Genomic DNA, 922,746 nt, shown 5'->3' with positions numbered 1-922,746 from the left:
CCGGGTTTCTTGCTTCAGTAGTAAAGTGGGAAAGATCCGTCATTATAAAACTCCTTTATCACTCATGGCCTGATACAGCGCCAGAAATTCTTCCGCCAGAATGCCGAAAGCCTCCGCGCTCATCAATTGGTCTTCGGCGTGCGTCAAAAGCATGATCCGCTCATCTTTCTGAAAAACGGGGACATGATCTTCCCCGGACACTTCCCGGATCAGGTCCGCGTGAATATGGTGCCCCTTGTTAAAGGCGCCCTGTCCCTCGCGGATCAGCTCCTTTGCCTTATCGATCTCCTTCTCGCGCGCCGCCTGTATCGCCTCAATATATAAGCTCCGGGCGCTTCCCACTTCCGTTATGATTTCAAAAAGGGTAGGTTCTATATCCATTTCCTGCATATTTTCAACACTCCATAATTTTTCTGGCTTGCATAAGGGCCTGTTTGCCGTCCACCATTCCATAGATCCGCATATCAACGGCTTCGATCTTTTTGTCAGGATATTCTTTTTTTAATTTTGACAGCATATAACGCACCTGAGGCCCCAGTAAAACGACATCCGCACCGGGGATCACATTCGGGGCCTCTGCTACGCCGTAAGCCTGAATCTCACAGGGAAAATCAGTTTCCTTCGCGGCATTCTGCATTCTGGAAACCAGCAGGCTGGTAGACATCCCCGCCACACACAGTAAAACAATCTTTTTCATCGTCATCCCTCGTTTCTGAAAATATATTTATTCGCTGTCGATCAGCGCGCCGTGCATATACGCCTTGGCAAAGCCGTGCTCCCCGGCCTCCACGGACCGGATCAGGGCCATGGAATGATAGTATTCGAAATACGGCATGTCGTTGACCCCGCCGTTGAAGATACGATATTGTCTGAGTCCCGCAAACCATTGATCCAGTTCCTCCCGGGTCATGGAAAGATATACCGTCGGGGTAAAGCCCGCCAGGTCTTCGCAGTTTTCGCCGTAGAACAGCTGGATCTTCCGTCCCTCCCGCCGCAGCAGGCGCACGGCCTCCGTCACGGCCTCATATGTGTAATAATGCCTGGGGTGCAGGGTACCGCGGGCATGAGTGATGACACAGTCCGCTTTCTGCTCCCTCAGATAGTCCGCAAGAAGGGAAATAAACTTTCCCGTCTCCGGCAGCTCGCCGGAAAGATAGTCCAGCGCATAGCAGTCGCAGTTCAGCGCGGCCGCGGCGGCGGCGATCTCGCGGTGCAGCGCGAGATCGTATTCCTCCTTCTGTTCTTCCGTCGCCGTCGGGTCGGTCAGCCTTCCCTTTGTCACATGGACCAGCGTGCAGCGCGCGTGACGCGCCGCGTAGCGCAGCAGCATCGGCCCCCCCATGATCTCCGCATCCAGGGGATGCGCCCCGATACAGATTACCCGCTTATAGTCTCCCATATTCCGTCATCTCCCAATTAAATCTTTTTGCGGTACAGCTGATAGGTACGGTACACCTTCAGGCCGTGGCGCTCATAAAAGCGCATGGCGGCCCCGTGGGTCCAGAGGAAATAAAGATAATAGATGCCGCGTTTCCTCATTTCCATCATCTGAAGGTCGATCAGAACGCCGCCGAGCCCCTCCGACCGCAGGGCTTCCGCCACACCGATCGGGCCGAACCGCGCGTCATTCCCGTCGATCTTGCGCATACAGTAGCCGATGACGTGATCTTCCCGGTCCGTCGCAAGCAGGATCGTATCCTCCGCCTCCCGCGTGCGCAGGGCCAGCAGAATGTTGCGGACCCAGCCGGCGTCGAATTCCCGGCCCACAAAATTCAGAAGCTTTTCCATATACGGCATGGAAAAGGGGTGAAAGGCAATCCCCTTTTCCGCCAGCTCTTCAATATGCTTTGCCGTTTTTTCGGGGAGAGTATACGTAAAGAGGTCCCGCTGCATGCTGACGGCGTCCGTCCCGCGCGCGTACCCGTTCTTGTCGAAGAAGGGCACGCCGCCGGGATATTGCAGGTCAACGCCGGGAGCAAAGTAATTGGGGCTGTATGCGCACAGGGTGATTTCCCGTGTTCCCGCGGCTTTCAGTCTTGCTTCTTCCTCCTCCAGAAGCCTTTGCCCGATTCCCCGGCGCCGGGATTCCGGAAGGACAAAGAAGCTGCTGATCCAGCCGCGCTGCTCCTCCAGCCCCCGCGTCAGATAGGGATATTTTCTTCTGATTCCCAGGCTGAAGCCGGCCACATGTCCGTCAACGACGGCAACCAAAGCCAGTTCGGGGTCGAAATTCTCGTCAAGAAGAACCTCCTGGATAAAACGCTCCCGGGTAATCGTATCATAGAACAGGGAAGCATTCCAGCCGGAAACAATCCCATCGATGTATTCCTGCCGGTAAGGGCGTATTTCTATTTCAGACATTCTTACTATCTTCCTTTTGTTTTTTGTATTCTTTTTCCGCTGCGAGTTCCTGCTTTTCCATGACTTTGAAGAACGGCAGGAACATAAAGAAAATGATCACCATATTGACCAGCGTAATCACCATGGACTGCAGCTTAAAGCCGCTGCCGATGAAAGACGCAAGCGGAGCGGGCATTGTCCATACAACCATGGACACCATCGGCGGTGTGATTCCCAGAACGCCCAGAACGGCGTTAAGGATAAACAGCACGCTGAAGCCCAATACCCACGGCACGAACATCAGCGGATTGAGCACAACCGGCAGGCCGTACATCACCGGCTCGGCAATGTTGAAAATCGTGCCCGGCAGGGAAAGCTTGCCCAGGACCTTGAACCGCTCGGCCTTGCTCATGGCGCAGAGCAGCGCAAGCGGGAAAACGGAGCAGCGTACGTAGAAGTTGATCCACTGTTCCGTAAACATATAGGGAATCGCCTGATGCGCCGCAAAAGCATTGATATTGTCCGTAATCATGGTCGTCCAGATCGGCTGCATGACGGAAGAGACGATGTTGGAGCCGTGCAGGCCGACAAACCACAGGATACGGTCGAGGAAGAAGCCTGCAAACTGCGCAACCGGTCCGCTGCCGCCAACCACAAGATAAGCGCAGAGCTTGTTGAGCAGAGCCAGAAAATCAAAGCCTGCAAAGCCCTGACCGATGATGGCGCAGATCACGACTACCACGGACACCGGAATCATGCTGGTGAAGGCCGCCGCAATCATCGGCGGAACGGCTTCCGGCATCTTGATGGTGATCTTTTTGCCGATCAGAAAACGATAGACCTCTATGGCAAGAATGCTGATCAGGATGCCGCCGAAAAGGCTGGGAGAGCCGAGAATATAGGCGGGCCAGTCAAAATTTTCACTGAGCTTGGTAAAGTTGATAAAGCACAGGAATGACACAAAGGATACGACCGCCACCGCAATCGGGCTGACATTTTCGTCCTTCTTGTGATAATAATCCCCAAGAAAATATCCGTTCAGGACTGTCGTAATCAGGGCAAGCAGATTAATGGTCACAAAAACCACCTGCAGCAGCCACGGCCGACAGGGTTCCACAACCGCGCTGATCGCGTTTGCGACACCGGGAAGGTTCAGACCGCCGTCTTTCCCGAATAAGCCGCTCAGATTCAGGATCAGGGTGGCCGTCGCCCCCAGAATCATGTACGGCATCAGCGTGACGAATGTGCGCTGAAGAGCCTCCAGATACCGGACCTGTGAAAGTCTCAGCAGCGGCGGCGCCACCTTTTCTTCAATAAGATTTGTCACACGGTCGAGAAGCCCGCTTTTTTTTGTCTGTTCCCCCATAACTGATCTCCTCCTTAAGCGTTTGTTTTTTTCATGTATGTACCTCACGAGAAAACCGGCCGGTTTTCTAACCATAGTATAGCGGAACCGAAAGGCGAAATCAATACATTTACCAAAAGTTTTGGGAAATTTCTTAAAATTCTGCGAGGTTTCCCAAATCTGGCATATTAACGACCGAATTCTCTCAAAACTTTTTCCTTTTGTGCATGTTTTATGATATAATACGAAAAAGAGGAGAATGAAAATGAATCCAATTGAACAAATCAAGCTCTGCGAACCGCAGTTTACGCGTTCCGATCAGAAAATTGCGCAATACGTCCTGGAGCATCTGGATGTGATTGCTTCCTACCCCATTATTGAAATTGCGAATAAAGCCGACGTTTCAAAATCCGCCCTGCTCCGCTTTTGCCAGAAGCTGGGCTATACCGGTTTTTCGGAATTTAAATACGAGGTGTCGAAGCATCTGCTCTCCGGTTCCTTCAAGGACCCGAACGCCGTCAACGGCAGCGACGATATCGTCAATATTTATCTTTCCTGTATCAGCCATATCCCATCCCATATTTCGGACGGAAAAATTAAGGAACTCTGCAGCCTGATCGTTCATGCCGATAAAATCAAAATATACGGCGTTCATGAAAGCGGGCTCTCCGCCAGCTATTTTGCTTTCCGGCTTGCCTCCCTTGGGATTGACGCGGAAACGATCACGCTGCCGGGAGTTTTTAATGAAAAAGCCAGTTTTTCCGGCGCGCGGGATCTGAATATCTTTATCTCTGTTTCCGGTATGACGGCATGCGTCATCGAGGCGGCGGGCACGTCGTTCCTCCAAAAGGCGAAAACCGCCATGATTACGCAGAACAGCAAAGCAAAATATGCGAACCGGTATGACAGCCTTTTGATCATTCCCTCTCTGGAAACGGATAAAAACAAACTGTTTCTGGACTCTCAGGCCATCCTGTACATTTGCATCGACCTGATTATCAACAAGCTTGCCGAGCATCTATAAAGGGAAACGCGCCTTTTACAGTGCCCGTCAGGAGAGGGGCGGTTTGGATAAAAGCTTGGTTCAGTATAACAAAAACGGAGTCTGTGCCGCGGCGCAGACCCCGTTTTTCGTTTTATACGGCAATGTGTAAACCACTCAAATTTGACAGCTTGGCCCTAAGTCCAGTAAGGCTCCGAATCTTTGGCAAGCCGTGATAAAGCAAATAAGCGCCAAAAGCTCCGAAATCTCGTCGTCTGTAAACGTCTCTTTCAGCACGCCGGATTCTTCGTCACTGATATGTGTTGTTCTGCCGGACAGATCTGCGATATGGACAGCCAGCCGCGTCCGCGCATCCATTTCCGTTTTTGACGGAGCCCCCTTGGCCTTACAGTATTCACAGCCGTTATGAAAAGCCAGGGTGCGCCGGACTTCCTCTTTTAATTCTGCGGGAAACGTATCGCTGGAAAAAATACATTCTTCCAGAGAAGCCCATTTCTCCAATATGGCTTTATTATGCCCCAACAGCAGCTGAAACGGTGTAAGCCCGTTTTGTGAAAAAGAAATGATTGCCATAATTTTTCCTCCTTCATGATGTGTTCCATTGACAAATCAATTATAGCAGGAATATAATAAAAACTGTATTTTATACGATATAATATTACCATATTTATATTTCTATTGATATATATATTTGAAAAGAGTGTTTTAAATGAAAATAGACGAAATCGATGTGCAGATTTTGCATGAGTTGCAGGCGGACAGCCGGATTTCTATAAGGGAGTTATCTAAACGAATCAATCTTTCACCGCCTTCTGTTACCGAGAGGGTGAGAAAACTTGAGGATCATAACATTATTGAGGGATATACCATCCGTTTAAACAAAAAGAACCTTGGCTTTGCAATCGATTGTATCATTGAAGTCACAATGAGAGATGGACAATACGAGAAATTTAAAAGTTTTATTAAGGATTATAAGCACAGTGAATGGTGCTACAGAATTGCCGGGGCTGCGTGCTTTATCGTTAAATTGTCAGTCGCTTCTTTAGAGGATATCGAACAGTTTATAAATGCCATATCCCCGTATGCTCTGACGAAGACGTCCATTGTTTTTTCAAAAGTGGAAGTGAATAGCAGTATCAATAAGTTTTTTTAAATTTCATTTTGCAATAATCTCTCCCACTTTCCCGGTACGCGGGCTATCCTTTTTTTTCTCCATACCTGCGTTGGGGGTACTCTTCCATCATCCGCAAAAAACAGTCCGGCCAAAAGGCCGGACTGTTTTTTCTCCGTATTTACGCCGGGGTTCAGGCCCTAAGAAAGCGGATCTTCAATGAACCCAATTCCTGCCGCACCGGGGCCGGAATGCGCCCCCACAACAGCCCCAAGTTCACTGTGATAGATGGACCCCGAAAAATTTGTTATTTTTCTAAAATAATGAACGGCATAATCAATATCTTCCTGAAATTCTGCATTTTGAAAAGTAATAATCATTTTATTGATATTGGTAATTCGTGAAACCGCAATGTCCACCATGGTTTTCAAAGAATGTTTTCTTCCTATTACGACCTTCACCGGGTGCACAACGCCGCTGATGAATTCACACACTGGCTTGATCTGGACGAGTTTACCGACAAAAACGGCGGCTCCTCCGATTCTTCCGCCTGACTGCATATATTTTAAACTGTTCACTACAAAAAGCGTATTTGTTTTCTCGACGATCTTATGAATGAGATCGATAATTTCCTGGAAACTTCGACCGCTTTTAATAATTTTAGCAATTGCAATTTCTAATGCGGCTTGTCCACAGGCACAAGTATTGGAATCAATGACTTCAATTTGTACGTCTCTGTTTTTTTCCATAAAAAAGTTTTTTGCCATAATGGCGTCCTGAAAGCTGGAGGACAACTTAGAAGAGATTGTTGTGACAACATAGTTGGTAAACCCCTTGGCATGTCCTTCTTCAAATACTGCCAGCCAATCGTTCATATTGGGGGCCGAAGTTTTGGGAACATCATCCGGGTATTCGTCCATATGCCTATAGAAATCAGCTAAGCGATAATCAAGGTTTTCCCTGCAGTAATCGGTGTCTTCAAACTTCAAATAAAAGGGTACTTCTTTAATCTGATTCTGCTTAATAAAATCCCGCGCTAATCCCCCTGAAGAGTCTGTAACCTGACATATCAATTCATTCATTTATCTGCACCCTTATAAATTTAGTTTGTAAAACCCATAAACTCGTCATGCTCACTTATTTTTTGTATTCTGTAACAGGAAGGGTCTCATTATCGATAATTTCAATTATATTCTTTGCTCTCACGCTTTTCAAGTTTATACCGGATTTTTCTGTATAAAAATAAAAAGCACACCGGAAGGCAGTCACTGCTTCGCTTCTGACGCATTTTCTATCATGTTGATTTCCATAAGAGGACGCAGACGATTTATTTTACAAAAATACTGGTAAAACGCAAGTGCCGATTCTTTCTGTTCCGTGTTTTCAAGCAGCCGTGTCATTTCGGACAGTATGTGATTCATTACCGTGCCGGAACAATACTTAAATGCCGTGTTTCCCCAACGCGGCGCTGCATTCTGATCGAAATACTCCCAAAACAGCAGAATATTCTCAGACGGGACGCGCATTTGATACTTCGGGTGTCCTTCGATCAGCCCGTCATGCACATCCTTGCCAAAAAAATCCTCTCTGACCATGAACGCGCCTATCATCCGCCGGTCCTGCTCCGGCCTCTCTCTCTGGCGTTCAGTCAGCAGGCACACCGAATTTGGCTTCAGTCTCTCTGCAATTCGCGGCTGTCCCTTTGAATACCCGCTTAAATACCGTCCCGTCGAAACGATACAGGTCTTGAATATCTGTTCCGCATGTTCCGGCATAATGTCAAAAGCGGCGTGCGAGTTGGCTGTTATGGGGAAATTGAGCAATTTTTGCCTGCGCTCCTGTTCTGCCTGCTCCGCCTGACGCTGCCGGTTTAATTCAGCTTCTTTTTTAGCAATTTGCGCTGTGATATGCCGCTGCATATTCTTATCTTTCAAGACCAAATACTCTCTGAATGCATCCGGATAGATAAACTTTTTTTCGCCTCCAGGGAAGCACACCGTTATTGTATCGGCAGTTAAAGCCGTAACGACACCGGGGCCGAATGTCTTATGCTTAATTGCCTGACCGTTAATATCCATTTTTCTCCTTTCTAATGTGAAAAAGAACTTCTCATCCCGACCTGGCGACCAGAGATGGAAGCTCTTTTCAAAATGCGGCGGAGATAAAGATTATTGCTCCGTACTCACATCGGCATCGGCTCGTTTTTTTTCGCTGATGCGCAGAACAATATTACCCGCATCGGCCTGCAGTTCGATTTTATCGCTTTGAAATTCCGGGATATCACCGATCGTAAGCGTCGTCCCGACCGGCATATTTTCAAGATTGACCGTAACGGTATCGATCAGATATTCCGGTTCGGCGGCGTGAGGAACCTGCATCTGCATCTGCTCCAGAACGCCCGGCACTTTTTCCTTGTTGATAAGCACAATATCGGCAACGCTGTTGAATTTTTTTCCCGCCGCCAATACCTGGAAGCTGACATGGACTATTTCGTTGTTCATGCTGTTATATTCCAAATCCTTAATGAGCGTCGGATAGGTTTTCCCATCTACCTGAATATTCACCTTGCTTCCGTTGCGCTTGGTTCGCAGGAGTTGCCTTGCCGTCCTCTGATCGATCTGGACGGAGAGCGATTCCTTCAATCCTGCGCCATAGATAACGCACGGCACAATGCCTGAACGCCTCAGTTGTTTGGCCTTTGCGGCCGGGTCGCGCTTTTGCGCCAAAATGGTATTCATCTTAGCTCCTCCTACTAAAAAATTTTTGGTGTCTTGTAAAAAAGAAGGGCTTTTTATAGTACGCCAATCAGCGCAATACCAAAAGCCCTTCTTAAAGACGGTTCTTTTATATTTGATTCTGTTAGTCAGTATAACACAGATTTGAGAAAAAAGCAAATCTTCGTACCTGCGCCGGGGTTCAGTTCCCCATCATTCTATAGAGACAAGGTGCCGACCCTTTAAGATCGGCACCTTGTCTTGTGTCATTAGTACAAAATAGATGCATTTACAACTTGCCCGTTTATTATCGGCAGGACATGTTTCATAAGCTTTACGTTATGCTCATAATGGGAATATAGACTATTTCTTTGTTTGAAGATTCCGCAAAATTTCATGATAGCGTATTGTTGCCATTTCGCTTGTTTTACCCTTTTTACAGAAAGAAAGCCCGGCCAGCTTCGGAACAACACGCTCGACCACAATCTGTCCATCTACCATTTTGGATTCCAAAGTTTCTAAGGCTTCAAGAAACCGTCTATCCTCCTTAGCTCGGTTGTAAAAGGACAAGACGTAGGCGTATATAAAAAGGTTGTAGTTTCGGAAAGGGTATTCAACTTGCATGAATAATGTGCCAATTCCATAGTGACACGGGCCAATAGGCTTTCTGATTGTCCAATGCTCCAGCAAAAAATCCACGGCCTTGTCAAGTGCGGGTTCTTTGTTAAGATATTCGGTGAAGCGGAACGTGTTGAGGGCGTTAAGCGTGGGGAAAGGGTTTGAATACTCCGTTTCCGGCCCTCGGCCAAAGCTGAATTTATCGCAGCGCCAGCCGCCGTCTGTATACTGTATATCTAACAGATGCTGCAAGGTTTTTTGCAGTCTGACATCAGAAACATACCCCATGTGGCAAAGCACATTGGCGGCGTGGATGGTTTGGCATGGGTAGACAGCGCCTTGAGGATACAGCTTAAAACGTCCGTCCTCCTGCCAAGTGCTAAATATCAATTCGGAGGCTTCTTTCAGCAAAGGTTCTGTAGGCTCCATACCCAATTCCAATAGGTACATTACGCTCTCTAAAGTTGAGAACGGCGCACCTTTTATCAGACGCTTATCTGGCGTAGTCCAGAGGTCAGCTCCATTATCATGCCTATGGGACAATATCGCTTCCACATCTGATGCATATCGCTTCTCTACAGCCATCCCTTTCCCCTCCCTCAATTAGATCCAAACCTAATCAATTTCCTTAGCCATCTTAATATTCGTAGCTCACCAATAAATTGGAATACTTCAGAAAATATCAAGCAACCTTAAAATCACTATAACTGTACCAATCCCAAAAAGCGTTCCCAAAATGGCTTTATTATTCTTGGCAAGCCATTTTGGAAGGAAGATATCAAAGCCTATCTCATGATCATCTGTATATTTTTCCCCCACAACCGTTAACGGACATCTCCAACCAAACAGAATGAGAATCAATCCTTCTATCAAGACCAGCCCAATTGCGATAAAGGTATGGATATTGATCCTGTCAAATATACCTGTGAACAGAATATAGAAAATCACTAAGACAAAAAACGCCCAAATGATTGTATGAATCAGTTTTATGCATAGCAACTTCTTACTCATTTTCTCTCTTCTCAATAGGATCAAATTCCTGTTAATCTGGTGTATGTCTTAGTTTATAATTTCTCCTTTGTTATTGGCCATCTTATCACGCCAACGGCGAAGTTCCTCAGGCATCTGTTTCAGCCACGCTGTTTCCTCGCCAATAATTTTTAAAGGCTCCTGAGAGCGATATGATCGTGTCAAATTGCCTGGAAATTTCTTGTCAGTTACATTTGGGTCGTTTTCAAATTCCCCTGTGGGTTCCACAATATAAATTCGTTCTCTTCCATCTCCTCTTGCTAATGCCGCCGCAAGTCCTGCTCCATTAATACTGGCCGTGAAATAAATGTGGTTCATTTTGAGCTCAGGTTTGTAATTCGAAATCCCTCCTGCTGTCAGCAAATCACCCACCTGCAAATCTGCTTTTGTCCCATGATAAAAGGGACCTTTATCAGAAGGCATAACCTTATACGAATTTGATAATTCGTAATTCATTTTTGCCTTGTCTGGATCGCGTAACTCCTCATGGCATTTGGCAATGTTAAAATATAACGATGGGAAAGCACTCTTAACACTATCATCATTTAGTTTTAATGCAAACTGCAAAGATGTTTCCAACCATCTTAATTCGGCTGAAATACTATCTTGATGTCGGGCTACATAATAAGATGAAATAAATCTCTCAAAGTCATTTGTTGCTTCACTCCAGGCTTTAAGAAACAGCATACTTGCATCGTTGGGTTTGCCATTGTCTTCCATGCCCATACCGCTCAGACATAGTTTTATAATATTGTTATTTGGGTCAAATTGAATATTCATTTATTTTACCTCATCCTCTCTTTTCATAAAATTTCTCCACAAGTCATCAAGTTCGTGTTTATCTTCGTGTTTTATAAACGATTTGAAGTTGAAATATGCCTTTATAAGTATAACAGAAAATCAGACTAAGTATAGATACAAAATTGTATCTATAACTTAGTCTGATAACCATGGAGCGGGAGAGGGGAATCGGGTGGCCGTACATTCGCCCGCGTTCCGCGAGTCCCTGCTTTTTTCCCGGTGCGCAGGCCGCCTCTCTTTTTCTCCGCACTTGCGCCGGGGTTCGATTCCACCATCTTCCGAAAAAAACAGCCCGGCCTATCCGGCCGGGCTGCTTTTTTGGAGCGGGAGAGGGGAATCGAACCCCCGTCATCAGCTTGGGAAGCTGATGTTCTACCATTGAACCACTTCCGCATGTGCATTATTTTATCATAAAAATTTTAAAGAATCAAGTGAAAAATTCATTTCACAATTTCGGTGAACAATTTTTCATTCGTGGAAGCTTTATTGCCGACAGTGACAAGAACATATCTTCCCTGCTGCACAATTACAAAATTCTTCAGCAAATTGTACTGTTCAGGATTCAGGCTTTTAAAACCCGCGGCCTTGGAATTGATATGGTTGGCGGCGGCGGCTTTCAATTCGGGAAACTTTGATTTATCCGTCAGCAAAAAACAGGCGATTTCCGAAGCGCTGTCGGACGATTTACTCATGTACAGCGAACTGTCGGCAATAATCCCGTCGGGAATACTGTAATGCTTGGACAGTTGATTCCGGCTGACCTCAATCATATCGGAATAATGCATTTCACTGATAATTTCCGCGGTAATACTGGCGGGAGAAGGCCCCACCGAATTTTCTTTCACATTTTTAGCCCAAAAAAAGGAGCCTCCAAAAATAGCGAAAGCAACCAGCAGCGCGGCTACTGAGAATATTTTCCATCCCTTCCGGCTCAAAACTATTCTGCTCAATTTCTCGCCCCCACCCCACTGCTATTATTGTGTATTTTAACGCATGATCGAAACGACTTAATTTCATATGGGAATTTTTTCAAAATATAACAGCATTTTATGGAAACTCCAAAATTTTTTGTATGAGCGGAAGAAAACGTCCTATAATCGTCTGGCTTTACATAAATCGCAGCATAATATTTCTAAAATATAATAATAAGTGATTTCTTCCACACTTTCAACCGAGTTTTCAACATATTAATCTTACAGGGACCGGATTTTTCCCTATTTTTCAACTTATCAAATGAACGGTGGAAAAAATACGGTGGAATAATAGGAAGTTTCACAGGTTGACATAAAAACCGGTTATGTTGGCCGACCCGCAAAAGGAAAAGGCCGGATGATGATCCATCCGGCCCCGAACAAAAAGGAAATCAGTCTTTTGACTTTTCAGCAACCTGAGCGACCGCTTTTGCAACAAATGCATCAACAGCCATAGAACCAATATCGCCATCCTTGCGGCTGCGCACGGAAACGGTACCCTCCTGCGCCTCTTTATCCCCGATAATGAGCATATAGGGAATTTTCTGAAGCTGCGCTTCGCGGATCTTATATCCGATTTTTTCGCTTCTGGTATCGCAGGCCGCTCTCAGGCCGGATGCCTTCAGCTTTGCGACTACCTTGTCGGCTTCCGGCTGCAGGCGGTCGCTGATCGGCAGCACCCTGACCTGCTCGGGCATCAGCCACATGGGCAGCGCGCCGGCGTATTTTTCAATCAGCAGGGCCAGCGTGCGCTCGTAGCAGCCGATGGAGGTGCGGTGGATAATATAGGGATTCTTCTGCTTCCCGTCCGCGTCCGTGTATTCCATGCCGAACTTTTCGGCCAGCATCTGGTCGATCTGGATGGTGATGAGCGTATCTTCTTTGCCAAACACGTTTTTGATCTGGATATCGAGTTTCGGGCCATAGAAAGCGGCTTCGCCGACGCCCTCCACATAGGGAATCTCAAGATGGTTCAGAATCTTGCGCATGACGCTCTGCGCTTCGTCCCACTGCTCCGGCGTCCCGATATATTTTTCGCGGTCGTTGGGGTCCCACATGGAGAACCGGTAGGAAACGTCCTCGTAAAGACCGAGTGTCTTCAGCATGAATATGGCAAGCTCCAGGCAAGCCTTGAATTCGTCTTCCAGCTGGGCGGGCGTACACATCAGATGCCCTTCGGAAATCGTAAACTGCCGCACCCGGATCAGTCCGTGCATTTCTCCGGAAGCCTCGTTGCGGAACAGCGTCGATGTCTCATTGTAACGCAGCGGCAGGTCACGGTAGGAACGCTTCTTGTTCAGGTAAGCCTGATACTGGAACGGACAGGTCATCGGGCGCAGGGCAAAAACCTCGTCGTCCTTTTCCTCGTCGCCGAGGACAAACATGCCGTCCTTATAATGATCCCAGTGCCCGGAAAGCTTATAAAGGTCGCTTTTCGCCATAAAAGGCGTCTTTGTCAGCAGCCAGCCGCGGCTTTGTTCCTCGTCTTCCACAAAGCGCTGCAGAAGCTGAATCACGCGCGCGCCGTTCGGAAGCAAGATCGGCAGGCCCTGCCCGATCAGGTCGCTGGTGGTGAAGTAGCCGAGCTGACGGCCCAGAATATTATGGTCGCGCTTTTTCGCCTCTTCCACCTTCGCCAGATATTCCTCAAGCTCGCTGCTCTTCGGGAAGGAAATGCCGTAAATGCGCTGCAGCATCTTATTTTTGGAATCGCCGCGCCAATAGGCCGCCGTATTTGCGGTCAGCTTAACGGCTTTTACGCAGCCGGTGCTCATCAGATGGGGTCCGGCGCAGAGGTCGGTGTAGTCTCCCTGACGGTAAAAGCTGATCTTTTCCCCCTTGCCGGAATGCTCCTCGATCAGTTCCACCTTGTATTTCTGGTTTTCCTTCTTCATCAGCTCAACCGCCTCGGGGGGGTCAAGCTCAAAACGCTCGATCGGGATATTTTCCTTGATGATCTTTTTCATTTCCGCTTCAATTTTCGGAAGATCTTCCGGGGTCAGGGGGCGTTCCAGATCAATATCATAATAAAAGCCGTTGTCCACTGCAGGGCCGATGGCGAAGCCGGCGCCGGGGAACAGCCTTTTCACCGCCTGCGCCATAATGTGCGAGGTGGTATGCCAGTAAGCCTTCTTGCCCTCTTCACTGTCAAAAGTGAGGATTTCCAGCTCACAGTCGCCGGTTACGGGCGTTCGCAGGTCCACTGCCTTTCCATCTATTTTACCGACACAGGCGGCCTTGTACAGGCCCATGCCGATCGACTTTGCAATTTCAGCCACCGTGATGCCGTTTTCAAACTCCCTGACATCCTCTTTCAGTTTTACTTTTACCATAATCTTTCACTCCTTCAAATAAAAAAAGCCTTACCCCAAAAAGGGGCAAGGCTATCGCTCGCGGTTCCACCCAATTTCAGCGGACAAATCATCCGCTCTCATTGCAGCAGGTAACGGTGCTGCCCGGCATGCCTTTGGCAACCTGCGTTCGGCACGCACTCGGAGGCGGTGTCCTTTCTGCCAAACTGCGCGCACGCTTTCAGCTGCTGCATGCGCTCTCTGTTGCAATTGCACGGTGGAAAGGCTTCCTCGTCAACATTTTTTACATATTCTTATATATCGTTCATATTAGCACCGTCTGCGGAACTTGTCAACGGACGGCCGGGCAATTTGTTAATATTATACAGATTTTTTTCGGATCATGTGACTGAAACAACAATCGTCCTTAAATAATATGAACAGTTTGTATCGATTGCAAGCGATATTTCTTGACATTAGGGTACCAGAAGTAATACAATTATGAATAAGATGCACATATATGCATTCATGGGCTTAACGCACCCATCTTAATTAATTTTAAACTAAGAATATTGAAAAAGTAAGAAAGACAAGGAGGTGCCAACAATTGACCACAGCCACTGTTAGTTTGCTAACATGTATTATCATCGCGCTGGTCTGCGCGGTGATTGCAGGCGTGATTGCTTTCTTAGGCGGAATCGCCCACCGGAAAAAGCAGGCCGAGTTTACCATCGGTTCCGCTGAGCTGGAAGCCAAAAGAATCATCAGCGACGCGATTAAATCATCCGAAGCCAAAAAGAAAGAAGCTGTTTTAGAGGGCAAGGACGAAATCCACCGTTTGAGAAACGAGTCGGAACGCGAGCTGAATGAACGCAGAAAAGAAGTACAGCGTCAGGAACGCCGCATCCAGCAGAAGGAAGAAACCCTGGATAAAAAAATGGAAAGTCTGGAAGCGAAAGACGAAATCCTGACCAATAAAAACAAACAGGCGGATGAAAGGCTTGCCGAAGCGGAAGCCGTAAAGAAAAGCCAGTTTGATATGCTGGAGCGGATTTCCGGATTCACCGTGGACCAGGCGAAGGATTATCTGCTGAAGAATCTGGAAGACGAGCTCACCCATGAAAAGGCCGTCAAGCTGATGGAATTTGAACAGCAGACCAAGGAAGACGCCGACAAATCCGCGCGGGAAATCATTTCGATGGCAATTCAGCGCTGTGCGGCGGATCATGTGGCGGAGGCCACCATTTCCGTTGTTCCGCTGCCAAATGATGAAATGAAGGGCCGTATTATTGGACGTGAGGGAAGAAATATCCGGGCGATTGAAACTCTGACCGGTGTCGATCTGATTATTGACGATACTCCGGAGGCGATTACCCTTTCCAGTTTTGAGCCTGTTCGCCGCGAGGTAGCCCGCATTGCGCTGGAGCGTCTGATTGCGGACGGCAGAATCCATCCCGCAAGAATAGAGGAAATGATAGAGAAGGCGCGCCGCGAGGTGGATGCCACCATCAAACAGGAAGGCGAGCGTGCCGTGATCGAGGCCGGAGTGAACGGAATCCACCCCGAACTGATCAAACTGCTGGGACGGTTGCGTTACCGCACCAGCTACGGACAAAATGTTTTGAATCATTCGCTGGAAGTTGCTTTTTTATCCGGTGTGATGGCTTCCGAACTTGGTTTGGATCCTACAATCGCACGCAGAGCCGGTTTGCTGCATGATATCGGCAAATCGCTCGACCATGAAATTGAAGGTTCCCATGTCGACATCGGCGTCGACGTGGCTCGCAAATACAAGGAAAGCGAAACCGTTATCCACGCAATTCACGCGCATCACAACGATGTGGAGCCTAAAACAGTCATCGCCTGCATAGTACAGGCGGCAGACGCAATTTCAGCCGCCAGGCCGGGCGCAAGGCGTGAAAACCTTGAAAATTATATCAAACGGCTTGAAAAGCTGGAGGAAGTCGCCTCTTCCTTTGACGGTGTGGAACGCTGCTTTGCGATTCAGGCCGGCAGAGAGATCCGGGTCATCGTAAAGCCCGAAATGATCAGCGACGACAAAATGGTGCTTCTGGCCCGCGACATCTGCAACAAGATTGAGAACGAGCTGGAATATCCGGGACAGATCAAGGTAAACATAATCCGTGAAAGCCGCGCGATTGAGTACGCGAAGTAACTGGGCGGAACGTACTGAATGGCGCATAAGCGGCGGAGCGTAATATAGGGCGCTTCGGCGCATTGGGGAGAAGTTTTTGGGGAACAGCGAAAGCTGTTCCCCATATTCATTTCTTCCGCGCCCTTCTGTTATTGGGAATTCTCACCGCTTTGGCCTGTTTTTGACGTCAACCGGACCGGCGTCAATGCGTATTTAGGGATTTACTTGATAAAAATAAACTGTTACAATTACAATGAATTATTACAGAAGAGCCCGCAGGAACACTGGGGGCATCCATACAGAAGGTAGGCTTTCGAATGAATATTCTTGCAATCGGCGACGTTGTCGGCAGCATCGGCTGCCGCTTTCTTCGCCAGCATCTCCCGGTATTCAAAAAAATGAAAGGGATCGATCTGGTCATTGCAAACGGTGAAAATTCCGCCGACGGCAACGGCCTGACGCCCGTTTCCGTCCAGTTCCTGTATGACAGCGGCGTGGATGTGATCACCGCCGGCAACCACAGCTTCCGCCGCAAAGAAAGCTACGAGCTGTTTGATTCCAGCGAATATCTGATTCGTCCCGCGAATTTTCCGTCCTCGGTCCCCGGCAGGGGTGCCTGCATTGTGGACATGGGACGGGTCCAGGTAGGCGTCATCAATCTGATGGGGACGATTTACATGGAGAGCCTGGACTCCCCGTTCGACACGGCCGACCGCCTGCTTGCGGACATGCCCAAAATTACGCTGGTGGACTTTCACGCGGAGGCGACCGGGGAAAAACGTTCCTTCGGCTATTATCTGGACGGGCGCGTTTCGGCGGTTTTCGGCACGCACACCCACGTTCAGACCGCGGATGAATGCGTGCTTCCGCAGGGAACCGGGTATATCACGGATCTGGGCATGACGGGACCGATCCAGTCCGTGCTCGGCGTAAAACCCGAGCTGGTCATAGAGAAAATGAGGACCAAAATGCCAGTCCGTTTTGCGCTGGCCGAGGGCGACTGTAAAATGGAATGCGCCCTGTTTCAGATCGATGAAAAAAGCGGAAAAACCGTCTCTGTGGAGCGGATCCAGATCCAATAACAGCAATTCGTTGGTTTTTACAGTTTTTTTTTCATAATTTACGTGTTTTTGGTAAATAATACTTGCAAAACTTTGTGTTTCGTTTTATGATGATACTATGATTTTGCATAGTCTGGAGGATGGCCTATGGAAATATTGAAAGTATCGTCAAAGTCAGCGCCAAATTCCGTTGCGGGCGCAGTCGCAGGAGTGATTCGCGAAACAGGGTCTGTCGAGCTGCAGGCTGTCGGCGCCGGCGCCGCCAATCAGGCAATTAAGGCCATTGCGATCGCACGCGGATACCTTGCCCCGTCCGGAATCGACGTTGTCTGCATCCCAGCCTTTGCCAGCGTAGTGATTGACAATGAAGAACGCACGGCGATCAAATTGATTGTTGAACCCAGATAGTACCGACCCGTATTGATATCCTCACATGATGTGAGGATATTTTTTATGGCTCCTTATGCCCTTTTTTCACCCCGCCGGAAGGCTGTGAGAAATTAAGATTGAATCTGCCTGTGCACTATGATATAATATTAAAATGAAAAATAAGGTAATGCAATAAGTGAAATTTAGGGAGTGCTGAATGGTGATAAATGGAATTGACCTGAGAAACGCTATAATATCAGGCGCTAACAATATCGTAAAGCATAAAACATCGGTCGATGAGTTGAACATCTTCCCTGTTCCCGACGGAGATACGGGAACCAACATGTCCATGACAATGAGCTCCGCTTCCCGCGAGCTCTCAAAAAATACCAGCAGTAACGCGGGCGAAGTCGCGCACACCGCAGCTTCCGCCATGCTCCACGGCGCAAGGGGCAACTCCGGAGTCATCCTTTCCATACTGTTCCGCGGGTTCTCCAAGGGCATTGAGGGAATGGAGGAGGTCAGCGGCACCGATCTCGCCAACGCTTTGGGCATTGGCGTGGAGGCCGCCTATAAGGCCGTGATGAAGCCGACGGAAGGAACCATCCTGACCGTTTCCCGCGTTGCCAGCGAAAAGGGCAAGGCGGCCGCGGCCATTGACGACGACGCCGTTTATGTGTGGAGCGCGATCTGCAAGGGCGCTGCCGAAGCGCTGGAAAAAACACCGGAGCTGCTGCCCGTACTGAAAAAGGCGGGAGTAATCGATGCCGGAGGAAGAGGACTCTGTTATATTTTGGACGGAATGCTGAGCGTCTTTAAGGACGGTACCATCATTATGAATGAAGCGGACTCCCCCGAGGAGCAGGCGGCTGAAACCGACTTTTTCAGAAACGCCGCCGCGGAATTCGATCAGGTCATCAACTTTACCTATTGCACCGAATTTATCGTGGGACGCGACCTTGAATGCAAAAAAGACCCGCAGGAGCTTCGCGGCTACCTGGAAAGCATCGGCGACAGCGTGGTTCTGGTGGACGACGACGACATTATCAAAGTGCATGTGCATACGGAAGAACCGGGCAACGCGCTGCAGTCGGCTCTGGTATTCGGCCAGCTGTTGACCGTGAAAATAGAAAACATGAAGGAACAGCACCGGAAGGCCGCGGAGGCAAACGAAGAGGCAAAGGCAAAGGCCGTGGCTTCCCTGGAACCTGCGGAGCCTGCCGATGAGGTCGGGTTTGTCTCGGTTGCCGCCGGAGAAGGCTTGAAAACCCTTTTTACCGACTTGGGCTGTACGCACGTCGTCAGCGGCGGGCAAACCATGAATCCCAGCACAAACGACCTTCTGGCCACGATTCTGGCGACTCCCGCAAAAACCGTTCTGGTTCTGCCAAACAACAAGAATATCATTATGGCGGCCGAACAGACCATCCCGCTTGTGAACGACCGCACGGTAATCGTCCTGCCCACCCGCACGATCCCGCAGGGCCTTTCCGCCATGCTCGCCTACGATCCGGACGCAAGCACGGAAGTAAATACCGTCGCGATGATGGAGGCCGCTTCCAACGTCTCGACCGCTTCCGTCACCTTCGCCGCGCGCGACTCCGAGTTCGGCGGCCACAAAATCAAGGCGGGCGACATTCTGGGCCTGAACAACGGCAAGCTGGAACTGATTGAAAAAGATATTGTCCATACCTGCAGCAAACTGACGCGCTCCATGATTACCCGCGGCACTTCGTTCATTACTATTATTTACGGGGCGGACGTTACGGAGGAACAGGCAAACGAGGCTTACAACCGGATTAAGGCCAGGGTCGGCAACGAAACCGAGGTTACGCTCGTCAACGGCGGCCAGCCGGTGTATTATTTTATTGTTTCTATTGAATGATGCGTTCTTTATTTGAAAGAAATATCCGCGACCTGAAGGGCGTCGGCGAAAAGCGTGCCAAGCTGTTTGAAAAGCTCGGCGCGCCGACCGTCGGCGCTCTGCTGCGTCTGTACCCCCGTACCTACGAGGACCTGAGCCGCCCCTATCCGATCCGCCTGGCTCCGCTGAACGAGCCCTGCGCCGTACGGGCGACCGTTCTGGAGCGGCCGAAGGAAACGAGAATCCGCGCCGGAATGATGATCTGCAAGGTAACGGTCACCGACGGCGAAAGCGATATGGAGCTGACCTATTTCAACAATCCCTATATTCCTTCCATGCTGAAGGCGGACGAGGAATACGTATTTTACGGAAAGGTAACCGCCAATTTCCTGAAACGGGAAATGACCACGCCGGAATTTGTGCGCGCGGCGGTCTGTCCCCCTATTCGGCCCGTTTATCATCAGACGCTCGGGCTGACCAGCCGGATGATCGAAAACGCGGTCAAAAGCGCCCTCGATCTGCTTCCGGACAGGATACGCGACCCGATTCCGGAAGCAATCCGGGAAAAGTACGGGCTTTGCCCGCTGCGGTTCGCGCTGGAAAACATCCACCTGCCGCAGGATATGGAGGCGGTGGAAACCGCCCGGAAACGCCTGATTTTTGAAGAGCTGCTCATTCTGCAGCTGGGTCTTCTCCGGCTGAAGGGTCGCAGCCGCTCTATAAGCCTCCTGAGGCTCGATCACGACTGTTCCGAACGTTTTTACGGTTTACTCCCCTTTGAGCCCACACAGGCCCAGCGAAGGGCCGTAAAAGAAGCCATAGCGGATATGATGAGCGGATTCCCGATGAATCGGCTGATCCAGGGAGACGTCGGCTCCGGAAAAACCGCGGTCGCGGCGGCGCTTTGCTGCTGCGCCGTTGAAAACGGGATGCAGGCGGCGCTGATGGCGCCCACGGAAATACTGGCGCAGCAGCACTACGCTTCCCTGTCCGCCCTGCTGCGGGATACGCGCGTCGCGCTGCTGACCGGCTCGATGCCGGCCGCAAAGAAGCGGGAGATTCTGCAGGGACTGCTGGACGGAGAGATCCAGCTTGTCATCGGCACGCACGCCCTCCTTTCCGAAAACGTCGCGTTCCGACGCCTCGGCCTGGTGATCACGGACGAGCAGCACCGTTTCGGCGTGGCGCAGCGCGCGGCTCTCGCCTCCAAGGGCGACCATCCGCATATGCTTGTCATGAGCGCCACCCCCATCCCGCGCACGCTCGCGCTGATGATCTACGGCGACCTCGATATTTCGATTCTGGACGAGCTTCCGCCCGGCCGGCAGAAAATAGACACCTACGCCATTACGGGCGATAAACGCCTGAGGGCGTTCCGTTTTATCCGGAAGCATATCGACGAAGGCAGACAGTGCTACATCATCTGCCCGATGATCGACGAAGGGCAGAACGATATGGCGAGCGTGAACGAATACGCTGAAAAAGTAAGGACCCGGTGGCTTCCCGATTATCCGGTCGGCGTGCTTCACGGAAAAATGAAGCCCAAGGAAAAAGAAGCCATTATGACGGATTTTGCGCGGGGAAACATCGCGGTGCTGATTTCCACGACCGTTGTGGAGGTCGGGGTGGACGTGCCCAACGCGGTTGTGATGCTGATCGAAAACGCGGAGCGGTACGGCCTTTCCCAGCTGCACCAGCTGCGCGGGCGCGTAGGGCGCGGAAAATACAAGTCCACCTGCATTTTAATATCGGACGCTCAGAACGAAGAAACCGTCGCGCGGCTGAAAACCATGTGCGCGACCAACGACGGCTTTCAGATTGCGGAGCAGGACCTGAAGCTGCGCGGCCCCGGCGATTTCTTCGGCCACAGGCAGCACGGACTGCCGGAGCTGAAGATCGCCGACATGGTCCACGATATGGACCTGCTGAAAGAAGCCCAGTCCGTTGCGCGGGAAATTCTGAGCATGGACGCCGAGCTGGAGTCCCCGCAGCACCGGGGCCTGCGTGCGGAAGTAAAACAGCTGTTTGAAAACAGGGCGGATTAAGCATCCGCCGGCTGCGGCTGTTGAAAAATGGCTCCAGCAAAAATATTGCATAAAAATGCGCCTTGATCGGTGAATCCGTTTCAAGGCGCACTTTGCTGAGATCGTCTCTTTGTATATCATTTTCCGCCGCAAATCTGTCCTGCCAGCCGCTATGATCGGAATCTCTTGTATTGCGGAGGCTCCACCGGGATAATGTCATTGAACACCGCATAATTTTTGGTGGTGATTTTCCGGTCGATATGGATGGAGCCGAAAAACCATTTCTCGAATTTGACCTGCTTGACCAGCTGCTCGAAATATGCCTCCAGCTGATTGGTGCTTTCCTTGGGATTCACCGTATGGGACATCACCTTCGGGGCCGGTTCGTGGGTCAGAATATAGTCCACCGCCATATCAACCGCGGAAAGGTTCCTGACGCCCTCGCGCATTTCCTCCATGCTCGGCATTTCGCGCTCCCACCATTTTCCCGCGGCGATGCGCATCTGCTTTTCCGTGCTTTCCCCGCCGCCGAACACGAACAGCTTCTTCCCTTCTATGGTATAGACCTGTCCGCGCATGAGGTGATACAGGTTGCCGCTGATGTTCTGCACCCGGCCGCCGTTCCACTCCGTCACGGGATACTGCTCCAGCAAATCAAAATTTTCATGGGTCCCGTCAAGAAAAAGAAGGTTGTATTTTTTCTTGCCCAGCCTTTTCAGATTCTTTTCCTCTTTCGGGCCGCCGTCCCAGAGGAAGCCGAAATCACCGCATACAATCAGCGTGTCCCCCTTCTTCAGCTTCTTGGCCTGACCCGAGTCAAAACGACATATTTCGCCGTGAGTATCCCCTGTTATGTAAATCACTGTGATTCCCCCATCAAATCTTACAATTTAATTACATTTCCAAACTGCCCTTTATCTTTCGCAGAAATGCTGTTATACTAATCTACAGGTCTGTACGCCCCTGATAATATCAAACTTTACACATATAATATCACATCGGAGGAAAAAGTTCCATGAAAAAAACGCGCCAATTCCTGTCTGTTTCCATCCTTCTGATTCTGGTTCTGTTTTCGCCCGTCAGGGCGGCCGCGGCCACCTTCAATATTGATTTTGAACCGAACTGCGCCGCCATTGAACTGGTCAATCTGGACACGGACACCGTCGTTTATCAGAAAAACGCAAACGAGCGCCGGGAACCCGCTTCCACTACCAAAATTATGACCTTTATCGTTGCCAGCGAACATATTAAGGACCTCGAAGGGACGAAAATAACGATTACCAAAGAAGTCATGGACACGCTTCTCGGGACGGGCAGCTCCATGTCCAATATCAAGGTCGGCGACGAGCTGACCGCCCTTCAGCTGATGAACTGCATGCTGGTGCCGAGCGGAAACGACGCGGCGCTGTTTCTGGCGGACTATGTGGGAAAAGGAGATATCGACGCCTTTGTCGATATGATGAACGCGAAGGCAAAGGAGCTGGGCTGTACCGGCACACACTTTACCAACCCGCACGGCCTTCACGACGAGAACCACTACACGACGGCGCACGACCTTTACCTGATGACGAAATACGCGATGACCCTGCCGCATTTTACCGAGATCACCTCACAGGCGCGCGCTTCCTACAAACCGGTGGGCGGTCCGGGGGCGGGGACCCTGCGTACCCTTTCCACCACCAACCTGCTGATCGATAAAAACACGGGAAGCCAGTATTATTACCAGTACGCGCGCGGCATTAAAACGGGCCACACCGACGAGTCCGGCTACTGTCTTGTTTCTTCCGCCACCGCGGAGGGCTACAGCTATCTGTGCGTCGCGCTCGGCGCGCCGTCCGTAGACGCGAACGGCAAACAGATCAAGACACGGGGTGAACTGGTCGATACAAAGAAGCTTTACCAGTGGGCGTTTAAAAATCTGGAGCTGAAAAATATACTGAACAGCGAGGAGTCCATCGGCGAGGTCAAGCTGAAGGACGCCTGGAACAAGGATAAGCTGCTGCTCGTGGCTGAGAAGGATTATTCCGCGATGCTGCCGATGAATGTGTCGGCAAGCAGCGTCATCGTCACCAAGAACGTCCCCGACGCCGTCACTGCGCCCGTCAAAAGGGGGCAGGTCATCGGGACGGCGACCCTCAGCTATGCTAATCAGAAGCTGACGACCGTCAATCTGGTGGCCGCGGAAAGCGTTGAGCGCAGCGAACTGCTGCATTCCGCCAATACCGTCAAGGCCATTTTCACTTCCGTCTGGTTCGTCGTCATCGCGGCGGTGATCGTTCTGCTGGTCATCATCTACATTGTCCTTGCGCTGATCTACAACCGCAAAAAGAAGAACCTGCGCAGAGTAAAGAAATACAGGAAAATGTGATCAGACAGCAAAGCTGAGCCCCCGGCGTTGCCGGGGGCTTTTTATGGAATTACAGAAAAAAGCCCTGCTGTTAAAACAGCAGGGCTTTTTGTATTGGAAATGGAATTATTTAACTTCGACTTCTGCGCCAGCCTCAGCAAGCTTTGCTTTGATGGCTTCTGCATCGTCCTTGGAAGCGCCCTCTTTAACAGCCTTCGGTGCGCCGTCAACGAGCTCTTTCGCCTCTTTCAGGCCAAGGCCTGTAATCTCGCGGACAGCCTTGATGACCTGGATCTTGTTGGGGCCGACAGCCTTCAGGACAACGTCGAACTCCGTCTTCTCTTCAGCGGCGGCGGCAGCCGGAGCAGCGGCGGCGGCAACAGCAACCGGAGCGGCAGCGGATACGCCGAACTCCTCTTCCAGAGCCTTTACGAGCTCGGAAAGCTCAAGAACAGTAAGGGATTTTACATCTTCAATTAATTTTACAACTTTATCAGACATTGTGAATTACCTCCAAAATTTTTATTTTCAGGAAACCTTATGCGTTGGCAGCCTGCTTTTCCGCGATTGCGTTCAAAGCGACGACCAAGCCTTTCATTGTGCCGCTCAGCACAGTAACGAAGCCCGCAATAGGAGCATTCAAGCCGCCCAGAGCTTTTGCAACCAAAACCTCTTTGGAAGGCAGGGCAGCCAGTTCTTTGACTCCGTCGGCGTCAATGGCGCCGCCGTCGACAAATCCGGCCTTGAGTTCAAATGTTTTGCTGGTTTCAGCAAATTTAGCGAGGATCTTTGCGCTGGAAACATAATCGTCCTTGCTGATTGCCAGAGCGGTCGTGCCTTCAAGAACATGGTCGAGGCCATCGATCCCGGCGTCCTTCAACGCAAGACGTAGCAGGGTGTTCTTGACGACCATGTAGTCGCTGCCCGCTTCACGCAGCTCTTTGCGGAGCTTTGTGTCCTGAGCGACCGTGATGCCCTTATAGTCGACAATGACACCGGTGCATGCGCCCTTCAGGTTCTCGGTCAAAGCGGCAACCGCCTGCTTTTTTTGCTCTAAAATCTTCTCACTTGGCAAATGTATTCACCTCCGTCAGTTGGAATGCGGCGCGCAGGAAAATGAAAAAGCCCTTCCCGCATGACCGCGGAAAGGGCATAAATACATCATCATAACAATGCGTATCGGCCTCTATCCTCGGCAGGCTGGGCAAAACCCATTAAGCAAATGCGCCTGCTGTCTTTGGAATAAAGAACAGCGAATATTATACTATCACAGACCGTGCGGCCTGTCAAGCCTTTCGGAATCAGACGCCAACCTTGTTCGGGTTGATTCTGACGCCGGGGCCCATTGTGGAAGCCACGACGCAGCTCTTGATATACTGGCCCTTGGAAGCGGCCGGCTTTGCCTTTACGATTGCGCCGAGCAAGGCGTCAAAGTTTTCGAGCAGCTTCTGACCGCCGAAGGAAACTTTGCCGATTGTGCAGTGGATAATGTTGGTTTTGTCAAGCCGGTACTCGATCTTACCGGCTTTGGCGTCGGCAATTGCCTTGCCAATCTCGCGGGTAACCGTACCGGCTTTCGGGTTCGGCATCAGGCCGCGGGGGCCCAGAACCTTACCTAAACGGCCGACAAGGCCCATCATGTCCGGAGTCGTGATCAAAATATCGAAATCCATCCAGTTTTCGGACTGGATTTTCTGTACCATTTCTTCGGCGCCGACGAACTCGGCACCGGCAGCCTCGGCTTCTTTGGCGGCGTCGCCTTTGCAGATCGCCAGTACGCGGACCTTTTTACCGGTTCCGTTCGGCAGTACGATCGCGCCGCGGACCTGCTGGTCAGCGTGGCGGCTGTCTACGCCCAGCTTGACATGGACCTCAACGGTCTCGTCAAACTTGGACGTCCCGGTCTTGACGCAGAGATCAAGAGCCTCGTTTGCATCATAAAGCTTTGTACGGTCGATCAGCTTCATGCCTTCAACGTATTTTTTACCGTGTTTCATTGGTTTTCCTCCCTATTGAGTGGTAAAATCGGAGTAGAAAAGTTCCTCCCACCCGGGTGTCAATCTACGACTTCAATGCCCATGCTGCGCGCTGTGCCGGCAACCATGCTCATGGCTGTCTCAACGGAAGCCGCATTTAAATCGGGCATCTTTGTCTCAGCTATCTTTCTGACCTGCTCGCGTGTGATCTTTGCTACCTTTTTCTTGTTCGGTTCACCGGAACCGCTCTCAATACCGCAGGCCTTTTTAATCAGGACGGCAGCAGGCGGGGTCTTGGTGATAAAGGTAAACGAACGATCCGCATAAACGGTAATGACAACAGGAATAATCAGTCCTACGTCGTTTTTCGTGCGCTCGTTGAATTCCTTTGTAAACGCCATGATGTTGACGCCGTGCTGACCGAGAGCCGGTCCTACAGGCGGCGCCGGGGTAGCCTTGCCAGCAGGTATCTGGAGCTTAATCAAGCCCGTAACCTTTTGAGCCATTTGTTTGCACCTCCAAAATTCGTGGTAGATGGCGGAGCGGATGCTTTGAGTTTATCCGTTCCTCCCACAGGGGCAATGCCCCTCATAATCAGCGGTCTCCCGCAAATTATCGTGAAATGTTATTCCATCGCTTCAGCCTGATTCAGTTCAAGCTCAACCGGTGTTTCGCGCCCAAACATGGATACTGTTACGCGGACGCGGTTTTTGTCGACGTCGACTTCTTCGACAGTACCGACAAAACCCTCCAACGGGCCGTCGATAATGTGTACGGAATCGCCGACGCTGTAAGAAACCTCGATTTCCTTCTGTTCAACGCCCAGCTTCGCCACTTCTTCATCCGTGAGCGGAATGGGCTTGGACGACGGGCCGACAAAGCCCGTACAGCCCCTGATATTGCGGACAACATACCATGACTCATCGGTTAGGAGCATCTTCACCAAAACATAACCGGGGAAAATCTTGCGCTCGACATCGCGCCTTTTGTTATCTTTGATTTCCGTAACAGTTTCCGTCGGCACACGGATTTCCTGAATCAAATCATGGAGCTGACGGTTTTCCACAGTCTTTTCAAGATTAGAGGCTACCTTGTTCTCATACCCGGAATAGGTATGAACAACATACCATTTTGCGTCTTCAGGCATCGTAATTTCCTCCGCTTATCCTACTTTGCAACATTCATAATCAACCCAAGCAGGTTCATGAGCAACGTGTCGAGTCCAAAGATAAACAGGCCGATCAGAAATATTGTTGCCAAAACGACGCCGGTATTCCTAAATACCGCCTGCGGTGTGGGCCATACAATCTTTTTTACCTCATTTTTGCAGTCGCGGAAAAACTTGGAAGCATTCTTGCCCGTTCTCGCAAAAAAGTTTTCTTTTTTGGATGTATCTGCCATTCTTCGTCCCTCCGTCCGGCTTACTTCGTCTCTCTGTGAAGAGTGTGCTTCTTACAGAATCTGCAGTACTTGTTCATCTCAAGCCTGTCCGGATCATTCTTCTTGTTTTTCATCGTGTTGTAGTTGCGCTGTTTGCACTCAGTGCAGGCTAATGTGATTTTAACTCTCATGACGGCACCTCCCGTTATACGGAAAAATATTTAGGCCTTTTTTAAGGCCTCAGCCTCCCTCTTAAAAGGGCGCAAAAAAATAACCCCTTTATGAGGTATAAACATCATAGCATCTCGTGTGGAATCTGTCAAGCTTTTTTTACGAAACGGAGCGGATTTTGCCCGCCCCGATTTCCCGTCTTTATTTCATGTCGTTCAGATTGGCCGCGACAAATCTCTTTTCCTTCTTTTTCTTTTCGGGCTTTACCACTTTCCCCTTGAATTTCAGCCCCGCGGTGTAGCCTTTTTTCAGATCGTCGCTGAACATCGGCTTCATATTTTCCGCCGCCCGGTCGCTCACGCCGTTCAATACCACGATCGTAATAATGGAGCGCACGTCCATGTCGCCGTTGGCGTACATGTCGTTCAGAAGGTCGCAGCAGCGCTTGATGCTGTCCGTTTTTGTTCCCTGGGCGCAGAGCGCGTCAATTTTCGGCACCAGACGCTCCTTTGCGAAATGAATCGCGCGCACTTCCTCGTACTGATTTCTTTCGCCGTTGAGCTCCTCTTTCAGCTCCGGGAAAATACCGACGAAGCGGTTGAAGAAAAACACCGGGTCGGCATTGTTTTCGTCGTCTTTCTTGCGCTTCTTTTTCATTTTGGCCGCCGCCACGCGCTTCGGCCCCTCAATGGTCTCTATAAAGTCGTTCACAATGCTGTCGGCCTCGGTCAGGCTGTCCGTCTCGGGGTCAAAAAGCCAGATGGAAATGGACTTCCACTTTAAGTCCGGCTCTCCGTCCTCGGCATCGCAGGTTCGAAGCTCAAAGCGCTTTTTGTCCTGATGATAAAGAATACTGTAGGCGGTATTCTCCCCTTTAAACAGCACCAAACGGCCGCTGCCTTCCTGTTCCTCACCGGCCTTTACGAATCCCTGTCCGTTTAAAACCGCACCGACTTTTTCAGCAATCAGGTCAAATGCCTTCTGCTCCAAACAAATCACTCCTGAATCTGTATTTCCGCACACCGCTTGTCCGCACTGGCGGGACCCCGGTATGCACCTGTATTTTTCTTCTATATTCAACCAAAGATAGTATGGCTCACGATATTTATAAATTATACTACATAAACATTTTTTTGTCACCATACAATTTAATAAAATTCCGATTGCACCGCTAAAAGCCTTGTGGTATGATATGTATTTGTAGGATTATATATTATGATATAAATTAGGAAAAGAGCAGAGCTTTGGAGGATAATTATGAATAAAAAGAGGATCGCCGTCATTTTCGGCGGCAGCTCATCCGAACACGAAGTATCTTGCATTTCTGCGGCATCGGTCATCAACAACCTGCCGAAAGAGAAATATGAAATCGTCTGTCTGGGCATTACGAAGGACGGACGCTGGTATCTGTTCAGCGGCTCCCCGGAGGAAATCGCCGACGGGCGCTGGGAGCGCGACCCGCTCAACCAACCCGCGTTTATCGCCCCCGACAGAAGCATCCGCGGAATCGTGGTAGACGGGAAAATGGGGTTTGACGTGATCAAGGTGGACTGCGTGTTCCCCGTCCTGCACGGCAAAAACGGAGAGGACGGCACCATACAGGGGCTTCTGCAGCTGAGCGGGATTCCGTTCGTCGGCTGCCGCGCGCTTGCTTCCGCCGTGTGCATGGATAAGGCGGTCACCCACACGCTGCTGACCGCGGCGGGCATCCATCAGGCAAAATATCTTTGGTTCTATACGGACAAATACAAAACCGGCGCCGAGAAAATCAAGCGGAAGATCGACGCAAGGCTTGGATATCCCATCTTCGTGAAACCGGCAAACGCGGGTTCCTCCGTGGGAGTCAGCAAGGTAAGCAGCGAGGCCGGGCTTGACGAAGCGGTGAAAAAAGCGGCGCGCGAGGACGACAAGATTGTTGTGGAAGAGGCCATTGTGGGCCAGGAGGTCGAGTGCGCGGTACTGGGCAACGCGGAGCCGGAGGCTTCCGTTGTCGGTGAAATCGCGGCTTCCGCTGAATTTTACGACTACGACGACAAATATAAATCCGGAACATCCCAGCTCTATATCCCCGCGCATCTCGACGAGGCGGTGATGGAAGAAATCCGTTCCACCGCCCGCAGGGCTTACTATATGCTGGGCTGCACCGGCCTTTCCCGCGTGGACTTTTTCGTACGAGACGGCAAAGAGGTCATTCTGAACGAACTGAACACCCTGCCGGGCTTCACTTCCATCAGCATGTACCCGAAGCTGTGGGAGGCTTCCGGCGTCCCTTACGGCGAGCTGCTCGACAGGCTGGTGTCTCTTTCCTTTGAAATCCGGACACAATATTAATAAATCATTTTGGAGCGATGGAATAGAATGGACAACAGACCGATCGGCGTCTTTGACTCCGGGCTGGGCGGGCTGACCGCCGTAAAAGAGCTCTTGCACATCATGCCGCACGAAAACATTATTTATTTCGGCGACACCGGCCGTGTTCCCTACGGATCGCGAAGCCGCGAAACGATTATGAAATACGCCGGACAGGATATGGCGTTTCTGGAATCCAAAAATGTGAAAATGATTGTCGCCGCATGCGGCACCGTCAGTTCGGTTGCACCCGGAATCGGCGAAAAGCTGACCCTTCCCTACACCGGCGTGCTGAAACCGGCCGCGGCCGCGGCCGGGAAAGCCACCAGAAATGGGAAGGTCGGCGTCATCGCCACCACGGCGACCATCCGCAGCGGTTCGTACCGCCGCGGGCTTGCGGCCATCAACCCCGAAATCGAAGTTTTCGACCGCGACTGCCCGTTGTTCGTCCCGCTGGTGGAAAGCGGGTGGATCGCCGAAGACGAGCAGGTTACGCGCCTGGTCGCGCAGCGCTACCTGACCCCGCTGAGGGAAGCCGGAATCGACACCCTGATTATGGGCTGTACGCATTATCCGATTATCCGGCATATCATTTCCGAAGTCATGGGCAGCGGCGTGACCCTGATAGACAGCGGACGGGAAACCGCCGCTTACTGCTCCGCCCTGCTGAGGAAACAGGGGCTTCTCTGCGACAGAAGCGCGGACGGCGACTGCTCGTTCTACGTCAGCGACCGGATGGAAGGCTTTTCCCAGATCGCGGGTATCTTTCTCGGGAAAGATATCAAACGCGAGGTCAGCCATGTGGATATTGATCTCTATTAATTTGAAATGAACCGAATAAATTGCAAGGAGTAAACAAATGCTGGAAAATTACCTGATTTCCATTAAAGGCCGGCAGAAAATAGACAACGAAACCGGCGAAGTCGAACTGACCACCCTTGGTTCGTATGTAAAAAAGGGCAACAGCCAATATATCGTGTATAAGGAATACGACGCGGACAACAACAACGCGGTGCAAACCTCCGTTCTGAAGGTGGACGGCAGCTCAAAAGTAACCCTGATGCGCGGCGGAACCGACAGCACCCGCCTGATTCTGGAAAGCGGGAAGCGGCACCTCTGCCAGTACGACACGGGCTTTGGAAATATGATGGTGGGTGTTTTCACCAGCAGGGTAAAATCCAGTCTCGGAGAATTGGGCGGAAATCTGGAAGTCAACTATACGCTGGATATCAATTCCAATTTATCGAGCTTAAACGAACTCTTCATTACGGTCAAGGAGGCAAATAAAAAAGATGTCAAAAATAGTGTTGCAGGCGACCAGTGAACTGAAAAGCGCCATTCTCCGCGCGGTGGAAAAGGCACAGGCCGCCGGCGGTCTGCCCCAGGGGGAAACGCCCCCTTTTTCCATTGAGGTGCCCGCCGACCGCAGCCACGGCGACTGGGCGACCAACGCGGCCATGGTGTCCGCCAAGGCGTTTCGTTTGGCCCCGAGGAAAATCGCGCAGCTGATCACGGAGCATATCGCGCTGGACGGCACATTTTTTGACCGTTTTGAAATCGCGGGTCCCGGATTTATCAATTTCTTTCTGAATCAGCGCTTTTATTCGGAGGTTCTGAAGGATATTACGCAGAGCGGCGCTTCTTACGGCCGCAGCGATTTTGGCAAAAAGGAAAAAATCATGGTCGAGTTCGTTTCCGCGAATCCGACCGGCCCCATGCATATGGGCAATGCGCGCGGCGGCGCGCTGGGCGACTGCCTTGCGGCGGTTCTCGACGCCGCCGGCTACGACGTATGGCGCGAATTCTACGTAAACGACGCGGGAAACCAGATCGAAAAATTCGGCGCTTCCCTTGCCGCGCGCTACCTGCAGCTTTTTCAGGGCGAGGACGCCGTCGAATTTCCGGAGGACGGATACCACGGAGACGACATCCGCGAAAGGGCCGCCGAATTCGCGAAAGAGCACGGCGACAGCTATGTTGGCGCCGGCCCCGAGGAGCTGAAAAAGGCTCTGGTGGATTTTGCGCTTCCGAAAAATATCGCCAGGATGCAGGCCGACCTGAAAAAATATGGGATCGTTTACGACGAGTGGTTCCTGGAAAGCCGCCTGCACAACGACGGCGAGCTGGAGGAAACGATCCGGATTCTAAAGGAAAAGGGCCTGACCTACGATAAGGACGGCGCCCTCTGGTACCGCGCGACGAATTTCGGCGCGGAAAAGGACGAGGTTCTGGTCCGGCAGAACGGAAATCCAACCTATTTCGCGGCGGATATCGCCTATCATAGAAACAAATTCGCAAAACGCGGCTTTGACCGCTGCATCGACGTCTGGGGCGCCGACCACCACGGCCATGTGGCGAGAATGAAGGGCGCCATGGACGCGGTCGGGCTGGACGGAAGCAAGCTGAACGTCGTGCTGATTCAGCTGGTAAGACTCGTAAAGGGCGGGGAAGTCGTGCGCATGAGCAAGCGTACCGGCAAAGCGATTCAGCTGGCCGATCTGCTCGACGAGGTGCCGGTGGACGCCGCAAGGTTCTATTTCAACATGAGGGAAGCCAATTCCCAGATGGATTTCGACCTTGATCTGGCCGTTCAGCAGGACGCGCAGAACCCGGTTTATTACGTGCAGTACGCCAGGGCGAGAATCTGCAGTATCTTCAAGGCGCTCGCCGCCGAGGGAATCCTCCCGCGCGGCTGCACCGACGAGGAGCTCGCGCTTTTGACCGAACCCGAGGAAATTGAGCTGATCCGGCATCTTTCCTCCTTCACCGGGGAAATTGTGGCGGCGGCGCAGGACTACGATCCCGCCAGAATCACCCGGTACGTCATTACGCTGGCTACGCTCTTCCATAAATTCTATAACGCATGCCGTGTAAAAGGCGAAAACGAAGGTCTGACCGCCGCCAGGATGTACCTGTGCGGCGCGGTTTCCACTGTGATCTGCAACGTGCTTTCCATGTTTAAGATTTCGGCGCCGGAGAGCATGTAAGCAGGCTGAACATGTTAGGAGCAATGAAGAACAAATGAGTTTCCCTTTTCATCTTCCCCTGCTGCTGGATGGCGCTACGGCCACGAATCTGGCCGCCGCCGGAATGCCGGGCGGCGTTTGTGTGGAAAAATGGATTCTGGAAAATCCCGAAAGGCTCACAAAGCTGCAAAGCGGCTTTATCGAAGCGGGCGCACAGGCGGTCTATGCGCCGACCTTTGGCGCAAACCGGGCCTGCCTGAGCAGCTACGGTCTGGAAGCGGAAGTCGCGGACATCAATCAGAAGCTGGTAACGCTTTCCCAAAGCGTTGCGAAGCCCGCCGGGTTGCTGGTGGGCGGGAACGTCTGCCCCACCGGCCTGTTCGTACCGCCGTTCGGCGAATCGGATTTTGACGACATCTATGACATTTACCGCGAACAGATCCGTGCGCTGGACGACGCGGGGGTCGATTTTATCGCGATCGAAACGCAGACCTCGCTCGCCGACATGCGCGCGGCGGTGCTTGCCGCCAGAACGACCAATCTGCCGGTTTTCGTGACCATCACCGTGGATGAAAGCGGACACACCCTCACGGGAGGAAGTCTTCTGCCCGCGGTGATCACCCTTCAGGCCATGGGGGCGGACGCCATCGGCCTGAACTGCTCCTTTGGGCCGGAGCACATGCTGGAGCATGTGGAACAGGTTGCCCCGCATATCAGCGTTCCGATCATCGCCAAGCCGAGCACCGGGGTACCTATGTGGAATTCTCCGGAAAACAGCGGAAACCTCTCCCCTGATGAATTCGCCGCCCGGATGCGCAGGCTGATGGATGCGGGAGCGAGGATTGTCGGGGGCTGCTGCGGCTGTACCATGGAGCATCTGAAAGCATTGGCGCAGGTGGCAAAGGAGTTCGGCCCGCCGGAAATTCCGGAAGAACCGGACTGCTACGCCGCCGCAAATGAACGGGAAGCGTTTTTTCTGGGGGACGACATCGTATTCAGCGAACCGATCGCCTGTACCAGCTCGCTCGGCGAAGACCTGATCGATCTGGACGACGAGCAGGTTACCGCGGCGTTAGTGATGGTCAGCAGTCTGGACGACGCGATGCTGCTGAGCGAAAACAGCACGATGACGCGCCTGCCCATTGCCGTGTACTGTGACAGCCTGCCGGTGCTCGACGCGGCGCTCCGGTATTTTCAGGGCCGGCTGATCGTCGATTCTGCCTGCCCGATTGAAACCGACCTGATCGAGCCGCTCGCGGCGAAATACGGCGCGATTGTTTATTAAAAATATCAGAAAACCGGAAGCGCAACGCTTCCGGTTTTTTATCTTGAAATTTTATTTTTCATGCGCCTCTGTGTCATGAGGCTCTTCCGGCGGCGGTTCGTCTTCCTCATCGGGCTCGTTCCAGCTGCAGAAAGCAAGATACATTCCGGCCAGCGCGACAAAACAGGCCACGGAAGCACAGGCGAGCGCCCATCCGGTAATTTCAAACGGACCGAGCACCATGGAAATCAGCGTCAATACGATGCCGGCTTCAAAAAACAGAACCGCAAGTTTTCCGTCGCTCATAAAAAGCCCTCCCTTATTTTACAAAAATACTTCGTTGGACAGCGCCGCGAGCTGCTCCATGGAAAGCTGTTCCGCGCGCGCGTTCGGGACAATTCCCGCCCTTTCCAGCGCCGCGACTACCACTGCCCTGTCCAGCGAAAGCCCGGCGGCGACGGAATTGAGCACCGTTTTGCGCCGCTGGCCGAAAGCCGCCTTGACAAGGGCAAAAAAGTCCTTTTCCCTGTTGATTTTTACCGGCGGCTCTTTGCGGATTTTCAGATGGATGACCGCCGAATCGACGTTTGGCGGCGGAAAAAAGTTGTCCCGGTTCACTTCAAAAAGGACCTCCGGCTCGGCAAAGTAACGCACCGCCGCGCTCACCGCGCCGCAGGAACGGGTTCCCGGCAGGGCGCAGAGGCGTTCCGCCGCTTCCTTCTGCACCATGACCGTCACGGAGCGGATCGGCAGCCGTTCTTCCAGAAGCCGCATAATGACCGGCGAAGTGATATAGTAAGGCAAATTGGCGCAAACGGCCGTTTCCCCGACGGGGAACTCGGTTTCGATCAGCTTCCTGAGATCGGCCTTTAAAATATCTTCATTCACGATTTTGATATTGCGGTACCCGGAAAGCGTGTCGTCCAGAACCGGCAGCAGTCTTTTGTCCAGCTCTACGGAAACCACCTTGTCCGCCCGCTTGGCGAGCTCCGCGGTCAGCACCCCCACGCCCGGCCCGATTTCCAGCACGCCGACTCCCTTTTGCGCGCCGCACTCGGCCGCCATGCGCGGGCAAATTTCCGGGTTGATCAGAAAATTCTGCCCCAGCGATTTGGAAAAGTGGAAGCCGTGACGCGCCAGTATATTTTTAATGACTCTGATATCCGATAAATCCATTTCCTGTCCCCATATCTTTTTTGCTTACTCTTTTATTTCTTGATTATATCATACAAATTCCCACATTTCCATTGATTATCTGTCGAAAATACAATATGATAGGATTACTATAACATTTCCAGTTGATTCTGCAACAAGGTTGCGTTCCTCCCCCGCCTTCGGCGGGGGAGGAACGTGTTTTGGTTCGCAAACTGAAATGGAATTGCTATCATAAAGGACTGGGAGGCATGAAAATGAACCGTACGGACAAAGAAAATTATTACCTTGATATTGCTGAAACCGTGTCGGAGCGCGGTACCTGTCTGCGCCGGAATTTCGGCGCGATTATCGTCCAGCATGACGAGATCGTATCGTCCGGATACACGGGGGCGCCCCGCGGCCGCCGCAACTGTATCGATACCGGCGTCTGTGTGCGCGAAACGCTGGGGGTTCCGCGCGGGGAACGCTACGAGCTTTGCCGCTCCGTCCATGCGGAGGCCAACGCCATTATCAGCGCCTCCCGCCGCGATATGATCGGCAGCACGCTGTATCTGGTGGGAAAGGACGCCAAGACGGGCGGATACGTGGAAAACGCTTCCCCCTGTTCCATGTGCAAAAGGCTGATTATCAATGCCGGAATCACGCGCGTGGTTGCGCGGAACACGAAAAACACCTTCTCCTCCGTTTATGTGCAGGAATGGGTGGACAACGACGAATCCCTGAGCGGAAAATTCGGATACTGATACTATAATAAAATGCCGCTGCAATGTCGCAGCGGCATTTTTTATGTAAAGAAGTTCATGATCTGTTCCACAACAAAAACAACGGCGGTGGAGCCAAGCGCAACGGTAAGAAGGCCTTTTCCCTTATACGCAAGGACGAGGGCCGCAGCAAGGCCGAACACCGCGGAATACGGATTCCCCGTGGAGTACAGAATTTCGGGGAAGGTCATGGCCGCAAGCACGGCGTAAGGCACATAAGCCAGAAACGACCGGATAAAACGGTTGTGAATCTTCTTCCTGAAGATCGCCAGCGGAAGCATGCGGATGATATAGGTGACCAGCGCCATCAGAAAGGTACAGATCAAAATTCTCGGGTAATTCATTCCTGCACCTCCGGGTCGTCCACAGGGTAGCGCAGCGCGGCATAGGCCGACGCGATCACCGCGCAGAGGATGATGACCCATCCGCCGGAAATCCGGTTCAGGAAGGGCGTCCACCGGAAAAGGCAGCTTAAAACCACCGCGATGGCGATGGCCAAGGCAATGGGGCGCGTATGCTTTGCGGGCGGAATGATAATGGCGATGAACATCCCGTAGATCGCGATGCCCAGCGCGGTGCGGACGCTGACCGGCAGCAGGCCGGTGGCGGTGCCGCCGAGCAGGGTCCCCAGCGTCCAGCCGGTGTAAGGAGTCAGAATCAGCCCCAGAAGATACCGCGCGCCGACACTTCCGTCCTGCTTCATGGCGACGGCGAAAATTTCATCGGTTACGCCGAAGGAAAGGACCAGCCGCTGCAAAGAGGTCATGGCACCGTCCACTTTTTGGGAAAGGGAAAGGGACATCAGCATATAGCGGATGTTGATGACAAAAGTGGTTACGACAAGCTCTATGTAATGCCCGCCCGACAAAATCAGCTCGGTCCCGGCAAACTGCCCCGCGCTGGTCATGTTGCTCATGGTAATCAGCATCACCGCCCAAAGCGGCAGCCCGCCCTGCGTCGCCATCATCCCAAACGTGAAGGAAACGCTGATATACCCCAGGCAGATCGGCAGTCCGTCTTTCAGGCCCTTTTTAAATGTCAAAGCCTCTGTTCCGTGCATTTCCATGCTCCCATACGATAACAATTTTTAGAAAAACCAAAGGAATTCTTTCCGCCGTTGACATAGGAGAGAATCTCTTATTTACAGCAGCCCGCAGACCAGATCGCCCATTTCCTCACAGGTGACCTGCCGCATCCCTTCCGTATAGATGTCCGGCGTACGGGCCGTTTTCAGCACTTCGGATACGGCGTCCTCGATTGCCTGCGCCGCCTGCGGTTCGTCCAGCGAATAGCGAAGCATCATTGCGGCGGAAAGAATGGTCGCCAGCGGGTTGGCCTTTCCCGTCCCGGCAATGTCCGGCGCGGAGCCGTGGATGGGCTCATACAGGCCGGATTTTCCTTCGCTCAGGCTGGCGGAGGCCAGCATCCCGATGGAGCCGCTGATCATGGACGCTTCGTCGGAAAGGATATCGCCGAAGATGTTGGAGGTGACGATCACATCGAACTGTTTCGGGTCTCGGACAAGCTGCATGGCGCAGTTGTCCACATACAGATTGGACAGTTCTATATCAGGATACTCTTCTTTCCCGATTCTTTCAACCGTTGCGCGCCACAATCTGGAGGATTCCAGCACGTTGGCCTTGTCTACGCTGCAAAGCCTGCCGCCGCGCTTCTGCGCCATGCGGAAGGCCACGCGCGCAATACGCTCAATTTCCGGAACGGAGTACATTTCGGTGTCGTACGCGGCCTCGAAGCCATTGACCGTCCTGCGGCCCCGCTCGCCGAAATAAATGCCCCCGGTCAGCTCCCGCACCACCATGATATCCAGATCGTCGCCGATGATCTCCGCTTTCAGGGGGGATGCCCCGCGCAGCTGTTCAAAAATCCTGGCGGGGCGCAGATTGGCGAAAAGCCCAAGCGCGCCGCGAATGCCCAGCAAGCCCGCCTCCGGCCTCAGATTGCCTGGCACCGTGTCCCATTTGGGGCCGCCGACCGCGCCGAGCAGCGTGGAATCGGCGGCTTTGCATTTTTCAATCGTTTCCGGCGGAAGCGGCACCCCGGCCGCGTCGATCGCACAGCCGCCCAGAAGCGCTTCGTTATAGGAAACGGTAAATCCGAACCGGCCGGCGGCGCGGTTCAACACCTTCACGGCCTGGGTTACGATCTCCGGGCCGATCCCGTCGCCTTTCAGCAGGACGATTTGATAGCTTTTCATTGTGGTTCCCCCTTTAAGATTCTTTTACGGCGGCATTCTTTGTGCGGTTGATCGCGCAGATGATGCCTTTGATGGAAGCAAGGCTGATATTGTTGTCGACGCCTACGCCGAAGGCCGGGCTGCCGTCCGGCGCGGTCAGCTGAATATAGGAAACCGCCTTGCTGTCCGCGCCGCTGGAAATGGCGTGCTCACGGTAGGAAACGAACTGGTAGTCGGTGATGCCGACGGATTTGAGCGCGTTAAAGAATGCGCTGACGGGCCCGTTTCCGCTGGCGCTGATGGCATGGTCCTCGTGCCGGAATCGGATCACTCCGTCGAAATGGACCTGTGTGTCCCCGCTGATATCGTTTTCCTCGTAAAGCTTATACTGCTTGAGATTGTACGGGGCATTGACTTCGAGAAATTCCCTGCGGAAAATGCCGAAAATCTCATCGGGCTGAAGCTCGCGGCCCGCTTCGTCGCAGGCGGCCTTGACCATCGTACCGAATTCGGGATGCATCGCTTTGGGCAGCTCGTAGCCGAAGCTCTGCTGCATCACAAACGCGGCGCCGCCCTTGCCGGACTGGCTGTTGATGCGGATGATCGGCTCGTACTCGCGGCCGACGTCGGCGGGGTCGATCGGCAGATACGGCACTTCCCAGTAGCCGCCGCCGTTTTTCGCCATATACTCGACGCCCTTTTTGATCGCGTCCTGATGGGAGCCGGAAAACGCCGTGAACACCAGATCGCCCACATAGGGATGGCGTTCGTGGATCTTCATCTTGGTGCATTTTTCAAAGACCTCCTGAACGGCGCGCATGTTGGAGAAATCGAGTCCGGGGTCCACTCCCTGGGAGTACATGTTCATGGCGACCACCATCACATCCGCGTTCCCGGTGCGTTCTCCGTTGCCGAAAAGGGTGCCCTCCACCCTTTCCGCGCCCGCCATCAGGCCCAGCTCGGTCGCCGCCGTGGCGGTGCCGCGGTCGTTGTGAGGGTGCAGACTGATAACGACACTTTCGCGGTTTTTCAGATGCCGGCAGAAATATTCGATCTGGTCGGCGTAGCAGTTCGGGGTGCTCATCTCGACCGTATTGGGCAGGTTCAGAATCAGCCTGTTCTCCGGCGTGGAGCCGAGCACCTCCATCACCTTTTCGCAGATCAGCACGGAATTGTCGATCTCGGTCCCCGAGAAGCTTTCCGGGGAATATTCATAGCGGATATTCGCGCCGCTTTTCGCGATTTCCTCGTCGGTGAGTTTCTTGATCAGCTTTGCGCCCTCCACGGCAATCTCGATAACACCCTGCATGTCGGTGCGGAAAACCACCTTGCGCTGCAAAGTGGAGGTGGAATTATAAAAATGGACGATAACGTTCTTCGCGCCCTTGATCGCTTCAAAGGTCTTATAAATCAAATGCGGCCTTGCCTGGACCAGCACCTGGATGGTCACGTCGTCCGGAATCCGGTTTTGCTCAATCAGCGCGCGGAGGATTTCGTACTCCGTCTTCGACGCGGCCGGAAACCCGATTTCAATCTCCTTGAACCCGACATCCACAAGGGTCTGGAAATACAGCAGCTTTTCCTCAAGATTCATCGGGTCAATCAGGGCCTGATTGCCGTCCCGCATATCCACGCTGCACCAGACCGGCGCTTTCGTAATGACTTTGTCGGGCCATTGGCGGTCCGGCAGGCTGATCGGCTGAAACGGAATATACTTTTTGCAGCCTTCAAACATCATCCAACACTCCTTTGTCAATTGATCAGTTGATCGGTGAAATAAATAAAAAAAGCCCCGAACACAGAATTCTGTGTTCGGGGCGAATAAACAAATCCGCGGTACCACCCAAATTCGGCTCCGCAAAGCGGAAACCCTCGGCAAACCTCTAACAAGGCTCCGGCCTTTAACGCTGCCACTGCGTCCGCTTCTCCGTTTTCACATCGAAGACGGCGGCTCCGGGATGAGCTATACACATAGGCCTCCGCGCCGGCTCGCACCAACCGCCGGTTCTCTGCAATGCTTCTGCCGATGTCTTTTTCCCTTCATCGCTTTTGCATATTAAATTATTTACTATTATATTTTATGCGGGTCCCTTTGTCAAGGATTAAATTTTATTCCTGCTCCTTTTTTCCAAACGCGCGGTCGGCAGCCTCGCGCGCAAGGTCGATGACCAGCCGCTCGCTGTTCTGCTCGGATTTTTTCCGCGGGGGAATCGTTTCGTATACCTCGGCTACCATGGAACGCATCCACAGGCCCGGCGTAATCCGCAGGGAATACCCGCAGCCGTTGCTGGTCATCCAGTCGTAAAAATTGGCGCGCGGCAAGCCGTAGGCGGAAAGGATACACATTATACTGCCCCCGTGGGCGACCAACGCGGCGCTGCTCGTTCCGGAACGCATCATTTCCTGTACGATCGACTCAAACGCGGAGCAGACCCGCTGCATGAAAACGCCGCCGGATTCCCCGTTCGGAGGGGTCACGATCTCTCCGCTCCCCACCCAATGAGTAAAGCTTTCATCCTCCGCCGCAATTTCCTTCGCGGTTTTTCCCTCCCAGTCGCCGAAATCGCATTCGCGCAGGCCGTCGACCACCGTCGGCTGCGCGCCGGGGTAGAGGATCTGCAGGGTCTGCAGGCAGCGCTGAAGCGGGCTGCAGTAGAACACCTGAGCGGGCGGATAGGAGCTGTGCCGTTTCAGGTCCTCAAGCTGCGCGATCCCCTCCGGGGCAAGGGGCAAATCGGTACGCCCCACATACTGGCCCAGAAGATTTCCCGCCGTAATTCCGTGACGGATTAAATGGATAGTGTAAGATTTCATTTTTCGGCTCCTTAAGATTTTTCTGACTTTGGTCTTGACAAACGCAAAATTCCCAGATACATGTAGGCGCAGAGCGAAAAGACACGATATATAGCGGCTTTACAAAGCGTTATATTTGTTATATACTTTACAAGGCGTTAATTTTTCCATATTTCGACACAGGGGATAGTTCAATGAATAGCAGTTTCCCAAGAATTATTACTTTGCTGCGTAAAGAACGCGGATTAAGCCAGAAAAAGGCGGCCGAGGAACTGGATGTTTCTCAGGCCCTGCTTTCGCACTACGAAAAGGGAATCCGTGAATGCGGGCTGGACTTTGTGGTAAAGGCCGCTGATTTTTATGACGTTTCCTGCGATTATCTCCTCGGAAGGACTCCGCACCGCAGCGGGGCCACCATTAAGGTGGACGATATTCCGGAGCCGGACGCCATCGGCAAGGAGAATATTCTGAAAGGCAGCCTGCTGCCCGTTTTGAACAAAAAACTGCTTGCGAATTCAATGAATATTATTTTCAGCACGCTGCAAAAGTGCCAAAACAAGTCGCTGACCTCGGAAGTGTCGGCATACCTCAATATTTCCGTTTACAGGAGCTTCCGGCTTCTGTATTCCGCCAACCCGAAAAATCCGCAGGGCCTTTTTTCAGTTCCGCAGAAGCTGAGTGACGGGCGTTCCGGCGCGGCGATGGAAATCGCGTATTCCAACGCGGCCTGTCTGGCGAGCGGGGAAAACGCTGACGGGATGGAAGGGCTGGGAAAAACCAATCTGCCCGTGCTTTCACCGGAAAAAATCTCCGAAGAGTACCCGCTGTTTTCCAGCTCGCTGTTTAATCTGATTCAAAATGCCGAAGCGCTGATGGGCGCGAAAAAGCCCGTTAAATAAATTATATCATATCCGACTGAAATTGCAACCGGCCCGCCAGGCATTGGCGGGCCGGTTTTTTGTATTTCTACTTCTTCCGGGCTTCCTTTATTCCTTTGAAGGTAAGGGTAGCGTAGCCCTTTCTCATATACGGCAGATTAAAGACCGCACCGGGCTGCTTTGCGCCCTCCAGCACGGTCCGGCACAAAAGCTCGTAGATTTTGCTCTTGTAATAAACGTCATAATCGCCCGAAACCCATACGCGCACCGTATAGTCGATAAAAACGAGGCCCTTTTCCATCAGGCTTTTCAGCGCGGCGGAACGCGCCTTGACCGTCTCCATGGAATCCTCTTCGTCGGTAATCCTCACATAATTGAGCGCAATGGAAACCAGTTCCTCATTTTCGGAATTGTGCAGCTCCAAACGCACAATCGGATATCTTTGTGAATCCCTGATCTCCGTCAGGATATTTTTTTCTTCTTCCGTTAAGTTCAATTGATCAGATCCTTCCGTAATACTCTCTTTTATATTATACCCATTTTATACTTCCATGCAAGGATACGGAGCACACTTTCGTCAAGCCGCTGTTCGCTGACGGTCCCGTCCTGCACCGCGGCGTACAGCGCGTTGAAATCCCGCGCCATGTCGGAGGACAGCACAATATCGTTTCCCGCTGTAAAGGCGGCGATGGAAGGGCTTTTCCCCGCTGTAAAATCGGTGATGGCGCCCATGGAAAGGTCGTCGGTCATAATGACGCCCGTAAAACCCAATTCCCTGCGCAGGATCTCGTGCACCTTCGGCGAAAGCGAGGACGGACGGGACGGATCCATGCAGTTCACGATATTGTGCGAAACCATTACGCACTGCGCGCCCGCGTCGATTCCCGCCTGAAATGGAACAAAGTCCTGTTTCTGGAACACGCTGTAACCACGCTTGTCGTAGGCAATCCCGGTGTGGGTGTCCCGATTGTTGCCGTAGCCGGGGAAATGCTTGAGCGTACAGGACAGGTTCTGGCTGTTGTACGCACTGACCGATACCCTGACAAAGTCCGCCGTTTTGGAGGCGTTTTTGCCGAACGTCCTGCTGTAAATAAAATCGGAAGGATCGGTGGAAACATCACATACGGGCGCGAGGTTCAGATTCAGTCCGAGCTTTTTCAGAAGCTGGGCCTTCTGCACGGTATCGTCATAAATCCCGTTCAGGCCGGAAAGCCGGAACACCTGCTGCGGGGACCGGAACACAGTTTTCCTGAGCGCCGGATACTTGCTGATGCGGACGACCGTGCCTCCCTCCTCGTCCGTGCAGAGAATCATCCCGACTTTGCTTGCGTCCTGATAGGATTTGAGCGTAGCCTGCACCTGCGCCGTGGTTTTACCGCTGAAATCCGAAGCCATCAGGCAGTACCCGCCCGGCTGATAGTCGGCGGCGGCTTTGGCCGCTCCCGTCTGGGGGCAGCGGAAAACAAACACCTGCCCAACCTTTTCCTTCAGGCTCATGAACATAAGCTTCTTTTGGGCGGGCACGCCGTAATCGGCGAAAATCCCGTCAAGCGGCGACACGGCCGGGCTGCTTGACGCCGGAACGGCCGAGCTGCCCGTGGCCGGGTTTGACGGGCCGGAGGGTTCCCCCGCGGAACCGGCCGCAGAGGAGACCTTTTCCCCGGACGAAGCACCCGGCAGAAAAGGATTTCCCTGTGTGTAAACCCAAAACACTGCAGCGAGAGCCAGAACGACTCCCGCTGCTGTAAAAAGGATTTTCCTGTTCTTTTGATATCCTGTCTGTTTCATCTTTGTTCCCCATCAGTCCGACCCGCCGATGCCGGCAGCCAGCGGAGCGGTCAGGATTGATTTTCTTTCATCAGTTCCCGGTACAGGCGAATGTATTCGTTTGCGGAACGTCCCCAGCTGAAATCGCATTTCATGGCGCGTTCCACCAGAATGCTCCATCCCTCCGGATTGGCGTAGCCTTCCAGCGCGCGGTTGATTGCGCACCGCATATCGCCGGAGTCATAGGTCTGGAAGGTAAAGCCGTTGCCTTCCCCGTCGCCGCTGTCCCTGATGGAATCCTTCAGCCCACCCGTTTCGCGGACGACCGGGACGGAACCGTAGCGCAGGGCAATCATCTGAGCAAGCCCGCAGGGCTCGCTCCTGCTCGGCATCAGGAAGATATCGGAGCCGGCGTAAATCTTGCGCGAAAGCTCGGGTATGAAACCGAAGCAGGCGCAGAGCCTGCCGGGGTACTGGTTCTGCATTTCCCGGAAGAAATTCTCGTATTCCCAGTCGCCGGAGCCCAGAATCACAAACTGCGTGTTCGTTTCCCGCATCAGCTGGTCGAGCGCTTCCTTGACAAGGTCCAGCCCTTTGTGGGAAACCATCCGTGTCACCATGCCGATGAGCGGCGTATTCGGCTCCTGATTCAGGTCGAGCCTTTCCTGCAGCTTTCTCTTGTTCTCCGCCTTGCCGGAAGGGTCCTCCGCCGAATAGGGGGCGTAGAGCTCCGGATCGTTGGCCGGGTCGTAGCTGACCGTGTCGATCCCGTTCAGGATGCCGGAAATCTTCCATTCGCGCGCCTTTAAAATACTGTCGAGGCCGTGGGAAAACCACGGATCGAGGATTTCCCGCGCATAGGTCGGGCTGACCGTGGTGACGCGGTTGGCGCTCTCGATCGCGCCTTTGAGCATATTGATGCAGTCGTCGTACTCCAGAACCGGCATATCCGATTTGGGAATTCCCAGCACGTCCTCCACCAGCTCCTTGCCGTATTTGCCCTGATACTGAATATTGTGGATCGTCAGAATCGTTTTTATGCCCTTGTACCAGTCATTATTTGCATAAAAGATGCTGAAATAGATCGGTATCAGCGCCGACTGCCAGTCGTTGCAGTGAATGATGTCGGGTCTGAAATCAATATACGGAAGCATTTCAAGAGCCGCGCGCGACAGGAACGCAAAGCGCTCCGCGTCGTCGTAATGGCCGTACAGGCCGTGGCGCTTAAAATAGTACTGGTTGTCAATCAGATAGTAGATCACCCCGCCGGCCTTTGCCTCAAACACGCCGCAGTACTGGCGTCGCCAGGCGACCGGCACGGAAAGGCTCGTGATAAATTTCATGTTTTCCCGCAGCTCCTGCGGAATATCCTCGTAAAGCGGCATCACCACGCGGCAGCCGATCAGCCGGAGCCGGAGCGCCTGCGGCAGGGAACCCGCCACCTCCCCCAGCCCGCCGGTGGCTGCAAAGGGTCTTGCTTCACTGGTGCAGTATAATACTTTCATTTTTAAGCCTCCCTAACTGAAATGTCGGTTCCGATCAGACCACGCTGCCCTTGCTGATAAAAACGGGATAGGACTGGAAGCCGAGGAGCGAACGGTCGTTTTTAATGACGACGTCCTTATCCATGACGACATAGTTGAGCCTGCAGTTCGGGCCGATGACGCTGTCCTGCATGACCACGCAGTTTTCGAGCTTTGTCCCCTTGCCGACGCGGACGCCGCGGAACAGCACGCAGTTTTCCACCGTGCCGTCGATCACGCAGCCGTCGGCAATCAGGGAATTGGTGACAATGGAGCCCAGCCCGTAACGCGCGGGCATATCGTCGCGCACCTTCGTGAAAATCGGCCGGTCGGCGTTGAACAGCTCCGACCGTACCTTCGGCAGCATCAGGGACATGTTGGCGTCGAAGTAGGAATTCATGGAACAGATCGTCTGGGTAAAGCCCTTGAATTCATAGGCGAAAACCCTGTAATTGGAAATATTGCGCTGGAGAAAGTCGCGCTTGAAATTATACAGGTTGCGGCTGACGCAGTCCGCGACGATCTTCATCAGGGTTTCGCGCTTCATCAGCAGCATGCTCAGGCCATAGTTGCACTCGCCGTCGGCGCGCGGGTTGATAAGCATGTCGCGTACGCGGTTGTCCGGGTCGATGGTGTAGACCGTGGGGTCGCAGATTTTTTCCGGCAGCTTCCCCGAACGGTAAACGACCGTAATATCCGCGTTATGCTTGAGGTGGGAGGACATCACGTCGGTAAAATCGATATTGCAGACTACGTCGCTGTCGGAGACGATCACAAATTCTTCCCTTGAATTGGAAAGGAAAGTACTGATGGAGGAAAGGGATTCTATCCGGCTGTTGGACACGCTGCACTCCCCGCTGAACGGTGGCAGAATAAACAGCCCCTCCCTTTTGCGGGATAAGTCCCACGCCTTTCCGGAACCGAGATGATCCATCAGGGACTGGTAGTTGCTCTTGGTAATCACGCCGACTTTGTTGATTCCCGAATTCACCATGTTGGAAAGCGGGAAATCAATCAGGCGGTATCTGCCGCCGAACGGCACCGAACCCATGGTCCGTTTTTCGGTCAGCTCCCGGACCCGCTCCTCATGCACATTTGAAAAAATCAGTCCAAGCACATTGTTCCCGCGCATTATTTTTCCGCCTCCCCTGCCAGCGTGTCGGCGTCGATCATCGCTTTCGGCGGCACGGTAGTGCCGGGGGCAATGACACAGCCGTCACCCACGACGGCGACACCCCACTCATCCTTGTTTTCAATGTCCTCCGGCCGCGCGCCCACAACGGCGCCCTTGCCGATCACGGCGTTTTCGGATACGATCGCGTACTGGACAATGGCGTTTTCCTCCACCCGGGAACCCGGCATGATGATGGAGTCCTTCACCACCGCGCCCGGAGCGATGTAGACGCCCGCAAACAGCACGGCAAAGTCGATTTCACCGTACACGTTGCAGCCCTCCGCGACAAGCGAATTCTGCACCGTCGCACCGCTGGCGACATAGTGCGGGGGCATGACAGGGTTGCGGGAATAGATTTTCCAGTTTTCCTCGCTCAGGTCGAGGGGAATTTTCGGGTTCAGCAGATCCATGTTGGATTCCCACAGGCTGTCGATCGTCCCGACGTCCTTCCAGTAGCCCTCAAAGCGGTACGCGAACATCCGCTCGCCGGCGTTCAGCATGGCGGGCAGAACGTCTTTTCCGAAGTCGTTGGAGGATTTCGGGTTTGCCTCGTCCGCCTCCAGGTATTTGCGCAGCTTGCTCCAGGTAAACACATAAATGCCCATGGAGGCCTGATTGCTCTTCGGCACCTTCGGCTTTTCGTCGAACTGGTAGATCGAAGCGTCCTCACGCGTGTTGAGGATGCCGAACCGGGACGCCTCCTCCAGAGGGACCTCAATGACGGCAATGGTGCAGTCGGCTTCCTTTTCCTTGTGGTAGGCGACCATTTTCGAATAATCCATCTTATAAATATGATCGCCGGAAAGCACCACGACGTATTCGGGATGATATCGCTCTATGTAAGGGATATTCTGATAGATCGCGTTCGCCGTACCCTTGTACCAGTCCGATTTTCTGCCGCGCTGGTAAGGGGGAAGAACGCGCACCCCGGCGTTGATGCTGTCCAGATCCCACGGCTGGCCGCTTCCGATATATTCGTTCAGCACAAGCGGCTGGTACTGCGTCAGCACGCCCACCGTTTCGATTCCGGAGTTTACGCAGTTGGAAAGCGGAAAATCAATAATGCGGTATTTGCCCCCGTAGGGCACCGCCGGTTTTGCAAGGTATTTTGTCAGTACGCCCAGCCTGCTGCCCTGACCGCCGGCAAGCAGCATGGCGACTACCTCTTGTTTTGGCAACATTTTATGCTCCTCCCTGGTTATGATTTTATTTTTTTTCTGCTTTGCGTGTCGTTTTTATTTTTTGTGTAAGCGCCTCGGGTTTTGCGGTTTTTCTTGCCTTGCGGCGGCATTTCAGAAAGAGAACCGAAAGCGGGGGAAGCGTCAGCTCAACGGACTGCTCGAACCCGTGCATCGGTTTTGCGCTGGAATGGATGCTGCTGCCGTTCGTGATTCCGCTCCCGCCGAATTCAGCCCGGTCGGAAGAGAAGATTTCCGTATAGATTCCTTCAAACGGCACCCCGACGGAATAGGGGGTGCGCTCTACGGGCAGGAAATTACAGACGGCAATCACCTCATTTCCCGACTTGTCAATGCGGCGGAACGCGATGACGCTCTGGGTGTAATCGTCGTTGGAAATCCATGAGAAGCCTTCCCAGGAAAAATCGACCTCCCACAAGGCCGCGGTTTCCAGATAGAAATGGTTCAGGCTTTTGAAGAAATCGTTCAGCACCTGATGCTCGGGCTTGTTCAGCAGAAGCCAGTCGAGGCCCTGCTCGTAATTCCATTCGTTGCGCTGGCCGAACTCGGTCCCCATAAAGATCAGCTTTTTCCCGGGATGCGCCATCATATAGCACATAAACGCCCGCACGCCCGCGAATTTCTGCGCTTCGTCACCCGGCATTTTTTCAATCAGGGACCGCTTCCCATAAACGACCTCATCATGGGAAATCGGCAGAATAAAGTTTTCCGAAAACGCATAAAAGAACGAAAAGGTTATATTGTCGTGATTGAATTTGCGGTAGACCGGGTCAAGCGACATATAATGAAGCATGTCGTTCATCCATCCCATATTCCATTTGTAATTGAAACCCAGCCCTCCGCAGTACGTCGGCTTGGATACCATCGGCCAGGAGGTGGATTCCTCCGCGATCATCATCACGTCCGGGAAAAGGCCGAACACGGACTCGTTCAGCTTCTGAAGAAAAGCGACCGCCTCCAGATTTTCCTTGCCGCCGTTCTTGTTCGGAATCCATTCCCCGTCCTTACGGCTGTAATCAAGATACAGCATGGATGCGACCGCGTCAACGCGGATTCCGTCGATGTGATACTTTTCGAGCCAGAACACCGCACTGGAAATCAGGAAGCTGATTACCTCGCTGCGCCCGTAATCGAAAACCAGCGTCCCCCACTCCTTGTGCTCGCCCTTGCGAGGGTCGCCGTACTCGTAGCAGGGCGTACCGTCGAACCGGGCCAGGCCGGACTCGTCCTTGGGGAAATGGGCCGGCACCCAGTCCATGATCACACCGATTCCCGCCCTGTGGCACTTTTCCACAAAGCTCATAAATTCCTTTGGCTCCCCGTACCGCGACGTCGGGGCGAAATATCCCGTGACCTGGTACCCCCAGGAGCCGTCGAACGGATGCTCCGTAATCGGCATCAGCTCGATATGCGTATAACCCATGCTTTTTACATAGGGAACCAGTTCGTCGGCAAGCTTATCGTAGGAAAACGCGTTGCCGTCCGGATATTTTCTCCAGGAGCCGACGTGGAGCTCGTAAATATTCACCGGCTGGCCGTAATGCTTTTTCACCGCCTTATGCTTCATCCACGCGGTATCGTTCCAGTTGTAGCCCTCAATATCATAGTATTTGGAGGCGTTGCCCGGACGCGTTTCAAAATGATAGGCATAGGGGTCGCTTTTGAAGGTCTGTTTTCCGTCGGCGCCGGTCACACAGAATTTGTAGGCCTGATACTGCCGCATGACAAACGGCAGGAAGCACTCCCAGACGCCGTCGCTGATTTTTTCCATGGGATAATCCCCCGGCTGCCAGTCGTTGAAGTCCCCGGCTACGGAAATCCCCGCGGCATTCGGCGCCCAAACACGGCAGACCATGCCCTCTTTTCCGTCTTTTTCTGCTTTATGTACTCCCAGAAATTCATAAGCTTTTATGTTGGTCCCCTGATGGAACAAATAAAGCGGCAGATTTCCGTTATTTGATGCAGTTTCCTTTTGCATTTTAAACAGCTCCCTTCTGGGTTTCATCGTTCCTTTTATGCTTGAATTTATCATATCACAATTTCCCAAAATATCAATACTTTAGTAAATTATTTGTAATAAACATGTTATAAATTTAATAATTTTAGTTATTTTGTTATAAAACTACCTTGTTTTCAGCTGTAACAACGAAAGAAGCTGACGGACTGCCGGCCTGCATTTTCCGAACGGTTTTTCCGGTAAATGATTGTGCATAAGAATTAAAAATTGCTTAAGAAAATAGTCATATTCAACAATGAATATGGAATTGAGAATAAAATTTATGTATTTAATTTAAATTTTATATTGACAAATCCTTCGTGATCGGTATAATAGAAGTTGTTAAAAGAATATTAAGAGTGTGTAACTGATTCGATCAGGCATAAACTTTCATGGAATTTTAAATTTCATGGCAGTTTATGCCTTTTATTTTTCTGTGAGAATTCTGACGAAATCGGCCCGCGGCTCCTCCTCCCACTCGGCGTATACAGACCTGCCGCCGTCCGCCCGGAGCGGGCCGCCGTTTCAATCAAAATTCAAGTTGAGGGGATGTAAATGAATTACAGGGTAGCTAAGGTTTTAAACAGCAACGCGGTCCTTGCCCGGGACGAAGAAGAAAATCAGGTTGTCCTCATGAGCAAAGGAATCGGCTTCGGCAAAAGGGCAGGAGAAAAAATTCAGGACGATGCGGAGGACCGGAAAATATTTTATATCCATGACGACAGCGTCAATTCCGCAAAATTGAAACAGATCGACTCCCAGGTCCGGCAGGTGGAGGAGGTCACCAGAGAAATTGTAGAGGTGGCGCGCGAAAGGCTTCACATTGACAACAGCAAGCTTTACGGCGCCTTACTGGATCATATCACCTTCGCGGTAGAGTGCTTACATATGGGTTTGCCGATCGACAATCCGTTCTGCGGCGAGATCGCGATCCTTTACAGCAGGGAATACGAAATCGCACAGATCGCGGCCGAAATCATCAAGGAGCGGATCGGCGTGGAAATCGGGGACGGCGAGACAGGCTTTATTGCGCTCCACCTCTACTCCGCCAGGAAGAACCGGCACATCCGTTCCGCCATGAAAAGCACCCGCGTCTACAGCGAAATACTCATCATGGTGGAAAACGCCATCGACAAAAGGCTTGACAACACCCACGCGCCCGCGAAAAGCTTTCTGCTTTCCCTGCACTGTCTGGTTACGCTGACCGTCAACCGCAATCCGATCGTCATGAAGCTCAACCAGCAGGTCAAGCTGAGCATGCTCGATTCCTACCGAACGGCGCTGCAGGTCGCGAAAATGATTTACGAGGAGATGGACGTCCAGCTCAGCGAGGACGCGATCGCTTTTATCGCGGTCGATATTGAAAAGGTGAAACAGTTGTGACCGATTCGAGGGAACTCGATTCAAAATACTTTTTAGGAGGAAAAACAATGCAAAAGGTTTTAGCGGCACTCCAAAAACTTGGCAAGGCATTGATGCTGCCGATCGCATCGCTGCCGATCGCGGGTCTTCTTCTCAGGCTGGGGCAGGGCGACATGCTCAATATTCCCCTTCTGGCGAATTCCGGGGACGCCCTGTTCAGCAACCTTCCCCTCTTATTCGCAATCGGTATTGCGGTAGGTCTCGCGAAAGACAATAACGGCGCCGCGGGTCTGGCCGGAGCGGTCGCCTATTTCATACTCAACGCGGCCGGCCAGGCCGTCAACCACGCCCTGCAGATCGGCAGCATTTTCATGCCGGCGGCGGGCCTACCCGAAGGAATCACCGAAATCAACATGGCGCATTTCGGCGGAATCATCGCCGGCGTCATCGCCGGGCTGTGCTACAACCGGTTCCACAGCGCCAAGCTGCCCGACTGGCTCGCGTTCTTCGGCGGCAGACGTTTCGTTCCGATCGTCACGGGCGGGTTCTCCCTTGTGATCGGCGGGCTGCTCGGTACCGTATGGCCGACCTTCCAAAAGGGTCTGGACACGGCCGCGAACTGGATGACCGGCAGCGGAGGACTCGGCGAATTCATCTACGGCATACTGAACAGACTGCTTCTGCCCTTCGGCCTGCATCACGTTGTGAACACGGCTGTATGGTTTAACTTCGGCACCTACACGGGCGCGGACGGCAAAACCGTTTCCGGCGATCTGTGGAGATTCTTCGCCGGCGACCCCCATGGCGGCGTATTTACCGCCGGTTTCTTCCCGATCATGATGTTCGCGCTTCCCGCGGCTGCCCTGGCCATGTATGTATGCGCCAGGAAAGAAAATAAAGCAATTGTCGGCGGCGCCCTTTTCTCCGTCGCGCTGACCGCGTTCCTGACCGGCGTAACAGAACCGATCGAATTCATGTTCATGTTCCTCGCGCCCCTCCTCTTTGTTCTGCATGCCGCTCTGACAGGCCTTTCGCTGGTGATTTGCAACATGCTCGGCATCCGCGACAGCTTCACCTTCTCGGCGGGACTTTTCGATTACCTCATCAACTGGACCAAGGCGGCAAACGGCTGGATGATTATCCCGGTCGGCCTTGTATTCGCCGTTGTTTACTTCTTCCTGTTCGTCTTCTGCATCAAGAAATTCGACCTGAAAACACCGGGCCGCGAAGACGACGAGGAAACCAGCAGCTTCTCCGCGCTGGTTGAGGATCAGGGCTTCGATCGTATTGCGAAGCAATACATAGCGGCGCTCGGCGGCGCAGAGAATATTAAGGAGATCGATTCCTGCATCACCCGCATCCGCCTGACCCTTGTCAGCAACAAGGAGCTGAATGAAAAAGATTTCAAAGCTCTCGGCGCTTCCGGCGTCATGAAAGCAGGAACCCAGGTTACCCAGGTCATCGTCGGCACAAAGGCGGAGCTTTTGGTCGACGCAATGAAGAAATACCTCCCCGGCCACGACCACGCGACGGCCTGATTCCTCTCTTTTCGTTTCCCTCCCCCTTTCGGGGGAGGGAAACGATCTTTATTATTTTCATTCGTTGAAATCAACATCGGAGGTCTATCATGCAATTATTCGGCAGAAATAAGAAACAAACCATTTTAGCTCAACAAACCGGAAAAGCAATTTTAATAACCGAAGCACCGGACCCTGTATTTGCCGATAAAATATTAGGCGACGGAATTGCAATCCTTCCTTCGGAAAACGGGGTTTATTCGCCCGTGTCCGGAACAATTGTACAAATTGCGCATACGCTCCACGCAATCGGAATAGAAAGCGACGATGGGGTCGAAGTGTTGGTTCATCTTGGAATCGACACCGTAAAACTGAACGGCGAAGGCTTCACCTGCCATGTAGAGGTCGGTCAGCATGTCGCCGCAGGGGAAAAAGTAATGGATATGGATATTCAGGCAATCGCGGAAAAGGGCTACAGCACGATTTCCCCCTGTATCATCACCAATCTTGACGCGGTCAGAAATCTCGAATGCGGGCAAGGCAATGTTTCCGGCGGCAAATCGGTCGTCATGAGCTTCAGCAAGCAGTGAAGCCGGCCTCCTGTCAATCTGGAAAATAAAAGGGATGTTGCGCGCGGTCAGCGGACATTCCTTTTTTATTTGCAGAAAGCCCCGGGCAAAGCTGAAAATCTCCCTGTGCGGGTAACAGCCGGATGGCCGCCGATAAAGAAAGCACCCCAAAGCGGGCAACTGCCCGCTTTGGGGTGCTTGGCATTCAAAAGATTTCAGCCATGAGGTAAATTATTTATGGTCGACGACATTCATGTGCTTGATCAGGTCCAGAACCTTGTTGCTATAGCCCCACTCATTGTCGTACCAGGATACGAGCTTGACGAAGTGGTCGTTCAGCATGATGCCGGCGTTCTTGTCAAAGATGGAAGTGCGGGGATCGCCGAGGAAGTCGGAAGAAACGACCGCGTCCTCAGTGTAGCCGAGGATGCCCTTCATTTCGTTCTCGGAAGCCTCTTTAACGGCTGCGCAGATCTCTTCATAGGTGGTCGGTTTTGCAAGGCTGACGGTCAGGTCGACAACGGAAACATCCAGTGTGGGAACACGCATGGACATACCGGTCAGTTTGCCCTTGACTGCAGGAATAACAAGCGCGCATGCTTTTGCGGCGCCGGTGGAGGAAGGAATGATGTTGCCGGCTGCGGCGCGGCCGCCTCTCCAGTCTTTGCTGGAAGGACCGTCAACGGTCTTCTGGGTGGCGGTGGTGGAATGGACGGTCGTCATAAGGCCTTCCACAATGCCGAACTTGTCGTTGATTACTTTCGTCAAAGGAGCAAGACAGTTGGTGGTACAGGATGCGTTGGAAACAACCTTCATGTCCTTTGTATAAGTGTCGAGGTTAACGCCGCAGACAAAAGTCGGGGTCTCCTTATCCTTTGCGGGAGCGGAAATAACAACCTTCTTTGCGCCGGCTGTAATATGGGCGGAAGCCTTCTCGGTTGTGCAGAACACACCGGTGGACTCTACAACATACTCGGCTTCTGCTTTGCCCCACGGAATCTGGGTAGGATCCTTTTCGGCAAAGACACTGATCTTTCTGCCGTTTACAACAAGCTTGCCGTCTTCGGCAGCAATGTCACCCTTGAAGTGGCCGTGCATGGTGTCGTATTTCACCATGTAAACCATGTAGTCAACGTCAATAAACGGATCATTGATACCGACAATTTCAAATGTTTCCGGCTGAGCGACAGCTGCACGGAAGACCAGGCGGCCGATACGGCCAAACCCGTTGATGCCAATCTTAACAGACATAAAAATATACCTCCTGAAATTTAATCTTTCTTATTCCTATTTTATAGCATTTTAAGATATTTTACAAGTCATCTGACATAATTTTAACTAACTTTTTTCATCTTAATTCCCACGAAAAGGACTTTTTATCCTTTCACAGAACTGCTCCTGACTGTGGTACGCTTTTGCCAGAAATTCCAGACAGCTTTCTTCTTTCAGAACGCCGTCGGGCTGTTCGTCCTCCGCATTGTCCGCCGCTTCGCTTACAGCCGCGCCGGTCCGGGGTTCCTCCGCCGGAAGCTCATCGTCAGGCTGGGGCTTGTCCTCCCCGATCTTAGCGTACTGGATCAGGAACAGCACCACGTACAGCGCTAACAAAACATTCACCGGATACAGCCCGGCCGGGAAAGTACCGGCGCTGTGGAGATTGAAAAGGAGCATTACCGTGCCCGGAATTCCGGTGGCCAGCAAAAGCAGCGCCGCCGGAAGGCCGAATACATAGACCATTTTCCCACTTTTTTCATCTTCTATGCGCGCGAACATTTTTGCCTGGGCGAACAGGAACAAAAGCAGAAAGATCACCGCGAACGTGTCGTAGATATTTTCCGAGACATTAACGACCGCCACATAGGTGATAAACAGCGAAACAAGGCTGGCACAGCCCCATACGGACGGAAGCAGCGCCAGAAGCGGGTGGTGTTCAAAGGTGTTGCCGCCCGTCGCGAACTGATAGGAGGTCAGGATGATCACCCCGCCCGCGCAAATACCGATCAGCGCGAGAAGAACGGAAGGAACGGGATTTTCAGATTCGGCCGAGGTGAAAATGCCGACAGCGTACTGCAGGATGATCCCCAGTCCGGCCAGGGTGCCGAATACCGCCGCCGGAAGGCTTCTGATCGGGCTGTACTTTGGCTTTTTCCTTTTATCCAGGAAGCACATCAGGACCAGCAGAAGGACCCCCGCCGCAAGGCCGGCGGAAACAAACGCGGTCGTCTTCATGCCGTCGATATAAAAGCCGGTATCCTGATCCATCAGAAACAGGATCTGATAAATTCTGGTTGGCAGCGTAATCAGCAGGGCAACTGCGAACACAATCCAGGCATTCTTAATATTCATGATGTTCTGTCCTTCCAATCTTACTTTGCGTTTCGTTTGTCAAGGGATATGTACGGTTTGCTCTTCGACAGGGAACGATACGCCGGGCGCATGATCCTGCCGCAGGTCTCCATCTCCTCTATGCGGTGGGCGCACCAGCCCGCAATACGGGAAATCGCAAAAAGCGGCGTAAACAGGTCGCTCGGAATCCCAAGCATCTCGTAAACCAGCCCGGAATAAAAGTCGACATTGGCGGAGATGACCTTCATCTCCCCCTTGACCTTCGCAAAAGCCGCCGGCGCGAGCTTTTCCACCCGCTCGAACAGCTCGAATTTCTGAAGCATATCTCTTTCCTCGGCCATCCTGCGGGCTTTTGTTTTGAGGATGACCGCACGCGGGTCGGAAAGCGTATAAACCGCGTGCCCCATGCCGTAAATCAGACCGGAACGGTCGCAGGCTTCCCCGCGGACGATTTTTTCAAGGTAATTTCCGAGCTCCGTTTCGTCCTCCCAGTTATGCACATTCTCCATGATCTCGTTCATCATCATCATGACCCTGTGGTTGGCGCCGCCGTGCTTGGGGCCTTTCAGGGAACCGATCGCGGCCGCGATGGCGGAATAAATATCCGTGCCGGTGGAGGAAAGCACGCGCGCGGTAAAGGTGGAGTTGTTGCCGCCGCCATGCTCCGCGTGGAGAATCAGGCACAGGTCGAGCAGCTTTGCCTCCTCATCGGTGAACATGCGGTCGGGACGGATCGCGTTTAAGATGGCCTGCGCCGTGGAATGGGAAGGATCAATGGGATGGAAGTACATGCTCTGCTTGTCAAAATGACGGCGCTTCACCTGATAGGCATACGTCATGATGGTGGGCATCCGCGCAATCAGCTGGATGGCCTGGCGCATGTTATTCTGGAGGGAGGTGTCGTCCGGATTGTCGTCGTAGGAATACAGGGCCAGCACGGAACGCGCCAGCTTATTCATAATATTCTTGGACGGCGCCTTAATAATCATATCTTCCGCAAAATATTCCGGAAGCTCGCGGTAGCTGTTCAGGGTTTTACAGAAGGTCTGCAGCTGCTGCGCGTTCGGCAGCTCGCCGAAAAGCAGAAGCCAAGCGACTTCCTCATACCCGAAACGCTTTTCCGCAAGGCACCCTTCCACGATCTCCCGAAGGTCGATCCCGCGGTAGGTAAGCTTGCCCTCGTCCGGGATGCGCTCACCGTCCGCAATCAAATAGCCGTGTACGTTACAGATCGTGGTAAGGCCCGCCATGACGCCCGTGCCGTCCGGGTTGCGCAGGCCGCGCTTGACCTGATATAATTCAAATTTGTCCTGCGGAATTTTATTGTTCGCCCTGAACTCGTCACACAGGCTCTTCAGGCCCGGATTGTCCTGCTCAAGTACAATTTCTGCCATATCAGTACACCATTTCCCCACGCAAATTCAATAAAAAAAGCCGTCCCGCTCCGCATGGAAGAACCGACGGCGACGCCAATATCTCCTATCAACACTTTAGTATATAATATATATCACCGCGAAATCAAAGTCAAGTAACCTCGCATTGCAGAATCACTGATTTTGCAGCAAAAATATTTAAAAATTTCATTTTTATGTCAAATTCCGCCTTCAATGAAATATATTTATAATTTTATGAATAATCTTTAATATGCTCATGTAAAATGTAATACGGTAGCTTTCCTGTTCAGAAAACGGACCAGCCAAACCGCAGATAGGCCGCTGAGATTTTCCGTGCAAAACTCAGCCGCTTATCAGCCAATTTGATACTGCACGGAAGAATGGTGGTTGAAAATGAAAGGCAAAACCTTACTGGGACTTCTGCTTTTTCTGATAATGTTCCTGATCCCGTTTTTATCCATGGGTGCGAAAATTCCGGACAAGACAGACAAGCCGAGCTCCAGGAGTTCCTCGTCCGCCGTACAGTCCGGCCAGCAGCCACAGGCAAAACCGCAGTCCCAGCCCGTATCCCAGACACCGCAAAGCAGCGCGCCTGCAGCCCAGAATACGGCCCAATTTAAGATACTCGATACCAAGAGCAATCAGGTCCTGACGGTAAACGACCGGGATTTTCTCTACGGCGCGATCGTCACCGAAATGTCTCCCGAATCCCAGCCGGAAGCGCTGAAAGCGCAGGGCGTCGCCGCATACACCTATTACAGCCGTCTGCGTACACAGGAAAGGGCCAGCCCCACGGCCTCGCTGAAGGGCGCGGATTTTTCCGCGGACACACAGGGATGGCAGATTTACGTCACCAAAACGCAGATGCAGGAGCGCTGGGGAACCAAGTTCGACGAATACTACAACAAGCTTACGCAGGTGGTAAACGCCGTATACGGGCAGGTACTCAAAAGCGGGAATGATCTTGCCGATGCGACCTACTATGCCATTTCCTCCGGCAGGACGGAAACCTCCGAAGACATCTGGGGCGGGAAGCGCAGCTATCTGATCTCCGTCGCAAGCCCCGGGGATGTATTCGCCGGCGGGTACCAGACCACGGTCACGCTCAGCGCCGACCAGTTCAAAGCGGCGGCCCTGAAAGCAGCGCCGAAGGCAAGCTTTGGAACGGACGCTGCCAAATGGGTCGGCGCCGTCAGCCGCACCACCGCGGGTTCCGTAAAAACCATAGAAATCGGCGGGGTCTCCGTAACGGGCAACGACGCGCGCAACGCGTTCGGGCTGCGTTCGGCAAACTTCACCCTTACCTGTAAGGACAATGTTTTTACCTTTGTGGTAAAAGGATACGGACACGGCGTCGGCATGAGCCAGGTGGGCGCGGATTACATGGCTTCGCAGGGGTCGACCTACAAACAGATTCTGGCGTGGTATTATCCCACCACTTCGCTTACAGCGATTGCTACATAAAAAAGGCGGAAGCTCTGCTTCCGCCTTTTCACATCAGCCGCCCAGATAAGCCTTGCGGACCTTCTCATCATTCGCAAGCTCATCCGCGTCGCCCTCCATGGCGATCGCGCCCGTTTCCAAAACGTAGGCGCGGTTGGCGATTTCCAGCGCCTTCTTCGCGTTTTGCTCGACCAGCAGGACGGTGACGCCCGACTGGTTTACATCCCGGATAATGCTGAATATCTCGTTCACCAGAAGCGGGGAAAGGCCCATGGACGGTTCGTCCAACAGAAGCATTTTCGGATTGCACATCAGCGCGCGTCCGATTGCGAGCATCTGCTGTTCCCCGCCGCTGAGCGTACCGGCAATCTGTCTGCGGCGCTCTTTCAGCCGGGGCAGGCGCTCAAACAGCTTTTCAAAGTCGTCCTCGATTTTATCACCGTCATTGCGGATATACGCGCCCATCTCCAGATTTTCGAGCACGGTCATTTTGGAGAAAATACGTCTTCCCTCCGGGACCTGAGCCAGCCCGAGCTTAATAATCTTATGAGGCTCCGTCGTACGCAGATCGTTGCCCATAAAGGTGATCTCGCCGTTCTTCGGCTTGATGAGTCCGGAAATGGAATGAAGCGTTGTGGTCTTTCCGGCGCCGTTCGCGCCGATCAGGGTAACGATTTCCCCTTCCTGCACTTCAAATGAAATATTTTTAATGGCATGGATGGATCCATAGAAAACATCCAGATTTTTTACCGACAGCATAACTCCCATATCACTCACCTCCAAGATACGCGGCGATCACTTTCGGATCGTTGCGCACCATTTCCGCGGTACCTTCCGCGATAATCCTGCCGTAGTCCAGAACCACAATATGTTCGCAGATTCCCATGACGAAGTTCATGTCGTGCTCAATCAGCAGGATCGCAACGTTGAATTTATCACGGATCAGCATGATGGTTTCCATCAGCTCCATGGTCTCGGTCGGGTTCATGCCGGCCGCAGGCTCGTCAAGGAGCAGGACCTTCGGATTGGTCGCGAGCGCACGGGCAATTTCCAGCTTGCGCTGCTTGCCGTAGGGAAGATTTTTCGCCAGATCGTGCGCATGCTCGTCGAGGCTGAAAACCTGTAAAAGCTCGTGCGCGCGTTTGGAAACCGCCTTTTCCTCCTTACGGTAGGAGGGGAGGCGGAACATCCCCGCCAGAACGGAGTACTTCATCTGGCTGTTCATCGCGATCTTTACGTTGTCAATCACAGTCGCGTCCTTAAACAGACGGATATTCTGAAAGGTCCTCGCAATCCCGTTCTGAGTGATCTGATAGGTCTTTTTACCGACGATGTTGTTTCCGTCAAGCTCAATCACGCCCTTCGTCGGCATATAAACGTCGGTCAGCAGGTTGAAAACGGTGGTTTTGCCTGCTCCGTTCGGCCCGATCAGGCCGATAATCTCCCCTTCGTTGATGGAGAAATGCACATCCTCAAGGGCCTGAAGGCCGCCGAAAGCAATTCCAAGATTTTTGGTTTCCAGTACAGACATCGGTTAGCCCTCCTTATTCGAAGCCGGGTCCTGCTTTTTCCCTTTTACAGCACCTTTGATTTTATCCACTGTTTTCATCAGCGAAAATTCGCTGCGGCCCAGCAGCCCGGTAGGACGGAACAGCATCACGCAGATCAGCACTATGGAGTAAAGCAGCATACGGTAGCTGGCAAACCCGCGCAGCGCTTCCGGCAGAACGGTAAGCACGCCCGCGGAAATAATGGAGCCCGTAATCGAGCCCATGCCGCCCAGCACAACCATCACAAGGATTTCCACCGAACGGTTGAAATCGAACTTTGAGGGGTCGATCAGGCCGATCTGGTGCGCGTAAAGGCCGCCCGCCACACCGGCAAAGAACGCCGCCAGAATAAACGCAAGCAGCTTGTAATAGGTGGTGTTGATGCCCGAGGCCTCCGCGGCAATTTCATCCTCGCGGATGGAAATGACGGCGCGGCCGTGGCGGGAAGTCCCGAAAGTAAAGCTGATAAAGATGGTCAGGACGGCGATAAAGAACATATAGGTAAACATCGCCGTCAGGTTATGGCGAGAGTTCAGGGAGTCGATGCCGTAAAGGCCCTTCGCTCCGTTGGTAATGGTAAGATTGTTGGCGATCACGCGTATGATTTCCCCAAAGCCCAGGGTGATAATCGCCAGATAGTCGCCTTTCAGGCGCAGGGCAGGCACGCCGATGATGACACCGAAAAGCGCAGCGACCAGGCCGCCCAGCACCAGCGCGATAGGGAACGCGACCGGAAGCGGAAGCCCGGAGTGAAGGGTGAACAGGCCCGCGGCGTACGCGCCCACCAGCATGAATCCCGCATGGCCCAGAACCAGCTGGCCCAGCAGGCCGGTCACAAGGTTCAGACTGACGGCCATAATGATGTTGATGCACATCATGTTGATAATATCGGAATAATAGCTGTTCACAACGCCCTGGCGGATCAGCATGGTAAAGACCACATACAGAAGAATAACGATTGCCAGATTCACAACGTAAGAAATCTTTTTTCTTCTTGAAATACCCAACATTCGTTACACCTTCTCCCTTGTATTTTTGCCGAGCAGACCCGCGGGCTTTACCAGCAGGACGATAATCAGGATTCCAAATACCACGGCATCCGTCAGGTTGCTGCTGATATAGGCGTTCGTCAGGCTTTCGGCGACGCCCAGCAGGTAGCCGCCCAGCATGGCGCCGGGGATGCTGCCGATTCCGCCGAGCACGGCGGCGACAAACGCCTTCAGGCCCAGCAGACCGCCCATGATCGGCTTAATCTGCGGATATGTGTTGCAGTAGAGCACCGCGCCCGCGGAAGCCAAAGCCGAGCCGATGCCGAATGTAAAGGCGATGGTGGTGTTTGTGTTGATGCCCATCAGCTTGGCGGCGCCCGCGTCTTCAGAGGTCGCGCGCATCGCTTTGCCGATCTTCATCTTGCTGACCATAAGCTGCAGCCCCGCCATCATGACGACGGATACCAGAATATTCAGGACCGTGGACGAGGTAATCTGCAGTTCGCCGATCTGCAGCGGGCTGAAGGAAAACATTTTCGGCATTGATTTCGCGTCCGAACCAAACAGCAGCTGGAAAAGGTTCTGTAAAAAGATGCTGACGCCGATCGCCGTAATCAGCAGAGAAATTCTGGGTGCGTCCCGGACCAGAAGCCTGTGGTATGCTACGCGCTCAATCACGACGCCGATCAGCCCGCAGAAAAGAATCGAACCCAGCACCGCAAGCCACAGGGGAAGATTCATCATAATCAAGATAACAAATACGACGTAAGCGCCTACCATAATGATATCGCCGTGCGCAAAGTTGATCAGCTGTACGATCCCATAAACCATACTGTAGCCCAGGGCGACCAGCGCGTAAATACTGCCGATGCCCAGACCGTTGATGATTTGCGAAAAGAAATCCATAAACCGCACCCTCCTGCATTTAATTGAAACACTGATATTGTCCGCAGAAAACCCGAAAAGAGGGCGAATTTCTTCACCCTCTTTTCCCCTTTTGATTCCTAAATAGAATGGGGCAAACTTACTTTTTAAAGTTCTCTACAAATTTGTATTTTCCGTCCGCAATGGTCGTAATGACAGCTTCTCTGACCGGGTTGCGGTTTTCGTCAAATGTGGTGTTGCCGGTAAGGCCCTTGTACTCAATGCCCTTGAGCGCTTCGACAATCTTGTCGGAATCCGTGGAACCGGCCTTTTCGATTGCGGCGGCCATCATGCCCATGGCGTCATAGCCCAGAACGGCAAACATGTTTGCATCCGCGCCGTAGGACTCCTTGTAGGTTTTCAGGAAAGCCTGCAGATCGGGATCGGAGCTTTCGGCGGAGTACTGGCTGCAGAAATAGCAGTCCTTCACAGCGTCGAGGTTGCTCTTGTCAATCTTCTCGAGAACGCCGTCCCAGCCGTCCGCGCCAAGGAGTTTTGCGCTCAGGCCGATATCCTTCGCCTGTACGGCAATCAGCGCTACGTCGGAATAATAAACCGGAACCATAACGACGTCGGGATTTCCGGCCTTAATCTTTGTAAGCTGTGATTTGAAATCAACGCTGCCGCTCTGATAGGCTTCTTTGTTGGTAATGGTCATGCCGGCTTCCTTCGCAGCAGCTTCAAAAGCATTTGCAACGCCGGTGGAATAGTCGTCGCCGTTGTCATAGATGATGGCGGCGGTTTTTGCGCCGAGCTTCTGAGCCGCATAGGCAGCCATCAGTTCACCCTGGAACGGATCGATAAAGCAGGCGCGGAAGATATTGTCGCCGGCCTTTGTAATGTCCGCCGCGGTGCCGGTAGCCGTAATCATCGGCAGGCCGTCTTTTACCGCTTTCTGCGCAACGGCAATGGTCGGTTTAGAGGTAACGTCGCCAACCAGAGCAACTACCTGATCATCCTGTACAAGCTTGTTGTAAGCATTGACGGCCTCGATTGCATCGCCCTTTTCATCGTAGGAGATGTATTCAATCTGCTTTCCAAGAACGCCGCCGGCTTTATTGATCTTATCTACAGCCAGCTTAACGCCGTTATTTGTGGCAATACCGTAAACGGATACGTTTCCGGTCAGCGGTGCAAGTCCGCCGATTTTAATTGTCTCACCAGCCGCAGCGGCACTGCCCGCAGCCGCAGAATCCGTGTTCCCGCCTCCCTGAGCGCAGCCTGTTGCAGAAGCAGAAAGCATTACAGCCGCCAAAACAGCTGCCAATAAACGCTTTTTCATCATGTTTTACCTCCCAAGTAAAATAGTCTCTTCGCATTTTTATACTACAAGCCGAGTTGCCGAAACAACCCCGCTTTATGCCCTGACCTTAATATTCTAATGTTTTTGATTATACTACTGATGAAACATATTTGCAACTACATATTTACAATTATTCGTTTTATTTTATAAAATCGTAAAAATTAACAGTTTTTATTTGCTTTTTAAACTTCCGTCGTATATAAATGAAATATCGAATTACTAATATTGCAAATCCATTGGCTAACTATCGCTTTAAACCAGTAAAATTTTGTTCTGGTGCAGTATAACCTATCCAAATCATTCAAATAGAGATAAAATTGTGCAAAAAAGCGTCCCCGTAAAACGGGAACGCTTAAAAGCACTTGAATGAATCAGCCTTCTACAGAAGCATACATGAAATAGTCGAAGCCCATCGGGGATTGATAGTATCCCTTCACCTTCGGGTTCAACAGAACAATACGGGTACGATAGGTCGTCGGCGCAACCACCATATCACGCATCAGAATATCCTCAGCCTGATGCAGAAGCGGCATTCTGACTTTGTTGTCGTCCGTTGCTTTGATCTGCTCAATCAGCTTATCATATTCCGGGTTGGAATATTTACCGCTGTTGTTGCCGCCGTCGGTTACAAACAGATCAAGCATGGAAACTGCGTCATTGAAATCAACGCCGAATCCGCCGCGGGCGATCTGGAAGTTAGCCTTGTTGCGGGTATCCAGGAACACGGACCACTCCTGCTGGGAAATCGTGACGTTCACACCCAGCTCGGTCTTCCACATATTCTGCAAAGCTTCGGCGAGCGCATTGTTCATGGAAGCGGGATTGGTGACGTACTCAACGGACGGGAAGCCCTTGCCGTCCGGATAACCGGCTTCCGCAAGAAGCTTTTTCGCCTCGGCTACATTCTTCTCATAATCTTCCGCCTTGATGGAAATGTAATCTCCTCCGACATCGCGGAATTCTTTTGAGGAGTCCTCGTCCTGAAGACCGGTCGGAACAAAAGCGCCGGCGGGAGCCTGGGCTTTCTTCGTGATCTTATCGGCAATATAATTGCGGTCGATCGCAAGGGAGAAGGCTTTTCTGACTTTTATGTCGTCAAAAGGTTTCTTCTCGCAGTTAAAGATGCAGTAGTTTGTGCTCAGATCCGGCAGAATTTTGAAATCGGGCTTATCCTGCCAGGTGGCGATCTCTTCCACCGGAATGGTGTAGCAGAAGCTGATTTCGTCGTTCTGGTAAGCGGCAAGCCTCGGCGAATCGTCTTCCAGCAGCACAAATTTCAAGGTATCCAGTTTGATTTTATCCTTGTCGTAGTAGTTCGGGTTCTTCTCCATCGTAATGCTCTCTTTGTGGCTCCAGTCCTTGAGCTTGAAAGCACCGTTGGAAATATAGGTTTTCGGGTCCTGCGTCCAAGTATCGTTCCCCTCGACAATGTCCTTACGGACCGGGAAATAAGCCGTAAAGGAAAGCAGCTCTTCAAAATACGCGCACGGGGCCCTCAGGGTCACGACCAGTGTCTTGTCATCCGTAGCCTTGACACCCAGCTTATCTTTATCCATTTTTCCCGCGGCAATTTCGTTCGCGTTGAGAACCGGATCAAAAATATAAACATACTGGGAAGCTGTTTTCGGATCGACCACTCTCTTCCAGGCGTATTCAAAATCGCCCGCGGTCACCGGCTTGCCGTCAGACCATTTAATGTCGTCACGGAGCGTGATCGTATACGTTTTATGGTCGTCGCTCTTTTTGATCTCTTTTGCCTGCGCATTGATAATCGTGTGATCGGGTGAATAGCGGGTAAGTCCTTCAAACAGATGGTTCATGACGGTGGTAACGTCCGCCGCCTGGTTCAGGGCAGGATCCATCGTGGCCGGTTCCGCGCCGAGGCTGACGCTCAGCGATTGACTGGCCGGCACCGTGCTGCCTGTTCCTCCTGCGGCAGAGGAGACGGCTGCGCCGTTTCCGCAGCCTGCAAAGGCGGAACCCATCATCGCCATCGCAAGAACGAGGGCAACAATTTTCTTTTTCATAAAAATCCCTCCAATTTCTTTCTTATTTTCTCTTCTTTATTATTTCAATTTGCAGCGCAAATTAAAACCTGTTAAAACTCCCCGATACGATGACAGGCCGCAAAATGACCCGTTTCATATTCCTTGAATTCCGGCACCTCGGCCGCGCACTGTTCCGTCGCGTACGGGCAGCGGGTCCTGAAACGGCAGCCGGAAGGCGGATTCAGCGGGCTGGGTACGTCGCCCTCAAGCACGATTCTTTTTTTCGCGCGGCTCATCTTCGGGTCCGGAATCGGGATCGCGGAAAGAAGGCTCTGCGTGTAAGGATGAATCGGGTGGTCATAGAGCGAATCGCTGTCCGCAAGCTCGACGAGCTTTCCCAGATACATGACCCCGATCCGGTTGCTGATATGCTTTACAATCGCAAGATCGTGGGCGATAAACAGATAAGTCAGGTCCAGCTCCTGCTGCAGATCCTCAAACATATTGACGACCTGCGCCTGTATGGAAACGTCCAGCGCGGAAATCGGTTCGTCACACACAATAAATTCCGGATTCACCGCCAGCGCGCGTGCAATGCCGATCCTCTGGCGCTGTCCGCCGGAAAACTCATGGGGATAGCGGTTTGCGTGCTCGGAATTCAGGCCCACACGCTCCAGCAGGGAAAGGATCCTGTCGCTGCGCTCCTTACGGCTGGAAGCCAGATTGTGGATATCGATCGGCTCACCGACAATGTCGCCGACCGTCATGCGGGCGTCCAGGGACGCGTAAGGATCCTGGAAAACGATCTGCATCTTTTTACGGTAAGGGGCAAAGTCCACATGCGTGACGTCCACCCCGTCGTAGATAATTTTTCCTCCGGTCGGCTCATACAGCCGCAGGATGGTTCTGCCGGTCGTCGTTTTTCCGCAGCCGCTTTCTCCGACCAGTCCCAAGGTTTCTCCCTTATTGATATAAAAGCTGACGTCATCAACAGCCTGCACATAATTTGTCTTGAATATACCTCCGTTTACCGGAAAATATTGCTGAAGATGCTGAACTTCCAACAGCTTTTCGCTCATTTTGTGTTTCCCTCCCCGGCTTTTTCAAACTGCTCTTTTTGCAAGAGCCAGCAGGCGCTTTTGTGGCCCGGAGAAATCTCGGTAAACTCCGGCATCTGCCTGAGGCAGATTTTCATGCACCTGTCGCAGCGGGAAGCAAACGGGCAGCCCGCCGGAGGATACAGCAAGTCAACGGTGGTTCCTTCAATCGGAATCAGCCTCTCGTGCCCCTGCTCGTGGATTTTCGGGACGGAGTTCAAAAGACCGACCGTATAACAGTGCTTGGGATTATAAAAAATATCGTCCGTACTGCCGATTTCAACGATCTTGCCGGCGTACATGACCGCAATGCGGTCGCAAACGTCGGAAACGACGCCCAAATCGTGCGTAATCAGAATAATCGACATGTTGATTTTCTTTTTCAGCTCCACCATCAGTTCCAGAATCTGCGCCTGAATGGTAACGTCAAGCGCCGTGGTGGGTTCGTCGGCAATCAGCAGCTTCGGCTCGCACGCCAGCGCCATGGCGATCATCACCCTCTGGCGCATTCCGCCCGAAAATTCGTGCGGATACTGCTTCATGCGTTTTTCCGGCTCGTTCATACCGACCAGAGCCAAAAGCTCGACGGCCCTCGCCCTGCACTCCGCCCTGCTCTTATCCGTGTGCAGACGGAGCATTTCGGTAAGCTGGCTCCCGATGGTATAGACCGGGTTCAGGGAGGTCATCGGGTCCTGGAAAATGATGCTGACTTCGCTGCCGCGCATTTTCCGGAACTCTTTTTCTTTCATTTTTTCGATATGGTGTCCGTTGAACTCAACGGTGCCGCCCACCACTTTTCCGGGGTCGGCAATAATTCCCATCAGGGTGTAAGCGGAAACGCTTTTTCCGCTTCCGGATTCTCCAACGATTCCAAGCACCTCGCCGTGGTCAAGCGTATAGGATACGCCGCTGACGGCCTTTACCTCTCCGGCGGGGGTAAAAAAGGAAACTTGAAGGTTTTCTATGTCAAGCAAGCAATTTGAACTCATTTTCAAATCTCCTATTTCTTAAGCTTCGGATCAAACGCATCTCTCAGGCCGTCGCCGAAGAGATTGAATGACAGAATAATCAGGCTGATGGCAAGGGACGGAATAATCAAACGGTAAGGAAACGCGTTGATTCCGCCCAGCGCGTCGGAAGCAAGCGAACCAAGACTGGCCATGGGAATCGCGACGCCCAGCCCAAGGTAGCTCAGAAAGGCCTCCGTAAAAATCGCGGAAGGAATCTGCAGGGTCGTTGTGACGATCAGCGTCCCGATGCAGTTCGGAAGCAGATGCTTCGAAATAATCTGACGGTTGGAAGCGCCCAGCGCCCTTGCCGCCGTAACAAATTCCTGTTCCTTCAGCGTCATGATCTGGCCGCGTACGATACGGGCCATGCCGACCCAGTACAGCAGGCTGAAGGTAATAAAAATACTGATCAGCCCGACGCCGATTTTCTGCAGCCCCGCAAAGGCGGGATTGCTGTCGAACAGCTGAGTCAGCGGCGTTTTCAATGTTACCTGCAAAAGAATAATAATCAGCATATCCGGCACAGAGTAAATAATATCCACGATACGCATCATGATCATATCGACCTTGCCGCCGAAGTAGCCGGCAATCGCGCCGTAGATGCTGCCGATCAAAAGGACCAGCGCACTGGCAATCAAGCCGACCAGAAGGGAAATCCTGGCGCCGATCATCACGCGGATACCAAGGTCGCGCCCGAAGCTGTCCGTACCGAAAATATGCGGAAAAACGCTCTCCCCCTGGGAAATGCTTTTCAACTCCATCTCCGAGTACTGCATCGGCGTCAGATCTTCGCTGCCGCGGATCTGCTGGTCATATTGATACGGGTAAAAATTAGGAACAATAAACGCAAAGATCAGAATGAGCAAAATAACAATCATTGCGACCATGGCCACTTTATTTTTAGCAAAACGCTGCATTGCGTCTTTCCAATAGGTTGTGCTTTCGCGCATCACAACCAAGGATTCTTTTTCATCCGAGCTGGCAGGCAAAAAGTCGTCTGCGTTCAGCTGGAGGCTAAAGGGATTCTTTTTGAGCTTTATATCTTCCAACATCTTTTTCTGCCCTTCTCACTTCAGTTTAATTCTTGGATCCACCAGTTTGTAACAAATGTCCACAAGCACATTCATGAAAACCAGTAAGATGGCGAGGAAAAGAGTGGTACTCATCACCATCGGATAATCGCGGCCGGTAATACAGTTGATAAATTCACGGCCCAGACCCGGAATCGTAAATATTTTCTCAACCACAAAGCTTCCGGTCATCGTGTAGGCAAGCAGCGGGCCGACATACGTGATTACCGGAATGATCGCGTTTCTCAGCGCATGCTTGAACAGCATGGAAAATTTACTTACGCCTTTCGCCTTCGCCGTGCGTATGTAGTCCTGATTGAGCGCGTCCAGCATACTGGAACGCATCAGGCGCGTAATATACGCCGTGGGATAAAACGACAGCGCCGCAACCGGCATGATATAATGCAGCGGCGTTTTTAAACCGAGCGTCGGCAATATGTGCAGATTTACGCCGAACGTAATCAGCAGAAAAGACGCGACAACAAAACCCGGCACGGCAATTCCCATCGTAGAAATGACCATCAGCAGGCTGTCGACCCATTTCCCTCTGTTCAGCGCTGCCACGGAACCCATCGTCACACCCAGAATCAGCGCCAGTAAAATCGAGATCCCGGCAAGCCTGGCCGAAACGGGAAACGTCGAAAAAATAATATCGTTGGCGGTTCTGCCCGTCTGTTTGATGGACAGACCGAAATCACCGTGCAGCAGATTGTTCATATAATTCAAGTACTGCACATACTTCGGTTTATCCAGTCCGTATTTTACTGTCAAAGCCTGAGTCGTCGCCGGCGAAACCGCTTTCTCGCTTAAAAACGGGCCTCCGGGTATCATGTTCATCAGCGCAAAGGTGATCACGGAAATCAGAAAAATCGTCAAAAGCGCATAGCCGATACGCTTAATCACATAGTTTGTCACTACAGCCACTCCTTAAAATTCCTGTTTGCAGAAGGCAATGTCATATTTCACGCATCAAATAAATATGACCGGGTATCCTAAAAGGAATACAATACGAAATTATATCACAAATATGTCCTTAATTCAACACAGTCTATCATTTACCTTCATACGCCTATGTAGGACACACCCTTGTCCGGATGTGCCCTACATGCCATATCTTATTTTGTTATTATATCAATTTTTGATTCAGAATACAAGTTAATTATGTGGAATAGTCTTAAATATTCTGATTTTTTGCATATTTTTTTTCCGGATATTCAAAAAACAGGCCGGTGGAAATGGATCGGTCGCTGCGGCACAGCTTCTCTTCTCCCATAATTTGGAATCTTATTCTTGATCGGCCCTTATCTGTAAAATCAGGAGCTTACCGCATCAAAACGACCGGTATACGGCAGATTGCGCCTGCATGCGCGTTTTGTACATAGATTCCCCGGAGCGTAGAAAAGATCATGGAAAGCGGAGTTTGTAAAAAATATACGGAACAGGCCACCGACAAGGAACACGTATGGCCGGAAATTTCAGGAAACCCGGCGGGTATTTTCAAATATTTTTTATTTTTAAAAATCTATTGCATAAACCGTTGAATCGGAATATAATAGAGCAAACAAATGAATATATGTTCATATGAACAGGAGTGATTATAATGGAAGAAATAACCGACTTATGCGAAGAAAAATGCATTCACCCCAATCTTGTTGAAAATACACTCCACAGCATGCCTGATCTGGATACACTGTTCGCCCTTGCGGAATTGTTTAAGGTCTTTGGCGATACCACCAGAGTCCGCATCATCTGCGCGCTGTTTGAAAACGAGCTGTGTGTCTGCGATATCGCGGAAGTATTGGGCATGGGCCAGTCCGCCATTTCCCATCAGCTCCGCCTTCTGCGCAATGCCCACCTTGTGCGGGTAAGACGCGAAGGAAAGTCCTCTTTCTACTCCCTTGACGACGACCATGTCCGTCTGCTGTTTGAACAGGGCTTAAGCCACGTAAAGGAGGAAAACCCGCATGCATGAATACGAGAATGAACAACGGGAGCCCCTGTGCTCCTGCTGTGCGCACGAACACCTTGAACACGGGGAGTGTCATGAGCAGGAGCACGACCATGACGGCCACGGCGATCAAAAAGCCCAGCCTCCTTTGGCCTCCTGCGGATGCGGATGCAGCCACTGTGAAAGAGAAGAAAACGAAGAAGAAGAAAACCCGGACCGATTTAAAATAGAAATCATATCCTCCCTGCTGTTCTTTGCGTCGGGCTTTCTTTCGGAACACATTTTCCAGGCTCCGCCGCTGATCCCGGGAATCCTGTTCGGCCTGTCGGTTGTTTTATCCGGCTGGCGCATATTCAGAAGCGGCTGGCGTTCCCTTTTGAAGCTCAGGATGGATGAAACCACACTGATGGCGGTCGCGGTGGTCGCGGCCTTCTGCCTGGGGCAGTACCTGGAAGCGGCAATGGTCGCCATTCTGTACCAGCTGGGAGAAATGATTGAAGACAAGGCGATCGATCGTTCCCGCGAAAGTATCGGCAAGCTCGCGGAAATCCGCGCGGATACGGCACGCAGGGTGCGGGACGGAAAAGAAGCGATCGTTCCCGCGCAGGAGGTGCGGGTCGGGGACACCATCGCGGTCTATCCCTTCGAGCGGGTCCCTCTGGACGGCAAAGTCCTTTCGGGGACCTCCACACTGAACGCTTCCGCGCTGACGGGAGAAAGCGTTCCCGTAGACGCCTTCGCCGGTTCCGAGGTCCTGTCGGGTATGATGAACGAACAGGGCCCCCTGACAGTCGAAGTAACGCACGACCTTCAGAATTCCGCCGCCTCCCGGATCATTGCCATGGTGGAATCCGCCGTCGCACGAAAGGGCAGGGCGGAAAAGCTGATCACCCGCTTTGCGGAAATCTACACCCCGCTGGTGATGGTGCTGGCCGTCCTGCTGATGGTTCTTCCCCCTCTGTTTGGACTGGGAGAGTTCCGTGTCTGGCTTTACCGCGCGCTGGTCTTTCTGGTAGCCTCCTGCCCATGCGCGCTGGTCATCTCGGTTCCGCTCGGGTTCTACGCCGGGATCGGCGCCGAAAGCAAAAACGGCGTCTTAATCAAAGGCGGCAGGTTCTTAGAGGCTCTTGCGCTGGCCGACGCGGTTGTATTCGATAAAACAGGAACCCTGACCAGCGGCGAACTGAAGCTGAGCAAGGTGAACGCTCTGGGCAGTCTGGACGAAGCCGAACTTCTGCGGATCGCGGCCTCCGCCGAGCAGTACAGCTCCCACCCCGCCGCGAAAGCGGTGATAAAGGCCGCTGCCGGCGCGGAGCTTCTGCCCGCCGAGCAGGCTGAAGAAATTCCCGGCAACGGCGTTATCGCGGTGATGGACGGTAAAAAAGTCATCTGCGGCCGCAAAAATCTTCTGGAAGAGAACGGACTGAATATGGAAAACTTCTCCCCCGCCTCCATTTTTATTGCGGTTGACGGCGTCGTAGAAGGCAGCATAGAGCTGAGCGACACCGTGAAACCCGATTCCGCAGAGGGAATCGGGCTGCTGAAAAAAATCGGCCTGAAGCGGATCGTCATGCTGACCGGGGACAACGAAAGCTCCGCGGCCGCGGCCGCGGGGGATTGCGGAATTACGGAGTACCACGCCGGACTGCTTCCGGAAAATAAAGTATCCATTATGGAAAGCATCCGCACAGAGACCGGAAAGACCATCTTCGTCGGCGACGGCATCAACGACGCCCCGGTACTGGCCGCGTCCGACTGCGGGGTCGCCATGGGGCTTGGCACCGACGCGGCGATCGAAGCCTCCGACGTTGTACTTACGCTGGATAAACCCTCCAAACTGGCGCCCGCCATCCGGATCGCGCGCCGCGCGATGGGGATCATCCGCTTCAATATTGCCTTTGCGCTTGCCTGCAAAGCACTGGTGCTTGTCCTCGCCGCTCTCGGCTACTCCTCCATGTGGATGGCCGTATTCGCGGACATGGGCGTCTGCATCATTTCCGTTATCAACGCGACAAGGATTTTGAAATTCCGTTAATTGTACAACTTCCTATTGTCAAAATGACAAAACAGCCTTCCGTTCAAGCTGAACGGAAGGCTGTTCTTTTATTTGATCTTATAACTCGACTTGCTGGACCGCCTTGCGCAGCTCAAGCACTGCGGACGGAGTAACTGAAAGCTCGCTGATTCCGATTTTGACGTAGAATTCCGTCAGCGTAGTATCCGCGGCGGATTCCCCGCAGATGCCCACCCAGATACCGGCATTCTTTGCGCTCTCCGCCGTCTTCTCAATCATGCGCAGCACTGCGGGATGGCGCGAATCAAACATCTTGGAAATGGTATGGTTCATACGGTCGACGGCCAGCGTGTACTGCGTCAGGTCGTTGGTGCCGATGCTGAAGAAATCGACTTCCTTCGCAAGCAGATCGCTCAGCATGACCGAAGCAGGCGTTTCGATCATAATTCCCATCTCAATATCCGGAGCGAACGCGATCTTCTCCGCGGTCAGATCCTTTTTGACCTTCTCCACAATTTTCTTGATCTGTTTTACCTCGTCAACCGAAATAATCATCGGGAACATAATGGCCAGCTTTCCAAAAGCGGAAGCCCGGATCAGCGCTCTGAGCTGGGTAACGAAAAGCTCCTGACGATCCAGGCAGATACGGATCGCGCGGTAGCCCATCGCGGGGTTTTCCTCGTGAGGGATGTCAAGATAAGGCACCTGTTTATCCGCGCCCAAATCCAGCGTACGGATAATCACGCGCTTTCCGCCCATTTTTTCCAGCACCCTTTTATAGGCCTTGAACTGATCTTCCTCGCTGGGGAAGTTCTTGCTTTCCATATACAGGAATTCACTCCGGAAAAGGCCGATGCCGTCCGCATCGTTTTCCAATACCATGGAGACATCTTCCGGATGGCCGATGTTCGCGTTGATTTCAATGACCGTTCCGTTCTTTGTAACGGCTTTGGTTCCTTTCAGCAGATTTAACTCATGCTGATAATTTTCAAACTCCTGCTGCTTCTTCCGGTACTCCTCAAGCGTCTGCTCATCCGGCTCAAGGATAACGTCTCCCGCGGCGCCGTCTACAATAATGGAGGCTCCGTCCGTCAGCTCGCCGTATCCGCCCGCAAGCCCAACCACGGCGGGAATTCCCATCGTCCTGGCCAGAATGGCCGAATGGGAGCTTTTGGAGCCTTCGCGCGTGACAAAGGCAAGGACCAGGTCCTTATCCATCTGTACGGTCTCGCTGGGCATCAGGTCAACCGCGCCGACAATCGACCGGTCGGTCAGGCAGTCCAGTCCATTGGCAAGGGTCTCGTCAAGATTGCGGATCAGCCTCTTGGAGATATCGACAACGTCCGCCGCGCGGCCGCGCATATATTCGTCGTCCATCTGCGCGAACATCTCGGAAAATTGCCTGCCCGCCTGCCATACGGCGTATTCGGCGTTCACTTTGTCATTCTTGATCGCGTCCTGAATCGTGTTGAAATAATCCTCGTCCTGAAGCATCATGATATGTATCTGAAAAATCATGGAATTTGCTTCTCCAACACGCTTGAGCGCTTTCTTGTAGATTGCGTTGAGTGCCTCTACCGCCGCGTCTTTGGCAGAGTCAAGCCGGGACAATTCCGCAGAAACGTCCGTAATACTCTTTTTTTGAATATGATCGTCAATATTGACACAAAGGGTCAGTTTTCCAATTGCGTAACCCTTTGATGCAGCGACTCCGTGTATTTTTTTCATCTTACCACCAGCCTTACAGATTTTGTTCACAAAATTCTTTGATTTTCAGGCAGTCCGCCTCCTCATTTTCACCCTCAACCGTAACGGTGATTTCATCGTCCTTCTTTACGCAAAGGCCCATAACGGCAAATAATTTCTTTGCGCTTACTTTCTTGGAATGAAACGTAATGCTGATGTCCGATGAACAGGAAGACGCCAATTTCACAAGGAGCCCCGCCGGTCTTGCATGAAGCCCCACCTCATCCTTTACAATATGCTGGAACGCCTGCACACTAACCAAACCTTTCTTAAAATTTATTTTTAATATTCCTAATAATCAGATTTTCTATTTTGTAAATATGACTAAAAATATTGTATCAATTTTTCGTGATTTGTCAATCACTGTTTTTACCGCGGGCTCAACTTATTCGCCACTAATACATCACAAAGCTGCTTAATACTGTAAACCGCAGCCGTATCAGTGATTGCATTTTGTTGAATATAGTCATAAATATCCTGATTGTAATATCTTGGATCGATAATATGGATTTCCTGAAAATTTGTCGCCAAAAAGGGCACCATGCTGTTCGCGTAAGAATCCTTGATGATCAGCAGCTTTCTGCCATTGCTTACCGCAGAGCTCTTTACGACGTCGACACTGTGGTTTCCGCCGAGAAATACGGAGTATTTATCTTTCTTCTCCAGGTATTCTTTCCAGTAAAGGCTGTCCCTTTGCTGCTTTCCGGTCTGCTGTGTCAACGGAGCCGTCTTTTTATATACCGGCAGATACAGCACGTCGGGCTCCTGTGTGGTCAAAATCGCTTTGGAATACAGTGTTCCCAGAAAGGAGTCCGAAACCGCTTCAAAATCAAAATCTTCCTGCGGAGTCGGCCGGATACCCATAGCCTTTGCAAGCGCCTCGTAGCCCTGATAGGCGCCGAAAGTGTTCCAATGGTGATCTGTCTTATAATAGTAATCGTTCCCTGTCCGGTCGCTCAGCGTATCAAAAAGATCGATCACCTTTGTATTCTCCCCCGCGCCGGCCTGAATGGCGTTGAATTCCTCACGCTGGTCGTGGCTTGGCGCGGAAAAAGGAAGCCTGTCCCGCTGCTCCTGCGCGCCGGAAGGCACGGGCATAAAATAGAACGGGAGGCCCGTTTTTTTCGCGAAGAGGCGGATTGCCGCTATATTGCGTGTAAAGGTATCGGTGCGGTCAGGCAAAAGCACTTCATAAAGATGGCCGTCTTTTCCGAAATACACGCCGCCTTCCGCAGGGGTCCGGCCGTAATTGGAACCGAGATCCCGCTTCCCCATCGTCAGCTGTATACGGGTATTGAGCGCAATCGACGCCTTGCGAAACATAAAATGGTCGCCGACGTAGCTCTCTATGGAATCCATAAAGGAACCGTTCGCAAGGGTGGCCAGCGTCGCTTTCGGGGCTGACTCCAGAACACGGTTTTCGTCCTCTGAAAAGTCCTGTTTCGGAGCAAAGATCAGGTACACGGCTCCGATCAGGATCGTCGTTAGCAGAACCACCGTGACGGCGGCGGCTTCCGGCTCGCATTTTTTCATATTTTCTTTTATATTCCGAAATAATTTCATGTTATCCCCTTAAAACACCGATGTGATTCTTATCACGATATCGCGGAAATCAGCTTTCTGTCCGGCTGACGGAACAGAAAATGGAATCCTCACTAAAAGCGGAAATACAGGAACGGATTGTAAGAATTATCGATCAAAAAGGTCATTGACATCACGAAAAGGCAGAGAAAGCCAAGGCTCCAGACAATTTTTCCCGGCGTTCCGCTTTTGCGAAGCCTTTCCGTCCAATCAGCGACCAATGTTGAGCTGCAGAGCGCCGCAATGATCAGCAAGGGCGCACAGGTAACCAAAGAATAGACGCCCAATTTGTCCGCGCCGGGTGCGAATCCAAACATCGCCCCAAGCACCCCAAAGGCTTTCCGAATGTCGAGATACGAAAAGAATACCCATCCGATCACCGCGGCTAAAAAGCTGTATAACCACTGAAAGAACGCCGGAATCCTGTCCAGCCATTTTTGAAGGAACAGCTTCTCACAGATGATCAGAACCGCGTAATAAGCGCCCCACATCGCAAAATTCCAGCTGGCGCCGTGCCAGATTCCGGTGAGCACCCAGACGATCGCAAGGTTACGGACATTTTTCATTGTGGAGCAGCGGTTGCCGCCGAGAGGAATGTAAACATATTCGCGGAACCAGGTCCCCAGTGTAATATGCCAGCGACGCCAAAATTCCGAAACGCTGCGGGAAATATACGGATACCGAAAATTTTCGGGAATCTGAAAGCCGAACATCCCGGCAAGGCCGATCGCCATATCCGAATAACCGGAAAAATCAAGATAAATCTGGAAAGTGAAAGCCAGCGCGCCGAGCCACGCGGTCAGCGTACTGGGATTTCCCAGATACTGCACTTTGTCGGCAAGCATCGCGAGGTTGTTTGCCAGCAGCACCTTTTTAAAGAGGCCGACCAGAAACCGCCTGCCGCCGGAGGTGAATTTTTCCAGCGTTTCCTGCCGGTTCTGCAGCTGCTCCGCCAAATCTTCATAACGCACGATCGGCCCGGCGACCAGATGCGGGAAAAAGGAAATATACGCGCCGAAATCAATGATATTGCGCTGCGCCGGCGCTTCCCCGCGATAAATATCAATGGAATAGGAAAGCGATTCAAACGTATAAAAGGAAATGCCGATCGGCAGCGCAACCGCGGGCAGCGGCACAGAAAAACCGGAAACCGAGTTAAAGGTTTCCACCAGCAGCCCGGAATATTTGAAAAAGCCAAGCAATCCTAAATTGACACAAATACTGATGATTAAAAAAACGCGGGCTTTTGCCTTTTCATCACGGTATTTGCTGATAAAATACCCGGCAATGTAATCGAAAACCGTAGTGAAGAGCATCAGGAAAACGTAGACAGGTTCCCCCCACGCGTAAAAAATCAGGCTGAAAAGAAACAAACACAAGTTTTTAAACTTGCGCGGTACAAGAAAATAAGTAATTAGAACCACCGGTAAGAAAACAAAAATAAAAAACAAGCTGCTGAATATCATTTTACCGTTCCCCTGCGTTTTTATAATATCTCTATTTTACGTTATCCCGCCTGTTTTTTCAAGTGACAGTAAGAAAACAATCCTTGTAAAGTATCGTATCATTGCGCCGCCAACATGCAGCCGGTACGCTTACTTTTTAAAAGAGCAGCACAAAGCGGCGGCCTGGGCTTTCGCCCAAACCGCCGCTACGCAAATACAACTATACTTATTTTGTTGAGATAGTAATAATTTGATTAAAAGAGTCTGTGCAATCGATTACTTAGCCAACAGTAGCAACAAAGGTCTTAACACCGTTTACATAGATGCCAGCTTTTGCGCCAACCGCGCCGACGGAAGTGATCTTGTACAGATAATCGTTACCATTCTTGGAAACGAACTCCGCCTTGAAAACGCCCGCGGTGCCGACAGCAAAGCTCGGTGTCGCAGCAGCAGTAACCTTAACAGTGTACGCGCCCTTAACGGTCAGGTCCTTGGTTGTGTCTGTTGTGAAAGCAGGAGCTTTTACAGTAGCAACAAGGAGTTTCGTGCCGTTGAGGTAGATACCCGTTGCAGCGCCAACGTTGCCGATCGCGGTAATCTTGTAGAAGTAGTCATTGCCGTTCTTGGAAGCAAGTTCTACCTTGAAGACACCGGCGGTACCGGTTGTGAAGGTCGGAACAGTTGCGGAAGTAATCTTGAACTGATAAGCGGAACCCTTCGCGACGGAGAAGTCATCATTTGTGTCGGAAACAGCAACCGGAACTGTAGTTGCAGTCAGGTCAACAGTAGCTTCATAGCCGTAATCGTCCAGCTCATAACCATCTTCGTCATACAGGGTAGCCGTTAAGGTCGCCTTGTTTTCAGAAGCGAAGTCCGCATCAGTCTTCAGGACTTTCACTGTCGCCGTATTACCATTGGTTGTTACATCAAAGATTTCATCGTTTCCGTCAAGATCCCACTCAACATAGGAGCCAGTCGGAAGAGCAGTGCCACCCGGATAAGCGGAGGCAGTAAAGGTCTCGGAATATCCTACAGCAATGCTGGAGGAAGTTTTGTTAACCTGAATGCCCGCGAAGCTGAGAGAAGCAATCTTAAAGGTATCAACATCCCCGCTTGTGGACTTTTCAAGGGTATAACCATAGGTTTCAAAATCGTCTTCCTCAACAGTATCTTCGTCAGCCTTAAAGACTGTCGTGCCATTTGCAAGAGCCGTATCGGAAAGTTTCAGGGTTGCGCCGGAAACACCGCCGGTTACATAAAGACTACCGGCTTTGATAGTAATAATGCCGTCACCTTCAATGGAATCAACCGTTACAGCACCATCAAAAGTAATTGAAGTATCATCAGAAACAGAAATCGTATCAACATCGACAGCACCTGTCACAGAAACTTTCGTATCCTCTTCCTGTGTAGCAATCGTACCATCTTCTGCATTTGCAGGAGCTTTAATCGTTCCAACAAATTCCTCGTCATCTTCGCCAAGGTTTAAAGTAACTGCATAATGATCGAAGTCAATGGAACCAACAGTTACATTTTCACCTTTGAGGGTAATAACTCCCTCATCGCTCGCGACGATACCATTAATTGAAACTTTTGCATCATCATCAAAAGCAGTTACAGTATCAGCAGTGATTTTTCCAGTGGAAACAGGAGTCTCTTCATCACTACCATTAACATTGACTTCGCCATCCGCATCGATTGCGCCTACAGTACCGCCCTCGATTGTAACATTATAAGCTTCGATATCCCCTACACTACCGCTCGTTACTTCAACTGCATTAACAGCAGCAGCAGCATCATCATCGATAGTAATATCGCCGACCTTAGCATCGTCAATTGCTATATTAGCCGAATCAACATCAATCTCAGATACGGAACCGCCTGTGATATCCAAATCACCAAGCTTACCACTAATCTTCTTAACGGAACCATCGCTGACGGTTACATCAGAGTTATCCGGGAATACGAGTTCACAGTTTGTAACGACAACATCGTCATCGTCGTAAAGAGGATCCTCAACATCAGTATCTGACGTCAAGACAGTTTTGCTGCCGTCTTTGTCAACCGTGAATGAAGTAGAACCCGGGAAAACCTTTGCAACATCAATCTTTTTCTCGATTTTCGTCTTTAAGGTGTACTTATCATCGGAATCGCCAGAAATGTCTCCATTATCCTTAATTGCTTTTGCTGTAATGACAACATTCGTAGTCCCCGCGTCTTTTGTAATGTCTCCATTACTGTCTCTTTTTCCTACTTCCGCAGTAAGAATTTGATCTGCCACTGTAATTTCAACATCGCTTGAACCACTCGTAACCTCAACAGCAAAATCAGCGTCGGTAGTTGCAGGCTCGTCATCGTCATTGATTAATGATGGTGTCCAGAGTTGATATGTGGCCTTTGCATCGGTTCCTGGTGCCGCTTTGTAAAGCGCAATCTGCTGAGTGGAAGTCTTAGTCTGTGCAAAAGTTTTCACTTCGTCAACGCCAGTACCGGCTTCCTTGGTGGCATAACCGGAATCGTAAACACCAAATACCGGCTCATCTTTGTCCAGTACATAGACTGTCAGGTCTTTTCTGGCCTTTACGGTGACTTCGTTATCGTCATCGTCATAGTAAGTGCCTTCATACAGAACGGAAAGAACTTCTTTACCGCTCTCGTCAACATCTTTCAACTCCAGTGTAGCTCTATCATCGTCGTCAAAACTCCATTTGACCAGCTTGTCACCGGAAGCATGAGAAATCGCAGTGATCTTTTCACCGTCAATATCCTGATGATCCTTCGTTTCAAGCTCTGCGTCCAACCAGGAATACAGATCTACTACCTCATCCTTATTCTTGTCGCCATTTACGAGGTAGATCTCATCATCATGGTTAGTACTACTAACCGTACCGCTTGCGCTCTTTTTTGCAGCGAAAGCGAAGTTTGCCGAAAAGCTGGTGACTACAAGTGCTAAAGCAAGCACAAGAGAGACAACTTTTCCTGTGATTTTTTTCATCCTTTTTGTCCTCCTTAAAATAGTTCGTTTTGCGTATTTGCGTGTGCTATGAGAATTTAACATACATGTTCGCCATGGGTGTTAAGATTTTCTCCCCTGACTCGCAGCAATTTTGCGGTACACTCTGCCAATGATGCGTTTGGCATAGCCGCAGCCGCAACTACCGCTCATATGTTTAATTGGATTATAAGATATTTGGTAATCAATGTCAAGTAGATAATGGACATATTTTTCAATAAAATTTGCACAATCCCTTAAGATTTTCCAGGATTCAAGCCATCTTTCCCCAAAACGATGGAAAACATTGGAACAACAGGAAAATGATGCACCGGAATTTTCCATTTTACTCCTTCCGCCGCGCCGGGCGGACCATGCGGATCGTGCTTGCCGACTCCTTCCGTCGCGCCGAGCGCGACACCTCCCTCACGGAGGGAGGCAGGAGTTAGGCCCCCTCCCGGAGGGGGCTGGCGGGCGATAGCCCGACTGGGGGAGTTCCGCGCCGGCTGGGTCGAACTCCTTCCGACGCGCCGGGCCGGGGGAGTATCAGTTAATATTCGCCGGTTTTCCGTCGCACAGGCACGAAGGCGCCCGATTGGGAGAAATCACCCGAATTCCGCAGGGAACGACAGCTTCCGGGCCCCGGCAGCAGGGGCATTTGATCGTCAGTCCGGGGGGAGACAGCTCGTAGCAGCAGCTCAGCCGGTTGCAGGAGCACCCGCTGCCCCGCATCCACGGGCAGCCGGTACAGTCCGTACAGTGACGGATGGCGGGCAGATCGAGGTATTCGCCTGCAATGGATTCCTTTTCCATAGGATTCCCGTGGGTCATTAAAATATGAGAGGCGCTGATTTCCCCGAAAATATGGCTCCACGCGCGGGAAACGCCGTGCTGGGGCGCTTTTAAGATGTAATAGCCGTCGTAAAGCCGGGGGGACACCGCGTCCATGCTTTCCGGTTCCGCCGCGCCGGTCATCAGGATGTCGTCGGTGCTGGCCTCGCTTTTGCGCCGGTTATGGAAGATCACGCCCGACGCGCGGCATTCAAACGCGTAAGCGGCCCGTGTGGTCGGGCGGCCGAGAATTTCCGCGATATCCTGCGCCGGGGGCAGCTCCCGCAGCTGAGGGGCGAGCTGTTCCATTTCGTCATACAGCTCCGCCATTTGGCCGATGCTTGCCTGTTCCATCGGCGAAACGCGGCAGCAGGCCGCGTACGCGGCGCAAAACCGCTCCTTCAGGCGCAGAAATTCCCGCGCCGCCGCGGGCAGGAACGGCGAGGACAGGCAGACGTTCATACTTTCCACCGCCGAAGAAAACAGGTCTGTAAACGGGAATGCCTGTGCGGCGGGCCACAGCACGTCATAGTCCACTTTGTCGAAGCAAAAACTCCGGTCCGCCTGTAAAGGGAAAATACGGTCCGCCCCCGTTTTCGCCGCGAGAACCGGCAAAAGCCTCAGCACGGCGGTGTTCAGGTCAAAAGTTCCTTCCTTCTGTTTTTGGAACACATGCGCAAACAGGGCAAATTCCAGCATCAGCGGCCTTCCCTTTTTATCGCAGGGAGAAACCGGCAGATAAATCCTGTGAAAATAGTTCGGATTGACCCGGAGAATCCGGTCCAGCGCCCGCAGCCCGTCGTCATGCCAGTGGGTCAGCAGAAAGCCGCGGGACGTCATGCCCGCGTACCGCTTCATCAGGCCGGAAACACCGCCGAAAGCCGTTTCCCCGCAGTCCGCCATCAAAATGTTTTTATCCGCCCCGCACAGCACGACGCATTCGCCGCGGTTCATTTGATGCAATTCCACACTCCGCATTTCCACACCCTCATTCAACGCCTAAATCCGTTTATATCCCGAATAATACCGGTCCTCACGGAATTCACCCGTAAAGACGATTTCCCCATCCTGATTGTATTCCGTGCCGTGCCCGTGGCGCAGGCCGTCTTTCCACTCCCCGGTGTAGATCAGCCGTCCCTGTGCGTCGAAAGCCGCCCCGCTGCCGGTGGGGATGTTGTCTTTCCACCGCCCTACGAAAATAGAACCGTCCCTGGAGCTGTAGGATACCCCTACCCCGTCGCGTTTGTTGGCTTTCCAGCCGCCCACATAACAGATTTTGCCGGACTTATAATAATACGCGCCGAAGCCGTCGCGCTTGTCGTTCAGGTAATTCCCCTCATAGGCGGTGTAGCCGTTGTGCATCTGGGTACGCCCCCGCCCCTGCCGTAGCCCGTCGATCACCTTGCCGAAATAGGTATAGCTTTCCTCCGCGCTGATGACGATGCGTTTCGTGCCGCGCTCCACGCGCAGGGAAAGATCATCGCTGACCTGCGGCCCCCCGTTCAGCCCTTTCCCGGCGACCGTATAGCGGGCCGGCGGCGCTGGCGGCGTCGGCTTTTCCGTGCTGTAGAGTTCATGGTCGGCGGCATAATCCGGTTCAGCCGGGACCGACGCAGCCGGAAGCGGCACAGCCGCAGCCCCCGCCGCCGGTTTTTCCGGCGCGGGGCGGTCGTTTTCAATATAGACAAAAGGAACCGGTTCTTCTTTCTTATCCTGATCGGGGCCGGGCCATTCGGGAATCACGCTTTCTTTTCCCGCGCTCAGGTCCTTCATCACCGCCATGCGGCGTTCCGTTTCCTTTAACGGGCAGTAGAAAAAGCCTCCCCCGTCCGTTTCCGCGTAAATTTCCGGCTCGCCCGCGATGGCGTTCACCAGGCTCTGCCGGGCGGTCGCGCCGCAGCTTTCGCTTGGGAAAAGCTCCGCGCGCGCGTACCTTCCCGTTTCCGGAACGAGGCGAAGCAAAACGAGTCCGTTTCCCCCGTTCGGCTTTAAAACCGCCTCCGGGCGAGCCGTATTTCCCAAGTAATAGGCGGTCTGCAGCCAGGCGTGGTCCCTGCCGAACCGGGCTTTGCCGACGGTTTCCCCCGCGCCGTTGCGCGTCAATATGTAATAACCGTATTTCTGGCGGTACGCCCTCTGGAGAACCGTCTTTCCGCTTGTCATCCTCCACGAAAACTTTCCGGGGCCGATTTTATAGCGGACGGCGAACTCCCTTCCGGCCAAACAGCCGCCGGTTTTGCCCGATTTGCTCTTGTGGGTCGTCAGATAGCCGCGCCGCACTTCCGTAAGAACCGCACTGTTTTGGGCACTGCCGTCATACCGTCTGTAACAGACCGTATAAAACATCCGAAAGCCTCCCCCTCATGCAGTTGTTTCTATTATATATGATAATGCACGGCGCATGCAATAGGTACCGGGCAATTGGCCACGGTTGTTTTTCACTCTCCGCCGCCGGCATATTTCAGCTCGTAAAGATTGCGGAAATAGCCGGTACCGGGCATGGCCCAGTCATAAAAAGTGATTCTTTTCAGGTCGCTGGTTCCCCCGCTCTGAACGATGAGTTCGTCCGAGCATTCGGAGGTGCAGGCGCTGGTCGTCATAGGGGTAAAGAGCTTGACCTGAACACCCCATTTTTTCTTTGTCTTCGCGTCAAGGGCAAATTCATGCTCCAAAAATTTGCAGGGATAAAACAGGGAAAAGCAGTAGTTGCAGGAAATATTTTCAATAAACGGCGTAATAAAGCGGTATTCATAAGAAATATTCACGGCTTCCCCCGCCACACCCGGATAAAGACGGAACCGAAAATCCACTTCGGTACCGGTGGTCCCGCCGATATAGTCGTGCGCCTGCCTGACGGTCAAAAGCTGCTCCGCGCCCGTATAACGCGCGTTTTCATGCAGATTGAGATATTTCACGATCGGAATATGGTTCACGGTACAGGTAAACTTTTGAAAGGTACTTCGGATCATTGCTTCCTCGGGCATATCCACATAATGATTGAGCGACTGGCGCAGGACGACCTCCTGCGGCCTGAGCGTCTGAAGCACGATCTGCTGGCGCCCTTTGATCGTGCGCACCATTTGCGCGGCGTCCTCAGAGATGGAAATCACTTCCGTACGGTGAACATAATTGTAAAACGGTTCGCCCGCCTGATTCTGCACAAACCGGTCAACAAGGTCCACCACGGACCTTCCGTCTACGACGGTATTGATCTGGCGGCGGATATTCGCCGCGTACACCACATTTAAAAGCTGCCTGAGCTTCGCGTCATCGAAGGTGTCTCGGTTAATGACATCGCATATTTTCTGATAAAGGATGTCGGACTGCACCGGGCACCGGGAGACCATGCAGCCGGAAAAATCCATTTCCGAGTTGGCGTAGGCCTCTTCATAACAGCAGCGGATAAACCGGGGGATTTCAGCCGTGCACAGCTTTTTCGCGGCATCGTCGTCCACCGGCTCGGCTCCGGCCAGGGCTGACGCCGCGTTTTCCAGCTTTTCTGAAATCAGATAGCTGTCGCAGATCATCCGCGCATACGCCGAAAAGCGCCTGACGGTGCTGCCGGAGGTCGCGAACGACTGTACCACCCCCTGAGCAAAACCGGCGCCGATGACATCGGGGTGCATTGCGGACGGCATCTTGTTCAGCTTTGCGTGCCTCAGCTTGGAAACGGTGGATTCCGAAACGTGGAAAATACGCGCCAGACGCTTATACTTTATTCCAAGCGGTTCCCCTGAAAGAGATGTAAGAAAATCATTAAACAGCAATGCCTTTTTCATGCTTTTCGCATTCATATTTCTGCTCCCAACCTACGATGATGCTATGAATTTCCTTTAAAATCATCATTTTTTGGTATTATTTACCATATTATAGCATATTCACCCCGGCAGGGAAATAGAAATTCTTTACTCATTTACCGAAATTGCGAAATTTCCGGAATCAATCCGAAGACGTAGGAGCGGTGAGATCCATAAAAAGGCATTCCTCCCTGTTTCCGGTCAGGTCGGTCGCATCGCCGCCGGTACAATTATTCAGTACCGTTCCGCCCGCCAGCCGATAGGTCCCGTCCTTCGATATAATCGTATAGGAAAGAAGAGTCCCCTCCACCTGAAATTCCACCCGCCCGATGCCGTCAATGGAGGCGAGCTCCTCCGGAGACGCGCCGTCAGCCGGTTGCTTCGTGACGCGCAGCACATTGCCGGAAAGCGTAAACACAACGCCCGCATCCGAGCCCTTTGACGAAGAAATCTGAAAAGCGGTGGACGCGTACCGCTGGATGTAGGTTTCCGCAAGAGCCGCCTTCTGCTGGTTGGCGGCGCTTACCGTACCGCTTTTAAAAAAATCGCCGCCGAGGAACAGCACGGCGCACGCGGCCGCGATCACGATCGCCGTAAAGGCCACCGCGATAATCAACTCCACCAGCGTCATGCCCTTTTTACCGCGCAATTTCCTCATGACGCGCCGCCGTCCTTTGCTGAAAACGCGGTCATCTGCACGCATTTTCGGCCGCTGCCGTCCGTAAAATAGACGGCGGCCTTGATCCGATAGCCCTCAATGCCGTCCGCGTCCTTTTCCACGGAAACAAAGGTGAACTGCTGATCGTTTGGGGAAGACGGGTCCGGGAAATCCGCGTTTTCCACATATTTCGCCCCGAGGACCCCGGCGGTTTTCAGCGAATCCGCGTCCGCGCCGTGCAGCTCCGTAATAAGCGCGTCCGCGATTTCCTGCGCCTGGGCCGCCGCGCCGCTTTCCGTGCTTTTGGAAAGGACCGTCCGCTGGGAAAAGCCGATCGTCGAAAGCACCGCCGTAACGACCAGCGCCAGGATCACGACCGCGGCGAGGACCTCCACCATGGTCGTGCCTTTCCTGCTCCTGAAATTTAAAAACATCCTATTCCCCATCGGTATAAACACCTCCGGTAATCTCCGTTCCTCCGCCGCCGCCCGAACCGCCGGACGGGTCGTCTATAGGTTCGGTATCGTTGAAAAAGTCCTTCGCGTCGTCGCTGAACAGATTCAGCTGCCGTACTTCATACCACCCGGCTTTGATCTGATATTTGCGGACAATTCCATTTTGATCCTTGTATTCAACCTGTAGGGTGTTCGGAATACGCAGCCGCACAGCGTCGCCGGGGTCCTGCGCTTCCAAAATGAACCGGGCGGCGCTTCCGGAATGCGTGATTTTCGGCTGGCTGTCCCCGCCGCCTGCTTCCGTATCGCTGTGTCTGACATTGAGCGTAATGCTGTCAGATTGAAAGGCCACTGTTTTATATTCCGGAATTTCAAAATTCGTACCGGCGTTGACATAGAGAAGATTGATTTCTTTTGCATAATAAATATTGGAAATATTCAGATAGTATTCATCACTGTTTTGGTTATTATTTCCCAAGAGAGCGTTTCCCCATTTGCCGACATCATTCAGATACCAATAAACAATTTGTTCGTCATCATTATAATGGTTGGAATTTGGGTTCGCACGATATAATTCTCCCGGATTAATATTGGTATCTTCTATCTGCTTTTTATAAGAAACAAACGGCGGTACAAATCCGACCCCACTGTTATAACGATTTTTTAACAGGCCGGTGATAATTCCCTGACCGCACCAGTTGGAGCCCCGGTTGTTGTCCCAGCTGTCCCCTGTAATCATGTTCTCTTCGTTGCCGACAATAAAATCCACGTCATCCTGATTGATGCCGTCCGGAAGTGTACCGTCTTCTATTTCTTCCAAATCACCGGGTTTTAGATCATAAAGGTTGATATTATTCTTAAAGGAATAATATCTTCCTCCTTCAGCAATAAAATCTCCATCTTTCTTTACATCTTCTCCAAAATAAATAATCCCCTGATTTTTATCTGAGTAAGTTTTCAGGTTTAACGGCCGATAAGGGCCCTGCGATTCTTTATAACAATCGATACCTCCCGCAATATAAATAAAATCGGATTTTAGCGTCACTTGATTTCCATCATAAATAGTAATGGAAATCCCGTTATTTTGTCCCAAAAGATATATCTGTGGCGCGGTAAGCACATTATTTCCGGAGGTCTGCCGGGGCAGATGAGAAACCACCGGGTAGACAGACGTGGAATTTGGCGAAAACGTCGGATTATAGGGATAAAAGACTTCATTGCCTGCATATCCGTTGCTGGCCACAAGAAAATCATGGGCAACAGAACCGCTTCCCCCGCTCCCCTCATCCTCCTCCGTCGTAAACTGGTAGCCCAGCTTCCTGACGCGGTCGGAAGAACGGTACTTTGCGCTGGCCGTAATCAATTTATCTGTGTTGTCGTAAGAAGCGATCGCGTTGGATTCCCCGGCGGGACCGATTTCAAAGCCCGGACCTTCGGCGGTCTTTAAAACGGTGAAGTCGCCGGTATCGGGATTCCGCAGCACATACGCGCGGCCGTATTCTATAGCGGATTTTGCGTCGAGGTAGGCCTGACGGCCTTCCAGGCTGTCCGTGGCGGAATCCAGGTTGAATTTGGCGCTGAAAACCAGAGCGGACGCCAAAATCATCAGAGCCGCCGAAACCACGATGACATATGCCAGGGCAGCGCCCCGTTTGGAACCTGTTTTCATCCGCCCGCACCTCACTTTCAGAATCATTTTGATTATAGCCTGATTGCGGGAAGAGCGCAAGAATTTTCAGCGAATGGCGAATTTTGATAATTTAGGGAGAAAATCCCTTTATAAAAAACATTTTTTTGTAAATTCACGGAGTTTATTGACAGAAAAAACAATCGGTTTTATAATCGAACTTAAGAAAACAGGAATCGAAAATTAAACAAAAAAGAGGTAGGACGAATATGGTAAAAACCCTGAGAAAAACAAATAAAAAAGGCTTTACCCTTGTAGAGCTCGTCATTGTCATCGCCATCCTCGCCATTTTAGCGGCCGTCGCCATTCCGACTGTCAGCAACGTCATTTCAACTGCGAACAAAAACGTTGATGCGGCTAACGCACAGACCGTGGAGTTGGCGCTCAAATCCGCTCAGGCGGAAGCAACTGCCGGTACATGGGAAGGTGCGCCAACCGGAGATGACTTAACCGTCGGAAAGGCTTTAAAGTTCGAAGGGATTTCCGCACTCCCCGAAATAAAAGCCGGTGGCGCCTATCGTTCCAAAGACGGTAAAATAACTATTTCATCAAATACTTCGAGCGGCGTGAAATTCACCGAATCCTCCACACTGTCATCTGTTTTAAATAACAGTACTGATGGAACAGATTAAAATGGGGAATATTAATTTCCTTTTTAACTTAACTTATGGATTGTACGTTGCAAGCCCCGGGAAACCGGGGCTTGTTCCATACAGATGAAAAATGGATTGTCGCAAATAACAGGATATTGTATAATAGTATCGAAATTGAAACAGTAAAGTGTGGTGTCAGCCGCTTTGAACGTGATTCTGCTGCAAACGACCCGCAGGGCGCTTTACCTGACGTGGGTAAAATATACGCGAAAACCGGTTTTCGGGCTGCCGCAGTGCTTTGAGCTGCCCGAAAGCATGCGCGACGGAAAGACCTGCGACGATCTCCCCGCTTTTGCGAAATATGTGCGGGAGTGCGTGAATTCCGCGAACATGGGAACCAATAAGATCGTTTTCTGCCTGGAAGACGATCCCGTCGTCAGCAAAGAGTACCAGCACCTTCCGTGCAAAAAGAAAGACCTGCTTTCCCTGGCCGGGCTGGAAGCCGAAACCGTGCTTCAGGACGGCGTGGACGGCTATATGATCCAGAACTACGAATATAACCGTGTGAACCCGCTCACCGGGAAGCTGACAAGCTCCCTTTTCGCGGTAAAAACCAGGCTGCTCGGGGACATCCGGAAAGCCTTTTCCAGATACGGCCTTCGCGTCGTCAAGATCGTCCCGCCCATCAGCGGATTATTGCACGCGGGCAAATCGATTCCGGCTGAACGGGATCAGACGATCGCCCTGCTCGATTTTGACTATACAAAAACACGCCTTGTCCTTTTTCAGAACGGGATGCCCGTCTTTCAGAGAACCTTTGAAACGGTCTTCGACGAAATTGCCGAAATCATCATGCGAAACCGCTCGGTGTCCTTTGCCGACGCGGTCAGAAGCGTGACCGCCTACGGATTCGCCGTGGAAAACGACGAAACGGCGGCGCGGCAGATTTCCGATTTGCTGGACGCCTGCGTCAGCGAGGCCGTCCGCAATATCCGCATGGTCCTTTCCAGCGAGCGTCTGGAACTGAACCGGCTGATTCTGTGCGGGGGCTTTTCCATCGTACCTAAATTCGATGAATTCTGCGCCAGGCTGGAACTGGATATTCCAATTGAAAATATCGCTTCCTTTTCCGTTCCCCTGCCCGCCGTCAACGCAGCCGCCAAAAGGGCCGGGTTCCAGCCCGCCGCCTTCTTCACCGCCGCGGGGATTCTGGCCGCCAAAAAGGCCGAGGATATCGATTTTCTGCTTCTGGTAAAATCCATATCGGGCACGCGCGCGGCAAACGTGGCCGTGCTTTCCGTCATCACCCTGCTCGCAATCGGGGTTATGGCGCTGGAGCCGATCGTTTACCTGTCCGCGCTGAAACAGCAGGCACAGGACAAGCGCGCCCTGAACGATTTGAAATACACGGAGGTAAAAGCCCTTTTACAGGAACAGAGCGAGCTGGAACAGCAGCTTTCCAAACGGAAAAGCGACCAAAAGCTGCTTCCCTCCGGCAAAAGCGACGCGAAAGAAATCACAGGCCAACTGGTCAGCCAGATCACCTCAAAAGCAAAATCGGTGGACGGCTGTGAGCTGGACAATATGACCGGCGCCGTCTCCCTTACCTTTACGACCGCAAATTACAGCGACTATCTGGCCGTCAAGCGTCAGGTGGAGTCCAACGGCTATTTTGCAATTGCCGTGCCGTTCCGGGCCGAAGTCGGTTCCGACGGCCTGTGCGCCTGCAGCGTTTCCCTCAGCGTAAAGGACTTCATCCCTTTGGCATCGGGCGGTAAGGACGGTGGACAGCCATGAAAAGTGTAAAAGTATCCGGCGTCCTGCTCTATCTGTTCGGTTTTTCCCTGGTGCTTTTGCTTTATGTAAACTATATCTTTCTCCCCCTGAACCAGAAGGTTTCCGATCTGAACGGAGAGCACCTCGGCAATCTGGAACAGCTGCAGACCTATGAACTGCAGTCGGCCCGGCTCAGCGGCCTGCAGCAGAAGATAGACGGCCTGAAAACACAGCTGAACGAAGAGAAAGCCGATACGGCCGTAACGGGAAAAAACGTGGCCGAGGATATCGGAAAAATCGTCGGCTCCTCCGGAGTCACGCTGAAAAGCGTCAATGTCGGCCCGGAACAGGCCGAAAAGGGCAAAACCGCCGCAAGCGGAAAACAGCTTTACACGGCGTCCGTCGAACTGAACGTCCTGTGCACCCAAACGCAGCTGCCCGCACTGGTCGGTTATTTTGAAAGCGAGTCCGAAGGGGTCTATTTCGTCAACCGCGTAAAATACGAGGGGCCGGACGATGCCGGAAAAGTGGACGCGGTGCTCACCATGACCCTGTATTATTTTTCCAGGGGCGCCAAACAATGATCTCATTGAACGGGGCGGAAGCCGGGCGCGTTTACGACGCCGTTGTGTGTCTGTTCTGCATCCCTGCCGCGGCGGTGCTGGCAAACCTCTGCGTAGGGCTGTTCAACGCGCTGCCCGCGAGATGGTTCTGCGACTACGACGAGCAGCCGGGGGAGGACCTTTCCCGCAAAAGGCTCTTTTTCAAGCCGCACGGCATCTGGATGACGGTCTCCCTTTTCCTGTCGTTCATCCTGATTTATTTACAATATAAAGGCGATCTTTTTTTCTTTTTCGCCTTCTGCGCCGCGGCTGTCGTCCTCCCGATGGTTGCGGCGGCGGACAGTAAATATTTTATTATTCCCGATCAGTTTACGCTGGCGCTGTCTGTGATCTTTGCCGCCGTGTCCGGCTACGATCTTCTGAGCGGGACCCGCCTGTTCCACACGGGCTGGCTTTCCCCGCTTTACGGCGCGGCCGCCGGGCTGATCCTGATGCTTCTGTTTGCCGTCGCGGGCAAAATCGCCTATAGAAAAGAGGCGATGGGCTTCGGCGACGTCAAGCTTTTCGCCGCCGCGGGAATACTGACAGGGTTCCCTTCTTTCTTCCTCGTATTTTTTATGGCCGTTTTCCTTGCGTTTTTCTACATTCTTTCTTTGCTGCTGCGCCGGCGGCCGATACGGAACCTTTATCTTCCGCTCGGGCCGTATCTGTGCCTCAGCCTGCTTTTGTTTCTGGCGTTTCACCGCCAGATTGAGTCCTTCGCAGTCTGGTACATGTCTTTGCTGAATATGTAAAGGAGCCTATCATGAAAATTACGAATTTGAAGCTCGGACAGATTTTGATCAATTCCGGGGTGCTCACCGAAGAACAGCTCCAGCAGGCTTTGGAGCGGCAAAAGGGCACCAATGTGCGCTTAGGAAGGATTCTGATCGACAACCGCTTCCTGACGGAAATGCAGATCATCCGTTCGCTGGAAAAGCAGCTCTCCATTCCCTACCTCGACCTTTCCTCCGTCAGCGTGGACCCTTCCCTTTCGTCGCTGGTGCCGGAGGAGCTGGCGCGCTCCAATCTGATTGTCCCCATCAGCCGCTCGGGCAGCATTCTGACCGTGGCGGTCGCGGACCCGCTGGATTACAACGGGATCAACGATATCGGAATCTACACCAAATTAAAGATGAATCCCGTCATTGCGGAACGCGAGAAGCTGGAAACGAAAATCCGCGAGCTGTACACCACTCAGAAAGCGTTTGCCGCCGCGCGGGAGCTTTCCACCGCCCAGCCGGACATCCCGCTGGACCAGCTCGAGGGACAGACCGGGACGGACCAGCCGATCATCCGCTTTGTCAACAATATGATCGAGCAGGCGGTCCTGCTCAAGGCGAGCGACATCCACATCGAGCCGGAGGAAAAGTCCATGCGCATCCGCTTCCGGGTGGACGGGCGGCTCAGCCTTTATATGGAAACCAGCGCCGAGCTGATTCCCTCGGTGGTTTCCCGCATCAAGTTCATCGGCGGCATGAACATCGCCGAAAAGCGCATTCCGCAGGACGGCCGTATCAATTACCGGATCGGCGGCAAGGATATTGACATGAGAATTTCCGTCCTGCCCTGTGTATTCGGCGAAAAAGTGGTCATCCGTATCACGACCGCGCTCAGCTTCTCCCTTGTGAAGGAGGAGATCGGCTTTCTGCCGGAGAATCTTGAAAAATTCAACTCCCTGCTGAAAAACAATCACGGCATCCTCCTGCTGACCGGACCGACCGGAAGCGGGAAATCCACCACCCTTTACACCGCGCTGAAAGAAATCATGCGCGAGGATATCAACATTGTCACCGTCGAAAATCCCGTGGAAATGATTATCCCGAACATCACGCAGGTGGACATCAACGCAAAGGCGGGCCTGACCTTTTCCGCGGTGCTGCGCTCGATTCTGCGCCAGGACCCCGACGTCGTCATGATCGGCGAAATCCGCGACACGGAGACCGCGGAAATCGCCAGCAGCGTCGCCATCACCGGGCATCTGGTTCTCTCCACGCTGCACACCTACGACGCCCCGAGCTCCATTATCCGCCTGATCGACATGGGCGTGGAGCCCTACATGGTGTCCTCCTCCGTACTGGGCGTCATCGCGCAGCGGCTGGTGCGCACCCTCTGCCCCCACTGCAAAGAGGAATATCTTGCGGAGGAAAACGAGCTGGAGCTTTTAGGGCTGCCCAAGGATACCCGGCTGAAGCTGTACCGGGCAAAGGGCTGCAGCTACTGCAGCGGAAAGGGCTACCGGGGCAGGACCGCCATTCATGAAATCATGCCGGTTTCCACCGGAATCAAAGCCTGCATCAACAATGGAAAAAGCACGGACCAGATCCGGGAGACCGCCGTTCAGGAGGGCATGATCACGCTCGACGAAAATATCAGGAGAATCGTAATAGAGGGAAAAACCTCCGTACAGGAAATGCTGGAAGTTTACTCCCTGCAAATGTGAGGCTTGCAAGTATGGATTTTTTACAAATCGTTTCGGGCGGCGTTGCAAGACACGCCTCTGACATCCACCTGTCCGCCAATAACCGTCCCGCTTACCGCATCAACGGCAGAATGCATTTTCTCGACGTTCCCGCGCTGACGCCGGAAGAGGCGGACGGGATGATCCGCCAGTGCCTTTCCCATGAAAAATACGAAGAATTCCGGAAAACCGGCGACATGGACGCCTCCGCGGAAATCGGCGGGTGCGGGCGGTTCCGTATCAACGCGTTCCGTCAGACCCGCGGCGAAACGCTGGTCATGCGCATTATCAGCGCCGCGACTCCGGAAATTTCCGAGCTGCGCCTTCCGGCCTCCATCAGCCGGGTTCTGGAGCTGCAGGACGGCCTTGTGCTGGTGACCGGCCCGACCGGAAGCGGGAAATCGACCACGCTGGCGGCCATCATCAACGAATTCAACAAAAACCGGCACTGCCACATTATTACGATCGAGGACCCGATCGAATATCTGCACACCCCGAAAAACAGCATCATCAACCAGAGGGAGATCGGCGCGGACAGCGTTTCGTACGCGCGGGCGCTGAAAGCCGCCCTGCGCGAGGACCCGGACATCATTCTGGTCGGCGAGATGCGCGACCTTGAATCGATTTCGATTGCCGTGACCGCGGCGGAAACCGGGCATCTGGTGCTCTCCACGCTGCACACGATCGGGGCCGCCAAAACCATCGACCGTCTGATCGACGTGTTTCCTCCCCAGCAGCAGCAGCAAATCCGCACACAGCTTTCCCTGGTGCTGAAAAGCGTCATTTCCCAGCGCCTGCTGCCCACCGCCGACGGCAGGGGCCGCGTCGGAGCCTTTGAAATGATGTTCATCAACTCCGCGATCAGCAACCTGATCCGCGAGGGCAGAACGGCCAATATCTCCCAGTCCATCCAGACCGGGATCAGCCAGGGAATGATTCCGCTGGAACGCAGCGTCGACGACCTGCTGCGGCGGGGAATCATCACGGGCGGCACCGCCGGGGAATTCGGCTTTGACGCCGTCACGAGAAATTCATGACGTAAGAGGGGATTTTATTGCGGTATCAATATACGGCGGTTGACCATAGAAATAAAAAATCCCGCGGCTTTATCAACGCCGACAGCAAAGCCGACGCGATCGACCGGCTGCAGAGCGAAGGCCTGACCGCGCTTTCCCTGGCGGGCGGCGAGGGCAAAACGGAAGCGGAACCCACCTCTATCTGGGAGATGGAAATCACCGGTTCCGACATTCATAAGGCGAAAATCAAAAAGAAAAAGCTTCTCACTATCATGAACCAGATGGGAATTATGATGAAGGCCGGCGTGTCCCTTTCCATGGCCATGGAGGTGCTGATCAGCGGGGAAAAGGATAAAAAGGTCAAACGGATTCTGGAGGAAATGAACCGGGACCTGTACACCGGTATTCCGATTTCCGAAGCCATGTCGAAATTCAGGGCTTTCCCGAAAATCATCACCAACATCATCCAGTCCGGCGAAACGGACGGGCGGCTGGACACCGCATTTGAACGCTGCGCAAAAATTCTGGACAAGGAAATCGAGCTGACCGCCAAGCTGAAGGGCGCAACCGGATACCCGATTTTCCTTCTGTGCCTCACCCTGCTGCTGATGATTGTGATGAACGTGTTCGTGCTTCCGAATTTCGCGAATATCTTTCAGGAATTCAATACCGACCTGCCGGCCATTACGAGATTCGTCATGTCCTTTTCCTCGTTTATAATGGCGAGATGGTATCTGATCCTGCTGGTGGTTTTTGTCCTCGTATTTTGCTTTATAATATTGAAAAAGAAATCCGCTCCGTTTTCCACCGCGGTGGACCGGCTGATCCTGCGGATTCCGGCCGTCGGGCCACTGCTGCGCCAGTCGTATATCGCCCGGCTGTGCCGCATCATGTCTTCCTTGGTGGAATCCGGGGTGGATATCGTAAAGTCGCTTGAAATTTCGCGCGACGTGATTCCGAACCGCTTTATGAAGGAGCAGCTGACACAGATCATTTCCGAGGTGAAATTCGGCTCCGCCATCAACGCCTCCATGGCGAAATTCCCGATTTTCGACGCGCTTCTCGTCTCCATGATCAAAGTTGGAGAGGAATCCGGCATGCTGTTTGAAACGCTGGACAAGATGGCTTCCATGTACGAAGAGGAGACGGACGAAGCCACCAAACGGCTGACCAGCGCGCTGGAACCGGCGATGACGGTCATCATCGCCGTCATTGTCGGCACCGTGGTGATTTCCATCGTTATTCCCATGTTCAGTATGTACAGCGTCATCTCCGGCGGATAAAGCCGGTCAAACAACTGTCGGCGGGGTATTCCCCGCCGATGTCTTTGGAAATCTGCTGTTTTGTAAAAATACCGCCGTTTACTGTTTAAACATGCCCTGTACGTCGCCAAACATGCCGTTTACCGCGTGCATGGCTTTATTGGCGTTGCGTCTCAGCTTGCGGTTGTTTTTCATCATTTTGCTGCCCATAGAGGCAACTGCGATGCCGGCGACCATACCGGTGCCGACGCCCCTGACGAATCCCATCGTCTCTTTATACATAACGTAAAACCTCCCGACTGAAAATATAGAACCTGGGCCTTTCAATATCATCCCCTCTTTCTTTCCGTTTATATTTGAAAATTAATGCCAAATTTTTTGAATAAAGGAGTCTCCCATGCCAACACTGAACATTGTTATGGTCGAACCGGAAATCCCGCAAAACACCGGTAACGTTGCCCGCACCTGCGCCGCAACCGGAGCAAGACTGCATCTTGTCGGGCCGATGGGCTTTCAGATTGACGACAGAAAGCTCAAACGCGCCGGGCTGGATTACTGGCACCTGCTGGATATCACCTGTTACAATAGCCTTTCCGATTTTTTCAGTAAAAATTCGGGTAATTTCTACTTCTTTTCAACGAAGGCCCAGCACATCCATTCGGACATCCGGTACCCCGACAACAGTTACCTCTTTTTCGGCAAAGAAACGGCCGGACTGCCCGAAAAACTGCTGTATGAAAACCCCGGCCGCTGCGTCCGCATCCCGATGATCGACAACGCCGACGCGCGCAGCCTGAACCTGTCCAATTCCGTGGCGGTGGGCGTTTACGAGGTGCTCCGGCAATGGGGCTATCCGGAACTTTTGTGCAAAGGGCAATTAAGGGAATATCAATGGTGATACTTTTTTAACAAAGTTTCCGGAAAAGGCCGATTCGGCCCGCAATATGCTTGAATTTATCGACGGATTATTGTATAATAACGGAGGTAAATCGTATTTTCTGTTATCATAATATAAAGGAGTGCTATGCATGAATTATCTCAACAAGAAAACCGTGGAGGACATTGATGTTTCCGGAAAACGGGTACTGGTCCGCTGTGATTTCAATGTACCGTTCGATGCGGAAGGCAATATCACCGATCCGAAGCGTATTGATGAGGCACTGAAGACCATTCGGTATTTAATCGGTCACAAGGCAAAGGTAATCCTCTGCTCCCATCTGGGCCGCCCGAAGGGCGAATTCAACATGAAATACTCCCTCGCGCCTGTTGCCAGATACCTTTCCAAGGTCCTTGGCCAGGAAGTAAAGATGGCTTCCGACGTCATCGGCGAGAGCGCAAAAAGCATAGCCGCCTCCTTGAAGGACGGAGAAGTGGAACTGATCGAAAACGTCCGCTTCCATAAAGAAGAAGAAAAGAACGATCCTGAATTTTCAAAGCAGCTCGCCTCTCTGGCGGAAATCTACGTCAACGACGCGTTCGGCACCGCGCACAGGGCACACGCTTCCACAGCGGGCGTGGCGGCGTATCTCCCCGCGGTCTGCGGATATCTGATTCAGAAGGAAATCACCATCATGGGCGGCGCGCTCAGCAACCCGAAGCGTCCGTTCGTCGCCATTTTAGGCGGTGCGAAGGTTTCTGACAAAATCGGCGTGATCACAAACCTGCTGGAAAAGGTCGACACCCTCATCATCGGCGGCGGCATGGCCTACACCTTCATGAACGCGCTCGGCTACGCCATCGGCACTTCCATCTGCGAGAACGACAAGGTCGAGCTCGCGAAGGACATGATGGCGAAGGCAAAAGAGAAGGGCGTTAAATTCCTGATCCCGATCGACAACGTCGTCGCCACGGAATACAAACCCGACGCCGAGCATAAGATCGTCGATTCCGACCAGATTCCGGAAGGCTGGATGGGCCTTGACATCGGTCCGAAAACCTCCGCGCTGTTCTCCGAGGCCATTCAGGGCTCCGGCACCGTCGTGTGGAACGGACCGATGGGCGTTTCCGAATGGGACAATTTCGCCGCCGGCACGATCGCGGTTGCGAAGGCGGTCGCAAACAGCGGCGCGATTTCCATCATCGGTGGCGGCGATTCCGCGGCTGCGGTTGAAAAGCTCGGCTTCGCCGATAAGATGACCCATATTTCCACCGGCGGCGGCGCTTCCCTTGAGTTTCTGGAAGGCCTCGAGCTGCCCGGCATCGCCTGCCTGAACGACAAATAAAAAAACAAGCATTTGCTTGTACGTGAAAATGCGGCAGCCTGTCTGCCGCATTTATAACAAAATCGGAAAATTAAATTTTTAAAGGAGATATGCTTTATGAACAAAAAGCTGAGAAAAGCAGTCATCGCCGGCAACTGGAAAATGAACAAAACCCCCGCCGAGGCAACCCAACTGATTGAGGCGATCAAGCCCCTGGTAAAAGACGCGGACTGCGGCGTTGTCGCGTGCGTGCCCTATGTCGACCTTGCCGCCGCGCTGGAAGCCGCGAAGGGCTCCAACATCGGCATCGGTGCCCAGAACTGCCACTGGGAAAAGAGCGGCGCCTTCACCGGGGAAATTTCCGCCGACATGCTGGTTTCCACAGGCGTACAGTACGTGATCATCGGCCACAGCGAGCGCAGGACCTATTTCGGTGAAACGGACGTCACCGTAAACAAGCGCATCCGCGCGGCGCTGGACGGCGGACTTTCCGTCATCCTCTGCGTGGGCGAATATCTGGAGCAGCGCGAACAGGGCATCACCGACGAACTGGTCGCCATGCAGACCAAAATCGCTCTCGACGGCGTCAGCAAGGACGAGCTGAAAAAGATCATCATCGCCTATGAGCCGATCTGGGCCATCGGCACCGGCAAAACGGCGACCGCGCAGCAGGCCAACGAAGTCTGCGCCGTCATCCGCGCAGCCGTCGCGAAGCTGTACGACAAGGCGAGCGCCGACGCGATCACCATTCAGTACGGCGGTTCCATGAACGCCAAAAACGCGGCGGAGCTGCTCGACCAGCCCGATGTGGACGGCGGCCTGATCGGCGGCGCTTCCTTAAAGCCGGCCGACTTCGCGGAGATCGTAAAGGCCGCAAGCAGGTAAAAATACTCCGAAAGGCAGGTTGGTCAAAAACATGAAAAAACCTTTGATACTGATGATACTCGACGGTTTTGGGATCGCCGGAGAGAGCGGCAACGCGATCAAGGCGGCGCACAAACCAAACATAGACCGTCTCTTTGCAAATAACCCAATCACGCAGATCGGTGCCTCCGGCCTTGACGTCGGCCTTCCGGACGGCCAGATGGGAAACTCCGAGGTCGGCCATACCAACATCGGAGCGGGCCGCATCGTTTATCAGGAACTGACAAGGATTACAAAATCCATTCAGGACGGCGATTTTTTTGAAAATCCCGCCTTTCTTGCCGCCACAGACAACGCGGCGAAAAACGGCGGCGCCCTGCACCTGATCGGCCTGCTTTCCGCGGGCGGCGTGCACAGCCACAACCGGCACCTTTACGCGCTGGTCGAGCTGGCCAAAAGACGCGGCTGCAAAAAAGTCTACGTTCATGCCCTGCTGGACGGCCGCGACGTTCCACCGGATTCCGGAAAGGGCTATGTCGCCGAATGCGCTGAAAAGCTGAAGGAAATCGGCGTGGGTGAAATCGCCACCGTGATGGGCCGCTACTACGCGATGGACCGTGACAACCGCTGGGAACGCGTGGAAAAGGCATACGCCGCCATGGCGTACGGAGAAGGAATCCAGTGCGGCGACCCGGTTCAGGCTGTCGAGGATTCCTATCAGAAAAAAGTGACCGACGAATTTGTCGTTCCCACCGTCTGCGCAAAGGATGCCTCCGTCAAAGCGAACGATTCCGTTATTTTCTTCAATTTCCGGCCCGACCGTGCCCGCGAAATCACGCGCACCTTTGTTGATCCGGACTTTCAGGGCTTTGAGCGCAGAAACGGGTTCTTCCCCCTCACCTATGTCTGCATGACGCAGTATGACGCTACCATGCCCAACGTTCTGGTCGCCTTTAAGCCCCAGTCGCTGAAAAACACCTTCGGCGAATATATTTCCGACAAGGGCCTGACCCAGCTGCGGATCGCCGAAACGGAGAAATACGCCCACGTCACTTTCTTTTTCAACGGCGGTGTTGAAAAACAGTACCCGGGCGAAGACCGTGTACTGATCCACTCCCCCAAGGTTGCGACCTATGACCTGCAGCCCGAAATGAGCGCGTATGAGGTCACGGACGCTTTGGTGGAACGCATCAAGAGCGGAAAATACGACGTCATCATCCTGAACTTTGCCAACTGCGACATGGTGGGCCACACCGGCATTTTCAGCGCCGCCAAGGCCGCCGTGGAAGCGGTCGACGCCTGCGTAGGCAGAGTGGTTCATGCCATTTCCGAGGCGGGCGGCGTCGCTCTGATTACGGCCGACCACGGCAACGCCGATAAAATGTACGAAGAAGACGGTTCTCCTTTCACCGCACACACGACAAATCCCGTCCCGTTCTGTGTGGTGGGCTATCCGTGCAGGCTCCGCTCCGGCGGAAGGCTGGCGGACATTGCCCCGACCATGCTCAAAATTCTGGATCTTCCCCAGCCGCCGGAAATGGACGGCGTCAGCATCATCGAATGATTTTTCACTGGCGAAACTTTAAACTGATCCAAGAAACAGGCTGCCGAAAATCGTATGTGACCGAAATTTGCAGGTGCAGCCAACGCAGTAAGCAAAATTTGCTCTGCAATTTTGCGGTTGCGCGACTTTATCGGCAGCCCGAGCTCTTTCCCTTATGGGAAGGAGCTTTTTTATGCATATCCGACCGTATGAATTCCCTCCGCGCAGAAAAAGATAACAATTATGTTAACCTCGTTGCAATAGCACAGAAAAAATGATAAAATAATGAAATCCCGTAAACCAAGGGGTGACTGAACGATTGCTGAAAAGAATAACGGCAGCCCTGCTCTGTCTTACAATATTATTTTCTTTTTCCGGATGCGGAAAAAACGAACCGAAAAACGCGAATAAAAAATTCAACTACTATCTTGCCTCCGAACCGAAAACGCTGGATCCTCAGATCGCATCGGACAGTGCCGCCGCAGTGGCGGTCGAAGCACTGTTTGAGGGATTGGTGCGCCTTGGCGCGGACAATCGCCCCTACCCGGGCGTTGCGGAAAAATGGGTCGGCAGCGAAAACGATACAGTATTTACCTTCACCCTGCGCAGCAGCGCCAAATGGTCGGACAAGGAAAAAACGCCCGTCACCGCGAACGATTTTGTCTATGCGTTCCGGCGTGCGCTTTCTCCGCAGACCGGATCGCCGACCTGTTCCCGCATGTTCTGCATTCAAAACGCCAGAGAAGTAAACGCCGGAACGGTGCCCGCCGACCAGCTCGGGGTAACCGCCCCGGATACCCATACGCTGGTGGTGCGGCTCAACTATTCCTATCCGGACTTCCCCGCCATCACCGCGGCGCCCGTCTTTATGCCCTGCAACCAGAAGTTTTTTGAAAGCACTTCGGGGCGTTATGGTCTGGAAATAAAATACCTGATTGGAAACGGCCCCTTTGAAATAGACGGAAAGTACGGATGGTCCCACGGCCAGTACCTCAACCTTGTCCGCTCCGACACCTATTCCGGAAAACAAAAGCCGCTGCCGTCCAAGCTGAAATTCACCGTGCAAAACGAGGATAACGCGATTACCGACCCGGTCGACGCGCTGAAGAGCGGCACAGTGGACGCGATTGCCGTTTCCGGCAGTCAGGCCGCCGCCGCACAGGCGCAGGGCGGTACCATCACCTCCTTTGAGGACACAACCTGGGGACTCTGCTTCAACACGCAGTCCGAGCTGATGAAAAGCAAAAATATCCGGCGGGCTTTCCTCCAGGCCTTTGACCGGGCAAAGGTACTGCAGCACCTGCCGAAGAACATGTCCGCCGCAAACGATATCATTCCCCCGTCCACCACCCTGCTGGGCAAGCCTTACCGCAGCCTTGCCAACGGCGGCTCCTACTTTTTAAAGCAGGACAAAAACGCGGCGGCTCTTCTGGCCGCGGGGCTGAACGAGCTTTCCCTTTCAGAGCTGAAAAGCGTGACCGTCATCTGTCCCGACGACGTCAATGTCAAGCTGATGCTCAATGAAATGATTGCTTCCTGGAACGTTCAGTTCCACAATTACTTCAATATGGAGCCGCTTCCCGAAGACCAGCTCGCTTCCCGTATTCAATCGGGAGACTATCAGGTTGCGCTGTGCCCTGTCCAGCCGGCCAGCGACGGCCCGCTTTCCGTTCTGTCCCTGTTTAAAAGCAGCGAGAAGAACAATCCCGCCAAATGGAAGGATCCCGCTTTCGACGCCATGCTGGACAGCGTGGAGAAAAACGGCGGAGCGGATTCCGCCGCGATTTTCGCAAATGCCGAAAAGTATTTGAATGAACAGGGCGTGTTCTATCCCCTGTACTACGAAAAGCACTACTACGCCTGTGCAAAGGGCGTGACCGGGGTCGTTTTCCACCCTTACGGCGCGGGCGTGGATTTCATCCGGGCCGGAAAAGAATAAGGTCCCACATAGAAAAAGGCTTCCGCCCGTGGACGGAAGCCTTTTTTATGAAGCTGTTATCCGAAAGCAGCAAGAAACGCGGAGCCAATAATCACCGCCGCACAAAGGACTGCCACCGCGCGAATCAGCAGTTTACGCATGTCGATGCGGTGTCCCGGCGTTTTACGGATCTGCATTTTGATCTCCTCCTTTTCCTGCTGGCTTATCAGCTCATTATAGCAAAATCACAAAAAGAGCCATGAACATTCTGTAAATTTTCATAGCGAGCTTCTTATCATTCATTCTTATTTCAGAGGGATCATATGACCGGCCCGGAAAAGTCTCTCCTTTTGATTCCTCTCTGATACTCCACTTTGGCCATTCCGATGACATTTTCCCGTCCCCGCTGGTCCATGGCGCGGTAATACTCAAGCAGCAGTTTTTCCTCACTCCCGAGCGGCCCGGTCAAATCCGGCCGATCGGACCGCCCAAACAGATAATCCAGTGTCACATGATAATAATCGGCAAGAATACAAAGGGATTCGTAGTTTAATTGTCTTTTCTGATTTTCGTACATACAATATGCTTCTCGTGATATATTTAAAAGGGCTGCTATGTCATTCTGAGTGAGTTTATGTTCCGTGCGAAGCTCCTTTAATCTTCGAGCAACCACTTTATCATCCCCTTACGGAAATTATACAGTTTAGGAAATTTACAAGCAATTTATGTAACAAACAGTTACTAAATTTGCCGAAACTTGTGTAAATATGTTGACTAAGTAACAAAACGTTACTATAATGATATATGGTAATTCTATTACAGGATTTTTGTTACCGGCTTGTAAGTAGGAAAGGCGGTGTGTGAATGAGTGAGAAGATGGTAGAGTATATTGCTGAATCATGCAATCTGTATATTTCCAATATTCGGCTGTCGGAAAACAGCGCCGTCATTTTGCCCGTGGTAGAAAGCATGGATCCCGGCCTTTTTTCCGCCGAGGATTGGAGCACCAGTCTTTCTTACATTTTCATGAAACCACTAAGTTTTCAAACACCGGCCGCTGCCAAGGACTATTATTTAAAAGAGCTTCGAAAAAAATTTTCCGACGACAGTCTGACATAATCTTTGACAGCACTTCTTTTCCACCTGAAAAACAGCGTACTGAAAGCAGGGACTCCGCTTTCTTTTTTTAGTTTACATAACTATTGACATGCGAGCGGAATTGCAATAGAATAAGACTGCTTTGTGTATTACGTTTTTTGAGGTGAAATATGAACAGACAAAACCGCGACGGCCGGTCGCAGCGCAACGGTGTTGGTTCGGGGCCGCGAAACGCGGGCAGAAGAACAAATTTTGACACCGGTGAAATCGACCGGTACCATTATGTCGACCGCGATATTTACAGCAGCAGTCAGCCCGCACGGCGGGGAGGCAAAAAATACGGCAGGAAAAAAAGCGGCCTGAAGAAATTTCTCACGGGCCTCCTGTGCCTGATTCTGATTGTATGCGCGGGCGTCTTCGTATATGGAAAATATCTGATGTCGCGTCTGGACCGGTCGGAAGAAATCAACACTTCGAAATATATTGAGCAGCCCAGCGCCGCACCCACGTGGGGAGTTATTTCGGACAACCAGATCACCAATATTCTGCTGATCGGCACCGACAAGGGAGATGACGGGAACAGCAGCCGAAGTGATACCACCATGCTGATTTCCATAGACACAAAAAACAAGACGCTCCGTCTGGTTTCCTTTCTGCGGGATTTGTACGTTGAAATTCCCACAATGAAAAAGCAGAAGCTGAACGCGGCCTACACAAAAGGCGGCGCGGCGCTTACCATGCAGACTCTGGAAAACAATTTCAGAATCAATATTGATAAATATATTTCCGTTGACTTCGAGAATTTTGCCACCATTATCGATAAAATGGGCGGATTGGACATCGAAATGGATCAAAAGCTCTGCGACGCGGAAAACCGGAATATGGGCAGCAACCTGAAGCCGGGGGTCAATCATCTGGACGGCCGGCTGGCTGTGTATTACGCCCGGATCCGCGAGACGGACAGCGACTTTGGCCGTACCGGCAGGCAGCGCGAAGTCATGGAACTGATGATTAAAAAGCTGGAGGGCATGAGCCCGATCAAGATCAACAGCATGATGAACGAATTTCTGCCGCTGGTCAAGACGAACCTCACCGATTCGGAGCTGATGTATCTTGCTTCCATCGCGGGCTCCGTTTCCAACTATCCCATGAAAACCATGCATATTCCAAACCTGAACACCTATACCGAACCCACCATCAGGGGAATCGGCGAAGTGCTCGACCCGGATCTGCCGGAGAACTGTCAGCTCCTGAGAGCTTTTCTCTACGGTGAAGATGCCGGAACCGGCGAATCCGGCACGGCTCCAAATTAATCATATCATAATTCTGCCGTCTCATTGTACCGCTTCGGGATTGATTTCAATTCCGGAGCGGTATTTTTCGACAAAATTTATGATTCCGGCGGGTAAGTCTTTCATGTTTCTTGATTTTCTATTCACTATCGGTGAAAATAATGGTATAATATTAAAATTAATCACTTTATTTGAGAATACTATTCTCTTGGAGGCTGAAAAATGGACAAAAAAACTTTTTACATCACAACGCCTATTTATTATCCCTCGGGCAAGGCGCACATCGGGCACAGCTACTGCACCGTTGCCAGCGACGCAATCGCGCGCTACAAGCGAATGCAGGGCTACGACGTGATGTTTCTGACCGGTACGGACGAACACGGCCAGAAAATTGAGATCAACGCCGAAAAAGAGGGTGTGACCCCCAAGGAATATGTCGATAAAATTGTCGCGGGCTTTCAGGATTTGTGGAAGCTTCTGAATATTTCCAACGACCGGTTTATCCGCACCACCGACGATTATCATGTCAAGGCGGTACAGAAAATCTTCAAAATTCTCCATGATAAAGGAGAAATTTACAAAGGAAAATATGAGGGCTGGTACTGCACCCCCTGCGAATCCTTCTGGACGGAGACCCAGCTGAAGGACGGCAAATGCCCCGACTGCGGCAGAGAAGTAAAAAGGGCCAATGAGGAAGCCTATTTCTTCCGTCTTTCCAAATACGCGGACAGGCTGTTAAAGCTCTATGAAGACCAGCCGAATTTCATCCAGCCGGAGAGCCGCAAAAACGAAATGATCAATTTCATCAAGCAGGGACTGGAGGACCTGTGTGTTTCCCGCACCAGCTTTACGTGGGGAATCCCCGTCGATTTCGATCCGAAACACGTCGTATATGTGTGGCTGGACGCTCTGACCAACTATATCACCGCGATGGGCTACGGTTCGGACGATGATTCCGATTACCAAAAATACTGGCCCGCCGACGTGCATTTTGTCGGCAAGGAGATCGTGCGTTTCCACACCATCATCTGGCCCGCCATGCTGATGGCGCTCGGCCTTCCCCTGCCCAAGCAGGTCTACGGCCACGGCTGGCTTCTGTTCGGCGACGGCAGCAAGATGAGCAAATCGAAGGGCAACGTGGTCGACCCGGTCATCCTGTGCGACCGCTACGGCGTGGACGCCATCCGTTACTTCCTCCTGCGGGAAATCCCGTTCGGCGCGGACGGCGTATTCACCAACGAGGCGCTGATCGGCCGCATCAATTCCGACCTTGCGAACGATTTAGGAAACCTTCTCTCCCGCTCCACCGCGATGGCGGAGAAATACTTCGGCGGCAAAATTCCCGCCGAACGGGAGAGCGCGCCCCTTGACGACGAGCTGATTCAGACGGCGCTCGGCCTGCGTCAAAAATGCGACGACGCGATTGCCGGCTATCAGTTCAGCAACGCGCTGACCGAAATCTGGAAGCTGATTGCCCGTACCAACAAATATATCGATGAAACCATGCCCTGGGCTTTGGGAAAGGACGAGACAAAGCGCGCGCGTCTGGCCGCGGTTATTTACAATCTCTGCGAGAGCCTGCGTATCGTATCGATTCTGATTACGCCTTTCATTCCGGAGACGGCGCCGAAAATCCAGGCGCAGCTCGGCGCGAAGGCGGACGTGCTGACCTACGACGCGGCGGCGAAATGGGGACTTCTGCCCTCCGACACCGTGATTTCCAAAGGAGAAACCCTGTTCCCGCGCATCGACGTGGACAAGGAAATCGAAGAGCTGAACAAGCTGATCCCGAATCCCGCCGAGGAAAAGAAGGAAGCCCCCGCGGAAAAGGAAATCGAGGGCATTGCGCAGATCGGCATTGACGATTTCGGAAAGGTCGAGCTGCGCGTCGGTAAAATCATCGCGTGCGAACCGATCAAGCGCGCAAAGAAGCTGCTGAAGCTGACGATCGACGACGGAGAAGGACAGAGGACGGTCGCTTCGGGCATTGCAAAATGGTATCGGCCGGAGGACCTGACGGGACACAGCATTATTCTGGTCGCAAACCTGAAGCCCGCCGTGCTGTGCGGCGTGGAAAGCCAGGGCATGATTCTGGCGGCGGATGCCGGAGAAGACGTAAAAGTGATTTTCGTGGACGGAATTCCCGCCGGGAGCAAAGTCCGCTGATGGATATGCTGAAGCCTATTTTCGATTCCCACGCGCATTACGACGACGCGGCTTTTGACGACGACCGCGACGTGGTTCTGTCCGGGCTTCCCGGCCGCGGAATCTGCAACGTGATCAACTGCGGGGCGGATCTGGACTCTTCCCTCGCTTCCATCCAACTGGCGGCGGACTATCCGTATCTTTACGCCGCGGCGGGCATCCACCCGGAGTGTGTCAAGGACGCGCCCGAAAACTATCCGGAACAGCTGGAAGAGCTGCTCCATCGGGACAAGGTCGTCGCGGTCGGAGAAATCGGGCTGGACTATCATTTTGAGGACAACGCTCCGAGGGACGTACAGAAAGCGGCCTTTGAAACCCAGATTCTGCTGGCGGAAAAGCACCGCCTGCCAATCATCGTGCATGACCGCGACGCGCACGGCGACACCATGGAGATTCTTCGCAAACACAAGCCGTCCGGCGTGGTGCACTGCTTTTCCGGCAGTGTGGAAATGGCGATGGAGTGCGTCCGGCTCGGCATGTATATCGGTCTGGGCGGCGCGGTCACATTCAAAAACGCGCGCGTACCGGTGGAGGTGGCGGCCGCCGTTCCGCTCGAACGGATGCTGATGGAAACGGACTGCCCGTATATGGCGCCGGTCCCGTTCCGCGGAAAGCGCAACGATTCCACCCTGATCGCCTATACCGCCGCGCGGATCGCTGAAATCCGGGGAATCACCGCGGAAGAGCTTTTAACGGTTACGCGCAGAAACGCGGAAACACTTTTTCATATCGGATAACAATAACAAAAAAGGAAGCGCGTTTTTGAAACGGCTTCCTTTTTTATGATCTTTTTTTCCGTTACCACTGGCGGCCCGGGTCGTCGGCCATCATGTTGACCGTGCCGGCAGGGTAAAACACAGAGTAATGGTCGAGCACGGCGTTCGCGCCGTTCGCCTTGGAATCCGGGAACACCATCAGCATTTTATAGTCCTTGCTGACAACGTAACCGATGATCCTGTCGCTGCCCGAAGTCACATCGTAATCCGGCTTGCCGAAAACCTCTTCCGTTTTGGAAAGGGTGATTTCTTTCAGCCGGCTGTCAAACGACCTGACCTCAAAAAGCTGAGAGCCCTTGTTGAAGCCGAACACGAAGCCCTTCGTGGAATAGGTCGCGTAGGTTCCCTTGGCGGCGGCAATGTATTCGGATTTGTCTTCCTTTCCCCACTTTTCCTCTACATCCTCAATTACATTGGATTGAACCGCGAAGTCGCAGTCAATCGCTTTTCCTTTTACCGCTGTCTCTTTCATCAGCTTGAGAAGGTCCGCCTGAGCGTCGACCGGCTGGGAAGATTCCGGCGCCGAGCTTTCCTCGGAGGCGACGGAGGAGGAAACAGCTTCCGAAGAGGCCGGTGCGGAAGAGGCGACCTGTGAGCTTCCGGAAGAGTTGAAATTAGAGCAGCCTGTCATTGCCGCGAGCGTACACGCCGCACAGACGCAGGCCGCCAGTGTTCTTTTCACATTCAATGTCATAATCGTACTCCTTAATTTTCATAGTATGGTTACGCTTGGCCGGCGGACTTTTGTAAGTTCCGCCATGAACAACATACTACATCTCCACAGAAAAAATATCAAGTACTATGTGGAAGTATGTAGAAAGCTATTTTGTAAATTTTTTCTAAAATTACTTGTCACCTTTATTTTTTACCCCGATTTTCCTGCCGGAAGAGAAGAAAACTTAGGGCGGGAGGCAATGCCTCCCGCCCTTTTCCGGTCACCGTCCTTATTCGTTTTCTCTTACTTTTATGACCAAAGCAGTGATATCGTCGTCGTGGCCGTCGGTGCGGCGGGCAATCGCCTGCGTTACGATTTCTTCCGCAAGCTCCTGCGGGATCTGGCCGTTCCATTTCTCCACCGTTTCACAGATCCAGTCGTCCCCCGCGGCGAGCGCCCCGTCGGAAAGCATAATCAGCAGATCGTCTTTTTCCAGGCTGTCCGAGGACTTGGAAAAATTGATTTCGTTCAGGATGCCGATCGGCAGGCTGGGGGCGTCGATCACCACGGCCCGCCCCGATTTGCGCAGCACGCTGACGGACGCGCCGGCCTTCATAAATTCAAGATTCCCGTTGAAAAGGTCGAGCGCGGCCAAATCAACGGTTGCGAGCGATTCGTCGCCCGATTTCACCATCAGTGCCGAATTCACGATCTTGAGCGCGGCGTCGAACCCGATACCGGCCTTGACCAGACGGGACAGAATCCCGCAGGCCATCGCGCCGTCCACCGCCGCGCGGCCGCCCGTCCCCATTCCGTCGCTGATGATCGCGACCTGGCGGCCGTTGCCGTCGGGGAAGGCGTCCCAGCTGTCGCCGCAGAGCTGCCTGTTTCCGCAGGAGTGCTGGGCGCATCCGGTCTGCACGCGGTAGAGGGGACGCTCCGAAATCTGCAGCCTGCACTTCCCTTTTACCATGCTGATGCAGGGCTGCTGGAAGCTCCGGCCGCACGCGCGTGAAATTTCGTCCGTAAGCTCGGCTTTGTTCAGGCGGACGCCGTCCAGCTGGGCGGTGATGATTTCGATCGACATGCGGTCGAACCGGTCCGTGCGACAGCTGATGTCAATGGGCAGGATGCCCGCCCCGCGCAGGACTTCCCCGACCTTCTGCGCCGCGGCAAAATCGAACTGCTCGTAAAGCTCAAGCTCCGCCGCCATATCCTCCAGCATGTTGCTGGTGGTGGTAAACTGGTCGGAAACCATGCTGCGCACCTGCTGTGCGCGGCTGTCCGCCGCGTCCCTGATCATGAATTCATTGTAATTGGCGTTGACACTGTCCATAACCACCGGCAGCCTGCTGCAGTGCGTGGCAAACTGCGCGTTAAAATCAGAGCGCTCGATCTTCCCTTTCGCCCTGAGCTTGTCCGTCAGGTCGTTGAACGCGTTCATGCTTTCGCTGTAGTTGCGCTCCCAGCAGTAGACCTTTAACCCGCAGCCGCAGCAGACGTCGTCGATCGTTTTCTTATACACGCCGTTGATGTCCGGCGCGCACGCGGTATAAAGCTTTTTGGAGACTTCCTCCACCGATTCGGAGACGCTGCCGAGAGCCTTCGCGGCGTAATCGAGTTTCATGATGACCGAGCGGCGAAGGCCGTCGGAACGGGATGTATCGTCGGCGTGGGAAAACATGCCGATCAGCGGCGCTCCGACCCTCTGCGGCAGCAGCATATAAAACACAGTCGCCGCCATCACTTCGTAAAGTCCCCCGATGACGGCTTCCTGATTGCCCACCTGAAGAGAGGCGACCGCGTTGGAAAAAATAAAGGCGACCACGGACGCGAGCTGCCCGACCGGGGAAAATACGCCCGCCATCATGCCGCCGAGCGCGTAGGCGCCGGAAAGATAGTTCAGTCCCGAGGTGGAAAGGCTGAACACGATGCCCGCCGAAATGCCCGCCACGCTGCCGCCGGCAACACCGCCGTAGCGAGCGGCAAACAGGATCGCCACCACCGCCAGCACGCGTCCGAGCGAGACCGGGCCGATGCTCAGGTTGGAAAGCGACAGCAGGACCACGCCCGCCGACAGCGCCGCACAGGCGATTTCCTGCGGGTTCATGGTGCCGATGCTCCTGCCGGAAGCGATCACCTTGGACGTGCGCGCAAAGAAGTATGCCATCCCGCCGGCAAGGAGCGCTTCCGCCACATACATCGCCACGGTCGTCGAAGCGGAGCCGTTGACAAAGACGATGGCCATGCCCGTACAGAGCACCGGGAGAAACGCCGTCGCGGGAGCAAAGCCCGGATGCATTTTGAGCTTGATAAGGTCATTCAACGTCCAGCGGATCGCCGCGGCAGCCAGAACCGCCGCTATATAATGTACCGGCACAGCCGCCGGAGAAGGCAGCAGATACCCCGCTGTGCTCCCCAGCACAACGCTCCAGATCCCCGAGTACGGGAATGCCGCGACCGCCGCAACGCCGAACGGCGCGTATTTTCCGAATACCAGTCCCCGTGAACAGAGCAGCGCCACCGTGAAATAAACCACCTGTTTTGCAACAGCCTTTGTAGGGTCCAAAGCAGCCGTCGTAAAGCTGACGCGCCCCGCCTTCGCTTTTAACATTCCTATCACCGCCATACATTATTTGGAAACTTGTCCATTTTTTACTAAAAATAATTATACTATATGTATATGGTTGCCATTGTCATAACGCGCCGTAAAAATTTGACGTTTCCAATCGCTTTATAAGTATTTTTATGAATTGTACGGTTTTTTATAGTCTTTCCCCGGTTTCTGTGGTAAAATAATCGCAAGCGATTATTTTACCCGCTTCACCAATTTATAAAGATACCACAACGGCGCGGTGCGCCTGTGGTATCATAAAAATCGATAGTAATGAGAGGGTGACAACATGGAATACCAATTTTCCGACCGCGTTTTATCGCTGAAACCGTCGGCAATCAGGGAAATCTTCAAGTATGCCTCCGATCCAAGCGTGATATCACTCTCTGCGGGCAATCCCGCGCCCGAGGCCTTCCCGGTGAAGGAAGTCAGTGAGATCTCCGCGCGGATTCTGTCGGAGCGGCCCATCGACGCGCTGCAGTACAGCATCACCGAAGGCTACGCGCCTTTGCGCGAGCACCTCTCCTGCTACATGAAAAGCATACACGGCGTAGGCCGTGATTTTGACAATATTCTGATTACGAGCGGAGCCCAGCAGGTCATGGACCTGGCGACGAAATCGCTCTGCAACGAGGGCGACGTGGTGATCTGCGAAGCGCCGAGCTTTATCGGCTCGCTGAACACCTTCCGCTCCTACAACTGCCGCCTGCGCGGGATCCCGATGGAAAACGACGGCATGAACATGGACGAGCTGGAGCGTGCGCTGCAGGAGGAAACAAACGTCAGGTTCATTTACACCATCCCCAATTTCCAGAATCCGTCCGGCATCACCATGAGCTGGGAAAAGCGGCGGCGCCTCTATGCCCTGGCCAAAAAATACGGCGTCTTGATTCTGGAGGACAACCCCTACGGCGACCTGCGTTTCTACGGGGAGCACATCGAAGCGGTCAAGTCGCTGGATGAAGAGGGCCTTGTGATCTACGCCGGTACCTTTTCAAAGGTGATTTCTCCCGGTATGCGCGTGGGCTATGCGATCGCGCCGCGGGAGATTTTACAGAAAATGATCGTCTGCAAGCAGGGCGAGGACGTACACACCAATATCTGGTCCCAGATCGTCTGCCATGAGCTGATGACGAAATATGACTTCGATGCGCATCTGAAACGGCTGCGCGAGGTCTACTTGAAAAAATCCGCCATTGCGACGGCCGCGCTCGACAAATATCTGGCGCCGGAAGTTACCTACAATCCGATTGAGGGCGGTCTGTTCCTGTGGTGCACTCTGCCGGACGGGATCGATATGATCGACTTCTGCAGTCAGGCGGTCGGGCGCAAGGTCTGCGTCGTGCCGGGCAATGCGTTTCTGACCAATGAAAACGATCCCTGCCAGTCTTTCCGCATCAATTTTTCCACTCCCACCGACATCCAGCTGTTGAAGGGAATTCAAATTCTGGGCGAGCTTGCCCGCGATATCATCAGGAATTAATTTTGGAGGCATTCAAAAATGGAAACAGCCAACACCGAGCGCAAAAAGGTCATCTTCAGCGCCATTCAGCCGAGCGGCACGATTACTCTCGGCAACTACCTGGGAGCGCTCAAAAACTGGATCAGCCTGCAGGATGAATACAGCTGTATTTTTGCTCTGGCCGATCTGCACACCATCACCGTCCGTCAGGAGCCCGCGAAATTCCGCCGCAACGTGCTGGAAGCGTACGCATTGCTGCTGGCCTGCGGCATCGATCCGGAAAAGAGCCCGTTTTTCATCCAGAGCCATGTCTGCACCCACTCTGAGCTTGCGTGGGTCCTGAACTGCTACACGCAGTTCGGCGAGCTGCAGCGGATGACGCAGTTCAAGGACAAATCGGCCAAACACGCCGACAATGTCAACGCGGGCCTGTTCACATATCCCAGCCTGATGGCGGCGGACATCCTGCTGTATCAGGCGGACCTCGTACCCGTGGGAGCCGACCAGAAACAGCATCTGGAGCTCACCCGCAATATTGCGGAGCGTTTTAACGGCATTTACGGCCGGACCTTCACCGTACCGGATGCCTATATTCCCAAGCAGGGCGCGCGCATCATGTCCCTGCAGGAGCCGACCAGAAAAATGAGCAAGTCCGATGAAAACGCCAACGCCTATGTCGCCGTTCTGGATAAGCCGGAGGACATCATGCGCAAATGCAGGCGCGCGATTACGGACAGCGAAGCCTGTGTCCGCTGCGGGGAAGGCAAGGACGGCATCAATAACCTGATGGGGATTTACTCCTGCGTGACCAGGCTTTCCAACGAGCAGATCGAAAAGGAGTTCGAGAATAAGGGCTACGGCGATTTCAAGACCGCCGTGGGCGAAGCCGTGGTGGCGCATCTGCGCCCCATTCAGGAGCGGTACGCCGACCTGATTAAAAACAAGGATTATCTGGAGCAGTGCTATACCGAAAGCGCGCAGAAAGCGCTTTCCATTTCCGTACGCACCCTGAACAAGGTCATGAAAAAGGTCGGTTTTATTCCAAGAGCCTTCTGAGACTGACACGGTAATCAATCAAAACAGGGACAGTCCCTATGAGTGAAGTGACCCCGAAAAGTTAGACAGTATGGTATACTGATAACGACTGGAGTCACTTCATGAGCGGGGGCGTCCCTGTTTTATTGCTTTGTTTTCTTTTTTGGCAGGAATATAAAAATTTCTTCCCTGCTGCGGAATTTGTCTGACATATACTGTTAATGACCCGTCAAAGATAAATTCATAAATAAATGATAGGATAGAATATCCGGCGGAATTCATTTTGGACAGAAAGGCTGTGAACCATGCGCAGTAAGAACTCGATCAGGAATATTATTGTCAATGTCGGCAGCCAGCTGCTCAGTATTCTGCTGAGTTTTCTGTGCAGGACCATTTTTATCAGGACCCTCGGGGAAGCCTATCTGGGGATCAGCGGGCTGTTCAGCAATATCCTGACTCTGCTTTCTTTGGCCGAGTTGGGCGTGGGCACCGCGATCATTTTCAGCATGTACAAACCGCTGGCGCAGAACGACCGAAAGAAAATCGGGGCGCTGATGGCCCTGTACAAAAGGGCCTATCACACCATCGGGCTGATCGTCGGCATCGCGGGCCTCGCCTTTACCCCGTTTTACCCGCACTTTATTAAAAATGACCCCGGAATTCCGAATCTGACCGCCATTTATCTGCTGTATATTTTCAATACGGTCATCACCTATTTCTTCGCCTACAAGCAGTCCATTATTGTTGCGGACCAGAAAAATTATGTCTGCACTTTATATCAATACGGCTTCTGCATTTTGCAGAATATCCTCCAGATTGCCATCCTGTTTCAGACCCACAACTTTATTCTGTACCTCTGCGTGCAGATTCTGTTCAGCTTTTTCACGAACTTCTTCCTTGCGCGCAAAGCGGATCAGATGTACCCGTACCTCAGGCAGTACAAAAAGGAAAAGCTCGGCAGGGACGACAGGGCCTCCATCATCAAAAATATCCGCGCAATGTTTATGCACCGGATTGGCTTTACAGTGGTCAACGGAACCGACATCCTGCTGATTTCCCGCTTTGTGGGCATCGTCAGCGTAGGCATCTACTCCAACTACTTCCTGATTACCAGCACTCTGCGCCAGCTGACCTCACAGATTTTCAGCGGAATCACGGCCAGTGTAGGGAATCTGGGCGCGCTGGAGGACAGAAAGAAATCTTACGATATTTACCTTTCCATCAATTTTGCGTGCTTCTGGATTTTCAGCTTCTGCTCGATCAGCCTTTTCTGCCTTTTCAACCCGTTCATCGTCCTGTGGACAGGGCGGAAGAGCCTTCTGTTCGCCCTTCCCATTGTTTTTGTCATTGCCCTCAATTTCTTCGTCACCGGCATGCGGCAGGCGACGCTGACCTTCCGCGACGCGTTCGGCCTGTTCTGGTACGACCGGTACAAGGCGGTTCTGGAAGCCGCGGTAAACCTGATCTTTTCCATTATCCTGGTACAGCGGTACGGAATCATCGGCGTTTTTGCGGGGACCTTCATCAGCACCATGACGATCGATTTCTGGGTGGAGCCGCTGGTCCTGTTCCGGCACGGCTTCCACCGCCCGGTCGGAACCTATTTTGCGCGGTATGTTTATTACGCCGCGCTGACAGGGCTGACAGGATATTTCACCTATCTGTGCTGCTCCTTCCTGCCCGGCGCCGGGTTCTGGGCTTTCGCCGTGAAATGCGTGATCTGCCTTCTTGTGCCCAACACGGTTTATCTGGTTCTGTTCTGGAACACCCACGAATTTCAGTATTTGAAAGGCTTTGTAAAATGGCCCGGATCCCGCAAAAGTGAACGGAAAACGTAAAAATACCGTAAGCCTGTTTGGGCTTACGGTATTTCTTCTATATCATCAAATTGTAAAAGCTTATAGGGCAGAAGATGCCTTATTTACAGATATAATTCAGCTCGCCGACTTCTTTGCCGTCCTTGTAGTAGATGCGCGGCACGCGCTTTGAGATCATGCAGACAAGCTCATAGTTGATGGTGTTGTTGTAACCGGCAAGCTCCTCCAGCGTGACGGAGGCATCCCCGTCGCGGCCGAACACGGTCACAATATCGCCCTCTTTTACGTCGGGAATCGCCGTGACGTTCAGCATCAGCTGATCCATGCACACCCGGCCGATGATCTTTGCCTTATGCCCGCGCACGAGCATGCTCGCCTTGATATAGAGGTGCCGCGGGTAGCCGTCCGCATAGCCGATCGGCACGGTCGCGATTTTTACCTGTTTCTTTGCAATATATTTCCTGCCGTAGCTGACGCTGGTCTGCGGTTCAACGGTTTTCACCAGCGACACAACGCTTTTCAGCTCCATCGCGGGCATCAGCTCCACGGCATTTTTCATCCTGTCCGACGGCATCAAGCCGTACAGGATCACGCCGGGGCGCACCATGTCAAGCTGCATATCCGGGTAATCGAAGATCGCGGCGGAATTCGCGCAGTGGCGGATTTTGAAGGCGATGCCGCGCTGTCCCAGCAGGGCAATCGCTTTCATCAGGTTGTCAAACTGCATGATGGTATAAGCGCGGCCGCCGTTGCCCTCGTCGGCGACGGCGAAATGAGTAAAAATACCTTCCGGATCAAGCGACGGCAGCTTGCAGACTGTTTCGATCTCATCGATCACGCCGCCGTCCCTGGCGGGGTTCTGGTACAGAAAGCCGATGCGGCTCATGCCCGTATCCAGCTTGATATGAACGCGCACGGTAACGCCCGCTTTGACCGCTTCGGCGGAAAGCGCCTCGCCGTACCCGGCGGAGAACACGGTCTGCGCAATGTTCAGCTCGCACAGCTGCGCGGCCATGCAGGGCGGCGTGTAGCCCAGAATCAGGATCGGCAGGCGGATTCCGGCGCTGCGGATCTGCATGGCCTCCTCCAGATTGGAAACGGCGAACCAGTCCGCGCCCAGCTTTTCATATTCCTTCGCAAGGGCCTCCGCCCCGTGGCCGTAAGCGTCCGCCTTGATGACACAGCAGACCAGCGTTTCCGGCCTGAGCTGTTCACGGATCGTTTCAAAATTGTGGTCAATTGCGTCAAGGCTGACCTCGGCCCAGGTTCTTCTGAAAAATTCACTCATTCTATTCTTTCACCCGTATTACTTGAAGTATTTGACACCTGATTCAAAAATCATCTGGTCCTTCGCTCCGGGAACATTTGCGTACAGGTCTTTTCCTCTGCGCTCGGAATGGGCCATCTTGCCGAGAATGCGCCCGTCCGGGCTGGTGATGCCCTCCACCGCGCAGACCGAGCCGTTCGGGTTCCATTCGATACGGCCGCTGGGGACTCCGTCCGGGGTTCCATACTGGGTCGCGATCTGGCCCCCGGCAATCAGGCGGTCCATGACCGCGCCGCTTGCGACAAAGCGCCCTTCCCCGTGCGAAACCGGCACCGCGAACACATCGCCCGCGTTTACACCCGCGAACCACGGGGATTTGACGGAGGTCACGCGGGTATACACCATGCGGGAAACGTGGCGGCCAAGAGTGTTGAACGTCAGGGTAGGAGCATCCTCGCCCGGCTTTGTAATCTCGCCGTACGGCACAAGGCCCAGCTTGATCAGCGCCTGGAACCCGTTGCAGATACCGAGCATCAGACCATCGCGGTTTTTCAGCAGGTCGCTCACCGCTTCGGCAATCTTCGGATTGCGGAAGGTGGTGGCGATAAACTTTCCGGAGCCGTCCGGCTCGTCGCCGCCGGAAAATCCGCCCGGCAGCATGATGATCTGAGACTGACGGATCGCCTTTTCCATCCGTTCAATTGTAGCTTCAATATCGGAAGAAGTCAAATTCCGCACAACCAGAATTTCCGGCTGCGCTCCCGCGCGCTCAAAAGCGCGGGCGGTATCGTACTCGCAGTTGGTTCCCGGGAACACCGGGATAAAGACACGGGGCTTCGCGGCCCTGATCGCGGGCGCTTTTGCAAAACGCTCCGTAAAGAGCGGAACCTCCTTCGTAAGCGGCTGCTCCGGCGCTTCGTTCGGGAAAATCTTTTCCAGCGTGCCGCACCATGCGGCAACGAGCGCTTCGATCTCAAGCGTTTCGCCGCCCAGAACAATCCGCGGCTCTTCGCTGACGGTTCCCAGAAGAACCGGATGGAATTTTTCGTCGACACGGCAATCTTTTGCAAGCTCCACCACCAGAGCGCCGGAAGCGGGAGCAAACAGCGTTTTTTCTTCGATCGCCTCTTTGCGGAACACAAAGCCCAGCCGATTGCCGAAGCACATCTTCGCGACTGCCGCGGCTGTGCCGCCTTCCTTGACAACGGAAGCGGATACCACCGCGCCGTGATGAATCATACTGTAAATTTCCGCGTAGTATTCCTTCAGCTTTTCCCAGTCGGGAAGCAAAGTATTCTGATTTTCAGGAACCGGAAGCAGTACAACGGACGCGCCCGGATTTTGAAACGCGGCGGAAACGGTCCCGCTCGCCTTGGTCATGGCGACGGCAAAGCTGACCAGCGTTGGCGGAACGTCCAGCTGCTCAAAGCTGCCGCTCATGCTGTCCTTGCCGCCGATGGCGGGCAGCCCTATGCCGAGCTGCGCGCTCAGCGCGCCGAGCAGCGCGGCGGCCGGTTTGCCCCAGCGCTTCGGGTCGGTGTTCAGCCTTTCAAAATATTCCTGAAAGGTCAGCCGGGCTTTCAGCGGGTCCGCGCCGACAGCGGCGAGCTTGGACAAGCTCTCCGTGACCGCCCAGGCCGCTCCGTGGAACGGGCTGAACCGCGCGATGCCCGGAAGATACCCGTAGGACATCGCGGTGGCGTCGTCCGTTTCTCCGTGCATGACAGGGACTTTCGCCAGCATTGCCTCTTCCGGGGTCAGCTGATATTTCCCGGCAAAAGGCATCAGGACAGTCGCCGCGCCGATGCTCGCGTCGAACCGCTCGGCAAGGCCCTTCTGGCTGCAGACCTCGAGGCGGGAAAGGTTCTCTTCAAACGCTCCTGCAAACGGTTTGTTTTTCAGGCATTCCGGCACCAGGCTTCTGTAATACCGCGCCGGGTCCACCGCTTCAATGGTCACGCTGTTTTTCTGGGTCACGCCGTTGGTGTCCAGAAACGCGCGGCTGATGTCCACAATTGTGTCGCCGCGCCACGTCATGCGCAGGCGCGGCTCCTTCGTCACAACGGCGACCACCCGCGCGTTGAGGTTTTCTTCGTTTGCCGCTGCAATAAACGCTTCCGCGTCCTGTGGGGCGAGCACGACCGCCATTCTCTCCTGCGATTCGGAAATGGCCAGTTCGGTTCCGTCAAGGCCCTCATATTTTTTAGGAACTTTATTTAAATCGATTTTAAGGCCGTCCGCAAGCTCGCCGATGGCGACGCAGACGCCGCCCGCGCCAAAGTCGTTGCAGCGTTTGATTTTCTGAGCGACCTCCGGATTGCGGAAAAGGCGCTGGATTTTGCGCTCGGTCGGCGGGTTTCCCTTCTGCACCTCCGCGCCGCAGACCTCGATGGACTGTTCGGTGTGCGCCTTGCTGGAGCCGGTGGCGCCGCCGCAGCCGTCGCGCCCCGTGCTGCCGCCCAGCAGCACGATGATATCGCCCTCGTCCGGCACGAAACGCACCACGTTCTCTTTCGGCGACGCACCGATGACCGCGCCGATTTCCATGCGCTTCGCGACATAACCGGCGTCGTACAGCTCGGTGACCTGACCGGTCGCAAGGCCGATCTGGTTGCCGTAGGAGCTATAGCCCTGCGCCGCGCCCGTCGTAATTTTCCGGGTCGGCAGCTTGCCCGCCAGCGTGTCCTCAAAAGGGACGCGCGGGTCGCCGGAGCCGGTCACACGCATCGCCTGATAGACATACGCCCTGCCGGAAAGCGGGTCGCGGATCGCGCCGCCGAGGCAGGTGGCCGCTCCGCCGAACGGCTCGATTTCGGTAGGATGGTTATGGGTCTCGTTTTTAAACTGCACCAGCCACTTTTCTTCTTTTCCGTCCACGGTGACCGGCACCTCAATGGAGCAGGCGTTGATTTCCTCGCTCAGGTCAAGGTCGGGAATCTGCCCGCGCTTGCGCAGAAGCTTCATGCCGATGACCGCCATATCCATCAGGGACACGGGGCGGTCCGTTTCTCCGTACACCTCGGAGCGCGCCTCGTAATACGCTTTCAGCGCGTCCTCAATCGCGCCGCTGACCGCCGACCGCTCAATCGTGATATTTTCCAGCCTTGTGGAAAAAGTGGTGTGGCGGCAGTGGTCGCTCCAGTAGGTATCGATGACGCGCAGCTCGGTCACGCTGGGGTCGCGGGTTTCCTTCCGGAAGTAATCGCGGCAGAACGCCAGGTCTTCAAAGCTCATGGCAAAACCCATGGATTCGTAATAGGCCTTCAGTTCGTTTTCATTCCAACTGATAAAGCCCGTCACGCGAGCGACGTCCGGCGGAACGTCCGCTTTCACGTCGAGGGTTTCGGGCTTTGCTAACGAGGCAAGGCGGCTTTCCACCGGGTTTACCAGATAGCTCTTGATTTGGTTCAGTTCCTCTTCGCTTAAATTGCCCTTTACGGCAATCACGCGGGCGGTAGCCACTTGCGGGCGCTCCCCCTGCGTCAGAAGCTGAATACACTGCGCGGCGGAATCGGCGCGCTGGTCGTACTGCCCGGGAAGATATTCCATGGCGAACACGGTAAAATCCTCCGGAACCGGAACCGTTTCGTCATAAACGTCGTCCACATTGGGTTCGGAAAAAATAGTCCCCCTTGCGGCGGCAAATTCTTCTTTGGTAAGTCCGGACACGTCGTACCGGTTTATCAGCCTGAGTTCCTCAATGGAAGTCAGACCCAGATTGTCCACAAGGTCGGTTTTGATGTGCTGTGCTTCAACATCGAAGCCGGGTTTCTTTTCCACAAATACTCTGATTACGCCAGACATATTTCCCCCGTTCCGCCGCCTGAAGGCAGCCGATTCAACATACTTTATTCTCAATAGTATCACATTTGTTTTCCATTATAAAGAGGAGATGAAAACATTGACATTTTCCATAAAAAATCATATTCTGAAAGCAAAAAAACCGGCGGGGGACCGCCCCGCCGGCACTTTCGGATTCACTTGATTCTGCGGCACTCCATATAGAAGCGTTTGTCGCAGGCATGCCCCATGGAAAAGGTTTTCCGCGGAAGGGCCCCGTCGACGGCGACCGTTTCAAACAGGCTGCTTTTCTCCATTTTGGGAAGGAAGAAAGCCATTGCATTGCTGTCCCCGGCACAGAGCTTTTCCGCTACCTCGACGCCGTGTATGTAGTCCATTTTTCCGCCCACGTGCGCGAGGCGTGCGTCCAGAAATTTCTGCAGCGTACCGACCTCTAAATTGGACGGCGGATTCTTTACCCAGATATCCTTTTTCCGTCCGCCCGCCAGGCAGGTGATCCGGTGCCCTTCGCAGGGCACGTCGGAAACGTCGTAGAAACGGTACAGCTCCCGCATCAGCTCCTCCGGATTTGTCTGGAACACCACCCGCTGGATCGGTTCAAACTGCAGGGAATCGTCGTACAGGTTCACGACCTCCACAAGTGCCCAGCGCGCGGGATGGGTTTCCGCTTCCTTTGGGGACAGCGTCTTTTTCAGTTCCTCATAGCAGGCCTTTGCCGTCGCGAGGGAATGGTTGCCGTCGCCCACGGCAAAAAGCAGGTTGTCGCGGACCGGCAGACGGTCCAGCGCGTCTTCCAGCTTTTTGGCGGCCGCGGAATTCAGGCGGAAGCCGCGGATGCTCCCGCTTCTTTGCATCAGCTTTCCCTCGTACTCCGGGGTCAGATCGGAAGGATCGATTTTCTCAATCACGCTGCGCTCAGGGTCGTCGATCAGAATCATGATATGCGGCAGCTCCAGCGGCGCGCCGCGGCGGATTTTCACGCGGGGCGGAATCCGTTCCAGCACCGTTCCCTCCGTCGCGCGGATAGGCGTCTTGCTGCCCGCCTCGTACCGGTACTGCTCCAGGTCGAGCGCCATCATGACCCCGCGGCGGAGCTTTCCGTCCGCCAGAGTGCGCTCCACATAGAGGTAGCTGTTCTTTATTTCACGAAAAACGCCGTCCGAGAGGTAGCGTTCCATGGCGGCGTTGATTCCGGCGGCGTACTGCTCCGCGTCGGTCGTTTCCAGATAACATTCGGGGTAGACCATGTGGTAGGTGGAGGGAGTATCCCCCGCCGCCTTTTTCGCTTCCTGCCAGTACTCCGGCTGGGAAGTATATTGGTCACAGGCAACCACACACCAGTTTTCTGTCGGTACGTCCTTCGGCAGCAGGATATCCGCGGGTTTAAAATAAGGGTGCAACATTCAGAAATCTCCTGTTCTCTTACGAAATTCGGGACATCGCCCATTCAGTAATCAAATAGTAACACATTTCCGACAGTGTTCGCAACCTGTTTCAGCCTTTCTCCCGTGTCCGATTGAGAAAATAGCTGAAAAAGAAGATCGCCGCAGCAATCAGCACGATGGTGCCGCCCGCCGCCGTACCCGTATAGTAGGAGACGACCAGCCCGCTCACGCCGGAAAACAGCGAGATCAGGACGGCGGTCAGGTGATAGGAACGCATCCCCTTCGCAAGATTGCGGGCCGAGGCCGCCGGAAGCACCAGCAGGGAATTGATAATCAGCACGCCCACCCATTTGATCGACACGGTTACGATGGCGGCCACAATGATTACAAACAGCTTTTCGACAAAGCGCGTATTGATGCCCTTGCTCGCGGCCAGATCGGCATTGATGCTGGTCAGCAGCAGTTGATTGAAGAACAGGGACCAGATCACGAGCACCGCCAGCAGAATGAAAGCCAGCATGACGATTTCCCCGGGCTGCACCGTTAAAATATCGCCGATGAGATACCCGGAATATTTCGCGAAGCCGCCGGAAGCCGACAGCAGCACGATGCCGAGCGCCAGCCCGGTAGAGGAAAACACCCCGATAATGGTATCCGCGGAGGAAGTGCCGGAATCCATCACAGCCGAGATGCACAGTGCGAACAAAAGCGCGAAGCCCATCATGGAAATCAGATAATTGTCAATGCCCATCAATACGCCGATGGCGATTCCGGTCAGCGCGGAGTGCCCCAGCGCATCCGAGAAAAAGGACATCTTGTTGTTTACGATCATCGTCCCGACCAGCCCGAACAGCGGGGTGATCAGCAAAACGGCGAGCAGCGCGTTTTTCATGTAGTGGAATTCCGTCCACTCAAACGGCAGAAGCAGATCGATCAAGGAATATATTGCGTTCATGATTTCACACCTCCGGTCAGCTTCAGGCCAAAGGCTTCCTGCACCTCGGGCGTTCTCATCACTTCCCGGACGCTGCCGCTGACCAGAACGGTGCGGTCCAGCAGCACGGCGCGCGTCGCGTATTTTTCCACATGGGAAAGGTCGTGGGACACCAGAATGATCGGCATCTGATGTTCCGCGCGCATCGAGGTGACCAGGTCGTAAAAGACCTCTATCCCCCTGCGGTCCACCGCGGACACCGGTTCATCTAAAAGCAGAAGGTCCGGCTTCGGGTCCAGGGCAAACGCGAGCAGCACACGCTGCATTTCCCCACCGGAAAGGCTGCCGATCCGTTTGTTTAAGAGCGCGGGGCTGCCCCCGACCGCGGCAAGCGTCTGCCGGACCCGGTTCAGCCTTTCTTTGTTGTGGCCCAGCCAGACCGGGAACCCGCTCATGTTGGCACAGAGCATGTCGCCGACCGTAACGGGCATGGAACGGTCAAATACCAGATTTTGCGGAACATAGCCGATGCGGGGATTGGAAATCTTTTCCCCCTTAAAATTGTGGAACACAACGGTCCCCGTATAGGGAATACGCCCCAGCAGCGCTTTGAGCAGCGTGGTTTTGCCCGCGCCGTTGCGTCCGATCAGCGCCAGAATTTCTCCGTGATGCACATCGAAGGAGACGTCGTGAAGAATCACCCCGTCGTGCTTTCTCACCGTAAGGCTGCGTATCTGTGTGCTGCATTTGCAAGTATCCATGTCATTCCCCTTTTATTTCAGCGCCTCTTCGAGTGTTTTCAGGTTGCTTTCCATCGCGTCAAGATAGGCGTTTTTGCTGTTTTCCCCGGTCACCGCCGGGTCAAGCGAATATACCTTCACGCCGCTTTCATTCGCTACAATATTGGCGGCGGACTTCGGATACTGCGGCTCCGCAAAAACGGCTTTTACGCCGCTGCCCCGTATCAGCCGGATGGTTTCCGCCAGCTCGCGCGCGCTCGGCTGGCTGTCGGGCTCGCGGTTGACCACGCTCACAATGTTCAGGTCGAATTCTTCGGCAAAATACGGAAAAGCTTCATGGAAGGTAATGATATCCCTGTTCGTAATATGACTCAATTCGCTGTGCATTTTATCACGCAGTACGCTCAGCTCCGCCATGTAGGACTGTGCATTCTTCCGGTAAGCTTCGGCATTCTGCGGGTCGGCCTGTGCCAGACCTTTTTCGATGTTGGAAACCTGCCGGATGCAGTTCGAAATGGAAACCCAGATGTGCGGGTTCTTCTCCCCGCTCTCATCCGTCAAAAGGGAAATTCCCTCGCTCGAATCGATCACCCGCAGATTGGGAAGCTGAGAAGTCACTTTATTCATAAAGCTTTCCATGCCCGCGCCGTTCATCACAAACACATCCGCCTGCTCTATATTTTTCATGTCCTTCGACTGCAGCTGATAGTCGTGCAGGCAGCCCGCCTGCTGCCCCGCCATATTGTCCACCTGTACGCCGGGCACCCCGTCGGTGATGTTCAGGGCCATAATATATAAAGGATAAAAGGATGTCACCACCCGAAACCGGACATTCTGCGTTGTTCTTCCGGCACACCCGGCGGAAAAAAGCAGAATCGCGGCCGCCAAAATGACGGCGGCAGCTCGTTTCAGCATTTTGTACGGCCTCCTTAAATGCAAATCATTAGCAATATATAATATAAACCGATCACCGGTTCGTGTCAAGTGAAAAGGGACGGATAACCCTCCGTCCCTTCATCTTTATTTATGCGCGCGCCATCATAGCACGGATTTCCGGAAGTTTTCTTTCGCAGTCGTTCATCCCCATCTCGTAGATCCCTTTCAGCACCTCCGGGTTCTTCTCATACCGGCCCGTTACGATCGGCCTGCTGGGACGGACGATGACTGCTTTTTCCTCCGCCTCCTGTCTGCGGCAGACCTCAAGCTCATTGTTGTAAACCTCCGCGCGAACCTGCATGGTATTTACAAAATTCGGATACTCCCCATATTTTACACGAAGCACCGAACGCGGGAATTCCGGGCGCGGGCTTTTCCGGTAGGTGCTGTCACGGGTAAGCACGACCACATTCCGATTGTTTCCGTCAAAAATAGAGCGCTCGATCGGAATCGGAGTCGCGCAGCCGCCGTCCAGCAGTTCATGTCCCCGGTAGGAAACGGTGTTGGAAATGAAAGGCAGCGAACTGGAGGCTTTGACCGCGGTAAAATCCTCATCCAGATTCGCCTTGTCGAAAAAGACCGTCTGACCGGTTTTCAGGTCGGTAGCGCCGACCTTCAGGTCAACCGGAGAATTGAAAAAGGATTCATAATCGAACGGAAGAAGCGTATGGAAAAGTTCTCCGAAAATAAAGTCAAAACCAAACAAAGAACCGGTCCGGTTTAAATTTTCCACGCTGATATATCGCTTATCCCCGATATACTGATAAAAAATATCGTAATTCCTGTTCTTCTGCCTGGAAATATAGCTGAGCGCGTTGCAGGCGCCGGCCGAAATGCCGTAGACATTCGGGAACTCGATCCCATGGTTCAAGAAAACTTCCAGCACGCCGCTCGTATACGCCCCACGCATACCGCCGCCCTCCAGTACAAGGCCTATCGGCATAGCAAACACCTCACATCAAAAATATTATGTTCTATTATAGGCTAATCCCCGGTCGAAAACAAGCGAAGGAAATAAAAATGAGATTTTTTTGAAATTTTATATTGATTTTTAGAGCTATTTAAGGTATAATAATCGAGCACTCAAAAAATGGACGTTTAGCTCAGCTGGTAGAGCATTCGCTTGACGTGCGAAAGGTCATAGATTCGAGTTCTATAACGTCCACCATAAAAGGCAAGCAGTTTTTCTGCTTGCCTTTTTTCATGCTCTTTTTTATAATATATCTTCCTTTGCGTTAACTTTCATGCCGTCTTCGATGCCCGCAGATATAAGTTGTCTACCCCCAGGCTTCAAGCCATTTCTTTTGAGAAATTCTGTGGGAATGGAAATGAAACCTTTCCGAATAGTAACGCGGGTCTCATTGTCAAGCGTCTATAGTTGGAAGGGATATGTTCTTTCCAAGATCGGACAGCGCTGCGCGAAGAAAGCTTTCGTCCACCCATTTTTCAATAGGAAAGTCTTTCGCTATGTAACCGCGATCATAAAGAAATTTCTTCTGACCTTCCAGCGCCAGCAAACCTTCCTTGGAGAATCCGGGCGTCAGATGCTTGTAAAAATCGCGCGGCAGCGCCGTTACAATTTCACCGGGTGTCGCGTGAAGCTGCTTGGAAAAGAGTGCCAGAGTCCCGGAAAGGTTTGTTTTCGCCCATTCCGCGGCCAGAATTGTTTGTTTAAGGTACTCCACAACTACTTCTGGATTTTCGTCCGCCAACTGTTTGCTGACCGTCAGGATATGCGGATATTCTCCGCAGACGGTAGAAATCAAACCGGGATGCGCGCCAAGCTCAAAAATTGTCTTGAATTTTCCTGTCAGCATCAGCCGTAGGGCACGTACACCGCTGCTGACGATCGCGTCTACCTTTCCGGCCTCCAGGGCATCCGCCTCGGCTTTTCCGAAATGATTCGCTTTGTCCGATGTAATGTTGATCTCCGACTCGCTGGCCGGGATTTCCACAAATTCAACCTCGGCGGTACCGACTCCTCTCGCCGCGAGCACGCTGCGGAAAAGATGCTCGGCGTCAGATTTAAAAAAATCGACGGCCGGATATTCCGGACGCGTCGGCAGCGCCAATTTCTTATGGCGCAGTTCCTCCACATAATCGACAGGAGAATCCACGCGTGTCAGAATATAGGTTTTCTGCGCATGCATCGTAAGGCCAAGTAGGACGACCTCCGTCCCGTTCGACTTCGCCCAGATCGGCGGTACATTTCCGCCTTCCCGGAAGAGCGCGGGGTCCTGATAGGTAAAATGTGCCAACCACCTGTCACGAGGCAGGCTCTGCAGCAAAACGGGCCGGATTCCCAGCGGTCGAAATGCGTCATACAAGAAGCCTTCCCGATTTGCAGAAAGAAAACTGGCGTTTCCGACCGGGCAGATGGTGTAGCGGAATTCTTTGATTGCCATTCTTAAACTCCTTTTGTTTTCTTATCGGGTCGTCGGCATGTTCCGTGCCCGTTTGCCGTATTGCGGCGGGAGTTACAGGTAATATTCCAGCTCGTAGGTTTTTTCGCCGAACAATTGGGTGTAAATTTCTTTTTTGATATTGAAAAAATCTTCTGTGTTCCGGCTTCGCGGCCTTGGAAGGTCAACGTGGAACACTCGCTTAATTTCTCCAGGCCGGCTGGAGATCACCACTACCGTGTCCCCAAGGTAAATCGCTTCGTCAATGTCGTGCGTCACCAGCACCATTGTCTTTTTTTCCGCCTTCCAGATGCGCAGGATTTCGTTCTGCATTCCCATCCTGGTAATGGCGTCCAGCGCACCGAAGGGTTCGTCCAGAAGCAGCACCTTCGGATCAGTCACCAGGCTTCTCGCGATGCTGGCCCGCTGCTGCATGCCGCCCGACAACTGAGAGGGGAACGCTTTTTCAAACCCCTTCAGGCCGACCAGCTCAATATGGCGCTGAACAAGTTCCTTCCTTCCTTTCTTACTCACCGTTTTACGCGAAATCCCAAACCCGACATTCTTTTCAACGGTAAGCCAGGGAAACAGCCTGGACTCCTGAAAGATCAGACCGCAGTCCCCGGAGGAATCGGTGATTTCCTTTCCGTCCAGACGGACGCCGCCCTGCGTCGCGCTTTCCAGACCCGCTATAATGCGCAGCAGCGTACTTTTTCCGCATCCGCTGGTTCCGACAATGCTGATGAACTGACCATCCTCAAAGCCGATGTTGATATCCCGCAGCACTTCTATCTGCTGCCCGTCAATCGTAAACTCCTTATGCAGATGATCCACCTGTATAAGAGGATCTTTGTTATTCTGTGGCATGACGGTTTATCCTTTCGTTTAATGAAGCCGGAATTTTCCGCGCCCCGTTAAGGCGGCGGGCTTCGGTCCGGTTGCCCTGTTCACGCTTACGGTTTTCGCTCCGCAAGGCGCCAGACCAGAAGGCGCCGCTCAAGCAGCGAGAGGGCCTGGTTTAACAGGAGACCTACGGTTCCGATTGCAATGATTCCCATGATCACGATGTTCATACGAAACGCTTCTCGCGCGTCGTTCATCATATTGCCTATCCCTCCGGAAGTGACGCCGAATATTTCGGCGACCACAACGAACATCCACGAATTGGAAAGGCTGATGCGGATGCCCGTAGCAATGGACGGAAGCGCGGAGGGAAGGACAATCCGTCTGAAAATCTGTGAATCTTTTAAATTGAAAATCCGGCCTACCTCAACATAATTTCGGCCGGCGCTGTGGATTCCCTGATAGGTATTCAACACGGAAGGGAAAAATGCGCCGACCGCGATCAGCATGATTTCCGACAAATCGCCGAACCCAAACCAAATGATAAAAAGCGGAATCCATCCCACAATAGGGACATTCCGCACGGCATGGAAAAACGGTGAAATGATCCGGTCCGCCCGCGCGGAGACGCCGGTCAGAATGCCCAAAAAGAGCCCTGCCAGAGATCCGTAGAGAAAACCTTGCATCACGCGGCTGAAGCTCACCAGAAGATTTTCCAATAGAAAGCCGTTTTGAAGGGATTCCACGATCGTATCATAAACCTCTTCTGGAGAAGACACCAGGCTGTTGCCTGGCGATGCGTGGAACCAAGCCAGTACGATCAGGAGCGGCAGCACCAGTCCCATCGCTGTTTTGCGGATAAATTGGCCATGCTTCAAAGGATTGTACCCCCTTTCATAATTCCGATGCATTATTCGGAGGAGCGATATGTGGTACGCCAGCGAAGGACATGCCGCTCAATCCGGTTCACGACCAGGTTCATCAGGAAGCCTATGACACCGATGACAAAAACCATCGCGTACACAACGTCGTACTCAAACATGGTGCGCGAATAATTCATCAGATATCCCACTCCCAGACTGGCGGCCACCATCTCCGCACCCACCACAGTCATCCATGAAAGGCTTAGCCCGGTTTTCAGGCCGGTGAAAATCGAAGGCATCGCTTCCGGAATAATGACCTCGGTAAACCGGCGGAAATAACCGATGCCAAAGATTCTGGACACCTCCAGATGCTCCGATGAAACGCTCTTTACGCCGTCATAGGCATTGACCACCATCACATAGAACGTACTGAGACCGATAAACACAATCTTGAATTCGCGGCCGATGCCAAAAAGCAGAATCAAGAAGGGAAGCCACCCGAAAAGGGGAATCTGGCGTATCGCCTGTATGAGCGGATGAACAAGGCGGTCGACGGTCTGGAAAGTCGCCATCAGGGCTCCGACCGCGATTCCCCCGAGAACCCCCCAAGTGAATCCCAGAAGGACGAGAGAAAGGCTGACCCTCAGATTCTCCCACAGCACTCCGCTTACGGCCAGTCTGACAAGGCACTGAAACACGCTTTCGGGCGGCACAAGCAGTTGGGGAGGAACCAGGGAAAAAATCGTCGCGACCTCCCATACCGCCAAAACCACCGCCGGCAGAAGGAAGCCCGGCAGGATCCGTCTGATCCGCGATTCGGGCATGCCCGGCGTTCCCCTTTTCCGCACCGTCTTATGAATTTTTTCTGCGATATGCGCAAACGCCCGCACAGTCGGGGAAGCCTGCCCGTTTCTCTGGTTGGTACTCATGTTCGATCCCTTCCTTTATCTTTTCTTTCCGCCTGATATCTCCCGACGGTCCCCGGCCCGGACTTACCGCAGCGCCTGCCTGAGAAACCGGTCGTCAATCCATTCCTCAAGGGAGAAGTCCTTTTCGATATATCCGTGCTTCCATAAGAACTCTTTCTGAATTTCAAGGGCGGCCAGTCTTTTGGGTGACAGATTCGGCACGAAGTCATATTCCTTTAATTTCTGCACGATATTTTCAAGGCTGGACTCACCGGTCACTTCAAAAAACGTTTCGGCGGCTTCGCGGGTGTTATCCCTGATCCACTTTCCCGCTTTCACAGATGCCCGAAGCCATGCTATGGGGATCTCGGGATATTTTTCGGCAACCTCGGTGCTGACAGTCACCACCGTCGGCGTATTGGCAACCTGCAGCGTCCAGTCGGGATGATCGGCGATGCGATGGATCACTGTCACAAGACCTTTCTCCTCAAGCGGCTTCGATTGTCCCGGCCTTGCGTAGACCGCGTCCACGCGTCCGTCCAGCAGGGACTGCCCGTCCCGCCAGACCTGCGCCCTCAGCTTGCCCCCGCCCCAAAGGGCAACGGGATTTTTGGCGGGCTCCAGCTTCTCCCACGAGGGGTCCCCAGCTTTCCCTTCCGATTCCGGCAGGTCGACGAGCGTCACCTCGTCCTCTCTCAGCCCGCCGAGCCGCAGGGCCAGGAGGATAGCGCGGTGCGCCGTTGCGCGCGCGAAGTCCACCCGGTCCGGCTTTTCACGCAGAGAAAGGCCGATCCGTTTTCCCCGCAGATCCGCGATCGTATGTATTCCGTCCCTTGCCCTCACGACAAGCTGTCCGCCGGACCGGCTGAACGAGGTGGTGGCGATCAGCTTGTTTACCGGGGAAAGGGACCTTGCCCAAAGCGGCGGAATGCACCCGCCGTCGCGGAAAAGGTTCGGATGGATCGATGTAAAATGTGCCAGCCACTCGCTTTTGGGTTGCTCGCGCAGGAAGCGGGGCGCGGCACCGGCCTTCTCCAGTTCTTCCGCGAGCCAGCCCTTCTCAACGGCGATATGGGACGCGACGATCAGCGGGCAGATGGTGTAAAATACTTCTCTTTTTATGGTCATGTTTTCCCTCCATTCTCAGTACGGCAGGTCTTTTTCAGGCTTTGATGCTCGATCGGTCGAGGTGACGGTCGAAATAGGGATGTTCTTTTTCCTGCTGCCGCCGCAGGACCGCCGGGGACGTTTCGCTTATCTCCAGAGGGAGAAGCTCCCAGACCGTTGAAATATCGGCGTCATCCCCATACGCGTTCCGTTTGCGCGCGAGCATCTGTTCAAATATTTTCCCGACGATCAGGCAGCGGTGCACCCGCGCCTTTATTGCGAAAGAGTCTTCTCCGTATGAAACCGTCACGGATGCGGCCCTGTCGAACCAGACGCTGTTCACGAGATTGACGTTGCTGACGGATTTTTCCAGATTCTCGCTCAGGATCAGCGATTTTCCGTCCAGGCTTGTAAGCGTAGTATTTACGCTGACATACGGGGAACCGTCGGCGCTTACTGTTCCGACCGCTTTTACGGCGGCCGGTTCCTGAAGCAGTTTCAAAAGTTTTTCCGGAATCCCGACCGGCTGAGAAAATTCGCGCACGGTCAGTCCCCCCTTTCCAAATCGCTGTCCGCGTGATTCCCGCAGTGCTTATAATCGTCATTGTCTGACGTCAGCCCATACGACTTGCGGATTTCATGAAGGCCGCGCACCAGCCTCACATAATAGTCGAGCGGCGGGACCGGACGCTCGCCCAGGGACGCGTGTTTATGCGGATGCCAGACGGTGCTCAAAAAGACGACACCGTGCTTCGCGAAAAATTCACACGCCTGAAAATTGGATTCCAGCGCTTCCTCAACGGTCGGAAAGCCATACGGCTGCACCATCTCCACGCCGGCGACCACCTGGGTATACACATTGCCTTTCCCGAAAATTTCAACCGCGTCGATCGTCCGCCGAATCCATTCCGCGTTTCCGGGCCAGCGGTTTTTTCCGGGACATATGTGTTTTGAAATTTCCTCGTCCCACACCTCGACGTTCGGGCAGTAGGAGGTGAGGCCGGTTTCCTGATAGATGCGCCTGAGCTGCTCCCTGCTATAGGCGGGCGCCATGATCTGGCTGGAAAAGCGCCCTTTGAAATTGCGCCCGATAGCCTGCAGGATACGGATGTAGCGGTTCACTTCGTTCTCAAACAGGACCTCCCCGCTGTAGTCCATCCCACCGGTGAGGTAAATCTCCGATATGCGTCCGGGCTCTTTCAAAACCTCGCGGACTGTTTCGTAAATATCCTCGGCGTCCACCTCTTTGGCGGCACGATCCTCCCGGGCGGCCTGCTTCGCCCGGATCAGATCCGTGAAGAAGGCGCAGTACCGGCATTGGTCTCCCGTATCCCACAGATGGCAGTGCTTGTAGGTGTTGATGATCAGCCGCTGCGCGCGGGCACTGGCGATGCTTTCCATCGGCACCCCCCGGCTTGTTTTCTTTCCGTAATATTTCGGCCGAGGCGTGAAGTCGATCGTGTCGACAAACTCATCCCCGTCATAAAGGGCAAAGGCGCCGTTCTCCCTTTCGATCCGATAGGGCTCCCGGTAGTCCTCGTCAAAAGACACGGATGCGGTGGTTGCGTCGCGCAAAAGGATGGAACCGGGAATCTCCCTGTCTGTTCCTTTCGTGCTCCCATGAGAATAGAAAATCCTCATGGGTCCAAAACGATATTCATCGTTTTGGACCGCGTCGAGCGCCTCTTCCGTTAAATATGCGCCGCGCCGCAGCAGGTCGAGTTTCAAGATAATATGGAACGGCACGTCCGGGTAATCGGCAACCGCTTTTTCAAACGCCGATCTCGCTGATTCCGTCGTTTGGATGATCATTTCTCCGCTTCCTTCATTCAATGTGATATGGGATGCCGCCTTGTCGGTTCGGCCGGTCAGCCGCCCGCTTTTTCTTCGGAAGCGGCCTGTGCGGGAACCTTCAGGCCGGACGGCTCCTGTCTTTGCGGCGGGATCCACACCAGCTTTTTGTACTCTTCGATGATGCTTTCGATCCGCTCTTTCGGCCAGGAGTCATCCCACCCCAAACCGAGGTCCTGATTGACGAACACGACGTTGATATTGGTGCCTTTGGGCTTATGCTCGATCACCGTGAATACGTTGCAGGTGCGGTCCTCGCCCCTGCAGTCCACGCAGCGCCCGGTCTTGACGCACCCGGTCTTAAAAGGCCGGCCGCCAAGGTCCGTGCTGCGTATTTTCACGTGCTGCGGGGAAATCTGATACCGGATCCGGTTGAAGGCCTCATCCAAATCCTTTGTGATCTTGTTGCGGCCGACGATCAGAACCGAATTCTCGTGCCCGTAAAACATGCCGGCCACGCGGTTTCCGAGAGCGTCCACATTGACAAGCCTCCCGTCGCGCGTTACGGCGTTGGTTCCCGTCAGAAAATACCTGCACTCCGAACTGTAGGACAAGGCGCTGAGGCGTCTGGTTTCCGCAAAGGTCTTTCCCCTTGCGTGTCCCGTGTAAACCGTCGTTCCCTGCGCTTCCAGCGCCGCATAGATGCCAAGCTGCGCTACCGAGGTCGAATCACCGGTCCCCACTTTCTCGCCGGAGGGAATCAATTCGGTTACGATTGCCCGGGCCGCTTCCGCGTCCGGTGCGTAATAGACATTGAAATGGCGGTTCTTAAACGCTTTCAGAACGGCGACGATGTCCTCGTCTTCAATGGAAGAGTAGTCAATATCCAGTAATTTTGTGCTCATATTTTAGCTCCTTAATCTTCGTTTTGAGGAAAGAATCATCCATGTCAATATTTTTTCCAGTTGTCCTGCAGCTTCGTCTCCTCCAAAACTTTTTTCAAAGGCTCTTCGACGATGAGATCCTTCGCGTCGAAGGCATTTTTAATCAGACCCAGATCCTTCATAAGGCTGATGGTGCCCGAGTAATAATTCACAACCGAATCGTCAATTAAGGGTGAATAAATGTAGCTCGGATCCGTTCCCTTCGCGCCTTCGCGAAGGCCATCCACGGACTGGCCAGTGTGGGAGGCGATTACGTAGTAGTCCTCCTGATTTTCTTCTTTTGAAATCCACTGCGCCGCCTTCAGATACGCTTTCAGGAAACGCTCCGTGATGTCTGGATACTTTTCAAGGAAGCTGTCGGCAACGAACACGCTGGTCTGCGGCTTTTCATCCGCCTTGAATTCCGGATCGTCGGCGGTGGTGTACAGAATCTTGACTTGCCCTTTGTCCCTGGGTGGGAACAACTGCCCCGGTCCCCCGTAGACGGCGGCGTCGATATTCCCGCTCACCAGGGCTGCGACGCCGTCCGCAGGCGCAAGATTGAAGAATTCGAAATCCTTGATCGTCAGATTGCGTTTTGCCAGAATTCTGGCCAGAGTCACCTGAAAAGTGGTTCCGTTTGTGGTGGCGAGCTTCTTTTCGGCAAGATCTTCAATCTTTGTGGCCGTCGATTTGGCGGGCACACCGAGATAGGACTCTCCGCCCCTCGACTGGGAAGCGATCAGCTTGATATCCAGCCCGTTCGACTTGCCGACAATGGCCCCCAGGTCGCTTGTGGCGGCAAAGTCGATGGTGTTGCTGGCAAACGCCTCATTCACCGCGGGGCTGACGCCTTTAAAGAAGTTCCATTCAATTTTGATACCGTCTTTTTCAAATTCCTCTTCCAGCAGATGGTGCTCGTAAAGCACGCCGAAAGTCATCAGCGAAGCCTTGTTGCTGTTGCCCGCGGTAAAAGCCGTTCCCACCCGGATCACATCCGGTTTCTCCGAGGAGGCCGAAGTGGATTCCACAGCCGGACCCGCTTTGCTTGCGGGCGCGCCTCCGGAGGAAACCGACGGATTATTGCCGCAGCCGCTAAAGGCGATTGACAGCATCAGCGAAGCGGTCAGCAGCCCGGATGCGAATTTTATTGTCTTTTTTTCTCTGTTCATACTCCCTGTCTCCTTTTAACACACACATTTAAAATTGATTTATATAGAGACCATGTTTCCCCGGCAACGTCCGAACCGATACAAAAGCATCTTTGTCCGCCCCGCGCCCAGAAAAACATCGTCGTTTCTCCGCCTTTTCTCCCGTAAAGCCTGTCGGCAGATCGCTAATTTTTATTAAACATATATGTTTATTAATTATATTATACAAATTCGGCTGACAATCACAAGTTAAAATCTTTAGCTCTTAAAGGGAAAATTTTTTGTATTCTGAGACTTCACCTGTTTCTTCATCCGTACTGATGCAGCTTTGCATACCATTGAGTGATAAGAATCACATTTTCTATATCTCTACTGGATACTAAAAGGCCACCGGATTTTTAGTATCCGATGGCCAAAATCTTAGAATAACCTTTGCTGTTCACCTTGCGGTTCTTGCTTAACTTTTTGTTTATGCACTTTTCTGAAAGGGAACTGGACAACGCCGTAATTTATCTAACTTTTTGGGTCATTTCATTGCCAGTTCCGCAGGCGTTTTATAAAAGTGCCGCCATTTAAACATTTAACGATCAACGCGGGTTTCCATGACTTTTTTCCGCAGCGGTAACACACAGGGCGCCGATACGGAAAGATCGTCAATTTCCATCCTTAAAAAAGTCTCCGTCAGGGAAAGGTCCGCCCCGAGTTCACCGCAGATCCCTACAAAAATGCCGTTTTTGTGTGCATTTTCAGCCGTGATCCGGATAAGGGTCAACACCGCTTTATGATGTGCGTCGTAGAAATGCTCCAGACCTGGATTCTGCCTGTCGATCGCCAGTGTGTATTGAGTCAGATCATTGGTACCGATACTGAAGAAATCCACTTCCTTCGCAAGCTCATCACTAATAAGAGCGGCCGCCGGAGTTTCGACCATGATGCCCAGTTTTGTTTCCGGATTGTAGGCTGCCCCTTCCCCGGAAAGCTCCAGCTGAACAGCCTGCGCAATTTGCTTTATAGCCCTGACCTCTCCCACGGAAATGATCATGGGAAACATGATCGCGATGTTTCCAAACGCAGTAGCCCGGTACAATGCTCTTAACTGTGTTTTAAAAACATCCTGCCTGGTTAAGCAAATGCGTATGGCACGGCAGCCCATAGCGGGGTTTTCTTCCTTTGGCATTTCAAAATAGTCTGCCTGCTTGTCCGCGCCGATATCCAGTGTACGGATAATGACCTGCTTTCCCTTCATTTTTTCCGCCACCGACCGATAAGCCTGAAACTGTTCTTCCTCGGTCGGATACGTTTCTCTGCCAAGATAGAGAAACTCGCTGCGGAACAGTCCAATGCCTTCCGCGTCATTGTTCAGGACCGCCTCCACGTCTTGCGGCCCACCGATATTTGCAAAAATCTTGATTTTTCTTCCATCTATCGTAACGCTGTTTTTCCCTTTCAGGCAATGCAGCTGTTCCTGTTCCGCCTCTTTCGCTTCTTTCCTTTCAGAAAATAATTTCAGCGTCGCAGTGTTCGGCTCAATATAAATCCTTCCGGAAGCGCCATCCACAATTGCGTTCTTCCCGTTATATCTCAGGCCCAATTGCTCTCCGACGGCGACCATGGCGGGAATATTCATGCTCCTCGCAAGAATCGCAGTGTGAGAATTAACAGAACCGTTTATGGTAATGAAAGCAAGTATTTTTGATTTATCCAGCTGCACTGTCTCGCTTGGCGTGAGGTCGTCTGCGACGATAATAACGGGTTCATCCGATGTAAAAGCATCCGATTCGGCATTGGCAAGGATTTCAATCAGCTTTTGAGATATATCCTTGATATCGGCAGCACGTTCTTTCAGATATGGATCGTCAATAGCAGAAATTGTCTGAACGTATGTATCGCATGCCTTTTTCACGGCATATTCCGCATTGACCCGCTCCGATTGGATCGTATCCGTTATGGCATCGCAAAAATCGATATCCTCCAGAATCATCTGATGGATTTCAAATATCTTGGCGCTTTTCTCTCCCGCCTCATGAAGCGCCTTCTCATACAGCTTCTTCAGTCCCGCTGCTTCCTGCTGTTTTGCGTCCCGGTAACGACGAAGTTCCTCCTCCGTATTTTCCGCATGACGTTTAACTGCTTCCCTTCCCTTGCGCTGATAGAACACAATTTTTCCGATTGCGATCCCATCCAATACACCTTTTCCATTTAGGACTGTCATCCTGTTTCCTCCTTAGAATTGATATATGAAAACAAACGGGCAGGGCTGTATAAACCCTGCCCGTTGTATGAAAGCTCTGTTATTCTCCCAGACCCGATTGAATCGCATCGACCAGTTCACGCAATGCTTTCTGCTCATCTGTTCCATTGCAGATCAGTTCGACTTCCGTGCCGCACTTTACTCCTGCGGCAATCACGCCCATGATTGATTTTATGTTGAATGTTTTTTCATTTGACTGCATTTTTATATCGCTTTGATACTGCTGCGCCAGTTTCGCCAGCGTACCGGCCGGCCGGGCATGCAGTCCGTATTTTAATTGAATTCTTACTTTTTGACTTACCATATTGATTCCTCTCATTATTTAAATAAACAGCCCATACAGGTCTCTCTTTACGTCAACCGTATGAGACAGACATTATGAACTCTGTACTTTCCTCATCCCATTACTTTAAATCATTTAAAAACTCTTTCAATGAATCTAAATAGCGATCCGCAAGTAACTGAAGCATTTGCTTTTCGTCCTTAGCCGTTTCATCATAGACTGCATATACTGTGAACCCGTCTGCCTTTGCAGTACGGCTTGCCTGAATATTATCCTCTACAACAATGGTATTATCGCGTGTCGTATGAAGAATTTTAAGTCCCTCCCGCCAAATATTGGGATGCATCTTATTATATCCGACTTCTTGGCAGGTTAATATGCCGGCGAACATCTCATAGATTCCCAATCGTATAAGCGGCTTTTCTATTAATACACGGTCCGTAGCAGTGGCTGCGCAAAATCTGATGCCCATATCAGTGAGCCGCTGCAGCACTTCCAGCACTCCGGGCTTTAGGCGGATACTGTTTTCATAGCGATAGGTCATTTCCTGATCAAATTCATTCTTAATGTCCTCCGCCGAATCCGCAAGATTGAATCTCATGCGAAGATATTCCGCGGATTCCATAGAACCCATTTTAACCAAGGTACGTTCCAGTCCCGGCGGAAAATCGATTTTCTTCCTTTTCAGATATTCCACGCGTAAATTATTCCAATAACCCATCGAATCAAGAAGTGTTCCGTCCAGATCAAATATTACGCCTTTTATTTTCATACCATACTACCTCTTGAAACATATTCTGTTTTGCAGAGTTGTGTGCTTTTATGTACGCAAGTTTACACGTCCGTGTATTTTTCGAAACAGCTTTCCATTGACTTCTTAGGCGTGCCACCAGGAAACGCCTTCCAGCATTTTTTCCTGGTGGCATTGACGGGCATACCTGTCTTCTCAAAGTCTTTATTTTATACTTTACTTACAGATCCTTTGTCTAATAAAGTCCGAAGCTCAGAAGGAACGCCACCAGTACCGCTATGGGACCCGTGATGAGCCGGGAGAAAAGCATCGCCGGGACACCGGTTTCCACTGTCTCCGGCTCAGCCTCTGCCAATGTCAACGCGACCGGCAGGAAATCGCAGCCGACCTGAGAATTGATTGCGAACAGCGCGGGCAGAGCGTAGGACGGCGGAATCGTGCCCTTTCCGATCTGAACACCCAGCAATACTCCGATGACCTGCGCGATGACCGCACCCGGTCCCAATACGGGGGACAAAAACGGGATCGCACAAAAAACGGACAGCCCCAACAGTCCCGGCAAACTTCCGGCCAGCGGCTTAATAGCGTTAGCAAGCACATTGCCAACACCTGTGTAGTTGATGATGCCGACCATGATGCTGACAAATACCATAAATGGCAGGATGCTCTTCAATACGATTTCAACGGAATCACGGCCGGCCTGATAGAAGATGTTCACAACGCTTCCGATTGCTCGTCCGGAATTTGTAATAAATCCGACCATCCCTTTTGAAGAGGCTGCGGGCGCCTCCGCCGCCGCTGCTTTTGTCTCTGGAGCAGCTTTGGGAGCTGCCTTTGCAACGGTATCGGTTTCCCCGCTTTCCACGAGGCTGATGTTATCCTCGACGACCCCCGATACAAAATTGCCTTCGTTGATGTAGCGGCTCAACGGGCCCGACGGTGAGATCGGATGGGTGTCGATCGTTTTGACCCCGAGCTTTGGGTATACGCCGCACCGCAGTGTTCCGCCGCAGTCTACGATAGCAATAATCATGGTATCAGGCTCGACCTTTTCTTTAAAACCGTCTACGGCCGGAACATGCAGCATATCCGCGATTTTCTGCGCCAGCGGATGAATACCGCCGCCTGTAATCGACGCCACGACTTTGCGGGTCTCGGTCTCCTGCACGGTAAACGGGCCGCCCCAGCCCCCGGGTCCTCTCGTTACTTTTACTGTCGTCTTCATTTCGCCGCCCCTTTTCTCTTCATCATCAGAGTCGTAATAAGCTCAGTCACGTTGCCGCGGATAAATATGACGATAATACCCACAATAAAATACCGTACCGCCAGCGGCATAGCCGATTGCCCCAGCGTTGTAATCCCTGCGGAGATGCCCGCCCATACAAACAGTTCCCCTGGGTTAGCGTGCGGAAAAATTCCGAGTATTGGATGCGCAAACGAGAAACACGCGTCAATAAAGGCCGGCTTCTCTTTCTCCTCGACAAACCGCCCCATTGTATAGCACATCGGATTTGTCAGGAAAAACAGCGACATGATTGGTAAAAGCGTATAGCGCAGCAAGCGGAACCGCGTCAGTTTTTTCGCAAAATTATTGACGCGTTTCTCTCCAATCAGCTTAATTAACGCGTTGATCGTCGTCAGAAGCACCAGCAACGTGGGCAGGATCCCCGTGATTAGCCCCGTCAGGTTTTCGCCTCCGGCCTGGAACACACCGGTAAATACTTCTGCAAATTTTACTAAGAAATCCATAAAATGCCCTCCTAAATCCTATCAATTCGATTCCCTTTTACAATGTGACAGCCTGCCTGTTGCGCTGCTCGTCAATCAGCTCAATCGCCTTTTTCAAGGCCTGCACTCTCATTTTCTCAGCCACCCGGCTGACTGCCGTCTCCATCGTCAAACCGGTCAGTTCTGCCCGCCGCCTGAATTTGGCAAATACGGTTCTGCCCTGCATCTCACGGTATTCCACGACAACTCCTGTTTCATCCACCACGATAATGACAGCTACTCCCTTGCAGAAAGGGATCTTTGATTTTGCTCTCCCCATTGCCAGATATCCCGATCCGGCGTGCTCACGCTTCATCTGCCCCAGCGTACCGTACACGGCCTTTAATTGCATGTATGAAAAAAATGCCTGCAACGCCATGGCCAAGAACAGCCCGCCTAATACTATCGTCATAGAATCACCCCCCTTTATCACTTGCCTTCTCCTTTCTCACATTTGTCAGGTCGTGTGACGACTTACTCATCTTGCTCATTGATGTTATATTATTGCACATTAAATGTCAACATAATATTAAAAATTTGAACATATTCTACAGTTTAATTCCGCAACATGTTGGATCCGCAAAATAGTCATCACATATGTTCCAATGTATCGCAAATAATTGACAATACCGATAAACTGTCGCTATTATAGTAGTGTCATCAGGCACTCACAACCATTCCATCAAAGGAATGAAAATATAATCTTAACGGAGGTACCTACATGAAAACAAAAGCAATCAGGCTGCATGGAACAAAAGATCTACTATTAGAAGAATTGGAATTACCTGAAATCAGGGAGGATGAGATTCTTGCAAAAATGATGACGGACAGTGTCTGTATGTCTACATACAAGCTGGTTCAGCAGGGTAGCGCGCATAAGCGCGCGCCGGACGATCTGTCTGAAAAGCCGGTAATCATCGGCCATGAAATGGCGGGTGTCATCATATCGGTGGGCGCTAAATGGAAGGACAAATATCGGGCGGGCCAGCGGTTCACAATCCAGCCTTCCCTGAATTATAACGGAACATTCGACACCCCGGGTTATTCGTATTCTTATTTCGGCGGCGACTGCACCTATTGTGTGATTCCGAACGAGGTGATGGAGCTCAATTGCCTGATTCCAATCAAGGGGGAGTCCTTTTTTCAATCTTCGCTGGCGGAGCCGATTGCGTGTGTAATCGCGGGATATAACCGGATGTACCACACCTCGGATGTCAATCACGAGCACACGATGGGAGTAAAACCCCAAGGAAACCTCATTATTTTCGGAGCCTGCGGCCCAATGGGGCTCGCCGCTATCGATTATGCTCTGCAGTTGGAAAACGGTCCGGCACTCATCGTTGCCGTCGATGTCTCTAAGGAACGAATCGCGCGCGCCCAAGCCGTTTTGACTGTGCCAAACAACAGGCGGCTTGTATTTTTTAATGCGGAGTCAAGCAGCGACGTCGTGCAGGATCTTAGAAGTCTCAGCAATGGAGCCGGATACGACGATGTCTTTGTATATGCGCCCGTGCAGCGATTAATTGAACAGGCTGACAAGGTACTGGCAACCGACGGTTGCCTGAATTTCTTTGCCGGTCCCGTGGACAAGGGCCTGTCCGCAATGATCAATATGTATAACATACACTATGCAAAAACCCATTATGTCGGCTTCACCGGAAGCACCAACGACGACCTGCTTGACGCAATTCGTCTGTCGGATGAGGGGCGCATAAATCCCACCGTCATGCTGACACATATCGGCGGATTAAACAGTGTAATCGAAACGACCTTAAATCTGCCGCAGATTCCAGGCGGCAAGAAGCTGATTTACACGCAGATTGATCTGCCACTGACCGCAATTAAGGATTTTCGCAAATTGAGCGCGGAGAATCCGCTGTTCGGCGAACTGGCGGATGCCTGTGACCGTGCAAACGGCTGCTGGAGCGCAGAGGCGGAACGTATTCTGCTTGCACATTATAACGTTGATACAACAAAATAGGAGGATAAAATCATGCTGGCCAATCTCAAGGATATTTTAGCCGACGCCAAAGCGCGTCGATACGCAGTAGGTGCATTCAACGGTACAACATTGGAGAGCGTGCGCGCGATTATCGCGGCAGCCGAAGAACTTGGATGTTCTGTTATCCTGCAACATGCACAGAGCCATGACAGCATTGTCGACATGCATGAGATCGCACCATTGATGCTGCACTATGCCGGACGCGCGTCTGTCCCGGTTGCTGTGCATCTGGATCACGGAAGTTCATTTGAACGCTGCGTGCAGGCTGTCCGGCTCGGTTTCACGTCCGTGATGTATGATGCATCCGGGAAGGATCTTGACACAAACATCGCTCAGACAGCTGAGATCGTTAAGATCGCACACGCCGCGGGAGTCTCCGTGGAAGCAGAACTCGGCCACGTTTTCACATCGAAAGTTGTCGTCGGTGAGGGTACAAACGCAGACAGCGCCGACGACTACACTAATCTGGATGATATATACACCGATCCGGATATGGCCCGCCGTTTCGTGGATGCAACCGGAGTCGACTGTCTGGCCGTTGCTTTTGGAACTGTGCACGGCGTGTATCTCACCGAGCCCCGTCTGGATCTTGACCGTGTCAGTAAAATCCGCGACGCGGCAGATATTCCGCTCGTTATGCACGGGGGGTCCGGTGTTTCCAATGAAGATTACAGGACCGCCATCCAGAATGGTATCTGCAAGATCAATTATTATACCTATATGAACAAGGCCGGCGGGGAGGCAGTCAGGCAGTATCTGAACACAGATCATGATGCACTATTTTTCGATGCTATCTCACTTTGCGCTACGAGCGCCATGAAATCAGATATTCTGCGTGCAATGCGTGTCTTCTCCGGCAAGTAAATCCGCGCTGAGTTATGGAACGCTTTCTTTTTTCTAAGCATTGCGCTATAATGTATAAAAAGGAGCATGATGCAAATGTTCAAGACAACCGTGACTGCAATTGGCAGGGATGCCATATTTGACGAAAGTCCGATGCTGGTTCTTTTCGGCAAAGATTGTCCTGAAGAATTACAGGATGCCTGTATTATTCACGAATTCAAGGGCGAACAGAGTGACGGAATATTGCGTCCGGGCGGACATATGTTGTTTGATGATAAGGAGTACACTGTAGAACAGGTCGGCGAGGTGGCGAATGAGAATTTCAGCCGTTTGGGACACATGACGCTGATATTTGATCCGTCTGAAGACGTATTGCCGGGGGCGGTCGTGCTATCGCCCGCCGGTGTTCCGGAGGTCAGAATTGGGAGCTCAATCGTATTTATGTAAGCTGTGAGGGATTAGAGAATGGGTACTTCCGATGATACGCAATTGCTGGTAGAAATCGCACATCTGTATTATGACGACTACCTTACGCAGGATCAGATTGCGAAGAAATATAATATGAGCCGCTCGCTGGTCTCGAAACTGCTCACAAAGGCGCGCACCGTCGGAATCGTGCAGATCATCATCCACGACGCCGGAATGCGGCCTTACCATGTGCTGGAAAATCAGCTAAAATCGACCTTCAAGCTTCATGATGTCATCTGTGTCAATGTGGACGAAAGCAACCAGCCGAAGAAACGGCTGGGACATTTAGCGGCGAAATACCTGTTCCGGCGCATGTACTCGGCCAAACTGGTGGCCGTATCATCCGGTGAAACCAACTTCGCGCTGGCCAACAGCTTTTCCTCCCCGGTCCCATTTCCGGATGTGACCTTTGTGCCGCTATCCGGCGGGTTACTGCGTAATGACAGAGACACCCAGGCGAATGTTATCGCCGAGATTTTTGCGCGTCAGTGCGGCGGCGACAGTTTGCAGCTCCATGCCCCTGTAGTCGTCGATTCCCCGGAGGCAAAGCGGATTCTTATGAAACAGCACTTCATTAAGGATGTGCTGGACAACGCCAGAAATTCGGACCTCGCTATCGTCGGCCTCGGTAGCTCTCCCATCTATTTTGAAATGACAGAAGCCTACATGCACGGCATTGATAAATATACCGACAACGTCAGTGATCTGATTAAAGGCGATATCTCATTCAATTTTTTCAATGAGCACGGCCAGTTGGTGGATTGCAAATGGAACCAGCAATTGATGTCGCTGAGCTTAGATGAAATTAAGAAAATACCGGAAGTGATCGGGGTCGCCGGCGGGGACGAAAAAGTTGAGAGTATTTATATTGCCATCCGTTACCGATTGATCGACACGCTGATCACCGACATCACCACTGCAAAGAAGCTTCTTCATGTCAGTGCCCAGCAATATACAAAAGATTTGCGTTAACAAGATTTGAAAACGGAGCTTTTTCCTTTCTCCCGGCTTGCACCACGAAGTTTCGACCCAATGGCAAAATAAAAGAAGAAATAATTTGATGAAGTTATTTCACCAAAAAACTTCGCCTATAGAGTTGATTATAGCTACACCCCAAAAGTTAAACAGTTATGATATACTCGTTTTTGCACAATATAATCTCGTAAAAGGTCTCCCTTTTTAATGCAAAAAGAGATGCCGTTAAAGAAAGCCGCGGCCATTCCAATCGGTCTGGCCGCGGCTTTCCTGATATGATATAGTGCTGAATTTTCAGATGCTCCGGATAGTATGCAAGACGGGAAAATGAAACTACAGATAGTATTCGATCGACAGGGAGGAGTCCTCGAAAAAATGAGTGTAAATTTCTTTGCGGATCTCGATGAAGCGGGCGCTGCTGCGGTCCCTGGGGCGGTTCAGACCGACGGAGATCACTTTCTTGACCTCTCCCGGACGATTTGATAAGAGCACAATCCGGTCGCTCAGAAAGATCGCCTCGTCCACATCATGGGTGACTAAAACCATCGTCGATTTTTCTTTGTCCCATATCCGCAGAATCTCATTCTGCATGTGGATTCGGGTGAGAGCGTCCAGCGCGCCGAACGGCTCATCCAGCAGAAGCACGTTGGGCTGATTGATCAGCGCACGGGCGATGCTCACCCGCTGCTGCATTCCACCGGAAAGCTGCTTTGGCAACGCCTTCTCAAAACCTTTCAGCCCCACCAGTTCGATATGTTCCGCTATGGACCGCGCCCTTTGCTCCTTATCGATTTTTTGATGGATGCCGAACGCGATATTTTGCTCTACGTTCAGCCATGGGAACAGCCTGGATTCCTGGAAGATCACGCCCGTAAGCACGCTGGGGTGCTCCACTTTGCGCCCGCCGATCCGCACCTCGCCCGTGGTGGCTGTTTCCAGCCCGGAAAGAATCCGTAAAAGGGTGCTTTTGCCGCACCCGCTGGCGCCCACCACACTGATAAACTCGCCGCTTTCGATCTGCAAATCGATGCTGTTGAGCACCGGCAGGTCCCCGGACGAAAGCCTGAAGGTTTTTGAGACACCTGCTATCTCTATGTTTTTATTTTCAGCCATTTTGATATCTACTTTCCATCAGTCTCGTTCCAGCGCAAAACGTGCTTTTCGATTTGCTGCAGAACCGTATCGAGAAGCAATCCCACCAAGCCGATGGTGATTACGCCGGAGAACATTACGGGCGGCTGTGAAAGCTCGCGCGCATACATGATCAGGTAGCCGATGCCCGAGGCGGCCGCGATGGCTTCCGCCGTTACGACACAGGTCCACGCGCTGCTCACTCCCAGACGCAGGCCGGTAAAAATAAAGGGAAACGCACCGGGCAAAACCACCTTGGTAAGCATCTGAAATCGGGTTTTCTCCAGAATAGTGCCCACCTCCAGCAGCTTTTTATCGCTGTTGAGTATCCCGCGGCTGGTGTTGATCACCACCGGCCAAAAGGTACCGATTGAAATGAGCGTCACCTTGGAAGCTTCGTCGATCCCCATCCACAAAATGAGCAGAGGGACCCACGCGATCATAGGGATCGGGCGCAGAAGCCCGATGATGGAGGCCGCAAGGCTGTTTGCCGTTTTGGAAAGACCAATAATAACGCCAATACTCAGCCCCAGGACGGAACCAATGCAAAAGCCCTTGATAACCCGCCCCGCACTTACGGAAAGATCCTTTTGTATGCTGCCCTTCCGCACCATATCCAGATAGGTTTCAAAAATACGTGTGGGATAAGGGAAGATGGAGCGGTTGATGATTCCCTGCCGCCCCAGAATTTCCCAGGTCAGGATCAGCACCGCCGGCAGAACGCACCCCAGGCCGATCCTGATAACCCGGTTTTTCAGGTTTGAAGTCATACAAAAGCGTCCCTTCCGGTTAATTTTTGCTGATTCCTGCTTTCTCCAGATAGGAGGTGTCGATAATCTGGTTCAGGTCCACGTCTTTTATGGTACCCTGTTCCTGCAGGAATTCCTTTGTGTCCTGTAGGGTGCCGAGCCGTTCTTTGTCCAGATATAATGAAAATTCAGTGGAAGCAAAGGACGCTTTATAAGAGTTTTCCGCCACGCCGTTTCTCTTGGAAAGAATCTTGATCGCCTCGTCCTCGTGTTCCTTGCAATAAGTAACCGTTTTGTCCAGTGTTTTCAGGATGCGGGGAATCAGCTCGGGATATTTTTTGGTAAATTCCTCCGAAACGATAATGACGCTCGACGTTCTTGGAAATTGAGAGCCGTCTACCTGCAGCAGAGTGGCGGTCCCGTTGTCGATTACGGTCTGCAGCTGCGGAAGCTGGCTGACGCCGGCGTCGATATTGCCGGCCTCCAGCGCGGTGTTGATGTCCGTGAAAGAAAGGTTTACCAGCTGGATGTCTTTTTCGGTCAGGTTGACCGACTCCAGAATCCGCAGCAGGAGCATATGGGAATTGGAACCGATCTGCACGCCGACTTTCTTCCCGCGGATATCTGCGAGCGCATTGATACCGGAACCCTTTCGGGCAAGCAGGCCGTCGCCCTTGCCGTTTCCGGTCATATAGGCGGCGATGATTTTAAGCGGAATATCGTTGGCGGCCGCCTGGACGGCCGGCTGCGCGCCCACCTGACCGATATCGATATCGCCGGCGGCAAAGGCCTCGATGATCGGAGGGCCGGAAGCGAAGGTACGCACATCGAAATTGATGTTGTTTTTGCCGAATTCCTCCTTAAAATAGCCAAGCTCCTCCGCCAGGGCGGGTTGGGTCTGGCTGGGCTGGGTGGCGATATGGATGGTCAGCCCGCCGTAATCTTTTTCGGACTCCTGCGCCGAAGCGGAAGCGGAGGACGCGGGAGCGGAGGCGACCGCCTGCGAGGTACCGGAAGACGGAGCCGCGGACGCGCACCCGGATACCGACAGAAGGGTCGCCAGAATCAGCACCGGAATGAAAGGCTTACTCCTTTTTAAATGGTTTTTCATCATGAAATTTCTCCTCAAATTTTAAAAATAGTTATTGACCGGTTACGGTCAGGCGGTCTAAATGCTGCAGCAGGGGGTGTGCCGCCTCTTCCTCCTGCCTGCGTTTGTCAAAGCTCTGTTCATACGACGCGACCGGTTCGATCACCCAAACGGCGGACAGATCGATATCCCCCCGTTCTTCCCGGGCCGCTGTGTAATGCGTACGGAATTCCCTTCCCGCGATCAGCACCCGAAGGGGACGCCCCACGATGTTGTAGCCGCGCCGGTCCGGGGTCAGCAGGCTGATGGAAACGGTTTTCCCGAACCAGATGGAATACACGAGGTTTTTATTGGTTTGGGACGTTTCAATCCCCTCGTCGTACTCAAGGTTCCCATCCCCGCGCAGCCTGAGAGATTGTTTGAATGCGATATGCGGAGCGCCGTCCTTCCCCACGGTGGCCACGGCCCGGACCGTTCCGGGATCGGCAAGCGCCCGCTTGATTTCTTCGCCGAGTATTGCACTCATCATCGTTCTCCTCCTAAATTCTGGAAAGATCCGTATCGGGATGGTTGCCGCACCGCCGGTAATTGTCCATATCGATACTAAGGTTGTATTTCCGGCGTATCTGGTCAAGCCCGCGGGCAAGACGCACGTAATATTCCAGGCTGGGAGACGTCTGCTTACGAAAAATAGAACCGGGATGCACCTTCCACACGCAGCCGACCACGCCCACGCCGTGGGAGGATATTTCATCCGCTTCGGAGAGGGTGGATTCCAGAGCCTCCTCCTCTGTTTGAAAGCCGTTTGGCTGCGCGAGCTCCACGCCCGCCACGATTCCGGTGTCCACATTGCCGCGTCCGAATATCTCTACAGCCTCATACAAACGGTTTTTCCATTCCTCATAACCGATCGTCGCCGCCTTGCCCGGACAGATCCATTCAAACAGGCTTTTATTGAGCACCTCGAGGTCCGCCGTATAGGAAGCAAGGCCCGTGCTGTCGTGCAGGCGCCGGAGCTGCTCCCGTGAGAAGGCCGTGCTGATCAGCTGGCTCGGAAAACGCTTTCCCCCAAACAGCCTGGTGATTCCTGCCAGAATGTCAATATAACAGTCGAGCTCCTCGTCCAGGAAATTTTCCCCGCCCCTCAGCGTTCCGCCCGTCAGGAAGATATTGACATTGCGCCCCGGCTCCTTGAGTGCCTCGGCCACAGTCTCCACAATATCCTGCGTGTTCAGCAGCTCCGGCTTGTTGCCCGCGTGGTAAACGGCGGACATGGTACAGAACTTGCAGCCGTAGCCGGGCGTTTTCCAAAAATCGCATTGCTGGTGGGGATGGATGCACAGCCGCTGCGGGCGGGGAGAAACCACATGCCACATGGGAGTACCCCGTGAGGTTACTTTTTCATAATAATCCGGCTTTTCCCAGTAAGAAACCTCTTCAATGACGTTTCCTTCATCCACCAATACGATTTTTCCATCCACCACATCCACTTGGTAGGGGTCTCTGTCGCTATGCGCGTCCCCGCTACCCTCGTCCCCGACGTTAATGGAGGTGCCGTCCCGCATCGTAAGAGAAACAGGCGTCAAATCCTCCTTATTGCTGTAATCGCTGCGCAATTTGGTAAGATGGATGTCCGGATCGACGGCGGCGAGAGCCTTTTCGGTATAGAGAACCCCTCTGCGCTGCACATCGGTTTTTATAATGACAAACGGGGAAACGTCGGGATATTTCCGGATCACTTCCGAAAGGCTGCGCTCTTTTTCCCGCCAATTGCGATCATTACTCAAGCTGTATCCGCCTACTTTCTTTTTCATTGAATGATAAATAATCTACAGGGGCCGAGACAGTACTCCCGGATCCCTCTTGGGATTATGAAATGATAAAGCACGCGCATCTCCCCCTTGTTCCACCTTGTCAATCAGTTCCTGATCCGGGCGCATCATAACAGCAACAGGAGCATAGCAAACTCCTGTTGCCGAGCGTTTTACAGATAGCCAGGATTATCGATAAAACCACCGGAGCAGACCTTGCCGGTCTGCAATTCTGAGAGCAAAGTTTATAATCTACTAAACATATATTAATTATATATCATGAAAATCTCTTCTACAACATGACTAACTTTTGCATAATGGCAGAAATTGTTTGGATAGGACCTGGCGCAAAACAAATTTTGCTGCCGCAGTATCGTTTGTCGCCTTCTTCACGGATCGACCGTACTGTGATCCGGCTATTGTTTTTATATTCCCTATGGCTGGCGGAGCGCAGCTTTCCTGCTATCAAAAACGCTTCTCAAAAGCTGTTCCCGATCTTTTATGAAGATGAAAAGACCGTTCGGATCCCGTATTTTGCAGATTGGTTCCCGGTAAAGGAAAGCTTTCACACACCCCGGAATTTTCACATATATTGTGAAAAAAGAAGGTGACGTTTTATGTTCATTCATGTAGTCATGCCGGGCGAAACGCTTTGGCAGATTGCAAATCGATATGGTGTTTCCGCGGCGGAAACAGCGGCGGTGAATGGGCTGCAAAATCCCAACCGGCTTGTTATCGGTCAAGCCCTGGTGATTCCCAGCGAGGATTTTTATACCGTACGGCCCGGAGACACCCTGTGGAGGATCGCTCAGACATACGGGACCACCGTACGGGAAATCGTGCAGGCCAACCAGATTACGGACCCGGACAGTATCCGTCCGGGAATGATCTTGTATGTCCCCGCCCCCCGGCACCGTGTACAGCCCGGGGAAACCCTGGGGGGGATCGCGCAGAGGTACGGCGTGCCGCTGCAGTCCCTCATTACAGTCAACCGGATCGCTGATCCGGACGTGATCATTCCCGGAACCGTACTGGTTATTCCGCGCAGGGCAAGGCCCCCTCTCAATGTGAACGGGTATCTTTATATGCTGGGGGAGGACGCCGTTCCGATCGTCAGGGAGGACGGCAGATTTCTGACCTATCTGAGCCCGTTTGCTTATCTGATCAGGGAGGACGGGACGCTGCAGCCGATCGATGATGAACCCGCCGTACAGGCCGCTCTGGCGGAAAGAGTGGTCCCCATGATGTCCATCACCAATTTTACTTCGACGTCCCAGGGAGCGAATCTTGCGTCCGTCGTGCTGAACAGCCCGCAGATCGTGGAACGTCTGCTGACTGAAATCATTACCCTGATGAAAGAAAAAGGATACCGGGGATTAAACATCGATCTGGAGAACGTGCTTCCGGCCGACCGCGAAGCCTACAACCGCTTTCTCCAGCGCGCGGTGGACCGCCTGCATGCGCAGGGCTTCTTTGTATCCACGGCGCTCGCACCGAAAACATCCGAAGAGCAGGCCGGTCTGCTCTATGAAGCGCACGATTACGCGGCGCACGGCAGAATTGTCGATTTCGTGATCCTGATGACTTACGAATGGGGCTATCGGAAAGGGCCGCCTCAGCCGATTTCCCCTTTGAATCAGATCGAGCAGGTTCTTGACTATGCCGTCACGGTCATTCCCCGGGAGAAAATCTACTTCGGCTTCCAGATCTATGCCAGAGACTGGTTATTGCCCCATACCGAGGGGCAGGAGGCGGAAACGTTCAGCTCCCAGGAGGCGATCGCGAGGGCCGTCAGGTACGGCGCGGAAATTCAGTACGACCCGGTCGCCCAGGCTCCTTCCTTCCGGTATTGGGACGAACAGGGCAGGGAGCACGAAGTGTGGTTTGAGGACGCGCGCAGCGCCCAGGCAAAATTCGATATGGTGAAGAGCTATAACCTGCCGGGGATAAGCTACTGGGCCCTGGGCTATCCGTTCCCGCAGAACTGGACCTTGCTTGAAGATAATTTTACGATCAGAAAATGGAATTTCTCCTCATAATCCCTCCCGCAATGCTTGCTGCAAAAGCGTATTCCGTTCCGCTCCGAAGCATCGTCCGGCTGTACTCCCATGGAATTCCACATGCCCCGCACTCAAATAAAAATCCACCGGCGTAGCCGGTGGTATTTCATATGCGGGTATAACCCGCTATTACTGGCGGCCATTGCAATGGCTGGTACGGTCTGACATTTGCAAAGGATTGTTACTTGCTACCCTTAAAAGGGTCTTGATATTCTCTGAACGTTAATTGATCTTCTAATTTATCCTCTTCCAATTGATGTTGAATGTATTCGGTTATCCTCTTTGCATTCTTTCCAACTGTATCCACATAATATCCTCGGCACCAAAAGCTTCTGTTTCCATGCTTGTATTTTAAATTTGCATGTCTTTCGTGAATGATGAGGCTGCTTTTCCCTTTTAAAAATCCCATAAAACTCGCTACACTCATCTTCGGTGGTATCTCTACTAATATGTGTACATGGTCAGGACATACCTCTCCTTCTAAAAGAGCGACTCCCTTCCAACCGCATAATTCTCTCAGTATTTTTCCTATTTCTGCTCGCTTGCCTCCGTAAAATATTTTTCTATGGTACTTTGGTGCAAATACAATATGATATTTGCAGTTCCATTTGGTATGTGCTAAACTTTTATTGTCATTCATCTCTGAATGTCCTCCTTTTGATGTCTCTTGCAGTTGCCAGACCGCAAGCTTATTTTACATCAAAAGGAGTTTTTTTGTCTGTTTCAACGCTAAAGCTTTTTCCGCTCCACCGACATAGTCGGTGGTTGTTCTACAATGCAAAAGCCCGAAGAAACGCTGAAAAGCGTTTTCGGGCTTTTTTGTGTGATGCTGTTTTACGGAGCTATCTTGCAGCAGCTCTCCATGACCACCGGGCAATTTTTGAGCTGCAGGCTCCGGTACTCCGCCGGGCTTTTGCCGATGTAGCTCTTAAATAGTCTGGAAAAGTAATTGATATCGTGATACCCCAGCTGATAGCAGATTTCATAGGTTTTCAAATCCGTATTTTTAAAAAGGTATTCCGCGCGCGCCATCTTTACCATCGTGACGAAGCTGTTGTAGTGCATTCCGGTTTTAACGGCAAAGGTATTGCTCAGATAAGTATTGTTGATATAAAATTTTTCCGCGAGCACCTTCAGCTTGATATCGTCTTCCGAATGGCCCAGTATGTAAGCGCAGATTTCGCTGATGGTACCGTCCTCCACCTCCGGCTGATACCTGCGGATGAAGTTCAGCAAAAAAGTTATTTTCCCGCAGTAATATTCTTTATAGGTATCCGGTCCGCTTTCCTGCAGATATTCCGTGGCGTCAAAAAAGCGGATATCGATAAAATCGCTCAGCCAGGGGATTTTTGAATAAACCTCTTCGATGATATGGTGGTACAGCTTTCTGACAAGGATGTCGGCCTTGATCATATTGTCGCCCATCATGGTGTACACGCTTTTCACGGCGCTTTCAAAAATCTGCACCGTATCGGGGCTCCGGTTCAGGAACCCGTCGACAACCCTTTTTTCCTCCGCAGAGGGGTATGCCCAGCCAAAGTCGGTCTCCAGCGGGTTCCCGTAGGCGTCTTCCCCTTTTTTGCGGGTTTCCAGAAAGCGGTGCGCCCGCCGGAACAGCTCCAAAAGCTTTTCCCGGCTGGGAGGCTTGACAAGATAATCGAAAGCGCCCAGCACAATTCCCTGCCGGGCGTAATTGAATTCACTGTACTCGCTCAGGAGCACCACGCAGGAGCACAGGTTCTCCTGATTGATGACCCGCAGAAGCTGCAGGCCGTCGACCACCGGCATGCGGATATCCGTTAGGACCAGATCATAGGAAGAGGATTTCAGCATTTCCATTGCCTGTCTTCCGTTGTTGGCCTTTCCCGCCACCTCGAACCCGGAAACATTCCCCCATACCTTCAGCCTTTTCAGCTCCATGAGAAAAATATCCCGGTCATCCACCAATAAAACCCGATACATCTGCCGACACCTCCTAACAGAAACAAGCGAACCACACGGCTCTATTTTAAAATATTGCCCGGGGGAAGGGTAAAATACACACAGGCCCCCTTTCCGACCTCGCCGGTTATCCAGACTCTACCGCCCATTGCCTGAATGAGCTTTTTCACAATGGAAAGGCCTACGCCGCTCCCCTCGAATTCATCATCGGAATGCATGCGCTGGAACATGCCGAACAGATTCTGGGAATATTCCATATCGAACCCCACGCCGTTATCGCGGATATAAAATACATCCTCCCCGTTTTCGGGATGGAAGCCCGCGGTAATGACGGCGGTCTGTTCTTCGCGGGTAAATTTCAGCGCGTTTGAGACCAGGTTCACCACCACCTGATGCATCAGGGTCCCGTCGCACAGGACAAACGGAATCTCCTCCTGAAATTTCAACACGGTAGCTTTTTTGCTTTTATAGCCCGCCGCAAGCTCGTCGCACACGTCCTGAATCATCTGCTGCAGATTGACCGTTTCCTTGACGGGTTCCACTCCGGAAAGCCGGGTGTATTCCAGAAGCCTGTCGATCATGGCAAGCGTTTCCCCACATATCGTGCGGATATTGGAGATCAGCAGCAGGCCGTCCTCATCGATTTTATCGCGGTAATCCTCAAGGAAGATCCGCGCGTAGCCGTCAATGGCGCGTACCGGCGCTTTGATTTCATGGGAGATCGTAGAACTGAGCACCTGCAGGTCATGGCCGTCGTCGCGCGGGGATTTCTGCTCCTGTTCCTGAATTCCTGCAAAGGCCTCGTGTTCACGGGGGTCCATGACAAACTCACTCCAAACTTTTTATTTCTTCTTTCTCCACGGATTGATTCCGTATCAGAAAGCTGTTCAGCACCGGCTCCCGCCTGTTCGCAAGGGAAAGGATCAAATAGCTCAGCGACGGGTCAAAGGCCAGCCGGATGTCCTCCTGTGAAGGGCGGGACGGCGTCTGCGGATGGCTGTGAAAATTGCCGATCAGCTTCCAGCCGTTCTTTCGCATATCCGCGACCGCCGCAAACTGCTCCCGCACATCCATGGAAAAATGCTCCGGGCTTTCGTCGATGTTCCTCAGCAGATATACCCTTTCAATCGTTTTGCAATCGTTTTCGACGGTTCCCGCGATCAGCCCGCAGCTTTCGTTGGGAAGCCCGGCAATGCTGTGGCGTATCATTTCCCCTATCTGCTGTTTTTTTAATATTATCACAATAAACCTCCCGTATCTTCTAAAAAAGATATTAACTTAATTTAACATATATGTTTTATATGCTATAGAAATGTCAAATAAAAGGGCGTGCATTTCAAAGCTCCTCCCGGAAATGCAGCGCTTTAAAAGTATATAATACACATATGTTTACTGTATCAGTTATGAAATAGTTTAACATGCCGGCGGGCAAAGTCAATCGTCCGGTTTTGACAGCCAAAGATATTCCCCCCTTATGCTAAATTTATTCGCCTTGTCAGAGCGGGGACCGTATTCTATAATTAAATGTACAATTCAGAAGTACGGTAAGGAGGAATACTCAGATGGATGAGTCGATATATAAAGAGCTGAAAAAAGGCGGATTTATGAGGCAGATTCAAAACAGTAAATTTTCGCTGAGAATCCGTGTGGTCGGCGGTCAGCTGCAGGGAAAGCAGATTAAAAAAGTCAGCGAGATAGCCGAGCGGTACGGAAAGGGCTATGTCCATATGACGTCACGGCAGGGAATTGAAATCCCGTTCATCGACTTTGCAGACGTGGAGGCGGTAAAGGGCGAGCTGGCCGAAGTAGGGCTTCAGCCGGGGGCATGCGGCCCGCGCGTGCGTACGGTCACCGCGTGCCAGGGCAACGCGATCTGCGGAAGCGGTCTGATCGAGACCAGCGGGCTCGCTAAGGAACTGGACGCCAAATATTTCGGCAGGGACCTGCCCCACAAATTTAAAATCGGCATTACCGGGTGCAAAAACAACTGCCTGAAAGCGGAAGAAAACGACCTCGGTATTAAAGGAGGGCTTCGCCCCGAGTGGCACAGCGGAGACTGCACCTACTGCGGCGTATGCGCGGCCGCATGCCCCGTAAAGGCAATCAGCGTCAGCCGCGGGCCAAATTCGCTTGCGTTTGACGAAAGCCGCTGCATTTACTGCGGGAAATGCGTAAAATCCTGCCCCACAGACGCCTGGTCGGGGAAAAGCGGCTACATTACCTCCTTCGGCGGCACCTTCGGGAACGATATGGCCTTTGGAAAGCCGCTGCTTCCGCTGATTACAGAGAAGGAACAGCTGTTCCGCGTGGTAGACGCCGCCATCGCCTTCTTTCAGGAACACGGAAAGCCGGGCGAACGTTTCCGCCGGACGATCGACCGCATCGGCGAGGATCAATTAAAGGAAAAACTGGAGGAGGCAATCCGATGAGCAAGCAAAGCTATGACGCTTTTGTCGATATTACGGATGTGGTGTGTCCGATCACCTTCGTAAAGACAAAAGTCGCGCTGGAGGAGCTGGAAAACGGACAGACCCTGCAAATCCGGCTGAATGACGGAGAACCGATTCAGAATGTTCCCCGCAGCCTGAAAAATGAAAAGCACAAGGTGATCGAGGTGGTTCAGAACAGCGACGGAACCTACCTGCTCGGCGTGATAAAGGGCGGATTGGAATGAGGTTCAATACTGCTCTGCTTCATAAAGACAACGGCCCGGACAGGGCGACGGGAGCCACCCATACGCCCATTTACCAGTCCAGCGCCTTTGAACACAAAACCGCGGAGGAGCTGGAGGCGATCTTCAACAACCGTGCGCCGGGCTTCTCCTACACCAGAATCAACAACCCCACCGTCGAAGCTTTTGAGCGCCGCGTCGCCACGCTGGAAGGCGGTATCGGGGCGGTGGCCTGCGCTTCCGGCATGGCCGCCATCTCCCTGTCCGTTTTGAATCTTTTGAGCGCTGGGGATGAAATCCTTTCCGCCGCGGGAATCTTCGGCGGAACGATCGGCCTGTTCCGCGATCTGGAAAGCTACGGGATCACCACCCGCTATGTCGCGGACAGCGCGCCCGAAAGCTTTGAAAATCAGATCACCGGGCATACGAAGCTGCTGTTTGTCGAGACCATCGGGAACCCAAAGCTGGACGTCCCCGACATTTCTGCCCTGTCGCAAATGGCGCACAGACACAAAATTCCGGTAATCGTCGACAATACCGCCGCCACCCCCTTCCTTGTGCGCCCCATTGAGCTTGGCGCGGACATCGTCGTACACTCCGTGTCCAAGTATATCAACGGCAGCGGAAATTCCATCGGCGGGATCATTGTCGACAGCGGAAACTTTGCATGGGACCGGGAACGATATCCCGCGACCGCAAAATTTGTCAGGTTCGGGGAATTCGCCTACCTTTCCAAACTGAGAGGCGGGCTGTTCCGCAACACCGGCTCCTGCTTTTCCCCGTTCAACGCCTTCCTGTGCAGCCTGGGCCTGGAAACGCTGGGCATCCGGATGGAACGCCTCTGCGGCAATGCCCAGAAGCTTGCGCAACAGCTTTCGGGCAATCCCAAGTTAGCGTACGTCAACTATCCGGGACTAAAATCCAGCTCGTGGCACCAAACGGCCCGGCGGCAGTTTTCCGGCGGTTACGGGGCGATATTGACCCTGCGAGCCGGTACGAAGGAAAACGCTTTTTCCATCATCAATCATTTAAAATACGCGTGCAATATTGCAAATATAGGCGACCTTAGGACGCTGGTCATCCATCCCGCTTCCACGATCTATGCAAACAGCAGTACGATGGAAAAGGAAAACGCAGGCGTTTACGAAGATCTGATCCGTGTCAGCGTCGGTCTGGAAGATATTGAGGACCTGGCCGAAGATTTTGAAAACGCTGTCGGCGGACTATAAAACGATACGGAGGATTGCCGAATGCAAACCATCAACGTCCTCATTGTGGAGGAATTCCGGTATATTGCCGATCTGAATGTCCTGGAGCTGAAGCGGGGAGGCTACAGCGTCTGCAGCCGGTACGTTTCCAGCGAACTGGCCATGTGCCAGGCATTGCTGCAGGAAAAATGGGATATTATTCTTTCCGACGATTCCACGCCGCACTTCAACGCCATTCAGGCGCTGTCCGTGCGCAACCGCCTGACACCGAAAACGCCGTTTATCATCGTTTCCGAAGACGTTGCGCCGGAAAGCATCCGCTATGCGATGAAGAACCGCTGCTGCGCCTATCTTCTGAAAGAAAATTTACATCAGCTTGCCATTCTCGTGCGTAAAATACTGGAAAGCCAGTCCACCGGCCAAATTCAAAAGGAGACTTCCCTATGAAATTCACGAACGAACAACTTGAGCGGTATTCACGGCACATTATTTTGAGCAACGTCGGCGTGAGCGGACAGAAAAAGCTGCTGAACGGAAAAGTGCTGATCATCGGCACCGGCGGGCTCGGCGCGCCCGCCGCCATGTATCTGGGCGCAGCAGGCGTAGGCACCATCGGCCTGGTCGACGCGGATTCCGTGGACCTTTCCAACCTGCAGCGACAGATTATCCACGGCACGCGGGACGTCGGCAAGCCGAAGGTACTCTCCGGCAAAGAGACGATCAACCAGATGAACCCCGACGTAGACGTCGTTACGTATCACGAGTATGCGACTTCGGCAAATATTCTGGATATTATCAGGGACCGGGATTACGACTTCATCATCGACGGCACGGACAATTTCCCCGTGAAATTTCTGATCAACGACGCCTGTGTCATGCTGAAAAAGCCCTTTTCACACGCGGGAATCATCCGTTTTCAGGGGCAGACCATGACATTCCTTCCCGGGGAAGGCCCCTGCTACCGTTGCGTATTTAAAAATCCCCCGCCGCCGGACGCTGTTCCGACCTGCCAGCAGGCCGGGGTGCTGGGGGTCATGGGCGGCGTCATCGGAACGATTCAGGCGGCCGAGGCCATGAAGTATCTTTTAGGAGTCGGCGATCTGCTGAACGGGAGCCTGCTTACCTACGACGCGGCAAAAATGGAGTTCCGTAAAATCAAAATCACCCGTGACCCTGAATGCGCGGTTTGCGGAGACCACCCGACCATCACTCATCTGATCGACTATGAACAGAAGGCGTGCAGTTTTTCACCTGCCGGCCGGCACGAAGAAAGTAAGGAGATTTAGCTATGATAATTACGATCAACGGCAAGCAAAACAGTTTTGAAGCGGAAATGTCTGTTCAGGAGCTTCTGGAAAAGACCGAGGTCGATATGCAGGAATATGTAACGGTACAGCTGAATGATGAGATCATCAGCCGGAAGGATTTCAGCTCTATTACCGTCCGCGACGGGGACCGTGTGGAGTTCCTTTATTACATGGGCGGCGGTCAGTACAAAAAAATCGCATGATAAAAGCGTTGAAAAGACAGCCGTTCCGGCATTTGCCGGAACGGCTGTCTTTGGTTTCGCAGGGTTCTCAGATATAGTAATCCGGTGTGATTTCGGATTCCTCCAGAAATTCGCGGTACACCTTCTGGCGCATGACGGCAAAGTTTTCACTCGTCCGGCTGCGGGGACGGGCAAGCTCCACCGGGATGATCTTTTTGATGACGCCGGGCCGTTTGGACATGACCACCACCCGGTCCCCCAAGTAAATCGCTTCGTCAATATCGTGGGTGACAAGCACCATCGTTGTTTTCTCCGCCTCCCAGATACGCAGGATTTCCTGCTGCATATTGATGCGGGTCAGGGCGTCGAGGGCTCCGAAGGGCTCGTCGAGCAGCAGCAGCTCCGGCTGTCCGACAAGCGCTCTGGCGATGCTGACCCTCTGCTGCATTCCGCCCGAGAGCTGGTTCGGCCTGGCCTTTGTAAACTCGGTGAGCCCCACCAGCGCGATATGCTCGTCAATCCGTTTTTTCCGCTCCGCCGCGCCGACGCTTTTCGGAATGCCGAAGTCGATATTCTGCTCCACGTTGAACCAGGGAAACAGCCTCGATTCCTGAAAGACCATGCCGCACAGCTCCGAAGGCTCCACAAGGGGTTTGCCGTCCAGAGTAATCTGTCCGTCCGTCGCGCTTTCCAGCCCGATGATCAGCTTCAGCAGCGTGCTTTTTCCGCATCCGCTCGAACCGATGATGCTGATGAATTCCCCTTTGTTTACATCCAGGCTGATATCTGAAAGGACTTCCACCTGTTTTTTATCGATGATAAAATTTTTCTTGATGTGATTGATAGACAGTAATCCGCTCATAGCTACCCCCTCAGTCCTTCGTTTCCGCTTCATTCCAGCGCAGCAGGCGCTTTTCGAGGTGAACGAGCAGAAAATCGATCAGCAGGCCGAACAGTCCGATCATCAGGATGCCGACCAGCATGACGTCCGGCTGAGACACCTCTCTGGCAAACATCACAAGATAGCCGATTCCCGACGAGGCGGCGATCATTTCCGCCGCCACCACGCAGGCCCACGCATTGCTGGCCCCCAGCCGGATCCCCGCAAAAATGGACGGGAGGGCGGCGGGCAGCACGATCTTCAGAAGCGTCTCCATGCGGCTTTTCTTCAAAATGAAGGCGACCTCCACCAGCTTTTTGTCGACGCTTTTGATTCCATAAATCGTATTGATCAGAACGGACCAGAAAGAGCCGACCGTAATCACCGCGATTTTTGAGGTTTCATCGATTCCCATCCAGAGGATAAACAGAGGAATCAGCGCGATCATCGGAATCGGCCGGAGAACGCCGATGATCAGCGTCAGGGCACGGTCGATTTTATGGAACAGCCCGATCAGAATCCCCAGCACCAGCCCGCCGGCACTGCCCAGCAGGAACCCCGAGCATACGCGAAAAGCGCTCATCCGCATATGCCTTGCGATTTCGCCGCTGGCAAGCATGGACCAGCAGGTAGAAAAGATGCTTGACGGCGCGGGCAAAATGGCAGGATTGATGATGCGCCGCGCGCTCAATGTCTCCCACACAAAAAGCAGCAGCAGGGGAAAAAGCACGGGCAGCACCAATTCCGTAAAAACGCCGCTGTTTCCCACCTTCTTTTTTTGATTGATCATGAGAATGTTTCCTTCTTTACAGGTTTGTCAGAATCGGTCAAGGTGCCCGATCAGCGGGTAAGCTTCCCGCTCCCGCGAGGCCTGCACGCTGAACGTTTCCTCTCTGATTTCTTCGGGATCAATGATCCATACGGTCGAAAGGTCCGCGTCCTTACCGAAACGTTCCCTTACGGCAATATAATTTTTTTCAAATAATTCTCCGCAGATCACGGCCCGTACCGGAGTGCCCTTGATCTGATAGCTTCTGGAATCCTGTGTAAGGATACCGACGGCAACCTGGCGGCGGAACCAGATGCTGTGCACCAGATTCCTGTTTGTCTGAGAGGTTTCGATGATTTCAAGATATTGCAGCTTCCCGTCCGCATTGACGGAGACGGAGCCTTTAAAGACCACATGGGGAATTCCGTCTTGATCGGCGCTGGCCAGTACCTTCAGTGTTTTGGGATCGTTGATCAGCGCAATCACCTGATCGTTCAATTGTATGCTCATTTTTTCCGCTCCTTATATCCGCGCCAGATCGGTGTTGGGATGGTTCCCGCAGGTACGGTAGTCGTCGAAGTACGCTTCCAGACGGTACCTGCGCTGAAGCGTGTCAAGCCCCTTGGCAAAAGCGGTCAGGTAATCCAGGGACGCCGCTTTCTGCTTCTGGAAGTACGAGCCTTCCGCCACACGGTAAACCGTCTGGGCGACGCCGACGCCGTGCCGCGCGAGCTCCTCGGCTTCCGCAAGGCCCTTTTCCAGCGCTTCCTCTTCGGAGCGGAAACCGTTTGGCTTCACCAGCTCCACACCGGAGACGATCCCGGTATTGACGGCTCCCGGGCCGAAAATTTCAGCCGCCTGATACAGGCGCCTTTTCCATTCCTGATAGCCGATGTACTTCGCTTTGCCGGGGCATATCCAGTTGAAAATTTCTTCATTCAGGACTTCGATATCGGCGGTATACCCCGTCAGGATCGTTTCCTCGTGCAGGCGGCGCAGCTGCCGTTCGTTATGCGCGGTGGAAATAAGCTGGGTCATCACCTTTTTATGGCTGAAATTCTTTTCCAGCAGCTTCAGCATGGTGATATACTGGTCAATTTCACCATCCAGCAGCTCCTTCCCGCCCAGCAGGCTGCCCGAACAAAGCTGGATCATCCGGAACCGCCCCGGCTGTTTGAGCGCCTCGGCGACCGCCTCCGCGACGTCCTGATAATCCAGATGCTCGCGCTTTATATTTTTGGTTTTGCTGTAGGTTGCCGCGATCGGACAGAATTTACAGCCCATGCCGATATCTTTCCAAAAATCGCAGTTCTGGTAAAGATTAATGTCCATCCGCTGCGGCCTTGCGACCAGCACCTGCCACATAGGCTTTCCGCTGCTGGTCACTTTGTCAAAATAATCGGGCTTCGGCCAGTATCCGACCTCTTCAATCACTTTGCCTTCGTCGGTCAGCACGGCTTTTCCGTCCGCGATATCAATGAGATAGGGGTCGCGTCCGCCGTTGAATCCGGAGGGGGGAACGACACGGTCGGCCAGAATCGTTGTTCCGTCCCGAAGAATCAGCCCGTTGGGGATACGGTCGTTTTTTTCGCTGTAAATCCCACGATAAACAACCGCGTCCCTGTCGGGGTCCACCGCGTCGATCGCACGCTGTGTGAAGTCGACGCCCCGTCGCTGAACATCTGTTTTCAGAATCACGAAAGGAGATACGTCCGGGTATTTCTTTATGACCTCCTGCAGGCTGAGCTCATCCTCACGCCAGCTGTGTTTGCTCTCTGCCATGCTGTCAGCCCCCTTATTGAATTCCCGCTTTTACGGCGTACTCGTCGTTAAAAATCTGGTCGATCGTCAGGTCCTTACGGATAATATTGTTGTTCTTCAGATACTGGGCGGTTTCCAGGATCGCCTGTTTATGGCTGTCCTTCAGCGCCAGAAGCGGCGGCATGGAGGAAGCACTGGCACGCAGGGCTTCCTTGTCAACGCCGGTGCGTTTTGCAAGGATACCCAGAGATTCTTCAAAATTGGAATCACGCCACTCCGCCGTCTTCTTGATGACCTTCAGAAAACGCACAGCCAAATCGGGATGCTCCTTCGTAAATTCCGTCCTGCCGACAATGACGTTGATAATTTCCTTGTATCCCTCGGCATCGCTTATTTTCTTGATTCCGCCGCCCGCCACGGCCTTGGTCAGGCTTGGCTCGAAGGTAACGGCGGCCTGGATGTTTCCGGTCTGTAGCGAGGTGACGATATCGCCCGCCGCCAAATTGACAAGCTGGATGTCCGAGGTTTTCAGGTTGTTCTTTTCGAGCATTTTGATTAACAGCTGATGAGCCGTCGTCCCGACAGGCACGCCCACCTTTTTCCCTTTCAGATCGGCCACCTGACTGATACCGGCGTCTTCACGGGCAATCAGACCGTTTCCGTGCGTGCCGTCCAACAGACCGGAAATCACCTGAATACCGATTTCATTCGCGACACCCTGCACCGCCGGCTGGTCGCCCATCAGAGCAAAATCAAGGTCTTTCGCCGTCAGCGCTTCCAGCTCCGGCGGGCCGGACTGAAAGCTTTTGATTTCAACGGTAACACCGTCCTTGGAAAATTCTTCTTTAAAAAATCCTTTTTCATCGGCGTCCTTGATCAGCTCATAGCTGGCAAGATCGCCGACACGGATCGTAACGCCCTTGTCGCTGGAAGAATCCGCATTGCTTTGGCTGCCGGAGGCCGCCGGCACCGCGGATGCCGACGTATCGGAACCGGTATTTGCGCAGCCGGCGCCGGTAAGGGCAAGGGCCGCAATCAATAACGAGATCAGTAATTTTTTCATAAGGTTACCTCTTTCATATGTTTTCTGCATCAACCGCTGTATGGTTCATTTTCATCCGTTTGTCATGGGAACATCGGCGGCGGCAGCCGAAAAAATTGTCTGGAAAAACTTGATTGTCCTGGCATGGCGGCGGCCATATCCCAATTACAAATATTTTTTGATTTCATCGACCTTGTCGAGTGCTTCCCAGGGAAGGTCGATATCGATTCTTCCGAAATGCCCGTACGCGGCCGTTTGCCTGAAAATGGGCCTTCTCAAATCAAGCGCGTCTATAATGGCGGCCGGCCTGAGGTCAAACACGTTTTGGATGATCTCAATGATTTTGCTGTGCTCGATCTTCCCCGTCCCGAAGGTATCCACCGATACGGATACGGGAGTCGCTACGCCGATTGCATAGGCAATTTCAATTTCCAGCTTGTCGGCCACGCCGGCCGCCACCAGATTTTTCGCCACCCATCTGGACGCATACGCCGCGGAGCGGTCCACTTTGGTCGGGTCTTTCCCCGAGAAGGCTCCGCCGCCGTGCCGTCCGGTCCCTCCGTACGTGTCTACGATGATCTTTCTTCCGGTCAGCCCGGCGTCCCCCTGCGGGCCGCCGATCACGAAGCGCCCTGTGGGATTGATAAAATACTTCGTATTTTCATCCAGCAGATCGGAGGGGATCACCGTCTGAACGACATGCTTGATGACGTCCTCTCTGATCTGCTCCAAGGGTACCTCTTCACTGTGCTGGGTGGAAACAACGATGGTATCCACTCTGGCCAGCTTCCCGTCGTCGTCGAATTCCACCGTGACCTGTGATTTCCCGTCCGGCCTTAAATAGCCCAGGGTTCCGTTCTTGCGCACTTCCGCCAATTTTCTGGCCAGTCTGTGGGCAAAGGAAATGGCGGGCGGCAAATATTCCGGTGTCTCATTCGTCGCGTACCCGAAAATGATTCCCTGATCTCCGGCTCCGGTCCCGTAATCCTTCTCCGTATTTCCCTCTTTGTTTTCATATGCCTGATCAACGCCGAGCGCAATATCCGGCGACTGCTCGTCAAGGGAAACGAGGACAGAGCAGGTATTTCCGTCAAATCCGCCGCCAAGGCCGTCGTACCCGATTTCACGGATGGTTTGGCGGGCTATTTTGGAAATATCGACATACGCTTTCGTCGTCACTTCTCCAATAATCAGCACCAATCCGGTGGAAACGGCCGTTTCCACTGCTACGCGCGAAGACGGGTCCTGAGAGATCAGCGCGTCCAATACGGCGTCGGATATCTGATCGCAAATTTTATCCGGATGTCCTTCGGTTACTGATTCAGATGTAAATAATTTTCCCACAACATTTTCCTCATTTCTTTTCTTGGTTTACAGACAGTGCAAGAACCACAAATCTTTCTGGATGGAATGGCTGTTCTGCTCATGAAGGCCGGAACTACAGCGGCCCGAAATATTCATAGTATTCATATCTGTTTTAAATATTATATGTTTTATCCGGCGAATGTCAATTACAGGATGGCAATGCATAAACTTTTTCTTGGTAACACATAAAGAATATCTACAGCGAGCCGCAGCCTGTTTTTAAACCGTTCCAAATCGGAATAAAAAAGCCGGAAGCCTTCCGGCCTCCGGTTTTGCTCATTGTTATGAAAAATAAAGGCAGCCATAGAATTTCTACGGCTGCACCACGGTCTTTGACTTACGCGCCCGGTTCCTCTTTTGGGAATCATCCTTTGCTTTTTTTAGCGCCATTCTTCGGTCGTTTTCCTCCTGTTCCCGTTTCTGTTTTTTCATCAGTCTCTCGGCTTCGATCTGCTTCTTTTTATCATCCAGCTCTTTCAATACGGATGACTCTAAATCGTCATTTAACAACTTTAAATATCTTTGAAATGCATCTGGATATATAAACTGCTTGATTCCATACCGGTCTGAAAATTGAATCGTCAGCTTTTCATCATTCTGATCGACGACTACCCCCTGACCGAATACACGATGACTGACTTTTTCATTCCATAAAACCATGGGAACACTCCTTTCATCAAATATTTTCCACTGCAAAGCGTTATGCAGTTAGAAAAATCCAATAAGTCTGTCCTGAAAAATCGATTTGCCGTAAAATCAAATAATTTCGACCAAAAGGCAAGATTGCTTTTGTTAACAGCAATCTTGCCTTTGTTAAGTAAGGGATGGTGCGTCATATAAAAAATAAGTCTGGTTTTCAACTGATGTTATGCCAAATATTCTCCGCAGTTCTTTCCATTGTACTGTTTTTTGATCTTTACGGTAACGGAACCGTCTGGCTGTGTTTTCTCCTCTTCAATTTTATACTGAATGCGCTTATGTTTCAATTGCGCTTTATACTTTTCGACCTCCGTCTTTATATCGTTGACTGCCTCTTCATGCCCAAGATTTTCATTAAGCTGAAAATGAATGGTTTGCTCCAAACAAGCAGATTGAATCCGTTTCATTGTAAAATTCCTCCTTTTTTATAATAATATTGTAATCCTTTTCAAAATTCACGCGCAAGCAAAATTTTTGCGCTCCGGAAAAGTTCGTTAAATCTGCGCATGATAGTCCGTTGCATTTTTGTTTAAAAAGCACCAATTTGCCAATATTCAGCCCGTCTTCCCGGCCGAAGAAGTAGGAATTAATGTTCCCTTATGCTCCCTGCCCTAAATTTCCATTCGTTGCTTCCTGATTGGTTTCCGCATGGCAATCAGAAATCAACTGTTTTTTAAAGATCGTTCTGAAAAGCAACCGGACTAAGGGTCCCGCAAAGAACAGCTGCCAAAGCAGGGCCATGGGAAAATTTTTTACAACCGTTGCGAACCAGTCCGCAATAAACTGCGTACTGACGCCAGAAAAAACAACCGTTGCTACCAGACTCATTGCGGGACACATAAATCCAACCGTACAACCGGATATCATGACCGTAATAAAAAATGGATTGTCCTTTCCGGGCGAGACATGTCTAAAAGCCAGCTTCTTCCCGATTTTATTTCCGCACAAATTCGATATTGCAAACACGAACAGACTCATGTAGGACGTCTCAATCAGCGCGGGCAAAAATACAGAATTGCTCATTCCCCCCATTTTTTGTGCAACGTTGTACAATTCCATACCATAGGCCATGATAATCGACATCATTACACTGAAGATAAATCCTTGGAATTTTGTTTTTGGCATTGAATTTTCCTCCTAAGGTCAATATGCGCGCTCGCCATTCGGAACGGGGCCGCATACTTTATGGCAGCAAAAAACGCGTAAGTCCGGAATCTGGACTTACGCGTTAAAGCTACTCGATCAAATAGATATTAGCACAATTTTTGTTTTAAAGTCAAGCGAATCCCAATGAAAACATTTATCGCTGTATTCTGATACAATGTGACAAGATCAATGGCCACCGCACTGGCTGTACGATAATACCGGCCGAAGCTGTTTTCCTTGTTTGGCTGTTTTTGGGTATAAAAAGCGGTTAGAAACCCACAATATGCAGGATGGCTTCAGTAAACTTTGGGCCGGATTTTTGGGGTCTGAAATCAAATTCCCCTTATCACACTTAGAGTAAATTACCCTGCTCTTGAGAATAATAGCAATGATTGTTGCCGATCACCAAATTTTTTTGTTCACGCGAGGAAGCAGACAGAATGACAAATTACAAAATAACAGGAAAACAGATGACAAGCCTCTTTTCTCTGTTCTGGTTTGGGACTCTCGTCCTTTTCGGCGCCGATAAGGATGTAAAGCAGGACTTTTGGGTATCGATTTTACTTGCGGCTGTTTTCATGATACCGATGGCCGCACTGTATATCCGATTAACAAGGCTTTACCCGGAAAAAGATCTGTACGAAATGCTGTTTTCCATATTCGGGCGTTTCTTCGGAACCGTCATGTCGCTTATCAGCGTGTTTTTTTCCCTCTTTATCGGGTACAGGGTACTGGGCTCTTTCAGTCTTTACATCAAAACTACCGCTTTGGACAGCACTCCAAGAAACGTTACCTCCATATTTTTCATTATAATGACCATAGCGGCTGTTACATGCGGAGCCGAAACAATCGCCCGTACTTCGAATTTTCTGATAAAATTTGTGATCGGCTTTGTGTGCGTTTCCACTCTGATTTGCCTTGGTAATATGAATTTGGAAAATTTAAAGCCGGTGATGAATTCCGATCTGAAAGTGATTTTGAATTCATCCTATAAAATATTTATCATCCCATGGTCGGAAGCTTTCATCTGTCTGTCTTTCTTTTCCAAAATAGACCGAAAAGAAAGCACTAAAAAAATCCTCGTAAACTCTATGCTGCTGATCATATTAACCCATTTGGTGATAGGGTTGCGGAATGTGCTGGTTTTAGGACCGTCGGCATCAATCTATTATTTTTCGTCCGATATGGCAATCAGTACGGCTTCTCTGGGCGATTTTTTCGAGAGATTTGAAATACTGGTTGGCGTAAATCTGGTGCTTGCAGGGACTATAAAGCTCTGTGTCTGTATTTACTCCGCTTCTTTAGGGCTCTATCATATTCTCGGCAATACGGAGCGAAAGTTTCTGGTCGTTCCCTGTACTCTTATCATATTGACAACCAGCCTGTCGGATCTTCAAAAACTGAGCGATGTTTTTGACCGGATTCCCTCTCTGGTAATTTCCATGACTCCTTTTGAAGTGATTTTTCCCGTAATCATATGGATTTCCGCTGAAATCCGAAACCGCAAAAAGACAAAGCCGGCCGCCGATCTCCCCGGCGATCTTCCCGGCATCGTTCAGTAATACTGCGGCCCGATATTGTTACAGCCAGTGCAGTTGTTAAAAACAACTACACTGGCTGTACGGTTATGCCCCGTTTTGTGCGGAGATTTTCCAAGTCGGAAGGAATTTTGCCGGCAATCCGCACGGCAGGGACCTCCGGAAGCCCGAACGGGTCTCCGCTCCTACAAATTGCTGGTAACCAGTGTCTTCATCGCGGAGATAGCGGCTTCCTCGTCCTTACCGTCAGCCTGTACCGTGATGACGTCGCCGTGCTTGACGCCCATCGCCATCAGGTTCAGAATTTTGGAAACGTCCGAGCTTTTCCCGTCTTTGCCGCGGATGGTAATCGAACTGCTGAACTTTTTCGCTTCCTTTACCAGCATCCCGGCGGGCCTCGCATGAATTCCCAATTGATCTTTGATTGTATAAGTAAATTCTTTCATATCTTCTTTTCCTAATTCTAAATTTATACCAATTTTTTTACGATCGACAGCAGATTCCTTACCTCGTCAATCTTTGTGTTTCCGCTCTCTTTGTCAATAATGGAGCTGTAGACATGCGGAATGATTTTTTCCACGCCCGCCTGTAAGATAATCTCCATAATTTCACGGAAATTATCCGGGCTGATCCCGCCGGTCGGCTCCAGAATGAAATGGTTTCCGGCGCAGGCCTGCGCCACCGCTTTCAGCTCTTCCCTGCTTTTCAAGCCGCCCATCGGGAAAAACTTGATGGAGTTCCCGCCCATTTCCCGAATCATGGCAATGGCCGTGTCCACCGGGATGACCGCGGGCTGTTCGCAGTCCTTGGACAGCGGCCCGGTGGAGATCTTCACCATTCCGGCCGTTCCGGAGGGGGACACGAGCGCGTTGATATGGCTGGATTCATTCCCCACGTTTGCCCTTGTGCAGCCGACCGCGGAAAACACCTGGTTAAAGTGATTGGCCTTGACTTCCCTTGCAATCTCCGCGACCGCTTTCCACTGAGCGGGATTCCCGCCGCCCAGCCCGACAGAGAGATTCCCTTCCAGCACGTCCATGTATTTTTTCATATCCTCTACCGCGCTCGGAACATCCGGATAGCTGGCGGAGAGCACGCCGGCCTCCACATGCTTTTCCGCCGCCCGATAGATTTCTTCCGCGTTTTTCAGGCTTCCGGCCAGCACGTTCAGGCATACACGATGATGATAGTAATTGATTCCCATGATTTCATCCCTTCATAATTTCTTTCAGTCTGCTTACAATCAGTTCCTTGTCACCCTCGCACAGCGGTCTCGGGTCAAGGTCCAGCTTGCCCAGATTCAGAAATTCGGCCCGGCAGTAAATAATGGGGTCCCCGGCGCGCAGCTCCCTGTTGATGTCCTCGATCTTTTTGTCGCTGACCGCCGTGTCCACCGTCACTCTGGCCCGGTAAATCGCCCGGCCCGCTTCATCCTGGATCTGAACCGCCTTCAGGCCGGGAATCCTGTTGATCTCGTCGCACAGGTAGCGCACTTTTCCCAGATTCTCTTTGACTTCCTTTTCGCGGTCCTTGTTTTCATAGCGGTCCAAAGCCTTCAAAAGGCCCATAATGCCTTCTTTGCCGATCTTCATGGGGCGTCCGATTCCGTGGTACTGCTTTTTTGCATACTCGATATATTCCTTTTTCCCGGTCACAAATCCGGAGGTCGTCGCTTCAAGGGCCTTTGCCCCGCTGTATACCACCAGATCGGCCCCCATGGCGAGGTATTTCCGGAAATCCTCTTCCGCCGCCGCGTCGATGATCAGGGGGAGCTGGTGACGGTGCGCGATATTCCGCATTGTTTCGATATCCAGCATCCCCTTCTGCACGCAGTGATGGCTCTTGACATACAGCAAAGCAACCGTTCTTTCGTTGATGGCCTCTTCCACGTCCTCCGGGACGACTTCATTCACAGTGCCCGCTTCCACCGGCACCCCGCCTCCAAGCCGGAGCATCGTCGTCATCGGCGCCCCGAATTCGATACTGTGCCCCTTCTGAAGAACGATTTCATTCGGAAGCCCTGCGGAGTCCGGAAGGCGGTCCATAATCGATTTTTTCCCTTTTGAGATCAGCCCGGCCACTGTAAGGCAAATCGCGGCGGAAGCGCAGGACGCCACGCAGCTGTCCTCGCCCCCTGTGTACCGGGAAATAATCTCGCCTGCGCGGTTGATCAAATCCTCGATCACCACATAGGACTGCCCCCCGGCGGCCGCGGCCCGGGCCACTTCATCGCTCAGGGTGGAAACACCCAGCAGGGTTACGCGCCCGCAGCAGTTAACCACCCTTTTTAATCCGATATCCTGATATACACTCATTTTGAATTCTCTTTAATCCCTTTCACTGTTCATTACAGAAAAATCGCACCCAGAATCATGGCGCCCAGAATGGCGCCGCCGGTCATTTCTTTGCCCCACTTGTAGAAAATTGCCGCCCCGACAATCGCGCCGATTCCCGCAAAAACGTTATACTGTGTTGCCGCGACGACAATCAGCGGAGCAAGGTAACGTCCCACCGCATTGCCGGCGCCCATCATGATGCTGGTACCGCCGACGGTCATGCCTTCCGGCACTACCTTGCGGATAATAATCAGCACAACACCAATGACAATTCCAATCACCGCGCCTACGATTAACGCGGCAAAGAAATTGGAAAACGGGAACTTCCAGCCCATGGACAAAAACACTGCCGGGATGCCGATGCCTACGCCGGTCATCAGGCTTCCGCCGATATCCATCAGACCGACCAGCGGCCCTTCCAGAATTCTGGCGATCAGGAACCCAGCGGCAAAGCCCGCGGCCGCCGCGTAATCGCCGCTGCTCATCCCGTCGGTCAGCATGGCGACGATGGAGATTTCATTAAACGCGCCGGTACCGAATTTGATAAACAGATAGGTTCCGGCAAAGATCGAGGCGGCCGCTCCCATCACGAGCAGAATAAAGGTACTGTCTTTCATCATGAAGGCATCAAATTTTTCCGAAAATGTTCTCTTTTCCATTTAAGATTTCCTCCTGTATGTATCAGAATCATGAACCGATAACGAACTTGCCGAAAAATCCCCTGAAATAAGCGATCGCGACAAACATGATCACCACGATGCCGATCAATATCTGGACCATTCTGCTCTTATAGCCGTTTTCTTCAGCGGATTTTCCAATCAGAATTCCCAGTACGATACCGGGCACCGCATTTCCGGAAATCAGCGCGGAGACTCCGCCCAGCACGGTCCCCCATATTCCGACTACCTTTCCGGCATCAACAGCGGCCAGCCAGAAAATAGCGGGCATGACCGGATTGATCAGCCATCCGGTGGCGGGGGTCAGCACGTTTTTCGCAATCAGGGACAGCTTTTCCGGAATGAGCTGAGACATGGTGTTCAGAAAAACAACGACGACCGCGCCTACCGCGGAACCGGCCAGCATCATCTTTCTCGGATTCCAGACCGTCTCCTCCATATTTCTGTTTTTCAGCAGCAGAACCGCCGCGCCCCAGTTTGTAACGATTCTGTGAAACACATCCTGCGTCAAGGCACCGGCCGCGACAGCTGAAGCCGCTGAGGAAAAGAAAAATCCCAGTCCAAACGAAAAATGGGCGATCGGGTCCCCGTTGCAGGCGTTCATTTCGCCCAGTGTTCGGAAAGACCCCATTGCCTGTACTTCCGGCGCGTGAAACATGCGCGCCGCGCCGGCGGCGATGCAGCCCCCGCCGACAGCCCCGATAATCAAGGAATAAAGAATGATCTCCAACATTTAAAGCTCCTCCTTCGCAATATCAAGATACTTTACTTTCACCACGATTTTGGCGGTAATGGTATAAGCGACTTTCTCCCTCGGCCAGAAGAGCAGCATAAAATGCTCCGTCCGGCTCTTTGTATCCACCTTTTGAAAAAAGACTTCCTCGGCTTCCATCTGGATAATCGGTTTCCGGAACTCCGCGAAGATCTGTTTCCGCATATTCTGGAAAAGCTTGCCTGTAACGCTTTCCAAAGAATCTCCGCTTGCGGTAACCACAAGTTCGTGGCTGATTTCTTTCAGCAGCTGCTTGTTTTGCAGATTATTCAGCATACTTATTCACCGTGGACCTTGCGATAAGTTTCTACCAGCCTCTGGCCCAGCTCTTCCACATCCAGAAATCCCAGGCCGACCACCTTGCACCCTTCTTCCACGGCAGTACAGGCTGCCTCTACGGAACGAAGCTCGGATTTTGCCGGATAACCGTATTTGGTCTTTGCCGTCAGCGCGCCGGCGCCGCCGCTTCCGCAGAAGCTGACCCCGAGGTCCGCATTGTTTTCATGCATCACGTCCCCCAGCTTCATATCCGCGGCCATTCCCGGAATCACGATGGCCGTTCCCCCGGCCTTTTCCACTCCGCGGGCGACGGCCTGACCTTTCCCCATACGGTGTCCGATCACGACCAGCACCTTTTTTTCGCTCATTGTTCTGTTCCTCCTTTTGTCTTTTGGATTGTCATTTCTATATGGGTTGCCACAAGAAATACTTCTGTTTGATTGATGGGCAGATGTTCTTTTTCAAACAAGCCCCCGACAATGTCTTCCGCCATGTCATACACTTTTTGGGGCACCTGTTCGAAATCTTCCTCTTCCATATCCTCTACAAACGAACGGGTCTTTACCCTTTTGAGCAAAGCCAGGATATGGTTTGCGAACATGAAGTCCGCCTCTTCATCCATCACGATCCCATACGATTTCAATTTTTCCTTTGCTTCCCGATAGCACCGGATAAACTCGTTTTTTACAGAGATATCCAGCTTACTTTCATTTAACAGCGTGTTCCATGATTGCACTTTCATTACCTCTACTGTATATCGTTTTCTTTAATACAAGCTTTTGTTTCAGTTTCAGGGAATCGCCGATGGAATCCAGCACGGTTTCCTCGCAGGGCGTCAGTTCCATAACGTTAAAGTCGGCGGTCATGCCGACGGCGATCTCCCCCAGCCCTTTCAGGCCGAAATGTCTGGCCGGTACGCTGGTGCACTTCGCCACCGCGTTTTCCAGCTCTTCCCCGCAGTTGATGGTCTTGCTGACAACAGCCGCCAGGCTGTAAACAGGCCCGTTATAATTTTCAATATGTAAATCAGTAGAGATCATATCGCAGTCGAAACCGTCCCTCAGCGCCCGCTCAAACACGCGGAAGCTGAAGCTCGCGACTCCGTGGCCCACATCAAACTGGACTCCCCTTTCCCTGGCCCTGCGCGCCTGTGGGATCACATGTCCCTCTTCGTCGAGGATGCCGCCCGCCTTTCCGTGGAAGGAGTGGGTCACGACATCGTTTTTCTGCAGCAGGTCCAGCACCTCCGTAAATTCCGGAGGGCGGTTCCCGACGTGCACCATCAGCGGCTTGCCCACCTCGCGGGCCGTCCTGACCGCAAGCGCGATGGGCTCCAGCCCCATGGCGCCGACGACGCTGGCGCTGGCTCTGGCCTTCATCCCCACGATGTTGTCCGGATATTTTTGGAGCATCTCCTTCAGCCGGGGAATGTCGATATTCTTCCTGTCGCTCAGCTCATGGCCGTGGGTGAGCCCTTCTTTGGCGAGGTTTAAAAGGGTAAATACTTTTGTTCCGCTTTTTTCAATATAGTTCTCCCGGAAATCCTCGTAATTGTCCGCGCCGCTGCTCCCGGCGTCCAGAATCGCCGTAGACCCCCGCCGGATACCCAGCTCATCCGGTTCCATTCCCAGCGATACCCTCGGGTAACAGTGCGTATGGATATCGATGAAGCCGGGGGTAACGATACATCCCCGTGCATCGACGACGGTCCCCTGGGGATCGATGGAATCCCCGACTGCCGCGACAACTCCGTCCCTGACCAGAATATCCCTGACATCCCCGTGATATCCGTTAACCGGGGAAATCAGCCTCCCCTTTTTGATCGTTAGTACTTTCATCCTCATTTCCTCCTATAATGTATAAGAAAAACGCTATTTTTTCTTCTATGCTGATACTCACCTGCAGGGAGTTTTCCACCAGCTTAAAGAACTGCTCCATGATCTCGTAAATCACCCTGTGGTCATTCGCGATCCTGATGTACTCTTCCGCGATTTCGGGCGGGGTATCGTGATCCGAGCCCTGAAACCACCGTGGAACAGCCATGCTCATATGGATCACCATGCCGAGAAGCACATCCTGACTCATCCTGTAATTCTCCGGGAATTTGGAGGTATATTCCAAAAGCGTCAAAATCAGCTTGCTGATGATATTGGCGGCATAGGTCAGATTATGAAAGGCTGTTTTCTGCTGAACGGTTCCGGCTATTTCAAACGGGTCGTCCTTTGAGTTAAAGGAGGCCCGGTTTTTCTCCTGCAGGGGAATCTCATCGACCAGTTTGCCGTAGTCAAGAAACTCCTGAATGCGTTTGATGTCCTCCATCGGAAGTATCTGTGAGATTTTCAGAACCGGTATGCTTGTGATGTTCAGCGGGATGGTCGATATGACAAAGTCGACCGCTTTCCCGAAATTCATATTGGAAAGCTGATAAGGAGAAACCTGTCCCGCGATATTCAGCATGGGAAACACGTTGCCCAGCCGGATGGCCAGCAGGTTCGACAGGCCCTTGCCCGTTCCGCAGACCAGCAGAACATTTTTCTTCCTGTTTAATTGATTTTTGCAGTTTTTATATAAGTAAACGGCAATATAGCAAACTTCCGTTTCCGTAAAATCAATTGAAAAATCCTGTTTCAGGATGTTGGAACACTCTTGTGCCATGCGGTAGAAGTCGAGGTAATTTTCTTTTACCTCACGGATAACAATATAGTTCTCCTCTTTTTTCTCCTTCGCGTTGAGGAACAGGAACAGCGAGCTTTTCAGATGCCCGTATAAATCGTCAAAAAGAGAGGTCATATCAAACTTGTAGCTGCCTTTTTCTTCCTGCGTTTTCAAGAACTTTAGAATCTTCTGCAGGCTGGAATTGACCTTCTGCTCCTCGATTTCCTGAATATTGACGATGATTTCGTTTTCCATCAGAACGGACTTCAGATAACCCAGTTCCGTTTTGTCGATCTTTTTGTTCAGCCTTTTTAAAAGAGTTTCGGCATACCCCTGCGAATCGTCCGCAGAATCCCCGGGGCTGCAGAAGTATTTCCGTATATCGCCCGCAATGCAATAAGACAGCAGATTTAAAAAACCGCTGTTGGAAATCCAGACATTATACTGCTCATTTACTCTTTTGATCTCATTGCTGATCGTAATGATCCTTTGAAGATTGATGTATTTTTTCAACGGGTCGGGCAAAAGCAGATACCAGTCTTCCGCCGTATAGCTTCCCTTAAAATACTGAGCCAGCCGTTCCGCCAGAATATGGCGAATGGTAAATTCGTCCCCCTGAAGCTCATAGCCCCCTGTTTTGAGGGAGGACAGATGAATCCGGTTATCGAAATATTCGTCAAACCGCGGTACGATTCTCATCAGAGTGGACCGGGAGATATAAAATTCTCTGGCGAGCAGCTCCGCCGTGACGTCTCTTTTCTTCACATAGAAATAAAAGAAAAGGTTTAAAATGCGCTCATCTTCAATACTCTTCAGAAATCCCGCGTCCTTTTCGGGCCGTCCGGCAATCAGGATTTCCGAGCACCTGGGCTTTTGTTCGACCGGTATGTAGAACCCCCACTTTGAGCGGTGGCGTATTTCCACGTTTTTTTCCGCGCAGATTTTCTTCAGTTCATTGATGTCATACCAGACGGTCCGTTCACTTTTTTTCAGTTCGTCGCGGAAAAAGGTGATATCCAGCGGGGCGGAGGAAGTAACTAAAATTTTCAGTATTTCATATTGCCTTGGTTTCAATTTTCTATTCATTCTGCCGCCATCCTTCCCAAAAGCTTTCCCCGATCAATCTGTTTCCGTCATTCCGTTCCGCTATACCGCCGCATGTTTTTTGGCTGTCTGGACAGATTGACAGTGTTATCCGCCGTTCGTGTAAAATTTATGTTAAAATTATGTTATCATAATTTCCCTCCCGCGTTACCTTATTCTTTTGCAAAATAAAAATTTTTTCTGCAATTTTGAGACTCAGCAATTGTTTTATTCCCAAGAGGTTGTGCCGTTTCTCTCTGTCAAAATATAAAAACCAGCCAATTTTTCATTGGCTGGTTCAAACAGACGAAATATTTTGTCAGACGCGGGTGCTCCGGGCATCGGTCACTTGTCGTATCCTTTTTTACGCGCGGCGGCTTCGTCACGGATTTCTTCGCGCATGCCGCCGAGCGCTTCTTCTCTTCTTTCATTTTTCGCGATCAGATTCTTCCTCATTTTATGATCGGAAGTCGCTTTGATCGTCTCATCCGCCCGGCGCATGTTTTCGACCGTCATGTTGATGTTTTCCTGAATGCGTTCCACATTGTCCCGGCGGTCGTCCGGTTTGCTTTTCATAAATACAGCTCCTTTACAAAAGACTTCGCTATTATTATTGATAAAGCATCTCGTTTTATGAGCAGGAATACAGTTGTTTTGAAAACAACCGTTAAAACAAAGCCTGCTCAAGCACAAAAACGCCGCTTAACAGCGGCGCTTTTGCTGAATTCTAAGTATCGGAAGTCGTTCGTCATGAGCAAGTACGTATAAACAATCGGGAAAATTAAGCCTGATGCCCTTTTTCTCCGTAGTAAACCTTTAGGATCAACGCTTTCAGCTCTTCCATGGTGGGCTTTACGGGAGTAAACGGCGTACAGACGTCGGACATGGCCTTTTCCACAAGCGCGTCGATTTTGCCGAGCACATCCTGCTCATCGGGCACAACGTCTTTCATACGGGGAGGCACGTCGATTCGTTTGCGCAGCGCCAGGACCCCGTCCAGCAGGGAGGCTTCCCCCACAAAGGAAGCCAGCTCGTCATAACGGGCCTGCGTTCGGCTGTCGCGCGAATTAAATCGCAGTCCGTACGGAAGCACAATAGCGTTCGCCAGGCCGTGCGGCACACCGTACTCAGCCCCGAAGGTGTGGGCAATGCTGTGTACGATGCCCAGCGCGCAGTTGGAAAACGCAATACCGGCCATACAGGAAGCCTCCAGCATCTTTGCTCTGGCCTCCGCATTTTTTCCGTCCTCATAGCAGACAGGCAGATTCTGATATCCGTAAATAAACGCGGCCATTGCCATCCCGTCCGAAAACGGATTGGCAATCGGGGTGACATAGGATTCGATGGCATGGGTCAGCGCGTCCATCCCTGAAGCGGCCGTCAGGCTTTTCGGCATCGTCATGGAAAATGCCGGATCGAGGATGGCGACATCCGGCACCATGCGGCCTTTCAGGCAGCGAATCGAGTATTTCTTCTTCTTTACGGTATCTTTGATCAGAGCCGCACGGGTCGCCTCGCTGCCGGTTCCCGCCGAGGTGGGGATACAGGCCACGCGCGCCTTTACCTTTAGGTTTCTGATCTCGTTGGGGGGCATCACGTCGTCCAGCTCCCTATACTCCGGATTTTCATAGAAAACCCACATGGCTTTCGCGGCGTCCATGGCGGAGCCGCCGCCGAATCCGATCACCCAGTCCGGTTCGAATTCCATCATGTCCGCGGTTCCGCGTCTGACGGTTTCAAAGCTGGGCTCCGGCTCCACATCGGTATAGGCCTTCCATGCGAAGCCGGACTCTTCCAGAACGTCCGTGACAATTTTGAGCTGCCCCAGTTCCTGAAGAATGGTGCCGCTCATGACAATGTAGGCGCGCTTACGGACGGCGGGCAGCTCCTTCAGGTACTGCACCGCGTTTTCCCCGCAGTAGATATGTTCACAGCCGAGCTTGATTGAATACATTGTTGCTTTCCCACTCCTTTTAATCGTATACGATACAGTTTTTGATAACGCTGCCGGAAGCGTGTTCGCGGATCGCCTTTTCCAGATCCGGCAGCCTGTATTCATTCTGAATATAATCCTCGCTTAAAATCACACCCATTTTCAAAAGCTCCAGCGCCGTCATGACATGAAGCGGGGTGGTGTGGAACACGCCTTTGATGGTAATCTGCGAGTAGTGCAGCAGGGTGGCGTCCACCGTCAGCTCGCTGCCGGATTTTGTGCCGCCGAACAGAAGCACGAATCCCCCTTTGCGCACCATCTGCACGCTGGTTTTCCACACGTCGATCAGGCCCGTGGCCTCGATGACGATGTCCGCGCCGCGCTTCTCATCCGTCAGCTCACGGACAGCCTCCACCGGATTTTCCACACCGGTCAGGTTGCAGGTTTTCCAGACCCCCATTTTTTCCGCCAGCTTCAGACGGTTCTCCATCATATCCGTTACAATGACCTTGGCGCCCTTCAGCACCGCCAGACGCGCAAACATCAGGCCGATGGGTCCCGCGCCGTTCACGACGACGGTGTCGCCCAGATGGACGGGGCAGTTCTCAATGCCGTAAACCGCGCAGGAAAACGGCTCCATCAGGGAAGCGGTCTTGTGGGAAACGGAACTGTCCAGAACAAACATGTTCTGACGCACAATGGACTCGGGTACCTTTACGTATTCCGCGTAGCTGCCGCGGTTAAAGGTCATATTGGAGCACATGGAGTAAAGGCCTTTCTTGCAGTAATAGCACTCGTTGCAGGGGGCCGTGTTGTGGACCGCTACGCGGTCGCCCTCGTGAAAGCCCTTAACGTCTTTTCCCACTGCGGCGATCACGCCGGAAAATTCATGTCCGTAAGGATGCGGCGGCTTTAAAAGAGGATATCCTCTTTTAAAGTTTTTCACATCGGTGCCGCAGGTTGTTGAAATCTTATTTTGAATCAGTACCTCGCCCGGTCCGATTTCCGGGATAGGTACTTCCATGATGCGGATATCCTCCACACCGTACAGCATGGCAGCCAGCATTTTTCCATTCTCCCGTCATTCAGATTAATAGCCCATTCCGTCCTTTTTCTCATCCGCTTTTTTCGGCTGGCCGTAGCTCTTGAAGCTTTCCATCACCGTATCCATCTCCGCGTCGCTCAGCACAACGGGGGTTCCCACGCAGGAAGCTCTCCACTGCATTTCGGCTACGAATTCCAGATTGACGGCCAGGCCGAAGGCTTTGGCAAGGCTTGGGCCGCTGGTGACAAGGCCGTGGTTCGCCAGCAGAACGGCTTTGCTTTTGCCGATCGCCTTGGCGACGTTTTCCGCCAGCTCCGGTGTTCCGAAGGTTGCGTATTCCGCACAGGGGACCGTTGCCGCACCCGCGCCGCCGATAACGTAGTGCACCGCTTTCAGAGGGGTGTTGAGGCAGGCCAGCGTAGTGCAGAAGGTGGAATGGGTATGTACCACCGCGCGGGCGTCCGGTTTGTTCAGATACATCACGGTGTGAAGGCCGTGCTCACTGGAGGGTTTGCGGCTGCCGTCGATAATATTGCCCTTCAGGTCCATGACGACCACGTCTTCCGGCTCGGTGTCGAAGTATCCGAGGCCGGAAGGGCTGATTGCCATATAGCCGGTTTCCGGGTCATAAATGCTGATATTGCCGCTGGTGCCCTTGCTCAGGCCGGAAGAGCTCATTTTACGGCCGTACTCTGCAATTTCTTTTCTTTCCTTTTCCATCAACATAAGTCATTTCTCCTTTTCATACGCGGGGAATATCCCCGCCAATCGGTTCAAAGTTTGATATTTCTGAGATTCACCACCATGTCGCTCTTTCCGGTTTGCCAGAAGGCTTTGATGGTGCGCGCGAGCAGCAGAGGCGATTTGGGAAGGGCGTCCACCACGTTGCCCGCGTTGTGCGGCGTCATGGTCAGATTGTCCAGCGCCAGAAGCGGGTCGTCCTTCGGGATGGGCTCTTCCCAGTACACGTCCAGCGCGGCGCCGCCGATGGTCCTGTTCTGCAGCGCTTTCACGAAGGCGTCCTTATCCAGCACGCCGGCGCGGGAGGTGTTGATGAGATAGGAGGTGGGCTTCATCAGGCCGATCAGCTTCCCGTCCACGCTGTTTTTTGTTTCAGGGGTCAGGCGCAGGTGCAACGTGACGATATCCGCCGTTCTGAACAGTTCCTCCTGTTCCACCAGCCGGACCGGCAGTCCCATTTCATCCAGGGACTCCTGCGTTACGTACGGGTCGTAGGCGATGACCTTCATGCTCACTCCCGCGGCCTTTTTGGCGACCAGCTTGCCGATATGTCCAAGGCCGACCACACCCAGCGTCATTTCGCACATGGAGGTGGTATAGCCGTTATTTACGTATTCCTTGCGCCATTCGCCCTGTTTGAGCGCGGCGTGTGCCCGGGCGATATTGCGTGCTTCCGCGAACATCAGGCCGATTGCAAAGTCCGAGGTTGCTTCCGCGTTGCGGATGCAGTGGATAACGGGAAGGTTGTATTTGGTCGCGGCCGCGACATCCACATGCTCCATGCCGCCGCGGCAGGTCCCGATGAGTCTGAGCTTTTTTCCCTGTGCGATGAGATCCCCGGGAACCGGGCAGAAATGCGTGAGCAGGATGTCCGCGTCCGCGATTTCACGGTAGACCTCTTCGGGGACCTTCTCCGCCGTCGGGCCGTTCTTTTCTATGTTCTGCGCTTTCTTCTGAAATTCCTGGCGCGTTTCGGCCGGCCACACAATCGGAACGACCGTGCTCTGACCGGGTTCACCCAGGGACTCCGCCGCCTCCGTCAGCAGCTCACAGGGGACGACGATATCGCCGATTACTACAATTTTCATAGAAATTCCTTTCTTCTTAAACAAGCATCCATTCTGCCGTTTCAAAGCGGCAAAATGAATGCTTATCCGTCAGTCTCTCATACTAAGGTTTCGGGGTCAGGCGTTTACAGCCGGCTGGGGAGCGACATACGCTTCGCCCAGAGCATGCTTTTCCAGATATTCCTGTACAGCGCCCTTATTCTTCTTATACAGGACAAACAGCACCAGATACACGGCGACGACCGCGGCGATGATGATCGGGTTCATGGTCAGGAAAGCCATGGTGATGATACCGGCCGTGCAGTTGGACATAATGAAGCCGATGATGAGGGTGCCTCCGGCCAAAGCGGTGGTGGCCGCCTCAAATCCGGCGCCGGCCGCGACCTGGGTAAAAACGGTCGCCCAGTAGGAGGCCATCATGATCTTGGCCGCGAAAACGATGCAGCCCATCAGCCAGGACTTCACAATATTGCCGTTGCTCAGGCATACGGGGATTTCCACCATATATGGCAAAGAGGGAAGAACCATAACCGGAATTACCACGTTGCCCGGGAGCAGAAACGCAAGCAGAACGGCGAAGGGAATGACCAGCAGTCCGGTGGTCAGGGTAGCCGGCTCGCCGTAGCCGAGCGCGTCGTTGACGGCGATAATGAACTCACGGTCTTTCCCGTACTTGCTGTTCTTCAGCGTCTTGCGGGAATAATCGGTCAGAGTGGTAAATCCGGAGGCAAACAGCCCGGCAACCTTCGGGAAGATCGCCATAACGGCGGAGCAAGTCACGGATACGTTGACAACCTGTCCCCAGGACGCCATGTTGTTCAGCGCGGTAATATTGCCAATCACACCCAGAATAATACCGACAATCAGTCCTATGTACATCGGTTCTCCCATGAAGCCGATCTTTTTGCGGATCGTAACAGGGTCCGCCTTGATTTTATCCATCCCCAGCTTGCTGAACAGAATGTTCAGGACAAGATACATCGGGGCGTCGCCGTTGTGGTGCGGCGCGGTCATTGCGCAGGAGGGATAGTGATAATAAGTGGACCATCTCTTCTGCAGGACCTCCGCAATCAGCAGGGTGACCAGGTTGACAAAGAGCATCAGCGCAAACGCCATCGCCAGGTTTTGCGTCAGTTGGTACAGCATGGAGCCCCAGACGATGATCGAATAGTTGTTCCACAGGTCGGACGGCATAAAGATGTCGGTCCATTTGATCAGCCAGAGGATGATCTGGAAAACCAGACCGACGCCGATGAACATCATGCCGATGTTCGTGGAATAAGCCACGGAGGCGACCGCCTGCCAGCCGATGTCCAACGCGGGCAGATTCAGCCCGCTCGCTTTTACAATCTGCTGTACCAGCGGGGACAGGACGGCTCCGAATTCTGTGGTGATGAAAGCCATGCCCTTGAGTCCCACGCCGATCAGTACGGCGGAAGAAAACGCTTTTTTGGTGGGGGCCTTAAACAGCTTGCAGATAACAAAAATAATGAGGGGTACTGTGATATAGTTTCCAAAGGTGTCAAATACACTTTTCAATACTGCAAAAAACATAATTCCTTACCTTCCTCTTTTCGGTAATTTCTGTCTGAAAAAGGGGATCTTCCACGTATGCCGCTTTAACCCAGATCCAGCTTGCTCAGTACAGCAAGGAGCTCCTCTACAAACTCGTCTTCATTGATTCCAACCAGAAACCCCGTCGCATTCAGTACCGGGATTCCGTAGATGTCGTCCACCGGGCTTGTGTAGGCGATTAAATCATAGCCTCCGTTCGCGACTGCAAGTTCCACGCCGCCCGGCGCGACCTCCGTGGATTCCATTTTGTAGCCGTGCTCCGCCAGCACGTCCTCCAGTTTGGACGACAGCATGGCAGAACTGACCGTACCGGAACCGCATACCGATAAAACCTTCACTGCGCGCATCAAGATTCTCCTCCCTTAGTTTTTATTATGATTCGTCTTCCAAAGAACTCAGGCAGTCCATAATCTCCGCCTTGCTCCCGGAATTTTTCAGCTTCTCCAACAGCTCACTGTTTTGAATGATCTTCATGATTTTTTTCAGCATCCCTATCTGCTGCTTGGAATCCTTGACCACCAGCGGCAGAATCACTTCGCAGTCCAGCGAGGTTTCCCGGTCCCCCATCATATGAAAAACAACCGGCCTTTTCGGGATAATGACCCCGACCGCCGGCTTGATCACCAGCTTGTTGTTAGTGTGAGGGATTGCTAAGTTGATCTTTTTTCCCGGAAGCCCGGTGGGAAGGGTCTTTTCCCTTTCAATCACCGCGTCTCCGTATCCGGGCTTGACATATCCGGCTTCTTCAAACCGGGTAGCCATCAGCCGGATACATTCTTCGTCGCTGTTTACATCCGCATCCAAAACGATCAGCTGTTCATCCAGTAATGCTCCTATTCCAGACGCCTCCTTTTTCATTTCTCTTTCAACTAGTTGATGTGAATATCTCGCTGTTTACAACATACCATATTCCACCGGTTCAAAAAAGACCAAGTTTTTTCACATATTGTACAGTTAATTTTGCAATCCGCTGAACTGTTTTGTGCAAACCGGCACACTTAGTAACAAATAATCAACAGCAGCGCAAATGCAGAAACCGCCGCCGCCGCAACCCGGATGATCTTCCGCGTCTTCCCGATCCCGAATTTCTGGTAACGTTCATACCGGGTAAAAACCAGCGGACATACAAAAACGGCAATCCCCATGCCGAATAAAGGCAGGTAAGTCCACCGGGCAGCGGGTTGAAACGTGAACAGCAGAAGATTTGCGATGACGAAAACCAAAAGCACCATATAAAACGGTGTGCGGAAGCGGGTATCGTAATCCACAAACTGCCTGGTCTTATGAAAGCATTCCTCGCTGCAGCAGGGCAGCTCATGCTCCGCCTCCGGATTGATGATATATTTCCTGCAAAGCGTCGGCTTCCCGCAGTACAGGCAGGGCTCCTCCCCTATCTTTCTGGTAGCGCGCGCTTTTTCCCTCTGCTTTCTCGCCTCCTGCGCTTTTGCTGCTTCCCGGCTTTCCGCGCGCTTTTTGGCTTCCGATTTCATCCGGCACCCCTTCCTATTCCGCGGAATACTCCGCCAGCAGTTGTTTCACTTCCTCAATGGTATTGCTGTCGAGCACCCGCTCTTTCAGTCCGGCGAGCTTACCCAGATCGTACCGGCGGATCAGATATTTGATTCTGCCCACCTGTTTGGGCACGACGCTGAACTCGTCCAGACCCATTGCCAGCAGCAGCGGCGTCAGCCGTGCATCCGAGGCGACCTCGCCGCACATACCGACGGAAATCCCCGCGCTGTGCGCGCTGCGGATCACCGTATCAATGGAGCGCAGCACCGAAAGATTACAAGGGTCGTACAGGTGCTGGACGCGCTCGTTCATCCGGTCGGTCGCCGTGGTGTACTGGATCAGGTCGTTTGTCCCAATCGAGAAAAATGCAGCTTCCCTTGCCAGCTTGTCGCTGATGAGAACCGAGGCCGGTGTTTCAATCATGATGCCGATGGGAATGGTTTCCGTAAAAACAGTCCCTTCGGCACGGAGCTGATCCTTTGCCTTTTTCACCATTCCTTTTGCCTGACGCAGTTCTTCCAGTGTCACGATCATCGGGAACATGATCTTGACATTTCCATATGCCGAGGCGCGCAAAATGGCTCGCAGCTGCGTCAGAAAAACCTCTTCGCGGTCCAGACAGATCCGGATCGCGCGGTAACCCAGAAACGGATTGCTTTCCTTCGGAATGTCCATATAATCCAGCTGCTTGTCACCGCCGATATCCAGCGTGCGGATAATCACTTCTTTTCCCTTCGCGTTCTCCGCAATGCTTCTGTAGGTCTGGAACTGCAGCTCTTCATCCGGATAATCGTGCTGGTTCATAAAAAGAAATTCGGTGCGGAAAAGGCCCACGCCATCACACTGCTCCGCGCGGAAATTTTTCAGGCTTTCGGCGTCTCCGGAATTCATGCACACCGCCACCGGATGGCCGTCCGCCGTGACGGCGGGCTCCCCCGCCATGGCGGCGTAAAGCTTTTTTTGTTCGTCAAGGCAGGCTTTGTCCTTCCTGAAAGAGCAGGCAAAAGCCTCGTCGGGTTCCAGAATCCCGTAGCCGCAGTCGCCGTCCACAAAGATATTTTGGCCGGAACGGGCCTCCCGCATAATGCCGGCCGCGCCTACGACAGCCGGGATCCCCAGCGTTTTGGCCAGAATCACCACATGGGAGGTGATCCCGCCCTTTTCGGTAATGAAGCCCCTCAGGAAGCGCTTGTCAACCCGGATGGTGTCCTCCGGGGAAAGGTCCTCCGCCACCAGGATGAAGGGCTCCCGCATATTCCGCATTTCCTGCCCGCCGTCGGCAACGCCGTTCAGGCGGCGGACGATCTCATCGCAGACGTTGCGGATATCGTTCGCACGCTCCTGCATATACGCGTCGGGCATGGCGGCAAATTTTTTGCTGATTTTCTCCTTTTCCTGCTCAATCGCGTAATCGATTCCTATCTGTTCCTCCCATACGGTCTGAATCGGATTTTTAAACAGAAAATCGTCCTCAACGATCGTGCGGTACGCCTTAAAAATACCGGCTGTTTTTTCCCCGTCCTCAGCCAGGGTGGTACGGTACAGCCTTTCCAGCTCTTCGGCGTACTCACGACGCACCTTTCTGAAGCGCTCTATTTCCTGTTCACAGTCCTCCACCGCCTTTTTCTCCAGTGTCAGCTTCTTCCTGTGCAGAACCAAGGTCTGCGACAGGTCGCGTCCTCCCGCTCCCGCAAGGCCGGTAAATTTTTTCATTTCCGCAATGCTCCTTGTCATTTTGATAGATTTGTTTAATGCCGTTGATATGATTGGGGTCGCTGAAATAGCGGTAAATGCTTTCCAGCACCGCCCAATGGGAATAAGAGTCCTTCGTCGCAAGCCCGACCAGAATCCCGGCGGTTCTTCCGTCGGGGCATTCCAGCCCTTTTGGGGCAAGCGTGATACAGACGTCTATTTTCGGATTTGCATCTCCCTGTAAAGGAAAATGGACCAGTACCACGTCCCCCTGAATACGGTAGGTCTGCAGCTTTTTGTTCTGCATCAGATTGTACATTCTCTGTGCAAGACGCTGACCGGCCGCCCCCTGCCGCAGCACCTTGCTGCAGCTGTGGAGAGTCTGTTCCAGATCCGCCGTTTCCGGGAGCAGCAAAAACCGGTTCTGTTCAATTTTTTCATAAAAGATATCGCTCTTGGCGCGCGGCCGTTTACCGCGTTCTTTTTCCTCAAAATAACGGAAAAGGTCAAGGTACAGCTTGTCATCCTGCACCTTTCCGTCCACGCTGCCCTTGACCCGGTTGATAATTTCGCAGATCATGTCGTCGTAACGGGCGACGGAGCGGTCCCCGCGCAGGATTTCCATGATCCGGCGCTGCGTGTTTTCCGTAATGATGGGGCCGGTTTCCACGATTTTACTGTAGGAAAAGTTTTTGCCCAGCGGCACCAGAGAAACCACCAGCGCGTAGTCCCCCAGCATCCATTCGCGCAGCTTGCTCTGGCTGATGACGCGGTAATCCAGCGAAAGGCCGAACACATCCTGCAGCTGTTCCCGCAGCAGGACCGCCACGGCCATGTTTTCGGCACCGACAATCAGCACGCCCTTGCTGTCCGCGTTTTCCTTGACCAGATATTTTTCGCTGAGGTTGCTGACAAAATAGACGCACAGATACGCCAGCTCATCCTCCGAAATCCCCCCCTCCGGAAGATCCATCTTGGCCTCCTGCACGGCTTTGCGGGTAAAGTCAAACACAAACGGGTACATGGTCTTGATATCCTTGACCAGCGGGTTTTTATCGGGGATTCCGTATTTGATGCGGTAATACATGGGGCGGATGTGATGGCTGAGCTGCCTCTGCAGCCGTTCGCGGTTCGGAAAGGAGAGGCAGGCGATGCGCTCAAAGCTCAGCACCAGCTCCTCCGCAAATTCCGCAATAAAGGTATCCTCCTGCTCCTGGGACAGAAAGTCCGTTGTCTGGATACCGAGAAACAAAGTGGTTATGTAATAGGTTTCCTGCATGGCGACTTCCACTCCGTGAACGCGCAGCTTCTGGAGGCTGAACTCCACGGAACGGAAGGAAAGGCTTTTCATCAGGGCAAGCTGTTCGTCGCTGCTCAGCTGGATGATATTCCCCTTGCGGCTGCGTATCCAGGAAACCTGAATCATCATTCTGATTAATTCGATATTTGCCAGAATATAATCGCCGTGAATATCCGTCTCGTACTGTTTGATCAGGCAGCGGCACAGCTCGCCGAAGTCGATTTCATTGTGGTAGAGGCACACAAGGTTTTTCTGCAGAAACTGATGGATATACGTCTGGCAGCCGGGACTGGACAGCATTTGAAACTGTTCCCCCAGCATTTTCCGGATGGTCATTTCTTCACCAGAAATCAGATAACCGGATTTAATGGTACTGTTCAGGGTCAGGCCCCATCCTTCCAGCACGGCGCGCACTTCCCTGATATCGCTGAGAACGGTGTTTTTGCTGACCCCAAACAGCTCCATCAGGCAATTGATGGTAATGTTGGTGCTGGAAAGCGAAATATGGACCACTTCCATTGCGCGCCGCTCTTCCACCGAAAAGAAATAGGTCGTACTTTCCCGCAGCCGCTGGTCCAGAGCCGACGCGTCCGGCACTTCCGCAAGGATGGTCCGCCCGGAAATGACTACCTTTCCCAGTCCGTAGTACTTTAACCAATCATTGATTTTTTCCAGATCGTAATACATGGTGCGTTTGCCTACGCCCAGCTTTTCCAGAAATTTTTCGGGTGCAACACCTTGTTTCGTCGTCAGCAGGACGCGTAAAATATAAATCTGCCTGCTCTTAAGTTCCATTTGTGCCTCCCGTCTTCCGGCCTCAGTCGGAAAGATTTTGTAAAAAATGAATGACCTGCGGGCCCGCCGTCTGCTCATCCGTACCATTTACTTGTACCACAAGTTTTGTTCCCTGATACACTCCTCCGCTCAAAATACTTAAAATACTTTTTGCATTGATTTCTTCGGTGCCCTTTTTCAGAATGATGTCGCTTTTGATATTTTTGCAAAATTCCACCAATTCCGACGCCGGACGCGCATGAAGCCCCGTTTTATTATTGATGACGATCTCTTTCTGATACATTGTTTTCTCCTTCCAAGGCTCTGCCTTTTTGTAAGTTTATTAGTTTAAACATTTTATTGCATGTATCTTAACATATATTGTTCATATTGACTATTACCAAAAGCATTCATGGCGAAAAGCGCGATTTGTGCAAAGAATTGTTTCGGTTACTGTTTCCCATACAGTTTTTTGCGCAGTCACGTGCTTCCGTGTCCCGCAGAACGAAGAAAAACTTTTTCCAATCAAAAAAGCCATCGCCCGAAAGCGACAGCTTTTTATAACAACGGAGAAATTTCTGAAGGGATTTCAGTGAAAAAGAAACGTCAGACCACAATCAGTTCATTTTCCTTAGCCATATAGCGGGTCAGGACAAACAGCGCGCACAGCAGACCGCCATCCGCTATGGAGCTGCTCTCAAGCGCATATCCCTGAAAGGGACGGTACCCCGACAAAGTCCCCACCGTCTGATTCTGCCGGTTGTAAATCCGGCAGGAGCCGTCCCGTTCCATACGGATTGTCACGCCGGACTGTCCGGGGTCTTTTATCTGAATATTCAGGCGCTCCGCCCGCGGCAGCTTATAGGGAAAATGCCGCATATCTTTCGCGCCCGAGGAGACTTCATAGCCTATGGCGGCTGTTATCACCGGTTCCGTTTCTCTGGAGCCGCGGCAGACGATATACCGGCGGGAAGCAGGTTCGTCAGCGGATGCGGAAGAAGCTTCCGACCCGATAATGTCGGTGTAGTACAAAATTCCGTGATGATTGGCCGCGATTACTTTTTGAGGGCTGAAAGGGCGGCTCCTGATCTGATAGAGCGGTTGGCCGGAAGGATCACAGGCCACCATTTTAAACAAGCGGTTTTTCAGGATTAATTTCACCACAATACCCTCTTTCCCCATGTATCCACAAAGAAATGTGCGCACGGGCAGACAATTGTAAAATAATATTATGCTATAAACTTTATATCATAAATCCAATGATTGCAAGGGCAGGGGAAGATATGATCCCGAAAAGATGGGAAGATCGTTCCGGCCGTCAGCCGAAAAAAGCGCTGCCAAGGCCGCAGGGAGGCTGTGCCGCCTGAATTCCGCCGCCCCGGGACACGGAAAAACTGCCGGAGTTCTGACCCCGGCAGTTTTTATAAGGACGCGGACGGATTCTGTTTGGGTTATCGCTTCATAGACGCGATCAGGCTGTCGGCAAGGGCGTCCATTTCCGGCAGGTTATCCTCGTTCATGGCGGAATTCAGCGTCAGCTTCTCATCCAGCACGTTGATATCCTTCATCTCATTTTCGAGGAATTCACGCATCAGGGTCCCGGACTTGCACGCCCAGGAGCCGTTTTCCACAATCGCGACGGTACGTTTCTGAAGATTGAGCGCCTTCATATCCATCAGGAAATTGTGCATCGGCGGGTAAATCCCCAGATTGTAGGTAACGGAGGCCAGCACAATATGACTGAGGCGGAAGGCTTCCGAAATCAGGTAGGACACATGGGTTTTGGACACGTCGTACATCACGACATTGGTCATGCCTTTTTCCGCCAGCCTGGTCGCGAGTGCCCCCGCGGCGCTTTCGGTATTTCCGTACATGGTGGCGTAAACAATCATGATGCCCTGTTCTTCCGGCTCGTAACTGCTCCAGTGAGCGTATTTATCGAGAAAATATCCCAGATCGGTGCGCCAGACCGGCCCGTGCAGCGGACAGATGATCTTGATGTCGATCCCGCCCGCCTTTTTCAGAAGCGCCTGCACGTGCGGCCCGTACTTTCCGACAATGTTGGTGTAGTATCTGCGGGCGTCGTCGATCCAGTCGCGGTCGAAATTCACCTCGTCGTTAAAGAGCTTTCCGTCCAGAGCGCCGAAGGAACCAAAGGCGTCCGCGGAGAAAAGCACTCCGTTGGTCGTGTCGAAGGTCACCATTGCCTCCGGCCAGTGCACCATCGGCGCGGACACGAAGGTCACCACATGTTTCCCGAAGGATTTTGTGTCGCCCTCCTTCACTTCCTCCATGCGGCCGTCGATATGGAAACCGAACTGACGCATAAGCATGAAAGCTTTTTCCGTGCTGATAATTTTTGCCTTGGGGTAGCGCAGCAGGATTTCCTCTATGGACGCACCGTGGTCGGGCTCCATGTGGTTGATAACCAGATAATCGAGCGGCCTTCCCTCCAGAAGGTACTCCACATTCTCCAAAAACTGGCGGCAGGCCGACCAGTCCACCGTATCGAACAGAACCGCCTGCTTATCCAGAAGCAGGTACGAGTTGTAGGAAACGCCGCGCGGAATCGGATGAATATTCTCAAAAAGGGCAAGCCGGCGGTCGTTGCCTCCGACCCAATAAAGATTTTCCGTTACTTTTCTGACACAATGCATGATTCAATCCTCCTTGATACGAAATCATTGTTTTCCGGCTTCCATACCGGGTCAGACCTCAATAAACTGGTCTTTTTCCTCACCGCACTCCGGGCAGATCCATTCTTCCGGGAGCGCGTCGAACAGGGTGCCGGGACGGATATCGTTTTCCGGGTCGCCCACCGCGGGGTCATATTCGTAACCGCAGCCGTTGCAGACATAGGTGTGCCAGGAGGGCTTTACTTTCTTCACAACGGCCCGTTTCATTTTCTTCATGGGAGGCGCGGGCTTTTTGGCCTCCCCGTTGTCCAGCGCGGCGGTGAGCAGCGGGAGGATTTCCAGCACGTCGCCCACAATGCCGTAGTCGCAGTTTTTGAAAATTGGCGCGTTGGGGTTGTTGTTGATGGCAACAATGGTGGTGGCGTCCTTGATGCCTTTCAGATGCTGGCCCGCTCCGGAAATACCGCAGGCTATGTACAGATTGCCGTTGAATTTCTGGCCCGACATTCCCACATAGCGGTTCAGCGGCACATATTTCAGCGTTTCCGCCACCGGACGGGAGGAACCGAGCGCCGCGCCGGACTGAACGGCAAGGGCCCTGACCAATGCCATATTTTCCTTTTCCCCGATGCCCTTTCCGGCGCTGACCACCCGCTCCGCCTGGGTGATGGGAGTGTCGATGTCGATGCCGACGGTAAAGTCGTAGCCGTCCGCTTTCAGAGCCTCCACCAGTGCGTTCACCCGCTCTCCGGCGGCGCCCTCCTTGAGGATCATCTTCTTGCGCACGCCGGTAACGGGTCCATGCTGGGCACCGGACGGAACCGCGTCCTTTGGCATTTTTCCGATAATGTGCGAAGCGATGACCACCCTCTGAATCTCGTTGGTGCCTTCATAAATGGTGCAGATTTTGGCGTCGCGGTAGGCGCGCTCCACTTCCATGCCCTTGAGGTATCCGTTGCCGCCGAAAATCTGAAGGGCATCGTTGACGATTTCCAGACAGACATCGGAAGCATACTGTTTTGCCATGGCGGACTCCATGCCGTAAGGCTCGTGATTTTCCTTCAGCTCGGCGGCGCTGTAGACCAGAAAACGGGCCGCGCGAAGCTTGGTCGCCATATCCGCCAGCTTAAAGGAGATGATCTGCTGCTGACAGATGGGCCTGCCGAACTGGACGCGCTCCTTGGAATACTCCAGCGCGCTTTCGTAGGCGCCCTGCGCAATGCCCAGCGCCTGCGCGGCGATCCCGATTCGGCCGCCGTCCAGCGTGGACATGGCGATTTTGAAGCCCTCGCCCTCTTTTCCGAGAAGATTTTCACAGGGGACCTTCACGTCGTTGAAAATCAGCTCCGCGGTGGAGGAGGAACGGATGCCCATTTTGTCGTAGTGGTCGCCGAAGGTGAAGCCTTCCCAGCCCTTTTCCACAATGAACGCGCTGATTCCGTGCGTGCCGATGTCCGGAGTGGTGACGGCAAACACCACATAGGTATCCGCCTTGTCGGCGTTGGTGATAAAAATCTTGCCGCCGTTCAAAACGTAATGGTCGCCGTCCAACACGGCGGTGGTTTCCGTTCCGCTCGCGTCGCTGCCCGCGTTCTGCTCGGTCAGGCCGAAAGCGCCCAGCTTTTCGCCTTTGGCCAGCGGAATCAGGTATTTCTGTTTCTGTTCTTCCGTGCCGTAGGCAAAGATCGGCCAGGACCCGAGCGAGGTGTGCGCGGAGAGGATGACGCCGGTTCCGCCGTCCACCCGGGCCAGCTCCTCCACGGCAACGGCATAGCTGACCATGTCCAGCCCCGCGCCGCCGTACTCCTTCGGGTAGGGGATTCCCATCAGCCCCATTTGCCCCATTTTTGTCACAATGTCCGCGGGAAATTCATTCTCCTTGTCCAGCAGGAACGCCAGCGGCTTCACCTCCGCCTCGGCAAACTCCCGGACCTTCGCACGGAGAGCCTCGTGGTCTTCCGTTGTTTTAAAAGACATATTGATTCCTCCCTTTAATAACCAGTTATATTTCATTTTATGAATTCCATAAGAAATTTATAAAACAGAATCGTAAGGAAACGCGGCAGACCGGGAAAACCGGCCTCCGCTCAGCAATATACTTGATAAATCTTATCCAGTTTGGCCGCAAAAAAACACCGGCTATGCCGAAATATTTTCAATCCGCCTGAAACAGCATCTGGTGAAGACTGACCGCACGCAGCTCCGCGTCCAGAATGCCCTGAATCCGGGAAAGCTGCCGATGAACCGTACAGGGAGCGCTGCATTTCTGCTGCCACGCGCACTGAAACCCGGGCTGCATACAAGCGCTGATGAGCTTTTCCGCATCCATCACTTCCGTCAGGTCGTAGAGGCTCACCTTTTTCAGATCCGCCGCCAGCCGGCAACCGCCGCCCGCACCGCGGGTGATTTGAACCAAGCCGGCCCGTTCCAGCTTTTTGAGAATTTTATATACAAACTGCTGCGGCAGCAGTTCCCGCCGGCAGATATCCCCGGCCGTAAGCTGTTCCCCGTGGGACACCGCGCGCAGAATGCGCAGCGCATAATCCGTTTCCCTTGTAATCAGCAGATAAAACCCCTCCGCTCCATAAAATGGAAGTTTTTATTTATTAAAACCAGTGTATCATTCTGGATAAAGTTTGTCAAGTTTATAACCAATATTTTCTGCAATTCTCCAATAAAATTGTGCCTTCCTTCCAAAAGCCGTCCGTATCGGTTTTGTACCGCCCGAAAATAAAATATCGATTTTCATCGTCGGAATATTGCATCTCTCCCTTCATCATACTATCATAGAGACAGCACAGTCCGATTTTATTTTAGGAGGAATCTTTTTTGAAAAAATGCCTGATTGTTTACGACTCCTACCATCACGGCAACACGGCAAAGATCGCCTCCGCTATGGCGGAGACTGCCGGTGCAGAACTCTGCAAAGCGGACGGAATCAAAAATAAAAATCTTTCGGATTATGACATGATCGGATTCGGCGCGGGTATCGCCTACGGAAAACATTACAGCGGGCTGATGGAGGCCGTGGAGGAGCTCAGCCTGAACGGCAAACCGGTCTTCGTGTTTTCTACGAGCGGAATGGGAAATACCGCAAGCCACAGCGCTCTGAGTGATCTGCTGAAAAAGAAGGGCGCTGTCATCGCCGGGGACTTTGCCTGCAAGGGATTTGACACCTACGGGCCGTTCAAGCTCGTCGGGGGCATTTCCAAAGGGCATCCCAACGACGCCGACCTGGAGGCCGCCAATCAATTTATCCTGGAAATGGTAAAATAAAACCGCCTGCCGCTTCGGATTGCCGAAGAACGGCAGACGGGCCGGGGCAATCTTACCGATTGCCCCGGCCCGCTGTTTTGTGTGGGGATATTATTCAGAAAAAAGCGGGGTGGATAAATACCTTTCCCCGGTATCCGGCAAAAGCGCCACGATCGTTTTTCCGGCGTTCTCCGGCCGCTTTGCCAGCTCGGCGGCCGCCCACAGCGCCGCCCCGGAAGAGATACCCGCGAGCAGGCCCTCCGTTTTGGAAAGCTCCCTGCCGGTCCGGAAGGCGTCTTCATTTTTCACCTTGATGATTTCGTCATACACCGCCGTATTGAGTACCTTCGGCACAAAGCCCGCGCCGATTCCCTGAATTTTATGCGGTCCGGCCTTGCCCTCGGAAAGGACCGGAGAATCGAACGGCTCCACCGCAATGACCTTGACGCCGGGATTTTGGGATTTCAGATATTCCCCGACGCCTGTGATCGTTCCGCCGGTGCCGATCCCCGCGACAAAGAAATCTACCTTGCCCTCGGTGTCCTCCCAGATTTCCGGACCGGTGGTCTCCCTGTGTATCTTCGGATTGGCGGGATTGACAAACTGGCCGGCAATAAAGGAGTTCGGAATCTCTTTGGTAAGCTCATCCGCTTTATCGATTGCTCCCCTCATGCCCTTGCTGCCATCCGTCAGCACAAGCTCCGCCCCGTAAGCCTTTAAAAGGTTCCGGCGCTCCATGCTCATGGTTTCCGGCATGGTGAGAATCACCCGGTATCCCCTGGCGGCCGCGACGGAAGCAAGGCCAATACCGGTATTGCCGCTGGTCGGTTCAATAATAACGGAATCCGGCTTTAAAAGTCCCTTTTCCTCCGCGTCGTCGATCATGGCTTTGGCAATTCTGTCCTTTACGCTCCCCGCAGGATTGAAATACTCCAGCTTTGCAACAACCGCGGCTTTCAGGTCATGCTTCTTTTCAAAGTTCGACAGCTCCAGCAAAGGTGTTTTTCCGATCAAATCGGTCAGACTATGATAAATCTTCGACATTTACAGGAAACCTCCGTTCAAATTTAATGATTTACAGCATTTCCAGTTGATTCTGCAACAAGATTACGTTTTTCCCCCGCCTTCGGCGGGGGAAAAACGTGCTTTGTCTCTCAAACCGAAATGAAATTGCTGTAGATATGCAAATTTTCATATATGTTTAATATATAAAAATATTTTAACCTGAACAAATCCGCTTGTCAAGGCCGGCAGAGAGATTGCAAGTGGGATTTCCCGGCGCGGGCTATTGACACAACCCTTGTTTTCGATTATTATTTAATACATATAATATTACTATGATTTGGAGAATGTGATGAAAATTTTTACAAGGGCCTGTTCGCCCGTTCTCATCACCGGCCCCGGACAAAACGGGCGCTGCCGCCGGAACCTGAAATTTTTCATACACGGAGGGATTGCGCGAATGCGCGGGCAGATAGCCGCACCCGGTTATCTGCTTAGGATACGCATTTCTCTCTAATATGATTCAGACAGGAGACGGAAATATGGATTTTACCACACTTTGTATACACGGAAGCTCCGACCGGTACGACTATACCGGCGCCGTGAGCGTGCCTATTTTTCAGTCGGCCACCTTTGCGCACCCCATGGTCGGCCAAAGCACGGGCTACGACTACTCACGGCTGCAGAATCCCACAAGGGAGCATCTTGAAAAAACGGTAGCGGCGCTGGAAGGCGGCGCTGGCGCCAAGGCTTTTTCCAGCGGAATGGCCGCCATCGCGACCCTCATGGAGCTTTTTTCGCCCGGCGACCACATCATCGCGTCCGACGACCTCTACGGCGGCTCCCACCGCTACTTTCACAAAATATCCATCAAGAACGGCCTTACCTTCGACTTTGTGAACACCTCCGATCCCGCTTTGATCGAGTCCCGCATCAGGCCGGAAACCAAAGCCGTGTTTATCGAAACGCCCACCAATCCGATGATGCAGGTGACCGATATTGAAGCCGTTTCAAAAATCACCAAAGAGCGGAACCTGCTGCTCATTGTGGACAACACGTTTCTGACCCCGTATTTCCAGCAGCCGCTGAAGCTGGGGGCAGATATCGTCGTCCACAGCGGGACAAAATATCTTTGCGGGCACAACGACACCCTTGCCGGCTTTGTCATCACCGCCGATCAGCAGCTCTTTGACCGGCTGCAGGTTCTGAGCACGACCACCGGAGCGTGCCTTCCCCCGTTTGACAGCTGGCTTCTGATCCGCGGCATCAAGACGCTTGCCGTGCGCATGGAAAAGCAGCAGGAAAACGCGATGCGGCTCGCCGGGTGGCTGTGCGCACAGGAAAAAATCAAAGCGGTGCACTATGTCGGCCTGCCCGAAGACCCGGGGTATGCGATTTCAAAAAGGCAGTCCTCCGGATTCGGTGCAATGATCTCTTTTGAAGTGGACCGTGAGCAGACGGCAAAACAGCTTTTGGAGCGCGTCGGGCTGATCCAGTACGCGGAAAGTCTGGGCGGGGTGGAAACGCTGATTACCTATCCGATGCTGCAGACGCACGCCGACGTTCCCAAAGAAGAACGGGAAGCAAAGGGAATCAACGAGTGCCTGCTGCGTCTTTCCGTCGGGCTGGAAAGCGCGGAAGACCTGATCCGTGACCTGGAACAGGCATTGCGATAATCCGAAAAATCCGCGCCCCTCTTGACGAAATCCTTCTTTCAAGATATGATAAATAGGTATTATAAAAAATATGATCTTTATAAAGGAGAAACCCATGAGAATTTCTTCAAAAGGAAGGTACGGACTGGCCGCCATGATCACCATGGCGCAGAATTATACCACCAACGAATGTATTACGATTGTGAGCATATCGGAAAAGCTGGGAATTTCCAAAATTTATTTGGAGCAGGTGTTTTCCCTTTTAAAAAGGGCCGAGCTGGTGATAGCCGTCAAAGGAGCGCAGGGCGGGTACAAGCTTGCGATGCCTCCTCAGAAAATAAATGCATACGAAATCCTGCGGTCACTGGAGCAGTCCCTGTTCGAGAAAACGGAAGAGTCGGTGGAAAAGAAAGCCCCCGCAATGGAACAGGCCATGCAGCACTCCGTTTTTTCCGTCATCGACAACGCAATTGAAGCGGAGCTGAAAAGGATTTCCCTTTACGATATTGCGGATGACGTGGAAAAGAGGACGCAGGAAGGCGGATTCATGTTCTATATCTAAGGGGAGCCGGACCCGGAGGGATGTTTTTTGATACATCCCTCCGGGTTTTTTCTGATCTTGAGCCTCCGGCGGAACCTTTCCCGGCGGATTTTCTGAAACAGGGAGCCCCTCACCTTTGAAAGATTGAAAAGATTTCTCGAAATTTTCAAATCAACTTCACCATAAATACACATAATATGCCTATACTATAAACATCGCAAATACATTTGAATCCCCGGTCTTTGTTTGTGACGCGACGTCGGCGCAAGGGCCGGAAAATCAATTACAAGCCCCTCGGGTGAGGGTTTCAATATCTTTTTCATATTTCTCTTCTTTCTTAGAATACCGCCCGTAAAACGGCGGTATTTTTCTGTCTGCTCCCTATTGCCCTGTTCACATAGCCGGGGGTTCGTACAAAAAGGGACCGCCGCAAAACTTTCGTCTTGCAGCAGTCCCTTTGCCTTGGTCCTGCGGTCTGAGCCCGCTTCTAAAGAAGAAGGCTCCTTTTATGAAAAATACCGGTCAGGACTGTGCCTGTACCGCCGTCATGGCGACGACGCCGACAATATCCTGTGCCGAGCAGCCTCTGGACAGGTCGTTGACCGGCTTTGCGATTCCCTGCAGTACCGGGCCGAACGCTTTCGCTTTCCCCAGTCTCTGTACCAGCTTATACGCGATGTTGCCGCAGTTCAGGTCCGGGAAAACCAGAACGTTTGCCTGACCGGCTACGTTGCTTCCCTTCGCCTTGGACTGGCCGATGCTCGGCACCAGCGCCGCGTCCGCCTGCAGCTCCCCGTCGAGCGTAAGCTCCGGTGCTTTTTCCTTTGCCAGCTTCGTTGCTTCCGCCACTTTGTCTACCAGCTCGTCTTTGCCGCTTCCGTAAGAGGAGAAGGACAGCATGGCGACCTTCGGCTCCGCTCCGACCATATTTTTAAATGACTTTGCCGACGCAATCGCAATTTCGGAAAGCTCGTCCGCGTTGGGGTTAATATTCAGCGCACAGTCCGCGAAAACAAAGTTGCCCTCGCAGCCGTATTCGCAGTCGGGAACGGAAAGAACGAAAAAGCTGGAAACGAGCTTTACGCCCGGAGCGGTCTTAATGATCTGCAGAGCCGGACGGATCGTATCCGCCGTGGAGTGCGCCGCGCCGGAAACCATTCCGTCCGCATCGCCTTTTTTCACCATCATCACGGCCCAGAAAACGTTGTCCGCCATGATTTGCTCCGCCTTTTCCGGCGTGATGCCCTTTGCTTTTCTCAGCTCATAAAATGTATGAATATAGTCCTCGCGGCTGGTGGAAGTCAGAGGATTTACAAACTTTGCTTTTGAAAGGTCCAGCCCGCCGGCCTGTTCTTTTATCTTCGCTTCGTCGCCCACAAGAATCAAATTGGCGATTCCCTTTTCCAAAACCTCCGCGGCGGCCTGCAGGGTTCTCATATCGTTGCTCTCCGGCAGGACAATGGTCTTTTTCGTCTGTTTCGCTCTCTCAATAATACTCTCAATAAATTCCATGCTTATCACCTTTCTGCTGTTTTAATGATATCGACATTTTCACTATAACACTCACGTTTTAAGATTACAATCCCTTAATCCGTTGTTTTCATAAAACGCGTCGGCATTCTGTTACCAAGTCACAGACAAAATAAAAGAATCCGGTTATATTAATAAAAAAGAAAGGTGATCAAAGAATGTTCAAGACATTACTCAGAACAAAAACATATGATACCGTTTCCCCGAAAGAGGCTAAAAAAAGGCTGGAGGAAAATCCCGATCTTCTTCTGCTTGACGTCAGAACCCCCGAGGAATACAGGGAAATCCGTATTCCGGGAAGCAGGCTAATCCCTCTTAACGAGCTTGAGCAGGGAATCAAGAAGGCTGTGCCGGATAAAAGCCGGGAGATTCTGGTTTACTGCCTGAGCGGCGCGCGGGCTGCAGCCGCCTGCAGGCGGCTGTCCGCAATGGGATATACCCGCGTCGGCAATATGGGAGGAATCCGTTCCTGGCCGTATCAGACGGTAAGCGGCCGGTAAAATTTACGAAGGATGCTTTTGCAGGATTTACTGATTATCCGGATTTCGGCAGACTGACTGTAAAGGTAGTTCCCCTGTCAACCTCGCTCACGACTTCCATGGTTCCCCGGTGGGCTTCCACAATGGCCTTCGTGATCGTAAGTCCAAGGCCCAGGCCGCCGGTCAGCCTGTTGCGCGACCGGTCCGCCCTGTAAAACCGTTCAAAGATGTACGGCAGGTCCTCCGGCGGAATCCCCTTCCCGCTGTCGCTGACGATCAGTTCGGTACTGTGCTCCGCCGTGCGCACGCGCACCCGTACCTGTCCGCCCTCCGGGGTATATTTGAGCGCGTTGGAAACAAGATTGGTGACGACCTGGCTGATTTTATCCCGGTCGGCGCGAAGGATTTCCTCCTCCCCCTCAAAGGAGAGCGCGACGCCCTTTTTGCGGAACTCCGATTCAAAATTATGCAGAATGTGCCGGATCAGATCGGATACGTCAAATTCGGAAAGCGAAAGGGATGCGTTTTCCGCCTCATACCGTTCCAGCTTTTCCAGGTCGCCGACCAAGCGATTCAGCCGGATGATTTCTTCATGGCAGCTTTCCAGCCGGGCCTCATCCGGCTCCCAGATCCCGTCGAGCATTGCCTCCATGGAGCTTTGCAGGTTCGCAAGGGGCGTCCTCAGCTCATGCGCGACGTCGGCGGTCATCCGCTTCCTTAAATCCTGCTGCTTCTCCAGTGAGTCCGCCAGATAGTTGATGGTATCCGTCAGGCGCGCCATTTCCCTCGTTCCGGAGCTTTCCGTGATTCTCTGCCGAAAATTCCCCTTTGCGATCTGCCCCGCGGCACGGATGGATTTGGAGATCGGCCCACTCACCCGCTTTGCCATAAAGGTCCCCAGAATCAGCGCCATGACAAGCGACAAAATACCCACCGCAACCAGGATGGTGTTGACGCTGTTCAGGAAAGCGATGTCGTTATCCGTAAAATAATAAGGGCCGTAATACCCCAGCTCGACGTGCCCGACTTCCTTTGCGCCGGCCTTGACGGAATACGTCTTCTGCTCATACCCGCCCTTGAAGCCGGGATAGCGGCTGTTCATATTTTCGGACATATGGGTCAGCATCTGTACGCAGAGGCCGTTATTGTGGACCGTGGCGTCCCACACCGTTTTCCCTTCCGCGTTTTTCAGTCTGACAATGACTCCCTGTTCCAGGGCGTTCACGCCGATATTTTCAATGACGTTCGTATTCCAGCCGCCGTTCAGCCCGTTATACTGCTTTTCGATCATACTGACGATTTCGCTGTTCCTCTGCTCCCGCTGGTTGATGACATAGTCCTGAAAACGGTTCTGCAGCAGAACATTGATGCAGAAGCTGATAATCGCGACCATCAGAAGCGACATCACCGCATAGGAAAACGACAATTTGGATTTTAAACTGTATTTCAGCTCAATCGCCTCCGAACTTGTATCCGACTCCGTGAACCGTCAGAATATACTCCGGATTTCTGGTGTCCGTTTCGATCTTCTGGCGGATATTTTTAATATGGGTATCGATGACCCTGTCAAATCCGTTAAAATCGTCTCCGCTGACAATGGCGATCAGCTCTTCGCGGGTAAACACCTTGTTCGGGTGCCTTGCCAGCGCGCCGACGATTTTGAATTCATTGGGGGTCAGACCGGCCGGGCGGCCGCTCAGCATGACGTCGTAACCGTCCATATCCACGATCAGCTCTCCCCGGCGAAAAGAAAGGAGCGGGGACGAGTCGCCTTCCGTCCTGCGCAGAACCGCCTCCACCCGCGCCACAAGCTGGCGGGGACTGAACGGCTTGGTCACGTAATCGTCCGCGCCGATCTGCAGCCCGTGCAGGATGTCCTCCTCCTCCACTTTGGCAGTCAGCATGATGATGGGGACGTCGGACTTCTGCCGCAGCGTCCGGCAAATTTCCTCCCCCGTAGTGTCCGGGAGCATCCAGTCGAGAATCACAAGGGACGGCTTCTCCCTTTCAAAGCTTTCATGGGCTTCTTTTCCGCTGAAAACACCGCGCACGGCGTATCCGCTTTTTTCAAGATAGGACGTCACGACCTCCACAATTTTCGGCTCGTCGTCCACAACCAAAATCCGCTTTCTGTTCCGGTTCAATCCGTTTCCGCCTCCAATGACAAAAGCCCCTTTCTCAAAAGGAGCCTGCCGTTTTGATTATTATACCATATTTTCCTGCCGATTCTGAAAGCGGCGTATTATTTTCGTGGCCGGTCGTTGGTCTGACGGTTCATTTTACAGCAGTCGGGCACCCCGCCGCCGAACTGCTTCTGGTTTTCCTTTGCCATGCGGTCCAAAGATCGTTTGACGGAAGCTTTCATTCGTCTAAAAATTTTCAGCATTCAAATTTCCTCTTTCACAAAATTATCCGCAGCAGCCGGAGCCGCCGCCCGCGGGAACATAGTTCTGCACCTCGGCTTTGATCGCATTCAGGTCCGCCTTGCCGAGGTCGTCGACCACCTTTACGTAGCCATGGAGCATTCCCATTCCGCACTGGAAAGTAAAATCCTCCTCGGGCGTGATCGGCGGCGTTTCCTTATCCGTGCTCAGATTCAGCTGACCGCCGTATTCCGGAAAAACCATGATGCTGTTACAGGAATTCAGGCTGCCGGTATCAAATTTGATCTTCGCCGGAATCCCCTTTTGAAGAACGACCACCGCGGGCGTGTAGCCCTGATCGTCCACCTTAACCGTTACTTCCTGCTCCTTGCCGCTGATTTTTGCAACGCCGATGCTGTCCGTGGGGACCCCGCCGTCCGCGAATCTCGCCGGGGTGTTGCCGCAGCACCCGCCCGCCGCAGCCGCGCCGCCCGCGGAAAGGTCGGACTCCTGTGCAACCTCCTGCCCGGTGATATTGCCGAGATCGTCGACGACCGTAATATTGCTCCGGATCATCCCCATCCAGCAGGTATAGGTGATTTTCCCGGTCTCCTGCGGGGTAAAATCGATCTCGTTATCGCCCGGTTCCAGCGTTCTGGTAATATTGTACTGCGGAATCGTGATGGTCCGGTTGCAGCCGTTCAGCGAGTCCGCTTCGGCCTTGATCGTCCATTTTACCGGGACGCCCTTCTGTACGACAAGCGGGCTGTAGCTGCCGGGCTGCAGCGTTGTCGATACAGTCTGCACATTGTTTTCGATTCGGGCAATATTGTCGCCCCCGGCCGCCGCCGCGGAAACGCCGGGAAAACCGATCCCCGACAGGGCAAAGCCCCGGTTGAGCATCACGACGCCCAGAAGCATCACCAGAACGGCGCTGGCCTTCATCATTTTATGGGTGAATTTACTGCTCAGGAAAGAGCTGAGCGCACCGAAGCTGAACATCAGCGGCACGGTGCCGAGGCTGAAAACGAACATGGAGGCCGCTCCGGCCAGAACGCTCCCCGTACCCAGCGCGTAAATCTGCATCGCCTGCAGAGGGCCGCAGGGCATCAGCCCATTCAGAAGCCCCACATAGAACGGCCCGTGCTTCCCCTGATTGCGGTAAATTTTGCTGCCGAAAAATTTTGGCATCCGAGGGACAAATTTACGCAGCCACGGAAACAGGTCGAGCATATTCAGGCCCATAATCACCATAAAAATGCCGGAAAGAATCGCGACGATCCCCTTCGCCGTCCCCGAAAAGCTGACGACGGAGCCCAAACCGCCGACGATGCCGCCCACAATCGTGTAGGAAAGGACCCGGCCCGCGTTGTACATCAGGCTTGGCTTCAGCTTTGACCATTTGCCCGTATCGTTTTCCCCGTACCGGTAGGACACGCACTGCGAAAGATTGATTCCGCCGCACATCGCCACACAGTGCAGGGAGGTAATCAGTCCGACCACAAACAGAATTCCGTATCCCATATTCTGGGAGACCTCGGGAATAAAATTCAGGCCGACCGTATTTTGAACGATCAGATAGCCCGCGAAAAGAAGCAGGCCGACACCGATGAGCTGACTGACGAATTTTTTGTCCGCCGTCCCGCCCGCCTGTTCCTTCGCGGCGCTTTCTTTTTTTGCGCTCCGAAGGTTTTTATCGTCTGTTACATGATAATCCAGCTCTTCAATCGCGGCAATAATTTTCTCAAGGCGAATGATTTCCGGGTCGTAAACGACGGTCGCCGTCCCGCTGCCGTAGCTTGCGGACACCTTTTCCACCCCGGAAAGCCCGCTGAGTGTACTTTCAATTTTCAGGGCACAGTTCGCGCAGGTCATGCCCTCTATTTTCAGTGTTTTCTGTGCAAGCTTCCGTTCCATACCATTTCTCCCGTCCGAAGATGATTGTAGCTGCATCCTACCAGCCCGCTGTGAAGATTTTATGAAGATCAAGAAGAAATTCTCCGCAGGGTTCCAGCCCTGACCGAAAAAGCAGTACCGCCAGCCGGCGGTACTGCTTTTTATCATCTTTTCCAGTTTTCAAACAAGGTTTTGCTCTGCTGCAGGAAATCTTTTGAAATGGTGATCGTTGTTCCGTCGTCCGTTTTACTGTCCTCCAGAATCGGTACGGGGTTGCAGCCGTTTTTCTGCTTTTCCACCTGGCTGATCTGGAACCGGTTCCCGCAGTTCTGGCAGACCAGCTCGTCGCCCTCCTGCACATAGTACCCCCTGCCGGAGTCATAGCAGACCTGACAGGTGTTCAGCGCCGTCCTGATCGTGCCGTCCGGCGCTTTTACGGCGATCAGTTCCATATTGGTACCCCCGGCGTTATAGGGAATAAACTTCGCCGTCTCGGTAATCTCGCTTTTGGCTATGGAAACGTCCGCGCCCGTCTCTGCAACGCTGGTCAGCGACGCGCCGGACGGAGCAGCCATTTTGGGGGCGGTCAGCCCTTTCACAAGAAAGAAAGCCGCGGCCAGAAGGACCAGAAAACCCGCGCTCAAATAAATCGTTTGATTGCTCTTTTTCTTCGCGTCCGCCTTTCGGCCGGGGTTTGGTTTTTGGGATTTTGCCATTTCATGCACTCCTCTGATCTGTTTTGGCATCATCTTATCAACAGATTGTGGAGAATTTATGAAGATGGAAGCGAACGCAGAAGCAATTACCGCCCTACGGCGGCGTTCACCGCACTGCAGATATCGTCCAGCTCGGCGAGCGCGCCTTTTCCCAGGGTTCCGCACGCGAGCAAACTTTCCTTCGGTTCTATAAATTGGTAGCCGTATTTTTTCAATTTAGAAATATTTTCCTGCACAATCGGATTTTCCCACATATTCGTATTCATCGCCGGAGCGATCAGCACCGGTTTGTTCCTGATAGCCAGAATCGTGGTGGAAAGCATGTCGTCCCCGATGCCGGAGGCGATTTTCCCGATGATATTGGCGGTGGCGGGAGCAATCAGCACGACGTCCGCTTTCGTGGCGAGGGAAATATGCTTGATCTCATGCGGAAAATCGTCCTGAAACACATCCGTGTACACGCGGTTCTGCGTCAGGCTGCGGAACGTGAGCGGCGTTACAAATTTGGTCGCGCCGTTTGTCAGGATCACCTCTACCTGATATCCCTGTTTATAAAAGCGGTGGGCCAGATCGGCGGCCTTATACGCCGCGATGCTTCCGGTCACTCCCAGTATCATATTTTTCATCCTTGATCCTCCATCAGTTTTTTCAGCACGCTGTCCGCGACGCCCTTCGCAATCTGTTCCTTTCCGGAAAACGCCGTATAGCTTCCGCTCCCGTCCACCAGAAATCCCTCGTGGTTTCCCTGTACGACGGAATCCATATCGTTGGCAAGGACGTAAGTACAGCGGTTCTTTTTCAGCTGGCCATACGCCGTATCGATCAGCACTTCCCGGCTGACCCCGCTGAGCAGCTTAAAACCGACCAGAAGGGTCTTCGGGCTGGCGTCTTTGATCAGGCCGATAATCTTCGGTGTTTTTTCCAGCACCAGCAACGGATGCTCCAAATCGGAGCTGATCTTGTGCTCCGCGCTGAGCGGCCGGGCAAAAACCGCCTGTGCGACCGCCTGCTCCCACTCCGCTTCGGAAAGCGGAAGCGGAGCGCCGCGGAATTTTTCCGCCAGCGCCTGCGCAATGTGCTCCGGCGTCGTCACGCTGCTCACCTTATAATCGCTCACCGCCATGGAATGGATGACCGCGTCGATCTCCTGTTCTTTCAGCAGACCGATCAGCGTATCCTGCAGCTGGTCGGTCCCTTCGATATGCAGGACGCATATATTTCCATGCTCTGTCTTCGGAAGGCACGAGCCCGTTCCGCAGAGAAAATAGACGGTGTGTTCTTTCCCCGGAAGCCTTTCGGCCAGTTCTTCCGCAATCAGGCTGCCGAGTTTCCCGGTGGCCTCGTTCGCAATGGTTCGGACCGCGTCGATTCTTTCCCGTGTGCCGCCCGCGGTAACAATGAAATTCAAGCGCTCACATCCTTGCTTATCCATATAAATTTACTATGGTTTTAATGTATATGATTTCGCGAAATTTGTCAACTCGCCGCGTTCCGGTTCAGCGTATGTCCTGTATTAGAATTCTTCCTTTTTTCCCGTTTACTCCGTCAATTACAGAAACCAAAAACGCTCTTTCAAAATATTATGGAAGGAAGGCCCTTCTGGGACTATTTCATAATGGAAAGAAGCGCGATTAGGATGAATTCGGGCTACAACGGTCCCATCGGTTATCTGGACCGTATCAGACGCACGCGGGGAGCGAACTTCTGTAGAAACGCCTTCCTGAGAACGGAAAGGGGAAACAGGCAAAACGCCGTCAGGCTCATCAACGACGACAGGCTCCTCTTTGCCACCCTGTTTGTCCTGCAGCCGGAGATCTGGGAGCGGAACCTGTATCAGGAGCTCAGTGAACGCAACCGCACTGCGCTGAACATATGTCAAAAAATCAGGAGTGCAAAAAATCCGCAGGACGGTACGGGCGGGGAAATTTCTTTAAAAAGCGAGGACGTTCACTCCGTAATGCTCTGGATGTTCAACACCGGCGCGGGCGAAGACGGGCTGAGCGCCGAATTCGACCAGATTCTGGATATCACCGCGTCCGTGTTGGTGAAAACGCACCATGAAAAAACGGTTCTGCCGGTCATTGCAGACCTGATTTTCCGGCGCAACCGCAGGGGCGTATACAACCACGACCTGATCTGGGCTTTCTTCCAGGCCCGCGACCCGCAGTCGCTCACGCACATTGCGGGGAAGCTGCGTTCTTCCTACAAAAAGGACGTCGAGCTGGCCTGTCAGCTTCTGCACATTCCGGAGGATACGCCGCTGAACACAGGCAGGGACAAACAGAAGCAGTACGACGCCTACCTGTCGTGGCTGAAGGAAAACAGCCCCTATGTCTATTTCACGGGGGAAAGCCTCCAGCTGACCAACGCCCCCTCCGTCTGCGGGGTCAATCTGGAAGCAAAGTACCTTTGCAAGGATGTTTCTCCGCGCAACAACAAGCCTCTCACCCCCCTGACCGACGAGGAAATCGCCAATCTGGAGCATTTCCACGAAGTTGAGGAAGAAGAAAGGGCGGCCCTCGCGACATTTTCCCACAATCTTCATACCAAAAACGAGTCCTCGTGGAACGAATGGATGCAGTATCCTGTCAGCAAACAGGTCGACATCGCCAAATATGGCCGGAGGGAACTGGCATGATTGTGATAGCAGGAAATACGGTTCAGCCCGACAGCATAGGGGAATACGCCTCCGGCAGCATAGAGAGGACCATCCTCGATATGCTCGCTTCCAGCAGCGCGAAAAGCGTCTACGACTCCGTCGATCAGCTGAAATTCGAGCTGACGCTGCGCAAAGAAATCATAGCAGCCTCCCTGCAGCTTTACCGGAGCGGGCTGGGGTTCGAAATTTTCCGTGAAACCCGGTGCAACCCGGATTACTGGAAAAGGACGCAGGAGGGGGGCTTCCTGCTGAAAGACGGCGTAAAGCCGTCCAAAGCGATCATGGATATCTATGAAAACGGCTCCAAATACGGCACGGAATGCGCCACCGCCATGATGATCGTCTATTATAAGGCGCTTCTGTCCGTCTACGGGGAAGCCCTGTTCGACAAGACCTTCCCGAAAATCGAACTGATGAACTGGCACCATATCGACCCGCTTCTCCGCGAAGTCGGCTATATCAGCAAAAGAGACGTCTACCTGCCGGGGGACCGGCGGTATTTCGCGAATCCCGACGTCGACCCGCTGGTCCCGCAGTGGCAGGGCGAAAATGTCATCGACCTGGGCGACGGCAAATATTACGGGCACGGCATCGGCATCCGCAACGCGGACCAGATCATCCGCGCGCTCAACCAGAACCGGAGCGAAGACGCGGACGAAGACGCCCATCTGCTCGATTCGGCCGGACGGCCGAACTTTAACCGGCTTTACGGTATCTCCCGCCGCAGCGCCGCCTGACGTGTCCTTTTCCTCCGCGCCGCCCCTGTAAAAGCAGGAGCGGCGCTTTATTTTGCTTGTATTTGACAGATAAGTATTTTATAATAGAAGGCAATCCGTAAGCACCGGATGAATAACGAAGATTTGAGTGATGACAGTGGTCTTGATCGATATCCTGAAAGCGCTTGTGCTGGGAATCATAGAAGGGCTGACCGAATGGCTGCCCATCAGCAGCACCGGACATATGATCCTTGCCGATGAATTTATCAGGCTGAACGTAAGCCCCGCGTTTAAGGAAATGTTTCTGGTGGTCATTCAGCTCGGCGCCATCATGGCGGTCGTCGTGCTGTATTTCCATAAGCTGAATCCCTTCTCTCCCAAAAAGACGGCCGGTCAGAAGCGGGAAACCGTCAATCTTTGGCTAAAAGTTCTCGCCGCCTGCATTCCGGCGGGCATCATCGGAATCCTGTTCAACGACCAGATCGATAAAATCTTTTACAATTACCAGACTGTGGCGGTCACCCTGATTCTCTACGGCGTGCTGTTTATTGTGATTGAAAACCGCAACCGGAACAAGCGGCCCGCTATTCGCAATTTTTCTCAGCTGACCTACAAAACAGCCCTTTTCATCGGCATTTTCCAAGTGCTGGCGCTGATTCCCGGAACCTCCCGTTCCGGGGCCACCATCGTCGGCGCCATGCTGATCGGGACCTCCAGAAGCATCGCGGCGGAATTTACCTTTTTCCTTGCGATCCCCGTGATGTTCGGCGCCAGCCTGATCAAGATGCTGAAATTCGGATTCGCCTTTACCCCTGCGGAAGGGATGATTTTAGCGACCGGAATGATCACGGCGTTCATCATCTCGGTCTTTGCCATCAAGTTCCTGATGGGGTATATCAAAAAGCACGATTTCAAGGCGTTCGGTTATTATCGGATTGTTCTGGGAGTGGTGGTTGTCCTGTATTTCCTTCTGGCTGGAAAATAATCTTCATAAAAAAACTGCCCGCTCCGAAAGGGAACGGACAGTTTTTTTATGTCGGTTTTGCCCCGGCAGGCTTTTACCGGATAAAATTCGTGACCTGCGGCTCTTCCGCCTCCGGAATGGAAATGCCCGCCTGTTTTCCGGCCTCAATGGACTTTAAAAGCCAGGCCATGTTTCTGCCCAGAGTCCTCATGGTCTGCATCCCCTCCAGCTCCTGACGCACTTCCTCGGGCGTATTCCCGTGCACCATGTTCCAGTACTGAGAGGAAACAACCGGCATGCTCGAAATGGTAAAGTATTTGTTCAACTGGTCAAACGCGGCGGCTGCCCCGCCGCGTCGGCAGCTTACAACGGACGCACCCGGCTTGTACTTCAGGGCGGTTCCCGCATAGAAAAACCGATCCAGAAAAGACGTCAGCATTCCGGACGCCGCCGCGTAGTGGACGGGAGAGCCGAAAATAAAGCCGTCCGTTTCTTTGGCCTTTTCCAGCGCGTGGTTCACGGGGTCGTTGCCGAACACGCATTTGTTGCCCTTGTTCTTCTTGCAGAAGCCGCAGCCGATACAGCCGCGGATCGGCTGCTGGCCGACCTGAAAAATCTCGGTTTCCACTCCGACTTTTTCAAGCTCTCCGGCAACCTCGCACAAGGCCGTATACGTGCAGCCTTTTTCATGAGGACTTCCGTTGATCAGCATGACTTTCATTTTGAACCCTCCATACTTTATCATATTTTCAACCTCTCCGCAGGCGGCGGAGAGGTTCTCTTCAAAATTTCCGGGAACAGCGATCCGGCCCGTAAGGTGATCAGACCGGGCCGGTTACAGCAACCGGCCCGGTCTGATCTGCACACAGGAATACAGACTGAATTTTCAAAACGCAATACGTCAACGATCTATTCCGATTAAATTATGACTCCTGATCGTCGTAATGTCAATAATAATATGAGGAATTTTGAAATATTTTCCATCCGTTTTCAGGAATACCGCGCCGTTCCTTAATTGACAAAAGTTCTGTGCTGTGGTAAAATGATGTCAATATAAGCCATGAAGGCCGCAATCAAACATTTCTTTTGAATTTGATGAACCCAAAAAGCAGCTACTGAAGTAGTTCTTTTTGGGTTATTTTTTGTGATTGGAGAGGTTGCAACATGCATATTCCCGACAATTATCTGAGCCCCGCCACCTGCGCCGCTTTGGGCGCGGCCGTCGTTCCGGTCTGGGCGGTTTCCGTAAAAAAGGTGAAAAAGGAAATCACCAGGGCCAAAATGCCCCTGCTGGGGATCGGCGCTTCCTTTTCCTTTTTAATGATGATGTTCAATGTCCCGCTTCCGGGCGGCACAACCGGCCACGCGGTGGGCGGGACCCTTCTGGCGATCCTTCTGGGGCCGTTTTCGGCCTGTATTTCCGTTTCGGTGGCGCTGCTGATACAGGCCCTGTTTTTCGGCGACGGCGGAATCCTTTCCTTCGGCGCAAACTGCTTCAACATGGCGTTCGTGTTACCGTTTGTAGGGTATTTCATTTATAAGTTCATCAGGGACAGAGTGCGTTCCGAAAAAGGCGAATATCTCGGAATTGTCATCGGTTCGTACATAGGCATCAACACCGCCGCGCTGTGCGCCGCGATTGAGTTCGGCATTCAGGCGCTTCTGTTCCGTGACGCCGCCGGTCAGGCGCTTTACAGCCCTTATCCTCTGTCCGTCGCCATCCCGGCCATGCTGATTCCCCACCTTCTGGTTGCCGGCGTTGTGGAAGCGGCCTTCACCGCCGCCATTTTCGCATTCATTAAAAGGGTTTCCCCGGGCACGATATACGAAGGGGCAAAAGAAAAAAGCAAAGCCGTATACGGGCTGCTTGCCGCTTTGATTCTGCTGACGCCGCTCGGCCTGCTCGCCACCGGAACCGCCTGGGGCGAATGGGGTGCCGACGAAATCGGGGAGGTCGTTTCCAACGGCAGGGCGCTCGGCTTTATCCCTCAGGGAATGCAAAACGGCTTCAGCTTTGAAGCGATGATGCCCGACTATTCGGTCGGCGGTATCCCCGAAGTCGCGGGATATATCCTTTCGGCAGTCGCCGGCGTCGCCGTTTTGCTGATCGTATTTAAAATCGTATCTTCCCTCAAAAAGAACAATCACGGCGTTCACGAATAAATTTGGAAGGAAACCGTAAGATATGCCCGAATGGCTGCTGAAGGATGAAAATTACCAACCGCTTCCCGACAGGGACACCTTTATCGATAAAAGTATCTTTTCCCTGCTGCGCATCCTGTCGCGCATCCGGGCGCAAAGCGGCTATGTCGGCGGAAAACACGGCGTACACGCGCTCTGGAAGGTTGCCGGTACGTTTCTGCTGATCGTGCTGCTTTCCCTTTCCAGAAATATCTGGTTTCTCGCCGCCGTCGGGGCGTATCTGCTGGCGGCTTTAAGTCTGATGCCCGCCGAAAGGATTCTCCGCATTTTAAAAACGGGACTGGTCATTTCCTTCTTTTCGTTTCTGATCCTCCTTCCGTCGTTTTTTATGGGGAACCGGTACAGCCTGGTGATGATCCCCCTGAAAACGCTCGCGACCGTCACGGCGGTCGGCATTCTTTCCCACACCACGGGCTGGCACTGTGTCACCGGCGCGCTGAAAAGCTTCTTTATTCCGGATATTTTCATTTTTGTTCTGGATATTACCATTAAGTACATCGTCCTGCTGGGCGAGTTGTCGCTGGACCTGTTTTATTCGCTGAAGCTGAGATCGGTGGGAAAAAACACGGGAAAATACTCCTCCCTTTCGGGGATCGCCGGGACCCTGTTCCTCCGCTCGAAGGAAATGGCGGAGGACATGTACTCCGCGATGGAATGCAGGGGCTTTACCGGCAGCTACCGCGTCCGGCGGCGTTTCCGTTTTACGGCGGCGGATTTTCTGTATGTCATGGTCCATGCCGCGTTCATCGTCATTTTTGTTTGTTTAGGATGAAGAAATCAATGATTGAATTAAACGACGTATCATATTCCTACGAGGGAATTCCCGCGCTGAAGCATATCGGCCTGCGCATCGAAAAGGGCGAGTCCGTCGCGCTGATGGGCGTGAACGGAAGCGGGAAATCCACCCTTTTAAAGCTTCTGAACGGCATTCTCTTCCCCGACGGCGGAGAATACCGTTTCGCGGGGGAGAGCATTACACGGAAAAAAATGCAGGACCCCGCGTTTTCCAAGCGCTTTCATCAGCGGATCGGCTTCGTGTTTCAGAATTCGGACACACAGCTGTTCTGCTCCGACGTGTACGACGAAATTGCCTTCGGCCCGCGCCAGATGGGTATGGACGAAAGTGAAGTCGAAAAAAGGGCGGACGATTGCCTCGCACTCCTGAACATCCGGGATTTCCGCCACCGTCAGCCGTATCATCTGAGCGGCGGCGAAAAGAAAAAAGTGGCCATTGCCTGCGTGCTGGCGCTGAACCCCGAGGTCCTTGTTTTCGACGAGCCGCTGAACGGGCTTGACCCGCGGACACAGCGGTGGTTCGCCTCTTTCCTGATTCAGCTGCACGAGTCCGGAAAAACGCTGATCTCCTCCACACATGACCTGGAGATGGTGCAGGAGATTGCGGACAGAGCGGTCCTGTTTGACGAAAACCACACCATTGCCGCCGACAAACCGGCTCAGGAGCTGCTGGAGGACACAGAGCTTCTGAAAAAAGCAAATCTGATCGACGAATACTACCACAGGCACCCGGGAAGCGGTCATCAGCATTTCCATATTCATCCTTTTTAATTTTTTGTTTTGCAAAGTTCAAACTCTTTCCAATGATATTTTGCATTTTCATGGACAAAATAGCTGTTGGAAAGGAGGTCTTTTAAAATGATGAACAATGGAAAAAAAGCCAATGAAAGTATAAAATGTTCTGTTGACCAGTGTGAATATCACTGCCAGAGCCAGGACTACTGCAGTTTGGACTGCATCCAGGTCGGTACCCACGAGGCTAACCCGACAATGGAAGAGTGCACGGACTGTGAGTCCTTTCAGCGCAAACAGTAATTAAAACGAAATCATTACGAACCGAACGGGCAAAAAATTTGCTTCTTCGGTTCTTTTTTTGCTGTTAAAGCTAAAAAAGCACGATAGCCGGCCGCATCCGCGCCCGGCTATCGCATTTCTTAGAAGATTTCTATTTTCTGCTTGTGCGGAGCAGAATATTCAGTCCTGCGTCGTCCAGATAATTCAGCTCTCTGACAGAACGCACAATCTGGTCAGCCGCCAGCGTATCGTATCCGTTGCTGAAATACACGCCGGCCAAAGCAGTCAACGCCGCGGGACTGTTTATGTCGTTTAAAACATACAGCAGCTTCTGAAACAGATCAAACTCCCTCGCGCGGATCAATCTGTCAAAAAGGACCGTCACTGCATTTAAAACTCTCTTCCAGTTTTCATCCTTTCGGAAAGCAAGCTCGCCGTTCCCCCGGTATACGTTCCAGATCTGCCGGAAGGTACGGACGGTTGTTTCGCCGCAGCCGCCTTTTGCCAGACGGATACACTCCCCCGTCTTTCCGTTGTCCAGAATCAGGGATAAAAGATACAGGTACTCCGCGCTCTCCCTGCCGGCCTGCCGCAAAACGGCGCCCGCGGGGCGCGCGGCCGCCAGCGGTTCAAACAGTTTCCATGCCTTTTCATACTCCCGCGTATAAAAATACAGCTTCGCCCGCAGAAAAGTTTTGTCCGGTTCGTATTCGGGCTGCTTCGCCAGAATATCCCAGTAAACCACGCCGTAAGCGTAAAGCTTTTCCTCGATCAGAATATCCGTGAGCACGATGAGGTTGGGCGGGTCCTCCAGATTGGAAAAGAACGCCGTCAGCTTCGCGACGGCTGTCCGTTTATCCTCATACATCTGGTTGAGGACATGCCCGACGGAATAAAGGGTCTGGTAGTGGAAGGGTTCCTGCACGACCGCCTGCTTGTAGCATTGGAAAGCTCTTTCGTAATCGCAGAGCCGGACGTACAGATCCGCAAGAAGCAAAAGCGGCCCGGCCGGACCGTCCCCGGCCAGCCTCAGTTCGGGCGGAGGATCGCCCATCCGCATACATCGCTGAAAGCTGTCAATTGCCAGCGTATATCTTCCCCACTCCGAATAAACCGCACCCCGGAGCAGTTCCAGATCCGTACACTGAGGATAAACGGCGAGCGCCTCTTCAATCGCTTTCAGGGAGCGCTCATACTGCTTCAAGTGATCATACGCGATTGCGCGCCGGTAAACCAGATGGGGCGCGTAAGGCTGCGTCTCATCCATATTGGCGTATGCCCTGTCATAAAAGCAGGCCGCGTTCTTATAATCGGAATCCGACAGATACTCATTGCCCAGATGGAACTGAAGGAATGGATTTTCCGGCTCTTCTTCGAGCTCTTTCAGAAGGGCTGCGCAATTCTCTTTTCTCTTTTGGCGTTCCTTCGCGGCTTCCTCAAAGCGGCTGAAGCGGTAAATTCTGAAATCCCTTCGCTCAAACAATCCCTTCGCGACCTTTTTGCCGTCCTTTCTGCAAAGCTGCTCCCGCACCTTCCCCCGAAAACAGTAAAGTCCGTCGTTGCGCAGCAGGCGCAGGGTATTGGGCATTGTATAGCACGGTCCGCCTTCGGGATTTTCCGCAGGACTGAGGACGGTAAAATGGCATCCATGGTTTCTGGAGTGCTGAACGTAGTCCACAAGGGCTTCGCGGCCGCTCTTTTCAAACACCTCGCAGTCGTCCATCAGCAGGACCCATTTTCCTCCCGCCTTGCCGATGGAATAATTTCTGACGTCGCTGATACTGCCGTTCCACGGAAAGGAATAAACCTTTGCTCCGAATTTTTCTGCGGTTTCCGCAATTTTCCCGGCTGAACCGATATCGACAAGAATAATCTCGTCAGCGGCATCCCCCACGCTCTCAAGACATTCTTCTACAGCGCTTTCTTCCTCTTGCACAATTACACACAGGCTGAGAGTTCTTTTACGACCCATATCTGCATCACTCCCTGTGGATTACTGAAAATGACTAAAAACGGGATTTGCGTACAGCTTTCGTCCTGAGACGGGCTCTGATCCGCAAAAATACGGGCCTGTTTTCTTTCAGGCTTTCAATATATTCACTATCATTCTATGAATTTGGAATATATCTGGTTCGATATATTTTTCCTCTCCGTAGATATTTTTTCGCGGGCACTTTCGTAAAAAGCAGGCTGCCGGTTCGCTCTTACGAGCGAACCGGCAGCCTGCTAAAAATAAAGGACAGTGCGTAAATTCTGTAAAAAGATGAAAAATCAGGATGAAGGGTGCAAAATTTACGACTGCCTGAGAAAGCCCAAAATTACATACAGTGCGTCAGCGCCCAGGCGACGCCGCAGTCGCGCTCTTCCGTCGGAACCACAAGCGCGCCGCCGGGCAGCTTCGGAATTGCGGAGCCCCGGCGAACAAACACCGCCGTCCCTGCAAAATCAAGCATGGGCAAATCCGTTTCACCGTCCCCGACCGCCATGACCTCCCCCGGAGAAAGCCCCAGCCGCCCGCACACAATGGAAAGCGCTTTGCCCTTGTTGGCCGTCGGCGTATTGACCTCTCCCAGATAGGGGTAGGAGCGCCCCGTTGCAAGATGCCCGATCTTCTCCGGCCATGTGGCCAGCGCCTGTGCGACCGACTGAGCATCGCCCAGAAACATGACCTTGTTCACCCGCTCAAGCGGCAGGTCGGCCGGCGCAGGGACGTCGAACCGCTTATAAAGCCGGAACGAATCCAGAATATCCGACAGCCAGTTTTTGTCCATGTCCTGCGGGAACCAGTAGGGGATGACCTCGGGCTGGAAGGCCAGCATGGAGATGCCGCCGACCGTTATCCCTTGTTCGTAAACGGCGCGCAAATCCTCCGGGTCCAGAAAATCCTGATACCACACTTCGTCCCCCGACAGGACCAGAGCCCCGTTTCCCAGAATCAGCGGCCCGTTCATTCCCAGCTCCCGGCAGATGGACTCCACTCCCTGGAGCGGCCTGCCCGTAGCCAGGATCACCTGAATTCCGGATTCCATGGCCGCTTTGACCGCGGAAGCATTTTCCGCGCTGATTCTGCCCTCTTCATCGGTCAGGGTACCGTCCACGTCCAGTGCAATCAGTCTGATGGACATTCCTCCGTCCCCCTTTTTCAGTAATGTATGACAAGGACCGATTTTACAGATAGGGAATGATTTGCTTAACGGAATCAAAAATCAGATGAGGCTTGACATCCGAATCCGGAAGGTCCTTCAGCTGTGCCTCGCCGCTGAGGACAAAGATTCCCGTGAGCCCGTTGTTGACCCCGGCCGCGATGTCCGTATACAGGCGGTCACCCACCATGGCGGTCTCTTCTTCCGTACAGTGGGTCATTTTCAGCGTATACGCCACAATCTCACGGTTCGGTTTTCCGATCACCTTGTCGGGTCGGCGTTTGGTGGACGCTTCTATAAAAGCGTGGATGGAGCCGGCGTCCGGAATAAACCCGGTTTCCGTCGGGCAATTAAAGTCCGGATGCGTCGCTATGTACGGAAGTCCCTCCCTGATGAAATCGCAGACCTTGCACATTTTCTTATAATCCAGAGAGGTGTCGAATGCGGTGATGACAAGGTCCGGATGCTCGTCGTCCAGCGGGATTCCCATTTTTTCAAATTCCGCGGTCAGCATGGGGTTCCCCAGCAGGAAAACTTTTTTGCCAGGAAAATTCTTTTTCAGGTAATCGACGGTCGCGTGACCGGAGGTAATCAGCTGCTCGGGACGGATCTTCAGCCCCATCCGCTCCAGCTTGTCATAGTATACATCCGCGCTTTTGGAAGAGTTGTTGGTCATGAAAACATATTTTCTCCCGGTCTCCTCCACCCGTTTTAAAAAGTCCCTTGCCCCGTCTATCCACTGCTCCCCCAGATAGATCGTCCCATCCATATCCAGCGCAAAACATTTGATTCTGTCCAAAAGACGGTCGGGGTCCGCGTTTACCTTAATACAATTGTCGCTCATGGTTAACCTCCAAAGACTCCCTCTTTCCCCCGCGTCAAGAAGTCTGATTTTATTAGCGGGCCGCTGATGAATTCTCAGCGCGCACGGTTCTCACTATTTCATAATATCGGCTGATAATGTCATTTTCCCAATCCATATCATACCACCCCAGGAAATAGGTCAAATCGGCGGAAGTAAACCGCTTGCGCATCAGATTGGCGAAGCGCATGGCCCAGCGGAAGCGCTCTTCCGTGACAGGGGCGTCCAGCTCGCCGAACAGCAGAGGATGCTTCGCTTTGTTCAGCGCCCGCGCGCAGGCAAGCGCCGTGTGCGGAAGAAGTTCTTTGAGGACGGCGCGGTGTTCGGGCCACTCCTTCAGGAACGCTTCGAACTTCGGACGGTTATCGTTCCATTTTTTCAGCTTCTGGCTGTAATCGTTCCAGCATTCGCGGCCCATTTTCCCCGTGAGGTCGATCGGCCGGAACGTATCCAGAACCTTTTTCTGCATTTCTTCCTCCGAAGGATAGCAATTGCCGATATCGATTCCGCCGTCCGCCAGCTCCTTGTCAAGGCGGGCGACGAGCTTTTCCATATTGATCAGAGCAAGGAGCACCGATTCACCCACCTGCTGACCGTGCACCCCCGTCTTTCTTTTGTCGTAATCCGCAGTCATGTCCAGCAGATGGCTGATGACATGCTCATAGCCGGAAACCGGCACGGAGTCCTGCGCAAACGTCATGGTGAGCCCGGTCACCAGCAGGCATTTCCCCAGCACTTCCATTCCGGCGGAAGTCCGGTTGGCTACTTCTTCCATATACGGGATCAAAAGGTCCTTGATGTCGTCCACAATGCGCCAGCAGGCGTCTAATACCGTTGCGGTGCCCATGCAGTCGGCCAGATACCAGTCCGCGAAAGCGTCGAACACCGGGAAAAGGTCGCCTACTCCCCCCACCGTATAGTGCAGCGGGCAGTCCATCAGGGTCTGCACGTCCATCAGGACAATATTCGGCGTACGGGAAGGCCATGTCCGCTTGACGCCGTCCTTGGAAATAATGGAGGAACGGGACGTGTAGGCAGGTACCGTATTGGCCGTCATAAAGGAAATCAGCGGGATGCGTTCGCAATCGTTTTCATTCTGATAGAGGAAGCATGCGTGCTTTGCAATATCCGTAACGGTTCCTGATCCGACGGAAATGACCGCGCAGGTTTTGTCCAGACGGGACTGAACCGTTTCCACCTGCTTTGCGTCCGCGTGAACGACCCCGTACTCGTCTCCCTTGAGGACGAGCTTTTCCACGGCGTAACCCGCCCGGGTCAGCAGCGCCTGCACCTGCTCCTTCAGCTTTTCGCCTTTGCGGAGAATGACCGTCTCGTCCATGACCGCGAGCACCCTGCGCCCGGCCCGGACATTCAGGGACTGCAGCGCCTCGGGAAGCCGCTCGATGGCGTCCCTGCCGACGATCACGTCCTCCAGTTCTATTTTGGGAATCTGATCGTAATCCGACCAGCGTTTAATCCGTTCATTCAAATCCTTCATATTGCCAACGTCGTACTTGAATACGGGAGGCATTAACCGGTTTAACATGATGAACTCCTTCCTTTTTGCGGGGCTGCGAAAGCCCTTCTCAGGCTTTCGCAACCGGGAATGCTGTTAATGATTTTCAGTAAAATTGTTCAGTTTTTTATAGAAATCTCCCTGCGCAAGCGAGCTGTAGGCGGTCTTGAATAAATCGTACAGTTCGTTATACTGCGGTACCGTCTTCGGATTCGGCTCGTAGGTGCTTACCTTCTTGACCATCGTGTCCACGCCTTCCTGCACGCTCTTGAACACGCCGGCGCCTACGCCGCCCAAAATGGCCGCACCCATGACCGTGCATTCGCCTTCCCTGAGCATCGTTGCGGGACGGTTGTAAACGTCCGCCTGAATCTGGCACCACAGCTTGGAATTGGTCGCGCCGCCGCTCAGGATGATTTCGTCGATATCAATAAAGGAATAGAACGCTTCCAGAACACTTCTGGCTTCCAGAGTTACGCCTTCCAGCACCGAGCGCGCCAGAGATGCAAAATCGCTCTTGAAGCTGAGCCCGAGGAAAGCGCCGCGGGCCGTGCCGTCGTAGTTCGGGCAGTTGGACCCGGCCAGATACGGCTGGAAGATGACGCCGTTGCTGCCGACAGGCGCCTTTTCCGCATGCCTGTCGAGAATCTGGTAAGGGCTGGTCTGCGTAATCGGTTCGATCATCTTGCATACCTGCCCGACGGTGTCGCGGAACCAACGGTAGCTGCTGGCGGCCGCCATCTGCAGTCCTTCGGACTCCCACGCCTTTTCCGGGAAAGCGGCGGCCGAAAGGGAAACCTTCTTATTGGGATCGTGTTTAGGTGTGTCGAGAGCGGCCAGACTGACTCCGGAGGTTCCGAAGGTCACCTCGCACAGGCCCTCGCGTATAACGCCCGCGCCGATTCCGGCACACTGCTGGTCGCCGCCGCCGGTACAGACCGGCATGCCGACCGGCAGCCCGGTGCGCTCGCTCGCGTATTTGTCGATCGTTCCCACCTGCCAGCCGGAACCGACCAGGCTGGGCAGCTTATCCTTGCTGATGCCAAACCGTTTCAGGAGCGGATCGCTGAATTCCATGGTCTGCACATCGAGCAGTCCGAAATAAGAGGCGTTCGACCAATCCTGGAACCAGCCGTCCTTCGCGCCGAGCTTATACAGGAAATATTCCTGCGTGGTCAGAATTTTGGAGGCCCTCTCATAGGTCTCCCGCTCATTATTCAAAACCCATTTTACTTTGCCGCTTCCCCAGGCGGTACCCACGGGAAGGCCCGTGATCTGAGTGTATTCGTCGCCGAATTCACTCATCCATTTCGCTTCGGCCTCGCAGCGGGAATCCTGCCAGGAAATCCCCATGCCGTTGCGCATGACATTGCCGTCCTGATCGACGTACATATGCAGGATACGCTGGGTGGATAAGCCGATGGACGCGATTTCACTGGGATCCACACCGGCCTTTTTCCCCTTTGCCACAACCTCCGCCAACGAGTCGTACATCGCCTCGACCATCATGTTGATGTCCTGGTCGATCCATCCGGGCTTGTAGTAAACGCAGTCATACTCGCGATATCCCTGCGCAATTACGTTCCCGCTCAAATCATAAATTTTGCTCCTGAGTCCCGTTGTCCCGCTGTCCAGACCAATCAAATACTTTGCCATTGTTTTTCCTCCCTTTATAAGCCTTTTCAATACTTTTCCCGCAGTCACAATGACCGCGGCATTTGATGCTTCGCCTTAAAAATTTACACAGCTTTTAGTCCTGACCCAACCGAAAAGCTCCGCTGTAACCGATTCCAACCCATATAAAACCTGCCGTCAGGTTTATTCCCCGAGTGGAACGTTGCATATTTCTTTGTACAACGATCGCTGTGTCCAATAAAAGATCTGTAATAAGGCTGAGGAAAAATCACACGGTGCGCGCCCCTGCGCGCAGTGAAAAAACGGGAGATAACCAAATTTTCTCAGAGGGAGCTTCGGGATTTCACATTTTTGGTGGCCACAAAAGGAATCCCCGTTCCCGCTGCGTCCTTTAAGATGATGTCTCCGATTCTGACCGGAGCGGCCACCTTGACGGTTTTCAGAGCATTTGCACAGTCAAATATTTTTTCTTTGGGAACCGCTTCCCTTGTTTTCACGGACAACACATGAATATCCCCGCCGGAGACCCTTACCGAAGAGGTTACGATCCTTGTGGGACATGTAACTTCTTTTACAGCGTACTTTTCTCCGCGCGGGCAGGTATTCCCGGTCACCTTCACCACTTTACCGTCCTGCATATCTACGGTAATCATGCAGCCGAGCGGGCAGCCGATACAGATCAGTTCTCTCTTCTCCATGATGCTCCTTACTCCTTTTCGATCTTAACGGTAATTTTCTTCAAATCGGGATATCCCAGCAGCTTTTTCCTGTCGAGGGTGATATCCTCCATTTCCCCGGGGGCCATAATGATTTTTTTGCGGTGCAGCACCCGCTCATCGTCATAGTAAACGCTGACATAGCTGTCCTTAAAGACGTTCCCGACACGGAAACGCACCTTGACCGTGTCCTCCATCCGGCCGATATTCACGGTTTTCGGCACGGTGTAGCGGACCCCGTCAACCGCTTCCAGCGTAATGGTATGTGCGGAATTTTCCTGACCGCCGAATTTTCCGAGCACGTATTTTGCGGCGTTCTTTCCCGCCAGAGCGGCTTCTTCGGAAACATAATCCACCAGATCGTGCACATGAAGGACGTTCCCGCAGGCGAATACCCCCTCGACATTGGTTTCAAGGCTTTCGTTGACGACCGGCCCGCTGGTGACGGCGTTCATCTGAACGTTTATCTTGTTCGACAGCTCGTTTTCCGGAATCAGGCCCACGGAAAGCAGGATGGTATCACAGTCGTAATCCTCCTCGGTTCCCGGAACAGGCTTCATGTGCTCATCCACCTGCGCGATGGTGACCCCTTCCACACGTTCAACCCCCCGGATATCCACAATGGTATGGCTTAACCGGAGAGGGATCCCGAAATCGTCGAGGCACTGCACGATGTTCCGCTTGAGTCCGCCCGAATACGGCATAATTTCGGCGACCACCTTGACATGGGCACCCTCCAGCGTCATTCTGCGCGCCATAATCAGGCCGATGTCCCCCGAACCCAAAATAACGACCTCCCGGCCGGGCATATAGCCCTCCATATTGACAAGCCGCTGGGCGGTGCCCGCGGAGAAAATGCCGGCCGGCCGGAAGCCGGGGATGTTCAGCGCCCCTCTGGGCCTTTCCCGGCAGCCCATCGCCAATATGATCGCTTTTGCCTGAATATGTACCATGCCCTCCGTCCTGTTCATATAGGTGACGATTTTGGACTGCGTAATATCCATGACCATGGTATTCAGCTTATACTCTATCTTCTGTTCAAGAACCTTCTCAATAAACCGATAGGCATATTCCGGCCCGGTCAGCTCCTCCTTGAAGGTATGCAGTCCGAAGCCGTTGTGGATGCACTGGTTCAGAATCCCGCCGAGTTCCCTGTCCCTTTCGAGAATCAGGATGCTGCCGACGCCCGATTCCTTCGCCGCCAAAGCCGCTGCAAGCCCGGCGGGTCCCCCGCCGATAATAACAATTTCATATGACTTCATCATTCATCATGCCTTTCTTCCATGTAAACCTTTTACAGTTCTTTGGTTTTGCCGACAACGAGCCGGGAACCGCCGCCCTTTTTGGTGATTTCGGTCATATCGATCCGCAGTTCCCTGGAAAGGATCTCCATCGTTCTGGGCGTGCAGAAGCCGGCCTGACACCTGCCCATGCCCGCGCGGGTTCTTCTTTTGATACTGTCCATGGATTTTGCCCCCAAAGGCCGGTGAATCGCGTCCACAATTTCCCCTTCGGTAATCATTTCACAACGGCAGATGATATTGCCGTACGCCGGATTTTTCTTAATCAGTTCGTTTCTTTCCTCATCCGTGAGTTTTTCGGGCTTTAAAACCCCTTTTCTGGCAGAAACAAAACCAGTTTTTTCTTTCAGCTTCAGTTTTTCCGAAACCATCTTCGCCATCATCACCCCGATCGCGGGCGAACTGGTCAGTCCGGGGGATTCGATTCCCGCGGCGTCGAAGAAGTACTCGGCGTCCGGAACCTCCTGCACAATAAAATCATGTTTGTCCTGATGCGCACGCAGGCCCGCGAAAGAGGTAATCACCTTATTCATGGGAATCACCCGTTTTGACAGATGATTGGCCTTTGCCTTTTCCGTCAGAACCTGCAGGATATCCTGCGTGGTATTGGTTGATTCCTTATCCTCCACGTCGTTGGCGGTGGGGCCGACATATAAATTTCCATGGACAGTGGGCGCAATGAGAATCCCCTTCCCCATTTTTCCCGGAACCGGGAAAACGGAAGCGGTGAAAAGGTCCCCCACCGTTTTGTCAAACAGCAGATATTCTCCTTTGCGCGCGGTAATATGTATTTTTTCTTCGCTCACCATGTTGTGGAATTTATCCGCATAAACACCGGCTGCATTGACGACGCATTTCGTCTCAATGGTTCCGTGATTGGTTTCCAGCTCGTATTTTCCGTTCTTTTTACGGATCTGCAGGACTTCCGTCTCAAACCGGAACTCCACCCCGTTCACGTTGGCGTTTTCCCCCATGGCAATGGCAAGGTTGAACGGGTCGATCACTCCGCCCGTGGGTGCGTAAAGAGCCGCCACCGTTTTATCCGTAAGGTTGGGTTCCATGTTCATGACTTCCTCACGGGAAAGGATCCGTACGCCCGGAACCCCGTTTTGACGGGCCTGATCGAGCAGAAGTTCCAGATGCTTTACTTCCTCCTCGTCGGTGGCAACCACCAGAGCGCCGTTCTTTTTCACCGGAAAATCCAGTTCTTCCGCCAGTTTCCAGAGAAGAGCGTTGCCTTCCACATTTAATTTCGCCATCAGCGACCTAGGCTTCGCGTCAAACCCCGAATGAATGACTCCGCTGTTCGCTTTTGAAGTGCCGGAAGCGACATCATCGCCCTTTTCCACCACACACGCGTTCAGCTGATACCGTGATAATTCCCTTGCAATACAGCACCCGGTAACCCCGGCGCCGATGATTACAACATCATACATTATGATTACTCCTCCGTCCTTTTCGTCTCATAAGCAGACCAGGAAAGCTTATGAATCAAAGCCAACACCGAAAATTTGGGTAAACGGGACCTCTATTGCCCCAAGATAGAAGGCAATAAATAATTCTTCATTGGTAAAATATCTCTTTAAATCTGACAGTTGAATGTGCGCATCGGCACATTCAACCGTCCTGTTCCATCCCTATTTTAAGGCTGGCGAAAAAACAATCAGCCCTTCAGATCAAAGATGCCGGTCTTGCCTTCCTGATAGTAGCCCCACGCGTCAAACGCTGCCTGCAGCTCCTTATGCTGCTTTGCCGCTTCCAGCATGTTCTGCCCGGAAACAGCGGCGTCGATGGCCTGACGGAAGGCGATTGCCCCGGCCCTCGGCCCCATCGGATGGCCGTGAATGCCCGCGCCGCTCGCGATCATCACGTCGTTGCCGAACTTCTTGACGACGTCTTCCACGTGCCCCTGCGTCGTGCCGCCGCCCGGCATCGGGAACACCGGCTTGATGTTGCCCAGAGGGGACAGCATCCGGTATCCGCTGTCCACAAACGTATCCATCATCATCGGGAACTTGCCGTAAGGCGTCAGGGCGATGATCATATCCACACCGGCCAGCCTCGGCAGCTTCGCGCCGATCAGGCCCGCGCTCACGCCCGACCATGGGGACTCGTACAGCGCTCCCGTATAATCCGAGTGTCCCAGAATCGGAACGTTGATATCCTTGTCCTCCGCGAGCATTCTCGTCGCGTCCAGACCGATCGTGTTGTAGTTCACCATCAGGCAGTTGGCTCCCGCTTCCAGCGCTTTGTAAGCGTTGTCCTTCAGGTTCTCCGTCCTGTCTGTTATGTTAAAGGCATAGAGCGTCTTTTCGCCCTTCTCCTCGTCCGCGCGTTTCAGAGCAGCCATGACCGCCTTGACTCTTTTCACCAGCGGGCAGTGGACCGGGTTGGAGATCAGCTCGTCGTCCTTGATGACGTCCACGCCGCCGACGGCGGATTCAAAAGCCAGTGCGGCCGTCGCTTCCGGCGAAAGGCCCGTGCAGGGCTTGATCATGTTGTTCAGCAGCGGGCGGTCGTAAACGCCGAGGAGGTCGCGGATGCCCTTGACGCCGAACTTCGGGCCCTGGAACTGGTTCAGGAAGGAATCCGGGAATTCCAGATCAATCAGCTTGACCTTGCCGGAACTGGAGATATTGCCGATCACGGCGCTCAGCATCATCGCGAAATGCGCTTCGCCGAAGTTGGCCCACGGATAGGCGATACGGACGATGAAGTTTCTTTCCTCAACTTCCTTCGGAAGCTCGATCTGGTAGGAAGGCGCTTCATAAACGCCGACGACTCTGCCGATGCATTTCTCACGCACCTCGGCGGTTTCCTGGGGTACCTGGATCCAGGTTCCGCAGGTCTGCTCGCACGCCAGAGCAGCGGCGAACTTCATCATATTTGTGTTCCGTTTGGTTCCGCAGTAATAGGTTGCGATGACGAAACGGTCTTTTTCCAGCCCTTCCGGGTATTGAATGATAATAGGATCGATATACACGATGTCCACTCCTTCTTTGTTTTCTTTGGCTAAGTTATTTCCTATGTCCCTATTATAACTGCCTAAAAATCATAAGAAAATATTGAAAAATATTTCAATATTAACTAAAATTATAAGCTGCATTTTATGGACAGCTCCTGTAAAGCAACAGGGAAAAAACCGAAACAACAAAGGACCCGTTCTCTTCCTAACAGGGAAAGAGAACGGGCCCTTTATCAAAATATTATGTTTTATGGAGGACTGAGGCCCTTTGATTTTTTCACTTTCACGGCGTACCGAGGGAATTCTTGCGCCTATGTGTTTATTATTTCAGGATTTTATTGACTTTTGTATTTTTCCAATATACGATTAAACATAGAATTCGTACCCGGGAAAGGAATTGATGGATTTGGAAATTTCCGTATCTGTAAAAGGTGTATTCAATAGAAACGGCAAATATCTTCTAAGAAAAAACAGAAGAGAGGAATATGAGCTATTAGGCGGAAAGCTGGAACGAACCGATCAGTCGACCGTTGAAAGGCTGATACAGGAATATAAGGAAGAGTCCGGTATCGGGATAGCGGTACAGGAATTAAGGCATCCATGGCTCTACAAAATCGGCATGGAGCAGACGCTCATCGTGCCCTATGTCTGCACGGCTGAATATATCCCTGAGGTTCTGTTTGATGAAGACGGAGGCCAATTGGATTGGATAGAGGAAGCGGACATAGAGAACTTGAACATGCCGGTTGGATACAAAGACACGATAGCGGACCGCCTGCCGCAAATCAGCATATCGAATGTCCCAAAGAAGCAGAAGCTTTACCATGACGACCGTTTTCAGGTGGTTTTTATTTTTATGAAAAACGGCCGTATCTTTTTAAAAGAGACTCTTAATAAGGACCAGGCTCCTTATAATCTATTCTGTCAAAACTTTACCCCGCAGGAAGTCGGGCGATTGAGCCCCCAAAAAGCAGTCTCTTTCCCGGATAAGATTGAAATCTATTATGAATATAAAGAAGAACCATAAAAGGATAGGATTACAGAACAAAGCGGAAAACCCGCGGATGAAAAATATCCCTTCAGAAAGCTGAGCGCTCTCTGAAGGGATATTTTTAAAGGATGTGATTTTCTTCAAGATATCGGGAAAGCTCCTCCGCCCCACGGAAAAGGTGTCCGTGAAATCCCGCTTTTTCGGCTCCGGCAATGTTCTGTTGCAGGTCGTCGATAAAAAGGCATTCGCCGCTGAAAAGGCCGTACCTCCCGCAGAGGCATTCGAAGATGGCGACATCCGGTTTTACCAGCTTTTCTTTTGCGGAGACAATAAAGCCGTCAAAGCTGCGGAACATTTCAACCTTATCCCGATATTGAAAGAAGCGCAGGCTTGTATTGGAGAGGAGATAAATTTGATAGCCCTTTTTCTTGAGCCGGGTCACTATTTCAGGCATGCCCGGCATGGGCGTCAAGTCGGAGTGCCAGTTGTCCATTGCTTTTTTCACTTCCGCGGTATATTGGGGAATTCTTGCGCAGACCCGGGCGACCGCGGCCTCTTCCGTAATGGTGCCGGCGTCCAGCTGCCGCCATTCCCCGGATTGAAACAGTTCTTTCAGCACGGCGGCCGCCGCGGCCTCATCCTGTGTGATCGTCTTGATGTATTCCTCTGGAGTATATGCCAGCAGAACGTTTCCCATATCAAATACAATGTTCTTTATCATCGGTTATCATGCCTTTCTAACGATTTCGAGCAATTTCATTTCAGTTTGCGAGACAAAATATGTTTCTCTCCCGCCCTTGGCGGGGGAGAAACGCAGCCTTGCTGCAGAATCAATTGGAACTGTCGTAGAACTTATTCCAGTCTTTCACGAAATTCTTTTGGAGTGACTCCCACCAGTTTTTTAAAGATCATGCTGAAATAGCGCTGATCCTTGTAGCCGATCAGATTGGCGACTTCATAGATTTTCCCATTCGGTTTCTTCAGCAGCTCACAGGCTTTTTTGATGCGGTAATAGGTCAGATAATCCCCGAAGGTCTGCCCTACCGTATTTTTAAAAAGGCGGCTCAGGTAGCTTTCGCTGATAAAAAGGCTGTCCGCGACGCTCTTCACGCTGATGTCCTTCTGGTAGTTGGCACTGATATGCCTGACAGCAAGAGCAACATAGTCGTTATCCTTTTTTTCATCCAGCAGGTATTCCTTAAACAGCATGACGCGGCTGTCCGAAATATCGTTCATTTTATCCTGTATTTTGTGGATGCGCTGCTTATCGTGCACCGCTTCACAGGTGCTTTTCAGCGCGGCGTCCAGATCGTCGTCGTCAATCGGCTTAATCAGGAAATCGCGGACGCCAAGCTTTACCGCCTGCCGGGCATACTCGAATTCGCTGTAGCCGGAGATGATAACAAACTCCGGCTTGATGCCGCTCGCCTTAATCTGTTCGATCATGCTGATTCCGTCGAGGCCGGGCATGCGGACATCCGTGATCACGATATCGGGCCGGATACGGGTGATCTCACGGACTCCCTCCATCCCGTTGGAGGCCTCCCCCACGACTTCACAGCCGTACTTCTGCCAGTCCGTGGTCAGGATCAGGCCCTTCTTGACCAGAACTTCATCCTCAACAACGACTACTTTAATCATTACCGAGCCCCCCCAGATTCTCGTTTCCAAGCGGTAAAGTTGAAAAAGGCATCGTGATCCGTGTGATCGTACCGATATTCTCTTCGCTTTGAATCTCCAGCCCATACTCTTCGCCGTAGTACAGTTTGATCCGTTTATCTACATTTGCAATTCCAATGCTGTCGCTGTCGAGCGCTTTTGCGCGGGCGGACCGCCGGATGCTGCTCAGCTTTTCTTCACTGATTCCCACGCCGTCGTCTTCCACCTCAAAGATGATTTTGTCATCCTGTCTCCAGCCGCGGATAACTAAATGCGCTTTCCCGATTTTATCCTCGATTCCATGAATAATCGCATTTTCGACGATCGGCTGGATGATGAATTTCGGCACATAACAGTCCATAATGTCGTCGTCCACCCGTACGGCGGCGTCGAACTTGTCGTCATACCGTATTTTCTGGATGGACAGATAGCTCCCGACCAGCCCGATTTCCTCTGAAATCTGAACGGATTCCTTTTCGTTGCGGATACTGTTTTTCAGAAGCTTCCCAAGCTGGGAGACAATCAGCACGATATCGTCCACCCCGTTCAGCTTGGCGAGCCATTTGATGGAATCCAGAGTGTTGTACAGAAAATGGGGATTGATCTGCGAATACAGCGATTTCAGCTCCGCCAGGCGCAGCCGGTTCTGCTTTTCCAGATTGGTGGCAAACAGTTCGTTCAAGCGGTCCAGCATGGAGTTCAAGCTCCGGCCGATATAGCCGAATTCATCGTCGTTGTGTACGTCGACGCGCGCGCTGGTGTCGCCGTTCTGGACCTTGTTCATCGTGTGGACAATGGCGTTCAGCGGTTTGGTCAGGCTGCGCACCAGCATGGGTGAAATCAGCACGCATAGGAAAATGGAACCCAGCGCGACCGCGATGGCGGTATCCATAATATAGTTGCTGTTGATGACAACCAGCTCGACCGGAACCGAGGAAATCACCCGGAGGGGATATCCGCCCGGGGTTGTATCCCACGTAATGATGCGTTTCGGTTTTTCTAAATAAAACTTTTTGCTTTCCCCGGCCTGAAGCATTTGATTGCGGAAGTCCGTATCCATAAAAATCCGGTTCTGTCCGCTGAAGATTTCATCATACAGAATATAGTTGTTCTGATCCACAACGGCGTACCGGACCGGAAGCGATACGTTGACCGAGTCGAGCGCCGTCTGAAAGACGTCGGACGGAATATCGATCACCGCATAGGCAATGATCCGGCCGTCCTTCCGGATACTGTCTCCCACCGCGATACAGTAGTTTTTCCCTTCCTGTGAAACATAATGATTGGAGTACAGGACGGTGCCGTAGGATGCATTCATTTCGCGGAAAATCCCCCAGTCGCCGTGGTTCCGGACATGATAGGCTTCCGGTATCACGGAGGTGGAAATCCCGAACGACCCGTCCGCCTTGATCAAGTGCATGGCCACGTTGGTCGATTTTCCCGCCAGTAAAATATACATTTTCTGGTAGAGGCTTGTGCTGTCCGACGGGGTGATCGCGGGAGCGCCGATTTTCTGAATCGTGTCGTCGTCCTCGCAGAAATAGGACAGGGCGGACCGGTATTCGCCGATGGTCTGCTCCAGGCTCACCGCCGCGTTGTTCACCGTTTTGGAGGACTGGTACTCCACATTTCCCATGGAGATATTGGAAGAGATGGTGTAGGTAAGCGTCCCCAGGATCGCAACGGGAACGATGCTGATAACGGCAAAGCAAATAAACAGCCGTGCAAAAAAACTGATCTTACCCTTTTTTTCAGAACTCATATGATCACCATCCCTATTCCATTATACAATGGTTGCCGGGATCCGAAAAGCCCATTACGAAAACAGGGGAGCCGACAGTTTCTGTCCGCTCCCTTTTTTCGTTCCGTCAGACCACGGAAACCCTGCCCTTGCTGACCCAGTTGAACAGCAGCAGGGACAAAATGGTGGCAACCGTCAGAATGGACGCCAGCGCCGCGGCGGTTCCAAAGCTGGAACGGACCACTTCGGTATAGATCGCTACCGAGATCGTCGCGGTTTTCCCGCTGTACAGCATAATGCTGGAGCTCAGTTCGTTGATTGTGGTAATCCAGCTCAGGATCGCGCCGGACAAAACGCCGGGCGCCATCATTCTCGCCGTTATTTTAAAGAAGGTGCGCATTGGGGATACGCCGAGGTTGATGGAGGCCTCCTCAATGCTGGGGTCGATCTGGTACAGCAGCGCGCTGCTGGAACGGATCGTATAGGGCATTTTCCGGATGACATAGGCAATAATCATAATGACGGCGGTGCCGGACAGCATGAGCGGGGGCTTATTGAACGCAACGAGCATGCTGATTCCGAGCACGGCGCCAGGGATCACATAGGGGAACATCAACAGCAAATCCAGCGTGCTGCTGATTTTGCTCTTCTTTTTCACGACAAGGTAGGAAAGAAGCATTCCGAAGATAATAATGATGATAATTGCTATGAAGGAGAACATAAACGTATTCGTGATATTTTTGGACAGCTTATAGAAGATTTTTTCATAGCTTTCCAGACTGAATCCCTTCACAAAGATCGGCCCGTTTGTCTTGATAAAAGACGTAAAGATCACAACGATCTGCGGTAAAAAAGCGACGGACGCGACGAACATGCAAAGCGCGGTCAGAAGGATTCTTTTCCCCCGGGATAGCTCTTCCACGATCGGAGGACGGAGCGCGGTCATGACGTAATTCTTGCGCGCCACCACATATTTCTGAATCAGGAGCACCGCAGTGGAGCAGCAGATGATCACGACGCTGAGCGCTCCGGCCATGTTGGCGTTGCCGCCCATCTCGCTCATGTACTCCTCATATACGAGGACGGGAAGGACCTTGTAGCCTTCGCCGATCAGCATGGGGGTGCCGAAGTCCGCCAGCGACGACATGAACGCCATAATCGCGCCTGCCGCGAGCGTCGGCATGATCACCGGCATGGTAATCGTCATCACTCTTCTCAGCTTGCTGGAACCGAGGTTTTCGGCCGCTTCCTCCAGAGAGCGGTCAATGCTCGACATGGCTCCCGAAACGTATAAATAAACATAGGGGAAAAATTTCAGGGTAAACACCAGAACGATTCCGCCAAAGCCGTAAATCGGCGGAGTGATAATGCCGATTTTCGCAAGCGCGTTCGTAAACAGGCCGTTTCTGCCGAGCAGCATGATCCAGGAATACGCGCCGATAAACGGAGGCGACATCAGGGACATGATGATCAGCATATTGATGCATTTTTTCCAGTACACGTTGAAGCGGCTGGTTATGTAAGCGAGCGGAACGCCGATGATGACCGCAAAAACGGTGGAGATTCCGGAAGTTGCGAGGCTGTTCCACAGGGTGCGGTAATAGTACTGCTTGGTAAAGAAAATCTTATAAAATTCCAAAGTAAATTTTCCGTCGCCGCTGAGAAAGCTGTGGAAGATAACGGAGAAAAACGGATAGACCAGAAACACCAGCAGCAGCAGCATGGAGCCGTATTTTACCAGATTCCAGAAACTGAAGTATTTCGCAAAATTTCTGTGGGAAGTCCTCTCAGCGTTCATGAGAACACCTCGGTTCCGTCTTCGCTGAACACGCTGATTTTCTCCGGACGGAAGCTCAGGCGCACCTTATGGCCGATATCGCGGACAAAATCAATATCCTTCGTGTATTCGTTCGCCTGTACGACCTGACCGTTTTTTAGCTTGACCTCATAGCTGGCGAAGTCGCCGAGGAAGGTGTACATCTGGATTTCGCCTGAAATTCCGGTTCCGCTCTCGTCGTCCATGAGGAACTGCTCCGGGCGGACCGAAGCCCTGATCCTTCCCTCAAGACCTTTCTTCAGCTTTACGGAAAATTCAAAACCGGCGTCCAGCCTCACGCGCGCGATTTTGTCGGGGTCAAGCTGCTCGATCTGTCCCTCCATAAAGTTGGAGGTCCCGATAAATCCCGCGACAAAAGAATTCTGCGGCTTTTTATAAATGGTGGACGGCGTGTCGATCTGCATGATCCGGCCCGCGTTGATAATGGCGATCCGGTCCGAAATGGCAAGCGCCTCTTCCTGATCGTGCGTGACATAAATGGTGGTGATGTTCAGATCCTTCTGCAGCTTGCGGATAATAGTGCGCATCTGAACCCTCAGCTTTGCGTCCAGGTTGGAAAGCGGTTCGTCCATCAGAAGGACGCCCGGCTTGATCACGATCGCCCGGGCAAGGGCGACGCGCTGCTGCTGGCCGCCGGACAGTTCGGAGGGCTTTCTGTCTTTCAGATCTTTGATCTGTACAAGCTCGAGCGCCTCCAGCACCCTCGGCTCAATCTCGTTTTTCGGCAGCTTGCGCGCCTTCAGCCCGTAAGCGACGTTGTCAAAAACCGTCATATGGGGAAAAATGGCATAATTCTGAAACACCATGCCGATATCGCGCTGATAAGCTTCTATATCGTTAATTACTTTGTCGTCAAAATAAATTTTTCCACCGTCAATCGTATTAAACCCCGCGATCATCCGGAGCAATGTGGTCTTTCCGCAGCCGGAAGGCCCCAGCAGCGTAAAAAACTCCCCTTGCCGGATATCGCATGAAATATCGTTTACCGCGGTAAAATCATCATACCGCTTCACCACATTACAAATTTTTACTCCATGGCTCAATCTGTTCAACCCCTTTAAACTCACACTTTGCTTCCGCGTCCCGAAAGCAGGAACGGACGCCGGCCAACCGTCTTAATAGAAAGCGTGCAGGCGCTCATCTGCTTTTCACGCCTGCACGCAAAGACTCCTGATTTGCGTGGAATCTGTCAGAACCGCTTTGAAGCCCCGCAGTTAACCGACAATGACCTCTTTCCACTTTTCCATGATCTGCGTTTTCTGAGAGGACGCCCAGTCAAAGTCGTAGTTTACCAGCTTCACGTCCTTCATTTCCGGAAGGTCCTTCGGGACCTGGGTGTCCAGTCTGACGCCTCTTCTGGCAAAATCGGTCGCCATCATGGTCTGGCATTCCTTGCTCAGAACAAAGTTCATGAAGGTTTCGGCATTTTCCTTGTTTTTGCAGCCCTTGACCAGCGCAATGCCGTCCGGAACCGCGGAGGTGCCTTCCGACGGATAAATGATGCCGACGTCCGCACCGGCCTGAACATATTTAATGGCTTCTTTTTCGAGCGTCAAGCCGACGCTGTATTCGCCGTCGGATACCTTCTTGTAGACGTCGCCGGAGGAACCGAGAATTTTTCCGTCCAGATTGGCGACAAATTTCTGAATGAACTCCCAGCCCTTGCCGTCGTCCTTACCGAACGCGGTCAGCATCGTGCACAGGATGGTGTAGGAGGAACCGGATTTCGCCGGGTCCGCGTACGCAATTTTTCCCTTGAACTTCGCGTCGATCAGATCGCCCCAGCCCTTCGGGACGTCGCTTTCCCCGACCAGCTTTTTGTTGTACATAATGACCATCGGCAGCGGGGATTCCCCGGTCCAGAGGCCGTCCTTGCTGACATACTCCTTATCGATGCTGTCAAGATCGGCGGGCGTAAACTTGTCGAAATATTTGCTGTAGGCTGCAAGGGAATCCGCTCCGCCGCCCCAGAACACATCGCATTGCGGGCTGTCGCTTTCCGCCTCGATACGCTTGAGCAGTTCGCCGGTTCCCGCGGCGACAAGGTCCACCGTAATTCCGGTCTTCTCCTGGAACTCCTTGATTCCTGCGTTCAGCGGGTCCGCCGGATGCGGCGAATAAACCGTGACATGCTTGGAATTCGGCGTCTGCTCCGCAGCCTGGCTGGCGTCCGTATTGGCCTGTGACGATGCGCTCTGCGTGCTTCCGCATCCGGCTAACACACCGGCGAGCATGGTGATCGCCAAAAGTGCACTGACAAACTTTTTCATAACTCTTCCCCTCAGTTCGTTAAAATTTGAATTCCGGGGGCCTTGCCCCGCGTTGTTGTGATTTCATTATTGCATCTTGGCCGGGCAAATACAATGTGACGATCCTGTACTTTTGTAGAGGATTCTAACATATTCACGAAATCCGGCATATTTTTACGTCAAAACTGTGCAATTCGCAGTCATCCAAGCTTGAAAATGAAAATTCAGAATGCTAAAATAGCCCCAGATTCTACGGGAGGGATGGAATATGATTAAATTTGGTACCGGCGGATTCCGCGCAATTATCGGAGAGGATTTTACACGGGGCAATCTGGAGCTGCTCTCCGCCGCATTGGCAAAAATGATAAAAAAGGACCATGCCGAAAACCTTCCGGTCGTCATTGGATACGACCGCAGGTTTCTGTCCGATTTCGGTGCAAAGTGGATTGCGTGCACCCTTGCGGCCGAGGGCGTCAGGGTACATCTCATCAACCACGACGCGCCGACGCCCCTGATTATGTTTCAGGTGCTGAAGGAAGCCGCCGCTTACGGGATGGCGGTCACGGCGAGCCATAACCCGGCGGAATACAACGGGGTCAAGCTTTTTACGTCCGGCGGAAGGGACGCGGCCGAAGAAGTAACCGACCGTCTGGAAAAAGAAATCGCATTGATGAATCCGGCCGAAATCCGCACGATGGAATATGAAGAAGCCGCCGCGGGCGGGCTGATTCTGGAGATTGACCCACAGAACCATTATATCGACAGTATTCTGAATGTAATTGATACCGAAGCCATTAAGAGAAAAAATCTGAAAATCCTTCTTGACCCCATGTTCGGAGTCAGCAAAACGACCCTGCAGACGATTCTGCTCACCTGCCGCTGCAGCGTCGAGGTCATCCACGACCGGCACGACACCCTGTTCGGCGGAAGGCTTCCCGCCCCGAACAGCTCGACGCTGTCCCATCTGGCCCAGATGGTCGTCCAGAACGGCTACGATCTGGGCATCGCCACGGACGGCGACGCCGACCGCATCGGCCTGATCGATTCCAGCGGAAGCTTTATCCACCCCAACGATATCCTCGTGCTGCTTTACTATTACCTGCATGAATATAAAGGCTGGAAGGGCGCCGCGGTGCGTAATATCGCCACGACCCACTGCCTCGACCGGATGGCGGAAAGCTTTGGGGAAGCCTGCTATGAGGTCCCGGTCGGCTTCAAGTATATTTCCGCCAAAATGGAGGAAACCGACGCCCTGATCGGCGGCGAGTCCTCCGGCGGGCTGACCGTGCGCGGCCATATTCACGGAAAGGACGGCGTTTATGCCGGTTCCCTGCTGGTGGAGATGATCAGCGTGATCGGCAAATCTTTGCGGGACATTCTCGACGAAATCCACCGAAAGTTCGGCAATTTCGTCATGGACGAGTTCGACTGCCGCATGACCGGCGAACGCAAGGAAGAATTGCAGCATCTCCTTTTTGAGGAGAAAAAAACGCCGCGGTTTGACCTGAAAATCGAAAAGATCTCCTACATGGACGGATGCAAGGTTTATTTCAAAAACGGAGGATGGATTATCTGCCGTTTTTCAGGAACGGAACCGGTGCTCCGTATTTTCAGCGAAATGGAAAATGCGGCTGAGGCCGCGCGCATCAGCCGGGTATTCCGTGATTTTCTGGGGCTTTGATTTCGATTCGGATACCGCGTTCCGGCCGGTAGATGTGAAACACAATTGAGGAGGGTATGGGAAGATGTTGAAAAATAAGAAGATCGGCACAAAATTGGCGCTTTCTTTTATTTTTGTCATTGTCATCTGCAGCATCGGCGGCATTGCCGGGTTTATCGTAATGTCCGATATGGAGACAAAGTACAGTGCGGCTCTGGTGGATTTCGGCTTTGCGCAGGGAGAGATCGGCCTGTTCAACTCGGAGTTCAAAGACAACAGCGCTGTGCTCCGCGATATGCTTTACACAACGGATGTCAGGGACCGAAATTCGTACGCGACTCAACTGGAAAAATCAAACGGGCAGGTGAACACCTTCTTTTCCGGCATGGAAAAGAGTATGGCCGGCAGCAGGGAGCTGGGCCTGTACAGCGACATTCAGGATAATCTGGCCAATTATGAAAAGCTGCGGTCGCAGATCGTCGAGCTTGTAAAAAGCGGCGAAACGGACGATGCTCAGAATATTCTGAGCAAGCAGGCGACACCGCTTTCCAACAAAATTTTCTCCGATACCAGCGCTCTGATCAGCGAAAAAACGGAGAGCGGCCGCAAGGTATCCGCCAGCCTTGCCGCACAGTCCTCCGCGGCGAAGGGAAGCATTCTGGCGGTCATTTTTCTGGCAGTCCTGCTGTCCCTTATCATTACGCTGAAAATGGGCCGGAGCATCCGAAGACCGCTGAAAGAAATGGCGGACGCCGCAGAAAAAATGTCGGAAGGCAATCTGAGCTTTCCCATTCAGCAGAGATCGAACGACGAGATCGGACAGCTCGGCGCAGCCTTTGAAAAATCGGCCGGAACAATCCGGGAATATATTGCCGACATCAAACGGATGCTCTGCGAAATGGGACGCGGGAATCTTGCCGTCGGCACTGAGCTGGAGTACATCGGAGACTACATTGAAATAAAGCAATCGTTTCACAGCATTCTGATTTCCCTGAACGATACTCTCGGGCAAATCGACCAGGCGGCGGAACAGGTTTCCACAGGAGCGGGACAGGTTTCGCAGGGAGCCCAGGCCCTGGCGCAGGGAGCGGCCGAACAGGCGAGCTCAGTGGAGGAGCTCACCGCGACGATTGCGGAAATATCGGAAAATATCCGGTCGAACGCGGAACAGGCCGACGGCGCCAGTAAAAATGTGAATACGGTTCTTTTTGAGATCGAAACAAGCAATCGGCATATGGAGGAAATGGTCGCGGCCATGGGGCGGATCAGCGAGTCCTCCGGTCAGATCGGGAAAATCATTCAGACCATTGAGGATATCGCCTTTCAGACCAATATTCTCGCCCTGAACGCCGCCGTGGAAGCGGCGAGAGCGGGCGCGGCGGGGAAAGGCTTTTCCGTGGTGGCCGACGAGGTGAGGAATCTGGCAAGCAAAAGCGCCCGGGCCGCAAAAGACACGACTGCCTTAATCGCGGGCTCCATGGAGCAGGTGGAACACGGTACCAAAATTGCCGACGAAACGGCAAAGTCCCTGCTCCGGGTCGTGAAAAGCGCGAAAGAAGTCACCGGTACCATTGAAAAAATTTCCGACGCCACCAACCGGCAATCGGCTGCGATCGCACAGGTAACGCTGGGCGTGGGGCAAATTTCGGACGTGGTACAGACGAACTCCGCAACGGCGCAGGAAAGCGCCGCGGAAAGTGAGGAACTGTCCGCACAGGCGCAATCGCTGAAAAAACTGGCCGGCCAGTTTACACTGAAATCCATCACGGCAGATAAAGCAGAGTCTGCGTAATATCGCAGGCATCGATCCGGATCATTTCAGGCCGGCCCGCCGACAAGACGAATCCCCCAATCGTAGACAATCAAACTACGATTGGGGGATTTTTCAATATTTTTCTGATTCCGTTCATAGAAGAATGATTCTGTTCGGCGGCGTTTCCCGCACGCCGTTCGGGCCGCCGGATACTTTTTCGCCGAAACAGCTTATTTCCTTCTCAAATGGATGGCAAAGCCGCCGATCGTCTGTTTGAAGTAAATTGCGATCAGACCGCCGTTTTCGTCGCGCACCGCCGAACTTTTATCCAGCTCCGCTCCCATGCACTCGAAATGATGGACCGCGCGCTCGATATCGCTGGTCTGAATGGCGATATGCCCGTTTTCGCCCAGGAACGGACCCTTCACGATTTCAAACATGGTCCCGGCAAAATAAGCGCCCGGGAACTCCATGACCGGAATGGAAAGAAGTCCGGCAAAGCTGTTCGCCACGTTGGACGCGTCCTGAGCATCCTTTGTGTTGACACCGACATGCAGCAGCTCAAATCCGAACGCCCTGCGCACGGCCTCCTTGCACAGGCTGACAATCCGGCTGAAATCTCCCGCTTCGACCAAATCTTTCGGCACCATCCAGGAACCGCCGCATGCGGCGACGTTGGAAAGGGAAAGATACTCTTCCACATTGTTTTCACTGATTCCACCTGTGGGGATAAACCGGAGCCCTTTGTAAGGACCCGCGAACGATTTCAGCGCCTTGATTCCGCCGCTGGCCTCGGCCGGGAAAAACTTAACGGTATCCAGGCCAAAACGGAGAGCCGCTTCCAGATCGGTCGCATTGGAACAGCCGGGGATCACCGGAATATCGTTTTTCAGGCACCACTCCACAACGGCGGGGATAAAACCCGGCGTCACGATAAATTTCGCCCCGGCGTCCACGGCACTTTTCGCCTGCTCCACTGTATGGATGGTACCGGCTCCGACAGTGATTTCCGGCACCTTTTCAGCCATCTCCCGCACTGCCTGCCGTGCGGAATCCGTGCGGAAGGTAATCTCGGCCATGGGAATCCCCCCGGCGCACAGTGCCTTTCCCAGATCCGCGGATTTGGTATGGTCGTCAATAACAACCACCGGCACCAGGGCGGCGCCCGTGATAATATCCATCAGGTTCTTCATGATCGGTCCCTCTCTTTATTGTAATATTTTATTTTGCCTGCATAAAATGCTGCAGCTGTTCCCTGGTCGGCAGTCCTTCATTGTCGCCGCGGGACATGACCTGAATGGCGCCGATCGCGTTTCCGCGGCGCACCGCCTCCCTCAGCGGCAGGTTTTCCGTTAACGCGCTGATGATGCCCACGGCAAACCCGTCGCCCGCGCCGACTGTGTCGACCACCTTTTCCACAGGGAATCCCGGAACGAAGAAGCGTTCTTCCGCACGCGCGGCATAGGCGCCCTTCGGCCCCTGCTTGACTACCACGGTTTTGGCTCCCCGCTTCAGGTAGAATTCGGCGATGGCTTCCGGCTCCCTGCTTCCGGTAAGGATAAGGCCCTCCGAATCGCCGGGAAGAACAATGTCGCTTTTTGCCGCTATTTCATTCAAAACCCTTACCATTTCCTGCTGACTGGCCCAAAGCTGAGGCCGCAGATTCGGGTCGAAAGAAACGGTCAGCCCGTTTTCGCGGGCCTTTTCCAGCAAAAACATCGTCGCTTCTCTGGTGGACTGGGAAAGCGCCGGCAGGATTCCGGTAACATGCACCCACTGATAGGCTGAAAAGTCCACCCGGGCAATATCTTCGGCGCTCAAAGTAGACGCCGCGGAATTTTTACGGAAGTAAAAGATGTCGGGATCGCCGGAGGAAACCATGGATTTCATCATGAAGCCGGTGCTGTGGTCCTCGCTCCAGGAAACCAGATTGGTGCCGATCCCGTTGCGTTCCATCGCCTTTACGATCTGTTTCCCGAAAGGGTCCCGTCCCAGTTTTGTAAGATAGCTTGAAGAAAGCTCCAGCCTGGTCATTCCCACCGCAACATTGAACTCGGCCCCCGCAACGGCGCAGGAGAAGCCGGGGATATCCTCCAGACGGCCCTCGGACTGCGCGATAAACAGCCCCATTGGTTCCCCAATCAGCATCATACCTTTTGACATTTTAAAATAAATTCCTTTCTGAAATTCAATGAAAATATTGAACGTGATTTGCCCAAACCGCAGCCGGCAGGACATGGAAAATTAAAATGCGGATATATTGGTATCTTTTTTTGTATAAGCCGGTAAAAACGTCTCATAAAGCTTCATCGTGTTTTCCAGATGCGTGCGGATCAGGATCTCCAGCTTTTTGCCCTCTCCCTCTTCCAGACATTCATACATCAGCTTGTGTTCCTGATGGGCGGCTTCGTGCCGTTCCATAGGATGCCTGGAGGAAGCATAGACAAGGAAGGAGAAGCTTACGCCCATCAGCATATCGTAAAGCTCCGTCAGCTTCTGGTTTTCCGTCAGGCGGATAATGCTTCCGTGATAAATCTGTTCATACTGGTTGGCCGTAACATAGTCATTTGCCTGAACATCAGCCATTTTTCTTAATACCTCGCGCATTTTCACCTGAATTTCAGGGTGCACGTGAAAATTTTTCGCTGCCGGTATTGCCGCAAAGGTTTCCATCATAATACGGCAGTCCATGATATTTCGGATTTCGTCCATGCTTAACTGTTTTACAACAAAGCCCCGGCGGGGCAGCATGTCCATTAACCCCTCCGCCACCAAACGATTCATCGCTTCTTTGACGGGGGTGGGACTGATCGAAAGACTTTCGGCAATTTGATTGACAACGACTTTTTTGCCCGGCTCCATTTCGCCGGACATAATTTGGTCCCTGATCTGGGCATAAGCCCATTCCAATAAAGAAAGGGGTTGCTTTTCCATACTTGACCTCCTATGGACGACAGCGCAGAAGCTCATCCAATTTTTTCGCATTCCTTTTAGACTGAAATGGCTGTCAACAGCCTGTCTGAAAATAATAACGATGATTAACAACTTGTTTATTTTATCACAAACAAAACAGAATGTCATCAAAAAATATAGATATTTTATAAATAGTTGTTAAGTAATCCATCAAATATAAAATATTATATTCAATATCCAAATCTATTATATAAATGATTTCTATAAAAATCAAGTATTTATTTGCTATATTTCCAGCAAAATGTTTAATATAAATAAAAACGCAGTTTTTCATTATATTATATAAATTAGCGAATTATAAAGCTATTTTAAGTGTATATTCATAATTTTTTTAGATAAAATGACTATAATATACAAAATTTATTCATTGATTTTCACTATTGCGTAATAATCGGCGCACCTATATAATATAGATCGAAATCAAATTTTAGATTTAAAATTCAAAAAGGAAGTGTAGCGAATGGTCAACCGGAATCTTGTGGCGATTACAGACTGTGACCATGACAGCATCACGGTGGAAGCCGGAGTGCTGAAAGCGGCCGGATTGGAAGCGCCCTGGCTCCAATGTAAGACGGAAGACGACCTGATTCGTGAATGCGTAGGATTCAAGTCAGTGATTAACCAGTATGCCCCCTTCACAGAAAAGGTGTTTGACAATCTGCCGGACCTCAAGGTGATTGTGCGTTACGGCGTGGGTGTGGATAATATTGATCTGACGGCCGCCACAAAGCACGGCGTTAAAGTCTGCAATGTGCCGGACTACGGGATGTACGAAGTGGCGGATCATGCAATGGCGCTTGCTTTGGCCCTTGCCAGAAAAATTGTTCTAAACAACGACAATGTAAAAAGCGGCGTCTGGGAATACCAGAAGGCGATCCCCATTTACAGGTTGTCCACTCAGACGATCGGCGTAATCGGCGTAGGACGGATCGGCACCGCTTTCGCGGAAAGAGCCAAAGCCTTTGGAATGAAGGTCCTCGCCTATGATGAATACGCACAAAAGGCCGGCCGCACGAAGGACTATATGGAAATGGTCAGCCTGGACGAGCTGCTAAAGCGTTCCGACATTATTTCCGTACATTGCCCGCTGGACGGGAACCGTGATCTGATTGCGGCCCCGCAGTTAAAGAAAATGAAAGAAAGCGCCTATCTCATCAACGTGTCCCGCGGCGGCATCATCAATGAGCGGGACCTGTTCAACGCCCTTTCCGACAAGGAAATCGCCGGCGCTGCATGCGATGTCTTCAGCCCGGAACCGATTGCGAAGGACAACCCCCTTCTGAGCCTTCCGAACTTTCTTGCCACTCCGCATATCGCCTGGTACTCGGAAGAGTCCGCAATCGAACTGGAGCGCAAGGTGGCGGAAGAGGCCGTTCGGGGCGCTCTGGATCAGCCCCTGCTCAATGTTGTCAACGCAGCTGCCGGAAAGTAATTAGCGTTTTGATTCTGCGTGGTTTCTCCGTCGGCCGACGAAGGATCCTTTCCTCTGAAAAACTGGAAATACTTAGGCCTAACAGAAAAGGAAGGAAAAAATATGAACTTATTCGATTTAACGGGAAAAAAAGCGATCGTAACGGGCGCCGCTTCGGGTCTGGCCCACGGAATAGCCGAAGGCTTGATGGAATCGGGCGCTGAAGTGGCGATCATCGACATTTCAGCCGGCACGGAAGCGGCCGCGAAAGAATTCTGCGAGCGGGGATTCAAAGCCCATGCCGTCCGCGCCAACCTCGGCAACCGTGACGAGCTGAACCGTGCGTTTCATGAAGCGCTGGAAAAGCTTGGCGGGAAAATCGATATCCTTGTTCCGGCCGCGGGCATTCAGCGCCGCAGCAAGTCAGAGGATTTTTCGATAGAAGACTGGGATTTGGTTCTGAACATCAACCTGTCCGCCGTTTTCATGCTCTGCCAGCTTGCGGGACGCGAAATGCTCAAACAGAAGAGCGGAAAAATCATCAATATCGCTTCCATGCTCAGCTTCTTCGGCGGCTACACCGTCCCGGCCTACGCTGCCAGCAAAGGCGGCGTCGCCCAGATCACCAAAGCGCTCTCCAACGAGTGGGCCCGCGAGGGAATTAATGTAAACGCGATTGCGCCGGGTTACATGGCTACACAGATGAATACAAAAATCATTGAGGACGAAACCCGCAACACTGAAATCACAAACCGCATCCCGGCACGGCGCTGGGGCACGCCGGACGATGTCAAGGGCGTGACGATCTTTCTGGCTTCTCATGCATCCGATTATCTTAGTGGCGCAATTATTCCGGTAGACGGCGGTTACCTTGGCTGCTGATTTATAATTGATCGTCCTGCCGGATAATTATAATTTGCAAGGAGGAGAAACTAAAAATGAAAAGGAGCTTCAAAATGAAAAAATTAGGTGCAATCATTCTGGTTCTGGCTATGGTTTTGTCTCTGGCGGCCTGCGGAAACAGCAGTACGGCCTCTTCACAGGCGGCTAGTGCGGCGGGCAGTGCGGCTGGGAGCACTGCATCGGGCACAGCTACCGACAAACCTCTCAAACTCGGTATTTCCGTACCGAACCTCACAAACGTCTTTTTTGTACAGATCAAAGACGGCATGCAGAAGGCGCTCAAAAGCCCGGAAGACAGCCTTGTGGTGATGGACTCCCAGGGAGATCAGAACAAGCAGATGAACGACGTAATCGATCTGATCAACCAGGGCTGTAACGTAATCGGCCTGTCCCCCATCAACTCGGACGGCGTCCGCGCAACCCTTGAAACCTGCCAGAAGGCCGGCGTTCCGGTCATCGCTTTTAACGTAGGCGTTAAAAACCCCGAGCTTGTCGCCAGCACGATCGTTTCCGACAACGAGGCATCCGGACATATGTGCGCACAGGCCCTGGCAAAGGCACTGAACAACAAGGGCAACGTTGTTGAAGTCACTTTCAGCACCACCACCACCTGCTATGCCCGCCAGAAGGGTTTTGAAGATGAAATCAAGGCCAACTATCCGGATATCAAGATCCTTCAGAGCAAGGACGTGGAAAAAGCAACCGCAGACTACTCACAGCCGATCATGGTCGACTTTATCAATGCCTATCCGGATCTTGACGGCGTTTTCACCATTAACGATCCTACCGCCCGCGGCGCTATTTCGGCACTGAAGGAAGCGGGAAAAATCAAGGATGTCAAGGTTGTGTCCGTCGACGGCTCCGATGAAGGAAAAGGCTTTATCCGCGCGGGTGAAATGGTCGCTTCCGCCGCTCAGGACCCGACCGGCATCGGCAGCACCACAGTGGGAACCGCATACAAACTGATCGCCGGCCAAAAAGTGGAAGCAAATATCATTATGCCGATGTCCATTATTGACGCCAGCAACGTAGACAAATAAAAAACAGATTTTCAGATGTGAATTGGAGTGTGATCGGTCGTCTCTTTGCGGATTGGCGGCCGGTTACACAACTAATTCGCGAAATTCATTTGCCTGTTTCCAAAGTAAATGCCGTCTTTCAGGCGGCAAGCAGTAAAAGGAAGTGATTCAATGCCAAGTGAGTATACCCTTGAGATGAATAACATTTTTAAGTCATTTGGCTCCAACAAAGTCCTGGATGACGTATCGATCTCCATTAAACCGGGAGAAGTACGTGCTTTGATGGGGGAAAACGGTGCCGGAAAATCCACTTTGATGAAGATTCTCGGCGGTATTTACCATGCCGATCAAGGCAATATCAAGATAGACGGGGAAACGGTACAGATTAACACTGTGGATGACGCCCGCCGTTACGGCATCAGCTTTATCCATCAGGAAATCAGCAATGTTCCCAGTATGACAATTGCTGAAAACTTTTTCCTTGGCAAGGAACCCAAGACAAAAGCGGGGCTGATCGACCAGCGCAGAATGCACCGCGAAACCCGCGCCGCGCTGGACCTGATGGGAATCGATCTGCCGACAAACCGTCTGATCACGGGCCTGTCGATCGCAAAGCAGCAGATGCTGGAAATCGCGCGCGCCATCAATGAAAACGCAAAAGTGATTATTATGGACGAGCCTACCGCTTCGCTGGCCAACGCCGAGGTTGAAGACCTTTTCCGGCAGGTAAAAATGCTGAAGGAAAAAAACGTAGCCATCATATACATTTCACACCGTATGGAGGAAACCTTCCTTGTCTGCGACACGGTTACCGTGCTGCGCGACGGTAAATTTATCGGTACGAAAAACACGGCGGAAGCAACCGAAAAAGAGCTGATCAGCATGATGGTCGGCCGCAAGTTCGACGAGATCTACGGACAGGAGCGCGCTGTGGGCGGCGAGACGCTGATGCAGGTAAAAGGGCTGTGCAGCAGGGCTGTGAAGGATGTCAGCTTCGACCTGAAAAAGGGCGAGATCCTGGGCTTTGCCGGACTCGTGGGTGCGGGTCGTACGGAAACGGCTCTCGCGCTGTTCGGAATCGATAAAATCCACTCCGGCGAAGTATGGATCGAAGGAAAAAAAGTATCTATCTCCAATCCGACGGAAGCAATCCGCGCAGGCATCGCGCTGGTTCCCGAAGACCGTAAAGGGCAGGGGCTCTTTTTGGGCCACAGCATCGCGGTGAACCTTACTTTTCAGGTTTTGAAAGAATTTATCTACAATCTCAGAATCAATCGTAAAAAAGAAGCGAATTTGATCTCCACATACCAGAATAAACTTTCGATACGCATGGCATCCGTCAACCAGCTGGTGGGCGAGCTGTCCGGCGGTAACCAGCAGAAAGTTGTAATTTCAAAATGGCTGGCGTCTAAGCCAAAGGTTCTGATCCTGGATGAACCGACCCGCGGCATCGACGTGGGCGCAAAGGCGGAAATCTACAAGCTGATGAGCGACCTGAGCAAAGAAGGGGTATCTATTATCATGATCTCGTCCGAATTGCCTGAGATCATTAATAACTCCAGTCGTATTGCGGTTATGAGCGAAGGCAGACTTGTTAAAATATTAGACCCTGATGTAGACGAAATCTCTCAGGAGATTATCATGTCCTACGCAGTGGAAGGAGGAAACAAATAAAATGGGTAATACTAACCATCCGGAATCCGCGGCATTGAAAGGCGGCGCGGCGGGAAGCGTAGCAGTAAACTGGCTGAGACGCAACCTGGCTGCGATTGCTGCGGTGCTGGGACTCTGTATCGCGCTTTCCATCACTACAAATACTTTCCTTGTTTCTACAAATCTGCTGAGCTTGCTGCGGCAGTCCTGTGTAAACGTTTTAATCGCATTCGGAATTACTTGTGTCCTGATCTGCGGCGGAATCGATTTGTCCGTCGGTTCGTGCGCCGCCGCTTCCGGCGTTATCACGGTACGTCTGGCAAACGCCGGGCTTCCGCTGGTAGTGTGCATTCTGACCGCGCTTGTTTTCGGCGCGCTGCTCGGGCTCTTCAACGGATATGTCATTTCACATACCACGATTCCGGCCTTTATCGTAACTCTTTCCACACAGATCATTGTGCGCGGCGTCGGCTATGTCGTAACCGGCGGCCAGCCCACCCAATGCACCAACGAGACATTTAACCTGATCGGCACCGGCGATCTGTTCGGAATTCCGACCCCGGTATTTGTGGTCGCTTTTGTTTTCATCGTCCTGTTCTTTATTATGAACCGCACTGGATTCGGACGCCACGTTTACGCCACGGGCGGAAACGCGGAAGCTGCGAAATATGCCGGCGTCAACACCAAATCGGTTCAGATGCGCGTTTTCATGATGAGCGGTATTTTAGCCGCTCTTGCCGGTGTGGTTCTTGCGGCACGCCTCTATTCCGGCCAGCCGTCCGTCGGCGAGGGTTTTGAGCGCGACGCGATCGCCGCGTCGGTTCTGGGCGGTACAAGCTTTAACGGCGGTGTCGGTACTCTTGGCGGCACGGTTATCGGCGCCCTGATTATCGGCGTCTTAAACAACGGCATGAATCTTCTCCGCATCAACAGCTACTGGCAGTTCGTTGTAAGAGGATGTGTCATTTTGGGAGCGGTCTATATCGATTTTCTGAAAAAAGCCCGTACCCTGAAAAAATAAGAAACGGAACAAGGTATCTTAGATGAAAAGACTGGACAATGAACAACTTGTTTCCCTATGCACACAGCTGCGCCGCGACATCATTGAAATGATCGCCGGCGCGGCCAGCGGGCATCCGGGCGGCTCGCTTTCCATGGTGGAGCTGCTCGCCGCGACATACTGCACACAGATGAGAGTGGATCCCAAAAATCCAAACGACCCGGCGCGGGACCGGTTTGTGCTCAGCAAAGGGCACGCGGCTCCCTGTTACTATGCCGTTCTGGGCGAAATGGGATTTTTCGACAAGGCGGAATTCAAAAATTTCCGCCAGCTTCACAGCATTCTTCAGGGCCATCCGGACGCGAAAAAAGTCCCCGGCGTGGACGCTTCGACCGGCTCGCTCGGCCAGGGCGTTTCCATCGCCGTAGGGATGGCGCTGGGAGCCAAAGCTTCGAAAGGCCCCCAGAAGGTCTATACGATCCTTGGCGACGGCGAACTGCAGGAAGGGCAGGTCTGGGAAGCATGCACCGCGGCCGCCCACTACAAGCTGGACAATCTTACGGTGATGGTCGATAACAACGGGCTGCAGATCGACGGCACCAACGATCAGGTCATGGCTTTGGGTAATCTGCGGAACCGCTTCGAGGCGTTTGGATTCGACGTGATCGAGCTGGCGGACGGCAACGAGATCGGCCAGGTGATCAACGCGCTGGAAATCCCCGCAAGGCCCGGAAAGCCGAAATGCATTCTGGCGCATACGGTCAAAGGAAAAGGTGTTTCCTTTATGGAAAATCAAGTGGGCTGGCACGGGAAAGCACCGTCTCCCGCCGAGCGGGATGCCGCGCTCGAAGAAATGAAGGGCTGATAGAATGAGTGAATTAAAAGCAATACGTGCCGCCTACGGGGAAGCGCTGGTCGACCTTGGCGCAAAAAACGACAAGGTCGTCGTTCTGGACGCCGATCTGGCGCACGCAACCATGACCAACGGCTTCGCCGAAAAATATCCGGAGCGTTTTTTTAACGGCGGAATAGCGGAAGCAAACATGATCTCCATGGCCGCGGGACTTTCCACGATGGGCTTCATCCCATTCTGCAGCACGTTCGCCATCTTCGGCGCGGGACGCGCGTACGAGCAGGTGCGCAACAGCGTTGCGTACCCGAATTTCAACGTGAAACTGGGCATGACGCACGCGGGAATCACGCTTGGCGAGGACGGCGGCAGCCATCAGGCAATCGAGGACCTCGCTCTGATGCGCGTGATCCCGGGTATGACGGTGATCGTACCGTGCGACGCAAACGAAGCGAAGCGCGCCGTCAACGCGGTGGCCGCTATGAAAGGCCCCGCCTATCTGCGTCTCGCAAGGCCCGCGTCTCCGGTATTTGAGCAGGAAATGCCGTTTGAAATCGGAAAGGCCAATGTTTTGCGGGAAGGCGGCGACGTTGTCCTGTTCGCCTGCGGCATCATGGTGGCTACCGCGCTGAAATGTGCGGCGAGGCTGTCGGAAAACGGAGTATCCGCCTCTGTAGTCAACATCCATACCGTCAAACCAATCGACGAGGACTGCGTGCTGCGTTACGCCTCCCGGTGCAAAAAGGCGGTCACCATCGAAGAGCACAGCGTGATCGGCGGCTTAGGCGACGCGGTATCCGCCGTGCTGATCGGCAAAGGCGATTTCCGGTTCAAAAAGATCGGGGTGCAGGACCGTTTCGGCCAATCCGGAAAACCGGACGAGCTTCTGCGTGAATACGGTCTGGATACTGACTCCGTATTGAAGCAGATAAAAACCATTTTATAAAAAAATCCCCCGGACGGCATCATGTGGCCCGAGGAAATAAAGGAGAGATACCATGAAAATAGCACTGATAAACGAAAACAGCCAGGCTTCCAAAAATGAATTGATCTGCAGCGTATTGAAAAAGGTAGTCGAACCAATGGGTCATACGGTATACAATTACGGCATGTATACGGCAACGGATAAGGAATGGCTGACCTATGTGCAGAACGGCATTCTGGCCGCCGTATTACTGAACAGCGGCGCGGCCGATTATGTCATTACCGGCTGCGGCACCGGCGAAGGGGCCATGCTCGCCCTCAACAGCTTCCCCGGTGTGATCTGCGGTCATGTGGTCGACCCGAGCGACGCCTTCATGTTTGCACAGATCAACGACGGCAACTCGATTTCCCTTCCCTTTGCGAAGGGCTTCGGCTGGGGCGCGGAGTGCAACCTGGAATATATCTTTGAAAAACTGTTCGGCTGCGAGAGCGGCGGCGGCTATCCGAAGGAAAAACAGCAGGTCGAGCGCAGCAACAAGAAGATTCTTGACGCCGTAAGGGCAAACAACTTCCATGATCTCATTACCTGCCTGAAGGGGATCGATCAGGAACTGCTGAAGGGCGCTCTGGGCGGCGCACACTTTAAAGAGCTTTTCTACGCGAACAGCAAGGACGAGGCTCTTACCGCATTTGTAAAATCGGTCGTAGGCGAATAAGCAAGCTACGTTCCAACTGCATAGTGACATTTCGATATTTCAGCTGAATGCGGCCATCACTTTTTGTGATGGCCGCATTTTTATCCGCAATTGAATGGAATGTAACTTTTCCAGCGCCTCCATAGGATGGAGGAATTCAGAAACGCCGTGAAGCCGCTCTCCCCTGCTGTGCGGCAAATGTCAGCGAATATACGAAAGCCGGAGATTCGCGCGTATTCCTGTGCGGAGAGCGAAAATCCCGGCTTTTCTTTATGGTTCCTGAAGGAACAGTTTCTGATGCAGAACCGCGCCGACGTGAGCACAGTCGATTTTCAGCGTTTCTTCACAAGCCTTTTTTGCACGCTCACGGTCACCCAGACCATAACTGCCCAGTGCGATGAGGTACTGGCAGTGCGCCTGATTCCGGATATTCAGATCTTCATCGAAAAGCTGCAGATCCGGCAGGGAAACGGCAAAATAGTCGATAGAAACAGTATCAAAGATATGTTTCTCTCCATAATCCACCAGTTTGTGGAACCGGCTGAGGGCTTTTTCCTCAAGGCCGAGCTTTCGCAGGGCCAGGCCCTGATAAAAGATCATATCGGCGGGCTGATCGTTGTAGTACATCATCCCCGCGGGCTCCTGATCGCCGGCGGAGGCGCGCCGCCAGTTTTCCTCCGCGCCCGCTGAATCGTCCAGAGTTTCACAGGCACATCCCAGATAATAGTAAAGATTATTGTCCTTTTCCCCTTCCAGCTTGCCTTCCCCCAGATTTTCCGGAAACACAAGCGCTTTCTGAAGCAGTTCTTGCGCTTTTTCCGCTTCCCCGCTGCGCAAAGCCCCGCGCGCCAGCTCCGCCAGCGCCAGCGTATACTGCGTGGTGATCTTTCCTTCCCCGCCTTCCCATGGGTGGAATTTCCTGATCTGCGTGCGCCGGTATGCTTCCTCATGCCGGCCCAGAAGATTCAGCAGGGTAATATATTCCACGCACAGATCGTCGCGCTGCTCAACCAAAGACTTGTATTTGTCAAAATTCCGGATCCGCTCGGCGGGAGCCAAGCCGCGTTTTTTGTAGAGCTGGTCGAGCTCCAAAAACACCCGCGCGTCGGCCGTATCCAGCAGAAAGGCTGTTTCCAGCGCTTTCTGCGCTTCCTCAGGATTTTTTTCTTTATTATAGTAAGCGAGGGACAGGTTTCGCCATGCGGTCGGGAACTGACGGTCGATGGAAACGGACTTTTCCCAAAGCTCGCGCGCTTTTGCGTACTGCTTTTTATCGTACCAGAGATTTCCCAAATAGTAGGGGGCTTTTGCGTCCTCCGGGGAAACCCGGACGGCATATTCCAGCACCGCGATATCGGTAAGCTTATTCGGGAAACAATAGAGCGGACTGCGCTTTGCCGCATCTGCAAGGGCAAGCCTGCTTTCCTCCCTGTTCCCGCTCAGGGCGCTGTAATAGGCGGCATAATAGGCGGGCATAGGGTGCTTCCCTGCGTATAAACGAAGCAACTTCAGCGCTTCGTCATAGCAGCCGTACGCGGCGTAATTCGCTGCAACATCAAGAAAGGTGTTCGGCTCGCCGCGCATCAGGGAAAGCATTTCCTCCCGGCCGGAACCGTCCGGATAGCCCTGCTCCATTCTCGAAAAATAATCGAAAGGATCCAGCCTGATATTTTCCTGTAAAAATGCTTTTGCTTCCTCCGTTTTTCCGATTTTTCGCAGGATCAGCGCCTTTAACCCGCGTGCCCTGATATGATGCAGGTTCCTGACGAGCGAGCGCTCCACATAGCCGAGCGCTTCCGTCCAGCGTCCGGACTTCGCCGCAAGGGCGGCAAGCCAGTAAAATGCCATCTCCTGCTGTTCATTCGTCCACGTTGCTTTATAAAAAGCGTCGAAAGCTTCCCCGTAACGCTCCTGATACGTCAGGCTCAGTCCGAGGTTGAAATACGGCTCGCTGTCGTATGGATTCGGGTTTTTCCAGGTGATGCGCTCGACCGCCCTGCGGAAATACGGCTCGCTCTGCGCAAACAGACCCCTGCGGAACAACAGCAGGCCGTAGGCGTTGTTGATGCGGCTGTCGTAAGGATCACGCCTCAATCCTTCCAGATAATACGGGTCGGGGTCATAGGTCGCATGGCGGTACTGTTCAATATGCAGACCGGTTAAATACAGTTCCTCATTGGTCGGAATCTCTTCGGGCTCCTTCGCGGGCTGCGCGGGGTCCGGAAGCTTTTCGATTTTTTGGGGCACGGGAGTATAGCTCAGCATCAGTCTGCCCGTTCCGTCATACACCGACAGGGTCAGTTCCTCCGGTTTTTTCCCTCCCGAGGAGAGCTTTGCAGTGTAAACATCGTTCGGCGACAGTGTCTGAACCGTGTCGAGCAGAATGCCGTCCGCGCTTTTGAGCTCAATTTTCGCATGGGGATAGACCCCGGCTGCGTACACGCAAATGCCTACGTCATCGCCTTGTGTTTCCAGGTTCAGCACAACCTCGGTGCTGGCATTTTTCACGTTCCCCGCTTTTTTATAGGGCATAAAATACTGGGTAAAGCATTTTTCTTCGTACGGTTTGAGCCAGGTGAAATCGGGCTGGTTGTCGGTGAACATTCCGGTCATCAGTTCAATGTACGGGCCGTTTTCATCCGTCAGGTTCCTGTCCCAGGCCTTTCCGAATTCTCCGCTGCCCCAGGTCCACTGTTTTTTCCCGGGGGAAATATGGTGATCGGCAATATGCAGGATTCCGGCCTGTGCGCCGTAGTCATAGCCGCCGACAAAATTATAGTCGGAATGGTACGCCATATAGGAAGTCGGGACCGGGATGTTTTTATACCGTGAAATGTCCACCCCCGCGCCGTAATCGTGTTTATAATAAACACCGGTGGCAATGGGGAACTTGGAAACGTCCCGTTTTCCGTGGTCCATCACCGCGTGTACATCCGGCGGGAAAATGGACTGGGTATCCTCATTGACGCTGACCGCGGGATTAGCCCACCACAAAAAGGTCTGCGGCATATCGGTGGGGTTGTAAAGCTGACCTTTGATTTCAATGTAGGCTTTGTCAGGATAAAGCGTAAAGCCCGCCATTCCCTTTGTCCCGTTGATTCTGTCCGTTTCGTTAACCCGGACGGTTTTGCTTCCGTCCTGATTCTCACAGATGGTATAATCCACGGGAGAGAAGGTCGACGGACGGTGGTGCTGCGGCCAGTTGAATTCAATTCCGCCGCTGACCCATGGACCCGTGAGTCCCACCAGCGCGGGCTTAATGACTTCGTTATAATAAACAAAATCATATCCGTTCGTTTTATCATACGCACGCTGGATCCGGCCGCCCAGCTCCGGCAAAATCATTACGCGCAGATAATCGTTTTCCAAAAAAACAGCGTGATAGGTCTTGTCTTTTTTCTCGTCGTAAATTTTATCGATGACCGGGCACGGATAAACTTTTCCGGAGCTGCCCTGGTAAACACGTTTCTCAAAAAACATCGGATTTTTATCGGCGGCGCCCACCTCATAGGTGGGGATTACTACGTTTTCCTGCCATACTTCCACCTGTTTTTCAGTATGCTTCATGATGATGCCTCCTAATGGTAAAATAAGGTTTCGCGCAAATCCCGCACGGAAACAATGCCGTTTGACGGATGTAATAAAAATATTTATAATATAAAAAAAGCCCTTACTATTTCAGTAAAAAGGTTGTGTTATCGTGAAAATATATGACCAGGCCGGTATTCTGGAAGCCTCTGATCTTTATTTCCATACCCACAGCGCACAGGCGGAAGAAATGTACTTTTACCCTGTTTGCACCGGGCATTACTTCTGCGATAACACTTATGTCGTAGACCGGCAAAGCTACAACAGTTTTCTGATTATCTACGTAAAACAGGGGACCGGATTTGTGGAGCAAAACGGACGTCACATTCCGCTTCACGAGGGTTCCCTTGCGTTTATTGACTGTTATAAACCGCATTTATATTACACAAAGAGCAATTGGGAAATCTATTGGGTTCACTTTGACGGAATCCTTGCAAGGCAATATTTTAACACCGCGACCCGCAACGGCATCATTTTTACTCCCCAGAACCCCTATAATGCCGAGCACTGCATCTGTAAAATATTCGAGCGTTATCACGGCCATATGAAGGTAAACGAAGTTGTCATTTCCAAGATCATCACGGATCTTCTGACCGAACTGATATTATGCGCCAATAAAATTGTTTCAAAGGACAATAACGGCGTTGTGATCGAAGAGCTCATGACCTACATTTCTGAAAACGCCGACCAGCCGCTGACGCTGGAGCTGCTGGCAAAACGCGCTTCTCTGAGTCCGTACTATTTTACAAGGGTATTTAAAAAAGAAACCGGTTTTACCCCTCACGAATATCTCATCCGTGTCCGCGTAGAGCTTGCGAAGTTCCTGCTGACCACCACGGACGTACGGATTAAGGAGATCGCCTACCGGAGCGGATTCGACAACGAATGCAGCTTTTGCACCTCATTTAAGAAAGCAACCGGCACTACACCCCTGAAATACAGGGGAAGGACCGCAAAAATTTCAAAAAATGGCCGCCCTGCAGAAAACTAAGCACAGGGCGGCTTACTTTTTAAAGATCACAAGGGCTTAGTCTGCAGCAGCACCCATCACTTCTTTGTAGTTTTCCGGAGTAACGATTTCTGCGCTTACTGCCGTTTCCTGCTTCACTTCTTTCCCGGCGATCGTATCGAGCAGCACCTGCACGGAGCCGGCCCCGATCGAATCGGAGGAGAAATAAGTTGCGGCTTTCATTGGGGAACCGCCGGACTTCTTGAATTCGTCCTTTGCGAGGTAAGCGCCCAGGCCCACCACACAGGCATTTTTATCGAGCCCCGCGCTCTCGAGAGCACGGCACGCGCCTATGGTGCCTTCTTCATTCGCGCCGGTCACAAGCCAGGTCTTGATTTCCGGATGAGCGGTAAACACGGTCGCGGCGGCGGTGTTGCCCTTATCGGTCGTTCCGTCGTAATCCGCCTTGAAAATCCTGCTTGCCGCAAAGTCGGGGCAGTCCTTCGTAAAGGCGTCATATTCCCCTTCCGCGCGCGGCACGCAGCTGGAAACAGTATCCATGGTCATAATCAGCAGGCCGACATCGGATTTGGAAACCAGATCGTTTTTCTTTGCGTAATCGGCAAGCCATTTCCCGTTCGTTTCTCCGATGGCATAAGCGTCGATTCCGACCCAGGGAGCCAGCTTTTTGCCGCTCCCGTCCTGCAGGGCGTCGTCCGCCGCAATGACGGGGATCTTTGCCTGTGTGAGCTTATCCACGACGGACTGGGACATCGTCTGGTCGGGAATACAGGTGACGACCCCGGACGCGTTGTTGGCGATCGCGTTGTCGATTGCTTTCAGGTACTCCTCCGGGCTCATCTTGGCGTCGACATAGATAAACTCTCCGCCCGCGGCCTCAACCGCCTTTTTCGCGGCGGCGCCTTCATCGATGAACCACGTTTGGTCCCCGGCCTTATAGATTCCGTAAACCGTCAATTTTCCGGAACCTTTCGATCCCGCGTCCGCCGCGGCCTGTGAGCCCGCGGCCGAACCGGCGGAGCCTGTGTCTCCGCTGCTGCAGCCCGCCAGGCTTGCAAAGGCCATCGTGACCGACAAAATAAATGCTAACGCTTTTTTCATACAACATCCTCCTGTTTTACATTTTTCTAAACATGCTGATCGCATGTAAAGCAACAAATCATCATTACGCATTCTTCATGCTGGCCGCCAGCAGGACCTTGTTGCGTTTCTCTTTGCGCAGGTAATCGGTGGTAAGGGCAAACAGCAGCAATGCGCCGCGCGCCACATACTGCCAGAAGGAGGGAACGTTTACCATAATCAGCCCGGTGTTGAAGGCCTGGATCAAAATGATCCCAAGTACGGTTCCTCCCATATTTCCGACGCCGCCGGTAAAGGAGACGCCGCCCAAAATTACGGCCGTAATGGCGTCGAACTCAAGGTTTACGTTAGCGGCGGGCTGCCCGCTGTTCATTCTGGCGGCAAAAACGATTCCGCCGATCCCGCAGAACAGGCCCATCATCACAAAGCAGATTAAAATAATCCTCTGGGGGTTCAGTCCCGCCAGACGCGCGGCGTCCTTGTTTCCGCCGATTGCATAGATGCTCCGCCCGAATTTGGTTTTCGCAAGAATAAAACCGAAAATCCCGATGGAAAGAAGCATGATCCAGACCGATAAGGGAATTCCCGCAAACCTTGTTTTCCCGATTTCAATAAACGCCGGATTGCTGATCGCGACCGGTTTGCCGTCGCAAATGATATAGGCAAAGCCGCGGAGAATCGCCTGTGATACCAGGGTGGCTATAAAAGGGTCGAGCTTGATCTTATTCACCATCGTCGCATTGCAGACACCCACACCCGCCGCAACCGCAAGGGTGATCAGAATGGACAGCACCAGCGGGATTTTCCAGCTTACCAGTAACGCGCAGAGCGTTCCGGAAAGAGCGGCGAGAGATCCGGGCGACAAATCGTTCTGCCCGGCAATAATCAGGTATGTATGGCCTATGGCGACCAGACCGACAAGGGATGCCGCCACCAGCAGGTTGACAATATTGGTCAGTGAGAAAAAGTTTGAGTTCAAGGATGAAAAAAGGATAAATACCACGATGATTGCGCCAATCAATACCAGTCTTTCCCCGCCGATGATATTGAATATGTCCTGCAATACGGATATTCCCTTTTTCTGTTTGGGTGTCTCGTTCATTCTGTATCCTCCCCTATCATTCCCATACTGAGGAGTCTGTCCTCAGTTGCTTCATCGTGCGATATCTCCCCGACAATCTTTAACGATTTCATGACAATAATCCGGTCGGAGAGCCCCATGACCTCCGGCATTTCCGAAGATATTAAAATCACCCCAAGCCCCTGTTTTGCGAAGGCGCAGATCATATGGTAGAATTCGGATTTCGCGCCCACGTCGATCCCCTTGGTGGGTTCATCCAGAATCAGGACCTTCGGATTGGTCGCAATCCATCGCGCAACAATGCATTTTTGCTGGTTCCCGCCCGACAGCTCGATAATCTTTTTGTCTGCGGAAGGGGTTTTGATCCTGAATTCGGAAATCCCCTTCTCGGCAACGGCGTCTTCTTTGTTCTTATCTACAATCCCGAATTTTTTTGCATTTTGATCCAGCATGGAGATATTAATGTTGCCCTTCACGCTCAAATTCGCCAGAATCCCCTGCATTTTCCGATCCTCCGGGACCAGCACAATGCCGTTGTCCATAGCGTCTTTCGGCGAGCGGTTGACGATTTTTTTGCCTTCCAGATAGATTTCTCCGCTGCGCATGGAGTCGGCGCCGATAACGGCACGGATCAATTCGGTCCGCCCCGCGCCCACCAGTCCGCTGAACCCCAGCACCTCGCCGCGCCGCAGCTGAAAGGAATTTCCCTTCACATAATCGGAGGAAACATTTCTGACGTCCAGAAGCACGTCCCCTATGGTCTTATCCCGGTCAAGGCTCTTATAAACGTCCCCCAGATCACGGCCGACCATCAGCCGGATCAGCTCTTTGTCCGAAACCTCTCCGGTGGAAACCGTACAGACATAACGGCCGTCCTTGAAAACCACGGTTTTATCCGTGATCTTTCTCAGTTCCTCCATCCGGTGCGAGACATAGATAATGATTTTATTTTCACTTTTCAGTTTGCGGATAATCGTAAACAGGCACTCGATCTCGGCATCGCTCAAACTTGCCGTGGGTTCGTCAAAGCAGATCACTTTGAGGTTCTCCCTGCTGTAAGCCTTCATGATTTCCACCATTTGCTGGTAGGCGATACTCAAATCCTTGACTTTTGTCTGGGGGGTGATGGGCAGCCCGAAATCATTGATGATTTTCTGCGCCATTTTGTTGGCAAGGCGCTTATTGATGACTCCCAGCTTGTTAGCCGGCATCCGGCCCAGATAGATGTTCTCCGCAACGGTCAGCTCCATTAAAATCTGACGTTCCTGATAGATGACGCTGATTCCCTCTTCGATTGCTTCGTGAGGCGAGCGAAAGTGTTTAGGGACCCCGTCGATTAAGTAATCTCCCCGATCCGGCTGGTAATCGCCGTTCAATATCTTCAGCAGGGTCGATTTTCCTGCGCCGTTTTCCCCAAGGAAGGCCAATACTTCTCCGCTGTGTGCCTGGAAACTGATATCATCCAGCGCAACGACACCGGGAAAATATTTGGATATATTTTTAAATTCCAGTACACTTTCCATCCCTTTCTCCTCCTTCTCCGTATAATTTGCTATATTTTATTCGTGAGTCGACTACTCTTTTGTTAATATGTTGATATTTATGATATCACAAAGAAATGGGTTTTTGTTTTTCAAAATTGCGTAACTATTTAAAAAAATTGCTCTTTTCACAGTTCCGTATTGCTTTCCGTACAGGAATCTGTAAACTAAAATGGAGAAGAAAAAGAGAAGGGGGTGCTTGTCCCATTTTTACGCATATTACACAATATTCGAAGGACTCCCGTGCGGATCATCCGGTTTATTGCTTAAAGAACGACCTCGGCACGGAGGTTGGCTTTGTAGCTTTGGGTGCTGCCATTGCCTTTGTAAAAACGCCGGACAGGAACGGACACCTTATAAATATTGCGCTTTCTTTATGCAGCTACGAGGAATACTCCCGTAGCGACACCTACAGCGGCGCTACAATCGGCCCGGCGGCCGGCCGTATCCGGAACGGCCTTTTGCCGATTCTGGGAACGGAATATTCCCTGCAAAAAAACGATTCCGGGAACACCCTGCATGGCGGAACGAATAATCTGGGACATTCTCTGTGGGAGATCGGCGAGTTCTTCTGCGGCCCGGACGAGGCCGGCATTGTTTTTAAAGCCCGCCTGAACGATGGCCAGAACGGATTCCCCGGCGAACGTCACTTTGGGGTACGGTATACTCTTTCCAGCGATAATACGCTGAAAATACGGTATACCGCCGTCACGGACAAAACGACGTTTCTCAATCTGACAAACCACACTTACTGGAATCTGACAGGCGATTTTACAAAACCGTGTGACGGCATAGTGCTGCAGATCAACGCGGAGAAAGTTTATTTCAACGACGCCGATCATCTGCCGGTTTCGTGCGAAAGCACAGTGGGCACTCCTTTCGATTTCACCTCTCCCCGTCCGGTCGCAGAAGCAATGAAAAGTGCTCCCGCCCACAGCCAGCTTCAAAATGCGCGGGGGTATAACAATGCGTACGTATTAAGGGACGCATGCCTTCCCGCCGCTTCCCTTTACGACCCGAAAAGCGGGCGGCGTGTCACCGTTGCTACGGACTATCCATGCCTTGTTTTTTATTCCGGCGGTTATCTTTCAGAGGCCGGGTTCACCGCCGACGGTCAGAAAATCGCGGCCGGCAGCGCGTATGCCCTGGAAGCGCAATATCCGCCGGACGCCCCAAATCTGCTTGGAAAAGACGCCCCTCTTCTTTTCCCCGGCGACGTCTACCATAAGGAAATATCCTTTCATTTTGATACCCTGTGATAGACATCCAGTGAAATCAGCGCATAATTTATTTACCAATAGGGCGGAGCAGTGAGAGATATTGTTGAGGAGCGCGCCGTTGAGCCCGGCGAGTACATAATTACACAGAACCACCGTGCGCGGCGCAGCGAAAATTTGGCGTCATCCAGAGCACTGTTATACGGCTGTAAGTTAAATGAAGTTTTCCGTTGTGGTCAAATAAGAAGAAAACCAAGGATTCCGGTGCTCTTGATTGAAGAGAGCCGGGATCCTTGGTTTTTGATCATTATCAGACTTCCTGCCGCATGGGGCAACCGTAAATGAAACAGCAGCACAGGACGCGATGCGTCGTCTGTCTGCGGGCAATGTTCTACAGAAGCGATTCAGAGTTCCGGGCAAAAGCTTTACAAATCAACCTGCTCAAAACGCTTTGCAGAAATCAGATATGCAATCAGCATTCCAATCACATATACTGCCGCGCCAACAACCAATATGGGCAACTGCCGCAACATCATATTGGGTATAACGCTGTCGAGCCACTCGAACCCCGGAAAATGTACGAGCACCTCCATTATAATCACTGCAATGGCAGCCGGTATGATAGCAAGAAGGAACGCCATGTCCACTTTATAGGCTGTTTTGAAAAACTGTGTCAGCAAAACCACATTGAAGACAGCATATATCATCAGCCCAAAGCCATAGTAGGCCACATTTGCTTCAATCCCAGCCGGATTGCCATTTGGCAGAACATGAACACGCAGTACGGCAAACGGCAGGGAAATAAGAAGTTGCGTCATTTGGGCCAAAACCATAAGCAGGCATTTGGATTTCACCGTATCCCTTTTTTTTACCGGCAACAGAGCGGTATAGTAAATATCGTTTGTTTCTCGGCCATACAGGAAAGTAAGATACGGCGCAAGGCAGCCGAACAGGAACACCATGCCATAAGGATACGCCGGAACGATAACCAGAGCACCAAGCAGGGTGAAGATATACAGATTGGGATGGGCAGCCAGCCGCAGTTCCTTGTAAAGAAGATTAGATATCATAGCTTCTCCTTTCGGTACGTATCATAATTTCCTCCAAAGACAGCTCCCTGTTTTCCCCCGGCTCCCTCAGGTTTTGAAACGACCGGATAAAAACGGATTTTTCGGCGCTTTTCAGCAGTTCCCCGTCTTTGATATAGGTAATATCGTCGGCGCATTTTTCCAGATCAGACGTAATGTGGGTAGAAAAAAGGATGCTCCTTTCCTCGTCTTTCACAAGCTGCCGAAACAATCCCAGCAAATCATCACGGGATACCGGGTCGAGCCCGCTTGTGGGTTCATCCAAAATCAAAAGCCTGGCATTATGGGATAGCGCAAGGGCTAACATATATTTTACTTTCATGCCGGACGAAAGTTCCTTCACCCGTTTTTGCGGGTCGAGAGCAAAAGCCTTGAGATATTTTTGATAGGCTTCCTCGTCCCAATTCCGGTAAAAGCGCTTTGTGACCGTCGTAATAACCGCTAACTTTTTATGCTTGTAGAAATCAATCCCGCCTAAAACTGCACCGATGTTTTGCTTGCAGCTTTCTTCATTTTCCACAAAGCTGCGGCCAAACATTTCAATTACCCCACTGTCCGGGCGCACCAGATTCAGCGTGGATTTTAAGGTTGTGGTCTTTCCTGCGCCGTTTTTTCCAATCAGCCCCATGATCCTGCCCTGTGGCAGTGAAAACGTAATGTCACGCAATGTAAAACCTGGATAATGCTTCGTTATCCCCTGCACAGACAATAGATTCAAGTTTTATCCTCCTTACCCTTGAAAAAAGCATCAATAGTCTTGCCGGTCATCTGCAGAAAAGTATTACTGCTTACCAACGCAATTCCGGCGGTTGTCGGGTCGCTGTCCCCCAGAACCACCAGCGTATCGCCGGGTTGAAGTTTTAACGTGTCCCGCGCCTTTTTAGGTAATACGATTTGTCCTCTTTCGCCTATGGTTACCGTACCAAAGATGTGCTTGTTTTTAGGGCCAATAGGAATTCCCTCCTGTTCAGGATCATAACGCACAAGGTCATTTAGGGATACATCAAATAAGTCGGCCAGTGCTCCACAATTGAAGATGTCGGGCAGGGAATCTCCATTTTCCCACTTTGCCACGGCCTGCCGTGTGACGCCGACTTGCTCGGCGACTTCCTCTTGCGATAAGCGGCGGCGGGTTCGCAGATAACGCAGATTGGCAGCAATGTTATTTTTAAGATTATTCATACTTTTCATACCTCGCTCTTAAATATTACAATTGAAATTCAAGGAATACAACCAACCGCTGCATACGTATTATGTTCGTTTTGGTTGCGTATATAAATGCTACGCTTTTCAATTGTCACGGAAGGATGAAAAAAGCGGCTTAAAGTTATAAGTCCATGGCCCTTCACTGCCGCGATTTCTCGTCTGAACAGGCATCTTAAGTTTTGCTTCTATTATAAATTATAAAGCGAGGATTGTCTGATCCTTTCTACTGCAGCCTTAGTCAGCCGGTTTACGTCATTCTTATTGATCCGGTAAGCGGAGGTTTCCTTGCGTGAGGTTGGATTGTCTGGAGAAATCAATTCAGCAATATGCTGATCTATCAGTATAGAGGGCTGCTTTCCCGTTCTTCGCAGCAGCTCGTTTGATAGCTTTGGGTTTCCGCCGTCGGCCCCGCCGCTGATGGATAAAAAGCCGTACGGTTTCGGATTTTGTTTCAGCTCGTTTAAGTATGCCCGAAGCGGGGATGCAGCCTGACCCATCCAGACGGGCCCGAAAAAGAGTATGAAATCATATTGCCGAAGAATATCCGGGGCAGGCAGTACTTTAGGCATCCGGGAAAAAAGCATATCCATAACGATGCTCCCCATTGTTATGGGTTTTTTTACGGAGACTTTGATATGCTTTGCCATCAACTCTTTTGCCACACTTTCCGCAAGAGCTTCATTATTACCCGTGTAAGAATACGATACAACCGCGATGTTCATCGAGATCCTCCCCGTTCTGTTTTAAATTTAACTTTGTTTTATACTCACTGCCTTTTTGATAAAACCATTTTACATATTTTCCGTGATCCGTTTTTCCGATTCGTTCCCTCTGTTCAACCTTAGAAGCAGGATAGAGAATACGACAATCCATAACATGTATCCATAAATATTAATGCGCTCCCAAACGCCCATCATGGGAGTAGGCATATTTAAAGCGTATTTCGGCTGATCCAGACCGGCCAATATGCCGAAAATCACAAACAATATCATGGTAATGATCGAATAGGCCCTGAACTTTCCTTTAAAGGATACCGCTCCCGCTATCATCGCCGGAAACATACAGAGAAAAACCCCTGCCGCTGTTAGAATTCCATGCATCGTATCCGAAAAATCCGCTTCCACTCCCCGCAGATGGATCGGAAAGAAGAGTGTAGCCGCAAGTCCGAGGGCCTCTTTCGCGATAATCAGCAACGCTGCTATTTTAAGCGTCCGTTTGCCATTTGAAGAGAGCATGATGCCAATGCCGTACGCATAGATCAGCAGGTCATAAACAACAAAAAGCATCGCTACATACAATCTGGTCGGCGCGTCGATCGTAATTAGTTCGCTGACGGTTTGTGATACGGGGCTATAATCGCTCCACACAGCGGATGCGGTTGTGACGGTGATAAGATAGAGAATGGAGGATACGATCCCCATGGTAATCAAATCCGTTTGAAGCTTGGTTAATACCTGCCGCGTTTCTCCTTGAGCATGATCATTAGTCGTATGATTCATATTTTTCTCTCCTTCAAAACATGAATTTACCGGCCTTCGGCTTGTTTTCACTGTTTATTCTCAGCGTCTGGCGGCGTGTCCGCGGAGCAGTCCATAAGCCCCTTCATCGTGAATTCGGCCAGGTATTCAATCAGACGCGGGAAATAATCAAGCCCGATTTCATCTTTATGTGTTTCCGTAACAACCAATGCGGTGAAAATCGACATGATCATTTCGGCGTCGATATCCCGCCGCATCCGTCCTTCAGCCTGCCATTTTTTCACGATCTCAATAAAGCCGCTGTAGAGAAAGTCCACATGCTCCAGCCCATTTTCTTCCCGAAAACTTTTTTCTATTTTACCGAACACCTCGCTGTTGTACCATTCCCGCAAGATTGGATTGGCCTTCATACCCTCGAAATTCAGCCCCAGTATTTTCCGCATAGTCAGCATAGGATCGGCATTAATATCTATGACCTCCATAATGCTCTTTTTCAAAGCGACATTTTCATCATTGTAAATCTCCAGAAACAAGGCATCTTTCGAGGGATAATAATTATAAAACGTGCCCGCCGCCATTCCAGCCATTTTCGTGATTTCCGCAACATTCGTGTCTTTAAATCCCTTTAGGCTGAACAGATGCTTCCCGCAGCGATAGATTTCCGCTTTTCTGTCCATTTTTATCCTCCTGTAGTGGGTGACTTTAGACGGTCGTCTTTCTTCCTATAAAATCAAAGAAGCTTCCCATGACCTTTTTAAGCAGCCCCAATGAAGTTTCATAATAATAATCAGACTCAAACCAGCCGTGTTCCTGATAATACCGAAAATCCCGGTATTCCTCATTGAGCATCATGCGTATTTTGGTACGTGAAATGCGGAACATCATCAGCCGGAAAATGGAAGGAGGCAGGGTGCTGCACATCAGCGCTTTGTAAAAAGCCGTTGCCGCCCTTTGTATTTCCCTGTCATTTTTCCTGCGCATGGCTTCCGTGGTGGGCTCCAGCGTTTGCAGAACACAGCCGCGGGACGTGTGAAATCCTAAATTTTCACCCATACTGTTCAGATACTTCACGATTTTGTTCCCGCCAAAAATCCCTTGCGCAACAATCGACATACAGGCTTTGCCCCAGAAGCGCGGTCTGTGAAAGATAAAAGCCAGCCTGTCAAACAAATTCTTCATCCGTGCGGAAACATGGAATGCGTAATTGGGAGAGGCAAAGATCACGCCATCCGACCGGCTTATTTTTTCAATCAGAAGATCCCGGTCGTCCTTCAGGGGGCAATATTCCTCCCCCTTGTCAAAGCACAGCTTGCAGCCAGTGCAAAATCCAAGGTTGTAATCATGCAAAAAGATGGTTTCAAATTCAATCCCGCCATGCGATGTTAAGTACTCACCAAAATTGAGGACGGCGTCGTAGGTTTCTTTCTTTCGTTGGCTTCCGATCAATGCAATTACCCTTTTCATAGCTGACCTCCATAGGATATGAACAAGTTTTATGAATGAATATATTTTAATTCATTCACATTGTAATATACTAAGACGGATTTGTCAATCCCTCTAACTTGGCCCGAAGCGCCGGGCCTGATTGTGACAGGGTTTCTGATCCTCTTTCGCCTCCGCGCAGAAAGGTTTATAGACAGACTATCCGATTTGAATGATTCCCTGAAAGGCTTTGTGATGGGTTGAACATAATAGCCGATAAGCAAAAGCGGGCCATAACGGCCCGCTTCAATTTTTTGTTGTGATAAATGGAAAATTAAAGCCACACGTGAGTGAACCGAATCCCGTACAATAGACAAGGAGAGGAACCCTGGTGGAAACGGTTATAATAAACAAGTCCGGTGTTCAGTCCCTTCGGAGGATATTCCGAAGGGAGGGAAACTGGCTGTGTGGGCCGTTTCCGATCGGAAGCCTAAACGCTTTTCTCAAGAAAAGCCTTCAGGGACGCCGCGTTCGCTTCCTCGCTGCCGCCGGATACCGATACGGTGATAACATTGTCCTGCTTGACGCACAGGCCCATGATCGCGAAGATTTTCCTCGCATCGGCCTTTCTGCCGTCCAGCGAAACGGTTACGTCAGAATCGAGGCCCTGTGCAAATTTGACAAGCTGACCTGCCGGGCGGGCATGAAATCCTTCGGGATCTGTGACTTTATAGGTGAATTCCTTCATGGTATGTTACATGACCGGGACAATCGGACGCATGCCGATCATGCGCTCCTTTCAAAATATTGACGCGAGAAGTACGGTTACCACTCCGCAAAAGTGCCGTCGTAGTTCTTCCATTTCGGGTTTGTCCAGACCAGTTCGTCCATGGAAACCTTCTTGACCTTTTCCTCGTCCAGCTCGATGCCAAGCCCCGGCTTCGTCGGCAGGCCGACATATCCATCTCTGTACTGAAAGATTTCCTTGTTCTTCACAAAGTCAAGCAGGTCATAATCCCGATTGTAGTGGATACCGAGGGATTGCTCCTGAATGAACACGTTCGGGGTGCAGGCGTCCACCTGCAGCGTCGCGGCCAGTGCGATCGGGCCGTAAGGCGCATGCGGCGCAACGGCCATGTCAAAACCCTCGGCCATCGCCGCGATCTTCTTCGTTTCCAGAATTCCTCCGACCAGCGCGACATCCGGCTGCACAATGTCGATGACACCCTCACGGAACAGATTCTTGAACGCCCAGCGGGAATTCAGGCGTTCGCCGGTTGCCAGCGGTGTGGAGGTGTGCAGAGCCACTTCCCGGAACGCTTCTTCGTTTTCCGGCAGAACGACCTCCTCCAGGAACATCAGCCGGTAAGGCTCCAGCTCTTTTGCAAGTACCTTGGCCATCGGCTTGTGGACCCTGCCGTGAAAATCGATGCCTATACCGAGATCATATCCGAATTTGTCGCGCAGCGAGCCGACGCGGTCAAGGACTTCCTGAATCTTTTTGAAGGAATCGATATAATGCAGCTCCGAAGTCGCATTCATCTTGACGGAGTCGAATCCGGCGTCGACGCGCTCCTGCGCGTTCGCCACCACGTCGTGCGGATGGTCTCCTCCGATCCAGGAATAGACCTTGATTTTATCTCTTGCCGCGCCTCCCAGGAGCTCATAGGCGGGCACATTCAGCGCCTTGCCTTTAATGTCCCACAAAGCCATTTCGATACCGGACACAATGGTGGAATTGATCGGACCGCCCCGGAAGAACGACTTGTACAGTTCTTCCCAGATACCTTCGATAGCGAACGGGTCGCGGCCGATCAGCGTATTGCCGATTTCATAGGCTCCGGCAACGACGGTCTTCGTCTTGGTGCCGGAGATCATTTCGCCCCAGCCTTCAATGCCCTCGTCCGTTGAAATTTTGATAAATATCCATCTTGGTTTAACAGTATAAACTTTGACCGCACTGATTTTCATGAAGCTTCCTCCATAATTCCTTTTAACTTCCTGACATGCCCGAAGTAGTACCAGCAGGCTGCGCAGTCCACGTCAAGACGAATAAAATCCTGCGTCAGGAAGTCAGACAGCATACATTCCCGGTGAAAACCCGACGGGATTTTTCTGAAATACTCCTGTACGGTATCCGCGACTGCCCGCTCCAGTTCTTTGTTGCTGCTCAGATACGGGGAAATCTTCTCCATAATTTCTTTTGGACTGCTGAACGATATGCTGCGGCCGCTACGGTCCACCGGCGTGCCCCGGTTCTTGATCTGCTCTATTTTCCGGCCGATCTTCATATAATCCTCGTCGTTCAGGAGCGGTGTGACAGTCACGCTGTCCACGGGGCTGTTCCGGACGGGCACGGTGGAGATGATCAGGTCCACCTCGCCGCGCCGGACCTTGCCCAGCTCGTAGGAGGTGATGACTCCCACGATGTTAAAGGGAAACAGCTTTTTGATGCGCACCTTCAGCAGTTGGGAGGTTCCGATCCCGCTATTACAGATCAGCACAACGTTGATGCACGTAATATTGTGCATCTTTTCGATGGCCGCGCACAAATAAACCGCGATATATTCCTTCTCGGTATTCGACAGGTCCCGGTTGATATATTTTTGAATGATATGCGCATGCTCGTCGATCACATCCCGCACCTGCGGATATTCCTCCAGAATATTGTGTCCCTCGGGAAAATCCGGTAAATTCTGGTCCCGTTCAAAGGCCGAGCCCAAATGGTTGGAAAGGCCTTCGAACAGACTGTAATCCGTGTTGAGATTAACTGCCAGTGAACCCGAAACAGCTTCGATGAATTTTCTGGTGATGGTCTGCACTTCCACGATATTGGAATTGTCCGCCTGTCGTTCAATGTAATGCAGGTGCGCCATCTGTTCATTAAGCAGCCGCAACTCGCCAGGGCTGTAGCTCAACTGAAAATACTGGATGATGTTTTTATATAAATGAATCGCGATCTGCCTCCGGTCTTTCTGTTCCGGCAGAGAGTCCGGTCCGCTCAGGAAATTTCCGTTTTTCGTCCTGAGCACGGAAAAAAGAAGGATATACTGGATCTGTGTGAAGGAATCCTCTGAAAGGAAAACGGTATGCAGATTTTCGGATTCCGTAATCAGCTTGCGGATGACCAGCATCGTATCGTCCAGACTTTTTCCGAGAGCAGGCAGGAACTGCTCCACACTGCCTTGATTGAAAAATATTCTGACAAGCAGCGGATCCTCCCGCATGAACCGGAAAAACAAAAGCCGGACTTTCTTCTCATCCCCAATGACCCGGATGCCCCTGTTCGGGTGCGAAGACAGCACCAGCCCACTGACAGCGAGGCTCTCATGCAGCGCCTCCAGATCATTCGCGACCGTCGAACGCGAAACATTCATAAAAGCAGCCACCTGCTGCAGCGTAATAAAACCGGCATGACAGATCAGCAAAAGAGAAGAGATCCGGAGCCGTTCTTCACGGGAAATCGCATAATCGTAAAAATCGATGTGGGAGATCAGCTCCTGCACGGAGAACAGGTCTGCCTCCAGGTCGAACAGGCCGTCCTTCTGAACCGTGATTTCCGGGAAACCACTGCGCACGAGGTAATCGTTGATGACCCCGAGGTCCGTACGGACGGTACGCTCCGTCCTGTTTTCCTTCTTCGACAGAGTGGACAAGCTGTAATGCTTCTTTTTCGACGCAATATCCGTCAGGATGTCAATCGCTCTTCGATTAATGAAAATCACCCGTCTTTCTTTCCGTAGGCGTTTTTGGTATTGATAGATCGTCCCCATTGGCTTTCGCATGCCGCCCTCTTTACTACATTTTTAGTATAAACCCTAAAAAAATGAAAGAAAAGTTGAGAATTCTTCTGTTTATTTGAAAGAAATTGTTCGATTAGCACAGCAAAACCGGAGCGCGTCTCACAACCCATGCCTTTGAAACTGAACTCTTTTCGGTTGTGGTCAACAAAGAAAAAGCCAGGGATTCCTGCGCTCTCCGATAAATGAGAGCGAGAGTCCTTGGCTTTTCATCATGAATGATCCTTACCCGGCAGGAATATGCTTGTTGCCTTTCCCATGAATGGAACAATGCTTTTTTACAAGCCGTCTCAGGATTCAGCGGGTGGAATCCTCTTATTTTTCATAAACGATCCTGCCGTCGAAAATCGTTTTTAGCATCGACATTTTGCTGATTTCACGCGGTGTCTTCTCTGTAATCCTGCCGTCCAGGACAACTACATCGGCCAGTTTTCCCGCTTCAAGGCTTCCTTTGATACCTTCGTCAAACCCTGCGTACGCCGCGTAATAGGTATAGCAGCGGATCGCTTCCATCAGGGAAATCGCCTGGTTTTCCGCAACCTTTTCCCCGTTTGCATAGACCGTCCTGTCCATCGCGGAGGCAATTCCCTGAATGGGCCGGATATCCGGGATGCACTCCCAGTCGGACGCCGCCGTGCAGACAATCCCCCTGTCGATCGCACTGCGCATGGGAATCAGATATTTCTGACGGCTTCCCTGATAATACTTATTGAAGGAGACGCCCCAAAGATTGATGAACGCGGGATTGAACGTTGGGATGATCTCCAATTTCCGGATGCGTTCCAACAGATCCGGTTCCGCAATCATGCAATGTTCGATTCTGTGCCTGCAGTTTTCACGCGGAAATTCTTTCTGCGCTTTCTCATAAGCGTCCAGAACCATCTCAACGCCTTTATCGCCGATACAGTGCGCCGTAATCTGGAAGCCTGCCCGATGCGCCCTTACGACGATGTCGTCCACTTCTTCCTGCGTCATGGAAGGCGGCATCATCTTCCCGTTATGGCTCATGGGCTGCCGTGTAGCACAGGTTCCGGACGCCCCCGACCCGTCGACCATGATCTTGACCGGTCCGATTTTCATATATTCGTCGCCAAAGCCGGTAACGAACCCGGACTGAATCTGGGCGTTTACAAAATCGATGTTTAAATCCTTGCCCATCAGGGTAAACAGCATGGGGTACATCCTGACGGTAAGCTTTCCCGATTTCACTGCTTTTTGCATTGCCCGGATTGTCGTAGTCCCCGTTGCGCCCGCATCGTGAGCCGTCGTGATGCCGACGCTGTTCATGAGTTTTGACGATTCCATCAGAGTCTGAACGAGCTTTTCTTCCGTGACGGGATTGAATTGATCAATAACATCCAGAATCTTAAAATGACCTACTTCTTTCATGACTCCATTGGGAACGTTGTTTTCATCCTTTACCACATGTTCGTCCGGATAGTCGATTTGGCCGTCCAGGACATGGCAAAGCTCAAAAGCCTTCGTATTATACAGGCCGGTGTGCCCGCTGGAATGAGTGATCGCCACCGGATTGTCCGGGGAAACGCGGTCAAGTTCCCATCTGGTCGGCCAGCGCCGTTCCTCCAGATTTTCAAAAGTCAGGCCATGGCACTGCAGCCATTCCCCCTTTTTCAGGGAGGCCACGTTTTCTTTGATACGGTTCAGAAGGTCTTCGATATTCAGGATACCGGATTTTTGGGATAAATCAATTCCCTTGGTAAGAACGACTCTGGAAGCCGTATGGATATGTGTTTCGATAAATCCCGGCAGGACGGTATTTCCCTTCACATCGATTTTTTGTGTCGATTCACCGCATCGTCTGAACGCTTCTTCATCGGAACCGACGAATTGAATTTTGTTTCCTTCGATCAGGACCGCCCGTGCGATTTCATCCTTCTCATTTACGGTAATGACTTCCCCGTTATATAACAAAATTTTACTCATGATACTGCCTCCTTCATCTTCGTTACAGGAGAGGGAACCTCCGAAAGCCCTAAAACAGTTCCTTATAAATTTTATAAACCCTTTCCTGATTGAGTTCCACAAAGTTATTTGCCATCAGGCGGCCTTGGTTCAGCATGACCGAGTCGGTAAACTCTTCAAGGTTTCGCTCCGTTACCCCATATTCATGAAGGGCCCTCTTCGGAATCAGGACATCCAGCAGCTTCTCCAGCTCCTCAAAAACGCGATCGGTACCGCAGACTAAAATATCCGCAAGGAACTGATTGAGCACCGCGATTTCACCGTCGCTTTTCAGTTCCATGTAATTTTTCAGCACACCGGTGAACATGGCGTAATTGGCCTCGCCGTGGGGAACATGATAGATCGCGCCCAACGGATAGCTTAACGCGTGCACCGCCGCACAGCCCGCGTTACCAAACGCGATACCGGCGTAATTGCTTGCCGTCAGAAAATCACCGAGCAGCGGAGTCCTTGCGTCGGGTCCCTTTTCCCGGATTTCCTTATAACCTCTTAAAATCATATCAATGGCTTTATAGCTGAACATTTTTGTCGCGTCTGTCGCTTTCGGTGAAAGGGCGGATTCAACCGCATGAACCAGCGCGTCGATCGAGCTGGTTGAAAAATACCGGAAGGGAAGGCTGTTCAGCAATTCCGGAATCAGTACGGCGCTGTCCGCATACAGTTCGTCCGCGGCCAGCCCCTTTTTGGTCCCCCGGCTGTTGAGTGCAAGAATAGAGATATTGGTAACTTCGCTTCCGGTCCCGCAGGTCGCCGGTACGATCACCAGTTCCTTATCTTTTACAAGGGGCAGCTTCCCGTCGAAAAGGTCCAGAACGGGCGATCCGTTTTTGAGCGCGAACAGTTTGGAAAGATCAATGACGGAACCGCCGCCGACCGCAATAATACGCTTATAGCCGCCTTTGACGTCCCTGTACATGGCTTCGGCCATCTCATCGGATGGCTCCCCCGCGCCATATTTTTCCTTCAGGAGCACGTCGCACTGCAGATTCAGCGCCGCCAAGAAAGGCTTGTAAATATATCCGTTCGTAATGAGCAGATCTCCCCGCCCGATTTTGAATTCCTCCGCGAATTCCGCACAGGTGGAATATTGGTAGATGGTTGGCCTGATAAAAAGCTGCTTCATGACTGTACACCCTGCTCTTCCTTGGTATCGAGCTTAATTTTAATATAGTCCTTGATCAGCTCCACACATTTTTTCCGTCCTATTCTGGCGCTGTTCAAGGTCATGTCGTAATTGATCGGATTGGTCCAGTTACCGCCGCCGGTGTAATATTTATAGTACTCCGCGCGATATTTATCGGTCCTGTGTATCATCTGGTTTGCCTCGTCCTCATCGACCCGGAGCTTGCTCATGATGGACTTCACGCAGTCCGCCCTCGGAGCTTCCACATACACGCTGATGACATTTTCGTAATTCCTCAAAAGGTAATCGGCGCATTTTCCGATGATCACGCAGGATTCCGTATTGGCAAGGTTGCGGATAATTTCCGCCTGAATGTTGAACAAATTGACGTCCGAAATAAAATCCTTCTCGCTTGGCTCAGCCACAGTGGAAAAGGGGACCTTTTTCAGCATATTGGTGAGATAACTGCCCTTTAATTTTTCGTCGACATCGTAGAACAGCCCTTCCGCAATCCCGCTCACCTCAGAGGCCATCTGAAGGATCTGCTTCTCATAAACCGGAATGCCCAGATCCTGAGAAAGCATGGTTGCAATATCTTTTCCGCCGCTGCCAAAGCCTCTCGCGATTGTAATCACATAATTTCTCATGGTGTACCCCTTTCCATACGGTTTCGTCACATACACTTTTGTATCGCGTCTTCCAAAATCGAAAGGCCCGCATCCAGCTGCGCGTCCGTGATTACGAGCGGGGCCAAAAAACGGACGACATTTCCATAGGTACCCGCGTTTTCAATCAGCAGGCCGTGAGCGGCGCATTCTTTGATCAAGGCTGAAACAAGCGGAGCGTTGGGCTCCTTTGTTTTCTTATCTTTGACAAACTCAATTCCGACCATTCCGCCAAGGCCTCTGACGTCTCCGACAACCGCGTATTTTTCCTTCCATTTATTGAACGTCGTCCGGATTTTCTCGCCGATTTCCAGAGAACGTTCGCACAAACGATCCCTTTCCATGACTTCGATCACCTTCAGGGCCGCGGCGCAGGCAAGCGCGTTTCCGCCAAAGGTTCCGCCGATCACGCCGGCCGGAACCGCGTCCAGAATTTCAGCGCGGGCTGTAATCGCGCTCAGCGGCACGCCGCCGGCGATTGATTTGGCGGAGGTAATGATGTCCGGCTCGCAGCCCGCTTCTTTCCAGTAGCAGCTCGCAAACATTTTGCCCGTGCGCCCAAAGCCCGACTGGACCTCGTCCGCGACCAGAAGGATGCCCTTTTCATCGCAGATTTTGCGAAGCGCTTTCACCCATTCGACCGGCGCGGGGATAAATCCGCCTTCTCCCTGCAGGGGTTCGACCACAACGGCGGCGACCTGATCGGCGGGGGAAGCCTCTTCAAACACTTTGTAGATTTTTCCGATATAGTAATCAATCGCTTCGGTTCCCGTCATATTACCCGGGCATCTGTAAAGATAGGGAAATTCTGCGCGATAAACGCCATCCGGAAAAGGTCCCATCCCCAACGCGTATGATTTCTTTGACGTCATGGCCATCGTCAGCATGGTCCTGCCGTGGAAGGCGCCTGAAAAAACGATGATATTGGGCCGCTTCGTATAGGCCTTCGCAATTTTCACCGCATTTTCATCCGCTTCGGCGCCGCTGTTGGCAAAGAAGGTTTTTTTGACCGCGCCCCTTACGGGAACGATTTCATTCATCTTCTCCGCCAACGCGACATAGCCTTCATGCGTTACAATATTAAACATTCCATGAAAATATTTTCCGGCCTGCTCCCTGACGGCCTCGACCACTTCCGGATGGCAGTGGCCGATATTCAGCACGCCCACGCCGCCGATCCAGTCAAGGAAAAGGTTTCCGTCCAGGTCCTCTATCATGGCGCCCTGTGCCCGTTTCATTGCGCAGGGGTAAACACATCGGATCGCTCCGGGCGTCGCTTTTTCCCTCCTTGCGATCAAGGCTTCGGATTTTTCACCCGGCACGGTTTTTGTAATAATCTTTGGCAGCTCGTCTTTCAGCATTTTGATTCCTCCATAAAATATATCATTTATTCCAGACGTTTTCCAAAACGTCGAAACCTGCGGTAATTCAGTCCGTTCTTCCCATTTTCCCGGAAAAGCCCTGCGGTGTCAGCCGTTACTTCGTCTGGGCTGCTTTGCCGGATTTTTTATTAAAATGTTTTTTCAGCTTATTGGTACCGCTGGTAAATTCCGATTTGCTGTTTAAAACTCCGCCGGGAAGAAAGATCATTACCAGAATTAAGATCCCTGCGTAGATAAACAGCTTATAATTGGCAAGCGATTTTAAGGATTCCATTAAAATCGTAATAAAGAAAGCGCCGAAAATGGGGCCGCTGATAATCCCTGTGCCGCCGAATAAGCTCATCGCGATAAATTCCGTCATCAGATTCTGACCGAACATGGCGTCCGGAGTCAGGATTTTCATATAGTGCGCATAAAAAGCGCCAACTACGCCGGCCATGAACGCGCTGACAACAAAAACCTTGATTTTGGTTCTGGCGATATTTACCCCGATTGCCTCCGCCGCTTCCTGCGATTCGCGAATGGCTTCCATGGCCAGGCCCGTCGGAGATTTTACGATGTAAACGCAGGCGCCTACAATCACCGCGAAAATGATAAGGATTAAATAATAATAAGGGATTTTATCGACGCCGCTGAAGTCGATTCCGGAGATGTTTTCATACGAACGGATCTGCCAGAAGCCGCTGGAGCCTCTGGTCCAGGTCTTGAGGTTTGTAAAGACAAGCCTGACGATTTCCGCCAAAACCATGGTCGCTATGATGATATAAGGCGCCTTTTTCAGCCGCAGGCAGGGGACGGCAATCACGACACTGACCAATGCCGCGCAAACGCCGCCGACCAGAAAGCCGAGCCAGGGGGATGTTCCGGCATACAGGCCGAACATCGCCGTAGCATACGCGCCGATCCCGAAGAAAACCTGATGGGCCATGCTGAAAATCCCAAGATAGCCCGCCACCAGGTTCCAGGAGGAAGTAAGCGCCGCCCAATAAAAGCACATGATGAAAATGTTCAGGAAATAGTTCTGCTGGCTGTTGTCACAAACCAGACGGATCAGGACCGGCAAAATGAGCAGCACCAGGAAAAACGCGGCGGAAGCATTCCTTTTGGACTTTTTATGATCAAATAGTTTCATGATTGTTTCTCTCATATCTAATGTCCCTTCTTTTCAAAAAGTCCATTCGGCTTAAACCAGAACATGAGAATCAGCAGGCTGTAGGCCAGGACATTCTGCCAGTCCGTTCCGATATACTGTACCGCAAAGCTTTCGATCAATCCCAGCAGAAGTCCGGCGACGATGGAACCGCCGATATTGCCGAATCCCCCGATGACGCAGACCACAAAGGATTTCAGCTGAATGCTGGCGCCCATCCAGGGGTTGATCCCGTAAATCGGCGCGAGCAGGCCGCCGGACAGCGCCGTCATCCCGGCGGCTAATCCGAAGGTAAACATATAAATCTTTTTCGTGTCGATTCCCATCAGGGTCGCGGCGAACGTGTTTTGCGAGGTTGCCGAAATCGCCCAGCCAAATCTTGTTTTCCGGATGAAAAGCATGGCGGCGAACATAGCGAGAAACGCCACGATCACAACGATGATCCGCTGAGCCGCCAGGGTAACGCCCAGAAATTTGATAATGGCGTCGTTAAAATAGGGGACGCTTTTATATCTCTCACCGTAAATCAACTGTACGAAATTCTGCAGCAAAATGGATATTCCAAGCGTAATAACAAACGGGGAATTCCCCATGCTGTCCCGTGTCAAAGCCGGCGTAAGGACTGCGCGCTCCAGGATCATCGCCAGAACGGCGGCGACGAGAACCGCAAGAATGACGGCCGGGATTACGGGGACTCCAACCATGGTTAAAAAGGTATATAACAGATAGGCGCCCAGCATATAAAAATCGCCGTGGGCCACATTGATAATCTTTAAAACGCCCCAAATGATGGTCAGCCCCATCCCCAGAACCGCGTAATAGGAACCGGCGACCAAACCGTTGATTAAATTCTGTAAAAAATTTGTCATAATGTCACTCCTTACAGCCCGAGATACAGTTTCTGTATCTTGGGGGACTCCAGCATCTCATGGGCGTTCCCCGACATTTTGATTTCGCCGGTTTCCATAACATATGCCCGATCGGCCGACTGCAGCGCCATATTGGCATTTTGTTCCACGATCAGAACCGTAATGTTTTTTTCCTTATTGATTTTACCGATGATGTCGAAAACAAGGTCGACAATATTGGGGGCCAGCCCTAAGGACGGCTCGTCCAGCATAAGAAACTTCGGATCGGAAATCAAAGCTCTCGCAATGGCGCACATTTGCTGTTCCCCGCCCGACATGGTACCCGCGAGCTGATTCAAACGCTCCTTCAGCCTCGGAAACATATCCATAATCTGCGTGAAGGATTCGCTTTCGGCAACTTTCCCTTTCTTTGTGTAGGCTCCGAGCAATATGTTTTCCCTTACGGTCAGCTCCGGGAAAAGATGCCTGCCTTCCGGTATCAGCGCAATTCCCTTGGAAACAAGCCGATAGGCCGGGACATTCATGATATTTTCGCCGTTCAGCTCGATGCTGCCGGAGCGATTTTTGATGACGCCGCAGATTGTTTTCATCAATGTGGTCTTGCCCGCTCCATTGGAACCCAAAATGGTTACGATTTCGCCATCCCGCACTTCGAGACTGATATCGTACAATACCTGCACATCGTCGTAAAAAGCATTTAAATGGTCGATCTTAAGCATGCTTGACCTCCCTTTTATTTCCCAGATAAGCGCTGATCACATCGGGGTTTTTTATGATCTCCGCCGGTTCGCCTTCCGCGAGCTTTTCTCCGTGGTTCAGGACCAGAATCCTGTGGGAAACGCCCATGACCGCTTTCATAACATGCTCGATCATCAAAATGCTGACTCCGGATTGATTGATGCTTTTGATGATCTCCATCATATCGACAACCTCCGTCGGGTTCAGTCCGCCGACGACTTCATCCAGAAGCAGCAATTCCGGCTTCGTGCTTAACGCCCTGGCAAGTTCGAGCTTTTTTCTCTGGGATACGTTGAGGCTGCCGGCCGGATCATTGATTTTATCTGAAAGCCCGACCTTTTCTATCAAATCATAAGCTTCTTTTTCACAGTCTTTGATAGAGCTTTTCTTTTTCAGGCTCTTGCCATAATAAGCCCCCACCATGACGTTTCCAAGAATGGAAATGTTTTCGAACGGCTTTGTTATCTGAAAGGTTCTCGCGATTCCCATGCAGCAGCGTTTGTCCGGCCGCATGCCGCGCACCGACGTTCCGTTGAAAAGAATCTTTCCGGAATAAGTCTGGTAATAGCCCGTGATGGTGTTGAACAGCGTCGTCTTTCCCGCGCCGTTCGGCCCGATAATTCCTAAGATGCTGCCTCTCTCCAAATCAAATGAAATGTCATTGAGGGCCATAAAACTGTCAAATTTCATTGTGATATTGCGAACGCTTAAAATCATATTTTCTGCCATTTTGTCCTCTTTTCCCAAATCATGTGTCAGCATTGGGCACCGTCCCACAACACTTTGAAGCCGCATCGCAAAAGTTCCCGTAAAGGCTGAACCGATTTTACCGCCCGATTTTTTCACCGCTGCCGAAAGAGCATATCTTCCTCAGAAAATATGCCCTTATCAAGCAGAAGCGGACCAAAATTCTATGGAAAACTCATCCTTGTGAAGGCCACACGACTTTATTGCTTCCGCTGTCGATCTTGCAGATTTTGATCGGAATGAAATCCGCGCCGTCTTTGCCCGTATGGGTCTCAGGATCGAACGAATAGGTTCCTGAGTATCCCTTATGATCAAGGCTCAGCAATGCCTGCGACAATTGCTCCCCTTTTGTGGTTCCGGCCTGTTCCATTGCCTTCAGCACTTTCATCATCATATCGTAGCCCTGAATATTGTCGAGATTGACTTTATCTCCGTTGTGCGCCTTGAGTTTTTCCGCAAATTCCTGAATGCCTTTATCTTCTTCATTGATCAAAAACGGAGTCCAATACAAACCGTTCGCCAGGTCGCCGACCTGACTGACAAATTCTTTCTGAGACGGATAATAAATCGCGAAGTGGGTAGACTCGATTCCGTTTTCCTGATACTGCTTCACAAGCGCGGACCCCGCGGCGGTGGAAGTAAAGCAGGAAACCAGAAGATCGCTTTTCTTATTTTTAATATTGCTCAATACCGAGTAGAAATCCGTTGTATCCATGGGCACGTAATCTTCAGAATCGATCGTATAGCCCGCCTGTGTCAGCAATTCTTTGCAGGCGCCCAAATTGGACCGGCCGTAGTCGGAATCTTCTCCAAGCAGGGCGACCTTTTTATCGCCGGCATCCAGTTTTCCGGATTTGGCCATGTCTATGATCGAATTTGCGATCGCGTTGCCATACGCTTCGCTGTTAAACTCAAATTTGAAGAAATTTTTGTAGCTGTTCGGGTCGGAAACATATTTCTTTGAGATTTCGGTACTTACGCATTCGAGGGTCGCAACACAGATATCGGTGGTTTTGGCGACTTCCATCGCCGCAATGCCGACGGAGCTGTTGATCGTATCGGCCCACAGAAAATCGACATTATCCACGGAAACCAGTTTCTGGCAGTTGGAAAGTCCCGTCGCCGTATTCGTCTGGCTGTCGTAGAAAATCGCTTTCACCTGCTTCTTCGCGCCGTCGACCTGAATACCGCCCGCTTTATTCACGTCGTCAATCGCCATCTGAATGCCGGTATTAATTGCAACGCCTGACTCGGCGCTTGTTCCCGACGTAGGGCCGGATACGCCAATCTTGATCGTATCGCCGCCGGACGCCGCATTGCTTGCCGGCGAGGAAGTCGCACCATTTGTTTGACCGCATGCACCCAAGCTTACGGACAGTGACACTGCCAACAAAATAGATATGATTTTTTTCACTGTTCTTTCCCCCTTAGAGATGGTTGAATTTTTGAAGTCCTGTGTATGATAAAAGCAAAGAGCCTTTATCCGGATGAAGAAAGCCCCTTTGCTTTTAACCGCCAATTCCTGATATTATGATTTTTGTTTTTTTTTGCTGCTGAGATTCTTTTTGATTGAATAAATATACAAATTTAATGAATAAAAAAAGGGCAAAGAAACTCCCGTTTAAGGAATAGCTTCTTTGCCCTCAATTTATAGAATTTAGTGTATGCGTCTTATTTAAGGACGATTATAACAGATCATATGCGGATTGTCAACCGACATGATTGCGAATTATTTTGTGCATATGCACAATTTACAAAAGATCATCCATAAAAATACTCAGATGAATTTTTAGTCTGTCTTCCCAATTTTCCAAATTTATATTACATATTTTTTCAATTTTTCTCAATTGGTAATTGATTGTGTTTCTATGGACAAAATGGGAGCTGGCCAGTTTCTGAATACTTCCGTTCATTTCAAAATACTGCTTTAACAGTTCACAGCAGTTTGTATGGTTCGCTTTATCATATTCGGCAAGCCGGCCATAGGTATTCCTGTAAAAGTCTTTGATTTCATCCTGCGATCCGACTGCCAGAATCAATTTGTAAATAACTTCCTCGTCATATTCCATCATTTCCCGGTTCTTACCGACAGCCAGCTTCAGCATCGCGTTCAGACGTTTATAATAGTCGCTCAGGGATTCAACCGGTAAATTTCTCGGGGAAAAAACCGCGTTCAGCTGAAATTGTTTTGAATACGTCTTTTGAAGTTTCAGAAGGCTCTGTTTGATCGAATCAATTTCCCCTTCGTTATAATTCGCAGATACCATATAAATACGTCTATCCCTTGTAAAAAGGACAAAGGAGGCGTTGATCCTGTTTAAATCCTCGATGAGCTTATCGGTTGCAAGGTTGATACAGTATTCCATTTTCTCTTTCTGGCCGGTCTGCAGAGCCAAAGCGATCAGGCAATATCTGGTCTCCTCTCCAAATCCGTTTCTGGCCAGTATTTTTTTGTATACATCCTGTTCCTTAGGTGAAAAAATAGCATTCTGAACTGCTTCGGAAAGGTTGTCTTCAATCTGCTCTCTCTTCAAAATAGAACGTCCCATGTCATGCATGATATCAACAAGACGAACCTCCCATGGCAGTACAAAAAGCGGGAACCCTACTTTATTGCAGTATTGAATGATCCTGGGAGATATATTCTTTATATAAGGTCCGATATTAATGATCAACCCGCTTATATTCCTGTCATAAAGCTGTTCGCAAAAGGATATCAAGCCTTCTTCATCATGGTTTGCAACGCCGGTAGAAATAACCAACTCATTCTGTCTCTGGAAAGGAATCAGGTTGCTGTTTTCAACAATCTGGACCCAATCCACTAAATTAAAGATTCCTTCTTTTCCCGCAATCAGTTTGAGCTGGTACTTCGGGCCAATTTCAGAATATAATTTCCCCAGTAAAACCGCCATAATGCGCCTCCTTTAAACCATGAAGAGCGGAGGAGCTTCTAACCTTAACCACAACCGGCAATCGGCAGATTTTCATTCCGCTAAGGCTTGGACATAATAAACATAATAAATTAGTATATCACAATTTTACCGAAGAAAGATAAAAGATAATGAAAAAGGACAACAACTTGGTACCGCGGACTCTTGAAAATGCTATGTATGTTAGCGGACTGATGAACGTCTGGAACACAACCCATCAGTCTCGGTTTCCAACATGATCCGCCTTCCAGCTTGGATTTACATAAAAAGGGATATTTTTTGGAAATTATTGTGCATTGAAAGAAAATTTTGCTAACCATATAATTAAAATGAATAAATTATAAACAAGGAAGAGAATAAAGGTGGAACTATGAAAAGGTCAGCAAAATTTACCTCGGTTCTTTTAGCATTTGCCATTCTCATCAGCAGCCTTTCCAATGTGGCCGTGTATGCGGCGGCCAGTGATTTTCAAATCGACAGCAACGGGGTCCTCGTCAAATACAACGGCCCCGGCGGCGCCGTCACGATTCCCGACAACGTTACCTCCATTGGGGCCAGCGCGTTTTCTTATGATCACGCCCTCACCTCTGTAACAATTCCTGACAGCGTTACCTCCATCGGGGCCAATGCGTTCCGGCAATGCGACAGCCTGACTTCCGTCACGCTGGGGGACGGGCTTCAGAGCATTGGCTCTTCCGCTTTTGTGAACTGCATCGTACTCAAAGACATTGTACTTCCGAAGAGTCTTACCGAAATCGGGGAAGGTGCATTTTCCATGAACCACACTCTCTCTTCCATCGTGATTCCGGACGGTGTCACTGTGATTGCGAATCAAATGTTTGAGAACTGCGGCAACCTTGCCTCCGTTACCCTTGGAAGCCGTGTGACCCGTATTGGCGGCTCTGCCTTTGCAAACTGCAGTTCGCTTACCAGCATCGCGATTCCGGACAGTGTCACGGAAATCTGGAGCAACGCCTTCGACTACTCCGGCCTGACATCCATCACTTTGCCGAAGGGCCTGACGGAAATTCAAAGCGGCACGTTCCGGAATTCAAAACTGACGAGCATCGATATTCCGGAAGGAGTGACGAGCATTGACGATTACGCTTTCTCCTATTGCGCCGACCTTGCGAGCGTCACCCTCCCCCCGACGCTCACGAAATTCGGGACAGAGGCGTTTTACCAAACCAAATGGCTGCGGGATTACCCCTCCGACTTTGTTGCCCCCAATGGGATTTTAATTTATTATAAGGGAAAAAGCGGAGAGGTTACCGTCCCGGGCGAAATACATACGATCGGTTCCGACGCTTTTTCAGGCAATCTGTATCTGACCCACGTCACGCTCTCCGAAGGCGTAACGGAAATCAGCGACAACGCGTTTGAGCGCGACGCCAACCTCACCGGGGTTACTTTTCCGGAGAGCCTGACTAAAATCGGCACAAAAGCCTTTTCGGATTCCGGCCTGACCTCAGTCGTTTTGCCGAGCCGGCTGACCAGCCTCGGCAGCGGCGTTTTTTCTGACTGCGCGTCCCTGAAAAGCGCGTCCGTCCCCGCGAGTCTACAGCAGCTCGGATACGGCACCTTTTCCCACTGCACCTCCCTTGAAAATGTACAGCTTGCGAAGGGTCTGAAAGAGATTGGCGGTTATGCCTTTGCAAGCTGCGGCGCCCTCAAGTCCGTCACGCTGCCGGACGGCCTGCTGTCCATTGGCGAGAGCGTATTTTCGTACTGTAACGGCCTTACGAAAATCACCCTTCCCGATACGGTGACCAGCCTGGGCGGCAGAGCTTTTGAGAACAGTTCCCATCTGAACAGCGTGACCCTGTCCCCCAGACTGACTTCCATCAATGCCTGGACCTTTTTATCCTGTTACTCCCTGAATACGCTTGTGATCCCGGACGGCGTAAAGCGGATTGAAAGCGGCGCTTTCATAGGCAGCGCGATACACAGTGTTACGATTCCTGCAAGCGTTACCTACATCGACTCCAATGTGTTCAGCAGCGATATGACACCTGCCGTTTCAGGCTATGACGGAACCATGGCGCAGTCTTTTGCCAATACGCGCCAATATCGCTTCGTTTCCCTCGGTCCGGTGCTGAGCCCGGCAAAGACCTTCCGTCTGGATACTACCGGTACCTATGACTTCGGCCAAAGGGACACCTACACCTATCTGGTGAAAACCAGTTCCTCCACAGTGCCGACCGCGTATTCCAGCGATTCGGCCGCGGTTTCCGTCAGTTATGTGCAGAAGGCTGCCGGCGGGTATCTGTTCCGAATCACACGGCTGAAACAGGGTCTGTCCGTCATTACAACGCGCATTGGCGACGAAGGAGCTTCCTTTACGGCGGTGGCCGGCCCGTCTGTCCGCTCGGATACGACGGCTCCCTTCACGGTGAAGGAAGGCGCTTCCTACACCTTTAAACTCACCGTACTCAGTACCAGTACGGCCACGCCGCAGTTCTCGGTAGAAAACGGCAATGTTCTAAAAGCTCAATATGTCAGTAAAAGCGGCCGCGACTTCTACTACAAAATCACGGCGATCGGCCAGACCGGCGACTCCTCGCAGATTTTCGCAAAACTGCCCGGGGAAGACAGTGTGTCCTGCACCGTTACGATCGCTCCGACAAACGATTTTATAATCGACAGCAAAGGCGTCCTGACAAAATACAAAGGCCTCGGCGGCAACGTCATCATCCCGAAAGGGGTTACGGCTATCGGAAAACAGGCATTTGACGGCACCAATGTTACAAGCGTCGTGATTCCCGATACCGTGACCAGTATTGGGGATTACGCGTTCGATTTCAGTAAGCTTAAAAGCGTTACGATTCCAGACAGCGTCACCAGCATCGGAGTTTCCTCCTTCGGATACTGCAACGACCTGACTCAAGTGACGCTTCCGAAAAACCTGACGGAAATTCCAGACTACGGGTTCGAATATTCCCCGATCAAAAACCTTGTGATTCCGGATTCCGTCACGAAGATCGGCGCGCACGCGTTCGAGGACTGTACCGCCCTGACCTCCGTTACTTTGCCGAACCAGCTGAAAACCATTGGAAACAACGCCTTTGCGGGCAGCGCGATCGCCGCCATTACTCTTCCGGACAGCGTGACCTCCCTTGGAGCCGGCGCGTTCGACGGCTGCGAGGACCTTTCTCAGGTCGTACTCTCAAAGCAGCTTAAAGAAATCGGGGACAAAACGTTTAACGGCACGCCGATCACGGAAATCGGCATTCCGGACGGCATATGGAAAATCGGCAAAAATGCGTTCTATGGAAGCAAATTAAAGAGCGTCACCCTGCCGGACAGCGTGACTGAACTGGGAACGGAAGCGTTTTCCCATTGCCAGAATCTCACCGATATTACACTTTCCAGGAAATTGAAAGCGATTCCGGAAAATGCCTTCTATTACTCCCGCCTCACCGGAATCACGATTCCGGAGGGCGTTGTCAGCATTGGGAAATCCGCTTTTCAGGAATGTTTTTCTCTGAAAAGCGCCTCGATCCCGGACAGCGTCATCAGCATCGGCGACAGCGCTTTTTACGACTGCGGCCAACTGGCTGAGGCGAACCTCCCCAAATATCTGACCCAAATAGCCCCGGGAGCGTTTAAAGACACGAAACTGTCCGCCGTCACGATTCCCGATAAAGTAACGTCCATCGGAGCGGAAGCGTTTCACGGCGCCCCGCTGACCAGCCTGACCATTCCGGGCAGCGTGACCGAAATCGGGGATCGGGCCTTTTACGGTTGTTCCGTTCTGGCCTCCGTCACGCTGGAAAGCGGGCTATCCGGCATAGGGGACGCTGCTTTTTACGGTTGCCCGTCGCTGGCGGAGGTGGTGCTCCCGGACAGCGTTACCCATCTTGGAAGCGGTGTTTTCGGCGGATGCAAGTCCCTCACATCCGTTACGCTGTCCAGCCAGCTTTCAGAAATCCCGGATTCTGCTTTTTCCGGAACAGCGATCACCGACTACACCGTGCCGGAGGGCATCACCCACATCGGGGCCCACGCGTTCAACAACCAGAAACTCAAGAGGGTCGCTTTACCCTCCAGCCTGCGGGAAATCGGCGACTGGGCGTTTGCGAACGATCCCCTCACCGAAATCACTTTGCCGGACGGCCTGAACAGAATCGGGTCCTATGCCTTCGTAGGCACCGGACTGTCGGAGATCGTTTTCCCGGACCAGCTCAGGGAAATTGACGACCACGCATTTTACAACTGCCTGAATCTTACCGGCGTGACCATGTCGCCGGGCGTGACCGACTTTGGGGATTCCATCTTTAAAGGCACCCCCTGGGATCAGAACTTCACAGGCGATATGATGATCTTCAACGGCGTCCTCTTTTCCTACCGCGGAAGCGCGGCTTCGGTCGTAGTTCCGGATGGGATTACGAAGATCGGCGACAGCGCTTTCCGAAACGACACGACGCTCACACAGGTGACTTTGCCGGAGGGCCTGACGGAGATTGATGACAACGCTTTTTTCCAGTGTACGGATCTGACCACCGCCGCCTTTCCCGAAAGCCTGAAGCACATTGGCGCATCCGCATTCAGCTCTACAAAAATCACGGAAGCGATTCTTCCCGAGGGGCTTGTGCACCTTGGAGACAACGCATTTTCAGGCTGCAAATCGCTTCAGAAAACCTTCCTCCCCGCGGGCCTCACGGAATTCGGAAAGGATACGTTCTCCGGCTGCGATAACCTGACGACTGCCGCCATCGAAGACGGCATTCAAACCATCGCTCCCGGTACGTTCCAATTCTGCTTCAATCTCAACGGCGTCGTTCTTCCGGACAGTATCACCAGCATCGGCTCGTCCGCCTTTGAATGGTGCGAAAATCTGACCGAGATCCACATTCCGAACCGCCTGACCGAAATTCAAGCCTTCACCTTCTCCGGCTGTCTGCGCCTGACCGATATCACGCTGCCGGAAACCGTCACCAGCCTCGGCGAACTGGCTTTTTACAACTGCTACGCCTTTGACACCATTACCATCCCGAAGAGTGTCACTTTCATCGATCCCAACGCATTCCAGAATGCCTTTGTGCAGCCCCCGTTCAACGGGATCACGGAGACGACGGGGCTGGTCATCCGGGGTTATGAAAACACGGCGGCACAGACTTTCGCGAACTCCTATGGGATCAAGTTCATCTTTATCGGCACGGCTCCTACCCCATCCAAGCACTTCGGCCTGGACACTGAAGGGACTTACGATTTCGGCGACCGGAATACTTACTGCTACATGGTCTGGACCTCTTCCTCCACCGTCCCGAAGGTTTCTTCCAGCAACCCGGCAGCGGTCACTGTGCGTTTTGAAAAGCAGACCCCCGCCGGTTATCTGTTCCGCATCAATCGCCTTGCGCAGGGCACTTCTGAGATTACTACGACGATCGGTTCCGAAAGCATTTCCTTCACGGCGAAAGCGGGCCCCTCGGTACGGTCGGACACGACGATGGCGTTTACTCTGAAAAAGGGGATGACCTATACATTCAAAATGACCGTACTCAGCGCCAGCACCGCCGTTCCGCAGTTCTCAGTGGGCAACGGCGCGGTGTTCCAGACACAATACGTCAGAAAATCCGGCAGCGACTATTACTTCAAAATCACCGCCACCGGAAATTCCGGAGCCGAGACCGGAATCTACACCACAATGCCCAGCGAAAACGCCGTGAGACATTGTGTTGTGAAAATTGCTTAATCATTCGGCCGGAGTAATTGTACCCTGCCCCGCGAACAATTTATAATCCCCCAAACAAAATAAAGAAAGAAAAGCCAAGGATTCCAGCGCTCTCTGACGAAGAGAAGTTGAAATTTTTGGCTTTATCTTTTGGTCGTTTTGATGAGAAAGATCAAAAAGAACTATTATATTGAAACTCAACCCAATGATGAATTCTTACAGTTGCCGTCGTTCAAAAAGGGATTCCCGCAAGCCGGCAAAAAAGCACATGACAGAATTGTTGTTTCAAATCATATAGCCTCTTATCAGCTTAACAAGGTCGTCATATCCCGAAAGGAAAGTAGAAATCGTATTGCGGAAGCCGCCGTATTTTTCAAACTCTTCGGGCTTCATTCCGTTTTTATCAAACGATTTGTGGAATTCTGACAGCTTATTCAGCTCATTTAGATATTTCGGATTCACCGGCTCATCTATACGGTTCTTTACTTCAATATTGCATGCGTTGATCTTTTTATGCCACGCGTAATTGACCGTCATGGCGAGGTCGCCGCCGATCAGCTGTGACCAGTGGTAATGGTTGCGGTTCGCTGCGGACAGAAGCCTTGTCGTATAGCCTCGTTCTTTATAAATCCGGTAGGCCTCCTTGATGACGGCAACTCCGGCCCATTCCAGACATTCCGGATCAAGAACGAGATTTTCATTTTTTACATACTCTTTCAGCCAGTCATCCGTCCTGCCGATCATAATGGTACAAACAGGCGACATGTCCTCGACCGGAAGGTTTTCTTTTCTTCTTCTTTCCAATCCGCGCTCCACTGCTTCGGCCACAGCCACAGCCTGAGCTACGGTAAAGGAGACCGTTGCGTTGATGCTCACGCCGTGGCAGGTAGCTTCTTCCATCGCTTTGATGCCAGCTTTTGACGCGGGCATTTTCACCTGCATGTTTTTGCCGAGGGAATTAAGAAATATAGCCTGCTCCAGCATTTTATCCGCATTCCTGTAATACTTCGCGTTTACCTGAATGGAAAGCCTTCCTTTTTTCCCTTTGTATTTTTCAAATACCGGAAGAAGCTTTTTCGACCGCTCACGGCCCGCCTCATAGATCAGGCCCCATGCAATGTCGTCTTCCGTCGCGTCAGGCATCTCAGCCAGAAGCTCTTTGATCTTTTTTTCCCAAAAAGGAAGCTCTTCTTTAATGACCGCGCCAACAATAATCGGATTGCTTGTAGCGCCTACAATCCCGCGTTCCAGACCGTAGTTCAGTTCTTCTTCGCCGCAGGAGTCCATCCAGACATCCGTATTGGGAAATCGAACGGCGGTTTCGTGCAGTTTTCCTTTATACTCACTCATCTCTTTACCTCCGGCTATTCTATAATTTCATAGTCCATCATCTTTGCAAACGCTCTCATGATATCTCTGTATTCGCCATACACCATCGTGACATGGTGCGCAAGTCCCGTGTACACTACCGTGTCTATCACCTCCGTGATATGCTGTTCGAATTTTACCTTGGCGTAAGTGCCGCAAAGCTGTTTTTCCATATCGACCGCTTCCCCGGCGGCAACGAACATCCTTGTTTTTCCGCGGGCGGTGTCGATACGCATCATGTTTACATGGCCGCTTTTCATAACAAAGCCTGCAGTCACGCCCTTTCCGCCTGCAAAATAGGTATCGAGCGTTCTTTCGCATTTGCCGTCCCAAAGATTGAGCGGTGCGACGCCACAGTGCCACATCAGGGCAAAATCCTCTTTCAGGTCAACCTGGGAAAGGTCGGCGAGGAACGGCGTCTCAGCGCCCATAGCCCTGGCAGCCAGCATGGAGAGGGTCCCCTCTATGTCCCCCTCGCAGCCGAGGATCATTCCGCGGGACTGCAGGATGGACATGGTTGCGCACGGCGACACACCATAGTTTGCCGCGTATTCCGGCCAACAGCGGATGGCGGCGGCGGTGAGCTGATATTTTTGCATAAATTTCGCCGCGCTCACGCACAGACGCGCAACATTCTCAATCTGTCTATCGGTAAGCTCTTTACAGTTAAAGAGTCTGAGAATTTCTTCCCTCTCCTTTTTTACTTCGCTGTCGTCAACCGGCTGGGAAAACATATCGGAAATTTCAAAATGATCGATCAGGATACCCGTTTTCCGGTAAACGTCCAGATCGTCGGTTCCCACGTTGAAGAAACCATGCGCCCGATAGCCCACAAGCCCGACCCTCGCGTTTTCGACCGCAGCTTTTACCCGCAGCGCCGCAAGCCACGTCTTGTCGATGCTTCCGCCGATGATGCAGGTATAATGGTCGTTCCCCGCCTTATAGAGATTGGAGGCGTTCAGGTTCAGACCGCATACGGAATTGAGGCGGATTTTTCCTCCGTCATAGGGAAGCTCGTCGAACGCCCACAGCAGGATAGGTTTTTTTATGTATTTATTAAAGATCAGGGCCAGATGACCTAAATGGAAAGTGCCGCTGATGATTACAAGACCGTCCACATTATTCTTCAGCATCTTTTGGGCAGCGCTCTCAGCGTCCTCTATTTCGATTACCGCCTGCTCTTCAAATATCCATTCGACATCCGGTATTTTCTTCAGGTCCTCCATCGTTTTGTTATAAATTTCCTGGGCTGTTTTATAATCGTAGGTTGTCCTGGTCAGACATACTACTCCCACTTTAACCTTTTGCATATTTCGTTCCCCCTTTTCAGTGTGTCAGGACTGAACCGTACTGTCCCACGCTTTACGGAATACGTCGATGCCGTAAGCGGTGAACGGATGCTCAAAGCTCGCCTTGTAAACGTCAAGCCCGCAGGTCACGATATCCGCGCCTATTTCGGCATAATCGCCGATCTGCTTTCCGTTGCGGACCGCCGCCACAATGATCTCCGTCTTAAAATCAAAGGTCCTGTAAATTTTAACAATCTTCGCGATATATTCCAATGCGTCGTCTCCGCTGTTTTCTTTCCAGCCCACAAAGGGAGAAACAAATTTTGCCCCGAGCTTTCCGACGGGGATTGCCTGAGACGGAGAGAACACAAGCGTGACGTTGGTGCGCACATTCATTCCCTCCAGCTTCCTTGCGGCAATAAGGCCCTGCTCCGTACAGGGGACTTTAATAACATAATTCGGGGAATAGGAGGAAATCTCCTTTGCCGCGGCGATGATGTCCGCCGCTTTCTCCAGATGCGGATTAATTTCGAAGGACACAGGGAACCGATCGGCGCCCTCCAGCCCATTTTTCCTGATCCAGGCCGCCACATCCTTTACAATCTGCAGAAAAGGCTTCCCGCTCAGCTTAATATGCTTCGGGTTGGTGGTAACGCCGTCGATCCCGTAGTTTTCATAAGCGTATTGAATTTCGTCCAGCTTTGCACTGTCTAAAAAATATTTCATTCTTTTCCCTCCGTCTGTTGATAAATTTCCTCTTCAATATTTTTCACCTGCTCGCGCGCACCCCTGAGGAACTTCTGCCGCCATTCCTCCAGATTCTGGGTAAATTCCATATGCAGAAAGACATCGGCCATTTCACAGCCGAGAACCTCTCCGATGATCCAGCCGCCCATGGTCAGGATGTTCGCGTCGTTGATCGCGCGGCATTTTTCCGCCGCATAGGTACTTTCGCAGGCTGCCGCATAAACGCCCTTGAATTTGTTTGCAACAACGGACATGCCCATGCCCGTTCCGCAAATCAGAATCCCGCGCTCAAATTCGCCGTCCTGTATCTTTTTTGCGGCAACAGGAGCGACCTCGTAAAACGTCATTCCTTTTTCCAGGCTTTGCGTTCCGCAGTCCTCTACCTCATACCCCTGTTCGCAAAGATGGGTTTTGATTGCTTCTTTCAGCGTAAAACCCGATTTATCTGAGCCGATAATAATCTTTTTCAATGTCTTTTCCTCCTTAGCCTAAAATGAGGATGTCTTCCGTCATGACTGTTTTCCCGTTTATTTCAAAAGTAAGGTAAGGATAATCGCCTGTATGGGTCAGGCTTTCAAATCCGTCTTTCGTAATAAAAATGGTATTTTCCGACTTGGTACCCTGCACGGAAGGATTCCACGCATATACTTCATTTTCCCGGATGATGTGGGTACTGCCGCTTACGGCTTTCAGCTCTCTGGCGGCATAACCGGTCAGTCCCCCCTGATGATGGAACTTCCATTCATCCGCATACCCTTTTTCCGCATACGCTGCAAGCGCCGAACCAAACACGCTGCCCACTGTTCGCCCCGGCAGCGTATTTGCCGCAAAAACCGCATCCACATACGCGGAAACCTTCTGCCGCTCTCTCATTTTGTTTCCGGGGTCTTTCAGAGCTGCGAGCCTTGTCGCGGAAGCGATCAGCCCGCCCCTGCGGGCACAGACGGCGATCAGCGCATAATTTTTCAGGACCGCCCCCGCTGGCACGGGATGCCTGTACCGAAGCGCTCTTTCGTCAAAACCGATCAGCAAAGTGATCGGTTCCAGATTGTCCGCCCAGAATTTCCGGGCAAGCTGTCCGGCCAGTTCATACTCGGTAATGCCGGACCTGAGCGTACGGCAGACCGCTTCCAGGTCCTTCGCCGCAGTCTGGCAAATATCGCGGTAACGTTCAATATCATAGGCGCTCATCCGCGTGCGCGCATCGAACAGTTCCTTTTCAACCTCACCGGCATCCAATCTTTTTCCGGAGCCGCAGATTTTGTCAAGAATTTTACTTCTCTCTCCCGGCTCCTGCCAGGGATACTCTTTTACGGTCACAAGAGGATTTCCCCCAAGCTGCTCATTATAAAGGCGGGCTGCCTCAATATTTTCCGCCACCAGATAAGTCCTGTCCTTTGTGACCACAACAGTACCGCAGGCCGCGGTGGAAGCGGTGCCAATAAAGCCGCGGCCCCCTGTCAGCCAGCTGAAATCGTTCTGATTGCTCAGCAAAAGCGCTTCAGCGCCCTTGTCCCGGAGAATTTCCCGCAGGACCTGCTCCTTTTCTTGAAAATCAGCAATCTGATTTTTGTCCAGCATTCAATTTCCTCCTGTCCTTCATGGCTATTGCTCTTTCGGCGGCTTCCACGATGTTTCGGGCCTTGAGTCCATATTTTTCTTTCAGGAATTCGGTCAGTCCGACTTCGCCGAAATGATCTTTTACGCCGACCTTTTGAAGCGGTACGGGAAAATGCTCACTCAGGCAGTCCGCAACTGCGCTGCCGAGCCCGTTGATTACGGTATGATTTTCCGCCGTGACCACCGCACCGGTTTTACGGGCGCTTTCCAGCAGCAGCCCGGTGTCCAGGGGTTTTACCGTATGGATATTGATGATTTCCGCATCGATTCCTTTTTCGCCAAGCAGCCTTCCGGCTTCCATTGTCTCCGCGACCATAATGCCGGAGGCAACGAGGGTCACGTCCCGGCCGGCCTTCAGGACAATGCCTTTACCCAGCTGGAATTCGCAGTCGTCCTCGAAAATTCTGACCGCGTTTCTCCGGAGCAGGCGGATATACACCGGACCGTCATGGTACATAATCTGCGGAAACGCTTTTTTCAACTGGGCGCTGTCCGTGGGCTCAAACACCGTCATTCCGGGGATATTGCGCATAATGGCAACGTCCTCCATGCTCATATGAGTTCCGCCGTTCAGTTCCGCGGTCACGCCCGGATCGCTTCCCATCATCTTTACATTCAGCTTCGCGTATGCAACCGATAACGTGACCTGATCGCAGACGCGGCGGGTCGAGAACGGTGTAAAGGTATGCGTAAAAGGGATTTTGCCCATAGCCGCCATTCCCGCAGCTACTCCGATCATATTCGCCTCCGCAATACCGACGTCAAAGGTCCTTTCCGGATACTTTTCGGCAAAACGTTTTGTACCGGCCGCAAGCATCAGGTCCGCCTCAACAAGAACCAGCCTCTCATCCTTTTGCGCATATTCCATCAGCAGATCCACATAGGTTTCACGCAGCCATCTGTTTTCCAGTTCCATGTTATGCTTCCTCCCGATCCAGTAAATCTACCGCTTCTCTCCACATCTCCGGCGTAATCTGCATATTGTGGGACTTTACCATGTTCTCGCAGAAATATGCGCCCTTGCCCTTAATGGTGTTGAGCAGAATCATAGAGGGCCTGCCCGGTATTTTTTTCGCGTTGTCGACGGCATTCAGAATTTCCTGAATATTGTGCCCGTCCACCGATTGGACGTGCCAGCCAAAAGCCTCCCATTTTTTATCCAGGGGATACAGCCCGTTGACGCTTTCAATCATCCCGTCAATCTGCATTTTATTGTAGTCGGTAAACGCAATCAGATGGTCCAGCTGCCTGCTGGCGGCAAACATGGCGGCCTCCCAGATCTGGCCTTCCTGGCTTTCGCCGTCACCGATAATCGTATAGACAAACAGGTCTTTATGTTCCATGTTTGCCGCCGCGGCCATACCGACCGCCGCCGAGAATCCCTGTCCCAGCGAACCGGTGGTCATATCGATCCCGTTCGTCAGGTTCCGGTCGCAGTGGCTGGGCAGATGGGTATTCGGTCTGTTCAGCGTAGCCAGCTCGCTTTTTTTCAGAAAGCCCTTCAGAGCCAAAGCGGCATAGACTGCCGGTCCGCCATGCCCTTTGGACAGTACGAAACGGTCGCGATCCTCCATTTTCGGGTTTTCCGCGTCGATCCGCATAATGTCGAAGTAAAGGGCGGAAAGTACCTCGCAGATGGAAAGGCAGCCTCCGATATGCCCTACCCCGAGCTCTCCGATTTCCTGTATCGTCAGCTTCCGGATTTCATCCGCTTTCTCCTGAAGCATTTGTACCTTATTACTCATGATTGTGGCTCCTTTAATTGATCTGTGCGAACCTTACAGAATGGATCTCAGAAGTCCGCACACGGTTTCCTCATTCATTTCGGCAGGCGTCAGCTGGATAATTGCCGCATTTAAACCCACTTTTGCAATATGCGGTATATCGGATTCCCTGACCCCGAGCTGATGAAGACGCACGGGCATTTTCATGCTTTCCATCAAATGCTCAACCGCATCTGCAAATTCATTGATCTCCGAATAGCCGAGGTAACGCATGAGCTTCTCCATTTTTTCCTTTGCCTGTTTGTAGCAGAGACGTATAAACGCGGGTAGCGTTATGGAGCAGGCGGTCCCGTGGTTGGCCCCGAATTCCGTCGTGAGCGGGAAGCTCAGCGCATGAATGCCGGTGGTCCTTGTCTGGCTGAACGCGACCCCCGCTGTCAGGCTCGCCAAAATCATCGACGCGCGCGCTTCCTTGTCGGACGGCGTGTCATAAGCTTTTTTGATGTTTTTCAGAACCAGTTCCAGCGCGCCCAGCGAGAGCATATCGCATAAAGGCTGCGACTCTTTGTTCCAGTAGGCTTCTATTGCATGGCAGAACGCGTCCATTCCGGTAGAGGCGGTGACGGCGGGCGGAAGGGTATAAGTGAGCTCGGGATCGATCATTGCGCAGTCCGCCCAGAAGCAGTCGTTTACCATCGGCATTTTGATCCCGGCCCTCTGATTGGTAAACACGCCGACGTTTGTAACTTCACTTCCGGTACCTGCCGTTGTAGGTATCAGAATCAGCTGTGCTTTCCTTGATTCAAGCACACGGTTTCCGCCGGCGTAGTAATCGTAGATACTTCCCGGATTGGTCACAAGGCAGGAAACAATTTTGGAAACATCCATTGCACTTCCGCCGCCCAGCCCGATCACGCAGTCCGCCTGAATTTCCCGGGCGGCCCGCGCCGCTTTATCCACACTTTCACAGGATGGGTTTGGCTCGATTTCACTGAAATACACAGTGTTCTTTTCAGTCATAGCATCGCCCAGCGTTTTTGCCACGCCGGACTTATAAAGGAAGGGATCACAAATCAGGAGGACGCTGTTCCCTTTCACATATTGGTTCAATTCTTTTGTTATGCCGTTTCCAAACCGGATATTAACCGGCATATAAAAACTGAATTGTTCTTTCATTTTTCTTTTACTCCTTCCGTCACGGTATTTTGCTGAAATTGGCTTTTTTTCTTTTGCTCCAGAAGAATTCCCAGAGCTCCGAGAAGGACTACCGCCATACCACCATATTGCATCGGTACCAGCCTTTCACCGAAAGCCATGTAGGAGACCAGCGCCGCCACAACCGGCATCAGCAGCAGAAAGACCTTTACGATCCATACGGGAAAACGTCTGAGGTTATCATAGTAAACGATATAAATCAGGGATTGGCCAACAGAGCATATCAGCAGTATCACAATAATAAATGCGTTGCCGCCGATTTTTGCAAGCTGCCGGAAATCCCCGGTAAACAGCGCAGACAGCGCGAAGAGCGCCATGGTGATAAAATTGTTATAGAACGCAACCACATGATCGCTTACCGCGCTTACTTTGCTGGTCTGTACGCTTTTGATCAGGAAAGCGTTGATAGATACGAACAGGGCGCTGAGGATGAAGAAAATATTGCCCGCATCGCCCAAATGGAAACTGGAAAAATTGATCCCCATCACCAGAAAGACCCCGAAAAGCATTATCATGGAACAGGCCCAGTCCGCACGGGTAAACCTGTATTTATAAATCAGCACCGAAATGATATTTACAAACAGAACATCACATTTCAAAAGCGCGGTACCGCTGCCCGCCGGAGAAACCGAGAGGCCGATAAAAGCGGTCAGGTCCAAAAGATAGCCGAACCCTCCTATCAGAAACAGCCTTTTGGTTACCCCTTTTGTGTGGAACAGATCCGTAAACTTTCCCTCGGCCAGCATGATAGCCGCCAGAATCATCATGGTGATAAAGCGAACTACAATTCCTACTGAAAAAACCGACAAAACTCTGACAGCTCTTTGGGTGGCGACATAGTAAACGCCCCAGATTACTGAAAGCAAAAGCAACGATGTTACAGATTTTAGTTTCATGATTTTTCTCCTCAAAATTTTATCGATTTCGATACAATTCGGCAGACATGAGGAAAATTTTGCACTTCCCTCAAACTTCTTCCTGTGCCACCTGATATTCGTTCTCCATGATCATCATAGCGGCTCCGACCGCACCGATATTATCCTGCGCCTTGATGCATTTGACGCTGAAATTTTCAATGAGCGCGGAGGGCACACTGTCCTGAATCACACCATAGACCATATTGGAGAAGACCTCTCCGCCCATCCCGCTTTTGCTCGCAATAATCACCTGCTTGGGATTAATGGCTGCCAGCGCCATCGCAAGGCTTTCGCCTAAATAAGCAGCCGTTTCTTTCATCAGGTCCACGGAATCGGGATTTCCCTGCAAAGCGGACTCCACAAACATGCTCATAGAAAAGCGGTCCATATCGCCCTGAACCATCTCTTTGATATCGGCAAAATATCCGCATTCCATCCGTTCTATGATTTTGGTCTTAATCGCTTTGAAGGAAGCCTCCGTATCCAAGCATCCTCTTTTGCCGCAGGAGCAGTAACGGTAACCGTTTACCAGCCGGACATGGCCAATTTCACCCGCTGTCCCATTATTGCCGGAATACAGCTTATTGCCAATGATCATACCCATCCTGAGACCGTATTTCATGGAGAGCAGGACAAAATCGTCCGCTCTTTCCCCATACTCCATCCAGCGGTAGGCTATCGTCATGGTGTTGATGTTGTTTTCAATAATGACCTTATAGCCGAATTTTTCTTCGATCATCCGTTGAATGGGGATGTTCCTCCATCCGTTGATATATGCGTACTCCACCCCGAGTCCTTTTTCCTTGTTCACATAGCCCGGCAAACCGAGGCCGATTCCCAGGACCTTGGACTTATCTTCCCCCACGAAGTCCAGCGCACGTCGAATGGCGGCTTCAATCTTTTCAAGGATGCTCTCAGGCGTATCTGTTGAATACAGCCTGTCATTTACAGAAAAAATGACCTGAAAGGCAAAGTCCACCACCACACAGTTCAGGCTGTCCGCGTTGAACTCCACGCCAATGAAATATTGCCCATCCGGACAGATATGCAGCCATGTGGGCCTGCGGCCCACCCGGACAGAATCGCAGTCTTCCTCAACGAGCAGTCTTTTTTCAATTAAGTCATTGATTGTATTCAGCACAGTTGTCATACTGTAGCCGGTCCTCTTTTTGACTTCATGCCTTGAGATCATTTCGTTGTACCGGACTGTACTGATTATTTTATTTCTTTTCAGGTCTTTTCTGCTCTCTACGATTCCCTGTTCCATGGTACTGCCTCTCTTTGCTTTTTTCATAATTATAAATTAATTATGATGAATTTTGAATAGTCCACAAAGAATTTCTTTCATTGGGCATTATTCTGACGCTCAACCCAAACCTTTTCAATCGTCTTCTTACCACCACTTGATCTGATCGGTAATATACTGCCGCTTTGCGATAAAATCAGGACTGGCGACATTTCTCGGCCTGGGAAGATCAATCACGGTTTCTTCTTTAATGTGTGTGGGCTTATTGGAGAGGATCAGACAGCGTTCCGCCATATAGACCGCTTCTTCAATATTGTGCGTAATAAAAATAATGGTTGTTTTTTCTTTCTGCCAAAGCTTGATCAGTTCATCCTCCAGCTTAAAGCGAAGCTCGATGTCGAGCTGGCCGTAGGGTTCATCCATCAGCAGCAGCTCCGGATGCACTGCAAAAGCTCTTGCGATAACCACTCTTTGCAGCATACTGGCGGAAAGCTGTTTTGGATAGTAATCGCGGAATTTAGTCAGGCCGACGATTTCCATCACTTCTTCCGCCCGCTTTTTTTGATCCGCTTCAGGTACCTTTTTAATATTCAGGCCAAACCGGACGTTTTGTTCCACGGTCAACCACGGCATTGTGGAATATTCCTGGAAAATGTAAGCGATGTTGTGCTTTTTCAGATTCACCGGTTCGCCGTCAATATAAATTTCGCCCGCGGTAAGCTCGTTAAGTTTGGTCAGGCTGTTGAGAAAGGTCGTTTTGCCGCAGCCAGTCGGTCCGACAATACATAAAAACTCTCCTTTTTTCACTTCAAAGGATATATCATCCAAAACAAGCAAATCACCGAATTTTTTTGTAATGTGGTCTGCCTTTACTTTGATTCTGTCTTCAGCCACTTGAACTCCCCCTTCCGTTTAAAGTGTCTTGTCCACTATATTGGTGATTTCTTCCCTAAGACGTAAAAATTCAGGGTCCACATAGTCTCTCGGACGTTTCATGGTGATATTGTATTCACACTTTACACTCGCGGGGCAGTTTGTGAGTACGACGATCCGATCAGCCAGATACAGCGCCTCCTCAATATTGTTTGTAACAAAGATCGCGGTCCTTTTTTCGGATTCCCAGATACGGACAAGCTCTTCCTGCATCAGGTACCTTGTCTGAGCATCCAGGTGGCCGAACGGCTCGTCCATCAGCATCACGACCGGTTCGTTGCAGTACGCCCGGGCAATGCCGACGCGCTGCTGCATCCCTCCGGAAAGTTTGACCGGATAGGAGTTCTCAAATCCTTCCAGACCGACTAATTTAATATAATGGGCCGTCCTTCTTTCTCTCTCCGCTTTTGATATTCCTCTTACCTTCGGCCCGAACTCCACATTTCCCTTGACGGTGAGCCAGGGAAACAGCGCCGTCGTCTGGTAAACCACTCCGCGTTCGGGATCCGGTTTGTTCACTTCCTTATTATTAACGGTTATTTTTCCGGAGGTAACGGGCTCAAGTCCCGCAATCAGGTTCAGCAGAGTGGTTTTACCGCACTGACCGGGGCCAAACAGAACGAGAAATTCATTTTCCTTCACCTTCAGTGAAAAGTTATCGGCAACCTTAAGGGTTCCCCGTTCCGTTGTAAACTCCTTTGTGACGTTTTCACAGTCGATAATAAAATTATCCTTTATACTCCCCTGTTGTTCCATGCGCATAGCCTGGCCTCCGCTTCTCTCATAATAATGGCAAGGATAAACCCTACAATACCGATCGCAAGGATTCCCACCAGAATCTGTGTTGTGTCGTTCGTCTGCATTCCGCCGAAAATCAGCCATCCGACTCCTTCGGAGGAACGAACCATTTCAGCCGCCACAACCGTTGCCCAGCTACTGGAAAGCGCAATCTGCAGGCCGGCGAAAATGTACGGAACGGAAAAAGGGATTACAATCTTGGTAAAGAGCTGGCGGTTGTTGGCCCCCAACATTTTAGCGGCCCCGACCAGAACCGGATCAACCGCTTTCGCACCCGCATATGCGTTTTGGGTGACATTTGTGAACGCCGCTAAAAAGATCAGGAAGAATTTCGTCATCTCACCGATTCCGAACCACAGGATGGAAAGCGGAATCCACGCGATCGGAGGAATCGGGCGGATGACCTCAAAAATCGGACGGAAAATCGCTTCGATCGTCCGGTTCCAGCCCATTCCCATTCCTAAGGCGACTCCCGCAACACAGGCCACTACATAAGCAAGCATTACACGTTCCAGGCTCCAGAAAATATGCCCGATCAGCGTATACTGGCCAATATTGGAGTAGCAATCCTTAACAAAATCCTGAAACACCACGACCGGTGTCGGAAGAAGCTTTCCAACTGCCGTACAGGCCGCGCCGTATTGCCAAAGCAGGATAAACAGCAGGATAGAGACAGCCCCGGCGATGACTTTTGTCATATTTTTCGATTTAAGCCTTTTTCCCATTACTGTTCTCCTCCTTTCAGCACGATCTTTTCAATCACGGAAAGCAGCTGCCCAAGCAGGGCACCGATCGCGCCGATGGAGATCATACCGACGATAATAACGTCCGGGCGGGATAAGCCTCTGCACTGCTGAATCATAAATCCGAGCCCTTTTGTAGACGCAAGCAGTTCTGCGGCGACCAGCGCGGTCCATGCGGAACCAAGCGCAACTCTGCACGCCGTCATGACCATGGGCATCGCCGTAGGGACCGCGATCTTAAAAAGCAGCTGCATGTTGGAGGCGCCGAATGTCTGCCCGACCCACAGATGAACTGCTCTTGTCCGTTTGATTCCCGAATAAGCGTTCACAATACACGGAACCAAAGCGGAAAGGAAAATGACCGCGGCCTTGGAGGCAATCCCGATCCCGAGAAAGATGATCATGAGAGGGATCCAGGCGATACCGGGAACAGGTCTCAGCAGGTCAAACAGGGGACGGAAAAACATGTCGATCTTTTCGCTCCATCCCATCAGTATGCCTAACGGAATGCCGATCAGAAGCCCGAGGAAGTAGCCCAGCAGGGCAACCTGAAGACTTGCTCCGATATGCTGCGGCAGGGTGGCGCCGTCAGGGTTAACATCATACATTTTAATAAAGAAGGTTCTGACAACCTTAAGCGGACTTGGAAAAATAGAAGAGGGAAACATTTTTAATATATCTGTGACAAGATACCACACGAATATAACGATAACTACGGATAACACAGATAGCAGCAGGTATTTGGCTCCGTTCTTCTTGTTTTTCATTTTGCACCTCGTTTCTTTATCCGTTAGAATACGCTTATTGCGCAGTGCTGATCTTTACGCCAAACGCTTCCTCAATAACCGACGCATCAAAGTTTTTGGGAACATTGGGAAGAAGGTCTTTTTCAATTTTTCCTGCTTCGGCAAAGAAATTTGCCAGCAGCATGTAGCTGTCGCCCAAGGTGTAGCCGGACTGCTCGTAATCTTCCTTTGTGATATAATCGCGTACGGAGATTTCATCATCCATCATTTCGTCCGTATATACCAGACCGTTATCTTTGAAGAACTTCATGGAGAAGGTATGTCTTTCGTCTTTATCCTTCGCAAGTGCTTCGCAGGCTTTTTCGTAAACCTGAATAAATTTCACAACATCCGCTTTTCTGTCTTTGAGAACGCTTTTCCGTACGAGAATGCCGTCCTTCATTTTCATACCGGAGGCTTGTTCAAACGAAATGGCCCTCACTGCTCCGGCGGCTTCCGCCTGGAAGGAAAACGGAGGAGGAACGGAGATCGCGTCGCCCTCACCGGTCTTGAAGGCCTGAAGGGCCTGCGCAAATTCCATGGAAACCTGCTGGATATCCGTCTCTTTAAGGCCGAATTTCTGCGCGTAGTTTATCGTAACATACTGAGATACGGTTCCCAGAGACCCGAGCACTTTGATTCCCTTAATCGTATCCTTGGAACCTAAAACGTCCGGATTACCCTGCAGCTGTCCTTTTATCTTCGCGATCGGGCTGTCCTTTCTTACATAAAGTCCCATGCCACCTGCCGTATTTGACTCATAAACCAGCGTACTGATATCGTTCGCCATGGAAAACACCGCCGCGGTCCCCGCAACGCCGATATCAAGCTGCCCCGCAGAGAGAGACTCGTTCATCGGTGTGCCATTCTGGAACATAACAAATTTTACATTCAGCCCCGCATCCTTGAACCAGCCTTTTTCGTAAGCATACTGCGCCGGTACGTTTACGGTAAACGGCATCATTCCAACATTCAGCACCGCTCCGTCTGTTGCCGTTCCACTTGCGTTTGCAGCGGTGCCTGCGTCTGAAGCGGGGGTATTCGCCTGACATCCTGCAAAAACGCTGATTAACAATGCAGTTGATAAAATCGCCGAAACAATCCTTTTCATTAACAATTCCTCCTTGATTTTTAGTTGAGAAACTTAAAACGCCCCGATGTTCCAAACAAAATCCCGATAACCCGATTCACACTTCCTTCCCGATTTTATTATGTTTCAACAGGCTCCGGTCAAACAACAGAATTCCCCAAATTATCTGCCATTCTATTGAAATCCAGTGCTTGTTGTCACATTAATTTATCGTTTTCGATTATATTATATCGTAATTATATGTAATGTCAATATATTATTTCAATATATTTTAATTTATTGTCGAATATTATAAATTATTTGATATTTTTTTAATTTAATATTATTTTTTCGATATTTTATGGAATTTCTAATATTTTGAACAGTGGATCAGTCAACATGATCATCAGACTCTTGTAAAGGACTTGGAAACAAACGGGAGCAGGATAAAGGATCGGCAGGGAGGATTTCTCTCCCTGCCGATCCTTTATCAGTTAGTCTGTTCCCTGACGATGCAAGAACCCTTTGCTTTCCGTTCTCCCTGACAGTTTCGCAGGCGCATGCCGAGATTACCATAGCAAACGCAGAGCCGGCCTGTACCCAATATGTTCAATCGTCTAAATTCAAATTTCTTCTTATGGATCTGATTTAGCGCTGGCAAGAGGATAAGCTTTCCACTGCGGTTTTTTTGCCCCTGCTCTTTACTGCTTTCGTAAGTTCTCCAAACACTACGGGAAGAAACGCCACCAGGATGACAAAATCCCAATCCTGCCAGTTAAAAGGAACCACATTGAACACCGTACGCAGACCGGGCAGCAAGATTACAACCGCCATCAGTACAAATGAAACGATAGTGGCCAGATTCATGTAGCGGTTGCTGAAAATCCCGATTTTGAGCAGGGTGAATTTTTCCGAACGGCAGGTATAGGCACGCAGCAGCTCGCAGGTGGTAATAGTGACAAACGCATAGGTCCGCCCGGTTTCCAGATTGTAGAAATGCCATCCGAAATAAAAGGAGCCGAGAACCGCGGCAGTCATAACCAGACTTTGCACCACAATATTGATAATCATATTCCGGTTGATAATCGGCTCCTCCGGATTCCGGGGCGGGTCCTGCATGATTCCCGGTTCTTTCTTTTCCGTTCCGAGCGCCAGCGCGGGAAAAGCGTCCGTTACAAGGTTGACCCATAAAAGATGAATCGGAAGAAGAGGAATCGGCCACTGGAACAGCATCGAAAGGAACACGATCAGGATTTCACCGATATTGCAGGACATCAGGAAAAACACGAATTTACGGATGTTGCTGTAAATGACACGCCCCTCTTCCACGGCGCTGACGATGCTGGCGAAGTTGTCGTCCGTCAGGATCATATCCGCGGTCTCCTTGGCGACGTCCGTTCCGGTGATTCCCATCGCGATGCCGATATCGGCGCGCTTGAGTGCCGGCGCATCGTTCACGCCGTCCCCGGTCATCGCTGCGATTCCGCCATTGTCCCGTACCGCCTGTACAATACGGACCTTATGCTCCGGGGAAACGCGGGCAAATACTCCGACCGTCTTCACCGCTTCCTTTAACTCGGCGTCGTCCATCCCGCTCAGCTCCGCCCCGGTGAGAACCTGGTCGTCGGATGCAACGATCCCCAGCTTTTTTGCCACCGCCGCGGCCGTGTCCCGGTAGTCCCCGGTAATCATCACAGCGCGGATGCCGGCCGACTTGCAGACCTTGATCGCCTGAATCGCTTCCACCCTCGGCGGATCGATCATACCGACCAGCCCGGTAAAGACCATGTCCTTTTCATCTGCCTGAGGCGTTGGATGATCAGGGATTTTCTCCATCGGCTTAAAGGACATGCCCAGCACCCGCAGCGCACTCCGCGCCAGCCTGCGGTTCTCGTCCAAGATCTCCTTCCGGTCCCCCTCGGTCATCTCTTCGATCCGGCCATCACGGCGCATGATACGGCTGCAAAGGCCGACCAGAATATCCGGCGCGCCCTTCGTATACGCGACAACGCGCCCTTCCCCGTCCCGGTGAAATGTCGTCATCAGCTTTCGACCGGAGTCAAACGGGATTTCCTGCAGGCGCGGGTGCGCGGTGTTCATAGACCCGCGATTTTTCCCGGCCTTCGCGGCCGCTACGACCAACGCTCCCTCCGTCGGATCTCCGAGAATCTTCCACTGGTCCTTCTCCTCCGGGCAGCATTCTTTTTCCAGCGAGGCGTCGTTGCACAGCACCCCGATCTCCAGTAAGCGTGAGACCGCCGGCTCCGTGGACAGCTCCATCTCCTGCTCTCCGATCAGGAATCCGCCCTGGGGCGTATAACCCTCGCCGGTAACGTCAATCTCCGCGCCCGGGACGAACATCTTGACGATGGTCATCTGATTCTGCGTCAGCGTACCCGTCTTGTCCGAACAGATCACCGTCGTGCTGCCCAACGTCTCCACCGCGTGAAGCTTTTTCATGATCGCGTGATGCTTCACCATCCGCTGCATCCCCAGCGCCAGCACGATTGTCACCACCGCCGGCAGCCCCTCCGGGATCGCCGCGACCGCAAGGCTCACCGCTGTCATGAACATGCTCAGAAGCTGTTCTCCGCGCAGCAATCCCATTACAAAAACCAGCGCACAGATAGCCAGGCATCCCGTTCCGAGAAACTTTCCCATCTGCGCAAGCTTTTTCTGCAGCGGAGTGGCTTCCTCCTCCGCGTCCTGGATCATTCCGGCGATCCCGCCGATCACGGTGTTCATGCCCGTGGCCGTCACAACGCCCTTCCCGCGGCCGTATGTCACGATTGTGCTCATAAACCCGCGGTTCACCTGGTCTCCCAGAGCGACCTCGCCCTCCAGAAGAGCTGAAGCGTCCTTATCCACCGGTACGGATTCCCCCGTGAGCGCGGACTCGTCCGCCTTCAGGTTCACGGATTCCGTGATCCTCACGTCCGCCGGTATGTAATCTCCCGTCTCCAGGACCACCAGATCGCCCGGAACCAGTTCCTGTGCGGGGACCGTTTTCAAGCATCCTTCCCGGATCACCTTTGCGTTCGGCGCCGACATTTTCTTGAGTGCCTCCAGCGCCTTTCCTGCCCTGTACTCCTGAAATACGCCGAGACACGCGTTTACAATCACGATCCCGATGATTACAATCGAATCCGTGATCTCCCCGACCGCGATCGAAACGATGCTCGCGATGATCAGGATGATCACAAGGTAATCCTTGAACTGTTCCAGAAGCATTTCAAAGATTGTCGTTCCCGATTTCTGAGCCAGCTCATTGGGACCGTATTTTTCCCGCAGCGACCCGACCTGTTCGGTCCGGAGCCCATTCTCCTTGTCCGTATAAAGTACCTTGCAGGTTTCCTGGATACTTTCGCTGTACCACAATTTTTCTGCCATAACCGTTTTGCTCCTCCCGTTCGCAGGCGTAAATTTCTCCATCTGTTTTTACAAAGCAAAGCCCGCCCTCCGTTTCCTCCTCCGCTGCTGCAGCTGAGTGGAAGTCTGCCGATCTTCCGGCGGCAGATCCAAGAGGACAGGCCTTTCATAACATTTGTAACCGTGTGCAGTCAGTGCTGTTTATTTTTTCTTCTCCAGTCCGAGTTCCTTCAGCAGGGGAGAGAAGTCATCGCGCATTTTGTCCAGATCAGTTTTCAGCTCATCGCCGGTTTCATACTTCAGATAATTGTAATCGCCCGTCTTCTGTACGATCTTAATAAATTCGGGGTCCTCCATGGTCTGTTTAAAAGCGTCGTGAATTTTCTGAACAACGTCGTCCGGCAGGCCGGCAGGTCCGCTGATTCCTTTGTTAACCTGTACAACCACTTCGTAGCCGCATTCCTTGGCAGTCGGAACATCCGGATAATCAACAAGCTTTTCATCGCTGAAAACCGCCAGCATGCGCAGTTTTCCGCCTTTGAGCTGCTCGCTGATTTCCGTGGGATGAAGCACGCTGACGTCGATGTGATTGCCAAGCAGTGAAGTCGTCGCTTCGGAGGTACCGCCGCCGAACGGGATTTCATTGGTTTTGATTCCCGCCGTTTTGGTAAATCTCTGCCATGCCATATGATTGGTTCCGCCGGGCACGCCTGCTCCGGCTTTCAGCTTTCCGGGATTTTCCTTGCAGTAATTCACCAGGTCCTCAAGGGTCTTCCACTGGGAATCCGCATTCACGACTATCGCCATAGGAAGAGATTCGATGCCGATAATATGTTTTACATCCTTGACCGGATCATAAGGGGCTCCCTGCACGATGGGAGTCGTGGTAAAGTTGCCGGAAGAGGTGATCAGCAGAGTATATCCGTCCGGCTTGGATTTCAGAACATAATCCGTCCCGATCGTGCCGCTTCCGCCCGGCCTGTTTTCCACCATTACGGTCGCTCCGATATACTTATTCACCACAGAGGCAAGCGCACGGCCGAGAACATCCGACGAGCCGCCCGCCGCGAACTGGTTGATAAGGGTAATCGTCTTTTTCGGGTAATCGCTGTTTGCTGTCGTTTTGGAATCCGCCGCGGTGCTGTTCGCCCCGCCGCCGGACTGGGATTTGGGCTGGCTCTGGCAGCCGCCTAAAAGCGGAGCCGTCATCAGAGCGACCGCAAGCAAGCCACAGACTGTCTTTTTAATAGATAACATTTTCAATTCCTCCCTAATCTTTTACTATGAAATCCGGCCGTAAGACGGCCTTTCCGCCTCATACGCCCGAATACATCGCCTTATGAACGACGGGCCGGATCAGTCCTCAGAAATAGAAACCTTATATTTCTTTTTCACCTGTCCGACAACGACCCAGATCAGCACAGCCAGGCAAACCAGATACATGGCGCCGGCGATCGGCCGCATAAAGAGAGAAGCAAAGTCGCCGCTCGCAACCAGCAGCGACTGGCGCAGGCCCTTTTCAAATACATTGCCAAGAACAAACCCAACAATAATGGGAGCCGGTGAGATATTTACAATCTTCAGAATGTAGCCGATCACACCGAAAATCATCAGAATCAGGAGATCAAAGGTACTGTTGTTTACGCTGTATGTACCAATCATCATGACGGCGACAACAATCGGCATCAGGACCTCCGGTCTGACCTTGGTGAGAGACGCGAACACTCCGACCAGGGGGAGGTTCAGGATCAGGAGCATAACATTGCCGATATACATGCTGGCTACAATCAGCCAGAACAGGTCGGCGTGCCCGCTGATGAACGTGGGTCCGGGCGCCACACCCTGCAGCATAAAGCCGCTGAGCAGAACAGCCGTAGCGGGCGCGAACGGAATTCCGAGCGCCAGCAGGGGGATCATCGTGCCGGAAGCGGCAGCGTTGTTGGCGGATTCGGGACCTGCTACGCCTTCAATCGCTCCGTGTCCGAATTCCTCCTTATGCTTGGAGAAGTTTTTCTCCATCTTATAGGAAACCAGCGACGAAATAACCGCGGCGGGGCCGGGTATCAGACCGATCGGGAAACCGATCGCGGTGCCGCGCAGAATGGGAACGACCGACCGTTTCAGTTCTTTTTTCGTGGGATACAGATCCCTGAATTTTACCTTGATGAGTTCCCCGACCTTGTAGGGTTCTACCGCGACAGAGAACACTTCCGCCATACCGAAAAGGCCCATAATGACCGGAAGCATCTCAATTCCTTTGGATAGATCCAGGATATCGAAGGACAGACGGTTGATTCCGGATATCGGGTCGATTCCGATCGTCGTGATTATCATGCCCAGAATAAACATTCCAAGGGAAACCAGAAACGACCCTCCGGTCAGATTGCTGAGCAGGAGCATTCCGAGTACGGAAATCGAGAGATATTCCTGAGGGCCGAAGGATAGGGCAAAATTTCCAAGCGGCGGCGCAAAGATCATCAGCAGGACAACCCCCACCGTGCCCGCAATGAACGAACCGATGGCAGAAACGGCAAGGGCGGCTCCCGCGCGTCCTTTCTTTGCCATTTCATGTCCGTCAATCGCCGTAACCATTGAGGCGGATTCCCCCGGTACGTTCAGCAGAATAGAAGTGGTGGAACCGCCGTACATAGAGCCGTAAAAGATTCCCGAAAGCAGGATCAGGCTCGTACTGGTATCCAGCCCGAAGCTAAACGGCAGCAGAAGCGCCGTCGCCCCGACAGGGCCGATTCCCGGCAATACCCCGACGACGGTTCCCACAAACACGCCGGCAAAACAGGCGATCAGGTTCTGAAGCGTAAGCGCCGACATAAATCCGGTACCTAATTGGTTCAATATATCCATATTTATCAACTCTTCTCCATAAAAGCTCTTGAGCCATATTTAAATGAAACTAATCAATCCCTGCGGCAGCGGTACCTGCAGCACCATTGCAAACAGACAGTAAAAGAAAACGGATGTGATCAGGCCCAAAACAGTGGATTTCCACCACTGTTTAAGCCCTGATATTTTGGACAACAGCAGGACCAAAACAAAAACGGAAATCAGTGAACCGAGAAAATCGAACATGGGCAGGAACGCAAAGCAGACAAGCACATAAAGTCCCAGCCGGATCAGGCTGGTCTTATCCTCGCCGTTCCCTTCCTTCTTTTCCAGCTTCTGCCGGAAAGCCTGTACGGTCAGACAGGACGACAGAACCGTACCGACCACCCCCAGAAAAACGGGGACGAAGCCCGGGCCCGGAGTGGAAAAATCGCCCACCTCAAGCTGCATGCACAGGATCGTATAAACAATGCAGAAAACATTAAAGGCAACGAAGAATATGCGTTTTGACAGGGTCATCATATTCACCTCTTTTACAGAAGACTTCGGGTTTCTTTCTCAGGCATTTTGCCATTTCGGGTGCCGGTAGACTTCAGGGTTGCATACGTTTGGCCACTTTTTCCCTCTCAGAACAGCCAGCGTCCCTTCCACAGCCATCAAAACTGTTTTTTCCGTCGTTTCCTGCGTCTGTGCCGCCATATGCGGTGTAAGAATCACGTTGGGCAGCTGCATGAGCGGGTGGTCAGGCTTCATTGGTTCGTCCGCCAACACATCCAGTCCGGCTCCGGCTATCTCATGATTCGTCAGAGCCTCGATCATATCCGGCTCGTTGACGATGTCTCCCCGCGCGCAGTTCAGGAAAAACGCGGTCTTTTTCATCGCCGCAAACTGTTTCCGGGCGAACATTCCGCGTGTGGCGGGCAGGGACGGCATATGGGTGGATACGAAATCACCCTGTCCGACCGCCTCAAGCATATCGTCAGAGTAAGAATAATTCAGCGCGGCCACATCTTCCTTTTTGATGTACGGGTCATAGACGCAGACCTTCATCCCGACCGCGCTGCACAGCCAGGCAGCTTCCCGGCCGATGTTTCCGAAGCCTAAAACCGTTATGGTCTTTCCGGCCAGCTCTACCGCGGCGTATTTACTGCGTATCGAGAAATTTCCTTTCCGTGTTTCTTCCACGCTTTCGAGCAGATTTTTGCTGAGGGCAAAAACGAGAGCCAGCGTATGCTCCGCCACCGCATGGGAATTCGCGGCCGGACAAATGACAACGGGAATCCCATGCTCGGTAGCCGCGGCAACATCCACGGAATCCACCCCCACTCCCGGGCGGGTAATCACCTTCAGCTTCGGGCAGGCCCCGATCGCTTTCCGGTCGATCTTCCCGATCCTTAAAATATAAGCGTCCGCCTGTTTCAGCTGTTCGATGATTTCGTCACTGTTTCCGTTATCGGGGATAATCAGGTTCGCTTTTCCGGCAAGGGCATCCATGCCGGGTTGATAAAGTGCGTGCGACAATACAATGGTATCCAAAGCCTTAACACTCCTTCCGGAACGGTTACAGATTCTTCTTGAATTCTTCGTATTTCCGATTGATTTCTTTTGTCTTTTCGATTATCTTCTGTTCCTCCTGCGGAAGGATGGAATCCTGCGGCCAGATCACCCGCTCATCAGTAAACCCAAGCTGCGACAGCGCAAATTTATTGGCAGAGGTGGCGTTCTTCGTCATGCCGAGAATTTCAGAGGTTTCGCGCAGCAATCCATCGTATTGCATCGCCAGACCGATATTTTTGGAGCGGCCCGCTTCGTACGCCTTCACAAACAGCTCGGTGAACAGCGGAGCGATGGAGGGGACGAATCCGTCCGCACCCAGCAGCATGCTCGGCATCGCGTAAGCGGTCGTGCCCTGAAGCACGGCAAAATCCTTATCCCTGAAATAATCCAGACACTTCATGAATTCCTTAAAATCACCCGAACTGTCCTTCAGCCCGACCACATGGTCGATCTGGGAGATACGGATGATGGTGTCTGCCGACAGCTTTAAGCCCGTAAACATCGGAATGTTATAAATCATCAGATCAATCGACGTTTCCTTCGCTATCTTCTCAAAATGGCGCACTGTTTCATCCTGAGAAGTATGGCGGGCATAAAAAATCGAAGTGACCACCGCGCATGTTCCGCCCATCTGCTCAAGGCTCTTGATATTATCGATCACGCGACGGGTGCTGGTATCCATCACGCCCGCCATGACCGGGACTCTGCCGTTCGTCCGTTTCAGCACAACATCGATGGCATGGTCTCTTTCCTTCTGTGTAAGGGCCATCGTCTCCCCGTTGCTTCCGGCCACAAACAGCCCGTGCAGGCCGCCGTCAATACAGTGGTCAATCAGTCTGCCGAAGCCTTCCTCATCAACGTTTTCCTTTTCATCCACCGGCGTAATGATCGGCGGAATGACTCCGTAATACTTTTTATTCATCGATTTACTCCTCCATCGTTTTGAATCTCTATTTTATGAGAGCCGTTTACAGGGCCGGCCCTTTCCCGGTCAGCCGTACGGCGTATTCGATTGCGTTGATCAGGCTCAGTTCGCTCGCGGTCCCCTTGCCCGCCTGGTCGAAAGCCGTCCCGTGATCCACAGAGGTCCGGATAATCGGCAGGCCAAGGGTGATATTCACCCCGCTGACGGAGTTCCATTTCCCGGCGTCCCGGTCGTAAACAAAGCCCAGGACCTTCAGCGGGATATGGCCCTGGTCGTGGTACATCACCACCACAATGTCGTACCATCCGCCCCGTGCCTTGGAAAACACCGTGTCCGGCGGGAGGGGCCCGTCGGCGTTAATCCCTTCTGAAACGGCCTGACGGATCGCCGGAAGAATTTCTTCTGTTTCCTCGCTGCCAAACATCCCGTTTTCCCCGGCGTGGGGGTTCAGACCGGCTACGGCAATCCGCGGTTTTTCGATTCCGAATTTCCGGCAGGCGTTGTCCGCCAGCCTGATCACACGGTAGACCCGGTCCTTTTTCACCCGGTCGCAGGCGGTGCGCAGCGACACATGAGTGGACACGTGCGCGACGCGCAAATCGCCGTCCGCCAGCATCATGGCGTAGTCCCGGGTGCCCGTGAGCTCCGCGTAGATTTCCGTATGCCCGGAATAGTGGAAGCCCGCAAGGTTCATGGCTTCCTTGTTCAGAGGGTTGGTAACGGTCGCGTCCACCTCATGGGACAGGGCGAGCTCAATGACCTTTTTGACGCACTCGAACGCCGCTTTGCCTGACATGGCGGAAACCTTGCCGTATTTTAGTTTTTCTGTTTGCACATTATTTAAATCGTAAACATCCATCGTACCGAACCGGAAACAGGAATCCTCCACCCTTGAAACGGGATGGACGGCGATTTGTCCGGCGCCGACAAGACCGGCCGCCTTTTTCATCACTTCGGCGTCCCCGATGATGACGGGGCGGCAGATGCTATACAGCTTTTCATGCATAAGGGCTTTTACCGTAATTTCCGGCCCGATTCCGGACGGGTCGCCCATGGTAATTCCCAAAATCGGAAGGCTGCTCATTTTTCTCCGTCCTTTCGTACTACAGCACCTGCCGATAGATGTTTCTGATATCGTCAAGGCTGAGTTTTTTCCGGTTATTGTTCAGTAATCGGGTGACCTGGCTGCCCGCGGCTACCAAAAACTCAAGGTCCTCTGCCGGAACCCCAAAGCTGCCGAGCGTTTTCGGAATTTCCGTAAACCTGCAGATCTCTTCGATCAGATCAATGAGATGCCTTGCCTTCCGGGTCGTTTCTCCCGAAAAGTCCGGCTCCACGGCCTCACAGATATCCGCAAGCCGGTCTGCACAGTCCAGAAGGTTGCAGTTCATGACCGGGGCAAGCAGGATGGCGTTGGATACGCCGTGTGCGATATGATACGTCCCCCCCAGCGGATAGGACAGCGCGTGAACCGCAGTCGTACCGGAAGAGGTAATCGCCACTCCCCCATAGAATGCCCCAACCAGCATATCGGCTTTCGCTTCGCTGTCGTCCGGGTCCGAATAGGCTCTGCGGATACTGCCGAAAATCAGCCTTGCTCCTTCCAGAGCAAACGCATCGCTGAAGCGGTTCGCCTTGTTGGAGGTGTAGCATTCCACACAATGTGACAGCGCATCGATGCCGCTGGACGCAATAATTTTGCGGGGCAGCTTCGCAATCAGGTCGGGGTCGAGTATTACATAGTCGGGAATCATCCCGTCGTTTACAATGCCGACCTTCAGCTTTTCCTCAGGAACCGCCACGATGGCATTGCAGGTCGCTTCCGAACCGGTTCCGCAGGTCGTCGGCACCATGACCGTCCGGATTTTTTTTACTGCGAGCGACGGGTCCTTTACCAGATCGCCGACCCGGTATTCAGAGCCTTTCAGCATGGACACCAGCTTTGCCGCGTCCATTGTACTTCCGCCGCCCACCGCGATAATCAGGTCGCAGTGCATGTCCTGTGTCTCATCGATCACCTTCTGCACGTCATCCACGCTCGGTTCCGGAACCAGATCATCGATGACCCGGTATTTTACTCCGCACTGATCCAGAACCTTCAGGGCGAAATCCGTCACTCCGGAATCGCGGACTCCTTTGTCAGTAAAAACCAGAACCTCCTTCGCGTTCTCCGCAGCGATTATCTCCGAAAGCTTATGTACACTGCCCACCCCTCCATATATGCAGGACGGCATTTTGATTTTGTAATTAACCACCGTAAAGTCTCCTTCCATTTTCGTGCCGGTTATCGTCAAGGTAATTAATGACCTGGATCAGGGCATCTCCGTTGCCAAACCCGCCGGATTTCGTGATAATCATCATTCCGTCGGCTTCTCCTCCTGCCATCCGTCCAACCGGAATTCCCGCCGCAATCTCATCGCACAGTTCAATTCCTTTTGAACGAAACGCCTTGCATATCTGCAAGGAGGTATCTCCCCCGGTTGACACCACGGCGCGAAGTCGGATTTTTCGGTATATTTTTTCCACTGTTTCCCCCAGCGCCGCGGCGATATTCACCGCCTCAGGGTCTTTGTTCTCCGGTTTTGGCTTTTCCTGTGTCGCGGAAAACAAGCTGCTTACCGCCAGAAGAATCAGTCTATGACCTTCTTCTGCCATCTGAAGAATTTTATCCGTGCATCTTGTAATTTCCTCGCTGTATGACCGGCCGCCGTTTTCGACCTTGGAGACATCAATTCTGACGATCGGTGCCAAAAAAGCTTCCGAAATCTGCTGAAGCTGAACGGCTGTTTCTTTCCTTCTGGAACCGGCGACTACAAGGACCGCGTCTTCGGATTTTTCACTTGTAACAAGTTCTCTCTGGAATCTTTTTTCGTTGCTGAGCTGTTTTGCAAAGCCGGCGCTTCCACAAAAAATCATTTTTCCGTCGATCGGTTTGGCAGCGTTTTTAATCGTTTCCAATTCCGCATCGGAAGTAGCGTCCGCAATGAAAATTTGAAAGCCTTCCTTCCGTTTCCGTTCCATCAGCTGTTTTAAGTTTTCCGGGCCTTTCCTGATTTCCTCCAAAGACAGCTTAAAAGTGGAGCGTTTCGAGCCTTCTCTGAAAATCTGTTCCACATTGATCCGATCATCCGGCGTTACCATAATTCCGTTGACAAGCTGCCTGCCGTTTTCAGGAAAGCTCGGCACAACGAGCGCCGTTCCGGCCCCCAGCGCGTCCATTACCGCGTCCAGTTCCACCGCGGGGTTTCCCCGAAGCAGGGAATCGATTTTTTTATAGACGTATTCCGTGGGGATACCGCTGATCTGTCTGGCAAGATTGTAAACACGGCTGTATGCTTCCTGTGGAGGCAGCTGCCGGCTGTTTACATTAATGGAAAGGGCATCATAGCGATTGCACCATTGCAGGGATTCGGCCTGCACATCGCTGTATTCCGTTTGAACCATTGTGGAAAATCCGTTTTTCTGAAACTGTACGCCGGTATCATTGGCGCCGGTTAAATCATCCGCAATAATGATAATCATATTTCATCAATCCTTTTTGCTTTCAGTACCCTATTGACTTTTAAATTTTGTAAAAAGTCGAATTCCTATTTGCTGCCCGTATATTCCTCCCACAATTAATTGATGCATTTTGAAACAGATCATTCGATATCATTTATTTTCTGTTTCAAATTATAGTATAATATATTTTAAATTGCAATAGTTTTTCATAAATAATGATAAAAAATCCAGATACAAGTTTCAAATTGCATCTGGATTTTTTATGAGGACCGGAAAGCTAACTTAAATTCGTTTCATTTTTTACTATTCTCTTCGCTCCATTCATTTTTCATACGTCTCCAGATCGTAGTGCGGCTGACCCCAAGCCGGTTGGATACACGTGTTAGATTTCCGTTTTCTTCATTCAACACATTTCGGATGATATCCTGTATCTGTTCATCTAAAGTTTTATCCGGTACCTTCTTGTGTCCTGGCTGCAGACCGTCTTCCGATTTCAACACTTTGGAGACGCTTTCCGCACTGATATAAGGCTCTTCGGCTTCCATAACCAGCTTGAAAACAATCCGCTGCAGCTGGTCAAGGTTGGTTACCCAATGGAAATCCGTCAGAAGCTTCAATCCCCCATCGTCAACGGCAACAATTTGTTTTCCGTACTGGGAATTGGCAAGATTAATATAATTGCCCGTCAGGTCCCTCATATCCCCGCTTCTTTCCCGCAGGCTGGGAAGATGGATCCGGTATTCGCCGACCCGCTTGCCAAGCTCTTCCAAAAGAGTACCGGCTACCATCATCGTCTCCGGGGATTCGCATACGGACGCTAAAAGCAAATGCGTACGGGTAAAATCCGGAGCAGCCAGCATTTCCAGTAAAAGCCGCTGGTCCTGAAGGCTCATCGCCTGAAGCTGTTTCAGATAGAGCGTGGAGAAAGGATCCGAATCAATCAGGGCGCGGCTGTTTTTCAGACTGTCGCTGTCCGCGATTTCGCCGTCGATGGCAATAAAGGGATGCTGACGGTTAACGCCCATGGAATGAATCATTTTTGCAAGAGCATCTTTCCCCGTTCCGATTTCTCCGGCAATGAGGATCGGAACGCAGAGCTTGCTGAATTTTTGTACCTCTTCATAGGTTTCCCTGAGATAGGTACTGTTTCTGCCAAATACCGTGATGGAAAAATCTGCGGTATTTTGAACGTTTTCGGCAGTGACCCCTTTCATCTCCGATTTCTGATTGATACATTTCGAGAGATAAAACACGGCATACGGATGATTCCCGCCGGCGTAAATCCTCGTCCCGGTTTCATTCCAGTAATGGCCGCCCAAATCCAACAGCGCATGCTGTTCTCCGGAGCTCAGCACGATTTTTGAGTATTCGGCTAATTCAGCCGCCATTTTTCCGGCAGCTTCTTCCGGCAACTTCTGAAACACGATATTGCCCGTACAATCGAAGACGGCGCAGTACTGGGGAATCTGGCGGAGCGTTTCCGTAAGAAGCTCTGTTTTCAGGTTGTATTTCTGGATATACTCATAGATCTTTAAAGCATCGTTGAAAGCTTTTTTAACGCTTTCCTCACCTGATGTCAATAAGATTGCGTTAAAGCTCATTTCTTTGGCTTTTTCCGCCGTAATGGTGTCGCCCACAATAACAAGGTAATCTCTCCGCCGCAGTTCGGACAGCAATCCCGGCAGTTCCCTGGAATTGTCAATTGTAAAAATATCGATTCCGCTTCTCAGAAGGGTTTTGATCGCCTGAGCGCCTTCCGTAATGCTGTGGTATCCCACTATGGCCGCTTTGCCGGAAAAGTTATGTGTAAGCGCTATTACACGCATATAATCGTAACCTGAAATATCAATACTGATAACCGGAATGGAGACCGCTTCCTGTATCATTTCGGCCGTACCGCCTCTGGAGATAATCATTTGATATCCGTCCCGCTGCGCACGCACAGCAGCCTCTACGCCCTGATCAAGGTTGCCGACCTCCGTTCTGATATCAAACATCGGATATTGTTTGGCTATATTGAAAATCAATTCACTGAGCCCTTCATAAGGGACTACAATGAATACTTTTATTTTCGGCATTCGCCTTCATCCTTCCCTATTGCTATATTCCAATTGCGTAAGCCGTCGTTTTGTAGTTACATTATAACACAGGCTTATGCGTAATCAAGTAATATTGATTAAATTTGCAACAGTTCTTTAAGGCCCTTTCGATCTGAAAGCCGGGTGCTTTCTATATATGTACAGTTTTCGTGCTGTTGTCTACTTGATAATTCTAATAATCATAGATTTCTACAAAAATTCATACAGCTCTGTCGGTAAGTTAACAAGTTGATATCCCCTTCCTGTTTCGGTTAAAACGTAACCTGACTGATTAGTTTTCAGGCAGCTCCTTTCTTTGTACTAATTCCCCTTTCCCCCGCATAATTATTTACCAATCGGAATCGTTTGGAGGGTGGAACAGTGAAAGGTATTGTTGAGGAGCGCGCCGTCGAGCTCGGCGAGTACATAATTAAGAACAGAACCACCGTGCGCGGCGCAGCAAAAAAATTTGGTGTCAGCAAGAGTACTGTACATAAGGATGTGGCGCAGCGTTTGAAATATGTCGATCCCCAGCTATACAGACAGGTTAAGCAAATCCTTGAGATCAACAAAGCGCAGCGTCACATCCGCGGCGGAATGGCCACAAGGCTGAAATACAAGAAAACATAATAAAGACCCGCATGCATGGAATTCAATTCCGTGCATGCGGGTCTTTATTTAAAAATCGGAGGAATCGCATAAATTTCCCATTATTACAAATAGTAACAGATGTATTGTTTTAGCCGGGAAGGTGAAAAAATGGAAAAGAAAAATGCAGACCAAAAGGAAGAGAAAGTTGCCTTTACCGGCAGGATCAGCGTCAACAAGAAACTGCTGCAGGGCATTTTTAAAAACGATGAAACACTGACTTTCAGGCCGGTCGAAAATCCGGCGTTCCCGTCCATAGGATTCTGCCTTGTTTATATCGATGGAATGGTCAATAACAAGCTGGTAAACGAGGACGTTATCAAGCCGCTGGTGGAGTACAGGCCGGGGCAGAAGGATGTTCTGTCACTGGATATCATCGCGAAGCAGGTAATGCTGTCCAACAGTGTGGAACGCACGTCGGACACGGACGAAATTCTTCAGGGAATCGTCTACGGGGACTGTATCCTGATGATGGACGGCTTTTCCGATTTTCTGATTCTGAATACGAAAGGCTGGGGCAGCCGATCTGTTTCAGAGCCTGAAAATGAAAAGGTGATCAGAGGGCCGCGCGAAGGATTCAACGAAGCGCTGATGATGAATCTTTCCATGCTTCGCAGGAAGCTGAGAACACCGGATCTGAAAATGGAATTCCTGCGCTTTGGAACAAGATCAAACACCAAAGCCTGCATCTGCTATCTGGACAAAATCGTCAATAAAGAAGTCCTTACGGAACTAAAGAAAAGGCTTCAGACTTTTACGATCGACGGTACTTTAGACGCAAACTATATCAACGAATTTATCAAAGACTCCCCGTACTCTCCCTTCAAAACGATCGGAAGCACGGAAAAGCCGGATATTGTCGCGGCAAAGCTCCTGGAAGGAAGGGTCGCTCTATTTTTGGACGGTACCCCAGTTGTTTTAACCGTTCCGTTCCTTTTCATCGAGAATTTTCAAAGCGACGAAGACTACTACCTCAACTATTTTTTTGCGTCCATCGGGCGCATGCTGCGATTAATCGCCTTCTTTGTCGCCACCAGTATTCCCGCGATTTACGTTGCCCTGACTACCTTTCACGACGAAATGCTTCCGCTCGCCATGACCATGAGTATTTCGGAGGCAAGGCAGGGCGTTCCGTTCCCCACCGTGCTGGAAGCGGTCTTAATGCTGATCGTATTTGAAATGCTCCGGGAATCCGGGGCCAGAATGCCCGGAATGATGGGACAGGCCCTCAGCATTGTCGGCGCGCTGGTCATCGGGCAGGCCGCCGTGGAAGCAAAGATCGTAAGCGCGCCGATGATTATCATCGTAGGAGTCACGGGAATCTCCGGCCTGATGATTCCCCGTGTAAAAGGAGCCACCATTATTCTGCGCTTTATCCTGCTTGCCATGGCGTCCATTCTCGGGCTGCACGGTTATATGTTCGGAGCACTGGGACTGTTGATCCATCTTTTCAATCTCAATTCTTTCGGCATTCCCATTATGAGCAGCGCTTATGAAAACACTTTACAGGATAAAAAAGATATCGCAGTCAGAGCCCCGTGGTGGTTTATGAAAAAAAGGCCCAAATACCTTTCCCCAAACGAAACGAGGGAAACTTCGAGGAGCGAGAAATGAAAACCGGTAAACGACTTTGCATCCTTCTGTTAATCGTGAGCATGCTCCTTTTAAACGGCTGCTGGAATTATCAGGAAATAGAGCGCCTTTCCATGGTCTCCGGCATCGCAATCGACAGAGGAACAGCGGGACATAAATATCATTTTACCTTTGAATTTTTGGACCTGTCCGAAGACCGTCCGGGTTCCAAGCTGCTGGAAACCGAAGGGAATACCGTGTTTGACGGAATCAGGAATGTGATCGGCAAGAGCCAGAAAAAACTGACGTTCAGCGAGTGTAAAGTGGTAGTAATCAGCAAAGACCTTGCTTCGGAGGGAATCGCTCCGCTTCTGGACTTTGTTTCCCGTGACGCCGAGCCGAGGCTGACATTGGTCCCCATGATTTCAGAAGAAAAAACAGCCGGAGAAATCCTTCAGCAAGAACCGGTAACCAACCACCTGATCTGTCTGGAAATCGATCAGATGCTGGTGCAGAATGTAGCCAGCCTCTCGAAAGCGCCCAGAGTCAAACTGTATCAGGCCAATAATATGCTTGCCGGAGAAGGCACCTCCCTGATTCTGCCATCCATCAAAATCGCAAAACAGCAGACGGCGACCACCGTCGAACTGTCCGGTTCAGCCATTTTCAAAAAGGACAAGCTGCTGGGTTTTCTGGATACCGATCAGTCCCAGCTGATGCTGTTCATCAAAAACCAGATAAAAGGGGGGCTGCTGCTGACAAGCCCCGATTCCGACGGCAGGAACGTCACCCTTGAGATAGAGGAGAGCGGAACAAAAATCACCCCCGTCATTGCCCAAAATCCTCCGGCATTCAGAATAGAAATCAAAACCGTATGTGCGCTCGGCGAAGACCAGACCAATAAGAGCCATATTACCGCAGAAAGAATTCAGCAGGTTGAAAAAAGCGCCAAAAGCGGATTGGAGACCAGCGTGTCCAAGCTGATAAAAACAGCCCAGGATCAATATAAATGCGATATTTTCGGATTCGGAAATCTGATTTATCAAAACGATCCCCAGCGATGGGAACAGGACAAACAAAAATGGGACGAAATATTTCGTACGATGAATGTCACTGTAACGGCAGATATTCAAATCAATAACACGGCAAAAGTTGGTGACTGATATGAGTTCTATGATTGTTTTTTTGATTCTTTACGCGATCCTGATCGTCTTCGACCTGATCCCGGTTTTAAAAAAAAGAGACAAAAAGGCTCTTTGGTTTTCCATTCCCGTCTACCTGATTACCCTGACGGCCAATATCATGCTGAGCTTCAGCGCTGATATTACGGGTTCGAATAAAATCATCAGCCAGATCATTTCATCTATTTTTCATTAGAGGTAAAAGATGAATCATAAGATAACGGAAAAACAGATTCAGGCCACGATCTTTATGTTTTGGATGGGCAGCATGGTGGTCGTCGGCATCAACCCGCAGGCCAAGCAGGACTCCTGGATCGCCGGCCTGTTTGCGGGAATTATGATGCTCCCCCTCCTTTTTCTGTATATCCGGCTGACGTCCCTGTACCCCGGAAAAAATTTATTCGAAATCCTGACGCAGATTTTCGGCAAGGTTTTCGGCCGGATCCTGATCCTGATCTATGTGGTTTTTTCCATTCAGCTTGGCGGAATCACATTAAAGATTTTTTCCACCTTCGTTCATATCCTGAACATGCCGGAAACGCCCGAACCCGCGATTCTGTTTTTTATTATCCTTTTATCTGTCTGGGCCGTAAAAAGCGGGCCGGAAAATATCGGCAGAATGTCAAAGTACACCTTTCCGATTCTCCTAATATCCGTCGCCGCCACGTTCATAATCGGCGCCAGGGATATGGATACCAGCAATCTAAAACCGATCATGAATACCGATCTGAAGACGCTGCTCGGCAGTGCTTTTTCCCTCTGCATTCTGCCCTTGGGCGAGGTCTTTCTCTGCCTCTCTTTTTTCTCTGCGCTCGAGCCGCAGGCGAAACCGTCCCGGTTTTTTTTCAAAGCCCTGATCATGACACTGGCGATCCTGATCACTGTCAATCTCAGAAATATTCTGATCCTGGGTTTTCCCTCTGCGAGCATGTTTTATTTTCCTTCCTATGAAACCGTCAGCATCATTTCCATAGGCGACTTTTTTTCCCGTACAGAGGTTCTGATCGGCATCAATCTGATGCTGGCGGGATTTATTAAGGTTGCCGTCTGCCTGTATTCCTCTTCTCTGGGTCTCGCCAAGCTGCTGAACGCAGCCGACCAAAAGCTCTATGTCGTTCCCTGCGCTCTGCTTATGGTTACCCTGGCCGGCATGCTTTACGAAAACACGGTGGAATGGAAGGACTGGGCGCCAATGTACGAGATTTACGCGATCCCCTTCCAGATCATGTTCCCCATTCTCATTCTGATCGGCGCGGAGATAAAAGCAAGAGCGGGACACCCAAAGACAAAAAATCCCCCCGCTGCAAACAACAAAGCGGGGGAATCCTGAAAATATTTATTTTACGGCGGCTTCCCGTTTCAGCACCGTCTTCGCGCTGACCGGAATGCTGATCACGTGGCTCAATGGCTTCCACACAAACAGGGCGATCCCAAAATCGATCATGCTGTGAACAATGGTGCCGACCCCAACCAGCAGAATCACGGACATAAAGTATCCGTTGGCATAATAATTTTTCGGCATATTGTTTCCAAAATAAAACAGCGTAACGACGGTCACTTCACTGACTGCGTGAATCAGCGCCAGAAGGAGCCCAAACATTGTGGATTTTCCAACGGAAGCGAGCATGTCCTCTTTTCTTTTCAGAATGAACGCGCCTGTCAGCGCAAAAAACAGATGGCTGAACGCGCGCAGTACAATCACGATTGGAAATCCGGCAAACAAAAAGCCAAACGATGTTCCGATGGAAACCGCAACGGCCACCGGCGGGGAAATAAACAGAGCGATAAAAATCGGCACATGGCTGGCAAGGGTAAAGGACGCAGGTTCCAAAATGATTTTCGGGGCGAACATCGGAATGACGATCCCAATGGCGCAAAGCAGCGCCGCAATGACCATACTGATTAATTTTGTTTCACGATTCCTCATAATATCCCTCTCTGACAATCCTCATATTTTATCTTTACACATGTCTTGACACCTGTAATTAGTATTGTAAAGAAGATTTTCGGATTTGTCAAGAGGATTTACCGGGAAAACAAAATTCCCTTTTCCTCCAAAGCGGCAAGAACCCTTTGATACGCGTCCTCCGACCGGCAGGAAATCGTATGCAGATGCACTCCGCCCGTCAGGTCGCACAAGGGCGACGCGTGGTCCTTCGACAGCTTTTCCAGAAAACAGTCGGCGTCGTAGCGGGAAAAAATATGCAGCTGGCCGGAAATCTGGCCGTAAACCGCATGCTCCACGATCACGTCGATCAGGCCGCAGCCGTTGTCCACAATCGTATACAGCTCTTCCGCAAGGTTTTCCCTGCTGTGCCTGCAGGCGATTGTCCGGATGATCTGCTCCCTGTCGCCGGCGCCGTCCGTCAGGATATAGCCCCGCGGCGTGGCAGAAATAGCGATGTTCGCCGCCCGCAGGAGCGCGACATCCCCCACGATAACCTGCCGGCTCACCTGGAATTGCCCGGCAATGGTACTGGCGCTGACAGGCTGTGCGCTTTTTTTCAGAATTTCAAGAATCTCCCGGCGCCTCTGCGCTGCATCCATCGGTATCCCCCCTTCCTGCTGTTTTTCAGTATTGTATCATTTTATCCGGCGGTTTTCCACCGTCCCCTTATTTTGTCCGGGGCGTTTCCCTCTTACGCTTCTTGCCAGAATCCTGTTTTTCAGTTTTACATAGACAAACAGCCCGCCCGCCAAAAACAGATACGCCAGTATTTTCTGCTGGGTGAAGATCCCGCCGCCGGAGAATATTCCCGGCATCAGCAAAGCCAGGACCTGAAGCAGAGTAAAAAACAGCAAAATATAGTTCAGGTTGGAGGAATCCAGCCTGTCCAGAAGGTCGCGCTGGGTGTCGAACACGCGCTGAAGCTGATTCTGGTTTCGTTCCAGACGCTGCAGCTGTTCGTTGATGCGGAACGCGTCCCGCAGCATGGCCAGCGATTTTTTGGAGGATGGGTAATTGACCTGAATATCCCAGAATTCTATCGTCCGGGAGTATTCATCGAAAATCTGATGTGTTCTGGAAAGGACCTCGTTCGGCGTAGGATCGCCGCCGGGCGAAAGAAATTCCACAATCTTCTCATTGGTCGAAACGATGGCGGATTCCTCAAACATCAGAAGCTCGATATAAAACTGGGTAATAGATTCAAATTCGATGCGGTCTGTAATTTCAAACGGAAACGTGTCCGATATCTGAATGAAAATATTGGAATAAGCGTACCCGTGGGCGTATTCATACTGCGCCATCCCATGCTCGTTCTCCACGATTTCCACAACGTCCCGGTCTATGACCCTGCCCATGTTTTCACCCTGCTGATAAATGGTCTCCATAAACAGCAGGGAAGCGAGCTCGTTGTTTTTAATCCGACCGCGCTGCCCGGGGATGGTGACAAACGCCTTCGGCGTACCCCTTTTCAGCACCTGATACCCGCGCTCAAGATATTCGTAAAAATTTTCGGTATCCCCGTTGTCCGTCTTAACCGTAAACTGGTTCCTGACAACGCTGTCCAGAAAATGGCTGAGCAGAAAGGGGCAGGAGAGGGACACCACCGACACAACGCCGCAGCTGCTCTGGCAGTCGACGGAAAGGATCAGGTCCACATAAGCGGGTTGGCCGATTTCGCCGCCCCCGGTCAGGTAAGTATCCGGCGTCGTCTCACCGGTAACGACGATTTTGATTTTTCCGAGGTAGTACCGCCGGATACGCTCCTTGAAGCCGCTGCCGTTTTTCGGGAAATCGTTTTGCTTTGGAACCCCCGATTCGAAATGCGTGCGGAAATCGAGCAGGTCCAAAAGCTGCGCCATGGTTTTATCGTATTTTCCCTGGCCCGCGTTTTCCAAAACGGAGAGGTCGCGGTACTCAATCGGAAAGCTCACATACACATCCGGAACGATGCTCCATTCCGACTGCCTGGTACGGAGCATTTCCCTGAGCAGGCCGTTATACAGAACCGGTCCGTCATAGGGGTGGGTCCGGTAATAAATAAAATAGTCCGTATTGCCTTCGGCGCGGGGCTCCTCCGTGTTGTTGGCAAGACAGATATATTTCTGATAGGCAACCAGCTGCTCCCGGGTCACCTGTGCGATGACCGCCCGGCAGCGCTCCGACGGTTTTTTGATAAAGCTGTAAACGGCGCTGTTTTTTTCCACCCGAAAGCCCTGTATTTCCGCCGGACGGTGCGGAATCTGCTTTTCGCCGAACACAGCGGAAAGCGTTTCCTCATTGGGAACCGCCAGAGAAAGCTGTTCCGCATTTTCCGCGCCGGAGCTTTCCAGCAGCGGATTTCCCTTGACCAGATAATAATCCCCGCTGATCCTGTCAATGCGAAACCCCAGCTTTTTGTAAATGCCAAGGGATTCCGGGTTGGAAATATCGCTCAGCAGGGAATGGTTCGGGCAGCTTTCGCGCACAAACTGAACCAGACGGGTAGCCAGCCCCGCACGCCTGTGCGCTTCGTCGACACCCAGCGAAAGAAGATAGGTAGTGCGGACCCCGCACTCCTCCGCTTTCAGCTGAAGAAATCTGCGGTCCGACATGGTGGACGGATGGGTCAGCTGAAAGCGGGACCTTCCGCTCGCCTCATACCCGAAAAACCGGGACATCTGCCGCGGATTGGACTTGTTCAGCCGGTCGTAATCGAAAAAAAGGACGAAAGCGATCAGGCGTCCGTCTTCCCGGATGCCATACGCCCCGTCTTCCGCGCCGCAGTAAGAGACGGCGTCCAGAAAATTTTTCTTCAGCTCCGATTTTCTTTCCTGTTCCTCCGGGATCATCTTTTGAAAATATAAATCATTGATAAAGCAGGAAACCGCCAGATCGGCGGCCTGTTCCCGGTCGGATTCGGAAATTTCAGTTATTTCCATGCGGATTCCTCCACTGTCACGAAATACTTTTCAAGTACGTGAACGGGGTGATAGGACAGCTTGGAGGTCCTGAGCCCCAGGTCGCCGATATCCTCCTCACGGTTAATATAAGTCACTCTCTCATCCGCCTCATGTACGGCAAACTCCTTTACCATTACCTGATAAGAGCCTTCATATTCCTTCAGCGCTTTTTCAATATGGACAAACAGGGTGTCCCCCACGATTTCCCCCACGGAGAAGGCAACGATTTTTCCCTCCACCTCGATAAAGCCGCCGCACAGTCCGAACCGCTCAAAATACGGGAGGATTTCCTTCGCCCGGAAGGATTCTTCTTTGGCGATGGGGTTGTCCTTGACGTGCTCCTGTGCATAGCTGCCGAAAAATTCGATCACTCTGTCAATATTTCCGTTTTCAATGGGAACATAGCGGTAATCGGGATACAGCTTTTTAAACTTATTGATATGGTTGCGCTGGCCGCTGAACCTTCTTCCGGCAAACGTCTGCATGTCGGAACACAGGTACAGATAGTCGAACCAGTCGCGGTTTTCCGTGTGGGTAATTCTGCCGCCGTATCTTTTTTCCAGTACGCCGAGCGCGTTCAGCGGCACCGTACAAAAATAAAGGGGGATGTCCTTTTCCCTTGCGTAATTTTCCAGCTGCGTCAGCGCACCGTCAACGGAGCCGGGGCCGACCGGGAAAGTAAACGCGACCGCCCCGTTCAGATATGTAACTTTGAAAAGCAACATATTTTCATAAATATCATACTCGCTGTAGAAAAATTTCCTCCACATAAAGATTCCTGCGATAGAATAGTCGCAGGTCCTGAACTGCTGGTACTCGAAATACTTGGATAAAGCCAAAATATTATCGGCTTCGATTGGTTTGAATGAAAGCATACATTCTCCTTAAATTATCTCTTTCTTTTGAGGATCGTTCCTATTATACCACAAAACTTAAAATTTCAGCCCAGGGGCAGCAAATTTTTTACATGGCAAAAATTTCGCTTCGGCAAACAAACAAAAAGAAAACGGAAAGAGCATATGCGGAAACCGCCCGTTTCACGGGCTTTTCCGGATATGCTCCCTGATTTTGAAGTCGGCCTTTTCACACAGCCGCGATTTTGATACGGTTACGCCGCCGCAATCAGCCTGGCGCTCACGCCGTGCGGCTTGGCGCCGTTTTCCACAGTGATCTGTGTCTGTACCGACTGGCCGCCGATAATTTCAAAAATAACGGCCCCGACACCGGTCTGCCTGCCGGTCACCACATACAGGTCCAGCCCATTTTTATTCTTTCCGGCATAATCGACTGTGGTGCAGGCGTTCTGGGAATGGACATTGAGTTTCTTGCGGTCGATTCCGCCGATTTTAACGCCGATATAGTATTTTCCGCCCGGGCTCAGGGTGTAAGAAGAGGTGTCCACCACGATGCTGCCCGCGGCGATGGCCGTTATCATTTTCTCTCCGCCGACATCGATGGTCACTCCGCCCTTCGCCACGCCGGTTACGGGATACACCCAACCGGTTTTTCCGTTTTTATTATACGCGGCACCGGCTCCCACCGTTGCCACGGAGGAATTGTAGGACATGGCGACCGGCGGCGTTTTGGAATCCGTAACGGCCAGAACCCAGTAGGTGTCGCCCGCTCCGATGGTAACGGCATAGGTATCCAGCGTCAGCCCGGAATCGGAGGGCTGCGACGACTGCGTACCGTAGGTCAGGATACAGGAGTCGGACCGGTAATCCGCCAGTCTGTCTCCTCTTTGGTCCACAAGGTAAGCGATCAGAGTCGCCTTATAGGACTCGGACGACGTGCCCCTTGCGGATACCTGGCAGGAAAGCCCGCTTCCGCTGATCGTGAAGCCGCTGGTTTCCCCGTGCAGCTCCCAGACGACCTTCGTTCCTTCCGCGAACTGCGAAAAGGAAGGCTTTACGCTCGCCACGACCGTAACCGGATTTTTGCCGTCCAGCGCAACGGAGGATTTGCTCAGGGTAATTCCTTCTTTCAGGTTGCTGTCCAGTACAAATTCATCCATATCACCGTCGTCCGACGTTTCTCTTTCCAGTTCAAAATCATATAGGACGACTTCGTCTTCGCCCACCATGCCTCTGTCGGCCTGAAAGGCCGTCTGGCCGTCTCTGGCGGAATTGTTGAAATTCAATAACGGCTTATCCGATATCCCGTTGTGGATAGTCAGCTTTCCGGTATTGAAGGAGAGCGTTCCGGGTCCCGTCAGCGTATCCAGTTCCAGCCACGAGGTGGTGACAAATTCGCCTTTCTGGGCAATCGTCAGATTGCCCGCGTACACACTGCCGTTTGCCGTCACCGTGCTGCCGGCATCCACCACAATGGAGCTCATGTCCGTAATGTAGGGCAGCTTTCCGCTGTAGCTCTTCAGATTGAGCGTCGCCGTATCTTCTCCGTCCAGTTCTTTGACCTTCAGTCCGTTTCCGGTCAAATTAATCGTGCCGTCGGCCTGAATGGACCCCGAAATCGTACTGCCCGTGCTGCCGGAGGCATCCACTTCATTGCCGATGACTGAGCCGCCGACGGTTACTTTCCCGCTGATCGTCACCTTCTGGTAAGACCGGGCGTCGCGCTTAACGGTGCCGCCCCTCAGCGTCATATCCCCGTTTGCTTCCAGAGAGCCGACGGTTCCGTCCGAAAGCTCCACCGACCCGTCGCAGTCGACGTCACTCATGGTGCCGCCGGAAATGGTCACCTTACTGCTGCCGGACACCGTAACGTCCTTGATCTCCCCCGCCTTAATGGTCAGGTTGCCGCTGGCGATCACGTTGGAATCGGTCACTTCCGTAAAATTGTCCTCGTTCCATGTAGTGCTCCACGCAGAAACAGCTCCCTGGTAGGTTTTTGCACCATGCTTATCGATAATTTCATCACTGGACGCCGCCTGTACAGCCACCGGCGCCGACAAAACGATCACCGCCAGCGATAATAAAATGGAAAGGATCTTTTTCAATCAAATTCCTCCTTCTGTGAGCAAAGAAAACCCGTTTCGGCTTCTGTTTTACCTTATTATAAAATATATCGGCCCGTTTCCCGATTTATAAAGGGTGTTTTCCCTCGGGCCCCGGACAATGTGGAGATGTTTTCCATATTCCCTATTATAATGAATCGATGCAAAAACCGCAAGCTTAAAACAAACTGATGGGGAGCTTTCATTTTACGGGAAATATCCCGAAGCAGGGCAAAGCACGGATTCCGGGATGCCGGGTTAAGCCAGCAAATGCCTGACGGCGGCCCAGATCAGCGGCACCGCTTTCTCAAAAGAGTAGGAAAGGCACAGCCTCTCCGTAAATTGATGTGCGTCCCTGCCGTGGGGACCGATATTCAGAAACGGGATGTTGAGCTGTGCGATCGTTTCCAAAGGGATCCGGTACCCGGAACCCCATACGGGAAAATCCTTCGTCAGGCCGGCAACGTCAATCCGGGCGGACAATCCCAGATAGCTCATGTCGGACAGCCCGGGAAAAAACGGCTCCGTCAGCAGGGTTTCCCCGTACTGCGTCCGGGCCGTCTCCACAAGATACCCCGCCGTTTCCGCCGCCCTGCTGTCCGGAGACGGAAGGTCGGAGTGCGGGTAAAACGGAGGCGCATAGAAAACAATCACCATCGGCCCCTGGTACGGGTAAAAGGTATGGGCCTCCCTGACAGCCGCGACCGACAGGTCCCTCAGGTCCGCGCCGGGATTTTCTGCCTGCAGCTTATGAATATATTCCTTCATATGCCGGTCAAATTCCCGCCCGCGCGCTTTCAGGCAGCAGTCGTACAGTTCCTGAAAGGAAACCACCTTTGGTTCCACGGAAGGCAATGGGACGGGGTTCCCGGTGATCCGCGCGTATTTTCCGGCGTTATTCCGAATATCTTCCAGAGCTGCGGAAAAAGCGTCCTCCGCCGCTTGGATCATGCGCTCCATCACCTGTGCGGGCGTCTGCGTCAGGGTCATGTAGTTGAAATACGCATACGCCGCGGGCGGCGTCTGTACGGAATAGGCCGTTTTGACATCCGCCTGCTTTAAGCAAACCGGCGGCGGAACATGTGTCCCCCCGGCAAAATCGCACAGCTCCGGGTTCGAGTCCACCCTTTCGATGATTTTGGAGGTCAGAAGGTTGGGGTTTAAGCCCGCGAACGGCTCACAGGCGTGCGTTTCCCTGCCGACGCAGTAGAATGCCGGAAGCAGCTTTCCCACCGTTCCGGTATAAAGATACTTTCCCCCATCCCCCGGATATTTTGGAAAATGGGGCTCGGATACGAGGCAGCAGCGGTAATCCAGCCGTTTTTCCCTTTTCATGGACAAAAGCAGTTCCACCGCGGCCAGCATACCGGCTGAATTTGCTTCTTCATCCGGGACGGAAAGGAACAGCAGATTTCCCTCAAAATCAGTCAGATGCTCCCCGGCCCTTCTCAGCATTTCCAGATCGGCCGCAATGCCGAACTTCATGTCCATGGTTCCCCTGCCGAATAAATAATCGCCGGATTTCAGATCCCTTTTCGCTTCTTCGGGCAGCCGCACCTCGGGATGGGTCCTTAAATAATGCGTATAAGCCGCCGGGTCAAAGGCAAATCCTTTCAGTACCCCGAATTCTTCAACGCCCACAACATCAAAATGGCTGAGCAGAACCACCGTTTTTTCGCTCTTTATCCCACCCTCAAGAAGCGCGTACACAAAGCTTCTGCGGCAAGGGTCACCCGGCACCGGGCAGAGCCGAACCTGGTGCGGACGGGAATGAAAATACGGAATTTCTTTCAGCATCGCAGCGATTTTTTCAGCCATCTTCCATTCGCCGTCGGTTTCCGAAACGCTCGGCACCCCGCATAATTCCAAAAAATTTTGATAAATTGTCTCATTCAGCATGAACTATCCCCATGGTCTTTCTTCCATTCTATTTTAATTTTTCGACTGCATTTTTCATTATATTCTCAGCCGCCGCTGTTTTCAACAGCGGCGAAAGCGTCGAAAAACTTGTCAGGTGTTTTCAACGGCGGAATGGATGAATTGCAGAAGATGCCCGGAACAAAACCGCCCCGCCGGAAACTCGGCGGGGCTATGTGCGCTTTTATTTCTTTTCCAGTGAGAGGCAGATGCCGAGCAAAAATTCCCCCACCAGCATTTCAAGGCAAGCGGCCTGTTTCAGGCTTGTATCCGCCGTAAAATCGCCGTGTATCAGCGTCGGCGTGGAAATGTCGGCCCGGATTCCCTTCCCGGACAGATCCGTACAGGCCGTCGCGGCGAGCATATTGCTGAGCTCGGACACCGCGCTCTGCACCATTTCATCGAACCGGGAAACCTCCATCCCGCCCATCATGGCGGAAGCGATCGAATTCGCGCAGTCCTCCTGCATGGTAAAATACACGTTTCCGTGAAGGTCGCCCGTAATACCGACTATCACTACGATGCCGGGGGAACGGATCAAACGGCCGCATTCCGTTTCCCCTTTATACTGAACGTCCGGTATTCCGAGCTGTGGCATTACATTTAGAAAAGCAGTGGAAAACGATTCTGTATAATCTTTATTCATCAGTTCACGCCCCTGTTAAACCCTACATTGAAATAGACTTCCCCGAAATCGGTCTCCGCCCTCGCGGAAGAAACCGTATCCAGCACCGATTTGGATATTTTAATACATTCACCGTAAACAATCGTCGGGGGCGCTACGCGCAGTCCGAAAAGCGAATTGTTTTTATTCATCAGCGAACAGGCGTTGCCGGCGATAATATTGGAAAGCTCCCCCATCACATTGATCATCTGCTCCTTTGTCGGCTCCTCTTTTTTCAGCAGAAATTTTGCTATGTTCCCGGCGGTGACCTCGGACATGTCCAGGATCATCCTGCCGCCATACTTGCCGATAATCCCCATGACAACCGACATGCCCCTCGAAACCTGTTCTTCTTTGGTGGTTTGCTTTTCCTGAAAGTCGGGAACGGATTTGAAAAACCGATTGAACGTATCGGACAGCGCTTCCCGAAACACATTGTAATACAGGCCGTCAAGCTGTACGAACAGCTCGTCGTCGGACATTGCCCTCTGAATCGCCAGACAAAGCTCCTCTTCATCCACGGGCTTTTGCACATAACCGGATATTCCCGCCTTCTGCGCCCTACGTACAATTTCGTCATCCATCATGGAGCTTACAATGATTACTTTTACATCGGGGTCAACCGCGCGGATCGCCTGCGTACATTCAATCCCATCCGCGCCCGGCATCGTCATGTCCATTGTAACAAGGTCCGGTTTCAGCCTGGAAACCGCCTCTACGGCTTCCTCCAGGGAATTGGCGCTTCCTTCGACAAGAAATCCTCTGGAAGTAAGGGTGTTGGTCAGCATGGCAACCGAGAAAGGGGAGTCGTCAACCACTACAATTCTGATTTTTTTCACATTCATCCCAGCTTTTTATATGATCTTAGTTGATGGGGCTTTTTCAAAAATCGGAAATCATTTGTCACAAATTTTGTCACATAAATGAGTATAAGGTATTTTTTTGCAATTATCAATCCGGAATTTAACCATTCTTTTTCCTGTTTCCACTACAAATTCTAAAACAAAAGCACAGAGACCGGTGCCCCGTTCCCTGTGTCTCTCTGTGAACCTGCTTGCCGCCAAGCACTCCACCCTTGGAAAGGTATTCGCCATTGCGCATTTATCCGTAAAGTCTTATAGCAATTTCATTTCCGTTCGCGAAGAAAACGCGTTCCTCCCCCGCCTACGGCGGGGGAGGAACGCAACCTTGTTGCAGAATCAGCTGGAAATGCTGTAAAAAAATGATTATTTTTTTACTTCAGGTACTTGCAATCGGAAGAAAAAGGGTGTATATTAATAACATAAAACAATAACAGTTATTATTATTAAATTATAATTAGGAGGTCAAACAAATGCCAGCTTTTGCAAATCCCTTTCAGGGAAATGTCGAACGGAAATTGACAAAGGAGGAGCTGATCCAGGCAATCCGGCTGGATATCGCCGGTGAACTGGAGGCGATCTACCTTTACGACGCACATGTGCAGGCCACGGACAATGTAATGGCCAAGGAAGTGATCGGCGATATACGCGACGAGGAAAAAGCGCACGTCGGGGAATTGATGACGCTGCTGCGGAACCTCGACCCGAAAGAGGCCGAATGGTTCGCTTCCGGGGAATCGGAGGTAAAAGAAATGCTGGAGGGACTCGGCCTTTCCGGTCCGCCCGCACAACAGAACGCCGAAACACACGCAGAGCTTACCGTAGGCGACCTGCTTAACCAATAGAATATAGGAGGTATCATCATGAGTTACTTATCCAGAGAAAATGCTCCGATTGGATCGGACCTATGGAAAAAAATCGACTCCGAGGTAATCAGCGCGGCACGCTCCGCGCTGACGGGAAGAAAATTTCTGCATATCTACGGCCCGCTGGGAATCGGAGCGGAAAGCATCCGGGTGGACGATTCCCAATCGGCTGACGAAGCCGAGGCGGACGGCCTGATTACCGCGAAGGGCAGAAACTACGTTCAAATTCCCGCGCTGTACGAGGACTTTACCCTTTTAGCGAAAGATTTGGAAAGCGACGGCAAAACCGGTTACCCGACCGACCTTTCCGGCGCGGCTTATGCCGCGGAAACCTGCGCGAGAAAGGAAGACCGCCTGATCTTTTTCGGCAGCGAAGCAAACGGATACGAGGGGCTGCTGACGGCGTCCGGAATCCACAGGATCAAACGGTCGGACTGGGCCGCCGATGAAAACGCGTTTTCCGACCTTGCCGCCGGCCTGGAATGGTTCACGGCAAACGGCATTTACGGCGCCTACGCGCTGATCGTCAGCCCCGATCTCTACCTGAAGCTGCAGCGGATTCAGCCGGGAACCGGTCTGCTGGAAATCGAGCGGATCAGTCGGCTGTTAAAGGGCAATGTGTTCACCTCGCCGGTGCTCGGCGCTGAAAAAGCGGTTCTCGTCTGCTCCGAACCCAGATACATGGACCTGGTCATCGGACAGGATCTGGCGGCCGCTTATCTGGAGCAAAAGGACCTGAACCATCGTTTCCGCGTTCTTGAGACGGTGCTGCCGCGCATCAGGCGCAAAGAAGCCGTTGTGGCTTTTGAATAAACCCACTGTGAAGTCTTTGCAGGTCGGACCTGTATGATCAATAGAGTCATAAATGGATGAATGAAGGAGAAATGTAAAATGTCTGAAGTTGCTTTCTATCGTTGTGAATTATGCGGAAATATGGTGGCCCTGATCAGGAAGAGCGGCGGAACGCTTAGCTGCTGCGGTCAGGAAATGACCAAGCTGGAAGCCAATACTACGGACGCCGCACAGGAAAAGCATGTGCCGGTCGTTACCCGCGAAGGCGGAAAAATCAAGGTATCCGTCGGTTCGGTGCTGCATCCGATGCTCCCCGAGCACCACATAGAATGGATTGCCCTTGTCACGGACGACAGGGTGGAAATCGCCTATCTGAAGCCCGGCATGGAGCCAAAAGCGGAATTCAACGAGGTTGTTTCCGGTACCGTCTACGAATACTGCAACCTGCACGGCCTGTGGAAAGCGGATTTTTAACGCTTTCCGGGCTTTCACATACAACCTCAATCGGAAAAGAGCCTTGCGGTTTCGCAAGGTTCTTTTCCTTTACAGACCAGCCGGCACTGACCCGGAGCACCGTTCAGGGAACCGGGCCGTTTTTGCCCGGGTGCGGGAATTTCAAAGATAGCGCACACGGCGAAGCAAAGGGAATTCTCTGTATTTAGCGAAAGTGCACAAATTTTCTTGCGCTGATTACTGAAATTTTTCCCGGAAAACACTTGCATTCTCAGGGAATAAGGAGTATATTATAAACAACAAAAACAATAACAATTACTATTATTGAATTTTAGGAGGTTTTCTTATGACAAGCAATTTCAGTATCAACAATATGAACGGTATCTCGAACAAGGACGAAGTTCGCTTCGGCATCAACAACATGAACGCACTTACGGACAGGAATGACATTTCCCTCCGCTACGACAATGAGAACGGCGTATCCGAGCTGGATTCCGTCATCTACCACATCAACAACATGAACGGCATCTCGTTCATATCCGCGCATTCTTCCCCGGCACTGACCCTGTTCAGAATTTTAAGCTCCGTGGCAAAGGGGGATTCCTGCCGCCGTCGCCTGCAGCCCGCAGAGGCCAAGTAACGAACCGGATATTTTAAGAATACCATCAGTATCTTATCAAAATTAAGGAGGAACAAAGCAATGTCCGTAAAAAATGCAATGACTTTCGATTTTCTTCATTCCGCGTACAGCGGGGAAAGCATGGCGCACATGAGATATCTGATCTGGGCGGAGGCGGCCCGCAAAGAGGGCTTCCCAAACATCGGAAAGCTGTTCGAGGCAATCGCCTATGCCGAAAGAGTACACGCGGGCAACCATTTCCGTGAAATCGGCGGTAGCACTGCGGACGCCACAGTGACCGCCGGAGCAGTTTTCGGAATCGGTAAAACAGTGGAGAACCTTCAGGGCGCGATTAACGGCGAGCTTCACGAAGTGCAGCAGATGTATCCCGTTTACCTGAACGCCGCAGAATTTCAGAAGGAACCCGGCGCGCAGCGTTCCTTCCACTTTGCGCTTGAAGCGGAGAAGATTCACGCCGCACTGTTCCAGAAAGCGCAGAACGCCGCAAAGGAAGGGAAAGATATCGAACTGAAATCCGTCTACATCTGCCCGGTCTGCGGCCACACGATTCTGGACGGCGCACCCGACAGTTGCCCGATCTGCGGAGCAAAAAAAGAACTGTACGTAAAGTTCTGACCGATAAATGCCACACCGGAAATTTGATCCCTATCGAAAACAGAACAGCCGCTCCGATGAAAGGAGGATGCCTTACGATAAGGTATCCTCCTTTTTTCGTCAATGCGCGGGTTCCGCTCCCGCTGCGGGGAATACTGACGGCGGAACGGAAGTGTGGTATAATAGCCTCACCCGCCGATGGAAACAGCCGGCGGGAAGAAAGGTATCCTATATAAATGAAAAACAAATTGACCGCAGCCATCTGCGTTTTAAACTCCAAATATATACATTCCTCCCTTGCTCCGTGGTGCCTTTCGGCGGGCGTGGACGCCTACTGCGGGCCGGAAATTTCCGCTGAGGTGGTGGAGGGCACGATCAATGAGCGGCTGGAGGACGTCGCACAGCGCATCCTGGTGCTGAACCCGCGGGTGATCGGCTTCAGCTGCTACATCTGGAATATTTCCGCCACAAAGGAGCTGGTACGGCTGGTGAAAAGCCGCCTGCCCGGCGCCGTCGTCGTGCTGGGCGGCCCGGAGGTAAGCTACTGCGCGGAAAAGCTGCTGTGCGGGGAGCCGGAGGTGCAGTACGTTCTCTCCGGGGAAGGCGAAAAGCCTTTCGCTCTTCTGCTGAACGCAATCAGCCGCGGGGAAACACCCGAGAACATCCCCGGGGTCTGCCGCCGCCGCGGCGGAAAGGTAATAGCCGTTCCTCCTTATACTCCGGAGGAAGACCCGCCTTCGCCGTACACCCCAAAATACCTGAACGCTCTGAAGGGGCGCATCGCGTACCTGGAAACCAGCCGCGGATGTCCCTATTCCTGCGCTTTCTGCCTTTCCGGGCGGTGCGGAAGCGCGCGCTTCTTTCCCTTGGACAGGGCCAAGAAGGAATTGCTGCTGCTGGCCCGCAGCGGCGCAAAGACGGTAAAGCTGGTCGACCGCACTTTTAACGCAAACCGCGGACGGGCCATCGAGCTGTTCCGCTTCATCATCGCGAACTACGGAACCGAAATTCCCGCCGGAGTGTGCTTTCATTTTGAAATCGCGGGCGATCTTCTGGACGAGGAAACGCTGAATCTTCTGGCGCAGGCACCCGTCGGCGCCATGCAGATGGAAATCGGGCTGCAGAGCTTCAACCCAAAAACGCTTGCCGCCATCAACCGGAAAACGGACGTGGAGCGGTTGAAGAAAAACATCCGCCGCCTGATCGCCAACGCGAATATGCATATTCACATCGACCTGATTGCGGGCCTGCCCTATGAGGATTTCTTCAGCTTCGCCGAAAGCTTCAATACCGCCTACTTTTTGGGGCCCAACATGCTGCAGCTGGGATTTTTAAAACTGCTGTACGGCGCGCCCATGCGGGAAAACCCGGAGGAATTTCCCTGCCGGTATGATGAACAGCCGCCGTATGAGGTAATACGGACGCCCTGGCTTTCCGAAGAAGAGCTGCTACGGCTGCATCACGCGGAAGACGCTTTAGAACGTCTGTACAACAGCGGCCGCTTCCGCAGGACGCTCGCCTATCTTCTGGAAAAGAGCACAATGACGCCGTTCGGGCTGTTTGACCGGTTCGGCGAATTCGCCGCCCGAAAGGGAACGGATAAAATCCCGCTGGACGACTACACAACCCTGCTCTTCGCCTTTTTCAGCGGGCAGAGCGGCATTGACAGGGAGGTTCTGCGCGACAGGATGGTCTGCGACCGGCTGTCCACCAACGCTTCGGGCAGGCTCCCGCCCGTCCTGCGCGTCCGTGATCCCGCGCTGGGAAGAGCAATCCGCGAGCTTGAGGATACAGACCGTCCCTCAAAAGGGATAAAAAGGGGATACGCACTGCTGTACGCCGGGCACTGTCTGGTTTATGCGGATTATAAAAACCGGAACCCTGTCAGCGGGGAATATCCTCTCTTTGAATTCCGGCCCGAATTCTGGAAAGAATCCATGCAGTCCACCGGACGTTAAGGCTGTCCGGCGGACTGTTTTTTTAATTCATTCTGTACAATCGGATTCCCTTTTATAAAATAATTCCCGCAGCAGTCTTATAGTCACGAAATTGTTCTTTCAATTTTTCCAGAATCTGCACTTTTTTAAATTTACATAAAATCCATTTCAAAATCCGGAGAAAAAGGGTAAATATTGACCTTGCACATCTGAGAATTTTTGATTATCATAGATGTGCTTCTGTTATAAAAATAACATTCATTTGCCTTTCAAGGGAAAAGTGTTGTGTATTTGGTGTGTTTGCAGAAGAGAAACATGGAGAAATGGTGGTTTTATTGCAATGATCGTTACTCTCATAATCTTTCCTTTTATTGCAGCTCTGATTCTATCCATGGTCAAGCCGGGAAAACCGCGGGATATGGTTGTATTTTCAAGCTGCGCCGTACTCGTCGTGATGGTGGTCACCTTTTCCGTAAGTTCCCTGCTTGGCGGGGCGGACCAGGCTTACCTTGCGGAAACCCAACTGCTCGACAAAGCGATGCTTCTGGCGGAATTCGGACTGATGGGTCTTGTGTTTTATTATTCCTTCCGGTATAAGCAGTATTACTGTGCCCTGCTTTCGGCGGCGCAGACTCTGCCCGTTGCATGGATGGAGCTTACCGGTCGTTCTGCGGAAGGCGGAAACCATATTATTGTAGACGACCTCACGATTATCATGTGTATGGTGATCGGTATTGTGGGGTGCCTGATCTGCGTATACGCGGTGGGATACATCAGGGAATACCACAAGCATCACACCGAGTACAAGGACCGGTCTCCCTTTTTCTTTGCCATGCTTTTTGTGTTTTTGGGCGCTATGTTCGGATTGGTTTTTTCCGGCAACCTGACCTGGATCTATTTCTTCTGGGAAATCACCAGTATCTGTTCGTTCCTGCTGATCGGATATAATCAGACTCCGGAGGCGATCCGGAATTCTTTCCGCGCGCTCTGGATGAACCTTTTGGGCGGCCTCGGCTTTGCGGCGGCCATCCTGTACTGTTCCCTCCGGCTGAGGATCGCCAGCCTTCAGGAGCTGGTCATTCTGGGCACAGGGAACCAGGCAGCGCTCATCCCGGTGATCCTGCTGGCTTTCGCGGCGCTGACCAAAAGCGCGCAGATGCCGTTTTCCCGCTGGCTGCTGGGGGCTATGGTCGCGCCGACGCCTACCTCGGCCCTGCTGCACTCCGCAACGATGGTCAAGGCCGGCGTTTACCTTCTGATCCGCCTTTCCCCCGCTCTTTACGGCAACCTGGCGGGGATCATGGTCACCACCATCGGTGGGTTTACCTTCTTCGCCGCTTCCCTGCTCGCTATTTCGCAGAGCGACGGCAAAAAAGTGCTCGCGTATTCCACCATTTCCAATCTGGGCCTGATTACCGCGTGCGCGGGCGTCGGCCTGCATGAAGCCGTATGGGCGGGCATCCTGCTTCTGGTGTTCCACGCGGTTTCCAAATCGCTGCTGTTCCTTTCGGTCGGCGCGGTGGAAAACAGCACCGGCAGCCGCAATATTGAGGATATGCACGGTCTGATCGTCAAGCTGCCCAAGCTTGCCTTCGTGATGATCGTGGGAATCTGCGGAATGTTCCTCGCGCCCTTCGGCATGCTGATTTCCAAATGGGCGGCGCTCAAGGCGTTTGTGGATTCCAAAAGCGTCTGGCTGGTGATTTTCCTGGTATTCGGAAGCGCCAGCACGCTGTTCTACTGGGGAAAATGGTTGGGCAAGCTGGTCGCGGTGATCCACCGTTCCGAACGGCTGCCCGACAAGCTGGAAAAAAGCGACTGGTTTTCGATTTACACGCTGGCGATCCTGGTCATTGTCCTGTGCGTATCCTTCCCGCTGCTGTCCACCTATCTGGTGCAGCCTTACCTGATCCGGACGTTCCATGAGCCTTTGATGACGCTCATCAGCAGCAGCGACCTCAAGATCATGTTCCTGATGTTCTGCACCATTCTGGTTCTGCCCGTCATGGTGCGCCTGCTGACCTTCGGCAAAAGAAATAAAATCGTCATCTCCTATATGAGCGGTGCCAACACCGGCGACGACCGTCATTTTACGGATTCCTTCGGGCGGGAATCATCCATGTATCTTGCGAACTGGTATATGGAGGATCTTTTCGGGGAAAAGAAAATATTGAAGCCCTCGCTGGTTCTCGCCGCCGCGGACTTGATCATTCTGATGATCGTTGCGATCGGGGGTGTGATCTAAGATGCAGATTTTACTGAAAATCATATTTTTCCTGATTTTTGCCCCCGTTCTGGGCGGCCTGCTCTCCGGGATCGACCGGAAAATCAGCGCGCGGTTTCAGGGCCGCCAGGGCCCGCCGCTGCTGCAGCCCTTTTACGACCTGTATAAGCTTTTTTCCAAGCAGTCCGTCGTGGTAAACGGCGTACAGGATTTTCTGGTCGGCGGATTCTTTGTATTCGTCGTATTTACGGGAGGTATTTTCTTCGCGGGCGGCGACCTGCTGCTCGTCTTTTTCGCGCTGACGCTGGCGGAGGTGTTTTTGATCCTGTCCGCGACCTCGGCGAATTCTCCCTACAGCGCCATGGGCGCGCAGAGGGAGCTGGTGCAGATGATGGCCTATGAGCCGATGATGCTTCTGGCGGCGATCGGGTTTTATATTGCCGACGGCAGCTTCAACGTGGTTGATATCGTACACGCCGGCACTTCCGCCATTGCCGTTCTTCCGGGCATGTTTTTCGGATTCCTCTATATCCTGACGATCAAGCTTCGCAAATCGCCCTTCGATATCAGTACCTCGCACCACGCCCATCAGGAGATGGTAAAGGGCCTTACGACGGAGCTGTCCGGCAACGTCCTGGGGCTGGTGGAGCTGGCGGGCTGGTATGAAGACGTGCTTCTGCTCGGCTTCATAGGACTGTTCATCATCAACCTTCAGTGGTGGAGCATTCTCGCCGCGGTGCTGGTATGCGCTTTGTCGTTTGTCCTTGAAACGTTTATCGACAATCTTTTCCCCCGTGTCAAATGGGATAAAATGCTCGGTTCCACCTGGCTGGTCACACTGGTCGCAGGCGGCATTAACCTGCTGATCCTGACGCTCATTCATTAAGGAAGGTGCTTTCGCGAATGATGAAGATATCAAAGTCCCCCTGGCTTCTGCATTACGACGGCTCCAGCTGCAACGGCTGCGACATCGAGGTGCTGGCCTGCCTGACGCCCGTTTATGATATTGAACGCTTCGGCGTCGTCAACACCGGCAACCCCAAACACGCCGATATCCTTCTGATTACCGGCGGCATCAACCATCAGAACGAGCTGGTGGTAAAACAGATTTACTCCCAGATGCCGGAAATCAAGGTGGTCGTCGCGGTCGGCATCTGCGCCTGCGACGGCGGGATTTTCAAGGAGTGCTACAATATCCTGGGCGGCGTGGACAAGGTGATCCCCGTGGACATTTACGTTCCCGGCTGCGCCGCAAGACCGGAAGCGATTATTGACGGCGTGGTCAAGGCTGTCGCGCTTCTGGACAGAAAACGCGAGCTGAAAAAATTCGGCGCGGCGGCGCTGCACAAGGAGGCTTAATCATGCCGGAAAATATCATTATCCCCATTTCTTCCGAAGTCCTGCTGGAAGAGGTCCTGAAAATGAAGGGCGGCGGCTGCCGTCTGGTACAGATCTGCGCCACAAGAATCCCCGACGGCTACGAGCTTTCCTATTCGTTCGGAAAGGATTTCGATTTGTACACCCTGCGCTTCAATATCGGCGAAGAGGTTGAAATCCCCAGCGTCAGCGGCATTTATCCCGCGTCCTTCTTATATGAAAATGAAATTCACGATCTTTTCGGCGTACCGATCACGATGATTTCCCTCGACTATAAAGGCGGCCTGTACCGCACCGAGAAGAAAACGCCTTTTAAATAAATCGTAGGAGTGATACCAGATGTCCAAACGCAGCATTGTACCGTTCGGCCCTCAGCATCCGGTCCTTCCCGAACCGATCCATCTCGACCTGGTGCTGGAAGACGAAAAGGTGGTGGAGGCGATCCCCTCCATCGGCTTTGTGCACAGGGGTCTTGAAAAGCTGGTGGAGAAAAAAGACTTTAACGAATATGTTTATGTTGCAGAGCGAATCTGCGGAATCTGCAGCTTTATGCACGGAATGGGTTACTGTGAATCGGTGGAAAATATCATGGAAGTGGAAATTCCGCCCCGCGCCAAATACCTGCGCACCATCTGGTGTGAGATGTCGCGGATTCACAGCCATCTTTTATGGCTCGGCCTGCTGGCCGACGCGTTCGGCTTTGAAAGCCTGTTCATGGAAACCTGGAGAATGCGCGAAAAGGTGCTGGATATGTTTGAATATTCCACCGGCGGCCGCGTGATTTTCTCCGTCAATAAGATCGGCGGCCAGCGCAAGGATATGGACAACGACATGATCCGGGAGTTTCTCTCTGTCTTCGCCGACATGGAACGCGATCTGAAGGAGCTTGTCAAAACTTTTCTGAATAATTCCGCGGTCAACAGCCGTCTGCGGGACGTCGGTTTCCTGACCAAACAGCAGGCGTTCAATCTCGGCGCCGTGGGGCCGTTTATGCGTTCCAGCGGCATCAGCCGCGACACCCGCAAGCTCGGCTACGCCGCGTACCCCTTCCTCGATTTCGAGCCGATCACGAGCGACGTAGGCGACTGCTACGCGCGGACCGACGTGCGTATCCGGGAAATCTTCCAGTCCATCGACCTCATCCGCCAGGCGGCGGCAAAGATTCCGAACGGAGAGGTTTCCGTCCCGGTCAAGGGCTTCCCGCAGGGGGAATATTTCATGCGGGTGGAGCAGCCGCGCGGCGAAGCGATTTACTATGTGAAGGCAAACGGAACCAAGTTTTTAGACAGGGTGCGGGTGCGCACCCCAACGTTTGCCAATCTGCCGGGAATGCTGGAAACCATGAAGGGCTGTCAGCTTGCCGACGTTCCCATTTTGATATTGACGATCGATCCCTGCATCAGCTGTACCGAAAGGTGATGAAACAATGAGTTTACTGACTTTCGCAAAAATCGAACTGCACAATTTATTTTCAAAACCGGCCACCCGGCCTTACCCGGAGCAGCCGAGAGAATATCCCCCGCGCACAAGGGGCCATATTGAAAACGACGTGGACGCCTGCGTTTTCTGCGGGCTTTGTTCCAAAAAATGCCCGACCAGCGCCATTCAGGTAAACCGGGGAGAAAAAAGCTGGTCGATTCAGCGCTTCAGCTGCATCCAGTGCGGCTGCTGTGTGGAAAGCTGCCCCAAGAAATGCCTTTCCATGCATCAGAGCTACACCGAGCCCGCTCAGCGCAAAACCATCGATACCGTTTGCCAGACCCCCGTGGAAAACCAGAACGCGTCTTAGGAACCATTAAGAACGAAAAGGAGCCGTTATCATGCACGATTATCATAAAGCCGCCGATTTTTTGAAGGAAGCCTCCGAAAAAGCGGAAGCGGCGGGAAAAAAGAAGGTCACAGCCATCAACATTGCGGTAGGGGAGGATTCCGGGTACTCGGGAGAAAGCATCCAGATGTACTTCGAGGATTTATCCAAGGGCACCGTCTGCGAAGGCGCGCAGATGAATGTCCGTTCCGTCAAATCGAAGCTGCGCTGCCCCAAATGCAACGAGCTGTTTGAACGCAGGCGCTTTGATTTTTCCTGCCCCACGTGCGGCACTCAGGGAGAACCGAGCGAAGTGGGCAGAGAAGTAAAGATAGAGAGCATTGAAATGGAATGAATGTTTTCATTACCGTTTCCGGCATCGTACAGGGTGTGGGATACCGTCCCTTTGTAGCCGGGCTGGCGCACAGGCTGGATATTTCCGGCAGCGTGCGCAACAGCAGCGGGATTGTTGAGATCGCCGCCTGCGGGGAAAAACAGCGGGTGAAGGAATTTCTGCATTCCCTTCACACCAGCGCTCCGGACGGCGCACTGGTGACGGAAATCCGGACGGAGCCGATGCCGGAACAGCGCTTTGACGGTTTTTCCATTCTGAAAAGCGGCAAGGCCGCGCAAAACGAGGCGGGCACGCCGATGATTCCGCCGGACCTGCCGATGTGCGACGAATGCAAAAAAGAGCTGTATTCGCCTGAAAACCGGCGCCGGGGATATCCGTTTATCAGCTGCGCTTCCTGCGGGCCGAGGTTCAGCATTATGAACGCCCTGCCTTACGACCGCGAAACCACCACCATGAAGGACTTTGCCATGTGCCCCGACTGCGAGCGCGAGTATGCATCCGGGCGCAGGCGCCACGCACAGACGATCTCCTGTCACCGCTGCGGGCCTCAGCTGCAGCTGCTTACCGGCGGAATTACGCTGGAAAAGCAGGAAGCCCTGGAACGGGCGGTTGCCCTTCTGAAGGACGGGGCTGTTCTCGCCGTAAAAGGCGTAGGCGGATATCAGTTTGTCTGTTCCCCCTGCCTTGAAGACACGGTGAAGCGCCTGCGTCTTTTAAAGGGACGGGAAAAGAAGCCTTTTGCCGTTATGTTTCCCGATTTGGAAAGCATCCGCAAAATGTGCGTTGTGAATCAGGAAGAAGAAGACATGCTGCTGTCCGCGGCACGCCCCATTGTCCTGCTGAACAACCCGTCGGACGGGTTTTGTTCCGGTGTCTGCGGGGAAAGCCGTTTCCTCGGCGCGTTTCTGCCCTGCACCGGTTTGCATCAGCTTCTGACGGACGCATGCGGCCCCCTCATTGTCACGAGCGGGAATTTCACCTCCGAGCCGATGATTTATAAGGACGACGAACTGCTTCGGTCCGATATTCCTTATCTGGCGGGAATCCTGTACAATACCCGCCGGATCGTGACCCCGCTGGACGATTCCGTCGGGCGGGTCGCGTGCTCAGTGCCCCAGATTCTCCGCCGCAGCCGGGGGTATGTTCCCCTGCCCGTCCTGCTGGAACAGCGGGCGGAACATCCGGTTCTGGCTATGGGCGGGGACCTGAAAAGCTGCTTCTGCCTGCTCAGCGGCGACCGCGCCTATCTGAGCCAGTATTTCGGGGACATCGAAAATTACAAGGTCTATGAGAATTACAAAATCGGCCTGAAGCGTATGGAGCAGCTTCTGCGGATTTCCCCGCAGAGGATTGCGTGCGACCTGCATCCCGGCTATCAGTCCCACGCGCTGGCGCAGAGGATCGCGCGGGACTTCAGTCTGGAAAGCCCCATCCTCATTCAGCACCATCACGCTCACGCCGCCTCCGTCATGGCGGAGCATCGTCTGGACGGCTGTATCGGCGTGATTTTCGACGGCACCGGCTACGGCACGGACAAAACGGTCTGGGGCGGGGAATTTTTGCTGTGCCGCGGCGCGGATTTTGCTCGGCGGGCGCACCTGAGCCCTGTCCGGCTCTGCGGCGGCGACGCGGCGGCGAAAAATGCCGTGCTGACCTCGGACTGTTACCGGTTCGCCGCTGGCGAGGAATCCGGCAGCGAGCGCTTTCCGTTCGTCAGGGCCGCCCTCAAGCATCAGGTCAATACACAGGAAAGCTCCAGCGCGGGGCGGCTGTTCGACGCAGTCTGCGCCATACTGGGCATTAAAGAAGAGAATTCCTACGAAGGGGAATGCGCCGTCGCGCTGGAAAACGCGGCTTCTGCGGCAAAAGAAGCCGGAGAAGAGCCGGTGCCGTTCCACTTCGCCCTCAGCCGGAATCCCGCCGGGGAACTGGAAGCAGATCAGGCCGATTTTATCCGCCTGCTTCTGCAAGCGGCTGCAAAAGGGGAAAACAGCAACCGCATTGCGCTTGGGTTTCACCGGGCGCTTGCCGAAATGATTCTGACGGTCTGCCGGAGCATCCGGGAAGAGAGCGGCGAAAGCCGCGTAGCCCTGAGCGGGGGCGTTTTCGCAAACCTTCTGCTTCTTGGGGACTGCCATGACCGGCTGACCGCGGACGGTTTCCTGGTCTATTTCAATTCCGCCGTACCATCCAACGACGGCGGAATCTGTCTGGGGCAAGCGTGGCTCTGCGCGCAGGCAGAGGGCGTTCGCAAATAAGCCACCGACGATTCGGAAGATTCCAACCAAAAGGAGATTGCCATGTGTGTTGCACTGCCCGGCAGGGTTGTTAAAGTAAACGGTAGAAAAGCGACGGTGGATTTCAGCGGAAATACGCTGGAAGCAGAGGCCGGCCTGGTGAAAATCAAACCGGGCGACAGCGTTCTGGTTCACGCCGGATGCATCCTGCAGGTGCTGACGGAGCAGGACCGCGACGCGCTGGAGGAGCTTCTGAAGGAAATGGAAGAGCTATGACGGATATCCAATCGTATCTGAAAACCTACGACGGACCGCCCCTGCGGCTGATGGAGGTCTGCGGAACCCACACGGCGCAGATTTCCCGCTGCGGCATTACCGGAATTCTCTCCCCCGCCGTCCTGATGATCTCCGGGCCCGGATGCCCCGTCTGCGTCACGGTCACCGCCTATATCGACAGACTTGTCGCACTTAGCATGGAACCGGAAAACGTGGTCGTCACATTCGGGGACATGCTGCGCGTACCGGGCGGCAGCCGGAGCCTGAACGACGCGAAAGCCGCGGGCGGGCATGTACAGATGGTCTATTCCCCGCTGGATGCGCTGAAGCTGGCGGCGGACGACCCCGCCCGCACCTACATTTTCGCGGCGGTCGGATTTGAAACCACCGCCCCGGTCTACGCCATGCTGCTTGAGGAAGCGATTGCAAACGGCGTCTCCAACGTAAAGATTTTGACCTCCCTGAAAACCATGCCCCCGGTGATCGACTGGATCTGCAAAAACCAGGGCGGCGTGGACGGCTTTCTCGCGCCCGGACACGTCAGTGTCATTACCGGCAGCCGTATTTTTGAGCCTTTGTCCGAAAAATACGGCATTCCGTTCGCGGTCGCGGGCTTTGAAGGGCCGCAGATTCTGGCGGCGATCTACGCGCTCGTCCGAAAAAGCGGCAAAGCCGGGGTCATGAACCTGTACCCCGGCGCGGTAACGGAGGAAGGCAACCGGACCGCGCAGAAAATGGTGGACAAGTATTTTGCACCCTGTGACGCCGCATGGCGCGGGATGGGCAGCATCCCGGATTCCGGCCTGCTTCTGCGGGAGGAATACGCCCGCTTCGACGCGGGCAGCGCGGGCCTGAACGACGACCGCGGCGCCAACGCCCGCTGCCGCTGCGCACAGGTGCTGACCGGGGCGGTCTCCCCGAACGAATGTCCCCTGTTCGGTTCCGCCTGTACCCCGCAGACGCCGCAGGGCGCGTGTATGGTGTCGATGGAGGGCAGCTGCTACAATTATTTTACAAATATGAGGAAACGGTAATGAAAATAACCATGGCGCACGGCAGCGGCGGAAAAGCCACCGCCGAGCTGATCGAAGATATTTTTGAAAAAAGCTTTCACAATCCCGTTTTAGCCAAAATGGAGGATTCCGCCGTTGTTCCCGGCGCGGAAAAAATCGCCGTGACGACGGACAGCTTCGTGGTAACGCCCCTGTTTTTCCCGGGCGGCAATATCGGCAGGCTGTCCGTCTGCGGGACGGTGAACGACCTCCTGATGAGCGGTGCAAAGCCCCGCTACCTTACCTGCGGATTCATTCTGGAGGAAGGTGCCGACACGGAGGAGCTCAAAAAAATAGCGGCCTCCATGGCGGAGACCGCCGCGGAAGCCGGAATCAGTATTGTGGCGGGCGACACCAAGGTCGTGGAAGGCAAGGGCGGCGTCTACATCAACACCGCCGGCGTGGGCTTTGTGCCGCCGGACGTCTCGCTCAGCGCGGCCTCCTGCGAAGAGGGCGACGCGATCCTGCTTTCGGGCAATCTGGGCGACCATCACGCGGCCATTCTGAGCGAGCGGATGAATATCCGGAACACCGTTCAAAGCGACTGCGCCCCCCTGAACGAAATGGTGAGCGCGCTTCTGGAAAACGGTGTAAAGGTGAAAGCCATGCGTGATGTTACCCGCGGCGGCCTGGGAACGGTGCTGAATGAATTTGCCGGCGCCTCCGCCTGCTGCATGGAGCTTGAGGAAAAAGCGATTCCCGTTTCCGCACAGGTGCGCGGTTTCTGTGAAATATTGGGACTTGACCCCCTTTATATGGGCAACGAGGGAAAAATGACCGCCGTCGTAGCCGCCGGGGACGCACAGAAGGCGCTTGCCTGCATGAAGGAAAGCCGGTACGGGGAAAACGCGGCCATTATCGGAAAGGTCGTTTCCGGCGAGCCCGGCACCGTCCTGCTGCGTACCCCCATCGGGGGCACCCGTATTGTCACTGTTCTTTACGGCGAGGGGCTGCCGAGAATCTGTTAAGGGCTCATAAAAATATTTTTAAGGGCTGTTGCAAAATGAAAATTTTGCAACAGCCCCTTTTGTTACGGTCATTCTTCCGCGTTTTGTTCCGCGATCCGGTCGGCAAGCTCGTTCAGGTAGACCCAGCGCTCGGTTTTGGCGTCAAGCTCGGCTTCCAGCGCTTCCTTTTCCGCAATCAGTTCGGAAAGCAGGACGTAGTTGCTGGACTGCTGTGCAATTTCCCGTTCCGCGGCGGTGATTTTTTCCTCCAAATCGGCGATGACTGAATCGATTTCCTCGTATTCCCGCTGCTCCTTAAAGGAAAATTTCAGCTTGGCCGGCTTTTGCCGGTAAGCGGCTTTCGGCCTGCTTTCCTTTGCCTTCGGCGCTTCCTCCGCCTCGGGCCTTTTCTGTTCCAGATAGTCGGAATAGCCGCCGGTATAATCGTGGATTTCCCCGTTTTCAAACGCGAAAAGATGCTCCGCGACCTTGTCCAGAAAATAGCGGTCGTGGGACACGGCGACAACGGCGCCCGAAAAATTCCGGAGATAGTCCTCCAGAATGGTAAGCGTCTGGATGTCAAGGTCGTTTGTGGGCTCGTCGAAAAGCAGAACGTTCGGCGCCTGCATCAGAATACCGAGCAGGTAGAGCCTGCGGCGTTCCCCTCCCGACAGCCTGCCGATCACCGAATACTGCAGATCGGACGTGAACAGGAACTTTTCCATCAGCTGGGAAGCGGTCAGCATCCCCTCCGGGGTCATGACCTCAGCGGAAATATTCTTAATATAGTCGATTGCGCGCAGACCGGGGTCCATATCTTCACATTCCTGCAAAAAACAGCCGATCCGTACGGTTTCCCCCACGGTAACCGTGCCGCTGTCCGGCGCGACCTGTCCGGTAATGATTTTCAGCAGCGTTGATTTTCCGCAGCCGTTTGCGCCGATAATGCCGATACGGTCCCCGCGCAGCAGGTTGTAGGAAAAATTCCGGATGAGCCGCCTGTCGCCGTAGCGCTTTTCAATCCCGTCGATTTCAATGATTTTCCTCCCGAGCCGCGTGCTCACGGAGCTCATCGCCAGCTTTTCCTGCTCCGTCCCGACCTCCTGCGCGCTCAGCTGCGCAAACCGCTCTACCCGGAAGCGCTGCTTTGTGCTGCGCGCCCGTGCCCCGCGCTGGATCCATTCCAGCTCCTTTCGGAGCAGGCTCTGGCGCTTGCGCTCACTCGCGGCCTCCATGCTTTCCCGCTCCGCTTTCAGTTCCAGATATTTGGTGTAATTTGCCTGATAGCTGTACAGATTCCCGTCCTGCAGCTCAACGATCCGGTTGGTGACGCGGTCAAGAAAATAACGGTCGTGCGTCACCATGAGCAGCGCGCCCGGGTAACGGGCAAGGTAATTTTCCAGCCAGTCGACCATGGAGTTGTCCATATGGTTGGTGGGCTCGTCCAGCACCAGCACCTCCACGGGGGTTACCAGCACGCTGGCCAGCGATACGCGCTTTTTCTGTCCGCCGGAAAGCCGGCTGACCGGTTCGTCAAAATCCGCAATTCCAAGCCGGGTCAAAATTGCTTTGCATTCATAGTCCTTCGATTCCCGCTGCTGCTGTGCAATCCCCTGTTTGACCTGTTCCAGCACCGTAATCCCTTCCGGAAAAACCGGGTTCTGCGGCAGATACCCCACGCGCACGCTTCCGAATTTAGTGACCGCGCCGCTGTCTGGGCTTTCCTGTCCCGCGACGATTTTCAAAAGCGTGCTTTTCCCGGTTCCGTTCACGCCGATCATCCCGATTTTATCCCCTTCCTGAATCCCCAGGGAGACATCCTTCAGCAGTATTTTTTCACTGTAGCTTTTCCTGATTTTTTCCGCAGATAACAACAGCACAATTTTACCCTCTGTTTCCATATCGTCAATATTGGAACGGTATCCGCCCATAGAGCAGGCCGTTTATTTAGATATTTTTCTATGGATTCCATCATAACACAGAAGCAGCCGGATGAAAACCGCGAAACCGTATTCCATCAAATTATTTGAGGGATCCCATATATTGTCAGATAAATTGTGCTAAAATAAAAGAAAGGCTTTTGAAAGCAATCATTTTCTATCGGTGCGCATTATGGTATAATAGCCACAAAGCGGCTATTATATTAGTTTCGCCAATTTATCATTTATATCCCACAACGGCGCTGTGCGCCTGTGGGATAATGATCGCAAGCCAATGACGATACCCGCTTCGCCACGAAATAGGACAACCTGCCGATGTACCAAAGGCCGGCGACGGATTGGAAAGGGACGGAAAATGGAACTCAATAAAAGCAATATGAAAAAGATCGCCCTGCTCATTGCTTTCAGCATTGTGCTTTACCTGGGGCTGAAAAATTTATACCGGTTTTCGGAGCTGACCGGGATCATTGCGGGTATTTTTGAGCCGATCCTGCTCGGCCTTGCAATCACCTTCATCCTCAATGTCCTGATGCGGCATGTAGAAAGCCGCCTGCTTGCGCCGATTAACCGCCGCTACACGAAAAACTGGCCGAAAGTGAGGCGCGCGGTCAGCATTCTGATCACCTTTTTGATTGTCATCGGCATTATCGCCCTGATTATGCTGATCCTGATTCCGGAGCTCGTCCGCACAATTACCAGCCTGACCAACAATATTCCGGGTTTTTTCACCGGGCTTCAGAACAGCCTGATCGCAGTCGGAAACAAGTATCCCACGGTCAGGGAATACGTCGGCAATATAAAAATCGACTGGACAAACCTCAGCCAGATGCTGGCCCAGTACGGGCAGAAGCTGGCCAACACGCTGGTGGGCTCCACCGTTACGGTGGCTGCGAACCTGTTCCACGCGGTCATTACCATGGTGCTCGGCCTTGTCTTCGCCATTAATATTCTCGCGCAAAAAGAAAAGCTGGAAGCGCAGACAAAGCGTTTCCTGTACGCTTATTTCCCCAAAAAGCCGGCCGACACCATCGTGCGGGTGTGCAGCCTGACCGATCACGCCTTTTCCAATTTTATCGCCGGCCAGTGTACCGAGGCCTGTATTCTCGGCTCGCTCTGCTTTATCGGAATGCAGATTTTCAGCTTCCCCTATGCGCTGCTTGTCTCCGTGATTGTGGCGTTTATGGCTCTGATTCCGATTTTCGGCGCGTTTTTAAGCACCTGTATCGGCGCGCTGCTGATTTTGGTCGTCAACCCTATTCAGGCGGTCTGGTTCGTCATATTCTTCGTCGTCCTCCAGCAGCTGGAGGGCAACCTGATCTTCCCGCGCGTGGTCGGCTCAAAGGTCGGCCTGCCGGCGCTGTGGGTGCTTGCCGCCGTCACCATCGGCGGCAACACGTTCGGTCTGGTCGGGATGCTGGTCAACATTCCTCTCTGCGCCGTGATGTACACGCTCCTGCGGGAAAACATCAATAAGCGTCTGGAAGAGAAAAAGCGGAAATGTCAGCTTCCAAAGGAGGAAGAAACTATCCTGAAATAAAACAGGCTTCTCACACCTTTAGCGTGTGAGCGTGCTGATAGAAAACAAGAGGAAGCATTCGGATGAAACCAAACCCGATGCTTCCTTTTCTTATCGTAAGATCCCGTGCTGCCGAATGTAAACGGAAGGTTAATTCCGCCTTAAAATCAATGGTAAATTCTGTGGGACGGCATAAAAAATGATATACTGAAACCGCTGAAAAAAGATCATATTAAACGATGGGAAGGGTATTTTCATTGTGCGTAACAATCAGAAAACGATCAAGAATAAGCTTGTTCAATTTACAGCAATTATTATTCTCTGCACAGTCAGTGTTCTTTGCATTTTTTCCGCTTTTTTCATTGTCCGCTCCACGGAGCAGTCCCTGCAGAAAACGCTGAGCAAAACGGCCGGCATCGTCTCTTCCGAAATCAGCGCTCAGCTCAGGCAGTATGAAATTATGGCCCAGTCGGTCTCGATGATCAAAAACACCGTCGGGGCTGACTACGGAGCCACCAGGCAGTACATCAACAGCCTCGTCAAGGAAAACGGGCTGGTGAAGGTGGACATCATCAAGGAGGATGGAATTTCCGCCCTGAACGGAAACGACTATCAGGAAAATCAGGCCTTTGTACAGGCGAAGCAGGGGACCCCCTACCTGAGCGACCCTGTCACGGAAAACGGGGAAGTGCATTTTGACTACGCCTATCCCTCCGCGCCGCATGTCATTCTGATCAGCATTCCGTACAATTCGCTGGGCGACATTGCCGCCAAAGTGAAAGTAGGCAATCAAGGCAATACCTATATCCTCAACCATTCCGGCACCAAGGTGGTGCAAAGCAGTTCCGCCGCTTCCGCAAAGGAAAAGAACAGCAAATCCGATCCTGTCGTCGCCAAAATGGAAGCCAACATGGTTCAGGGAAAAACGGGATTTGCCCTTTACAAAAGGAACGGCCAGCAGTATTTCGGCGCATACGCTCCCATTTCGGGAACGGACGGATGGTCCGTCAATGTTTCGGAAGCCCACTCAGAATTCATGTCCAGCGTACCGGCCGCCATTTCCCTGATGATCGGCGTCGGAATCGTGTCCTTCCTCATTGCCCTTTTCTTTGCTTTCCGGATCGCCGGGAACATTACCAGGCCGGTTTTGCAGGTAACGGAGGGCATTGAACGGATTTCCGGCGGAGATCTGGATATCCGTCTCGAAGTGAAATCTCAGGATGAGACGGGCAGAATCGCGAATGCCCTGAATACTACGTCGGAAAATCTGCGCCGGATGATCACAGACCTCTGCATGATTTTGAAAGCGATTTCCTCCGGCGACCTGTCCCTGCAGAGCGGCGCCGCCTATCCGGGAGATTTTCACGAAATCCTGACCGCGATCGACGGAATTCTTTCCGGCCTGAATCAGACGATTTCCCAGGTGCGTCTGGTCGCCGTTCAGGTAGACGGCTCGGCGAGCCAGATGTCCGACGTGGCTCAGGCGCTGGCTATGAACGCCTCCGAGGAAGTGAGCTCCATTGAAAAGCTTTCCTCCTCCATTCAGGAAATCTCCGGCCACGCACAGACGAGCGCGGAAAACGCCCAGCAGGCAAACGTCATGCTGTCCGGAATCGTGCGGGATATCCAGGACGGGAACCGGAAAATGGATCAGCTGATCACCGCCATGAAGGATATTTCCCAAACCTCGCAGGAAATAGAGCGGATTGTCAAGACGATCGACGACATCGCGTTCCAGACAAACATTCTGGCTCTGAATGCCGCGGTAGAGGCCGCGCGGGCCGGAGCCTACGGCAAAGGCTTCGCGGTCGTGGCGAACGAGGTGCGCAGTCTGGCCGGCAAAAGCACCCGTGCCGTGGGGGATACCTCCGCTCTGATTGCCAATACCGTTCATGCGATTACAACCGGCGCAAAGGCAGTGGACGAGGTGGAAAGGTCCCTGCAGGTGATCGTGCAAAAGTCGGAAGCGCTCTTCCAGCTTGTCGGTGAAATCACGCAGGCCTCCGACGCACAGGCCGTTTTCGTAACGCAGACAACGGGAAACATCACGCAGATTTCCGACGCGATTCAGAATATTTCCCTCATGGCCGAGAAAAGCGCCGCGGCGGGCGAAGAGCTCTCGTCCCAATCCAAGGTGCTGACCGACCTTTTATCCCGGTTCCAGCTGAAAGAAGAAAAAGAAGAAACAGAATAAAAAAACAGACATCCCCATGGGACTGTACGGCAGAGAAAAGCACAGGCTTTTCCATCGCCGTACGCCATGGGGATTTTATGAAAACAGCTGATATTCAGAATGCCGCGGGCTTCCGTTCCCGATTCAGAGATTCGCCTGACAAAACGCTTTCAGCTTTGCACAGTCCGCCTGCTCCTGTTCCCCTTCCGCCCGGAAGGTAATCGTGTCGTTCTGTTTCACGTTCAGGTTCATTACCGAAAACAGACGCTTGGCGTCCGCCGTTTTTCCGTTGAATACAATGCTTACCGCACAGCTGCAGCCCTGCGCACACTTGACGAGCAGCCCGGCCGGGCGCGCATGAAGGCCGGCCGAATCCTGAATGGTATAAGTAAACTGTTCCATAAATACATACCTCCTGCAAACAATAAATGAATAGGTCCTTGAGCCGGATTCAATGATCCTCAGAACTCATGATAACGCTTCCGATCGACTTTTCAACCTGATCGCCGCTCCGCCCGGGGGCTATCACGCTGACCAGATCTCCGTAAATGAAATTGAAGCCCATGATTTCCATGACTTTTTTTGCATTGCACCGGACTCCGTCTTTCTCAAGGTAAACCGCTCCGGGATGCGCGAGCGCGATACCGGCAATCCTGCTGGCCGGCCTTGCATGAAGCCCATTCCTGTCCATAACTCTGACCTGTACCATCACGCTTCCCCCTTTGTCTATGCACGCCGGGCCGCGGGACTCCTTTCAAAAGCCCGCGGCGCTTGTATAAAATATTCATTTCAGGACAAGGTCCATCAATCTGTCCCCTGCACGGACACTTCCCCGGCAGATTTGCAGATTGCCGACCTTGTCCATGTTCGTAATTAATACAGGCGTGACAATCTCCTTGTTCTGTGACTGAAGGTACTGCAAATTCACCTCCATAACGCTGTCCCCCGCTTTCACGCGCATACCTTCGTCCTTCAGCCTTTTAAAGCCCATTCCCTTTAATCTTACCGTATCCAAACCTATATGAACCAAAACCTCCAGCCCGTCGTCACTGAGAATACAGAAGGCATGGTTGGTGTCTATGACCTGAACAATCCTTCCGTTGCATGGCGAACAAATCAGATTGTCCTCCGGAATGACCGCGCAGCCGTCCCCTACCACTCTTCCTGAAAAAACCGGATCATTTACCTCGTCCAGGCTGATAATCCGACCGTTTGCAGGCGACTGAATCGTCATTCGTTTTTTAAAAAATTGTAACATAATCATTATCCTCCGTATATAGGTTTCCCGGCCCTTTTGATCCGTCCTAAAACAACAGCGCAGACCTCAGGCTCAAAACGGGCTTTAAAAATATCCGTTTCTTTTCAGAAACGAAAATCAGCATAATAAGGATTTCAGCGCAAATAGTAATTCACGCTGAAATCCGTAAGCGGTATCATACGACGGCAGTTCAAAACAGTCTGAAAAAATTACTCAAGCCCCAGGATCTCAACAATATGGTTCTTGTAGATAACGGCCTTCGTGCCGAAAACCGCCTGGATGCCGTCCCCTATCGTCAGTACGTCCGTTGCTCCAAGCTCTTTCAGCTTTGCGTTGTCCACCTGCTCAATGTTTTTAACCGATACCCTCAGCCGGGTAATGCAGGCATCCACGTCTTCAATATTCTCTCTTCCTCCGAACGCCGCAATAATCTGAAGCGCTTTTTCTTTTACGGAAGACTTGGATACCGCAGCCGCCGTCGCTACCGTAGCCCCCGACGCATCGTCGTCTTCCGCCCGGCCCGGCGTCATGATATTGAATTTTTTGATAAAGAACCGGAAGGAAAAATAGTACAGGCAGGCCCATACGATGCCGACCGGGATCACAAGCATCCAGTTCGTCCTGTCGTTCCCCTGCAGAATTCCGAACAGGCTGAAATCAATGAATCCGCCGGAAAAGGTATTGCCGATGCGGATATTCAGCAAATCAGCGACCAGAAAGGAAACACCGTCGAGGAAAGAATGAAACACATAAAGGAGCGGGCTGACAAACAGGAACATATATTCAATCGGTTCCGTAATTCCGGTGATGAACGATGTCAGTGCGACCCCAAGGAACAGTCCCGCGAACTTTTTCTGCCGCGCCTTCGGTACGCTGTGATACATCGCGAGGCAGGCGGCGGGAAGCCCAAACATCATGGTCGCGAAACGGCCGGCAAAGAACCGGGTCCCGTGAGTGAACAGTCCGACATGGTTCGGGTCGGCAAGCTGCGCGAAGAAAATTTTCTGAGCGCCCGCAATGCTGACCCCCGCGACCGTTTCCGTACCGCCCAGCTGCGTGTACCAGAACATCGGATAAATCATATGGTGCAAACCGACCGCGCCGCATAACCTCATCAGGAAGCCGTAAAGGAAGGTACCCACAACACCCATAGAGGCGATTCCCTGACCGGCATTGACCAGAAGGTTCTGGAACGGAGGCCAGACAAGATAGAACAGCGCGCCGACAAAAATAGCGGAAAAAGAAGTTACAATCGGCACGAACCGGGAACCGCCAAAGAAGCCCAATGCCTGTGGCAGTTCGATGTTATGATAGCGATTATGTAGGGTCACGGCAATGCTGCCCATGACCAAAGCGCCGATCACGCCGGTGTCAATCGCATTTCCTTTTGGGTTGAAGATGGTCAGCATAACGGAGGTCGTCGCCGTCATCACCAGATATCCCACAATACCGGCTAAGGCCGCCGTTCCCCTGTCAGCCTTGGCAAGGCCGATACACAGGCCGATGCAGAGCAGAAGAGCAAGGTTGTTGAAGATGGCGCTTCCGGCAGAGCTCATGATCTGGAAAATAGCCTGCGCGACGGTATTTTGCAGGAACGGGTAGGCCGCGATGGTACTGGGGTTGCTGAATGCGCCGCCGATGCCCAGCAGCAGACCCGCGGCCGGCAGAATCGCAATCGGCAGCATAAAGGATTTCCCTATTTTTTGCAGTTGTTTGAACATGATGATAGTCCCCCCTCATTTTATAATAATGCCCTGGTAAATTTCTCCGTGATATTTTGCGGACGGGTGATCGCCCCGCCGACAACGGCCGAATAGGCCCCGGATTGAAAAACAGCTTTCAAATCCTCCGGCGTGTTGATTTTTCCTTCCGCTATCACAGGAATGCGGAGATTCTCCCTTAGTTTTTCGATAAAAGACAAATTGGGTCCCGGCAAATTTTCGGAATACGGCGTATAGCCGCAAAGGGTGGTGGAGACGCAGTCAAAGCCGATCTTTTCGGCGTTGACTGCCTCGTCATAGGTGGAACAGTCGGCCATCACCAGCCTGCCCCGGCCCTTAACATACCGGACCAGCTCTTCCAGCTTTTCGTCATTCGGCCTTCTCCGAAGGGTGGCATCAAGAGCGATCATTTCGCATTGCGTTTCCAAAAGCTCCTCGATTTCCTTCTTAGTAGGAGTAATGTAGATTTCGGAATCGGCATAATTCCTTTTGACGATCCCGATTACGGGCAAACCCGCCACCTTGATGATCTCGTCGATATCCCCTTTGCTCTGCGCCCGGATTCCTGCGGCTCCTCCCTGTTTTGCCGCCAGTGCCATTCTTCCCATAATGAAAGAACTGTGCAGCGGTTCATCCGGCAGAGCCTGACACGATACAACCAGTTTTCCTTTGATTTTCTCAAGCATGAAAATTTCCTCCTCGTAAAAATAATTGATTCGGCCTTTCGAATAACCGCTCTTCACCCTTTTCCCGGCCATATAGTGAATTAAAAAAAGCATAAACTTCACAATATCACATTGCTCAGTTTATGCCTGAATGAACAGTAACACACCTTACATGATTCACTTTTTGTTTTTCAGGGTTCTTGCAATCCGGTCAATATGAATGGCAAGATATCCGAGCTCTCCGTCCGGCAGCTCCAACCCCAGCTCCTGCTTGACGATCTCTCCCACCTGCTGCGCCAGCGCGTAAGCCTTTTTAAAATTTTTCCGCACCGCCGGCAGAAGAGGATTTTCAGCAATGATATTTTTTTCGACCCGGTCCATGCTGGCCCGGAAATGATTAATCAGCCGTATATAGGTCAGGTCCCTTTCAAATTTCACACCCAGATTTTCCTCTAAAACCGAAATCATCATTTTCACAACTCTTGTTTTGTTGAGGGATTCTGAAACTTCTTCATTCTGCTTTGCGGCGTTCAGATGCAGCGCAATAAACGCCACCTCGTCATCATTGATTTCTACGTGAATTTGCTTTCTGAGCATCGTTTTCGCCGCAAGTCCGATTTCATACTCGTCCGGGTAAAGAGTCTTGATTTCATAAACAAACGGGTTTTGGATCGCCATTCCTCTCTTAATCCTCTCAATCGCGAAATTGATATGATCCGTCAGGACAATCAGCAGGTTTTCATTCAGCTTCCCCATCTTTTTTTCCGCAAGCAAAGTGATCTCGGAACAAACCCCAATCAGCTTGTCGTCAAATTGTTCAATCAGATTGAGATATTTCATCTTCCCCTGCGTATCGTAGACCAGAAAGGATTTCTCAATCTGCGACTGGTCCAGCGCGATTTTCATACCGACCTTTTTGGAAAATCCCAAGCCCTTCCCAATTAAAATGAACTGAGTTCCCTTCGGCTCTTTCTGGACTAAAACAACGTTGTGATTCAATACGCCTATAATTTCAAAATTCTCCATTTTCAAAATCACCTTACTCAAAAAAAAGGCATTAACACAGATTAAATAATCTGGTTAGTGCCTGATCAACAGTAACACACCGTTATTCAAATTTTATATAGAACATATTAACATAGATTTATTGTATTGTCAATCATTTTGAGCCTGACTTTTCCAACAAAATTTGTGATACTTGAACATATTTCTGGCACTAAATCACCTTAATCGCGTCTGAATCCATCCTCTTTTCCCGGATTTTACCGTTCGTAGCGGCGGCTTTTCGGCCCGAAACAGCAGCCGCTATTCGGTGTTGCTTTCCCGGTACCCGCCGATCGTCTGTCCGGTAAACTTCTTGAACACGCGGCAAAAATAGGTGGGGTTGGAATATCCGGTGCGCTCCGCTATTTCTTTGATGGAAAGGCGGGTTACGCCCGCCAGTTTGATGGCCTCCTGCATTCTTACCTGCGTAAGATAGCCGATGAAGGTCTGCCCCAGCTCCTGTTTCAGCAGAGGGTCCATTTTCCCCCTTGCACAGTCATAGCAGCTGCGAATTTCAACCGCCGCCCCATTCTCCAATATTTCTGTTTTGGCGTCTTTCTCCAAACTGACCAATAACTGCCGATACCTTTCCTTTTCCATCAGGACTGCCTCCTTTAATGATCCGGTCCTGTGCCCCGGATTGATTCTATAGAATGATCATAGCATCCAAAACAAGAACCGTCGATTATATATTTCTGCACTGATTCTCTTATCTTGCAATCCCGGCCGGGGAAGCGTAACCATGAATCCGGCTCAAAGAAGCGAATGTTCTTTTTATATTGAGTGACAGCTCTTGACAAATGCAAAGCAAGGATGCATAATAGTTGAAACCGCAACGGAGCGTATCAAGGAAATTTCCTGATACGCTCTTTTTTTGAAAAAATTTTTAGGTATAAAAAGGGATGCCGCCGCCCCTGCTTAAATAAAACAAAGTGATGCTGAAGCGATGAAAAGCAAGGGGGTTTCATTGCTTTTGGACTGTGGAAAATGCCTTTTTATGTCAACTATCAGCAAAATGACGGCGGTTTTCGACTGTGCGTTTTAAAAGCACGGAACGGACCATTGACAAAACCATATTTTCAGGAAAGGAACTCTCTGAATGCTGAATTTTAAATACTCGATCCCGACAGAAATATTTTTTGGAAAGGGCCAGATTTCCGCTCTTTCAGATGAGCTGCTCCGCTATGGGAACAGCGTACTGCTTGTTTACGGCGGCGGCAGCATCAAGCGGACGGGACTTTACGACACCGTTGTACGGCTGCTTGCCGATGCGAAAATCGCTTACTGGGAGCTTGGCGGCGTTGAGCCGAACCCCAGGATCGACACGGTACGCGCCGGCGCACAGCTGTGCAAAGAGAATGGAATCGACACGGTCCTCGCGATCGGCGGCGGCAGCAGCATCGATTGCGCGAAGGTTGTGGCGGCCGCGGCAAATTATGACGGCGACGCATGGGACTTAGTGCTGCATCCTGATAAGATCGGCAAGGTTCTCCTCATTGCCGCCGTGCTCACCATTGCGGCGACCGGCTCGGAAATGGACCGGATCGCCGTGATATCCAACATGGCTACGAACGAGAAGCTTGCGACGAGTCATGACGGCCTGCGCCCGCGCTTCGCCGTCATGGACCCGGAATACACCTACACGGTTCCGAAATACCAGACCGCTTCCGGAACGGCGGATATTTTCAGCCATGTGCTTGAAAGCTACTTTGTAAAAACCCCCGGCGTTTATCTCCAAAGACGGTTTTGCGAGGCTCTGCTGAAAACGTGTCTGCATTACGGACCGAAAGCGATGACCGATCCGGAGAATTATGAAGCACGCGCCAACCTCATGTGGGCTTCCTCCCTCGCGATCAACGACCTGATCACCTACGGGACGGAACGCCGGTGGACGGTACACCCCATCGAGCATGTGCTCAGCGCGCATTACGATATCACACACGGCGTCGGCCTTGCCGTATTGACGCCGAGCTGGATGCGCTTTGTGTGCGGATTTTCGGAAAACCTTCCGTATTTCGCGGAATACGGTGTCAATGTGTGGAACCTTACTGCCGGCCTTCCGCAGGAAGTGCTGGCACAGCAGGCCATTGAAAAAACGGAGGGCTTCTTCGAAGCGCTGGGCCTGCCGAAACATCTGAGCGAGCTGGGGATTCCTTTTGACCTTCTGGAGCCAATGGCGGAACAGGCGGCCGGCAGCGGACGGGTCGGAGGGTTTCAGCCCCTTTCAAAAGAGGATGTATTCTCCATTTTAAAAATGTCGTACTAATTTACATCACAATGAATACTATAAAGTTAAATGAATTTTTTTCGAATTTACAATTCATTTATAAAAAGCGTTTTGTTATCTTGCATCATTTTTGAAAACAGACGTCCTACTTATTTGTAAGCATTCCCACCTAAACGCTATTGACACAATCCCATGTAACCGCTATAATAATCACATGTAAAACACAGTGATGAATAAAAACAGAGAACAAAGGCGTTCTGACTTTAACCGTCAGAGCGCCTTTGCTTATATGCAGGAAATTATCAATTATTATTCAAATCGACCCTAAGCGACTGCATATCGATCCGTGAATTTTTCAGCGACCTAATAAAATCGGAGGGAAATGAGAAGCAATGAAACTGAGTGAGTATGGTAAAACGGCGGAAGATGTGAAGGCTCTGGTCAAAAAGTATATGATCGACACCTACGAGCGCTATAACTTCGTCTGTGAGCGCGCGAAAGACATGTACCTTTACAATGAGAAGGGCGAAGCGTACCTTGATTTTTACGGCGGAATCGCGGTGAACAGTGCGGGCAACTGCAACGAAAAGGTCGTAGCGGCCGTTCGGGACCAGGTCGGCGACGTGATCCATACCTTCAACTATCCGTACACCCTGCCGCAGGCGCTGCTTGCCGAAAAAATCTGCACCACACTGGGTTTTGACAAGATTTTTTATCAGAGCACCGGAACCGAAGCAAACGAAGCGATGATTAAAATGGCAAGAAAATACGGGGTCGAAAAATACGGAAAGAACAAATACCACATCATCACTGCGAAAAAAGGCTTCCACGGCAGGACCTACGGCTCCATGTCGGCAACCGGTCAGCCGGACAACGCCTGCCAGATCGGGTTCAAGCCGATACTTCCGGGCTTCACCTACGCGGATTACAACGATCTGGAATCGTTCCGGTCCCAGGTAACCGAGGACACCATCGCCATTATGGTCGAGCCGATTCAGGGAGAGGGCGGCGTCATTCCCGCAACCCCGGAGTTTTTGAAGGGGCTGCGTTCCCTCTGCGATGAAAAGGGGCTGCTGCTGCTGTTTGACGAGGTGCAGACCGGCTGGTGCAGAACGGGGGACGTCATGGCCTTTATGGGATACGGGGTAAAGCCGGATATTCTCTCCATGGCCAAGGCGATGGGCGGCGGGATGCCGATTTCCGCCATCGTTACCAGCGCGGAAATCGCAAAGGCCTTTACCATGGGCTCCCACGGGACCACCTACGGCGGCAACGCCGTCTGCTGCGCGGCCTCGCTCGCACAGGTAACCGAGCTGATCGACCGGGATCTGGCCGGCAACGCAAAGAAAATGGGCCGTTACCTTACGGAAAAGCTCCGCACGCTTCCCCATGTAAAAGAGGTCCGGGGCAAGGGCCTCCTGATCGGCATCGAGTACGACGGGCCGGTCGGGCTGGAAATCAAGCACGGCTGTTTTGACCGTAAGATGCTGGTCACGCTGATCGGCGACCGCGTTATCCGCCTGATTCCGCCGCTGATTCTGACGGAAAAGAACTGCGACGCAGCCTTCGAAATTCTGAAAGAGGTCTCGGAAACAATCTGAATTCATTTGAATCATTTGTGAAGTTAGCAAGGGCGCTTATGAACAAACCGTTCATCTGCGCCCTTTTCCTATCTCCGCGGCGGCCCGGCGGGCCGGATTCAGGATTACAATTTTTGATAAGTCAGGAGGTATCGGACAGATGGGTGCCAATATCAAAATGGAAAACATCGATAAACGCTATAAGCTGGCAAATGTCATCAGGGACGTCAATATTGAAATTCAGGACGGGGAATTCCTGACGATTCTGGGGCCGAGCGGCGCCGGAAAAACCACGCTGCTGAAGATGATCGCCGGATTTGAGGACCCCTCCAAAGGAAAAATCCTCATCAACGGGAACGACATTTCCAGAACGCCGATTCATAAGCGCAATATCGGGATGCTGTTCCAGAACTACGCGCTGTTTCCACATATGACGGTGTATAAAAATGTGGAATACCCGCTGAGCGTGCGAAAAATGGCAAAGAAGGAACGCAGGGAAAAAATCGACGCCGTTCTCAAGCGGGTACGCCTGTCGGAATACGCGTCGCGTTATCCCCGGGAACTCAGCGGCGGCCAGCAGCAGCGTGTCGCGCTGGCCAGAGCACTGGTGTTCGATCCGCTGATCCTTCTGCTGGACGAACCGATGGCCGCGCTTGACAAACAGCTGAGAAAACAGATGCAGCTGGAAATCAAGGAAATTCACCGGGAGCTGGGCATCACCACGGTTTCCGTCACGCACGATCAGGAGGAAGCCCTGACCATGGCGTCCAAGGTCTGCATTATGAAGGACGGCATGATCGAGCAGGTCGCAACGCCCGTGGAAATATACGAAAAACCGGCGTCCGTATTCTGTGCCAAATTTATCGGAGAAGCAAACGTGATTCCCTGCCCGGTGGTTTCCGTCGATGCCGCCGGAAAAGGAAAGATCGGCGTTCACGGGCTGGTGATCCCAGCCCCGGACCAGACGCGGAGCTATGCGGAGGACGATACGGTCAACATTGTGATCCGGCCGGAAAAAATCAATCTGGTCGACGATTCCTACGGCGGACTGAAGTTCAGGGGGATTGTCGAGCAGTGCGTTTATATCGGAGACTGTCTGAAGCTGAAGGTCCGCCTGACGAACGGGCACCATCTGAAAGTCAAGGTATTTACCAGCTATGCGCTGTCCTTAGACGTGGGTGACGAAGTGCTGCTCGGCATTTCGGAAGAGGATATTGTTCAGGTAAAGCCCTGAAACAGGTCTTTTGCGCTTAACTGTCTATGTTCTATATAGAGGAGAATCACATTCTGTCGAAACAAGAGGAGGCTACAACGATGAAAAAGAGTGCAAATGCGAAAAAAGGGATCCGGGTCCTTTCCGCTGTAATGATCGGAACCATTTTCCTTTCCCTGACCGCCTGCGGCGGCAGCCAGACCGCCACATCCTCCGCAGCGGGTTCCGCATCCGCCGCCGGAGCGTCCAGCGGGAAAAAATGGGCCGGAAAAACCCTGACGGTCTGCAGCTGGGGCGGCGCGATTCAGGCGGCACAGAAAAAAACGATCTTCGATAAGTTTGCCGAAGAGACCGGCTGCACCATCGTGGAAGATACCGATCCGAGCCCCGCAAAGGTAAAAGCAGCGGTTCAGGCGGGAAAAATGGAGGTCGACGTATGGGACGTTGACACGGACTTTGCTTTCCGCGGTGAAAAAGAGGGCTTATTCGAAAAGCTCGACTTCAATGTCATCAAAAAAGACGGTCTGGTTGAGAACTTCATAACGGAATATTCCGTGCCGTCGGAAATGTCCGCGATCTGTATTTCGTGGAATACGAATCAATTCTCCGAATCGAACCGGCCGAAAAACTGGACGGAATTCTTTGACACCGCGAAATTTCCCGGCAGCCGCACGCTGTACTCCAACCCGATGTCCATGCTGGAAGCGGTGCTGATGGCGGACGGCGTTTCGATCGACGAAATGTATCCGCTCGATGTGGACCGGGCCTTCAAATATCTGGACGCGCATAAAAAAGACATCCAGACCTTCTGGGATTCCGGTTCCCAGTCCGTCCAGCTGGTTTCCAGCGGCGACAACCCGCTCGGCGAGGTCTGGGCGGGACGTATCATCAAGGCACAGGAAGAGGGCCAGCCGGTGGAATATGACTGGAATCAGGCGATCATCACCAGCGATTCCTGGGTGATCGGGAAAGGCTCGAAAAACGTTGAGATGGCAAACGACTTCATCGCATTCGCGACCTCCGCGCAGGTTGTGGCAGACTACGCGATCGAGTACCCCGGCAACGCTCCCTGCAACACGGACGCCTACAAGCTTATGACGCAGGAACAGGTCGACAAGCTGGCGTCCTCACCGGAAAAGGTAAAAAATCAGGTCTACTACGATGTAAAATGGTGGGTCGACAATTACGACGCCGTCTACCAGCGCTTCCAGGAATGGAAATTAAGCTGACGTATTGACCCGATTGTCTTTACGGCAAACCGCCGCGGCGCAGCACCGCGGCGGACTGCCGTTTCCGTAATAAGAAGAAACACGAACCAATTTTTACAGCTTAGCTGAAAACACAGCGGGAGGGCTTTATGATGCTAAAAGATTTTGAAGTCGCGATGGACGGAGTCCGATATAAAAACACGGCGAAGACGGTGAAAGACGAAAAAACGGAGCGGAGGGGTCTGCCCGGAAGAAATTTGCTCAGGCCGTGGATGCTGATTATCCCTCCCGCGCTGTTTTTTGCGGTTTTCCTGATTTTCCCGCTGCTGCAGATTCTTGCGCTCAGCTTTACGGGCGCCCAGAGCGCCCTGACCGTGGATTCCTATGTCAAATTCTTCAGCAGCGACGTCTACCTGAAGGTGATTGCGACCACCTTCCGCATCAGCATCGTCGTAACCCTGGCCTGTCTGGTTCTGGGCTATCCCGTGGCATACGCCATGACGGTCTGTTCCAAAAGGATCAGCTGCCTGATTATGATCGGCGTGATGATTCCCTTCTGGACCAGCCTGCTGGTGCGCACCTACGCGTGGATGATCCTGCTGCAGACCAACGGCGTGATCAACGACATCCTGAAGACTCTCGGCCTGATTCAGCAGCCGCTGGAACTGATGCACAACGAGCTCGGCATTTATGTCGGCATGACGCATATTCTTCTCCCTTATATGATTCTTTCGCTCTACCCCGTGATGCAGGGAATCGACCGCAATCTGATTCTGGCGTCACGCACGCTGGGGGCGAAAAAAGGCTATACCTTTTTCCGGGTTTTCGTGCCGCTCAGCATGCCCGGCGTTTCCTGCGGCTCCATCATCGTTTTCGTCAGCAGTATTGGCTACTACATCACCCCGTCCCTGCTGGGCGGGACCAAAAACGTGATGATATCGCAGACCATACAGGCACAGATCAACAAGCTGATGAACTGGCCGTTCGCTTCCTCTATTTCCGTCGTGCTTCTGATTCTGACGTATCTCATTCTGTTCCTGTCCAAAAAAGTCATGCATGTGGAAAAACTGTGGTAGAAAGGAGGAGCATCGATGATGTTATGGATTGTCGCCGCTCTGATTATGCTTTTTCTGGTCCTGCCGGTACTGATTATCGTACCGATGTCATTCAGCTCGTCCCGGTATCTTGAATTTCCGACTCCGGGCTTTTCCCCGCAGTGGTATCAGGCGTTCTTCGGCAACGCCCAGTGGGTGAATGCCCTGAAAATCAGCTTTGAGCTGGCGATCCTTACAACGATTCTTTCACTGATTCTGGGGATTCTCGCCGCGGAGGGGCTTTCCAAATCGGAATTCAGGGGCAAAAACGCCATTATCGAAACCTTTATGATGCCCATGCTGGTGCCCGGCATTATCGTCGGCATCGCGGTCTACCGGTTTGAAGCGGGAATCAACCTTTCCGGCACCTTCGGCGGGCTGCTGATCGCCCACGTCCTGATGGCGGTTCCGTTCGTAATCCGCACGGCGCTCGCCAGCCTGTCCGGCCTGAACCCGAACTACGAGCTGGCGTCCCGCAGCCTCGGAGCGAACAGCCTCCTCACCTTTCTGCGCGTGACCGTGCCGATGATCAAATCCGCGCTGTTTTCCGGCGCGATGTTCGCTTTCGCCACGTCGTTCGACGAGATCATCGTGACGCAATTTCTCTGCGGCGTGCAGATCACGACCCTTCCGAAGAGAATCTGGGACGGCCTGAATCAGCAGCTCGATCCTACCATTACCGCCATAGCGGCGATCGTGATTGTTTTCATCACGGCAGTCATGCTCCTTTCCAACGCGAAAACCCTGTTCGGCCGCGAACCGAAATACAATATTCAGGAAGAAACCGTATTAGACGACGACTGACCGATAAAAATTTGCAGCAAGGGCGGAAAAGCAATGACAGATTATAAAGCGGAAATTTTACAGAAGAGCAGAGAGTACTGGAACCCCAGCAAGGTGGAGGATTTCCACAAAAAGGGGATCGACCTTGTGATGGGGAAGCGGGAGGGCTACCGCTTCTGGGATATGGACGGCGCGGAATTTCTCGACATCCATCTGAACGGCGGCACCTACAATCTGGGGCACCGCAACCCCGAGGTGATCGGGGCGATGATTCAGGCGGCGGAGGAATTCGATGTCGGGAATCATCACTTCCCATCCATTGCAAGAGCGGAGCTGGCGGAACAGCTGGCAAAGCTCTGTCCCGGAGACCTGAACTATTCCGTTTTCTCCACCTGCGGCGGCGAAGCGGTGGACGTCGCCATTAAGAGCGCCCGTTACGCGACCGGCAGGAAAAAGGTGATTTCCATCAAGGGCTGCTACCACGGACACACGGGGCTTTCCGTCTCTGCGGGGGACGACATGTTCAAGCTGCCGTTTCACTGCGAGGGCGAACCGAACGCCTTTGTGCAGGTTCCGCTCAACGATATCGGCGCCATGGAAGCGGAGCTGAAAAAGGAGGACACCGCCTGCGTTCTGGTGGAAACCATTCTGGCCACCTACGGCTTTCCCCTGCCGGAGACGGGTTATCTCAAAGCGGTAAAAAAGCTTTGCGAACGGTACGGCGCGCTGTATGTCGCGGACGAGGTGCAGACCGGCCTGATGCGCACCGGCAAGCTGTGGGGCTTTGAGCACGAGGGGTTCGTGCCCGATATGCTGGTGACCGCAAAGGGTTTCGGCGGCGGAATTTATCCGATTTCCGCGACGGTTATGAACCGGACGGCGGGAAAATGGCTGTTTGAGATCGGGCGCCTGCACGGCTCCACCTGCGGCGGCTCCGAAATCGGATGCAGGGTGGCCGCCAAGGTGCTCGAGATGACGACGCGCCCCTCTACGGTCGAAAATGTGCTTCGGAATCAGGGAGCCCTGAAACACGGCGTCGACGAGCTGATGGTAAAATACCCCGGCTTCCTGACCGGGTACTCCCAGCGCGGAGTTATTCTGGGGCTGGATTTTGACTGTGAGGATGCCAGCGTATCCGTCTCAAAGCCGCTTTACGACCACGGCGTATGGGCGCACAACGCCCGCCTGCACCCCGGAACCCTGCAGATGAAGGTGGGGCTGCTGTGCGACCGTGCATTTATCGACGAGCTTTTTGCCAGAATGGACGAGGGACTAAAAGAAGCTTACCAAAATTACAGAGGAAGGTGATCGCAATCTTGAAACGGATAGACACACCGGAGGTGCTTTTGGAAACTGTGCGCCGGGAATTCGAGCGGATGTTTCTTTTCCCGGACCATGCGGAAATCAAGCTTCTCAAGAATTCGGAGAACCTGACCTTAACGGTCGCTTCTCCCGCACGCAAAGCCGTTCTGCGCGTGAACCGGCCCGGATATCATACCCGGGAGGAACTGCTCGCCGAGCTGCAGTGGATGGAACAGATCCGCCGCGGCGGAAAGCTCGCCGTACCACAGGTGTTTTCCGGCAGGAACGGCAGCCCTTTGCAGTCCTTCCGTTCCCCGGAAAGCGGAGTGGAGTACAACTGCTCCCTGTTCTCCTTTCTTCCCGGCGAAGCAGTCTGCGAACTGCACGGACAGCAATTGCTCTCCAGAGTACGCCAGGTCGGCGCGGCCGCGGCCATCCTTCACACACAGGTGCAAAAGGAGACGGAAACCGCCCGCCTTCGGCGGTTCGCCTGGGATTTTGAAAACCTGCTGGGCGAAAACGCCCGCTGGGGGTCCTGGAGCGATTATCCTGGTTTGACACGGAAGGACAGGATCCTTTTCAGACAGGCCTCGGCGATCATCGAAGAACGGCTTTCCGCCTACGGCAAGGAGCCCGACCGCTACGGCCTGATTCATTCGGACCTGCATCTGTCCAACATCATTATGGACGGCGAGAAGCTCCAGATCATCGATTTCGACGACTGCGGCTTCGGATGGTTCCTGTATGATTTAGGATGCAGCCTGGTGCAGTACAGCGACGGCCTGGAAGAGCTTTGCAAGGCGTGGCTGCAGGGCTACCAGACGGTGCGCTGCCTTTCTTTACAGGATTTCGCGGAAATGCCCACCTTTGTTCTCATGCGGCGCATTGTCAGGCTGGCGTGGCTCGGCAGCCACAGGGAAAGCGACACGGCGAAAACGGTCGGGGCGGACTATCTGGAAAAAACGCGCCGCATGGCCTATGAATTTGTCCGCAGGAACGTACAAAAGGCGGCGGCGGTGTGCTGAGCGGAAAAGTAGCGCTTGTGACCGGCGCGGGGTCCGGAATCGGCTTTGGAATCGCGCGCGAGCTGGCCGCGAAGGGAGCTTTCGTTATCCTGGCCGGCCGTTCCGGGCAGGCAAAAGCCGCGTCGGAGGAATTGAACCGGCAAAATTTCCATACAGCGACGGTCAAAATGGACATTGCAGACCGGGAAAGCGTAAGTGCCGGAGTGGCAAGCGCGCTGATGCAATACGGGCGCATCGACATTCTGGTCAACAACGCGGGGATCGCGAAGCTGTCCCGGTTTGAGGCCTTTCCGGATGAACTGCGCGACCGGCATATCGACATCAACCTGAAGGGCACGTGGAATGTGACAAAGGCGGTCCTTCCCTGTATGCTGAAGAACCGGTGGGGACGCATCATCAATATCGCTTCCGTGACGGGCCCTTATGTCAGCGACCCGGGATACACCGCTTACGCCATGACAAAGGCGGGGCTGGTCGGGTTTACCAAATCGCTGGCGGTAGAACTGGCGAAGGACGGGATTACGGTCAACGCCATCTGCCCCGGCTTTATTTTAACGCCGAATGTCCGCAGGAGCGCGGCGGCAACCAATCCCCGGAATCCCGATCTTGTGCTGGAAGGTATCGCGGCCGGAGTCCCGATGGGCCGTCTGGGCGCGCCGGAAGAGGTGGGAAAGCTGGCGGCCTTTCTCGCCGGCGAGGAATCCTCGTATATTACCGGCACGGAAAATGTGATCGACGGGGGCAATCTGCTGCCGGAGACAAACGTGATGGGGATAAAGACCCCCTAATGAGAAAAGCGTTTCCTGTGTCAGGCTCTCTGTGAACGGTCTGTGTTAAAAGCGCCCATAAAACCGGATTTCGGTTCTATGGGCGCTTCGTCGTATGATCAGGACGCTTTGAAGCTCAGATGCAAAACATTCTGATAAAACGCCTGGATCGCTTTGATCGGGCTTGGTATCTTGACATCGAAAGCCATAAGCGTCCCAAGTACGAACACCAGCAGAAAAATAACCGAATAGATGGCAAGATCGCGCCAACGCTTGTTTTTGATCATATCAGGCAGATCGAGCAGGGCGATGCCGATAAAAACGATGATTACCAGCAGCAGATTCATGCCCTCACCTCCTGCGCTTTGCCAATCTTCCGCAGGCAGACTACCAGCAGGGATACGGCCGGAAGCAAAAACTCAAAGGTCAGCGAGAAAAAGGGAGCCGTCGTTGCGCCCCAATTCATATTTTCCATCATGGACTCGAAAACAAAGAGCGAATAGAAAAACACGAATGCCACGGAGATAAGCATAAGCGGAGGAGCGCTGTGCTGCCCCCGCAGCTGTTCCGTTTCGCAGGATTGTCCCCCGTGATCAGGATTTGCCTGCGGGGGGCTTTTCCCGCCCAGCATCTGGGTTAATCCCAGTACAAATGCATACAGCAGGATGCTTACCTTAAATAAAAACAGAATCACAAGGACCACCGCATAAATGCTCTCCATCCGGGTGAGGATACCCGCAAGGCTTACATAACGCATCGATTCAAAGGACGGCAGAGACACGATCGCGACAAGCGGACCCAACGTGATAATATCGCGCATGATGACAAACGCCATGGACGCGGCCGACAAAGCTAATCCCAGCAGAAGGGGCTTTCCGGCTTTTTTGCCCTTTTCCAGCATGGGAGTGATCATTGTGAAGGCCAAAATCTCTCCCATTGGAACCGCCGCCACAGAAACCGTTCCCTGAACGAATTCGGGGAATTTCAGTTAAAAAAACGGCTTCAGAAATTCCGGCTGCACGTCCTTGAGCAGCAGAATGGAGTTGACGGCCAGCGCTCCCATGGCAATGATAGTAAAAAGAACTGACAGGTGCATAAGGTTCTCAATTCCCTTGCGGAGCGCATAAGCGCACCCGACCAGAAAGACGAGGGTAACCGCCGCGATCGGGGTCTCCGGCATCATATAGCCCGCCACAAAGTTTCCAAGATCGCGGGTATTGAGCGCGGCCAGCGACACAAAAAAGAACAGGTACAAAGCAGACAGAATTTTCCCAAAAACCGGACCGAATACAATATCGTCGATCTCGATCAGGTTCTTTCCGGGAAATTTTCGCAGCAGACCGGTATAGACAGCCAGAATCGGGAGAGTGAGCAAAAAACCGGTAATGGCCATCGCCCAGGAGTCCTGCCGGGTCACACTGATGATGAAGCCGGAACGCAGCACGGTACCCCGGATGCTGCGATTGTACCCGTGAGCGCGTAGACTGTGCCGGTTTTTGTACAGGAAAGCTGAGTAACGTGCGCCACCGTGTCGGAATAATGCGCAACGGCGTTGTCGTACCCTGCCACTCCACCAGCGATATTCATCTTTGCCGCGATTCGCGCATCTATCGCTGGGTCAAGCTGCCCCGAAATCGCATCTTCGGCGTTTTGTGCCGCTTCATTTGCCCGATCTGCCGCTGTGTTCGCTGCTGTAGTCGCCGAATTTGCGCTGGTGATTGCCGCGTTGGTGTTTCCGGTCGCGGTGTTGGCGTTCTCCGTAGCGGTAACGCAAGCTTCTGTTGCCGTTTCCGCCGCTTCTGCCGCTTCGTTTGCAAGCCCCGCCGCCGTGTTGGCGCTATCCCTCGCCGTGTTCGCCCCGGATATTGCGGTATTGGCGTTCTCTACAGCTTCTTGCGACTCCAAAACGGCTTGATTTACCTGTTCTATTGATGCTTGAATACTGTTTAGGGCAACAACGAGCGCGGAAAACTCGTCTGTGCTTTCGATTGCTCCCTCTAAATTTGAAGGGAGTACGTCAAGCGTCATCCCGACAATTTTCAATTCAGAATTGTCCGACTTTGTAAGCAGAATTTGGCAGTCTGCGCTACCCGCCGCCGTTGTGGCCTGATAAGGCAGAAGAAATGAAACAATTCCGTTTTCCGCATCCTCAATTGTTCCGTCTGAAAATGTTTTTGTTCCGTCTGGCTTAATGACATAGAGTCTTGCCGCCGTGCCGGTAAGGTCAATCGGCCTGTCAACGCTTTCTGCATTACTGACGTAAGTTTCTACACCCACTTTGTCTATGAGCGTAACGGTCAGTGTTCTGGAATTTACTTCTCCCTGCACCGCAATTTGAGACTCATAATTCAGATTCCATGCGTTGAGCTTAATGTCTGTATTTGTCATGTTCTCCCTCCCTGTGTTGGAGCAATTAAAAAAGAACGCCACTCAAATTAATGAATGACGTTCTGGACGTTCTGGATATTCTGTTTTATTCTATTGGAGGTATTCCTATAACTGAAATCTTGTTTTCCGTAATGAATTTTTCCACTGCCGCTTGTGCTTTTTCGTACTTTTCCTGATCTGTTGATTTTGGTTTTTTAATATCGTCCTCTCCCCACTGACCATATATGTCAGGGTTTGATTCTAATACGTCAACAACATTTGATTCATTTTTGTTTTTTCCACGCTGTCGCATTATGTCACTGATGATTTTTTGTCTTTGCTCATCAGTATTTTTATCAGACAGTTTGTATACTGCATTTGTTAAGCATGATACTTCATAATGTTGCATCGGATAGTAATGCTTATTATATTCAATATCTTTAAGCGCCGCCGTCGCCACAAGCAATGCAATAATAAACGATAGACATATAATAACTACATTTTTATTGACCTTTTCCATAATTATCCACCTTCTGATATTATTATACCTTATCCGAAGAAATAGTCAATGTTTTATGCATCGTTATCATCAAGAATTCCATGAGTAAAATGCAGTGTTCTTGTGGAGCCATCAGAGCGTTGTATTCCAACATTTCCGGTATATCCATTAGATGGTATGTGATTCCCGTCTATGGATAACGATCTACATTCAAGGTCGTCACATTCTGTCACACCCCCGGTTGTTCCTCCGGTTTTAAGCCTAATCCCTCCGTTTCCTCCATCTATCTCAATTCCAGAACCGTATGTTCCACCCGTAAAAATTATTTTTCCCGTTGTACTATCTTGTTTTAAATATCCATCTGTCCCAAAAACGATTGTTCCTTTAAAGGTTCCGTCACTTAGATATACCTTCCCGGTTTCTAAATCAAGCCACCACTCCCCGCCCTGCGATTCTATCCGATCTGTTTTGATGTTTCCCCCACTAATCGTAGTAGCTCCATCTGAAGCAAGGTCAGTGAATGTGACGTAAGCATGTATATCAAGCTTTGTCGCATCTATTTTTATGCCCTCTGATGACAGATTGATCGCTTGAATAACGCTGTCTTTTGATACCTTAAGGACAATCTCGCCGTTGAGTACATCAATAGATGCCTTTGCCTCCGCTACTCCCTGATTTGCCTTGTCTGCTGATTCCTGTGCCTTTTCCGCTCCGCTGAATCTGACCGATTGGTTTTTGCTTTGGGATTCCGCATCTGCTGAAAATATTTCATATCCGTCAATGGCAAAGTCCGCATTTGAAATAAACGATTGGTGGATGATGCCCTTTTTGTCTGTGACGAGCACAACGTCCCCACAGTCAAGTGAAGGGTCTGAAAGCGTAGTGACAGTGTAAGGCGTGAACGTCATTCCGACAAGCTTTTCTCCGACACTTGAAACCAACTCTTGCAAATTTTCCTGTGCCAGCGGATTGTACTCAATCTTTACAACGTATCCCTCGGTTCCGTAAATGTATTGATTCCCGTCGCTTTCCCTCGGAATAATCTGTACACCCGTAACGGTGATATCGCTTGTTTCAATGTTGTATTCGCTTGACTTCCTGATTTCTGCGGGCGGCTCTTTTCCGTCAGGCAGCGGAGTTAAAAACCTATCGAAGTCATACCACGCGAATGCGATTTCTCCGGCTCTTGTCTCTCTGCAAAAGCATCCTGAAAGCTCCGCTATGTACGACATGATTTCTCGGTCTGTAATAGAGTTATCTTCTGGCTTCGTAGAGACGACATAATCCGAATTAAGGAAAGTAGTCGTTGCAAGCGTTAAACCGTGCCTGTTGCACACGTCAAGAGCTATCTGAGCCAGTGTAGCAGGATATTCCAATTGGCTTGCGGAATACGGGGAGTCCAGCTTGCTGAGATTTCCTAAAGCGGTGATCTGAATCGTCGAGCCGATTGTCGGGGCTTCGTCAACAGTATAAACCCCAAGAGGTATCCACTCAATGATCTTTCCGTCCCGCCAATGCACTTGCGTTGTAAGCCCGACTTCCGGATAAATGACGCTCCCTGTAAAGTCGTATTGAGAAAATTTATCCTCGAAATTGTTTAGTGTAAGAACCACTTCGCCGATAACTGCCGCACCAACCGTAAACGTTCCCTGTTCGGACGTTGCGGCATTCCACTCAATCCCTCCGACCATGAAATCTTTATCATTTAATTGCAGCTCGGTTCCGTCTTTCAAAACCACTCTTGCTTTTGCGTTCCAATCCCGCCCGTCTTTATGAGCAAGATTTTTATATAATACTGATGTATGGTACAATTTATACCCACCTGTCTTCTGAAATTAAATTTCGATGAAATCACAATTTATGTACTGCACACGCTGTGCCTGATTTGTCCACATCCGATAAGGGGCTTCAATGTCGCCGGTATAGAAAGATTTGGATATAATCGTTCCCTCCATAATGTCCGGAAACGTAAGAGTCACTTGAACGCCAGCCCTTTTACAGAACCGCGCAATGCCAGCGGCTTCCGTCCAACTCATATCCCCCCATCTGACTTTTAGCGTCCGCTTCTGCGCGACAACATCTTTATGCATGGTTCCGTCCCGTGTACGCCCGGAATCTTCTGAGGAAATATCGGACAGTCCCCACGTTACCGTCATAGGAGTTTTAACCGAAATACCGTTGATTTTAAAGAACGCCATTTTAAGCACCGCCTTAAAGCAAAATAAAAAGAGTGCCAATCACTCGGTTAATCCGAACAACTGGCACTCTGCGGCGCTCTGTGTTATTCTTTTTACTTATTCGATCTCAATCACATTGCATATTATCCCTCTCCCTACCAAAGATAATTTTCGTAAACCCCGTTTGCTTTGCAATACTTTGATAAGGCATCCTTTGCATCCAACAAGCTGTGAAACAAACCGCTGTCTATCTCGCCCTCACTCGACAAGCATGCAATCGTGTCTTTTATCGCGTTCTCGCATGCTTTTGTCTGTGCCTTGATTTTTTCCTGATTTTTACCGTTTACCATAATCAATTTCTCCTTTTCAATATCTGTCTTCGACTTCATAAAACGTATGGAATTGTGGTTGCCAATGAAATTGAAATTTACCCGGCCTTCCGTGTCTGTTTTTCAGCAAGTGGATTGTTGTATCAGCCCACGCCTCACCAGACAGCTGATTGTTTTCAAGATCATCCGACTGTACGAACATGACATAATCAGAATCCTGTTCAATGTCGCCCGACTCCCGAATGTCGGCAAGGTTTGGAATTTTCTCTTTTCGGTTCTCGATTTGCCGGTTCATCTGCGAAAGCTCAACAATAGCTATATTCTTTTCAAGTGCAAGCTTTTTGATTTCGTTGCTAACCATCCCGAGAGAGCGATAGGAGTCTTTTATGTTCGGCCTCTCCAATAACCCAATGTGGTCGATAAAGATAATGTCTGGCTTGAACAGGTCAACATAATGCCTGATCTGCTTCACTGATAATTTCGCTTCATCTACAAAATTGAAAATTCCTTCTTTTTCAAAGGAGTCCAGGACTATTTCAATTGTTTCCGATTCTTCCTGAGTAAGATTCTTGTCTCGGATTTTTGTTCCGTCAATATGTGCAAGCTGCGAGGAAATCCTTTGCATCAATTGGAGAGTAGGCATTTCCATTGAGAAGTATTGAACCTTTTTCCCTCTTTTCGCTATATTCACCGCAAGGTTTAAGGCGAAATCTGTTTTCCCATGTCCTGCTCTGGCACACAAGGCGCATACGGACTTTTTCAGAAATCCTCCCATTGCGTTATCAAGGCGTGAGTATCCGGTTCTAATTGTAATGTCCTCTTGATTTGTGTGCAACCAATCCATGAATTGCTGTGCCGCTTCTCGGAAGTTGATTCCGTTGTCCTCTTCACATTTAAAAATCGCGTCTTGCTGCTTGACAATCTCTTTGAGTCTGTCCACCGTTTCACCAGCGGATTTATATTTGTTTTCCGTCATCGTCTCGGCGAGGGCGGTTTCAAGCGTCGATCTTCGCCAATCGTCAATAACGATTTTCATGTATTCATTCAAGTGGCTCCACGTCGGGACAGACTGCGCAAGCCTGACAAGCGTTGTTTTGTACTCCGGGAGTTTCGCTATCAGCGTTACGTTATCCACCTTATCCCCGTTCCAAAATAGATCTGTGGCAGTTTCAAATATCTTTCGGAGGATTGGCTTTAAGAACATTTCAGGCGCGAGTTTGTCAATCGCTTCTTTTGCGCATCCTTCATCAAGCATCATGCACCCGATTACTGACATTTCAGCTTCAACACTCATAAATCCCTCCAAGAACCTTCACCAGCTTTGATCTTTTTAATACCTTCTTCTCGCCGCTTTTGAGCGTCAAGGATTTCTTGTGGTATTGGTTTCTCAACAGGCTCTGGCGGTTTCTCCATACCCTTTAGCTTTTCCCAACAGATTCCCTTCCAGTTATTTGCCATGCATTCCCCGATCAGGGAAATAACATCTTCCTCTGTGTATTTCTCGAGCTTATTGGAAGCCTCTGTCATGAAGCTTTTAAGTCCAGTAGGCTTATAGCACTCTCTCCGTTCGGATTTGTATGTAAGCCATTCGGTTAATTTTTCTTGAATCGGTTCCGAAAACTCATGACCACAAAATTTGTCCGTGGCGGCTTCTTTTTTATTTACTTCATTCTTACTTATATCATTCTTGCTTACTTTATTATTTAATAGTGTGTGGTTTTCCGAAATTGGGTTTTCCATTATTGGATTCTCCGTTATTGGATTTTCCGAAAACGGTTTTTCTTCTGCCATCTTGCATAACGGTGATGTTTCTCTGACAACATATTCATATCCAGCGAACTTTCCGTGTTCAGCCTTCAACTGTTTACGCTCAATATACCCAAATTTAATGAGCGATTGAATCCCTGTTCTAACGGCGGTTAATCCATCATGAGAGTGCGCAGTTATTTCTTCCTCATAAAATTTCCATCCGTCCGGTTTGCTCAGGAAATAAAGGAGAATTCCTTTTTCTTTGTAGCCTAAATTTGTGTCATTGATAAACCCTTTGTCAACTTGTACGAATGGGTTTTCTTTTCTTTCTACTCTGTAAATCACTTTTGACACCCGTATATCTTTCTGCAAAGTCTGTCAGTCAGCTTTGCAAAAGCCCGTAACTCGAACAAAAATAAAGAGGGCGCAGGCCGCTTTACGGGAAGCAGCTTTTCTCAGATCACGATAGCGCCCTTATGATCAGATATAATTTTACTCCCCAAAACAAGAAATGCAATACGTGTTTTCACTATATATTGTGAAATACGCACAGATTATTTTCCAAAATATAAGGCTACTGGGACAAAAAAGACGAGTTTTTACTCTCGTTTTTTTCTTTACAATTTAGCAATTTGTGGTAATATATGGGTGGAGGGGATTGAAATGAAATGCTCAAAATGCGGAAAAGAATTTGAAGGAAACTTCTGCCCAAATTGTGGTGAACCGGCAAACTCTGTAGAAAATCCATCAACCGAACATGAAAACTGGAATAATTGGAAACCGATACCATCACAGCCGCAACGGTTTCCAGCATATAAAAATCCTTCCATATGGAACAATAGTCGCAGAAAAAAGTTTTCCCCGAGTCAAGTCATAGGCGTTGTTTTCGGTTCCATATTCTTACTTTTTGCACTAATTGTAGTTATTGCAATCATGACACCGAGCGGAAATGATAATGCGGTTGCGGCAGGAACAAATTCTGTAGAACAAAAGGAAAATTCTGAATCGCTTAAGGAAGAGGCAATTACCGTAGACTATAAGGCGCTATACAAAGATTATGAGGATAACGCGATTAACGCAGATAAAAAATACAGAGACAAAAAATTAATATTGACTGGCACAATCGCAAACATAGACCGAGATATAGCGCAAAACCCTTATGTTACATTTAACATAGACGAATATGGAGCAAAAAGCATTAAAATGTCTTTTGGCAACGACGATACGGTTGCTGCTCTGAAAAAGGGGCAAAAAGTCACGGTCGTAGGAACATGCGGCGGAACATTTGCAAGCACAATTATTACGTTAAATGGATGCTCTCTTATGAAATAAATGAAAAAATTTTTATGACGTGTTATTATGAGATTTGGGGTATTTATGGAAAAGAAGAAAATCACAAGAAAGCAAAGCGTGATATTCTTGTTAATTGTTTTCGTGGCGGCGATAGTGATATCAGCAATAATATTTAGTGGTAACCCTACAAGTCCAGCAAATACAACACCATCTTCAACAGCCGCGACTATTACTAAAGCTGAATTCGATAAAATAGAAAACGGCATGACTTACGATCAAGTCAATGAAATAATCGGCGGGGATGGAGAATTACAAGCGGAATCGGGAGAAAAAGGGTCTGACATATACACGGTTTCTTATAAATGGGATGGAGAATCTCTAACTGGTTCAGCCGCAAATTTGACATTTCAAGGGGCAACCCCTAAATTACAATCGAAAGTTCAAGTTGGGTTGAAATAATTTTGGAGGAAATATCATGGGAGCTTATGGAACTCCGGAGCATCTACCAAATCAAGATGATTTTCAAAATAACCTATACGGTGGTTATGGGCAATACCCATGCCAGCCGGTAAAAAAGCATCACAAAAAAGCATGGATAATCATTATCTCCGTTATTGTCGTGACATTAGTTGCGACGGAGCGATACGGCGCTTATCTCAACAGTCGCGGATACAATCCTGATATCAATGCTTTTGCCGTGATATCAAGCCAACCACCGAAAGAAAATTCGTCTATACTATCAGGTGAAACCATTCCAGCTTCATTTATTTCAAAAGCAACTTACGATAAACTGAAAACCGGAATGACATACGAGGATGTTGTAAATCTATTCGGGTTGTCTGGAAAACAAATTTATGAATCAGGAGAGCGAGGCTCGGAAAATTTTGTAACTTCTTATCTGTGGAAAAACGAAAACGGCCCGCAACAAATTCAGATAAACTTTGTTGATAACAAATTATACGATAAGACAGAATACTATCTTGAATAGCAGAGCAGGCGGTTAACTTTCCGCCTGCTCTTTTTATGCCTTGACGGGGCTGTAGCGCCTTCCGATTCCTGCGCTCCCCCTATTTGCCGATTCTGCAATTGTACGGTCGTTGGTCTTTAAAACAACCTTCATCCCACTTATGGCTTGTTCGAGGCTGTCAAGCCGGTCTATAATTCGTTCGGTATCAATTCCGTTTCCGCTAACAATACCGCCATTTTCTCGGATGCCTCTGCCTATGCCGGAAAAAACTTGCGAGTTCAGCGGAAGAATGGCTTCATCGTCAGCGCCCTCGCCAACTTCTACGATATGTGAACTGGTAAACAGTCCGCCGCTTGCCATCTTCGGAACGGAGATATTGCTTTTTGCGTCCTCGTTCGCCTGATGGATTGACCATGCGATAGCGGCTGTACCGGCGACGATTGCGGCGGCAGCGATACCTAATGACCATGCTGATTGCAATGCGCCAACGGCGGCGGCAGCAGCGGCAGCGGCTATAGCAATTGCCCCCAACACTCCAACCACTTTTTCGATGCCATTCATCTTAGGCCAGTTTGTCGCAAGTAGCAAAACCGCGCCAGCTAAAAGGCCAAATCCAACGTTGGCCAGCGTGGCAGCAGCCCCGGCTATGGTGATCTTAGCTCCAAGTGTAGCAAGCTCCGTACCCAGAGTTTGTATAAATCCGATTAAAGCTTTCGTTGTGTTATAAACCCACAGACCAGCAAGGAAACCCAAAATCAGAGTTACCATGTTTTGAACTGTTGACTGGTTTGCACTCGCCCAGGCAGAGAACGCTTTAAGACCACTAGTCAAATCGTTTATTACCGCAACCACAACTCCGCCCGTCCATTCTGCAAGCGGCTTTAAGAATGTATCGAAAAGCCAAGTCCCTAACGGCTGCAAGTCAACAATTACGACATGAAGTGCATCCAGAGCGGCAGATACTAAGTCCAATGCCGCAGGAATCAAGTCGTTTGCGGCCCACTCTACCATCGGAGAAATAGCGTTCTCATAAAACCACAACAGCCCTCCCCCGACGTCCTCTGTCAGCGGAACCAAAGATTTCCACAAAGTGTCAATTGCTCCGTTCAACGTGGGCCAATCGATCTTATTAACGAGAGCAGAAGTTATGTCAAAGAACCTCGGCAATCCGGTTCCCAAAGTCCAAATCCCGACAGGCTTCAAGAAATCGTTATAGAAATCCGTAAGTCCCTGTGCGGCAAAAGTCTTTAGCGGCTCCAAGGATTGTGTAAGCCTATTGAATGCCTCAACTGTAGGTTGCGCATAAGACGACCATTCTCCAAACAGGCTTTTTATCTTATCCCCGAAACTGATTATCCCATCAGGAACCTTGACGGTTTCAAACATGTCTGTTGGGTCTGGCATCCCGTTATTAGAGGATGAAGTTGGCTTAGACAATGCAGTTATTTCGTCGAAACCCAAGATACTTCTTTGTGCTTCTTTTGCGGCCTGTCCTGCCTTGTCGATCGAAGCAGCATAATCAACCGTTGCTTTTTTTGCTACGGTAACAGATGTTGCTCCGCCGAAAATTCGAGCGTTTAGCATACCGAGCATGTTGAATAGATTTGCAAGTGTATCTATGAATTGCGTAATGGCGGGAGTTATCGCTTGAATCAATGGCGCAAACGCGGAAGCAACGCTGTTTTTGAAATACAGTCCGCTTGTGCTGAGAGCAGACATAGTAGCATTCGCCTTTGTACTTGCTTGTGCAATGTTGTTAAGGCCGTCTACAATGCCCTGAGTTACCATGCTGAAAATACGGAACGCAATAATTCGGATAAACATCTTTTCCATCATTTGTAGAGTCTTTTGAACTCCGGACGTTGATTTTTTAGTAGCTTTTTCTGCCCTATTCCCGAAATTCAAAAACCCGAATGATGCTTTAGAAGCACTATCGCTAATTCCCAGCATTTGCGCTTTTAGCTTATCCGACTTTGCTACCAGCCTATCGATTGCTCCGTCTGCCGACAGCATTCGCTTTTCAAGGCTCAAGAACTTGCTGCTGCCCTCGTCAACGCTCTTTGTTGCGGCTCCTAACTGAGTATAGAGCGCTCTTTGATTGTCGAGCTGCGCACCGACACGAGTCAATTCAGCGGACAGCGCTTCAAACCTTGCTTGTGCTTCTGCCGACATTTTGGAGATGGACGGGGTAAGGCTGTCTATGTATGCGTTTACCTTATCTAACGCGCTTGTCGCCTGAGAAGTATCGAAATGAATCGAGGCGGTTTTAGCAGCCTTGTCAACAAAATCAGAAGCCATTGCCGAAGAACCGCGCGGAGGGGTTGAAGTGAAAACGTCTGTTGCAGTAGGTTCCGAGAACCGATTAACCGCGCTCGGCTCATTAGTAAAACCTTTATCTCTGTATTTGCTCAGAAAAGCGTTTGTTTCTGCGTCCTGAGTTGTGGCTTCTTTTAGCTTTCTCTGCGCTTCTGCTAATTTTGCAGACGCAACCGCAGATTTATTCATGGATACGGTTGCCCGGTCAAGACGTGCCTGATACATAGCCATGCGGGATTCTGCGTCTTTTACAGACAATGTGCTTTTGCTTGTGGCGTCAGTTATCGACTTAAGCCCCGTAATGGCTTTAGAGCTGGACGCAATGGAATTCATCTTTTCTGTGAATGCCGTCAAGGAAGGAGCGAGTTTTTCAAACGTTTCCTGTAGTGAGGTCAACTTTGTAATAACCCGGTCAAGCGCGGATTCAGCACTTTGGGCTGAGCCTTTTACCTCTATCATTAAATCGTCTGCCATGTGTTTTATATCACCTACCTAAAAAAAGAGGGCTGCAACCAATACGGTCACGGCCCTCTATGGGACTCTCTTGTGACTATCTTTTTTCTCCGATTATCACTTTTGGAAGTCCGCTTTTGCCGGAAAGCATATCGTCAATCTGTTTCGATCTTGCACGAATAGCATCTTCCGTACTCTGAACAATAGATTTTGGAGATTCAGCTTCTTGCTCCTGAAATATCGGCAACGGCTTTTCGGGATATCTTTTGCCTTTTGGAAACATCGAGTCTATAGCAAGCATTAGATATTGTCCTTGAATCCATGCGGACGCGTTTGTCTGTATACGCCATAACTTTAGTTCTTCTTCTTTTCGTTGCCTGTAAGACCGCACACGAAGCCAAAACAGATTTGGGCTTTCATACCAGAACTCATGCGGAGAACAGCCGACCGTTATAGCATCGGGGAGCAACTCTTTTTCAAAGAATTCGGTGTATGTGTGCCAACTCCGCTTTAGACCGTTTCCGTTTCCTTCGGGGTTACTCTCAGGGTTTTCCCCGCGGGCTTCTTCCCCGCCTGCATAAAAACCTCGGTAAACGGGTCAATAAGCGTCGAATAGACTTCTCCCAAACCGTATTCGTCAATTGCCTTATCACAAATCTTCTGAGCAAGGTTCGGATTGATGGTCGGGTTGTGGGTAATCAAGCCAAGATAAAATAAGACATCGGTGGAAGTCTGAATTTTCTCGCGGGCGTTATTGATGGAACCGCCCATTGCCTCAAACTTTCTTACGCTGTCGCGGGTAAACTCAATTTCGTACTGGTTTTCTCCGACCTGAATATTAAAAGATGACATAAATATCCTCCATATTATTTAATTTATAGCCGCCCACGGAAACGCAGGCGGCTTAAGATTTTCTTGATTACGGGGTTGTGACCATAATGGATGCAGTATCGGCTACGTGGGACTTAGTGGATACGTTAATAGCGAGTCCGCACTTACCGCCAGAACCAGCCGAATAACCTTTAATCCACGCATCGCCGGTTCCTGTAAAGCATTCGCCGGAACCGTCCTGATAAACGATCAGGTATTCTTTCGGCTCCGTAAGACTCACATAGGCTTTTACCGCCGCGAAATTGGCTTCGGTGTGGTTGAATTCAAATTCAAACGAAGGTGTATCGGGCCGGTCGGAAACGTACTGCTTGTACTGACTGTCCAACTCGGTTACTTCAATCTGCGACGGAGCGCCGCCGGTGTCGGGTGTACTGGTAACGGACACCAGCTTTTCAAACTTATCCTCTGCATTCTTTTTGCAAAGCAGAATACCTATATCGGTCATTGCAACAACAGTCTCAGGCATATGTAATACCTCCTGAAAAGTCCAGGCGCTTAATTCAGCGCACTCGTTTATTAGCTATAAATCAGCCGCTGCTCCTCGTCGAAACTGCAACTGTAAATCATCGTGTAACGGTAAATGGTAGTGTCTGCGGCGTTCGTAACGGGTTTTGCAGAAATACGCTTTAGGTGAAGCTGGTTTTCCATAACATCAGCAATAACCGCCGCGATCTGCTTTGAAACGGTTTCCCGTGTCCCTCCGGTCATGTAGATATCGATCTGCCACGACATACGGGATTTGCGTTCGGTATATGCTCAGTGCATATCTTGTAGCGATTGTGACCGTCAATCAAAACTCCGTCCCAAATCACAAGAGCGTCCCGGCAACCGTCTGACACGATATTTGCTTCTAATTGCGTGTATTCCTCCTGTGACAGCGGAGGGATAAGGGATTGAAATTCCTTATCAACTTTGATTTCCGGCAAAAAGATCATTCCTTTCTTGAAAAAGCTTCTTTTCAGATGTAGAATTATAGGGAAAGGTGGTGGTACATATGGGAAATGCAAAATTAATTACGTATGACTTAGTAAAGCCCGAAACAGATTATGCAGATTTAATTGATGCCATCAAAAAGTATCCAGGCTGGTGCAACATGCAAAAATCCGTGTGGATTGTTTCGTCCTCTGATAGTTGTGCAACAATAAGGGATCATTTAAAGCGATACACGGACTCTGACGATCGTTTATTAGTTGTAGCACTTACAGGAGAATCGGCTTGGACAAGCTCAATATGTGATAGCGATTCAGCAAAACGGGTAATTACTTCTTAATCACAAGAATTGTTGCGGGGCCGGCTCCATTTGCTCCAGACGTCTCACAGTCGACGGAATATTTTTGGCCCGGCTTCACATCAATTCTCAAAACGCCATCCTTTTGAACTGAGTCCTCGGTAGTGCAATTCATTTACTTTTGCCTCCTTCTTTTAGCAACCGCTTATGTATCCTTTGTTTTTGAAAGCCTCACAATCCAAAGCGCTATACTGTCAATCGGGATTGTGAATGTGTGTCCGTCGCAATATCCCGGGAACTCCCTTCTGCGAATTTTCTCAGCAACATACATTGGGTTTTTCCCTAAATATTTTCCGAATTCCTTTGCGTTCAGAGAATCTTTCCCAAACCGTTCGCGGAGTTGGTTTCCCAAGTCTTTTACTAAGTCCTTGTCTTCAAGGGTCAATTTTTTCCCTCCTCGCTTTCTAAATTTGGTGTTTTCTTAAAAAAGTATAAATTTCCACCTTCTTTTTAAAGAAATCTCTTGACAACGGTTGGAAAATATTCTATTATACATACATAGCGTAATGCTCAAGGACAATTAAGAGGTAGGATTCTTAATCGTCTCATGTAGAACAATGGAATATTTTCATATTTTGTTTGCCTTAACTATATGATATACGACTACAGTCGATTTGTCAATAGCAAAATTGATTATATTCCGAAATATTTTTAAGTATTGGAGTGTAATCTATGACTTTAGTCCAGAAGATTAAAATGCTCTGCGATTTAGAGGGTACGACCTTTGCTGCTTTGGAGCGGGAATTAGATTTTGGGAGCGGTTCAATACGGAAATGGGACAACGCTGTTCCTTCCGGGGACAGGCTGGCGAAAGTGGCCAAACGCTTCAGAGTTAGCACGGATTATCTTTTAGGACTTGAAGATGACAATAGCAATGTGTCTGATGGAGCCTTTTTTCGCTTAAAAAAAGGTTTGGAACCCCTTGGACTGAGTGAAGAAGATGCCGACTATCTTATCAATGCATATAAACTACACAAGGAATTTAATAAAAAAGGGGATAAGTGATCTTGGAAAATTGCAAGCAGGAGTTGTATAGGTTTGTCGATTGGATGCATGACCCTCTTAATCTCGAAATCAATTGTTTTCCGGTGGATACCCTTTCTGTCTGTAAATCCCTTCCTAAAACAAAAATGCTGTATCATGAATTCGATACTGCTGGATTATGTGCTTCCTCGATTTTGGGTGACGAATTGGATTTGATTATCCTAAATTCAACCCGTTCCCAATTAGAGCAAAATTTTGACTGTGGACATGAAATCGTCCACAAATATAAGCACAGAGGAATTGGACAAGACGTGTTTTCTTGTGTTGCTGTGAAGAATAATTACAACGAGAGTTCGGGATTCTTCGAGTGGGAAGCCAACGAAGGTTCTGCCGAGTTATTGGTTCCTTATTATTCCATTCTTCCAGAAATCAAAAAAGCTTATCCTTTTCTGAATAAATCGAAAGACTTCATTCAATTCAAAAGGGATATGTCGGACAAGTATGGTGTCACCCCGTCTGTTATCGAAATTCGATTCGAAAGCTTGAAATATGAAATTCAGCAACATATCGAAGGAATCCCCATTAAGAACATAAAATTGCTAACTAAAAAACAGCAGCACAACCAACATATCTATTTAGAATCTCTGAATGATAAACAGTATAAAAAGATGATGGCTGAGCGTCATCAGTTCCCGCTTTATATGTCTAATATTGATGTCATAAAATAAACCGCTCTCCGATCTTCAACATGGAAAGCGGTAAAAAAATAATTTACAAACAAACATTTGTTTGGATAAGGAGGGTAAACTTTGGCAAAGAGAAAGAAAAAAACGACACATTCCAGTGGAATGTATCGCAAAAGAATCACTATTGGTCATGATGAAAACGGCAAGCCGATTATTAAAGCTGTATACGCAAACAGTATTGAGGAAATGGAAAACAAGATTGCACAACTCCGCATAGACAGAAATATGGGCGTAGTCGTAACGAATGACAAAAGCACTTGGGAGTATTGGGCGAATGCATGGTCTAAACTGTCCTATCCGAAAATGGGAAAGACTACAAAGGATATGTATCGCGCTGCCATATCCCATTTATCTTCGCTGAACGGAAGAAAGATTAGCCAGCTATCCCCTATTGATTTGCAAGAAGTTACCTCAAAAATGTATATCGACGGTTATTCAAAGCGCACAATCAAGTCTGTTATATCTGCGGCTCGTCAAGTAAGCAAGCTTGCAAAGAAAAATCATGCTTGCGCTCAACTAATTTCAGAAGACGTGAGTCCCGAAAAAAGCGCTCCGGTTAAAGATATTACATCCATTACGCCAGCCGAAGAAGAATTGATTTGGAACGTCAAGCCGCTTTCAGAAGACAATAAAATGGATAAGGCAAGAGCCAAACGGCTTCCATTAATAAGAATGTTTGCTCTCATGCAATTATCGTGCGGATTGCGGAGAGAAGAAGCGGCTGCTTTAGAATGGAGGGGCAATATCGATTTTGAGAGCCAAAATGTAATTATCGATCACGCCTATTCGTTTGCGGAGAACGATACCAAAGAGCCTAAATCAAAATCCGGGTTTCGCAAGATACCGATTCCCAAAAGATATCTTGATGAATTAAAAAAATGGAAGGAAATAAACGGCAATACTTTTCTTGGTTCCAAATATGTGTTCCCCGGTAATAACGGCATAATGACCTCTGGACAGTTCCGCCGTTTGTGGGATATTTTAATTGATGCGATTAATGGAGTCACCGTTAGTCAACGAATTTCAGCAAAACGGAAGAAAAAGGGAATCAAGAGAGAAATCATTTTAGCGCATGATTTCAATTCTCACCAGTTACGCCATACTTATTCCACCAACTGTATTGCAGCAGGAATAGATATTAGAACTGTTCAATATCTCATGGGACACGCAACAGCCAAAATGACATTAGACTATGCCGACCTCTCCCCGTCTGCTCTGGAAGAAACAAGAAAGATTTTAAATCGGAGCAGTTTGGAATCCAGCAATGAAACAACGGCCTGAATTCATGTCCATTTTTTGTCCACTGTCCTTTCAGTGTCCACGGCTGAATTTGATTGAAATCTATTATCCTATATTTAATTAGATTGTATTCTAATGTTGAAACATGCATAAAAGCGAAGAAAACCCGCATGGTGTCTGATTTTCTCAGTAACCATGCGGGTTTATTTTTGGTGAACCATCGGGGATTCGAACCCCGGACACCTTGATTAAAAGTCAAGTGCTCTACCGACTGAGCTAATGATTCATAAACAGCTTATATATTATATCAGCTTTGGAAGCTAATGTCAATAACAAATGCCTGTCCGCGTACAACGCCCGCAGACAGGCCCTATTGGCTGGGCTGGCAGGATTTGAACCTACGGAATGACGGAGTCAAAGTCCGTTGCCTTACCCCTTGGCTACAGCCCAATATGAAGCGCGGAACAACTCAGCTATGCCCCGCGCCAATTTTTAAATGGGGTGGAAGATGGGATTCGAACCCACGGTCTCCAGTGCCACAAACTGGCGCTTTAACCAGCTAAGCTACATCCACCATATATGGCGCGCCAAAAGGGACTCGAACCCCTGACCTACTGCTTAGAAGGCAGTTGCTCTATCCAGCTGAGCTATTGGCGCTTATACCCATGGAGCGAGTGATGGGAATCGAACCCACACGACCAGCTTGGAAGGCTGGAGTTCTACCACTGAACTACACTCGCATTTTAGCGACGGCTATTATTGTAGCATAGTTCAGTGGCAAATGTCAACACGTTATTGACCGTTCCTCCAAATTTTTAATATTTATTTCAAAACATTCAGGATAATCCCATCTTTTTCGTCCGCCGTTACGGCAATGCCGGTGATCGTATCGCCATAATTCTCCACGATCAGCGAAGCAATCTTATCCTCCACCTGACGGCGGATCAGATTTCTCAGGTCTCTTGCGCCGCTCTTGCCGCCAAAGGCGTGCTGCGCAAGATAATGGGTGGCCTTATCGTCATAAACCAGCCGGATACCGCGCTCCTTCAGGGAATCGACATACTCGTTCAGCATCAGGTGAGAAATGGCCTCAAAATCGTCCACACTGAGCGAACGGAACACGATGATCTCATCCACCCTGCTCAAAAATTCCGGGCGCAGAAAGTCCGAGAGGGCCTTCATCGCCTTTTCCCGGGTGACGTCGGAGGCACTCTTTGCAAATCCCAGCGCACCTTCCTTCTTTTCGCTGCCCGCGTTGGAAGTCATGACGAGGACGGTATTTTCGAAGTTGACGGTGCGGCCGTGCGCGTCGGTAATGCGGCCTTCGTCCAGAATCTGCAGAAGGATGTTCATCACGTCGGGATGCGCCTTTTCAATTTCATCAAACAGCAGAACCGAGTACGGACGGCGGCGGACCTTCTCCGTGACCTGACCGGCCTCGTCGTAGCCGACGTAACCCGGCGGAGAGCCGATAATGCGGGACACCGAATGCTTCTCCATAAATTCGGACATATCGAGCCGTATCAGCGTCTCCGGCGTGTCAAACAGCTCCTTTGACAGCACCTTGACCAGCTCGGTCTTTCCCACGCCGGTGGGACCCACAAAGATAAAAGACGCAGGCCTGCGGCGGGGGCTGATCTGCACCCTGCTGCGGCGGATCGCCGCCGAAACAGCTTTTACCGCTTCCTGCTGCCCGATAACCTTCGAATTTAAAATGCCCTCGATATCCGCCAGCTTTTTCAGCTCGTTTTCCTGAATCCTGCTCGCTGGGATACCGGTCCAGAGCTCGATCACGCGCGCGATGTCTTTTTCCTCTACCTCGGCTCCCAGCGCCAGGGGGGCCAGCTGCCTCGTTTTGTCTTCCAGCCTGGAAATCTCGGTGCGCACCTCAGCCAGCTTTTCATAATCCGGCTGAACGTCGTCCGCCGTAAGCTCTTCCTCACGCTCCTTTAGCTTTTCCAGCTCAAAGTTGGCTGAATCATAATCCGCCATGGGAATATTTCTCAGCGCGGCACAGGCGCATGCCTCGTCCATAAGATCGATCGCCTTATCCGGCAGAAAACGGTCGTTGATATACCGTTCGGAAAGGACCGCGGCCTTGCGTACAATCTGCTCCGGCACCCGGACCCGATGATACGTCTCATAATAGGATTTGATGCCCATCAGCACGTCTACGGTCTCCTCTACGGAAGGTTCCGCTATGGTAACGGGCTGGAAACGCCTTTCCAGGGCGGCGTCCTTTTCAATGTACTTGCGGTATTCCACAAACGTCGTCGCGCCGATTACCTGTATTTCGCCTCTTGAGAGCGCCGGCTTCAGGATATTGGCGGCGTTCATGGAACCCTCCGCGTCGCCTGTGCCGACAAGGTTGTGCACCTCGTCGATAAACAGTATGATATTCCCTTCCGCCTTCACCTCGTCCACAAGGCCCTTGATGCGGCTTTCAAACTGGCCGCGGAACTGGGTCCCGGCAACTAAAGCCGTTAAATCCAGCAGATGAATTTCTTTTCTCATCAGCCTTGCGGGGACGGTCCCCTTCGCGATACGCAGGGCAAGCCCCTCCGCCACGGCGGTTTTTCCGACGCCCGGTTCCCCGATCAGGCAGGGATTGTTCTTCGTGCGGCGGCTCAGGATCTGGATCACACGGGAAATTTCCTTGTCGCGGCCGACGATGTTGTCGATCTCACCCGCCTGTGCCTTTGCGGTCAGATTGGTGCAATAGGCGTCCAGATGCTTGCGTTTGGTCTTTCTTTTTTCCCGTCTGTCCTTTTTAACCGGTTCGTTATTCTGAATCTTTTCCGGGGTGCTTTCACTGCCGGAGAAAATATTCTGAAGAAAAGGAAAAGTCGCGGCCCCGCCCGGCACAAAACCGTCGTCACCGCTGTCCTCCTCTTCCGTGCCATCCGCATTGGCGGCCATCAATTCATTCAGTTCCGACTCCATTGCCTCCATCTGTTCCTCGGTGATCCCCATTTTCTCCATCAGATCATTGACCGGCTTTATGCCGAGCTCCTTTGCACAGACAAGGCAGAGGCCCTGGCTTTCTTTGGAATTTACCGTCGGCGAGATAAACACAACCGCCGGTCTTTTATGGCATCTCGAACACATCATAGGCATCCATCACTTCTTCTCTTTCAAAAATAAATATATACCATCATCAGGTTGTTTTCGAAATCATTTTCTGGTTGATTTCTTATCCATCAGCTCATCCAGGTTCATGGTATCCTTCGGATCGTTGGAGTGCAGGATGGAAAGATATATTTTAAAATATTGGACAAAAGCATAGATCATAAACGCGGCGGTAATGGAAAGCAGAATAATCGTCACGGTCAGATCCTGAATTTTCCAGATTCCCCTCATCACCACAATCACGGCAAAGGAGACATAAAACAGGGTGGTCGCAACCTTACCGTACCATTTGGAACCGCCGGGCCTTTTGTTCTTCTTAATTAAGAAACAGGCGGCAATCACCATGACGGCTTCCTTCAGAACGAAGATTCCCAGAAGCGGAATCAGAACCGGCTCTTCAATGGCGAGGCAAATCGCGACCGCGCCCTGCGTCATCTTGTCGGACAGAGGGTCAAGCATCTGCCCCAGCTCCGTGGACTGGTTGAATTTGCGCGCGATGATTCCGTCGAACATGTCGGTAAGACCGGAAACAATCAGCACCACCGCCGCCTGCAGCAGTTCATTGTGCATAAAATAATAAACGAACGGAGCGATCAAAATGATGCGCAAAACCGACAGCCCGTTTGGTATATTAATATTCTTATTCCTATTTTTCATTCATAGTTACCTCGTTCTAAATTTCCGCCTGGTACAGTAAATATACCGGATTATGAATATATACATACTTGTAAATATTGGACTGTGTGATTTCCTTCTCGTTAATCTGCGGGAATTTTGCCGTAAGGAACGGAAGGGAAAGCTGCAGAACGGCACAGAGAACCACCACGGCCACCGCGCCCTTGACCAGCCCGAATACGCCGCCAAGCAGGGAGTTGACCCCGTGCAGGAGCGGCAGGCTGAAAACGGCGTCCAGCGCGCGGGAAACCATTTGAACCAAAAGCTGAAGAATCACAAAAAGTACCAGGATCGACAGGACCTTAACGGCCGCGCGGCCAAACACCGTCACCGGGCTCAGCTTGGCAAGAGAAAGGCAGATTGCGCCCGTCAGGTAATTGGACAGCACAATCGCGGCGGCAATGGCAAAAACGGAACCAACCAATCCCACCAGCGACCGGACAAACCCTATTTTAAAGCCTGAAATCACAAAACACAAGGCTATTACGCAAAAAGTCACATCCAATATTGTGCCCAATTTCTGCCTCCCTGACCCATATGGTTTTTCATATGAAATTTAATATAACACAAAATGCCGTCAACTACAAGGGGACTCATTTGCTGTTAGCCAGACGAATCTCCGAAACACCCAGAATATAGGCGGAGGTCTCGTCATGAAGGGCAATCGCCCTGGCGTCGCTCCCCGCGTCGCAGGTTCCGGTCAGAGTACCCGCCGCCGCGGAATAAAAGCGTACCTGCCCCTGTGAAAGGACGGCCATTGCATCCGCGTAAAGCGAAAGGGATTCGACCGGCTGCGCAAGCGGAACGGAGGCCGCGGCGCTGCCGGTGTCGTCCAGCACAACCAGCTTGCCGTTTCCGGCGCTTCCGTAAGGCGTCAGCCCCAAAGCGGTCTTTCCGCTATCCATACTATATGCTGACAGATGCAGTCCCTGATAATCATAATTTGTTTTTGTTTTTCCGCCGGCGCCGATCACCGCGGTCAGACGGTCCCCGACCGCCGTCACCGTGCCGTTGCCGCTGTAGGAAATATCCAGCATCATATTTTCGGCATAAACCGCGGCCGGCTCCACCGGCTTGCTGTTGCTGAAATCGAGCAGGTATACGGCGGAGGTCATCGCCCCGTCCTTCGCGCTCACCGCGGCGACGGCCGCTTTTGTGCCGTCCGCGCTCAGCGCGACGGCGGTGGGATAGTAATCGGAAAACCAGTAGTGGAACAGGACCTTGCCGTCGGCGGCGTAGGCCGTAAGGCACCCTAAGTAGCCGTCCGCCTGCGTAATCAGCGCGTAACGGCCGTTTACCGCCAGCGCCCCGGCGAGGATGTTCTGCTGCCCGTCCTCTTTCACGAGCGTTTTGCTCTGGCTCTCCACCCGATAGCCCTTTCCCCCGAGGTTATAGATCAGAATCCGGCTGCCGCCGACCTTCATAACAGGCCGGGGAAAGCTGTGCTGACGGCTGACGACGGCCTTTGCCGTGGAGTTCAGCACCGTCAGCGCGGTATCGCTGACGACGACCGCCTCTTTATTCATCGACTGGAAGTTGCCCTTTGAAACGGAATTTCCCACAATTCTGGAGGGGAAGCCGTCGCCGATTCCCATGCCGACCACGCTGTTCTGCACCCATTCCAGCACGTTTGACGGGGTCAGATTATAGCGGTTGAACCAGATCAGCATGGAAAACACGCAAAGAATCAGGATCAGAATAATTTTATACACCCAGCGCGGGACGCGGCTTTCCCGCCGTTCACGGCGCTTTTTCCTGCGCTTTTCCATCCTTTGCTGGTATTTGGCTGTGTCTATTTCGGTTGTGTCGAACCGCTGCCCCCTGTCGCTCATGTTATTTCACATCCTCATAAAAAACACGGTTTAAAAACAGTCCGTAAGGCGGCGCGGTGGGCCCGGCCGCGTTGCGGTTTTTCTCTTCAAGGATCCGTTCCACATCCCGCGGCTCCAGCTTGCCCTGCGCCACACGCAGAAGCGTACCGACCATAATCCGTACCATATTATATAAAAAACCGTCCGCCGCCACGGTAAAGGTGACGAGGTCGCCCTCTCTTTTCACCTCCGCTTTGGTGACGGTACGCGTCATATTGCCCCGTTCGCGCGCATCCATTGTGCAGAACGACGTGAAGTCATGCGTTCCCACAAAAAAAGCGGCGGCTTCGTTCAGGCGCTTTTCATCCAAGCTGTACCAGTAGTGCAGCGCGCGGCGGTTCAGAAAGGGGTTCCGGACCGGATGGTTCCAGATCTGATAGATATATTCCTTGCCCTTGCAGGAATAGCGCGCATGAAAATCCGGGGATGCCTCCCGGCAGCCCAGCACCGCCATGTCCTCCGGCAGAAAATGGTTCAGCGCGCCGACCAGACGCTCGCAGGGAATGGCATGCTCCGTCTTCAGGCTGACGCAGTATTGACGGGCGTGTACAAACGAATCGGTGCGGCTGCAGCCCTTGATGTCCGGCCTTTCCCCAATCACCCGGAAAAGCGCTTCCTGAAAAACCTGCTGTACGGAAACGGCGTTCTTCTGGATCTGCCAGCCGTGGTAATGAGAACCGTCGTAACAAATGGTCAGCAGAAGATTTCTCATCGTGCCGCTCCTTTCTCCATGCCGTCGTTTTCTTTCTCAGTGCAGGGACGCCGGAAAATAGATTCCGCAGAAAATCACCGCCGCGCAGACGACGAGCGTCAGCGCGGCCGCGACCGCGTCCAGTCCGGACACATGCAGCACCTTCATTTTCGTGCGGCCTTCCCCGCCGTGGTAGCAGCGGCACTCCATCGCCATGGCCAGGTCGTAGGCCCGCCGGAAGGAGGAGACAAACAGCGGAATCAGCACGGGAATCAGCGACCGGATTCTCTGCATCAGGCCGCCGCTTTCCATATCGGCACCGCGCGCCTTCTGCGCGCTCATGATTTTATCGGTCTCTTCCAGAAGCGTCGGCACAAACCGGAGCGCGATCGTCATCATCATGGCGATCTCATGCACCTTGACGTGGAACAGCTTCAAAGGCTTCATAATCCGCTCCAGCGCGTCGGTCAGCTCCGTGGGGGACGTGGTGAAGGTCAGAACGGAGCTGAAAAGAATCAGGCTGACAATGCGGATGGTAATAAAGACGGCATTGGATACGCCGCCGGAAGTAATCTGAACAAAGCCCCAGCTCCACAGGACCCGGCCGCCGCCGTAAAACAGGTTCAGCACGGAAGTGAAGATCACCACAAACAAAATGGCCTTCAGGCTTTTAAAATACTGTTTCAGCGGAACGCCCGACAGGAGCAGCACCCCCAGAATCAGCGCCGACATGGTGAGCAGGCCCTCAAAATTGGAGGCTACGAAAATAAAAACGATATAGACGAAGGTAATGACGATCTTCACGCGCGGGTCAAGGCGGTGAATAAAGGACTTTCCGGGAAAATACTGCCCGAGCGTAATATCTCTAACCATGCTTCCTGCTCCCCCTTTCCAAGAGCGGCATCAGCTGCCGCAGCGCCTGTTCAATCGTCAGGACGGTGGTAACAGGATAGCCCTTTGCTTTTAAAACAGCCATGATTTTCGTGATCTGCGGCACGCGCAGACCCATTGTTTCCAGCTCCGCGTCGTGCGCGAACACGTTCTCCGTTTTATCGAACATGGCGACCTTGCCGGAATTCATCACCAGAACACGGTCCGCAGTGCGGGCGATGTCCTCCATGCTGTGGGAAACCAGCAGGATCGTGTTGTGCCTGACCTCGTGGTAGCTGACGATCTGGCTTAAAAGCACGTCGCGCCCGCGGGGATCAAGCCCCGCCGTGGGCTCGTCCAGAATCAGCACCTCCGGGTCCATGGCAATGACGCCCGCGATGGCGGCGCGCCGTTTTTCCCCGCCCGAAAGCTCAAACGGGCTTTTTTCAAGCAGTTCCCCGCTCAGGCCCACAAAATCCGCGGCCCAGCGCGCGCGCTTGAGGATTTCATCCTTATCGAGCCCCATGTTGCCCGGGCCGAACGCAATATCCTTTAAGACGGTTTCCTCAAAAAGCTGATGCTCCGGATACTGAAAGACCATGCCGACCTGAAAGCGCACGGAACGGATTTTTTTCGGCTCCGCCCAGATGTCCTTCCCGTTGAGCAGCACGGTGCCGGAGGTGGGGCGCAGCAGGCCGTTGAGCTGCTGGATAAAGGTGGACTTCCCGGAGCCGGTGTGCCCGATGACCCCGATAAATTCGCCGGGCTCGATGGAGATGTTCGCGTCGTCCACCGCCGTCTTGCGAAACGGGGTTCCCTCCCCGTAGGTATAGGTCAGATTCTTTGTCTCAATGATCGGCATACGTTTCTCCTAAAGATGCTTTATTTAAAAGCGGCTCAAGCGCCGCGACACATTCCTCAATGGTCAGCGCGCAGTCCGGCAGGTCAAACCCGCCCGCTTTCAGACGATAAATCAGTTCGGTGGCCTGCGGCACGTCCAGCTGATGCTTCTTGAGCAGCTCCACCTGGGAAAAAACCTGCTGCGGAGTCCCTTCGGTCAGAATGTTGCCGCTGTCCATGACGATCACACGGTCGGCCTGTACGGCCTCGTCCATATAATGCGTAATCAGGACGATGGTGATCCCTTTTTCCTCATTCAGCTTATGGATGGTATTGAGAACCTCGGTACGCCCGCGGGGGTCGAGCATCGCGGTGGGCTCGTCCAGCACGATGCAGTCCGGCTGCATGGCGATGATGCCCGCAATGGCGATGCGCTGCTTCTGCCCGCCGGAAAGCTTGTACGGCGCGTTCAGCCGGTAATCGTACATTTCCACCGCCTTCAGCGCGTCGTCCACCCGTTTGCGGATTTCAGCGGGCGGCACGCCCAGGTTTTCCGGGCCGAACGCCACGTCCTCCTCAACAATACTCGCGACAAGCTGGTTGTCCGGGTTTTGCAGCACCAGGCCGACGCGGCGGCGGATTTCATAGAGCACGCTCTCGTCCATCGTATCCATACTGTCCACATACACCTTGCCGCCGCTGGGCAGCAGCATGGCGTTGAAGGTTTTGGCGATCGTGGATTTTCCGGAACCGTTATGGCCCAGAAGGGCTACAAATTCGCCTTTGCGGATACCGAGCGACACGCCCTTCAGAACCTCGTGCTGTTCTTCGATTTCCGGCTCGTCATAGCTGAAGGAGATGTCGTCCGCTTTGATATAATCCATTTTTGTACCTACCTGTTTATCGTTCATTTACTTTCCCATATCGCGGTGCTGCCGCAGGGCAGCACCAGCCCGCTCCCGGTCACCGGCAGTCCGATTTCGTCGGAAGAAACGCGGCCGCCGAATTTTTTCTGAATCAGCACGCCCAGAAGATATTCCATTACCGCCGGGGACAGCCCCGTCGTATAGGAGTTCAGGATAAAGAACAGCGGATGCTCCGAAAGAATCGGCACGCACATTTCCACCAGCGGATAAAGCTGTTCCTCCAGCTTCCACACCTCGCCGCCCGGACCGCGCCCGTAGGATGGGGGGTCCATAATAATGCCGTCGTAGGCGTTGCCCCGGCGCTGTTCCCGCTGCACAAATTTCACGCAGTCGTCCACCAGCCAGCGGACCGGTCTGGATTCCAGGCCGGACGCGGCGGCGTTTTCCTTCGCCCAGGCGACCATGCCCTTCGACGCGTCCACATGGCAGACCTGCGCGCCCGCTTTCAGGCAGGCCAGCGTCGCCGCGCCGGTATAGCCGAACAGGTTCAGCACCTTCAGCGGCCGGCCCGCCTCCGTGATTTTTTCCATTGCGAAGTCCCAGTTCACGGCCTGTTCCGGAAAAATGCCCGTGTGCTTGAAGCCCATGGTTTTCAGCTGAAAGGTCAGTTCCCCATAGTTGATTTTCCACATGGGCGGCACTTTTTTCAGCTCCTGCCAGTTTCCGCCTCCGGCGGAGGAACGCAGATAGCGCGCGTGGGCCGATTTCCACAAAGGATGCTTCTTCGGCGTATTCCAGATGATCTGCGGGTCTGGCCGGATGAGGACGATATCGCCCCAGCGCTCCAGCCTTTCCCCCGCGGACGTATCCAGCAGTTCGTAATCCTTCCAGTTTGCAGTTCTCAATTTATTCCCTACTCTATATCTTCTTACAGCATTCCCCGTCCGGTCACTCCGTTTAGCGCCCGGAGGAAACTGCTGAAATGAATTCCTTTATTTGATGTGAAGCCGGTTGATCCGGCTCTTACGCCAGCCTGTCGCGCACGGTATCGGCCACGGAGTTGGCCAGCACGCTGATATATTCGGGGTCCTCTCCCTCGATCATAACGCGGAGCAGCGGCTCCGTGCCGGAAGGCCGGACAATGATGCGCCCGCTGCCGCCCAGCTTCTGCTTCGCCTTTTCGACGGCGTCCTTTACCTTGTCGTCGGTGTAGAAACGCAGCTTGCCTTCCACGCTGACCTCCACATTGACGATGATCTGCGGATAGCGCGTCATCAGGGTGGCAAGGCTGGAAAGCTTCGCCCCTCTGCGGTGGACAATGCTCAGCAGCTGCGCGGCCGTCATTTCTCCGTCGCCGGTGGTGGCAAAGTCGAGGAAAATAATGTGCCCGCTCTGCTCGCCGCCGAAGTTATAGCCCTCCAGCAGCATTTCTTCCAGCACATAGCGGTCGCCGACTTTGGTGGCGGCGAACTTGATGCCGTTGTCGTCACAGAAACGGTTAAAGCCCATGTTGGTCATAATGGTTCCGACCACGGTGTTTTTGCCGAGCTTTCCGCGGCTCTTCAGATCCGCGGCGCAGATCGCCATCAGGAAATCGCCGTCCACCAGCTGTCCCTTGTCGTCAACCGCAAGGCAGCGGTCCGCGTCGCCGTCAAAGGCAACGCCGGCGTCAAGACGGTTTTCCTTGACGAAGGACATCAGGCTCTCCATATGGGTGGAGCCGCAGTTCTCATTGACATTGACCCCGTTCGGACGGTCCGCCAGCATGTGGCATTCCGCGCCCAGCTCGGTAAACAGTCTTTCCGCCGTGCGGCTTGCCGCTCCGTTCGCGCAGTCGATGCCGATGCGCATACCGTCGAGCGAAAAGGGAACCGTACTCTTGATATGGTCAATGTAGTCGCGCGCCGCGTTTTCCGCGCGGGAAACGCTCCCCACATTTCCGCCGACCGGGCAGTCCGGCTTCTGCGCGTGGTCGAGCACGATCGCCTCGATCTGCTCCTCCAGCGCGTCCGGCAGCTTGTAGCCGTCGCCGCTGAAAATTTTGATTCCGTTGAATTCACAGGGGTTGTGGCTGGCGGTCAGCATCACGCCCGCGTCCGCCTTGTATTTTCCGACCAGAAACGCGACCGCCGGGGTCGGAATGACGCCGAGCTGCACCACGTTGGCCCCGACGGAGCAAAGGCCCGCCGTCAGAGCGCTTTCCAGCATATCGGAGGAAAGGCGGGTGTCCTTTCCGATCAGGATTTTCGGATGCCTGTGGTTGCCGTCCGTCAGCACCATAGCCGCGGCGCGGCCGATATTCATAGCCATTTCACAGGTCAGCTCGCTGTTCGCGATTCCTCTGACACCGTCCGTACCAAAAAGTCTTCCCATGATAAGCAACTCCTAATATGTTTTATTGTTGATTTCAGAACAGTTTCTGCTGACTGTCTTCCTGCCCCGGCGGGGTCAGGCCAAGGTGCAGGTATGCCGCGTGAGTGGCGCAGCGCCCGCGGGGGGTGCGGCTTAAAAAGCCGATCTGCATCAGATAGGGTTCGTAGATATCCTCAATGGTCACGGCTTCCTCGCCGATAGCGGCGGCAAGCGTTTCCAGCCCGACCGGCCCGCCGTTGTAAAAGCGGATCAGCGTGCTCAGCATCCGCCGGTCGTTCGCGTCCAGCCCGATTTCGTCGATTTCCAGCCGGTCAAGGCCGACCTTCGCCGAATGGTAGGTGATGACGCCGTCGCTGATGATCTGCGCGAAATCGCGCACACGCTTTAAAAGGCGGTTGGCGATTCGCGGCGTGCCGCGCGAGCGCGAGGCGATTTCCAGCGCGCCGTCCGCCTCGATCGGGATTTCCAGTATTTTCGCGCTGCGGGTCACAATCCGGGCGAGCTCCTGCGGGGAATACATCTCCAGCCGGAGTACGACGCCGAACCGGTCGCGCAGAGGCGCGGAAAGCTGACCGGCGCGGGTGGTCGCCCCGACCAGCGTGAATTTCGGCAGCGGCAGATGATAGGAGGCCGCCATCTGGCCCTTGCCCGTGATAATATCCAGCGCGTAGTCCTCCATGGCGGGGTACAGGATTTCCTCGACACTGCGGGAAAGGCGGTGCACCTCGTCGATGAACAAAACGTCGCCCGGGTTCAGGTTGGTCAGAAGCGCCGCCAGATCGCCCGGCTTTTCGATCGCGGGGCCGGACGTGATGCGCAGATTGACATTCAGCTCGTTCGCGATGATTCCGGCGAGCGTCGTCTTGCCGAGCCCCGGCGGGCCGTAGAGCAAAACATGGTCCAGCGACTCCTTGCGCTGCTTTGCCGCTTCAATAAAGACGGAAAGATTCTCTTTTACCTTATCCTGTCCAATATATTCCGAAAGCACCTTCGGCCGGAGCGGATTTTCCACTTCGGCATCCTCCGGGGCATACTCCGGCGCCACCATACGGTTTTCAAAATCATAGTCGTTTGTATTGTCTTCGTAATTCAACTTCCGGTTCTCCCTCCTTCTGCATTTCGGGGATTCCCTTATTTATTCACTTATTTTTATTTCATTCCGCCGCCCATCGCCTTCAGCGACTGGCGGATGAGCTCCTCCGCCGGCAGGGCGCTGTCAAAGCGCCCGACCACCGCCGCGGCGTCCGTGGGCGAATAGCCGAGCACTGTGAGCGCGTTGACCGCCGCGGCCGCGTTGGACGAAGCGGAAACGATTCCCGCGGGGATAAACGCCGCACTGCCGGTCTGCATTCCCTTTACCTTGTCTTTCAGCTCCAGCGTAATGCGCTGCGCGAGCTTCGCGCCCACCCCGCTCGCGCGGGTAAGGGCCTTGCTGTCCCCGGTGGCGACCGCCATGGCGACCTGTTCCGGGGCAAGCTCGGAAAGAATCGCGAGGCCGGCCTTCGGGCCGACTCCGCTGACGCCCGTGAGCATTTTAAAGCAGTTCAGCTCGCCCAAAGTCGCAAAGCCGAAAAGGTCCAGCGCGTCCTCGCGCACGTTCAGGTGCGTGTACAGCGTGGCCTGCTCCCCAAGGGCGGGCAGCGTGCGCTGGGTGCTGAGCGTCGTCAGGCACTTGAAGCCGACCCCGCCGCACTCCACCACCGCAAGCCCCGGCTCCATATGGATTAACTTTCCCTTTAAACTGTAGAACATTTTCCTGCTCCTGTTTTTCCTTTATTTGAAACAGTCCGAACGGGTCAGCATCCGCCGGCGGAAAACGGAACCCGCCGCCTGCCCGTGGCAGATCGCCATGGCAAGCGCGTCCGCGGTATCGTCCGGCTTCGGCACCTCTTTCAGGCAGAGCAGCCGTCTGGTCATCTCCATCACCTGCGGCTTCATCGCCTGCCCGTAGCCGGTGACCGCCATTTTTACCTGCAGCGGCGTATACTCAAAAACCTCGATCTTCGCCTTCTGTGCCGCAAGAAGGATGACGCCCCTGGCCTCCGCCACGCCGATGGCCGTTTTCTGATTGTTCTGAAAATACAGCTTTTCTATGGCTACGGCTTCGGGCCTCCAATGATCGATTACCTTTTCCAGCGAATCGTAAATGATTTCCAGACGGCGGTTGAAATCCTCTCCCGCCTTCGTGACGACCGCGCCGTGCTCCAGCGGCTGGAACCTGCCGCAGTCCGCGCGGATGACTCCGTAGCCCACAATGGCGTATCCGGGGTCTATTCCGAGTATGATCATGCTTTCCGCCCCCTGTTCCGCCGGTTTTCGTGCCGCCGGCGTATACCGCGCCATTGCCGGGGCAACCCATAATATCCGTTTATATCACAGGCGCAACGCGCCGTTGTGGGTATATGATAAATTGGCAAAGCCGGTTATCATAGCCGCTTTGCGGTTATTATACCACATACGCACTCAATAGTGAAGGGCAACCGGGCACTTTCCCGGCGGGCGTTTATCGGTAATTTCGTCAAAGTTATATTTGTTTTTGATGAATTTTAGTATATAATCAGTATAAAGGCAGGAGGTGTCCCTATGCTGGAAAAAGCAGACAAGAAAACGGAAATATCCGAAAAAGACGGCAAGCAGCGCGCAAAGGAGCTGAAAGCGGCGCTGGCCGCCCTGCAGCAGCCGATCAAGCAGAACAAGCTGCCGGTCATCATTCTTTTCGAGGGCTGGGGCGCGGCCGGAAAAGGCAGCCTGATTTCCAGCCTGATTCTGAATTTCGACCCTCGCGGGTTCAAGGTGCATTCCGTTACGGAGCCGTCGGAACGGGAAAAGCGGGAACCGCTTTTGTGGCGGCACTGGCTGACGATCCCCGAACAGGGCAAAATTTCCGTGCTCGACCGAAGCTGGTACCGGGACGTTTCGGTCGCGAAGCTGGAGGACGGCGTCAGCGACGCGGAAAACCTGCGCCGTATGGACGATATCAAGACCTTTGAGCGCCAGCTGACGGACAGCGGATATCTGATCATTAAATTTTTTCTGCACATCGGTAAAAAGGAGCAGAAGAAACGGTTTGAACAGCTGGAAAGCTCCAAAAACACGGCATGGCGTGTGACGGAGACCGACTGGAAACGCAACCGCCGGTACGAGGATTATTATCAGGTGTTCGACGAGATGCTGGAATACACCTCCACGGAAAACGCGCCGTGGCACGTCGTCCCCTGTACGGATAAAACCGCCGCGGAGCTGGAGATTTTCCGCACCGTCGTCGTCGACTGCATCAACGCCGCCCTGAAGCCCCAGTCAAAAGCCGCGCCGGCCGTTTCCAACGAAAATCCGGCCGTCGATCCGGGAAATTTTCCGCTGCTGCCGATGCCGAAGCTCGCGGAAATCCCCCTCGACAAAACGCTGGATGAAAAAAGGTACAAGCCCCGCCTGCGCGGGCTTCAGGACGAGCTGAGCGCGCTGCACGGAAAGCTGTACCGGAAGAAAGTACCCGTCGTCATCGTCTACGAGGGATGGGACGCCGCCGGAAAGGGCGGGAATATCCGCCGCCTTGCGCAGGCGCTCGACCCGAGAGGCTACGAGGTGGTCCCCATCGCGGCGCCGAGCCGGGAGGAGGCCGCCCGCCACTACCTGTGGCGTTTCTGGAAAAACCTGCCCAAGGACGGACACATCGCGGTGTTCGACCGTTCCTGGTACGGGCGCGTCATGGTGGAACGGATCGAAGGCTTCTGTACGGCGGAGGACTGGCAAAGGGCGTACCGTGAAATCAACGAGTTTGAGGACCAGCTTCACGACTGGGGCGCGGTGATCGTCAAATTCTGGCTGCAAATCGACAAAGACGAACAGCTGAAACGCTTTCAGGATCGGCAGGACACGCCGTCCAAGCAGTGGAAAATCACGGACGAGGACTGGCGCAACCGCTCCAAATGGGAAGAGTATGAAACCGCCGTCAACGACATGCTGCGGTACACCTCGACCCCGTTCGCCCCCTGGCACATCATTGAATCCCAGGATAAAAAATACGGACGCATCCAGACGCTGGAAATCATCACCGGCGCGATACGGGAGCGGTTTGAATAAAAAACAACAAAAGGTGTGATAGAGATCGAGAACATACTGCAAACCAACCTGCTGACCGAAGAACAAGTGCGGCAAGTACGGGAGCTGGAAACAATCTGTCAGGAGCACGAGGGGCTGAAACGCGCCGTATTCCTGTCCGGTGAGCTCAATCTTGACCCCCGCGCCGACTGCTTTTATCTGTCGTACGAGGGAGACCGGCTCATTGCTTTCCTGTCCCTCTTTATGATATTGGAGGGGGAAGCGGAGGTTTCGGCGTACACGCTGCCCAAATTCCGGCAAAGGGGCGCTTTCACTCTGCTGTTCCAAAAAGCCGCGCAAACACTTGCCAAACAGGGAATCCACCGGGTGCTTTTCGTACACGAGCCCCGCGGCGCGGACGCAAAACGCGTATTGGAAACGCTTGCGGCCGTTCCTTCCCATTCGGAATATTTACTGGCGTTTGACCGCGCCAAGTTCCGCAAACCGGCCGGTACCCTCCGGCTGGAAACTCCCTGCGAGGCGGATATCCCCCGGTTGGCCGCGCTGGATTCCGAGCTGTTTGGCGACAGTCTGGAAGAATCCGTGTCCATTATGAAAAAAGCGCTGCAGTCCCCCGCAATGAACGTTTATTCCGCTTTTTTGGGAAACGAACCGATCGGAATGTGCAACGTCAGCACGGAAAACGGAAACCGTTCCATTTTCGGACTCGGCATCGTACCGAAATACCAGGGCAAAGGCTACGGGCGCGAAACGCTGAGCCTGCTGCTGGAACGGCTGATACCGCGGGACGGAAAGATTACGCTGGAGGTCGCCAGCACCAACCGCGCTGCCTATCAGCTGTACATAACAAGCGGATTTGATACGGAAACGCAGTATGATTATGATCTGCTGACGCTCCATTAAAATAAGAAAACCGGGCGCGGCGGGATGAATGGATCAGCATCCCGCCGCGCCGCATTTTAAACCCTTTTATTTTTGTGTTACCACCGTCGTCCACAGCCTGACAATGGAGGAAACCAGCAGGATTCCCATTGCCAGCGCACCGGCAATGCCCAGCGTGTGCAGCCCGGTTTCAATAAACATGGAGTTGTTTCCGATGACGCAGTATTCCATGGTATAATAAATGCCGCCCCCCGGCACCATGGGAAGAAGCGCGACGAGCAGAAAACCCGTCACCGGCATTTTGAGAATCCTCGCCATCATTTCGGCGTAGACGGAAATCGCGATCGTCGCGATAAAATACTGCATGATATCGTTTTGGACAGGACTGCTCAGCAGATAGAAAACCCAGCCGATCCCGCCGCCGACCGACGCAAAAATCAAGGTTTTTCCACGAAGGTTCATCACGGCCCCGAAGGGAACGCAGGCGCAGAACGCCCAAAGGCACGGTAAAAAATTCATGATGCTATACCCCCCATATCATGCGCGTTATCGTGAGCGCAATGCCCGCCCCGATGGCGATCGCGGTGGCGACCAGCATGCTTTCCGTAAAGCGGATCAGCCCCGCCATCAGGTCCCCGGCAATCAGGTCGCGCATAAAGCTGGTAATGGCGATTCCGGGGACAAGGTTCATCAGCGCGCCGATGATGACCTTATCCGTATCCAGCGCGAAATTGAACTGCGCCGCTATCATCGCGAGCGCCGCGGCCGCAAAGCTGGCGACGATATTCACGAAAAAGGGGTTGGCGTGAAAACGGTTCATATGATGACACACGATTTTAATGGCCGCGCCGCAGAGCATAGCCCAATACGCGTCGGTAAAATCCCCGCCGTAAAACAGCGTAAAGAAAAACGCAACCATCGCAAACGCGAGAACCTGAAACAGCAGCCCGTAAACCGGGCGGCGCTCGATCTGATCCAGTTCGCGGCGCACCGCTTGAAAATCCGGGCGGTCGCGGCAGATCCGGCGGCAAAGGTCGTTTCCCCTTTCCACCTTGTCAAGATTGGTTCCCCGCACGGGGATACGCCGGATCAGGGTAACCGGCTTGCCCGCCGGCGTGGTGATGGTCACATTGATACAGGTGGGGATGGCAAAAATTTCACCCGTATTGACCCCGTAAGCGCGGAAAATACGCTGCATGGATTCCTCCACACGGTAAATTTCGGCGCCGTTTGCCAGCAGAAGGCAGCCCACGTCGGCGGTAAGCGTAATCAGATCGTCATAATTCATTCACAACACCCTTTGAAAATATCTTCCCATTTGAAACCGATTGTATTCTATCATATTTTCGGGGACCAAACAATATGAACAGAGGCGGCCGGAAATTCCGGCCGCCTCAACTGAAGTTACAGCAATTCCATTTCAGTTTGCGAAATAAAACAGGTTCCTCCCCCGCCTTCGGCGGGGGAGGAACCCAACCTTGTTACAGAATCAACCGGAAATGCCGATAAGGTGCTTTGCGTAATCATAATCCTGTTTTTTGACCAAAATCCTGTAATAATCCTGAATTGCCGGCGCCCCCCTTGACAGGCTTGCATTTCTTCCATCCAAATTATTCAGAGACACCATGAGCGAATTATTTTGGATTTTTGTCTTAAACAGGATATTTGCATTTTTGAGAAGAGACTGCTTTTCTAAATAGTCCTGGTAATCCATGCTTACATAAAGTTCCTGCCAACCCAAGTCGAATAATGACATCAGAGTCACCCTTTCCTATTAATCATCACATTCGCCAATTTCCTTTATTATAATATTGCAAAATATAATTGTATACTCCTTCTTATTTTTAATGACGCACAAAAGGGCGGCCGGAAATTCCGGCCGCCCTCGCACATTGATAATCTGACTTCGTGTTATTTCTGAAGCGCTTTCTTTGTCACCTCGACAATATGGCCGGCGTTCAGGCCGAACTCGTCCAGCAGGTCGACCGCCGGGCCGGAATGGCCGTAGACGTCGTTCACACCGATCTTGATCACCGGAACGGGGAACGCTTCGCAGACAGCGCCGCACACCGCGTCGCCCAGTCCGCCGATGACGTTGTGCTCCTCGACGGTGATGATTTTCCCGGTCTCCTTCGCGGCCTTGACAATCAGCTCGCGGTCAAGCGGCTTGATCGTATGGATGTTGATGAGCCGTGCGTCGATGCCCTGCTCCTCCAGTGTTTTGACCGCTTTCAGCGCACGGGAAACCATCAGGCCGGTGGCCACGATGGTGATATCCCTGCCGTCGCGCAGGGTGACGCCCTTTCCCAGCTCAAACCGGTAGTCGTCGGCGTTGTTGAAGCTCTCCACCGCCAGCCTGCCGAGGCGGAGATAGACCGGGCCGTGATGCTCGATCGCCGCTTTGACGGCGGCCTTCATTTCATAATGATCGGCCGGATTGAGCACGACCATACCGGGGATCGTCCGCATCAGCGCGATATCCTCGTTGCACTGATGGGTCGCACCGTCCTCGCCGACGGAAATGCCCGCGTGCGAACCGACGATTTTGACGTTCAGTTTCGGGTATCCGACGGAATTGCGCACCTGCTCAAAGGCGCGGCCCGCCGAAAACATCGCAAAGGAAGTGGCGAACGGGATCTTCCCGCAGGTTGCGAGGCCCGCGGCCACGCCCACCATGTTGCACTCCGAAATGCCGCAGTCGATAAAGCGGTCCGGACAGGCTTTTTTGAATACACCCGTCTTCGTTGCCGCGGCAAGGTCGGCGTCCAGCACAACCACCTGCGGATATTTTTCAGACAGCTCCGCCAACGCTTCGCCGTAGCTTTCTCTTGTTGCCTTTTTTACCATTTCTGCCATATTATTCCGCCTCCAATCCGGACAGTACCCTGTTCAAGTCCTGCATTGCCGTTTCATACTGTTCCGCGTTCGGGGCGGTGCCGTGCCAGCCCACCTGATTTTCCATAAAGGACACGTCTTTTCCTTTGACGGTCTTTGCAATAATCGCGCTCGGCCTGCCTTTGACGGTCCTTGCGTGATGGAACGCAGCTTCTATTTCGTCAAAATCGTGTCCGTTGATGACCTGAACGTCAAAGCCAAAGGAACGGAATTTTTCATCGATCGGCTCCGGTCCGCCAACCTCGGCGACGGAACCGTCGATCTGCAGTCCGTTGTTGTCCACAATCAGGCAGAGGTTGTCCAGCTTGTGGTGGGCCGCAAACATGGCCGCTTCCCAGACCTGGCCCTCTTCGATTTCGCCGTCTCCCAGAATGGAGTACACGCGGTAGTCCTTATGATCCATTTTCCCGGCGGCGGCCATGCCGCAGGCGGCGGAAACGCCCTGCCCGAGCGATCCGGTGCTCATATCGACACCGGGGGTCCCCTTCATATCCGGATGTCCCTGAAGCATGGCGCCGATATGGCGCAGCTTCTTCATTTCCTCCATCGGGAAATAGCCCCTCAGAGCCAGGGTCGCGTACAGTCCCGGGGCGCAGTGCCCCTTGGAAAGCACAAAGCGGTCCCTGTTTTCCTCTTTCGGATTTTTGGGGTCGATTTTCATTTCCTTAAAATACAGGTAGGTGAAAAGGTCGGCCGCCGAAAGGCTTCCGCCCGGATGCCCCGATTTCGCGTTGTATACGCCCTCGATCGCTCCCATCCTCACTTTGCACGCCAGTTTCTGCAATTGATTTTTTTCCGTTTTGTTCATATATATTCCTCCCTTAGGTAGTCTTACCGAGTGTCCCGATTCAGCGGTTTGCCATTTTGTAAATCCGGAAAACGTCGTCGCGGCCCAGCACCCTGAACCCTCCGACCTTGCGCTTGCCAAAGAACACGCAGCTGTCCGCCATCTGCCCCAGAACCTCGTCGCTCTGCACGCCGATTCCAAGCTCCGTAAAGCAGGTGGGCATCTGCAGCGAAGCAAAGAAGGCGACCGTTCTGTCAATCGCAGCGTTGGCCGTTTCTTCGGCGCTGTTCCCATGGATTCCCCATACCTTTTCCGCAAAACGCACAAAGCGCTCGGGCTTTGTCCGATAGCAGTATCTTGCCCAGGAACCCCAGACCGCGGAAAGGCTGGCGCCATGCGCCACGTCGAATCTTCCGCTCAGCTCATGCCCAAGCTGATGCGGGGCAAAATCAATCACCGCGCCAAGGCCGGTCAATCCGTTGTGGGAAAGGCTGCCACACCACATCAGTTCGCTCATCGCGCCGTAGTCGCGGGGATTCTCCTTCGCGGCGGTTCCGTTTCTGATCACTACGCGCAGAAGGGCTTCCGCGATCTCATCCGTGAGCTCGTTTCCCTCCGTCAGCGTAAAATAGCGGTCCATCGTATGCATCATGATATCCACGATTCCGCAGGAAAGCTGGAACGGCGGAAGCGTGTAGGTCAGCTCCGGATTCATAATGGCGAATTTGGGCCGGTTAAACGGCGTATTCAATCCGCGTTTTTCCCCCGCTTCCCAATTGGTAAGCACCGCCGAATCGCTGGTTTCGCTCCCCGCGGCGGAAATGGTCAGAATCGCGCCGACGGGGCTGCTTTTGGTAAGCACGGCCTGTTTTGTCCAGAAAAGCCAGAGATCGGTATCCGGATTTGCAACGCCGTGGGCGATCGCCTTCGCCGTATCGATCACGCTGCCGCCGCCGACGCCCAAAATAAAGTCCGCGCCGAACTCCTTCGCCTTCCTGACGCCGTCCCTGGCAAAAGAAAGCCGGGGATTGGGAACGACCCCTCCGACGGAAAGGAACGGCAGGCCCCCTTCTTTTAGCGTTTTCTCCACGCGCTCCAAAAGGCCGCTTTTTACCACGCTGTTTCCGCCGTAAACAACAAGGACGCGCGTGCCGCCGTGCTTTTTAATTTCATCGGCGGCCTGCAGCTCGGTATCTTTGCCGAAAATTACTTCTGTAGGAGAATAAAATGTGAAATTTTTCATTGCTACATCCTTTCTCAGCAATTTAAAAAGGAAGTAATGCCAAACGCATTTTCAGCGTTACTTACCCATTTTGATCTATCCTATATTTTACACGATTTCCCCGTTCTGTCAAATGCTTTTCCCGCCGGAGCGGCGCGGTTTTCCGGAAGCGGACGGACCCGGAGCCGCGTAAAAATAAAAAACAGTCACCCAGTAAACTTTCGTTTAAAGGGCGGCTGTTTTACTGTTTAGTATTTCCACTTGACCTTACTTTCCGCCGCGATACGTTTCCGGCAGCACCGTGGGCGGCCGGTCACTCCGGCCGCCACTGCACGGCTGAGCGGTCAACCGCAAAACCGGCTGAAAGTTAATCCGCTACCGCAAGGACGCTGAGCACCGCGTTGCCAACCGTCGCGCCCGGCGTTACATCAATAATGGAATTGGTCGACAGTTCAACGGAATAGGTGTAGAAGCCAGGCTCCACCGCTTCATCCAGGAACTGGAAGCTGAAGGCCTCCGCCTCAAGAACATCGACAATCGTCGAGAAGGTGTACGTGGAGCCTACGCCGACAGAACCATCCCTGCCGGAACGGCGGATCTGGAAGTTCAGCGTTACGGAAATTCCGAGAGGCAAATTGATGATGCTGCTGAAATGGAGCAGATTGTTTGTAGGACCCATGCCGCTTGTGTCTATGGTGGTGGACACCACGTTAAGCGGCTCGGCAAATAATGTGGTGATAATCGGCAGTGGACCGACCCCGCCGCTTGATGCGTTTATGGCAACTTGTCTTCTTTCTGCGGAACAGGAATTCAAGGAACCACAAGCGCCACTCTGAAAGTTATACATATAATCCACCTAACATATAGTTTTGGGGAACGTTCTCCGCTTTATACTATGCTACTTTCAGGCAGTATGTACATCCCCGGACATACATTTTTGCGGGAAACCACGCTTTCCCGCCCCGCTCAGGCGGCGCGTCCGCTTTGGCCGGAGGCATAGCCCCGCAGGAATTTCAGCCCCGCGACCCAGTCGCACAGCTTCTGAAAGGCCGCGCTCCCTGTAAACGGCTGCAGCAAAAGCGCCCGGACCCGCTCCAGCAGCATGCCGGCGGCAAAAATCGCCAGAACAGAGGCCGGAATGATAGAAAGGATCTTTGCCGAATCAAAATAGAGAGAGGTGTGCAGGATTCTGGTGTAAAGGACCCCGCGCACCCAGATGTTGTCGCTGATCAGATAGACCCCGAACGTAAGCGGCGACACAAAAGAAATCATCCGGCTCACAGTCCGGTTTTCGATCGTAACCCCCCGGAAGAAAAGGAACAGAAGAATGGAGGCAAGCGTGATCGGTACGGAAACATAGGACAGAAAAGCGTCGCTGCCCGTACATTTTTTCCACGCGACAAACACGCAGCACAGAACAGCCCCCGCAAGATACCAATACGAGCTGATCTGACGGTCCCAGTAAAGCCGCAGATACGCCGCGAAGAAGTACAGGCACACCATCCATACCACATTGTAGCCGCCGTTGGTGCTCATAATGGTGAGCGGCGGAAAAAAGGCGTTCCACGAGCAGAACATGGCGCTCAGCAGAACCACCAGTATCTGCATCTGCTGTTTTGTCGCCGTCTTTACAACCATATTCAGAAAAGGAACCAGGCAGTAAAGCGCGATGTAGCTGGTCGCAAACCAGTATTTTCCCGTGATGACGGGGAAGAAGGCGCCGAACAGATGCCCCTTCGTAAGAGGCGCCAGGCCCATGGCCACAAAAATCAGATAGATGGCGGCCGATGTGGAAACGATCTGTACCAGCAAAGCGATCAGCTTCTTGATTTTAAAATCCGAACCGGCAAGATAATAGCCGCTGATCAGGACAAATCCGTTTACCCCTATGTAAGAAAATGTTTCCAGCGTCCAGACGAAAACATATCTTCCGCCGCCGGCGGGAACCGCGTCCAGCATGCCCCCGTGCCCCAGATAATGCAGGGTCACGATCATCAGCATCAACAGAATCCGCAGCAGCTCAATGCTCATATTCCGATTTTTTCTTGTATTCCCTGAGACTTGACTCAATACGGCACCCTCTCGTTTTTTACAGTCCTATGGAACTCAGCGCAGCCAGATGATCGAAACCACGGCGACGCAGACGCCCAGAACAACGCCCGCAAAAACCTCCAGCGGAGTATGACCGAGCGATTCGTTCAGCTGGCAGGCGGTGTCCTTAAGGTATTTTCCCCCGTCCGGCAGGTTGCATTTGTTTTCTTTCAGATATTCCGCAATGTCATTGATGGCCTTCGCCTGCTGTCCCGCAGCGCGCCGGACCCCCATGGCGTCATACATGACGATCACGGCAAGGGTAAAGGCAAGGGAAAAGTACGGGGAGCCAAATCCGTATTCGTGCGCCGTACCGACGGCAACGGAACATACCAGCGCGGAATGGGCGCTCGGCATTCCGCCGGATCCGGAAAGCGTTTTAAAGTCGAGCCGTTTGTTTCTGCAAAGAAAAATAATGGATTTGATCAACTGCGCCAGCATCCACGATACAATGCCGATCATAATTAAATAATTATAGGTCAAGAACCTTAATACCATCTGAAATCCCCGTCTTTCAAAATATTCGTATATCCAAAACGCCGCTCCCGGCGCCGGATATTTTCTCTCTTTACAGTGATTATTTAATTATACCATCTACCGCATTATAAAGCAAAAGCTTTTCACAAAAAAGAGCATCCGGCGGACGCTGCCGCGGGATGCTCCTCTGCTGCCGTATGGATCGGTCCGGTTTACTCCACAGGGTCCGCCGGGGCAATCCCCCTGTGAGGAACCGGAGTGGAAAAAACGATCTGGGTCTGCGTATGCCCGAACTGCTGAATCTGGCCGATAAAGGTATCCAGTTCAATTGTACTGGGAAACGCGACTTTGATCAACATGGAATAATTTCCTGTAATGCAGTTGCATTCGATCACGTTGGGACATTGCCGGATAAACGGATAAAAGACGGGTTTTTCGCTCGGAGCCACCTCCAGATTGATAAACGCAAGGATGTGATAGCCGAGCTTCACGTAGTCGACCGTAGCCGTATAGCCCTCGACCACACCGAGCTTTTCCAGCCGTTCCAGCCGGGCCGACACCGCGGGGGCGGACAGAAAAACCTCCTGCGCCAGCCGCTTCACCGATATCCTTGCATTGGACTGCAAAAGCATAATGAGTTTTCTGTCAATTTTGTCCAACATTCCACGTCCCCCCACAGCAGAAGCACAGGCGCGCCGGCCCGGAATCCGGCCGCCGCCCTACAGGCTCCTTAAAATATCCCTCACCTTTGCGATTTCGCCTGCATCCGTGCGGTAGATGATGAATTCGCTCATCAGCGGCAGGCCCATGCTGACGTCCTCCTTGCGATAGGTCATTGCACTCTCTACGTTTACCTTACCGGAAAGATGGAACGATTTCGCCCTGGTTACGGCGGCCAGCTCCGCAAGCTGCGCGCTGTTCACCCCGCTGCCGACCAGAATATCGATTTCTCCGTCCGCCTTTTCCACCAGCTGCGCGAGCAGGCGCCGTCCCTCATAGCAGCTATTCTTCTGGCCGGAAGTCAGAATCGTATTGATGTGAAGGTCCTTCGCGTCCTGCAGCGTCTGGAACGGGTCCCTGCTGACGTCGAACGCGCGGTGCAGCGTGACGCTCATGTCCCCCGCGGTTTCCATCAGTTCTTTCATCCTTGGAAGGTCGAGGCTGCCGTCCGCTTTCAGCACCCCGATGACGACGCCGTCCGCGCCGTGCTTCCGGAACATTTCAACATCTTTCCTGATGATGCTGAATTCGTCGTCCGTATAGCAAAAATCGCCGAAGCGGGGCCGGATCAGCACATTGATTTTAATGGAAACCTTTTCCCGCACCGCAAGGAACAGATTGATGTCCGGCGTGGTGCCGCCGATAATCAGGTTGGCGCACAGCTCCAGACGGTTCGCGCCGCCCGCCTGCGCGGCCATGGCGGATTCCACTGAATCGACGCAGCCCTCTAAAATGTAATCCTTCATTCCGGGTCCTCCATCCATTTTATGATGCGAAATTTCTTTTTTCATTCTAACCCCGGGGCAGGTGCCGCGTCAACCTTTTCCTTTACATTCTGGGCTGCGTCATCGTGTTCGGATTGAGGATGCTGTCCAGGCTCTGCTTTGTGAGAAGCCCGCCCTCGAGCGCGATCTCCTCCACCTGCCTGCCGGTGCGCAGCGCCTGCTTGGCGATTTCCGCGGACTTTTTGTAGCCGATATAGGGACAAAGCGCCGTCGCGATCCCTACGCTCTGCCCCAGCAGCTCCCTGCAGCGGTTTTCATTGGCGGTGATCCCCGAAACGCAGTTGTCCACAAAGGTGCCGACCGCGTTTTCCAGGGTCGTGAGCGACTCGAACAGGTTGTAAAACAAAACGGGCTCGAACGCGTTCAGCTCCATCTGCCCGGCTTCGGCGGCCATGGTGATGGCCATGTCGTTCCCGATGATATTGAACGCCACCTGGGTAACCACCTCGGGGATGACCGGGTTGACCTTTCCCGGCATAATGGAGGAACCGTTCTGCTTGGCGGGCAGGTTGATCTCCGCGATCCCCGCCTTTGGCCCGCTGGAAAGCAGACGCAGGTCGTTCGCCATTTTGGAAAGGTTGACCGCGCAGGTTTTCAGGGCGTTGGAAACCGCGACAAACCCGTCCAGATTCTGGGTGGCGTCGATGAGGTCGTGCGCCTGTTCCACCTTGATTCCGCTCAGTCTGCGGATGTTTTCCGTAATGCTTTTCAGGTATATGGGGCTGACATTGATGGCGGTCCCGACCGCCGTTCCGCCCATGTTGACGGTCTGCATTTCCTTTTCCGCTTTTTCCAGCCGCTTGATGTCGCGGTCCACCACCGACGCGTACGCGTGGAAAGACTGGCCGAGACGGATGGGAACCGCGTCCTGCAGCTGTGTGCGTCCCATTTTGACAATGCCGTCGAACTCGACCCCTTTCCTGTTCAGCGCTTTTCTCAGTCTGTCCAGCCGGGCCGTGATTTTCGGCATCAGCTTCAGCACCGTCAGCTTTGCCGCCGTGGGAAACACATCGTTTGTCGACTGGGACATATTGACATGGTCGTTGGGATGAACCAGCGAATAGTCTCCCTTGACCCCGTGCAGCAGCTCGATGGCCCGGTTCGCGATGACCTCGTTGGCGTTCATATTGGCCGACGTGCCCGCTCCGCCCTGAATCGGGTCGACGATAAACTGATCGTGCCATTTTCCCGCGATGATTTCATCGCACGCGCAGACGATCGCTTCCGCGATTTTCCGGTCCAGATTTCCCGCGTCGCGGTTGGTGACCGCCGCCGCTTTCTTTATTTCCGCTAAGCTGTTGATGAATTCGCCGTTCATGCGAAGTCCGGTAATATGAAAATTCTGTTTTGCGCGCAGGGTCTGTACGCCGTAATAGGCGTCCGAAGGGATTTCCATGCTGCCTATGGAATCGCTTTCCACTCTTGTGTCCATCCTGATTTCCTCCTGTTTCCCTCTTGCATGATGATCTGTATTCTTTACAGTATTTCCAGTTGATTCTGCACCAAGGTTGCGTTCCTCCCCCGCCTTCGGCGGGGGAGGAACGTGCTTTGTCCCGCAAACGGAAATGGAATTGCTGTAGGCCTTGTATGAGAATAGCACCGAGTAAGCATTGAGTAAACCGGGAAAAGCAAAAGAAAAATTAAATGTCAAATGAGCGGCCCGTTAGTTTATTTAACAAGTTTGTCAGCCGGATTCCCTTAGGAATGAAAAGCAGGTCCAAAACAAACCGTTCCGAACCCGCGGTGCAAAAGCACAGCCGGATTATCCCGCCGTACCCTCCGATTTATCCTGATATTCCTGCTCGCAGTAAACGCACCGGTACCGCTGGGTGTTGTCGTCGGTAAGCCGGAAAATATGGTCGATTTCTTCCTCCACGCTTGTGATGCACCTTGGATTTTTGCATTTGATCACATTTTTAAGGATTTTGGGAAGTACCAGCTGCTTCTTTTCTATAATTTTCCCATCATCAATGATGTTGACGGTAATGTTATGGTCGATGTAGCCCAAAACATCCAGGTCGATATCGACCGTACCCTCGATTTTGATAATATCCTTTTTTCCGAACTTGCTGCTCTTTGCGTTTTTAATCACGGCGACACAGCAGTCCAGATTGGACAGGTGCAGCAAATCGTAGATTTTCATGCTGCTGCCCGCGCGGATATGGTCCAGAACGATCCCTTTCTCCAAGCTGTCAATGTTAAGCATGTTCCACCTCCAGAAGCGTCATCATCAGCGCCATCCTCACATATACCCCGTTTTGAACCTGATCGAAATACGCGGCCCGCGGGTCACCGTCCACTTCCAGCGCAATTTCATTCACGCGCGGCAGCGGATGCAGAACGGCCATGTCCGGCTTCGCATTTTTCATTTTCGCCGCAGTCAGAATATAGCTGTCCTTTAACCGGATGTAATCCTCTTCGTTGAAAAAGCGTTCCTTCTGCACTCTTGTCATATAGAGAATGTCGAGCCCGGAAATCACGTCTTCTATATTCTCCACTTCCCGGTAAGGGATATTCTGCGCCTTCAGGACATTGTCGATGATGTAATCCGGCACCCGGAGCTCTTCGGGGGAAATCAGGATAAAGCGGATATCCTCGTATCTGGAAAGCGCCTTAATTAAAGAATGAACCGTACGGCCAAATTTTAAATCGCCGCACAGTCCAATTGTTAAATGATTCAATCTGTGTTTTTTCGCCCGGATCGTCATTAAATCGGTCAGCGTCTGCGTCGGATGCTGATGCCCGCCGTCGCCCGCGTTGATGACCGGGATTCTGGAATAGCCGGAAGCCCTTAACGGGGCGCCTTCCTTTGGGTGGCGGATCGCACAGATATCGGCATAACAGGATACCGCGCGGATGGTGTCGGCCACGCTTTCGCCTTTCGAGGCGGAACTGCTGTCCGCAGAAGAAAAGCCTAATACACTGCCCCCCATATTAAGCATTGCAGCTTCAAAGCTTAACCGGGTGCGTGTACTAGGCTCATAAAATAAAGTCGCTAATTTTTTTCCCGAACAGACCTGAGAATATTTCTTGGGATTCTCAGCGATCCTGTCCGCCAAATCCAAAAGCCGGTCGATTTCCGCGACCGACAGATCCAGAGGGTCGATCAAATGTCTCATAAATACCTCCATGCTTCCAATTTACCCGGATTTCCCAAAAGAAGCACACCTTGAAGCGGATTCAAAGTGTGCCTGACAAAGCATACGGATAAATTTTATTTGTTAGTATACACTACCGTTTTGCCCCTGTCTATAGAGACAATCCATAAACATATCTCTTTCAAAAATCAATTTGTTATAAAATGTATCCAATCGGCGGAGGGCCAAAATTGTTCCGCTTCATTCCGGCGAAATATTTTGCAGAAACAGGGCGTTTTTCGGCTGATTCTCTGGACAAACGAGCAGTAATCGAATAAAATAAAGTCACGCGCAGCGTCAAAAAACACCCCGCGTGACTTTTGAAAAGCTAAGAATGGCTGGAAATTACTTTTTGTTCTGCCTTGATTTCTGATTCAGCTGTTTTGCCTCTTCCGTGCCGCTTGTTCCGGAGTTGCCGGAGCTGGAACCGGAGCCGGAATTTGCAGACTGCGAATTCAGCTGTCTGGCTTCCTGAAGGGGATCAATCGAATTGGAATAACCTGACGTACTGCCCCGCTTCGCTTTCTGATTTGCCTTTTTGGCGTCCTGTAATTCTTTATTATCGTTATACATTTTTTACATCTCCTGTTTTATTGAACTTCTTAATGGAAAGTCCGAATAATATTGACTTCCGAAAGTATTTTGTCCATTGAACGGTTTTTTACAACAGGAAATGGGAAGATTTTTAAAGATTGAAATCTGAATAAAACCGGGGCATTACGATTTCATGAGCCTTTTCAGCCTGTGGGAAACCGAAAATTTCAAAAAAGTCTATAAATTGGAAAAGAAAAAACGGAGGTCGTCATTATGAGAAGAAAAGACAGGGAAATCACGGATTTGCGGAAGATCGACGGGATCATCATGGCCTGCGACTGCTGCCGGCTGGGTTTTGCCGATGAAAACGAAGTTTACATTGTTCCCCTCAATTTTGGATACGAGGTCAAAGGGGAAAAAAGGAGCTTCTATTTTCACGGGGCAAAGGAAGGCAGAAAAATCGATTTGATTAACCGGACCGGCCGCGCCGGCTTTGAGCTGGACACCAGCCACGAGGTGACCGGCGCAGAAACGGCCTGTAATTATTCCTTCCGCTACCAAAGCGTAATCGGCGACGGAACAGTCAGCATCGTCACGGACGACATGGAAAAAAGAGCCGCCCTGCAGCTGATTATGTCGCATTATTCCGAAAAAAACGACTGGGATTTCCCGGACGCCGCCATCAGGGCCGTCGCCGTCTTTAAGCTGGAGGTCAGGGAGCTGACCTGTAAGGAGCATTTATAAAGTTATGCGCCGCCGAGCTTTTCCACGGCATCCTCTTCGGTCGGTACAAAGAAAATATCTGTCCCCTGATTGCTTTCATAAATAAAGTCCCTGAGCGGTTTGCTGGTGTATTTTGAAAAATCGCCGTAGACTGCGAATTTGATATGATAATTGATGAATTTCTGCAGAATTTCTCCCGCCACACCGGAACTCAAAATAAAGAAATCGTCGGCAATCGCTTCTTTGTTGAGCGCAATGCGGCTGCATCCCGTTTCATACTGGACAGACATCATCCAGTCCAAAGCGGACTGGCCGTCGGAAATCAGCGTTTCCCCGCTGTTCACCACCGCTATTTTAACACCGTCTTTTTCTTCGATTTGGGTATTCATATACTTTCTCCTTTAAAATGTCTGTTTTGGCGATCTCTTTCCCAAGTCAGTATACATTCGTCCTTCCCGCTGTCGGGGGCAGTGTTCGCTTTGGCCTTTCCTTTACGATGACAATCGTCAGATAGCCGCTTTCCGGGTCGAGATTTTCCGCCCCGGCGCGGACGGTCTCGTTTTCCATTCCGCAGTTGGACACGGCGTAAACCTCCAGCTGATCGGCTTTTGGGAATTCCACCAGCATTTTCTTCAGCTCCGCCAGTTTTTTCCCGGATTTCATGTAAATTTTCGTTCCCTGAAGACTCAGGGTATGTCCGATATCGTAGGAAGCGGGGATAATATGGATTTCATCCCGGCTGTCACCCAGAGTGATGCCGAGCGCGGCCGCGGCCGCGCAGAAGGAGGGTACGCCGTTGATGAGGACGGCCTTACCTCCGCTTTCCAGAACCCGGCTGTGCACATAGCTGTAGGTGGAGTACACGCAGGGGTCGCCGATGGTGAGAAAAGCCACCGTTTTGTCCGCCCGCAGAAAGCCCTCTATTTTTTCATAAACCTCATCATGCGCCTTTTTTAACAGCGTTTTTTCCTTGATCATCGGAAAAGGCAGGCAGGCAATTTCCTTTTCTTCTATCTTCGGGCAGGCCTGTCTGACGATCTGATAGGCGTAGCATTCTTCCCGTTTTTCCGCCGGAAGAACGACGACATCGCTTTCCCCAATACAGCGCAGCGCCTTGATTGTCAGCAGTTCCGGGTCGCCCGGACCTACTCCGATTCCGTATAAAATTTTACTCATTGCTCCCTTTGCCCTTCCTATGGATTCTGTTCAAAATAAAAATGCTTTTTCCCCGCTTCATCCACAAAGCTTTGCGCCGTGATCTGAAAAACCTTTTCGATCATCCCGCTCGACTGGATTTCCTCCGGGGTCCCCGTTTGGACGATTTTCCCGTCCTGCATGACAATTATGGAATCCGAAACCCGCATGGCGATATCCAGATCGTGCAAAACCGTCACCACCGCTTTCCCCTGCTCTTTCAGCTGTTCCATCAGCTGCAGCAGTTCCAACTGATAGCGGATATCCAGATAAGTGGTCGGTTCGTCAAATAAAAACACGTCCGTTTCCCCCGAAAGCGCCATCGCCAGATAGACCTTCTGCCTCTGGCCGCCGGAAAGCTCGTCCACCTTCTTGTCCCGCAGCGACAGGATGCCGATTTTCTCCATCGCTTTGCGGCAGAACTCATAATCCTCTTTGCCGTAATGCCTGGGATAGGAAAGGTAGGGAAATCTGCCGTGCAGCACCATTCTGCCGACGGTGATCGCCCCGGCGGTGTGGCTTTGCGGGAGATACGAAACCTGCTGCGCAAACTCCCTGTTTCCAATTTCCTCCCTTTTTTTCCCTTTCAGGTACACGGTCCCCTCCTGCACCTCGCAGAGATGGACCGCCGCCTTCAGCAGGGTGCTTTTCCCGCTTCCGTTCGGCCCCACGATCGTGGTGATCCGGCCTTTTTCAAACTCCGTGTTAATCCCCCGGATCACCGGCACCTTTCCGTAGCCCGCGGAGACGTTCTCCAGCCTAAGCATTGCGGTTCCCCCTTTTCCGGCGGAACAGCAGCCAGACAAAAAACGGCGCGCCCACAAAGGATAGGATGATCCCCACCGGCAGCTCGAACGGGACGAAGCAGGTCCTGGCGATATAATCGCAGATCAGCAGGAACAGCGCGCCCAGAACGGCGGAGGACAGAACAAAGTATTTCGATTCCTCCCCTACAAGGAGCCTTGCGATGTGGGGAACAATCAGCCCCACAAACCCCAGAAGCCCGGCGAAGCTGACCGCCGCTCCGGACAGAACGGCCGCCAGCATTAGGAACAGAAAGCGGTAAAAGGACACCGGCAGCCCCAGCGTCTTTGCCGTTTCTTCCCCCAGCGACAGCACCTCCAGCTCGTTGTGGAACAGCAGCACCGCCAGAACGGCGACAACGACAAGGACGGACGCGTATTTCAGAACCTGGGCGTTGACTCCGTTCAATCCCCCGATTTTAAACATGTTGGCCGAAATCAGCGATTCCTCGCTGAGCGTATTGACCGCATCCGTCGCCCCGTTCAGAAAGCTGTTGATCGCGACGCCCGCAAGGACCAGCGTTATTTTGGAGGAACCGGTCTTTTTCCCGAGGTAAAAGACAAACAGAACCGTGACGAAAGCCCCTGCGAACGCGGCCGCCGGAAGGGCGGCATACGATTTCGGCAGCAGGATGCCGCACAGGACCACCGCGAATCCGGCCCCGGAGTTCACGCCGATAATATTCGGCCCGGCGAGCGGATTGTTCAACACCGTCTGGATCACGGCGCCCGCCACAGCCAGAGCCATTCCCGCAATGACGGCGCCCGCTACCCGGGGCAGACGGACATAAAGGATAATCCGTCCGGCGGCCGTCGCCTCCCGCCCGGAAAACAGCTCCCGGAAATCCGCAAGGGATATTTTTGCCGACCCGCCCAGAATGCCGATTCCCGTCATCAGCAGGAGCAGAAGCAGCATGATTGCTATTCTTTTTTGCGCCCTGACCGATTGTCTACTTTTTTCCATATAAATCGTCCGCCAATATCTGATAGCTTTCTCCCCAGCGCTTATTCGGCTTCAAATGAAACAATTCCTTCGGAAGAACATAATAATGCTTTTCCTTTACCGCCGTCAGCCCGCTCCACGCGGGATTGGAAATCAGAAGCTGATCGACCATGCCGAGCGCGGCTTCCTGGGATTCCCCCATGGTCGTCACAAAAATAAAATCCGGATCCGCGGCGACAATCGCTTCCATGCTCAGATTATCCAGAAGGCTGCCCTTTTGATCGGCGATATTCATACAGCCGAGGTCCTTCAGCATTTTCCCCGTCATGCTGTCGCTGCCTTTCGCCTTTACCCCGGTGGAATACGCCCGCAGGAACAGCACCGTGGGATGGCTTCCATCCGCTCTGGCGATCTGTTTCTGAATCTCCGCCTGCAGATCCGACACGTTTTTTTTGTACAGATCCGCCCTACCGGTGATGTCGGTCAGCGTTTTCATCATTTTCGCATAATCCTCAAAGGTTTCCACCTTGAAATAAGCGGTTTTGATCCCCGCACTTTCCAGCGTGCTTCTCAGCTTTACATGCTCCGAAATCGCGCCGGACAAAATCACGAAATCGATTTTATCCGCAATCATGCTCTCCACATTCGGGGTGTTGAGCTTCCCAAGGTTGAGCATGTCCTCTTTGATCGGAATCGTACCCTTCGCGTCGTCCGTATAGGCCGCGACGGTTCCGCCGGCCAGCTGCCAGGCGTCCGCATAGCTTGCGGACAGCACCGCCGTCTTTTTCGGGCGGTCCACCGTCACCTGAACCCCCAGATCATCGGTGAACGTAACGGCGCTCGCCGCCGAAGACGCGGACTGGGAGGAACTTACCGTATTGGGTTCTGTTTTTCCGCATCCGTAAAGAAGGCATAAGCCCAACACGAACACCATGATTTTCCCTGCTGTTTTCATACTTTTTACCCGATTACCTCTCTTAAATGGTTGATATAAAGATCGCGGATACCTTCGTATTCGCCGATTCCCTTCCGGATACATTCCGGCTCGCAGCCTGCCGCTTTCAGCTTTGACGCAAAGGAATCCTTTTCCCCCGCCATATCGTTGACCGCATGGTCGCCCGCCACCAGCATCAGCGGCAGCACCAGCACGCGCTTTCTTTTTCGCGCGGAGGCGTTCAGCTTTTGGATCACATCCGCAATGGCAACGGAGCCATCCACCGTGGCAATGTGGATTTCTTTGCCGGAACAGGCCCGCAGCTGCTTTTCCAGCTTTGCATAGCTGCCGTCCGCCTTATGCGGGGAGCCGTGCCCCATCAGGACAACGGGGTCGTCTCCCGCCGCTTCCCCGATTTCCTGCCACAGCGCTTTGGCGGCGGCGGCGTAATCGGCTTCGCTGCCCAGGAGCACGCGGGCTGTTTTTATTTCGGAAAACAGTTCCCTGCATTCTTCTATTGTACACTTCATTTTACCGTTTTCAATACCGTCTATCAAATGAGTCGGCAAAACAGCGGCGCGGGTGATTCCGTCCCGCTTCATCTGCCGCAATGTCTCCCTGACGTCGCGGATGATAATACGGTCCCTTTTTTCCAGGATACTTCTCACAATATTGCTGGAATACGCCTGATAAACGCTCCAGTCCGGGAAAGCCTCCCGGACTGTCCGAGCGATTTTTTCAATGTTTTTCTCTCTGGTTTCCCGATAAGTGGTCCCAAAGCTGACGATCAGAATTCCCTGCTTCATTCGTTCTCCTTACCGTTCGTCCATTTTTTACGTTCGACCAGGCGCCCCATCAGGAAAGCGATGATTCCGACGCCGATGCCCGTCTGCAGGCAGAACAGAAGGCTTTCCACTTCGCCCGGCAGCTCCCCGTGAATCGCGGTCTCCAATACCGGCGTGAACCAGGGCTCATAGTTCCCCGCGATTTGCTCCACCATGCCGCTGCCCGCGTCGTCGGAGCCGCCGAATTCCGCGCCCTTTAAAGCGAACAGCGGGACAAAAGCGATGAAAACCGCTGCAAGGATCAACGCGACAACCGTTTTTTTCGTCTTACTCATCTTATTTCTCCTCCATGTTCAGCTTCAGCATTGTCAGCTCCGGGATAGCGTATGTTTTCAGCGCGATCATGATCAGGACGGTCAGAATGCCCTCCAGAACGGCAAGAGGCAGCTGCGTCGGGGCAAAAACGCCGAGGAACTTCCCGGCCGACGCCATAACGCCTCCCTCCGCGGAAGGATAGGCGACCGCGAGCTGAAAGCTTGTGACGCAGTAAGTAAAGAGGTCGCCCAGAAACGCCGCCAGAAAAATGCCGAAGGAACGGTTCACTTTCAGCTTTCTGCACAGCAGGAAAATTCCGTAGCTGAGCAGCGGGCCGGCAATGGCCATGGAAAAGGTGTTGGCTCCCAGCGTGGTCAGCCCGCCGTGCGCAAGCAGAATCGCCTGAAAAATCAGGACGATGATGCCCAAGATGCCGACGGCCGTGGGCCCAAACAGAATCGCGCCCAGCCCCGTGCCAGTCATATGGGAGCAGCTGCCCGTTACGGACGGAATTTTCAGCGAGGAAATCACGAAGATAAACGCCCCCGCCATGGCGAGCAGGGTGATGTTCTTCCTGTTTTCTTTCAGCTTTTTGTTAATGGACAGGTATCCGGTCACCAAGAAGGGAATGCACAGCACTCCCCAGGCAATACAGTACCGGGGCGCAAGGTAGCCCTCCATAATGTGCATCGCGTAGGCGTTCGGAGTAATCCCCACGATACCCGACAGGATCGCCAGCGAAGCAATCCATTTTTTCTGTTTCGTTGTCATTGTTATTACCCTCTCTTTTCATTTTATCTGGAACAAAGATCAATTTGTTTACCATTCTTTACAGCAGCGCGGCGAAATCGGAGATTTTTTTGGGACACGCTCCCGCTTTCCCGATTTTTCCCTTCTCTTTCAGCAAATCGTAAAGCTGCATCAAAACCGGCTTTTTCAGATTTGCCTTCCCGAGCAGGGATTCGTTCCGGAAGATTTCTTCCGCGGTTCCGTCGCCGATCAGCTCTCCGCCGCAGAAAACCAGGACCCTCTGCGCGAAACGATAGGCAAAATCCACGTCGTGCGTGGAAAGCAGGACGGTTTTTCCCTTTTGCCAAACCTGATCCAGAACCTCTTCCAGCACCTGCGCGTTGACCGGGTCCAGGGAAGCGGTGGGCTCGTCAAAAATCATGACTTCGGAATCCATGGCCAGAATGTCCGCGATTCCGACCCTTTTCTTTTCCCCGCCGCTCAGGGAATGGGGCGGCCGCATAACGTGGTCCTCCAGTTTCATTTCCCGGACGGCGCGAAGGGTTCTTTCCTCCACCTCCTCCCGGGGAAGCCTCATATTCAGCGGCCCGAAGGCTACCTCCGCCTTTACCGTGGAAGCGATGATCTGGCTGTCCGCGTCCTGAAAGACGATTCCCACATTCCGTCGCAGCCGGTTGATGTTTTTCCTGCCGATTGTTTCCCCGCGGTAGCGGATTCCCCCGCTCGTAGGCTCCCTCACCCCGTTCAGATTCAGAAAAAAAGTGGTTTTCCCCGCCCCGTTTGCCCCAAGGACGGCGATTTTCTCCCGCTGATAGATCGCAAGGCAGATGTCCTTCAGCGCATCGCGGTCCCTGTCATAGGCAAACGAAAGATGGTCCGCCTCCAGAATTTTCTCCCTCATTCAGCCCCTCCTCCCTATCAAACAAAAGGTTCCCAAAAGCAGCGCGAGATACAGGCCGGCGTATCGTAGCTGCCCCGCCGTCAGCGGCCTTTTTTCCTCCCAGAACAGGGCGTTTCCCTCGTAGCCCCGCGCCTCCATCGCGTCGTAATACGTTTCCGCCTTCTTCATGGACAGGATCAAAAGATTCGCCAGCTCCCCGCTGAAGGTACGCAGGGAGGTTTTCAGGTCGCAGTACCCCAGCCTTGACCCCGCGGCGTCCTTCTGGCGCTGGTTGGTTTCCGACAGAATAAAAATATACCGGTAAATCAGGTGCATCAGTTCCAGAATCAGAACCGGCACACGGATTTTTCTGAAAACGGAAATGATTTCCCCCATCGGGGTGGAGAGCGTCATTAGGTACAGCGCGCTGACCGCCGAGAACGCTTTGAGGGTCACATGTATCCCCAGCGTCAGGCTGCTTTGGGTCACGTACAGATTCGTCAGAAAAAACCGGGCGCGAAAGAGACTGTCCGCGCCGCCGCCGAACTGGGCCGTAATCGCCGCGCCCCCCAGCAGAATAAAGGCCAAAGGAATTTTCATCAGTCGAAAATAATCTCTCGCGGGGATTTTTCCCACCCCCACGCTGAGGAACAGCATAAAAAGGAGGGTCACGGCGGAAACTCCGACGGAATCGGCGGCGACGACCGTCACCAGCGCCCCCGCCGAGAAAGCGACCTTATAGGTCGTATTCCACTCCCTTAAAGCGGAAAGATAGGAATAGGTATCGGCGGATATTTCATGACCCCTGTGCATAGCTTTGAGCCCTCCCTAAAAAGCGGTCCGCATAGGCCGGGTTTGCGTAATAATACAGATGCGGAAAGCCCCACCAGTGATTTTTTCCGGCGTGGACACAGCGCCACTGCCTTCCTGACACCGGTTTTCGCGCCAGACAGGCGCTTCCGTTGTCCGTGCTGTCGAAATAGTGGAACTCGTGTCCCCGGATTTCCGTCCCCTTCGGCAGGAAGGTTTCCGTTTCCGTTTGAATTCCGATATACCCGAAGCGAACCAGCTTTCCCGTATAGCGGCAGCTTCCCTTGACCGCGCCAACCATCGGGAAAGCCTTCCCCTCCTGATTCTCCATTGTCTCATGCAGGTACAGAAAGCCGCCGCATTCCGCGATGGAGGGCATCCCGCTTTCGATTGCCTCTTTCACGCTTTGCAGCATTCCTATGTTTTGGGACAGCGCATCCGCGTACAGCTCCGGGTATCCGCCGCCCAGAATCAGCCCGTGCAGGCGCGCCGGGAGCTTTTCTTCGCGCAGCGGTGAAAAGGGGATTAGCTCCGCCCCGGCTTTTTGCAGCAGCCGCAGATTGTCCTCATAGTAAAAGCAGAACGCTTCGTCCATGGCGACGCCGATCCGTACGCCGTCCGCTTTCGCGGGGACAGCTACCGGGGCGGCTTCGAGCTCTTCCGCCCGCGACGCGATCATCATGAGCTTTTCCAGATCAACGGCAGTCCTGAAGACCTCCGCGGATTTTTTCAGCTGCTCCCGGAGCCCCCCGATTTCCTCCGGCAGCCGCAGGCCGAGGTGGCGGCTTTCCAGCCTGATTTCCGTCTGAACGGGAAAATACCCCAGCACCGGAACTCCCGTTTCCGCTTCTATTGCCGGTTTGATCACGTCATAAAACATTTTTGCCGTCCTGTTCAGGATCACGCCCTGAATCAGGCGCGCGGCGTCGTACTGCAAAAAACCGGCAATCAGCGGGATGACCGACCGGCCCATCCCGCGGGAGTCCACCACCAGAATCACCGGCGTTTTCGTGACCTTTGCCAGACGGTAGGAGGACGCTTCCTCTTTGATGCCGCCCAAACCGTCGTAAAGCCCCATGACGCCCTCGATCACGGAAACGTCCTTCCCTTCGGCGTTCTCCAGAAACAGAAATTTCGTCGTGTTTTCGTCCGTAAAAAAGGAATCCAGATTTTTGGAGGGCACGCCGAGCACCTTGCGGTGGAACATGGGGTCGATAAAGTCCGGCCCGCATTTAAACGCTGCCGCTCTTTTCCCGCTGTCCAGCAGAGCCTGTAAAAGCGAGCAGGTCAGCAAGGTCTTTCCGCTGCCGCTGCCAACCGCCGCGATCATGATTCTGGGTGCTTTCATTCGTCTTTCTCCCCATTTCCCCGAAAAGTAAAGGAAACGATAAAAACCGGGTTCTCCGCACGCATCAGGCGGTACCTGCCCGCCGGCTCCGCCCTGCTGACCTGTACCTGAACAACCTCTTCCCGCTTTACCGGCAAGGTTTTCAGCAAGCCGGTGATCTCGCCGAGGGTTTCCAGCGTAACGGCGTTCACGACCACACGGAGCCGCGGGTTTTTCCGGTAAAGCGCCGCAAGGATTTCCTTCAGATTGCCGCCGCTCCCGCCAAGAAACGCGTGGGTCGGGGCGGGAAGCCCCTCAAACGCCCGCGGCGCTTCGCCCTCGACCACGCTCAGGTTGGCAAGGCCGAATTTCGCCCGGTTTTTTTCCGTCAAAGCCGCGGCCTCCCGCTTCTTTTCAACGGCATACACCCGTATACGGTCGGACAGCGCCGCGCACTCGACCGCGACGGAGCCTGTGCCGCTCCCGATATCGTAGAGGACGGCGTCCCGGCAAAGCCGGAGCTTGCAGACGGACACCGCGCGGACCTCTTCCCTGGTCATCGGCACCCGGCCCCGAAGAAAAGAGCTGTCCGGCAGCCCGTGCGTCAGCCGCTTCTTTTCGGCTTCCGGGTTTTCGATCAGGCAGACATAAAGCCCTTCCTGTTTGAGCGCGGCGCAGCCCGCCGGATCCAGGCGCAGAATCTGTTCCTCCGGATAGGAGAGCCGATAGCCCGCCGTGATTCGGATATTCTCCGTTCCGTGCTCTAAAAACAGCGCGCCGAGCGCTTTCATATCCGCGAGGCCGGACACGAGCAGAAACGTTTTTTCATTCGTCCGCACCGTATCGAGAATATTGGCTCTTTTCCCGTGGATGCTGACGATCGCCGCGTCGTGCCAGCTTTTCCCGAGCCTTGCCGCAAGGCAGGAAACGCTGGAAATCCCCGGCAGGATTTCCACCCGCGCGTGCAGGGTGCCCGCTTCTGTTTCTTTTTGCAGGGCGGCGTACAGCTTTTGCGCCCCGCTGTAAAAACCGGTGTCCCCCGAAAAAAGGACAGCCGCGTTTTGAACCGCTTTCTCTTTCAGATACGGGAGGATGTCCTCCGCCAGATAACAGGGGACTTTTTCGGCCGGGCCCGGGATCCCTGCCAGGAGTCTCCGGGCCCCAAAGAGGAGTTCCGCTTCTCCTATCCGGCGCTCCGCCTCCCTTGTCAGCAACGTGCTGCCGCCCATTCCCGTCCCGATCAGGGAAATCCGCATCCGGCTGTCCCGCCGCAGCTTTTTCCCGGTCAGGTTTTCCAGCTTTTCACACACTTCCTCAAAGGAATCGCCTTCCGCCCGTTCCGGGTTGCCGATCACCAGCACTTTCGTTCCGGTGTTGCGGGCGGCCTGTATTTTTTCCGGAAAGCCGCCGTTTTTACCGCTTTCCTTCGTCACCAGAGTGCGGATATCGTACTGCCGGATCATCGCCTCGTTCATTTCCACCGAAAAGGGGCCCTGCATGGCGAGAATATGTTTTCCTTCGATCCCGTTTTCATAGCAGAGGGAAAGGCTTTCCAGTCCGGGCAGAACCCTTGCGTACAGGCGGGGAAGAAGCTCCTTCCGCCCGCTGTAAAGGGACAGGTCCTTACTTCCCGTCGTCAGAAGGATGTTGCCCGGCATTTCTTTCAGCGCTTCGGCACAGGCTTCGTGAGTGGGATAGCGGAACCCGTCTTTCCGCCCCGGCGGCAGAATATCCGTATCCCGCTGCAGGCGCAGGCAAGGGATGCCGCTTTCCGCCGTGCTGTTTCCGATATTCTCCGAAACGGCGGTCGCAAAGGGATGGGTGGCGTCCACCACCGCGAGGAAATCCCCCGAACGGAGAAAGCGCTTCATTTCCTCCGGGGTCATCCTGCCCTGACGGACGGTCAGCCCCGGCCTTTTTTCCATGACCAGCTCCCCGTATTCCGTCGCCACGCAGACCGTGCATTCCAGTCCGTTTGCGCACAACAGCTCCGCCAGCCGGCGGCCCTCCGTTGTCCCTGAAAAAATCAGTATCTGTTTCATAAACGGTATCCTCTTTCAGTGATCAGCTTCCCGTCCCGAAGCTGCGTTTGGGAATTCCCGATAAAGACGGTGGTAAACATATTGACCCGCCGCTCCCTCAGTTCCTTTAAGGTGCAGGTAAAGGTCCGGGTGCCCTCTCTGCCGATATTTTCCACATAGCCGCAGGCCCTGCTTTCCTCCAGCTGTTCCAGCAGGATATCGCACGCCTTTTGCAGGTAATCCGCGCGCCTGTGGCTGGAAGGGTTGTAGAGCGCAATACAGAAGTCGCCCTGCGCCGCAAACCGCAGCCTTTTTTCAATCAGCTCCCACGGCGTCAGAAGGTCGCTCAGGCTGATGACGCAGTAATCGTGGTTCAGCGGGGCCCCAAGGCAGGCGGCGCCGCTGTTGGCGGCGGTGACGCCCGGAACCACAAAAAGCTCGCAGTCCGGGTAATCCTTCCCGATCTCGTACATCAGAGACGCCAGCCCGTACACTCCGGCGTCCCCGCTGCAGACCAGCGCCACCGTTTTCCCCTTCAGGGCTTCCTGAAAGCACATTTCGCACCGTTTTGCTTCCTGCGTCATCGGCGTGGACAGCAGCTCTTTTTTCAGAAAGCGCTTTTCCAGCAGATTCAGATAGACCGGGTACCCGACGATCACGTCGCTTTCCTCCAGCGCCTGCACCGCCTGAAAGGTCATCATTTCTTCCGCTCCCGGTCCCATTCCCACAATATAAATCTTATGTTTCATCAAAGCTTACACTCCATTTTTTCCGCGCGATCGCCACGGTGATTCCGTTTTCGGCGTATTTTTCGGCAACGAGCCTTCCGTCTTCCCCGCAGGCCGCCATTGCCGCGCGTTCACAGACGTTGTCCACGCCTACCTGCTCCTCCACAAAGGCGGAGGAGGCAAAATCGCCGCCGACCGTTTTCAGCGCGTCCGCGGAAAAAGTCAGGAAAGGAAGGCCATGCTTCTCCGCAAATTTCAGCAGCCCCGGCTCGTCCTTTTTCCGGTCGACCGACGCGGCGGCGGCCAGCGACTCCCATCGCAGCCCGGCTTTCTTCATCTGCTTCTCCGCCGCTTCCTCTATTTCCGGAAAGGATTTCCCGCGCCTGCACCCGATTCCGAGCACATAAGCCTTTGGACAAAGCTGTAAATCCGCCTTTTCCGCATCCGCCGCAAAGGGGGAAACGATCACCGACGCCCTGCCGTCCACAGGGTAGGGTACCGGGGTCAGCTCCTTCGGCCAGTTTCCCGTACAGGAACCCGCGACCGCCATTGTGACGGGCTTTCCGGCAAGAACCGCGGATGAAACGGTTTCTATCCCGCTCCGGTTACAGACGGCCAGCCGGTTCCTGCGGGCAAAGACGTCCGCCGCAAACAATCCGTTTACGTCGGTGGCGGTCGTGACGACCGGAACCGCGCCGGTCTTTTCCGCAATCCGTTCGGCCAGCTCGTTTGCCCCCCCGAAATGCCCGGACAGCAGCGGGATCACAAACCGGCCCGCTTCATCCATGACCAGCACCGGGGAATCCTTCAGCTTGTCCCTTACGGAAGGCGCGATCGCGCGCACGGCAATGCCGCAGGCCCCGATAAAGAGCACCGCGCTGTGCTCCCGGAACTGCTCCCCCGCCCACCGGGAAAGGCTTTCTTCCACATATACGGCTTTTAGATCGTCCGGCAGGTTCCTGTGTTTGGTAAAAAGAACCGTTTCCATCTCCCGCGCAAGGCCGTTTCGGACCGTTCGCGCAAGAACCGCCCCTTTTTCGGTAAAGCTGATGATACTGATTTTCATTCCCGTTTCCCTCGAAATTCCGTCTCAAAATCCGGCGCGTACAATCGGGAGCGCCGGTAATTCCGATGCGCGACGGCGTCCCCGACCAGAATCAGCGCCGTTTTGGTGATTTGGTTCGCTTTCGCCGTTTCCTCCAGAGTTCCTACGGTACAGACGCAGGCTTTTTCCTCCGGCCAGGTGGCTTTGTAAACGATGGCCGCGGGCGTTTCAGGCCGGTAACCGCCTTTTTGCAGTTTTTCGCTTAATTCGTGCAGCATCCCGGCGCTCAGATAAATCGCCATAGAAGCCCCGTGCGCCGCTAAACTTTCAATGTTTTCCCTTTCCGGCACCGGGGTTCTCCCCTCCATGCGGGTAATGATCAGGCTTTGGGAAACACCCGGCAGGGTGTATTCCAGATTTAACGACGCGGCGGCGCCGAAGCACGCGCTGACCCCCGGACAGCTTTCATAGGGGATGCCGAGCGAATCCAGAACATCCATCTGTTCCCGCACGGCCCCGTACACGCTGGGGTCCCCCGTGTGGAGACGCACCGTGGTTTTCCCGCTTTGTTCCGCCCGGCGCATGACCGCAGCGACCTCCTCCAGCGTCATTTCCGCGCTGTTATAGACGGCGCAGCCGTCCTTCGTATCCTGTAAAAGCGCCGGATTGACCAGCGAACCCGCGTAGATGACGACGTCCGCCGTCTGAAGCAGCCGTTTGCCCCTCACGGTGATCAAATCGACCGCCCCGGTTCCGGCCCCCACAAAGTAAATCATAGTTTCCCTCCCGTTTGCATGATTGTTTGAAGCAGTTCCTGTGCCCCTTCGCTTTTCGCCAGCTCTCCGAATTCGTTTGCGTAAAGAATGCATTCTGTCCGGATTCTTCCCGCCGCGCGTTTATTCAGGTAAAAACAGATTTTTTCCAGAAGGATTTCCATCGTTTTTTTTCGTTTCCCAGCGGTTTCCAGTATCCGCAGCGCTTCCTCCGTGGTGACGCAGTCAAGGATTTCCCCGGCGGTCTTTGCGGAAATGCCCGCCCGGATTCCCGCCGTCGCCGTCAGCTCCATCCGGCAGTCCCCTTCCTTGGAGTGGGTGTTCATCATTCCGCCGGAAAGCTTGACCAGCTTCCCGATATGCCCGGTCAGGAGCATCGCGGTAAATCCCGCTTCCACCGCCATATCGATGGTATTCCCGATAAAATTACTGCACTTGACGCTTTGGTCAAGATCATACCCGTAAGCGGTTTTCATAAAAGCCTGGCCGTAATTCCCCGGCGTCACCGCCACCGCCCGGCAGCCCTCTTCCTTTTTTACATTCAGCTCCACCCGGATGGTGTCGAGCAGCGCCTGGCTGCTCATCGGCTCCACAATCCCGGTGGTGCCGAGGATGGAAATGCCCCCGGTGATCCCCAGCCTGGGGTTGAACGTCTTTTCCGCCAGCTTTTCCCCGCCGGGAACGGAGATTTCCACCCGGAGCCCGCCCCGGTAATCGGTCAGGCGGCAGATTTCCGTCACTTCCTTCGCGATCATTTCCCTCGGCACATGGTTGATGGCCGCGCTGCCGACCGGCTGGTCCAGTCCGCGTTTGGTGACCCTGCCGACCCCTTCGCCTCCGTCGATCACGATTTGGCTTTCTTCTTCCGGCGACCGTTCCCGCCCGTTTAAGGCGACACGGGCGAAAACCAGCGCTCCGGTGGTAACGTCCGGGTCGTCCCCGCCGTCCTTTCTGACCGCGCAGGTGACCGCGGATTCCCCGCGGGTAATCTCCTCCACCGCCACCCTGTAGGGAATCCCCTTGGGCGTGTCGATGGTGATGGTCCTTTTTTCTTTCCCGGTCAACAGCATGTAAGCCGCCGCCTTTGCCGCGGCAGCCGCGCAGCTTCCGGTCGTAAATCCGTACCGCATCCCTATCTCCCCAGCTCGTAAAGGATCGCGTTGCAGACAGCCGCCGCCACATTGCTGCCGCCCTTCCTGCCGCGGTTTACGATAAAAGGCACATCCGTCCCTAAAATCAGCTCCTTTGCCGCCTCTACGTTGACAAAGCCGACGGGAACCCCGATGATAAACGCCGGGCAGAAGGAACCGTCCGTAATCATCTCATAGAGCCGGATCAGCGCCGTCGGCGCGTTGCCGATGGCAAAGATCACCGGCTTTTCGATTTTGGCCGCCATTTCCATGCTGACCGCGGCCCGGGTCATCCCGCGCCGCTTCGCCAGCTCGGCGACCTCTTTTTCCGCCATAAAGCAATGGACGCTGCCGCCGTAACGGGCCAGTACGGTTTTGTTGATTCCGGCCAGCCCCATATTGGTGTCCGTCACAATATCGGCACCGTTTTGAATCAGCTCCTTCGCTTTTTCCACCGCCCCCGGCGAAAAAGCGAGCGTGTTCGCGTACTCGAAGTCCGCACTGGTGTGGATGACGCGTTTGATCACCATCTCCTGCTCCGACCTTAATTCGATCTTTCGCTCATGCAGTTCCCTTGAAATGATTGCGAAGCTGCGCTTTTCAATTTCCTCCGGCAGTACAAATTCGATCTCATCCATCCTGTTTCACCAGCCTTTCGATCTCCCGGATCAGCGTTTCATTTTCCCCGTGCCGTTTTACCGCAATACGATAGTAGCCCTTTTTCAGGCCCCTGTAACTGCCGCAGTCGCGGATCAAAATTTTCTTTTCCAAAAGCAGATCATAGAGCGGCACAGGGGTATAAAACAATAGATAATCCGCCGCCGACGGATACACCCGGAACCCCAGCCGCTTTAACTCTCCGCTGAGAGATTCCCTCTCCATTTTTACAAACCGGACGGTCTTTTCCAGATATTCCTTTTCCCGGCACGCCGCCCCGCCCGCGGCCTGCGCGAAAACGGACAGGTTCCATTCCGGCAGCTGATTTCTGATTCTTTCCGTTAATTCCCGGTCTCCGCAAAAGAGGTAGCCCAGCCGGACGCCCGGAATGGCGAAGATTTTGGTGAACGCGCGGACCACCAGTACATTCGGGTACTCTTGCAGCCGGTTCTTGAACGAAAGCCGCTCTTCCCCGCCGGTAAATTCCAGAAAGCATTCGTCCAGCACGACGGTAATCCGCTTCTCCCGGCAGACAGCCGCGATTTTTTCCAGAAGCGCGCCGTCAAGCAGATTGCCCACCGGATTGTTGGGATTGGCGAGAAACAGCAAATCCGTATCCCCGGTCAGCTGCTCCAGAAACCCTTCGTCCAGCGTAAACCCCGCGCTTTCCTTCATTTCGTAATAACCGATTTCCGCGTCCGACGCCAGAGCCGCTTTTTCGTACCCGAAAAAGGAAGGAACCGGGATAACGATCCGTTTTGGCCTGACGGCGTGGATGATGGCAAGGAACAATTCCGACGCGCCGTTTCCGAAAAGGATGCGCTCCGTGCCGACCCCCGTCATTTGGGAAACGCTTTCCGCCAGCTTTTCCGCCCGGATGTCCGGATACTGTTCGCAGTGCCCGACCGCTTCGTGCAGCGCGTTTTTTACAGAATCGGGAATTCCAAGGGGATTGCTGTTGACCGAAAAATCGATACGGACCTGATTCCGATAAATATCACCGCCGTGAATCATAAAATCCTCCTAATTAAAAAACAAAATCGGCAAGGAACAGAAGCGCCAGACAGACGCTTTCGCAAAGGCCCGCCGTAAGATAGAGCAGGCGGTTGGCCCGGACGATGTCCTCGTACTCCACCGCCCTGAGCGCGTCCCCGAGAAACGGCTTTTTGACCAGCTTGCCGAAATAGCTGGCGTCCCCCGCAAGGCGGATGCCCAGCGCCCCGGCGCAGACGGCCTCCGTATGGGCGGCGTTGGGGCTTTTATGTTTCCTTCTGTCCCGTTTGTAAATTCTCCACGCGTCTTTTACGCGATACTCCTTTCCGGCAAGGGTACAGGCGGCTGTCATCAGCAGCGCGCTGATTCTTGCGGGCAGGAAGTTCACCGCGTCGTCCAGCTTGGCGGCGGCCCTGCCGAAAAACAAATACCGGTCGTTTTGATATCCCACCATGGAATCCATGGTATTGACCGCCTTATAAAAAAAGCCGAGGACCGGCCCGCCGAGGGCAAGAAAAAGCATCGGCGCGATCACGCCGTCGGAGGTGTTTTCCGCCACCGTTTCAATGGCGGCTTTGGCGACCCCGGTTTCGTCCAGCGCCGCCGTGTCGCGTCCCACGATCATGGACACCGCGCGCCGCGCGCCCGGCAGATCGTTTTCCTTCAGCCTTTCATAAACCTTCATGCTCTCCTGCTTCAGGCATTTGGTCGCAAGCACCTGACAGGTCATGACGCTTTCCACCGCGATTCCAAAAACGGTGGAAAACCGGTAGGCAAGATACAGAATCAGAGCCGACGCCGTGACGGCCGCGGTCAGGACCAGAAACACCAGCAGGATTCCCCGGCGAAATTCCCTTTTCCCGTCTCTTTCCCGCCCGTCAGGCTTTCCCAGCAGCAAGCCGTCCAGTTTGGCGATCAGCTTTCCGATCAGCCGGACGGGGTGGGGAAGCCAGTGCGGGTCGCCCAGCAGCAGGTCCAATAAAAACCCGGCAAAGAAAGCAGTGATATGATTGATCATGGTTCCATCCTCTACAATTTCCTTATCCATTCCAATGAAAAACAACCGGTACCGGAGAAGGACAGACGGCAAAGATAGCCTTCTCCGTTTTTGCACTGATAATCAAAATAATTCCCCCCGCAAAAAGTGCTCAGCAGCGCCATGATGGTTCCGCCATGCACCATGGCGGCAGCGGAGGCTGAAATGCTTTCTGCCTTTCCAAGTTCCCTTACCGCTTGTTCCAGTCCCCGGCGGCACCTTGCAAGGAAGTCCCGCCTGCTCTCCCCGCCGGGAAAAGGCAGTTCCCCGCCGCTGTCTATCCACGCCTGATATTCCGCGTTTCCGCTCAGCTCCCGGTAATTTTTGCCTTCAAAGCGCCCGAAATCCATTTCCCGCCATTCTTCCATCACAACCGGGTTCGTACAGCCGTAAAGAAGCTCCGCGGTCTGGATACACCGTTTCATCGGGCTGGAAAAAATGACGTCGGCCTGCGGGTATTTCCCGGATTGCCTGTTTTGCAGCAGATTTTCCTTTCCCGTATCGGATAAGTCCTCTTCGGTTCGGCCAAGGTACCGGCCCAGCGCGTTGGACGGGGTCTCCCCGTGGCGGATCAGCGCCAGGGTTATTTGATTTTCTGTCCGATTCCGCATACAATCCGTTCCACCTTATCCGCTTTTTCCGCCAGCCCGCAGAGGATTCTCCCCAGACGCTCCCGGTATTCCCTTTCCCCGGCGTCCGCGGGGACGATTCCGTTCCCGACTTCGTCGCTGATCACAATCACTCCGGGGTTCCGCGCCAGGATTTCCCGAATCCGGTCCTCCGGGTCTTTGCCTTCCTCTAAAAGGGTTTTGACCAGAATATGAAAATGGTTGATGACCGCGGCCTTTGTTTCGGCGCAGTCCGTCGCAGCCGCCGCGGCGTCATATACCCTTTCGGGCGGGATGCCCGTCTTTTTCAGCACGTAAGTCAGTTTTCCCTGTGCGTATCCTCCAATATAAAGCTCCATGCCCTTCCCTCTCTTCGGTATTGATTCATAAATTCTAAACCAGCCCCGCGATACAACAGATCGCCGCGGCCGCCGCGTTGACCCCCTCGCAGACCGTCACAAAATAGCCGCAGGTGTCCCCGGTGATGCCCCCGAGTTCCCGAAAGCAGCGGCGGCGCCAGCAGAAAAAGGTCAGCAACGCTCCCGCCGCAACGGCGATCCCCGTCCACAGGGACAGCCACAGCATTGCCGCCAAACAGAGCAGAAGCTGGAGGTACAGGGAAACTTTCACCGCTTTTTCATGAGCCTTGCTGGAAAACAGGTATAAAAGCCCTTCGTTTTTTGCGTTCGGAAAGGTCACCACTCCGATTCCGCTCAGGGTTCGGGAAAGAAAAAATCCAGCGCCCGCCACCGCCAGAGCCCTTGGCTGATCGATTTCGGAATACGCCCCGAAATAAAGCAGGGTATAAACAACCAGCTGTATCACGGAAAACGCGCCGATGTGCGAGTCCTTGAGGATTTCCAACTTTTTTTCGCGGCTTTGATAGGAATGGAACGCGTCCATCGTATCCATGAAACCGTCCACATGAAACCCGCCGGATATCAGAATCGGGATCGCCGTCCCGACAGCCGCGTACAGCACCGTACCCAGCCCCAGAGAGTGGCAGATCGTCCCCCACAAAACCGTGAGGACGCCGATCACGGCCCCGACCCACGGAAAAAAGCAGAGGACATATTTCATATCCCGGTCCTCCCACTTTAGCTGCGGGACCGGGATCTTGGAATAAATGGAAAAGGAAATCATCAGTGATCTTAAAACAGGCATCTTTTTTCTCCCATCCTACACCAGTTTCCCTTTTATCGAAACCGGAATCCCGACCACCACTTCCGTCACCGCGTCCGCCCGGGCGGCAAGAAACGCGTTGACCTTGCCGAGCGCTTCCATATAAGCCCGCGTTGTTTCGTCATAGGGAACGCCGTCCTCAAAGACGTTGTTGGTGACGATCACCAGATGCTCCGTATGCTCCGCAAGGGAACAAAGCTCCGCACAGAGCTGATCCGCGGCCTCTTTGTCACACCGGATTTCTTTTGAAGCAAACATTTCATTGGCCGCAAGATTGGACAGGCACTCGAGCAGCACCGTTCCTTTTCCCCGGTTCATCCGGGGTACGGCCCGAAGGATATCGGCCGGCTGTTCAATGGTCAGGAATCCTTTCCCCGCCCGCAGGCCGCGGTGCCTGTCCACCTTTTTTCTGCTCTCGCCGTCGGAAACCTTCATGGTCGCCAGATAATACAGCGTCCCTTTTCCGGCGAGCGAAACCGCCGCTTTTTCCGCGTACGCGGATTTGCCGCTGCCGCTGCCGCCCGTAATCAGTACAACCATTTTCTCCCCCTTCCGTCATGCCGTATATTTCTCAGTTTGCAGACAAATTGCACCGCAATTTTACGGTTGCGCGACTTTGCCGTCAGTCTCAAGGCTATTCATACCGGACATACTGCTCCGTGCTGATATCGTCAAAAGTGGTCTGGTTCTCATATACGGCAAGCGCGACGTCCAAAAGGGCAAACATCATCACCGCGCCCGTTCCTTCCCCCAAAGCCAGCCCGGCGTCTATGACCGGACGGACCCCGAGCTCCTCAAAAATCCTCTTTGCCGCGGGTTCCCTGCTGATGTGGGACGGGATGATATACTCCCTTACCCCGGGAACAAGGCGTTCCGCCGTCAGCGCCGCCACCGCGCTGATAACTCCGTCGACAACAACGGGAATATGGCGGAGAGCCCCCCCGATAAAAACGCCGGCGAGCCCGGCGATGTCGTATCCCCCGACGCTTGCCAGAATCCGCAGCGCCTCGTCTTTTTGGAACCGGTATCTTTCCAGCGCCCGCCTGACCACTTCCTGTTTATGCTTTAGCTTTTCCCTGCTCAGGCCCGCGCCCTTTCCCGTGACCTCTTCGGCGCGGCACTGCAGCAGTGCCGCGGCCATCGCGCTGCTGGTCGTGGTATTGCCGATTCCCATTTCGCCGGTCGCCAGGATCCGGTATCCCTGCCCGCCGCATTTTGCCGCGATCTCCATTCCCGCCGCGATCGCCCGGAGGGCCTCCTCTTCCGACATGGCCGGTTCCTTCAGGAAATTTTTCGTTCCGCGGGCAACTTTGCGCTGGATCAGCCCCGGAATTTCTTTTTCGCAGTTGATTCCCATGTCCACCGGGAGCACGTCCGCTCCTACCCTTTTCGCCATCTTACAGACGGAGGAGGTTCCCAGAACCATGCTGGAAGCGACGGCGGCCGTCACCTCCTGCCCGCACTGGCTCACCTGCTCTTCTATGATGCCGTTGTCCGCGCACAGGACGACCACGGCTTTTTTAGAAAGGTCGATCTGTACGGTTCCGGTGATCGCCCCGATCTGCGCAAGGATCGCTTCAAACTGACCCAGCCCGTCCAGCGGCTTTGCAATTCCGTCCCAGATTTTCTTTACTTTCTGCCGGATTCTTTCGTCCGGCCTGTCGATTTTTAATTCAGCCAACGCTTCTTTTGTCATAGGTCCCTCCGTTTAAAATCCGGTAAATCCCGTCCAGGTCGAGATGCTTTCTCAGCGTATCCGCAAGCTTGTCGTACTGGGATTCCTTAAAGGCCCCGTAGTCCATCGTCAGGCCGCTTTCCATGGAGAGGCCCTTCCTGCGGGCAAGTGCCCTTACGACGACGGACGCGATTTCCCCTTCGTCAAAGATTCCGTGCACATAGGTGCCGTAAACAGCTTCACCGGAGCTTCCGTCCTTTTTTTCCCCGCCGTCCAGCACATTGGTCAGGGAGCACAGCGGCGGGCTGCCCGGTTCCGCGCTGCTGACGCCCATATGGATTTCGTATCCCTTTATTTTCCTGCCCGACAGCCCGGAGAAAATCCCGGGTACTTGTTCAAAGGCCCCCTCCACACGGGTACGAACCTTTCGGGTCTCCAGCCCGGTGTTCACGGGGAGCAGCTCCATCCCTCGGACCGCGCCGCCCTCTTCCACTTCGTAAGGGTCCGAAACAGTGCGGCCAAGCATCTGATAGCCGCCGCAGACGCCAAAGATCACGCTTTCGCCCGCTCTCTTTTTGACCGCCGCTTCCAGCCCGTTCTGCCGCATCCATTTCAAGTCGCCCATCGTATTCTTACTGCCCGGCAGAATAATCATATCCGGACGGTGCAGCTGCGCGGCGGAATCCACATAGCGGACGGAAACGCCCTCGATCTGCTCAAAGACGGAAAAGTCGGTAAAATTGGAAATCCGGGGAAAACGGATGACGGCAATGTCGATCTGCGCCTCTTCTTTTTGATCGAACCGGCCGGTCAGGCTGTCCTCATCCTCGACGGAAATGTCCATATAGGGAATTACCCCGACGACCGGCACGCCGCTTTTTTCCTCCAGCATACGGATTCCCGGATCGAGGATCGAAGGGTCGCCCCGGAATTTATTGATGATCAGGCCCTTTACCCTTGCCTTTTCGTGATCTTCCAGAAGCATCAGGGTGCCGAGCAGCTGGGCAAAGACGCCGCCCCGGTCGATATCTCCGACCAGAAGCACCGGGGCGTCCAGCATTTCCGCCAGCCCCATGTTGACGATATCGTTTTCTTTCAGGTTGATTTCCGCCGGACTGCCCGCGCCCTCTACAAGAATGACGTCCGCCTGCTTTTCCAGTTCGTGAAACGCCCTTCTGATATCCGGAATCAGCTCCCTTTTATAGGCGAAGTATTCTTTCGCGCTCATATTGCCGACGACTTCCCCGTTGACGATCACCTGGGAGCCGATGTCATTGGTGGGCTTTAACAGAATGGGGTTCATCAGAACGGACGGCCTGATTCCCGCCGCTTCCGCCTGCATGACCTGCGCCCTTCCCATTTCCAGCCCTTCCTCCGTAATATAGGAGTTCAGCGCCATATTCTGGGATTTAAAGGGAGCGACACGGTACCCGTCCTGCTTCAGGATTCTGCACAGGCCGGCTGTAAGCAGGCTTTTCCCCGCGTTCGACATGGTCCCCTGAATCATCAATACCTTCGCCACAATCAAAATACCTCCATTGCCACAAGGGCATGGAGGTATCAAAAGGCATGGTCAGACCTGCCTTATCCATTCCAAACCAGTTACTCGTGGCTGTAGTTGCTGCGTTTAAGGCAGGTCTCCTGGCTGAAAGATCATCGTTTACGGCCGCCTTCCCAATTCCTGATCAGTGGCTTTTTGCCGCAGCTCCCTTATCACAGTGACGAGTTCGTACAGGATTTGCACCTGTTTCCCTTTTCATCGGAACCAAGCTTTCGCTTTTCCGACACCTTAAACCTATTTCATTTTTTATAGACTTTATTATAATATAATTCCGATCGTTTTACCAGTGTTTTTTACGAATTCCCCGGGTCGACATCACGGAAACATCCGGGGGTTTATTCCCGCGCACGCGTTTCAGCCCGGCCGACCGCTTCTTTCATAGCCCGCACATAATCCGCGACAAAGGGGAGGGCTTCCCTGCCGTGCTGCCCGATCAGCTTCACAATGGCGGAGCCGACAATGACTCCGTCGGCTGTTTTCGCCATCCGCGCCGCCTGCTCCGGCGTTGAGATTCCGAAGCCGACCGCCGCCGGGACGCCGCCGGACTCATGGACCAGCCTTACCATGGAACCCACATCCGAGGTAATCTCGCTTCTCATGCCCGTGACCCCGAGAGAGGACACGCAGTAAACAAAGCCGGAAGCTTCTTTTGCAATCTTTTTGATGCGGTCGTTCGAGGTCGGGGCAACGAGGGAAATAAAATCAAGGCCGTGCTTTTGGCACACCGGGGCAAATTCCTCCTTTTCCTCAAAGGGCACATCCGGAAGGATCACCCCATCCATGCCGATTTCGGCGGCGATTTTCAAAAAGCGCTCGGTTCCGTAGGAAAACACCACATTGGCATAAGTCATGAAAACCATGGGAACGCCGACGGTTTGCCTGACCCTGCGCACCATGTCGAAGATTTTGTCCGTCGTTGCGCCCGCGGTAAGCGCGCGCAGGTTCGCCTCCTGAATAACGGGACCTTCCGCCGTAGGGTCGGAGAAGGGAATTCCCAGTTCGATAAGGTCCGCGCCGGCGGCGGCGATTCCTTTGACGAGCTGTTCGGTGGTTTCAAGATCGGGGTCTCCGCAGGTCAGAAAGGCGATGAAGGCCTTCCCCTGTTCAAACGCTTTTTTGATACGGCTCATTCAAAAATCTCCTCCCCTCTGTACCGCGCGATGGCCGCGCAGTCCTTGTCGCCCCGCCCCGAGAGGTTGATCACGACGATTTTGTCCCGGCCCATTTGGGGCGCCAGCTTTCTGGCGTAAGCCACGGCGTGGGCGCTTTCAATGGCGGGGATGATGCCCTCCGTACGGGAAAGGTACTCAAAGGCGTCCACGGCCTCGTCATCGGTGACGGCCACATACTCCGCCCGCCCGATATCGTGAAGCCAGGCGTGCTCCGGACCGACGCCCGGGTAGTCGAGCCCGGCGGAAATGGAGTAGACCGGCGCGATCTGACCGTATTCATCCTGACAGAAATAGGATTTCATCCCGTGAAAAATCCCCAGCTTTCCGGTCGTCACGGTCGCCGCCGTTTCAAAGGTATCGACGCCCCTTCCGGCCGCCTCGCATCCGATCAGACGCACCGACGGGTCTTCAATGAAATGATAAAAAGCGCCGATGGCGTTGGAACCGCCGCCCACACAGGCAAGCACCGCGTCGGGAAGGCGGCCTTCCTTTTCCATGAGCTGTTCCCTGATCTCCCTGGAGATCACCGACTGAAAATCCCTCACGATGGTGGGAAACGGGTGCGGCCCCATCACCGACCCGAGGACATAATGGGTGTCGGCAATCCGGCTCGTCCATTCCCGCATGGTTTCGGACACCGCATCCTTCAGGGTGCCCGTGCCGGAGGTGACCGGATGGACCCGCGCACCCAAAAGCCGCATCTTGTAAACGTTCAGCGCCTGCCTTTCGGTGTCCTCCTTCCCCATAAAAATCTCGCATTCCATGTCCATCAGCGCCGCCGCCGTCGCGGTCGCCACGCCGTGCTGGCCGGCCCCGGTTTCGGCGATCACGCGGGTCTTGCCCATTTTCCTGGCCAGAAGAACCTGACCGAGCACGTTGTTGATTTTGTGCGCGCCGGTGTGATTCAGATCCTCCCGCTTCAGGTAGACCTTGGCCCCGCCCAGCTCCCTTGTCATTTTTTCGGCGAAATAAAGGCGCGACGGTCTTCCTGCGTAATTGTTCAGAAGATCGGCAAGCTCCTCCTGAAACTGTGGGTCGCATTTGTAGTGACGATAGGCTTCTTCCAATTCCATTACGGCGTTCATCAGCGTCTCCGGTATATACTGGCCGCCATGAATGCCAAATCTGCCTTTTGACATAGGTACCTCCTTGAAAGAAGGGTGCAATCCCTTCTGTTTTCAGTATTCTTCCATCGACCTTATCGCGTCCACCGCCGCCGCGATTTTATCGCGGTCTTTCAGGCCGTCCTTTTCCACGCCCGAGCTCAGATCAACCGCGTAAGGGTGAAACCGCAGCACCGCTTCGGGAATGTTCCGGGGCGTCAGGCCCCCCGCCAGGATAAACGGGCGGGAAAAGCTTTTGATCAGCGACCAGTCGAAGCATTTCCCGGTCCCGTAGCCGTTGTCCAAAAGCACCCTGTCGGCACAGCTCCGTTCAGCGGCCAGAAGGTCCTTTTCCGAGCGGATTTTGAACGCTTTCCAGATTTCGGCCCGCGGAAGCGTTTTCCGGAGACTTTCGATAAAGAGGTCGTCCTCGCCTCCGTGCAGCTGGACAATTCCGATGGTTCTTTCACGGTAAAGCGCCGCGATCTGCTCCAAAGGAGCGTCCACAAATACCCCGGCGGTCCTGATTTCCGGGCGGATCGCCTCTCTCAGCTTCCGCGCCTCTTGGGGCGTTACGTTCCGGCGGCTTTTCTCATAGAACACAAAGCCTGCGAAGTCCGGTTGGGCGCTGTTGACAAATTCGGCGTCACAGGGCCTGAAAAGGCCGCATATCTTGATCTTCGTCCCGTTCATCCCGCCGCCCCCCGAAAGGCCGAGAGAAGGGCCTTCTTATCCTCCGCCCGCATCAGGGCCTCGCCGACCAGAACGGCGTCGGCCCCGATTTCTTTGAGGGCCGCCACATCGCCGGTCGAGCTTACGCCCGATTCCGCGATAAACAGAGCGGAGGAAGGGATCTGATTTCTCAGCTTCGCCGCGTTTGAAAAATCCACGGTAAAATCCTTCAGATTGCGGTTGTTGACCCCGATCAGGCGGGCGCCCGCCGACACCGCGGACTTTACTTCCTCTTCGTCGTGGGTCTCCACCAAAGCCGATATTCCCATCCCGTCACAGACGGCAAGATACCGCGCCAGCGTTTGGGTATCGAGCAGGGAGCAGATCAGAAGCACCGCGTCGGCCCCCATGCACCTTGCCTCATAGAGCTGATATTCGTCGACGGCAAAGTCCTTTCGGAGCATCGGAAGGGAAACGCCGTCTCGGATCTCACGGAATATCTGACCGGAGCCTAAGAACCACTTCGGCTCGGTAAGGCAGGAAACGCAGTCCGCGCCCGCCTTTTCATATTCCCTCGCGATTTCAAGATAAGGAAAGTCCCGGGAAAGAACTCCTTTGGAAGGGGACGCCTTCTTGATCTCGCAGATAAAAGACAGCTTTGAACCCTTCAAAGCGTTTTCAAACCGGAAGCCGCCCCTCGGAAGGCGGAGAGCCCGTTCCTTGATTTCTTCCGTACCGATTTTTTCTTTGGCCCCTTGCACCCGCTGTTTCGCGTAGGCCGCAAGCTCGTCTAAAATCAACTCACCTTCGCCTCCCTGTTGGATTCCCGGATGAATTCATCCAGCTTTGCCTTCGCTTTTTGGCTGTCGATCAGCTCGGCGGCCAGCCGGGCGCCTTCCTGCAGCGTTTCCGCCTTTCCGGAAAGGTACAGCCCGGCCCCGGCGTTCAAAAGGACCGCTTCCCGCTTCGCGCCCTTTGCCCCATTTAAAATATCGAGGGTAATGCGCGCGTTTTCTTCCGGCGTTCCCCCCGTCAGGTCCGCTTTTAAGCAGGATTTGAAGCCGAAGTCTTCCGGCGTGATCGTGTATTTTCTGAACCGGCCGTCCTGAAATTCACAGATATCCGTGGGAGAGGACATGGAGATTTCATCCAGCTTATCCCGCCCGTAAACCACCATGCCCCGCCTGACCCCGAGATTCGAGAGCACCCGGGCGAGCGGCTCGACCAGCGCCCCGGAATAAACGCCCAGCAGCTGCAGGTTGGCCGAGGCCGGATTGGTCAGCGGGCCGAGAATATTGAAGATGGTGCGCACGCCCATCTCTTTCCGGACCGGGCCGACGTATTTCATGGACGAATGATAGCTCTGTGCGAAGAAAAAGCAGATTCCGATCGTATCGAGCAGCTGTGCGCATTTTTCCGGAGTAAGGCTGATTTTCACGCCCAAAGCCTCCAGACAGTCGGCGGCGCCGCTTTGGGAAGAGGCCGCGCGGTTGCCGTGTTTGGCCACCTTCACCCCCGAGGAGGCGACGACGATGGAGGCGGTGGTCGATATGTTGAAGGAGTTTGCGCCGTCCCCTCCCGTCCCGACGATTTCCAAAAGGTCGGAACCACAAACGACGGGCGTGGCGTGGGCGCGCATTCCGGCGGCGCAGGCGGTAATTTCCTCGATGGTCTCCCCCTTTGCGGACAGGGACGCGAGAAAAGCCGCCGTCTGTACCTGGGACGTATTTCCCCCCATGATTTCATCCATTACGGCAACGGCTTCGTCATAGGTCAGATTTTCTCTTTCAATCAGTTTTGCGGTTGCTTCCTTAATCATTGGTCAGACTCCTTTCACAAGTGAAGAAAATTTTGGATGATTTGAACGCCGTCCGGCGTCAGAATGGATTCGGGGTGAAACTGTACGCCGAATACGGGGTATTCCCGGTGCATGACTCCCATCACCTCTCCGTCGTCCGTTTCGGCCGTAATCCGCAGACACTCCGGAAGGGTGTCCCGGACCGCCGCGAGGGAGTGATACCGCGCCGCCTGAATCCGACCGGGAAGCCCCCTGAAAACAGGACAGCCGCCGTCAAGGGTCACCTCGGACGCCTTGCCGTGCATCAGCCGCTTTGCGTGGGAAACGGCCGCTCCGAACGCCTCGCAGACGGCCTGATGGCCGAGGCATACGCCAAGAAGCGGAATTTCTTTCCCGAGCTCCGACGCGGCGGCGGTGCAGATGCCCGCGTCTTTGGGATAGCCGGGTCCTGGCGACAAAATCATATGGGAGGGACATAAATCCCTTACTTCTTCAACGGTCATTTCGTCGTTCCGGATCACCCGGATCTCCGGATTGACCGTCCCGACAAGCTGATAAAGGTTATAGGTAAAGCTGTCGTAGTTATCGATCAGCAGGATCATCCGTCATCCCTCCCTGTGCGATTTCCAGCGCCTTTACGACGGCTCCGGCCTTATTGATGCATTCCTGATACTCGTTTTCCGGCACGCTGTCGGCCACAATCCCCGCGCCCGAACGGACAAACACCCTGCCGTTTTTCTGAAAGGCGAGCCGGATCGCGATGCAGGTGTCCAGGTTCCCGGAAAAATCGATATAGCCGATGGCTCCGCCGTAAATGCCCCGCTTGTTGTTTTCAAGCTCATGGATGATCTGACAGGCGCGGATTTTGGGAGCCCCGGAAAGGGTCCCTGCCGGGAGCACAGCCTCCACCGCGTCCACGGCGTCCCGGCCGGACCGGATTTTTCCGGACACGGCGGACCCGATATGCATCACGTGCGAGAAGCGTTCAATACTCTTATATTTTTCCACCCGCACGCTGCCGAAGCTGCTGATTTTCCCAATGTCGTTGCGCCCCAGATCGACCAGCATATTGTGCTCGGCGCATTCCTTCTCGTCGGCCAGAAGCTCCTCTTCCAGCCGTTTGTTTTCCTCCTCCGTTGCGCCGCGCGGCCGGGTCCCGGCCAGAGGAAAGGTTTTCAGCACACCGTTTTCCAGCTTCACAAGGGTTTCGGGGGAAGCCCCGGCAATCTCGATGTCGTCGCTCGAAAAATAAAACAGATAAGGGGAAGGATTGATGGTCCGCAAAACACGGTAGGTATTCAGAAGGCTTCCTTCAAAATCCGCGTCCAGCCGGTTGGACAGTACGACCTGAAACAGTTCCCCCTCACGGATATAGTCCTTCGCCTTTTCAACCATTGCGCAGTATTCCTCGCGGCTGAACAGCTCCCGGACCGGCGACGTCATCCTGCCCGGGATTTCGTTCCGGCAGGCGCCGTGAAGGATGAGTTCCCTTAAATTTTTAAGCTCCATCCCGGCCCGCTCGTATTCCCGGTCGATATCGTCACACCGGGCATTGACGATCAAAATAATTTTCTGCCGGAAATTATCGAAGGCAATCACTTTGTCGAAGAGCATGAGGTCGACGTCCCTGAAGCCTTCCTCGTCCTTTGCGTCCAGCCGGAGAGAGGGCTCCGCATACTTGATGTAATCGTAAGAAAAGTAGCCGACCAGCCCGCCGGTGAAGGGCGGGAGGTTTTCAAAGCGCGGGCTTTTGTTGTCCGCAAGCACCTGCCGGATCATTTCTTTGGGGTGTTTCACATCCATCGTCACGGAGGAACCGGCCCGGATGACAAGCTTTCCGCCGGTGCAGGAAAGCTCCATGACCGGGTCAAACCCCAGGAACGTATACCTGCCCCATTTCCGGCTCTTCTCCACCGACTCGAGCAGATAGCAGTGACTGCTGACATTCTTGAGCTTTCGCAGAACCTCGATCGGGGTGATAACGTCGCTGTAAATTTCACAGCTGACGGGGAGAATTTTGTATTCTCCCGTCTTTGCGATTGTTTTTGCCTGTGTAAGGCTGGGTACCGCCATTTTCTGATCACGCCTTTCTTCTTGAAATCGGAAATTCTGATCAGAGACGACAAAAAAGCCCGTCCCTGACAATTTTTGTCAAGGACGAGCTTAAAACTCGCGGTGCCACCCTGATTCACGGTATCACAAACCGTGCGCTTAGCGGGATACCAACATATCCCCGACAACTGACGTATGCCAACACGTCGCAGAATACTCGGCTTCCGCCTTTGACTGCGCCCTCTGCGGTCCATTTGATAATCTGTTTTCTGCCCGATTCCCAGCATCGCGGGCTCTCTGTAAGAGCATGACTATCGTTATCTCCGCATCAACGGTTTTTCATTTAATTTTATTGAGAGTACCACAAATCCGGATTCCTGTCAACCCCTTTTTACAGGAAATCGGATGCCGGAAGCAATTTCATGATTCCGCGCGCTTTCCCGGCGCCAGGTTTTCGTTGTCGGCGTCAATGACCACCGCGTCGCCCGCGGAAAGGCCCTTCTCAATGATACAGCCGTCGCTGGTTTCGACCCCCTTGGTCACCTTCTGCACCGCCAGAACCCCGTTTTTCACAATCCAGACACAGTCGCTTCCATCTTTTTCAAATACGGCTGTTTTTGGCACGACCAAAGCGTTCTGCCGGGTGTACACGGTAAACCGGACGTCGATATCGTAGCCGATTTCCAGGACATTTTCCTTCGGCTGAATCAAAGCCCGGATCTTGCGCTCTTCCACGCCGAGGGAGGACGTCTTGACCTGCGCTTCCCCTTCTATTTTCAGGACCTGCCCTTTGATCGTTTTCTCTCCCATGCGTTTATCCAGCAGCAAATCCACCTGATCGCCCACCTTTACCCCGTCGATTTCCCTGACCGGAATAAAAGTCTCCACCACTTCTCCGGAGGAGATTTTGGCGACGGGCGTCTGCTGCTCCGCGATATTCTTGTTCAGGACCGGCAGGTCGGTGATGACGCCGGCCACCGGCGCGTAGATGGTCGCCCTGCCCTTTTTTTCCGTCATCTGCGCGATGCTCAGCTTTGCCGCTTCGATCTGCGACTGATAATACTGCTGCATGCCGGAGGAATATCCTTTTTCCAACAGCGCCGACGTGGATTCGATCTGGGTTTCCAGCGCGCTCTCCTGCGCCTGATACAGTTCCTCGGAAGGCTTCCCGCCCCGGAGCTGCTCCAAAACAAGCTGGCTCTGGTACAGGATGCTTCTGGCCTGATTATATGCCTCTTTTGCCGTGCGGATCGTCTCGTCGTCGAGATCCCGGACGTCTCTGTAATATTCGTGCGCCAGATCGGCGTTGCGCTGATTCATTTCCACAACGTTTGCCTGGATCTGAATCTGCTTTTCAATGGAGTGAGTGGTGTCCCCGCTCTTGGCCATTTCCGCCCGCAGGGCGGCCAGCTGGCCCTTCAGCGTTTCCAGCGTTACGGCGGCGTTGTCATGCTCCTTCTGCTCCTGAAGCCCCAGATTCGCGATCTGGGCATTGTAGCCGCCGATGCTGCTCCGAAGCTGTTTAATCTGATAGGGATAGTCGGGGTCGTACACCTCGGCGATCACGTCGCCTTTTTTCACCGCCTGGCCTTTTTTCACATGTACGCCGAGGATTTCCCCGGACACCAGAGGATACAGGTCGTATTGATTGTCGTAAGCATAATCGCCCTGCTCGGTAAAAGTCAGCGTCGCCGTTTCCGGGCGGAGCACCTCCGTTTCCACCTTCAGCGGAGCCGTTTTATACAGGTAGGCGCCCGCGCCCGCGGCAAGGACGACAAGCAGCAGAAGCACCAGTTTTACAATTTTTTTCAAAAGGCTCACTCCCTTTCCTTCAGAACTTCGACCATGTCGAATTTGGATATTCTCCTTCTGGCGAGACGGTTGGACAGCGCCACCGTCGCCGCGCAGAGGACCGCCGCCGAAAGATAGCTTCCCGGCGAGGTGCTGAGGGGCATGGTAAACAGATCGCTGTCTATCGTAGCCGCCATGGCCTGCTTGATCATCCGCGTAAGCAGGATGCCCGGGGGCAGCGCGCCAAGCGACAGCACCCAGTATTCAAAGCTGACCACTTTCCCTATTTCCTTCGGATGCATCCCGAGGACCCGCATGGTGGCGTATTCCCGCTTCCGCTCGGAAAGGGAGATCGAAGCCGTGTTGGTAATAATGGCGAAAGCGATGATGATCCCGATTCCCTGCATCATGTCCATCAGTGTGGAATAGGTGCTGAACATATCCATATAGCTTGCCTTGGCCTCCTTCTGATCGGTCATGGCGGCCACGTTTTTCGCGTCCGTCAGCTCCGCCTTGATCGCCTGCGGGTCCTTCGCGGACAGCAGGATGCTGTTGACCGTGGGCGGAATGTCCAGCGCGCTCCAGATGCCCTTCAGGCTGACGAACGCGGAGGCCCCGGAGTTCGTGTGGACCACGCCCATCACCGGAAGCGGAATGTCCCTGTCGCCGGTATAAGGCGTGCGCACGGTGAGAACGTCCCCCCGCTTCGCCTGAAGCTTTTTGGCCAGCGTACTGCTGAGCAGGATTCCCTCCTTCGGCGGGCTGTGATTCTGTTTGCTGTCGATGTCATAAATCCGGTAAAGCCCGGCGTCATCGGGAAGCGCTGTCAGTGAAACGGCTTCCTGCAGATGCTCCCGGTGGAGCTCAGCCGGAAGCTCCAGAATCGCTTCGGCGCTGTCGACCCCTTTCAGGGCGTCCGCCGCCTCCATGGCATCGGCCGCGCCGGCGGGAGTTTTGAGGGTGATTTTCAGGTCGTAGACCTCCACCTTCGTGAACTGGTCCAGCATCATTGTTTTGAACATGTCGCCGTAAGAGGCCATAAACGCGGTGATAGCAAACGCAAAGGCCATGCCGATCAGCACGAACGTGCTGCGGAATTTATTGCGGGTGATATTGCGCGACGCCATGAACCCGTAGGAGGTAAGAAGCTTCCGGATCAGCGGGAGCCGTGCGAAAAGATCGCTTTTCACCACCGGAGGCGACGGCGGCCGCATGGCTTCCCCGGGCTCCAGCCTGAGCACGCCCCTGACCCCCATAAACGCGCCGAAAAGCCCTGACAGGACGGCGATCAGCAGTCCCATCAGGATGTAAAACGGGTCTGGCGGGACCTGAATGGAGGGCAAACTGAAATAATCCAGATACAGCTCCGTCATTCCCCCGGTCATCACAAGCCCCAGCAGCACGCCCGCAGCGCCGCCGACAGCCCCGGTAACCCCGCCGTAGGACAGGTAGTGCAGGACGATAGTCCAGTTGGAAAACCCGAAGGCTTTCAAGGTCCCGATCTGCATCCGCTCCTGCTCGATCATGCGCTTGAGCATGATGTACAGGATCAGGACGGCCATCACGATGAAAACCGTCGGGATGCTGGTGCTCATATTTCCAAGCTGGTCGATTTCCTGCTGCAGCATCGCGTGGCTGGGCTGGTCCTTCCTCGCGGCCAGAGATCGCAGGCCGTACGGCTCCAGCGCTTCGCGCAGCGGAGCCTCCACCTGCCGGAAGGTCGCCCCCTTCTCCAGAAGGAAGGACAGGCGGTTGGCGATCCCCCTGCCGCTGCCCAGCGTTTCCAGATCGGCCGCCGGGACAAAGGCGAACCCAAACGCACTGTCGTCGGGAAGGAGCTGGCCCGTGTCCGGGATGACGTAAACGTATTCCGGGCTTTGGGCGATGCCCGTAATCTGACGCTCGATTTCCTGACCGTTCACGATCAGGCGGACGGTATCCCCGACCGCGAGCTTGTTTGCGGCGGCAAAGGTCTGCCCGATCAGAAGGCCCCCGCTTTCCGGAACCGTTCCCTTTTCCAGAACAAAATTGTTCAGCCGTTCGGGAGCTTCGGGGTCAAAGGAATTCAGCCTGAGCGTGACGATTTTGGTGTCGCTCAGCCCCACCACCCTGGCGTCCAGCGTAATGGAGGAGTCCATGCGGGAAATCCCTTTGATATCGGACAGGTTCTTTACGGCACCGGCCGGGATGGCATCCACCGAGGCGAACCCGTCCGCAAACCGCTGCGACGCATAAAACTGTTTCTGTGCGGAGGAAAGATTGACATAAAGCAGCTGATAGGAAACATAAACCATAATTCCCATCGCCAGAAGCACGATACAGGCAAGATAGGATTTTCGGCTGCGCCACACGCCCCGGACGGCCTGCTTCCAAAGCGTCACCATGCCACCTCCTCGGGCGCAATCGGGTTGGAATTGCTCCGGTCGCCGGCGATCCGGCCGTCCTTTACAGTCAGGACCCGGTCGGCGACTTCGGCGATTCCGGCGTTGTGCGTAATGATGACCACCGTCTTGCGGTAGCTTTCGTTGAAATCCTTCAGCAGGTGAAGCACCTGAATTCCGGTGGATACGTCCAGCGCGCCGGTCGGCTCGTCGCAAAGCAAAATATCGGGATTTTTGGCGATCGCGCGGGCAATCGCCACGCGCTGCTGCTGCCCGCCGGAAAGCTGCGACGGAAAATGCCCGCCGCGCTCCGCCATATCGATCTGGGCGAGCAGCTTGCGCGGGTCGATCGGATGCGCCGCCATTTCCGAAGCCAGGGTGATATTTTCCAGCGCGGTGAGATTCTGCATGAGATTATAGAACTGGAATACGAACCCAACGGCGTTCCGGCGGTAATTCGTAAGCTTTTTCTGGTTATAGCCGCTGATGTCCTGCCCGCGATAAAGCACCTGACCCGCCGTGGGGACGTCGATTCCCCCCACAATGTTTAAAATCGTACTTTTCCCGGAACCGGAAGGCCCGAGAATGACGACAAACTCCCCTTCGCCAACGGTGAAATCCACACCCTGCAGCGCATGTACCGTCACTTCGCCCATATGGTATTCCTTTGTCAGGCCCTTGACCTGTAAAATTGTGTCCAAGCTCAGGATTCCCCCTCCAAATCAAAGCGTCTGCTCACATTGATTTTCCCTTACCGGTATAAATGCCGTTCTTCAGGATATATTCCATATCGTCAAGAATCTGATCGACAAGTTCCTCCTGGATCGTTTCGGCGTTCGTCGTTTTCAAGTCATAAGAGAGATACAGTCCCAGGCTGACCAGAATAAAATTGAGCAGGCGCGGATTTACCTTCCCCGAAATCTCGCCCTGCCCGATCTCATGTTCAATAAAGGGAACAAAAAACGAACTGGTCATGTCGGGATAGAGTTTCATGATTTTCTGATACACCGGTTCTCCCTCAAGTTGTACGAAATCCGCCCCGATGCGCAGCAGCTCGGGGTTCTCCATAAAGTCCCGAAACATCTGATGGGAAACCACCCTCAGAAATCCGGTGAGGGATAAATCCTCCAGCCGCCCTTTTTCCCTCTCGTAGATCGCAAGCTTCTTCCCGGCGATGATGGTGACGATATAAAGATAAAGATCGTCCTTATCCTCGAAATACTGGTAGAAGCTGCCTTTCGCAATCCCGGCCTCCTGCACCATTCTGGAGATATTGGCGCCTTTATAGCCCTGCTCCGCAAACTCCTTTACGGCGACGTTCAGAATCCACTTGCGTTTCTCCGCAGGAAGATTGAAGAAAGTCTGTTTCGGCATCAAACCCCTCCCTTTTTATTTCTTAGCCGTGGTGACTGTTCAGTCACATGACTGACAAGTCACTTTTCCCCATCATTATATGACTTTCCCATTCTCTTTTCAAGAGGGAAAATAAAAAAACGAACCGGTTACGGAAAATCCGCCCTGGAAGAGGCGGGTCCGTATAAGGTCCGTTTATCGTACTGTAAGCAGAAGCAGAATCTGTCAGGCCTCATGGAATGTATGGAAATCCGGCGCTGTTTTTCGGGGATCGACCGGCAGATAAAGCACGCGGCCCGTTTGATCCGCCCAGTTTTCCGGCAGAACGCGGGGCCTGCCGACAGAGTCATAGACGATGCCCGCACCCTGAACGGCAGCCGGGCTGTAGCAGTTGCGCCCGTCGATCACAACCGGCCTTTTCATGTGCTGTGCATATCCGGCGGGGTCAAAGTTCCGGATCTGCTCCCACTCCGTCAGGATCAGGCAGAGATGAGCATCCTGAATCGCTTCCCCGATCGTGCCGCAGCAGGTGATCTGATGAGGATACAGCCTTTTGATGCGTTCATACCCGGAAGGGTCCCACACGCGGACGTCCGCCCCCTCCTGCAGCAAAACGGCAATATTCTGCAGGGACGGCGCGTCTCTCAGGTCGTCCGTATCCGGCTTGAAGGTGAGCCCCAAAACGGCGACTGACAATCCTTCCAGGTTCTGATAATACCGGCGGGACTTTTTGATCAGCCGGATCTTCTGGTTCTCGTTCACTTCGATTGCGGCCTTGATCGTCTTGATCTCATAATCGTAGTATTTGGCCAGCCAGTGGAGCGCCTTGGTATCCTTTGGGAAGCAGGACCCTCCGTAGCCGATGCCCGCGCGCAGAAAATTCTTTCCGATGCGGCTGTCCGCCCCCATCCCGCGCGCGACCGTTTCCACATCCGCCCCCACGATTTCACACAGATTGGCGATTTCGTTGATATAGGAGATTTTCAGGGCCAGAAAGTCATTGGACGCATACTTGATCATTTCGGCCGTCTGCCGGTCGGTTACGATGACCTGTCCCTGATAACCGGCGTAAATGCTCCTGAGGATTTCCCCGCAATGCGCGCTTTCCACGCCGATGACGACCCGTGGACCAAACAGAAAATCGCGGACGGCGGTGCCCTGCGATAAAAATTCCGGGTTGGAGGCGACTTCGATCGTAACGCCCTTTCCGGCCTCCGAAAAAAACAGCCGCTCCAATTTGCGGTTGGTACCGATCGGCACGGTGGATTTGACAACGCAGACGCAGTCCCCGCGCGCGGAGGCGGCGATCTGTTTGGCGACCGCAAAAACCTGCTTCAAATTTGCGAATCCGTCCTCGCGTTCGGGCGTTCCGACACAGATAAAGGCGGCCTGCGCGCCGCGGCACGCTTCGCCGCAGTCGTCCGTGTAAGCCAGCTTTTCGGCACAGCTTTGCATCAATTCCTCCACCCCTTTTTCAAAAATAGGGGAACGTCCCGCCCTCAGGATGGAAAGCTTTTCCGTATCCGTCTCGACGCAGGTCACCTCATGCCCCCAATGCGCCAAGCAAACGGCCGTGACCAGCCCCACATAGCCCGTTCCTATCACCGCTATTTTCATGCTGTCTCCTTCTCCCTGTACGGCTCGGCGTACAGGGCGTATAAAATCAATCTTTTTCCATATATCGATCAGGATTTATGGATATCGGCCTGCCGTCGGGCGGGAAGAGAAAGCGTCGCCGATCCGTAGTGCAGCATCAGGGAATCGAATATGGAATCCCAGCTTCTGCTTTTTGCCGTCTGAAGGGCCTTCTGGCGGATCCGGCTGCGCAGCTGGGGATCCAGCAGGTCAAGGATGGCCCGCGAAAGGCTGTCGGAATCCCCATACCGGCATACGAGCGCATTTTCATCGTGAACCGTATAGTCCGTCACCCCTCCGGAGTCCGTGCAGATGGGCGCAAGCCCGCTGGCCATGGCTTCCAGCAATACGTTCCCGAAGGTTTCGGTTCCGGATGGAAACACAAACGCGTCCGCGCTGGCATAGACCTGCGCCAGCTCCGCACCCCGCTTCTCGCCGGTAAAAACGACGTTCGGCAGTTTTAAGGATGCGATCTCCCTTAAAAAGGGACCGTCTCCGGTAATCCAGAACTGCACCCGGTCACCGTGGGTTTCATTGACGGCGCGGATGCTTTGCATCAGGACGTCGAGGCCCTTTTCCACCGAAACCCGGCCGACGTACAAAAATACGGTTTTGTCCCGGGCCCCAAGCCGCTCTCTCAGCTCCGGCGAAAAATGGGAGGGGTCGAAACGGTCCAGGTCGATTCCGCGCGACCAGATGCCCAGATTTTGAAACCCCCGCCGCTTCATGGATTCCAGCGTATCGCGGGAGGGGCACAGATTTACCAGCGCAAAGCTGTGGAACCATTTCATATAATGCCACAGAGCCTGACTGAAATAGGTCAGGTGGTAAAAATGAAGATATTTGTCAAAATTGGTATGGTAAGACATCACGACCGGAATCCCCAGCGCCTCTGCCGCGCGCAGCCCGACCAGACCCATACTCAGCTCGGTTACGATATGTACCACATCCGGGGCGAATTCCGCAAGAAGGCCGGTTATCTTTTCCAGCGGCGCAAACGCGATCCGGCACCCCGGATAGATGATCGGGCAAAAGCCTTTGAACCTCGTCACAGGCAGACCCGCGCACTCGTCGGAATCGAAGCCGTAATCGGGAGCAAAAAAGACATGCTCGATATTTCTGGCCTTCAGATACCGGCTCAAATAGGACAATGTGTTGGAAACCCCGTTGACCTGCGGGTAAAAAGTATCCGTAAAAAATGCAATCCGCAACTTTTCCGCCCCTTTCCCGGCTATACCGCTTTCAGATTGTCAAAATGGCAGGGATCGGCCTGCCCTTCTTCCGCCGCCGTACATCCGTAAGTAAGGACGATCAGATCGATGCAGGCCATCATGGCGTACAGCAGATCGTTCCCAAAGGACAGATGCGACACAAGGTACCCGGAATGCAGCGTCTCAAACTGCCGGTAGATGCCGTCCGCACTCTCCGCAGGCACCGCCTGCGCCGTAAAGCGGAGGAAGGAAAGCTGTTCCAGATTTTCCGTAAAATAGCGGTGAAGCCTGTTTTCATAGGCAATATGCTCCGACAGGCCCCCCGGGAAGCAGTCGCTGTGCGCGTAACAAAAAAAATCCGCATAGAAATGACAGAGGATTCCCAAAAGGCGGGAAGAGCGTTTGTCATTACATACAGAAGAGTGGCGCGACAGAAGAAGCCGGAGGATATGCCGCACGTGCACGGCATTGTTTTTCAGGTAATGCGGCCGAATCAGGAAGGACGGACAGTAATCCGGCAGAACATTGCCCAGAATAAAGCTCTTCCGTTCCAGATGAATCCTGTAATGTGTTTCTACATATTGGGACAGAAATTTGCCCATCAGAATGTGCGAAGACGTGTTCATACCATTCACCCTCTCGATTACAGTATATTAGCGCTAAGGTATCGGTAGCGTTAGAAAAAGGTAAAATTCCTGTGAAATAGAGACCTGACATCTTGCGGACCGGAACTTTTTCCCAATTTCCAAGCCCTTGCGAGCCGCCGCCTGAACGGCGATGGAAACGGCTGGTAAAAACACAGCGCAAAAAGGCGGGCACCCGAAAATGGTGCCCGCCTTTTTGACCGGTGATCCGCGTGAGGGAATCCCTAATGGATGAGCAGATAACCCGCTTTAGTGATCGCCTGCCGGATTTCCGACAAATGGCCGCTGTCCTTTGTCTCCATTCTGATGCTCAAAGTACAGGCGTCCACGCTGATATCCTCCCGGCTCCGGTCGTGATGGATGCTGACCACGTTTGCGCCCAGGTCGGCAATAATGGCGGTCACCTCCTTGATCTGTCCGGGTCTGTCCGCCGTTTTCAGGACCAGCTCGCCCAGGCGTCCCGCTTTCTGAAGCCCGCGGTTGATGACTTTGGAAAGGATGGTAACATCGATATTTCCTCCCGAAAGCAGGCAAACCGCCTTTTTCCCTTTGATATCAATCTTGTTGAACATAGCCGCCGCAATGGAAACCGCGCCGGCTCCTTCGGCAATCAGTTTATACCGCTCAATCAGCGCAAGAATGGCCATTGCCGTTTCGTCATCCGTTACCGTCACAATTTTGTCCACATATTTGCGGCAGAACTCATAAGTCAGGTCTCCCGGACATTTGACAGCGATCCCGTCCGCGAAGGTGGAGACGCCGGCGAGCGGCTCCACCTTCCTGTTCTCAACGGATTTCAGCATTCCGGGCGCGCCGCTGGCCTGCACCCCGTATACCTTGCAGTCCGGTTTTAATGTTTTAACGGCAAAAGCGATCCCGGAGATCAGTCCGCCGCCGCCCACCGGAACAATCACCGCGTCGGTATCGGGCAGCTCATTTAATATTTCCAGCCCGATGGTTCCCTGTCCCGCGATGACATCGGGGTCGTTAAACGGATGGATCAGGACTGCCCCGCTCTCTTTTTGCAGTTCGCACGCTTTCTGAAAGGCGTCGTCGTACACGCCTTTTACAAGGCACACCTGCGCGCCGTAGCTTTTGGTCGCTTCGATCTTTGAAATCGGCGCCCCCTCCGGAATGCAGATCAGGGACGGAATCCCTCTTTTTGCCGCGGCAAAGGCCACGCCCTGCGCATGATTCCCCGCGGAGCAGGCAATGACGCCTTTTGCCTGCCCTGCTGAGGACAGCCGTGAAATTTTATAATACGCGCCGCGGACTTTGAAGGAGCCCGTTCTCTGCAGGTTTTCCGGCTTCAGGTAAACTTCGCTTTCCGGATTGATGTGCGGCGCGTATATTAATTCCGTCCTGTGGGCGACGTCCTTCAGAACCGCTTCGGCGTGATAAATTTTATCCATTGTGAACATACATTTTCTCTTTTCGTTTGCTCATTTTCGGGCCGGCATGTGCGGCGGAGCGCTATAAAATTTATTCGGTAAAGGCAAATTTCTGCCAGGGCTTTATGCAGTCGATTAAAAACAGCTCTTCCTCGTCTATCCGCCCGACGACATTGGTACTTCCGGAGTTTTTCATATCTCTGAGGGCAATCTGCAATTCCCCGGTATAGTTTTTATAGAGCATATTATCGATGGTGATGTCGCCCCGCCGGATGTCCCTTGTGTTATGGGGCCTGAACCCGCTTCCGTCCTTTACCCTGCTTTTGCTTGACCGGATCATATATTCCGATATGTCGCCCCTGTTAAAATGGGGCTTGTTAAAAATGATATCCCTTTCAAGGTCGGAGATCCCGTCCGCAGGCCGAATTTTCAAAGTCAGCTGATAGGGGTCGACCCGGCCGACGGCTTCCAGCTCTTCGTCGGACGCAAAGGCATTGGCTATGATGACGTCGTCGATCAAATCGGTGGAAAACAGATGCTTTGCCTGCGCCTGGATGGGAAAGCTTCTGTGTTCCTCCAGCGTGCACAGGCCCTCGTTTACAGGCCACGGGCCAAAGCTTGCGCTCTGTGAGGAAACAAACGCCGCAGTGCGGATACGGAAGCTCTTAAACTGCTCGTTGCAGTTCATAAAATGCCGGTATCCAAGCCCGGAATACCTGTGAGGATAGAAATTATGGCAGCCTAAAAGATTATCGGCGTTCGGTTGATAGCTGAAGATATTGTCGATATATTTCGTCCCCGCGCTCATATTCAGTTCAATTTTCAATCCAAAATCATTATAGGACATCACCGATTCCTCATAACCCGTAAATCCGTTGTCCAGGCGGATTCCATAAAGCCCCATGTCTTTAAAAATCCGCAGATCGTTATAATCCACTTCAAGGTACTGAAAAACGGAGGGGTTGATGTCCGCAATGACCTTCATTCCGTACTGATTTGCGCGGGCAATTGTTTTTTTGAACTCGTCAATGATTTTTTCCTTATCTCCTTCCACGGAGAGCAGGCAGGTGAACACCCTTTTAAATCCATACCGGTTCGCCTTGTCAATATAAGCTAAATTTTCTTCCAGCCTTGCGTGGGCCGGATAGACCGAAAATCCGATCGTTCTCATGATGATTCTCCTTTACAGCAGGGCTTGCGGCACCGTTCCCTTATCCGGCAGCCGAATCGTCGCCCTTGCTTTCATATAATTTTTCCTGCTCACAGTATTCCTTGTCCTGCGCTTTGATAAACGGCAGATAAATGAGGAATGAGACCGCTACTTCAACAATCTGAAGGATTGCCCCCCTGATTCCGGAAATGAGGAAGCCCCCGATGATCGGCGGGGTAGTCCATGGAATGACCACGCCGTTGGGATACGGAACCAGCCCGACCGCCATGGTAAAGTAGGTCAATACCGCCAATATCAGCGGAGTGCAGATAAAAGGAATCACCATAATGGGGTTGAGGACCACGGGAAGCCCGAATATGATCGGTTCGTTGATGTTGAAAAGTCCCGGAAGAATCGCAAGCCTGCCGATTTTTTTGCATTGCTGGGATTTGCAGACCAGCAAAAGGGCAAGGCACAGTCCCAGGGTGGCCCCGCCGCCGCCCAGCCACAGATAAATGGAATTGAACTGCTGGGTAATAATGTGGGGCAAAGCTTCTCCTTTTCCAAACGCCGCGAGGTTATCCGCCGACAGGGCCAGCCAGATTGGGGTCATGATCGATTGCACGACGTCCGCGCCGGCGATGCCGAACATCCAGAACAGCCCGATAAAAAAGTTTGCAATCAATACGGCGCCGAGGCTGTCGCCCAGGGAAACCAGCGGAAGCTGTAAAATCGTATAGATAAAGTTATGGATGGTGCCGAAGGATGTATATGCGAAAATCAGCCGGATGATTCCAAAGGCATAAATGGTAATCGCGCCGGGAATCAGCGCTGAAAAAGCTCTTGAAACAGTCGGGGGAACCCCTTCCGGCATTTTAATGACCCATCCCTTGCCCGTTATGTACCGCATAAGCTCCGTGGCGAGTATCGCCGAAAGCATGCCCACGAACAGACCCTTCGAGCCAATCCACTCCATTGGAATCACGCTGCCGACCTCATAGGCGGTCTGTGACCCCTCGGGCGTAAAACTGGTGACGAACGGAGTCAGTACAAAGAAAGAGACAAGCGAGATAACCGCGCAGCTGAGGCCGTCCTGCTGATAGTGCTTTGCCAGGCTGTTGGAAATACCGACGATCACAAAGATCGTCATAATCGCCATGGACGCATGATAGGGAACCAGGAAAAAGTCCCCCCACTGCTTGCCGAAAATTCCGGCCATAAAATCCCCGTATCCCGTGATCGGAAATTCCTCGATCAGCAGGGACATCGCCCCGATGATCAGCAGGGGCATTGCCAGCATAAATCCGTCACGGATCGCGATCAGGTAGCGGTTGTTGGCAATCTTATCCGCTACCGGCATGATCTTTTCTTCCAGAACATTTTCTTTTTTACTCATTTCAATACACCTCCGTTTGAATTCTCACACATTTTAAGGGCTTTTTGCAGCACCTTTTCGCCGTCCATCATTCCGTAGTCCATGCTGTTGACCACGTCGACCGGTATCCCTTTTTCGCTGCATAATTTTTTAGCCCTGGCCAGCGCAAACCGGATTTGCGGGCCCAGCAGAACGACGTCCGCGCCGTCCAGATGCTTTGCCATTTCCGCTTCGGGGAAAGCGTCTATCACCACATCTTCCCCTTTTTCCTGTGCCGCTTTCTGCATCTTTGTGACCAGCAGGCTGGTAGACATTCCGGCGGAACAAAATAAAAGAATGCGCTTCATTCGGATCCCTCCTCCTCTGTTATTATATTTAAGTATCAAACCGCCGTAAGGACAGCAGCCTGACAGACTTATCAGTCTCTTTTAAAATATCCCTCCTCCTCAGGGGAACCGATCGGCTCGCCTTTGCTCTTTTTCACCGCAAAATCGGCGATTCTTCTCAGGGAAGCATTCAGGCCGGTGCCGCCTACCTTCGGCGTCTCAATAATATAAACCCGGTTTCTGAAAGGCTCCGTTCCCGAGCTCTCTTTTGCCATGGCGGCGAAAGCGGGGATTTTTTCCCGGTTTTCCAGGACCTCCGCAAGATATCCGCAGCATTCCCCGAACCGCTTATGATTCAGGGCGGGCCCGCAGATCACCACGTCCGCCCGGAATGTGCGGATCAGCTCCGTCAATTTTACGGCGGCCTCTTCCCTGTTTTCCAAAAAATAATGGTCGCCGCAGATGACCGTTCCGACGATATCCGCGCCTTTTCTCATGAGCATGGTCCGCAAAAGCATTCCCATGCCCACCGCGCCCTGTTCCGCCCGGGGTTCGATGTCCATCCTTTCCTCTCCGCCAAGGCCCGCCTGTATCTGGTTTAAAAACTGAACCACCCTGATCATTTCAGCCGCTCTCCTTTCTCCGCCCAATCGGTCAGCCCTGCTTTGAGTAAACAAGCTGATATAAATCGATAAATTCTTTCGCCATGTCGATCACGGTAATGGCGCTCATCAAATGATCCTGCGCATGGGCCAGGAGCACCGTCACTTTTTCAATTTCTCCCGCCGCCTCTTTCTGTATGATCTCCGTTTGAAAACGGTGCGCTTCCGTAAGGCAATGGCCCGCCTTTTCAATTGACTCCCGCGCTTTTGCGATCTCGCCCCCTTTTGCGCTTGCGATTGCTTCCATCGCCAGACTTTTGGCATCGCCGCTGTTTACCAGCAGCTGCATGGAAATTGATTCTAAGTCCATTTCAAAATCACCTTTACATCTGTATTTTTCTCTTCCTTACTATTTTAAATAAGCATAAATTGTGCCAAAACACAAATACCCATAAAAACGACGGAGAAACAGCATCGTCGTTTTCACACGGAAGGAAACCGCGGACATGTGTATTAAATAAAACAGATTATATCTGATTATAAAACACATTGTACGATATAGCAAACATCACATTTGACTTTATTGTGCATAAGCACTATACTTTTATGAATGAGAAAGATAGGGTGGTAAGTTTGAAGCGGATTGAGATCGTAAGAAAAAAATTGACCGAACTGTCCGGCGAACGGGGCGTGACTGCCGGGGACCTGGCGGAAAGCCTGGGGCTGTCCCGCGCCAACGTGAGCAGCGACCTGAACAGGCTCTGTGAAGAGGGAAAAGCGGAAAAATCCGGCTCGAAGCCCGTTTATTACAGGCCCGCCGGCGTTCTTCCCCCTCAAAGCGCCGAATCCGCACTTGACGCCTTTGTCCGCGAGAACAGGAGCCTTTACCATTGTGTGGAGCAGGCAAAGGCCGCCGTGCTGTATCCGCCGAATGGAATGCATCTTCTGATTTTCGGAGAAACCGGCGTGGGAAAATCCATGTTTGCGGAACTGATTTATCAATACGCACGCGAAAAAGAGTGTGTCGGCAGGGACGCCCCTTTTATTGTCTTCAACTGTGCGGACTATGCAAACAATCCTCAGCTTCTGGTCAGCCAGCTGATGGGAACGAAAAAAGGAGCGTATACGGGCGCGGATACGGACAGGCCCGGCCTGCTTGAAAAAGCCGACGGCGGGTTTCTGTTTTTGGATGAAGTTCACCGTCTGCCCCCGCAGGGACAGGAAATGCTGTTCACCTTCATCGACCGCGGTGTCTACCGCCGTCTGGGAGAGGCGGACCTGGAAAGGAGGGCGAAGGTTCTGCTCCTCTGCGCCACTACGGAGGACCCGGATTCCACCCTGCTGAAGACCTTTGTACGCAGAATCCCCATGATCATCAAGATCCCGAGTTTAAGTGAAAGAAGCATGGAAGAGCGGCTGAATCTGATCAGCGGCTTTTTCCGAAAGGAATCCATGAGGCTGAACAAGCCAATTTCCGTTTCCGTCAATTCCATGCGGTCGCTCCTGAGCTACCACTGCCCCAATAATGTAGGCCAGCTAAGAAACGACATCCAGATCATTTGCGCCAAAGCCTATTCCGACCTTGTATCCGGCAAAAAGGAGGACCTTCGCATTGTCAGCTTTGACCTGCCCTCCTATATCAAGGAAGGCCTGTACCTTGAAACCACGCACCGCCAGATCTGGAACCGCTTTATTGGAATCAACAAACGCTACTGCGTGTTTGACAGCGGTTCCAAAGAGCTTTTGTTCCGGAATAATGAAGACGCGGAAAACATCTATGAAATGATCGATACCCGGATGCAGGAGCTAAAGGGAATCGGCGCGGACGAAGAGGAAATCAGCCGTCAGATCGACAAGGAAATTCATCTTTACTTTGAGAAGTACACGGAGCTTTCCAGTCATCCGCAGGATTTTTCAAGCATCACCAATCTGGTGGGCGCGGAAATTGTACAGACCGTCGACAGGATTCTGGCTCATGCGGAAGAAAAGCTGGAGCGCAGTTTTGGAAACAATATCCGTTACGGAATGGCAGTACATATTTACAACTCCGTAAACCGCGTAAAAAGAGGACGCAGAATTGTGAATCCGCAGCTGAACGTGATTCGCAAGGAGCATGATGCGGAATTTACCGTCGCACTGGAAAGCCTGAAGCTGGTCGATCGGGAATTTGACATCACCATGCCGATCGATGAAGCCGGTTTTCTGGCTGTATTTCTCTGTCTGGACCATCCGATGGCCGGGGAAAGAAATGAACGGATACAGGTGATCGTGATCGCGCACGGCGTGTCAACCGCGACCTCCATGGCGGGTGCGGCGAACCGGCTGCTTGGGATGGACTGTGTGGCGGGAATAGACGCCTCCCTTGACGAAAACCCGCAGAAGGTCTATACCGGCCTGAAAGAATACCTGCTTGGAAGGCCCCGGAAGTCGGACCTTCTTTTGCTGGTGGATATGGGCTCCCTGACCGATTTTTCCACGGCGCTGGAAAACGAGCTCGGCATCCATGTAAAAACCATCCCTCTGGTCAGCACGCTGCACGTGATTGAGGCCGGCCGCAAAGCCGCTTTGGGATATCCGCTGGACTATGTGTATCATGAAACGCTGTCCGTCAACGATCTGCTCAGCGAGACCGACCCGCTGGCTCCCAATAAGGGGCAATTGCCGAAACTGTTTATCCTTACCGTCTGTACGACCGGGGAGGGTAGCGCGCAGGTCATCAAAAACATCCTGGACAGCCAGCTGGACTACCACAATTCCCTTTGTGAAACGGTGGCCCTGAAGCTTGTGGAAGAAGAAAGCATTTCCTCCCGGCTGGACTCCATCAGCCGTATCGGGAAAATCCTCTGTGTTGTCAGCAGCTTTTCAATTGACCTCGCGGTGCCGCATTTCGACCTGGCGGATGTCTTCGACAGAAAGGCCGTACCGGAAATCCAGTCGCTCATCGATACGGAAAACACGTTTGAGGAAATCGGCCGCACACTTTCCAATATGCTGAAAAATCTCAACAGCAAAAACATTTTCAATGATATCCGGGAAGTGATTCAGGAAATAGAGTCCCGGACACAGCGCCGGCTGCTGACGGACTCGCTGATCGGGGTGCTGTGCCATGTCGGGTGCCTGATCGACCGTCTGATCGGGAATATCACCATCGAGGAATTTCCCGACAGGGATGCTTATATCAAAAACAACAGGGAAATTTTTGAGATCATAAAAGCCTCGTGCGGCAGGCTGGAGCAAAAATTCAAAGTCCTGATTCCCGACGACGAAATCTGTTATATCGCTTCCTTTTTCGCGGCGGAAAACTGTGTTTCACCGGCATAGGAAAAACGGCCGCACTGTTGGCACGAAAATTGCTTAATAATCAGTGAAACACATTTTAAGGAGGATGCCATTATGACGTCACAGACAGTACAGATATCCAACAAGGTCGGATTGCATGCCCGTCCGGCCTCCATGCTGGTTACGGCCGCCGGAAGATATGATTCCGAGATCATCATCAAAAACGGGTCCCGCTCGGCAGTCGCGAAATCCATGATCAGCCTGCTCGCCCTGCAGGCAAAGATGAATGATATCGTTACGATCCAGGCGGACGGAAAAGATGAAAAAAAAGCGGTCGCAGAGCTGACTCAACTGATTCAATCAAAATTCGGAGAAGACTAATCCCTTATTAGGAGGCCATTATGAAAAAAGGCATTGGAGTTTCCAAAGGCTACGCGGTGGGAAAAGCCTATGTCATCGACACGGACGCAGCTTTGCGCTTTCAGAAAACCGCGGAGAACCCCGCCGCGGAAGCAGACAGGCTGACAAAAGCAATGGAACTGTCCAAAAAACAGATTGAGGAGATTGTAAAAAAGGCCCGCGAAAAGCTGGACGCCAAAAACGCGGAAATTATCGAAAGCCATCTGAATTTTATAGACGACCCCGCGTTGACCGGGGAAGCTTTCCATAGAATAAAACAGGAATCCGTAACCGCCGAACAAGCCCTCTCCGACGTGACCCGGACCCTGTACGACACCTTTTCCGCATTTGAGGACGGCTATATGAAAGAGCGCGCCGCGGATATTAAAGACGTAGGTTCCAGAATTCTGCGCAATCTCACCGGGCAAAGCGGAGAAATCAATTTTGCGGGTCTGCCCGCCGGAACCGTTCTTTTCGCGCACGATCTGAAGCCCTCGGACACCGCGCAGATCGACAGGGAGAAAGTATCGGCACTGGTGACCGAAACGGGCGGGGAAACCTCCCACACAGCCATTCTCGCGAAAGCGCTGGATATTCCGGCGGTAGTCGGCTGCAGGGATATCCTCGCGGACGTCCGCGGCGGCGATACGGTCATTGTGGACGGCGTGTCGGGAGAAGTCCTGGTCCGCCCTGATACCGCATTAATCAAAAAGTACCGTACGCTTGAAAAGCAGTTCAACCAGAAAAAAGAGGACGGGAAACGCACGGTTGGAGCAAAAATCCGTTCCGGAGACGGAAGGCAGATTCTGGTCGCCGCGAATATCGGGGGAATCAAGGATATTGAGGCCGCGCTGAAAAACGGCGCGGAAGGCGTCGGGCTTTTCCGGACGGAATTTTTATACATGAACAGGACATCCATGCCCACCGAGGAAGAGCAGTTCCGGATTTACAGGGAAGCGGCCGAGCTGCTGGACGGCAGGCCCCTTACGATCCGCACGCTTGATATCGGAGGGGACAAAAGCCTCCCGTATCTTCCGATGGACAAGGAAAGCAATCCTTTTCTCGGACTGAGGGCAATCCGGCTCTGCCTTCGAAATCCGGGGCTGTTTCAGACACAGCTCAGGGCAATTTTAAGGGCGTCCGCATTCGGCAATATTCAGATCATGTTCCCTATGATCAGCTGCATGGAAGAGCTGGGTCGCGCGAAAGACGCCCTGAACACCTGCAAATTACAGCTGGAGCAGGAGGGTGTCCGTTTTTGTCCTTCCATTCCGACCGGAATGATGATAGAGATTCCGTCCGCCGCGCTGACTGCGGAGGAATTTGCAAAACAGGTCGACTTTTTCAGCATCGGGACCAATGATCTTACGCAGTATACGCTGGCGGCGGACAGGATGAACGAAAGTATTTCCGATTTATACAATCCGCTGCATCCGGCTGTTTTGCGCCTGATCCGGATGACGATTTCCGCCGCGCATCAATCCGGGATTCCCTGCTGCCTGTGCGGCGAGCTGGCATCCAGCGAGCGGGCGGTCCCCCTGCTGCTGGAATATGGGCTGGATGAATTTTCCGTAAGTCCGGGAATGATCGCCGAAACCAGAAGCACGCTGCTTCGATGCATCGGTACATAAGGAGGAACCGCCTCTTTGGCCGGAAGGTGATTTTGTGGAGCTTTTATACGTAAAAAATCAGACGCAGAGGCAGAGCCAAAGCCAGAAGCTGAAATTGACGGCGGAAATGAGAGAATCCCTTGCTCTGCTGCAGATGCCCCTTGTGGAATTGCAGCAGCGGGTGGAAGAAGCCGTCATGGAAAATCCGGTGCTGGAGTATGACGGCGATGACTCGCAGGAAGACCCCATGTTTTCCGACTGTGCGCTGGGTGACGACGGCGAATCCTATCAGGATACGGAAACTGCCCTGGAAATTGTCAAAATGCTTTCTCTGGACAGCTGCGCCCCCGGCGCCCGTCAACCCTTTTACGGCGACCAAGAGAATTTTAATCCGTACGCTACGCTTTCAGCGGAAGATACCTTTACAGACTGTCTTCTGCGCCAGCTTGGAGAAAGGAAAGTCGATCGGACTATCGGGCGTATTTGCAGCTACATCATTCAGGACCTTACTGAAAAAGGGTATCTCGGCAGCAGCGTGGAAGAGCTTTCCCGGCACTTTGGGCTGCCCGTCGAAAAAATAAAGGAAGCTGTAAAAATCATTCAGACGATGCAGCCGCCGGGGGTCGGCGCCGCAAATATAACGGAATGCCTGCTGCTTCAACTGGGACGGTGTACGGAATGCGACGCGGCGATGGTCAAAGAAATCATTGAAAAATATCTCGGGCTTCTGAGCGAAAATAAAATACAGGTCATTGCGAACCGGCTTGGTATTTCCCTTCAGGCCGCGGAAAAAATGTGCGATTTTATCCGCGGCCTGAACCCGATCCCCTCCCGGGGTTTTCAGACGGACCGCAGCGGCGGCTACGTCATCCCCGAGGCGGCCATTTGTAAAGACGGGCAGGGAGGCTTTTTCATTCGGAACAATGAGAAGGCTTTTCCCCATCTGCGCATCAGTGAATTTTATCAAAAATTACTTCTCGAAGAAAATGACCGCGAAACCCTCCTGTATCTCAAAGACAAAACAAAACAGGCGTCGTTCCTCATAAAGCAACTGTCCAGCCGGAAAAGCACCGTGCTGCGCGTACTGGAGAAAATCGTCGAGCTTCAGAAGGATTATTTCGAGCACGGCGTATCCTGCCTGAAGCCGATGTCCATCGCAGAGGTCGCGGACCGGCTTCATCTGCACCAGTCGACCGTCAGCCGCGCAATTTCCGGAAAGTACGTTGTGTGTTCCTCGGGAACAGTCAGCATCAAATCCCTTTTTACTTCAAAAATACGGTCACGGGGAAAAGAAGATTGTTTTTCTTCTCTGCAAATCAAAGAGACCATCCGCAGCCTGATTGAACACGAAAACAAGTCCGCGCCGCTCTCGGATCAGAAGATTACCCGGAGCCTTCAGGAAAAGGGCATTGACATTTCCCGGCGTACCGTGGCAAAATATCGGTATGAGATGGAAATCCCCGCAGCGGAAAAACGTAAGATGTACCAATGAAGGCCATGGCGTTTTCTGAAACAGCCTTGGCCCTGTGCTGCCGGGCACGATGGAGACGGGGATGGTGGAGGCTGCATGAAAAGGGAAGAATTTTATAGTCTGGTTTACCGTGTGGTCGCCGCCATCCCGTATGGCAGGGTCACAACATACGGACAGATTGCTTTGATGCTGGGGATGCCGCAATACGCAAGGTTGGTCGGCCACGCCCTGCACAGCGCGCCCGGATACCTGGAGCTGCCCTGCCACAGGGTGGTAAACAGCACGGGGCGGCTGGTTCCCGGCTGGAACGAACAGCGGACGCTTCTGTCAAACGAAGGCGCATATTTTAAAGACAACGGCAATGTGGATTTAAAACGAAGCATCTGGAGACGGGACGCGGCGGACATGCGGGAGAATATACCAAAAGACCTATAGAAAAAGAAGCCGGGCGTCAATGCCCGGCTTCTTTCTTATTACTCTTCTGTTTTATCGGCCCCTGCTCTGCGGCAGCCCTCAGGGGATGACCTCCAGCGTCTGCGGCGTAATCATGCCGTCCGCGATCCCGAACGCTTTCAGTACCGGCGTATCCTTTGCCAATGAAAGAATCAGGTAGCTGGCCTTTGAATCATAGGCCAGCCGGATATCTTCCCCGGACGGCCGCGCGGGAGTGGAAGGATGGGAGTGAAAGCTTCCGAGCGGCGAAAGGCCCAGCGCGCGCATATCCCGGACAGCCGCAAGCTGCTCCCCGGGGTCAATGGAAAAATGCTCCGGACTTTGGTCGGGGTTTGATAAAAGGTACACCTTTTCCACGGTTTTGAGACCGCCCTCCGCCGTTCCCGCAATCAGCCCGCAGGATTCATTGGGCAAGCCCTCTTTCGCGTGGGCGACAATGGCGTCGTAATCCGCTTGTTTGAGCCTGACAATCATTTTAAATCACACACCGCCTGTTCGTAATCAAACGGCTTCAAAATGGTGGGATGCTCCCCGCAGACGGCGCAGTCCTTCGCCGGCGGCAGCTTGATTTTGCGAAACTCCATTTTGAGGGCGTCATAGGTCAGCAGATACCCGGTCAGAAGCTCCCCCCTGCCGATGATGTATTTGACCGCTTCCATGGCCTGCAGGGAGCCGATCACGCCTCCCATGGCCCCGATGACCCCGGCCTGTCTGCAGGTGGGTACCGCGTCCGGCGGGGGCGGCTCTTTGAAAACGCAGCGATAGCACGGACCCTGCCCCGGCACATAGGTCATAAGCTGACCCCTGAAGCGGATGATTCCCGCATGGGAAAAGGGCTTTTTAGCCAGCACGCAGGCGTCGTTGATGAGGAATTTCGCGGGGAAATTGTCGGTGCCGTCAATGATAAAATCATAATCCGCAATCAGCTTCATGATGTTGTCCGCCGACACAAAGGTACGGTAGGTATTGACCGTAATGTCCGGGTTGATAGCCTCCATGGTCTCTCTGGCCGACTGCACCTTTGCCTTGCCCAGGTCCGGGGTGGTGTGAATGACCTGCCGCTGAAGGTTGGACAAATCCACCTCGTCCGCGTCGGCGATGCCGATGGTACCCACTCCGGCAGCGGCCAGGTAGAGAGCTGCGGGCGCGCCCAGACCCCCCGCCCCGATAATCAGCACCTTGGCGTTCAACAGCTTTTTCTGCCCCTTCACGCCCACTTCGGACAGGATAATATGGCGGGAGTAGCGTTCCAGCTGTTCATTGGTAAAAGCCATCAGAATTGCCCTCCTCCCATGAAGTACAGGAATTCCACGATATCGCCGTCCTTTAGAACGGCTTCGGAAAAAGTGTCCCTCTGAATAAATTCATCGTTGACCGACACGGTAACATACTCCGGCGTTTCCACCTGTTCCCGTTCGATCAGCTGTGCTACAGTCAAGCCCCCGGCGTATTCTTTTTGAACCCCGGCCACGGTAAGTTTCATTTCGACTCCTCCAAAATTCAATTGATCGTTTCATGTATTGCTTTTTTGCCTGCAAACTTCTGCGGAGCTGCCCGCGTATCTGTCCGGGTTCTGCTGATTGTCCGACCGGTACCTAACCGGCCGTCTTCCGGACAATGAGGTTATAGGTGCCGTCGCCGTTGTCGGTGAGCTTCAGAATCTGATGCCCCTCCTCTTTGACGCTGCGGGGCACGTTCTGCACCGGTTCGCCGTCATTCATGCGGATAGAGAGGATCTGTCCCTCCTCCAGTTCCTCCAGCGCGACCTTTGCCTTGACAAAGGTCACCGGGCAGACCACATCCGTGATATCCACTGTTTCATCAATGAGGTATTCACCCACGGTACGCCGCCTCCATTTCCGATTGGAATACGTCCCAGCCCGCCCGGTCGATGGCCACCCGGAAACGTTCGCTGGGCTTGGCGTGCTGATCGAAAAACGCCAGGGCCGCGTCGGCCACCCGGAACAGCGTCTCCTTGTCATGGATAATGGGTAAAAACTGCTCCCCCTTGGCAATCAGGTTTCCGAAGGTGCCGCCGAAAGAAAGAAGATACCCCGGTTCGCCCTTCCATGCGTCAAAGGGACAGGATTTGGCGCACCGGCCGCAATGGTTGCATTTGCTTTCATCCAGTAAAATCGCACTGTCGGTTTGGGTGATGGCCCCTTCCCGGCAGGCTTTCGAGCACACGCCGCAGAGGGTGCAGGCATCCGGAAGCCACTCGACCGCATAGCCGCCCTTGATGCCCAGATCGTTTTCCTCGGCCTTGAGGCAGTTGTTCATGCAGCCGGTGATCCCGAATTTGAATTTATGGGGCAGCGCCCGGCCAAAATAACGGTCGGAGATTTCCACTGCCAGCGAGTAGGTGTCGATGCAGCCGGAGGAGCAGATTTTGCTGCCCTGACAGGCTGTGACCGTGCGCACGCGGGGCCCGCACACGCCGGTGTCCACGCCTCCCGCTTTCAGTTCCGCCTTGACCGGCTCCACATCGTTTAGCTTGATGAAGGGAATCTCCACGCCCTGCCGGGAGGTAAGGTGCACATACCCGTCGCCGTATTTTTTGCTGATTTCGGCGACAGTCAAAAGCTGGTCGGCAGTAAGGTTGCCGCCCACCACCTTCAGCCGGAGGGAAAAATTGTTTTTCTGCACCTGCCTCATGAATCCGCCGTTTTTTAACGCTTTGTAATCCGTCGCCATGAAAAATCACCGCTTTCTTGTATTTTGGGAATCGCTCCGCCCATGATGCCGTGCGGCGGCTTTGTGTCAAATCTCATAATCTTTCTCCCAAACCATCACCCTGCGGTACTTTCCAAAGTCCCGCGGAGGGTTGGTTTCCAATTCGATGCCGTTTGCGTCCAGCAGGGGGTATCGGCGTTCACGCGGACCAAACCCGGCAAAAACGCCGCCCCGGATGTTGGCAAAGCCGAAGTCGGATTCCAGGTCGAAATCGGCAGGATATTCGAAGGCTCCGCTCTGCAGGGGCAGCGCGTCCCCCTTTGCATAGGTGACCGGAGAAGGGCTGTGCCGCAGAACGGTGTGGACGTCCGCATGATAATAAAAACGGTCGAAAAGGTTGATTTTCAGCTTGTCGGAGCCGTCGCGCAGGAAAACGCCGTCCCGCTTTCCGTCCCCCGCGGCCTCAATGACGCCGCAGGCGGCTGTGGCGTGGGTGATCCGGTCGATTAAAATCAGCTCGCCCAGCGTTTTGTGCAGGCGGAATTCATCCAGCACCGCCGGTTCGGAAAGCACGATCTCGCACCGGACGATCTCATTTTTGGTAACCGAGCTGGCGGAAAGCAGCGCGCCGCTGTTTACGTCCACCTTATGGCGGATTCCGGTCACAATGGCGGGGAGCAGCTTTGTCCCCAGCTTGATCCAGTAATCCTTTCCGGGAACCAGCTTCTGGTCATCCATCCAAAGCAGGGTGGCCGAGAAGGATTTTGCCGTTTTCAGCCCGGCGTTCCTGGCCAGCACACAGCCGCGTGAAACGTCCACCTCTCGGTCCAGCTGAATGGTCACGGGCTGGCCCGGAACCGCGTCCTCCGCCTGTTTATCCGCGATATGAATCGACTTGACCAGCGCGGCTTCGCCGCTGGGCAGAGCAGTCAGCAGATCGCCGACCGCGACTTTTCCGGCTTCAATCTGTCCCTGAAAACCGCGGAAGCTGTGGTCCGGGCGGCAGACCCGCTGCACCGGCATATAGAAACCGGCTTCCGGCGCACCCCCCGAAATATCCACCGTTTCCAGATGCTCCAAAAGGGTCTCGCCCCGATACCACGCCATTTTGCCGGAATGCTGGGTGACATTGTCGCCCTCGGTGGCCGAAACGGGGATGATAACCGCGTTTTCCAGCCCCAGCTCCGCCCGGAGCTTTCCGATCTCCCCGGAAATCTCAAGGAAGCGTTTTTCATCATATCCGATCAGGTCCATTTTATTTACCGCGAACACAAAATACCGGATGCCCATCAGGGCGCAGATCCGGGCGTGACGGCGGGTCTGTACCAGCACGCCCTGAGAGGCGTCCGCCAGAATCACCGCCAGATCGGCAAAAGACGCCCCCACCGCCATATTCCGGGTGTATTCCTCATGGCCGGGAGTGTCCGCCACAATGAAGCTGCGCCGGTCCGTAGTAAAGTAGCGGTAGGCCACGTCAATGGTGATTCCCTGCTCGCGCTCGGCCATCAGGCCGTCCAGCAGGAGGGAGTAGTCGATTTTCCCGCCCCGGCTGCCCACCTGACTGTCCAGAATCAGCGCCTGCTCCTGGTCGGCGTACAGCAGTTTGGAATCGTAAAGAATATGCCCGATCAGGGTGGATTTTCCGTCGTCCACGCTGCCGCAGGTAATAAATTTTAGAAGTCCGTTTTCCGCGTTGCTCATTAGAAGTACCCCTCCCGTTTGCGCCGTTCCATGCTTCCCGCCTCTTCGTTGTCAATGACCCGGCTGGTACGCTCGGAGGTCACGGCGGCGAGCGTTTCGGCAATCACCGCGTCCAGCGTGTCGGCCTCGGATTCCACCCCGCCGGTGAGGGGGTAGCAGCCCAAAGTGCGGAAGCGCACTTTTTTCATCTGCGGCTTTTCGCCCGGAAACAGGCGCATCCGGTCGTCGTCCACCATAATGATATTGCCGTCCCGGTACACCACCGGGCGCTCGGCGGCAAAATACAGCGGCACGATCTCAATATTTTCACGGCGTATGTACTGCCAGATATCTTTTTCCGTCCAGTTGGAAATGGGGAATACCCGCATGCTCTCGCCTTTGTTGATCCGGGTATTGTAAAGCTTCCACATTTCGGGCCGCTGATTTTTGGGGTCCCAGGCATGATGTTCGTTGCGGAAAGAAAAAATCCGTTCCTTGGCGCGCGATTTCTCCTCGTCGCGCCGCCCGCCGCCAAAAGCCGCCGTAAACTGATATTGGGTCAGCGCGTCCCTGAGCGCCTGCGTTTTCATGATGTCGGTATAGGCTGCGCCGTGGTCGAACGGGTTGATTCCCTGGGCGATCGCGGCTTCATTGCGATGAACCAGCATATTGATGCCCAGTTCCTTTGCCCGCCTGTCCCGGAATGCAATCATTTCGCGAAATTTCCAGCTGGTGTCGATGTGCAGAAAGGGAAAAGGCGGTTTTTCGGGATAGAAGGCTTTCAGGGCCAGATGGAGCATGACCGACGAGTCCTTGCCGATGGAATAGAGCATGACCGGCCGCTCGCATTCCGCGGCTACCTCCCGGAAAATATAGATGGCCTCGGCCTCCAGTTTATCTAAGTGCGTCAGTGGCATGGAGTTCACTCCTAATAATTATTTGAATCGCGGCTGTCCACCGTGAGGGTTTTGGCGCTGCCGTCCGGATTCGTGACGGTCCAGCGCAGCAGGGTATTTTCCCGCCGGACGGTAAGCCGTCCGCCGAGGCCGCCCATATCTTCTCCCAGAAACATGGCGATCGCCTGCACCGGGCATTCCTTGACGCAGGAAGCGCACCCCCAGCATCTCTCGGGGCGCGGGATCGCCGCTTTCCCCGTTTTGTCCAGGCGGATCAGGCTGCCGGGGCAGACTTTGCGGCACCGCCCGCAGCCGATGCATTTCGCCGCGGTAATTTCAATGCTCATACGCGTCCTCCTCCCGCACAAGCGGCCGGAAGATCATATTCAGCCGCCCGTTTTCCAGCCGGGAATTGACATAGCAGTTCCATTCGGCGCCGCTTTCCGGGTAATCGGTATTCTCGGCAAAGCTGTGCCAGCGGGTTTCCCTGCGCGCCCCCAAGTGGGCGATCACCGATTTGCAGAGCGTAAGGCGCTCGCGCAGTTCCAATATGTAAACCAGCTCCTGCATCTCCGAAGCGGCCAGCAGTTCGGTTTTCCGTTCCAGCCCATGGATTTTGTCAGCGGCTATGCGCAGGGATTTCTCTGAATAGCGGTAATGGGAACCGATCCCGCCCGCGTATTCGTCCATCACGGACTGCATGGCTTCTTCCAGCCCGTCTGTGCCGTACGGCGCCGCGGAGCGGTTCAGGAAGCCCTCCAGCCAACGCTTTTTTTCTTCGGCCCCGCCCCGGTCGGAAGGGACCGTTTGATCGCCCATATAGGCTGCCGCCGCTCTCGCCGCGATCTCCCCCTCCACAAACGCGCCCGTAACGTATTTCTGCGGGCAGCCTCCGGCCACGTCCCCCGCCGCGAACAGGCCTTTGATCGTGGTTTCGCGGCTGGTGTCCACCCAATATCCGCTGGCGGTGTGCCCGCCGACGATATACGGCTCGGTACCCTCGATCTCCACATTCTGCACGCCCGGCGTCCGGCCGCTTTCCAGCCACCGCAGGGTTTGGCTGGGGGCCATATTGAGATAGGCTTTTTGCAGATCCTCATCCTGCTCCTTGGTGATCCCCACGGTCCGCAGATAACAGGGGCCGCGCCCCTCCAGATTTTCCATCACCGTGCCATGCACCCGCTGGAAAGTGGTAACGCCGTATTTCTGCTCGTATCCCTCGCCCAGCGCGTTGATCTGTTTCGCGCCCACTCCCTGCGCCAGCGTCCCGGTCGGGGCAATGGTATCCTTACAGCGCAGAGCGATGAAGCGCATTTCAAAGGTGGTCATTTCCGCCCCGGCAAGAATGCCCATGGCGTAGCCCGCGCCCGTGTTGAAAGGCGGATACCACATTTTATGGCGCGAAAATCCGGGGTGGTTGGGCCGGTACAGCCCCGCCGCGCCGCCGGTGGCGCAAAGCACGGCTTTGGCCGAAATCACATAGAGCACCGGTTCGTCGACGTCGATTGCATAAGCTCCGAGAATCCGGCCGTCCCTGACGATGTACTCAAACACATTGACCCGGTTCAGCACGGTGACCCGCGGCTGAACCGCAACGGCTGCGGCTAAAACCGGCTTGATATTCTCTCCGTTGATTTTGATATTGCGGCTGCCGCGGGCCGCGTACCGTCCCTGATTATCCTTCAGGATCGTCAGCCCCAGGGACTCCATTTTAGCAGCCGTGCGATTTAAGCCCTCGGCCATGGTCAGCAGAAGATCTCCCCGGACGATCCCCTGTGCGTCCGCACGGGCATAATCCACATAATCCCGGGGCGTTTTCCCCGGCACAATATAGGCGTTGATGGCGTTGACTCCGGCAGCCAGGCAGCCGCTGCGTTCGATGTCCGCCTTCTCGGCGATCAGCACGCTGCCGCCGGACGCTTCGCAGAAGGTCAGCGCCGCGTAACAGCCCGCCGTGCCGCCGCCGATAATCAGAAAATCCGTGGCCAGCGTTCTGATTTCCAAATCCATCTTATCACCTACTTTACATACATATTTAATATGGTATTATTTATTATACGCGGGGCACGCGGAAAAAACCAGCGCTAATTCCGCAAACGTTACACAAAAAAACTGTACAATTCAAAGCGCAAATCAGCGCAAACGTTTTCCGGTTTTCCGCTTGCAATTCTGATGGAAAACAGGTATTATATTAAACATATAATTTTAATATGTATTTATAGAAAGGAGGAATCCAGTTGACATTAAAAGAAATCGCGGCAAAAGCCGGGGTGTCTGTTTCAACCGTATCGCGGATTATCAACTCCCCGGACGACAGCTTCGCCCGCAAGGAAGTACGGGACCGGGTCTGGTCGATTATCAGGGAAACGGGCTACACGCCCAATCAGAGCGCCCGGGAACTGAAGCAGGGAAGAACGAGGGCGCAAAAAGCGCCTGCCGGCGCGGTAGCCTGCATTTTGGGCAGAACGAAAACAATCGACGACGATCCTTTTTTTGCGCAGCTCGCAAGGGTCATCGAACAGCAGGCGATGGAGTGGGGCTACCCCGTGCGGCTCTCCTATTCGGTTTTCGATATCAAAACGACCGTGCCAGAAAAAATCGAGCTGTTCAAAGCGGACGGAGCCATTGTGCTGGGACGGTTCGGCAGCGACTATATCGGCTTTCTGGAAAAGCACTATCGGAACCTTGTCTATGTGGGCCGCAACATCATCGCCGCCGGCTGCGACCAGGTCATCTGCAACGGGTACGAGGCGACGCAGATTGCGATGAAGCACCTGATTTCCTGCGGTCACCGGCGAATCGGCTATATTGGCGAGATTGCAAACGAGGTCCGGTACCGGGCGTATCTCGATACGCTCCGCGAACATGGGCTGGATTGCTCCGCGGGCCTGATCAGCAACTGTCCGCAAAACGGAGCCGGAGGATATCAGGGGGCGGAACATCTGCTCAGAACAGCCAGTCCGCTTCCCACCGCCGTTTTCTGTGCAACCGACATGGTCGCAGTCGCCGCCCTGCGCCGCTTTACCGAGGCAAAAATCAAGGTTCCGGAACAGCTTTCCGTCATCAGCATGGATAATATTGAACTGTCCGGATACGTTTCCCCCATGCTGACTACCGTGGGGATGCCCATCGTCGAAATGGGAAATGTGGCGGTGCAGATTCTCATCAACAGAATCCAGAAACGGCACAGGCTGCCCTTGAAAATCTTTTTGCCGAACAAACTGGCGATCCGGGAGAGCGTTGCAGATTTAAACGCGGGAATCTGCATCTGACTCTTCCCCCGCGTACAACAGCGCCGAAATGTAACATCAATTCCGAAAGAAACCGCCTGAAAATCAGGAATGCACCTTGGAACGGCTGATGATAAGCCAAATCAAGGTGCATTTTTGTACAGCTTAGTTGCGGCAGAATCTTTTGGCCAACCGGCTCAACCGTGCCGGTCTGGTCATCGGGCCGGACTTTTGCTGCTGCCGGGAGTCCTCCGGCCCGCGGGGAAAAGCGGCTTTAAATGTAAAATGTCTGTTCGTTATTTAAGGATGCGTTTTCCACCAGCTGGACCTGCCGGTCGTTATAGAGGTACAGCCGGTAAATCAATACGCTGGCCTCCTCGCCCACGGTGAACGGGTCGTCCTCCAGAGAACGGTAGGCAATCAGCTTTATGCCGCCGACGTTCACCCGCAGCTCCAGCACATTGCCGCGAAAGAAAATGTCTTCCACCGTCCCGTGCTCCGAGGCGTGGGGATAAAGCTCCTTATCCACCTTCGTGACCTGCACAAATTCGGGCCGGAGCACGGCCGTGGCATAGCCTTCATTGGTTTCAAACCCGTGGAACCTGCCGTAATCTTCCACGACGATCGATTCCCCAATGAATTTTGAGGCAAAGGGGGTGGCGGGATTCTTGTAAATGTCTGCCGGCGTTCCGATCTGCTCGATCCGACCTTTGTTGGTGATGATGATTTCATCCGCAACCTCCACCGCCTCCTCCTGATCGTGAGTGACGAAGATGCTGGTGATGCCCACCTTGTTGATGGTCTCTCTCAGCCAGGTGCGCAGTTCCTTGCGGACCTTGGCGTCAATGGCGGCAAAAGGTTCGTCGAGCAGCAGCAGGTGGGGCATTGGCGCCAGCGCGCGGGCAAAGGCCACCCGCTGCTTCTGTCCGCCGGAAAGCTGGTGCGGGCGGCGCTTTTCCAGGCCCTCCAGCCCAATCAGCCGGATCAGTTCACCGACCCTCTCTTTGATGTACGCCCTGTCTTTCTTTTGCACCTCAAGCCCAAAGGCAATGTTGTCGAACACCGTCATGTAGCGAAAAAGCGCATAATTCTGAAACACAAAGCCGATCCCCCGTTCGCTGGCGGGCAGGTCGTTTACCCGCCGGCCATCGATGATGATGGTCCCGCTGTCCGGCGTTTCCAGCCCGGCGATGATGCGCAGGATGGTGGTTTTTCCGCTGCCGGAAGGACCGAGCAGCCCGATCAGTTTGCCCTGTTCAATGGAAAAGCTGACATTGTCCGCCGCCTGAAACCCGCCGAATTTTTTATTGATATTCTGAAGCTCCACATACATATTGCTTACCTCTTTTCTCTCTTGATGCGGTGTTCTACGATGTTGCGCAGAATGAGGATGATTACCGCGATCAGGACCAAAATGGAGGAAACGGCAAAGGCGGCCGTCAGCTGGAATTCATTGAACAGAATCTCCACATGAAGCGGGAGGGTGTTGGTCTTGCCCCGCAGATGTCCGGATACCACCGATACTGCGCCGAATTCGCCCAGGCTCCGGGCGGTACAGAGAATCACGCCGTATAACAGCGCCCATTTGATATGGGGAAAAGTGACCCTGCGGAAAATGGAGAAGCCCTTGGCCCCCATCAGCGCGGCGGCCTCCTCCTCGTCATTGCCCTGAGCCTGCATCAAAGGGATCAGCTCGCGGGAAACAAAGGGGAAGGTAACAAAGATCGTGGCCAGCACAATGCCGGGCACGGCAAACACAATTTTAAGATTCATCGCTTCCAAAAACGGGTAGGCCCAGCCGATCCGCCCGAACACGAGAATGAACACCAGCCCCGCGATGACGGGCGAGATGGAAAAGGGAATGTCGATCAGGGTGGTGAGCGTCTGCTTTCCCCGAAAGCGGAATTTGGTGATCGTCCAGGCCGCGAAGATGCCGAACACCGTGTTGACAACGACCGTAATCCCGGTCGTCAGCAGAGTCAGCTGCAGCGCCTTGACCGCGTACTCGTCGGTGATGGACCTGGAAAAGGTCTCCCAGCCCTGCCGCAGGGCATAGACCAGCACGGTGGCGAGGGGCAGGACCAGCATAACGGCCAGAAACGTCCCTCCCAGCAGGATGAGCGTTCCTTTGACAATTTTCTGTTTCAACCGTCCTACCCCCTTGCGATTTTATTGATTCTGGCCTGGAGCAGATTGATGCCGAACAGCAGAATAAAGGCGAATACAACCATGACCAGCGCGATGGAGGTGGCGGCGGCGTAGTTGAACTGCTCCAGCTTATTCATGATAATCAGCGGTGTGATCTGCGTTTTATAGGGGATGTTCCCCGCGATAAACACCACGCTGCCGTATTCCCCGATACAGCGGGCAAAGGCCAGCCCGAACCCGGTCAGTGTGGCGGGCAGAATTTCCGGGAACACCACCTTGAAAAAGATGCGGGAGCGGCTGGCACCCAGCACCAAGGCCGCTTCCTCGTACTGCGGGTTCAGCTTTTCCAGCACCGGCTGGATCGAGCGCACCACAAAGGGGATGCCGATAAAAATCATGGCAATCACAATGCCGGCGGTCGTGTAAGAAATTTTGACGCCGATCCGGTCAAACAGCCGGCCGATCCACCCTTTGTCGGAATACAGGGTGGTCAGCGAGATGCCGGCCACCGCGGTGGGCAGGGCGAAGGGCAGTTCGATCAGGCCGTCCAGCACCCGCCGGAACGGGAATTCATAACGGGTCAGAATCCACGCGAGAAGAATTCCAAAGACTGCGTTGACCACGGCGGCAATGGCCGCGCAGGACAGGCTCACCCGATAGGTGGCCACCGTCTGCTTGTCGGTGACCACCCGCCAGAAATCAGCGAAGGTCGTACCCGAAAGGGTTAAAAAAACCGAGCACAGGGGGATCAGCACAATCAGGCTGAGCATGGTAACGGTGATCCCCATGGAAAGCCGAAAACCCGGTATGATATTATTTTGTCGCTTTCTGGAGCGCTTTTTCAGAGGAAACATGTGCAGGCCCCCTATGATCGGTAATAAATGAAACACTATTTTTTATAAATCTGGTCGAAGATCGCACCGTCCGCAAAGAATTTCTCGGTTGCTTTTGCCCAGCCCCCAAAATCGTCGTCGATGTTGACCATCTCAATATTCAGATTAAAAGTGTCGCTGAATTCCTTCAGGATGTCGGGGTTGGAGGGGCGGTAATAATTTTTCCCCTCCAGACGCTGTGCATCGTCCGAATAAAGGTATTCCAGATACGCTTTGGAAACTTCCTCGGTACCGTGCTTTTTGGCGTTGGCATCCACTACCGCGACCGACGGCTGGGCAAGGATGCTCAGGGACGGGGTGATAATCTCAAAATCATCCGGATGCTCTTTCTGGGAAAGGAAGGCTTCATTCTCCCAGGCCAGCAGCACATCTCCCTGCCCGTTTTCCACAAAGGTAGTGGTGGCGCCGCGGGCGCCGGAATCCAGCACGGTCACGTTGGCGTACAGCGATTTCAAAAATTCCTGGTCTTTGGCTTCATCTCCGCCGAATTTCTTATCCGCATATGCCCAGGCCGCCAAAAAATTCCAGCGCGCGCCGCCGGAGCTTTTGGGATCGGGGGTGATGACTTCCACGCCGGATTTCACAAGATCGTCCCAATCCTTCAGATTTTTGGGGTTGCCCTTGCGGACCAAAAAGACGATGGTGGAGGTGTAGGGTGCGCTGTTCTTCGGGAACTCATTCACCCAGCCGTCCTCGATCAGGCCGCCTTTGCGCAATTCGTCCACATCGCCCTCAAGCGCCAGCGTAACCACGTCGGCCTCGTTGCCTTCCAGCACCGAACGGGCCTGTTTTCCGGAACCGCCGTGGGACTGGGTGATTTCCACCTTCTGCCCTTTCTCTTTTTCCCAGTATTCCTGGAAAAGCTTATTGTACTGCTCGTAAAGCTCGCGGGTAGGGTCGTAGGAAACATTGGAGATAGCCACCGGCTTGGCGGAAGACGCGGCGGACACGGAAGAATTCACGGAAGAAGCCGCGGGAGAATTATTCCCGGCGCAGCCGGCGAGAGTTCCCGCAATCGTGGCCAGGGCGATTGCCAGAGCCAGTGTTTTTCTGAAAGAAAATGTATGTTTCATAAAAATATCCCTCATTTCATCGTTTTTAGATTGTTTGCAAACCGGGTTTGGAAGTGATTGCCGCATCACATTTGATCTATGACTTCCAAATCCATGCAACATCGAAAGCGCACCGGGATACGCAGGTTGTTTCTGTTCAGCATGAGTACCACCCTCACCTTTTAATACATATATAATTGATATGTATAGTATTGTTTTATAATACCCCAATGCTTCCGGTTCTGCAACGGGAAATTAAGCAATCGTTTGCGCGATACTGTCACGAAGTGCCTGATTCTGTCCGGTTTTTCCATAAAAACGGAGGCATCGGGATTGGCTGTCCCGATGCCTCCGGCTTTCCTTATATGAAATTGTACTCTCAGAAGTTACATCCCTGCGACTGTTGTCATCTAAGAAAACACTTAATAAAAGTCGGGCAGGAATTGCCGTATGCCGTATCAGGATATCTCAGATATTTGTTCTGAAAGCTTATGTGGATATTTGTTTTCGAGAGCGATAAATAAAAACAGACATACGGCACGCATAAGCATCAGACAGTAAATATTCCATCCCCCATGAAAGAATAACAGGTCAAATTCCATTAAAAGAGCATCGCATGTGAAATAGAGGATGAAAGAAGCGAGCTTCCAATACCATTTTTTCAATACACATAGGAACAATGCGCAAATAAAAGATACGGCGGCATTATAAAAAACTGAAAAGACCCCAGAATCCCGGTAGATGTTTTCGAACCAGCCGACATAAGTGTACTGAAGACCGGTTAGTAACAGGATACTTACCGGCAGCTTCATTATAACCAATAATGCGAACCAGAGAGTTATAAATCGCAGGAAAGTACGCCGCCTATTTTTCAACTGCAAATACCATGACTTCATAAAAATACAATAAAAGAAAATCGCGGCGCTTGTCATCCAGGTCCTCCACCAGTTATGCTGATAGATTCCAAGCCTGATAAAAAGAACATCCAATAACGTATAGATAACCGTTATCAGAAGGATCCGCCGGTAACGCGAAGGGAAGGCGGAAACAAGCAGGGCGGTGGCTGGCCACAGGGTGGCATTGGGGATAATATGGCCAAAAATGTTCTCCGCATAGTGGTCCTTGAAAACGCCGGGATAATATGAATAGCTGTTTTAAAAAAGCAGTCCGATCATTTCGGCAATAAAAGCGGTCATCATGGCAAACAGAAAAAAATCAGCAATTCATGATTGTCTTTTTTCTTAACCATAATGAAAACAGTCAATACTGCGCCGATTATCGCAAGTATGCCATACCAATAAATGGCCGCCATATCATCTACCTCAAAATACAAAGCTTAAACGGCTAACGCGTTCAAACTTAGTATGTCTTTAAATGGCATAGATGATACCGCCAGAATCCCTTATTCCCTTTATAGCCCCTGCATAATAGCGGGCGGTACGCCTTATTCTCCCTTTGCATGAATCCAGGCGCCCCCGTCAACAGGGAATTCCGCTCATTTCCTGCTTCCGGACCGGTTTAGGACCATGGCCGCACGGAACCTGAAAAGAAAAGGCCATGGCGAATTCGCCATGGCCAGGGAGGAAAGTATTGAAAAAGGTTCTTGTTAGTGATTTTGTCCGTAATACGCGTGTGCCCCATGCTTACGCAAAAAATGCTTGTCAAGCAGTTCCTGCTGCATCGGTCCATCCTGGACCTCAGCCATCTCCTGGGTGTGCCAGGCCATCATGGCCAATTCTTCCAGCACTACGGAATTGTGCACCGCCTCAAAGCAGTCCCTGCCCCAAGTAAAAGGTCCATGGGAGTGCACCAGGACGGCGGGGATATCAGCGGGATTCGCCTTGTTAAACGTTTCCACAATCACATTGCCGGTTTCCGCTTCATAGGCGCCCGCAATTTCTTCCGGGGTCATTTTTCTGGTACAGGGGATCGGCCCGTAAAAATAGTCGCCGTGCGTGGTGCCGTAAGCCGGAATGGACTGCCCCGCCTGCGCCCAGATGGTCGCCCATCGGGAGTGGGTATGGACAATTCCGCCGATCGCGGGGAAATTCCGATACAGGACACAGTGTGTCGGCGTGTCGGAGGACGGATTCAGGTCACCCTCCACCTTTTCCCCGTCCAGACTCACCACAACTATATTCTTCGGTTTGAGCCTGTCGTATTCCACGCCGGAGGGTTTAATGACAAACAGCCCCGATTCCCGGTCGATTCCGGAAACATTTCCCCATGTGAACACCACCAGATTGTGGGCGGGAAGCTGACGGTTCGCCTCGCAAACCTGTTCCTTCAATTCTTCCAGCATTCGTCTTCATCCCTTCCGGATTACTTTTTGAGCTTCCAGATCAGATCGTTCCAGGTAAGTTCCTTGCGAAGCTCGTTGATCTCGGTTTCCCTGCCGATGTGAACAAACTCGATCTCCATGATTTCAGCGAAATCGCGCAGCTCTTCCGCCGTAAGCGAATAGCTGATGACGGAATGGTGCGCGCCGCCCGCGTAAATCCATGCTTCCGCGGAGGTCTCGAGGCTTGGGAGCGGCTTCCAGAGGACGGCGGCCACCGGGAGGTTCGGCATTTCGTGAATCTGCTCCTGGCATTCCACATCGTTGACAATCATGCGGAACCGGTCGCCCATATCGATGATCGTCGCAAGCACCGCCGGGCCTGACTTTGCTTTGAAGGTCAGGCGCGCCGGATCCTCGCGGTCGCCGATTCCAAGCGGAACCACCTTGATCTTCGGGCGTTCCGCGGCGACGCTCGGGCACACCTCAAGCATATGGGCGCCCATGTTCATGCCGCACTCCGGGTCAAAGTTGTAAGTGTAATCCTCCATAAACGCCGTACCGCCCGTGCAGTCGGCCGTCATGAGCTTCATAATGCGGCAGAGCGCCGCGGTTTTCCAGTCGCCTTCCCCGGCGAACCCGTAGCCCAGGCGCATCAAGTCCTGCGCGGCAAGACCGGGCAGCTGGCGGAGCTCCTGCAAATCCTGAAAATTGGTGTGGAAGGCACCGAACTTTTCTTCTTCCATGAACTTCCGAAGCGCAACTTCTTCCCGCGCCTGATAGCGCACGGCCTCGAGATCATCCGTTGCCATATCGTAAACTTCGGCGTATTGCTCCATCTGGGCGTCGATTTCCTTCTCGGTGACGGCTTCCACCATGCGGATGATATCGCCGACGCCGTAATGGTCGACCTGCCAGCCGAATTTGATGTGCGCCTCCACCTTGTCGCCGTCCGTCACGGCCACTTCGCGCATATTGTCGCTGATGCGGAGCACGCGGAGCCTGCGGCTTTCAAACGCGCCGGCCGCCGCACGCATCCAGCGGCCCATGTGGTCACGCATCCCGGCGTCCTTCCAGTAGCCGGAAATGACCTTCTGCGGAATACGCATGCGCGCAAGAATAAACCCATGCTCCCTGTCGCCGTGGGCGGACTGGTTCAGATTCATGAAGTCCATGTCGATGCTTTCCCACGGGATGTCGCGGTTGAACTGGGTATTGATGTGAAGCAGCGGTTTCTGCAGGACGGAAAAGCCGCGAATCCACATTTTTGACGGAGAAAAGGTATGCATCCAGGTAATAATGCCCGCACACCGGGGAGCGTTGTTTGCCTCTGTGATCACCTTATAGATTTCATCGGAATTGCGCACCACAGGTTTAAAAACCAGGGTGCAGGGAATGGACGGGTCCGCATTCCATCCGTCTACCATGATTTTAGAATGCTGATCGACGGTTTTCAGCACATCTTCCCCGTAAAGGTCCTGGCTTCCAACCACAAACCAGAATTCGTATTTTTTTAAAGCTGACATATGTATCCTCCGATTATTCCTAATTTTAAAGATTATTTTTGCTTCATTGTTTTCAGGTGCTTCATCACATCATTTTCACCGCGCCCGAAATAGTCGTGCAGGGTGCGGTATTCCCGGAACAGCGCATCGTACCGCTCCGAATTTTCGGGGATCGGATCATAGACGGTGTCTTTGATTTTTCCCATTGCGCGGGCCGCTTCAAACACGCTGTCGTAGCCGCCGGCTTCCTTCCCCGCCGCGACGGAAGCGAAAATGGCGGAACCGAGCGCGGGTCCCTGAAGAGAACCCGCAATCTTCACGGGCATTTTAATCACATCCGCGTAAATCTGCATGGTCATCGGGTCCTTTTGTGAAATCCCTCCGGAAGCGAAAAATTCTTCGACCGGAACGCCATGCTCACGGTAATTTTCAATAATCATGCGCGTACCGTAGGCGGTCGCCTCAATCAGCGCGCGGTAAATTTCCTCCGGTTTGGTCCGGAGCGTCATTCCAACCATCATCCCGCTCAGGTCGACGTCGACCAGGACCGAACGGTTTCCGTTCCACCAGTCCAGCGCAAGCAGGCCGCTTTGCCCGGGGCGCAGCTTTTCCGCCTTTTCCCGCAGGTACCGATGAATATCTTTGTTCTGCCGTTTTGCTTCTTCCCAATAGGAAGCAGGCAGGCAGTTGTCGATAAACCACGCGAAATGGTCCCCGACACAGGACTGACCGGCCTCATAGCCGAAATAGCCCGGCATGACGCCGTCTTCCACCACGCCGCACATTCCCGGCACCTGGTGTTCCTCTTCGCCCATCATAATGTGGCAGGTGGAGGTGCCCATAATGGCCAGCATTTTGGACGGCCCGTCGATTCCGACCGCGGGCACGCACACATGCGCGTCCACATTGCCGACGGCGACCGCGGTGCCCTCCCTTAAGCCGGTAAGCTTTGCCGCCGTCGGGGTCAGCGTACCCGCCCTGTCCCCGAGCGGAAGAATGTCACGGGAGAGCTTTTCCTCCACCACATGCTCCAGCTTTGGATGGAGGGCCCTGAAAAAGTCATCGGAGGGGAAGCCCGTGCGCTTGTTCCAGATTTCCTTGTAGCCCGCGGTGCAGGAATTACGGGTCTCTTTTCCGCAGAGCTGCCAGATAATCCAGTCGGCCGCTTCGATGAAACGGTCCATCGCGTCATAGATTTCGGGGTCCTCTTCAACGATCTGCCAGATTTTTGGAATCGCCCATTCCGAAGAAATTTTTCCGCCGTAGTTCTTCAGCCACGGCTCGTTTCTTGCCGCCGCAATTTCATTCAGGCGGTTTGCCTTATCCTGCGCGGCGTGGTGCTTCCAGAGCTTTACATAGGCGTGCGGGCGGCTTCTGTACGCCGGAAGAAAGCTTAACGGCGTTCCGTCCGCCTTGACCGGCAGAACGGTGCAGGCCGTAAAATCCGTTCCGATTCCGATCACATCGTCCGGGGACACGCCGGATTCCTTCAGGATGGCCGGAATCGTATCAGCCAGCACGTCAAGGTAATCCTGCGGGTCCTGCAGCGCCCAGTCATGGCCGAGCGGCGTTCCGTCCGGCAAATTTTTATCCATTACCCCATGAGGATACTCGTAAACGGAAGAAGCAAGTTCTTTCCCGGTCTGAACATCTACCAGAACCGCCCGGCCGGAAAGTGTGCCATAGTCAACTCCTACTGTATATTTTGACATAACAACATCCTCCATCGTAAAAAATGTACGTACAACTTTGTCGAAAACAGAAAGGCTTCTCAGCCCCTTCCGTTTTCCGTCTTATTCGAGCACTCTGACGGACTTGCGTTCTACGATCGTCGGTTCAAAATCGACCGTGGCCTTAAATGCATGGTCCTGAATCAGGTGCAGCAGGTTTCGCGCCGCGGTGTCCCCCAACACATTCATGGGGTGTGCGACCGAGGTAAGCGGAACCTCACAAAGATCCGCAAGATCGGAATTATCAATACTGACCAGAGAAAGGTCCTCCGGAACCGCAATGCCGTTTTTCTTCATAATGTCCACCATCTGCATCGCGATCTCGTCGTTGTAACAGATCAGAGCGGTGCAGTCTTTTACACGCCGCAGGACAATCTCCGCAAACTGCGTAAGGTCGGGAATATCCTCCGTAGAGTACCAGAGCACGTTTTCATCATGAATTTCATATCCCGCTTTCAGCAGGGCGTCCAAATATCCGGCATAGCGCAGATGACCCTGGTGGTCATCCGACTTAAAAATTCCCGCAATCCGCTTGTGGCCCGCATTGATCAGGTACTGCGCGGCAATCAGCCCGGCCGTGCGGTCGTTCATGGACACATGCGGTATCTTAATGCCCGGATAGCTGCTGTTGATAAACAGCACCGGAATCCTTTGCCGCTGGATTTCCTCATAAATCTCAAAATTCGGATTCGGCAGGCCGCTCTGGGTCGGCTCAATAATCATCCCGTCCACGCCTTTTTCCAGCATGGAGCGCAGGACTCTGTTTTCGTTCTGGACCTTATTGTGCGTAAACGCAAGCTGCATGGAGTACCCGGCTGTTGTCAGCACGTTTTCAATTCCGCGGATAATCTGCGGAAAAATATACGCGCCCACATAGGTGGTGACCACACCGATGGTCATAGTGGGTTCCCGTTTGGCCGATGCGTTGAAAATGATATAGGTACCGCTGCCCTGCCTGCTTTCAAGATATTTGTCCTGTACCAGAATATTGATTGCCTGACGGACTGTCTGCCGGCTGATACCGAACATTGCGCCCAGCTCGTTTTCGGAATACAGCTTTTCCCCGTATTTGAGCTCTCCCGTTTCGATTTTATTTTTGATCCAGGTGACCAGAGTCATATATTTTGGCATTTCCATCACAGTGCTGCCTTCCTTTTTCCGTTATATTTTGAAATTATGATACATGAACCTTGTATAGATTGTCAATACATCTGAACAGCACTGGCAGACAAATCAGGAAGCCTTCTTTTTTGAAATCAGGTCGATTGTTACAGCACCCAGAAGGACAAGGCCCTTCACGACTCTCTGAATATCGACGGACCAGCCGATCAGCGACATCCCGTTGTTCAGCACGCCCATGATCAGCGCGCCGACGACCGCACCGATAATGGTGCCGCTTCCGCCAAGTGCGGCTGCGCCGCCTATGTAACAGGATGCGATGGCGTCAAGCTCAAAACCGTCGCCCGCTTTCGGCGTGGCAGACGCATTTCTGGCGGAGAGAACAATGCCGGCCAAAGCGCTCATCAGGCCCATGCTCACGTAAATCCAGAACATCACGCGCTGGGTTTTGATACCGGAAAGCTTTGCCGCTTTCGCATTGCCGCCCACCGCGTAAATCTGGCGGCCGGGGACCGTGTTGTTGGTAATGAAGGTGTAGATGATGATCAGTACCAGCATCAGCGCAAGAACAACCGGAAGCCCGTTGTAACAGGCAAGCTTGACGGTAAAGAAGTTAATAATCGAAATGATGACGGCAAGCTTCACAATCTCCTGCCATACGGCGGGCACTTCAAATCCGTAGGATTTTTTCTTATTGATGGAACGGATTTCCAGATAAATGACGATCAGCGAGGCAATAACACCGGCCAGAATGGAAAGCAGTTCAATCTTCTGTCCGCCGATATAGGTATAGATTTCGGGAAGATAGCCCGCGCCGATCTGTACGTAATCCGTAGGCAGCGGGCCCTTTGTCTGACCGCCGAGGATCACCATGGTAAGTCCGCGGAAAATCAGCATGTTTGCAAGGGTCACGACGAATGCAGGAACATTCAGATACGCGATAAAGAACCCCTGCCACGCGCCTGCCAGAAGGCCGCACAGCAGAATCACCAAAAACGCAACGGCAATCGGAAGGTGAAGGTCCAGGACCATAATGGCGCACGCGGCGCCGGTAAAGGCAACCACGGAGCCGACGGAAAGGTCGACGTTGCCGGTCAATACGCAGAGCAGCATGCCGACCGCAAGGATGACAACGTAGCTGTTCTGCATAATCAGATTATTAACGTTCATCGGGCTGACATTTTTACCGCCCGAAAGCAGATTAAAGATAAAATAAATCAAAATGAGGGCAATCAGCATTCCGTATTGCTTCGCATTTGTACTGCCGGATTTTTTCTTTGCAAGACTTGAAGTACTCATATCGCCTGCTTCTCCCTTCTGGTATGTGACATAATGATTTTCATAATCATTTCCTGAGAAAAATCTCCCCTATCCAATTCCCCGGCTATTTCGCCCTGGTTCAGAACATAAATCCGGTCGCAGACGCCGAGAAGCTCCGGCATCTCGGAGGAAATAAAGACAACCGCCTTCCCCGCCTTTGCAAGGTCGTTGATAATCTCATAAATTTCATATTTCGCCCCTACATCGATTCCGCGCGTCGGTTCATCCAGAATCAGGACGTCGGGATTGGCGAGAATCCATTTGGAAAGAACGACCTTCTGCTGGTTTCCGCCGGAAAGCGAACCCGTGATCTGCCTGATGGAATTCGTTTTGATATTGAGCTTTCCGCGGTATTCTTCGGCAGCCACGATTTCTTCGTTCTGGTCAATAACCCAATGCCTGGAAAAACGGTCGCGCAGGCTGGAAAGCGTCATGTTCCAGCGAACGTCGTTGATCAGAACCAACCCGTAATTTTTCCGGTCTTCCGAAGCGTAGGCAATCCCGTTGCGGATCGCATCCTGGACATCGCGCAGAACCAGCTTCTTTCCGTCTTTATAGATCTCTCCGGAAATTTTGCTTCCGTAAGATTTTCCGAAAATGCTCATCGCGAGTTCCGTGCGTCCGGCGCCCATCAGCCCCGCAAAGCCGACCACTTCGCCCTTCCTGACATGGAAATTGACGTCCTTGAGCATGACGCGTCCGGGATCGTCCGGATGGTGTACCGTCCAGTTTTTGACCTCGAACGCAACGTCGCCCGGCTTGCTTTCGCGGGGCGGATAGCGGTTCGTCAGCTCACGGCCGACCATTCCTTTGATGATCCGGTCCTCGTTCAGGTCGTCCTGTCCTTTCTTCAGCGTTTCAATTGTTTTGCCGTCGCGGATGACGGTAATGCTGTCCGCCACCTGGCTGAGCTCGTTCAGCTTATGAGAAATCATGATGCAGGTAATTCCGCGTTCTTTCAGCCCCAGGATAATGTTGAGCAGCTTTTTACTGTCCTCATCATTCAGGGAAGCGGTGGGTTCGTCCAGAATCAGCAGTTCCACCTTTTTGGCCAGCGCTTTCGCAATTTCGACCAGCTGCTGCTTGCCGACGCTCAGCTTATTGACCGGCAGGTTTACGTTTTCGTCGGAAAGGCCGACTTTTTCCAGAATTTCTTTTGCCTTCTGTCTTGTCTGGCTCCAATCAATCACATTTTTTACATTCGTAATTTCGTTGCCCAGAAATACGTTTTCCGCAATGGAAAGATAAGGGCTTAAGGCAAGCTCCTGATGGATAATCACAATCCCCTTCCGCTCGCTGTCCCGAATGTCGCGGAATTTGCATTCCCCACCGTTATAAATAATTTCACCGGAATAATCGCCGTAGGGGTAAACCGCGGACAAGATGTTCATCAGGGTGGATTTCCCGGCTCCGTTTTCCCCGCAAAGGGCGTGAACCTCGCCTCGCTCCACCGTAAGGTTTACATCGTCCAAGGCCTTTACCCCGGAAAATTCCTTCGTGATATGCTTCATTTCCAGGATGATATCAGCCATGCTACGCACCTCGCTCCTGTGGTATTAATAGGTTGAGCGACAGCTGTAAAACTGCCGCCCAAATTTTCAAGCTTGAACGAATCAGGAAAGATCGGATTCCTTATAATACTCGGAATCGATCAGCTCTTTCTGGATATTGTCCTTGGTAATTGCAACAGGTGTGCACAGATAGGAGGGAACAACCAGCTTGCCGTTGTTGTAGGATTTGGTGTCGTTGATTTCCGGCTGCTTGCCTTCCATCACGGCCTGGACCATGGTAACGCACTTTGACGCGAGCAGGCGGGTATCCTTAAAGACCGTCATGGTCTGTTTGCCGGACTTGATGTTCTTAATGGCCATTGTCTCAGCGTCCTGACCGGTGATGACGGGCCACTTTGTGCCGACCTTGTAGCCCGCACCTTCCAGAGCGGCCGCAATCCCGTAGGAAATGCCGTCGAACGGGCTCAGAACAACGTCAACGTTCTTGCCGGTGCTGTAATAGCCGGACAAAATATCTTCCATTCTTTTCTGAGCGGTTTCCTGCGACCAGCGGAGAGTACAGATTTTGTCAAAATCGGTCTGGCCGGAAACAACGTTCAGCTTGCCGCTGTCAATATAAGGCTGAAGGACTTCCATGGCGCCGGTGTTGAGGAAGTGCGCGTTATTGTCGTCGGGAGAACCCGCGAACAGTTCAATGTTGAAAGGACCCTTGCCTTCTTTCAGGCCCATTTTTTCTTCTATGTATTTGCCGATCAGTGTGCCTACGCCCTTATTGTCAAAGGTTGCATAATAAGAAACCGCGTCGGTGTCCATCAGCAGACGGTCATATGCGATGACCGGAATGTTGTTTTTCTTTGCTTCCGCAAGGACATTTACCAGAGCGCTGGAATCGATGGAGGCGATTACCAGGCACTTCGCGCCGCCCGTAATCATATTTTCGATCTGAGAGACCTGTGCCTGAACATCATCTTCAGCATACTGCAGGTCAACTGTGTAGCCCAGCTTTTCGAGCTGCTCTTTCATGTTGTTCCCGTCGCGGATCCAACGTTCGGAGGATTTGGTCGGCATTGCCACACCGACTTTCTGTCCGTTTGCCGCCGCGGAAGGCTGCGCTTCGTCAGAAGCAGCCGGCTGGGCATTTGCCGCCTGTGATGTGCTCGGTCCAGAGCCGCACGCCGCGGTTGCCAAAAGCATACACGCCGTAAGAAAAATCGCCATCAATCTTTTGATCCTTTTCATTCTTCTCTCGCTCCTTACATGTTATTAATACAACTTTTTATAATACCGCTATTTTTAGCGGAAATATAACAAATACACAGTTTCTATTCCTAATATGGGCTGTTTACATCTACAATATATACCAAAGATTTAAACTTGTCAATATAAATTTAATTATTTTTGAACATTACTTTGCTTATTTGTATGTACAAGTTGTACTATTACAAGTTAAACTTGGTTGTTCTTTATTAAAATTGTGCCCTAATAAAAGCAAAGGCTCCGGATGGGTGGGGCCGGGTGGTTTTCCCTACGGCCGATTCTGAACCGCACCAGAACCAATAAAGAAAGCTTGTTCCGGGTGCCAACAATGACAGCCCGGAACAAGCTCCACGGGACATATTCAAATGGATCAAACCGCCGTCGTATCCTTATTTACATACCACGTTGCGGTATTCGTTGGGTGACATTTGCCTGATCTTTTTAAAGACCCGCGAAAAATGATTGACATCGTTGAATCCCAGTACATCTGAAATTTCGTAAATCTTCAAAGAAGGGTTCCGCAGCAGTTCTTCCGCTTTTTTAATCCGGGTTTCGTTCAGCAGGTCGCAGAAGCTCTTATTCGTATATTTGTTCAGCAGCTTGCTGAGATACCACTGGCTCACGTACGCTTTTTCCGCGAGCTCCGTAAGCGTCAGCTTCTCCGCATAATGAAGTTCTATGTAGTTTAAAGCTCCCCGTACGATAAAGTTGTTTGCCGCGTTTGTTTCCTGTAATTCCGCCGGCTTCTCTTTTGATTCCGGCGTCCCTTTCCGCTGCTTTCTCAGATTTTCCGTCATGGCCTGGAGCGCTTCCTCCAGCTCATTCATTTTAGAAGGCTTCAGCAAAAACCTCGTTACGCCGATATGAATCGCCCGCGTCGCATACTCAAAGTCCCGGTATCCCGTGAGCACGGCAATCTGCATATCGGGAAACTCCCCTTTCAGCCCGGCCAGCATGGTAAGCCCGTCCATATTGGGCATTTTGATATCTGTAAACAGAATATCCGGATCGTTTTCCCGGATCGCTCTTGCCCCGGACTTTGCATCCGATGCGGCGGCGACTACCCCGCAGTCATATTTCGCCCAATTGACCACCTTTTTAAGGCCTTCCACAATAATATCTTCATCATCAATAATAATTACTTTATACATATTGAATGCCTCCGAATCATCATATTGAAATTATAGCACAGAACACAGAAAAATCGGGTATATTTTCTGGTGTTTACAAAAAACATACCCGTTCTGTACAAAGTACAAGATTCTACAGCACTTTAAGGCTACGTTCCTCCCCGCCGAAGGCGGGGAGGAACGTGTTTTGTCCCGCAAACGGAAATGGAATTGCTGTAATATAAAATTTTTATCCCTTGATTGCCCCGGCGGTCATCCCTTTGATAATGTTTTTTTGCAGGAATACATAAACGACAAGTACGGGTACAACGACCAAAACAACCGCGGCCGCCATCAAACCGTAATTCACGCCGGCAATCGAAGTGATTTCATTGAGCAGCCGTGTGATCGTAAAGGCATCCTTGTACCGTAAAAAGAACATCTGTGTAAAAAGATCATTATATGACCACAGGAAGGTGAAAATGGCAACGGTGGCAAAGGACGGCTTTGCAATCGGAACGATCACTTTAAAAAAGATCTGATAAATATTATATCCTTCCAAATAAGCCGCTTCCTCCAGATCAATCGGCAGCCCCCGGATAAATCCCATGAGAACGACGATTGCAAAAGAAAGATTCCCCGCAATCTGCGGTAAAATGACACTCAGCTGAGAAAGCGCTACGCTGTTCGTGTTGACGATATGCCAGCCGAACATCATACGGAAAACCGGGATGATGGTGGAGAAAACCGGGAACATCATACTCGCGATGATCAGGGAATGCAGGGCGTTTCTGCCCCTGAACCGATAGCGTGCCATACCGTACGCCGCAAATCCGGCCAGCAGTACGACAACGACGGTAACTGCGACAGAAATGATAAGACTGTTTTTATATGCTCCGAAAATATCCACACGGTTGAAGGCCGTCTTATAATTATCAAATGTAAAGCTGTCCCCCATCGGAACAGAAAAAGAATCGGACCGAATCAGCCCTTTTACCTTAAACGAGTTCATAATGACCCAAAGAAACGGGTAAATGGTGGTAACCGCCCAAAAGGAAAGAACAAGGTAAATGAGAACTTTCCCCGGCTGTACCCTGCGCCGGACACCGTGTGACCGTGCGGGCTCCCGTGTATCTGCTGTTCGCATCTTTTCCCCTCCCCTAATAATCCTTCTCTTTGAAGATTCGGTTTGCAACCTGAGAAACAACCACACCGATCACAACAATCACAATCGCAATGGTGGAACCGTAGTCCACATCGCCCATGGTAAAGGTCTGGTTATACATATAAGTTCCGGTCAGCCACGATTGATCCATCGGCATACCCGCGCCCATCATGACCCAGGGCAGGTCAAACACCTTCAGCGCGCCGGTGACTGCCAAAATCAGGCAGGTAATCAGAACATTGTGCAGGAGCGGCAGCGAAATGTAGCGGACACGGTTGAACCCGCTTGCGCCGTCAATCTCCGCGGCTTCGTAAATGTCGGGTGAAATATTATTCAGGCCGGTTACGATGATGACGAAATAAAATCCGACATACTGCCACATAACCGGAGTCATCATGGTAAACAGAAAATGTGCTTCGTCCTTCCAATCGATCATATCGGTCATGCCAAACTTCATCAGCAGCTGGTTTACCATGCCGCCGTCATATAAAAAAATCAGGTTGAATAAAAGTCCCAGAGCCGTTGCGGAAATGACAATCGGAAAAAAGTACACGGTTCTGAAAAACTGAGTGCCCTTTTTGATGTTGTCGATCAATAAAGCAAGCAATAAAGCGATTCCAACCTGAAAAATGATTGTCAAAAGCATGAGCAGCATGGTATTGACCAGCGCCGTATTCATAATCGGATCCTGAAAAAGCTTTCCGTAATTCAGATACCAGGGGGAATTAAACCCCTCCGCCGCCGTGCCGAGCCCGGTGATATTGCAAAAGCTGTTGTAAATATTCATGGCAAAAGGATAATACAGAAACACAGCCATAAATAAGAATGCGGGAATCAGGAATACCGCCAACGGTGATTTTTTTTTGTAGATCGTAGAATTCATTGATCATCGCCCTCTTTAAAAAAACCGGAGAGCTGATACACCACTCTCCGGTTTTTGACATTGAACAGGAAAATATGTGAGATGAAGAATTAGCCCTTAATTGCCAGACAGGCATCGATTGCCTTTTCGGCCGTTGTTTTTCCGGTTGCGATATTCTTAATATCCGCAAACAGCGCGGTACGTGCTGTTTGTATCAAGCCATCCTGCGTTGCGGGAGTAATTCCCGTTGCGCCCTTGGTCATAGCCATAGCCGCCTGCTCCAGGGAATCCGTATCGCTTTTCGCGATTGTGCCGTTCTTCAATGCGGTGACTGCCGTCGCGCCGAAGGTGGAAACCACTTCATCCGTCGTCATTGCTTTTACAAAGTCGACGCACGCCTTCTGCTTGGCGGGGTCACTCCACGCTTTTTGGGTAATATAATAGCCCATGGACAGGCCGCCGATGATATCCGTGGATTTTCTTCCGTTTTCACCCGGCACGTAGGTAACGGTAAAGTCGTCGATGCTCTTTGCGTTTTCCTGGAACCAGCCGATCTTCCAGGAACCGTCGATCGCGAAAGCGGCTTTGTCGTCAGCCATCAGCTGGAAGGTTTCCGCATCCGTTGCCGTTGTGGTGTTCTTTGGGAAGTAACCTTTTGTATAGAGCGTTTTAATATCGTTGAGACCCGCTGTCCAGGCTTTGCCGACCTCATCGGTGGAAGAAGCGGGAAGCTTCGGATGGGTCGCCGGCGTGCCGTGGTTGAAGATGCAGTACTCAAACCAGTAATGAGGGACCTCCTGCAAAGAACAGGCGATCGGGGTGATTCCCTTCGATTTGATCGTCTCGCAGTCCTTCAGGAACTGGTCCCAGGTGTAATCCGCGCCGGGAACTTCAACGCCGCAGTCTTTGAGGACCTTCTTGTTGATGAACAGTCCTTCCCAGTAGCCGTTTACCGGGACGGAATAGTTTTTGCCGTCCGCGGGGGACGCCCCGAGACGGTCGTCCGTCATATTGCTTGCGTAGTCGGGATACGTCTTCCGGATCTCATCGATGCTGACTACTTTGCCGCCCTGAACAAGCTTGTTCGCATCAACGCCGTTAAAGTAAAAAAGTACGTCCGGCTCGGCGCCCGTTTCAAAGTCGGCCATGATTTTGGCTTTCCACTCTTCGTTGGAAGTGCCGGAGGCATCCTTGACCGTATTGCCGGTAGCGGTTTCATAGGCCTTGTAAGCGGCTTCATAATTCGCCCTGTTGCCGTCGTCGCCGCCGTAGGATGTCACGACTGTAATTTCCACCGGCTTTGCCGCCTCGGAAGACGGAGCCTGGGAAGCGGCCTGCGACGCCGCGGGCGTGCTTTGACATCCGGCAAGCATTGCGCTGCCAAGCGCCATTGTAAGGATGAATGCAGTTATCCTTTTCATAAAACAACCTCCATATTATTTGAAATATGCCGTATCTTTTCCAGTGAATACTATATTACACTTTCAGCATTAAAAACATAATAGATAATCTTGCCATTTGTTGCATATTATTGTTTGCTTTGTTCAATAGCAATAACGATTCTGGAAATTGTATGGCCATAACTGTTCATTTTAATTGAAAGGCCGCTGCTCTCCCCGTAAATAATCTTCAGGCGCTGGTTTACATTGCGGATTCCCAGATTGTTCGCGCTTTCCTTCGCGGTATCGTATTCATCCGACAGCAGGCGCTCCACACGCCTTTCGTCCTCCGGCGTCATCGCGCCGTCGTTCTCCACCTCAAGGATCAGGTTGTCTGCCTCGCGGAAAATACGGATGACGATCACTCCTCTCTGCTGTGGCTGGATCCCATGCTCGACAGCGTTTTCGATGATCGGCTGCATAATCAGGCGCGGCGCGTACAGGTCCAAAAGAGAAGGGTCAATTTCTTTTCTTACGGTCAGCCGTTTCCCGAGCCGTTCCGAAATGATGTACAGATACGCGTCCACATACATCATTTCTTCGGAAACGTGAACAACCGGCCTGCCTTTGCGATCGATCGCGGCGTCAAGCATAGTGGAGAGCGCTTCAATCATACGGGAAACCTTCACATTGTCGGAGAGCCTTGCCTCCCAATTGATAATTTCCAGCGTGTTGTTCAGAAAATGCGGATTGATCTGGGATTGAAGCGCCATGATGCGGGCGTCGCGCAGAGCCAGCTCTTCCCTGTAAATCCGGTCGAACTGATACTTCAGTTTGGACGACATGCTGTTGAACGCATCCGTAAGGTACTGGAATTCGATACTGCGGGAGCCGCCCGAAACCTGAACGCCGAAATTACCCTCTTCTATATTTCCCGCCTCCACAATCAGCCGGTCGATCGGGCGCGACACGTTCCGGGTAAAAAACCAGATGACAAGAGCAAGCAGCGGAACGATCAGAATGCCCATCCACACGAGGACGATCTTAAATCGGTTCAGCTCCGCCGCAAGGGGAGAAATGTCCACCGCGATTACATAAGAAATCCGGTACACTCCGGTCCGGTTCATTCCATAAAGGTAAGTACGGTCTCCAATGCTCCGGAACGTCTGGCTGTTTGCCTTAAACGCAATCCCCAGCCGCCGGGGTGCGAGCTGTTCTCCGTTCAGTACGACCGGCGTGTCGTTGAGCCAGATCGTCGTGTCCTTTCCCCAGACAATATTCTTGATACCGGCAAACATGCCCGCGGTATCCAGCTGCATCGTCAGCACCGCGTAAGGTTTATAATCCCCGTCAAGGATATTTCTGACCATATAAATCCGTCCGCCGGCGTTGATAAAACCAATATCGCTTCCCAGCGTTTCCGACAATTCGCGCACCTGCTGATGCGCGTGATTTCTGTACTCCTGCACGGCGGAGGTTGCGTTGTAGGTAGCATTAAACGTATAATAAACGTTGTCGGGCTCCCCACAGAAATACAGTGCCGTAATGAGAAATTTATCGTCGTATTTGTACTGCTGCGACAAAAACGCCGTGACCCGGTCGTACAGCTCATTGGCGTCCCCTGTTCGGTTGAAACTGCCGTACGCGTTTTTAATCGCCGGGTTGTAGGACGCATACCTTGAGGAAGAAATGGCGGAATCGAGCTGATTGACCGCGATTTTCAGGGAATTATTTGCGGAAGTCGTAATGGTTTCCGTAATCTGGTCATTGATATTGTGCGTAATATAATACCCGGTCGCACCGCTGATCAGAGCGATCGGCAAAATCCAGCATGCGATAATGATACAGACCAGTCCCCACTTGAGAGAGAATTGCTGAGAATTCCTCTTCGTCTTCCTTTTCATAGCCGTTCTCCGCTTTCATAAACTCAAAATACAGCATTTCCAGTTGATTCTGCAACAAGGTTGTGTCACTCCCCCGCCTTCGTCGGGGGAGTGACGTGTTTTGTCTCGCAAACTGAAATGGAATTGCTGTAGATTTCCTTGTACGAATATCATTCTATATGTTCAATTATAACATAGTCTTTTCAAGAAGGCAGCCGGAATTTGCGGCTGCCTTCTTCAGGAGTAGTTATGAAAGAGAAAGGAATTGTTTGAAAACATCGCTAATTTCCCGCGCGGCCCGGAGGGTGGGCATCTCGCAAAAAATACGCAGCAGCGGCTCCGTACCGGAAAAACGCGCGATAATCCAGCCTTTATTTTTAAAGTAGACCTTACAGCCGTCCATGTAGGATACCTTTTCGATCTCGTACGGAAACTCCGGCAGCAGCTTATCCCGAAGCAGGATTACCGTTATTTTCTCTTTTTCTTCCTGTGAAAACCGAAAATCGCACTCCTCCATTTCGCAGCTCCCGTATTGATCGGTAATCTCGTTGTATATTTCCGACAGCCTGCGGCCCGTGGTCGCAATCATTTCCACCAGCAGCGCAGCCGCATAAATACCGTCCTTGCCCTGAATATGTCCGCGCACAGTGAGCCCGCCGGAGGATTCCCCCCCGATAATCGCGTTTGTTTCCGCCATTTTTGAGGAAACATATTTAAATCCCACCGGAACCTCATAACAGGTTTCCCCAAAATCCTCGGCAATGCGGTCAAGCAGATGGGTGGTGGCAATGTTCCGCACCGCCGCCCCGTGCCATCCCTTAAACTTCATCAGGTAATAATAGAGCATGGCCAGAATTTTGTTCGGATGGAGGAACTCGGCCCTGTCGTTGATCACACCGAGCCTGTCCGCGTCGCCGTCGGTTGCAATTCCGATGTCGCAGTGATTTTCCTCGACATAATTCATCAGCCCGGCAAGCGTTTTGCTGTTCGGCGCGGGCAGCCTGCCCCCGAACAGGGCATCGTGCCGCTCATGGATGACGTCCACATTACACCGCGCCGTGAGCAGGATGGTCTGCAGCGCCGTTTTACTGACCCCGTACATTGGGTCCAGTACGATTTTGAGGCCGCGGCTCCGGATCGCGTCCATGTTAATGGAACGGATGATGCTGTCAATGTATTGATTCATGGGATCGATCAGCTCGATTCTGCCGCTCCTTACCCCGTCTTCAAACGGCATCCGCCCGATCTGAGCCGGGTCGATGTCCTTCATGTACTGTTCCAGTTCCCCTGTCAGAATTTCATCGGCATCCCGCCCGCCCTTCATGAAAACCTTGATCCCGTTGTAAATGGCAGGATTATGGCTGGCGGTGACCGCCATGCCGTAAGGCAGCCCATAATACTGCACCGCAAACATAATCAAGGGAGTGGGCGATTCCCTGTCGATCAGCCGGCAGGGGATTTCCTCCCCCGCCATCACCTCCGCGGCCCATTTGGCCGCCTCCTCCGACAGGAACCTCCGGTCATACCCGATGACGAATCCATTTGCTGTTTTCTCCTGATCTTTCAGCTTTCGCGCGATCGCGGCCGTTAACAGCTGGACGTTCGCTTTGGTAAATTCCTCGCCGATGACTGCGCGCCATCCGCCTGTTCCAAATTTTATCATATCTTCACCGCACTTTTCTCCGTACACAAAACCGCTCTGCACGGCGAGCGCCGACTCCTTTTATCCCATCACGACATGTACCCGGTGCCGTGTTCCCGCTTTCTGCACCGGAATCCCGCCGGAAACGCTTTTTCCGTCCAGCTCCGTTGTTTTCACTCCCTTGCTGACGCCGCGCGGGTTCTCTACATGGATTTCATAGACAGCGCCGCGCCAGACGCGGGTAACGTCGAAGCCGCCCCAATCCTTTGGAATGCATGGGTCGACAATCAGACGGTCAAAATCCGGTCTGATGCCAAGAAGGTACCGGGTTGCGGCAAAATACGCCCAGCCGCCCGAGCCCGTCATGAACGGGTGCCTTGCCCGTCCGAAAGCGGTATGGTCTTTTCCCATTACAAACTGGCAGTAAACATAGGGTTCCGACTGCCGGACTTCTATTTCATCATTCTGGTTATAGGGCAGCAGGGCATTGTAAAATTTCATTGCCCGGTCGCCCCGCCCAAGGGTCGCCTCGGCGCACCATGCCCACGGATTCGGATGGCTGAAAATCGAACCGTTTTCCTTAACGCCGGGATACACCCGCGTGACAAACCCGATTTCGTCGTCGCTCTTTGTATAGGACGGCGCATTGAGCATCAATCCATATTGCGTATAGAGGTATTTGTCAACGGAATCCATCGCCGTGACCGCGCGGTCACGGTCGGCCACGCCGGAGAAAACCGCCCAGGTGTTGGACTCGATATGCACCTTGCCTTCCCGGTCGTTATGGGTCCCGATTTTCCTGCCGCCGGCGGTAATCCCGCGGATATACCACTCCCCGTCCCACAGGTGATCGTTACATGCCTTTTTCACCTTTGCAGCCATCTTTTCATATTTTTCCGCCTCCTCCATTTTTCCGATGAACCGGGACAAATGAAGAAAATGCCGGATTGCCCAGTAGTGCAGGAACGAGACCATCGCGCTTTCCCCGCCGCCTAAATTCAGGCAGTCGTTCCAGTCAGCGCGAAGCCCCTTGCAGATGCCGGTGGCGCCAACCTGTTGATCGGAAAAGTCAAGGATCCGCATCATGTGCTGATAGACCGTATCTTCCCCGCCGTCGGCGTAGGTAACCGTTTCCTCCAGGAGGGAAACTTCCCCTGTTTCCTTAATGTATTCGCTGATTGCGGCAACCAGCCACAGCGCGTCGTCCGAGCAGGCGTCCTTGATTCCGTGAATTATTTCCTCCCTGCCGGGGGTGGGAACCACCGTCGGGGATTGGAAGCTTTGCTGTTTTCCCCGGAGTTCGGGGTCGAACCACTTCGGCTGAAACAGGTGCAGCCCGTAGCCCTGCCGTGTGAGGCCGCGGCAAAGCTCGATGATGCGCTTCCTGCACTTTTCCGGATCGGAGGAGGCGATGGTCATCGCGTCCTGGGAAGTATCACGGAAGCCCAGGCCGGTTCTGCCGCCCACTTCAATAAACGAGGCAAACCGTGAAAACAGAATGTTGATTTCGGACTGATACAGGTTCCAGATGTTTAACGAGGTGTTCATTCCCTGATTTGGAGTGCTGACCTGCAGCCTGCCGAGCTTTTCCTGCCAGAAAGCCGCGAGGTCGGCAAACGCTTTGTCCACATTGACCGGATCGGAGTATTTTCTCCTCACAGGGACGGCTGCCTCCCGTTTTCCGTCCCCCAGCAGAAAAGTGAGCCGCACCTCCTGCCCCGGCTGCAAAACAAGTTTCTTCTGCAGGACGGCACAGTGGTTGCCTGTTTTTTCAAAACTGTCGGAGCATTCCCCTTTTTCGACCGCGATCGGGTTGCTTTCGTCGCGGTAGGCGCCCAAAAAGCGGTCGCGCAGGCAGTCGAACCCGTCGGGTTCAAAGCTGGAGGTAAACCACTGATACCCCGATTCTTCATAATAGAGGTCATATTCAATGATGCCGTCGGCATAACTGGAGCCCGAGGCATACAGGCTCATCTGAAAATTCTGATTGTCCATATCGATCTGGTGGAACGAAAACTCAAGGTAAGAATAAACGCTGAGACGGCGCGGCCGTGTCCCGTCGTTTTTCAGCGCCACATCCCACAATTCGACCGGCTCGTTCAGAGGAATAAACACCGTCTGGCAAGCGGAAATGTCCCGATAATCACAGCGGTATTTCGAGTAGGAAAGCCCATGCCTGCATTCATATTTCGCTTTGGTCAGGTCCTTCGCGACAGGCTGCCACGAAATGCTCCAATACTCGCCGGTGTCGTCGTCGCGGAGATACACATAATGGCCGGGGCGGCTGACCGGCGCATTCGGGCGGAAACGCGTAATGCGGTGGTACTGCGGAGATTGATAAAAAACATAACCGTCCGCGGTTTGGCTGAGAACAGCGCACATATCGTTTACACCGATATAATTCGTCCAGGGAACCGGTGTGTTTACGCGATCAATGACATATTCTTTCTTTTTATCATCAAAATAGCCGTACCTCATTCTCTCCAATTCTCCTTCAGTTTCTATTCTGAATCAATTATAGAGCAGATCCGAGGCTGAATAAATAACAGATATTGTACTTAATTGTATATTCTTGTGTAGCTTCACAGAGAGCGGAGCAAGCGCCCCTATGCATGCCCAATCATCCGACAAAGCATAGTAATATGAAAAGACGCCGGCTGGGCCGGCGTCTTTTCATGATTCAGTTATTCTCTAAGAAAAAGAGCGTAAAAGCAAAATTGCTTTTACGCTCCGGGTTTATTCACCGGCATTTTCTTTTCGGTGAGAAAATCCCTGACCATGTCGATTGTGGGCATCGCCGGTATCCCTCCGCGCTTTTGAACGCACAGCGAGGCGACCGCGTTGGCAAATCCGGTAAAATCCCGGAGCTGTGCTTCGCCAAGCTCACCGGGACGAAGCCCGCTCACGGCCAGCTTATAAAGGAAGCCGCCCCAGAAAGCGTCCCCGGCGCCTGTGGTGTCAACCACCGGAACATCGGGAACGGGAACGAGCACAGACGCGCCTTTCACCGCGGCATAGGCGCCATTGCTGCCAAGCGTGACCACCGCGCAGGAGATTCCCTTTTGAAAAAGATACCCAGCGGCGGCCTCGGGAGAAGATTCACCTGTAATCAGCCCGACTTCCTCGTCGCTGATTTTTACAATGTCCGCAAAAGGAAGGACGCTCTGCATGATCCCGGCGGCTTCGTCCTCGCTTTTCCAGAGCGGCGCACGGTAATTCGGATCGTAAGAGAGGATGGCTCCCGCCTTTTTCGCGGCTTTAACCGCTTCTACTGTCGCGGAACGCGACGGCTCATCGGTCAGCGAGAGGGAGCCAAAGTGGAAGATCCTGCATCCCTCTGTCAGCTCACGCTTAACCTCGCACGCTGAAAGGCAAGTGTCCGCACCGGGCCTGCGTGCAAACGAGAATTTGCGCTCTCCTGTTTCCGACAGCTCAACAAATGCAAGCGTCGTAAACACATCCTCCGCACTGATCAGCCCGCCGGTGTCGACGCCCTTTTCTTCAAGCACCCTGCGCAGATAATCTCCGTGCATATCCTTGCCCACCTTGCCGATAAACGAAGTGCTTAAGCCTAAGTTCGAAGCGGCACAGAGTACGTTTGCGGGCGCACCGCCGGGGTTTTGCTCAAACAGACGCATCCCGTTTTCGCTTCTGCCGTGGTATGTAAAGTCAATCAGCAGCTCACCCAACGCGACTAAATCGAACATTCAATCACTCCCGAAAAAATTTATACTCGAGCAGCTTCAAAATGACAGCAGTCCTTTGAAGTCTGCGGCGGTTCTGCCACAGAAGCCCGCAAGCAGCGGCCGTTGCTCCGATTCACAGTCAAATGCACGCTTTGCGTACCCGCGGATAAAACCCGGTAAATTTTCCGCCGATCTTCATGAAATACGAATCAGCAATGAAAACTTTTAACTTTATATTAGCACAAAAGGAGTGCCGATTTCAATTCTGTTTCTATTGTCCGGAACTTTCTCAGGCAGTTCAATCGCTGCGCCTAAAGCAATGTCATCTGGCAGTTGCAATTTCATATGAATGCTCAATTCAGCAAGAATTTTCGCGTCCGCGAATCGGACGGCAAAGGAATCTCCTTTGCCGTCCCCTTATAAGAGCCAGAACCTGTATTCATAGCTTGAAAGGACCCTCTTGTCGGCATTTCTCACTTACGCATACAGCTTCTCAGGATTCCTATTTCAACAGTGCCAAACGGCCGGCGTCATTCGCGAATACCTCTTTTGCATTTTCCTTTGTGACGACGAGCGGAGCGAGCTCATAGACACCGACGTCCTTTTTGCCGTTGTTCACGGTTGCAGTGGGTGCGGGCATCCCTGTGCCTGTCTGCAGCGACTTGATGATTTCCATCGTTTTGCCTACCAGAAGGTCGGTCGGCTTGGCTACGGTGGAATACTGTCTGCCAGACCAGATCCACTCAACAGACTCGTTCTCGGCGTCAAGACCCGAAACAACGGGGATCTTCTGTCCGGCCTGCTCTGATGCGGTGATGATCGCGCGGGCGATGCCATCATTGGGAGAGAGAACGCCGTCGATTTCCTTCTTCGAGTAGAAGCCGGAGAGAAGGGAATCCATACGGGCCTGAGCTTTGGAGTTATCCCAGTCCATAGTGGCACACTGGGTGAAATCGGTCTGACCGGATACGACAACCAGCGTACCGTCGTCAATCTTGGGCTGGAGCACTTCCATGGCACCCTTAAAGAAGTTTGGAGCGTTGGGATCGGCAGGTCCGCCGCCGAACAGCTCGATGTTGTAAGGACCCTTGCCCTTCTGGGCAGCCAGCCCGTCAAGCAGCGCCTGCCCCTGCAGTTCGCCGGTCTTGACGCTGCCAAACTGCACGACGCCGTCAATACCGGTGGTGTTCTCAATGAGACGGTCATAGCCAATGACGCTGATGCCGGCCGCCTTCGCTTCTTCCAAAACCGCTCCAAGCTGTGAGCCGTCGACAGGACCGACGACGATCACTTTGGCGCCGTTCTGAATCATAGACTCGATCTGCTGCTGCTGCTGGGTAACCTTGTTGTCAGCGTGCTGGACGATTGCCTTAAAGCCCGCAGCTTCCAACTGGGTTCTGAACATCTCATCGGCTTCTTTCCAGTTCTGGGTGCCGAGCCAGGGCAGCGCAACGCCGATGGTTGCGTCTGCGGCAAATCCGGCACCGCCTGAGGCAGCGGGGGCTGAAGCAACAGATTCAGCCGGAGGGGCTGAGCTTGCGGCTTGCTGTGCGCAGCCGGTCAGTGCCATTGCCATGACGAGCGATGCTGCGAGAATCAGAGACAGACACTTTTTCTTTTTCATATTAACCTCCTGTTTTAAGTCCTTCGACTAATATGCAAGGCCCGACCATCAGCTTTTCAGGAATTGCTGCTGGCAGGGTTAGCTTCCTGAGGTTTGCCTTCCTTTGTGGGAAATAATCTTCCTATGATGGATGGACGGCCCTGCTGCTTGTTGAAAACATCGAAAGCAACCGCGGCAAGCAGCACCAGGCCTTTAATAACCTGAGTGCGGTCAGCACCGACACCCATGAGCATCAGTCCGGAGTTGAGAACGGCCATTACCAGTCCGCCGACCATTGTGGCAAAAATGGTTCCGACACCACCAGAAACGGCCGCGCCGCCGATAAAGACCGACGCAATGGCGTCCATTTCCCATCCGATGCCATCCGACGGGCCGGCCGCGGTTGACCGGCCTACAAACATGATTCCAGCCAAAGCCGCAAGCAGGGACATATTCAGCATAGTGAAGAAATAGGTTTTCTGGACATTGACGCCGGACAGTGCAGCCGAAGTTTTGTTGCCTCCGACAGCGTAGACATGGCGGCCCAATCTGGTTCGCTGGGTGATGGTGTGGTAGACGATGACCAAAATTACGAGGATCAGGCCTGGGACGGGGAATGATGTGCCGGGACGCCCTGTGCCGAAAATCCATGTTAAGTAACCAAGGACGACACCGACCAGAATAATCCGGGCCACCACCGGCCAAAGCTCCTCTGTTGTCCCGGTCAGGTTTGCCGAACGCTTGCGACGGCGCAGTTGTGTAAAGGCGAAAGCGGCGATCGCGATGATCCCCAGCAGCAATGTCGAGTTATTCATTCCTGTAAAAGCAGGGCCCCAGTCGGGCAAATATCCCGAGCCGAACACTTTGAGTTCCGCCGGTGCCGGCACCGAGATGGACTTTGAAATCCAGATGACGCCGCCGCGGAAAATCATCATGCCGCCCAATGTTGTAATAAAGCCGGGAATACCGAGCCTGGAAAGCCAGAACCCCTGCCACGCTCCGGCAACGGCGCCGATTGCGAGGCTGAGAAGCACCGCGAGCCACCACGGCCATCCAAGATCCCGTGCCGAAAGAGCCATCACCATTCCCGAGAAACCGGCTACCGAGCCGACGGACAGATCGATCTGTCCGATCACAATCACCATCAGCATCCCGATTGCCAGCACCAGCACATACGCATTACCGGATATCAGGTTCTGAAAGTTGGAGGAGGTAATCATTCTCCCTCCCGAAGCAATATTAAAGATGAAGGTAAGTGCCACTAAGGCAATCACCATGCTGTACTGCCGCATTCCACCGCCAAGTACTTTTTTAAGATATCTCATAAAGCATTTCCGTCCTTTCCGGGTTGGAATCCAATTTGGAGGTATTTGTCATCATTCTCATGAGTTTTTCCTGGTTGGCCTCTTGACGGTCTAACACGCCCGTTATGCCGCCCTCAAAAACGGTGTAGATTCTATCCGATATACCAAGCAGCTCGGGCAGTTCGGAGGAAATGATAATAACCGCTTTCCCCTGATCCGCAAGCTTCTGAATCAGACGATAGATTTCGTACTTGGCGCCCACATCAATTCCACGGGTCGGCTCGTCAAGAATCAGAACATCCGGTTCTGTGAACATCCACTTTCCCAGAACAACCTTTTGCTGGTTTCCTCCGGACAAGGTGGACACACCGCTGTTCACACTGTTCGTTTTGACGTTTAAAGAGGAGCGTTGCTGCTCGGCAACCTGAAATTCCTTATCCAGATCAAGCAGCCTTCCGCGCAAAATCGCCTTTAGGTTTGCCGAAACAGTGGTTATGCGGATGCTGTCCAACAGATTAAGTCCCAAATTCTTGCGGTCCTCGGGTACATAGGCGATACCCTGACGGATGGCGGAGGAAACCGAGGTAACGCGGACCTCCCTGCCCTTGATTTTGATAGACCCGCCGAGGTAGACACCATAGTTTCGCCCAAAGACAGACCGCATAAGCTCTGTTCTCCCCGCGCCCATAAGGCCGGCGAAGCCCACGATCTCTCCGGCTCTGACAAAGAAGCTGGAGTTCTTACAAACCAGCCGGCCCGGGATATCGGGGTCTTCCACACGCCAGTCGGACACTTCGAAAATCACCTCGCCGGGATTCGATTCATGGGCGGGAAAGCGGTTTTCAATAGAGCGCCCTACCATAGCGCGGATAATGCGGTCCTCGTCAATCTGTCCCTCTTTGACGTGGAAAGTTTCCACGGTACGTCCATCGCGGATGACCGTGACCGCGTCGGCTATCGCCGCGATCTCGTTGAGCTTGTGCGAAATCATGATACAGGTGATATCCCTGCTTTTCAGGCCCCGCATGAGATCGAACAAGTTGGCGGAGTCGGTCTCGTTGAGCGCGGAGGTCGGCTCATCGAGAATCAGCAGCCTGACGTTTTTGGAAAGCGCCTTCGCGATTTCTACCAATTGTTGCTGGCCTACGCCCAAGTGCTTAATCAAAGTGCCGGGATCAACGGTCAGTCCTACCTTCTCGAGCAGTTCTACCGTATATCGCCTTTCAGCGTCCCAGTCAATCAACCCGTGATTGACTGTCTCGTTTCCCAGAAATATGTTTTCGGTAATGGACAGCTCCGGAATCATGGTCAGCTCTTGGTGAATAATCGCGATACCGGCTCTCTCCGACTCTTTGATATCCTTGAAAGCAATTTCATTACCCATGTAGATAATCCTGCCTTCATAGGAACCGTGAGGATAAACACCGGAAAGGACTTTCATCAAGGTGGATTTTCCCGCGCCATTCTCACCGCAAACTGCGTGAATGTCACCCTGACGTACTTCAAGCGTCACATCGTCGAGTGCACGCACACCCGGAAAGAGCTTGGTAATACCCTGCATCTGCAGGATGAAGGGACGTTCCATAACTACACTCCCCCATACGCTTGCATTTTCGCAAGCAAAATTCATCTGCGGTTTTCTGTAAAATTTAACCGTTCAAGTCCCGCGAGCACCCCTTCGTGGTCGTTGTCCGCCGTCACATTCCGCACCTGCCTTTTTACCTCTGCAGGCGCGTTTCCCATCGCAAAGCAGGTACCTGTAACGAGCAGCATATCCATGTCGTTGAAATTGTCACCGAAGGATACGGTAGCTTCCATGGGAATATCATAGGCCTTGCAAAGATATTTGACCGCACCGGATTTTGAGACGGCGCCGTCCATAATTTCAAGATAGGTGTCTTTGGAACGGTAAACGGAAAGACCCGCGAAATTCTCCTTAAGTGCATTGTTGAGGTCCGCGATCGCCCCGGCTTCCCCCATACACAAAAGCTTATGTATATGCCCATTTTGTGGGATAAAGTCAGAAATCCTGCCTTCTTTGGGCACTGATGCCGTGATGCTTTGTTCCTGCAGAATCCATTTGTCATGAATATTGTCTGAAATCCAGTCATGGTGACAATAAGCGCTGCAGCAAACATGCTTCCAATTTCTTTTGACAAAATCATCAATAAGAATCGCTTTTTCACGGTCGATACCAACCGTTCTCACCGGGTCCGCGCGTTCATTGAGGATCAGTGCGCCGCTGTAGCAAACAATGGGCGCTTTTATTCCCAATTCGCGCTGCAGAGGTAAAATTCCCGAGGGCATACGCGCCGAAACAAGTATAAAAGGGATCCCGATACGATAGAGTTCCTGTATTTTTTGCCTGGTCCCCGGGGAAATACGGTTTGTTGAGTCTATGAGCGTCCCGTCAATATCGCAAAAGACCATTTTATATTGCATTGTTTCGGGAGCAGTCATTTATCTTACCCCCTTTTGCCGGCCGCCGAAAACTTACTGGGCAGTTGTAATACCTTGTCCGTTGCTGTGGCGGCTGCGCCATAAAGGGTGGGATCCACCTTGAGGTCAGATATTTTGATCCGCACCTTGGTGTGCAGCTCGGGAATAACGCGCTGCCTTACCACTTCCTGAATAACAGGCAGCAGCAAATCCCCTCCCTGAGATACGACGTCGCCAATGATAATAATGTCGGGGTTATAGGCGTTTATCAGGGTAACACAGCCGTAACCGATATATTCCGCTGTCTCCCGCACCACATCCAGCGCTTTTTGACTGCCGGCACGGGCCGCTTCAAAAAGGGCGGCGCAGGCGTCGCTGCTCTGCGGGTTTCCTCCGGGAAGGCATTCCGGCACACGCTCCTTCACTTTCTTCAATATGGCCGGAGCCGAACAATACATTTCCAGGCAGCCATAGTTCCCGCATTCACATCGCGGGCCGTGGACGTCCACGCTAATATGCCCGGTTTCACATGCGGTGCCCTGCACCCCCAGAAAAAGGCGGCCACGTTCAATAATACCGGCACCCACGCCGTCGCCTACCAAAAAATAGGCCAGCGTGTGCAGCGGTTGGGGATGCCCCCCAAATAACCATTCAGCCAACGCGCCCGCGTTTGCGTCGTGCTCTATAAAAACAGGCTTATTAAATTCTTCCTTGAATTCCTCAATAAAATTGACCGTGTGCCAGGCGGACATCTGGGTTACTACCGCTATGCGGCCTTCATCCCTCAGATAAGGCCCCGGAACGGCAAGGCCGATGGAAACTACATTTTCATATTTATCCAGCATTTCGTGAATCTGCTTTTTCATAGCGGAAAGCACCTTTCGGGGATCTTCCTCAAACGGATACTTCGTTTCGGTGTGGACGTATATTTTACCTGAAATATCGAACACGCCTACTGCGAACATCTGTCTTGCAAACTTTACCCCAATGATTTGATGCTTATCAGCGTTCAGCCTAAGCCCTATAGAACGGCGGTTGTCGCCGCTGCCCGTTATAATTCCCGCCTCGGATACAATGCCCATTTCCATCATCGACGCTACTATTTTTGTAATAGCTGCTTGGGTAAGACCTGTTTGTCTGGCAATGTCCGCCCGGGAACACACCTCTTGCTGCTGTAATATTCTTACAACAGCGGAACGATTCATTTCAGTCAAATCACTATTATTTTTGCCTATAGCACCTGTCATTTTCGTTAGCCGTCCTTTTCTCGCTTTAGGTTGTATACACGATGTTAATTCATTTACTTTGTTAATATATTAATTGATGAACATCAATATGTCAAGTATTTTTTATTAAAGTTAATAATTTTTGTATTTATATTCCAAACTATCCGCTTGTGAGGTCAATACGCCAACTTGCTGATACAGGGAGAGCAAATCAAACAAATTGCTAAAGGGAGTAAAAAAGAAGCAGGTGGCTTGAAACCACCTGCTTCTTTTTCGTTCATAAGAGCTGTTCAACAGATTATAAATGTGCAAGAATTATGATTGTAATGCCTGATGAAAAACGGTACAATATGGATATGAGGAATTAAAAAAATCAAATATTTATAAAGGGGAAATCATTATGAACGACAGAACCGTGGTATTGAACGCCGGCCTGGTAAATTATGACGGGAACATCGACTACTCACAAATTGCATCTGAAGTGGTAATCTATGATGAAACGCCCGAAGATAAAATTTTGGAACGGGTTGACGGTTTTACAATCGTTGTAACGAAAGAAATGAAAGTCAGCGGTGACATCATCAGAAAATTTTCTGACAGTGTGAAAATGATCTGCGAAGCCGGAACGGGATACAACAATATCGATTTGGACGCAGTCCGAGAAAAAGGAATCCTATTATGCAACATTCCTGCGTATAGCAGTGAAAGGGTGGCGCATACGGCAATCCTTTTGATTTTAAATTTAGCAAGCTCCATGCAGAAACAGATTCGTATGCTTTCGCAGGGAAATCATGATAATTTCCATAAACACTTAATGGTAGACCATGTAGAAGTAAACGGTAAAACGCTGGGAGTGATCGGCTACGGTCATATTGCAAAAGAAATCATCAAAGTCGCGCAAGCACTCGGAATGAAAATTTTAGTATCTACCAGAACCCCCAGAGCGGATGTCGGGAAAATTCACTTTACAACACAGGAAGAAGTTTTTAAGCAAAGCGATTTTATTTCCCTTAACTGCCCCTTGAACGAATCAACAAGACATATGATCAATAAAGAAACATTGGCCATGATGAAACCGACCGCATATTTGATCAATACCGCGCGAGGAGCGCTGATTGACGAAAAAGCATTGATCGACGTACTGCGGAAGCATGGAATTGCAGGTGCAGGACTGGATGTGCAGGAAGTCGAGCCATTAGATGATGCGAGCCCGCTGTATACAATGGATAATGTTATCATCACTCCGCACATGGGGTGGCGGGGATTAGAAACAAGACAACGTTTAATATCATTGATCAAAGGCAATATCAGTGCTTTTTCTAAAGGACAGCCAATTAACAGAGTGGACTAAACGGTCCTCTCCGCGGTCATGGAGACTATACTACTCAACTTCTCAAAACCTTTTCCATCGGTTTTCCTTTTGCCAGTTCATCCACCAGTTTATCTAACCAGCGTATTTTCTGCATAAGCGGGTCTTCGATTTTCTCTACGCGAACGCCGCAGACTACGCCCGTGATTTTAAAAGCGTTCGGATTGATTTGAGGGGCTTCGGTAAAGAATGTTTCGTAATCGATGTTTTTCACAATCTGCGCTTGCAGTCCGGAATCATCGTATCCCGTCAGCCAACAAATCACAGCGTCAACCTCGTATTTCGTGCGTCCTTTGCGCTCCGCCTTTTGGACAAGCAGCGGGTAGACGCTCGAAAACGCCATCTTGAACACGCGCCCGTTTGTCATAAAGTGTCACTCCCTTTTGCTTCCCGCTTTACTCGCCACCGCACGATGTCGGTAATGAGTTCATAATCGACCGGCTTGTCGAGCGGAAGCTGAATTGTCCCCTTACTGGTCTTATAACCCGCGAGCCGCTCCGCAAACTCAGCAGTAGCCTCGCCGCCGGGGTATAGCCCAATGTGCTTTTTGAACGCCGCAAAGTGGATCAGGTTCTCACCCTGCCAGAACGTCGGCATCTGCCACGAGATTTTCTCTGTGGCTTTTGGCGCGGCAGCGCGGATGGTTTCGCGGATGCTTTGCAGCAGGGGCCGCACATCTTCCGGCTGTGCGGCAATGTATTCGTCAATACTGTTCGGTTTCACGCAAAAGTGGTCTTGTTCCGTGTTTTTGAACTCACGGCCGCATTTCGGGCATTTCCACATTTTATCCACACTCCTTTTCATTGTGTCGCTGAGCACATCGGTGATGTCGGCCCTGCCGATTGCGAAAGTTCATAGCCGACACAAGGACAGATTTCTGCGGGAACAGCCTGCCGAGCTGGACGCCTATGACGAATCCCTTGTCCGCCGGCTGATTGAGAAAGCCACCGTCTATGAGAATAAATTCACCGTGGAATTCAAGTCCGGCGGGACGGTAGATGCTATTTCATGAAAAAGCGCATGATAGCATAAATCATATAGTTGATATCATAAAATAAATAGTTTATAATATGTTCAAATACGGATGAAAGGAAGTTGTTCTATGACAACATCAGAGCAAATTAAGATACTATGTTTAAGGTTAGGCATAAGCGTGTCTGAGCTTGCTCGACAAATAGGGCAAACGCCACAGAATTTTAATACCAAATTAAAAAGAAACACCATATCTCAAAAAGAAATTGATTCAATTTGTAAAATATTTAATATTACACATAGGCAATTCTTCCAGCTATCAACTGGCGAAATAATTGAATAGGGGTTAATCATGACTACTCATAAGATAATCGATGGCAATAGCAACGATATGAAATGTATAGATAGCAAATCAATTGATCTAATTGTTACATCTCCCCCATATCCGATGATTGCGATGTGGGATAATCTATTTTCAGAACAAGACCAATCAATCGTAGAAGATCTGTCTAAAGGTAATGCATTCAATGCCTTTAACAAAATGCATTCAATACTAAACAAGACTTGGGAAGAGTGTGATAGAGTTCTAATTGATAATGGTTTTGTTTGTATAAATATAGGTGACGCAACACGTACTATAAATGGAGAATTTCATTTATTTACCAACCATACTGCGATAATAAACTATTTCATTTCAAAGGGATATTCTCTTTTGCCAGATATTATTTGGCGGAAGCAATCAAATTCACCTAATAAATTCATGGGATCTGGAATGTATCCGGCTGGAGCGTATGTAACTTATGAACATGAGTATATTTTGATATTTAGAAAAGGGGGCAAAAGAATTTTTAAAGGTAAAGAAAAAGAACTTCGACAATCAAGCGCCTATTTCTGGGAAGAGAGAAACTCATGGTTTTCAGATTTATGGGAAATTAAAGGAACTTCTCAGATGATACCTTCTGCACAAAAAAACAGAGAACGCAGTGCAGCCTTTCCATTTGAAATTCCATATAGGTTGACTAATATGTACTCTGTTGAGGGCGATACTGTTCTTGACCCATTTGCAGGACTTGGCACAACTAATCTGGCATGTATGGCCTCAAATAGAAATAGCATAGGTGTAGAAATAGACCCTGAAATCGCTGCTCTTGCTTTGCAAAATATCACTGTTTCCGCTGATAGTTTAAATAATATTATTGATTCTCGCATTAAGCGTCATCTTGACTTTATTGAAACACTACCAGATGACAAGCGAGAGCACTGTTATAAAAACGGTCCTCATGGATTTTATGTTAAGACAAAGCAGGAAACCGCCATCAAAATTGATCGTGTGGCATGTGTCACTCAAAATGGCAGTGTCATTACATGCTCTTATGAATAAAAAAGCGGTCTGAAATCGCTTGATTGTTGTTTGAATAGCCGACTATTTCTTTGGAGAAAGTTTTAGAAGTAGATTTCGCTCTGCAACGATCTTTTTTTCTATTTCTTTTGAAACTACTCCATTAACCGGCATAACGATAAAAACTTTTCCACCAAAGTCACGAAGGAATTCTTTGTGTCCCTTTTCTTCTGAAGAACGGGCCTTTCCCATGTAGATAGATATGTTGGCGGATTTATATGTGGAAGGCTTGACCTGAAGCCCGATTTTATAACCATTAATATCGGTCCACAGATCAACCCAATATGGGGACCCTTCTATCTCACTCGGCGCATCATAAAACGGTATTCCTGAAATTGTCAAAGAAGGAGTCATAGTAAGCCTCGCTCCTTCATGAAACCAGTAAAAACGCGGTTGATGACAACCATATGCATATAATTTATGCAATCTTGCTCGGTGATTGATTGAATCAGATTTGGGTGAAATCTATCTTCTGTGGGCAATTCAGAAGCAATATGTCCATATAATGCATGTCCAAGATTGTTGATGCGTTCCTCAGAACGTACATTTTGATAGTAATATTCCCTCCATTCTTCAAGCGAAGACGGATTACAGGTTCGAATAGAATCCGATGTTGGGCCAACATTTTTTTTGAAATTTAATTGCCATCTATTCATCGCGTAGTTCAGTATGAACTCTTTTTCTGCTTTTGGCATAATCGTCCCTCCTGCCATTATTCTTCTATTTCAATTTTCAACCCGGTTTTTGTTTTTACATAGTAAATTATCTTGACATCAATCATTTCAGAAAGGCGTCTCATGGTTTTATATGTATCTGGCTTAATAGAGTAAGGAGTTACCCCTACAAAGCCATCGATGCCTTTTGATTCTTCCTCGGGGGCAGCCATTCTATATGTTTTGTTGGTTTTTTCAGCAAGAAAGGCAAGAATAGCTTGCTGAACATATAATCCATTATAAGTTTTATAAATAACAAGATCACGGACCCATTTTTCCACCAGATTTCTGTCAATTAATTTTATAGCTTCTTTTAAGTTCTCGATTTGCTCATGGATTTTATTCGTTGCTTTTTCGATTGCGTCTGGATATTTTTTCAGATACCACTCCTCCCAATTTTCTACAGAAATATCTTCTGATGAATTTTGGAATTCCGGGAAAAGATCAGACAACTGACCAACAACTGGTGGGGCCTTGGAGGAAAGTTGATTTGCTCTTTATCCTATATTTCGACTTCCGTTAAGGTTAAATTCATCGCTCTCCCTCCGACCTTGACTTCAAAAATTTTATTTTCCTTTATAGCTAAAGACACTCGAATTTCAGATGGCCTTTTCATAGAATAACCTTGTTCAAAAATAATGTGTGAAGCTTGCTCCTCGTTGATTTTTCCATAGTGGTACAAATAACAACCAAGTGCACCGCTTGATGTTCCTGTGGCAGATTCCTCCGGGATACCATATAAGGGAGCAAAGTTTCTACAATAAGCGTTAGCACCATGTAAGGATTTCAAAGAAAAAACATGGTATCCAACAGTATTGTACTTCTGGCTGATTTCTTTTACTTTTTTCATATCCGGTCTGATCGCATCTAAAATCTCAATGCTTCTTACAGGAACCATAATATCCCTAAGCCCTGTTGATACAACTTGAACCAACAAGTCTGCTGTAATTTGGGAAGTACTGATGTTCAAGGAATCTGCTACTTCATCTTTATCTATCACTTCCGAAAATACAGGAATAGATTGATCCATCATAACAAAATTATCGTTATGAATTTCAATGCCAAGTATTCCTGCTCTGGTTTCTTGCTCATACTTACCTTGTTTTAACAAATTCAGACTTAACATTGCATAGAAGGTGGCAATCGTAGCATGACCACATAAGTCCACCTCTTCATTCGGTGTGAAGAATCTCACTTTAAAATCCGCCGCGTTTGATTTTAATACAAAAGCAGTTTCACTGAATCCAAGAACAGCAGTAATTTTTCCCATTTCTTCCTCAGATAATAAATCTGCATTCATAACAACACCCGCTGGGTTTCCGCCTTCTTTAGTTTTAGCAAAAGAATTTAATGTGTATACGTTTATTTTCATATGTTTCCAAGCTCCAATTTACGACATAGCGCGACTTAATCCGACAATTACTTCTGTATGCGCCGTCCTCGGAAACATGTCTACGGGTGTAACGACCTTGGGCTCGTAGCCTTTCTGCACGAAGAGCTTCAGGTCGCGCGCAAGGGTAGCCGGGTCGCAGGAAACATAGACGACGCGCTGCGGCGCCATGGCGGCGACGGTATCGATCAGGGAAGCGTCACAGCCCTTGTGCGGGGGATCGAGGACCACCACGTCGGGGCGGGTCCCGCGGTTTTTCAGCATGGACGCGGCTTTCGCGGCGTCCGCGCAAAGGAACTCCGCATTGGTGATTCCGTTCAGCTCCGCGTTTTTTTTCGCGTCCTCCACCGCCTGCTCAATGATTTCCACACCGATGACATGCGCGGCATTTTTCGCCATGGAAAGGCCAATGGTGCCGGTCCCGCAGTAAAGGTCCAGCAGGGTCTCTTTTCCGGTCAGGCCGGCATATTCGCCCGCAAGCGTATAAAGCCGCTCCGCCTGGTCGCGGTTGACCTGATAAAACGACATGGGAGAAATATGGAAACTCAGGCCGCAGAGCGTATCCGTAATAAAATCGCTGCCCCAGACGGTACGGCATTTCTGTCCGAGAACCACATTCGTGCGTTCCCGGTTCACATTGATGATGACGCTTTTCAAGCCCGGCACCTTTTTCTTCAGCATTTCCACCAGTTCCGGTTCAAAATGCACCCCGTTGCCGTTGACGACCACACAGACCATCACTTCGCCGGTCGCGCCCGCGCGGCGCAGGTACAGGTGCCTCAGCCTTCCCTTGCCGGTTTCCTCGTCATAGACATCCTCTCCGCTCTGGCGCGCCCACTCCTGGAAAGCCTCCATGGCGGCGGTAAACTCATCCGGCTGCAAAAGGCACTCCGAACAATGGATGATACGGTGGCTGTGGCTGGCGAAAAAGCCCATCCGCACCTCGTTCCCCGGACCGCGCCCGATGGGAAGCTGCGTTTTGTTGCGGTAACGGTCGGGATTTTCCGCGCCGACAATCGGCCGGATTTTTAGCTCATGAAAGCCGCCGATGCGCTCGAGGGCGTCCCGCACGCGCTGCTGCTTCGCCTTTAGCTCCGCCTGATAGCTGATATGGCGGTACACACAGCCCCCGCACTGCGCAAACTGGGCACAGTCGAGCGGAACGCGGTCCTTTGAGGCGGTCACGATTTTATCGATACGGCCAAACGCATAGGTTTTGGCCGTTTTCAGTATCTTTACGCGAAGCCTGTCCCCCGCCGCCGCGAGCGGCACAAACACCGCGATGTCCCGATAGCGGCCGACGCCGTTTCCCTCCGCGGTATAGCCGGTTATTTCCATATCCACAAGTTCGTTCTTTTTAATTTCCATGTTCTCCCCCGTAAAATCGAATGGATTCCGCCACCCTTATTTATCTTATTATTTTAGCATTATACCCCCATAAATACAATACCGGCGAAAATCCGCGGAATTTTGAAACAATGCTTGACAAGGCGCGGATACCCGAATATAATATTGCAAAAGACAGCAAACCGATGAGTAAGAGTAGTAAATAGGCAAAGCGCCGGAAAAGAGAGCCGCAGGCGGTGTGATTGCGGTACGGCGGGGCCTGCCGAATGGACTTACGAGGGCAGCGCGAAAGGAAACAAGTAGCCGCTGACGGGAACTCCGCCCGTTACCAAGGGAGCGCGCATGCTGGTGCGCGGAAAAAGAGGCGCTTTCGCGCAATCCGGGTGGTACCGCAGGAGCAATCGCTCTTGTCCCTGAGTTTTAGGGGCAAGGGCGTTTTTTTATACTCTTTTTGTCCATACTATTTTTGATCTGAAAGGAGAATCATCATGAAAAACATCCCGCACAGAATGATCTTATCCGAGGAGCAGATGCCCACGCAATGGTACAATCTCCGCGCGGACATGAAATCCCTGCCGGACCCGATGCTGAACCCCGGCACTTTAAAGCCCATCCGCACCGAGGAGCTTTATCCCATTTTCTGCGAGGAGCTGGCAAAGCAGGAGATGGACAGCGCCACCCCTTATATCGATATTCCGGAAGAGATTCTGGATGTTTACAAGGCATACCGTCCCTCCCCGCTCAACAGGGCCTATGCGCTTGAAAAATATCTGGATACGCCGGCGAAGATCTATTACAAATTTGAGGGCGGCAACACCTCCGGCAGCCACAAGCTCAATTCCGCCGTTGCCCAGGTTTACTACGCGAAGAAGCAGGGCCTGACCGGCCTGACGACCGAAACGGGCGCCGGCCAGTGGGGCACCGCGCTGGCGGAAGCGTGCGCCTATTTTGGAATCGGTCTGGACGTCTTCATGGTCAAGGCCTCCTTTCAGCAGAAACCCTACCGCAAGTCGATCATCCAGACCTTCGCGCCAATGTGGTCGCCAGCCCCAGCTCCACCACGCAGGTCGGCCGCGCCATCCTTGAAATGGACCCCGATACGACCGGCAGTCTCGGCTGCGCGATCTCGGAAGCGATCGAAAAGGCTACGACGACCCCCAACTGCCGCTATGTCCTGGGCTCGGTGCTGAACCAGGTGCTGCTGCACCAGTCGATCATCGGCCTGGAATCCAAAAAGGCAATGGAGCTGCTCGGCGAATACCCGGATATCGTCATCGGCTGCGCGGGCGGCGGTTCCAACCTCGGCGGGCTGATCGCGCCGTTCATGCAGGATAAGCTGCTCGGCAGAAAGAACCCGTATTTTATCGCCGTGGAGCCCGCCTCCTGCCCCTCCCTGACCCGGGGCCGCTATGCCTACGACTTCTGTGACACCGGCAAGGTCACCCCGCTGGCGAAAATGTATACGCTGGGCAGCGGCTTCATCCCCTCGCCGAACCATGCGGGCGGCCTGCGCTACCACGGCATGTCCCCGATTATCTCCAAGCTGTACCATGACGGATACCTTGACGAGGCGCGCTCCGCGGAACAGACCAAGGTATTTGACGCCGCCGTACAGTTCGCCAAGCTGGAAACCATTCTGCCCGCCCCGGAAAGCGCGCACGCCATCCGCTGCGCGATGGACGAGGCCGTCAAATGCAAAGAAACCGGCGAGGAAAAAACCATCCTGTTCGGACTGACCGGAACCGGCTATTTCGACATGGCCGCGTACACCGCTTATCTGGAGCACACCATGACGGACTACATTCCAACGGACGCGGATCTGCAGCCCGGATTTGATTCTCTGCCGAAGATTCCCGGCGCCCAGGATTAGTCAAATAACGGTCTTAAAAATTCCGTATGATACCTTTTCGATAATTAACGAAAATTTATCGTCAATAATAACTAAATTGCACCAACAAAAAACTACGTTTTATACAATAAAGAGATTCTTGACAAATCGATTGTGAAGTGATTGACACTGGGAAACACGGGTACTATAATAAAATCACGGAACCAAGAAATGGGACCGTATCCGATCTGATTACAAGACTGTGGCAAGGACTTGTCACGACCTTTTCAATACAACTCCTCCCCAAAAACAGGAACCGGTGCATACCGGTTCTTGTTTTATTATATGTCGATTTTTTTGAAATAATTTCACATTATTCCTCCCCTCCGTCCACATTTTGTATAATGCTGTTAAGAAATTAAATGTCGAGGGATGTGGAAATATGAGAGACCGCCGAAAAAAACGTCTGATGCTCTGCATCATATGTGTGTGCGCCGCGGCCCTGATGCCGATGATCGCGGCCCTGTCCTGCTACGCGGAGGATTATCCCGATATCAGTAAAATAGACTCCAACCTGTATTATCCGGACAACCAGCAGTTTTTCCGCAGGCCGGGAACAGGTTTCGTACTGATCAGCTCCAACGCCTCCTCCACCCGTACCGCGCTCCTTGACAGCGACGGGAACCTTGATTACGGTTCCGTCCGGGGACCGACCGTCATTAAATTCGTATATGAAGCCGCCTGCCTGTCCGGAAATTACCTGTATCTTGCCGGAATGTCCCCCAGCGCCGCGAACTGCGCGGTAATCGGGCGTCTTGATTTAAGCGACGGCAAGTGTATCGTCAACAATATTCTGAGTGTCAGCTGTGACTTTTCACGGAATTTCAGCGCGGACGCACAGGGAAGGGTGACGCTTGTCATCGTCCCCTACGGCGAGCAGCTGGACGCAGGCACGCCGGCGTCCAGCTTTCTGTTTGACGGCGCAAATAACAACGGGAACATCTCCCCGGAACCCCCCGGCCCGGACTCCAGCTCTCCTTCTTCCGAAGCGCCGGACTCTTCGGCGCCGGAATCCGGTGTCCCGGACCCCGGCAGCTCTTCGTCATCCCCCTCCGATCAAATTCCCGCCGACCTTCCGTCCGTGATGGAAAATTATGATTTTCCCGGCCCGGTAACGCTGGAGGCCCTTCAGGGCGAAATGGCCGAAGTCAATCCGGACCAGAGTCTTCGCGTTTTTACGGCGGACAAAAAGGAAATAAAAGGCGGAAATATCGGTACGGGCCAGACCATTGTCACCATGCAGGGCGGCAAAACGGCCGGCGCCTACATTGCGGTCATCCCCGGCGATCTGGACGGTTCCGGGACCGTGACGGATTACGACTGCCGCCTGCTGTACGAGTACTTTATCCAAACGGGCGCGGGGGATACGCCGTCCCTCTCCGGGCCGTATCTGGAAGCGGCAAAAATCAGCGACGAAAGCGGCGCGGACAGAAGCGGGCGCAGCCTGCAGACCGGCGACCTGCTGAAAATAAAAAAGCTCATAAAATGACCTTGTATGATTGACCTGGCGGTGAAATGAAAATATAATGGATTTATTAAACAGAAACGAAGGAGCATTTTAGAATGACTGACAAAGTATCCATTCATTGTCTGTATGATCTGACCCACACCGCCGCGGCCCCTCTTCTTGACAAACTGATTTACCCCTGGGAAGCGCTTCCGAAAATCAGCGAGTTCATCTTAAAGCTGGGACCGACGCTTCTGGCCGAGGAATACGACCGGCGCGGCGAGAACGTATGGATTGCGAAAACCGCAAGGGTATTTGATTCCGCCTATATCAACGGACCCGCGATTATCGGGCCGAACACCGAGGTCCGGCAGTGTGCGTTTATCCGCGGCAGCGCCCTTGTGGGCGCCGGATGCGTCGTGGGCAATTCCACGGAGCTGAAAAACGTCATCCTGTTCGACAGCGTTCAGGTTCCCCACTACAACTATGTGGGCGACTCCATTCTCGGCTACAAATCCCACATGGGTGCGGGCTCCATTACCTCCAACGTCAAATCGGATAAAACGCTCGTGGTCATCAGCGCGGACGGCGACCGCATTGAAACGGGCCTGAAAAAAATCGGAGCGATGCTGGGCGACCGCGTGGAGGTCGGCTGCAACTCCGTCCTGAACCCCGGCACCGTCGTGGGCAAGGACAGCACCGTCTACCCGCTTTCCATGGTGCGCGGCTTTATTCCCGCAAGGAGTATTTACAAGCATGCGGGCGAGGTTGCCAACAAAATTTAATGCTGTGATTTTTTGCGGCTTTACATTTTTCACCCCGGAATCCCATATGATTAATGTAATACTTGTGAGGTGATTGAATGAACAAACAAAAAAGGATCGCAGCGATTCACGATATCTCCGGATTCGGGAAATGTTCCCTTACGGTTGCGCTTCCTATTCTTTCCGCCGCGGGAATCGAAGTCTGCCCCGTCCCGACCGCCGTGCTTTCCTCCCATACGGGGGATTTAGATGGCTTTACCTACCGCGACCTGACGGACGATATGCCCGGGTTCAAAAAGCAGTGGAAGCAGCTTGGCCTGAGCTTTGAGGCGCTTTACAGCGGCTTTTTGGGATCGTATGAACAGATTTCGATCGTATCGGACTTTTTCGATACCTTCAAAACGGAGAACACCCTTGTTATGGTTGACCCCGTGATGGCGGACAGCGGCGAGCTGTACCGGACCATTACCCCTCAAATGGCCGAGGGAATGGTGAACCTGTGCGGAAAAGCCGACCTGATCGTACCGAATTTCACGGAAGCGGCGTTTCTGCTGGGCGAAAAGTACCGCGAAGGCCCCTACACCCGCGATTACGTCGAAAATCTGCTGCGGCGTCTGAGCGGGCTGGGCCCGCGTCAGGTGGTCATCACCGGGGTCTGGTTCAGCCCGGACCTTCTGGGCGCGGCGGGATACAACCGGAACACGGACGCGGTCAGCTACGCGTTCTCGCAGAAGATCAGGGGACGTTACTACGGTACGGGGGATATCTTTGCCAGCGCGCTTCTGTCGGGGCTTTTGAACGGAATGGAGCTGGACATCGCCATGCAGACTGCGGTCGACTTTACCGCCGGATGTATCCGGCGCACCAGGGAAGCCGGAACCGACCCGCGGTACGGCGTCCACTTTGAAGCGGGGCTTCTGAAATTCATGCACGAGCTGGGGATAACGGAATAATACTGCGGAGGGAACGGTGCGTTCCCTCCGTTTACTTTGCCGGTAAATAATTGTATAATAGAAAAGGAAATACTATCCACAGGCGGGTATTTTCCCGCCAGCCGGAAGGAGGCGTTTTCTTGACGCTGAACAATCCTGTTATTCAAAACATCATCAATTTGGTGCTATATATTTTCAGAATCATGGTACCGCTGATTTCCATACTCGTCATCAGCAAATGCTTTACGTCCATGAAACGCGGGCGCAGGAAGGAAGACCCCGTTGTGATTCTGGAGGACATGGTATCCCATGAAGTCATCCCCGTGCTGTACTGGGAAAATTCGCTCGGGCGCAGCAGAAGCTGCGACATTGTTCTGCACGACCCCACCGTCAGCCGCGACCATGCGGTGCTGATGCGCCGGGAAAGCGGCTGGATCGTCACCGACACCGGCTCGAAATCCGGCACCTTTGTCAACGGCACAAAGGTGAAAGACCGGATGCAGATCCTGCCGGGCGATTCCATCGCCATGGGTTCCACCGCGCTGATGCTGAAGCGGACAAGCGATATCAAAAACGGCAAGCAGCCGAAGCGTAAGGTACGGCACGCCGCGTCACCCGCAGGGCTGCTGGCCGCCACGACCCTGATCCAGCTGCTCCTGTGCGTGCAGGCATGCTTCGGAGGCGGGAAATTCAGCTACCTGCCCGCCGTGCCGTTCGGAGCGATCTTCGCAATGGAATGGCTGCTGTACCTGTTTTCCATGAAGGGGCTGGGGCACGTCAGCTTCGAGCTGGAAACCATCGCGTTCCTGCTGAGCGGAGTCGGCATCCTTCTGATTTCCGGCACCGGCGTGAAAAACACCTATGTGCAGCTCGGCGCGCTCTTCGGGGGCGTCCTTCTGTTCTGCATCATGATCTGGTTCCTCAGCGACCTTGACCGGGTGATGCGCTGGCGCCTGGCAATCGGAATCTTTGCCGTGCTGCTTTTTGCCGCCAACCTTGTGCTGGCCCGCGAACACAACGGCGCCCGCAACTGGATCAGCCTGGGCCCCGTCAGCGTACAGCCGTCGGAGTTTATTAAAATCGCCTTTATCTTTGTCGGCACCTCTACGCTGGACAGGCTGCAGACGGCAAAGAACCTGACGGGATTTATCGGGTTTTCCGCCGTATGCATGGGCGCGCTGTTCCTGATGCGCGATTTCGGCACCGCCTGTGTCTTTTTCGTGACCTTTCTCATCATTGCCTTCATGCGTTCCGGGAGCGTGCGCACCATCGCGCTGATCTGCGCGGTCGCGGTGTTCGGCGCTTTCCTGATCTTGAAATTCAAGCCCTACGTCGCGCAGCGGTTCGAGGCATGGCGGCACGTCTGGGAGCATGTGAACGAATCCGGCTACCAGCAGACGCGCGTGCTGAGCTACTCCGCGAGCGGCGGCCTGTTCGGGCTGGGGATCGGGAACGGCTCGCTGAAGGGCGTGTTCGCTTCCACCAGCGACCTGGTGTTCGGCATGGTCTGTGAGGAGCTGGGCCTGCTGCTGGCGGTCGTCATTGTGCTGACACTTGCGTTTCTGATGTTCTACGCCCGTTCGGACGTTACGCGCAGCCGCTCCACCTTCTATTCCATATCGTCTTGCGCCGCGGGCGGCATGCTTCTGTTCCAGACCTGCCTGAACGTCTTCGGCGCGACGGACGTACTTCCCATGACCGGCGTCACACTGCCCTTTATCAGCCTGGGCGGCTCCAGCATGGTGGCGGTCTGGGGACTGCTCGCCTTCATCAAGGCGAGCGACGAGCGCACCTACGCGGCAAGGAGGAAAAGCTGATGAAAACGACAGGCTCCCGTTCCTTAATCCTGTATATTCTGGGCATGGCGTTCCTTTTCGGCCTCGGCATATTCCTGTACGGGTTCGCCACGGAAGGCGGCAGCTGGGCCATGCAGCCGTTCAACAAGCATCTGACGACCGGCGGCCAGCTCGCCAACAGCGGAAAAATCCTTGACCGCAACAACGTCGTGCTTGCCAAAAGCGAAAACGGCAAGCGGGTATACAACAGCGACGAAACCGTCCGCCGCGCGATGCTCCACACCGTAGGCGACAGCAACGGCTATATTTCCACCGGAATCCAGTACAACTACCGTTCCGAGCTTTCGGGGTACAATCCCGTCACCGGCCTGGCCGCCCCCACCGGGAAAAGCGGGGGCAGCGACATTAAGCTGACGCTGGACAGCGCGCTGTGCAAGCTCGCGCTTCAGAAGCTGGGCGGCAGCAGCGGCGCGGCCGTCCTTTACAACTACAAGACCGGCGAGATGCTCTGTTCGGTCAGCACGCCGAATTTCGACCCCTCCAATCCCCCGAAGGACCTGAACACGGACAAAACGGGGAAATACAACGGGGTCTATCTTGACCGCGTGCTCTCCTCCACCTATACCCCCGGCTCGATCTTCAAGGTGGTGACTTCCGCGGCGGCGATCGAAAACATTCCCGATCTGGACAGCCGCACCTGGGAATGCAACGGCAGCATTACCATTAACGGCAATAAAATCACCGATGTCGCTTCCTACGGCACCCTCAGCTTTAAAAACGCGCTGGCGAGGTCCTCCAACGTGGCGTTCGCACAGATCGCCATTGAGCTCGGCGCGGACAAAATGACCGAGACGGCAAATTCCATGGGCTTTAACCGCAGCTTCGACCTGGACGGCATCTCCACCAGCAAAAGCGTCTATCAGGTGGACGGCGCCGCCGCCAACGAGCTGGGCTGGTCGGGCGTGGGGCAATACACCGACCTGACCAATCCTTTCCACATGATGGTGATGATGGGCGCGATCGCCAACGACGGCGTACCGGTCAAACCCTATCTGATCAGCGGTATCACGGCTCCGTTCGGCCTGGCCGTCCGCAGCGGGCATACCCAGACGGGAGACCGGCTCCTGAAAGCCGCCACCGCGGAAAAGCTGAAGGAATATATGCGCTACAACGTTTCGAGCTATTACGGCGACGGCCTGTTCCCCGGCCTTGCCGTCTGCGCCAAAACCGGCACGGCGGAGGTGGGCGGCGGGAAAAAACCGAACGGCTGGATGGTCGGCTTTTCCTCCAATGAGAAAACGCCGCTTGCGTTCGCGGTTGTAGTGGAAAATTCCAGAAGCGGCATCAGTTCCGCCGGGCAGATCGCTTCCGCCTTGATGACCGCCGCAGCCAAAACAATCAAATAGGCAAAAAAAATGACCTTCACAGGTCATTTTTTATTTGCCTTCTTTTGTTTCGGAAAGCGCGTGCTCGTAAAGCTTTTGCATCCTGTCCATATGGTAGCGGTAAACAATCTCCGTTTCGCCGCCGGGTTTTACGGAATCTTCCGTCAGCTCCATCACTTCCAGCGCCTTCAGCTCGTCCAGTATCATCTCATAAGTGGAGATCTTACAGGAAATGCCGAAAACCTCGTCATCGTTCCAGCGCAGGAATTTCGCCTGAGCAATATACATTTTGACATTGTAGCTCAGCTTCTGGATCGCGCTGTCCACCGCGAAGGTATCGATCTGCCAGAACGAGGCGGCGCTCTCCATCGCCTGGTCCACCTGGCTACGCAGATGGACAAAGGATTTCTTGATTTCTTCGGCGTAGTTGGGCGGCATAATCACCAGATTGACAAGAATGGCGATCACAATGCCGATCGCGCTGCCCGCAATACAGGAAAGGGCAGTGCCGACGCGGAACATCATGGCCGCGAACACAAAGCAGGACAGGGTGGCCGCGCCATAAAGCTTAAACAGATGGCAGAGATACAGCGTAAGGATAATCCCTACTCCGCAGAGCCCGGCGTTCCCGGGCGAGACCATGACAAGGCCATAGCCGACCGCAGCGCCGATCAGCACGCCGATCAGCTTGTTCTTCCCCATTTTGATGGAGGCGTCTATGGATTTCCCCATCGTCATGACGGCGGCAATGACCGCGAAAAACGGCTCGTCCAGCTTTAAAAGGGCGGAAATCACCACACAAAGGGTAACGGCGATCCCCGTTTTTACCACCCGGAAGCCAAGCCGGTTCTCGGTCTTAAGAAGGTTTAACAGCCACTTCATCAATCACCTCATGAGGCCAGCAACAATCTCATAAATTTGTTCCGGTCTCTCGACGATATATTTCGCATTGTTTTCTCTCAGTTCCTTCTCGGTCCGGAATCCCCAAAGGACACCCGCCGTATCCATTCCCGCGGCAGCGCCGGTTTTCATATCCGTGTTTGTGTCCCCGATGTAGAGGATGTTTTCCGGGCTGACGGCAAACTCGTCCGCGATCAGCAGCGCGCCCTCCGGAGAAGGCTTTCGGGCCACCTCCTGCCGCTGCCCGTAGCACAGGTCAAAGGTTCCTCTCGGGAACAGCGCGTCGATAATCGCAGTGGTGCAGTTGTGCGGCTTATTGGAAAGCACCGCCATACGGATTCCCTTTGCTTTCAGTTTTTTCAGCGTATCCTGCACCCCGCTGTAATTCGTGACAAGACAAGTGGGATCGCTTTCATACAGTTCGTCGTAAATCCGCCTCATTCTGCGGACGTCGTCCTCCGTGTACCCCTGCGCGCCCAGCGCGGTGTCAAGCATGGCGTGCATCAGCCTGTCCGTCCCGTTCCCGACGAGATACCGGTATTTTCCCACCTCAATCGGCTCGTATCCGCACCGCTTCATTGCGGTGTTGGCAAAATTGGCGATGGAAGCGAGCGTATTGGCCAGCGTTCCGTCCAAATCAAAAATACATGCCTTATACAAACAATCACCCTGCAATTCAAAATAACAAATGTATTTATAATAATAAACATTTTTGTAACGATTTGCAAGTCCCTTATGTCCCACACGGCCGTTCAGAACCGAAACAAGGGCAAAAAACATAGAAAAAAGGGGCGCCGGAGTGTGATCCCCGGCGCCCGGCTATGTACTAATTTTGGACTGCCAGTTTAACAGTCTGCTGTTTTTTTCCTGATGGACAAATATTATAAATCGTTCCGTCTTTTGCCACCATTGAGATCGGAATTTTGGGCAAAAGCTTGTGGATCATTTCTACAAATCCGTTCACCGGCGCCTCCGCCATTCCCGTTACAATATGGACCGCACCGATTTGTTTTACAAACCCTACAGCGATCAATGCCGCTTCGTCGTTAAAGTAAACGGTCATTTCCGCCTGCGCGTCACGTGCCGTCTGACGCAGATATTCGAGCTCTTCACAGCTGGTTTCAAATCCCGCAGAGGTTGGCTGCACGCAGAGTACCTGTAAAGAAGTGGAACTCTCTTCGGCAATTTTTTTGCCGGCCCGAATCAGTCTGTCACAGTCACGCTGACCCGTAACGCATACGAGGGTTGTGTTCCTGTCTTTCAATACTGTGCCTCCCTTCCGAATACCGTATTTTCCAACCATACTCAGTATAGTTTGATTTCCTTGCCGTTGTGGTAACAGAAAGTGTATAAATCATTAACAAAGTGTTAAATAAAAATTCGACATTTTTTGTAGGATCCATCACTTTCGGTTTTATTATAGCACAGAAAGCCGGATTTCACAAATGAAAAAACGGAGATCATAAAAAAGCTGCAGAACCATTCATTCTGCAGCTGTGATTTTGCCCCTAATCGTTTACAGTGTCGGGGGCGAGTTATTTAATAATGGAAAGCGGGTCGATATATTTTCCGCCCTTTTTCATTGATAAATGCAGATGGGATGCGTCGGCGCTTTCACACGGGACCGTTCCGACCGTTCCGACCTGCTGACCCTGTTTGACGGCCGCTCCCTTTTTGACGCTCGCCGCTGCCAAACCGCAGTAATAGGTTTCGTAATCTCCGTGCTGAATCACAGCCGTCAGGCCGTAAAGGTCGTCCGTATAGACATTTTTCACTGTGCCGTTCGCGACCGCTTTGACGGCGGTTCCTTCCTTAGCGGCAAAGTCGGTGCCGTTGTGCACACGCCAGTCCTTCATCGTATTTGAGAAAACGGGATTTTCCCCGCTGAATTTCAGCGTGACGTTTTTCTCGACCGGGCTGGCAAAGGTCAGAACGCTGGCCACGGTCTGCTTGGCCGGTACGGCAGACGACGGCGGAGCAGACGGCGCTTGGGACGGAGCCTCAGACGGCTCTTCCTTTGCCGGCTCCGACTCTGCGGGCGCCGCTGCAGAAGAAGTTTCGCCTCCCGTATAGACCTTGATTCCGCTTACCGTTTCATTCGTATGCTGTACCTGTGCGCTGCTTGTCGTCCCTTCCTCGGGAGAAGCATAGTTGACCACGCTGTCATAAGTGGTCCAGGCCGCAACACCAACCGCAATCAGACACACGCCAAGCGCAATATAAAATCCCCTGGAGTTCTTTTGTGATTTGTTATTTAACAAATGTAAATTACTCATTCGTGCCACCTCCGAATATATTTTGGCCATAAATGAAACGTTATATTCGGCGGATGACATTTTTATCATAAAAATAAAAAAAGAAAAAAGACCTAATCCATTTTGGACTGATCCCCAACAAACAGACAAAGGAATAAAAGGCCTGTCGCAGAATAGATAGGATTTAGGCGGCCTTGCTCCGAATTTCGGACGGAGTGAGGCCGTTTTTCAGATTGATTCGCTCATAATTGTAAAACTGAACATATTCAGCCACTGCTTGTTCCACTTCGGTACGGCAGGAAAAATTCATACGATATAGGCATTCCGTCTTGAGTGTACCAAAGAAATTTTCCATAGCGGCGTTGTCATAAGGGCACCCGGGGCTGGACATGGACGGCTGAAAATGATATTCTTGACTTAGGTCAAAGTATGCTTGCGAGGTGTATTGAGACCCTTGGTCGCTGTGGAGGGCAAGTCCACCAGCGACCTTCTCTTTTTGTACGGCATCCCGGATGGTATCCGTCACCAGTGAGGCGGTCATGTCATTGCCGATACGATAGGCCAAAACCATTTTGCCGCACAGGTCTACTACCGCGCACAGATACAGCATTCCTTTTACAGTAGGGAGGTAGGTAATGTCCGTAACCCAGAAACGATTGGGCAAGGGCTGCTCAAAGGATCTCTGCAACAGGTTCGGATATTTATGTACTGCCTGTTTGTAATGGACATAGGGTCGACGCCGACGTATTTGTGAAAGCAGATCATCCTTTCGCATGACGCGCAGAATGGCTTTCAAATTGACTTTTTTTCCGGTCTGCCGCAGAATCCAGCGGCGCACCCGACGGCAACCGTAGGTCTGTTTACAGCGCTGCTGACAGTCCGCAATCAAGTCCGTCAGCCATTGGTCCTTTGCTTCTTTTTTCTGTCGATTCCGCCATGCATAGTAGCCGCTGCGGGAAACCCCGAAGGAACGGCACATGGCCTCAATGCTGTATTTACCACGAAATCGTTCAATGACGCGATATTTCAGTTTCACTTCCTTCCAGCTTCGGACAGAAAATTTTGCAGCAGTTCTACTTTCATCCGCAGCTCAATCAATTCGTTGTTCCGTTGCGTTTCTTTGTCAGCCGGTTTTTGTCTCGGCCGTCCCTTTGGACGAGGAACATAGCCATTGGCAATCAAGCGGGCTTTGTGATTCTGGCGCGTGACCAGCTTTTTAATTTGTTTTTTGCTTAGACCATAACTTTCCGCTATTTCTCGGTTGGTTTCGCCTGCTGCCTTTCTCCGGAACACTTCTTCGCTTAGAATTTCAACTTTTGTATATTTCCTGGACATGAAATGACCTCCTGTCGTAGTTTCCATTCTACAACAGGAGGTCTCTTTTTTCACTGTCCGTTCTTCGGGGGATAGTCCAATTTCGACCAGGTCCTTTTTCATTAGCTTGAGGGGTATATTGAGGAGGGTAGAACATGTATCAAGTAATGGTGCGGCTCCATATCCTTGATTACGTCTTTATTATATCGCATAGCGGGATTCAGTTGTTACATAGCTATGAATATCTTATGAATTTTTAATATTCCAAACATTTGTTTGATTTTTTTCAAAAATATGTTATAATATCTGCAGAAGCCAAATACACGGGAGGGCTGCGGAATGTTAACCAAAAGCCAGCAAAAAGTATACGACTATTTAAAAAGCCGGGCCGAAAACGGGCTTCCGCCCACTGTGCGCGAAATCTGCAGCGCAACCGGGCTGAAGTCAACCTCCAGCGTACACGCTCACCTGAAAACGTTGGAACGCGCCGGGTATATCAGCCGTGACGCGGGCCTGAACCGCGCGATCCACCTTGCGGGGGAACAGAGCACCATACAGGTCCCCATCGTGGGAAAGGTCGCCGCCGGCCAGCCGATTCTTGCCGTCGAGGAGGTGGAGGGCTACGTCCCCTTCTCACCCGCCCGTTACAGCGGTGAAGAATATTTTGCGCTGAATGTCCGAGGGGAAAGCATGAAGGACGCCGGGATTCTGAACGGCGATATCGTCGTCGCTCTGAAAACGCCGACCGCGCTCGACGGGGAAATCGTGGTTGCCCTGATCGAAGACGAGGCGACGGTAAAGCGTCTGTTCCGCGAAAAGGACAGGATCCGCCTTCAGCCGGAAAATCCGGATTATCAGCCGATCTACACGAAAGACGTTTTGATCCTCGGGAAAGTCGTCGCGGTGTTCCGGTATTATTAAACAGAAATAAAAATCCACCGGCGTAGCCGGTGGTATTTCATATGCGGGTATAACCCGCTATTACTGGCGGCCATTGCAATGGCTGGTACGGTCTGACATTTGCAAAGGATTGTTACTTGCTACCCTTAAAAGGGTCTTGATATTCTCTGAACGTTAATTGATCTTCTAATTTATCCTCTTCCAATTGATGTTGAATGTATTCGGTTATCCTCTTTGCATTCTTTCCAACTGTATCCACATAATATCCTCGGCACCAAAAGCTTCTGTTTCCATGCTTGTATTTTAAATTTGCATGTCTTTCGTGAATGATGAGGCTGCTTTTCCCTTTTAAAAATCCCATAAAACTCGCTACACTCATCTTCGGTGGTATCTCTACTAATATGTGTACATGGTCAGGACATACCTCTCCTTCTAAAAGAGCGACTCCCTTCCAACCGCATAATTCTCTCAGTATTTTTCCTATTTCTGCTCGCTTGCCTCCGTAAAATATTTTTCTACGGTACTTTGGTGCAAATACAATATGATATTTGCAGTTCCATTTGGTATGTGCTAAACTTTTATTGTCATTCATCTCTGAATGTCCTCCTTTTGATGTCTCTTGCAGTTGCCAGACCGCAAGCTTATTTTACATCAAAAGGAGTTTTTTTGTCTGTTTCAACGCTAAAGCTTTTTCCGCTCCACCGACATAGTCGGTGGTTGTTCTACAAAATAACGGGAGGGAATCGAAATCGGTTCCCTCCCTGTTTCATGGTGCCTCGATGTCCTGCCCATCCTCTCTGATCAGGACGGCCCTTACCGGGGAAGCCTCCGCTCCGCCCAGGCGGAGCGGCAGGGCGATCAGCCGGTAGCCGCCGGGTTCCGCCATGGAGAGGTCCAGCCCCTCCAGAATCAGTACGCCTGCTCCCAGCAGCTCTTTGTGCGCGGGAAAGGAGCCGTCGTCTTCCGTTTCAATACTGAGCGCATCCGTTCCCACCAGGGTAACGCCCGCGGCCGTCAGCGCGAAGGCGCCGCTTTGGGACAGGGATGCCTGCCCCTTGAACAAAATCATTTTCTGAGCATACGGCACGATGTTGTCAATATCGGAGCCGGTAATAATACCGTTTGCCTCCACGACGGTGCAGGGACCTGTCAGCCGCGCCAAATCGAGCTGGTCGACCGTTTCGCCGTCTTCAATGAAATGGCGCGGTGCGTCAACGTGGGTGGCGCTGTGGCATCCCGTGTAAAAACCTGAAAGATTGCAGACGTCCCCCAGCTCCATCCGGCGCACGGAGTCCCGGTAAGGCTCCGGGTCCCCCGGATAAACCGGTGCGGAAAAAAGCTCACGTGACACGTCGATGATCTTCATGTCTTACACCTCTTTTTCAGATGGAGGGTAATATTTTTGTGATAAGCTCCGCGGTCTTATGCGCGGAGGAAATAGCAAAAGCGGCGAAATCGATATTGGCCGCCTCATTGGCATTATCCGAGATGGCGCGGATGACCACGAAATCCACATGGTTTATGTAGCATACCTGCGCGATGCTCCCGCCTTCCATTTCGCACGCCGAAGCCTGAAAATCCCGGGCGATTTCCTTCAGCTTTTCCCCGCTGCTGATGAACTGGTCACCCGTGGCGATCACCCCGACATGCACGCCCTGGCCATAAATCTGCTTCGCGGTGGAAACCACCAGATCAACCAACCTTGTGCTGGCGGGAATGGTGACGATATTCAGTCCACTGATCAGGCCCTTTTCATCCCCAATAGCGGTGGTATCCATGTCGTGCTGCACCAGCCCGCTTGATACGACGATATCGCCGATATGAATATTTTCGCCGATACCGCCCGCAACGCCGACATTGATGACCGCACTGGGATGATAATTCAAAATCATAGTCTGCGTGCAGACCGCCGCCGCGACTTTTCCAACGCCGCATTTCGCGACAACACAGTCGATGTTCTCTATTCTCCCGGTATAGTAAACCACCGAACTGACTGTCTGCGTACTTTTATCCGTCATGACCGCGATTAAATTTTCCACTTCTACCGACATTGCCCCGATAATTCCAATCATACCCGTACCTCAACGCTTTCCTTAAACTTTAAGCCATACTGCATAGGGAATCTGTTCCCCTCATTTTTTCTTATAAAGATAATACATCTTCCGGCTTCTCCAAGGCATATTCCGGAGAAATGCCCTCCGGAGCACGGCAGCCCCACAAAGCCAAAGCGAAGTCCACACCCGCCCCGTGCGCGCATCTGCAGTCGTAAGCGGAGTCCCCGATATACAGCACGTTTTCCTTACCCGCACCGGACAGCTCCATATATCTAAGCATCGGCGCCGGATCGGGCTTGTGTCCGGGTGAATCCTCCGCGCAGAGAATATGTTCAAAATAATGATCCAGCCCGAAAGGGGGGACCACCGCCGCATACTCTTCCCTCGTCCGGGAGGTAATAACGCCCATTTGGATTCCATTCCTTTTCAGCTGTGAAAGCGTAGAGGGGATTTCCTTAAATGGTTTTATGGAATAGGAAAATTCCTTTTCATATTCTCCCCAGATGCGGAAAGCGTCTTCGAGCGGCTCAACCTTCATCCTGGCCAACGCGTCATGCCCGGGGATTCCAAGGGAAAACCGAAGTTCTTCCAGCGGATACATTTTTCCCTGTATGGTAAAAAGCATCTTCTGAAAGGATAAAAGAACCGCATCCTCACTGTCAAGCAGCGTTCCGTCAACATCAAAAACGATATGAGTGTATTTCATCAACCGTAATACCTTTCTAAGAATCATTTGATAGGTTCTAATCGCTTCCATGATTGTCATCGCAACAGAAATGTTCTCTCTGTTCTTTTTATCCTCATTATAGGGAAGCAGACCAGGTCTGTCAAGTTTTGCGAAGGCAACTTCCCTCTTGTTTGCATTGTTATCAGTTATATAACAAAAAATCACCCATCTCAGGTGATTCCTTCGTCTCTCCGGATTAGCCCCGTCTCTTGATCCAAGGCCCAAACAAATCTAAGGGGGGGTGTTTCCTTAACGCCCTGAATCTCCTTCAGGATATGCGGATAAAACATAAAGACCACCAATCATTCGACTGGTGATCTTCTCTGGCTCCCCAAGTTGGACTCGAACCAACGACCCTGCGGTTAACAGCCGCATGCTCTACCGGCTGAGCTATTGAGGATTATTTGTGTTGGCACCTTCCTATTGTCCCGGGCCGTTACCAGCCAAGTATCTTCGGCACCAGTGAGCTTAACTTCCGTGTTCGGGATGGGAACGGGTGGACCCTCACCGTCATCAGCACCAACTAACTTAAATTAAATTGTAATTCTCCGACTCGACGGAAACAAAAATCTTACCATAGCAAATGAAATTTGGTGACCCGTGGGAGGACTTTGCAGTCGGCATGCGCCTACGGCGATGACCTCAGACAGCCACTTGAAATCTCTGCCCTTGCTTTCCTGTGGAAGACCGGAGTTCGATTCTCCGGCTCAGCGGAAAGAAAAACCAATTGCGCTTGAACAGAAAATGGTGACCCGTGGGAGAATCGAACTCCCGTTATCGGCGTGAGAGGCCGGTGTCTTAACCGCTTGACCAACGGGCCATATCTTTCATACAGTCAGATGCAGAGGCCAGAGGCTCCAGCCCCCGTTCCGACTTCTTAATGGTGCACCATCAGGGACTCGAACCCGGGACACCCTGATTAAGAGTCAGGTGCTCTACCAACTGAGCTAATGGTGCATATGGCAGGTTGAGCCTGCACGCTCCGGATTTTCATCCGCTGCTCTTTGCTTTTCACAGGTACTTTTGTACACTGAAAACTGAATAAAGGGAGGGAAGCAGAGTGAGAAATAGAGGGTTGCCAAGAAAAATATGGTCAAGCCCTCGGCCTATTAGTACTGCCAAGCTGAATACGTTACCGTACTTACACACGCAGCCTATCAACCTTGTAGTCTTCAAGGGGCCTTACTAGCTTACGCTATGGGATATCTAATCTTGGAGCCGGCTTCACGCTTAGATGCTTTCAGCGTTTATCCGATCCGCACATAGTTGCCCAGCTGTGCCATTGGCATGACAACTGGTGCGCCAGCGGTGCGTCCATCCCGGTCCTCTCGTACTAAGGACAGCTCTCCTCAAATATCCTGCGCCCACGACAGATAGGGACCGAACTGTCTCACGACGTTCTGAACCCAGCTCGCGTACCACTTTAATCGGCGAACAGCCGAACCCTTGGGACCGAATACAGCCCCAGGATGTGATGAGCCGACATCGAGGTGCCAAACCTCCCCGTCGATGTGGACTCTTGGGGGAGATCAGCCTGTTATCCCCAGGGTAGCTTTTATCCGTTGAGCGACGGCAATTCCACTCTCATACCGCCGGATCACTAACTCCAACTTTCGTTACTGCTCGGGCCGTCACCCTCGCAGTTAGGCCAGCTTACGCGTTTACACTCAAAGGCACGGTTTCCGTCCGTGCTGAGCTGACCTTTGAGCGCCTCCGTTACTCTTTTGGAGGCGACCGCCCCAGTCAAACTGCCCGTCTAACAATGTCCCCCGGCCGGATTCACGGCCGCAGGTTAGAATTTCAGCAACTTAAGAGTGGTATCCCAACAGCGACTCCGCAAAGGCTGGCGCCCTTGCTTCACAGTCTCCCACCTATCCTGTACATAAATTACCGAAACCCAATATTAAACTGCAGTAAAGCTCCATGGGGTCTTTCCGTCTTGTCGCGGGTAACCGGCATCTTCACCGGTACTACAATTTCGCCGGGCGGGTAATTGAGACAGTGCCCAGATCGTTACACCATTCGTGCGGGTCGGAACTTACCCGACAAGGAATTTCGCTACCTTAGGACCGTTATAGTTACGGCCGCCGTTTACTGGGGCTTCAATTCAATGCTTGCACATCTCCTCTTAACCTTCCAGCACCGGGCAGGTGTCAGCCCCTATACTTCATCTTGCGATTTGGCAGAGACCTGTGTTTTTGCTAAACAGTCGCCTGGGCCTATTCTCTGCGGCCACATTGCTGTGGCACCCCTTTTCCCTAAGTTACGGGGTCAATTTGCCGAGTTCCTTAACTACCCTTCTCCCGTTGGCCTTGGAATTCTCTTCCTATCTACCTGTGTCGGTTTGCGGTACGGGCGCCTCAGATATCCATAAGACTTTTCTCGCCCTGCTCTATGCATACTTCCCTACTCTAATTTCGGTCCCTTACGCCCGGGTCAACCATCGCCCGGGTTATGCCCTTTGCAGGTGTCCTCTTACTTAAATCTTTTGGCGGCTACGGAATTTCCACCGTATGTGCATCGGCTACGCCTCTCGGCCTCACCTTAGCTCCCGGCTTACTTGGAGCGGACGAACCTTCCTCCAAAAACCTTAGACTTTCGGCCAATATGATTCTCACACATTTCTCGCTACTCATTCCGGCATTCTCACTTGAATAAAGTCCACCAGCGCTTCCGCTCTGACTTCACCCCTTATTCAACGCTCTCCTACCATTCCTTGCGGAATCCCAAGCTTCGGTATATGATTTAGCCCCGTTAAATTTTCGGCGCAGGGTCACTCGACCAGTGAGCTATTACGCACTCTTTTAATGAGTGGCTGCTTCTAAGCCAACATCCTGGTTGTCTGTGCAACCCCACATCCTTTTCCACTTAACCATATTTGGGGACCTTAGCTGTGGGTCTGGGCTGTTTCCCTTTTGACAACGAAACTTATCTCACGCTGTCTGACTCCCGTACATCAATTATCCGGCATTCTGAGTTTGATAGGTTTCAGTAGCCTTTCGGCCCCTAGACCATTCAGTGCTTTACCTCCGGTAATCTAATACGAGGCTAGCCCTAAAGCTATTTCGGAGAGAACCAGCTATCTCCGGGTTCGATTGGAATTTCTCCGCTACCCACACCTCATCCGCTACTATTTCAACAGGAGTCGGTTCGGTCCTCCATGGGGTTTTACCCCCACTTCAACCTGGACATGGGTAGGTCACCCGGTTTCGGGTCGAATACAACTGACTTCATACGCCCATTTCAGACTCGGTTTCCCTGCGGCTCCGTCCCTTAAGGACTTAACCTTGCCAGTTACATTCACTCGCCGGACCATTCTACAAAAGGTACCCGATCACCCTTTGACGGGCTCTCGGTGCTTGTAAGCACAAGGTTTCAGGTTCTCTTTCACTCCCCTTCCGGGGTCCTTTTCACCTTTCCTTCACAGTACTCTTCACTATCGGTCACTGGGTAGTATTTAGGCTTGGAGGGTGGTCCCCCCATATTCCCACCGGGTTTCACGTGTCCGGCGGTACTCTGGATACAGCTAAGCGCTTTCCTTTTTCGCATACGTGACTCTCACACTGTTTCGTTGGCCTTCCCATGCCATTCTGCTAAATTCCAGCGTCCATGTTGCTGTCCGAACCCCGGGAGTATTGCTACTCCCGGTTTGGCCTCTTCCGCGTTCGCTCGCCACTACTAGCGGAATCTCATTTGATGTCTTTTCCTCGCCCTACTTAGATGTTTCAGTTCAGGCGGTTCCCCTCATACACCTATGAATTCAGTGTATGATAACTGGACATGACTCCAGTTGGATTGCTCCATTCGGATATCTATGGATCAATGCCCACTTACGGCTCCCCATAGCTTTTCGCAGTTAGTCGCGTCCTTCTTCGGCTCCCAGTGCCAAGGCATTCCCCTTGCGCTCTTTGTAGCTTGACCATGTGTTTTTTCTTGGTTCTTCTTTAAAAATTTGAAATTGTAGATTTTAAATCTAAAAATAACAAGTTATTTTTCGCTTAATATCTGCTTCTTCTTTATTCAGTTTTCAATGTACACGGCCGCAGGCCGTTTCGTCGCGGGACAGCACTCAGATCAAAAGACCCGTTCTGCCGCGGATTCCACCTTCTGCCGGCCTTTGCCACACGATACCCTTTCCTCCACCGAAGTGAATTCAAACTACCGTATGTATTTGTCTTTGGGATTTCGGGAGCGTCTTCCGACTGTCCCGCCGCACCGCGATTCTTTCCTGCCGTTGTTACACGGCGGGCCTTGCCTCGGGTGCTACCCGTGGTGGGCTTAAGTGGACTCGAACCACCGACCTCACGCTTATCAGGCGTGCGCTCTAACCGGCTGAGCTATAAGCCCATATTTCTGGCCAGAGGCTATCCGGTTATTCTTGTGCCCATATAGCCGCACACGCAGTGTGTTTCGTCACGCTTCAGCTTTCGGCAATCTCTCGCCTTCCGCACGCGTTCCTTAACACGCTTCCGTGATTTTTTGGCAAATCCTGATCCGCAGTTCTTTCCGCGTGCGCTCATTTGACGTTTCCATCAAATCTTACCCGCGAATTGTCTGCGGCGACTCGCCGCTGGTGGAGATTAACGGGATCGAACCGTTGACCTCCTGCTTGCAAAGCAGGCGCTCTCCCAGCTGAGCTAAACCCCCATATACAGGTAGCTTCACTCAGGTGTTCTACCCTTGTTTCCACTTTTTTCTGAAAGCTTTGCGCTTCGCTCCTCACCCCGGAAGCCGGTTGTTACCGTCCCGCGGCGCCAAGACACTTTCCCCGGACTGCTGTCCGCGGGCCGTGCCTCTGAGCTCAGCTCAGGGCCTTCAAAATTAAACAACGATTCGAATTTCGTCTTCCGTAACTGACCTTGGATGTCTGACCAGCTTGTTTCAGCTGCTCATGTCTCCATAGAAAGGAGGTGATCCAGCCGCACCTTCCGATACGGCTACCTTGTTACGACTTCACCCCAGTCGCCAATCCTACCTTCGGCAGCGCCCCCCTTGCGGTTGGGCTACTGACTTCGGGTATTACCGGCTCCCATGGTGTGACGGGCGGTGTGTACAAGGCCCGGGAACGTATTCACCGCGGCATGATGATCCGCGATTACTAGCAATTCCAACTTCACGCAGGCGGGTTGCAGCCTGCGATCCGAACTGAGACTGTTTTTCAGGTTTTGCTCCACCTCGCGGTCTTGCTTCCCTTTGTTAACAGCCATTGTAGTACGTGTGTAGCCCAGGTCATAAAGGGCATGATGATTTGACGTCGTCCCCACCTTCCTCCGTTTTGTCAACGGCAGTCTGATTAGAGTGCTCTTGCGTAGCAACTAATCACAGGGGTTGCGCTCGTTGCGGGACTTAACCCAACATCTCACGACACGAGCTGACGACAACCATGCACCACCTGTCTCAACTTTCCCCGAAGGGCACCTGATGCATCTCTGCTTCGTTAGTTGGATGTCAAGACCTGGTAAGGTTCTTCGCGTTGCTTCGAATTAAACCACATACTCCACTGCTTGTGCGGGCCCCCGTCAATTCCTTTGAGTTTCAACCTTGCGGCCGTACTCCCCAGGTGGATTACTTATTGTGTTAACTCCGGCACGGAAGGGGTCAGACCCCCCACACCTAGTAATCATCGTTTACGGCATGGACTACCAGGGTATCTAATCCTGTTTGCTACCCATGCTTTCGTGCCTCAGCGTCAGTTAAAGCCCAGTAAGCCGCCTTCGCCACTGGTGTTCCTCCCGATCTCTACGCATTTCACCGCTACACCGGGAATTCCGCCTACCTCTACTTCACTCAAGCTCCACAGTTTCAAACGCAGTCTATGGGTTAAGCCCATATATTTCACGCCTGACTTGCAGAGCCGCCTACGCACCCTTTACACCCAGTAAATCCGGACAACGCTTGCTCCCTACGTATTACCGCGGCTGCTGGCACGTAGTTAGCCGGAGCTTCCTCCTTGGCTACCGTCATTTGTTTCGTCACCAAGGACAGAGGTTTACAATCCGAAAACCGTCTTCCCTCACGCGGCGTTGCTGCATCAGAGTTTCCTCCATTGTGCAATATCCCCCACTGCTGCCTCCCGTAGGAGTCTGGGCCGTGTCTCAGTCCCAATGTGGCCGTTCAACCTCTCAGTCCGGCTACCGATCGTCGCCTTGGTGGGCCTTTACCTCACCAACAAGCTAATCGGACGCGAGTCCATCTTCCAGCGGATTGCTCCTTTGATATTCGGACCATGCAGCCCAAATATGTCATGCGGTATTAGCGTCCGTTTCCAGACGTTATCCCCCTCTGAAAGGCAGGTTACTCACGCGTTACTCACCCGTCCGCCACTAAATTAAGCTCAACACCCACCACTCGGTAAGGTGTTCCCACCAAACAAAGTGTTCGGTGTTAAACTTAATTCCGTTCGACTTGCATGTGTTAGGCACGCCGCCAGCGTTCGTCCTGAGCCAGGATCAAACTCTCTAAAATATTGTATATAATCGCCATTAAGGCGTTTATATCTTCTATCCAGAGTTTTTGAAGAGCTCTAAATACGATACACTAAGCGTGTATTCTCGTTGTCTTTTAAAGTGACAACCAACTTCGTCCGAAAGTACTTCCATACTCTCAAGTTCATTACGGGTTCCTTAATTCTCTCGTTGTTTAATTTTCAAGGTCCTGGTCGAAAACTCCGCTTCCGCTCTGTGTTTCTGCCGCTTCGGCTTTGCTTTCGCGCTTCGCGTCTTTCGTAAGGCGCTTGACTATAATACCAAATACATCCCCGTAAGTCAACCCTTTTTCCGAAGTTTTTTTAACTTTTTTTAAAAAGGCTTGTCCCCGGCCCATTTTGCCTTATAATCCGACGCCTTTCAGCCGCGGGCCCGCCGAATCGCAAACGCGATTTTCGCGGCCTGCACCGCCTGTGCGACATCGTGGGCGCGAACCATATCCGCGCCGTCCGCCACGGCGATGCTGTGGGCGGCCAGCGTTCCGGCAAGGCGCTGCTCGTAGGGCGGGCTGCCGCACTCGGCGCCGATCACCCGCTTGCGCGAAGCCGCGATCAGCAGGGCGCAGCCGTCCACATGGAGCCGGCCCGCGTTTCCCAGCAGCCGCAGATCCTGCTCCTGGGTTTTTCCGAAGCCGATACCGGGGTCAAAACAGATGCGCTCTTTGCAAATGCCGGCATTTGTTAGGATATCCAGTTTCTCCATAAAATATTGATTGACATCCTGAATAATCTCTTCTTTTGTTTCGCGGTGATGCATGACAATACAGCCGCAGTCGGAGCGCGCCGCCGCCGCGACCATTTCCGCGTTGTCGAAGCCGTTCAGGTCCCTGAGAACGGACACCCCGTATTTCAGCACCTCCGCCGCCACCTGCGGATAGAACGTATCCACGGAAAGGGGCACGGCAAGACGGCCGTTCAGCTGCATCAGCACCGGCAGAAGCCTTTCCAGCTCTTCCTCCGGAGAAAGCACCGTGCTGCCCGCGCGCGCGGACTGCGCCCCGATATCAATGATATCGGCGCCCTGCTCCTGCATTTCCAGCGCCCGGCCCGCCGCTTTTTCGGGTGTGAGGAAGCGGCTCCGGTCGGACAGGGAATCCGGCGTAACATTCAATATTCCGATTACATAAGCTTTTTCGCCCAAAGAAAAACGATATTTTCCCGCACAAAACAGATTCATCCGCATATTCCTCCTTTTCCCGCATACCGTAATTCACGGCTCCATTTTTCCTACGTTTTTCTTTTCCTTATTAATGATATTCCAGAATGACCGTCAGCCCGCGGCATTTGTCCGCCTGGACATACTGGATTTTATCCTCGTTGATCCGGCTCCCTGCTTTCAGGGAACGGTTCGCCGTCTGAATATAATGAAAAAGCTGATACTTCGGCGCGCCGATCATCTGCGCCACCGTATCCTCGTAATTTAATTTCTCATCAATGTAAAATTCGACCGTTCGGCTTTTGGACTTGGCCGCCGAGGCGACCGCAGCCGCGGCCTTTTTATTGTTTTCGGAAGTAAACCCGCTGACAGGGATTCCCCTGGCCCGGAAATAGTTCGCCTTCATGGAGGTGCAGGCGGGCAGGGGCAGGTTATAATCTGCGGAAGAATCGTCCTCGTCCTTTACTTTTTCCCCTTTTAACAGAAGAATATTCTCGCTGATGCTGTGGTCCGCGCGGATGATACTGTCCGATACATTAAAGTAATGATAATTCAGAAGGTCGCTGTCGCCCCAGGTGGGATCGAGATGATACCAGTCGCCGTCAACGCTGATGATGTTCCACATGTGCGGCTCGCCGTTGCCCTCCCGCTGACGGTACGGCAGTCAAGCCCGCAGTAAGAGGCCAGCAGCTGCATGGCCCGCGCATAGCCCTCGCAGACCGCCATGCCGTCGACCAGCGCGCCGGTCACCTCGTGGGCGGCCAGGCGGGTCTGATCGGTCACCGCGGCGTTGTCGTAAGTACACCTTTTTGCGATCGCCCGAAAAAGATAGATCTCCCGGTCCAGCTCGCTCAGCCCCTTGGGTATCCCGGCGATGACCGAAGCAACCTCCGCGTTCAGCTTTTTGACCAGCTCGCTGCACTTTGAGGGCGGCAGATACCCATACAGCTGCACCGAGGTGTTCCCCGCCTGACAGGTATAAGAATACTGGTTGGAAAGCCAGAATATCTGCGGATTGTCGCACCGCAGGGCAAGCACCGCCGCGCGGATCTGCTTTTCGGAAAGCTCCTCATGTTTCACCGTCGCCTCGTCGGCGGGATAATAACCGTCCTTGTTTGCCTTCTGCGCGATGGCATACGCCGATTTCAGAAGTTCCTGATAAAGCGCGCGGCTGCCGCTGTCCGTCAGGCTGTCCAGCCCCGCCGTCTGGTGAAAGACCGGATAATTCGCGGATGCGGACGCAGCGTCCTGTAAAACGGAAGAAGCGTTTTTATCCGAATTTTCCGTATCCGGGGTGCCCCCGGCGCTCCCGTCCGGCTCTCCGGAAACGGAAGCCTCCAGCGCGTTCTGTAAAAAGCCCGTAAACGGATCGTCCCATGCAAGCCCCAGCCTGTCGTGATACAGGACCAAAAACCCGAACATACCGATCAACCCGGTCAAAAGCAGCGTCATGACTGCGGTCAGAAATTTTTTCATGGGCTCCTCCGGACGTTGGTAGAATTAGTATGATTATTATAGCACGCCCAAAAATAAAATCAATTGACAAATAAAGGGCCCGCAAGACAATCTCGCGGACCCTCGCCCTTTGTGCTTTCTTATTTATATTTCAGGAAAAGGGTGATGCCCCGGTTGACCTTATCACCGAGATACTGCAGATTATCCGTGTCAATCCGGCTTCCGGCCGCCTGCTTGCTGTTCACCGCGTTAACGCACTTCAGAAGCTGGTACGGCGGACTCGTCGTCATCCCGGCCATTATGGTTTCAAAGTCCACGCTTTCATCAATATAGAAGGAAACGGACGAATTTTTCGACTGTACGGCAGTGGTCAGCGCAGCTGTCACGGTGCTGTCCTCCAAGCTGCTGCTCACCTTTGCGGCCTTCGCCCTGAAATAGTTGGCGGCGGTGGCGGTACAGACCGGAACCGTCAGGTTGCATTTTGCGGCTTCACCGCCCACCGTACCGTCGATCTGGTCGTCCGTCAGGGTGGAAGCGCTTGGGAAAATGGTACGGCTCTGGGCGATCGCCGCATCGTTCAGATTGAAATAGTTATATACCTCCGTATTGCTGTCGCCCCACGTCGTGTCCAGATGATACCAGCTGCCGTCTATCTTGATGACGTTCCACATGTGGTTGACCCCGTTGCTCTGTCCGCTCAGCAGCATGCACTGCAGTCCGGCATAGCTGGAGAGGAGCTGCATGGCTCTGGAGTATCCTTCACAGACCGCGGTTCCGTCAATCAGCACGCCGTAGGAGGAAAACGACTGCCAGATGCTGGCGTCGGAGACTGCGGCATTATTATAGGTACAGTTCTGCGCTATATAATGAAAAAGGTACAATTCACGGTCAAGCTCGCTTAACCCCGCCGGCATCGCGCTGATGACCGCGCTCACCTTCTGGTTCATCTTCTGGATCATCGCGGTGCAGTTGGGCTGTGACACGACGGAATAAAGCTGGATATAGGTGCTGTCATTGGAGTACGCATAGGAATACGCGTTCGCAAGCCAAAAGACCTGGGGATTGTCGTTGAGGAACGCAAGCAGGATCACGCGGAGCTGCGCCTCGGAAAGACGGCTGCCGGATACGACGATCTTCTGGGTAGGATAGTAGCCCTCGGAAGTGGTCGCGGCCGATATCTTGTAGGCGCTTTCAAAAATCTGTTTATATACGGCGCGGCTGACAAGGTCGGGCAGGAAATTGTAGCCCTCCCGCTGATCCACGTAGGTATAGCCCGATTGAGCGGCAAAGCTTTTGGGCACGCTGAACTGTACGCCGTTGTCCGCCAGCGCGTCGCCGGAAGTCTTTTTGAGCGTCTGCCCGTCCGGCGCTGTCTGCGTTTTCGGCGCCGTTGTTGTTTTCCCGCTTTGCTTTGTTTCAGCGGAAGCCTTCGCCCCCGAGGCGGCGGCAGAATCCGTTTTTTTCGCGCTCTGCCCGGAAGTCTCCGCTGAATCCGACGGATTGATCTTCGGAGCGGGATTGTTCGTTACCGCTGAAGATTCCGTCCGTAAGGACGAATCGGGAACGGCAGCTGTTTGTGCACACCCGGCGAGAGGCAGCGCCAAAATGACCGCGGCCAGAAACCCTGCGAGGACGGTATGTAAGCGGCTGTGTTTCATAAAATTCATATTTCCAATCCCTTCCAAATAAATCTTTGTGCTTATTATAGCATGTCTTTGTGATATTTTTGTGAAAATATTTAGAAAAAACTGGAAGAATTTTTTATCTATGAAAATACGGAGGTGATCGCCGACCAAAGTTTTGTAAATACGCTGTGGATCCGGTCAAGAACACTCGAACCGTTTTCCTGCTGCTCCAGGTCCTTTTCCCCCTGATTTCCCTCGTCCTTGCTGATTTCCTGTGTCCGCAGAACGATCTGGATGCTGGACGGGGACGCGTTTTTCAAAGACGTGAACGAAATCGGCTTCGCCTTCGCGTCAAGATTCAGAAAATTGTTTTCATCCTCAAACTTGTCGAGCTCCTTGTCAACAGTGTTTTTCATCGTCTGATTCGCGTTTTTGACAGTGGAGGTATCATCGATCTGGCTCAAAGCCTTCTGCAATACTGAAATCAGTCCGTTCAGGGTCTGGCGGGTACCGTCGTCCAGCTTGTCGCCGCTGGTTTTCGCGACGGTTTCCAGAGAGGTCAGGAAGGCCTGGGCGCTGGAAATCGTGCGGGCCAGGCTGCCGACCAGACTTTCCATATCCTTCAGCGCGCCGACCGTATCGTCCTTGTACTGGTTCATGGTCCCGTTCAGCGCCGCAATATTGTCGGTGACGCTCTGCGAAATATTGAGGAGATCTTTCAGATTGCCGCCGGCCTGATTCGCGTGGCGCAGCAGGTCGTCCGCCGAATCCGTTCCCTCATCCAGCACGTCCAGATAGGAGTCCAGCACGCTGACGGTCTCCGTTCCGGTATCAAAAAAGGAATCCGACTGTCCGAGCACCGCTTTCAGCGCCGTTTCCAGCGTGGCGGAGGATTTCTGAACGGTCTGCAGGCTGGCTCCCACGGCCTGAAGGCTTGTTATTAATTCCTGAGTGGAAAGTTCCGTCGGATGGGCATCCGCCACTTTCCCCGCGGCGGTTTGAAGCTTAGTCATATCCGCAGCCAGCTGTGCGGAACCGTCATCCATCTGGGAAAGCAGTGCGGCAAGCTGCTTCGCAGTCGTTTTGGCTGTGCCGAGCTGTGTATTCAGGTCCTTGGCCAGTGCGGCGCGCTTTCCGGACGCGTCGTCCGCGTCGTCAAGAACGTCCCGCAGGTCGTTCACGTCGCTGCGCACCTTGCTGATGGTAGCGGACAGCGAAGCCATTGTGGAACCGACGACGGTCACGTTCTGCGACATAGTGTTCAGCGTGGTGCTCACGTCCTCCACCAGCTGCTGGCTTTTCTGCAGATGGGGGATCAGCGCCGAAGTCTGGGATGCCGTTTGGGACAAATCCGCAAGCGCTTTGTCCGCGCTGCTGTACACGCCGCCCTTGGATGAGCTGACGGTCTGGCGGGCGCCGTCCAGCGCGGCAAGGCCGGACTGGGTCTGCTTGAGGCCGCCGGACAGGCTTTCCAGTGTACTCAGGATTTCATTCGCGCTGTCGCTGATCGCGTCCATGGAGCCCTTTACGGTGTCCTTATCTTCTTTTAAATCCTTGATATCCTGCATCTGCTCCAGCGTGCCGGGTACCATCATCATGACAATCCCGATCGATTCAAAGCTGTTGGTACCGATACGGATGACGTCCGTCGTCTCTTCTCCCGGCAGCCCGGCGAACAAAATTGCCTTATAATCGCCCAGGGACTGGACCTGCGCCCCGGGGGCCTCCACGCTCAGCGTGTCCTTCATTTTTACGACCGTCCCGACCTGCAGCAGAAGGTTGTTGCGGTAATACTCCGGCGCGTTTTTGTCGGGCGTCGTTTTAATATCGATCTCCACCAGCCCGGAAGCCCCGGCCAGTTTGTCCGCCGCTGTGGGAACGCCGTTCAGCTTGTAGGAAACGTCGAAATTCCACGGAAGCGCGGCTGTTCCGTTCTTCGGCGTACATTCATAATAGAAACGGCCCGTGCTCTGGGGGAGTTTCCAGCTGACCGAATCCCCGGAGACGGCAGGCTGCACCTCATTGGTCATATTGGTAACCTTTTCGTAAGAACCGTAGTCCGTAAACTCGCCGGCGCCGTTCAGGTCGCAGCCCTTGACAATGTTGACCTTTTGCGGCTTGCCGTAATAATCCAGATTGACGTAGACCGCCTCGTCCGTAGAAACGGACGGCGCCGCGGCCCGCGCGGTGGCCGACAGCGACGGGACCAGCACCGCCGCCGCGAGGATTCCGGCCAAAGCCCTGTGTATTTTTTTCATGGAAAGATTCCTCCTTGATCGCTTGTTTTTGTCCGTCAGGCCGCGGGATGCGCGCGGCCCCTGCGAAACGCGGGCATCCTTTCCCGCGCCTTTTCGCGCAGGTCCCGCATCCGCTGAGTATGGCGTGTAATGGGTTTGTCAAAGAAGTACAGCAGCGCCGGCAGCGCGAAAATCACCATCGAAAGGCTGAGCAGAGCGCCCCTGCCGATCAGATGACCCATATCCGCTATGGCGCTGATGGAGGAGGTGAAGTACAGGATGTAACCGACGCCCGCCAGAATGGTGGCGGAAGTGAGGAGAGGCGGGGTCGTCATGGCGACCGCCTCGACCGCCGCGGCCTTGCTGTCCAGATGCTCCCGGCTTTCCAGATAGTTGTTCGTCATCAGGATAGCGTAATCCACCGTGGCGCCCAGCTGGATACAGCTTACAATAATATAGCCCATGAAAATCAGCTGGTTGCCCACCAAATATGGGAAAAGCATATTGATAAAAATGGCGACTTCAATCGGTATCAGGATCAGAACCGGAATCAGCAGGGATTGGAAAGTAATCATAACCACCAGGGCCACACTGAGCAGCGACAGCATATCGACAAAGTCGTAATCGCTGGTAATGGTCGTCTTGATATCCTGCGTGAACGGGGTAGTCCCGACCACATAGGAGCTCTGCGGATAGTATTTTTTCACAATGGACTGAATTTCGTCCGAGCACTGGAAGGCGAGCTTGCTTTCATCCTTCGTTTTTATGTAGATCAGAATGCGCGAATATTTGTCCGTGTGAAGCTTTCCCGTCACGCTCTCGGGAAGGATGCTTTCCGGGATACCCTCGGGCAGGGTGTTCGCAAGGGAAGTCACGCTCTTGGTGTAGCTGAGGTCCTCCAGCTCCTGCGAAAGCTCCCGTTCCTTTGCCACGCTGGTGTTGGGAACAATGGCGAGCAGCATATTGCTGCGGCCGAACTTCGCGTCGATCGCCTGTTCATCCTCGTACACCTTCGTCCCCTCACCGGCGCCGACGGCCTGACTGCCGTACACAAAATCCGTCATTCCTTTTCCTATATAAGCGGGGGCGGCGATAATCAGCACCGCGGCCAGCACCGCGTACCGGCTTTTAAACACGCCGCGGGCGAATTTATCAAAGGAAGGCAAAAACGGCCGGTGGGCGGTTTTTTCGATCAGGCCGGCCCAGCGGATAATCAGGGACGGCATTAAAAACAGCACGGTCAGCACGCTGATGAGAATTCCCTTTGCCAGAACGATCCCCATGTCAAACCCGATGGAGAACTTCATTAAAGCCAGCGCGATAAAGCCGAAGAAGGTCGCGACGCCGCAGGCCAGAATGGATTTGGCGGAGTGCCGGATCGCGTTGGCAATAGCGGTCGTCAGGTCCAGCCCCTTTTCCCGTTCCGCCGTAAACGAATGGATCAGGAAGATGGAATAGTCCATGGCCACCGCCAGCTGCAGGACGGAGGAAACGCTGGAGGTCAGGAACGAGACCTCGCCTAAGAAGATATTCGTCCCCTGATTGATGATGATCGCGATTCCCATAATCAGAAGGAACAGCACGGGCTCAAACCACGACGTGGTGGTAAGGCAGAGAAACAGGATGATCATGGCGACGCAGATGACCGTCGCCCTCGCCATTTCCTTTTTCAGGTTCTCGCTCAAAGACTTGTTCTGAACGGCCGCCCCGATGAAATGCCCCTTGTCGCCCGTGATTTCCTGAATGCGGTCGATGGCCTGCGAGGTGCGCACGCTGGTATCGCTTTCGTCAAAGGTAATGTCCATCACGGAATAGCCGTCTTTATAATAGTCCTCAATATCTTTGTATCTGATAAACTGGTCGGCCTGATAAACGTCGGTCGCCGTGTCCGTCCACATCACCATGTCGACGCCGTCCACGGCTTCGATTTTATCCTTGTATGCCTTGGCCTGATACAGCGAAACATCGTCGATCATCACCCGCGCCGTGCCGGGGTAACCGAATTCCTTTTTCATGACGCTGATCCCCTGCTTGGAGGGAGTGGTCTCCGGCAGATATTTCGTCAGGTCGTAATTGATGCTGACAAGCGAGTTTAAAAAAATGCTGGCCACAACCAGGACGATAAAGGCGATTTCGATTTGTTTTCTGCGGTTGATAATCAGGTCCACTACAGAGTGTGAGCCCTCCCGGGTTCCTGGCAATTTCATTCCCGATGCTCCCTTATTTGTTGTATTTTTATAAAAAGCGCTTTCAATAGGTTTATTTCGTCCGCGGGGGGTCAGGCCAGTATTTCCCTGATCGACCGGTACAGTTCGCCTTTCACACTGTCGATCGGATAGGGCATTTCCAGAACAATGGAGTTGTAGCAGACGGCCCCGACCATGGAAACAACAATATACAGCCGCTGTCTGGCGATCTCGCTGTCGCCCCCCGCGGTGATAAAGTGCTGAATAAAGATCCGCTTCGCCCCTTCCATTTCGTCATAGGTCAAAGCCTTTTCATACAAATCCCAGGACAGATTTTTATAGATCAGGGACAGCAGCTTTTTGTTTTTCTTGAAAAACTCAATTAAATAATCCACGAAAAAGATCACGCTCTGAAGAAAATCCATTTCTTTGATCTTCTGACGCTCCGCAACCGCTTTCATCGCCTCGTCAAACACAGCCGCGCTTTTCTTTAAAATGATTTTATCGACCAGATCATATTTATCCTTGCAGTACAGATAAAACGTTCCTTTCGCAACGCCCGCTTTTTTCACAATATCGTCGATAATCGTGTTGTGTACGCCGTTCGAAGTAAACAGCTCATAGGCGGCGTCATAGAGCTTTGTCATTTTCAGCTTTTTGTTTTCCAGAATCTTTGTCGTCTTCAATTTTCGTCATCCCCTCGCCCTTTTTCTGCCAAATTACGGAAAATGACTATTAGTCAATATCCGTATTATAAGCTCGCCCCTTTCGTCTGTCAAGAAAGGAAGTATACAAATACGGTATAGATTCCCGCGCTGAAATTGTGTAAATTGAGCCCTGCCGGAGGCAAAAAAATACCCAGGCAATCCGCCTGAGCATTTTAGCCGCAATAGCATTTATAAGACTGTAAAACCGAACTGTTCGCTGAAAATCTTTCTCAGCTGCCGGACGAAGTCCCCTTTGCCCATCACGCCAGTCGCCTGATAGCCCTGATCCCGGAATTTCCGGGTCAGCTGCTCCGGGTGCTCCGTATACAGGGGCTGGCGCAGCATACTCTTTGACGCCGCGCAATCGACGCCGCTGTAGAAAAACCGTTCCACGCTGCAGAAAACCCGTCCTTCCTGCATTTTACAGGCGATCAGCGTTACCGGGACCAGATCACCGCTTTCCGGACCGCCGCATCCCTGCAGCCGTTCAAAAATCAGATCGACCGGCACGCTGTAGGAGGAGCTTCCGTTCGCGGCGGACAGAAAATTCTTCATCATGCCGTTCAAATGCCGCGCGTCACACGGAAAATTCCCCCGCATGCGCTCTCTGGCCTTGAGGATTCGGTACTCCGGATTGAAAACGCGCAGTGCCGCAAGCTCCGGAACAAGATCGGCGGAAGCACTCCCGTCGTAGGTGCAGTCCGTAAACAGCCTGCGCAGCGAACGTCCCCTCGCCGCGCGTCTGCTGTAGTCTCCGCAACAGGAATCACAGACGGATTCTGTCGTGCTCATCGTTTCCCTCCCCTTTCCTTTCACAGCTGTCAGAAAATTCTTGATCCTTCTTCTGATAACCAGTATAATGATAGTATCATCGATTATCTATCGGAATTTTGCCTATTTTTATAACAATATTACAATCATGGAGGACAGCGCCATGAAAAAACTAATCCTTCGGAAAAACCTTTCCGAGGAGTCGCCGCACGGAGATTACGGGTTCCCGTTTTTCCTCAGCCACGAGATTCTCTCCGAATATGAGCACGCGAGCTTTGAGGTCCACTGGCACCCCGATCTGGAATTTACCGTTGTTCTGGAAGGGGCGATGGAATATCAGGCAAACGATACCGTCTACATCCTTACGGAAGGCTGCGGGATGTTTGTCAACGCGAACGTCCTGCACACCGCAAAATCGTACGAAGGGCAGGATTGCTCATATCTGGTCATTACATTTAACCCCGTACTGGTCTTCGGACATGAAAACAGCACGATTGAAAACGTCTATGTGCTGCCGGTCATCCAGTCGCAGAACTGCCCCTCCCTTTACCTGAGTCCGAAAATCCCCCCGCAGAGGCGGATGATGCAGCTCATCAGGGAAATCAACCGGGCGTACACGGAAAACGGCCTCTGCCGGGAGCTGCAGATCAAGGGCAGGCTGTGCGAGCTGTGGACTCTGCTTTTCCGGGAGCTGCAGGGCGTGCTTGCCGAAAAAGACAGCGCCGGCTCCAAAGACATCCTTTATTTAAAGCAGGCGCTAAACTATATCCACAGCCATTACTCCGAAAGGCTTACGCTGGAAGGGCTGGCCGCATCCTGCAATATCAGCAAGAGCGGATACTGCCGCTTTTTTAAAAAGACCATGCACCAGACCCCTTTTGAATACCTGTTGAAATACCGGATTGAAAAAAGCATCCCGCTTCTTTTGAGCGGGGAGTACAATGTCACCGAAATCTCCGAAAAGGTCGGCTTCTCCGGCGCGAGCTACTATTCGGAAAATTTCAGGAAATACATGAACTGTTCCCCGACGGAATACCGGAAAATGCACGCATCTCCATAAAAGCCACGCATTGGCAGCCCATTCACAGCTCACTGTCAGCGGACGCGAATATCCAAAATGAGAAGGAAGGAAAATACAATTATGGGCATGGTTAAAAAGCTTCAGGGCCTCAGCGGCCTCATCACGGTGTTTATCGTCATCGGCATCGCGGGGGTATTTCTCACCTACAGGGCGGGAGGCCAAAACACGCAGCAGACAATTGACAACATCGCCCTTTTGCAGGCGAACGGCTCCTATACGCTGAAAGACGGAAAATTCGTCATCAGGGACGGTAAGGGGGCGACCTGCACCGTACCGCTTGAAACCGGCACGGGCGATCCGGCTTCCTATTTCAGCGATAAGGCGGTCTACCTGTCCGACGAAGTGACCGCCGTTGCGTATGGCGGAACCGAAGCGGACAGCGGCATAACGGTCCTCGTCAGCGGCGACAGGGGGAAAACCTGGAGCAGCACCCGGGTGGCGGAAGCCGGGGCGGATCATGCCGAAACCAAATTTCTCGGATTCCTTTCGAAAAAAGACGGGTGGCTGGTCACCGCGGGCGATGTCGCGTCGGGGTCCCAGAAAAACCGCGTTTTTCTGACGGCGGACGGCGGGAAGAGCTGGTCTGAAATCGGCAATACAAGCGAAGCTTACCCGCATGTTGTGACCGGAGCGGGCTTCGCAAGTCCGACGACGGGCTTCCTGTCCTTCCGCTATGACAGCGATCGGAACCCGGTCGTGTACCGAACGCAGGACAAGGGGAAAACCTGGGTGAAATGCGCCATCGAGCTGCCGCCGGAGCTGAAAAATGTCAATTCCTATCCCACGGCTCTGTCCCCTGCTTTCCACGGCGCGTCCGGCGTTTTGCCCGTTGCCATGACGGACAATGGCACCGGAGCGCAGACGCAGATTCGTTATATCACGGATGATTACGGCAAAACATGGACGTTTGACAAAAAGAGTCTCCCGCAATAAATGCGAGTGCAGAAAATCATGGCCTGAAACGTGCCGACGGCACGTTTCCTGACGGCCTTCCAAATCCTGGCAGTAAAAAGCAGGCAAGACTTAAAGGCTTGTCTGCTTGTCTGTTTTTTGGGGTGGGAGAGGACGGATATGGCTGAGAAGTTTGCTGAAGTGAGCAAATATCGATAAACGAAAAGGCGGGGCAGCGATAAGCTGCCCCGCCTTCCTTATGAAATGAAATTGATTTAATATCAATCAGCAAAAGCGGTGAGATATATTATACCCAAGAAAAAATATATAAAGCCCGGCACTCTTACGCTACTGCCAACTCGTTAAATCAGAATATGAATATTGTCTAAAAGAACATGACATTATTTATTTTTTTTCTTTTTTAAGATATCAATATATACTGCCGCTAAAATAACGATACCCTTAATGACAAGCTGCCAGTAAAACGATACCTTAAGCAGATTTAAACCGTTATTTAAAACGCCAATAATAAGCGCACCAATCAGTGTCCCGCCAATCGTTCCAATACCGCCGTTAAAGCTGGTCCCACCAAGAACGGCCGCGGCAATCGCATCTCCCTCATATGCATTTCCTGCGGTCGGCTGACCGGAATACATTCTGGATGCCAGTACAATACCGCCTATGGATGCCAAAATGCCGCAGATGGTATAAACCCATATCTGAACTGTTTTCACTTTAATTCCAGAATAGACGGCAGCTTCCACATTTCCGCCGGTAGCATACATCCTTCTTCCAAACCGTGTTTTATTCAGAATAATGGAGGAAAGAACGATGAGGATCGCAACCATCAAAACCGGAATCGGCACAGGGCCTATATATCCGTTCCCTATCGCATTAAACTGGGGATCCGTGCTGGCAACCGATCTTCCCGAAGTGATTATGTAGGATATGCCCCTGATTCCCATCTGTGTTGCAAGGGTAACAATAAACGGCGGCATGTTTGTGTAAGCAATAATCAATCCATTAATCAGTCCGAACACGGCGCCCATTAAAACGCCGATTAAAATTGCGGGGATACACGGCATCCCCCGTTCAAGAAGAATTACAACGGTAACGCCGCTCGCCGCTAAAACAGAACCGACGGATAAATCGATTCCTCCGATAATTAATACGAATGTCATGCCAAAAGCAAGCGTAGCATTCGTACATACCTGCCGCAAAATATTGAATAGATTATCCGGGGCCAGAAACATTGTGGTTGTAACAGAAAGCACCAGCGTTAACCCTGCCAATCCGATTAACGTTCCCGCGTTATCTTTCAGGTAGTTGATAACTGGATTCGAGGACTTATCAGACAGGGCCAATTTATTTGCTATTTTCATTATTCCATCCTCCTGCGGCGTAATACATAATTTTTTCCTGAGAAATTTCTTCAGTTTCCACATCAATGATTTTGACTAATTCACCCTCATGCATGACGGCGACACGGCTGCTCAAATTGATAATTTCCGGCAGTTCCGAAGATATTAAAATAATGGATACCCCGTACTGTGCAATCTGATACATCATCTGATAAATTTCCGCTTTGGCCCCTACATCGATTCCTCTGGTAGGTTCATCAAGAATTAAGATTTTAGGCTCCGTGGCAAGCCACTTGGAGATAACGATTTTTTGCTGGTTTCCGCCGCTTAATTCCAGAGCCAGCTGATTCCTGCTTGACATCTTTATCGAAAAAGTATTGATATAATTATCAAGAATTTCATTTTCCTTTTTATGATCCGTATGGATAAACCGGATAAACTTCTCTAAAATTGATATTGTCGTGTTAAATGATACCGTCTGATTTAAAAACAGGCCGTCTTCTTTTCTGCTTTCAGGAACAAGCGCAATCCCGTGCTGAATCGCATCCTGCGGACATCTAATTTTTACTTCTTTGCCGTCGATGAAGATTTTTCCTGAATCCAGCGGGTCAATCCCAAAAATGGCACGGGCGAGCTCTGTTCTTCCCGCTCCGACCAATCCCGAAATTCCGAGGATTTCACCTTTTCTCAAGTTCAAATGAACATTTTTTAAATACTGATTGTTGAACCCTTCAACCCTCAACAGATCCTCACCAATATTAAGCTTGACTTTTTGGAACACCTCTTTCAGTCCTCTGCCAACCATCATTTTAATCAGCGTATCGGGACTCAGCTCTTGCGTAGTCATACTGCCTACACGCTCACCGTCCCTTAAAACGGTAATGGTGTCTGCAATCTTAAATATTTCATCCATTCGGTGAGAAATATATATAATTGCAACATTTGCTGCTTTTAATTTCTGAATTTGTAGAAATAGATTTTCAATCTCCGTATTACTCAGAGATGCGGTAGGCTCATCCATAACAATGATTCTTGCATTTGTGGAAAGCGCTCTGCAAATCTCGACCATTTGCTGCTGAGCAATGCTCAGTCTTCCGACATGTGTTCTTGCATCAATTTTCATATTCAGAGAATCCAAAATTTTCTGCGCTTCTAAAACCATCGTTTTAAAGTCCAAGAAGCCTTTTACTTTTCCCGTAATTTCTCTGCCCATAAAAATATTTTCCGCGATAGAGAGGTTGTTAGCTAAGCAAATCTCCTGATGTATTAAACTGATGCCGTATTTTTGTGCATCCGCCACGCAGCTGATCAGGGCATCTTCCCCGTTCACTTTGATTTTTCCGGAATCCATGCTGTAAATTCCGCCCAGTATTTTCATCAGCGTTGATTTTCCCGCGCCGTTCTCTCCCATAAGGGCATGCACTTCTCCCTGTTTTACGGAAAAACTCACATCATGCAAAACTCTTACTCCAGGAAAAGCTTTATTGATATTTTCCATTTGAAGAATATACTCATCCATCATTTACGCCCCTTTGTGAGTCAGAAATTGAAATTTTAAAAGTAAAACGGGCAGATAATCATCTTGCGTTATTTACCTGCCCGTTTTGAATCGTTTTTAATTAGCTTGCGGCATTCGATTTATCAACCAGCTCAACCGGGATTTTTATATCGGCTTCCACCTTTTCACCGGCCAAAATCTTATATGCGGTTTCGATGCTGACAGAACCGATCTGCTTGGGGAACTGCGCTGCGGAAGCAAGCATTTTGCCATTGGTAATCATATTTCTGCCGTCCTTGGAACCGTCAACACCAACGACTTTAATCTGATTAATTTTTCCGGCGCTTTCAATGGCGGCAATGCAGCCAATTGCGGCAGGATCGTTTAATGCGAACACTCCAACAATGTCGGGGTTGGCCTGCAGAATATTTTCCATAACGGGAAGAGAAGCGTCCGTTGCCGGTTTGCCTTCCTGCTTGTTTACAATCTTTATGTTCGGATATTTGGAAATTCCGGCTTCAAATCCGTCTCCTCTGTCTTTGCAGACCTTAACCACACTGTAGTTGTACATGGCAATATTACCTTTTTCATTGATTGCTTTTGCAAGTGCCTCCGCTATCAGCTCGCCCGCCATGTAGTTATCGGAAGCAACCGTAGATTTCACTAAGTCAACATCGTCTACTGGAGAATTGAAAGCGATAACCGGAATATTCGCTTTTGCACAGGAATCCAAAGCGGATTTAATTCCCTTTGAATCAACAGGGTCGACTAAGATGATGTCCATCTTTTGCTGTACCATGTCTTCAATGTCATTAATCTGCTTCGCGCTGTCCAAATTTGCATCGGTTATACTCAACTGATCGCCTTTATTAAGCGAACTTTCAAGGCCTTCTTTAATTTCCAGATAGAAGGAATTAGCCAAATTTGCAACAGAAACACCGATCTTAACTGTTTTAGCCGCTTCACTTCCTGCTTCAGCCTGTGATGTCGCTTCTGAACCTGCTGCAGCCGACGGGGAATCGGTCGCTGAGCAGCCAGCAAAAAGAGCTGCTGTCATTGCTAATGCCAAAACAATCGATAAAAACTTTTTCATTTTAAAACTCCTCCAAATAATAAATAATTATATAGTCAATATATAATTCTCAGTTTACGCTTTGTCCCCGGAACCAACCAGGTCAATTTTTTGCCTGACCAAGTCCTCCGCGCTTTTCATTGCAACAGCAAACACGCTTCTCGGATCAAATTCATCCGGACTTTCTTTGATAGACTTTAAAATACCGAGGTAATACGCATACTTTAGTTCTGTAGCAATATTCAGTTTACTGATGCCGTGTTTCACACAATCACGGATAATTTTGTCCGGAATGCCGGAGCCTCCGTGCAAAACCAGCGGGATGGAAACCCTGCTGCGGATCTGGGAAAGCCTTCCAACATCGATCTGCGGAACTCCTTTATAAAATCCATGTGCCGAACCAATTGCTACCGCAAGAGAATCGACATTGGTTTTCAAAACAAAATCCGCTGCCTGTTCCGGGTTCGTCAGGTTATCCCTGCTGAGTCCCCCCGCTTTGTTGAAAGCATCTCCTTCATTTCCCCCGATCAGTCCCAGCTCCGCTTCCACGCTGACATTCTGTGCATGCGCCGTTTTCACAACCTGCTGCGTCCGCTTTATATTTTCCTCATATGGAAACCCAGAGCCGTCAAACATAACAGAGGTGTACCCATGTTCAATGCAGTCTACCGTTCTTTCGTACGTATCTCCATGATCCAGATGGAGTACCACCGGGATATGTGCCTTTTTGGCAAAAGACTGAACCATAGAGCTGATTCTTTCTATGCCCGCATACTCAATCTCTACGGGATGTGTTGCTACAATAACAGGAGAATTCATTTTTTCAGCTGTTTCAATAACGGTTTTTATAAACTCAAGATTACAAACATTGAAGGCGGGAACGGCATAATTCCCTTTTTTTGCTTTTTCCAGTACTGCATTCATTGTAACTAAGCCCAATGATTTTATCCTCCTTTCTTTAATATCTTATCTAATTCTGACGTAATTTGTATATTTGTAGCATAGAGTTGCTTATACACTTTTTGATAGATCTTTTCATAAACCGCGTGAGCTTCTGGATCGGGGTAAAAAGTCTTCTCCGTTTTCACTTGAATATTTTGATTTTCAGAGTAAATACCGGCAGCATGTCCTGCTAAAAGTGCGGCACCGAAAGTAACCGCTTCTTTTACCTCCACTGTTCTTATCGGAATATTTAGAACATCGGCTTTGCACTGCAGCCAAAAATGGTTTGCTGTTCCTCCGCCGATTGCCAGAATATCATCAATCCCGCTTTTTTTGCCCTGCTCCAGGACCACTCTGAATTCATAGCAAAGTCCCTCGATCACAGCTCTGAGCAAATCCGCTGTTGAGGTATTCAGTGTAATTCCTGTAAACATTGCTTTGGCATCGCTGTTCATTTCAGGCGTATAACAGCCGTTAAGGTGAGGCAGAAAGACAACTCCTCCGCTGCCGGTAGAGCTCTCTCCGCACTTCTTTGAATATAAACGATAAGTATCCTCACAGACATCCGCGTTTAATATATTCTCAATCGCCCAGTCAATCGTACGGCCGCCGCATGGAATTCCGCCTATTTTATAGAACTTGTCTTTAATTACATTATCACCCCACAGGTACCCGTTAAAAGACTGACCAAGCTCTACAGATCCCTCTATCATGCAGACAGATTCCGTCGTTCCCATTGAAGCCACCACTGTGCCCGGACAGCTTGCCCCCACTCCAAAACAGCCTACCATATGGTCAAAACCCGCAAGAGTAACAACCGCTTCCGAATTAATATTCAGCTCCCGAGCTACTGACGAAGTGATTTTTCCCAATACGGAACCTGATTCGATTAAATCCGGCATAAGTGATTTTTTTATGCCTGTAAGCTCAAATATTCTGTCGGACCACCGACGCCCTGCGATGTCTAACGCCATGGTGCGCGACGCCGACGAATACTCCATTCTGTCCTGACCCGTGAGCATTAATCCAATGTAGTCATTTAGGCAATGCCACTTGAATGCGTTTTGATATTCAGAAAAATGGTGCTTCTTCAGCCACCTGATTTTTTGCAGGCTGAAAATATAATGAGGATCCAGTCCTGTAATATGATAAATTTCAGTACTGTCGAGTTTTTCTTTGTCTTTTTCTACGATTTCCTGCGAGCCCGTGTGGTACCAAGGGATTACGCGGGTCAAAGGAACACGATTTTTATCTATCAGCAATCCGGACTCGCCCTGACTGCTGATACCGATTCCGGCAATTTGCTGTCCCTGGTTTCTATTTGTCGCAAGTTTTTTAATGCAATTCTTCAGATTATTCCATACAAAATCCGAATCATAATCTTCTGCATTGCTAACCATACTGAATTTTGCCCCGTCAACATAATCTCCATTTTGGTCATAAATGTGTAATTTGCAATTCGTGGTTCCAATGTCTATGCCCATCAGCAACATTACTATGGTCCTCCCTGCAACGAAAGTTGAAAATAGATTACCAGGCTGTATAACCGCCATCCACCAGATAGGTGGAACCCGTAGCATAACTGGAGGCGTCTGAAGCAAGGTATACCGCAATACCGCGCAGCTCAGACGGCACACCGGATCTGCCCATCGGCGTCATGCTGAACCATCTGTCAATCATAGGATCTTTGCTCCGATAATGTTCCTCACTCATTTCTGTACGCATATAACCCGGGCAAAGCGCATTGACCCGGACTCCCTTCTGCGCCCATTCTGTTGCCATGCTCTTGGTCAGCATAATAATACCGCCCTTGGAGGCATTGTAAGAACATTGATTTTGCGGTGTGTTGACAATCATGCCGGACATAGAGGCAACATTGATAATGTTTCCTTTACCCTGCTTCAGCATGACTTTTCCTACCGCCTGAGAAACAATAAAACAGCCATTCAAATTCGTATTGATAACCGTATTCCAATCATCCAACGGCATGCTTTCCGCATCACCCAGAATACAGACACCTGAATTATTGAAAAGCACATCAATTTTTCCAAATTCCTTCAGAACTGCATCGACCATGGCGTTAACCTCGTCCGGTTTTGTAACGTCCATTTTAACCGTTAGGCATTTTACTCCCAGCGCCTCAATTTCAGCTTTGGCCTGGTCCGCCGTTTTCATATTCCTTTGTGCAATAACAATATTGGACCCTGCGTCTGCAAGCGCCAGAGCCATCTCTTTGCCAAGGCCCTGCCCTCCGCCTGTAATGATTGTTACTCTATCTTTTAAACTAAAAAGTTCCTGAATACTCATTTTTTACTCTCCTATACAATGATATTAAAATGATTGACTATACCTCAATTTCAATCCAATCCGCCTCGTCGTACTGTACTTCATGGCAGTCGTTCGCATATGTTCTTTCCGGCAAAACGATCAGATGATTTACAAATTCCTTATGTACAGGAACAGGTGCATAGTGCCAAACACCGGTATTCATTTTCACCAGTGTTCCCTGAGGGACATAAAAAGCAACTGTTTCCTCCGGAACCGGTTTGAGGTTACTTGCGGGAGCAACATAAAGAATTGCATCGTCGTTTACCGGCATCCAGGCCTCTGCGGTAAAATTGTGATATTCACTTGCCTTAACAATAATTTTTTCTGGCTTTTGTACTTTAAGAATGGAAAAAGTCAGCTCCATGCTCGGAGAAACATGCATGGAAACCGGGTCACGGTAAAATGTACACGGTCCTTCCCCTAAATTGTTTGTCTTTGGATCCGTAACACTCACATAGGATCCAAATGGAGCAAAGGCTGCCACACTTAACTCCTGTGCCTTAATTTTTCTCATCTTCTCTTCCTTTCTTGCATTAAAAACATATTAAAATTGCTGGGACCGGATCAATTTGGAAATATTGTGATGATATTCCAATGCATAGTCCCAGTTTTTAACCGCTACTCCGGTACAGAGAGCATCTAAAATTGCGAGCTGCGCGATTCTGGACGCAGTTGCCAAATCGTGTGTCTGATAATTTTTGCTGTATGTCAATAGAACACAATCGCTGAAAAGTGCAATTTCAGATTTTGAGTTCTGGGTTAAACTGATAACCGGTACGCCGTTGGAATGTGCAATCTTCACATTTAAATTGGTAATCTTTGACTCTCCCGACAGGGAAATGGCAACCGCCAAATCGTTTTTTCCCAGCGACTGTGCCAATAACATCTGAGCGCCCTGATCCTGCTCCACCTGAGCCTTTTTTCCGATATTGGAAAAGTGCCAAAAAGCATCATAAGCGACCACATACGAACTTCCTATCCCGAAAAAGGCGATCTTTTCCGCTTGATTGATCATGTCCACCGCTTTAATGAAGTCATCCTTATTCAGCATTTCAGTAGTGTACTTCAAATCCTCCTGTTCAGAAGCCATAATTTTTTGAAACACATCCATAGAACTGTCCGTCCTCAGTATGCTTTCAGGAACCGGCTGTTCATTATCCGCGCCAAGATCTTTTGCCAGATGGATCTTAAACTCATAGTATCCTTTAAAGCCAATTTCTTTTGAAAAACGAACAACACTTGCTTCGCTGACCGAGATTTCCTCTGCCAGCTGCGCCGCCGTCAAATCCAGCGTTTTTGCAGGATTTGCAATTACATACATCGCCACTTTTTTCTGCTGAGATGTTAGCTTATGCTGCATGTTTTTTACCAATACCAAAGTTCCGATATTTTCGACGCTAATATTATCTATGCCGATCGCCCCCTTATCAAACTTATTCGGAGTCTGATTGCAAATCTTTCTCTGAAATTCGTCGTGAATGAATATTTCATTCGTATGCAGTTATAATATCTTTATTTGCTAAGAATGTCAATAGTTTTTAAAAAATTAATATTTTTCTATTCTTTTTAGTTGATTTTTTGAGGTTATAGTGAATATTTAATTCATAATTTGCTTGACAAGCTCCTTTCTGTAGATTATATTTAATGTGAAAAGTGAGTTTTTAGCCAGACATCATATTGGTTGAATTATTATTTCAAATATTCAACCGTATAATATAAGGAGGACTTTTTCATGGAGACCAAATTGGTGATTGGTGCAGATTTTGGAAGTGACTCTGTTCGCGCAATAGTCGTAAACGCTATAACGGGTGAAACTAAAGGGGAAGCTGTATGCGCATATCCAAGGTGGGCGGAAGGAAAATATTGCGAACCGGAAAATTATCAATTCAGGCAGCACCCGCTGGATTATCTGGAATCTTTTGAAAAATGTGTTAAACAGGCCGTTCTTGAATGTGGACCAAACGCAGGCGAACACGTCTACGCCATCTCCGTTGATACAACGGGGTCAACTCCCTGTCCGGTAAACAGAGAGGGGATTCCCTTAGCTCTTTTGGATGAATTCCATGAAAACCCCAACGCAATGTTTCATTTATGGAAGGACCATACCGCTATAAAAGAAGCTCAGGAAATTAATGATAGATTGTCCAATTTCAACGGAATTGATTATCTCAAATTTCAAGGCACCTACAGTTCCGAATGGTGGTGGGCCAAAATACTTCACACTTCGCGTGTTGATCCGCGTGTGAAAGAAGCAGCCTGGTCCTGGGTGGAGCACAGCGACTGGATTCCGGCCGTTCTTACCCATCACACAGACCCCCTGACGATGTACCGCTGTTCCTGCGCTGCCGGTCACAAGGCACTTTGGAACAGCGAATTTAACGGGCTGCCCTCGACAGATTGCCTGAGCAGCATCGATCCTTATCTGGGAGTTGTTGCAAGGCGTTACGGCAGCGGCCCGCAAAATGCGGGAACCTGTCTCGGGCCAATATCAGAAGAATGGGCCGACAAGTTGGGAATCAGTGAAAAAGCTGTTGTCGGCGGAAGTTCCTTTGACGCGCATGCCGGTGCGGTTGGCGCAGGGATCAAACCAACTACCCTTGTAAAAGTTGTGGGTACCTCCACAGTCGATATGCTGATTGAAAAATACGATAATTTAAAAGGCAAAAATTTAAAGCAGCTTTGCGGACAGGCAGAAGACTCCATCATACCGGGCTATGTAGGGATTGAGGCCAGTCAAGCGGCATTCGGCGACATTTTTGCGTGGCTTCGCAAAACGTTGATGTGGCCAACACATAATATTTTAAACCATACTTCCCTTATCACGGACGAACAAAAAGAAAAATTAACAGAAGAACTTCAGGAAAAAATGATTTCCACGCTTGAGAAAAATATACATTCCGTCCCTAAAGTATCCAATATCGTAGCTTTGGACTGGTTCAACGGAAGAAGATATCCAAATATTAATGAAACACTGCAAAGTGGTATATACGGGTTGAAGCTTGGTACGGAAGCTCCCGATATTTTTGAAGCTTTATCAATGGCGGCATGTTTTGGTTCCAAAACTATTTTCGACAGCTTGGTATCGGCAGGAATAGAAATTAAAGAAATCATTGCGGTCGGCGGCATTGCCCGCAAATCTTCTTATTCCATGCAGTTGATGGCAGATGTTCTTAACCGTCCGATTCACATTTCCGCAGCAACTCAGGCCTGCGCACGTGGCGCAGCCATCTATGCATCGGTTGCCGCCGGAATTTATTCCTCAATTCCGGAAGCACAGGTCCATATTTGCGAAGACTACATAACGGACTATTACCCCCGTGAAGAATATGTTGCCGCCTATGCAAAAACTTATGAAAAGTTTTTGAAATTTGGAAATTTTGTAGAATTCAGCGGTCAACAGTGATAGGAGTGCCAAGTATGAACAAAACGGAAAAAAATCAATTGCAGAAACTGGCGTGCAAAGTGAGAATGGGAGTGATCGAGGGCGTATACAACGCGAAATCGGGGCATCCGGGCGGAAGCCTTTCGGCGGCCGACCTTTTCACCTACCTGTATTTTAAGGAAATGAAAATCGACCCCAAAAATCCGAAAGAGGAAAACAGGGACCGCTTTGTGCTTTCCAAGGGGCACTGCGCCCCGGGACTGTACGCGACCCTGGCTCTGAGGGGCTATTTCCCGATGGAGGAAATGAAGAAGCTGCGCCATATCGGCGCCATGCTTCAGGGACATCCGGATATGAAGGGGACCCCCGGTGTCGATATGAGCACCGGATCGCTCGGGCAGGGCGTTTCCGCCGCCTGCGGCATGGCCGCCGCCGGGAAAATGGATCATAAGGACTACCGCGTGTACTCCATTCTGGGAGACGGCGAAATCGAAGAGGGCCAGGTCTGGGAAGCGGCCATGTTTGCGGCCCACCACAAGCTGGACAACCTCTGCCTGATTGTGGACAACAACGGACTGCAGATCGACGGTTCCGTCGCCGAGGTTGGCGGACCGGAGCCGATCGATGAAAAATTCCGTTCCTTTGGCTTTGACGTTCAGGTCATCAACGGACACGATTTTGACGAAATAGAAGCCGCGTTCCATCACGCAAGGACCGTAAAAGGCAGGCCGAGCGCGATTATTGCAAAGACCGTCAAAGGAAAAGACGTGTCCTTTATGGAAAATCAGGTGGGCTGGCACGGCACCGCCCCGAACGCGGAACAGTATGAAACGGCAATGCAGGACCTGAACAGGGTACTGTCCGGATTGGAGGCGGAATAAATGGCTGAAATGGTAAAAAAGGCAACAAGAGAAAGCTACGGCGAAGCGTTGGCGGAGCTGTCTGAAAAATATCCGCAGGTGGTTGTGCTGGACGCCGACCTTGCCGCAGCAACGAAGACGGGTGTATTCAAAAAAGCCTGTCCGGACCGCTTTATCGACTGCGGCATTTCGGAGTGCAACATGGTGGGCGTGGCCGCGGGCCTCGCAACCTGCGGGAAGATCCCGTTCGCCACTTCCTTTGCGATGTTTTCGGCGGGTCGCGCCTTTGAGCAGGTGCGCAATTCCGTCGGATACCCGAAATTGAACGTCAAAATCGTCGGTTCGCACGCGGGCATTTCCGTCGGCGAGGACGGTGCGACCCATCAGTGCAACGAGGATATCGCGCTGATGCGGACGATCCCCGGTATGGTCGTGCTCAATCCGGCTGATCATTATGAAATGAAGGCCGCCGTCAAAGCGGCGATCGAGCATCACGGCCCGGTCTATCTCCGCCTCGGCAGGCTGGCGGTGGAGAGCTTCAACAACGCCGACGACTACCGGTTTGAGCTGGGCAAGGGCGTCACCCTGCGCGGCGGCAGGGATATCACCATCGTGGCCACCGGCCTGATGGTTTCCCGTGCGCTGAAAGCGGTCAAAACACTGGAGGAGCAGGGCATCGACGCACGGCTCATCAACATCCATACGATCAAGCCGCTTGACCGCGAGCTGATTGTCAAGGCCGCGAAGGAGACCGGGAAAATCATCACCGTCGAGGAGCACAACGTCATCGGCGGACTGGGCGACGCGGTGTGCGGCGCTGTCTGCGAAGCGTTCCCCGTTCCGGTGATCAAGATCGGTGTGAACGACGTCTACGGCCATTCCGGCCCGGCGGTCGACCTGCTGGACGAGTTTGGCCTGAACGCCGGCCATATTGTCGAGGTGACAAAGAAAGCCATTACAAAGCAATCATTATAAAATTAAGGTGAAAAAGACTTCATTTTGACAAAGCACTGCTTGGGCTTAAATCCCAAGCAGTGCTTTTAAATACCGGAGTAAGAAATTTATATCGTTAAAATAATTGCTATTATTCTTCAGAACATCTATTGATATAGATGTATAGCTTTGCTATACTTATTTTAAGTCGCTGATAACATCACATATAAAATTGGAAAAAGTCAAAGGGTGCACCTTGCTTTCGCCGGTTATCGCTCTTGGTTTGTACGATGTCGTGATTGTATGTATGATGGATTTCGATTAGGAGCACAATGTGTCTCCCTTCCTTTTAAGTTGCCCTAATGTTTATGAAATACAATGGGAGTGTAACCCTTTTATTTAGTGGAGGATAATTATGCTAAAAAAAGTGAATCTCAAATCAGCGGTAGATGCTGTTGATAAATTGTATGTATACGAAAAAATAGGGCGGTTAAACGGTCACAATCTCAGCGTTGTAAATGTAGAAAACCGCACTTTGGATTTTCATATTCATGAAAATTCTGATGAATTATTTTATGTTATCAAAGGGAGTTTTCACCTGGAAGTTGATGAAGGATTAATAAAAGTGGATGAAGGTGAATTGATCATTGTTCCAAAAGGGACGAGACATAGGCCTGTTGTTAGAGCTTTGACGAAATTTTTGATGATTGAACTCGACGGTACACTAAATAAGGAAAACAGTGGAGATTTGTACGAGAGCTAACCCCGTACACATGGTATAAGCATAATCTGCAGTGCATAAAGTGCCATGAACTTTGTATAAAACCCAGTTGCAAAAATTATAATGACATTTTACATCCGTCTAGCGCCTCTTCGGAGGTGCTTTTCTTATATCATTTTTAAGAAGAAAAAACTTGCTAAGTATAATTTGCAAGCACAAAAAAGACAAAAGCATATACTTTTGTCTTTTTTGGTTTTGGTGGGAGAGGATGGATTCGGACCATCGAAGCTATAAAGCAACAGATTTACAGTCTGCCCCCTTTGGCCACTCGGGAACTCTCCCATATTCTATTGATAAGTTTGCACTTATTTGCAAATGGAGCTGGCAAACGGACAAAACCGCCACGCTTCGCTCGCGCTTTTACGGCTTGCACCATAGGTGCTACGCCACATTTTGCTAAAAACCTGCCACCGGCAGCTTTTCTTAACGCAAAATGCCCTCTTAGGCTTCAAGCCCGGTTAAGACCTGAGTAAAAATTGGAGCTGGCAGACGGACTTGAACCCCCGACCTGCTGATTACAAATCAGCTGCTCTACCAACTGAGCTACGCCAGCATTTTCAGCACTCGACTAATATATCATCTTACGGTTTATTTGTCAAGCAATTCGATGAAATTTCTGTCTTTTCCGGCTGTACCGGCAGATTCCGCCAATCAACCACTTACGACGAAAAAATGGCGCCCAACACCATGAGCTGGGTCCCATTTCTGGCCGAGGTGACAGGGTTCGGGTATTGGCACGCTCAACCCGCGTACCGCGAATCCCTCCGGCTTTCCCGGGGCGCAGGCTGCCGTCCTTTTTCTCCTAACCTGCACCGGCTGTTTCTGCTTACCAATCGCTTTACCATAGAAAAAGGCCCGCACCTGCGGACCTTTTTCTATGGTCGAGGTGACTGGACTCGAACCAGCGGCATCTTGGTCCCAAACCAAGCACTCTACCAAGCTGAGTTACACCTCGCCGCTGACGATATGCACGGTGAAATCCCCCGCACCATGCGGCTAAAAGCTTTCACTGTCAATGGCAGTCAATCTGCGCCCGCATCATCGGGCAGCCCTATCATTATATGTAATATGCGGGTCATTGTCAAGCGGATTTATAAAATTAGCAGTTTTTTGGCAGACTATAACCGGACGATTTTCCCTTTCAATTTTCGCCTTCCACCGGCTTCGCGCACAGCAAAGCCAGCCGTACCCGCCGAAAAGACGAAAGTTACTTCCGGTTATTCAGCTCAATTTTAAAAACGTATTTGTCCCCCCGCACCACGGAGGAAGTATATTCCACCAGGCAATCCCCTTCATAGCTGAAGCGCTCCAGCAGAATGCAGGGGATTCTGGGGGAAATCTTCAGCAGCTCGCACTGTTCGGAGTCCGGGAGGATGGGAATAAAGGTTTCGGTCGCGCGGTCCACCTTCAGCCCATACTTGGTGCTGAGGTAATCATAAAGCGACCGGCTTTCCACCGCGTCCACATCGATATGCACGAACCGGTTTTTCGGCAGATAGGTGGTTTCAATGACCAGCGGATAGTCGCGGGCCGAGCAAAGCCGCACCAGCTTGTGGTAAGCTTCCCTTCTCTCCGCCCTGAGCTTCAGGGCAAGGCTTCGGCCGAGGGTAATCGTTTCATAGCTTAAGACATGGCTGTGAAAGGAGATATTCTTATTTTTCAGGTCATCGGTAAAGGTATAAAACTGGGAGAGGCTTTGTTCAAACACCTTTGGCTTTACAAAAGTACCGATGCCGTGGATGGTATAGACCATGTGCTCCTCTTCCAGTAAAGCCAGCGCCTGCCTTACGGTCGACCGACTGACTTTATACATCTGGCACATGTCGCGCTCCGACGGAAGCAGGCCGTTTTCGGGGTATTCGTGGCTGTTGATGTACTGCAGGATATGGTCGTGCAGTTCCTGATACAACGGCAGATTCGGCATTGCATATACTCCTTTCCCGTCTTTTTCGACAGTAAATAAACCATCGTCAATTTAAATAAAAACCATGGTTCTATTCTATCATAAAAAGACCTATTGTACCAGTGGTATCGATTGAAATTTGAGACCTGTTTTTGAACTGGTTGAAAAAAAGTCATAATTGTTGTATTTCTGTTCATGATATGTTAAAACTTATCTAACAAATCTGAAACAACTGAACGAGGGGTGATTTTAAGTGGGAAATCCAAACATACTGTTGACGAGAATCGACAACCGCCTGGTCCACGGCCAAGTGGGGGTCACCTGGACGGCGACGCTGGGTGCAAATCTGCTTTTAGTCGCAGATGACGACGTGGCTCACGATGAAATACAGCAGCAGCTTATGGCAATGACTGCTGAATCTTCCAGTGCAGGGATCCGTTTCTTCACTTTGCAAAAGACCATCGACATCATCGGCAAAGCGGCTCCCAGCCAGAAAATCTTCATTATTTGCAGAACGCCGGCGGCTGTGCGTACTCTGCTGGAAGGCGGCGTGCCCATTAAGGAAGTCAATGTGGGAAACATGCATTTTACCAGCGGCAAGCGTCAGCTGAGCAAAAAAGTCTATGTCAATGACAAAGACATGGAGGATTTGCAGGCGATTCAGGCGATGAATGTAGATCTCTATATTCAGGATGTCCCGGGCGACATCAAAGAGCACATACCCAAGAAATAAATCCATTGGAGAGGAAAGGGGGAACATCACCGGCATTATCGGCAGCTTTTACCGTATGGCGAAACTTCTGGAACAAAAATAAAGGGGGAAAAACTAATGGCAATTACTTTAGCTCAAGGCATTGCGCTTGCTATTATGGCAATTATAGTCGGCGTTGACTTCTGGCTTGAGGCTTTGTTTATTTTCCGGCCAATCATCGTCTGTACTCTGACGGGTATCATTTTAGGCAACGTTCCGCTGGGCCTTATGGCGGGCGGACTGACGGAGCTGGCCTTCGCGGGTCTTACGCCCGCCGGCGGCACACAGCCGCCGAACCCTGTTCTGGCCGGCGTTATGACCACGGTCATCGCCTACACCACCGGGAAGGATCCCGCAACGGCAATCGGGCTTGCCCTTCCGTTCAGCTTCCTGATGCAGTATATCATTCTGTTCTACTACTCCAGCTTCTCACTGTTCATGAAGAGGGCCGACAAATACGCGGAAGAAGCGGACGGCAGGAGCCTTACCCGCCTGAACATGCTCACAACGGGAATCGTGGCCGTTACCTACGGCGTTGTCGTCTTCCTCTGTGCCTATGTCGCACAGGACGCGATGCAGGCCCTCGTAAAGGCAATGCCCGAATGGCTGACCCACGGCTTTGAGATCGCGGGCGGCATCCTTCCGGCGGTCGGCTTCGGCATGCTGCTGAAGGTCATGCTGAAAGGCGAATTCGTTCCATACCTTATTTTAGGCTTTGTCATCGCAAGCTTTATTCCTTTTTCCAATCTGCTGCCGGTCGCCGTCGTCGGCGTGGCCATGGCGCTGATTGTGTTTAACAATGAAAGAAACAACAGAAAAACTGTGGTTGCAACCGGTGTTGCATCTGAAGGAGAGGGAGATGACGGCAATGAAGGAATCTGAGAAAAACACGGCTCCTGAGAAAGTACTGACCAGAAAAGACATTACCAAGCTCGGTTGGCGCTCTTCCCTGCTGCAGGCCAGCTTCAACTATGAAAGAATGCAGAGCGGCGGCTTTTTGCTGGCGCAGATGGAATGTCTGAAGAAAATCTACAAGAACGACAAGCAGGGCCTGTCCGAAGCAATGACGGATAACCTTGAGTTCATCAACACGCACCCGAACCTTGTCGGTTTCCTGATGGGCCTGTTGATTTCCCTGGAAGAAGCCAAAGAAAACAGAAGCACCATCAAAGGCCTGAAGGTCGCCCTGTTCGCACCGCTCGCCGGTATCGGCGACGCGATCTTCTGGTTCACCCTTCTGCCCATCATCGCGGGGATTACCTCTTCCATGGCGATGAGCGGAAGCATCGTCGGCCCGCTGCTGTTTTTCGCGGTTTACCTGACCATCTTTATTCTCCGTCTCGCGTGGACGCACGCCGGCTACAACCTGGGCCTGAAGGCTGTCGACACGCTGAGGGAATATTCGGGAATCATCTCCAAGGTCGCCACCATTCTGGGCGTCACCGTGATCGGCGGACTGATTGCATCTTATGTGCACATTTCCCTTCTGCCGGAGATTGTGGTCAACGCCTCAAAAACGGTATCCGTTCAAGAGGATTTTCTTGACAAAATTTTCCCGAACATACTGCCCTTCGCCTATACTTTACTGATGTATTTCTTCCTGAAGAAGAAGCAAATGAGCCCGGTTGTGCTGATTGCGGCCACCTTCGTTCTTGCGATTCTTCTTTCCTTCCTGGGTATCCTTTAATTTCGAAAAGTGTCGGGGGTACAGTTCTCTGTACCCCATTTCACTATCATGGTTTGCCGAAGCTGTTGCGGGAGCCGACCGGCCCCTGTAAACGGGCGGAGCCAACGACTTCCTATCGGAGGATTCAGCGATGAATTTACAGAAAAACAGGGAAGGAACCTCTTCCCTTCATAACGAAAATACGGGCAGCTCTCCCAAAACAATCATTTGTGATGACTTTGAGGCGATGTCGCAGCGCTGCGCGGACTTTCTTTGCGAGGCCGTGAAAGCGAAGCCGGATTTGCTGCTGTGCTTGGCTGCGGGAAACACCGCGGTCCGGACCTATCAGATTCTGAAGGAGCGCTCGGATTCCGGCGAAGCGGACTTCAGCAGGGCGGAATTTGTGGAGCTGGACGAGTGGCTGGATTTGGAAGACGAATCGGAAAACTGCACCTCGTTTCTGTTCCGGAATTTTTACGCGCCGCTTCATATTGAAAAGTCGAAGATTCGTTTATTTGATATTCACGCGAAAGACATGGAAGAAGAATGTAAAAAAATCGATCGGTTTATTTTTGAACGCAGCGGAATTGATTTTATGCTTTTGGGATTGGGAATGAACGGCCATCTGGCCCTGAACGAGCCGGGTTCTTCCTTTGAGAGCTGCGCCAAAGTCGTCGCCCTCGACCCTGTCACCCAAAAGGTAGGGCAAAAATATTTTTCAAAGCCTGTCCCGCTGTCCAGAGGGGTTACTCTGGGAATCCGCCACATTCTGGACGCAAAGCAGGTCGTTTTGCAGGCGGGCGGAAAAGCCAAGGCGGAAATCGTAAAAAAGGTTTGCCTCTCCAAGCCGACGCCGACGCTGCCGGGCACGGTCCTGCAGCTTACGAAAAACGGGGTCGTGGTTCTGGACCGGGACGCCGCTTCGGAAATCCTGTAGGCGGACTTCCTTACACCTTAGAAGAAACCAGGCAGTTTTTGGGAAATCCCATTGCGGCCCCGTTCCAGCCGGGAACGCCGCGCCGTACGAAACTGCCTGCAGTATAGATTGCTTATAAAAGGAGTAATATAGAACGATGATCGGAGTATTGATAACCGGACACGGCAGCTTTGCCACCGGAATGATGAGCGCGTCCAGGCTGATTGTTGGACCGAGGGATAAATATCTGGGCGTGGATTTTGTGGAATCGGACAATGTCGACACGCTCTCCGATAAGCTCAGGCAGGCGATGAAAGCGCTCGGCGACCAGATTCTGGTTCTGGTGGACCTGGCCGGCGGATCTCCCTTCAAAACCGCCGTTACCCTCAAAAGCGAATTCCCGGACAAAGAAATCGAAGTCATTTCCGGTCTGAATATGCCCATGCTGACTTCCGTCCTGCTGGAAGAGAAAGAAACGATGGAAGAAACCGTTCAGGGCGCAATGGAAATGGGTGCGGTCGGCATCAGGCAGTTCAAAAGGAAACCAAAGCTGCAGCAAACCCCTGCGGGAGACGGGATATAGCCGAACCTTTCCGGCATGTTTTTAAGGAGGCACAAACCATATGATTTATCACGGCAATCCCGTTTCAAGAGGAATTGCGGCAGGTCCCGTTTTTCTTTACCAGCCTTTTACCGCCGCCGTCAGCGAAGCGCCGCTCGAAGAAGGCGCGGCCGCGGAGGCGTTAAACAAATATGAGGCCGCGCGGAAAAACGCGGAAACGGAGCTCAAAGCCATCCGTACCCGCCTGCAAACCGCCGACCCCGAAAAAGCGAAAATTTTCACCGCGCATATCGATATTCTGTTTGACGAGGCCATGGACGGCGATATCCGCGAGCTGATCGAAAGCGGCCGTTACTCGCCGGACAGGGCGATTGCCGAAGTCTTTGAAAAATACGCGCGGATTCTCGGGAAATCCCCCGACCCGCTCATCAAGGAGCGCGCGTCGGACATCCGGGACGTAAAAACGCGCCTGATCCGCGTCTGGAACGGCGTACCGGAGAAGAACCTGTCCTCTCTCCCCGCTCCCGCGGTCATCGTCGTCCACGACCTGCTCCCGTCCGACACGGCTACCCTGGACCGGAAAAACGTGCTGGCCATTGTCACGGAGATCGGCGGAAGCACGTCCCATTCGGCCATTATCGCCAGAAGCTACGGAATCCCCGCCATTCTGGGCGTGGAGAACGCGACGGACCACTTTTCCCAGGGGGAGACCGTGATTGCCGACGCGCTGGCCGGTCAGGTGATCAGCGGGCCGACGGCGGAGCAGCTTGCCGACTGCGCCGAAAAGCGCCGCCGGTTTCTTGCACAGCAGGCCCGGATCAACACGTATATGGAGAAAGAAGCCGTCACTCCGGACGGGGTGCGGGTGGATATCGAACTGAATCTGGCCTCCGTCAGCGAGCAGTCGCTGGAAGGGGCCAAATGCACCGACGGCGTCGGCCTGTTCCGCACGGAATTCCTGTACCTGGGCAGGGACAGCCTGCCCACCGAAGAAGAGCAGTTTGCCATTTACCGCGAGGTTCTCACTAAATTCGGCGACCGCCCCGTAACGCTGCGCACGCTGGATGTCGGCGGAGACAAAAAACTCGACTGTCTGAACCTTCCGCACGAGGAAAACCCGTTTCTGGGCAACCGCGCCCTGCGGCTCTGCTTTGACAGGCCCGATATTTTCCGCACGCAGCTCCGCGCCGCTTTCCGCGCTTCCGTTTACGGCAATCTGTGGATCATGTTCCCCATGGTCGCCAGCATGGACGACATCCGCCGCGCCAAGCAGGCTGTTTCCGAAGTAAAGGAGGAACTGACCGGCGAAGGAATCGCGTTTTCCCCCGAAGTAAAGCTGGGGATTATGATTGAAATCCCCTCTATCGCGCTTCTGGCGGATTTTGCGGCGAAGGAAGTCGACTTCGCCAGCGTCGGAACCAACGACCTGTGCCAGTACACCATGGCCGTCGACCGGCTGAACCCCGCCGTCAGCCAGTATTATCAGAGCTACAACCCGGCTCTTTTCCGCCTGATCCACACCGCCGCGAAAAGCTTCATTGAAAACGGCAAGCCCGTCTGCGTCTGCGGCGAGCTGGGAGGCGACCGCCTCGGCGCCGCGGTGCTGATGGGGCTGGGCGTGCGCAAGCTGAGCATGAGCATTTCCTCCGTCGCGCAGACCAGAAAGCTGATCAACGAGCTGCCGATGAAAAAGGCGGAAGAAATCGCGGCAAAAGTGCTTTCTCTTTCCACCGCAAAGGAAGTGGAACAGTACCTGAACGACGCTTTGAAGGACATCCTTTCCTGAACACTGTTCCCTGCTGTCACTGAAACAAAAAAACAACCATTTTCATAAGTAACAAGGAGGCATCCGCCATGTATTCCAAAAAAACAACCATTAACAATAAGACCGGCCTGCACGCCCGCCCCGCTTCCGACTTTGTGAAGTGCGCTTCCCAATTCAAATCGAAGATCACGATCAAAAGTCTGGAAGACGGTGAATCCGCAAGCGCGAAATCCATTATCCTGATTCTGGCGCTCAGCCTGAGCCAGGGGATGAAGGTCGAGATTACCGCAGAAGGCGAAGACGAAGGAAAAGCCGTCGATACCTTGGTCGCGCTGATCGATTCCAAATTCGGCGAATAATTTCAGATTAAAGCCGGTTTACCACCGTGCCGGACAGAAGCCGTTTCAGGTCGTCCTCACGGAAGCAGCCGGTTTTTTCATGCAGCGCATTGGCCGAAGCGACGGACAGCGCAAAGCGGATGGTCTCCTCGAGAGGAGCATTCCGCACCATCCCGACGGCAAAGCCCGCGACCATGCTGTCGCCGCAGCCCACGGTGTTGACCACCTCGATTTTGGGGCATACGCCCTGAAAAACGCCCTCGTCCGACACGACCAGCGCCCCGTCCCCGCCCAAGGAGATCACAATTAGCTCGATTCCGCCGTCATGGAGCTTTTTCGCCGCTTCGATCAGTTCTCCGCGAGAGGCAGCGGCGATTCCCGTCAACTGGCGGATTTCGTCCGCGTTGGGCTTGATCATCGTCGGTTTTGCCGCGATGCTTTCCCGGAGCGCGGCCCCGCTGGTGTCCAGAATCACGCGCTTCCCCGCGCTCTTCGCGGCCGCGATCAGCTTGCCGTAGTAACCGGCGGGGGTCCCGGCCGGAACGCTGCCGGAAATCGTGATCACATCGCTTGTTTCCACGCACTGCAAATAGGCCCGGTAAAAATCTTCCAGCGCGCTTTCCGTAAGCCGCGCGCCGGGCTCCAGAAATTCCGTATGCTCGCCCGTGGATTCGTCCCTGACATTGATGCAGCAGCGGGTTTCGGCCCCGGAATCGGTAAAACAGCCCTCGATTCCGTCCTGCGCAAGCAGGGACCTGAAATAAGCGCCGTGAAAGCCGCCGACAATGCCCGCGGCCAACACCTTTTCCCCCGCGAGGGAAGCGACCCTCGCCACATTGACGCCCTTGCCCCCGGCTGTTTTGATGCAGCTTTTTACCCGGTTGACGCTTCCGGTACGGCAGGAGTCCATTTTGTATAACTGGTCGATTGCTGTGTTGAGTGTAACGGTAGTAATCATGCTGTTCTCTCCTATTGCTTTATCGCAGAACGATATTGTATTTCAGCCGGTCGCCGCGGACGATGCTGTCGCAGTACTCCACAAGGACGCCGCCGGCGCTGGTAACCCGTTCCAGATGAAGCGCGGGCTGGTTTGCGGCTGTTTTCAGCGCTTCCGCCTGGCTTTTGTTCACCAGTACCGCTTCAAAGGATTCCTTTGCGGTATTCGGCGTAATCCCCTCCAGAAGATGCAGCGAATTGTACAAACCCTTTTCAATGACAATGCCGCCGGTAAGATCCGGGCAGATTTTGCAGGGAATATACGATTTCTCCAACGCAAACGGCGTATTGTCCGCACAGCGCAGCCGCTGTACGCAGAAAAGCTCTTCCTTTTCCGGAAGGCGGAGCGCTTCCGCCGCGACGGCATAGGCAAGCCTTTCAAAAGAAATCAGCTGATTGGTAATGGTATGGCCGTGATCGGGCATATTATTTCCGAAGCTGTAGAAGGACGACAGCTCCTGCTCCACCTTTGGCTGAAGGATATAGGAGCCCTTTCCCTGCTTGCGGTAAATCAGCCCCTGTGTTTTCAGTCCCTCCAGCGCCAGCCTGACCGTCATGCGGCTGACCCCGTACTGCCGGCAAAGCTCGGATTCGGTAGGAAGCTTTTCCTCCGCAGGCCACACGCCGCTTTCAATATTGTTCTGAAAAATATTCTGAAGCTGGCGGTAAAGAGGAATCGCGCTGTTTTCATCCAACATGTTCTCACTTCCTCATTTATCTATTTTGTATATTGACAATCCCTTTCGATAATCTTATTATAATGTTATAACAAGTTTTTGTAAAGAGGGTGCATTCATGAAATATTATATCGGCGTCGACGGCGGCGGAACCAAAACCGCGTTTTCCCTCTGCAGCGGGGACGGTGAACCGATCGCGGAGCATCTTACCGCCGGTTCCTCCTACCTGATGTATGGAATCGATCTTGTTGTGGAAAGGATAAAGACAGGCGTGGAACAATGCCTTCAGAAGGGAAACGTTTCGCTCGGCGACGTGGCGGCCATCAGCATGGGGCTGCCGTGTGTGGGGGAAAACGCCGTGATGGACCCGCAGCTGAAGGAACGGATTTGCGCGTGCTTCCCCGGCGTGCAGATCTACGTGACAAACGACGTGGAGGTCGGCTGGGCCGGTTCGCTCGCGTGTGAAGAGGGGATCAACGTCGTGGCGGGAACGGGCTCCATCGCGTTCGGCGAGGACGGCAGCGGAAAAACCGCGCGTTCCGGCGGATGGGCGGAGTTTTTCTCCGACGAGGGCTCCTGCTACTGGACCGGAAGAAAAACGCTGGAGCTTTTCTCCAAGGAAGCCGACCACCGGCTGCCCAGAGGGCCGCTGTACGATATTATCCGCGAAGAATTCCGCCTGTCCGACGATTTCGAGCTGATCGACCTGATGGTAAAAGAGTATTTTCCGTACCGGGAAAAGGTGGCCAGCCTGCAGATTCTTCTGGAAAAGGCGGCCGTCAGGGGCGACCCGCAGGCAATCGAAGCCTACCGCGCCGCCGCCGCGGAGCTGGGACTGATTGTCAGGGGCGTGGTGAACCAGCTGCATTTTGAACCCGGGTTCCCCATTTCCTACTCCGGCGGGCTGTTCAAGGCCGGAGACCTGATTCTAAAGCCTTTCGGGGAGCAGATTCACGCGCTCGGCGGCCGGCTGGTCAAACCGCAGCTTTCCCCGGTCACGGGAGCGGTGCTCCTGTGCTTCTTCAAGTTCAACCCGGCGGATTTTCCGTCGGTTGCCCAAAAAATAAAAAACAGACAGTGAGGTAAAAAAGATGTATTTAACAGAACAGGAAATCATGGCGACCAAGGACGCCCTTGATAAAACCTATGCGCAGGTACTCAGGCAGGAAGACGAAATCCGGAATTTCTTCCGTGAAAACGCGCAGCGCAAATTCGTATTTCTCGGCTGCGGCTCCAGCTACATGCTGTCCAAGAGCAACGAGCGCCTGTTTGTGACCCGTCCGGACACCTCCGCCGTCGCGCTTGCGGGCGGCGATTACCTTGTCAATCCCGACACCTACCTTCACACCATCGAAAACAGCATCGTGCTGGTCCTGTCCCGCTCCGGCACGACCACGGAGATCGTCCGTGCGGTCGAGCACATGAAAAAGGCCGCCAATGTCAAAATCGTATCGATCACCATGAAGGAAAAGAGCGCCCTTGAGGAGCTTTCCGACTTGACCGTCGTGCTTCCGTGGGCTTACGACAACAGCGTCTGCCAGACCCGTTCCGTCACCAACCTGTATACCGCCAGCCTGCTGATCAACGCGATCTGCTACGGCGACGGGGAACTGAAAGCCGCCGTCAAAACCGCGATCGACCAGAACAAAGACCATATGGAGAAATACCGCGCCGAGCTGGAAACCATTGGAAAGAAGGATTTCACCGACGTGATCGTCCTTGCCGACGGCGTGCTCTGCGGCCTTGCGGAGGAAGGCGCGCTCGCCTTTACCGAAATCGCGCTCATCAGCGGAAAATACTTCAATATGCTCGACTACCGTCACGGCCCCAAGGTGCTCAACGGTCCCAAAACCCTCACCATTTTTGCCGTACAGCCCAACGAAAGCGCCTATCAGCGCGACATGATCGACGACGTGAAAAAGCACAACGGAACCGTGGTCACCTTCGGTTCCGAACAGGCCAACGTTTACGGCTCCGACCTTCATATCTCCGTCAGCGGCATCAGCCGCTTTGAAGCATACGGCATTCCGTTCATCTACACCATGCAGATGATCGCCCTGACCAAGGCCCTTGCCGCCGGAGGAAACCCCGACGCACCGACCGGGCTGAACGCTTATATCACACTGAAATAACAGGAGGCAAGCGAATTATGCTGGTAACTACCAAAAAAATGCTCAACGACGCCAGAGACGGCGGATACGCGGTGGGCGCTTTCAACGCGGAAAACGCCGAAATGGTCTGGGCCATTGTCAACGCCGCGGAAGAACTGAAAGCCCCCGTCATCATTCAGACGACATCCTCGACCTTAAAATATTTTCCGCCCGCCTATTTCGCACAGCTGGCGAAGGCGGCCGCCGAGTCCGTCAGCGTGCCGGTGGCCATTCATCTCGACCACGGCGCGAGCTTTGAGCTGGCGAAGGAATGCATTGACAGCGGCTACACCTCCGTCATGATCGACGGCTCCGCCCTTCCCTACGAGGAAAATGTCCGCGTCACACAGAAGGTGCGCGATTACGCGGATAATTTCGGCATTCCCGTCGAATCCGAGCTGGGAAAAATCGGCGGCAAGGAAGACGACACCGAGAGCGACGAGGACCAGTACACCGACCCCCGCCAGGCTGCGGACTTCGTGAACCGCACCGGGATTTCCTCTCTGGCCGTCGCCATCGGAACCGCTCACGGCATCTACGCCAAAAAGCCGGTGCTCGACTTCAACCGCGCCACCCTGATCCGGAAAGTGGTCTCCATCCCGCTGGTCATGCACGGCGCTTCCGGCCTTTCCGACGACGCGCTGCGCGAAGGCGTGGAAAAGGGCATGTCCAAGATCAACTTCGCCACCGAGCTGCGCATCGCGTTTACCGACGCGGTCAAAGCGCACATGGCGGAGCACCCGAACGACTTTGACCCGAAAAAATACATGGGCCCCGCCCGCCTTGCCGTAAAGGAACTGGTAAAAGCAAAAATCCGGGTCTGCGGCAGCGCAGGAAAAGCATAATCCCCTGCCTCCCTCAAAGAGGGAGCCACGTCCTTCCGCGAAATTGCGGGGCAAGTGATACTCCCGAATCATAATTTCCCGTCACAGTGAAAAACTATGGCGGGAAATTTTTTTGTTGCAAACGAAGAAGAACCGTGATATTATAATCATGTGCTTATTATATAAACAATTGATTATATAATTTTTACAGTATCCTTACAGCAATTCCATTTCAGTTTGCGAGACAACACAACCTTATTTCAAAATCAACTGGAAATGCTATAACCTATGATAAGACGGCTGTAAAAAGGAGGGGACCTTTTGACAAACAGGGAACAGGAAATCATTGAACTGATCCGGAAAAATCCGATGATTACGCAGAACGAGCTGTCGGAAAAGCTTTCCATTACGCGTTCTTCCGTCGCGGTACACATCACCAACCTGATGAAGAAGGGCGTGATCAAAGGGAAATGCTATCTTTTAGACGACGAGCCGTATGTCTGTGTCGTCGGCGGGGCAAATATCGACATTCAGGGCTTCCCCGGCGAACAGCTGGTCATGAACGACTCCAATCCCGGCAGCGTGAAGATTTCGCACGGGGGCGTCGGCAGGAATATTGCCGAGAACATCAGCAGGCTGGGAATCGCCGCCCGGCTGATCACCGCGGTCGGCAACGACGATTACGGCCGGGGGCTGCTGGAAGCCGCCGGGAGCTGCGGAATGGATATGAAGCATTCGCTGATATCGGACGAATCCCCCACTTCCATTTACCTTTCCATTCTCGACGAGGAAGGCGACATGAAGGTCGCGATCGCCCAGATGCACGTGCTGGAAAAGATCACCCCCGAATTTATTGAAAACCGCAGGCAGCTGATCAAGCGTGCGCGGCTTTGTGTGATTGACACGAACCTGCCGGAAAAGACCCTCGTTTTCCTGACACAGGAGTTCCCGGAAATGGACTTCTACCTGGACACGGTTTCCACCGCGAAAGCGGTCAAGGTGAAAAACATTCTGGGCCGCCTGCACACGATCAAGCCGAACCGGTTGGAATCGGAAAAGCTCACCGGAATCAAAATCACGGACGAGGGCAGCCTGCGCCGGTCGGGAGAATTCTTTCTGAAACAGGGCGTCAGGCACGCGGTGATTTCGCTCGGCGGCAGGGGGACCTATTACCGCGATGAAAAAAACGAATTCATTCTGGAAACGGAAAAGGCGAAGGTGGTGAACGCGACCGGCGCGGGGGACGCGTTTATGGCCGGGCTGGTTTACGGCAGCCTGAACAAAATGAGTCCGGAGGAAACCATCCGCTTCTCGGCGGCGGCTTCCAAGCTCGCGCTTCGCCATGAAAACACGATCAACCCGGATATGTCCGTCAAAAATATTCAAAAGCTTATGGAGGAAACGTACCATGTTAAAAGACTATCTTGAAATCAATCCCGGCGTACAGAAGGCTCTGGATGCCGGAAAGCCCATCGTCGCTCTGGAATCCACCATCATTTCCCACGGCATGCCCTACCCGCAGAATGTGGAAACGGCGCGCAATGTGGAAAAAATCGTCCGTGAGCACGGCGCGGAGCCTGCCACCATCGCGATCATCGGCGGAAAGATCAAAATCGGCCTGACCGACGGCGAGCTGGAACACTTGGGCACGGCGAAAAACGTCATCAAGACCAGCAGAAGGGATATCCCCTTCGTCATTGCCAAAAAGGCGGACGGCGCCGCCACGGTGGCGACCACCATGATTCTGGCGGCGCTGGCGGGCATCAGGGTCTTTGTCACCGGCGGCATCGGCGGCGTACACCGCGGCGCACCGGAAACCTTCGACATTTCCGCCGACCTTGAGGAGCTTGCAAGGACCAACGTCGCGGTCGTCTGCGCGGGCGCAAAGTCCATTCTCGACCTGAAGCTGACGCTGGAATATCTGGAAACCCGCGGCGTGCCCGTTGTCGGCTTCGGTACGGAGGAGCTGCCCGCCTTCTACACCAGAAAGAGCGGATTCAAGGTAGACTACCGCGTCGACTCCGAAAAGGAGCTGGCACAGGCGGTCAAGGTCAAATGGGAAATGGGCATCAACGGCGGTCTGGTGATCGCGAACCCGATTCCCGAGCAGTACCAGATGGACAAAGCGGTGATCGACAAGGCAATCGACGAGGCTTTGGCGGATGCCGCGCGCGAAGGCGTCAAGGGCAAGGAAACCACCCCTTACCTGCTCGCCAAAATCAAGGAAATCACCGGCGGCGACAGCCTGGATTCCAATATCCAGCTAATTTACAACAACGCCGTCGTCGGCGCGAACCTCGCGGTGGAGCTCGCGAAGCTGCAGTAATTCATTCCTTTGTCAGGCGCGGCTTTATCGACAGCCTGCAGGCCCCCTGCGGAATCCTGTGTTCCGCAGGGGGTTTTTCCGCCTGTTTTTTCCATGGATAATCTTTCCGCCCCGGCGGGGATTTGTTTACGCAATTTGCCTTGACAGCCCGCTTTCCGCCCGTTATAGTGGATATCACAGAGATTGAAACTCCGGTACCACCGGCCTGAAAGCCGCAAAGGAGACTTCTTATGAAAATCACAGTCATACACGGCAGCCCCAGAAAAGGCAACAGCTACACGGCGACGCAGAAATTTTTACAGGCAATGAGGGAGCATGGAGAAATCGACGTGCGGGAATTTTTTTTGCCGAAGGATCTGCCCGACTTCTGCAAGGGCTGCTACAACTGCTTTCTGAGGGATGAACTGACCTGTCCGCACGCCGGATACGTGCAGCCGATCCTTCAGGCGATGCTGGAAGCCGACGGTCTGGTTTTCAATTCGCCCGTCTACGTGCTCTCCCTGAGCGGCGCCATGAAGTCCTTTCTCGACCATTTCGGCTTTCTCTTCCTGCCGCACCGTCCCCGTCCGGAGATGTTCCATAAGAAGGCGTTTATTCTGTCCACGACCGCGGGCGCCGGAACGCGTTCCGCGATGGGCGTGATCGCAAAAAGCCTGAAATACTGGGGCGTTAACCGGGTATATCAAAGGGGCTTTGCCATGTACAGCCTGAGCTGGGACGAAATGCCGGCGAAAAGGCGGAAAAAATTTGAAAACCGGCTTCAAGCGGACGCGGCCGGATTCTACAGGGCCGTCGCCGGAAAAAAGGACGGACCGCCCTATCTGCAGACCCGGTTGATGTATTTTATCAGCAAACAGCTGCAGAAGGACCGCGAGGGCAACCAGCTGGACAAACGCTACTGGAAGGAACACGGATGGCTGGACGGCGCCTCCCCGTTTCATTTCGATAAACCGGCCGATTAGTACTTGAAAGCCGTGCCGTTCAATGGTAAACTATAGGAATACTCAGTAATGGCGGTGATACCTTTGGACAAGCTGAAAAAGCTGTGGCGCTTTCTGACAACGCCGGAAATGATCTCCTACCTTATTTTCGGTGTTCTTACCACAGCCGTCAACGTAGTGAGCTACGGCCTTCTGCGCCCGGTCATTCATTGGAACGCGCAGTGGGATGTGCTGACGGCAAACACGATCGCCTGGGTCCTTTCCGTGGCTTTTGCGTTTATTACCAACAAGCTCTTTGTATTCCGCAGCAAAAGCTTCGCGGCAAAGCTGTTCTGGAGGGAGCTTTCCACCTTCGTAGGCGCCCGCCTTCTGTCGCTCGGCGTGGATTCGCTGGGGATGCTGCTCATGGTGAACGTGCTGGCCTGGAACGACTGGCTGGCAAAGATCATTATGAACGTCATCGTGGTGATCATGAATTATGTGCTGAGCAAGATGATTATCTTTAAAAAATAATGGAGCGCAGCCAGCGCCCCTGATTATGGAGGAAGTTAAACATGTTGGCAACTGAAAAAACAATGGACAAAATTGTCGCTCTGTGCAAAAACCGGGGGTTTGTTTACTCCGGCAGCGAAATCTACGGTGGCCTGTCGAACACCTGGGACTACGGCCCGCTGGGCGTTGAGTTCAAGAACAACGTCAAACGCGCGTGGCTGAAAAAATTCGTGCAGGAAAGCCGGTACAACGTAGGGCTGGACACCGCGATCCTGATGAATCCGCAGGTCTGGGTGGCTTCCGGCCATGTGGGCGGCTTTTCCGATCCGCTGATGGACTGCCGCGACTGCAAAACCCGCCACCGCGCGGACAAACTGATTGAGGACGCCGGTGGCGACCCCAATGGCATGACCTTTGACCAGATGAGCGACTATATCAAAAACAACAATATCAAATGCCCGGAATGCGGCTCTTCCAATTTCACCGACATCCGCAAGTTCAACCTGATGTTCAAAACCTTTCAGGGGGTAACGGAGGACGCCAAAAACGAAATCTTCCTCCGGCCGGAAACCGCGCAGGGCATTTTTGTCAACTTTGCCAACATTCAGCGCACCACCCGCCGCAAAGTACCCTTCGGTGTCGCACAGATCGGCAAAAGCTTCCGCAACGAGATCACGCCGGGCAACTTTACGTTCCGCACGCGTGAATTCGAGCAGATGGAGCTTGAATTCTTCTGCAAGCCGGACACCGACCTCGACTGGTTCTACTACTGGAAAGATTACTGCAAAAAATGGCTGCTCAATCTGGGCATGACGGAAGGAAACATGCGCCTGCGCGACCATGAGCAGGAGGAGCTGTCCTTCTACTCCAAGGCGACCACCGACATTGAATACCTGTTCCCGTTCGGCTGGGGCGAGCTCTGGGGCATTGCCGACCGCACCAATTACGACCTGACGCAGCACCAGAACCATTCCGGCAAGAGTCTTGAGTACTTTGACCCCGAGACAAACGAGCGGTATGTCCCGTACGTTGTCGAGCCTTCCCTCGGCGCCGACCGCGTTGCGCTCGCCTTCCTGTGCGACGCCTACGACGAGGAAAAGCTGGATGAAAAGGACACCAGAGTCGTCATGCGGCTGCACCCCGCGCTGGCTCCCTATAAGGCCGCCATTCTTCCGCTTTCCAAGAAGCTGAACGAAAAAGCGCAGGAAATCAGCGCAGACCTTTGTAAGCACTTCATGGTGGACTACGACGACGCCGGTTCCATCGGCAAGCGTTACCGCCGCCAGGACGAAATCGGCACCCCGTTCTGCATCACCTATGACTTCGACAGCGAAACGGACGGCTGCGTGACTGTGCGCGACCGCGACACCATGCAGCAGGAGCGCATCGCCATTTCCGAGCTGGTAAACTATATCAGCAGAAAAATTGAATTCTAAATAATAGACAAAGCCTCCTCTAAGCCGGAGTCAAAGAATGATTTACAGCCACTAAACTCGAATAAAAAAATATTCAAAACAACAGGCACCCGTAATATTAAAGAATAAGCGACAGAGAACCGTCCCTTCCGAATGGGAAAACGGTTTTCTGCCGCTGTTTGTTTCTATGGACCGTTCCGTACCCCGCGTTTAGGTTATCGCCTATTTTTCCTTCGCGGCCGCTAAAGAACCGGTATTTTCAATCTCTGATATCATGTCAATGCGAATCTGATGACGGCCGCCCTCATATTTCGCGGCGAGCCATTCGTCCACAATCATTTTCGCCGTTTCAATACCGATCACACGGGCGCCGAATGCGATGATATTGGAATTGTTGTGCTGCTTGGAAAGCCTTGCCGAATACGGTTCGCTGCAGACGCAGGCACGGATTCCCTTCACCTTATTCGCTGCAAGCGAAATGCCGACACCGGTACCGCAGATCAGAACACCGCCATCCACTTCACCGGATGCCACCAGTTTTCCCACCTTATACCCGCTGATCGGATAATGGAAACGGTCGGTGCTGTCTGTTCCGACATCGATCACTTCCATTCCCTTTTGCTCCAGATAAGCTTTGATCTCTTTTTTCATTTCCACAGCTACATGGTCGTTACCAATTGCCAATTTCATATCGATTCTTTCCTTTCCACCACCACAGTTTAGTTCCCACAAAAAGAAAACCTGTATTTTCCAGCGCAGCCTGCCAAACGAACCCCTGTTCCTGAAAGGGCACACTGCCGACCGCTTACAGGTAACTGGATTCCGCCAGCCGCCTGCGCGCATAAATTGCAGCGCCCACCGTCCCGTTCTCCTGGTTAGGGCGGGAATAGCGCAGGTCAAGCGTCCGTTCGGGATACGGCTTGCGGGTATAGCGGTGTACTGCCTGAAAGAGAGCCTTCTCTGGGAAACCGTCCATCTGAAGAAGTCCTCCCCCCAGAATCATGCAGTCCGGGTCAAAAAGATTCACTTCCGCAGCCACCGTTTGCCCCATACCTTCCACGAATGTGCGCAGTTCGGGGGTATCGGCGTGCTGCTGAAACAAGAACGGAATCGGCGTCCGGGGAAAACTTTCAGATTGAATCCGTTCCAGCGCAATACCGGAAACCACCGTTTCCAGACAGCTTATGTTGCCGCACATACACTGGCGGGTATTGCCGTATACGGGCATATGCCCAAGCTCGGCGGCGGCCCCATTGTGGCCCAGCAGAATTTTTCCATCCACCATAATCGCATTTCCGATACCGGTTCCAAAGTAAATCGCCGCTACGCATTCCCGTGCCTCCACACCGAGGTCTTCCAGATCGAACAGCAGCAGATTGTTAACATCGCGGTTGATAAAAACCGGAATCCCAAGCTCTTTTTCGAGCTCTCCTACAACGTGAAAATTATCCGGAATACAGGGAATATTCGGTGTCTGCACCACAACGGTACGTGCGCGGTTTATGGTGGAGGGAAACCCGATCGACACAGCCTGCGGCATTTTTCCGCCGGCATTTCTCTCACAGTAGCCGCGGATGAACCGCCCCAGCCTCTCCGCGGGATCGCATCCGTCCGGAAATGCGTCCCGCGTGCTGATCCGCTTGAATTCCTCCATCCTGTTTTCCGGATCCACAAGGCCAAAGCGCATGTTTGTCCCGCCAATATCAATGCCTAAAATATAACTTTTGTCTACATTCACTCTCAGCTCCCCCGTTCACAGCCGGACGCCGGTTTCTTCCTCAAATTGCGCCTTCATCTTGGAGAAGGCAGTCTGCAGGTTATCGTCCAGACTGAACAGCCCGGACGATCCCAGGATAAACACATCGGTACCCGCCCGATAAAGGCGCCCAAAGGTCTTTCGGTTGCAGGACCCGTCGACCATAATTTTATAATGCCATCCGTTCTCTTCGCGCAGACGCTTGGCTTCTTCGATCTTGCCGACCATCTCGGTAATAAAGGGCTGCCCGGCGAACCCCACGTCCACCGTCATCAGTGTCAGCACATCCACACGGTCGAGATAATGTTTACAGTACTGGAGCGGCGTTGCCGGATTCAGGGTAATCCCCACCTTGCACCCAACGTCGCAAATGTGATTCAGGGTACGGAAGCAGTCGGTGTTGATCGTCTCCGCATGGGGGCTGATCAGCGCGGCCCCCGCTTCGGCGCAGAGGTCAATCCAGTCGTTTGGGTCCGTGGTCATCAGGTGTACGTCCATCGGTTTCTTTGCCACCTGACCGCAGACACGAATAAAATCCGGGCTGAGTGTTATGTTTTTGCAGTAATGACCGTCCATAATGTCGATGTGATAGCCATCCGTAAACTGGTCAAGGATCTCGATCTGGTGACGAATATCCAAAAGGTCCATACACATCAGACTGACAGAAAATTCAGGTTTCATAAGTATTTCCTCCGGCATAATGAAATAAGATGCAGGTATTGCGGGGTCAGCTCTTGCGGCTGGCACCGAAGAAACGGTCCAGTGTAACCGCTATGATCAGCAGGCACCCCATGGCAAGCTGCTGGTAGTAGCTTGAAACACCAACCATGTTCAGGCCGTTGTTGATAACGCCGATAATCAAACCGCCGACTACCACCTTGGGAATCTCGCCGACGCCCCCGAAAAACGACGCGCCGCCGATGATGACCGCTTCGATCGCATAAGTTTCGTACCCGGTCCCGGCATTGGGTTCCGCCGCAGCCAGACGCGCAATGTTCACCATGCCGGCGAGCGATGCGCACAGACCGGAAATTGCAAACGCAATAATCGTGTGCTTTTTGACGGTGATACCGGCGTACCAGGCGGATTGCGGATTCCCTCCCAGCGCATAAAGATTGCGGCCGCACTGGGTTTTTCTGGTGAAGATCGCCAGAATAACCGCAGTGACCAGCGCATCGATAATCGGCACAGGAACCATGCCAAACAGCTTTCCACCCGCTATTCTTGAGAAAGATGCCGGCAGCCCGGAAACAGCGCGGGCATCGGTCACGATGTACACCAGGCTGCGCAGAATCGCCTGAGTGCCGAGCGTGATGATAAACGGAGGCAGTCCGGTCGCAGTGACCAGCACGCCGTTGGCGATGCCCATCGCCAGGCCAAACACCACAACGCCCAGCAGGACCGCCACAACCGGCTGCATACCGGCGTTCACCATCAGCTGCGCGGTCAGCGCGCCGGAAAGAGCCATAATCGAGCTGACGCTCAGGTCAATGCCGCCCAGCAGGATGGCAAAGAACTCGCCGAGACCAAGCAGGATGGTGATAGAACTCTGCTCCATAATTTTGACGAGGTTGCCGCCCGTAAGGAAACTGGCCGGCTGCAAAGCGCCGAAGACGAAAATCATCGCCGCAAGGATCGTGACCGTGCTGTATTTATCCCAATAGTCCCCGAAGGTAAACTTTTTCTTTTCGATCTCTTTCATCTGGTTTTCCTCCACAATCATGCAATTTCGCCGGTGGCGGCTTTGGCAAGTTTTTCTTCTGTCGCGGACGTAACATCGTACTCCGCGGTGATCCTTCCCTCCGCCATAACGATGATCCGATCACATAATCCCAGCAGCTCCGGCATTTCACTGGAAACCACGATAACCCCGACGCCCTGATCCGCCAAACCACGCATCAGCTTGTAAATCTCACTTTTGGTTCCGACGTCGATGCCCTTGGTCGGCTCGTCAAAGATAAGCAGCTTTACCCCGGCCGCCATCCATTTCCCGAGAATCACCTTCTGCTGGTTTCCTCCCGAAAGCTGAGAGGTCAGCTGCTGAAGTGACGCACACTTGATCTGAATGTCGGCACGCTGCCGTTCGGCAATCTTTTTCTCTCCGGCTTCATTTGTTAATCCCCATATTCCATCAAGCAGAGAATGCTTCAGCTGATATGCGATTGCAATGTTGCGCTGGTTGCTGAAATTGGGGAAAAACCCTGTTTCACGGCGGTTTTCCGTCAGCATCCCGATCCCGTTCCGCAGTGCCTCGTAGGGGTTCCTGATCCGCAGGCGCCTGCCTTCCAGCCAAATCTCACCGGAGGTTTTTGGAGCCGCTCCATAAATGGCGCACATTGTTTCGCTGCGCCCCGCGCCCACAAGGCCCGAAAAACCCAGAATCTCCCCACGGTGCAGCTGAAATGTAATTTCCCTGGCACGGTTATCTTTTCGTGTCAGATTCCTGCATTCAAACAGGACATCACCAAACTGATAATGCTCCTCGGGAGGATGCTGATAGGTACCTTTGATTTCGCGTCCCACCATCATCCGGATCATATCGTCAGTGGTCAGCTCCGCGACCGGAAAGGTCCCCATCTGGCTACCGTCCTTCATGATGGTGATCCGGTCACCGATTTCCGCGATTTCGGACAGCTTGTGCGAGATAAAGACCACGCCCCGGCCCTCGGACTTCAGCTGACGGATAATAGTAAACAGTTTTTTGACTTCATCCTCGGTCAATGAGGAAGTCGGTTCGTCCATTACGATAATCTTTGCGTCGAAAGCGATCGCTTTCGCGATTTCCACCATCTGCTTTTCGCTGATGCTCAGGTCACCCACGCTGGTGGTCGGTTTCCGCGAGCCAAGGTTCACCCGCTCCAGCAGTTCCGCGGTACGGGCGTTAATCTGTGCGTAATCCACCACGGAAATGCCTCCTGCTTTTTTGGACGGCAGGCGTCCCATGAAAATATTTTCACGGATATCGAGCCAGCTTACGGCGCTGAGATCCTGATAAATGATGCTGATGCCATATTCGGCAGACAGGCGCGGCGTGAGTTTCTGATATTCCTGGTCGCCGATCACGATGGTGCCTTCATCCGGGGTATAGGCACCGCTGAGGATTTTCATCAGCGTAGACTTACCGGCTCCATTCTCGCCGAGAAGCACATGCACTTCGCCGGGCCGAACATCAAAATTGATATTGTTCAGAGCCACGACGCCCGGAAAACGTTTGGTAATGTTTTTCATCTGGATAATCGGTTCCATCGCGTTCTCCCCTTTTGTTTTTCAGATTTCCGGTTTCTGTTCAGACATTGTCAGCCGGGCAGACACCCCGCTGTACCTGCGGCGCAGTGTCTGCCGCTCGCAATGTCTGAAACGCCGCCGTCCGTCGCAGCTGCGTGCGCGGGCGGCGGCAGTCGGATATTGTCGGATATTTCCGTGGGCTTACTTGGAAAGATGCTCAGACGCGTTGTCCTTGGTAATCAGGATCGCATCGATGCCAAAGGTCGGCACATCGGCTCCCGGTTTAAGCTCAGCGTTCTTCTGTACGGCTTCCATCATCAGGTTAAGACCTTTTGCGCCGATCGCGGCGGAGTCCTGCGCTACGGTCGCTGTCAGTTTTCCGTCCGCGACAGACTGGATGGCGTCGTTGTTGCCGTCCGTACCGCAGACCTTGATGTCCTTACCGGAAGCGGTGACCGCCTCCTGCACGCCCATAGCCATGGTATCGTTGCAGCAGTAGATGGCTTTCAGGTCCGGATGCGCGGTAATATAGTTTGTAGCGACATCATAAGCCTTGGTGCGGTCCCAGTCCGCCGGCTGGCTTTCGACAATCTTCAGATTCGCGGCTTCAAAAGCTTCCTTGGCGCCGTCACGGCGGTTCTCGCCGGAAATCGCGCCCGCCTTGCCTTCCACAATGGCGACCTCACCTTTCCCGCCGATCTGCTTGATTAAGTACTCGGCGCCTATTTTGCCGACGCCCTTGTTATCCGTGGCGACATAGGCGTAGCACGCACCGCCCAGCTGACTGAGAGCGTCCAAGTTGATTTTTTCGTCGATGTCCACGATTTTGATACCCTTCTTCGTGGCATCCGCAATCGCGTTATTCAGGTTCACGTCAGAAATCGGTGCCACACCTATGGCCTTGTAGTTTTTGGAAATCGCGTTTTCAAGCAATGTGACCTGGCCCTCCACGTCATCCTCGGTATTCGCCGCATAAATGTCTACCTTTACGTTCTGCTTTTTCGCTTCGGCTTCAATACCATCGCGCATGGTCTGCCAGAACTGGCTGGAGAGCACCTTCAGCACCACGGCATACTGGTCTGCGCCGCTTGCAGTCGAACCGACACTGTCTGTCGGCTGGGAAGCCGCGCCGTTCGAACCGGAAGACGAAGCGCCGGCGGACCCGCAGGCAGCCATGCTCAGGGTCAGTGCAGCGATCAGCAAACATGCAACAAGAGTTTTCAGCTTTTTCATTACAGTTCCTCCTAAATTCTTTGAAATTTCGGGATACCTTTCAGGGAAAGTTGAGTAATCGTTTTCCCTTAAGCATGATTATTGTACTATTTGCCCAATACATTGTCAATAGTGTAAATTTAATTTCATCACAATTATGAGTAAACGATTGCTCAACTTGTGCAAAATTACCTGTTTTGAAAGGTCTTTACTCTGCTATCGAAATTTACCGCTTGCAACCGGCGCGGTAACAATCCTTTCTGAGCCATGGCAAACAAAGGAGCGGTCTCCGAATAAATCGGAGGCCGCTTTCTGCGGTAATCTTACAGCCAAATAAAGCCTGACCGCAATCAATTAAAGTACTCGGTCGATTCCTGACCGGCAGTCCCTTTCTGCTCAGGAACGGTTTCATGCAACGGTGTAGGCGTTAACCCCATCCCCCCGGGACGGGTGGAATCACGCACGGTCACAGAAACCGGAAGCCGATAGTAAACGGATCCGGGACGTTCCCCACGGATCATTTTGAGCAGAAGTTCCGTCGCAAGCCGCGCCATCTCGTCAACGTTCTGCCGGACGCTGGTCAACCCAGGGCCGCACACGACCGCCAGCTGGCAGTCGTCAAAGCCCGTTACCAGCACGTCGTGCGGAACTTGAAGCCCACGTTCCCTCAGCGCGATCACTACGCCCGCTGCCACGGTGTCAGTTGTACACATCAGACCGTCAAATACGGACTTCGCATCGAGCAGCTCGAGAGTGGCTTTGCGCGCAGCCGCAATGGAAACCTCGTTAAGGTTTACACAGAGCGCTTCCTCCTCGGTAATCCCTTTTTCCATCAACGCCTGACAAAAGCCTTCATACCGGGCGGCTTGATTGGTATCATTGGAAAGACATTTCAGGATGACAACCTTGCGGCAGCCTGCATTCAGAAGTTCCCGGGTGGCAAGATACCCCCCCATCACGTTATCGGATTCTATCATCACGCCGCTGTTGCCCCCGCTCCGGGAGGGACGGTCCAAATATACCACTGGCAGCGCACCGAGTTCAGCGTAGTTGCGCGTACTTGAGATCATTACAATACCGCTGACATTCTGGGCAGTAAGCGATTGAACATGCTTTTTCTCCAAGTCCGCATTTTCATTTGTATTGCAGATCAGGCAGGAATACCCTCGGCGAAACAGATTCATTTCCAATTTGAGCACGATACTCGAAAAATGCGGGTTTGTAATATCCGGCACCATAATGCCGATCACGCGCGTGCGGTTTGTACGCAGGCCTTTAGCAGTCATATTGGGTACATAATCGTTCTGCGCGATAATGCTGCGGACACGTGCCTCTGTTTCCTGGGAAAAGCGTCCATTCTGATTAATCACACGGGAAACCGTTGCTGTCGAAACCCCTGCCAGCTCCGCAATTTCCTTAATACTTTTCGCTTTTTTCACTTTATTTCCTCCGAAAAATTCGCGCATACCCCTCTGCAGCCTCTGTAATTTTCTGGAGCGGCGCCACACAATCTTATACAAGTATATTGATTTTTGACCAGTTTTGCAAGCCACAAAGCATATTGCAGACCAAAATTTCCGAATCTGAAATAATTCAGTCTGATATGTTCCTTGCTTTCTTGCGGTTTGTAACCCGCAGTATGGGCGGAAAGCATAGTGAATTCTGTACCATACATACAAAAGCGGGCCGTTTCCCCAAGCTGGGAAACGGCCCGCTTTCGGCTATACGAACTATTTATCTCCGGAACTCTCTTCTTTCTGTTCCTGTGTAAACGTTGCTTCGGCCTTTTTCGCCGCCTTCCCAGACCTTCTTCTCCTTTTGCGCAGGACAAGCACCACCGCCGCAGCGATCACCGCCAGAAGCAGGATCACGGGCGCGCCGCCGAGCACAAAGACCAGCAGCCCTTCGCCGAACCCGCCGAGCGCGCGCAGGGAATCCCTGAACTGCCTTGAAATTTTTTCGCCGAGGGTCACCGGCGTCTTTTCAAGCTCCGTGGGCTTCACGACCTCATTGAGCTGAATGGAAACGGTGCTGTAGTTAATCAGGGAATCGTACTGGCGCAAAGTGCCGGTATACTGCTCGATCTGGTAATTGACGTCCGCAAGCGCCTTTTCCAACGCGATGATATCGGTCAGGGAACCGGATTTCTGCAGCAGGGCCATCAGCCTTTCCTGCTGGGTACGCAGGCTTTTCAGCCTTGCTTCGGTATCATAATAGCTTTCGCTGATATTTTCGCTCGAGCTGGTCAGATTCAGGATGCTCCCGATGGAGCCCGCGCTGCTTTTGAACTGGCTGAGCTTTTCCTGTGGAATCCGCAGGACAAAGCTCGCGGAGCGCAGGTCCTGCTTCTCTATCCCGCTGCCCGTGACGCTGGAATCCTGCACATAGCCGTTCAGCTCCGTGCAGAGGCTCTGGACCTTCCGGACGGAATCGTCGAATTTCAGTGTTTCTATCTGATACGACAGGCGCTCTATGATCTTCTGGCTGGAAGAAGCGGCCGCGATTTCGCCCGCGGTCGGATTACTGCCCGCCGTACTCGCGGTACCGTTCGCGGCCACCGATTTCTGCTGTCCGCCGTCGATTCCCGCCGCTTCGTTCGCTGCCCGCGCGTCCTGCATGGCGACGGATTGCTGTTCCGTCGCGGGCGCTGCGGCGGAGCCCCTCCCCTGTGAAGCGCAGCCGCCAAGGATGTACGCCGTCATCAGCAATGCGGCGGAAAGCGCCAAAAATCCCCTGTTTCTCATCGTTTTCCCTCCCTGTATCCAATCTTATAGCATTTCCGGTTGATTCTGCAACAAGTTTGCGTTTCTCCCCCGCCTCCGGCGGGGGAGAAACGTGTTTTGTCCCACAAGTTGAAATGGAATTGCTGTTAATCAAATTACGGTACGTACTGCTCCCGCAGCGCGATGATTTTTCCGTCGCTTACGGTGTATTCATAGGGAAAGCTCAGAGCGCCGTCCTCAGCAAGACGCTTCCCCAGTCCCGCGGCGTCTGTCTGTACGTCGGATTCCGCCACGTTTTGCGCATTCCACTGAATGAGACTGATTTTCGCGTTTTCAGAGAGCTTTATTTTCTCCGTTTCCACGGTAGGATTGTAAATGTAATAACCGTCCGGGAAATCACCGTCGAGTTTCAACTCCTGAATCCGGGTCTTATCTTCACTGGTGATCCATTCGATCGGGTCCAGAGCAACAGTTTCGGTTTTTTCATCGTAGCTTTTGATATAGCACATCCTTTTCTTCCACGAAACCTCGGAAGAGGTGCCGCCCGGAGCGCTGTTCAGATAAATCTCGCTTCCGACGCTGTCCATGCTGCTGCTCATCAGCTTTTTTTCTTCCTCACTTTGCGCGGTCTGGGTGAAAATCCAGAGCGTTTTTCCGTCATAAAAGACGAAGCCGGGAATCGGGCCGTTTTCCCCCAGCGTATTGAATGTTTCGACCGGCATATACGCCACGCCGTCGATCATAGTCGGTTTCACGCTTTTCCCGTCCACCTTGTAACCCGCGTCCGTCTTTTCCACAGTATGATTCAGCGTGTCGGCGGTTTCTTCCAGCGGCAAAAGCACGCCGCCGTCGTTCACAACGACCGGATTCTGAAACTCCATATCCATCCCGTTGTGCCGTACGTTCAACCGGTCAGGGTTATTGCCCATGCGGAATTTCAGGTCGAGGTCATCCAGCGAAAAGCGGAACTCCGGCATTCCTCCCGCGTAAGGCATCAGCTCATACAGGTCAAAATAGACGACAAGATCCTGCCCGTCCAGATAATAAGAATACGCGCCATGCTTTTCCTCCACCGTTTTTGCCGCTTCGGAAAAATAAAGATCGGGACGCTCTTTAATATCCTTGAGGATCTTATCCGTAATTTGTTTGGTTCCCGCTTCGGGGTCCTTAAACAGCGCGCCGGGCGTATCGTAGGATTCCCCGGTCTGAATATTCACATTGAAAGACTTCACCCACCGGTAGCCGTGTGCGCCGCCCGTGTAATTCTCATTCATGACCCACACGGAAAGGATATCATTATCCCAAAAGAGATCGTAACAGCTCTGGAAAAAAAGATTCCCCTTCGCCGCCGAATTGCCAAGCTCCTTTTCCGCCCGCTTTACCTCGGCAAGTCCGTTATCGGAAATCTCCCTGATCTTTTCGTTCAGCTCCTGCGCCGCGGAAAAGCCGACGAATGTCGGAACCGCAGTCTGAATCCGCACCCCGTCTTCTTTGGCGTTGACCACATTGCTGCCTTGTGAAAAACCGTTTACCCTGCTGGAATTTGTCTCTGCTTCCGCTTTCCCGGCGCAGCCCGCCTGCAAAAGGACGCAAACCGCCAGCAGCAGAAGCGCCGCGCGCTTTGCCCGGTAGATCATCCCGATTCCCCTTTTCATACTTCTCTATTGTCAACGATATGAAATTCTTTATCACTTTCATTATAGTATCATGGAAAATCATGGAATGTCTATATTTCTGACAGCTTTGTAACGGTTATGAAAAAATTGTATTGGTGCAGCCGGCGGCCCGTATTTCTTTCAGATAATCATTCCGCCGTTGACACCCAGTACCTGACCGGTGATAAAGCGCGAATTTTCCCCCGCAAGGAAGCTGACGGCGGCGGCAATATCCTCCGCCGCGCCAAGCATGCCGAGCGGGGTCTCCTCTTTCAGCCCGCAAAGGGTGCTTTCGTCAAGCTGCGCGTTCATTTCGGTCGCTATGACGCCCGGCGCCACGCAGTTGACCTGGATTCCCGACGGGCCGACTTCCTTCGCCAGCGCTTTGGTCAGCCCGATCACCGCCGCCTTTGCCGCGGAATAATGCACCTCGCAGGAAGCGCCGACCTGTCCCCACATGGAGGAGATATTGATGATTTTTCCCTGCTTGCGGTGAATCATATACGGAAGCGCGCACTGGCAGCAGTGGAAAATCCCCTTGACGTCCACGTCGAACATTCTGTCCCAGTCCTGTTCTGTAAGGTCCGTAAAGAGCTTCTGCTGCGCGATGCCCGCATTGTTGACCAGCACATCCACGCCGCCGGCCAAAGCAAACATCTTTTCCACCTGCGCCCTGTCGGAAACATCGGCCTGTACCGCGGCGCAGCCGGGAAAATCCCGCGCGCTCAGCTCGTCCAGAAGGGATTCCGCTTCCCCTTTGGAAGTATGATAATTGATGACGACACGAAAGCCGTCCCCGGCAAGGCGGAGGGCGGCCGCCCTTCCGATTCCGCGGGAGGACCCGGTAATCAAAGCTGTTTTCATTTTTCCCGATTCCCTTCTTCCAGTTCCCGGCGCACTTTTCCGCTCAGAGAGGCGAATACAACCGCATACGCGTTGTCCAGCATTTCCCTGACCGTTTCGTTCGGAACAGCTCCCTCCAGATACAGGGAGTTCCAGTGCTCTTTATTCATATAATAGCCCGGCACAATGTCGGAATACCGGGAACGCAGCAAAGCGCCCAGCGCAGGTTCCAGCTTGATGGTAATAATGGGGCGGCCTTCCTTGTCCCCTCCCTGCATGGCAAACATTTTCTCCCCCACGCGGTAGCGCACAGCGTCCCATTCCGGTTTATAGTCTTTCACTACGCCTTTCTTAGCAAGGCAGTACCCGTCGGTCCAGTCATATTGACCCAAGATGCATTCTCCTCTCTTACATTGTCCGGCTACATATTCCCCGTAGCGAGCATAATCGCCGAAAGTGCCGCAATAGGGGCGGTTTCCGTGCGGAGGATCCGCGTGCCGAGCGTGCCGACAGCCGCGCCGTTTTCCACCGCGAAGTCGACCTCCGACTGTTCAAAGCCGCCCTCCGGCCCGATAAAGATCGCCAGCTCCCGGGTCTCGCCGTTTGCCAGCTTTGAGATGCTCTGCCCGCCGCCCTCAAAGAAGAGAATGATCTCCCCGGCTTGGGCCGCCTGTTTCACCGCCTGACGGAAATCCGTAAGCGGGGCGACCTGCGGGATGATTCCCCTGCCGCTCTGCTTGGCCGCTTCCTGTGCGATCTTCTGCCAGCGGATAATTTTTTTGGCCGCCGTTTTTTCGTCCGGCCTTGAGACACAGCGGGCGGTTATGACGGGCACAATCCCCACCGTGCCCGTTTCCACCGATTTCTGCACAATGCTGTCCATCTTATCCGCCTTGGGCAGTCCCTGGTACACCGTAACACGGACGCCCGGCTCCGCCACGCTTTTGCAGAAATTCAGGACGCGCACAACGATCCGGTCGTCCGCCACGCTCTCGATTCTGCCGTTGTAGTCCGTTCCGATGCTGTCGCAGAGAATCAGGCTTTCGCCGGACTGCATACGCAGGGACCGCGCAATGTGGCGGGCGTCCTCCCCGGCGATCACCACCTGCTCCTCAGGAACGTAGTTGATAAAAAATCTGGGCATAATCCACCTCAGGTTTCAATAATAAAATACAAACTTCCTGCGGCTATTATACCACAGGAAACCGCAGGAATAAAGAAAAAAGGCCCCGCACGGTACCGTGCGGGGCCTCTATGAGAAATAGGATGAACAAATCAGGAAATAACCGCCAGAATCGCAAAGTTCAGAACGAACAGGCCGGTGGCAACCCAGAGAATCGGGTGAATCTCTTTGGCTTTGCCGCGGAAAATTTTGATCAGGCAGTAGAAAATGAAGCCTGCCGCGATCCCGTAGGAAATGCTGTAGCAGAACGCCATGAAAATACCGGCGAAGAAAGCGGGAATCGCCTCTTCCAGGCTGGTCCACTCAATCTCCTTGAAGGCGCTGAGCATCATAATACCGACGACGATCAGGGCGGGTGCCGTAGCGGCGGAAGGAACCGCGCTGATCAGCGGAGCGAAAAACGCGCTGATGATAAACATGACCGCGGTCACGACGCTGGTCAGGCCGGTGCGGCCGCCCGCGCCGATGCCCGCCGCGCTTTCCACATAGGTCGTGGTGTTGGAGGTACCGAAGATCGCGCCGATGGAGGTCGCCGTTGCGTCCGCGAACAGGGCCTTATCCATCTTGGACTTAAAGCCGTTGCTGGTTTCCAGCGCCAGCTGATCTTCTGCGGTGAAGATGCCGGTCTTGCGGCCGGTGCCGATAAAGGTACCGATGGTGTCGAAGGTATCGGAAAGGCTGAAGGCGAAAATGGTCATCAATACGAGCGGGATTTTCGCCGGGTCGGCAAAGAGCGAAACCATACCGGGGTTGCCGAAAGCGGCGCCGAAGGTTTCCGGCAGCTGGGAACAGGCTTCCCCAAAGCCCATGCTCTGGCCGACGGTGGTGATCCCCATCGGGATACCGATAATCGTGGTTGCCGCGATGCTGATCAAAATAGCTCCCTTGACGTTTTTGACCAGAAGAACGACGGTCAGCGCAAGTCCGAACAGTGCGAGCAGCACGACGGGTGCGTTCAGCTTTACAATGGCCGGGACCGCGGCGCTGGAGGCGATGACTGTTTTGCTGTCCAGAAGGACATAAGTACCCGGGTCGGAGGTGAACTGGATCAGGCCCGCGTTTTTAATGCCGATGTAGGCGATGAAAATGCCGATACCACCGCCGATGGCATTCTGAAGGCTTTCCGGAATGGATTTGATGATGAGCTTGCGGATTTTGGTTACCGTAATGAAAATGTTGACAAGGCCGCAGATGAAGACCATTGCGAGCGCTTCCTGCCATTTGAACTGTAAGCCAAAGCATACGGTAAACACAAAGAAGGCGTTAAGCCCCATGCCCGGAGCCTGCGCGTACGGAACATTTGCGAACAGGCCCATAATAAGAGTGCCGATTACGGAAGCAATGATGGTCGCAAGGAATACGGCGCCCCACTTCATGCCTGTCTGGGACAGCATGGTCGGGTTCACGATGATGATGTACGCCATTGCGAAGAAAGTGGTCAGACCTGCTCCGACTTCTGTACGGACATTCGTATGATTGCCCTTTAAATTAAAGAAGTCTCCCTTCGGATGGTATGCTGTTTCTGAACTGCCTGCCATAATTTTTCCTCCTGATAAATAAAAGTGCCCGACAAAGCGTTGCCGGGTAATCAACATGATTTATTTATAGTATAGAGCTTTCGGCAGGATATGACAATGTGATATTTACACAAACTTTTTGAATTAGAAACAATTTATTCATACTTTTTGAGACAATTTCGTCTTCAAAATGCAAAAAAGCGGGTTTCAGTGCCAAATTTATAGTGCTCTATCCCAAAAGATGCATGAAACCGCTTTCAAGTTGCAAAAGGCATAAAACAAGCGGCGGCTTTCCAACAAAGCCGCCGCTGAAAATCAATATGGTAATTATTTCAGGTTGCTCTTCAGAGTATCGAGCTGACCGCGAAGCTCCTTCGGAAGCTTATCGCCGAACTTCTTGTAGAATTCCTCAATGCCCTCGGCCTCTTTGACCCACTGATCGTTCTTGACCTCAAGAATGCTCTTCAGGGTGTCTACGCTGAAGTCAAGGCCTTCCAGGTTGATGTCCTCCGCCTTCGGAACAAAGCCGATCGGGGTCTTAACGGCGTCGGCCTTCCCGTCGCAGCGATTGATGATCCACTCCAGCACGCGGAGGTTGTCGCCGAAGCCCGGCCAAATGAAGTGGCCTTCTTCGTCGAGGCGGAACCAGTTGACGTTGAAAATCTTCGGAGCCTTATCACCGAGCTTTTCGCCCATTTCGATCCAGTGCTTGAAGTAGTCGCCCATATGGTAGCCGCAGAAGGGCAGCATCGCCATCGGGTCGCGGCGGACTACGCCGACTGCGCCGGTCGCGGCGGCGGTTGTTTCAGAAGCCATGATGGAGCCGACGAAAACGCCGTTGTTCCAGTCGCGGGACTGATAGACCAGCGGAGTGGTCTGTGCGCGGCGGCCGCCGAAGATGATGGCGGAAATCGGAACGCCGGCGCCCTTGTCAAACTCGGGGCTGACGCAGGGACAGTTCTTTGCGGGAGCGGTGAAGCGGCTGTTCGGATGAGCACCCTTCTGGTCGGAAGTAGTGCCGTCCCAGGGCTCGCCTTTCCAGTTGACCGCGTTCTTCGGGGGATTCTTGTCCAGGCCCTCCCACCAGACGGTGTTGTCGTCTAAATTCTGAGCAACATTGGTGAAGATGGTGCCGGACTTTGTGGAAGCAAGCGCGTTCGGGTTTGACTTTGCGTTTGTGCCGGGAGCAACGCCGAAGAATCCGTTTTCAGGATTGATCGCGTACAGCCTGCCGTCCGGGCCCTGGCGCATCCAGGCGATATCGTCGCCGACCGTCCAGACCTTGTAGCCCTTCTTGCGGTAGCCTTCCGGCGGAATCAGCATCGCCAGGTTGGTCTTGCCGCAGGCGGACGGGAACGCGGCGGCGACATATTTGATTTCGCCCTTCGGGTTTTCAATGCCGAGAATCAGCATATGCTCCGCCATCCAGCCCTCGGTCTTGCCAAGGTAGGAAGCGATGCGCAGCGCAAAGCATTTTTTGCCCAGCAAAACATTTCCGCCGTAGCCGGAGTTGACGGAGATAATGGTGTTGTCCTCCGGGAAGTGGCAGATGTATCTCTTTTCCGCGTCGATGCTGCACTTGCAGTGCAGGCCCTTTACCCAGTCGGTGCTGTCGCCCAGCGTATCCCAGACCTTCTGGCCCACACGGGTCATAATCGCCATATTTAATACAACATAAATGGAATCTGTGAGCTCTACGCCGATTTTTGCAAGCGGCGAGCCGATCGGGCCCATGGAATAGGGAATCACGTACATGGTGCGGCCCCTGTAGCTGCCCCTTGCGATGTCGTAAAGCATTTTATAGGTTTCCTGAGGATCCTTCCAGTGATTGGTCGGGCCTGCGTCCTCTTCTTTGCGGGAGCAGATAAAGGTCCTGTCCTCAACGCGGGCAACGTCGTTTACCGCGGTGCGGTGCAGGTAGCAGCCAGGGAGTTTTTCCTGATTCAGCTTGATAAGCTCCCCCGAAGCACAGGCTTCGGCGCGCAATGCCTCAAGCTGAGCCTCTGACCCGTCAATCCAGACTAATTTATCCGGACCAACAAGCGCTTTCATTTCCTCGATCCAGTTCAAAACAGACTTGTTGCTTGTCATGACTCATTTCTCCTTCCGGTCCAATGACCTTCCAAAATTGATGATATTAGATCCCATTATAATACATTGCGGCGTTTTAATCAATCTTGAAATATTGAATTCGTTAAAAATTTACCATAGTAAAATGCACAAAGCTTTTGCTCCACTTTTGGAGGATTTTCATCAGCTTCCTTCAATCGGCATCGCCGCGTGGGCGTTCAGATCCATTTTCGCAATGTTTCCTGCAAGAAACTCATAGTAGCCCTGCGCGCCGACCATGGCGGCGTTGTCCCCGCAAAGCTTCAGCTCCGGCATATAGAATTCCCAGCCGCGGTCCCCGCACTCCTTTTGCAGACGGCTGCGCAGAAGGGAATTGGCGGAAACGCCGCCCGCGATCACCAGCCTGGTGCTGCCGGTATCCTGCGCGGCCTTCACAAAATTTTTGACCAGACAGTCGACCACCGCCTTGCGGAACGAGGCCGCCAGGTCCTCCACCGGCAAGGCCCGTCCCTTCTGCTGCGCGTTGTGGATCAGGTTGATGACCGCCGTTTTCAGCCCGGAAAAGCTGTAATCGTACGGCGAGCCGTCCACCGTCGGCCGCGGCAGCAAAAAAGCGTTGGGGTTCCCGCCCTCGGCGCGGCGGTCCATCTCCACCCCGCCGGGGTAAGGCATCCCCATGGCCCTCGCGGCCTTGTCAAAGGCTTCGCCGGCCGCGTCGTCGCGCGTGCGGCCCAGAACATGAAGGTCCGTATAATCCTTTACCTCCACAATATGGCTGTGGCCGCCGGAGACGATCAGGCACAGAAACGGCGGCTTCAGCTCCGGTGAAGTGATGTAGTTCGCGGCGATGTGCGAGCGGAGGTGATGCACCGGCACGATCGGCTTTCCGGAGGACAGGGCCAGCCCCTTCGCAAAATTCACGCCCACCAGCAGCGCGCCGATCAGTCCGGGCGCATAGGTGACGGCGACGGCGTCGGCCTCGTCCAGCGTCATTCCCGCGTCGTCAAGGGCTTTCTGCGTAACGCCCACAATCGCCTCGCAGTGGCGGCGCGACGCGATTTCCGGCACGACGCCGCCGTAAAGTTTGTGTTCCTCCACCTGTGAGGCAACCACCGAAGACAGAACTTTTCTTCCGTCCTCCACCACCGCGGCGGCGGTCTCGTCGCAGGAGCTTTCCAGTGCTAAAATCCGCATTCTCTATTTTCCCCTTATTCTTTAAAATAAAACCGTCCGGCCCGCTGTCTGACGGAAAACCGGCGCATTCATCCTTTATTCTGAAAAAATCTCGTCATCAGCAGCGCGTCCTCTTTCGGTGACGTGTAAAAATCCTTTCTGACCCCGACCGGCTCAAAACCGAGCCCGGCGTAAAGCGCGACGGCGGCATCGTTGCTCCGCCGCACCTCCAGCGTGATGAATTCCGCATGGTTTTTGACCGCATCCTCTATTAAATACCGCACCAGCGCCCGCGCGATCCCCCTCCGGCGAAAGCCGGGGTGGACGCAGACCTTGTCGATATAGCATTCCCCGCAGACGCAGTGCATGCCCGCGCAGCCCACGGTTTCCCCCCCGCACTCCGCCGCGGCAAACCGGGCCGTATCGCTGAAAAGCTCCGCGCGGAGCCCTTCGCGCGTCCAGGGGTCCGAAAAGCAGAGGGCGTCGATCTTCGTCAGCGCGTCAAGGTGCTCCCCGCCCATCGGCACGATCCGCGCCCCGCTCACCCCGGCACCTGCCCCGGCTGCTCCGACTGCAGGTCAATCTGACGCACCGCGTGCCTTGCGACCTGTATCAGAATAAATAGCATCATGACCGCCAGCAGCTGCACGCTGAAAAAGTCCGTGTTGAACAGGTTGTGGCAGACGGCGTAGGTGGAGCTCAGCACCGTGACCACCGGCACATAGAGCATCTTCGGAAAATAAAACGCGAAGACAACCGACAGGATATCCGCCAGATAGAAATACCGCTCGTGCATATGCGGGAGGACGAACGGTAAAAACAGCGCGAAAAAGAGCGCCAGCGAAACAAACAATTCGTCCGTAAAAACAAACTTCCTCTTATACAGATAGAAAAGCGCGGCAATGGTCAGCGCGCCGGCCAGGATCACCGCGGCGGCGCTGATGTACTCCGGCGTGTCCTCCGGCAGCCAGGTGTACAGGTTCGGCAGGAACATGGCGATCATCTTATACTGCCCCGCCTGGGAAAAATACACCGTCAGAAGTTCCCGCATGCTGCGCCCCAGAAACAGGGCGGGAAGGATGGCCAGCAGGTACACGAACGGAATCATCAGAAAAGTGCTGAGGCGCACCCTGCGCTTGATGAGCAGGAGCAGCAAAAACGGCGCCAGAAACACCGCCTGCAATTTAAAAATAAACGCGACGGCAAAGGCGGCGACCGCCTGATATTCCTTATCCAGCATGAAATAGTACACACAGGCGACAAGCGCGGCGGTAAAAATCGCGTCGCACTGTCCCCAGACGGCCGAATTCAGCACCACGCTCGGCAGGAACAGAACAGTTGCGTAAGCCATGCCTCCGTACAGGGGGTCGTCAACCTTCAGCCGGACCGTTTTCCTTACGTAAATGGCCAGAACAATGTCCGCCAGGCTGGAAACCAGCTTAATGGCGGTCAGCCCGGAAACGGGAAGATAGGTAAACCCGGCAAGCAGATAAAGATAGGTCGGCATATAGTCGCCGATATCCATCCCCACCGCCGCAAAGCCGCCGTTGTCCTTCAGCGCGGTGTACCATCCCTGCAAAAACTGGCGGTAATCCCCCGACTCAAACGGGAAAAGCAGAAAACGGCACAGCAGGGCCAGCACCGTGATCAGAACAAGGAAGCCCATGTTTTCAAACTGTTCGTTTGTCAGCTCTTTGCGCCTGCGCAATTTTCTCCCACCTTTTCATAGATTAGAAAATCAAATTCGAGATGCGTTTTTAGCGTCCGTACCTGTTTCAGCCGCCGTACGCCCTCCGCCCCGGTTTTGTAAAAATAAGGTGTCATGGCGAACAGGTCCTGAATCAACGCGCCGGAAATCGCGGCGTCGGTCTGTACCGGCACGCGGCCGGCAAAGGCAAACCCGCCGTAATCCGCCTCAAACGCTTCGTTCTCATAGGGCTTCTCGTACAGGATTTCCTTTAACCCGTACAGATGGCGGGGACCCGACACGGCCAGAATCAGAGTTCCGCCCGGTTTGAGCACGCGGTTCAGCTCGCTTTCCACCACCGGCGCGAACACGTCCAGAGCAAAATCCGCCGCGCCGTCCGAAACCGGGATGGCGAAGCTGCTGGCGACGGCGAAGGAAATCGATTTATATTTTTTCGCCGCGGCCTTTACCGCGAACTTGGAAATATCAAACCCGAAGACCCGCGGGGAAAACCCGTGGGAAAGCAGGTCGTCGCACAGGCGCCCGGTATAGTAGCCCTCCCCGCAGCCCGCGTCAAGGATGGTTGGACTTTTTGTCCGGGAATATGCGCGCACCAGCTCGTTAAGCCTGTCGCTGAAAAGCCGGTAGGCGCCGGATTCCAGAAAGCGGCGGCGCGACGCGGTCATTTCCCTGTTGTCGCCGGGTACTTTGGCGCGCATTTTGTTCGGCGGCAGAAGGTGGACATAGCCCTCCCCCGCAATATCGTAGCTGTGCCCGTTTTTGCAGACATAGGCTTTCGCAAGCCTGTCCAGCTTTTCCCGGCAGACAGGGCAGGTGAAAATGGTCATGCCTTCGCCTCGTACCAGGTTTTTCCGATTTTCGCCTCGGCAACCATCGGCACCGAGAGGGAAACGGCGTTCTCCATTTCCTCCGTCAGAATCCGCGCGGCCTTTTCCGCCTCGTCCTTCGGGGACTCCACAATCAGTTCGTCGTGCACCTGCAAAATCAGACGGGACCGCATATTCTCTTTTTCCAGCCGCTTTTCCACCTTCACCATGGCGATTTTGATGATATCGGCGGCGGCGCCCTGGATCGGCATATTGCGCGCCACCCGTTCGCCGAACGAGCGCATGTTGAAATTGCTGGAGGTCAGCTCCGGCAGGTAACGGCGGCGGCCGAACATGGTTTCGGCGTAGCCGGTTTCCTTCGCCCGCGCCACAACCTCTTTCATATACCGGTCGATCCCGGAATAGTGGGCAAGGTAATCCTTGATATAGGTATCGGCCTCCCTGCGCGTAACATGGATGTTCTTCGCAAGGGAAAACGCGCCGATCCCGTACACAATGCCGAAATTGACCGCCTTGGCGCGGCTGCGCATCACCGGGGTGACCATCTGCTCCGGCATATGGAACACCTGTGCCGCCGTGCTGCGGTGGATATCGTCGTTATTCAAAAACGCCTGTATCATATTTTTGTCATTGGCAACATGCGCCAGAACGCGCAGCTCAATCTGGGAGTAATCCGCGTCCACCAGCACCCAGTCCTCGCGCGCGACAAAGAAACGGCGCATTTCCCGGCCGAGGTCGGTGCGCACGGGGATGTTCTGCAGATTCGGCTCCGTGGAACTGATGCGGCCCGTGCGCGTTTCCGTCTGGTTGAAATTGGAATGGATTCTCCCGTCGGGCGCGATCACCTTTAAAAGGCCCTCGCAGTAGGTGGATTTCAGCTTTGCCAGGCTGCGGTAATTCAGCACCAGCTCCACCGCCGGGTGCTCATAGCGCAGGTTTTCCAGAATTTCCACCGCCGTGGAATAGCCGGTTTTCGTCTTTTTCCCGTGATTCAGCCCCAGTTTTTCAAACAGCGCTTCGCCCAGCTGTTTGGGGGAATTGATATTGAATTCATAGCCGACCGTTTCATAAATCTGCGTCTGGATCGTGTCGATCTGTGCCTGTAAAACCTCTCCGTACGAGCGGATGCCGTCCTTGTCCACGGCAAAGCCGACGGTTTCCATGCGGGCCAGCACTTCCGCCAGGGGCATTTCGATGTTATTTAACAGCTCCGTCTGGTTTTTCTTCCCGATTTCACCGGCCAGCACGTCCGCAAGCGCGGGCATCACACAAGCGTCCGTCAGCAGGGCGTCCTCCTGCCGGGTCAGGGCAAGGCCGTACTCCTGCGCCAGCCGGGACGGCTCGTAGCCGGACGCCGACGGATTGAGCAGGTAAGCCGCCAGCATCGTGTCGATCCCGGGATTTTTCAGCACGATGTCCCGCGCCAGCAGCGCGGCGTAAAGCGGTTTGATGTCATGCGTATTCTTGCGGATGGTTTCGTCCTCACAGAGCCGTTTGATCCATCCGGCGTCGTCGATCACATGAATCCGGCTGCCGCTGTTGAGATACAGTTTCAGGTTCCCGCCGTCATCCTCCGCGATAAAGTCGGCGCGGCCCGCCTTTTGCAGTCCCTTCAAAAGCGCGGCCGGGTCGGTGTTTTCCGCAACGCCCGGCGCGGCTTCCTCCGCTTTCTCCGCCTCCGGAGAAGCAGCGGGTTCGCGCAGGCCCATTTTGTCGATCAGCGAGAAAAATTCGAGCTTTGCCATCAGGCGCGCGGCGGCGTCATTGTCGCAGGGCTGCGGAATATAGTGGGAAATTTCCGTATCGACCGGCGCGTCCGTGCGGATGGTCCCGAGGTAGCGGCTCAGATAGGCGGTCTCCTTGTCCCTGATCAGCTTCTGGCGCATTCCCTCCTTGATATCGAGCGTATCGATCTCCTGATAAATGGAATCCAGATCGTGATATCTCTGAATCAGGTCGCCCGCGCCCTTCGGGCCGATGCCCGCGACGCCCGGAATATTGTCCGACGAATCCCCCTGAATCGCCTTGATGTCGATCAGCTGCTTCGGGGTCACGCCGTAGTCCTCCATAATTTTGGCCTCGTCGTAAACCGTGACCTGCGGCTGGCCGAATTTGGTCGCGGCAAGCCGGACGCTGACACGCGGCCCGACCAGCTGAAGGCTGTCGCGGTCGCCGGTGGCGAGAATGCACTCGTCCCCGGTTTCGCTGCAACGGTGCGCCAGCGTGCCCAGAATATCGTCGGCCTCAAAGCCCTCGCACTCCACCAGACGGTAGCCTAAAAGCCGCAGCAATTCCTTGAGATTGGGAAGCTGCTGGGCCAGCTCTTCGGGCATCCCCTTGCGCTGCGCCTTGTAACCCGCGTATTCCTTGTGGCGGAAGGTCGGCGCGCGCATATCGAACGCGATGGCCACCGCGTCGGGATCGGTTTCGTTTTTCAGTTTCTGCAGCATGGTCAGAAAGCCGTAAATTCCGTTGGTAAAAATGCCTTCCTTCGTGGTCAGAAGGCGGATGCCGTAGAACGCACGGTTCAATATGCTGTTTCCGTCAAGTACAAGCAGCTTCATGTTGTTCTCCTTTTTCAGCAGTATCGTCTGCGGGCGGACCGGAAAGCAGCATCGCCGGCCGGAAAGCCTCGCCTCTTTTCAAACATATACATTGGTATTATAGCACTTTCCAAAGAAAAAAATAAGTGTTATAATGAACGCGGATTTTAAAACGGAAAGGAATTTTGCATGAAAATCGGCAATTTACAAATAGATGGCTTCGCCGTGCTCGCGCCGATGGCCGGCGTGGCCGACCGGGCTTTCCGCGAGACCTGCGTGCGGTTCGGGGCCTCCTATGCGGTCAGCGAAATGGTCAGTTCGAAGGGGCTTCAGTTCAACGACAAAAAGACCGGCGAACTGATGGAGCTGAGCGGCGCGGAGCGCCCGGCGGGCATCCAGCTTTTCGGCAGCGAGCCCGCCGTGATGGCACAGGCGGCAAAAAAGGCGATGGAGTACCGCCCGGACGTGATCGACATCAACATGGGATGCCCCGCGCCGAAGGTGAGCTGCAGCGGCTCCGGCAGCGCGCTGATGAAAAACCCCGGACTCTGCGGGGAAATCGTCGCGGCGGTCAAAAGCGCCGTCCCCGTACCGGTCACGGTGAAAATACGCAAGGGCTGGGACAGCGGCAGCGTCAACGCGGTGGAAGTCGCTAAAATCTGCGAGGCCGCGGGTGCGGACGCCGTCACCGTCCACGGCCGCACGCGCGAGCAGATGTACGCCCCCGGCGCGGACTGGGAAATCATCCGCCGGGTCAAGCAGGCGGTCGGCATCCCCGTGATCGGAAACGGCGACGTTGTTTCCGCGAAGGCCGCCGCGCAGATGCTGGAGCAGACCGGCTGCGACGCGGTGATGGTCGGGCGCGGGGCGCTGGGCAACCCGTGGATTTTTTCACAGATCAACGCCTACCTGACCGATTCGTGCCGAATCGTCCCTCCGCCGGATATCCATGAGCGCATCCTGGTCATGCTGCGGCATATCCGGCTGATGTGCGGATACAAGGGCGAGCGCCGCGCCATGAACGAGGCGCGCAAGCATGTGGGCTGGTACCTGAAAGGAATGAAAAACGCCGCGTCGTTCCGCCGCCGGGCGGGAGTTCTGGAAAGCTGGGAGCAGCTGGAGGAGCTGGCCCGGGATATCCTTCTGGCGAACAGCGAACCCACACAGCCTCTATAACGGAAAAACCGCCGGAGGTTTCTCCGGCGGTCATTTTTTCACTTACTTTTCCATATAAACAATGGCGAAGGTCCCCGGCCCGCAGTGAACCGAAACGGAACAGCCGCAGTCCCCGACCACGATTTCCTCAAAATTCTGGTATTCCATGATCTTCTGTCTGACCGCTTCAATGGTTTCACTGTCCACGTCGTAGTGGGCGATGATCAGACGGGAAAGATCGATGTTTTCCGCGCCCTTCAGCCTGTCCTCCGCCAGCTTGCAGACTGCCGATTTCAGGCTTCCGCGGTACTTTTTGGCGACGCCCATCTTGCCGTCCTTCACGTCGATGCAGGGCTTCAGGTTCAGCAGGTTCGCGCCCAGCGCCTGCACCCCGGTGCAGCGCCCGCCCTTATACATATAAAGCAGCGTGCTGATCACGCAGGTGGTGCGGACCTTCCCGGTCATCGCCCCGATCCGCTGTGCGATCTCCGCCGCGGAATATCCCTGATCGCGCAGTTCGGCCGCCTTCACGGCAAGGATGCCCATGCCGCTGGACACGTTGCGGGAGTCCACGGGATAAACGCCGTCAAACTTTTCGGCGGCCATCTTCGCGATATTCGGCGTCACGGTCAGCTCCGCGCTGATACTGAAATGCACGACCTCCCAGCCTTCATCCGTCCACCTGCGGTAGAACTCCTCGTAATACGCGGGAGTCGGCGCGGAGGTGGTGGGAAGCTGTCCGGTCTTTTTATAATATTCAAACAGGTCCGGCGTATGGACGGTTACCCCGTCCAGATAGGACTTGTCGCCCAGATTCACGTTGAGCGGAATGACTTCAATCCGGTAGCGTTCCAGCATCTGTGCGTTCAGGTCGCAGGTGCTGTCGGCTACAATTTTTACCTTTCGCTGCATAGCTCCTCCTATTTTTCCTTGTAAAACAAAACAAGCGTGTTGGGGCCCGTGTGGACCGTCATGCTGCATCCCGCGCGCGAGGTGAGGACCTGCCGGAACTTCCCGCTTTCCTTCACCATTCTGACAACGCTGTCAAAAAGTGACCGGTCCATCCCCGTGGTGGAAACAAACGCGCGCTCGTCGTCCATATTCGGCTGCTCCAGTACAAAACGGATATATTCCTTGCAGACCTGCGCAAAATTTCCGCGGAATTTCCGCCGCACGGAAAGCACGCCGTGGGTGTCCAGCAGAAGGCATGGGCGCAGCTTCAGCAGGTTTGCCCCGAACATCTGCAGCATGGTGGCCCGTCCGCCCCGGTAGGCAAATTCCAGCGTATCCAGAAGCACGTTGGTTCGCATTTTGGTTTTGTCTGTTTCGATCCTGTCAAAAATCTCTTTCGCGGACATCCCCGCGTCGCGCATGTCGGCGGCCCGGAGCACCAAAAGGCCCTGAGCGGAGCTCAGCGTAAAGGTGTCCACCACATAAACGTTGTCGAATTCCTGCGCGGCGATCACGGCGTTCTGATAGGACGAGGAAAATTTGGAATTCATCGCGATATGGACCACATCGTTTCCGTTCTCCACCTGCTTTTTGAACAGTTCAAAAAAATCGGCGGGCGGAGGAGCCGACGTTTTCGGCAGCCGGTGCGTTTTCTCGTAATCCACAAAAAGGTCGTCCGGCCCGATTTCAAAAACATCCCGGCGGGTGCGGCCTTCCACCGTAATATAAAGCGGGACAATCTCTACCCGATACTGCTTATATAAATCGGGAAACAAGTCGCAGGCACTGTCGGTGCTGATAATTACGCCCATAATCGCACTCCCAAAATCATTTTGCATACTAATTTTTTAATTATATCATCCTGAAACCGTTTTTTCAATCTTCCTCTGCCGCAAATGTATTTCTATGGAAATTTTACAGAAAATTCACAGTTGTATGGGAACTATATTATATGATATGATATGTTTATGTCAGCTTATCAGCATTGAGAGGATTTGTGATAATGAATATAAAATCGAAGAGATTTCTGACAGTGTTTCTGACACTGATTTTTGCGGTCACGGTGTTTACGCTGACTGCTTTTGCAGAGAGCAATGCTACCGTTCCGGTCGACCCGCCCGGGCAGGAGACCACAAGCTCCGTTTCCACGGGCGGCGGTTCTTCCCATCCCGGAGGTGCTTCGCAGGGGGACGTTTCTTCCCAGCCGGGAGAGACGTCCCAGCCCGACGGTAATTCACAGGGGGAATCTTCTCAGCCCGATCAAAACAGCCAGGCCGAGTCCGTCGTGAGTAATCCGGAAAGTTCCGAGCCGGCCGCGGTTTCCAGCAAGGAGCCGGTGGTAAACCACTATGTCGATACCCACGCCAACGAGGTGGAAAAAAGAGCTTCTCAGGCGGCGCAGACCATCAGCGACCCGGACGTGCTTTCTTCCCAGGATTGGGGCGAGCTTCTTTCCAGCGGAGATTCTTCTTCCAGCGAGACGGTGGCGGCCGCCGGTACCGTCAGCAGTGAAGCCGAACCCCCGTCGGGGATCGGCGGCGTATCCTGGCTTCTGATTTTGGGTGTTGTGCTGATTGTTCTTGCAATGTGCGGGATCGGCCTGTTCATCTACCTTCAGTTTTTTTTTCAGGGGCGCCGTCAAAACCTGAAATTCGCCCCCGCGGGCGGCGTTCAGGAAGCCGATGAGCCCGTAGCTTTTGAGGACATCAGCTCCTACAGCGACGAGGCGCAGCATCAAACCGATGCCGTTTCCGACGATACGCAGTCCTTTACCGACATTCAGTCCAGCTCGGCCGAAGCCGCAGCCCCCGCCGCCGCAGAGCTGGCGCCCGCTGCGAAATCCCGGACCATCGCAAAACACCGGCCCGCCGCGAAGCCGCAGCCGGATAAAAGGCCGGTGAAGCCCGATCGGGAAGAAACCGCGCCCATTCCGCAGGATCTTTTAAACCGGAGCAATCCGTCCGTTTCTTCCCCCGACCGCGATTCTCTCCCGAAATCACAGGCGCAGCCGGTACAGGACAGCAACTTTGACTGGGAGAAGTTTTTCAACGAAGAAAAGTAAGCGAATGCTCTTTTAAAAACAGAAAAAATAAAAGCGCTTTGAACCGGGTTTTTTCCGTTCAAGGCGCTTTTTTATGATCCTTTGAAATGATTGATTCCGCTTTATTCGGCGGCGACCGATTTCAGCCCCGTGGTAAACCGGATCGTCTTCCCGTCGCATCGTGCCAAAACGGTTTTCTGCCGGTCGGTGCGGTAAATAGTTACTCCGGCTTTCTTCAGCCGGTCCACCACTTCCTTATGCGGGTGGCCGTAATCGTTGTTCAGGCCGCAGGAGATCACCGCCGCGCTCGGGCCCGCCGCCTTTAAGAAGGCGGCGCTGGTGGAGGTGGAGCTGCCGTGATGCCCGCATTTCAGAACGTCGCACCGCAGGTCGTACCCCTTTTCCACCATCTCCTTTTCGCTGTCCGATTCCGCGTCCCCGGTAAACAGAAAGCGCTTTTCGCCGCTTGTAAGCATCGTCACGATGGAATAGCTGTTCAGATCGCCGTATTTTTCGGAATTCGGAGCCAGTATTTCCAGTTTTTCCTCCCCGGTGTCAAAAATCACCGTGCCCGCTTTCGCGGCGGTGATTTTCAGCCCCTTCCGGTCGATGGCGGTCAGCAGCTTTTCATAGGTTGCCGTGGTGGGAATCTGGCTGTCGGGGATTCTGGGCATATAGACCTTCCCGATGGAAAAGCGGTCGACGATCTGCTCCATCCCGCCGATGTGGTCGGCGTGGGGGTGCGTCGCAATCAGGCAGTCGATTTTTGAAACCCCCAGATCTGTCAGGTAATCGGCAAGCTCCTGCGCCGTTTCCGGGGTGCCCGCGTCGATCAGGATATTTTCGCCTGTTTTCAGGCGGATCAGCTCGCTGTCCCCCTGCCCTACGTCAAGAAAGTAGACGCTTGTGGCGTCCTGCTCCGCCCCGGACGGCTGTGCACCACCCGAGGAGCTCTGCGGCGCCGGACCGGCGACCATCCCCGTCCCGCCGCGGGACCCGAACGCCATAGCCGCCGAAATTGCGGCAAAAATCAACAGAGAGACCCAGAAAGGTGTTCTCTGATTTTTTCTGTGTGCCAATAATGTTCCTCCTTATGTTCCCGTGTACTAAAAAAACCGCCCTCACGGGCGGCGAGAGTGTCGAAAAACTTGCCAGGTGGAATCGTGCCAAGGCGGTAGATTCGTTCCTGCCGATTACGCTTTTTCCGTTCCGAAAAGATTGAAGCGGAAAAGCTTGGATTCGTCCTCCGGCTTTTCACAGACAATAAAGGCCTCTGCGATTTTTCCGCCTTCGATCAGCTGTGTCAGCCCGACTAATTGGCTGAGCTTGCTCTTTAAATTGAGATGGTCGCCCTCGCGCGTTACCAGAAAGACGTTTCCCTCGCACTGGTCAAGCACCTTTAAAAACGCGGGAACATCCACATCATGCAGTTGAAGCGTAGATGACGTCATAATAAACCTCCTTCGGCGGTGAATTTCACCGGTCAGTGATACGAATATCTTCCAAGGCCATTATAACATTTTCTTCCTGATTGTCAATGAGCGGGCATGCCTTCCGTCTGCCGGGACGGCTTGCAGTTTTCCGGCCGGATGTGCTATAATGCCTATTGATTACTTTAGCAGAGTCCGCATCCGGAACTTTGCTATCAAGACAGGAGATTGTTAAAATGGCTTTCGCACCCGGGTCCGCCATCGTATTGGGTGACAAAACGGACCTGCCCATGATTTACGAGGACATGAAGCAGCAGTTCCCGCCCTGCGAGCTGTATCCGTATCCAAGGTTTTTGCAGCTTCTGAACGGCGACCGGTATAAAATCCTGCTGTTCCGGCGGCTTTCCGACAACGAGCTGATCGGCTACGCTTTGGTGTATGCGATGGAGGGCAGCAATATTCTCTGGCTGGATTACCTGGCCGTCCTGAAAAAATACCATGCCTGCGGATACGGCAGCGCGCTGTTCCGCGCACTCTGGCAGAAATACTGCGGCCCGTTCGACGGCATCCTGTTTTCCGTGGAGTATGTCTCCGAAACCGACACGGAGCTTGCCGAGCGGCAGAAACGGCGCATCCGGTTCTACGAAAAGCTGGGCGCGCGCCGCCTCCACGCGAAATTTCTTCAGCCCTGCGAGGACGGGGGCTTTCTGATGCACCTGTATTTCAAACCTCGCTGCGGATATATTACCATCAGCCGCTCCGTGCAGATGCAGGCGGTCAGCCAGATGTACGACTACTGCTTCTTTTACCTAAAGCACCGCCGGGAGCTGCTTCCCAAATTCAGGGACACCATTGTCGACGAAAAATTTACTGACTGACGATCCGGCCGTCCTGTATCTGTACCACGCGGCCCGCAGAAGCGGCAATTTTTTCGTCGTGCGTAATCAAAACAACCGTTTTCCCTTCTTCATTTAAAGAATTCAATATCCGCATGACCGCCGCGCCGGACTTTGAGTCCAGGTTTCCGGTCGGTTCATCGGCCAGAATAATGGGTGGCTTTGCCGCGATCGCGCGCGCAATGGCCACCCTTTGCTGCTGCCCGCCGCTCATCTGGTCGGGCCTGTGGTGCTCGCGGTTCGTCAGCCCGACCTTCGAAAGGGCCTCCTGCGCAAGGGCGCGGCGCCCGGATTTTGGAATCCCGCGGTAAAGCAGGGGGAGCTCCACGTTTTCAAGCGCGTCCAGCCCGCCGATCAGATTGAACCCCTGAAAGACAAACCCGAGCTCGCAGTTGCGGATCTGCGTCAGCCGCTTTTCGCTCAGACCCGCCACGTTTTCCCCGTCCAGATAATACTCGCCCATGGTCGGCGTGTCCAGACAGCCCAGAATATTCATCAGGGTCGACTTTCCCGAGCCGGACTGGCCGACGATGGCGACGAATTCACCCTCGTCGATGGACAGGGAAACGCCGTTCAGCGCGCGCACTTCGTTCTCCCCTTTGTTGTATATCTTATAAATATTACTGATTGTAATCAAATTTCCGATCGTGAACACCTCGTTTACAAATATCCCTGAATCGCTTATAATAAGACCAAATAACAGCATAAAGGGGACAGATTGATGCTTACAAAGTATTGGAAACAATTTAAGAGCGGCACCGATATCCGCGGAGTGGCCAGCGAAGGAGTACCGGGGCAGGAAATCAGCCTTACCGATGAAAATATTGAAAAAATGGCGGCGGGCTTCGTCCTGTGGCTTGAAGCCTTTACCCAAAAGGACGCTTCCGCGCTGACCGTCGCCGTGGGGCATGATTCCCGCATTTCCGCCGACCGGATTCAGGCGGCGGTGACCCGCTCGCTTACCGGCGCGGGCGTGCGGGTGCTGGACTGCGGGCTGGCCTCCACCCCCTCCATGTTTATGACCACAGTCGACCTCGGCTGCGACGGCTCCATACAGATCACGGCGAGCCATCACCCCTTCAACCGCAACGGGCTGAAATTTTTCACCAGAAGCGGCGGCCTGGACGCACCGGATATCGAGCAGATTCTGCTGCACGCGCAGGAGGGAGGAAGGCCCCTGCCCGGCTCCGGAACAGTGGAAAAGGTCGATTATATGGCGCGGTACTGCGCGAACCTGAGAGAAAAAATCAAATCCGGCGTAAACGCCGCGGACTACGAGCATCCGCTCGCGGGATTTAAAATCGTGGTGGACGCGGGCAACGGCGCGGGCGGCTTCTACGCGCGGGACGTGCTGGCCCCGCTCGGCGCGGATACCGACGGCAGCCAGTTTCTGGAGCCGGACGGCACCTTCCCGAACCATATCCCGAACCCGGAAAACGAGGCCGCCATGCAGTCCGTGTGCGCGGCGACCGTTGCCGCGAAAGCGGACATGGGCGTCATTTTCGACACCGACGTGGACCGCGGCGGCGCGGTGGACACAAAGGGGGACGAAATCAACCGCAACCGGCTGGTGGCCATCGCCTCCGCGATTGCGCTCGAGGACAACCCGGGCGGCACCATCGTAACGGATTCCATCACTTCCAGCGGACTGAAGACCTATATTGAAAAAACGCTGGGCGGGAAGCACCACCGTTTCAAAAGAGGATATAAAAACGTCATCAACGAGGCGATCCGTCTGAACGAAACGGGCGTCAACTGCCCGCTGGCCATTGAGACCTCCGGCCACGCCGCCCTGCGCGAAAATTATTTTCTGGACGACGGCGCGTATCTTGTGACAAAGATCATTATCAAAATGGCCCGGCTGCGCGCACAGGGAAAGACGCTGGAAAGCCTGCTCCTGCCGCTGGCGGAACCGGCGGAGGCCGCCGAACTGCGCTTCCCGATTCTGGAGGAAAATTTCCGGGAATGCGGCAACCGGATCATTTCCGATCTGGAGGCTTACGCCAAACAGCAAACGGGCTGGCAGATCGCGCCCGACAACCGCGAGGGCATCCGCATTTCCTTCGGCAAAGAGAACGGAAACGGCTGGTTCCTGCTTCGCCTGAGCGTGCACGACCCCCTGATGCCGCTGAACGTGGAAAGCGACACCCCGGGCGGGAACAGGCTGATCGCGGAACAGCTCTACGGCTTCCTGCGCACCTGTTCCGGTCTGGATATCTCCCCTCTGAAAAAATTCATCGGTTAAATAACACAGGGGCGGCCATGAGCCGCCCTTGTTTTTGCGTCACGCTTTCAAAAGGACCAGATGCGCCACGCCCGGGATGCTTTCCCCCTGCTGCGACGAGGTGGGCGACATCAGCGCGCCCGTCCCCAGAAACAGCACCTTGTGCAGCTTTCCGGCCAGCATCTGCTGCATGATATAGGAGCACAGCACCGCGCCGGAGCATCCGCAGCCGGAACCGCCCGCGTGGACGTCCTGCTTTTCAATGTCGTAGATCATCAGCCCGCAGTCATTGTGTACGGCGCTGATATCGATTCCGTCCTTCATCAGCAGCTTTTCCATCAGGTCGCTGCCGATGCTTCCGAGGTCCCCCGTCAGGATCAGGTCAAAATCCTTCGGCGAAGCGCCGGTGTCCGATAAATAATCGATCAGCGTCTGCGCCGCGGCCGGGGCCATGGCGGCCCCCATGTTTGCCGCGTCCTTGATGCCGAAGTCGGTGATCCGTCCAAAGGTGACGGAGTCCACGACAACCTGGCCCTCCTGTTTCTGCTGCGGGGAACCCATCACAATCGCCCCGGCCGCCGTAGCCGTCCACTGGGCCGTGGGCGTCCGCTGCCCGCCGTATTCCAGCGGGAACCGGAACTGGCGCTCCGCGGAACAGAAATGGGACGAGGTCACCGCGACCGCCCGCCGCGCCGCGCCGGACTCCGTGAATAAAGAAGCGATCGCCAGCGTCTGCGCCATGGTGGAACAGGCGCCGAACTGCCCGAGAAACGGGATGTTCAGGCTGCGCAGGCCGAAGGTGGAGGAAATGCACTGATTCAGCAGGTCCCCCGCCAGAATGCAGTCGATATCCGAATTTTTCAGGTTTGCCTTTTCCACCGCAAGCACGACCGCCTCATTCTGCAGGCGGCTTTCCGCTTTTTCCCAGCTTGACTCCCCCAGCGTCGTGTCGTTGTGGCACTGGTCGTAATACTGTCCGAGCGGCCCTTCGCCCTCTTTTTTGCCGACAACCGAGGCGGAACCGAGAATCACGGGCTTACTGGTCAGTTCAACCGTATATTTGCCGATTCGGGTAGGCATAGCCATTCCTCCTCATCCTTAGTATAAATGGAAAAACCATACAATCAGGCCGTATAAGATCGAGGCCGCGATTCCGTAAACCAGCACCGGACCCGCGATGACGAACATTTTTCCGCCCATTCCAATGACATAGCCCTCGCTTTTAAACTCCATGGCGGGAGCGACGATCGAGTTGGCGAACCCCGTAATCGGCACCAGCGTACCGGCCCCGGCGTGCTTTGCGATATTGTCGTAGATTTTCAGCGCGGTCAGCAGCGCGCTGAGCGCGATTAAGCTGATGGAAACCCACGCGCGCGCGTCCTTGAGCTCCAGCCCGTAGTTCCTATACAGGTTAACCAGTGCCTGTCCGAGTGTGCAGATACCGCCGCCGACCACAAACGCGAGAATGGTATTTTTCACGTATGTCGTACCGGGCGAAGCTTTATCCGCCATCTTTTTGTATTCCCCTTTTGATATTGTCATTTCGGCACCTCCTTCAAAAATATTCTGCCAATCCAGCCCACAAAATATACGAATCCGGCCCGATTTTTCGGCGTCTGTTTTGTGCCCGGAAAGGGTTTTTTTTCCGCACGGGAACCGCTTTATCAGAAAAAAAATTATTTTTTTGTTAAAAAGGTTGGATTTTTCGACAAAATACGTTATGATAAATAAAGATTCCAATATCAGGAAAATAAACTGTGGAGCATGATCATGGACAATCGTATTCTTTCCGGTTACTATCATCAAATATCCGCTCTGAACCGCACAAACCCAGCGGTTAACAAAAGTGCGCCGGCCTCCGTATTTTCCAATCTGCTGCAAAACGCGATCGGCGCAGAGGACAGTCAACAGAAAAAGGGCAGCATGGAGGATATCTTCCAGACCGCCGCCCAAAAATATAATCTCCCGGTGAACCTGCTCAAAGCGGTCGCCAAGGTGGAATCCGGATTTGACGCGGACGCCGTTTCAAGCTGCGGCGCGCAGGGCGTAATGCAGCTGATGCCGGGAACCGCCGCCTCGCTGGGGGTGGAAAATCCCCTTGACGCGGAGCAGAACATCATGGGCGGGGCAAAATACCTGAGCCAGATGCTCGACCGGTACGACGGCGACACCAAGCTGGCGCTCGCGGCCTACAATGCGGGCAGCGGCAACGTCGCCAAGTACGGCGGAATTCCTCCGTTCAAAGAGACGCAGGCTTATATTTCCAAAGTGCTGAACGAAGCGGGCGGGGATGTTTCCGCGCCGGCCGACGCGCTTTCCGAACTGAGCTCGCTTCTGAACGCTTCCGTTAACGGGACGGGACTGACGGGCCTTTCGGCGCTGACCGGCTCCCCGTCGGCGGTTTCCCCCGGAGCCGGCGCTTCCGGCGCCGCTTTCACCTATGACGATTACCTCGCGTTCCTGCGGCTTTTTATCGCCCAGATGCAGATGAACACCACCCAGATGATGTCCTCCGACCTCTCAGGCTTTACGTCCTCCGATACGGACAGCTCGATGTCCCTGTTATAAGAAGATGACGTAAAAATCCCCTTTCCAACCGGCTAACGGCACTGGAAAGGGGATTTGTTTTGTGTTGAGGACCTGCCGGTCGGGAAGCGCCTACGGCGGCACTTCCAGTCAGCTTACGTTAAATCGAAGCCTGATGCTCCGAAACTCCTTCCGTCACGCCGGGCGCACCACCTCCCTCAAAGAGGGAGGCAGGGGTCTGATCACAGCGATTCGATTTCTTTGAGCCAGAGAGCCGAGGAGGCGTCGCTGGGCATCCGCCAGTCCCCGCGGGGGGACAGCGTGACGCTGCCGACCTTCGGGCCGTCCGGCAGGCAGGAACGCTTGAACTGGTGCGTGAAAAACCGCTGGTAAAAGGTCGTCAGCCATTTTTTGATCGTCGCGCCGTCGTAGATTCCGGCAAACGCGCTCTGCGCCATATGATAAATCTTCGCGGGCGTGAACCCGAAGCGGAGCATGTAGTACAGGAAGAAATCATGCAGCTCGTAAGGGCCGACGATATTTTCCGTCTTCTGGGCGATGACCCCGTTTTCCGGCGGCAGAAGCTCCGGGCTGACCGGGGTGTCCAGCACGTCCTTCAGCAGCGCGCACAGCTTTTCGCCGCTGTTGACGGCGGCATGATGCACAAGATGCCGCACCAGCGTTTTGGGAATGGAGCAGTTCACGCTGTACATGGACATAATGTCGCCGTTATAGGTGGCCCAGCCGAGCGCGACCTCCGAAAGGTCGCCCGTGCCGATGACCAGCCCGCCGCACTGGTTCGCCAGATCCATCAGGACCTGTGTGCGTTCGCGCGCCTGCGCGTTCTCATAGGTGACGTCGCGCACATTCGGGTCGTGGCCGATATCCTCGAAATGCCGGGACACCGACTCCCCGATGGGAATCTCCCTCAGGGTGACCCCCAGCATTTCGGAAAGGCGCTGGGCGTTGCTTTTGGTACGCTTCGTCGTGCCGAAGCCCGGCATCGTGACCGCCAGAATCCCCTTGCGGTCCAGCTTCAGAAGGTCGAACGCGCGCACAATGACGAGCAGGGCAAGCGTGGAATCCAGCCCGCCCGAAACGCCGATCACCGCGCATTTGGAGCCGGTGTGCTTCAGCCTTGTTTTGAGGCCCGCGGCCTGCATGTTCAGGATCATTTCACAGCGCTCGCTCAAATCTCTGGTATCGTCCGGCACAAAGGGAAGCGCCGGGAATTTCCGCTCCAGTATGGGATCGGGCATGTCCATGTCAAAGCCGACCTCACAGGCCTCTCCCATGTTTGACCATGTGGTGGTGCGCAGGCGTTCCTGCATCATGCGCTGCAGGTCGACATCCGCCACGGTCAGCCCCGTCGTAAACAGCTTCGATTCGGCAAGGACCGTCCCGTTTTCTGCAATCACGTTGTGCCCCGAGTACACCAGGTCGGTGGAGGACTCCCCCTCCCCGGCGTCGGCGTAAGCGTAGGCCGCGAGCAGCCGCGCGGACTGCCCGTTGACCAGATTGCGGCGGTAGGGCGCCTTGCCGATGATCTCGTCGCTCGCGGACGGGTTGAGCAGCAGGGTGGCCCCGCACTGCGCCAGCCGCGCGGACGGCGGGCAAGGGGTCCACAGGTCTTCGCAGATTTCCACGCCGACCACCAGCTCCGGTGCGCTTTCGCACCGGAAGATCAGGCTGTTTCCCAGCGGAACGGTCTCGCCGCAGAAGCGGGTTTCCGCGTACGCGGGCGCGGGCGTGAAATGCCTCGCTTCATAAAATTCGCTGTAATTCGGAATGCTGCTCTTGGCTGGCAGCCCCAGCAGCTTTCCGTGGCAGATGACCGCCGCGCAGTTGTAAAGGTCCGCCCCGACCGGAACGGGAAGCCCGATCACCGCGAGCAGGTTCATGCCGCGGGTCTGCTCCAGAAGATCGCCGAGCGCCTTCTGCGCGGCGGAAATCAGCGTGCGGTCGCGGAACAGGTCGCCGCAGGTGTACCCGGTCAGGCAAAGCTCCGGGAAAACCACCGCGGTCACCCCGCGTTTTTCACATTCGCGCATCTGATCGAGAATCTGATTTTTATTATATTCACAGTCGGCAACCTTAATGGACGGCGTCGCCGCCGCCACCCTGAAAAAACCGTCCTTCATTCAACACGGCACCGGGCCTGTCCCCCTCGCTACGCCGCGGCGTACGGGAAACTCCGATGCCTGCCCCCTCCCACGATAAAATTGATATTATGAAGATTTTCCACGCGGGCTTTGCTTACCGCTTTTCCGGTCCATCCCGGCAAAAAACGCCCCGACGATGATGCAGGAATAATAAGCGGTAAACCGCCAAAGCAGCATGGCCTGATGAAGAATGTCCTGCCCGAAAAAGATCTGAAAAATAACCAGAAAACTGCCTTCCGCCGCCCCCGCGGCACCCGGCAGCGGCGTATAGGTGGAAATCATGGTGACAAAGCTCTGCGCCGCCACCATATCCACAAACGGTGCGCCGGGACTGTGAAAAGCCTTATAGATAAAAAAAGGCACCGCGAAAACGGCAGTAAGCTGAACCGCGGTGTACGCGTACACTTTTCCTTTCATCCGCCGGTTCCCCAGCATGGCCCTGTTGTTTTTCATGTAAAATTCCAGCTGACTTTTTACCTTCTCGTCGGCCTGCTTCGGATTTTTCACAATATGGAGCTTTGTCAGAACCCACACGCAGCTATGGATCAGCCTTGTGGTGAAAGCCGGGCTGTGGGTAAATAAAAGAAGCAGGATCACCACCGCGGACTGACAGAGAAAGCCGACGACCGCCAGCGCCATAAAGCTCTGAAATTTACTGCGGAAAAATGAATATTTGATCAGGATGACCGCCATGGAATAAACGGTGATGGAAATCTGATAAACCAAAAATTTGCGCACCAAAGCGGACAGAGCGATTCCGGAGGCAACGCCCTGCCTTGTCAGAGCAAGCACCTGCATCGGCTGGCCGGCCGCCGCGAACGGCGACACGGAGTTGAAATACTGTCCGACCATCGTCACCTTAAAAGCGTGCCGGAAGCCATACTCCCCGTGACAGGAAGCGGCGACCAGGTTTTGGGTGACAAGGCCTTCCATCATCCAGCTGAGCACCACACAGCCAAAAGCACCTAAAAGCCAGTACGGGTCAAGCGTGTGAAAGCTGTACAGCAGAGTAAGCAGATGATTGTCCGTAAGACAGAAATAGGCCAGCATTCCCAAAGTCAGCGCAAAAAGCGCAATCCGAAATATTTTAGACGGCCTGTTCCTGCTCTCGCTCATATTCTCCGTTTACTCCCACTTTTTTCAGCGGGTGGAGTAGTCCTTTTCCAGCTTTTCGGGAGCATCCACCACATCCGGCAGCTCGCTGAACATGGTCGTAGGACTGAACTCATCCGCGGAATAATGCCTGATGGCACGCGATATCCGGCGCATGTTGGCCATGCACCCACGCATACATTTTTTCTCATTATGCAGCTTTAATACATACAAATAACAGCAGGCGCACGTTTTTCTGGTGAGCGCCAGATAGCTCTTCTTATATTTTTCGTAAAGCCCGTTTTTTTCCAGCGAAATACGGACCATGGCGATCGCGCGGATGAAGTCGTTGATCTTGTCCGCATTCATGGTCGCCAGGGTGCTGGCCGGATGCTGATTGTAGTAGTAGAGCGGGCGGTCGATGACGACCACCTGGTTTGCATGCACAAAAATTTTGTTCGCGACGGCCATATCCTCAAAGCACATGGTCGGGAACTTGATATCATAATCTGTAAAAAGAGCGCGTTTATACATCTTGTTCCAGACAAGGCTCTGAATTTCCACATCGCGCAGAAGCTTTTTCATCGCCTCGGCGGGTTTCAGAATCCCGCGGCAGCGGAACGGATATTCAAACAGGAAATCATTTTCTACAAAATGGAAATAGTAATAGCAGCAGGCGATATCGCTGCCCGTGTCCACACAGGCGTTGTACAGTTCTTCCAGATAGGTGGGGGAAACATAGTCGTCGCTGTCCACAAAACAGACGTATTCGCCGCGCGCGGCCGCAAGGCCGTTGTTGCGCGCATTGGCGATGCCGCCGTTTTTCTGGTCGATCACCTTCACAAAATCGTATCTCTCCTCAAAGCGGCGGAGGATATCGAGGGAATTGTCTTTGGAACCGTCATTGACGGTGATAATTTCAAAATCGCTAAATGTCTGGCTGACCAAAGAAGACAGGCATTTGCCGATATATTTTTCAACGTTGTAGACCGGTATGATAATGCTAATCTTCGGTGCAGCTACCTTTTCAGACAACATCAGCTCATCCTTTCTTGGCCTGCGGCAGAACAGCCGCCCTTTTGGAATTGTATCGTTTTAAACAGTATGTTGTTTATTTTGTTTGCGTAATGAAAAAATATCCTGTTCGTCTTTCTCATTTTTGCAGAAATGAGACAAAAAGTCAAGTCCAATTTAAAACCAGGGTGCAGCCTGAGCCACACCCTGAAAAGCCGGTTATTCGGGAATGATGATGTTCGCCGGAACCGTGTCGGACTCGGTATCACCGGACTGCCCGCCGTTGTCCTGATCCGCCTGTGAGGACGCGGGGGATGAACTGCCCGCACCCGGCGAAGAGGAAGAAACTGCCGGTTTAGAGGAACTGGCGGGCGGTTTGGAAGAACTCGCCGGTTTGGAGGAAGCGGTGGATGCGGGATTGCCGCTCACCGTTGTTCCGGGACCCATGGAATAATACGCGGGCTGCGCACGATAATAGGAGGAGGACAGGTTTTCCGTTTTTACCACGACACCGTTTTTATAAAAAGCACGCTGCGCGGTCGCCCTTGCCCCCGTTCGCGCTTTGGAGTCCAGCTTGACGACCCCTTTCGCCAGCGTTTTGTCAACAATGTATTTCGGGGTGGTCGGCGCGGGGATCGTCTCCGTCTTCTGCGAGGTGACGGTAATGCTGTCATAATCCGGCGACTGGTACCCGTAAAAAGTTACGGTAAGCACCTTTCCCTTGATGCCGGAGACAATGTAGAGGGGATATTCCGTAGGATTCTGGAATTTAAAGTCCAGATCCGGGTAACTGACCGCGGCGTCCTGGCCGATCGGGCAGTAGGTGGACTGAAGCGTATGGTTGGAGCGCTGTGTGATCTTCATGCTGGAACGGAGCGCCGCGCCGTAAACGGTGGTGGACGCCTGGCAGATTCCGCCGCCGTAGGACTGGATCAGCCTGCCGTTCAGAATCGCTCCCGCCTCGCGGAAGCCGCTCGCCTTGCTGGTGGAGTCGCCGACGATCCCGTTGAAGGAAAACGTGCCGCCCGCCGGGATACAGGTTCCGTTGATTTTGGAGAGGGCCAGCGCCATGTTATGAGTGCCGTTCGCGTTGTTGGTGGACGTGGTGCTGTAGGTCCCCAGCTTCTGCAGGTGGCTTTTCACCTCCGCAATGGTTTTGCTGAACGGAACCACCGTCGTCGGTACTTCCACCGTTCCGGTGCGGGGGCCGTTGATCAGCGCTTCCACCTGTGCGTAAAGCCTGTTCCCATCGACCGCGAGGCCGTTCTTCCCGTCGGCATAGTGAAAAGTCGCGGTTTTCGTGTCAAAGGAGGCCACCGTCGCGTCGACCGGGTCATAGGCAATTTCCTTGACCGTCTCTTTCAGCTTGGCGTCCAGATCATCGTAATTCATCGTATTGGTGACATTGTATGTTTTAGGAGCAGTCTGCAGCGCCAGCACCTGCTGATAGCGCTCCTCCCTGTCCCCCGTGCGCGCATAGGCATACGCCTCTTTCAGCACGTCGTCCGTATTGAACTGGAAGTTGAGGTCATCCTCGGTCAGCTGCCATGTTTTATCCTGATAAACAATCCTGATATCGTATTTGTCGCGCAGGCCCGGTTCGACCGCGGCAACGGCAGCTTTGGCCTGCTCCATGGTCTTTCCGCCCAGATCGACGCCGGCGACGACGATTCCCTTATAAAAAGTATCCACGTCAATTGCCGAAGCAACCTCCTGGCGGTGCCGATAAGCCTCGTACAGCTGTTTGCCAAACAGGCCGCCGACCGCAGCAAGCAAAACCACCCCGGCAATGACAGCCGCAATCCTTGCACGCTTTTTTCCGCCGGAGCTCGGCGCCCCGGAAGAAATGTCAATCCTATTTGCATCGGTCATATCGGGCCTCCCAAATAACAGTAAATTCTCAAGTTTCTGATATCTCCTCAAAAGCTGGTATCATTATATAACGCAGCCCGGTAAAAGTAAAGTTACAGCTTTATAACCGGCCGCGGGCCGTGGGCGGGACTTTGAGGGAATTTCATTGGCAACTTTTATAAATATATGATATAATTACCAAAGATATGGCAATCCGGAAAAAACGGTTACAGGTTTCCCGTTTCTTTTCAGATCAGCCGCAGTATGATGGGATATACGGTCCCTGACTAAAGGAGGATTGGTGTGAAGATCTTAATTCTTTCGGCTGCAACGGGCGGAGGACATCTGAGGGCCTCCCATGCCATTGAAAAATATATTGCAGAAAATTCCACGGGCAACGAGGTGACCGTGGTCGACGCGCTGAAGAGCATCAACGCCATATTGGACAAGACGGTCTGCGAGGGGTACCATTTTCTGGCAACCAAAACGCCGAAGGTGTTTGGGCAGCTTTACCGGAAAACCAATCAGGAAAGCCTGCTTGCCAATCTGGTGACCCGTTTTTCCAGCGCGTTCAGCCAGAAGCTGATTCCGCTGATGGAGGAGCAGAAGCCCGACGTGATTATCTCCACTCATCCGTTTGCAACGGAAATGGTTTCCCACTTAAAGGGGAGGGGGATCGTAAAGGCCCCGCTGATCTGCCTGATGACGGACTACGGCCCGCACCGGGCGTGGATTGCGGAGCATGTGGACGCGTATATCGTTTCCACAAAGGACATGATTCCGGAAATGAACGCGATGGGCGTCCCCACCGAAAAGATTTATCCGTTCGGCATTCCCGTGGGGGATGTTTTCTACAGCAAGGGCGACAGGCCCGCCCTGCTGAAAAAATTCGGTCTGGACGAGGACCTGCCGACCATCCTGATCATGGCGGGCAGCTTCGGCGTCACCAACATCATGAAAATCTATAAGCACCTGACGCAGCTTCCCATCGAGTTTCAGGCGATCGTCATCACCGGCCGCAACCAGAAGCTGTACGAGTCCTTCGCCCCGGTGATCGCGCAGAGCCCCAAAAAGACCAAGCTGGTCTTTTTCACCGACGAAGTGGAAAACTATATGCACGCGTCCGACCTGATTATCACAAAGCCCGGCGGGCTGACCGTTTCGGAAGCGCTTGCGTGCAACATTCCGCTGGCAGTGTTTGACGCGATTCCCGGCCAGGAGGAGGACAACGCAAACTTCCTGCTTTCCCACAACATGGCGGTCAAGCTGGAAAAGGGCGTCGATCCGGGCGAAACCATCCTTTCCCTGCTGGCGGACAACAGGCGGCTGGAGGAGATGCGGGCGTCTCTGAAGACTTTCGACACGTCCCAGTCAGGGAAAAATATTTTTTCCCTGATCAACGAGCTGTCGGAGCGCAATGCATAAAAGGCGAAAAATCGCAGGGTTTTCTTAACAGTAAAAAAGGAAGCGGACAAATTGTCCGCTTCTTTTTTTACCTGTCCTGCGCATCCCGCGCTTTTTCGCGCCGGACGCATTTGGGGCATTTCCCGTAAATGGTCAGCGTGTGCCCCTCTATTTCATAGCCCGTGTCGCGGGCCAGCCCCTGCTCGATTCCGGTCAGGGGGCAGTCCTCTATCCTGATTTTGGCGCTGCATTCGGTGCAGATCAGATAATGCCCGTGATGCTCCTGCGCAATGGAGTACCGCACGATCCCGTCTCTCCACACGTCTTTTTTAATCAGCCCATCCCCGGCGAAGCGCTCCAGATTGCGGTAAACGGTGGAGAGGGCCAGGCTTGGATATTCGGCCTTCAGCGCCGCAAAAATATCCTCTGCGCTCACAGGGTCGCTGCTCTGCTTCAGAATCTGCATAATGGCGCACCGCTGTTTTGTGTTTTTCAACGTTTTTCCCTTTCCTCTCTGTACCAGATACGGGTTCCGTGCCGGCATTCCGTTTTCGTTTATTATAATACAAATTCATAAAAATGCAAATCGCTACCGGGGTGTTTTCATTGCTCAAAATACACGTAAGGTGTATAATATAGTAATATCAATTAATGACTTGGAGGTATCCCCATTGGGTGAAATATATCTTGACAATTCCTCCACCACCATGGTTTGCAGAGAGGCCGCCGACAAAGTGATGGAGATGATGACGGACAATTACGGAAACCCCTCCAGCCTTCACACGAAAGGCTTTTACGCCGAGCAGGAGCTTTCCGCGGCAAGACAGGAAATCGCCGATCTTCTCGGTATTTTACAGGAAGAAATCTACTTTACCTCCGGCGGGACGGAAAGCAACAACCTTGCGCTTTTCGGCGCGGCACACGCGATGCGCCGCCGCGGAAACCACATTGTAACCACGATGATAGAGCATCCGTCGGTGCTCAACACGATGAAGCAGCTTGAAAAAGAGGGGTTTGCCGTCACCTATCTGAAACCGGACGGCAGCGGAAAAATCAAGCCGGAGCAGGTGTTCCGCGCGGTGACGCCGCACACCGTTCTGGTCAGCATGATGTGCGTGAACAACGAGGTCGGCACCTTTCTTCCGCTGGAAGCGGTCCCCGCCGCGATTGCCGCCGCGAAGGCCCCGGCGCTTTTTCACGTCGACGCGGTACAGGCATTTGGCAAAATCCCTTTAAAACCGGGCAGACTAAAAATCGACCTGATGAGCGTGAGCGCGCATAAAATCCACGGGCCGAAGGGCGTGGGCGCGCTGTACCTGCGAAAGGGCGTGCACATCGTTCCGCGCGCCTACGGCGGCGGGCAGGAAAAAAATATCCGCCCCGGAACGGAAAGCGCCCCGCTGATTGCGGGCTTCGGCGCGGCGGTCCGGGCGCTGCCGGAACCCGGCACCCAGCTGGAAGCCCTGGCAAGGCTCAGCTCGTACTGCCGGCAAAGGCTGCTGGAAATCGACGGCGTCACGCTGAATTCCCCCGAAGACGCCCTGCCCTATATTGTGAACCTCTCCGCCGGCGGCGTGCGTGCGGAAACTATGCTGCACTATCTCTCCGCCAAAGAAATTTACGTTTCCTCCGGCTCCGCCTGCTCCAAGGGAAAGGCGAGCCATGTGCTGACCGCTATGGGGCTGCCCCGCGACCGGATCGCCTCCTCCCTGCGGCTCAGCTTTTCCCGCTACAATACCCACGAGGACATTGACGAACTGGCGGACGCCTTGAGAGAGGGTCTTTCCTCACTGACTAAAAAACCGTAACAGGAGAATTTAAATGGAAGAAATCATCTTAATCAAACTGGGAGAAATGGTTCTCAAGGGGCTGAACCGGAATGTGTTCGAGGCCGCCCTGATCCGGAATATCAAGCGCCGGTTGAATCCTCTGGGCGGTTTTGACGTAAAAATCGCCCAGTCGGCCGTTTACGTCACTCCCCGCGAGGGGGCCGATTTAGACGCGGCTGTGGAACGGGTTTCCAAAATATTCGGGATTGCCGCGTTTTCACGCGCCTGTGTGGTAAAAAAAGAGATGAGCGCCATTCTGGAAGCGTCCGCCCAATACCTGAAGCCGGAGCTGCTGGCCGCGAAAAGCTTCAAGGTGGAGACGAAGCGCGCCGATAAGATTTTCCCGCTGAAATCGCCGGAGATTTCCGCGCGGGTGGGCGAATACCTGCTGGAGCGGTACCCGCACCTGCGCGTCGACGTACACGATCCCGACGTCACCGTGCGGGTGGAGGTACGCGATTTCGGAGCCTACGTTCACGGACCCGCACTGAAGGGTGCGGGCGGAATCCCGGTGGGTACCGGCGGAAACGCCGCCGTTCTGATCAGCGGCGGAATCGACAGCCCCGTCGCCGCGTGGACGATGGCAAAACGCGGACTGGAACTGACCGCCGTCCACTTTGCCAGCCCGCCGTACACCAGCGAGCGCGCGGAGCAGAAGGTGCACCGGCTGCTGGCCCGCGTCGGCGAATACTCCGGCAGAATGCGCCTGTTTACCGTTCCGTTTGCAAAGGTGCAGGAGGAAATCATGGCGAAATGCCCGGAGGACCTGTTCACCTTAATTATGAGGCGGTTTATGATGCGGATCGGCGAAAAAATCGCCCGCAGGGAAAGCTGTTCCGCACTGATTACCGGCGAAAGCCTGGGCCAGGTGGCGAGCCAGACCCTGCAGGCCATTGTCTGCACCGACCAGGCCTCCGAGATGCCGGTCCTGCGTCCGCTGATCGGAATGGACAAGTTGGAAATCATTGAAATTTCGCGCAGGATCAACACCTTTGACATCTCCATAGAGCCGTTTGAGGACTGCTGTACCGTGTTCACGCCGAAGCATCCGCGCACACAGCCCAGGCTTCCGGAGCTTTTAGAGGCGGAACAGGCGCTGGACTGCGAAAGCCTGATCGGGGAATGCGTCCGGAACGCCGTGCTTACAAAAATCTATCCGAATCAATAGCGGGGGAAAAAGAATGAACGCTGAAATCATTTCCGTAGGAACCGAGCTTCTGCTCGGCCATACGATCAACACCGACGCCTCCTTTGTCGCGAGGGAGCTTTCTACCATCGGCGTCAACCTTCTGTTCGCGGGAACCGTGGGCGACAATGTCCCAAGGCTGAAGGAAGCGCTGAAAAGTGCGCTTCGCCGCAGCGACCTTGTCATCACCACCGGGGGCCTCGGGCCCACCGGCGACGACCTGACCAAAGAAACCATCGCGGAAACCGCGGGCAAAAAGCTGGTGCTGCATCAGGAAAGCCTGGACAGGATCGTCCGCTATTTCAAAGGGAGGGTGCTGGGCGAAACACAGAAGAAGCAGGCGCTGCTTCCCGAGGGCTGCACCGTGTTCCCCAACGACTACGGCACCGCGCCGGGCTGCGGGTTTGAAACCGACGCGGGCAAAATCATCATCATGCTGCCCGGGCCGCCGTCCGAGCTGATTCCCATGCTGAAAAACTATGCGATCCCCTACCTGGCAAAGAACGGACAGGCGGTGATCGTTTCCAGAATCGTCCGCGTGTTCGGCCTGGGGGAAGGCTTTGTCGCGGAAAAGATCCCCGACCTGACGGACTGCGCCAATCCGACGGCGGCAACCTACGCCAAGGACGGCGAAATGTTCGTGCGCGTCACCGCCCGGGCGGAAAATCAGGAAACGGCACAGGCCATGTGCGCACCCGTTGTGGAAGAACTGAAAAGGCGTTTTCACGAGTTTATTTACGGAATCGACGTGGAAAGCCTGGAAGAAGTCGTCGTCACGGAGCTCGGCAAGCGCGGCCTTCACCTTGCCACCGCGGAGTCCTGCACCGGCGGCCTGCTCTCCAAACGGATCACCGATATCGCGGGCGCGAGCAAGGTCTTTGAGATGGGTGCCGTCACTTACGCGAACAAAATCAAGACGCTCCTGCTCGGCGTACCGGAGTCCACCCTGAAGCAGTACGGCGCCGTCAGCGAACAGACCGCGCGCGCGATGGCCGAAGGGGTCCGGGCGAAATCCGGCAGCGAGCTCGGCATCGGCATCACCGGGATCGCGGGGCCGGACGGCGGAACGCCGGAAAAGCCCGTCGGCCTGATTTACATTGCTTTCTGTGACGGGGAACATACCTGGGTGCGCAAAATGCAGCACGGCGCTTCCAAAGGGCGCGAATACCTTCGCTGGCTCGCCGCCTCCAACGCGCTGGACATGGTGCGCCGCTATCTGACGGGCTGCGGAGGGCTGGAAGAAGCCGCCTACGCGAAAAAAATATAAAATATTCCAGAAGTAAAACAAGGGGGTGCGCCATGAAACCGCAAAACGGAGAACGCACGAAAAAAAGGGTTCCTTTTTACCGCGTTCTGCTGCCCTGGAAGGGGGACGGCAAAAAGCTGATTCTTTACAAGACCGTCAGCCTGATCGCCGTCTGCGTTTTTCTGGGCTGCGCCCTTTATCTGGCCTGGGACCTTGTCGTTCTGCCCGCCGCCGCGGACACGGAGCAGCAGGATATCAAAAGCGTCTATTACGCCGAAAGCTCCGAAACGCCGGACACAGGGGACGATTCGCCCGTGTCTTCCACCCCGCCGGAACGCGACGGGCAGGGGCGGCTGGTCCGGTTTCTTGAGCTGCAGAAAATCAACCCGTCCATTGTAGGCTGGATCAAGGTCCCCGGCACCGTCATCGACCTGCCGGTTTTGCAGGCCGACGCAAAGGACCCGGAGTTTTACCTGACCCACGACTACCGCGGCCGGTACTCCGGATACGGAAGCGTCTTTGCGGACGCGCGCTGCTCTGTGGAAAAGGGGAAATCCCGCAGCATCGTCCTTTACGGGCACTCGCTCAATTCGGGACGGATGTTTACGCAGCTGGACCGGTACAAATCGCTGGATTTTTACAAAAAGAACCCGGTATTTACCTTTGATACGGTCGACAGCCAGTCACAGTGGAAGGTCATTTCCGTTTTCCTGACCAATACCCTGCCGGAACAGGGCAAACCGTTCAATTACATGAAAACGGATTTTCAGGACGACAGCGATTTTCTGAATTTCGTTTATCAGATGCGGATACGGTCCCTTTACAACACCGGCGTCGGCCTCAACAAGGACGACAGCATCGTGCTGCTTTCCACCTGTTCCTATGAGTTCAAGGATTTCAGGGAAGTCGTGGTCGCCCGCAAAGTCCGCGACGGCGAAAGCGGCGAGGTGGACGTTTCCAGAGCGGTGTACAACGGCAAAACGGTGTACCCGGACTGCTGGTATACAAAGAACGGCGGGAAAAAACCGGTCTGGCCGGATACCTATGAAGAGGCCGTCAAAAAGAATCTTTTATCGTGGGGGGAAGGAATATGAACGCGGGACTCATTTTTTATTTTGCGCACAGGACCCTGCGCTGTCAGAATAAAATAGAGGAAGCGCTCCGTTTTTACGGGTCGGGTATCGCCGACGTGAAGATCTGCGCCAAAAAGACGGACCTCAGTTCCACTATGGCGCGCCTTCTGCGGACGCTCCCCGCCGTCTTTGTGGTGGGCGACTCGCCCGAAAGCATGCCGGACTGCGCGCCGCCGCTTTTCAAAATCCTGCATATTCCCGTCGGCAGGTCCGGGGAACCGAAAGGCGTTCTGCGCCTGAACGGTACGGATAAAACCGGCTATCTGATCGAAAGCCTCAATCAGGCGATCGTCGTGCTGCCGGACGTGCCGGAGGAGCTCCTGCAAATGCTTCCGGCCGCCTGTGAACGGCTTGCGCTGAAATTCGGGCTGACGGGAGAGTTCCCTTCCGATAACCGCGAGCCGTTCGAAGAAATGGTCGAGAATTCCATGAAGACTTTTAACCCGGGGGTTTAAATCCATGTTGGATCTGCTGTCCCAGATGAAAACCGTTGATCTGGTCATAAAATTTGTCCGCGGCGATATGCGGCGCATCACGCCGTACCCGTTTCAGCCGCAAAAGAAGAAGAATACTCCGAAAACCGATTTCGGCGGGATTCCCGCCTCCACACCGGAGGACGAGGGGATTCCCAGCGAATATATCGAGCAGTTTTTTGAGGAGCTTGCCGCCTCCCCCTCCATCCGTCCGCACAGCGTGATGCTGCTGCGGCACGGAAAGCTGATTGCGCAGGGCAGCTTCAAGCCTTATTCCCCCGCGTATCCGCACATGATGTTTTCCCTTTCCAAAAGCGTTACCGGCATGGCGGTGGGGATCGCCATGGAGGAGGGCCTGCTCTCCCTTGACGAAAAGGTAATCGACATCTTCCCCGAAAAGGGCGTCATGTTCCGCAGCCCCAGAATCAACAGCATCACCGTCCGTCACCTGCTGAACATGACCAGCGGCATCAAGTTCAACGAGGCCGGTTCCTTTATGGAAAGGGACTGGGTGAGGGCCTTCCTGACATCGGACTGCATTTTCGAGCCCGGAAGCGAATTCAGCTACAACAGCATGAATTCCTACCTGCTCAGCGCCATCGTGCGCAAAAAAACCGGCGTGGGGCTGGTGGAGTACCTGACCCCGCGGCTTTTCGCTCCGCTGGGGATTGAGGATGCGGACTGGGAAACCTGCCCGCTGGGAATCGAGAAGGGCGGCTGGGGGCTTTCCCTGCATATCGCGGATATGGCAAAGCTCGGCCAGCTTTATCTGCAGGGCGGCCGCTGGGACCTCGGCGGCGAAACACGGCAGCTCATCCCGGAGGAATGGATTCGGGAATCGACCAAAGTGCAGACCCCGTCCCGCGAAAACAGCCATCCGGTCGGCTACGGGTATCAGGTATGGGATTTCCACGCGGCGGACGCGTACCAGTACAACGGCGTATTCGGCCAGTACGTCATCGTCCTTCCGAAGCGCGACATGGTGGTGGCCATCACAAGCGGAAGCCAGAACCTGTTTTCCGACGTTTCCATCGAGCTGGTGGAAACCTATTTCGGCGACGGCGCGGAAAAGATCTTCGACCATCCTTTGCCCCGGAACATCCGCGCGCTCCGCTCGCTGAAAAGCAGGCTGGACAGCCTGTACGCAGTCCCCGAAACAGCGCCCCGGCCCCGGAAATCCAATCCGTTCCACACGTTTCTGCAGCGATTTTTTTCCCCGAAAGCCGAAGAACCGCCCTTGCTCGCCGCGGGAATCGACAAGCAGGAGTACCGGCTGGGCAGCAGCTACGGAACGCTGCTCCCGCTTATTCTGCAGTGCGTGACCAATAATTTTTCCGGGGGGATCACCCGCGTTTCCTTTTCTTTTGAGCCCGGCCTGTGCAGGATCACAATGTACGACGGGACCGACGAAAACGTAATTACAGCCGGGCTGGACGGCGTTCCCCGCCGCAGCGACGTAACGCTGAACGGCGACGTTTACACGGTGGGGGCGACGGCAAAGCTGACGACGGACGAAGAGGACCGCACGGTCATGCTCCTTTACCTCTCCTATATTGAAACGCCCAGCCTGCGCGTGATGAAATTCATCTTCTACGGGGAAAAGCTGCTCATCCGCTTTTACGAGCACCCCACCGTGGAAGCCGCGACAAAAATGCTGTTCGGCCTGGTCGGGGGAAGCGGAAACTCCATCGACAAGATGCTGATCGACGCCATTTCGCAGGAACGCATGGCCGCCCGGGTGGACAATATCATGATGCCCCGCGCGAAGGGCACCCTGTTTGATAAAACATAAAAACGGCGGGACCGGTTCGGTCCCGCCGTTTTTATGAAAGAAGGGAGTATTATGAAAAAGTTTGCTGGAAACTTATTTTCCTGTCGACTGGGCCAGCTTCACTTTGGCGGTGAAGCTTTCCCCCGTCAGGGAACTGGCAACGTTCAGCGTGACCGTGTCCCCCGGTTTCTTCCCCGTAATCACCCCGGTAATCACATTCTGACTGGTCACATCCTTGCCGTCGATCTTCGTGATTACGTCGCCCTTTTTAATCCCGGCGGAGGTAACCTCCGGATTCGTCACGGAGCCGACGTACATGCCGACGGGCAGGTTGTAGAAACGGGAAGTCATGGTATCGATAAACTGGCCGGAGATGCCGAGTACCGCCCTGTCCTTGACATAGCCGTACTGCTTCAGGTCGCTGATGATCGGCTGCGCCACATTGATGGGGATGGAGAAGCCGAGGCCCTCATAGCCGGTGGCTACGATTTTGGAGGAGTTGATGCCCACGACCTGGCCGTACATGTTGACCAGCGCGCCGCCGGAGTTGCCCGGATTGATCGCTGCGTCGGTCTGGATGCATTTCATGGTATAGCCGGTATCGGAATTGGTGATTTCACGATTTAATGCGGAAACATAACCGATGGTGACGCTGGAGTTGAACTCCAGGCCGCCCGGGTTGCCGATCGCCATGACGGTATCCGCGACTTTAAGGTCGTCGGAGGAGCCGAATTCCGCCGCGGTCAGGCCCTTTGCGTCGATTTTAATAACGGCCAGATCGGTGACGCTGTCGCTGCCGATCAGCTTCGCTTCATATTTTGTTCCGTTGGATAAGATGACTTTGAGCGAAGATGCGCCCTCGACGACGTGCGCGTTGGTAATGATGTACCCGTCGCTGGTCGCGATAATGCCGGAACCCTCGCTTGTCGGGGTGACGGAGCTGTCCTCGTCGCTGTTTCCCGCGTTGCCCGCGCCGTTCCCGCCCATGGTATAGCGGGCGCTCTGGCCCAGCTGGTAGTTTTGGATACAGACGACCGACGGGACCACCTTTTCGGCGATCTGCTGCTTGGTCAGTTCCCCGGTCACCGTAGCGGCATTGGTGGTGCCGCTGTTGACCAGCTTCGTTACGGTAAACGCCGGATCGCTGGTGCTTGCGTTCCCCAGCTTGACATACCCGTTGTTGACCAGCGCAGCGAACCCTGCGATGGAACCGGCCGAAATCATCAGGCAGCACATGACCCCCGCCAGTACCTTGACGAAAGTTTTTTTGCCGCCGCGCTTCTTTTTGCGCGGCTCCTGAAAATCGAAAACAGGCTGCCGGGGAACGGAGGGCCGCTCCCAGCTGTAAACCGGGGGCTCGTTCTCCGGCTTGCTGTAATGGTAAAAATCCCCCTGCCATTCCGTCCGGCCTGCGCTTCTGTGTTCCGTATCGTTACTGTTTAAATCACGATTTGCCAGGTCTTTTTTCTTTTTATCATCTGCAAATGGATTAAACATCTGAATCATTCCTTTCTGCGGTGATTTGCTTGCTGTGATTGTTATGATACCGGTTCTATGTGAAAAGGATGTGATGATTGGTTTATATTTTTATGATATTTTTTAGAAAAATATGTAACCTGAATTTAACGAAATTATGAACACAAAAAAGGAGGATTCCTCTTTTCTTTCCATCCCACCGCAAAACCCTCCCGAAAATCTCTCTTTTCCCGGCGGATTTGCGCCAGAATGTGCTATGATAGGATCAGAAATAAATTTGATACGGATGGAGAATGTGCGATGAACGGACTGACTCATGTTTACTGCGGGGACGGAAAAGGCAAAACCACCGCCGCCGTCGGGCTGGGGGTGCGCGCCTGCGGAAGCGGGAAACGGGTGCTGATGGCACAGTTCCTGAAGGGAAACGGCTCCGGCGAGCTGGCCGCCCTGAAACAGCTGGAAAATTTCAGCGTGCTCCCCACCGTGCCGACCGTAAAGTTCACCTTTCAGATGACCAAAAAGGAGCTGGAGGAAACCGCCGTCCTGTGCGCCAACCTGTTCTGCAAGGCGGTTGCCGCCGCCAAAGCGGACGAGTGCGACCTGCTGATTCTGGACGAGGTATTTGCCGCGGTCAACTGCGGCCTGCTCGACGGCGGAATGCTGACCGACTTTATAAAAAACAAGCCCCAGAAGCTGGAGCTTGTTCTGACGGGGCGCGGCCCAAAACCGGAGGTTCTGGAGCTCGCCGATTATGTTTCCGAAATCAGGAAGGGAAAGCACCCCTACGACAGGAACATCCCAGCCCGGAAGGGGATTGAATTCTAAACCGCATTAGCCGCAGCGGGAGTACCCGCACTGGCGGCACGTCACGCATCCGCCCTCATGCTCCAGCTTTGCCCCGCACTCCGGGCAGAAATGCATGCTGCCCGGGACGGAATCCGCCGCTTTTCTCACCGGTTTGGATTTTTGCGGTGCAGGAGCGGGCCACTTTCCCAGCTGGACCTGCTCTTTGTAAACGCGTTCAATCGTCTTTGCAATCGCGTCCGGGCAGGAGGTGCATTTCAGCCCCGGCTGACGGATGGTCGACGGGCAGCGGATTCCCCTGAGCTGGTCGACAATGCTTTCGACCTCCATCCCGCTGCGCAGGGCGATAGACGCAAGACGCGCGGTCGCCTCCGACTGGGACGGGCATCCCCCGGCCTTGCCGGTATTGGTAAACACCTCGCAGATTCCCTGGTCGTCGTAGTTGACGGTAATATACAGGTTTCCGCAGCCGATTTTCACCCGCTCCGTAACACCGGTCACCGTGTCGGGACGCGGACGCGGCACAATCCGGCCATGCTCCGGCGTCTCCGCCGCGGGCCGGCCTTCTTTTTTTACCTGCCCGATGTTGAGCACCTGTTCCGCGCGGCTGCCGTCACGGTAAATAGTCACGCCCTTGCAGCCGAGATGGAACGCGAGCGTATACACGCTGGCCACGTCCTCCCTTGCGGCGCCGTTGGAAAAGTTCACCGTCTTGGAAACCGCGTTGTCCGTTCCCTTCTGGAACGCCGCCTGCATCCGGACATGGTACTCCGGGCTGATGTCGTGCGCGGAAACGAACACCCGGCGCAAATCCTCCGGCAGCTCCTCAATGTGGGCGACCGTCCCCTCTTTGGCAATGCGCTTCATCAGCTCGTCCGAGTAAAGCCCGCGCTTTTCCAGCTCCGCCTTCAGAATCGGGTTGACCTCGATCATTTCCGTGCCGTCCATGATGTTGCGGATGTAAACATAGCCGAAAACCGGTTCTACGCCGCTGGAGCAGTTCGCGATGATGGAAAGGGTCCCGGTCGGCGCAATGGTCGTGATGGTCCCGTTGCGCATCGGTCTGTCCTGCGGCAGGATGCTTTCGCCGAAAAGCGGGAACGCGCCGCGTTTTTCGGCAAGTACGGCGCTTTCTTCGCGCCCGCGTCCGGTAATGAATTTCATGACCTTTTCTCCGAGCGCGATCGCTTCGTCGGAATTGTACGGAATCCCCATCTGCAGCAGGCTGTCGGCCCAGCCCATGACGCCCAGGCCGATTTTCCGCGTCTGTTTGGTCACCCGGTCGATATTTTCCAGCGGATACTGGTTGGCGTCAATGACGTTGTCCAGAAAATGCACGGCGTTTTTTACCGTCAGCCCAAGCTTGTCCCAGTCGAACTCCGTTTTTCCGTCCGTTGTCTTCAGCATCTTTACCAGATTGACGGAACCGAGGTTGCAGGACTCATACGGGAGCAAAGGCTGCTCGCCGCAGGGATTGGTGGACTCGATTTCGCCCTGCGAGGGCACGATGTTGTCACGGTTCAGGCGGTCGAGGAAAATAATGCCCGGCTCGCCGTTGCGCCACGCGGCGTCCACGATCCGGTCAAACACCATGCGGGCGCGCAGAGCGGAAACGGCTTTCTTCGTGTGGGGGTCAATCAGCTCATAATCGGTATCGTTCTCCACCGCCTCCATGAATTTTTCCGTCAGGCCCACAGAGATATTGAAATTGTTGATTTCGTTGTTGTTGGCCTTGCAGTCGATAAAATCGAGGATATCCGGGTGATCGATGCGCAGGATGCCCATGTTTGCGCCGCGGCGGGTTCCGCCCTGTTTGACGGCCTCCGTCGCCATGTTGAACACCTTCATAAAGCTGATCGGGCCGGAGGCGACCCCGCCGGTCGAGTTGACGGTGCTGCCCTGCGGGCGCAGGCGCGAAAAAGAAAAGCCCGTTCCGCCGCCCGATTTGTGAATCAGCGCCGCCTGCTTGATCGCTTCAAAAATATCCTCCATGCTGTCCGCGACCGGCAGCACAAAGCACGCCGAAAGCTGCCCGAGCGGGCGCCCGGCGTTCATCAGCGTGGGAGAATTCGGCAGGAACTCCAGCTCCTGCATCATATGGAAAAAGGTTTCCTCCGTCTTTTTAACGTCCGCTTTCCCGTCGTGCAGCTTGTCCGGCGCCGCAATGGCGGCGGCTACGCGGCGGAACAGGCCCTCCACGGTTTCCGTGGTTTCTCCCTTTTCGTTTTTGATCAGGTACCGCTTTTGCAATACCGTCAGCGCGTTCTGTGATATGGTCATGATGGCCTTCCCTTCCCTGTCCATTTTGAGATACTATATATTGTACCACTTCATACATATAAGTCAATATATTGTGAATATTTTATCCAATGTTATTCATAGAACTTTTATTTTTGTTCCGGAACCCATTTTCCTCTACCAGCAGACTGCCTTTTTATTTATACGTATAATAAAACATTCAGAACCATACAATATATAGGTTTTCGGAAACATACTAAGCAATGTAATTGTATATTATATCTATAATTTATCTTGATATTTATTTAAATATTACACAATATAAATAAATATTCGGTAATAATACCAATATTAATTATACGTATAATAATATATAATTTACTTACAGCTGAAAGCTTTCAGGGCAAAAAGGAGGCAAACGTAAAAATGATGATTTGATCAGGATACGGAGGAAAGAGGAGTTAAAAACAGGAGGTCATTATTATGGACAAACAAGTTGCAATTATAGGCAGCAGTGGAGGGAATCTGTATAATCAGGGCGGAAACAATCCCAGGCTCATGATAAAGGAAATCTTCACGCAGGCCCAGTCAGCGGGAATTGACATTTCCTACATTCAGTTTATTGGCGCAACCAGTTCCATGGACAATATCAATAAGGGTACAAACGCCAAACTGTACACCTTGGAAAACGGTGAAATAACAGAAAGCAGCGAAGCCCCTCTTGATAAAATAAACGAAACAGCAAAAGCGTCTGATAAACAGCTCGCAGATAAAATAATGGACGGCGAGATCGATGCAATGATGCTTCTCAGTTGTGACCCGAAAGGCGTAAACAATCTGGCGATTACGGCAGCAGCCGAGAAAAAAATCCCACTGGTGGGAACAGGGGGCACATCCATTGCCAACACCCAGTCTCTCGGAGGAAAAGTCATCTCCGCCTCCGGCACAACCGGAACGACAAACCGTACAAGAGCGGTAGCCTTTGTCTCCGCTCTGGCCAAAGAGTGGAAGCTGAAATATATGCCGGTTCTTGCGTCCTCTTCGAGCGGTTCCGTGCAGGACGGAAGCGTCTGGAAGCGCATCAACTTCAGAGGAATCATGATGGCGGCAATGCCGGGCTTTATTTCCATGGCGCTTGTGCTGGCGCTGAGCAAAATTCCTGCTTTTGCCGGACTGAGCACCGTATTTGACACCCTGATTGGAATCTTACCCGTCGTTCTGGCGGCTATCGCCGCAAAGCAGGTTTCCGGGATGGACGAAGTTGGCCTGGTTGCCGGTATCATTGCGGGAATCCTCGCAAAAGACGGAGGGATCATCGGCGGAATGATCGCCGGTATTCTCGCTGGCATTCTCACGTATTACATAAGCAGCTTCTGCTTTAAGCATAAGGTTCCGGGGACAACGGCCAATATCGCCTCCGGGGGCATATCCGGTTTAACAGCCGGGCTGACGGGTATGTACCTTATTGCACCGGCTGCTCTCTGGTTTGGCAACACGGTTCGCTGGCTGATCGACCTTGCGCTGAACTACAGTCCCATTCTCGCGGGAGCGGTCGCCGGTCTGCTTATCTGGCCGGCTATTATCGGAGGCGTCTACCATGCCGCAATTCTTCCGATTATCCTACTGGAAATGGAGAAGGATGGCTTCAGCTTCCTGGGCGCGATCGACATGACCTGCCTGGTAATGGTTTCTGCCGGTATTACGTTGGCAAATGTCCTTTTCCCGAAACAAAAAAGCGAAAGTGCGGTCGCGCTTCCCGGGTTCATTATCAATATAGCCTTCGGCACTTTCGTGGAAGCGTCTTATCCGTTTATGTTCTCAAGCAAAAAAGTCTTTGGGGGTGCTTTGGCCGCCTCGACCATCGCCGGAGCCCTGGTCGGCTGGCTGGGGGTAAAAGGAACCGCATATGTTCCGGCCGTCATCGCCCCCATGCTCGCAAATCCGAACAAAGGCATTTTCTTTCTTGTCTGCATGCTGTCGGCAGCCGGACTTGCATTCCTCCTGACTACGATTGCCAATCAGCAGGACAAGCACAAGTTAACAAAGTAATGAATCCCGATAATGAAACAGAGGTATGAATATGTTTAAAAATGATATGGACAAAAGAATGAAGCAGGGAATGGAAAAGGTCTACAATGCGATTAAATTGGGCGGAGGCCACACGATCCTCAGCACCGGCATCACCGGCGATGACGCCCGTATTGCCAAAGCAGTGGCCGACGTAGGAATCAAAATGCTGGAGCCGAACCATCCCGCGGTAGCGCTTGCGCGTGGTCATAACGGCGTTGTTACCATGCACGCCGCGGAACAGATTCGTCATGAGATCACGGTGGCGCAGATGGCCGAGGTCACAAAGGGCGTGCGAAGCGTCGTACCAAAGGATGTTTACATCACCGTTGGAATTCCCGGCGGATTTACGGAAATCGTTCCAAAAATTCTGACTGACGACGATTTCATCATGATGGCACTTAGCGGTGCGGACGGGCTGCATACCCACAAGTCTTCTTTAAAAGATCTTGAAGAGCTGGTTCAAAAAGCACACAAATACGGGCTGCTGGTAGATGCTTATATTGGCAAAGAAAGTGACCTGCACACCTTCGGCCTTCCGGCGGAAACCCCGGAAGAGGTCTACAAGGTAGCAAAACAAATGGAAAGCGTTGGGACCGATATGATCGGAATGATGTCGGGCATGAGCTATGAAGGGGTCGCAGCCGATCAGATCCATCCGGAAATGCAGGAGCGTTTAACGGCAATGGTTGAGGCTGTTAAAGTACCAACGCTTGCTGAAGGCGGGATTAACCTGCACAACTTCGAAGCATTTAAGAAGACAAAAGTAAACATTCTGGTGATCGGAACTTCTTTCGACAACATGGTGGAAAAAGCGGCTCAAGACGCTGTCAAAGCATTTCTTAAATAAGCTGTTCACTGTTTACGCAAAAAGGCAAAGTATAGCATACTTTGCCTTTTTGTATTTTTTAAAATATGCTATAATAACAATAAATCAAGGGAGGGCGGAGGACCAATGGTAGAGAAAAAGAATTTTATATACATGAAACTGTATCTCGATATTAAACACAAGATCGACAGCGGTGAATTGAAGGCCGGAGAGCACCTTCCTACCGAACAGGAGTACCAGAAGCAATATCAGGTCAGCAGGGATACGCTCCGCAAGGCGCTTGCGAAGCTGGAGCAGGAGGGCTATATCACTCGCAAAGCGGCAACAGGAACCTATGTCAAATTTAAAAAAGCGGATTACGCCCTTTCCAGAATGGAAAGTTTTTCAGAGCTGATGCATAAAAGAGGATTAACCCCTTCTTCAGAGATTCTCTCCATCGAGATGCTTGAGGACGCCGACAAGGATGTTCTGGCCCGGCTTTCCCTTTCCCGGGGGGAAAAAGTATATAAAATTTGCCGAATCCGTAAGGCGAATGGGGAACCGATGGCATACGAAATCGCTTATATCCCGCAAACGGTATGTCCGAACCTGCACACTCATCTGCTGGAAACCACTTCCCTTTACGATGTGTATGAGCACGTTTACGGGCTCCACCTGAATCACGGAGAGATTCAGCTGGAAGCTGAACTTCCCTCCCCCTATGTTCAGAAGGTCCTGAAACTAAGAAGCAATTCACCCCTTCTGAAAATGAGCTGTACGGTAATGCTGGAAAGCGGAACTCCGCTATATTATGTCCTGAGTTATTATATCGGGGAAAAATATGTCTTTTCCGCCAATCTGCCCCGATAAACAGCTATTTCCCAGTACGGAAAACACACAAAGAAAGCCCCGCGCGGAAATCCGCGCGGGGCCAACTGATTCAAGAAAGATTATTCCATTTTGGAGAGTTTCACAAGGTGCTCGTAGTTTTCAGCAGCAACCTTTTCGGCCTTCTGGAACAGAACCTCTGCGCGCTCCGGGAACGCACGGGTCAGGGAGTTGTAACGAACCTCGCCCATAATAAAGTCACGATAGCTGGTTGTAGGAGCCTTGCTGTCGAGGTGGAACGGATTCTTGCCCTGCTCCGCAAGACGCGGATCATAGCGGAAGTTGGTCCAGTAGCCGGCTTCAACCGCCTTCTTCTCTTCCAGCTGGGAGATGCTCATGCCGCCCTTGATCCCATGGTTGATACAGGGAGCGTAAGCAATGACGATGGAAGGTCCGTTGTAGCTTTCGGCTTCCGAAATCGCCTTGATGGTCTGGTTGTAGTCTGCGCCCATTGCGACGCGGGCCACGTAAACATAACCATAGGTCATTGCGATCGCGGCAAGGTCCTTCTTCTTTGTCGATTTACCGGTAGCCGCGAACTGAGCGACGGAACCGATCGGGGTGGACTTGGAAGCCTGGCCGCCCGTGTTGGAGTAAACCTCGGTGTCGAATACGAGAATGTTGACATTCTCACCGGAGGCGAGAACATGGTCAACGCCGCCGAAGCCGATATCATAAGCCCAGCCGTCGCCGCCGAAGATCCACATGGATTTCTTGGCGAGGTAGTCTTTGTCAACAAGCGTTTTCTTCGCAAGCTTTGCAACATCGTCGCTGCCGTTTGCAGCTTTCCCGAGCTCCGCAATCAGAGCGTCTGCTGCTGCGCGGTTCAGGTTGCTGTCTTCCTTGGTCGCAAGGTAGTTCTTGCAGGCTTCCTTCAGAGAAGCGGAAGCCGCTTCGGAAGCTTCGATATTTTCAACATACTCGGCGAGTCTGCCGCGGATCGCGTTCTGGGCAAGAGTCATGCCGAAGCCGAACTCCGCGTTGTCCTCGAACAGGGAGTTGTTCCACGCGGGGCCGTATCCCTTCTTGTTGACGGTGTACGGTGTGGCCGGTGCGGAACCGCCCCAGATGGAGGAGCAGCCTGTCGCGTTGGCAATATACATTCTGTCGCCGAAGAGCTGTGTGACGAGCTTTGCATACGGTGTTTCACCGCAGCCCGCGCACGCGCCGGAGAACTCAAGCAGCGGCTGCTTGAACTGGCTGCCCTTGATGGAGGTAGGCTTGAATTTCTCGATGACTTCCGGCTTCTCGCCAAGGGTAAGGCCGTAATCAAAGCCCTTCTGGCTTTCAAGCTGTGTTTCCATCGGCTTCATGACCAGCGCCTTTTCGCCCTTCATACCCGGGCAGACGGATGCGCAGGAACCGCAGCCGGTGCAGTCGTAGGAAGAAATGGTGATCGCGTATTTCATGCCGGGCATACCGGTCATATCCTTGGTCTTCTGGCTTGCAGGCGCCGCGGCGGCCTCTTGTGCAGTCATAGCGACCGGACGGATAACGCCGTGCGGGCAGACATAGGAGCAGAAGGTACACTGGATACAGTTTTCCGGATGCCACTCGGGAATATCAATCGCGATGCCGCGCTTCTCGTAAGCGGCGGAACCTGACGGCACAGTGCCGTCGGCCATTTTGACAAAGGCGGATACGGGAAGCTGATTGCCTTTGTATTTGTTTGCGGGAACCATGACGTTGTTGACATACTCCAGCGTTTCCGGTCTGCCGTCTGTAAAGACATGCACCTGGGTATCGTCCTTGCAGTTCTTCCAGGATTCCGGAACTTCGACCTTGACAAAATCGGTCGCGCCGCGCTCAATAGCGGCATAGTTCATATCGACGATCTTCTGGCCCTTCTTCGCGTAGGAATGCAGGGCGGCGTCCTTCATATACTGGATCGCCTTTTCGGAAGGAATGATGTTTGCGATCTTGAAGAACGCGGACTGGAGGATGGTGTTGATGCGGCCGCCGAGGCCGATCTCTTTACCGAGCTTGATACCGTCGATGGTGTAGAAATTGATATTGTTGTCGGCGATATATTTCTTCATTTTGCCCGGCAGTCTCTTGTCAAGCTCTTCCAGATCCCACTGGCAGTTCAGAAGGAAGCTTCCGCCCGGCTTCAGGTCCTGCACCATGTCGTACTCGTCGACATAGGAGGGCTTATGGCAGGCGACGAAGTCGGCCTGGCTGATATAGTAGGTGGACTTGATCGGCTTGCTGCCGAAACGCAGGTGGGAAACGGTCAGGCCGCCGGACTTCTTGGAGTCGTAGGCGAAGTAGCCCTGAGCGTACATGTCGGTGTGGTCGCCGATAATCTTAATGGAGTTCTTGTTCGCGCCGACGGTGCCGTCCGCGCCGAGACCCCAGAATTTGCAGGAATGCGTGCCCTTCGGGGTGGTGTCCGGATTTTCCCTGAGGTCGAGGGAAAGATGGGTGACGTCGTCGATGATGCCGATGGTGAAACGCTTCTTCGGGGTGTCGGTTTCCATGTTGCGGTATACGGCGACGATCTGGCCCGGGGTGGTGTCCTTGGAGCCGAGGCCGTAGCGGCCGGTGTAAACCGGAACAGCGCCGAATTCCGTGCCGTTGATCGCGGCGAGGACATCCAGGAACAGCGGCTCGCCGATGGAGCCCGGCTCTCTTGTTCTGTCGAGCACGGAAATCTTCCTGACCGTCTTCGGCAGGACGTCGAGCAGATATTTTGCAACAAACGGTCTGTACAGTCTGACCTTGACCAGACCGACCTTGTCGCCGGCTGCGTTCAGGTAATCCACAACTTCCTCCGCCGCTTCGCAGACGGAACCCATTGCAATGATGACCCTTTCGGCATCCGGTGCGCCGTAGTAGTTGAACGGCTTGTAATCGGTGCCGATTTTCGCGTTGACTTTATTCATATAGTCGACAACAACATCCGGAAGATCATCATAGAATTTGTTGCCGGCTTCACTTGCCTGGAAGAAGAAGTCGTCGTTCTGGGCCGTGCCGCGCGTGACCGGATGCTCCGGATTCATCGCGTTGCGGCGGAAAGTTTCAACGGCGTCCCAGTCGAGCAGTTCGCCCAGATCGGCGTAATCCCACATATGGATCTTCTGTACTTCATGGGAAGTACGGAAGCCGTCGAAGAAATGCAGGAACGGTACGCGGCCCTTAATGGCGGAAAGATGGGCGACTGCGCCCAGATCCATAACCTCCTGCGGGCTGTTGGAGCAGAGCATGGCGTAACCGGTCTGACGGCATGCATAAATGTCGGAATGATCGCCAAAAATGCAGAGTGCGTGGGTCGACAGGGAACGTGCCGAACAATGGATGACGCTCGGAAGGAATTCGCCGGCCATCTTGTACATGTTCGGGATCATCAGGAGAAGGCCCTGAGAAGCAGTGTAGGTAGTGGTCAGCGCGCCTGCCGCCAGCGAACCGTGCACCGCGCCCGCGGCACCCGCTTCGGACTGCATCTCGGTAACCCTGACTTCCCTGCCGAAAAGATTTTTTCTGCCGGCCGCGGCATACTTGTCCGTTTCATCCGCCATAACGGACGACGGGGTGATGGGGTAGATGGCAGCAACATCTGTAAACGCATAAGAAACATGTGCGGCAGCGTTATTGCCATCCATCGTTTTCATCTTTCTTGAATCCATTATTATTATTTTCCTCCTTTTAAGGATAATCTATTTGCTATAGGCGCCAACATACTGCACCTTGTCTAAATTTTATCATCTTTTATAAGATATGTAAAGAAATTTTGCAGGATTAACCACAGAATTTACATCTCTAATAAAAATCAAAAAAATTTATCCTGAATTCGTTCATTTTGGCGGCGATTCCACCCTGTTAAGCGGCTTTGCCAAGCCACACCGCCGCCTCTCTGCTTTGCTCGCGCGCATAGATGCGCAGATACTCCATAAACTGTTTGACATTAGTATGAATAATAATATACAATAATATTAGTATTATATTTTATTTCCGAAAGGGGAAAAACAATTCATGTCACCCGAACCTGACGGCTCATTTTTTCATTTGCTGAGCGCGCTGCCCGCCGCCGCTGAACAGGAGCCAAATGAATTTTTATCCATTCTGCTTCTGTTTGCCCTGATTTTGGTAAATGCTTTCTTTGCCGCGAGTGAAATCGCAGTGATTACCCTCAACGACAACAAGCTGAAAAAAATGGCGGAGGACGGCAATAAAAAAGCCGCCAAGGTACTGAAGCTGACGGAGAATTCCAGCCGCTTTCTCGCGACCATCCAGGTCGGCGTAACGCTGAGCGGATTTCTGACCTCCGCCTCGGCTTCCCAAAGCTTTGCCGGCAAGCTTGCAAAACAGCTTGCCTTTTTGCCCGTGCCCACCAGCGTCGTCCACGGCGTATCCACGGTATTGATTACCGTGCTGCTGTCCTATTTTTCGCTCGTGCTGGGCGAGCTGGTTCCGAAAAAAATCGCCATGCAGCGCGCGGAAGAGCTGTCTTTCAAATTCATCGGCATCCTGAACGGCACTTCCGCCGTTTTCCGGCCGTTTATTTCCTTCCTGTCCTTTTCCACCAACGTCGTTCTGAAGATGCTGGGCTTTGATCCCAACGCCGCGGAGGAAACCGTCACAGAGGAGGAAATTCTGATGATGGTCGACGCCGGCGAGGAAAAGGGCGTCATCGGCGAAACCGCCAAGGATATGATTTCCAATATTTTCGACTTCAGCGACATCACCGCCAGCGAGGTCATGACCCACCGCACCGAGGTGGACGCCGTAGAGGACATCGCCTCCATACAGGACGCCGTGAACCTTTCCATTTCGGACGGGCACTCCCGTATCCCCGTTTACCACGAGGACCTGGACAATGTGCTCGGCGTGATCTATGTCAAGGACCTGCTCCAGTATGTCGGCAGCGAGCTGGATAAAAATATCAAAATTACCGATCTGATGCGCCCCGCGTACTTTGTGCCGGAGAGCAAACGCTGCAGCGAGCTGTTTACGGAGATGGCCGAGCGCAGGACCCAGATCGCGATTATTGTCGACGAATACGGCGGGACCGAGGGGATTATCACCATGGAGGACCTGCTGGAATCCATTGTCGGCGACATTCAGGACGAATACGACCATGAGGAAGAGGAAATACATAGGGTGGACGATCACAAATTTACCGTGGACGGCGGGACCGACATCGATGAAATTTCCGATCTGGTGGGGATTGAGCTTCCCGAGGGGGACTACGACACCATTGCCGGCTTGGTGGTGGAGATGCTGGGAAGGATTCCAAAGCCGGGCGAACACCCTGTCGTACAGGTCCAAAACCTGACGCTGACCGTTCAGGAGGTTGAGGACCGCCGCATTTCCAAAATCCTGATCGAGGTGCTGCCGGAGCCGGACGACGGCGACAGTCCGGCGAAAGACGAATAACGGAAAAAACAGAGGGTCTGCCGCTTCGGCACAGGCTCTCTTTCACTGCGCCGTTTCCTGCCGGATATCTGTGGAAACGAGTTGCTTTCATCGCAGTTTTGTAGTATGGTATTGTAATTACCGGACACAGCCTGTCCGGTATGGTCAGTCGCAAAATCCTGACCTTAAAGAAAACTACGGAGGAATCTGAAAATGAAAAATCAGTCTCAGCGCGCGCAGTATCTTGCGCAGGGCGCCATGATCGGCGCCATCTACATGGTTCTGACCCTTCTTGCGGCCCTGGCGAACTTAGCTTATGGTCCGGTGCAGTTCCGCTTTTCGGAAGCGCTCACCATCCTGCCGGTCTTTACCCCGGCGGCCGTTCCGGGGCTTGCGGTCGGCTGTCTGCTTGCCAATATATGGAGCGGCTACGGCGCGGCGGACATGGTGTTTGGAACCCTGGCGACTCTTTTGGCGGCGGTCTGCACCAGGATGGTCCGAAACATCCGGATCAAAAACCTTCCGGTTCTGGCCCCGCTTCCGCCGGTTTTGTTCAACGCGGTGATTATCGGGCTTGAAATAGCCGTTCTGTCCACGGAAGGCTTTTCGTGGGCCGGGTTCTGGACCGCGGCCCTTTCGGTAGGCGCCGGAGAACTGGTGATCTGCTACGGTCTGGGACTGCCCTTGGCTGCAGCCTTGCAGAAGGCAGGGAAAAGGAGAAAAATATTCTGATTTTGGGGTGTAATTGTAATGGGGGAAGAACAGTTCTGTGTGAAAAAGCGGTTGAGGAGCGTGCCGCCGGTCAGGCTGATTGTGGTAAGCTTCGCGGTTGTCATCCTTGTGGGCGCGGTTCTGCTCACGCTGCCGATCGTTTCACGCAGCGGGCTGCCGACCGGATTTATCGACTCGCTGTTTACCGCGACCTCGGCGACCTGTGTCACCGGTCTGGTCGTATTTGACACATGGACACACTGGAATCTGCTTGGCCAGATCATCATCATCCTGCTGATTCAGATCGGCGGGCTGGGCGTTATCACCTTCACCACCGGCTTTTCCATGCTGGTCCGCCGAAAAATCGGGCTGCGGGACCTGCAGCTGGCAACAGAAAATACGAGCGGCGACACGATTAACATAAAATATCTGATCAAGATCATTCTTTTCTTTACATTTTTCTGCGAGATGACCGGAACGGTGCTGCTGACGTTCCGTTTCGTTCCCCAGTTCGGGGCAAAAGGGATCTGGATTGCGGCGTTTACGGCGATTTCCGCCTACTGCAACGCCGGATTCGATATTCTGGGCTTTTTGATGAAGGACGGCAACCTGATTCCCTATGTCGGGGACCCTCTGGTCTGCCTGACGGTCGGCGGGCTGATCGTGATCGGCGGGCTGGGCTTTGTGGTGATCAGCGATATCTACAACGCGCAGCTTCTTCCGCGGATTCATAAGGAAAAACCGGTCCATCTGCATTTCCATTCCATTCTGGTACTGATCATGACGGCGATTCTGATTGTATCCGGTACCGTGCTCTTTCTGGTCTGCGAATACAACAACACGCTTGCAGGCATGGATTTCGGAACAAAGCTGAACGCTTCCCTCTTTCAGTCCATCAGCGCGCGCACCGCGGGCTTCTGTACGGTTGACATTGCAAAGGAACACGATTTTACAAAAATCATTACGGTTATCCTGATGTTTATCGGCGCCTCGCCGGCAGGGACCGGCGGCGGTATCAAGACAACCACCTTTATCGTGCTGCTGGCTACGGTGGTCAGTGTCATGCGCGGAAATGAAGAAACCACCCTGCTCAAACGCCGGATAGACCAGTTTACGGTTTACCGCGCGCTGTCGATTCTTTCCGGCGCGGCTGTAGTCCTGTTTGTAGCCACGGGCGTTATTTTGACCGCGGACCCGGATGTCAACGGCGTCGACGCTCTTTTTGAGGCAACCTCCGGTTTTGGCACCGTGGGGCTTACCGCGGGTGTCACACAGACTTTAAGCTGGATTTCCAAACTGACGGTCAGTCTGACCATGTATATCGGCCGTGTCGGCCCCGTTTCCCTCGGGCTTGCGCTGACTCTTCACAGAGGACACCGCAGCGCAGGCGCGATTTTGCCGGAAGGGAAAGTCATTGTGGGCTGATGCTTTAGCGACAGCAGCGGCCCCGGCAGAGCCGGGGCCGGGAATAATAAAATCCCACCGCGTTTCCCGCGGTGGGATTTTTGTGTTTATTCTCTTTGGGCTCCCAGAATTTTTATCAGTTCCTTCTGGCTTTTATTTTCACAGACGGCGACGATTTCATCATTGGCATGAATAACCGTAAACCCGTTTGGAATCATCATGGAATCCCCGCGCACCACGGAGATAATCAGCGAACCCTGGGGGAGGGTGATGTCCTTCAGCTGCACGCCGTCCAGCGCGGTATCGCGCGGAAGGGTAATGGCACAGATTCCGGCCTTTCCCTTATTCAGCGTTGCAAGCAGATGCATCTTTGAGACGTCCACTTCCTGCTCAATCAGGTTGGTGATAATTTCCGTGCTGCTGACGGCAATATCCGCGCCCAGTTTGCGCAGGGCCGCCAGATTGCGGGGGTCGTTCGCCCGCGCAATGACTTTTGCCGCCTGAAACTCTTTTCTGGCCAGCTGCGAGGCAACGAGATTGTCCTGATCGCTGCCCGTAACCGCGATCACGCAGTCGGCGTTTTTGGTTCCGGCCTCGTCCAGCACCTCAATTTCCGTGCCGTCGCCGCAAATCACTTCCACATCCAGCTCATTGGCGAGGCGCATACATTTGAGCTTATCTTTTTCAATCAGCTTCACGCTGTATTTTCTTTCGAGCATATTTCTGGCAATCTGATGTCCCAGCTTGCCGCCGCCCACAATTACAATCCTCATATCTTCCCAATATCCTCCAAATTCGGCACGACCGAAATCAATCAGTCGATCACCTTTGCAAAAATGACCTTGTCCCCTTCGGTAAGAATGATTCTGCGGTCAGAAGAATACAGCTCCAGCGTACCGTTACGATGAAGAACCCCGAAAACGGTCTCTCCAATATCCTTTGGAGCCGCGGCAACGGAAATGCCTTCATGCGCCTTATCCACGGCGCGGCAGTGAAAAGTCGCCGTCGCACTCTCGAAGGACATATTTTTGGAAGCGAGCGGCTGCGTCAGCGCGGTGAAAATAGAATCGCCCGCCAGATTGGTCGGGCAGACGGTTTTCAGACCGAACCGTTCAAATACATTTTCACGGGCCGGGTCGGAAATACGCGCAACCACGTTCTGTACGCCGAAAAATTCACGCACAATCTGTGACACCGTAATGTTCAGATTATCGTCGGGAGTGACTACGGCAACTGCGTCGCAGCTTTCCACTCCGGCGTTTTGCAGCACCGTCATATCCATCGGCATGCCGGTGACCGTGATCCCGCTGAAGTTCTCGCTCAAATTCCGGAACGTATCCGGATTGGAATCAATCACGGCGACGTCATGGCCGTGCTCATCGAGCAGTCCCGCCAGACGGGTTCCCAGCCTGCCGCAACCCACTACAAGAACATTCACAATAACCTCTCCTCTGCATAACACCGTATACAACATGATAAAATTTCACTGATGAAAGAAACCGGTGCTGCTCCCCTGCCTGCGCCGGGGGGTTCTCACCCTCCGGGCCGGGAACACCACCAGATTTACTCTGCCCTGTTTGATTTTGGCCCGCCCGGAGGGATTCGAAGGTGGTACATGTTCAACCCGCGTTCCGCGAGTCCCTTCGTTTTCCTTCGGGATAAAGATTTCCGGTGCTGCTCCCCTGCCCGCGCCGGAGGGTTCTCACCCTCCGGGCCGGGAACACCACCAGATTTACTCTGCCCTGTTTGATTTTGGCCCGCCCGGAGGGATTCGAACCCCCGGCCTTCAGAATCGGAATCTGCTGCGATATCCAGCTTCGCTACGGGCGGATGTTTAGCCAAAGGTTATTATAACATAATTCGTGCCAAAGTCAATGGAAACAGTCAGAAATTGCGCGGGGTCATGCCTCGCAGATTTTTCGGATCGAGGCCACCGCGAGCTCGATATATTTGGACATGGGCTTTTCTTCCACCCCCGCCACGTACACATGGCAGGCGGACACGGGTATCAGCACCTTTTCCGCTCTGCTGCCGGAAACAGCCTGTGCGATTACAGGCGAAATTTCCCCCAGCATCGCGTTCGCGAGAATAATCCCCATCGGCCCGGCGATAATATCCGCGTGTGCGCAGTTGTATACGGCCGCATTCTCTCCGGTAGCGCCGGCGTCGGCTCCCGCTTTCAGCATCGCCGAGGTTGCAAGGGCATTGGTCCCCACCGCGATGAGTTCGGCGCCCGGAAGCTCCGCTTTCAGCCTTTCCACGATGCTGCGGCCGATCCCGCCGCCCTGGCCGTCAATCACGATAATCTTCATTGAAATCCTCCATCCCCAGGTCTTATTATAAATGTTATAAAATCAACAATACCTTCCCATAACGAAGATGATAGCACAAGTATCTTTTCCCGTCAATCAGTCCCGGAAACAGGTATCCTCCCTCATTAAAAATTTTCCTGGGAAAGAAGGAATCGTAAAGGCTTCAGAGAGGGCCCAGGCATTGACAAAAGCCTGTTCCTATTGTAAAATATTTATTAATACCGATATGCAGAAGCATGTCGTACGGATGAACGAAAACAGGATCATGAATTACCAGCGCGCGGCAGCAGCTGTGCGCTTTGCCAGAAGGCTCACAGTACTGTGAGCCTTTATTCTTTATGATCGGGAGTTATGATCGATGGACTTAAAAACATTCTTTACACAGAATCCGCGCGCCGCGCTCGCCTTTTCCGGAGGGGTGGATTCCTCTTATCTGCTGTACGCGGCAAAACAGTATGGCTGCGACGTCCACGCCTATTTTATCAAATCGGCCTTTCAGCCCCAGTTTGAGCTGGACGACGCACGCCGTCTGGCGGAGCAGTTAAACGTCCCTTTTACCGTGGCGGAATTCGACGCTCTTGAAAATCCGCAGGTGGCCGCCAACGACGCCCTGCGCTGCTATTACTGCAAGACCACCCTGTTCACGCAGCTCAGGAAGCTGGCGGCGCAGGACGGCTGCACCCTTCTGATGGACGGCACCAATGCCTCCGACAGCTTTGAAGGGCGGCCGGGCATGCGCGCCCTGCAGGAGCTGGGCGTACGCTCGCCCCTGCGCGAATGCGGTCTGACCAAGGACGATATCCGCCGCCTTTCCCGGGAAGCGGGGCTGTTCACTTCCGAAAAGCCCTCTTACGCCTGCCTTGCCACCAGAATCCCCACCGGCACGGCCATTACGGAGGACATGCTGAAAAAAGTGGAGCAGGGAGAAAACGCCATGTTCGCCATGGGCTTTACCGATTTCAGAATCCGGCTTTTCCACGGCGCGGCAAAAATCCAGCTTCCGGAAAACCAGTTTTCATTGGCAATTGAAAAGAAAAACGAGCTGAATCAGGCTCTTTCCCCGTATTTTGACGGGGTATTGCTCGACCTGACGCCCAGAGTATAAAGGAGAGTCACATATGGAACAGCAAAAAGCGCTGGAACTGCTGCAAAAAGTAAAGGATGGGGAGCTTTCCCCACAGGAGGCCGTTCTGAAGCTGAAAATGAGTCCTTACGAGGATTTGGGATACGCCAAAATCGACCTGCACCGGGGGCTGCGCCAGGGCATCCCGGAAGTGATCTACGGCAGCGGGAAAACGCCGGAGCAGATTCTCGGCATCGCCTCGGCCATGTGGAAGCGCGGCGGGGAAAACATTCTGATTACCCGTCTTTCCCCCGAATCCGCGGAAAAGGTGGGTAAAAAAATCGCCCTCACCTACGACCCCATGTCTAAAATCGGAATTGTGGGACGAAAAAGCGAAATCACCGCTTCCGGCACGATCGCGGTGGCGACTGGCGGCACCAGCGACATGCCCGTCGCCGAGGAAGCGGCCCTGACCGCGGAGGTGCTGGGCAACAAGGTCGCCCGTCTGTACGACGTGGGCGTGGCGGGCCTGCACCGCCTGCTTTCCAAGCTGGATATCCTGATGGACGCGAACGTCGTGGTTGCCATCGCCGGAATGGAAGGGGCGCTCGCAAGCGTGATCGGCGGGCTTGTGGACTGCCCGGTCATCGCTGTACCGACCAGCATCGGCTACGGGGCAAACTTCAACGGCCTTTCTGCCCTGCTTTCCATGCTGAACTCCTGTGCCAGCGGCGTAAGCGTGGTAAATATCGACAACGGCTTCGGCGCGGGGTACCTCGCCAGCATGATCAACCATATGGGAGGGACTGCCCAATGAAAAAGCTGTATCTCGAATGCAATATGGGCGCCGCCGGAGATATGCTGACGGCGGCCCTGCTGGAGCTTTATCCGGATAAGGAGGGCTTCCTCCGGCAGATGAACTCGCTCGGGCTGGACGGCGTTTCGGTCCGGTGCGTCCCTTCGCAGAAATGCGGAATCAATGGAAGCCACATCGACGTGATCATCCGCGGTGAAGAAGAAACCGCACAGGACGTAAGTCCCGATGAGCTGCATTCCCACAGCGGAGGGGATAGCCACCATAACCATGACGGCCATGAGCACGATCACGGACACAGCCACACGCACGATCATGATGAGCACGGCCATGAGGACGCGCAGGCGCACACCCACAGCCATATCAGCTATGAAACGCTGAAAAACATGATTTCTGGGATGCCGGTTCCGGAACCGGTCAAAAAGGATGCCCTCGCCGTTTATTCCCTGCTCGGAGAGGCGGAGTCCAGCGTACACGGCGTTCCGGTTGAGCAGATCCATTTCCACGAGGTCGGCTCTCTGGACGCTGTTGTGGATGTCGTCGGCTGCTGTCTGCTGTTCCATCTGCTGGGGCCGGATTCGGTCACCGCGTCGCCGGTCCACGTCGGCAGCGGCTTTGTGCGCTGCGCGCACGGGATTCTGCCCGTTCCCGCTCCGGCCACCGCGGCGATTTTACGCGGGGTGCCCATTTACAGCGGAGAAATCCGCGGGGAGCTCTGCACCCCGACCGGCGCCGCGCTGCTGAAGCATTTTGTCTCGCGGTTCGGCCCGATGCCGCCGATGGCGGTGGACAGAATCGGCTGCGGGATGGGCGTCAAGGACTTTGCGGCGGCAAACTGCGTGCGCGCCTTCTGGGCCGAAAGCGAAGCTAACCGCGACGAAATCGCACAGCTGAGCTGCAATCTGGACGATATGACGCCGGAGGCAGTCGGGTTCGCGACGGAGCTGCTGCTTTCCGCGGGCGCTCTGGACGTTTTCTCCACGCCGGTCTTCATGAAGAAAAACCGCCCGTCCACTCTGCTGACCTGCCTGTGCAGGCCGGACGACAGGGAAAGGATGGCGCGCCTGATGCTTCTGCACACCACCACGCTGGGGGTCCGCGAAACCGGCTGCGCGCGCACCGTCCTGACCTCCTCCTTCCGCACGGCAGAGACCGCCTGCGGCCCCGTGCGCATCAAGGTGAGCGCCGGCGGGGACATCGTCAAATATAAGCCCGAATACGCCGACGTACGTGCCGCCGCCGAAAAGCACGGCGTTCCCTACGATACGGTTTACAAACAGGCGGTCGCACAAGCGGAAAAAAGGAAATAAAATTTTAAAATAATTTTGCGGTTGCGCGACTTTATTGACTGCCTGAAAAAATATCTTTGCTTTTATGGATGAATGCGGTATACTGTAGTCATAAAATATTCATTTTCCCCTGTATTGGAGGCTGCCATGAAAGAGGACATTTTGAATCTGCTCAGCGACAACCCGATCATCGCGGCAATCAACAGCGACGAGGGGCTGGAAAACGTTCTTCATTCCAGGTGTAAAGTTGTGTTTATTCTGTACGGAAGCCTGTGCAGCATTGCGAATATTGTCCACCGGGTCAAGCAGGAGGGCAAATACGCCTTTGTCCACGTCGATCTGATCGAAGGCATGTCGACCAAAGACGTCGTGATCGATTTTATCAAGGAAACGACGGGCGCCGACGGCATTATCAGCACCCGGGCGTCTATGATAAAGGCAGGGAACTCAAGGGGCCTGTACACCATCCACCGCTTTTTCCTGATCGATTCCATGTCCTTTCACAATGTTTCCAAGCAGGTGAGCCTGTGCAGCCCGGACTGCATTGAAATTATGCCGGGGTGCATTCCGAAGGTGCTTCGCTCCATTCAGAAAATCGTAAACGTCCCGATCATTGCCGGAGGTCTGGTGGTGGACAAGGAGGACGTGGTTGCCGCCCTCGGGGCCGGCGCGGATGCGATCTCTTCCACCAGCACAAGGGTCTGGGACCAGATATAAAAATGCATAAAGATACGCCCTGAAACGGCCTGTTGGTCCGTTTCAGGGCGTATCTTCTGTTTTCTTTTACATATCTCTTGTGGCGACAAAATCGATTCCCGTTCCTAAAATATCCTTATAAACCACATCACCGCGCTTGACGGGAGCGGTCACCTCAACGGTGTCCAGCAGCTTCATCGCGTCAAAGATCATCGCCTTGGGAATCGGCTCGCTGGTCTTTACCGGCAGGCGGCGGTGGGAACCGCCGCTGATCTTCACCGTGGAAGGAACCACCCTTGTCGGATTGGTCAGCTCTTTTTTGCCGTAGACCTCGCCCCTTTTGCAGCCGTTGCCGGTCACCGCGTAGCCGTTCTGCTCATCCACTTTCAAATGGCAGCCCTTGGGGCATACGATACAAATCAGTTCAGTCATGCTGTTTCCTCCTTCCCGACCGCTACGGTCAGCGCACCCGCGGCATTTTCCAGGAGCGCCTTCGGAATCGTGATTTTTTCCATTTCGCCCGGCGCCATGTGCTCCCTTTTAAACCGTGCGATTTCCTTTTCGCCGTCGGTCACCTGAATCACTGCGTCCTTATAAACATTGTTGACGCGAAAGAAAATTTCCGCCGCCCTGTCCAGATTTTCCGTGCGGATTTTCTGCGGGACCGTGTAGTTGACACAGCTGCCGTTCTGCACCTCGAGGAAGCTTTCGGACTCCGGCTCCCCGTTTGCGATATATTTTCCCGCGGCGCGGCCAGCCCGCTGGCTTTCCGCCGTTACGAAGTCCACCAGGTCATGCACGTGCACGACGTTGCCGCAGGCGAAAATCCCCTGCATGGAGGTTTCCATGTTTTCAAACACCACCGGCCCGCTGGTGCGCCGGTCCATGGCCAGTCCCGCGGACTTGGACAGCTCGTTTTCCGGGATCAGTCCGACGGAAAGCAGGACCGTGTCGCAGTCGAAGGTCATTTCCGTTCCCGGAATCGGCTTTCTGTTTTCGTCCACCTTGGACACGACGACCTTTTCCACCCTTCCGTTCCCCTGAATATCCGTAATGGTATGAGAGAGGTAAAGAGGAATGTCGTAGTCTTTCAGGCACTGCACGATGTTGCGGTTCAGCCCGTTGGAGTAGGGCATCAGTTCCACACAGGCGAGCACCTTCGCGCCCTCCAGCGTCATGCGGCGCGCCATAATCAGGCCGATGTCGCCGGAACCGAGAATGATCACCCTTTTTCCGACCATATAGCCTTCCATATTGACGTAGCGCTGCGCGGTCCCGGCGGTGAAAATACCCGCCGGGCGGTCGCCCGGAATCGCGATGGCTCCGCGGGTCCTTTCCCTGCAGCCCATCGCCAGCACGATCGCCTTCGCCTGAATAATCATGTAGCCGTCCTTACTGTTCACACAGTGGATCTGCTTGCCGCGCGTAATTTCCAGCACCATCGTGTCCAGCTTGACCTGTACGTTGGTGTCCCGCAGCATTTCAACAAACCGCTGGGCGTATTCGGGACCCGTCAGCTCCTCTTTAAAGTAATGGAGCCCGAACCCGTTGTGGATACACTGGTTGAGAATCCCACCCAGCTCCTTGTCGCGCTCCAGGATCAGGACGCTTTCCGCGCCGTTGTGGTAGCCCTCCAGAGCAGCCGCGAGCCCCGCGGGGCCTCCGCCGACGACAACCAAATCATAAGCTTCCGTTATCATTGCTGTACTCCTCCCTTTTTGGTCTCTCCGGTCAGAATATAAGTCCCCTTTTTATTCAGAAGCACCTCTTCCAGCGGAAGGCCCAGCTCCCTTGCCAGAATCTCCTGCACGCGCGGGCCGCAGAAGCCGCCCTGACAGCGCCCCATGCCGGCGTTGCATCTCTTTTTGACCGCGTCGACGGTGCGCGGGGTGATCGGGCTGTGGATGGCGTCCACAATCTCGCCCTCCGTGATCGTCTCGCAGCGGCAGATCACCCGGCCGTAAAGCGGATTTTTCTCAATCAGCGCCGCTTTCTCCTCCGGGGACAGGGACTTGAAGCTCACCTTCCGCCTTTCGTCTATAAAGTCTTCCTTTTCCTTCAGAAAAACGCCCGTTCTTTCCAAAAGCTTGATACAGTCGAGCGCAATGGCCGGAGCGCTGGTCAGGCCCGGCGATTTGATTCCGGCCAGGTTGATGAAGCCTCTGGCGGATTTGGATTCCTCAATGATAAAGTCCGAACGTTCGCTCTGTGCGCGGACGCCCGCAAAATTGCGGATGGACTCCCTGAAATTGATGCCCGGCACGGACCTGACCGCCGTTTCACGGACAAAATCAAGCCCGCTCTGGGTGGTGGAAACATCGTCGTCGTTCTCAACGCCGACCGCGTCCGGCCCGACAATCAGATTGCCGTGCACCGTCGGGGAAACCAGAACGCCTTTTCCCACCTTGCTGGGGCACTGGAAAATCACCTTACTGACCAGATTTCCCTGACTTTTATCCAGCAGATAATACTGGCCCTTGCTCGGGATAATTCTGAATTCCGGCTTCTCCGCCACCAGATTGTGGACGTCGTCGGAATGGAGGCCCGCCGCGTTGACCACGCGGGCCGCTTCAACCACCTGGTCGCCGCAGAACAGGCGGTACGCCGTCCCCGTGCGTTCGATCCGGTCGACCTTGCTGTTGAGGAAGAAATCCGCGCCGTTGCGCTTCGCGGTGTCCGCCATGGCGATGCACAGCTCCCACGGGCTGACGATCGCGCCGGACGGCGCGTACAGGGCGCCTTTGATCTCCTTGCTTAAATTCGGTTCCATTTCAAGGGTCTCCCTTGCGTTCAGGACCCGGATGCCCGGCACGCCGTTTACCATGCCCTGCCTGTACAGCCGGTAAATCACATGCAGGTCGTCCTCGTTGAATCCCAGCACCAGCGACCCGCATTTCTGATAGGGAACCTTCAGTTTTTTCGCAATCTCTTCAATCATGGCGTTGCCCAGAACATTGAGCCGGGCCATCGCCGTGCCGGGCTCCGGATCATACCCCGCGTGGACAATGGCGCTGTTCGCCTTGGTTGTGCCGTCGGCAACGTCGTTTTCCTTTTCCAGAACAGCGATTTTCAGGTCGTAGCGCGAAAGCTCGTACGCTGTTGCCGCTCCGATGACACCGCAGCCGATAATTGCTACATCATACATAAGAGACACCCTTTCCATACCTTCATTTTTCCATAAAAGCAATAAAAAAAGAGCAATGTGAATCAACGGTATCGTTAATTCAGCATTACTCAAAAATCTCCATGCTTTTGTATTCAATTTTCTGTGTATATTTTACACCGTTCGACCGGCTTTGTCAATGGATAAAGCCTGAAACGGAATGCCACTTTTTGTAAAGCGGATTTCAGCAATCTGCATAAAATGCGCTTTGAATCAGGCTGATTAGCCCAACTCAAAGCGCTATTTCCTGTGCAATATGACCGAACCGCCGGAAAAACTGCTCCGAAGCCCGGATTTTTGTCAGATAAACAGATTGGTGTCCGACTGCTCGGCGGAGCCGAGGAAGGTGGCGACGCCCGCGATTTCCACCCCGTCGATCAGCTCTTCCGGCTTGATCCCCATAATGTCCATGGACATCTGGCAGGCCACGATCCTCACCCCGCCGTCCATGGCGGAACGGAGAAGCTCCTCCGGCGAAGAAACGTTTTTGCTCTTCATGACCCCGCGGATCATTTTGGAGCCCATGCCCATCATGTTCATTTTGGAAAGGCCCAGCTTTTTGCTTCCGCGCGGCATCATCCTGCCGAACATGCTCTCTATGAAATTCTTCTTCACAGGTACCTTTTCGCTTCTGCGCAGGATATTCAATCCCCAGAAGGTGAAGAACATCGTGACTCTCCGTCCCATGGAGGCCGCGCCGTTGGCGATGATCAGCGCCGCCAAAGCCTTGTCGAGGTCGCCGCTGAACACCACCATGCTCTTGTCGTTCCCGCTCCGGGCCGGAACGGCGGGGGCCTGCGCGCCCTTCTGGATTCTGACGGTGTAGGCCGCGCCCTCGCGCTGCACGCCAAGCAGCAGGTTCCCCGTCCTTTCGCACCAGACGCTGATGTCCGAGGCAAACGCCGGGTCGGTCGCGCGGATGGTCAGGCAGTCCCCGTCCTGAATCCTTTTGATTCCTTCCGAGGCTTTCATGATCGGGCCGGGGCACTGCAGGCCGCAGGCGTCCACCTCCAGCATTTCCGCGTCCCGGCAGCACGCCGATTTTATCGTTTCCCCGCCGTTACTGTTTTTTTTTACGCCGACACAGTCGGTTCCCGTCGGACTTTCCCTGTCCCCTTTTGCGGTGATGTAGGTCTTGTATCCGCCGCTGAGGTTATAGACGTCGTAGCCGTTCTGCGCCAGAATCCTTGCGGCAAGGTATCCGCGCAGGCCCACCTGACAGAACGCGTACACCGGTTTGTCTTTCGGCAGCTCGCCCATCCGCCCGCGCAGGCTGTCCAGAGGAATTCCAATTGCGCCGTCGAGCGTACCCATTTTCATTTCATCGGGCGTCCTGACGTCCAGCAGGGTGATCTTTTCACGGTCCAGCGAATCCACCTCGTCATAGTGGAACACTTTTACGTCGCCGCGCAGGATATTGGCCGCCGTAAAGCCCAGCATGTTCACCGGGTCCTTCGCGGAGGAATAAGGCGGCGCGTAGCAGAGCTCCAGCTTTTCAAGATCGTAGACCGTTCCGCCCAGACGAAGCGCGGTGGCAATCACGTCGATGCGTTTATCCACTCCCTCATAGCCGACCGCCTGCGCGCCGAGGATTTTGCCGTCCGCCGCGAACAGCAGCTTCATGCTGATCTGTGAGGATCCGGGGTAGTATCCCGCGTGGCTCGACGGGTGGATATAAGTCTTCTGATACGGAATCCCCTGTGCTTTCAGCTGTTTCTCGTTCAGCCCGGTGGAAGCGGCGGTCATGTCGAACACCTTCAGCACCGCGCTGCCCTGTACGCCGCTGTCCCTCGTGATCCTCCGCCCCAGAACATTGTCCCCGGCGAGCCGCCCCTGCTTGTTGGCGGGCCCGGCAAGGGGAACCAGCGTCCTGTCCCCGGTCACGATCTGGCGGACGGAAACGGCGTCGCCGACCGCGAAAATATCCGGGTCGGAGGTGGCGAAGGTATCGTCGGTCAGGATGCTTCCGCCGACGCCAAGCTCCAGTCCGGCTTCTTTGGCAAGGCGGCTGTCCGGCGCGACGCCGATGCTCAGGATGACCAGATCGGCCTCCAGTTCCCTATCTCCGGTCAGCTTCACTTCCAGGCCGCCGGATTTTTCAAAGCCCTGCACCCCTGTGCCGAACAGTAATTTGACTCCGTTTTCCCTCATATGGCGGTGAAGGATCGCCGCCATTTCCGGGTCAAGGGAGGCAACGGCCTGATCCAGGAACTCGACAATCGTGACGTCAAGGCCGCGTTCCTTCAGATTTTCCGCCATTTCCACCCCGATAAAGCCCGCGCCGACCACAACGGCCGACTTCGCGTGCTTTTCCTTAATATAGGCGTCGATCTGAAGCGTATCCGGCACCGTGCGCAGCGTAAAGATCCCCTCGCTGTCGATTCCGGGCAGATTGGGGCGCTTCGGCACCGCGCCGGGCGAAAGGATCAGTTTATCATAGCTTTCCTCGTAAGTGCTGCCGTCCGCGTGGTTTTGTACGGTCACCGTCTTTTTTTCACGGTCAATTTTCACGACCTCGCTCTTCGTACGCACATCGATGCCAAAGCGCCTGCGAAGCAGCTCCGGCTGCGTGACGATCAGCTTTTCCCTGTCCCGGATCGTTCCCCCGATATAGTAGGGAAGACCGCAGTTTGCATAGGAAATGTACTCTCCCTTTTCAAACAGGATGATTTTGGCTTCCTCGCTCTGCCTGCGCAGCCTGGTAGCCGCGCCCGCACCGCCCGCAACACCGCCGACAATCAGTACCTTCATTGTATTTCCACCTTTCCAATCATATAAAGCTTATGGATGCAAGTTTTCAAAAATGAATTTTTTTCGTGCGCCGCCCCTGTCCGGCTTCCATAAAACCCTTCAGTCAGGCTTTGCCTTCTGGCTCCCTCAAAGAGGAAACTTACAGCATTTCCAGTTAATTCTGCAACAAGGTTGCGTTCCTCTCCCGCCTTCGGCGGGGGAGGAACGTGTTTTGTCCCGCAAGCTGAAATGGAATTGCCATAAAATCGGAATTTAATTTGAAAAATTGCAAATATTGTAGTGTAATCTTTTACAGTTTTATGATATCATGAGGAAAGATAGGATTCCGTGACTAAATCACACAGCGGAAGAAGGCCCGGATGTGACCATGTCACAGAATAAATCTCCTTTACGGCATATAATAAAACAATCAACCAGAGAGGGTGAAACGATGGCCGATATAATCATCTTGGGAAACGGTCCCGCCGGAATCTCTTCAGCAGCCTATACGGCGCGCGCCGGGCTGGATACCATGGTAATCGGGCGCGACAGCGGAGCTTTATCAAAAGCGGGGGAAATCGAAAATTATTACGGCTTTCCCACCCCTATTTCCGGAGAACAGCTGGTCCGCAACGGAATCGACCAGGCCGAAAGGCTCGGTGTTTCCATCGTCAGCGACGAGGTTCTGGGCATCAGCTACGACGGCGAGTTTACCGTCCAGTCAAAACAGGGCGCCTACAAAGCTCCTGTGGTCATCCTCGCAACCGGCGCTTCCAGAAAATCGCCCGGGATCGAGGGCCTGAGCAGATTTGAGGGAAAAGGCGTCAGCTACTGCGCCGTCTGCGACGCGTTTTTCTACCGCGGAAAAGCCGTTGCCGTTCTGGGGGACGGCGACTACGCCCTGCACGAGGCAGCCGAGCTTCTGCCGGTCGTCGGTTCGGTCACGGTACTGACCAACGGACGCGAACCCTCCGCGGAGTTTCCCGAACAGATTGCCGTGAATAAAAAGGAAATAGAGGCTCTCAGGGGCGACAGCGTTTTGGAATCCATCGCTTTCCGCGACGGCTCCACCCAGCCGCTCAGCGGGCTGTTCATCGCTCTGGGCGTGGCGTCCAGCGCGGATTTCGCCCGGACCATGGGCGCCGAAACCGAAAATGGCCGCATTGTGGTGAACGAACGCATGCAGACGAGCATTCCCGGCCTTTACGCGGCGGGCGACTGCACCGGCGGGATGTACCAGATTTCCAAAGCGGTCTACGACGGCGCCAGAGCCGCGACCAGCGCCATTCAATATCTGCGCAGCCGCAAAAAATAACTTTTTTCGCCAAAACGTGATGTAGTCACGGAAAAATTTCGATTTCCGGTATATAATAGGGATACAAACGGAGAAAACTATTCTTAAACATGGACAAAGGAGAATGAATAATGGCAGTGGTAACTTTGACAAAAGACAATTTTACGCAGGAGGCGGTCAACGCCGACAAGACCGTACTTATTGATTTCTGGGCCCCGTGGTGCGGCCCCTGCCGCATGGTGTCGCCCATTGTGGATGAGATTGCCGAAGAGGCTTCCGCCACCTTAAAGGTAGGCAAGGTAAATGTGGACGAGGAGCCTGAGCTTGCCTCTCAGTTCGGCGTCATGAGCATCCCCACCCTGGTGGTGATGAAGGACGGAAAAGTCGTGACTTCCTCCGTCGGCACCAAAAGCAAGGAATCCATCCTGAGCATGGTCCAGTAAAACACATTTTAAAAACTTGTCAGGCGTCGAAAAATCGTGCAAGACAAGGCGGCAAGTGCCGCAAATGAGGGAGCATACTTGTTGTATGTAACCGGAATTTGCAAGTGCAGCCAACGCAGTAAGCAAAATTATAAAACAATTTTGCGGTTGCGCGACTTTATCGACAGCCTGAGCCCCGCATCCGTGATGCGGGGCTTTTTTCTTTTCTCCTTCTGTAGTATAATAAACCCAAAAAGAAATATCAGCCGCCCGGCGCGGCTGACTCAGGAGGCAGTCGGGATGGCCGTTACACAGAAAGAGCTTGCATTTATGAGGGAGGCGTTTCCCTTTTGGAATCAGCTGACGCAAAGGCAGCAAAACCTTCTGGAGCAGTCGGTTTCCAGCTCTTCCTACAGGAAGGGCCGGCGGCTGCACGACGGCGCACAGGACTGCATGGGGCTGATTCTGGTGCTCAGCGGGCATCTGCGCGCTTTTATCCTTTCCGACTCGGGAAAGGAAATCACCATTTACCGTCTTTTTGAACGGGACATCTGTATTTTTTCGGCCTCCTGCATGCTGAAAAACATCAGTTTCGACATTTATATTGAGGCGGCGGAGGACTCCCGGATCCTGCTGATTCCCACGGCGGTATACAACGAACTGAATCAGACCTGTCTGTCGGTTTCAAACTTTACGAGCCAGCTGATTTCCTCCCGCTTTTCCGACGTGATGTGGGTGATGGAGCAGGTGCTTTTCATGAGCTTTGACCGCCGCCTGGCCAACTTCCTGCTGGAGCAGTCCGCGATTGCCGGCAGCAGCACGTTCAGCATCACGCACGAGACCATTGCGAAAAACATGGGCTCCGCGCGCGAGGTCGTGACCCGCATGCTGAAATATTTCCAGAGCGAGGGAATGGTTTCCCTCTCCCGCGGCGGCATCACCATTACCGACCCGAAAAAACTGGAAAGGCTTCTCCAGTTTGACAAATGACCGTCACGATTGCAATTGCCGGTAATCTGTAGTAAAATCAAATGGAAAACAATGTCATAAACAGACGAATTTCTGCGAAGCGGAGGCCACACCTATGCAAACTAAAAAACAGCCCGATCTTCTGAAAAAGCCCGCGGATGCGGCGGCGGAAGATTATGTGTTCGCACTCGACATCGGGACAAGAAGCGTAATCGGCATTGTAGGGACCCTGGAGAAGGAAAAGCTGCGCATCTCCGCCGTAGAGCAGGTCGAACATCCGAAACGCGCCATGATCGACGGCCAGATTGAAGATATCGAGCAGGTAAGCCGGGTGGCAAAGCAGGTCAAGGACCGGCTGGAAAAGCGGGTCGGCTATCCGCTGCGGCATGTCTGCGTCGCGGCGGCCGGACGCGCGCTGAAAACGCAGAAAGCCTCCTATGAGCTGGCGCTCAAGCAGTCGCAGGTGATCGACGAGGAACTGATCTGCCGTCTGGAGGCGGGGGCGATCGAAGCGGCCGAGCGGCAGTTCAACCCCGAAACCGCCGACGAAAACCAGCCCGTCTTTTACCTTGTCGGCTATTCCGTGATTCAGTACACGCTGGACCGCTACCCTATTTCCAACCTTCTGGAGCACCTCGGGCAGAGCATCGGTGTGGAAGTCATCGCAACCTTCCTGCCCCGCGAGGTAGTGGACAGCCTGTATACCACCATGCACAAAACCGGGCTGGAGGTTTCGAGCCTGACGCTGGAGCCGATCGCGGCCATGAACGCGGCCATCCCGCAGAAGCTGCGTCTGCTGAACCTTGCGCTGGTGGACATCGGCGCGGGCACCTCGGACATCGCCGTGTCCCGGGACGGCGGCGTCGTAGGCTACACCATGGCGACCGTGGCTGGCGACGAGGTCACTGAGGCGATCATGAAGACGTATCTGGTGGACTTTAACACCGCGGAAGAAATCAAGCTGAAAATGAACGGGGAACGGAATATCGTCTTTACGGATATTCTGGGATTTGAACACACGGTCACGCCGGAGGAAATCCGCAATAAAACCGAGCCGGTCAAGCGCGCGCTCTGTGAGGAAATCTCCCAGAGGATCGTACAGGCCAACGGCGGCCCCCCTTCGGCGGTTTTTCTGGTGGGCGGCGGCAGCAAGCTGCCCGGCATGTGCGAATGCGTGGCGGAATGCCTTGATCTGCCCCTGACCCGTGTGGCCATCGGCGGAAGCAACTTTATGGTGCATGTGGCCGCTTCGGAGGAGGACGTGACCGGTCCGGAATACGCGACCCCGCTGGGCATCGCCGTTTCCGCGGCGCTCAACCTCATCAACGACAGCTTCTCCATCACCCTGAACGGCAGCCGCGCAAAGCTCTTCCGCAGCGGCAGGCTTTCCGTTCTGGACGTGCTTCTGATGAACGGGTTCAGCTACAATCAGCTCATCAGCCGTTCCGGGCAGAGCATGATCGTGGAGCTGAACGGGGAAAAGAAAGTCGTCTACGGCGGGCATCCGACCGCGGCGCGCATCCTTCTGAACGGCGCGGAAAGCAACATCGCCGCCATGATCAAAGCCGGGGACAGCATTGACTTCGAGCCCGCCGTGGCGGGCGAAGACGCGCACCCGCTGCTCGGCGAGGCGGTCGATCTAAAGGAAACGCGCAGGGTATTTTTAAATGGCTCGGAAATGGCCGTGGGGACCCGCGCCATGGTCAACGGGCAGCCCGCCGGGCCGGACTATCCGCTCAGCATGCGGGACCGGATCCAGACCTTCCCGATCAGCACGCTGCGGGAGCTTCTCGTCTTTGCGGGGGAGGACGAAACCCGCCCGTACCTGATCAACGGACAGACCGCCGACCCCGACAGCCCGCTTTCCGCGGAGGACCGGATCGAATACGCTCCCGTCGCCGCGCGCCCCGGCACGCCACCGCCCGACGCCGAACCGCCGCAAAGCGGTGAACCGCGGGAAGACGAAGAGCAACCGGTCCAGACGGTCACTCATATTACCCTGAACGGCGCGCCCCTTGCCCTGAAAACAAAGCAGGACAAAACGCCCTACCGCCTGATTGACATGCTCAATCTGGTGGATTTCGATCTGTCCAAGCCGCAGGGAAATATCATTCTGCACGTCAACGGGCAGGACGCGGCCTATTTGCAGGTGCTCGCGGACGGGGACTGTGTGGATATCTACTGGGATAAAAACCAAAGATCATAATATGATACGGAAAAAGCATCGGAACGGAAATTCCCGCCCCGATGCTTTCTTTATGGGTTCCTATTGATTGTTTTTCGGCAGGCTGTCTTCCAGCAGCTTTAAAATCCGCTGCGGCTGCAGGTTTGCCTGCGCCAGCATCGCCATGCCCGCCTGCACAAGAATATTGTGCCGCGCCAGCTCCATCATTTCCTTTGCCATATCCACGTCGCGGATACGGCTTTCCGCCGCCGTCAGATTGTCCTCCATCGTGGAAAGGCAGCTCAGATGACGTTCCAGCCCGTTCTGGGCGGCGCCCAGACTGCCGCGCGCTCCGGCGACCGTGTCGGCCGCCTTTTTGATCAGGTCGATGGCTTTCTGCGCGTCCTCCTGCGTGGCAATGGAGGCCCCGTCCAGCCCCAGCCCTTTTGTCCCCATATTGGGGATATGGACGGTGTAATGGCTGTCCTCTGAACTGTCCGCCCCGATCTGCAGCGTGACGCCGTCCTTCCCGAACCCGGGGTCGGAGGGGTCCGTTATTTCGGCCAGGTCGCCGTTAAGCAGCTTGGTCCCGTTAAAATCGGTGGTACTTGCGATCCGGTCAATTTCTTTTTTCAACGCCTCAAATTCCTTACCGGAATTTTTTCTGTCCGTGTCGTTCTGATAGGTCCCGTTGGAGGACTGCACCGCAAGCTCCATCATCCTGTTCAGGATGGACTGGGTCTCGTTCAGGTTTCCTTCCGCGGTCTGAATCATGCTGACACCGTCCTGCGTGTTCTGCTGCGCGGCCTGCAGACCGCGGATCTGCGCCCGCATTTTTTCAGACACGGCAAGGCCCGCCGGGTCATCCGCAGCGGAATTGATGCGGTATCCGGACGAAAGCCTCATGATGCTTTTATCGCACAGCGCCTGATTGATGGAAAGCTGGCGCAGCACGAAAAGCGCGCTGAGATTATGCTGGATCACCATTTTGATTACTCCCTGAAATCCGAAAGCGGCGAGTCCTTTCGCCGCCGTTTTTAAGTTCTATTTCATATATCGTTTCCTCCGGCGGAAAATTTACATAATTCCTCGATTCGTTCCGCTACCGCTTCCCCAACGGTCATAATAATCCTCTCAGCGTTCATTTAATCTCCTGCTCTAAATTACGAAACTCGGGCGTATCGAAAAATGTATTTTGAACTCGCGGCGAAGGTGGAGGATGCTGTCGAACTGCTTGTAAAGGCGCAGCAAAAAGGGGAGGAGGATTATATGGAAGGGAAACCAACGATAACGGAATTTAAAATCCGTGAAGCTTCGGAAAAAACCGATCTGCATCAATAAAAGAGGGACGGCGGCTTTGAACAGCCGTCGCCCCTTCTGGTTTTGCCAGTATCCAGTATATTATTCTTTCGGATTGCTGACCGTGCCGATAAAGACGGGCAGCTTTGCCTGCGTATCCACAATCGCATAGAGGAACGGGCGGTCGAACACGACCTCCTTCCTGTCCTGCGCAGGGGCCGCGCTTCCCGCATCCATGGAAATCGAAGTGGCGGCGCCGGCCTTCGCCCCCAGCTCATCCACCTCTATAAAGGTCTTGTGCAGCACCTCGCTGATAAACAGCGGCCCTTCCGGGGAACTGCCCATGGAGCGGAAATCGGCCCGGTCGGCGTCAAAGGCGTCCGTCAGCCCCAGCGCTTTCAGCGGGTCGTTCAGGCCGATGGAAAATTCATATTTGAATTTCGGCAGGAAGGAGTCCGCCCATTCTTCTCCGGCGGAATCGAGCAGGGCCGCGAACGATTCCCCCGTCATCTGCGCGATATATTCGTCCAGCCCGACGCCTTCCTTCGGCAGAACCGCCATGAGGGCAAAGCGGTCGTCCTGAAAGGGTTTCAGAATCCCGTCGGATTTGCCGTCGTGCAGATAAACTTCCTGGGAATTCATGAACGGTACGGTTACTTTCCCGCCCGGGGCCTGGAATTCCCTGTCTTTGACCTGATAGTCTTTGTAGGCTATCCGCCAGTCCGACTCGAAATAAAGCGCGTTGATCAGATACATCATGGTCGTATCGTCGATTTGGCTCACCATTTTATCGATTTTCCCGCCGGTGTTTTCCTTCACCCAGCCGTTGATTTTATTTACGGTCGACTGCTTCCCAAAATCGAGCTGAAACGCGCCCGCGCCGAAATAATCGGCGTTTTTCTGGAGGAAGCCCTTATCCACTTTCAGGTCTTTGTCACGGTACCAGATGGAATTGGCAATCTGCAGCTTGCCGTCCGTAATGGATTTCAGCTGGTTTGCGAGAAGGTACTCGTTCCGGTTGAGCTCCGCGATGTCCATTCCCCCGCCCAGCAGCTTTTCAAACTGGGTCAGCGTTTCGCCGCCCGCGCCGTTGGCCGTCATGCCGAGCGCAAGGGAGAGCGAAACCGGCGACACGAGGGAATTCTGACCCTTTGCGACGGATTCCCGGAACAGCTTTACGGAAAAATCCTGCTGGCTGCGGATAAAGTCTTCGCTCACGCTGCCCTTCACATCGATTTTATTCGCCGAAACACCGTTCATCAGGTTTTCGGAAGCGCTGACCATGCTGAGCGGAAACAGCACGCCGCTCAGCAGCAGCCCGCAGACCAGCACCACCGCAAGCGCGGGAACCAGCACAAGCCGCAGCGGCTTTCTTTTCTTTTCCGGCTCTCTGTCTGTCGGAAGATTTTTCAACAGCTCCGTCGTTTTTTGTTGAAAATCTTTTGACGCCTTGATTTCATTCAGTTCGGAAATATATTTGTCTCTATTCATTGTCAAAACCTCCCGTCAGCGATTTTTTCAGTTGCTTTCTTGCCCGGTGCAGCCAAGAGGAAACCGTATTTTCCTTCTGCTGCAAAGCGGACGCGATTTCAGTCACGCTCATGTCCTCGTAATAATGCAGATAAATCACATTCCTGAACTTCGGCTCCAGCCGCATGACCGCATCCAGGACCTCCCCGTTCCCGTCGCGGGACGGGAGGTTATCCTCCAGAACGGCCCTTTTCCGGAACCACGAGGATTTCAGATAATCCTTGCACAGGTTGATTGTCACCCGGATGATCCACGCCTTTTCATGCTCGTCGCTTGTAAAGTCCGGGCCGAGCGTAAAGAGCCGCAGAAAGACCTCCTGCGCGATATCCTCCGCTTCCGCCCTGCTTTTGACATTCTGGAACGCGATGCGCACGACCATGTCGGAATAGCGGGCAAGGCACGACTGAATCCTGCTGTCCGCGTCGATTACTGTTTTCACCTTTTCGCCTCCTTCAAATATAATACGATTCAAAAAACTCCCGGCTTGCACATTGCCGGGACATCAAAAAAATATTTTTCAGCGCCGGCTCAGGCGCTTGGAAGCAAGCCCCGTCCATGCAACATAAATCTATAAAATTGAGTATATTGTCCTTGCAAACAGGCGATGATTGGAATAGAATATAGTCGGATATTGCATAATAATCATTTTCGTCCTCATCAAAAAGATACAGGGGGTAACAAAATGCTGTCTGCAAAAGTAAAAGAATGGATTACTCAGGGAAAACTGGATGAAAACCTGTCCTATTTATATGTCTGCGGTTACGAAAAAGTGGCGGATTATCGGAAAAGGCTGCTGCTTGCGGTCGAAAATTTTGAAAAGCTGTTCGGCGAGGGGCGGGATATCCATATTTTCAGCGCGCCCGGCAGAACGGAGGTGGGCGGCAACCACACCGACCATCAAGGGGGCCGCGTGCTTGCCGCAAGCGTAAACCTCGACGTGATCGCGGTGGCTGCCGCCGGCAGCAGCGGCCGGGTGCGGGTAAAATCCGAAGGTTATCCCATGGATGATTTAAGCGCAAAAGAACCGGAGATCAAAGAAAGCGAGCGCAACCAGTCCGTTTCCCTCATCCGCGGAATTTTGAGCCGCTTCTCCCAGCTCGGCCACACCGTCGGCGGATTCGACGCCTACACCACCTCCAACGTGCTCGCCGGTTCCGGGCTTTCTTCCTCGGCGGCTTTTGAGGTGCTGATCGGCACCGTCGTCAACGACCTTTTCTGCGGCGGCAGGGAAAGCGCGCTGAAAATCGCGCAGATCGGCCAGTACGCGGAAAACAGATATTTCGGAAAGCCCTGCGGGCTGATGGACCAGGCGGCCAGCTCGGTCGGCGGGTTCGTCACCATCGATTTCAGGGACGCTGAGGCGCCCAGGGTCGAACAGGTCCATTTTGACTTTGCAAAATGCGGCTACACCCTGTGCATCATCGACACCAAAGGCAGCCACTCCGACCTGACGCCGGACTACGCGGCCGTTCCCGCCGAAATGCGGAAGGTGGCGGCGTTTTTCGGCAAAGAAGTGCTGTCCGAGGTGGACGAAGAAATGTTTTATCAGAACATTCCCGCGCTGCGGGAAAAGACAGGCGACCGGGCCGTGCTGCGCGCCATCCATTTCTTTGCGGACAACGCGAGGGTTTTGAAAGAGGTCGCGGCTTTGAAGGACAACGACTTTGAAACGTTCAAGCGGCAGATCATTGAAAGCGGCTATTCTTCCTATATGTACCTGCAGAACGTCTTTTCCCCGGCGCACGTGCAGGAACAGGGCATGTCCCTGACGCTGGCGCTCTGCCAGAAGTTTTTAGCCGGAAAAGGCGGCGCGTACCGCGTGCACGGCGGCGGCTTCGCGGGAACGGTGCAGACGTTTGTCCCGCAGGATTTCCTCGGTGAATTCGTGGAGAAAATGGAAGCGGTGCTCGGGAAAGGCAGCTGCCACACCCTGTCCATCCGCCCGGTCGGCGGCACGAAGATGATATAAAAATTTCAGGAGGACTTTTTCATGGCTGAGTTAAGATGGCATCCTTTGATCAAGGACTGGATTATGATCGCTTCCAACAGGCAGGGCCGCCCGCAGATGCCCAGGGATTACTGCCCGTTCTGCCCGAGCTTCGGCAATGTGCCGGACTACGAAGTAATGAAATACGACAACGATTTCCCCGCTCTTTCGCAGAACCCGCCGGAGCCGGACGACGTTGCGACCGGTTTCTTTAAAGTCCGGCCAAGCTACGGCAAATGCGAAGTGATCTTATACTCTCCCAACCATACGGCAACCCTGCCGGAGCTTTCCGACAGCCATATGAAGAAGCTGGTGGATTTGTGGTGCGAGCGCTTCAACGCGCTGCGCGCCGACGAAAAAATCAAATATGTGTTCCCGTTTGAAAACCGCGGGGAAGTGGTGGGCGTAACCATGCCGCATCCCCACGGCCAGATTTACGGCTACCCGTTCCTGCCAAAAAAGCTGGAACTTGAAACCAACGCGGCAAAAGAGTATTATGAAGAAAGGCACGAGTGTCTGTTCTGCGACATGCTCAAAAACGAGCGGAAAGAGGACCGGCGGATCATTTTCCACAACGAGCATTTTACGGTTTTCCTTCCGTTCTACAGCGAGTATCCCTACGGCGTATACATTATATCGAACCGTCATACGGAATATATGACGAATTTTACCGAAGAAGAAAAAGCGTCCCTCGGCCTGACCATCCGCGACACCGTCGGGATGCTGGACGCCCTGTTCCATTACCGGTTCCCGTATATGATGTGTATGCACAACGCTCCCGTCAACATGGGCGATTATTCAAAGGACTTCCATTTCCACATTGAGTTCTTCCCGCCGATGAGGAGCGCGGAAAAGCAGAAATTCAACGCCTCCAGCGAAACAGGCGCCTGGGCCTGCTGCAACCCGACCTGCCCCGAGGAGACCGCACAGGAGCTCCGCGAGGCATACAAACGTTATAAGGAGAATCAAAAATGAGAGTATTGGTTACCGGCGGCGCAGGGTACATCGGTTCCCACACCTGCATTGAGCTTTTAAACAGCGGATATGAAATCGTGGTAATGGATAATTACTGCAACTCCTCCCCCGACGTTTTAAAGATCGTGGAAAAGCTTACCAGCAAGACCTTTCCCATCTACGAATGCGACATGCTCGACTATGACGGGTTTGAAAAAATCTTTCAGGAAAACAAAATAGACGCGGTCATCCATTTTGCCGGACTCAAGGCGGTCGGCGAATCGGTCGGCAAGCCGCTGGAATATTACCACAACAATCTGGTGGGCACCATCAACCTGCTCCGCCTGATGAAGCGGTACGGGGTTTATCATCTGGTGTTCAGCTCTTCCGCCACGGTATACGGTATGAACAACACCGCGCCGTTCAAGGAGGATATGCCGCTTTCCACCACCAACCCCTACGGCACGACCAAGCTGATGATCGAAACCATGCTGAGGGATCTCTGCGCGGCGGAGCAGAACTGGAAGGTCGCGCTTCTGCGCTACTTCAACCCGATCGGCGCGCACCAAAGCGGCCTGATCGGCGAAAACCCGAACGGAATCCCGAACAACCTGATGCCATACATCATGAAGGTGGCGGTCGGCCAGCTTCCCTGCCTGAGCGTTTACGGCGACGACTACCCGACGCCGGACGGCACCGGCGTGCGCGACTACATCCACGTCTGCGACCTTGCCGTCGGACATCTGAAGGCGCTGGAGAAGCTGCCGCAGATCGACGGGGCGCAGGCTTACAACCTCGGCACCGGCAAGGGCAGCAGCGTACTCGACGTGGTCCACGCGTTTGAAAGGGCAAGCGGCAAAAAGGTCGCTTATAAAATTGCCCCGCGCAGAGCGGGAGATATCGCCGAGTGCTACGCAGACGTCTCCAAAGCGAAAAACGAGCTTGGCTGGAAGGCTGAATACGGCCTTGACGAGATGTGCCGTGACAGCTGGAACTTTATTAAAAACAAATAATCACAGAATTCTGAACAGCGCCGGAGGGGGTAACCGCTCTTCGGCGCTGTTTTTTTATGAAACTCCCTCAGTCAGGCTGCGCCTGCCAGCTCCCTCATAGAGGGAGCCGAAAATCGGTTCGTCCGGATCGCGGAAAATTTTCAGCCATACCCCTGCCTCCCTCTCAGAGGGAGGTGGCGCGCCCGGCGCGCCCGGAGGGAGTCAATCACGCGTAACTGCCTGAGAGCATCGCCGTAGGCGCGTGCCGACCGCATGGTCCGCTTCCTGACCGGCAGGTCCTACTCCTTCAGAATGCTCAGAATTTCGTCGGCGTTGCTCACCGTTACCGCGCGGTAGGGGATACGGATATAATGCTCGTTCTGGATATCCAGCTTCACGGACGGGCTTTCCCCGGTGGCCAGGGCGTAGGACAGGTCGAAGATCGCCTTGGCCTGCCCCTGCGCGTCGTTGAAGACTGTGCCGAACATGCTGCCGTCCTTAATGGCGTTCAGGCCGCTTTCCGTCGCGTCAACCCCCACGATCACAGGGTGCACCTTCGATTTGCTGTCCCTGACCGTGTCGATCGCGCCGAGCGCCATATCGTCGTTGTTGCAGAAAACGACTTCGATCCGGTCGCCGAATTTCGCGAGCCACTGGGTCATTTTCGCCGACCCCTGCGCGCGCTGCCAGTTGGCGGTGTCGTTCGCCAGCTTCTCCACCTGAATTCCCGCGCCGGTAACGGCCTTGATGGAATATTCGGTTCTCAAAAGCGCGTCCTGATGCCCCTGCTCGCCCTCCAGCATGACATACTGAATCTTCCCGTCGCCGTTTTTATCGATCCCGGCGCGGTCTTTCTGAAAGGCTTCCGCAATGATTTCTCCCTGCAGCCGCCCGGACTGGGCCGCGTCCGCTCCCACGTAATACGCCCGCTCCCACAGGCGGATATCCTCTTCCACCGGCTCCCTGTTGAAAAAGATCACCGGGATGTTGGCGGCCTTTGCCTTGTCCACGATCACCGCAGCCGCGGTACGGTCGACCATATTGACACAGATCACGTCGTAATTCTGGGAAATAAAGCTGTCCACCTGATCGTTCTGCAGCGCCTGGCTGGACTGTCCGTCCACCATATTGACCACGATTTTCTTTCCCGACTCGGTCTCCTTCTGCTTCGCCACCCTTTCCAGGCAGGTGCAAAGGCTCGCAACAAAAGTGTCGTCCTTGCGGTAAAGGGAAATCCCGATTTTCACCGTTTCCACCTTTCCCCCGCCCCTGCCCGAATCACAGGCGGCCAGAGGAAGCAGCAGCGCGGCCGCCAGCGTAAAAACCATGATTCTGATAAAGCTTTTCATATTTCTCCCCCATCATCTTACAAACGGAAAAAGCAGCCTTTGGTTGTCGGAATTATACATATTCTCGTGATTCACGATCGCGAAATTAATGCCGGCCTGACCGGCCGCCTGCTTGTTGCTGATTTTTTCCACCGCCGTACGGATGCTGATGTACCCTAAATTGTACTCGTTTTCCACCCCGAGGGAATTGATAATCTTTTCCTCCAGAAGGGAGACCACTGTATTCGTCCGGCCTATCCCGTAAATCTGCACCTGGGCGCTCCCCGTCTTCAGAAGGTCCTTTTCCACTTTCGCGGCTGCTTCCAGCGCGGACGCGTCCAGCGCGACCAGTGTATCGGCGCTGCTGGTCTGCAGCATTCCTTTGACCGTATCGTACGCTTCCTGGGAATCGTTGGGGATTTCCCAGTATTCCATATTGTCTTTGGAGGATTTGAGCGTCTGCAGCACGCCGAGGTAGCGCTGCTGGATATTGCTGGAGTCCATGCTGTTGCGCAGAATGGCGATACGGCCGTGTCCGCCCCCGTTTTTCAGGATCGCCTCCGCCAGAGCGCTGCCCAGCTTCTGATTGTCGCACGAAATGGTGGGCAGATCCTTGATGGTCGTCACCGTGGACTGCATGGCGACCACCGGAATGCCTTTCTGGGCCTTTTCAATCGGCTCCTTCAGATCCGTGGAATTGACGGGAGCGATCACAATGGCGTCCGCACCGTTCTTGATTTCGCGCTGGAGCAGGGAAATCTGTTCCCCCGCGTTGTTTTCCCCCGACAGGGTGATAAAGCTGACCTCCGCGTTAAAATCCCTTGCCGCCTGATCGATCCCCTGCTTGATGGTGGTGCTGCTCTCCGTGCTTTTGCTGTGCCAGATGACGGATATCTCGTAAGGGTCGCTGCTTTTCTTTTCAAAAAACCGATCCCGGTTCAAAATCAGAAAGGAACCCGCAAACGCGAGCAGAATCAGGATAAACACCTTTATTTTGTTTCTGGTCATTTGCTCCCGCCCCCTTCGTTTTCTTCGGCTTCCTCCATCGTTTTCAGCGGCAGATGGATTCTGGCGGTGGTTCCCTCGTCCGGTTCGCTGTAAATGGCGAGCCCGTATTCGCTGCCGAAATAGAGCTGAATGCGTTCCTTCACGTTTTTCAGCCCGATGCCCGAACCCTTCCCGCGCACCTTTGTGGTTTCCTGCGTCAGCAGCGCGTCCGCCTGTTCCTGCGGCATGCCGAGGCCGTTGTCGATGATATCGATATAGAGATCATTTCCCTCCCGGTAAGCTTTAATGCGGATTTCGCCGTCACCGCTCATAAACTCCATGCCGTGATAGATGGCGTTTTCCACCAGAGGCTGGACGATCAGCTTGATGGTGGCGCATTTCAGCGTTTCCGGCTCGGCTGAAATCTCGTAGCTGAATTTGTTTTTATACCGCATTTTCTGAATGGTCAGGTAGTTGCGCACGTGTTCCAGCTCGTCCGACACGGTGATAATGTTCTTCCCCTTGGAAAGGCTGATACGGAAAAGCCTTGCCAGCGCGGTTACCATGGTGACCGCGCCGTCGTACCGCTCGTTTTCAATCATCCAGATGATGGAATCCAGCGTATTGTAAAGGAAGTGGGGATTGATCTGGGACTGCAGCGCGTCCAGCTCGCTCCTTCGCTTGGACTCCTGCTCTGCCACAATGTCGTCCATCAGCCGGCGCATCTGATCGACCATGGAGCGGATCGTCTTGCCCAGATGCTGCACCTCGTAGGAGCCGGAGACGGAAATATCCACCCCGCTCAGATTTCCCCGGTCAAGCTCCTTGACGGAAAGCTCCAGTTCCTTGAGCGGGTTGGCGATGCGGGACGACAGGAACATGTTGACGAAGATCATCAGAAAGATCGCAAAGAAGATAAAGAACAGCGTAAAGAGCCGGAACTGCTGATAATTGGAGGTAATGTCCTGGGTGGGGGTGACGGCAATGATTTTCCAGCCGGTATACCCCGCGGTTTTGACCGTGACCAGCCGCTGCTGCCCCTCAAAGGTTTCGTTATGGTTTCCGTCGTCGTACCTGGCGGCGGCGTAGTTGTTTTCATGAATCAGATTGGAATAGATCAGCTGCTGGCGGGGGTGGTAGATGATCTCCCCGTTCCCGTCAATCAGATAGATATAGCCCGATTCGCCCAGATCGACATTTTTGCAGATCTGTTCGATCCCGCTGAAGTTCATGTCGACCAGCAGAACGCCATGGGTGATCGAACCGGCGCTGGTCAGCTCCACCGAACGGCTGAGCGAAACGACCCACCGGTACTTGTTGTCCGGGTCCACAAACAGGTTCTGCACATGCGGCGTGGAAAAATGGCAGTTTTCAATCTTGCGCGCGGCGTTTTTAAACCAGTTTTCCCCGCTCACGTTGGCGGAGGGCTTCAGCTGCGTCAGCGGCTCGGCGGCAATGACCTCGCCGGAATTGGAGAACACGCCGATGCTGATGAGCAGGTCCCGGTTTGTCTCATAGAGCAGGCTCATATCGTTGCTGATATTGTCCGTAGCCAGATCGGCATTTTTGATCACGCGGTAATACATGGAGTCGGAAATGCGCATCATGTTGCGCAGATAGTTGTCCAGATTCAGGTTGACCTGGTCGACCATACGCGTGCTGTCGTCCGAGACCATTTCTTCGCTGGAGCTGATAAAACGCATGGAGAGGGAACCGCCGACAATCAGCATCCCCACCACCGAAACAGCGGTAAAAGTGATGGAAATAGTAAACTGCAGGCTTTTTTTCTGCAGTAGCTGGGTTATTTTATCGATAAAGTCCCTTGCTTTTTTCCGCATCGTATCAACTCCAGGCCCGCCGCCGTAAAACGGCGCGGCATTTCGCCTACGCTTCAGTTGCTTCTGTATTTTGATGGCGACACACCAAATTTCTTTTTAAAGACATAGCTGAAATAGTTCGGCTCGGTATAACCCACCTTGCCCGCAATGACATAAGTTTTGTCTCCGGTGGTATTCAGAAGGTTGACCGCCTCCTGCAGGCGCACCTCCGTCAGATAAGCGACAAAGCTCATGCCGGTCTCCCGCTTAAAGACCGTCGAAAAGTAGGCGGGGCTGACGTGCAGAAACGAGCAGAGGCTTTCCACGGAAAGATCGCTGTTCTGATAATGCCCCGCGATATACTGCTTTGCGTTCTGCGCAAGCAGCTTGGTGGAATCCACGCGCTCGCGCTTGATCAGCGTGCTGATTTTGGTACAGGAATCCGTGCACCACTGCTTCATCTCAGCCGGCGAATGCAGGGACGCGATGGTGTTGACGTAATTGAAATCCACGCCGAAAATTTCTTCCGTGCTCAGTTCGTACGCGTGCATGACCTTCAGCAGGGAGGTCATCATCTCCATGACATAGATCTGATACTGGCTGAGCGGAAGCAGCAGCGTTTCAAAGCGCGTGAAAAGCGTGTTGATCCGGTCGGCGATTTCCTGCTCGGAGCCCATCTTGATCGCGTTGGTGATTTCCCGCTCGTCGTGCTCGTCGAACTGGAGCCGGACGGAGGTTTCCGGCTCGACATCCGCAATATAAATGGCCTTTCCGGAGCCCATGGCCGCGCTGTAGTCCAGCGCGTTCTGCGCTTCCCGGTAGGAATGGCGGATTTCCGTCAAAGTGGAACACACCGTGCCCACCCCGGCCATGACCTTCACGCCGAGAACCCGCTCAGCGGACTTGCACACCTGGTTCATTCCGTTAATCAGGGAATCGATGCCGCTTTCCGGCTTCAGCTCCGCAATGACCGCAACGCAGTCGGAGTAAAGAAAGCCCGTAAATCCACAGTAATTCCCCAGAATTTCATCCACGGTGCATTTCAGGGAGATCGGGATCAGCTCCTCCTCCCCGTGAAGGGCCGCGTCGGCCTTCGGCGCGGAATCCGCCCGGACAAGCGCAACCGCCCACTGGTCGGCCGCCGTCAGGTCGATCTGCAGAAGCGGTACCTGCGCGCGCAGCCGCTCCTCGGAAATCCGGCCCTCGATCAGGCCGACCAAAAACTGCTCCCGCATGACGGGGAGGCTGTCCATATAATTTCTGCGCAGCGTTTCCACGTCGCGCTTTTCCGCGAACTCCCGGTCAAGCTGCTGCTTCAGCTTTTTCAGCGTTTCCGCCAGCTCATTGGAATTGATCGGTTTGAGGACGTATTCCGCCACATTGATCTTGATCGCCTTCTGGGCGTATTCGAAATCGTCGAACCCGGAAAAGATGATCAGCTTTGCCGACGGCAGGACCACCCGCAGGCGTTCCCCCAGCTCAAGCCCGTCCATAAACGGCATTTTAATGTCCGTCATGACGACGTCCGGGTGAAGATGCTCCGCTTTCTCCAGGGCTTCCAGGCCGTTTTCCGCGTCGCCGACAATGGTGTACCCCAAGCGGGCCCAATCTATCTTACGAATAATGCCTTCTCGTATTTCTTCTTCGTCATCCACAAGAAGAACACGGTAAAGTGCCATAAAATTTTCACTCCAATCGGTACTGCAACTGTGATTATTGTACCATTTTTTTGCCGGATGTGCAATCGATAACTGAGCGCGAACGGCCCGCGCAGTTTTTCTGCACGGGCCGTTCGCGGGAATAGTATGAGACGTAAAAACGGAGAAATCATTTCTTTCTGTACTTGGAAAGATCGATTGCGACAGCGACGGCAATAATAATGCCCTTGATAATCTGCTGCCACATCGGGCTTACGTTGATGAACTGAAGGCCATACTGAATAACGGTAAAGATCAAGACACCGGTTACAATCCCGCGGATCTTGCCGACACCGCCGTTGAGCGAAACGCCGCCGACCACACAGGCCGCGATGGCGTCCAGCTCATAGCCGTTGCCGTAGTTATTCGTAGCTCCCGCGGTTCTCGCCGCTTCCAGTACGCCGCCAACGCCGTAAAGGCCGCTGGCAAGAATAAAGATACACATGATGGTGGCAAATACGTTGACGCCCGAAACGATGGCCGCCTCGCGGTTGCCGCCGATGGCATAGACATTTTTGCCGAACACCGTTTTATTGAGTACGAACCAGATAATACAGGTGGTCAAAAGCGCAATCGGAATCAGCACGGAGAACCCGCCGAAAAAGGATTTGAACAGCTTTGTCTGGCCAAGCGCCGCAAAATCCGGACGGATGCCGCCGATCGGCTGGGAATTGTTCGGGGGCAAATCGAAGTACAGGGAACACGCGCCGTAAATGATAACCTGTACGGCCAGGGTCGCGATAAACGGATGCATGTCGAACCGGGCGACCAGATAGCCGTTTAAAACGCCGAACAGCAGGCACGCCGCCACAGCCGCAACAATGGAAACAATCACCGGGAGCTGCGGAAGATTGGGGTAAAAACGGTTCGCATAGGTTTCCGTCTGCATCATCGATGTGGAAATAACCGCCGCAAGCCCGACCATACGGCCCGCGGAAAGGTCGGTACCTGCAATCAGCAGGGTAAAGCAGATGCCCAGGGCGATAATCAGCCTTGTGGACGACTGCGTCATGATATCGAGCAGAACCTTGATCTGCATGAAACGGGGCTCAATAAAGATGATGACGACCACCAGCGCCAGCAGCGCGAGGATAATCGCGTTGTTTGTCAGGAAGGTCTTTGCCGCTTTTCCCGAAAGCACGACCTCTCCCAGACGCTCTGAGCTGAGCATCTGCATTCCCGCGTAAATACACAGGATGACGCCGATGCCGATCAGGATCAGAGGCATATCATACATTTTCTTGTTATAGACCGCAAGCTTCAGGACGGCGCCGATAGCCGCAACCACAAGGCCGACAACTATGTAAATGATGGCAAATTTTTGCCGGGGGATGACTTTCTCTCCTTGCATCATACGCAACCTCACTTTCAATTTTAACACTACTGGACGAATTTTGTCGCCAGGCGCATAACCTCGATCTGATTGGCTTCGTCACGGTTCAGCATTCCTGAAACCCTGCCTTCGCACATGACCATAACCCTGTCAGACATGCCCAACAGCTCGGGCATCTCGGAAGAAATCATGATGATTGATTTTCCCTGCCGGATCAAATCCAGCATAATCGTATAGATTTCATATTTTGCGCCGACGTCGATCCCGCGGGTCGGTTCGTCCAGAATCAGGATATCCGGATGCGTGAGCAGCCAGCGCGCGATCAGAACCTTTTGCTGATTGCCGCCCGACAGGTTCTGCATCAGGGTTTCCAGCGTGGGGGTCTTGACGTTCAGCTGCTGGTTGGCTTCCTTCGCCGCTTTCTGCCGCCGGCCCTGCTGGAGCACGCCGCTTTTCGCGTAATCCTTCTGGCTGGCGATGACCGTATTGTCCAGAACGGAAAGGATTCCAAACACGCCCGTTGCGCGGCGTTCCTCCGTTAAAAGTGCGATTCCGTGTTTTTTCGCGTCCGCCACGGATTTTACTTTGAATCCCTGGCCGTCCTTTTCCACCGTACCGGATTCAATGGCTCTCAGCCCGAACAGCGCCTCCACCAGCTCGGTGCGCTGCGCGCCGACCAGACCGCCGATTCCGAGGATTTCGCCCCTGTGCAGCTCAAAGCTGACATGCTGGAACGATTTGGGAAGAGGGGAACACAGATCGCTGACCTTGAATACGACCTCGGATCCCGGGGTATGGGTTCTGGGGGGAAAGCGGTTTGTCATATCCCGGCCGACCATCCGGCTGATGATCAGGTCGGTGGTCAGCTCGCTGGAGGGCCATGTGCCGACACCCTGTCCGTCACGCATAATGGTGACCTCGTCCGCGATTTTCAGGATTTCCTCCATCTTATGCGATATGTAAATGATGGCGCAGCCCTTGTCCTTCAGCTGACGTATAATCTTAAAAAGATGTTCCGTTTCATTATCCGTCAAAGATGATGTCGGTTCATCCATGATAATTATCTTCGAATTGTAGCTGACAGCTTTCGCAATCTCAACCAGCTGCAGGTTGGAAGCAGAAAGGCTGCCGGCGAGTACCTCCGGATTGACGTCCAGGTCAATCTCCTTAAAAAGATCCCTGGTTTTGCGGATCATGGCCCTGCGGTCAACCGCAATCCCTCTCATCGGGAAACGCCCCAGCCAGATGTTTTCCATAACCGGCCGGAAACGAATGGGGTGCAGCTCCTGGTGAATCATGGATACGCCCAGATCGAGCGCCTGCTTTGAGCTTGTAATATTTTCCCTTTTTCCGTCCAAAACGATCTCTCCGTCGTCTTCCTGGTAGATTCCGAAAAGGCATTTCATCAGGGTGGACTTCCCGGCACCGTTTTCGCCCATCAGCGCGTGCACGCTGCCTGGCCGCACGTTCAGACTGACATTGTCCAGCGCCTTTACGCCGGGAAACACTTTGGTAATGTTCTTCATCTCCAACACATATTCGCCCATACACCATTCCTCCTTTTTGCTAAAATCAACGGGGAACGCAAAGCGTCCGCTTCGTCATTCCCCGTTGAGCAGTAACCCCTGAAACTACTAATTCAGCCGAGAATTAGTTGAAATTATTTCTGGAAATCTTTGTAGTTCTCAGCCGTTACCTTAACATAAGGAATCCATACATATTTGCCGTCCGTTACTTCGTAGCCGGCTGTTTCTTTGTTGATCTCTTTGCCCTGAGCGGCTGCGACTGCGATGTTCACGGTCGCTTTGCCCTGGTTCTCGCCGTCGTTCAGCACGGTGCCGAGCAGAGAGCCGTCCGCCATTGCTTCCAGTGCGGGAGCGGTAGCGTCAACACCGACGACCGGAATATACTTGGATTTGTCGCCCTTATTGTAGCCCTGTGCTTTCAGAGCTTCGATTGCGCCGAGAGCCATGTCGTCGTTGTTGGCGAGAACGGCTTCGATTTTGTCAAGACCCTGGGAGGAAATGAAGGTGTTCATCAGATCGGTTGCTTTTACTTTATCCCACATTGCGGTATCGGCAGCCAGTTTTACCGGCTCGAAACCCGCGTCTTTAATCGCCTGTACGGAATACTGTGTGCGCAGCGTGGCGTCCTGATGGCCCGGCTCGCCCTGCAGCATCACATACTGGACTTTGCCGTCGCCGTTCTTGTCGGCGTCTTTGTTCGCCTTGAAGTAATCGGCGATCAGTTCGCCGGACATTGTGCCGGACTGCTCCGCCTTTGCGCCTACGTACCAAACCTTGTCGTAGCTCTTCATGACGTCCGCTTCCGGCTCACGATTCAGGAACACGATCGGAAGGCTTGCCGCTTTTGCTTTCTCTACCAGCGGGGCGGCCGCGGTGCGGTCAACCGGGTTGACGGCGAGCGCCGTAACGCCCTTGGTGATAAAGGTGTCGACCTGCTCGTTCTGGGTCGGCTGTTTGTTCTGGGAATCCACGATGTCCAGCGTCGCACCCGTTGTTTCGGCCTGCGCCGTCATATTATTGCGGACGCCCGTCATGAAAGTATCGTCGAATTTGTAGATGCAGACGCCGACGTTCACATCGGACGCATCCGCTTTGCTTTCCGCCGCGCTCTCCGCTGCTTTGCTCTCCGCCGCTTTGCTTTCCGCCGGTGCATTTGCGCAGCCTGCTGCTGCTGAGGCCATCATCAATGTGGCCAGAATCAATGCAACAATTTTCTTCATTGAAAAATCCCCTACTTTCTTTTTGATTGTTCTGTTCGCAAAGTCTTTATTTCTTGTGCTATTGCACAAATTTCAAGACGTTTGCATCGTTCTATTGGATAGTATAACTGCTGTAACCGAAAAAATCCATATGATTTTCTTTTCTCTTCTATTAAATTTCTTCACAGATTTCTCCAAACCGCAGGCGATTCCCTAAAATATATTGGTTATTTTTTATAAAAACTGGAAGAAAATTCAAAGAAAGCGACGGTTTTTGTGACCTGAACAGGAACACGTCTCCTTTCCGCGGCCCAAGCATACCTCCCGACGAAATTTTTGTTGTGCCGGGCGGAGAAAACAGCTATAATAGGGAGGAAAAAATACGGGTTGGGAAGCGGAAAACATGAACGGACAGATCCTTGAAATTCTGAACGGGATCCCGGGCAAAACCGGATTCTATTATAAAAATCTGACGACCGGCGTGGAATGGGAGGTTCGCTCCGAAGAGCCGATGATCGCCGCGAGCGTCATCAAAATCCCCGTGCTGGCGGAGGTTTTCGCGCGGCTGGAAGCCGGCGCGGCCGACAAAAACGAGCTTTACCGGATTCGGGAGGAAGACAAGCTGCCCTCCTGCGGCGCGCTGAACTACATGCACACCGGCTTGGAAGTGACGCTGGAGGACCTGTATACCTTAATGATCATTCTGAGCGACAACACCGCCACCAACCTGCTGATCAAAAAATTCGGCATGGAAAACATCAACCGGCGCATGCGGGGCCTCGGCCTGAACGTCACCACCGTCAACCGCCTGCTTTTTGACGCCGAAGCATCCGCGGCGGGCAGGGAAAACAGGATCTGCGCAAAGGAAATCGGCCTTTTGCTCGAGAAGATGTTCCGCGGGGAGCTGATTTCGCCGAGGGCCTCTCAGGAAATGATTTCTATATTGACAAACCAGCGTTTAAATGGGAAAATGCCGTTTCATTTCAAGGGAAAAGTCAAAATTGCGCACAAGACCGGCGAGGACGGCGGCATTACCCACGACGTCGGAATCGTGTTCGCGCCCCAGCCCTTTGTGGCGTGCTTCTGCTCGAACGAAACGGACGTTCCGCTCTTTGAAAGGGCAATTCAGGACATCACCAAGCTGCTGTACGACCTGCAGCCGGAATGCTGATTTTCAGGCCGGAAACGGGTTTTCGGGCGGATGTGATAACAAAGCTGTAATGAATTTCCTCCCGTTACAGGCGTCATTTTTCCCCTTTCTCACCTTTACAAAAATGCCTTACAGTGATATAATTACCGGTGTATGAATTTTCATAATTGAGAAATTGCATTATTCAGAATAAATATGGAATGCCGGAGGAGGCCCTTTCTTGAAAATAAAGGAAATAGAGATCGGCGAGATTTTTATCCCGCTGGCAACTCCCTTCAAAACCGCTCTTCGCACAGTGGAAAACGTGGAGGACATCGTGGTCAGAATTACCGCCGATACCGGGGAAGTCGGATACGGCGAAGCGCCGCCCACCGCGGTGATTACCGGCGACACGAAGGGCTCCGTCGTCTGCGCCGTCCGCGATTTTATCCGCCCGGCCATTCTGGGCATGGAAATCGAAAATATGGATGGAATCATGGAGAAGCTGCACTCCTGCATCCAGAAGAACACCAGCGCCAAGGCCTGCGTGGACATGGCGCTTTACGACCTGTACGGAAAACGCTACAAAGCGCCGCTCTACCGGCTTCTGGGCGGGTACCGCAAAGAGCTGGAGACCGATCTGACCATCAGCGTCAACCCGATCGGCGAGATGGTGCGCGACAGCGTAGCCGCGGTGAAGCGCGGCTACCGGATTTTAAAGACGAAGGTCGGCAAGGAAGGCGTAAAGGATATCGAGCGCATCGCCGCCATCCGCGAAGCGGTGGGCAAAGACGTGAAAATCCGCGTGGACGCGAACCAGGGCTGGACCGCCAAGGAAGCCGTCCGCATCCTGACCGCGATGGAGGACCGCGGGCTGGACATCGAGCTGTGCGAGCAGCCGGTGAAGGCGCACGACCTCAACGGAATGCGCGCCGTGACGCAGGCCGTTTCCACCCCTATTCTGGCGGACGAAAGCGTGTTTTCCGCCGAGGACGCGGTGGAAATCATCCGCACGGGCGCGGCGGACCTGATCAATATCAAGCTGATGAAAACCGGGGGCATTTACGGCGCTCTGAAAATCTGCGCAATCGCGGAGACCTACGGCGTGGAGTGCATGATCGGCTGCATGCTGGAAAGCAAGCTGGCTGTCAGCGCGGCGGCGCACCTTGCCGCGGCGAAGGGCATTATCACCCGCGCCGACCTGGACGGCCCGTCCCTGTGCAAAACCGACCCGTTTGAGGGCGGCCCCGACTTTCTGGAAAACCGGATCGTCATGAACGACCTTCCCGGCATTGGGATTCAATCCGTTCCCGCATTCAAAGAGGACGGTAAATAAGACACCCGCCGCCCTTTTATCATAACAGGCAGCCTGCAGCAATTCCATTTCCGTTTGCGGGAGAAACGCAAACTTGTTGCAGAATCAACCGGAAACGCTGCAGGGTACATCATGAAGAGAGAAAAGAGGATTACGATGAAAAAGCTGTTATCAATGCTGCTGTGCGCGGCCATGCTGCTCGGCACGCTGGCAGGATGCGGCCAGAAAGCCGGGGCCTCGTCCGAAAACTACCGCAAGCTTTATTCCGAGGAATTCACGACCATGAATTATCTGATTTCCGGCAGCCAGACCGAACAGGCGGTCGCGGCCAACTGTGTGGACGGCCTGATCGAGTACGACAAATACGGCGTCGTACAGCCCGGCCTTGCGGAATCATGGGAAACCAGCGACGATCAGCTCACCTGGACCTTCCACCTGCGCAAGGGCGTAAAATGGGTGGACAGCACCGGCAAAGAGGTCGCCGACGTTAGGGCGCAGGACTTCGTAGACGCCGCCCGGTATCTTCTGACGGACACCTACAAATCGGAAACCGCGAATATTTTCTACAGCGTGGTCGAAAACGCGGAGGACTACTATAATAAGAAGATTACGGACTTTTCGCAGGTCGGCGTCAAGGCTACCGACGACAGCACGCTGGTTTACACGCTGAAAAAGCCGACCTCGTATTTCCTTTCCATGCTCGTTTACGTCTGCTTTTTGCCGGCGAACGGCGATTTCCTGAAGGAAAAGGGCGCCAATTTCGGGATCGACAATACCGGCCTTCTGTACAACGGCGCTTATCTTCTGACCACCTACGAGCCACAGGTCTCCCACGTCTATACCAAGAACGACAAGTACTGGGATAAAGACAAGGTCTACATCGGCACCATTACCGAAACCTATAATAAGGAAAGGAACACCCTCGCGCCGGAGATGTATAAGCGCGGGGAAATCGATCAGGCCTATATTTCCTCCGATATTCTCGACGAGTGGATGAAAGACGATTCCACCAAAAATCTGGTCAGCCCGAGCCGCAGCCAGTGCTACTCCTACTTCTACGCCTTCAACTTCAACCCGAAGTTCGACGCGCAGTACGAGCCGGACAACTGGACCAAAGCCGTCAACAACGAGAATTTCCGTAAATCCGTCTTCTACGGCCTTGACCGCATCAAGGCGCTTGCCGTCGCGGAACCGTACAATCCGGATAAACAGCTTCTGAACACGGTCACCCCGCCCGCCCTGGTCGATCTGGACGGTACGGACTACACCGAAATCGGCGACCTGAAAGCGATCACCGCCCGCGATTCCTTCCAGGCGGACGAAGCCAAAAAATACGCCGAAAAGGCAAAAACGGAGCTGAAGGCCGCGGGCGCGACCCTGCCGGTCAAGATTCTGATGCCGTACAATCCGACCATCGCCAACTGGGATAAGGAGTGCCAGGTGGTCGAGCAGCAGCTCGAGGGCCTGCTCGGCAAGGATTACATCGATATTATTCCCGAGGCCGGCCCGTCGACCGGGTTCCTTTCCGCTACGCGCCGCGCCGGAAAATACGCGCTGATGAAGGTCAACTTCGGCCCCGACTACGCCGACCCGCAGACCTTTACCGACCCGTTCCAGCCGAACGACGCGAACGGCGAGGGCGGCGGCAACTACAACTGGCCCGAAAAGGCGCAGGGCTACACCGACGCCGACGGCAACAAGACCTACACCAACCTGTATAACGCCGCGATTGCGGAATCCACCGACCTCGACAAGCGCTACAACGCGTTTGCCAAGGCGGAAGCCTTCCTCATCAACAACGCGTTCGTCATTCCCTACGGCCTGAACACCGACGGATATCAGGTCACCAAGAGGAACGAATTCGATTACCAGTACGCTCCGTTCGGCGTTTCCATCCTTCGCTACAAGGGGCAGCATCTGCTTGAAAAGCCCATGAGCATGGATGAATTCTACGCCGCGGAAAAGAAATGGGACGAAGAGCGCGCGGCCGCGCTTGCCAAAGCAAAGAAATAAGGATTCCTGAAGGATAAACGAAAGAATAATGGCTCCGTTGAAGCGCGGCGGAGCCATTATTCCTATTTTTGATCGATAGGACATGAGAATGGGCATTCCGGTGAACGCCTATTCTCATATCCTGCCGCAAAGGAGCATTGCCATGTTAAAATACACAGCCAAACGGCTGGCACAGTCCCTGATCACCCTGTTTATCATCATCACCATTGTGTTTTCCCTGATGAGGCTGATGCCGATCGAGGGGTACTTCCAGAATTTCGACAAGCTGGATAAAAACCAGATTCGCACCGCCCTGCAGAGCATGGGGCTTCTCGACCCGCTGCCGGTTCAGCTCAAGAACTTCTACATCCGGCTTTTCCACGGCAGCCTGGGCAATTCGCTGATCTACCGCCCCAACGTGCCGGTCATGGAGATCATCGCGTCGAAAGCGCCGGTATCCGTCTATATGGGCCTCGCCTCCATGGCGATCGCCCTTTTGCTGGGCCTTCCGCTCGGCACCGCCATGGCGCGCAGCAAAAGCGGCTTCTGGGATAAATTCGGCACCGCGTTCATCGTATTCGTCACCGCCGTACCCGCCGCCGTCTACTACCTTCTGGTACAGCTCTACTTTACCGACTGGCTCGGCCTGCCGATCCTGTTCAGCGCCGCGAACCCGGTCAGCTGGATCCTTCCGACCGTGTCGCTGTCGCTCGGCAACATCGCCTATTACGCCATGTGGCTCAGGCGGTACATGGTCGACGAGCTGAACAAGGATTACATACGGCTTGCGCGCGCGAAGGGCGTGGACAGCAAATCCATCATGAAGAACCACGTGTTCCGCAACGCGTTCGTACCGATGGTGCAGTATCTTCCCACCTCCCTGCTGTACACCATCGCCGGTTCCATCTATATTGAATCGCTGTATTCGGTCCCCGGCATGGGCGGCCTGCTGGTCAACGTCATCCAGCGCCAGGACAACAACATGGTGCAGGCGCTGGTGCTGATCTACTCCGCGGTGGGCATTGCGGGCCTGCTGCTCGGAGATATCCTGATGAATCTGATGGACCCGCGCATCAGCTTTGTGAAAAAGGGAGGCGCACGGTAATGGCCCTGAGACACAGAAAATCCGCCGCTGTGGAAACCAGCATCAACCGCTCCCTCAAAGAGCTGAGCGACAACGAGCTGTTCACCTTCGCGGGCTTTGACGAGGCCGCCGCGGAGCGCTCCGGTTACTCGGACTACTCTTACTGGCGCTCCACCTTTCAGGTTTTTCTGAAAAACAGGGTCGCTCTGTCCCTGCTGATTTTAATAGGAGCCGTCCTTCTGTTCACCTTTATCCAGCCGATGATCCCCGGCCAGCGCTCCGCGACGGAAATTTTCAACGGCGCAGACGGTTTGCAGCTGAGAAACCTGCAGCCCGGCGGGGAGTTCTGGTTCGGTACCAACTCCATCGGTCAGGATCTGTGGAGCCGCGTCTGGAGCGGCACGCGCACCTCGCTGCTGATCGGCTTCGCCGTCGCGCTCAGCGAGGCGGCGCTCGGCATCCTGATGGGCGTTCTCTGGGGCTACGTCCGCAAGCTCGACCGGTTATTCACCGAAATTTACAACGTGCTGGACAATATTCCCCAGACCGTCGTCCTGATCTTGTTCTCCTACATTATGCGGCCCAGCATCCCGACGCTGGTGTTCGCCATGTGCCTGACCGGGTGGCTCGACATGGCGCGGTTTATCCGCAACCAGATCCTGATCATCCGCGACCGGGACTACAATCTGGCCTCCCGCTGCCTCGGCACGCCGACGCGCCGCATTATCCTGAAAAACCTGCTGCCGTATCTCGTCTCCGTCATTATGCTGCGCATGGCGCTGGCGATTCCCGCCGCCATCGGCAACGAGGTGTTCCTCACCTATATCGGGCTGGGGCTTCCGGTCAGCATCCCGTCGCTCGGCAACCTCATCAACGAGGGCCGCGTGCTGATGACCTCCCCCGCGCTGCGGTACCAGCTGTTTTTCCCCGCGGTCGCGCTTTCCGTCGTCACGATTTCGTTTTATATCATCGGCAATGCGTTCGCGGACGCGTCCGACCCGAAAAACCATGTTTAAGGAGGCTGAAGAATGGAACAGGAAGTCATTCTTTCCGTAAAAGACCTGGAAGTAAAATTCAATCTTCGCGGGCGCATTCTTCACGCAATCCGCGGAATATCGCTCGATCTTTATAAAAGGGAAAGCCTTGCGATCGTCGGGGAATCCGGCTCCGGCAAGTCCGTCCTGGTCAAAACCTTTATGGGCCTTCTGGACGCGAACGGCACGATTACAAACGGAGAAATCCTTTATGACGGCAAGGATCTGAGCAAGCTGAAAACCGAAAAGGAATGGCTCGCGGTGCGCGGCAAAGAGATCGCCATGGTGCTGCAGGACCCGATGACCAGCCTGAACCCGCTCAAGACCATCGGCTACCAGGTCTGCGAGGCGGTCGAGCTGCACCAGGGGCTGAAAGGGGCCGAAGCGAAAGCGGCGGCAGTTTCCATTCTGGAGGACGTCGGCATTTCCGACGCGAAACACCGGATGCACCAGTATCCCCATGAGTTTTCCGGCGGCATGCGCCAGCGCGTGGTCATCGCCATCGCCGTCGCGTGCAAGCCGAAAATCCTGATCTGCGACGAGCCGACCACCGCGCTGGACGTGACCATTCAGGCGCAGATTCTGAAGCTGCTCAAGGATTTAAAGGATAAATACGATCTGACGACGATTTATATTACCCATGACCTGGGCGTGGTTGCCAACGTGGCCGACCGCATCGCGGTCATGTACGCGGGCGACATCGTGGAAATCGGGAAATGCGAGGAAGTGTTCTACAATCCCCGCCACCCGTACACCTGGGCGCTGCTCTCGTCCCTGCCGCAGCTCGGCGTCAAGGGTGAAAACCTGTACTCCATCAAGGGCGCCCCGCCGAACCTGTTCACGCACATCGAGGGCGACGCGTTCGCGCCGCGCAACCCGCGCGCGCTGAAAATCGACTTTGTCAAGCGTCCGCCGTATTTTGACGTAAGCCCCACCCACAAGGCGCGCACCTGGCTGCTGGACCCGCGGGCGCCCAGGGTGGACCCGCCGGAAATCGTCCGGAATCTGCACCGGGAGGTGAGCGGCCATGCCTGAGAAAAAAACGCCGCTGCTGGAAGTAAAGGACCTTACCGTCACTTTCGGCACCAGAAAACAGAAATTTACCGCCGTGGACGGCGTGAGCTTTTCGATTCAGGAAGGAGAAACCTTCGGGCTGGTCGGGGAATCCGGTTCCGGAAAAACGACCATCGGCCGCTCGATCATCCGGATCAACCCCACCTCCGGCGGGGAAATCCTGTATAAGGGCAAAAAAACAAACGGCCCGATTTCACGGGAGCTCGACCGCGAGCTGACGCGCCGCATCCAGATGATTTTTCAGGACCCGATGGCGAGCCTGAACGAGCGCGCCAAGGTGGACTATATCGTCTCGGAGGGCCTTTACAACTGCGGAAGGCACCTGAGCGAAAAGGAGCGGCGGGAAGAGGTCGACCGTGCGCTGGCCGACGTGGGCCTGCTGCCCGAATTCGCCAGCCGGTTCCCGCACGAATTTTCCGGCGGGCAGCGGCAGCGCATCGGCATTGCGCGCGCACTGATCATGCAGCCGGATTTCATCATTGCCGACGAACCAGTCAGCGCGCTCGACGTTTCTATCCGCGCGCAGGTGCTGAACCTGCTTGCCGAGCTGCAGAAAAAGCGCGGGCTGACCTATCTGTTTATCGCGCACGACCTTTCCGTCGTCCGCTTTATCTCCGACCGCGTTGCGGTCATCCGCAAGGGCGTGCTGGTGGAGCTGGCCGAAACGGAGCAGCTGTTCGCCCGCCCGCTGCACCCCTACACCCGCGCGCTGCTTTCCGCAATTCCGCTGCCCGACCCGGCCGCGGAAAAGAACAAGCAGCTTCTGGTGTACGACCCCGAAATGCACGATTACTCGGTCGACAAACCGGTTTGGTGCGAAATTGAGCCCGGCCATTTTGTACTGGCAAACGAGCCTGAGCTGCAAGAGTACCGGAAAATATTGGAGGGATAACATGTTTACGCCGAAACCACTGTTCCCGGGCGCGCGCGTCGCGCTGATCGCCCCGGCCGGCCCGGTACCCCCGGAGCGCTTCGGCCCGGCGGTCCGGGCGGTGGAAGAGCTCTCCTTAAAGCCCGTCATCTTTGAAAGCTGCCGCAGGGCGCACGGCTACCTGGCCGGGGACGACCTGCTTCGCGCCAACGACGTCAACGCGGCGTTCGCGGACAGGGAAATCGACGGCATCCTCTGCATCCGCGGCGGCTACGGCGCGCAGCGCCTGATGAACCGGATCGACTGGAACAGCATCCGCAGGCATCCCAAATTCTTCTGCGGCTACAGCGACGTCACTTCCCTGCACATCGTACTGAACCAGCAGTGCTGCATGGTCACCTACCACACCCCCATGCCTGCCACGGAATGGTACCGGGGCATGGACGAGTACACGGCGGGCAGCCTGAAAAAGGCGCTGTTCGGCGGAAAAACCGGCGAGCTGCGCAATCCAGACAATATGCCGGTCCAAACGCTGGTCGGCGGATGCGCAAGGGGAATCCTGACCGGCGGCAACCTGTCGCTTGTGTCGTCGTCGCTCGGGACCTGCTATGAAATCAACACCAAAGATAAAATCCTGTTTCTTGAGGACGTGGGCGAAGAGCCGTACCGGATAGACGGGATGCTGAACCACCTGAAAATGGCCGGTAAATTCCGCGACTGCGCCGGGATCCTTCTCGGCTCCTTCACCGGCTGCGCGGCGGAGGACCCGCAGAAATCGCTGACGCTGCGGCAGGTTTTTGAAGAACTGCTCGTGCCGGAGCACAAGCCCGCCCTGATGGATCTGGCCTGCGGGCACAGCCTTCCCAGCATGAGCCTGCCGCTGGGAAAGGAAATCGAAATGAATTCCATCTCCGGAAAAATCACGGTATTGGAGGGATGATATGAAACGGGATGAACTGCGTGATTACGCGGAAAACGAAATTCAGGACATCAACGCGAAGGTTTCGCTTCTGGTATACGACTTCGATCAGGACGAAACGCTGCTCTCCTTTCATGAGAAAGACCGGGTGGTTTCGGCCAGCACCATCAAAACGCCCATCCTCCTGACGGCGCTGGACATGGTACAAAGCGAAAAACTGTCCGTCGGGCAGATGCTCCGCCTGCCCGGGGAAGAAATTCTGGACGACACCGAGGTGTTCGACCGGGGCGTGCGGGAATACCCGCTGGAAGAGCTTCTCACCTGGATGATCATCAACAGTGACAACACCGCCACCAACGTGCTGATCGAATTCCTGGGTATGGATGCCGTAAACGCCTGCTGCCGGAAGCTGGGGCTGAAAGCCACCGTTCTCGAACGGAAAATGCTCGACTGGGAGGCAATCAGACAGGGCCACAACAATTATACCAGCGCGCAGGACCAGCTGACCGTGTTTCAGAGCCTGCGCCGCGCTTCGATCCTGACGCCGGAGCTTTGCCGCCGCGCGCTGGGGATTCTGGAACGCCAGCGCGATTTCAGCATGGCGCTGCGGTACATCGCCGACCGGGACTTCTCCGCCGCGCACAAAACCGGCGGGCTGAATTATCTGAATCACGACACAGGCATCTTTTCCCTGCCCGGCCACGAATATTATTTCGGATGCTTTGTCACCGACTCCACGGACGACACGAAAGAAAACCCGCTGTCCAAAAAGCTGATCGGCAGGCTTTCCCGCAAAGTCTACGACTATTATAAAGAGGGATGACATGGAATACGCACTGATAAAAGAGGCGATTGCGCCGCTCATGGAGCTGCCGGACCGCAGCAGCGAGCTGACCGACGAGGCGCTCTGCGGCATGACGGTGGAAATTTTAGAACGGCGGGACGGATGGGCGCGCGTGCGCACGCACTACCGCTACGAGGGCTGGGTGATTGAGGCGTCGCTTTGCTTTGGGGAAAGCTTTGTCCGGGGCTGGGACGCCGCCTCTAAAAAAACGGTCCTGCAGGCTTACGCCGACGTGCTTGACGAGCCGAAGGTGCAGGGGCATCCGGTTGGCTCGGTGACCCGCGGCGGCCTGCTGAGCCCCGTGGGGCAGCCGGAAGACGGCTGGCAGCGCGTCCGCTTCTGCGACGGTCGGGAGGGCTTTACCTGGGGCGCGTTCCTCGGGGAACAGATCACGTCATGGGATAAAAAAGACGAGCCCGCTCTGCGAAAGGCGCTGGTAAACACCGCGCTCGGCTATTTCGGCACACAGTACCGCTGGGGCGGGAAAACGCCGCTCGGCATCGACTGCAGCGGCCTGTGTTCCATGGCGTATCTGATGAACGGGGTGCTGATCTGCCGCGACGCGCACATTCTGCCGGAATTTCCAATGCGCGAAATCCCCTTCCAGGAGATCAAAGAAGGCGACCTGCTGTTTTTCCCCGGGCACGTTGCCATGTACCTCGGCGACAGCCGGTACATCCACGCGACCGCGGGCAACAACTGCCACGGGGTCGTCATCAACAGCCTTGACCCCAAGGCCCCGGATTACCGGGCCGACCTGCCCGGAAAGCTGCTCTGCGCGGGCAGCATCTTCTGAAAAAATATCCGCCCCGCTGCACAATACAGCGGAACGGCCAGACTATAGAGCAAGTTGATTTCCGTTTTTCGGCTCCCTCTCTGAGGGAACTGGCAGGCAAAGCCTGACTGAAGGAGTCGTTACTCCCTCCGACGCGCCGAGCGCGCCACCTCCCTCAAAGGAGGGAGGCTCATGAAGAAACGTCCTGTTCGTGAATAAAGGCCCTGTACCGTTCCTATGGAATGGACAGGGCCTTTTGCGTATTCTATCAATCCTCACGCGGGACCGGGTTGGCCGAATACAGCAGCTTCAGCATCTCCGGGTCGGCAACGCCGGTGACCACGAGCCCGTTCAGCAGCTGGAAATCCTTCACGCTCTGCTCGGTGCCCTCCGCGAACTCGCCGGTCGGGGTCACAAACATATAGCCGAGCTCTTTCAGCCGGTTCTGCATCTTCAGTACCTCTTCGCCCTTATCACCCTTTTTCAGCGTAAGATTGGTGTTTCCCGCCGCCGTGGAAGAAGCGGAGGAGGAGGAACCGCCCTGATTGCCTGTAGAGGCAGAGGCCTGGGATGCCGTGCCGGAAGACGGGCTGGAAGAAGCGGACGGTGCGCTGGAAGCCTCCGTGCCTTCGAGAAGCTCCGGATAAACGGTTCCGGCCATAAAGCTGACCGCCTCGATCATCCCCCTTCCCTGCAGGAGCATCCGGTTCGGGTCCATCTCGTAAACCCTGCCTTCCTTGACCGCGCCGAGCTTTTTGTACTCCTCGGACGCCGCCAGCTTTGCCTTTAAGCCGGTCGGGCAGAATATGTATTTCGGATCGGCCAGCAGCAGGGCGCCGACGGAAAGCCGATTTCCCGTGCCGTCGGAAGCGGCGTTGACCAGCCCTGCGGATTCAATCAGCTTGCCCTCCAGAGTGTCGCCGGTAACGGCCCCGCCCTGTGTGTCGTAAAGATACGCGACGGTGGTCGGCGTGTCGCTGGGCGGGATAATGCGGCTGATATCGTCAATGGTAAGGAAAATCCCCTGAGAAATTTTCCTGCCCTTTTCATAACCGGTTTTCGCGCCCTTCATGGCCGCGCCGACCTGGGAATAAAGCCTGTCCAGATCTTCCCTGCCGGTCGCTTTCGCGATGGCGAGCACCGCGATCCCTTCTTTGTTCAGCGCGGACAGCTGTTCGTCGGTGGGCTTGGCGTCGGTAAATACCAGCCGCGCCCCGAGGTCCTTGATTTTCTGCGCGTCGTCCAAAGTCACGTCGGGCAAAACGGAAAGGTCGCTCTGGGTACACTGCGCGCTCTTCGCCTTCAGCTGGGCTTCGTACCCGATCGCGAGAATCACGTCGGCAATGTTCGGAGAAAGCACCGCGACCCCCGCCGGTTCCTCACTGATGGTGACGTTCCCGATGGTTACCGGGAAATCCTTGGTCCCGGCGCCGGAAGAGATATCGTTTTTCGGCCCGCAGGCCGCAAGGGCCCCCGCGGCAATGGCGATGCACAGAAATACCGCCGTTATTTTTTTCAGCATGGTATGCTCCTTTCCGTCTCTTATGAAATCTTCTGTCCGCGCCTGATACGCGCTTCCGCGTCGTCGATATACTGTCTGGCGCAGCGCGGGGAACGCCCGCCGCGCGCGGTGGCCCAGCGCTCCGCCCCTTTTTCCAGCTCGCTCATGTGCGCTTCCAGCCGCCGCTGTCTTGCCAGCAGCCGGATAATCTCCAGATAGCGCTCCCTGTCCGGCAGGGTAAAGCTGATGGAAAGTCCGAAGCGGTCCGCCAGCGAAAGGCTTTCCTGCATGGTGTCGCCGCGGTGGATATCGTCGCCCTCCCGGTCGGAAAAGGTCTCCCGCACCAGATGGCGGCGGTTGGAGGTGGCGTAGATGAGCGTGTTTTCCGGCCTTGCCGCCAGACCGCCCTCCAGCACCGCCTTCAGCGCGGCATAAGTATCGTTCTGCTTCGAAAAAGAGAGATCGTCGATAAAAATAATGAATTTCATCGGGATCGCGGCGATCTGATCGACCAGAAGCGGAAAATCCATCAGGGATTCCTTCGGCATTTCGATCATCCGCAGGCCCCTTGTGTAATATGCATTCAGCAGCGCCTTGACCGTGGAGGATTTTCCCGTTCCTCGGTCGCCGTACAGCAGGCAGTTGTTGGCGGGGAACCCCTGTAAAAAGGAAAGGGTGTTGTCCGTCGCCAGCCCGCGCTGCAGCTCGTACCCCTTCAGGTCGGCAAGCGAGGTTTTGTCGGGATACGCGACCGGCTGGATTTTTTTATCCCGCCAGATAAACGCGCGGTAGCGGGCATACATCCCGCAGCCGTTTTCACGGTAATACTCCGTCATCTTTTGAATGCTGTCCTTCAGGTCCCCCTGAAGCGCGCTCACCGGTTCGCCGGTTTTCCACCCGGGCAGACGCAGCGGGGAAATGTCCTGTTCAAACCCGCAGCCGCTCAGAAGCTGCTCCGGGGTGATCGAAGAAATATCCAGAATAATCTGCAGGTCGCGTTCCACCGCGTCCATCAGCGGCGGCGGAAAGCCGGTTGTTCCGGCCGCCGCGGCAAGGGAATACGCGTTTTCGTCATATAGCGCCGTGCCGGTCATGCACCCGGCAAAGTTTTCGCTGTACCCGCGCTCGCAAAGCACGGCGAAAAAATCTCCCCAGGCGTTCAGAAATTCCTCCTCGGACCGGTCCGCCGACCAGAGAAGCCGATAAAATGCTTTGGGGACCGTGCGGTTCAGAATGCCCTTATAAATTGAAAGGGACGCCATTTTCGCTGCGGCCAGCTTCCTCTCATTCATGCAAAACTCCCTTTCAATCTTTATAAACTTAATATCTGTTATTTTACCCTTGTTGCGGGTATTATGTCAAGTTATGGGATGCAATTGGGTTGCGATTCCAGTAAAAATTTGATATGATATTCATAATGTATTAGTTTTATTTCAGTTTGCGAGACAAAATGTGTTCCTCCCCCGCCGAAGGCGGGGGAGGAACACAATCTTGTTGTAAAATCAACTGAAAATGCTGTAGGGAAAGAGAAATAAAGAGGTAAAGGATGAAGATTTCAAAACTTGTAAGCTTCCTTCTGGCAGCGGCGCTTTTGCTGGGGCTGTCCGCCTGCGGCACAAAAGCAGACGCCGGCGTGCTGATGCGCGAAGCGAAAACCAATGCCAACGCCATTCAGAACTGTACCGCCGCCATTGACAATACACTGGAATTCACCGCGAACAACAAACCGTACACCTATCAAACCGGCAGCACCAGCGTTTACTGGGCGAAGCCGTTCGCACTGAAATCCACCCAGACCTCGCTTCTGGGGGGTGTAACGGGCAGCAGCGTGTCCTACACCGTCACCGACGGCGACGGCGTATGGTTCTATTCAAACGCAGGCAGCGGCTGGCAGAAGACCTCCGCACAGGGCGTCGCCTCCACCCCGCTGGAACAAATCGATATCCTGCGGCTTCTCGGCAGTGTTTCCGGGCAAAAATATGTACGGGAAACGGTATTGGATTCGCAGAAAGTACATAAAATAGAATTGACCTTCCAGAATGAAGTACTGAGAAGTACGATTGAAAATATCGTCACCGCCACGGGCATGTCCCAGGGCTCCCGGACGGTCGTACAGACCCTGCTGGACAGCGCGCCCCCCATTTACGGCTACTGCTATGTCGACGAGGCTTCCAGCCAGATTGTGAGGGTGGAGCTTGACGCGACCGAAGCGGTCAACAAGATTTTTCAGAATATAGACGGAAGCGGTACCGCGGTGACTGTCTCCAAATGTGAGATCAGCGGAAATATCGAAGGCATCGGCAAGGCGCCCGCTGTGGAGCTGCCCGCCGACGCCTCGGCCGCCCGAACGGTGCAAGCCGCCGGTTAGAGCAATCGCCGGTTTCACTCCCTTTTACGGGCCCTGCGGCTTGCATGGGCCCGTGAAGGGAGACAAAACACTTCCGAATTAATAGTAGAACCTGATAAACTTGATATTGTAAAAATCGCACGCAAGAATGTCGTCGGTCCGGGTCTCCCGGATCAGAATATAGTTGATACCGACGCCCAGCAGGGTACCGGTCCGATCCGTCAGCGTATTGGTTCCCACCAAAAAAGTAACGAGTACCGGCCGGCCGATCTGCGTTCTTAAAAAACCGTTCAGATATTGCAGACTGTCCGGCGTAACCACGCTCGGGGGCATCCCGGTCTGAACCTGTGTCGCCGACGTTGTCGGCGCCTGGCCGCCCGCCGTCTGAGGGACCCCGTTTCCGGACTGCCGCATGATCCCTATGTCCGATTGCGGCGACGGCATCTGCGGCATAGCGGCACCGGTTTGCTGCCCGGTCCCTGTGCCTGTCACGGATTGCAGCATTCCCGTCTGCGGCTGCTGCATCCCCGTCTGTGGAAGGGAAGCCGCGGGAAATTGCTGGGTTGATTGCGCAGGCTGTTTTTGCTGTTGGATAGGATTCATATAATTGTAGCTCGCAACGCCTTCCATGACAGACGGCGTATTTTTCATGGTTTCCGCTGTGGGATAAAGCGCGGCCTGGCATGGGGGCATTTTGTATTCGCCAACCGCATTGTTATTGTCCATCATTTTGATTCCTCCTTAGAATCATGTAGTCGCGTATACTGAGGTAGGAGAATAGTAACAGTGCTGATTAATTCTGTTGAAAATCACGCCGGCTCCTCCCGGCGGGAAGTAAGGCGGGCATTGGGGATTAAACGGGTTGAAGTAGAAGAGGGAGTTTCCGACACCGGAAAAAATGTTCCCCGCGATCGCCCAGTCCGCTATTGCATAGTGGACTTCCTCAGGGTCCATATTCCATACGTTCTGAGCATTGTAAGCGCCGGCGACTACCTCTTTCATGCAGGTAAACTGGCCCTGCTGTTCAATAATGGCGCGGATATCGCCGCCGTTGCTTACGCGGGCGAATTCCCCGTTGGGGACCTGTGCGCGGTTGACAATCACGGAGGCGACTGCGCGCATCCCGTTGTCTCCTTCTCCGCCCGCTTCGCATTTGATTAGTTTCGCTAAAAGTTCTCTTGTTGTTAATGGCATATTATCACCTGATTTTAGAAGTTGTCTAATGGCATAATATGTTCTTTACTGCTCTTCCGGCACAACATCCTATGCTGTGCCGGAATTTTTTACAGTCTTATGAAACTTGAAAAACACTTGACTTTTACGTCCCGAATCGATAAAATGTATAAGTGGCTCTACAGTAGCCACCGGAATTCTTATCATCAGCGTTCATATGGAAGCGTATCGAAGTGGTCGTAACGAGCCGCACTCGAAACGGGCGAGGTCAAATCTGTGAACGAATTCCGCAGATGTCCATGTCTACTAGGTTTCCGAGCCGCAAAACTCAGGAATCCGCGGTTCCATTCTAACACGTTTCTAACGCCTGTGCCACCCTGAAAAACGGGGTAAAATTGAATACGGAAGCGTATCGAAGTGGTCGTAACGAGCCGCACTCGAAATCAAAACCGTTTTTCGTAAGCCTCTGCTCGGAAAGCCTTGATATGACTGGGTTTTTCGGGGTTTTACAATTTCATATTTTACTCGTTCTCCCCATCTGTTCTCCCCAATTTCTGAGGTGAGCTGATGTGAGAAATATACGGAGCGGTATCGAAGTGGTCATAACGGGACTGACTCGAAATCAGTTGAACCGCAAGGTTCCGTGGGTTCGAATCCCACCCGCTCCGCCATCGAAAAGCCAGTAACCATGCGGGGTTGCTGGCTTTTTCTTTATGCCGGAATGGTGTTCTGAGCGGACTTTTTCGCTGTTCTCTCCATTTTTCTGGAGAGAACGGCTACTGCACTGCAAGTCCCAAGCCATTAAGCATTGCGTCAGCCGAAGAAATCTTTGAATTGTAATCGAGATGCGCATAGATGTTTGCCGTGGTCGAGAAATCGCTGTGTCCGAGCCAGTCCTGAATCTGCTTCATGGGAACGCCGTTTGCAAGCATGAGCGAGGCGCAGCTATGTCTCAAATCGTGAAATCTGATCTCTCGAAGCTCATTTGCCCGAAGCAGCTTGCGGAAGCTCTCTGTAACATAATGGGGCTTGATCAGATCGCCAATCTCGTTGATACAGACATATTCCTGATATTCCCTGATGTAGGACCGCCCACAAAGTCTGCGGTTTTCCGCCTGCTCTTCCTTGAGTGCCAGCAACCGCGTTTTCACAAACGGAACAAGCGGCAGCGTTCTCATGCTGGACTTTGTCTTCGTCGTATCGGAGGCAACCAGCGTAAGCTTTCCGTCAATATCGCATGAAGTAACGGTATGTCGGATGGTCAGTGTGTCATGCTCAAAGTCAATGGCATCCCATTTCAATCCGATTGCCTCACTTCTGCGAAGACCGTAAAAAGCCCCAAACAAGATCGGGATTTCCAGCTTGGTTCCTTTCGATGCAGCGAATAAAGCGTTCATTTCATCTGCATCGTAGAAGCTCCCGACAAAGTGTTCTTTCTTAGGTCTCTCCACCTTGTCTGCCGGATTGACAGGGATCAAATCCATCTTCACGGCATATTTCAAAGCCTTGTGAATATTTGCGTGGTAGTGGATGACGGAACAAGCACTGACTCGATCAAGCTCTTTCAGATAGAAGTCCTGAATATCCTTCGCGGTCAAACCTTGAAGGGTTGTCTTCTTTTCGCGGAAATAAGGAGAGATAACACGCTTCACCATGTTGGTATAAGAAGCGTATGTCGGAACTGCAATGGAGCTTTTCACGACACGAAGCCATTGCTCCATAAAGTCTGCAAAAAGGATTTCGCTTGTCACCGGCTCATCCGGCTGAAAGGTACGGCGTTTCTCAGCAAGAATTGCCTCAGCCCGTTTCTTGTTGCCCTTCACAGTTAAGCCGGTTGACATCCATTTGGTCTTTCGATTCCCAAGAGAATCATTATAGTTTAGTACAGCATAAAAATAGCCATTCTTCTCACGAAGATGCCCTGCTACCATAAAAATACATCCTTCTTCGCAGCAGAGACACCTACCGTCAACTGGGAACCTATTATACCAGAACCGGGTTCGAATTGGAGGACCTCTGTGCAATTCTTTTTTGTAAACTTTCCGAGTCCAAAACTTATGCGTTTGCCACTTCTTGCAGCTCTACACATCCAATGGACAGGTAAGTGAAAAGGTGAGCCTTCGGAATACGATAGGCTCTGCCGACCTTGAGGCAGCAGACTTTTCCTTCTCTGAGGATGCGATAACCTGTTTTTGTGCTGATGCCGAGGATTTCACACATCTGTTCAATGTTCATGACGTCCGGGTATTCCTTGAGCATCAATTTGTATGCGTCCCTCTGTGTGATCGTAGTTGTATTCACCCGTCTCACCTCCTTCGTGATTTTTTGCTTATCAGCAAAAGGATGCGCAGCAGTCTTTGTCGGACTGCTGCGCATAGTTTTCATTGATAAATTTTCCAGCATATTTATCTCGTCCCCTGCTGAATAGGGAGTGCTGCGGACTGCCGACGGTCAACCGGCATCATGGGAATCTCACCCCTCCGAGGAACGCTCCGAGCCGCCTGTCTCAAGGACAGACGGAAGTATCATTGTACCCAACTTCTACATCGTCGCAAGCAGCCACACCACATGACTGTTATAGCTCTCCGGTGATCGCTCGCTCCAAACGGAGGTCTTGGCGTCGGAAACTGTGTTGCTACGCAGAAGCGGAAAGATCCGCAGCACTGACTATTCAGTTTTCAAGGAACATGAGAAGGATTACTGTCCTCTCACCTTACTACGGACATCTCAAGGCGTTTTTTTGACATGCTCTGCAAAAAATCAGAAAAGTTTTTTTGCTCGCTTTCTGATGCGTCCTATGGTCCGGGTGACGTTTGCAACATCAATTCCGGTTTCCTTCGCATAAGTCAGATATTTCATTCCGTCTACAATGCAATGCTTGTATACATCCGCTTCCCTTGCGGTGAGTGATCTTATCAGCTCTTCTTCAAGCAGATTGAACAGAGCGTCCTCCGAGCTGTTGTCACGGTCCATCGCCCACGCAGGGGCAATGTCTCCATACGCTCCTTCGATGGCATAGTCCAGAGAAAGAGGATGCAGTATTTCATTTCTCACCGAAGGTGTTTCTCCCGGCTTATCGGGAGTAATGTCACGACGGAGCCTTTTTTCCTCCCGCCGAAGGAAGCGGAAGGTGTCGGCATTAACGGCGCTCACTTCACCGGTGTTCTTCACTCGGACATAGCACTGCCCGTCATTTCTATCGATCCAAAGGTCATAGTCGAATTCTTTCGGTGTTTTCATTTTGCAGTCTCCTTTTTGATTTTTGAAATTGGGGAAAATCAAAAATCGGAGACTACGGGTACTTAGCCGAATACGGCTCCCATTGGTACATTTCTCATCCTTTCCGCTGACCCAGAGCAGTGGAAAGGCGAGAAAAATAGAGCCGCATGACGGTGAGTTGAACTTCCCATACCGATAGAACAGAGAATCCTTGAAGAAAACTCTGTCATGCGGCATTAGGAAGACTCGCCAGTCAGCGGCTCCACAGCACAGCTATGAATTATTAAATTGTTATTTTCTCTACCTCTTGCAAAGGAAGCGCAGCAGACGCCTCATGCTGAGAACATCAAAAACAGTCTCACGTCCACAGGCTTTGCACTTTGCCTGAACATGACCTCGCGTGTCCTCAAATACGACGATTGCATTGTGATGGCAATACGGGCATTCAACCATTCGCCGTTTCTGGCTGGCAATGGCTGTTCTTGCCTTTCGGATTTTGAACTGAACTTCCGGGGATGGCTCAGATACTCTTACTTTACTCTTCATTCCACACCTCCAACGGATCGCGGAAATCCGAATAAGCATATTCCTCCATATAGTCCAGCTCCTTGAGCCGGATGATGGCAGCACTCTTTGATACCCCAAAGGCTTGGCAAATCATCTTCAGGACCGAATGATCCTTGTAATTGAAATATCCTCCGTAATTCTTGAGCTTATTGCTTGCGGCGAAATACCACATAGCCAGGTCGATCTGTTCCTGCGGCATGAGAATGGCTGCGCCTAATACATTTGCCTGCCACTCATTCCAATCCTCTTTTGTCTTCAAGTCACGGAGGGAATATGCTGTATGAGCAGCATACTTTTTCCGGCATGAGGTTTTTCCGTCCTCAGACTGCATCTGATAAAGAATTTGGTGAGCGCATTCGTGGGCAAGTGTGAATCTCCGCTTTCCGCAGAGATTTCGGACTTGTCCCGGTGTTATAAAGCTCATATCCAAAATCACTTGATTCTGCTTGAGAAAAATTGTTTTGCTCTGCCCGTTTTCTTCAAGCACAAACTCGGTATCTGCGTATGCGGTCAAACCGCATAGATTCCCATCTGATGACAGATGCGCAAAGGAAACGCTCAGACCGAGATAGTCCTTTGCGAACTGATCAATCGGTGTGCCTTGAAGGTCGCCCTTCTTCCTTCCGGTTTGCTCATTGAAAAAGAAGTCGTTAAAGTCCTTCATGACGGCGACTGCAATTTCTTCAATCTGGGTGCGCAATAAATACATGGGATTACCTCCTTGCTTCTACGAACCATTTGCCGTCTTCATCGTACAGAAAAGTTTCCTTTCCGCAGATTGAGACAGTATATCGGATGCCATAACCGCCAACTTTGAGAGATGAGGCTTGGCATTTGTGTTTAAGCCGGTCGATCTCATAGATATGGCCATCTTCCCAACGGATCATGCGCGGTTGTATGCCTCCGTCCTTGTCTACATCAATGTTGACGGAAACATAAACCTTCCTGCACTGCGGCTGCATAGTTATCCTCCTATCTTTTGCTCAGTTCGTTCATAAAAAAGTTTCACTAAATGCGAACATTTCTTTCATGTCCTATTGACACACATCCTGTTCGTGTGGTAGCATAAATACGAACATTTCATTCGTGTAGGCTCATTGTAATTGAACAGTTTGTTCGCGTCAACAGGTAATGCGAAATTTCTGTTCGTGTTCACAGATAAAAAATTAGGAGAGGTGTCTTATGGGATTCAAGGAGAAGCTGAAAGAAAAAAGAGTGGAGGCAAATCTCACTCAGGTTCAACTTGCTGAAAAAATCTCCGTTACTGCAAGAACGATCCAGAATTATGAGCTTGGCACTCGAAAGCCAACGAAGTATGCGATTGTTGAACAGCTTGCCGCTGCGCTCAATACAACAGCGGAATATCTGTTCGGTCAGTCCGGGATGCTTGTGCTTGATGCCCAAGAGAAGGGCGGCTCAAAAGCGGCGAAGGATATTGATGAGCTAGTCGGTGAAGTGACCGGCATGTTTGCCGGCGGTCATCTTGATGACGAGTCGCTGGACGGAGCTATGAAAGCTCTGAATGATGCGTACTGGATTGCAAAAGAAAAGAACAAGAAGTACACGCCAAAGAAATACCGCAGAGAGGAAGAAAAAGGCGAAAAACAATAAGTCCGTTTTCTGGGACACCCCATCTGCTACACTGATATATGAAACGTGAAAGGTGGTTGGGCGATGAGTTCTAATTATTTATCAAAAGTCGGCAGCTCTCTCGTGAAGAGATGCGAGACGCGAGATCCGTTTCGGATTGCAGACGAGCTCGGCGTTGAAGTCCTCTTCTGTGAAGACTTCGGACGCTTGAAAGGTATGTACCGTGTCATCAAACGAAATCGCTTTATACTTCTGAATAAGGACATGAGCGACAGAATGATGCGAATTGTTTGCGCTCATGAGCTTGGACATGACCAGTTGCACCGCAATCTGGCAAAAGGCAGCGCAATCCGTGAATTCATGCTCTACGATATGACAACGAAGCCGGAATACGAAGCAAACATCGTTGCGGCAGAGATCCTTTTGGATAACGATGAGATGCTGGATTACATATACACCTACCATTACTCTGCCGAACAGATAGCGAGGCAGATGCACACAGACATTAACTTGGTTGCTCTGAAAATTGCTCACCTTGCAGAAATGGGATACGACCTCAGACCGATTGAACATCGCAGTGATTTTTTGAAATAAAGGAGTGCCGATGATCAGAAGAGAGATAATGACAGACTTTTTGAAAAAGGCTGTTCTTCCCATAGTGATCGCGCTGCTGCTGTTCTCCATTTTCAGCCGGATATTTACCGAGAACGGAGCAAGAGACTACTTCCTGATCTGGCTGGCTTGCGGCGTTCCGTTTGGCATCGGAAAGATGTTTACACTAATCCCGATAGGGTTTGACATTGCCGGAACGGTTGGAATCGTAGCGTTGAACGTCATTCTCGGCGGGCTGATCGGCGGCGTGATTCTGATTTGGAGACTGGCTGTTGCTGTTTGGTATATTCCGTTGTCCATTTACCGGTTTGCCACGGCATAATTGGTGGAGGATTACTTATGTTTTTATTCTTTCCCTATGATGAAGAGTTTCATTTTGACAGCGACCACATAGACAAAACGAGTGGCATTGAAGACCTTGGTTTTCGTGTGAACGATTATAACTATCTTCGCAGTCTCGGCTTCTCCACGGTGGGGCAGCTTCTTGAGAAGGACGGCTGGTTTTATTTCAATCTTCCCCGGCACAGTCTGAGAAAATTTGAACGCTTCATCAGGAGACTCGATACGCTCGGATTCAGAGTTAAAGATGCAAGTGCAGAGCAGTATCCGGACTTAGAGCAATACTTTGAAATGTTTCGGCAAGCCGAGGCAATAGAATCTGCTGCCGAGATGGAACGGCTGAGGCGCGAAGACAGAGCAGACCGGAGACGGCAAAGGAGACTGGCTGCGCTGGCGCAGACGAATACCTGATCTATGAGAGGACGATTTAGTCATGTCAAAATATGAGCCGCTGTGGAGGTTCTTGCAGAGCGACGGAAGTGAGCTCCTGCAACTGTCATTTGAACGCATTGAGGAAGTGATCGGCTTTGAGATCGACCATTCCTTCCTGACATACAAAAAAGAAGCTGCAAACTACGGATATTCGGTGGACGGCATCTCAATGAAAAACCGTACCGTAGACTTCCGCAGAATTACAGCTTGACGGAGGATGAGCTATGCCGCTTGAGATAGTCCGCAATGACATCACAAAAATGAGGGTAGACGCAATCGTAAACGCTGCCAACAAATCGCTTCTCGGCGGAGGCGGTGTTGACGGCTGCATTCACCGTGCCGCCGGTCCTGAACTGCTGGCAGAATGCCGGACGCTGGGCGGCTGCGAAACAGGAAGTGCAAAGATCACGAAAGCCTATAAGCTGCCCTGTAAGTATGTGATCCACGCGGTGGGTCCGCGCTGGCAGGACGGCGGACACGGCGAGAAAGATAAACTGACCTCCTGCTACAAGACTTCGCTTGACTTGGCAAAGGGAAACGGATGCGAGTCCGTTGCCTTCCCCCTTATCTCTTCCGGCATTTACGGATACCCGAAGGATCAGGCGTTGAAGGTCGCCATTGATACAATCAGCGAATTTCTCTTTGAAAACGACATGACGGTCTATATCGTCATCTTTGACCGGAAAGCTTATCAGATCGGCGAGAAGCTGTTTTCCGACATTGAGGAATACATAGACGACAATTACGCAGAGGAACATACCGACAATATAAGAGAGCGTCGGCGCAGGCTGAATCTCATCGAAGAGGACGCTGCTCTCGATGTTGAAAACCGGCTCGAAGCGATGCCGATGATGGCATCGAAAGCATCCGCGCCGGGTTCAAGTCTGGATGACGCCATGAAGCAGATCGATGAAAGCTTTTCTCAGATGCTTCTTCGGAAGATTGATGAAGAGAAGCTGACAGACGCCGAATGCTATAAAAAAGCCAATATCGACCGGAAGCTTTTCTCGAAGATCAGGAGCGATGTTCACTACAAGCCGAGCAAGGTGACGGCGCTTGCCTTCGCCATCGCGCTTGAGCTGCCGCTGGATGAAACGAAGGATATGCTGATGAAAGCCGGATATGCCCTCTCTCACAGCAGCAAGTTCGACATTATCATTGAGTTCTTTATTCAAAGCGGTAACTACAACGTCTTTGAGATCAACGAGGCGCTGTTTGCTTTTGACCAGAGCTTGTTGGGAGCGTAAGAGCTATGACAAACTATCTAACCGGAATACGGCTGAGAGAGATGCCGCCAGAATCGTCATACCTATCTTCTTTACCTGTGGTACGGTTTCTGAATTCCATAGAGCAGCTTAATTTTACGAAACCGGTCACGTTTCTTGTCGGTGAGAACGGTACGGGTAAATCTACTATTCTTGAAGCAATTGCTGTCGCAATGGGCTTTAATGCCGAAGGAGGCTCACGAGATTTTTCTTTTTCCACAAAGCAGTCTCATTCGGAGTTGTACCAATTCATTACAACGATTAAGACGGTCGCACCAAAAGATGGTTTTTTCCTCAGAGCCGAGAGCTTTTACAATACTGCAAGTTATCTTGATGAAAACAGTACAATGCTGCGATATGGCGGAGTATCTTTTCATGAACAGTCGCATGGTGAGGCTTTCCTTTCTTTGATTTCAAACAGATTTGAAGGAAAAGGGTTGTACTTGCTTGACGAGCCAGAAGCAGCTCTGTCGCCCCAAAAGTTGATGTCCCTTATCATAGCTATAAATGATCTTGTGGAAAACAATTCTCAATACATAATTGCATCCCATTCGCCAATTGTGATGGCATATCCGAAAGCAGAGATTCTGCAATTCTCAGATACAGGAATTCAGCAAGTTTTATACAAAGAGACAGAGCATTATCAGATCACAAAACAGTTCATAGACCGTCCTGAGCAAATGATGAAGTATTTACTTAATGAGTGACCTGTAACAACACTTTTGAAAAGGAGATGATCGGAGCATGGAAAACCGTACATACATCGCCATTGACCTGAAAAGCTTCTATGCTTCGGTCGAGTGCATTGAGCGCGGGCTTGATCCGCTCGGCGCTAACCTCGTTGTGGCGGACGCAAGCAGGACCGAAAAGACGATCTGCCTTGCTGTTTCTCCTTCGCTCAAGGCGCACGGAATATCAGGACGCGCAAGGCTGTTCGAGGTTGTGCAGAGGGTCAAGGAAGTCAACGCGGAGCGTTTGAGGAAAGCGCCCGGCCATAAGTTTACAGGTTTCTCTTACTACGCCGCAGAATTGAAAGAGTCGCCGGAGCTTTCTCTCGATTATGTGATAGCGCCACCGCAGATGGCGCATTACATGGAATGCAGCACAAAGATATATCAGGTCTATCTCAACTATGTTGCGCCGGAGGATATTCACGTCTACTCCATTGATGAGGTGTTCATTGATGCGACGAGCTATCTCAGAACATACCACCTGACTGCCCGTGAGTTTGCGATGAAGATGATCATGGATGTGCTCAACAGGACCGGTATCACTGCAACAGCCGGGATCGGCACGAATTTATACCTCTGTAAGATCGCAATGGATATTGAAGCGAAGCATCTTCAAGCCGATAAAAACGGCGTCAGGATCGCCGAGCTTGATGAAATGAGCTACCGGACGTCTCTTTGGTCGCATCGTCCTTTGACCGATTTTTGGCGGGTCGGCAGCGGCTATGCAAAAAAACTGGAAGCCAACGGAATGTTTACCATGGGCGATGTCGCGCGGCGGTCTGTGACCGATGAAGGGACGCTGTATAAGCTCTTCGGCATCAATGCCGAGCTGCTGATCGATCATGCGTGGGGTTGGGAGCCCTGTACGATCGCGGAGATAAAGGCGTACAGGCCGAGCACAAACAGCATCAGCTCCGGGCAGGTGCTTCACTGCCCTTATTCGTTTGAAAAAGCGAAGCTGATCACGCGAGAGATGGCGGACATGCTTGCGCTTGATCTGGTGGATAAAGGGCTGGTGACAGATCAAATCGTTCTGACCATTGGCTTTGATATTGAGAACCTGAGAGATCCTGCTATCAGAGGGCAGTATCACGGGGCGGTCACGACAGACCATTACGGACGTGAAGTTCCGAAGCACGCTCACGGAACGGGAAATCTCGGAAGACACACATCCTCTGCGAAGAGAATCATGGAAGCCGCATCGAAACTGTTTGACAGTATTGTAGATAGGAATCTGCTGATCCGACGCATCAACGTGACCGCAAACCATGTCATAGAGGAAGCTGCCATGCCTAAGGAGCCGGAAGCCGAGCAGCTTGACCTTTTCACCGATTACGCGGAGGATGACGCCAAACGAAAAGCGGAGGAAACCGAGCTTGAGCGCGAGAGAACCATGCAGCTTGCTATGCTGACCATCAAAAAGCGATACGGCAAAAACGCGATCCTCAAAGGGATGAACTTTGAGGAAGGCGCAACGGCAAAAGACCGGAACAGCCAGATCGGAGGTCATAAGGCATGACGGATCAATATGATGACATCGTCCATTTGCCTCACCATGTTTCTTCGACCAGACCGCGCATGTCTGCCATTGACAGGGCGGCTCAGTTTTCTCCATTCGCTGCGCTGACCGGATACGATACCTCGATCAAAGAGAGCGCGCGTCTGACCGACGCAAGAATAGAGCTTGACGACAGCCAGAAGGAAGAGATCGGCGAAAAGCTGAGGCTTGTGACCGGACAGCCTGATGCTGAAACAAAGATAACCTACTTCCTCCCAGATACAAAGAAGACCGGCGGCAAGTATGTCCTTGCAGCCGGTACCGTGAAAAAAGTGGACGAGTATGAGCGTATGATCATCATGGGTGACGGAAAGCAGATCCCGATAGATGAGGTCATTGATGTTGACTGTGATGTCTTCGGCGAGCCTTGCTAATTGTCGCTTTCCATGCGACCAAAGAAAATTCAATATCTCCTATAATGTGGCTGTAAGGTAAAGAAACCGGACAGCCACATTTTATACGGAGGATTTGAAAATGAAGAAGAACTTAACCGAGATCGTGTTCATCCTTGATCGCAGCGGTTCCATGAGCGGACTGGAATCCGACACCATAGGCGGCTTCAATTCCATGATCGAAAAGCAGAAGAAAGCTGACGGCGACGCGATGATCTCCACCGTCCTGTTCGACAACGTAAGTGAGGTAATCCATGACCGTGTGAATGTGAAAGACATTCCGCCGATGACGGATAAGGAGTATTCTGTCCGTGGCTGCACGGCGCTTCTGGACGCAATCGGCGGAGCTATACATCACATCGGGAACATCCACAAGTATGCCCGCAAGGAGGATGTGCCGGAGCATACGCTGTTCGTCATCACCACCGATGGAATGGAGAACGCAAGTCACCGTTATACCAGCGATAAGGTAAAGCAGATGATCGAAAAAGAAAAGAGCAAATACGGCTGGGAGTTTCTGTTTCTCGGCGCGAATATCGACGCTGTTGAGACGGCAAAGCACTTTGGCATCGGGGCTGATCGGGCAGTCAACTATCACAGTGATCACGAGGGAACGCAGCTCAATTACGAAGTGGTCAGTGAAGCTATCTGTTCCGTCAGATGCAGCCGTCCACTCGGCAAGGCATGGAAGCAGCGTATTGACGAGGATTACGAAAGCAGAAAGAAATAAGGCTTTTATCGGAAAGGCGCTCAGAAATGGGCGTCTTTTTTATGTTCCATGTCAAAAAACTGCTCCGAAATGTCCGTTGTAAGATGAAGAGGAATTACGAGGAGAACCCCGCGCAGGAATACGATTTAGACGAATAGCAAGCAAATCCGGTGTAGCCACACACGGAAATTTTTGATTTAGGATACCTCCCCTAAATCGAAATAATCAGCTTGTTGGGATTCCCCAAACCCCTTCAAATTACGACGAAAGGACAGACAAGCATGGCAAACAGGACAAGGCCAATAATCATTCGATTTGCGGTAAGTGAGTATGAAAAAGAACTCATTGAAAACAAGATGGCGATCATGAAAACCCACAACATGGGTGCTTATCTTCGGAAAATGGCGATTGATGGGTACATCATTCAGGTCGACTACACGGAGCAGAAAAAGCTCGCGGCTGCGGTCAACAAGATCGGCGCAAACTTCAACCAAATATGCAAGCGCGTCAACTCCACCGGACACTGCTACGAGGAAGACCTTGCCGAGATGAAGGAGCTGATGAAGCAGATATGGCAATTACTAAAATCAAACCAATCAGAGGAACTATAAGCAAGGCTCTTGCATACATCGAAAACCCGGACAAAACTGACGAGAAACTGCTTGTCTCTTCCTTCGGATGCTCCATAGAAACAGCGGCAAAGGAATTCGAGTGGACGCGCAGGATCGCCGAACAGCAGGGCATGAATCCGACAAAGATTATTGCGCGGCACATGATTCAGTCCTTCGCGGTCGGAGAAGTCTCGCCGGAGCTTGCTCATGAAATCGGGCAGCAATTTGCCGACGAAGTTCTGCAAGGAAAATACGAGTATGTTCTTGCAACGCACATCGACAAGGGTCATGTTCATAATCATATCATCTTCAATGCCGTCAACTTTGTAGACTACCACGCATACAAGAGCTATAAAAAGATTTACTACGAAACGCAGGAAATCAGCGACCGTCTTTGCAAAGAAAACGGGCTGTCGGTGATCCCTCCCAGCCAGAGCAAAGGCAAGAGCTACAAGGAATATACCGAGGCTAAGAACGGGACGAGCTGGAAACAAAAACTCAAGATGACCATTGACCGGATCGTCATCACAGCATCCGGCTACGAAGACTTCCTGACGCTGATGGAAGAAGCCGGGTATGAAATAAAACCCGGCAAATACATCTCCTTCCGTGCCGCCGGTCAGGAGAGGTTCACCCGCGCAAAAACAATCGGGGACAACTACACAGAAGAGCGGATCAAAGAGCGTATTAAGGGCAGAAGCGCACGGCGTATTGCGTCCCGTCGGGACAGCAAGGGCATCAGCCTTATCATTGATATTCAGAACTGTTTAAGGGCTCAGGAGAGCAAAGGCTACGAGCATTGGGCTAAGATAAACAACCTCAAGCAAGCGTCGGCAACGCTCAATTATCTGACAGAAAATAATCTCCTGAAATATGCGGACCTTGAAGCAAGAAGGGCTGACCTGACAAGCTCATATCAGAAGACCGGCAGCGATCTAAAGAAACTCGAAAAACGATTGAAGCAAGTGCAGCTTCTCATCAAGCACATCAGCCAGTATCAGCGCACCAAGCCGGTGTATGACCAATACCGCAAGGCGAAAAAGCGGGATGAGTATTTCAAGCAGCATTCCGCCGACATCACGATCTATGAGGCGTCCCGTGATACTCTCAAGGCAATGCAGACGGACGATAAACTTCCCAGCCTGTCTTCCCTTGTCTCAGAGCAGGAGCGACTTGTTCAAGAGCAGCAGCGGCTCTATAATGAACGACACAAGCTGGACAAGGATAGAAAGAAAACTGAGACGATGAAAAGGAATGTAGACAGCATCCTCGGTATCGGTCAGGATCGCATGGAAGCTGACCAAGAAGTTGTCAAGGACAATAACAGAGAATAAAAAAACAGACCGCCGAAACCGGTTAATGGCTTCGGCGGTTTGCGTGTTTCAGCTTTCTTATTTTCTGAGATTGCCGTCTCTGCGCATGGTTGCCTTCGTGGACTCCATCATGTCTTTCAATGATTAACGGACTGTGCAGCGAAGATTCGGTGCAGAAAGCATACTGAAAAAGCATTCCCTGTGAAGGAGACCTTCTGATGCCGGAAGAGTTTATCGCTTACACTGCAAAGATAGTAAAAAGCAAATGCGAGACAAATAGTGACATGGGGAGTCATCGAGAAATGGCTTCCTAATGTTTGCGATTATATTTTTGTTGTCTCTGATATTTCGGCGAGCTTTGATATTTTATTAGCGTAATCAATTGTAAACAGGGCGTTTTTGTGATATAATTTCCTTTAGTGTTTTGCCACTACTTTTTTACGAGGTGAAGATCATGAAAGCAAGCTACAAAAAGCTCTTTAGAATACTCGTTGATAAGGATATGAGCAAGGTCGATCTTCGCAAGGAAACCGGCTTATCCTCAAATACTATGACAAAAATCCGCAGGGGCGAGTATGTGTCGATGGAAGCCTTAAATAAAATCTGTGTTGTTTTGAATTGCAACATCGGAGACATCGTTGAATTCGTTGAAGACGATGCCGAGTGAGTCCTGTTTTTGGGACTTAATTGCTGATATGATATGTTTGGGATTAGATATAGAATGCGCCCAAACGATCACGGAAAGGAGCAGGTATGGACTTCAAAAAGTCATCGTCTATAACGAGTGAAATGTTGATTCACAAACCGAATGGTATTCCGATAGTCTTATGTTCTTCTGCTCCGCGGGTAATGAGAAAGCTCAGTGAAGCAGGGTACATTTCGCTTAGTCTAAACAAAGAAGTCTCTTCTGCATTATTGAAGTTCAGCGTTGATGACCGACCGTCAAAAGTGCTGGATGTCATTCAAAACCTGCTGGAAGAAACAGCCGCGTCGGTCATCGTCACCGACTTTGAGATGCTGTTTGACCCACGTTATAAGCTCGATGTTCTCAAGGCGTTTTGCGAAGCAGCCAGGACGAAAAATATTGCCGTGAAATGGTGTGGCTCGGTTACGGAAGACAGCCTGTGTTTTTCCGAGCCTCAATACCCCGATTATCACAACTATAAAATTGAACGATACACACTCATCTGTGTCAAATAGGAGGAAGCTCAATGAAATACGCCGACTTAATTAGCTTTAACCCAATAGAGAGCATTATCCAACTTACATCAGCTAACGATGTGGACAAGGAGGCAGAACTTGTCCGCAGCTATGTCATGTCCGATGATATGGCAGATAAGCTAAAAAACAACATGCTTTCTCAGCTCCGGCTTGATGAAGTGGTTGACAACAAGGGCGTCCTTCTTGTCGGTAACTACGGCACTGGTAAATCACACTTGATGTCCCTTATCTCTGCCGTTGCCCGTGATAGCTCTTACTTGAATAGCGTCCAGAACAAGCGGTTTGCTTCTGATGCTACTTGCATTGCCGGTAAGTTTGAAGTTCTCAGAATTGAGATCGGCGCGGTACAGATGTCTCTTCGTAATATTATTTTGAATAAAGTACAGCAGGACTTCAAGGATCGTGGTCTGTCTTTCTCTTTCCCCGACGAACGAGACATCATCACAAACAAAGAAGTCCTTTTGAATATGATGGAGATTTTCGCCAGCAAATATGCTGATCGCGGATACCTCATTGTTGTCGATGAGTTCCTTGATTATCTCGGTGGCAGAAAGGAACAGGAAGTCAAGCTTGACCTTGGGTTCATGCGAGAGTTGGGCGAGATTATCAAGAGTTCGCGTCTGAGAGTCATCTTCGGCGTTCAGGAAAAGCTCTTTGACAATCCTAACTTTGCTTTTGTTTCTCAGACGCTCAACCGCGTCAAGGACCGTTTTGAGCAAGTGATCATCCGCAAGGAAGACACTGCCTATGTTGTTTCGGAAAGAATCCTCAAGAAGACGCCGGAGCAAAAGGCGCTCATCCGCGAACACTTGCAGAAGTTTTGCAGCCTTTACTCCAACATGTCGGAGCGCATGGAAGAGTATGTTGACTTGTTCCCGATCCATCCTTCTTACATAGACGTTTTCAATAAAATCTATATCATTGAGAACCGCCACATTCTCAAGAACATCTCGGAGATCATCCGCCGTATTATCGACGAGGAAGTAACCTCCGATGCACCCGGCGTCATCTCTTTTGATACCTACTGGGGCTTCATCAAGGAAAACCTTGCGCTGAGAACCGACGCGAACATCAAGGAAGTCGTTGATAAGAGCGAGATGCTGGAAGACATCGTAAACCGCGCCTTCCCGAAGAAGCTCTACAAATCTCTTGCCATTCAGATTATCAATGCTTTGAGCGTTCACCGCCTGACCACCGGCGACATCAGTATTCGTGCCGGACTGACTGCGGAAAACCTGAGAGACGATCTTTGCCTTTACTTGAAAGGAATGCCTGACCAAAGCTCAGATACTCTGCAATCTATCATTCAGATTACCTTGAAGGACGTCATGACCACTGTAAGCGGTCAGTTCATCGAGCACAACGCAGAGAATGGTCAGTATTATCTTGATCTCAAGAAGGACATTGATTACGACGAGAAGATCATGCAGAGAGCCGCTGTCATGGACGATGACCGGCTGAACAATTACTTCTACGACGTTGTTTATTACTGCTTGGAGTGGGACGCCAAAGAGCATGTCACCAACTTCAAGATTTATGAGCATACTCTGAACTGGGCGTCTCACAGCATCTTCCGCAGAGGATACCTATTCCTCGGAACGCCGGAGAACCGCCCTACCGCGCAGCCTCCCGAAGACTACTACATCTACTTTCTCCCTCCCTTTGGCAACGAATCTTATACCGACGAGCATAAGGCTGACGAGGTGTTCTTTGCATTCAAGCAGAGTGAGGAATTCAAGAACAATCTTCGTCTCTATGCTGCCGCGCTCATGATGAAGGAGCTTGCAGAGGAAAAGAACAAGGGCGCCTACAGTTCAAAAGCAGATGGCTTCAAAAAGAAGCTTACCCGGTATCTCAGCGAAAACAAGAATACCTGCTTTGAAGTCACATACAAAGGCGAAAAGAAGCAGCTTCTTGAAGTCATGAAGGGGCAGTATAAGGCTTCCAATCCGTTCAAGGAGACTATGGACTTAGTATCCTCCATCTGCCTTGACGGATGGTTCAGCGAAAAGTATCCGCTGTATCCTCACTTCAAGACGCAGATCACCCTCAAAAATATGGCTGAGACGCTTCGTGCCGGTTTTGACCGCTATGCCGGACGTAAGAGTCAACAGGCAAACGCATTGCTTGAAAGCTTTGGCTTGCTGGAAGGCGACAAGATTACCGTCGCCAACTCGAAGTATGCTCAGTATTACATCAAGGAGCTGAACAAGCTTCCCGCGGGTGCTGTCATCAATTTCAGCGACATCTACGAGGAAACCTTTGAAGGTTATGTAGATAAGCAGTTCAAGCTCAGCTATGCCATCATGCCCGTTGTTCTTCTGTCACTTGTTTATTCCGGCAACGCAGTGATCGCTTTGAAGAACGGCTCTTCTATCACGGCGTCCGACCTTGACAACATTCCGAAAACCAGTGTGATGGACATCTATGAATTCAAATATGTCTCCAAACCGAAGGACGTGCAGCTTGCCGAGCTGATCCATCTGTTTGAGATTCTTGAACTGCCCACCGGTCTAATCAACAATCCGGCGCAGCGTGAAGCCGGGCTGGAACAGCTCCTTGCAAAGACAAAAGACATTGTGAATCTCGCTGTGAAAGCGGCCAGCCGTCTCAATGGGGACTTTGAGCTTTGGGGCGAGCCGCTGATCGCAGAACACATTGCATCTAAATACAGAGAGTCCGGCAAGCGCGTTCTCGACATGTTCAGCAACTTCGCCACACGATTCAACACGGTTGCGAAGCTCCCCAACTTCACATACACGAAGGCGCAGATCGACCAGATCGCCGATGACATTCAGAACGTTAAGGTCGTTTTGGAGTATGACACATTCAAATCCGAATGCGCTGCCGATGTGACCTACATCATGAGCATAGAGACGATGAATCTCGGCAACACCATGAAGGATGAAATTGAAACCGCTAAGGATAGCTTCCGTCAGATCAGAGATGACATCCCAGAAGAAATGAGCGGTGACGATGCTGCTGCTGACGTAAAAGATGTGCTTTCCAAAATCAAGGCACATTACATAGACATCTACTTTGAGGAACACAGCAAAAAGCGCCTCGGCGTTGCTGATGGCAAACGCAAAGGCGAGATCATCAGTTCCGCTAAACTGGCTAATCTGAAAAGGCTGAAAACACTCAGCATCTTCTCCGCCGCAAAGATTGACATGCTTGAAAAAGACCTTGCCGGATTGAAGATATGCTATGAGCTGACACCAGATATGCTCAAGACAACACACTTCTGTACCAAGTGTAACTTCCTCATGGGCGAAAATGAAGTCCCTGTCAAGGGAAAGCTGGACGCCATCGAGGATCGCATTGACGCGCTTACGGACGAATGGACAACGACGCTTTATAACACGCTTTCCGATCCTATTCTGGAAGCGCAGATGAAATACCTCAGCTCCCAGCAGCGCACCGTGATCGACACCTTCATCAAAACCAAGGCCCTGCCAGAAAAGGTTGATACATTCTTCGTAGAAGCCGTCAACACGTTGCTCGAAGGCTTTGAACCGGTATCTATCCCAGCCGATGAGCTAATTGACAAGCTGGATGCGCTCGGCCCGTGCGACGTGGTAACCTTCAAAAGCCGCATGAACGATGTTCTCAGTGCCTACACAAAGGGCAAGGATGCGGAGAAGCTTCGCATTGTCGTTAAGAGATAAGGAGACAAAGACATGGAAAGAAGAAAGCTGACCAAAGAGGACATTGATAAGGTCCGCGATATTGAAGGCTTCCCCATCGGCAAGGATGAGGACATCATTGCGCTGTCCGATGCACCTAATTATACGGCTTGTCCGAACCCGTTTATTGCTGATTTCATCAAGGAAAACGGAAAGCCTTACGATGAGGCAACGGACGATTATCACAGAGAGCCTTTTGCTGCTGATGTAAGTGAAGGTAAGAACGATGCAATCTACAATGCTCACAGCTATCATACAAAAGTTCCATATAAGGCTATTATGCGTTACATTCTCCACTATACTCAACCTGGCGCGATTGTTTTTGATGGATTCTGTGGCACAGGTATGACGGGTGTTGCTGCTCAAAAATGTGGACATCCTGATGAAGACTTTAGAGCAGTAATTGAGGCTGATAACAAGAATATAATCTGGGGGCAGCGAAAAGCAGTACTCAACGATATTGCCGTGGCGGCTACATATATTGCTCATAATCACAATGATGGATTCGATATCGATGATTTTTCTAAAGAAGCTGACCGCGTGTTGCAGGCATGTGAAGAACAATACAAATGGGTTTATGCAACGGCAAAGCCAAAAGAAGCACCATCCACGTTGTTTGAAAAGGATAGTATTGGCGAAATCACGAACACTGTTTGGTCTTCCGTCCTCATATGCCCGCATTGCGGTTGCGATGTAGTGTTTTTCACGTATGGCGTTGACGAAAATGGGAAAGTAAAGAGTAAGTTTAACTGTCCGCATTGCCATGTCGAAATATCTAAATCACAGGCGCAGAGGAAAGAAGAAACATACTATGATGAATTAACAAAGCAGAATGTAACTCGTGCTTGTCAAGTCCCAGTGTTCAAGCTTGTTCGCTATAATGGAAAAAAGTACGAAGAAGAGCTTGATGCTAATGATTATTCTGTTTTGCAAAAAATAGACGGGATTTCTCTACTCAATCAACATATTCCCACAGCAAAAATGATGTTCAAAGATGGGAAATGGGGAGATATTTTCAGAAGTGGTTACCATAAGGGCTTTTCATATGCGCATCATTTTTATACAAAACGCAACCTATTGGTTTTGAGTGAGCTATACAATCAGATACAGCTTTGCAGTCATGATCGCACAAGGCAAGCTTTGATGTTTGCATTTACCGGATGTATGTCGCGTCTTAATCGAACAAACAAATGGCTCCCGTCTTTGAAAATGGCTCCCGGTCCAATCACTGGCATGCTCTATATTCCTTCACTCTATCCTGAACTGAATGTATTTAATGGATTTCGCAACAAGGTTGACGACATTAAGAAATTCTATTATGCCTCAGAATTTGGACAGGGTAACACAATCATTACCACCCAAAGTAGCGATGCCATGCCAAACATCCCTCCTAATACTATCGACTATATTTTCATTGATCCTCCTTTTGGAGATAACATCATGTATTCGGAAAGCAATTTCTTGTGGGAAGTATGGTTGAAAGTTTACACAAATTCTCAAGATGAAGCAATTATTAGTACAAGTCAGCACAAAGCGTTAGTTGACTACCAAAAACTTGTTGAGCGGTGTTTCAAAGAGTTTTATAGAATCCTAAAACCTAACAGATGGATGACAATAGAATTTCACAACTCGAAAAATGCTGTTTGGAATGCAATACAGCAAGCTTTACTCCAAGCAGGCTTTATAATCGCCGATGTTAGAACGCTCGATAAACAACAAGGTAGTTTTAAGCAAGTCACTACCACCGGTGCAGTAAAACAAGATTTGGTAATTTCTGCATATAAGCCGCAAGAAAGCTTTACAAAAGCATTTTTGGCCAAAGCCGGGACAAAGGATACTGCATGGGAATTTGTACGTCAGCACCTTGAAAAATTGCCAGTTGTAGTAAGCAAAAGTGGGAAAATCGAATTGATTGTAGAAAGGCAAGCCTTTTTGCTATATGATCGCATGGTTGCATATCACATAATGAATGGGATTACAGTTCCACTTGATGCCACAGAGTTTTATCGCGGGCTTGATGAAAAATTTCTAACACGAGATGGCATGTACTTCCTTACCGATCAGGTCAACGAATACGATACTGCCCGCATTAAGAATGATGTTGAGCCAATTCAGTTTCAGCTTTTCGTAACTAATGAGAAATCCGCCATTGCTTGGCTCTATCAGCAGCTTGAAACACCGCAGACATATCAGACAATTCAACCTGAATTTATGAAAGAGATCAAGTCCATCGACAAGTTTGAGGACATGCCGGAGCTGTCCGTCCTGCTGGAAGAAAACTTCTTGCAGGATGACGAAGGCAAATGGTATATCCCCGATGTGACGAAGGAAGCGGACGTTGCCAAGCTCCGTGAAAAGAAGCTGCTCAAAGAATTTGAAGGCTATCTTGCTACTAAAGGTAAGCTCAAGCTGTTCCGTGCCGAAGCGGTTCGCGTGGGCTTTGCGAAGCTGTGGGCAGATAAGAACTACAAGCTCATCGTAGATACCGCCGAGCGCCTTCCCGAACAGATCATTCAGGAGGATGACAAATTGCTCATGTACTATGACATCAGTTTAGGTCGTGTGTAAGCAGATAAGGAGGGCATCTGATGAAGTTTACCGAGGATAACCTTAATTCATATTCTCAACCGTTAAGCGCAACCGAAGATGAACAATGTAAAAATGCAATACGGATGGTTCGGGATGCCTTGAAGCCGCTGGGATTTACAGACGACGGAAAAGACATTGCTCTACTTCATCCCGATACTTATGCTTACTCCATCAGTTTGCGGTCGAATGACTATAAGCGGAAGATCAAGCTGTTCATTCAGGGTTCTTACGCAAACAATACCAATGTGAGAGCTCAGAGTGACGTTGATATTGCTGTTGTTCAAGAAGAAGTCTTTACTACGGAGTACAGAGGCTCAAGCAGCATGTACCCTCAGTCTGATTCAGACTATAACTTTTCGACTGTACCGCCAGCTCCTAAATCCTTCAAGGATGAAGTGCAGGAATGCTTGGAGAATAAGTTCGGTTCTGATGTGGAACGCAAAAACAAGTCCATAAAAGTACATGGGAACACTTATCGTAAAGACGCGGACACGGTGCCATGTAGAAGATACAGAGACTACAGGAGCGACTACACTAAGAATGAGAGTAACTTCATTGGTGGTATTGTCATCACTCCTGATAGTGGCTGGAGAATAATAAATTATCCCGAACAGCACATTGCCAATGGTCGAGCAAAAAACAATAGCACAAATGGGTATTATAAAAAGTTTGTTCGGATCATGAAAAAAATGCGATTCTTAATGGAAGACAGCTACTACTCAACTTACAAGAGCGCAGCAAGCAGTGTGAGTTCATTCTTGCTGGAATCCTTGCTATGGAATGTTGAAGACCAATGGTATGTTGATAATGGAGTAAAATACCGCAAGGTTTACGTCTTTTACATGCTTATTCAGAAACTAAAGGCGAGTAAGGCGTCTTATAAATCATACAAGGAAGCAAACGATATTAAACCGTTGTGTGCTGATGAAGTATCATACAATAACCTATGTTCGTTTATTGATGCCCTATCATCTTTTTACGAATACGAATAGGAGGACTGCTCTTGGATTCTCATGTAAAGAAACTGATTAAGCCGATCATCCTTGTCGCCGTTGTTATCTTCGTTTTATGCTGTTTCATAAAAAAACCGGTGAGTATTGACGAATATGGTTCCTACATAGGGTACGCCATATCGGGAGTGAGTATCCTGTTCGTGCTATACGAGAGGTTTCTATGGAAGGTTATCCCTTGGAATCGTCCCCCTGTATTAAAAAAGCACTATGATGGAATGATCACGTACTTGTTGAAGAAGGATGTCTCAAGTAAGAAAATCGACATATCAGTAAAGCAAACATGGTTATCTGTTCGCATAACAACAAAAACAGACATAAACTCAAGCAATTCGATCGTTGGTGAGATAATAGATGAGAATGGGGAAAGCGTCTTGTACTACTCATACATCACAAATCCTTCGGCAGTAACTCAAAAGACAAACCCTGTACAATATGGAACTTGCCGGATTGTACTGACTAAGAAATGCGAGAAAATGCAAGGTAAGTATTGGACTACCAGCCAGACTTTAGGTGATATTGAGTGGATTGCGAGTAGGAAAGAGTAACATGTTCAAATTTGGAGATTTCGCTTTTGGCAGTGAAAAAAAGATTGCATTCAAATTGTAGATAATATTGGCGAGCGTCTTCCCAAACAAATCATAAAAAAATGACAAGCCGCTCATGTACTACAATATCAGCTGGGACATGTGTAAACTTATTAAAAGAAGGTGACCTGCTGTGATAGAAAAAATATCGTCAATAAAAGACTTGGCGGTTTTCAAAGATTTTGAATGGGACAAGTCTGTTGTTGATGATGCTGGGCGTCCTTTGTCTTTTGGAATATTGAATATTATTTATGGCAGGAACTACTCTGGTAAAACATCCATTTCCAGAGTGGTTCGAGCCTTTGAAACTCATACACTTCCCCCCAGATATGAGCATCCAAGTTTTGCCCTGACAATGAGCGACGGAACTGTATTGAGTAGCGATGATTTGCAAACACATATTGCTTTTCGCGTCTTTAATGAGGATTTTGTTAGGGCAAATCTTACCTTTATGAGAGATCAAAACGGTGAAATATCTCCGTTTCCTATTCTTGGCGACGACAATGGCATACTGTCTGCCGAGATCAAAGATATAGAAGACGTTCTGGGTAGCAGCCAGCCTGGACGAGAAACTGGATTATACGCCGAATTGGTGAAAGCAAAAGCCGATGCAGCGGAAGCTAAAGCGGCTCTGAAAACAGACGAAGATGCGTTTGACAAGCAGTTATCTGATAAGGCCATCAAGAATCCAGGAGGAATAAAATATCAGTCAAATCGTTTTGGTGATCAAAACTATAACATAACCAAGTTAAAAGAAGAGATTGCAACTGTTATTGCTCCTTCGTATATCGTTTTGACGGATGCACAGGTGGCTTTATTTGAAGCTGAGCTAACGGATGTGGCCAGACCGGAACTGCCACCGTTGCCTAATATTATATTTGATTATGCTTCATTGTGCGATGATACGAGAGAATTGTTAGCTCGAAAAATCGGAGAATCCACAAAAATTCAGGAATTAGTGAATGATTTTGCATTAAACAAATGGGTCGAGGAAGGCTGTAAATTAAATTCCGGCAGAGTAACATGCGCATTTTGCGGCGCTCCAATAACAGACACAAGATGGGAAACACTGAAAGCACATTTTGATGAGGAAACCCAGCAGTTAAAGGCAGACATTTCTACAATGGAAGAACGGCTGAATCAGCTAATAGCTGCGCTTAACAGCCAATTCATTTGGAAGAATGATGATTTGTACACCTCATTTCATAGTAGATTTATTCAGTGCCGTGATAATCATCATACAACTGTGCAATGTATGTGTGATGAAATTGGCAAGATACTCTTACAACTTGAAAAACGGAGAACAGCAATTACAATACCAGCAGACTTCGTTCCGCCTCTTGATCTTTCAACGGACTATGCTGAAACCGTCAAGGCATGTGAAACACTCAGGGGTGAAGCAAACGGATACGGGAAAACCATAGGTAGCAAGCGAGTGCAGTCGCAAAAAGCACTCAGGCTTCATGCTGTCCGTTCTTTCACAGACGAAATAGCTTATTCAGAAAGAACATCTGAAATTTCCAGAAAAATGGAGAATCTTACTGCCAAAAATGCAATTGTAGATGAGATTAGAACAAAGATAACCACATACATAGAGAAAATTGATGAAAAACGAAATCAGATGAACGATGAGGCAAAAGGAGCTGACGCTGTAAACGGGTATCTAAGTTCTCATTTTGGTCATCACGACATTTCTTTACTTCCAATCTCAGATATTTCAGGGAAGACAATCCGCTTTGATGTCGTGCGAAATGGCAAGACAGCTTACAATCTCAGTGAGGGGGAATGCAGTCTTGTAGCATTCTGTTATTTTGTTGCGAAGCTTCATGACACAAGCACTGACGGGAAAAAGCCGATTATTTGGATTGATGATCCAATTAGCAGTCTGGACGATAATCATATCTTTTACTTATTTAGTCTTCTCTCCACCGAGATAATGCAGAAAGGCATTGCTGAACAAACATTTATCTCAACGCATAATTTGGAGTTCCTGAAATATCTTCGTAGACTTGGCAATGTAAAGGCAAAGGAGAAAAAGTATTGGGTTATTGATCGCATCTCGGACCATGCTGTTATCCGCGAAATGCCGAAATATATGCAACAATACGGAACCGAGTTTAACTATCTTTTCTCACGAATATATGAGTGTGCCAAACTTGACTCCGCAGACGACACAAATTACGACGTTATCTATGACTTTGGTAACAATGCGAGAAAGTTTCTTGAAAGCTATTTGTATTTCAAGTACCCATATGAAGACAAGAATGAGTACAACCTTGAAAACCGGCTCAAACTCTTCTTTGCCAACGATGCCACTGCTACCGTTGTGGGTCGGGTAATTAACGAATACTCCCACCTTCAAGGAGCCGTAGAAAAGGCTTTGTGTCCAGTAGACAAAGCGGAGATTATTCGTGTAGCCAATATCATTCTTGAAAAGATAAAGGAAGATCCTGAGCAATATAAGGGATTCCTAAATAGCCTTGGTATAGTAACCGAAACAACAATGCCGCTATTAGACGGAACTGCGGAGGCATAACCTATGTTCAAAATCGGGGATTACGCTTTTGATAGCAAGAATAACGACCGTGTTCAGATCGTGGATATTACCACGGTCTGGGGCTTTGTGTCCTATAAGGTCTTCAATCCGATCACCGGAGCAGTGTACAAGCTTCCGGCAGATGCACTGACGCAGGAAGCCCATAAGGACCACAGCAACGAGTATTATCTGCGTTATGTCGCCATGCTTGCAAAAATCAAAAGCGAAACCTCCGAAGGCATCCTCTCAAAGCTGTCCAGCGGAATTATCCCCCTTCCTCATCAAATGCACGTTCTGAATAGAGCCGTATCCACAAACAGCGTCAGATACATACTTGCGGATGAGGTCGGACTTGGCAAAACAATCGAAGCAGGGCTTATCATCAAAGAGCTTAAAGCTCGCGGACTGACCAAACGCATACTCGTTGTTTGCCCTACCGGTCTGGTTACGCAGTGGAGCCTCGAAATGCAGGAGAAATTCGATGAGAAGTTCCACGTCATTTTGCCGGAAGACTATGACACAATCCGAAAGATAACAGATAACGATGATGTCTATGGGCAGTTCGATCAGGTGATCTCTCCAATGGATTCGATCAAACCGCTTGAAAAACGTGTCGGCTGGACAGAAGAGCGTATTGAGAAGTATAACGAAGAGCGAATCTATTCCATCATCAACAGCGGGTGGGACTTGATTGTAATTGATGAGGCGCACAGAGTAGCCGGAAGTACCGGTGAAGTTGCAAGATATAAACTGGGCAGCCTTCTTTCTCAGGCAAGTCCATACCTTCTTATGCTTACCGCGACACCGCATAATGGGAAGACGGAGCCGTTTCTTCGCTTAATCAGGCTTGTGGACGAAAAAGCCTTCCCAAACATGAAGGCTGTCGTAAAAGAGCAGGTCGCGCCTTATGTCATACGGACTGAAAAACGGGAAGCCATTGACAATAACGGCAATGTCCTGTTTAAGAACCGCAACACACATATTATCGAACTTCACTGGGATGAACGCCATACGATGCAGCGCAAGCTCTATGAGATGGTGTCGAATTATGTGTCAAAAAACTACAATAAAGCCATGCGCAATCGCGGCAAAAACATGTGGGTGGTATTTCTGCTCATTATGATGCAAAGGCTCGTTACAAGCAGCACTCCGGCTGTTAAGGAGAGCTTGATACGCCGCGTTCATGTGCTTGAGGATCAGGCGTTTCAATTTGAGTCTATGACGGAAGCTGAGTTTGCCGAGATGGAGCTTGAAGAGAGTATGGATGAAGCAATCTCTTCCATCTCTCTGGATATTGCAGATGAAATTGCAAGTCTGAATGAAATCATCGCTGTCGCACAGCAAGCGGAATACCAGTATCTTGACGTGAAAATAGAGCCGTTGCTATCTATCGTTGATGACCTGTTTAACGAAGATAAAGATCGTAAAGTCATTATTTTCACTGAGTTCGTAGGCACACAAAACTATCTCAGCAGACTTCTTACTGAAAGAGGATACTCTACTTCTCTTCTCAACGGCAGTTTGAGCATTGAAGAGAGAAACATCGTTCTCGCCGAATTCAGAGAGACAACCAACATTCTGATCTCAACTGACGCTGGCGGTGAAGGCCTTAACTTGCAGTTTTCCAACTGCGTGATTAACTATGACCTTCCGTGGAATCCAATGAAAATCGAACAACGCATCGGTCGTGTTGATCGTATTGGTCAACAACGCGATGTGGAAGTATATAACTTCATTTTGGCTGACACCGTAGAAAGCCGCGTAAAGGGTGTTCTGGAAGAGAAGCTTGCCGTCATCTTGAAGGAAATCGGTATTGATAAATATGCGGATGTTCTGGACAGTGAGACAGCAGGAGTCAATTTCACAGATGCTTATATGAACTCCATCCGCAGTCCAAAGAGTGTAGAGTATAATATTAAACCCATTGAAGAGGACCTGAAAACGCAGGTCAAAAACACGATGCGAATCAAGGACTTGATTCACGAAGATAAGGACCTGTCCTCTTTCGTTGGTATGGATTCCTCATTTGACATTGAAGCAGCTCTGCGCTCCATGGTAGCCTACTACGAAAGTTCTATGGGCAATCCCCATTTGCCGATTGATAATTACGGCATCAACGATGAGATCATTGTCCGGCATTTGAAAAAGGAAATTGCGCAGGATCCCAATGCCGCCATTCTCAACGTGACCATACAAGATTTCCCCAACGAAAAAGGATATTTCATGCTATGGCATCTATCTGTTGCCGCCGATGGTAGCAGTGGGAAAACCGTGCCGGTCTTTATCAATGAAAGCGGCATTCTTCGCCCGATGGCGGGAAAACGCATTTGGGAAGCAGTGCTTGATGACACGAAATCCATTCAAACCAGTGAAGGTTCTGTTATCGCCCCGGATTTTCTTGAAAAGCTGCTTACGGCTTCACAAGAATACGCATACGATTCTTTCGTTGAAATGAAGTGCGAATACGAGCAAAAGAATGAAGAGAATCACAAGAAATACCGTTATGCGCTCAATCTCAGAATTGATGCTGCTAAACATATAGGAATTGACAACATTAGAACTTACAAGCTACACTCTTTAGCCGTAGAGAGTGCTGAGATGGATGCTGCTTACGAAGCTGGGAAACAAATATGTCCTGACTTCCGGCTGGAAATTCTCGTACACATGGAGTGATACAGATGATTGAAGAACGGATACGAACGCTGCTATCAGTAGAATACGAGAACCGCTTGCTAATTCATGAAATGAATTCTTTTAGCAGTGTCTTTGACTATGCCCAAATGCTGATTGATGCGGGGTACGAAGTAATTCTTTATGATGATATAGAGACTTTCAGGCTGACGTATGAAAACAACCTGAGAGGCACTAAGGCAAAAGCAGCCATCATCTCCCGCAGTCACATGTACATTCCTTATGACATCAAAACAGCATTCTATGAAGTTGAACTGTCTTTGGATGCGCTTTACCCAAAGCTTAATTCTGCTGTACTTCTTGAGCATTTGAATGACATTGAACTGATTGATTATGTATATGACTCTTTATATGAGGAACAAAAAACGGAGGTCCAGACACGACATTTCATAGAGCAAAAAGTTCTTACAAAAGCAGCCATTTCTCCGTTCATTGCCTCACGAGACGCCGATTTACTTAAAGAAGCTAAGAACGCTTCTTCGTATTTTGATTGGATTTGTATTGCGAAGAAGAATGCCAAGCTTGGTGTTTATGCTGCGAGTATTGGAAAAGAACGAAGTCCGCTTACAATAGACAATGAATTTGAGCGTTTTATCTTTGACGGATACCAAAAACTATCTGGCATGGTTGCGAAAAATGCTCCTTCGATTCTTCCAAAAACAATAGACATGATTGCCGGAGGGAAAGCAGCAATCATTGTAGCGGATGGCATGTCTTTGTTCGACTTTGAGATAATGTCGAAATACTTCTCAGATTTCGAGTATGACTACAACTGTTCATTTGCTATGATCCCAACAACGACGAGCATTTCCAGACAGAGCTTATTGAGCGGTAAATATCCGCAACAGTTAAGTGATCCTTTTTCTCTCGCAAAAGAGGAATCCGGCTTCTATAATGCTGCATCAGAACACGGGTACACGAAGCAACAGACGTTTTATGCGCGAGGCTATGATGCGCTGCCCGGTCCCCTTGTCCGTTTTGCCGCAATAATCATAAACGACATTGATGATATGGTTCATGGGCAGATGCAGGGACGCCAAGGCATGTTTAACGATGTAACGTTGCTCGCTAAAACAGGCAAATTGCAAAGCCTTATAAGCTCATTACTGGAAAGTGGATTTTCTGTCTATTTGACCGCTGATCACGGAAATACGCATTGTATGGGCGGAGGGACAATTAAACGCACCGGTGTAGAGACAGAAACCAAATCGAAGCGAATGATTGTATTGAAGGACTTCGCCGAAGTTTCGGATGATCTCAGGGACAGAACGATAGTGTATCCGGGGTATTACATGAACAAATCGTATCAATACCTGATATGCAAAGGCGATACGTCGTTTGATAATAAAGACGAGGATGTTATGACGCACGGCGGCATCTCGATAGAGGAAGTAATCGTGCCATTCATCAAGATTAGGAGTAAACACAATGGCTAAAATGGTAGGGCTGGCTCGTCCAGTAAAAATTGAATGGCTCAATAGAACTGTCGAGCTTCTTCTTGACGGAAAATCTGTCGATGAAATCAAAGCTGATCTCAATGAGTATCTTTCCTTTGAAATTGATAGTCCAACATCTCTTAGAAAGACTCGTGAATCTCTTATCAACACATGGATAGTTGATTCACAGGAATCGGCTGATGTTCGTGCAGCAGCTTTGGAAGCATATAAAACGGGAAAAGCAAGTAAACTTGCTCTTCATTGGTGTATGCTTTCCCTGTCATATCCGATCTTTGCTGACATAGCAACACTAATTGGGAAAATATCTCACATTCAAGATGAATTCACTACTGCATGGGTAAAGGAAAAGCTCTATGAGTCTTGGGGCGAACGAACTACCCTCGATGTGCCGGTAAAGAATATCTTGCGCACATTAGTTGATTTTGGCACTCTCTGCAAAGAAAAAACCGGAGTCTATCGTATTCAGCAGGTTCCAATTCTCGATGAAGACAGCATTAAGATTATTGTAATGACTATTCTGACTCAAAAGCAAAAAGCGTATTACGAAATATCAGAGATTGCATCTACACCGCAAATGTTTCCGTTTATATTTGATGTCACGCATGAATGGATATACAATGCTGGATGCTTCACACTGACGAACTTCGGTGGGAAAGCTGTTTTGATGTCATAAAGGGGCCGTTCCGTATAGAGAGGATGATGAAGACTTGGAGTTAATCCTTATAAATGACATTCTTCATTTTCATGAAGACGATATGGCAAACATTAAAGTAAAATTTAACCAATTCAATGGAAGCACAAATCCTATGGACGAGTATCAGAAAAACCCTGAAATAATCAATTCACAATGGTTGTTTTGGAGGAATAAACAACGATATTTTTATGTCGGACAAATCGCTGTCTGCCTTCTCAAACTCTCTGACGAGATGTGGCTTCTTACGACAATAAAAAGGGTTACCAAAGAATTGGGAATCTATGATGGAATCAATTATGAAGGTGAAGAAATAGAACAGTATCGTCCATACTTTGGACGGCTGATTATCAAATATCACAAGACTACAATGGCACAGGGGCGATACTATTCAGAAGTAAAAGATGAGCTAATCGTCAATCAAGTGCTACCTTCAATATTTGACGGAGAGGATTTCCCCGGATATGATAACGTTAGGCTTTCTTATTCTCAACTGGCTTCAATAATTGGAAATGGGAAAAGAGACTGGGTTGCTGCACTTGAAAATCAAAAGGCTGTCTACTTGATTACTGATAAGGCAACAGGAAAGCTCTATGTCGGCTCTGCTACAAGTAGCTATGGAATGCTTCTCCAAAGATGGAGTTCGTATGTTGCTAATGGTCACGGAGGAAACAAAGAACTTGTTGAGCTTGTAAAAACCAAAGGGTTTGAATATGTAAAGGAAAACTTTCAATACTCAATTCTGGAAAATTATAATGCAAAAGTTGATGACCAGTTTATCCTACAAAGAGAATCTTGGTGGAAGGATACACTACAAAGCAGAAAATGGGGATACAACTGCAATTAGTGAGGCGAGTTCACATGACAATAAATGAATTGCGGCAACTTGAATATTCGGAAATCCAGCGACTTTACTCAGAGTATTTACAAGAGCAAGGATTATCACAAAATACAATACAAACATCCCGTAACGACGCATTCTATCTGTTCAAGAATGATTCATCACTTGACTTCTGGGCGTTATTGTATGATCCTGAGTTTGAATCGATTGCAAAAGAGCATCTAAAAACCACATTGATGGTACGATCTCGTGGGAATATTGATGCTAATCTAAGCGGCTATATGTCACATATCCGACGTCTACGCCGTTTTATTCTGGCTGACGATGGCAATATCATCCATCAAAATGAAAAAATTTCTACACCGATCAAACAGCATCGAACGGATAAAGACATCCCTCGTCCATCAGCTTATGAAGTAAATCTATATCTTGAACTGTGGGACTCCCTTGAAAACTATCGGCTTCAAGAGCTGGCACTGAATAAGCTTTTCTTTGTCTTGTCTCCCGATAACAGCAATATTGAGGATATACTGATCAAGGCCGCAACCCTGAATGATTTTTATAGCACTAATATCTTTTCAATCTACCCGGTTGCAAAGCATATCCTTTCTCTGAGAATTGATGAACGCCTTCGCGCGGGCGATGAATTATTAGTAGATGAAATCAAAGATGTTGAGATTGGTGGCAAGCAAAAGCATTTCTATTCTTTTGCAACAAAGTATTGCAGCCATCATAACACAGAAGCTTATCCTATTTATGATAGCTATGTCGATGATGTGCTGTGCCATTTTCGCAGCAAAGACCGGTTTGATTCCTTTTCAAGCAACGACCTAAAGAATTATGCCCGCTTCAAGGATGTCTTAAATAGGTTCCGTCAGTTCTACGGACTGGACGAATACTCGCTCAAGCAGCTTGATCAATACTTATGGCAACTCGGTAAAAAGCATTTTCCGAAGACTTACGGTAAAAAAGTATAGAAAAGAGCCTCAGCCGATACCCGTTGGGGCACCGGCTGAGGCTCTTTCAGTTTTTGATGGCGATTGATAAGTGCCAACAATGGGTTCTTTTTTGCGCATTCCGACGCTTGTCAATGCGGATGAGAAAGCAAACGGAGCTATCTTGCAAGCCGCCGTGAAGCTCAAGAAATCGCTGAAAAGCGACACTTATCTCAACACTTTTTTGTTTCTCTCTGAACGCTTTGAAAGGAAACTCGGACAGTCAATAAGACCGGCTCGAAAACTCTGCTTACATTCATGGACGCAGCGGCGGCAGAAGTAATTGTACTTCCGCCGCCCGTCCTTATCCAGAAAGAAGCTCCACTCAGCCTTCCACTTTGCGCTTCTGCTCATATTTCGAGATCATTACTCTTGGCTTTTGCCGGAGCATCCTTCTTTATCGGCTTTTCGGATTTGGCTTCTTTGAGCCGATCCATGATAGAAGCCCTTTTCACCGTTTCAGGCTGCTTTTCCTCCTTCGGTCCGTTATTGATGATTCCGTCAATCATCCCATAGTCATCTTCCATCGACATTTCCGCGTTTTTGAGACTGTTTTCCTTCTCCACGGCAGCAACCCATGTTTCCTTGGTAACGCCGAAAATGCCGCCGCGCTTTGCGTGTTCTGCAATCTCTGAGGGATTCATGACGTGTGTTTCCGAGTTGTCCGCATAGAGCTTGAAAACATCGCATCCGGGTTTTTCAAAGGCGGTCGCTGCGGCTTCATCGCGCATGGGAAGCATCCCGCCCCAAGCGTAACCGTATTCCTTCATTTCATCGGTCGTGATCGACGGGTCGGGAGGATTGCTGACAGCAAGCTGATCGAGCCGGAGCTGTTCCAGCGTCTCATCATCAAACCCGTTGTAGATTTCATCCAGAACGAGCTTTCCTTTGGCGTCAACAATGATACTTGCCGCCTCATCCCCGTAAGTATCATGCTCAAGGAGAAAGAACGCTTTATCTTCAACCTTTGCCTCATCAATAACGTGCCATGTACCGATATGTCCGGCAACCGCAAGTCCCTGAGTTGTGGCGTCAAGGAGTCTTTCACGCGTCTGGAAAAAGTCCGGGATCTCCTTGAATCCGTAACTGTCCACGAAATGAGCCGAGTCTTTGCCGTTCTCATGCACAACAATTACATCGCTGACACTGAGGCTGTGACCGCGATAATCCGCAGGATGGTTGAGATTGAAACGAGTGTAAACTCCTTCAAGGTCCTCTCCCTGCTTCATGTCACCGGTATATATCTTATCGTATCTCTCTGCCGTGACCGGCATGTTAAAGCTTCTGAGATAGTCAAAATTCATGAAGGACATCTTCTTGCCAAGCTCATCATCTTTGATCTGGTAGATGTCCAGCGTTCTTTTCTGTTCCGGCTCCGTTTCAGGCACAACGGGAATTACGGCTATCTTACCGTTTATCTGGGCAAACATTTCCGGCTGCTTGAACTGCTCCGCGTATTTCTGCTGAAGCTCCGGCGAGAGAGAGCCGAAATCATCATCGGTCAGCCCCGTTACCATGAAAGTACCGGCGATGATGTCATAAACTTCTCCGTCCTCAGCTCTGAGCGCACGATTGAGCTGCAAGCCGTTCAGCTTTCCTTCCTCGTTACAGACAAGGGCGACCGGATCGTCGTAAGGATAAACCGCCTCGATGTCTCCGCCAACAGCCTTTTGCAGCGAAGCCAAGCAGCTGTCGATCTCCTGAGCATAAGGCTCCTTCATCGGCTCGATAATCAATACAGAGATTTTACCGCTGTTTTCTTTCTCAAAGTCTTCATCAATATTGGGCATTTACTCGCTCCTTTCATCCATGAATTCAGCCGGTGCAAAATCGCACCGGCTGAATTCTTCATCGTTCATCTTCTCAAGCTTGTGTACTACCCGGAAAAGAAGCTGCTGCATCTCATCATCGAGATCGGCAAGCGGAACGCTTTTCATCTCGGAGATCAGTTTCGCCCGGCTTGAAGTGTCAAAGATACAGATCAGGTTTGTCTCTTCCACTGTGAAATTGTTCATAGCTCCATATCCTTTCCTTTGGATTTGTTGACGCTGGGCGTCTTTCGCTGAGCACTTTGCTCCGCTTTGAGCCTGTTTCGTACAGACGGTTTCTCCCGCTTTTTCTCACCATCCGTTTTGCCCGTGATTGCTTTGATTTCGGCTTTGGTGAGCGGAATCGGCGTTTCTTCGACATAGCTGCGGACATAAGCGATGTCTTCCGTAAGCTGTTGAGGATTAACCCCGGCCGCCGCAGCATGAAGCCTGACCTCATCTGCTTTGAAATCAACCGCGTCGATCTGATACGGATGATTGTCGATCCTGATAACCAGTCCGACAGGAATGTAATCAGCGGCTTTCAGATCCTTTTCTATCTCGCCGTTCGTGAAGAGCAAAACATCCTCTCCGGTCTTCCACAGCCGATGCGAGCCGGACAACCAAGCTGATTCCCGAAATCCTGTCACTGCAACACTGCCACCGCCTTCAAGTTCTTTTGAGAGAAGCTTTGTTCCGAGAACCGCCGACGCCTTCTCAGCGTCATCACCGTAAAGCTCATAGTATCCGTGCTGAGCAAAGCAGATAAGCGATGCGGGATGTGCTTCCTTGACGGCGTTATAAGCGTTCTGTTCGGCGAATGTGAGCGGCAGAAGGATTTCCACCCGTTTTGCTTCCTTCATTGCATATCGTTTCTGGCGCTGCTCCGCAAGAACATCATGAAGCTTATCCGGGTCCTGCGGGACAGCGACTTGCTTTACGATATTGCCGTGCTCTTCAACCATATTGGAAACGGCACCCCATCCGATATTGAACGGTGTTCGGGTGATGAAGCCATCCTCGAAGGTTATTTCTTTCTCGCTTACGCGGACCGCTTTCTTAGCCATTTCCGCTGCATGTTCACGAAAATCCAGCTCGTACAGATTGCCGATTGCAGCCTTGCCCTGAATGAAATACGGCTCGACCATGAAAGCGACAAAATGATCGTCCGCCTGCTGAGCGTAGAACTGCCAAGTATTGAAATCACGGGTGTCGCGGATAAACGCTTCCCGTTCGTTGAGACATTGCGTGCCGGACTTCCGGGAAAGCCATAGAAGGCGCTTTTCATCCGGCTCATCGCTTTCCGCTGCTCTCTGGATGATCCGTTTGTCGATCTCAAAATCGTCCTTATAGAAGGCTGTGTTCTCTTCTACGACCTTTCCGAGTGCTTCATACAGGTCAACCCCAGTGTGTTTGTTCATTGCATCACTCCATTTCCAAGCCTTTAGATTTCTGCTTGTCCGGCTTTTGCGGCACAGCTTTTTCCTTTGCCGAAGCCTTGAGCTGATCACGGATGGATGCCTTCTCTACCTTCTTTTCGGGCATGACATATTCAAGGGTCGGATTCAGTTCAAGATAACAGCCTTGTGTTTTCTTCGCGGCAAACCGGCGATGGATGTGAAAAAGCGGCTCTCCGCTCTTGAGAACCGTATCCTTTTCTATCCTGACGTGATTATCCATGAGGATTCTTTGAGACTGCGGAGACGCCTTATACGTCGCAAGTATGCCGTCATTCCGAACAGCTATCAGCTCCTTGAGCCTGTCTGTCACAGCATCCTTGATCTTTCGCTCATCCGGCGTCAGACGATGCTTCTGCGCGGTTTCTTCAACCGGTGAATCTACGGGAGATTTTGCCTCCGCGTTGGTCTTCTCAACAGAAGAGACTTCATCCGCTTCCGGCGAGACAAGTGCCGGATCTTGTTCCGGGGAAACGGCTGTTTTCTCCTTTTCGGTCGCTTCAAGCTCTTTTCGTGTCTGGGTAAGGAACAAGTCTGTCAAGCCCGGATGCGACTTGTCCACGACAAAATAATCGCTGTTTCCGGCACAAATCGGCACAGTTTTTGCCCACTCCTTGTTGTCATTTGAGATGCGTCCGTCCCAATCCTTGTGCTGGACGGTATTTGCAAGGACATACTGGACGCGCTCAGCACCAAATTGTGCAAGGACGCTCTTTGTCCCTTCATCGCTCAGGCTGTTATGCCAGTAATGGTCACTGATTGCCTGTTCAATGGCATCCTTACAGGCGACGTTTGCCTTGTATGAGGAACGATAGGCTTCAAGCTCACTGTTGTTGCGGGCATGTTCCGCAGTCTCCTTGTAGACCGGCACTTCTAAAAGCGATGGGCTTTTGGTCTGCTCCTGATCTTTCAGGATAACTTTCAGCTTCTCATCAAGGCTCTCAATCATCTCGGCGGCTGTCGAACGGATCGTCTCAAGAGAGCCTTTCAACTCCTTTGTTTCCTTGCCGCTGCTCCAACCGGCGACATAGCCGAACGAATAATCAGATGTCTCGATGCCGTAATGCTGGCAAACCGTATAGGCGACGCTTTCAGCCTCGACCTCGCGGGTTCGGCTGTCCTTCATCTTTTCGGGGTCACGCTTTCCATCGGGATCAAGCGCATGAAGCTTTGCGTGAGCGACTTCATGGATAGCGGTCTTGATGGTCTGTATCTCGCTCATGTTCTCCTGAATGGCAATTCGGCGGTCTTCCAGATGATAATAGCCTTTCGCTCCGCCGGGAATGTCTTCAAACGCAATCGGCACAGGTGACTCCTGTTTTAGAGCTTCAAAGAAAGCTGTGTAGTTCTCCACGCTGCCCGTCAGTTCATCAACGGCAATATCAGGAATTTCCTTTCCGTCTGTCTGGCTGACATCGAATACACTTACGACCTTGAACGCCGGTCTCGTGACCTCCACTGTCTCCTTGAGAGCATTTCCGTCCTGATCGGAGATCGGCTTCTGTGTGGACGGGTCGAGCCTGTCGCGCTCTTCCATGACCTTGTACGGCGCGGGAGCGAGTATCTTGATCCCCTTTTCGCCCTTCAAGACGTGCCGGTCGAAGTTGCGCTGCCATGAGGTATATCCGGCAATAAGCGTTGCGTCGGGCTTCTGCATAGCGATGAGCAGCGTATTGTTGAAGGAGTAATTGTAGAACTTGGACATGGTACGGAGATATTCTTTATATTTCTCGCTTTCAAACAGCTCCTTGATGCCCTGTTCCAGTTTGTCCGTTATCTCACGGACCTGCTGGGCATTTTTGTTTTCAGCCAATTTTTACCGTCCCTTCATTTGTCAAATTCAAGCTTGAAGCTGACGTATTTGCCGCCGCTGTCATCCAGCACGACGGTTGCATCAAAGAGCTGGGCTTTCTTCGGAGTGTATAAGCCGGTCATCCGGCAGCGGCCTTTGTCCAAAAGCGCCGCTGCGACTTTCTTTGTCAGCTTCTTTTTCTTGTCACGGAAGAACTTGTTGTCTTCCCACAGGCAAAAAGCGCAATCCCTGTTGGCACAATGGAAGTTGCCTTTGCCTACGACAACCGGACTTCCACAGCGTGGGCATTTTCCGATTTCCTCTTTGCCGCCGCTGAAACGGGATGCGTCTTCGGAAGCAAGGAACGGGTAAGTCTGTACAAGCTTTCCGACCATCTCCGTGATGCCGTCGAGAAACTGTTTGGCGTCAGCCTGACCGTGTTCAATCTCCATCAACGTGTTTTCCCATTCTGCGGTCATCCTTGCGGAAGTGATCTGTTCAGGAAGAATGCAGACAAGGTTGTTGCCGTCCTTCGTGGGAATGAGGCTTTTGCCTTTCCGCTCTATGAAGCCGGTTGACACAAGCTTTTCGATAATTCCGGCTCTTGTCGCCGGTGTGCCCAAGCCCTTCTTTTCCGTGTCTTCGTTGAAATCCTCGTTTCCGGCTGTCTCCATTGCGGCGAGAAGAGTATCCTCCGAATACTGCTTTGGAGGTGAAGTAAAATGCTCCGTCACGGAAGCATCTACGGACGGGATAAAATCTCCTTCCTTGAAATCGGGCAGTACCGCATCGGAATCTTCTTTTTTGCAATCCTTGAGCGAAGCCTTGAAACGCCGCTCGACTGCCTTCCAGCCTTCGGTGAGAACCGTCTTGCCTTTTACCTTGAAATCATGACCTTCACAGGCTATGACAAGCTGGGTATCTTCGTACTCATGCTTGCCGGATACAGCGCATAGCAGCCTCATGCCGACAAGATTCATAATGTTCTGTTCGGTTTGAGGAAGCTCAGAGGCATTCTGCCGGTCAAGCTGGACGGTGGGGATAATGGCATGATGATCGCTGACCTTACTGCTGTTGAGAATTCGCTTGATGTCCGGCGACACATCAATTCCTTGAAAAAGCGGTAGCTTTCGACAAACAATGCCGATCACCTGACGAGCAGTGTTTTCCATATCATCGGTGAGAAACTGGCTGTCTGTTCGCGGATAAGTCAGAAGTTTCTTCTCGTACAGTGATTGAACAAGATCGAGCGTCTGCTGCGCCGTGTAGCCGAAGCTCCGGTTCGATTCTCTTTGCAGCGTGGTCATATCGTAGAGTTTCGGAGGGTTGACTGTCTTTTTTCCCTTCCAGACAGAAGAAACGGAGGCTTGCTTTTTGCTGCAAGCCTCCGCGATTTTCTTTGCCTCGGCGATGTCCTTGGTCTTTTCCAAGTCTGCGGTCACCGCGCCGTTTGAAATGTGTACGTTGAAATACTTTTCCTTCTTGAAGCCGGTGATCCTGCCGTCGCGTTCAACAAGCATAGCAAGCGTAGGCGTTTGGACACGCCCGACCGTGAGCTTCTGATGATAAAGCGTTGAGAAGAGGCGTGTTCCGTTAATACCGACGAGCCAATCCGCTTTTGAACGGCTGAGTGCCGATTCATACAGCCGGTCATACTCAGAGCTGTCTTTCAGATGAGAAAAACCTTCGCTGATAGCGGAGTCCTCAAGCGAACTGATCCAAAGCCTTTTGAACGGCTTTCTGCATCCTGCTTTGTTGTAGACCAGCCGGAAGATCAGTTCTCCTTCGCGTCCTGCATCTGTCGCACAGACAAGCTCTGTTACTCTGTTGTCTCTCATAAGAGAAGAGAGAATATTGAACTGCTTTTCCTTTGCCTTTGGAACTTCAAAAAGCCATTCGTCAGGGACAATCGGAAGATCCTCATACCGCCATTTCGCATACCGGGCATCATAAGAGCTTGCATCCGCAAGCCCCACAAGATGCCCGACACACCAGGAGACGAGATAACCGCAGCCTTCAAGGTAGCCGTCCTTACGCACAGACGCACCCAGCACCTTTGCGATGGACTGCGCCACGCTCGGCTTTTCAGCAATAACTAAAATCAATCCTCGTCATCCCCCTCGGTCTCGGCGGAGTTGTCGGCAGGAGATTCATCGGTTTCTGCATCCTCGTTGATGTACGGCTCATCCTCGTAGCCTTCATCATCGTAGAAGTCCAAGTCTTCATCGTCATGCTTTTTATTCCTGCCAAACTTGAAGTACCAGTAGCCGCCACCGGCAGCAGCAACAACAAGGGCAATAATCAGGACTGTGATGAGGCTGCTTCCGCCGGAAGACTGCTCTGTATCCACAGGTTCCGCGTCGGTCGGGGTATCGGTTGCCGGGGTTTCTGACACCGCTTCTTTACCGGTACACTCACTCATATTAACGGAACAGACAGGACAGGTTGTGTTTACATCCCCGGCTACACATTTATCGGTATAGGTGCAGGAGTACGCGCCGATGTCCTCATCGTCCATCAGATCGGTCAGATCACGCTCATCCACAAGGTTCAGGAAGTACGTCTTATACAGTTCCTCTTCCTCATTTACAAGCTGATCGTAGTCGATGATGATGTAAAAGGTGTTGCCGCTCTTTGTTTCTATGACGATAAACTGCTTGTTTGTGGTCTTGTCATAGAGAAGATCGCGGGTGACAGCATTGCCGTCAGACGTGAAGGATGTCTCTTCCGTGACACTCGGCTCAGCCGCAGACTCCGGGGTAGAATCGGGCGTTGCATCCGTTACAGGCTCTTCCGTAGCCTCCGGCAGCTCTTGCGCGACATCATCAGCACCGGCAAAAGCCGTCACCGAGAAGCAGCAGAGCGTCACCACGCAGATTGCAAGCGTAAACAGGATACGCAGGAAACTTCTTTTACTCGTTTTCATTCAAATCCTCCTTTTCGGACGCATGATAGGTTGCTGCCTTAACAGACTTGTCCTGAGCCGGTTTCATCGTCTTGAGGAAATCAAGGATGCTCTCCTTGTCCATTACCATTGCACGAATGGTATTGACGATCTCAACATTCTCAAGCTCAGTCTTTTTGTCGTACAGCTCACGAAGCTGATCCTGCATCTCCGTGATTTTCTTTTCGGTCTTTTCGATTTCCGATGTGACCTTTTCAAGTTTTGTACTCATATCGAAGTCCTTTCAAAGTTAATAGCGGGGTCTTCCAAAGGCGTAGAAGTGCTGCTGCCAGTAGGAAGTGTTGATGGATGTATACTGGATGGGGTCTCCGCAGTGCAGCATGACTCCATCGCCGACATAGATGCCGACGTGCGAGACGCCCGGCGTGTCATAAGTGCCGACAAAGAATATCAGGTCACCAGGCTGGGCATCCGCAGGCGAAACGGGCGTACAGACATTGTAAAGCCCTTGTGCGCCAAGCCTTCCCGTGTTTACCAAGCCGCTGTTCGTCAGCACCCATGAAACGAAACCGGAGCAGTCAAAGGATGTATCGGGATTGCTGCCGCCCCACACATACGGATAGCCGAGATATTTTTCGGCTTCGGTGATAAGCGTATTGAATGTGGCGTCATCCAGATAAGCGGCGGGAACCTCGTAATCATCAGGCGGGTTTGTAATGTACTTTGAGACATAGGACGAAGACGGGAACAGATCCTCCCGGTTTCCAAGCGTGGACATATACATGGCGTACATGCTCAGTTCATCCTGTCCCATGATATAGACCGGAACATGGCTGAGATTGAAGTTCTCAAGCTCCACATGAAGAATGTAGTAGTTATAGGGGACCTGAACATCGTACTCGTAATATTCGGTCGTTGTTTCGCCTGTATCCGGGTCTGTCACCGTATAGCTGCCGGTCCGTGTTTCAGTTCTGTACCTGACCTGAATTTCTTCCGTCGTTGTGATGATGTACTGCTTGTCAAACAGCATTCCGAGCGTTCCCTGTACATCAGCAAGCTTAAACTCACCGCCGTGAAGAGCAGACAGAATTGAGATCAGCACATAGGGGTCATGCTGAATATCATCCAGATCAAATTGATACTCGTCATAGCCGGGATGCAGAGAAGCATAGTGGTCAAGCTCATACTGCAGGTCTGCCTCCATCGAGCAATATTGCGCCTCTGCGCCGAGCATGGCATCGTCCTCACTCAGATACGACGATGCAATTACACCGCTGCCCATCTGACCGAACATGGCAGAGCAAGCACTGATACCGGCGACGAAGAAGATAACGATAAGAACACCGATGCCGAGCCAGACAAAGACCTTCTTGTTTTTCCTAACAAACTCGCCGATCTTCTCTGATGCCTTTTCGCCGGTTTTCTTTGCCCCGGAGGAAGCGGCTTTTCCGGCAGTCCCCGCAGTCTGAGTACCGGCTTTCCTTGCGGCGGCATATTCCTTCTTGATCTGCTGCTTCTGATAGAATTTACTTCGCCCTGAGCCTTTCAACTCAGGATTCTCCTGAACGGTTTTTTCATAATACACATTGAAATCGGCTTTATCGGCTTTTTCTTCGAGCTTGGACACCTTTTCATAAGGCTTAGTGCTTTTCGATCTCTCATGCCGCGCCGCGCCACGAACTGCCTTTTCAGCGACAATCTCGGATTTATGAGCCGCTTCGACGCCGGTGTTTTCCTGCTCTACCTCATGAAGCTTGCCGTGAACGGCGTCACCGAGGGAATCGCCGAGCTTTTGGACATCCTTCTTTACCTCAAAAGTCAGCTTCCCGGATGTTTTCGGCTGCTTGATTTCATCCTCAAAATGAAGCTTTGTGTGAGATTTTCCGGCTGCGTCGTCAAAAACTCGCTCGGATTTGAACACCTTCTTCGTCGGCAGCTTATCCCTTGCGGCATCAAGCTTTCCGTGGGCGATTTCGGATTTCTTTTCAAGCTTTTCAAGATGCTTGCTGACCGGTTCATCCGGGGAGCGTGTACCGGGGGATGCTCTCTCACCGGCACGGCTCAGGATGGCATCACTGTCAACGTATTTAGCATCGGAGCCTCTTGTAAGCTTCCGTGCCAGAACAGTTTCCGCCACAACATGCTTCGGAACAGGGGCGGGAGAAACAATTTCTGACGAATGCAGCGGGGAGCCGGGAGCACCATGCGGGATCGATTGATCAACGCTGCTGTCCTTTACCTGTTCCTTTGCGTCGGGCTGAGACGGCGGCTCCTGAGCATCCTCCCTGTGCTCCTGCACCTGACGCTTTCTGAGCTGCGCTTTCAGTTCCTCTTCCGAAACAGAAGGTGCGATCTTCTTTACTTCGGAAGGCTGCACCAGCTTTGTTTCCTCAAGGCGTTTACTGATCCGTTCCGTGCTGTTCTCGGTCAGATTTACCTTCACAGCCCCTTCGCGGGTCATCTTGGTTACTACCTTGTCGCGGGGTTTCAGTTCGCCCTTATCCGTGCTCATACGGCGTCACCTTCAATCCTCTCCATAGCCATTTGAGAGAATGCCGGGTTAAGCTCTATCCCGACAAAACTGCGGTCAAGCCTCTTTGCGACAAGTCCGGTCGTTCCGCTGCCCATAAAAGGATCAAGGACCGTGCCTCCAACCGGACATCCGGCGAGAATGCACGTTTCTGCCAGCTTTGGAGGAAAAACCGCGTAGTGACCGCCGGAGAACGGGACGGTGTTGATTACCCATACGTCGCGCCGGTTTCTCAGTGGCGAAATCATGCTGTCTGTGATTGTTCCCGGCTCACGGGGTTTGTTGATGTTCTGTGTCTGCGGCTGACCGGGAATCGCTTTGCCGTATTTGTTGCCGCCTTTCATACCGCGCTTCAACCTGTCATACGTTGCAGGAGCTATCGGCTCTGCGATTGCCATGTGGTCAAAGTAGTATTTGGGGCTTTTTGCAAACAGGAATACATGCTCGTAGCATCTTGCACAGCGGTCTTTGACACTCTCCGGCATGGGGTTTTGCTTCATCCAGATAATATCGTTTCTCAGATACCATCCGGCGTCGCGGAGTGCGAAGGCGAGCATCCACGGGATGCCGATCATATCCTTGGATTTGCAGCCTTCTACTGTCCGATTGATTGCCACAGCCTGTCCGGTTCTCCCATTTGGGTATTTGGGGTCAAGGCTTTCGCCCTGATTGCCTTTCCCGGTGTAGGTATCGGAAATGTTCAGGAACAGCGTACCGTCCTGACGCAAAACGCGCCTGACCTCTGTAAAAACATCAGTCAGACGCGCTACATATTTCTGCGGGGTATCCTCACGCCCGATTTGTCCGTCCATGCCGTAATCCCGCAGCGCATAATACGGAGGGGATGTCACGCAGCACTGGATGCTGTCATCGGGAAAAGTCTTCAAGACTTCAAGGCTGTCACCGGTATAGATTGTATCAAGCTCTATAGGTATCAACTCCTTCTAAAAGTGTATTTTGCCGCGTCTCATTGAAAACTACGCCACAAAAATATATAACATTTCAATGAAACGCTTGTTTTCGACCTGAGGCCGGTGTATAATTCTGATTGAAAAGTAGCACAATAAAGCGAGCAAGTTTTCAATGGAGGCGCTTATGGAAATCAAACGGGATCGCTATTTGAATAAAATCATTTCTTTCATGTGGGACGGACAGGTGAAGGTCATCACCGGCATTCGCCGCTGCGGGAAGTCCTATCTGCTGCGTAATCTGTTTCGGGATTATCTGCTGGGGCAAGGTGTGCAGGAGGATCACATTCTTTCCTTCGAGCTTGATTTGGCGAGGGACATTCGCTTCCGCAATCCCTTGGAGCTTACGAAAGCTGTCCGGGAGCTGGCGGAGGGCAAAGACGAGCAATTCTATCTGTTCGTGGATGAGATTCAGATGTCCGATGAGGTTGCCAATCCCTATAATGCGGACGGGCGAAAGATCACCTTTTACGATGCGCTCAATGACCTGAAATCCATTTCCAATCTGGACATCTATGTCACCGGCAGCAATTCCAAGATGCTGTCCTCGGACATCCTCACCGAGTTTCGGGGGCGCAGCGATGAAATCCGTGTGCATCCGCTCAGCTTTGCGGAATACTACTCCGCAGTCGGTGGAGACAAGAGCGATGCGTTTGACACCTATGCCTTTTTCGGCGGAATGCCGCTGATTCTGTCACGCCCGAATGACACAGCGAAAATGAACTATCTCACTTCTCTGTTCTCGGAGGTTTATCTGAAGGACATCGTGGAGCGCAGACATATTCAGCGGGAGGATGTGCTATCCTCCATTCTCGATCTGCTCTGTTCCTCCATCGGTTCGCTCACCAATCCGACGCGGGTTGCCGACACCATCAACACCAGGCAGAAACGAGCCGGTGAAAATGTCGTGGCGCTGAACACCGTCAAGTCCTATATGGATCATCTGTCAGACGCTTTCCTGTTCACCGAATGCAAGCGTTGGGATGTGAAGGGCAAAAGCTATTTCGATTATCCCAACAAGTATTACTGCGAGGACATTGGTCTGCGGAACGCGCGAATCGGCTTTCGGCAGCAGGAAATGACGCATATCATGGAGAACATCATCTACAATGAGCTAATGATCCGGGACTGCGCGGTTGACATCGGAATTGTGTATTCAGCGGAAAAGAACAGTCAAGGCAAGGTTTCTCAGGTGGCTCGGGAGATTGACTTCATCGCAAATAGCGGGGGCAAGAAAACCTACATCCAGTCTGCCTACGCGCTGGGGACGGAGGAAAAAGCCATCACCGAGAACAAGCCCTTCGCTCTGACCGGCGATTCCTTCCCGAAAATTATCGTCCGGCATGACATCCGCAAGCGATGGTACGACGATAACGGCATTCTGAATATTGGAATTATTGATTTTCTGTTGGATGACACTGTGATCTGATCCTCAGGCCCATCACCGCCCTGTGCAGTGATGGGCTTTTGCTATCTCAGTCGGCGAAATACTCGTCCGGCTCAAAGTCATCGTCCCATCGCTGCATAATTTCCTCGGCTTCTTTCGCCGCCTCGCGGTAAAGAGAAAGCCGTCCTTTCTCAAAAGCGGCAAAGGTGGGGACATATTTGCCCAGTTCTCCGATCATGCGGACATCCTTTGTGCGCATATCCGAAACCATATCAATCAGCTCTGCCATCGTCAGCAGATCCTCGACCATGAGAGCATACTTCTCTTTCGCCAGCGTGACGGTTTCATCGTTGTCCTCAGCCTCGGCAAAGGGAAAATCCTCGCAGCGCACGGTCACTTCCTTGTCGGCGAGCGCATCAAGGGTGTCGGTGATATGCGCTGTCACCGCAGAGATGCACTCGTCGATTTCCTCTCTGACATGGAGATAGGCTCTGTGGTGTTTTTTAAGCTCGGACTCCTCGCAGATCAGGTTGACCAGTTCAACCGTCATCCCCATCAGCGCAAAGAAGCTGTCGATGCCTTCCTTGACCTCGCGGAAGGTCATCTCAACGGGCATATCGCCGTACAGCTCGGTCATTTCCGCAACCATCACTTCATAATCCTGTTTGGTGTTCTTGTTCATATTCAAAATCCTCCTGCTTAAAGCATTTCTTCGGGTTTGGTGGTCATAATGCGATAGAGCATTGTATCCTTCGGGAAGTCATCCTTGAACGGGATGATGGTCGAGCCATAGAAGATCAGACCTTCACCGGCATTGCTGTTTGTGACGTAATTGAGCTGACTTGGAGAGATGTTGAGGGCTTTGGAGAGAATTTGCCTGTCGCCGGATGCCTGATTGAGCATGTAGATGAAATCGGAGTTTTCAAAGATGTTCTCGATTTCGCGGGATGCCAGCAGATCCTTGACGTTCTGAGTAATGCCGGTCGGAATTCCGCCCCACTTTCGAAACCGCTTCCAAATCTCAACGCTGTACGCTGCCGTCTGTTCTTCCTTCAAGAGCAGATGGAACTCATCCATGTAGTACCGAGTCGCCTTGTGCTGGGCGCGGTTGACTGTCACTCTGTTCCACACCTGATCCTGCACAACCAACATGCCGAGCTTTTTAAGTTGTTTCCCGAGTTCCTTGATGTCATAGCAGACGAGCCGGTTTTGCACATCGACGTTGGTGCGATGATTGAAGACATTCAAGCTGCCGTGAACGTAGATTTCAAGGGCAGTCGCAATACGCTTCGCTTCCGGCTCGTTCTGCCTGAGAAGGATGTTGTAGAGGTCTTCGAGAACCGGCATCTTCTCAGGAACGGGATCGGCGAGGAAGTCCTGATAGACAAGCCTCACGCTTCGGTCAATGAGTGTCTTTTCCACCGGCTCAAGCCCGTTTTTGCCTCCGACAATCAGCTCGCAAAGCGACAGAATGAAGTCGCTTTTGAGTGTCAGCGGGCTTTCCTCTTCGGAGTAGTTCAAATTGATGTCCAGAGGATTGATGTAATCCATGCTGATCGGCGAGATTCTGATGACCTGACCGCCGAGCTTGTGTACCAGAGGAAAATATTCAGCCTCAGGGTCACAGACAATGATGTCATCGTTGGTAAGCAGGAAGGCATTCGTCATCTCCCGCTTCGCCGAAAAGCTTTTGCCGGAGCCGGGCGTTCCGAGGATCAGCCCGTTTGGGTTTTTAAGCAGCTTGCGGTCTACCATGATCATGTTGTTGCTGAGCGCATTCAGCCCGTAATAGAGTGCTTCGCCGCGCTGGAATATCTCCTGAGTGGTGAACGGGACAAATACTGCCGTGCTGGATGTGGTAAGTCCCCGCTGGATTTCGATCTGGTTGATACCGATAGGGAGCGAGGACATCAGTCCGGCTTCCTGCTGGAAGTCAAGCCTTTTCAGCGCACAGTTGTATTTCTGCGCGATGGATGCCGTCTGGAAGATGTTGTTCTCAAGCTTCTGCCGGTTGTTCGAGGTGTTCATGAGGATGATGGTAACGAGGAACATCCTCTCGTTTCGGGTCTGAAGGTCTTGCAGAAGACGTTTGGCTTCACCGCCGTAAGTAGCAAGGTCAGAAGGGATGATGTCCATGTCATATCCGCTCCTGACCGCCTTCTTCTGCTCTTCAATTTTCATCTTGTCGAGATCCGTGATTTTGGACTTGATCTGCTTGATGGCTTGTGCCTGATCAAGTGTTTTGATATGGAGATTAACCGTAATGTTGCTGTCCATGTCAAGGAAATCCGCAAGCATCCGGTCATTGAGTTCTGGGGCAAGGATTTGAAGGAAGCTCACCGCGCCAATTGTTCTCCCCATCTTGAATACCTTGCCTTCACGAAAATCAAAGGAAGTCGGAGCAATGAAATCCTTCGATGACAGGCCGGTTCGCGCCGTCATATCAAAAGAAAAGCGGAACGGCTCGTTGCTGTCCATGTTAAACACATCATGCAGGACACGCAGCCGCTCATAGCCGGTCAGAGGCTCGGTCTCCACGCCGAGCGTCTTGAAGTTGTTGAGAATGTCAATCTCAATCCTGTCCAGCTTGGGCTTTGCGGATTTGATCGAATCCGCCTCAATGCCGAAGGTGATGTATTTGCGCTTGATCAAGCCGTTGTTGCCCTTTACAAGCTGGTTTTGCAGCATGTCGGAATACTCGGTTCGGATGTCGTTGAAGTCATCCTCCTGCTGCGGGATGTTGATTGCCTTCTTGAATTCGTTCAGGCTTGCTCTCTGATTGATGAAGGAAAGCTGAACGAAGATCGAACTGTCAAAGTAGTTCAGGAAATCACACCAGTTTTCAAAGATCGCGGTTTTGTCATCGTTCTGCGCCAACTGATAATTGATGTCTGAAAACCGAATTGTCTTTGTATAGAGATGCGAATTGACCTTGCAGATTCCGTCCTTGCACATCTCTACATACGGAATGGTCTGCTGCGCCGACCTCGGAACCTTGCGCGCCTGCTTGTCTCGCTTCTTTTTTTCGACAAGCCGCTTCTTCTCGGCAGCGGAAAGCGCCAGCCCGATTGTCTTACCGTCTTTTACGGCTGCGTTTGGCTTTGCTGTGCTTTTGCTCAATTTCCAAGTCCTCCTGTTCTTTTATTTCGCGCTCGATGGCAGCGTAGAAGTTGTTTGTCCGATAAGGGCGAATTCTGTCCTTGAGGAACATCGTCTTTATCAGATTACCGGCAATCTTCTCTGCGGGCATTCCGTCCTTTTCATACATTGCAAGGAAGAAAAACGGGAGCATCAGCACCACCATCAGCATTGCCGCAGACGAAAGCCCGATATGAGGCTTAGTCAGAAAGAATATCGGCAAGCCAACAGCGATTGCGCCTGAGAAGCAAATGATCTGCCGTTTTGTCAGGTTGAAAACAACCTTTGTTTTAACTCTTGTCAGGTCCTTCGGGACCGGAACAAATGCCATGTGATACCTCCTTTCGGGTATACTCATTCCTCTTTAATGAGCATTGAAGATCGACTTTGACACGCTTCCGGTCTTAAACAACGAGAAACACAAGATTACTGTGTACGCCGCCACAGAAAACAGGGCCGAATGAATGTCGTCCGCAATGATCATGTTGTTTATTAGCACAGCGTAAATGCCGACGCAGACCATGATCAGGAAGCCTTGAAATGCCAGAGCAAACAAGCCTCTGAAATAGTTCGTGCCGATGTTGCCCCATTCCCGGTTCGTCATTGTTGCAAAAGGAATGGGAGCGACGCTTACGGTCAGGTAGATTTCGATCATTCTGCCGTAGAGAATGACCGTAATGAGAATGGACATGATTTTCAAGCACAAGCTGATCAGCAATGTTTCGATAGACAGACCAAGCAGTTCACCGATCTCCATAGCCTCCATGCCTGTTCGCATTGTGTCCAGTGTGGATGCTATGTCAATACTTGTACTGCCGCCGATTACTCCGGCTGCACCGCCAACGACGTGCTGCCCTATGTCGAATACTGCCATCACGATATTGAAGGTGTTGGTAAGCAGATAGATTGCTACCGCTGCCTTGAAGAACCACTTGAAAAACATCCATGTGTCCATTTCCTGCATGTTGTTTTTTTCCGTGACCATCGAAATGAGCTCATAACACAGGACAAAGGTAATAATGATACCGGCAATGGGGACTATCACGTTATCGGACAGTCCCTTGACCATAGTGTAGATGCTGCCGTTCCAGCTCGAAGGCGTTTTTCCGACCTCCGTTGCTATTGTACCTACCTTGTCGTTGACATCGGTGAACATGTTGGTCAGGTTGCTCTCGATCAGCCCCATCAGGAATTCCTTTATGGCATCTGAGATTTTGTCGAGAATACCGCCCAATGTTTCACCACCTTTCTGCTATCGCCGGAAATTTACGCAAACAAGCCGGACAGAAGCGGAATCAGCGTCGTGCCGATCAGAATAACGCCGCCGCCAGCCATGAGCTGCTTGATGCCCTGAGACTTGGCACCGGGATTGTCGTTTCCGTAGCCTTCCATGAGGTTTACGACACCCCACACCGCAAGACCGGCACCGAGAGCGATAACAAGAATTTTGAGAACATCAACTGCCGAAGTGATAAAAGACATATAGTTTTACCTCCAATTTCTAAGATAAAGGGGAGAGTGCCTTTACACTCTCCCCATGCGTACACTGACTGAAAAACGATCAGGAGAACAGACCGGAGAGCAGCGGAATGAGGGTAGTGCCGATCAGAATGACGCCGCCGCCAGCCATGAGCTGCTTGATGCCCTGAGACTTGGCGCCGGGGTTGTCGTTGCCGTAGCCTTCCATCAGGTTCACAACACCCCACACCGCAAGGCCCGCGCCGAGAGCGATAACAAGGATTTTGAGAACGTCAACAGCAGAAGTAATAAAGGTCATACATTTTCCTCCATATCAATTTTGTTTTCGTCGGCTTCAATTTCGCCGACATCGTAAAGGTCGAATTTTTCTTCGGGTTTAATGACGAGCTTCCGGCTTCGGTACTTCTCAATATCGAAGGCGTTTCGCTTGTCATAATCGGACAGATGCTTGTATTGCGGATGCTTCGTTATGTCGTACTTGTCACTGAGAAAAGGCCTCACGCCTCGAAGCTGCAAGATACATTTGCCTCCGTCCATAACAGCAAGCTCGTCCTGGCTCATAAGCTCCTTGCCGGTCTTCTGGTAATTCAGACCGTAGGAGTTGTTGTTTGAGCGTGTTTCGGATGTGTTGTACAGATCGATTGTCTCCTTGCCCAAGATTTCAGAGATTTCCTTGAGGGTGGATTTCTCTTTGCCGCCAAGGAAGAGCGTAGCATCGCAGTTGCCGACGATTGTGTCCGCACTGTCCTTGTACAGCGCCTTGAGCTGAGACTGGGACTGCAAAATAATAGAAGCCGAGATTTCCCGGCTTCTGATTGTGGCGATTAGCTTGTCGAACTTCGGTATCTGCCCGATGTTTGCGAACTCATCCAAAAGGCAGCGTACATGTATCGGAAGCCTTCCTCCGTATTCGTTGTCCGCTTTATCGCAGAGAAGATTGAAGAGCTGCGAGTACATGATTGCCGCTACAAAGTTGAAGGTGTCGTCGGTATCGCTGATGATGACAAACAAAGCGGATTTGCGCTCTCCGAGTGTATCCAGCTCCAATTCATCATAGCTCATCAGTTCACGAAGCTCGGCGATGTCGAAGGGGGCGAGTCGAGCGCCGCAGGAAATCAGAATGCTTTTTGCAGTCTTGCCAGCCGCCAATTTATATTTTCGGTATTGTTTTACTGCAAAGTGCTCCGGTTCCTCAGCTTCAAGCTCATCGAACATCTTGTCCACCGGGTTTTTGAAGGTTTCATCGTCTTCACGGGCTTCCGAAGCATTGATCATTTCGAGCAGAGTAGTAAAGTTTTTCTCGTTGTCCGGTGCTTCGTACCAGATATAGCCGATGAGTGCCGTGTAGTAGAGCTTTTCTGCCTTCACCCAAAAATCTTCGCCGGACTTATCGCCTTCACCTTTTGTGTTGACGATAATTGTGTTGACCAGCTTGAGGATGTCCTTTTCGGAATGGATGTAGGCAAACGGGTTGTAGTGCAGACTTTTTGCAAAGTTGATGGTATTCAGGCTCTTTACGGCATATCCGTTCCTGACCAGCATTTTTCCGCATTCGACAAGAATCGTACCTTTGGGATCGGTCACGCAGTATGAAGAGTGCATCTGCATTAGGTTTGGCTTCACATAGAACCGGGTTTTGCCCGATCCGGATCCGCCGATGACCATGATGTTTTTGTTTCGCGCATACTTCGGCTGCTTCGGACGGCTGTCCATCGTAAGCCTTTCGGTCTGCGTCAGGATGACATTGTTTTGAAACACGGGGTCGATGTACGGCTTGATGTCTTCGGATGTGCCCCAGCGAGCCGAGCCGTATTCAATTCCTTGCCGGAACTTCTTCCGGTTTTTAGCCTTCACATATACCAAAAGCTTGAGAAGCAATGCTGCGGCTGCACCGATCAGCAAATCCGTCAGATTGAAGCTTGGGAGCGGATTTCTGAAAGCCGTGCTCAGGTTCGACATACCGGCAGAGAGCACGGAGAGCAGATCGCCTCCGGCTGCTGATCGGAAAGCAAACGCGACCTTATCAGCGAAGTAAAATGCGAAGACATACGGGATATTCAAAAGAACGAGTTTCTTCATGTTCGGCTTCGTCACAGCTCAACGCCTCGTTCCTTTGTGTTGACTTTCTCCTTCTCCCGATGCTTGTTCTCCTTCGCTTTCTGTATCTGTTTGGAGAGCTGCTGACGGAGAGAAGGCTTTTCCTGACGCTTCACGGTTTTGGCCGAAAACTCTTTGAAAGCCTGAGTCATTACATCTACGTCCCGGCCTTTGAAGAATACGATGTAACGGGGCGGCAGCTCAGACGTGTCCTTTTTGAGCGCATAGTCTATCCCGTACTTTTTCGCTGTGCGATCAAAGGATTTGATGTTGCCGTCAGTGACTTCAATGTTGGAGATAGCTGCATTCTGGGAGACAAGATGCTTGACCGTCTGCTTCCCGCGATAGGTCTTTGGCTGCGATGCTGTCTTCTGAGCCTTTTCAAGCTCTTGAACAAACTTCTTCAAAGCTTTATCCAGCACCTCGGCACTGATCTTGCCGCCGCGAATTGCGATTGCAACGATCTTCGTTGATACTTCCTCCTGCATTAAAAACCTCCTTTCCTGAAAATAGTTGGTGCTGCCTCCGACTAAGGCGGTACACCGCTCGAATAAGGGCTGAAAATGATATGCACCTCCTTCCGGACATAAAAAATCAGCCGGAGACTATTTCCGACTGTTACCACCTTGCCATATCGTGATTGACAAGAGCTGTGTAGTACTGCTGCTGTATAACGCCATGAAAAAGTGGTGCGACGGAGCTGTTTTTGTGTAATCACAAACCAATATTTACAGGGAGGTATTCAAATGAGCGTTAACGCCAGAAAAGAAGAATATGAACACATAGAATTGTTTGGAAAGCCAGCACTTTTCACCAATTCCCGCATCGACCGAACCACGGTGCCGGTGGGCTTTTACTGCTACGATTTGCGCGGCTCCGACTATGATCCAGGCAGGCCGGTGAGCATAGAAAATAAGGTTACCGTTAACCACGCCGGAGCCGTTTTGACACCGGAGCCGGTCACTATCTCCAAGGAGGGTTTCCGCAGGCTGCGGGACAACATCAATTTCCTCGGTGAGTCCCTGACTCTCGCAGACTTCTGTGATGAGCACAAAATCACTCTCGCATCCGAATTATCCAATCCAGATGAGTCAGGCGTGAAGATGGGAGGAATGACACTTGGATAAAGGAAAAATCTTTGAAGTAGAACTCAGCCGGTGGAACCCTTCCGGTGCAAATCCGTCGGCACAAATCGCACTCCCCGCCACACCCTATGAGCTGGCGGATGCGTTGGAAAAAGCAAGAATTACCGGAGATACCGTCTATTCCGCGGAGGTTTTAAGCTGCAAGCTGGACTATCTGCCGCAATTTATCGCCCCCGATATCAATCTGTATGAGCTGAATCACCTCGCCCAGCGGCTGTCTTCCCTAAGTGCATGGGAACTGGACTGCTTCGAGGGCATGGTGATGATGGATGCCGTTCAGACTCAATACGCTCCCATATCAGTGGAGCGGCTCATCAATATGACACACAGCACCGAGCATTGCCAGATTGCCTATGAAGCTCATGACGATCCGTCTCTCGGCAAATTTTATGCGGATAATGATTTTGTACCGGCACTGGAAAGGGTATCGGATGAAGTCTACGAATATCTGGACTTCGCCAAAATCGGCAGAGAGATGCGCGAGGGTGAGGGCGGCGTGTTCACGCCCCATGGCTATGTAGTGCAGAACGGCGAGATTGCCTCCGAATACCACAGCGTCGATACCAGAACCCTTGACAAGCCGGATTATGCCGTGCTTCTCCAAGTAACCAAGGGGCATTTTAATGATCCCGCCTATGACAACGAAACGGTTGTCTTCCTCAAGCTCCCTGCCGGGGATGCGGCGCTTTTGCAGGCGGTTGATGCTGTCGGAGCCGCCTCCCCGGAGGAATGTGCATTTTCGGCGGAGGACTGCATGGCGCCAAGCCTCACTGAAAAAATCAGCGACGTTCTGTATGCATCTGAGGGCGACTGCTATGGGCTGGTGAATGAGCTGGCAGAGCAGCTCCGGCAGCTTGAAACGGACAACCATCTGCTGACCTACAAGGCAATGCTGGCGGAAGCTCCCGGTGATATATCTTTGGAAGAAGCCCTTGACCTTGCGTTTATGACAGAGGAATTTGAGCTTTTGACTGATACTGCCTCTCCCGCTGAGTACGCAAAAGTGGAAATCCAGCGAATGCTTTCTTTGGCAGGTGATAACGGACTGAGCCTGTTCTGTAATCTGGATAACTACGGGCGGTATCTTTTGGAGCAGCGTGCCACTGCCGAAACCGAATACGGGCTGCTGGAGCCGCAGAACGGCATGACGGTGGACCAATGCCTCAACCGCCCCGGACAGAGTCTTGGCATGGAAATGAAATAGCAAATCTTTGTTGGGTTTTGGTATAGCTATTCTCATGAAGCTGTGGCATTGTGTTGTGCTGAAGGGAGGCGAAGAAGATGGACGAGAAGCTCATGGACTTGCTGGATATGGCTCTGGCGGAGCGGTTTCAGCTTGTATATTCCGCCCTGCGTGAATCAGACCCTCAGGCGGAGAAACTGGCACAGGAACTAATTTCGCTCAGTGACAGCATCCAGAACAGCTTTGAAATCAGTCAAGGTATAAAAGACAGAATTGAGTATTATCTGAGTCAAAATTCGGATTTAGAGGTAACGTTTCAAAAGCATCTGTACATTCAGGGCGCCAAGGACTGCGTGGCAGTGTTAAGAGAGCTTGGCGTAATCAAGTAGCGCAGGCAGAGACGCCTGCGCTTTTTTAGACCCCACATTAAAACAGGGCCGTTTCCCCAACAGGAGGCGGCCCTGTTTTTTTGCGCCCTTTTTTGCCTTTCTGGGGAAACGGCCGGAAAGGAGGACCCATGCAGAAAGAACAGCTTGCAGAGCATCTGCGCCGGTATCACCGCGGTGCGGAAAACGCGGTCATCAGCCGTGAGCTGGAATGTACCTTCCACGTTTCCGGCAAGGAGCTGCGGGATCAGGTCAATGCCCTGCGCCGGGAGGGTGTTCCCATTGCCAGCGACCAGAACGGGTACTTTTACGCGAAAACCGAAGCCGAGGTACGCCTGACCATCCGGCATATGAGAAACCGCATCAGCGGAATCAGTGCTGCCATCACCGGCCTTCGGCGTTCCCTTGCAGCCTTTGACGATACGCAGATACGTCTGCCGCTGGAAGGAGGTGATGACTCCTGAACAGCTTCATGTCCTGGATCGGCGGCAAGAAATCCTTGCGTGAGCTGATTGTCACCCTGTTTCCCCTCTATTATGAGCGGTACATTGAGGTGTTCGGCGGAGGCGGCTGGGTGCTTTTCCACAAGCTGCCCGGCAACGATTTTGAGGTCTACAATGACTTCAACGGTCTGCTGGTGAACCTCTACCGCTGTGTGCGGGAGAAGCCGCAGGAGCTAATGGCGGCGCTTGCCTACTGCCTCAACTCCCGCGCGGATTTCGAGCTTGTGAAAAACGCCCTCGCCCGCGATTCTCCCGCATCGGATGTGCAAAAAGCGGCGTGGGTTTACCAGCTTATCCGCTACAGCTATGCGTCGGGGCTAACCAGCTACGGTAGCCAGCCCCATGATATCCGCAGCAATTTCCCTCTCATCGAGCAAGCCCACCGGCGGCTTGCCAAGGTGGTCATCGAAAACAAGGACTTTGAGAAGCTCATCGGGCAGTATGACCGCCCTGTCAGCTTTTTCTACTGCGACCCGCCGTATTTTGAAACCGAAAGCTATTACAAAAACGTGGGCGAGGACGGCTTCACGGAAAAAGACCATATCCGCCTGCGGGATGCCCTGCTGCAGATCGGCGGCAAATTTCTGCTGTCCTACAACGACTGTGAATTTATCCGCAGCCTCTATGACGCACCGGGCATCCAGACGGAAGCCTTTACCCGCATTAACAACATCAAGCAGCGTTATGACAATGGGGCGCAGTTTCCTGAAATCCTCATTGCCAACTACGATCTGCATGAGCGTGAGAAAAACGCCCCATCACAGCTGAATCTGTTTGGGGAAGGAGGCTTCATGGAGTAGAAAAAGCGCCCTTGGCACAGCCTTGCGTGAAAAACAAAATTAATACTTGATTGGAGGAACCCTTTTTTATGAAAAAGAATCAAATGCCCCAAATCGGCCTACCGGCCGATGCCTGTGAACGGTCCGGCTTCACCGACAAGGATACGCTGGAGCTTCATGCCGGACAGAACGCCCTTGTATTTATGAAGGACAAAATGACGGCGCTGGAGGTGGCGAACGCCATCCAGAGTCTCAGCGCCCTTGCCGCCGATCTGACCGTCGTTCTCGCCTCCGCCTGCGGACTGTGCGACAACTGCGGCGAGGGCTGCGCAGATGACTGCCCTGCCGGATGCGTTTCCGCTTGCTCTCTCTGCCATGATCTGCTGGATGAAAGCCAGACTGTCCGCATCCCCGGCTATCTGCTGGAGGAAGCGGGTATCCCCGCCGACGCCAAGCTGGAAGCCTATACGGACGAGGACAGCGGCGAAATCACGGTGGTGGAGGCCGATATCCAGCAGGATATTACCGATGTGCCGCCCGGTATTCTCGCCGTGCTGGCCCAAAGCGGCGTGTGCCTTGCGGAGCTGGATGAGCTGATTATGCTGGACAGCATCATCTACGGCAACTAACCTGTCTTGGATTCCCAACACACAATCCGGGAGGTGAGCATATGCCGGGAATCACCCTGAAGAACGGCCTCATTTCCTACTACGGAAACCCGGCCGGATATACAGAAAAAGAAAAAGCGGTGGTGGACAGCATCTTTCAAAATGACGAGCTGACCGCATGGCTCAAAAGCCGCAGCCTGACCCCGCAGTGGACGGACGGCGTGATGGAACGGCTTGCCGCGGGGGAACGAATGGGCGGCATGAATGAGTCCGCCGCACCGCTGAAAAATGTGCGCGTCTGGCAGCTGAAGCCGGAAACGGATGTGTATAGGAAGTTTATCTCTTATGAGGAAACGGTGCGGCAGTTTGGAGAGCCGTCCCGGGAGCATTACCGGGTCGCCTATGACGGGCAGCTTGACACCAACGATCTCGAAGCCATCTACACAAGGTGCAACGTGAATCACCCGCCTGGCTATGACGGACACTCCCTGTCCATGTCCGATGTGGTGGAGCTGTATGACGCAGAGGGCAGCGAATTCCACTACGGTATCAACCAGACCGTCACCGGGAGTGTCAGCTCCAGCCAAAGCTCGGCGGTTACCCAGCCGCAGAATGCGGTCAGCTATTTCCCTGAATTCGGCTACGAAGCCTACTGGCGGCTCTTGGATCGTATGGGATCGGGGCGGTTTGAATTTCAGAAAAATCCCTATTCCACCTACAAGAATCGGACTCATTTCAGCCCCATCTGGATGCTGGACGGCGCCTATACCGTCAACACATGGCTCATAGATGCGTGGACGCCCGATGGGATGCTGTCCGCCAACCTGACCGACAGCCTGACTATCCGCGGCAATCTGTGGCAGGATTGGCACGCCGGTCCCATCCAGCCGTAAAGGAGGGACGAGGATGGCATATGAACGCATTGAGGCTCCAAAAGGCAGCGTGTACCACTACACAAAAACGGATCGGCTGGAGGCAATTCTCAAGGATGGCCGCATCCGGCGGTTCGGAGATCGGGAGTGCTGGTTCTGCACCTCTCTTGCAGATACCCTGCGGCTTATGGAAATGACCGTCATGCAGGAGGGGCATCCTTACGTGGATGTGCAGGGCTTCTGGCGGAAATACCCCGCTTTTGTGCCGGAGGATTATGTGATTCTCCAGCTGGAGCCGCGCTATCAGAACGGCGATTGGGTGCGCTGGAATCAGGAGCTGCCGCCCGGCTGTTCCGCTGAGCTCCTTGCACAAGCGAAGGAATTCAGTGCGCTGAAAAAAGGATTTCGGGGCGACCTGAAGTTTTACCAAAACCCGCAAGTGCTTGCGGTAGCTCCGCTTTTGGAGGAACAGACTCCGGGCATGGACATGACCATGCAGCTATAAAAACAGAAAAAGAACAAGGCGGCGGGAGCGATCCTGCGGCCTTGTTCCTCATTTCGGAAAGGTGGTCTTTATGAAAAGATATAAAAAAATCGCGCTGGCACTCACGCTCGTTCTCATGGTAAGCCTGCTGTTTGGCACAACCGCTTTTGCGGCAAACGGCGACGTGGCCGGGGCGATTGAGGGAACGTGGAACGATGCCTCCGGGCAAATCAAGACGGTGGTCAACAAGGTGGTGTTCCCTGCAATCGACTTGATTCTGGCGGTGTTTTTCTTTGCCAAACTTGGGATGGCGTACTTCGATTATCGCAAACATGGGCAGTTTGAGTGGGCGGCGCCCGCCATTCTGTTCGCCTGCTTGGTGTTCACTCTCACGGCGCCGACCTATATCTGGACTATACTCGGGATGTGACTGTAAAACAAAAAGTAGGCAACCCGAGCCTGATAGCAAGGTTTGCCCATATTTTCATAGTAATCGTGATTAGTTTTGGTAGAACCGATTTAGTCTCAATAAGCTGTCTGCTCATTTGGTTCATACAGAATATTTGTTAAACAAAATAGGCAATAATGCTTTACTCCATTGATTTGATCAGAACAACCTTTTCCCATCTGAAATATCAATATCGAGCTCTTTTGCCACACTGTTTTGCTTAAATGGATTTATTTTTTCCACTACACCGTCACGTTTGAAAAGTGAGCCTGTATTCTTGAACCAAAAGGTTACATCTGCTGTTACGCATTGTTCACGGATATTAAGTACCCAATCATAATCGCACATACGGGCTTCTCGTCCTGTTTCGCCGCCAACGGTAACATGGTCTATGCCATCAAGATATGGTGTTAAATCTATCGCTTCTAAAAGTGGGGCGCAGGCAATAAAGCGCCGCTTTATCGGATAGGATAAAAAGAGCGGAAGCCTGTAATCGGCGAGTGTTTGATTTTCGGCAGTACAGCCAATATTCACATTGTCATAGCCTGTACCCCAATCAGACGGAAGCGATTGGGGGAAACGGTCAATTCGCTTTGTTAAAATCAAGAAATCAATATCTGTTCTTTCCTTGATGATAGCCCAAATGTCTTTACGCCACTCGTCTGCTTCTGGCAGGAAAAAGTCAGTCGCAAAACAGGTTGGAAGAATTTTGTTGCCTTTGATATTGTATTCTCCCTTTGCATTTTTCCTTGCGGGCCAATCAAATTTATCTGTTTTTTGTATTGTGCTTTGACCATAGCGTTTTGCATACGGCCCATAAAAATAGCAATTTGTACAGCCATCACTTATCTTGTAACAGCCTGTCCATGGCTCCCAGTTCATAGTATTCCTCCTCTTGGATGGGTGAAGCCGATGATGGCAGAAACGCACCGCTTGTCAAGTGCAGCGTTTGAACGTCACCGTCTGTGCCTTCATGGAGATCTTATCCACCTCATAGCCGTAGACGGGCAGCTCCTTCTTGAAGGTTAAAAAGGCGTGGTCGATGGGAAAGCCCAGAATCTGTTCAATCTCGGCATAGGTCAGCGCGAAGCTGTTCTCCGTGCGTTGACCTATCGCCTTCCAAAGCGGCTCATATTTACTCATTGTCCGTCTCCTCCAATCTTGTTTGGAATAAAATAGCGGCTTTGGTTTACCAAAGCCGCCGTGTATCACATACTAAAGCCTAACGCATACTGTTTTACAACCTCAAGAGGGAACATTGTGCGTGTAGCAACTTCTTCTGCCGACATGCCTTGATTAAAAAAGCGTTTGATAACCGTGGTCATATCCTCTGCAATTTCTACAATGTGCTTGTCGGGGTCATATACCCGAATATCACGCTGCCCCCACGGGTATTCTTTGATTTCGTGTACCCACTGCAAACTGGATATGCTTTTTAGTTTGGCGTATACCTTGTCTAAATCTTCCACTTCAAAATAAACTTGAAAGTTGTGCGATTGCTCTTTCACGCTATCGACTGATATGCCAACGAGTTCGGCATATCCTTGTTGCAGAGAAAACCCCTCAAAGGTCACATGTACGCCAATATCCATTACCGCGTTTTGATGAAGCACCTTTTCATAAAAATGTTTCGATGCGGCTATATCCTTAACCGCTAAAAGACAACCTTGATATTTCATTTTTCAATCCCCCTTTGAGGATAGTGTATCGTATATCTCTGTGCCGTCATAGTAAAAATCCGACATTGTTTTCAGATACTTTTGTGGGGTAACGCCACTGATAGCCTTGAAATCTTTATCAAAATGGGCTTGGTCGAAATATCCAGCTTGTTGCGACAATGCCGCAAAAAAGCAAGGCGATTTTTGAATGTGCTTTAATACATAATTAAAGCGAGTTAAGCGTATAAAGTCCTTAACATTCATCCCAATTTGCACAAGAAACAAGCGGTTTAGCTGTCGCCCACTATAATGGGATTGTCTGGCAACTTCTTTCACTTGTATTTGTCCATAATTATCAGAAATCACTTTGGTTGCCAACACCAAAGAGTCCGAAACAACATGCTTTTCCATGCGTCGGTATAAAATTTCCTCACAAGTATTCACCAAATCGGATACAGTTTTTGATGCTACAAAAGCCTGATGCAGCGAATAAAACAGCTCATTGTCAATATCCTCAAGCGTCAGTCGTTTATCTGCAAACTCCGCTTGGCTTTGACGAGTAATTTGATACAAACCATAGGGAGAAAGTTGTACAAGCAATAGGACATGATAACTATTTGGTTCCATTCCTAACAATACCGGGGTTAAAGATGCTCCCCACAGTTCAGCAATGACTGCGTTTCCGTCAAAAGCAAGCGACAATGTTCCGCAAGCGTTAGGCATAAGCGTATATTGTGCGGTAAATGTATTATTCGATGGAAATACGACGTTGTAATATTGAATATATTTTCTCAGCCCCACATGCGAGGGGAATATATTGAATTGCTTGTTATCTTTTATAATCAAATTATTCCCCCTCATCTTCAAAGTAAAGTTTTCATTATGTTTATCCGCCTAATGCGAATCAAGCAAATATAAATACACCCCTTCGGGGCAAATTTTTCCTCACTACCGTTTCAAAAAAGTTTTACTCGGTAAATATATAAAATAAGTTTACCATAGCAAAATGGAAGTTTCAATTAATTAAATATAGACAACAGGGAGGGGTTCGGTGCTATGAAAATTAAAATCCGTTCACCGTCTATATGCAAGCATTGACTGGACTATTCTTGGCATGTAGACAAAGCAAGAGCCGTTGCGTCAAGTAAGATGCAACGGCTCAAATTCGTGATAAGTCAGATTTTATTGTGTAGGTGAAGTTAAACCACTAACAGAGGGTGTGCTCATACCCTTACACAATGTTTTCACCCAAAATAATTTTTGGCATAGTGGTTAAGCATCTGTTCCATCGCTTGTAAAAATGCTCTAACCCTAACTTTGACACCCTTGCGTGAGTTTCTTCATCTCTAACAGTCCAATGTAAAACATAAGTGACTTTGCCTACATTGCGTGTGAGGCGAACAGGCAATGCCCCTTCTTTAACGGCATTAAAATCTGTTTGGCGGTGGGTGCGTTTGATATATCTAACTTCAATAACACCATCCTGCTCCATATAAAAGGCGGCAACCTCTTTCATAAGTTGCTCAATTTCCTCTTGCTTTTCAATCTTTGCCTCATAGATACAAATTTCATTAAACATTTATTGCACCACCTCACACATTATATAAATTATATAAAACTTGCTCACCGAGCGTTAATTTCCCATGCTACCGTTTCACAAAAGTTTTACACGGCAGATATATAAAGTGAGTTTACCATAGTAAAGCGGAACTTTCAATTAAACAAATATGAACAATGGAAAGGACACAGATACTATGAAAAAGTCCGTTCGCCATCCTTTTGCAAGGATACTCTGGACGATTTTGGGGATGTAGACAAAGCAGGAGCCGTTGCATCAAGATAAAGATGCAACGGCTTAATTTCATAATCTAAAATAAGGGTAAAGCTTCTTAAGAAAAATACCATGGCTCACTGATAAATTTGATATATATTTTTTTGTTTGCAATCTCAATTAAGCCTTCGTCCTTCATTCGTTTCAGTTCCCTGAAAAGTGAGGGGCGTTGTACACCGAAGTAGTCAGCAAGCTGCTTTTTTGTGATAGGTAGCAAAACAGATTCCGATTTTTGCTGGGTAGAAAGTGCCAGAAGGTAATGAAGCAAAGTTTTTAGGTCCCAAGTTCATGGCCATTCGTTGGGCGCTCACTGTACTTGCCATAATCATCTTCTCATGGATTTCGGCAAAAATTATTCGGGATGAGGATCTACCGGGAGAAATGCTGGCTAAGCCCGGCCTCCATATTAACAAGGATGCCTGTATGGGCTGTACCCTTTGTGCAAAGAACTATCCCACACTGTTTATAATGCAAGGGAAAAAAGCTGTTGTCAAAGCATATGATAAACAGGCTCTTGATTATGAAAAACTCCAAAGTGTAATAAAGGCATGTCCGGTTCATGCAATAGAATATTCGGAACAATAAAGATAAGGAGTTATATCACAACGTGATGTAGCTCCTTATTTACTTTATTAAAAAGGTTGTAAGCCTATCTTTGTATCCAGGATTAATATCATCGAGAGGGGTTTAAGTGTAATTACCCTCAGGATTCAATCACCCTATTAATCCAATCGCATAAGATATATAAGGGTAATGCTATGCAATTTATAATTTTGTGATGTTACCTAAGCTGAAAAAGGAGGTGTTTTTTTGTGAGTCGATATAATGAAAACAGAAGGGGTTGCGGAAATCAGACCGTAGAGTCATGCCAACAAGACCATGGGCCTTATCCCTATGTTACCAACATTTCGCAAGCAACTGGGCGGAATCAGAACTATCGCACGACATTGTGGACTGGATGTCACCTGCAGTTAACTCTGATGAGTATTCCCGTATGCGGTGAAATTGGGTTAGAGATACATCCAGATACTGATCAGTTTTTGCGTATCGAACAAGGAAACGGTGTTGCTTTGATGGGAAACCGCAAAGAGCAATTGGATTTCCAGCAATGTATAGCAGCAGATGATGTTATTTTTGTCCCTGCCGGAACATGGCATAATGTTGTTAATAAAGGGCGATGCCCTTTAAAACTCTATTCAATTTATGCACCACCACATCATCCGCATGGCACAGTGCACAAAACTAAGGCAGATGCCGATAGATTGGGGGATTGAAACCACAATACATGTAAAAAAAGTAAGAGCCACGTGAGAATTCACGCAGCTCTTATTTTTATTGCATTGAACCATTTTTCAGTTTTTGTCGTTTTACCAGTTTCACTAACTCAAACCAAAACACTGCGATAAATGCAATAATAACAGCCTTTAATAACAGAGAAGCAGAAAGTGGTGCCAACTTTAATAAGCCATTGAGTGGCGAATACAAAATAATGCCAAGCATAGCCAGTGTACCAAGGTTAACTGCCCACATCACTTTGTCTTTCACAAGGCGCTTTACCGATTGAAAGGTAAAATCGTGATCAGAACTATTGACCTGTACAAGAAACAAGTTGGATAGCATGATAATTGCAAGCCCCATTGCCCGGGCAACTGGTGCATTATCAACATTTCCATCGAGGATTACGTAATACGTTCCAAAGGAGGCCGCAAAAATGATAAGTCCCTGCAAAATGCTTTTGGCTAGAGTTTTTGCGGTCAACAGTTTTTCCTTTGGATCTCGAGGGCTTCGCTCCATAATGTCTGCTTCGGCAGGCTGACGCTCTAGTACAATCGAGCAGGTAGGGTCAATGAGTAGCTCGAGCAGAACAACGTGGAGAGGAAGTAAAAGCAGTGCTGAGGGGGCAATGCCAAGGATTGGTGCAAGTAAGGAGGCAAAGGCAATGGGAATATGAATGGTGAACACATAGCCCACAGCCTTGCGAATGTTATCATAAATACGGCGACCGTCTTTTACCGTTTCTACAATAGTAGTAAAATTGTCGTCCATTAGAATGAGATCTGCTGCTTCACGGGAAACTTCACTGCCGCGTTTACCCATTGCAATGCCAATATCGGCATATTTGAGAGCGGGTGCATCATTCACGCCATCACCGGTCATCGCGACAATTTCACCGTTATCTTTGAATGCTTTTACAATACGCATTTTATGTTCAGGAATGACACGAGAAAAAATGCTGACATCCTTCACTTTTTCACGCAGTTCTTCATCGGTCATTTCGCTTAGCATATCGCCTGTAATGATATGGTCGCTGTTTTGCATACCGATTTTCTTTGCGATAGACGCGGCGGTGATGCCATTATCACCTGTAATCATAACAACACGAATACCCGCTTTATTGCAAACGGCGATGTCTGCTTTTACACCTTCACGGGGTGGGTCGGCAAGCCCGATCAGTCCGCAAAGCGTTAAATGGCAGTCTGTGATCTGTGCAGGAATTTCTGCTTCACTTTGTAGCTTTGCAGTGGCAACTGCAATTACACGCAAACCTTGTTTGGACATTTCGGTGATCTTCTGTTCTGCTGTTTGTTTTTCTAAATCTGTAAGCTTACAAATAGTTAAGATACGCTCAGGGGACCCTTTTGCGGCAACGGTAATTCCGTCATCTCTGCGCCAAATATGCCCCATCATCTTCAACTCATTTGTAAAGGCATATTCGCTGATTAGTTCTCCAGCAAAAAGATCTTCCTTTAAAATTCCAAGGGTTTCGCAATGCTTGAGCATTGCCTTTTCCATTGGGTCATAGGCATCGGTCTCGCAGCCCATACCCATTACTTCACAAAGTGCTATGGTGTTGCCATCAGTAGCCCACGTATCCTGCACGGTCATCTGATTCATCGTGATGGTACCTGTTTTATCTACGCATAGCACAGATACGGCGCCAAGCGTTTCCACTGAAGGCAACTTGCGCACCAGTGACTGCTTTTTGGCAAGTCGCCAAGCTCCCATTGATAAAAATACCGTGAGGATGACAGGAAACTCTTCTGGAATCATTGCCATGGCAAGGGTGATGCCCGACAAAATGCTTTCAATCAGCCTGTCGCCAAAGCTGTGGTCAGGAATATTTAGCCATGTGAATATTCCTACAAGGGCAAACAAGACTGCAGCAATTCCTGCGCATAGTTTAACAAGACTTCCGGTTTGCTTTTGTAGGGGTGTGGGTTCCTCTGGTGCAGATGCAACATTAGCACCGATTTTTCCATATTCGGTGCTGCCACCAATTTTATCTACCAGTACCGTTGCTGTGCCCTGTGTAACCAGCGTGCCAGCATAACAATAATCACGCCGCCAATAGTCGCTTGTTGAATCTGCACTCTCAGTGTTGATTTTCCACACACCTTCCGCTTCGCCGGTCAACGAAGATTCATCGACACACAGGTCGTTACATTTTATTATAATGCCGTCTGCCGGGATTTTAACCCCCTCATAAATCATCATTAAGTCGCTGGGCACAAGGTCAGCACTTGCAATGGTCTGCTCCTTGCCATCACGAATAACAGTGACATGCGGGGCAGATAAATCTTTCAGGGCATTTAGGGTTTTATCGGTTTTCCATTCTTGAATTACATCAATGCTAATGATGCCCACCACAAAAATGAGCATAATCGCACCATCCCTGGATTCTCCCAGAATAAAATAAATGGTCGCAGCAACAATGAGCAGTAAGAACATTGGTTCGCAGATAATATGCAGGATTTTTTTGAAAAAGCTTTCTTTTTTCCGTGCGGTCAATTCATTCTTACCATATTGCTCCTGCAATCGTTTTGCTTCGGTGGCGGTTAAGCCAGCCATGTTTTGCTTTTTGTCTGTCATAAAAGTTACCTCCGTTTTAGCCTTTCGGCAGTCGTTTGATAGCTCTATGGCACTCCATTTCGGGGTCATGTGTTCCATCAGGGTATAAAAAATAGCACACCTATGGAACATACTACTGTCCCACAGATGTGCTCAAATTGCAATCTGTTGCCGCTCATTGGGCGGCCCGGCCCCATGACCTTTACAAAAAGGTTCATCGCCTGCTCAGTTTGTACTGTTGATCTCGCATTCATGCTGAATGTAATGCAGTGCAAAGAGATTATATATATTATATGCAAGATTGCAATCATTGTCAACCAGAATATTATAGAAGATGTAAGGAGAATTAAAATGAAAACAAAAATCCGTTCACCGTCTTTATGCAAGGATTGTCTGGACTATTCTTGGCATGTAGTAATAATGAGTAGGTCCAGTTCTGCAAGGAGCTGGGTCTGCTCATTTAGGTTCTCATTATGCTCATAATAAGAAATTCTGGTTATTCCTAACTGTTCATTAATATGCCAACACCTCATAACCAGTTTCGGTTACTAACACCTGTTTTTCCCATTGCGCAGAAGGCTTCCCATCAGCAGTGCGAATAGTCCAATTATCGCATTTATCTGTTACTATATTGGATTTTCCCATATTTATCATAGGCTCTACAGTAAAAACAAGTCCTGGGACTAAGAGCATTCCTGTTCCTTGCTTTGTCACATAACCGACCCAAGGATCTTCATGAAATTGTAGACCAATACCGTGGCCTCCGATTTCTCGAACGACAGAATATCCATTTTCCCTTGCATGGTCTTGAACAGCTTGCCCAACATCACCAAGAAATCCCCACGGTTTTACCTGTTCAATGCCCAGCTCCACACACTCTTTCGCAACATCAACCAGTTTTTGTTTCTCAGCGGAAACAGCACCAATGCAAAACATGCGTGAAGAATCTGAAAAAAATCCGTTATAAATTGTAGACACATCAATATTTACAATATCGCCGTTTCGCAGGAATATACGATCAGAGGGGATACCATGACATACAACATCATTAATTGAGATACACACGCTCTTAGGGTATCCGTCAAAATTGAGTGTTGCTGGAACGCCTCCCAGTTCCTTGGTTTTTTCGAAGATAAGCCGGTCAAGCTCTTCCGTGGTGATTCCATCAACCGCATAATTTGCAATGAAATCCAGTAAAGCGATGTTTCGTTTGCTGCTTTCCCGAATACCTTCAATCTGTTGTTTTGTTTTAAGCAATTTTCGATAAGGCACTTCATATCCCTTTAAGCGGTAGATTTCAATTTGCTCATCAATAGGGCCATGACATTTCTTATATTTTCGACCGCTGCCACACCAGCAGAGATCATTTCTTCCAAACTTGTCAGACATTTTATCTCCTCGCATTTACAAATTCGGAGGGAGCAATACGCCCTATAGACTAAGGTGAGCTAAGAGAAACACCGGAAGTTTTCCGATATTGGCGTGGCGAGCATTGAAACGCTTGTGAAAAAGCTCTTGCAAACGCTTCAGATGACGAGTACCCATATCGAAAAGCAATATCGGTTATTCTGTCATTGGTTATGCAAAGATCATTAGCAGCAGCTTTTAATTTACATTGGGCAAGAAATTGTTTATATGTCATACCCATGTGCTCCCGAAACTTTGTAGAGCAGTAATACGGTGAATAACCAACATATGATGACATATCTTGCAGGCTTGGGCTTTCTGTTATGTTATTTTCTACCCACTTTGCCATTGTTTCTATTGTTTGAACAGACATTTGCTTCACTCCTTTCTCCAGTATATCAATTCTCACAGACAATTACCTGATATAAGTTGCACATATGAGATAAAGTGCTTGCCGATAATCTCCGTAATTTGGCTGCAGCAGGAGTTTACGGATGCCTTTAATTACTGTACAGATTATAAATAATTAGCAATTCAAATACTTGTTAAAAGTTATCGTACCATATGTTGCCGCAAATTTCCACTGTCCTTATGCAAGTATTGACTGGACGATACTGGGGATGTAACGGAGAATAGGAAAACGAGGCTGACAAACGCCAGCCTCGTTCTTTATAGTTTGTTGTCAGCGATTCGCTCTCTCAAATTCTCAATTTTAGAGCGGATTGCTTTTATAGTACGTTCAAAGTCCACATCGCTTTTGCCGGTTGGGTCATCTAACCCCCAATCCTCCCTGTGCATACAGGGCAAAAAAGGACACTGCACATTGCAGCCCATGGTCACCACGATATCCACTGGGGGAATCTCCTCCAGCAGCTTACTGCGCTGAGTTCGCTCCATGTCGATGCCATAAATCTGCTTCATCAGCCGCACAGCATCCTGATTGATTTGCGGCTTTACTTCCGTTCCGGCAGAATAGCTTTCAAAGACATCAGACGCAAGGTACTTGCCCAGTGCTTCGGCAATTTGGCTGCGGCAGGAGTTGTGTACGCAGATAAATGCTACTTTAGGTTTGCTCATACTGGAAACCATCCTTTCGTTTTGTTGGCGATTTTTACAAGCAACAGCATCACCGGCACCTCGGTCAGCACGCCAACTACGGTGGCAAGAGCCGCCGGTGAAGTAGTACCAAACAATGCAATCGCCACAGCGACCGACAGTTCAAAGAAGTTGGACGCGCCAATCATCCCCGCAGGGGCGGCAATATCATGGGGCAGCTTCAGCCATTTGCAAGCAAAATAAGCGATGAAGAAAATAAGGAAAGTTTGCAAAACAAGCGGCACAGCAATGAGTAGAATGTGCAGCGGATTATTCAAAATCACATCACCTTGGAAGGAAAACAGCAATACCAAAGTGAGCAGCAGACCAATGCTGGTGGCATTATCAAATTTATGGACAAAGGTGTTTTCAAAATACTCTGTGCCCTTGCGATTTGTCACCAGCACACGGGTCAGAATACCGCCCGCAAGCGGAATGACTACAAATAAAATGACCGATAAAATCAGCGTGTCCCATGGCACGGACACGTTGGAAACGCCCAGTAGGAATTTCACAATCGGCACAAAGGCAACCAGAATAATCAAATCGTTGGTTGCTACCTGTACTACGGTGTAGGCAGGGTTTCCTTTGGTGAGCGTGCTCCAGACGAACACCATCGCTGTGCAGGGTGCCGCACCCAAGAGTACTGCACCCGCCAGATACTCCTTGGCGAGGTCAGGGGCAATCAAGCCCTTAAAAACCACATAGAAAAATAGCGCGGCGATACCGTACATGGTGAACGGCTTGATGAGCCAGTTTGTCACCCATGTGACGAATAACCCCTTTGGGTTTTTCCCCACATTTTTGACGCTCTGGAAATTCACCTTCATCATCATGGGATAAATCATCACCCAAATGAGGATGGCGACCGGAATAGAAACTCTGGCATACTCAAAACGGCCTAAAAATGCAGGAACGGCAGGTAAAAGTTTACCAATTAAAACACCTGCCGTCATACAGAGAGCAACCCACACGGTCAGGTATTTTTGAAAGAAGCCAATGCTTTGTGATTTTTCCTTTGCCATAAATTTACCCCCGTACTTTTTGCAGGATTTTAACGACCTCGTCCTTTTTTAAAACCTTTCCAAAGGAAACGACCTTGCCGTCCACAACCAATGCAGGAGTTGTCATCACACCGTAAGCAGCGATCTGTGTAAAGTCTGTCACATGGTCAATGGTGGCATCCATGCCAAGCTCTTTGAGCGCTTCCAAGGTAGCCGCTTCCAGTTGATTGCACTTTGCACAGCCCGAGCCAAGCACCTTGACGGATGAACCGCTCACTTTTGCTTTTTCGGCTTCCGCAATCGTTTCTGTATTGCAGTCACCGCCACAGCAGCAACCGGAGTTTTTTGCTTTTGCTTCTTCGTCAGCTTTCTTTGCGGCAATTTCGGAGGGCTTGCACATTTCCCCGCAACCACACTGCACCAATTCTTCCTCTGCATTTTTCTTTTTACCAAAACCAAACAATGCCATAATAAAAACCTCCTTAAATTCATGATTAGAAACCTGAATATAACAAATAGAAACCGATGAGCAGGATCACCGCGCCCATGACGATTTTCAAAATAGCGCTGGCTTTTCCATACTTCTCGCTTTGGGAGAGCTTTTGGGCAAAGCCCATGGAAGGCTCCGCAATCACGGCGAGAATGCCGTGCCCAATGAAATAGAGCAGCAGTAGCAAAACACTCCATACAAGGCTGCCCGCCGTGGCCGCAAGGATACCCAAAACCGTAAAGGTCAATCTCGGCAATGACGGCGAAAATCAAAAGTGGAATAACTGTTTTTATATCCTTTGTTTACTCATCCGCAAGTACCTTCAGGGCAGCAACCGGTCTTCACAGCTTTTCCCTCAAAGAAGTTTTTGAGATTTTCTGGAAGTGAATACTCGCCGCAGTCACAAACGGGCTGCACCATGCCGAGCACAGCTCTTAGAATTCCTTCGGCCAGCATGGCTTTGGGCGGTACTTCATAGGCTTGACCTTTGTATGCAAAGGTACGACAGGTCACATCGGTTCCGCTGATTTCACCACAGCAGCCGCAGGTGTTTTCCGCAACAGGTCCGCAGATATCCTGCCCATTTACACGAATGGTGGGCGACGCAAGGAATCGGTAGTGCTCCGCCAGTTCTTTTGTGGCGATCTGTACCTTTTGAAGCCGCATGGTATATCCGGCAGCCTCCAGAGCGGGCGCGATACTGCCCAAAACTTCTTCCAGTACCGCATCGGCGCCGATACAGCGGTCACAGGTATTGAGATCAAGATAGAGATATTCCACAAGCACAGCCTTGGAGGAATCCTCCTCACAAGCCCCGCCGCGGCAGCAATCTACGCTTTTTTTTGCACTGCATTCGCCGTTTGGCGGTGTCCAGCCAGTATCGTCGCCTACATAGGAGATGGCGCCTGCCGGACACTTGTTGCCGCAGCCGTGGCAACGGTCAATGCAGTTTCCGGGTTGCATCACCACAGGGGACGGGGCTTTTGCTTTGTTATAAACACTGTGGGAGCAAAAATCCACGCAGGTTCCGCATTCAGTGCAAGCAAGATAATCGATGACTGGATACCAGTTTTTAGCCATTCTCTTTCCCTCCCATTAAACCAGTAGATACTGGAAAATATTAAACAGATAGCCAACAATGATAATGCCGATGGTGCAGATGGCAATAAATGTGCCCAACAGCTTCGGCTTTACCGCCTTGCGCAGCATGATGATGGAGGGCAGGGAAAGCGTTGTGACTGCCATCATAAAGGAGAGAACCGTACCAAGCTGCGCGCCTTTGTAGAGCAGCGCTTCGGCCACCGGAATCGTGCCGAAAATGTCAGCGTACATGGGAACGCCAAGCAGAGTTGCCAGCACTACCCCAAAAGGATTATTGCTGCCAAGCACCATCTCAATCCAGCTTTCAGGAATCCAGTTGTGGATGATAGCTCCGATGCCCACGCCAACCAGAATGTACGGCAGAACTTTTTTGAAGGTTGACACCACCTGATCCTTGGCGTAAATGACACGCTCTTTGCGGGTTAAGTCAGGCGATTCAAAATCTACGCCGCTTGCCGAGCGAATGAATTCTTCCACATAGTTTTCCATGTGAAGTTTTTCAATCAGCGTACCGCCAACGACCGCGATAACCAGGCCCACAACGACATAGACGATAGCGACCTTTGTGCCAAAGATGCTCATGAGCAGAACGAGCGACCCGAGGTCTACCATGGGTGAGGAAATCAGAAAGGAAAAAGTCACGCCAAGGGGCAGTCCGGCACTGGTAAATCCAATGAACAGAGGTATGGAGGAGCAAGAGCAAAAAGGCGTTACCGTGCCAAGCAGTGCTGCCATGATATTTGCCCACACGCCGTGAAAGCGGCTCATAATTTTCTTGCTTCGTTCCGGCGGGAAGTAGCTTTGAATGTACGAGATGATGAAAATCAGCACGCAGAGCAGTACGGTGATTTTTAGTACATCATAGATAAAGAATTGAACGCTGCCACCAATTCGTCCTGTTACATCAAGACCGAACAACGAGAGCAGATTACCGATTAGGGCGTTGAGCCATTTCATTCCAAGCACTTGGTCTTGAAAGAACAGCCACGTATTTTGAAGGATCTCCATAGGGTAAGCGCCTCTCTTTCTTAAATTCAATAGTCATATCAAAAAAACTTGATATGTTGTGCCGAATAAAAGCCATCTTCCATCAGATGGCCGTTATTGATTGCAACAACGAGTATCTTCAGCGGTTGCATTGGGGGTGGTAATTGCTTTTAACAGGAGCATGGCCTCGTGGCTGCCCTGTTCACTGATTTTATAATGTGTCCATTTGCCTTCCTGTCTGCTTTCGACAATACCCGATTCACATAAAATCTTCATGTGATAGGACAAGGAGGACTGACCGATTTCCATTTGATCAATGAGCACGCAGGCGCATTTTTCACCGCTGCGCAGCAGTTCCAAAATGGCAAGCCGCTTTTCATCGCAAAATGCCTTAAATACATTAGCGTTCTTCTCCGGAGTAAGCTCCAACGTTTATCACCTCACATCAAATTATCTTGATATGATATAGTATATGCTTCACATCAAAAAATGTCAATATGAAAGGAAGCGCTGTTTATGAAAATTAAAATCCGTTCACCGACCTAATGCAAGGATACTCTGGACTATTCTTGGCATGTAGACAAAGCAAGAGCCGTTGCGTCAAGTAAGATGCAACGGCTCAAATTCGTGATAAGTCAGATTTTATTGTGTAGGTGAAGTTAAACTACTAACAGAGGGTGTGCTCATACCCTTACACAATGTTTTCACCCAAAATAATTTTTGGCATAGTGGTTAAGCATCTGTTCCATCGCTTGTAAAAATGCTCTAACCCTAACTTTGACACCCTTGCGTGAGTTTCTTCATCTCTAACAGTCCAATGTAAAACATAAGTGACTTTGCCTACATTGCGTGTGAGGCGAACAGGCAATGCCCCTTCTTTAACGGCATTAAAATCTGTTTGGCGGTGGGTGCGTTTGATATATCTAACTTCAATAACACCATCCTGCTCCATATAAAAGGCGGCAACCTCTTTCATAAGTTGCTCAATTTCCTCTTGCTTTTCAATCTTTGCCTCATAGATACAAATTTCATTAAACATTTATTGCACCACCTCACACATTATATAAATTATATAAAACTTGCTCACCGAGCGTTAATTTCCCATGCTACCGTTTCACAAAAGTTTTACACGGCAGATATATAAAGTGAGTTTACCATAGTAAAGCGGAACTTTCAATTAAACAAATATGAACAATGGAAAGGACACAGATACTATGAAAAAGTCCGTTCGCCATCCTTTTGCAAGGATACTCTGGACGATTTTGGGGATGTAGTGGAACAAATAATGTTTCGTTGCTTTAATATGTCTTGTAGATGTCATATTATCATCTTATAATAAAAGCAGTAGAGGTGATAATATGCAGATTAACAGGCTATTCGAAATGGTTTATCTATTGCTGAACAAAAAAAGTATGACCGCCGGGGAGCTCGCAACACACTTTGAGGTTTCACCCCGCACGATTTACCGGGATGTAGAGCTTCTATCCTCGGCGGGAATACCCATTTATATGACCAAGGGCAAGGGTGGTGGAATTTCACTGCTCCCTGACTTCGTTCTCAATAAAACTGTCCTGACCGATGGCGAAAAGTCAGATATTCTCGCTGCACTTCACGCAGTAGATGCGGTCAACTTGGAGCAAACCAATACTGCGGTGCAAAAGCTGTCCTCCCTATTTGGAAACACCAGCGCCGATTGGGTTGAAGTTGATTTCTCCGGCTGGGCAAACGCCGATGAGGAAGCGCAGCTGTTCAGCCTGCTGAAAAGCGCCATTCTCGGAAAGAAAAAAGTGGCGTTTCAGTATCACAGCAGTGAGGGCAGCACGCAGCGCACAGCAGAACCCATGAAACTCTGCTTTAAGGGACAGAGCTGGTATCTTTATGCTTTCTGCACAGTGCGTCAAGATTATCGGTTTTTCAAACTGCGGCGCATGAAAGAATTGAAGCTGCTTGACGAGCGCTTTGAACGCACTGCCTCCGCGAAGATATTTGAAGGCACAAAAATATTTCAAGATGATTTCGTGACAATCACACTGAAGCTGTCAAAGAAAATGGCGTATCGTGTCTATGATGAATTTTCACAATACAAAACGCTTCCCAGCGGTGATTTCATTGCGACGCTCACCATGCCCAGAGGCGATTGGGTCTATCAATATCTTGCGACCTTTGGTGAGGATTGTGAGATCATAGAACCGGAGGATATCCGCCTGCAAATCAAGGATAAGCTGCAAAAAACACTGGCACAATATTTATAATATGACACGCTGCTGTCAATTGGTCTTTGCTATGATGATAGTATCAAAGACAAGGAGGACGATCAAATGAACTACGAAGTTGTGCATTTAGAGGAAAAGATTATTGTTGGGGTAAGTGCTGCGACCAGCAACAGCGACCCTGAAATGGGGAAAATCATTGGCGGGCTTTGGGAGAAGTTATACCAAGGCGGCATCAATGCCGTGATAAAAAACAAGGTAAACGAGTACGCCATTGGGCTGTATTCCGATTATACGGCCGATGGGTACTGTGTAACAGCGGGTAATGAGGTTTCCAAGGCAGAAAATCCTGAACTGACCGTAAAAACAATCCCTGCCGGAAAATACGCAAAATTCTCTGTGCATGGGCATATGGAAAAGGCCGTCTCTGACTCATGGGGAGAGATTTGGCAGACGGATTTAGACCGCAGCTTTACAGGCGATTTCGAGGAATACCGAAATGCCGACCCGGAAAACTGTGATATTGATATCTACATTGCTCTGAAGTAAGGGGGGGGAACGTATGAAATTAGAAGGCTTCGGAATTTTCGTGAAAGATATGCCGACTATGGTGCGTTTTTACCGTGATGTTCTTGGGTTTGAAATCAAGGAGGAAGAAGATTCCAGCAATGTCTATCTGGTGAAAGATGGCACTTTGTTTTTACTTTATCGCAGAACAGATTTTGAGCAGATGGCAAAAAGGTCGTTTTCTTATGCGAATGGCATCCATGGCCATTATGAAATTGCGATGGGTGTAGAAAACTATGCCGCAGTAGATGATACCTTTAAGCGGGTTGTGTCAAACGGTGCCGTGCCGGTCTTAGAACCTACAACAGAGCCGTGGGGACAGCGGACTTGCTATGTTGCAGATCCAGAGGGCAACTTAATTGAAATTGGTTCCTTTACCAAATAAGCAGCTACACAATTGCCTATGCCTAAAAAGAAGGAGACGAAATAACAAATGGATTATAGAAAAGAATTTGAGCGCATGATGCAAACACAAACAGCCATGGCGCTGGCTACAGCGGCAGACGGAGCGCCCAATGTACGCATCGTCAATTTTTATTATGATGCAGAGACGAAAGCCCTGTATTTCTCCACCTTTAGCGACAACCAAAAGGTTGCGGAGTTTGAGAAAAATCCTCATGCTGCATTCACAACGATTCCGGAAAGTGGAGAAGAACACGTTCGGGTCAGGAATGGGATTGTTCGGAAAAGCTCTGTTTCGGTGGAAGCCATCAAGGATCAGTTTCTATTGAAGCTGCCGGAATACATTATGAGCATCCCTGATGTACTTCCTGCGCTTATCCTGTTCGAAATCACCTTTGACCAAGCGGATGTGGTCATTGACTTTGAACACATGGAAACGATTGCGGTATAGTCTGAAACCCCTGTCGGCAGCGAGTTGCAACTATTCTCCAAGGCGCACTGTGAATGAACCCACGGTGTGCCTTTTTTATTTCCCCCAAAAGACGTTTGCAGCAGCAAAACAAGGAGGGCGGCAGAACCGCTCTCCTTGCTTTTTGTAAACGGGCTATGCTATTTATCGTTGCCGTCGGGCTCTGAATCTCTTTTGAGTTCCACAATAACGCCGTCATCACCGGAGATAAAAAGCTCCTCCGTCTTTTGCTGCGCACGCTGAAGCAGCGAGATGGCATCCGTCACATCGTTAAACAGCGAATCATACATTTTTTTGTAATCTGCCACACAATAGACCTCCTTTTCCTTATTTCGGCGGCCACCGTTGTGTGGTATTGAAGCTCTGACCGGACGGATTGTCAAGTCGTTTCTGAAGTTTTCTAAATGTTAGCACCCTGTCAGAAATCCGTTCAGACAGATATGCAGGCACACCGCATTTTATTGCATGGTGTGCCTTTTTTATTTCCACAGAAAGGGGTGAGAATCCAATGTTCATATGGGACTTTGTCCTTGGAACCGTGATGGATCAGATCATCGAATGGCTCTACGGACAGGTGGTCGGTTTTCTGGCCGATTTTTTTGCACAGATGGGAAATATGGGCGTGGAGCTGTTCGAAATGAGCTGGGTGCAGTCCATCGTCCTGTTTTTTTCCTATCTGGCTTGGGCGCTGTATGGAACCGGGCTGGTGGTGTCGGCGTTTGAAACCGGCATCGAGTACCAGCACGGCCGGGGCAGCATCAAGGACACCGCCTTAAACGCCATTAAGGGCTTTATGGCGGTGTCCCTTTTTACCATCGTGCCGGTGGAGCTGTTCAAGCTCTCGGTCAATCTCCAGAGCAGCCTCACGGCGGGGATCACCGGCTATGGAACCAGCTTTGGCGACCTTGCCGGGAACATCATTTCCGAGCTTGGCAGCTCACCGGATATGGTTGGCGCCATGGGCTCCGGCGTGTTCGGAGGGCTGGCTGTCATTACAAGCCCCATCCTGCTGCTCTTTATGATCATCATGATGGGGTACGCGGTCATTAAGGTGTTCTTTGCCAACCTGAAGCGCGGCGGCATCCTGCTCATACAGATTGCCGTGGGCAGCCTGTATATGTTTTCCGTTCCCCGCGGCTACATCGACGGTTTTACACAGTGGTGCAAGCAGATCATCGGTCTGTGCCTCACCACATTTTTGCAGGCAACCATCCTTGCGGCGGGGCTTATGGTGCTGCGAACCCACGCTCTGCTGGGGCTTGGTCTGATGCTGGCCGCAGGAGAAGTACCGCGAATTGCCGGAGCCTTCGGGCTGGATACCAGTACAAAGGCCAACGTGATGAGCGCCGTGTATACCGCACAGGCTGCCGTCAACACCACCCGCACCATCGTACAGGCGGTAGCGCCGAAATAAGCACAGAAAGGAAAAGCCTATGAAATTAATCTATGTGGCGTCCCCTTATGCCGGGGACATCGAACAGAACACCGCATTTGCCAGGAAAGCGTGCCGCCATGTGATGAACGAGGGGCACGCTTTTTTTGCGCCCCATCTGTTATATCCGCAGCTCCTTGATGATTCCAATCCGCAGGAGCGTCAGGCGGGTCTGGATATGGGACTTGCCATGCTGCCCCGCTGTGACGAGTTGTGGTGCTACGGCGACCGCATCTCCTATGGAATGCACCTTGAAATCGAGGAAGCGGTCAGAATCGGAATCCCGGTTCGCCGGGTGATGGAACAGGAAAACGGCTTTGCCATCGGCAGAGCCAAAGGCACCGAACCGGCCGAAGCTCCCCAGCAGGCGATGAGGATGGCCTGATGATGACGATGGGGAGCCTCTTCGATGGGATCGGAGGTTTTCCATTGGCGGCTATCCGCAACGGTATCACTCCCGTATGGGCCAGTGAAATCGAAGCCTTTCCCATTGAAGTGACGAAAATCCGATTCCCCGAAATGCTCCATGTCGGGGATATTACAAAGCTGGACGGAGCGAAATTGCCGCCTGTGGACGTCATTTGCGGCGGCAGCCCGTGTCAAGATTTATCGGTCGCTGGCCAGCGCCGGGGCTTGGCGGGTGAGCGTTCCGGCCTGTTTATGGAGCAGACACGCATTGCGAAGGAGATGAGAAAATCCGATGAGCAACGAAACGTACCAGCTCACCTTGTTCGACCTCGATACCTCGTTTGGGAGAATGTCCCCGGAGCCTTCAGCTCCGCAGAGGGGGAGGACTTCCGGGCGGTCATTGAGGAGATCGTCCGCATTAAGTACAGTGCCTGTGATGTGCCTCGACCTGAGTCCGGGCGCTGGGAATCTGCTGGGGCTGTCCTTTTGGGAAATGAATTCAGCCTGGCTTGGAGAGTCATGGACGCTCAATTCTGGGGAGTCGCCCAGCGCCGCCGTCGCATCTTCCTTGTCGCAGATTTTGGAGGCACGACCGCACCCGAAATACTATTTAAGCAAGACAGCCTGTTTGGGGATATTGCGCAGAGCGGAGGCCCGCGGCAAGGAGCTGCCGCCCCAGCTCAGGGACGCACTGATGATACAGGCGGGGCTTGCCTGACCCCATGGGATGTACAGAGCCGCCGCATTTTTGAAGAAACCGGAACATGGCCCGCCCTCTATAGTGGTGAAGGCGGTGGGCACGGATATATTCAGACAGAAGAAAGAATACCCATTGCTTTCGCCGCCAACCAACGTGATGAAGTGCGGGATTTGCACGATATTGCAGGGGCAGTACAGGCTCAGCCGGGGATGAAACAGCAGACCTTTGTGGCAGAACCGCTGTTGTGCTTAAACGATCAGGGCGGCGAACGGATGGATGTCACCGAGGATGTGGCGTCCACGCTGCGCGCCGGTATGGGCGGGCATCCTCCCCTTGTATCTCAGCCAAACTGTCTGAACGGCTGGGATACCCAGCAAAGCCGTGTGTTCACGCCGGAGGGTGTGGCGCCGACTCTTGCCGGTGCGGACGGCGGCGGGGGAAGAAACCCGGCAGGGCTTCTGTTTGCGGCAGGCGTTGTCAGCAAGGGTGACGGCGACTGCTTTCTCTCACCGGAGGTACACACCTCTATTACCGGCGGCGGTGGGCAGGCCGGACAGGGCTATCCCTGTGTGCTTACCGCGGGCTTCTGCGGAAATGCCAGCGCCGATGCGAGAGGAATCGGCTATCAGGCGGAGTGCTCACCCACCATTAAAACCGGCACGGCCCCATCGGTACTGTGCCTCAACGATCAGGGCGGCAGTCAGATGCACTGTACCGAGGATATCACCGGCACCCTCCGCGCACAGGAGCATGGACACCAGCCGCTGGTGTTTGACAACCACGCACAAGATTCCCGCTTTACCGGACCGGTGGATGTGTCGCAGACAGTATCCGCAGGCTTCGGGCAGGGCGGGAACAATCAGCCGCTGGTCATGGCGACCCAGCAGGGCGGCGCTGAAATTGGCGAGGGCATCTGCCCGACCATTACGGCAAGTGCCGGGATGAGTGGCAATAATCAGCCGGTATTATTTGAAAATCACGGCATTGACAGCCGCTACACCGGCCCCCATGCAGTAGCGCCCACCATGTCCGCCCGGATGGGAACAGGCGGCAATAATGTTCCGCTGGTGGGCAGTGCCGTTGCCTTTTCGCTGGATTCCAAGGAATCCAACAGCATGAAATCAGCAAATCCCCATTCGGGATGCCGGGAAACGGAGGTTGCCAGAACCATTGACACAACCAGCCCCGATCCCAGCAAGAACCAAGGCGGCATTGCTATTTTGCAGGAAACCATCTGCATTGCCGGAAACACCATCGACCGGGAGCCGGAAAACGGCGGCAACGGCCTCGGCTGTCAGCCGGACATCAGCTACACCATTACAACCAGCGACCGGCACGCAGTGTGTGAGCCATACCAAGAGGTGGTGGGCGCGCTTTGCCGTGGAGATGAGAAAGGCATCGGCAGCCAGTATGTCAGTCAGAACAAATGCATTGTGGAAAGGCGCAACCTCATCCGCAGGCTTACCCCTCTGGAATGTGAACGGCTCCAAGGTTTTCCCGATGGCTGGACGCTAATTCCGGGGGCATCTGACAGCGCCCGGTATAAAGCTCTTGGAAATAGTGTGGCGATACCCTGCGTGGACTTTGTCCTCCGAGGCATCGCTTATTTTTTACGAAAAATCTATGAGGAACAGGAGGGATCACCCCGATGTACATCTACCCCGACAACTTAAAATCAAAGGCGACCCTGTGGCTGTGGGATCTGCGGGACATCGGAATCATCGGCATCGAATGCCTGATTTCTGTCTTTGCCCTCTCCCGGCTGGGCTGGCTGCCGCCCATTGTTCTGACGGCGGTCTATGCCTTTTTATCCATCCGCTTCGAGGATGTGAGCATCCTTGACTTTATCCGCTACGCCGTCGCTTTCTTCTTTGGCAAGCAGCAGACCTACGAATGGAGGGGATGAATATGAACAGAAAAAAGAAACAGGAGGCCAGAGAAAAAGCCTCCACCCGCCAGCTCATGGGCATTGATGGCATCACCGCCCACAGCCTTGTAACGCCCCACGGTGAGCTGGTGTTTTTTATGATTAAACCGACCAATATCAGTGTTTTGTCTGAGAGCAGCGTGGGGGCAAGAATCTACGCTCTTATGAATGTTCTCAAGGGCATTGCTGAAATTGAAATGCTGTGCCTGAACAGCCGGGAAAACTTCGAGGACAATAAGAGTTATCTCAAAGCAAGAATGGATGCCGAGCAGAATCCTGTCATCCGAAAACTGCTGGCACAGGATCAGACCGCCCTTGACCGTATGCAGGTGCAGATGGCAACGGCAAGGGAATTTCTAATCATCATCCGGCTGAGAAATGAAAAGGAACGCGATGTTCAGCCCTACCTCTCCCGCATCGAAAAGAGCCTTAAGGATCAGGGCTTCACGGTGCGCAAGGCGGGTGAATCGGACATCAAGCGCCTGCTGGGTGTCTATTATGAGCAGAATGTCACAACGGAACAATACGAGGATTATGACGGAGAAAGGTGGGTGATTTTCGGTGAGTAAAAACAGAAAAAGAGAAAAATCAGTGCCGCAGGAGGATGCAAAAATCAAGGATTTCCTTGACATGATCGCTCCGGGCATCATCAAATTCAACACCGACCACTTCATATGCGGCAACACCTACCGCTGTGTGTGGGTGCTGCGGGAATATCCCACAGCTACCGAGGAACAGGCCATCCTGCGCCACCTCGGAGAAAAGGACGGCGTGACCCTGCGCATCTACACCCGTCAGGTAACGGCGGCCGAGGAAAAGAAGATCATCCACAATGCCGCCAACAAAAATCGCATGGATAAGAGCAGTACCAACGATCTCCAGCAGACCGTCACCGCCGAAAGCAATCTGCAGGATGTAGTGACGCTGGTCTCCTCCATGCACCGGAATCGGGAGCCGCTTCTGCACTGCGCTGTTTTTATCGAGCTGACCGCTCACGATTCCGATGCGCTGAAGCTGCTCCAGACCGATGTGCTCACCGAGCTGGTGCGCTCCAAGCTCAATGTGGACCGGCTCATGCTGCGCCAGCGGGAGGGTTTTCTCGCCGTAGGCCCCGCTGGCTGGAATGTGTTCGCCAGCCAGTTTGAACGGGTGCTGCCCGCAAGCTCCGTGGCAAACCTCTATCCTTTCAACTACAGCGGTAAGACCGACCCTCACGGCTTTTACCTCGGCAGGGATAAGTTCGGCTCCAATATCATTGCGGATTTTGACAAGCGCGACGATGACAAAACCAACGCCAATGTCCTGATACTCGGTAACTCCGGCCAAGGCAAGAGCTACCTGTTAAAGCTCATTCTCTGCAATATCCTCGAATCGGGCAAGTCGGTTCTGTGCCTTGATCCAGAGCACGAATATGTGGAGCTGGCGGAAAACCTCGGCGGCTGTTTCATTGATCTCATGTCGGGCCGGTACCGGATCAACCCGCTGGAGCCGAAAACATGGGACGAGGGCGGCAGCCCGGAGGACACCGACGCGCCCCAGGCGTTCCGCCAGTCCACCAAGCTCAGTCAGCACATCAGCTTTCTCAAGGATTTCTTCCGGTGCTACAAAGATTTTTCCGACCGCCACATTGACGCCATTGAAATCATGCTGGGCAAGCTGTACGAACAGTTCGGAATCAGCGACCGCACCGATTTCAAGAGCCTTGCCGCCACGGACTACCCCATTTTGTCCGACCTCTATGCCCTGATTGAAGCCGAGTACAAGGGCTACGACAAAACCAAATACCAGCTCTACCCGCCGGAGCTTTTGCAGGAAATCCTGCTGGGGCTTCACTCCATGTGCATGGGCGCGGAAAGTCAGTTTTTCAACGGCCACACCAACGTAACCTCCGACCGCTTTATTGTGTTCGGAGTAAAAGGCTTGCTCCAGGCCAGTCGGAACGTGAAAAACGCCCTGCTGTTCAATGTTCTGTCCTTCATGAGCGACAAGCTTCTGACCGAGGGGAACACCGCCGCCTCCATTGACGAGTTGTATCTGTTCCTCACGAACCTGACAGCCATTGAATACATCCGCAATTTCATGAAGCGTGTGCGCAAGAAGGAATCGGCGGTTATTCTTTCGTCACAGAACTTGGAGGACTTCAATATTGAGCACATCCGCGAATTGACCAAGCCGCTGTTTTCCATTCCGTCTCATGCGTTTCTGTTCAACGCAGGCAACATCGACAAGCGGTTCTATATCGACTCCCTCCAGCTGGAAGAAAGCGAATACAACCTGATCCGCTTTCCCCAGCGCGGTGTCTGCCTCTACAAATGCGGCATTGAGCGGTATAACCTCGCGGTTCACGCTCCGGCATATAAGGAGAAATTGTTCGGAACGGCGGGCGGCAGATAACATGGAAAGGAGAAAAATCATGAACAGACTGCAACAGCAGAAAGAAAACAAATCAGGACTCCTCGAAGATATGCTGTCCTTCATCCGCTACACACCCAATCGGGAGGCGGATCTTTTAGCGTTTATGGAGAAATACCAGAAAGCGGATTGCGACGAGCGCCCCGCCATTTTGGAGCAGCTCCGGTGCTGCATGGATGGCAAGGAATACCCCGATCCCTACGCCGGGAGCTACCACTATACCCCGGAGGATGTGTCTGTCATGGGGCAGATTCTGGATGACTACATTGACGACCTCACCTTGGCGCAGGGTGATCCCGCCGCCGTTTCAGAGTGTGTGCGGGATACGGTGCTGAAAATCAATGCGCTCAACGAGGAATGCGGGCGGTATCTCATTGATACCTGGCGCAGGGAACGGCTGTGCGGCTTCATCAACTCTGCGGCGGAGCTGGCGGGGCTGTCTCAGGAAAAAGACCTGACCCTGCAGCACAGGATATGGTAAAGGCAGTGAGTAAATGGAGATACAGGGTCAGGATTTCGGGATTGAAATTGAAATGACCGGGCTTACCAGAAGCCGCGCTGCCGAGGTCATTGCCGAATATTTCGGCACCACAAAAGAATATGAGGGCAGCTTCTATGACACCTATTTCGCAAGGGATACCACCGGCCGCAAATGGAAGGTCATGAGCGACGGCAGTCTGGACTGCCAGCGGAAGGAGGGCCGCAGGAAGGTCAGCGCCGACCGGAACTACAGCGTGGAGCTGGTCAGCCCCATCTGCCAGTACGGGGATATCGAAACGGTGCAGGAGCTGATCCGCAGGCTCCGGGAGGCCGGTGCGTTTGTGAATTCCTCCTGTGGCATCCACATTCATATCAATGCCGCGCCCTTTGACGCACCCCACCTCCGTAATCTGGTCAACATCATGGCGGCCAAGGAGGATATGATTTACAAGGCGCTGAAGGTCTCGCGTGGGAGGGAAAGCCACTACTGCCAGAAGATTGACCCCGCTTTTTTAGAGCGGCTCAACCGGCAGAAGCCCGCCACCCTCGACCGGCTGAAAAGCCTCTGGTATAACGGCGGGGACGGCAGCCGGGAGCATTACCACCATAGCCGCTACCACTGCCTGAATCTGCACAGTGTGTTCCAAAAGGGTACGGTGGAATTCCGGGCGTTCAACGGAGAGCTGCACGCCGGAAAAATCAAGGCGTACATCCAGTTCTGTCTTGCCATGACCGCGCAGGCGCTCAACCAGCGGTCGGCAAGTCCTACGAAAACACAGTCCAGCAATGAAAAATATACTTTCCGTGTTTGGCTTCTGCGCCTCGGTATGATCGGGGACGAGTTTAAAACCGCCCGTAAGCATCTGCTGGATCATCTGGAGGGCTGCATCGCGTGGAAAGACCCGGCACAGGCCCAAAGGCAAAAGGAACGGCTGCGTCAGAAGCGGGAGGCGGAGCGTCAGCAGACACAGGCTCCCCCGGAAGAAGCGGTGCCGGAACCTATTATGGAAGCGGAGGACGAGCAGTCCCCCGCTTTTACTATGTCCATGTAGAAGGGAGAACGTATGAAAAGCAAACTGTATATCGCCTATGGCAGCAATCTTAATCTGCCGCAGATGGCGCACCGGTGCCCATCCGCCAAGGTGGTGGGGGCATCCGAAATCAAGGATTATGCCCTTGTGTTCCGGGGCGGCCGAAACGGAGCCGTTGCCACCATTGAGCCCTGCGAGGGTTCCTCCGTCCCTGTTTTGCTGTGGAAGATCACGCCGAAGGATGAAGCGGCGCTGGATGTTTATGAGGGCTTTCCCCGGTTCTATGACAAGGAACTGATGGAACTGCCACTGGATGGACAGTCGGTGTCCGCCATGGTCTATGTGATGACGCCGGGGCATCGCTTGGGGTATCCCTCGGACTATTACTACAACACCATCCGTGAGGGCTACAAAACCGCGGGCTTTGACACCGCTGTTCTGGAGCAGGCGGTGGACTATACCGAGCAGCTCATGGCAAGTGAGCCGGAGCCGGAACAGCAGAGTCTATTCGGCTTTGGCGGTCTGAAATGGTGGTGACGGCATGGCAGATCCCGCAACCATCGCAGCTGTTGTAAAAGCCGCCGCTACCGCGCTCTCGGATGAACGCACCCGGAAAACCATCTGCTGGATCATTGCCGCCGTCCTGTCCCCGCTGATTTTGGTCGTCGTGCTGGTCTGCTCCTTGCTTTCCGGCACCACAAACCACAACAACACCGCCGTGGAGCTGTGCTTTCACGGCGGTGTCATTCCGGCGAGTATGCCTGCGGAGTACCGGGAATACATCGGGGATATGCGCCAGAGCTTCACCCTCATAGACAATGCCATCGATAACGTGAACGCAGAGATGGAGGACGGCGACAGCCTTGACAATTACCGGGTCAAGGCAATTTTTTATTCTCTGTTCTTCGGCGCAGCGTCCCCCTCCCGACTGGAACACCGGCGCTATGTGGACTGCTTTGTGACGTATGAGGAACGCACCCGCACCGTGGAGAACGGCGACGGCACCACCTCGGAAGAAACCTATACCGTAGCCGTACCCATCACCTCTCTGCCCGCTGTCTACAACAACATCCGCGCGCTGTTCGGCAGAGCCGTCACTTATGAGGATCAGGCCAACGCCAATGAAATCTATTACCGCGCCCGATATGGCACCGGCGCGCCCATGGAAGATGACAATTCCGGGCTGTGGGAGGACTGGACGCCGGATCAGATGGACGGTTTTTATTCCGATTTGCCTGTCGGAGAAGCGGGTGCACAGGCTGTCCGGCTGGGGCTTTCCCGCCTTGGAGACCCGTATTCGCAGGAGCTTCGAGGACAGGGCAGCTACACCGACTGCAGCTATCTTGTACAGTGGGTGTACAAAAAGCTGGGGGTAAATCTGCCTGGCACGGCTGCGGCGCAGGGCAAATACTGCGTGGACAACGGGCTGACGATTCCAAAATCCAGCCTTGCTCCCGGAGATTTGGTGTTCTGGAGCCACAAGCCCAACGACCGCTTCATGAACATTACCCACGTTGGCATCTACGCCGGGGACGGCAAGGTGGTGGACGCATCCTCCTCGAAAGGACAGGTCGTCTACCGGGATTTGTTCGATTCCGGCAAGCAGGTGCTGTACGCAAGACCCTACGCGGAAGCGCCGGAAGCCTCCGCCTCCGGCTTGATTTCTCCGCTGGGTAAGAACTGGCGCTCCATGGTGACCTCTGAATTCGGCGGCAGGACGGACCCGCTCACCGGCGAGTGGGCGGGGCATTCCGGTATTGATCTCGGCGCATCGAAAGGCACCTCCATCCGTGCGGCACAGGCGGGAACAGTGAAAACCGTAGTCTATGGCAGCACCGGCTACGGCTATTATCTCACCATTGACCACGGCGGCGGGCTGGTCACCTTATACGGTCACTGCTCTGAGATTCTCGTCCGTGAGGGGCAAACCGTGAAAGCCGGGGAAACCGTTGCCAAGGTGGGTTCCACCGGGCGCAGCACCGGAAACCATCTGCACTTTGAGGTGCGGGTGAACGGTGTGAAGCAAAATCCGAGAAATTATCTACCATAAATTTAAGAAGGAAGGGCTGATTTTATGCGTGAGAACAAGATTAAGGTACTCAAAATTGAGCCGGGGCAGGCGCCCCATGTCAAGGAAATTCAAAATGACCTTGCCAGCCTGCAGGCGGAGGTGGGCGGCCTGATTGAATGCATCAGCTTTCCCAACGGCTGCGTTGCCGTCTGCAATGAGGAAGGCAAAATAAACGGAATGCCGCCCAACAGGCGGCTGGGCGCGGACATTATCTGCGGTCCGTTTTTTGTCTGCGACACCACCTATGACGGCAACTTTACCTCGCTCGGCAAGAGTAAGGTCGCGGAATACAGCCAGCTTTTTGCTGACATTCCCGAATTCACCGGGCAGGAACCGGAGCTGGAACCCGGCTTCACCTTTATGGGATTTCGATTTTAAGGAGGACACTCAGCATGAAAAAAGAAAGCATTACCGTGCAAATGGACGGCGAAAAGCTCCGTGCGGTGAAACGCTACATGGAGAAAAAGGATGCGGATCTCACACAGGAGCTCTGCGATTCCTTGCAGAAGCTCTATGAAAAATACGTTCCGTCTTCCGTCCGGGAATATATTGACGAGGGCTGCGAGGATGCTCCCGCCACCGCTTCGCCCAAAAAGCAAAAAGAAAAAGAGAAATCTGCTCCTGCCGCTGATGGCACACAGGACAGGGCGGCACATTAAGGCGCATGCCCGTCCCCCAGCGTTGCCCCCTGTTCGCCCCTGTGTGCCGCTTTGACAGGCGGTGTGGCATCCATGCACCCATCCCACTCTAAACGGCAACGTGAGGGCTTTGTGCGAGCGTTGGGAAAAGGCTCTCTGCACCCCAAATCCAGCAGTCTCCACGGTCGAAAAAAGAGCAGGAGAAAGGCGGGTGGTCGCAAGCGACCGCCCGCCGCCCACTTCGCCCAGCAGTGCTGGGCGTTTTTCGCACTTTCCCATGAGGTGGTCGGATTGGGGATTTGTCACGGTCAAGGTGGTCGGAAACTGCGAAAGCAGAGGGAAACAAAGGAATTTACACGGTCACCTCGCAGGTGTACACGCACGAAATGGAGGATTTCACATGAAAAACAACAAGGAACGAACGGCTGTCTGGCTGTATCCAGAAACCATGGAGCGGCTGGACGGCTGGCTCATACAGGATAACTGCAAGAGCCGAAGCGAGTTTATTGAAAAAGCGCTCTGCTTTTACATGGGCTACCTTGGGACGGAGGACACCTCCTCCTATCTTTCCAAGGCACTGCTTTCCTCCATAGAGGGAACCTTGCAGAAAACGGAGAACCGGGTGGCAGGCAATCTTTTTCGCCTCTCAGTGGAAATCAGCATGATGATGCATCTGCTGGCGACTACGCTGGATGTCTCGGATGAGGAACTGATTCGGCTTCGCGGCCGATGTGTTGCCGAGGTGAAAAAGACCAAAGGAAAAATCCGGCTGGATGATGCGGTGGAATTTCAAAGCAGAGCGGATGATGAATAATGGCGCGCATTATCGTCAAGAACGGTTACCTTAAGGGCGGCAGTGAAAAAACAGCCGCCCATCTGAATAACCTCGTCAAATATATCGCTACCCGTGACGGCGTAGAAAAAATAAAGAGCGGTCATGAGCTCTGGCACTCCACCCAAAAACAGCAAACGCTCATAGGCGAAATTCTTCGGGAATTTCCCGACGCCAAAGAAATGTTTGAGTACGAGGACTATCTCGCAAATCCAAACCGGGAAAACGCTTCGGAATTCATCACCATCGCTCTGGAACAGCATCTTGATAAAATCGGAGATCGGGAAAAGTATCTGGATTACATCGCAAACCGTCCTCGCGTTGAAAAGTTCGACAGCCACGGCCTGTTTACAGCCGGGGATGCGCCGCTGGTCTTGTCTCAGGTGGCGGAGGAAGTAGCCACCCACACCGGAAATGTATGGACTCCGATTATTTCCCTGCGCCGGGAGGATGCCGCCCGGCTGGGCTATGACAGCGCCCGTGCGTGGAAGGCACTGCTTTCCGCCAAGGCAATGGAGCTGGCGGAGAATCTGAAAATCCACCCCGATCACCTGAAATGGTACGCGGCGTTTCACAATGAATCGCATCATCCGCATATTCACATGATCTGCTACAGCACCGATCCCAGAGAGGGCTACCTCACCAAACAGGGTATCCGCAAAATGAAGTCCTCTCTGGCAAATGAGATTTTCCGTCAGGAGCTCATCCCGCTTTATGGTGAAAAGACCCAGCGGCGGGATGAGTTGAAGGAACAGGCCGCCGAAGCTATGGGGGAACTGATCCGCCAGATGAAGGGCGGCGTTTTGGTCAGCGGGCGCATGGAGCAGCTCCTCACATACCTTGCCGAACGTCTGCAAACGGTCAGCGAAAAAAAGCAGTACGGCTATCTGAAAGCGGACCTGAAAAATGTGGTGGATGAAATCGTGGATGAGCTTGCCAAGGACAGCCGCATAGCAGAAGCCTACCGTCTGTGGTGGGAGGTCAGGGGCAGAATCGAAGCCGTCTACACCGAAACACCCTTCGATCCGCCGCCCCTTTCCCGCTGTGAGGATTTCAAGCCCATCCGAAACATGGTTATTCAGGAGGCGTTGAACCTTGGTAGCGGAACCATAACCTTTGAGGAACCGGCATCGGTGGAAACCGCTCTGCCGGATGCCGAACCGGATGACAATACACCTTCTGTGGAGCCTGCGCCGGAGAACACACCCGCCGAGCCGGAGGAAGATTCTGAACCGCCGAATCGTATACCGTCCTCCGATGGAGAGAAATCCTCCGGCTCATGGTGGACGGAGGAATACAAGCTGGCAAAGCAGTATCTGCATGGCGATGAGGATGCCGGAATCCCGCAGGATTTTGAAAAGGCCCGTGAACTTTTCCTTGCAGAAGCCGGGGCGGAGAACCCTCTTGCCCTGTATGACCTTGGCCGGATGTCCGCCGATGGGCTTGGGTGCGAAGCGGATGCAGATGCCGCCTATTGCTGGTACGAAAAGGCACTTGCGCTATTTCATGCCGCCGAGGAAGCAAAACCTTGGAAATACACCGAGTACCGCATCGGCAAAATGGTCGCCGCAGGACTTGGCGCCGAGCAGGACGATCTGCAGGCGGCAGACTGGCTCACCCTTTCCGCAAACGAAAAATATAAGTATGCGCAGTATTCCCTCGGCGGTCTGTACTATCATGGCAAGGGTGTGGATCAAAATCATGAAACCGCCTTTGACCTCTATACCCGTTCGGCAGACCAGAGCTTTCCCTATGCCAGCTTCGAGCTTGGGAAAATGCTGCGGGATGGAATCGGCTGTGTGAAAAACCAGCCGGACGCTGACCAGCGCTTCAAGAAAGCCTTTCTCGGCTTTGTCTCTCTGGAGGAAAAAGGGCACGACGATAAGCTCCAGTACCGGCTGGGCTGGATGCTTCTGAATGGCGTAGGCACGGAAAAGGATGAAGCCAAGGCTAAGGAATACTTTGAAAAGGCGGCAACGGTGGGAAATCCTTTTGCCTGCTACCAGCTCGCCAAGCTCATTCTCTCCGATGATACAGCATCTCCACCAGAGGTGGAAAAAGCTCTCGGCTATCTCAAGCAGGCGGTGGAGGCGGAAAATCCCTACGCCGCCTATTTTCTTGGCAAGCTCTATGAAAAGGGACAGCGCGTTCCGCAGAACACGGCCGAGGCAGTACGGCTCTACACCCTGTCGGCGGAGCAGAACAACGACTTTGCGGCATACCGGCTGGGCAAGCTGTACCTTGGCGGCGGTGGCGTCCTCAAGGATGTGGAAGCCGCAATCCGCTGGCTGACCTTTGCCGCCGACCGAAAGAATCCATTTGCCGAATATGCCCTCGGCGTTCTCTATCTCAAGGGAGAGGATGTTCCCAAAGATATCCCCAAAGCACTGGAATACTTGAAACGCTCCGCCGCACAGGGAAATCAGTATGCGCAATACCGGCTGAGCAAGGTGTATCTCATGGGCGAAGATGTGCAAAAGGATATTCCCGCTGCCCTGCAATTCTTGACAGCCGCCGCTGAACAGGGAAACCAGTATGCGCAGTACACCCTTGGCAAGCTGTACCTGATGGGAAAAGACGTTCCGAAAGACAAGGAGGCCGCCGTCCGCTGGTTTACCCTTTCAGCGGCGCAGGGAAATGTTTACGCGCAGTTTTTCCTTGACCATATGGGCGATTTCAAAGACCCCTCCGTCCTGCTGGCGGGCACACGGCTTCTGCATCACATGAGCCGTGTATTTGCAGATAACGCCCCACCCCTAAAACCGCCTGGACAGCGCACCGACCGCAAGCTCCTGCGCAGGCTCCGGGAGAAGAAGCAGGCGCAGGGTCATGCGCGGGACGACCACGAACAGACCATGTCACTCTAAAAACGACAGGAGGATCACCATGAAAAAGCAGAAAAAGAAAACCGGGCAGATACCCGTCCGGAAAAATTTGTATCCAAAGCAATGCCGTCCTGTAAAAAGGGCGGCATTTTTTCATCGAATCGGCAATCGCCATCAATAGGAGGTGCGCCATGGGTGTGTATGTGCATTTTACAGATGAACAGAAATACCGTGCCAACAATGTGGATTTAGCGGATTTTCTCCAGCGGCGCGGCGAAAGACTCCTGCCCAGCGGCAGGGATAAGCGGCTGGCCTCCGACCGCAGCATCACCGTCCGGGGAAATGAGTGGTACGATCACTCCGCGGAGAGCGGCGGCTATGCCATTGACTTTGTGCGGAAGTTTTACGGTTGCTCGTATCCGGAAGCCGTGACCCTGCTGCTGGGCGGTGAGCAGGGCGAAAGCTATCGGCCCGCCTCGCAAAAGGAGTCGGAGCCGAAAAAGCCCTTTGCACTCCCACCGGCGCATACGGATATGCGGCGGGTTTATGCCTATCTGGTGAAAACCCGGCACATCGGCCGGGAGGTGGTCAGCTTCTTTGCAAAGCAAAAGCTCCTGTATGAGAGCTGCGAAAAATCTAAGGACGGCATGAAGGAATACCATAACGCCGTGTTTGTGGGCTTAGATGAAAACGGAGTTGCCCGTCACGCCCACAAGCGCGGGATTTACACCTTGGGGCAGGCGTTTAAAGGCAACGTGGATGGCTGCGACCCCCGCCACAGCTTTCACTGGTTTGGCGAAAGCGAGCATTTATATGTTTTTGAGGCACCCGTGGATCTGCTGTCCTACATCACCCTGCATCCGCAGGACTGGCAGCGGCACAGCTATGTAGCTCTTTGCGGCGTTGGCGGTCAGGCCATGCTGTGGATGCTGGAGCAGTACCTGCAGCTCCAGAAGGTCTCGCTATGTTTGGATAACGATGCAGCCGGACACAAGGCCAGCGAACGGCTGAAACAGCAGCTTGCGGAACAGGGGTATGAATCGGAGCGGCTGATTTCTCAGGGAAAGGACTGGAATGATGATTTAACGGAAGCGGTGCAGCAAAGGCAGAGCGGCTTTGAAATGCGGATGGCGTAACAAAAAGGTGGAGCTTATTTATTTAGCTTCCTGTCGATAATTTTTCCGCCTACGGAAACAAACTCTGTTGTATGTTCAGATGTGAAATCCATAACCTTATGCAAACTCTTTTTGAATATAAAGAAAAGTTCGCCATTTATTTCTTGGGTGGGACAAGTGTAACTATTTCCTCCGGAAGTAATTTGAACCAATTTCAAAATTCGATTAATTCTCATTACCAACAATATAATCAACTCCTCAAATCCCGATTTATGTAACACATATGTTTTAGATTTAGGATACCACAAAATATCCCATACCGAAAGGAGTTTCCCCTATGCAATCCCAAGTCTACATCTTATTCGCAGCGGCCGCCGTGATGTTTCTCGTCATCGGCGGCCTTTCTCTTTTAGCCCATTATTACACCCTCAACGGAATTAAATCCCGCACGGTGGGCGATGGGCAGCATGGTACGGCACGATTTTCCACCAAGCAGGAAATCAAAAGCATCTACAAGCACATTCCTTTCCAGCCGGAGCTGTGGCGGGAGGGAGAAAATCTCCCCGCTGTTTCGGAGCAGGGCATCATCCTCGGCAGCACAGGAGCAAAGAACAAAGTCACGGCGCTGGTGGATACCGACGATGTCCACTGCCTCATGATCGGCGCATCCGGTGTGGGCAAGACGGCGTTTTTCCTGTACCCCAATCTGGAATATGCCTGCGCCAGCGGTATGAGCTTTCTGACCACTGATACCAAGGGGGACCTCTTCCGCAACTACGGCGCCATTGCCCGTGACCACTATGGCTACCATGTGGCGGTCATCGACCTTCGAAATCCCACACGCTCCGACGGCAACAATATGCTCCAGCTGGTCAACACCTACATGGACACTTACCTTGCCGATGAAAACAACCTTGTGGCAAAGGCCAAGGCGGAGAAATATGCCAAAATCATCTCCAAGACCATTATCAACGCCAGCGGCGAGAACTACGGACAGAACCAGTTTTTCTATGATGCCGCCGAGGGGCTTCTATCCTCCATCATTCTGCTGATAGCCGAATATCTGCCGCCCACTAAGGTGGACGGAAAAAAGGTGGACTGCCGCCATATCATCAGCGTGTTCAAGCTGGTACAGGATTTGCTGGCGCCCAGCAAGGTAAAGGGTAAAAGCCAGTTCCAGCTCCTCATGGAAAAGCTGCCGCCCGACCACAAGGCCCGCTGGTTTGCCGGAGCCGCCCTCAACTCCGCGGATCAGGCTATGGCATCGGTGCTGTCCACTGTGCTGTCCCGGCTCAACTCGTTTATCGACAGTGAAATGGAGCAGATTCTCTGCTTTGAAACCGCCATTGACGCGGAGAAATTCTGTAATGAAAAATCCGCGCTGTTTATTGTCCTGCCCGAAGAAGATTTGACCAAATATTTTATGGTCAGCCTGATGATCCAGCAGCTCTACCGTGAAATCCTTGCGGTGGCGGATGAAAACGGCGGCAAGCTGAAAAACCGGGTAATGTTTTACTGTGATGAGCTGGGGACGCTGCCTGCCATCGAATCACTGGAGCTGATTTTTTCAGCCTCCCGTTCCCGCCGCCTTTCCATAATCCCCATTATTCAATCCTTCGGTCAGCTTGAAAAGAATTACGGCAAAGAGGGCTCGGAAATCATTGTGGACAACTGCCAGGACACTATCTTCGGCGGCTTTGCACCAAACAGCCAGACGGCCGAAGTGCTGAGTAAGGCGCTGGGCAGCCGCACCGTGATGAGCGGCAGTATCAGCCGTGGCAAGAACGATCCCAGCCAGTCTTTACAGATGATGGAGCGTCCTCTCATGACGCCGGACGAGCTGAAATCCATTCCCAAAGGAAACTTTGTCGTCATGAAAACCGGTACTCATCCCATGCGGACAAGACTGCGGCTGTTTTTGGATTGGGGCATCCGCTTCGGAAAGCCCTATACGGTGGCAGAAAAGGCACATCGAAAGGTTATGTATGCCGATAAGCAGACGCTGGAGGAAAATATTGTTCGCAAGCACACGGCCTGCTTGATGGTGGATGAGGAAACCGGTGAAGTCCTTGAACCGCCCACCGGTACCGGCGCACTCCACACCCCCGTGGCGGAGTCGCCCGCAGAGCCGCTAAAACGGCGAAGCCATGTCAGAACGGAGTGATAACGAATGAGCTATTTTAACCACATTTATTCTGCTTCGCCCGATGAACTGCCCCATCGGGCGAGGACGGTTTATATTTACCTCCGCGACCGTGCGGGAAAGGGCTCGGACTGCTGGCCCGCGGTTAAGACCATTGCTGCCGACCTACAACTCTCCCGCAGCACCGTCAAGCGCGCCCTGCATGACTTGGTTCATGCGGGGCTGATTGAGAAGGAGTCCCGCTACCGGGAAAACGGCAGCAACACCAGCAACCGGATGATTCTAAAAAAATAGCCGAATCGTGGCAAAGCGAAAAGACGGATTTCCCGCCAAGGGGGTATTCCGTCTTTCTGCTGAACCGAGGTGCGGTTCATGATGAACCCACCAGAACCTCTCACTCTAAGAATATTTATTACAGAGAAAGAAGAAATGTATCTTTATATGTTTTTCAGTAACATTCAAAGCACTATTTATGGAAATGCTACTTCTGTAAACTATAAATATACAAATAAAAATTTAATGTTACAAAGAGAGGTGAGAATAGAATGCGGCAGGCATTGGGAAAGAGAATAAACCAATTGCGTAAAAGCAAGGGATTAACTTCTGAGCAGCTTTCAGAGCTGTGCGGAGTAAACGCCGTGCATATCCGCAGAATTGAAAGCGGTGGCAGCCTGCCCAGCTTTTCTCTTTTTCTGAAGATATGCAATGTGCTTGGAACTTCTGCTGATTATCTCTTAGGGGATCTCCTGGAACATCCAGTGATACCTGACAGCGTGGAGCAACTCGGCAAACAGCTAAAGCATCTGGAACCGGATCAGATTGATATGGTCAATGAAATGATAGAAGTATTGATTCGCCATATTACCGAAAAGGAATAATTTTAAGTTAGTCAATGAGAGTCTCCGAAAGGAGGCTCTTTTTGTGCTTTCTTCAACTTGATTTTACACAAAGTGTAACTTATAATGATACATATAAAAATAATAAGTTACATTAAAGAGGGATAGGTATGACACCAACTGAAAAAAGAAAACTGATCAAACAGGCAAGCAAATTATATACATTAGGCATTACTGTAGAAAGGAGAAGAGAGAAGGTTCGCCGATTGGTGGAGAAAAAAATTCCATATGATTCACCGGAAATGGAAAAAGCTTTATCTGAATTCCATACTGCAGATATGGAATGGAAACGTCTGGAACAGGAGCACCTAAATTATCGTGCTCAGTTTGGTATCCCCAAGGATGCGCTGATCAAATAAGTGCGTATAAACGCTTCAGGAAAAGTTTTTAAATATTGCGAGGAATGCTATGAAAATACACTGCTTTGACGATAAACAAGTCAAGAAAAAAATACAATATTATAACAAGCAACGCATTGCAATATCGGTATTGCTTATTATTGCAGTTGCGATTCTGTTGCTGGTTCCATCACTTGGAGCAGAATCTGCGGTGATCCGAATCGCAGTTTTTGGATCAATAGCTTTTATTTTACTATCCATATTGTTTGTTCTTCCGTGGCAAAGAATTGTACTAATATTTGTAATTGTGACCGCTTATATAACAATTGAATTTTGCTTAGGGAAAATATATCTCAAAGAGTTTTTACTGATGTTACTCTGCAACATATCTACACTTTTAGTTTCTGTGAGAATAGCCCGAAATTTTATTCATATGTTACTTTGTGAATATAAAACAATGAGTGCTTTGGCACTGGAAGCAACTACGGATCATTTAACACAACTGCTTAATCGAAAGGGTCTGGAACAAACACTCTCCGCAGCTTTAAACATCTGCAAGCGTGAAAGAAAACTCGTTGGGGTGCTTCTGATCGATATAGACTATTTTAAAAGCTATAACGATACATTAGGTCATTTAAAGGGTGACCATATACTACAGCAGGTTGCCCTTCAGATGAAAAGTTGCTTTAAAAGGGAAAGTGATATTATCGGACGAATCGGCGGGGATGAATTTTTGATTTTTATTCAGGATACCGAAGATGAAAAAGTCATAAATATGGCACAAAATCTTCTCGCTTCGCTCTCACAACTGAAAGTGAAATCCTGTGCCAATCAATGCTTATCTGTCAGCATAGGCATTGAAATAAGTATCCCGGACAAACAAGACACAATAAACGATTATTATAATCGTGCAGATAAGGAACTGTATTATGCCAAGAAGAACGGTAGAAACTGTATTTCACATAAGCATACCATCGTCAAAAACCCAAATGGTCCCCAACAGCCAACCGAATCATCTGACCTAAAAATTTTGAATACAAAGTGTGCACGCGAATAAAAAACAGAATAAATATGCTATATTCAAAAATGAAGCATGGCCTGAGTAGATTCATACGAAAGGCCAGCTTCAATTTTTGTTGCAAGTATAATGTCCATTATGCCAAGACAGATTGTACTGCCAAACGAATCTTTGGAAAATCGCACTTAATTGAGCCTATTTTTTCAAGAGTTGGGAGAGAAACCGTTTTTCTACGTCCAAGTTCCTTGTTGATAGTATTAGTGGATACAACATAAAAAGTCCACTGTTCCAATTTTAGCGGATTAGCGGTCTGGCGATTTGGATTGGAAAAAAGGCAAAAAACATATGCATCCGAGCGCCTACAAAGATCGTTGCTTTGTCGGCCGACATAACGATAGCCACCTTCCACACCTTCCGCAATGTCGGATGCATATGTTGGACGAATCGAAAATACCGGACGAGAAGGATGGTCTCGTTCCCACTCTTGAATTACGGAGGAACACTTTACTTCAATTCGTTTTCCTCGGTGGATAATATCACATTCACCCCATCCTCTTTTCGGAATGGTTATGCTTTCACCGAGAGCTAATCGAACAATAAATTCTGCAAGATCGCCACGAGGTCCGTCTGCGAGCAGTCGTGACATGGACCATGCCCAAAAATCTGATATATTGGCATCCTGTACGATACCATGCATTTCAAAATTCTCATTACCGGTCAACACGGTTTGTTCACGTTTCATTTTTTCTTCTATGCCACTCCTTCCAGAATGCCTGATATTATTCATTACCTTTTCCGTTTTCCTCTGCGCTGTACATCCTTACGAATGTCTTCAAAGCACGCTTCGTCGACAGTTCCTTTTTCCCGAAATGTCGATACGGCAGCGCTCATTACTTTAAAATTCAATTCCGTTCCCGCGCTGTCCGCCAGATAGTCAACAGCTCTATCTGGGGCAATTCCGAACCGCCCCGCAGTCTGTACAGCGTCGATGTTTGCACCGAGGAAGATAAACTCCCAGCCGTATTTTGCCTTTTGCCGCTCAATCTGTGCTTTTATCTTATCGGCGGAATATTCGCGGCTTGCGTTTTCCTCGCCGTCGGTAATAATTACGAACATCACCTTTTCAGCTCTATAGTCGTCGGCTGTGTTCTTTTGTGCATTGCCGATTTTATGAATCGTCCTGCCGATGGCATCAAGAAGCGCTGTGGAACCGCCCACCTGATACTCTTTCTCAGTGATTGGATTGACAGCCCTAATATCAATGCGGTCATGAAGCAGCTCATAGTTATTATCAAATAACACCGTAGTAATGCGGCATTCACCCTCAACCGCCTTTTGCTTTTCAAGCATGGAATTATAGCCGCCGATCGTGTCTCTTTCCAAACCACTCATTGATCCGCTTTTGTCCAGTATAAAAACCAGCTCTGTTAATCCCTTTTTCATTGCTATGTCCTCCTTAAGTTTTGTTGATGACTTAAGGATAACAGCTCCAGCGAGGCGAGTGGTCACTTCGAAAGCGACAATTTTAATCGGTTTTGTTCTCGTTTACAATTATGTCGGTATCAATAATGATACAGTCTTCACCGCTAATCTCCATGATGCGGTTTTCTTTTTCTAAAATGAATCGTTTCTGATAAAACACATCAGCGTAGTCTAATACCTTTTTCATTTGTGCCGCATCTATAAATGCCCCCATTATTGCCGAAACAAAAGGAACTCCTTTTTTTATAACCTCTTTTGTCAGTTTTTTGCCAATTTGTTCGAACACCTCTCTGAACAGACTATTTTCAAGCCCCTTTTGCCCCGCTTTATCGAGTGCTTTTTGCGCAGCTTTATTCGCCAAAGCTCTCATTTGTGTCATCAAAAGAGGAATACCACCTTTTAAAGCCATATCAGACCAAGTCTTTTGGGCCGTTTGTTTAATCATAGAAGCTTGACTCATTAGCATTACTTTACTGATTGTAGCTGTCAATTCGTTATTTACATCTTGTTGAGTCGGACTTAATGCTTTTGTAAAAACTTCGCTTGCAATCACTAATTCTTCAACGCTATTCTTTACATCGTAGCCGTAATACATTGCTATCGATTGTACGGCTCTAAAGTAAATAAATGTACTCAGGACTAAGTTGAAAGGTATTCCTGCAAATCCGAAAAAACCTGTTGCGCCGCCCTCTGCAAAAGCAATAAAGAAGTCTTGAGTTTTATATGAGGATACCAGTTTTGATATATTGTAGCTACGTGCAAAGCAAATGTCCTCAAAGTCAGAGATAGAGATATTTGGTGTTGCTTTATTTACTTTTGATATAATTGCCTGTTCACTAATTGAAGTTTTAGCAGCCATCTCTTCAACGTACTTAAATCCTTTAGCAATCAGTTCAAGAGCCTGTCGGTATATTTCCTGTTCTGATATAGTTGAGGATACGCCGCTCCCTAAAGATTTAACTTTGCTGGGGATAATTTCTTCAACTTTCGAGCCGACCTCTTTCAATTTTTTTGATACTTTGCTCGGCTCAATTAGTTTATTATAACGCTCCGTCAGTGTATCGAGGGCGTTTGCTTCTTTAGTATCAATGATTGGTTTAGGAATAGGAAGATTTTGTTTCATTTCATCAGCCTCCCAGCAGCGGCTGGTCGTATTCGAACAGCACTTCGTTTATCTCAAAAACATCATACTTGCCGTTTGTGATAAAATACTCCACAATCACGTCAAACTTAACGGCGTGAGAAAGTGCATATCCCGCACGCTTCAAAAGATCATCGGTTTCGTCAAGGGATAACTCCAGCGCCACGGCAAGGGCAATTGCTGTGCGCTTGCTGGGCATATAGCCTGTGTTGCTCCGAATTTTAGAGAATAGCTTGCGGTCAAGGTTGGCCCGTTTATAGACTTCCACATCCGTCTTACCCTTGGCGTCGATCAAGCGGAGCAACGTCTTCGAGAACGGCTCATCAAGGTTGCCGACCAAATCGTCAAGTGGAGCAGGGGCGCCAACGGACGGAGCAAGCAGATCTTTTAAAAAAGGTCCGTTGTACTTACTTGCGCTTTCATCGGCTTCCTCTAAGGCTTCCAGCTCCACATCAAGCAGTTCCTGCCGTTGAGTTTGGCGCGGATGCGCATCGGCGTAGTACTCGTCAATATAGCTGTCCACCTCACCAAGCAGTTCGCGGCTTATGTCAAACGCCGATTTATCAAATACCACAAGAGCCACATCAATGTCATGGTCAGATAGAAAGTCCTGAATAGCCGAGGTAGCTACTTTTAGTGCTTTGTCCTTTGGATAGCCATATATGCCGCTTGAAATTAACGGAAATGCTATGTTTCACAATTATTTTCAACGGCGCGTTTCAGTGAATTTGTGTATGCGGCACGAAGATCTTTCTCATTCTTTGCCTCATTCCAATGTCGATAAACCGGACCCGCCGCATGAATGACAAACTTCGCCGAAAGATCAAACCCCGGCGTGATAACGGCATCACCAGTCTTTATCGGTGCGAGTTTATCGCAGGCAGATTGGAGCTGCGTTGTTCCCGCTGCTTTAAATATCGCTCCGCAGACCCCGCCGCCCATTTGCAATTCGGTGTTAGCTGCGTTGACGATGGCGTCAACTTTCAGCTTTGTTATATCTTGACGGACAATAGTAAACGGCATTAACACACCTCCTCTCTTGTTATGAACCATTATTTATCTACTTTTTTAACGTCGCTGAATTATACAATGCCTTTACTTTTGAAGATGGGCAATACTATTGGAAAGATATTCATCTACAGCAATCGAACCAGAGAGTTCTTTAATCAACTGATTGCCGAGAGAGAAATCTGATACCATAGCACATAATTTAATTATTTCTACGACACAGTTAGAATTTTTACTTGCCAAAGAATACGCCTTTTTCATTTCATGATAAGCCAATGTAATAAGTCCGCTATCCCTCAGAGCATCAGCTCTATTAAAAAGCGTATCATAATTCAAATTCATTTTGCATAGTGCATTTGCCGCCCATACTCCCCGGAACCCAACCTCATTGACAGCTATTGCATACAACTCCTTATATGCAAGCTGCAGATATGGTGCGGCTTTCTCTGTTGCGAAAGGAGCCATGCCTAACTCATAAAAGCCTTCGCAATATGAGTTTACATATTTTAAATCTTCTTGTATTACATCTGATGTAATATCATATATGATAAACTTATCAGTCTCTAAAGAAGCAGGAAATGCTTTTTTACAAATCGCATATGTACATGTTGTATCAAAAAGAATTTTTACATGATCCCTCAAAGTCCAAATCCTATAAGAAAAGTCAAGCCCTCCGAAATCTCCATGAAGTATCTGCTTTTGAAACTTAAAAAACTCTGCATTTTCCGCCCAAGCAACAATATGGTATTTTTCTCCGTTGTCTACCAGAAAGATTGTCAAGTTGCTTTTTGAAACATTTGAAATTTCTGCTTCTGTGTCAATATAAATGTTCCCATCATAAAAAGTAAAGGCGTTTTGAAAATCTTCCAGATAAGGAATGATAACAAAAACCACCTCGTTTTTACCTTTTGAATAATCAGCTGTTATTTTGTCATATTTCAAGTTAAGTGAGTAATCGCTAAGATATTCATCCAGTTCTTTTGAATATGTCTTGTAATTAGGAAATCTATTGGCCCTCAGCATAAATTTGCGGTCATGGTCTGCATAATCCTGGTGCAAGCTTTCGTGATAAACGACGGATGCCAAAGCTTCATAAGAAATGTCATTACTATTTAATGCCCGGCTAATAGTAATCTGATTATTATATAAATCGTATTTGCCATTGATGGCTGTCCAGTGTTCATCAGACCATAAGATATTAGGGCGCGGTAAAGCTTTTGATGCATAGTACTTTGTGCGTACTTCATCAAGTATTTTATCTAAGTCGTACATTGTATTTGCTCCTGTTAATCATTTCTCTATTAACCAGAACTTTCTTTCGCTTCCAAATGCGCCTTTATCACGTGGCTCAAAGCCCAATGTTTCGCAGTATCTTGCATATTCCTTATTTAAGATAGAATTGACCGAAGGTTTGGCACCCAAAATTCTTGATATAGCCGGATTAGTCTCTTTCCCGTCTTTTTCCACGTTGTTCAAATGAGCGTCCATTGAATTGTCAGCGTAACCAATGAATCTACTGGGATAAAATCTATAAACGCTGGAATCTTCCATCGCAACAAAGCAAGTTCCGTTTTTGATTAAGTTAAGGGCAAAATCATATTCCGGATCAACTTGAGCATTGAGGTATCCATCTAAAGTTTGGATGTTCGTGATTAATTCATTTAAATTAGAAACGGTTTTCATAATTAATTAGTGCTCCTTTTCTTTGTTTTGTAACATTTTTTTAATACTCCTCTTTCCAGAAAAAGCAAACTTAAATCCGATTTTCGTTATGTAATTTCAAATTTTAACTTTTTATTCAAAGAAGGCGAATTTTCATTCTTTTCACGATAGGCCCAAAGGATTTTATCAATTTTCCTTGGCGTCCATGTGCCAGTCTGAAATATTCGATTCAATTCGTCTGCCTTTGTACGCAACACCTGTTCAAGCATTACGCCATCTGCAAGCGTCAACGCCTCTGGGCGCATCTGAACAAGATTTTCAAGTTCATTTAACTCATTAATGCGCAGCAAGGACTTCACTACAAATTGATCAACAGTCCCAAAATAATCAGGGAATAAAACTGAAAGTAATCCTGACGCTCCGGCGATGCCTAAACCTCGAATCCTGCTTGCGATCTCAAGTCCAGTACGAATTTGTGCCTTATCAAAAGAAAACAACTCGTTCTGAATCTCAGCCAGTGTGGTGATGTCAGTCAAATGCCTTTTTAACTGTGCGCGGGTGGTGGCAAGCCGATTTTTGGCAGTATATTTCCAGACAAAGTAAGTATCGTGGAGAAAAAGATAAAATGTCTCAACATTCATATGTTTTATGTCATCTGGATTTAACATCTCAAGCGATTTTTCCAGATTTCTATTCGCATCAGAAACCTGATTCCAATAACAATTCTCGGCAATCAGCCAGTCGTCTTGGCGGGTAGAATACCACAGCTCTTCAATTTTCAGTTCCATCATCCATCCCTCAAGTTCTTTTCTCACACGCTATCCTTGCAGTTCCTTTTTTAATCTATCAATTATTAAAGCTTCACGGGCTTCTAAAAATTCCGGGAAGTTTGTAAACGCAAGATCAACGCCAGCGGGTATCAGATGTTTCTGCCGATAGGCAGTCTTTGCCTCTTCTGTAGGCAGGTTATCCTCAAACCACTTCTTAAAATCTTTATTGGTTTTTGATGTATTGTCCAGCCCCTCAAGTAATTGAAGGTTGCCTATGTAATTGAAGTTCTCCAAGAAATCTGAAATTCTATCCGAAGGAACTCCCATCTTGCGAAGCTTGCGCTCTGTGAACTCTGCTTTTGGGAAAATGTGATCCATATGAAACAAATTGTGCAAGTCTGCCCAAGGGTAGAGAACCGACATCACTGTCAGCGTATCACCTTGTCCATATTTGAGATACAGCAGATTTTCAATGTCAGCATCCGTAAATTCATGTGTTCTGTTTGTTCCCTTAAACCGCTCAATAATTTGTTCAAGCGGAAAGATCGAACCATCGCTTTTAGCGATTATCTCCCGAATAGGGCGCAGGACACCATCAGGCTGGGAACTGAACACACGCTTCAGCATGGCGCTTACAAGCCATTTTTTGATTGCTCTAACGTTCTCAGCATTTTTGGGTGATGCCGCAAAATTTGAAGGCAAGCCTATGTGTTTAATATAATAGGCGATAGGTATGAACAGGTTATTTGATGTCAGGTTATCTCTGTTAAAACCCAGTCTGGCGGCAAGGGTTACCGCTTCTCGCAGGGCAGCCATAATATTTGACCATTCCGACTGTATCTTCATCATATTAGTGTGATTGAAGTTATCAATTTTGAATGCTATGTCAGGGAAATCACACAGGACTAAGCAGGCTTTGAGTATAAAATCTTTATTGACATTGAATCCTCTGCCAATTGCGTTTATTTCGTCAACTGCACTATGAATTTCCTCACGGGCATCCAGATCATCCCATTGTGCAGAAGCAATGGAAAGGAGAAGGTCGGAGTAACTGAGTGGTGTTCCTCCGCTGTTTACACGAATAAATATGTTGAGGACTTTGTCCAGTTTATCGCTCTTTTCAAGATAATAGCTGATCGTTCCATCGGCGTGAATTGCTTGCCACAGTTTACTAAGTGTTTCGGTGGCAAATTCTGCTTTCTCCTCATCATATGAGCCTTGTCCGATTTTAACAAGATAGCTGTTGACTTTTTGGAGGTACTTCATCGCATCGGACAGTTTATCAAACCCCAGTATATCCCCAACGAAAAACCAGTAGTGGCTATCGTCATTTTTGCACTCATCAGAAGTAAGAAATGCAAAATCATAAAACCAGTCATCGTCATCCGATTTTTTCAATAAGTTCAGATAAAGCTTTCTTATCGGGTAGGCTTTCGGATTGTCATACCGCATATATGGTTTTTTATAGGCGTATGTCCCCATTAATCCTAAATACAGCGATGTCAAGCGTTGCTGGCCATCAAGAATAGCAGTGACGGTCTCGTTGCCGATAATACTTGCTTTCGGATTGTGCCGGCCATCCTTTTTCTGTTCGTGATAATTCCGAAGAAATTCATAAAAAACAAACTCCTTCACGTTAGCAGGGCTAACCTCCCAAAACAGAAAGGAACCAATAGGATAGCCAAGCATCAGGCTGTCAAACAGCTGGGTTATTTGGTCTACATCCCAGACAAATTCACGTTGAATAGACGGCAGCAAATATTTTTTGCTATGTATATTGGCGATTGTTTCCTTAATTGTTAGAGCAGTTTGAAAAGCCATAAAGTACCTCCAAATCTTTTTATTGGTCTGTTATTATCTGTAAATCGGCGTCTTAGCCAATGAAATTACTGTGTCGCGCAATTCGGTAAAAGAACACTTTTTGACACCAAGGGCCAGTAACGTATTTAATCCTATTGATTTTTGATTGCTAACGGCAGCGTTCAGAGCTTCTGTAGTAATGGGGTAAAAATCCCACTGTGCTAAGTCAAGCGGGTTTACCAACTTCTGTTCTTTGCAGTTTTGAACGCAAAACACATAAACGTCCGCTTGGCGCATAGCAATTTCCGCATAAGTATTCGTAACCGAATCCCAAGCCAGAGTTTCACGGATGTCAAAACGAATATTGGATATCCTTTTTTGCGCCCAACTCTGCAAATAGGCTGAGGTTTTCACTTCGATTTTTATTCCTTCGGGTGTCAACACGTCAAAAGCTCTCCAGCCTTCGCTAACACCATTGGCACAGTGCATTGCCAGAGAAACAATGTACTCGGCGAGTTTGCCACGCTCCGTATTTCCCATCAGGTCGGAGTATGCCCATCTCCAAAAGTCTACAAGATGAGCGGAGCAGCAGCCGTTAAGGAAACACTCGTCACCATGCTTTTTTTCCACGGTCAGTGCCGGATATTGATATTCACAATTAGCCACGATGTTTCCCCCTTCTTGAAGCTTATTCCTCTGTTTGTGCATCCTCATTAAAGATTCTATCGAGTTCGGCATTAGATGTCACACCGCGGACCCTATTTCTGACGCTCAGTTTTCCCATATCCAAGCGATAGAAGTGATCTCGCTTATCCGCTCCTTTTGCCTTGCGGATTAATTGAATACGTCCGAAATGCTCTCCGTGCTTCTCTGCAAACTTGGCCAATCCGACGGCTTTCGGATAATTATCCTTACGGCTTGAGTCATGCGGTTCCAGTACATCAAAAACATATCCATGTGCATCAGCTCGAACAACAATCAGGTCAGGGAACATCGAAGTTACCACACCGTCCACTTCGTATGGAATTTCCAATGACCACCTTTTACGGTCAAGGTTGCGGAGCCATGCTACAGCACCCTTTTCATCCTTCATTTCTTCCCTGATAACACCAAGTTCCCAGTCATTCAGACTTACCTTGAATTCACCACCATCAGAAGGGATGTAGAGGTGCTTTTCCAGAATTACAGCATCTTCGCCAATTAAAAAATCAATGGTTGGAGGCAGTTCCCAGTCAAGAGCAATTGGGGTCGTTGATGATAGAGCCAGCTTTTTGTAAGCATCTCTACGATCCTCTTTCAATTTTCGGAATGCTGTTTTATGCATGTCATATAATTCGTTGAACAGCTTGTCTGCAAACGATTCAAGACGCTCCATGGCTGCATTGTCGTTTGTCAACACAATAATTTCTGTTTTTACATCCTTAAAATCACGGACAGCGTGACGGACCCAATATTCCTTGTGCAAACCCTCGCCGAGCACTTTTCCCGCCCGTTCAAAGAGATTGTTGATATCAAATTCTGAGAGCTCCACAATTTCTGATATGTTGTCTGTCGTCCCTTCTGCGCTGCTGCCGTAATCTATGGTAAGCGTTCGCAGCGCCAAGCCGGTAACAGCTTTAGATATCTCTTCAAATTTGCCGCTTTTCTTCAATTCGGCTATTTCCGATTCAAACTCATCAAGCACCTTTTTCAGTGTGCTTTTTCGAGCTTCAGGGGCAATCATGTCCTGCGTTAGCGCACGGGCAAGCGCAATCAGTCTGCGGAGTGCGGGTTGTTTCCTCGCGGAATCTATGCGATAGGTTATTAAATTCATATCGCTAAATACATCGGCAAATGCAGGATCACGTTTCAGGGTGATGAGCTCCTTATGCGATCCGGTTTCAGCAGGAACAATTGCCTCACTGTCGCGCAATGCCTGCTCCACCATTTTGACTGTTTTTTTATCAAAAAAAGGAAGAAATAGACCTACATTGTTCAGTTCGGCATCAGACTCCACACGACGGGAAAGCGGGGTACGTATCATACGTCCGAGCAATTGAGCGATATAAGTATAATCATTTGCGTGTCGGAACGACATCATTGTTTCGGCACGAGGGCAGTCCCAGCCAGTGGAAAGATTCATTTTAAAGAACACAACGATAGCCTTTTCATCTTCTTCAATGCGGGAAGCATCCACCCTGCGTATATCCAGCCCATGCCTTTTAATGGTCTCGTGTTTATCAAACGTATGAACAACTTCTCCGGCTTGAAGTCTGCGCCCGATCGCATCTTCAAGTATGGAGATACAGGAATCCAAATCTGTTTGAGTGATTTCCCGTTCATTTCCATCCTCAACCTGAATGACAAGAACAGGGCGGACGGGTTTCTTAATTTCCTCGTGGTCACAATAAGACTGCCATCGTTCACATTTTTTTTTCCAATTGGCAACGGCTTCCTTAAACATCGTCATATCGGCACCGATTGCAATGTCGGGGAAGTGAATAATAACTCTGTCTTTCAAAAGACCGGATTCTCGCACATCTTCAGGAGGAACGACAACTTTTTGTATAGTAGATGTCGTATCGGCCACAAGCTTTTGAAACCGTTGAGGCGTAGCGGTCACTCCCATAATAAGAGGCATAACAGGGAGACCATCTTCTTTACTTCCTTTAATAAATTTCTGCATGATAGACTGTGCTTTATTTTCGGCCTGTGGGGATGTAAATGTTCCTCTATGCGCTTCATCGATTACAACATAAAAGGACTTGGGCTGACGCTCCGCAGTATTTGCAATTGTTTCCCAAATCGTATATTCGCGCAAATTGGATTTCTGCGTGAGCAGCTTGTCCGAACCGAGCTTTTGTGTATTCAGAAAATAGATGCCGCCGGGGGCAAAATACTCTGCATCAAAAGTCGAGTCAATTACCCGAATGTCCCTTGTGCGAAATTTTTCTGATTTGCTTTCAATTTTCAAACGTGTCTGCTCATTGAGTTCCGGCATATCCGAAAGCCAAACGAAAACAGAATCCGGCTCCGCTACTCCATAGGCATGGCCGAAGATAATATCTTCAAATAAAGCGGTCATAATAATTGTCTTACCGGCACCTGTGGGAGCAGTAAACGAAATGACCTGAGGATCTTTTTCACTCCAATAGGCATGTGCTTTTTTTATCTTCTCGTGCAAGTCGGCAAGTGCCGATTCTTGAAACGGAAATAACGTTGCTCTCATAGATTATTCCTCCTGCTCCCGATTACGAAATTATCAATATAGTCGCGGTATAGCTGATAAGTTTGCTCGATCCCAATACCATCCGACATCTCTCTGAACGCTTCCTCAGAGTTTGTAACAAAATATACCGTACCAATATTTTTCGTTTCCAGCAAAGCCTCGGCAAATTTACCGTAGCAGTCTTCATCAAGGAGAACTGCAAAAGAGTTCTGCGGCAAAATCAACATATTCGGCAGTTCCGCACTGTCCAGCTCGGGGCGCTTGCCAATCGCTCCAGCTTTCAGCCATAGCAAGGGAAGAATCTCGGCGAATTGCTGACCGAGCGACACGCTGTTTTTGTCAAGAAAGCCAAGCTTGAAGTATTCTACATTAGCGGCGAAACCTTCGCTCATCGGGCGCTTCAGAGGTTCGGTTACCGTGACCGTACCGAGAAGGTCCACGACCTTTTGTCTGATGTTATTATATGTTCGGCTGTCTTTTGCCACGATATAGAAATCGGTTATATGCTCCTGATCTTCAAGGACATTGAGCCATTCATCAGCAGCATCAGGGTCAAACAACACGGACGCTGTATGCTTTTCTGATACAATGAAACGGCTGTCTGCTTTCACGAGAGACTGCGGCAGCTTATCCTTACCGATGAGAGCAACAATCTGCTTTTTCGCAGCAGGGGTAAGTGATGCAGGATTTTCAACAAAGCCAAGCTGATAGAACGAGCGATTGACTTCTTTTGTCGTTGTTTGGTTTGTAAAATATTCGCCTGAAAGCACCGTACCATCAGCCCGTTTGCCGAGGATGCTGTACTCCGTGCGCGGCCAAGTCACCGAACGGCAAATGCCGTGCTTTTCCCATTCTGGATCACCCGGCTGGTATCCCGCCGCTTTCAGGTCTCGCGCTTCTGCTTCGGAAACCTCGTTGTTGGTGACAAGGATGCAGCGTCTGTGGCCATCATCCTCGGCGTTAAGCAAGTTCACAGCGTGAAGCGTTGTACCACTGCCCGCAAAGAAATCAACTATCAGTGCGTTTGGGCTGGTTTTGACTATTGAACTTAAGGCATCTCTCGTGGCGTAAAGAGACTTTGGAAATGAAAATGCACGTGACTGTCCGATAATTGATGAGACCAAATCAGAGCCATATGCACCAGCATCGTGCTGGCTGCGATACCACACCGACTTAATTTGTTTTTCCTGAGCAGATGAATACTCAACATCCACAACATTACGAACTGCATCGTAGCTCGTAATAACAAGTTCACCAGTCTCTATTTGTCTTTGCGGTCTTGCACTCAAATAAGTGATACCCCAAGTACCTCGTTTTTTATCAAAACTGCCAAGTGATACATATCCTTTGTTAATAAGAGTGTTCAGGGTAGTGTTGCTCACACCCCAGTTTCCTTCACTGCCATCTGTCCGAATTGGCCATGCAACATCGTATCCATCTATTTTTTCACCAACCTTAATCGTATCTCCCCATGGCACAGAATCGCCCGCTCGAATGACACGTTTTTTTTCGGCATCGATAAGAATAGGGTAAAACATTTTTTTGCGGTCTTCCCGCCGTGCGTTAGTACCAGAGCGTAGTAAACCTTTCCAACGTGGCTTCTGATTTAGAACCATATCGCCAAGCAATGGGTCTTCTCCACCACGGACATAGGCATTAGGCATAAAGCAAAACATGGCGTATTCCTCAACACGAGAAAAGCGACCTTGAGTAACTCCCTTTGGATTAATAACGATTGTCACCATTTGAATAAATGTTTCAGGGAAAATCTCAGCAAGTAACATTCTTAAATGATGAACCTCATGTTCGTCAATTGTAACAATAAGAACGCCTGTATTTGGATTAAGAATACGCTTCGCCAATCGTAAACGCTTTTTCATCATCGAAAGCCATTTGCTATGCCGCCATGCATCGGCGGAGTCCACATAGTCGTTGTTATATTTCCAGTCCCTTGCCCCTGTGTTATAGGGCGGGTCTATGTATATGCAATCCACTTGTCCCTCGTAAAGGTACTCCAAAAGCTGAAGAGCATGGTAGTTATCCGCTTCAATAATCGTGTGCCAGAGACTGTCATTCGGCGCATTTTCCACTTTCGCAATCGGCTCAAGCGACGGGAAAATCGGCTCGCCGAATTGTGCCACGGATACCAGTTCCGCAATCGGGATGGTTTCAATTTCGTGCGAGTTCTTGTGTTCACAGATGGCGGTCTCACCGTCCATCTTTTTCACGATATAAACACCTGTAAGCTTTCCAGTCTTTCTGGCGACGAAAGACCCGCACCTAAAGGCGACACCGTAAAGCGGCGTATACTCCGGCTCGTGTTCCTCAAACACCAGCCCAAACTTCTTATTTTTTTTGAGACTATCTACTTCGGTTGTCAACTGCTCTCGCAGTGTCGGGTCGGAGATTTGCCTCAGTAGGTTTCCAATACGTGCCATGTGCTTTTATCTCCTTATTCTTCATCGTTTCGCTGTTCTGTTTTCGCCTTATTCTCGGCATCTGCTCTGGGAATGGGCTCCGTCTCTGGCGCAGCATTTTGCCGACTCCAAGACTTGCCAAACAATTCATTACCCACGGACAGGCGGAGAACTGACGCCTTATCAACGATTTTGTATGTATTTGGTGTATAAGTATCTGCCTTATCAAATGCGATGAACACTTGCTTGCCGCTTTCACCGCTTTTCTGATACAAACCAAGTATCTGTTCAAAATCGGCATCCTCTATACGCTTAACGATGCTTGAATCATGAATCAGAACAGGGAGCGGAGTTAAAGCGAGCATACTCAGATCGTATACCACAAGACTCTTAAACGCTGTTCCTTCACTCTTATCATCGGGGGTTTCAAACTCAAAGGTCTTGTCCGGTTTTAGCGTCAATTCTGGTGCGGTTCTGTCACCGCCGGTAATAATATCATTAATTCGCTTCATTTCAGCGTTCACTTCATCCTGAGCAGCGGCGAGAGCTTCTTCCTGCCGCTTACGGAGATTCGCCAGCAGATGTTCGATCTCCTTGCGCTTTTCCATTTGCTCCATTTCGCCTTGCAGTGCTTCGTTTTCTTCCACCAGTTTTTCTATTTCCCGTGACACACGTGCGTACTGAGTAAGAATGGATTGCGAGAGAGATTTGGCGACTCCTGAACCCTCGATTTGCTTCTCATAGTTTGCAATATCAGCATCTATGTATTCAATTTGCGGCGTCAGCCGTGCAATTTCTTCCTCAATGTCAGCACGAAGAAAACCGTTGATCTTAGCATGGAAAGCTTCGACATCAGTAAAAGCATCAATTTTAGCACCAGGAAAAAAATGGAGCAGCGCCGAAAAGTCTTTTTTTAGCACTCCATCATTACCAGGCATGTTGTTGCGGACTGCATTAAGCTGGGATATCAAACGACTCTTCCGGCGGCTCAGTTTACCCAACTCACTCTTAATTTCAGCAAGCCGCTCCGCTTGCTGTGGATCAATACCCAAAGCACGCAGGTTGGCCTCTTCATTTTGCCTGCACAGCCTCTCCCGGCGCTTTTCCAGACTTTCTATTTTATCCTTATTCTCACCAATATCAGCCGTGATATCCGATATGGAACGTTCCGCTTGTTTGCTTGGCTTGATGCCATAGCTTTCTTCGGCGGTTTTCAGATTCTGGATGGCTTCAAACTTATCCAATAATTTCATAAGGTACTCGACAGCCGTTGCCATTGATTCGCGCTCGCTTTGCAGAGGCTTGTGTTCATTATGGCTTCCATGGCCGTAAATACGGAAGAATCTTTCTACAATTTCATCAAAAGTAATACCCCTCAGAAGTATTCTATACTCGTGGAACAGCCATTTGCGATAGTTCGGCACACTCATTTCCTCAATGACATGGAACTGGCTGTCGCAGCGATTCACCACGGACGGGCGGCTTGTGCTTCGAGAAAAAAAGTAGGGAAAACCATCAAATTCAAAGATGAAGTTTATCGTGTGGTGATCAAGATGAGTGATCACATCCTTTGCGGATTTTGGGTAGTTATCCCCTCCAAATACAAAATCCAGTATCAGCAGAAAAGTGGACTTGCCAATAGCGTTGCTGCCATCCGAACTGCCAAGGATGACGTTAAGCCCAGGCCGGAAATCCTCCGGCTGAGTTTTAAACTTCTCGCATGTTATCCGCTTTAACATAGTGGAGTACCTCCGTCCCGTCAGGTATTTCTATTTGCCCAAGTTTATACAAACAATCAAGAGCATCAAGAAATATGCTTATTTCCGATACCTTTGTCCGTGTCGCTTCGAGCAGTTCATGCGGGGTCATATCCCGCTCCTCTAATTTCTCCAAGATAGGCGCAAAGAGAGCAATGACGCTATCGGAGAAAGAATTAACTTTGCTTGGTATTTTCATTGAACAAATCACACCTTTTCACTAAATATCCAACAATGATCTCACAGGCGTCTCTATGTCTCTGTCCAACTTGTGAAAATAGTTTTTCAACTAAGAGATCTGCTATGTATTCCTGTGGATCGATGATATCTGATTTTTGCTGTATTCCACTTTCGAGCAGCTTATAAGCGGATTTCATTAACTCCCCAAACATATTCGTGTCAAATCCAATTTCCTGTTCAAGACGGGAGCAAGTGTTTTTTACAGTTTTATATAAGCGAGCCATACTCGCATTAATCTTGTCCTTCAGGAAAGGTTCGTGAATCTTACGATCAATCTCAACCAAATCTTTGATATCTGTTGGTTCCAGTCCTTGCGCGTTCTTTGTCTTATGAACTTCTCGCAGAACGGTCTCTATTTCATCCTGAAACTTAATGCCGGATATTCTGTCAAGAAATGCCTGAATATCCGCGCAACGGTGTTTTTTTTCAAGCAACTCTGCTATTTCATCAGATGACATCGCCGGAACAAGAGGAGCACATTCGTTTGTACATAATGCTACCGCATTTTCATAGCTGTCCGCTTCATCTGGTGACTGCTTCAAATAGACAATTTCACAGTTTTTAACCGGAATCTTCCCTCGCTTGGGAATTCCAAGATAACCACCGCAATATAAACACTTACCATTAGCTTCTGACAGCAGAGTAACAAGCAGGGAATCGTCCTGTTTTGATGGCTGAGGTAATTGCTTGATTTTGTCTATCAAATACTCTGCGACACCTTCGGCGAATTCTGTATCGGTCTTTCCGTTTCTATAATCATAAGTGCAGATCCGATCTGACACATTATCCTCAAGGAGCGTTATTTCTTCAATCCGAGATGTGAAGGAAAGAACATACTCTTGTGTAACAGACCGAATCGTCTTTTTGCCGCTTCGGTTCGTAGTGTTTGTGACAACATATAAAAAGACTCCGGCCAAAAACGAATGAAAACAGAATTCGGTTTGGGATACCAATTCTTTTTTTGTTATGCCATTGACCAGTTCGACTTTCGTATCATCGTAAATACCATGTATTTTCTTCCCATCTTTTTCAGGAAAATCATTACCAATCATGTCTTTAAGCGCCAGGATTATCTGCTTGGATAAATTACTGTCCAACAGATTGATGACATTGTTCTTAAAGTAGCTGGCTACTTCTTGTGGAACGGCGTTGCGGGCTGGCCCAGTAATATCTTTTGAGAGGTTTTGTTCACACCGCAGTAATTTTGATGTGGCATCTTCTCTGACACGATCTGCATTTTCCTGCCCTGAAAAGGTAAACTCATAATTGGGGGCAACAGAATGAAGAAGTGCTTCGCACAACTGCTTATTATCAATATTAACTGCCTTGCACGGAACAAGAATCGCTAAATATGAGCCAAAACATAACCTCATGCCGAAACCCTCCATTCAAACTGAACTGTATCCTATTTATTTTCTTCATCAATGTAATCGACGATATCCCCAATATTACACCTGAGAGCCTTACATATGCGCGCCAAAACGTCCATGCTGACCGGCAGTTCTTTGCCTAACTTTGCCATAGTAGTTGTAGTTAAGCCCGTCATAGCCATCAAATCTTTTTTCATCATTTTTCTATCTATCAGTATTTTCCATAGCTTGTTGTAGCTGAACGCCATAATATCTCCTCCAAAGAGCTTTGCCCTCAAATAGCCTATTTGGAATATTTTATCACGTTTTGAGACTGATATCAAGGTTAACTTGATTAACGCTGATATTGGATTTACATATTTAGACTTCATGCATGAACTTGGTACAATATTAAAAATTCGCTACTCACACTCTACCGGAAAGCTATTCCCACACCTCCAAGCTTGTCCCATAAATTAGTATGCTGTTATTGCGTAAGGCGATAACAGCTTTTGCTTTATATGCCTGAACACTCACAAATCAGTCGAGGGGAGGGAAGTATTTCTATGACCGAAGTAAGAAACCTGAATAAAAAACGCATCGGCGATATGAGCAGCGATCAACGTCTGTTTGAAATTCAGATAAAAGATTGCGTTACTCGCATCACCGTAAATACCGATGGCACGTTGAACATAACGCATGATCGTGTAAAACCTGTAGCATAACCGTACCTCAGTAATAAAAATGAAATCCGCCAGAACGCAAGACGGCAGTGCGGAACTTCCTGCAAAGGAGGTTCTCCTGCCGTCTTGTTTCGTTTATGCGGATTCGATGGCTCCGGCGGATTTCAAAAATTTGAAATTCAAAGGAGCAGATTTTATGAAAAGCATCAAAAGAGACACTCAGCATCAGAGGGAGATCAAGAAAAAATACCAAATCAAGGTGCAGGGTCAGCTTGTGCCGGTCAGCGAAGAAGTCTATGTTACCTATCACCGCATGAAGCGCCGTGAAACCTATCTGGAGGAAAGGGATACGGCACACGGCGTCTTTTATTACAGCACCATGGATACGACAGAAACCACAGGCGAGGATGGGATTCCGGACCTTGTCTCTCCCCGTGTGGAGGATATGGTCGTGGACAAGCTCATAGCGGAAAAGCTCCACCGATGCCTCGCACAGCTTTCTAAGGAGGAGCAGGCTTTAATCTTTGCCCTGTACTTTCAGGGAAAATCTCAGTCGGAATTGGAACGGGAAACCGGTATCAAGCAACAAACTATCAGCTACCGTGAACGACAGATTCGGCTGAAGCTCAAAAAAATGATAGAAAAGTAAAAATATTTTTTGTAGACCCCCTCACGAAATCGGCTTAGTAGTGAGGGGGTTTTTCTATTCACCCTCATTGCTCTTTGAAAATTTCATATCCGACGACCTGAATACGTTAGCTGACGGACCCCAAAAGGGAAAGCGACTCCGGAGGATGCGCCAAGACCACCTGTAGGACGGCGATGAGAACATGAAAGCAACCATATTATTTTTATTCTGTTCATGGTTTCTCATTTTCCACCCTATCAAAGACGGCCAAATAAGGTGCAAAGCGGTACCCATCCGTCCGAAAAGCAGGCTGTGGCAGCCTGTTTTGCAATGACCCCGTCAGCCCATATTGATACTTCTGTCCAGTCACAGCCCCCACAAGACCTGGGGACCACGCAATGAGGGCAGCCAGCGGAGATCCCGGTGGAGGTGAGATTCCTATGATGCGGTGAAGCCAGCCGCAGTTCAGGCCGTCGCCTTTTGAGCTCTTATAAACCAGAGCTCTGCGTGCTTGGGGAGTAGTGTCGAATTAAGCACAGCGAGAAGAATCTTAATGTTAGAAGCAATGGAGATCGCCCTGCCTGTAAAGGCTCTCACAACAAAGCAGATCATACAGGGCGGTCTCTATTTTTGTGCCATTAAGAATACCGGCATAGGAAAAGAGGTGTGTATTTGAAACAGTTCCATAATACCATTTTACGAGGCGACATCTACTATGCAGATTTAAATCCAACGGTCGGCTCGGAACAAGGCGGTGTAAGGCCCCTTATCATTCTGCAAAATAACGTTGGAAACCGTTACAGTCCCACCGTGATTGCCGCCGCCATTACAGCGAAGCCGAAAAAGCCGCTCCCCACCCATGCAAGCATCGGTCATGCCTGCGGCCGCCTGAAGGAATCCTTTGTGCTTTTGGAGCAGATACGCACCATAGACCGCAGCAGGCTTCGGGAATATGTCGGAAGGCTGGATGAACAGGAAATGAAAAAAATTGACGAGGCGCTGGCAATCAGCGTCGGACTGGCTCCGACGCCTATTTTATCAGGGAGGGAAACACCATGACAAACGCACAGGTATCCGATAATCTGATGTACGCTGCCGCCCTGCAGCAGCTCACACGTCTTGCGGCCGCCAAGAACATGACAGATCAGGAAATTGAAAGGATTAAAAAAGACTTGGAACGCAGGCTGCGACCCACCATCATCGCACTATGCTGAGTCGCGGAATTGTTTTCTGAATATTATCAACGATTCGGTAGCTATCTACCGGGAGGTGTGGTAGTGTATGTCGTTGAAAGGAGGGAAAAAAGATGTATCAACCCAATTCAACATCGGCGGAAGCGCCTAAAATCACATTGATACAGGCGCGAAAGCCGGAAACTGCGAAGCTCCGTGTGGCGGCATATGCCCGTGTGAGCAGTGACTCGGAGGATCAGCAGAACTCCTACATCGCACAGGTGGATTATTACACCCGGCATATCGCCGCACAGGAGAGCTGGGAACTGGCGGACATTTATGCTGACGAGGGCATCTCCGGCCTTGTGGCAAGCAAGCGGGATGAATTCAACCGGATGATTCAGGATTGCCGGGACGGAAAGATCGACCGCGTCCTCGTCAAATCCATCTCCCGCTTCGCGAGAAACACCAAGGAATATATCCAGTATGTGCGGGAGCTTTTACGGCTGGGCATCTCCATCCACTTTGAAAAGGAGAACATCGACACCGGCAAAATGACGTCGGAGCAGATTGCCACCATCTACGGCGCTTTTTCACAGATGGAGTCACAGAACCACTCAAACAATATGCGCATCAGCGTCCGCATCCGTATGGAAAAGGGCGATTACCTCTCGCCGTCCGAGCCTTACGGCTACAGGCTGGAGGGGCGCACCCTAATGATTATTCCCGAACAGGCCGAGGTGGTGCGCCGCATTTATGCCGCTTATCTCAGCGGTCAGGGAAAGGATGACATCGCAGACGAGCTAAACAAAGCAGGCATCCCCCGCACCAAAGGGCGAACCGTCTGGCACCCAAGTACAGTGGCGTACATCCTCACCAACATCGCCTACACCGGAGATATGATCTGGCAAAAGAGCTTTGCCACCAACGAAATCCCGTTCCGGCAGGTGCGCAACAAGGGTGAGAAACCGAAATACTTTGTAGAGAACTGCCATGAGGCGATTATTTCCAAGGAGGACTTTCAGCGGGTGCAGGCACTGATGGAAAGCCGACGGAGGCAAACAAACGGAACGGTTTCCTTCGCACTGCTGGCAGGAAAAATCCGCTGTGAAAGCTGCGGAACCCTGTTCCGCAGAAAAATCGTCAACGAAAAGGTCTACTGGACTTGCCGGAGGCATGACCGTGGTAAAAACCTTTGCCCCACCTCACAGATACCGGAGGAACAGATTGTCACGGCAATCCTCCGTATGTACCACAAGCTGAAACGGTATCGTACACAAATCCTGTCCCCGGTCTTAACCCAGCTGACCGAGCTTCGGGAAAAGGAGCTTCGCTCCAACCGCAGAATCAATGATATTGACAAAGAAATCGCCCAGCTCACCGAGCAGAATCTCGTTCTTGTTCGACTCAAGTCGAAGGGATACGTAGATTCTGCTCTTTATTTATCCCAAACCGGCGAAATTGACTTCAAACTCCGGGAGCTGCGCCGTCAACGCCGCCGCATTATGGAGGCCAACGGCGAGGACAGTCAGATCAAAGCGACCCAAGCCATGCTGGATTATCTGGAGGACAGCCCCGAATATTTAGAGGCACTCACGGAGGAAGTGTTTGAGATGCTGGTGGAGAACATCACCATCTCCTCGGAAACCGAGATGAATATCAGCCTTCACAACGGTCTGATGCTGAAAGAAACCATGGAAAGGACGGTGCGGTAATATGGCATGGCAGAGAAAAATCCCCTTCGGGTACACCATGAAAAAGGGAGAGATACAATGCAGCCCCACAGAATCGGCGGCAGTCAAAGAGATTTTCAGACTTTATGCGGACGGCATGGCCTACAGCAAAATTGCCGCTGAAATGATGCGCCGGGGGCTTCGTTACCACAGCCACACGGCTGAATGGAACAAGCACATGGTTAAGCGCATCCTCGAAAACGAACGCTATCTTGGGGAAAAGGAATATCCCCCCATCCTTGAGCCGGAAGACTTTCTGCAGGCCCAGCTTGTCCGGGGAGAAAAGAATACTTTTACTCCCTGCCCGGATTACATCAGACCCATCCGTGAAAAGGCGGTCTGCGGGGTGTGCGGCGGCAGGATGCTCCGCGATACCAGAGCCGGGGGAAAGCCCCGCTGGTACTGCGAAAAGGAGGGCTGTACCAACCGCCGTTACATAGAGGACGAGGACATCCGCACAGCCCTAACCGAAAGGCTGAATGTGCTGGTGCAGACCCCGAACCTCTTAGAATGGTCCCTGCCGCAAAATACAAATGAGCCGACGCTGGAGGCGGTACGCATTCAGAACGAGGTCATCCGGGAGTTGAACAAAGCGGAGCCGGGACCGGAGTACACCAAAATGCTGATACTGGCCTGTGCCGCCGAGCAATACAGCGGACTGCCTGATTTTATGCCTTACTATCAGATGCAGAGACTGAAGGAAAAAATCCTCACACAATCTATCAATGCGGAACTTCTCAGAGAGCTTTTCACAACCGCAGTGCAGGAAATCCAATTTGCCGCCCACGGCGGTCTCCGCTTGCGGCTCATCAACGGAAAAACCCTTGAAGCAGATGGAAAGGAGGATGCAGAATGCCCGAAAGCGCAGTGAGAAAAGTCACGGTGATTCCCGCTGATCCCAAGCACAACCAGAAAGATATCCGCAAACAGCGCCTGCGGGTAGCGCCCTACTGCCGCGTTTCCACCAACTCCGAGGAACAGCTTGACAGCTATCAGGCACAGATTGAATATTACACCGAAAAAATCGCCGCCCAGCAAGAGTGGACCATGGTGGATATGTTCGCGGACGAGGGCAAAACCGCAACCTCCACCAAAAAGCGCAAGGATTTCCTGCGGATGATCAAAGCCTGCGAAAAGGGCAAGGTGGATCTGATTATCACCAAATCGGTGTCCCGGTTCTGCCGGAATACACTGGACGGTCTGGATTATGTCCGCAGGCTTAAGCGGATGGGCGTGGGTGTTTTCTTCGAGAAAGAAAATGTCAACACCCTCTACATGGACAATGAAATGATTCTCACCTTTATGATGAGCCAGGCACAGGCCGAGAGCGAGTCCATGAGCGGCAACATCCGCTGGGGACACCGCAAGAATTTCAAGGATGGCAAGGTTTACTTCCACTATGCCGGATTTTTAGGCTATCGCAGAGGCGAGAACGATCTGCCTGAAATCGACCCGGAGGAAGCGGAAATCGTCCGCAGGATTTTTTCACGGTATCTGATTGGGCACAGCGTAGCCAAAATCATCGCAGACCTTGAGGCGGACGGCATCAAAACGGCGCGGGGGCATAAAAAGTGGAATGACGGCGTGATACGGGGGATGCTTCGAAACGAAAAATATATGGGGGACGCTCTGCTCCAGAAAACCTACATCGCAGACCTTTTCACCCGACAGACCAAGAAAAACACCGGCGAACTCCCCCAATATTATGTGGAGAACAGCCATCCTGCCATCATCGACCGGCTGACCTTTCAGCGGGTGCAGGAAGAAATGGCACGGCGCTCCAGCCTGAAAAAGGTCAGCGCCGCCGCCAAAACCGAGCTTGCCAAATACAGCGGCAAATATGTGCTGACGGAGCTGTTATCCTGCGGGAACTGCGGCAGCCCCTACCGCAGGGTGACATGGACCAGACCGGAAGGCAGGAAAATCGTCTGGCGGTGCATCAACCGTCTGGAGAACGGCAAAAAGTTCTGCAAGGATGCCCCTACGCTGGAGGAAAGCCGGATTCACACTGCGGTGATCAGTGCCATGAACGAAATGTTCAGCCAAAAGAGCTTGAAAGCGATTCTGCAGGACAGCATCCGAACAGCCCTTTTGCCGGAAAACGGCGAAACCAGCCTCGCAGCCATCGACAGCAGGCTGTCCCAACTGCGGGAACAGCAGTACCGGATTCTCCAGCTTGCTGCCGCCGTGGGAGCGGATTCCACCCAATACGATGAAGAACTGAAAAAGGTCAGTATGGAATTCTCCGCACTGGTGGCCAAACGGAGCGAGCTGGAGAAAAACCGGCAGGATACCGAACAGGCGGATGAACGGGCGGAGCAGCTGGCCGCCGAGCTGGAAGCAGTGGACACCGGCATCACCACATTCGATGAGGTCACGGTGCGGCAGCTGATCAGTGCCATCACGGTACTCGGCGAAGAAAAACTGCTTATCCGTTTCAAGGATGGAACAGAGCTTGAGCAGATCATATAAGGGCCACGGCAATCAGGTGCGGGGAAATATCCTGCGCCTGATTTTCTATATTGCATGGAACTGGCAGAAAATTTGAATCAGGAGGAATGAAAATGTTTTTTGATTACCAAAAAGCACAGCGGATGAAGGAGCGGTATCCCAGCGGAACCCGTATCCGCCTGAACAGCATGGAGGACCCATACGCCCCCATTGCGCCGGGTACGGAAGGGACGGTAAATTTTGTGGATGACATCGGCACGCTTCACTGCACCTTTGACAACGGACGCACCCTCGGTGTCGTTCCCGGCGAGGACGGCTTCTCAGTGCTTTCACGTCCGGCACCGTCTGAGCCGGAGGAAAGTCCTACTCAGCAGTTCGGCATGAAAATGGAATGAAGGGAGGCCATACCGTGAAACGAATTACGACAGATGAGCTTCGCGCCATGACAGACCGTGAAGGATTGATTCTTCAAGGCTGCGGCGGGGAGCTTTCAGAATGGGTAAACGGCATCAACGAGCTGCTGACACAGGAAGGTATCCTGCTAAACGGCGATACCTTCAAGGAGGTTTTCGCTTTTGAGCATGACGGCTGCACCAATCTGCTATTTTCCGTGGAAAATGTGGATTTGCATATGGGAAAGCTCGCCATATGGCGTTTGCAGTCACACAGTGCCTTCGGCGGCACTTGGCTGAGTGATTATCTTCCCAACCGGCTGGGCGTTCATATGGATGAAGCAACTGCACAACAGGACGGCGGCCTTGAAATGAAACAAAGCTACTAACAATTCCAAGCATTTCACCGGCGGAGCTTGCTCTGCCGGGTACATAAAAAAACAGGCTCCCACGGAGCCGGAAAGGAGAAGTCTATGAAAGCATTGAAAAAGAACAGTGCCCTGTATCTGGAACAGGTTGCCTCTGCGGTAGCTGAATGCTATAAAAAAGACGAGAAGCCCTGCAATCGGGCACTGCTGGAGCTTTATACACGGATCGGTCAATGTATCTGCCGTCAGGGAGAAAAAGCATTTATCCCACATTTGGCTGAAATGCTTGCTGACCAATTTCCATCGCTGAAAGGCTTCTCTCTTCGTAATCTCCGCAGGATGCGTGATTTTTACCGCACTTATGAAAACAACCCGGTTCTTATGGAAAGGGCACAGTCCCTTGGCTGGACACAGAACGCCGTGATACTGGAATGCTGTGAAACCGATGAGCAGCGTTCGTTTTATATTGACCTTGCGGCAGAACGGAACCTTTCCAAGCTGGCGCTCATGAAAGCCATTCAGGAGGATGCCCTTGCTGAAGCTATGCATACAGAAAATTACGCCACGAATATGGAACCCAGCTTTGCCCCTGTAAGCGATAGCCGCATCGATGAAGCAGTAGACACTACTGCGTCCGTTGGAACGGTGTGTGAGCCGTTTGTGACAGCGTGTGAGCCTCCCCGCCAAGGGAATGCTCTGCACCGAAACAATGATAGCGGCTATAGCAAAATCCTCGCAATGCTTCCAACCGGCAGAAGAATGAAAAATATGCGAAAACAGTCCATTTCATGCTGGCAGGATTATTCGTTTCCGAAACGTCCCATTTCATCAAAAACATCAGCGCAGGAACAAATCATTTATTTGAAGCCGCCGCCCGATATGGTTCAACCGAAGAAGCTCCCGCCGCCTTTCATCAGAAAGCAGGGCAGGAATTATCAATGGAAAGTATACCAAACCAAAACAGCCGCATAATTATTTGAACACGGCCATGAAAAGGTTGAGGATTTGTGGCATCATAAAATTGGTCATTGCCTGCGGAGAATCCGATTTATTTTGAGAATTTGGCGCTCTCTTTGGAGAAAGATAAGAAATCTTTTTTCCACGGTGTCCACAACGTCAGCCATGGAAGCATCCTTCCATGGCTGTTTTCCTACGCTTTTGCTTCTTTCATAATTTGAATCTCGGGCCCTTCACCTGGAATACCACGCTTTGTTTTGTCCGTCGTTCCGTCCCCTTCAAGCGAACCATCCAACAAACTGCCTATTACAGCTCCGGTTTCTCTTTTGCTCGCAAAGTCCAGGTGGGCGTAAATGTCGGCAGTAGTGGAAAAATTGCTGTGCCCCAGCCAGAGCTGAATGCGCTTCATATCCACACCCTCAGCTATACAAATCCCTCCTTTTTATGCAAAAGACCGTGTTTCTTAAGTCTTCTGGATGATTAATAAACGCTCGGCTTCCGGGCCATTTCCTGCGCCGCTTTCGTTGCACCGCGTATACTCGTTTCCTCGGGCTGCGCTGTGCGCGATTTGATTGGTGGGTACGCTCGTCCGTGTGGATGTTATAGCATACTGTCCCTCAAACCCGTATAACTCCCGGATCCGGCTATGGACTTGTCAAGGTACCGAAGAGAGGTTTTGTTTTTCTCTCTTTACTTAATAAACAGGGCGGTTATTCACGAATCTCTGCAAAAAGTAAAAGCTTTACTCATGGAAGTCCACTTCATTTAAATGGACTCAAATATGAAAGCAACAAAACGGTTGCCTTCATCAGACTTTTCCGTATCATGCTAAATGGTATTGTGGTCCACTTGGATCGGCAAGGAGGCAGGTAACATATCAATTGATTATAGCAATTCCTTGAGGCCAGAATCGGTGGCGTATGGACAGATCTGAACTACTATATGCCCACCGAAAAGGACAAAAAGATGATCATCCCTATTGCGGAGGACAATCATAGCGACCTGCGCAATTTCTTTGGTTAGAATGGAGTTTACCATGGTACGCCCGCTCCACTTTTCCGATCTGAGTTCAGGACTACAGAAAGTTCTGCGCTGACGTAAGGATGACAGCACCCTCTATGAAACAGCATACGTAAATAAACATATGGAGCCGTTCATCTTTGACTCTGCGAACAAACTGGTTAAGATTTACTTGGACCCCTCAGAATTTCATAGATATGTGGATAAACAGGAAAAGCGACAATTTTAACTGGGAGATTCAGATGTCATCTGTACTCAGCGATCTTGTACCAATGTGATCCTTTAACGTCTGGACGTTGAAAAATTTTATGGCAGGCTTTCAGTTCCTTTCCGTCAGTACAGCAAATGATAGGGGTTTCAGAGGATTTTTCCTACAAGCAAATTTGTGGCGTAATAAATTCAGTGCGCGCTAATACAGCATCGCTCCCGGCCGAGCTACTTTGGTATCTGCTGAAAATATGTTGAATTTAATAGGAATATGGAATATAATGAAACTAAATTAGAAAGTATTTACAATAAATTGAAGGACATAACTTAAAGGACATTATTGGGAGCCTATAAGGCTGTATACACAGAAATAGATTTAGTGCAGTAAGTATTTCTCGCATGATCGACCAAAAGTTTTCTTCTATTGCAGCTACACATAAGGATGTGTATTAAACCTAAATGGGACTTCATTGACTGTCGTATCTTGCTTTCAAATTGTTACCGAAATATTGTGATAAAAATGGATTATATGCTGCTACTTAATGGTGCATATATTAATGGAGAGGAATTATTACAACAGGGTGATTTAGATTCCGGTTTGAAAGCTTATTTTGATAAAATGAAAGCGGCTTGAAACTACACCAAAATGGCCGAAGCTATAATAATCTACTTATACTAGACCAAAAAGCTGATGGAAATATAGGGAGGACAACATAATGGCAAACCAAAAAAGAAAAGTTTCCTTTTATTATCTGTCTTTGGAAAAGCAAACTTTTATTAAAGAGCGCAATACTACTCAGATTATGCCACTGAGCAACGAAGAAATTGAAGAATATTTCAAAAAAATATATGATAAAAAAATGCTTGAACTGGAAAATGGGAATAAAGCCGTCGATGTTGATACAACATACAGCAATTATGTCATCGAAATTATAGAGTATACCGATCATCTTGCATTTGCTAAAATTGGACAGCAAAATTATGCAAATACGGTTGCTTTGCGTGATAAAAATACATTAGAAACTGAAGATGTTCCGATGTCGGCTACACAATTATTAGAATTATACACTTTCTGCTTGATAGATTTTGAAACTGGAATTGTCAGTTATATTGGCATTAATGGCGCTCCAAGAATATCAGCTGTTAGAGGATTGTTCGATAAGTTTTTGCACGAAGAAAATGTCTATGCTAAATTAGCTGCTATTATGACTAATGACATTCTTCAAACACTTGTGCAAAAGAATATTATCAGTAAACTTTCTCTGACAGTAGCAGTTCCTAACGACGAAGTTCTAAGTGATACTATTGGCTTATCATCCAATGATTTTGATGCACTGAGAAATGTGAAAACAAGGACAGCGACATATAAACTTGTGGCAACTCGAAATAAAAATATTTTTCAGTCGAGCGGAAAATTGGCTGAATTGATTGCAACTATAAAAAATAAGTTTGGAAATAATTTAAGAGGACTCACTGTCAATGCAAAGAATCTTAACGAGTCTTCGCAAACATATGACTTGCTTCAATATAATTTTACGAAAACAGTAACTCTCGGAGGAGAAGATCATTCTGTTTTATTGGAAGATGACTTTAAAGCGGCATTAAGAAATACATATATTTCTAATAAAGATGAATTATTGAAATACATCTGATCATTTCATTATATCTATGGGGAGATGCGATTGGTGATTAATATAAAAAATTGGATTAAATTAGCAACAACGTTAATTATAACAACTATCGCATCCATTTTCTTAGTTAAATACTCAGTGATTGATATAGATAAAATATTATCACAAAATAGTGATTTCCAATATAATGCAATCTCTATGTCTGCAATAATTGCGGGATTTTTGTTTACGGGAATTAGCATCTTGATTTCGGCCATAGATAAAGAGCGCATTAAAAGATTATGGGATAATAATTATCTAGACAATTTGTATCGTTCTGCTTTTACTGGTATGATATCCAACGTGGTTACAATAATATCTGCATTTATTTTATTAAGTTGTCGCGTTAGTATAACACTTCAACAGGTTTTGGTTTATATTGAGGTGATAACACTAATTGTAGGTATTGTGTTTTTTTCTTGGTGCATTAAGCAATTGATATTTATTCTTTCGAGAATGAAAAATGATAAAAATTGAAATCTATAATATCATTATTATCTATGTTCTCTAATACAAACATGTGTCAGCTGTAATAAAGTCCATTGGAGGTTACAGAATGAGCGAAATTTTGCAGAAATCAAAGTTTGAAAAAGACTTCATTGAGCGCACATATTCAAGTGTTGTATCAGACGTTTCAATTGCTTTTTCAGAATTAGTTGCAAACTCTTGGGATGCGGGTGCAACAAAGGTTTTTATTACTCTGCCCAATAAGAAAGGAGACGAACTTATTATCGAAGATAATGGAACCGGCATGACAGAAAAAGAATTTCAACAACGCTGGATGGTGATTGCATACAATCGTGTCGCTCATCAGGGTGAATATGTAGAATATTTATCCTCTAAAGGCCATGCAAAGAGGCTGGCATATGGCCGGAATGGGGTCGGACGTCACTCAATGCTTTGTTTTGATGACAAATATTGTATTGAGACTTGGCAGGATGGGATATGTAACCGTTATGCCATTAGCATTGATGGCGGGGAATCTGCGTTTTCTGTTTTAGAACATAGCACAGATAAAAGAAGCAATCATGGAACAAAACTTATTGTAAAGGCTATAAAGAAGATCCCTGTTAAGAGTGATGTAATTAAAACACTAGGGTATCGGTTTTTGTTTGACCCGGAATTTTCAGTTTTCGTAGATGGAGAAAAAATTGAATTTCAGACAAATATCGAGCCCATTAAACAGGAAATCTTAACATTAAAAGGTGGAAAGACAATCAAAATTTCGATCTATCAGATTCCAGATGGTGAAAAGACTACTGCTGCAAATGGAGTTGCATTCTGGGCTGGTAAAAGATTGGTTGGAAATCCTTCTTGGAATATTGGCAGTGTGCGAGTAGAGGATGCTCGCCGGAAGTTTGCTCTTCATCATTTAATTGTGGTACAAGCGGATTGCCTAATTAATGATGTATTTTATGATTGGTCTCATTTTGTGAACACTGAACTGGTTAATGAGACCTTTGCTGTTGTTATACAATATACACGTGAATTTCGTGTTGAATATTATAAAGGAAAAGTCAGTGAAGTAAGAAAAGATGTTATTCGGAAGAATATCTCCAAAATCGAGACATTATCTATTCCTTCACTTTATGATCTAAAAGGATTCTTTGAGAATTATCTTGGGCAAAGGCCTGAGATAGATACAGATGAGCTTGATATTGTTATAAATGCCTTGATATCTGTGCTTCAATCTCGAAATGGAATATCTTTGCTAAGCAAGCTATCTAAAATGGACGTTGAGGATGTTGACGCTTTAAATGATATCTTGGATGAATGGTCGATAACAGATGTTAAAGATGTTTTAGATGAAATCGATCAAAGACTAAAAGTCATATGTGCTATCGAGCAACTTAGTGGAGACTCTACCACTGACGAATTACATGTTTTACATCCCCTTGTTAGTCAAGCAAAATGGCTATTTGGTATTGAATATGACAATCCCAATTACACATTTAATAAGACACTCACTACTGTGCTACAATCACTTCTAATGAGTCAACGTAAAGAAAATGTTTCTGTAAATTGGTCAAAACGTCCGGATCTAACGTTGGGAAGCGATTTTACACTTAGCGCAACATGCACTGAAGATGTTGATGAAAATGAAGTATTTATGATCAATAAAATACTAATTATCGAGCTCAAAAAGGGCGGCTTTACTATCGGACGACAAGAAATGAATCAAGCAGAAGAGTATATTGACTCTATATATAAGGGGAACAAACTGAATTGCCATCCAAAAATCAAAGCGTTTGTTGTTGGAGATTCTGTATCTTCTGCTATTAGCACAAAAAAAACACAAGAAGATTATGGAGAAGTTTATGCCTATACATATCGTCAGCTTGTTCAAACGGCAGGTAAGCGATTGTTCAACTTAAAGGATAAACTAACTGTTAGATATCATGAATTAAGTGCAAAAGATTATTTAGAAGAAATCTTGGGAGAACCTAAACAATTAGAATTAGCAGAATAGGAAGGTTGTCATACTCTAAATAATGCTTGACAAGCTGGATGACGGAAGCAGCAACCGGGTTAGCTGATTCCATCACGTTGGTGCTGGAAGAGAGTCCGGCAGAGCAGGACGAGGATCTTGAGGCGCTGGACTGTCAGTCAAGGTCTCCTCCAGCCCTTCCTGGTCTTTGGATACCGTTACAGATCATCGGCAATGCATCCCCGCACCTTTGTGGGTCTTCTCGTAGTCATGTTCCAGATAAGCCCTTGAGAACGAACTCCAGACTGACGTTGGCCTGCTCAGATTTTGGAAGCTGGCCCCTTACATTGAGCTTCTTATGTACTCAGCATCGTTGGATAAAAGCGTATTTTCCGAAGGTGTCGATCACCGCTTTGTGCAAGACCTCGTGCCATCCAGGATAAACAGGCTCGTCACATCCGGCGTCAGTTCCCAGTCCAGCAGACCAGCCAGTAGTTCCTTGACGGCCTCCTGATTCCCGGTCCCTCCGGTGGAAAGTCCCAGCATCTGCTTTTGCCCATTACGACTGATTCCCATGGCCGCGATCACTGTCATTTTCCCAACCGCCATGCCGTCCAGCATCATGATCGGGGTAGTGTCAAGATTTATGCGCAAATTAGTTTGCAGGTTCTGACGGAACGATGTTACCCGGCAATATCGGCGTTGTCCGGAATTGCTTCGAGATGCTTCATATTCATATATTTCTTGTTTCCCCATTGGGTACCCGCCACATGCCGGAGCCTTGCACAAACCAGCATCAAGGCGGAGTTCCCATCAGGGAAAGAACCGACTACGCGAGTCCGCCTGCGGATTTCTCTGTTCAGGCGTTCAATGACATTGTTCGTCCGGATTCTGGTCCAGTGTTCGAAGGGGAAGGCCGTGTAGGTCAGGGTTTCTTCTACGCTGTCCTCTACCTTTTTTGCCGCCTCTTTCAGCTTCATTGAGCGCAGAGCGTCTACAACGTCCCTTGCTTTTGCCAGAGCCGCAGCTTTGCTCTCCTGGGCGTGGATCGCCTTGAGCATTTTGGACACCAGTTTTACTTTGGAACGGGGAACAACCGAGAACACATTGCGGTAGAAGTGAACAACACACCGTTGATATTTGGCTTGCGGATAGACTTCTCCGACGGCTTCCAGCATGCCGAGACACTTGTCTCCCACAATGAGTTTCACGCCGTCCAGCCCCGTCTTTTCAGCCATTGGAAGAAGCTGATCCAACTGGCTTTGTCTTCTTTCATGCCCTCGGCAGCACCCAGCACTTCCCGGTAGCCGTCCTCATTAACGGCGATTGCAACCAGAATGCTGACATTCTCGTATTCACCGCCCCAGTTCCGGCGAAGATAGATCCCATCCACGTAAACGTACGGATATTTTCCACCTTGTAAGGGGCGGTTGCGCCAGTCTTCAATGTGGACATACGCTTTTTTGTTCAGCTCACTGATGGTGGCCGGGGATACCTTGCTTCCCCAAAGGGCTTCTGTGATATCTTCTACCCGGCGAACAGAAACGCCGGCCAGATACATCTCAATCAGGGCTTCTTCTACCGAGCTTTCCCGGCGACGGTAGCGTTCGATGATCGCTGTTTCAAATGAGATTCCCTTAAGCCGTGGAACCTGAAGCGTGGCGTCTCCGGATGTTGTAGTCAAATTTCGGCTGTAATGCCCGCTACGGTATCCCTGACGGACTTCATTCCGCTCGTATTTTGCCGCCTGTGTAAGCTTCTTCGCTTCCTCTTCCAGTAACCCGTTCAGGGTTTCTTCCACGCTGCCGCGAACTAATTCCTTGATTTGCTCCTTGATTACTTCCTCATTTAACTGTACAATTTTTTCAGACATGGTTTGCTGTCTCCTTTCAGAATGCTGTCTCGCAACTTCATTCTATCAGAGACCTGCAAACCTTGTCTCCTTTTTTGCCTTTTTCAATTTGCGCAACTTATTGTACCTTATCATGATCGGATAACCCTTTCATAACCTTTCTGTTGGACGCCACTATTGCTGACACAAATGGCGTCCGGAAATCCGGACGCCATTTTGTTGACTTCTGTTTCTACGCGTCAGAGTCTGCGAATATTCATTGTAGGTCTTGACATGTTTTGGGGCGGTCGTTCAACATTTTTTACATTGTACATGAGCATATTGTATAACTCCTTTCGAAACATGAAAGGTTCCTTTCCGAGCACCAGGCATAAATAGTTATAGTCATAACCTTAGTTATAACTTTTATTTAACTATTCATTGACAAATCAAATATTTTATGCAATACTAAAAGAAGAATTTAATATTAAGGAGGCCGATGTTTATGAATCCATCTGATTATATCCGGTATGTTGCAGGAATGGATGCTGAGGAACTTAAAAAAGAACAAAAAGAACTCGAAAAGAAGATGGAACTTGTAAAAACGGTATTATCCATGAAATTATCAGATGAAAATATCGTTGAATCTGCTGAAAAAACAATAGCACAATCTGTAATCACCCCTAATGACATAAAATATGGATTGCTACGTTTTCCTACTAACTCGTCGATATCGCAAGCCTTAAACAAGGGCAGCATAATAACGATAGAATATAAAGGTTTATCGTTTGAGTGCAGTGTTCCAAAATTGGAGAAATATCCAAATCAAAAAGGGCGGATCAATGGATTGAAGAAAGTCTATGACCAATTTAAAGAGTTTGCAGAAAATCGAACCGTCATAGCAGAGCTTGATGAAGAACGTTATACAATTAAAATACTTGAGGTAAAATAAGTCTCTCTATATTCATGGTCCAAAAATATTTAGGCGCCCATTTCTGAGTGCCTAACTCTAAATATTTGTAATTTTATAAATTTGATCACTTTCAGCAGGGATATTTCCCTACAGTTGGTAAAAAGGAGGAGAATGGGATTTTACAAATGAGTAGCCTCCTCGTAGACAATACTATAGTTCAAGAAATTCCTGACGCTCATCATCAATAAACCGAAATATTTTGTTTAAATATTCCTCTTCCAGAGATGGAATCTTTGACATCTTTTTAGCTGTACATTCCCAAATAATCAACACTCGAATATGCTGCTCTATTAATTTATTCGTAACTTCAATATCATGTTTTCGATTCCCTTCCAGCTTTTTTAACCAAAAGTCAACATTTGACTTGGGTGTGTATGCATATTTACATCCTTTATGGCGATGCCAGTAGCACCCGTTTACGAATACGGCTACCCTATGTCTGATGAAATACAGATCCGGTTTTCCATAACAGGCTGCATAATTTACCCTATATCTCAATCCGTGATGAAATAGCAGGGTGCGGATGTACATTTCAGGCTTTGTCTTGGAATTTTTGATCTTTGCCATTTTGCGACTACGTTCTTCTGAAGATTTTATGTCCATAATTATGCATTTGTCTTTTCTTTTATATATTCTATAAATTTTTTTAGAGTCCATATGGAGCTTCTTTTCTCTTTCGGATAAGTTCCAATATAAGGCTCCGGTACCACAAGAATTACTTTGGCCTCTTCCATTTCTTCCATCTGCTGAGCCGAAATCCCCTGTTGAAGGGTAAACAGATGCTTCGTTTCGATTCTGTCAGCTTCACTGATAATTTGACGCCAGCGATCCTTGCATGTTGTCTTTGCTCCCAGAAAAACAAGTTCATCGGAGGAATAAGAAAGGTTATGGTAAGCCTCTGCATTTGGAAAAATAAAATCCGGGCGTTTGTTACCTTCAGTAGTCGGCTGGGCTACATATTTTATGGAATTCCCATCGAACACAGCAGAAAGGTGATGCTCTAACGATTTTCCAGCGCGGCTTTTTCTTCGATTTAGCACCGCATTGGCGATTTCAATAAATTGGTCTACAGAACTGAACCCTTTGGAAATTCTATTTCCATACCGGACATACTCGATTTTTCTGAACAGGTGATATTCCATCTCTACCCACGAAATGAGTTGCCTGTCCGGGTTTAGAACGATATTCTCTTCGTGATCATAAACCACATTGTATATTTTTCGGGCAGTTGCGGACATTTCCTTAGAAGGCGGGAACTCAGATGTCAATGTTTCAATGAACTGCATCATGGCAAGATCTGTTCTCGTTTCGGATTTAACGTAAGCTTTTTGAATAATGGTGCCGGTATCTGCAGGACTCATGCTAAAGGCATTTAGAAATTCATTGATTTCGTCTTCGGTCTCCAGAACAAATCCGGAATAATCTTCATCAGACAGTTTTACAAGTACGAACAAGTCTCCGGTATGTTCAGTCCGCAGATAGGGGAATCCCCTATTAAATCGGGTGACACGGTACTCATTTCTGGTTCCCTTTCCGTAATAAATAAAGCGACTGTCTGTAGAAAAATCATCTTGCCATTTAATTTTGACGAATTTCTCTTTATTTTCACCTTTCCTTCCCGGATTTTTAAATAAAATAGGAACAGCGTTTTTTGTTATATATATTCCTGCCTGATGTGCTCCAGTATCTCCTGTATCATTTGCAGACAAGAATTTGCAGTAGGAGATTTGTCCGTTATTTACGGTTTCAATTGCCTTTAATGTATTTGATATACTATCCAATATTCTCCCTCCTGATGTCTATTTCTTTCATATCTTCCATCTTTTCAACTATCATATTAGCAACAGCAGTAACCAACGGAACTACCACCGAATTCCCAAATTGTTTATATGCCTGTGTATCCGAAACAGTAATAGCATATTCATCACTATATCCTTGAAGTCGGGCACATTCTCTTGGAGTAAGTCGTCTCGGATTTTCACCTTCCTGCGGAATGAGAATTTCGGAACCATCCTTATAGTATCTGGCACTTAAAGTCCGGGTAATTCCTTTTTTATCGACCAACCCATACCCGAATCCATTTCCCTTTGCCTTTTGTTTCGTAGCATATTCCTGAAGGTATTTCCATAGATGGTCGGATAACGTATATTTTCGATCTACTCTTTTTTCCAGAATATTACTAAGGACAGGCTCGTTTTTCGGCTTTTGAAGATTGAAATCGAAAGTGACGTCATTTCCATACCGTTTACGATCGAAACCGACGATAAAGACTCTTTCCCTATGCTGAGGCACGAACATTTGACCATCGAGAATATCTGTGAATACTTCATAGTCCAGTTTTTCCAGCGATTCCATAATGATTTTCCAAGTCCGGCCTTTATCATGGCTTTTAAGGTTTTTTACATTTTCCAATAAAAATGCGCGTGGCCGTTTTTCATTTAAAATACGAACCACTTCAAAAAATAACGTACCCTGTGTTTTATCCAAAAATCCTGTGGCCCTTCCCAGACTGTTTTTCTTGGATACGCCTGCTATGGAAAAAGGCTGGCAGGGAAATCCCGCTACCAGAATATCATGATTGGGAATATCTTTTTCATAGATTTTTCGGATATCTCCATAAGGCATCACACCAAAATTGTCAAAATAGGTCTTCTGACAGTACCTATCCCATTCACAGGAAAATACACACTGCCCGCCATTGGCTTCAAAAGCTAAACGCATTCCGCCTATACCAGCAAAAAGGTCAATAAAGGTAAATTTAGCAGTTCCACGCCGCTTTTCCCTGTATTTATCATCAAACGATTGAACAAGCGCGTCTGTTATGCAGTCCTGAATGGTTTTACCTGTTACCCTTGAATATTCTAATAGTGAAAGATGAATCCTATCATCAAGTCGTATATGAATCTGTTTTGGCAACCTGATCACTCCTGGGTAAAATTTTGTACCATGTTTTTCCCATTATATATCTTTATAATTTTTTTTTCAATATCTGGGTGATTTTATGTACCTGATTTGTCCCAGAAAATATTACTCAGAAAAGGAAGCTGTACCATTATTATCGATCTTAGCTATTGAATCGACAGCAATGATTTTATCAGAGAATTAATTCATCGAAAATGCTTACAATTACTTGGGTTTTGTAGCAATAAATGGTATAATTAAAAAAATTATAGAATTTTAATAATCAGAAAAATAAAGGAGGCTAACTTATGCAGTGGAATTGGGAAATACAAGGCACGATGTTAGCCTTGGAGAAATCGGATAAAACAGCCATATATTATCCATCTGCGGTTGAAATATATGCATACTTATATGGCAATCAAGAACAATTACAGCCTCAGAGCCCAACAAATTGTGATTCACCAGCAAAAGTATTCCCATCTCTTAAATTTTCACAAATAGGTGAGAGAATCAAAATTTATATTGATTTTGACAGGCACTTAAGAAAAATACAAATTCAGTTTTATGTCGAACGTCACAATAATAAAATTGATTTAATTGCGCCTGTGGAAATGTTGCGTGACCATATTATCTTTAACAATGAATGGTTTTTTTTAACGGATAATTTTTCAGATTTTATTGCATTGCTAAATGAATCCCAGATCACCAATTGTGGGGATATTTCGCTCTTACAATATATTAAGTTGCTCCAGAATGTTGATCGACATCGCAATGTACCCGTTTATGATGAGGCAAGAGAAATGTTAGACAATCATCCAATAGATGAAGACGCCTCTTCATTGCCGGAATGTTTAACTGCAAAATTATATCCATATCAAAAAACCGGTTTCTTATGGATGCGATATATAATTTCTGAGAAATGTGGATGCATTCTTGCTGATGAGATGGGTCTTGGTAAAACCCTGCAGATTATCACTTTAATTGCATCTCGTAACGGCCCGTCAACAACACCATCGCTAATTATAACACCAGTATCTCTTTTAGAAAACTGGAAACGAGAATTTGCAAAATTTACAAAAGGATTATCAGTATTAGTTCATCATGGGCCTTTGAGAACTGGAAGATATACCGAGTTACTGGACTATGATGCCGTTATAATTTCATATAATACGGCCAGTAGTGACCAGTCACTTCTGCATATGATTCATTGGGATCTGTTAGTACTTGATGAAGCGCAAAATATCAAGAACCCGGAAGCTGCTCGTACTCAATCAGTGAAGAATATTCCCTGTAATGTTGGAATTGCAGTTACTGGTACCCCATTTGAAAACCATGTAACAGATATTTGGTCACTTGTTGATTTCATAGCACCAAGCACATTGGGTACTCTTGAAATATTTAGTGATAAAATTTCCGATGATGTTTCCGGTGCAAAACTATTGGAACCGGTTTTATCCCCCTTAATGTTGCGTCGCAGAGTCGCAGATGTAGCAAATGATCTACCTGAACGAATTGATATTCCACAAATCATTCAGATGAATGAGGTTGAGGCCCTAAAGTACGAAAATATCCGCGAACAAATTATGCAGCAGATGGGTGGAAAGCAAGCAGCTTTGCCGATGATACAAAAATTACGAATGTTTTGCACACATCCCAGGCTATTAAATAATGAATTATCCAATGATCCAAGCGAATCAAGTACGAAATATGAACGACTATGTGAACTGCTCACGGAAATTGTAGCTATGGATGAAAAGGCCATACTTTTTACTTCATTTAATAAGATGTTCGATATTTTGCTCTCAGATATCCCACGAAGATTTATGATTCCGGTAATGGCAATTAATGGATCAACCAGTCCTGCAATTAGACAAGATATAGTTGATAATTACAGTGAAATATCGGGGTCGGCACTATTAGTATTAAACCCACGTGCTGCTGGCACAGGTTTGAACATTACAGCGGCGAGTAGGATTATTCATTATAACTTGGAGTGGAATCCCGCTCTTGAAGATCAGGCTTCCGCTAGAGCATACCGCAGGGGTCAGACGAAAAAAGTATTTGTTTATAGGTTATTTTATAAAAATACCGTCGAACAGATAATAAATGAACGAATTGAATTGAAACGAACCATATCCGATACGGCTATTATTGGTACAAATGGTGAAAACGAAAACACAGATGATATCCTTTCAGCACTGATGCTATCACCGACAGGAGGAAAAATGCATGAGTAATCGGCCAAAATCCATAACTAAAAATTTGAGCTTGAATGACACAGGTGAAACAGGCGGCCATCAAGCAGGAATGTTGATTCCTAAAGGTGGCGATGTGCTTAGATTCTTCCCTACGTTAGGAAAGGATGAAAAGAACCCAAGGACATCCATGTATTTCTATGATGAGAACGGGAAAGCGTGGAAACTTAATTTCATTTATTATAATGGTAAATTCTATGGGGGTACTAGGAATGAATATCGTCTTACAGGTATGACAGCTTTTTTTAGGGAAAATGGATTAAAAGCTGGAGATACAATAACGTTAACACATGAAAATGACAATGACGTTATATGTTATAAAAGACAGGCGCAACCAGTTGTTAAGGAGATTCATAATGAAAAAGGACAGATAAATAAACGGATTGTACTCGGAAGCAGCTGGAAAGTCATTCATTATTAAAATGAGGTGTATATCATGGATGAAGCTTATATTGAAAAAGAAGATATTATTTTGCCGCCTGATCCCGCAAGAGTCATGGAAGGATTACGCGATACCGGCTATGATTTTAATACAGCCGTAGCTGATATAATTGATAATTCAATCTCAGCAAATGCATCAACAATTGATATTTTACTCCAAATGGATCCCGCGAGAGAAATAACTGTATACATTGCAGATAATGGAACCGGTATGGATTATGCCGGACTTAAGAATGCAATGAAATATGGTTCAGACAAAAGGAATGACCCCAGCAGTTTGGGTAAATTTGGACTTGGTCTAAAAACTGCTTCAACCGCATTTTGTAAGAACTTGTCTGTTATTTCAAGAGGTAGCGATATGCAATACCACAAGGTTCAGTGGGACCTTGACCATATTGCGGAAACACATGATTGGAAATTGCGCCAGCCTGAAATTCTTGATGATGAACTCAATTTTTTAGAAAAAACGACAGGTAATGGTACAGGAACACTTGTCGTTTGGAAAAAAACTGATCGTTTACTACATGATTACAAAAATACTGGTGCTGCTAAAAACGCATTTAAAAAAGTTGAAGAATCTTTAACTTTTCATATTTCACTTGTGTATCAGAGGTTCTTGGATAACAAAGATAACAGAACAAAAAATGTTAACATTATACTAAATGGAGCAAAAATTGAACCATGGGATCCTTTTTGTTTGGAAGAGAAAAATACTGTACTTTTGGTACAAGAGCCATTGGAAATTGAAATGCCTAATAGTTCAATTCCGACGCTAATGATAAAAGCATATTTGATTCCCCGTCGAGATGAGTTTTCTACACCGCAGGCAGGCATACAGGCTAGAGTCTCTAATGACATGCAAGGATTTTATGTTTATCGTGAAAATCGCCTTATCCATTATGGTGATTGGATGGGGATGTTCTCTAAGGAGCCTCATGGAACCTTATTGCGGGTAGATTTATCCTTTGATCACAGCTTGGATGAAGCATTTCATGTTGATATTAAAAAATCTAGGATCTTACTAAATGAGGAGATCTTTAATTATATAAAAGATTCCATAATGCCTGCTCCACGTCGCGCTGCTGATGAAAGGTATCGCAAAGGTACTAAAAAAGCTGTTGAGCAAGCCGGTGCAAATGCACATGACGCTTCCAATCGAAACATCGATGAGAAGGCTAAAGGTGTTGAAGGTGCAAAAGTCGAGGTGACCAACGAAACAACTGGTGAAGTCCAAGTTACTAATCAAAATGGTACATTCAAGCACAGAATTACTATTCATCAATCTGATAAACCGGGACAGTATAGAGTTATTCCTGTAAAAAGTTTGGAAGATGGATTGTTATGGGAACCATGTATTACAGATGGTAAACATTCTGTTGAGATTAATATGGGACATGCCTATTATCAAAAAATATATTATCCCGTTTTGTCTGAAAATGTTCTTGTTACTGGAATGGATGCATTGCTTTGGGCATTAGCTGAGGCGGAACTATCCACCTTTAATGAAGAAACTAAGGAGCAGTACGAAGAAATGCGAATAGTTGTTTCCAGATGCTTAAAAAAATTGGTTGCAGATTTACCAGATCCAGATATTTCTGATGAGGACTGAGATAAATGTTCTTTTTTCGAACAGGCTATTAAGCAAAAACTAGAAGAGATGTTTGATATTCCATTTTCGGTTATTTGTTCGTTGAATCGTGGGGAACCATGCTACATAATAGGCCCAACGAATGAAAATGAGGAACTGTTTACTATCAAAATATCATTTCGTAATAGAGTTCGATTAACGATGGAATTTATTCCTCAAAATTATAGTGCTAATTTCGTCTATGATATGGGTGAAAAGAATGAAGAAGGCAAGAAAAACTTCTGCCTTTATGCAAATGCTTTTCAACAACGTGGTGCCAAAATAGTATTTAGGATTAACGATCTGCCAACCAATCCATTTTCTTATGCAGAATGGGATAATGTTTGGAGGAGTATTTCCTTAAAAATAACACGAATTCCAATCGCTGATGACGATGATATTAGATATGGAGAGATAGCAAGTGATTGGGGATCATTGATAGTCGGTATGATCCTTTCGTTATCCAATATATCTCCGATAGAAGGAGTGGAAACATTAACCGGTTCTGCAGAAGGCTCAAAATTCACTGAACTTGTGAATCGCTATGAACGTAGTCCAATTAACCGAGCTCTTTGCTTGGAAGCCAAAGGGTATACTTGCCGTGTATGCGGTATGAACTTTCCTGATAAGATAAGTATGGTAAACTGGGGGAGAAATTCATTCATGTTCATCACACAGTTCCTGTATCAAAAATGGGAGAGGAGTATATTGTTGACCCCATAGAGGACTTGGAACCAGTATGTCCAAACTGTCATGCTATGTTACATCGAACCGCCCCCCCGTTAAGTATAGAAGAACTCAAAAAGCAGATTTGTAAATAAGATTCATACCATATTAATATTCCCGTTACAAATAGTATGGAATCTTGTCCTAAATCTCACAAAGCTGCATTTTTATCGCTTTGTGTGCATGTTTGCTTTCTGTGATTTTTATGAATTATTTTAGTAAGAAAATAATAGTTCATTCTACGATATGTTACATTCTATCAGGCAACAGTATATTGTTTTGGATGTTTATATATCAGATCAAAGCGATTAAATCCATTTCTTTATTAGACCCGCCATATAAAGCATCAAGAACATATTATCCTCTTTGTCTATGAATTGATATGGATTATATTTTGCAAACTTCGACCCAAACATAGAGGCAATGGCGAAGCAATCAGCAAATAATTCACTGGCATCCTTATCGGATGCACCCAAACCGTCCAAAAACATTCTCTCCTGGACAAGCCGGAATGACTTCGGTGGTGTCCATAAAGACTTTGTTAATCTGGTGTGCAGAACATGCCCCATTTCATGCAAGAAAATAAATTCATTCGCACAGTCCGTCTCATGGCGTGGACGCAATAGCATAATGTTATCCTTAATTGTGCCATTGTCATAAACTCTAGCGGAATAAAAGCTATTCCACTCAACATGGGAATGATTTAAGCATAAAATCTGTAAAGGACTCTCTTTTAGTATCCGTGATAAAAAGGCAAAGCGCTTTTCAATATGTTCCAAAAGTGACACTATGAGATCAATGGAGAGCGACGGACTTTGCGGAGGAAGCATCTTGCTACGGATCCCATAAATAATATCGGTAAGCACTTGAATATTTTGTTTAGACGTTTCCTGAAAAGTCCAATAACTTTTGAGATATATTGGGATACTGTCGGCCATATTAAAAATATTATATGACGTAGTGGACACTTCGGCTTGTATTACATTAAATGAAGCTGCTGCATCCATTTGTCTATACAATTCTAAAAGTGCTTGCTTTTTGTTTGGCATTTTACTGATGTAGGTTAAAAAGTGCTCAAGATTATCTGCAAGTTCAAATAGATTCTTGCTTCTTCGTATCACATGATCTGCTTGTTCGTAAGAAATCACTGTTTATTCCTCCTAAACTTATCTTCTGTAACGGACATAATATTTTTATCCAACCGAACATTGGAAGGAATGTCAAATGCTTAAGTTCAGAGCAACCGGCTCATAACCGGTTGCTCTGAACCGTTTTTTCTAAGTAGATTATTAGTTTGCAATGGTGTATACCACAAAGAAAATGTCTCTGTTTGCCTGTTGCCTTTTTATGCCGAAAGGTCAATTTTCCACTATTCTCTTCTTCCTAAAAGTGAACAGAAGGAGGACTCCATTTTTACGGCAAGTTTTTTTCTTTCTTCATCCAGAATTTCTGCATAAACATTCAGAATCATATTAGGTTGAGCATGTCCAGTGTCGCCCTGCACTGCTTTGATATTTCCTTCACTTAATATTAATTTATATGTAGTACTGGTATGGCGCAAGCTATGAAACACAACTTGGGGCAAATCACACAATTTCAGCAGATTGTGAAATTCGTTGCTTAGCTCTTTGCCCTGTAATGGCATTCCGTTTTCTTTAGCAAACACAAGACCATAATCATGATATTTTTGCCTTTGAACCTTTTTGATATCAGCCTGAGCATTGCGCCATTTTAATAGGTTATTACTCAATGTTTTAGGAATATATATCATCCTTACAGAAGATTCGGTTTTGGGCGACTTGAGAACTAATCTGCTCTTGGCGTTTATCGAACGAGGTTCAAAAATATAATAAATGTCTTTTTCACCGATAGCCTTCATGGAATCCAATGATACACGGGCCAATTCTTTGTCAACATGGACACTGCAGTTAACAAAGTCGATATCATCCCATTTCAGCGCCATAATTTCACCTTTGCGCATGGAAGCAAAAAAAGCGACCTGAATTGCCAAAGAAAAAGATGTTTCGCCTGATAATGTGGCCATATCTATTAAACTCAAAACCTGTTCCGGTGTGAGACTACTTATGGAACGCTTTGATTTTTTTATTCGTAAATGTCTAACCGGGTTTTCTTTCATATATCCCCAAATTACAGCCTGATTGAATACGCTGCGTAAAAGTTGGTGTATCTCGAATATTGTGTTATTAGACATTAACTTTTCTTGATTAGGCCTGTATTTGTTTTCGGAAGCCGGGGTTTTACGAAGCTGTTCGTAGAATCGGCTCATCATTAATGCATCGATTTGAATCAGTTTTACTCCCCCGATAAAAGGTTCAATATAGCGCTTTATCAGAGAGGTATAGTTTGCATACATGGAAAAAGGCCAATTAACTTTACCGTGTAGTCTGATATATTCGGCAAGTAAATCCCTAAGATATGTTACCTGCGGGACATATTTAAGAAAGTTGATGGGGTTTTCAATATCTGCTTTTCTCTTCAATGCGCTTTCAAGCGAATGATATGTCTCCCACGTTTGTTTTTTCTTTTCTCCGTCTGATTTCGCCTGATAATATACCACCGCATAACTTTTGTTTCTCTGTACAATTGATGCCATGAAATCTTCTCCTTTTTTATCTGCTATACTTGGGCTAACTCCATTATCGGCCCTCTTCAAAAGTAATCATAGGGGTGCTCAATAAAGAAAATGCTTATTTTCTTGCGGAAAAGGAGAAGCATGGCTGATTGCTATAAATGCAAATGACTTTGGAAAGAACTCAGGTCCTCCGGGAGAAGTACCCTCTCATTAAGAAAGATTGATCTTAATTTTTAGTTCTATACTAGGACAAAATGAGTACTCAAATATTTTGTTCTATTTTTCAAGATAAACTTTTTGTTTTATCGTAGTGTTTATAATTCTTCTCAAATGAATTTGAGCCAATGGTCATCTTACATGAACCATTGGCTCTTCTTGTATTCGTTTTTCGCTATAAATTTTTAGGTTAATTACCGTATAGCTCAATCTGTGTTATACTAAAAAGTATAAGCCAGATTATCTTGACTATGTGGCACCTATCCTTTTGCCTATAAAGGAAAACCTGTGCTCATTAAATTAAGTACTATTCCATATGTAAAAGCGCTAAAAAGAAAGAAAAATAGCCAATTGGAATTGTTAGAGTATTGAGGCGTAAGTATGAACAAAACATTATATTTTAAGATTTTTTGCCTAGAATCATATAAAATGCGTACCAAATGGATGGTGTCACTGTACTAAATATATTTAAACAATACGGTGTATTTGACTACATCACTTCTTTCTATGATATACTGCATTCTACTGGACAGGAGTTTATAGTGTCGGACATTGATTTATATATCAAAGCAAGAAAACCTATTTAAGAAAGACTTCTTGTGGAAATAAGTGTTTTAATAATTATTTTGAAAAGTACAAGCTATGGGATATCCTCTTTCCATATTTGAATTGGATGGATGCCGAATCTTTATGGGCTTCGGTTTTATTTACCCGAAATTCAAGAATAGCTTCTGTTTCGTGTTACGATACTATTATGAATTCCTCCTACCGTTTTCGGTGATAGATATAATTAAATATTGTAGAGGATATATCAGTGTGAGTTGCCACTTTCATCTTAACTACTTTTTTCACGTTAGGCAGAACACCCAGAGTTTCCATTTCATGAATCTCCGGGTATTCTGCCTTATAGTTCAAACTTTGGCCAGCACAGTTATCCTTGAGACATACCAAAATACAGCCCCAATTTGGCAGCTTACTTTTCTGGCATATTCTGATACTTTCTCCATTCTTCCAGTAAACGGAAGATCGTTTTCTCCATCTGACGGGGCGTGGTGCCGGTAGGAAAATACTCCATCAGTCGGTCTTCCCGCAGCTTTAGCCGATCCACCTGATTGCCCTTTTGCTCACTGAGGATGCCAAGAATAGTATCCATATCCAGTTTGCCATCCTGACTGAGTTTTTTCAGGGTTTGCGCCTGTGAGCAGGACGGAGTGGCCTCTTCGGTGATGATAGTCTCAAGTAGCATACATTGCTCATCGTGCTTGAGAAAAGAGAGCTCCACCGCAGGGCCAAACGCGATTCGGCCTTCGTCCACCATCCGCAGCAAATTTTCCTCCAGATAGGTTAACCGGATATAGCGTTGTATGGTACGACTGCTTTCATCCATATTTTTAGCCATTTGATCATCTGACCGTATTCCAATTAAATCCGTGTCAACTTGGCGCAGATTATTTTGGGGTCGGCCAGCTTTCCGTTTCATCGCCTCCAGCTTCATACGATAAGCAAACGCCTTTTCACTGGGCAACAGGTTTTCTCGTTGTTGATTGGCATCCACCATTAAAATGATAGCGGAATCGTCATCCAAATCCCGTACAATCGCCGGTATCGTCTTTCGGCCAATCAACCTGCAGGCTGCCACCCGGCGGTGGCCGGACAGCAGTTCATAACCATCGCCATAGGGACTGGGTCGGACGATGCAGGGCGTCAGCACACCGTTTTCCTTAATGCTCTCAGCCAGCTGGCGCAAAGCATCGTCTTCCACCACGCGGAACGGATGGTTTTCAAAGGGATGTAGCTGCTCCAAGCGGACGGAAATGCTTTTTTCTCCCGTGTTAGTTTTCATCATTGGAATCCTCGCTTTCATAAGGTCGCACCGTTACATACCTCTGCTTCACATGGCCGGGGTATTCCGGAATGGTCATCCGGAGTATCCCCTCCTCCAGCAGGGGATGCAGTACGGTGTCCCGGAAAAATTTCCGGTCGGATAAATCGAGGAATTCCTGAATTTGTTTGCGGCTCCTTGGGGTCCGGCAGTAGAGCGCCACGGCAGCCCGTCTCTGCTCGTGGAAGCTCTGTTGTCTCTGAAATCCGTATTTCTGGATGTACTCGATGAGCCATAACTTTGGCACCCGGACCCAGCGGTCGAACTTGATGCTGTTAATCTCGCCGGAGCGCAGCATCCGGTATACCCGCTTCTTGTCCAGATTCATGATGACCGCCACATCATCGACTGAAAGAATATCGTCATAGGTGGCGAACATCTGCAAATATAGTTCATCTATGGTAATCTTTTTCATGAGGTACAACCTCCGTTTTCTTGCTTTGTCGGCAGCAAAGAGTCAGAAATTGCTGGGGGGTAAATTGAGTTTATGGGATAGACTTGACGGGGATTTGCTATCAATTCTCTATCGTTTTCGCTCTGACATGGGGTAAAAGCGCCTCCTTTCTCACAATGCCAAAACAGCGTACCGCTTCAGCCTTTGTTGCCCGCAAACCCGCATGATACAAGGATTTTTCAGCATATTCAAAGGCCTTGAACGACCTCGGGAGACCTCTCCTTTTCTTTCCCTTTAGTCGCTCGAAATACGGTAGTCCGCAAGGGCACGTGAGTTCGAATCCCACCGCTTCCGCCACCAGACTGAGTCTGGACGCAAATCGCGTTCAGACTCTTTTCCTTTAAACGACTTATAGCTCGCGTTTAACCCTGCATTTAAATTGATCAACACACTATTATGAATGACCCTCGGGTGGTCATAACGATAAAAACAGACTGGCATAGCCAGTCTGTTTTTTATTTGCAATATGGCACTCAAACTTTTCATATCGGGTGACGGATGACGGTTTTCAGTTTGGACGCTTCCGTCCTGCGGGGATCACTCAAATAAATCTCGTGGTGATACCGTTTATCGGTAATGTCGACAGCATACCCGTTTTGTTTCACGTACTGCTCCATTGCAAGGACAGTTGCGGGTTCGTCATTATAAGGGCCCAGATGCATGCACTGCACGCACAGCCCCTCGTCATAGGAAAAGAATTCCACCGCAGAAAAGTCCGTCTTCTTTTTCCTCGCTGCCTCTTCCTGTGCCCATTTAAAATCAGGCTCCTTCACGAAATCCGGCAGACGAATCAGGGAAATCCACTGAAAACGGTCCTTGCGGGAGTAATCAACGCCACGGATGCCCTCCTGCCACCAGAGCCCTTCCAGCGGCGGCACGACATATTCAAAGAAACCTTCGATTTGACGGGTGCCCTTGTAGCTCATCTTGATGGTGTAGGCCATACCATAGAGCAGTTCCATGGCCTTTTTGTATTCCCCGTCCTCTTCATTGGGGTCGCCTTTTCCCCGTACGGCGAGGAAATTCATTGCCGGAATTTCCACAATACCGGGATGCTCCGGCGGCAAATAAAATTCCCTGTACTCTTTCTTATAATCGAACGCCATGATTTTCCCTCCTTAATATGGACATTAACAGGCCAATTCCATGGCACATCCTCCTTTACGGGCGCACTCACCTCATTAAGAATATCTTTCTTTCACTCAAATGAAACGGCAAAATAATTCTATAGAAAGACATTTCAGTATTATTGTACTGAATCAATATGCAATTGTAAAGTTATTTCTCATCCGTGCACTTTTTGTCTTCCCGCGATAACGAAATCGTTCGCACTTCCGATTCCGGCAATGATATGTATAGCGCCTGAAAAGATTGACAAAGCAGCCGGGCGGGTGTATTGTATGATTATCGTTATCAAGAGGATGGCCTTTGTGAAGCGGGATGTTTCTTATCTCCTATACAAGACAAGGTGCCGGAGGAATATGAAAAAAGGCATTATTACAGCGGTGAAGTGCATGTCCGGGAGCTGTTCTGAAAAGTTGTCCCGCAAGGACGGCTTTTTTAACCGGCTTGAGTTAGTGGTAGCTAACCATCGGTGGGCGACCAGGAGGCCGCCCGTCTCCCTCACCGCCATGGCGGAGGGGCACACGAAAAACGCCAACGGAAAGAAAATCAGAAGGAGTGACGACAGGCATGGCGCATGAAGAAATCCGGCAGGCTTATCAGATGCTGGGACAGGAGGCTACCGCCTACGACGGTATGATCACCTGCTCCACTCTTTTTGGCAGAACCATCTGTAAACTGGTGTGGGATATGGACAAGGCGGATAATGACCGGTATCTGCAGCTGGCGCTTGCCGGAATCCGGGAGGACTTTGCCGGAAAGCTTCTGGAAGTTCCCGTGGGTACGGGCGTACTTACCATGCCGGTATACCAAAAGCTGAAAAATTCGGACGTGACCTGTCTGGACTACTCGACGGAAATGATGGCCACCGCGCAAAAAAGGGCGGAAAAGTTCGGATTGCGGCAGGTCCGCTTTGTACAGGGCGACGTGGGGGGCCTGCCCTTTGAAAACGGCAGCTTCGACGTCGTATTGTCCCTGAACGGCTTTCACGCCTTTCCGGACAAGGGCGCGGCCTATCGCGAGACCTTCCGGGTGCTGAAACCCGGCGGCATTTTCTGCGGCTGCTTTTATATCCGGGGCGAAACCCGGCGCACCGATTGGTTTATCCGGCATTTTTACGAACCCAAAGGCTTTTTTACTCCACCGTTTGAAACGGCGGCAGGCCTGAAAAAGCGGCTGGAAAATTTCTATGCAAACGTAACCCTGAATACGGTAAAATCCATGGCCTGCTTCTGCTGCCGCAAGGGGGAATCAAAATGATGAAACGTTTCTTTCAAAACACGCAGAAGCCGGAAGGCTTTCTGGGGCGCATGATGCTCCGCGGCATGAACGGAGGGCATACGCCGCTGTCCACCTGGGGGCTTTCCCTGATTTATCCCGCGCCGGATGCCCGCGTGCTGGACATCGGCTGCGGCGGGGGCGCAAACATCGCAAGGCTGATGAATCTCTGTCCCTTGGGGTCTGTGGACGGTATCGACTATTCTGCGGAAAGCGTCGCCTTCAGCCGGAAGAAAAACGCCGCGGACCTTGGCAAACGGTGTGAGATCCGGCAGGGGGACGTAGGGGCGCTGCCCTATGCCGACGCATCGTTCGATCTGGTGACCGCTTTTGAAACGGTCTATTTCTGGCCTGATCTCGAAAAAGCTTTTGCCGAGGTCCTGCGCGTGCTCAAACCCGGAGGGCAGTTTCTCCTCGTATGCGAAATGGATGATCCGGCAAACACCACCTGGACCGGGCTCATCGACGGGATGACGGTCTATGCCGGCGAGGACCTGAAGGTTCAGCTGGAACAGACGGGTTTTGCACCCGTCCGCCTGTTACGGAACAAAAAGGGCTGGATCGGTCTGCTGGCCGAAAAAGCGGAAAAGGGACTTTTATGAAAAAGCAGACAAAAATCGACTATGCAAATTGGATACCGGCAAAGCTTCCGACCGCCTTAGGCGTGACCGGCCTCCTGCTGGCCCTGCTGTTTGCCGCCAGTTTTCTGCCGGCAGCAAGCGTTCCCGTTATCATCCTTCGGATTTTTTTCGCTGCCGCCGCGCTTCTGACGCTGGCCTTTTTCGGATACATGGCCCTTGCCCGCCGTCTGCTCTCTTATGAGGGCGGCGGCGTGCAGGGCAAAATTCTGGACAATGTACTGCGCTATCTCGATTGGGACGGGCACGGTACGCTTCTGGACATCGGCTGCGGCAGCGGCGCGCTGACCATCAAGGCCGCAAAAAAACATCCGGATGCACGCTGCGTCGGCATGGACTACTGGGGCGCAATGTGGGACTACGCGAAGGATCAGTGCGAAACCAACGCGAAGCTGGAAGGAGTTGCAAAACGCACGTCCTTTCAAAAGGGCGATGCAGCGCATCTGGATTTTCCCGACGGGCACTTCGATGCCGCGGTAAGTAATTTTGTCTTTCACGAGGTACGCACCCAGCCGGATAAGCTGGCGCTGATTCGGGAGGCCCTGCGGGTGCTAAAGCCCGGCGCGCCCTTCGCGTTTGAGGATGTCTTTTTCTCTCAAAATAATTATCCGGATTTGAATCTGCTGTTAGAAACGCTGTCCAAGGAGGTAACGGAAATTCGCTTCGTGGACACCCGGAAGAACAGCTTTGTTCCGAAGCTGCTGAAGACACCTTTGGTCGCCGGGGAAATGGGATTGATCTGTGGGAGGAAATGAGGCGGCAGGACTCTGTTTTTATTGGACGGATACCGCCTATATTAAAAAGAGAAGTTGCTGACGAAAAATACCGTCTGCTTTTTTTGCAGACGGTATTTTGTGCTGACGACGCTTATTTCTTTCTTACGGGATAACAGACCTCGGTTACCCACTCTTCGGGATTTTGCGTTTCATGGGGACTGACATGATAGATATTGAAGGAAAGGCCGTTAAAGTCATAGCCGTTATCCTGAACCCAGTTTGCCACGGCCTCGTTGACCTCATCCACCTTTTCATAGCTGCCCTGGTAGGTGGCGGAAGCAATTAAAACAGGGGGCTCGGTTTTGAACACGACATGCCCGGTGTCCGGGTAGCTGCCCCGCACGGATTTCTGTACCTCCACATCCACATTGGATTCCTTGTACTCGCCGTCGTGGAAAATCGCCAGCGTATAGCAGGGATCGCCGTCCTGAATGTTCAGGGGTGCGGTTTCCTTCATCAGAATGTGCCAGAGCATGCCCTCCTGATCGTAAGCGGGAATGATCTGCCGAACGCTGGCAACGTAGCGTTCGGGCAGCGTTTTTAAGATTACATTGTAACTCATCGCGGTTCCATCCTTTCTCAGCCTTTTGATGGCTGTTTCAAGGAGCAGTAAACGGCGGCCGGTTTCCTCGGCTTCCGCTTTCACCTCGGCCCGCTTTACCGTCAGAAACTCCGCCAGCTTTTGCGGGTCGTTATAGCTTTTCAGGATTTCCCCGACAGCGGACAGGCCGAAGCCCATATCCTTGAGGGCGGCAATCTGGCCTGCCACCGGAAGCTGATCCTCACCGTAATAGCGGTAGCCCGTAAAAGGATCGGTGCTTTTGGGCACCAGCAGACCGATTTCGTCGTAATGCCGCAGCATCCGGATACTGATCCTTGACAGTTTTGAAAAATCACCTATTTTCAGCATGGCTGACACCTCACGCGCGTGTGCTTTTTTGAGCTCAGTTACAGTATAAAGTATCCCATAATGGGAGAGTCAAGAGGTATTTTACAATTTATCCCGCCGCGGCTTAAAATTTATCTTTCCGTTCTTTTATGGCGTTTTTTCGCCTCATACATTTTTTTATCGGCCAGCTTGATGATCTCCTCCGCCGTTAAGCCGGAGTCCGGCATTGTTACCACTCCCTGAGATACCGTAATGCCAATATCGCTGCCCTGTATGGGGAACGCCGCTTTATCAAAATCCTGATAAATCCGCTGTGAAACGCGGTGCGCCTCTTCGCTGCCGGTATTGTTCAGGCAGATCACGAACTCGTCGCCGCCGTAGCGGGCCGCCCAGTCCGTCTCGTTTCTGATGCATTTTTGAATCGTCCCCGCCGCGAATTTCAGAACCTGGTCCCCGGCCGCATGACCGAAAGTGTCGTTGACCGTCTTCATATTATCAATATCGATGAAAATAACCGACAGCGGCTTCTGGCCCACCATCGCGCCGACAATATCGGCGGGCAGACGGTCGTCCAGAAACCGGCGGTTATACAAAGACGTCAGCTCGTCCCGGATGACCATATCGTTGATATCCCTGACCGCGTTAAACAGCACCTGACCCTTATTGTATTCGCCCGTGCCGATCATCATGGTATCCGTCGCATTTTTCAGAATTTCCAAGACCACGGGGCGTTCCTCGGAGTCGATCGGCAGGGCCGTGACCAGCATAATCGCATCGGGGCTGTGCTCCAGCTTCATAAAGCTCTTCTGCTCCCGGTGTGCCCGGATCGACACGCAGTTTTCGCAGATGCGCCCGCTGCTCCAATAGGCGTAACACGCCTCGCACGTTTCGGCCGTACCGTTATTGCGGTATTCCATAACCCTTTTCCGCACGGGGTCCACAAGACGGACCGCATCATACATTTTGTGAAAAAAGTCCAAGTTCGCCTGCAATTTGTCCAGCGTAATTTTTTCGGTCATACATACTCTCCTTAAGATGATAAAACGGAAACAACGGGATGCGCTCAAGAACAGAAAAACAAAGTAAATTCTGCACAGTCGGGTAATAATGTTTTTTATTATACAATGAGAATGCAAATATGGCAAACTACAGACAGGAGATCATAAAGCATCCCAAATTTCCAGCTCAGATCGGATGGGCAGGCTCTATCGCCGCTGCCGGGGTCGCGCTCTCTTTTCTGGTGATCGACGACGGGCGTGTGGCCCAGCGCGGAACACATGCCGAGCTGATGGCTCAGGACGGGATTTACCGGAACTTTGTCTCCATCCGTCAGTCGGCGGAAGGGTGGAAAATCACCTGAACCGGGCAGAAACACAGCCGGTTGTAAAAACGCCTTATCTTGCATTCTTCCGTATTTTTTGATATCATTATTTTCAAATATGAAAACCACCGTGCCCCACTCCAAAGACAAGGTTGGAATCCTATGCGAATCATCATCTCTCCCGCAAAGAAAATGAATGTGGACACCGACAGCCTGCCCTGTGAAAGCCTGCCGCAGTTTTTACCGGAGGCGGAAGCACTGCTTTCCGCCCTGCGGGGCATGGACCGCGCCGAGTTAAGGCGTCTGTGGCGCTGCAACGATTCGATCGCCGCGTTCAACTACGGGCGAGTGCAGACGATGGACCTGTATGAAAACCTGACTCCCGCTATTCTCTCTTACGAGGGCATCCAGTACCAGTACATGGCCCCCGGCGTATTTGAGGACAAACAGTTTGCATACATCGAGGAGCATCTGCGCATCCTGTCGGGATTCTATGGTCTCCTGCGCCCTTTCGACGGGGTGACGCCCTACCGTCTGGAAATGCAGGCGAAGCTGTCGGTAGACGGAAAGAAAGACCTCTATGCCTTCTGGGGAGAGAAACCGGCGCGCCGGCTCTGTTCGGAGACCGGCTTTATCCTGAATCTGGCCTCCCGGGAATACAGCAAGGCGGTTTCGAGCCATCTGCCGAAATCGGTCCGCTTTCTCACCTGTACCTTTGGGGAATTCATTGATGGCAAGGTCGTCGAAAAGGGTACCCTGTGCAAGATGGCCCGCGGGGAGATGGTCCGCTGGCTTGCGGAAAATGCGGTAACGGACCCCGGCGGGGTCAAGGATTTTGACCGTCTGGGATATACTTATCATAACAATCTTTCCACGGACGATCATTTCGTATTTATCAAAAAGAAAACCCAACGGAGTTCAATATGATAAAACCAATTTGTAAAGATCCTGTTTTTCTGAGCCGGAAGTCGGTTCCGGCGACGAAAGCCGACCTGCCGGTCGTCAACGATCTGCTGGACACCCTGAGGGCCAACGCGGCGGAGTGCGTCGGCATGGCGGCAAATATGATCGGCGTCAACAAACGCATCCTCGCGTTCAGCCTTGGCCCCGTGAACATTCCGATGATCAATCCGGTCATTGCAAAGCGCGCCGGACCGTATGAAACGGAAGAGGGCTGCCTGTCGCTGACCGGCGTGCGGAAAACCACCCGGTACCGGTCCATTGAAGTGGAGTTCCTTGACCGGAGCTTCCGGCCCCAAAAGCAGACCTTCACCGGATGGACGGCACAGATCATTCAGCATGAAATCGACCACTGCGAAGGAATCCTGATCTAAAATACTACAGGGATATGGAGTGACTCCATATCCCTGTTCTCATGAATAACGCCCAAAGAATCCGTGACTCCGTCAGGCCAGCTTCCAGCCGATCGCCTCTCTGCGGGCATTGAGGAATTCGGAATAGATGCCGGGCTGCCCCGCCAGTTCCTGATGGGTACCCCTCTGCACGATTTTCCCGCCGTCCAGAACCAGAATCTGTTCGGCCTTCTCCACCGTTTTCAGGCGGTGCGCAATCATGATAATCGTTTTGTTGTGCGTCAGCGCGTCGATCGCTTTTTGCAGCTCGGCCTCGTTTTCCGGGTCCACATTCGCGGTCGCCTCGTCCAGAATGACGATCGGCGCGTTCTTCAGCATGGCCCTGGCGATGGAAATCCGCTGCTTCTCACCGCCCGAAAGGGAGCAGCCGCCCTCGCCGACCATGGAACCGTAGCCCTGCGGGAGCGCGGAAATGAACTCGTCGCAGCAGGCCGCTTTCGCCGCGGCGGCCACCTGTTCATGCGTCGCGTCCGGCTTTCCGAATTTGATATTATTTTCAATCGTATCGTTAAAAAGGTAGACGTCCTGAAAAACCATGGCGATATTTTTCATCAGGCTGTCCAGCTTATATTCCCGCACATCGTGTCCGCCGACGGTGATGGAGCCGCTGTCCACATCCCAGAAACGGGCGATCAGGCTGCACAGCGTGGTTTTTCCGCCGCCGGACGGGCCGACGACCGCCGTCGTGGTTTTTTCCGGAATGGTCAGGCTGACGCCGTCCAGAACCTTCCGGTCCCCATAGGAAAAGCCAACGTCCCGGAATACAATGCCGGAGGCTTTGGGGGCCAGCTCCCTGCCCTCGGTATCCATCGTCGGCGTATCGTCGACGGAATTGGCCTTTTCCATGGAGGCGTCCATCATCTGCAGCACGGAAGCCATATTCCCGGCGGATTCCAGCTCGCCGTAAACCATAAAGGAGGCGATGAGCAGCAGCAGGCAGTTTACCAGCGGCAGCTCCCCGTTCAGATAGAAAGCCAGCGTAGCGGTCAGGATGGCGACGCTCGCTACGCGGATCACAGCCCCTTTCAGGATATCCCACGGAATGACGTTCCGGGTAACCGCCAGATTCCGGGCGCAGCTTTCATCAATGGATTTTCGGATTTCCTGATCGCCGTCGTTTTCCAGCCCAAAGGCTTTGACCACGCTCATGCCCTGCAGATATTCCATCACGGCGGAAACCAGGCTTTCCTGCGCCCTCTGGCGTTTCGGAAAGCTTTTTGAAACGCCGCGCTGCGCCGCCTCGGTCGCCAGCAGATAGACGGCCATACCCGCTAAAACAATCAGCCCGATGCGCCAGTCGATCACGCATACGCCGAGGCCCAGCGCGGCGGAAGTGAGAAGCCCGCCCAGAACGCTCACCATGCACCGGGCGGCGGAGTTTTCCACATCCCCCAGCGTTGTGGTGACCACCCCGGTAATATTGCCAAGGCTGTTTTGATTGAAATACCCCATGGGGATATAGCGCAGGCGGTCCCCGATATGGATGCGTTTATCCGATACCATAAAATACCCGATCTGCGTCTGCTGCATATTGGAGAAGAAGGAAGCGGCGGCTTTTCCGGCGATCGAGACCAGCATGACGATCAGCGCGGTCCAAGCGGTTTTGGCGTCGCGATTTCCCGTTGTCAGCGCCTGCAGCACCAAAAGCAGCGCATAAAACTGCAGCGCGGAGAATGCCGAGCCGACAAAGGAAACCGCGATGGATCTCCACATCTGCCCCCGGCGTTCGCCGGAAAAAGCGGCTATTTTTTGAAATACATGAAACATTTTTTATCTCCTCCCTCAGCCCTGATCCCGGGCGCCTATATGCGCCGCCCACATTCCGGCGTATAGGGGACAGTCCCGGAGCAGCTCTTCCTGTGTGCCCTGCGCCGCGATCCGTCCCTTCTGAACCACGACGATGTTGTCGGCGTCGGTGATGGTAGACAGCCGGTGCGCAATGACGATCAGCGTTTTTCCCTTTGTCAGGGCGGAAATCGCCTTCTGGATAGCGGCTTCGTTCTCGGGGTCGATCGAGGAAGTGGCTTCGTCCAGAATCACGACCGGAGCGTCCTTGAGCATTGCGCGGGCAATCGCGACGCGCTGGCGTTCCCCGCCCGAAAGGCGGCTGCCGCCGCTGCCGACGACCGTGTCAAAGCCGTTTTCCAGCCGGCGGATAAATTCCCCGCAGCCGGCCGCCGCTGCCACGGCTTCCACCTCCGCGTCCGTCGCGCCTTTGTGTCCCACGCGGATATTCTCGCGCACCGACCGGTCGAAAAGATAGTTATCCTGTGAAACATAGGCGATCTGCTCCGTCCACTGCCGCAGGGGGATTTTTCGCAAATCCACCCCGTTGGCGCTGATCCCGCCGCCCGTCACGTCCCAGAAGCCCGCGATCAGCTTGGCAATGGTGGACTTTCCCGAACCGGAGGGCCCGACCAGCGCCGTCACCGTGCCGGGACGGATTTTGAGATTGACTTCGTGAAGCACCTCTTCGTTGTCCTTGCCGTAGGAGAACGAAACGTCCCGCAGGGCAATCTCCGGATTTTTCAGCCTGACCGGCGTCTGCGGCCGCTCCAGCTCGGGGGACTCCAGGATCGCGGAGATTTCCGCCACATTGGAGGAGACGACCGCTAAATCGTCTATAAAGGTCATCGCAGCCATGATCGGCCCGGTCAGGCCCAAAGACAGCACGATGATGGTCAGAAAGCTTTCGGCGGAAAGGCTGCCGCCCGCCCAGAAGGCAAAGCCCGCCGGCAGCACGGATGTTAGCACGGCCGGAATCACGGCTCCCCACGCGCACATGTACTTCAGGTTGTCGCCGAACCAGTCGACATAATACTGCCCGTTCGCCCTGACTGCGTCGGCATATTTCCGGTAGGAACCGGCGGACTGGCTGAACGCCTTGACCACCTGAATCCCGCCGACATATTCCACAATGGCGTTGTTCATCCGCCGCCCGGTTTCCACCGCCCCGGCCCAGCGCTTGGCATAGGTTTTTCCGCTCTGCGACACAAGGAAAAGGCCGATTACCAGCGTGATCAGGGAAATCAGCGCCATGCGCCAGTCAAGGACCAGCAGGTAAACAAAGATGGCGGCGGGCACCAGCGCGTTGGAGGTCAGCTCCGGAATCAGATGGGCAAGGGTGGGCTCCATCCCTTCCACACGGTCCACAATGGTGGTTTTGTACTGGCCGGAGGGGGTGTCCAGCACCGTGCCCATCGGAACCCTTGCCAGCTTCGCGGTCAGCGCCTTGCGCAGGTCGCGCAGGGTGTGATAGGTCGCGGTATGGGAAATCAGGGTGGACAGGCTGCCGAAAACCACCTTGCCGAGATACCCGGCGAGGGCGACCCCGCACCACGTCAGGCAGGAATTCCAATCCGCGCGCCCCGACAGCAGCAGCCGGATCACGGACGCCGCGCAAAAATAGGGGACCATCCCGCCGGCTACCCCCAGAACCGCCAGAACCACGGAGCCGACGAAGCTTCCGTGATAGGGCGCGGCCCAGCCCCACAGTCTGGCGGCGGCACCGGGTCCTTTTTTCTCTTTTTCTTCTTTCATAACAAACATCTCCTTTAGTTAGCTATAGCTAACTCAATAGCAAAAAATCAGGGGCTTACGATTTCGGCAGCCCCAGAATTTTGAACCAGCCGGCGGAATAGAATTCCCGCAGACTGTTCATGTAGACGACGGCCTTTTCAAAAGGCATGTCGTGGCGCACCGTTTCAAACATCCCCGAAAACAGGGCGCTGGCGAGAATGTGGATCAGCCCGTCGTCAAGGGGATAGACCGGAAGCCCCGCCGCTGTCATCCGGTCGATCAGGGTACGGCTCGCGTTGACTTCGATTTCGATCAGCGTGTCGATATAATGCTCGTATTTTGTCCCCGCGGCACAGGAACCGATCAGCTTGAACGCGTCGAAATGGCTGTAGATATGCCGGATCATCCACATCTGCCCGTCGTCCGAAACCTCCGGCAGACCGGCAAGCTGACGTTCGAGCGGCAGCTCTGAAAAGGACTGCTGAATCTCGCGGTAGCGGGCCACCAGCTGATGGGCCGGTTCCTCCACCAGCGCTTCAAACAGGGCTTCCTTGTCCGAATAGTAGCGGTAAATCGCCCCGGTGGTAACGCCCAGGGAAGCGGAAATATCGCGCAGCGAAGCGCCCTGAAAGCCTTTGGAAAGAAATTCCTTCTTCCCGGCCTCAAGCAGATCGTCCGCGAGCTTTTGATTCATCCGTTTCATGACAGGCTCCCATAAGATAACTTCGTTATTTAATAACACTGTTATCATAAAGCTAAAAAAATTTTTTGTCAAGACCCCGCATAGCCAGCTTACGAAAAAAACGGCCGCTCCGCTGTTCAGCAGAGCAGCCGCCCAAGCTATAAAATTATTTCAGGCCGTCCAGACCAACGGTATTTTTGTCGCCCCCAACCAGAGGAGCGCCCTTTTTGCCGCCGACCGTCATGTCGCTGGTGCAGCTGTCCTCTACCTTGGAATTGCTGTAACCGTACCCGGCGACGGTACCGGTCAGAGAACCCGCGCTGATACTTCCCGTGCTTGTGCAGTCGCTGACCACAAACGCGTTCGGCTCGGGGCGCTGTTCCTTGTACGCCTGCATGAAGAACCCGCTTTCGACGATGCCGCCGATTCTTTCTGTGCTGGCCGGCGCGGTGATGTCCTCTTTTACCGTACATCCGCTGATCGCCGTCGGCGTCTTGGCATCATTTCCCGCGTGACCGAACCTGTCGCGGAGCAGGAGACGATGGAGCTCTCCTCCATCCCGCCGGCAAGCACGCCGATTCCCTGCGCGTTGTCCCCGTTCAGCGTGACATCGGCGTTTGCCTTACAGTTTTTGATATCGCAGAAGCCGCCCCCCACGATCCCGCCGACCAGAAAGTTGCCGGCCACGCTGTTTGTGCCCTGAAGCGTAATGTTTTCCACCGGTTTCTTGGAAACTCCGTAGCCGATGACGCCGCCGACCAGCATATTGCTGGAGACTTTGACGTTTTCGGCCACCAGATCGGTCACGGACCCGTTTTCACCGGCCACGCATCCGAACAAGCCGACGCGGCGCTGCTTCCCTCCGGGCTGCCGCAGCCGGAAAAGCAAAGGGCAAACAGCATAACCATGCTTAAAACTAACTACAGCAATTCCATTTCAGTTCGCGAGACAAAACACGTTCCTCCCCCGCCTTGGGCGGGGGAGGAACGTAACCTTGCTGCAGAATCAACTGGGAATGCTAAGAAAGAAGGAACCCGATGCGTATCGAAACCTATGGAAAGGCAGGGCGGCCCTGCATCTCTGGCCGGGCGGACAGACGTGTCGCTGGCGGTAGAAGCAGGCTTCGGACACTGCGGTTTCCTGATGCGGGAACCGCAGAAATTTGCAAAACTGTTAATGGAGGAATGAACGATGACACCCGTACTGTCTGCGCTTTTGGAAGGACTGGTCTGGTCCGCCCTGTGGGTTGCCATGCTGATGCCCATGTTTTTCCGCTTTCCTTGGCTGCTGGTCCACGACTTCCCGAACCCACCCCCGCGCAGCGCCGGAACGGAATTCTTTTTACCGTGTTCGGGTATGTGATTCTGCTTGGCACGCTGACGGCGGCGGGGCTTGTTCCCTACGGTTCCGGTCCGGTCCCGTTCGGCGCCGTCTTTCTGCATCTGTGGATTATCTGCATGACCTGGAATGTGGTGGACCTGCTGGTTCTGGACTGGCTGGTATTCTGCACGATCACGCCCAAAAGCTTTATCCTGCCCGGCACCGAAGGCTGCAAGGGCTATAAGGACTACCGCTTCCACTTTATCGGTTTTCTAAAGGGCTGTGTTTACATGACGCTGTTCGCCCTGATTTTTGCCGGGATCGATTTTGCTGTTCTGAAATTATTGATCTGGTAAATTCAAATACCGTCAAAGATTCCCCACACCGCTCGATTTGCGCAATCCCTTTTGAAGCCTCTTGCCATTCCGGTTTATTTCGTGTTACACTGTAATCAGAAATCATGTACTGTATTCACGCAGCAGTACATCGGCCGGAAAAACGGGACGTATCAACAAGTCCGGACAGGTAGGAGCGTCATGACCACAAACAAAGAAGATTATCTGAAAGCAATTTATCACAGCGGCGGGCTGAATGACCGCGCCACGACAAAGGCAATCGCGGAGCAGCTGGGAATTGCCTCCGCTTCCGTAACGGAAATGCTGGCGCGGCTGGCGCGGGAAGGGCTGATCCTTTATGAACCGTATAAGGGTTCTCAGCTGACGGAAAAGGGGCTGCGGGCCTGTATCGGCATTGTCCGCAGTCATGAGCTGTGGGAGGTGTTTCTCGTACGCTACCTGGATTACAGCTGGAGCGAAGCGCACGAGGACGCGGAATTTCTTGAGCACGCGACAACGGAACGGCTGGCGGAGCGGCTGGACCACTTTCTGCAGCACCCCGAGGTCTGTCCCCACGGCGCGGTTATTCCGCGCCCGGAAAGTATCCCGGAGGAGCGGAAATTGAGCCCGCTTGCCTTCCAGCCGGTCGGAAAGGCCGCCGTAATCCGTCAGGTTGAGGAGGAAAAGGAGCTGCTGGATTATCTGGAGGGGCTGGGAATGAAAATCGGCTCATACGCAACCGTCCTTTCGTTCGGAGCGTACGACGGCCCGCTGGAAATCCTTCTGGACGGGCATCCGGTGCAAATCAGCCGAAAGGCCGCCGAAAAAATCCGGGTCGAACCGGAAGCGTGACCCGCTGAAAACGGCCTGAACGGTCCCGCAGTCCGGGATATCTGCGGACAGACTTTCGATTATAACATAACAGCCCTCCTTCCAACAAAAAGGAGGGCTGTTTTTATGCGCATATTCCATGCTTTTGCGAAGTTTTTCACTCAGCCGAGGAGCCATCCGTACAGCAGAATCAGCGCTGTGACCGCCAGCGCCGGGAGCTTGCGGAGGAGAATTTGTTTTGCGTATTCATCCATATCGGTTGCGCCTTCTTTCTGTGTCAGATAAACAAACGGACAATGGTGCTGAATAAAAAGCAGACGGCGATGCCGCATGCGGTGGGAACCAGAAAAGACACGGCGGTCCACCGGAGGCTTTGGGTTTCCTTGCGGATGGTGAGGCATGTAGTGGCACAGGGCCAGTGCATCAAGGAAAACAGGATGGTGCTGACGGCGGTCACCCACGTCCAGCCGTTTTGAACGAAGAGCTGCATCAGCGCGGGCCCTTCCAGTTCCAGCAGGCTTCCCTGCGCCATGTATGTCATGATAATGACGGGGACCACGATTTCATTGGCAGGCAGCCCCAGCAGAAAGCCGGTCAGAATCACGCCGTCCATGCCCAGCGCGCGGCCGAGGGGATCCAGAAACCCCGTCAGGCGCGCCAGCAGGGTCGCGCCGCCGACCGTAACATTGGCGAGCGCCCAGATCAGCACCCCGGCCGGGGCGGCGGCTGTGACCGCTCGGCCCAGTACCTTGAGGGTGCGGTCCACAATGCTGCGGACGATGACCTTGCCGATCTGCGGCCGCCGGTAGGGCGGAAGCTCCAGCGTAAAGGAGGACGGGACTCCCTTCAAAATCGTCCTGGAAAGCAGCCTGGAAACCAGCAGGGTCATTCCCATCCCGAACAAGATAACCCCGACCAGAATCAGCGCCCCCAAGAACGAACCAAGCAGCCCGGTCGCCCCGCCGATCAGGAACATGGTAATAATGGAAATAATCGTGGGGAAACGCCCGTTGCAGGGAACAAAATTGTTGGTAATGATGGCGATGAGCCGCTCCCGGGGGGAATCGATGATGCGGCAGCCGGTAACGCCCGCCGCGTTGCACCCGAACCCCATGCACATGGTGAGCGCCTGTTTGCCGCAGGCGGCGCAGCCTTTGAAGCAGCAGTCCAGATTAAACGCTACGCGGGGCAGATATCCGAAGTCCTCCAGCAGAGTAAACAACGGAAAGAAAATAGCCATCGGCGGAAGCATGACACTGATAACCCAGGCCATGACCTTGTAAACCCCGTGAATCAGCAGATCGGTCAATAATGCCGGCACACCGGCGGAAAATGCCGCGGCCGCCAGCCGCTCCTCCACCCGGAACAGTCCGTCGGCCAGCAGAGCCGAGGGAACGTTCGCGCCGGATATGGTGATCCAGAACACCGCCAGCAGGAGAAGCAGCATGATGGGAAAACCGGTAAGCCTGCTGGTAAACAGCTTATCCAGACGGCGGTCCCGCCGGCTGCTTCCGTTTGCGGTCACTGAAACAACCCCCCGGCTGATTTCCGCCGCGCACCGCACGAAGGCACCCGCCATATCGTCCCGAAGCCGCGTCCGGGAAACGCCCGCTTCCTCCATGCCGGCCCGCACATCCGCCAGTGTTTCCGAAAGCTCAGGAGCCCGCTCCGGGTCAAAGCCGAGACAATCCGCCAGTGAGGAACGAAGGCTTTCGTCCCCGTCCAGCAGCCGGGCGGCAAACCACCGGGCATCGGCTTTGCCGTGAGCGGCCTTTTCCGCCTGAGGCAGCAGCGCCTGAATGCCCTGCTCCACATAGCCGGGATAGGGAACAAGCGCCTGCTTTTCCTCCGGATGCTCGCCGAGCAATTGCTCCACAGCGTTCATGACGTCCTCCAGCCCTTCTCCGGAACGGGCGGCCGTACCGATTACGGGGACTCCCAGCCGCCGGGAAAGCAGGGGAAGGTCGATATCGATCTGTTTCTTCTTCGCCTCGTCCAGAAGGTTGACGCAGACCACGGTCCGCGGACAAGCCTCCATCACCTGCAGCACCAGATTGAGGTTGCGCTCCAGACAGGTGGCGTCACAGACCACCACGACGGCGTCCGGCGAACCGAAACAGATAAAATCGCGGGCCACTTCCTCCTCGGTCGAGCGGGCCATCAGCGAATAGCTGCCCGGAATATCGACAAGAACGTACCCGTGTCCGTTCCGGGAACAGTACCCCTGTGCATTTGCCACGGTCTTTCCGGGCCAGTTGCCCGTGTGCTGGCGCATACCGGTCAGCGCGTTGAACACGGTGGATTTCCCCACATTGGGATTCCCGGCCAGCGCAACGACCCGGTCGCCGGCCTCTTTTTTATGAATTACAAGCCCCGCGCAGGAAGAATTGAGCTCAGCGGCGGCTTTAAGCGCTGGCATCGGCGGCCTCCTCCAAAACAAGGACCGTATCGGAATCCTCACGGCGCAGGGCAATGACCGCCCCGCAAATTTCATAGGCGGTCGGGTCCCCCAGAGGGCTCAATTCCACACAGGTCACTTCCCGGCCTTCCACCAGACCCAGATCCTGCAGCCGCCTGCGCAGCCCCCCCTCGGCCGAAAGGCCCGAGACGATCGCCCGCCGGCCCGGGCGTATCTGTGTTAACGGTATCGTTTGCTGCACTTCCTATCCCTCCAATCCTTCTTTCTCTTTATCATCGGCTAAAAACCTTGAATGTGATATTTAGGTTATCCTATATTTTATATTATAATATACCTAATAATATGTCAACCCCCTGTATCAGGTTTTTTTATTGTTTTCCGACACCAGCATATGTATTGCGCAAGGGCTTTGGAACGCAGAAACGCGTTCTTCTGTTTTTATTCCGCCCAACGTCTTGACAAATAAAAACGGTTATGATAATTTAAAGAAAGTAGGAAAAGGGGTGTCTGTTTGGAGACTGTTCTGTAAGGAACACGAATTGCGCAAAGGCTGAAAAGGCGATATCATCAATCGCTTTGTTTGTTGTGCAATCAGGTTTTATGCAGAACTGTGACAAACGGGCTTTTTTATTTGATAAAGCACTGCTTGGGCATAGTTTTGAAACTATGCCCTTTTCTTTTGCCGCAATTCGTGTTCCCATCTTGTCTAAAAAAGAAAAAATTTGAATGACGAGGTGTAATCCATTGAATCAGCTGATCCGTTACGGCGCAAAGGAGCGCCGGTTTGCAGAGGCGGCTCTCTATCCCGGCCTGCATCTGGCGAGAGTCGTATCCCAATATAAAGACCGATATAAAATCATCACGGAGGACGGCGAATGCTTTGCCGGGGTTTCCGGCAGGTTCCGTTATGAGGCAGCCGAACCGTCCCGGTATCCGGCGGTAGGCGACTTTGTCATGGCGGACCGCACCGGCGGCGGCTCCGGCGACGCGGTCGTCCATCGGGTGCTGCCGCGCAGCAGCGTTTTTGAACGGAAGGCCGCGGGCGGCGGGCAGCAAGCGCAGGTGGTGGCCGCCAACATCGACACCGTATTGATCTGCATGTCTCTGAACCACGACTGCAACCCGAGCCGCCTGGAACGCTATTTGTCCGTGGCATGGAGCAGCGGGGCGGTTCCCGTCGTCGTGCTGACGAAAGCCGACCTTTGCGCGGATTTACAAAGCGCAGTGGCTGAAATCACGTCGGCCGCTCCGGGTACCGACGTGGTCGTCACCTCCCGCTGCGATCAGAGCTCCTGCGACAGGCTGCTGCCCTATCTGCAGCCGGGCATGACGGCGTCCTTCATCGGGTCGTCCGGCGTCGGCAAATCCACCCTGATCAACCGGCTCGCCGGGGAAGATCTGCTCCGTACCTCCGGTATCCGTCAGGACGACAAGGGGCGGCACACCACCACCCGAAGGGACCTTCTGGTTCTGCCGCAGGGCGGTATTGTCATCGACACCCCCGGCATGCGCGAGCTTGGGGTGGAAACCGTCGACCTGTCCCGGTCCTTTTCCGACATCGACGACTTATCTTCCCAATGTCGTTTCCGGGACTGCACCCACACCGCGGAACCCGGCTGCGCGGTTTTGAAGGCGCTGGAGGCGGGAACGCTGGACGCCAGGCGGCTGGAAAGCTACCGGAAGCTGAAGCGGGAAGCCCGTTACGACGGACTTTCCTCAAGGCAGATTGAAAATGAAAAGTTAAACGGCATGTTTGAGGACGTGGGCGGGATGAAAAAAGCAAGAAAGTTCATCCGTCAGAATGACAAACGAAGAGGAGGATACTAAGTGATATCCATCAAAAGTAAAAAATATGATTTTCTGTCACCGCCGGTTGAATTTTTTAACCGCCGGTTAAAAATCAGAGAAAAAATTCAACTGCGATTCCATTGCGGCTTTCCCGACAGGCGGTTATACTGATAACAGGAAGAACCCGTTCCGGAAAGCGAGGAAAACGATATGGAATTATCCATCGGAAAGAACATTCAGGACAAACGAAAGTCCCTGGGTCTGACCCAGGAACAGCTGGCGTCCGCCCTTGGGGTCTCCATCGCGGCGGTTTCCAAATGGGAAACCGGAGGTGCCTATCCGGATATCACGCTGCTCGCTCCCCTTGCCCGCCTGCTGGACGTCACGGTGGACGGCCTGCTCGGGTTTGAGCCGCAGCTGTCGGAGGAGCAGGTCATGGACCTCTGCGGGCAGTGCTCCCAGGAATTTGAACGGGGTTCCTTTGAGCACGCGGTGGCATTGGCTGAAAAATACCGGAAGGAATATCCCAACAGTGCGCTTTTGAAGCTGCGCCTGGGCAGCGTCTGCATGATGCACACCCCCTGCGCCCGGACGGAAGAAGAAGCCGAAGGTCTGCTGAAACAGGCGGAGGCACTGATGCGGGACGCGGCAAAAAGCGAGGACGTTTCCACCCGGGAGGCAGCCTGGCAAAGTCTGTGCGCCCTGCTGATGCAGAAGGAACGCTACGGGGATGCGCTGAAGGCGCTGGAGCAGATCCACCAGCCGGTCACGGACCCCGCGGCGATGAAGGTTTCCGTGTATTACGCGATGGGCGATCTAAAAAAATCCAAACAGACGGCGCAATATTTACTGGCAAACCACCTGACCGCCTGCGACATTGCGCTGGGGACCCTTTCAAACCTTGCGAAAAAAGAGAAGGACTATCCTCTTGCCCTGAAAATGGAGGACCTGAGCCTTCGGCTTTTCCGGATGTTTGACCGGGATAAGCTTTACGGACAGAACCTGAACCATTATCTGATGATCGCACAGTGCTGTGCGGAGGAGGGGAAAGTACGGGAAACACTGGACGCGCTGCATGACTTTGTGACGTGCGCACGCACGCCGCTCGATTTGGAAGCGGTGAAAGCAAGTCCCTTTTTCGACAGCATCGAGATGCGCGAAACGCCCTATTCCGAAAGCTATCTGAACCGCTGTGCCTGCCGGATGGTGAAGGAAAACCCCGCGTTTGATTTTCTGAAGGGGAAACCGGAATTTATGGGGATTCTGGAGGAGCTTGCACGGCTTTCCGAAAAATGATTTCAATTGTACAAAGCCCTTCAAACATGCTAAACTAAGGAATACCTGATTGATTTGCCGGAGGACTGATTATGAGATACAATTGTGCGCTCATTGCCGTGCGCGATATGGCGCGTTCCAAACAATTTTACTGCGGACTGCTGGAAATGGAAGTAACCGCCGACTTCGGCGCGAACGTTACGCTGTCCGACTGCGTCGCTTTACAGACGCTGGATACCTGGAAGACGTTCCTGCACAGGGAGGAAACGGAAATCACCCTGGGGCACAACGCCGCCGAGCTGTACTTTGAGGAATCCGACATGGACCGTTTTCTGGAGAAGCTCGCGTCCCACCCGGGAATCGAATACGTTCACCCGCCGGAAGAACACGCCTGGGGGCAGCGGGTGGTACGCTTTTATGACCCCGACCGCAACATTATCGAAGTGGGAGAGGAAATGACGACGGTGGCGCGCCGCTTTGCCGCGAGCGGTATGACGCCGGAACAGGTGGCCGCACGGATGGATGTCCCCGTCGGAGCCGTCCGGCACTGGCTGGCCGAATAGGGACTGCGAGTACGGCTTTAAGAATGTGGAAGGAAAGCGCAGCGCGTGATCGGATTCAGGGGCCATCCCCCGGAGGATGGCCCCTGTTATAAAAGAGGCCGCCAAAGCATGGCGGCCTCAAACTGTTTTCAGGATCTTATTCCTGTTCTTCAATTTCTTCAATATTGACATACTCCAGAATTTTTTCCGTAAAGACAATCCCGTTCAGATGGTCGATTTCGTGACAGAGGCATTTTGCCATCTCTCCCGTGACATCCAAAACGATTGGCTTTCCGTTTTCATCCAAAGCCTTTACCACGACATGGGACGGTCTTTTCAACCGGCCCCAGATACCGGGGAAGCTCAGGCATCCCTCGATCACCGTCTGCTCGCCGCTTTCTTCCACGATTTCAGGATTCACCAGCTTAAAGAGTCCTTCCCCCATATCGACGACGACCAAACGCCTTAGGATCCCGACCTGATTTGCGGCCAGACCGCCGCCGTTCGGGGCATGGTACATTGTCTCCGCCATATCGTCGAGAAGCTGGCGGATATGGCCGTCCACCTCGGCAACGGGTTTGCAGACCTTACGAAGAATTTCATCATCAAACGTTCTGATTTGCCGCAACGCCATCTGTCACCCTCCTGCTCGATTCCGCCCTCGATTTCCTCTCACTGTCTTCAAACAAAAACACGCTCTCAATCGGCTCCCCGAATACCCTTGCGATATCGTACGCAAGCCAGACGGAAGGCTCATTCTTTCCGGTTTCAACCGCATTGATCGCCTGTCTGGACGCGCCCACCAGCTCGCCCAGCTGCTCCTGGGTCAGCCCAAACAGCTCCCGAAGCTCTTTGACCCTGTTTCTCACATTCAGCCCTCCAAAGTAAAGTTTACCTTACATATATAGTAGCATAGGAATGCATTTATGTCAACTTGACCTTACATTCTTTTGAAAGGATTCCCTTCACCGGAATTTATGGTATAATTTGCAAAGAAAGTGGAGGCGCGCAGACAAATGGAAAAATCGAGAATGTATCAAATGCTGTCCGATCTGAACAGACTGAAATGGAGCGTTACCTATAAGGGAATCTTTGCCGGAATGATCGCGGGGCTTCTGGTGACGCTCTACCGCCTGGGGATTGAATTCGGCACCCAAAAATCGCTGGAGGCGTATCAGTTTTTACGGCTGCATCCGATTTATATTTTGCCGTGGATGTGCCTCATCGCGATTGCAGGATCCCTTACCTACCGGCTGGTAAAGCTGGAGCCGTACGCGAAGGGGAGCGGAATTCCGCAGGTTGAGGGAATCGTCCTGTTCGGAATGAAAATCAAATGGCACACCGTACTGCTTGTGCGTTATCTGGCGGGAATCCTGACGTCTTTTTTCGGTGTTTCTCTGGGCAGGGAAGGTCCGTCCATTCAGATCGGGGCCGCCGGCAGCCAGGCGTTCGCAAAGAAGACCGGAAAAAATAAGCTGGAGGAAAACTGCCTGATTACCGCGGGCGCCTCGGCCGGCCTTTCGGCAGCGTTTAACGCGCCGCTGTCCGGGATTATGTTTGCACTGGAGGAAATTCACCGGACTTTTTCCCCCAATATCCTGATTGGCGCAACCACGGCCGCGCTGACGGCCGATCTGGTATCAAAATATTTTTTCGGGCTGAAGCCGGTGCTGAATTATACGGACATCCCACAGCTGCCCATCCGATATTACGGCCTGCTGCTGCCTCTTGGGATTCTCTCCGGAATTGTGGGGGCCGCTGCCAACAAGGGCCTGCTGGACATTAGCCTGCTCTACGCGAAGCTGCCCGCTTTTCTGCGTCCCGGCGCCGCGCTGCTTCTTGCCCTGCCTTGCGGGCTGCTGATTCCCCAGGTGCTGGGCGGCGGCCAGAATCTGATCAAGCTGTCCGAAAGCGCCCAGATCAGCATTTCCCTGCTGACGATCTATCTGGTTATGAAGCTCGCCTTTACCTGTGTCTGTTTCGGAAGCGGGATTCCCGGCGGTATTTTTATGCCCATCCTCTCCCTGGGGGCCATGACCGGGTGTATTTTCGGGAAAATGATTACCGTATGGGGCCTGTCGGCGGAATATATTCCCGCGTTCTGCGTCTGCGCAATGGCGGGAGCCATGTCCGGCTCCGTAAAAGCGCCCGTCACCAGCATCCTGCTGATGGCGGAAATGACGGGTTCGCTGGTGCACCTGCTGCCGGTCGCGGCCGTCGCTTTTATTGCGCTGCTTACCTCCGATGTGCTGAAAATCTCCCCGATTTACGAGGTGCTGCTGGAACGGCTGACCGATGAGGAAGAGGATAGCGCCGGCGGGAAAAAGGTGGGCGCCATCATTGAAATTCCGGTGGAGCTTGGCTCTAAGGTTGCCGGAAAAAAGGTGAAAGACGTCGGCTGGCCGGAGGGCGCGCTGATCGTATCCCTGCACAGGGGGAAAAAAGAGCTGGTCCCCAACGGGGAAACGCAGATTCTGCCCGGCGACTATCTGGTGGTCCTTTCCTCCGAGCAGGGATTTGATGAAATGAACCGGTCGCTCATGGAGCTTTGCCGTTCCGATTGATAAATATCGCGCGACGGCGCGCCGCGCCTGTGGTATCATAGCCACAGCATCAATGTTGGATAAGCGGATCCTATCGTACAGCGATCGGATTTTGCGGTACGCCGTTGAAAAATACGGAGAAAAGGGGATTTTTCAAATGAAGGTTTTGATTCTGTCGGGCACGCCCAAAAGGGAAGGTCTGTGCTGCTCCTGCGTGGAGGCGGCTTACGTCGGTGCGAAGAAGGGAGGAGCGGACTGCGAAATCATCCGGCTGTGCGATTACGGCCTCGTCCGCTGCGCCATGTGCGGTGACGGCTGGGGAATCTGCCGCGACGAACACACCTGCATCTTCGGGGTGGACGGGTTCACACAGATCCAGCAAAAAATTGCTGAGGCGGACGCCCTGATCCTTGACACCCCCGTTTACTGGGGCGATATGACCGAAGCGATGAAGGCTTTCTTCGACCGATTCCGCCGCTGTGAAGCAAGGAAGGGCGAGTCAGGGGCAATGGCCGGAAAATCCGTCCTGCTGATCGCTTCTCCCGGCGGCTCCGGCAACGGGATGATCAGCTGTCTGGAGCAGATGGAACGGCTCTGCCGTCATCTGAGCGCGAAAATATACGATTTTATCGGCGTGAACCGGTGGAACAGTTCCTATAAAATCGCCGCGGTCGAAGAGGCGGCGGCTTCCATGGTTCGCGGCGCAAAAGAAGCCTGATTACGTCCGTGACCCTGGTTGCACAGCCTGTCGAAGACAACCGGAAGCGCAAAAAGGCCGTGCCGCTCACAGGACCGCCGTGATCCTGCGGTATTGTTATTAAAAGCGGCAAACGGGGACCGTTCCGGCAATCGGCCGGGACGGTCCCCGTTTGAGAAAGAGGGATTTTACAGGTCCTTTTTATTCTGATCGAAGATCACCGCGATCAGGATAATCGCGCCCATGGCAATGGTCTGCCAGTAGGAGGAAACGCCCAGAAGGCTGAGCGCGTTGTTGATGATCCCGATGACGCACAGGCCGAGGACGGTCTGGCTGATGCCGCCGCGCCCGCCGCTCATGCTGGTTCCGCCCATGGCTACCGCCGCGATTGCGTTCAGCTCGTAGCCGTTGGCCGCCGCGGGCTGGCCCGCCTGCAGCCGGGAGGAAAGCACTGCGCCGGCAAGGGCCGCCAGAACGGCGCAGATGATGTATACGTAAAATTTGACCCGTTTTACATTGATGCCGCTCAGCTGGGAAACATCCTCGCTGCTGCCTACGGCAAAGACATAGCGGCCGAAGCAGGTCCTGCGCAGGACCAGGAAAGCGACCGCGAGGATGATGATCATGATGATGACCATGACCGGGATCGGCCCGATATAGCCGAGGCCGAGCCACGCGTAAGCGTCCGGCAGCCCGAACACCGGCTTCGCGTTGGTATAGACATAAGCAAGGCCCCTCGCGATGCTCATCATGGCGAGCGTTGCCACAAAGGGCGGCACGCGCAGCTTCGCGATGTTAAACGCCGTGACCGTGCCGCAGATGCCGCCGACCACAAGGGAGGTTCCGAAGATCACCAGCAGGCTCATCGGGATTCCGGCGTTTGGCACAAGCTGGATCAGGGAAGTGGACACAATGCCGGAAAGCGCCGCGACCGAGCCGACGGAAAGGTCGATGCCGCCGGTCAGGATGACAAAGGTCATGCCCGTCGCGATCAGCGCGTTGATGGTGATCTGCATCAGTACGTTAATCAGGTTGCCCACTTCGGAGAAGCGCGGTACAAAGATCAGGGAAACAAGAAACAGCGCCGCCAAAAAGAGCACCATGGTGTAATCCTGGGTAATATGCCTGAGCTTTTTCATAGCAATTTCATTTTTCATTTTTATGCCTCCCGGCTCAGCCAGCGTTCAGGCTGGCAAGCTTCATGATATCTTTTTCAGCGACATCGGTATTGTCGAGCGTGCCCGAGACGCGCCCCTCGCGCATGATCATGATGCGGGTGGAAACGCCGATGACCTCCGGCATTTCGGACGATACCATGATGATGCTTCCGCCGTTTTCCACAAATTCCTTCATCAAAGCGTAGATTTCGGCTTTCGCGTTGACGTCGATGCCTCTGGTCGGCTCATCCATAATCAGGATTTTCGATTTCGCGACCAGCCATTTGGCGATAACCACCTTTTGCTGGTTTCCGCCGGAAAGGTTCTTGGTCCGCGCGTTTTCGTCCGGGGTTTTGGTGTGGAGCCGCTGAATGTAGTCGCGGGCGACGTCCGTTTCCCATTTCCGGTCGATCACGCCGCGGGTAGAATTTGCGTAAAGGCTGGCGAGCGAGGTGTTTTCCTTCACGGATTTCTGCAGCAGCAGGCCCTGGCCCCTTCTGTCCTCGGGAATCAGCCCGATTCCCGCCTTGATCGCCTGACGCGGGGATTCAAACCGGACCTCTTTTCCGAAAACATAGCATTTTCCGCCATCCAGCTTATCCGCCCCGAAAATCGCGCGCATCACTTCGGTTCTGCCCGCGCCGATCAGCCCGGCGACGCCCAGGATTTCGCCCTTTCTGAGCTCGAAGGACACGTCCTCAAATACGCCGCTGCGCGTCAGGTGCTCCGCCTTCAGCACGATTTCGTCCTTGACCGCGTCTTTTTCCGGCCGGTAGTAAAACTGGGTCATCTGCCGTCCGACCATCAGGGTGATCATATCGTCCTCCGAAATTCCGGATAACAGGGCCGTCTTAATCAGCTGCCCGTCGCGCAGGATGCTGATGCGGTCGCCGATGGCCGTAATTTCTTTCAGTCTGTGCGATATATAAATAACTGCGACATTGTTTGTTTTCAATTTATCGATGACAGTGAACAGCGCGTCCACCTCTTTGCTGGAAAGAGAGGAGGTCGGTTCATCCATGATGACCAGCGAACTGTCCTGCGAGACCGCCCTGGCGATTTCCACCATCTGTCTGTCGGCGTTGTTCAGGCGGCGTATCATGACCTTTGCGTTGATTTTGACTCCGATGGAATCCAGAATTTCCTGTGTTTTCCGATTCATGGTCTTTTTGTCGATCAGATTGGTTCCCCTGATCTTCGGCTCGCGCCCGAGAAATATGTTTTCCGCTACGGTTAAATCGGGAATTACGCTCAATTCCTGATGGATGACGCTGATCCCGTGCGCCAGCCCCTCGCGGGTGTTCATAAAGCGCACCTCTTCACCATTGACTTTCAGGCTTCCGCTGTCGGTCTGGTATACTCCGGAGATGATCTTGATCAGCGTGGATTTCCCGGCTCCGTTCTCGCCCAAAAGGACATGGACTTCGCCCGGAAAAAAATCTACCGAAATATCGGACAGCGCTTTCACCCCGGGAAAGGACTTATTGATATTGGACAACTCTACAATCGGTTTCTGCCCCATTTGTATGCTTCCTTTCCATACAAAATTAAATGGCGGGGACAGGCAATGGCTCACCCATCCCCGCGAAAAAATCAGGTAGGCTTATTTGGCGTTGGACTGATCAATGATATACGGAGAAATCGCGATCAGTTTTTCGACAGTTTTTCCGTTGATGGTGTCAACAGCGGACTGAAGAGCGGTTTCGCCGATCTTCGCGGGGTCCTGTGCAACGTCTGCGACCCAGAGGCTGCCGTCCTTTTTGATTTCGGCAATGCCTTCCGGATTTCCGTCAAAGCCGATGATTTTGACCTGCTTGTTGGCCGATTTGATGGAGGAAAGAGCGCCCATCGCGGCCGGGTCGCCCACACAGAAGACCGCGTCGAGGTCGGCGTGCTTCTGGAGCATGTTCTGCATCACGTCGGCGGCCTTTGCCTGGTCGCCGGAGTAGTTCTGAACGTCTACGACCTTCACGTCCGGAGCATTCTTTGCGATCCACTCGGTAAAGCCCTTTTCACGGTTTACGCAGCCTTCGATTTCGGAGTAGGTAATGACCGCTGCGTTGCCCTTTTTGTTGGCAAGCACGTTGTTTACCAGATATTCGGCAGCCAGCTCGCCGCCCTTGTAGTTATCGGTGGAAACGTGGCACACGGTGTTGCCGTCGGACGGAACGTCCATCGTCAGAACCGGGATGTTTGCTTTTTCCGCAAGCTCAACCATGGATTTGCTGCCGGCGGAGTTGGTGGGGCAGAGGATGATCGCGTCGACCTTCTGCGTGATGAAGTCCTGAACCTGGCTGAGCTGTTTGCTGGCGTCCTGATTGGCGTCCTGAACAACGAGCTTTACGCCGAGTTCCTTTGCCTTGCTGTTTAACGCTGTCTCAATGTTGTTGTAGAAAACGTGCTCTCTGGTCAGAAGGCTGACACCGACGGTGATCTCCTTCTTGGCGCCGTCCGCCGTGGAAGCGGGCGTGCTCGCGGCCGCGCTGCTGGCGGCGGTACCCGGGCCGGAACAGGCTGCAAGAGTGGAAATAAGGGCTGTCGCTGCTAAAACGATACTTAATAATTTGCCAAACCTTTTCATTCTTAATCCTCCTAAAAATTTATGAAAATGGATGAGGTCCTATTTGCAAATTGAAATTCGACGGATTTTCGGAATAAAATTGTGACTGACAAGGAAAAAAGCGCAGGAATACTGCCCGTATGCCGAGCATTTTTGACGCGGTCAGACGCGATTTTAGCCGAATAAGACAAGACTCTTGATTTTGCAAACAGGGCCTGATTCCAAATTCGTCTTTTTTAAATATTTTTCAGGCTCTGTTGTCGCACCCGCACACCTGGATTTTGTGCCTTACGATTTCCTCGACCTGTTTTTTGCCCAGCTTCATAAACACCTTCGGGTCATAGACGGCTTCGTCCCTGAGGGCCTCGCGCACGCCTTTGGTCAGTGCGGCGCGCAGCTCCGTCGCGAAATTCACCTTGCAGATGCCCAGCCCGACCGCACGGCGGACCGCTTCGTCCGGCACGCCGGAAGCGCCGTGGAGCACGATCGGAATATTGACGAGCCCGATGATTTTTTCCAGGCGGCCGAAGTCGAGCTTCGGCTCCCCCTTATAGAAGCCGTGCGCGGTGCCGATGGCGACCGCCAGCGAACGGACGCCCGTCCTTTCGGCGAAGTCCTTCGCCTGCTGCGGATCGGTGTAGATATCCTCTCCGGCTTTTACCTCGTGGGTATCCTCTTTGCCGCCGACCCTGCCGAGCTCGCCTTCCACATCGATGTTCTTTTTTGCCGCGAGGTCGACGACCGCTTTGGTAACGGCGATATTTTCCTCATAGGGAAGCTTGGAACCGTCGATCATGACGGAGGTATAGCCGGAATCGATCGCCGCGGCGCACCGCTCGTAGCTGTCGCCGTGGTCAAGATGAATAGCCACCGGCATATCCGTCTTTGCCGCTTCGACGGCGACCATTGCGCGCAGCATGTCGAAGCCCGCGTAGTTCACTGTTCCCGGCGTGGTCTGTATGATCACGGGGCTCCTCATTTCGTCGGCCGTCCGGATGACGGACTGAGCCATTTCCATGTTTTCGATATTGAACGCGGCAACCGCGTAGCCGCCGCGCCTTGCGTCCAGCAAAAGGTCCCGGGTTGTTACTAATGGCATAATCAAGACTCCTATCTTATCCTATTTCCTCGGTATGGATCAGCGGAAGCATCTTTTGGAAGCTTTCCAGCGTACACATCTGGGTGCCCTCCAGCGTCAGGGAACCGTGCGCCACGGCTACGCCGTAACGGAGCATCTCCGCGCAGGAAAGCCCATGCACAATCGCGCAGCACATGCCGGCCACCAGAGAATCCCCGGCGCCCTGCACGCCCTTTACCTCGATATCCGTCCCCGCGCAGAAGTAAGCTTTGTCTTCGGTAATCAGCATCGCGCCGCCCTTTCCCATGGATACGCAGACCATGCCCACGCCCTGGCCGATGATTTTCCGGGCAACGCGGACGGCGTCTCCCTTTGACGAAAGCTTTTCGCCGAAAGCTTCCTCAAGCTCGTCCTTGTTTGGCTTGATCAGGTACGGGCCGGCTTTGATCCCTTCCAGAAGCAGTTCGCCGTAAGCGTCGATCACGGTTTTCACGCCGTATTCCCTCGCCTTGTCCGTCAGGGTTTTATAGATATCCTTGGAAACGCCCGGCGGCACGCTGCCGTCCAGCACGAGCAGCGAGGTTTTGGGAAGATATTCCTCCACTTTCTTCACAAGGTCCGCGACGCAGCCCCCGTTTACGAAACTGCCGCTTTCGTTCAGCTCGCTCATCACACTGGCTTTTCTGTCAAAAATCTTGATATTGGTGCGGAGCTGCCCTTTTACATTTAAAAAATCGTTGCTGATTTTTTCGCTGTTTAAAAAATCTGTCAGAAGCGATCCGCCGCCCATATAATTGAAGCCCAGGCAGCGGGTTTCTTCCCCTATATTGTTCAGCGCGATGCTGACATTGATTCCCTTGCCGGAAACATCGCACCGGAAATTTTCCACATGATTGGTTCCCCCGTAGGTAAAGCCGTCAACGGTTACGGTTCTGTCGATGCACGGGTTCAGCGTAAGTGTGGTGATCATTCTTTGTACCCACCTTATTAATGTTATTGGTTCAAGTAGTTAGATGTTTTCTGAAGCCCAGTCCGACATTGCCTGAAAAATGATCCACACAGAAGTCGCTCCGGCGTCCTGAAGGCCGATCGCCTTGGTCCCGTAGGATTTTGCGCGGCCGAACCGGGCCACGCATTCCCGGGTGTATTCCATCCCTTTTTTCGCGCCCGCCGCGCACAGGGCGAGACCCTCTTTCAGGGAAACGCCCTTTGCCGCGCCTTCCTCCAGCCCGGCGACCGCCGGTTCAAACGCGTCCACCATGGTTTTGTCGCCGACCCGCGCCTTGCCCCTTTTTTTCAGCGCTTCCAGCGCCCGGCGGAAAATTTCGGCCAGCAGCGCCAGACCGGCCTGCTCATGGGGTTCCTGCCGGGCGACGCCGCTGATGAACATGGTGCCGAAGAGCACGCCCGAAGCGCCGCCCATCGTGTCCAGCAGGGTCATGCCCACTTCCTGGAAAAGGGCTTCCACCGTGGGGAACTCCTTTCCCTCCAGAGCCGTTTTCACGGCCTTGAAGCCGAGCGCCATACCGAAGCCGTGGTCGCCGTCCCCTATTTTCAGATCGATTTCCGTTAAAAAGTCTTCGCTTTCCAAAACCCTGCGCGCGACCGAAAGGAACATGTCCCGCAGCTGGCGCGTATTCACGGTATTCTCCATACTTATCTCCTAAACGTCCGGCGCTTGCAGAGCGCGCCCGTATTTTATCTGTACTTTTTAAAGAAGGGCGAATAGGCGGGCGCGTCGTAATACGGCTTCAGCTCCTCGTCCAGCTTCAGGATCGAAATGGAAAACCCGCCGGTTCCCTGCGGCTGGAAAAGCGTGTCGATAAAAATATCGTGCAGGACAATTCCTTTTTCCCTGAGGCTTTCGGCCGCCCTGCGGGTGACGATGCTCAGCTCCAGCAGGCTGGTAAAGCCGAACCCGTTCACCATGACGGCGATCTCGTCCCCGCCGGAAATCCCGCCGTCGTCCAGCAGGTATTTCAGCATGGTGTCCGCAATTTCATCCGCGGGCTTCAGCTCCGTGCGCAAAACGCCGGGTTCTCCGTTAAAGCCCATCCCGTACTCGATGAAGCCGTCCGGCAGCTCGCACATGGCCTTGCCGCTGGGAAGATAGCCCGGTGAGGTCGTCACGCTGAATGTGAACGTATTGCGGTTCGCCTTCTGAATGACCCGCACCGCGTCATCCAGCTCCAGCCCGGCGTCGCACGCCGCGCCGGCGACCTTCATCACCATCGCGATCCCCGCCACGCCGCGGCGTTCGCTCTGCCGCTCCCGCGGGGCGCTGGTGATATCGTCCGCGACAAACACGCAGCGCGTGCGGATGCCGTCCATTTCGGCAAGCTCGCCGACCAGCTCGAAATTCAGCACGTCGCCCGCGTGATTCGTACAGATATAGATAACGCCCTTTTCGTGGCTGACCGCTTTCGTCACATTTAAAATTGCCCGCGCGGGGGGAGCGATATACACGTTGCCCAGCGCCGCGCCGTCCGCGAGCCCTTCGCCCACGTAACCGATGATCCACGGCTCGTTTCCCGAGCCGCCGCCCGTCACGATGGACACCTTGTCCTTTTTCCGCTTTGTCAGAATACCCTTGGACCGGGGCAGCGCTTCCAGCAGGTCCGGGCAGGTGGCGATATAGCCTTCGAGCATCTGCTCTATCATCTGTTCGGGCTGGTTGATGATCTTATTCAAAATCCATTGTCCTTTCGCGTTTCATTGTTTTCCTCCGGATTGACCACGACAAGATCGACTCCCGTGCCTTCGATCTGGCTTCTCAGCTGCTGGGGAATCCGGCTGTCCGTAATCAGCCGCGTGATATTTTTAATCGGGCTGATCCGCGCCATGGAAGTATGCCCGAATTTGGTGGAATCGGAGATCAGGATGGTTTCGCGCGCGGCTCTGAGCACGCATTGTTTGACCTGTGCTTCATAAAGATTCGGGGTTGTAATTCCCGTTTCCACGGTAATACTATTACACCCGATAAACGCTTTATCCATACAGAGGCTGTTAATTGTGTTTTCCGCGAATCCGCCCACGCAGGACATGATTTTGTGGCGGACGCTCCCGCCGATGAACACCAGCTCGATGTCGTCGGCGTCCAGAAGCTCAAACGCGATGTTCAGCGCGTTGGTAATCACCACAATATCGCGCTTGCCGCCGTTTTTGATCAGCTTGACAAGCTCCAGCGTGGTGGAACCGGCGTCGATAAAAACGGTGTCCGTGGGATCGATGTACTCATAGGCTTTTTTTGCGATCGCCCGTTTTTCGCCCGTGTTCTTCTTCTCTTTTTCTTTTTCTTCAAATTCACGAATGGTGGAGATGTTGACCGCGCCCCCGCGGGTACGTCTTAAAAGGCCCTGCCCGTCCAGTTCATTCAGGATCTTGCGCACGGTCACCTCAGAGGTTTCCAGCGCCCGGCTCAGCTCCGGCACGGTTACGACCGGCTTTTCTTGCAGCATGGAAAGGATCAGGTTCTTTTTTTCTACAGTAAGCATAACGCTCTCCCTTTCGTTGTGTTTTAATATTATATCATTAACTTTCAAAAGTCAATAGATTTTATAAAAAAATAAATTTGTGAAACTTTTTGTTTTTTCTCTTCAAAGCTTGTCTAATTTTGCCTGATTTCCTTATAATATCTATGTTTATTATATAATATATAGGGATATTAGTCAAAGAATTTTCTCTTGCGCAGGATTTTTATTTTTTCTTCTGTGTAAATATCAGTTCTTCAAAATTAAAAACAGGACCGTTAACTTTCGAAACGTTACGGTTAAGAGCGCTGATTTTCCAAATTTACAAAAACTGAAAATGGGTTTGAAACGTTTTGCCCGCTCAAAATTTTTCTTCCTGTCTTTACAAGAACATATGTTCTGTGTTATGATGGAGCAAAGACCATGGGAGGGAGCCGAACCCCTGCTTTCCTCCGTAAGGGAAGCGGCGCGGCAATCAGACTTCGATTCAACGTAGGCTGACTGGAAGCATCGCCGTAGGCGCTAATGAGGGTAAGAGGGGACTCCCCCAGTCAGGCTTCGCCTGCCAGCTCCCTCGAGGAGGGGGCCAAATTCTGCTTTTCCGTACCTCCGTCAATGAAAAGCGCAGTGGTATCGTATTTCATAAAGACACTTTGGGGATACCTCGGGGGTGCAGGGGGATTTTATGGAACCCTCCCGCCGGGAATTAAAAATCCCCCTGCGCGTACTTTGCCTACTTTCGTACAAGAACCGAAAGTAGGGGCCAGCCCGGCCTGAGGGCAAAGCTGACAATTAGAAAAAAAAACAAAAGCACTATGCTTCCGAAACTCCCTCCGGCGCGCCGGGCGCGGACCATGCGGTCGGCAAGCGCCTACGGCGATGCGCTAATGAAAACCAAAGGGAGAAAATGTAAACTCCCTCAGTCAGGCTGCGCCTGCCAGCTCCCTCACAGAGGGAGCTAAAGAAGACCAACCCCCGCCTCCCTCCGTGAGGGAGATGGCGCGCCCGGCGCGACGGAAGGAGTTTCCCTGCTTCATGAACACATCGCCGCCGTAGGAATCGAAAAGGAACGGGACCCCATCATAAGGAGCTGAAAGACATGGACGTCTTTGATAAACTGAAAATTCTGACCGACGCGGCAAAGTACGACGTGGCCTGCACCTCCAGCGGAGTGGACAAAAAGGCTTCGCGCGGCGGGATCGGGAACGCCACCGCCTGCGGCATCTGCCACAGCTTCGCCGCGGACGGGCGGTGCATCTCGCTTTTGAAGGTGCTGATGACCAACGCCTGCACCTACGACTGCCAGTACTGCGTGAACCGCCGCTCCAACGACACGCCCCGCGCCGCCTTTACCCCGCGCGAGCTGGCGGAGCTGACCATCAACTTTTACCGCCGCAATTATATAGAAGGTCTTTTCCTCAGCTCGGGCATTCAGCGGAACCCGGACTACACCTGTGAGCAGATGATCGAAGCGCTGCGGATTCTGCGGGAGGAATACCGGTTTTCGGGCTATATCCACGCAAAGGCCATCCCCGGCGCGGACAGCGTGCTGATTTCCCGTTTAGGGATGCTGGCCGACCGTATGAGCGTCAACATTGAGCTGCCGTCCCAGAGCAGCCTGAAGCTGCTGGCCCCGGACAAATCGAAGCATTCCATTCTGGCGCCCATGGGATATATTCAGAACCGGATTCAGGAAAACACCACCGACCTTGTCCGGTACCGGCACGCCCCCAGATTCGCCCCCGCCGGACAGAGCACGCAGATGATCGTGGGCGCCACGCCGGAGACGGATTTTCAGATTCTGAACCTGACCGAGGGCCTTTATAAAAAATACAAGCTGAAACGCGTTTTCTTTTCCGCCTACATGCCTGTTTCCGACAGCGCCCTGCTGCCCTCCACGGACACAAAGCCCCCGCTTCTGCGGGAGCACCGCCTGTACCAGGCGGACTGGCTTTTGCGGTTCTACGGCTTTTCCGCCAATGAAATCCTGGACGCCGGCCATCAGAGCTTTAACCCTTATATCGACCCGAAATGCAACTGGGCGCTCAATCATATGGAGCGCTTCCCCATGGAAATCAACCGCGCGCCGTACGCGGAGCTGCTGCGCGTGCCGGGAATCGGCGTGACCAGCGCCAAACGCATCGTTGCCGCCCGGCGGACCGGGCCGCTGAATTTTGACGGGCTGAAAAAACTGGGCGTCGTGCTGAAACGGGCGCAGTACTTCATTACCTGCGGCGGAAAAATCGCGGACGGGCTGAAAATCACGCAGGACGCCGCGCTGCGCTCGCTGATGTCCGACTCCGCGCTGGGCATGTACCAGCGGGGCGCGGGCTTTGAGCCGGAGCAGCTTTCCCTGTTCGAGCAGCCGCGCCTGACACAGGAGGATGTGCGAAAATGCCTGACCGGTCAAATCTGATTTATTGCTACGACGGAAGCTTTGACGGGCTTTTATGCTGCGTCTTTGAAAGTTACGAAAAGCGTGAAATCCCCGCGGATATTTTTTCGCCCGACACGGAGCAGACCGTTCTGCTGCCGCAGAGGGAGATCGTGACCGACCCCAAAAAATCGGCCCGGGTGCTGGCTTCCATCCCGGGGAAAATAGGGAATGACGCGCTGGACTTCGTGCGCCATGCCTATCTGACGTGCCTGCCCCGGAAAGAACTTTTTATCCTGCTGTTTCTTCGCATGGGCTTTTCCTGCGGTCCCCGGGTGATGAATATGCTGGCGGACGATGTGGTAAACACGCTTTTTAAAGCGGTCAAACACCTGACAAACGAAGCGCACCTGCTGAAAGGCTTCCTGCGCTTTTCCGTCTTTGACGGCGCGCTTGCCGCCGAGATTGAACCCAAAAACCTCGTGCTGCCTCTTTTGGCCCCGCATTTCCGGGAGCGGTACCCGGAGGAACGCTTTTTGATTTACGACCGCACGCACTCCATGGCGCTGATCTATCAGCCCTACCGCTCCAAAATCATTTCCGCGGACGATTTCCAGATGCCCGAACCGGACGAGGAAGAGCGTTCCTTCCGGGAGCTCTGGCGTCTTTTCTACAGCACCATCGAGGTGCGGGGCCGCCACAACCCGAAGTGCCGGATGAGCCATATGCCAAAGCGCTACTGGAGCTGCATGACGGAATTCGGCGCGGAGAGAAGCACCGGAAAAAAGCGGGAGCTGCCCGGGGGGCCGAAGCTTCTGGACGGTTCCGGCTTGTAATTGTTCACAGAATACACCATTTCTTTTCACAATTATTTAAACTCTTTTTCGCGGAATTCCTATAGTCTTAATATTGACATTTTTACCCCTCGGCTGTATGATTGTATTAATCAAATAGTACATATCGGATAGAATTGTCGTGCTTTTTGTCCCACAAACGAAGGAGTGACTACCACTGTGAAGAAAAAGAGGAAAAAGATCATTCTGATCGCCGTCGCTGTGATTGTTGTCGCCGCGGTTGCGGTCAACGCTTTTCTGCCAAAAAGTTCCGCGGTACCGACGGTGCAGTGCACCCCCCTGAGCAAAACCGAGCTGCGCAATACCGTCAGCACTACCGGAGCGGTGGAAAGCACCGATTCCGTAAAGGTATATACGGACCTGAACTATTCCGTCAAAACGCTGCCCGTGGAAGTCGGCGACCGCGTCAGCGCCGGAGACGTGCTCTGCAAGCTGGATTCCCGGGACCTGGAAGATACCATCGCGCAAAAGCAGGCCGCTTTGAGCAGCAACGCGAAGCTGGCTTATCAGAAGATACAGGCGAGCCAGAAAAAATACAACGATACCTCCAGCACGCTGAACGCCGGGTTGAACGCGCAGATCAACGCCGCGCAGGACAAAGTGGACTCCGCCAAACGCGACCTGGAAAACGCGCAGCAGAAGCAGAGCGACGCGGAAAAGCATATCCAGGAAAATCTGAACACGTCGCTGATCACCGCGAAAAACAATTTGGCTACTGCAAAAAATCAGCTTGACAACGCAACAAAAACATATAACGACTACAAGAAAGAATATAAGGACGACATGGACGGCGTCTATGAATACGAATATCAGCTGTCTCAGTACAGAAACGCCATGGAATCCGCCCAGCTTTCCTACGACAACGCGCAGAAAAACCTGAACGCCGTGGCGGCCTCCGCGGACGAGGAGCTCGACCAGTACGTCAAATCGACCGCGGCGGCCCAGGCCGCGTATGACAGCGCGGTCAAGTCGCTCACGGCGACGCAGACCTCTGTCAATCAGGACCTGAAAACCGCGCAGGACGACATTATTACCTCGAAGCTTTCCGCCGACGACACCGCGTCGGTAAAAGAGCTGCAGGCATTGCAGACCAAGCTTGACAAGTGCACGGTGACCGCCCCGGCTTCCGGCACAGTCACCGCCGTTTACGCGGTGCAGAACGCCCCCGCCAACGGCCTGATGTTTGTAATAGAGGACACCGGCGCGCTGAAAATGACCGTAAAAATCAAGGAATACGACATCACCAGCGTAAAAGAAGGCATGAAGGTGGCTGTGACGGCCGACGCGATCGCCGATAAGGAATTTGAGGGCGTGCTTGAAAAGATTTCTCCCGCTTCCGTCAAGGGAGCCGACGGCAAAGCCGCCAGCAGCAACGACGCCGAATTTGAGGCCGACGTTCTGATCACCTCAAAGGATACTCCTCTGAGAATCGGCATGAACGGAAGCGCGGACATCATTTTAGAACAGAAGAAGGACGTTTTCGCGGTGCCCTATGACGCGGTATCCGCCGACGCTTCCGGAAAGAGCGTTGTCTACGCCGCCGTGCCGCAGAAGGACGGAACCTTTCAAGTGCAGGCCGTCACCGTCACAACGGGAATTGAGACGGACGCAGAGGAGGAAATTTCCGGGGACGGCCTGAAGGAAGGCATGCAGATCATTTCCGACGCCAAAGAGATCAAGCCGGGCGAAACCGTCAAGCTTGCCGGCGCGGCGGAAGGAACCGAATCCGGCGGCGGCGCGGGATTCAGAGCGGCGGGTATGAGACCATGAATACTGTAATCGATATGCACGATATCGTCAAAACCTTTTACATAGGAACGCCCAACGAGCTGGAAATCCTGCACGGCATCAGCCTGAATATTTACGAGGGGCAGTTTGTCTCCATTGTCGGCGCGTCCGGCTCGGGCAAATCCACCCTGATGAATATCATCGGCGCGCTGGACCGGCCGACCGCCGGCGATTACAGCCTGGACGGCGTGCCGATCAGCAAAATGAGCAGCAACGAGCTTTCGGAAATCCGCAACAAAAAAATCGGGTTCGTTTTCCAGACCTTCAACCTGATCCCGCGTTCCACCGCGCTGGGCAATGTGGAGCTTCCCATGCTCTACGCGGGGATACCGGGCAGGAAAAGAGCCGCCCAGGCGATGGAGCTTTTAAGAATGGTGGAAATGGAAGACCGCGCCAGACATATGCCCAACGAGCTTTCCGGCGGGCAGAAGCAGCGGATCGCCATTGCCCGCGCCATGGCGAACGACCCCGCGATCATCCTCGCGGACGAGCCGACCGGCGCGCTGGACAGCACCACGGGCCGCCTGGTCATGGACCTGTTCCACAAGCTCCACCGGGAGCAAGGGAAGACGATCGTCCTGATTACCCATAACAACGAGCTGGCGATGGAAACCGAACGGATCATCACGATCCACGACGGCAGAATCCAGAGCGATAAAGACAACCAGCCTGTTTTTCAGGAGGGAAATCATGAATCTGCTTGAAAATATTTCTCTTGCCATCAACGGGCTGATCTCCAATAAAATGCGCGCCCTGCTCACCATGCTGGGCATTATCATCGGCATCGGCTCCGTCATCGCCATCACCTCCGTCGGCAACGCGATGACCACCTCCGTCAACGACGCGCTTGCAAATTTCGGTATTACCAACATTTCGGTTTATCTCTCCAGCAAGGAAGGCGGAGGAGGCGGCTCCGCCATGACGAAAGACGATTATATTGCAACGGATATGATCGCGAAATACCAAAAGAAATACGCCGACAAGATCACCGCGATCGGATTGAGCGCAAGCGCGGGGACCGGCAAAATCAAGAACGGCCACAAAACGTCCAACGTTTCCCTTTCCGGAGTCAACGCAGGCTCGATGTTGGTCGACAACATCACCGTGCTCCGCGGCCGGTTTATCGCCGAAAAAGACGAGCAGCGCGTCAGCAAGGTCGCCGTGATTTCCGAACGGCTGGTTTCCGAGCTGTACGGCCCTGCCGATAATCCGATCGGCAAGCAGATCCGCATGGAAACCAATTACGGATACCAGACCTACACGGTCGTCGGGGTTTATCAGGAAGCTTCCTCTTCCATGTTTATGCGGCAGGACACGCGTACCACCTTTTACATTCCGGTAACGGCCGCAAAGGAGCTGACCGGCGACAACGACGGATACCAGAGCCTGACGGTCATGGCCGCACGCGGAATCGATTATACCAAGTTCGCCGACGATACGCAGAATTACTTCAACACTTTTTATGCCAAAAATAAATTCTTTCAATGCTTTGCTATGAGCCTGGAATCCCAGATTTCGGAAATGAATTCGGTGATGGGCACCCTTACCCTTGCCATTTCCATTATCGCGGCCATTTCGCTGCTGGTCGGCGGCATCGGGGTCATGAACATCATGCTGGTTTCCGTTACGGAGCGCACAAGGGAAATCGGCGTGCGCAAGGCGCTCGGCGCTCCGGACAGCGCCATCCGCACCCAGTTTATCGTGGAGTCCATGATTATCTGCCTGATCGGGGGCGTGTTCGGAATCATTCTGGGAGCCGGCCTCGGCTACGCGGGCGGGCTGCTGCTGAAGCAGGCGGCTTATCCCACCCTTTCTTCCATTGCGGTCGCCGTGGGCTTCTCCATGGTCATCGGCATTTTCTTCGGCTACTACCCCGCGAACAAGGCCGCAAAGCTCGACCCGATCGAAGCCCTGCGGTACGAATAAAATCATCTATCATCATAAAAGAACGCGTCCTGACCGGGTTTTCAAAGCCCATCAGGACGCGTTTTTATTCGGCTCCTCCAATCGGGCATCTGTCACCGCCTACTCCCTCCGCCGCGCCGGGCGCGGCACCTCCCTCACAGAGGGAGGCAAAGAGAGGCCCCCTCCTTGAGAGAGCTGGCAGGCACAGCCTGACTGATGGAATCGCTCCCTGCTTCCTTTAGAGCATCGCCGTAGGCGCCTGCCGACCGCATGGTCCCGCAGGCGCTTCCCGGCCGGCAGGTCTCCCGGCGGGTCCGGAACCGATTTTCCGAAAGCGCTCGTAGCGTTTCCGGATCAGCTCCTGTGGGTCAAGCTTTTTGTTTCTTGCAAACGTTTCCCACAGGCCCTGCTTAATCTCCTGATAAGTCCTGTGGAAATTCCTGCCGCTTTCCCCGACGACGCGCTCGATCACCTTCAGCTCCAGAAGGTCCTGCGCGGTGAGCTTCAGGCATTCGGACGCCTCTTTCACCCTGGAGGAATCCTTCCACAGGATGCTGGCGCACCCCTCGGGGGAAATGACGGAGTAGACGGCGTTTTCCAGCATCCAGACCTCGTCGGCAACGGCGAGCGCGAGCGCCCCGCCGCTTCCGCCCTCACCGATCAGCACGGAGACGACCGGGACCCTCAGCGTCATCATTTCCATCAGATTTTCGGCAATCGCCTGCCCCTGCCCGCGTTCCTCCGCGGCAATGCCGCAGAACGCGCCGGAGGTGTCCACAAAGCACACCACGGGGCGGCCGAATTTTTCCGCGAGCTTCATCTGGCGCAAAGCCTTGCGGTATCCCTCCGGATGGGCGGAACCGAAATTGCGGAAAACCTTTTCTTTGGTATCGTGCCCCCGCTCCAGGGCCACCACCGTCACCGGCATGGTGTTCAGCCGGGCGATGCCCGCCACGACGGCCCTGTCGTCGCCGAAACGGCGGTCGCCGTGCAGCTCGACAAAGTCCTCAAAGATATTGGCGATAAAATCCGTCCCCGTCGGCCTGCCCTTGGCCCGGGCGGCGGCCACCTTGTCATAAGCGCTCATCCGCATTCCCTCCCCGCGTGCAGGGAAAGGAGCCTGGCGATCTGCTTTCTCTGGTTCTTCCGTTCGACAATCGCGTCGACAAAGCCTTTTTCCAGCAGGAATTCCGCCCGCTGAAAGCCCGGGAGCAGCTTCTGGCGGATGGTCTGCTCAATCACGCGCGGCCCGGCAAAGCCGATCAGCGCGTTCGGCTCGGCAAGGATGATGTCGGCCTCCATGGCAAAGCTGGCGGTCACGCCGCCGGTGGTCGGGTCGGTCAGAACGGCGATGTACAGGTTCCCGGCGTCGCTGTGCAGCTTGACGGCCCCGCTGGTTTTCGCCATCTGCATCAGCGATAGGATCCCCTCCTGCATTCTGGCCCCGCCGGAAACGGTGCAGCCGACAACCGGCAGGGAATGTTCGCGGGCGTACTCGAAAATCCGCGTGATTTTTTCGCCTACCACCGTACCCATGCTGCCCATCATAAAGCGGGGCTCCATGACGAACAGCGCGCAGCCGTTTCCGCCGATCCGGGCGGTGCCGCAGACAACGGCCTCTTTTTCAGCGCTTTCCAGCCTGGCGTGCTTGATCTTTTCCGGGTAGCCGGGAAAATCGATCGGGTTTTTGGGAAGGATGCCGCCGTAAAGCTCCTCGAAGGTATTTTCATCCGTCAGCATACTGATGCGCTGGCGGGCGTTCATACGGAAATGATGCCCGCATTTCGGGCAGACATTGCTGTTTTCATTCAGAGCACCCGTAAAAAGCGTCTGTTTGCACGAGGGGCACAAAACGCACATTTCGCCCGGAACATCGGGCGAAACCGTCTTGAGATACCTGTTGTAATTTTCAAGCTCGTTTTTCGGCTTGCGAAAAAATTCTTTTTTCAGCACGGAACGTTCCCCCGTTTCTCGATCAAATCGGTATAATAGTCGCCGGCGACAAATTCGCTGTCGCTCAGGATATCCATCTGCTGCTCCGCGTTGTGCTCCACGCCCTCGATCACCAGCTCGCACAGGGCTGCCTGCATTTTGCGGATGGCCTCCTCGCGCGTTTTGGCGTGCACGATCAGCTTGCCGATCATGGAGTCGTAAAACGGCGGAACGGTACAGTCCTGATACAGGGCCGTGTCAAAACGGACCCACGGCCCGCCCGGAATATGCAGAAAGGAAATGGTGCCGCAGCTGGGACGGAACCCGTCGCGCGGATTTTCCGCGTTGATGCGGCACTCGATCGCGGTGCCTTCAATCCTGATATCCTCCTGTTGATAGGAAAGAGGCACGCCGGACGCAATCCGGATCTGCCACTTCACAAGGTCGATCCCGGTCACCATCTCCGTTACGGGATGTTCCACCTGAAGCCTCGTATTCATTTCCATAAAATAAAAGTTCCCGGTCTTATCCATCAAAAACTCGATGGTCCCGGCGTTGACGTATTTGACCGCCCGGGCCGCCTTTACCGCCGCCGCCATCATCTTCCGGCGCGTTTCGGCGCCGACGGCGGGGGAGGGGCTTTCCTCCAGCAGCTTCTGGCGTTTGCGCTGGACGGAGCATTCCCGCTCGCCCAGGCAGACGACGTTCCCGTAGCCGTCGCATAAAATCTGCATTTCAATATGCTTTACCGGGAACAGATATTTTTCCATGTAGACCGCGCCGTCGCCGAACGCGCTCTGCGCTTCCGCGGAAGCCGCGGCAAAGGCGTTTTTCAGCTCCCTGGCGCTGTTGACCGTGCGGATTCCCCGGCCGCCGCCGCCCGCGCGGGCCTTGACCAGAAGGGGATACCCGATTTTATCGGCTTCCCGCTGAATCAAAGCGGGGTCGTCAAGAAGATCGCAGCCCGGCACAACGGGGACCCCGGCCGCGCGCATCGTTTTGCGCGCGGCGTCCTTGTCGCCCATTTTGCGGATGAGGTCGGCGGTCGGCCCGATGAACGCGATGCCGCATTTTTCACAGAGCGACGCGAAGTCCGCGTTTTCGGACAGCAGCCCGTAACCGGGGTGGATAGCCTGCGCGCCCGTTACCACGGCGGCGGAGAGGATGGCGCTCATGTTCAGGTAGCTGTCCTTCGCCTGCGCGGGGCCGATACAGATGCTTTCGTCCGCAAGGCTGACGTGCAGGGAGTCCCTGTCCGCCTCCGAAAAAACCGCTACGCTCGAAATCCCCATCTCCTTACAGGCGCGGATGATGCGGACGGCGATTTCGCCGCGGTTGGCAATCAATATTTTAGAAAACAAGCTTCAGCCTTCCTTTCCTGTCAGCCGCCGACCAGCGCGAAGGAAAGCTCGCCGGAAACCGCCAGCTGCTCACCCACGTAGCCTTTGGCGCTTGCAAAGCAGAAAGGGCCTCTTTCCTTTGTCAGGCTGCACTCGACCGTGAGCGTATCCCCCGGCAGGACCGTGTGCTTGAAGCGCACCTTATCCAGCCCCGTATAGTACGGCGTACGGCCGTTGATTTTATCCCCGATCAGGATGCAGCATGCCTGCGCCATGATTTCGCACAGAATCACGCCGGGAACGACGGGGTTTCCGGGAAAATGCCCCTTTAAAAACCATTCGTCCCCCCTGACGGTATAACTTCCCTTCGCCGTTGCTTCCCCGGTTTTCTCCACCCGGTCAACCAGCAGCATGGGTTCCCGGTGGGGAATCATTTTCATGATTTCTTCTCTGTTCATAAAAACCTCCTACCTGATCCGGAACAGTACCTGCGCGTACTCCACGACCTGACCGCTGGCCGCGCAGATTTCGGTGATTTCCCCGTCGCACTCCGCGCTGATTTCGTTGAGCAGCTTCATGGCCTCAATGATACAGAGCGTGTCGCCCTTTTTCACGCGGCTGCCAACCTGTACGTACGGCTCCGAATCAGGGGAAGCGGAAGCGTAAAACACGCCGACGATCGGCGATTTCACTTCCGCTGTGCCGCATTCCTTTGCGGGGGCGGGCGCCGTCTCGGCCGCGATCTGCGGCGGAGCGGCTGTTGGAACGGGGAGAGCCCCGGCGCGGGCGGGCTTCCGCTCCAGCCGGAGGGAAGCCCCGTCCTGCGTGATATCGACCAAAGTCAGCCCGTTTTCGCGCATGGTCTCCGCGATTTCCTTGATTTGCTGAATATCCAAACCAAAACCAGTCCTTTCCACATTCAAGTCCTATTCGCCGCGGTATTTTCGCAGGGCGATACAGGCGTTGTGACCGCCGAAGCCCAGCGAAACGGAAAGCGCGGCGCTGACGTCCTTCTTCCTCGCGGTGTTCGGCACATAGTCAAGGTCGCAGTCCTCGTCCTTTTCGCGGTAGCCGACGGTCGGGGGGATCACCCCGTTTTTCAGGGCAAGCACGGAGGCGATCGCCTCGATCGCGCCCGCCGCGCCGAGCATGTGGCCGGTCATGGACTTGGTAGAGCTGATACAGACACGGTACGCCCTGTCGCCCAGCGCCTTTTTGATCGCAATGGTTTCGGATTTGTCGTTCAGGGGAGTCCCCGTACCGTGCGCGTTGATATAGATTTCCGTCTCTTCCTGCAGCCCGGCTTCCTCCATGGCAAGGGAAATCGCCCTTGCGCCGCCGACGGCCTCCGGGTGGGGAGCCGTAATATGGTGCGCGTCGCAGGTGTTGCCGTAGCCGCTGACTTCCGCGTAAATCTTCGCGCCGCGGGCCTTTGCGTGCCCGTATTCCTCCAGCACCAGAATTCCCGCGCCCTCGCCCATGACAAAGCCGTCGCGGCGCTTGTCGAACGGGATGGAGGATTCTTCGGGGATATTTTTGGTGGAGAGCGCCATGCAGTTGGTAAAGCCCGCGATCGCGAGCGGATTGACGGTCGCCTCCGCTCCGCCCGCAAGGATGACGTCCGCATACCCGAAACGGATGGAGCGGAACGCTTCGCCCACCGCGTTGGTGGAGGTCGCGCAGGCGGTCACGACCGGAAGGCTGGGGCCCTGCGCGTTGTATTTGATGGCGATATTGCCCGACGCCATGTTGGAAATCATCATCGGGACAAAGAGGGGGGAAACCTTCCTCGGCCCGCCCCCCAGCAGCTTATCGCACTCATTGATGAAGGTGCTCATGCCGCCGATTCCGGAACCGACGTAAACGCCGAACCGCTCGGGTTCGACCTTGCCGAGGATTTCGCTGTCCTCCACCGCCTGCGCGGCGGCGGCAATGGCATACTGTGCGAACAGGTCCGTTTTGCGGATTTCGCCCTTTTCCATATAGTCATGCGGGTCAAAGCCCTTGACCTCCGCCGCGATTTTCACCTTATAATCGGCAGTATCGAATTTCGTGATAAAATCGATTCCGCTCCGGCCTTCCACCAGACTGTCCCAGAACGCCTTCACGGTATTTCCAACGGGCGAAATCACGCCCATCCCGGTAACAACCACTCTTCTCATATTGAATCCTCTCTTACTGCGGCAAGCGCGCCGTCTTTACTCTGCCGGTACTCCTCTGAAAGAGTCTCGAACAGCTTTTTGACCGATACGATCTCTTTCACCTTGTAACCGTTCGCCCCGATAAACGCAAAGCCGTTTTCCATCCTGCCCCTGCCGGCGTTGATCAGCGCCATGGAGATACAGTAGGGGCTTTCCTTCTGCTTGCAGGTAATAATGCAGTGGAACGGGCAGCCGGCGGGGTGCTTCTCCCCCCGTGCGGCCTGCTGAAGGAACCCGTTCACAATGGCGCGGCCCGGCATGCCCACGGGGCTTTGAATAATGCCGATATCCTCCTTTTTACAGGCGACATAGGCGTTTTTAAAGGCGATGTCCGCGTCGCATTCCTCGGTGGCCACGAAGCGGGTCGCCATCTGCACCGCGGAAGCGCCCAGCTTGAAAAACCGCCGGATATCCGCGCCGCTGAAAATCCCGCCCGCGGCGATCACGGGGATTTTGCGCCCCGCCTGCTCCTCAAGCGGGCGGACCGCCTCAATAACCTGCGGCACCAGCTTTTCCAGCCGGTACTCGGGATCGTCGATCTGTTCCTTATGAAAGCCCAGATGCCCGCCGGCCATGGGCCCTTCGACGACAAACGCGTCGGGGGTGTAATTGTATTTTTCCTTCCACCATTTCGCGATCGTCCTGACCGCGCGGGCGGAAGAAATAATCGGCACCAGCTTGGTTTTACAGCCCTTTCCCACAAAGGAGGGCAGATTCAGCGGCAGGCCCGCGCCCGCGAAAATGACGTCGATGCCCTCTTCGACAGAGATTTTCACCATTTCGCCGAAGTCGCTCAGCGCAACCATCACGTTGACGCCCAGCACGCCTTTGGTCTTTGCGCGCGCCCGGCGGATTTCCTCCCGGAGCGCGGCAATGTTGTCCCGGGCGCTGGGGCCGGTCTGATGCATCATGCCGACGACCGCGGCGGAAAGCACGCCGATTCCGCCCTCGTTCGCCACGGCGGAGGCAAGCCCGGAAAGGGAGATCCCGACGCCCATTCCCCCCTGCACAACAGGGGTCTGAGCCACAAGGTCACCGATGACGAGTGGTTTCTGATCAAAATAAGCCATTGTATCCTCGATTCTCCGCATACAGCGCGGTTGACGTTATCACATGTAGAGGCCGCCGTCCATTTTAATGACCTCGCCGGTAAGATAGCCCGCCTCGTCCCCCGCCAGAAACGCCGCCAGCGCGGCAATGTCGCCGGGGGTGCCCATGCGCTTTAACGGAATGGCTTCTATAGCGGCTTCCCTGACCTTATCCGCCAGCGCGGCGGTCATATCGGTGTCGATAAAGCCGGGGGCAATCGCGTTGCAGGTCACGTTCCGTCCGGCAAGCTCCTTCGCCGTGGATTTGGTCAGACCGATCAGCCCGGCCTTCGCGGAAGAATAGTTGGCCTGGCCGGCGTTTCCCGTCACGCCGGAAACGGAGGTGATATTGATGATCCTTCCGCTTCTTTTTTTCATGAAGTGGCGGTAGGTATGCTTGATCATATGGAACGCGCCCTTGAGGTTCGTATCGATCACGGTGTCAAAGTCCTCTTCCTTCATCGAGAGAATCAGCCCGTCCCGCACGACGCCCGCATTGTTGACCAGAATATCGATTCCGCCGAAGTCGGCAAGAATCGCGTCGACCGTTTCTTTGGTCTGCCGGTCGTCCGCAACGTCGCACCGGTAGGCTTTTGCCTTTGCGCCGGACTGCCCGATCAGAGAACAGGTCTCCTGTGCCGCCGCCTCGTTTCCGGCGTAAAGGATGGCGATGTCCGCGCCTTCCTGCGCCAGCTTCAGCGCGATGGCTTTGCCGATTCCTCTGGAGCCGCCGGTTACGACGGCCGTTTTCCCTTTCAGCATGGGTTCCTCCTTAATTCTTCCGCAGCGGCCCGCGCGTCCGCAAAGTTTTCCACATTGAGGATACGCACCTGTGAAGAAATTTTTTTGATCAGGCCGCACAGGGTTTTCCCGGGGCCGGTTTCCACAAAGGTATCGATTCCGTCCGCGATCATGTTTTCCACGGACTTCTGCCAGTAAACGGGGTGGTTGATCTGCTCCGACAGCGTGACTTTCCCGTTTTCCCCGTAAGGCTTCGCGTCCACGTTGGAGTAAACCGGCAGGGAAGGAGCTTTCATCCCCACCGTTTCCAGCTCCAGGAGCAGCTTTTTTGCCGCTTCGTCCATAAACGGGGAGTGGAACCCGCCGCTGACCGCCAGAGGGACGGCCCTGCCGCCCGCTTTCTGCACGTCCCGGCAGAAAGCGTCCATCGCGCTTTTGGAAACCGCGGCGACGGTCTGCCCCTTGCAGTTGTAATTGACCGGATAAGCGTTTTCATATCTGCCGCAAAGCTCCCTTACGGTTTCCACCGGGAGCTTCAGCACCGCGGCCATGCCGCTCGGGTGTTTTTCCGCGGCGGCCTGCATCAACGCCGCCCGCCGGCACACCAGCCGGATTCCCTCGTCCGGGCCGAACGCTCCGGCAAAGGTCAGCGCCGCGACCTCGCCCAGCGAAAAGCCCGCGACCGCGTCGGGGGTAATTCCCTCGGCCTTCAGGCACTGTGCCGCCGCCAGGTCCACGCAGAACACGCAGGGCTGCGTGTTGATGGTCCGGTTCAGCTCCTCCTGCGTACCGCCGAAGCACTGCGCACAGGTCCCGGGCCGCAGCGCGTCGGCACGGTCAAACACCTCTTTCGCGGCGGGGCTGTTTTCACAAAGATCCTTGCCCATACCGCTGTACTGGGCGCCCTGCCCGGAAAAAACAAACGCTATTTTACCCATTTTCCGGCACCACCCAACACAGTTTCCGCTTCCCCGAACATTTCCCGGATGATCTCCGCCGCGGGCTGCTCTTTATCGACAATGGCCGCGATCTGGCCCGCCATAAAGCATCCGTTTTTCTCGTCGCCCTCCACGGCGGCGCGGCGCAGCGCGCCGGAACCGAACGCCTCCAGATCCTTTACGGAAACATCGGCGTCGTATTCTTTTTTGGCGAATTCACGGGTAAAGGCGGTTTTCAGCGCCCGCACCGGATGCCCGGTACGCTTGCCGGTCGTCAGGGTATCGATATCCTTCGCGTGAAGGATTTTATTCTTATAATTCTGATGCACGCCGCATTCGTTTGCCACCAAAAACCGGGTTCCTACCTGCACGCCGGCCGCGCCGAGCAAAAACGCCGCCGCGATTCCCCGGCCGTCCGCAATGCCGCCCGCCGCAACGACGGGGATATCCACCGCGTCGCACACCTGCGGCACCAGCGTCATAGTGGTCAGCTCGCCGATGTGGCCGCCCGATTCGCAGCCCTCCGCGATGACGGCGACCGCGCCGCACCGGGCGACGCGCTTCGCGATGCCGGTGGAGGCCACCACGGGCAGCACCTTGACGCCCGCTTCCAGCCACGCGGCCATATACTGCGAAGGGTTTCCCGCGCCGGTCGTTACCACCGGCACCCCCTCGTCGATGACGAGCCGGGCGACCTCCTGTGCGTAAGGGCTCATCAGCATGATATTGACGCCGAACGGTTTGTCCGTCAGCGTTTTCGCCCTGCGGATTTCGCCCTTCACCCATTCCGCGTTCGCGTTCATGGCGGAAATCAGGCCCAGCCCGCCGCCGTTGGAAACCGCGGCGGCAAGGGAAGCGTCCGCGATCCAGGCCATTCCTCCCTGTAGAATGGGATATTCGATCCCGAGCAGCTCACACAATGGTGTCTTGATCATCTGCAGTCCTCACCTTCTTTTTGACCGGAACCGTCCTTTCGCCCCCAGCGGAGGATGCAGGCCCCGGTGGTCATGCCGCCGCCAAAGGCGGTCAGCGCCAGGATATTTCCGGCGTGCAGCTCCCCCGCCCGGTGGAGCTCATCCAGCAGGATGGGGATGCTCGCCGAGGAGGTGTTGCCGAACCGTTCAATATTGTGCCGGTATTTTTCCGGCGCAATGGAAAGCTTTCCGATCGCCGCGTCGATAATCCGCAGGTTTGCCTGATGGGGCAGGACAAAATCCACGTCCGCTTCCGTCAGCCCCGCTTCGCGGATGACCTGTACAAGGTCACCGCACATGGCGGCCACGGCGAATTTATAGACATCCTTGCCGTTCATTTTCAGGTACGGGTCCACCTGTTTCACCTGAGAATACGGGCAGTTGCCCCGCGTATTTTCCGCGTAGAGCGGGGCGGTGTCGCCCTTCGCCCCGATTTTGATGGAAAGCAGGCTGTTCCCCGGCGCCAGCACCGCCGCGCCGGCCCCGTCGCCGAAAAGCACGCAGGTGGAGCGGTCCTTCCAGTCCAGCAGCCTGGACATGGCCTCCGCCGACACAATCAGGATTCTTTTTGCCCTGTTTGCCGAAAAATAAGAAAAAGCGACATCCAGCGCGTAGACAAAGCCGGTACAGGCCGCGTTCAGGTCGAACGCCGGACAGACCGCACCCAGCCTTTGCTGGATTTCGCATGCAAGAGACGGCGTAATATGATCGCCCCGCGCGGTGGAGCAGATGATCAGATCCAGCTCCTCCGGCGCCGTGGAAGCGTCCTTCAGTGCGCGCGCCGCCGCTTCGGCGGCATAGTCGCACAGGGTTTCCGAAGTGGAAATGTGCCTGCTTTTGATCCCTGTGCGCGTGGAGATCCATTCATCCGAAGTATCCATCAGGAGCGACAGTTCCCCGTTGGTCTTTGTGCACGCCGGAAACGCGCTTCCCGTACCGATGATCGTAAAGCTCATTCTTTCCTCCGTGTTCCGCGTCAGGAATCCCCCTGCGCAATATAGGATACGCCCACGCAGCCCGGCCCGCCGTGAGTGCCGACGACCGACCCGAGGGCGATGGTCTCGCTGTCCGAAATGTCCGCGACGGACCCCGCCGCGTCCTTCAGAAGATTCAGAAACTGCGGGGAATCGGTGTCGCCGAAAAAGACGCGGTGAGCGGGGTCCGGTTTTTCCTTCTCCATCATCTCCGCAATGCGCAGGGCGGCCGCCTTGTGCCCCTTCTTTTTGTCAAACGCCTTGATTTCGCCGTTTTCGATCGAGACGATCGGCTTGATGTGGAGCATGGAACCGATAAAAGCGGAGGAGGCCGACAGCCTGCCGCCCATTTTCAGATATTTCAGCGTATCGATAATGGCGTAAAACCTCTGCCTCTTTTTCAGCTCTTCCACCGCGGAGCAGATTTCCGCCGCGGTTTTTCCGGCGTCCCTCAGCCTGAGCATCTCATAAACCAGAAGCGCCAGCCCGAAGCTGACGGTCAGCGAATCGATCAGATGGATATTTTCCGCTCCCAGCGCCTGTTTGGCGATCACCGCGGACTGATAGGTCCCGCTGAGCTTGCCGGAAATGAAAATACCGATGACCTCGTCGCCGCTATTCCTGTATTTTTCAAATAATTTTTCAAACCGTTCGGGGTTGACCTGCGCCGTGGTGGGAAGCTCCGCGCTGTCGTGAAGCATCTGAAAAAACTGCGGTTTGGTAAGGTCAACACCGTCCACATATTCCCTGTCGCCGAAATGCACGCTCAGGGAAACGATTTCGATCCCGAGCTCGGCCTGACGGTCAAGGGCAATATCCGACGTGCTGTCCGTTATAATTTTAATAGCCATAGAAGTCCTCCACTATTTTTTGTTGCTTTCAAAAAAGTTTTTCACCGCGGCCAGCCCCTTTACAAACATGGCCAGTTCGTCCTCCGTCATGGCGGACATGATCGCGGAAACCATTTTGTGGTGAAAGGAGGAATGAACCTCATTTACGCTTTTTCCCTTTTCGGTCGGGAGGATACGGACGACCCTTTTGTCGCGCTGGTCCTGCTGCCGCTGGACAAAGCCCTTTTTCACCAGCGTGTTGATGGTCGTCGTCAGCGTACCCGCGGTGATTCCCTGGGAGCACGCGATATCCGAAGCCGTGTTTTTGCCCGCCTGCGTGCCGTCGCACACCGCTTCGATCACATGCATTTCCCGCATGGAAAGGTTGTGGGATTCCTTGGTTTTCAGGCTTGCTTCTTCCGTTCTCAGGACCTCGTTAAATACTTTTACAAGGAAATTATTGATCTGGGAGTATTCGTTATTCAATGCAGTTCCCTCCTTTCGTCATTTATTTTGAAGTTCAAAATATTTGTTAATTATATCAAAAAAGAATCGTTTTGTCAAGAAAGTTTTGAAGTTCAAAATAAATATTGGAATTTTTTTACAAATATTATCTTGTGTTCCGGGCATGATAATATACAATTCACCGAAAAAAGAAAAGGAAGCCCGCAGGGGCTTCGCCGGAAAAAGACCGTTTCAAACACCTGTGCATTATGCTATAATAGCAGCGTGAATTGAAATCCATTCCCTTTAGAATGTGGCAGCGGAGGCTTCTTATGAATGTTTTTGATATTATCGGGCCGGTGATGATCGGCCCGTCAAGCTCCCACACGGCGGGCGCCGTAAGAATCGGACGGATCGCCGGCGCGCTGCTGGACGGCAAACCCGTGAGCGCGCACATTCTGCTGCACGGCTCCTTTGCGAAAACATACCGCGGGCACGGAACGGACAAGGCCCTTGTCGCCGGAATCATGGGCATGTCCCCGAGCGACCCCCGCATCCGCGACAGCCTTGCGCTCGCGAAGGAACGGAACCTTTCCGTCGTCTTTGAAAAGGGCGAAATCGAGGGGGCTCACCCCAACACGGCGGTGATTACCCTGACGGACGGGCAGGGGCATACCGCGACCCTGCAGGGCGCTTCCGTGGGCGGCGGAAACATCGTCATCAGCGAAATCAACGGGATGAAGGTGGACGTCACCGGGCAGCAGACCACGCTTCTGATCCTGCACCGGGACGTCCCCGGGGTGATCGCGCACGTGACGAACTACATCGCCTCGCAGGGGGTCAACATCGGCAACTTCAAGCTGACCCGCGGGCACAAGGGCGAAACGGCGCTGATGACCATCGAGGTCGACGGCGAATTCAGCCGGGAAAGCAACGCCGGGATCGAAAAGCTGCCGGACGTCCTCCGCTCGACCATGCTGCGGCCGGACTGACGCGGCTAAAGAACCAAGAATCGGAAAGGCCTGGTGGAAGATGGGAATTTATTATTCGGTGGAAGACCTTGTGGGCGCGGCCGCAAGGGAAAATAAAAAAATATCGGAGATCGTTCTGGAGGACCAGGCGCGCGAGCTGGAAAAACCGGAGCCGGAACTGTACCGGACGATGCTGGAAAGCTTCCGGGTGATGCAGCAGTCCGTCGAGGACGGCATTGACCCGGACATGCGCTCGGTGAGCGGACTTTCGGGCGGCGGCGCGTACAAAATGAAGCAGGCGGTGGACAAGGGCCGCACCCTTTGCGGCAAAGTGTTCGGCACCGCGCTGGTGCGCGCGCTCGCGGTCTCGGAAAGCAACGCCTGCATGGGCAAGATCGTCGCCGCGCCGACCGCCGGCTCCTGCGGGATCATCCCAGCGGCGCTGCTGACGGTGATGGAGGACCGGGAGCTTCCGGAGCGCGACGTGGTGATGGCGCTGTTCACCGCCTCCGCGTTCGGCATGGTGATCGCCAACAACGCGAGCATTTCCGGCGCGCAGGGCGGCTGCCAAGCGGAATGCGGCGCGGCCTCCGCCATGGCAGCGGCGGCGCTGACGGAGCTGGCGGGCGGGACCCCGCAGATGGCGGGGCACGCCTGCGCCATCGCGATGAAAAATATTCTGGGCCTTGTGTGCGACCCGGTGGCGGGGCTGGTGGAAATCCCGTGCATCAAGCGCAACGCCATGGGCGTGGCCAACGCGTTTGTGGGCGCGGAGCTGGCGCTGGCCGGAATCCAGAGCGCGATTCCCGCCGACGAGGTGATCGTCGCGATGAAGCGGATCGGCGACGCGATGCCCCGCAGCCTGAAGGAGACCTCCGAAGGCGGGCTTGCCGCCACACCGACCGGAAAACGCCTGAAAAAAGAGATTTTCGGGGATAGCTAAAAAAGCTGCCGGGGAAAAATCCTCCGGCAGCTTTTTTGTATCGGAACCGCGGGTCACTCCCCGCCGAACAGCTTCTGCGCGTAGTGCACCGAACCCATCGCGTCCCGGGAATAGGCGTCCGCGTGAATCTGCTGCGCGTATTCGGGCGTGAGCACCGCGCCGCCGACCATCACCCGGCAGTCCGGCACCCTTTCGTGCAGCTGGCGGATGGTCTCCGCCATATTGGAAACGGTGGTCGTCATCAGCGCGCTGAGCCCGACCAGCTTCACGCCGCCCTCCTCCGCCGCGTCCACCACCGTTTCGGGGGGAACGTCCTTTCCGAGGTCGATCACGTCGTAGCTGTAATTTTCCAGCAGGACCTTGACGATATTTTTGCCGATATCGTGGATATCGCCCTTGACGGTCGCAAGGATGATTTTTTCCTTCTTCGTCCGCTCCCCGTTGACGGTCATTTTCCCCCGGATCACCTCAAACGCCGACTTGGCGGCCTCCGCGCTCATCAGGAGCTGGGGCAGGAACAGCACGCCCTGCTCGAAATCCTTTCCCACCCGGTCAAGCGCGGGAATCATCTGGGTATTGATGATGGCGAGCGGTTCCTCCGTTTCCACCAGCCGGAGCGCCGCCGCGTGCGCGCTTTCCTTCAAGCCGCGCACCACCGCGTCCGGCAAAGAGATTTCCCCCGCGGCGGGCGGCGGCGCGGCTTCCGTTTTCTGCGCGGAATAGCGGGCGATATAGTCCATGCACTGCCCGTCGCTGCCGCTGAGCGCGCAGTACGCATGGTACGCGTCCATCATCGCGGCGGAATTGGGGTTGACGATCGCGGCTCCCAGCCCGTTTTGCAGCGCCATGGTGAAAAACGCGGCGTTGATGTGTTCCCGCTGGGGCAAACCGAACGAAATATTGGAAACGCCGAGCGAGGTGTGGATGCCCAGCCGGTCGCGGATCAGCCGCAGGGCTTCCAGCGTAACGGCGGCGTTTTCCTGCCCGGCGCTGATGGTCATGGCCAGCGTGTCGAAAACCAGATCTTTTTTGTCGATCCCGTATTCCCGGGCTGTTTTCACGATTTTTTCGGCGATTTCAAACCGGCCCTGCGCCGTGGCCGGAATCCCGTTTTCGTCCAGCGTCAGCGCGATCACGGCGCCGCCGTACTTTTTCACGAGCGGGAAGATCGCCTCCATCGATTCGGCTTTCCCGTTGACCGAATTGATCAGCGGCTTGCCGTTGTAAACGCGCATGGCCCCCTCCATCGCCTTCGGGTCGGAGGTGTCGAGCTGAAGCGGAAGGTCGGAAATCCCCTGAATTTCCATGACCGCGCGGCGAAGGAGCGCGGGCTCGTCGATTTCCGGCAGGCCGACGTTTACGTCGAGAATATGGGCGCCGTTTTCCTGCTGGGTAATCGCCTCCCGCAGCAGGTAATCCATGTCGTTGCCGCGCAGCGCCTGTTTCAGCCGGGATTTGCCCGTGGGATTGATGCGCTCGCCGATCAGCACCGGTTTTTCGCCGAACGCGACCGCCCGGGCGAACGAGGAAACCACCGTGCGGTTTTTCGGGACGGTGGGGCGCGGGGAAAAATCTTTGCACCGCCGCACCACCGCCGCGATATGCTCCGGGGTCGTGCCGCAGCAGCCGCCCAGAATCCAGGCGCCCTCCTTCGCGATTTCCTCCATCACGGCGGCGAATTCCTCCGGCTTTACGTCGAACACGGTTTTGTCCCCCTCGGTGCGGGGCAGCCCGGCGTTGGGGTTCACGATCACGGGCAGGGAACACGCCTGTGTCATCTGCGGGAGGAATTTTTTCATCTGCCCGGGGCCGAACCCGCAGTTCAGCCCCACGGCGTCCACCCCGAGGCCCTCCAGCAGCGCGACCGCCGCCGGGATGTCGCCGCCGGTCAGCAGCTTGCCCTGTTCATCCACGACCATGGTGACGAAAACGGGCAGCCGGGTGCTTTCCTTTGCGGCGAGCACGGCGGCCTTGCACTCGTAGGTATCGCTCATGGTCTCAATCAGGATCAGGTCGGCCCCGGCCTTTTCCCCCGCGGCGGCGGCCCGGGAAAAGGCGGAAACGGCGTCCTCGAAATCGAGGTCGCCGAGCGGCCTGAGCAGCTTTCCGGTCGGGCCGATGTCCATGGCGACCAGCGCGCCGTGGGCGGCTTCTTTGGCAAGGCCCACCGCGGCGGCCGCGATTTCCTCCGTGGAACGGCCGCAGCCGTGCAGCTTGATCGGGTTTGCGCCGAAGGTATTGGCTGTCAGGATATCCGCGCCCGCCGCGCGGTACCTGCTGTGAATTTCTTTGATCAGTTCGGGGCGGGTCAGGTTCCACAGCTCCGGCAGCTCGCCGGGGCCGAGGCCGTTTTCCTGTAAAAGGGTGCCCATGCCGCCGTCAAAAAAGACCATGCGTTTCCCCAGGTCTTCCAGTATTCCCATAATATCAGTCCTTTCTGAACGGACAATTCAAAGACTTGCAGCCCATGCACTTCGCAATGTGGCAGGTCGTCTGCTCCGCCGTCAGGCCAATGACCGCGGTGACGGATTTTGTCGGCACCAGCATGCTGTCCTGCGTCATGGCAAGGCCGATTTTTTTCTGCGCCTGTAAAATCCCCAGAAGGTCGCGCTGATGCAGGATGGAAAAGTCCCCGTAGCCGGGGCTGTACCGGGGCCGCAGAAACAGCCCGCGCTTTGCCGCCTTTGCGGAAAGCTCCCGTTCCGCTTCGTCGCAGACGCTCTCTGTCAGCGCGGCGGCGCAGGCCTGCAGCACCACGGCGCGGCTCATGTCGATTTTGGAGGCGCGCTCCAAAAGGAAATCCGCTTTCGTGCCGAGCGTAGCCGCGAACAGGTACGCTTGCCCGCAGCCGGAAAGATGGTTCCTCAAGTCCCTGCTTTCCACCCTCAGGTTCCCGAGCAGGACGGCGTCCCCGTCAAACTTCACCGGCAGAAGCAGGCTGAGGCTGCGGGGAGTAACCGCGGCCCGCAGCTCGCTGATGCAGGATTCGATTGTACGCAGGGTGCGCTCGTCCGCGGGCTTGCCGCGGTAGCCCAGATAGCGCAGCACTTCTTCCGTCTCTTTCATTCCCTGATGATCTCCGATAAATTATCCATGATTTTTGCCGCGATATCCGGCTTGTTCATCGTGTAGATATGGATCGCGCTGACGCCGTTGGAAATCAGGTCGATGATCTGCTCCGTCGCGTAGGCGATGCCGGCCTGTTTCATGGCGGCGGGCTTGTCGGCGAATTTGTCCACGATCGCCCGAAAGCGCGGCGGCAGCTCCGTGCCGGAAAGCGCGCAGATCCGCCTGATCTGGCCGCTGTTGGTCACCGGCATGATACCCGCCACCACCGGGATATGAATCCCCTTCGCCAGAATCCGGTACAGGAACTGGTAGAGGATATTGTTGTCAAAAAACATCTGCGTAGTCAAAAAGTCGCAGCCGCTGTCCACCTTTTCCTTCAGGTAGCCGATGTCGTCCTCCCTGTGGGCGCACTCGACGTGCCCCTCTGGGTAGCAGGCCGCGCCGATGCAGAATCCGCCGTATTCCCTGATCTGCCTGACCAGCTCGCCGGCGTAGCGGTACTGGCCGGGGGACGGGAAATCGGAATTCTTCGGAATATCGCCGCGCAGGGCCAGGATGTTTTCAATATGCTGTTCTTTTAACCCGGATAAGATTTGCCCGACCTCCTCCTTAGTAGAGGAAACGCAGGTCAGGTGCGCCAGCGCGGTCACGCCGCAGTTCTGGATTTCCGACGCGATCCGGATCGTGTTCCGGGACGTGCCGCCGCCCGCGCCGTAGGTCACGCTCATGAAATCGGGCCTGAGCGCGGAGATGTCGCGCACAACCTCTTGCACCCGGGCAATATCGTCGTCTTTTTTCGGTGGGAACAGCTCGCAGGAAACCGTGACCCTGCCTCTGTTCAGAATTTCGCTGATTTTCATGGCTATTTCCTTTCAGTTCCCCGGAAAATAAAAAAACCCGCCTCCACAGGCGCCGTGCCCGATGAAGACGAGATTCCAAATCCCGTGTTACCACTTCAAATTCACCCGTCCCTTGCGAAACGGGCCTCTCAGGGTATTACAGTGCCGGACACCGCCTATACCCGCTTTCTGTAACGGGAAATCCCGTCGCAGCCTAAACCGGGAATCCGGTCTCGGTGCGCCGCTCAGGAGCCATTTTCGCCCGGCCTCCCGCCCGCTTTCTTTCAGCGCGGCAAAGCCGCAAAAGCTTCTCTGTGTGCCTTCGGAAGGGTTACTTTCTCCGTCCCTGCGTGTAAAAATATATTTTTGCTATTGTAGCACAGAAAATCACGGTTGTCAAACGGAACAAAAGGAAAAGGGCGGGGCGAAAAAACGCCCCGCCGTCGTCATTCATCGTCCCGCATCAGATTTTCAGCGTAATCGCGAAGGCTTGCGAAGGAATTGATGTTCTCCTCCCGCGCGCTGATGGATTCCTGCACATATTCGGGCAGGTTGTCAAAGTATTCACCGGCTTCGCCGTCCTCTTCGATCAGCTCGTATAAACCGCTGTACTTGCCTTTCATCGGACTCACCTCCGGGAATAGTTTTCGCAGGATTTACAGGATTATCCATTTGTTTCCCGAATATGCTCCGCGACCTGCATCAGCTCGCCCAGCGTGGAAATCTCCACGCCCGATTTTAGAATCCTGTTTTTCACGTCGATGGGCAGATTCTCAAAATATCCCCGTAAATCCGGGTTGTTCTCATAAAAGGTCCCCAAAGCAAAACGCCTCCCCAAACCTCAGTAAATAAAGAATTTACCCTTAGTTTTTACGGAAGGCGCTGTTTTTACGTGAGGAAATACTTTCCTTATTTCAGGCTTTCGTCGTAATTCGCGCGTTCGCCGCCGATATATTTCGGCCGGGTGCGCGCGCTGGTCACGTTGGCTTCGCCGATTTTGCGCACGGAAAGGCGCACCGGCACCGCCACTCTGGCAAGGTGCATGCCGATCAGCGTGCCGCCGATATCGATTCCCGCCTGCGCGGTGACTTCCTCCACCGCCACCGGATGCTCAAAGTTCGAGTAAGCCGCCGTGGCAAAGGAACCGCCGGCCTTCGGGCGCGGAACGGCGTTGACGATTTCCAGCCGGTCCCTGACCGCCGCCTCTTTTTCAATAATGATCGCGCGGTTCAGATGCTCGCAGCATTGGGCGGCCAGATAAATCCCCTTTTCCTTCAAAACGGGGTAAACGGCGTGAAACACCGCGTTGGCGATTTCCACGCTGGAGGACGAGCCGATATCGTGCCCGCCGATTTCGCTGGAGGAACAGCCCACGACCAGGATATTTCCCGCGGTCAGTCCCGCGGCTTTTATCAATTCGCAGACGGCTGTTTTCGCCTGCGCCGCAATTTCATCGTACATAGAACTCAACTCCGGTTATCATATTTGTAGGTTCGACAGATATTATAAGCTTATCGGAGAGATTTTGCAACTCCGCGCGGTTTTGCCCGCGGCGGCCGCGTTTTTCCGCAGGCGGGAGAAATTATTTAATCTTCTAAACAATAATTAAGTCTTGCTATGTACTATGATATTATAGACTAAAATATATGGTTTTGAAAACTATATGATAATTTGAAATTATAGGAGTGCTTTTATGACCTGGAGTATCCTTTCAGACAGCTCCTGCGACTTGCCCCAAAACGCATTCGAGGATTATGGCCTGCACTTTGCGACCGTACCCCTGAAGCTCATCGTGGGCGACACCGAGTACACTGACGATGATTCGCTGAATGTAAACATCATGCTGGCCCAGATGAAAAATTACAAGGGGCCGTCCTCGTCGGCGTGCCCGTCGCCGGAAGAGTGGGCAACCGAATTCCGGAAAAGCGACTGCACTCTGGCGGTGACGATGACCAGCGCGCTGAGCGGCACCTACAACAGCGCCCTTGTCGCAAGGGACATGGTTCTGGAGGAATTTCCCTGGAAGAAAATCCACGTGATCGATTCCCGTTCCACCGCCGGGGGACTGGTTCTGATTCTGAGAAAAGCGGCGGAGCTGATTTCCTCCGGGCTGGGGTTCGACGAAGTCGTCAAACAGGCGGAAGCGTACTCCCGCAGCCTGTTTCTGCTGTTCGCGCTCGGTTCCTACGACAACCTGATCAAGTCGGGGCGCATGTCCCGTGTGGCGGGGATTCTGGCCAACTCGCTCGGCATCCGCGCGGTGGCCTCCAACACGCCGGAGGGCGAAATCAAGGTGCTGCACAAGCCGCGCGGCGAGGAACGCGCGATCCTGCAGATCGTGGAAACCATGAACAAGCTGAAAGACATGGCGGGCAGGCCCGTCGTTATCAGCCACTGCAACAATCCCAAGGGCGCACAGCGCCTGAAGGAGCTGATCGCGCACGTCTGCCTGACCACCAAGATCACGATTCAGCAGACGCGGGGGCTGACCAGCTATTACACGGAGAACGGCGGCCTGCTGGTGGGGTTCTGAGGCGCGGACCATGCGGTCGGCACGCGGACCTGCCGGTCGGGACGCGCCTACGGCGGCGCTTCCAGTCAGCTTACCGTTAAATCGAAGCCTGATGCTCCGAGACTCCTTCCGGCGCGCCGGGCGCGGACCATGCGGTCGGCACGCGCCTACGGCGGCGCTCTCAGACAGTTGTATGTTGAATCGGTTTTAGAGGACTCCGAAACAAATCCCTCTAAGAGGGAGGCAGGGGATTCGGCTCCCTCTTTGAGGGAGCCGGCAGGCGAAGCCTGACTGAGGGAGTCATCCCCCTACCTTCGTGAAAGCACCACCGCAGACAGCCTGAAAAGGGTCGGGAAAGAATTCCCGACCCCATTATTTTCCATATAATTTAGCAAATTCTATTGCACTGGCAAAGAAAACGCGCTATAATTCAGTTGCAAGGCACAAATAAAAGTGCAGCGCAGGAACGGAGTGCTGGAACACCCCGCCCCCTGCATACGGAGAGCACGCTCCATACACAACCGAAGAATCGGCACGCTGCGGATATTATTATACCGCCTCTTTACTCTTTTGTACAGAGGGGATTTTGTACCCGCGGGCGCTTTGACGTTGTATATGGATCAAAAATCCGTGTACGGCGTTTTTTTGTGCCCTGCGGCGGCGAAAGGGCGGCGGGAAAGAGTCCCCCGACCGCCCTCTTCTAAGCCTCTGTGCCGATTCCGAGGAAAAGGCTTTGGATTTTCCCGTCGGCGTCCAGCACAATGTGGTCCGTCCCCTCCATGGTGAAAACGTCGCCGGCCTTGCTGACGCAGGCCGCAGCCCACGGCACCCGGAACCCGCCCTGTTCGGGGACGATTTCCCAGACATGCTTCATTTCCCTGTTTTTGCCCAGGAGAGCCTGAAAAAACTCTCTGATTTTTCCGCACCCGCGTATTTCGTCGTACCCTTTCAGCCGCAGGGAAGCGTTTTCCGAAAACAGCCCTTCCAGTCCGGAAAAGGCCCCTTCGTCCTCCATCGCCAAATCCAGCTGGGTAAAATACCTGCCGATCACCGTCACTGCAACCACTCCCGTCGTCCGGCTTTTCCGCCGGTTCATTATACCTGCATTATAGCACCCTGCCCGGCCCCGTTCAAGAAAAAACAAGTATCCGGCCCCATTTTTGAAGGAGCCGCCGCTTATGGCGGGGGGAGTTTAACATAGCCCGGGCCGTGGGGGAGTCCTTCTCTCCCTCCGGGTACGCCGGGCGCCGCTTTGAAATGCGCCCGGTCCCGCTTGAAAAGCCGCCGGTTCCATGCTACACTAAGCTTAAACAACATTCCGGATACTCAGGAAAGGAACTGCTTTATGAAATTAGGAATCATCGGCACTTCGGAAATTTCCCGCCTGTTCGTACAGGCCGCGGTGGAAACGGGAAGCTACGAGCCTTACGCGGTCTATTCCCGCAAAGCGGAGACCGGCGCTCAGTACGCGGCCCTGTACCAAATTCCCCATGTATTTACTGAACTGGAAACCCTGGCAAGCTGCCCCGGGCTGGACGCCGTCTACATCGCGTCCCCGAACAGCCTGCATTTCCCGCAGGCGAAGCTCTGCCTTTCCGCCGGAAAGCATGTGATTGTGGAAAAGCCGGCGGTGGCGACCTCGGCGCAGCTCGAAGAGCTGCTGGACATCGCGAAAAAAAACAATGTGTACCTGCTGGAGGCGATCCGCCCGATCTACAACCCCGATCTGGACGTCCTGAAGGAAGCGGTCAAAAAAATCGCCCCCGTTCACTACGTCTATTTCAACTATATGAAATATTCCTCCAAGTACGACGCGTATAAAGAAGGAAAGAATCCGCCTGTTTTCAGCGCGGAATACGACGGCGGCGCGCTGGCCGACCTCGGCATCTACAACCTTTACCTCTGCGCCGCCCTTTTCGGCGCGCCGAAAAGCAGCACCTGCACCGCCAGTCTGCTCGAAAGCGGGGTGGACGGAGTCTGCACCCAGATTCTAAAGTACGACGGCTTTTGCGCCGTGCTCAGCGCCTCCAAAATCTCCGCCAGCCGGTCGGCAAGCGAGATTCAGGGCGAAAACGGCACCGTGACGCTGGAGGGGCCCACCTCTCTGGACAGGATCCGGCTTTACACCCGCGGCGGCGGGGAGGAGCTGCTTTCCACGGAGCGCAAATCCTCCATGTTCTGTCAGCAGAAGGCGCTCGCCCGCATTCTTACGGAGCGGGACGAGGCCGCGTACGCACGCGCCTGCGAACGTATGCGCTGCTGTACCGGGCTGCTGGAGCAGGGCCGCCGTCAGGCCGGAATCCGGTTCAGTTCCCTTTGATTTTTCCAGTTGTCGGCGCCGCGCGATTGTGATATGATAGAAATAAAGAAAAAAGCACCTCCGTTTTTATACGGAAGTGCTTTTGAACGTAAAAACAGAAAGGTATTTTCACAGGATAGGTGAGGTTTATGGAGGACACCATTAAAGTGGCGGCACCGGTTTACCAGAAGATTGCCGCCGACATTGCGGCAAAGATTGTGGACAACCGTTACCGCGTAGGAGAAAAAATATATGCGAGATCGTACCTTGCAAGCCAGTACAACGTTTCTTCCGAAACCGCACGGCGCGCCATCTGCGTACTGTCCGACCTGGAAATCGTAGACGTGACCAAGGGCAGCGGCGTGATTATCAAATCGTACGACAACGCCGTAAAATTTGTTCACCAGTACAACGACATCCAGTCGCTGAACGACCTGAAAAAGGATATTTTAAGCAGCGTTGAGCGGCAGAGAAAAGAGACGAAATTTCTGCTGAAATCCATTTCCAGCATCATAGACCGGACGGAGCGCTTCCAGTCCATCAATCCGTTTATTCCGTTTGAAATCGAAATTACGGACAAAACGCCCCTGCTCGACAAGTCCCTGTCCGAGCTGAATTTCTGGCACCACACGGCGGCGACCATCATCGCCATTAAGCGCAACAGCACGCTGATGATGTCCCCCGGCCCCTACGCGATTCTGCAGAAGCACGACGTGCTGTATTACTGCGGCGAGGACAACTGCCAGGACCGGGTAAAAAGCTTTCTTTACCCGGATGAGGAATGACCAAAAAATACAATGACCCGGAAAAGCGTTTCACAGCGCCGATCCGGGTCTCTTTTTATCCTCTTGTGATTGGGGATACCGTCTGAATTACTTCAGCAGCCCCTTTTCCTGAAGGAACTGTTTTGCGACCTCCGGTACGGTTTTGCCTTCCACGTCGACCGCGTAGGTCAGGTTGACCATGGTCTCGTCGTCAAAGATCCCGCCGAGCTTGTTCAGGGTCTCTTTAAGGTTGGGCGCCGTTTTTTCGAAGCGCTCGAACAGGTCCGAGCGGACGAGCAGCGCGCCGTTGTACTCCGGGAAGAAGCTTTTGTCGTCCTTCAGCACTTTCAGCTTGGCCTTTTTGTTCAGGCCGTCGGTGGCGTAAACCTCGGTCACGTCGATGTTCCCGTTTTCCACCGCGGAATACTTCAGCCCCAGGTCGACCGGCTTGCTTTCCTTGAAATTCAGCCCATAGAATTTGACGAACGGGTTGAATTTCATGCTGCCCTCTTCGCTAAAAAATTCATGCTCCGCGCCGAACACCAGCTTGCCGGCCACCGGCACAAGGTCGCTGATGGTTTCCAGCTTGTACTGGTCCGCGATCTTCTGCGGAACGGCGATCGCGTAGGTGTTGTTGATCCCGAGCTTATCCAAAAGATAGACCTTCTTCTCCTTGAGCGCAGTTTCGTTGACAAAATCGTACAGGGTCTGCCCCTCGGGGATATCCTTTGTGTCCAGCTTCAGATAGGTGGTCAGCAAGGTGCCGTCGTAGCTGTTCATCAGATCGCAGTTGCCCTTGACCAGCTCGTTGAAGCCGTTGACGGGGGAGACCTCGTCCTTAATGACGACCTTGGCGCCGGTGTCCTGCTCCACCAGCATTTTCACCATCTGGTGAATCAGCTTCATTTCGGAAAACTGACCGTCCATAATGACGATTTCGTCCCCGCCGCTCTTGCCCGAGCCGCATCCCGCGGCGGAAAGCGCCAAAACCAGGCACATTATAACGGCAATCACTTTTTTCATAATTTTCTCCCTCTTTTCTTTTCTATTATTGATATTACTGTTGACAAAAATACACGATTACTCTATGGATCGGATTTTAATGCTCGCTGCTTTTTACGGTCCTGTGGCGGTACAGCCGTTTTTCAATGTAGGCCATCACGCCGTCGAACAGCACGGCCATCCCCATCAGCGACAGCGTCCCAAACAGGATCAGCTGCATGTTCTGAATATGGATGCCGCGGTAGATGACGGAGCCGAGCCCGCCGCCGCCCACGAACGTAGCGAACACGGCCACGCCGATGGAGGTGACGGTGGCGATCCGGATTCCCGTGAAGATGACCGGGAAGGCGATGGGGATTTCCACATGGAGCAGCCGGTAAGTCCGGCTCATGCCCATGCCGTCTGCGGCCTCTTTGATGGCGGGCTCAATATTGCTGAGGCCGAGGTAGGTGTTGTGCACGACCGGCAGCAGGGAATACAGCACCAGTCCGATGATGACCGTCGGCTTGCCCGCGCCCAGAAAAACCATAATGATTCCGAGCAGCGCCAGCGCCGGGATGGTCTGCAGGATATCCACGGCCCACAGCACCACGGAGCGCACCGGCTTTTTCATATAGGCCAGCACGCCGAGCGGCAGGCCGAGAAGAACGGTGAAAAGCACCGAAAGCAGCACAATGTAAAGATGTTCAAAAATCATCGTCGCGCTCACTTGACATCCCCCCTTAATCCTTTCGGCACGGCTTTCTTCTGGAAATAGTCGATCAAAAGGCCCAGCCCCACCGCGAGGATGGCGGCCGGAATCGCGCCCGCGATAATCAGCGTGTTGTTGTTCGTGCTGACGCCGATATAGATGAAGTCTCCCAGGCCGCCCAGGCCGATCATGGAGGCCAGCACCGCCCAGCTTACAATATAGACGGTGGACATCCGCAGCCCGCCGATGATGGCGGGGAGCGCCAGCGGCAGCTCCACCCACAGCAGCGACTGCAGCGGGGACATCCCGCAGCCCCTTGCCGCTTCCTTATACTGCTCCGAAACGCCGATCAGTCCGGTGTAGGTGTTTTTCAGCACCGGGAAGATCGCGTAAATGGAGAGCGCGGCCAGCACGGTGGCGGGCACCATCCCGAGATACAGGAACAGGATGCCGATAAACACGATGCCGGGGATCGTCTGCACCACGGAAAGGACCGGCAGAACAAATTTGGATATTTTCGGGGCTCTGGAAAGCAGGATTCCCAGAAACAGGGCGATGACAAATCCGATGAAAACGGAAATCAGGACATAGACCAGATGGGTCGTGATAGCGCCAAGCAGTTTATCCCCGTAAAGACGGAAGAAATCACTCATTGCCCATCCCCCCAAACAACGCTTGCCAAAGCTTTTGACATGCTGGTTTTTGTAATGATGCCGGCCACTTTTTTGTCCTCCGTCAGCACGACGACATATTCCGCCCGCTGGCTGCTGATGATATCGAAAGCGGTTTTCGCGGGGGTGTCCGGCGCAACGGTCGGGAAGTCCGCCGTAATCAGGTCCCTGATGGTGTCGCCCGCTTTGCCGCGCTCGTTGACGGTTTCAATCAGCAGAACGCCGATATAGCGTTCCTCCCGGTCCACCACAACAAGGGAGTCGATCTCCCTGCGGCTCATCATGTTGACGCATTCCAGCGTCTTTTTGTCCTGCGTGACCTTTGCCACGTTGGTCTTCATCAGGTCGGAGCACGCCAGCTGGTTCTGCGAGAAATTATGTACATGCTTGCCCATAAATTCCCGCACGGTATCGTTGGCGGGCGCGCGGAGAATCCCCTCGGGGGAATCCGTCTGTAAAATCCTGCCCTCGCTCATAAACACGACCGTGTCCGCCATTTTCAGCGCCTCGTCCATGTCGTGCGTAACAAAGATGACGGTCTTTCCCAGACGCTGCTGCAGGGACTTGACCTCATCCTGAAGGGAATCCCTCGTAATCGGGTCCAACGCGCCGAAAGGCTCATCCATCAGGATAATGGGCGGCTCCGCCGCCAGCGCGCGAAGCACGCCGATTCTCTGCTGCTGGCCGCCGCTCATTTCATTCGGATATTTATGAGCATAGGTTTCATACGGCATATTGACCATCTCCAGAAGCTCTTTCGCCCTTTGGCGGCTTTTCGCCTTGTCCCATTTCAGCAGGCGCGGCACCACGCAGATGTTCTCCTCCACCGTCATGTTCGGGAAAAGCCCGATCTGCTGGATGACGTACCCGATGCGGCTGCGCAGCTTTTCGGGATTCATTTCCATAATATTCTTTCCGTCGATGCTGATGCTGCCCGAGTCCATCTCGATCAGGCGGTTCAGCATTTTCAGCGTTGTCGTTTTTCCGCAGCCGGAAGGGCCGATCAGCACGACAAACTCACCGTCGGGTATTTTTAAATTCAACTCTTTCACAACTTTTTGTTTTCCATAAGACTTACTGACATTTTTATATTCAATCATAAATGCCCTCCTTTTCTGCCCATAATCCGACAAGAAACAACTTCATATTTTTTACAGATTGTTTCTTAGATTTCTATAATATCATAAAATTATTAATTTTGTCAAATGCATACGGCGGTTTTTTGGTAAAAATATTCATTCACGTGCTTCCCAGGCCCCGGAAAATCAGCAATTTTCACCCGTTCGGGGCAGGAAAAAGCGCATATCCCGTTTGAGGATATGCGCTTTTATAATGGTATCCTGTTGTCCGTTCAGACCGGCTTTTGCCCGGCCTCCACAAGCTTTTTGCTGAAAATCAGGAACAGTCCTTCCACAAAAATCAGCACCCCGGTCGCAACCAGCATCCATTCGATTTTAATCCAGTCGGACATGGGGCCGAACAAAAGCATTCCCAAAGGCATGCTCATGCTGGTAATCATGGTCAGCACGCCGAACACGCGGCCAAGGTAATCCGGCTCCACCTTTTCCTGAAGCAGGACGGTGGAGGGCGTGTTGAAAACGGGCATGACGAATCCGACAAGCCCCATCAGCGCCAGATAGACCCAAAAATCGGTGACAACGCCCAGCAGAAACACCCCGACACCGATCAGAAAGCTGGAAAGCGCCATGGTGTGCACACGGTTTCTCAGGCCGCCCCAGCAGGCCATCAGGAGTCCGCCCAGCATCATCCCGAGAGAAAAGGCGATTTCGATCGCAGTCAGGTACCAGACCTCTTCGCCGAAGCTGCGCGTGACCTGCAGCGGGGTCAGAAAAGCCGCCGGGGCCGCCAGAAAGGTGAAGAGGGCAAAGAACAGAAAGAACCGTTTCAGGTACGGGTGTGTGCCGATATAGGAAAATCCCAGCCGCAGCCCCTCGAAATAGCCAGAGCTTTCCGGCGCCGCGCCGCCCGTCCGGGCAGGGACGCGAAGGAAGAAAAGCAGCGTAAAAACACCGATTGCGGCGGTCCCCACATCGATAAAAAAGACGGTCTCGATCGGCGCCGCCGACATCAGCGCGCCGCTGGCGATGGGGGAAAGCAGCAGGATGGCGGACTGAATGCTCGAGTTGATCCCGTTGACCGCGGTAAGCTTTTCCACCGGCACCAGCTGCGGCAGAAACGCGCCCACACACGGCGTCTGCACCGCGGAGCCCAGCGCGCGCACGGCTGATATGACAAAAAGCAGCCACATGGCCTTGTACCCCAGAAGGAACAGAACCGCCATGACCAGCGTCGACAGCGCGATCATGGAGTCCGACAGGGCAATCAGGATTTTCCGGTCGTAGCGGTCCGCCCAGACGCCCGCAAAGGGCGAAAGCAGAAAGGTCGGGATAAAGCCGCAGAGGATGGAGATCATCATCATGACGCCCGACTTGGTCTGCAGGGTAATATACCACATGATGGCATACTGAACCAGGGACGAACCGAACAGAGAAACCGTCTGGCTTGTCAGAAACAGAACCGTATTCTTTTTCCAGTTTTGCTGCATAGGATATTCCCGTTTCCTCCCGTTAAGCGTTCCGGCCCGGTCTGCCGGTCATTCTTATAATATGATACCGTAACCTGCCGTGACCGTCAAGGAAAGCTTAATCCGGGCGGTGCGTTTTCCGCTGCCTGATGAGCGCGAAAACACATCCCGCCGCCGCGAGCAGCAGGATTCCCCCCAGCGCGGCGATTCCAGCCGTGTAGCTGAACAGGTCGCTCACCGCGCCGATCGCCGGCGGGCCAAAGGTCTGGCCGACGTCCATCATGGTGCTCATCACGCCCAGCGACCCGCCGAGCTGCCCCTTCTGCGCAACGTCCGCCGCCAGCGCGTTTGTTCCGGAGGTAATCAGGGCGAACCCCAGGCCGTAGACCACAATGAGGGGGATCACAAGCATGACCGCTTTGAGAAAAGTCAGCAGAAAAAAAGTGCCCGAGCAGACGAACAGCCCGACGACCATCAGCGGCAGGCGGCCCACGCGGTCGGACACCCGGCCGAACACCGGTTTCAGCAAAATCATTCCGATCAGCTGGGCGCCGAGCACATACCCGATCTGCCCGGTGGACATTCCGAGCTGTTTCGCGTAAAGAGGAAAGATCATTTCAAACGCGCCGTAGGAAAAATACGCGCAGGCGTTCAGCACCCCGACCAGAAGCAGGGGCCGGTAGCGCAGCATGCCCCGCAGCTTTTTCAGGGAGGAAGTCCTTTCGGCCTCTTCCTTCCGGCTTTTGGCCGTCTCTTCCGCCCGCTGCATATTTCTGCTTTTCCGGAAGAACCAGATTGCAAAGGCCAAAGCCAGAATGCCCGCGCCGCCTGCAATCCCGTACACCGTGGGGATTCCTCCGTACTCGTAGGCCGCGCCGCCCACGGTCGGCGCAAGAGCCCGGCCGATCAGCGTGGCGGAGGTGTAAAGGGACAGGTTCTGTCCGGTGTTGTTCCGGCTGAAAGCCGCGATAGCCGCCATCGCCACCGGGTCGAACGCCGCGGTCGCAAAGCCGTGGTAAAAACGCACCGCCGCCAGCCCCATCGGATTGATTACCAGAAAGTAAACGAACGGCGCGCTCGCAAAAACGAGCAGGGAACCGATCAGAATTTTTTTATATCCGAACCGGTCGGCCAGATCCCCTGCCAGATAGCTTATCAGGATTCCGGGCAGGGTGGACGCCGAAGCGATCCAGCCGATCTGGGTGCCGGTCGCGCCAAGGTTCTTCGCAAAGATCGGCAAAACCGGCGATTTCGATATGGTGGAGCTGAAAACCGCGAAAGCCCCGCACAGGCCGAGCATCATCACGATGCGCAGTCCTCCGGTGTTTTTTTTCATATGTCCTCCCTCCGCCGGCGCCGGGGGAACGGTCGTGTCTGCGTTTTGCTGTCTGGCGCCGTATCTTAAACTGTTCCGCTCTCTATGTGAAATCCATTCGGGTTTAGTATGCTCGCTCTTTCCTTCACAATTCTTTTTCCCGGCCGGTTTTTACCGGGCGCGCGGAAGCTGCCGTACGTCAAATCAAAAAAACATGAAAAAGGGGCTGTTGCAAAACAACCTCTCCAAAAAATAAAGCACAAAAAATGCGCCATGATTGGGCCTTCAAAGCCGTTTCTATGCGCATTTTTTGTGCTTTAGACTATTAATCCTGTGCAACTTGCTATCACAAATTCGTTTTGCAACAGCCCCTTTATATGATATCGTATTGCACAACGTAATTTATTTTGCGTTCTTCCACAAGGTTGCCCAGTGATCCATCAGGGCATTCTTGTTGGCAGCCAGATAGCTGAAATCCAGATCGACCAGACCTAAAGTATCTTCCTTGGGCAGGCCGGAATTCGCGCACAGGGAATTCGTGCCACGGCCACCGGATTCCTGGGAACGGACATCCTGGAATTCATTGCTGGCAAGCAGATTCATCATTGCTTCTGCTGCAGCTTTATTCGGAGCACCCTTTACGATTCCGGCGCCGCCGGCCATCGCTGTGTTACCTTCCTTCATATAGACGCATTCGCAATTGGTAGCGCCATCTTTGATCATGGCTTGTACGGTGGATTCATAGGAAAGGCCCACCACATATTCACCGTTGATAACGTCGTTGTATACTTCGGAGGAACTGGTGGTGCTAATCCCGTTGCACTGAGCCATCAGCTGCTTAATGTAATCCCAGCCCGCGTCGTCGTCAAACTTTTTGCCCATAGTAGCCAGGATGGTCTGAAGCTGACGGTACGCGCTGGAAGAAACACTGGGTTCCGCCAGAATAATTTTGCCCTTCAGCTGCGGCTGGAGCAGATCCTGATAGCCTTTTACTTCTATGCCCAGATCCTTGCATAGGTCTTTATTGACAATCAAGCACATCAGTTGTACATCGTAAAGGGTATAATAGCCGGATTTGTCATGGTATTTCTGTTCGGAATCGTTGACGGCCGTGTAGGGCTGCAGAACATCGTGGTATTTGTCTCCGTCCGCTTCAAACAGGCCGCCGATCAAAACGTCCGCCACCGGGGCGTTCGCCTCGGATTTTAGACGGGTAACCAGCGTCCCGACAGAGTCGGACTGAAATTCAATCTTGCATTTCGGGTAGTACTTCTCCCACATTTCCTGCAGAGTCTGCTGCTGGGTCTCCTCCATGGTGGTATAGACGTTGATGGTTCCCGTTACTTCATCTTCGCCTTTCACCCAATAGGGCCTGTCGGATGCGGAGGAAGCCGCCGCGCTTTGCGCTCCGCTTTCAGAGGCCGTGGAACCGGCAGAACTGGGGGTACCGCAGGCAACCAGGGTAACCGCCATCACCATTGCCAGGAACATGCATAACCTTTTTTTCATTTCTCTCTCTCCTTTGTTATTTAAAAACACCGGAATTTTTGCGAATCCCGAATATTTATCCAAAGCAAATCTTTATAGCTTGACGTCCTCAATCTTGGTAAATCTCAAATAAATAAACAAGCAGATAACAGTAAAGATCGTAGTTACCGCGGCAAAAACCGCCGCTACACCAAAGGTTCCGCGGACAATCGCGTTATAGGTACTGACCGTTAGGGTGATAGTTTTGTTGTTATACAGGATCACGCCGCTGGACATTTCCGTAATAATGGAGACCCAGCTTAACACCGCGCCGGAGATAATGCCACTGGACATCATAGGAACCGTAATGCGCACCAGCGTTTTCAGCTTGGAAGCACCCAGACTGATAGCGGCTTCCTCTATGCTTTCCGGTATCTTCATCATGGCCGCTGTGGCAGACCGGCTGGTAAAGGGCATCCGACGGATGACCAGGGCGATAATCATGATAGCCAGCGTGCCGTTCAGTACGAGCGGCGACCGATTGAACGCAATTACAAGGGAAATACCAATAACTGCGCCGGGCATGATATAAGGCAGCATGGAAATGGTATCGATGGCGTTGTTGAAGAAGTTTCCTTTTCTTACTACCAGATAGGCAATTAAAATTGCAATCACGATGATAATCGCAAGCGTCACTACGCTGATAATAATCGTATTTCCGATGGAGCGGTACAGCATCTTCTGTACGGCTTTCTGATAATTAATCAAAGAATAGCCGGGACGCAGAATACTGTTGTTATAATTTCGGAAGGACATATTGATAATGTATACCTGAGGAATCAGAGCAATCGCAACCAGCAGATAGCAATACGCGTGCATCAGGAATCCGCCTATTCCTTTCGCCTCTTTTGGCTCAATCGGGTGGAGCGCGTTCATGGTGAAGCTGAATTTATTGGTGGCGAATTTCTGAATCAGGAAGATGATTCCCGTTACAATAATCGCGATAAAGCTAATCGCCGCCGCAAAATGGAAGTCGGCGCCGTTTTCACTTAAGTACTCGTTGTAAATCAGTACGGGGAAAGTCTGAAAGCCCTGTCCGATCAAAGCCGGTGTACCGAAATCCGCAAAGGCCCTCATAAATACGAGTAGCGCCGCGGCCAGGATTGTAGGCATCGTCAGGGTCATCAGCACCTTGAAGAAGCGCTTGACCCCTTTGCATCCCATGCTTTCCGCCACTTCCATCAAAGAGTTGTCAATATCCCGGAACGCGCCGTTCATGTAAATAACCACCAAAGGGAACAGCTTGAGCGTCTGAACCAGTACGATTCCGCCGAAACCATAGATACTGATTCCCGTAATGCCAAATGTTTTCAAAAAGTTTGTAACCAGTCCGGAATTGCCCATCAGAAGGATCCAGGAATATGCGCCGATGAAGGGCGCGGACAGCGTGCACAGCAGGCACAGAACAAACAGCACTTTTTTCCCCTTTAGCTGGAAGAAAGTATAGAAATAGGAAAAGGGGATTCCCAGCAATAGACTGATCACCGTGACTGTTATAGACACCTCAAAGCTGTTTCCGATGGTCTGGTAGTAGTAGTTTTTACTGAAAAATTTCTGAAAGGCATCCAGTGTAAATCCGGTACTTTCCGTAAAGAAGGCTTCCTTCATCAGCCCGAAAATCGGGTAGACCAGAAACAGCAGGATCAGCGCCATGATGCCGATGGAAACGAAGGTCCAAAAGCCCAGCTTTTTTTTCGTTGTGTCCATGATCAGCTTTCCTCCCCACTTAAAGCTTCATCCGGGGCGTTCGTGCTGTTGTTGACCCCCTCCATGATGCTCTTTGTGCTCTGTGCATCAAACGCATTGGCTTTCTCCACATTCAGGGTTAAAAGGATTTCACTGCCGGGAGGCAGAAGTGAATCAATACGGGATTCCTGAATGACTTCTGCTTCCTCTCCCGTTTCCAGCTTAACGAAGTAATGCGTGTTCAGTCCCAAAAAAACACTATCCGAAATAACCGCGCGAATGCCGTCTTTGGGCGCGTTTTCTCCCGCGGGGTGTACAAGCAGTTCCTCTGGACGGGCGGATACCACCACATTCTGATTGTCCGCGGCATCCCTGCGTACTTTATCGAACGGGACCCTGTATCCGTTCAGAAATTCCAGATAGTAACATCCGTTTTTCGTCAGAAGCTTTGCCTTGAGCAGGTTAGACTTGCCGATGAAGGTTGCAACGAACAGGTCCGCCGGACGCTGATAAATATCTTTAGGCTCTCCACAGTGATGGATGACGCCGTCCTTCATAACGGCGATCCGGTCGGAAATTGCCATGGCTTCTTCCTGATCGTGGGTGACATAGACCGTAGTGATTCCCACATCCCGCTGAATATGCTTAATGACCGTACGCATTTCCACGCGAAGCTTCGCATCCAAGTTGGATAAAGGCTCGTCCATCAGCAGAACATCCGGACGGATGACCAGCGCTCTGGCCAGTGCCACGCGCTGTTGCTGCCCGCCGGAAAGCCTGTCCGGCATCCGATCGGCATACTGATCCACATGCACCAGCTTTAAAAATTTATCTGTTTCCGTCCGAATCGTCTCCAGCGGTACTTTTTTGCTTTTCAATCCGAATTCTACATTTTTCCGGACAGACATGTTGGGGAAAATTGCGTAGTTTTGAAAAACCATTCCGATATTTCGCTTGCTGGGGTCCATGTCATTGATCTGTTTGTCGTTAAAGTAGAACCGGCCGCCCTCAATGCTGTTAAAGCCCGCAATCATTCGGAGCAACGTTGTTTTTCCGCAGCCGGACGGTCCCAGAAGGGTAAACAGCTCCCCGTTGCGGATATCCAGCGACAAATCGGGAATAACCGTATTCTGCCCGTACTTTTTGACCGCATCTTCAATCTTGATTCCCACACTCATAACTACCTTCTCCATTCTGAAAAATCTGCACACACTGATCCGTTTCGCGCATGATGATTAATCGACCTGCTCCCATTTTCTTAGCAGATACTCCTCCGCTTTGCCGCACCAAAGACCGTTGTTCGCTTCCACAATATCCGCAAGGACCGCAAATCGCTCATCCTTTTTTCCCTTTTCGCGGAAATCGCTGATAGCCGTCAGCGGCATTTCAATATGGGTATAAATGACCTTTTTGCCTCCGGGAATCTTCGGAAGATTCAGGGTTGTTTTCCCGGCGCTGTCCAGTCCGCCAATATGGGTAACCATAACCGCCGGGTTGATCCTTCCGGCCGCCGTCAGTTCCAGGGACTCCAGCATATCCGCAGTATTTCCGCCAGTGGTCCCCATCACATGGGTGGAATTGTAATGGACGTCATAGAAATTCATTTTCGCGCTGAAATTGGAGTCAGTAGGACCCGCGAAGAAGTTCAGACAGCCGTCACGTCCCAGTACGGCGGAAGCCAATTCTACTACGCTCGGTACCGGAGCGTACGCGAAAACGTCGTCATAGCCGCCGCCCGCCAGCTTTTTCAGCTCCACCGCCGGATTTTCCATATCAGAGGTATTGACAAAATGCAACTCTATCCCATCCCTCTTTGCTTCCTCCGCAGAAAACAGGGCTCTGGCGCGGGTTAAACGATCTTCATTGATATCGGTCACCGTGACAGTCGAAGGGCGGCGGTCACTGTGCAGCGCATAAGTCAGCGCGCCTAAGCCCATAGGTCCCGCTCCTGCCAGAAGTGCAAGACTGCCGCCTTCCTTAATTCCCATTTCATGGTGGTAAACACCCATTTTCGTATGGTAACAGGCATGGAATGCCCCGATAGAGCAGGACATCGGTTCCGCCAAAGAGGCTTCATAATAAGCTTTTCCCCTATATTCCAGAAGGCAGCCCAGTTCCATTACCTCATGAGGAATGATGCAATAGGTTGCATCCCCTCCGAAAAATTCATAGGAGTAGCCGGGCGACCACATGGTCCCCTTGTAATTCAGCGCGGGCTGCAGGGTAAATTTCATGCCGGGGCGGAATTTGTCCTGATGCATTTTTCCTACCTTTATAATATCGCCGGCAAACTCATGGCCCATAATCGTGGGGTGCTGGGCGACGTTGGCCGGAACGCGCTTATGCTTTTCACCCAGAATAGCACATTTGTAAGTGGACATGCAGATACTGTCGGATACCACCTTAACAAGAATTTCATCCTCCTTAATCTCAGGCAGCTCAAATTTTTCCAAACGCAGGTCGGATGCGCCGTACAGACGTAATGCTTTCGTTTTCATGTTTAACCTCCTATTCAATAACCAATCAGTTTAAAGATTGAACTTTTACCAACGGCAGCAGCTTTTCAATTGAGGAACGGGTTGCGGCCTGTGTGCCGGCGCACATAACGCTTGCGGCCCCCGCCGCCATTGCCAAGCGGAAGATTTCTGAAGTACTCATCCCGGTTTCCTCGCCGTAGGCGAAAGCGGCCACCATGGAGTCCCCGGCTCCCACCGTGCTCCCCACCGGCACGCGCAGCCCCTCAGCATAGAAAACTTCCTGCTCGGTAACCAGCAGTGCCCCGTCTCCGCCCAAAGAAACCGCAACCTTTCGGACTCCGCTGCGAACCAGCGTTTTAGCGGCCGTTACGGTTTCTTCCAGCGTATTCAAAGGATTTTTGAGCAGCTTCGAGAGCTCCTCCCTGTTGGGCTTAATCAGATAAGGCGCCGCCTCTACTCCAAATTTCAGCAGATCGCCGTCGGCGTCCAGAAACATTTTCGCACCCATGGCTGCGCACTCAAAAATCCAGTCACGGTACAAAGTACGGGGCACGCCTGCGGGCACGCTGCCCGCCAGCACAAGGATGTCGTCTTTTTTCAGCCCGTCCTTCAACTTTGCAAGAACAGCCCGCTGAACGCTTTCCTCCATAGGATCGCCAAATTCGTTGATGTCCGTATTGGTATGGCGGACCGGGTCAATTATTTTTGTATTGGTCCGCGTTTCCTGATTGGTGAAAATAAAATCGGGCTGCAGGCTTACATCTTTCAAAGCGTCTGCAATTTTAGAACCCGTAGCTCCCCCCAGCACCGTCACTGCACGGCTGGTTCCACCCATCGAAGCAATCACCTTGCTGACGTTGATTCCCTTTCCGCCGGGATCAAGGCGCATGGCTGCAATCCGGTTGACCATGTTCGGGGTAAAATTCGGAATTTCTATCGTCTTGTCTATTGCGGGATTAAGTGTTACTGTTGTTATCATATTGAATCTCCAAGAATTTTATAGAATATTGTCGAAAAATTATTGTTTCAAAATACTTTATTATAATATCAACAATCATTTTGTGATTCAAGTGGCAAATTTTCTAAGTTTTAACAGAAATTTTTTACTAAATCTACAAATTTGTTCAGAAAAACAAAAAAACGCTTTTGTTTTAATAATACAAAAGCATTTTTCTATAATAATGATTGTTTTAAGAACGATTCTTCAGAGAACTTCTATTCCGTGGGATTGAAAAAAATCCTTCGTTTCGGGGTCCAGCTCATCGTCGGAAACCACAATGTCGATGTCCTTGAGCGCTGCAAAAGTAAAGGTGTTGACAATGCCTACTTTCCCGGAATCCATTAAAGCGACTACCCTTTCGGATTTGCGGACAACCGCCTTTTTCAGTTCGTTCTCGTCCTCTACGCCGCAGTTGAAGCCCGTTTCCTGACTGTAACCGGTCACGCCCAGAAACGCGATGCTGAAATTGACATTCTCAATCGCTTTCACGCTGCTGATCCCGTTCACGCTCAGGCTGAAACGGTTCATCTGCCCGCCGAGAACATGGACCTGCGACTGCGTCAGATGCGCCAGCTCCAGCGCGCAGCTGATTCCCCCGGTAAAAATCAGGTAGGATTCATCGGGGAAAACACGGGCCAGCTCCGTAGCCGTCGTTCCGGAATCGAGGAAGACGGACGTTCCGGGGCGCAGGAGCTTCACCGCTTTTTCGGTAATTTGACGCTTTTTTTCCATATTCCGCGTACTGCGCTTATAAAACAGATCGTCCGTTCCGATCACGACCTCCACCGATTTCGCTCCGCCGTGCACGCGGACGATCTGGCGGGCCTGATCCAGAAACTTCAGATCGTTGCGCAGGGTCATTTCCGAAACCTCCGGAAACGCAACCTTCAATTTCGCAAAGCTGACAGCGCCCTCGCTGTTGACAAGTTCCACAATCTGTTCTCTCCGCTGCTTCATTTTTCCCATCCTATTCTTTTGTAACAACAAAAAAAATTATTGAAACAATTATAAAGCATTGAAAAATGCTTGTCAAACCAGAATCATGCTTTTACGGAAATATTTTAAGGTTTCGATTAACAGGCTTGTTTGAAAGCCCACAGGATTTTAGAGCGGGGGAGAAATCGGGCAAATCGGGCGGACAATGAATATACTGTATCAGATATGCAGAAAAAGGAGCTTTCCGCGCCTGCCGCGGGGCCCTTTTACGATTGACACAGGAGCTGACAAAATCGCTATGTTGAATATCTGGCCATTGGCAATCCCGAACGCCGCGCAGGAAGGCTTTTCGGCCCTTATCTCTTCGCTTTCCCTGTCCGCGGACGCGCAGCTGAAGCCCTGGACCGCAGCGTCCCCTTATTTCAACAGCGGAAATCTCGATGCGGCTGCGGGAAATTATACCGTTCCGGCAACCGGAAGATACTCCATAGCCGCAACCGTCAGCTACACCCTGAACGCGGCCATAACAATTTCCCTGGGGGCGGGGATCACCCCTTCGTTCATAGTCAGACGCTCCGCGCCAAGCTCCGCAGACCTGATCAGCGGCTTGTTTCCCCTGCTGAATATCGCTGTAACGGTTTTATCCTTAAGGGCCGTCCTGGGGGCGGGTACGGTAGCGTTAGCCGGTGAGGCCCAGCTGAACGCGGGGGATACCGTCGGTCTTTATTATGCGGCGGACGGCATGACGCTTCCTTTGAATATTGAAAGCGCCGTATGGTCCGTTAACCGCATTCCCTGACGGGCAGGGGCTTCCATGTTTTAGGAGCTTTTGTTTGATACCGCTGTCTGATTTTTCCCAATGCAAAGTCCGGCGTGTGGTTTTTCTCGCTTTTATGCTATAATAGATGTAAATTCAGGATAAAGCGCAGGTGTTAACGATGTTTATTGCCGATTTTCATATCCATTCAAAATATTCCCGGGCCACCAGCAAGGACTGCGTTCCCGAAATGCTGGAGCTGTGGGCGCGGCGCAAGGGTCTGGACCTGATCGGAACGGGGGACTTCACCCATCCGGCCTGGCGGGAGGAGCTCCGGGAAAAGCTTATCCCGGCCGAGGAGGGTCTCTATACCCTCAAAGACAGCTTTCGCCGGGAGGACGATATCGGGGGAAGCAGCCGGAAGCCCCGCTTCATGATCTCCGGTGAAATCAGCTCCATCTATAAAAAGAACGGAAAGGTCCGGAAGGTACATAATGTAATTCTTCTTCCCAATCTGGAAAGCGCCGAAGCCCTTTCCCACAGGCTTGAGGCCATTGGCAACCTGCACTCCGACGGCAGGCCGATTCTCGGCCTCGACAGCAGGGACCTTCTGGAAATCACGCTGGACGTGTGCCCCGACGCCATCTTTATTCCCGCCCACATCTGGACTCCACATTTTTCCCTGTTCGGCGCCTATTCCGGTTTTGACGAGATCGAGGAATGCTTCGGGGACCTGACGGGGCACATCCACGCGCTCGAAACCGGGCTTTCCTCCGACCCGCCCATGAACTGGCGCGTCTCCGCGCTGGACCGCTTCACGCTGGTTTCCAATTCGGACGCCCATTCGCCGGGGAACCTCGCGCGGGAGGCAAACCTTTTCGACACCGGCCTTTCCTACCCGGATATCTCGCGGGCGCTCCGGAACCGTGACACGAAGGAGTTTTCCGGCACGATCGAGTTTTTCCCCGAGGAAGGAAAGTACCACTATGACGGGCACCGGAACTGCGGGGTGTGTCTGAAACCCGCGGATACCCTGGCCGCGTCGGGCGTCTGCCCCGTGTGCGGCGGCAGGATCACGGTGGGGGTGCTGCATCGGGTGGAATCGCTCGCGGACCGGGAGGAGGGCTATGTTCCCCCCTCGGCCAAGCGTTTTGAAAGCCTGATCCCTCTGCGGGAGGTGATTGCGGCGTCGACCGGCTTCACCGCGGCAAGCAAGAAGGTCGGGGAAAGGTACGGCGGCCTGATCCGCAGCCTTGGCCCGGAGCTTTTTATCCTGCGCGAGGCGCCGCTGGGCGACATTGAGCTTGCGGCAGGCCCGCTGATCGCCGAGGGCATCCGCCGGCTCCGCGGCGGGAAGGTAACCGTTCTGCCCGGATTCGACGGGGAATACGGGAAGATCAAAATCCTGGATCAGCAGGAGATCGGCCTGCTTTCCGGCCAGACCAGTCTTTTCAGGGAAAAGCGGAGCGATCCGTCCGCTGCGGAGAATACGGGAAAGCGAAAAGGCCGGACGGACAACCCCCCGGCGGGATCGGAAGCAGAGAACGCGCCGCCGCGGAAAAAAGAGTCGGGCGCGCTTCCGGCCGCCGCTGAGGACGCTTTCAGCGGATTGAACCGGGAGCAGCGGGAGGCCGTGTCCGCCTCCGACTCCGCCGTCGCGGTGATCGCCGGACCCGGCACCGGCAAAACACGGACGCTCGTGAGCCGGATCGTCCGCCTCGTCCGGGAATGCGGCGTATCCCCCGCACAGATTACCGCCGTCACGTTCACAAACCGGGCGGCGGAGGAAATGCGGTCCCGCCTTGCCGCGTATTTCGGGGACAGGCGGACCGTGAAAAGCATGCACATCGGGACGTTCCACTCCATCTGCCTGCAGATTCTCTCCGGAAGAAAGGGAGCGGCAGCGCCCACCGTCATCGGCGAGCAGGACGCGCTCTCCATTCTCGCGGACCTTTTAAAGGACCTCGGGCTCAAAGCGTCCCCGCGGGATGTTTTCAGGGAGATTTCCCTGATCAAAAGTGGCGCGCGGCTGCCGGAAGAAGCTGAGGAAGTCCCGGAGGGGGTCTATGACCGGTACTGTGAACAGCTTGCTCAGTACGGCGTGCTGGACTATGACGACATCCTCCTGAACACGCTGAACCTGTTCCAAAACGGAAAACTGGGAAACAGGGACGAGAAAAAACTCAGGAACACTTTTTCCTATCTTCTGGTGGATGAATTTCAGGATATCAATCCCGTCCAGTACCGCCTGATACAGGAATGGGGGAAAAACAGTGCGGGAATTTTCGTAATCGGGGACCCGGATCAGTCCATTTACGGATTCCGGGGCTCGGATTCCCGCTGCTTTGACCGGTTCTTCGGAAATTTTTCCGGGGCGCTCCGGGTACGGCTCACGCAGAATTACCGCTCCACCCCCGAAATCATTGGATGCTCCCGGTCCGTTCTGCCGGAAAGAAGCACCGCGGAACCGCCTCTTGAGGCGCAAAGGGGCAGCGGCGCCCGCGTACGTCTTCTGGAGGCGGACGGCGAGCTGCCGGAAGCGATTTTCATTGCCAAAGAGATCAACCGCATGGTCGGCGGCATCGATATGCTCGACGCGCACACTTCTTCCCGCCCAAAAGGGAAAAGACCTGTCTCGGAGCAGACGAGGAGCTTTTCCGACATCGCCGTGCTGTACCGGACCAACCGTCAGGCGGAGCTTTTAGAACAATGCCTCCGGAAAGAGGGCATCCCGTATCTGGTCGCCGGACGGGATGAATTCCTTTCCGACCGTGAGGTGCGCAAAGCGGTCGCCTTTTTCCGCTTTCTGCTCGACCCCGCGGACCTGATCTCCCTTCGGCTGTGCCTGAAGGAATGGGGCGTCTGCCCCGGCGGCCGGACGCAGCGGGTGCTGGAGGACTACGCCGGAACGGACAAAAGCGCCGCGTCCCTTTCGGCGCTTTTGGAAAAGCTCCCCGCTTCCCCGGGAAATCCGCAAACATTCTCCGGGCTGCTCCGCAAATACGGGCCCCTCGTCCGCAGCGGGAAACCGCAGAAGCTGATAGAAGCCTGGATCGGCGATAACGGGCTTCAGGAGGTACGGAGCATGGAGCTGTTTCTCAACATGGCCGTTCTGCACGAAAAAATGCCCTCCCTCCTGCAGAATCTTCTGCTCGGGCGGGAAGGCGACATCGTGCGCAGCGGCGGGAGAAGCTATTCGCCGGACGCGGTTTCGCTCATGACCCTGCACGCGTCCAAGGGGCTTGAATTCCCCGTTGTGTTTGTCAGCGGCGTAAAGGACGGAACGATCCCGCTGAAAAACCGGCGGGGCGACGGTGACCCGGACGAGGAACGCCGGCTCTTTTATGTCGGCATGACAAGGGCGCAGGACGAGCTGGTCCTTCTGACTTCCTCCCCGCGCTCGCCCTTCCTTTCCGGCCTGCCCGCGGACCTTCTTTCAGAGGGGACCGCTTTTGAGCGGAAAAAAGCGCCCGAATTCGAGCAGGTCAGCTTTTTCTGACGGACGGCGGGGCGTTACGCCTCCGGTCCGAATATTTTCCGGTACAGGTCTTCTCCGTAAGCCGTCTGAAGAGGTTCCCCCGGCACGATTTTAAACGTACGTTCTCCGTTTTCAAGCCTTTGTGCGCTGAGGAACTGAACCTTCGGGTACCGCGGGCTGAAAAAGGCGGCCGCGAAGGTATAAAGATGCGTCACGAAAAAGATTTCTATCCCGTTGTCCGTGAGCGCCTTTGTAATCTGGCGGCAGATTTCGGAGCCCTCCCGCTCATTGGTGGCGGCGAACGATTCATTGAACAGAACCAGAGCCCCGGGAGTCAGGCGGTCGGCAATCTCACTCATGCGGGCAAGCTCCTCATCCAGCTTCCCGCTTGTCATCGTGGTATCTTCCTCTTTTTTAAAGTGCGTAAATACGCCGTTCCGTATCGGCGCCCGGTAATTTTGCGCGCCGACGAACATCCCGCACTGCATCATAAGCTGTGCCTGCCCGACGCTTCTGAGAAAGGTGGATTTTCCTCCCTGATTGGCTCCCGTAATGATATAAAGCCGCTGATTTTCCGCATTCAGTTCGTTTCCCGTTACTCCCGAATCCTTTAGCAGGGCAAGGCTGACGTCGTACAGCTCATCGTATTTCCGGCTCTCCGCTTCCAGCGGGAGCAGCTCGGGAATACAGACCGGCATGCCGGCGGCCTGAAGCCTGTCGTATAAATTCAGACAGCCGACGTAAAAGGCAAGCTCCTTTTGAAGGATAACGAAAAAGCTTTCCACGTGCTCCGCCGACTGCGCCAGCACATTGATGCTTTCATTCATCGCACGGGCGCGGCGGTTGCCGAAATCGGAGGCCCCCGCGTCGTCACGGGGCGCGAGCGTAAAGGACGGGGCAAAATGCCAGTGGCGCCAGAAATGCGTTTTCTCTTTGCGCCGCATCACATAATCGATTCCCTGATTGTAATTGCCGAGTCCGGCGCTGATCAGCATCCCTTTTTCATCCTTCAGCTCATTCAGAAGCGAACGAATCTGTAAAAAATAATTGTCGCCGAGCTCCCGCCACAGCATGGAGATGAAATTTTTAAAGCCTTCGGAATGGAAATTCCGCATATCCGCGTCGGTGGCGTTGCGCATTTTCAGCAGCATTTCCGTATATATTTTCAATAAATCGACCGCGCTGGAAAAATTGCCGGATAAATTCTGCCGTGTGGACAGCCACGACCAGGATTTGTGTTTCCGCTCCATTGTCTCAACCGTAATATCATAAAGCTTTCTCACTGTTTCGGGGTTGTTGATGCAGTCCTTCAGGACCTCCTGACGATAGCGGATTTCCCGGTCGGTCCGCAAAGGACAAAACAGGGCCGAGCCGCACGCCTCCCGAATCATGGTGTCGTCCCGCGCCATCGCCGAAAGGATGCGGGAAAACTCAAGATCGGCGATCAGCGTGTCCTTCCCAAAACAGGGTTTCTCCTGCGGATTGAAATCCGTATCCTGATCCATCAAGTGTACTTTCAAAATTTCAGCCTCCCTTACGACTGCCGCAGAGTCCGCCGCGCAGCCTTTCGCAGAGCTGCTCACTGGTCAGCCCGTATTTCCCCGCGATGTGCATCGCATAGGCAAGGCCGTCGGGCGGCCTGCGGGTAATCCGAAAAGTCCTTACCGCCGGGTCGTCCTCCCGGACCGAGCTCATCATGCTGACCGTTTCCTCCCCGTGTGCGGCCAGCTCGTCGATAAAGGTGACGCACACGGCGGGAGCGCCCAGCTTCGCAAGGGCGTCCATCATGCGGCCCCCCAGCAGCAGCGCGTCCGTCAAAGTGGTGGAGGAAAAGATCTCGTTGATGACGATAATGCTCCGGGAGGCAGCGTGCCCGAGAAGCTCGTGAAGACGTTCGAGATCGTCCTGCAGCTTTCCGTTTTGGGTGGACAAATCCTCCTCCCGCCCAAAATGGGTGAAGATATTGTCAAAAAGGAGAACCGCCGCCTCCCTTCCCGGCACGCACAGCCCCAGGCAGGAGAGATAATGGATCTGCCCGAAGGCGCGGGCAAAGGTCGTCTTTCCGCCCTGATTGGGCCCGGTCACGACAATGATCCGCTCCGGTGTATTCAGCTCAAAATCATTCGTCACCGGCTGCCCGGCATCTCCCATGGACGAAGCCAAAGCCAGATCAAAGCCGTCCCTGTCGTAAAGGTGTTCCGCGTTTTCGCACAATTTCGGGTAACAGAACGGGAGCCCTTTCCCGCGATGCGGCCGGATATATTCCAGCCAGGAGAGGTAGAACTGAATTTCACGGGAAAACCGCGCGACAGTCGGGTTGATAAAATCAAGATATTTTAAGCAGAAATGGTCCAGATTCTCAAAAATGTCCTTGTACCAGGAGGCGACCATATTCAGCACGGCCGCCTCCACATGCTGCGCGTACGGTTCTTCGGAAAGCTTGCGGCGGTAATCCGTCCCGTCCCCCTGACGGAATTTGTCGAACAGCCTGAGAATTTCCTTACTGTGATCTTCCTGCCCCTCATATTTCCGGACACGGAGGACCCCGTTTTTGATCAGCATGCAGTATTCCACGGAAGAAAGCTGTTCGCGCAGCCGGCCGATCTGTCCCCGAAGCTCCGTGAACGCCTCCGTGCCCGTATAGGCGGCCAGGTACTTCATAAAGCCGCGCAGTCCGTCCGAGCAAAGCGTCCGGTCCCGCAGCCCGTCTGTCAGCCCGGCAAGCTCCGTACAGTAGCTGTCCGCACAGTCGAGCAGACGTCCCTTGGTCAGATAATGATTTTCATAGCTGTTTTCGGATGTGAGCGATTTTTTGACGGCTTCCATGGATTGGCTGAGGCGATAGATGGATTGTGAAAAATCGGAAAAGAATCCGCGCAGCCCGTCGTCTTCCAGCTCCCGCATGACTTTCTGCCGGTAGATAAGGGTATCGCTGTCGCGAAGCGAAGTGTAGAAGAAGCCTTCGAGCCCATATTCTTTTCTGCCGTTCAGGATCGGCCGGAAGATCTGGTCAAGATAAAGGTCCCTGAAGCAGTCCGGCGCAGCCTCCTTCCTCGGTTTTTTCCACTGCTCCTCAGCCGGAAATAAGATACTGTAAAACACATTGCACACCTCTTCCTGTTTTTAGTGCTTTGACGCATACTCGGCAAGACGCCGGAGCGAACCGGTCATATCCTCGTGATGCACCATTACATGCGGCGGTGCCTTCAGCCGTACCGAGGAATAATTCCAGACCGCGACGATTCCGGCTTTTACCAGCGCGTCGCATACCGGCTGCGCACAGCTTCCGGGCGTCGTGATCACTCCGATTTTCGCGTCCAGCCGGCGGCAGATTTCATTCAGTCTGCCAACAGGGTACACCGGCTTTCCGTACGCGCCTTTTTTGATGATTTTCGGGTCAATGTCAAACCCGGCAAGAATATCAAGGTCGTATGCGGAATAGCCCGCGTAGCTCATCAGCGCCTTTCCCAGCTTTCCGACACCGACGAGGACGACGGCGTCTGTTTTCCTGTCCTGCCGGACGGCCTTCGGACCGGAGGCAGGATTGATTCCTTCCATACCGCACCTTCTTTTGTTTTTTATGATGCGGAAGCCACCGCGCTGCCGCGGCCTTTTCCGGGCGCCACAGCCTGACAACGACAAAAAAGCCGATGGCTTCCAAACAGAAGTCATCAGCTTTCACGCATTTCGGTATTACCGCGGGAGTACTTCATTCCCAAGGCTATTATAGAACATGCTTTTATAAAAATCAATGGGCAATAAAATTCCGTTCAGTGGATGGCGCCTGCCTGCATTTTTCCTTATAAGCCGTACGCAAACGGAGAAAAGGTTGAAAAATCCGTCATAATTTGCTATAATGCAGAAACGGGAATGAAGTTCTCCCTTAGCGCTGCTAAAATTGCTTTTCAGCTGATGACTTCTATGGGAATCATAGGAAGTGGTCAGCTTTTTATTTTCCCCTTCCGCAAAACAGAAAAATTTACAGTTCAGGCCCTGTTTGTAAAAACAGGAATGCAAATAAGGCCTGGTCGCAGCAATGGAAATGCCAAATTGGGGGGTATCTATGAAAAAAAATATCGCTGTCGCGGTCGGAGGGGCGGCCGGAACCATCCTGAGGTGCGCGGTCCATCAGCTTCCTCTGCCCTTTGACGAACTTTACCGTCCCATTCTCACGATTCTGATTAACGTGAGCGGGAGCTTTTTATTAGGCTTTCTGACCATCCTGTTCGCAAAAAAATTCCCGGTGAGCGCCGAAGTGCGCCTGGGTATCACCACGGGCCTGCTGGGAGGATATACCACGTTTTCAACCCTTTGCAAAGAAGCTGTTTTGCTGGGCCTTTCCGGAAATGTCCTTCTTTCGGCGGTTTACGTTTTTGCTTCCGTCCTGCCGGGCCTTGCCGCCGCGTGGCTCGGGATCAGAACCGCAAAGCGGATGGAACGGAGGCGCGCCTGATGGATTTCGTCCTACTGAGCGTCGGCGGCGTCTGCGGCGCAATCGCCCGCTATCAGATCGGAGCCGCCTTTTCAAAAAGAAAAAATCACACCTTTCCCTTCGGTACCTTTTTTATCAACCTGTCGGGCGCATTCCTCCTGGGGATTTTTTGCGGGCTGGGCATCAGCGGAAATTCCTATCTGCTTCTGGGCGACGGCTTTTGCGGCGCCTTTACCACCTTTTCCACCTTTACCGTTGAAAGCGTGCAGCTCATGCAGCACGACGCCGTCAGGGAGTCCCTCCTGTTTATCGTATTGTCGCTGGCAGCCGGACTTCTTTGTTTTTCGATGGGTTACACAACGGGGAAGCTTTTTTAAAACGAGCCGGGGGACGCCGTTTTCCCGGAAATCATTGAGTTTACGGAGGTGTTGTTATGAGAAGGGTTTTACTTCCGATCGACGGAACAGCGCGGAGCCTGCAGGCGGTCGGTCTGATCAAATCGCTCTATACGCCGGAGGATGTGAGCATCGTACTGCTTATGGTCCGGGAAGACACGGAAACGATGTATTCGGAAGAGGAACTGCAAAAATCCAAAGCGCAGCTGAAATCCACCTTGGACGCGGTAGCCGGACAGCTGCCGGGCTATCCCGTGCGTAAGCAGGTCGTTTTCGGGCGGGCCGGCGATCAGATCCTCGAATGTGCAGAGCAGGACGGAATCGATATTATCGTGATGACCAAATCCACAAAGACCGGCCTGTCCCAGAAAATCGGCTCGGTTGCAGCCTATGTCGTAAAATACGCGAAATGCATCGTTATGATCGTGCCGGAAAATATGCCCAGTGAAAAATCGCCGGGGAATGTGCTGAAATGCCGGCATATGGACGATATCGTTACGCTGAGCGGCCAGATGAGCTTCCGGCCCAGTTCCTGCCTGCTTCCGGTGCAGGCGGGCAAATGCGTGTACAGCATCACGGTGCTGGAGGGAAAGCTGCGCCTGAACCACAGCGCCTACGACCCGGACGGCGGCACATGGTCCGCCCCGCTGCAAAACGGCCAGCCGGAGCATTATGACCTGAAAAAAGGAGAGGAAAGAGAAATCCGTCTGGAAGCAGGCATTGCATTCCGTCAGCTCGACCAAATCGAGGTCGTCAACCCGAGTATGACGTCTCTGCTGAAATTTCACTATATCGCACGGTTTGAAAGCCTGGATGAATAACCGGCGGCTTTGGATACATCACGCCCCTGCGGCCGTCGGACCGCAGGGGCGTGATTTCAATCATATCTTAAACCACGTGATGCTCTTTCAGAAGCTTTTCAATGTCGGTGCCTTCGGTTTTTTTCAGAAGCAGCTTCATGGCAAGCCTCTCTTTGAACCCAAGCTCCATATCGGTCATTTTCTTGCCGTCGCGCAGGGATACGGTGGAATTCAGCAGGTCCCGCACATCATACACGCTGCCCCAGACCTCCGGCACGCCGCGGTCGACGTTCAGCAGGGTATACACCGCTTCCATGCCGGTGCGGATGGAATATTCGGTGGTGAAAATGGTGTCGCGCGCGGTCTCGGCGAACTGACCGAGGAAGGCGAAATTGACGGCGCCCTTCGGGACGACCAGAGGGCGGTCCCCTTTTGCCCTGGGCATGAAGAACGCGGTGATGTACGGCATCATGCAGGGAATCGTGTTGGCGCTCTTTTCGGCAAGCGCGGGGATTTCGGCCTCCGGTACTCCCATATGATACAGCCACTCCATGCAGATTTCCTTACCGGTGCATTCCCGCATGCTTTTTTTGACGTAATTGCCGGGCTTGTCGCTGAACAGGCCGTAAATCCAGCCCACAAGCTGCCCCTTCGGCTGGGAGCGGAACTGCGGCTGGCGGTTGAACGTCCAGCTTAAAAGCCAGTTGGAATCCTTTGCCGTGACGATCCCGCCGGTGACCACCTTTCCGGAAAACGGGTCGCGCCTGCAGATTTTCTGAATATACGGCGGAATCTTTCCGTCCAGGGTGGTGACGGTGGCGCTCATCCAGTTGCTCTGTTCCGTATTATGGCAGAATTTGTCCGGATGGCCGAAGGCCGGATCCTGTGCGGCGATCTTCCGCCACATATCCCAGCCGCCGCCCGCTTTGATTTCCGTGTTGAACGGGGCGGGCGCGTTTTGGCCGCCGAGGGAGGAATTCTCCACGCAGCCCCCGTTGGTGATAAAGATCAGATCGTCCTCGGTCAGATCGATATTCTCCGTCTTTCCGTCGTGAAGGACGATCACGCGCTTCGCCGTTTTTCTGTCTTTTTGAATATCGAACTCCACATTGACGACTCTGGTGCCGTAATGGAACTGCACCCCGTTGGATTCCAGGTATTTGATCATGGGCAGGATCATGGACTCGTACTGATTATATTTGGTAAAACGCAGCGCCGTGAAATCGGGAAGGCCGCCCACATGGTGGATAAAGCGTTTGATATACAGCTTCATTTCCAGAGCGGAATGCCAGTTTTCAAAGGCGAACATCGTGCGCCAGTACATCCAGAAATTGGAGTTCAGGACCTCGCTGCTGAAATATTCGTCGATGCGCTTATTGTAAAGCTCTTCGTCGGGAGTGAAGAACAGCTTCATGATCTCCTCCGCGCCCTGATCCGAAAGCCCGAATTTTTTGTCGGTGTGCGCGTCCTCGCCGCGGTTGACCGTTGCGCGCATCAGCGAATAGTTCGGGTCCTTCTTGTTCAGCCAGTAGTACTCGTCGAGCACGCTGATTCCTTCCGTCTCGATGGACGGAATGGAGCGGAACAGGTCCCACATGCACTCGAAATGGTTGTCCATTTCCCGTCCGCCGCGCATGACATAGCCCAGATTCTCATAGAGATATCCGTCGCAGGCGCCGCCCGGGATCGGGTCCTTTTCCAGAATGTGGACACGGCTGCCCTTCATCTGCCCGTCGCGGACAAGGAAACAGGCGGCTGCCAGCGCGGCGAGGCCGGAGCCTACAAGGTACGCGGACTTGTGATCGACGCCTTCCGGCTTAACCGGGCGCGCGAACGCTTCATAATTCCCGCTGGAATAATACATAAAAGTTACCTCCGTTTGTTTTGGTTTCTAAAACTATTGTATCCATTCCGGCGGAGGGTTTCCATAAACAGAAAACGCGCTGTGATGAAAATTTCATCACGGCGCGAAAATTGTAAAAAGTTTGATCATTCCGGGCGTTTTGATAAAGGAATATCCGTGCGGTAGTTGTCCAAAGCAGAGGTGATATTGCCGTGAACCAGCGAGCTGAGCCGGTCGATGATCGTCTGGGGCTCCTCTTTCATGCCGTTTTTGATCCAGTCCAGCATCAGCCCAACGAATCCATATTTGTAGAAATCCGCAATGAACTTTTTATCCTCGTCACGGACGGCCATGCCCTCCGCCTTTTCTTCGACGACGCCGATCAGGAGGTCGTAGGTCAGCCTGTACAGATAGATTTCCACCTGCTCCCGGCTGACGGAATGATAGACATTCATGATGAACGGCTTGTTGGCAAGCACCGCTTCAAAGATCTGCAAAAACCCCTGCTGCCAGGTATCGTATGTCTTTTTCCCCTCCAGAGCCTTGGTCGCGTCCTCTACGCACGACCATTCCACCAGATCGAAAATATCCCTGAAATGGTAATAGAAGGTCATGCGGCTGATGCCGCAGTCCTCCGTAATATCATTAATCGTTATCTTATCCAGCGGCTTTTGGAGCAGCAGGTTTTTCAGGGAAGCTTCCAAAGCCCGTTTGGTTGTCTGGGACATGCGGCGCACCACCTTGTATCTGACAGATCATAAAAATGCGGCGATCTGAATATTCTTTGCTGTTTTAAGGATAGCATACAATAAAAAAAGGCGAAGCGCAAGTTTGGATCACGGGGGCATAGCGTTATATTAAATTGTCATGCTCGTCAAAGCGCATTTCATGAGGTCCCCGGATCAAATGAATATCCTTTCTATCTTTTATTTTATTATATAAGGATTGTGAAATTTCAATTTCGTTCATGGAAAGCGTGTTCTTGATCCGCGCAAGCGTTACATCCTCAAAATCGATTCCGTTGCAGGTGCGGATGGCAAGCAATATCGCCTGCCTGTCGTTGTTCATATACAGGGGGATCCTTCCTCCGTTCAGCGTTGTCGCGGTGATCATATTCGTCCAGGTTGTACCCCAGTCAACGCTCCGAAGGCATTGCCTTGTCGTTACGTCCGCCGAAGCGATCCCGGCTCCGTTATGATGGGATTCTTCGGAAAGGCCCCGGATAAACAGCTTCTGCAAACGGAGAATTTTTGAAAAATCACGGGTTCCGGAATTGTTTCTTCCCACAATGTTGGGATCAAATCCCATTCCGCTTATGTTTTTGCCGATTTCATCAATAATCAGCACATCCAATTCGTCAAACTTGAACTTTGCGATTTTTTCTTTGGCAAGGACAAGCAATTCCCTGTCCTTCTCCATAATCTTTTCTTTTTCCATGACTTCGATCGCGCAAAGATCATCATAGGCGTTCTGAACGATCCCAATGCCGAAGGCAACCGGCATCACCTTTAGAAATTTCCCGGCGGCTTCCGGGATCAGCCCGGCAAATCGGTCCAGGCCCACCCGGTGGAAGGAAGAAGCGCCGATATGCTTGGCAAGGCCGATCGCGATCATTTTTGCCAGCCCGCTCTCGTGCGCGCCGCGAAAATCCGTATGGGGCTTTACCTTGTTCAGCAGGATAATGCCGTCTGATTCGCTGGCGTATTTGTCACAGTACAGCTTTGTACCGTCATCCAATCGCGCATATTCCACAACATCCATGGAGGACAGGACGGGGACCCCCATACTGTCCTCCGTAATGTTGTAGCCGGCCAGCACTTCCTTTTGCCCGTCGGCCGTAGCGCCGCCGTGGCTGCCCATCGCGGGGATAATAAACGGTTTTGCTCCCCATTCTTTCAGAATGTCGCATACGGTACGGACGATCCGGTCAAGATGAGGAATTCCCCGGCTTCCAACCGTCAGGCAGAGTCTTTTATTCCAATACTGTCCTTTGTTTTTCAGATTGTCTTCCATTTGGCGGCGGATATGGGAAGAAATATCCCGGATATTCGCCGGATCATATTTTTGTTCAACGGTGACCATAGAGGGAATCCGGATTTGGTCCATGCCGCGCACGAGGACGTCTGCCGGAGGAAAATCAATATACACAGAAGCTCACCCTTTAATTGAAAAATTCCCTATAACAATTGAATCACTATCCCCCAAGATACGCTTTTTTGATGACGGAGCTTTCGGAGAGCTCTTTGGCGTCGCCCTGATATTTAATATCGCCAATCTCCAAAATGTAGGCTCTTGTGGAGATGCTCAACGCCATATAGGCGTTCTGTTCCACGAGTATGATGGGAATATGCTTTTGCCTGTTGATTTCAATAATGACGTTGAAAATATCGTCAATGATGATCGGGGCGAGTCCCAGGGACGGTTCGTCCAACAACAGCAGCTTCGGAGAAGCCATCAGCGCCCTGCCGATAGCAAGCATCTGCTGTTCCCCTCCGCTCAGCGAGCCCCCCATCTGCGCGGATCTTTGCTTGAGCTTCGGAAAAATTTCATACACTTCTTCGACTTTATTTTTATATTCGGCCGGACTGTATTTTTTGGAATAAGCTCCCATTTGCAAATTTTCAAATATTGTCAGCTCCGGAAAAATCCTTCTTCCTTCCGGTACGTAAACAATCCCTTCGTTGACAATATTATGGGTTTTGAAATTACTGACCGTTTTGCCCATAAATGTAATCTGGCCTTTTGCCAGCTTCACAAGTCCCATAATGGATTTCATCAGCGTCGTCTTACCGGCTCCGTTGGATCCAATGATTGAAACGATTTCTCCCTCGTTGATTGAAACCGTTATACTGTTCAGTGCTTTTACTTTTCCATAGTAAACATCCATGTCTTCGACGCTCAGAACGGCATTCATTGTACCTCATCCACTCCTTGCTTTTTATATTTCTTGCCCAAATACGCCTTGATTACCTCATCGTTATTCTGCACCTCATTTGGCGTTCCCTCCGCGATTTTAACTCCAAAGGACAAGACGGTGATTTTCTGGCAGAAATTCATGACCACATCCATATTGTGCTCTACAAGAAACAATTCCACTCCCTCGTCATATATTTTCTGAAGGAGTTCCATGAGCTGAACCCTTTCCGTCGGATTCAGCCCGGCCGCGGGCTCGTCCAAAAGCAGCAGCTTTGGCTGGCCCATCATGGCCCTTGCCAGCTCGACCATTTTTTGCTGCCCGTAGGGAAGATTGTTTACGTTTTCATCTTTTACATTGTAAAGCGAAATGAAGTTCAGTACTTCCTCCGCCCTTTCCTTTAAAGCGCTTTCTTCTTTCAGGGAGCCCCTGACGTCCACCAGGGAATGAAGCAGGCCCATATGGGTATCCTTGTGCCCGCCGACCATGACGTTCTCCACGACCGAAAGGGATTTGAACAGCTTGATATTTTGAAAAGTTCTGATAACGCCGAGATTCGCAATCTTATTCGTCGTGTTCTTGGTAATATCCTGCCCGTCAAACAATATGGTGCCGGAGTTTGCCTGCAGCACGCCGCTGATCATATTGATCGTGGTCGTTTTTCCGGAGCCGTTTGGCCCGATCAACGCATGGATCTTCCTTTTTTCCATCTGCATGGTGAAATCATTTACGGCGGTCAACCCGCCGAATTTTTTTGTCAGGCTGCTGATTTCTAAGATTTCGGGCATCCTTTATTCCTCCTTCCTGGTCCGCGCGGAACCGAACCGGCCGGCGAATTTCTTAAAGACAGAGACAAGGCCGTTCGGAAGCAAAACGGAGAATATCAAAATGATAGCGCTGAAGGTGATCCAGTAGTAATCCTTGAGGAATCTCAGAAGCTCCGGAAGCATGGTTACAATAAACGCCCCGATGATATTGCCCGGAACGGAACCGATCCCTCCGATCATCAGCATCATGAGATAGGTAACGGACGAATTCAGAGTAAAGTCCGAAGGGCTGATATAACCCATAAGCTGCGCGTACAGGGCGCCGCCGATGCAGCCGTAAACGCTGCAGAGGGTAAAGGCTAAAATTTTTATTTTGGAAATCTCGATGCCGCAGGCTTCCACGGCAACGTCGTTGTCCTTGATCGCCTTGATCGCCCGTCCCCATTTTGAATGAATGATTTTATAGGTGACCGCCAAAATAATGATTACGCAGACGAGGATAAAATAATAGAAATCCATGGCGGAGGTCAGTACATGTCCGAAAATGTTTAAAGAGGGGATATTGGTGACACCCGTCGAGCCGCCTGTCACATTGGCGAGATTGTTCAGGACCAGCCTTACGATTTCCCCAAAGCCAAGCGTGGTCAGCGAAAGGTAAATTCCCTTCATCCGCAGGCTCGGCCAGCCGAGCCCGAAGCCGATCAGAATCCCCATCACGACTGCGCAGAGCAGCCCAAGCCACGGGGAAAAAGACAGCCGCGTACAAAACAGGGAAAAGGTGTACGCGCCCAGCGCCATGATTCCGGCCGTTCCCAGATTGGTTTCTCCCATCAGGCCGGTTATGAAGTTTAAACCCACTAAAATAATAATATTGATAAACGTATTGTCAAACAATATGATCAGATATGTCTGTTTCACAAACACAGGAACCAACAGGAATAAGATCAACAGCAAAAAAATCGCTGCCAGTTGGACAATCCCCTTTTTTTTCATAAAAATTCATTCCCTCGCTTTCCTTTTCAGATGATGTTACAGATTTTTCTTGGCCATAATCCCCTTAGGCTTTATCATCAGGAATATGATCATCAGCAAAAACGCAACAACATCTTTGTAAATCGCAGGGCCGATTCCGGTATAAAGGTTTTCGATCAAACCGATTAAAATTCCGCCCACCATCGCGCCCGGCATCGATCCGAAGCCGCCGATGATCCCCGAGGCGAATCCCTTCAGTCCGATCATGGACGCCATATTAAGGTCGACACTGAAAAGCGGAATAATCAAAACGCCGATGATCCCGCATATCGCCGAGCTCAGCGCCACGGTCGCCATAATGTTGCGCTGTACGTTTATCCCCATCAGCGAAGCCGCGTCCTTATCCTGCGCCACACAGCGCATCGCGCGGCCGATTTTCGTTTTTGAGAACAGCAGATGGATGCAAATCAAGGTAACAATGGTAATAAAAATGATATAAAAGCTGACCCTTCCCATAACAACATTTCCAAATTTTACGGTTCCTCCCAGAAATCCGGGAAGAGAAAAAGGCGACGCACCGTAAAACAGCCTGACGCCTTCACTGATAATTTTTGCAAGCATAATGGTTCCCATAACGGCAAATATATCAGAACCCAACCGGCTCAGCGGAATAAAAATAGTTACAGCCACCAGTACCCCGAAAGCCGCCATGAAAATAAGGGAACTGATAATTGCCGCCGGAACGCTTAAATTTCCTCTTAGAATCATGGAACCAGCAAAAATATATGCTCCGAACATAATGAAACTATCGTGCCCGAAGTTTATAAGTCCGCTTGCGTTCCAAATGAGCGAGAACTCTATAGCTACAAGACAATAAATGCAGCCCATCGAGATTCCGCTTACAACAAGCTGTAAAAACGATTCCATAAACTTCTCCCTTTCAATCAAACTTAATAGAGCAATACACCCGATTCAATCCTAATTTCATAACAAAAATATTCTATAACAGTACATCCGATACGCAGTACCATCATTTTAATCAACGGTCACGGATTCCCAATTTTATATCCTGTCCAAATCAATACAATTCCCATACTCTCTACTGCACACGGTCATTACGGCAGTTCTAAGGCAGCAAAATACACGAAAAAGAAATGCAGCTCCGAAAATACATCCGGAAAAACAGGGGTATCCTGTTCTTTCAGTAACCATCCTAAAACGATTCAAGATATTCAGAGACCCATGAAATTGCTGTCTTGCAGGATCATTTCACAGGTCTCTGAAACAGCAACAGAAATTCACCGGGGACAGTACTCAATCTTATTCCGTAACTTTTTCCACATAAACGGCTTTTTTATCATGAATTTGGGCGACTACCGCATCGTGGATCAATTCTCCGTGTTCGTTGGCGCTCATATTTCCGTAGATGCTTGGGAAATCCTTCGTCTTAAGCAGCTCCTGCTGCAGTTTTTCTCTGTCAGCCGTACCGGCGCGTTTCAGCGCGTCAGCGAGAAGGTAGGTCGCATTGTAATAGGACGACGCGAACAGATCTGGTTCCACCTTGTATTTCTCTTTAAACTTCTTTACAAACGTGGCAACCTTTTCATCCGTGTTGCTGGGAATAAAGTCCGTTACGCTGTACCAGTTTTCCGCCGTTTTCTCATCGACAAGAGACAGCCACGTTTCGTTGACATACGTCGTCGGGCCAATTTTCGGAACATCCAGACCGAGCTCAACGACCTGGCGCGCTAAAATAGCGGCTTCCGGATCATGCGTGTAAACAATCAGGCAATCCGCGCCCGCGTTCTTTGCTTTCTCAATGACGCTGGTCATATCCTTATCGCCGGTATTGTGGCCTTCGCATACCACGGGGGTTATGTTTCTGCTCTTCAGGTCCGCGAGGATGACATCCTTGCCGCCTACGCCGTAATCGTCGTTATTGTACAGAAGAGCGATCTTTGTACCATGCAGCTTTTCCACCGCATATTTTGAAATGATCTTCGCGACAAAGGAATCCGACGCCCTGATCCTGAAAAGGTAAGGATTGCTGGAGTTAATCAGGGAAGGCGACGAGCCGCCTGTTAAAAACGGGATCTTGTTTTTTGCGACGCTGCCGAGCACCGCGATCGCGTTGGTGCTTCTGTGCGGCCCGAACAGGCAGACGACGTCCGGGTTCGAGCCCAGCTTGTTCACAACATTGACAGCGGTTCCCGCCGTATTTGCATCGTCTTCATA

The 922,746-nt window shown here is 52.1% G+C and carries 867 protein-coding genes, 17 tRNA genes, 3 rRNA genes, 8 pseudogenes, 4 riboswitches and 3 other annotated features (2 of these 902 running past the window's edge); of the genes and pseudogenes, 312 read left to right on the top strand and 583 right to left on the bottom strand.

Features of this window, described 5'->3' with window-relative positions; all coding sequences use genetic code 11:
• The 6 genes in view from murQ to ACRQV7_RS04720 are tightly spaced (at most 27 nt apart) and all read right to left on the bottom strand, a layout consistent with a single transcriptional unit that may run on beyond the window.
• On the bottom strand, window positions 1-43 hold the 5' end (the start) of the coding sequence (murQ, locus tag ACRQV7_RS04745; RefSeq protein ID WP_444659653.1) for an N-acetylmuramic acid 6-phosphate etherase. 863 nt of this gene lie to the left of the window's left edge; only the first 43 of its 906 coding nucleotides appear in the window; it begins with the start codon at window positions 41-43; its stop codon lies off the left edge, out of view.
• On the bottom strand, window positions 43-390 hold the full coding sequence (locus ACRQV7_RS04740) for a PTS lactose/cellobiose transporter subunit IIA (RefSeq protein WP_444659652.1): 348 nt from the start codon (window positions 388-390) through the stop codon (window positions 43-45). The genes murQ and ACRQV7_RS04740 overlap by 1 nt, the downstream gene beginning before the upstream one ends.
• A 4-nt stretch (window positions 391-394) precedes the next feature.
• The gene (locus ACRQV7_RS04735; RefSeq protein WP_038323282.1) at window positions 395-697 is read right to left on the bottom strand and encodes a PTS sugar transporter subunit IIB; all 303 of its coding nucleotides are present in this window, start codon (window positions 695-697) and stop codon (window positions 395-397) included.
• A 27-nt stretch (window positions 698-724) separates the two neighbouring features.
• A complete protein-coding gene (locus tag ACRQV7_RS04730) occupies window positions 725-1,399 on the bottom strand; it encodes a PIG-L deacetylase family protein (protein WP_444659651.1) in 675 nt (224 codons plus the stop codon).
• A 17-nt stretch (window positions 1,400-1,416) separates the two neighbouring features.
• Window positions 1,417-2,361 carry a GNAT family N-acetyltransferase gene (locus tag ACRQV7_RS04725; protein ID WP_444659650.1) on the bottom strand — a complete coding sequence of 315 codons (945 nt, stop codon included), beginning with the start codon at window positions 2,359-2,361 and terminating at the stop codon, window positions 1,417-1,419.
• The gene (locus ACRQV7_RS04720; protein ID WP_444659649.1) at window positions 2,354-3,706 is read right to left on the bottom strand and encodes a PTS sugar transporter subunit IIC; all 1,353 of its coding nucleotides are present in this window, start codon (window positions 3,704-3,706) and stop codon (window positions 2,354-2,356) included. The genes ACRQV7_RS04725 and ACRQV7_RS04720 overlap by 8 nt, the downstream gene beginning before the upstream one ends.
• A 244-nt stretch (window positions 3,707-3,950) precedes the next feature.
• On the opposite strand from ACRQV7_RS04720, the gene ACRQV7_RS04715 reads away from it, so the two are divergent.
• Window positions 3,951-4,709 carry a MurR/RpiR family transcriptional regulator gene (locus ACRQV7_RS04715; protein ID WP_444659648.1) on the top strand — a complete coding sequence of 253 codons (759 nt, stop codon included), beginning with the start codon at window positions 3,951-3,953 and terminating at the stop codon, window positions 4,707-4,709.
• Window positions 4,710-4,844: 135 nt separating this feature from the next.
• Here the strand turns inward: ACRQV7_RS04715 and ACRQV7_RS04710 are convergent, their stop codons facing one another.
• Window positions 4,845-5,261: a carboxymuconolactone decarboxylase family protein gene (locus ACRQV7_RS04710; RefSeq protein WP_444659647.1), complete on the bottom strand. Its 417-nt coding sequence runs from the start codon at window positions 5,259-5,261 to the stop codon at window positions 4,845-4,847.
• 136 nt (window positions 5,262-5,397) lie between these two features.
• Here ACRQV7_RS04710 and ACRQV7_RS04705 point away from each other — a divergent pair, with 136 nt between their 5' ends.
• Window positions 5,398-5,841, top strand: coding sequence for an Lrp/AsnC family transcriptional regulator (locus ACRQV7_RS04705; protein ID WP_275712897.1), 444 nt, complete (start codon window positions 5,398-5,400; stop codon window positions 5,839-5,841).
• 158 nt (window positions 5,842-5,999) lie between these two features.
• On the opposite strand, the gene ACRQV7_RS04700 is transcribed toward ACRQV7_RS04705, so the two are convergent.
• The 9 genes from ACRQV7_RS04700 to thrS form a co-directional block, all read right to left on the bottom strand.
• Window positions 6,000-6,881, bottom strand: a complete 882-nt coding sequence (locus tag ACRQV7_RS04700; protein ID WP_444659646.1) for a DegV family protein — start codon at window positions 6,879-6,881, stop codon at window positions 6,000-6,002.
• Window positions 6,882-7,064: 183 nt separating this feature from the next.
• Window positions 7,065-7,877 carry a hypothetical protein gene (locus ACRQV7_RS04695; protein WP_444659645.1) on the bottom strand — a complete coding sequence of 271 codons (813 nt, stop codon included), beginning with the start codon at window positions 7,875-7,877 and terminating at the stop codon, window positions 7,065-7,067.
• A 90-nt stretch (window positions 7,878-7,967) separates the two neighbouring features.
• Entirely contained in the window at window positions 7,968-8,537 is a 570-nt protein-coding gene (locus ACRQV7_RS04690; RefSeq protein WP_444659644.1) for a 50S ribosomal protein L25, read from the bottom strand.
• A 339-nt stretch (window positions 8,538-8,876) separates the two neighbouring features.
• Window positions 8,877-9,716 carry a prenyltransferase gene (locus ACRQV7_RS04685; protein ID WP_444659643.1) on the bottom strand — a complete coding sequence of 280 codons (840 nt, stop codon included), beginning with the start codon at window positions 9,714-9,716 and terminating at the stop codon, window positions 8,877-8,879.
• Window positions 9,717-9,803: 87 nt separating this feature from the next.
• The gene (locus ACRQV7_RS04680; RefSeq protein ID WP_275712906.1) at window positions 9,804-10,142 is read right to left on the bottom strand and encodes a hypothetical protein; all 339 of its coding nucleotides are present in this window, start codon (window positions 10,140-10,142) and stop codon (window positions 9,804-9,806) included.
• Window positions 10,143-10,190: 48 nt separating this feature from the next.
• Window positions 10,191-10,616 (bottom strand): NAD(+)--rifampin ADP-ribosyltransferase, encoded by a 426-nt coding sequence (gene arr, locus ACRQV7_RS04675; protein ID WP_444660215.1) that lies wholly within the window; start codon window positions 10,614-10,616, stop codon window positions 10,191-10,193.
• A 664-nt stretch (window positions 10,617-11,280) separates the two neighbouring features.
• A tRNA-Gly gene (locus ACRQV7_RS04670) sits at window positions 11,281-11,354 on the bottom strand.
• A gap of 47 nt (window positions 11,355-11,401) precedes the next feature.
• Complete coding sequence (locus ACRQV7_RS04665; protein ID WP_444659642.1) at window positions 11,402-11,911, bottom strand: DUF4358 domain-containing protein; 510 nt, start codon at window positions 11,909-11,911, stop codon at window positions 11,402-11,404.
• A gap of 413 nt (window positions 11,912-12,324) precedes the next feature.
• A complete protein-coding gene (gene thrS, locus ACRQV7_RS04660; protein ID WP_444659641.1) occupies window positions 12,325-14,265 on the bottom strand; it encodes a threonine--tRNA ligase in 1,941 nt (646 codons plus the stop codon).
• Window positions 14,266-14,863: 598 nt separating this feature from the next.
• On the opposite strand from thrS, the gene rny reads away from it, so the two are divergent.
• The 5 genes from rny to recG all read left to right on the top strand — a co-directional run bounded on the left by rny (window position 14,864) and on the right by recG (window position 21,717).
• Window positions 14,864-16,399, top strand: a complete 1,536-nt coding sequence (gene rny / locus ACRQV7_RS04655; RefSeq protein WP_442867951.1) for a ribonuclease Y — start codon at window positions 14,864-14,866, stop codon at window positions 16,397-16,399.
• Window positions 16,400-16,695: 296 nt separating this feature from the next.
• A complete protein-coding gene (locus tag ACRQV7_RS04650; protein WP_444659640.1) occupies window positions 16,696-17,460 on the top strand; it encodes a TIGR00282 family metallophosphoesterase in 765 nt (254 codons plus the stop codon).
• Between the two features lie 126 nt (window positions 17,461-17,586).
• A complete protein-coding gene (locus tag ACRQV7_RS04645) occupies window positions 17,587-17,847 on the top strand; it encodes a stage V sporulation protein S (RefSeq protein ID WP_038323180.1) in 261 nt (86 codons plus the stop codon).
• A gap of 181 nt (window positions 17,848-18,028) precedes the next feature.
• Window positions 18,029-19,693 (top strand): DAK2 domain-containing protein, encoded by a 1,665-nt coding sequence (locus ACRQV7_RS04640; RefSeq protein ID WP_444660212.1) that lies wholly within the window; start codon window positions 18,029-18,031, stop codon window positions 19,691-19,693.
• Complete coding sequence (recG, locus tag ACRQV7_RS04635; RefSeq protein WP_444659639.1) at window positions 19,690-21,717, top strand: ATP-dependent DNA helicase RecG; 2,028 nt, start codon at window positions 19,690-19,692, stop codon at window positions 21,715-21,717. Before ACRQV7_RS04640 ends, recG begins: the two co-directional genes overlap by 4 nt.
• Window positions 21,718-21,866: 149 nt before the next feature.
• Here recG and ACRQV7_RS04630 read toward each other — a convergent pair whose 3' ends face one another.
• A complete protein-coding gene (locus ACRQV7_RS04630; protein WP_275712914.1) occupies window positions 21,867-22,559 on the bottom strand; it encodes a metallophosphoesterase family protein in 693 nt (230 codons plus the stop codon).
• A gap of 152 nt (window positions 22,560-22,711) precedes the next feature.
• On the opposite strand from ACRQV7_RS04630, the gene ACRQV7_RS04625 reads away from it, so the two are divergent.
• Window positions 22,712-24,064, top strand: a complete 1,353-nt coding sequence (locus ACRQV7_RS04625) for a D-alanyl-D-alanine carboxypeptidase family protein (RefSeq protein WP_275712915.1) — start codon at window positions 22,712-22,714, stop codon at window positions 24,062-24,064.
• A gap of 105 nt (window positions 24,065-24,169) precedes the next feature.
• Here the strand turns inward: ACRQV7_RS04625 and rplL are convergent, their stop codons facing one another.
• The 8 genes from rplL to ACRQV7_RS04585 all read right to left on the bottom strand — a co-directional run bounded on the left by rplL (window position 24,170) and on the right by ACRQV7_RS04585 (window position 28,560).
• Window positions 24,170-24,544, bottom strand: a complete 375-nt coding sequence (rplL, locus tag ACRQV7_RS04620; protein WP_275712917.1) for a 50S ribosomal protein L7/L12 — start codon at window positions 24,542-24,544, stop codon at window positions 24,170-24,172.
• Window positions 24,545-24,581: 37 nt separating this feature from the next.
• Window positions 24,582-25,118: a 50S ribosomal protein L10 gene (gene rplJ / locus ACRQV7_RS04615; protein ID WP_275712919.1), complete on the bottom strand. Its 537-nt coding sequence runs from the start codon at window positions 25,116-25,118 to the stop codon at window positions 24,582-24,584.
• Window positions 25,119-25,152: 34 nt separating this feature from the next.
• Window positions 25,153-25,302, bottom strand: a sequence feature (ribosomal protein L10 leader region).
• Between the two features lie 42 nt (window positions 25,303-25,344).
• Window positions 25,345-26,040, bottom strand: coding sequence for a 50S ribosomal protein L1 (gene rplA, locus ACRQV7_RS04610; protein WP_275712921.1), 696 nt, complete (start codon window positions 26,038-26,040; stop codon window positions 25,345-25,347).
• A 59-nt stretch (window positions 26,041-26,099) separates the two neighbouring features.
• On the bottom strand, window positions 26,100-26,525 hold the full coding sequence (gene rplK, locus ACRQV7_RS04605) for a 50S ribosomal protein L11 (RefSeq protein WP_038323170.1): 426 nt from the start codon (window positions 26,523-26,525) through the stop codon (window positions 26,100-26,102).
• A gap of 119 nt (window positions 26,526-26,644) precedes the next feature.
• The gene (nusG, locus tag ACRQV7_RS04600) at window positions 26,645-27,166 is read right to left on the bottom strand and encodes a transcription termination/antitermination protein NusG (protein WP_275712922.1); all 522 of its coding nucleotides are present in this window, start codon (window positions 27,164-27,166) and stop codon (window positions 26,645-26,647) included.
• A gap of 20 nt (window positions 27,167-27,186) precedes the next feature.
• Entirely contained in the window at window positions 27,187-27,420 is a 234-nt protein-coding gene (secE, locus tag ACRQV7_RS04595) for a preprotein translocase subunit SecE (RefSeq protein ID WP_275712923.1), read from the bottom strand.
• Between the two features lie 20 nt (window positions 27,421-27,440).
• The gene (rpmG, locus tag ACRQV7_RS04590; RefSeq protein WP_038323165.1) at window positions 27,441-27,590 is read right to left on the bottom strand and encodes a 50S ribosomal protein L33; all 150 of its coding nucleotides are present in this window, start codon (window positions 27,588-27,590) and stop codon (window positions 27,441-27,443) included.
• A 181-nt stretch (window positions 27,591-27,771) separates the two neighbouring features.
• Window positions 27,772-28,560: a DUF7674 family protein gene (locus ACRQV7_RS04585; protein ID WP_444659638.1), complete on the bottom strand. Its 789-nt coding sequence runs from the start codon at window positions 28,558-28,560 to the stop codon at window positions 27,772-27,774.
• A 267-nt stretch (window positions 28,561-28,827) separates the two neighbouring features.
• On the opposite strand from ACRQV7_RS04585, the gene ACRQV7_RS04580 reads away from it, so the two are divergent.
• From ACRQV7_RS04580 to ACRQV7_RS04560, 5 genes are read left to right on the top strand one after another with little or no spacing between them, the layout of a single operon-like run.
• The gene (locus ACRQV7_RS04580; RefSeq protein ID WP_275712928.1) at window positions 28,828-29,901 is read left to right on the top strand and encodes a D-alanine--D-alanine ligase family protein; all 1,074 of its coding nucleotides are present in this window, start codon (window positions 28,828-28,830) and stop codon (window positions 29,899-29,901) included.
• Window positions 29,902-29,928: 27 nt separating this feature from the next.
• The gene (gene murI, locus ACRQV7_RS04575) at window positions 29,929-30,741 is read left to right on the top strand and encodes a glutamate racemase (protein WP_444659637.1); all 813 of its coding nucleotides are present in this window, start codon (window positions 29,929-29,931) and stop codon (window positions 30,739-30,741) included.
• Window positions 30,742-30,778: 37 nt separating this feature from the next.
• Complete coding sequence (locus ACRQV7_RS04570; RefSeq protein ID WP_275712931.1) at window positions 30,779-31,243, top strand: DUF1934 domain-containing protein; 465 nt, start codon at window positions 30,779-30,781, stop codon at window positions 31,241-31,243.
• A complete protein-coding gene (gene argS, locus ACRQV7_RS04565; RefSeq protein WP_444659636.1) occupies window positions 31,212-32,906 on the top strand; it encodes an arginine--tRNA ligase in 1,695 nt (564 codons plus the stop codon). Before ACRQV7_RS04570 ends, argS begins: the two co-directional genes overlap by 32 nt.
• Before the next feature lie 34 nt (window positions 32,907-32,940).
• Entirely contained in the window at window positions 32,941-34,170 is a 1,230-nt protein-coding gene (locus ACRQV7_RS04560; RefSeq protein ID WP_275712935.1) for a homocysteine S-methyltransferase family protein, read from the top strand.
• 51 nt (window positions 34,171-34,221) lie between these two features.
• Here the strand turns inward: ACRQV7_RS04560 and ACRQV7_RS04555 are convergent, their stop codons facing one another.
• Both ACRQV7_RS04555 and rsmA read right to left on the bottom strand, forming a co-directional pair.
• Complete coding sequence (locus ACRQV7_RS04555) at window positions 34,222-34,455, bottom strand: hypothetical protein (RefSeq protein WP_275712937.1); 234 nt, start codon at window positions 34,453-34,455, stop codon at window positions 34,222-34,224.
• A gap of 18 nt (window positions 34,456-34,473) precedes the next feature.
• Entirely contained in the window at window positions 34,474-35,325 is an 852-nt protein-coding gene (rsmA, locus tag ACRQV7_RS04550; protein ID WP_275712939.1) for a 16S rRNA (adenine(1518)-N(6)/adenine(1519)-N(6))-dimethyltransferase RsmA, read from the bottom strand.
• 233 nt (window positions 35,326-35,558) lie between these two features.
• On the opposite strand from rsmA, the gene ACRQV7_RS04545 reads away from it, so the two are divergent.
• Window positions 35,559-36,047 carry a deoxycytidylate deaminase gene (locus ACRQV7_RS04545; protein WP_275712940.1) on the top strand — a complete coding sequence of 163 codons (489 nt, stop codon included), beginning with the start codon at window positions 35,559-35,561 and terminating at the stop codon, window positions 36,045-36,047.
• A gap of 41 nt (window positions 36,048-36,088) precedes the next feature.
• Here the strand turns inward: ACRQV7_RS04545 and ACRQV7_RS04540 are convergent, their stop codons facing one another.
• The 5 genes from ACRQV7_RS04540 to ACRQV7_RS04520 form a co-directional block, all read right to left on the bottom strand.
• Window positions 36,089-36,409, bottom strand: coding sequence for an AzlD domain-containing protein (locus ACRQV7_RS04540; protein WP_275712941.1), 321 nt, complete (start codon window positions 36,407-36,409; stop codon window positions 36,089-36,091).
• Window positions 36,406-37,131: an AzlC family ABC transporter permease gene (locus ACRQV7_RS04535; RefSeq protein ID WP_444659635.1), complete on the bottom strand. Its 726-nt coding sequence runs from the start codon at window positions 37,129-37,131 to the stop codon at window positions 36,406-36,408. Before ACRQV7_RS04535 ends, ACRQV7_RS04540 begins: the two co-directional genes overlap by 4 nt.
• A gap of 75 nt (window positions 37,132-37,206) precedes the next feature.
• Entirely contained in the window at window positions 37,207-38,280 is a 1,074-nt protein-coding gene (leuB, locus tag ACRQV7_RS04530) for a 3-isopropylmalate dehydrogenase (protein WP_444659634.1), read from the bottom strand.
• A gap of 13 nt (window positions 38,281-38,293) precedes the next feature.
• Window positions 38,294-39,994: a 2-isopropylmalate synthase gene (leuA, locus tag ACRQV7_RS04525; protein WP_444660210.1), complete on the bottom strand. Its 1,701-nt coding sequence runs from the start codon at window positions 39,992-39,994 to the stop codon at window positions 38,294-38,296.
• Between the two features lie 75 nt (window positions 39,995-40,069).
• Window positions 40,070-40,312: a binding site (T-box leader), on the bottom strand.
• A 56-nt stretch (window positions 40,313-40,368) separates the two neighbouring features.
• Complete coding sequence (locus tag ACRQV7_RS04520) at window positions 40,369-41,073, bottom strand: histidine phosphatase family protein (protein WP_444659633.1); 705 nt, start codon at window positions 41,071-41,073, stop codon at window positions 40,369-40,371.
• Between the two features lie 173 nt (window positions 41,074-41,246).
• On the opposite strand from ACRQV7_RS04520, the gene ACRQV7_RS04515 reads away from it, so the two are divergent.
• Entirely contained in the window at window positions 41,247-41,951 is a 705-nt protein-coding gene (locus ACRQV7_RS04515; protein WP_444659632.1) for a helix-turn-helix domain-containing protein, read from the top strand.
• Between the two features lie 67 nt (window positions 41,952-42,018).
• On the opposite strand, the gene ACRQV7_RS04510 is transcribed toward ACRQV7_RS04515, so the two are convergent.
• Genes ACRQV7_RS04510 through glgB form a run of 6 tightly spaced genes read right to left on the bottom strand, consistent with a single transcriptional unit; the run spans window position 42,019 to window position 49,571 of the window.
• Window positions 42,019-42,426, bottom strand: a complete 408-nt coding sequence (locus ACRQV7_RS04510; protein ID WP_275712951.1) for a hypothetical protein — start codon at window positions 42,424-42,426, stop codon at window positions 42,019-42,021.
• Between the two features lie 29 nt (window positions 42,427-42,455).
• Complete coding sequence (locus ACRQV7_RS04505; RefSeq protein WP_444659631.1) at window positions 42,456-43,718, bottom strand: glycoside hydrolase family 3 N-terminal domain-containing protein; 1,263 nt, start codon at window positions 43,716-43,718, stop codon at window positions 42,456-42,458.
• 50 nt (window positions 43,719-43,768) lie between these two features.
• Complete coding sequence (glgA, locus tag ACRQV7_RS04500) at window positions 43,769-45,202, bottom strand: glycogen synthase GlgA (protein WP_444659630.1); 1,434 nt, start codon at window positions 45,200-45,202, stop codon at window positions 43,769-43,771.
• A 34-nt stretch (window positions 45,203-45,236) separates the two neighbouring features.
• Complete coding sequence (gene glgD / locus ACRQV7_RS04495; protein WP_444659629.1) at window positions 45,237-46,352, bottom strand: glucose-1-phosphate adenylyltransferase subunit GlgD; 1,116 nt, start codon at window positions 46,350-46,352, stop codon at window positions 45,237-45,239.
• A complete protein-coding gene (locus tag ACRQV7_RS04490) occupies window positions 46,352-47,575 on the bottom strand; it encodes a glucose-1-phosphate adenylyltransferase (protein ID WP_275712957.1) in 1,224 nt (407 codons plus the stop codon). The genes glgD and ACRQV7_RS04490 overlap by 1 nt, the downstream gene beginning before the upstream one ends.
• Before the next feature lie 25 nt (window positions 47,576-47,600).
• Entirely contained in the window at window positions 47,601-49,571 is a 1,971-nt protein-coding gene (gene glgB, locus ACRQV7_RS04485) for a 1,4-alpha-glucan branching protein GlgB (protein WP_444659628.1), read from the bottom strand.
• Window positions 49,572-50,144: 573 nt separating this feature from the next.
• On the opposite strand from glgB, the gene ACRQV7_RS04480 reads away from it, so the two are divergent.
• The 3 genes from ACRQV7_RS04480 to ACRQV7_RS04470 all read left to right on the top strand — a co-directional run bounded on the left by ACRQV7_RS04480 (window position 50,145) and on the right by ACRQV7_RS04470 (window position 53,058).
• Window positions 50,145-50,972, top strand: coding sequence for a PRD domain-containing protein (locus tag ACRQV7_RS04480; RefSeq protein ID WP_444659627.1), 828 nt, complete (start codon window positions 50,145-50,147; stop codon window positions 50,970-50,972).
• 47 nt (window positions 50,973-51,019) lie between these two features.
• Entirely contained in the window at window positions 51,020-52,489 is a 1,470-nt protein-coding gene (nagE, locus tag ACRQV7_RS04475) for an N-acetylglucosamine-specific PTS transporter subunit IIBC (protein WP_444659626.1), read from the top strand.
• An 89-nt stretch (window positions 52,490-52,578) separates the two neighbouring features.
• Window positions 52,579-53,058: a PTS sugar transporter subunit IIA gene (locus ACRQV7_RS04470; RefSeq protein ID WP_444659625.1), complete on the top strand. Its 480-nt coding sequence runs from the start codon at window positions 52,579-52,581 to the stop codon at window positions 53,056-53,058.
• Between the two features lie 210 nt (window positions 53,059-53,268).
• On the opposite strand, the gene gap is transcribed toward ACRQV7_RS04470, so the two are convergent.
• The 3 genes from gap to ACRQV7_RS04455 form a co-directional block, all read right to left on the bottom strand.
• On the bottom strand, window positions 53,269-54,288 hold the full coding sequence (gap, locus tag ACRQV7_RS04465; protein ID WP_444659624.1) for a type I glyceraldehyde-3-phosphate dehydrogenase: 1,020 nt from the start codon (window positions 54,286-54,288) through the stop codon (window positions 53,269-53,271).
• Between the two features lie 102 nt (window positions 54,289-54,390).
• Window positions 54,391-55,383 carry a hypothetical protein gene (locus ACRQV7_RS04460; RefSeq protein WP_444659623.1) on the bottom strand — a complete coding sequence of 331 codons (993 nt, stop codon included), beginning with the start codon at window positions 55,381-55,383 and terminating at the stop codon, window positions 54,391-54,393.
• A 20-nt stretch (window positions 55,384-55,403) separates the two neighbouring features.
• Complete coding sequence (locus ACRQV7_RS04455; protein ID WP_444659622.1) at window positions 55,404-56,777, bottom strand: citrate/2-methylcitrate synthase; 1,374 nt, start codon at window positions 56,775-56,777, stop codon at window positions 55,404-55,406.
• A gap of 393 nt (window positions 56,778-57,170) precedes the next feature.
• On the opposite strand from ACRQV7_RS04455, the gene spoIID reads away from it, so the two are divergent.
• A complete protein-coding gene (spoIID, locus tag ACRQV7_RS04450) occupies window positions 57,171-58,241 on the top strand; it encodes a stage II sporulation protein D (RefSeq protein WP_444659621.1) in 1,071 nt (356 codons plus the stop codon).
• Window positions 58,242-58,274: 33 nt separating this feature from the next.
• Here spoIID and ACRQV7_RS04445 read toward each other — a convergent pair whose 3' ends face one another.
• From ACRQV7_RS04445 to ACRQV7_RS04400, 10 genes are all read right to left on the bottom strand, one after another.
• Window positions 58,275-58,988, bottom strand: a complete 714-nt coding sequence (locus ACRQV7_RS04445; protein ID WP_275712970.1) for an ABC transporter ATP-binding protein — start codon at window positions 58,986-58,988, stop codon at window positions 58,275-58,277.
• Window position 58,989: 1 nt separating this feature from the next.
• Window positions 58,990-59,751, bottom strand: coding sequence for an ABC transporter ATP-binding protein (locus ACRQV7_RS04440; RefSeq protein ID WP_444659620.1), 762 nt, complete (start codon window positions 59,749-59,751; stop codon window positions 58,990-58,992).
• 3 nt (window positions 59,752-59,754) lie between these two features.
• The gene (locus ACRQV7_RS04435) at window positions 59,755-60,780 is read right to left on the bottom strand and encodes a branched-chain amino acid ABC transporter permease (protein WP_444659619.1); all 1,026 of its coding nucleotides are present in this window, start codon (window positions 60,778-60,780) and stop codon (window positions 59,755-59,757) included.
• A gap of 3 nt (window positions 60,781-60,783) precedes the next feature.
• Window positions 60,784-61,665 (bottom strand): branched-chain amino acid ABC transporter permease, encoded by an 882-nt coding sequence (locus ACRQV7_RS04430; RefSeq protein ID WP_275712972.1) that lies wholly within the window; start codon window positions 61,663-61,665, stop codon window positions 60,784-60,786.
• Window positions 61,666-61,783: 118 nt separating this feature from the next.
• Window positions 61,784-62,968: an ABC transporter substrate-binding protein gene (locus ACRQV7_RS04425; RefSeq protein ID WP_444659618.1), complete on the bottom strand. Its 1,185-nt coding sequence runs from the start codon at window positions 62,966-62,968 to the stop codon at window positions 61,784-61,786.
• A gap of 389 nt (window positions 62,969-63,357) precedes the next feature.
• Window positions 63,358-65,013, bottom strand: coding sequence for a peptide ABC transporter substrate-binding protein (locus tag ACRQV7_RS04420; protein WP_444659617.1), 1,656 nt, complete (start codon window positions 65,011-65,013; stop codon window positions 63,358-63,360).
• 71 nt (window positions 65,014-65,084) lie between these two features.
• Window positions 65,085-66,053, bottom strand: coding sequence for an ABC transporter ATP-binding protein (locus ACRQV7_RS04415; protein ID WP_444659615.1), 969 nt, complete (start codon window positions 66,051-66,053; stop codon window positions 65,085-65,087).
• On the bottom strand, window positions 66,050-67,060 hold the full coding sequence (locus ACRQV7_RS04410) for an ABC transporter ATP-binding protein (protein WP_444659614.1): 1,011 nt from the start codon (window positions 67,058-67,060) through the stop codon (window positions 66,050-66,052). Before ACRQV7_RS04410 ends, ACRQV7_RS04415 begins: the two co-directional genes overlap by 4 nt.
• An 11-nt stretch (window positions 67,061-67,071) precedes the next feature.
• Complete coding sequence (locus ACRQV7_RS04405) at window positions 67,072-68,133, bottom strand: ABC transporter permease (RefSeq protein WP_444659613.1); 1,062 nt, start codon at window positions 68,131-68,133, stop codon at window positions 67,072-67,074.
• 15 nt (window positions 68,134-68,148) lie between these two features.
• On the bottom strand, window positions 68,149-69,066 hold the full coding sequence (locus ACRQV7_RS04400) for an ABC transporter permease (RefSeq protein ID WP_444659612.1): 918 nt from the start codon (window positions 69,064-69,066) through the stop codon (window positions 68,149-68,151).
• Between the two features lie 685 nt (window positions 69,067-69,751).
• On the opposite strand from ACRQV7_RS04400, the gene ACRQV7_RS04395 reads away from it, so the two are divergent.
• A complete protein-coding gene (locus tag ACRQV7_RS04395; RefSeq protein ID WP_444659611.1) occupies window positions 69,752-70,123 on the top strand; it encodes an ArsR/SmtB family transcription factor in 372 nt (123 codons plus the stop codon).
• Complete coding sequence (locus tag ACRQV7_RS04390; protein ID WP_444659610.1) at window positions 70,116-72,134, top strand: heavy metal translocating P-type ATPase; 2,019 nt, start codon at window positions 70,116-70,118, stop codon at window positions 72,132-72,134. The genes ACRQV7_RS04395 and ACRQV7_RS04390 overlap by 8 nt, the downstream gene beginning before the upstream one ends.
• A gap of 78 nt (window positions 72,135-72,212) precedes the next feature.
• On the opposite strand, the gene ptsP (ACRQV7_RS04385) is transcribed toward ACRQV7_RS04390, so the two are convergent.
• The 12 genes from ptsP (ACRQV7_RS04385) to ACRQV7_RS04330 form a co-directional block, all read right to left on the bottom strand.
• Complete coding sequence (gene ptsP, locus ACRQV7_RS04385; protein ID WP_444659609.1) at window positions 72,213-73,841, bottom strand: phosphoenolpyruvate--protein phosphotransferase; 1,629 nt, start codon at window positions 73,839-73,841, stop codon at window positions 72,213-72,215.
• Between the two features lie 13 nt (window positions 73,842-73,854).
• Window positions 73,855-74,112: an HPr family phosphocarrier protein gene (locus tag ACRQV7_RS04380; protein ID WP_275712981.1), complete on the bottom strand. Its 258-nt coding sequence runs from the start codon at window positions 74,110-74,112 to the stop codon at window positions 73,855-73,857.
• A 116-nt stretch (window positions 74,113-74,228) separates the two neighbouring features.
• The gene (locus ACRQV7_RS04375; RefSeq protein ID WP_444659608.1) at window positions 74,229-75,422 is read right to left on the bottom strand and encodes a DHHW family protein; all 1,194 of its coding nucleotides are present in this window, start codon (window positions 75,420-75,422) and stop codon (window positions 74,229-74,231) included.
• A 92-nt stretch (window positions 75,423-75,514) separates the two neighbouring features.
• Window positions 75,515-76,819 carry an MBOAT family O-acyltransferase gene (locus ACRQV7_RS04370; RefSeq protein WP_329494215.1) on the bottom strand — a complete coding sequence of 435 codons (1,305 nt, stop codon included), beginning with the start codon at window positions 76,817-76,819 and terminating at the stop codon, window positions 75,515-75,517.
• A 346-nt stretch (window positions 76,820-77,165) separates the two neighbouring features.
• A complete protein-coding gene (locus tag ACRQV7_RS04365) occupies window positions 77,166-79,880 on the bottom strand; it encodes an Ig-like domain-containing protein (RefSeq protein ID WP_444659607.1) in 2,715 nt (904 codons plus the stop codon).
• 81 nt (window positions 79,881-79,961) lie between these two features.
• Complete coding sequence (locus ACRQV7_RS04360) at window positions 79,962-80,222, bottom strand: hypothetical protein (protein ID WP_444659606.1); 261 nt, start codon at window positions 80,220-80,222, stop codon at window positions 79,962-79,964.
• A gap of 201 nt (window positions 80,223-80,423) precedes the next feature.
• On the bottom strand, window positions 80,424-81,677 hold the full coding sequence (locus ACRQV7_RS04355; RefSeq protein WP_444659605.1) for a hypothetical protein: 1,254 nt from the start codon (window positions 81,675-81,677) through the stop codon (window positions 80,424-80,426).
• Between the two features lie 30 nt (window positions 81,678-81,707).
• Entirely contained in the window at window positions 81,708-83,054 is a 1,347-nt protein-coding gene (locus ACRQV7_RS04350) for a hypothetical protein (protein ID WP_444659604.1), read from the bottom strand.
• A gap of 92 nt (window positions 83,055-83,146) precedes the next feature.
• Window positions 83,147-84,502, bottom strand: coding sequence for a hypothetical protein (locus tag ACRQV7_RS04345; RefSeq protein ID WP_444659603.1), 1,356 nt, complete (start codon window positions 84,500-84,502; stop codon window positions 83,147-83,149).
• 145 nt (window positions 84,503-84,647) lie between these two features.
• Window positions 84,648-85,163: a hypothetical protein gene (locus ACRQV7_RS04340; protein ID WP_444659602.1), complete on the bottom strand. Its 516-nt coding sequence runs from the start codon at window positions 85,161-85,163 to the stop codon at window positions 84,648-84,650.
• A complete protein-coding gene (locus tag ACRQV7_RS04335; RefSeq protein WP_444659601.1) occupies window positions 85,160-85,609 on the bottom strand; it encodes a type IV pilus modification PilV family protein in 450 nt (149 codons plus the stop codon). Before ACRQV7_RS04335 ends, ACRQV7_RS04340 begins: the two co-directional genes overlap by 4 nt.
• Entirely contained in the window at window positions 85,599-87,287 is a 1,689-nt protein-coding gene (locus ACRQV7_RS04330) for a hypothetical protein (protein ID WP_444659600.1), read from the bottom strand. Before ACRQV7_RS04330 ends, ACRQV7_RS04335 begins: the two co-directional genes overlap by 11 nt.
• A gap of 227 nt (window positions 87,288-87,514) precedes the next feature.
• Between ACRQV7_RS04330 and ACRQV7_RS04325 the strand changes: the two genes are divergently transcribed.
• The 7 genes from ACRQV7_RS04325 to ACRQV7_RS04295 all read left to right on the top strand — a co-directional run bounded on the left by ACRQV7_RS04325 (window position 87,515) and on the right by ACRQV7_RS04295 (window position 95,036).
• Window positions 87,515-87,937, top strand: coding sequence for a prepilin-type N-terminal cleavage/methylation domain-containing protein (locus ACRQV7_RS04325; RefSeq protein WP_444659599.1), 423 nt, complete (start codon window positions 87,515-87,517; stop codon window positions 87,935-87,937).
• 165 nt (window positions 87,938-88,102) lie between these two features.
• Window positions 88,103-89,695, top strand: coding sequence for a hypothetical protein (locus tag ACRQV7_RS04320; protein WP_444659598.1), 1,593 nt, complete (start codon window positions 88,103-88,105; stop codon window positions 89,693-89,695).
• Window positions 89,692-90,258: a hypothetical protein gene (locus ACRQV7_RS04315; protein WP_444659597.1), complete on the top strand. Its 567-nt coding sequence runs from the start codon at window positions 89,692-89,694 to the stop codon at window positions 90,256-90,258. Before ACRQV7_RS04320 ends, ACRQV7_RS04315 begins: the two co-directional genes overlap by 4 nt.
• A complete protein-coding gene (locus tag ACRQV7_RS04310) occupies window positions 90,255-91,031 on the top strand; it encodes a prepilin peptidase (RefSeq protein ID WP_444659596.1) in 777 nt (258 codons plus the stop codon). The genes ACRQV7_RS04315 and ACRQV7_RS04310 overlap by 4 nt, the downstream gene beginning before the upstream one ends.
• 11 nt (window positions 91,032-91,042) lie before the next feature.
• A complete protein-coding gene (locus tag ACRQV7_RS04305) occupies window positions 91,043-92,719 on the top strand; it encodes a GspE/PulE family protein (RefSeq protein WP_275713003.1) in 1,677 nt (558 codons plus the stop codon).
• An 11-nt stretch (window positions 92,720-92,730) separates the two neighbouring features.
• On the top strand, window positions 92,731-93,774 hold the full coding sequence (locus tag ACRQV7_RS04300; protein ID WP_275713005.1) for a type IV pilus twitching motility protein PilT: 1,044 nt from the start codon (window positions 92,731-92,733) through the stop codon (window positions 93,772-93,774).
• Between the two features lie 17 nt (window positions 93,775-93,791).
• On the top strand, window positions 93,792-95,036 hold the full coding sequence (locus ACRQV7_RS04295) for a type II secretion system F family protein (protein WP_444659595.1): 1,245 nt from the start codon (window positions 93,792-93,794) through the stop codon (window positions 95,034-95,036).
• Window positions 95,037-95,114: 78 nt separating this feature from the next.
• Here the strand turns inward: ACRQV7_RS04295 and ACRQV7_RS04290 are convergent, their stop codons facing one another.
• Window positions 95,115-95,297: a hypothetical protein gene (locus tag ACRQV7_RS04290; protein WP_275713009.1), complete on the bottom strand. Its 183-nt coding sequence runs from the start codon at window positions 95,295-95,297 to the stop codon at window positions 95,115-95,117.
• A gap of 115 nt (window positions 95,298-95,412) precedes the next feature.
• On the opposite strand from ACRQV7_RS04290, the gene ACRQV7_RS04285 reads away from it, so the two are divergent.
• From ACRQV7_RS04285 to ACRQV7_RS04265, 5 genes are all read left to right on the top strand, one after another.
• Entirely contained in the window at window positions 95,413-95,913 is a 501-nt protein-coding gene (locus ACRQV7_RS04285) for a tRNA (cytidine(34)-2'-O)-methyltransferase (protein ID WP_444659594.1), read from the top strand.
• 130 nt (window positions 95,914-96,043) lie between these two features.
• Window positions 96,044-97,237, top strand: coding sequence for a phosphoglycerate kinase (locus ACRQV7_RS04280; RefSeq protein ID WP_444659593.1), 1,194 nt, complete (start codon window positions 96,044-96,046; stop codon window positions 97,235-97,237).
• A gap of 96 nt (window positions 97,238-97,333) precedes the next feature.
• Entirely contained in the window at window positions 97,334-98,101 is a 768-nt protein-coding gene (gene tpiA, locus ACRQV7_RS04275; protein WP_444659592.1) for a triose-phosphate isomerase, read from the top strand.
• A gap of 31 nt (window positions 98,102-98,132) precedes the next feature.
• A complete protein-coding gene (gene gpmI / locus ACRQV7_RS04270; RefSeq protein WP_444659591.1) occupies window positions 98,133-99,644 on the top strand; it encodes a 2,3-bisphosphoglycerate-independent phosphoglycerate mutase in 1,512 nt (503 codons plus the stop codon).
• 298 nt (window positions 99,645-99,942) lie between these two features.
• Window positions 99,943-101,562, top strand: a complete 1,620-nt coding sequence (locus ACRQV7_RS04265; protein WP_444659589.1) for a peptide ABC transporter substrate-binding protein — start codon at window positions 99,943-99,945, stop codon at window positions 101,560-101,562.
• A gap of 298 nt (window positions 101,563-101,860) precedes the next feature.
• Here ACRQV7_RS04265 and ACRQV7_RS04260 read toward each other — a convergent pair whose 3' ends face one another.
• Window positions 101,861-102,214, bottom strand: a complete 354-nt coding sequence (locus ACRQV7_RS04260; RefSeq protein ID WP_444659588.1) for a helix-turn-helix domain-containing protein — start codon at window positions 102,212-102,214, stop codon at window positions 101,861-101,863.
• Window positions 102,215-102,405: 191 nt separating this feature from the next.
• On the opposite strand from ACRQV7_RS04260, the gene ACRQV7_RS04255 reads away from it, so the two are divergent.
• The 4 genes from ACRQV7_RS04255 (at window position 102,406) to ACRQV7_RS04240 (ending at window position 106,873) form a co-directional block, all read left to right on the top strand.
• A complete protein-coding gene (locus tag ACRQV7_RS04255; RefSeq protein WP_444659586.1) occupies window positions 102,406-102,660 on the top strand; it encodes a hypothetical protein in 255 nt (84 codons plus the stop codon).
• Between the two features lie 149 nt (window positions 102,661-102,809).
• Window positions 102,810-103,952, top strand: coding sequence for an LCP family protein (locus ACRQV7_RS04250; RefSeq protein ID WP_444659585.1), 1,143 nt, complete (start codon window positions 102,810-102,812; stop codon window positions 103,950-103,952).
• A 201-nt stretch (window positions 103,953-104,153) separates the two neighbouring features.
• Window positions 104,154-106,097, top strand: coding sequence for a methionine--tRNA ligase (gene metG / locus ACRQV7_RS04245; protein ID WP_444659584.1), 1,944 nt, complete (start codon window positions 104,154-104,156; stop codon window positions 106,095-106,097).
• Window positions 106,098-106,102: 5 nt separating this feature from the next.
• Complete coding sequence (locus ACRQV7_RS04240) at window positions 106,103-106,873, top strand: TatD family hydrolase (RefSeq protein WP_444660208.1); 771 nt, start codon at window positions 106,103-106,105, stop codon at window positions 106,871-106,873.
• 61 nt (window positions 106,874-106,934) lie between these two features.
• On the opposite strand, the gene ACRQV7_RS04235 is transcribed toward ACRQV7_RS04240, so the two are convergent.
• Together ACRQV7_RS04235 and ACRQV7_RS04230 are read right to left on the bottom strand one after the other, a co-directional pair.
• Window positions 106,935-107,606 (bottom strand): YjgB family protein, encoded by a 672-nt coding sequence (locus ACRQV7_RS04235; protein ID WP_444659582.1) that lies wholly within the window; start codon window positions 107,604-107,606, stop codon window positions 106,935-106,937.
• 250 nt (window positions 107,607-107,856) lie between these two features.
• On the bottom strand, window positions 107,857-110,181 hold the full coding sequence (locus ACRQV7_RS04230) for a SpoIIE family protein phosphatase (protein WP_444659580.1): 2,325 nt from the start codon (window positions 110,179-110,181) through the stop codon (window positions 107,857-107,859).
• 289 nt (window positions 110,182-110,470) lie between these two features.
• On the opposite strand from ACRQV7_RS04230, the gene ACRQV7_RS04225 reads away from it, so the two are divergent.
• The 3 genes from ACRQV7_RS04225 to ACRQV7_RS04215 all read left to right on the top strand — a co-directional run bounded on the left by ACRQV7_RS04225 (window position 110,471) and on the right by ACRQV7_RS04215 (window position 114,516).
• Window positions 110,471-111,664: an aminotransferase-like domain-containing protein gene (locus tag ACRQV7_RS04225; protein ID WP_444659579.1), complete on the top strand. Its 1,194-nt coding sequence runs from the start codon at window positions 110,471-110,473 to the stop codon at window positions 111,662-111,664.
• 18 nt (window positions 111,665-111,682) lie between these two features.
• A complete protein-coding gene (gene trpS, locus ACRQV7_RS04220; RefSeq protein WP_444659578.1) occupies window positions 111,683-112,699 on the top strand; it encodes a tryptophan--tRNA ligase in 1,017 nt (338 codons plus the stop codon).
• 284 nt (window positions 112,700-112,983) lie between these two features.
• Entirely contained in the window at window positions 112,984-114,516 is a 1,533-nt protein-coding gene (locus tag ACRQV7_RS04215) for a lipopolysaccharide biosynthesis protein (RefSeq protein WP_444659577.1), read from the top strand.
• A gap of 79 nt (window positions 114,517-114,595) precedes the next feature.
• Here ACRQV7_RS04215 and alr read toward each other — a convergent pair whose 3' ends face one another.
• From alr to ACRQV7_RS04180, 7 genes are all read right to left on the bottom strand, one after another.
• On the bottom strand, window positions 114,596-115,783 hold the full coding sequence (alr, locus tag ACRQV7_RS04210; protein ID WP_444659576.1) for an alanine racemase: 1,188 nt from the start codon (window positions 115,781-115,783) through the stop codon (window positions 114,596-114,598).
• 18 nt (window positions 115,784-115,801) lie between these two features.
• On the bottom strand, window positions 115,802-119,566 hold the full coding sequence (locus ACRQV7_RS04205; RefSeq protein WP_444659575.1) for a phosphoribosylformylglycinamidine synthase: 3,765 nt from the start codon (window positions 119,564-119,566) through the stop codon (window positions 115,802-115,804).
• Between the two features lie 173 nt (window positions 119,567-119,739).
• Window positions 119,740-120,966, bottom strand: coding sequence for a DUF1015 domain-containing protein (locus ACRQV7_RS04200; RefSeq protein ID WP_444659574.1), 1,227 nt, complete (start codon window positions 120,964-120,966; stop codon window positions 119,740-119,742).
• A 91-nt stretch (window positions 120,967-121,057) separates the two neighbouring features.
• The gene (locus tag ACRQV7_RS04195) at window positions 121,058-121,903 is read right to left on the bottom strand and encodes a metal ABC transporter permease (protein ID WP_444659573.1); all 846 of its coding nucleotides are present in this window, start codon (window positions 121,901-121,903) and stop codon (window positions 121,058-121,060) included.
• Window positions 121,900-122,643 (bottom strand): metal ABC transporter ATP-binding protein, encoded by a 744-nt coding sequence (locus ACRQV7_RS04190; protein ID WP_444659571.1) that lies wholly within the window; start codon window positions 122,641-122,643, stop codon window positions 121,900-121,902. The genes ACRQV7_RS04195 and ACRQV7_RS04190 overlap by 4 nt, the downstream gene beginning before the upstream one ends.
• Window positions 122,644-122,655: 12 nt before the next feature.
• Complete coding sequence (locus ACRQV7_RS04185) at window positions 122,656-123,537, bottom strand: metal ABC transporter substrate-binding protein (protein ID WP_444659570.1); 882 nt, start codon at window positions 123,535-123,537, stop codon at window positions 122,656-122,658.
• 109 nt (window positions 123,538-123,646) lie between these two features.
• Window positions 123,647-124,501 (bottom strand): patatin-like phospholipase family protein, encoded by an 855-nt coding sequence (locus tag ACRQV7_RS04180; RefSeq protein WP_444659569.1) that lies wholly within the window; start codon window positions 124,499-124,501, stop codon window positions 123,647-123,649.
• 149 nt (window positions 124,502-124,650) lie between these two features.
• Between ACRQV7_RS04180 and ACRQV7_RS04175 the strand changes: the two genes are divergently transcribed.
• A tRNA-Val gene (locus ACRQV7_RS04175) sits at window positions 124,651-124,726 on the top strand.
• A gap of 196 nt (window positions 124,727-124,922) precedes the next feature.
• Here ACRQV7_RS04175 and ACRQV7_RS04170 read toward each other — a convergent pair.
• The 15 genes from ACRQV7_RS04170 to ACRQV7_RS04100 form a co-directional block, all read right to left on the bottom strand.
• Entirely contained in the window at window positions 124,923-125,963 is a 1,041-nt protein-coding gene (locus ACRQV7_RS04170) for an ABC transporter substrate-binding protein (RefSeq protein ID WP_444659568.1), read from the bottom strand.
• Window positions 125,964-126,035: 72 nt separating this feature from the next.
• Window positions 126,036-126,827, bottom strand: a complete 792-nt coding sequence (locus tag ACRQV7_RS04165) for an ABC transporter ATP-binding protein (RefSeq protein ID WP_444659567.1) — start codon at window positions 126,825-126,827, stop codon at window positions 126,036-126,038.
• An 86-nt stretch (window positions 126,828-126,913) separates the two neighbouring features.
• Window positions 126,914-127,681: an ABC transporter permease gene (locus ACRQV7_RS04160; protein WP_444659566.1), complete on the bottom strand. Its 768-nt coding sequence runs from the start codon at window positions 127,679-127,681 to the stop codon at window positions 126,914-126,916.
• Between the two features lie 32 nt (window positions 127,682-127,713).
• A complete protein-coding gene (locus ACRQV7_RS04155) occupies window positions 127,714-128,595 on the bottom strand; it encodes an ABC transporter permease (protein ID WP_444659564.1) in 882 nt (293 codons plus the stop codon).
• Window positions 128,596-128,658: 63 nt separating this feature from the next.
• Window positions 128,659-129,702 (bottom strand): ABC transporter substrate-binding protein, encoded by a 1,044-nt coding sequence (locus ACRQV7_RS04150; protein WP_444659563.1) that lies wholly within the window; start codon window positions 129,700-129,702, stop codon window positions 128,659-128,661.
• A 34-nt stretch (window positions 129,703-129,736) separates the two neighbouring features.
• Window positions 129,737-130,225 carry a hypothetical protein gene (locus ACRQV7_RS04145; protein WP_444659562.1) on the bottom strand — a complete coding sequence of 163 codons (489 nt, stop codon included), beginning with the start codon at window positions 130,223-130,225 and terminating at the stop codon, window positions 129,737-129,739.
• A gap of 2 nt (window positions 130,226-130,227) precedes the next feature.
• Window positions 130,228-131,493 (bottom strand): radical SAM protein, encoded by a 1,266-nt coding sequence (locus ACRQV7_RS04140; RefSeq protein ID WP_444659561.1) that lies wholly within the window; start codon window positions 131,491-131,493, stop codon window positions 130,228-130,230.
• A gap of 56 nt (window positions 131,494-131,549) precedes the next feature.
• Window positions 131,550-132,377: a lactate utilization protein gene (locus ACRQV7_RS04135; protein ID WP_444659560.1), complete on the bottom strand. Its 828-nt coding sequence runs from the start codon at window positions 132,375-132,377 to the stop codon at window positions 131,550-131,552.
• 44 nt (window positions 132,378-132,421) lie between these two features.
• Entirely contained in the window at window positions 132,422-133,567 is a 1,146-nt protein-coding gene (locus tag ACRQV7_RS04130; RefSeq protein WP_444659559.1) for an ABC transporter substrate-binding protein, read from the bottom strand.
• Between the two features lie 559 nt (window positions 133,568-134,126).
• Entirely contained in the window at window positions 134,127-135,758 is a 1,632-nt protein-coding gene (gene ptsP, locus ACRQV7_RS04125; RefSeq protein ID WP_444659558.1) for a phosphoenolpyruvate--protein phosphotransferase, read from the bottom strand.
• Window positions 135,759-135,837: 79 nt separating this feature from the next.
• On the bottom strand, window positions 135,838-136,101 hold the full coding sequence (locus ACRQV7_RS04120) for an HPr family phosphocarrier protein (RefSeq protein ID WP_275713061.1): 264 nt from the start codon (window positions 136,099-136,101) through the stop codon (window positions 135,838-135,840).
• A 100-nt stretch (window positions 136,102-136,201) separates the two neighbouring features.
• Complete coding sequence (locus tag ACRQV7_RS04115; RefSeq protein ID WP_275713062.1) at window positions 136,202-136,852, bottom strand: HAD family hydrolase; 651 nt, start codon at window positions 136,850-136,852, stop codon at window positions 136,202-136,204.
• A gap of 214 nt (window positions 136,853-137,066) precedes the next feature.
• Complete coding sequence (srlE, locus tag ACRQV7_RS04110; RefSeq protein WP_275713063.1) at window positions 137,067-138,056, bottom strand: PTS glucitol/sorbitol transporter subunit IIB; 990 nt, start codon at window positions 138,054-138,056, stop codon at window positions 137,067-137,069.
• Window positions 138,053-138,580 (bottom strand): PTS glucitol/sorbitol transporter subunit IIC, encoded by a 528-nt coding sequence (gene srlA, locus ACRQV7_RS04105; RefSeq protein ID WP_275713065.1) that lies wholly within the window; start codon window positions 138,578-138,580, stop codon window positions 138,053-138,055. The genes srlE and srlA overlap by 4 nt, the downstream gene beginning before the upstream one ends.
• 37 nt (window positions 138,581-138,617) lie before the next feature.
• Window positions 138,618-139,010 carry a transcriptional regulator GutM gene (locus tag ACRQV7_RS04100; protein ID WP_275713067.1) on the bottom strand — a complete coding sequence of 131 codons (393 nt, stop codon included), beginning with the start codon at window positions 139,008-139,010 and terminating at the stop codon, window positions 138,618-138,620.
• 309 nt (window positions 139,011-139,319) lie between these two features.
• On the opposite strand from ACRQV7_RS04100, the gene ACRQV7_RS04095 reads away from it, so the two are divergent.
• The 4 genes from ACRQV7_RS04095 (at window position 139,320) to ACRQV7_RS04080 (ending at window position 142,883) form a co-directional block, all read left to right on the top strand.
• On the top strand, window positions 139,320-140,579 hold the full coding sequence (locus ACRQV7_RS04095; protein ID WP_444659557.1) for a zinc-binding dehydrogenase: 1,260 nt from the start codon (window positions 139,320-139,322) through the stop codon (window positions 140,577-140,579).
• 12 nt (window positions 140,580-140,591) lie between these two features.
• Window positions 140,592-141,464: a class II fructose-bisphosphate aldolase gene (locus ACRQV7_RS04090; RefSeq protein ID WP_444659556.1), complete on the top strand. Its 873-nt coding sequence runs from the start codon at window positions 140,592-140,594 to the stop codon at window positions 141,462-141,464.
• A 75-nt stretch (window positions 141,465-141,539) separates the two neighbouring features.
• Complete coding sequence (locus tag ACRQV7_RS04085; RefSeq protein ID WP_275713071.1) at window positions 141,540-141,890, top strand: PTS glucitol/sorbitol transporter subunit IIA; 351 nt, start codon at window positions 141,540-141,542, stop codon at window positions 141,888-141,890.
• Window positions 141,891-141,908: 18 nt separating this feature from the next.
• Window positions 141,909-142,883, top strand: coding sequence for a sugar-binding transcriptional regulator (locus tag ACRQV7_RS04080; RefSeq protein WP_275713073.1), 975 nt, complete (start codon window positions 141,909-141,911; stop codon window positions 142,881-142,883).
• A 336-nt stretch (window positions 142,884-143,219) separates the two neighbouring features.
• On the opposite strand, the gene ACRQV7_RS04075 is transcribed toward ACRQV7_RS04080, so the two are convergent.
• Genes ACRQV7_RS04075 through ACRQV7_RS04055 form a run of 5 tightly spaced genes read right to left on the bottom strand, consistent with a single transcriptional unit; the run spans window position 143,220 to window position 147,643 of the window.
• Complete coding sequence (locus ACRQV7_RS04075) at window positions 143,220-143,999, bottom strand: ABC transporter ATP-binding protein (protein ID WP_444659555.1); 780 nt, start codon at window positions 143,997-143,999, stop codon at window positions 143,220-143,222.
• 8 nt (window positions 144,000-144,007) lie between these two features.
• Window positions 144,008-144,787 carry an ABC transporter permease gene (locus tag ACRQV7_RS04070; protein ID WP_275713076.1) on the bottom strand — a complete coding sequence of 260 codons (780 nt, stop codon included), beginning with the start codon at window positions 144,785-144,787 and terminating at the stop codon, window positions 144,008-144,010.
• Window positions 144,788-144,806: 19 nt separating this feature from the next.
• Complete coding sequence (locus ACRQV7_RS04065) at window positions 144,807-145,880, bottom strand: ABC transporter substrate-binding protein (protein ID WP_444659554.1); 1,074 nt, start codon at window positions 145,878-145,880, stop codon at window positions 144,807-144,809.
• A gap of 28 nt (window positions 145,881-145,908) precedes the next feature.
• Entirely contained in the window at window positions 145,909-146,385 is a 477-nt protein-coding gene (locus ACRQV7_RS04060) for a hypothetical protein (RefSeq protein ID WP_444659553.1), read from the bottom strand.
• Between the two features lie 10 nt (window positions 146,386-146,395).
• The gene (locus ACRQV7_RS04055) at window positions 146,396-147,643 is read right to left on the bottom strand and encodes a radical SAM protein (protein ID WP_444659552.1); all 1,248 of its coding nucleotides are present in this window, start codon (window positions 147,641-147,643) and stop codon (window positions 146,396-146,398) included.
• 641 nt (window positions 147,644-148,284) lie between these two features.
• Here ACRQV7_RS04055 and ACRQV7_RS04050 point away from each other — a divergent pair.
• Window positions 148,285-149,706, top strand: coding sequence for a LysM peptidoglycan-binding domain-containing protein (locus ACRQV7_RS04050; RefSeq protein ID WP_444659551.1), 1,422 nt, complete (start codon window positions 148,285-148,287; stop codon window positions 149,704-149,706).
• A gap of 202 nt (window positions 149,707-149,908) precedes the next feature.
• Here ACRQV7_RS04050 and tnpA (ACRQV7_RS04045) read toward each other — a convergent pair whose 3' ends face one another.
• The 4 genes from tnpA (ACRQV7_RS04045) to ACRQV7_RS04030 all read right to left on the bottom strand — a co-directional run bounded on the left by tnpA (ACRQV7_RS04045) (window position 149,909) and on the right by ACRQV7_RS04030 (window position 152,910).
• Window positions 149,909-150,367 (bottom strand): IS200/IS605 family transposase, encoded by a 459-nt coding sequence (tnpA, locus tag ACRQV7_RS04045; protein ID WP_444659550.1) that lies wholly within the window; start codon window positions 150,365-150,367, stop codon window positions 149,909-149,911.
• Between the two features lie 194 nt (window positions 150,368-150,561).
• Window positions 150,562-151,689, bottom strand: coding sequence for a response regulator transcription factor (locus ACRQV7_RS04040; RefSeq protein WP_444659549.1), 1,128 nt, complete (start codon window positions 151,687-151,689; stop codon window positions 150,562-150,564).
• A 41-nt stretch (window positions 151,690-151,730) separates the two neighbouring features.
• Window positions 151,731-152,489 (bottom strand): sensor histidine kinase, encoded by a 759-nt coding sequence (locus tag ACRQV7_RS04035; RefSeq protein ID WP_444659548.1) that lies wholly within the window; start codon window positions 152,487-152,489, stop codon window positions 151,731-151,733.
• A 7-nt stretch (window positions 152,490-152,496) separates the two neighbouring features.
• The gene (locus ACRQV7_RS04030; RefSeq protein ID WP_275713089.1) at window positions 152,497-152,910 is read right to left on the bottom strand and encodes a M67 family metallopeptidase; all 414 of its coding nucleotides are present in this window, start codon (window positions 152,908-152,910) and stop codon (window positions 152,497-152,499) included.
• Between the two features lie 320 nt (window positions 152,911-153,230).
• Between ACRQV7_RS04030 and ACRQV7_RS04025 the strand changes: the two genes are divergently transcribed.
• From ACRQV7_RS04025 to thiS (ACRQV7_RS04000), 6 genes are read left to right on the top strand one after another with little or no spacing between them, the layout of a single operon-like run.
• Window positions 153,231-154,097, top strand: a complete 867-nt coding sequence (locus ACRQV7_RS04025; RefSeq protein WP_444659547.1) for a 4Fe-4S binding protein — start codon at window positions 153,231-153,233, stop codon at window positions 154,095-154,097.
• Window positions 154,094-154,342: a sulfurtransferase TusA family protein gene (locus ACRQV7_RS04020; protein WP_141827447.1), complete on the top strand. Its 249-nt coding sequence runs from the start codon at window positions 154,094-154,096 to the stop codon at window positions 154,340-154,342. Before ACRQV7_RS04025 ends, ACRQV7_RS04020 begins: the two co-directional genes overlap by 4 nt.
• Window positions 154,339-155,568 (top strand): O-acetylhomoserine aminocarboxypropyltransferase/cysteine synthase family protein, encoded by a 1,230-nt coding sequence (locus ACRQV7_RS04015; RefSeq protein WP_444659546.1) that lies wholly within the window; start codon window positions 154,339-154,341, stop codon window positions 155,566-155,568. Before ACRQV7_RS04020 ends, ACRQV7_RS04015 begins: the two co-directional genes overlap by 4 nt.
• A gap of 21 nt (window positions 155,569-155,589) precedes the next feature.
• Window positions 155,590-155,994 carry a response regulator gene (locus ACRQV7_RS04010; protein ID WP_038323032.1) on the top strand — a complete coding sequence of 135 codons (405 nt, stop codon included), beginning with the start codon at window positions 155,590-155,592 and terminating at the stop codon, window positions 155,992-155,994.
• Complete coding sequence (locus ACRQV7_RS04005; RefSeq protein ID WP_444659545.1) at window positions 155,991-156,833, top strand: HesA/MoeB/ThiF family protein; 843 nt, start codon at window positions 155,991-155,993, stop codon at window positions 156,831-156,833. Before ACRQV7_RS04010 ends, ACRQV7_RS04005 begins: the two co-directional genes overlap by 4 nt.
• A gap of 2 nt (window positions 156,834-156,835) precedes the next feature.
• Window positions 156,836-157,057 carry a sulfur carrier protein ThiS gene (gene thiS, locus ACRQV7_RS04000; RefSeq protein WP_275713097.1) on the top strand — a complete coding sequence of 74 codons (222 nt, stop codon included), beginning with the start codon at window positions 156,836-156,838 and terminating at the stop codon, window positions 157,055-157,057.
• A gap of 67 nt (window positions 157,058-157,124) precedes the next feature.
• Here thiS (ACRQV7_RS04000) and ACRQV7_RS03995 read toward each other — a convergent pair whose 3' ends face one another.
• The 9 genes from ACRQV7_RS03995 to ACRQV7_RS03955 form a co-directional block, all read right to left on the bottom strand.
• Complete coding sequence (locus tag ACRQV7_RS03995) at window positions 157,125-157,898, bottom strand: ABC transporter ATP-binding protein (RefSeq protein WP_444659544.1); 774 nt, start codon at window positions 157,896-157,898, stop codon at window positions 157,125-157,127.
• Window positions 157,899-157,908: 10 nt separating this feature from the next.
• A complete protein-coding gene (locus tag ACRQV7_RS03990; protein WP_444659543.1) occupies window positions 157,909-158,706 on the bottom strand; it encodes an ABC transporter permease in 798 nt (265 codons plus the stop codon).
• Window positions 158,707-158,733: 27 nt separating this feature from the next.
• Window positions 158,734-159,195 carry a pyridoxamine 5'-phosphate oxidase family protein gene (locus ACRQV7_RS03985; protein ID WP_444659542.1) on the bottom strand — a complete coding sequence of 154 codons (462 nt, stop codon included), beginning with the start codon at window positions 159,193-159,195 and terminating at the stop codon, window positions 158,734-158,736.
• Window positions 159,196-159,207: 12 nt separating this feature from the next.
• Entirely contained in the window at window positions 159,208-160,467 is a 1,260-nt protein-coding gene (locus ACRQV7_RS03980; RefSeq protein ID WP_444659541.1) for a radical SAM protein, read from the bottom strand.
• Between the two features lie 13 nt (window positions 160,468-160,480).
• A complete protein-coding gene (locus tag ACRQV7_RS03975; RefSeq protein WP_275713106.1) occupies window positions 160,481-161,509 on the bottom strand; it encodes an ABC transporter substrate-binding protein in 1,029 nt (342 codons plus the stop codon).
• 144 nt (window positions 161,510-161,653) lie between these two features.
• Window positions 161,654-162,832: a methionine adenosyltransferase gene (gene metK, locus ACRQV7_RS03970; RefSeq protein ID WP_444659540.1), complete on the bottom strand. Its 1,179-nt coding sequence runs from the start codon at window positions 162,830-162,832 to the stop codon at window positions 161,654-161,656.
• A 333-nt stretch (window positions 162,833-163,165) separates the two neighbouring features.
• Window positions 163,166-163,513 (bottom strand): hypothetical protein, encoded by a 348-nt coding sequence (locus ACRQV7_RS03965; RefSeq protein WP_275713110.1) that lies wholly within the window; start codon window positions 163,511-163,513, stop codon window positions 163,166-163,168.
• Between the two features lie 206 nt (window positions 163,514-163,719).
• The gene (locus tag ACRQV7_RS03960) at window positions 163,720-163,959 is read right to left on the bottom strand and encodes a hypothetical protein (RefSeq protein WP_275713112.1); all 240 of its coding nucleotides are present in this window, start codon (window positions 163,957-163,959) and stop codon (window positions 163,720-163,722) included.
• A 190-nt stretch (window positions 163,960-164,149) separates the two neighbouring features.
• A complete protein-coding gene (locus ACRQV7_RS03955) occupies window positions 164,150-164,677 on the bottom strand; it encodes a DUF2798 domain-containing protein (RefSeq protein ID WP_444659539.1) in 528 nt (175 codons plus the stop codon).
• 461 nt (window positions 164,678-165,138) lie between these two features.
• Between ACRQV7_RS03955 and ACRQV7_RS03950 the strand changes: the two genes are divergently transcribed.
• Window positions 165,139-166,260, top strand: a complete 1,122-nt coding sequence (locus tag ACRQV7_RS03950; protein ID WP_444659537.1) for a GerAB/ArcD/ProY family transporter — start codon at window positions 165,139-165,141, stop codon at window positions 166,258-166,260.
• A 161-nt stretch (window positions 166,261-166,421) separates the two neighbouring features.
• Here ACRQV7_RS03950 and ACRQV7_RS03945 read toward each other — a convergent pair whose 3' ends face one another.
• The 26 genes from ACRQV7_RS03945 to ACRQV7_RS03820 all read right to left on the bottom strand — a co-directional run bounded on the left by ACRQV7_RS03945 (window position 166,422) and on the right by ACRQV7_RS03820 (window position 190,873).
• The gene (locus ACRQV7_RS03945; RefSeq protein WP_444659536.1) at window positions 166,422-166,682 is read right to left on the bottom strand and encodes an HPr family phosphocarrier protein; all 261 of its coding nucleotides are present in this window, start codon (window positions 166,680-166,682) and stop codon (window positions 166,422-166,424) included.
• A 23-nt stretch (window positions 166,683-166,705) separates the two neighbouring features.
• The gene (gene dagF / locus ACRQV7_RS03940; RefSeq protein ID WP_444659535.1) at window positions 166,706-167,440 is read right to left on the bottom strand and encodes a 2-dehydro-3-deoxy-phosphogluconate aldolase; all 735 of its coding nucleotides are present in this window, start codon (window positions 167,438-167,440) and stop codon (window positions 166,706-166,708) included.
• A gap of 4 nt (window positions 167,441-167,444) precedes the next feature.
• Complete coding sequence (locus tag ACRQV7_RS03935) at window positions 167,445-168,551, bottom strand: DgaE family pyridoxal phosphate-dependent ammonia lyase (RefSeq protein WP_275713120.1); 1,107 nt, start codon at window positions 168,549-168,551, stop codon at window positions 167,445-167,447.
• 32 nt (window positions 168,552-168,583) lie between these two features.
• Window positions 168,584-169,231, bottom strand: coding sequence for a DUF4310 family protein (locus ACRQV7_RS03930; RefSeq protein WP_275713122.1), 648 nt, complete (start codon window positions 169,229-169,231; stop codon window positions 168,584-168,586).
• 28 nt (window positions 169,232-169,259) lie between these two features.
• Complete coding sequence (locus tag ACRQV7_RS03925; protein ID WP_038323013.1) at window positions 169,260-169,982, bottom strand: DUF4311 domain-containing protein; 723 nt, start codon at window positions 169,980-169,982, stop codon at window positions 169,260-169,262.
• Window positions 169,983-170,297, bottom strand: a complete 315-nt coding sequence (locus tag ACRQV7_RS03920; RefSeq protein WP_444659534.1) for a DUF4312 family protein — start codon at window positions 170,295-170,297, stop codon at window positions 169,983-169,985.
• Window positions 170,298-170,299: 2 nt separating this feature from the next.
• Entirely contained in the window at window positions 170,300-170,668 is a 369-nt protein-coding gene (locus ACRQV7_RS03915) for an SFCGS family glycine-rich protein (protein WP_444659533.1), read from the bottom strand.
• Window positions 170,665-171,042: a PRD domain-containing protein gene (locus tag ACRQV7_RS03910; RefSeq protein ID WP_329494172.1), complete on the bottom strand. Its 378-nt coding sequence runs from the start codon at window positions 171,040-171,042 to the stop codon at window positions 170,665-170,667. The genes ACRQV7_RS03915 and ACRQV7_RS03910 overlap by 4 nt, the downstream gene beginning before the upstream one ends.
• The gene (locus ACRQV7_RS03905) at window positions 171,008-172,138 is read right to left on the bottom strand and encodes an amidohydrolase/deacetylase family metallohydrolase (protein WP_444659532.1); all 1,131 of its coding nucleotides are present in this window, start codon (window positions 172,136-172,138) and stop codon (window positions 171,008-171,010) included. The genes ACRQV7_RS03910 and ACRQV7_RS03905 overlap by 35 nt, the downstream gene beginning before the upstream one ends.
• Window positions 172,092-174,041, bottom strand: coding sequence for a BglG family transcription antiterminator (locus tag ACRQV7_RS03900; RefSeq protein WP_275713129.1), 1,950 nt, complete (start codon window positions 174,039-174,041; stop codon window positions 172,092-172,094). The genes ACRQV7_RS03905 and ACRQV7_RS03900 overlap by 47 nt, the downstream gene beginning before the upstream one ends.
• A gap of 342 nt (window positions 174,042-174,383) precedes the next feature.
• Window positions 174,384-174,614, bottom strand: a complete 231-nt coding sequence (gene tlp, locus ACRQV7_RS03895; RefSeq protein WP_275713130.1) for a small acid-soluble spore protein Tlp — start codon at window positions 174,612-174,614, stop codon at window positions 174,384-174,386.
• A gap of 205 nt (window positions 174,615-174,819) precedes the next feature.
• Window positions 174,820-175,992, bottom strand: coding sequence for an iron-containing alcohol dehydrogenase (locus tag ACRQV7_RS03890; RefSeq protein ID WP_275713132.1), 1,173 nt, complete (start codon window positions 175,990-175,992; stop codon window positions 174,820-174,822).
• 19 nt (window positions 175,993-176,011) lie between these two features.
• Window positions 176,012-177,037 (bottom strand): alcohol dehydrogenase catalytic domain-containing protein, encoded by a 1,026-nt coding sequence (locus ACRQV7_RS03885; protein ID WP_444659531.1) that lies wholly within the window; start codon window positions 177,035-177,037, stop codon window positions 176,012-176,014.
• A gap of 24 nt (window positions 177,038-177,061) precedes the next feature.
• A complete protein-coding gene (locus ACRQV7_RS03880) occupies window positions 177,062-177,742 on the bottom strand; it encodes an L-fuculose-phosphate aldolase (protein WP_275713135.1) in 681 nt (226 codons plus the stop codon).
• 47 nt (window positions 177,743-177,789) lie between these two features.
• Window positions 177,790-178,845 carry a 2-hydroxyacid dehydrogenase gene (locus ACRQV7_RS03875; protein ID WP_444659530.1) on the bottom strand — a complete coding sequence of 352 codons (1,056 nt, stop codon included), beginning with the start codon at window positions 178,843-178,845 and terminating at the stop codon, window positions 177,790-177,792.
• Between the two features lie 96 nt (window positions 178,846-178,941).
• Entirely contained in the window at window positions 178,942-180,378 is a 1,437-nt protein-coding gene (locus ACRQV7_RS03870; protein ID WP_275713137.1) for a PTS galactitol transporter subunit IIC, read from the bottom strand.
• A 65-nt stretch (window positions 180,379-180,443) separates the two neighbouring features.
• Window positions 180,444-180,746: a PTS sugar transporter subunit IIB gene (locus ACRQV7_RS03865; protein ID WP_038322984.1), complete on the bottom strand. Its 303-nt coding sequence runs from the start codon at window positions 180,744-180,746 to the stop codon at window positions 180,444-180,446.
• A 25-nt stretch (window positions 180,747-180,771) separates the two neighbouring features.
• A complete protein-coding gene (locus tag ACRQV7_RS03860; protein ID WP_444659528.1) occupies window positions 180,772-181,257 on the bottom strand; it encodes a PTS sugar transporter subunit IIA in 486 nt (161 codons plus the stop codon).
• Between the two features lie 140 nt (window positions 181,258-181,397).
• A complete protein-coding gene (locus ACRQV7_RS03855) occupies window positions 181,398-181,889 on the bottom strand; it encodes a hypothetical protein (RefSeq protein ID WP_275713141.1) in 492 nt (163 codons plus the stop codon).
• Between the two features lie 13 nt (window positions 181,890-181,902).
• The gene (ptsP, locus tag ACRQV7_RS03850; RefSeq protein WP_444659527.1) at window positions 181,903-183,624 is read right to left on the bottom strand and encodes a phosphoenolpyruvate--protein phosphotransferase; all 1,722 of its coding nucleotides are present in this window, start codon (window positions 183,622-183,624) and stop codon (window positions 181,903-181,905) included.
• A complete protein-coding gene (locus tag ACRQV7_RS03845) occupies window positions 183,515-185,698 on the bottom strand; it encodes a BglG family transcription antiterminator (RefSeq protein ID WP_444659526.1) in 2,184 nt (727 codons plus the stop codon). The genes ptsP (ACRQV7_RS03850) and ACRQV7_RS03845 overlap by 110 nt, the downstream gene beginning before the upstream one ends.
• A 22-nt stretch (window positions 185,699-185,720) precedes the next feature.
• Window positions 185,721-185,981, bottom strand: a complete 261-nt coding sequence (locus ACRQV7_RS03840; RefSeq protein ID WP_275713147.1) for an HPr family phosphocarrier protein — start codon at window positions 185,979-185,981, stop codon at window positions 185,721-185,723.
• A 302-nt stretch (window positions 185,982-186,283) separates the two neighbouring features.
• Window positions 186,284-186,841 carry a hypothetical protein gene (locus tag ACRQV7_RS03835; RefSeq protein ID WP_444659525.1) on the bottom strand — a complete coding sequence of 186 codons (558 nt, stop codon included), beginning with the start codon at window positions 186,839-186,841 and terminating at the stop codon, window positions 186,284-186,286.
• A gap of 287 nt (window positions 186,842-187,128) precedes the next feature.
• Window positions 187,129-188,334, bottom strand: coding sequence for an FprA family A-type flavoprotein (locus ACRQV7_RS03830; protein WP_444659524.1), 1,206 nt, complete (start codon window positions 188,332-188,334; stop codon window positions 187,129-187,131).
• Window positions 188,335-188,385: 51 nt separating this feature from the next.
• The gene (locus ACRQV7_RS03825) at window positions 188,386-190,290 is read right to left on the bottom strand and encodes an acyl-CoA dehydrogenase family protein (protein WP_444659522.1); all 1,905 of its coding nucleotides are present in this window, start codon (window positions 190,288-190,290) and stop codon (window positions 188,386-188,388) included.
• Between the two features lie 178 nt (window positions 190,291-190,468).
• Complete coding sequence (locus tag ACRQV7_RS03820; protein WP_329494542.1) at window positions 190,469-190,873, bottom strand: RrF2 family transcriptional regulator; 405 nt, start codon at window positions 190,871-190,873, stop codon at window positions 190,469-190,471.
• 269 nt (window positions 190,874-191,142) lie between these two features.
• Between ACRQV7_RS03820 and ACRQV7_RS03815 the strand changes: the two genes are divergently transcribed.
• Window positions 191,143-191,589: a flavodoxin family protein gene (locus ACRQV7_RS03815; protein WP_444659521.1), complete on the top strand. Its 447-nt coding sequence runs from the start codon at window positions 191,143-191,145 to the stop codon at window positions 191,587-191,589.
• A 90-nt stretch (window positions 191,590-191,679) separates the two neighbouring features.
• Here ACRQV7_RS03815 and cysK read toward each other — a convergent pair whose 3' ends face one another.
• Window positions 191,680-192,612 (bottom strand): cysteine synthase A, encoded by a 933-nt coding sequence (gene cysK / locus ACRQV7_RS03810; protein WP_444659520.1) that lies wholly within the window; start codon window positions 192,610-192,612, stop codon window positions 191,680-191,682.
• 500 nt (window positions 192,613-193,112) lie between these two features.
• Here cysK and ACRQV7_RS03805 point away from each other — a divergent pair, with 500 nt between their 5' ends.
• Window positions 193,113-194,246 carry a trans-sulfuration enzyme family protein gene (locus ACRQV7_RS03805; protein ID WP_275713158.1) on the top strand — a complete coding sequence of 378 codons (1,134 nt, stop codon included), beginning with the start codon at window positions 193,113-193,115 and terminating at the stop codon, window positions 194,244-194,246.
• A gap of 94 nt (window positions 194,247-194,340) precedes the next feature.
• Entirely contained in the window at window positions 194,341-194,787 is a 447-nt protein-coding gene (locus ACRQV7_RS03800) for an RrF2 family transcriptional regulator (protein WP_275713160.1), read from the top strand.
• A 501-nt stretch (window positions 194,788-195,288) separates the two neighbouring features.
• Here the strand turns inward: ACRQV7_RS03800 and pta are convergent.
• Window positions 195,289-196,278, bottom strand: a complete 990-nt coding sequence (pta, locus tag ACRQV7_RS03795; RefSeq protein ID WP_444659519.1) for a phosphate acetyltransferase — start codon at window positions 196,276-196,278, stop codon at window positions 195,289-195,291.
• A 176-nt stretch (window positions 196,279-196,454) separates the two neighbouring features.
• Here pta and ACRQV7_RS03790 point away from each other — a divergent pair, with 176 nt between their 5' ends.
• Complete coding sequence (locus tag ACRQV7_RS03790; protein WP_444659518.1) at window positions 196,455-196,796, top strand: rhodanese-like domain-containing protein; 342 nt, start codon at window positions 196,455-196,457, stop codon at window positions 196,794-196,796.
• Window positions 196,797-196,830: 34 nt separating this feature from the next.
• Here the strand turns inward: ACRQV7_RS03790 and ACRQV7_RS03785 are convergent, their stop codons facing one another.
• From ACRQV7_RS03785 to ACRQV7_RS03755, 7 genes are all read right to left on the bottom strand, one after another.
• Window positions 196,831-198,180, bottom strand: coding sequence for a sensor histidine kinase (locus tag ACRQV7_RS03785; protein WP_444659517.1), 1,350 nt, complete (start codon window positions 198,178-198,180; stop codon window positions 196,831-196,833).
• Window positions 198,181-198,226: 46 nt separating this feature from the next.
• Window positions 198,227-198,919, bottom strand: a complete 693-nt coding sequence (locus ACRQV7_RS03780; protein WP_444659516.1) for a response regulator — start codon at window positions 198,917-198,919, stop codon at window positions 198,227-198,229.
• A 98-nt stretch (window positions 198,920-199,017) separates the two neighbouring features.
• Window positions 199,018-199,161 (bottom strand): LDCC motif putative metal-binding protein, encoded by a 144-nt coding sequence (locus tag ACRQV7_RS03775; protein WP_444644223.1) that lies wholly within the window; start codon window positions 199,159-199,161, stop codon window positions 199,018-199,020.
• Window positions 199,162-199,183: 22 nt separating this feature from the next.
• Complete coding sequence (locus ACRQV7_RS03770) at window positions 199,184-201,055, bottom strand: urease accessory protein UreH domain-containing protein (RefSeq protein ID WP_444659515.1); 1,872 nt, start codon at window positions 201,053-201,055, stop codon at window positions 199,184-199,186.
• A gap of 143 nt (window positions 201,056-201,198) precedes the next feature.
• Window positions 201,199-201,750 carry a DUF2318 domain-containing protein gene (locus ACRQV7_RS03765; RefSeq protein ID WP_444659514.1) on the bottom strand — a complete coding sequence of 184 codons (552 nt, stop codon included), beginning with the start codon at window positions 201,748-201,750 and terminating at the stop codon, window positions 201,199-201,201.
• A gap of 86 nt (window positions 201,751-201,836) precedes the next feature.
• On the bottom strand, window positions 201,837-202,376 hold the full coding sequence (coaBC, locus tag ACRQV7_RS03760) for a bifunctional phosphopantothenoylcysteine decarboxylase/phosphopantothenate--cysteine ligase CoaBC (protein ID WP_038322953.1): 540 nt from the start codon (window positions 202,374-202,376) through the stop codon (window positions 201,837-201,839).
• The gene (locus ACRQV7_RS03755; RefSeq protein ID WP_444659513.1) at window positions 202,373-203,158 is read right to left on the bottom strand and encodes a phosphopantothenoylcysteine decarboxylase domain-containing protein; all 786 of its coding nucleotides are present in this window, start codon (window positions 203,156-203,158) and stop codon (window positions 202,373-202,375) included. The genes coaBC and ACRQV7_RS03755 overlap by 4 nt, the downstream gene beginning before the upstream one ends.
• Before the next feature lie 228 nt (window positions 203,159-203,386).
• On the opposite strand from ACRQV7_RS03755, the gene ACRQV7_RS03750 reads away from it, so the two are divergent.
• The 3 genes from ACRQV7_RS03750 (at window position 203,387) to ACRQV7_RS03740 (ending at window position 206,110) form a co-directional block, all read left to right on the top strand.
• Complete coding sequence (locus ACRQV7_RS03750; protein WP_444659512.1) at window positions 203,387-204,388, top strand: hypothetical protein; 1,002 nt, start codon at window positions 203,387-203,389, stop codon at window positions 204,386-204,388.
• Window positions 204,385-205,146: a protein-glutamine gamma-glutamyltransferase gene (locus tag ACRQV7_RS03745; protein WP_444659511.1), complete on the top strand. Its 762-nt coding sequence runs from the start codon at window positions 204,385-204,387 to the stop codon at window positions 205,144-205,146. Before ACRQV7_RS03750 ends, ACRQV7_RS03745 begins: the two co-directional genes overlap by 4 nt.
• A 136-nt stretch (window positions 205,147-205,282) precedes the next feature.
• Entirely contained in the window at window positions 205,283-206,110 is an 828-nt protein-coding gene (locus ACRQV7_RS03740; protein ID WP_444660205.1) for an undecaprenyl-diphosphate phosphatase, read from the top strand.
• Window positions 206,111-206,183: 73 nt separating this feature from the next.
• Here the strand turns inward: ACRQV7_RS03740 and ACRQV7_RS03735 are convergent, their stop codons facing one another.
• Window positions 206,184-206,810: a flavodoxin family protein gene (locus ACRQV7_RS03735; protein WP_444659510.1), complete on the bottom strand. Its 627-nt coding sequence runs from the start codon at window positions 206,808-206,810 to the stop codon at window positions 206,184-206,186.
• Between the two features lie 443 nt (window positions 206,811-207,253).
• Between ACRQV7_RS03735 and cbiM the strand changes: the two genes are divergently transcribed.
• From cbiM to ACRQV7_RS03715, 4 genes are all read left to right on the top strand, one after another.
• On the top strand, window positions 207,254-208,252 hold the full coding sequence (cbiM, locus tag ACRQV7_RS03730) for a cobalt transporter CbiM (protein ID WP_444659509.1): 999 nt from the start codon (window positions 207,254-207,256) through the stop codon (window positions 208,250-208,252).
• 22 nt (window positions 208,253-208,274) lie between these two features.
• Complete coding sequence (locus ACRQV7_RS03725; RefSeq protein ID WP_444659508.1) at window positions 208,275-209,063, top strand: energy-coupling factor transporter transmembrane component T; 789 nt, start codon at window positions 208,275-208,277, stop codon at window positions 209,061-209,063.
• Between the two features lie 8 nt (window positions 209,064-209,071).
• The gene (locus ACRQV7_RS03720) at window positions 209,072-209,857 is read left to right on the top strand and encodes an energy-coupling factor ABC transporter ATP-binding protein (RefSeq protein WP_444659507.1); all 786 of its coding nucleotides are present in this window, start codon (window positions 209,072-209,074) and stop codon (window positions 209,855-209,857) included.
• Between the two features lie 87 nt (window positions 209,858-209,944).
• Entirely contained in the window at window positions 209,945-210,121 is a 177-nt protein-coding gene (locus ACRQV7_RS03715; RefSeq protein ID WP_081928198.1) for a DUF1540 domain-containing protein, read from the top strand.
• Between the two features lie 130 nt (window positions 210,122-210,251).
• Here the strand turns inward: ACRQV7_RS03715 and ACRQV7_RS03710 are convergent, their stop codons facing one another.
• The 9 genes from ACRQV7_RS03710 to ACRQV7_RS03670 all read right to left on the bottom strand — a co-directional run bounded on the left by ACRQV7_RS03710 (window position 210,252) and on the right by ACRQV7_RS03670 (window position 222,256).
• Window positions 210,252-212,072 carry a glycosyltransferase gene (locus tag ACRQV7_RS03710; RefSeq protein WP_444659506.1) on the bottom strand — a complete coding sequence of 607 codons (1,821 nt, stop codon included), beginning with the start codon at window positions 212,070-212,072 and terminating at the stop codon, window positions 210,252-210,254.
• Between the two features lie 346 nt (window positions 212,073-212,418).
• A complete protein-coding gene (locus ACRQV7_RS03705) occupies window positions 212,419-213,225 on the bottom strand; it encodes an HAD-IIB family hydrolase (protein ID WP_444659505.1) in 807 nt (268 codons plus the stop codon).
• 43 nt (window positions 213,226-213,268) lie between these two features.
• Entirely contained in the window at window positions 213,269-214,087 is an 819-nt protein-coding gene (locus ACRQV7_RS03700; protein ID WP_444659504.1) for an HAD-IIA family hydrolase, read from the bottom strand.
• Window positions 214,088-214,139: 52 nt separating this feature from the next.
• Window positions 214,140-215,651, bottom strand: a complete 1,512-nt coding sequence (locus tag ACRQV7_RS03695) for an iron-containing alcohol dehydrogenase (protein ID WP_444659503.1) — start codon at window positions 215,649-215,651, stop codon at window positions 214,140-214,142.
• A 66-nt stretch (window positions 215,652-215,717) separates the two neighbouring features.
• The gene (locus ACRQV7_RS03690) at window positions 215,718-217,277 is read right to left on the bottom strand and encodes an FGGY-family carbohydrate kinase (protein ID WP_444659502.1); all 1,560 of its coding nucleotides are present in this window, start codon (window positions 217,275-217,277) and stop codon (window positions 215,718-215,720) included.
• A gap of 302 nt (window positions 217,278-217,579) precedes the next feature.
• Entirely contained in the window at window positions 217,580-217,954 is a 375-nt protein-coding gene (locus ACRQV7_RS03685) for a DUF1667 domain-containing protein (RefSeq protein ID WP_444659501.1), read from the bottom strand.
• 8 nt (window positions 217,955-217,962) lie between these two features.
• The gene (locus tag ACRQV7_RS03680; RefSeq protein ID WP_444660203.1) at window positions 217,963-219,234 is read right to left on the bottom strand and encodes an NAD(P)/FAD-dependent oxidoreductase; all 1,272 of its coding nucleotides are present in this window, start codon (window positions 219,232-219,234) and stop codon (window positions 217,963-217,965) included.
• A gap of 32 nt (window positions 219,235-219,266) precedes the next feature.
• Complete coding sequence (locus ACRQV7_RS03675; protein WP_444659500.1) at window positions 219,267-220,709, bottom strand: NAD(P)/FAD-dependent oxidoreductase; 1,443 nt, start codon at window positions 220,707-220,709, stop codon at window positions 219,267-219,269.
• A gap of 227 nt (window positions 220,710-220,936) precedes the next feature.
• Entirely contained in the window at window positions 220,937-222,256 is a 1,320-nt protein-coding gene (locus ACRQV7_RS03670; protein ID WP_329494145.1) for a RuBisCO large subunit C-terminal-like domain-containing protein, read from the bottom strand.
• Between the two features lie 382 nt (window positions 222,257-222,638).
• Here ACRQV7_RS03670 and ACRQV7_RS03665 point away from each other — a divergent pair, with 382 nt between their 5' ends.
• Complete coding sequence (locus ACRQV7_RS03665) at window positions 222,639-223,265, top strand: hypothetical protein (RefSeq protein ID WP_444659499.1); 627 nt, start codon at window positions 222,639-222,641, stop codon at window positions 223,263-223,265.
• Window positions 223,266-223,350: 85 nt separating this feature from the next.
• Here ACRQV7_RS03665 and ACRQV7_RS03660 read toward each other — a convergent pair whose 3' ends face one another.
• The 6 genes from ACRQV7_RS03660 to ACRQV7_RS03635 form a co-directional block, all read right to left on the bottom strand.
• Complete coding sequence (locus tag ACRQV7_RS03660) at window positions 223,351-223,950, bottom strand: HAD family hydrolase (RefSeq protein WP_444659498.1); 600 nt, start codon at window positions 223,948-223,950, stop codon at window positions 223,351-223,353.
• 131 nt (window positions 223,951-224,081) lie between these two features.
• Complete coding sequence (locus tag ACRQV7_RS03655; protein WP_444659497.1) at window positions 224,082-224,870, bottom strand: response regulator transcription factor; 789 nt, start codon at window positions 224,868-224,870, stop codon at window positions 224,082-224,084.
• The gene (locus ACRQV7_RS03650) at window positions 224,863-226,650 is read right to left on the bottom strand and encodes a sensor histidine kinase (protein WP_444659496.1); all 1,788 of its coding nucleotides are present in this window, start codon (window positions 226,648-226,650) and stop codon (window positions 224,863-224,865) included. The genes ACRQV7_RS03655 and ACRQV7_RS03650 overlap by 8 nt, the downstream gene beginning before the upstream one ends.
• Before the next feature lie 106 nt (window positions 226,651-226,756).
• Window positions 226,757-228,427 (bottom strand): ABC transporter permease, encoded by a 1,671-nt coding sequence (locus tag ACRQV7_RS03645; RefSeq protein ID WP_444659495.1) that lies wholly within the window; start codon window positions 228,425-228,427, stop codon window positions 226,757-226,759.
• The gene (locus ACRQV7_RS03640) at window positions 228,424-229,509 is read right to left on the bottom strand and encodes an ABC transporter ATP-binding protein (RefSeq protein WP_275717963.1); all 1,086 of its coding nucleotides are present in this window, start codon (window positions 229,507-229,509) and stop codon (window positions 228,424-228,426) included. The genes ACRQV7_RS03645 and ACRQV7_RS03640 overlap by 4 nt, the downstream gene beginning before the upstream one ends.
• A gap of 171 nt (window positions 229,510-229,680) precedes the next feature.
• Entirely contained in the window at window positions 229,681-230,736 is a 1,056-nt protein-coding gene (locus ACRQV7_RS03635) for an extracellular solute-binding protein (protein WP_444659494.1), read from the bottom strand.
• A gap of 247 nt (window positions 230,737-230,983) precedes the next feature.
• On the opposite strand from ACRQV7_RS03635, the gene ACRQV7_RS03630 reads away from it, so the two are divergent.
• Window positions 230,984-232,396: a phosphoglucomutase/phosphomannomutase family protein gene (locus ACRQV7_RS03630; RefSeq protein WP_444659492.1), complete on the top strand. Its 1,413-nt coding sequence runs from the start codon at window positions 230,984-230,986 to the stop codon at window positions 232,394-232,396.
• Between the two features lie 64 nt (window positions 232,397-232,460).
• Window positions 232,461-234,167 (top strand): HAMP domain-containing methyl-accepting chemotaxis protein, encoded by a 1,707-nt coding sequence (locus ACRQV7_RS03625; RefSeq protein WP_444659491.1) that lies wholly within the window; start codon window positions 232,461-232,463, stop codon window positions 234,165-234,167.
• Between the two features lie 191 nt (window positions 234,168-234,358).
• Here ACRQV7_RS03625 and ACRQV7_RS03620 read toward each other — a convergent pair whose 3' ends face one another.
• From ACRQV7_RS03620 to ACRQV7_RS03610, 3 genes are all read right to left on the bottom strand, one after another.
• Window positions 234,359-235,321 carry a bifunctional 4-hydroxy-2-oxoglutarate aldolase/2-dehydro-3-deoxy-phosphogluconate aldolase gene (locus tag ACRQV7_RS03620; RefSeq protein WP_275717949.1) on the bottom strand — a complete coding sequence of 321 codons (963 nt, stop codon included), beginning with the start codon at window positions 235,319-235,321 and terminating at the stop codon, window positions 234,359-234,361.
• 28 nt (window positions 235,322-235,349) lie between these two features.
• The gene (locus ACRQV7_RS03615) at window positions 235,350-236,291 is read right to left on the bottom strand and encodes a sugar kinase (RefSeq protein ID WP_444659490.1); all 942 of its coding nucleotides are present in this window, start codon (window positions 236,289-236,291) and stop codon (window positions 235,350-235,352) included.
• Between the two features lie 81 nt (window positions 236,292-236,372).
• Entirely contained in the window at window positions 236,373-237,062 is a 690-nt protein-coding gene (locus ACRQV7_RS03610; protein ID WP_275717951.1) for a GntR family transcriptional regulator, read from the bottom strand.
• A gap of 499 nt (window positions 237,063-237,561) precedes the next feature.
• Between ACRQV7_RS03610 and ACRQV7_RS03605 the strand changes: the two genes are divergently transcribed.
• From ACRQV7_RS03605 to ACRQV7_RS03570, 8 genes are all read left to right on the top strand, one after another.
• Window positions 237,562-238,533, top strand: coding sequence for a C-terminal binding protein (locus ACRQV7_RS03605; protein ID WP_444659489.1), 972 nt, complete (start codon window positions 237,562-237,564; stop codon window positions 238,531-238,533).
• Window positions 238,534-238,635: 102 nt separating this feature from the next.
• A complete protein-coding gene (locus ACRQV7_RS03600; RefSeq protein ID WP_275717953.1) occupies window positions 238,636-239,394 on the top strand; it encodes an SDR family oxidoreductase in 759 nt (252 codons plus the stop codon).
• Between the two features lie 74 nt (window positions 239,395-239,468).
• Complete coding sequence (locus tag ACRQV7_RS03595; RefSeq protein ID WP_444659488.1) at window positions 239,469-240,455, top strand: substrate-binding domain-containing protein; 987 nt, start codon at window positions 239,469-239,471, stop codon at window positions 240,453-240,455.
• Between the two features lie 150 nt (window positions 240,456-240,605).
• Window positions 240,606-242,108: a sugar ABC transporter ATP-binding protein gene (locus ACRQV7_RS03590; protein ID WP_444659487.1), complete on the top strand. Its 1,503-nt coding sequence runs from the start codon at window positions 240,606-240,608 to the stop codon at window positions 242,106-242,108.
• 1 nt (window position 242,109) lies between these two features.
• Window positions 242,110-243,108 carry an ABC transporter permease gene (locus tag ACRQV7_RS03585; protein ID WP_275717956.1) on the top strand — a complete coding sequence of 333 codons (999 nt, stop codon included), beginning with the start codon at window positions 242,110-242,112 and terminating at the stop codon, window positions 243,106-243,108.
• 22 nt (window positions 243,109-243,130) lie between these two features.
• A complete protein-coding gene (locus tag ACRQV7_RS03580) occupies window positions 243,131-243,952 on the top strand; it encodes a transketolase (RefSeq protein WP_444659486.1) in 822 nt (273 codons plus the stop codon).
• Window positions 243,953-243,956: 4 nt separating this feature from the next.
• Entirely contained in the window at window positions 243,957-244,883 is a 927-nt protein-coding gene (locus tag ACRQV7_RS03575; protein WP_444659484.1) for a transketolase family protein, read from the top strand.
• Window positions 244,884-244,935: 52 nt separating this feature from the next.
• Entirely contained in the window at window positions 244,936-245,577 is a 642-nt protein-coding gene (locus tag ACRQV7_RS03570; protein WP_275717959.1) for an RpiB/LacA/LacB family sugar-phosphate isomerase, read from the top strand.
• A gap of 249 nt (window positions 245,578-245,826) precedes the next feature.
• Here ACRQV7_RS03570 and ACRQV7_RS03565 read toward each other — a convergent pair whose 3' ends face one another.
• Window positions 245,827-249,123 carry a DUF5107 domain-containing protein gene (locus tag ACRQV7_RS03565; RefSeq protein WP_444659483.1) on the bottom strand — a complete coding sequence of 1,099 codons (3,297 nt, stop codon included), beginning with the start codon at window positions 249,121-249,123 and terminating at the stop codon, window positions 245,827-245,829.
• A 133-nt stretch (window positions 249,124-249,256) separates the two neighbouring features.
• Between ACRQV7_RS03565 and ACRQV7_RS03560 the strand changes: the two genes are divergently transcribed.
• Window positions 249,257-250,135, top strand: coding sequence for a helix-turn-helix domain-containing protein (locus ACRQV7_RS03560; RefSeq protein WP_444659482.1), 879 nt, complete (start codon window positions 249,257-249,259; stop codon window positions 250,133-250,135).
• 36 nt (window positions 250,136-250,171) lie between these two features.
• On the opposite strand, the gene ACRQV7_RS03555 is transcribed toward ACRQV7_RS03560, so the two are convergent.
• From ACRQV7_RS03555 to ACRQV7_RS03545, 3 genes are all read right to left on the bottom strand, one after another.
• Window positions 250,172-251,215 carry an arabinose ABC transporter substrate-binding protein gene (locus ACRQV7_RS03555; RefSeq protein WP_444659481.1) on the bottom strand — a complete coding sequence of 348 codons (1,044 nt, stop codon included), beginning with the start codon at window positions 251,213-251,215 and terminating at the stop codon, window positions 250,172-250,174.
• Between the two features lie 64 nt (window positions 251,216-251,279).
• Complete coding sequence (locus tag ACRQV7_RS03550) at window positions 251,280-252,296, bottom strand: ABC transporter permease (protein WP_275716377.1); 1,017 nt, start codon at window positions 252,294-252,296, stop codon at window positions 251,280-251,282.
• A complete protein-coding gene (locus tag ACRQV7_RS03545) occupies window positions 252,293-253,798 on the bottom strand; it encodes a sugar ABC transporter ATP-binding protein (RefSeq protein WP_444659479.1) in 1,506 nt (501 codons plus the stop codon). Before ACRQV7_RS03545 ends, ACRQV7_RS03550 begins: the two co-directional genes overlap by 4 nt.
• A gap of 95 nt (window positions 253,799-253,893) precedes the next feature.
• Here ACRQV7_RS03545 and ACRQV7_RS03540 point away from each other — a divergent pair, with 95 nt between their 5' ends.
• Window positions 253,894-255,075, top strand: coding sequence for an aldose epimerase family protein (locus ACRQV7_RS03540; RefSeq protein ID WP_444659478.1), 1,182 nt, complete (start codon window positions 253,894-253,896; stop codon window positions 255,073-255,075).
• A gap of 383 nt (window positions 255,076-255,458) precedes the next feature.
• Here the strand turns inward: ACRQV7_RS03540 and ACRQV7_RS03535 are convergent, their stop codons facing one another.
• The 20 genes from ACRQV7_RS03535 to ACRQV7_RS03440 form a co-directional block, all read right to left on the bottom strand.
• Complete coding sequence (locus tag ACRQV7_RS03535; RefSeq protein WP_444659476.1) at window positions 255,459-256,103, bottom strand: ABC-2 transporter permease; 645 nt, start codon at window positions 256,101-256,103, stop codon at window positions 255,459-255,461.
• Window positions 256,093-256,839: an ABC transporter ATP-binding protein gene (locus ACRQV7_RS03530; protein ID WP_444659475.1), complete on the bottom strand. Its 747-nt coding sequence runs from the start codon at window positions 256,837-256,839 to the stop codon at window positions 256,093-256,095. The genes ACRQV7_RS03535 and ACRQV7_RS03530 overlap by 11 nt, the downstream gene beginning before the upstream one ends.
• Window positions 256,836-257,312 (bottom strand): helix-turn-helix domain-containing protein, encoded by a 477-nt coding sequence (locus tag ACRQV7_RS03525; RefSeq protein ID WP_444659474.1) that lies wholly within the window; start codon window positions 257,310-257,312, stop codon window positions 256,836-256,838. The genes ACRQV7_RS03530 and ACRQV7_RS03525 overlap by 4 nt, the downstream gene beginning before the upstream one ends.
• 203 nt (window positions 257,313-257,515) lie before the next feature.
• Window positions 257,516-258,049 carry a flavodoxin family protein gene (locus ACRQV7_RS03520; protein WP_444659472.1) on the bottom strand — a complete coding sequence of 178 codons (534 nt, stop codon included), beginning with the start codon at window positions 258,047-258,049 and terminating at the stop codon, window positions 257,516-257,518.
• Between the two features lie 69 nt (window positions 258,050-258,118).
• Window positions 258,119-258,826, bottom strand: a complete 708-nt coding sequence (locus ACRQV7_RS03515; protein ID WP_444659471.1) for a DUF998 domain-containing protein — start codon at window positions 258,824-258,826, stop codon at window positions 258,119-258,121.
• A 47-nt stretch (window positions 258,827-258,873) separates the two neighbouring features.
• Window positions 258,874-259,482, bottom strand: a complete 609-nt coding sequence (locus ACRQV7_RS03510; RefSeq protein ID WP_275716362.1) for a TetR/AcrR family transcriptional regulator — start codon at window positions 259,480-259,482, stop codon at window positions 258,874-258,876.
• 25 nt (window positions 259,483-259,507) lie between these two features.
• Window positions 259,508-260,269 (bottom strand): flavodoxin family protein, encoded by a 762-nt coding sequence (locus ACRQV7_RS03505; RefSeq protein WP_444659470.1) that lies wholly within the window; start codon window positions 260,267-260,269, stop codon window positions 259,508-259,510.
• Window positions 260,270-260,717: 448 nt separating this feature from the next.
• Window positions 260,718-260,975 (bottom strand): HPr family phosphocarrier protein, encoded by a 258-nt coding sequence (locus ACRQV7_RS03500; protein ID WP_444659469.1) that lies wholly within the window; start codon window positions 260,973-260,975, stop codon window positions 260,718-260,720.
• Between the two features lie 77 nt (window positions 260,976-261,052).
• A complete protein-coding gene (dgoD, locus tag ACRQV7_RS03495; protein WP_444659468.1) occupies window positions 261,053-262,198 on the bottom strand; it encodes a galactonate dehydratase in 1,146 nt (381 codons plus the stop codon).
• Window positions 262,195-264,012, bottom strand: a complete 1,818-nt coding sequence (locus ACRQV7_RS03490) for a BglG family transcription antiterminator (RefSeq protein WP_444659467.1) — start codon at window positions 264,010-264,012, stop codon at window positions 262,195-262,197. The genes dgoD and ACRQV7_RS03490 overlap by 4 nt, the downstream gene beginning before the upstream one ends.
• A gap of 330 nt (window positions 264,013-264,342) precedes the next feature.
• A complete protein-coding gene (locus tag ACRQV7_RS03485; RefSeq protein WP_444659466.1) occupies window positions 264,343-265,971 on the bottom strand; it encodes an amidohydrolase in 1,629 nt (542 codons plus the stop codon).
• 49 nt (window positions 265,972-266,020) lie between these two features.
• Window positions 266,021-267,133, bottom strand: a complete 1,113-nt coding sequence (locus tag ACRQV7_RS03480; RefSeq protein WP_444659465.1) for a 4-hydroxybutyrate dehydrogenase — start codon at window positions 267,131-267,133, stop codon at window positions 266,021-266,023.
• Window positions 267,130-267,780, bottom strand: coding sequence for a cytidylate kinase-like family protein (locus tag ACRQV7_RS03475; RefSeq protein WP_275716338.1), 651 nt, complete (start codon window positions 267,778-267,780; stop codon window positions 267,130-267,132). The genes ACRQV7_RS03480 and ACRQV7_RS03475 overlap by 4 nt, the downstream gene beginning before the upstream one ends.
• Before the next feature lie 26 nt (window positions 267,781-267,806).
• A complete protein-coding gene (locus ACRQV7_RS03470) occupies window positions 267,807-269,159 on the bottom strand; it encodes an aspartate aminotransferase family protein (protein ID WP_444659464.1) in 1,353 nt (450 codons plus the stop codon).
• A gap of 115 nt (window positions 269,160-269,274) precedes the next feature.
• The gene (locus tag ACRQV7_RS03465) at window positions 269,275-270,312 is read right to left on the bottom strand and encodes a branched-chain amino acid ABC transporter permease (RefSeq protein WP_275716334.1); all 1,038 of its coding nucleotides are present in this window, start codon (window positions 270,310-270,312) and stop codon (window positions 269,275-269,277) included.
• Window positions 270,313-270,329: 17 nt separating this feature from the next.
• A complete protein-coding gene (locus ACRQV7_RS03460) occupies window positions 270,330-271,199 on the bottom strand; it encodes a branched-chain amino acid ABC transporter permease (RefSeq protein ID WP_275716332.1) in 870 nt (289 codons plus the stop codon).
• An 11-nt stretch (window positions 271,200-271,210) separates the two neighbouring features.
• Window positions 271,211-271,918 (bottom strand): ABC transporter ATP-binding protein, encoded by a 708-nt coding sequence (locus tag ACRQV7_RS03455; RefSeq protein ID WP_275716330.1) that lies wholly within the window; start codon window positions 271,916-271,918, stop codon window positions 271,211-271,213.
• Entirely contained in the window at window positions 271,911-272,666 is a 756-nt protein-coding gene (locus ACRQV7_RS03450) for an ABC transporter ATP-binding protein (RefSeq protein WP_444659462.1), read from the bottom strand. Before ACRQV7_RS03450 ends, ACRQV7_RS03455 begins: the two co-directional genes overlap by 8 nt.
• A 193-nt stretch (window positions 272,667-272,859) precedes the next feature.
• Window positions 272,860-274,098: an ABC transporter substrate-binding protein gene (locus ACRQV7_RS03445; RefSeq protein ID WP_444659461.1), complete on the bottom strand. Its 1,239-nt coding sequence runs from the start codon at window positions 274,096-274,098 to the stop codon at window positions 272,860-272,862.
• A 337-nt stretch (window positions 274,099-274,435) separates the two neighbouring features.
• Window positions 274,436-275,596, bottom strand: a complete 1,161-nt coding sequence (locus tag ACRQV7_RS03440) for a PucR family transcriptional regulator (RefSeq protein WP_275716324.1) — start codon at window positions 275,594-275,596, stop codon at window positions 274,436-274,438.
• Window positions 275,597-275,984: 388 nt separating this feature from the next.
• On the opposite strand from ACRQV7_RS03440, the gene ACRQV7_RS03435 reads away from it, so the two are divergent.
• Window positions 275,985-281,309 carry a leucine-rich repeat domain-containing protein gene (locus ACRQV7_RS03435; RefSeq protein WP_444659460.1) on the top strand — a complete coding sequence of 1,775 codons (5,325 nt, stop codon included), beginning with the start codon at window positions 275,985-275,987 and terminating at the stop codon, window positions 281,307-281,309.
• 264 nt (window positions 281,310-281,573) lie between these two features.
• Here the strand turns inward: ACRQV7_RS03435 and ACRQV7_RS03430 are convergent, their stop codons facing one another.
• The 25 genes from ACRQV7_RS03430 to ACRQV7_RS03310 form a co-directional block, all read right to left on the bottom strand.
• On the bottom strand, window positions 281,574-282,638 hold the full coding sequence (locus ACRQV7_RS03430) for a transaldolase family protein (protein WP_444659459.1): 1,065 nt from the start codon (window positions 282,636-282,638) through the stop codon (window positions 281,574-281,576).
• 14 nt (window positions 282,639-282,652) lie between these two features.
• Complete coding sequence (locus ACRQV7_RS03425; RefSeq protein WP_444659457.1) at window positions 282,653-283,966, bottom strand: L-fucose/L-arabinose isomerase family protein; 1,314 nt, start codon at window positions 283,964-283,966, stop codon at window positions 282,653-282,655.
• Between the two features lie 24 nt (window positions 283,967-283,990).
• Window positions 283,991-284,671 (bottom strand): transaldolase family protein, encoded by a 681-nt coding sequence (locus ACRQV7_RS03420; RefSeq protein ID WP_444659456.1) that lies wholly within the window; start codon window positions 284,669-284,671, stop codon window positions 283,991-283,993.
• Window positions 284,668-285,162: an RpiB/LacA/LacB family sugar-phosphate isomerase gene (locus tag ACRQV7_RS03415; protein ID WP_444659454.1), complete on the bottom strand. Its 495-nt coding sequence runs from the start codon at window positions 285,160-285,162 to the stop codon at window positions 284,668-284,670. The genes ACRQV7_RS03420 and ACRQV7_RS03415 overlap by 4 nt, the downstream gene beginning before the upstream one ends.
• A 13-nt stretch (window positions 285,163-285,175) precedes the next feature.
• Window positions 285,176-286,273, bottom strand: a complete 1,098-nt coding sequence (locus ACRQV7_RS03410) for a M24 family metallopeptidase (protein WP_444659453.1) — start codon at window positions 286,271-286,273, stop codon at window positions 285,176-285,178.
• Window positions 286,248-287,228 (bottom strand): transketolase family protein, encoded by a 981-nt coding sequence (locus tag ACRQV7_RS03405; RefSeq protein WP_444659452.1) that lies wholly within the window; start codon window positions 287,226-287,228, stop codon window positions 286,248-286,250. Before ACRQV7_RS03405 ends, ACRQV7_RS03410 begins: the two co-directional genes overlap by 26 nt.
• A gap of 1 nt (window position 287,229) precedes the next feature.
• Window positions 287,230-288,057, bottom strand: coding sequence for a transketolase (locus tag ACRQV7_RS03400; RefSeq protein WP_275716307.1), 828 nt, complete (start codon window positions 288,055-288,057; stop codon window positions 287,230-287,232).
• Window positions 288,058-288,090: 33 nt separating this feature from the next.
• On the bottom strand, window positions 288,091-289,212 hold the full coding sequence (locus ACRQV7_RS03395) for an iron-containing alcohol dehydrogenase family protein (protein WP_444659450.1): 1,122 nt from the start codon (window positions 289,210-289,212) through the stop codon (window positions 288,091-288,093).
• Window positions 289,209-290,147, bottom strand: a complete 939-nt coding sequence (locus ACRQV7_RS03390; protein ID WP_275716303.1) for a DMT family transporter — start codon at window positions 290,145-290,147, stop codon at window positions 289,209-289,211. Before ACRQV7_RS03390 ends, ACRQV7_RS03395 begins: the two co-directional genes overlap by 4 nt.
• Window positions 290,148-290,217: 70 nt before the next feature.
• Window positions 290,218-291,435, bottom strand: a complete 1,218-nt coding sequence (locus tag ACRQV7_RS03385; RefSeq protein ID WP_275716301.1) for an ROK family protein — start codon at window positions 291,433-291,435, stop codon at window positions 290,218-290,220.
• A 126-nt stretch (window positions 291,436-291,561) separates the two neighbouring features.
• Window positions 291,562-292,308, bottom strand: a complete 747-nt coding sequence (locus tag ACRQV7_RS03380; RefSeq protein ID WP_275716299.1) for an ABC transporter ATP-binding protein — start codon at window positions 292,306-292,308, stop codon at window positions 291,562-291,564.
• Window positions 292,309-292,326: 18 nt separating this feature from the next.
• The gene (locus tag ACRQV7_RS03375) at window positions 292,327-293,109 is read right to left on the bottom strand and encodes an ABC transporter ATP-binding protein (RefSeq protein WP_442868007.1); all 783 of its coding nucleotides are present in this window, start codon (window positions 293,107-293,109) and stop codon (window positions 292,327-292,329) included.
• Window positions 293,082-293,870 carry an ABC transporter permease gene (locus ACRQV7_RS03370; protein WP_275716297.1) on the bottom strand — a complete coding sequence of 263 codons (789 nt, stop codon included), beginning with the start codon at window positions 293,868-293,870 and terminating at the stop codon, window positions 293,082-293,084. The genes ACRQV7_RS03375 and ACRQV7_RS03370 overlap by 28 nt, the downstream gene beginning before the upstream one ends.
• Complete coding sequence (locus ACRQV7_RS03365) at window positions 293,870-294,496, bottom strand: ABC transporter permease (protein WP_329494111.1); 627 nt, start codon at window positions 294,494-294,496, stop codon at window positions 293,870-293,872. Before ACRQV7_RS03365 ends, ACRQV7_RS03370 begins: the two co-directional genes overlap by 1 nt.
• Before the next feature lie 193 nt (window positions 294,497-294,689).
• On the bottom strand, window positions 294,690-295,784 hold the full coding sequence (locus ACRQV7_RS03360; protein ID WP_275716294.1) for an ABC transporter substrate-binding protein: 1,095 nt from the start codon (window positions 295,782-295,784) through the stop codon (window positions 294,690-294,692).
• A gap of 606 nt (window positions 295,785-296,390) precedes the next feature.
• Entirely contained in the window at window positions 296,391-299,132 is a 2,742-nt protein-coding gene (locus ACRQV7_RS03355; protein WP_444659449.1) for a cation-translocating P-type ATPase, read from the bottom strand.
• Between the two features lie 180 nt (window positions 299,133-299,312).
• Window positions 299,313-300,368, bottom strand: a complete 1,056-nt coding sequence (locus tag ACRQV7_RS03350) for a tripartite tricarboxylate transporter substrate binding protein (RefSeq protein ID WP_275716290.1) — start codon at window positions 300,366-300,368, stop codon at window positions 299,313-299,315.
• Between the two features lie 99 nt (window positions 300,369-300,467).
• A complete protein-coding gene (locus tag ACRQV7_RS03345) occupies window positions 300,468-301,973 on the bottom strand; it encodes a tripartite tricarboxylate transporter permease (RefSeq protein ID WP_275716288.1) in 1,506 nt (501 codons plus the stop codon).
• Window positions 301,974-302,012: 39 nt separating this feature from the next.
• Window positions 302,013-302,474: a tripartite tricarboxylate transporter TctB family protein gene (locus tag ACRQV7_RS03340; protein WP_275716286.1), complete on the bottom strand. Its 462-nt coding sequence runs from the start codon at window positions 302,472-302,474 to the stop codon at window positions 302,013-302,015.
• A gap of 36 nt (window positions 302,475-302,510) precedes the next feature.
• On the bottom strand, window positions 302,511-303,488 hold the full coding sequence (locus ACRQV7_RS03335) for a hydroxyacid dehydrogenase (RefSeq protein ID WP_444659448.1): 978 nt from the start codon (window positions 303,486-303,488) through the stop codon (window positions 302,511-302,513).
• Window positions 303,489-303,513: 25 nt separating this feature from the next.
• Window positions 303,514-304,431, bottom strand: a complete 918-nt coding sequence (locus ACRQV7_RS03330) for a dihydrodipicolinate synthase family protein (RefSeq protein WP_444659447.1) — start codon at window positions 304,429-304,431, stop codon at window positions 303,514-303,516.
• 46 nt (window positions 304,432-304,477) lie between these two features.
• Window positions 304,478-305,518, bottom strand: coding sequence for a 4-hydroxythreonine-4-phosphate dehydrogenase PdxA (gene pdxA, locus ACRQV7_RS03325; RefSeq protein WP_444659446.1), 1,041 nt, complete (start codon window positions 305,516-305,518; stop codon window positions 304,478-304,480).
• A 19-nt stretch (window positions 305,519-305,537) separates the two neighbouring features.
• Window positions 305,538-306,689, bottom strand: a complete 1,152-nt coding sequence (locus ACRQV7_RS03320) for an iron-containing alcohol dehydrogenase (RefSeq protein ID WP_444659445.1) — start codon at window positions 306,687-306,689, stop codon at window positions 305,538-305,540.
• Window positions 306,682-307,956 carry a four-carbon acid sugar kinase family protein gene (locus tag ACRQV7_RS03315; RefSeq protein ID WP_444659444.1) on the bottom strand — a complete coding sequence of 425 codons (1,275 nt, stop codon included), beginning with the start codon at window positions 307,954-307,956 and terminating at the stop codon, window positions 306,682-306,684. Before ACRQV7_RS03315 ends, ACRQV7_RS03320 begins: the two co-directional genes overlap by 8 nt.
• A gap of 272 nt (window positions 307,957-308,228) precedes the next feature.
• Window positions 308,229-310,013 (bottom strand): sigma-54-dependent transcriptional regulator, encoded by a 1,785-nt coding sequence (locus ACRQV7_RS03310; protein ID WP_275716277.1) that lies wholly within the window; start codon window positions 310,011-310,013, stop codon window positions 308,229-308,231.
• A gap of 381 nt (window positions 310,014-310,394) precedes the next feature.
• Here ACRQV7_RS03310 and spoIIID point away from each other — a divergent pair, with 381 nt between their 5' ends.
• The 5 genes from spoIIID (at window position 310,395) to ACRQV7_RS03285 (ending at window position 314,744) form a co-directional block, all read left to right on the top strand.
• Entirely contained in the window at window positions 310,395-310,643 is a 249-nt protein-coding gene (gene spoIIID / locus ACRQV7_RS03305) for a sporulation transcriptional regulator SpoIIID (RefSeq protein ID WP_038322728.1), read from the top strand.
• Window positions 310,644-310,772: 129 nt separating this feature from the next.
• Window positions 310,773-312,275, top strand: a complete 1,503-nt coding sequence (locus tag ACRQV7_RS03300; RefSeq protein WP_444659443.1) for a spore germination protein — start codon at window positions 310,773-310,775, stop codon at window positions 312,273-312,275.
• The gene (locus ACRQV7_RS03295; protein ID WP_275716272.1) at window positions 312,272-313,396 is read left to right on the top strand and encodes a Ger(x)C family spore germination protein; all 1,125 of its coding nucleotides are present in this window, start codon (window positions 312,272-312,274) and stop codon (window positions 313,394-313,396) included. The genes ACRQV7_RS03300 and ACRQV7_RS03295 overlap by 4 nt, the downstream gene beginning before the upstream one ends.
• A gap of 1 nt (window position 313,397) precedes the next feature.
• Window positions 313,398-313,610, top strand: coding sequence for a hypothetical protein (locus tag ACRQV7_RS03290; RefSeq protein ID WP_275716270.1), 213 nt, complete (start codon window positions 313,398-313,400; stop codon window positions 313,608-313,610).
• A gap of 9 nt (window positions 313,611-313,619) precedes the next feature.
• On the top strand, window positions 313,620-314,744 hold the full coding sequence (locus ACRQV7_RS03285) for a GerAB/ArcD/ProY family transporter (RefSeq protein WP_444659441.1): 1,125 nt from the start codon (window positions 313,620-313,622) through the stop codon (window positions 314,742-314,744).
• A 6-nt stretch (window positions 314,745-314,750) separates the two neighbouring features.
• Here ACRQV7_RS03285 and ACRQV7_RS03280 read toward each other — a convergent pair whose 3' ends face one another.
• The 8 genes from ACRQV7_RS03280 to ACRQV7_RS03245 all read right to left on the bottom strand — a co-directional run bounded on the left by ACRQV7_RS03280 (window position 314,751) and on the right by ACRQV7_RS03245 (window position 324,677).
• Window positions 314,751-315,341 carry a hypothetical protein gene (locus ACRQV7_RS03280; protein ID WP_444659440.1) on the bottom strand — a complete coding sequence of 197 codons (591 nt, stop codon included), beginning with the start codon at window positions 315,339-315,341 and terminating at the stop codon, window positions 314,751-314,753.
• A gap of 98 nt (window positions 315,342-315,439) precedes the next feature.
• Window positions 315,440-315,961, bottom strand: a complete 522-nt coding sequence (locus tag ACRQV7_RS03275; protein ID WP_444659439.1) for a transcription repressor NadR — start codon at window positions 315,959-315,961, stop codon at window positions 315,440-315,442.
• A 36-nt stretch (window positions 315,962-315,997) separates the two neighbouring features.
• The gene (locus ACRQV7_RS03270; RefSeq protein ID WP_444659438.1) at window positions 315,998-318,280 is read right to left on the bottom strand and encodes a GNAT family N-acetyltransferase; all 2,283 of its coding nucleotides are present in this window, start codon (window positions 318,278-318,280) and stop codon (window positions 315,998-316,000) included.
• The gene (locus ACRQV7_RS03265; RefSeq protein WP_275716260.1) at window positions 318,271-319,176 is read right to left on the bottom strand and encodes a DUF2156 domain-containing protein; all 906 of its coding nucleotides are present in this window, start codon (window positions 319,174-319,176) and stop codon (window positions 318,271-318,273) included. Before ACRQV7_RS03265 ends, ACRQV7_RS03270 begins: the two co-directional genes overlap by 10 nt.
• Before the next feature lie 233 nt (window positions 319,177-319,409).
• Window positions 319,410-321,260, bottom strand: a complete 1,851-nt coding sequence (locus ACRQV7_RS03260) for a hypothetical protein (protein ID WP_444659437.1) — start codon at window positions 321,258-321,260, stop codon at window positions 319,410-319,412.
• Window positions 321,261-321,515: 255 nt separating this feature from the next.
• Complete coding sequence (locus ACRQV7_RS03255) at window positions 321,516-323,156, bottom strand: M20/M25/M40 family metallo-hydrolase (protein WP_444659436.1); 1,641 nt, start codon at window positions 323,154-323,156, stop codon at window positions 321,516-321,518.
• 202 nt (window positions 323,157-323,358) lie between these two features.
• On the bottom strand, window positions 323,359-323,820 hold the full coding sequence (locus ACRQV7_RS03250; protein WP_444659435.1) for a chemotaxis protein CheX: 462 nt from the start codon (window positions 323,818-323,820) through the stop codon (window positions 323,359-323,361).
• Window positions 323,820-324,677: a response regulator gene (locus tag ACRQV7_RS03245; RefSeq protein WP_444659434.1), complete on the bottom strand. Its 858-nt coding sequence runs from the start codon at window positions 324,675-324,677 to the stop codon at window positions 323,820-323,822. Before ACRQV7_RS03245 ends, ACRQV7_RS03250 begins: the two co-directional genes overlap by 1 nt.
• Before the next feature lie 494 nt (window positions 324,678-325,171).
• On the opposite strand from ACRQV7_RS03245, the gene ACRQV7_RS03240 reads away from it, so the two are divergent.
• The 17 genes from ACRQV7_RS03240 (at window position 325,172) to hypE (ending at window position 340,276) form a co-directional block, all read left to right on the top strand.
• Window positions 325,172-325,543: a demethoxyubiquinone hydroxylase family protein gene (locus ACRQV7_RS03240; RefSeq protein WP_444659433.1), complete on the top strand. Its 372-nt coding sequence runs from the start codon at window positions 325,172-325,174 to the stop codon at window positions 325,541-325,543.
• Window positions 325,544-325,561: 18 nt separating this feature from the next.
• Window positions 325,562-326,377 (top strand): family 1 encapsulin nanocompartment shell protein, encoded by an 816-nt coding sequence (locus ACRQV7_RS03235; protein WP_444659432.1) that lies wholly within the window; start codon window positions 325,562-325,564, stop codon window positions 326,375-326,377.
• A gap of 78 nt (window positions 326,378-326,455) precedes the next feature.
• A complete protein-coding gene (locus tag ACRQV7_RS03230; protein WP_444659431.1) occupies window positions 326,456-326,830 on the top strand; it encodes a desulfoferrodoxin family protein in 375 nt (124 codons plus the stop codon).
• A 325-nt stretch (window positions 326,831-327,155) separates the two neighbouring features.
• Entirely contained in the window at window positions 327,156-327,449 is a 294-nt protein-coding gene (locus ACRQV7_RS03225) for a hypothetical protein (RefSeq protein WP_444659430.1), read from the top strand.
• Window positions 327,450-327,509: 60 nt separating this feature from the next.
• Complete coding sequence (locus ACRQV7_RS03220; protein WP_444659429.1) at window positions 327,510-328,064, top strand: rubrerythrin family protein; 555 nt, start codon at window positions 327,510-327,512, stop codon at window positions 328,062-328,064.
• A 215-nt stretch (window positions 328,065-328,279) separates the two neighbouring features.
• Entirely contained in the window at window positions 328,280-330,001 is a 1,722-nt protein-coding gene (locus tag ACRQV7_RS03215) for a DUF4080 domain-containing protein (RefSeq protein ID WP_444659428.1), read from the top strand.
• A gap of 397 nt (window positions 330,002-330,398) precedes the next feature.
• Entirely contained in the window at window positions 330,399-332,225 is a 1,827-nt protein-coding gene (locus ACRQV7_RS03210; protein ID WP_444659427.1) for an NADH-quinone oxidoreductase subunit 5 family protein, read from the top strand.
• A 1-nt stretch (window position 332,226) separates the two neighbouring features.
• Window positions 332,227-333,090 carry a respiratory chain complex I subunit 1 family protein gene (locus ACRQV7_RS03205; RefSeq protein WP_444659426.1) on the top strand — a complete coding sequence of 288 codons (864 nt, stop codon included), beginning with the start codon at window positions 332,227-332,229 and terminating at the stop codon, window positions 333,088-333,090.
• A 17-nt stretch (window positions 333,091-333,107) separates the two neighbouring features.
• On the top strand, window positions 333,108-333,563 hold the full coding sequence (locus ACRQV7_RS03200; RefSeq protein WP_038322707.1) for an NADH-quinone oxidoreductase subunit B family protein: 456 nt from the start codon (window positions 333,108-333,110) through the stop codon (window positions 333,561-333,563).
• 2 nt (window positions 333,564-333,565) lie between these two features.
• Window positions 333,566-333,901, top strand: coding sequence for an NADH-quinone oxidoreductase subunit C (locus ACRQV7_RS03195; RefSeq protein WP_444659425.1), 336 nt, complete (start codon window positions 333,566-333,568; stop codon window positions 333,899-333,901).
• A gap of 19 nt (window positions 333,902-333,920) precedes the next feature.
• On the top strand, window positions 333,921-335,000 hold the full coding sequence (locus ACRQV7_RS03190) for a hydrogenase large subunit (protein WP_444659424.1): 1,080 nt from the start codon (window positions 333,921-333,923) through the stop codon (window positions 334,998-335,000).
• A gap of 7 nt (window positions 335,001-335,007) precedes the next feature.
• A complete protein-coding gene (locus tag ACRQV7_RS03185) occupies window positions 335,008-335,370 on the top strand; it encodes a 4Fe-4S dicluster domain-containing protein (protein WP_444659423.1) in 363 nt (120 codons plus the stop codon).
• 31 nt (window positions 335,371-335,401) lie between these two features.
• Window positions 335,402-335,743 (top strand): hydrogenase maturation nickel metallochaperone HypA/HybF, encoded by a 342-nt coding sequence (locus tag ACRQV7_RS03180; RefSeq protein ID WP_275716228.1) that lies wholly within the window; start codon window positions 335,402-335,404, stop codon window positions 335,741-335,743.
• On the top strand, window positions 335,740-338,001 hold the full coding sequence (hypF, locus tag ACRQV7_RS03175; RefSeq protein WP_444659422.1) for a carbamoyltransferase HypF: 2,262 nt from the start codon (window positions 335,740-335,742) through the stop codon (window positions 337,999-338,001). Before ACRQV7_RS03180 ends, hypF begins: the two co-directional genes overlap by 4 nt.
• Window positions 338,002-338,043: 42 nt before the next feature.
• Entirely contained in the window at window positions 338,044-338,256 is a 213-nt protein-coding gene (locus tag ACRQV7_RS03170; protein ID WP_038322697.1) for a HypC/HybG/HupF family hydrogenase formation chaperone, read from the top strand.
• Window positions 338,253-339,290 carry a hydrogenase formation protein HypD gene (hypD, locus tag ACRQV7_RS03165; RefSeq protein ID WP_444659421.1) on the top strand — a complete coding sequence of 346 codons (1,038 nt, stop codon included), beginning with the start codon at window positions 338,253-338,255 and terminating at the stop codon, window positions 339,288-339,290. The genes ACRQV7_RS03170 and hypD overlap by 4 nt, the downstream gene beginning before the upstream one ends.
• Complete coding sequence (hypE, locus tag ACRQV7_RS03160; protein ID WP_444659420.1) at window positions 339,290-340,276, top strand: hydrogenase expression/formation protein HypE; 987 nt, start codon at window positions 339,290-339,292, stop codon at window positions 340,274-340,276. Before hypD ends, hypE begins: the two co-directional genes overlap by 1 nt.
• A 68-nt stretch (window positions 340,277-340,344) precedes the next feature.
• On the opposite strand, the gene ACRQV7_RS03155 is transcribed toward hypE, so the two are convergent.
• Window positions 340,345-342,135, bottom strand: a complete 1,791-nt coding sequence (locus tag ACRQV7_RS03155) for an ABC-F family ATP-binding cassette domain-containing protein (RefSeq protein WP_444659419.1) — start codon at window positions 342,133-342,135, stop codon at window positions 340,345-340,347.
• Between the two features lie 415 nt (window positions 342,136-342,550).
• Between ACRQV7_RS03155 and ACRQV7_RS03150 the strand changes: the two genes are divergently transcribed.
• On the top strand, window positions 342,551-343,732 hold the full coding sequence (locus ACRQV7_RS03150) for an AI-2E family transporter (RefSeq protein ID WP_444659418.1): 1,182 nt from the start codon (window positions 342,551-342,553) through the stop codon (window positions 343,730-343,732).
• A 238-nt stretch (window positions 343,733-343,970) separates the two neighbouring features.
• Window positions 343,971-345,905 carry a methyl-accepting chemotaxis protein gene (locus ACRQV7_RS03145; protein ID WP_444659417.1) on the top strand — a complete coding sequence of 645 codons (1,935 nt, stop codon included), beginning with the start codon at window positions 343,971-343,973 and terminating at the stop codon, window positions 345,903-345,905.
• A gap of 123 nt (window positions 345,906-346,028) precedes the next feature.
• Here the strand turns inward: ACRQV7_RS03145 and ACRQV7_RS03140 are convergent, their stop codons facing one another.
• The 7 genes from ACRQV7_RS03140 to ACRQV7_RS03110 all read right to left on the bottom strand — a co-directional run bounded on the left by ACRQV7_RS03140 (window position 346,029) and on the right by ACRQV7_RS03110 (window position 351,172).
• Window positions 346,029-346,286, bottom strand: coding sequence for an HPr family phosphocarrier protein (locus tag ACRQV7_RS03140; RefSeq protein ID WP_444659416.1), 258 nt, complete (start codon window positions 346,284-346,286; stop codon window positions 346,029-346,031).
• A gap of 49 nt (window positions 346,287-346,335) precedes the next feature.
• Window positions 346,336-346,593, bottom strand: coding sequence for an HPr family phosphocarrier protein (locus ACRQV7_RS03135; protein ID WP_275716209.1), 258 nt, complete (start codon window positions 346,591-346,593; stop codon window positions 346,336-346,338).
• Window positions 346,594-346,668: 75 nt separating this feature from the next.
• On the bottom strand, window positions 346,669-347,142 hold the full coding sequence (locus tag ACRQV7_RS03130) for a PTS sugar transporter subunit IIA (RefSeq protein WP_275716207.1): 474 nt from the start codon (window positions 347,140-347,142) through the stop codon (window positions 346,669-346,671).
• A 209-nt stretch (window positions 347,143-347,351) separates the two neighbouring features.
• Window positions 347,352-348,863, bottom strand: a complete 1,512-nt coding sequence (locus ACRQV7_RS03125; protein ID WP_444659415.1) for a PTS transporter subunit EIIC — start codon at window positions 348,861-348,863, stop codon at window positions 347,352-347,354.
• 20 nt (window positions 348,864-348,883) lie between these two features.
• Window positions 348,884-349,549: an N-acetylmannosamine-6-phosphate 2-epimerase gene (locus ACRQV7_RS03120; protein ID WP_444659414.1), complete on the bottom strand. Its 666-nt coding sequence runs from the start codon at window positions 349,547-349,549 to the stop codon at window positions 348,884-348,886.
• A 156-nt stretch (window positions 349,550-349,705) separates the two neighbouring features.
• Window positions 349,706-350,554 (bottom strand): PRD domain-containing protein, encoded by an 849-nt coding sequence (locus tag ACRQV7_RS03115; protein WP_275716201.1) that lies wholly within the window; start codon window positions 350,552-350,554, stop codon window positions 349,706-349,708.
• A gap of 279 nt (window positions 350,555-350,833) precedes the next feature.
• Window positions 350,834-351,172 carry a helix-turn-helix domain-containing protein gene (locus tag ACRQV7_RS03110; RefSeq protein ID WP_444659413.1) on the bottom strand — a complete coding sequence of 113 codons (339 nt, stop codon included), beginning with the start codon at window positions 351,170-351,172 and terminating at the stop codon, window positions 350,834-350,836.
• Between the two features lie 499 nt (window positions 351,173-351,671).
• Here ACRQV7_RS03110 and ACRQV7_RS03105 point away from each other — a divergent pair, with 499 nt between their 5' ends.
• The 9 genes from ACRQV7_RS03105 (at window position 351,672) to ACRQV7_RS03065 (ending at window position 361,792) form a co-directional block, all read left to right on the top strand.
• Entirely contained in the window at window positions 351,672-352,838 is a 1,167-nt protein-coding gene (locus ACRQV7_RS03105; RefSeq protein WP_444659412.1) for an iron-containing alcohol dehydrogenase, read from the top strand.
• 353 nt (window positions 352,839-353,191) lie between these two features.
• The gene (locus tag ACRQV7_RS03100; protein WP_275716194.1) at window positions 353,192-354,400 is read left to right on the top strand and encodes an aspartate aminotransferase family protein; all 1,209 of its coding nucleotides are present in this window, start codon (window positions 353,192-353,194) and stop codon (window positions 354,398-354,400) included.
• 139 nt (window positions 354,401-354,539) lie between these two features.
• Window positions 354,540-355,613, top strand: coding sequence for an ABC transporter ATP-binding protein (locus tag ACRQV7_RS03095; RefSeq protein ID WP_275716192.1), 1,074 nt, complete (start codon window positions 354,540-354,542; stop codon window positions 355,611-355,613).
• 80 nt (window positions 355,614-355,693) lie between these two features.
• The gene (locus ACRQV7_RS03090) at window positions 355,694-356,821 is read left to right on the top strand and encodes an ABC transporter substrate-binding protein (protein ID WP_444659411.1); all 1,128 of its coding nucleotides are present in this window, start codon (window positions 355,694-355,696) and stop codon (window positions 356,819-356,821) included.
• 128 nt (window positions 356,822-356,949) lie between these two features.
• Window positions 356,950-357,876 (top strand): ABC transporter permease, encoded by a 927-nt coding sequence (locus tag ACRQV7_RS03085; RefSeq protein WP_444659410.1) that lies wholly within the window; start codon window positions 356,950-356,952, stop codon window positions 357,874-357,876.
• Window positions 357,877-357,891: 15 nt separating this feature from the next.
• Window positions 357,892-358,698 carry an ABC transporter permease gene (locus tag ACRQV7_RS03080; protein WP_444659409.1) on the top strand — a complete coding sequence of 269 codons (807 nt, stop codon included), beginning with the start codon at window positions 357,892-357,894 and terminating at the stop codon, window positions 358,696-358,698.
• 33 nt (window positions 358,699-358,731) lie between these two features.
• Window positions 358,732-359,985, top strand: coding sequence for a class-III pyridoxal-phosphate-dependent aminotransferase (locus ACRQV7_RS03075; protein ID WP_444659408.1), 1,254 nt, complete (start codon window positions 358,732-358,734; stop codon window positions 359,983-359,985).
• Between the two features lie 8 nt (window positions 359,986-359,993).
• Window positions 359,994-361,004, top strand: coding sequence for a phosphotransferase enzyme family protein (locus ACRQV7_RS03070; RefSeq protein WP_444659407.1), 1,011 nt, complete (start codon window positions 359,994-359,996; stop codon window positions 361,002-361,004).
• Complete coding sequence (locus tag ACRQV7_RS03065; RefSeq protein ID WP_444659406.1) at window positions 360,998-361,792, top strand: glucose 1-dehydrogenase; 795 nt, start codon at window positions 360,998-361,000, stop codon at window positions 361,790-361,792. The genes ACRQV7_RS03070 and ACRQV7_RS03065 overlap by 7 nt, the downstream gene beginning before the upstream one ends.
• 98 nt (window positions 361,793-361,890) lie before the next feature.
• On the opposite strand, the gene ACRQV7_RS03060 is transcribed toward ACRQV7_RS03065, so the two are convergent.
• The 9 genes and pseudogenes from ACRQV7_RS03060 to ACRQV7_RS03020 form a co-directional block, all read right to left on the bottom strand.
• A complete protein-coding gene (locus tag ACRQV7_RS03060) occupies window positions 361,891-362,118 on the bottom strand; it encodes a hypothetical protein (protein ID WP_444659405.1) in 228 nt (75 codons plus the stop codon).
• Window positions 362,115-363,164, bottom strand: a pseudogene (locus ACRQV7_RS03055) (GerAB/ArcD/ProY family transporter). Before ACRQV7_RS03055 ends, ACRQV7_RS03060 begins: the two are co-directional and overlap by 4 nt.
• A gap of 20 nt (window positions 363,165-363,184) precedes the next feature.
• Window positions 363,185-364,159 carry a BppU family phage baseplate upper protein gene (locus tag ACRQV7_RS03050; RefSeq protein WP_444659404.1) on the bottom strand — a complete coding sequence of 325 codons (975 nt, stop codon included), beginning with the start codon at window positions 364,157-364,159 and terminating at the stop codon, window positions 363,185-363,187.
• 85 nt (window positions 364,160-364,244) lie between these two features.
• Window positions 364,245-364,658: a hypothetical protein gene (locus ACRQV7_RS03045; protein ID WP_444659403.1), complete on the bottom strand. Its 414-nt coding sequence runs from the start codon at window positions 364,656-364,658 to the stop codon at window positions 364,245-364,247.
• 53 nt (window positions 364,659-364,711) lie between these two features.
• A complete protein-coding gene (locus ACRQV7_RS03040) occupies window positions 364,712-366,448 on the bottom strand; it encodes a hypothetical protein (protein WP_444659402.1) in 1,737 nt (578 codons plus the stop codon).
• A 24-nt stretch (window positions 366,449-366,472) separates the two neighbouring features.
• Window positions 366,473-366,835, bottom strand: a complete 363-nt coding sequence (locus tag ACRQV7_RS03035; protein ID WP_444659401.1) for a DUF6711 family protein — start codon at window positions 366,833-366,835, stop codon at window positions 366,473-366,475.
• A gap of 134 nt (window positions 366,836-366,969) precedes the next feature.
• Complete coding sequence (locus ACRQV7_RS03030; RefSeq protein WP_444659400.1) at window positions 366,970-367,164, bottom strand: hypothetical protein; 195 nt, start codon at window positions 367,162-367,164, stop codon at window positions 366,970-366,972.
• Window positions 367,165-367,180: 16 nt separating this feature from the next.
• Complete coding sequence (locus tag ACRQV7_RS03025; RefSeq protein WP_444659399.1) at window positions 367,181-368,437, bottom strand: replicative DNA helicase; 1,257 nt, start codon at window positions 368,435-368,437, stop codon at window positions 367,181-367,183.
• The gene (locus ACRQV7_RS03020; RefSeq protein WP_444659398.1) at window positions 368,434-369,237 is read right to left on the bottom strand and encodes a hypothetical protein; all 804 of its coding nucleotides are present in this window, start codon (window positions 369,235-369,237) and stop codon (window positions 368,434-368,436) included. Before ACRQV7_RS03020 ends, ACRQV7_RS03025 begins: the two co-directional genes overlap by 4 nt.
• Before the next feature lie 318 nt (window positions 369,238-369,555).
• Here ACRQV7_RS03020 and ACRQV7_RS03015 point away from each other — a divergent pair, with 318 nt between their 5' ends.
• From ACRQV7_RS03015 to ACRQV7_RS03005, 3 genes are read left to right on the top strand one after another with little or no spacing between them, the layout of a single operon-like run.
• Window positions 369,556-370,224: an OB-fold protein gene (locus ACRQV7_RS03015; RefSeq protein WP_444659397.1), complete on the top strand. Its 669-nt coding sequence runs from the start codon at window positions 369,556-369,558 to the stop codon at window positions 370,222-370,224.
• Window positions 370,225-370,269: 45 nt separating this feature from the next.
• Window positions 370,270-370,644 (top strand): hypothetical protein, encoded by a 375-nt coding sequence (locus tag ACRQV7_RS03010; RefSeq protein WP_444659396.1) that lies wholly within the window; start codon window positions 370,270-370,272, stop codon window positions 370,642-370,644.
• Between the two features lie 16 nt (window positions 370,645-370,660).
• The gene (locus ACRQV7_RS03005; RefSeq protein ID WP_444659395.1) at window positions 370,661-371,173 is read left to right on the top strand and encodes a hypothetical protein; all 513 of its coding nucleotides are present in this window, start codon (window positions 370,661-370,663) and stop codon (window positions 371,171-371,173) included.
• A gap of 33 nt (window positions 371,174-371,206) precedes the next feature.
• Here the strand turns inward: ACRQV7_RS03005 and ACRQV7_RS03000 are convergent, their stop codons facing one another.
• The 5 genes from ACRQV7_RS03000 to ACRQV7_RS02980 all read right to left on the bottom strand — a co-directional run bounded on the left by ACRQV7_RS03000 (window position 371,207) and on the right by ACRQV7_RS02980 (window position 375,544).
• On the bottom strand, window positions 371,207-373,942 hold the full coding sequence (locus ACRQV7_RS03000; RefSeq protein ID WP_444659394.1) for a hypothetical protein: 2,736 nt from the start codon (window positions 373,940-373,942) through the stop codon (window positions 371,207-371,209).
• A 76-nt stretch (window positions 373,943-374,018) separates the two neighbouring features.
• Entirely contained in the window at window positions 374,019-374,222 is a 204-nt protein-coding gene (locus ACRQV7_RS02995; protein WP_444659393.1) for a hypothetical protein, read from the bottom strand.
• A 209-nt stretch (window positions 374,223-374,431) separates the two neighbouring features.
• Window positions 374,432-374,773 carry a hypothetical protein gene (locus tag ACRQV7_RS02990; RefSeq protein WP_444659392.1) on the bottom strand — a complete coding sequence of 114 codons (342 nt, stop codon included), beginning with the start codon at window positions 374,771-374,773 and terminating at the stop codon, window positions 374,432-374,434.
• 67 nt (window positions 374,774-374,840) lie between these two features.
• Window positions 374,841-375,278, bottom strand: a complete 438-nt coding sequence (locus tag ACRQV7_RS02985) for a hypothetical protein (RefSeq protein WP_444659391.1) — start codon at window positions 375,276-375,278, stop codon at window positions 374,841-374,843.
• 50 nt (window positions 375,279-375,328) lie between these two features.
• Complete coding sequence (locus ACRQV7_RS02980; protein WP_444659390.1) at window positions 375,329-375,544, bottom strand: hypothetical protein; 216 nt, start codon at window positions 375,542-375,544, stop codon at window positions 375,329-375,331.
• Window positions 375,545-375,806: 262 nt separating this feature from the next.
• On the opposite strand from ACRQV7_RS02980, the gene ACRQV7_RS02975 reads away from it, so the two are divergent.
• On the top strand, window positions 375,807-376,082 hold the full coding sequence (locus tag ACRQV7_RS02975) for a hypothetical protein (RefSeq protein ID WP_444659389.1): 276 nt from the start codon (window positions 375,807-375,809) through the stop codon (window positions 376,080-376,082).
• Between the two features lie 163 nt (window positions 376,083-376,245).
• Here ACRQV7_RS02975 and ACRQV7_RS02970 read toward each other — a convergent pair whose 3' ends face one another.
• Window positions 376,246-376,485 carry a hypothetical protein gene (locus ACRQV7_RS02970; protein ID WP_444659388.1) on the bottom strand — a complete coding sequence of 80 codons (240 nt, stop codon included), beginning with the start codon at window positions 376,483-376,485 and terminating at the stop codon, window positions 376,246-376,248.
• 287 nt (window positions 376,486-376,772) lie between these two features.
• Here ACRQV7_RS02970 and ACRQV7_RS02965 point away from each other — a divergent pair, with 287 nt between their 5' ends.
• The 3 genes from ACRQV7_RS02965 (at window position 376,773) to ACRQV7_RS02955 (ending at window position 379,111) form a co-directional block, all read left to right on the top strand.
• Complete coding sequence (locus ACRQV7_RS02965) at window positions 376,773-377,105, top strand: hypothetical protein (protein WP_444659387.1); 333 nt, start codon at window positions 376,773-376,775, stop codon at window positions 377,103-377,105.
• Window positions 377,106-377,107: 2 nt separating this feature from the next.
• Window positions 377,108-377,812 carry an ImmA/IrrE family metallo-endopeptidase gene (locus ACRQV7_RS02960; RefSeq protein ID WP_444659386.1) on the top strand — a complete coding sequence of 235 codons (705 nt, stop codon included), beginning with the start codon at window positions 377,108-377,110 and terminating at the stop codon, window positions 377,810-377,812.
• 81 nt (window positions 377,813-377,893) lie between these two features.
• Entirely contained in the window at window positions 377,894-379,111 is a 1,218-nt protein-coding gene (locus ACRQV7_RS02955) for a tyrosine-type recombinase/integrase (protein WP_444659385.1), read from the top strand.
• A gap of 168 nt (window positions 379,112-379,279) precedes the next feature.
• On the opposite strand, the gene ACRQV7_RS02950 is transcribed toward ACRQV7_RS02955, so the two are convergent.
• The 18 genes from ACRQV7_RS02950 to ruvC all read right to left on the bottom strand — a co-directional run bounded on the left by ACRQV7_RS02950 (window position 379,280) and on the right by ruvC (window position 392,673).
• A tRNA-Lys gene (locus ACRQV7_RS02950) sits at window positions 379,280-379,355 on the bottom strand.
• 88 nt (window positions 379,356-379,443) lie between these two features.
• Window positions 379,444-379,519: transfer RNA gene (locus ACRQV7_RS02945), tRNA-Gln, on the bottom strand.
• A 47-nt stretch (window positions 379,520-379,566) separates the two neighbouring features.
• Window positions 379,567-379,643, bottom strand: a tRNA-His gene (locus tag ACRQV7_RS02940).
• A gap of 6 nt (window positions 379,644-379,649) precedes the next feature.
• Window positions 379,650-379,726: transfer RNA gene (locus ACRQV7_RS02935), tRNA-Arg, on the bottom strand.
• Between the two features lie 9 nt (window positions 379,727-379,735).
• Window positions 379,736-379,809: transfer RNA gene (locus ACRQV7_RS02930), tRNA-Gly, on the bottom strand.
• A gap of 82 nt (window positions 379,810-379,891) precedes the next feature.
• Window positions 379,892-382,180: an AAA family ATPase gene (locus tag ACRQV7_RS02925; protein ID WP_444659384.1), complete on the bottom strand. Its 2,289-nt coding sequence runs from the start codon at window positions 382,178-382,180 to the stop codon at window positions 379,892-379,894.
• Between the two features lie 63 nt (window positions 382,181-382,243).
• A complete protein-coding gene (locus ACRQV7_RS02920; protein WP_444659383.1) occupies window positions 382,244-382,855 on the bottom strand; it encodes a CDP-alcohol phosphatidyltransferase family protein in 612 nt (203 codons plus the stop codon).
• A 16-nt stretch (window positions 382,856-382,871) separates the two neighbouring features.
• On the bottom strand, window positions 382,872-383,390 hold the full coding sequence (locus tag ACRQV7_RS02915) for a CvpA family protein (protein WP_444659382.1): 519 nt from the start codon (window positions 383,388-383,390) through the stop codon (window positions 382,872-382,874).
• 76 nt (window positions 383,391-383,466) lie between these two features.
• A complete protein-coding gene (locus ACRQV7_RS02910) occupies window positions 383,467-384,705 on the bottom strand; it encodes a DUF5711 family protein (protein WP_444659381.1) in 1,239 nt (412 codons plus the stop codon).
• A gap of 1 nt (window position 384,706) precedes the next feature.
• Window positions 384,707-385,456 carry a tRNA pseudouridine(38-40) synthase TruA gene (gene truA, locus ACRQV7_RS02905; RefSeq protein WP_444659380.1) on the bottom strand — a complete coding sequence of 250 codons (750 nt, stop codon included), beginning with the start codon at window positions 385,454-385,456 and terminating at the stop codon, window positions 384,707-384,709.
• Between the two features lie 36 nt (window positions 385,457-385,492).
• The gene (locus ACRQV7_RS02900; protein ID WP_275716001.1) at window positions 385,493-386,308 is read right to left on the bottom strand and encodes an energy-coupling factor transporter transmembrane component T family protein; all 816 of its coding nucleotides are present in this window, start codon (window positions 386,306-386,308) and stop codon (window positions 385,493-385,495) included.
• Entirely contained in the window at window positions 386,301-387,167 is an 867-nt protein-coding gene (locus ACRQV7_RS02895) for an energy-coupling factor transporter ATPase (RefSeq protein ID WP_444659379.1), read from the bottom strand. The genes ACRQV7_RS02900 and ACRQV7_RS02895 overlap by 8 nt, the downstream gene beginning before the upstream one ends.
• Window positions 387,154-388,056: an energy-coupling factor transporter ATPase gene (locus ACRQV7_RS02890; protein ID WP_444659378.1), complete on the bottom strand. Its 903-nt coding sequence runs from the start codon at window positions 388,054-388,056 to the stop codon at window positions 387,154-387,156. Before ACRQV7_RS02890 ends, ACRQV7_RS02895 begins: the two co-directional genes overlap by 14 nt.
• Complete coding sequence (locus ACRQV7_RS02885) at window positions 388,053-388,916, bottom strand: class I SAM-dependent methyltransferase (protein WP_444659377.1); 864 nt, start codon at window positions 388,914-388,916, stop codon at window positions 388,053-388,055. Before ACRQV7_RS02885 ends, ACRQV7_RS02890 begins: the two co-directional genes overlap by 4 nt.
• Window positions 388,917-389,034: 118 nt before the next feature.
• Window positions 389,035-390,384, bottom strand: a complete 1,350-nt coding sequence (glmM, locus tag ACRQV7_RS02880) for a phosphoglucosamine mutase (protein ID WP_444659376.1) — start codon at window positions 390,382-390,384, stop codon at window positions 389,035-389,037.
• Between the two features lie 34 nt (window positions 390,385-390,418).
• On the bottom strand, window positions 390,419-391,432 hold the full coding sequence (gene ruvB, locus ACRQV7_RS02875; protein ID WP_444660201.1) for a Holliday junction branch migration DNA helicase RuvB: 1,014 nt from the start codon (window positions 391,430-391,432) through the stop codon (window positions 390,419-390,421).
• A gap of 101 nt (window positions 391,433-391,533) precedes the next feature.
• Window positions 391,534-392,136, bottom strand: coding sequence for a Holliday junction branch migration protein RuvA (gene ruvA / locus ACRQV7_RS02870; RefSeq protein ID WP_444659375.1), 603 nt, complete (start codon window positions 392,134-392,136; stop codon window positions 391,534-391,536).
• A 21-nt stretch (window positions 392,137-392,157) separates the two neighbouring features.
• Window positions 392,158-392,673: a crossover junction endodeoxyribonuclease RuvC gene (ruvC, locus tag ACRQV7_RS02865; RefSeq protein ID WP_444659374.1), complete on the bottom strand. Its 516-nt coding sequence runs from the start codon at window positions 392,671-392,673 to the stop codon at window positions 392,158-392,160.
• A gap of 294 nt (window positions 392,674-392,967) precedes the next feature.
• Here ruvC and pap point away from each other — a divergent pair, with 294 nt between their 5' ends.
• Both pap and ACRQV7_RS02855 read left to right on the top strand, forming a co-directional pair.
• A complete protein-coding gene (gene pap / locus ACRQV7_RS02860) occupies window positions 392,968-394,464 on the top strand; it encodes a polyphosphate:AMP phosphotransferase (protein WP_444659373.1) in 1,497 nt (498 codons plus the stop codon).
• Window positions 394,465-394,479: 15 nt separating this feature from the next.
• Window positions 394,480-395,346, top strand: a complete 867-nt coding sequence (locus ACRQV7_RS02855; protein WP_444659372.1) for a GNAT family N-acetyltransferase — start codon at window positions 394,480-394,482, stop codon at window positions 395,344-395,346.
• Between the two features lie 66 nt (window positions 395,347-395,412).
• On the opposite strand, the gene ACRQV7_RS02850 is transcribed toward ACRQV7_RS02855, so the two are convergent.
• The 15 genes from ACRQV7_RS02850 to ACRQV7_RS02780 all read right to left on the bottom strand — a co-directional run bounded on the left by ACRQV7_RS02850 (window position 395,413) and on the right by ACRQV7_RS02780 (window position 408,012).
• Window positions 395,413-395,844, bottom strand: a complete 432-nt coding sequence (locus ACRQV7_RS02850; protein WP_275715986.1) for a threonine/serine exporter family protein — start codon at window positions 395,842-395,844, stop codon at window positions 395,413-395,415.
• A 4-nt stretch (window positions 395,845-395,848) separates the two neighbouring features.
• Window positions 395,849-396,613, bottom strand: coding sequence for a threonine/serine exporter family protein (locus tag ACRQV7_RS02845; protein WP_444659371.1), 765 nt, complete (start codon window positions 396,611-396,613; stop codon window positions 395,849-395,851).
• 201 nt (window positions 396,614-396,814) lie between these two features.
• Entirely contained in the window at window positions 396,815-397,081 is a 267-nt protein-coding gene (locus tag ACRQV7_RS02840; RefSeq protein ID WP_444659370.1) for a hypothetical protein, read from the bottom strand.
• A gap of 155 nt (window positions 397,082-397,236) precedes the next feature.
• Window positions 397,237-398,181 (bottom strand): transketolase family protein, encoded by a 945-nt coding sequence (locus tag ACRQV7_RS02835; RefSeq protein WP_444659369.1) that lies wholly within the window; start codon window positions 398,179-398,181, stop codon window positions 397,237-397,239.
• 1 nt (window position 398,182) lies between these two features.
• The gene (locus tag ACRQV7_RS02830) at window positions 398,183-399,028 is read right to left on the bottom strand and encodes a transketolase (protein WP_444659368.1); all 846 of its coding nucleotides are present in this window, start codon (window positions 399,026-399,028) and stop codon (window positions 398,183-398,185) included.
• Window positions 399,029-399,068: 40 nt separating this feature from the next.
• Window positions 399,069-400,250: an iron-containing alcohol dehydrogenase gene (locus tag ACRQV7_RS02825; RefSeq protein WP_444659367.1), complete on the bottom strand. Its 1,182-nt coding sequence runs from the start codon at window positions 400,248-400,250 to the stop codon at window positions 399,069-399,071.
• A 346-nt stretch (window positions 400,251-400,596) separates the two neighbouring features.
• Window positions 400,597-401,076, bottom strand: coding sequence for a DUF4489 domain-containing protein (locus ACRQV7_RS02820; RefSeq protein ID WP_444659365.1), 480 nt, complete (start codon window positions 401,074-401,076; stop codon window positions 400,597-400,599).
• A 119-nt stretch (window positions 401,077-401,195) separates the two neighbouring features.
• Window positions 401,196-402,260: an acyltransferase family protein gene (locus tag ACRQV7_RS02815; protein ID WP_444659364.1), complete on the bottom strand. Its 1,065-nt coding sequence runs from the start codon at window positions 402,258-402,260 to the stop codon at window positions 401,196-401,198.
• Between the two features lie 75 nt (window positions 402,261-402,335).
• Window positions 402,336-402,818 carry a divergent PAP2 family protein gene (locus ACRQV7_RS02810; RefSeq protein ID WP_444659363.1) on the bottom strand — a complete coding sequence of 161 codons (483 nt, stop codon included), beginning with the start codon at window positions 402,816-402,818 and terminating at the stop codon, window positions 402,336-402,338.
• A 191-nt stretch (window positions 402,819-403,009) separates the two neighbouring features.
• The gene (locus ACRQV7_RS02805; protein WP_444660199.1) at window positions 403,010-403,456 is read right to left on the bottom strand and encodes an Lrp/AsnC family transcriptional regulator; all 447 of its coding nucleotides are present in this window, start codon (window positions 403,454-403,456) and stop codon (window positions 403,010-403,012) included.
• A 60-nt stretch (window positions 403,457-403,516) separates the two neighbouring features.
• A complete protein-coding gene (locus ACRQV7_RS02800) occupies window positions 403,517-404,263 on the bottom strand; it encodes a copper homeostasis protein CutC (protein WP_444659361.1) in 747 nt (248 codons plus the stop codon).
• An 82-nt stretch (window positions 404,264-404,345) separates the two neighbouring features.
• A complete protein-coding gene (locus ACRQV7_RS02795; RefSeq protein ID WP_444659360.1) occupies window positions 404,346-405,734 on the bottom strand; it encodes an aspartate ammonia-lyase in 1,389 nt (462 codons plus the stop codon).
• A 330-nt stretch (window positions 405,735-406,064) separates the two neighbouring features.
• Complete coding sequence (locus ACRQV7_RS02790) at window positions 406,065-406,508, bottom strand: aspartate carbamoyltransferase regulatory subunit (RefSeq protein ID WP_444659358.1); 444 nt, start codon at window positions 406,506-406,508, stop codon at window positions 406,065-406,067.
• Window positions 406,501-407,421: an aspartate carbamoyltransferase gene (pyrB, locus tag ACRQV7_RS02785; RefSeq protein ID WP_444659357.1), complete on the bottom strand. Its 921-nt coding sequence runs from the start codon at window positions 407,419-407,421 to the stop codon at window positions 406,501-406,503. The genes ACRQV7_RS02790 and pyrB overlap by 8 nt, the downstream gene beginning before the upstream one ends.
• 363 nt (window positions 407,422-407,784) lie before the next feature.
• Entirely contained in the window at window positions 407,785-408,012 is a 228-nt protein-coding gene (locus ACRQV7_RS02780) for a hypothetical protein (RefSeq protein ID WP_444659356.1), read from the bottom strand.
• Between the two features lie 234 nt (window positions 408,013-408,246).
• Here ACRQV7_RS02780 and ACRQV7_RS02775 point away from each other — a divergent pair, with 234 nt between their 5' ends.
• Window positions 408,247-408,717: a pyridoxamine 5'-phosphate oxidase family protein gene (locus ACRQV7_RS02775; RefSeq protein WP_444659355.1), complete on the top strand. Its 471-nt coding sequence runs from the start codon at window positions 408,247-408,249 to the stop codon at window positions 408,715-408,717.
• A 2-nt stretch (window positions 408,718-408,719) separates the two neighbouring features.
• Here the strand turns inward: ACRQV7_RS02775 and ACRQV7_RS02770 are convergent, their stop codons facing one another.
• The 45 genes from ACRQV7_RS02770 to ACRQV7_RS02550 form a co-directional block, all read right to left on the bottom strand.
• Complete coding sequence (locus tag ACRQV7_RS02770) at window positions 408,720-409,085, bottom strand: DUF4180 domain-containing protein (RefSeq protein WP_444659354.1); 366 nt, start codon at window positions 409,083-409,085, stop codon at window positions 408,720-408,722.
• 46 nt (window positions 409,086-409,131) lie between these two features.
• Window positions 409,132-409,872 (bottom strand): precorrin-2 C(20)-methyltransferase, encoded by a 741-nt coding sequence (gene cobI, locus ACRQV7_RS02765; RefSeq protein WP_444659353.1) that lies wholly within the window; start codon window positions 409,870-409,872, stop codon window positions 409,132-409,134.
• 17 nt (window positions 409,873-409,889) lie between these two features.
• The gene (locus tag ACRQV7_RS02760) at window positions 409,890-410,657 is read right to left on the bottom strand and encodes an ABC transporter ATP-binding protein (protein WP_444659352.1); all 768 of its coding nucleotides are present in this window, start codon (window positions 410,655-410,657) and stop codon (window positions 409,890-409,892) included.
• Entirely contained in the window at window positions 410,650-411,657 is a 1,008-nt protein-coding gene (locus ACRQV7_RS02755; RefSeq protein ID WP_444659351.1) for a FecCD family ABC transporter permease, read from the bottom strand. The genes ACRQV7_RS02760 and ACRQV7_RS02755 overlap by 8 nt, the downstream gene beginning before the upstream one ends.
• Window positions 411,644-412,570, bottom strand: coding sequence for an ABC transporter substrate-binding protein (locus ACRQV7_RS02750; RefSeq protein ID WP_444659350.1), 927 nt, complete (start codon window positions 412,568-412,570; stop codon window positions 411,644-411,646). The genes ACRQV7_RS02755 and ACRQV7_RS02750 overlap by 14 nt, the downstream gene beginning before the upstream one ends.
• 26 nt (window positions 412,571-412,596) lie before the next feature.
• Entirely contained in the window at window positions 412,597-413,376 is a 780-nt protein-coding gene (locus ACRQV7_RS02745; protein ID WP_444659349.1) for a sirohydrochlorin cobaltochelatase, read from the bottom strand.
• Entirely contained in the window at window positions 413,373-413,690 is a 318-nt protein-coding gene (locus ACRQV7_RS02740) for an energy-coupling factor ABC transporter substrate-binding protein (protein WP_444659348.1), read from the bottom strand. The genes ACRQV7_RS02745 and ACRQV7_RS02740 overlap by 4 nt, the downstream gene beginning before the upstream one ends.
• Window position 413,691: 1 nt before the next feature.
• Window positions 413,692-414,441: an energy-coupling factor ABC transporter permease gene (locus tag ACRQV7_RS02735; RefSeq protein ID WP_444659347.1), complete on the bottom strand. Its 750-nt coding sequence runs from the start codon at window positions 414,439-414,441 to the stop codon at window positions 413,692-413,694.
• A 58-nt stretch (window positions 414,442-414,499) separates the two neighbouring features.
• A complete protein-coding gene (locus ACRQV7_RS02730; protein WP_444659346.1) occupies window positions 414,500-415,321 on the bottom strand; it encodes an energy-coupling factor ABC transporter ATP-binding protein in 822 nt (273 codons plus the stop codon).
• Window positions 415,322-416,113: a cobalt ECF transporter T component CbiQ gene (cbiQ, locus tag ACRQV7_RS02725; RefSeq protein WP_444659345.1), complete on the bottom strand. Its 792-nt coding sequence runs from the start codon at window positions 416,111-416,113 to the stop codon at window positions 415,322-415,324.
• Window positions 416,097-417,458, bottom strand: a complete 1,362-nt coding sequence (locus ACRQV7_RS02720; protein ID WP_444659343.1) for a cobyrinate a,c-diamide synthase — start codon at window positions 417,456-417,458, stop codon at window positions 416,097-416,099. Before ACRQV7_RS02720 ends, cbiQ begins: the two co-directional genes overlap by 17 nt.
• Window positions 417,455-419,479, bottom strand: a complete 2,025-nt coding sequence (gene cobK / locus ACRQV7_RS02715; RefSeq protein WP_444659342.1) for a precorrin-6A reductase — start codon at window positions 419,477-419,479, stop codon at window positions 417,455-417,457. The genes ACRQV7_RS02720 and cobK overlap by 4 nt, the downstream gene beginning before the upstream one ends.
• Window positions 419,476-420,207 carry a precorrin-3B C(17)-methyltransferase gene (gene cobJ / locus ACRQV7_RS02710; RefSeq protein ID WP_444660197.1) on the bottom strand — a complete coding sequence of 244 codons (732 nt, stop codon included), beginning with the start codon at window positions 420,205-420,207 and terminating at the stop codon, window positions 419,476-419,478. The genes cobK and cobJ overlap by 4 nt, the downstream gene beginning before the upstream one ends.
• Window positions 420,197-421,252 (bottom strand): cobalt-precorrin 5A hydrolase, encoded by a 1,056-nt coding sequence (locus ACRQV7_RS02705; protein ID WP_444659341.1) that lies wholly within the window; start codon window positions 421,250-421,252, stop codon window positions 420,197-420,199. Before ACRQV7_RS02705 ends, cobJ begins: the two co-directional genes overlap by 11 nt.
• A complete protein-coding gene (gene cobM, locus ACRQV7_RS02700; RefSeq protein ID WP_444659340.1) occupies window positions 421,249-422,007 on the bottom strand; it encodes a precorrin-4 C(11)-methyltransferase in 759 nt (252 codons plus the stop codon). The genes ACRQV7_RS02705 and cobM overlap by 4 nt, the downstream gene beginning before the upstream one ends.
• Complete coding sequence (gene cbiD / locus ACRQV7_RS02695; protein ID WP_444659339.1) at window positions 422,004-423,134, bottom strand: cobalt-precorrin-5B (C(1))-methyltransferase CbiD; 1,131 nt, start codon at window positions 423,132-423,134, stop codon at window positions 422,004-422,006. Before cbiD ends, cobM begins: the two co-directional genes overlap by 4 nt.
• A gap of 2 nt (window positions 423,135-423,136) precedes the next feature.
• Window positions 423,137-423,772: a precorrin-8X methylmutase gene (locus ACRQV7_RS02690; protein WP_444659338.1), complete on the bottom strand. Its 636-nt coding sequence runs from the start codon at window positions 423,770-423,772 to the stop codon at window positions 423,137-423,139.
• Window positions 423,765-424,805 (bottom strand): pyridoxal phosphate-dependent aminotransferase, encoded by a 1,041-nt coding sequence (locus ACRQV7_RS02685; RefSeq protein WP_444659337.1) that lies wholly within the window; start codon window positions 424,803-424,805, stop codon window positions 423,765-423,767. Before ACRQV7_RS02685 ends, ACRQV7_RS02690 begins: the two co-directional genes overlap by 8 nt.
• A 13-nt stretch (window positions 424,806-424,818) precedes the next feature.
• On the bottom strand, window positions 424,819-425,832 hold the full coding sequence (gene cbiB, locus ACRQV7_RS02680; protein WP_442868011.1) for an adenosylcobinamide-phosphate synthase CbiB: 1,014 nt from the start codon (window positions 425,830-425,832) through the stop codon (window positions 424,819-424,821).
• Window positions 425,814-426,431: a histidine phosphatase family protein gene (locus ACRQV7_RS02675; RefSeq protein ID WP_275716944.1), complete on the bottom strand. Its 618-nt coding sequence runs from the start codon at window positions 426,429-426,431 to the stop codon at window positions 425,814-425,816. Before ACRQV7_RS02675 ends, cbiB begins: the two co-directional genes overlap by 19 nt.
• Complete coding sequence (locus ACRQV7_RS02670; RefSeq protein ID WP_444659336.1) at window positions 426,404-426,787, bottom strand: bifunctional adenosylcobinamide kinase/adenosylcobinamide-phosphate guanylyltransferase; 384 nt, start codon at window positions 426,785-426,787, stop codon at window positions 426,404-426,406. The genes ACRQV7_RS02675 and ACRQV7_RS02670 overlap by 28 nt, the downstream gene beginning before the upstream one ends.
• 34 nt (window positions 426,788-426,821) lie before the next feature.
• On the bottom strand, window positions 426,822-427,592 hold the full coding sequence (locus ACRQV7_RS02665) for an adenosylcobinamide-GDP ribazoletransferase (protein WP_444659334.1): 771 nt from the start codon (window positions 427,590-427,592) through the stop codon (window positions 426,822-426,824).
• A 15-nt stretch (window positions 427,593-427,607) separates the two neighbouring features.
• On the bottom strand, window positions 427,608-428,150 hold the full coding sequence (locus ACRQV7_RS02660) for a bifunctional adenosylcobinamide kinase/adenosylcobinamide-phosphate guanylyltransferase (RefSeq protein WP_444659333.1): 543 nt from the start codon (window positions 428,148-428,150) through the stop codon (window positions 427,608-427,610).
• 94 nt (window positions 428,151-428,244) lie between these two features.
• A complete protein-coding gene (cobT, locus tag ACRQV7_RS02655) occupies window positions 428,245-429,306 on the bottom strand; it encodes a nicotinate-nucleotide--dimethylbenzimidazole phosphoribosyltransferase (RefSeq protein ID WP_444659332.1) in 1,062 nt (353 codons plus the stop codon).
• Window positions 429,284-430,807: a cobyric acid synthase gene (locus tag ACRQV7_RS02650; protein WP_444659331.1), complete on the bottom strand. Its 1,524-nt coding sequence runs from the start codon at window positions 430,805-430,807 to the stop codon at window positions 429,284-429,286. The genes cobT and ACRQV7_RS02650 overlap by 23 nt, the downstream gene beginning before the upstream one ends.
• Before the next feature lie 92 nt (window positions 430,808-430,899).
• A riboswitch (cobalamin riboswitch) is annotated at window positions 430,900-431,092 on the bottom strand.
• 89 nt (window positions 431,093-431,181) lie between these two features.
• Window positions 431,182-431,976, bottom strand: coding sequence for a tryptophan synthase subunit alpha (trpA, locus tag ACRQV7_RS02645; RefSeq protein ID WP_444659330.1), 795 nt, complete (start codon window positions 431,974-431,976; stop codon window positions 431,182-431,184).
• Window positions 431,973-433,157, bottom strand: coding sequence for a tryptophan synthase subunit beta (gene trpB / locus ACRQV7_RS02640; RefSeq protein WP_444659329.1), 1,185 nt, complete (start codon window positions 433,155-433,157; stop codon window positions 431,973-431,975). Before trpB ends, trpA begins: the two co-directional genes overlap by 4 nt.
• A gap of 39 nt (window positions 433,158-433,196) precedes the next feature.
• Window positions 433,197-433,814 (bottom strand): phosphoribosylanthranilate isomerase, encoded by a 618-nt coding sequence (locus ACRQV7_RS02635; RefSeq protein ID WP_444659328.1) that lies wholly within the window; start codon window positions 433,812-433,814, stop codon window positions 433,197-433,199.
• Entirely contained in the window at window positions 433,811-434,593 is a 783-nt protein-coding gene (gene trpC / locus ACRQV7_RS02630) for an indole-3-glycerol phosphate synthase TrpC (protein ID WP_444659327.1), read from the bottom strand. Before trpC ends, ACRQV7_RS02635 begins: the two co-directional genes overlap by 4 nt.
• Complete coding sequence (gene trpD / locus ACRQV7_RS02625) at window positions 434,590-435,612, bottom strand: anthranilate phosphoribosyltransferase (RefSeq protein WP_444659326.1); 1,023 nt, start codon at window positions 435,610-435,612, stop codon at window positions 434,590-434,592. The genes trpC and trpD overlap by 4 nt, the downstream gene beginning before the upstream one ends.
• A gap of 14 nt (window positions 435,613-435,626) precedes the next feature.
• Entirely contained in the window at window positions 435,627-436,193 is a 567-nt protein-coding gene (locus tag ACRQV7_RS02620; RefSeq protein WP_444659325.1) for an anthranilate synthase component II, read from the bottom strand.
• Window positions 436,174-437,664 (bottom strand): anthranilate synthase component I, encoded by a 1,491-nt coding sequence (trpE, locus tag ACRQV7_RS02615; RefSeq protein ID WP_444659324.1) that lies wholly within the window; start codon window positions 437,662-437,664, stop codon window positions 436,174-436,176. Before trpE ends, ACRQV7_RS02620 begins: the two co-directional genes overlap by 20 nt.
• 77 nt (window positions 437,665-437,741) lie before the next feature.
• Window positions 437,742-437,984 (bottom strand) — a binding site (T-box leader).
• A gap of 79 nt (window positions 437,985-438,063) precedes the next feature.
• Complete coding sequence (locus ACRQV7_RS02610; RefSeq protein WP_444659323.1) at window positions 438,064-439,455, bottom strand: efflux RND transporter periplasmic adaptor subunit; 1,392 nt, start codon at window positions 439,453-439,455, stop codon at window positions 438,064-438,066.
• Window positions 439,456-439,460: 5 nt separating this feature from the next.
• Window positions 439,461-441,818 carry an ABC transporter permease gene (locus tag ACRQV7_RS02605; protein ID WP_444659322.1) on the bottom strand — a complete coding sequence of 786 codons (2,358 nt, stop codon included), beginning with the start codon at window positions 441,816-441,818 and terminating at the stop codon, window positions 439,461-439,463.
• Window positions 441,812-442,516: an ABC transporter ATP-binding protein gene (locus ACRQV7_RS02600; RefSeq protein WP_275716973.1), complete on the bottom strand. Its 705-nt coding sequence runs from the start codon at window positions 442,514-442,516 to the stop codon at window positions 441,812-441,814. The genes ACRQV7_RS02605 and ACRQV7_RS02600 overlap by 7 nt, the downstream gene beginning before the upstream one ends.
• A 34-nt stretch (window positions 442,517-442,550) precedes the next feature.
• A complete protein-coding gene (locus tag ACRQV7_RS02595) occupies window positions 442,551-443,189 on the bottom strand; it encodes a TetR/AcrR family transcriptional regulator (RefSeq protein ID WP_275716975.1) in 639 nt (212 codons plus the stop codon).
• A gap of 204 nt (window positions 443,190-443,393) precedes the next feature.
• Entirely contained in the window at window positions 443,394-444,785 is a 1,392-nt protein-coding gene (locus ACRQV7_RS02590; RefSeq protein ID WP_444659321.1) for a UDP-glucose dehydrogenase family protein, read from the bottom strand.
• Between the two features lie 68 nt (window positions 444,786-444,853).
• The gene (locus ACRQV7_RS02585) at window positions 444,854-446,014 is read right to left on the bottom strand and encodes a glycosyltransferase family 4 protein (RefSeq protein ID WP_444659320.1); all 1,161 of its coding nucleotides are present in this window, start codon (window positions 446,012-446,014) and stop codon (window positions 444,854-444,856) included.
• Window positions 446,015-446,034: 20 nt separating this feature from the next.
• Window positions 446,035-446,640: a zinc dependent phospholipase C family protein gene (locus tag ACRQV7_RS02580; RefSeq protein WP_444659319.1), complete on the bottom strand. Its 606-nt coding sequence runs from the start codon at window positions 446,638-446,640 to the stop codon at window positions 446,035-446,037.
• 242 nt (window positions 446,641-446,882) lie between these two features.
• Window positions 446,883-448,079, bottom strand: a complete 1,197-nt coding sequence (gene ilvA, locus ACRQV7_RS02575) for a threonine ammonia-lyase (RefSeq protein WP_444659318.1) — start codon at window positions 448,077-448,079, stop codon at window positions 446,883-446,885.
• A gap of 61 nt (window positions 448,080-448,140) precedes the next feature.
• Window positions 448,141-449,220 (bottom strand): DUF871 domain-containing protein, encoded by a 1,080-nt coding sequence (locus ACRQV7_RS02570; RefSeq protein ID WP_444659316.1) that lies wholly within the window; start codon window positions 449,218-449,220, stop codon window positions 448,141-448,143.
• Between the two features lie 40 nt (window positions 449,221-449,260).
• A complete protein-coding gene (gene celB / locus ACRQV7_RS02565; RefSeq protein ID WP_444659315.1) occupies window positions 449,261-450,595 on the bottom strand; it encodes a PTS cellobiose transporter subunit IIC in 1,335 nt (444 codons plus the stop codon).
• Entirely contained in the window at window positions 450,592-450,921 is a 330-nt protein-coding gene (locus ACRQV7_RS02560) for a PTS sugar transporter subunit IIB (RefSeq protein WP_275716989.1), read from the bottom strand. Before ACRQV7_RS02560 ends, celB begins: the two co-directional genes overlap by 4 nt.
• Window positions 450,922-450,992: 71 nt before the next feature.
• Window positions 450,993-451,523, bottom strand: a complete 531-nt coding sequence (locus ACRQV7_RS02555) for a glycine/betaine/sarcosine/D-proline family reductase selenoprotein B (RefSeq protein WP_444659314.1) — start codon at window positions 451,521-451,523, stop codon at window positions 450,993-450,995.
• Window positions 451,524-451,554: 31 nt separating this feature from the next.
• Window positions 451,555-451,872, bottom strand: a complete 318-nt coding sequence (locus tag ACRQV7_RS02550) for a PTS lactose/cellobiose transporter subunit IIA (protein ID WP_275716993.1) — start codon at window positions 451,870-451,872, stop codon at window positions 451,555-451,557.
• Window positions 451,873-452,135: 263 nt separating this feature from the next.
• Between ACRQV7_RS02550 and ACRQV7_RS02545 the strand changes: the two genes are divergently transcribed.
• The 5 genes from ACRQV7_RS02545 to ACRQV7_RS02525 all read left to right on the top strand — a co-directional run bounded on the left by ACRQV7_RS02545 (window position 452,136) and on the right by ACRQV7_RS02525 (window position 458,696).
• Window positions 452,136-454,823, top strand: a complete 2,688-nt coding sequence (locus tag ACRQV7_RS02545) for a sigma 54-interacting transcriptional regulator (protein ID WP_444659313.1) — start codon at window positions 452,136-452,138, stop codon at window positions 454,821-454,823.
• Between the two features lie 72 nt (window positions 454,824-454,895).
• Window positions 454,896-455,162, top strand: coding sequence for an HPr family phosphocarrier protein (locus ACRQV7_RS02540; protein ID WP_141827115.1), 267 nt, complete (start codon window positions 454,896-454,898; stop codon window positions 455,160-455,162).
• A 20-nt stretch (window positions 455,163-455,182) separates the two neighbouring features.
• On the top strand, window positions 455,183-456,811 hold the full coding sequence (gene ptsP, locus ACRQV7_RS02535; protein ID WP_444659312.1) for a phosphoenolpyruvate--protein phosphotransferase: 1,629 nt from the start codon (window positions 455,183-455,185) through the stop codon (window positions 456,809-456,811).
• Window positions 456,812-456,845: 34 nt separating this feature from the next.
• Window positions 456,846-458,282, top strand: a complete 1,437-nt coding sequence (gene rpoN, locus ACRQV7_RS02530) for an RNA polymerase factor sigma-54 (protein WP_444659311.1) — start codon at window positions 456,846-456,848, stop codon at window positions 458,280-458,282.
• Between the two features lie 75 nt (window positions 458,283-458,357).
• Window positions 458,358-458,696, top strand: a complete 339-nt coding sequence (locus tag ACRQV7_RS02525; RefSeq protein WP_444659310.1) for an MGMT family protein — start codon at window positions 458,358-458,360, stop codon at window positions 458,694-458,696.
• A 78-nt stretch (window positions 458,697-458,774) separates the two neighbouring features.
• Here the strand turns inward: ACRQV7_RS02525 and ACRQV7_RS02520 are convergent, their stop codons facing one another.
• The 9 genes from ACRQV7_RS02520 to ACRQV7_RS02480 form a co-directional block, all read right to left on the bottom strand.
• The gene (locus ACRQV7_RS02520) at window positions 458,775-459,188 is read right to left on the bottom strand and encodes a M67 family metallopeptidase (protein WP_444659309.1); all 414 of its coding nucleotides are present in this window, start codon (window positions 459,186-459,188) and stop codon (window positions 458,775-458,777) included.
• Window positions 459,185-459,988: a HesA/MoeB/ThiF family protein gene (locus ACRQV7_RS02515; protein ID WP_444659308.1), complete on the bottom strand. Its 804-nt coding sequence runs from the start codon at window positions 459,986-459,988 to the stop codon at window positions 459,185-459,187. The genes ACRQV7_RS02520 and ACRQV7_RS02515 overlap by 4 nt, the downstream gene beginning before the upstream one ends.
• Window positions 459,988-460,197, bottom strand: a complete 210-nt coding sequence (thiS, locus tag ACRQV7_RS02510; RefSeq protein ID WP_444659307.1) for a sulfur carrier protein ThiS — start codon at window positions 460,195-460,197, stop codon at window positions 459,988-459,990. Before thiS (ACRQV7_RS02510) ends, ACRQV7_RS02515 begins: the two co-directional genes overlap by 1 nt.
• Window positions 460,198-460,309: 112 nt before the next feature.
• Window positions 460,310-460,555 carry a sulfurtransferase TusA family protein gene (locus ACRQV7_RS02505; RefSeq protein ID WP_444659306.1) on the bottom strand — a complete coding sequence of 82 codons (246 nt, stop codon included), beginning with the start codon at window positions 460,553-460,555 and terminating at the stop codon, window positions 460,310-460,312.
• Window positions 460,548-461,408, bottom strand: a complete 861-nt coding sequence (locus tag ACRQV7_RS02500) for a 4Fe-4S binding protein (protein WP_444659305.1) — start codon at window positions 461,406-461,408, stop codon at window positions 460,548-460,550. The genes ACRQV7_RS02505 and ACRQV7_RS02500 overlap by 8 nt, the downstream gene beginning before the upstream one ends.
• Before the next feature lie 66 nt (window positions 461,409-461,474).
• Window positions 461,475-463,088 (bottom strand): sulfate adenylyltransferase subunit 1, encoded by a 1,614-nt coding sequence (locus tag ACRQV7_RS02495; RefSeq protein ID WP_444659304.1) that lies wholly within the window; start codon window positions 463,086-463,088, stop codon window positions 461,475-461,477.
• On the bottom strand, window positions 463,088-463,984 hold the full coding sequence (gene cysD, locus ACRQV7_RS02490) for a sulfate adenylyltransferase subunit CysD (RefSeq protein ID WP_444659303.1): 897 nt from the start codon (window positions 463,982-463,984) through the stop codon (window positions 463,088-463,090). The genes ACRQV7_RS02495 and cysD overlap by 1 nt, the downstream gene beginning before the upstream one ends.
• An 11-nt stretch (window positions 463,985-463,995) precedes the next feature.
• Window positions 463,996-464,310, bottom strand: a complete 315-nt coding sequence (locus ACRQV7_RS02485; protein WP_444659302.1) for a 4Fe-4S dicluster domain-containing protein — start codon at window positions 464,308-464,310, stop codon at window positions 463,996-463,998.
• Complete coding sequence (locus tag ACRQV7_RS02480; protein WP_444659301.1) at window positions 464,300-465,973, bottom strand: adenylyl-sulfate reductase subunit alpha; 1,674 nt, start codon at window positions 465,971-465,973, stop codon at window positions 464,300-464,302. Before ACRQV7_RS02480 ends, ACRQV7_RS02485 begins: the two co-directional genes overlap by 11 nt.
• A gap of 227 nt (window positions 465,974-466,200) precedes the next feature.
• Here ACRQV7_RS02480 and ACRQV7_RS02475 point away from each other — a divergent pair, with 227 nt between their 5' ends.
• Complete coding sequence (locus tag ACRQV7_RS02475; RefSeq protein ID WP_444659300.1) at window positions 466,201-467,235, top strand: LacI family DNA-binding transcriptional regulator; 1,035 nt, start codon at window positions 466,201-466,203, stop codon at window positions 467,233-467,235.
• Window positions 467,236-467,467: 232 nt separating this feature from the next.
• On the opposite strand, the gene ACRQV7_RS02470 is transcribed toward ACRQV7_RS02475, so the two are convergent.
• From ACRQV7_RS02470 to ACRQV7_RS02355, 24 genes are all read right to left on the bottom strand, one after another.
• Window positions 467,468-468,526, bottom strand: coding sequence for a sulfate/molybdate ABC transporter ATP-binding protein (locus tag ACRQV7_RS02470; protein ID WP_444659298.1), 1,059 nt, complete (start codon window positions 468,524-468,526; stop codon window positions 467,468-467,470).
• 5 nt (window positions 468,527-468,531) lie between these two features.
• Window positions 468,532-469,341: a sulfate ABC transporter permease subunit CysW gene (cysW, locus tag ACRQV7_RS02465; RefSeq protein ID WP_275717026.1), complete on the bottom strand. Its 810-nt coding sequence runs from the start codon at window positions 469,339-469,341 to the stop codon at window positions 468,532-468,534.
• 5 nt (window positions 469,342-469,346) lie between these two features.
• Entirely contained in the window at window positions 469,347-470,195 is an 849-nt protein-coding gene (gene cysT / locus ACRQV7_RS02460; protein ID WP_444659297.1) for a sulfate ABC transporter permease subunit CysT, read from the bottom strand.
• 35 nt (window positions 470,196-470,230) lie between these two features.
• Entirely contained in the window at window positions 470,231-471,307 is a 1,077-nt protein-coding gene (locus tag ACRQV7_RS02455; protein ID WP_444659296.1) for a sulfate ABC transporter substrate-binding protein, read from the bottom strand.
• A gap of 1,585 nt (window positions 471,308-472,892) precedes the next feature.
• Window positions 472,893-473,588 (bottom strand): L-ribulose-5-phosphate 4-epimerase, encoded by a 696-nt coding sequence (araD, locus tag ACRQV7_RS02450; protein ID WP_444659295.1) that lies wholly within the window; start codon window positions 473,586-473,588, stop codon window positions 472,893-472,895.
• A gap of 20 nt (window positions 473,589-473,608) precedes the next feature.
• Window positions 473,609-475,090: an L-arabinose isomerase gene (gene araA, locus ACRQV7_RS02445; RefSeq protein ID WP_275717035.1), complete on the bottom strand. Its 1,482-nt coding sequence runs from the start codon at window positions 475,088-475,090 to the stop codon at window positions 473,609-473,611.
• Window positions 475,091-475,122: 32 nt separating this feature from the next.
• Window positions 475,123-476,781: a ribulokinase gene (gene araB, locus ACRQV7_RS02440; protein ID WP_444659294.1), complete on the bottom strand. Its 1,659-nt coding sequence runs from the start codon at window positions 476,779-476,781 to the stop codon at window positions 475,123-475,125.
• A gap of 81 nt (window positions 476,782-476,862) precedes the next feature.
• Window positions 476,863-477,936 (bottom strand): GntR family transcriptional regulator, encoded by a 1,074-nt coding sequence (locus ACRQV7_RS02435; protein ID WP_444660195.1) that lies wholly within the window; start codon window positions 477,934-477,936, stop codon window positions 476,863-476,865.
• Window positions 477,937-478,032: 96 nt separating this feature from the next.
• Window positions 478,033-479,217, bottom strand: coding sequence for a multiple monosaccharide ABC transporter permease (gene mmsB / locus ACRQV7_RS02430; RefSeq protein ID WP_444659293.1), 1,185 nt, complete (start codon window positions 479,215-479,217; stop codon window positions 478,033-478,035).
• The gene (gene mmsA, locus ACRQV7_RS02425; RefSeq protein WP_444659292.1) at window positions 479,214-480,770 is read right to left on the bottom strand and encodes a multiple monosaccharide ABC transporter ATP-binding protein; all 1,557 of its coding nucleotides are present in this window, start codon (window positions 480,768-480,770) and stop codon (window positions 479,214-479,216) included. The genes mmsB and mmsA overlap by 4 nt, the downstream gene beginning before the upstream one ends.
• 81 nt (window positions 480,771-480,851) lie before the next feature.
• Window positions 480,852-481,988, bottom strand: coding sequence for a multiple monosaccharide ABC transporter substrate-binding protein (chvE, locus tag ACRQV7_RS02420; protein WP_444659290.1), 1,137 nt, complete (start codon window positions 481,986-481,988; stop codon window positions 480,852-480,854).
• 407 nt (window positions 481,989-482,395) lie between these two features.
• On the bottom strand, window positions 482,396-483,157 hold the full coding sequence (locus ACRQV7_RS02415; protein ID WP_444659289.1) for a response regulator transcription factor: 762 nt from the start codon (window positions 483,155-483,157) through the stop codon (window positions 482,396-482,398).
• Between the two features lie 208 nt (window positions 483,158-483,365).
• Window positions 483,366-484,262 (bottom strand): carbohydrate ABC transporter permease, encoded by an 897-nt coding sequence (locus ACRQV7_RS02410; protein WP_444659288.1) that lies wholly within the window; start codon window positions 484,260-484,262, stop codon window positions 483,366-483,368.
• A gap of 13 nt (window positions 484,263-484,275) precedes the next feature.
• Window positions 484,276-485,163: a carbohydrate ABC transporter permease gene (locus ACRQV7_RS02405; protein WP_141827089.1), complete on the bottom strand. Its 888-nt coding sequence runs from the start codon at window positions 485,161-485,163 to the stop codon at window positions 484,276-484,278.
• A gap of 89 nt (window positions 485,164-485,252) precedes the next feature.
• Entirely contained in the window at window positions 485,253-486,563 is a 1,311-nt protein-coding gene (locus ACRQV7_RS02400) for an ABC transporter substrate-binding protein (protein WP_444659287.1), read from the bottom strand.
• A 107-nt stretch (window positions 486,564-486,670) separates the two neighbouring features.
• On the bottom strand, window positions 486,671-488,425 hold the full coding sequence (locus ACRQV7_RS02395) for a sensor histidine kinase (RefSeq protein WP_444659286.1): 1,755 nt from the start codon (window positions 488,423-488,425) through the stop codon (window positions 486,671-486,673).
• Window positions 488,426-488,651: 226 nt separating this feature from the next.
• Window positions 488,652-490,067: a phosphoglucomutase/phosphomannomutase family protein gene (locus ACRQV7_RS02390; RefSeq protein ID WP_444659285.1), complete on the bottom strand. Its 1,416-nt coding sequence runs from the start codon at window positions 490,065-490,067 to the stop codon at window positions 488,652-488,654.
• Between the two features lie 60 nt (window positions 490,068-490,127).
• Complete coding sequence (locus ACRQV7_RS02385) at window positions 490,128-492,524, bottom strand: GH36-type glycosyl hydrolase domain-containing protein (RefSeq protein ID WP_444659284.1); 2,397 nt, start codon at window positions 492,522-492,524, stop codon at window positions 490,128-490,130.
• Between the two features lie 245 nt (window positions 492,525-492,769).
• Window positions 492,770-493,753 (bottom strand): carbohydrate kinase family protein, encoded by a 984-nt coding sequence (locus ACRQV7_RS02380; protein WP_444659283.1) that lies wholly within the window; start codon window positions 493,751-493,753, stop codon window positions 492,770-492,772.
• Between the two features lie 481 nt (window positions 493,754-494,234).
• Window positions 494,235-495,302, bottom strand: coding sequence for a substrate-binding domain-containing protein (locus ACRQV7_RS02375; protein ID WP_329494535.1), 1,068 nt, complete (start codon window positions 495,300-495,302; stop codon window positions 494,235-494,237).
• 110 nt (window positions 495,303-495,412) lie between these two features.
• A complete protein-coding gene (locus ACRQV7_RS02370) occupies window positions 495,413-496,660 on the bottom strand; it encodes a sugar ABC transporter permease (protein ID WP_275717060.1) in 1,248 nt (415 codons plus the stop codon).
• Window positions 496,647-498,224 (bottom strand): sugar ABC transporter ATP-binding protein, encoded by a 1,578-nt coding sequence (locus tag ACRQV7_RS02365; RefSeq protein ID WP_275717062.1) that lies wholly within the window; start codon window positions 498,222-498,224, stop codon window positions 496,647-496,649. The genes ACRQV7_RS02370 and ACRQV7_RS02365 overlap by 14 nt, the downstream gene beginning before the upstream one ends.
• Before the next feature lie 41 nt (window positions 498,225-498,265).
• On the bottom strand, window positions 498,266-499,069 hold the full coding sequence (locus ACRQV7_RS02360; RefSeq protein WP_444660192.1) for a Cof-type HAD-IIB family hydrolase: 804 nt from the start codon (window positions 499,067-499,069) through the stop codon (window positions 498,266-498,268).
• A 35-nt stretch (window positions 499,070-499,104) separates the two neighbouring features.
• Window positions 499,105-500,283: an ROK family transcriptional regulator gene (locus ACRQV7_RS02355; RefSeq protein ID WP_444659282.1), complete on the bottom strand. Its 1,179-nt coding sequence runs from the start codon at window positions 500,281-500,283 to the stop codon at window positions 499,105-499,107.
• 421 nt (window positions 500,284-500,704) lie between these two features.
• On the opposite strand from ACRQV7_RS02355, the gene ACRQV7_RS02350 reads away from it, so the two are divergent.
• A complete protein-coding gene (locus tag ACRQV7_RS02350; protein WP_444659281.1) occupies window positions 500,705-501,655 on the top strand; it encodes a 2-hydroxyacid dehydrogenase in 951 nt (316 codons plus the stop codon).
• A gap of 34 nt (window positions 501,656-501,689) precedes the next feature.
• Here the strand turns inward: ACRQV7_RS02350 and ACRQV7_RS02345 are convergent, their stop codons facing one another.
• Window positions 501,690-502,040, bottom strand: a complete 351-nt coding sequence (locus ACRQV7_RS02345; protein WP_444659280.1) for a DUF2200 domain-containing protein — start codon at window positions 502,038-502,040, stop codon at window positions 501,690-501,692.
• Window positions 502,037-502,456, bottom strand: coding sequence for an iron chaperone (locus tag ACRQV7_RS02340; RefSeq protein WP_444659278.1), 420 nt, complete (start codon window positions 502,454-502,456; stop codon window positions 502,037-502,039). Before ACRQV7_RS02340 ends, ACRQV7_RS02345 begins: the two co-directional genes overlap by 4 nt.
• A gap of 40 nt (window positions 502,457-502,496) precedes the next feature.
• Here ACRQV7_RS02340 and ACRQV7_RS02335 point away from each other — a divergent pair, with 40 nt between their 5' ends.
• The 3 genes from ACRQV7_RS02335 (at window position 502,497) to ACRQV7_RS02325 (ending at window position 504,026) form a co-directional block, all read left to right on the top strand.
• Window positions 502,497-502,685 (top strand): hypothetical protein, encoded by a 189-nt coding sequence (locus ACRQV7_RS02335; protein ID WP_444659277.1) that lies wholly within the window; start codon window positions 502,497-502,499, stop codon window positions 502,683-502,685.
• A gap of 72 nt (window positions 502,686-502,757) precedes the next feature.
• The gene (locus ACRQV7_RS02330) at window positions 502,758-502,988 is read left to right on the top strand and encodes a helix-turn-helix domain-containing protein (protein ID WP_444659276.1); all 231 of its coding nucleotides are present in this window, start codon (window positions 502,758-502,760) and stop codon (window positions 502,986-502,988) included.
• Between the two features lie 9 nt (window positions 502,989-502,997).
• Window positions 502,998-504,026 carry a DNA-methyltransferase gene (locus ACRQV7_RS02325; protein WP_444659275.1) on the top strand — a complete coding sequence of 343 codons (1,029 nt, stop codon included), beginning with the start codon at window positions 502,998-503,000 and terminating at the stop codon, window positions 504,024-504,026.
• A 42-nt stretch (window positions 504,027-504,068) separates the two neighbouring features.
• Here ACRQV7_RS02325 and ACRQV7_RS02320 read toward each other — a convergent pair whose 3' ends face one another.
• The 5 genes and pseudogenes from ACRQV7_RS02320 to rlmD all read right to left on the bottom strand — a co-directional run bounded on the left by ACRQV7_RS02320 (window position 504,069) and on the right by rlmD (window position 507,515).
• Window positions 504,069-504,398, bottom strand: a complete 330-nt coding sequence (locus tag ACRQV7_RS02320; protein WP_444659274.1) for a hypothetical protein — start codon at window positions 504,396-504,398, stop codon at window positions 504,069-504,071.
• Entirely contained in the window at window positions 504,395-504,739 is a 345-nt protein-coding gene (locus ACRQV7_RS02315; protein WP_444659273.1) for an MjaI family restriction endonuclease, read from the bottom strand. The genes ACRQV7_RS02320 and ACRQV7_RS02315 overlap by 4 nt, the downstream gene beginning before the upstream one ends.
• A gap of 17 nt (window positions 504,740-504,756) precedes the next feature.
• A pseudogene (locus ACRQV7_RS02310) lies at window positions 504,757-505,230 on the bottom strand (MjaI family restriction endonuclease); the annotation flags it as partial.
• 29 nt (window positions 505,231-505,259) lie between these two features.
• Window positions 505,260-506,129 (bottom strand): PhzF family phenazine biosynthesis protein, encoded by an 870-nt coding sequence (locus ACRQV7_RS02305; RefSeq protein WP_444659272.1) that lies wholly within the window; start codon window positions 506,127-506,129, stop codon window positions 505,260-505,262.
• A gap of 18 nt (window positions 506,130-506,147) precedes the next feature.
• The gene (gene rlmD, locus ACRQV7_RS02300) at window positions 506,148-507,515 is read right to left on the bottom strand and encodes a 23S rRNA (uracil(1939)-C(5))-methyltransferase RlmD (protein ID WP_444659271.1); all 1,368 of its coding nucleotides are present in this window, start codon (window positions 507,513-507,515) and stop codon (window positions 506,148-506,150) included.
• Between the two features lie 467 nt (window positions 507,516-507,982).
• Between rlmD and ACRQV7_RS02295 the strand changes: the two are divergent.
• From ACRQV7_RS02295 to ACRQV7_RS02270, 6 genes and pseudogenes are all read left to right on the top strand, one after another.
• Window positions 507,983-509,364: pseudogene (locus ACRQV7_RS02295) on the top strand (TrpB-like pyridoxal phosphate-dependent enzyme).
• Between the two features lie 400 nt (window positions 509,365-509,764).
• Window positions 509,765-510,871 carry a hypothetical protein gene (locus ACRQV7_RS02290; RefSeq protein ID WP_444659270.1) on the top strand — a complete coding sequence of 369 codons (1,107 nt, stop codon included), beginning with the start codon at window positions 509,765-509,767 and terminating at the stop codon, window positions 510,869-510,871.
• Between the two features lie 74 nt (window positions 510,872-510,945).
• Window positions 510,946-511,614, top strand: coding sequence for an acyltransferase (locus ACRQV7_RS02285; RefSeq protein WP_275717439.1), 669 nt, complete (start codon window positions 510,946-510,948; stop codon window positions 511,612-511,614).
• 77 nt (window positions 511,615-511,691) lie between these two features.
• On the top strand, window positions 511,692-512,546 hold the full coding sequence (locus tag ACRQV7_RS02280; protein ID WP_444659269.1) for a pyridoxamine kinase: 855 nt from the start codon (window positions 511,692-511,694) through the stop codon (window positions 512,544-512,546).
• Window positions 512,547-512,665: 119 nt separating this feature from the next.
• Entirely contained in the window at window positions 512,666-514,342 is a 1,677-nt protein-coding gene (locus tag ACRQV7_RS02275) for an FtsW/RodA/SpoVE family cell cycle protein (RefSeq protein WP_275717443.1), read from the top strand.
• On the top strand, window positions 514,342-515,727 hold the full coding sequence (locus tag ACRQV7_RS02270) for a penicillin-binding transpeptidase domain-containing protein (RefSeq protein WP_444659268.1): 1,386 nt from the start codon (window positions 514,342-514,344) through the stop codon (window positions 515,725-515,727). Before ACRQV7_RS02275 ends, ACRQV7_RS02270 begins: the two co-directional genes overlap by 1 nt.
• Window positions 515,728-515,757: 30 nt before the next feature.
• On the opposite strand, the gene ACRQV7_RS02265 is transcribed toward ACRQV7_RS02270, so the two are convergent.
• The 6 genes from ACRQV7_RS02265 to ACRQV7_RS02240 form a co-directional block, all read right to left on the bottom strand.
• Entirely contained in the window at window positions 515,758-516,588 is an 831-nt protein-coding gene (locus tag ACRQV7_RS02265) for an FUSC family protein (RefSeq protein ID WP_444659267.1), read from the bottom strand.
• Window positions 516,589-516,591: 3 nt separating this feature from the next.
• Entirely contained in the window at window positions 516,592-517,266 is a 675-nt protein-coding gene (locus tag ACRQV7_RS02260) for an HAD family hydrolase (RefSeq protein ID WP_444659266.1), read from the bottom strand.
• 166 nt (window positions 517,267-517,432) lie between these two features.
• Window positions 517,433-517,870: a hypothetical protein gene (locus ACRQV7_RS02255; protein WP_275717451.1), complete on the bottom strand. Its 438-nt coding sequence runs from the start codon at window positions 517,868-517,870 to the stop codon at window positions 517,433-517,435.
• Between the two features lie 271 nt (window positions 517,871-518,141).
• On the bottom strand, window positions 518,142-518,882 hold the full coding sequence (locus tag ACRQV7_RS02250) for a peptidoglycan DD-metalloendopeptidase family protein (RefSeq protein ID WP_444659265.1): 741 nt from the start codon (window positions 518,880-518,882) through the stop codon (window positions 518,142-518,144).
• A gap of 163 nt (window positions 518,883-519,045) precedes the next feature.
• A complete protein-coding gene (locus ACRQV7_RS02245) occupies window positions 519,046-519,897 on the bottom strand; it encodes an IS3 family transposase (RefSeq protein ID WP_444659264.1) in 852 nt (283 codons plus the stop codon).
• A complete protein-coding gene (locus ACRQV7_RS02240; RefSeq protein ID WP_444659263.1) occupies window positions 519,894-520,196 on the bottom strand; it encodes an imidazolonepropionase in 303 nt (100 codons plus the stop codon). Before ACRQV7_RS02240 ends, ACRQV7_RS02245 begins: the two co-directional genes overlap by 4 nt.
• 318 nt (window positions 520,197-520,514) lie before the next feature.
• Here ACRQV7_RS02240 and lexA point away from each other — a divergent pair, with 318 nt between their 5' ends.
• Window positions 520,515-521,096, top strand: coding sequence for a transcriptional repressor LexA (lexA, locus tag ACRQV7_RS02235; protein ID WP_275717455.1), 582 nt, complete (start codon window positions 520,515-520,517; stop codon window positions 521,094-521,096).
• Window positions 521,097-521,208: 112 nt separating this feature from the next.
• Here the strand turns inward: lexA and tnpA (ACRQV7_RS02230) are convergent, their stop codons facing one another.
• The 20 genes from tnpA (ACRQV7_RS02230) to ACRQV7_RS02135 all read right to left on the bottom strand — a co-directional run bounded on the left by tnpA (ACRQV7_RS02230) (window position 521,209) and on the right by ACRQV7_RS02135 (window position 540,498).
• On the bottom strand, window positions 521,209-521,667 hold the full coding sequence (tnpA, locus tag ACRQV7_RS02230; RefSeq protein WP_444659262.1) for an IS200/IS605 family transposase: 459 nt from the start codon (window positions 521,665-521,667) through the stop codon (window positions 521,209-521,211).
• Window positions 521,668-521,841: 174 nt separating this feature from the next.
• Complete coding sequence (locus ACRQV7_RS02225) at window positions 521,842-522,441, bottom strand: cyclase family protein (protein ID WP_444659261.1); 600 nt, start codon at window positions 522,439-522,441, stop codon at window positions 521,842-521,844.
• 16 nt (window positions 522,442-522,457) lie between these two features.
• The gene (locus ACRQV7_RS02220) at window positions 522,458-523,147 is read right to left on the bottom strand and encodes a 5'-methylthioadenosine/adenosylhomocysteine nucleosidase (protein ID WP_275717459.1); all 690 of its coding nucleotides are present in this window, start codon (window positions 523,145-523,147) and stop codon (window positions 522,458-522,460) included.
• A gap of 70 nt (window positions 523,148-523,217) precedes the next feature.
• A complete protein-coding gene (locus ACRQV7_RS02215) occupies window positions 523,218-523,835 on the bottom strand; it encodes an HAD family hydrolase (RefSeq protein ID WP_444659260.1) in 618 nt (205 codons plus the stop codon).
• A gap of 345 nt (window positions 523,836-524,180) precedes the next feature.
• A tRNA-Asn gene (locus ACRQV7_RS02210) sits at window positions 524,181-524,256 on the bottom strand.
• 7 nt (window positions 524,257-524,263) lie between these two features.
• Window positions 524,264-524,380, bottom strand: a 5S ribosomal RNA gene (gene rrf / locus ACRQV7_RS02205).
• Between the two features lie 221 nt (window positions 524,381-524,601).
• Window positions 524,602-524,676, bottom strand: a tRNA-Glu gene (locus tag ACRQV7_RS02200).
• A gap of 61 nt (window positions 524,677-524,737) precedes the next feature.
• Window positions 524,738-524,813, bottom strand: a tRNA-Lys gene (locus ACRQV7_RS02195).
• Between the two features lie 132 nt (window positions 524,814-524,945).
• Window positions 524,946-527,777: ribosomal RNA gene (locus ACRQV7_RS02190) — 23S ribosomal RNA — on the bottom strand.
• 349 nt (window positions 527,778-528,126) lie between these two features.
• A tRNA-Ile gene (locus ACRQV7_RS02185) sits at window positions 528,127-528,203 on the bottom strand.
• Window positions 528,204-528,427: 224 nt separating this feature from the next.
• Window positions 528,428-528,503: transfer RNA gene (locus tag ACRQV7_RS02180), tRNA-Ala, on the bottom strand.
• 256 nt (window positions 528,504-528,759) lie between these two features.
• Window positions 528,760-530,321 (bottom strand): 16S ribosomal RNA (locus ACRQV7_RS02175).
• Together the 16S, 23S and 5S rRNA genes with 5 tRNA genes alongside form the textbook arrangement of a ribosomal RNA operon.
• 380 nt (window positions 530,322-530,701) lie before the next feature.
• Entirely contained in the window at window positions 530,702-531,517 is an 816-nt protein-coding gene (gene folP / locus ACRQV7_RS02170) for a dihydropteroate synthase (RefSeq protein ID WP_444659259.1), read from the bottom strand.
• Window positions 531,518-531,587: 70 nt separating this feature from the next.
• A complete protein-coding gene (locus ACRQV7_RS02165; RefSeq protein WP_444659258.1) occupies window positions 531,588-532,121 on the bottom strand; it encodes a hypothetical protein in 534 nt (177 codons plus the stop codon).
• Window positions 532,049-532,972 (bottom strand): transglutaminase domain-containing protein, encoded by a 924-nt coding sequence (locus ACRQV7_RS02160; RefSeq protein ID WP_444659257.1) that lies wholly within the window; start codon window positions 532,970-532,972, stop codon window positions 532,049-532,051. The genes ACRQV7_RS02165 and ACRQV7_RS02160 overlap by 73 nt, the downstream gene beginning before the upstream one ends.
• A gap of 119 nt (window positions 532,973-533,091) precedes the next feature.
• The gene (locus ACRQV7_RS02155) at window positions 533,092-534,618 is read right to left on the bottom strand and encodes a transglutaminase domain-containing protein (protein WP_444659256.1); all 1,527 of its coding nucleotides are present in this window, start codon (window positions 534,616-534,618) and stop codon (window positions 533,092-533,094) included.
• Between the two features lie 98 nt (window positions 534,619-534,716).
• Window positions 534,717-536,834: a hypothetical protein gene (locus ACRQV7_RS02150; protein WP_444659255.1), complete on the bottom strand. Its 2,118-nt coding sequence runs from the start codon at window positions 536,832-536,834 to the stop codon at window positions 534,717-534,719.
• Between the two features lie 35 nt (window positions 536,835-536,869).
• Entirely contained in the window at window positions 536,870-539,020 is a 2,151-nt protein-coding gene (locus ACRQV7_RS02145; RefSeq protein WP_444659254.1) for an efflux RND transporter permease subunit, read from the bottom strand.
• A gap of 71 nt (window positions 539,021-539,091) precedes the next feature.
• Entirely contained in the window at window positions 539,092-539,685 is a 594-nt protein-coding gene (locus ACRQV7_RS02140) for a TetR/AcrR family transcriptional regulator (RefSeq protein WP_275717994.1), read from the bottom strand.
• 210 nt (window positions 539,686-539,895) lie between these two features.
• Entirely contained in the window at window positions 539,896-540,498 is a 603-nt protein-coding gene (locus ACRQV7_RS02135; protein WP_444659253.1) for a hypothetical protein, read from the bottom strand.
• Between the two features lie 142 nt (window positions 540,499-540,640).
• On the opposite strand from ACRQV7_RS02135, the gene ACRQV7_RS02130 reads away from it, so the two are divergent.
• Together ACRQV7_RS02130 and ACRQV7_RS02125 are read left to right on the top strand one after the other, a co-directional pair.
• Complete coding sequence (locus ACRQV7_RS02130; protein WP_444659252.1) at window positions 540,641-541,537, top strand: helix-turn-helix domain-containing protein; 897 nt, start codon at window positions 540,641-540,643, stop codon at window positions 541,535-541,537.
• A gap of 81 nt (window positions 541,538-541,618) precedes the next feature.
• Window positions 541,619-542,491: a WD40/YVTN/BNR-like repeat-containing protein gene (locus ACRQV7_RS02125; protein WP_444659251.1), complete on the top strand. Its 873-nt coding sequence runs from the start codon at window positions 541,619-541,621 to the stop codon at window positions 542,489-542,491.
• A 359-nt stretch (window positions 542,492-542,850) separates the two neighbouring features.
• Here ACRQV7_RS02125 and ACRQV7_RS02120 read toward each other — a convergent pair whose 3' ends face one another.
• From ACRQV7_RS02120 to ACRQV7_RS02085, 8 genes are all read right to left on the bottom strand, one after another.
• Window positions 542,851-543,831, bottom strand: a complete 981-nt coding sequence (locus tag ACRQV7_RS02120) for an ABC transporter permease (RefSeq protein ID WP_275717998.1) — start codon at window positions 543,829-543,831, stop codon at window positions 542,851-542,853.
• Window positions 543,815-545,332, bottom strand: a complete 1,518-nt coding sequence (locus tag ACRQV7_RS02115; RefSeq protein WP_444659250.1) for a sugar ABC transporter ATP-binding protein — start codon at window positions 545,330-545,332, stop codon at window positions 543,815-543,817. The genes ACRQV7_RS02120 and ACRQV7_RS02115 overlap by 17 nt, the downstream gene beginning before the upstream one ends.
• A gap of 97 nt (window positions 545,333-545,429) precedes the next feature.
• Window positions 545,430-546,401 carry a sugar ABC transporter substrate-binding protein gene (locus ACRQV7_RS02110; protein WP_444659249.1) on the bottom strand — a complete coding sequence of 324 codons (972 nt, stop codon included), beginning with the start codon at window positions 546,399-546,401 and terminating at the stop codon, window positions 545,430-545,432.
• A gap of 54 nt (window positions 546,402-546,455) precedes the next feature.
• A complete protein-coding gene (locus ACRQV7_RS02105) occupies window positions 546,456-547,319 on the bottom strand; it encodes a class II fructose-bisphosphate aldolase (protein WP_444659248.1) in 864 nt (287 codons plus the stop codon).
• Window positions 547,320-547,324: 5 nt separating this feature from the next.
• A complete protein-coding gene (locus tag ACRQV7_RS02100) occupies window positions 547,325-548,815 on the bottom strand; it encodes an FGGY-family carbohydrate kinase (protein ID WP_444659247.1) in 1,491 nt (496 codons plus the stop codon).
• 37 nt (window positions 548,816-548,852) lie between these two features.
• The gene (locus ACRQV7_RS02095) at window positions 548,853-549,629 is read right to left on the bottom strand and encodes an SDR family NAD(P)-dependent oxidoreductase (RefSeq protein WP_444659246.1); all 777 of its coding nucleotides are present in this window, start codon (window positions 549,627-549,629) and stop codon (window positions 548,853-548,855) included.
• A gap of 37 nt (window positions 549,630-549,666) precedes the next feature.
• Window positions 549,667-550,164, bottom strand: coding sequence for an ureidoglycolate lyase (locus ACRQV7_RS02090; RefSeq protein WP_275718004.1), 498 nt, complete (start codon window positions 550,162-550,164; stop codon window positions 549,667-549,669).
• A 30-nt stretch (window positions 550,165-550,194) separates the two neighbouring features.
• Window positions 550,195-551,022, bottom strand: coding sequence for a MurR/RpiR family transcriptional regulator (locus ACRQV7_RS02085; RefSeq protein ID WP_444659245.1), 828 nt, complete (start codon window positions 551,020-551,022; stop codon window positions 550,195-550,197).
• A 360-nt stretch (window positions 551,023-551,382) separates the two neighbouring features.
• Between ACRQV7_RS02085 and ACRQV7_RS02080 the strand changes: the two genes are divergently transcribed.
• The 4 genes from ACRQV7_RS02080 (at window position 551,383) to ACRQV7_RS02065 (ending at window position 555,588) form a co-directional block, all read left to right on the top strand.
• Window positions 551,383-553,053 carry a ribulokinase gene (locus tag ACRQV7_RS02080; protein ID WP_444659244.1) on the top strand — a complete coding sequence of 557 codons (1,671 nt, stop codon included), beginning with the start codon at window positions 551,383-551,385 and terminating at the stop codon, window positions 553,051-553,053.
• 14 nt (window positions 553,054-553,067) lie between these two features.
• Window positions 553,068-553,913: a transketolase gene (locus ACRQV7_RS02075; protein ID WP_444659243.1), complete on the top strand. Its 846-nt coding sequence runs from the start codon at window positions 553,068-553,070 to the stop codon at window positions 553,911-553,913.
• The gene (locus ACRQV7_RS02070) at window positions 553,914-554,867 is read left to right on the top strand and encodes a transketolase family protein (protein ID WP_444659242.1); all 954 of its coding nucleotides are present in this window, start codon (window positions 553,914-553,916) and stop codon (window positions 554,865-554,867) included.
• A gap of 373 nt (window positions 554,868-555,240) precedes the next feature.
• Complete coding sequence (locus ACRQV7_RS02065) at window positions 555,241-555,588, top strand: cupin domain-containing protein (protein WP_444659241.1); 348 nt, start codon at window positions 555,241-555,243, stop codon at window positions 555,586-555,588.
• A 214-nt stretch (window positions 555,589-555,802) separates the two neighbouring features.
• Here the strand turns inward: ACRQV7_RS02065 and ACRQV7_RS02060 are convergent.
• The 4 genes from ACRQV7_RS02060 to ACRQV7_RS02045 all read right to left on the bottom strand — a co-directional run bounded on the left by ACRQV7_RS02060 (window position 555,803) and on the right by ACRQV7_RS02045 (window position 557,530).
• Window positions 555,803-555,888 (bottom strand) — tRNA-Tyr (locus ACRQV7_RS02060).
• A gap of 195 nt (window positions 555,889-556,083) precedes the next feature.
• Window positions 556,084-556,159 (bottom strand) — tRNA-Thr (locus ACRQV7_RS02055).
• Between the two features lie 325 nt (window positions 556,160-556,484).
• Window positions 556,485-556,561, bottom strand: a tRNA-Pro gene (locus ACRQV7_RS02050).
• 252 nt (window positions 556,562-556,813) lie between these two features.
• Window positions 556,814-557,530: a GntR family transcriptional regulator gene (locus tag ACRQV7_RS02045; RefSeq protein WP_275717900.1), complete on the bottom strand. Its 717-nt coding sequence runs from the start codon at window positions 557,528-557,530 to the stop codon at window positions 556,814-556,816.
• Between the two features lie 232 nt (window positions 557,531-557,762).
• Here ACRQV7_RS02045 and agaB point away from each other — a divergent pair, with 232 nt between their 5' ends.
• The 7 genes from agaB (at window position 557,763) to ACRQV7_RS02010 (ending at window position 563,528) form a co-directional block, all read left to right on the top strand.
• Window positions 557,763-558,242, top strand: coding sequence for a PTS galactosamine transporter subunit IIB (gene agaB / locus ACRQV7_RS02040; protein ID WP_038321955.1), 480 nt, complete (start codon window positions 557,763-557,765; stop codon window positions 558,240-558,242).
• Window positions 558,243-558,338: 96 nt separating this feature from the next.
• Complete coding sequence (gene agaC / locus ACRQV7_RS02035; RefSeq protein ID WP_444659240.1) at window positions 558,339-559,142, top strand: PTS galactosamine transporter subunit IIC; 804 nt, start codon at window positions 558,339-558,341, stop codon at window positions 559,140-559,142.
• Window positions 559,129-559,947 carry a PTS galactosamine transporter subunit IID gene (agaD, locus tag ACRQV7_RS02030; protein WP_444659239.1) on the top strand — a complete coding sequence of 273 codons (819 nt, stop codon included), beginning with the start codon at window positions 559,129-559,131 and terminating at the stop codon, window positions 559,945-559,947. Before agaC ends, agaD begins: the two co-directional genes overlap by 14 nt.
• 130 nt (window positions 559,948-560,077) lie before the next feature.
• Window positions 560,078-560,863 carry a glucosamine-6-phosphate deaminase gene (locus ACRQV7_RS02025; RefSeq protein ID WP_444659238.1) on the top strand — a complete coding sequence of 262 codons (786 nt, stop codon included), beginning with the start codon at window positions 560,078-560,080 and terminating at the stop codon, window positions 560,861-560,863.
• A gap of 136 nt (window positions 560,864-560,999) precedes the next feature.
• The gene (locus ACRQV7_RS02020) at window positions 561,000-561,425 is read left to right on the top strand and encodes a PTS sugar transporter subunit IIA (RefSeq protein WP_275717896.1); all 426 of its coding nucleotides are present in this window, start codon (window positions 561,000-561,002) and stop codon (window positions 561,423-561,425) included.
• Window positions 561,426-561,465: 40 nt separating this feature from the next.
• The gene (ptsP, locus tag ACRQV7_RS02015) at window positions 561,466-563,190 is read left to right on the top strand and encodes a phosphoenolpyruvate--protein phosphotransferase (protein ID WP_444659237.1); all 1,725 of its coding nucleotides are present in this window, start codon (window positions 561,466-561,468) and stop codon (window positions 563,188-563,190) included.
• A gap of 68 nt (window positions 563,191-563,258) precedes the next feature.
• On the top strand, window positions 563,259-563,528 hold the full coding sequence (locus ACRQV7_RS02010; protein ID WP_444659236.1) for an HPr family phosphocarrier protein: 270 nt from the start codon (window positions 563,259-563,261) through the stop codon (window positions 563,526-563,528).
• Between the two features lie 7 nt (window positions 563,529-563,535).
• Here ACRQV7_RS02010 and pfkB (ACRQV7_RS02005) read toward each other — a convergent pair whose 3' ends face one another.
• Together pfkB (ACRQV7_RS02005) and ACRQV7_RS02000 are read right to left on the bottom strand one after the other, a co-directional pair.
• A complete protein-coding gene (gene pfkB, locus ACRQV7_RS02005; protein WP_444659235.1) occupies window positions 563,536-564,465 on the bottom strand; it encodes a 1-phosphofructokinase in 930 nt (309 codons plus the stop codon).
• Window positions 564,466-564,484: 19 nt separating this feature from the next.
• Entirely contained in the window at window positions 564,485-565,201 is a 717-nt protein-coding gene (locus ACRQV7_RS02000; protein WP_444659234.1) for a GntR family transcriptional regulator, read from the bottom strand.
• A 97-nt stretch (window positions 565,202-565,298) separates the two neighbouring features.
• On the opposite strand from ACRQV7_RS02000, the gene ACRQV7_RS01995 reads away from it, so the two are divergent.
• The 8 genes from ACRQV7_RS01995 to ACRQV7_RS01960 all read left to right on the top strand — a co-directional run bounded on the left by ACRQV7_RS01995 (window position 565,299) and on the right by ACRQV7_RS01960 (window position 573,349).
• On the top strand, window positions 565,299-566,261 hold the full coding sequence (locus ACRQV7_RS01995) for an N-acetylglucosamine kinase (protein WP_444659233.1): 963 nt from the start codon (window positions 565,299-565,301) through the stop codon (window positions 566,259-566,261).
• Between the two features lie 10 nt (window positions 566,262-566,271).
• Entirely contained in the window at window positions 566,272-567,312 is a 1,041-nt protein-coding gene (locus tag ACRQV7_RS01990) for an SIS domain-containing protein (protein ID WP_444659232.1), read from the top strand.
• A 17-nt stretch (window positions 567,313-567,329) separates the two neighbouring features.
• On the top strand, window positions 567,330-568,175 hold the full coding sequence (locus ACRQV7_RS01985) for a class II fructose-bisphosphate aldolase (protein WP_444659231.1): 846 nt from the start codon (window positions 567,330-567,332) through the stop codon (window positions 568,173-568,175).
• A 300-nt stretch (window positions 568,176-568,475) separates the two neighbouring features.
• A complete protein-coding gene (locus ACRQV7_RS01980; protein WP_444659230.1) occupies window positions 568,476-569,582 on the top strand; it encodes a PfkB family carbohydrate kinase in 1,107 nt (368 codons plus the stop codon).
• Window positions 569,563-570,480 carry a pseudouridine-5'-phosphate glycosidase gene (locus ACRQV7_RS01975; protein WP_444659229.1) on the top strand — a complete coding sequence of 306 codons (918 nt, stop codon included), beginning with the start codon at window positions 569,563-569,565 and terminating at the stop codon, window positions 570,478-570,480. Before ACRQV7_RS01980 ends, ACRQV7_RS01975 begins: the two co-directional genes overlap by 20 nt.
• A 230-nt stretch (window positions 570,481-570,710) precedes the next feature.
• A complete protein-coding gene (locus ACRQV7_RS01970) occupies window positions 570,711-571,442 on the top strand; it encodes a flavodoxin family protein (protein ID WP_444659228.1) in 732 nt (243 codons plus the stop codon).
• Window positions 571,443-571,496: 54 nt separating this feature from the next.
• Entirely contained in the window at window positions 571,497-571,934 is a 438-nt protein-coding gene (locus ACRQV7_RS01965) for a GtrA family protein (protein ID WP_444660190.1), read from the top strand.
• A 44-nt stretch (window positions 571,935-571,978) separates the two neighbouring features.
• Window positions 571,979-573,349, top strand: a complete 1,371-nt coding sequence (locus ACRQV7_RS01960; protein ID WP_444660188.1) for a glycine--tRNA ligase — start codon at window positions 571,979-571,981, stop codon at window positions 573,347-573,349.
• Window positions 573,350-573,550: 201 nt separating this feature from the next.
• On the opposite strand, the gene rpiB is transcribed toward ACRQV7_RS01960, so the two are convergent.
• From rpiB to polA, 19 genes are all read right to left on the bottom strand, one after another.
• A complete protein-coding gene (rpiB, locus tag ACRQV7_RS01955; RefSeq protein WP_444659227.1) occupies window positions 573,551-574,018 on the bottom strand; it encodes a ribose 5-phosphate isomerase B in 468 nt (155 codons plus the stop codon).
• 115 nt (window positions 574,019-574,133) lie between these two features.
• Window positions 574,134-575,066, bottom strand: a complete 933-nt coding sequence (gene alsK, locus ACRQV7_RS01950) for an allose kinase (RefSeq protein WP_444659226.1) — start codon at window positions 575,064-575,066, stop codon at window positions 574,134-574,136.
• 15 nt (window positions 575,067-575,081) lie between these two features.
• Window positions 575,082-575,765 (bottom strand): D-allulose 6-phosphate 3-epimerase, encoded by a 684-nt coding sequence (gene alsE / locus ACRQV7_RS01945; RefSeq protein WP_444659225.1) that lies wholly within the window; start codon window positions 575,763-575,765, stop codon window positions 575,082-575,084.
• A 46-nt stretch (window positions 575,766-575,811) separates the two neighbouring features.
• A complete protein-coding gene (gene alsC, locus ACRQV7_RS01940; RefSeq protein ID WP_096832451.1) occupies window positions 575,812-576,786 on the bottom strand; it encodes a D-allose ABC transporter permease in 975 nt (324 codons plus the stop codon).
• Between the two features lie 17 nt (window positions 576,787-576,803).
• On the bottom strand, window positions 576,804-578,330 hold the full coding sequence (locus ACRQV7_RS01935; protein ID WP_444659224.1) for a sugar ABC transporter ATP-binding protein: 1,527 nt from the start codon (window positions 578,328-578,330) through the stop codon (window positions 576,804-576,806).
• A gap of 180 nt (window positions 578,331-578,510) precedes the next feature.
• Complete coding sequence (gene alsB, locus ACRQV7_RS01930; protein WP_444659223.1) at window positions 578,511-579,542, bottom strand: D-allose transporter substrate-binding protein; 1,032 nt, start codon at window positions 579,540-579,542, stop codon at window positions 578,511-578,513.
• A gap of 329 nt (window positions 579,543-579,871) precedes the next feature.
• A complete protein-coding gene (locus ACRQV7_RS01925) occupies window positions 579,872-580,960 on the bottom strand; it encodes a LacI family DNA-binding transcriptional regulator (protein WP_444659222.1) in 1,089 nt (362 codons plus the stop codon).
• Between the two features lie 291 nt (window positions 580,961-581,251).
• Entirely contained in the window at window positions 581,252-582,265 is a 1,014-nt protein-coding gene (locus ACRQV7_RS01920; RefSeq protein WP_444659221.1) for a DUF4349 domain-containing protein, read from the bottom strand.
• 134 nt (window positions 582,266-582,399) lie between these two features.
• Complete coding sequence (locus ACRQV7_RS01915) at window positions 582,400-583,881, bottom strand: DUF3298 domain-containing protein (protein WP_444659220.1); 1,482 nt, start codon at window positions 583,879-583,881, stop codon at window positions 582,400-582,402.
• Window positions 583,882-584,040: 159 nt separating this feature from the next.
• Window positions 584,041-584,763 carry an elongation factor P 5-aminopentanone reductase gene (ymfI, locus tag ACRQV7_RS01910; protein ID WP_444659219.1) on the bottom strand — a complete coding sequence of 241 codons (723 nt, stop codon included), beginning with the start codon at window positions 584,761-584,763 and terminating at the stop codon, window positions 584,041-584,043.
• Window positions 584,760-585,134, bottom strand: coding sequence for an MmcQ/YjbR family DNA-binding protein (locus ACRQV7_RS01905; protein ID WP_444659218.1), 375 nt, complete (start codon window positions 585,132-585,134; stop codon window positions 584,760-584,762). Before ACRQV7_RS01905 ends, ymfI begins: the two co-directional genes overlap by 4 nt.
• Window positions 585,135-585,163: 29 nt before the next feature.
• On the bottom strand, window positions 585,164-585,886 hold the full coding sequence (locus ACRQV7_RS01900; protein WP_444659217.1) for a 16S rRNA (uracil(1498)-N(3))-methyltransferase: 723 nt from the start codon (window positions 585,884-585,886) through the stop codon (window positions 585,164-585,166).
• A 131-nt stretch (window positions 585,887-586,017) separates the two neighbouring features.
• Window positions 586,018-587,463: an NCS2 family permease gene (locus ACRQV7_RS01895; protein ID WP_444659216.1), complete on the bottom strand. Its 1,446-nt coding sequence runs from the start codon at window positions 587,461-587,463 to the stop codon at window positions 586,018-586,020.
• A gap of 306 nt (window positions 587,464-587,769) precedes the next feature.
• On the bottom strand, window positions 587,770-589,533 hold the full coding sequence (locus ACRQV7_RS01890) for a phosphoenolpyruvate carboxykinase (GTP) (RefSeq protein WP_444659215.1): 1,764 nt from the start codon (window positions 589,531-589,533) through the stop codon (window positions 587,770-587,772).
• A gap of 162 nt (window positions 589,534-589,695) precedes the next feature.
• Window positions 589,696-590,706 (bottom strand): tRNA (adenosine(37)-N6)-threonylcarbamoyltransferase complex transferase subunit TsaD, encoded by a 1,011-nt coding sequence (tsaD, locus tag ACRQV7_RS01885; RefSeq protein ID WP_444659214.1) that lies wholly within the window; start codon window positions 590,704-590,706, stop codon window positions 589,696-589,698.
• A gap of 68 nt (window positions 590,707-590,774) precedes the next feature.
• Window positions 590,775-591,230, bottom strand: coding sequence for a ribosomal protein S18-alanine N-acetyltransferase (rimI, locus tag ACRQV7_RS01880; protein WP_444659213.1), 456 nt, complete (start codon window positions 591,228-591,230; stop codon window positions 590,775-590,777).
• Complete coding sequence (locus tag ACRQV7_RS01875; protein WP_444659212.1) at window positions 591,227-592,393, bottom strand: hypothetical protein; 1,167 nt, start codon at window positions 592,391-592,393, stop codon at window positions 591,227-591,229. Before ACRQV7_RS01875 ends, rimI begins: the two co-directional genes overlap by 4 nt.
• On the bottom strand, window positions 592,372-593,220 hold the full coding sequence (locus ACRQV7_RS01870) for a putative RNA methyltransferase (protein WP_444659211.1): 849 nt from the start codon (window positions 593,218-593,220) through the stop codon (window positions 592,372-592,374). Before ACRQV7_RS01870 ends, ACRQV7_RS01875 begins: the two co-directional genes overlap by 22 nt.
• Complete coding sequence (polA, locus tag ACRQV7_RS01865; protein WP_444659210.1) at window positions 593,217-595,784, bottom strand: DNA polymerase I; 2,568 nt, start codon at window positions 595,782-595,784, stop codon at window positions 593,217-593,219. The genes ACRQV7_RS01870 and polA overlap by 4 nt, the downstream gene beginning before the upstream one ends.
• 168 nt (window positions 595,785-595,952) lie before the next feature.
• Between polA and dusB the strand changes: the two genes are divergently transcribed.
• Window positions 595,953-596,939 (top strand): tRNA dihydrouridine synthase DusB, encoded by a 987-nt coding sequence (gene dusB, locus ACRQV7_RS01860; protein ID WP_275717873.1) that lies wholly within the window; start codon window positions 595,953-595,955, stop codon window positions 596,937-596,939.
• Between the two features lie 42 nt (window positions 596,940-596,981).
• Here the strand turns inward: dusB and ACRQV7_RS01855 are convergent, their stop codons facing one another.
• Both ACRQV7_RS01855 and ACRQV7_RS01850 read right to left on the bottom strand, forming a co-directional pair.
• Window positions 596,982-597,830, bottom strand: a complete 849-nt coding sequence (locus ACRQV7_RS01855; RefSeq protein ID WP_444659209.1) for a DegV family protein — start codon at window positions 597,828-597,830, stop codon at window positions 596,982-596,984.
• Window positions 597,831-597,838: 8 nt separating this feature from the next.
• Window positions 597,839-598,681, bottom strand: coding sequence for a DegV family protein (locus ACRQV7_RS01850; RefSeq protein ID WP_275717687.1), 843 nt, complete (start codon window positions 598,679-598,681; stop codon window positions 597,839-597,841).
• 191 nt (window positions 598,682-598,872) lie between these two features.
• Here ACRQV7_RS01850 and ACRQV7_RS01845 point away from each other — a divergent pair, with 191 nt between their 5' ends.
• Window positions 598,873-599,931, top strand: coding sequence for a hypothetical protein (locus ACRQV7_RS01845; protein WP_444659208.1), 1,059 nt, complete (start codon window positions 598,873-598,875; stop codon window positions 599,929-599,931).
• 101 nt (window positions 599,932-600,032) lie between these two features.
• Here the strand turns inward: ACRQV7_RS01845 and ACRQV7_RS01840 are convergent, their stop codons facing one another.
• On the bottom strand, window positions 600,033-600,989 hold the full coding sequence (locus ACRQV7_RS01840) for a ComEC/Rec2 family competence protein (protein WP_444659207.1): 957 nt from the start codon (window positions 600,987-600,989) through the stop codon (window positions 600,033-600,035).
• Between the two features lie 114 nt (window positions 600,990-601,103).
• A complete protein-coding gene (locus tag ACRQV7_RS01835; protein WP_444659206.1) occupies window positions 601,104-601,361 on the bottom strand; it encodes a hypothetical protein in 258 nt (85 codons plus the stop codon).
• A gap of 215 nt (window positions 601,362-601,576) precedes the next feature.
• On the opposite strand from ACRQV7_RS01835, the gene ACRQV7_RS01830 reads away from it, so the two are divergent.
• Window positions 601,577-602,218, top strand: coding sequence for a GNAT family N-acetyltransferase (locus tag ACRQV7_RS01830; RefSeq protein WP_444659205.1), 642 nt, complete (start codon window positions 601,577-601,579; stop codon window positions 602,216-602,218).
• Here the strand turns inward: ACRQV7_RS01830 and ACRQV7_RS01825 are convergent.
• Window positions 602,208-602,873 carry an ABC transporter ATP-binding protein gene (locus ACRQV7_RS01825; protein ID WP_442868022.1) on the bottom strand — a complete coding sequence of 222 codons (666 nt, stop codon included), beginning with the start codon at window positions 602,871-602,873 and terminating at the stop codon, window positions 602,208-602,210. The genes ACRQV7_RS01830 and ACRQV7_RS01825 overlap by 11 nt on opposite strands.
• Before the next feature lie 84 nt (window positions 602,874-602,957).
• Between ACRQV7_RS01825 and ACRQV7_RS01820 the strand changes: the two genes are divergently transcribed.
• The gene (locus tag ACRQV7_RS01820) at window positions 602,958-604,481 is read left to right on the top strand and encodes a phosphomannomutase/phosphoglucomutase (RefSeq protein ID WP_444659204.1); all 1,524 of its coding nucleotides are present in this window, start codon (window positions 602,958-602,960) and stop codon (window positions 604,479-604,481) included.
• A gap of 39 nt (window positions 604,482-604,520) precedes the next feature.
• Here the strand turns inward: ACRQV7_RS01820 and spoVAD are convergent, their stop codons facing one another.
• Window positions 604,521-605,540 carry a stage V sporulation protein AD gene (spoVAD, locus tag ACRQV7_RS01815; RefSeq protein WP_275717693.1) on the bottom strand — a complete coding sequence of 340 codons (1,020 nt, stop codon included), beginning with the start codon at window positions 605,538-605,540 and terminating at the stop codon, window positions 604,521-604,523.
• An 18-nt stretch (window positions 605,541-605,558) separates the two neighbouring features.
• Entirely contained in the window at window positions 605,559-606,002 is a 444-nt protein-coding gene (spoVAC, locus tag ACRQV7_RS01810; RefSeq protein WP_275717694.1) for a stage V sporulation protein AC, read from the bottom strand.
• A gap of 228 nt (window positions 606,003-606,230) precedes the next feature.
• Between spoVAC and ACRQV7_RS01805 the strand changes: the two genes are divergently transcribed.
• Window positions 606,231-607,028 (top strand): lytic transglycosylase domain-containing protein, encoded by a 798-nt coding sequence (locus ACRQV7_RS01805; protein ID WP_444659203.1) that lies wholly within the window; start codon window positions 606,231-606,233, stop codon window positions 607,026-607,028.
• A 200-nt stretch (window positions 607,029-607,228) separates the two neighbouring features.
• Here ACRQV7_RS01805 and ACRQV7_RS01800 read toward each other — a convergent pair whose 3' ends face one another.
• From ACRQV7_RS01800 to ACRQV7_RS01785, 4 genes are all read right to left on the bottom strand, one after another.
• Window positions 607,229-609,127 (bottom strand): NAD(+) synthase, encoded by a 1,899-nt coding sequence (locus ACRQV7_RS01800; protein WP_444659202.1) that lies wholly within the window; start codon window positions 609,125-609,127, stop codon window positions 607,229-607,231.
• An 87-nt stretch (window positions 609,128-609,214) separates the two neighbouring features.
• Entirely contained in the window at window positions 609,215-610,264 is a 1,050-nt protein-coding gene (locus ACRQV7_RS01795; RefSeq protein WP_444659201.1) for a lysylphosphatidylglycerol synthase transmembrane domain-containing protein, read from the bottom strand.
• A gap of 24 nt (window positions 610,265-610,288) precedes the next feature.
• A complete protein-coding gene (locus ACRQV7_RS01790; RefSeq protein WP_444659200.1) occupies window positions 610,289-611,278 on the bottom strand; it encodes a glycosyltransferase family 2 protein in 990 nt (329 codons plus the stop codon).
• A gap of 195 nt (window positions 611,279-611,473) precedes the next feature.
• Complete coding sequence (locus tag ACRQV7_RS01785; RefSeq protein WP_444659199.1) at window positions 611,474-613,126, bottom strand: VanW family protein; 1,653 nt, start codon at window positions 613,124-613,126, stop codon at window positions 611,474-611,476.
• Window positions 613,127-613,408: 282 nt separating this feature from the next.
• On the opposite strand from ACRQV7_RS01785, the gene ACRQV7_RS01780 reads away from it, so the two are divergent.
• A complete protein-coding gene (locus tag ACRQV7_RS01780; protein WP_444659198.1) occupies window positions 613,409-614,530 on the top strand; it encodes an MGDG synthase family glycosyltransferase in 1,122 nt (373 codons plus the stop codon).
• 67 nt (window positions 614,531-614,597) lie between these two features.
• Here ACRQV7_RS01780 and ACRQV7_RS01775 read toward each other — a convergent pair whose 3' ends face one another.
• Window positions 614,598-615,005, bottom strand: coding sequence for a Fur family transcriptional regulator (locus ACRQV7_RS01775; RefSeq protein ID WP_444659197.1), 408 nt, complete (start codon window positions 615,003-615,005; stop codon window positions 614,598-614,600).
• A gap of 175 nt (window positions 615,006-615,180) precedes the next feature.
• Here ACRQV7_RS01775 and ACRQV7_RS01770 point away from each other — a divergent pair, with 175 nt between their 5' ends.
• The 6 genes from ACRQV7_RS01770 to ACRQV7_RS01745 are packed head-to-tail and all read left to right on the top strand — an operon-like array spanning window position 615,181 to window position 622,168.
• On the top strand, window positions 615,181-616,317 hold the full coding sequence (locus tag ACRQV7_RS01770; RefSeq protein WP_444659196.1) for a cysteine desulfurase family protein: 1,137 nt from the start codon (window positions 615,181-615,183) through the stop codon (window positions 616,315-616,317).
• A gap of 13 nt (window positions 616,318-616,330) precedes the next feature.
• On the top strand, window positions 616,331-617,506 hold the full coding sequence (gene thiI / locus ACRQV7_RS01765) for a tRNA uracil 4-sulfurtransferase ThiI (RefSeq protein WP_444659195.1): 1,176 nt from the start codon (window positions 616,331-616,333) through the stop codon (window positions 617,504-617,506).
• A gap of 13 nt (window positions 617,507-617,519) precedes the next feature.
• The gene (locus tag ACRQV7_RS01760) at window positions 617,520-618,791 is read left to right on the top strand and encodes a competence/damage-inducible protein A (protein ID WP_444659194.1); all 1,272 of its coding nucleotides are present in this window, start codon (window positions 617,520-617,522) and stop codon (window positions 618,789-618,791) included.
• Between the two features lie 32 nt (window positions 618,792-618,823).
• On the top strand, window positions 618,824-619,864 hold the full coding sequence (gene srtB / locus ACRQV7_RS01755) for a class B sortase (protein WP_444659193.1): 1,041 nt from the start codon (window positions 618,824-618,826) through the stop codon (window positions 619,862-619,864).
• Window positions 619,861-620,358, top strand: coding sequence for a hypothetical protein (locus ACRQV7_RS01750; protein WP_444659192.1), 498 nt, complete (start codon window positions 619,861-619,863; stop codon window positions 620,356-620,358). The genes srtB and ACRQV7_RS01750 overlap by 4 nt, the downstream gene beginning before the upstream one ends.
• Window positions 620,359-620,362: 4 nt before the next feature.
• A complete protein-coding gene (locus ACRQV7_RS01745; RefSeq protein ID WP_444659191.1) occupies window positions 620,363-622,168 on the top strand; it encodes a serine hydrolase domain-containing protein in 1,806 nt (601 codons plus the stop codon).
• 72 nt (window positions 622,169-622,240) lie between these two features.
• Here ACRQV7_RS01745 and ACRQV7_RS01740 read toward each other — a convergent pair whose 3' ends face one another.
• On the bottom strand, window positions 622,241-623,644 hold the full coding sequence (locus ACRQV7_RS01740) for a S1C family serine protease (protein ID WP_444659190.1): 1,404 nt from the start codon (window positions 623,642-623,644) through the stop codon (window positions 622,241-622,243).
• A gap of 279 nt (window positions 623,645-623,923) precedes the next feature.
• Here ACRQV7_RS01740 and ACRQV7_RS01735 point away from each other — a divergent pair, with 279 nt between their 5' ends.
• Window positions 623,924-624,448, top strand: a complete 525-nt coding sequence (locus ACRQV7_RS01735; RefSeq protein WP_444659189.1) for a cob(I)yrinic acid a,c-diamide adenosyltransferase — start codon at window positions 623,924-623,926, stop codon at window positions 624,446-624,448.
• A 6-nt stretch (window positions 624,449-624,454) separates the two neighbouring features.
• Here the strand turns inward: ACRQV7_RS01735 and ACRQV7_RS01730 are convergent, their stop codons facing one another.
• Window positions 624,455-626,707, bottom strand: coding sequence for a vitamin B12-dependent ribonucleotide reductase (locus ACRQV7_RS01730; RefSeq protein ID WP_444659188.1), 2,253 nt, complete (start codon window positions 626,705-626,707; stop codon window positions 624,455-624,457).
• 441 nt (window positions 626,708-627,148) lie between these two features.
• Here ACRQV7_RS01730 and ACRQV7_RS01725 point away from each other — a divergent pair, with 441 nt between their 5' ends.
• The 3 genes from ACRQV7_RS01725 to ACRQV7_RS01715 all read left to right on the top strand — a co-directional run bounded on the left by ACRQV7_RS01725 (window position 627,149) and on the right by ACRQV7_RS01715 (window position 630,410).
• Window positions 627,149-628,714 (top strand): hypothetical protein, encoded by a 1,566-nt coding sequence (locus tag ACRQV7_RS01725; protein WP_444659187.1) that lies wholly within the window; start codon window positions 627,149-627,151, stop codon window positions 628,712-628,714.
• A gap of 31 nt (window positions 628,715-628,745) precedes the next feature.
• Window positions 628,746-629,582, top strand: a complete 837-nt coding sequence (locus ACRQV7_RS01720; RefSeq protein ID WP_444659186.1) for a hypothetical protein — start codon at window positions 628,746-628,748, stop codon at window positions 629,580-629,582.
• A 105-nt stretch (window positions 629,583-629,687) separates the two neighbouring features.
• Window positions 629,688-630,410: a GntR family transcriptional regulator gene (locus ACRQV7_RS01715; RefSeq protein ID WP_444659185.1), complete on the top strand. Its 723-nt coding sequence runs from the start codon at window positions 629,688-629,690 to the stop codon at window positions 630,408-630,410.
• Window positions 630,411-630,490: 80 nt separating this feature from the next.
• Here the strand turns inward: ACRQV7_RS01715 and nifJ are convergent, their stop codons facing one another.
• The gene (gene nifJ, locus ACRQV7_RS01710) at window positions 630,491-634,054 is read right to left on the bottom strand and encodes a pyruvate:ferredoxin (flavodoxin) oxidoreductase (RefSeq protein ID WP_444659184.1); all 3,564 of its coding nucleotides are present in this window, start codon (window positions 634,052-634,054) and stop codon (window positions 630,491-630,493) included.
• A 346-nt stretch (window positions 634,055-634,400) separates the two neighbouring features.
• Here nifJ and ACRQV7_RS01705 point away from each other — a divergent pair, with 346 nt between their 5' ends.
• The 3 genes from ACRQV7_RS01705 to ACRQV7_RS01695 all read left to right on the top strand — a co-directional run bounded on the left by ACRQV7_RS01705 (window position 634,401) and on the right by ACRQV7_RS01695 (window position 637,919).
• A complete protein-coding gene (locus tag ACRQV7_RS01705) occupies window positions 634,401-635,804 on the top strand; it encodes a hemolysin family protein (RefSeq protein WP_444659183.1) in 1,404 nt (467 codons plus the stop codon).
• 192 nt (window positions 635,805-635,996) lie between these two features.
• The gene (locus ACRQV7_RS01700; RefSeq protein ID WP_444659182.1) at window positions 635,997-636,515 is read left to right on the top strand and encodes a QueT transporter family protein; all 519 of its coding nucleotides are present in this window, start codon (window positions 635,997-635,999) and stop codon (window positions 636,513-636,515) included.
• Between the two features lie 18 nt (window positions 636,516-636,533).
• Window positions 636,534-637,919: a TrkH family potassium uptake protein gene (locus ACRQV7_RS01695; protein ID WP_275717719.1), complete on the top strand. Its 1,386-nt coding sequence runs from the start codon at window positions 636,534-636,536 to the stop codon at window positions 637,917-637,919.
• Between the two features lie 86 nt (window positions 637,920-638,005).
• Here the strand turns inward: ACRQV7_RS01695 and ACRQV7_RS01690 are convergent, their stop codons facing one another.
• From ACRQV7_RS01690 to ACRQV7_RS01675, 4 genes are all read right to left on the bottom strand, one after another.
• Entirely contained in the window at window positions 638,006-638,671 is a 666-nt protein-coding gene (locus ACRQV7_RS01690) for a potassium channel family protein (RefSeq protein WP_444659181.1), read from the bottom strand.
• 41 nt (window positions 638,672-638,712) lie between these two features.
• Window positions 638,713-639,336, bottom strand: coding sequence for a potassium channel family protein (locus tag ACRQV7_RS01685; protein WP_275717721.1), 624 nt, complete (start codon window positions 639,334-639,336; stop codon window positions 638,713-638,715).
• Window positions 639,337-639,651: 315 nt separating this feature from the next.
• A tRNA-Arg gene (locus ACRQV7_RS01680) sits at window positions 639,652-639,728 on the bottom strand.
• A 71-nt stretch (window positions 639,729-639,799) separates the two neighbouring features.
• Complete coding sequence (locus ACRQV7_RS01675) at window positions 639,800-640,210, bottom strand: DUF3842 family protein (RefSeq protein ID WP_444659180.1); 411 nt, start codon at window positions 640,208-640,210, stop codon at window positions 639,800-639,802.
• A 358-nt stretch (window positions 640,211-640,568) separates the two neighbouring features.
• On the opposite strand from ACRQV7_RS01675, the gene larE reads away from it, so the two are divergent.
• From larE to ACRQV7_RS01655, 4 genes are all read left to right on the top strand, one after another.
• Window positions 640,569-641,315: an ATP-dependent sacrificial sulfur transferase LarE gene (larE, locus tag ACRQV7_RS01670; RefSeq protein ID WP_444659179.1), complete on the top strand. Its 747-nt coding sequence runs from the start codon at window positions 640,569-640,571 to the stop codon at window positions 641,313-641,315.
• Window positions 641,316-641,328: 13 nt separating this feature from the next.
• Window positions 641,329-642,090 carry a nickel pincer cofactor biosynthesis protein LarB gene (larB, locus tag ACRQV7_RS01665; protein ID WP_444659178.1) on the top strand — a complete coding sequence of 254 codons (762 nt, stop codon included), beginning with the start codon at window positions 641,329-641,331 and terminating at the stop codon, window positions 642,088-642,090.
• Entirely contained in the window at window positions 642,087-643,397 is a 1,311-nt protein-coding gene (larC, locus tag ACRQV7_RS01660; protein WP_444659177.1) for a nickel pincer cofactor biosynthesis protein LarC, read from the top strand. The genes larB and larC overlap by 4 nt, the downstream gene beginning before the upstream one ends.
• 126 nt (window positions 643,398-643,523) lie before the next feature.
• Window positions 643,524-644,093 (top strand): glycerol-3-phosphate responsive antiterminator, encoded by a 570-nt coding sequence (locus ACRQV7_RS01655; RefSeq protein WP_444659176.1) that lies wholly within the window; start codon window positions 643,524-643,526, stop codon window positions 644,091-644,093.
• A 66-nt stretch (window positions 644,094-644,159) separates the two neighbouring features.
• Here ACRQV7_RS01655 and ACRQV7_RS01650 read toward each other — a convergent pair whose 3' ends face one another.
• The 4 genes from ACRQV7_RS01650 to ACRQV7_RS01635 all read right to left on the bottom strand — a co-directional run bounded on the left by ACRQV7_RS01650 (window position 644,160) and on the right by ACRQV7_RS01635 (window position 649,986).
• Complete coding sequence (locus ACRQV7_RS01650) at window positions 644,160-644,504, bottom strand: DUF1667 domain-containing protein (RefSeq protein WP_444659175.1); 345 nt, start codon at window positions 644,502-644,504, stop codon at window positions 644,160-644,162.
• Window positions 644,501-645,772, bottom strand: coding sequence for an NAD(P)/FAD-dependent oxidoreductase (locus ACRQV7_RS01645; protein WP_444659174.1), 1,272 nt, complete (start codon window positions 645,770-645,772; stop codon window positions 644,501-644,503). The genes ACRQV7_RS01650 and ACRQV7_RS01645 overlap by 4 nt, the downstream gene beginning before the upstream one ends.
• Entirely contained in the window at window positions 645,769-647,217 is a 1,449-nt protein-coding gene (locus ACRQV7_RS01640; RefSeq protein ID WP_275717730.1) for an NAD(P)/FAD-dependent oxidoreductase, read from the bottom strand. The genes ACRQV7_RS01645 and ACRQV7_RS01640 overlap by 4 nt, the downstream gene beginning before the upstream one ends.
• A gap of 318 nt (window positions 647,218-647,535) precedes the next feature.
• Entirely contained in the window at window positions 647,536-649,986 is a 2,451-nt protein-coding gene (locus ACRQV7_RS01635) for an FAD-dependent oxidoreductase (RefSeq protein WP_444659173.1), read from the bottom strand.
• Between the two features lie 430 nt (window positions 649,987-650,416).
• Between ACRQV7_RS01635 and ACRQV7_RS01630 the strand changes: the two genes are divergently transcribed.
• The 4 genes from ACRQV7_RS01630 to ACRQV7_RS01615 all read left to right on the top strand — a co-directional run bounded on the left by ACRQV7_RS01630 (window position 650,417) and on the right by ACRQV7_RS01615 (window position 654,856).
• Entirely contained in the window at window positions 650,417-651,280 is an 864-nt protein-coding gene (locus ACRQV7_RS01630) for an NAD(P)/FAD-dependent oxidoreductase (protein ID WP_444659172.1), read from the top strand.
• 110 nt (window positions 651,281-651,390) lie between these two features.
• Entirely contained in the window at window positions 651,391-651,702 is a 312-nt protein-coding gene (trxA, locus tag ACRQV7_RS01625; RefSeq protein WP_275717732.1) for a thioredoxin, read from the top strand.
• Window positions 651,703-651,981: 279 nt separating this feature from the next.
• The gene (locus ACRQV7_RS01620) at window positions 651,982-652,671 is read left to right on the top strand and encodes a Crp/Fnr family transcriptional regulator (protein ID WP_444659171.1); all 690 of its coding nucleotides are present in this window, start codon (window positions 651,982-651,984) and stop codon (window positions 652,669-652,671) included.
• 94 nt (window positions 652,672-652,765) lie between these two features.
• Window positions 652,766-654,856 carry a cell division FtsA domain-containing protein gene (locus ACRQV7_RS01615; RefSeq protein ID WP_444659170.1) on the top strand — a complete coding sequence of 697 codons (2,091 nt, stop codon included), beginning with the start codon at window positions 652,766-652,768 and terminating at the stop codon, window positions 654,854-654,856.
• Window positions 654,857-654,916: 60 nt separating this feature from the next.
• Here ACRQV7_RS01615 and ACRQV7_RS01610 read toward each other — a convergent pair whose 3' ends face one another.
• Entirely contained in the window at window positions 654,917-655,801 is an 885-nt protein-coding gene (locus ACRQV7_RS01610) for a flagellin N-terminal helical domain-containing protein (RefSeq protein ID WP_444659169.1), read from the bottom strand.
• Between the two features lie 201 nt (window positions 655,802-656,002).
• Between ACRQV7_RS01610 and ACRQV7_RS01605 the strand changes: the two genes are divergently transcribed.
• Window positions 656,003-656,155 carry a hypothetical protein gene (locus ACRQV7_RS01605; protein ID WP_444659168.1) on the top strand — a complete coding sequence of 51 codons (153 nt, stop codon included), beginning with the start codon at window positions 656,003-656,005 and terminating at the stop codon, window positions 656,153-656,155.
• 60 nt (window positions 656,156-656,215) lie between these two features.
• Here the strand turns inward: ACRQV7_RS01605 and ACRQV7_RS01600 are convergent, their stop codons facing one another.
• Both ACRQV7_RS01600 and ACRQV7_RS01595 read right to left on the bottom strand, forming a co-directional pair.
• On the bottom strand, window positions 656,216-657,604 hold the full coding sequence (locus tag ACRQV7_RS01600; RefSeq protein WP_444659167.1) for a serpin family protein: 1,389 nt from the start codon (window positions 657,602-657,604) through the stop codon (window positions 656,216-656,218).
• The gene (locus ACRQV7_RS01595; protein ID WP_275717739.1) at window positions 657,597-658,082 is read right to left on the bottom strand and encodes a sigma-70 family RNA polymerase sigma factor; all 486 of its coding nucleotides are present in this window, start codon (window positions 658,080-658,082) and stop codon (window positions 657,597-657,599) included. Before ACRQV7_RS01595 ends, ACRQV7_RS01600 begins: the two co-directional genes overlap by 8 nt.
• Window positions 658,083-658,325: 243 nt before the next feature.
• Between ACRQV7_RS01595 and ACRQV7_RS01590 the strand changes: the two genes are divergently transcribed.
• The 3 genes from ACRQV7_RS01590 to galE are packed head-to-tail and all read left to right on the top strand — an operon-like array spanning window position 658,326 to window position 661,597.
• Window positions 658,326-659,612 carry a galactokinase gene (locus ACRQV7_RS01590; protein WP_275717740.1) on the top strand — a complete coding sequence of 429 codons (1,287 nt, stop codon included), beginning with the start codon at window positions 658,326-658,328 and terminating at the stop codon, window positions 659,610-659,612.
• 21 nt (window positions 659,613-659,633) lie between these two features.
• Complete coding sequence (gene galT / locus ACRQV7_RS01585) at window positions 659,634-660,605, top strand: galactose-1-phosphate uridylyltransferase (RefSeq protein ID WP_275717741.1); 972 nt, start codon at window positions 659,634-659,636, stop codon at window positions 660,603-660,605.
• Window positions 660,602-661,597 carry a UDP-glucose 4-epimerase GalE gene (gene galE / locus ACRQV7_RS01580; RefSeq protein WP_444659166.1) on the top strand — a complete coding sequence of 332 codons (996 nt, stop codon included), beginning with the start codon at window positions 660,602-660,604 and terminating at the stop codon, window positions 661,595-661,597. Before galT ends, galE begins: the two co-directional genes overlap by 4 nt.
• Before the next feature lie 278 nt (window positions 661,598-661,875).
• Here the strand turns inward: galE and ACRQV7_RS01575 are convergent, their stop codons facing one another.
• From ACRQV7_RS01575 to ACRQV7_RS01545, 7 genes are all read right to left on the bottom strand, one after another.
• On the bottom strand, window positions 661,876-662,925 hold the full coding sequence (locus ACRQV7_RS01575; RefSeq protein WP_444659165.1) for a galactose ABC transporter substrate-binding protein: 1,050 nt from the start codon (window positions 662,923-662,925) through the stop codon (window positions 661,876-661,878).
• A gap of 12 nt (window positions 662,926-662,937) precedes the next feature.
• Window positions 662,938-663,912 (bottom strand): substrate-binding domain-containing protein, encoded by a 975-nt coding sequence (locus ACRQV7_RS01570; RefSeq protein WP_444659164.1) that lies wholly within the window; start codon window positions 663,910-663,912, stop codon window positions 662,938-662,940.
• Entirely contained in the window at window positions 663,909-665,729 is a 1,821-nt protein-coding gene (locus ACRQV7_RS01565) for a sensor histidine kinase (RefSeq protein ID WP_444659163.1), read from the bottom strand. Before ACRQV7_RS01565 ends, ACRQV7_RS01570 begins: the two co-directional genes overlap by 4 nt.
• A gap of 53 nt (window positions 665,730-665,782) precedes the next feature.
• Window positions 665,783-667,387 (bottom strand): response regulator, encoded by a 1,605-nt coding sequence (locus ACRQV7_RS01560; RefSeq protein ID WP_444659162.1) that lies wholly within the window; start codon window positions 667,385-667,387, stop codon window positions 665,783-665,785.
• 148 nt (window positions 667,388-667,535) lie between these two features.
• Window positions 667,536-668,576, bottom strand: a complete 1,041-nt coding sequence (gene mglC / locus ACRQV7_RS01555) for a galactose/methyl galactoside ABC transporter permease MglC (RefSeq protein ID WP_444660186.1) — start codon at window positions 668,574-668,576, stop codon at window positions 667,536-667,538.
• Between the two features lie 209 nt (window positions 668,577-668,785).
• Window positions 668,786-670,285 carry a sugar ABC transporter ATP-binding protein gene (locus tag ACRQV7_RS01550; RefSeq protein ID WP_444659161.1) on the bottom strand — a complete coding sequence of 500 codons (1,500 nt, stop codon included), beginning with the start codon at window positions 670,283-670,285 and terminating at the stop codon, window positions 668,786-668,788.
• 113 nt (window positions 670,286-670,398) lie between these two features.
• Entirely contained in the window at window positions 670,399-671,484 is a 1,086-nt protein-coding gene (locus ACRQV7_RS01545; RefSeq protein ID WP_444659160.1) for a galactose ABC transporter substrate-binding protein, read from the bottom strand.
• 382 nt (window positions 671,485-671,866) lie between these two features.
• On the opposite strand from ACRQV7_RS01545, the gene ACRQV7_RS01540 reads away from it, so the two are divergent.
• From ACRQV7_RS01540 to ACRQV7_RS01495, 10 genes are all read left to right on the top strand, one after another.
• Complete coding sequence (locus tag ACRQV7_RS01540; protein WP_444659159.1) at window positions 671,867-672,634, top strand: serine hydrolase; 768 nt, start codon at window positions 671,867-671,869, stop codon at window positions 672,632-672,634.
• A gap of 199 nt (window positions 672,635-672,833) precedes the next feature.
• On the top strand, window positions 672,834-673,928 hold the full coding sequence (locus tag ACRQV7_RS01535; protein ID WP_444659158.1) for a dipeptide epimerase: 1,095 nt from the start codon (window positions 672,834-672,836) through the stop codon (window positions 673,926-673,928).
• A 135-nt stretch (window positions 673,929-674,063) separates the two neighbouring features.
• A complete protein-coding gene (locus ACRQV7_RS01530; RefSeq protein WP_444659157.1) occupies window positions 674,064-675,920 on the top strand; it encodes a peptide ABC transporter substrate-binding protein in 1,857 nt (618 codons plus the stop codon).
• Window positions 675,921-676,062: 142 nt separating this feature from the next.
• A complete protein-coding gene (locus tag ACRQV7_RS01525) occupies window positions 676,063-677,004 on the top strand; it encodes an ABC transporter permease (RefSeq protein ID WP_444659156.1) in 942 nt (313 codons plus the stop codon).
• Window positions 677,004-677,999 (top strand): ABC transporter permease, encoded by a 996-nt coding sequence (locus ACRQV7_RS01520; RefSeq protein ID WP_444659155.1) that lies wholly within the window; start codon window positions 677,004-677,006, stop codon window positions 677,997-677,999. The genes ACRQV7_RS01525 and ACRQV7_RS01520 overlap by 1 nt, the downstream gene beginning before the upstream one ends.
• 12 nt (window positions 678,000-678,011) lie before the next feature.
• Window positions 678,012-679,052: an ABC transporter ATP-binding protein gene (locus tag ACRQV7_RS01515; protein ID WP_444659154.1), complete on the top strand. Its 1,041-nt coding sequence runs from the start codon at window positions 678,012-678,014 to the stop codon at window positions 679,050-679,052.
• Entirely contained in the window at window positions 679,045-679,983 is a 939-nt protein-coding gene (locus tag ACRQV7_RS01510; RefSeq protein WP_444659153.1) for an ATP-binding cassette domain-containing protein, read from the top strand. The genes ACRQV7_RS01515 and ACRQV7_RS01510 overlap by 8 nt, the downstream gene beginning before the upstream one ends.
• Before the next feature lies 1 nt (window position 679,984).
• A complete protein-coding gene (locus tag ACRQV7_RS01505; RefSeq protein ID WP_444659152.1) occupies window positions 679,985-680,902 on the top strand; it encodes a S66 peptidase family protein in 918 nt (305 codons plus the stop codon).
• 1 nt (window position 680,903) lies between these two features.
• Complete coding sequence (locus ACRQV7_RS01500; RefSeq protein ID WP_444659151.1) at window positions 680,904-681,704, top strand: serine hydrolase; 801 nt, start codon at window positions 680,904-680,906, stop codon at window positions 681,702-681,704.
• Window position 681,705: 1 nt separating this feature from the next.
• Window positions 681,706-682,521, top strand: a complete 816-nt coding sequence (locus ACRQV7_RS01495; protein ID WP_444659150.1) for a C40 family peptidase — start codon at window positions 681,706-681,708, stop codon at window positions 682,519-682,521.
• A 247-nt stretch (window positions 682,522-682,768) separates the two neighbouring features.
• On the opposite strand, the gene ACRQV7_RS01490 is transcribed toward ACRQV7_RS01495, so the two are convergent.
• The gene (locus ACRQV7_RS01490) at window positions 682,769-684,022 is read right to left on the bottom strand and encodes a peptidoglycan-binding protein (RefSeq protein ID WP_444659149.1); all 1,254 of its coding nucleotides are present in this window, start codon (window positions 684,020-684,022) and stop codon (window positions 682,769-682,771) included.
• Window positions 684,023-684,042: 20 nt separating this feature from the next.
• Window positions 684,043-685,293, bottom strand: a complete 1,251-nt coding sequence (locus ACRQV7_RS01485) for an ATP-binding protein (protein WP_444659148.1) — start codon at window positions 685,291-685,293, stop codon at window positions 684,043-684,045.
• 254 nt (window positions 685,294-685,547) lie between these two features.
• Here ACRQV7_RS01485 and ACRQV7_RS01480 point away from each other — a divergent pair, with 254 nt between their 5' ends.
• A complete protein-coding gene (locus ACRQV7_RS01480; protein ID WP_444659147.1) occupies window positions 685,548-686,369 on the top strand; it encodes a hypothetical protein in 822 nt (273 codons plus the stop codon).
• 78 nt (window positions 686,370-686,447) lie between these two features.
• Here the strand turns inward: ACRQV7_RS01480 and ACRQV7_RS01475 are convergent, their stop codons facing one another.
• The gene (locus tag ACRQV7_RS01475; protein ID WP_444659146.1) at window positions 686,448-687,077 is read right to left on the bottom strand and encodes a hypothetical protein; all 630 of its coding nucleotides are present in this window, start codon (window positions 687,075-687,077) and stop codon (window positions 686,448-686,450) included.
• An 18-nt stretch (window positions 687,078-687,095) separates the two neighbouring features.
• Window positions 687,096-687,542 carry a cell wall hydrolase gene (locus tag ACRQV7_RS01470; RefSeq protein WP_275714745.1) on the bottom strand — a complete coding sequence of 149 codons (447 nt, stop codon included), beginning with the start codon at window positions 687,540-687,542 and terminating at the stop codon, window positions 687,096-687,098.
• 561 nt (window positions 687,543-688,103) lie between these two features.
• Here ACRQV7_RS01470 and ACRQV7_RS01465 point away from each other — a divergent pair.
• Window positions 688,104-688,192 (top strand) — tRNA-Ser (locus ACRQV7_RS01465).
• A gap of 105 nt (window positions 688,193-688,297) precedes the next feature.
• Here ACRQV7_RS01465 and ACRQV7_RS01460 read toward each other — a convergent pair.
• The 5 genes from ACRQV7_RS01460 to ACRQV7_RS01440 form a co-directional block, all read right to left on the bottom strand.
• A complete protein-coding gene (locus ACRQV7_RS01460) occupies window positions 688,298-689,452 on the bottom strand; it encodes a tyrosine-type recombinase/integrase (protein WP_444659145.1) in 1,155 nt (384 codons plus the stop codon).
• A 124-nt stretch (window positions 689,453-689,576) separates the two neighbouring features.
• Window positions 689,577-689,822 carry a helix-turn-helix domain-containing protein gene (locus tag ACRQV7_RS01455; RefSeq protein WP_444659144.1) on the bottom strand — a complete coding sequence of 82 codons (246 nt, stop codon included), beginning with the start codon at window positions 689,820-689,822 and terminating at the stop codon, window positions 689,577-689,579.
• A gap of 459 nt (window positions 689,823-690,281) precedes the next feature.
• Window positions 690,282-690,761 (bottom strand): sigma-70 region 4 domain-containing protein, encoded by a 480-nt coding sequence (locus ACRQV7_RS01450; protein WP_277854802.1) that lies wholly within the window; start codon window positions 690,759-690,761, stop codon window positions 690,282-690,284.
• Between the two features lie 514 nt (window positions 690,762-691,275).
• The gene (locus ACRQV7_RS01445; RefSeq protein ID WP_444659143.1) at window positions 691,276-692,016 is read right to left on the bottom strand and encodes an ImmA/IrrE family metallo-endopeptidase; all 741 of its coding nucleotides are present in this window, start codon (window positions 692,014-692,016) and stop codon (window positions 691,276-691,278) included.
• Window positions 692,017-692,020: 4 nt separating this feature from the next.
• Window positions 692,021-692,269 (bottom strand): hypothetical protein, encoded by a 249-nt coding sequence (locus tag ACRQV7_RS01440; RefSeq protein ID WP_444659142.1) that lies wholly within the window; start codon window positions 692,267-692,269, stop codon window positions 692,021-692,023.
• A gap of 220 nt (window positions 692,270-692,489) precedes the next feature.
• On the opposite strand from ACRQV7_RS01440, the gene ACRQV7_RS01435 reads away from it, so the two are divergent.
• From ACRQV7_RS01435 to ACRQV7_RS01320, 24 genes are all read left to right on the top strand, one after another.
• The gene (locus tag ACRQV7_RS01435; RefSeq protein ID WP_444659141.1) at window positions 692,490-692,918 is read left to right on the top strand and encodes a helix-turn-helix transcriptional regulator; all 429 of its coding nucleotides are present in this window, start codon (window positions 692,490-692,492) and stop codon (window positions 692,916-692,918) included.
• 63 nt (window positions 692,919-692,981) lie between these two features.
• Window positions 692,982-693,491, top strand: coding sequence for an ImmA/IrrE family metallo-endopeptidase (locus ACRQV7_RS01430; RefSeq protein WP_444659140.1), 510 nt, complete (start codon window positions 692,982-692,984; stop codon window positions 693,489-693,491).
• A 10-nt stretch (window positions 693,492-693,501) separates the two neighbouring features.
• The gene (locus ACRQV7_RS01425; RefSeq protein WP_444659139.1) at window positions 693,502-693,831 is read left to right on the top strand and encodes a DUF6050 family protein; all 330 of its coding nucleotides are present in this window, start codon (window positions 693,502-693,504) and stop codon (window positions 693,829-693,831) included.
• A 17-nt stretch (window positions 693,832-693,848) separates the two neighbouring features.
• Entirely contained in the window at window positions 693,849-694,259 is a 411-nt protein-coding gene (locus ACRQV7_RS01420) for a hypothetical protein (RefSeq protein ID WP_444659138.1), read from the top strand.
• A gap of 22 nt (window positions 694,260-694,281) precedes the next feature.
• Window positions 694,282-694,491: a hypothetical protein gene (locus ACRQV7_RS01415; protein ID WP_444659137.1), complete on the top strand. Its 210-nt coding sequence runs from the start codon at window positions 694,282-694,284 to the stop codon at window positions 694,489-694,491.
• A gap of 13 nt (window positions 694,492-694,504) precedes the next feature.
• Window positions 694,505-695,527, top strand: a complete 1,023-nt coding sequence (locus tag ACRQV7_RS01410) for an O-acetyl-ADP-ribose deacetylase (RefSeq protein ID WP_444659136.1) — start codon at window positions 694,505-694,507, stop codon at window positions 695,525-695,527.
• A 5-nt stretch (window positions 695,528-695,532) separates the two neighbouring features.
• The gene (locus ACRQV7_RS01405; RefSeq protein WP_444659135.1) at window positions 695,533-696,252 is read left to right on the top strand and encodes an AAA family ATPase; all 720 of its coding nucleotides are present in this window, start codon (window positions 695,533-695,535) and stop codon (window positions 696,250-696,252) included.
• 37 nt (window positions 696,253-696,289) lie between these two features.
• Window positions 696,290-697,795, top strand: a complete 1,506-nt coding sequence (locus ACRQV7_RS01400; RefSeq protein ID WP_444659134.1) for a Y-family DNA polymerase — start codon at window positions 696,290-696,292, stop codon at window positions 697,793-697,795.
• Complete coding sequence (locus ACRQV7_RS01395; RefSeq protein WP_444659133.1) at window positions 697,792-698,208, top strand: hypothetical protein; 417 nt, start codon at window positions 697,792-697,794, stop codon at window positions 698,206-698,208. The genes ACRQV7_RS01400 and ACRQV7_RS01395 overlap by 4 nt, the downstream gene beginning before the upstream one ends.
• A 100-nt stretch (window positions 698,209-698,308) precedes the next feature.
• Complete coding sequence (locus ACRQV7_RS01390) at window positions 698,309-698,956, top strand: vWA domain-containing protein (protein WP_444659132.1); 648 nt, start codon at window positions 698,309-698,311, stop codon at window positions 698,954-698,956.
• 260 nt (window positions 698,957-699,216) lie between these two features.
• A complete protein-coding gene (locus ACRQV7_RS01385; RefSeq protein ID WP_444659131.1) occupies window positions 699,217-699,546 on the top strand; it encodes a plasmid mobilization protein in 330 nt (109 codons plus the stop codon).
• Window positions 699,507-700,880 carry a relaxase/mobilization nuclease domain-containing protein gene (locus ACRQV7_RS01380; RefSeq protein ID WP_444659130.1) on the top strand — a complete coding sequence of 458 codons (1,374 nt, stop codon included), beginning with the start codon at window positions 699,507-699,509 and terminating at the stop codon, window positions 700,878-700,880. Before ACRQV7_RS01385 ends, ACRQV7_RS01380 begins: the two co-directional genes overlap by 40 nt.
• Before the next feature lie 433 nt (window positions 700,881-701,313).
• Window positions 701,314-701,526 carry a helix-turn-helix domain-containing protein gene (locus ACRQV7_RS01375; protein WP_444659129.1) on the top strand — a complete coding sequence of 71 codons (213 nt, stop codon included), beginning with the start codon at window positions 701,314-701,316 and terminating at the stop codon, window positions 701,524-701,526.
• Between the two features lie 86 nt (window positions 701,527-701,612).
• Window positions 701,613-702,059 carry a BREX-3 system P-loop-containing protein BrxF gene (gene brxF / locus ACRQV7_RS01370; RefSeq protein WP_444659128.1) on the top strand — a complete coding sequence of 149 codons (447 nt, stop codon included), beginning with the start codon at window positions 701,613-701,615 and terminating at the stop codon, window positions 702,057-702,059.
• Window positions 702,060-702,070: 11 nt separating this feature from the next.
• Entirely contained in the window at window positions 702,071-705,748 is a 3,678-nt protein-coding gene (locus ACRQV7_RS01365; protein WP_444659127.1) for a DUF6079 family protein, read from the top strand.
• A 12-nt stretch (window positions 705,749-705,760) separates the two neighbouring features.
• Complete coding sequence (locus tag ACRQV7_RS01360) at window positions 705,761-708,334, top strand: DNA methyltransferase (protein ID WP_444659126.1); 2,574 nt, start codon at window positions 705,761-705,763, stop codon at window positions 708,332-708,334.
• Between the two features lie 20 nt (window positions 708,335-708,354).
• A complete protein-coding gene (locus ACRQV7_RS01355; RefSeq protein WP_444659125.1) occupies window positions 708,355-709,347 on the top strand; it encodes a nucleotidyltransferase domain-containing protein in 993 nt (330 codons plus the stop codon).
• 11 nt (window positions 709,348-709,358) lie between these two features.
• Complete coding sequence (locus tag ACRQV7_RS01350; RefSeq protein WP_444659124.1) at window positions 709,359-709,913, top strand: Cap15 family cyclic dinucleotide receptor domain-containing protein; 555 nt, start codon at window positions 709,359-709,361, stop codon at window positions 709,911-709,913.
• Between the two features lie 172 nt (window positions 709,914-710,085).
• Complete coding sequence (locus ACRQV7_RS01345) at window positions 710,086-712,488, top strand: AAA family ATPase (RefSeq protein WP_444659123.1); 2,403 nt, start codon at window positions 710,086-710,088, stop codon at window positions 712,486-712,488.
• A 3-nt stretch (window positions 712,489-712,491) separates the two neighbouring features.
• Window positions 712,492-715,161, top strand: coding sequence for a DEAD/DEAH box helicase (locus ACRQV7_RS01340; RefSeq protein ID WP_444659122.1), 2,670 nt, complete (start codon window positions 712,492-712,494; stop codon window positions 715,159-715,161).
• Between the two features lie 5 nt (window positions 715,162-715,166).
• Window positions 715,167-716,615, top strand: a complete 1,449-nt coding sequence (locus ACRQV7_RS01335; protein WP_444659121.1) for a PglZ domain-containing protein — start codon at window positions 715,167-715,169, stop codon at window positions 716,613-716,615.
• Window positions 716,608-717,309, top strand: coding sequence for a hypothetical protein (locus ACRQV7_RS01330; protein WP_444659120.1), 702 nt, complete (start codon window positions 716,608-716,610; stop codon window positions 717,307-717,309). The genes ACRQV7_RS01335 and ACRQV7_RS01330 overlap by 8 nt, the downstream gene beginning before the upstream one ends.
• 34 nt (window positions 717,310-717,343) lie before the next feature.
• The gene (locus ACRQV7_RS01325) at window positions 717,344-718,174 is read left to right on the top strand and encodes a GIY-YIG nuclease family protein (protein ID WP_444659119.1); all 831 of its coding nucleotides are present in this window, start codon (window positions 717,344-717,346) and stop codon (window positions 718,172-718,174) included.
• A gap of 14 nt (window positions 718,175-718,188) precedes the next feature.
• Entirely contained in the window at window positions 718,189-719,145 is a 957-nt protein-coding gene (locus ACRQV7_RS01320) for a hypothetical protein (protein WP_444659118.1), read from the top strand.
• A 368-nt stretch (window positions 719,146-719,513) separates the two neighbouring features.
• Here the strand turns inward: ACRQV7_RS01320 and ACRQV7_RS01315 are convergent, their stop codons facing one another.
• The 9 genes from ACRQV7_RS01315 to ACRQV7_RS01275 are packed head-to-tail and all read right to left on the bottom strand — an operon-like array spanning window position 719,514 to window position 730,593.
• Complete coding sequence (locus tag ACRQV7_RS01315) at window positions 719,514-720,953, bottom strand: DUF3846 domain-containing protein (protein WP_444659117.1); 1,440 nt, start codon at window positions 720,951-720,953, stop codon at window positions 719,514-719,516.
• Window positions 720,954-721,178, bottom strand: a complete 225-nt coding sequence (locus ACRQV7_RS01310; protein WP_444659116.1) for a transposon-transfer assisting family protein — start codon at window positions 721,176-721,178, stop codon at window positions 720,954-720,956.
• Window positions 721,175-722,392, bottom strand: coding sequence for a DNA mismatch repair protein MutS (locus ACRQV7_RS01305; protein WP_444659115.1), 1,218 nt, complete (start codon window positions 722,390-722,392; stop codon window positions 721,175-721,177). Before ACRQV7_RS01305 ends, ACRQV7_RS01310 begins: the two co-directional genes overlap by 4 nt.
• A gap of 4 nt (window positions 722,393-722,396) precedes the next feature.
• A complete protein-coding gene (locus ACRQV7_RS01300; protein WP_444659114.1) occupies window positions 722,397-724,241 on the bottom strand; it encodes a DUF3849 domain-containing protein in 1,845 nt (614 codons plus the stop codon).
• Between the two features lie 14 nt (window positions 724,242-724,255).
• Window positions 724,256-726,325 carry a DNA topoisomerase 3 gene (locus ACRQV7_RS01295; protein WP_444659113.1) on the bottom strand — a complete coding sequence of 690 codons (2,070 nt, stop codon included), beginning with the start codon at window positions 726,323-726,325 and terminating at the stop codon, window positions 724,256-724,258.
• Window positions 726,322-727,146 (bottom strand): CD1107 family mobile element protein, encoded by an 825-nt coding sequence (locus ACRQV7_RS01290; RefSeq protein ID WP_444659112.1) that lies wholly within the window; start codon window positions 727,144-727,146, stop codon window positions 726,322-726,324. The genes ACRQV7_RS01295 and ACRQV7_RS01290 overlap by 4 nt, the downstream gene beginning before the upstream one ends.
• Window positions 727,133-727,396 (bottom strand): DUF4315 family protein, encoded by a 264-nt coding sequence (locus ACRQV7_RS01285; RefSeq protein ID WP_444659111.1) that lies wholly within the window; start codon window positions 727,394-727,396, stop codon window positions 727,133-727,135. The genes ACRQV7_RS01290 and ACRQV7_RS01285 overlap by 14 nt, the downstream gene beginning before the upstream one ends.
• Window positions 727,397-727,414: 18 nt before the next feature.
• Window positions 727,415-729,637: a CD1108 family mobile element protein gene (locus tag ACRQV7_RS01280; RefSeq protein WP_444659110.1), complete on the bottom strand. Its 2,223-nt coding sequence runs from the start codon at window positions 729,635-729,637 to the stop codon at window positions 727,415-727,417.
• The gene (locus tag ACRQV7_RS01275; RefSeq protein WP_444659109.1) at window positions 729,634-730,593 is read right to left on the bottom strand and encodes a DNA-methyltransferase; all 960 of its coding nucleotides are present in this window, start codon (window positions 730,591-730,593) and stop codon (window positions 729,634-729,636) included. Before ACRQV7_RS01275 ends, ACRQV7_RS01280 begins: the two co-directional genes overlap by 4 nt.
• A 157-nt stretch (window positions 730,594-730,750) precedes the next feature.
• On the opposite strand from ACRQV7_RS01275, the gene ACRQV7_RS01270 reads away from it, so the two are divergent.
• Window positions 730,751-732,052 carry an ATP-binding protein gene (locus ACRQV7_RS01270; RefSeq protein ID WP_444659108.1) on the top strand — a complete coding sequence of 434 codons (1,302 nt, stop codon included), beginning with the start codon at window positions 730,751-730,753 and terminating at the stop codon, window positions 732,050-732,052.
• 46 nt (window positions 732,053-732,098) lie between these two features.
• Here the strand turns inward: ACRQV7_RS01270 and ACRQV7_RS01265 are convergent, their stop codons facing one another.
• The 8 genes from ACRQV7_RS01265 to ACRQV7_RS01230 form a co-directional block, all read right to left on the bottom strand.
• Window positions 732,099-732,692, bottom strand: a complete 594-nt coding sequence (locus ACRQV7_RS01265; RefSeq protein WP_444659107.1) for a nitrogen fixation protein — start codon at window positions 732,690-732,692, stop codon at window positions 732,099-732,101.
• Window positions 732,693-732,709: 17 nt separating this feature from the next.
• The gene (locus ACRQV7_RS01260; protein WP_444660184.1) at window positions 732,710-735,079 is read right to left on the bottom strand and encodes a VirB4-like conjugal transfer ATPase, CD1110 family; all 2,370 of its coding nucleotides are present in this window, start codon (window positions 735,077-735,079) and stop codon (window positions 732,710-732,712) included.
• 4 nt (window positions 735,080-735,083) lie between these two features.
• Window positions 735,084-735,479: a PrgI family protein gene (locus ACRQV7_RS01255; RefSeq protein WP_444659106.1), complete on the bottom strand. Its 396-nt coding sequence runs from the start codon at window positions 735,477-735,479 to the stop codon at window positions 735,084-735,086.
• A gap of 33 nt (window positions 735,480-735,512) precedes the next feature.
• The gene (locus ACRQV7_RS01250) at window positions 735,513-736,382 is read right to left on the bottom strand and encodes a VirB6/TrbL-like conjugal transfer protein, CD1112 family (protein ID WP_444659105.1); all 870 of its coding nucleotides are present in this window, start codon (window positions 736,380-736,382) and stop codon (window positions 735,513-735,515) included.
• 32 nt (window positions 736,383-736,414) lie between these two features.
• On the bottom strand, window positions 736,415-736,630 hold the full coding sequence (locus ACRQV7_RS01245; protein ID WP_444659104.1) for a Maff2 family mobile element protein: 216 nt from the start codon (window positions 736,628-736,630) through the stop codon (window positions 736,415-736,417).
• 79 nt (window positions 736,631-736,709) lie between these two features.
• Window positions 736,710-736,925 (bottom strand): Maff2 family mobile element protein, encoded by a 216-nt coding sequence (locus ACRQV7_RS01240; protein ID WP_444659103.1) that lies wholly within the window; start codon window positions 736,923-736,925, stop codon window positions 736,710-736,712.
• Window positions 736,922-738,706, bottom strand: a complete 1,785-nt coding sequence (locus tag ACRQV7_RS01235; protein ID WP_444660182.1) for a VirD4-like conjugal transfer protein, CD1115 family — start codon at window positions 738,704-738,706, stop codon at window positions 736,922-736,924. Before ACRQV7_RS01235 ends, ACRQV7_RS01240 begins: the two co-directional genes overlap by 4 nt.
• A gap of 11 nt (window positions 738,707-738,717) precedes the next feature.
• The gene (locus ACRQV7_RS01230; RefSeq protein ID WP_444659102.1) at window positions 738,718-739,212 is read right to left on the bottom strand and encodes a PcfB family protein; all 495 of its coding nucleotides are present in this window, start codon (window positions 739,210-739,212) and stop codon (window positions 738,718-738,720) included.
• A 258-nt stretch (window positions 739,213-739,470) separates the two neighbouring features.
• On the opposite strand from ACRQV7_RS01230, the gene ACRQV7_RS01225 reads away from it, so the two are divergent.
• The 10 genes and pseudogenes from ACRQV7_RS01225 (at window position 739,471) to ACRQV7_RS01180 (ending at window position 745,114) form a co-directional block, all read left to right on the top strand.
• Window positions 739,471-739,851 (top strand): LPD28 domain-containing protein, encoded by a 381-nt coding sequence (locus ACRQV7_RS01225; RefSeq protein ID WP_018214032.1) that lies wholly within the window; start codon window positions 739,471-739,473, stop codon window positions 739,849-739,851.
• A complete protein-coding gene (locus ACRQV7_RS01220; protein ID WP_018214031.1) occupies window positions 739,844-741,073 on the top strand; it encodes an antirestriction protein ArdA in 1,230 nt (409 codons plus the stop codon). Before ACRQV7_RS01225 ends, ACRQV7_RS01220 begins: the two co-directional genes overlap by 8 nt.
• A 77-nt stretch (window positions 741,074-741,150) precedes the next feature.
• Entirely contained in the window at window positions 741,151-741,441 is a 291-nt protein-coding gene (locus ACRQV7_RS01215) for a hypothetical protein (protein ID WP_018214030.1), read from the top strand.
• A gap of 128 nt (window positions 741,442-741,569) precedes the next feature.
• Window positions 741,570-741,902 carry a hypothetical protein gene (locus ACRQV7_RS01210; RefSeq protein WP_026184158.1) on the top strand — a complete coding sequence of 111 codons (333 nt, stop codon included), beginning with the start codon at window positions 741,570-741,572 and terminating at the stop codon, window positions 741,900-741,902.
• Window positions 741,903-741,910: 8 nt separating this feature from the next.
• A complete protein-coding gene (locus ACRQV7_RS01205) occupies window positions 741,911-742,741 on the top strand; it encodes a DNA adenine methylase (protein ID WP_018214028.1) in 831 nt (276 codons plus the stop codon).
• Between the two features lie 68 nt (window positions 742,742-742,809).
• Window positions 742,810-743,349 carry a hypothetical protein gene (locus ACRQV7_RS01200; protein ID WP_018214027.1) on the top strand — a complete coding sequence of 180 codons (540 nt, stop codon included), beginning with the start codon at window positions 742,810-742,812 and terminating at the stop codon, window positions 743,347-743,349.
• 41 nt (window positions 743,350-743,390) lie between these two features.
• Window positions 743,391-743,861 (top strand): annotated as a pseudogene (locus ACRQV7_RS01195) (YodL domain-containing protein); the annotation flags it as partial.
• A 9-nt stretch (window positions 743,862-743,870) separates the two neighbouring features.
• Window positions 743,871-744,221 (top strand): annotated as a pseudogene (locus ACRQV7_RS01190) (hypothetical protein); the annotation flags it as partial.
• 13 nt (window positions 744,222-744,234) lie between these two features.
• A complete protein-coding gene (locus ACRQV7_RS01185; protein ID WP_018214009.1) occupies window positions 744,235-744,705 on the top strand; it encodes a hypothetical protein in 471 nt (156 codons plus the stop codon).
• 70 nt (window positions 744,706-744,775) lie between these two features.
• Window positions 744,776-745,114 (top strand): DUF3852 domain-containing protein, encoded by a 339-nt coding sequence (locus ACRQV7_RS01180; protein ID WP_018214008.1) that lies wholly within the window; start codon window positions 744,776-744,778, stop codon window positions 745,112-745,114.
• Between the two features lie 177 nt (window positions 745,115-745,291).
• Here the strand turns inward: ACRQV7_RS01180 and ACRQV7_RS01175 are convergent, their stop codons facing one another.
• The 6 genes from ACRQV7_RS01175 to ACRQV7_RS01150 all read right to left on the bottom strand — a co-directional run bounded on the left by ACRQV7_RS01175 (window position 745,292) and on the right by ACRQV7_RS01150 (window position 748,838).
• Window positions 745,292-746,014 carry a DUF5131 family protein gene (locus tag ACRQV7_RS01175; protein WP_018214007.1) on the bottom strand — a complete coding sequence of 241 codons (723 nt, stop codon included), beginning with the start codon at window positions 746,012-746,014 and terminating at the stop codon, window positions 745,292-745,294.
• Between the two features lie 54 nt (window positions 746,015-746,068).
• Window positions 746,069-746,275, bottom strand: coding sequence for a hypothetical protein (locus tag ACRQV7_RS01170; protein WP_018214006.1), 207 nt, complete (start codon window positions 746,273-746,275; stop codon window positions 746,069-746,071).
• A gap of 65 nt (window positions 746,276-746,340) precedes the next feature.
• Window positions 746,341-746,811 (bottom strand): VOC family protein, encoded by a 471-nt coding sequence (locus ACRQV7_RS01165; protein WP_018214005.1) that lies wholly within the window; start codon window positions 746,809-746,811, stop codon window positions 746,341-746,343.
• Window positions 746,812-746,814: 3 nt separating this feature from the next.
• The gene (locus tag ACRQV7_RS01160; RefSeq protein ID WP_018214004.1) at window positions 746,815-747,636 is read right to left on the bottom strand and encodes a helix-turn-helix domain-containing protein; all 822 of its coding nucleotides are present in this window, start codon (window positions 747,634-747,636) and stop codon (window positions 746,815-746,817) included.
• 385 nt (window positions 747,637-748,021) lie between these two features.
• Window positions 748,022-748,369: a hypothetical protein gene (locus ACRQV7_RS01155; RefSeq protein WP_018213991.1), complete on the bottom strand. Its 348-nt coding sequence runs from the start codon at window positions 748,367-748,369 to the stop codon at window positions 748,022-748,024.
• A gap of 310 nt (window positions 748,370-748,679) precedes the next feature.
• Window positions 748,680-748,838, bottom strand: coding sequence for a helix-turn-helix domain-containing protein (locus tag ACRQV7_RS01150; RefSeq protein WP_230974965.1), 159 nt, complete (start codon window positions 748,836-748,838; stop codon window positions 748,680-748,682).
• A gap of 29 nt (window positions 748,839-748,867) precedes the next feature.
• On the opposite strand from ACRQV7_RS01150, the gene ACRQV7_RS01145 reads away from it, so the two are divergent.
• Together ACRQV7_RS01145 and ACRQV7_RS01140 are read left to right on the top strand one after the other, a co-directional pair.
• Window positions 748,868-749,206 carry a (4Fe-4S)-binding protein gene (locus tag ACRQV7_RS01145; RefSeq protein ID WP_230974964.1) on the top strand — a complete coding sequence of 113 codons (339 nt, stop codon included), beginning with the start codon at window positions 748,868-748,870 and terminating at the stop codon, window positions 749,204-749,206.
• A gap of 395 nt (window positions 749,207-749,601) precedes the next feature.
• Entirely contained in the window at window positions 749,602-749,895 is a 294-nt protein-coding gene (locus ACRQV7_RS01140; protein WP_242841522.1) for a cupin domain-containing protein, read from the top strand.
• A gap of 58 nt (window positions 749,896-749,953) precedes the next feature.
• Here ACRQV7_RS01140 and ACRQV7_RS01135 read toward each other — a convergent pair whose 3' ends face one another.
• From ACRQV7_RS01135 to ACRQV7_RS01085, 11 genes are all read right to left on the bottom strand, one after another.
• Window positions 749,954-752,491, bottom strand: a complete 2,538-nt coding sequence (locus ACRQV7_RS01135) for a cation-translocating P-type ATPase (RefSeq protein WP_444659101.1) — start codon at window positions 752,489-752,491, stop codon at window positions 749,954-749,956.
• Window positions 752,492-752,604: 113 nt separating this feature from the next.
• A riboswitch (NiCo riboswitch) is annotated at window positions 752,605-752,709 on the bottom strand.
• Window positions 752,710-752,983: 274 nt separating this feature from the next.
• A complete protein-coding gene (locus ACRQV7_RS01130; protein ID WP_026184156.1) occupies window positions 752,984-753,859 on the bottom strand; it encodes a methionyl aminopeptidase in 876 nt (291 codons plus the stop codon).
• A gap of 49 nt (window positions 753,860-753,908) precedes the next feature.
• Window positions 753,909-754,250: a helix-turn-helix domain-containing protein gene (locus ACRQV7_RS01125; protein WP_026184155.1), complete on the bottom strand. Its 342-nt coding sequence runs from the start codon at window positions 754,248-754,250 to the stop codon at window positions 753,909-753,911.
• A gap of 296 nt (window positions 754,251-754,546) precedes the next feature.
• Window positions 754,547-754,954 carry an arsenate reductase ArsC gene (locus ACRQV7_RS01120; RefSeq protein WP_018213998.1) on the bottom strand — a complete coding sequence of 136 codons (408 nt, stop codon included), beginning with the start codon at window positions 754,952-754,954 and terminating at the stop codon, window positions 754,547-754,549.
• Complete coding sequence (gene arsB, locus ACRQV7_RS01115) at window positions 754,951-755,997, bottom strand: ACR3 family arsenite efflux transporter (RefSeq protein WP_018213997.1); 1,047 nt, start codon at window positions 755,995-755,997, stop codon at window positions 754,951-754,953. The genes ACRQV7_RS01120 and arsB overlap by 4 nt, the downstream gene beginning before the upstream one ends.
• A gap of 4 nt (window positions 755,998-756,001) precedes the next feature.
• On the bottom strand, window positions 756,002-756,376 hold the full coding sequence (locus tag ACRQV7_RS01110; RefSeq protein ID WP_312576926.1) for a thioredoxin family protein: 375 nt from the start codon (window positions 756,374-756,376) through the stop codon (window positions 756,002-756,004).
• 94 nt (window positions 756,377-756,470) lie between these two features.
• Window positions 756,471-756,722 carry a hypothetical protein gene (locus ACRQV7_RS01105; protein WP_139104090.1) on the bottom strand — a complete coding sequence of 84 codons (252 nt, stop codon included), beginning with the start codon at window positions 756,720-756,722 and terminating at the stop codon, window positions 756,471-756,473.
• Window positions 756,723-756,772: 50 nt separating this feature from the next.
• Window positions 756,773-757,546 carry a DUF2703 domain-containing protein gene (locus tag ACRQV7_RS01100; RefSeq protein ID WP_018213994.1) on the bottom strand — a complete coding sequence of 258 codons (774 nt, stop codon included), beginning with the start codon at window positions 757,544-757,546 and terminating at the stop codon, window positions 756,773-756,775.
• A 15-nt stretch (window positions 757,547-757,561) separates the two neighbouring features.
• Window positions 757,562-758,575 (bottom strand): permease, encoded by a 1,014-nt coding sequence (locus ACRQV7_RS01095; RefSeq protein ID WP_018213993.1) that lies wholly within the window; start codon window positions 758,573-758,575, stop codon window positions 757,562-757,564.
• Window positions 758,576-758,668: 93 nt separating this feature from the next.
• Entirely contained in the window at window positions 758,669-758,983 is a 315-nt protein-coding gene (locus tag ACRQV7_RS01090) for an ArsR/SmtB family transcription factor (protein ID WP_018213992.1), read from the bottom strand.
• A 262-nt stretch (window positions 758,984-759,245) separates the two neighbouring features.
• Window positions 759,246-759,593 (bottom strand): hypothetical protein, encoded by a 348-nt coding sequence (locus ACRQV7_RS01085; RefSeq protein ID WP_018213991.1) that lies wholly within the window; start codon window positions 759,591-759,593, stop codon window positions 759,246-759,248.
• A 319-nt stretch (window positions 759,594-759,912) separates the two neighbouring features.
• On the opposite strand from ACRQV7_RS01085, the gene ACRQV7_RS01080 reads away from it, so the two are divergent.
• From ACRQV7_RS01080 to ACRQV7_RS01065, 4 genes are all read left to right on the top strand, one after another.
• On the top strand, window positions 759,913-760,806 hold the full coding sequence (locus tag ACRQV7_RS01080; RefSeq protein ID WP_018213990.1) for a helix-turn-helix transcriptional regulator: 894 nt from the start codon (window positions 759,913-759,915) through the stop codon (window positions 760,804-760,806).
• A gap of 66 nt (window positions 760,807-760,872) precedes the next feature.
• Complete coding sequence (locus ACRQV7_RS01075) at window positions 760,873-761,313, top strand: GyrI-like domain-containing protein (protein WP_018213989.1); 441 nt, start codon at window positions 760,873-760,875, stop codon at window positions 761,311-761,313.
• Between the two features lie 13 nt (window positions 761,314-761,326).
• A complete protein-coding gene (locus tag ACRQV7_RS01070; RefSeq protein ID WP_018213988.1) occupies window positions 761,327-761,716 on the top strand; it encodes a VOC family protein in 390 nt (129 codons plus the stop codon).
• 48 nt (window positions 761,717-761,764) lie between these two features.
• Window positions 761,765-762,184, top strand: coding sequence for a pyridoxamine 5'-phosphate oxidase family protein (locus ACRQV7_RS01065; protein WP_018213987.1), 420 nt, complete (start codon window positions 761,765-761,767; stop codon window positions 762,182-762,184).
• Window positions 762,185-762,342: 158 nt separating this feature from the next.
• On the opposite strand, the gene ACRQV7_RS01060 is transcribed toward ACRQV7_RS01065, so the two are convergent.
• The gene (locus ACRQV7_RS01060; protein ID WP_018213986.1) at window positions 762,343-762,510 is read right to left on the bottom strand and encodes a hypothetical protein; all 168 of its coding nucleotides are present in this window, start codon (window positions 762,508-762,510) and stop codon (window positions 762,343-762,345) included.
• A 200-nt stretch (window positions 762,511-762,710) separates the two neighbouring features.
• On the opposite strand from ACRQV7_RS01060, the gene ACRQV7_RS01055 reads away from it, so the two are divergent.
• The 20 genes from ACRQV7_RS01055 to ACRQV7_RS00960 all read left to right on the top strand — a co-directional run bounded on the left by ACRQV7_RS01055 (window position 762,711) and on the right by ACRQV7_RS00960 (window position 782,507).
• Window positions 762,711-763,616, top strand: coding sequence for a conjugal transfer protein TrbL family protein (locus tag ACRQV7_RS01055; protein ID WP_018213985.1), 906 nt, complete (start codon window positions 762,711-762,713; stop codon window positions 763,614-763,616).
• A gap of 19 nt (window positions 763,617-763,635) precedes the next feature.
• Complete coding sequence (locus ACRQV7_RS01050) at window positions 763,636-764,019, top strand: DUF7768 domain-containing protein (RefSeq protein WP_018213984.1); 384 nt, start codon at window positions 763,636-763,638, stop codon at window positions 764,017-764,019.
• Entirely contained in the window at window positions 764,019-766,415 is a 2,397-nt protein-coding gene (locus ACRQV7_RS01045) for a DNA cytosine methyltransferase (RefSeq protein ID WP_074432651.1), read from the top strand. Before ACRQV7_RS01050 ends, ACRQV7_RS01045 begins: the two co-directional genes overlap by 1 nt.
• Window positions 766,391-766,648, top strand: coding sequence for a hypothetical protein (locus ACRQV7_RS01040; protein ID WP_018213977.1), 258 nt, complete (start codon window positions 766,391-766,393; stop codon window positions 766,646-766,648). The genes ACRQV7_RS01045 and ACRQV7_RS01040 overlap by 25 nt, the downstream gene beginning before the upstream one ends.
• The gene (locus tag ACRQV7_RS01035) at window positions 766,636-767,238 is read left to right on the top strand and encodes a hypothetical protein (RefSeq protein ID WP_018213976.1); all 603 of its coding nucleotides are present in this window, start codon (window positions 766,636-766,638) and stop codon (window positions 767,236-767,238) included. The genes ACRQV7_RS01040 and ACRQV7_RS01035 overlap by 13 nt, the downstream gene beginning before the upstream one ends.
• Window positions 767,239-767,299: 61 nt before the next feature.
• On the top strand, window positions 767,300-769,063 hold the full coding sequence (locus tag ACRQV7_RS01030; protein WP_207729943.1) for a helicase HerA domain-containing protein: 1,764 nt from the start codon (window positions 767,300-767,302) through the stop codon (window positions 769,061-769,063).
• Between the two features lie 19 nt (window positions 769,064-769,082).
• Complete coding sequence (locus ACRQV7_RS01025) at window positions 769,083-769,562, top strand: hypothetical protein (protein ID WP_018213974.1); 480 nt, start codon at window positions 769,083-769,085, stop codon at window positions 769,560-769,562.
• Between the two features lie 13 nt (window positions 769,563-769,575).
• Window positions 769,576-770,613, top strand: a complete 1,038-nt coding sequence (locus ACRQV7_RS01020; RefSeq protein ID WP_018213973.1) for an amidoligase family protein — start codon at window positions 769,576-769,578, stop codon at window positions 770,611-770,613.
• Window positions 770,614-770,625: 12 nt separating this feature from the next.
• Complete coding sequence (locus tag ACRQV7_RS01015) at window positions 770,626-771,129, top strand: gamma-glutamylcyclotransferase family protein (protein WP_018213972.1); 504 nt, start codon at window positions 770,626-770,628, stop codon at window positions 771,127-771,129.
• Window positions 771,130-771,133: 4 nt separating this feature from the next.
• A complete protein-coding gene (locus tag ACRQV7_RS01010) occupies window positions 771,134-772,642 on the top strand; it encodes a peptidoglycan DD-metalloendopeptidase family protein (protein WP_018213971.1) in 1,509 nt (502 codons plus the stop codon).
• A gap of 24 nt (window positions 772,643-772,666) precedes the next feature.
• Window positions 772,667-773,041: a DUF3846 domain-containing protein gene (locus ACRQV7_RS01005; RefSeq protein ID WP_018213970.1), complete on the top strand. Its 375-nt coding sequence runs from the start codon at window positions 772,667-772,669 to the stop codon at window positions 773,039-773,041.
• 14 nt (window positions 773,042-773,055) lie between these two features.
• The gene (locus tag ACRQV7_RS01000; protein WP_018213969.1) at window positions 773,056-773,322 is read left to right on the top strand and encodes a DUF6103 family protein; all 267 of its coding nucleotides are present in this window, start codon (window positions 773,056-773,058) and stop codon (window positions 773,320-773,322) included.
• A 379-nt stretch (window positions 773,323-773,701) separates the two neighbouring features.
• Window positions 773,702-774,115 (top strand): hypothetical protein, encoded by a 414-nt coding sequence (locus ACRQV7_RS00995; protein WP_195198666.1) that lies wholly within the window; start codon window positions 773,702-773,704, stop codon window positions 774,113-774,115.
• The gene (gene mobP3 / locus ACRQV7_RS00990; RefSeq protein WP_444659100.1) at window positions 774,115-777,000 is read left to right on the top strand and encodes a MobP3 family relaxase; all 2,886 of its coding nucleotides are present in this window, start codon (window positions 774,115-774,117) and stop codon (window positions 776,998-777,000) included. Before ACRQV7_RS00995 ends, mobP3 begins: the two co-directional genes overlap by 1 nt.
• Before the next feature lie 149 nt (window positions 777,001-777,149).
• Entirely contained in the window at window positions 777,150-778,094 is a 945-nt protein-coding gene (locus tag ACRQV7_RS00985; protein ID WP_195198668.1) for a DUF3991 and toprim domain-containing protein, read from the top strand.
• 316 nt (window positions 778,095-778,410) lie between these two features.
• Entirely contained in the window at window positions 778,411-780,237 is a 1,827-nt protein-coding gene (locus ACRQV7_RS00980; RefSeq protein ID WP_195198669.1) for a VirD4-like conjugal transfer protein, CD1115 family, read from the top strand.
• A 6-nt stretch (window positions 780,238-780,243) separates the two neighbouring features.
• Complete coding sequence (locus ACRQV7_RS00975; RefSeq protein ID WP_195198670.1) at window positions 780,244-780,510, top strand: helix-turn-helix domain-containing protein; 267 nt, start codon at window positions 780,244-780,246, stop codon at window positions 780,508-780,510.
• Between the two features lie 251 nt (window positions 780,511-780,761).
• Complete coding sequence (locus tag ACRQV7_RS00970) at window positions 780,762-781,094, top strand: helix-turn-helix domain-containing protein (RefSeq protein ID WP_195198671.1); 333 nt, start codon at window positions 780,762-780,764, stop codon at window positions 781,092-781,094.
• 128 nt (window positions 781,095-781,222) lie between these two features.
• Window positions 781,223-781,471, top strand: a complete 249-nt coding sequence (locus tag ACRQV7_RS00965; protein WP_195198672.1) for a hypothetical protein — start codon at window positions 781,223-781,225, stop codon at window positions 781,469-781,471.
• A gap of 49 nt (window positions 781,472-781,520) precedes the next feature.
• On the top strand, window positions 781,521-782,507 hold the full coding sequence (locus ACRQV7_RS00960) for a GGDEF domain-containing protein (RefSeq protein ID WP_195198673.1): 987 nt from the start codon (window positions 781,521-781,523) through the stop codon (window positions 782,505-782,507).
• Window positions 782,508-782,604: 97 nt separating this feature from the next.
• On the opposite strand, the gene ACRQV7_RS00955 is transcribed toward ACRQV7_RS00960, so the two are convergent.
• The 15 genes and pseudogenes from ACRQV7_RS00955 to ACRQV7_RS00885 all read right to left on the bottom strand — a co-directional run bounded on the left by ACRQV7_RS00955 (window position 782,605) and on the right by ACRQV7_RS00885 (window position 799,571).
• Window positions 782,605-783,255 carry a hypothetical protein gene (locus ACRQV7_RS00955; protein WP_195198674.1) on the bottom strand — a complete coding sequence of 217 codons (651 nt, stop codon included), beginning with the start codon at window positions 783,253-783,255 and terminating at the stop codon, window positions 782,605-782,607.
• A complete protein-coding gene (locus ACRQV7_RS00950; protein WP_195198675.1) occupies window positions 783,255-783,911 on the bottom strand; it encodes a vWA domain-containing protein in 657 nt (218 codons plus the stop codon). The genes ACRQV7_RS00955 and ACRQV7_RS00950 overlap by 1 nt, the downstream gene beginning before the upstream one ends.
• An 82-nt stretch (window positions 783,912-783,993) precedes the next feature.
• Complete coding sequence (locus ACRQV7_RS00945; protein ID WP_195198676.1) at window positions 783,994-785,073, bottom strand: EcsC family protein; 1,080 nt, start codon at window positions 785,071-785,073, stop codon at window positions 783,994-783,996.
• 4 nt (window positions 785,074-785,077) lie between these two features.
• Window positions 785,078-786,114, bottom strand: a pseudogene (locus ACRQV7_RS00940) (macro domain-containing protein).
• A gap of 72 nt (window positions 786,115-786,186) precedes the next feature.
• Window positions 786,187-787,371, bottom strand: a complete 1,185-nt coding sequence (locus ACRQV7_RS00935; protein ID WP_195198677.1) for a hypothetical protein — start codon at window positions 787,369-787,371, stop codon at window positions 786,187-786,189.
• Window positions 787,372-787,389: 18 nt separating this feature from the next.
• Complete coding sequence (locus ACRQV7_RS00930; protein ID WP_195198678.1) at window positions 787,390-787,782, bottom strand: hypothetical protein; 393 nt, start codon at window positions 787,780-787,782, stop codon at window positions 787,390-787,392.
• Between the two features lie 86 nt (window positions 787,783-787,868).
• Window positions 787,869-788,552, bottom strand: coding sequence for a hypothetical protein (locus tag ACRQV7_RS00925; RefSeq protein ID WP_444659099.1), 684 nt, complete (start codon window positions 788,550-788,552; stop codon window positions 787,869-787,871).
• Between the two features lie 27 nt (window positions 788,553-788,579).
• Window positions 788,580-790,352 carry a DUF262 domain-containing protein gene (locus tag ACRQV7_RS00920; protein ID WP_195198680.1) on the bottom strand — a complete coding sequence of 591 codons (1,773 nt, stop codon included), beginning with the start codon at window positions 790,350-790,352 and terminating at the stop codon, window positions 788,580-788,582.
• Window positions 790,353-790,385: 33 nt separating this feature from the next.
• Window positions 790,386-790,997, bottom strand: coding sequence for a hypothetical protein (locus tag ACRQV7_RS00915; protein ID WP_326521125.1), 612 nt, complete (start codon window positions 790,995-790,997; stop codon window positions 790,386-790,388).
• A 22-nt stretch (window positions 790,998-791,019) separates the two neighbouring features.
• Window positions 791,020-793,539 carry a DEAD/DEAH box helicase family protein gene (locus tag ACRQV7_RS00910; RefSeq protein WP_195198681.1) on the bottom strand — a complete coding sequence of 840 codons (2,520 nt, stop codon included), beginning with the start codon at window positions 793,537-793,539 and terminating at the stop codon, window positions 791,020-791,022.
• Window positions 793,536-795,977, bottom strand: a complete 2,442-nt coding sequence (locus ACRQV7_RS00905) for a site-specific DNA-methyltransferase (protein WP_195198682.1) — start codon at window positions 795,975-795,977, stop codon at window positions 793,536-793,538. The genes ACRQV7_RS00910 and ACRQV7_RS00905 overlap by 4 nt, the downstream gene beginning before the upstream one ends.
• A gap of 14 nt (window positions 795,978-795,991) precedes the next feature.
• Window positions 795,992-797,695, bottom strand: coding sequence for a DUF2326 domain-containing protein (locus ACRQV7_RS00900; protein ID WP_195198683.1), 1,704 nt, complete (start codon window positions 797,693-797,695; stop codon window positions 795,992-795,994).
• A complete protein-coding gene (locus ACRQV7_RS00895; protein ID WP_117418227.1) occupies window positions 797,664-797,912 on the bottom strand; it encodes an ABC-three component system middle component 7 in 249 nt (82 codons plus the stop codon). The genes ACRQV7_RS00900 and ACRQV7_RS00895 overlap by 32 nt, the downstream gene beginning before the upstream one ends.
• Window positions 797,890-799,326 carry an ABC-three component system protein gene (locus tag ACRQV7_RS00890; protein ID WP_195198684.1) on the bottom strand — a complete coding sequence of 479 codons (1,437 nt, stop codon included), beginning with the start codon at window positions 799,324-799,326 and terminating at the stop codon, window positions 797,890-797,892. The genes ACRQV7_RS00895 and ACRQV7_RS00890 overlap by 23 nt, the downstream gene beginning before the upstream one ends.
• A 32-nt stretch (window positions 799,327-799,358) precedes the next feature.
• Entirely contained in the window at window positions 799,359-799,571 is a 213-nt protein-coding gene (locus ACRQV7_RS00885; protein WP_117418225.1) for a helix-turn-helix domain-containing protein, read from the bottom strand.
• 297 nt (window positions 799,572-799,868) lie between these two features.
• On the opposite strand from ACRQV7_RS00885, the gene ACRQV7_RS00880 reads away from it, so the two are divergent.
• The 10 genes and pseudogenes from ACRQV7_RS00880 (at window position 799,869) to ACRQV7_RS00835 (ending at window position 807,701) form a co-directional block, all read left to right on the top strand.
• Complete coding sequence (locus ACRQV7_RS00880) at window positions 799,869-800,027, top strand: hypothetical protein (RefSeq protein WP_170313502.1); 159 nt, start codon at window positions 799,869-799,871, stop codon at window positions 800,025-800,027.
• A 154-nt stretch (window positions 800,028-800,181) separates the two neighbouring features.
• Window positions 800,182-800,634 carry a sigma-70 family RNA polymerase sigma factor gene (locus ACRQV7_RS00875; protein ID WP_195198685.1) on the top strand — a complete coding sequence of 151 codons (453 nt, stop codon included), beginning with the start codon at window positions 800,182-800,184 and terminating at the stop codon, window positions 800,632-800,634.
• Window positions 800,635-801,285: 651 nt separating this feature from the next.
• Window positions 801,286-801,672 carry a type II toxin-antitoxin system PemK/MazF family toxin gene (locus ACRQV7_RS00870; protein WP_207729928.1) on the top strand — a complete coding sequence of 129 codons (387 nt, stop codon included), beginning with the start codon at window positions 801,286-801,288 and terminating at the stop codon, window positions 801,670-801,672.
• Complete coding sequence (locus ACRQV7_RS00865) at window positions 801,669-801,827, top strand: hypothetical protein (RefSeq protein WP_195198686.1); 159 nt, start codon at window positions 801,669-801,671, stop codon at window positions 801,825-801,827. Before ACRQV7_RS00870 ends, ACRQV7_RS00865 begins: the two co-directional genes overlap by 4 nt.
• Window positions 801,828-801,919: 92 nt before the next feature.
• On the top strand, window positions 801,920-803,500 hold the full coding sequence (locus ACRQV7_RS00860; protein ID WP_195198687.1) for a recombinase family protein: 1,581 nt from the start codon (window positions 801,920-801,922) through the stop codon (window positions 803,498-803,500).
• A gap of 1 nt (window position 803,501) precedes the next feature.
• Window positions 803,502-804,389 carry a recombinase family protein gene (locus tag ACRQV7_RS00855; protein ID WP_195198688.1) on the top strand — a complete coding sequence of 296 codons (888 nt, stop codon included), beginning with the start codon at window positions 803,502-803,504 and terminating at the stop codon, window positions 804,387-804,389.
• A complete protein-coding gene (locus ACRQV7_RS00850; protein WP_195198689.1) occupies window positions 804,371-805,990 on the top strand; it encodes a recombinase family protein in 1,620 nt (539 codons plus the stop codon). Before ACRQV7_RS00855 ends, ACRQV7_RS00850 begins: the two co-directional genes overlap by 19 nt.
• A 92-nt stretch (window positions 805,991-806,082) precedes the next feature.
• Entirely contained in the window at window positions 806,083-806,364 is a 282-nt protein-coding gene (locus tag ACRQV7_RS00845) for a DUF4314 domain-containing protein (protein ID WP_195198690.1), read from the top strand.
• A pseudogene (locus ACRQV7_RS00840) lies at window positions 806,361-806,717 on the top strand (hypothetical protein); the annotation flags it as partial. The gene ACRQV7_RS00845 and the pseudogene ACRQV7_RS00840, both read left to right, overlap by 4 nt.
• Window positions 806,718-806,834: 117 nt before the next feature.
• A complete protein-coding gene (locus ACRQV7_RS00835) occupies window positions 806,835-807,701 on the top strand; it encodes a DUF1016 N-terminal domain-containing protein (RefSeq protein WP_195198692.1) in 867 nt (288 codons plus the stop codon).
• A 178-nt stretch (window positions 807,702-807,879) separates the two neighbouring features.
• Here ACRQV7_RS00835 and ACRQV7_RS00830 read toward each other — a convergent pair whose 3' ends face one another.
• Window positions 807,880-808,095 (bottom strand): hypothetical protein, encoded by a 216-nt coding sequence (locus ACRQV7_RS00830; protein ID WP_444659098.1) that lies wholly within the window; start codon window positions 808,093-808,095, stop codon window positions 807,880-807,882.
• Window positions 808,096-809,629: 1,534 nt separating this feature from the next.
• On the opposite strand from ACRQV7_RS00830, the gene ACRQV7_RS00825 reads away from it, so the two are divergent.
• The 3 genes from ACRQV7_RS00825 to ACRQV7_RS00815 all read left to right on the top strand — a co-directional run bounded on the left by ACRQV7_RS00825 (window position 809,630) and on the right by ACRQV7_RS00815 (window position 813,053).
• A complete protein-coding gene (locus ACRQV7_RS00825) occupies window positions 809,630-810,565 on the top strand; it encodes a hypothetical protein (RefSeq protein ID WP_444659097.1) in 936 nt (311 codons plus the stop codon).
• A gap of 30 nt (window positions 810,566-810,595) precedes the next feature.
• Window positions 810,596-811,060: a hypothetical protein gene (locus ACRQV7_RS00820; protein ID WP_444659096.1), complete on the top strand. Its 465-nt coding sequence runs from the start codon at window positions 810,596-810,598 to the stop codon at window positions 811,058-811,060.
• A gap of 79 nt (window positions 811,061-811,139) precedes the next feature.
• Window positions 811,140-813,053, top strand: coding sequence for an ATP-binding protein (locus ACRQV7_RS00815; protein ID WP_444659095.1), 1,914 nt, complete (start codon window positions 811,140-811,142; stop codon window positions 813,051-813,053).
• 363 nt (window positions 813,054-813,416) lie between these two features.
• On the opposite strand, the gene ACRQV7_RS00810 is transcribed toward ACRQV7_RS00815, so the two are convergent.
• Both ACRQV7_RS00810 and ACRQV7_RS00805 read right to left on the bottom strand, forming a co-directional pair.
• Window positions 813,417-813,665: a hypothetical protein gene (locus ACRQV7_RS00810; RefSeq protein ID WP_444659094.1), complete on the bottom strand. Its 249-nt coding sequence runs from the start codon at window positions 813,663-813,665 to the stop codon at window positions 813,417-813,419.
• Between the two features lie 29 nt (window positions 813,666-813,694).
• Window positions 813,695-814,884 (bottom strand): annotated as a pseudogene (locus ACRQV7_RS00805) (IS256 family transposase).
• A gap of 463 nt (window positions 814,885-815,347) precedes the next feature.
• Between ACRQV7_RS00805 and ACRQV7_RS00800 the strand changes: the two are divergent.
• Window positions 815,348-815,794: a hypothetical protein gene (locus tag ACRQV7_RS00800; protein ID WP_444659093.1), complete on the top strand. Its 447-nt coding sequence runs from the start codon at window positions 815,348-815,350 to the stop codon at window positions 815,792-815,794.
• Window positions 815,795-815,965: 171 nt separating this feature from the next.
• On the opposite strand, the gene ACRQV7_RS00795 is transcribed toward ACRQV7_RS00800, so the two are convergent.
• Genes ACRQV7_RS00795 through dcm form a run of 3 tightly spaced genes read right to left on the bottom strand, consistent with a single transcriptional unit; the run spans window position 815,966 to window position 818,731 of the window.
• A complete protein-coding gene (locus ACRQV7_RS00795; RefSeq protein ID WP_444660308.1) occupies window positions 815,966-816,418 on the bottom strand; it encodes a very short patch repair endonuclease in 453 nt (150 codons plus the stop codon).
• A gap of 2 nt (window positions 816,419-816,420) precedes the next feature.
• Complete coding sequence (locus ACRQV7_RS00790) at window positions 816,421-817,596, bottom strand: type II restriction endonuclease (protein ID WP_444659092.1); 1,176 nt, start codon at window positions 817,594-817,596, stop codon at window positions 816,421-816,423.
• Window positions 817,589-818,731, bottom strand: a complete 1,143-nt coding sequence (gene dcm / locus ACRQV7_RS00785) for a DNA (cytosine-5-)-methyltransferase (RefSeq protein WP_444659091.1) — start codon at window positions 818,729-818,731, stop codon at window positions 817,589-817,591. Before dcm ends, ACRQV7_RS00790 begins: the two co-directional genes overlap by 8 nt.
• A gap of 293 nt (window positions 818,732-819,024) precedes the next feature.
• Here dcm and ACRQV7_RS00780 point away from each other — a divergent pair, with 293 nt between their 5' ends.
• The 5 genes from ACRQV7_RS00780 (at window position 819,025) to ACRQV7_RS00760 (ending at window position 823,860) form a co-directional block, all read left to right on the top strand.
• Window positions 819,025-820,953, top strand: a complete 1,929-nt coding sequence (locus tag ACRQV7_RS00780) for a DEAD/DEAH box helicase (protein WP_444659090.1) — start codon at window positions 819,025-819,027, stop codon at window positions 820,951-820,953.
• Window positions 820,946-821,392, top strand: a complete 447-nt coding sequence (locus ACRQV7_RS00775; RefSeq protein ID WP_444659089.1) for an EcoRII N-terminal effector-binding domain-containing protein — start codon at window positions 820,946-820,948, stop codon at window positions 821,390-821,392. The genes ACRQV7_RS00780 and ACRQV7_RS00775 overlap by 8 nt, the downstream gene beginning before the upstream one ends.
• Window positions 821,393-821,407: 15 nt before the next feature.
• Complete coding sequence (locus tag ACRQV7_RS00770; RefSeq protein WP_444659088.1) at window positions 821,408-823,021, top strand: ATP-binding protein; 1,614 nt, start codon at window positions 821,408-821,410, stop codon at window positions 823,019-823,021.
• A 180-nt stretch (window positions 823,022-823,201) separates the two neighbouring features.
• Window positions 823,202-823,762: a hypothetical protein gene (locus ACRQV7_RS00765; RefSeq protein ID WP_444659087.1), complete on the top strand. Its 561-nt coding sequence runs from the start codon at window positions 823,202-823,204 to the stop codon at window positions 823,760-823,762.
• Window positions 823,732-823,860: a hypothetical protein gene (locus tag ACRQV7_RS00760; protein WP_444659086.1), complete on the top strand. Its 129-nt coding sequence runs from the start codon at window positions 823,732-823,734 to the stop codon at window positions 823,858-823,860. The genes ACRQV7_RS00765 and ACRQV7_RS00760 overlap by 31 nt, the downstream gene beginning before the upstream one ends.
• A gap of 213 nt (window positions 823,861-824,073) precedes the next feature.
• Here the strand turns inward: ACRQV7_RS00760 and ACRQV7_RS00755 are convergent, their stop codons facing one another.
• Window positions 824,074-824,913, bottom strand: coding sequence for a hypothetical protein (locus ACRQV7_RS00755; RefSeq protein ID WP_444659085.1), 840 nt, complete (start codon window positions 824,911-824,913; stop codon window positions 824,074-824,076).
• A 221-nt stretch (window positions 824,914-825,134) separates the two neighbouring features.
• Window positions 825,135-826,379: a tyrosine-type recombinase/integrase gene (locus ACRQV7_RS00750; RefSeq protein WP_444659084.1), complete on the bottom strand. Its 1,245-nt coding sequence runs from the start codon at window positions 826,377-826,379 to the stop codon at window positions 825,135-825,137.
• A gap of 635 nt (window positions 826,380-827,014) precedes the next feature.
• Here ACRQV7_RS00750 and ACRQV7_RS00745 point away from each other — a divergent pair.
• Window positions 827,015-827,161 carry a DUF3791 domain-containing protein gene (locus ACRQV7_RS00745; protein ID WP_444659083.1) on the top strand — a complete coding sequence of 49 codons (147 nt, stop codon included), beginning with the start codon at window positions 827,015-827,017 and terminating at the stop codon, window positions 827,159-827,161.
• Between the two features lie 386 nt (window positions 827,162-827,547).
• Here ACRQV7_RS00745 and ACRQV7_RS00740 read toward each other — a convergent pair whose 3' ends face one another.
• The 3 genes from ACRQV7_RS00740 to ACRQV7_RS00730 form a co-directional block, all read right to left on the bottom strand.
• On the bottom strand, window positions 827,548-828,417 hold the full coding sequence (locus ACRQV7_RS00740; RefSeq protein WP_444660306.1) for a ParB/RepB/Spo0J family partition protein: 870 nt from the start codon (window positions 828,415-828,417) through the stop codon (window positions 827,548-827,550).
• Complete coding sequence (locus ACRQV7_RS00735; protein WP_444659082.1) at window positions 828,407-828,871, bottom strand: helix-turn-helix domain-containing protein; 465 nt, start codon at window positions 828,869-828,871, stop codon at window positions 828,407-828,409. The genes ACRQV7_RS00740 and ACRQV7_RS00735 overlap by 11 nt, the downstream gene beginning before the upstream one ends.
• A gap of 521 nt (window positions 828,872-829,392) precedes the next feature.
• Window positions 829,393-830,016: a GyrI-like domain-containing protein gene (locus tag ACRQV7_RS00730; protein WP_444659081.1), complete on the bottom strand. Its 624-nt coding sequence runs from the start codon at window positions 830,014-830,016 to the stop codon at window positions 829,393-829,395.
• A gap of 294 nt (window positions 830,017-830,310) precedes the next feature.
• Between ACRQV7_RS00730 and ACRQV7_RS00725 the strand changes: the two genes are divergently transcribed.
• The 4 genes from ACRQV7_RS00725 to ACRQV7_RS00710 are packed head-to-tail and all read left to right on the top strand — an operon-like array spanning window position 830,311 to window position 832,703.
• Complete coding sequence (locus ACRQV7_RS00725; RefSeq protein ID WP_444659080.1) at window positions 830,311-830,613, top strand: hypothetical protein; 303 nt, start codon at window positions 830,311-830,313, stop codon at window positions 830,611-830,613.
• Window positions 830,603-831,292, top strand: coding sequence for a class I SAM-dependent methyltransferase (locus ACRQV7_RS00720; protein WP_444659079.1), 690 nt, complete (start codon window positions 830,603-830,605; stop codon window positions 831,290-831,292). The genes ACRQV7_RS00725 and ACRQV7_RS00720 overlap by 11 nt, the downstream gene beginning before the upstream one ends.
• Window positions 831,289-831,912, top strand: coding sequence for a class I SAM-dependent methyltransferase (locus ACRQV7_RS00715; RefSeq protein ID WP_444659078.1), 624 nt, complete (start codon window positions 831,289-831,291; stop codon window positions 831,910-831,912). The genes ACRQV7_RS00720 and ACRQV7_RS00715 overlap by 4 nt, the downstream gene beginning before the upstream one ends.
• Window positions 831,909-832,703: a class I SAM-dependent methyltransferase gene (locus ACRQV7_RS00710; protein ID WP_444659077.1), complete on the top strand. Its 795-nt coding sequence runs from the start codon at window positions 831,909-831,911 to the stop codon at window positions 832,701-832,703. Before ACRQV7_RS00715 ends, ACRQV7_RS00710 begins: the two co-directional genes overlap by 4 nt.
• A gap of 112 nt (window positions 832,704-832,815) precedes the next feature.
• On the opposite strand, the gene ACRQV7_RS00705 is transcribed toward ACRQV7_RS00710, so the two are convergent.
• Entirely contained in the window at window positions 832,816-833,634 is an 819-nt protein-coding gene (locus ACRQV7_RS00705; RefSeq protein ID WP_444659076.1) for a MerR family transcriptional regulator, read from the bottom strand.
• Between the two features lie 110 nt (window positions 833,635-833,744).
• Complete coding sequence (locus ACRQV7_RS00700; RefSeq protein ID WP_444659075.1) at window positions 833,745-834,632, bottom strand: GGDEF domain-containing protein; 888 nt, start codon at window positions 834,630-834,632, stop codon at window positions 833,745-833,747.
• A gap of 119 nt (window positions 834,633-834,751) precedes the next feature.
• Between ACRQV7_RS00700 and ACRQV7_RS00695 the strand changes: the two genes are divergently transcribed.
• From ACRQV7_RS00695 to ACRQV7_RS00685, 3 genes are all read left to right on the top strand, one after another.
• Entirely contained in the window at window positions 834,752-834,973 is a 222-nt protein-coding gene (locus tag ACRQV7_RS00695; protein WP_444659074.1) for a hypothetical protein, read from the top strand.
• 123 nt (window positions 834,974-835,096) lie between these two features.
• Complete coding sequence (gene yaaA / locus ACRQV7_RS00690; RefSeq protein ID WP_444659073.1) at window positions 835,097-835,861, top strand: peroxide stress protein YaaA; 765 nt, start codon at window positions 835,097-835,099, stop codon at window positions 835,859-835,861.
• Window positions 835,858-836,268 (top strand): peptide deformylase, encoded by a 411-nt coding sequence (locus ACRQV7_RS00685; RefSeq protein ID WP_275714862.1) that lies wholly within the window; start codon window positions 835,858-835,860, stop codon window positions 836,266-836,268. Before yaaA ends, ACRQV7_RS00685 begins: the two co-directional genes overlap by 4 nt.
• Window positions 836,269-836,340: 72 nt before the next feature.
• Here ACRQV7_RS00685 and ACRQV7_RS00680 read toward each other — a convergent pair whose 3' ends face one another.
• The 5 genes from ACRQV7_RS00680 to ACRQV7_RS00660 all read right to left on the bottom strand — a co-directional run bounded on the left by ACRQV7_RS00680 (window position 836,341) and on the right by ACRQV7_RS00660 (window position 841,396).
• Entirely contained in the window at window positions 836,341-838,074 is a 1,734-nt protein-coding gene (locus ACRQV7_RS00680) for an ABC transporter ATP-binding protein (RefSeq protein WP_275714864.1), read from the bottom strand.
• A 15-nt stretch (window positions 838,075-838,089) separates the two neighbouring features.
• Window positions 838,090-839,847, bottom strand: a complete 1,758-nt coding sequence (locus ACRQV7_RS00675; protein ID WP_444659072.1) for an ABC transporter ATP-binding protein — start codon at window positions 839,845-839,847, stop codon at window positions 838,090-838,092.
• A 55-nt stretch (window positions 839,848-839,902) separates the two neighbouring features.
• Window positions 839,903-840,529 carry a TetR/AcrR family transcriptional regulator gene (locus tag ACRQV7_RS00670; protein ID WP_444659071.1) on the bottom strand — a complete coding sequence of 209 codons (627 nt, stop codon included), beginning with the start codon at window positions 840,527-840,529 and terminating at the stop codon, window positions 839,903-839,905.
• A 145-nt stretch (window positions 840,530-840,674) separates the two neighbouring features.
• A complete protein-coding gene (locus tag ACRQV7_RS00665; RefSeq protein WP_275714870.1) occupies window positions 840,675-840,905 on the bottom strand; it encodes a hypothetical protein in 231 nt (76 codons plus the stop codon).
• A 65-nt stretch (window positions 840,906-840,970) separates the two neighbouring features.
• Complete coding sequence (locus tag ACRQV7_RS00660; RefSeq protein WP_444659070.1) at window positions 840,971-841,396, bottom strand: GLUG motif-containing protein; 426 nt, start codon at window positions 841,394-841,396, stop codon at window positions 840,971-840,973.
• Window positions 841,397-841,692: 296 nt separating this feature from the next.
• On the opposite strand from ACRQV7_RS00660, the gene ACRQV7_RS00655 reads away from it, so the two are divergent.
• Complete coding sequence (locus ACRQV7_RS00655; protein WP_444659069.1) at window positions 841,693-842,184, top strand: hypothetical protein; 492 nt, start codon at window positions 841,693-841,695, stop codon at window positions 842,182-842,184.
• Window positions 842,185-842,364: 180 nt separating this feature from the next.
• Window positions 842,365-843,015 (top strand): metal-dependent transcriptional regulator, encoded by a 651-nt coding sequence (locus ACRQV7_RS00650; RefSeq protein WP_444659068.1) that lies wholly within the window; start codon window positions 842,365-842,367, stop codon window positions 843,013-843,015.
• Window positions 843,016-843,271: 256 nt separating this feature from the next.
• Here the strand turns inward: ACRQV7_RS00650 and feoB are convergent, their stop codons facing one another.
• Together feoB and ACRQV7_RS00640 are read right to left on the bottom strand one after the other, a co-directional pair.
• Window positions 843,272-845,413, bottom strand: coding sequence for a ferrous iron transport protein B (gene feoB, locus ACRQV7_RS00645; protein ID WP_444659067.1), 2,142 nt, complete (start codon window positions 845,411-845,413; stop codon window positions 843,272-843,274).
• A complete protein-coding gene (locus ACRQV7_RS00640; RefSeq protein WP_444659066.1) occupies window positions 845,400-845,654 on the bottom strand; it encodes a FeoA family protein in 255 nt (84 codons plus the stop codon). Before ACRQV7_RS00640 ends, feoB begins: the two co-directional genes overlap by 14 nt.
• A gap of 503 nt (window positions 845,655-846,157) precedes the next feature.
• Between ACRQV7_RS00640 and rsgA the strand changes: the two genes are divergently transcribed.
• The 3 genes from rsgA to ACRQV7_RS00625 all read left to right on the top strand — a co-directional run bounded on the left by rsgA (window position 846,158) and on the right by ACRQV7_RS00625 (window position 849,039).
• Window positions 846,158-847,240: a ribosome small subunit-dependent GTPase A gene (gene rsgA, locus ACRQV7_RS00635; RefSeq protein WP_444659065.1), complete on the top strand. Its 1,083-nt coding sequence runs from the start codon at window positions 846,158-846,160 to the stop codon at window positions 847,238-847,240.
• 171 nt (window positions 847,241-847,411) lie between these two features.
• Window positions 847,412-848,497: a helix-turn-helix domain-containing protein gene (locus tag ACRQV7_RS00630; protein ID WP_444659064.1), complete on the top strand. Its 1,086-nt coding sequence runs from the start codon at window positions 847,412-847,414 to the stop codon at window positions 848,495-848,497.
• Between the two features lie 71 nt (window positions 848,498-848,568).
• Entirely contained in the window at window positions 848,569-849,039 is a 471-nt protein-coding gene (locus tag ACRQV7_RS00625; protein WP_444659063.1) for a VOC family protein, read from the top strand.
• A gap of 136 nt (window positions 849,040-849,175) precedes the next feature.
• On the opposite strand, the gene def is transcribed toward ACRQV7_RS00625, so the two are convergent.
• Window positions 849,176-849,652, bottom strand: a complete 477-nt coding sequence (gene def, locus ACRQV7_RS00620) for a peptide deformylase (RefSeq protein WP_444659062.1) — start codon at window positions 849,650-849,652, stop codon at window positions 849,176-849,178.
• Window positions 849,624-849,887 (bottom strand): helix-turn-helix transcriptional regulator, encoded by a 264-nt coding sequence (locus ACRQV7_RS00615; RefSeq protein ID WP_038322224.1) that lies wholly within the window; start codon window positions 849,885-849,887, stop codon window positions 849,624-849,626. The genes def and ACRQV7_RS00615 overlap by 29 nt, the downstream gene beginning before the upstream one ends.
• Before the next feature lie 147 nt (window positions 849,888-850,034).
• Here ACRQV7_RS00615 and ACRQV7_RS00610 point away from each other — a divergent pair, with 147 nt between their 5' ends.
• Complete coding sequence (locus ACRQV7_RS00610; protein ID WP_444659061.1) at window positions 850,035-851,582, top strand: ClC family H(+)/Cl(-) exchange transporter; 1,548 nt, start codon at window positions 850,035-850,037, stop codon at window positions 851,580-851,582.
• A 136-nt stretch (window positions 851,583-851,718) separates the two neighbouring features.
• Entirely contained in the window at window positions 851,719-852,279 is a 561-nt protein-coding gene (locus ACRQV7_RS00605; protein ID WP_444659060.1) for a flavodoxin family protein, read from the top strand.
• Between the two features lie 167 nt (window positions 852,280-852,446).
• Here ACRQV7_RS00605 and ACRQV7_RS00600 read toward each other — a convergent pair whose 3' ends face one another.
• From ACRQV7_RS00600 to ACRQV7_RS00565, 8 genes are all read right to left on the bottom strand, one after another.
• Window positions 852,447-853,415, bottom strand: coding sequence for an ABC transporter permease (locus tag ACRQV7_RS00600; protein WP_444659059.1), 969 nt, complete (start codon window positions 853,413-853,415; stop codon window positions 852,447-852,449).
• Between the two features lie 16 nt (window positions 853,416-853,431).
• On the bottom strand, window positions 853,432-854,937 hold the full coding sequence (locus tag ACRQV7_RS00595; protein ID WP_444659058.1) for a sugar ABC transporter ATP-binding protein: 1,506 nt from the start codon (window positions 854,935-854,937) through the stop codon (window positions 853,432-853,434).
• 81 nt (window positions 854,938-855,018) lie between these two features.
• A complete protein-coding gene (locus tag ACRQV7_RS00590; protein WP_444659057.1) occupies window positions 855,019-855,996 on the bottom strand; it encodes a substrate-binding domain-containing protein in 978 nt (325 codons plus the stop codon).
• A 226-nt stretch (window positions 855,997-856,222) separates the two neighbouring features.
• Window positions 856,223-857,074, bottom strand: coding sequence for a class II fructose-1,6-bisphosphate aldolase (gene fba / locus ACRQV7_RS00585; RefSeq protein WP_275714923.1), 852 nt, complete (start codon window positions 857,072-857,074; stop codon window positions 856,223-856,225).
• A gap of 16 nt (window positions 857,075-857,090) precedes the next feature.
• Window positions 857,091-858,023 (bottom strand): 1-phosphofructokinase, encoded by a 933-nt coding sequence (pfkB, locus tag ACRQV7_RS00580; RefSeq protein ID WP_444659056.1) that lies wholly within the window; start codon window positions 858,021-858,023, stop codon window positions 857,091-857,093.
• A gap of 39 nt (window positions 858,024-858,062) precedes the next feature.
• The gene (dhaL, locus tag ACRQV7_RS00575; protein WP_444659055.1) at window positions 858,063-858,707 is read right to left on the bottom strand and encodes a dihydroxyacetone kinase subunit DhaL; all 645 of its coding nucleotides are present in this window, start codon (window positions 858,705-858,707) and stop codon (window positions 858,063-858,065) included.
• A 44-nt stretch (window positions 858,708-858,751) separates the two neighbouring features.
• Window positions 858,752-859,744, bottom strand: coding sequence for a dihydroxyacetone kinase subunit DhaK (locus ACRQV7_RS00570; RefSeq protein ID WP_444659054.1), 993 nt, complete (start codon window positions 859,742-859,744; stop codon window positions 858,752-858,754).
• Window positions 859,741-860,547 (bottom strand): DeoR/GlpR family DNA-binding transcription regulator, encoded by an 807-nt coding sequence (locus tag ACRQV7_RS00565; RefSeq protein ID WP_444659053.1) that lies wholly within the window; start codon window positions 860,545-860,547, stop codon window positions 859,741-859,743. Before ACRQV7_RS00565 ends, ACRQV7_RS00570 begins: the two co-directional genes overlap by 4 nt.
• Window positions 860,548-861,622: 1,075 nt before the next feature.
• Here ACRQV7_RS00565 and ACRQV7_RS00560 point away from each other — a divergent pair.
• From ACRQV7_RS00560 to ACRQV7_RS00540, 5 genes are all read left to right on the top strand, one after another.
• Window positions 861,623-862,939 (top strand): putative DNA modification/repair radical SAM protein, encoded by a 1,317-nt coding sequence (locus ACRQV7_RS00560; RefSeq protein WP_444659052.1) that lies wholly within the window; start codon window positions 861,623-861,625, stop codon window positions 862,937-862,939.
• Window positions 862,918-863,733: a TIGR03915 family putative DNA repair protein gene (locus ACRQV7_RS00555; RefSeq protein WP_444659051.1), complete on the top strand. Its 816-nt coding sequence runs from the start codon at window positions 862,918-862,920 to the stop codon at window positions 863,731-863,733. The genes ACRQV7_RS00560 and ACRQV7_RS00555 overlap by 22 nt, the downstream gene beginning before the upstream one ends.
• Window positions 863,734-863,910: 177 nt before the next feature.
• The gene (locus ACRQV7_RS00550) at window positions 863,911-865,521 is read left to right on the top strand and encodes an efflux RND transporter periplasmic adaptor subunit (protein ID WP_444659050.1); all 1,611 of its coding nucleotides are present in this window, start codon (window positions 863,911-863,913) and stop codon (window positions 865,519-865,521) included.
• The gene (locus tag ACRQV7_RS00545) at window positions 865,518-866,243 is read left to right on the top strand and encodes an ABC transporter ATP-binding protein (RefSeq protein ID WP_444659049.1); all 726 of its coding nucleotides are present in this window, start codon (window positions 865,518-865,520) and stop codon (window positions 866,241-866,243) included. Before ACRQV7_RS00550 ends, ACRQV7_RS00545 begins: the two co-directional genes overlap by 4 nt.
• On the top strand, window positions 866,230-867,465 hold the full coding sequence (locus ACRQV7_RS00540) for an ABC transporter permease (RefSeq protein ID WP_275714941.1): 1,236 nt from the start codon (window positions 866,230-866,232) through the stop codon (window positions 867,463-867,465). Before ACRQV7_RS00545 ends, ACRQV7_RS00540 begins: the two co-directional genes overlap by 14 nt.
• A 217-nt stretch (window positions 867,466-867,682) precedes the next feature.
• Here the strand turns inward: ACRQV7_RS00540 and ACRQV7_RS00535 are convergent, their stop codons facing one another.
• From ACRQV7_RS00535 to ACRQV7_RS00475, 13 genes are read right to left on the bottom strand one after another with little or no spacing between them, the layout of a single operon-like run.
• Entirely contained in the window at window positions 867,683-868,531 is an 849-nt protein-coding gene (locus ACRQV7_RS00535; RefSeq protein ID WP_444659048.1) for an acetyl-CoA carboxylase carboxyltransferase subunit alpha, read from the bottom strand.
• A complete protein-coding gene (accD, locus tag ACRQV7_RS00530; RefSeq protein WP_444659047.1) occupies window positions 868,528-869,397 on the bottom strand; it encodes an acetyl-CoA carboxylase, carboxyltransferase subunit beta in 870 nt (289 codons plus the stop codon). Before accD ends, ACRQV7_RS00535 begins: the two co-directional genes overlap by 4 nt.
• Window positions 869,391-870,737 (bottom strand): acetyl-CoA carboxylase biotin carboxylase subunit, encoded by a 1,347-nt coding sequence (gene accC / locus ACRQV7_RS00525; protein ID WP_444659046.1) that lies wholly within the window; start codon window positions 870,735-870,737, stop codon window positions 869,391-869,393. Before accC ends, accD begins: the two co-directional genes overlap by 7 nt.
• A gap of 20 nt (window positions 870,738-870,757) precedes the next feature.
• On the bottom strand, window positions 870,758-871,174 hold the full coding sequence (gene fabZ / locus ACRQV7_RS00520) for a 3-hydroxyacyl-ACP dehydratase FabZ (protein WP_444659045.1): 417 nt from the start codon (window positions 871,172-871,174) through the stop codon (window positions 870,758-870,760).
• 9 nt (window positions 871,175-871,183) lie between these two features.
• Window positions 871,184-871,612 (bottom strand): acetyl-CoA carboxylase biotin carboxyl carrier protein, encoded by a 429-nt coding sequence (gene accB, locus ACRQV7_RS00515; protein ID WP_444659044.1) that lies wholly within the window; start codon window positions 871,610-871,612, stop codon window positions 871,184-871,186.
• Between the two features lie 30 nt (window positions 871,613-871,642).
• Complete coding sequence (gene fabF, locus ACRQV7_RS00510; protein WP_444659043.1) at window positions 871,643-872,878, bottom strand: beta-ketoacyl-ACP synthase II; 1,236 nt, start codon at window positions 872,876-872,878, stop codon at window positions 871,643-871,645.
• Window positions 872,875-873,987, bottom strand: a complete 1,113-nt coding sequence (locus ACRQV7_RS00505; RefSeq protein ID WP_444659042.1) for an NAD(P)H-dependent flavin oxidoreductase — start codon at window positions 873,985-873,987, stop codon at window positions 872,875-872,877. Before ACRQV7_RS00505 ends, fabF begins: the two co-directional genes overlap by 4 nt.
• Before the next feature lie 39 nt (window positions 873,988-874,026).
• Window positions 874,027-874,767: a 3-oxoacyl-[acyl-carrier-protein] reductase gene (fabG, locus tag ACRQV7_RS00500; RefSeq protein ID WP_444659041.1), complete on the bottom strand. Its 741-nt coding sequence runs from the start codon at window positions 874,765-874,767 to the stop codon at window positions 874,027-874,029.
• Entirely contained in the window at window positions 874,761-875,684 is a 924-nt protein-coding gene (locus ACRQV7_RS00495; RefSeq protein WP_444659040.1) for an ACP S-malonyltransferase, read from the bottom strand. Before ACRQV7_RS00495 ends, fabG begins: the two co-directional genes overlap by 7 nt.
• Window positions 875,672-876,619, bottom strand: coding sequence for an enoyl-[acyl-carrier-protein] reductase FabK (gene fabK / locus ACRQV7_RS00490; protein WP_275714961.1), 948 nt, complete (start codon window positions 876,617-876,619; stop codon window positions 875,672-875,674). The genes ACRQV7_RS00495 and fabK overlap by 13 nt, the downstream gene beginning before the upstream one ends.
• Window positions 876,616-877,614, bottom strand: coding sequence for a beta-ketoacyl-ACP synthase III (locus tag ACRQV7_RS00485; protein ID WP_275714963.1), 999 nt, complete (start codon window positions 877,612-877,614; stop codon window positions 876,616-876,618). The genes fabK and ACRQV7_RS00485 overlap by 4 nt, the downstream gene beginning before the upstream one ends.
• 20 nt (window positions 877,615-877,634) lie before the next feature.
• The gene (locus ACRQV7_RS00480; RefSeq protein WP_444659039.1) at window positions 877,635-878,483 is read right to left on the bottom strand and encodes a DegV family protein; all 849 of its coding nucleotides are present in this window, start codon (window positions 878,481-878,483) and stop codon (window positions 877,635-877,637) included.
• Between the two features lie 12 nt (window positions 878,484-878,495).
• On the bottom strand, window positions 878,496-878,948 hold the full coding sequence (locus ACRQV7_RS00475) for a MarR family transcriptional regulator (protein ID WP_038322305.1): 453 nt from the start codon (window positions 878,946-878,948) through the stop codon (window positions 878,496-878,498).
• Between the two features lie 290 nt (window positions 878,949-879,238).
• On the opposite strand from ACRQV7_RS00475, the gene sdaAB reads away from it, so the two are divergent.
• On the top strand, window positions 879,239-879,898 hold the full coding sequence (gene sdaAB, locus ACRQV7_RS00470; protein WP_275714969.1) for an L-serine ammonia-lyase, iron-sulfur-dependent subunit beta: 660 nt from the start codon (window positions 879,239-879,241) through the stop codon (window positions 879,896-879,898).
• A gap of 40 nt (window positions 879,899-879,938) precedes the next feature.
• The gene (gene sdaAA / locus ACRQV7_RS00465) at window positions 879,939-880,820 is read left to right on the top strand and encodes an L-serine ammonia-lyase, iron-sulfur-dependent, subunit alpha (protein WP_275714971.1); all 882 of its coding nucleotides are present in this window, start codon (window positions 879,939-879,941) and stop codon (window positions 880,818-880,820) included.
• A gap of 53 nt (window positions 880,821-880,873) precedes the next feature.
• Here the strand turns inward: sdaAA and ACRQV7_RS00460 are convergent, their stop codons facing one another.
• The 6 genes from ACRQV7_RS00460 to ACRQV7_RS00435 form a co-directional block, all read right to left on the bottom strand.
• Window positions 880,874-883,243 carry a homocysteine S-methyltransferase family protein gene (locus ACRQV7_RS00460; RefSeq protein WP_444659038.1) on the bottom strand — a complete coding sequence of 790 codons (2,370 nt, stop codon included), beginning with the start codon at window positions 883,241-883,243 and terminating at the stop codon, window positions 880,874-880,876.
• 4 nt (window positions 883,244-883,247) lie between these two features.
• On the bottom strand, window positions 883,248-883,886 hold the full coding sequence (locus ACRQV7_RS00455; RefSeq protein WP_444659037.1) for a Vitamin B12 dependent methionine synthase activation subunit: 639 nt from the start codon (window positions 883,884-883,886) through the stop codon (window positions 883,248-883,250).
• Window positions 883,883-884,749, bottom strand: coding sequence for a methylenetetrahydrofolate reductase [NAD(P)H] (metF, locus tag ACRQV7_RS00450; RefSeq protein ID WP_444659036.1), 867 nt, complete (start codon window positions 884,747-884,749; stop codon window positions 883,883-883,885). Before metF ends, ACRQV7_RS00455 begins: the two co-directional genes overlap by 4 nt.
• Window positions 884,750-885,174: 425 nt before the next feature.
• The gene (locus ACRQV7_RS00445) at window positions 885,175-885,351 is read right to left on the bottom strand and encodes a hypothetical protein (RefSeq protein WP_444659035.1); all 177 of its coding nucleotides are present in this window, start codon (window positions 885,349-885,351) and stop codon (window positions 885,175-885,177) included.
• A gap of 41 nt (window positions 885,352-885,392) precedes the next feature.
• On the bottom strand, window positions 885,393-885,548 hold the full coding sequence (locus ACRQV7_RS00440; protein ID WP_444659034.1) for a hypothetical protein: 156 nt from the start codon (window positions 885,546-885,548) through the stop codon (window positions 885,393-885,395).
• Window positions 885,549-885,637: 89 nt separating this feature from the next.
• Window positions 885,638-886,189 (bottom strand): TIGR01440 family protein, encoded by a 552-nt coding sequence (locus tag ACRQV7_RS00435; protein ID WP_444659033.1) that lies wholly within the window; start codon window positions 886,187-886,189, stop codon window positions 885,638-885,640.
• A gap of 232 nt (window positions 886,190-886,421) precedes the next feature.
• On the opposite strand from ACRQV7_RS00435, the gene ACRQV7_RS00430 reads away from it, so the two are divergent.
• Window positions 886,422-887,261: a DegV family protein gene (locus tag ACRQV7_RS00430; RefSeq protein ID WP_444659032.1), complete on the top strand. Its 840-nt coding sequence runs from the start codon at window positions 886,422-886,424 to the stop codon at window positions 887,259-887,261.
• Between the two features lie 679 nt (window positions 887,262-887,940).
• On the opposite strand, the gene ACRQV7_RS00425 is transcribed toward ACRQV7_RS00430, so the two are convergent.
• A complete protein-coding gene (locus tag ACRQV7_RS00425; RefSeq protein ID WP_444659031.1) occupies window positions 887,941-888,336 on the bottom strand; it encodes a hypothetical protein in 396 nt (131 codons plus the stop codon).
• A 249-nt stretch (window positions 888,337-888,585) separates the two neighbouring features.
• On the opposite strand from ACRQV7_RS00425, the gene ACRQV7_RS00420 reads away from it, so the two are divergent.
• Together ACRQV7_RS00420 and ACRQV7_RS00415 are read left to right on the top strand one after the other, a co-directional pair.
• Window positions 888,586-889,560 (top strand): Gfo/Idh/MocA family protein, encoded by a 975-nt coding sequence (locus ACRQV7_RS00420; protein WP_444659030.1) that lies wholly within the window; start codon window positions 888,586-888,588, stop codon window positions 889,558-889,560.
• 128 nt (window positions 889,561-889,688) lie between these two features.
• The gene (locus tag ACRQV7_RS00415; protein ID WP_444659029.1) at window positions 889,689-890,324 is read left to right on the top strand and encodes a TrkA C-terminal domain-containing protein; all 636 of its coding nucleotides are present in this window, start codon (window positions 889,689-889,691) and stop codon (window positions 890,322-890,324) included.
• Between the two features lie 87 nt (window positions 890,325-890,411).
• Here ACRQV7_RS00415 and ACRQV7_RS00410 read toward each other — a convergent pair whose 3' ends face one another.
• The 12 genes from ACRQV7_RS00410 to ACRQV7_RS00355 all read right to left on the bottom strand — a co-directional run bounded on the left by ACRQV7_RS00410 (window position 890,412) and on the right by ACRQV7_RS00355 (window position 904,174).
• A complete protein-coding gene (locus tag ACRQV7_RS00410) occupies window positions 890,412-891,326 on the bottom strand; it encodes a glycine betaine ABC transporter substrate-binding protein (RefSeq protein ID WP_444659028.1) in 915 nt (304 codons plus the stop codon).
• A gap of 76 nt (window positions 891,327-891,402) precedes the next feature.
• Complete coding sequence (locus tag ACRQV7_RS00405) at window positions 891,403-892,014, bottom strand: ABC transporter permease (protein WP_444659027.1); 612 nt, start codon at window positions 892,012-892,014, stop codon at window positions 891,403-891,405.
• A complete protein-coding gene (locus ACRQV7_RS00400) occupies window positions 892,011-892,649 on the bottom strand; it encodes an ABC transporter permease (RefSeq protein ID WP_275714997.1) in 639 nt (212 codons plus the stop codon). The genes ACRQV7_RS00405 and ACRQV7_RS00400 overlap by 4 nt, the downstream gene beginning before the upstream one ends.
• Window positions 892,646-893,767 carry a betaine/proline/choline family ABC transporter ATP-binding protein gene (locus tag ACRQV7_RS00395; RefSeq protein WP_444659026.1) on the bottom strand — a complete coding sequence of 374 codons (1,122 nt, stop codon included), beginning with the start codon at window positions 893,765-893,767 and terminating at the stop codon, window positions 892,646-892,648. Before ACRQV7_RS00395 ends, ACRQV7_RS00400 begins: the two co-directional genes overlap by 4 nt.
• A 251-nt stretch (window positions 893,768-894,018) precedes the next feature.
• Window positions 894,019-895,233, bottom strand: coding sequence for an MFS transporter (locus tag ACRQV7_RS00390; protein WP_444659025.1), 1,215 nt, complete (start codon window positions 895,231-895,233; stop codon window positions 894,019-894,021).
• 97 nt (window positions 895,234-895,330) lie between these two features.
• Window positions 895,331-896,548, bottom strand: a complete 1,218-nt coding sequence (locus tag ACRQV7_RS00385) for an MFS transporter (RefSeq protein WP_444659024.1) — start codon at window positions 896,546-896,548, stop codon at window positions 895,331-895,333.
• Between the two features lie 381 nt (window positions 896,549-896,929).
• Window positions 896,930-898,036 carry an extracellular solute-binding protein gene (locus tag ACRQV7_RS00380; RefSeq protein WP_444659023.1) on the bottom strand — a complete coding sequence of 369 codons (1,107 nt, stop codon included), beginning with the start codon at window positions 898,034-898,036 and terminating at the stop codon, window positions 896,930-896,932.
• Window positions 898,037-898,108: 72 nt separating this feature from the next.
• A complete protein-coding gene (locus tag ACRQV7_RS00375) occupies window positions 898,109-899,761 on the bottom strand; it encodes an ABC transporter permease (RefSeq protein WP_444659022.1) in 1,653 nt (550 codons plus the stop codon).
• 2 nt (window positions 899,762-899,763) lie between these two features.
• A complete protein-coding gene (locus tag ACRQV7_RS00370; protein WP_444659021.1) occupies window positions 899,764-900,918 on the bottom strand; it encodes an ABC transporter ATP-binding protein in 1,155 nt (384 codons plus the stop codon).
• A 57-nt stretch (window positions 900,919-900,975) separates the two neighbouring features.
• Entirely contained in the window at window positions 900,976-902,238 is a 1,263-nt protein-coding gene (locus ACRQV7_RS00365; protein WP_444659020.1) for a zinc-binding dehydrogenase, read from the bottom strand.
• A gap of 25 nt (window positions 902,239-902,263) precedes the next feature.
• Window positions 902,264-903,196, bottom strand: a complete 933-nt coding sequence (gene pfkB, locus ACRQV7_RS00360; protein ID WP_444659019.1) for a 1-phosphofructokinase — start codon at window positions 903,194-903,196, stop codon at window positions 902,264-902,266.
• A 225-nt stretch (window positions 903,197-903,421) separates the two neighbouring features.
• Entirely contained in the window at window positions 903,422-904,174 is a 753-nt protein-coding gene (locus ACRQV7_RS00355; protein WP_444659018.1) for a DeoR/GlpR family DNA-binding transcription regulator, read from the bottom strand.
• 277 nt (window positions 904,175-904,451) lie between these two features.
• On the opposite strand from ACRQV7_RS00355, the gene ACRQV7_RS00350 reads away from it, so the two are divergent.
• Window positions 904,452-904,952: a hypothetical protein gene (locus tag ACRQV7_RS00350; RefSeq protein WP_444659017.1), complete on the top strand. Its 501-nt coding sequence runs from the start codon at window positions 904,452-904,454 to the stop codon at window positions 904,950-904,952.
• A gap of 139 nt (window positions 904,953-905,091) precedes the next feature.
• Window positions 905,092-908,409 (top strand): UvrD-helicase domain-containing protein, encoded by a 3,318-nt coding sequence (locus tag ACRQV7_RS00345; protein WP_444660305.1) that lies wholly within the window; start codon window positions 905,092-905,094, stop codon window positions 908,407-908,409.
• 14 nt (window positions 908,410-908,423) lie between these two features.
• Here ACRQV7_RS00345 and ACRQV7_RS00340 read toward each other — a convergent pair whose 3' ends face one another.
• The 3 genes from ACRQV7_RS00340 to ACRQV7_RS00330 are packed head-to-tail and all read right to left on the bottom strand — an operon-like array spanning window position 908,424 to window position 911,946.
• Window positions 908,424-909,908: a MutS-related protein gene (locus tag ACRQV7_RS00340; protein ID WP_444659016.1), complete on the bottom strand. Its 1,485-nt coding sequence runs from the start codon at window positions 909,906-909,908 to the stop codon at window positions 908,424-908,426.
• 4 nt (window positions 909,909-909,912) lie between these two features.
• Window positions 909,913-911,490 (bottom strand): MutS-related protein, encoded by a 1,578-nt coding sequence (locus ACRQV7_RS00335; protein ID WP_444659015.1) that lies wholly within the window; start codon window positions 911,488-911,490, stop codon window positions 909,913-909,915.
• 21 nt (window positions 911,491-911,511) lie between these two features.
• Window positions 911,512-911,946, bottom strand: a complete 435-nt coding sequence (locus tag ACRQV7_RS00330) for a redox-sensing transcriptional repressor Rex (RefSeq protein ID WP_444659014.1) — start codon at window positions 911,944-911,946, stop codon at window positions 911,512-911,514.
• 97 nt (window positions 911,947-912,043) lie between these two features.
• A riboswitch (Fluoride riboswitch) is annotated at window positions 912,044-912,114 on the bottom strand.
• Window positions 912,115-912,245: 131 nt separating this feature from the next.
• Window positions 912,246-912,317, top strand: a riboswitch (Fluoride riboswitch).
• A gap of 134 nt (window positions 912,318-912,451) precedes the next feature.
• Between ACRQV7_RS00330 and ACRQV7_RS00325 the strand changes: the two genes are divergently transcribed.
• The 3 genes from ACRQV7_RS00325 to ACRQV7_RS00315 are packed head-to-tail and all read left to right on the top strand — an operon-like array spanning window position 912,452 to window position 914,036.
• Window positions 912,452-912,841, top strand: coding sequence for a fluoride efflux transporter FluC (locus ACRQV7_RS00325; protein ID WP_444659013.1), 390 nt, complete (start codon window positions 912,452-912,454; stop codon window positions 912,839-912,841).
• On the top strand, window positions 912,841-913,197 hold the full coding sequence (gene crcB, locus ACRQV7_RS00320; RefSeq protein ID WP_275715015.1) for a fluoride efflux transporter CrcB: 357 nt from the start codon (window positions 912,841-912,843) through the stop codon (window positions 913,195-913,197). The genes ACRQV7_RS00325 and crcB overlap by 1 nt, the downstream gene beginning before the upstream one ends.
• 56 nt (window positions 913,198-913,253) lie before the next feature.
• Window positions 913,254-914,036 carry a universal stress protein gene (locus tag ACRQV7_RS00315; protein ID WP_444659012.1) on the top strand — a complete coding sequence of 261 codons (783 nt, stop codon included), beginning with the start codon at window positions 913,254-913,256 and terminating at the stop codon, window positions 914,034-914,036.
• A 67-nt stretch (window positions 914,037-914,103) separates the two neighbouring features.
• Here the strand turns inward: ACRQV7_RS00315 and ACRQV7_RS00310 are convergent, their stop codons facing one another.
• The 8 genes from ACRQV7_RS00310 to ACRQV7_RS00275 all read right to left on the bottom strand — a co-directional run.
• The gene (locus ACRQV7_RS00310) at window positions 914,104-915,879 is read right to left on the bottom strand and encodes an oleate hydratase (protein ID WP_444659011.1); all 1,776 of its coding nucleotides are present in this window, start codon (window positions 915,877-915,879) and stop codon (window positions 914,104-914,106) included.
• Window positions 915,880-916,004: 125 nt separating this feature from the next.
• Window positions 916,005-916,586, bottom strand: coding sequence for a TetR/AcrR family transcriptional regulator (locus tag ACRQV7_RS00305; RefSeq protein ID WP_444659010.1), 582 nt, complete (start codon window positions 916,584-916,586; stop codon window positions 916,005-916,007).
• A gap of 124 nt (window positions 916,587-916,710) precedes the next feature.
• Window positions 916,711-918,006 (bottom strand): lactate racemase domain-containing protein, encoded by a 1,296-nt coding sequence (locus ACRQV7_RS00300; RefSeq protein WP_444659009.1) that lies wholly within the window; start codon window positions 918,004-918,006, stop codon window positions 916,711-916,713.
• A gap of 46 nt (window positions 918,007-918,052) precedes the next feature.
• A complete protein-coding gene (locus tag ACRQV7_RS00295) occupies window positions 918,053-918,772 on the bottom strand; it encodes an ABC transporter ATP-binding protein (RefSeq protein WP_444659008.1) in 720 nt (239 codons plus the stop codon).
• Window positions 918,769-919,560 (bottom strand): ABC transporter ATP-binding protein, encoded by a 792-nt coding sequence (locus ACRQV7_RS00290; protein ID WP_444659007.1) that lies wholly within the window; start codon window positions 919,558-919,560, stop codon window positions 918,769-918,771. Before ACRQV7_RS00290 ends, ACRQV7_RS00295 begins: the two co-directional genes overlap by 4 nt.
• Window positions 919,561-919,563: 3 nt before the next feature.
• A complete protein-coding gene (locus ACRQV7_RS00285) occupies window positions 919,564-920,457 on the bottom strand; it encodes a branched-chain amino acid ABC transporter permease (protein ID WP_444659006.1) in 894 nt (297 codons plus the stop codon).
• Window positions 920,458-920,568: 111 nt separating this feature from the next.
• Complete coding sequence (locus tag ACRQV7_RS00280; protein WP_444659005.1) at window positions 920,569-921,438, bottom strand: branched-chain amino acid ABC transporter permease; 870 nt, start codon at window positions 921,436-921,438, stop codon at window positions 920,569-920,571.
• A gap of 393 nt (window positions 921,439-921,831) precedes the next feature.
• A protein-coding gene (locus tag ACRQV7_RS00275) for an ABC transporter substrate-binding protein (RefSeq protein ID WP_444659004.1) crosses the window boundary here: on the bottom strand, window positions 921,832-922,746 show its 3' portion. The gene runs 297 nt beyond the window's last position; the window shows 915 of its 1,212 coding nt (coding positions 298-1,212); its start codon lies beyond the right edge, outside the window; its stop codon occupies window positions 921,832-921,834.

Source organism: Caproiciproducens lactatisolvens (assembly GCF_052443335.1).
Taxonomy (GTDB): Bacteria; Bacillota; Clostridia; order Oscillospirales; family Acutalibacteraceae; genus Caproiciproducens.
The sequence above is the reverse complement of the archived record's forward strand: the minus strand, read 5'-3'. Positions and strand labels throughout refer to the sequence as shown.

Bases quoted from the DNA above. Each gene is read 5' to 3' on its own strand.
- ACRQV7_RS00390 (WP_444659025.1), bottom strand. From the start codon at position 895,233: ATGCAGCAAAACTGGAAAAAGAATACGGTTCTGTTTCTGACAAGCCAG.
- ACRQV7_RS04010 (WP_038323032.1), top strand. From the start codon at position 155,590: ATGCAAACCATCAACGTCCTCATTGTGGAGGAATTCCGGTATATTGCC.
- ACRQV7_RS00415 (WP_444659029.1), top strand. From the start codon at position 889,689: ATGGAGGACACCATTAAAGTGGCGGCACCGGTTTACCAGAAGATTGCC.
- ACRQV7_RS02520 (WP_444659309.1), bottom strand. From the start codon at position 459,188: ATGATTGTCAGGCTCAAACAAGCGGATTACGACGCCATTGTCGCCCAC.
- ACRQV7_RS04230 (WP_444659580.1), bottom strand. From the start codon at position 110,181: ATGTTAAAAGCGAAGGCGGGGCGCGTCAGCTTTACGACGGCTGCTTTG.
- ACRQV7_RS01015 (WP_018213972.1), top strand. From the start codon at position 770,626: ATGAAAAGCAAACTGTATATCGCCTATGGCAGCAATCTTAATCTGCCG.
- pap (WP_444659373.1), top strand. From the start codon at position 392,968: ATGCTGGAAAAAGCAGACAAGAAAACGGAAATATCCGAAAAAGACGGC.
- ACRQV7_RS02280 (WP_444659269.1), top strand. From the start codon at position 511,692: ATGAACAAACAAAAAAGGATCGCAGCGATTCACGATATCTCCGGATTC.
- ruvA (WP_444659375.1), bottom strand. From the start codon at position 392,136: ATGTTCTACAGTTTAAAGGGAAAGTTAATCCATATGGAGCCGGGGCTT.
- ACRQV7_RS01605 (WP_444659168.1), top strand. From the start codon at position 656,003: ATGTATTTTGAACTCGCGGCGAAGGTGGAGGATGCTGTCGAACTGCTT.
- ACRQV7_RS03720 (WP_444659507.1), top strand. From the start codon at position 209,072: ATGATTGAATTAAACGACGTATCATATTCCTACGAGGGAATTCCCGCG.
- ACRQV7_RS04165 (WP_444659567.1), bottom strand. From the start codon at position 126,827: ATGCCACAGAATAACAAAGATCCTCTTATACAGGTGGATCATCTGCAT.
- ACRQV7_RS03570 (WP_275717959.1), top strand. From the start codon at position 244,936: ATGAAAATAGCACTGATAAACGAAAACAGCCAGGCTTCCAAAAATGAA.
- ACRQV7_RS03330 (WP_444659447.1), bottom strand. From the start codon at position 304,431: ATGAATAAAAAGTATTACGGAGTCATTCCGCCGATCATTACGCCGGTG.
- ACRQV7_RS03470 (WP_444659464.1), bottom strand. From the start codon at position 269,159: ATGCTGAAAGACGAGCTGCCAAAGATTATTACAAAAACCGTGCCGGGT.
- arsB (WP_018213997.1), bottom strand. From the start codon at position 755,997: ATGGCAAAGGAAAAATCACAAAGCATTGGCTTCTTTCAAAAATACCTG.
- ACRQV7_RS03515 (WP_444659471.1), bottom strand. From the start codon at position 258,826: ATGAATCATACGACTAATGATCATGCTCAAGGAGAAACGCGGCAGGTA.
- ACRQV7_RS02435 (WP_444660195.1), bottom strand. From the start codon at position 477,936: ATGGAAATGCCAAAATATATGACTCTGGTCACCTGGATCAAAAATAAA.
- ACRQV7_RS01435 (WP_444659141.1), top strand. From the start codon at position 692,490: ATGGGATTCAAGGAGAAGCTGAAAGAAAAAAGAGTGGAGGCAAATCTC.
- ACRQV7_RS01900 (WP_444659217.1), bottom strand. From the start codon at position 585,886: ATGCCCAGATTTTTTATCAACTACGTTCCTGAGGAGCAGGTGGTGATC.
- thrS (WP_444659641.1), bottom strand. From the start codon at position 14,265: ATGGTAAAAGTAAAACTGAAAGAGGATGTCAGGGAGTTTGAAAACGGC.
- ACRQV7_RS02580 (WP_444659319.1), bottom strand. From the start codon at position 446,640: ATGAACACGTCTTCGCACATTCTGATGGGCAAATTTCTGTCCCAATAT.
- ACRQV7_RS02480 (WP_444659301.1), bottom strand. From the start codon at position 465,973: ATGGATTTGGAAATCAGAACGCTGGCCACGGATTTTCTGATTATCGGC.
- ACRQV7_RS04335 (WP_444659601.1), bottom strand. From the start codon at position 85,609: ATGGGGAATAGGATGTTTTTAAATTTCAGGAGCAGGAAAGGCACGACC.
- ACRQV7_RS04535 (WP_444659635.1), bottom strand. From the start codon at position 37,131: ATGGAAATGCACGGAACAGAGGCTTTGACATTTAAAAAGGGCCTGAAA.
- tlp (WP_275713130.1), bottom strand. From the start codon at position 174,614: ATGAAAAGCAAACCGGACGACCGCCGGGACAATGTGGAACGCATTCAG.
- pdxA (WP_444659446.1), bottom strand. From the start codon at position 305,518: ATGAGCAGCCTTCCGATTTTGGGAATTACCATGGGCGACCCGTCCGGA.
- ACRQV7_RS00380 (WP_444659023.1), bottom strand. From the start codon at position 898,036: ATGAAAAAAAGGTTATGCATGTTCCTGGCAATGGTGATGGCGGTTACC.
- ACRQV7_RS04080 (WP_275713073.1), top strand. From the start codon at position 141,909: ATGGGTACTTCCGATGATACGCAATTGCTGGTAGAAATCGCACATCTG.
- ACRQV7_RS03650 (WP_444659496.1), bottom strand. From the start codon at position 226,650: ATGAGTTCTGAAAAAAAGGGTAAGATCAGTTTTTTTGCACGGCTGTTT.
- ACRQV7_RS01995 (WP_444659233.1), top strand. From the start codon at position 565,299: ATGAAATATTATATCGGCGTCGACGGCGGCGGAACCAAAACCGCGTTT.
- ACRQV7_RS02225 (WP_444659261.1), bottom strand. From the start codon at position 522,441: ATGAAGATCATCGACGTGTCACGTGAGCTTTTTTCCGCACCGGTTTAT.
- ACRQV7_RS03315 (WP_444659444.1), bottom strand. From the start codon at position 307,956: ATGATTATCATTATTGCGGATGATTTAACCGGCGCCAATGATACCGGC.
- ACRQV7_RS04410 (WP_444659614.1), bottom strand. From the start codon at position 67,060: ATGAGTTCAAATTGCTTGCTTGACATAGAAAACCTTCAAGTTTCCTTT.
- ACRQV7_RS02145 (WP_444659254.1), bottom strand. From the start codon at position 539,020: ATGAAATTGCCAGGAACCCGGGAGGGCTCACACTCTGTAGTGGACCTG.
- ACRQV7_RS00975 (WP_195198670.1), top strand. From the start codon at position 780,244: ATGAGCTATTTTAACCACATTTATTCTGCTTCGCCCGATGAACTGCCC.
- ACRQV7_RS01730 (WP_444659188.1), bottom strand. From the start codon at position 626,707: ATGACCATATCACAGAACGCGCTGACGGTATTGCAAAAGCGGTACCTG.
- ACRQV7_RS02080 (WP_444659244.1), top strand. From the start codon at position 551,383: ATGGAGACCAAATTGGTGATTGGTGCAGATTTTGGAAGTGACTCTGTT.
- ACRQV7_RS03745 (WP_444659511.1), top strand. From the start codon at position 204,385: ATGATTGTGATAGCAGGAAATACGGTTCAGCCCGACAGCATAGGGGAA.
- ACRQV7_RS01040 (WP_018213977.1), top strand. From the start codon at position 766,391: ATGTACATCTACCCCGACAACTTAAAATCAAAGGCGACCCTGTGGCTG.
- ACRQV7_RS03800 (WP_275713160.1), top strand. From the start codon at position 194,341: ATGAGAATTTCTTCAAAAGGAAGGTACGGACTGGCCGCCATGATCACC.
- ACRQV7_RS01305 (WP_444659115.1), bottom strand. From the start codon at position 722,392: ATGAACAAACACACTGGGGTTGACCTGTATGAAGCACTCGGAAAGGTC.
- ACRQV7_RS01290 (WP_444659112.1), bottom strand. From the start codon at position 727,146: ATGAAAACGAGTAAAAGAAGTTTCCTGCGTATCCTGTTTACGCTTGCA.
- ACRQV7_RS01020 (WP_018213973.1), top strand. From the start codon at position 769,576: ATGGAGATACAGGGTCAGGATTTCGGGATTGAAATTGAAATGACCGGG.
- ACRQV7_RS03105 (WP_444659412.1), top strand. From the start codon at position 351,672: ATGCTGAATTTTAAATACTCGATCCCGACAGAAATATTTTTTGGAAAG.
- feoB (WP_444659067.1), bottom strand. From the start codon at position 845,413: ATGCCAGCGCTTAAAGCCGCCGCTGAGCTCAATTCTTCCTGCGCGGGG.
- ACRQV7_RS03930 (WP_275713122.1), bottom strand. From the start codon at position 169,231: ATGGAAAAGAGAACATTTTCGGAAAAATTTGATGCCTTCATGATGAAA.
- ACRQV7_RS01630 (WP_444659172.1), top strand. From the start codon at position 650,417: ATGGCCGATATAATCATCTTGGGAAACGGTCCCGCCGGAATCTCTTCA.
- ACRQV7_RS02820 (WP_444659365.1), bottom strand. From the start codon at position 401,076: ATGTATAACTTTCAGAGTGGCGCTTGTGGTTCCTTGAATTCCTGTTCC.
- ACRQV7_RS03490 (WP_444659467.1), bottom strand. From the start codon at position 264,012: ATGCGAAAGCCAATGGGGACGATCTATCAATACCAAAAACGCCTACGG.
- ACRQV7_RS00555 (WP_444659051.1), top strand. From the start codon at position 862,918: ATGCCTGACCGGTCAAATCTGATTTATTGCTACGACGGAAGCTTTGAC.
- polA (WP_444659210.1), bottom strand. From the start codon at position 595,784: ATGAAGCTGCTTGTACTTGACGGAAACAGCATATTGAACCGTGCGTTC.
- trpS (WP_444659578.1), top strand. From the start codon at position 111,683: ATGGAAACAGCCAACACCGAGCGCAAAAAGGTCATCTTCAGCGCCATT.
- ACRQV7_RS00565 (WP_444659053.1), bottom strand. From the start codon at position 860,547: ATGCTTACTGTAGAAAAAAAGAACCTGATCCTTTCCATGCTGCAAGAA.
- metG (WP_444659584.1), top strand. From the start codon at position 104,154: ATGGACAAAAAAACTTTTTACATCACAACGCCTATTTATTATCCCTCG.
- ACRQV7_RS04425 (WP_444659618.1), bottom strand. From the start codon at position 62,968: ATGATGAAAAAGCGTTTATTGGCAGCTGTTTTGGCGGCTGTAATGCTT.
- ACRQV7_RS01470 (WP_275714745.1), bottom strand. From the start codon at position 687,542: ATGCCATTAACAACAAGAGAACTTTTAGCGAAACTAATCAAATGCGAA.
- ACRQV7_RS03025 (WP_444659399.1), bottom strand. From the start codon at position 368,437: ATGAGTGTTGAAGCTGAAATGTCAGTAATCGGGTGCATGATGCTTGAT.
- ACRQV7_RS04700 (WP_444659646.1), bottom strand. From the start codon at position 6,881: ATGAATGAATTGATATGTCAGGTTACAGACTCTTCAGGGGGATTAGCG.
- ACRQV7_RS02675 (WP_275716944.1), bottom strand. From the start codon at position 426,431: ATGCGGAATCGGACAGAAAATCAAATAACCCTGGCGCTGATCCGCCAC.
- pta (WP_444659519.1), bottom strand. From the start codon at position 196,278: ATGGAATTTATTGAGAGTATTATTGAGAGAGCGAAACAGACGAAAAAG.
- ACRQV7_RS00420 (WP_444659030.1), top strand. From the start codon at position 888,586: ATGAAATTAGGAATCATCGGCACTTCGGAAATTTCCCGCCTGTTCGTA.
- ACRQV7_RS01420 (WP_444659138.1), top strand. From the start codon at position 693,849: ATGTTTTTATTCTTTCCCTATGATGAAGAGTTTCATTTTGACAGCGAC.
- ACRQV7_RS03005 (WP_444659395.1), top strand. From the start codon at position 370,661: ATGGGAGCTTATGGAACTCCGGAGCATCTACCAAATCAAGATGATTTT.
- ACRQV7_RS00395 (WP_444659026.1), bottom strand. From the start codon at position 893,767: ATGATTGAATATAAAAATGTCAGTAAGTCTTATGGAAAACAAAAAGTT.
- ACRQV7_RS04435 (WP_444659619.1), bottom strand. From the start codon at position 60,780: ATGTTGGGTATTTCAAGAAGAAAAAAGATTTCTTACGTTGTGAATCTG.
- ACRQV7_RS01720 (WP_444659186.1), top strand. From the start codon at position 628,746: ATGTTTAAAAATGATATGGACAAAAGAATGAAGCAGGGAATGGAAAAG.
- ACRQV7_RS01530 (WP_444659157.1), top strand. From the start codon at position 674,064: ATGAAAAAGCTGTTATCAATGCTGCTGTGCGCGGCCATGCTGCTCGGC.
- ACRQV7_RS02795 (WP_444659360.1), bottom strand. From the start codon at position 405,734: ATGGACACAAGAGTGGAAAGCGATTCCATAGGCAGCATGGAAATCCCT.
- pyrB (WP_444659357.1), bottom strand. From the start codon at position 407,421: ATGAGACATTTGATCGACCCTCTGGATCTGTCGGTCGCGGAAATCGAC.
- ACRQV7_RS04200 (WP_444659574.1), bottom strand. From the start codon at position 120,966: ATGTTGCACCCTTATTTTAAACCCGCGGATATCCTGCTGCCGAAGGAC.
- ACRQV7_RS02265 (WP_444659267.1), bottom strand. From the start codon at position 516,588: ATGAAGTGGCTGTTAAACCTTCTTAAGACCGAGAACCGGCTTGGCTTC.
- ACRQV7_RS04685 (WP_444659643.1), bottom strand. From the start codon at position 9,716: ATGGCTGTAGAGAAGCGATATGCATCAGATGTGGAAGCGATATTGTCC.
- ACRQV7_RS01035 (WP_018213976.1), top strand. From the start codon at position 766,636: ATGGAGGGGATGAATATGAACAGAAAAAAGAAACAGGAGGCCAGAGAA.
- hypE (WP_444659420.1), top strand. From the start codon at position 339,290: ATGAAAATAACCATGGCGCACGGCAGCGGCGGAAAAGCCACCGCCGAG.
- ACRQV7_RS00720 (WP_444659079.1), top strand. From the start codon at position 830,603: ATGGCGCATGAAGAAATCCGGCAGGCTTATCAGATGCTGGGACAGGAG.
- ACRQV7_RS03660 (WP_444659498.1), bottom strand. From the start codon at position 223,950: ATGATAAAGAACATTGTATTTGATATGGGAAACGTTCTGCTGGCATAT.
- ACRQV7_RS01010 (WP_018213971.1), top strand. From the start codon at position 771,134: ATGGCAGATCCCGCAACCATCGCAGCTGTTGTAAAAGCCGCCGCTACC.
- ACRQV7_RS02660 (WP_444659333.1), bottom strand. From the start codon at position 428,150: ATGGTTGTACTGATTACGGGCGGCAGCGGCAGCGGCAAATCCGCGTAC.
- ACRQV7_RS01130 (WP_026184156.1), bottom strand. From the start codon at position 753,859: ATGTCTGACAAGTTTGGAAGAAATGATCTCTGCTGGTGTGGCAGCGGT.
- ACRQV7_RS02685 (WP_444659337.1), bottom strand. From the start codon at position 424,805: ATGATTCACGGCGGTGATATTTATCGGAATCAGGTCCGTATCGATTTT.
- ACRQV7_RS00435 (WP_444659033.1), bottom strand. From the start codon at position 886,189: ATGTACGATGAAATTGCGGCGCAGGCGAAAACAGCCGTCTGCGAATTG.
- ACRQV7_RS03535 (WP_444659476.1), bottom strand. From the start codon at position 256,103: ATGATATCTAATCTTCTTTACAAGGAACTGCGGCTGGCTGCCCATCCC.
- ACRQV7_RS02410 (WP_444659288.1), bottom strand. From the start codon at position 484,262: ATGCGAACAGCAGATACACGGGAGCCCGCACGGTCACACGGTGTCCGG.
- ACRQV7_RS02525 (WP_444659310.1), top strand. From the start codon at position 458,358: ATGAAAAGGGAAGAATTTTATAGTCTGGTTTACCGTGTGGTCGCCGCC.
- ACRQV7_RS01360 (WP_444659126.1), top strand. From the start codon at position 705,761: ATGGAAAGAAGAAAGCTGACCAAAGAGGACATTGATAAGGTCCGCGAT.
- ACRQV7_RS03255 (WP_444659436.1), bottom strand. From the start codon at position 323,156: ATGCTGAATGAGACAATTTATCAAAATTTTTTGGAATTATGCGGGGTG.
- ACRQV7_RS02745 (WP_444659349.1), bottom strand. From the start codon at position 413,376: ATGAAGCAGGGAATTCTGATCGTCAGCTTTGGGACCACTTATCGGGAA.
- leuA (WP_444660210.1), bottom strand. From the start codon at position 39,994: ATGTTTGAAGGCTGCAAAAAGTATATTCCGTTTCAGCCGATCAGCCTG.
- ACRQV7_RS02220 (WP_275717459.1), bottom strand. From the start codon at position 523,147: ATGATTGGAATTATCGGGGCAATGTCGGTAGAAGTGGAAAATTTAATC.
- ACRQV7_RS03080 (WP_444659409.1), top strand. From the start codon at position 357,892: ATGATGTTATGGATTGTCGCCGCTCTGATTATGCTTTTTCTGGTCCTG.
- ACRQV7_RS00830 (WP_444659098.1), bottom strand. From the start codon at position 808,095: ATGAAGCGCATTCAGCTCTGGCTGGGGCACAGCAATTTTTCCACTACT.
- ACRQV7_RS01355 (WP_444659125.1), top strand. From the start codon at position 708,355: ATGAAGTTTACCGAGGATAACCTTAATTCATATTCTCAACCGTTAAGC.
- ACRQV7_RS02045 (WP_275717900.1), bottom strand. From the start codon at position 557,530: ATGCCGAATCTGCCGTTGTATCAGGAACTGCACGACCATATCCTGCAG.
- ACRQV7_RS02095 (WP_444659246.1), bottom strand. From the start codon at position 549,629: ATGAGTATTCAGGAACTTTTTAGTTTAAAAGATAGAGTAACAATCATT.
- ACRQV7_RS03310 (WP_275716277.1), bottom strand. From the start codon at position 310,013: ATGCCGAAAATAAAAGTATTCATTGTAGTCCCTTATGAAGGGCTCAGT.
- ACRQV7_RS03605 (WP_444659489.1), top strand. From the start codon at position 237,562: ATGGTCAACCGGAATCTTGTGGCGATTACAGACTGTGACCATGACAGC.
- ACRQV7_RS02560 (WP_275716989.1), bottom strand. From the start codon at position 450,921: ATGAAGCGCATTCTTTTATTTTGTTCCGCCGGAATGTCTACCAGCCTG.
- ACRQV7_RS02595 (WP_275716975.1), bottom strand. From the start codon at position 443,189: ATGCCGAAACAGACTTTCTTCAATCTTCCTGCGGAGAAACGCAAGTGG.
- ACRQV7_RS01120 (WP_018213998.1), bottom strand. From the start codon at position 754,954: ATGAGCAAACCTAAAGTAGCATTTATCTGCGTACACAACTCCTGCCGC.
- ACRQV7_RS00625 (WP_444659063.1), top strand. From the start codon at position 848,569: ATGAGATACAATTGTGCGCTCATTGCCGTGCGCGATATGGCGCGTTCC.
- ACRQV7_RS04050 (WP_444659551.1), top strand. From the start codon at position 148,285: ATGTTCATTCATGTAGTCATGCCGGGCGAAACGCTTTGGCAGATTGCA.
- ACRQV7_RS03750 (WP_444659512.1), top strand. From the start codon at position 203,387: ATGAATTCGGGCTACAACGGTCCCATCGGTTATCTGGACCGTATCAGA.
- sdaAA (WP_275714971.1), top strand. From the start codon at position 879,939: ATGGGAATTTATTATTCGGTGGAAGACCTTGTGGGCGCGGCCGCAAGG.
- spoIID (WP_444659621.1), top strand. From the start codon at position 57,171: ATGAAAGGCAAAACCTTACTGGGACTTCTGCTTTTTCTGATAATGTTC.
- ACRQV7_RS02770 (WP_444659354.1), bottom strand. From the start codon at position 409,085: ATGAATACCCAAATCGAAGAAAAAGACGGTGTTAAAATAGCGGTGGTG.
- ACRQV7_RS01855 (WP_444659209.1), bottom strand. From the start codon at position 597,830: ATGCAGCGAAAGGTAAAAATTGTAGCCGACAGCACCTGCGACCTGAAC.
- ACRQV7_RS03395 (WP_444659450.1), bottom strand. From the start codon at position 289,212: ATGAAAGAACAATTCAGTTTTTATATGCCGGTTAATATCCGGTTTGGA.
- ACRQV7_RS04120 (WP_275713061.1), bottom strand. From the start codon at position 136,101: ATGGTAAGTCAAAAAGTAAGAATTCAATTAAAATACGGACTGCATGCC.
- ACRQV7_RS00350 (WP_444659017.1), top strand. From the start codon at position 904,452: ATGTTGAATATCTGGCCATTGGCAATCCCGAACGCCGCGCAGGAAGGC.
- ACRQV7_RS03995 (WP_444659544.1), bottom strand. From the start codon at position 157,898: ATGAGCGGATTACTGTCTATCAATCACATCAAGAAAAATTTTATCATC.
- ACRQV7_RS03425 (WP_444659457.1), bottom strand. From the start codon at position 283,966: ATGCAAAAGGTTAAAGTGGGAGTAGTATGTCTGACCAGGACAACCTAC.
- ACRQV7_RS01430 (WP_444659140.1), top strand. From the start codon at position 692,982: ATGAGTTCTAATTATTTATCAAAAGTCGGCAGCTCTCTCGTGAAGAGA.
- ACRQV7_RS04680 (WP_275712906.1), bottom strand. From the start codon at position 10,142: ATGAGTAAGAAGTTGCTATGCATAAAACTGATTCATACAATCATTTGG.
- dusB (WP_275717873.1), top strand. From the start codon at position 595,953: ATGAAAATCGGCAATTTACAAATAGATGGCTTCGCCGTGCTCGCGCCG.
- ACRQV7_RS01985 (WP_444659231.1), top strand. From the start codon at position 567,330: ATGCTGGTAACTACCAAAAAAATGCTCAACGACGCCAGAGACGGCGGA.
- ACRQV7_RS02320 (WP_444659274.1), bottom strand. From the start codon at position 504,398: ATGACTCCTTCTTTGACAATTTCAGGAATACCGTTTTATGATGCGCCG.
- alsC (WP_096832451.1), bottom strand. From the start codon at position 576,786: ATGAAAGAGATCGAAAAGAAAAAGTTTACCTTCGGGGACTATTGGGAT.
- ACRQV7_RS04205 (WP_444659575.1), bottom strand. From the start codon at position 119,566: ATGTCTGGCGTAATCAGAGTATTTGTGGAAAAGAAACCCGGCTTCGAT.
- ACRQV7_RS00760 (WP_444659086.1), top strand. From the start codon at position 823,732: ATGGGAGAGGAGTATATTGTTGACCCCATAGAGGACTTGGAACCAGTA.
- ACRQV7_RS04430 (WP_275712972.1), bottom strand. From the start codon at position 61,665: ATGGATTTCTTTTCGCAAATCATCAACGGTCTGGGCATCGGCAGTATT.
- cobI (WP_444659353.1), bottom strand. From the start codon at position 409,872: ATGAGTAAAATTTTATACGGAATCGGAGTAGGTCCGGGCGACCCGGAA.
- ACRQV7_RS02290 (WP_444659270.1), top strand. From the start codon at position 509,765: ATGAGAGACCGCCGAAAAAAACGTCTGATGCTCTGCATCATATGTGTG.
- yaaA (WP_444659073.1), top strand. From the start codon at position 835,097: ATGCGAATCATCATCTCTCCCGCAAAGAAAATGAATGTGGACACCGAC.
- ACRQV7_RS03125 (WP_444659415.1), bottom strand. From the start codon at position 348,863: ATGTTCAAACAACTGCAAAAAATAGGGAAATCCTTTATGCTGCCGATT.
- ACRQV7_RS03075 (WP_444659408.1), top strand. From the start codon at position 358,732: ATGACAGATTATAAAGCGGAAATTTTACAGAAGAGCAGAGAGTACTGG.
- ACRQV7_RS03520 (WP_444659472.1), bottom strand. From the start codon at position 258,049: ATGAACATCGCGGTTGTATCGTATTCTTACACGGGTAATAATGAAGCT.
- ACRQV7_RS00705 (WP_444659076.1), bottom strand. From the start codon at position 833,634: ATGCTGAAAATAGGTGATTTTTCAAAACTGTCAAGGATCAGTATCCGG.
- ACRQV7_RS03210 (WP_444659427.1), top strand. From the start codon at position 330,399: ATGGTTGTATTTTCAAGCTGCGCCGTACTCGTCGTGATGGTGGTCACC.
- ACRQV7_RS00930 (WP_195198678.1), bottom strand. From the start codon at position 787,782: ATGAAAACCGTTTCTAATTTAAATGAATTAATCACGAACATCCAAACT.
- ACRQV7_RS03405 (WP_444659452.1), bottom strand. From the start codon at position 287,228: ATGGAACTGGAAAACAGATGGCTGCGTGAAACCTATGTGGATCTGCTG.
- ACRQV7_RS03580 (WP_444659486.1), top strand. From the start codon at position 243,131: ATGAAAAGACTGGACAATGAACAACTTGTTTCCCTATGCACACAGCTG.
- cbiB (WP_442868011.1), bottom strand. From the start codon at position 425,832: ATGGATAAGGAAATTGTAGAGGATGGAACCATGATCAATCATATCACT.
- larC (WP_444659177.1), top strand. From the start codon at position 642,087: ATGAAAAAGCTGTATCTCGAATGCAATATGGGCGCCGCCGGAGATATG.
- ACRQV7_RS02160 (WP_444659257.1), bottom strand. From the start codon at position 532,972: ATGAAAAAATTTCTGACCGCAGTCATGACGCTGCTTTTGACCGGGTTG.
- coaBC (WP_038322953.1), bottom strand. From the start codon at position 202,376: ATGAAAAATATGATACTGGGAGTGACCGGAAGCATCGCGGCGTATAAG.
- ACRQV7_RS03790 (WP_444659518.1), top strand. From the start codon at position 196,455: ATGTTCAAGACATTACTCAGAACAAAAACATATGATACCGTTTCCCCG.
- ACRQV7_RS04340 (WP_444659602.1), bottom strand. From the start codon at position 85,163: ATGAGGAAATTGCGCGGTAAAAAGGGCATGACGCTGGTGGAGTTGATT.
- ACRQV7_RS03870 (WP_275713137.1), bottom strand. From the start codon at position 180,378: ATGTTTTTTGCAGTATTGAAAAGTGTATTTGACACCTTTGGAAACTAT.
- spoVAC (WP_275717694.1), bottom strand. From the start codon at position 606,002: ATGACAATATCAAAAGGGGAATACAAAAAGATGGCGGATAAAGCTTCG.
- ACRQV7_RS01450 (WP_277854802.1), bottom strand. From the start codon at position 690,761: ATGAAAACACCGAAAGAATTCGACTATGACCTTTGGATCGATAGAAAT.
- ACRQV7_RS02620 (WP_444659325.1), bottom strand. From the start codon at position 436,193: ATGATCCTGCTGATCGATAACTACGACAGCTTTACCTATAACCTTTAT.
- ACRQV7_RS01180 (WP_018214008.1), top strand. From the start codon at position 744,776: ATGAAAAGATATAAAAAAATCGCGCTGGCACTCACGCTCGTTCTCATG.
- ACRQV7_RS01785 (WP_444659199.1), bottom strand. From the start codon at position 613,126: ATGACCGATGCAAATAGGATTGACATTTCTTCCGGGGCGCCGAGCTCC.
- ACRQV7_RS02740 (WP_444659348.1), bottom strand. From the start codon at position 413,690: ATGAGTAAGACGAAAAAAACGGTTGTCGCGTTGATCCTTGCAGCGGTT.
- ACRQV7_RS03100 (WP_275716194.1), top strand. From the start codon at position 353,192: ATGAAACTGAGTGAGTATGGTAAAACGGCGGAAGATGTGAAGGCTCTG.
- ACRQV7_RS02365 (WP_275717062.1), bottom strand. From the start codon at position 498,224: ATGGAACGTCCCTTCATCCTGCAGATGCAGGGTATTACCAAGCTCTTT.
- ACRQV7_RS04095 (WP_444659557.1), top strand. From the start codon at position 139,320: ATGAAAACAAAAGCAATCAGGCTGCATGGAACAAAAGATCTACTATTA.
- ACRQV7_RS02250 (WP_444659265.1), bottom strand. From the start codon at position 518,882: ATGAGTAATTTACATTTGTTAAATAACAAATCACAAAAGAACTCCAGG.
- ACRQV7_RS04130 (WP_444659559.1), bottom strand. From the start codon at position 133,567: ATGAACAGAGAAAAAAAGACAATAAAATTCGCATCCGGGCTGCTGACC.
- ACRQV7_RS03625 (WP_444659491.1), top strand. From the start codon at position 232,461: ATGTTGAAAAATAAGAAGATCGGCACAAAATTGGCGCTTTCTTTTATT.
- nagE (WP_444659626.1), top strand. From the start codon at position 51,020: ATGCAAAAGGTTTTAGCGGCACTCCAAAAACTTGGCAAGGCATTGATG.
- ACRQV7_RS04580 (WP_275712928.1), top strand. From the start codon at position 28,828: ATGAATAAAAAGAGGATCGCCGTCATTTTCGGCGGCAGCTCATCCGAA.
- ACRQV7_RS02825 (WP_444659367.1), bottom strand. From the start codon at position 400,250: ATGAAAAATTTCACATTTTATTCTCCTACAGAAGTAATTTTCGGCAAA.
- alsB (WP_444659223.1), bottom strand. From the start codon at position 579,542: ATGAAAAAGCTGAAAACTCTTGTTGCATGTTTGCTGATCGCTGCACTG.
- ACRQV7_RS02830 (WP_444659368.1), bottom strand. From the start codon at position 399,028: ATGAACAAAACGGAAAAAAATCAATTGCAGAAACTGGCGTGCAAAGTG.
- ACRQV7_RS00655 (WP_444659069.1), top strand. From the start codon at position 841,693: ATGAACGATGACACCCGTACTGTCTGCGCTTTTGGAAGGACTGGTCTG.
- ACRQV7_RS00385 (WP_444659024.1), bottom strand. From the start codon at position 896,548: ATGAAAAAAAACACCGGAGGACTGCGCATCGTGATGATGCTCGGCCTG.
- ACRQV7_RS03195 (WP_444659425.1), top strand. From the start codon at position 333,566: ATGCCGGAAAATATCATTATCCCCATTTCTTCCGAAGTCCTGCTGGAA.
- ACRQV7_RS01050 (WP_018213984.1), top strand. From the start codon at position 763,636: ATGAAATTAATCTATGTGGCGTCCCCTTATGCCGGGGACATCGAACAG.
- ACRQV7_RS02730 (WP_444659346.1), bottom strand. From the start codon at position 415,321: ATGAGGGAGAAAATTCTGGAGGCGGACCATCTTTCGTTTGCCTATGAC.
- ACRQV7_RS01705 (WP_444659183.1), top strand. From the start codon at position 634,401: ATGTCACCCGAACCTGACGGCTCATTTTTTCATTTGCTGAGCGCGCTG.
- ACRQV7_RS00310 (WP_444659011.1), bottom strand. From the start codon at position 915,879: ATGTATTATTCCAGCGGGAATTATGAAGCGTTCGCGCGCCCGGTTAAG.
- fabK (WP_275714961.1), bottom strand. From the start codon at position 876,619: ATGATCAAGACACCATTGTGTGAGCTGCTCGGGATCGAATATCCCATT.
- ACRQV7_RS03200 (WP_038322707.1), top strand. From the start codon at position 333,108: ATGATGAAGATATCAAAGTCCCCCTGGCTTCTGCATTACGACGGCTCC.
- ACRQV7_RS01215 (WP_018214030.1), top strand. From the start codon at position 741,151: ATGGACGAGAAGCTCATGGACTTGCTGGATATGGCTCTGGCGGAGCGG.
- ACRQV7_RS03435 (WP_444659460.1), top strand. From the start codon at position 275,985: ATGAAAAGGTCAGCAAAATTTACCTCGGTTCTTTTAGCATTTGCCATT.
- araA (WP_275717035.1), bottom strand. From the start codon at position 475,090: ATGTCAGCTTTAAAAAAATACGAATTCTGGTTTGTGGTTGGAAGCCAG.
- ACRQV7_RS03680 (WP_444660203.1), bottom strand. From the start codon at position 219,234: ATGAAGTCATATGAAATTGTTATTATCGGCGGGGGACCCGCCGGGCTT.
- ACRQV7_RS00345 (WP_444660305.1), top strand. From the start codon at position 905,092: ATGTTTATTGCCGATTTTCATATCCATTCAAAATATTCCCGGGCCACC.
- ACRQV7_RS03000 (WP_444659394.1), bottom strand. From the start codon at position 373,942: ATGGCAGACGATTTAATGATAGAGGTAAAAGGCTCAGCCCAAAGTGCT.
- ACRQV7_RS02375 (WP_329494535.1), bottom strand. From the start codon at position 495,302: ATGGCACTGACCGGCTGCGCACAGCAAGCCGCAAGCTCAGCCCCTCCG.
- ACRQV7_RS04405 (WP_444659613.1), bottom strand. From the start codon at position 68,133: ATGTTGGAAGATATAAAGCTCAAAAAGAATCCCTTTAGCCTCCAGCTG.
- ACRQV7_RS02835 (WP_444659369.1), bottom strand. From the start codon at position 398,181: ATGGCAGAAATGGTAAAAAAGGCAACAAGAGAAAGCTACGGCGAAGCG.
- ACRQV7_RS02605 (WP_444659322.1), bottom strand. From the start codon at position 441,818: ATGGTGACGCTTTGGAAGCAGGCCGTCCGGGGCGTGTGGCGCAGCCGA.
- cysK (WP_444659520.1), bottom strand. From the start codon at position 192,612: ATGTCGAAGATTTATCATAGTCTGACCGATTTGATCGGAAAAACACCT.
- ACRQV7_RS01920 (WP_444659221.1), bottom strand. From the start codon at position 582,265: ATGAGAAACAGGGGATTTTTGGCGCTTTCCGCCGCATTGCTGATGACG.
- ruvB (WP_444660201.1), bottom strand. From the start codon at position 391,432: ATGGTGGCGCCGGAGTATGCCCCGGAGGATGCCGAAGTGGAAAATCCG.
- ACRQV7_RS03230 (WP_444659431.1), top strand. From the start codon at position 326,456: ATGTCTGAAGTTGCTTTCTATCGTTGTGAATTATGCGGAAATATGGTG.
- ptsP (WP_444659609.1), bottom strand. From the start codon at position 73,841: ATGAAAAAAATACACGGAGTCGCTGCATCAAAGGGTTACGCAATTGGA.
- ACRQV7_RS04135 (WP_444659560.1), bottom strand. From the start codon at position 132,377: ATGAGCACAAAATTACTGGATATTGACTACTCTTCCATTGAAGACGAG.
- ACRQV7_RS02590 (WP_444659321.1), bottom strand. From the start codon at position 444,785: ATGAAAATAGCGGTGATAGGAACGGGCTATGTGGGGCTGGTCACGGCC.
- ACRQV7_RS01640 (WP_275717730.1), bottom strand. From the start codon at position 647,217: ATGTATGATGTAGCAATTATCGGCTGCGGTGTCATCGGAGCGGCAACA.
- thiS (WP_275713097.1), top strand. From the start codon at position 156,836: ATGATAATTACGATCAACGGCAAGCAAAACAGTTTTGAAGCGGAAATG.
- trpB (WP_444659329.1), bottom strand. From the start codon at position 433,157: ATGTCAAAAGGCAGATTTGGCATTCATGGCGGCCAGTATATACCGGAG.
- ACRQV7_RS03360 (WP_275716294.1), bottom strand. From the start codon at position 295,784: ATGAAAAGGATTGTTTCGGCGATTTTATCAACTGCATTGTTAATCAGC.
- ACRQV7_RS04705 (WP_275712897.1), top strand. From the start codon at position 5,398: ATGAAAATAGACGAAATCGATGTGCAGATTTTGCATGAGTTGCAGGCG.
- ACRQV7_RS03545 (WP_444659479.1), bottom strand. From the start codon at position 253,798: ATGGAAAGTGTACTGGAATTTAAAAATATATCCAAATATTTTCCCGGT.
- ACRQV7_RS00900 (WP_195198683.1), bottom strand. From the start codon at position 797,695: ATGTTAAAGCGGATAACATGCGAGAAGTTTAAAACTCAGCCGGAGGAT.
- ACRQV7_RS01740 (WP_444659190.1), bottom strand. From the start codon at position 623,644: ATGTTTAATCCATTTGCAGATGATAAAAAGAAAAAAGACCTGGCAAAT.
- ACRQV7_RS02100 (WP_444659247.1), bottom strand. From the start codon at position 548,815: ATGTTGCTGATGGGCATAGACATTGGAACCACGAATTGCAAATTACAC.
- trpE (WP_444659324.1), bottom strand. From the start codon at position 437,664: ATGGCGGTACCCAGCCTTACACAGGCAAAAACAATCGCAAAGACGGGA.
- ACRQV7_RS03735 (WP_444659510.1), bottom strand. From the start codon at position 206,810: ATGAAAGTCATGCTGATCAACGGAAGTCCTCATGAAAAAGGCTGCACG.
- ACRQV7_RS02415 (WP_444659289.1), bottom strand. From the start codon at position 483,157: ATGTATAAAGTAATTATTATTGATGATGAAGATATTATTGTGGAAGGC.
- ACRQV7_RS01520 (WP_444659155.1), top strand. From the start codon at position 677,004: ATGGCCCTGAGACACAGAAAATCCGCCGCTGTGGAAACCAGCATCAAC.
- ACRQV7_RS03480 (WP_444659465.1), bottom strand. From the start codon at position 267,133: ATGAAGCAGCTTTTTATCAGGCCAACCATCTACCAATATTCCACCTGT.
- ACRQV7_RS02890 (WP_444659378.1), bottom strand. From the start codon at position 388,056: ATGAACGATAAACAGGTAGGTACAAAAATGGATTATATCAAAGCGGAC.
- ACRQV7_RS01615 (WP_444659170.1), top strand. From the start codon at position 652,766: ATGCAAACTAAAAAACAGCCCGATCTTCTGAAAAAGCCCGCGGATGCG.
- ACRQV7_RS03370 (WP_275716297.1), bottom strand. From the start codon at position 293,870: ATGGGAAAAAGGCTTAAATCGAAAAATATGACAAAAGTCATCGCCGGG.
- ACRQV7_RS00935 (WP_195198677.1), bottom strand. From the start codon at position 787,371: ATGTACGACTTAGATAAAATACTTGATGAAGTACGCACAAAGTACTAT.
- cobK (WP_444659342.1), bottom strand. From the start codon at position 419,479: ATGAAACAGATACTGATTTTTTCAGGGACAACGGAGGGCCGCCGGCTG.
- ACRQV7_RS03280 (WP_444659440.1), bottom strand. From the start codon at position 315,341: ATGAGGAATCGTGAAACAAAATTAATCAGTATGGTCATTGCGGCGCTG.
- ACRQV7_RS01550 (WP_444659161.1), bottom strand. From the start codon at position 670,285: ATGGGCGAATATGTGTTGGAGATGAAGAACATTACCAAAGTGTTTCCC.
- cysD (WP_444659303.1), bottom strand. From the start codon at position 463,984: ATGCCACTGACGCACTTAGATAAACTGGAGGCCGAGGCCATCTATATT.
- ACRQV7_RS03015 (WP_444659397.1), top strand. From the start codon at position 369,556: ATGAAATGCTCAAAATGCGGAAAAGAATTTGAAGGAAACTTCTGCCCA.
- tsaD (WP_444659214.1), bottom strand. From the start codon at position 590,706: ATGCGGATTTTAGCACTGGAAAGCTCCTGCGACGAGACCGCCGCCGCG.
- ACRQV7_RS01460 (WP_444659145.1), bottom strand. From the start codon at position 689,452: ATGGTAGCAGGGCATCTTCGTGAGAAGAATGGCTATTTTTATGCTGTA.
- ACRQV7_RS04035 (WP_444659548.1), bottom strand. From the start codon at position 152,489: ATGGACCCCCGTGAACACGAGGCCTTTGCAGGAATTCAGGAACAGGAG.
- ACRQV7_RS04545 (WP_275712940.1), top strand. From the start codon at position 35,559: ATGAACCGTACGGACAAAGAAAATTATTACCTTGATATTGCTGAAACC.
- ACRQV7_RS02900 (WP_275716001.1), bottom strand. From the start codon at position 386,308: ATGGTTAGAGATATTACGCTCGGGCAGTATTTTCCCGGAAAGTCCTTT.
- ACRQV7_RS04725 (WP_444659650.1), bottom strand. From the start codon at position 2,361: ATGTCTGAAATAGAAATACGCCCTTACCGGCAGGAATACATCGATGGG.
- ACRQV7_RS03205 (WP_444659426.1), top strand. From the start codon at position 332,227: ATGCAGATTTTACTGAAAATCATATTTTTCCTGATTTTTGCCCCCGTT.
- ACRQV7_RS01330 (WP_444659120.1), top strand. From the start codon at position 716,608: ATGGCTAAAATGGTAGGGCTGGCTCGTCCAGTAAAAATTGAATGGCTC.
- ACRQV7_RS04170 (WP_444659568.1), bottom strand. From the start codon at position 125,963: ATGGCAATCAAAGAATTCCGCTACACCATCTGCCCGGTCGGAAACGCC.
- ACRQV7_RS03390 (WP_275716303.1), bottom strand. From the start codon at position 290,147: ATGAAACTAAAATCTGTAACATCGTTGCTTTTGCTTTCAGTAATCTGG.
- ACRQV7_RS00895 (WP_117418227.1), bottom strand. From the start codon at position 797,912: ATGAAAATACCAAGCAAAGTTAATTCTTTCTCCGATAGCGTCATTGCT.
- ACRQV7_RS03465 (WP_275716334.1), bottom strand. From the start codon at position 270,312: ATGAAACTATTTGATCATAAAAAGTCCAAAAGGAATGCTTCCGCCGCG.
- ACRQV7_RS03110 (WP_444659413.1), bottom strand. From the start codon at position 351,172: ATGGAAAAGGAAAGGTATCGGCAGTTATTGGTCAGTTTGGAGAAAGAC.
- ACRQV7_RS01570 (WP_444659164.1), bottom strand. From the start codon at position 663,912: ATGACCAGAAACAAAATAAAGGTGTTTATCCTGATTCTGCTCGCGTTT.
- ACRQV7_RS01125 (WP_026184155.1), bottom strand. From the start codon at position 754,250: ATGTCTGTTCAAACAATAGAAACAATGGCAAAGTGGGTAGAAAATAAC.
- ymfI (WP_444659219.1), bottom strand. From the start codon at position 584,763: ATGAAAACAGCTTTGATTACCGGGTCCTCCCGCGGAATCGGAAGGGCG.
- ACRQV7_RS01405 (WP_444659135.1), top strand. From the start codon at position 695,533: ATGACAAACTATCTAACCGGAATACGGCTGAGAGAGATGCCGCCAGAA.
- ACRQV7_RS03130 (WP_275716207.1), bottom strand. From the start codon at position 347,142: ATGTTACAATTTTTTAAAAAACGAATGACGATTCAGTCGCCTGCAAAC.
- ACRQV7_RS01790 (WP_444659200.1), bottom strand. From the start codon at position 611,278: ATGTTGTCTGAAAAGGTAGCTGCACCGAAGATTAGCATTATCATACCG.
- ACRQV7_RS03185 (WP_444659423.1), top strand. From the start codon at position 335,008: ATGAGTTTACTGACTTTCGCAAAAATCGAACTGCACAATTTATTTTCA.
- ACRQV7_RS03765 (WP_444659514.1), bottom strand. From the start codon at position 201,750: ATGGCAAAATCCCAAAAACCAAACCCCGGCCGAAAGGCGGACGCGAAG.
- ACRQV7_RS03400 (WP_275716307.1), bottom strand. From the start codon at position 288,057: ATGAGTAATAAGGTACAAATGCTTCAGGAGAAAGCGGATGAAATCCGG.
- ACRQV7_RS01620 (WP_444659171.1), top strand. From the start codon at position 651,982: ATGGCCGTTACACAGAAAGAGCTTGCATTTATGAGGGAGGCGTTTCCC.
- ACRQV7_RS01390 (WP_444659132.1), top strand. From the start codon at position 698,309: ATGAAGAAGAACTTAACCGAGATCGTGTTCATCCTTGATCGCAGCGGT.
- ACRQV7_RS04740 (WP_444659652.1), bottom strand. From the start codon at position 390: ATGCAGGAAATGGATATAGAACCTACCCTTTTTGAAATCATAACGGAA.
- ACRQV7_RS03725 (WP_444659508.1), top strand. From the start codon at position 208,275: ATGCCCGAATGGCTGCTGAAGGATGAAAATTACCAACCGCTTCCCGAC.
- ACRQV7_RS01410 (WP_444659136.1), top strand. From the start codon at position 694,505: ATGCCGCTTGAGATAGTCCGCAATGACATCACAAAAATGAGGGTAGAC.
- ACRQV7_RS00765 (WP_444659087.1), top strand. From the start codon at position 823,202: ATGGAATTTATTCCTCAAAATTATAGTGCTAATTTCGTCTATGATATG.
- ACRQV7_RS00985 (WP_195198668.1), top strand. From the start codon at position 777,150: ATGGGTGTGTATGTGCATTTTACAGATGAACAGAAATACCGTGCCAAC.
- spoVAD (WP_275717693.1), bottom strand. From the start codon at position 605,540: ATGCCTACCCGAATCGGCAAATATACGGTTGAACTGACCAGTAAGCCC.
- ACRQV7_RS00730 (WP_444659081.1), bottom strand. From the start codon at position 830,016: ATGGCGTTCGATTATAAGAAAGAGTACAGGGAATTTTATTTGCCGCCG.
- ruvC (WP_444659374.1), bottom strand. From the start codon at position 392,673: ATGATCATACTCGGAATAGACCCCGGATACGCCATTGTGGGCTACGGA.
- mglC (WP_444660186.1), bottom strand. From the start codon at position 668,576: ATGCTCAGCTCAGAGCGTCTGGGAGAGGTCGTGCTTTCGGGAAAAGCG.
- ACRQV7_RS01340 (WP_444659122.1), top strand. From the start codon at position 712,492: ATGTTCAAAATCGGGGATTACGCTTTTGATAGCAAGAATAACGACCGT.
- ACRQV7_RS00280 (WP_444659005.1), bottom strand. From the start codon at position 921,438: ATGGAATCGTTTTTACAGCTTGTTGTAAGCGGAATCTCGATGGGCTGC.
- cbiD (WP_444659339.1), bottom strand. From the start codon at position 423,134: ATGCGGTACGGATTTACGACCGGAAGCTGCGCGGCTGCCGCGGCAAAG.
- ACRQV7_RS01225 (WP_018214032.1), top strand. From the start codon at position 739,471: ATGAGCGTTAACGCCAGAAAAGAAGAATATGAACACATAGAATTGTTT.
- metF (WP_444659036.1), bottom strand. From the start codon at position 884,749: ATGAAAATCAGCGAAATTCTGAACAGAGGCAGGGTCACGGTTTCCTGC.
- ACRQV7_RS02920 (WP_444659383.1), bottom strand. From the start codon at position 382,855: ATGAAAAATAGGAATAAGAATATTAATATACCAAACGGGCTGTCGGTT.
- ACRQV7_RS03450 (WP_444659462.1), bottom strand. From the start codon at position 272,666: ATGGCAGAAAATATGATTTTAAGCGTTCGCAATATCACAATGAAATTT.
- ACRQV7_RS03610 (WP_275717951.1), bottom strand. From the start codon at position 237,062: ATGGAAAAGCAACCCCTTTCTTTATTGGAATGGGCTTATGCCCAGATC.
- ACRQV7_RS03475 (WP_275716338.1), bottom strand. From the start codon at position 267,780: ATGAGAAATTATGTGATTACAATCGCGAGAGGCTTTGGCAGCGGCGGA.
- ACRQV7_RS03965 (WP_275713110.1), bottom strand. From the start codon at position 163,513: ATGGTTTTATGGAATGAAAAAGTCAGTCATCGTGTATTCGGTCAGGGG.
- ACRQV7_RS01235 (WP_444660182.1), bottom strand. From the start codon at position 738,706: ATGAAGAAACTCGTTCTTTTGAATATCCCGTATGTCTTCGCATTTTAC.
- ACRQV7_RS04690 (WP_444659644.1), bottom strand. From the start codon at position 8,537: ATGAATACCATTTTGGCGCAAAAGCGCGACCCGGCCGCAAAGGCCAAA.
- ACRQV7_RS00365 (WP_444659020.1), bottom strand. From the start codon at position 902,238: ATGAAAACGAAAGCATTACGTCTGTACGGCGCATCCGACCTGCGTTTG.
- ACRQV7_RS04225 (WP_444659579.1), top strand. From the start codon at position 110,471: ATGGAATACCAATTTTCCGACCGCGTTTTATCGCTGAAACCGTCGGCA.
- ACRQV7_RS03620 (WP_275717949.1), bottom strand. From the start codon at position 235,321: ATGAAGAACCTGATGGATATTATCACGGGCGCCGCCCTGGTGCCGGTG.
- ACRQV7_RS03510 (WP_275716362.1), bottom strand. From the start codon at position 259,482: ATGGACAGAAAAGCGGAAATCTATCGCTGCGGGAAGCATCTGTTCAGC.
- ACRQV7_RS02495 (WP_444659304.1), bottom strand. From the start codon at position 463,088: ATGAGCAACGCGGAAAACGGACTTCTAAAATTTATTACCTGCGGCAGC.
- ACRQV7_RS00535 (WP_444659048.1), bottom strand. From the start codon at position 868,531: ATGAGCGCTTATGACAAGGTGGCCGCCGCCCGGGCCAAGGGCAGGCCG.
- ACRQV7_RS01735 (WP_444659189.1), top strand. From the start codon at position 623,924: ATGAACGGACTGACTCATGTTTACTGCGGGGACGGAAAAGGCAAAACC.
- ACRQV7_RS04415 (WP_444659615.1), bottom strand. From the start codon at position 66,053: ATGAGCGAAAAGCTGTTGGAAGTTCAGCATCTTCAGCAATATTTTCCG.
- ACRQV7_RS02315 (WP_444659273.1), bottom strand. From the start codon at position 504,739: ATGCCAAAAGCAGAAAAAGAGTTCATACTGAACTACGCGATGAATAGA.
- ACRQV7_RS04025 (WP_444659547.1), top strand. From the start codon at position 153,231: ATGGATGAGTCGATATATAAAGAGCTGAAAAAAGGCGGATTTATGAGG.
- ACRQV7_RS02990 (WP_444659392.1), bottom strand. From the start codon at position 374,773: ATGTCATCTTTTAATATTCAGGTCGGAGAAAACCAGTACGAAATTGAG.
- ACRQV7_RS03665 (WP_444659499.1), top strand. From the start codon at position 222,639: ATGGATTTGGAAATTTCCGTATCTGTAAAAGGTGTATTCAATAGAAAC.
- ACRQV7_RS03900 (WP_275713129.1), bottom strand. From the start codon at position 174,041: ATGAATAGAAAATTGAAACCAAGGCAATATGAAATACTGAAAATTTTA.
- ACRQV7_RS01745 (WP_444659191.1), top strand. From the start codon at position 620,363: ATGTTGGATCTGCTGTCCCAGATGAAAACCGTTGATCTGGTCATAAAA.
- ACRQV7_RS00775 (WP_444659089.1), top strand. From the start codon at position 820,946: ATGAGTAATCGGCCAAAATCCATAACTAAAAATTTGAGCTTGAATGAC.
- trpA (WP_444659330.1), bottom strand. From the start codon at position 431,976: ATGAGCCGTATCAAAAAAGCGTTTGAACAGGGGAAGGCCTTCATCGCC.
- ACRQV7_RS02215 (WP_444659260.1), bottom strand. From the start codon at position 523,835: ATGAAATACACTCATATCGTTTTTGATGTTGACGGAACGCTGCTTGAC.
- ACRQV7_RS03540 (WP_444659478.1), top strand. From the start codon at position 253,894: ATGGGTTTTTGTTTTTCAAAATTGCGTAACTATTTAAAAAAATTGCTC.
- ACRQV7_RS03340 (WP_275716286.1), bottom strand. From the start codon at position 302,474: ATGATGACCCTGTCAAAACGCATATTCTTCGTTGCCTTTAATGTTTTC.
- ACRQV7_RS01675 (WP_444659180.1), bottom strand. From the start codon at position 640,210: ATGAAGATTATCGTGATTGACGGCCAGGGCGGCGGGATCGGCCGCAGC.
- ACRQV7_RS02135 (WP_444659253.1), bottom strand. From the start codon at position 540,498: ATGAGCACGACAGAATCCGTCTGTGATTCCTGTTGCGGAGACTACAGC.
- ACRQV7_RS04070 (WP_275713076.1), bottom strand. From the start codon at position 144,787: ATGACTTCAAACCTGAAAAACCGGGTTATCAGGATCGGCCTGGGGTGC.
- ACRQV7_RS01170 (WP_018214006.1), bottom strand. From the start codon at position 746,275: ATGAGTAAATATGAGCCGCTTTGGAAGGCGATAGGTCAACGCACGGAG.
- glgB (WP_444659628.1), bottom strand. From the start codon at position 49,571: ATGCAAAAGGAAACTGCATCAAATAACGGAAATCTGCCGCTTTATTTG.
- ACRQV7_RS04490 (WP_275712957.1), bottom strand. From the start codon at position 47,575: ATGTTGCCAAAACAAGAGGTAGTCGCCATGCTGCTTGCCGGCGGTCAG.
- ACRQV7_RS03600 (WP_275717953.1), top strand. From the start codon at position 238,636: ATGAACTTATTCGATTTAACGGGAAAAAAAGCGATCGTAACGGGCGCC.
- ACRQV7_RS04250 (WP_444659585.1), top strand. From the start codon at position 102,810: ATGAACAGACAAAACCGCGACGGCCGGTCGCAGCGCAACGGTGTTGGT.
- ACRQV7_RS01025 (WP_018213974.1), top strand. From the start codon at position 769,083: ATGAACAGACTGCAACAGCAGAAAGAAAACAAATCAGGACTCCTCGAA.
- ACRQV7_RS04015 (WP_444659546.1), top strand. From the start codon at position 154,339: ATGAGGTTCAATACTGCTCTGCTTCATAAAGACAACGGCCCGGACAGG.
- cbiQ (WP_444659345.1), bottom strand. From the start codon at position 416,113: ATGCACAGGGGTCATGAAATATCCGCCGATACCTATTCCTATCTTTCC.
- ACRQV7_RS02470 (WP_444659298.1), bottom strand. From the start codon at position 468,526: ATGTATGTGGAGCTTCAGAATATCAATAAAAAATTCGGCGGGTTTCAG.
- ACRQV7_RS03585 (WP_275717956.1), top strand. From the start codon at position 242,110: ATGGGTAATACTAACCATCCGGAATCCGCGGCATTGAAAGGCGGCGCG.
- ACRQV7_RS01415 (WP_444659137.1), top strand. From the start codon at position 694,282: ATGTCAAAATATGAGCCGCTGTGGAGGTTCTTGCAGAGCGACGGAAGT.
- ACRQV7_RS01820 (WP_444659204.1), top strand. From the start codon at position 602,958: ATGCTTACAAAGTATTGGAAACAATTTAAGAGCGGCACCGATATCCGC.
- ACRQV7_RS01835 (WP_444659206.1), bottom strand. From the start codon at position 601,361: ATGACGTCATCTACGCTTCAACTGCATGATGTGGATGTTCCCGCGTTT.
- ACRQV7_RS02985 (WP_444659391.1), bottom strand. From the start codon at position 375,278: ATGCCTGAGACTGTTGTTGCAATGACCGATATAGGTATTCTGCTTTGC.
- ACRQV7_RS01200 (WP_018214027.1), top strand. From the start codon at position 742,810: ATGAAAAAGAATCAAATGCCCCAAATCGGCCTACCGGCCGATGCCTGT.
- ACRQV7_RS03595 (WP_444659488.1), top strand. From the start codon at position 239,469: ATGAAAAAATTAGGTGCAATCATTCTGGTTCTGGCTATGGTTTTGTCT.
- ACRQV7_RS04075 (WP_444659555.1), bottom strand. From the start codon at position 143,999: ATGGCTGAAAATAAAAACATAGAGATAGCAGGTGTCTCAAAAACCTTC.
- ACRQV7_RS04115 (WP_275713062.1), bottom strand. From the start codon at position 136,852: ATGAAAATAAAAGGCGTAATATTTGATCTGGACGGAACACTTCTTGAT.
- ACRQV7_RS00910 (WP_195198681.1), bottom strand. From the start codon at position 793,539: ATGAGAGCAACGTTATTTCCGTTTCAAGAATCGGCACTTGCCGACTTG.
- ACRQV7_RS02125 (WP_444659251.1), top strand. From the start codon at position 541,619: ATGGGCATGGTTAAAAAGCTTCAGGGCCTCAGCGGCCTCATCACGGTG.
- ACRQV7_RS03455 (WP_275716330.1), bottom strand. From the start codon at position 271,918: ATGCTTAAGATCGACCATTTAAATGCTTTTTACGACGATGTGCAGGTA.
- ACRQV7_RS02395 (WP_444659286.1), bottom strand. From the start codon at position 488,425: ATGAAAAGGAAGACGAAGAGGAATTCTCAGCAATTCTCTCTCAAGTGG.
- ACRQV7_RS03945 (WP_444659536.1), bottom strand. From the start codon at position 166,682: ATGAAAGAATTTACTTATACAATCAAAGATCAATTGGGAATTCATGCG.
- ACRQV7_RS02400 (WP_444659287.1), bottom strand. From the start codon at position 486,563: ATGAAAAGGATAACTGCATTCATCCTTACAATGGCGCTTGGCAGCGCA.
- ACRQV7_RS04445 (WP_275712970.1), bottom strand. From the start codon at position 58,988: ATGGGAGTTATGCTGTCGGTAAAAAATCTGGATGTTTTCTATGGATCC.
- ACRQV7_RS02000 (WP_444659234.1), bottom strand. From the start codon at position 565,201: ATGTTGGATGAAAACAGCGCGATTCCTCTTTACCGCCAGCTTCAGAAT.
- ACRQV7_RS01760 (WP_444659194.1), top strand. From the start codon at position 617,520: ATGAACGCTGAAATCATTTCCGTAGGAACCGAGCTTCTGCTCGGCCAT.
- ACRQV7_RS03865 (WP_038322984.1), bottom strand. From the start codon at position 180,746: ATGCGCGCAGTGAAGGTTTTATCGGTATGCGGTTCCGGTACGGTCAGT.
- ACRQV7_RS03050 (WP_444659404.1), bottom strand. From the start codon at position 364,159: ATGACAAATACAGACATTAAGCTCAACGCATGGAATCTGAATTATGAG.
- ACRQV7_RS01560 (WP_444659162.1), bottom strand. From the start codon at position 667,387: ATGGCACTTTACCGTGTTCTTCTTGTGGATGACGAAGAAGAAATACGA.
- ACRQV7_RS00325 (WP_444659013.1), top strand. From the start codon at position 912,452: ATGAAAAAAAATATCGCTGTCGCGGTCGGAGGGGCGGCCGGAACCATC.
- ACRQV7_RS03345 (WP_275716288.1), bottom strand. From the start codon at position 301,973: ATGGATATATTGAACCAATTAGGTACCGGATTTATGTCGGCGCTTACG.
- ACRQV7_RS03270 (WP_444659438.1), bottom strand. From the start codon at position 318,280: ATGGAAATAACTGAAATTTCCGAATCCGACCGGGAACAGGCCGCCGAT.
- ACRQV7_RS02355 (WP_444659282.1), bottom strand. From the start codon at position 500,283: ATGAATCGTTCCGCTGTTGTAAGAATATTACAGCAGCAAGAGGTGTGT.
- ACRQV7_RS02845 (WP_444659371.1), bottom strand. From the start codon at position 396,613: ATGAATTATGACGATCTGATTACGCTTACCGCCGACGTGGGCTGCCTT.
- nusG (WP_275712922.1), bottom strand. From the start codon at position 27,166: ATGCCTGAAGACGCAAAATGGTATGTTGTTCATACCTATTCCGGGTAT.
- ACRQV7_RS04420 (WP_444659617.1), bottom strand. From the start codon at position 65,013: ATGAAAAAGAAAATTGTTGCCCTCGTTCTTGCGATGGCGATGATGGGT.
- srtB (WP_444659193.1), top strand. From the start codon at position 618,824: ATGAAACCGCAAAACGGAGAACGCACGAAAAAAAGGGTTCCTTTTTAC.
- ACRQV7_RS01165 (WP_018214005.1), bottom strand. From the start codon at position 746,811: ATGAAATATCAAGGTTGTCTTTTAGCGGTTAAGGATATAGCCGCATCG.
- fabG (WP_444659041.1), bottom strand. From the start codon at position 874,767: ATGCTGAAAGGGAAAACGGCCGTCGTAACCGGCGGCTCCAGAGGAATC.
- ACRQV7_RS00885 (WP_117418225.1), bottom strand. From the start codon at position 799,571: ATGGCGTTCAGCTACAACAAGCTATGGAAAATACTGATAGATAGAAAA.
- ACRQV7_RS02665 (WP_444659334.1), bottom strand. From the start codon at position 427,592: ATGCCTGTTTTAAGATCACTGATGATTTCCTTTTCCATTTATTCCAAG.
- ACRQV7_RS00460 (WP_444659038.1), bottom strand. From the start codon at position 883,243: ATGGGAATACTGGAAGACCTGGGGAAACGCATGGTCTTTTTTGACGGC.
- ACRQV7_RS01715 (WP_444659185.1), top strand. From the start codon at position 629,688: ATGGTAGAGAAAAAGAATTTTATATACATGAAACTGTATCTCGATATT.
- ACRQV7_RS01590 (WP_275717740.1), top strand. From the start codon at position 658,326: ATGCTGTCTGCAAAAGTAAAAGAATGGATTACTCAGGGAAAACTGGAT.
- ACRQV7_RS03975 (WP_275713106.1), bottom strand. From the start codon at position 161,509: ATGAAAAAATTACTGATCTCGTTATTGATTGCGGCCCTTGCCCTTACC.
- ACRQV7_RS00950 (WP_195198675.1), bottom strand. From the start codon at position 783,911: ATGAAAAAGGGATTAACAGAGCTGGTTTTTATACTGGACAAAAGCGGA.
- ACRQV7_RS01805 (WP_444659203.1), top strand. From the start codon at position 606,231: ATGGACAATCGTATTCTTTCCGGTTACTATCATCAAATATCCGCTCTG.
- ACRQV7_RS02485 (WP_444659302.1), bottom strand. From the start codon at position 464,310: ATGAGCATTGAAATTACCGCGGCGAAATGCATCGGCTGCGGGCGGTGC.
- ACRQV7_RS01495 (WP_444659150.1), top strand. From the start codon at position 681,706: ATGGAATACGCACTGATAAAAGAGGCGATTGCGCCGCTCATGGAGCTG.
- gpmI (WP_444659591.1), top strand. From the start codon at position 98,133: ATGAAAAAACCTTTGATACTGATGATACTCGACGGTTTTGGGATCGCC.
- ACRQV7_RS04005 (WP_444659545.1), top strand. From the start codon at position 155,991: ATGAAATTCACGAACGAACAACTTGAGCGGTATTCACGGCACATTATT.
- srlE (WP_275713063.1), bottom strand. From the start codon at position 138,056: ATGAAGACGACAGTAAAAGTAACGAGAGGACCCGGGGGCTGGGGCGGC.
- mobP3 (WP_444659100.1), top strand. From the start codon at position 774,115: ATGGCGCGCATTATCGTCAAGAACGGTTACCTTAAGGGCGGCAGTGAA.
- ACRQV7_RS01365 (WP_444659127.1), top strand. From the start codon at position 702,071: ATGAAATACGCCGACTTAATTAGCTTTAACCCAATAGAGAGCATTATC.
- gap (WP_444659624.1), bottom strand. From the start codon at position 54,288: ATGTCTGTTAAGATTGGCATCAACGGGTTTGGCCGTATCGGCCGCCTG.
- trpD (WP_444659326.1), bottom strand. From the start codon at position 435,612: ATGATTAAGGAAGCAACCGCAAAACTGATTGAAAGAGAAAATCTGACC.
- ACRQV7_RS03275 (WP_444659439.1), bottom strand. From the start codon at position 315,961: ATGGATGCAGCGCAGAGGCGCCGGGAGATTCTTGAAATTCTGAAAAAA.
- rplL (WP_275712917.1), bottom strand. From the start codon at position 24,544: ATGTCTGATAAAGTTGTAAAATTAATTGAAGATGTAAAATCCCTTACT.
- ACRQV7_RS01645 (WP_444659174.1), bottom strand. From the start codon at position 645,772: ATGATAACGGAAGCTTATGATTTGGTTGTCGTCGGCGGAGGCCCCGCG.
- rpiB (WP_444659227.1), bottom strand. From the start codon at position 574,018: ATGAAATTGGCAATTGGTAACGACCATGTAGCTGTGGAAATGAAAAAA.
- ACRQV7_RS01485 (WP_444659148.1), bottom strand. From the start codon at position 685,293: ATGAATGAGAGGAAGCTGGCCGCAGCGAAAATGGCGTCCCTTTCAATT.
- ACRQV7_RS03485 (WP_444659466.1), bottom strand. From the start codon at position 265,971: ATGAGTAAAATTTTGTTATATAACGGGGAAGTCATTACCGTAAATGAG.
- sdaAB (WP_275714969.1), top strand. From the start codon at position 879,239: ATGAATGTTTTTGATATTATCGGGCCGGTGATGATCGGCCCGTCAAGC.
- ACRQV7_RS03565 (WP_444659483.1), bottom strand. From the start codon at position 249,123: ATGAAGCATACTGAAAAACAGGTGGAAGTATGGCAGGAAAACGTAGTA.
- ACRQV7_RS00680 (WP_275714864.1), bottom strand. From the start codon at position 838,074: ATGTTTCATGTATTTCAAAAAATAGCCGCTTTTTCCGGCGAACGCCGG.
- ACRQV7_RS03010 (WP_444659396.1), top strand. From the start codon at position 370,270: ATGGAAAAGAAGAAAATCACAAGAAAGCAAAGCGTGATATTCTTGTTA.
- ACRQV7_RS01445 (WP_444659143.1), bottom strand. From the start codon at position 692,016: ATGTATTTATTGCGCACCCAGATTGAAGAAATTGCAGTCGCCGTCATG.
- ACRQV7_RS01320 (WP_444659118.1), top strand. From the start codon at position 718,189: ATGACAATAAATGAATTGCGGCAACTTGAATATTCGGAAATCCAGCGA.
- ACRQV7_RS02910 (WP_444659381.1), bottom strand. From the start codon at position 384,705: ATGAGCGACAGGGGGCAGCGGTTCGACACAACCGAAATAGACACAGCC.
- ACRQV7_RS03825 (WP_444659522.1), bottom strand. From the start codon at position 190,290: ATGTCTTTTAAAACAACGGAAGACCACGAGGCTCTCCGTGCGAAGGTC.
- ACRQV7_RS03875 (WP_444659530.1), bottom strand. From the start codon at position 178,845: ATGAAAATTGTAGTAATCGGCGATATCGTCGTCCCCTGTGAGCTGCTG.
- ACRQV7_RS01490 (WP_444659149.1), bottom strand. From the start codon at position 684,022: ATGCTGAAAAAAATAACGGCGGTATTTCTGTGCATCGCCATTGCCGCG.
- ACRQV7_RS03215 (WP_444659428.1), top strand. From the start codon at position 328,280: ATGAAAAACAAATTGACCGCAGCCATCTGCGTTTTAAACTCCAAATAT.
- alr (WP_444659576.1), bottom strand. From the start codon at position 115,783: ATGAGTGAATTTTTCAGAAGAACCTGGGCCGAGGTCAGCCTTGACGCA.
- ACRQV7_RS02705 (WP_444659341.1), bottom strand. From the start codon at position 421,252: ATGAAAATCAGTATCATCAGCTTTACCGAAAAAGGGGCGGTTCTTGCG.
- thiS (WP_444659307.1), bottom strand. From the start codon at position 460,197: ATGAAACTTACCGTGGCCGGGGTTCAAAAAGAATACGCCGGGGGCTTG.
- ACRQV7_RS00505 (WP_444659042.1), bottom strand. From the start codon at position 873,987: ATGGCTTATTTTGATCAGAAACCACTCGTCATCGGTGACCTTGTGGCT.
- ACRQV7_RS02720 (WP_444659343.1), bottom strand. From the start codon at position 417,458: ATGAAAGCACCCAGAATCATGATCGCGGCGGTTGGCAGCGGCAGCGGA.
- ACRQV7_RS00630 (WP_444659064.1), top strand. From the start codon at position 847,412: ATGGAATTATCCATCGGAAAGAACATTCAGGACAAACGAAAGTCCCTG.
- ACRQV7_RS01080 (WP_018213990.1), top strand. From the start codon at position 759,913: ATGCAGATTAACAGGCTATTCGAAATGGTTTATCTATTGCTGAACAAA.
- ACRQV7_RS04100 (WP_275713067.1), bottom strand. From the start codon at position 139,010: ATGACGATAGTATTAGGCGGGCTGTTCTTGGCCATGGCGTTGCAGGCA.
- ACRQV7_RS04310 (WP_444659596.1), top strand. From the start codon at position 90,255: ATGATCTCATTGAACGGGGCGGAAGCCGGGCGCGTTTACGACGCCGTT.
- ACRQV7_RS03095 (WP_275716192.1), top strand. From the start codon at position 354,540: ATGGGTGCCAATATCAAAATGGAAAACATCGATAAACGCTATAAGCTG.
- ACRQV7_RS03500 (WP_444659469.1), bottom strand. From the start codon at position 260,975: ATGAAGGAATTCACCTATAAAGTCACAGATCCCGAAGGATTTCATGCC.
- ACRQV7_RS00605 (WP_444659060.1), top strand. From the start codon at position 851,719: ATGAAGGTTTTGATTCTGTCGGGCACGCCCAAAAGGGAAGGTCTGTGC.
- pfkB (WP_444659019.1), bottom strand. From the start codon at position 903,196: ATGATAACAACAGTAACACTTAATCCCGCAATAGACAAGACGATAGAA.
- cysT (WP_444659297.1), bottom strand. From the start codon at position 470,195: ATGTTTCCTCTGAAAAAGCGCTCCAGAAAGCGACAAAATAATATCATA.
- ACRQV7_RS03915 (WP_444659533.1), bottom strand. From the start codon at position 170,668: ATGAGCGAAAAAAAGGTGCTGGTCGTGATCGGACACCGTATGGGGAAA.
- ACRQV7_RS00735 (WP_444659082.1), bottom strand. From the start codon at position 828,871: ATGAAAAAGATTACCATAGATGAACTATATTTGCAGATGTTCGCCACC.
- argS (WP_444659636.1), top strand. From the start codon at position 31,212: ATGTCAAAAATAGTGTTGCAGGCGACCAGTGAACTGAAAAGCGCCATT.
- ACRQV7_RS01795 (WP_444659201.1), bottom strand. From the start codon at position 610,264: ATGAGCGAGAGCAGGAACAGGCCGTCTAAAATATTTCGGATTGCGCTT.
- ACRQV7_RS04730 (WP_444659651.1), bottom strand. From the start codon at position 1,399: ATGGGAGACTATAAGCGGGTAATCTGTATCGGGGCGCATCCCCTGGAT.
- ACRQV7_RS04150 (WP_444659563.1), bottom strand. From the start codon at position 129,702: ATGACCATAAAAAGAGAAGTATTTTACACCATCTGCCCGCTGATCGTC.
- agaD (WP_444659239.1), top strand. From the start codon at position 559,129: ATGAAGGAATCTGAGAAAAACACGGCTCCTGAGAAAGTACTGACCAGA.
- ACRQV7_RS01375 (WP_444659129.1), top strand. From the start codon at position 701,314: ATGAAAGCAAGCTACAAAAAGCTCTTTAGAATACTCGTTGATAAGGAT.
- ACRQV7_RS02815 (WP_444659364.1), bottom strand. From the start codon at position 402,260: ATGAGCATTGAGCTGCTGCGGATTCTGTTGATGCTGATGATCGTGACC.
- ACRQV7_RS04540 (WP_275712941.1), bottom strand. From the start codon at position 36,409: ATGAATTACCCGAGAATTTTGATCTGTACCTTTCTGATGGCGCTGGTC.
- ACRQV7_RS00290 (WP_444659007.1), bottom strand. From the start codon at position 919,560: ATGCCCGAAATCTTAGAAATCAGCAGCCTGACAAAAAAATTCGGCGGG.
- ACRQV7_RS03715 (WP_081928198.1), top strand. From the start codon at position 209,945: ATGATGAACAATGGAAAAAAAGCCAATGAAAGTATAAAATGTTCTGTT.
- ACRQV7_RS03220 (WP_444659429.1), top strand. From the start codon at position 327,510: ATGTCCGTAAAAAATGCAATGACTTTCGATTTTCTTCATTCCGCGTAC.
- ACRQV7_RS03290 (WP_275716270.1), top strand. From the start codon at position 313,398: ATGAGTTCTATGATTGTTTTTTTGATTCTTTACGCGATCCTGATCGTC.
- araB (WP_444659294.1), bottom strand. From the start codon at position 476,781: ATGTCAAAATATACAGTAGGAGTTGACTATGGCACACTTTCCGGCCGG.
- ACRQV7_RS03440 (WP_275716324.1), bottom strand. From the start codon at position 275,596: ATGGCGGTTTTACTGGGGAAATTATATTCTGAAATTGGCCCGAAGTAC.
- ACRQV7_RS00700 (WP_444659075.1), bottom strand. From the start codon at position 834,632: ATGACCGAAAAAATTACGCTGGACAAATTGCAGGCGAACTTGGACTTT.
- ACRQV7_RS03805 (WP_275713158.1), top strand. From the start codon at position 193,113: ATGGATTTTACCACACTTTGTATACACGGAAGCTCCGACCGGTACGAC.
- ACRQV7_RS04020 (WP_141827447.1), top strand. From the start codon at position 154,094: ATGAGCAAGCAAAGCTATGACGCTTTTGTCGATATTACGGATGTGGTG.
- ACRQV7_RS02150 (WP_444659255.1), bottom strand. From the start codon at position 536,834: ATGAAAAAAATACACAGGGCTTTGGCCGGAATCCTCGCGGCGGCGGTG.
- ACRQV7_RS00815 (WP_444659095.1), top strand. From the start codon at position 811,140: ATGAGCGAAATTTTGCAGAAATCAAAGTTTGAAAAAGACTTCATTGAG.
- ACRQV7_RS02090 (WP_275718004.1), bottom strand. From the start codon at position 550,164: ATGAGAAAAATTAAGGCACAGGAGTTAAGTGTGGCAGCCTTTGCTCCA.
- ACRQV7_RS03980 (WP_444659541.1), bottom strand. From the start codon at position 160,467: ATGGCAGAGAGCAAACACAGCTGGCGTGAGGATGAGCTCAGCCTGCAG.
- pfkB (WP_444659056.1), bottom strand. From the start codon at position 858,023: ATGATCACCACACTTACGCTGAACCCGTGCATCGACAGAACCGTAACC.
- ACRQV7_RS02995 (WP_444659393.1), bottom strand. From the start codon at position 374,222: ATGCTTGCTATAGACTCGATGTTTCCAAAAGGCAAAAGATATCCCGAA.
- ACRQV7_RS04090 (WP_444659556.1), top strand. From the start codon at position 140,592: ATGCTGGCCAATCTCAAGGATATTTTAGCCGACGCCAAAGCGCGTCGA.
- ACRQV7_RS03885 (WP_444659531.1), bottom strand. From the start codon at position 177,037: ATGCTGGCTGCCATGCTGTACGGTGTGGAGGATATCCGCATCATGGAA.
- ACRQV7_RS04140 (WP_444659561.1), bottom strand. From the start codon at position 131,493: ATGATCATCCAAACGACGGAATCAGCGAGATCGGCGTTTGAAAAAGCG.
- ACRQV7_RS00880 (WP_170313502.1), top strand. From the start codon at position 799,869: ATGACCGAAGTAAGAAACCTGAATAAAAAACGCATCGGCGATATGAGC.
- ACRQV7_RS03505 (WP_444659470.1), bottom strand. From the start codon at position 260,269: ATGAAAAGGGTAATTGCATTGATCGGAAGCCAACGAAAGAAAGAAACC.
- ACRQV7_RS00945 (WP_195198676.1), bottom strand. From the start codon at position 785,073: ATGAAACAAAATCTTCCTATTCCTAAACCAATCATTGATACTAAAGAA.
- ACRQV7_RS02155 (WP_444659256.1), bottom strand. From the start codon at position 534,618: ATGAATTTTATGAAACACAGCCGCTTACATACCGTCCTCGCAGGGTTT.
- ACRQV7_RS00400 (WP_275714997.1), bottom strand. From the start codon at position 892,649: ATGAGTGATTTCTTCCGTCTTTACGGGGATAAACTGCTTGGCGCTATC.
- ACRQV7_RS04735 (WP_038323282.1), bottom strand. From the start codon at position 697: ATGAAAAAGATTGTTTTACTGTGTGTGGCGGGGATGTCTACCAGCCTG.
- ACRQV7_RS00445 (WP_444659035.1), bottom strand. From the start codon at position 885,351: ATGAAAGGCAAGTACAGCGGTTTATACGAGCTGATCGAAGAGGACGGC.
- ACRQV7_RS02165 (WP_444659258.1), bottom strand. From the start codon at position 532,121: ATGTGGAACATCATCAGCGTTGACGGCGACTGGTATCATCTCGATCCC.
- ACRQV7_RS01055 (WP_018213985.1), top strand. From the start codon at position 762,711: ATGTTCATATGGGACTTTGTCCTTGGAACCGTGATGGATCAGATCATC.
- ACRQV7_RS04330 (WP_444659600.1), bottom strand. From the start codon at position 87,287: ATGAAAACAGGTTCCAAACGGGGCGCTGCCCTGGCATATGTCATCGTG.
- ACRQV7_RS00610 (WP_444659061.1), top strand. From the start codon at position 850,035: ATGGAAAAATCGAGAATGTATCAAATGCTGTCCGATCTGAACAGACTG.
- ACRQV7_RS03695 (WP_444659503.1), bottom strand. From the start codon at position 215,651: ATGTTAAACCGGTTAATGCCTCCCGTATTCAAGTACGACGTTGGCAAT.
- ACRQV7_RS03355 (WP_444659449.1), bottom strand. From the start codon at position 299,132: ATGGCAGAAAAATTGTGGTACAGCGAAAGTATCCAGGAAACCTGCAAG.
- ACRQV7_RS01240 (WP_444659103.1), bottom strand. From the start codon at position 736,925: ATGACCTTTATTACTTCTGCTGTTGACGTTCTCAAAATCCTTGTTATC.
- ACRQV7_RS01510 (WP_444659153.1), top strand. From the start codon at position 679,045: ATGCCTGAGAAAAAAACGCCGCTGCTGGAAGTAAAGGACCTTACCGTC.
- chvE (WP_444659290.1), bottom strand. From the start codon at position 481,988: ATGAAAAGGATCAAAAGATTGATGGCGATTTTTCTTACGGCGTGTATG.
- ACRQV7_RS01830 (WP_444659205.1), top strand. From the start codon at position 601,577: ATGGCTTTCGCACCCGGGTCCGCCATCGTATTGGGTGACAAAACGGAC.
- cobJ (WP_444660197.1), bottom strand. From the start codon at position 420,207: ATGAAACATAAGATTTATATTGTGGGAATGGGACCGGGAGCGGAAGAA.
- ACRQV7_RS03300 (WP_444659443.1), top strand. From the start codon at position 310,773: ATGGAAAAGAAAAATGCAGACCAAAAGGAAGAGAAAGTTGCCTTTACC.
- ACRQV7_RS02925 (WP_444659384.1), bottom strand. From the start codon at position 382,180: ATGATGTGTTCGAGATGCCATAAAAGACCGGCGGTTGTGTTTATCTCG.
- ACRQV7_RS03905 (WP_444659532.1), bottom strand. From the start codon at position 172,138: ATGAAAGTACTAACGATCAAAAAGGGGAGGCTGATTTCCCCGGTTAAC.
- ACRQV7_RS01990 (WP_444659232.1), top strand. From the start codon at position 566,272: ATGTATTTAACAGAACAGGAAATCATGGCGACCAAGGACGCCCTTGAT.
- alsE (WP_444659225.1), bottom strand. From the start codon at position 575,765: ATGAAACCTGAATTTTCTGTCAGTCTGATGTGTATGGACCTTTTGGAT.
- ACRQV7_RS00545 (WP_444659049.1), top strand. From the start codon at position 865,518: ATGAATACTGTAATCGATATGCACGATATCGTCAAAACCTTTTACATA.
- galT (WP_275717741.1), top strand. From the start codon at position 659,634: ATGGCTGAGTTAAGATGGCATCCTTTGATCAAGGACTGGATTATGATC.
- fabZ (WP_444659045.1), bottom strand. From the start codon at position 871,174: ATGAACAGAGAAGAAATCATGAAAATGATTCCCCACCGGGAACCCATG.
- ACRQV7_RS01335 (WP_444659121.1), top strand. From the start codon at position 715,167: ATGATTGAAGAACGGATACGAACGCTGCTATCAGTAGAATACGAGAAC.
- ACRQV7_RS03655 (WP_444659497.1), bottom strand. From the start codon at position 224,870: ATGATTAAAGTAGTCGTTGTTGAGGATGAAGTTCTGGTCAAGAAGGGC.
- fabF (WP_444659043.1), bottom strand. From the start codon at position 872,878: ATGAGAAGAGTGGTTGTTACCGGGATGGGCGTGATTTCGCCCGTTGGA.
- ACRQV7_RS01310 (WP_444659116.1), bottom strand. From the start codon at position 721,178: ATGAACAATTTCACAGTGGAAGAGACAAACCTGATCTGTATCTTTGAC.
- ACRQV7_RS03685 (WP_444659501.1), bottom strand. From the start codon at position 217,954: ATGGAGAAGAGAGAACTGATCTGTATCGGCTGCCCGCTCGGCTGCATG.
- ACRQV7_RS01185 (WP_018214009.1), top strand. From the start codon at position 744,235: ATGGCATATGAACGCATTGAGGCTCCAAAAGGCAGCGTGTACCACTAC.
- ACRQV7_RS02755 (WP_444659351.1), bottom strand. From the start codon at position 411,657: ATGGAAAAAAGTAGACAATCGGTCAGGGCGCAAAAAAGAATAGCAATC.
- ACRQV7_RS01045 (WP_074432651.1), top strand. From the start codon at position 764,019: ATGATGACGATGGGGAGCCTCTTCGATGGGATCGGAGGTTTTCCATTG.
- ACRQV7_RS02980 (WP_444659390.1), bottom strand. From the start codon at position 375,544: ATGTCGTGGCAGATCGATATCTACATGACCGGAGGGACACGGGAAACC.
- ACRQV7_RS03250 (WP_444659435.1), bottom strand. From the start codon at position 323,820: ATGAATAAAGATTATACAGAATCGTTTTCCACTGCTTTTCTAAATGTA.
- glgA (WP_444659630.1), bottom strand. From the start codon at position 45,202: ATGAAAGTATTATACTGCACCAGTGAAGCAAGACCCTTTGCAGCCACC.
- ACRQV7_RS03960 (WP_275713112.1), bottom strand. From the start codon at position 163,959: ATGAAACGGATTCAATCTGCTTGTTTGGAGCAAACCATTCATTTTCAG.
- dhaL (WP_444659055.1), bottom strand. From the start codon at position 858,707: ATGGAGAATACCGTGAATACGCGCCAGCTGCGGGACATGTTCCTTTCG.
- ACRQV7_RS04395 (WP_444659611.1), top strand. From the start codon at position 69,752: ATGGAAGAAATAACCGACTTATGCGAAGAAAAATGCATTCACCCCAAT.
- ACRQV7_RS00330 (WP_444659014.1), bottom strand. From the start codon at position 911,946: ATGGAAGGAATCAATCCTGCCTCCGGTCCGAAGGCCGTCCGGCAGGAC.
- mmsA (WP_444659292.1), bottom strand. From the start codon at position 480,770: ATGGCTGATATCATCCTGGAAATGAAGCATATCACGAAGGAATTTTCC.
- ACRQV7_RS02120 (WP_275717998.1), bottom strand. From the start codon at position 543,831: ATGAAAATAGCAAATAAATTGGCCCTGTCTGATAAGTCCTCGAATCCA.
- ACRQV7_RS02380 (WP_444659283.1), bottom strand. From the start codon at position 493,753: ATGTTCGATTTAGTCGCGTTGGGTGAGCTGCTGATTGACTTTACATAC.
- ACRQV7_RS04365 (WP_444659607.1), bottom strand. From the start codon at position 79,880: ATGAAAAAAATCACAGGAAAAGTTGTCTCTCTTGTGCTTGCTTTAGCA.
- ACRQV7_RS01085 (WP_018213991.1), bottom strand. From the start codon at position 759,593: ATGTTTAATGAAATTTGTATCTATGAGGCAAAGATTGAAAAGCAAGAG.
- ACRQV7_RS04710 (WP_444659647.1), bottom strand. From the start codon at position 5,261: ATGGCAATCATTTCTTTTTCACAAAACGGGCTTACACCGTTTCAGCTG.
- ACRQV7_RS00675 (WP_444659072.1), bottom strand. From the start codon at position 839,847: ATGAAAGAAGAAAAAGAGAAAAAAGGACCCGGTGCCGCCGCCAGACTG.
- ACRQV7_RS00750 (WP_444659084.1), bottom strand. From the start codon at position 826,379: ATGGCATCAATTGTACAGAGAAACAAAAGTTATGCGGTGGTATATTAT.
- ACRQV7_RS04645 (WP_038323180.1), top strand. From the start codon at position 17,587: ATGGAAATATTGAAAGTATCGTCAAAGTCAGCGCCAAATTCCGTTGCG.
- recG (WP_444659639.1), top strand. From the start codon at position 19,690: ATGATGCGTTCTTTATTTGAAAGAAATATCCGCGACCTGAAGGGCGTC.
- truA (WP_444659380.1), bottom strand. From the start codon at position 385,456: ATGAGAAATCTTCTGCTGACCATTTGTTACGACGGTTCTCATTACCAC.
- ACRQV7_RS01600 (WP_444659167.1), bottom strand. From the start codon at position 657,604: ATGAATAGAGACAAATATATTTCCGAACTGAATGAAATCAAGGCGTCA.
- ACRQV7_RS00315 (WP_444659012.1), top strand. From the start codon at position 913,254: ATGAGAAGGGTTTTACTTCCGATCGACGGAACAGCGCGGAGCCTGCAG.
- ACRQV7_RS01005 (WP_018213970.1), top strand. From the start codon at position 772,667: ATGCGTGAGAACAAGATTAAGGTACTCAAAATTGAGCCGGGGCAGGCG.
- ACRQV7_RS04065 (WP_444659554.1), bottom strand. From the start codon at position 145,880: ATGATGAAAAACCATTTAAAAAGGAGTAAGCCTTTCATTCCGGTGCTG.
- lexA (WP_275717455.1), top strand. From the start codon at position 520,515: ATGTTAACCAAAAGCCAGCAAAAAGTATACGACTATTTAAAAAGCCGG.
- ACRQV7_RS04470 (WP_444659625.1), top strand. From the start codon at position 52,579: ATGCAATTATTCGGCAGAAATAAGAAACAAACCATTTTAGCTCAACAA.
- ACRQV7_RS00295 (WP_444659008.1), bottom strand. From the start codon at position 918,772: ATGAATGCCGTTCTGAGCGTCGAAGACATGGATGTTTACTATGGAAAA.
- trxA (WP_275717732.1), top strand. From the start codon at position 651,391: ATGGCAGTGGTAACTTTGACAAAAGACAATTTTACGCAGGAGGCGGTC.
- ACRQV7_RS04625 (WP_275712915.1), top strand. From the start codon at position 22,712: ATGAAAAAAACGCGCCAATTCCTGTCTGTTTCCATCCTTCTGATTCTG.
- ACRQV7_RS00495 (WP_444659040.1), bottom strand. From the start codon at position 875,684: ATGGGTAAAATAGCGTTTGTTTTTTCCGGGCAGGGCGCCCAGTACAGC.
- ACRQV7_RS02570 (WP_444659316.1), bottom strand. From the start codon at position 449,220: ATGAGAACGATCGGATTTTCGGTCTATCCGGCCCACGCAAGGCTGGAA.
- ACRQV7_RS03135 (WP_275716209.1), bottom strand. From the start codon at position 346,593: ATGGTACAGGTCAGAGTTATGGACAGGAATGGGCTTCATGCAAGGCCG.
- ACRQV7_RS03555 (WP_444659481.1), bottom strand. From the start codon at position 251,215: ATGAAAAAAGCGTTAGCATTTATTTTGTCGGTCACGATGGCCTTTGCA.
- ACRQV7_RS03845 (WP_444659526.1), bottom strand. From the start codon at position 185,698: ATGGAACTTAAGAGCAGGCAGATTTATATTTTACGCGTCCTGCTGACG.
- ACRQV7_RS03090 (WP_444659411.1), top strand. From the start codon at position 355,694: ATGAAAAAGAGTGCAAATGCGAAAAAAGGGATCCGGGTCCTTTCCGCT.
- ACRQV7_RS00920 (WP_195198680.1), bottom strand. From the start codon at position 790,352: ATGGCTTTTCAAACTGCTCTAACAATTAAGGAAACAATCGCCAATATA.
- ACRQV7_RS01425 (WP_444659139.1), top strand. From the start codon at position 693,502: ATGATCAGAAGAGAGATAATGACAGACTTTTTGAAAAAGGCTGTTCTT.
- ACRQV7_RS04185 (WP_444659570.1), bottom strand. From the start codon at position 123,537: ATGCTGAAACGAGCTGCCGCCGTCATTTTGGCGGCCGCGATTCTGCTT.
- ACRQV7_RS00560 (WP_444659052.1), top strand. From the start codon at position 861,623: ATGGACGTCTTTGATAAACTGAAAATTCTGACCGACGCGGCAAAGTAC.
- ACRQV7_RS01140 (WP_242841522.1), top strand. From the start codon at position 749,602: ATGAGTATTCCCGTATGCGGTGAAATTGGGTTAGAGATACATCCAGAT.
- ACRQV7_RS02070 (WP_444659242.1), top strand. From the start codon at position 553,914: ATGGCTGAAATGGTAAAAAAGGCAACAAGAGAAAGCTACGGCGAAGCG.
- pfkB (WP_444659235.1), bottom strand. From the start codon at position 564,465: ATGATTACTACCGTTACACTCAACACAGCAATCGACCAGTTATACAAA.
- ACRQV7_RS02240 (WP_444659263.1), bottom strand. From the start codon at position 520,196: ATGTCCAGGAAATATACAAAAGTTGAAATTCTAAGCGAAGAAGTGTTC.
- ACRQV7_RS00780 (WP_444659090.1), top strand. From the start codon at position 819,025: ATGCAGTGGAATTGGGAAATACAAGGCACGATGTTAGCCTTGGAGAAA.
- ACRQV7_RS02780 (WP_444659356.1), bottom strand. From the start codon at position 408,012: ATGTATAACGATAATAAAGAATTACAGGACGCCAAAAAGGCAAATCAG.
- ACRQV7_RS00425 (WP_444659031.1), bottom strand. From the start codon at position 888,336: ATGAACCGGCGGAAAAGCCGGACGACGGGAGTGGTTGCAGTGACGGTG.
- folP (WP_444659259.1), bottom strand. From the start codon at position 531,517: ATGAATCTGTTTTGTGCGGGAAAATATCGTTTTTCTTTGGGCGAAAAA.
- galE (WP_444659166.1), top strand. From the start codon at position 660,602: ATGAGAGTATTGGTTACCGGCGGCGCAGGGTACATCGGTTCCCACACC.
- ACRQV7_RS03950 (WP_444659537.1), top strand. From the start codon at position 165,139: ATGACAAATTACAAAATAACAGGAAAACAGATGACAAGCCTCTTTTCT.
- brxF (WP_444659128.1), top strand. From the start codon at position 701,613: ATGGACTTCAAAAAGTCATCGTCTATAACGAGTGAAATGTTGATTCAC.
- ACRQV7_RS00995 (WP_195198666.1), top strand. From the start codon at position 773,702: ATGAAAAACAACAAGGAACGAACGGCTGTCTGGCTGTATCCAGAAACC.
- ACRQV7_RS04520 (WP_444659633.1), bottom strand. From the start codon at position 41,073: ATGAAATCTTACACTATCCATTTAATCCGTCACGGAATTACGGCGGGA.
- ACRQV7_RS01440 (WP_444659142.1), bottom strand. From the start codon at position 692,269: ATGCAGCCGCAGTGCAGGAAGGTTTATGTTTCCGTCAACATTGATGTA.
- ACRQV7_RS01890 (WP_444659215.1), bottom strand. From the start codon at position 589,533: ATGACAAGCAACAAGTCTGTTTTGAACTGGATCGAGGAAATGAAAGCG.
- cobM (WP_444659340.1), bottom strand. From the start codon at position 422,007: ATGATTTACTTTGTGGGGGCCGGAACCGGGGCGGTCGATTTGATCACC.
- ACRQV7_RS03295 (WP_275716272.1), top strand. From the start codon at position 312,272: ATGAAAACCGGTAAACGACTTTGCATCCTTCTGTTAATCGTGAGCATG.
- ACRQV7_RS02405 (WP_141827089.1), bottom strand. From the start codon at position 485,163: ATGAATTCTACGATCTACAAAAAAAAATCACCGTTGGCGGTATTCCTG.
- ACRQV7_RS01280 (WP_444659110.1), bottom strand. From the start codon at position 729,637: ATGAGCACGGATAAGGGCGAACTGAAACCCCGCGACAAGGTAGTAACC.
- ACRQV7_RS01575 (WP_444659165.1), bottom strand. From the start codon at position 662,925: ATGAAAAGCTTTATCAGAATCATGGTTTTTACGCTGGCGGCCGCGCTG.
- ACRQV7_RS03120 (WP_444659414.1), bottom strand. From the start codon at position 349,549: ATGCTTGAGAAAATCAAAGGAAAACTGGTTGTATCGTGTCAGGCTCTG.
- ACRQV7_RS04505 (WP_444659631.1), bottom strand. From the start codon at position 43,718: ATGAAACAGACAGGATATCAAAAGAACAGGAAAATCCTTTTTACAGCA.
- ACRQV7_RS03365 (WP_329494111.1), bottom strand. From the start codon at position 294,496: ATGTATGATGTTAACCCTGACGGCGCCACCCTGCCGCAGCATATCGGA.
- ACRQV7_RS00795 (WP_444660308.1), bottom strand. From the start codon at position 816,418: ATGGACATAAAATCTTCAGAAGAACGTAGTCGCAAAATGGCAAAGATC.
- ACRQV7_RS01970 (WP_444659228.1), top strand. From the start codon at position 570,711: ATGAAAATCACAGTCATACACGGCAGCCCCAGAAAAGGCAACAGCTAC.
- ACRQV7_RS03700 (WP_444659504.1), bottom strand. From the start codon at position 214,087: ATGAGCGACAATTGTATTAAGGTAAACGCGGACCCCGACCGTCTTTTG.
- ACRQV7_RS02635 (WP_444659328.1), bottom strand. From the start codon at position 433,814: ATGAACGGGACGAAGATCAAGATATGCGGCCTTTTCAGGCCCTGTGAC.
- ACRQV7_RS01205 (WP_018214028.1), top strand. From the start codon at position 741,911: ATGTCCTGGATCGGCGGCAAGAAATCCTTGCGTGAGCTGATTGTCACC.
- ACRQV7_RS00965 (WP_195198672.1), top strand. From the start codon at position 781,223: ATGACACCAACTGAAAAAAGAAAACTGATCAAACAGGCAAGCAAATTA.
- ACRQV7_RS02390 (WP_444659285.1), bottom strand. From the start codon at position 490,067: ATGATAAAATTTGGAACAGGCGGATGGCGCGCAGTCATCGGCGAGGAA.
- ACRQV7_RS03525 (WP_444659474.1), bottom strand. From the start codon at position 257,312: ATGAAAAGTATGAATAATCTTAAAAATAACATTGCTGCCAATCTGCGT.
- ACRQV7_RS04190 (WP_444659571.1), bottom strand. From the start codon at position 122,643: ATGGATACTTGCAAATGCAGCACACAGATACGCAGCCTTACGGTGAGA.
- murI (WP_444659637.1), top strand. From the start codon at position 29,929: ATGGACAACAGACCGATCGGCGTCTTTGACTCCGGGCTGGGCGGGCTG.
- ACRQV7_RS02270 (WP_444659268.1), top strand. From the start codon at position 514,342: ATGAAAACGACAGGCTCCCGTTCCTTAATCCTGTATATTCTGGGCATG.
- ACRQV7_RS00855 (WP_195198688.1), top strand. From the start codon at position 803,502: ATGGCATGGCAGAGAAAAATCCCCTTCGGGTACACCATGAAAAAGGGA.
- ACRQV7_RS01245 (WP_444659104.1), bottom strand. From the start codon at position 736,630: ATGTCTTTTATCACTTCGGCAGTTGATGTTCTCAAAATTCTTGTTATC.
- ACRQV7_RS03990 (WP_444659543.1), bottom strand. From the start codon at position 158,706: ATGATCAATCAAAAAAAGAAGGTGGGAAACAGCGGCGTTTTTACGGAA.
- ptsP (WP_444659558.1), bottom strand. From the start codon at position 135,758: ATGACAGTCCTAAATGGAAAAGGTGTATTGGATGGGATCGCAATCGGA.
- ACRQV7_RS03115 (WP_275716201.1), bottom strand. From the start codon at position 350,554: ATGGAGAATTTTGAAATTATAGGCGTATTGAATCACAACGTTGTTTTA.
- ACRQV7_RS00960 (WP_195198673.1), top strand. From the start codon at position 781,521: ATGAAAATACACTGCTTTGACGATAAACAAGTCAAGAAAAAAATACAA.
- ACRQV7_RS03225 (WP_444659430.1), top strand. From the start codon at position 327,156: ATGACAAGCAATTTCAGTATCAACAATATGAACGGTATCTCGAACAAG.
- ACRQV7_RS00670 (WP_444659071.1), bottom strand. From the start codon at position 840,529: ATGAAACGGATGAATCAAAAGCTCGCGGACGATCTGCTTGAGGCCGGG.
- ACRQV7_RS02385 (WP_444659284.1), bottom strand. From the start codon at position 492,524: ATGAGGTACGGCTATTTTGATGATAAAAAGAAAGAATATGTCATTGAT.
- ACRQV7_RS01515 (WP_444659154.1), top strand. From the start codon at position 678,012: ATGGAACAGGAAGTCATTCTTTCCGTAAAAGACCTGGAAGTAAAATTC.
- ACRQV7_RS01030 (WP_207729943.1), top strand. From the start codon at position 767,300: ATGATCGCTCCGGGCATCATCAAATTCAACACCGACCACTTCATATGC.
- glmM (WP_444659376.1), bottom strand. From the start codon at position 390,384: ATGGGAAGACTTTTTGGTACGGACGGTGTCAGAGGAATCGCGAACAGC.
- ACRQV7_RS01870 (WP_444659211.1), bottom strand. From the start codon at position 593,220: ATGACCATTTTCACCTGCCCTGTCTGCCGGGAAAAGCTGGACAGGCTT.
- ACRQV7_RS01800 (WP_444659202.1), bottom strand. From the start codon at position 609,127: ATGAAGGACGGTTTTTTCAGGGTGGCGGCGGCGACGCCGTCCATTAAG.
- ACRQV7_RS01565 (WP_444659163.1), bottom strand. From the start codon at position 665,729: ATGCGGAAAAAAGCAAGGGACTTTATCGATAAAATAACCCAGCTACTG.
- ACRQV7_RS03265 (WP_275716260.1), bottom strand. From the start codon at position 319,176: ATGCTTTCATTCAAACCAATCGAAGCCGATAATATTTTGGCTTTATCC.
- crcB (WP_275715015.1), top strand. From the start codon at position 912,841: ATGGATTTCGTCCTACTGAGCGTCGGCGGCGTCTGCGGCGCAATCGCC.
- ACRQV7_RS01395 (WP_444659133.1), top strand. From the start codon at position 697,792: ATGACGGATCAATATGATGACATCGTCCATTTGCCTCACCATGTTTCT.
- ACRQV7_RS00665 (WP_275714870.1), bottom strand. From the start codon at position 840,905: ATGCAGGCGTACAAGGAACAGCGCCCCGAGCCGAACGCGTTTGTGGTC.
- ACRQV7_RS02750 (WP_444659350.1), bottom strand. From the start codon at position 412,570: ATGGTGTTCGTGTTGGGCTTATGCCTTCTTTACGGATGCGGAAAAACA.
- ACRQV7_RS01270 (WP_444659108.1), top strand. From the start codon at position 730,751: ATGGAAATCAAACGGGATCGCTATTTGAATAAAATCATTTCTTTCATG.
- rplA (WP_275712921.1), bottom strand. From the start codon at position 26,040: ATGAAACACGGTAAAAAATACGTTGAAGGCATGAAGCTGATCGACCGT.
- ACRQV7_RS02340 (WP_444659278.1), bottom strand. From the start codon at position 502,456: ATGTGGAAATGCCCGAAATGCGGCCGTGAGTTCAAAAACACGGAACAA.
- ACRQV7_RS03285 (WP_444659441.1), top strand. From the start codon at position 313,620: ATGAATCATAAGATAACGGAAAAACAGATTCAGGCCACGATCTTTATG.
- ACRQV7_RS03710 (WP_444659506.1), bottom strand. From the start codon at position 212,072: ATGGGTCGTAAAAGAACTCTCAGCCTGTGTGTAATTGTGCAAGAGGAA.
- ACRQV7_RS03860 (WP_444659528.1), bottom strand. From the start codon at position 181,257: ATGAAAAAGGAGGCGTCTGGAATAGGAGCATTACTGGATGAACAGCTG.
- ACRQV7_RS00970 (WP_195198671.1), top strand. From the start codon at position 780,762: ATGCGGCAGGCATTGGGAAAGAGAATAAACCAATTGCGTAAAAGCAAG.
- ACRQV7_RS02075 (WP_444659243.1), top strand. From the start codon at position 553,068: ATGAACAAAACGGAAAAAAATCAATTGCAGAAACTGGCGTGCAAAGTG.
- ACRQV7_RS01155 (WP_018213991.1), bottom strand. From the start codon at position 748,369: ATGTTTAATGAAATTTGTATCTATGAGGCAAAGATTGAAAAGCAAGAG.
- celB (WP_444659315.1), bottom strand. From the start codon at position 450,595: ATGAGTAAAAAAGAAAATGTTCTGGAAGAAAAGATCATGCCGGTAGCG.
- ACRQV7_RS01095 (WP_018213993.1), bottom strand. From the start codon at position 758,575: ATGGAGATCCTTCAAAATACGTGGCTGTTCTTTCAAGACCAAGTGCTT.
- ACRQV7_RS00955 (WP_195198674.1), bottom strand. From the start codon at position 783,255: ATGAATAATATCAGGCATTCTGGAAGGAGTGGCATAGAAGAAAAAATG.
- thiI (WP_444659195.1), top strand. From the start codon at position 616,331: ATGGAAGAAATCATCTTAATCAAACTGGGAGAAATGGTTCTCAAGGGG.
- ACRQV7_RS00825 (WP_444659097.1), top strand. From the start codon at position 809,630: ATGGCAAACCAAAAAAGAAAAGTTTCCTTTTATTATCTGTCTTTGGAA.
- ACRQV7_RS00600 (WP_444659059.1), bottom strand. From the start codon at position 853,415: ATGAAAAATGAAATTGCTATGAAAAAGCTCAGGCATATTACCCAGGAT.
- ACRQV7_RS00905 (WP_195198682.1), bottom strand. From the start codon at position 795,977: ATGGCACGTATTGGAAACCTACTGAGGCAAATCTCCGACCCGACACTG.
- ACRQV7_RS01725 (WP_444659187.1), top strand. From the start codon at position 627,149: ATGGACAAACAAGTTGCAATTATAGGCAGCAGTGGAGGGAATCTGTAT.
- ACRQV7_RS02350 (WP_444659281.1), top strand. From the start codon at position 500,705: ATGAACGACAGAACCGTGGTATTGAACGCCGGCCTGGTAAATTATGAC.
- ACRQV7_RS01265 (WP_444659107.1), bottom strand. From the start codon at position 732,692: ATGAACAAGAACACCAAACAGGATTATGAAGTGATGGTTGCGGAAATG.
- ACRQV7_RS00370 (WP_444659021.1), bottom strand. From the start codon at position 900,918: ATGAGTGTGGGAATCAAGATTGAAGATGCGGTCAAAAAGTACGGGCAG.
- ACRQV7_RS03430 (WP_444659459.1), bottom strand. From the start codon at position 282,638: ATGAGTGAGTATAAAGGAAAACTGCACGAAACCGCCGTTCGATTTCCC.
- ACRQV7_RS04285 (WP_444659594.1), top strand. From the start codon at position 95,413: ATGCCAACACTGAACATTGTTATGGTCGAACCGGAAATCCCGCAAAAC.
- ACRQV7_RS03880 (WP_275713135.1), bottom strand. From the start codon at position 177,742: ATGTTGATGGAAAAGGAAAGAAAAGAAATTGCAGAGTACGGCCGTAAA.
- tnpA (WP_444659550.1), bottom strand. From the start codon at position 150,367: ATGAATGACAATAAAAGTTTAGCACATACCAAATGGAACTGCAAATAT.
- ACRQV7_RS00375 (WP_444659022.1), bottom strand. From the start codon at position 899,761: ATGGACACAACGAAAAAAAAGCTGGGCTTTTGGACCTTCGTTTCCATC.
- ACRQV7_RS02800 (WP_444659361.1), bottom strand. From the start codon at position 404,263: ATGAAGGATTACATTTTAGAGGGCTGCGTCGATTCAGTGGAATCCGCC.
- ACRQV7_RS03910 (WP_329494172.1), bottom strand. From the start codon at position 171,042: ATGAAAGTGCAATCATGGAACACGCTGTTAAATGAAAGTAAGCTGGAT.
- ACRQV7_RS02065 (WP_444659241.1), top strand. From the start codon at position 555,241: ATGCTAAAAAAAGTGAATCTCAAATCAGCGGTAGATGCTGTTGATAAA.
- larE (WP_444659179.1), top strand. From the start codon at position 640,569: ATGGACTTAAAAACATTCTTTACACAGAATCCGCGCGCCGCGCTCGCC.
- ACRQV7_RS03770 (WP_444659515.1), bottom strand. From the start codon at position 201,055: ATGGAACGGAAGCTTGCACAGAAAACACTGAAAATAGAGGGCATGACC.
- ACRQV7_RS04215 (WP_444659577.1), top strand. From the start codon at position 112,984: ATGCGCAGTAAGAACTCGATCAGGAATATTATTGTCAATGTCGGCAGC.
- ACRQV7_RS02850 (WP_275715986.1), bottom strand. From the start codon at position 395,844: ATGAATTTTTTACCGTGCCTTTGGGCGTTCTGCGCCTGCGTTCCCTTC.
- ACRQV7_RS04570 (WP_275712931.1), top strand. From the start codon at position 30,779: ATGCTGGAAAATTACCTGATTTCCATTAAAGGCCGGCAGAAAATAGAC.
- ACRQV7_RS03590 (WP_444659487.1), top strand. From the start codon at position 240,606: ATGCCAAGTGAGTATACCCTTGAGATGAATAACATTTTTAAGTCATTT.
- ACRQV7_RS04360 (WP_444659606.1), bottom strand. From the start codon at position 80,222: ATGGAAAATTCCGGTGCATCATTTTCCTGTTGTTCCAATGTTTTCCAT.
- ACRQV7_RS01750 (WP_444659192.1), top strand. From the start codon at position 619,861: ATGAACGCGGGACTCATTTTTTATTTTGCGCACAGGACCCTGCGCTGT.
- ACRQV7_RS03575 (WP_444659484.1), top strand. From the start codon at position 243,957: ATGAGTGAATTAAAAGCAATACGTGCCGCCTACGGGGAAGCGCTGGTC.
- ACRQV7_RS03840 (WP_275713147.1), bottom strand. From the start codon at position 185,981: ATGTATCAGAAAGAGATCGTCATCAATAATAAAACGGGGCTTCATGCG.
- ACRQV7_RS00875 (WP_195198685.1), top strand. From the start codon at position 800,182: ATGAAAAGCATCAAAAGAGACACTCAGCATCAGAGGGAGATCAAGAAA.
- ACRQV7_RS04255 (WP_444659586.1), top strand. From the start codon at position 102,406: ATGAGTGAGAAGATGGTAGAGTATATTGCTGAATCATGCAATCTGTAT.
- ACRQV7_RS02790 (WP_444659358.1), bottom strand. From the start codon at position 406,508: ATGCTTAACATTGACAGCTTGGAGAAAGGGATCGTTCTGGACCATATC.
- mmsB (WP_444659293.1), bottom strand. From the start codon at position 479,217: ATGAGTACTTCAAGTCTTGCAAAGAAAAAATCCGGCAGTACAAATGCG.
- hypD (WP_444659421.1), top strand. From the start codon at position 338,253: ATGACGGATATCCAATCGTATCTGAAAACCTACGACGGACCGCCCCTG.
- ACRQV7_RS02975 (WP_444659389.1), top strand. From the start codon at position 375,807: ATGGGAAATGCAAAATTAATTACGTATGACTTAGTAAAGCCCGAAACA.
- ACRQV7_RS03955 (WP_444659539.1), bottom strand. From the start codon at position 164,677: ATGCCAAAAACAAAATTCCAAGGATTTATCTTCAGTGTAATGATGTCG.
- ACRQV7_RS00980 (WP_195198669.1), top strand. From the start codon at position 778,411: ATGCAATCCCAAGTCTACATCTTATTCGCAGCGGCCGCCGTGATGTTT.
- ACRQV7_RS00770 (WP_444659088.1), top strand. From the start codon at position 821,408: ATGGATGAAGCTTATATTGAAAAAGAAGATATTATTTTGCCGCCTGAT.
- ACRQV7_RS04345 (WP_444659603.1), bottom strand. From the start codon at position 84,502: ATGAATGCGAAAAGCATGAAAAAGGCATTGCTGTTTAATGATTTTCTT.
- ACRQV7_RS01935 (WP_444659224.1), bottom strand. From the start codon at position 578,330: ATGGAACCGATTATCCAGATGAAAAACATTACCAAACGTTTTCCGGGC.
- ACRQV7_RS04305 (WP_275713003.1), top strand. From the start codon at position 91,043: ATGAAAATTACGAATTTGAAGCTCGGACAGATTTTGATCAATTCCGGG.
- ACRQV7_RS00715 (WP_444659078.1), top strand. From the start codon at position 831,289: ATGATGAAACGTTTCTTTCAAAACACGCAGAAGCCGGAAGGCTTTCTG.
- ACRQV7_RS01610 (WP_444659169.1), bottom strand. From the start codon at position 655,801: ATGGTGATCCAGCATAATCTCAGCGCGCTTTTCGTGCTGCGCCAGCTT.
- ACRQV7_RS02555 (WP_444659314.1), bottom strand. From the start codon at position 451,523: ATGATCAGGGTGGTTCAGTTTTTAAACCAGATACAGGCGGGCCTTGGC.
- ACRQV7_RS04280 (WP_444659593.1), top strand. From the start codon at position 96,044: ATGAATTATCTCAACAAGAAAACCGTGGAGGACATTGATGTTTCCGGA.
- ACRQV7_RS01000 (WP_018213969.1), top strand. From the start codon at position 773,056: ATGAAAAAAGAAAGCATTACCGTGCAAATGGACGGCGAAAAGCTCCGT.
- ACRQV7_RS01110 (WP_312576926.1), bottom strand. From the start codon at position 756,376: ATGTGCAAGCCCTCCGAAATTGCCGCAAAGAAAGCTGACGAAGAAGCA.
- ACRQV7_RS03180 (WP_275716228.1), top strand. From the start codon at position 335,402: ATGCACGATTATCATAAAGCCGCCGATTTTTTGAAGGAAGCCTCCGAA.
- ACRQV7_RS01545 (WP_444659160.1), bottom strand. From the start codon at position 671,484: ATGAAGAAAATTGTTGCATTGATTCTGGCCACATTGATGATGGCCTCA.
- ACRQV7_RS03935 (WP_275713120.1), bottom strand. From the start codon at position 168,551: ATGAGTGTATATCAGGATATCGGATTAAAAAGGGTGGTTAACTGCTGC.
- ACRQV7_RS04390 (WP_444659610.1), top strand. From the start codon at position 70,116: ATGCATGAATACGAGAATGAACAACGGGAGCCCCTGTGCTCCTGCTGT.
- ACRQV7_RS00745 (WP_444659083.1), top strand. From the start codon at position 827,015: ATGGATGGTGTCACTGTACTAAATATATTTAAACAATACGGTGTATTT.
- ACRQV7_RS04195 (WP_444659573.1), bottom strand. From the start codon at position 121,903: ATGAACGCAATATATTCCTTGATCGATCTGCTTCTGCCGTTTGAGTGG.
- ACRQV7_RS00540 (WP_275714941.1), top strand. From the start codon at position 866,230: ATGAATCTGCTTGAAAATATTTCTCTTGCCATCAACGGGCTGATCTCC.
- ACRQV7_RS02540 (WP_141827115.1), top strand. From the start codon at position 454,896: ATGACGTCACAGACAGTACAGATATCCAACAAGGTCGGATTGCATGCC.
- ACRQV7_RS03675 (WP_444659500.1), bottom strand. From the start codon at position 220,709: ATGTATGATGTTGTAATCATCGGCGCCGGGGTTACCGGGTGCTGTATT.
- ACRQV7_RS03170 (WP_038322697.1), top strand. From the start codon at position 338,044: ATGTGTGTTGCACTGCCCGGCAGGGTTGTTAAAGTAAACGGTAGAAAA.
- ACRQV7_RS00305 (WP_444659010.1), bottom strand. From the start codon at position 916,586: ATGTCCCAGACAACCAAACGGGCTTTGGAAGCTTCCCTGAAAAACCTG.
- ACRQV7_RS02455 (WP_444659296.1), bottom strand. From the start codon at position 471,307: ATGAAACATACATTTTCTTTCAGAAAAACACTGGCTCTGGCAATCGCC.
- agaC (WP_444659240.1), top strand. From the start codon at position 558,339: ATGGCAATTACTTTAGCTCAAGGCATTGCGCTTGCTATTATGGCAATT.
- ACRQV7_RS03420 (WP_444659456.1), bottom strand. From the start codon at position 284,671: ATGAAATATTTTTTAGACAGTGCAAAGCTGGACGAAATTCAATACGCT.
- ACRQV7_RS03060 (WP_444659405.1), bottom strand. From the start codon at position 362,118: ATGAATCTGCTGCTGGTAATCATCGTTTTTATCGGCATCGCCCTGCTC.
- ACRQV7_RS03190 (WP_444659424.1), top strand. From the start codon at position 333,921: ATGTCCAAACGCAGCATTGTACCGTTCGGCCCTCAGCATCCGGTCCTT.
- ACRQV7_RS04515 (WP_444659632.1), top strand. From the start codon at position 41,247: ATGAATAGCAGTTTCCCAAGAATTATTACTTTGCTGCGTAAAGAACGC.
- ACRQV7_RS03350 (WP_275716290.1), bottom strand. From the start codon at position 300,368: ATGTTATCTATTAAAAAGACAGTCTGTGGCTTGCTTGCGGTCGCTCTG.
- ACRQV7_RS00650 (WP_444659068.1), top strand. From the start codon at position 842,365: ATGACCACAAACAAAGAAGATTATCTGAAAGCAATTTATCACAGCGGC.
- ACRQV7_RS03045 (WP_444659403.1), bottom strand. From the start codon at position 364,658: ATGGAAAAGGTCAATAAAAATGTAGTTATTATATGTCTATCGTTTATT.
- ACRQV7_RS04180 (WP_444659569.1), bottom strand. From the start codon at position 124,501: ATGCCGATAGGCCTTGTACTGGAGGGCGGCGGTATGCGTGGGGCGTAT.
- ACRQV7_RS03630 (WP_444659492.1), top strand. From the start codon at position 230,984: ATGATTAAATTTGGTACCGGCGGATTCCGCGCAATTATCGGAGAGGAT.
- rsmA (WP_275712939.1), bottom strand. From the start codon at position 35,325: ATGGATTTATCGGATATCAGAGTCATTAAAAATATACTGGCGCGTCAC.
- ACRQV7_RS00725 (WP_444659080.1), top strand. From the start codon at position 830,311: ATGATTATCGTTATCAAGAGGATGGCCTTTGTGAAGCGGGATGTTTCT.
- ACRQV7_RS01850 (WP_275717687.1), bottom strand. From the start codon at position 598,681: ATGGGCGTAATTATCAGCACCGACAGTGCCTGCGACTTGTTTCCCGAT.
- ACRQV7_RS02360 (WP_444660192.1), bottom strand. From the start codon at position 499,069: ATGGTCTTTTGCGATATTGACGGGACGCTCATAGACTCAACAAACCGT.
- ACRQV7_RS02325 (WP_444659275.1), top strand. From the start codon at position 502,998: ATGACTACTCATAAGATAATCGATGGCAATAGCAACGATATGAAATGT.
- ACRQV7_RS04290 (WP_275713009.1), bottom strand. From the start codon at position 95,297: ATGTATAAAGAGACGATGGGATTCGTCAGGGGCGTCGGCACCGGTATG.
- ACRQV7_RS02025 (WP_444659238.1), top strand. From the start codon at position 560,078: ATGAATTTACAGAAAAACAGGGAAGGAACCTCTTCCCTTCATAACGAA.
- ACRQV7_RS00455 (WP_444659037.1), bottom strand. From the start codon at position 883,886: ATGAAAGAGACGGAAGAAGTGCTGCGCTATCTGGGCTACCGCGGCAAG.
- ACRQV7_RS03035 (WP_444659401.1), bottom strand. From the start codon at position 366,835: ATGGCGTTCTTTAAAATCAACGGTATTTCGGTTAAAACTCCTATGACG.
- ACRQV7_RS01175 (WP_018214007.1), bottom strand. From the start codon at position 746,014: ATGAACTGGGAGCCATGGACAGGCTGTTACAAGATAAGTGATGGCTGT.
- ACRQV7_RS02895 (WP_444659379.1), bottom strand. From the start codon at position 387,167: ATGCCGATCATTGAGACAAAGAATCTGACCTATACCTACGGGGAGGGA.
- ACRQV7_RS03635 (WP_444659494.1), bottom strand. From the start codon at position 230,736: ATGAAAAAGTTTGTCAGTGCACTTTTGGCGATCACCATGCTCGCCGGT.
- ACRQV7_RS04650 (WP_444659640.1), top strand. From the start codon at position 16,696: ATGAATATTCTTGCAATCGGCGACGTTGTCGGCAGCATCGGCTGCCGC.
- nifJ (WP_444659184.1), bottom strand. From the start codon at position 634,054: ATGGATTCAAGAAAGATGAAAACGATGGATGGCAATAACGCTGCCGCA.
- ACRQV7_RS02010 (WP_444659236.1), top strand. From the start codon at position 563,259: ATGTATTCCAAAAAAACAACCATTAACAATAAGACCGGCCTGCACGCC.
- cobT (WP_444659332.1), bottom strand. From the start codon at position 429,306: ATGACAAAAGAAGCGTTGGCTGAATTAAAAATCGACAGGCCGGACGAA.
- ACRQV7_RS03150 (WP_444659418.1), top strand. From the start codon at position 342,551: ATGGAACTCAATAAAAGCAATATGAAAAAGATCGCCCTGCTCATTGCT.
- ACRQV7_RS02550 (WP_275716993.1), bottom strand. From the start codon at position 451,872: ATGGACTTAGAATCAATTTCCATGCAGCTGCTGGTAAACAGCGGCGAT.
- ACRQV7_RS02515 (WP_444659308.1), bottom strand. From the start codon at position 459,988: ATGGCTTTTACCAATGAACAGCTGGAACGCTACTCCCGCCATATTATC.
- ACRQV7_RS01385 (WP_444659131.1), top strand. From the start codon at position 699,217: ATGGCAAACAGGACAAGGCCAATAATCATTCGATTTGCGGTAAGTGAG.
- ACRQV7_RS03830 (WP_444659524.1), bottom strand. From the start codon at position 188,334: ATGCATTGTGTCAGAAAAGTAACGGAAAATCTTTATTGGGTCGGAGGC.
- tnpA (WP_444659262.1), bottom strand. From the start codon at position 521,667: ATGAATGACAATAAAAGTTTAGCACATACCAAATGGAACTGCAAATAT.
- ACRQV7_RS02965 (WP_444659387.1), top strand. From the start codon at position 376,773: ATGACTTTAGTCCAGAAGATTAAAATGCTCTGCGATTTAGAGGGTACG.
- ACRQV7_RS02775 (WP_444659355.1), top strand. From the start codon at position 408,247: ATGAGAAGAAAAGACAGGGAAATCACGGATTTGCGGAAGATCGACGGG.
- ACRQV7_RS01100 (WP_018213994.1), bottom strand. From the start codon at position 757,546: ATGGCTAAAAACTGGTATCCAGTCATCGATTATCTTGCTTGCACTGAA.
- glgD (WP_444659629.1), bottom strand. From the start codon at position 46,352: ATGCGCGGGAACAATGTGCTTGGACTGATTTTTTCAAATGTGCATGAG.
- ACRQV7_RS01695 (WP_275717719.1), top strand. From the start codon at position 636,534: ATGGGGGAAGAACAGTTCTGTGTGAAAAAGCGGTTGAGGAGCGTGCCG.
- ACRQV7_RS01500 (WP_444659151.1), top strand. From the start codon at position 680,904: ATGAAACGGGATGAACTGCGTGATTACGCGGAAAACGAAATTCAGGAC.
- ACRQV7_RS02330 (WP_444659276.1), top strand. From the start codon at position 502,758: ATGAAAGGAAGTTGTTCTATGACAACATCAGAGCAAATTAAGATACTA.
- leuB (WP_444659634.1), bottom strand. From the start codon at position 38,280: ATGAAAAGCTATCAAATCGTCCTGCTGAAAGGCGACGGGATCGGCCCG.
- ACRQV7_RS02345 (WP_444659280.1), bottom strand. From the start codon at position 502,040: ATGACAAACGGGCGCGTGTTCAAGATGGCGTTTTCGAGCGTCTACCCG.
- ACRQV7_RS04695 (WP_444659645.1), bottom strand. From the start codon at position 7,877: ATGGATATTAACGGTCAGGCAATTAAGCATAAGACATTCGGCCCCGGT.
- ACRQV7_RS00890 (WP_195198684.1), bottom strand. From the start codon at position 799,326: ATGAGGTTATGTTTTGGCTCATATTTAGCGATTCTTGTTCCGTGCAAG.
- ACRQV7_RS04350 (WP_444659604.1), bottom strand. From the start codon at position 83,054: ATGTTTTATACGGTCTGTTACAGACGGTATGACGGCAGTGCCCAAAAC.
- ACRQV7_RS03690 (WP_444659502.1), bottom strand. From the start codon at position 217,277: ATGGCAAAGTATTTGATTGGTCTGGACAGCGGGACAACGGGACTCAGG.
- ACRQV7_RS02840 (WP_444659370.1), bottom strand. From the start codon at position 397,081: ATGTCATTATTCGACTTGGGTTGGCAGGAACTTTATGTAAGCATGGAT.
- ACRQV7_RS02760 (WP_444659352.1), bottom strand. From the start codon at position 410,657: ATGCTTAGGCTGGAGAACGTCTCCGCGGGCTACGGAAAGGTGCCGGTG.
- ACRQV7_RS00590 (WP_444659057.1), bottom strand. From the start codon at position 855,996: ATGAAAAGGTTTGGCAAATTATTAAGTATCGTTTTAGCAGCGACAGCC.
- ACRQV7_RS01650 (WP_444659175.1), bottom strand. From the start codon at position 644,504: ATGACTGAACTGATTTGTATCGTATGCCCCAAGGGCTGCCATTTGAAA.
- secE (WP_275712923.1), bottom strand. From the start codon at position 27,420: ATGGCAGATACATCCAAAAAAGAAAACTTTTTTGCGAGAACGGGCAAG.
- ACRQV7_RS01975 (WP_444659229.1), top strand. From the start codon at position 569,563: ATGTTAAAAGACTATCTTGAAATCAATCCCGGCGTACAGAAGGCTCTG.
- ACRQV7_RS00860 (WP_195198687.1), top strand. From the start codon at position 801,920: ATGTATCAACCCAATTCAACATCGGCGGAAGCGCCTAAAATCACATTG.
- ACRQV7_RS02500 (WP_444659305.1), bottom strand. From the start codon at position 461,408: ATGGCGACGGATTACAAAGCGTTAAAAAACGGCGGATTCATGAGGCAG.
- ACRQV7_RS04235 (WP_444659582.1), bottom strand. From the start codon at position 107,606: ATGACATTGAATGTGAAAAGAACACTGGCGGCCTGCGTCTGTGCGGCG.
- ACRQV7_RS01475 (WP_444659146.1), bottom strand. From the start codon at position 687,077: ATGATGGACAATAACAATGCGGTTGGCGAATACAAAATGCCCCCATGC.
- ACRQV7_RS03985 (WP_444659542.1), bottom strand. From the start codon at position 159,195: ATGAGCATACAATTGAACGATCAGGTGATTGCGCTGATCAACGATCCC.
- ACRQV7_RS00355 (WP_444659018.1), bottom strand. From the start codon at position 904,174: ATGAAGCAGCGGAGAGAACAGATTGTGGAACTTGTCAACAGCGAGGGC.
- ACRQV7_RS01895 (WP_444659216.1), bottom strand. From the start codon at position 587,463: ATGGCAGGCAGTTCAGAAACAGCATACCATCCGAAGGGAGACTTCTTT.
- ACRQV7_RS01400 (WP_444659134.1), top strand. From the start codon at position 696,290: ATGGAAAACCGTACATACATCGCCATTGACCTGAAAAGCTTCTATGCT.
- ACRQV7_RS03240 (WP_444659433.1), top strand. From the start codon at position 325,172: ATGCCAGCTTTTGCAAATCCCTTTCAGGGAAATGTCGAACGGAAATTG.
- ACRQV7_RS01505 (WP_444659152.1), top strand. From the start codon at position 679,985: ATGTTTACGCCGAAACCACTGTTCCCGGGCGCGCGCGTCGCGCTGATC.
- ACRQV7_RS00595 (WP_444659058.1), bottom strand. From the start codon at position 854,937: ATGGGGCAGAAACCGATTGTAGAGTTGTCCAATATCAATAAGTCCTTT.
- ACRQV7_RS01135 (WP_444659101.1), bottom strand. From the start codon at position 752,491: ATGACAGACAAAAAGCAAAACATGGCTGGCTTAACCGCCACCGAAGCA.
- ACRQV7_RS03705 (WP_444659505.1), bottom strand. From the start codon at position 213,225: ATGTCCATCAGACTGATTGCACTGGACGTGGACGGTACCCTGACCGAT.
- ACRQV7_RS01230 (WP_444659102.1), bottom strand. From the start codon at position 739,212: ATGCAGGAGGAAGTATCAACGAAGATCGTTGCAATCGCAATTCGCGGC.
- ACRQV7_RS00835 (WP_195198692.1), top strand. From the start codon at position 806,835: ATGAAAGCATTGAAAAAGAACAGTGCCCTGTATCTGGAACAGGTTGCC.
- def (WP_444659062.1), bottom strand. From the start codon at position 849,652: ATGGCGTTGCGGCAAATCAGAACGTTTGATGATGAAATTCTTCGTAAG.
- ACRQV7_RS01700 (WP_444659182.1), top strand. From the start codon at position 635,997: ATGAAAAATCAGTCTCAGCGCGCGCAGTATCTTGCGCAGGGCGCCATG.
- ACRQV7_RS00685 (WP_275714862.1), top strand. From the start codon at position 835,858: ATGATAAAACCAATTTGTAAAGATCCTGTTTTTCTGAGCCGGAAGTCG.
- ACRQV7_RS02285 (WP_275717439.1), top strand. From the start codon at position 510,946: ATGACTGACAAAGTATCCATTCATTGTCTGTATGATCTGACCCACACC.
- ACRQV7_RS00850 (WP_195198689.1), top strand. From the start codon at position 804,371: ATGCCCGAAAGCGCAGTGAGAAAAGTCACGGTGATTCCCGCTGATCCC.
- ACRQV7_RS00800 (WP_444659093.1), top strand. From the start codon at position 815,348: ATGAATCCATCTGATTATATCCGGTATGTTGCAGGAATGGATGCTGAG.
- srlA (WP_275713065.1), bottom strand. From the start codon at position 138,580: ATGGATTTCTTAGTAAAATTTGCAGAAGTATTTACCGGTGTGTTCCAG.
- ACRQV7_RS04560 (WP_275712935.1), top strand. From the start codon at position 32,941: ATGAGTTTCCCTTTTCATCTTCCCCTGCTGCTGGATGGCGCTACGGCC.
- ACRQV7_RS04715 (WP_444659648.1), top strand. From the start codon at position 3,951: ATGAATCCAATTGAACAAATCAAGCTCTGCGAACCGCAGTTTACGCGT.
- ACRQV7_RS01540 (WP_444659159.1), top strand. From the start codon at position 671,867: ATGAACGGACAGATCCTTGAAATTCTGAACGGGATCCCGGGCAAAACC.
- ACRQV7_RS01525 (WP_444659156.1), top strand. From the start codon at position 676,063: ATGTTAAAATACACAGCCAAACGGCTGGCACAGTCCCTGATCACCCTG.
- ACRQV7_RS03375 (WP_442868007.1), bottom strand. From the start codon at position 293,109: ATGCGCATGGAACAACAGGGGAGTATAAAGGATAATTTTATTATCGAC.
- ACRQV7_RS03645 (WP_444659495.1), bottom strand. From the start codon at position 228,427: ATGAACGCTGAGAGGACTTCCCACAGAAATTTTGCGAAATACTTCAGT.
- ACRQV7_RS02810 (WP_444659363.1), bottom strand. From the start codon at position 402,818: ATGGTATTAAGGTTCTTGACCTATAATTATTTAATTATGATCGGCATT.
- rpmG (WP_038323165.1), bottom strand. From the start codon at position 27,590: ATGAGAGTTAAAATCACATTAGCCTGCACTGAGTGCAAACAGCGCAAC.
- ACRQV7_RS02115 (WP_444659250.1), bottom strand. From the start codon at position 545,332: ATGATGGATGAGTATATTCTTCAAATGGAAAATATCAATAAAGCTTTT.
- ACRQV7_RS04460 (WP_444659623.1), bottom strand. From the start codon at position 55,383: ATGAATATTAAGAATGCCTGGATTGTGTTCGCAGTTGCCCTGCTGATT.
- ACRQV7_RS00410 (WP_444659028.1), bottom strand. From the start codon at position 891,326: ATGAAAAAAGTGATTGCCGTTATAATGTGCCTGGTTTTGGCGCTTTCC.
- ACRQV7_RS04155 (WP_444659564.1), bottom strand. From the start codon at position 128,595: ATGAGTACCAACCAGAGAAACGGGCAGGCTTCCCCGACTGTGCGGGCG.
- ACRQV7_RS03460 (WP_275716332.1), bottom strand. From the start codon at position 271,199: ATGACAAATTTTTTACAGAATTTAATCAACGGTTTGGTCGCCGGTTCC.
- ACRQV7_RS01285 (WP_444659111.1), bottom strand. From the start codon at position 727,396: ATGAGTACAAAACTTGAAAAGGTCACATCGGAAATCGAAAAGACCGAA.
- ptsP (WP_444659312.1), top strand. From the start codon at position 455,183: ATGAAAAAAGGCATTGGAGTTTCCAAAGGCTACGCGGTGGGAAAAGCC.
- ACRQV7_RS04315 (WP_444659597.1), top strand. From the start codon at position 89,692: ATGAAAAGTGTAAAAGTATCCGGCGTCCTGCTCTATCTGTTCGGTTTT.
- ACRQV7_RS04440 (WP_444659620.1), bottom strand. From the start codon at position 59,751: ATGTCTGTACTGGAAACCAAAAATCTTGGAATTGCTTTCGGCGGCCTT.
- ACRQV7_RS01075 (WP_018213989.1), top strand. From the start codon at position 760,873: ATGAACTACGAAGTTGTGCATTTAGAGGAAAAGATTATTGTTGGGGTA.
- ACRQV7_RS01915 (WP_444659220.1), bottom strand. From the start codon at position 583,881: ATGATCTACCGGGCAAAGCGCGCGGCGCTTCTGCTGCTGGCGGTTTGC.
- tpiA (WP_444659592.1), top strand. From the start codon at position 97,334: ATGAACAAAAAGCTGAGAAAAGCAGTCATCGCCGGCAACTGGAAAATG.
- ACRQV7_RS03030 (WP_444659400.1), bottom strand. From the start codon at position 367,164: ATGGTAAACGGTAAAAATCAGGAAAAAATCAAGGCACAGACAAAAGCA.
- ACRQV7_RS00710 (WP_444659077.1), top strand. From the start codon at position 831,909: ATGAAAAAGCAGACAAAAATCGACTATGCAAATTGGATACCGGCAAAG.
- ACRQV7_RS03925 (WP_038323013.1), bottom strand. From the start codon at position 169,982: ATGTTGGAGATCATTCTTTATTCCTTGATTATCGGGGCTGTCGGCGGG.
- ACRQV7_RS00430 (WP_444659032.1), top strand. From the start codon at position 886,422: ATGACCTGGAGTATCCTTTCAGACAGCTCCTGCGACTTGCCCCAAAAC.
- ACRQV7_RS03235 (WP_444659432.1), top strand. From the start codon at position 325,562: ATGAGTTACTTATCCAGAGAAAATGCTCCGATTGGATCGGACCTATGG.
- ACRQV7_RS01635 (WP_444659173.1), bottom strand. From the start codon at position 649,986: ATGAAGGTACTGATTGTCGGCGGTGTTGCGGGCGGTGCGGGCGCGGCT.
- ACRQV7_RS01255 (WP_444659106.1), bottom strand. From the start codon at position 735,479: ATGGCATTTGTTCCGGTCCCGAAGGACCTGACAAGAGTTAAAACAAAG.
- ptsP (WP_444659237.1), top strand. From the start codon at position 561,466: ATGATTTATCACGGCAATCCCGTTTCAAGAGGAATTGCGGCAGGTCCC.
- ACRQV7_RS00845 (WP_195198690.1), top strand. From the start codon at position 806,083: ATGTTTTTTGATTACCAAAAAGCACAGCGGATGAAGGAGCGGTATCCC.
- ACRQV7_RS01065 (WP_018213987.1), top strand. From the start codon at position 761,765: ATGGATTATAGAAAAGAATTTGAGCGCATGATGCAAACACAAACAGCC.
- ACRQV7_RS03920 (WP_444659534.1), bottom strand. From the start codon at position 170,297: ATGCTGAATAATCTGCAAAACAAGCAGCTGCTGAAAGAAATCAGCCAC.
- ACRQV7_RS00865 (WP_195198686.1), top strand. From the start codon at position 801,669: ATGACAAACGCACAGGTATCCGATAATCTGATGTACGCTGCCGCCCTG.
- ACRQV7_RS02370 (WP_275717060.1), bottom strand. From the start codon at position 496,660: ATGAGATATCTTAAAAAAGTACTTGGCGGTGGAATGCGGCAGTACAGC.
- ptsP (WP_444659527.1), bottom strand. From the start codon at position 183,624: ATGAAAAAATTTACCGGCCTTGCGGGAGCGGGAGGACGCGACCTGTCG.
- araD (WP_444659295.1), bottom strand. From the start codon at position 473,588: ATGCTGGAAGAATTGAAGGAACAGGTTTGCGAGGCGAACCGTCAGCTT.
- ACRQV7_RS00925 (WP_444659099.1), bottom strand. From the start codon at position 788,552: ATGATGGAACTGAAAATTGAAGAGCTGTGGTATTCTACCCGCCAAGAC.
- dagF (WP_444659535.1), bottom strand. From the start codon at position 167,440: ATGGGAATCAATTACTATCATCATCGTGTATGCCTGAACGTGCTGGCC.
- ACRQV7_RS01070 (WP_018213988.1), top strand. From the start codon at position 761,327: ATGAAATTAGAAGGCTTCGGAATTTTCGTGAAAGATATGCCGACTATG.
- ACRQV7_RS04555 (WP_275712937.1), bottom strand. From the start codon at position 34,455: ATGAGCGACGGAAAACTTGCGGTTCTGTTTTTTGAAGCCGGCATCGTA.
- dgoD (WP_444659468.1), bottom strand. From the start codon at position 262,198: ATGAAAATCAGTGCGGTCAAAGTTTATACTGTTAAACCAAGATGGATA.
- ACRQV7_RS01845 (WP_444659208.1), top strand. From the start codon at position 598,873: ATGAATATAAAATCGAAGAGATTTCTGACAGTGTTTCTGACACTGATT.
- ACRQV7_RS01380 (WP_444659130.1), top strand. From the start codon at position 699,507: ATGGCAATTACTAAAATCAAACCAATCAGAGGAACTATAAGCAAGGCT.
- cbiM (WP_444659509.1), top strand. From the start codon at position 207,254: ATGCATATTCCCGACAATTATCTGAGCCCCGCCACCTGCGCCGCTTTG.
- ACRQV7_RS04040 (WP_444659549.1), bottom strand. From the start codon at position 151,689: ATGTATCGGGTTTTATTGGTGGATGACCGGGATATTTTTCTCATGGAG.
- ACRQV7_RS03085 (WP_444659410.1), top strand. From the start codon at position 356,950: ATGATGCTAAAAGATTTTGAAGTCGCGATGGACGGAGTCCGATATAAA.
- ACRQV7_RS00480 (WP_444659039.1), bottom strand. From the start codon at position 878,483: ATGGCTATTAAAATTATAACGGACAGCACGTCGGATATTGCCCTTGAC.
- ACRQV7_RS04720 (WP_444659649.1), bottom strand. From the start codon at position 3,706: ATGGGGGAACAGACAAAAAAAAGCGGGCTTCTCGACCGTGTGACAAAT.
- ACRQV7_RS04060 (WP_444659553.1), bottom strand. From the start codon at position 146,385: ATGATGAGTGCAATACTCGGCGAAGAAATCAAGCGGGCGCTTGCCGAT.
- ACRQV7_RS01315 (WP_444659117.1), bottom strand. From the start codon at position 720,953: ATGCCCAATATTGATGAAGACTTTGAGAAAGAAAACAGCGGTAAAATC.
- ACRQV7_RS00485 (WP_275714963.1), bottom strand. From the start codon at position 877,614: ATGAGCTTTACGATCATCGGTACGGGAAGCGCGTTTCCGGCGTGCACA.
- ACRQV7_RS02735 (WP_444659347.1), bottom strand. From the start codon at position 414,441: ATGACAACGAAACAGAAAAAATGGATTGCTTCGCTGGCGATCCTGTCG.
- ACRQV7_RS04375 (WP_444659608.1), bottom strand. From the start codon at position 75,422: ATGAAATTATTTCGGAATATAAAAGAAAATATGAAAAAATGCGAGCCG.
- fba (WP_275714923.1), bottom strand. From the start codon at position 857,074: ATGCCATTAGTAACAACCCGGGACCTTTTGCTGGACGCAAGGCGCGGC.
- ACRQV7_RS00740 (WP_444660306.1), bottom strand. From the start codon at position 828,417: ATGAAAACTAACACGGGAGAAAAAAGCATTTCCGTCCGCTTGGAGCAG.
- ACRQV7_RS01480 (WP_444659147.1), top strand. From the start codon at position 685,548: ATGAAGATTTCAAAACTTGTAAGCTTCCTTCTGGCAGCGGCGCTTTTG.
- ACRQV7_RS04240 (WP_444660208.1), top strand. From the start codon at position 106,103: ATGCTGAAGCCTATTTTCGATTCCCACGCGCATTACGACGACGCGGCT.
- rplK (WP_038323170.1), bottom strand. From the start codon at position 26,525: ATGGCTCAAAAGGTTACGGGCTTGATTAAGCTCCAGATACCTGCTGGC.
- ACRQV7_RS03615 (WP_444659490.1), bottom strand. From the start codon at position 236,291: ATGTCAAAAGGTATGATGCTGATTGGGGAACCAATGGGGCTGTTTATC.
- ACRQV7_RS04085 (WP_275713071.1), top strand. From the start codon at position 141,540: ATGTTCAAGACAACCGTGACTGCAATTGGCAGGGATGCCATATTTGAC.
- ACRQV7_RS04300 (WP_275713005.1), top strand. From the start codon at position 92,731: ATGGATTTTTTACAAATCGTTTCGGGCGGCGTTGCAAGACACGCCTCT.
- ACRQV7_RS02305 (WP_444659272.1), bottom strand. From the start codon at position 506,129: ATGAAAATAAACGTATACACATTAAATTCTTTTGCTAAAACTAAAGAA.
- ACRQV7_RS02110 (WP_444659249.1), bottom strand. From the start codon at position 546,401: ATGAAAAAGTTTTTATCGATTGTTTTGGCATTAGCAATGACAGCAGCT.
- ACRQV7_RS03385 (WP_275716301.1), bottom strand. From the start codon at position 291,435: ATGGAACAGGGAATCGTAGAGAGCAGAAAAGACCTGAAAAGAAATAAA.
- ACRQV7_RS02690 (WP_444659338.1), bottom strand. From the start codon at position 423,772: ATGGATGAGATCGAATTTGTACTGCCGGAGGAAATTGAAAAGCGCAGC.
- ACRQV7_RS01655 (WP_444659176.1), top strand. From the start codon at position 643,524: ATGAAAGAGGACATTTTGAATCTGCTCAGCGACAACCCGATCATCGCG.
- ACRQV7_RS04480 (WP_444659627.1), top strand. From the start codon at position 50,145: ATGAATTACAGGGTAGCTAAGGTTTTAAACAGCAACGCGGTCCTTGCC.
- ACRQV7_RS01210 (WP_026184158.1), top strand. From the start codon at position 741,570: ATGCAGAAAGAACAGCTTGCAGAGCATCTGCGCCGGTATCACCGCGGT.
- ilvA (WP_444659318.1), bottom strand. From the start codon at position 448,079: ATGTTCACAATGGATAAAATTTATCACGCCGAAGCGGTTCTGAAGGAC.
- ACRQV7_RS01690 (WP_444659181.1), bottom strand. From the start codon at position 638,671: ATGAGGATTGTAATTGTGGGCGGCGGCAAGCTGGGACATCAGATTGCC.
- ACRQV7_RS02130 (WP_444659252.1), top strand. From the start codon at position 540,641: ATGAAAAAACTAATCCTTCGGAAAAACCTTTCCGAGGAGTCGCCGCAC.
- ACRQV7_RS03410 (WP_444659453.1), bottom strand. From the start codon at position 286,273: ATGCTGGACAAAAATCAGATTGCTGATTTTCAAGAAAAGGAGCAGGTC.
- ACRQV7_RS03890 (WP_275713132.1), bottom strand. From the start codon at position 175,992: ATGTATTCAATCAAGCTCGGCTGTGAACATATCTACTGCGGGGAAAAC.
- ACRQV7_RS04455 (WP_444659622.1), bottom strand. From the start codon at position 56,777: ATGGCAGAAATTGTACTTGAGCAGGACAATCCGGGCCTGAAGAGCCTG.
- ACRQV7_RS04325 (WP_444659599.1), top strand. From the start codon at position 87,515: ATGGTAAAAACCCTGAGAAAAACAAATAAAAAAGGCTTTACCCTTGTA.
- ACRQV7_RS03855 (WP_275713141.1), bottom strand. From the start codon at position 181,889: ATGAAATCGGAAGCCAAAAAGCGCGCGGAAAGCCGGGAAGCAGCAAAA.
- arr (WP_444660215.1), bottom strand. From the start codon at position 10,616: ATGAATTACGAATTATCAAATTCGTATAAGGTTATGCCTTCTGATAAA.
- rlmD (WP_444659271.1), bottom strand. From the start codon at position 507,515: ATGGAAATTAAAAAGAACGAACTTGTGGATATGGAAATAACCGGCTAT.
- ACRQV7_RS02670 (WP_444659336.1), bottom strand. From the start codon at position 426,787: ATGGAGCTTTATATTGGAGGATACGCACAGGGAAAACTGACTTACGTG.
- hypF (WP_444659422.1), top strand. From the start codon at position 335,740: ATGAATGTTTTCATTACCGTTTCCGGCATCGTACAGGGTGTGGGATAC.
- ACRQV7_RS03785 (WP_444659517.1), bottom strand. From the start codon at position 198,180: ATGTCGCTTCTGATGGTCGCGATTATCAGCTTCTGCATCAATGTTCTG.
- ACRQV7_RS03140 (WP_444659416.1), bottom strand. From the start codon at position 346,286: ATGGAACAGTTTACTTATACCATTCAGGATTCGGCCGGCCTTCATGCG.
- ACRQV7_RS03550 (WP_275716377.1), bottom strand. From the start codon at position 252,296: ATGAACGAGACACCCAAACAGAAAAAGGGAATATCCGTATTGCAGGAC.
- ACRQV7_RS03775 (WP_444644223.1), bottom strand. From the start codon at position 199,161: ATGCTGAAAATTTTTAGACGAATGAAAGCTTCCGTCAAACGATCTTTG.
- ACRQV7_RS00695 (WP_444659074.1), top strand. From the start codon at position 834,752: ATGGCAAACTACAGACAGGAGATCATAAAGCATCCCAAATTTCCAGCT.
- ACRQV7_RS02020 (WP_275717896.1), top strand. From the start codon at position 561,000: ATGATCGGAGTATTGATAACCGGACACGGCAGCTTTGCCACCGGAATG.
- larB (WP_444659178.1), top strand. From the start codon at position 641,329: ATGGAACAGCAAAAAGCGCTGGAACTGCTGCAAAAAGTAAAGGATGGG.